Here is a 906,652-nt window from a genome sequence, read left to right on the forward strand (position 1 = left end):
TCGAGACCAAGAACCTCTTCGTCGACCTCGTCGCCCGCGGCCACCAGACGCTGGCGTTCACCCGCGCCCGACAGGCGGCCGAACGGTACGCCTCCGAGAGCGCGAGCGACCTCAGGAGCCGCGGCGAACACGCGCTCGCCGGCGAGATTGCAGCGTATCAGGCCTCCCTGACTCACGACCGGCGACGGGAGATAGAAGCCGGCCTGCACGACGGCGACATCACGGGCGTCTGGAGCACCAACGCGCTCGAACTCGGCGTCGACGTGGGCGGACTCGACGTGGTGCTCATCGACGGCTACCCCGGCACGCGGATGTCCGCGTGGCAACAGGCCGGGCGGGCGGGTCGCGGCGACAGGCCCGCCTTGGTCGTCCTCGTCGGCGGCGAAGACCAACTCGACCAGTACCTGCTGAACCACCCCGCGGAGTTCTTCGACGGCGACCCCGAGCGGGCCGTCTCGGACCCGGAAAACGACCACCTGCTCCCCTCGCACGTCGCCTGCGCGGCCGCCGAGAACTGGCTCTCGACCGGGGACGAGTCGTACTTCGGCGGGTCGTTCCCCGGCGTCGTCTCGGACCTCGAAGCCGACGGAACGCTGGCGCGCCGGGAGACGGACGACGGGCTCCGGTGGACCCACGACGGAAGCGAGAGCCCGCAGCACGCGATGAGCCTCCGAACCATCACCGACCGCGAGGTGCAACTGATGGACACGCGGAACAACGAGACCATCGCCACGCTGGCGTTCGACGACGCGCTTCGAGACGCCCATCCCGGCGCGGTCTACCACCATCAGGGACAGACGTACGAGGTCGCGGAGCTCGATTTGGACCGCGACGTGGCCCGACTCCAGCCGACGTGGGCGGACTACTACACCCGCGTCCTCCACGACAAGCACATCACGGTCGAGCGGGACATCCTGTCGAAGCCGCTGTCGGCACGGTCCGACGTGGAGGTCCGGTTCGCCGAGGTGACGATGCGCAAGCAGATTACGGGGTTCGAACGCCGCGACCCGAAGCGCGGGACGACCATCGGCCAGCAACTGCTCGACCTGCCGGAGACGAGCCTGCGGACGAAGGCGCTGTACTTCACCGTCCCCGGCGACGTGGAAGCGGAGATGCGCGAGCTATCGAGCGACCGCGCGGAGGGGCGCGACTACGGCTTCAACGGCGGCATCCACGCCGCGGAACACGGGATGATTTCGCTGTTTCCGCTCCGACTGCTCTGTGACCGCGGCGACATCGGCGGGCTCTCGACCCCGTACCACAGCCACACCGACCAATCGACAATCTTCATCTACGACGGCCACCCCGGCGGGGTCGGCATCACGCGCGCCGGCTACGACATCGCCGAGGGACTGATGCGACAGACCGCCGAACTGATTTCCGACTGCGACTGCGAGGACGGCTGTCCCTCCTGCGTGCAGTCGCCGCAGTGCGGGAACGCGAACGACCCGCTGGCGAAGGACACGGCGGTCCTGCTGTTGGAGTCGTTGACGGGGACGCGAGCCTGAGGCAGCGAGACGGCCGTGAATCGCCCGCCCTCGCCGACCCGCCGGATTAATTATCACTACATCGGCATTTCAGGCCCGCTATTCGGAACCAACAGCTATTTTTGGGAAGCCTAAATTCATAGGAGCAATGAACGCGGACATCTGCGTGGTCGTCCCGACTATTCGGGAGTACGAGTGCATGCGGTCGTACTTCGACAACGCGCGCGAACACGGGTTCGACCTCGACCGGCTCTTCGTCCTCCTCGTCACGGAGGACTTCTGCGACGCCGAGGGAATGGAGTCGATGCTGGACGACGAGGGCGTCGCGGGCGCGGTCTTCGACGGGACCGCCCGCGAGGAGTGGTACGACGAACACGACGTCTCGGAGTACTCGCATCTCGTCCCGGCGGCGAGTCACGCCCAGACGAGCTTCGGCCTGCTGTACATGTGGGCGCACCCCGAGTTCGACTACGGCGTCTTCATCGACGACGACACGCTCCCGCACGACGAGTGGGACTTCTTCGGCCGCCACATGGCGAACCTCGACCGCACCGACGAGGTGGAGTCGGTGTCGAGCGACGAGCGTTGGGTGAACGTCCTCTACCAGAACGCCGACGAGCACGGGCTGTACCCCCGCGGGTACCCCTACTCGGCGATGGACGAGACGGTCGGAACCGGGACGCGAGAACTCCGCGACGTGGTCGCCTCGCAGGGGCTGTGGACGAACGTCCCCGACCTCGACGCGGTCCGCATCCTGATGGACGGCGACCTCGAGGGACAGGCCCAGACCCGGACCGACTTCGACGACTTCGACGGCGACTTCGTGGCCGAGGAGGGCCAGTACCTCACCGTCTGCTCGATGAACCTCGCGTTCGAACGCGAAGTCATCCCGGCGTTCTACCAGCTACCGATGGACGACAACGAGTGGGAGGTCGGCCGCTTCGACGACATCTGGTCGGGCGTCTTCCTCAAGCGCGCCGCCGACGTGCTCGGAAAGGACGTGCTCACCGGCTACCCGCTGTGCGAGCACAACAAGGCCGCCCGCCCGACGTTCGACGACCTCAACAACGAGGTGCCGGGCCTCGAACTCAACGAGCACCTCTGGGAGGTCGTCGACGCGGTCGGCGACGACGCCGACAGCTACGCCGGCGTCTTCGAGGCGATGGCCGACGCCCTCGCGGACGGCGACTGGTCCGACTACCGCAACGGCGACTTCTTCAACTACGTCGGCGAGCACATGCGCGACTGGCTGGACTGCCTCGACGCCCTCGCCGCGCCGCGGGCCGCCGCGCCGGCTGACGACTGACTGATTGCCCGACGGGTGACCAATCGGTCGGCCGACCGACCCGCGCCGGCGGACCGGCAATCGTCTCTTTGTCCCGCGATTCGCCCGCTTCGCCCGACGAATCGGTAGGTATAAATGATTTAGGGAGACCTAAATCAATGTATGCAAGAACGCGACCGAGAGCTTCGCGGCCACAGTCGTCGCCGGTTCATCGCGACGACGGCGGCCCTCGGGGTCGGCACGCTCGCCGGCTGTACCGGCGGCGACGAGGAGACGGAGACGACGACCGAACCCGAGAGCGGCGAGGGAGTCGAACAGATCGGTTCCGGCCGTTCACCGTTCGGTGACCGCGACATAACCGGCGGCGTGTCCGTCTCGGAGATGCCCGACCTCTCGGGCGAACTCACGCTCTACTCGGGCCGCGGCAAGGCGCTCGTCGGCGAACTCATCTCCTTTTTCGAGGAGTACTACGACGACTTCACCATCCGCCCGCGGTACAACTCGGCGACCGAGTTAGTCAACCAGATTCAGACCGAGGGACAGAACAGTCCCGCAGACGTGTTCTTCTCGGTCAACGCCGGGGCGCTCGGCGCGCTGAAGGACGCCGGTCGAACCCAGGAGCTCCCGAGCGAGGTGCTCGACCTCGTCCGCGACGAGTTCCACGACCCCGACGGGCAGTGGACCGGAACCTCCGGCCGCGCCCGGACCGTCCCGTTCAACACCGACCAGTTCGACGAATCGGGGATTCCCGACGACATCATGGCCTTCCCGGACACGGAGGCGTTCCGCGACAACGTCGGTTGGGCCCCGACGTACTCCTCGTTCCAGGCGTTCATCACGGCGATGCGCGTCCTCGAGGGCGAAGAGGCGACCAGAGAGTGGCTCCAGGGGATGCAGGACCTCGGCGTCACGGAGTACAACGACGAGTTCCTCGTCTCGCAGGCCGTCGCCGACGGCGAAATCGGCGCGGGCTTCGCGAACCACTACTACATCCAGCGAATCCTCGCCGGGCGGCCGAACGCGCCGCTTTCGACCGCCTTCACCGCGGGCGACGCCGGCTCGATTTTCAACGTCGCGGGCGCGCTCACCCTCGACACCGCCGACGACTCCGAACTGGCGAGCAACTTCGTCCGACACCTGCTGTCGGCCGAGGCGCAGGACTACTTCGCGCGGACGACCTTCGAGTACCCGCTCGTCTCGGGCGTCGACCCCATCGGCGAGCTTCCGAGCATCGACGAACTCAGCCCGCCGGAGGGCCTCGACCTGACGCAGCTTTCGGACCTCGAAGGAACCGTGGAACTCTTGCGTGAGGTGGGCGTTCTCTGAGGTAGCTCACTCATGGCGACCGAACAGCAGACGGGGACCGGTGGGGGGGACGACGAGCAACCGCTCGGCCTGACAGTCGCCAGCGGGGCCGTCGCCGCCGCCGTCGTCGTTCCGCTGTTGTGGCTCGTCAAGACCGCGCTCGAGGTGGGGTTCGCCGAGGCGCTGGCGCTCGTCACTCGGCCGACGACCGTCGAGGTGTTCCTGAACAGCGCCGTCCTCGTCACGCTCGTCACCACCGCGTGCATCGGTCTGGGCGTCCCGCTGGCGTACCTGACCGTCCGGACAGACCTGCCGTTCAGACGCTTTTGGACCGTCGTCGTCTCGCTGCCGCTCGTTATCCCGAGCTACATCGGCGCGTTCGCGTTCGTCTCGGCGTTCGGCCCGCGGGGCGCGTTCCAGCGGCTCTTGGCCCCGTTCGGCGTCGAGTCGCTCCCGGAAATCTACGGACTACCCGGTGCCGTTTTGGTGCTGACGCTCTACACGTATCCGTACGTGTTCATCACCACCCGGGCCGCGCTCAAGTCGATGGACACCACGCTCATCGACGCCGCGCGGACCCTGAACCACACCCGCTGGGAGTCGTTCAAGCGGGTGACGGTCCCGCAGATTCGCCCGGCGGTGGCCGCCGGCTCGCTCCTGACGGCGCTGTACGTCCTCTCGGACTTCGGCACGCCGGCCATCATGAAGTTCGACGCGTTCACCCGCGTCATCTACGTGGAGTTCGGGACGTTCGGCCGCGACACCGCGACGCTCCTGTCGCTTCAGCTCATCGCCGTGACGCTCCTCATCTTGACCCTCGAATCGCAGATTCGCGGCGACGAGCGCACGACGACCGGCGGCCGCTCGGGAAGCCCGATGCCGCTCGGGAAGTGGAAGTACCCGGCGCTCGGCTTCGCGGCGCTCGTCGCCACCGTCGCGCTCCTCGTCCCGCTCGGCATCCTCTTTACGTGGCTCGCGCAGGGGGTCGCCGCGACGAGTGGCTCGCTCGCGTTCCAGCCCGAGTACGCGCTCAACTCGGTCCTCGTCGCGGCCGCGACCGCGGGCGCGGCGACGCTCGCCGGCCTGCCGGTCGCCTACCTCGCCGCCCGGCACCCCTCGCGGCTCAGTTCCGTCTTCGAGCGCGCGACCTACGTCGGCTACGCGGTGCCGGGCGTCGTCCTCGGACTGGCGCTCGTCTACTTCGGTAGCTCGTACGCGACGCCCATCTACCAGACGCTTTATCTCCTCGTGTTCGCGTACGTCATCCGTTTTCTCCCGCAGGCCATCGGGTCGCTCCGGGCGTCGTTCCTCCGGGTCGACCCCGCGCTCCCCGAGGCGGCGCGGACGCTCGGGGAGACCCCGTCGGGAGCGTTCCGTCACGTGACGCTTCCCCTCGTCGCGCCCGGCCTGTTCGGCGGCGCGGCGCTCGTCTTCCTGACCACGATGAAGGAACTGCCCGCGACGCTCCTGCTGCGCCCCTCGGGGTTCAGCACGCTCGTGACGCACATCTGGACGGCCTACGAGCAGGGCTACTTCGGCCAGGCCGTCGTGCCCGCGTTCATCCTGCTTTTCGTCTCCGGGCTCTCGATGCTCGTCATCATCACGCAAGAGGGATACGATGTCAAATAGCACACTTTCGACCACCGACCGCTCGAACCGCACAGAATCCACCGACTCCGAGGCCGACGACGCGGACGGCGGCGGCGTCCTCGAACTCGACGGCGTCTCGAAGTCCTACGGAACCGAGTCGGTCATCACCGACCTCTCGCTCAGCGTCGAGGAGGGCGAAATCCTCACGCTCCTCGGCCCCTCGGGGTGCGGCAAGACGACGACGCTCCGGCTCATCGCCGGGCTCGACCGCCCCGACGGCGGCGAGGTCCGACTGAACGGAAACGTCGTCTCCGGCGGCGGAACCTTCCGCGCGCCCGAAGAGCGCGGCGTCGGCGTCGTCTTCCAGGAGTTCGCGCTGTTCCCGCACCTCACCGCGGCCGAGAACATCGCCTTCGGCCTGAAGGACCTCGACGAGGCCGAGCGCGACGAGCGCGTTCGCGACCTCCTCGACCTCGTGGGACTGGAGACCCAAGGCGACAGCTACCCCGACGAGCTCTCCGGCGGCCAGCAACAGCGGGTCGCCCTCGCCCGGTCGCTCGCGCCGGAGCCCGCCATCCTGCTCCTCGACGAGCCCTTCTCGAACCTCGACGTGGACCTCCGCGTCCAGATGCGCGAGGAGGTCCGTCGCATCCTCAAGGAGGCCGGCGTGACGGCCGTCTCCGTCACCCACGACCAGGAGGAGGCGATGTCCATCTCCGACCGCGTGGCCGTGATGAACGACGGCGACCTCGAACAGGTGGGCGAGCCCGAACAGGTGTTCCAGCACCCCGAATCGCGTTTCGTCGCCGGCTTCCTCGGCTACGCGGGCTTCCTGCCGGGACGCATCGCCGGCGGCGTCGTCGAAACCGAACTCGGGTCGGTCGCGCGCGACCAGATACACGGCCTCGCGCCCGAGTACGACGACACCGACATCGACATCCTCGTCCGCCCGGACGACGTGTCGGCCCACCCCTGCGGCGACGGCGGCGAGGGCCACGGCAAAGTCGTCGGGAAGCGCTACCTCGGGCCGACCATCCTCTACGAGGTCGAACTCCACGGCGGCGACACCCTCCTGTGTATGCACAACCACGACGAGACCGTCCCGACCGACGGCTGCGTCGAGGTGACGCTCGACGCCGGCCACGAGCTCGCGTGGTTCCCGCGCGAACAGCGCCCCGAGACCGGCCCTTATTCGGACTGAGGATGGGTCGGCGAGACTCGAACACGGGCGATTCCCTCCCGCTCGGTGGCCGCGTGCGAGCCGCGGTCCGCGGGCTCGCGTTCGGTTTTTCCATCGACGTCGACCGGACGCGAACGCGCCGACGACTCGCAGCGCTCTGCGTCTCGCTTCTCGTCGGACTCGTCGTGACGTGGTTCGCGGTCGACCTCTTTCCGTACCACACCGTCAACGACGACGAGGGCGTCTATCTCACGCAGGCCGCGATGCTCCTCGAAGGCAAGCTGTTTCTCTACCCCGGACAGCTGACGGAGGCCGTCAGACCGTGGTTCTTCGTGGTGCAGGAGACGCCGAGCGCCCCCGGCGGCGTCCAGCTCTACTCGAAGTACTCGCCGGCCGTGCCGGCGCTGTTCGCGGTCGGTCTCGCGTTCGGGCTTCCGAACCTCGTGTTGGGAGCCATCGCCGCGATCTCCGCCGCCTTGGTCTACGCGCTCACGGCCGACGCGTTCGACCGGACGACCGGAGTCGTCGCGGCGGGCCTGCTCGGGCTCTCGCCGCTGTTTCTGCTCACGTCGTCGACGTTCCTCGCGTACGCGCCGACGACGATGCTCAACCTCGGCTTCGCCGTCTGCTACGTCCGGGCCGCCCGCCGCGACTCCTCGGGCTACGCCGTCGTCGCCGGCGCGCTCGTCGGCGCGGCGTTCTTCGCCCGGCCCTACACCGCCGTCCTGTTCGCCCTGCCGTTCATCGCCCACTCGCTGTGGGCGCTCGCGACAGCCCGCCGCGCGGGGACCGGCTGGGTCGTCTTCCGCCGGTACGCCGCCGTCGCGCTCCCCGGACTCGCGTTCGTCGGCCTGACGCTCGCCTACAACGCCGTCGTGACGGGGGACCCGCTCACGTTCCCCTATATCGCCTTCGCCCCGCGGGACGGCATCGGCTTCGGCGAGCGGGCTATCCTCGGCTACGAGGTCTTCTACACGCCCGCGATGGGCGTCGAGACGGCAGTCGAAGCGCTCGACATGCTCGCGACGCGCTGGGGGCCGATGGGATGGTTCGGCACAGTCGCCGCGGTCTTCGGCTTCGGCGTCACCGCCCGCCGCTGGTGGGGACACAAGACCGGACGGAACCTCCGCGGGAGCGCGAGACGCCGCCACCACGGCCTCGGCGGCCGCGACCGCGCCTTCGCCGAACTCTCCGACGACGCCCTCGCCTGCGTCGTCGCGGGCGTGTTCGCCTCGGTGTTCGTCGGCAACGCCGCCTTCTGGGGGACGCACAACGGTCTTCGAAACGGCCTCATCGACCTCCTCGGGCCGTTCTACCACTTCGACGCGCTCGTCCCGCTCGCGGTGTTCGGCGCGGCCGGAATCGTCGCCGGCGCTCGCCTCCTCAGCCGGCTTTCCCACCGCCGCTTTTCGGCCTCTGAGGCCCGGGGCGTCGTCTTCTCGGTGCTCCTCGTCTCGGCGCTCGTCGCCGGCGGGGTGACGGTCGGGGCCGTCGAGGAGCCCTACGACGAGAACCGACTCCGAACCGAGAATCTCGCGGCGACCTACGAACCGCTCCTCGACGCCGGCTTCGAACACCCGCCGCTGACCCCGTCGGTTCCGAGCGTCGGTACCGGCGGTCTCGGGGGCGGTGGCGGCGGCATCGGGCTCGGTGGCGACTCGACCGCGACGGGCAACGAGACGAAGGCGCTCGTCTTCCACCCCGACCCCTACGGCGACTGGTCGGCCCACCCCTTCCAGACGCTCCGCAACGACCCCGGCTTCGACGGCCCGGTGGTGTACGCCATCGACGACGGGGCCGAACAGGACTTCGCGGTCCTCGACGCGACGAACCGGACCCCGTACCGGTTCACCTATCGAGGGACGTGGACCGGAGCGGTGGACGCGGTCGAGCCGGAACTGACCCGACTCGACGTGCTGTCGGGCGAGCGGGTCGACGCGACGACGACGCTCGGCGCGCCCGAGGGGACGAACACGGTGTCGGTTCGCGTCGAGACCGACGAGGGCTACGCCCGCTACGACGCGGCGATGGCCGAGAGCCTGCCCGTCGAGCTATCGCTGACGCCGGCGGGCGTGGCCGTGACGAACCACCCACTCGCCTTCGGTCCCGAGCGGCTGTCGATTCCGCCGGGCGCGAGCGAGGTCGACCTCGCGGTGACCTACGTCGGCGACTTCGGCGAGACGGTCACGTACCGACAGACCGTGACGGTCGAGCGCTCCGGCGACGAGGTTCGCGTCGTCTGGCCGCCGGAGACCCGCGTCTGCCGGCTGACCACCGACTGCGGGACCGAAGGCGAGTGGGTCGGTCCCGACGGCGACTACCTCGACGGCGTCTCGGTCGAGACCGACGCGCGCGTCGCCTGAGCGAGAGCCGGGGGCTCTCGGGCGCTTGGCATCGGGTGAAAAATGAAACCGTGATTCGGTTCGAGTTCGTTCGCTTCGTCCGCGGTCGGTGCCGCGGACAGACGTGTCGCGGTCGTCGCGGTCGGCGGCTCAGTCGTCCGCCGGGCCGGTCGCGCCCGACGAGCCGAGGAAGCCGTCGATAGTCGCGCGCTTCGCGATGTGCGGGCGGTAGACCCACGCGTTCAGGAGGACGATGGGAACCATCGTCGCCGCGACGAGCGCGTAGCCGACGTGCAGGTTCGGCAGGAGCACCGACGAGTAGACGAGCGGGTAGGCGATGCCGCCGATGGTACCGACGCCGCCGACGACGCCCGCGACGGCCCCGGAGCTGTTGGGGAACATCGCCGGAACCTGTGCGAAGATGGCGCCTTCCGCGAAGGCGCAGGCCATGCCGACCATGAAGCCGGCGGCCACCGCGATGAGGACGGCTCCGGAGAGACCGGCGAGCGTCATGGCGAGCATGGAGACGACGATGAACGAGAGCGACACGAACGTCCACTGCTCGCGGTAGCGACCCTTGAACACGGGCAGGATATCCATCTCCCTGCGCGCCAGCACGTCGCTGACGTAGCCGCCGATGGGCCGGAGCAGACCGGCCGCGATGGAGAACGTGGCCGCGAACGTGCTCGCGAGCACGAGGTTGTTCGTGTTGAACGCCTCGCGGTAGTAGGTGGCGAGCCAGCCGTTCATCGAGAGTTCGAGACCGAAGCTCATGACGTAGGCGAGCGCGAGCGCGACGGTCCCGTACCGGGTGGCCGTGTGGACCCACTGCTTGAGCGTCGCGTTGTCGGCGGTCGCCTGCCGGCGCTCGTCGGTCGCCGCGGCCTCGCCGAGGACGTAGTAGGCGACCGCGAGCAGAATCGAGACGATACCGGTGTAGAAGAACGCCGCCCGCCAGTTGCTCTGGAAGAGCGGCCCGCTCCAGTCCGCGCCGAACACGCGGGGCAGGATGAGCGCGCCGCCGGCGGCACCGGCGTTCCCGACGCCGGCGTAGATGCCCTCGGCCATCCCGAGGTTCTCCTCTTCGAACCACTCGGAGACGTGCTGGATGCCGATGACGAACGTGATGCCCGCCGTGGCGACGATGAGGCGTTCGATGAAGAACACGGTGTAGCTCTCGGCGAAGGCGCTCGCCATCGAGAACACTCCGACGTAGCCGAGGACGATGGCGAACACCACCGGCGCGCCGAACTTATCGGAGAGCCAGCCGGTGAGGATGCGGCCGAAGGGCGCGAGCCAGATTGCCGCGCTCGCCAAGATACCGATTTCTGCGAGCGAGAGCCCGAACTCCTCCGCCATCGGCCCCGTGAAGGGCGCGAACGAGAACCAGATGAGGAAGGAGAAGTTGAACCCGATAGTGGCGAGAAGCAGCGTCCGCCACTTGGTCATCTTTACAAGACCCATACGCAGACCTCCGACACAGTAGCACAATCGTGTACAATTCTGCCGTTTTCTTGCATTGGTTTGGACATCATGTAGCGGATAGCACAGAGTTCTAATTGAAAAGCTCTGCCCACAATGCCCCATAAACACTTATCGAATGTTTAGAGAACTGGACCAGATAGAAACAATATTACCAATATTATTCGATAATATACCGAGTTGTACCGTGGACATACGTCCAAAAACACTCTGAGAATATGAATCTGGTGGTGAGTTCTCGGCGGTCGCTACGGGTCGCTACGGGTCGCGTCGCCAGACGACCGCCTCGTGCCACGCGGTGAGGTCGTCGGTTCGGTCGGCGTGAAGGGTCGGGGTGGGAGAGTTCGTGCTCATGGTGAATCGGGCTGGTCGGGTCGAACGGAGTCAGAGGTGGAGTCGAAGCCGAGCGGCGACCGAACGATGAGCGGGTACCGGGGTGCGAGACGGGAAAACCGGGACGCGAGACGGTCAAAAACGGGGGCGGGAGACGTTACGCGAGCGGGCAGACGACCACGTCGTCGACGCGGATACCGCCCTCGGCGGCGACGGAGTCACCGGAGACGATGTCGGTCGCGTCGACCGCGAGGTCGCCGACGTCGACCGTGGTCGAACCGGGTGCGAAGTTGAGCGCACAGAGGTACGAGCCGTCGTCGTGGTCGCGGACGAACGCGACCGCGCTGTCGGAGTCGGCCTCGTAGTCGATGCGGCGGAACGTCCCGTCGTACCGGAGCGCGGGCGTCTCGTCGCGGAGTTCGATGAGTCGCTCGTAGTGCTCGCGGATGTCGTCGCGGGCGTGGTCCCACGCGAGGGCGTCCCGGCGGCCGCGCTGGCCGATTTCCTGCCCGCCGTAGACCATGGGCACGCCGGGGAGCGTAAAGAGCGCGCCCGCGGCGGCCAGCGCCTCGTCCTCGCCGCACTCGACGATGTAGCGCGTCTCGTCGTGGTTTTCGAGGTAGAGCATGAACGCCGCGTGGTCGGGGAAGCCGACCTGCGTGCGCTGTTCGACGGCGTCGAGAATCCGTTCGGCGGGCTCGTCGCCGCGGCCGACCTGCCGGAGCGTGAAGTACAGCGTCGTGTCGAAGTGCATGTCGAACATGCCCTCGTGGAAGTCGGCGATGTACGGGATGGTCTCGTCCAGAAGCAGGAACTCGGGGTCTTTCGCCTTCACGCGGTCGCGAATCTCCTGCCAGAACGTGTCGGGGACGGCCCACGCCATGTCGCAGCGAAAGCCGTCGACCACCTCGGCCCACATGTCCACCGCGTCGAGCAGGTAGCGCCGAACTTCGAGGTTCCGGTGGTCGAAGTTGGCGATGTACTCCCAGTCGAAGTAGGTGCCCGGCTCGCCGCTCTCCTGCCACTCGTACCAGTCGTAGTACTCCGAGTCGGGGTTCTTGTAGGCGTCCTCGAAGAACGGGTGGGCGCGCGCGGAGTGGTTGAGCACGAGGTCGAAAAGCACCTTCATGCCGCGGTCGTGGGCGGCCTCGACGAACCGCTCGTAGTCCTCGCGGGTGCCGAGGTCCTCCGCGATGTCGTAGAAGTCCACGATGTTGTAGCCGTGGGGCGCGTGGTCGTTCTGGAGGACTGGCGTGAGCCACAGACAGTCGACGCCGAGCGATTCGAGGTAGTCGAGTCTGGTTTCGAGCGCCTCGAAGGTGTTGTCCACGCCCTCGACGTCCGAGGCGTAGCCGCGGACGTAAATCTCGTAGAGCGTCACCTCGCGGGCCCACTGCGGCGGGTCGTTGGGACGGGAGACGGACGCGCTTCCCGCGCCGGAGCCGTCTGCGTGGCCGGTCACGTCGGTCTGGACCGCTTCAGTCTCCGCCTCGGCGAATCCGCCGTCGGCGACGGCCTCGCGCTCGACGGTGACGGTGTCGGGCACGCTGTACGTCTCGTCGAGGGCGACCGCGTGGACGCGGAGTCGGTCGCCGACCGCCGAAAGCGGGACGCGGAGTTCCCAGCCCTCGGTCTCGACGGCCGCGTCGTCCACGTCGTCGCGGTCGTCGACGACGAACTCGACCACGAGGTCGTCGCGGTCGGTGTCGCTGTCGGGGTTCGGTTGCGGGTCGGCGCGGACGACGACGACGCCGTCTTCGACGGTCGCGTCGAGCCTGATGCGCGGCCGACCGCCCCGTCCCCGCTGGGCGTCGCCGGCACCGCTTCCGGAGCCGGACGCGCCGCCGCTGAACCCAGTCGGGCGCGCGGAGCCGCTCTGTCCGCTGTAGCCGCTCATCCCGCTCATCCCGCTCGCGCCGCTCCTGACGGAGCCGGCGGGCAGGTAGGAGCCGGGGAAGACCCGGACGGTGAGCGTGTGCGTCGCGTCGGGCGCGTCGAGTTCGACGACGTAGCGGCCGGCCGCGTCGGGCGTGAACTGGACGACTGCGGTGTCTTCTTCGAGGTCGAGACTGCTGGCGACCGGCGCGCTCCGAACCCGCCACGAGTAGTCGGCGTCGGGGTCGGGGTCGCGAGGTGCGAGTTGTACTGACTCGCCGACAGCCATGAACTGCGGCGGTCCTGGGTGTTGCATACTCACAATCAACGTGCCGGGTGACTTTGAGTTTACCCCTGATGGACCCGAGGTTCCGGTGGGAGACGGGTTCTACCGAGTCGCCTCGGCGTCCCCCGAATTCGTCGGTTTTCGGGCATAAATGATGCAAGATGGGCGGCCAATACTTATGGTTCGAGACCCTCGTCTACCTCTATGCGACTTCGGACCGCCTTAAACGAATACAAACGCGACCGGGGCGGACGCTTCCCAGAGGAGTGTCGGACCTCGGACGGGGCGTTCTCCGGTCACGGGGACCGGCTCGTCTACGTCGGCCTCGATGGGTCTCTCCGGGATTACTCTGCTTCGCTTTCGGGCCTCTACGGTATCGACCGCTCTCGGTTCGGCATCGAGGCGGACGGTGAGACGCACTGGTTCGACGAGTTGGAGTCCGTGCGACAGCACTACTACCGGGAGACGAGCCTCGTCGAGACCGAGTACGACGCCGGGGAGTACACCGTCCACCAGTACGACCTGACGCTCGGTCGCGCCCACGTGACTCACGTCGAGCTTCGCGGCGCGATTCCCACCGACGCCCACCTGACCGCCTTTCTCACCTTCGCCCCCGAGGGCCGAGAGACGCGGGTCGGCCGCCTCATCCACGAGGCCGGCGGCCCGAACGACACCCAAGCGGTCGAGGTGTTCCACCGGAACGAACACGACTACGTCACCGCGTCGACCGGGCTCACCGACGTTCGCGGCCAGATTCCCGAGCGGTTCGACGAGATTCTCTCCGACGACACTTTCGACTTCCCGCGGGAGGCCGTCCTCGAACGCTACGAGGACACCCACCTCTCTGGCGACGTGGTCGTCAGCGCCCCGCTCGAACAGGAGGGCCGCGCCGCGCGGACGACTCTCGTCACCCAGCTTTCGGACCACAACGAGATGGCTCGGACCGACGCCCTCGCCGACCTCCGACACTGTTCGGTCCAGCACGCGACCGCCGACGCGCTCCGGGAGGCCGCCCGCGAGCAGGCCGAGGTGTTCGTCCCCGACGGGACGCCGCGCGAGCGAATCGTCCGCGCCGACCTCCGGGCGCTGTCGCTTCTGACCGCGCCCAGCGGCGCGCGAATCGCCGGCCCCGAGTTCGACCCGTTCTACGCCCACTCCGGCGGCTACGGCTACACCTGGTTCCGCGACGACGCCGAGGTCACGCAGGCGCTCGCGCACGCCGACGACGCCTTCCGCCTCGGGCTCGGCGACCGCCTCGCGACGAGCGCTGAGTTCTACTGCGAGACGCAACTCGACGACGGCACGTGGCCACACCGCGTCTGGGCCGTCGACGGAACCGTCGCCCCCGGCTGGGCTCACGGCCGCGTCGAAGGCTCCGGCGACGAGGAGTATCAGGCCGACCAGACGGCGAGCGTCGTCGCCGCGCTCGCGTCGCTCCTCGCCGAGCGCCGCGACGACCTCGACGACGAACTCGTCGGTCGCATCCGCTCGACCGTCGCCGCCGGCGTGTCGGGGCTCGACAGCAGCCTCGAAGCCGACGGCCTTCCGAAGCCCTGTCAGAACGCGTGGGAGAACATGAGCGGCCGGTTCACGCACACGGCCGCGACGTTCCTCCAAGCGTACGCCACGGTCGCCACCGCGCCCGTAAACGACGACCTTCGGGAGCGCGCCGCCGAGCAGGCGACCGCGGTGTACGAGGGGCTCGACGAACTGTGGTCCGAAGAGCGCGAAGTCTACGCCCTCCGCATCGACCGGAACGGCGAACTCGACGACCGCCTCGATTCGGCCACGTTCGCCCTCGTCGACGCCATCGACGCCTACGCGGACATCGAGGAGGTCGAATCGAAGACCGCGAACCGGCTCGTCAAGCACATGGCCGCGACGCTCAAGGGGCTCTACCGCAACCCCCGCGGCGACGTCGCCGGACTGGTCCGGTTCGAGGACGACTACTGGCGCGCCGACGGACAGGACGGCGAGAAGGTCTGGTCCGTCTCGACCGCGTGGGGCGCGAACGCCGCCGCGAAGTTCGGCGTCCTCTGCGACCGCATCGGCAAGGACGGCCGCCGGTTCGTCGAGCGCGCGACGAACCTCTACGAACTGCTCCAACCCGACGGTCCCCTCACGACCGAGGCGGGCTACCTCGCCGAGCAGGTGTTCGACGACGGGACCTTCGACAGCGCGACGCCGCTCGGATGGCCCCACGCCATTCGGATGGAGACGACGGCCATCCTCGCCGACATCGACGCGCTCCCCGCGCCGAAGCCCGCGCCGACCGGCCCGGAGAACCGACCGCGGTGGACGACCGGCGAGAAGTACGGCATCGGCACCGTCGCCGACCACTACGCCGAAGACCCCTCGCGCGTCTGGTTCACCCTGACCGAGGGCGCGCTGACCGAGGTCCGCTTCCCGCGGGTCGACCTGATGAACCTCCGGACGCTCGACTTCCTCGTCGTCGACGCCGACCCCGACGACGAGTACACGGCGCGCACTCACAACGAGACCCGGCGGGACGACCACGCGGACACGGTCAAACGCCGGGCCGAAATCGTCGACGACGACGCGCTCGTCTTCCGCCACGTCGTCACCGAGACGGGCGACGGTCGCGGCCACGAGTGGGAACTCACCGTCGAGTACGTCATCGACCCCGAACACGACGCGATGCTCGCGGACGTGCAGTTCGAGTCCATCGACGGCGACGACTACGAGCTGTACACCATCGCCGACACGGCGCTGGCGAACACCGGGACGAAAGACCGCGGCATCCGCCTCGGCCAACTCGGGAGCTATCACCTCGTCGCCCGCGACGCGGGCGCGTTCGACGCCGGCGACGGCCACGAACCGCTTCTCATCGACCAGGACGGAAGAGAGTACAGCGTCGCCATCGCGCTCACCGCCGCCGGCCGGTTCGAGTGGGCCACCGTCGGCGTCGCCGGCTCGCGGTACCTCGCGGACTTCTTCTCGAAGGGCGAACTCCCGAGCGCCCAAGAGCGCGTCGACGACGAGAACGTCGTGCTCGTCGGGCGCATCGGCACGGGCGACGAACTCGGCGAGACGCTGGCGCTCGGCTTCGCCGAACACGCCGACACCGCCGCCGCGCTGGGCGAGGCGGCCGGCGCGCTCACCCGCGGCTACGAGACGGCTCGGGCGGCCTATACCGACTCGTGGGCCGACTTCCTCGCCGACAAGGAGCTCCCCGGCTCGGTCGACGACGACGGCGAACTCGCGGCGCAGTACAAGACCTCGCTCATGAGCCTGCGGGCGGTCGAGGACAAGACCTACCTCGGCGCGGGGCTCGCCTCGCCGTCGGTGCCGTGGGGCGAGGCCGTCCCGGCCGAGGAGGCCAAGGGGTACGGCTACAACTTCGTCTGGTCGCGCGACCTCTATCAGGTCTTCACCGTCTTCGAGGCCGTCGGCGACGTCGAGACGGCCATCGACGCGCTGGAGTACATCTACACCTACCAGCAGGACGACCGCGGCTTCATCCCGCAGAACACCTACCTCAACGGACGCACCCGCTGGGGCGGCGAGCAGATGGACAACATCTCGTTCCCGCAGGTGATGGCGTACATGCTCAAAGAACGCGGCGTCGCCTTCGACGACGTGGCCTACGACTACGAGAACGTCAAGTACTCCGCCGACTACGTCGCGCGGAACGGGCCGCCGACCGCACAGGAGCGCTGGGAGGAGGAAGCCGGTTACTCGCCGTCGTCCATCGCGGCCGAAATCGCCGGCCTCGGCTGCGCGGCGTCCATCGCGCTGGACGAGGGCCACACCGAGGACGCGCTCGTCTGGCTGGCGCTGGCCGACGACTGGACAGAGCGCGTCGACGACTGGACCGCGACGCGGACCGGCACCGACCGCAACACGCACACGCCGTACTACGTTCGCGTCACCCGCGACGGCGAGCCCGACGCCGGGCACCTGCGGACGCTCGCGAACAACGGGCCGACGCTCGACGAGCGCGAGATAATCGACGCCGGCTTCCTCGAACTCACCCGCCTCGGCATCAAGCCCGCCGACGACGAGATAATCCGGAACTCCGTGAAGGAAGTCGACGAGACCATCCGCGTCGATACGCCCCACGGGCCGGCGTTCTACCGGTACAACGGCGACGGCTACGGCGAGCGCGAGCGCGACGAAGAGGGCGCGCCGTGGTCCGTCGACGCCAAAGGGAAAGGTCGGCTCTGGCCGATCTTCACCGGCGAGCGCGGCGAGTACGAACTGCTCGCCGGGACCGACGAGGGCGACCTCGCGCCGGACAACCTGCTGCGGACGATGGCCGCCTTCGCCAACTCCGGCCGCATGCTCGCAGAGCAGGTCTGGGACCGCGAACACGCGACCGACTACAACTGGGAGTTCGGCGAGGGAACCGGCAGCGCGACGCCGCTGGCGTGGTCGATGGCCCAGTTCATCCGCCTCGCCCACGGCGTCGAAGCCGGCGAACCCGTCGAGACGCCCGCGTTCCTCCGCGAGCGATACGTCGAGTCGGACCGCCCCAGCGGGCCGTCGCTCCGCGTGAGCACGCGCTTCAAAGGCGACAAACTCGTCGTCACCGGCCAGACCGACGCCGCCGTCGTCGCGGTCAAGACGCCCGGCGAGACCCGGCTCGTCGAACCCGACGACGGGACGTTCGAAGTCGAAGTCGCCATCGAGTACGGCGAGAACCAGGTGACCGTCGCCGCGGCGACCCACGAGGACCTGACGAAAGCCGGCACGACCGTCTCGCGCTTCACGCTCTGAGGCGGCGCGAACGACTTTCGTTCGGGTCGATTTTTTCGATTCCGCCAGCATCGCTTTTCCGTCTCCGGCCTAACGGTCGGGTATGCCGGTCTACCAGCGTCGAACCCGAATCGCCGCCCCGCTCGAGCGCGTCTGGGAGTTCCACTCCGCGGTGTCCGGACTGGAGGCGCTCACCCCGGCGTGGATGAACCTCGAAATCGAGTCGGTCCGCGGCCCCGACGGCGAAGAGGACCCCGACGAACTCGTTTCCGGGACGGAAATCGAGATGTCGATGCGACCGTTCGGCGTCGGCCCGCGCCAGCGGTGGACCTCGCGCATCCTCGACCGCGAGTCGGGCGAGGGAACGGCGTGGTTCCGCGACGACATGGTCGGCGGCCCCTTCTCGCGGTGGGTCCACACCCACCGGTTCGTCGCCGACGGCGACGAGACGATTCTCGAAGACCGCGTGGAGTACGAGTTACCGTTCGGCCCGCTCGGCGACCTCGCGGGCGTCTTCGGTGGCGTCGGCTTCGAGGGGATGTTCCGTGCGCGACACGCCGAGACGAAGCGGCTGTTGGAAGAAGAATAGGGACGGGGAGGTCGGACGCGCCGACGGTTCAGTCGTCGCTGAGCGAGAAGCGCGGTTCGACCTCGGAGCGGACGCCGCCGATGTCGAACTCGAACCGCGCGCCGCCGAGGTCAGGTTCGGGCGCGGTGACCTCGATGTCCCAGCCGTGGGCCTCGACGATGCTCTCGACGATAGAGAGCCCGAAGCCCGTCCCGGACTCGGAGGTCGTGTGACCGTGTTCGAAGACGGTGTCGCGCTCGTCGACCGGGATTCCGGGGCCGTCGTCGGCGACGTAGAAGCCGGTCTCGGTGGGGCCGACGCGGACGGTCAGGTCGTCGGCCGCGTCCTTCGACGCCCCGTCTGCGGAGGCGTCGCCGGGAGCATCCCGGCGGCCTGTCGAGCCGTGCTCGACAGCGTCACCGGACGCAGTCCGGTTGCCTGTGGAACCGTGTTCCACAGCGTCACCAGACGTAGTCTGGTTGCCCGTCGAGCCATGCTCGACGGCGTTCCGAAACAGGTTCTCGAACGCCTGTTGGAACCGGCCTTGGTCGGCCTGCGTGGACCCGAGGCCGTCTTCGACGACGAGCACCGCGTCGTCGCCGGTGTCGACCGCCTTCCACGCCCGCTCGGCGACGTTCTCGATGGCGACCGAGCGCGTCTCCCCGACCTTTCGGCCCTGTCTGGCCAGTTTGAGCACGTCGTTGAGGAGCGTGTCCATCCGGGTGACGCCGTCGAGCGCGCGGTCGAGGTAGGCCACGTCGTCCTCCTCGCGGGCGAGTTCGACGAACCCCTTGGCGACGTTGAGGGGGTTTCGGAGGTCGTGGGAGACGACCGACGCGAACTCCTCGAGGCGGTCGTTCTGCCGCTGGAGTTCGCGCTCGCGTCGCTGGCGGGCCAGCGTGTGGGTGACGTTGTTGGCGACCGAGCGCAGGAGGTCGACCTCGGTGTCGGTCCACGACCGACTCGTCTCGACCACGTCGAAGACGACGAACCCGACGAGCGCCCACTTCGAGACCATCGGGACGGCGACGAAGCCGCCGGTCTCGGCGTCGGTGAGCACGCGCTTCGTGTCCGACGCCTCGGGCGGGAGGTCCGAGACTCGGTGGAGCCGAACGTTTTCGAAGCGATGGAGCCGTTCGACCAGCCAGCGAGCGTCTTCGAGGGCGACGCGCGCGGGATGCTCGCGCGGGTCGCCGCCGCGCCAGTCGTGCATCAGCGCGGCGACGTTCGTCTCGTCGTCGTAGAGGTAGACCGAACAGCGGTCGAGGTCGGCCACCTCGCCGACGGACTGGAGCGTCCACTCGATTTTCGTGCCGATTTCGTCGGTCTCGGCGCTCATCAGCGACGTGGACGTGTCCAAGACGGCGTCTTTCAGGCGCGTCTCGTAGCGCAGGCGGTTCCGGCGGCGGCGGCGCTCGGTCACGTCCTGTAGCGTGCCGATGACGGCGGGCTCGTCGTCCTCGGTGGGACGGAGCGCGAGGTGACCCTCGCACAGGAGGTCGTCGTCGTGCGGATACGCGGGACCGGGCGAGAGCACCGTCTCGAAGCGTTCCGTGTCGGGAGCGTCAGGGGCGACGACCCGCTCGAAGGCCGCGCGAATCTCGTCGTCGGACTCGGCGGCGAGGTCGGCGAACTCGCGGCCGATAATTGCTTCCCGGTCGTAGCCGGTGAGCTCGCAGAAGACGCCGTCGGCGGAGGTGAAGCGACCCGACGAATCGAGCGAGTAGACGCCGCTGTCGAGCACCTCGATGGCGGTGCCGTAGCGCTCGGAGGCCGCCTTCGCGCGGTACTGCGAGACGGCGTTGACGACCCGGTTGGCGAGGACCGTGTACTGGTCCGTGCCGGTGTCTTTCTGCATGTAGTCGGTCGCGCCGACGCGGAAGGCGTCGCGGGCGACCTCCTCGGAGCCTTTGCCGGTAAAGAGAATGAAAGGGAGGTCGGGGTGTTCGGAACGGACCGCGCGGAGGAACTCCAGCCCGTCGATATCGGGCATGTCGTAGTCCGACACGACGCAATCGACCTGTTCCTGTCGGAGTCGTTCGAGGGCGTCCGCCCCCGAGTTCGACGTCGAGACCGACAGGTCGACGTCGCCGGCCTCGCGTTCGAGGTAAATCGACACGAGGTCCGTCAGACTGGGTTCGTCGTCGACGTGGAGGACACGTACGTCTGCCCCCGACCCGTCGTCCATACGGAGTAGCGACCGCTCACCGTAATGAGCGTTGTGACGCGGTTATCAGCGCCGATAACTGACTCGGAGACGGGAGACGAACAGGCGCTTCGCCGGACGGCCATTCGGAGGCTGGACAGCCCCCTCGTGGCGGGACAGGTCAGGACGCGCTGACGTAGATACCGCCGAGGACGACCGCTCCGCCGAGGACGGTCGGGAGCGTGGGAATCTCACCGAGGAGAAAGAGCGCGAGAATCGTACTGCCGACGGGCTCGCCGAGAAGAGAGACGGAGACGACGCTCGATTCGAGGTGGGCGAGCGCCCAGTTGATGACGGTGTGTCCGAAGATACCCGGGCCGACCGCCATCCCGAGAAACAGGAGCCACTCGCGGGCCGGATAGCCGGTAAGCGGGTCGCCGCGGCCGACCGCGACGACGAGGAGCGCGGCGGCACAGACCGTGTAGACGACGACCACGTAGGGGACGAGCGAGACCCTGCTTCGGACGCTCCGGCCCGTGAGGACGTAGGCGGCGGCCGTCACGGCACCCACGACCGCGAGCCCGTTTCCGAGAAGCGGGCGCGGCGCGCCGCTGGCGGTGAGGAAGTCGGAGACGGACATGAGCACCATGCCCGCGAGCGCGACGCCGGTGCCGACGGCGGTGCGGCGGCTCACGCGCTCGTCGAGGACGGCCCACGCGCCGACGGCGACGAACAGCGGTTGGGACTGTACGAGCGTGACGCTCGCGGCGACCGTCGTGTGGTTGAGGCTCTCGAACCACGACGCGAAGTGGGCCGCGAGCGCGACGCCCGCGCCCCCGGCCGCGAGGAGGTCGCGCCCCGAGATGGTCGCCAGCGCGTCGCGGTGGCGGACGAGCGCGACCGGCGCGAGAAGAGCCACGGTGAACAGGACCCGATAAAAGGCCTTTATCAGGCTCGGCGCGGCGCTCCAGCGCACGAGGATGGCGCTCGTGCTGACCGCGAGGACGGCGATGCCGAGGCCCGCGAGCGGCGAGATGGGAGCGTCGGAGTCGGGCGTTGACACACCCCCACGTCGCGGGGGGTCCGCTTACCGTTTGTGGGTCTCGGTGAGTCGCAGCCGGCCGGCGGGAAACAGGGACGGGAACGGGTCGGGAAGCGGGGACGGGAACGGGGACCGGTTTTCCCCGACAGCGCTACTCCTTCCGGGCTCGAATCAGCGCCTTCGGGTTGGCGAACGAGACGACCTCGTCGCCGTCGAACACCACGTCGAACAGCGCTTTCGCCTCGTCGGGCGCCTCGCGGAAGCGGCGTTCGAGTTCGGCCCGGTCGTCGGGCGAGACGTTCGTCCGCTCGGTCCACGGGTCGAACTCGAGGCGTATCGCTGCGGTCTCGACCGCTTCGACCGACAGGCCCGCGGCCTCGAACCACTCGCGCCACCGCGAAACCGGGTGGAGTTCGACGTGGGTCGGGTCGCGGAGCACCTCGACGCCGTTGAGGAACTCGGCGAGAGTCGCGTCCTCGGGCGCGACGTTGTCCTCGAAGGCGAGGACGCCGCCGGGTTCGAGGACGCGCGCGACCTCCGCGACGAACGACTCGGGGTCGGGGAAGTGGTGCGCGGCGATTCGGCAGGCGGCCGCGTCGAAGGAATCGTCCGCGAAGGGAAGGCGCTCCGCGTCGGCGACGACGCCCGTGACGGGGTATTCGCGGACCGCGGTGGCGACCATCTCCGGAGCGGCGTCGGCCGCGACGACCGAGGGAACGCCGGCCTCGGCTATCGCGCCCGCGGTGTGACCTGGCCCGGTCGCCACGTCGAGCGCGCGGGTCGCGCCGCGGCACCACGACGCGAGCGTCTCGCGGTCCTCGCCGAGGCGGTGGACCTCGCTGTCGAAGTACGACTCGGCGGCGCTCCCGAACTGGGCGGCGGTTCGGCGTTTCTCGTCGCTCATGAGGCGAGGTTCGCGGAGGGCGGTGAAAAAGGGGAACGGGGAGACAGGTCGAACGGCGGGCGGAGTCTATTCCCGTCGGCGGCGCACGGGGCGACGCTACGCCGCGTCCGCGTCCACGTACTCCGGGCGCTCGGCGTACGGGATGGGGTCGCGCTCGCCGAGGTTCTGGAACGCCTGCAGGCGGAACGCACAGGAGTCGCAGGTGCCGCAGGCCGGCTCCTCGGCGCGGTAGCAGGACCACGTGTGCTCGAAGGGGACGCCGAGTTCGAGGCCGCGGCGGGCGATGTCGGTCTTCGAGTCGTGGACGAAGGGAACTTCCAGCGAGATGGTCGTGTCGGGCTTCGTGCCGACGTCGACCATGGCCTCGAAGGCGTCGAAGAACTCGGGGCGGCAGTCGGGGTAGCCCGAGTAGTCCTCGGAGTGCGCGCCGACGAAGACGGCGTCGCAGTCGTTCGCCTCGGCGTACGAGACGGCCATCGACAGGAGGTTGGCGTTGCGGAAGGGGACGTACGAGGTCGGAATCTCGTCGGCGTCCATGTCGGCGTCGGCGACGGCCATCGAATCGTCCGTGAGCGACGACGCGCCGATTTGCTTCAGGTGGCTCGTCTCGATGTGGAGGAAGTCGCGGGCGTCGAGTTCGTCGGCGAGCGCGCGGGCGCAGTCGAACTCCTTCGACTCGGTCTTCTGGCCGTAGGAGGTGTGGAGCGCGTAGAGTTCGTAGCCGCGTTCCTTGGCCTCGTAGGCGGTCGTCGCGCTGTCCATACCGCCGGAGAGGAGGACGACGGCGCGCTTTTCGTCGGACGTGGTGTCTGTATCGGTATCGGTAGTCATCGTTGTCGTGGAATGATTCGGGGTTCGTTCGGAGTGTGTTCGAGGTGCGTTCGGAGTGTGTTCGAGGTGCGTTCGGAGTGTTTTCGGAGGTTCTCAGGTCTCGGGCGCGTCGTTCCAGAGGTCGACGTGGAGTCTCGGCGTGTAGCGGTAGCCGAACGCCGCGGCGAGGTCGGCGACCTCGGTCCGGGTCCGGGCGAGTTGCTCGCGGGTCTGTCCTTCGGGCATGAGCAACACGTCGCTATCGTGGACTTCGCGGGCCGCGACGCCGCGCACGTCGGCGACGAGCGACTCGATTTCGTCGATGTCGTCGCGGCCGGTGACGACGAACTTCAGTTGGAAGTCCGCCGCGTGTTCGACCAGCGAGGCGAGCGCGTCGAGGTCGACGCGGGCGTTCTCGTGTCGCTCGGTCCAGACGCCGGGGTCCACGTCGGCCGGGGCGTTGTCGGGCGTCGGCGTCGACGACGCGAGTTTCGGGCTGATGCTCGCCAGGTCGACCGGCGCGTCGGTTTCGAGCGTCCCGTTCGTCTCGACGGTCAGGTGGTAGTCGTCGGCGAGCGCCGACAGGAGCGCGTCGGTCTCGTCGTGGACGAGGGGTTCGCCGCCGGTGACGACCACGTGCTCGGGAGAGCGCGACTCGACCTCGGCGACGATTTCGTCGAGGCTCATCCACGCGTGAGTCGGCTCCCACGAGGTGTGAAACGAGTCGCAGAACCAACAGCGGAGGTTACAGCCGCTGGTGCGGACGAACGTGCTCGGAACGCCGGCGAGTTTGCCTTCGCCCTGTAACGACGCGAACAGCTCGTTTATCGGGAGGCGGTCGCCCTCGGCGTCGGTGTCGTCACGGGCGACGGTGTCGGAGACGGGCATCAGAAGCCGGCGCAGAGTTCCGAGGTTTCGCTGACCGAGACCGAGACCTCGGAGACGTTGTCGGGAAGCACAGACAGAAGCTTCTCTTCGAGCACGACGGCCATCATCTCCGCCGTCGGCGGCGCGTCGAGGACGACCGTCCCGTCGGCGTCGCCGGAGCGCTCGAACGCCTCGACCAGCGGGTCGCCGGACTCGACGAGGAAGCGGTGGTCCCACTCGTCGATGACGTCGGTCACGACGCCCTTGTCGACGACCCAGCCCTCGTCCGTGAGGTCGCCGACGACGCGAACCGAAATCTCGTAGTTGTGCCCGTGCGGGCGGCTACACTTGCCGTCGTGGTGGAGGAGGCGGTGGCCGGCGCTGATGCGGATGGGCCGGTCGCGACCGATGTGGAGGACGCGCTCGCCTGCTCGGGACAGCGGGGTCTCGTCGTCGGCTTCCACCGACTGTGTGTGCTCTAGTGTTCCCCGAGGCATATTGAGGGATTATCACGAGAGTATTTAATTCTCTTGTCTCGGCTCTGTGGGCCGAATTCAGCGACTCACGAGCCGCGGACCGCCCGGGAAAAGGAACCATGCCGACGGTAGGTGACCGCCCGAAGACGAGCTGAGTGGATACGGTCGAGCTACGGTTGGTGCGCGATTGCCTCGCGCCACTGGTCGGGGACGCGGGTTGGGCGGCCTTCGCCGTCCATGGCGACCTGGACCGTCTCCCCGGTGGCGACGACCTCGCCCTCGTAGGAGAGCGTGTAGTAGATGGGGAAGCTCTTGCCGCCGGGGTCGCCGGCCTCGACTTCCACCTCGACGGTACCGACGCCCTCGATGGGTGCGCGGTAGTCGAGTTCGAGATGCGCGACGACGATGTGCGGGTCGGAAAGCGGAGTGTCCATCACCTCTTCGAAGAAGCGGACGCGGGCCTGCTCGCAGTAGGTCGCGTAGACCGCGTTGTTGACGTGTCCGAACGAGTCGTGGTCGCGGAACCGGACTTCCACCTCGGCGACGAAGCTCATTGCGGTGCGCGACACAGGCGAGAAGTATAGCACCGACGGTTTGTCTCCGGCGGACCCGGTGAACGAAAGCGGACGAGGGGACGGGTGAGAGGAGAGAGACGAGTGAAGAAGACAGCGGGGCGAGTGCGGGGAGGAAGACGGACCGCAGACGCCTCAGTTCGCCGTCCGAGCGGACTGGTCCGCCGGAGCTGACTGTCGACCGTGGAGTGCGACGGCCTTCCAGACGTTCGAGCGCGAGCCGGCGCGGACCATCTCGACCGGAACGCGAGCGCCCTCGGAGAGGGACGCCAGGGTGTCGCGGATGCGCTCTGACTCGTAGGCCACGAGGTGGCGCGTTTCGTTCGTCTCGTGCAGTTCGACCGTCATCGTCTCGTGGTCGTTCATCTCGACGCGGACGTTCACCAACACCGGCGCGGACGCGAGGGTCACCATCACGCTCACCTACGAATCCGCCCGGCATAAGCCGTTATAATACTGATATCTTCGGATATGGACTCTACATAGACGGCTGGAACCCACCGAAGAGGCGTCAGTGAGTCCGCTGGATGAGGAGCCAACCAGAGGGGTACAGCCATGTCGAGTCGGGCCTAACGACCGGGTGATGGGCGACTCCGAGTCTCGACCCGAGCGCGACCCGCCCGGTCCGACCGTCACGGTCCACGTCCGCGACACCGACGGCAAGGTCGTCACCGACCTCAGCGTCGAACGCGGGACCGTCCTCCGCGACGCGCTTCTTGAGGCCGGCATCTCGCCGTACGCACGGTTCACGAAGCGTGCGAACTGCGGCGGACGCGGCCTCTGTGCCACGTGCGGCGTCCGGATTCGTTCGAGCGAACCGACGGCCGACCACTGGCACGACGACCTCGCGGCTCGATTCGGCTACCCGCGGCTCTCCTGTCAGATTCGTGTCGACGAGCCGATGACCGCCGAGTTGGTCGAGAAGACGGTGTGGGGTGGGCGGGAGTAGAGAGTGTAGAGGATGCGGTGGGGCAGTCGGGAGTAGAGAGTGTAGAGGGTGCTGTGCGGCGAGACTTAGGGAATGAACCGACCAATACGGGAGCAGACGGGCCGCTCTCCCCGATTTGAACTCACTCGCAACGCTTCGCGTTGCTCGCTGCTCAACTCGGGTCGAGAAGTCCTTCACATTCAACACCGCTCGCTACGCTCGCGGGTGTTGAAGTTCAGTCCGCTCTCCCCGATTTGAACCCAGTCAGACGACGCGTTCACTTCGTTCACGCGCTGCGACTGACCTGCTCAAACCGGCTCGACCGGATTTTGCAAGCAAAATCCGCTCTCCCCGATTTGAACGGGGGACAAGCCGATCTACAGTCGGCTGCTCTGCCAGGCTGAGCTAAGAGCGGTCAAGAGAATCTCAATCTACGGTTAGACTTAAGAATTCTCATTCCGGGCGGCCAAGCGCCCGACGACGGCGCGGTTACTCGTCGGACATCGCCGACTCCGAACCGTCCGCAGACACTGGCTCCTCGCCATCTGAGTCGGGGTCACCGTCACTCGCCTCGGTGTCGAGGTCGTCAGAACTCGTCTCGCGGACGCGAATCCCCTTTCCGGCGAGGTGTTGCATCTGTCGCTGGGCGAAGTCCTCCTCGCTGGTCCCGCGGGTGGCGAGCACGTAGACGAGCGCGCTCCCCGTCGGACGCATGGTTCGACCGGCGCGCTGGGAGCCCTGCCGACGAGAGCCGCCGAGGCCGGAGGCGACGATTGCGAGCCCGGCGTTCGGGAGGTCGATACCCTCGTCGCCGATGCGGGAGATGACGAGCGTGTCGAGGTCTCCGTCTCGGAACGCCTCGAAGTACGCCTCGCGGCGGTGGTGACGGGTCTCGCCGCTGACGAAGGGGACGTCGAGCGCCTCTGAAATCGCCTCGCCCTGGTCGAGATAGTCGACGAAGACGAGCGTCTTCGAGTCGGCGTGGCGGGCGCGGAGCCGACGAATCTCGAATATCTTCCCGGGGTTCATCGCCGCGAGCATGTGCCGCTCGCGGCCGTCGCTGGAGGCCCACTCGTTTCTGGCCATGTCGTCGCCCCAGCCCACGTAGCGAATCTCGACTTCCGGCTCCTGAACGTAACCGGCGTCGAAGAGCTTCCCCCAGTCGGTCCCGATAGGCGGACCGATGAGCGTGAAAATCTCGGCCTCCTTGTCGTCCTCGCGGATGGGCGTCGCCGACAGTCCGAGGCGGTGCTTAGACTGGAGGTCGGCGCTCCGCTGGAAGACGCGACTGGGGATGTGGTGGGCCTCGTCGTAGATGATGAGCCCCCAGCGACGCGAGTCGAAAAGCGAGCGGTGGCGGTCCATCCCGGCGGTCTGGTAGGTCGCGATGGTGACGGGTCGAATCTCCTTCGCGCCGCCGTGGTACTCGCCGATTTGGTCGGCGTCGAGGTCGGTCGTCGAGAGGAGTTCCTCGCGCCACTGGCGGGCGAGTTCGCGGCTCGGGACGAGAACGAGCGTCTCGCCGCCGACCGCGGCGAGCGCGCCGATACCAGCGATGGTCTTCCCCGCACCGGGCGGACCCACGAGGACGCCAGCGCGCTGGTCGACGAATCGGTCGACCCAGTCTCGCTGGTAGTCGCGGAGGTCGACGTGAAGCGAGACGTCGAGTTCCTCGCCCTCTTCGAGGTCGCGGTCGTCCTCGACGGGGTACCCCGAATCGTAGAGGATGCGCTTTATCGCCGCGATTTCCTCGTCTCTGACCCACGCCTCCGTGTCCGAGATGGGCGCGTAGACGTGGTCGTCGTCGAGTTTTTGGAGGGCGACGTTGCCCATGAGGCTCTCCGTGGCCGCTTCGAGGACGGTGTACCCCTCCTCGTGGGAGTAGAGGCGGAACTGGTGGGCGCGCTTCCACTGGTCTTCGACCCACGCTTCGAGGTGCGGCGACCGCTCGGGGAGGACCGACCGGAGCATCGAGAGGAGCGAGTCGACGTCGTCGAAGGGCGCTTGCCACACGTCTTCCTGCCGAATTCGATAGAGGTAGCCTCGGCCTCTTCCCTCGCGGTCGCCGGTGGTATCGACGAGGTGCGCGAACTGTGAGAGTCGCGCCCGCGTGTACTGGGTCGGGTTGTCGACGACGATTTCGCGGCGCTTCGGGAAGAGAACGACCCGCTCCCGCGAGGCGAGTTCGCCCCACTCGGTCGGATACCAGACGGTCGGGTCGGTCTCGACGTTCACCCGCTGGACCCGACCGGCGTCGGCGAGCGCGTCGAGTCCGTCCATCGCGTCCGCCTGCGAGACGCCGAGACGCCGCGCGACCTGCTGGGCGGTCACGACGGGTCGGCCCTCTGATTCGAGCGCCTCGTAGAACGACGCGAGCGAGACGCCGTCGTCGGCCTCGCTCGCCCCCTCGGCGGCGGTTGGCGACGCATCGGTCGCGTCTGCCAGTCGGTCGAGCACGTCTGCGGAGGCGTCGGCCTCGTCGGTCTCGGCGTCTCCGTCGGGAGGACTCGGGTCCCCGTCCTCGGCAGTCATCGAAGGCGGGTACGGCCGCGACGGGGAAACGGCTTGCGACACCGAGAGCGACTCGCACTATCGAGAACGAGGCGGTTTCGACTATCGGGACGTACTCGACTGCGCCGGAGCCATCCGGTCGAACACGGACCTGAAGTCGTCGCTGACGGTGAGGAACTCCGGGAACTCCTCGAGCGTCCGGACGCCGTCGAGGTAGACGTATTCGACCGGTTCGGGCGGAATCTCCTCGAACACCTGAACCGGACCGCGTTCGGTGAGGCCGACGAACGGACGTCCCTCGGGGTCGGTCTGCGGAGTCAGTTCGTGTTCGAGGTACAGTTTCGCCATCGCGAGCGCGCTCGCGAGCGGGACCTGTCCGGGGGTCAACTGCCACGTGACCCCGCGGTCTTCGTAGTGGACGGTGGTCACGTAACCGTCGTCGAACCGGAAGCAGTCGACTCGCTCTCCCGAACGAGACCACCGCGTCTCCGTCGAACGGGAGCGTTCGAGGGACCACTCTCGGTCGTTCCCTCGGCCCGACACGGCTTCGCTGAGGCGCACCCACACGCGACTGAGCGCACGCATACGGTATCGGTTCGTTCCCCTGGGTAATTGCATTGACGCCACGCTATCGACACAGTCCGTCGCGGGAGAACGTTCCGAGCGTGGACGAGCGGGGGTGCGCGTGAGTCGCATGCACACCTCGTTTCCGGTGAACGAGAGGACGAAACGCGAGTCGTAGACCTCGACAAAAGTCGGCGACTGCAGTCGGTCGGCACCGGTCAGTTACCGACCCGTTCCCGCGGGAAGTACCACACCTCGCTTCCGGTGAATCGCAACTCCGCGTGAGACGGTCAGAGACACCACGTTTCCGGTGAATTGGTCGAAATATACGAGGCTGAAATCCGACCTCGACGGCGAGGATACCTCGAACCGCGAGTGTTGGGACCGCCGGTCGAGACCGATGGCTGAACGTCGCGTCGTCCGAACGCCGCATCGGCTGAACGTCGCATCAGCAGCCGTTGCAGCGGTGGTCCCGCTTCGAAGTCAGCCGATTCCCGAGTCAGCCGCTGCCAACCGACCGAGCGGAGAACGTAGCAGCGCTGACAGACACCACGTTTCCGGTGAAATACGACGCGGTGGAGGGAGGCAGTAATCACGTCGGAATAGGTGTCGACTCGCTGGTGAGCTACGGGAACGGAGTCACGCGCACACCACGTTTCCGATGAACTGGCCCGAGCGTCTCTCGGTAGGGAGCGAGCCGAACAGCGGCAGGTGACGCCCGTTCCTTCTCCGTGGTTTTCGGCCTGAAGTGAATCGGTCCACTTATTACCAACACACCACGTTTCCGGTGAAATGCGATGCGAGAGACGCTATACCATCTATATCGGCTCGAACCCCCGGAACGGTGTGAGACACCGCGTTTCCGGTGAGCGACTGGACTGTGTCAACTTCTGACGGTCAACTGACCACTTTCTCCGTGTCGGTGGTAGAGGAGCCCACGTATAACAATAGTTAAATAGTTTATTTGTGTTACCGACCATTGATACACTCGCAAACACGACTATACTCGGAACTCGAGTATTAGTCGACCGGAACGACACGTCCTGAGACGCGTGTTTTCGGTGTTCTAACCGTCCCTATCGGAGCTTGCGGGTCTCTGAGTACCTGTTCTACTGGTCGTATCGACGGTTACCGCGGGCGACGTTCATTGAGTTCTGTCACGGCGACAACGAGCACGTCCAGGGTAGCTACCACCGATATTGCCGGACTCTCGGGGCTCGCCTTCGCTTTCGACCTCGTCACTGGACGAGAGACGAGCCGAGATTCCTCGACCCTCGCCGGGTCAGGTAGACTCCCTCACACCGTGTTTCCGGTGAATCAATACCTGCGTTTCGTGTGGACGGGAAACCGGGGTTCGTGGTCGTTCACCGGAAACGTGGTGTGTGTGTGCTGGGTCGAATGGTAAGTCCTTTCACCGGAAACGTGGTGTGTTGCGAACATGCCTAACGCCAGCGACGACCTCTTCACCCGGGAGGACCCCATCTTCGCCAACAAGGAGTTGTTGGAGATAAACCACCTCCCGGGGGAGGGTCGCATCGTCGGTCGCGACGACGAGATCTCGGATCTCGCGACCGCGGTGAACCCCGCCATCTTCGGACAGAGCCCGAGCAACGTCCTTATCTACGGGAAGACGGGGACGGGGAAATCGCTCTGTGCGAAGTACGTCTCCCAGCGACTCGTCGAGACGGCCGAAGAAGAGGGAGTGAAAGCGACGTTCGCCTATGTTGATTGCGCGCAGGACACGACCGAGACGCAGGCCGTCCAGACTATCGCCGACAGCGTCAACGACACCGCGATTACCGGAATCAAAGTCCCCGACAAGGGACTCTCGACGTCGACGTACTACAAACGACTGTGGCGCATCCTCGATTCGCTGTACGACGTCGTCCTCATCATCCTCGACGAAATCGACAAACTGAGCGACGACGACATCCTCATGCAGCTCTCGCGGGCGGGAGAGGCCGGCAAAATCGCCGGCTGTAAGCTCGGCGTCATCGGAATCAGCAACAAGATCCAGTACAAAGACCGGATGGACGAGCGGGTGAAATCCAGCCTCTGCGAGCGCGAATTCGTCTTCCCGCCGTACGATGCGAACCAACTTCGCGACATCATGGACGCGCGCAGCGACGCGTTCCGCGACGGCGTGTTGGACCCGTCGACGATTCCACGGGCCGCGGCGCTCGCCGCCCGCGAGCACGGGGACGCGCGGAAGGCTATCGACATCCTGCGATACGCGGGTGAGATTGCCCAGTCTATGGGCGCGAGCACGGTCAGAGAGAACTTCGTCACGCAGGCGCGACAGCGCGCGGAGACCGACCGCTTCCGCGAGTTGATTCGCGGGTCGACGCCGCACTCTCGCTACGTGTTACAAGCGCTGGCTATCCTCTCGCTTTCGAACCAACAGCAGGATGGCTTCCGGACGAGCCGCGTCTACGAGGTTTACGAGAACATCTGTCGGCAGCAAGGTTCCGATAGCCTGTCGCTTCGGCGGGTCCGCGACCTGCTGAAAGAACACGCCTTTCTCGATATCATCGAACAGTCGAAACACAGCGGCGGAAGTGCGGAAGGAAGCTACACCAAGCACCAACTGCTCGAAGACCCGGACGTAGTGAAAGACGTTCTCACCGAGAACGCGGACACCTGACGGGGAATCAGGGGACCGACCGAAAGCACGTAAGGGCCGAATCGCCTAGTGGGGGACGCTGCACCGCTGCAAGTACACCTCTGTCGAGCGACCTCTTATATTTTATTGCAGTAGTATGTGATTGGAATTATCACGTGTGACCGGACCGGTCACACCATCGGTTGTCGAGGGCGAGTCACGATTCCAGTTGTTCGAGCGGGATTGATGTCGAACAGACGGATTCGTACAGGCTCTCGACCCACGAGACGACCTCCGGGGCGTCACCGTCGACGAGGGACGTCAGGTTACCGTGTTCGTCGTAGGCAGAGACGACTCCGTGGCCGTCGACTAGTAGGAGGCCGAAGTCGAGGTCTTCGTCGGTGACTCGGAGTTCGAACTGGTCGAGGTCCTGTGCGCGCTCGAACGACTCGGGGTAGGCGTCCATCGACCGTTCGAGGACGTCGCGGTCGACGACGAGTTCCATCCGCGTGTCCGGGCCCAATACGTCTTTGGCCGACTCGTTGAACACCCGACTCACGATGGGCGTGACACCGCGGAAGCGGTCGACCGGCTCGTTCCCGACGATGGTCAGGTATCTGTTGAGCGGTGCGTGAGGGTCGTTGTCGGCAGCGGTGGTGATATTCATCTGGCTGAGGACGCCGGGCGGTGCGCCCTCACAGATTTCCGCGGCGTTCGCCAGGAACTCGCTCATTCTATCGGCGCACTCGACCGTACCGATGAACTCCGCGTACTGGTCGTGGACCATCACGCCACCCGCGGTGAGATGGTAGACTCCCTCGGTCTTTTTGACCCATCCGCGGTCACAGAACCCTGCGAGTGTCCGCTGTGCCGTCTCCCTCGCACAGTCACAGATGTCCGCGAGGTCAGTTGGCCGACGCGGCTCGACTGCCAGCGCTTGGAGAATAGCCTCCCTGCTTTGCGACCCGACGAGGAACGCAACGTCCTCCCGCGCACTCATGTGCCATCCGTTAGACTGTTCCGTATTTTACACTTGCGGGTGTTCAGGTCCGTAACGCGGCGAAAAATCGATAGTTCGGGAGCGTCTATCCGAGCAGTCCGAGCGCGTCGATGCGCTCGACGATCTCTTCGACCGCGGTCTCCGCGTCGTCGGTCCGCTTTCCGCCGGTAATGACGATTTTCCCGGAACCGAAAAGCAGGATGACAACCTTCGGCTCGTCCATCCGATAGACGAGGCCGGGGAACTGCTCGGGCTCGTACTCGACGTCTTCGAGACCGAGTCCGATAGCCAGCGCGTTCAGGTTCAAGTTGTGTCCGAGGTCCGCGCTGGAGACGATGTTCTGGACGGTTATCTCTGGCTCGTCATCGACGGGAATCTTCAGCTCGCGGAGCTTGTCGAAGATGATTCCGAGTGCGTCGTGCACGTCGTCGATACTCTTTGCGCCCGTGCACACGATCTTCCCCGAGCGGAAGATGAGCGCAGCGGCTTTCGGGTCCTGGGTGCGATAGACGAGGCCCGGGAAGTTGTCCGGGTTGAAATCTGCACCGGGGAGGTCGTCGGCGAGGGCTTCGAGGTCGAGCTCCTGACCGATCCCGGTCGATGCGACTACGTTCTGAATCTCGATGGAGTCTGCCGGCCCACTCATTGCTCGCACGTGAATCGTACCTCCGGCCTTATAAAGCGACCCGTTATAAACCGACTTCAACGGGTCGATTCTATCGACACCTCGCACGCACGCGAAACTAATACATTGATTTCTCGCTCAGTCTAATTGATGTCACAATTGACCGCGCGTGAAGTTATGGCACGCCTCGTGTCTATTTTTCTCACAGAGCCACTAAATCAACGGGGTTAAATGTATCCCGGGCATTCGGATTAATGCGAAGAAGCGCACGGGGGCACTCCCCCCGAAAGCTTCCACCGAACGCCCCCGACCCCAAGGTCGTCAGGCGCTCACCGGGATGACACACCTTCCCGGGGGTCGCCACGATACGACGGCCTTAAGTGGTCCAAGGCATTTCGGATGAATGCGAACGACACACCGCGATTGCAGGGCGATTCAACGCGTCCTGCCTCACCGGACCCGAACCGAACGAGGTTCGAAGGGTTTATACCCTCGAATCGCTTCGGTTCAGGTCCGAAGGAAATGAGGATTCCGCCCCTGCGGTACGCCGCAAGACGGTATCTGATGTTAGCCCTAGTAGTTCGGTGACATCCGAACGGATGTCACGCGAACTCGGACCTTTGAACGGTGATTTGACAGCATATCGCTGCCATTCACCCGCCAACACCCCGCGACCAGGTTTAAATGGTCGCGACCCATTCCGGTTGATCCTGCCGGAGGTCATTGCTATTGGGGTCCGATTTAGCCATGCTAGTTGCACGAGTTCACACTCGTGGCGAAAAGCTCAGTAACACGTGGCCAAACTACCCTACAGAGAACGATAACCTCGGGAAACTGAGGCTAATAGTTCATACGGGAGTCATGCTGGAATGCCGACTCCCCGAAACGCTCAGGCGCTGTAGGATGTGGCTGCGGCCGATTAGGTAGACGGTGGGGTAACGGCCCACCGTGCCGATAATCGGTACGGGTTGTGAGAGCAAGAGCCCGGAGACGGAATCTGAGACAAGATTCCGGGCCCTACGGGGCGCAGCAGGCGCGAAACCTTTACACTGCACGCAAGTGCGATAAGGGGACCCCAAGTGCGAGGGCATATAGTCCTCGCTTTTCTCGACTGTAAGGCGGTCGAGGAATAAGAGCTGGGCAAGACCGGTGCCAGCCGCCGCGGTAATACCGGCAGCTCAAGTGATGACCGATATTATTGGGCCTAAAGCGTCCGTAGCCGGCCATGAAGGTTCATCGGGAAATCCGCCAGCTCAACTGGCGGGCGTCCGGTGAAAACCACATGGCTTGGGACCGGAAGGCTCGAGGGGTACGTCCGGGGTAGGAGTGAAATCCCGTAATCCTGGACGGACCACCGATGGCGAAAGCACCTCGAGAAGACGGATCCGACGGTGAGGGACGAAAGCTAGGGTCTCGAACCGGATTAGATACCCGGGTAGTCCTAGCTGTAAACGATGCTCGCTAGGTGTGACACAGGCTACGAGCCTGTGTTGTGCCGTAGGGAAGCCGAGAAGCGAGCCGCCTGGGAAGTACGTCCGCAAGGATGAAACTTAAAGGAATTGGCGGGGGAGCACTACAACCGGAGGAGCCTGCGGTTTAATTGGACTCAACGCCGGACATCTCACCAGCTCCGACTATAGTGATGACGATCAGGTTGATGACCTTATCACGACGCTATAGAGAGGAGGTGCATGGCCGCCGTCAGCTCGTACCGTGAGGCGTCCTGTTAAGTCAGGCAACGAGCGAGACCCGCACTTCTAATTGCCAGCAGCAGTTTCGACTGGCTGGGTACATTAGAAGGACTGCCGCTGCTAAAGCGGAGGAAGGAACGGGCAACGGTAGGTCAGTATGCCCCGAATGAGCTGGGCTACACGCGGGCTACAATGGTCGAGACAATGGGTTGCTATCTCGAAAGAGAACGCTAATCTCCTAAACTCGATCGTAGTTCGGATTGAGGGCTGAAACTCGCCCTCATGAAGCTGGATTCGGTAGTAATCGCATTTCAATAGAGTGCGGTGAATACGTCCCTGCTCCTTGCACACACCGCCCGTCAAAGCACCCGAGTGAGGTCCGGATGAGGCCACCACACGGTGGTCGAATCTGGGCTTCGCAAGGGGGCTTAAGTCGTAACAAGGTAGCCGTAGGGGAATCTGCGGCTGGATCACCTCCTAACGACCGAGACCACCCCGACGGGGTGGCTCACACGCGATCTTCCGAGTTCACCAATGACACCCGTTCGGACACCTTAGAACTACTAGGGCTAACACGGGCCCATAGCTCAGTGGTAGAGTGCCTCCTTTGCAAGGAGGATGCCCAGGGTTCGAATCCCTGTGGGTCCATGGTAAGCAGTACTCCACTCCGAAACGATCGTGCCCCTTAAGTGTGGCAAGACGTTTCGACTGAATGGATACTGACGACAGATGCACCATCCCGCGCAAGCGAGGTTGGGAAGGGTCGAAAACACGCCTCGGCTATCTCCGAGGGTGTTTGATGAAACCGTGTGTACGTGCAATCCAGGCGTCCACTGGACCCGTTCTCCGGGTCACAGTGACTATATCAACTGGCTACTGTGCCAGCTGGTGGATAGCTCGGCTCGAGAGCCGATGACGGACGTGCCAAGCTGCGAAAAGCTTCAGGGACCCGCATGGAGGGTAAGAACTGAAGATCTCCGAATGGGAATCCCCACGCAATTGCCTCGCGCAATGGGGAACGTTCCGAATTGAAACATCTTAGTAGGAACAGGAAAAGAAAGCAATCCGCGATGTCGTTAGTAACGGCGAGTGAACGCGATACAGTCCAAACCGAAGCCTTCGGGCAATGTGGTGTACGGACTACCCATAACGGACCTGGATCTTATGTGAAGTCTCCTGGAACGGAGCGTGATACAGGGTGAAAACCCCGTAACATAAGATTCAGATCCCGGGGTTGTTCCAGAATAGCGGGGGTTGGATATCCCTCGTGAATTTCGCAGGCATCAACTGCGAAGACTAAACACTCCTCGAGACCGATAGCGAACAAGTAGCGTGAGCGAACGCTGAAAAGCACCCCGAAAAGGGCGGTGCAATAGGGCTTGAAATCAGTTGGCGATAGAGCGACGTGGCATACAAGGTCACTCGACGAAAGAACTGGGAGCGATCCCGTAGTATGACTCGAGTGAAGCCGATGTTACGTCGTGCGTTTTGAAAAACGAACCATGGAGTGCATCTGACTGGCGAGTCTAAGGGGTGAACCCCCGGAGGCATAGGGAAACCGATACGGCCGCAGTCTTTGACCAGGGCCACCGTCTTCAAGGGCGGGGAGCCAACCGGATGCGACCCGAAACCAAGTGATCTACGCCGGAGCAGGGCGAAGCGTGGCGAAAGCTGCGTGGAGGCCCGTTAGAGTTGGTGTCCTACAATACCCTCTCGTGACTCTGGTGTAGGGGTGAAAGGCCCATCGAACTTGGCAACAGCTGGTTCCAACCGAAACATGTCGAAGCATGACCTCTGATGAGATAGTCTGTGAGGTAGAGCGACCGATTGGGAATCCGGACTCCGAGAGGAGTTCGCTTCCCTGTCAAACTCCGAACTTACAGACGTCGTAGACTCAGGGAGTCCGGTGTGCGGGGTAAGCTTGTGCACCGTGAGGGAGACAACCCAGAGCCAGGTTAAGGACCCAAAGTGTGGATTAAGTGTGATTGAAGATTGTCTCGAGCCCTAAACAGCCGGGAGGTGAGCTTAGAAGCAGCTACCCTCTAAGAATAGCGTAACAGCTTACCGGCCGAGGTTCGAGGCGTCTAAAATGATCGGGACTCAAATCCACCTCCGAGACCTGGCGGCGTGTCTTATGACACGATTCCGTAGGTTGGCATACTGCATGGGTGGAAGCACGGGTGAGAACTCGTGTGGACCGTGCAGCAACGAAAATCATGGTCTCAGTAGCAGCGAGAGTCGGGTGTGAACCCCGACGGCCTTACGCGCAAGGGTTCCTCGGCACTGTCAATCAGCCGAGGGTTAGTCGATCCTAAGTCTAACCGTAATTCGAATTAGATGAAAGGGAAACTGGTTAATATTCCAGTACCTTCTTGCACTAAACGTCGACGCTTTAGGAAACACCGAGCGGGGCCTTCGCCCCGTCGAATCACCGAAATTCGTGGAAGCCGTAACGGCACGAAGCGAACGAATGGTGAGATAGGGAAACTCGGCGGTACCTAGAGCCCGTGAAAAGACAAGCAAGAAGCTCGTACCGAGATCCGACACAGGTGCGCTGGCAGAGCAAGCCAAGGCCTGTCGGGATCAACCGACGTTAGGGAATTCGGCAAGTTAGTCCCGTAAGTTCGCGATAAGGGATGCCTGCTCTTGACCGAGCAGGTCGCAGTGACTCGGACGCTCCGACTGTCTAGTAACAACATAGGTGACCGCAAATCCGCAAGGACTCGTACGGTCACTGAATCCTGCCCAGTGCGGGTATCTGAACACCCATTACAATGGGACGAAGGACCCGTCAACGGCGGGGGTAACTATGACCCTCTTAAGGTAGCGTAGTACCTTGCCGCTTCAGTAGCGGCTTGCATGAATGGATCAACGAGAGCGTCACTGTCCCAACGTTGGGCCCGGTGAACAGTACGTTCCAGTGCGGAGTCTGGAGACCCCCAAGGGGAAGCGAAGACCCTATAGAGCTTTACTGCAGGCTGTCGCTGAGACGTGGTCGCTAATGTGCAGCATAGGTAGGAGCCGTTACACAGGTACCCGCGCCAGCGGGCCACCGAGGCAACATTGAAATACTACCCGTTAGTGACTGCGACTCTCACTCCTGGCGGAGGACACCGGTAGCCGGGCAGTTTGACTGGGGCGGTACGCGCTCGAAAAGATATCGAGCGCGCCCAAAGATTTCCTCACGCGAGTCGGGAACTCGTGGAAGAGCGCAAGAGCAAACGGAAGTCTGACAGTGACATTCCCAACGAGTGTCGCTGACGCGAAAGCGTGGTCTAGCGAACCTACGAGGTTCATTCATGGGACCCGTAGATGACAGAAAAGCTACCTTAGGGATAACAGAGTCGTCACCCGCAAGAGCACATATCGACCGGGTGGCTTGCTACCTCGATGTCGGTTCCCTCCATCCTGCCTGTGCAGAAGCAGGCAAGGGTGAGGTTGTTCGCCTATTAAAGGAGGTCGTGAGCTGGGTTTAGACCGTCGTGAGACAGGTCGGCTGCTATCTATTGGGGGTGTTAAGGAACTTGACGTGAACGTTCGTATAGTACGAGAGGAACTACGAATGGGTGCCACTGGTGTACCGGTTGTCCGAGAGGGCAGATGCCGGGCAGCTACGCACCACGGGGTAAGAGCTGAACGCATCTAAGCTCGAAACCCACACGGAAAAGAAGTTCCACTGAGGACACTCGTAGAAGACGAGTTCGATAGACTCGGGGTGTACGCAACGAGGCAACGAGTTGTTAAGCCCGCGAGCACTAACAGTCCAAGCCACATTCATACGCACTGAGACCCGAGAACGGGTCCAGGCGCAAACTGGATTGCACGAACACATTGGTAAGACGGCCCGTCCGATATTGGTATGACAACGGTTCGATTCCGTTGATCGGCATTAAGGCGGCCAGAGCGGTGAGGTTCCACCCGTACCCATCCCGAACACGGCAGTTAAGCTCACCTGCGTTCTGGTCAGTACTGGAGTGAGCGATCCTCTGGGAAATCCAGTTCGCCGCCCCCACTCATACAGAGCCCACTGGACTTCGGTCCAGTGGGCTTTTTTCATTTATGGCGAGCGGCAAACGCTCGCTCGCACACTACACAGACAGCGACTGCTCTCTCGGTCGAGACAGCGAAAACGCCCGACTCAGGTCGCACACCGTCAGGCTTAAGCACAAGACAGGGATACCAGTAACTGCGCCAAGGTGGCAGAGTTCGGCCCAACGCATCCGCCTGCAGAGCGGAACCCCCGCCGGTTCAAATCCGGCCCTTGGCTTTTCTCTTCGAACGCAACTCTCGCGAGCGACGCGTCTCGGTATCGAAGCGGCGACTGACGACGCTATCGTACGAGCCGCTGTTCGAGCGCGCTGACCGCGTCGTCGTCGCCCAGTTCGTGTGCGAGTTCGAGGGCGTCAAGTGCAGTCTTCCGCGCTCGAACCCCGGCTTCGACGGAGGAAAAGCACGCTGCAGCGCGTCGTAATTCGGCGAGTGCATCGGAAACGTCTCCGGTCTCACAGAGCGCCGTAGCGTACTGTTGGCGACACCGGCCTTCGAGGACTGCCGTCGGTGCGGATTCGATTGCAGTCCTGAGTAGCGAAGTCCCGTCGTCAGTTTCTCCCGACCGCACGTACACCTCTCCGAGCGTCACGCTCGCGAGCGTCCTCGGCTCGTCGCCGAGTCCGGACGCTCGTTCGTGGGCGCGTTCTGCGACCGTTCGCGCGTCGTCGAGATCGCCGCTGTCCAGGAGAGTTCGGACGCGGACTGTCTGGAGTTCGGTCCGCTTCGACTCGTTTTCTTCGAGGAGGTCGATGGCGCGTTCGGCGTATTCGATGGCGGTCTCGGGTTCACCGAGTTCAGAGAGCGTTTGGGCGAGACCGTAGTACACGTCCCTTCGAATCCAATCGAACTCCGGGTCCTCGACGTCGTCGAGAAGCGATTCGTAGCGCTCGCGCGCGTCGTCGAGCGCCCCGCGGTCGAACGCTATCTTCCCGAGGTTGTTCGATGTCGACGCGACGCCGATGGAGTCGCCGATTTCGACGCGGATGTCGAGCGCGAGTCGGGCGTATCGCTCCGCTTCGTCGAGCGTCCCGTTTTCGAGTTCGATACGGCTGAGAACGGCGAGGCTCAGCGCTTCTCCCCACGGATACTGAATCTCTCGGCGAATCTGGAGACTCGTGCGGGCGTGCGCCGCGGCTGACTCGAACTCACCGAGCGTTATCTCGACGAGTCCGAGGTTCGCGAGCGTGCTCGCAACTTTCGTCTCGTCTTCGAGGTCGCGGCGGAGTTCGAGCGCTCGCTGGTAGTAGCCTTTCGCGGCCTCCGGATTGTCGGTCTGTGCCTCGATACCACCGAGCGCGTTCAACACGTCGCTGCGGCCCACCTCGTCGTCGATTCGACTGAATCGTTCGAGGGCCTCCTGTGCGTATTCGCGGGCGGGCTCGAACGAACCGCGGTAGCGTCCGACCTCGGAGCGTCCGGCAAAGCCGTCGGCGCGCGCGCGGACCAGTGCCGCCTCGTCGAGGCGCTCGTCGTCGAGCGACGCGAGCGACTCGAACTCTCGTTCGGCGCGTTCGAGTTCGCCCCCGTTGACGAACATGCGGGCGCGCCACCGACGAACGTCGAGTCGGAGCGTGCCGTCGCAGGCCCGCGGCACGTCGACGTCGGAGTAGTCGGTCTCGGCGTACAGCTCGGAGAGCGTCGGCGTGTTGACGCCGAGTTCGAACACGCTACGGACGAGTCGTTCTCCCCACGTCGCGGGGTCGCTCTCGATAGTGCGAACGATATCGGCGGTCCCGCCGAACACCGATTGGACGGTCCGGCGCGCGTCGCCGTCGTCGACGAGCGAGCAGAGCGCGTCGAGACACCGCTCGAACCGGCGGCGGGCGCGACGCTCGGATTCGAGGTCGAGCAGTCGCTGGAGGAAGCGAGCGGACCACGTCTCGTGGACCGCGCGAACCCGGTCGCCGTCGGACTCGTCGTCGCCGAACGCGGAGTAGAGGACGGTCCGTTCGAGCGCGTCGAGCGCTTCTTCGACGACCGATTCGTCCTGCTTCGACTCGGTGAGCGCGTACGCGAGCGGCGGCGAGACGCCGATGCCCGAGGCGTTCAGGAGATTCACGAGAACGCCGACGTCGACGCCGAGTCGCTCGTCGACGCGTTCGAGGTCGGCGTAGACGGAGTCGATGTCGTCGAGGAGGCTCGTCGGGGCGGCGTTCCCTCCTGCTGCCGGCTCGGCGTGCCGGGCGAGTCGATGCAAAAAGAGATACATCTCTCCTGGTTCGAGGTCCCCGCCCTCGTTCGGGGTGAGTTCCTCGGGGTCGATATCGACGTTCGTTCCCACAGTCGCCTCGAAGTGCTCGACCAGTCTGGCTCGCTCGCGGGCGTCGACGACGGGAACGGAGACCACGTCTATCGATTGTCTCCGGTGGAATTCGAGGCGAGCGGTGCCGCGGAGCGAGTCGTCGCGCCACTCGCTTTCCCGACTGTCGAGGAGGAACGTCACGCGGTCGTCGTCGTCGAACTCGCGGACGAGTTCGAAGATGCTGTTCGCCTCGGTCCGGGTCGCGTCCTCGACGACGACGAGGACGTGCCCGCTGGCCTCGGCGAGGTACGACCCGAGGTGCGCCGTGGAGGTAAACGGGTCGTGCTGGCCGGACTTCCGGTAGAGGACGGTACCCTGCTCGTGGTCGTACCACCGGCACGCGACGGACATACAGACCGTGCTCTTTCCCGCGCCGGGCGGCCCCGTCACGACGTGGTCGGTCCCCGAGCGGAGTCGGGAGAACAGGTCGTCAGTCACGTTCTCGCGTCCGTCTTCGGTCGGGCGCTCGCGGTCGAGCGCGTAACCGGCGCGGACCTCGCCGAGGTCGAAACCGGCGCGCCAACACGCCAGCGGCGGCGAGACGCCGACGCGGTCGAAGTACGCCGGAGCGAGTCGGGCGAACCCTTGCGACCGCAGCACTGTGGAGAGCACCGGGCCGCGAATCGCCGCACTCCCACTGCGGTCGTCGGTTACGTTCCGGGAGCCGGCCGTCGTCGCTTCGGCGTCCGCATCGCCCGCTTTGGCGTCCGCGATGTCGGCTTCGGTTTCGGGAGCGTCGCCGTCGGCGTTTCCGTTGAGGTCGAACGGGCTCGCGGCTTCCCAAATCGACTGCACGCGGCTCCGGGCCCACGCCACGGCGCGCTCGCTCGTGTTCTCGATGACGCAGCGTGCGCGCGCGTCGTCGTCGTAGGCGACCACCATCGCGTGGGGCGTCCCGTCGAGCGTCGTCTGCGCGATGGCGAACGGGGGAACCTCGCCGACCCGAAGCTCGCAGTCCGGGACGGTCTGTACGGTTTCGAGAAACGCCGGGTACGCCCGCCAGATAGCGGTGACGACGGAGTTGGGAGCGACGAACCGACAGGAGTGCCCGTCGACGAGCCAGGTCGTACACCGGTCGACGAACGTCTGACTCGGCAGGTACGGGAGGACGAACGTCCCGTTGTTCGTCGCTTTGAGCCTGTTTCCGAGCGCATCGAACGGGTGTGAGACGCGCGGGTCGGTCCGCAGTTCGTCGCCCCCGACGACGGCCTCGACCGGAAGCGGGTAGTCGGCGGCCGCTCCGGCGACGAACGAGTCGAGTTCGAGCACGTCGGCGGCGGCGTCGCGAGTGGCGCGAAACAGCGAAATGAACTGTCCGCCCTTCAGCGACGTGGTGTAGTCGCCGTCGTCGAGGACGAACCCCGCGGCGGTCAGGTCGCGTATCGCGCGGTCGACCGTCGAGCGCGAGTACGGAAGCACCTCGGTCAAATCTCGCTTGTCGAGGCGCGTACCGTCCAACGCGTTGAGGAAGTCGAACCGATCGGCGGCGAGTTCCAACTGTTCTGTGACGAGGTCGTCGTCGCGCGTCACGACCAACTCCCGGTTCGGCTCCGTCGAACGACTGGTCGATATCTCATTGACGGGAGGTTCGGCCAATAGTTTCAAAAACCCTTGTCAATCCACAGCTTCGACTGTTCGTCTGCACCGTCGTATTGGGGGCGGGAGTCGCCGCCGGCAGTCGCGCGACGCGGTGACACGCTCCGAGGAAAAGTAATCGTTATACGCCGCGTGGCCCATGCCGAAACCATGCAACGACGCGCCGCGGTCATCTCCGTCGTGTTCTTCCTGGTCATCGGTGCCGGTGCATACTCACTTATCGCGACTGCATCGACGCCGTCGGTCAGTTTCGAGAACCCCGAGTACTCGCTGGCACAGGGGGACGAGTTCTCCGTCCCCGATAGCGACCAGGCGTACACAGTGTCGTCGATAACCGAAGAGGAGGAGTCGGGCGGTCACGGTGGTGGCACCACGCTGGTCCGCTCCGGTGAACTCACCTACGTGAACGACTCCGCTCGCTTCACCGAGACGTGGGACAACGAGAGCACCGTCACGCTCGACGGCACGGACTACCGTGTCGAAATCGCCAACGTCTCCGACCCCACCGAAGCGACGCTGGTCGAACTGTACAACGAGACCGCAATCCTCCAAGCCGACTCGAACGCCGACAACGAGACCGTCACCCGCGACGGCGAGCGCTACGTCGTCGTCAACGATTCGACGCTCGTCTCGGTCGACGAGTACTTCCCGGCCAACGAGACGCGCACCGTCGCCGAGGGTGACTCCTTCGACTACAACAACCAGTCCGTCACCGTCGACGCGGTCGAGACCTCCGGCGTGACCCTCGAGTGGTTCGCGTCCGAGGAGAACACCGTCACCGTCGAAAACGAGGCGAACCTGACCATCTCGGGACAGCAGTACCTCGCGTACTTCCCGGACGGCGAGACGCTCGTCCTGACGCAGAACTACGACAGCTACCAGGCGCAACTGTCCGAAATCGACAGCTTCCACGAGACCGAAAACGGTCTCTGGGGCATCGCCATCGTCTCGTTCACCACGGTCATTCTCCTCATCGGCATGGCGTTCCTCCCGTCGCGGTACTGAACGTCCCGTCCGTCACCGTTTTTCGCGCGCCTCGACCGCCCCGAGCCACGCGGCTCCGGCACCGATGACGACCGCCGACAGCGACCCGACTATCTGGAGCGCCGCGACCGCGACGACCGACCCGCCGGCCGCGTAGCGCCACGGGGCGCTCGCGAGCGTTCCGAGGCCGACGAGAACGAGGAACGCGCCGACGGCGACCAGGAGCCACGGCTCCGTCCGCGCGGGGGTTCGAGTGGACATACCCTGAGAGAATCGCCGCGCGAGGAGAAAAGCGAGACGGCGAGGCGGACTACCGCCGGAGGAAGTCGAGGAAGCGGTAGTCGTGGTCCGGCGTGTAGGCCCGGAACAGGAGGCTGTTCGTGAGGACGGACACCGACGACAGCGCCATCGCGCCCGCGGCGAACACCGGCTGGAGGAGGCCGAGCGACGCGAGCGGAATCATCGCGGTGTTGTAGCCGAGCGCCCAGAACAGGTTCTGTTTGATTTTCGCGAGCGTCCCCGCGGAGATGCGGATGGCTTTCACCACGTCGAGCGGGTCGTCCCGCATGAGCGTCACGTCGGCCGCCTCGATGGCGACGTCGGTTCCCGAGCCGAGCGCCGTGCCGACGTACGCGGCGGCGAGCGCGGGCGCGTCGTTGACGCCGTCGCCGACCATCATGACTCTCGTTCCGTCGGCCTGCAGGGACTCGACGGCGTCGGCCTTGTCCTCGGGGAGGACGCCGGCGCTGACGTTCTCGGGGTCGATGCCGACCTGCTCGGCGACGGCGCGGGCGGTCCGCTCGTTGTCGCCGGTAATCATGTGGACGGTCGCGCCGCGGTCGCGGAGCGCGGCGACGGCCTCCGCGGCCGACTCCTTGATTTCGTCCGCGTCGGCGACGACGCCCGCGAGGTCGCCGTCGACCGCGACGAGCATCGCGGTCTTGCCCTCGCGTTCGAGGTCGCGGAGCGCGTCCTCGGCGGGCGCGGGGTCGACGCCCGCGTCCGAGAGGAGTTTGCGGTTACCGACGAGGACGGTCTTCCCGTCGACGGTCGCGCGAATCCCGTGACCGGGGACGTTCTCGAAGTCCTCCGGGTCGGCGAGGTCGAGGCCGCGGCCTTCCGCGCCGGCGACGATGGCGCGGGCCAGCGGGTGTTCGCTGTTGCGCTCGGCCGAGGCGGCGTACCGGAGGACCGCGTCCTCGTCGAGCGTCTCGTCGTCGGCGGTGACGACGCCGGAGCCGTCGGCGGCGGGGCCGACGGCGACCACGTCGGTCAGCGTCATCTCGCCTTTGGTGAGCGTGCCGGTCTTGTCGAAGACGACCGTCTCCACGTCTTTGACGCGTTCGAGCACGTCGCCGCCCTTGAACAGGACGCCGTTGCGCGCGCCGATTGCCGTCCCGACCATCGTCGCGGCCGGGGTCGCGAGGCCGAGCGCGCAGGGACAGGCGATGAGCACGGCCGACGCGAAGACGACGACGGCGAACTCGAACGTCGAGACCGCGCCGCCCGCGGCGACGGGGCCGCCCGCGACGAGCCCCCAGACCGGGAGCGACCGGATGAAGCCCGCGAGCGCCTCGGGGAAGAGGAACCAGACGACGCCCCACAGGAGGGCGTTGGCGATGACCGCGGGCACGAAGTACGCCGAGATGCGGTCGGCGAGGTTCTGAATCTCGGGTTGACGGCCCTGGGCCTCCTTGACGAGCGAGACGATCTGCTGGATTGCGGTCTCGGAGCCGACCTTGGTCGCCTCGACCACGAGGACGCCGTTTTGGTTCACCGTCGAGCCGACGACCTCGTCGCCTTCGGCCTTCGAGACGGGGACGGACTCGCCCGTGACCATGGACTCGTCGACCGCGGAGTCGCCGTCGACGACGACGCCGTCGGTCGGAATCTTCTCGCCGGGACGGACCTTCATGCGGTCGCCGACCTCGACCTCGTCGAGGGGGACCTCGCGTTCGGTCCCGTCGTCGTCGACGAGCGTCGCGGTGTCGGCTTCGAGTTCGAGGAGCGTCCGGAGCGCCTCCGACGCCTGCCCCTTCGAGCGCGCTTCGAGGAAGTTCCCGAGCGTGATGAACACCAAGATGAGCGCGGCGGTGTCGAAGTAGAGACTGCCGGCGAGGAGACCGACGAGGACGGCGACGGAGTAGAGGTACGCCGTCGAAGACCCCATGGCGATGAGCACGTCCATGTTGGCGGTGCGGTTCCGGACGAGCGCCGTGTAGGAGTTCTCGTAGAACTCGCGGCCGAGGTAGACCTGCACCGGCGTGGCGAACGCGAAGCCGACCCAGCCGATTGGAACGCCCGTGCCGGGAATCGTCTCGGGGAGGCCGCCGCCGAACAGTTCGACCGCGAGCATCGCGAGGAGCGGCAGCGACAGCGCCGCGCCGAACAGCGTCAGGCGCTTCTGCCGGCGAATCTCCTCGTTACGGGCGGCGTCGCGGGCGTCGTCCGCGTCCCCCTCGTCGCCGTCGTCTTCCCGGACGGGCGTGTAGCCGGCTTCTTCGACCGCCCGGTACATGTCGTCGAGGCTCGCGTCGGCGGGGTTGTAGGTGACGTGCGCCTCGTCGGTGGCGAAGTTGACCTCGGCGGCGACGACGCCCGGAACCGACTCCAGCGACTTCCGGTTCGCGTCGGCGCAGTTCGCACAGCTCATCCCGGTGATGCCGATGGTCCGGCTCTCCGAGAGCGCCTCGTAGCCGGCGTCCTCGATGGCGTCGTATATCTCGCCGAGCGATACCTCCTCGGGGTCGTACTCCACGGAACCCTCGTCGGTGGCGAAGTTGACGCTGGCGCTCGCCACGCCGTCGAGCGCCTCCAACGCCTCGCCGACGGTGCGCGAGCAGTTCGCGCAACTCATCCCGCGGATATCTAAATGGGCCGTTCGGCTACTCATCTCACCGATACGTACGTGCCCCTCTCTTACCTCGATTTCCCCTTCAGGACCGAGCGTCATCGAGGGGTCGAACTTTGGATTCGAAACCAGTGGCCGCGTCGCTCGATTATCGGCCCCCGGCCCGCTCAGTCGTCGTTCGCGCCGGCTTCGAGGCGGTCGTATCGGTCTTCGAACCGGCCGAGACAGGACGAACAGCAGAAGTGGTAGAGCGTCCCGCCGATGCGGGCGCTCTCGCCCTCGCTCGTCACCGTGTTGCCGCACTCGGCGCACTCGAGGGCGAATCCGGTTCCGTTGACCGTCGGCGTCCACTCGGCGGACTCCACGAGGCTCACCTCGTAGTCACGGACCCGCGAGAGGTCCACGAGGTCGTCCAACTGGGCGCGGACGGAGTCCCCGTCGAGCCGGGCGTGGACGGTCACTTCGCCGTCCGCCGCGACGAACAGGTGGTGGACCGGGTCTGCCGCTCGGAGGGTGTCGCGGACCTCGTCGACGAACTCCGGGCGGACGGTGAGTCTGACGAGCACGGGCGTCCCGCCCGAGAGCGTCGACTGGTCGAGGTCGACGGTGAACCGGCGAATGATGCCCTCCTCGCGGAGGCGGTCGATGCGGTCGGAGACCGCCGGCGCGGAGAGGCCGACTTCGGCGGAGATGTCGCTGAAGGGTCGGCGGGCGTCTTCGGCGAGGAGTTCGAGGATGTGGAGGTCTGTTTCGTCGAGCGCGCGCATGCGACTCAGTTGGTACCACGATGTCATAGGTGTTCCTCGCGCTTGGCTTTCGAATCGAAAGCTAACGTCGGGAGTTTGTCGAACCGCCGAAAGGGAAATCCACTAAATCGGGAAGCCCCTATCTCGAACCGCATGTCGACCACGCTCACCGTCACCGGGATGACCTGCGAACACTGCGAACAGCGCGTCGCCGACGCCCTCGCCGGCGTCGACGGCGTCGAGGACGCGACCGCCGACCGCGAGGCGGAGCGAGCGACCGTCGAGGGCGACGCCGACACCGACGCCCTCGTCGCGGCCGTCGAAGAGGCGGGCTACGACGCGAGCGCCTGAACCCGAGACGCTCGGCATCGACCCGGACGGCGAGGTGACCGGGTGCCACGACCGGGGAGTCGGTTCGATGCGCCCACCTCAACGGTTTTCTCCGGCGACCCGCTACCAACGACCATGCACGCGCGGTCGTGGGCGGCCGTCCTGTTCGCGCTCGTCATCGGACTCCTCCTCGCGCTCGGCGTCGTCAGACTCGCCGCCGGTGACACCGGCGACTTCGCGCGGAACGCCGGCATCGCCGCCCTGCTGACGGTTTTCGCCGTCGCGCTGGTCAGAGACTGGGCGTCGAACGCGGAGTGAGGCTCGCGACCGGGAGCCTCGCCCGGCCGATCCCGCGGGAATATATCAACAGATTGTCTTTCACTTCGGGGGCAGACGGTTACAAGAGGCCGCGGTCCCAATCCCGCCTGTGTCTCCACCGAGCGACGACGACTTTCGCACGCACTCCCCGACGGCCCCGATAGACGACACGCCGACCGTCTCGTGTTCGCGGTGCGGCGAGGAGTGGGACCTCTCGTACGAACTGGACGAGCTACAGCTCGGCAACCAGTCGGTCGAGCAGTTCGCGCTCGACCACCGTCGCCACACCGGACACTTCCCGGACGACGTCTCGCCGTGGGTCGTTAGCTGCCGACAGTGTCCCGACGGCGAGCAGTTCCTCTCCGAGGCCAGCGCCCGTCGGTGGGCCCGCACCCACGCCCGCCACACGCGACACGAGGTGGCGATGGACCACGCCGACGACGACGGGGTCGTCATCACGCCCGAGTGAGTCGGCGGGGACGGGTCAGTCTCGCCCGACGACGCCCGCCGTCGGCCGTGTGACCGGTGGAACCCACGCACCGTATCGAGACGTATCTTCGCGTTCGCGCCCGCCGAGGGTGCCGGTTCGAATCGACGTGGACGGCCCGCCGATTCCCAGTTTCCGAGGATTCGAAAATCGCTCCGGATTTATAACCTCCCGGCGGCCCACGCTTCACACGTGAGGTGACAGACGATGGCCGCAACCGGCGAAATCGAGATGCTGGGGAACCGGATGGAGTTCGACTACGCCGAGGGCGTCACCGGCTACGTGCTCGTGTTCGCCCGAATCATCACGGGGTACTGGTTCCTCCACGCGGGGGTGACGAAGTACCTCGCCGCCGAGCCGTTTAACGCGGGCGGCTGGCTCGTGAACGGCACCGCCGGCGCGCCCGGCCCGGTCCACGCGTTCCTCGCGTGGGTCGGCCAGACGCCGTGGATGCTCGAGTTCACGAACGTCATGGTCCCGCTGGGCGAGACGCTCATCGGGTTCGCGCTCATCACCGGGGCTGCCGTCCGACTCGCCGCCGCCGGGGGGACGTTCCTCATGACGTTCTTCTACCTCGGCAACGCCGACTGGGGACACGGGCTGGTCAACGGCGACCTGCTGGGGCTCGTGCTGTTCCTCGTCGTCGGCGCGCTCGCGGCGGGCCGCATCCTCGGCCTCGACGCGTACCTCGAAGAACTGGAGTTCGTCCGTCGGCGGCCCGCGCTCCGGTACCTCCTCGGCTGAGGCGATTTCGGCCGCGCTGGGCCGCGTTCGTCAGGCAGTCCGGCGGGCTTTCTCTCGGACGTCGTTACCGGTGATTCGCGTGAGTCAGACTCTTTACGGGCCGTTCTCCGCGTGTCGGTGGATTTAGGAGTCCCTAAAATCCGAAAGTGGTTTATTGTATTAGGGACGCCTAAAACGTATGAACGAAGACGGAGCCGACTTCGACCACGCTCTCCGACGGGCTGTTCTCACGGGGGCGGTCTGAGCCGTGACCGACCAAGGCACCGAACCTGACTCGACGGACGTGGTCGTCGTCGGCGGCGGTCCCTCGGGGTGCGCCGCGGCCGTCTTCACCGCGCGATACGGCCTCGATACCGTCGTTTTCGACCGGGGCAACGCCGCCTTCCGCCGGTGTGCGTACCTCGAAAACTACCTCGGTTTCCCCGCCGGTATCGGCGTCGACACCTTCACCGCGCTCATGCACGAACACGTCGCGGAGGTCGGCGCGGACTACGTCGCGGACATGGTCGTCTCGGTCGAGCGACCGGGCGACGATGCGGGTGGAAACGCGAGTGACGCCGACGCCCGGCGATTCGTCGTCCGCACGCAGGACGACCGCCGGGTCGAAGCCGACTACGTCGTCGCCGCCGCGTGGTACGACGGCGACTACCTCCGCGGCCTCGACGACGACGACGCGATGTTCGAGGAACACGACCACCACGGCGAGGTCCACGAGCACTTCGACGCTTCGTACGCCGACGACGACGGGCGAACTCCCGTCGAGGGGCTGTACGTCGCCGCCCCGTCGGGCGAGCGGAACGCGCAGGTCGGTATCGCCGCCGGACAGGGCGGCCACGTCGCCCGGTGTCTCATCGAGGACCGCCGGCGCGAACGCGGCTTCCCCGGCGACCTCGCGCGCCACTACGACTGGCTCCGCGCCGACACCGAGTTCCAAGGCGAGTGGGGCGACCGCGACCGCTGGCGCGAGTGGTTCGAAAGCGAGGTCCCCGACGACGCCGACCTCGACGACGAGCGCCTCGCGGAACTCCGCGAGTCCTACATCGACCGGGCGTTCGACACCCGCCGGACCGACCACGAGGTCGAGACCGCCGAACCCCGCGGCATCCGTCGACTCGTCGAGGCGATCGGTACCGAACGCGTCCTCGATGCGCTCCCTGACGAGGCGCTCGCGGACTACCTCGACGGACGCGAACTCGGGGGTGTCGAGCAGTGAGCGGGACGACGTCGACAGAACAGTCCTCGGGGTCGGTGCTGAACCGGCTGTTCGGCTGGATAGACGGCTCGCTCGTGTCGCTTTGTCTCGCCAGCCTCGTGGTCGTCGTGGCCGGCGGCCTCGTGCAGGTCAGCTTCGGCGCGTTCTCGATGACCATCGGCGAGGCGTGGCGCGCCGTCTTCGACCCCGCGGTCATCTTCGACCCGCAGGTCTGGCAGGTGTTCCTCCTCGGCGGCGAACTCCCAGACCTCAGTCGGCGGACGCTCATCGTCTGGAACATCCGGCTCCCGCGGGTGTTCGTCGCCGCCCTCGTCGGCGCGAACCTCGCAATCTCGGGCGCGATTTTCCAGGCGGTCACCCGGAACGAACTGGCCAGCCCGTTCATCCTCGGCGTCTCGTCGGGGGCCGGACTGCTCATCCTCCTCACGCTCGTCGTCTTCTCGGGGCTCGCGGCGTACCTCCCGCTTCTGGCGGCGCTCGGCGGGATGTTCGCGTTCGTCCTCGTCTACCTCATCGCGTGGAAGAACGGTACCTCGCCGGTCAGACTCGTCCTCGCGGGCGTCATCGTCGGCACCGTCTTCCAGAGCCTCCAGACGGGACTGTTCTTCTTCGTCGACGACATCGGCGTCGTCCAGTCCGCCATCGCGTGGACGACCGGCTCGCTCACCGGAACCGACTGGGAGCAGGTTCGCATGGCCCTCCCGTGGTCGATTATCGCTATCGGCCTCGCGCTCGGGAGCTCCCGACAGCTCAACGTCCTGCTTCTGGGCGAACAGACCGCCCGCTCGCTCGGGATGTCAATCGAGAAGGTCCGATTCGCCCTCTCGGGCGTCGCGGTCCTCGCGGCCGCGGCGAGCATCGCCGTCGCCGGCATCGTCGGCTTCGTCGGGCTCGTCGTCCCGCACTTGGTCCGGAACGTGGTCGGCAGCGACTACAAGCGCCTCGTCGTCGGCTGTCTGTTCGCCGGCCCGGCGCTGATGGTCGCCGCCGACGTGGGCGCGCGCCTCGCGCTCAACCCGATTCAGCTCCCGGTCGGGGTCGTCACGGGCCTCGTCGGCGGGCCGTACTTCCTCTACCTCATGCGCAAACAGCAGAACATCGGTGAAGTGTGATGTCCGAACAGCAATCAGGAGACTCCCAACAGATGGTACAACACGGCGAAACGGACGCGACCGCGGACGGACGCGCGAGCGTCGAAGACGGCTCGACACGCGAGAGCGCGCTCACCGGTGACGCGCTCGAACTGTCGTATCCGACGAGCGAGGAGCCGGTCGTCGAGTGTGACCGAATCGACATCCCGCGCGGCGAAATCACGGCGCTCGTCGGACCGAACGGCTCCGGCAAGAGCACGCTCCTGAAGTCGCTCGCCAAACAGCTCTCGCCCGACACCGGGAACGTCTATCTCGACGGGAAGTCCATCACCGAGTACGACGACAAGGCGTTCGCGCGCGAGTTGGGACTGCTCTCCCAGCAACACGACTCGCCCACGTCGCTCACCGTCGAGGACCTCGTCTACCACGGCCGGTACCCCCACCGGAGCTTCTTCGAGCAGGTCAACGAGGACGACCACGACGCGGTCGAACGCGCCATCGACCTCGCGGGCGTCGAGCACATCCGCGACAAGCAAATCGGCAACCTCTCGGGCGGACAGAGCCAACTGGCGTGGATTGCGATGGTGCTCGCACAGGACACCGACGTGCTCCTCCTCGACGAGCCGACGACGTACCTCGACTTGCACCACCAGCTCCGGGTGCTGGAGACGGTCCGCCAACTCAACGAGGAACGCGGCGTCACGGTCGCGGTCGTCCTCCACGACATCGCGCAGGCGGCGCGCTTCGCCGACTACCTCGTCGCCATGCAGGACGGCGAACTGTACGACTGGGGCCCGCCGAGCGAGGTTGTCACCGAGGAACTCCTCGCCGACGTGTTCCGCGTCGAGGCCGCGGTCAACTACACGCCCGACCCGGAAATCGTCCCCAAGCACTCGCTGTAGCGGCTCGGCGCTCCTTCTCGACGCTCAGTTCCGTTCCGTTCCCGTTCCGTTCTATCGCCCCGTCACAACTGCTCCAACTGCTCCGACCGGCCGCGACCGTCTACTGGACGGCGACGATTTCGATGTCGAAGACGAGCGTCTTCCCCGCGAGTTCGTGGTTGAAATCGACTTCGACGGCGTCGTCGCGAACGGCGGTGACGTCGCCGTGGAGCCCGTTTTCGGCGTGGACGTGCAGGCCGACCTCGGGCGTCTCGCCGACCATCCCCTCGAACGTCTCGGGGTCGTAGGTCCGAATCCGGTCGGGGTCGAACTCGCCGTAGGCGTCCGCCGGCGGGACGGTCACGGTGGCCTCCTCGCCGGCCGACATCCCGACGACGGCCTCGTCGAGCCCCGGAATTATCTGCCCCGCGCCGACGACGAACGTCTGGGGGGCGTAGTCGTCGCGGTCCTTCTCCTGGGCCTCGTACAGGCCGTGTTCGACCGCGACCTCGTACCGCGAGGTGTTGAAGACGGTCCCGTCTTCGAAGCGTCCGACGTACGCGAGCGCGACTCGGTCTCCCGACTCGATTGCCATAGCGGGGCTCGGCGGAGGACGCGCATAAAAGTCGTCATCGAGGCATCCCGCCGGGGGGGTTACTGCGGTCGGGCGGGCGTCCGAAGCGCCGGCGGCCTGTTGCTGTCGGCTGTCGTCGCCATCCCAGCTGTCGTCCCGTTTTCGACGCCCTCGACCCACCCCGGGGGCGTCACAGTCGTCTCGCCGACGCGGCCGTAGGTCCACTCGAATCGCACCCAGTAGAACCCCTCGTCGGAGACGAGCGCGTAGGTCGCCGTCGCGTCGGCGACGAACCCCCGCTCGTCCACGTGAGCGACGAACTGGTAGTCCTGGACCGGCTCGACGCCGCCGATGGCCGGGCGTTGACTCCCCTCGATTCGGTAGTACGTGACGTTCTCGTCGGTCACTTTCCCGGTCACGTTCGTCGCCCGCGTGTCGAGGTACTGGCGGACGAGCCCGCGGTTCAGCCCCCGCGGCTCGAACTGCACGGGCGGCGCGGTGGCGTTGCCGGCGACCTTCCGGGTCCGCTCGGCCCCGTCTTCGGTCTCGGCGACGTACCACGCGTCCCCGTCGTAGTAGACCGTCGAGTCGGGCCGCGAGCGGACCCGACTGGAGACGGTCTCGGCGATGACGTAGCGGTCGCCGGCGACGGCGATGTCGGTGTCGTACTGTCTCCGCGTCGAGTTCGGGTCCGCGCCCTCGGGTCGGTAGATGTCGACCCACAGCGTGTAGGACTCCTCGGCCAGCGCGCGCTCGTGGGCCGTGCTGAGAGCGGTCAGGTTCTCGATGCCGTCCGGCCCGACGCCCGGAACGCGCTCCAGCTCGCCGGGTTCGATGGGCTCGACCGGCCCGGGGCGCTGGCCGCTCCCGAGTCCCGGCGCGCCGGCGTTCCGCGTTTCCGACCCAGAGGCGGTCTCGGTCGCCGCGGTTTCCGACGGTCCCTCCGTCGCCGCGTCGTCGCGCTCGGGCGTGGCCGTCGGCGACCCCGACTCACCGGCCCCGCCCGTCCCGACTCCGGCGGACTGCATCGACCCGTCGAGCGGCGAGGGCACGAGGTCGAGCGCGACGGCCGCCCCGCTCACGACGGCGACGACGACGAAGAGCGCGGTGATTCCCCGGGCGGCGTCGCGGCCGACCGCGGCGGTTCGGTCCCCGAGTCGTCGGACCCTCCGCCGGGCGCGAACCCGGAGCGGCGGCCGGAGGTCGTCGAGCGACGCGCCGAACTGGCGGCGACAGACCGCATCGGCGTCCTGCCGGTCGATGGCGTACAGGAGCGCCTCGGCGATGTCGCCGGCGTCGAGGTGTTTCACGCCGGCCGTGTCTCGCTCGGCCGCCGCCGACGCTCTCGACCGACGGCCGAAGGCGGGTCGAATCCGGACCGACCGGCCGCGGCGCTCGGCGCGGACGACCCCCGCCTCGACGCGCGTCTCGAAGCCGCGGGCGGCCCAGAGGTCGGAAACGAAGGCCAGTCGCGCCCGTGTCGGGAGGCGTTCGAGGCGGGCGACGACCGTCCGGTACCGGTCTGCTCGCTGGTCGGCGTTCATCTGGTGCTTCCCTAGATAGAGGGGGCCGACGGTGATAGGCACTTCTGCGGCTCGGGGGTTCGCGGCGTCCCGCCCTGTCGGGTCCCCGGCTCAGACGACCCTGTCGAGGAGCGATTCGAGGACGGGCGCGACGCCGAGCACGTCGAAGACGACGAGCAGGTAGTAGGCGCTGACGACGAGCATGACCGCGCCGGTGACGCGGTTGATGGCGGTGGTGTGTCGGGCGAACCACCGGGTCGCCCGTCGGCTGTACCGCTCCGAGACGAGGGCGAAGACGAGAAGCGGCGCGCCGATGCCGAGGCCGAACGCGAGGAACCCGAGGAGACTCTCGGCGGCGGTGTCGAACAGCACGGGGACGCGCGCGAAGAACAGGGCGATGAAGCCGGGGTTGCAGGGCAGGACGATTGCGCCGAAGAAAAAGCCGTAGGCGAACGCCGACAGCGCCGGGTGGCGTGTCTCCGGCGGCTCGACGGTGGGGAGCCGCGCGAACACCTTCGCGTCGAAGAGGAGCGCGAGGCTCACGACGAAGAGGACGCCGAAGGCCGCCGGCGAGACGACCTCGACGACCGCCGTGAGCGACAGTTCGAGGAGGAACGAGAACACGACGCCGACGACGAGCATGAACGATACCGCGCCGGCGGTGACGAGGCCGCCGAGGACGGCTATCGGGAGGCCGCCGTCTTCGTCTCCATCTCTGTCTCTGTCCCTGTCCCTGTCCCTGTCCTCGCCCTCGACTCCGTTCCCGTCGCCGCGACCTCTCGAACCGCGTCCGTCAGCGACCCCGCCGGCTGGTGACGGCGACTCCGCGCTCGCCCGCGAACTCTGTCGCGCGAGGTACGCGAGGAAGCCGGGGTACAGCGGGAGGGCGCAGGCCGCGGTGAGCGGGGTGCCGACGCCGAGGAGGAACAGTTCGAACAGCCGCGGCGCGAGGTCGGTCAGCACTCGTCGACCCGCTCGCGGAGGAACGCGGTCGTCTTGTGGCCGTCCTTGAGCCGCGTCGCGGTCCCGTCGGGACAGAGCCGGACCATCGGCACGACCGGGGCGCTCGCCATCGACGAGCCGAACTCGGCGGTGAGGCTCCGCGTGACCGGCTCGGGCGAGACGGCGTAGCGCCAGTCGAAGCCGTGGTCCTCCGCGTGTTTCCTGACCTTTTCTGCGTCCTCGTTGGGGTCGATGTCGAGCGCGACCGTCAGCACGTCGTCGCCGACGGCCTCGTGGAACTCGACCAACTCGCGCTGTTGGCGCAGGCAGTTCGAACACCACACCGCGAACGTCTCCAGGAGAACCGGTCGGTCGAGGAGCCCCTCGATAGTGAACGTCTCGCCGGTGCGAACGTCAGTGAGTTCGGTCGTCCGCCACGCGCCCTCGTCGGCCGGCGTCCCGGTCGACCCGTCCCCCGTCGTCGTCGCGTCACCCTCGGCGTCGACAGTTCCGCCGCCGCTTCCGCCGAGGCAGCCAGCCAGCCCGACCGTTCCCGCCACGGCGCCCGCGCCCGCGAGCCGAAGGACGTCTCTCCGCGTCGGCGTTCCTCTCATATCGTTGTAGGGTCGCTATCGGAGCTTAATTCGGCCGCGTTGGGGCGCGGGTGACGCACAACCCCGAAGTCGCGCCGGGGCGCACGTCGGACGGGCCAGCCGCCGGGTGCCGGTCAGTCGCCCGCGCTCATCTTCCGGGCGTGCTGCGGGGGGAGCCGAAGTTCGTCGAGGCCGGGGAGGTGTTCGATGTTGTAGACGACCTGCAGGTCGTCGGTCACCGGGAGGCTGATACACGACAGCCGGACGCCCTGCTCCAGCATCTCCTCCGAGAGGATGTGGTTCGAGGGCATCTTCACGTCGCCTTCGACGACCGCCACCGCGCAGTTCGCACAGGCACCGCCGCGACAGGCGAAGGGCCAACTGTGGCCCGCGTCCTCGGCGGCCTTCAGGAGGTTGGTCCGCGGCTCGACGAACACCTCGCCGTAGGCGTCGCCGTCGAGGCCGCTTTCGGCGGCCTTCTCGAAGAGGTCGTCGTCGGCGAGCGACCAGCCGAGGTCGGTGAGCACGTCGTAGTCGAGGAACTCGACCCGCGCCCCGCGTCGTTCGGGTTCGGGCTCCGGGTCGGGTCCGGTATCGGAACCCGCGCCGCCGGTCCCGTCGCCGCCCGTCTCGCCGTTTCGGGCGGTGCCGGCGTCGTGCTGTCCGTTTCGGCTCGCCCCCTCGTCGGCCGGGCGACGGCCGTCAGTCTCGACGGGTTCGAGTTCGTCGCCGGGTTCGTAGCCGGCTCGAATCGCCTCGTAGGCCGTCCGAACCGCCTGAAATTCCTCGGCCGACCCGCCGTGGTCGGGGTGGGCCGACTTCACCCGCCGACGGTACGCGTCGACGAGTTCGTCCTCGTCTGCGTCCGGGTCGATGCCGAGCGTCTCGAACGGGGAGTCCACATCGGGGCTAGTAGGAACTCGCGAGCATAAATCCACGGCCACCGGCCGTCTCGTCGTGGTTTAGTCCTCGAATCGAGGCAGGGCCCCGACGACCGACGCGGCCGCGAGTCGCGGCGGTTTTGTAGCGGGCTTCGCTTCCTTCGGGTGTGAGACGCGGGATTCGGTTCGCCGTCGGCGCGGGGCTCGGTATCGGAGCGCTCGCGGCGTACCTCTGGTACGTCGGCCCGCAGGAGGTCGGCTCGCGCGTCGCGGCCGTCGCCCCGTGGGCCGTCGGCGTCGTCTGCGTTCTGATGCTCGCCGAGGCGACCGTCGACGGCCTCGGAGTCTGGGCGTCGGTTCGACCCCTCCGCGGCGGGCTCTCGCCGCGGGCGAGCGTCCAGTTCGCGTTCGCCGGCGACTTCTTCGACGTGCTCAGCCCCGCCGGCCCGGTGAGTTCGGAGCCAATCATGGCGCAGTTCTTCGGCGTCGCGACCGAGACGAGCTACAGCGAGGCCCTCGGGGTCCGCGGCGTCGCCAAGTACGTCAAATCCGCCGCACAGCTCCTTCTCTCGGTCGCCGTCGTCGGCGTCCTCTTTCTCGACGCACCGACCCCGCGGTTCGTCCTCGCGACGCTGGCCGGCGCGGTCGCCGCGCTGTTCGTCGTCGGCGTCGCGCTCGTCTGGGCGCGAGACGCGCTCTCGGCGGTCGTCGTCGCGGTCCTGACCCCGGTCGTCCGCGCTGTCTCTGGACTCACCCGCGAGACGCCGCTCGGCCGCGACGCCGTCGCCGCCGCAGTCGAGCGGTTTTGGGAGCGCGTCGTCCACTTCCGCGACGCGCCGGAACTCCTCGGCGTCATCGCGCTCAGCGGCGTCTTCGAGCAACTGCTCACGTCGCTCGCGCTCTGGGTCGCGCTCGCCGGGACCGGGACGAGCGTTGCGTTCCTCCCCATCGTCGCCGTCATCCCGCTCCCGCAGGCGGCGAGCGTCGTCCCCGTCCCGGGGAGCCTCGGCGCGTACGACGTGCTTCTCGCTGGCGCGCTCAGTCTCACGACGGGCGCGCCAGCCGCGGGGGCGGCCGCGGCGGTGCTCGTCGTGCGGACGTTCGAACTCCTCGTGTCGCTCGGGTGCGGCGGCGTCGCCACCGGGTTTCTGCGCGGCTTTCGGGCCTGAGACGGTTGGCGCGTCCCCGTCGCGGCGGCGTGAGAGGTGGGAAAAACGAGTCAGTCGGCGGCGCGCTCGTGAATCGGGACGCTCGCCAGTCCGACCGCGTTCGATTTCGAGGAGACCGAAAGCGTCGCGTGCCAGCCCTCATCGGCCGGCGTGACGTGCAGGGAGACCGGCTTCCACGACTCCGCCCGGCGGTAGAGGTCGAGGACGACCGGTAACACCGGAAGCCGTCCCTCGCGCGCCGAGAGCGCGTACCGTTCGAGGGTCAGTTCCGCGGACCTCGTTCCCGACTCCGGCCCGGGCCGCCACGGCGAGCAGGTGTACGACCCGACGAGGTCGAGTCGCTCCATCTCCGCCAGCGTCGCCTCCAGCGCCCCGGCCGACTCGGGTCGCGACGAGAGGTTCGAGGCGGCGCGTTCGAGCACGTCCGCCTGCTCGGCCGACGTGAGGTGGACGTGGAGCGCCGTCGCCATGCTCTCCAACAGGCGCAGACAGAGGTCGTCCGCGCTGGACATCGTCTCCGCGAGGTCGAAGTACGCGTCCATCACCGCCGTCTCGACAGCCCGATGGTCGGCGTCCACGAGCGCCTCGAACACCGCCGCCGCGACCCGGTGGCAGAACTCGACCCGCTCGGAGCGCCCGCCGCCGGCGCAGTCGGGTCGGCCGTCCGCGTCGGTTCCGAGGTCGCAGGGCGGTTCGGGAAGACCGGGCGTCGCACCGGCGGTCGCCCATCCCTCCGCGGTCGCGTCCGCGCCGCCGAAGCCCGGAACGTCGTCGTGTTCCGAGACGATGAGGTCGTAGTACGGGACGTTCGGGTCGTACCGCCGGAGCGCGGAGCGGTACTGTCTCGCCGCGCGGGCGGCGGCCTCCGCGGTCGAACGGTCCTCGAACCGGAGACCGTCCACCGGGACCGGCCGCTCTCCGGTCCGTCCGCAGACGAGTTCGTACGCCCCGTCGTCGCTCGCGAGCGATTCGATGTGAGTCCGAATCTGGGTGAGTGTCGTGCCGACCATGGTGTCTCTGTCTACTGGTTCGCGGGTCGTGTCCCGACGCCGCGGTCCGTGCGTCGCTCGCTCGACACATTGTTTAGGCCAACCTAAAACGTGTTGGTTCGGCCGGTCGGTGCACCCGCGAGGACCGGCGGCTCTCGGACTGTACGTTCGACCCGACCCTCGCTCGCGGCGACTCCGGCCCGGTTACGACGCGTCGGGTGCCTCTTCGCCCGGCCTGTAGAACGTCCGGTGGAACATCTTGTAGGAGTCGGTGATGGGGACGATGGTGTAGCTGTCGACCACGTCGCTGTCCTGCAGGAGTTCGCGGACGTAGCTGTTGATACTGCTCAGAGAGGACTGCCAGACGCGAATCAGCAGGTCGTACTCGCCGATGCACTCCGCGACCTCGTAGACCAGTCCCTCGTCGAGGAGTCGCTCGATGAACGCCGTGATTTCGTCGTTCGTGGAGCCCTTGTCGTACGAGATGTGGACCTCGGCGTAGGGGTAGTCGGCCGCCCGAAAGACCAACAGCGCGAAGATTTCGAGGATGCCGTCCTCTTGGAGCATCTTGCGCCGCCGCCGCGCGGCCGTCCGAGAGAGTCCGACGCGGTCGGCGAGCTCCGTGTCCGAGATTCGCCCGTCCTTGTTCAGTTCGCGGAAGATGAGATAGTCCTTCTTGTCCATCCGGTCTTCGAGAAGTTCGACAACGCGCGGGTCCTCTATCCACTCCTGCGAATCGGGCATTGCTATTCTCACGGTTATACCGCTTAGCTTCATATATATGAATGTTTCTTCAAAATCTCCGAATCGGATACAATTTGTGAACGAATCGTTTACTCACAGTATGGCGGCCGACGACCGAAATCGCAGGCCGTCGGTGGAACGCGGATTTCTGCCCCCAAACACTTTTACTCCGCGTTCACGGAGGGTGTCGGCATGGTACGCGGAAAAATCAACCGAACGAACAAGGCCCTCGCCGATTGGGCTGACATCCTCACCGAGATAGACGAGGTTTCGGCGGAACTCGAAGATTCGGGCTGGGAGACGCTCGTTCTTCATCCGGGAGACGTCGCCACGACGGACGCGGCAGCGGCCGCCGACGCCGGGTTTCGGCTCCTCGTCCCGGACTCGGAGCTCGAAGCGCTCTCTTCGACCGTTTCAGCGCCTGATGCGGCGTTCGACCAGTTCGAAGTCTATCGCGCCCGCGACACGAACGTTCGAATCTTCGTCGTCGTCGTGAAATCGGAAGAAACGATGGAAGCGGTCCTCTATCCCGTGTTTTACGACCCGGACACCGACCGCTCGTTCGTCGAAACGCTTCGGACCGAACCCGAGATTCGGACGACGGTGAGCGACCTGGGGGACACCCGTCGTTGCTCGTTCCGACACACCGAACCCGCCTTGTTTCTCCCGGAGTAACTGTTCGCGGCGGCGTCGATTCCGTCTCGTTCTCGGCCGCGCTCGCCGCGACGTTCCCGTGATTGACGGCCGGCTACTGTCCACTACTACCACTATTGACTGTGTATCTCTGTCTTCAGCTAACCGAGATAGATGAGAATCAGCTTCTATTTCTTTCTGGGGTGCGTATTCGTCCATATCTGTGTGTTCTCGGTTCTCTCCATAATTATTACAAAGTTATAATTAGATGAATCAACTTCTTTTATCGACGATATGTTCAATCACTAGGAAAGCTTTATACGAATAGGGTATCCACAACTCTCCATGCCAACCGGCAACATAGAACGCAGAAAACTCCTGAAACTCATGGGTGCGGGAGCGACGAGCGTCGCACTCGCGGGTTGTCAGGGGACCCAGCAGACCGAGACCACCGAGGGCAGTTCGGGTGGCGACTCGACGACGACCGAACAGACGAGCGACGGCGGAAGCGGCGCGAGCGGCGGTAACGACTTCCACTTCGTCGCCGGGCAGGTCTTCGGGACGCTCGACCCCGCAGAGCAGGTCGACTACACGCAGGGGCTCGCGGCGCAGAACCTCTACGACGAACTCATCACGGTCGACGCCGAGACGCTCCAGCCGACGGCGCACATCGCCGAGAGCTGGGACACCGAAGACGAGGGGAAGACGTGGGTGTTCACCGTCCGCGACGACGTGACGTTCTCCGACGGCACGCCGCTGACCGCCGACGACGTGGCGTACTCGCTCACCCGGATGCTGGAGCTCCAGCGCGGGTACTCGTCGTTCTGGCTCGACTACCTCGACCCCTCGAACATCACCGTCCGCGACGAGCGGACGGTCGCCTTCGAGTTCAATCAGGCGTACGGCCCGGCGCTGGCGACGTTCGTCCAGTTCTACATCGTCAACAGCACCGTCGTCCAGGAGAACGAGACCGACGGCGACTACGGCAACGCCTACCTCCAGAACAACTCCGCCGGCTCCGGCGCGTACGTCCTCGACAACTGGGAGCAGGGCAACTCCATCGAGGCGTCGGCCTACGAGGACTACTGGAAGGGCTGGAGCGAGGACAGTTTCGACACGTTCCGCTCGACGGTCATCACCGAGGAGTCCACCATCAAGACGACGATGCAGCAGGGCGAAGGCGACATGACCGACCAGTACATGGGCACGCAGGCGTACGCGGAGATGGACTCGTACGCCAACGTCCGCGTCCCCGAGGTGCCGCAGCTGCAGTTGTTCCACTTCCCGCTGAACTGCCAGAAGGCACCGACCGACGACATCAACGTCCGGAAGGCCATCGCCTACGCGTTCGACTACGACAGCGCCGTCAACGACATCATCGGCGGCGGCGGCGTCGCGGCCGGGCCGGTCCCCCGGGAGATGGCGGGCCACAACGGCGACCTCGTCCCGATGGAACAGGACCTCGACAAGGCCAAGGAGTTCCTCGACAAGGCGGACTACTCCGTCGACGAAATCAACGAAATCGGCCTCGAACACGTCGTCGTCGCCGGGACCGAACTCCAGCGCCAGATGGGGCTTCTCAACCAGGCCGGGCTGAGCGAACTCGGCATCGACCTCGAAATCAACCCGCTGCAGTGGGCCCGCCTCACCGACCGCGCGACGAGCGCCGAGTCGACCGCCCACATGACGAACATCTTCCACACGGCGAAGATGCCGTCGCCGGACAGCCACACCTACCTGATGTACCACCCCTCCTCGTTCGGGTCGTACATCTCCCAGTCGTGGTACTCCACCGACGAAATCGCGGCCACCCTCGAAGAGGCGCGCCAGACCTCCGACCTCCAGTCGCGGCTGGAGAAGTACGAGGAGGCGCAGGCGCTCATCGTCGAGGGCATGCCGAGCGTCTACATCGCCAACCCGCCGTACCGCATCGGCATCAACGAGAACGTCGAGGGCTGGCAGTACCGCGGCGTGATGTCGTTCGACTGGGACGTCCACTCCATGACTCGCAGCGGCGAGGGCCGGGCGAAGTAGTCGCCCGACGACTTTCGACGCCCCGCTTCGGGCCGTCTTTCCAACTCACCAATGTCATACGTAGATTACCTCGTTCGGCGCGCAATCCACTCGGTCCCCGTCATCTTCGGGCTGTCAGTGCTCATCTTCCTGATATCCCGCGTGATTCCGGGCGACCCCGTTCGGTTGGCGCTCGGACCGGAAGCAACGGAACAGCAAGTCGCGACACTGCGGGCCGAGATGGGCCTCGACCAGCCGCTGCCGATGCAGTACGCCGACTGGCTGTTCGGCGTCGTGCAGGGCGACTGGGGGATGTCGCTTCGGACGAACAACAACGTCTTTTCGGACATCGTCGCCCGCCTGCCCGCGACGCTCGAACTGACCGTCGTCACGCTGTTTTTCGCCGTGCTACTGGCGATTCCGTTCGGCGTCGTCGCCGGAACCAACAAGGACCGCTGGCAGGACCACCTCTCGCGTATCACCGCCCTGTTCGGCGTGTCGATGCCGCGGTTTTGGGTCGCAATCGTCCTGCAAATCGTCTTCGTCGTCAGCCTCGGGCTGTTGCCCCTCTCGGGGCGGCTCAGCGACGGCGTCGCTCCCCCGCCGGCGGTCACGAACCTGTATCTGGTCGACAGCCTCATCGCCGGCCAGTTCGGGACGTTCCTCGACGCGGCCACGCACCTCCTGTTGCCGACCGTCGCGCTCGGCCTCGCCACGCTGGCGCAGGTGATGCGGCTCATCCGTTCGGACATGATCGACGAGCAGCGCAAGGACTACGTCCTCGCCGCCCGCGCCTACGGCCTTCCGAACACCCTCATCGAATACAAGTACATGCTGCAAAACGCCTTTACGAGTTCACTCACGGTGGTCGGCCTCGCCTTCGGGTTCCTCCTCGGGAACGCGTTCCTCGTGGAAATCGTCTTCGCGTGGCCGGGGATGGCGCGCTACGGCGTCCAGGCCATCCTCTATCAGGACTTCAACGCCATCGTCGGCGTCACCATCGTGGTCGGTATCGGCTTCGTGACCGCCAACTTCGTGGTCGACCTGCTGTACGGCTACCTCGACCCGCGGGTGCGGCTGGAGGAGGGATAGCCGTGTCCACGAAGACCTCGCTCCCGTTTTTCGACACCGAGAGCGCCGCCCGAAAAGAGCGGATTCGACAGCTCAAACGCGGCTTTCGGACCTTCGCGGGCAACAAGCTATCGCTCGTCGGGCTGGCGATGATTCTGACGCTCGTCGTCGCGGCGCTCCTCGCGCCGTACATCGCGCCGTTCCCCGAACACGCCGGCGCGGGCGTCTACTTCGACCAGGCGAGCGAGCCGCCGAGCGCGACGCACCTGATGGGCACCGACACGACCGGCCGCGACATCTTCAGCCGCGTCCTGTTCGGGGCGCGCCTGTCGCTCCTGATGAGCGGCATCGTCCTCTCTATCGCCATCTCCATCGGCGTGACGCTCGGGCTCATCGCGGGCTACCTCGGCGGGACGACGAACACCGTCATCATGCGGGTGACGGACATCTTCCTCGCCATCCCGCCCACGCTCCTCGCCATGGCGGTGGTCGCCGCGACCGGCGCGTCGCTGTTCAACGTCATGGTCGCCATCGCCTTCTCGTGGTGGTCGTGGTACGCCCGCCTCGTGCAGGGCGAGGTGCTCTCGATAAAGGAAGACGAGTTCATCGAGTCGAGCCGGGCGCTCGGGTCGGGGTGGGTGCGGACGACGTTCAAGGAGATTCTCCCGAACGTCGTCAGCCCCATCACGGTCAAGGCGACCCTCGACATGGGCTTCGTCATCCTCGTCGGTGCGGGCCTGTCGTTCCTCGGCCTCGGCGCGCAGCCGCCGACGCCGACGTGGGGCGCGATGATTGCGCAGGGCCGCAACTACGTCACGAGCTTCTGGTGGATCGCCGTGTTCCCGGGGCTGGCGATTTCGTTCGCCGTCCTCGGGTTCAACTTCATCGGCGACGGCCTGCGCGACGTGCTCGACGTGGAGGTGGACTGAGATGGCGGACCCCATCTTAGAGGTCAAGAACCTCCACGTCCACTTCGAGACCCACGACGGGACGGCCGAGGTGATAAACGGCATCGACTTCAGCATCGACCGCGGCGAGACCGCGGCGCTCGTCGGCGAGACGGGCTGTGGCAAGAGCGTCACCGTGAAATCCATCATGGGACTGCTCCCCTCGGCGACCATCCCCGAAGGCGAGATTCGCTACAAGGGCGAAGACGTGCTTTCCCTCTCCGACGCCGAGCGCCACTCGCGGCGCGGCAAGGAGATGAGCATGATAATGCAGGACCCGATGACGAGTCTCAACCCCGTCTTGACGGTCGGCGAGCAGATGATGGACGTGCTGAAGTGGCAGGGGCGACCGCGCCTGTCGCTGTCGAAGCTCGTCCGCGACGCGCTGTCGACCGGCGCGAAGGCCGAACACAGGAAACGGGCCATCGAGATGCTCGGCGAGGTCGAAATCTCGGCCCCCGAGCGCGTCTTCGAGAGCTACCCGGTCGAGCTCTCCGGGGGGATGCGCCAGCGCGTCCTCATCGCCATCGCGCTCCTGTCGGAGCCGGACCTGCTCATCGCCGACGAACCGGGGACCGCCCTCGACGTGACGACCGAGGCGAAGGTGCTCGACCTCCTCGACGAACTCGTCGAAGAACGCGATACGAGCGTCCTCTACATCACCCACGACCTCGGGGTCGCCCGCGAGGTCAGCGACCGAATCAACGTGATGTACGCGGGCGAAATCGTCGAGCAAGCGCCGACCGCCGACCTGTTCGCGAACCCCCAGCACCCCTACACCCGCGGGCTGTTGGAGAGCATCCCGACGCTCTCGACCGGCATCGGCGACGGCATCGAGGGGCACCTGCCCGACTACACGAACCCGCCGGCCGGCTGTCGGTTCGCCGACCGCTGTCCGCACGCCGAGGCGGCCTGCCACGAGGCGTACCCGTACCCGCGGCAGACCGGTCCCGACCACGCGACCGCGTGTCACCTGTTCGACGGGCTCCCGGCCCGCGAGCGTCACAAATCGCTCGCCGCCGACCCGGTCGACATCGGCACCGCGCCGTGGCTGGCCGGCGGCGGCGACGCCCCCGGCGACATCTCCGCCGACGGGGGGACGGACCAATGAACGACTCAGCGTACACGACCGAATCGACGGTGGCGGCACAGCGCGACCGGGACCTCGACGACCCGATGGTCACGGTCGAGAACCTCAAGAAACACTTCCCGCTGTTCGAGGGCATCTTCCAGAAGAAGGCGGGGGAGGTCCGCGCCGTCGACGGCGTGAGCTTCTCCATCGCGGAGGGCGAGACGTTCGGACTCGTCGGCGAATCGGGCTCCGGCAAGACGACGACCGGCCGGTCGATGCTCCGCCTGACGGAGCCGACAAGCGGGCGGGTCGAAATCGACGGCCAGAACGTCGTCGACCTCTCCGACGGCGAGCTCAAGCGGTTCCGCCGGAACATGCAAATCGTCCACCAGGACCCGGCGTCGAGCCTCAACCCGCGACACCGCGTCAAGTCGATTATCGAGGCCCCCCTGAAGATTCACGACTACGGCGACTCCGAGGCCCGGCTCGAACGGGTCGAGGAACTCTTGGACATGGTGGACCTCCCGCGGGAGTTCATGTACCGCTACCCCGGACAGCTCTCGGGCGGCCAGAAACAGCGCGTCGGAATCGCCCGCGCCGTGGCGCTCAACCCGAAGTTCGTCGTCCTCGACGAGCCGACGAGCGCGCTCGACGTGAGCGTGCAGGCCCGCATCATCAACATCCTCGAGGAGATACAGGAGGAGTTCGGCATCACCTACCTGTTCATCACCCACGACCTCTCGCTCCTGAAGAACGTCGCCGACCGCATCGGCGTCATGTACCTCGGTCGGCTCGTCGAGGTCGGCGACGTGGACTCGGTGTTCGGGTCGCCGCAACACCCCTACAGCCGGGCGCTCCTCTCCGCCATCTCGACCATCAGCGAGGAGGACGAACTGGCGAAGCCCGACCGAATCACGCTCGACGGCGAGGTGCCGGACCCGCGGGAGAAGCCGAGCGGCTGCGCCTTCCGCTCGCGCTGCGCCCACGAGTTCGACGCCTGCGCGGTCGAGGAGCCCGAACTGTACGAGCGCGGCCCGGACCAGGTCGCCCGGTGTTTCCTCCACGACGACCGGTTCGAGGAGGGCGCGGAGTGGGAATGACCGCAGAGCGCGCAGCGCGCCTCGCCGCCCTCCGGCGGGCGCGACGGAACCGCCCGTGGACCGACGAACTCCTCCGGTCGTGCGCGTCGGACCCGGCGGCGTTCAAGACCGCCCAGCCGGCGTGTTCGGCCTGCGACCGGCCGTGCCGCGACGACGAGGTCTGCGCCACGGCGGTGGCGAAGTCCGACGGGCTGTTCGAATCGATGGGCCGCGACCAGACGTACCACCTGCTCGCGGCGGGCATGAAGCGACTCCGGGCGCGGGGGACCGCGACGCTTCGCAACGCCGACAGACAGCGGCCGAACGCCTTCCTCAGCGTGACGGCCGACGACGCAGACTCCCCCGAGGCACCCCAATGACGACAGACGACACGCGGACACAGACGGACGGAACGCAGCGCGCGGCAAGAGACGACGCCGCGCCGACAGACGAGACACGACCCGAGCCGACGGGCGGCGAGCGGACGATAACGGCCGAATGGGTCGAAGACGTCGCGGTCGGCGGCGCGGTCCTCGGCGGCGGGGGCGGCGGCTCGCTGGCCAAGGGCATCGAGTTCGGCGAACTCGCCGTCGAGTACGGCCGGCCGACAATCGTCTCGGTCGCCGACCTCGACCCGACGGACGTGGTGTTGACAGTCAGCGGCGTGGGCGCGCCCGCCGCGACCGACAGCCACGTCGACCCCGCGGACTACGTGCGCGCGGTGGAACTGTTGGTGGACAGACTCGCGGCCGACGGGACGACCGTCGGCGCGCTGATGACGAACGAGATGGGCGGGTTCGCCACGGTAAACGGCCTGCTCCAGTCGGCCGTGACGGGCCTCCCGCTCGTCGATGCCGCCTGCAACGGGCGGGCGCACCCGACCGGGCCGATGGGCTCTATCGGGCTGTCGCAGGACTCCGAGTCGGTGCAGGCGGCGGTCGGCGGCGTGCCGGGCACCGCGGCCCGACTGGAGACGGTCGTCGAGGCCGAACTCGGCACGGCGGCGTCGCTCGTCCGGCACGCGGCCGAAGACGCCGGCGGCCTCGTCGCGGTCGCCCGCAACCCGGTTCCCGCGAGCTACGCCGAGGCGCACGCGGCGCTCGACACGTACGACCAGGCCGAGGCGGTCGGTCGCGCGGTCAGGCTCGCGGACGACGGCCGCGACGCCGCCGAACGCGTCGCCGACGCCGTCGGCGGCGAGGTCTCGCTCGTCGGTCCCGTCGAGTCGTTCGCGCTCGAAACGACCGGGGGCTTCGACGTGGGCGAGGTCGAAATCGAGGGCCGCGAACTCACCTTCTGGAACGAGTACATGACGCTCGAACTCGACGGCGAGCGCCTCGCGACGTTCCCGGACCTCATCACGACGCTCGACGCCGAGACGGGGATGCCCGTCTCGACGGCGGAACTCGCGGAGGGCCGGTCGGTTGCGGTCGTCGTCGCGCCCGCGGCGAACCTCTCTCTGGGCGCGGGGATGGCCGACCCGGCGCTCTTCGACCCGGTGGAACAGGCGGTCGGAAAAGCGGTCAAATCACACGTATTCAACTAACGCAACTCATGTTCGACAAGATTCAGCAAGCATACGACATCCTCAGCCGTCCCGACGCGGACGGTGAACTGGTACGCGACGCACTCGAAACGTACGGTCTCGACACGGAAGTGACGACCATCTCGACCGACGAGGGGTCGACCGACTTCGTCAAGACGGTCGTCCCCGGGGCCGACCCGGACGCGCCGACGCTCGGCGTCATCGGTCGCCTCGGCGGGGTCGCCGCCCGGCCGGCCGAACTCGGACCGGTCTCCGACGCCGACGGGGCCATCGTGGCCCTCGCGGTCGCGCTCCACCTCGGCGAGATGCGCGCCCGCGGCGACGTGCTCGCCGGCGACGTTCGCATCGCCACGCACGTCTGTCCCGACGCGCCGACCTCCCCCCACGACCCGGTGCCCTTCATGGGCAGTCCGGTCGATACGAGCACCATGAACGAACACGAGGTGGACGAGGAGATGGACGCCGTCGTCTCCGTCGACGCCACGAAGGGCAACCGCGTCCACTGCGAGCGCGGCTTCGCCATCACGCCGACCGTCAAAGAGGGGTGGGTGCTGAAGGTGAGCGACAGCCTCCTCGACATCCAAGAGCGGTCGACCGGCCGCCCGCCGAGCACGCTCACGCTCACGATGCAGGACATCACCCCCTACGGCAACGACGTCCACCACATCAACAGCATCCTCCAGCCGGCGACGGCGACCGACGCGCCCGTCGTGGGCGTGGCGACGACGAGCGTCTCGCCCGTCCCCGGTTGCGGGACCGGCGCGAACTACCTCACCGACCTGCTCGACGCGACCGGGTTCGTCGTCGAGACGGCCAAGGACTTCACCCGCGGCCGCGCGTCGTTCTACGACGAGACCGAGTACGACCGACTCACGTCGCTGTACGGCTCGATGGGCCGTCTCCAGACGCTGGGCGAGGGCGTCTGAGATGTCGACGCTCGGACTCGTGACCATCGGACAGGCACCCCGGAGCGACGTGACGCCCGACATCGCGGCGGCCCTCCCGCCCGAGGTGGACATCGTCGAGGTCGGCGCGCTCGACCGGTTCGACTCGGCGGCCGAGGTCGAAGCGGCGGTCGGCCCGCGAGAGGGAGAGCCGGTGTACGTCTCCCGACTCGCCGACGGGACGCCCGTCACCGTCGACCGCGAGTCGGTCGTCGAACTCCTCCGCGAACGCATCCGCGCCCTCGAATCGGAGGTCACGGCCATCGGCGTCCTCTGTACGGGCCACTTCCCGCCGTTCGACGCCAGCGTGCCCGTCTTCGAGCCGAGCGACCTGCTTTCGGCGTGGGTCTCGACCATCCTCGACGGCGGGACCCTCGGCGTCATCATGCCCAAGGAGGAACAGGAGGCCATGACGTTCGAGAAGTGGGCCGACTACGACCTCGTCACCGCCGCGGGGTCGCCGTACGCCGACGAGGACGAGGTGTCCGCGGCCGCCGCCGAAATCGGCACCGACGCCGACCTCATCGTGATGGACTGCATGGGCTACACGCCCGAGATGAAAGGGACCGTCCGCGAGATTACGGACACGAGCGTCCTGCTCGGGCGGTCGGTGCTGGCGAAGACCGCGGAGGAGGTGCTCTGACGTGGCCGACCACCGCGCCGTGGCGAAGCGACTCCTCGCCGAGAACATGAACGCCCATCCCGGGGAGACGCTCCTCGTCGTGACCGACACCGACACGAACCACATCGGACGGGCGCTGTTCGATGCGGGGGTCGAACTCGGGCTGGAGTCCGGCCTGTTCGAGATTCCGCCGATGGAGCGAAACGGGATGGAGCCGCCCGAGTCGGTCGCCCGCGCGATGGAGTCGGCCGACATCGTGGTCTGTCCGACCAGCGCGTCGCTGACGCACACGCGGGCGCGGGAGGCCGCGACCGAGGCCGGCGCGCGCGTCGCCACGATGCCCGGCATCACGGACCAGATGTTCGGCGCGGGCGCGATTACGGCCGACTACGAGGAGGTCGAGCGCCTGACGGCGGCGCTCACGGAGAAGCTCACCGCGGCCGACGAGGCCCGCATCGAGGCCGGCGGCGCGTCGGCGACGATGTCGCTTTCGGGCCGCGACGGCATCCCGAGCGACGGCATCATCGCCGACTCCGGCGACTCCGGCAACCTCCCGTCCGGCGAGAGCTACATCGCGCCGGTCGAGGGAACGGCGACCGGCGCGCTCGTCTTCGACGGCGGCCTCGCGGGCGTCGGCGTCCTCGACGAGCCGCTGACGGTCGAACTCGACGAGGGGCGCATCACGGCCGTCGAGGGCGCGGCCGCCGACGAGTTCCTCGACGCGACGAGCGGCGACGACTGCGCCCGGCGAGTGTGCGAACTCGGCCTCGGGACGAACCCGGCGGCGAGCATCATCGGAACCGTCCTCGAAGACGAGAAGGTGTACGGCACCTGCCACGTCGCCTTCGGCGACAACCTCGGCTTCGGCGGGACCATCGACTGCGACTCGCACCTCGACGGCGTCATCCTCGAACCGACGGTCTCGCTCGACGGCGAGGTCGTCGTCGCCGACGGCGAGGTGCTCGTGTGAGCGACCGCACGCCCGCAGGCGGTGACCGCGCCGGCACGGACCGCACGAGCCGCACAGACCGGCCCGCGCTCGCCGCGGCGGTCGCCGACGTGCCGGACCTCGCCCCGTGGCTGGCGCGTCGCGCGACGGTCCGCCAGTTCGACACCGACGCCGAAATCCCCGACGACGAGGTCCGCGCGCTGGTCGACGCCGGGCGGAAGGCCCCGACCAGCGGGACGACCCAGATGTACAGCTTCGTCTGGATACGCGACCCCGACCGCCGCGAGCGGATTCACGAGCTGTGTAGCCGCGGCACCGTGCAGGTCGAGGAGGCGAGCCACTTCCTCCTCGTCTGCATCGACCTCCGCCGGATTCGACTGCTGTTGGAGCACCGCGACCGCGAGTTCCGGACGACGCCCGCGATGGGGCTGCTGGAGGGAGCGATAGACGCCTCGCTGGCCGCGATGGGCGTGATGCTGGCCGCAGAAAGCCGCGGTTACGGCGTCTGTCCCATCGGCAACATCCTGAACAACCTCACCGCGGTCGCTGCGACGACCGACCTCCCCTCGGGGGTCCTGCCGATTTTCGGCCTCTGTCTCGGCGTCCCGCGCCACGGCGAGGCGACCGAGCACGCCCCGCGGGTCCCGCTCGACGCGGTCCTCCACGAGGGCGGCTACCGCGACGCCACCGACGACCAGCTCGACGCCTGTTACGACGCGATGAACGAGATGTACGGCGACAGCGTCTACGGCGACGACCGCCGCGAGTGGCAGGAGACGCTCGAACGCTACTGGGGGCCGAACGGCTTCATGAACCGCCGCGAGGGCGAACTGCTCGACGCGCTCCGCCAGCAGGGGTTCTTCGAGGCCCGCGGTATCGACGAACCGGCGGATACGGACGCCGGCACGGACGCCGACCGGAACACCGGAGGTGCTGTCTGATGGTCGAACTCGGCGTCCTCCGCGTGCTCACGCTCGACGACCCCGAGGAGGTCGCCCTCCACGGGCGGCTCGTCGAGCGACACTACCCGCACGTCTCGACGCTGTCGCGGTGTATCCCCGACCACCCGGACGGGATTCCGAACGCGGCCGCCGAGGCCGACGCCCTCCCGCACATCGAGGCGCTCGGCCGCGAGATGGCGACCGAGGTCGACGCGCTCTGCGTCAGCTGCGCGCTCGACCCCGGCGTGGAGGCGCTCGGCGACGCGCTCGACGTCCCGGTCGTCGGCGCGGGCGCGAGCGTGGCCGCCGTCGCGTCCGCCCGCGGCGACCGCGTCGGGACGCTCGGCCTCGAAAACGGTGCCGGGTCGAGCATCCGACACCTGCTCGGCGACCGGCTCGCGGCCGAGGAAGTCGTCGAGGGCGCGGCGACGACGAACTACCTCACGACCGACGAGGGTCGGGCGGCGATTCGCGCGGCGGTCGACCGCCTCGTCGACGCCGGCTGCGACGTCGTCGCACCGAGCTGTACCGGCATCTCCTCTTCGGGCGCGATTCCCGACGTGCGGGCCGACGTTCCGATACCCATCGTCGACCCTGTCGTGGCGATGGGCGCGGTGGCGACGACCGCGGTCGCGCCGCCGCGTCCACTACGGCAGTAGGTTGCCGGACCCGCCCCGATGGCATTCCGCGCCGCTCGCGCCGCGCTCGGGGCGACTCGCGCGAGCGATTTTCTCGACAGCAGTCGGTCGATTGTAACGGGTCGCAGTAATGAGTCTCCGACTTCGAACGCTTCTATCTCCGCGTTTCGAGCCACCCGCGGCTCCCGGGCCGTCCGCGTCTCAGTCGTCGAGGCCGTCGCGTTCGAGCCGCCACGCGAATATCGCCCGGAGCACCGCGACGAGGCTGTTCGTTTCGCCCGCCCCCCAAATCGCCGTCTCCGAGCGAGGGTCGGACGGAGTGGCGTCGCTGCCGTTGACGAGCACGCTCACGAGCGTCTGATTCCTATCGACCATCATGAGGCGGCCCGCGGGCGTGTCCGACCACATCCAGAGCGTGTCGAACAGCTCCGCGTCGGGGATCTCGTCGCGAATCGTCTCCTGAACGTCCGGTGAGATTCCCGCCACCCGAATCGAGACGCCCCGGCGTGCCGCCTCCCCAAGCGCCTCGACGATGTCCTCGGTGAGCAGTCCCTCGACGGTCATGTAGACGATTTCGTCGTCCGCGTCGCCGATGAATTCGAGGACGCGGTCCGTGACGGCTGACTGGCCGTCGACGGTCCAGACGCCGCGTTGTTCCTGCTTGCGTTGCGCCGTCCCGAGTTCTTGGAGCGCCGTCGTCAGAAGGGAGGTCCGCTGTCTCATCTCGTGTTCGAACTTCTGGCACGTCGTCTCCGCGGACACCACCCAGAACTGCTTCGGTGAGGACTGCTGGACGTCGACGAGTCCCCGCTCGCGTAACTCGTCGACCGCGTCGTACACCCGAGTTCGCGGGACCTCGGAGACCTCGCTAATCTCCGTTGCCGTGCCGATACCGAGGCTGGTGAGTGCGACGAAGGTCCGTGCGGCGTACGCGCTGAGGCCGAGTTGTTTCAGTTGTTCGATTGCGACAGAACGGAAGTCGTCGCCCGAGTCAGTACTCATAATGGGTGCCTCGCTGTCTGCGAACTCAGCCACGACGGGTGGCTGAGGCGGCACGTGTCAGTTGTGGTTGGGACACAGTACTTCGCTGTGTGCCGCACTCTCCATTCGTCTTGGCGCCGTATAGTTGTTTGTGATTAACTGAGTGAATTTATTACGTGTCGATTGTCCGCGCGTAACGTACGAAACCCCGGTGAGACTACTTTGTCACTAAGAAAATAACAACGACACGCTCGGAGCCGGAGTGAAAACACGGTTTTAACGCCGAATTAACTCGGTTGGCTAACCCTGTCGAAACGTATTCACTCGAAAAGTAACAATTGTTATCCGTTCGCCGATACAAGCGTTCGTGAGGAGACGGGACGCCTCGGAGTTCGGTTGAGACATATGAGCACGGGAGATTCACAAGAGGACGCTATCGACGTACTTCAGCAACTCGGACTCAAAGAGTACGAGGCAAAGTGTTTCGTCGGTCTCACTCGCGTCTCGACGGGCACGGCGAAGCAACTTAGCGAGATTACCGACGTACCGCGGACTCGCGTGTACGACGCGGTTCGCGTGCTGGAGTCGCAGGGACTCGTCGAAGTCCAGCACTCGAGTCCGCAGCGGTTCCGGGCCGTCCCGCTCGTGGAGGCGACCGAGACGCTCCGTGCGCAGTATCAAAACCGAATCGACCGGCTCACGAACGCGCTGGAGCGGACCGACAGAATCGACTCGGACGAACAGGGCTCGGTTCAGGAAGTCTGGGCGATGTCCGGGACCGAGGGCATCGCGAACCGGACGCACAAGCTCATCGACGACGCGGACGACGAAATCGTGCTCGTCCTCGGCGACGACTCGCTTCTGACCGACCGGTTCGTCGATGACCTGAACGCCCGAGCCGAGGATGTGGACGTGCTCATCGGGGCGGCGACCGAATCCCTGCGACAGCAGGTGCGGGCGGCCGTCCCGAGCGCGACGACGTTCGTCTCCGGTCTCGAATGGCTCCGCGGCGAGAACACCGCCGAGAACCTCGCTATCGGCCGGCTCTTACTCGTCGACCGCTCGTCGATTCTCGTCAGCACCATCGTTCCCGCCACCGGCGAAGAACACGCGATTTTCGGCAGTGGATTCCAGAACGGGCTCATCGTCATCTCGCGTCGGTTGCTGTCCCAAGGATTGCTCGGCCGCGACTCGGAGTAATCCGCTAGCGGCGCTGCCGTTCGTTCGCACGTCGGTTCGCTCGACGACGCCTACAGTACGTCGCCCGGCAGTTTCTTTCGGTGGTCGTCGATGACGCGCAACAGCGGTTCGATATCGTCGAAGCGCGGACCTCTGCGGATGTCGTACCAGTTCCCGTTCGGCTCGATGAGGCCCATCCGTTCGAGCTTCGGGAGGTGCACGTGGTACATCTGTAGTTTTAGTTCCCGCACGTCGGTTCCCGGAGGTGTGTGGTCAGCGTCGAACGCGGTGCTGTCGGGCCCCGCTCTGAGAAGCGTGAGAAGCAGTAGACGCCGTTCGACGTGTTGAATAGCCGCAAGTTGCGTGTCAAACGAGAGTGCCGTTGCTCCATCTTCCATGGTGCATGCGAATATAGCGGCGATATTCTTCAATGCCACACAAATTCACGTGGTAAGTATTTTTGATTATCCGAGTGAGATGTGGGTACCTCAGTGCGGTTGGACTCCTTTCGAGGACCCGAAACCGGCCGCTTCCGACCACCCACCCGCTTTCACCTCCGTTTCGGCGGGCGGGCGGCCGGAGGCGGACGCGTCGAGTCCACAACTTGTCACACCGTTTGCTAGATGTGTTTTACTGATAGACTACGTGCCAAACGCGAGCCCTCCGGAGAATTATTCATAAAGTAAAAAGATTGCTTTGGCTATAACCAAGAGTTAATTCAAAATCAGTCAATTTTATCACCCAAAAGCGGTAACCGTTGGCGTATGAATGGCTCCGACCATGACTGGTGGCCGAACCAGTTGAAACTCGAAATCCTCGACCAGAACGCACAACAGACCGACCCGGTGGGCGAGGAGTTCGACTACGCAGAGGAGTTCCAGAAGCTCGACTACGAGCAGGTGAAAGCCGACCTCGAAGAGCTGATGACCTCCTCGCAGGACTGGTGGCCGGCGGACTACGGTCACTACGGTCCCCTCTTCATCCGAATGGCGTGGCACAGCGCCGGAACGTACCGCGCGCACGACGGCCGCGGCGGCGCCTCCGGCGGGCACCAGCGCCTCCCTCCGATCAGCAGTTGGCCTGACAACGTGAACCTCGACAAGGCGCGCCGACTCCTCTGGCCCGTCAAAAAGAAGTACGGGAACCAGCTCTCGTGGGGCGACCTCATCGTCCTCGCCGGCAACGTGGCCCTCGAATCGATGGGCTTCGAGACGTTCGGCTTCGCGGGCGGCCGCGCCGACGACTACGTCGGCGACAAGGCACCCAGTTGGGGCCCCGAAGAGGAGTGGGAGACGACGTCCCCCGACCGCTTCGACGAGGAGGGTAACCTCAAAGAGCCGCTCGGAAACACCGTGATGGGCCTCATCTACGTCAACCCCGAGGGTCCCAACGGCGAACCCGACCTCGAAGGCTCCGCGAAGAACATCCGCCAGACGTTCAGCGGCATGGCGATGAACGACAAGGAGACCGTCGCGCTCATCGCCGGCGGCCACACCTTCGGGAAGGTCCACGGCGCGGACTCCGGCGACAACCTCGAAGCCGAACCCGAGGCGGCACCCATCGAGGAACAGGGTCTCGGCTGGAAGAACGAGTTCGGCTCCGGAAAGGGCCCCGACACCATCACAAGCGGCATCGAAGGGCCGTGGACGCAGGCCCCCACGAAGTGGGACATGGGCTACGTCGACAACCTGCTCGACTACGAGTGGGAAGCTCACAAGGGCCCCGGCGGCGCGTGGCAGTGGCGGCCGGCCGACGAGTCGCCCGCGGACGAGATTCCGGACGCGGCGCCCGACGCTCACCTCCCCGACCAGCTCGTCGACCCGATGATGCTCACCACCGACATCGCCCTGAAGAAGGACCCCGACTTCCGCGCGGTGCTCGAGGAGTTCCAAGAGGACCCCGCGGAGTTCCAGGAGTCGTTCGCCAAGGCGTGGTACAAGCTCCTCCACCGCGACATGGGCCCGCCGTCCCGACTCGTCGGCCCCGAGGTCCCGGACGAAGCGATGCTGTGGCAGGACCCAATCCCCGACGCCGACTACGACCTCATCGACGAGGACGACGTCGAGGAACTCAAAGCCGAACTTCTCGACTCGGGCCTCTCGGTGTCTCAGCTGGTCAAGACGGCGTGGGCCTCGGCGTCCACGTACCGCGACAGCGACAAGCGCGGCGGCGCGAACGGCGCGCGCATCCGGCTCGAACCCCAGCGTAGCTGGGACGTCAACGAGCCCGACCAGCTCGACGACGTGCTCGGCACCCTCGAAGGGATTCAGGAGTCCTTCAACGCCGCGCAGTCCGACGACACTCGCGTCTCGCTCGCGGACCTCATCGTGCTGGGTGGCGCTGCGGCCATCGAGCAGGCCGCGGCCGACGCCGGCTACGACGTCGAAGTGCCGTTCGAGCCCGGTCGGACCGACGCGTCGCAGGAACAGACCGACGTCGAGTCGTTCGAGATGCTCAAGCCCGACGCCGACGGCTTCCGGAACTACATCGCGGACGACACCGACGAGCGCCCCGAGGACCTGCTCGTCGACAAGGCGGACCTGCTCGACCTCTCGGCGCACGAGATGACCGTCCTCGTCGGCGGCATGCGCGCGCTGGGCGCGAACTACCAGGACTCCGACCTCGGCGTCCTCACCGACGAGCCCGAGACGCTCACGAACGACTTCTTCGTGAACCTGCTCGACATGGACTACGAGTGGGAGCCGGTCTCGGACGACCAGTATCTGTACGAGGTGCGCGACCGCGAGACGGGCGACGTCGAGTGGGAGGCCACTCGCTTCGACCTCGTCTTCGGTTCGAACTCCCGCCTGCGCGCCATCGCGGAAGTGTACGGCGGCGACGACGGCGAAGCGGAGTTCGTCGAGGACTTCGTCGAGACGTGGCACAAGATCATGAGCCACGACCGCTTCGACCTCGAATAACCGCGACGCCCGCCCTCGGCTGAGGCGCGGAATCGGTTCCCGCGGCGGATGCGACCGCCGCCGCGGGCTGACTTTTTTGCTCGCGTTCTCGCATTCGCTCCCCGAGCGACTGCAGACGCGAGTCGGCAGTCGTTCGTCGGTCCCGACTCGACCGGACCCGGCCCGACCCGACCCGGCTCAGCCGCCGGACGGAACCTCGCAGTCGAACGTTTCGAGCTGCTCTTGCAGGCCGCCGGTCTGGCCCCTGAGGTCGTCGAGTTGCGCTCGAATCTCCGAAATCGTCGCCGCTCTGGACTCGGCTTGGCTCGCCAGCGCGTCGCTCTGTTCTGCGATGTCCCGCGAGTGGTCGGCGATGCCGATAATCGCGTCGACAACTTCCTCGGTCGTCCGCGCGCCGTCGTCGGTCGCCGTGGCGACCTCGTTGACCGACATGTCGACGCTTTCGACGATTTCCGAGACCGCCACGAACGCCTCGGCGGCGTCGGTCGTCGTCGACCGCCCGGTTTCGAGTTGCGCCTTCGTCTGTTTCATCTCCGCCTGCACGCGCGCCACGTCCTCGACCGTCTCGGTTATCGTCCGCTCGATGGCCGCCGAGTGGTTCTGCGTCTCGTCGGCGAGGGACTTCACCTCGTTCGCGACGACGGCGAACCCCTCGCTTCCGTCCGAAGCGCGGGCGGCCTCGATGTTCGCGTTGAGCGCGAGCGTGTTCGTCTGCTCGGCGATCGATTCGATGAGGTCGGTGCTCTTCGAGACGTCGTCCATCCGGTCGTCCAGCGATTCGACGAGCGACGCGAGTTCGCCGACGCTCTGCTCGATGTTCTCTATCGCCTCGATGGCCGCCGCCGCGGTTCCCGTGCCCTCTCGGCGGCCGTCGCCGCGTTACTGGCTTCGTCTGAGACCTGGTCGGCGTTCGCGGCGATTTCCTCGATTGTCGCCGACAGGCTGCTCAGTTCGTCGGTCGTGGATTCGAGGTCGTGGGCCTGTTCGCGTACGTCTGTGGCGAACGCCCGCACGTCGGCCGCGAGCTGTCGTTGTGTCCGTTCGAGCGTCTCCGCGTCGTCGTGGGCCGACCGCGTCGTCCGCTCGACGGTCGCCGCGAACGCCCGGAGGTCGACGATGGTCGATGAGAGGTCGCGCTTCATCGCCACAAACGCGTCGCTGATGGCTTCGATAGCCTCGATATCGGTGTTCTCGGGCGGGTTTGCGGTGAAATCCCCTTCCGAGACCGCGTCCATGGCCGCGGCGAGTTCGTCGGCTTGCACCACCAACTGCTCGTTTAGGCGCTCGACTTCGGCCTTCGCCTCCTCGCTGTCTTCGAGGCTCTGCATCTTCTTTCTGGTCTCCTCCCGAGAACGCTCGACGGAAAACCAGTTCGTGACTAACGCCGACGCGAGCATGAGGATGAACACCGCGTGGACGAGCCCCCAGCCCATCGGGTTGGCGATGGCGTCCGGGTGGTTGTACACCGCCTCGGGGTGCGCCATGCCGAAGATGCCGTGCTGGACGGCGACGTACAGGATGCCCACGACGAACGGGAGCCAGTCCTCGTACACCGCGAGGACGCCCACGATGACGAAGAAGTGGAAGTGCGCCTCGATGTATCCCCCCGAGAAATAGACGAGCAGGGCCGAACACGTCATCAAGCCGATCGACGCGAACCCGCTCCGAACCCGGCGCGGAAGCCGCGGCAACCACGCGAACAGGGCCAACCCCACGACCGCTCCGACACCGAGCAGGACGTGCTGGGAGAGTTCGTCATGGTGCGTGACGAAACCGGTTGGTGGTGAAAATGCTAAATCGGTGGCTACAGCGCTCGCTCTTTGGTTCTAAAGCGTTCCAGAACTGTACGGACCCAACGGGCTTTCGTTCGGTGGACGAACGGGGTCTAGATTTCAGGCGAATGAGGGACTGCACGGCGCATTTTCAACGTGACCGACAGGTCGCATTTTTGGATTCATTTCGTTCGAAATCTGAACGTTGGTAGTTGTCTCCCAGCCAGAACGGTTCGTTGTCAAATCGTCTCCTTGTTAGTCGACGACGGGTGACTCGAACACGTTTGTTTGTTTAGTGGTTTAAATAATAGTTTTACAAGGGCCGATATCAACGACTGTTATTTCAAATTTCCCGGGTTGCTCTGTACATACCGGGCTTCATCCCGATCTTGTTCAATTGGTATATGAATAGTTATACATGGGTACCCCATGTACTGCGTAGAAATGCGGAGGAAGAAGCTCCCGAAGGAGGCACCGGGGAAGTACGTCGAGTATCATCCGCGTCCGTATTACTCGCCAGACCCGCTTCCGCCAGAGCCCAAAATCGAACTCCCCGACGAGACACACGACCTCGTCGCCGACGCAGCCTACCAGATTGGTCGTGTCGACGGCATCAGTTCGACAGTCGACTTCGCGGCCGTCCTGTACACGACGCTCATCCGAATCGAGGCAGTCGAGTCCGCCCGAATCGAGGGTGCAGAAGTCGACTACCAGGACGTCGCCGCATTCCACACGAAACACGAAGACAGCGCCGATGCAGAGGCACAAAGCAAGGACTTGCGTGAGGCCCTGAACTACGAGGAGGCGCTCCTGTACGGCATCGACCACGTCGGTGGCGGTGGCGAAATCACGCTCGACCTGCTCAAACACCTCCACGAGATGCTCCTTGACGACGTGCGTAACGAGGGCGACGTCGCCGGAGAGTTCCGCGACCACATGGTCCGGCTCAACAGTCCGAACCCAGCCAAAGACCCGTTCATCCCTCCATCGGCATCGTCTCTCGATGACCTCATGTCCTCACTCGTCGAGTACGTTGGGATGAATGGTGAGTACCACCCACTCGTCGACGCCGCGATTATCCACTACTTCTTCGAGACGGTTCACCCGTTTTCAGACGGGAACGGGCGTCTCGGCCGACTCGTCATCATCCTCTATCTGGTCGACCAAGGCTACATCGAGAGTCCGTACATCTATCCGAGTGCCTACTTCAACCGAAACAAGGTCGAGTACGTCGAGAAGATGCGCGCCGTGAGTGAGCAGGGCGAGTGGGTCGAGTGGATCGGCTTCTTCCTCGAAGCACTTCGGTCGCAGGCCGAAGAGTCGTACGACCGGACGTGGGCACTCAAAGAACTGCAATCGAAGTACGAGACGGACTACGCGGGGAACACGTCGACAGACAGATTCGCCCGCAAATTACTCGAAGTTCCGTACTTCACGGCGAACGACATCGTCCGGGAACTCGACGTGTCACGTGGAACTGCCTACAACGTCATCGATAATCTCGAAGACGCCGGCCTCATCGAAGAAGTGACTGGGGCCGAGTGGGGTCAAGAGTACAAGGCAGTGGAAGTGTTCGACGTGTTCGAGTAGGTCGCTTCGGCGCGAAGGTTTAAGTCATAAACCGGGACCATCCCGGTTTATGCACCGTCGAACGTTCCTCACCTCGCTCGCACTCGCATCGACTGCTGGTTGTACGACGAAGACTGACTCGTCCGCTGCATCGTCTAGGACGGAAGCGACACCAACTCCTGAGGCGAGTGGACCAGTACAACGTTCGGTCGGAGAGTCGTACTCACGGTCCAATGGTGCCACCATTGTGGTTGCATCCGCTCGGTTCAGCGGCGCAGCGCGGCTGGACGATGGAACCACAATCAGCCCAGAGCCGGGTAACGCTTTGATCTTAGCTGACGTCCGGTCAGCGAATACAGGCGAGTCGGTCGTCAACCTCCCTTCCCGTGACTCTCTGGCACTTATCACCGGTGGGAGCCAGTACCGGCCTCTCAAACCGAAGGGGAAACCGGGTGGTGAACCGACGCTGTCGTTCCCGCTCGGTGGGACACTTTACGAAACAGCCGAAGACGCGCATCCTAACGTCACCGCGTTGGGCTGGGTTTTCTTCGAGGTCCCGGCTGACTCGACGGATTTCCGTATTTCGCTCTCCGATTCACAGTCGTCGACTTTGGAAGCGTATTGGGAGGGAACGGTCGACCCGAGTTCGCTTCCAGATGTGGAACTCACGTCTCTCGATGTCCCCGAAGAACACGTTAACGGTGACCCAATAGAGTTCTCGGTGTCGGTGACGAACACCGGTGGGAGTGCTGGATTGTTCAACCAGCGGTTCTCTGTCGCACGGAGCACCGAGCCGAATGCACCGGGCGGCGTACTTGATACCACAGTTGAGCCTGGTGAGACGGTGACAATCGAAAGGACGGTCCCAGCAAAAGGGGTTCAAGACGTAACGATTGCAGTGCCTCCGGCGTTCGAGAAAACGACTCACGTCGTTCCCACGAAGGCACAGTTTGGAAGCTCTCACGAGCTACCGAATGGTGTCAAACTTCGGGTGAGCAAACCGACAGTCAGTGATACGGTCTGGGTCGACGAAAACGGAAGTGGCTTCGAAAACTACTCTCTCGACAGGCGTTCGTTCGCTGTCTTCGAGATAACTGCGTGGAACCCGACGGATTCGACTATCTCAGAACCTGACAAAGACTGGTTCGAAGTCGAAGGGAACGGATTTGTCGATTCAAATTCGAACCGTGGGTTCGCACGTGGACTGCGTGAACCGGTCGAGATGCCATACTTCCGTGGCTCGCGTGAGCTTGCCCCCGGAGAAACGACGAATGGTGTCCTCTACTTCGACGTTCCGAAGAACACGAGTGTTGACGAGATCGCTTGTCGAGTGAAATGGCCTGTGACGGAACGTTCGAACAAGGTCTGTGAATGGAAGATGAGTGAATAACCACGCGTACAGGCCTGTTCGTCTTCCAAGAGTTGGTGTAGAGTATCTCGATACGGTCTGGTTCGATAGGTACCATTCCCTCTCGGCGAACGAAATCTACGGTAGTTCGTTCGTCCAACTGTCGAGGAACCTTCTGTGGCCTCTATGCACTGAATATGTGGTTTTAGAAAATGACGGACCCGAAGGGAATGCGTCATCGTGTGTGACGAATTTGGTTTAATCGGTTCGTTGTCTGGCGATTAGCGACTCTCAGTTCTGGCTACCTCAGATACTGTTCAACCTGCTCGACGACGCGGTCGACAAACGTCTCTTCGAGACGTCCCTGCCACGCCACGAAATCCTCTTTGCGAGGTGAGTGAACTGCCCACGGAGAGACGAACGAGTCGCGAGGAACACCACCGATTTCCCAGAGGCCATCGGTGAGCGGGAGTGAGTCGTCGTACTCTTTCGTCGAGATAGCGACCGCAATGTACTGCTGGCCACCGAACGGGTGAGAGTCGTTGTTGACGATGAGCCACGGTCGTTGCTTGTCATCACCGAGTTTGAAGGGGTCAGAACTCCGGACGACGTCTCCGCGCTCTGGCTGCATCTACTGTCGGTCCTCGTCTCGTTCGCTCGGATGTGGTGTCTCCGGAGCGACTGAGTCCCACTCGTCGGCGTCGATGCCACTGTCTTCGTCGTTGAGTCGCTCGCTCGTGGTGTGGTGGTCGTAGGCGGCAGCGACACGCTCTTGGTCCTCTGCGATTGCCCAGAACTCTCCCTTGTGGCGAACGAGGTTGCGGTCCTTCAAGCGGGAGAGTGCAGTCCCGACGGTATTCGGGTTCTCGCTGATGGCAGTCGCAATCTCAGAGCGGGTGAATGCTTGGTCGCTGTGAGTGTAGAGGTACGTGACCACCTGTTCGGGGACGCTTGGCCCTCGTGGAAGGTCACCAGATTCGAAGTCGTCGATGCTCACGGGCATACTGTGAAATATGTGTACTGATGTAATGAGTGTACTGCTGTACTTTGTGTTCTGAAGATTGTAGTGAGTTCGTCATGCTACGTGACGAAATCTGTCGACAGGAAAATATGCGATTCGACGGGTAGAGAGCCCGCTCTTTGGTTCTAAAGCGTTCCAGAACTGTACGGACCCGACGGGCTTTCGTTCGGTGGACGAACGAGGTCTAGATTTCAGGTGGTAGAGGGGCTGTACGGCACATTTCCAGCACGACCAGTAGACTGCATTTTTGGATTCATCTCGTTCATCAGACGAACGCCATCCTTTGTCAGACCCATATTTCCAACCTAGTGGATATATGTTTTACCACTTCGTAGAACCGAGTATGCCCGACGAAACCCAGAACGACCCTCGTGCTTCGATGACCCGAGGCGAGCGCATCCGTGCCGCCGCCCGCACCCTTCGAACGCCTCGAACCGCGTCGTGGGTCGCAAACGAGACTGATGTTTCCGTCAAGACGGCCCAGAAGTATCTGGACCAGCTCGTTGAGGACAACGTCCTCCGCAAAATCGAACAGGGCGACCAGACGCTCTACTGCGTTGACCAGCTGATGGCGACCTACCGAGAGGTCGCGGCACTCCAGCGAGAACATAGCCGGGAGGAGTTGACGAACGCCCTCGATTCGATGCGGAGCAAGATCACGGACTGGAAGCAGTCGTATGATGTCGAGACACCAGGCGAACTTCGAGCGAGTATCGCCGACCTCGACGACGCCGACGAAGTCGCGGAACGCCGGGAAGTCGCCAGCGAGTGGGAACACCTCGCTGACCGCATCCCGGTCGTTCGAGCGGCACTCAACGAGTACGACTGGGCAAGCAAGCGAGACTCCATCTCTGCCTGACCAAATGGGGTTATCAGGAACTATCGACAGTTCGGTCTACGAGGGACTGAAAGACGTTCTGCAGCGACATCCTGCGGTCACGTCAGTGTCCTACGAACCGGACAGCATCGTCAAGAAGTTCATCCAAGCAGCGATTGACCCCAACCGAGTCGTTCCGACGACTGGGCCATTGTCGCCGACGCTCGATGTCGAGTGGCGGTTCGTTGGAGACGAGTCACAGTTCCGGATACATTACGCAGACCCGAATACAGGATTCAATTGCGGATGGCATCGTGACGACGACCATCCCGAACTTGGAGCGGTTCATTTCCAGTATTATCTGCCAGATAGAGAAGAGACCAATCACGAGGCGGCTCAGTTCGAGAAGCAGATTCCGACGGAGATTCTGTGGACGGTTCTGGACAGGTTGTTTCAGGAACGACTTCCGGAACTCACGATGGAATAGGTAGCGTTGGGAACGAACGAAATCTTGGACAGTTTGTTCATTGAAGCGGTGAGGGAACTTCTGGGGTCTCTCTGTGTCGAATATGCCGTTTTAGAAAATGACGGACCCGACGGGATTCCCGCGAGCGCAAGCGAGCGGGAAGTCGTCGGGGGAGTGAGCGGAGCGAACGGACCCGACGGGATTTGAACCCGCGACATCTTGGTCCGGAACCAAGCACTCTGTCCACTGAGCTACGGGCCCTCAGCGGAGAGAGCTACACGGCACCGACGTAAAACCGTTGTGGAACCCACGCCGGCGGCCGATTACGTTCCGGTCGCGTCGGCGTCGACGACGCTGTGTTTCCACGTGCCACGGGTGAACCACGCCGTGGCCGCAATCGCGCCGAGAATCTGCCCGACGGCCATCCCGAGCCAGATGCCCGTCTCGGCGAACCCGAACTGGAACGAAAGCAGGTAGACGATTGGCACGCGGCCCAACCAGAGCGCGAACAGCGAGAAACCGAGGGCGGTCTTGGTGTTCCCCGCGCCGCGGTACGCGCCGAGGACGACCTGGAGGACGCCGATGAAACCGAATTCGAACGCCCGGATGCGGATGTACTCGACGCCGAGGTCGATCGTCTGGGCGGCCGACGCGGTCCCGGTTTGGAGGAAGAACGCGACGATGGGTTCGGCGAAGACGTAGGCGAGCACGCCGGTGACGAGCATGACGCTCGCGCCGACCTTGGCGGCGAGCCAGACGGCGCTCTCGGCGCGGTCGGGTTTCTGCGCGCCGAGGTTCTGGCCGACGATGGTGTTCGTCGCCCGTCCGAGGCCGAGCGCCGGGAGGAACACCAGCGACGTGAGTCGGTTGCCGAGGCCGAACGCGGCGACGACCTCGGGCTTGAACGTGACGACCATCGCGGTGAGGGTGATGAAACCGAGGGCGGTGGCGGACTGCTCGATGGCGCTCGGGACGCCGATATCGACGATTTTCTTGATGTACTCGAACTGCGGGCGGAAGTCGGCGAGCTGCACGTCGGGGCCGGCGCTCGTCCCGAAGATGACGTAGATGCCGATGATGGTGGCGACGGCGCGAGAGAGGACCGTCGCGTACGCCGCGCCGGCGACTTTGAAGCCGTCAAAGCCCGTGGCGGTGAAGAGGCTCGCCTGAAGCCCCTCTAATCCGAGCATCGAAAACAGCGGATTGGCGTCGAAGCCGAAGATGAACACGGGGTCGATGACGATGTTGATGACGACGCTGATGAACATCACGACCATCGGGGCGCGGGTGTTGCCGTAGCCGCGCATGAGCGCGGAGAAGACGAAGAAGCCGAAGAGGAACGGCAGGCCGAGGAAGAACACGCGCATGTAGTCGCCGGCGAGGGGGATGACCTGCCCGGCGGTCGCCTCCGAACTCGGGAGGACGCCGAGCATCGCGTCGGTGGCGAAAAAGCCGATGACGCCGACGACGACGGCGATGACGGTGATGAACGTGAGCGTCTGCCCGGCGACGGTCCCGGCGGAGCCCTCGCTTTTCGCGCCGGTGTACTGGGCGACGAGCGTGCTCCCGGCGACGGTGAAGCCGCCGCCGACGGAGATGAGCAGGAAGATGAGGGGAAACGCGAGGCTGATGGCGGCGACGGCGTCGGTCGAGAGCCGGCCGAGCCAGACGGTGTCGGCGAGGTTGTACGCCACCTGGAGGAGTTCGGTGACGATAATGGGCCACGCCAGTTCGAACATCGGCCGTTTGAGGTCGCCTTCGGTGAGGGAACCTCCTTCGGGGAGGGACACTGAACAGGTGAGACACGCGGAGACCGTTTGAAAGCGTCGATAGGCGTCTTCGCCCCTCGGATTCGCCTCGCCGACAAGCGGGAGCGACCGGGGGCGACAGCCGCGAACCGTGAACCGTGAACCGCGAACCTCGGGGCCGAACGGGACGGGCGCGGCTCACCGAAACGGGTGGCGTCGAGAGAAACGGTGGGTGGTTGCGGTTCGTCGCGTTACGGCGCTTCGCCGGTCTCGATGGCGAAGTCGGCCTTCGGGTAGGCGACGCAGGTGAGCGTGTAGCCGTTGTCCATCTCCTCGTCGGAGAGGGTCTCTTGGGTGTGGTGCGTGATGTACTCCTCGGCCGGGCCGTTGGTAATCTTCGCGGCACAGGAGACACAGGAACCCTGCCGGCACGCATAGGGGAGGTCCATCCCGGCGTCTTCACCCTGGTCGAGCACCGTCTCGTTGCTCGCCAGTTCGATGGTCTCGCCCTGCTTGACGAACTCGACTTCGAAGTACTCGACTTCGTCTTCGGGCATGTCGGCGGGGCTCGGCTCTTCTTCCGCCTCCTCGCCTTCGAGCTCGGCGCCCTCTTCGCCGCCCGCGACCGCGGCGACGCCGCCGCCCCCGCCGATGGAACGGTTCATCGGCTCGGGGAAGTCGGTCTCTGCGACGGTCGCCGCGCGGCGTTCGAGGACTTCCTGTGTGATGTCGGCGGTCGGCTCCCAGCCGGTGCCCTTCGAGTAGTGCAGGGCGACGGCGAGGAGTACCAGGACCAATCCGGCCCCGACACCCACCAGACTGATGACTGCCATACCGGCGGATATGGAGGGAGGGGTTAAGGAAATTGTGATTGTGGCGGCACCCGCGGGCGGTCGATTTCACCGCCGAGACGCGGGTCTCACGCGGGTTCCCACAATATCGAGGTGGCCCTCGGTATCATATCGAGGCCGCCCCCGGTATCGCGCTCGCGCCGACGGGGGCCGCGTCAGACCCCGTCAGTCGTCCTTCCGAGCGACCTCGTGGCGGCCGAAGCCGTACCGGAGCCGGTTGGCGAGGCGACGGGAGAAGCGGTCGTCGGCGCGGGAGCCGAACCGCTCGGCGAGCGACTGGTAGATGAGCGGGACCGGGACCTCCTGTTCGAGCGCCTCCTGGACCGTCCACGTGCCCGTCGAGCCGCCCGCGACGTGGTCGTCCACGTCGCCGAGGTCGCTTCCCTCCTCGCGGAACGCCTCCTCGCAGAGTTCGAGAAGCCACGAGCGGATGACCGCGCCGTTGTTCCACGTCTGCGCGACCGATTCGAGGTCGAGGTCGTAGCGGCCCTCGGCGAGCAGTTCGAAGCCCTCGCCGTACGCCTGCATCAGCGCGTACTCGACCCCGTTGTGGACCATCTTCACGTAGTGGCCGGAGCCGGAGTCGCCCATGTGGCCGTGGCCGGCGGGGCCGGTCGCCACGGCGTCGAAGACGGGAGACAGCTCGTCGTAGGCCCACTCCGGGCCGCCGACCATGAGCGAGAAGCCGAGTTCGGCACCGGCGGGGCCGCCGGAGGTGCCGCAGTCGAGGTAGGCCGCCGAGCACGCCTCGGCGCGCCGCACGGACTCCTCGAAGTGGGAGTTGCCGCCGTCGACGACCACGTCGTCCCCGTCGAGATGCGGGTCGAGGTCGTCGAGGGTCGCGTCCACCGCGTCGCCCGCGGGGACCATGAGCCAGATTCGCTTGTCGTCGCCGAGCCGGTCGACGAGGTCGGCGACGCTGTCCGCGGGTTCGGCACCCGCGTCGGCGGCCGCCGCGACGGCTTCCGCCGAGAGGTCGAAGGCCACGACCTCGTGCCCGGCATCGAGCACTCGGTCGACTACGATGCGCCCCATCCGGCCGAGGCCGATGACGCCTAATTGCATGCGTCGGCATCGTCCGCGGGGGGTGGTAGTGGTTGTGGTTTGGCGCGTGCGCGGTCGCCGTCGAGGCCGGCCGCTCCGCCGACGGTACCGACCGCTCAGAGCCGCGCCAACAGCGCCTCGGCCAATCGGTCGCCGGCGGCGTCGTCGGTCCGGAAGAAGAGCTCTGGCTCGATGAGTTCGACTTCGAGGAGGAGGAAGTCGTCGCCGCGCTCCACGCCGTCGACGCGGGCGTACAGCGGCGGGTCGCCGCCGAGGTGGGCCGAGACGGCGTCGACGACGCGCCGGGCGTTATCGAGCAGCGTTTCGCTCGGCTCCTCGACGTGGACGCTCCCGCCGTGTTTCTCTTGGACGCGGTAGTCGCCCGGCTCGGGGCGCTTGACCACCGCGTGGCTGAACTCGTCGCCGAAGAAGACGAGCGACCACTCGCCGTCTTCGATGTCCGGCGCGAACTCCTGAACCAACACGTCTTTTTCTGCCACGAGGTCGTCCACCCACGGCTGGGCGTCGGCGGCCTCCGCGCGACTCAACTGTCTCGTCTCGAACGCGCCCGCGCTCACGGCGGGCTTGACGACGAGTTCGTCCCACCCTCGCGTCTCGAAGACGGCTTCGAGAGACACGTCGCCGCCGCGTTCGACGTACTCGGTCGGCAGCGTCGACACGCCGGCGTCGGCGAGGTCGCGCAGGTAGAACTTGTGGCTGTTCCAGTCGAGCGTCGTCGGCGGGTTCCACACCGCGCAGTCGGCGTCGGAGAGGCGGTCGACCCACGCGGCGTAGGCCCTCGGATGCCGGTAGTAGTCCCAAATCGACCGGACGACCACGGCGTCGAAGTCGCTCCAGTCGACCGACTCGTCGGACCAGACGACCGGCTCCGCCGCCACGTCACGCTCCCGGAGCGCCGCGAGGAACGAGGCGTCGTCGTCGACGAGTTCCGGGAGGTCCTCGGAGGTGGCGAGTGCGATGGAAGTCACGGGAGATGATGGCAGATATCGGGCGATAAGCGTTCTGTAACGCTCGGTCCGTTCGCCGCAATCACCGCTTTCGGGGCCGCGGTCGGGCGGCGTCGCGGCCGCAGACGCCGACGTTTTTACTGCCGCGCGCGAGGCTCGGGTATGGACGAACGCATCCACGAGCACGCCGCGGTGCTCGTCGACTGGAGCGCGCGAATCGAGGCCGGCGACGACGTGGTCGTCTCCGTCGGCGAGGGAGCCCACGACCTCGCGGTCGCCGTCGCCGACGCCCTCGGCGAGCGCGGCGCGAGCGTCGTCACGATCTACGCCTCCGAGGAGGTCCAGCGGGCGTACCTCCGCGCGCACGACGGCGACTTCGACCTCCCCGAACACGAACTCGCCCTCTACGAGGCCGCCGACTCGGTGCTCTTCCTCGGCGGCACCCGCAACACGGCGGCGACCGCGGACGTGCCGACCGAGACGCGGCAGGCCTACGGGCGCGCCACGAGCGAGGTCAAGGAGGCGCGTATGGACACCGACTGGGTCTCGACGGTCCACCCCACCCGCGCGGCGGCCCAGCAGGCGGGCATGTCGTTCGAGGAGTACGCCGACTTCGTCTACGACGCGATTCTCCGCGACTGGTCGGAACTCGCCGACGAGATGGCGAACATGAAAGACGTGCTCGACGCCGGCTCGGAGGTCCGCATCGTCAAGGCGGACACCGACCTCACGATGTCAATCGAGGGCCGCACCGCGGTCAACTCCGCGGCCTCCGTCGCCTACGACTCCCACAACCTCCCGTCGGGCGAGGTGTTCACCGCGCCCGTCGAGGACGCGGTCGAGGGCGAGGTGTTCTTCGACGTGCCGATGACGCTGGAGGGCCAGCGCGTCGAGAACGTCCACCTGACGTTCGAGGGCGGCGAAGTGGTCGACTTCTCCGCGGGCACGGGCGAGGACGCGCTCGCCGGCATCCTCGACACCGACGAGGGCGCGCGCCGCCTCGGCGAACTCGGAATCGGCATGAACCGCGGTATCGACCGCTTTACCGACAGCATCCTCTTCGACGAGAAGATGGGCGACACCATCCACCTCGCGGTCGGGCGGGCGTACGGCGCGTGTCTCCCCGAGGGCGAAGACGGCAACCAGTCCGCGGTCCACGTGGACATGATCACCGACATGAGCGAGGACTCGCGCATCGAAGTCGACGGCGAGGTCGTCCAGCGGAACGGCACGTTCCGCTGGGAAGACGGGTTCTGAGCCGTCACAGCGACGGATTCTGAACCCGCCGTCCGCCGGGGTTGAGACGGTTAAGATACCATGTCCAACGGTAACTCTGCGCTTACTAAAACGGTCTGAGGACGTAGCTGTCGGCTATGGCGCGATTCGGCCGAACGAGGCGGCGGTTCCTCGAACTGGTGGGGAGTGGTGCGGTAGTGGGTGTCGCTGGCTGCCTCGGCGGTGGTGGCGGCGAACAGGAGACGGAGACGGAGACGACAACGACGGCAGAGGAGTCGGACGACGACCACGACGAGGAGCGTCCCGAGGGGGTCTCCGCGGAGGAGTTCGAACACGGCCCGGTTCCGGAGGCCTACCGGACGGCGCTCTCGCAGGCGAACGAGCAGCGGGACCCCGAGAACCTGTTCACGAAGGAGGCGGTCAAGTTCCAGGAGGCGGACGACGCCGTCGAGGCGGGCCTCACCGAGGCCGGACGAGACTGCGGCAACTGCGCGGAGTACATCCCCGACAAGAACGGCGACGGCTTCGGTGCCTGCGCGAAAGTCGAGGGCTACGTCGACCCCGCAGACTGGTGTTCGCTCTGGGAGTCCATCGAGGAAGCGGAGGCCGAAGGCGAGACGGGCGGAGACGAGACCGAATACGTCGTCTGAGGGGTCACTCCTGGGCCACGCCGATGTTCTTCAGCGACCCGCCGCACCGCGGACAGACCTGCTCGTAGACGCCGTGTCCCGAGCGGTGGCCACAGGCGGTACACTCGTACCACGAGCGCTCGACGAGCGTCGTCGGCTCGGCCTCGACTAACATCTCCGTCCGGCGCTCGACGAGCGCGTCGGTCCGGCGTTCGACCAACTCCGCCGGGGGGCGCTCGACGAGGTCTGTCGGCTCGGGGCCGACCAGCGCCCTGGATTTGGCTTTGACGAGGTCTGCAGGCTCACGAGTGGTGATATCGTTGCTCATGAGACGGTGTACGTCGTGTCAGGTGTTAACTCTTACCAGTACGTGTCGTTCCTCCCTGACGCCGCCGAATTCGGCCGTTTCGCCCCGATTCGGCGGGTACGGTCCCGAGACGCGCTTTCGACGTACTTTTTATCCGCGACCGTTTTCATCCGCGCATGGCAGAATTCATGGTCGTCGTCGCCGACCCCGACACCGGTGCGACCTACCAAGTCGACGTCGAAGGACAGGACGCAAACCGATTCCTCGGCCGCGACCTCGGTGACGAGGTCGACGGTGCGGCCGTCGGTCTCGACGGATTCACGCTCGAACTGACGGGCGGTTCGGACAAGGCCGGCCGACCGATGCACCCCGACGTGCCCGGCGGCGCGCTCAAGGAAATCCTCGCCAAAGACGGCATCGGCTACAAGCCGTCCCGCGACGGCGAGCGCAAGCGCGTCACCGTCCGCGGCCGCGAGGTCTCCGGTGAGACCGTCCAGATCAACGCGAAGGTCGTCTCCGGTGAGGGCGACGTCGCCGCCGCCTTCGGCGAGGGCGACGACGAAGAAGCGGACGAATAACGCCGTCTCACTCCTCTCTTTCCCGTGCCAGAGCAACTGCCCTCCGACCATCCGTCGGTCCAGACGTTCCGCGCGAACATCGCCCGGAGCGGCGGTACCCGTCGCCCCTGCTTGCGCGTTCCGGACGACGTGACCGCCGAAGACGGCGATTTCGTTCGGCTCCACCTCGACGGCACCGCCTACCACGCCCGCCTCTCGGCCGACGCCTCGGGACTCGTGATTCGCGGCGCGTACGACAACAAGCGCCTCGCTCGCACCCCGAACAACGGCGAGAATCGGCTCGTCGAGTGGTGCCGAGAACACGACCGGGCCGACGGCGACGCCGTCGAACTCGACGAACTGGACGACGGCTACCAGTACGGCCTCCGCGTGCCGGGCGTCAGGCAGGTGTACCGCGTCACCGAGCGGCCGAACGACTCGCTTTCGAGCATCGCCGAGAAGTTCGGCCTGTCCGACGAGTGACCGGTCGCACTCCGAGACACGCCGCTTTTACGCGCCGACCGCCCTAGGCGGGGTATGAGCAAGGTAACGGAGTACCTCGCAGGCGAGCGCCTCGACGACGTGGCGCTCTATCTCACCCACGAGTACCTCGACAGCCAGGGCAAGCTCCCGAACATGGGCGTCGAAGTCGAAAACGGCTACGTCCTCGTCGTCCCCGGCGACGACGGCCGCCGGGCCTTCGCGGCCGGCACGGGCATGGACGCCATGGAGTTCGCCCAGACCGCCATGGGCAACGACGGCGACATCGACGACGACCTCAGCGGCGGCACCTGCCCCGAGGCGGCCGCCGACGAGAACCACGAGGTCAAGTTCATCTTCTCGTTCGCCGAGGCGCAAAACGAGGAGGTCGGCGGCATCTACGAGGAGGGCGACGTGGTCCACGCCTACGCCAAGTGTACCTGCGGAACGACGTACTCCGACCGCTGGGTCGTCGACGACGCGTAATCGACCCCCGCTTTTCGACGCTGGTTTTCCGCTTCGGAGTCGGTTTCGGAGTCGCGTTCGTCGTTAGCGCTCGGTCTCGACGCCTTCGTCGTCCGCCTCGTCCTCGTCGTCGGTTTCGGCTTCCGCTTCCGCGACCGCGTCTGCGACCTGCTCGAACGCCCGGAGGATGACGCGCTTCGTCGTCGCGCCCTGCGTCGTCCAGTGGTGGGCGTAGTCGAGCATGTCGTCGTAGATGTCGGGCTTACAGCCGGCGGCCTTCGGGTGGCCGCCGCCGTTGACGAGGTCGGCGACCTCGTGACAGCGCTCGAAGTCGTCGGAGCCGCGGATGCTGGCGCTCCCGGCGGGCTTGACGACGACCGCCGCGTCCGCGCCCGCCTCGCGGAGGGCGTCGGCGACCTCGTTCTGGGAGCACCGGCCGTAGGTGACGCCGACCGTCCAGTCGCCGACGGTCTTCAGTTCGGCGCGGTCGACGGCGGCCTGGATGAGGTTCTCCTTTTCGACGCGGCGGTGGGCGATGTACTCCTCGACGACCGGCGGGAGGTCCGCGCCGTACGCGCCGACGACGGCGACGTACTCCTCTTTCGAGGTCCAGTAGGCGTAGTCCGCGAGGTCCTGACTCCGCTCGTCTTCGTTCAGCCAGAGGTCGTGGTCGCGGGTGACGGCCGCGAGTTCGGAAAAGCGCTCGTCGAACTCGTAGTCGAGTTCGCGGAGCGTCACGTCGGTCGAACACTCCTCGTCGGACTCGCCGACGACGAGGTCGACGCCGGCCTCGCGGACCGCCTCGGCGACCTCCGGCTTCCACTGGTGGTGGTCGTACCAGTGAATCTCGCCGGCGGTCTCGACGAGCGCGGCGAGTTCCTCCTCGACGTACTCGAACTTGTCCGGACAGAGGTCACAGACGTACACCTCGACGCCCTCGGGGGCGTAGTCGGCCACGCGCTGGAGGTCGTCTTCGAGCGAGTACGGGCTCGACCCCATCAGCGCGACCGGCGACTTCGGTCGCTCTTCTTCCTCCTCGTCGTCCTCGTCCTCGTCCTCGTCGCTGAGTTTCTCCTCGATTCGCGCTTCGAAGTCGGCCACGTCGAGGGCCGCGTCGTAGGCCTCCCGGAGGAGGGCGACGCAGCCGAGGCCGTCGGCGTCGGTGTCGGTGACGACCGCGACCGACGCGTCTTCGAGCTTCTCCTTGGCGCGCTCTTCGGCGCGTTCCTCGTCGAACGAGTCGGGGTAGAAGAATCCGGCACCGGGGAGCACGGACTTGCGGGGGAGCGAGAGCTGAGAACTGTCGATGAGCTCGTCTTCCATACGCCGAACTCGGGCGCGATGGGGAAAACTCCTCCCGATTCCGTCGGCGGCGACCGCGTCGAACGGCTCGCGGCCCGCGACCGAACCGAGTCCCGCAGCCCGCTCAGGCGGCCTCGTCGCTCAGTAAGGAGTCCGTCGTCCCCTCTTCCAACTGGCGGACCGTCAGCACCGGCACCGGACAGGTCCGGACGACGCGCTCGGCGACGCTCCCGATGAGAAAGCGGTTCTCGCCGTGGCGGCCGCGGGTGCCCATGGCGACGGCGTCGGCGTCCACCTCGCGGGCGTAGTTCGAAATCTCGGCGGCGGGGCGGCCCTCTCGAACCGCGAGGGTCACGTCGCGGTCGGTCGCGGCCTCGACCTCGGCGAGCGCCTCCTCGCCGCGCTCGGTGAGCGCGTCGCGCATCTCGTCGCGGAGTCGCTCCGGCGCGGTCTCCACGTCGCCGGCGTCGACGACGTACAGCGCGTGGACCGACGCGTCGAACCGCTCTGCGAGGTCGACCGCGACGCGGACCCCCCGGCGGACGCTCGCCGAGCCGTCGGTGGCGATGACGATGGTGTCGAACATGCCTACGGGTTCACAGTGGGGCGGCATAAAACCAGTCTGGGACGACCGACCGTCGGGACCGTGGGGTGAGTTTTTTGTCGTCGCCCGACGCAGGTGGGGACATGTCACCGCGCCCGCTCTCTATCGACCTCGTTCTCGTGCCGGTCGACCAAAGCGACGAGGCGACGCGCGCGGCGGAGTACGCCGCCGCCGTCGCGGCCGAGTACGACGCCGCGGTCCACGCCGTCCACGTCCTCGGCGAGGACGTCGTCCGCGCCATAGAGCAGGGCGTCGTCGACGAGGACGCCGTCGCCGAGGACAGCAAGGCCGTCACCGACACGGTCTCGGCCCTCGCCGACGAGGCCGACGTCCCGGTCACCTCGTCGGTCGCCTACGGCTTCTCGCGGACGAGCAAGCTCCGCCACCCCGGAAGCGTCGTCCTCGACACCGCAGAAGAGCTGAACGCGGACTTCATCGTCGTGCCCCGAGAGCCGGTCTCGGGCGACCCCGGCGAAGTGCTCGCCAAGGCCGCCGAGTACGTTCTCCTGTACGCCAGCCAGCCCGTGCTCTCGGTCTGAGTCGCAGGTCGCCGTGGTCTGCCGCCTTCAGCCGCCCTCCTCGTCCGGGGGTTCGGCGAGCCGGATGGTCATCTCCAGTTCGAAGCTCTCGGCGTCGCTCGTCTCGAAGCCGACGGTCTGGTAGAGCCCGACCGCCGCGCGGTTCCAGCGCTCGACCGTGAGCCACACCTTCTCGACGCCGGACACTCGGCCGTAGCCGAGCAGCGCCTTGATGAGCCGCGTGCCGATACCGGCGCGCTGGTACGTCTGGTGGACGAAGATGGCGAGTTCGTAGGCGTCGCCGTCGGGGACGAGCGTCGCGTGACCGGCCACCTCGCCGCCGTCCCACGCGATGACGTTCAGGCAGTCCTCGTCGAGGATGTTCTCCAGCCAGTCGCGGATGCGGTCCTCGCGTCCCGGCGGGATGCCCTGTGCGCGGTCCGAGGGGTCGAACGCGTCGTACATCTCGACGAGCGCCTCCATCTCCTCGTCTGAGCCGTCGTAGGCGCGCACCTCGATGGTGCGGTCTTCCCTGTCGGTGAACGACAGCGGCGGCGCGTCGTACGGGTCGGCGACGGCGTCGGAGAACGTTCGGTCGCTCATCGTACTAGGGTGACGGTCACGTGGGAGTTCAAGAGGACGAACTCCGCGATGCTACCGATCTGTATCTTCCCCATCGGACTCGTCTCGCCGCCGCCGAGCACCAGTTGGTCGAACCCCTCGTTCTCGGCGAGGTCCACGAGGGCGCTCCCCGCGTCGCCGTCGAGCAGGCGGACGGTCGCCTCGACGCCCCGTTCGTCGAGCAGTTCCGTCACCCGCGTTTCGATGTCCTCGCGCGAGCGCTCGACCGACGGGTTGTCGACGATGGCGACCGTGAGGTCGTCGTCCACGTTGGCCGTCCGTTCGACCGTCTTTTCGAGCGCTCGGATGGAATCGTCGCTGCCACCGATTCCGAGCAGTACCTTCATGATTCCCAATCTCGCGGTCGCGATAGAAAACCCTTGCCCGGAATCGGGGGGCGACACCCCCGCCGGCGGGGGGACCGCGCGTCGCGGAACCCTTTTCGGCCGTGCCGCGGTAGCCCGCGGTATGACAGACGAGTCCGACGAGTTCGAGACCGGCGCGGGCGACGCCGAGGAGGCGACTCGCGCCGACGCGGACCCGGGTGCGGAGGCGGACGAAACGGCGGCAGACGCGGCGACGGCAACTGCGGAGACGACAGACGCGGAACCGACGGACGCGGAGGCCGCCGACGCGGCCGAGGCCGGCCCGGCCGACGCTGACGCGGCCGACCCCGACCCCGAGGCCGACGCCGACGGTGCAGATTCCGACACCGAAGACGTCGAAGACGCTGTTCCGGAGGACGTACAGAAGTACGCCCGGTTCAAGAAAGTCGACGGCGCGCAGTACGACCGCGTCAACGACTTCCTCCGCCAGCGGACCTACGTGACGGCCCGCGAGTGGGCCATCGCGCGACTCTGCGCCGACTTCCGGACCGAGACGGGCGTCGAGATGACGAAAATCGGGAACAACCTCCCCGAGCTCGTCCCCTTCATGACCGACACCTACACCCCGCAGGCGGTCAATCAGGCCCGCTCGGCGTTCCGAGACAAGGTCCGGAAGTCGGGCGCGACGTTCCTCTACGGCGCGATGTCGGGCTTCTTCACTGCCGAGGAACTCGACGAGATGATGTACGAGGTGACGGAAATCGCCAAGTTCCTGCTCGAAGTCGAGGGCGTCGACCTCTCGGTCGAAGAGGAACTCGAAGCCGAAGAGCGCATCTCCAGCGTCATGCGGGAGGTCCGCGAGGCGAGCACGGAACTGCGACAAGAAGAGCTGTCGGACGAGGAGTGAGCCCTCGCGGCCGGGGTCGGTTCAGAGCCGACTCCGCGCCGACTCGGAGTCAGGGGAAAAGCGGGTCCGGCTCCGACTGGACTAACTCGACGCGTCGGTCCGCCTCGACCGGCCGGACGTAGAGGCGCAGTTCACCCTGTTCTCGCGCCTTCGTCGCCATCGCGTCCACTTTGTCCAGCCCGTAGTACAGCGGGACGACGACGGCCTTCGACGCCGCGGCGTCCTGGACGACCGAGACGACGAACACGGTGTCGTCCTCGCGGGCGCGGTACACGTCGTAGCGGTCGAAGGCGGCCGATTCGACCCACGTCGACAGCGACTCGAACTCGCTTCCGGGGACGAGCACGTCGAAGCCGACGCGCTCCGTCGCCTCGGGCAGGTTCGCCGGCGGCAGCACCGTCACGTCGCCCGGGTGGAGCACGAGCGTCTCCCAGCCCGAATCTTCGTACTCGGCCGCGGTCGCCTCGGCGTCCTCCACGACCGTCTCCCAGAACGACAGCAGTCCCGTGAGTGCGTGCGGTTCGTCCGCGTTCGGGCCGCGACCTCGGGGCGGCGTCTGCTCGTCGGTCATGCGTGTCACTCCCTCGGGGTGTCGGACGGGAAAAGGATTCGCTTGCATCGGGGTCGTCCGACTCCCGGCCGACGCCCCGGCCGCGACGGAACTGCTATCTGTCTCCCCGCCGACAGTCGTCCCGATGCGATGGTCGCTCCGCGCGGTCCTCGGCTCGCTCCAACTTCCCGTCGCCGGTGTCGGGGTCGCGCTCCTCGCGTTCGTCTGGCGGACCGCCGTCACGATGCCCCCACCGCCGCCCGGAAGCGACGGCTTCGTCCACGGACTCGCGGGCTTTTTCCTCCTCGTGTTCGGAGTCGCCGGCTTCGTCCTCCTCGCGGGCGGCCTGCTCATCCCGCCGGGACCGGGCTACGGCGTCGAGTTCACTCGCAACCAGCGCTGGCTGTTCGCCTACGCGCTGGTCTCGCCGGCCCTCGCCGTGGGCGGCTTCCTCGCGACCGTCGTCGCGTCGTCGGCGCTCGGCGGACTCGGCGGTCTCGCCGGGTCGGCGGTCTCGCTCGTCGTCCTGACGGCGCCGCTCGCGGTGCTCGTCGGCGTCGGCTGGAAAGGCGCGCAGGTCGCGGCCGCGCGGTTCTGAGCGGGCCGCCCCCCGGTCGGTTCCCGTCTCCGGTCAGTCGCGGACGTTCTCGCCGGCGACTTCGCCGAACTCGTCGCCGTCCCAGACGAACTCGCCGCGGAGCATCGTCCACTCGGGGAAGACGCCGGTTTGGCCCTCGAACGGGGTCCAGTCGCACTTCGAGTGGAGGTCAGCGCCGCGAATCTCGCGGGCGGCGTCGAGGTCGTAGAGCGCGAGGTCGGCGTCGGCGCCCGCCTCGACTCGGCCTTTGCGCGGCAGGTCGAACACCTCGGCGGGGGTCGCCGCGACCACGTCGCGGACGCGCTCGGCGGTGAGGTCGCCGGCGACGACCGCGCCGAGAAGCAGGGGAACCATTGTCTCGACGCCGGGGACGCCGCTCGGGGCGTCGAGGAGCGACTGTTCTTTCTCCTCGCGCGTGTGCGGCGCGTGGTCCGTGGCGACCATGTCGATGCGGCCGTCGGCGAGGCGCTCGAACATGGCCTCGCGGCGCTCCTCGGAGCGCAGCGGCGGGTTCATCCGGCCGTAGGTGCCCAACTCGGCGAGGTCGTCGCGGGACAGAAACAGGTGGTGCGGCGTCGCCTCGCAGGTCGCGCCGCCGTCGCGGGCGGCGTCGACGCCCTCGGGCGTGCTCGTGTGGGCGATGTGAATCTGCGCGCCGGTCTCGCCGCCGACGCGGACGGCGCGCTCGACGGCGGCCGCCTCGGCCTCGGCGGTGCGGTAGGCGCTCCACGCGTCGGCGTCGGCGTCGCGGCCGACCCCGCCGAGGTCGCCCTCGATGGCGGACTCGTCGAACAGGTCGGCGTCCTCGGCGTGGACCGTGACGGGCACGCCCGCCTCGCCGGCGCGCTCCGCGGCCTCGGAAAACAGGTCGGCCTCGATGCCCATGTCGCCGGTCGAGTCGGCGAGGAACACCTCGCCGAGGGCGAAAAGCGGGCGGTCGAGGAGGCTGTCGGGGTCCCAGTCGGCGGTGACGCCGCCGTTGATGCCGTAGTCGATACACGACTTCGCGGCGCGGTCGGCCTTCGCGTCGAAGCCCGCGCCGTCGGTCGTCGTCGGGTCGGTGTTCGGCTGGTCGGCGACGGTCGTCACGCCCCCCGCGGCGGCGCTCCGCGCGCCCGTCTCCCACGTCTCCTTGTGTTCGAATCCCGGTTCGCGGAAGTGGACGTGCACGTCGATAGCGCCCGGGAGAAGCAGGTTCTCCTCGGCGTCGACGGTCTCCTCGTCGGCGACGGGGTCGAGGTCGCCGACCGCCTCGACGGTCCCGTCCTCGACGCGGACATCGACCACGCGGCCGTCGGCCAGCGTCGCGTTCTCGATTCGCATACGAGGGGGTGCGACGCGCCGGGTGCTAAGTCCGGCGGTTCGGGTAGTCGCGGTTCGGGGAGCGGCCGCGGCCGGGTGCGTCGCCCCGCGGGCGGTCGTGGCTGAGGACGCTCACGCGAGGTCCGCCGCGTCCTCGACTCGCGTCTCCGCGTCGCCGACGAAGACGGCTTCGAGGGCGTCGCAGACCGCGTCCGGGCTTCCCGGGCCGCCGGCGTCGGCGACGCTGCCCACCGAACCCGGGTCGAAGGGGACCTCGATGGCCTCGTAGACGGGCGCGAGCACGTCGGCGATTTCGTCGCGGTCGGCGACGACGACCACGCCGGAGACGAGCGCGCTCTCTTTTCGGACCCGCTGGGCGATGCCGCAGAGTTTCCCGCCCGCTTGGACCGAGTGGTCGCCGGGGCAGTACGACTCCGGAGGCTCGCCCCGCCGCGCGGGCACGCCGAGAGTTCGCAGGGCGCGGACGACGGCGGTCGTTCCGGCCTCGTACCGCGCGTCGAGTCCGGCCCGGGCGTCGTCGAGCGGGAGCGCGTGTGCGAACGCGACGGTGGTTCCCGTGTAGGCCACGGCCCGGCCGCCGACGGAGCGCTCGACGGCCGGGAAGCCCCGCTCTTCGGCGGCGGCGACGGCCTCGTCGTACCGCGGGGCGCGGGTGTCGCGCCTGCCGAACGCGAGCTGTCGGTGCGGCGTCCACGCCCGGAAGGCCGGTTCGTCCGTTTCGCCCGCCTCGCGGAGCATGGCCGCAGTGACCGCCCGGTCTGCGTCTCGGTCGGGCCCGCGGCCGCGGATGACGCGCATGCCCGAAGGAAGCACCCCGACGTACCTAAGAACACCCGTCCCGTCCCGACGACCATGCTGCGACTGCCGCGGTCGATGCTCTCGCGCTTCGAGCGCTTCTCGCTCTACAACTCGCCGTACCCCGCCCACGACGGCGGCTGTGCCATCGACCTCTACGTCGCCGCCGACGACCCGGTGGCCCGCTCGCCCGTCGCGGGCGTCGTCCGCGAGACGCGGACCGTCCGCGCGCCCGACAAGCCCTACGCCCACGACGACGAGTACCTCGTGCTCGTCGACGTCGACGCCGAGGCCACCGGGCTGGACTGGCTCGGCGACGCCGTCGACGACCCCCGCGACGGACTGGTGGCGCGAATCCTCCACGTCCGACCCGACGTTGCCGCGGGCGACGAGGTCGCGGTCGGCGACTCGCTGGGACGGCTCGTCCGCTCCGGCTTCTTCGCCCCGTGGGTCGCGAACCACGTCCACCTCGGCTTCCGCCCCGCGGACGCGAATCAGCACCGCGCCCGGGGGTCGCTCCCGGTTTCGACCGACGTGACCGTCTCGCCGCTCGACTGGGACGGGACGGGAACCGTCGTCGAGACGGCCGAGACGTTCGTCGTCCTCGACGCCCCGACCCGCGCCGACGCGGGGGTCGGACCGGACGAGTTCGTGGGCCTCGGCAGCGACGAGGGCGTCGTCCTCGACGGCGGCCTCGCCCACTACGGGTTCGGTGGCACGCTCTCCCCGGTCGCGGACGGGAAATCCCTGTCGCTCCTCGGCGAGCGAGTCGGTCGGACCGCCGGCCGGGACGTTCCGTGGGCCGACTTCGACGTGCTCGTCGACGGAATTCGTGTGACTGGAATGTCATTATTCGCGTCCCGAACCGACTTCGGGACCAAGGTCGTCTGTCCCGGCCACGACCTCGCCGTCGGCGACGAGGTGTCGGTCGCGATTCGCCCCAGCGACGACCCGGTGCGCCTCGACTGATTCGACAGAACTGATTTAATACTAACACGAACGCGCCGCCCGATGGCGACCGACCGAACCCCTCCATTCTGGGGGGTTAGTTTTTAAATGCCTTTACTATGAAAGGCCGAGTCTCCGCAAAAAATATCCTTCGCTCACTCGTATTTTTCTCTGTTTGTGAGACTCGATATACGAACGTGCACCGTCGTTTCAGTCTTCGACGCCGCCGTCTCCGCGCCGCGATGACTGACGACCGCGACACCGGGTACGAGGTCGAACTCGGTCACCCGCTGGCCGGCGCGTCCCCCGATGCGACGCTCGAAGACCCCGAATTCGAACTCACGTTTGTCGGCGGTATCCCGGTGTCGGGCGAGCCGGTTCCCTACTTCGTCGCCCGCGGGAGAGACCGCGAGGAGCTCGACGACTTCCTCGACGACCACGTGAACATCGAGTGTTTCGAGCCGGTCTCCGACGGCCCCGAGGGACGGCTCTACCGCTGTGAGTGGGCGACTCACGAGGGCGACATCATCTCGGCGATTCGCGAGTGCGACGGCATCGTCCGGCGGATGGTCGGCACGAGGTACGGCTGGTCGCTGTCGGTGTACTTCGCGTCGAACGAGCTGACGACCCGGTTCCACGACGCGTGTCTCTCCCGCGACATCGATATCGACGTGCGCCGGGTCGAACCGGCCCGCCTCGACGAGCGCCACCCGCCCGACAGCGACCTCTCGGAAAAGCAACTCGCGGCGCTTCGGCTCGCCTTCGAACGGGGTTACTTCGAGACGCCGAAAGAGACCGGCCTCGACGACATCGCGAGCCGATTGGGCATCACCGAACAGGCGCTCTCACAGCGACTCCGGCGAGCGCTCCGACACCTCGTCGGCTCGGCGATAGACGATATCGACGACATCGACCGCGACTCGCGGACCGGGTGAAGAGCCGACGACGCGTCAGAACGGGACCGTGGTGGGGATGTGGCAACCGGGCGCGGATTGCCACGGTGGTGTCGAAAGTGGACCGCGACGGAGGCGACCTGCGGTCTCTCCGGCGGTGCGCCCGTGTGGGGGGTGCCACCGACGCATATCGGTACGCTGATTCTAGTAATATATCTGACCCTTGTGTGGACAATCGGTATTTAAGCGGCGTCGAAGTAATCGAGGTACTCCGAGGCGAACGCACGGACCTCGTCGTACGTCGGCGGCGACCCGTTTCGGACGAAGTGTCCCGCGACGGCGTTGCCGACGACGAGGGACTCCGCGCGGCCGAGGTCGAGGACGTGCGCGAGCGCGAGTCCGGCGTTGAAGTGGTCGCCGGAACTCGTCGTCAACACCGGGTCGTCCGTCCGGGGAACGCCGACGGTCGCGGCCCCCTCGTCGTCGATGAGGTGGGCCGCTTCGATGCCGTGGCCCGCGAAGCGACTGACGCCGAGGTGCTCGAACGCCGCCTGCGACTCGCGGCCGAAGTCGTCGCTCTCGACGCCCGCCAACCGCGCGAGATAGCGCGTCTCGTAGCGGTTCGCCGACGCGACGACGCGCACCGCGTCGTCCAGCGCGGACACCTGTTCGACGCCCGCGGCGACCACCTCGGGCTCCCGCTTTCTGAGGTCGCCGGGGTCCAAAAGCAGCGTCTCCGGCGGGTCCGACAGCGTCGGCCACAACTCCTCGCGGAGGCCGCGGGCCACGTCCGGTAGCTCGGGCATCTCCGACCAGTAGCCCATCCCGACGAGCTCGGTCCCGTCGACCAGCTCGGCCAGTCGGTCGAGGCCGACCCGCGACTCGATTCCGGCCCAGTCGAGCGTCATCAGCGCGCCGATTTCGGTGAGCATCAGCTTCCCGTCGTCGAACTCGACGGCGTCGGTGTAGCCGGGCGACCCGAGCGTCTCCAGCGGGAGGTGGCCGAACTCCTCGACGAACGGCTCTTCGACCGGCTCGCCGAGACAGCCGACGACTCCGGGCTCGAACCCCAGTCGGTCGAACGCGCGGGCGAGGTGGCTCACGTGCCCGCCGGTTCGGACGTTCGACTGAATCCACTCGAACGAGAGCGAACTCTCGGCTTCGACCGAGTCGTTCACGCGGTCGGCGAACGCTTCGAGCGTGGGCACCCGCTCGTAGGCGTCGGCCGACTGCCGCTCGGAGACGAACTCCCGAACGCGGTCGATGTAGCCGTCGAACCCGAACAGCACCCGCCCGCCGTCGACGGTCTCCGGGAGCGCGTCCCGACACGACTCTACCGCGCGGACCGTCGTCTCGTCTGGGGTTTCCATGGCGCTTCGTTCGGACGACCGCCAATTAGTGTTGCCGCCGCCGGCGACACTCTCGCGGCGTCAGCGGTCGCTTTCAGAGGCCGTCAACGGTCGCTCTCCGTCGTGATTTCGAACCGCGCGCCGCCGGCGTCGCTCTCGACGAACCAGACGCTCCAGCCGTGGGCGTTCACGACGCTCATGACGACGCTGAGTCCGAAGCCGGTCCCCTCCGAACTCGTGGTGTAGCCCGCCTCGAAGATGCGGGGGCGGTCGTCCGGCGGAATCCCCGGGCCGTCGTCTTCGACGTAGAACCCGTCGCGGTCGGCGAGGGGGCCGACGCCGACGGTCACGTCGTCGCCGCCGTGGCGGATGGCGTTCGAAAAGAGGTTTTCGAGGAGCTGTCTGAGCCGCCCGCGGTGGGCGTCGACCGCGACGTCGCCCTCCACGGTGAGCGTCGCTTCCGGCGCGTCGCTCGCGGCGGTCGTCCACGCTTCCTCGGCGACGGCCCCGAGCGACAGCCGCTCGGCCTCCTCGACCGTCTGGCCGTTTCGCGCGAGCGCCAGCACGTCCTCGACGATGCCCGCCATCCGCTCGTGGGCGTCGGAGACGCGGTCCAACTCGTCGCCGTCGTACCGCTCGCGGGCGAGTTCGAGGTAGCCCATCGCCGCGTTCAGCGGGTTCTTGAGGTCGTGGGAGACGACCGATGCGAACGATTCGAGCTGCTCGTTCTGGCTGGCGAGTTCGCGCTCGCGCCGACGCAGCAGCTGTTCGCGCTCGACCCGGTCCAAGACCGCGCGGGTGTTGGCGGCCAGCACCTTCGCCAGCGCGATGCGCTGGTCGGCCAGCGACCCCTCGTCGAGGGAGGCGACGAAGAACACGCCGTGGCCCGGAATCGGGACGATGAGTTCCTCTGTGGCCCCGGCGTCGACGATGAACCGCTTCGGGTTCGACTCCACGTCCCGGTAGAGGTTGTGCTCACCGCGCTCGAACACCTCCCACGTCAGGCCGGTCCCCCGCGGAATCGGCGGCACGTCGCCGAACACCTCCCACGCCTCGTCGGTGAACGCCGCGGGGACGAGCGCGTCACGCGACTCGTCGTACAGGAGGACGCCGCTAATCCCGTAGTCGAGGACCTCGGTGGCGGCCTCGCGGACGATTTCGGCGACCTCCTCGCGGCTCGTCGCGCCCGTCAGCCGCCGGGTCGAGGCGTGGAGCGCGTTGAGCCGCTGTTCGTACCGCTTTCGCGCCGTGACGTCCGTCGAGATACCCACCGCGCCTTCGACGGCGCCGTCGTCGCCGAGGATGGGCGAGACGGTGAACTCGACCACGTAGTTCATCGCCGGAAGCGACAGCTCGATTTCGAACCGCTCGCGGTCGCTCTCGCCGTCGAGGATGGCGTCGAGGGCCGCCCGGGCGCGCTCGTACTGGTCGGCGGCCAGATACCCGGCGTCGCGGAGCGCAGAGATGTGCCGGCCGACGAACGCCGACATGGGGATGGTCGTCCGCGACAGCGCCGCCTCGTTGATGAACTGGACGACGCCTTCGTCGTCGACCACGTACGCGCCCTGCCCGATGCTCTCGACGATGGTCTCGTACCGTTTGAGCCGCTGTTCGTAGCTCCGCTGTTCGGTCACGTTCCGCGAGGTGACGACGAACCCACCGACCGAGGTGTCCGCCTGGTTGCTTCCGATGGATTCGAGCCACGTCCACGACCCCTCGGCGTTGCGGTGGCGGTACCGGACGGGGTCGGTCCCGTCGGCCCCCGTCCGGAGGGCGCGTTCGAAGACGGCCTCCACGCGCTCCCAGTCGTCGGGGTGAATCAGGTCGGAGACGCGTCTGCCGACCAGTTCGCCGGGCTCGAACCCGAGCACGTCGGTAATCGAGGGGCTCTGGTACTTGATTCGCCCGTCGGTCCCGACGAGGGTCACGAGGTCGCGCGCCAGCTCCACGAGGCCGCGGAACTGCGCCTCCGTGGCGCGCTGTTCGGTCACGTCGCGCATCGAGACGAGCACGCCGTACGAGCCGTGGTACTCGATGTCCTTGACGTTCGCCGCGCACTCGCGGACGTCGCCGTCGGCGTCGACGAGGCGGACCTCGTAGCTCACGGGCGCGTCGCCGCCCCGCCGCCGCGTCTCGGAGATGCGCCTGACTTTCTCCCGGTCGTCGGGGTGGATGACGTCCAAGAGCGCGGTCTCGGCGAGTTCGTCGTCGCTCCGGCCGGTGAGTTCGGTCAGCCGACGGTTCCAAAACCGGAGGTCGCCGTCCTGCGCGATGAAGATGGCGTCGTGGCTCTGCTCGACGACCGTCCGGTACAGCGAGTCCGAGTCCCGCTCGCTCGACGCCCACCGGGAGAACTCGATGGCGCGCTCGATTCGCGCGGCGACCGCGGCAACCGCCTTCTCCGTCTTCGGGTAGTCGATGACGATGGCTCCGTTCCCGTGGGCGGACTTGGCGGAGCCTTGGGGTCCGTCACGGGCGAGAAAAAAGACCGGTATCACGCCGATTCGGTTCCGGACGCGCGAGACGAGTTCGGTGTCGACGTCGCCGCAGAAGACGACGCCGTCGACGGCGTCGAGGCCCTCGACCACCGCGTCGAGGTCCGCGCACGTCTCGGTCGTGAAACCGCGTCGCTCGACGGCCTCGACGAGACCGTCGGGGCACTCGTCGACGAAGACGACGCGGGAATCGCTCATACGCCTATCAGTCCGGGAAACTGTATATATCTCACGTGATACCGACCTGACGAGTGTCCGACGAGACCGTCCCCGACCGTCGGTTACATGCCATTTGACACACTCGTTCGTGACATGACCGACGACTTTCCCGCCGAGGCCGCGGCAATCGTCCAGCGGCACATCGAGGACGAACACGGCTACCTGTCGTGGCTCAACACCCGCGTCGACGCCATCGAGCGCGGTCGCATCGTGATGACCATCCCGTACGACGAGAAGCTCACCAACACCGTGTCGCCGCCGACTATCCACGGCGGCATCGCGGCGACGCTCATCGACACCGCGGGCGGCATCGCCCTGCGGACGATGCTCGACGACCCGCTCGCCGGCGGCGTCGCCACCATCAACCTCAACGTGAACTACCTGCGGCGGGCGTCGGGCGACCTGACCGCGGTCGCCGAGGTCGTCCGCGCCGGCGGGTCGGTCGGCGTGAGCACCATCACCGTCGTCAGCACCGACCCCGAGGAGGACTCGGACGTGGCCGCCCGGCAGTCGCCGTCGAGCGACTGGAACGACGCCGTCGCCACCGGACAGGGCGCGTACCGGCTCTTTCGGGAGTGAGGAGCGGCTCCGGTCGCGGCTGCAGTCGTGCCCGGCGGGGCCGTCGGCCTACTCGAACGCCACGTCCGCGAGCGTCGCCGTCTCGCCGAACAGCCAGTCGGCGTGGTCGACGGCGTACTCCTTGTGTTCCCTCTCGATGTAGCCGAGCGCGTCGGTGACGAGAATCGGCCGGTAGTCCCGCAGGCCGGCGCTCCCGGCGGTGTGGAGGACGCAGACGTTCGCCAGCGTGCCGCAGATGAGCAGGTCGTCCACACCGTGGCTGTCGAGCCACCCCTCCAGTTGCGTCCGGTAGAACGCGTCGTAGGTGTGCTTCTCGACGACGAGGTCCTCGTCGCGGACGTCGAGGTCGCCGTGGAGGTCGGCGTCCCACGTCCCCTCGACGACGTGTTCGCCCCAGCGCTCGAACTCGTCGTAGTAGTGATTGCCGTCGAACTGCTCCGGCGGGTGCACGTCGCGGGTGTAGACGACGCGCGCGCCGGCGTCGCGGGCGGCGTCGACGAGGTCCGTGACGGGTTCGATTGCTGATTCGCTCCCCGGCGCGAACAGGCTCCCGTCGGGGTGACAAAAGCCGTTCTGCATGTCGACGACGACCACCGCGGTTCGGTTCGGGTCGAGTGCCATACGCGTCGGTTGCGCCGGGACGACCAAAACAGTACGCGCCGGCCCGTTTCGACGCCCGAACCCGACAAGGTACTTCACTCCGGAGTCCAAGGGTACGATATGCGAACGACCGGTCTCCGCGCCGTTTTCGCCGCCCTACTCTTGGTTCTCGCCGGCTGTGCCGCTCCCACGGCCGCGCCCGGCGGCGACGCGCCGCCCGCGACGCCCGACCCGGACAGAGACGGATTCGACGACCCCGACCGGGACGTGCTCGGCTGGGAGGACGGCTACTGGTACGACGAGGCCATCGACGTCGACCAGTCCGACGGCCTCAACGAGTCCGAGATGGAGGCGTACGTCGCCCGCGGGATGGCCCGCGTCGAGCACATCCGACAGTTGGAGTTCGACGAACGCGTCCCCGTGGACGTCATCTCCCGCGCCGACTACCGCAGCGGCAACGCCGGCGGCTCCGGCTCGGCCGACTCCGAGTTCAACCGCTGGAACGACCAGGTGTGGGAGGCGCTGTTTATCACCGGCGAGTCGACCGGGAGCGCGAGCGCCATCTCCGAGACGACCGGGAGCTCGGTCCTCGGCTTCTACTCGCCGTCCGACGACGAAATCAAAATCGTCACCGACTCGACCGACGAGCCCACCATCGACAACGCCACGCTCGTCCACGAACTGGTCCACGCCCTGCAGGACCAGCACTTCGACCTGACCGACGCCCGCTTCCGCGGCGAGACGCAGGACGGCGACCTCGCCATCGACGGAATCGTCGAGGGCGACGCCAAGTACGTCGAACGGCAGTACGTCGAGCAGTGCGACGCCGGCGCGTGGGACTGCGTCGTCACGCCCGCCGCGGGCGGCTCCGGCGGCGGGTCGGGCGGCGGCGGTCCGAACCTCGGCATCCTGCTCACCATCTACCAGCCGTACTCCGACGGTCCGGTCTACGTCCACGACCTGTACGAACGGGGCGGCTGGGAGGCCGTCAACGACGCCCTGCGCAACCCGCCGGAGTCCACCGAACAGACCATCCACGTGACCGACGAGTCGCCCCGTCCCATCTCCTTCGCCGACGAGGGGACGAACGGCTGGACCACCTTCCCCGAACAGGGCGTCGAGGGCTCCGACACGGTCGGCGAGGCGTCGATGTTCTCGATGTTCTGGTATCAGGCCCGCACGTCCGGCGCGCAGACCGTCCGCGTCCAGTCCATCCTCGACACGAACTCGCGGTACGACACGTACAACTACGACGCCGCGCCGTCGAACGGGTGGGCGAACGACCGCCTGTTCCCCTACCGCAACGAGGCCGGCGCTGAGACCGAGTACGGCTACGTCTGGGTGACCGAGTGGGACACCGACGGCGACGCACAGGAGTTCCACGACGCCTACCTGAACATCCTCAGCGCCAACGACGCCACCCAGCGGGACGACGGCATCTACGTCATCGAGGACGGCTCGTTCAACGACGCCTTCCGGGTCGTCCGGACCGGCGACCGGGTCGTCATCGTCAACGGGCCGGCACCCGCCGACGTGGACGAGATTCGGCCGGGACTCGCGTCGTAACCCCCGCGCCGAGACGCTTTTTCGTCTCCCGCCCCTGCATCCGCTATGAATCGCCGCCGCCTCGCCGCCGTTCTCTCCGCCCTTCTCCTCGTCGTCGCGGGCTGTGCCGCCCCCGTCTCCGACCCGAACGCCGCGGGAGACGCGTCCAACGACGCGGACGGGACCGCGGACCCGGCCGAGGACTGGGCGTGGCCCGACGACCCGCCGACCGACCGGCTGGGTTGGGAGGCCGGCTACTGGTACAACGAGTCCATCGCGGTCAACCAGTCCGACGGCCTGAACGCGACGGAGCGCGAGGCGTTCGTCGCCCGGACGATGGCCCGCGTCGAGGTCGTGCGCGAACTGGAGTTCGAGGAGTCCGTGCCGGTCGAGGTCATCTCGCGCGCCGAGTACCGAAACCAGTCCGAGGAGCCCGCAGACCCGGTCCACAGCGACTGGAACGACCAGGTGTGGGAGGCGCTCCTGCTGGTCGGCGAGGACCGGACCATCGACGAGGTGTTCGACGAGCTGTACGGCGGCGCGGTGCTCGGCTACTACTCGCCCTCGGAGGACCGCATCGTCCTCGTGAGCGACGACGACCGACCGACCATCGACCGGCGGACGCTCGCTCACGAACTCCACCACGCCCTGCAGGACCAGCACTTCGGGCTGGACGGCTCGCCGCCGACGCAGGACGCCCAACTCGCCGAGAACGGACTGGTCGAAGGCGACGCCCGCTACGTCGACCGACTGTACGAGGAGCGCTGTGAGACCGACTGGGAGTGCGTCCCCCGGCCGCCGGCCAGCGGCTCGGGAAGCGGGTCGTACGACTACCCGGTCTTCTTGACCATCTACGCGCCCTACAGCGAGGGTCCGACGTTCGTCGCCGACCTGCGCGAGCGCGGCGGCTGGGCGGCCGTCGACGACGCCTACGCCGACCGCCCCGCCTCGACCGAGCAGGTGCTCCACCCGAAGCGATACCCCGACGAGCGCCCCGTCGAGGTGACGGTCGAAGACCGCTCGTCGGCCGCGTGGACGCGCTACGACACCGACCCCGTCGCCGACACGGTCGGCGAGGCGTCCATCTTCGCGACGTTCTGGAAGCACCGCGCCATCGACCGGGGGCGACTCCAACAGGACACCGGCGCGTACTCGCCGTACAACTACACGGCCGGTCCCTCCGAGGGCTGGGCCGGCGACGCGGTGGTTCCCTACCGCCCGGCGTCGGACGAGACCTACGAGGCGAACCCGCACGAGCGCGGCTACGTCTGGAAGACGGTCTGGGATTCCGAGGCGGACGCCGAGCAGTTCGAGCGGGCCTACGTGACCTACACGCTGAAGCTCCGCCTCGGCGGGTCGTACGCGGGCGAGAACACCTACCTCGTCGACGACGGCCCCTTCGCGGACGCCTACCGGGTGACGAGAGACGGCGACACCGTCACCGTCGTCAACGCGCCGACGGTGGAGCGGTTAGACGAGGTTCACCGTCAGAGGTAGGAGAAAGCACTTGTGTCATAACTGACATTAGATTGTATGCCCCGTCGGCTCGGTCTGTTCGCTATCGTCTCCCTCTCGCTCGTCCTGTTCGTCGTCGTCTTCCTCTTCGCCACCGGAACGCTCGTTCCGTGGTCGAACAGTTGCGGTCAGTCTCTGGGAGTCGACCCAGCCGACGACGTTCCTGCGGACGCTGACGTCGTTCCGTACGACTCGCTTTCGCCAGAGGAGCAAGCGCTGTTCGACGACGCGCTTTCCGAGTCTCCCGCGGGCTTTGACGACCGTCGGTGGAGTGTCGGCAATGGATACGTGAAAAAAGACAACACCACCTACCGCACGAGCATCCTCGTTTGCTGATCGGCCCGTCCATCGCGGTGAAGAAAATTCCTCTTCGACGCACGTGACCGATTATACACCTTTTTCATCGGCCGGGTGGAATCCGCGCCAATGAGTGACTTCGATATCGTCGGTCCCGAGGCCATCCGCGAGGGCGTCGCGACCGACGCCTACTTCGAGCGGACCGAGGCGACCCTCCGACACGCGGGCAAGAACCCCCGCGTCGTCGCCGAGGTGACGGCCGACCAGTTCCCCGACGGCGACTTCGAGCTGTTCGCCGGCGTGAAAGACGCCGCCGAACTGCTCTCCGGCCGCGATATCGACGTCGACGCCATGCCCGAGGGCCTGCTGTTCGACGGCGGTCCGGTGATGCGAATCGAGGGCGACTACCTCGAGTTCGCTCGGCTCGAAACCTCGCTGCTCGGTTTCCTCTCGCACGCCTCGGGCTGTGCGACGGCCGCCCTCGAAGCCCGCACGGCGGCCCCCGACTCGACGGTTCTCTCGTTCGGCGCGCGCCACGTCCACCCCTCCATCGCCGCGATGGTCGAGCGGAGCGCCCTCGTCGCCGGCCTCGACGGCTTCTCGCACGTCGCCGCCGGCGAGATTCTCGGGAAGGAGGCGTCGGGGACGATGCCCCACGCGCTCCTCATCGCCTTCGGTCGCGGCAACCAGGCGGAGGCGTTCCGCGCCTTCGACGAGGCCGTCGACGAGGACGTGCCGCGGGTCGCTCTCTGCGACACCTACGGCGACGAGACCGAGGAGGTGCTGCAGGCGGTCGAGACGCTCGGCGACGACCTCGACAGCGTCCGCCTCGACACCACGTCCTCGCGGCGGGGGGACTTCCGACACATCGTCCGGGAGGTCCGCTGGGAACTCGACGCCCGCGGCCACGAGGACGTGGGCATCTTCGTGAGCGGCGGCCTCGGCCCGGCGGAACTCCGGCACCTCCGCGACGTGGTCGAGGGGTTCGGCGTCGGCGGCTACATCTCGAACGCCAACCCGGTGGACTTCGCGCTCGACATCGTCGAAGTCGACGGCGAACCCGCGGCCAAGCGGGGCAAGCTCTCCGGCGTGAAGGAGGTCTACCGCACGGCCGACGGCGGCCACCACGTCGGCCTCCGCGGACGCCCCGGCCCGACCGACGGCGAGGCGCTCCTCGAACCGCTCATCCGCGACGGCGAGGTCGTCTCGGAGTTCGAGTTCGACATCGACGCGGCCGCGACGCGGGCCAGAGAGGACGCCGAGTTGGTCGGCTTCGGCGACGAGTAAGACGCGTTCTCGTTTTGCGGCGACGCTCGAAGCCGTCGCTCGCCAGTTCGGTTCTCCCCCCAAGGAGTCGAGTCGTCGCCGCGACGACTTACAGCGCTTCGACGCTCCCGCCGTCGTCGCGCTCGCGGAAGACCTGCCCTTCGAACAGGGTGATCATGGTGTCGTCGTCCTGCCACGCCAGCGGCGACAGGCCGGCCTTGCGACAGGCGTTCGTGAGGAACTCCTCTTTCGACCAGCCGAGCTCGATGGGCAGGGTCGGGTACATCCAGCCGTGGGTGCCGCCGGCGTCGATGGCGACCCCGTGCGTGCCGAGTTCGATGTCGGCGACTGGGTCGTTAGTCAGCGTGTAATTGTTGACGATACAAACAGAGATGTTCAGATTCGGGAGTTCGGGTGCTTCGATTTCGGTTTGGCACGAGTCGCCCGACGCGGCCTTGATGGCCGCGTCGACGATGGCGTGACCGAGCTGGTCTTTCCCCCGATACGCGCCCGCACAGCCCCGCAGTCGACCGCGCCCACGTGTCGACTTGATGCGGACAAACGCCCCGGTTCGGGCGTAAAACGCGTCGCGCATGCTGCCCGGTTGCTCTCTCTGTCCGTGAAGAACGTACGATTCGACCGATTCCCGCGCTAGTTCGACCGCCCGCGCCCCATCCTCGTAGGTGAGGTGTACGGTCTGCGCCTCGGACATATTATCATTCAAGTCCTGTGGTGACTTCAACGCTTCCCTCGAATGTTATCGGGTTGTTATGTAGAATCGGTGCCACATAACGGGCGACTAAACCCGCGTATGACCCCGTTAATCGAACCGCTTATCCGACCGACCGGACTAGGGTAGGTCGGCAGAGAGAGCCCAGTTCCCGTGCCCGAGACGGGCATGAGGAAAGTCCCCCCACCGTCCGAACGGGTGACCGGGCGCAAGCCCGGAGTCGGAGACGGCTGGCGCTGGAACAGAAACGAGACCGCTCGACTTGACCGATGATGCGCGCGCGACGGCTCCGCCGTCGCCGGCGCGGACGGGAGACCCGTCCGCGTGCGAACCGACCCGTAAGGGAAGGGAGTTAACCCGCAGAGGGAGTGAGATGGCGTCGCCATCTCTGACGGTCGAGAACGGATGGAACGGCGAATCCTCACCGGTGCAAGTCCGCGCCGCGAAGGTAGTTCGGACGGCGCGTCGGGTTCGCCCGTCGCGCCCTCGGGGCTCGCCCCGAGAAGGACGCGGACGCTGAGCCGAATGCTGGGACGAACAGAAGGGGGCTTACTCCTCTCAGCCGCTTTCGAACGCCCGAGCGGCCGCGCCGTCGGTCGGGTCGCGGCGTCGGGAAACGCTCTTGACCGTTCGCCACCGCAGTCTCGGTATGCGCGGTTCGACCCTCCTCGTCGCGGCGCTCGTCGTCCTCGCCGGCTGTGCCGCGCCGGTGTCGCCGGGAGACGACGCGACGACTTCGACGACCGCTCCGACCGCGGCGACCACCGAAACGCCGTCGACCGCAGTCTCGACTACGGCTCCGTCAGCGACCGCGACTGCAACGCCCACCGCGTCGCCGACGCCCGAGCCGACAGCCGAGCCGACAGAGACGTTCACGCCCGCCTCCGGCTACGGTCCGTGGGGCTCCGAGCCGGTCGTCGTCGCCGTCGAGGCCGCCGCCAACGACCGCGACTACGCCGCGCTCGTGAGCGAGGCGACGACGTTCTGGGAGGCGAACGACGCGCGGTACCTCGGCTACGAGGTCGACTACGAGGTCGACGCCGACGCCCGCGACCCGGACATGGTGGTCCGCTTTTCCGACACCATCCCCGAGTGTAGCGGACAGGCCGACGCGGTCGGCTGCGCGCCGCACATCACCGACGCCCGGCAGATTGACCGCCCCGAGACCGTCTACATCCGAACCGGGTTCAGCGACGACTCGACGGTCGAAATCATCGAACACGAACTGGGCCACACGCTCGGTCTCGCCCACGGCGACGAGCCCGCGGCCCTGATGAACGCCACGGGCATCCTCTACACGCTCCCGCGGACGAACGCGACCGAGAAGGCGTTCCCGTGGGACGACCCGAACTTCACGGTCTACGTCGACGACGCGAACGCCTCGGACCCCGACGCGGCCCGCGAGCAGGTCCGTCACGCCCTCGATTACTTCGCCGACGGCGCGCCGGGGATGCCCGACAACCTCACCTACACCTACGTGGACGACCCGGCGGACGCCGAGGTTCGAATCTCCTTTGCGGACTCCTCTCCGTGCGCCCCGGGCGCGGTCTCCTGTGCCGCCGTCAGCGGCTACGACCCGGACGGCGACGACGCGTTAGAGACGTACGGTAGCTATCGGGTCATCCTCGTCGACCTCGACACCGAGGCCGTCGGCTGGCACGTCGGCTACTGGACCGCACACTACCTCGGCGCGGAGGCCGACGACGAAAAGCCAGAGCCGTTCCGGAACGCGACGTACAACGAGCGCCGGAGCGAGTGGTGGACGTAGCGCCGTCGCCGCGTCACCCGCGCCGGCGCGCTTCGCACCGAAAACGACGGTTCTCGCCCGGTCGAATCGGCCGAGTCCTTCTTTGGGACGGCCCCCGTAGGAGCAGTCGTGATTCCCACCGATAGGCACGGTGACGCCCACGCCGCCTTCGACGAGGAGTCGTTCCGCGACGCGCTCGCCGAGTTCGGCGGCACCGATGCGGAGCGTCGGGTCGTCGCGCGTCAAGCCCGCGACCTCGCCGACTCGGGGCAGGCCGAAGCCGACCGCGGCGCGGCGCTCACGGGCGACGAAATCGTGCGGAACATGCGCGACGCGCCGGAGGGCGGCCCCGCGACGCGCTGGAACTGGTGGCTCGGGGCGCTCGAAGCCGCCTACGGCGGCTACCGCGAGTTCCAAGTCCGCCGCATCCCGAAAGCCTGACCCGAGTTTTAGCCGCGCCGTGGCCGCGTTTGCCACCGTCTCTCCCCGTGTCGAGCGACGTGTCGCGCCCTCCATCGTCCGCCGTCTCTCCGCCGTATCTGTCGCCTTTGAGCGGTCGGAATACGTCGAACGCCCCCGTATTTCCGACCGTTCAAAACCAAAGCAGATTACACGCTTGTTACAGAAAGGGTGTGTAACGCGTACGACCAACCCTACCGGTGATGCCTACTCTACAATGACAGACAACTACGACGTGATTATCGCAGGCGCGGGCCCTGCAGGTGGACAGGCGGCACGAGACCTCGCCGCCCGAGGCTACGACGTGTGCGTCCTCGAAACCGAGTCCGAAGACGAGTTCCCCTCCAGAAGCAACAAGTCGACCGCCGGGACGTTCCCGTCGGCGATGGCCTCGTTCAACATCCCCGACGAGGTCGTGATGAACTTCACCGACGATGTCGTCTTGGAGTCCCCGAACCACCATTACTACCGGCACCAGCCCGGTGCGGTCCTCGAGTTCGCGGACTTCAAGAACTGGCTCGTCGACGAGGCGGAAGCCGACGGCGCGGAGTACCGCTTCGACGCGCGCGTCTCCAAGCCGATCATGGAGGGCGGCGAAATCGTCGGCGTCCGGTACAACGGCGACAAGGAAGTGTACGCCGACATCGTCATCGACGCGACCGGACCGAGCGCGCCGCTCGCCAAGGCCCTCGACGTGTGCGACCTCAACCGACAGAAGCAGGCTATCGGCATCGAGTTCGAGTTCGAGGGCATGGACCTCGCGCCCGAGGGCTACGGCGACCTCACCGACGCGATGATGCTTCGGCTCGACCACGACATCGCGCCCGGCGGCTACTCGTGGATATTCCACACCGGCGGCGACACCGCGAAGGTCGGCGTCTGCTACATCCAAAACGAGGGACACCGCCACAACGCCAAGTCGGGCTACACCATCGACGACTACCTCCAGTACTGGCTCGACACCGACCCGCGCTTCGCGAACGCGGAGCGCATCGCGGGCAAACAGCACCGCGGCTCCGCGCACATCCAGCTTCCGGGCCGCATGAGCACGGACAACTTCATGGCCATCGGCGACACGGTGCCGACCGTCGACCCGCTGTGGGGCGAGGGCATCGACAAGTGCATGCGCTCGGGCCGGGTCGCGGCGGCGACCGCCGACCGCGCGCTCACGAACTCCGAGCGCGACACCTCCGCGTCCGAACTCGCCATCTACGACCAACTGTGGCACGAGCGCGTCGCGCCGAAGGTCAAAAACCGTCTGTTCATGACGGAGATGCTCTACCGCGCCTCCAACGAGCGCTACGACAAACTGCTCGAAGACCTCCATCGCCTCCCCAACGAGCAGTTGGACGCCGCCAACGGCGGCAGTCCCCTCGCCATGTTCCGCATGCTCAAGTTCGAAGACCTCTCCATCCTCGCCTCGACCGCGAGGGAGTGGTTCTCGAACTGAGCGCCGGGAAGCGCGCGCGTTTCTTTCGGTCCCCGCGCTTCGCTGTGTATCTCTCGCGGTTCCCGTCTCGCCTCTCTTTGTCTTCCCAAACTCACTCGCCGCCGCCGTCACCGAGCGTCGCCAGCGCGTCGGCCAGCGCCGCCCGTGCCGACGCGACGTGTTCGTCCGCCGCCTCGTCTTCGGTTTCGCCGACGTTCGACAGCAGGTGTTCGACGTGGCCGAGTCGCCTCCGAACCACCTCGTCGTCCGGGAGCGGGCCGACCGCGAGGTCGCCCGCGACGGCCTCCGCCTCGCCGAGCCACCGGCTCGCCTCCTCGCGGACGGGCCGGGTCGCCGTCGCGGCGAGTCGGTCGTGGAGCGTCGTCACCAGTCGGTCGAGGTCGTCGCGGTCGGCCTCGGTGTCTGGTTCGAGGTCGTCGCCACCGCGGTCGGATTCGGGGTCGGAGCCGGTCACACCTCGGGAGACGGCGGCCGGCGTGAAAAGCGTCGAGTGCGGCGGGACCGACGAGCAAAAGCCCCTCCGGTCGGTACTGCCGGCAATGAAACTCCAGTTCCTCGGCGGGGCCGAGGAGGTCGGGCGCAGCGCGATTCTCGTCAACGACTCGCTGCTGCTCGATTACGGGATGCTGACCGGGAACCCCCCGCAGTTCCCCGTCGGCTCCGTCGACCCCGACGCCGTCGTCGTCTCGCACGGCCACCTCGACCACGTCGGGACGGTCCCCTCGCTCCTCTCGGGCGACGACTGGCCGGCGGTCCATTGGACGCCGCCGACCGACGAACTCGCCCGGACGCTCGCGCGCGACACGCTCAAACTCCACGGCGGGAGCTACAACTGCCCGTTCACCGAGACGCACGTCCGGCGGATGACCCAGCAGTCGGAACACCACGACTACGGCGAGCCGTTCGAGGCCGCCGGCCACGAGGTCACGTTCTACAACGCGGGGCACATCCCCGGCAGCGCCCACGTCCTCGTCGACGACGGGGAGACGCGTCTGCTCTACAGCGCCGACTTCCACACCGACGACCAGCGGTTGGTCTCGGGCACGACCGACCGCCCGGACGCCGACGTGGTCATCTGCGAGTCCACCTACTCCGACGTGGAACACGACGACCGCGCGACCGTCGAAGAGCGCTTCGTTGAGTCGGTGCGGACGACCGTCTGGGAGGGCGGCACCGTCGTCGTCCCCGCGTTCGCCATCGGCCGGACCCAGGAGATTCTCATGGTGCTCGACGCCCACGACATCGACTGCTACGTCGACGGCATGGGGACGCGCGTGCTGCGGATGCTCCGGAACCACCCCGACTACGTCCGCGACGCCGCGGCGCTCAAGCGGGCGAAGTCGAACGCGCGAATCGTCTCGGGTCGAGACGGTCAGCGAAAGCGCATCGCCCGGCAGAACTCGGTCATCGTGACGACGAGCGGGATGCTCTCGGGCGGGCCGGCGATGACGTACATCCCCGAGATTCGGCGAGACCCGACGAACAAAATCTGTCTCACCGGCTATCAGGTCGAGGGGACGCCGGGCAGAGAACTGGTCGAGCGCGGCCGGTGCGAACTCAACGGCGGGGTCGTCCCCGTGGCCGCCCGCGCCGAGATGTACGACTTCTCCGCCCACGCCGACCGGCACGGGCTCCTGTCGTTTCTCGACGACTACCGCGGCGCGCCGGTGTTCGTGAACCACGGCGACCGCTGTGCGACGTTCGCCGAGGAACTCCGGGCCGACGGCTACGAGGCCGCGGCTCCAGAAATCGGAGCGACGGTCGAGGTCTGAGGCGCGCGGCGACCAGCGCGGAGCGACCCGACGTCGCCGGTCTCCGGCGCTCAGTCGCGCTCGTCGTCCGTCTCCGGGACCGCTATCGACCGGCTCGCGGCGACGCACGCGGACACGCGAAGTCGCGTTCGCCGCGACCGAAAGCGACCGAGGAACGAACCGAACGACCCATCGGATGAATCCGAACTCATGGTTTTAGGTTGGCCTAAATAATTATAGTCGTTGCGGTCGGCGCGCGCACTCTCTCCGACGGAGGCGGCCGCGCGCCGACTCCCCGGGACCGCTTCTCGCCGACCGCCTTTCGCCGACCGCTATCCGGCCGAACCCCTTCGTTTCGCCTGCAACGCGGCGACTGTCCCGAGTTTCGACGCGTCAGTCGCGTTCGAGTCGCTCGCGGCGGCGGTCGAACTCCTCGTCGTCGATGTCACCGCGGGCGTAGGCCCGGCGGAGTTCGTCGAGCGCGTCGTCGCTCCCGCCGCGCAGGGCGCGGAACAGGAGGACGCCGCCGCCGACGACGGCCGCGAGGACGAGCAGTTGGCCGAACAGTCCCATCCCCCACATCCACCACGGGACGGTCCCGCCGGTTCCGCCGTGCATCCACGTGTCGTGCATCCAGCCGCCGCCCCACCCCATCGGCATGCCGCCGCCGAGGCCGGCCATCCCGAAGAGGACGGGGAGCGCGAACAGCGCGGCCAGCGCGAGCAGGACGATGCCCGCGAGTCGCGTCGAGTCGTTTGTCGTCGTCATGGTGTTCACCGAGGCGGTGGTGTCCGCCCCACAGGTGTCAGTACGCGCTCCACGTTTAGGTCGATTGTCGCTTCGACGCTTCGGGTCCGACGGGGATGAAGGTTCGATTTCGTCGGTTTGTCCTCGCCCGAACTTTGGAATCTTCGACGCGGGCGAGTCCGACGGTCGGTCGGACCGCGGCTCGTGATTCCGAACCGACAGTTGTCGGTTCATACTTGAACCTCGCTCTCTTCTCGCCGGTATGCCTGGTCGGTTGACTGTCCTCGTCGTCAGCGAGGACGCCGCCGTTCGCGAGCGTCTCGCGACCGAGCTCCCCGATTCGATCGGCGACGCGACGACCGACGTCCGCGTCTCGGCCGTCGACGACCTCGACGCGGTCCACGCGGAACTCGAACGCGCTCGTATCGACTGTCTCGTCGTCTCCACTGGGATCACGGACTCGGAGGGTCAGCCGCTCGTCTCGAAGCTGCGGGTCGACGGCGTTCCGCTCGTCTCGTTCGAGCGGCCCGCCCCCGACGAACACGACCTCGACAACCTCGGCCGCGTCGTCTACGACGCCGCCCGGAACACCGTCGGCTCGCTCGACCACCGCGCGCTCTTCGAGGCCGTCAACGTCGGTCTCGCGGTTCGAAACCTCGAAACGCTCGAACTCGTCGACATCAATCAGCACTACTTGGACATCCTCGGCGTCGGCCGCGCGGCGGTCATCGACACGAGTCCGACGCACGTGACCGCGGACCTCCCCGGCTACGACGACGAACGCGCCCTCGACGAGGTCGAGACCGCCCGCGAGGAGGGCGGGTCCGTCTTCACGTGGCCCATCGAGAACGCGTCGGGCGACACCGTCTGGATTCGCGTCAGCCTCACCGTCGCCGAGATCTCGGGGCGGGACCGACTCATCTCGACGGTCGAGGACGTGACCGAAGAGCGCCGGCGCGAACGCGACCTCGAGGCGTTCAAGGGCGCGGTCGACGCCGTCGACGCCGGCGTCACCATCACCGAGAACGACCGGCACACGTACGTCAACGAGACCGCGGCCGACATCTGCGGCTACTCGGACCCCGAGTCGATGCTCGGGACGGGCTGGGGCCACCTCCACGACGAGTCGGAGCTCGAACGGCTCAGAGAGACGATTCCGCCCGCGCTCGAAGCCGACGGCAAGTGGCAGGGCGAGGTGGCGATTCGCCGGCCCGACGACGAGCTCGTCCCGGTTCGGTTCTCCATCACGTCCCTCGAAGGCGACCGCAACGTCATCGTCTTCCAGAGCCTCTCCGAGCAGAAGGCGCGCGAGGACGAACTCGAACGGAGCCGGGACTTCCTCGAACGCACCCAGCGCATCTCGAAGGTCGGCGGCTGGGAGCTCGACCTCACGACCGACACGCTGGCGTGGACCGACCAGACCAAGCGCATCCACGAGGTGCCGCTCGACTACGAGCCGAACGTCGACGACGCCATCGAGTTCTACGCCGCCGAGGAGCGAGACCGGGTCCGCGAGCTGTTGGACCGCTGTCGGTCCGAGGGCATCCCGTGGGAAGACGAGTACCGACTGGTGACCGCGGAGGGGTCTGAGCTGTGGGTCCGCACCCGCGGCGAGCCCGTCATCCGCGACGGGCGCGTGGCGGCGCTCAGAGGGACGATTCAGGACGTGACCGCCCGCCGCACCCGCGAGCGCGAACTCGAACGGACGAACGCCGAACTGGAGGCGCTCAACCGAATCGTCCGCCACGACATCCGAAACGACATGGCCGTCGTCGTCGGCTGGGCGGAGCTACTCCGAGAACACGTCGACGGAGAGGGCGCGGACATCCTCTCGCGCATCCTCTCGACGGGTCGCCACACCATCGAGATAACCGAGGTCGCCCGCGACCTGATGGAGACGATGAGCGGCGGCGGCGTCGAGACGCGCCCGATGTCGCTCGTGAACGCCGTCGAGCGCGAACTCGCGGTCCGCCGCGAGGCGTTCCCGCACGCGACGTTCGAGGTCGACGGCGAGATACCCGACGTGGCGGTGCGCGCGAACCCGCTCATCGCGTCGGTGCTCGGTAACCTCTTCAACAACGCCGTCCAGCACAACGACGGCAGCACCGTCGTCACCGTCTCGGCGACCGTGGACGACGACGCCGACATGGCGGTCATCCGCATCGCCGACGACGGTTCGGGTATCCCCGACGCGCGGAAGTCGGTCGTCTTCGGGAAGGGCGAAAAGGGACTGGAGAGTACCGGCACCGGCCTCGGTCTCTACCTCGTCCACCAACTGGTCGACTCGTTCGGCGGCGAGGTTCACTTCGAGGACAACGAGCCGACCGGCACGGTCGTCGTCGTCTCGCTCCCGCTCGCGTCGGCGGACTGAGCCGACCGCGACGCTCTCAGACCGTGTCGGTCGGCTCGTGCGACTCGGCCATCTCGGTCGCGGCGGCCGCGTACGCCGCTCTCGTCTCCTCGTCGGAGACGCGGCCCAGTTCGTCCTCGGGCACGTCGACGGCGGCGTAGGTGTCGCGCACGTCGGACTCGAAACTCGTCAGCGAGCGCTCTTTGCGGTGGTAGCGCGTCCCGTCGGTGGTCGCGTACACGAGGATGATGATGTTCTGTTCGTCGTCCGAGTAGGTCCGTTCGACCAGCCACGTTCGCACGTCGTTCGACATGGTCGATAGTACGCGACGAACCGTGATACGTCCCCGGCCGATTCTCAGTCCTCGATGCCGAGCTCGTCGAGGAGCGTCTCCAGCGTGTAGCTCTGGAGCGCCCGGTGGCTGTCGCGCATCGCGGAGATGACGAACGTCGAGTTCGTCCGCTCGACCTCCGGCGTCGCCTCGAAGTCGCTGATGAGGCGCTCCACGCGGTCGGAGTCCGCGAGGTGGGCGACGACGATGAAGTCCGTCTCGCCCATGGTGAAGTAGAGCTGCGTGACGCCCTCTATCTCCAGCAGTTTGTTCCCGACTTCCTCGTACGACCCGCTGTAGTCCGCCAGCACCTCCACGACCACGGTGACGCCGAGTCCGAACGCCTCTAGGTCGATGTCGTAGAGGTCGTTCTCGATGACGCCGTCGTCCTTCAGGTTGTTCAGGCGGTAGTGGATGGTCGACACAGGGATGTCTGTCGCTTCGTGTAGCTTCTCGGGACTGCCCGTCCCGAGGTCCGCGATGGCCTTCAACAGGCGCACGTCGCGTTCGTCCATACCCTCTCGTTGCGGTCGGTGACGTAAGTCCTTGTTCTGTCCGCCGTTTTCGCCACCTCTCTCGCGCTCTCGAATCATCACGAATTATAGAGACTTTAGAACAGCAAAATCACGAATCATTCCTCTAAAATTCAATTCAAACCCAATCTCTTGTAGAAGGATTTAACAAGATGTGTCTCTGAGAACTGAAACAGATTCGACCATGACGCGAACCACTTGGAGAAACATTCCGACGACGCCCCTGCTTTTCGTCGCGCTCGCGGCGATGTGGGGCACCTCGTTCGTCGCCATCGAGGTCGGCTTGGAGTTCTTCCCGACGCTCTCTTTCGCCGCGCTCCGCTACGAACTCGCGGGGCTCGTGATGCTGGCGTACGCCTGCTACTCCACCGACCGCTGGCGACCCGAGACCAGAGACGAACTGCTCGCGACGGCCATCGGCGCGGTGTTCATCATCGCCGCCTACCACGGCCTGCTCTACCTCGGACAGGAACACGTCCCCGGCGCGGTGGCCTCTATCATCATCAGCCTCTCGCCCATCCTGACTGCGGTCTTCGCCTCGGCCATCCTCACCAAGGGGTCACTGGGGAAGACCGGGACGCTCGGCCTGTTCGCCGGTTTCGCCGGTGCCGTGCTCGTCGCCGACCCGGTCTCGGCGTTCTCGGGGTCCTCCGGGTCGGCGCAGGGACTCGGCATCGTCCTCATCTTCCTCGCGGCGGTGTCGTTCGCCCTCGGTGCGGTCCTCACCCGCCCGCTCCGGAGCGACCTCCCGGTCCAGTCGATGCAGGCGTGGTCGATGCTCGGTGGCGGTGTCCTGCTTCACGGCTGGGCACTCGTCCGCGGCGAGTCGCTTTCGACCATCGAGTTCGCCCCCGCCGGCATCGCGTCGTTCCTCTACCTGACGCTCGTCTCCGGCGCGGTGGCGTTCCTCCTCTACTTCGAACTCTTAGACCGCCTCGGGCCGACCGAACTCAACCTCATCGGCTACGTCGAGCCCGTGGTCGCGGCGCTCATGAGCTGGGCGCTCCTCGGACACGTCATCGACACGACGGCGCTCGTCGGCTTCGGAGCCATCTTCTTCGGCTTCGCGGCGATGAAAAAGGAGACGCTGGTGTCGGTCGCCGTCGCGGTCCGGCGGCGGGTCGCGGCCTGAAATCGGTCCGCGTTTCGAGTTCTGTTCTATGCTGTTCTCTTCGCTTATTCAGCTTCCGCGGGGATGCTTCCCCTGAGTCCGACCACCCGGGCCACGCTGTCGCGCTGGACCAAGATGAACCCCGAGAGGATGACCCCGAAGCCGAGGACGGTCGCCGGCGAGACGGACTCACCGAGGAACGCCCAGCCAGTGACGGTGGCGACGACAGGCATCGCGTAGGCGACGAGGTTGCCGCGGACGGGGCCGGCCTCCGCGAGGAGCGCGAAGTAGACCGGGTAGGCCGCGGCGGTCGCGGGCATGCCGACGTAGAGAATCGCGGCGACAAGTTCCGGCGACCACGCGACCTGCGCGATTGATTCGCCGAGACCGAGGCTGGCGGCGTGGATGCCGACGGCGGCGGCCGCCATCGCCCACGCGGTCTGCGGGAGCGTTCCGATAGAGGGGCCAACGCGCTTGAGCAGCACAGTCCCGAAGGCGACCGACAGCGCCGAACAGACGATGAGCGCCTGTCCGACGCTCCCGCCGCCGAGGACGCTCTCGGGGCCGACGATGACGACGACGCCGACGAGTCCGAGCAGGATGCCGGCGGCGTCGACCGCGGAGATGCGCGCGTCGTCGAGGAGCAAGACGGCGAACACCGGGGAGGCCACGGGCATGATGCTGTACATGACGGCGGCCGCGCCCGTCGTCGCGTGCTGCTGGCCGAGGAAGAGGAACACGTTGTTCGCTCCGAGGACGAACGCGGCGCTGGCGAGGATGCCGAGCGCGTCCGCGCGGGTCCGCGGGAGCCAGTAGCCGCCGCGGACGGCGACGAGCGTCAGGAGGACGACGGCGGCGACGTCGACGCGGAAGGCCGCAAAGAGCACCGGCGGGACCGAGCCGATGGCGGCCTTGATGCCGACGAAGGAGGTGCCGAACAGCACCGCGGCCGCGACGAAGAGGACGAGGGTCCGGTGACGGCTCACGCCACCACCTCCCGCGCTGTGGCCGGCGTTCGATTCGCCGGGTGAGCGCGGGAGGTGGAGTGCGGTCGACGCTCGGTGCGTGGACGGCGTAAGGGCGTCGTCTGTATCACAACACATCCTGCGGGTCCCGAAGGCATATGTCTAACGATTGGCTCTGTTGAAACACAATTCTAACATTCGAGACACGGATTCACACGATTCGTTGACTAAATCGGGATAGAAGTTCTCATGGGTGGTGTTGCCACGAACCGTCGGGCTCGCGCGGGCGGTCGCGCCGCTCGGGGCGTCGAACGGTCGTCGAAAATCGGGGGGCCGCGGTCAGTCGCGCTGTTCGGCTTCGACGCGGTCGGCGTGCTTTTCGAGGTCGGCCGCGAGGGTTCGAGCCTCCTCGGGCGACAGCGTCAGTTTGTCGGCGTGCGGCGGGAGCGCGTCGAGCTGCGTCCAGTCGAGTTCGAGTTCGAGGGTAATCTCGTCGGGGTGCTTCCGCGGCGAGGTGACGTTGCACACCGCGAACGCCGACTCCTCGAAGTCGTGACCCGTCGCCGACGCGTCGACGAGGTCCAGCGTCGTGTAGGCGTTGACCTTCAGGATTCGGTCTGGCATCTGTGAGTAGTGTATGGTGTCGTCGTAAATAGGTAGCGCGGCGGCGAGTCGTCACCGACGCGGGTCGGTCCCGAGACGGGCCCGCTCAGTCGTCGCTCGTGATGGGCGTGCCGTCACCGTGGGTCGGCGCGGGACTCGCGTCCATCGAGTCGTCTTCCGCGTAGGGGTACCACGTGCGCTTCGTGTTGTGCATCATCGGGTCCTCGTAGCTGGTCTCTTCGGGTTCGACCAGTTCGGCGAGGTCTTCCTCGTCCGTCCGGGCGACGAACTCGCGGAACGTCTCGTCGCCCTCGCGGCGCGCTTCGAAGTTCGCGAGTAGGTTCTTGATGGCACCCGGAACCTCGTCGACGGGGACGCGCTGGGTGACCCACTCGGCGAAGTTGGGGTTCTCGCCGAGACCGCCGCCGAGACCGATGTCGAGCGCTTCGACCGGCTCGCCGTCCTTGCGGGTCTTCATGCCCCGGAGGCTGATGTCCGCAATCTGCGGCTGGGCGCAGGAGGCCGTACAGCCCGAGAGGTGGATGTGGAAGTCCTCGACGCCCGCGGGGAGTTCGACGTTCTCCTTGAGCCAGCGGGCGTAGCGGACCTGCCGGTTCTTCGTCTCCACGATGGAGAGCGAACAGAACTCGGTGCCCGTACAGGCGATGGAGCCGCGCATGAACGGGTGCGGGTCGGGCGAGTAGTGGTCGAGGAGTTCCTCGTCCTGCAGCGCGTCGAGCTTCTCTTCGGGCACGTCGGTGATGATGACGTTCTGGCGCTGCGTGACGCGAACCTCGCCGGAGCCGTACTCGTCGGCGACGCGGGCGAGCTCTTTCGTCTCGTCGACGCCCATGCGGCCGACGAGGACGTTGAGCCCGACGTAGTAGTTGCCGTCGGCCTGCTCGTGGATGCCGACGTGGTCGGCGTGGCCGCCGTTGGCGTAGCCGGAGTTGTAGGAGTACTCCGAGCGCAGGTCTTCGCCGGCGGTCTCCAGTTCGAAGTCGACGAACTCCTCCTGGAGGACGTTGCGGAACTTCTCCGCGCCCCACTCGTCCATCAGGAACTTGATGCGGGCGTTGTAGCGGTTGTCGCGGTCGCCGTTCTCGCGGAACAGCGCGGAGATGGCTCCCGAGACCTCGGCGGCCTGCTCGGGCGTCACGAACACGTCGATGTCGCGGGCGAGCCGCGGCTCGTTCCGCGAGAGGCCGCCGCCGATGCGGATGTTGAAGCCCTTCGTCTCCTCGCCGTCTATCTCCTTGGTCGCGGGTTCGAGCGCGAGGTCGTTGATGTCGCCCTGTCCGCAGCCCTCGCGGCAGCCGGTGATGGAGACCTTCCACTTCCGCGGGAGGTTCGAGTGGTCGTCGTTGCCTTTGAACGTCTCGTTGAGCTCCATCGCGACGGGGAGCGCGTCGACGTGCTCGTGTTTGTCCTTGCCGGCGACGGGGCAGCCGACGATGTTCCGCCACGAGTCACCGCAGGCCTGCTGCGTCGAGAGACCGACCGATTCGAGCTTCTCGAAGATTTCCGGGATGTCCTCCAGTTTGATCCAGTGGAGCTGAATCGACTGGCGGGTCGTCCAGTCGACGTAGCCGTTGCCGAAGATGGGGTTCTCGGCCGGGCCGCGGGCGTACTCGTCGGCGACTTCCGCGACGACTTCGGTCTGGCCGGGCGTCAGCACGCCGTTCGGCGTCCCGATGCGCATCATGAAGTAGCTCTCTTGGCCGTTGCGCTGGTGGTACAGGCCCCACCATTTGAAGCGCTCGAACCAGGCGTCTCGCTCGTCTTCCGGGATGGTGTCCCAGCCCTGCTCGGCGAATTCGAGCAGGTGCTCTCGTATCTCGTTACCGTAGACCTCCGACTTCCAGCGTTCGACGTCCGTGGGCATTCGTATGAATGTCCATATACGTGCCCACGTAAGGCCCCGAGCGTACCGTCAACCCTTCCCGGTGCTGCCCAAAAGCGGAGAATGTTGCCTATTCGTCGTCGTCGCCGCGTCGAACCGGGAGGACGACCCGCTCGCGGTCGATATCGACGAATTCGCCCTCGCGGAGCCTCCCGACCGGAACCCAGCCGGGCACGCCCGCGTGGCCGCAGGCGATGCACTGGCCGTACACCTTCGCGGAGACGGTTCTGCCGTCCGCGCCGACGTCGAGGACGTTCTCGACGACGAAGTCGGGAAGCTCGCACCCACAGAATGACGGGTCGTCGAGCCGCCAGAGTTCGCTCACGCTCACTTCTCTGGCGTCGTTCACGGAGACCCACGCCCCGTCGTCGAGGACGCGTAGGGAGACGCTCATGGCTCACCCTCCGCGCTCCGGCTACCTATGCGGGGCGGCGCCCGCAATCCCCGCGGGGGAGCGCGACGCGTGGTTCGGTAGTCGTTCCGGCGTAGTCGTGCGATTGTGGCCGAAATCGGCCGTCAGAGGTAGGGGCAACCTGTTCCGGTAGCCGGGAGTGGGGGTACACATTACAGGTGCGGATTCCCTTATGCGGGTCCGCCCGGTACGTGGTGGTGATGAGTGACCACCGCACCGCCGTCCGACAACACGCCTCCGCCGACGTCGCCCCAGAGCTGTTCGAACCGTCACGGGAGGGCGACGCATGACCGGCGAGGCAGAACTCGAACCCGAACGCGACCGCGAGGCCGACGCCGAGGTCGAGTCGTCGACCGAGGCGGAGGAAGAAGACCCCACGGCTCACCTCAAAGACCTCGAAGACGGTGCGGGCTGTACCGAAATCTGGTCGCACCTCTCGGAGTCCCGCGAGGAGTAACCGCCCGTCGACCGGCCGCTGACCATCTACCGCCCGCCCGTAATCGGTCGGCGTCGGCGTATCCCCGCCCCGGCCGTCCCTCGTTTGCCGGCCTCCAGCCGCTCGCCCGTGTTCCGCCCAGCGACCGGTCGCGCGCGAATCTCGCCTCTCGGGGGGACGTTTTTAAGCCAGAACGCGTTACCGATTCGTAGATGACGAACGACGAACGCCGACGAACGACTGAGGTCCCGGCCGACCGACGGGAACCGGTCGGTGAACCGGTCGTCCGCGGCGACCCCGCCGTCACGGGCGACCGCGCCCGCGAGGCCGTCGGCTTCGACCCCACCGACCCCGACAGCCTCGCCGAGGCCGCCAGAACGGTCCGCTCGTTTTCGGAGTCCACCGCCGGCGACGACGACCACGTGTTCATGCTCCGCGGCGCGGCCGCCTGCGCCGCGCTCGTCCGCGGCGTCGGCTCCTACAAGCGCGCCGCCGAGCGCGCCGGCGGCGACGTGTCCGTCTCCTTCATCCGCAAGTGGGCCCGCGTCCACGATCTCCCGCAGTCGGTCCGCCGGCACGTCGCCCGCGGTAGAATCGCTCCCACGGCCGCAAAGCACATCGCCCGCGTCTCCGGCGACGCCAGACTCCACCTCGCGTGGGCCACGCTCGACGCCGGGTTGACCGTCCGCGAGGTCCGTCGCCTCGCCAGCGAGGTCAACGACGGCACGCCCGTCGTGGACGCGCTCTCGGCCCACGGCGTCGATATCGGCACGCTCGAGGTGACGCTCCCGGCCGACGTCTACCTCGAACTCCGCCGCCGCGCCTCGCTCGAAGACGCCGCCCCCGGCGACGTGGTCGCGGACGCCCTCGACGACTACCTCGACTGAAGAAAGCGCGTCGCCGTCTCCCGAATCACGTCCCGCGCGACCCCGACTTCTTCCCACTCGACGGTCTCGTCAGGGAAGTGCGCCTGGTCGATGTCGCCCGGTCCGAACAGCACCGTCGGGATGCCCGCTTCGACGTAGTGCCGCGAGTCCGCCCCGTAGGTCACGCCGACCGGTTCGTCGTCGCGGCCGTCCGCCCGCAGCGCCCCGCGCAACGACTCCACGACCGGTTCGTCGGCGTCGATTTCGGCCGGCTCGAACTGCACCGAAAAGCGCTCGAACACCGGCGGGTGCGCCGAGAGCCATTCGTCGTCGGCGACGACGCGCGCCAGCCGTTCCTCGAACGCGGCTTCGACCTCGGCGACCGTCTCGCCCGGCGCGACGCCGAGTCGCCACTCCGCGGTGAGCGTCCCCGCGACGCTCGACGCCCACGTCCCCGCCTCGACGCGGCCGACGCAGACGGGCCACGGAATCGGGTAGTCGAAAAGCGGGTGGGTGACCGCGTCGGTCCGCTCCGATTCGAGGTCGAAGAACGCTCCGCGAATCGCCTCGAACTTCTCGATGACGTCCACTCCGCGCCAGCGCGAGGCCGCGTGCGCCGTCCGCCCGGTCAGGCGGAGTCGCTTCATGACCGAGCCCTCGGTGGCGACGACCGGCTTGAGCCGCGTCGGTTCGGCGACGAGCGCGGCGTCTCGCTCGAACGGGTAGGGGGTGTCGAGCGCGGCCGCCGCGGCCCCGATGCCGCCTTCCTCCTCGCCGACGACGCTCTCGACGACCACTCGTCCGTCGAGGTCGAGGTCGCCCGCCTCGACGGCGTCTCGGAGGTCGAGCGCGGCGAAGACGCACGCCGCGAGCCCCGCTTTCATGTCGGCCGCGCCGCGGGCGCTGACGGTGCCCGCGTCGTCGTCCCAGCCGGGTAAAAACGGGTCGTGGGTCCACAGTTCCCTGTCGGCGGGCACCACGTCGACGTGGCCGTTGAGGACGAGCGTCCGGCCCGCGTCGGGGTCGCCGAACTCGAACGCGCCGGCGACGCTCGGGCGGTTCGCCGCGTCGATGTCGTCGGGGTCGTCGGGAAACGACGGATGTTCGGCCAGGCGCGCCGGGTCGGCGGTCCACTCGTAGGTGTCGAAGCCGAAGTCGTGTAGCCGGTTTTTGACCCACTGCTGGGCCGGGGCCTCGGCGCGGGCGACGCTCTCGAACCGGAGCAGGGTGTCCGCGAAGTCGCGCAGGTCCATATTATGGGGGACGGCAACAGGGTACAAAGCAGGCGGGGGCTGTGAAAATAAACGCTTATCAGTATCCCCACTTAAAGAAACTCCGAGGGCTGGTAGCTCAGTTAGGCAGAGCGTCTGGCTTTTAACCAGACGGTCGGGGGTTCAAGTCCCTCCCAGCCCGTTTCTGCGACGGACTTCGTGCGGAGTGCAACGGCTCTGGAGTCGTCGAATCTGGTGGCGAGTCGCGCGGAACGTAAAGCTACGCTTCGCTATCCTCACCGGTCGCGTCGTCTTCTCGCTGCCTGATTTCCGCCTCCACCGGCGGCTCGAGACTGATGAGCTCGTAGAACTCCCCGTCTTTTCGAAAGCCGAGCACCACCTCGTCGACCCCCGTCGCCTCGTCCAAAGTTAGCGTTAGATACTCTTCTGCCACGTCTGGTAGCCCCCCGAAACGTGTTACTCATCCAACCACACAAATGTTCTGGCAGACGCACAGTTCCGTGCGAAATTCGGACACGGCCGATAACCGTCGCCCCGTGTTCATGCGAGAATCCTCGGAACTCGCGAATGGGACGTGCAGTTCGCCCACACTGCTGACGCGTCCCCGCGCGGGCGACACTGTGCGCTCACGTCGTCGGCGCAGTCGGTCGCAGTCCGGAAGCGGCGAACATCCTCCGCCCCGTGGCAGCCGCCGACGGGTGGCAGGGGGCGACCGAGCGCCCGAAGACGTTCGCGACGGAACCGGCGAGTCCGACGTCCGCACCGACAGCGCGTCCGGGCAGGCCACGCTCGCTCAGGTCGGTTGCGGCCGCCCGCGGCTCTTGGGGTTATTCGAGGTCGAGGAGCGTCGCGGCCTCGTCGAGGAACTCCGCGTAGACCGACATCGCGTCCTCGATGGGTTCGGGCTCGGTCATGTCGACGCCGGCGGTTCGGAGCACGTCGAGTGGGTACTCGCTGCCGCCGAGCGCGAGCGCCTCGCGGTAGTCCGCAGCGGCGGATTCGCCCTCCTCGCGGATGCGCTCGACGATGGCCGCCGCCGCGGAGATACCCGTCGCGTACTGGTAGACGTAGTAGTTGTAGTAGAAGTGCGGAATACGCATCCACTCGCGGGCGATGCGGTCGTCGGTCGCCGCGGGCTCGTAGTACGCCGCCTTCAGGTCGCCGTACAGCTCGTCGAAGCGGTCGGGCGTGAGCGCGCCGTCGTCCTCGATTATCTCGTGAATCTGGAGTTCGAAGTCGGCGAACATCGTCTGGCGGAACAGCGTCGAGCGGAACCGTTCGAGGTACTCGTCGAGGACGTGCGTCCGGAGCTCGTCGTCGTCGACGTTCTCCAGGAGGTACTCGGTCAGGAGCGTCTCGTTGACCGTGGAGGCGACCTCGGCGGTGAAAATCTCGTAGCTCGCGTCGTGCCACGGCTGGGCGTCGTTGGCGAGTTCGGAGTGCATCGAGTGACCCAGTTCGTGGGCGAGCGTGAACATCGACGCCGCGTCGTCCTGGTAGTTCATCATGATGAACGGCTGGGTGTCGTAGGTGCCCGCGGAGTACGCCCCGGAGCGCTTGCCGCGGTTCTCGTACACGTCGACCCAGCGGTCTTCGAGCCCCTCGGCCATCCGTTCTTGATACGCCTCGCCGAGCGGTTCGACGGCCTCGACGATGTACTCCTTCGCCTGCTCGTACGGAATCTCGGGGCCGTGGTCGCCGGTGAGAGACACGTACAGGTCCCACATCCGGAGTTCGTCCGCGCCGATGGCCTCGCGCTTCAACTCGGCGTGGCGGTGGAGGTGCCCGAGGTTGTCGCGGACGGTGTCGAGCAGGTTGTCGTACACCTCGACCGGGACGTTGGGGCCGTCGAGGGCGGCCTCGCGGGCGGTCTCGTAGTCGCGGATGCGCGCGGTCTTCACGTCCTTCTTGACGCTGTTTTTCAGCGAGGTGCCGACGGCGTTGCGCACGTCGGCCCAGCGGTCGTAGAACTCCTCGTGGACGGTCCGGCGGAACTCGCGGTCGGGGTGCTTCTGGAGCTTCGTGAAGTTGCCCTGCGTGATTTCGACCGACGTCCCGTCGGGCTTTTCGACGGTCGGGAACTCGAGGTCGGCGTTGGCCAGCATGGAGTAGATGTCGCTGGACGCGCCGGTCACGTCAGAGAGGTCGGCGAGGACCTCTTCGACCTCCGCGGAGCGGGTGTGTTCTTTCGTCCGGAGCACGTCGTCGAAGTAGTGCTCGTAGGCGTCGAGTTCGGGTTCTTCCTCGACGAACTCGGCGACGCCGTCGCGGCCGAGTTCCTGCAGTTCGGGGTCGAGGTAGCTGACCGCGCTGCGGGCCTTCGACGCCAGCGCCTCGGCGCGGCCGGCCTGCGCCTGGTACTCCTGGTTCCGGGTGTCCTGGCTGCTGCGGAGGTTCGCGTAGGAGACGACCATCGACACCTCGCGGAGCACCGACTCCATCGTCTCGAGGAGTTCGAGGAGGGTCTCGGGGTCCTCGGTGGCGCGGCCCTCGTAGCTCGCCAGCTCGGGAACGCGCTCTGCGACGTCCTCGTACGCCGCCTCCCACTCCTCGTCGGAGGCGTAGATGCTGTCGAGGTCCCACTTGTACTCCTCGTCGATGTCGCTCCGCTCGGGAACCGAACTCATGTCGGGTGATTCGACGCACGCGCGGGTGGTAAGCCTTATCAATCGACGGGCGAAGCGGGGTCGAGGAGGGCGGTCGCGTCGCGGTTAGTGTCGGGTCGCTCTCGCTTCTCGGACCTGCGAGCCGTCCCGGACTAAATCCTCGCAGTGCGGACAGACGCGGGGGGCGTCCATGCCCTCCGGGGCGAACACCCTGACGTAGCCTTCCGTGACGAAAGAATTGCAGTTCTGACATGTAGGCATGGCGGTCGTGCGTACCACGTCAACTGAGTTAGATGTTATGGGCGATTTTCGCCAGCCGACACCGGAATCGGATGCGAGGCTCGCCCGGCGAGTTCCGGCGGCGCAAACCACTTTGACCGGCGGGCGTGTGGAAGCCCCATGGACGACCTCTCCCCCGCAGTCCGCGAGGCGTTCGCCCGGACGTGGGTCGACGACCGCCCGTGGGCGTTCCTCACCGACCTGACCGCCATCGGCGACCGGATGGCCGGCGGGCCGGGCGACCGTCGCGCGAGCACGCTCGTCGCCGACGCTTTCACCGACGCGGGCGTCGAGCGCGTCAAGTTCGACCCCTTCGAGATGGCCCGGTGGACTCGCGGCGACACGGCGCTCGACCTCACCGCCCCCGACGAGCGGCGCTTCGAGGCCGTCGCGCTCCCGTACGCCCCGCCGGCGACCGTCTCCGGCCCACTCGTGGATGTCGGCTACGGCACGCCCAGCGAAATCGACGCCGCCGACGTGGACGGCGCGCTCGCCGTCGCCAGCACGACGACCCCCGCCGGCGGCCGGTTCGTCCACCGGATGGAGAAGTTCAACTACGCAATCGACGCCGGGGCGGTCGGCTTCGTCTTCGTCAACCACGTCCCCGGGCAACTCCCGCCGACCGGGGCGCTCCGCTACGACGAGGAGGCCGCCGCTCCCGCGGTCGGCGTGAGCGCGGAGACCGGGTCGTGGTTGACCGACTACGCGACCCGCGGCGGCGAGGCGACCCTCGCCGTCGACGCCGAGACGACGCCCGGCGAGAGTCGGAACGTCGAGGGCCGAGTCGGCCCCGACACCGACCGCGAACTCATCTTGTGCGCCCACTTCGACGCCCACGACATCGCCGAGGGCGCGCTCGACAACGGCTGCGGCATCGCGGTCGTCGTCACCGCGGCGCGACTCCTCTCCGAGATGGACCTCGACCTCGGCGTCCGCGTCGTCGGCGTCGGCGCGGAAGAACTCGGGCTGACCGGCTCCGAGCACCTCGCGGACCGCCTCGACCTCGACCGGGTCGCCGCCGTCGTCAACGTCGACGGCGCGGGGCGGTTCCGCGACCTCGTCGCCCACAGCCACACCTCCGAGGCGACCGCCGAGGTAGCCACCCGGGTCGGAAACGAGACGCGCCACCCGGTCGAAATCGAACCCGAGCCGCACCCCTTCAGCGACCAGTGGCCGTTCGTCCGCGCCGGCGTCCCGGCGCTCCAGCTCAGGAGCGAGAGCGGCGAGCGCGGCCGCGGGTGGGGCCACACCCACGCCGACACCCGCGACAAGGTCGACGACAGAAACGTCCGCGAACACGGGATGCTGACCGCGCTCATCGTCCGCGAACTCGCGGCGGCGGCCGCCGACGGTGAGATACCGCGGCTCGACGACGACGAACTCGCCGCGGCGTTCCGCGACGCCGACTTCGAGACGGGGATGAAGGCCGCGGGCATCTGGCCCGACGGCTGGGAGTAGGAGTAGCGCCGGTCAGTCGTCCGCGGACGGCTCGGAGCCGCCGGCCCGGTCGCCGCTGGGGTCGTCGCCGCGGTCGCCGCCCGAGCCGTCGCGCCCGTTTGCCTCGCCGTCTGCGACCTCAACCGTCAGGTCGGCCTTCGACAGCGCGCTTTTCGTCGCGGCCTCGACGACCATCCCGGCCCCGATGACGACGTAGTACATCCCGTAGACGAACGTCGGGACGGCGACGAGGAGGTAGAGCGCGAGGCCGGCGATGCCCGTCGTGCTGGCGAGGAAGCCGCCGACGGCGTTGCCGATTCCGATGATAAACAGGCCGAAGACGATGCGGAGGGTGGCGTCCCACGCGGCGGACCGGTCCATGCGTGAGCCGACGGCGAGCCGCGTGATGTGTCTACTGGTCGATAGGCGGTGTAGGGCTGCGGCGGGCGCGTGGCACGGGGCCGCGGCGGAGGGTCGCTCCTCCGGCCGTCAGCACACCGCGAGCAGTTCGTCCAGCGAGTCGAGTTCGTAGGTCGGCTCGGCGGCCAACTGGTAGCCGTCGCGGTGGGGTCGGCGGATGAACGCCGAGTCGATGCCGGCGCGGTCGGCCGCGACCACGTCGACGTTGCTGTCGCCGACGTAGAGCGCCGAGTCGACGCCGAGTTCGCCCATCGCGCGCTCGATGTAGTGGGGGTCCGGCTTCTTCACCCGAGCGCCCTCGACGGTCGGGTCGCGGCCGTAGGCCACCTCGAAGCGGTCGTCGATGTCGAACACGTCGAGGATGTGTTCGATGGTCGCGTGCTGGTTGTTGCTCACGACCGCCAGCGGGTGGTCGATGTCGTCGAGGGCGACCACGTCGTCGTACAGCGGCTTCGTCCCGTTTTCCAGACACGCCCGCTGGGTCGCCGCGGCGTGACTCTCGTGGTGCGACCAGAAGTCGTCGACCGGCACGTCGTGGACCGCACAGATGCGGCGCAGGCGCGTGAGTCCGCCGTTGATGACGCCGTCGACCGTCTCGGTCGTCGGCTCGACGTCGAACTCGGCGAACGCCCGTCTGACCGCCTCCCGCTGGACTTCGAGGAGCGTCGGCTTCGTCAGCACGCCGTCGTTGTCGAAGATGACAGCGTCGTAGCACATGGTCGGGGGTTCGCACCCGGGCCAGGATAACGTTACTATGTGCGACCCCAACCGCTCCGGAGGGCTATTGACTCCTTGTGCCCCCGCGGCTCCCCCCGACGCCGCCGTCGTCGTCGGTGGCGTCGGCGTTCCCGTCACCGAGGTCGCCCGCCCGCTCGACCCCGTCGCGGATGCGCGAGCCGACGCGCCAGCCGATGCGGTCCGCGAGGGCCTGCTCGCCGAAAGCCGCGGCGGTGCTCTCGGCGGCCATCGAGTCCACGTCGAACTCGACGTTCGGGTAGTCGACCGCCGTGAGAAGCAGGGGGGTCGGCGGCGCGGCCGGGACGCCCTCGGGGCCAGCGAGGTGGTCGGGACCGAGCACGTCGTCCACCTTCGACGGCGGGGCCGCGCCCGACCCCACGGCGCGGACGAGCGAGACGAGTCTGCGGACGAGTTCGCGGGCGAAGCCGCCGGACTCGACGCGGACGAGGAGGAAGTCGCCGTCGCGGGTCAGGTCGCCGTCGATGGCCCGGACCGTCCCGTGGGCGTCGGGGGTGAGGTTGTGGAAGTCGTGTTCGCCGCGGCAGGCGTCGAACGCGTCTCGCGCCCGGTCGTCGTCGAATCCGTCGCTCGGGGCGTGGAGGTCGTAGACGTACTCGCGGCGGGTCGGTCGGTGCCGGGCGTGGAAGTCGTCGGGGGCGTCGGCGGCGGCCCACGCTCGGACCGTCCCCGGTAGCTCCGAGTTCAGCGCCCGCGGCGTACACCAGTCGGGACACTCGAATGCGACGGTCTGGGCGAGCGCGGAGACGCCCGCGTCGGTCCGCCCGGCGGCGGCGTAGTCGGTTGGCTCCTCGTCGTCGTCGCAGACGCCGAGCGCGCGGCAGGCGTCGAAGAGGGCGTCCTCGACGGTCGGCACGTCCGGCTGTCGCTGGAACCCGTGGTACGGGCGTCCGTCGTAGGCGACGCGGAAGGCGCGCATGCCGGCTGATTTCCCGGCGGACTACTTAACCGACTCCAACCCGGTTCGACGGCTCCGGTCGTCCTGTGACTACGCGTCTGCGTCCAGCGACTCCTCCTCTTCGACCGGGGAGTCCTCGCTTCGGATGGTGAGCACCGGCACGTCGGCCATCCGGAGCACGCGCTCCGTGACGCTCCCGAGCAGGTAGCGCTCGATGCCCCGGCGGCCGTGGGTGCCCATCACGATGAGGTCCGCGTCGACCTCCTCGGCGTACTGGAGAATCGCCCGGTGCGGCGAGCCGTGTTCGACGGCCGTGACGACCTCGACGCCGACCGGGTCGGCCGCCTCCACGGCCTCGGAGACGATGCGCTCGCCTTCCTCCTCGTAGGCGCGGACGAGGCCGCCGGCGTCGAGTTGGGTCGCGTGGAGGACGCGTTCGTCGACGACGTAGAGTGCGTACACCGTCGCGTCCGCCGTCGCGGCGAGGTCGATGGCGCGGTCGAGCGCCTCGTCGGCGGGGGCGCTCCCGTCGAGCGGGACGAGAATCCTGTCGTACATGTCACTCGTCTGTACGACGGGCGGGAACAAAAGAGCGTGCGCCGGTTCCGGGTCGCGAGAATCCGGCGGGAGTCGGCCGGTACGAGGACCGGACTTCCCGGTGCGAGCCGGCGTTCGCTACTCGTAGTCCTCGTAGGTCGGCGCGTCGCGGTCGCCGGGGAAGTCGTCGACGGGGACGGTGGTCTGGTCGCCGCTCGCCATGTCCTTGACCGTCACCTCGCCGTTTTCGAGGTCGCGTTCACCGACGATGACGACCGTGTCGGCGTTGACGGAGTCGGCGTAGGACATCTGCGCGCCGAAGCTCCGGTCGGACACGTCGGCCTCGACGACGTTGCCCGCGGCGCGGAGGTCGCGGGCGATGTCGGAGGCGACCGCGCGGGTGTCGCCGACGGTGAGGAGGTAGTAGTCGGTCGCCAGTTCCTCCTCGGGCCAGACGCCGGCGCGCTGGCAGAGCAGTTGGAGCGTCGCGCCGCCGATGCCGACGCCGACGGCGGGGGTGGGCTGGCCGCCGAACGACTCGATGAGGTCGTCGTAGCGGCCGCCGCCGAAGGTCGCCCGCGACACGTCGCCCGTGGAGTCGAAGCACTCGAAGACGACGCCAGTGTAGTAGTCCAGCCCGCGGGCGGTCGAAAGCGACACCTCGCAGAACTCGCCCGCGCCGAAGTCGTCGGCGGCGGCGAGGACGTTCCGGAGGTTCTCGACCGCGGCCTCGACGTCGTCGCCGCCGAACTCGGCGATTTCGTCGAGGTCGCCGCGCTCGATGAGGTCGGCGAACTCGCCGGCCTGGTCGTACGAGAGGCCGGCGTCCGAAAGCAGGCCGAGGTACTCCTCGCGTTCGACCTTCTCGGACTTGTCGACGGCGCGGACCGCGTCGGCCACGTCCACGTCGGCGTCGAACGACCGGAGCAGACCGCCGAGGATGTCGCGGTGGGAGACGCGGAACTCGAAGTCGTCGGCGGTGAGGCCGAGGTCCGTCAGCGCGTCTGCACAGAAGGCCAGAATCTCGGCGTCGGCCTCCGGCTCCGAGGAGCCGAAGATGTCGGCGTTGGTCTGGTAGAACTCGCGGAAGCGGCCCTGTTGGACCTGTTCGTAGCGCCAGAACGGTCGGGTCGAGACCCACTTGATGGGCTTCGACAGCGCCTGCTGTTTGGCGACGACCATCCGGGCGACCGTCGGCGTCAGTTCGGGCGTGAGGGTGACCTCGCGGCCGCCCTTGTCCTCGAAGGCGTACAGCTCCTCGACGATTTCCTCGCCGGACTTGTCGACGTACATCTGGGTCCGTTCGAGGTGGGGCGTCCCGATTTCGCGGAAGCCGTAGCGGGCGGCGGCGGTCTCGACGGTGTCGACGACCTCGCGCCGGGCCGACATCTCGCCGGGATAGAAGTCACGAAATCCCTTGAGTCGGTCGTACATGCGCGTTGGTTGGCGAAGGTCGCGCTTGAAACCTGTTGTTCGGGGCGGCGAGCGGTCGTCGGTTCGCTGTCGGTTCGCCGTCGGTTCGCTGTCGAGTCGCCGGCGCGGTGCGGTTCGTCGAGCCGCGACCGATTACCCGACCAGCGCCGCGAGCGCCGAGAGGTCGCCGAGGGCGATGAGCGAGACGCCCGCGACCGCGAGGACGGCCGCGGCGAGGCGGAGGCCGAACTGGGACTCCTTGAGGACGACCCCGCCGAGGACGACGGCGACGATGGCCTGCGTGTTGACGATGGGCGAGGCGATGCTCGCCGGCACCAGTCCGAAGGCGGTCGAGGTGACGTGCTCGCCGACGGCGACCAGCGCGCCCGCCGCGACGAACTTCGGAACGTCGCCGCGAACGCTCGTCCAGTTGCGGGCCGCGACGGGCAGAACGGCGAGCGCCGCGCCGGTGAACAGCACCGGGACGAACACGCTCGTCGGGATGCCGAGTTCCTGCAGGGCGACGCGCTTTCCCACGTCGCTGGCGGCGTAACAGGCCGCGCTCGCCAGCGCGAGCTGGGCGGGCCGCGAGCGGACCGCGCGCCGCAGCGGGTCGAGGAACGCCCCACCCTCGTAGTTCGCCACGTAGACGGCGACGGTGGCGACCGCGACGCCGAGGACCTGTAATCCGGTCAGAAACTGGTTCAGAAACAGGATTTCGATGGGGAGGACGAACACCGGGACGAGCTTGTTGATGGGCGCGACGTAGGACACGTCACCGGCGGCGAGCGCGTCGACGAACAGGATGAACGCGACGCCGACCAGAACGGCCGTGCCGGCGACGATCAGCACGCCGGTCGCGCCGAGTTCGGCCAGCGAGGGCACGGTCGCGGGGTCGTACGTCACCGCCGTGACCGGGAGGTACAGGAGGACGGCGAAGACGTTGACGACGACCGTGATGACCGCGCCGGAGTACCCCGGAAAGTACCGCTTCAGGGCGAAGATGTAGACGCCCCAGACGAACGCGGCGAGAACGGAGTAGGCGATGCCGGGGTCCATGATTCATCCGGCGCGCGGCGGGGTAAAAAACGACGCGATACGGAGCGAGCCGGCGAGTCCCGGACGAGGCGTCCTCAGCGCCGACCGTGGACGTAGCTCTGGACGTGGTCCGGGAACACCTCGTCGACCGCCGCCTGCCCGTGTTCGGCGGCGATGAGTCGGCGGAGTTCGCCCTCGTAGTCGGCCTTCGGAATCTCCTCGGACGGACCGGTTTCCACGTCGAGATGCGACTCCACGAGGCGGTCGACCGCGCCGCGGCCGAAGCCCGAAAGCGGCGAGAGATAATCGACGCCGTGGCGGTCTTCGAGGCTCTGGGCCTGCGCCCGGGAGATGGACGGGACGCGGTCGTCGCGGCGGGTACCGTCGGCGACGGCGTCGAAATCGAGGCCGCAGACCGCTTCGAGAGCGTGTTCGTGGACGCGCTGGATGCCGCCGCGGGGGTAACCGTCTTCGACCATGCGGGCGGTGGCCTGCGCCGCGACCTCGCGGTCGAGTTCCAGCGTCTCGAAGGCGTAGCCGAGTTCGGCCGCCGCGTCGCGGGCGTGCGTCCAGTCTTCCGTGACCCCGAAGTGGGCGGTCACGAGCGTCACGTCGTAGAAGGTATCGAGAAGCAGCGCGGCGAGCGAGGAGTCCTTGCCGCCGCTGTAGAGGAGCGCGAGTTCCACGTGTTACCGGCGTCGGATGTTGAAGCTCTTCGACTCGGGCTGCAGCTCTTTCAGGAGCGCCTTCATCTTGTCGTCGTCGATGCGGCCCTGGATGCGTCCGCTCTGGGCGAGGGCGACGATTTGGCGCTCGACCTGCTCTGCGAAGTCCGGCTTGGACATCTGCACCGCGTTGAGGCGCTGGCGGGCCTCGTCGGTCAGGTGCTGTTTGAGAAGCGCCTGTTTCTGCTGTTCGGCGCGCTGTTGGGCGGCCTCCTCGGCCTGCTGTTGCTCGGCGGAGCCCTGTCCGCCGCCGCCCCGCTGTTCTTGGAGTTCCTGCATCTTCTTCTTTCGAAGCTCCTCCAGTCGCTCATCGTCGGGACTGCCACTCATACCCTAGCGCACGGTCCGATGTCTGAAAACCATTACGGACCCGCATACAGACGGCTCTCGGGGAATCCGCCGTCGAAGAAGAACTCTCGGTGTGTGTCGGCGGCTCTACGCGTAGCGTTCGAGTTCCGGACGGTCGAGGTCGGAGAGCACGTCGGACGCGGCGTTGTCGAGGAAGCTCGTCCCCTCGGCGGTGATGCGGCGACCCTCGCCCTTGGCGGTCTCGACGAGGCCTTCCTCTTCGAGCTGCTGGAGGAGCGTGCGGATGATGTTCTTGCTGCCGGCGTCGCTGTGCGCACCGGAGACGCTGTAGCGGTTGGAGCCGCGCTTGAGGCCGCCGTACTCGGTGGAGAGGCGGTCGACACCGACGGGGCCGTTCATGGCGACCTTGCGGAGCAGGCTCGCGCCGCGGACGAACCAGAAGTTGTCCTGCTGGGGCGGGAGTTCGCGGGTCTGGCCGCTCTTCGCGAAGGCCATCCAGTCGGGTTGCTCGATACGGTCCTCGAGTCGTCCGGCGACCTCTTCGATGAGGGCGTCCGCCGGGACGTCATAGATGGTTACCATGGCTATTGGTTCATAATCGCGGCGTTTAAAGGCATCGTATTCGCCCGATACGGGCGGTTGGAGGCTCCTGCGCCCCGACCGGCGTCTGCCGGGCCGACAGCCCGCGTCCGCGCCGTCAGGACCGCCACCCGCGCGCGCTCTCCGTGCTCATCACGAGGCCGCCGAGGACGACGGGCACCCAGTAGACGAACCCCCGGAAGACGACGACGCCCGCGGTCGCCACGTCGAACGAGACGGCGGAGCTCGCGGCGGCGACGAGGATGGCGAGCGTCCACTCGATGCCGCCCGCGCCGCCGGGGAGCGGCGTGACGCCGGCTATCGCCCCGATGGGGACGACGAACAGCGCGATGGAGAAGGCGATGGGCGCGCCGATGGCGTGAAACGCCACCCAGAGCGCGACCATCTGGCAGAACCAGCCGAACCCCGACAGGCCGAGTGCGACCGCCAGCCCCCGCGGGTTCCGGCCGACGCGTTCGATAGAGCGGAAGAAGCCGTTGATGCGGCGCTCGATGCCGTCGTTCGTGGGCACCGACACCCGCGGGACGTATCGCGCGATGGTTCGGATGAACGGCGTCAGGGCACCGATGAGCCGGCGTTCGAGACCGTAGCGGCGCTTCCACGCGGTGTAGACAGCCGCCGGAACGCCGACGGCGAGGGCGATGACGGCGACGAGCGCGATTTCGAGGTTGCGGCCGAGCGTCACTTCGGTGGCGTAGTAGCCCGCGCCGATGAGCGCGATGGTGATCGAGGGGACGAAGTTGATGGTGTCGACGCTGGCGATGGCGGCCAGTCCGGTCTCGTACTCGGTGTCGGCGCTCCGGGAGATGAGGAGCGCCGTCACGGGCTCGCCGCCCGCCTGTCCGAACGGGGTGATGTTGTTCGAGAACGTCGCGCCCGTGAAGATGAGAAACGAGCGGACGGTCGAGACGTTCACGCCGAGCACGCCGAGGACGGTCTTCAGCGACGCGCCCCACGCGACGAGCCAGACGAGCGTGATGGCGAGGATGGCGACCAGATAGGTCGGCTCGGCCATCGTCACCCTGTCGACGAGTTCGTCCACGCCCGCGAAGTAGAACAGGACGGCGAAGACGACGACCGCCGCTGCGAAACCGAGCACCGTCGCGCGGAGGTTCTCGCGGGCCATTTGCTGGGGATGCGTCTACGACGGGCATTAAGTCACCGGATTCGACGGCCGAGAAACAGGTCTCGCGTCGCCACCGTCGCGGATTCGGTCGCGCTCCCCCGGTCGGCGACACCGCCGCTCACTTTCGGATAGATGGACATTTCCGCTCCGCCCGACACGTCCGCATATGGACGAGCGCGCCGCCCTCAGACTGCTCGCCGCGGACCTGCCGGACGCCGGCGACGACGCCGCCGTCGTCGACGACCTCGTCGTCACGACCGACATGCTCCACGAGACGACGGACTTCCCCGCGGGGACGACCCGCTACACCGCCGGCTGGCGCGCCGTCGGCGCGTCCCTCTCTGACGTGGCCGCGATGGGCGCGAGCGCCACCTGCGCCGTCGCCGCCTACGCCGCCGTCGAACTCGACGAGACGGAGCTCGGCGACTTCGTCCGGGGCGCGCGGGACGTGTGCGAGGCGGTCGGCGCGGCGTACGTCGGCGGCGACCTCGACACCCACCGGGAGTTCACGACGGCGACGACGGCCATCGGCCGCACCGACGACCCGGTTCGCCGCTCGGGCGCGGAGCCGGGCGACCTGCTCTGCGTCACGGGCGAACTCGGCAGGTCTGCCGCCGCCGTCCGCCTGTTCGAGGCGGGCAAGACTGACCGCGCCAACGACCTCTTTCGGTTCACGCCCCGCGTCGCCGCCGGCGTCGCCCTCCGCGGGTCGGCCACGGCGATGATGGACTCGAGCGACGGCCTCGCCCGCTCGGTCCACCAGCTCGCGGAGGCCAGCGACTGCGGCTTCGAACTCGACTTCGACGCGCTCCCGGTCCACGACGGCGTCGCCGAGGTGGCGACCGATTCCGACGACAGACGCGACCTCGCGGCGTTCTTCGGCGAGGACTTCGAACTCGTGTTCACGCTCCCCGAGTCGGCGCTCGCGGACGCCCGAGCCACGACTGACGTGCCGCTCACGGTCGTCGGGAGCGTCGTTGAGGAATCCACCGAGGCCGCCGTCGTCGCCGACGGCGAGCCCGTACCGGACCGCGGTTACACCCACGGCGACGGATAGCGTCGCCGTTTTCTCCGCCGTCGCGCCTCAGCCCGGAATGACCTGCACCGGCACGAGAAGGAAACACGCCGCACCGAGGGCGAACGTGAACAGGCCGACGGCCATCCGAGCCGGCCCGAGCGGCGTCTCGTCTATCGGCTTCGCCGGGCCGTTGTAGGCGATGAACGTCGACATCAGTCCCCAGAAGAACCACAGGCCGACGGACTGGTTGAGACCGAGGCCGCGAACGTAGTGGAGGTAGCCGGCGATGCCGAACAGGACGAGCGGCACGGCCGCCGCGAGCGACTCCTGGCGCTCGCCGAGCATCGCCCGGACCATGTGGCCCCCGTCGAGTTGGCCGACGGGGAGCAGGTTGAGGACGGTGAAGAACATCCCGACCCAGCCGCCGATGACGACCGGGTGGACGACGGTCCGGGGGTCGGCGTACTCCGTCGGCCGACCGAGCACGGTCGCGATGGCGTCGAGGAGCGGCGGATTGTTGAACACGATGACGTCGCCCGACCCCGCGAGGACCCGGCTCGGGACGGTCATCGGTTCGAGCGAGAGGCCGATGACGGTGACGACGACGGTCGCCGCGAGCCCGGCGAGCGGGCCGGCGACGCCGATGTCGAACAGCGTTTTCCGGTCGGGCATCTGGCCGCGCATGCGGATGATGGCACCGAGCGTGCCGAACGGGAAGATAAACGGGATGAGGTAGGGCAGCGAGACGTTGACGCCGTGGTACCGGCCGACCGCGTAGTGGCCGAGTTCGTGGACCGAGAGGACGCCGAGCACGGCGGCGGTGAACGGCCACGCCCGAAGCAACACGAGCGGGTTCGCGACGATGTCGGACAGGGGGATGTAATACCACGCGTACGCGCCGACGAAAAGCGTCGAGAGAACCGTCAGCGCGAACAGCGTGATGTTCTTCCACGGGATGCCCTCGACGCCCTGCGAGGCCGGTTCGACGATGACCACGTCAGTCTGTCCGAGGTCGCCGACCTGCGCCTGCACGTCGTAGCCGGCCCCCCGGAACGACGGCCAGATTTCGCGGACGAGCATCTGCTCGGGGACGAGCGACTCGCCGTAGTAGATTCGTCGGCGACCGTCTGACCGCACTTCGTGAACGTCGAAGACGGCGCGAAGTGCTTCCACCGGCGGTCCGTCCGCCGATTCGGGCTGCTCCATCGACGGCAGGTAGGCGCGGGACGTTCATAAACCCCGTGACGGACCCGTCTCTGAGCCGACGGCGGCGATCGAGACGGCTCTCGCTCCGGGCGTCTGCGACCAACTTGAGAATCCGGAGCGTCGGCGAAAACGTGCGGTCGTCGCCGCGGAGCGGGCGGGCCGTCACCGGGGGAGTGTGGTGGAGGCCGTTCCAGCGGGTTACGCGGGGGTTCGGTTACGCTGCGCCGCGGGAGGGACATCGGTTCGTCGGCGTCACGAACCGAGCGGGGCAGTCGGGCAGTCGGGTAGTCGGGCAGTCGGGCAGTTGAGTCACGTCTCGGCTTGGGTTCCGAGCGCGCTCGGTGTGGGCTGTGGGGCTGTGGGTCGTTTCAGGGCCGCGTTCAGTTCGTCCGGGGACCGTCCGGGCGGTGCGCGGTGTTGCGCTGGCGTCGGTCGGGACCGGGGCGGGCAATGCGGGTTTCAGGCGGTCTCGACGCGCCACGTGGTCGCGCTCGTGTACGACCACTTCTCGATGGTCAGGTCCGTCGCGGAGTCGCGGAGCTTGACCATCAGTGCGCCGATTTCCTTGGGAGACAGGCCGACGTCGTCGGCGATGAATTTGCTCTTGAAGTACATCTCGCCGTCCTTCGCACGGTCGAGCAGGTACTGCTTGAGGCGGTCTTCCTTGGAGCCACTGTCGGTGGAGGGGGATACTGTTGCGCTCATCTGGTACACCTCACTTCCACCTAATGGCCCATCACCTGTTATAAAGGAAGGTCCGTTAGAATTAGTTCGGCCGCTTTCAGCCTGAATCGACTCAAATGGTACATTTTAGGAATCTTCGAAATCGGCTTAGATCTTTTAGAACCGGTTTTGAGGAATCCTTTCTGCAAATCATATTTTGAATATATGGGGGCAAATACGCCCCGTTTTGCCCCTTCAGACGCCGCATTTTGCGGCAACAACATCCGCAATATCGGCCGATTTTCGCGCCTTCACGACTATCCGCGTATTCTGAATAATCCGCCCCGCCTCAGCGGTCGTGGACCCAGAACTCCTCGTCGGTGGTCGTCTCCTTCTTGAATATCGGCACCTCGTCTTTCAGGCGGTCGATACCGTCTTCGACCGTTCTGAACGCCTCTCGCCGGTGGCCGGCGAGGACGACGACGAACACGATGTCCTCGCCGTCGCCGACGACGCCCACCCGGTGGTGCATGAGGACGCGGAGGACGCCGTCGCGCGCCTCCAGTTCCTCCGAAATCGCGGCCATCTTCGACTCCGCGACGCCGTCGTACTTCTCGAATTCGAGGCTGAGCGTCGGGTCGTCGTCCTCGGACTCCTTCGCGCGCACCCGTCCGGTGAACGTCGCAATCGCTCCGGCGTACACTTCGAGCGGGTCCGCCTTCGCGCGCTCGACCAGCGTTTCGAGCGTGACGTGCGGTTCGTGCGAGTCGACTTCGGCGGCGAGGGACCCCACGTCCGCCGCGTCGGCCGTTTCGACCTCCGCGACGACGTTCGCCGCGTCGGCACCCGCGAGCGCGACGGTCGGGACGCGCGCGTCGGGGAATCCCGAGAGGAGCGCGTAGTCGTACTCCGCCGAGAGGTCGTCGAGGAGGCCGTCGAGGTCGCGGTCGTCGCCGGTTCCGACCCAGTTGCCGTCCGGCGAGAGCCCGTACGCGGCGGCGGCACCGTCTGTCGACTTCGGTTCGGTCGCGCTCTCGGGGAGCGATTCGACGGTGGCGACGCGGCCGTCCAACTGCGCGGCGAGTCGATCGCAGAGCGTCGTCGCGCCCGCGCCGACGATTCCGAGGACGTGCATACCCGAAGGACGGCCCGCGGCGGTTTAAGATTGCTCCGTGCCGGTCTCGTCAGACTCGACCGGCGGCTCCGCCTCGTCCGCCTCGGGGCGCGGGCGGGTCCGATAGAGGTGGACGGCGAGGGCCACGCCGGCCAGACTAAGGAGCGTCGCCAGCCACGGGGCCGCCGCGCCGATGGGCGTGTCTGCCGTCGCGGGCAACGTGTCGAACTGCCAGAGCGCCCAGCCGACCGAAAAACAGGCCACCAACGCCCAGTTGAAGACGGTCCGCCGGTCGAACTCGCCGCGTCGGTGGCGGGCGAGAATCGCCCCGAGGGCGAGCACCCAGCCGACGACGATGAGCGTGACCGTCTCCACGGTGACGAGTCGCATACCGGTAGTCGCCGCGAGAGTGGTTTAAACCCCCCGACACGGGCGTCTCGCACTTGATAACCCTTAAGATGCGCTCACGGATATCCGTGTGCAATGAGAGTCGTCATCTCCATCGGCGGAAGCGTGCTCGCGCCGGACCTCGACGCCCGACGCGTGGAGGGTCACGCCTCCGTCGTCGAAACGCTCGCGCGAGACGGGTGCGAAATCGGTGCGGTCGTCGGCGGCGGCGGCGTCGCCCGCGACTACATCGGTGCCGCCCGCGACCTCGGCGCGAACGAGGTTCAACTCGACCAGATCGGCATCGACGTGACCAGAATCAACGCCCGCCTGCTCATCGCGGCGCTCGGCTCGCAGGTCGACCCCAAGGTCGCCCACGACTACGAGGACGCCGGCGACGCCATCCGACGCGGCGACATATCGGTGATGGGCGGCGTCATGCCCGGCCAGACCACCGACGCCGTCGCGGCCGCGCTCGCCGAGTACGTCGACGCCGACCTGCTCGTCTACGCGACCAGCGTCGACGGCGTCTTCAGCGCCGACCCGAACACCGACCCCGACGCGACGAAGTTCGAGGAGATGACCGCCGCGGAACTCGTCGACGTCATCGGCGACATCGAGATGAACGCCGGCTCGTCCGCTCCGGTCGACCTCCTCGCCGCGAAGCTCATCGAGCGCGCGAAGATGCGCACCATCGTCCTCGACGGCACGGACCCCGACCGCATCACGCCGGCGGTCCTCCGCGGCGAGCACACGGGCACCGACATCATCCCCGAGGGCGGCGACGAACCGACCTACTGGGCCCCCTGAGATGACGACCGACGACCCCTCCCGCGGCGACGCTCCCGCCGCGGACGCGACCGACGGCGACGGCGACGCGGCCGCCAATCACCACGGCTTCTGGGCCGACGAGGTCGCCGACGAAATCGAGGCCCGCGACCCCGACGAGCCGGTCGTAATCAAGGGCGGCGTCTCGCCGTCCGGCGTGGCCCACCTCGGCAACTTCAACGAGATTATGCGCGGCTACTTCGTCGCCGAGGTGCTCCGCGAGCGCGGCCACGAGGTCCGGCAGGTGTTCACCAGCGACGACAAGGACCCGCTCCGAAAGCTCCCGCGGAAGCTCGCGGACGCCGACGGCAACATCGTCGGTCTCGGCGAGGTCGACGCCGGCGCGCTCGGCCGCAACCTCGGCAAGCCGTACACGTCGATTCCGGACCCGTTCGGCGAGGCCGAGTCGTACGCGGCGCACTTCGCGGCGCTCCTGAAGGCCGACGCCGACCGCCTCGGCGTCCCGGTGGAGATGATTTCCAACACCGAGCTGTACGAAAACGGCGACTTCGACCCCGTGGTCGAACACGTCCTCGAACACGCCGACACCGCGCGCGAGGTGCTGAGCGAGTACCAGTCGAAGGTCGACGAGGACTACGTCCCGTTCAACCCCGTCTGCGCCGAGTGCGGCAAAATCACGGAGACGGTCACGGACATCGACCTCGACGCCGGCACCGTCGACTACGTCTGCACCGACATGACCGTCGGCGACAACACCATCGACGGCTGCGGCCACGAGGGGACCGCGACGTTCCGCGAGGGGAAGCTCCCGTGGCGCTTCGAGTGGCCCGGCCAGTGGCAGGTCCTCGGCGTCGACTTCGAGCCGTTCGGGAAGGACCACGCCGAGGGCTCGTGGCCCTCCGGCACGGACATCGCCGAGAACGTCCTCGGAATCGAGCCGCCGGTGCCGATGGTGTACGAGTGGTTCACGCTCAACGGCGAGGCGCTGTCGTCGTCCGCCGGCAACATCGTCACCGTCGCGGAGATGCTCGACCTGCTCGAACCCGAGGTGCTCCGGTACTTCTTCGCGCTCAACCCGCGGAAGGCCCGCGACCTCGACCTCACGCGGCTCGACCAGCTCGTCGACGACTTCGACCGCTTCGAGCGCGCCTACTTCGGCGAGGTCGACGACGAGAGTCTGACTCGCTTCGCCGAGCGCGCCTACCCGTTCGTCGTCGACGAGGTCCGCGAGGACCGGGTTCGGCTCCCGTACACGTTCGCGGCCGTCCTCGGCATGACCGACGACGAGGACCTGCGCGTCAAGATGGCCCGCAACGAGGGCTTCTTCGACGAGGACACGCCCGACGAGGTGGTCGACGAGGCGCTCGCTCGGGTCGAACGCGCCCGCCGCTGGGCCGAGAAGATGGACAACCAGTACAACTACCGCCTGCAGGTCGACCTCCCCGAGTTCGACTTCGAACCCGCGGTCGAGGCCGCCCTCGACGACCTCGCGGACTTCGTCGCCGAGGGCCACGACGGCGAGGCGATTCAGGGCGAAATCTACGAGACGGCGCGCCGCCACGACATCGAGATGGGCGACTTCTTCGCCGCCGGCTACCGCCTGTTCTTCGACGCCGAACAGGGCCCGCGGCTCGGCGAGTTCCTCGGCGAGCTAGAGCGCGACTTCGTCGTCACGCGGCTCCGCCGCGAGGACTGACCTCGCGCCCCGCAGGGCGCGGTTCGCTGTTTACTTCGATTCTCACGCCCGACGACCCGCGAGCAACGCCGCCGCGCCGAGCCCCGCGACCGCGAGCGCGCCGAGACCCGCGCCGAAGCCGGGGATTCCGGTGTCGGTCGTCGATGCCGAGGTGGTCGTCGTCGCTGCGTCCTCGACGACGACGCCCTCGGCCTCCGCGAGCGCGCTCGACTCGTTGCGGACCGAGACGGAGAACGTCGAGCCCGGCGGAATATCCGAGAAGTCGAGGGTCGCCGAGAAGTTCCCGTCATCGCCGACGACGGCCTCGCTCGTCTTGAGGAACCGCGGGCTCGTGTCGCTGGCCGACTGGACGCGGACCGAGACCGTCGTCCCCGCTTCGAGGTCGCTCGTCCCCCGAATCGTCGCGTCTTCGGCCTGCGTGACGGTCACGTTCCCGCCGGTCGTCGCGAGGCTCACCGACGGGGCGTCCTGTGCTGCGGCCGCGGTCGCCCCGCCGACGAGCGCGGCGCAGACGACGGCGGCGACGACGAACCAACGGAGTCGGATTCGTTCGAACATGCCATCCGACACTACTCGAATTCGGGAGAAATAGATACTCAAATGTCAAATAGCTCTTTGAGTTACCGGCGGCGCGGGGGCGATGACTCGGTCGGTCTCAGTTCTCCTCGATGGCGTCTATCACGACCGCACCGACGACGGCGAGTCGCGGGTCGAGACGCTCGCGGTCCACGTCGATAGTGTACTTGTCCCGGAAGGAGAACCGCTCGTCCACCGCGCCGACCGGCTCGCCGGCCGCGTCCTCGATGCGGTACGAGAAGGGAATGAGCGTCGTGAGGAGCCGTCTGGCGACCGCCATCGGGACGTTGTCCTCGACGATTCGCCCCACGACGGAGCCGTCGGGGCCGAGCAGTTGGTAGGTGTGTTTGGCGAACGAGAACGCGCCGCGTTTGACCGCGCCGACGCGCTCGCCGGTCCGGCTGTCGACGATGTCGTAGGCGGTCGACACGTCGAGGACGCTGTCGGCCTTGACGCGGAAGCGCTCCTCGCCGGTGTCGTGGTCGTCCAGCCGGAAGTCCTCTTTCAGCTTGAACTTCTTTTGCTTCGCCGAGAGGATGGGGTCGTCGCCCTCGTAGACGACGTACTTGTTGCCGATGGACACCTTCTGTCGGACCTCGTAGCGGGAACTGTCGAACACGGTACTCGATGGTCGCCGGGGTGGCTAAAACCCTTCTGGGGGACGACTTATGTCCCCGACGCGCGTACGGATGGACGGGCTCGTTCCCCCGCGAACGACGCCTACCGCGGCCTCGCCGCACCACACTTCACATGTCTCTCATCGACTTCATCCGGTCCGTGGAGGAATCGCAAGACGAATTCGACGTCGAACTGGAGGAGTTCGACGCCGACTCCGAACAGGAAGCCGTCGACGACGAGTCCTCGGGCGGCCGCTCGTACGGCCGGCTGTTCCTCGTCGCCTTGCTCCTCGTGGGCGTCGCCTACGCCGTCTCCCGGCTTCGCTCGTCGTCCGGCGACTCCTTTACCGACATCGCGCTCGCCGACGACGACGCCGAGAGCGAGACGGCGACCGACGACGACGCGGCCGACGACGAAGACGCCACGGTCACCGTCGAACACGACCCCGAAGACGAGACGGAAGACGCGGCGTCCGACGACGAAACTGACGAGGTCGACGGCGACGAAGCGGCCGATGCGGACGACGACGGCGCGGTCGAAGTCGAAATCGAGTCGCCCGGCGACGACGGCGACGAAGACGAGTAATCCCATTCGTGACGGCCGGCTGGCGGCGGCGCTCGCGGCCGCCGACGCCCGCCCGCGGTCGTCGAACAGCGGTACCGTGACCCGAACGGTGGTACCGTAACCCGAACGCCTTTTGGCCCGCGCCGCTTCCCTTCGGGCGATGAACACGCTGCTTTGGGTTCTCGCCGGTTTCATCGCCTACTCTCTCCTCGCGGCGCTGTTGCGTGCTCGCGGGATTCTCCCCGAGTACGTCCGCGTCCAAGGTCCGCTCACGACGGTCCACACCCGTCGCGGCCGCGAACTCCTCGACAGGCTCGCCGCCCCCAAGCGGTTCTGGCGGGCGTGGAGTAACGTCGGCCTCGGAATCGCCCTCGTCATCATGGCGGGGACGTTCGTCCTCCTCGTCTACCAGGCGGTCGTCATCCTCCAGAACCCGCCCGCGCCGACGCAGGTGAACCAGCCGCAGAACTTCCTCGTCATCCCCGGCGTCAACGACTTCCTCCCGCTTTCGGTCGCTCCGGAAATCCTCTTCGGCCTCCTCGTCGGTCTCGTCGTCCACGAGGGCGGCCACGGCATCCTCAGCCGCGTCGAGGGCATCGACGTGGAGTCGATGGGCATCGTCCTCCTGACGATACTCCCCATCGGAGCGTTCGTCGAACCCTCCGAGGAGAGCCAGCGCCGCGCCGACCGCGGCGGCAAGTCGCGGATGTTCGCCGCCGGCGTGACGAACAACTTCGCCGTCACGCTGGTCGCGTTCGCCCTGCTTTTCGGCCCGGTCATCGGCTCTATCACCGTCGCGCCGGGCGTCGCCGTCTCCGGCGCGTACGCCGGTTCACCTGCCGACGCGGCGGGCATCTCGGGCGGCGACCGCGTGACCGCCATCGAGGGCACGCCGGTCAACACGACGCAGGAACTCGACGCCGCGCTCCTCGCGACCGACGCGGGAACGGTGTCGGTCGAACTCGACGGCGAACGGACCGTCTCGGTCACGCGCGAACTCGTCGTCGCCGGCTCCGTCGAAGGCAACCCCGCGAACCTCACCGTCGAGTCCGGGACCGACCCGATTCGCGTGACCGCGGTCAACGGGACCGCCGTCTCGACGCGCGCCGGCTTCGAGTCGGCCGTCGGCGACTCGCGGTTCGCCCGCCTCGACACCTCCGCCGGCGAGCGCACCATCCCGGTCGGTGCCTACATCACGAACGTCGCAGAAGACGGCCCGCTGTACAACGCCACGGGGACGACGCAACCCCTCATCGTCTCGTCGTTCAACGGCGAGCGCATCACCTCATCCACGGGACTTCAGGAGGCGCTCGACCGGACAGCGCCCGACCAGACCGTCGCCGTCGAAGTCTACCGCGACGGCGGCTTCGAGACGGTGCAGGTGACGCTCGGCGAGAACCCGCAGGACGGAAACGGGTTCCTCGGCGTCAACATCTTCCAGGGGACGAGCGGCCTCCTCCTGACGGACTTCGGCACGCAGGAGTACCCCGCGGGGACGTACCTCTCGCTTCTCGGCGGTAACGGCGGCGACGGCGGCGGCCTCGGCAGCGCCTTCGCCGGGTCGCCCCTCCAGCTCGTCTACGTGTCGCTCCTGTTGCCCCTCGCGTCGGTCGTCCTCGGGATTCCGAACTTCCCCGGCTTCACCGGCGAGGTCATCAACTTCTACCAGGTCGGCGGCCCGCTCGGCTTCCTCGGCGGCGGCGTCTTCATCGTCGCCAACGTCCTGTTCTGGACGGCGTGGATAAACCTCCAGCTGGGGCTTTTCAACTGCATCCCCGGCTACCCGCTCGACGGCGGTCGCATCCTCCGGACCTCGACCGAGGCCGTGGTCTCGCGGCTCCCGGTCGACGACCCCCACACCGTCGTCCGGACCATCACGACCTCGATCGGGCTCACGATGCTCGCGTCGCTCGTGCTCATGATATTCGGGCCGACGCTCCTCGGCTGAGCGCCTCGGCCGCCCCTGTCGGGGTCGACTCGCCTGCCTTCGACGGTTCTCGAACCGCGAAAACGACTCGCAACTTCAATACCGGATGACTCCCTAGGCCCCCGTATGGTAGAGGCCCCACAGACCGACGAGGGCTGGTTCGCGCTGCACGACTTCCGAACCGTCGACTGGGACGCGTGGCGTGACGCGCCCGACCGCGAGCGCCGCCGCGCAATCGAGGAGGGCGTCGCGTACCTCGACGCCCACGAGGCGGTCGAGGACGCCGAGGCGGGCGCGTCCGCCGTCTTCTCCGTGCTCGGCCACAAGGCGGACTTCGTGGTCGTCCACTTCCGGCCGACGCTCGACGACATCTCCCGCGCCGAGCGGCAGTTCGAGCGGACCGCGCTCGCGGCCTTCACCGAGCAGCCGACCTCCTACGTCTCCGTCACCGAGGTGTCCGGCTACGTCTCGGACGACTACTTCGAGGGTAACGAGGAGGACATCGACACCGGGCTGCTCCGCTACATCGAGGGCAAGCTCAAGCCCGACATCCCGGCGGACACCTACATGTCCTTCTACCCGATGTCGAAGCGCCGCGGCGAGGAGCACAACTGGTACGACCTCTCGTTCGACGAGCGCCGCGACCTGATGTCCACCCACGGCGACACCGGCCGGAAGTACGCCGGGAAAATCAAGCAGGTCATCGCCTCCTCGGTCGGCTTCGACGACTACGAGTGGGGCGTCACGCTCTTCGGCGACGACCCGACCGACATCAAGGACATCGTCTACGAGATGCGCTTCGACGAGGTCTCCTCGAAGTACGGCGAGTTCGGCCAGTTCTACGTCGGCCGGCGCTTCCCGCCGTCTGACCTCGGCGCGTTCCTCGCGGGCGACGGCGTCCCGACCAGCGAGTTCGAAGACGAGTCCCACCACGGCGCGCACGCGCACGGCGAGGGTGGCCACCACCACGGCGGCGACGGCCACCATCACGGCGGCGAAGGCGGACAGCACCACGGTGAGGGTGGCGACGGCCACCATCACGGCGGCGAGAGCGACGACGGCGGCCACCACCACGGTGACGACGGCGGCGACGAAGCCGGCGACGAGGACATCCGCGGGCAGCTCGAAGACCTGAACATCTACGCCGGCAAGCCCCACGGCGAGGACGTGTACGCGACGGTCCTCTACTCCGAGGCCGACGCCGACGAACTGTTCGACGAGGTCGAGGGCCTCCGCGGCAACTTCGACCACTACCCGACGCACGTCAAGACGGCCGTCTACGAGGCAAACGAGCGCGGTCGGGTCGCCGTCGTCTCCATCTGGGAGACGGCGTCGGCGGCCGAGACCGCCGCGGGATTCCTCTCGGAACTCCCCGGCATCGTCGAGCGCGCCGGCGAGGAGTCCGGCTTCGGCACGATGGGGATGTTCTACACCGTCAAGTCCGAACACCGCGGCGACTTCGTCGAGAAGTTCGGAACCGTCGGCGGCCTCCTCGAAGAGATGGACGGCCACTTCGACACGGACCTGATGGTCAACGTCGAAGACGAAGACGACATGTTCATCGCCAGCCAGTGGCGCTCGCAGGACGACGCCATGGAGTTCTTCCGCTCCGACGCGTTCCGCGACACGGTCCAGTGGGGTCGCGACGTGCTCGCGGACCGGCCGCGACACGTGTTCTTAGCGTAGCTCCGCGACCATCGGGAGCGGGGTGAGGAATCCCCATCGGGGGTGACGAACCTTTTCGTCCAGGTTTTGCCAGTGAGCGGAGCGAGCGCAGGAAAAGGTGGCGTGTACGTGCTCGCGGACCGGCCGCGACACGTCTTCCTCGTCTAACGCGGTCGAACGCCCAAAATCAGACTGCAGCTTTTTCTACGCGAGCGCGGCGCGAACGTCCCGGAGCTTCGGGCGGACCTTGTCGGTGCCGACGTTGTACGCGAAGTACAGCGCCACCGCGCCCATCACGACCGCCCACGCGGCGATTTCGACGTTGCCCTGTTCGAAGGTGATGAGCGCGAAGCGCTCAATGTACGCGCCGGCGAGCGAAAGCCCCGCACTCCCGAGACTGAAGACGAGAAGTTCGAGGAGGTCCGGAAGCAGGTCGACGAGTGAACTACGCATGGTCGTCCCGGACTCGGTCGAGCGTTGTGTCTCTTTTGGTCCCGGCACGCGGGCCACCCGCGAGGCGCGCTCCGACTCCGACTCCGACTCGGTCACCGGTCGCCGCGGCCGTCCCTGCGTCCGGCCGACCCCCGTTCCGTCAGTTCCGCTCGAAGGCCCGCTCTCTCGCGTTTCCGGAGGGCGACTGCGACCGCGATTGCGACCCAGCGACGTAGCTCTCGGTTTCGACTAGCTTGTCGAGGCGGCGTTCGAACTCCTCGTCGGAGAGGTCGCCGGCCGCGTAGCGCTCTCGCAGCCGCTCGATGGCCGACTCGTCGTCCACGGGGTCGTAGGTCCCTCGGTCTGCCCTCCGCGCCCACTCGTCTTCGCCGTCGGACTCGCCGCGGTCACCGCGGAAGCGACGCAGGACGCGCCGCCCGCCGTAGGCCAGCACCGCCGTCGACGGAGCGACGGCGAGGAACCAGACGACTGCGAGATGCACTTCGAGGCCCATCATCAGCGCGATGAGCATCATCCACACCCCGGTAACCACGCCTAAGAGCGGTGGGCTTCGGGCGACGGCGCGGGCCTCGCGGGAGAGCGCCGAACCGAATCGTTCGAGGACCATTGGTCGAACGTGTCTCTCGAAATACAAAAAACTGCGTGAGCGGGTCGGGTTAGTTTCCGTCGCCGTTCCCGCGACCCGGAGCGTCGTCGCTTCGTCCCGGGTTATCGGCGTCGTCGCCGTCGGGGTCGTTCCCGTGGCCGCGGTCGTCGTCCTCCGGCGTGTAGACGTACAGGCAGTCGTTCTTGTACGAGCGGCCGAACTGGTCGGCGTCCTCGCAACAGAGCACGCGACCGTCGTCCATCACGGCGAGGTTGTCGACGTTGATGAGCGCGTCGTCGACCCGCTGGAGCTGGAGCCGCCGGTGGCGTTCGACATGTCGTCGTTGAGTTCGGCGGCGGCGGTGTAGTAGGCTGCTAAGTGCGATATATATCGAAGGGGAGCCCTCGTGAGCGTCGGTGACCGAACGGACAGAACGGAAAACAGCCGGGGTCGACCGCGGACGCGCCGTCAGCGCCCGTTTCGGACGTAGTCCACGGCGCCGACGACGCCGGTGAGGAGCGTCAGCGCTATCCAGCGACCGGCGTCGTCGCCGCGCTTCTTGGCGTCGAGGCTGACCAGCCACGCGAGCGCGACGTGGGCGACCGCGGTGACGCCGAGGAGGGTCTTCAGGCGACCCATCAGGCTTCGTTGCGCGCGCCCTTCGCGACGCGCTTGTCGAGGCCGGCCGCGCGGATGTCGTCGCCGTCGACCGACGAGCGGAGCGCGTCCATGCCGTCGAAGCGGTCGATGCCGAAGTTGTCCGCGTACAGGTCCTCGACGCGGGTTAGCTCCTCGTCGGTGAGCTTCGGCACGTCGGAGGCCTTCGCCCACTCGTCGATGTCGTCTTTCGTGCGGAACGTCGGCGTGACGGCCGCGGTCTCGTCGTAGCCGAGGAGGTAGGCGATGGACGCCTGCGCCATGGTGCGCTCGCCGTCGCGTTCGAGGAAGCGGAGTTGTTCGAGCTTCTCCCAGCCCGTCTCGTACCACTCGTCGGGGCGGAAGCCGCGGTGGTCGCCGGAGCCGAGTTCGGTCTCGGGGCGGACCTGCTCGTTCAGGAGGCCCGAGGAGTGCGGCACGCGGGCGATGAGGCTCGTCGAGGAACCGGTCTCGCGGATGGTGTCGAGGAAGTGGTTGCCCACGTCCTGTTCGAAGGCGTTCCAGACGATTTGGAGCGCGTCGAACTCCTCTTCGATGGCCATGTCGCCTTCGGCCAGCCAGCCGATGGAGGGGCCGAGCGCCCAGCCGGTGGCCTTGATGAGGCCCTCCTCTTTCAGTTCGTCGAGGGCTTCGAGCACGTCGGGCGTGACCTCGTCGACGTTCGCGTTGTGGAGTTGCAGGAGGTCCACGTACTCCATGTCGAGGCGTTCGAGGCTCTTTTCGGTCGCCTCGCGGACCCACTCGCCGGTTATCTCCTTGGGGAGTTCGCCGTGGCCGGCCTGCGGGTTGTTGTAGAAGTCGTAGCCGATTTTGGTGGCGACGGTGACCTCGTCGCGGTAGTCGGCGAGGGCCTCGCCGACGACCTCCTCGGAGTGGCCGTGGCCGTACACGTCACCCGTGTCGAAGAAGTCGATGCCCCGGTCGATGGCGTGGTGGAGCATCTCGATGGAGTCTTCGTCCGAGCGGTCGCCCCACCAGTCGGTCCCGACGACCCACGCACCGAAGCCGACCTCGCTGACTTCGATTCCGGAGGTGCCGAGTTCGCGGTAGTGCATGGCCGGCCCTACGAATTGGGGCGACTTATTGGGTGTGTTTTGTTTCCGTCTCGTGGGAATCCCCGGCGTGAGCGGCGCTCGCGGCCCGCGCTCGGCCTCCGGGCGCTGTGTGTATTTGCTCGCTACCGAGTGAATCCGCAGATTCATGCACGGTGATGTCGAACCACGCCAGCAATGGACGTGATTCCGGTTCGAGTCGGATTTCTCTTCGCGACCGAGCGTACGGAGGAACAGCGAGTGGCGTTCGAGTGGGCCGAGTCGATAGCGAGCGTCGAAACAATCTCCCTCGACGCCGTCGCAGCCGGGGAGACCGACCTTTCCGAGTTCGACGTGCTGTGGTGGCACTCCGACCGCCACGTCGACGCCGACGTGCGCGCCCTCGCGGCCGAGTGTGGGCCCGCACTGGACGCGTACCTCGCCGACGGCGGCGGACTCCTCCTGACGCTCAACGCCCTCTCGGCGGTCGACGCGCTGGGAATCGACCCCGTCGCGCCCGACGCGGTCGGGACCGAGAACTCGCCGCACCCGACCGGACTGCTGACGAAGTCCATCCACGCGGACCACCCGCTGTTCGACGGGTTCGACACGCTGGGCGTCCACCTCCAACCACCCGAAGCGCCGCGCCCCTTCGCCCGGTACGAACACGTCCTCCCCGAGAACGGGCAGGTTCTGGCGAGTACGCTCCACGGCGACGACTTCCTCGTCGCGCTCAAGTCCGTCGTCGCGTGGGACCGCGGCGCGGGCGCGGTCTACGGCATCGGTGCCGAGGTCGCCTTTCTCACCCACCACGGCAACGACTTCGAGACGATGGGCGCGAACGAGCACCTCCTCCGCAACGCGCTCGCGGTCCTCGGCGGCCCCGTCCACCGCAGACCGGCGTTCACCGACCGCCCCGCGGACGCCGAGGGGTTCGCCGCGATGCGCGAGCGACTCGGCGACGACCATCTCCGACCCCGGTACCACCTCGCCGGCCCCGCAAACTGGCTGAACGACCCGAACGGCGTCATCCAGCACGACGGGACCTACCACCTGTTCTACCAGTACAACCCCGGCGGGCCGTTCCACGGGTCGATTCACTGGGGCCACGCGACCAGCGAGGACCTCCTGCACTGGACGGACCGACCGGTCGCGCTCGCCCCGGACCCGGACGGTCCGGACCGCGACGGCTGTTGGTCCGGGTGCGCCGTCGTCGACGACGAGGGCGTGCCGACGATTATCTACACGGGCGGTCGCGACCACCACCAGCTTCCCTGTCTGGCGACGACGAACGACCCGCTGCTCCGGTCGTGGGACAAAGCGCCCGACAACCCAGTCATCGAGACGCCCCCGGACGACCTCGACATCCTCGGGACCGACGACTGGGCCGCGGAGTTCCGCGACCACGCCGTCTGGAAGGTCGGCGACGACTGGTACCAGCTCATCGGCTCCGCAATCGCGGCGGTCGGCGGCGTCGCGCTCCTCTATCGCTCGCCCGACTTGCGCGAGTGGGAGTACGTCGGTCCGATTCTCTCCGGTAGCGAGGGTCACGGAACCGTCTGGGAGTGCCCGGAGCTCCTCGACTTCGGCGACCACCAACTGCTGCACGTCTCGAACTACGAGGACGTGCGCTACTTCGTCGGCACCGCCGACCTCGACGCCCCGGAGTTCGCGGTCGAACGCGAGGGCCTGCTCGACTACGGCGACTTCTACGCCCCGCAGTCCACCGTCGTCGACGACGGCCGGACGCTCGCGTGGGGGTGGGTCAAAGAGACCCGCGGCGTCGACGCGCAGTGGCGCGCCGGCTGGTCCGGGATGCTCTCGCTCCCGCGCGAGCTTTCGGTGACCGCCGCCGGCGAGTTCCGACAGCGACCCGCCGGAGAACTCGCCACCCTCCGCGGCCGTCACGTCGAACTCGACGCGAGCGCGCTCGACGCCGACGAGCACGCGTCGCTCGACCTCTCGGGCAACGCCTACGAACTCGCCGTCGACGTCGCGGTCGACGGCGACGGGGCGTTCGAACTCGGGCTGTTCGAGTCGCCGGCGCTTGGCGAGCGGACCGTCCTCCGGTACGACGGCGACCGCGTCACGGTCGACCGCGAGCGGAGCACCCGAGCCCACGACGCGGACCGAGAGCCCCGCTCGATGCCCGTCGAGGGCGAGTCGGTGTCGCTCCGCGTGTTCGTCGACTGTTCGGTCGTCGAGGTGTTCGCCGACGAGCAGCGCTGTCTGACGACCCGGGTCTACCCGACGCGCGCGGACGCCGACGGCGTCTCGGTCGCGGTCCGACGCGGCGAGGGCGACGGCCGGGTCGACGTCCGCTCGCTCGACGCGTGGGAACTCGACGCGACGTTCGAGGCGCGAAAACGAGCGTGACCGCCGCGTTCGTTCAGTAGTCGCCGCCGCGGGTGGCGTCCCCGTCTCGCTCCCACCACGGCGTCGGCAGTTCCTCGCGCGGCAGCGGCAGGTGTCCGTGGCCGAGGGTGTCGACGAGGTCGGTCTCGTCGCCGTCGAGAGCGACCCGAACGGTCGGCGCGAGCGTGCCGCCGAAGCGGCGCTGCTGTTCTTCGGGCGGGAGGAGTCCCACGTCGTCGAGGCTCGGTCGGTCGTAGTCGAAGTAGTTGAAGAACGACGAGACGAGGAGGTCGTCGCCGTGGTCGTAGACGAGCCACGAGTACGCCTGGAAGGGCGCGCCTTTCGGGTTCGTGAGAACCATCCCGTGGCCGTTCAGGGGTTCGTAGTCGCCCGCGAGGTCGTCGGCGACGAACCCGTAGAGGGCATCGTAGCCCGTCAGGCCGGGCGCGAACGTGTGGACGTGGCTGGAGACGAACAGGTGGTACGTCCCGTCGCGGACGACGAGGTGCGGGCGCTCCAGTTCCTGATTGACGCAGACGGCGTCGAGAAGCGGCGGCCGGAGTTCGAAGTCTGTCGGGTCGCCGGTCGGCGAGTGGGCGATGCCGACGCTCCCGTTGAACTCCTCCCAGACGGGGTCGTCGCACTCGCCGGCCCCCTCGGGGACGGGCGTGTTCGCCTCGAAGAGGAGGTACGTCTCGCCCGACGCGGGGTCCTCGAAGAACCACGGGTCGCGGAAGGTGTATATCATCCCGCGCGACTGGTCCTCGCGCTCGTACCAGTCGCCGTCCGGCGTGAGGATGATTCGGTGGTTCCACGACCCCTCGATGCTGAATCCGGCGTCGTCGGTGCGGACGGTCCCCCCGGTGGCGACTGCGATGCGCTGGGTGTAGGTCAGCTCCTCGGCGCCGTCCTCTCCGGCCGCGGTGTAGTAGAGATAGACGTCGCCGCCGTCGCCGTCCGGGTCGTACATCGCCGACCCGGCCCACTGACGCTGGCCGAGCGCGCCGCCGTCGAAGACGACGCCGCCGGTGGTCCACTCCTCGCCGTCTCGGGAGTAGAAGTAGCGAATCGTCGCCACGTCGTGGCGCTTGCCGGGGAGGAGGTCCGACGACGACGTCAGCGAGAAGATGACGCGATAGCCGTCGATTTCGGCGACGGAGCCGTCGCGGTTCCGGAGGAACCACGTGTCCCAGATGTGCAGGTCGTCGTCAAGTCGCTCGTCCGGGGGATAGATGACCGGCGCGACGTTCGAGTCGTCGCGGCGGAGGCCAGCGGCGTGTTCCCGCGTCCACGCCGGAATCCCTTCTCTGAATTTTTCACTCATTATCGTGTAAACTCGGGCGACTGTGATAGGTTTCACCATTCGTATCACCTATCAGAGAGACACCCCACTCGGTCCGTTTCGGGTTCCGTTCGGCGCTAGCGACGGGTCGAACTTGTTCCATCAGACACGCGCCCGACCCCCGAAACCAGCTAATATTGCCCGGAGGAGGCCTGACGCGCGGTTCGCACAACCGAATCCCTTTGAATCTCGACGGCTTACGACGGTGCAATGACAAAGGTCCGCGTTTCGCTTCCGGAAGACGCCGAAGACGGCTTACAGGCGTTTATCGACGAGGTCGACGCTCGTCTGGCCTCGGACGAAGACACCTGCACGGTCGTTCGGGACACCCTCATCGACCTGTTCGGCGACCGCGAGGCGTGGGAGCGCTGGCAGAACGGCAAGCCCGTCTCGCCCGCGACGCGGGTCCGACTGCAGGGGTACGACCCCTGCAACGCGACGCTCGAAGCCGAGTACTACGCCGAGAAGGACGACGAGAAGTTCAAGCGCTCGAAGCATCTCCAGTGGCTCTGGCGGCAGTTCGACGCGACGCCGATGGCCGACAACGTCGCGTTCGCCCTCCGGTTCCGACAGATGCTCGCCAACCACCTCTTCGAGGAGGCCGGGGACAACCTCCGCATCTTCAAGGGCGTCACCTTCTCGTACGGCCACAACATCTCCGTCGGCGACAACACGGTCATCCACGACGACGTGCACCTCGACGACCGCGGGAAACTCACCATCGGCGACCGCGTCTCCATCTCCGACAGCGCCCACATCTACAGCCACTCCCACGACACCGTCGACCAGACCGAGGTCAGAAACTACCACACGACCGTCGGCGACGACGCGCGCATCACCTACGACGCGATGGTGAACGCCGGCGTTTCGGTCGGCGAGAACGCCATCGTCGGGGCCCGGTCGGTCGTGCAGGGCGACGTGCCCGCCCACCACATCGCTGTCGGCTCGCCCGCCAAGAGCGTGAAAGTAAAGCCCGGCTTCGAGGACGCGGCCGAACCGCTCGACGCCGGCGGCGAGCGCCGCGCCGACGAGCGCGAGATTCCTTACGAGCTCCCCGACGACCTCGACGCCTTCGACGAGTTCGACCGCGAACTCGACGGACCGGTGGATTCCCACCGACGCGAGTAACTCCCTTTTCGGTGCCAGACCGCCGCGCCGGCATCGCCCGCGACCACCGTCGAGAGCGTCAGCAGACCCGTTCGACCGAAGAACCGATATAGCATGCTAACGTAAGTCAATGTGTGATGGACATCTGGGGTTGGATCGTCGTCTACGCCCTCGGGTTGACCCTGCTCCAGCTCCTGGTCTATCGGTACCTCGTCAACGGCGGTGAGCCGACGATGGGCGAGGGGACCGGTCGGGACTCCGCCCGGACGGACCGCTACGCCCACCCCGAAATCGCGGCGTCGTTCGACGACGGCTCGCAGGCCGGCGTGCAGACGACGCCGACGGGCGAGCGCATCTGCCCGAACTGCGGGGTCGAAAACGAGGCCGACACCACCTTCGACCTCTGCTGGAACTGCACCCGACGGCTCCGGTGACGACTCGCGGCCGAGCCCGTTTTACCAGCCCTCGACTAACTACGCGTATCATGGCCGACGACGACGAACTCCACGGCGAAATCGACGCGCTGGCCCGCGACATCGAGCGGGCGATTCTCGAATTCGACTCGGCCCTCGAACGCCACGCGATGCTTCGGCAGACCGCCCGCGAGCCGGTGTTTCGCTCCGAATCGCCGGAGCTCGACGACGTGCAGAACCTGTTTTTCTGAGTCGGTGACGCGTGCTATTCTTCGAAGAAGGTGAGAAGCAACGCGATGACGACGTAGACTCCCGCACCTATCAGTGCGAGTCTCACTGGCTGGCCGGGGGCGTCGAGTGCGCCGGTGTCGGTGACGCTGGCGTACACTTGGACCGTGAGCAACAGCGAGAGGACCATCAGCCACCGCCGAATCGACAGGAGGGACGTCTCGGTGTCCATATGCCCCGTTCGGACAACTGTCAATAAAGCCGGCTGTACGCCGACCGGGAGTGCCGCGAGTGAAACGAGCGGCACGTCGGTGAGACAGCGTCTCATCGGAAGTGCGTCGACCGGGACTGAGCAAACCGAAGGTTTGCGAAGGTCGGTCGGCAAACGACCGAAGGGAGTACCGCGAGTGAAACGAGCGGTACGTCGGTGAGACAGCGTCTCACCGGAAGTGCGCCGACCGGGAATTGAACCCCACTCGCAACGCTTCGCGTTGCTCGCTGCTTCAATTCCCTCAGGTCGCATCTCTTCACTCCATGGACTCGGAGCCTCTCGGCTCCTCGTCTGGCTCCGTTCAGAAGATGCGCCGACCGGGACTGAGCAAACCGAAGGTTTGCGAAGGTCGGTCGGCAAACGACCGAAGGGAGTGCGCCGACCGGGAATTGAACCCGGGCTCCGAGCTTGGGAAGCTCGTGTCCTACCACTGGACCATCGGCGCGCTACGCTTTGCTTGCGCCCCTGACTCGACCTCGCTCCGCTCGGTCGACCATCGGCGCTCATTGCATTCACCCCGTGGCTGACTTCACTTCGTTCAGTCACCCATCGGCGCTCACATTCGTTCGCCCCGCGCGTTGTCTCACTTCGTTCGACAACACATCGGCGCGCTGCGCTTCGAACCGCGTTCCGAAGCAAAAATCCGTAGACTGCGGGGGCACTTGAACGTAGCGCTTCACCCCATCGAACCCCCGCGAAAACTGGACGGCCGTCCATTGTTTTCGCGTGACACGTGACTATTTGGGCCCCCGGTTCCAACCGGCGCCCATGACATCCGTCGACGTTCTCTCGGAGGACGCCCCGTTCGACCTCCTGTTCTCCGAAGCGGAACTCGAAGCGCATCGCGAACACATCACGACCTTCATCGAAGACACCGTCGAAGCCGCCGGAGCCGACGGGGCCGTCCTCGGCCTCTCCGGGGGGATTGACTCGACGCTCACCGCCTTCCTCGCCGTCGAGGCGCTCGGGAAGGAGAACCTCCACGGGCTCGTCATGCCGAGCGTGGCGAACGCCGAGGACATGATGAGCGACGCCGAGGGGGTCGCCGAGATGCTGGGAATCGAGTACGACGTGGTCGAGATTCAGCCCATCGCCGAGACGTTCTTCGACACGTTCCCCGAGGCGGCCGACGACCGCATGGCCGCCGGGAACGTCTACGTCCGCACGCGGGCGGTGCTCAACTACTTCGTCGCCAACCACGAGAACCGCATCGTGCTCGGGACGGGCAACCGCGCCGAGGCGATGACCGGCTACTTCACGAAGTACGGCGACCAGGCGGTCGACTGCAACCCCATCGGGAACCTCTACAAACAGCAGGTCCGCCAGCTGGCCGCCCACGTCGGCGTGCCGGAAGAACTCGTGTTACAGACCCCCTCGGCCGAGATGTGGTCCGGCCAGACCGACGAGGGCGAACTGGGGCTCACCTACGACGCGCTCGACGCGATTCTCGCGCTCCACGTGGACGGCCCGCTCTCGAAGTCCGCGACGGTCCGCCACCTCGGCGTGACCGAAGAACAGGTCGACCGCGTGGTCGGCCTCGTCGCGGGCAGCGCCCACAAGCGGTCGATGCCCCCCGCGCCGTCGGCGCTGGACGTGTAACCAGCCGTCGAATCGCTCCGTTCGCAGCACTCACTTTTCGCGCGACGCCGCGATGTCGTCGACGTTCACCCGATGAAGCTCCGCGAAGCCGGCGGCTTCCCGTTCGAGTCGCGCTTCCCGCCCGTCGCGGTCGCGCAGTCGCTCCTTGATGATTCGGAGCGACCGGTGGTCGTTGTCGGCCATCGAGGCCGCGACCGCGCGCGGGTCGTCGACGATTCGGGAGACGAGGCCCATCCGGAGCGCCTCGTCGGCGTCGACGACGCGGCCCGAAAGCGAGAATTCGAGGGCGTGACCCTCGCCGACGACGCGCGGGAGACGGACGGTCCCGCCCCACGCGCCGAACAGGCCGAGTCGGACGCCCGGTTCGCCGAGGGTCGCCCGCGGGGTGGCCACCCGCACGTCGCAGGCGAGCGCGAGTTCGACGCCGCCGCCGCGGGCCGCTCCGTCGATGCCGGCGACGACGACCGATTCGGCGGCTTCGATGGCGTCGGCGACGCGCTGGCCGTGTTTTGCGAACGCCTCGGGGTCGTCGAGGTCGGCGACGCTGTCGAGGTCCGCGCCGGCGCAGAACGCCGGGCCGTTCCCCCGGAGGAGGACCACCGGCGCGTCGGCCTCGACGACCGCGGCTTCGAGGGCGTCGAGGTCGGTCGGTCTGAGCGCGTTCCGTCGCGCCGGGCGGTCGATGGTCACGACCCGGAGGTCGCCGTCGTCCGTCGTCCGTATCATACGCCCGTTGTGCCGTGGTTTTCCAAAGGTCTTTGCCCTCCCAACCGTAAGTCTCGGCCGATGGACGACGCCGTGCGAGCCCGCGAGGCCGCGCGCGAGGCCCTCTCCGATATCGAGCCCGAGGCCCTCCGTGCGGCGCTGGACGAACGCCTCGACGCCGCCTCCCTGACGCCGGCAGTGCTCACGTTCGTGAGCGCGCGGGCCGTCGAACCGAAGGTCGACCTGAACGGGATGGCCTCCCGCGCGGCCGGAGTGCAACTCATCTACGAGGGCCTCCGGCTCACTCGGTCGCTCGCCCACGACGAGCCGTGGACGCATCTCGATAGCCCCGAGGAGGACACCGACGCGGACCTCGACATCCTCGCGGCGGACGTGCTCGTCTCGCGCGGCTTCTACCTCCTCGCCCGAACCGAGGCCGCCGACCACGCCGTCGAGACGGTCCGCGCCTTCGGCCGCGACCAGACTCGCCGCCGCTCGGCAGACGAAGCGGCACGCCCGGACCTCGACGGCGAACTCGAAGTGAACATCTGCACGCTCGCCGTCGTCGCCGGCACCACGGCCGTCGGCTCGGCCCCGCCGACCGCCCTCGTGGAGTACGCCGCCGGGCTGGCCGACACCCACGACGGCGATTTCCCTCCGGCCGACGAGACCGTCTCCGAGGGGACCGTCGAGCGCATCGCGGCCCTCTATCAGGGCGGCGGTGGCGACGACGCGGTCACCTCCGCGGCGGACCGCTAATCGACATACGCTACCACGGTTCCGGGTCGGTTCGAATCGAAACCCCTAAAGAGTAACCCGGACAACCAAGGAATGCCTGCCTGGGTAGCTTAGCGGTAAAGCGCGTCCTTGGTAAGGACGAGACCCCGGGTTCAAATCCCGGCCTAGGCTCTTCTCGAAATTCAACTGTCGAGCGAGGCGTCTCGTCGCCGAGCAGTCGCTGAATTCCGTGTGCGACTGAACCGCCCCACTCGCACTCTCACTCCTTCCAGTCCCACCACTCACCAGCATCCTCCGAACCCAACACGTTCGCCTTCGAGTACCTCCCGACCTCGTCCTCGGCCAACGCCGTCGCCCACGAGACCCGCTCGCCCTCCGAACCCGGGCCTCGGCTGTCGTACTCCGCGTATTCGACCGTCTCCTCGGCTTCCGGACGCGACCAGTTGTGCCAGCCGGCGGGGAGCACGTGCGAGCCCATCCGCGTGCGAATAAACGCGGTCCGGGCGTGATTCCGCCACGGGCGGCCGAGATACACCTCGGACACGTCGGCGTCGGCGGTCAGTTCGCAGTCGAGAAAGACGAAACCGAAGGGCTCGTTCGCCGGCGTCGAGGCCGCCGTCACGTACGAGTCGGATTTCGAGTGGACGCGGCAGTCCTCGAAGACGGCGGTCGCACCGCCGAAAATGAAGTCGGTCGTCCCCTCGACGTAGCAGTCCGAGAAGTACTGGCGCGCGCCCTCGCCGGCGGCGTAGACGGTGTCTTGGTGGCCGAGGAAGCGACAGTTCTCGAAGCTCGCCCGGTCGGCGTCCACGTGGAGCGAAACGGCCTGTCCGACCGGGCCGGCGCTGTTCTCGACGGTCAGGTCGCGGGCGCGGAAGTCGTTGCCACGGACCTTCAGCGTGTAGGTGAAGAAGGTACTGTTGCGGCCGCGGTCGATTCTCTCGAAGTGGTCACCGTGGGTGATGACCGTCCCCTCGGCGCTCTCGCCGACGAGGGTGATGTCGGGGTTCCACGCGTGGACTTCGACCTTCTCGTCGTACACGCCGTCCCGGACGAGGATTCGGATTCGGTCCGGCGGGAACGACTTCGCGCCGTCGATAGCGGCCTGAATCGTCTCGTAGTCGCCGGTGCCGTCCTTCGCGACGACGTAATCGTACTCGTCGGGGTCGTCGGCCTCGGCGAGCGTGCCGAGCAGTCCGACGGCGACGCCGAGCGAAATCAACGCGAGGGTGAGAGACGCGAGCATGGCACGTACGTAACGTGCCGCCGATATACGCTTGGGGGATAGCGGAGGAACTCACGGTCGGGTCGGGTCGGAAACGGGAACGGGAACGGACCACCGCTCACCCGCACCGTCCCACACGAATATTCACGATAGACATTTACACGCACGCGATGTCGCCTGAGCCATGACACGGCTTTCGCGGTTCGGACCGACTCGCGTCCGGTGGGCGCTCTGGGCGCTCCTGACGACGGGCTTTCTCCTCGTCAGCTTTCATCGCGTCACCTCGGCGGTCCTCGCCGACGACCTCGCGCGGACGTTCGACACGACCGGCGCGGAACTGGGTATGCTCCACGCCTCCTTTTTCTACATCTACGCCGGCCTGCAGCTCCCGGCGGGAATCCTCGTGGACCGCGCGGGGCCGCGCCGAGTCGCCGCCGGCGGACTCGCCGTGATGGCGCTCGGCGTCTTCGGCTTCGCGCTCGCGCCGACCTACGGGGTGGCGTTCGCCTCGCGGGCGCTCCTCGGTCTCGGCGGGAGCGTCCTCTACACGGCCACGCTTCGGTTCCTCGCCAACTGGTACCGGCCGGACGAGTTCGCCACGATGACCGGGTGGACCGTCGCCGCGGCGGGCATGGGCGGCGTGCTGGCGACGACGCCGCTCGCGGTCGCAATCGACTCGGTCGGCTGGCGTTCGGTGCTCCTCGGGGTCGGCGTCGGCGGCGTCGGCCTCGCCGTCGTGACGTACCTCGCGGTCCGCGACCGACCGCGAGACGCCGGGTTCGACCCCCTCGACGGCGTCCGCCCGCCCGCGTCGTCGGTCGAACTCGGGACGGTCGTCGAGAACACGAAGCGCGTCCTCCGCGAGGGCGAGACGTGGCTGATGGGGACGATGCTGTTTCTCGTCTTGGGCACGAACTTCACCGTCACTGGCCTGTGGGGCGTTCCCTACATCGCCGACCTCTACGACGTGTCGGTCCGGACGGCCTCGCTTTTCGTCTTCGTCGGCAACGTCGGCTTCCTCCTCGGGTCGCCCGTGCTGGGGACGCTCTCGGACCGCATCGGCTACCGCACCGAACTCATCGTCGCCTCCTGTGTCGTCTTCACCCTCGCGTACGGGCTCGTCTTCCTCCTCGTGACGCCGCCGCTGTTGGTGGTCGGCGTCCTGCTGTTTTCGGCGCTGTTCGTCATGGGCGGGGCCGTCATCGCCTTCACGGTCGCCAAGGAGCGCCACGACGCCACCGCGAGCGCGACGGTCACGGGCGCGATAAACAGCATGGGCTACTTCGGCGCGGCGCTGTTTCCGGCGGTGATGGGTCTCGCCCTCGACGCCTACTGGACGGGCGAGACGGTGGCCGGCGCGCGGGTCTACACGCCGACCGGCTACCGCGTCGCGTTCGGCATCGCCACCGCCGCGGGCGTCGTCGCGGTGTGCTGTGCGTACCTGCTCCATCGGCGGGAGGCCCGCGCCGATGCGGCCCCGTCTCCGACCGCGAAACCGACCGACTGAGACGCGCCTTCCCCGCTAAAATAGCCGTCTCAGCTCTCGTATCGCGCTAACACGAACGGGTACTGGCTCCCCAGCTCGTCGTCCACGACGAACTCGGATTCGACCGCGAACCCGGTCGAATCGAGCGTCTCGTAGGTCTCGTCGATGTCGGGGAAGCTCCAGCGCATCTCGACGCCGCTGTCGAGCCAGTCGGGGTTCGACCCGGTCCACGCCTCGCCGCCGACGGTCGAAAGCAGGGTGCCGCCGGGCCGGAGGACGCGGGCGAACTCCGCGAACACCCGCTCGTGTTCCGCGATTGGGACGTGGATGACGGAGTAGAACGCGCAGACGGCGTCGAAGGAGTCCGACCGGACCGGAAGCGCGGTCATGTCTCCCTGTGCGAACCGCGCCGCCGGCACGTCTCGGCGGGCGCGGCGCAGTTGCTCGCGGGAGAAGTCGACGCCGACCACGTCGAAGTCGGCCGCGAGAGCGTCCGTCACGGGCGTTCCCTGCCCGCAGCCGGCGTCGAGCACCCGCGCGTCCGGGTCGAGGGCGTCGGCGAACTCGTCGAGCACCGCGGGCGCGTCGTCGCTCCGCTGGTCGAGGTAGTCGTCGGCGAGGCGGTCGTACGCGTCTCTGACGGCGCGTCGTTGGTCTGTCATTCTGGAACTCGGGTGAGTTCGACCGCGCGGCCGTCAGATAAGTGTCTTGTCCCGGTCGGCCCCCTCGCGGGCTGTCGGCTCGAAACGGCTGTCGGTTCGAAACGGAAGCGGCGCTGAAACCCGGAGAATTGGCGGTCGAGACGCCTCGAAAACGGGAGCCGCTTACCGGAGGTCGCGGACGAACCGCTCCGGCACGTAGTCGACGACGTGGTCGGGTATCGCCGCGACGGCGGTCTCCGCGATGGCGACCATCGGTTTCCGGAGCAGGACGTAGACGCCGGAGACGGCGACCGCGGCGATGACGAGCGTCTCCGCGAGGCCGTCGAAGGCGAGGACCGGCGGGACGGCGAAGGCGAGCGTCAGCGCGAGGTCCTCGGGTGCGCCGTCGTAGCGAATCAGGCGCTTCGGGGCGAGCCACCGGCCGTTCCAGTGGTCGTAGACGGCGCGCTCGGAGGTGCCGAGCCACGGCTTGAGTTCGAGGCCGCCGCCGAGCACGTCGGACGCGGAGTGGAGCGCGGCCGCCGCGAGGAACAGCGCGACGGCGAGCGTCGTGGTCGTCGGGTTCAGCGCGGCGACCGCTACCGCGGGCACGGCGAGCGCGCTGAAGTACACGGGGAAGTGGAGGGTCTTCCGGTGGCCCGCGTAGAGGTCGAAGTCGGGGAACAGGCCGCCGAGTGCGGCCGCGAGCACCGGGAGCATCCCGGCCTCGGGGACCAGCGCCCACACGGCGGTGCCGAGGACGACACCCGCGAGGGCGTGAGTGGTGGCCATCATCGATGGGGCGTATGCAATCTGGAGGAAAAACGATGTCGGTGGTCGTGCTAGCTAGTCTCACGGTCGAATTTAGGCTGCTCAGGTCGTAGCACACCGCAATGGTCCCCAGTCGAATCGAGCGACTCGCGGGGCGGGCGATTCAGGCCATCATCGTGTGTATCTTCCTCGTCGGTCTCTACACGCGGAACCTGAGCGTCGCCGTCAACGCCGTGCTCGCGCTGGCGGCGACGTTCCTCCCCGCGGTGCTCCGCCGCGACTGGCAGATTCGGCTCCACCCGCTTCTCGGCCTCTGGCTGGCGCTGGCGGTGTTGCTCCACGCCATCGGCATGCTCGGCCCGTACCACTACATCGACTGGTGGGACCACGTCACCCACACGCTCTCGGCGACCGTGGTCGCGGCGGTCGGTTACGTCACCGCGCGGGCCGTCGACGAGTACACCGAGACCGTCTACCTCCCCGACCGCTTCATGTTCGTCTACATCCTGCTTTTCACGCTCGCGGCCGGCGTGTTCTGGGAGGTACTCGAGTTCGGTGCGCGACTCGCCGCCGACGCCGTCGGCTCGGAGGCCGTCCTCGTTCAGTACGGTCTCGGCGACACTATCGTCGACCTCGTCTTCGACACGGTCGGCGCGGTGCTCGTCGCCCTCTTCGGGACGCCGTCACTCGCGGACACCATCGATTCGGTCACGGAGCGACTCGAACGGACTCGACCCTGACGGGGGCCATCTTTTAGCCATCCGGTGTGCATACTACTACCATGAAATTCGTTATCGTTGGCTACGGCCGCGTGGGTTCACGGACCGCCCGCGTGCTCCGGGAGGAGGGCCACGACGTGACGGTCGTCGACAACAACGACAAGAAGGTCGACCGCGCCCGCGACGAGGGGTTCGAGGCGGTTCTCGGCGACGGCGGGACCGAGAGCGTCCTGCGGGAGGCGGGCGTCGAGGGCGCAGACGCCGTCGGCGGGCTGACCGGCGACCCGAACATCAACTTCGCGGCCTGCATGCTCGGAAAGGAGTACGACTGCCGGACGGTCATGCGAATCAGCGAGGACTACCGCCAGGAGATTTACGAGCGCTACGCCGACGACGTGGACGAGATTATCTACCCCGAACGCCTCGGCGCGGCCGGCGCGAAGACGGCGCTCCTCGGCGGCGACTTCAACGCCATCGGCGACCTCACCGACCAGCTCCGACTGACGACGGTAACCGTCCCCGACGGCGCACCCGTCGTCGGCGACCACGTCGCCAACATCGACCTCGGCGCGGACGGGCGCGTCTACGCCCACGGCCGGGAGCGCGAGCCGATGACGATTCCGCTTCCGGGGACCGTCGTCGAACCCGGCGACCAGCTCGCGCTCCTCACGGAGCGAAACGCGCTGGAACGGGTTCGGTCGAAACTACTCGGCTGACGCCGCGACGACGTTCGGCGGGTCGAGAGGGCTCTCTGCGGTGTAGTCCGTCTCGGAAAACAGCGCCGTGGTGGCGGCGCCGCATGTCGTACCGGGGGAACCAGAACGACGATGGTGGTGGTGGTTTCGTGCCGGGCGCGCCGGTGGGAGGATGGGAACTGAGGCCGAGTGCGCGCCCCATACTCGGGTACGTACGGGGAACCTTAAATCTGCGTCAGACAGGGGTCACACGCTATCTACGTGCAATATCTGCTGTTATACCACTGCCGGGATTGCCGTTCGCCTCCCGCGTTCAGTAGACGAGTTTCCCCTCGACGAACTGGCGGACCCGGTCGTCGTCCGGCGACTCGAACACCTCGTCGGTCGGTCCCGATTCGATGCACGTCCCGCCGAGGATGACGGCCGTCCGGTCTGACACCCGCCGGGCCTGCTGCATGTCGTGAGTCGCGAGCGCGACGGCGATGCCGCGGTCCCGCGCCGCCCGCATCGCCGACTCGATGGCGGCGGTGTTCCGCGGGTCGAGGTTCGAGGTCGGTTCGTCCAGCAGTAACACGTCCGGGTCGGGTGCGAGCGCCCGCGCGATGGCGACGCGCTGGGCCTCGCCCGCCGACAGCGACCCGGCGTCGCGGTCGACCTTGTCGAACATCCCGACGGTCCGAAGCGCCTTTTCGACCGTCTCCGACGGCTCGTCGCGGCCGAACAGCCCCTCGACCGCGTCGCGGACGCGAGCGCTCCACGACCGGCGGACTCGAAGCCCGTAGGAGACGTTCTCTTCGACCGTCGTCGAGAAGAGACTCCGTGTCTGGAACGCCATCCCGACTCGCCGTCTGACCGCCAGTCGGCGCGCTTCGGAGAGGGTCCACACGTCGTCGTCGCCGACTTCGACCGTCCCCTCGTCCGGCCGCTCGAACATGGCGAGCAGTCGGAAGAGCGTCGTCTTGCCCGTCCCCGAGGGACCGACGACGGCGAGAATCTCGCCCGGTTCGACGGCCAGCGAGATGTCTTCCAGCACCGCGCCGTTGCCGAAGCCGTGGCCGAGGTCGTGAGCCGCGAGTCGGGTCCCGCCGCGCCCCGCCCCGTTCGACGCCGGGTCGGGTGCGGTGGACCCGTCGGACTCGCCGACACCGGGCCCGCCGGTTCCGGGTCTCTCGGTCGTCATCGTCCCCTCCCGTTCCGTCCGGGGGTCCGGTCGCGGAAGCGCGCGCCGAGGGCGTTCACGCCGAGGACGAGCGCGAGCAGGATGGCTCCGAGCGCGATGCCCGTCTCGATGTTCCCCTTCCGCGCTTCGACGGTGATGGCCGTCGTGAGCGTCCGGGTGAACGACGTGCTGTCCGAGAAGACGATGTTACCGCCGACGATGAGCACGGAGCCGACCTCGCTGATGGCGCGGCCGTAGGCGGCCAGAAGCGCCGTGACGATGCCGTAGCGCGCCTCGCGGACGACCAACAGGGCGACGTCGGTCGAGGTGCCGCCGGCGGCGAAGGCGGCGTCTCTGAGGTCCTGTGGAACCGACTGGACCGCCGACAGCGAGACGCTCACGAGGACGGGGAGCGCGAGGATGGTCTGCGAGAGAATCATCGCCTCGGGGGTAAACAGCAGGTCGAACGTCCCGAGCGGTCCCGAGCGGGACAGCGCCAAGAGGACGACGAGGCCGACGACGACGCTCGGAAAGCCCATCCCCGTCGAGATGACGGAGGTGACGACCGACTTCCCGTAGAAGTCGCGGAACCCGACCGCCAGCGAGATTGGCAGGCCGAGCGCGGCGCTCAGCGCGACCGCCGCGGTGCTCACGTACAGCGAGACGGCCGTGATGCTGACGAGGTAGGTGAGGTTCAGGTCGCCGAGGGCGAACACGGGCGGTGGTGGGGTCCGGTCGGACTAAAAGTCCTCGGGGACGTGCTGTGCCACCCACGACTCGAACTGGGCGTCGGAGACCGACGCCGACGACGAGGCGTTCTCCCCGCCGTCGTAGTTCTCGGGGACGTACTGGCCGAACTGCGGGTCCTCAGAGAGCGCGTTGGGGAAGAACAGCTGCGACCCGTTCGCCGTGTAGTTGCTGATCATCTCCTGTCCCTCGGGGCTCGTGAGGAAGCCGGCGTAGGCCATCGCCAGCGAGTAGTTCACGTCGGGGTACTTCGCGGGGTTGACCGGGATGACGCCGTAGGGGTTCTTCAGGATGGTCGGGCCGCCCTTGAGCGGGCCCTGAACCTGGATTTCGAGGTCGATGTTGTCCTTCGTCGCGAGGAACGTCCCGCGGTCGGCGAGCGTGTACGCGCCCGACTGGTCGGCCTGGACGAGCGTGTCGCCCATGCCCTTGCCGATTTCGCGGTACCACGTCCCCGACGGTTCGACGCCGGCGGCCTCCCAGATGAGGAGTTCCTTCTTGTTCGTCCCCGAGTCGTCGCCGCGGGAGACGAACGTCGCCTCGGCGTCCGCGATGGTCGCGAAGGCGTCGGCCGCGCTCGACATCCCCGAGATGCCGGCGGGGTCGTCGGCCGGGCCGACGACGACGAAGTCGTTGAACATCACGTCGCGGCGATTGACGCCGTAGCCCTCTCGCAGGAACTCGTCTTCCGCGCCGCGGGCGTGGACGAGAATCACGTCCGCGTCGCCGTTCCGCGCCGTCTCGATGGCCGCGCCGGTCCCCTGCGAGATGGTCTTCACGCGGGCGTTGAACTTCTCTTCGAACACCGGGTTCAGCGCGTCGAGCAGGCCCGTGTCGTAGGTGCTCGTCGTCGTCGCCAGCGTCAGTTCCTGGGTCGCGCCGCTCCCGCTTTGGCTCCCCTGAGACTCCTCTGTGGTCCCGTTGTTCGCCTGCGGGGGATTCGCGTTCCCCGTGCATCCGCTCAGTCCGAGAACCGCGCCGACACCAGCAGCCTGTAAGAAACGCCGTCGCTCTATCGCCATGCATTGTGGTTCGCCGAACGCGGATTAACTGTTTCCCACGCAACGTAATCACAAACAATTTCAATACCAGAGAATCGTAACGGTTCGAGTCCGAAACCGGTTGCGTCGGATTCTTTTCGAGCCGTCCCGTGGTGACGGACATGAGTTGGGAGTCGCTTTTCGCTCGCGCCGCCGCCTACGAGACGACCGAAGCCGACATCACCGAGGCGCTCCGCGCCCGCCGAGGTGACGATGCCTGAGTCGGAGCCCTCGCCCGCGCGGGTCGTCGCCGACGCCGACGTGCTCGCGGCGGACCTCCTCGCCGACGGCCCCGCCAGAGCGGCGCTCGACCACCTCCGGCGGCACTCGTGGACGGCGCTCGTCGCCAGCGACCCGCTCCTCGACGACGCCGAGGCGGTCATCTCGTCGCTCGCGGACGCCGACCTCGCGGCCGACTGGCGCGAGAAGGTCGAGCCGTGGGCCGAACTCGTCTCCCACCCGGACGGCGACAACCCCGCGCTGGCGTCGGCCTACCGCGGCGGCGCGATGCACCTCCTCACGTTCGACGACCGCCTCAGTTCGGCGCAGGCGGGCGCGGCGCTCGGCGGTCGCTTCCCCGTCAGCGTCCGACACCCGAAGGCGTTCGCGACGCTGTTCGCGCCAGAGAGCCTCTACGTCGAGGTTGAAGGCGGGTCGTACCCCGGCCCGGACCGCGACCCGCGGGCGTAGACGCCGGCAGCCCGCCCGACTGCCGGCCCAACCGCCGGCTCAGTCGTTGAGGACGCGAGTCACCGCGAAGATGGCGAGAACGGTCACGAGACCGAAGGCGAGGGCGACGCCGAGGCTCCGGGAGGCGTCGCCGAAGAACACCGCGATGGCGGCGAAGACGGCGATGCCGTAGCCGCTCGCCGCGCCGGCGGCGACGACGTTCGCTCGGTTCATGCGTCTCCGTAGGCGCTCGCCGACCCTGAGTGTGAACCCCCGCGATTGTGGGGAGTGGCGGGGCCAGGGCCGGCTGTCAATCGGACGGAGCGCATGCAGTCGATACCGTTGGAGGGGTCGGTGACGAGTGGGAGGGGTTCGTCGCAGTCGGGGAACATCACGACTAGTGTGCCACCCCCGGACGTATCAACCTGTTTGCTCGCGAACCAGTTTTGACGTTAGTTCTCGTCTCCAGCGCTCCCGGCGCGCTCGACGGTACAGCCGAGCGATTCGAGTTTCGTCGCGGCCGCCGCTGCGTTATCCTCCCGGACGAGCACGTGGTCGGTCGAGTACGCCGACAGCGCGAATATCGAGATGTCCTCCTCGGCGAGCGCGCCCGCCACCTGCGCCAGAAAGCCGACGAGTTCGAACGGCAGGACCATCTCGAAGGTGAGCCGCTTCCAGCCCCGCTCGACTTCGACGGCGGTCGCCTCGTCGACGCGCCCCTCTTCGACGACGACCGTCGTCTCGTTCTCGTCTCGAATCGTCGCGAAGGCGTCCGGGTCGCCCCGCTCGGCCTTGACGACCGCGTAGGTCGCCGCCGAGACGGTGACGGTCCCGCCCTCGAAGAAATCGCTCGGGTCCATGCGGTTCGGGGTTGCGCCGGTGAGGTAAACGTAGCGGTCGGTGGGATGGTCGGCGACGGCTCCCGTTCGCTCGGTTCGCCAGACGAGATTCGCCTCGCTATCGCTCGGCGTACCACGTCGCGAACTTCGCTAACGCCCGCCCGCGGTGGGAGATACCGTTCTTCTCCTCGGCGCTCAGCTCCGCGAACGTCGCGCCGTCGTGTTCGAAGATGGGGTCGTAGCCGAAGCCCCCCTCGCCGCGCGGCGGGACGATACGGCCGTTGACGCTCCCCGTAAAGAGCTTCACCGGGAGCGCCTCCGTCTCCTCCGCGTCTTGTTCCGCGCCGCGGGCGGCCGCCACGGTCCGGTCGTCGCGGTCTATCGGGTCCGGACTCGCCTCGAAGGCCTCGCCGTCGCAGTACGCGAGGACGCAGCGGAACGAGGCCCGACGGGGCTCGTCGAGTTCGGCCGCGGCCAGTCGGTGGACCGCCTCGACGCCGAGGGTGTCCTCGACGTACGAGGAGTACGGGCCGGGGAAGCCCTCGAAGCCGTCGATAAAGAGGCCGGCGTCGTCCACGAGCACCGGTTCGTCGGCGTAGCGGTAGGCCTCGCGCGCGCCGTGCGCCGCGATGGGGCCGAGTTCGGACGCCTGTACCTCGGTGTAGTCGAAGTCGAGTTGGGTCACGTCGTCGTCGAGGTACGAGAGCGCCTCGCGGACCTTCCCCGCGTTCGTGGTGACGTATCGGAGCATGCCCGCCCCTCCGCGGGCGGACGTGGAAAAGTCGTCGGTGTCGGTCGCTTCGCCTCAGTCGACGATGACTTCGACGGGGCCGTCGTCGGCCTCGGCCTCTTCTTCGGACTCCTCCGCCTTCTGGCGCTCGTTCCAGAGCAGGCCGCCGGCGACGAGGAGGACGACCCACGACCGCCAGCTCGCGAGGTTCAGGGTGTAGCCGATACCGAAGGGCTTCTCGACCAGCATGCCCTTACCGGGCTGCCAGTACGACGAGAGCAGTCGGCCGGCGCTCGGGCGCTCGAAGTTGTACGGGATGCCGAAAAGCGTTCCGCGCTGCGGTTTGTCTGCCATGTGAGACGAATACGCCGGCTCGGGATAAATCGTTTTGGCCTTCCGACGAGTTCGGCCGCGGCGACCTACCGGTACCGACCGCGGGATTCGACCTCTCGCAACCGGGCGATGACCTCCTCGGAGCCGACGGCCTCGTAGCCCGCTTCGAGCGCGTCGAGGAGGGGTTCGGCGTCGTCGGCGGTCCCCTCGACGCTCTGGGCGAAGACGTGGAGGTCCATCGCGTGGTCCTCGACGTGACCCGTGTGGAAGCCGAGGCCGAAGTCGATGAGGTACACGCGCGGTTCGCCGTCCGGTCCGGTTCCGACCCGAACGTTCCGCGTCGTCGGGTCGCCGTGGACGATACCCGCCTCGTGGAGGCGCGCGAGGTACTCGCCGACGACGCGGACGGCCTCGGGGTCGAGTCGCTCCGCGAGGTCCGCGTCGCCGACCCGCTGGAACGTGATAACGCCGTCGACGGGGTCCACGTCGCGGACGACGGGCGTCCGGACGCCGGCGCGCCGGGCGTCGCTCGTCAGCCGCGACTCGGCTTTCGTCCGCTCGCGGCGGAGTTTGTCGTCCAGTTCCGGGTGGCGGTACGTCTTCGGGACGCGCCGCTTGACGACCTCCTCGGAGCCGATGTCGACGGTCGCCTCGGCCCCGCGAATCGCGCCGTCGTCGGTGTAGGCGCGCGCGACCGACTCGTCCGCGCCGCGCCACGTCACTTCGACCTGGTCGGGACGGAAGTTCGGGTCCACGGTGGATTTCTCGACCGCGAGCGTGTCGCCCGCGGCGAGCATCCGCGCGCCGAGCACGGCTATCATGCCGGCGTTGTCGCGAAGGAACCGCGGCTCGGGCGCGTGGAACTTCGCGCCGCGCTGGTCGCACATCTCGGCGAGCATCTCGCGCAGGCGGGCGTTCTGGCCCACGCCGCCGCCGAGGACGAGTTCGTCCGTCCCCGTCAGCGACAGGGCGCGCTCGGCCACCTCGGTGAGCATGGCGAAGATGGTCTCCTGCAGGCCGGCGCAGATGTCGGGGACGGGCGTGCCCGCGTCCGCCTCGTCCTTCGCGGCGCTCATGATGCCGGAAAACGAGAAGTCCATTCCTTTGACGACGTACGGCAGTTCGACGTACTCGCCGTCCTCTGCGGCCGCTTCGACTTTCGGGCCGCCGGGGTGGGTCCAGCCGACGTGGCGGGTGAACTTGTCGATGGCGTTGCCGACGCCGGTGTCCATCGTCTCGCCGAGGACGCGGTAGCGGCCGTTGTGATAGCCCAAGAGGTGGGCGTTCGCGCCCGAGGCGTTCAGACAGACCGGCGAGTCGAAGCCGGACTGGTAGCGGCCGATTTCGAGGTGCGCGACCATGTGGTTGACGCCGAGTAGCGGCACGTCGAGCGTCTGGGCGACCGAGCGCGCCGCGGTGCCGACGATGCGGAGACACGGGCCGAGCCCGGGGCCGCGGGAGAAGGCGACGCCGTCGACGACGGGACCGTCGCCGTCGTGTCGCTCCGCGGCGTGCGCCAGTGCGGTCTCGACGACCTCGGGGATGGCGGTCCCCATGTGCTCTGCGGCCTCTCGCGGGTGGATGCCGCCGCTGTCGGGCTGGTACGGGTCAGATTCGATGAAGACGTGGTCGGCCGAGGGGTCCGGCGTCCGCCCGGTTCCGGAGCGGAGCGCGTCGGGGTCGTCGGTCTCGAAAACCGCGGCGCTCGCGGCCCACGCTGTACCTTCGATTCCGAGAATGCGCATCGAGTGTGAAGAAACGGCGGTTCGAAGCCGGGACTACGCCTCTTCGGCTTCGACTTCGGCGTCGGTGATCTTGTTGCGCTCGAGCATGTGCTCCTGCTCGACGTCGCGCGCGAACTCGGGGCTCTCGTAGACCTTCGCGTAGCCCGCGGTCTTGCGCATGCCGAACTTCGTGTCGAGCTCGTGGACGACGACCTCGTCGGAGTCCTTGTTCAGCTTGGCCGCGAGCGAGTCGCGAACCGACAGACGCGAGGGCGTCGCTTCCTCGTGGACGATCTCGAATCGAACGTCCGTCCGGTGCAACATGGGGTTCTCCTCCTCGGAGATGATTTCGATATCCATGGTTCAGTTACCAGTAATTCCCCCCGAAGCAAGTAAAAGGATTTCGAAGGGACGAGCGCGCCCGCGTCTCAGGCGTCGATGGGCGCGACCACGGCGTCGAAGTCGCCGTCGAACTGCGCGAGGAGGTCCCGCATCTCGGTCTTGGCCGCGTCGGTGACGGTCACGCGGACCATTCCCTCGTCGGGCTGGCCGTAGACGACGGTCGAGCCGACGGGCGCGGCGAGCACCGCCGGGAGCGTGGCGAGGTCCTCTTCGCCCTCGACGAGGAGCGTCGTCGGCTCGTCGGCGTCGAGCGCGGCCACGAGCGCGGCCACGAGGTCGACGGAGACGGTTCCCGGTTCGTTTTCGACCTCGACGAGACGGCCGGTCTCGACCGCCCGGCGAATCTCCTCGCCGACGGCCTCGCGCTTCGTCTTGCCGTCGATGACTGCCACGTCCGGCGGGCGACCGGCGCGGCGGAGGTGGAAGGTGACGACGTCGCCGACGGCGACGAGCGGCGCGTCAGCGTCCTCGCTGGATGCGTCTGCGAGGAGCTCGTCGGCCTCGGTGTACACCGGGCCGAACGGCTCTTTGAACGCCGCCCGAAGCGCCGTCGGCAGGGTGAGCATGCTCAGCGGACCTTAAGCGCGTAGCCGCCGGGTTCGGTGACGTTCATCTCGGTGGCGATTTCGCTGTCTTCGGGGTGGGTGATGACGACGTAACCCGCCCAGTCCTCGGTGAGACTGCTCGACCCGCAGTTCTCGCACGTCTGTTTGTCCGGGTCGTTGACGAAGTGGCACTCGCGGCAGGCGAGACGGGGCTTCGCCATCAGTTACCCTCCGCCGAGGCCTCGCTCTGCTGGCGCTTCGATTCGAGCCAGCCGTGCTTGCCGAGCCCCGGCTGTTTGGCCGTGAGGCCGATCTTCGAGTCGCGCGGGTTGCGCTCGTCGATGCTCTTGGTGACGATGCGTGCGCGAACCTCGTCGTCGACGGCGAGCGTCTGGTTGGACTCGGTCGACGCGAGCTGTTGGTTCTCGCCGTCGTAGGCGAGGTATTCGTCGGATATCTGCGAGACGTGGAGCAGCCCGTCGACCGGCCCGATGCCGACGAAGGCACCGAACTCGACGACTTCGACCACGATGCCGTCGACGACCTCCTGCATGTCGGGGTCGTAGGTGATGGCGTCGAAATCGGCCTCGTAGTAGACGCCGGGGCGGTTGGGCAGCACGGTGCCCTCGCCGATGTCGTTGACGTTCACGACGCTCACGACGCTCCCCACGTCCTCGTCCATCCGTCCTTCCAACTTGTCCTGCAACAGTCGCTTGACCCGCTCGGGCGTCACGTCGCCCAGGTGTCGGGGTGGGACTTCGACTGTATCTTTGAGTCGTACCCGTTTGTACATAGTTTCGTTAAGGTTCCGTGATTGCCAGCGTGGCGTGCCCCCGGATGCCGACGACGGGAATCCCGCAGTCGAGCACCCGGTCACGGAGGGGCTTGTCGTTCGTGACGACGTAGTCGACCTCGCCCGATTCGGCGAGTTCGACGACCGCGTCGTCGGCGTACGATTCCTCGGTTTCGACCGCCCGGCACCGGGTCGCCAGGTCCGCGCCCACGCTCGCCGCGACGCCTTCGGTCCCGCCGCCCGACGAGAGCTTCTCCAGCTCGTCGAGGACGGCCGTGGGGACCACGAGGTCCGCGTCGGCCGCGAGCAGCCGGTCGAGTTCGTCGAACACGCGAACGTCGAGTTCGACCGGCATCATGAGCGCGTTCGTGTCCATGACGACTACGGTGGCGGTCACGTCACTTGAGCGTCCCGATACCGATGAGCCGCCAGCGGGCGCCCACGCGGCGGTTGATGGCTATCTTCGCGCCTTCGGCGGCGCAGACGGGGCGCTTGAGCGAGACTTCCGCCTCGCCGCTTCGCGCGCTCGTCACCGCGCCGACGGTCGTCGCGGTGCCGACGGTGAGCATCAGGGGCTCGCCGGTGGATATCTCGTCGATACCCTCGTCTTCCTCGCCGCCGACGACGCGGTCGAGCAGTTCGACGTCCATGGTGAACTGCTCGCGCGTCGGCGGGAGCGTGCCGGGCTCGCCGGCGACCTGTCCCGCGAGCGCGTCGCCCTTCGTGAAGCTCGGGTCGAGACCGGTCCCGACGCCGCAGAGGCCACCGGGCCGGACTTCGTCGACCATGTTGCCGCCCGCCTGCAGCGAGCGGACTTCGGTCGTGATGGAGCGCCATTCGGTCTGGCCCTCCTCGTCGACTTCGCGGCCGGGGCGGAGTTCGAGTTCGTCGCCCTCCTCGAGCTTGCCGGCGACGACGCTGCCGCCGATGACACCGCCCATGAGGCCGTCCCAGGTCGTCCCCGGGCGGTTGATGTCGAAGCTGCGCGCGACGAACATCCGGCTGTCTTCGGTCTCGTCGCGGTCGGGCGTCGGAATCTCCTCCTCGATGGCCTCGATGAGGAGGTCGAGGTTGACCTCCTGCTGGGCGCTGATGGGGACGATGGGCGCGTCTTCGGCCACCGTTCCCTCCACGAACTCCTTGATCTGTTCGTAGTTGTCGAGAGCGCGCTCGCGGTCGACGAGGTCGACCTTGTTCTGCGCGATGACGATGTTCTCGATGCCGATGATATCGAGCGCCATCAGGTGCTCCGCCGTCTGGGCCTGCGGCACGTCCTCGGTCGCGCTCACGAGTAGGATGGCGCCGTCCATGATGGCGGCACCAGAGAGCATGGTCGCCATGAGCGTCTCGTGGCCGGGCGCGTCGACGAACGAGACGGTGCGGCGCACTTCGGTCTCTTCGCCGTCTTCAGTCTCCTCTTCGACCGTGTAACACTCCGGCGCGTCAACGCCGGGAATCTGACGGAACGTCGCGTCGGCATACCCGAGTCGGATGGAGATTCCGCGCTTCATCTCCTCCGAGTGCTGGTCCGTCCACGAGCCGGACAACGCTTGAACGAGCGTCGTCTTTCCGTGGTCGACGTGACCGACGAGTCCGATGTTCACCTCCGGTTGTTGTGGGTTTTTCGTCACCATTGACCTCCTGAGAGTAATCTTGCGTGAACTTGGCTCCGAACGACTGATAAAGGTGCTGTTCTCGGACCGGGTCTGCTGTGGCTACGTCGGGCGGTCACACACCGCGCGCGGCGATTCAGCGGCGTCTCCCGCTCCCGGCGATGCCTCGAAAAATGGTTGGTCGTGCCCCCCAGCACGACGGTTCGTAGACCGATTCGAGTAACCCCTCGAACGGCTATCGGCTCCGGAATCCGTCGGTTATTCGACGCCCTTGACGAGCGAGCGAAGCTCGTCTCGGTAGGCGTCCGGCGTGAGTCCGAGGTCGATGTCGACCGAGACCTCGATGGCCTCGGTCGGCTCCTTGGTCACGCTGAGTTCGATGTTCTCGCCGGGGTGTGCGCCACCCGCGACGAGAATCGTCCCGTCGTGCTCCCAGACGGCCAGCATCCCGCTGACGTCGAACTCCTGTCCTTCGATTGTGAACTCCTTTTCGTCCGTGAACGGGAACGTAATCGTGTCGAAGGAAATCGTCGCCCCGTAGTCGGTAACGCGCGCCGAATCGCCGGTATCGACCGTCGTCGACCGGGTGTCGGTCTGTTCGATGTCCGTGACGCCAACGTCCGATAACTGCGTCTCGTAGTGTTTCCGCGCGTGCTTCTCGACCAAGTCGACGACCGTTCCGCGGACCGTCTCCGGGAGGTTCGACAGGCCCGGGTCGAGCGTCACGCGCGTCGCGAAGAACAGCGAGAACTGCCCCTCGGCCTGCCCGAGCGTCTTCTCTTTCAGCGTCTCCGAGAGGTCCATGTCTTCGTACACGACCGTCTCGAACGCCGCGGAGACGCTCGCCGGGCCGACCGACCGCTCGAACGCCGGGTCGAGGGAGTGTCCCCCGATGTACTCCCAGCCGCCGGCTTTGAGCGCCCCCTTCGGAACCTTCGGCGGTGCCCGCGCGGCGCTCGCGGTCGTTCCGGAACTACAGCCCGCGAGACTCGCGAGCCCCGCGCTGGCCGCGATACCGAGGTACGTTCTCCGTCTGATACTGTGGGTTGCGTTGTCTTCCCCCTTCATCGGTCAGTACTGCCCCGCTCTGTTTCAAATAGGTATCTCCCCGAAAATCAAATGCGAGAACACCGACACGACGGTCGACCGCTCTGAGAGCGAGCTTTTTGTCGCTCCGCCTCCGACCGTCTCGCGTGCCCGCTCCGGTGTCGTCGCCCTCGGAGTTCGCCTTCGAACTGGCGCTCTGCGCCCGGCTCGAACAGACGACAGACTGGCTGCCCGCGCGCCAACTCGGCGCGTCGGTCGCCTCGCTGGGGAGCCGCATCATCGACGTGTGCGCCGTCGTTCCGGGTCCGGAATTCGACGAACGCGCCCGCATCACCGACAGCGAAATTCCCGCAACGGCCATCGAGAGCGACGTGGGGGCCGGAAGCGCCGTCTTCTGGCGCGACGGCTTCGACTGCCACCCCGCCCGCGCCCGGCGGGCCACCGACCGCGCCGTCGAGGTCGGCTTCTTCGAGTCCGAGCGCCGACGGAGCCGAGAGTACGTCCGCCGCGCCGCCCGCTATCCCCACGACTGGTTCTCCCGGCTCGTCGGCATCGAGAACAAACCCGACCTCGGCAGTCCCGGCGACCTGCTCCGACAGCTCCGCCTCGACGTGAGTCTCGCGGTCTTCGACGAAGTGATTCTCTCGACTGAGAGCTACGTCACCGGCGCGCACCTCAACCGCATCCCCGGGGAAGTCGGCGTCTGGCGCTTCGACCCCGACACCGGCGACCGCGAGGTCGTCCGCGAGCCTCAGCCGCTCTCGCCCGGTTCGACCGGCGTCGAACCCACCGAGTACCACTCGCTACACACCGACGTGGCGCTCGTCTCGCCCGCCGAAAAGCGAACCGCCCGCCTCCGACTCGCCGAGCGCGCCTACGGAAAAGGGTGGCGCGCCTACGACCTCCCCGCCTGCGCCCACGCCCGCGCCGACGCCGACGGCCGCCCGACCTGCGCCCACTTCGACCGCGTGGTCGACCCCGGTTCCGAGTGCGGTGCCGACTGCTCGGCGTTCGAGGCGGCCGACCCGCCCGAACTTGACCGCGACGGCCTCCGCGAGTCGCGGACGGGCTGGGTCGCCGACCCGGCCGGGGCGGTTCGCAGACAGTCGGGACTCGACCGGTACTTCTGACTCGTCCGGTCTCTCGCCGGGTCGCTACTCGTTCCGCTCGTCGGAGTAGTGCCAGCCGAGCGTGGCGACGACGCCGAAACCGACGACGAACACCGCGCCTTCGACCCAGTTCGGCTCGCCGGACCACGAGGCAACGAGGTACCAGACGACGCCGGCGACGAGGGCCAGCGGCGTGCTGTATCGAAGCGCGTCGACGATATCGGACACGACCGTCCCGACGCGCTCCGGTCGCAAAGTCGCATCGGACCGGCGCGTTCGCTCCCCGACTCTCACTCCGAGTCGGCCCGTCGCTCCACGTAGTTCCAGTAGGAGACGAGCGCGACGCCGATGACGACGACGAGGGTGAACTGCACGGCGACGGCGAAGAAGTCGAGTCGGCCGGTATCGAGGTAGGTCAGGACGAAGTTGGCCGCGGCCGCGACGACGCCGGCGACCATGAGATACCTGAACGCCCTGTCGTCGGCGACGTTCCGGAGCTTCACAGTTCGTACACCTCGCCGTCGATCGCCAGCGGCTCTTCGAACGCCTCGTCGGCGGGGTAGTAGTGCGCCACGTGGACGAGGCGAGTCTCGTCGGCGTCGAGTTCCTCGCCGAGCGCGATGGCACCCTCGCGGGTCATGTGCTTCGTGCCGAAGGTCCGCGCGACCCCGTTTTCGTCGTAGTCGTCGCCGCCGATGGGGTGGTACTCGCAGACGGACGCGGGGACGATGGCCTCGGCGAGAAGCAGGTCGGGGTTCCGGAGCACGTCGCGGGACTCCTCGGGGATGGCGTAGGTGGTATCGCCCGAAAGCGAGAGCTTCGCGCCCGTCACGGGGTCCTCGATGGCGACGCCGTAGCAGACCAGCGGCGGGTGAACGACCGGCACGAACGTCACGTCGAGGCCGCAGGCGCGGAACGACTCGAACGGCGTCTGGTCTTCGACCGAGATGCGGTCGAGGTAGGAGAACTTCGAGCGAATCGCGTCGGCGACGCTCTCGCCCGTGACCGGGTCGACCTCGTCGGCGGCGTGGACCGCGAGGTCGTCGAGGAGGCGGTAGACGTTCCCGAGGCCGTCGAGGTGGTCGAAGTGGATGTGGGTGACTAAGGCCTCGTCCGGCAGCGGCACGTCCTGCGTGAGAAACTGGTGGCGGAAGTCGGGGCTGAAGTCCACGAGGAGCGACTCGCCGGTCCGCTCGTTCTGCACGTGGACAGAAAAGCGCGTCCGCTCGATGCCCCGCTCGCGGGCCGCGAGGCAGGTCTCGCAGTCGCAGCCGACGGTGGGCGTGCCGGTCGTGTCGCCGGTCCCGAGGAGGGTCACGCGCATCGACTCAACCACGGGGGCGGCGAGGTATAAACGTGGCCGACCGCGGCGAGTCAGGACCGGTATCTCTGCCGGAATTCGACCAGGGGGTGGAACGTCCCCGAGAGCGTCGCCGCTTCGAACCGGAAGTTCGCGGTAACCGTGCGCGGAACCGCCGAGACGAGCGCCTCGAATTCGACGGCCGGCGTTCGCGTTTCACCGCTCCGATTCGGCCACACCTCGTAGCCGAGCATCACCCGCCTCTCGCCTCCGTCGTTGTACCCAATTCCCGGGCTGATGTTCTCTCCCGACTCGACGCCGAGTCGCTCCCGCGCCGTCGCCATCGCCTCGGTTCCCGCGACGGTCCCGCCGACTCGCGTCACCCACGACGACGCCGGTTCTCGCTCGTATATCGGCTCTCTCGTCGTTCCCGACTCGTTCATGTGCTTGCGATAGCCGGTGCGTCGTCGAATCTCCGCGGCGTCCGGATAGTAGTCGTACTTCGAGGACGCTCGGTAGTCGCGCGAGATTGTAATCGGGTCCCCAGAGGCGGGCGCAGGATTCGGCTCAGGTTCGGGAAGGGGCGTCGCGGTGGACGGTTCGAGGTCCGATGTACACCCGGAGAGCGCCGTCAGAACCCCGCCCGCCGCAATCGTCCGAACGAATCGGCGTCTGCTGGAGGGCATCGGCTCGCCGTTTGCGGCCCACTAGTAAATGTTTTGTCAGAAAAGCGGAGTTACTGCGCCGCGCCGGCGTCTTTCTGCGTCTCGCCTTCGTGTTCGTCCGCGTGACCGTCGTGGTCGTGGTCGTGGTCGTGGTCGTGACCGTCGTTGGAGCCCGCGACGAGTTCCGACGAGTCGGACATCATGTCGAGGTTCTTCAGGTTGTCGCGCTCTTCGAAGTCGGCGACGGCCTCGAGCAGGTCGTCCTGCGTGAGTTCCATCCGCTCTTCGGTGAGCGCTTCGAGGACGGCCTCGCGGAGGACGAGTCGGAGGTCGGAGCCGGTGAGGCCCTCCGTCACGTCGGCGATGGCCGAGGGGTCGAACTCGTCGATGTCCATTCGGTTCGTGATGACCCGGAGGATGTCGGCGCGCATCCCGCGGTCCGGCTTGGGGAAGTTGACGATTTCGTCGAAGCGCCGCCACGCCGCCGAGTCGAGCTGGTCGGGGTGGTTGGTCGCGCCGATGAGGATGACCTCGTCGCGAATCAGCGAGATGTCGTCGATGCTCTTGAGCAGCGTGTTGACCGCGCGCTTGAGCGCCGCGTGCTCGTCCGACCGGCGGGTCTTCGCCACCGAGTCGAACTCGTCGATAAAGAGGATACACGGCGACAGCCGCTTTGCGACCTCGAAGGTCTTTTCGACGTTCTTGGCCGTCTCGCCGAGGTACTGGCTCGTAATCATCGAGAGCTTCACCTCGACGAACGGGAGGCCGAGCTCGTGGGCGAGCGCCCGCGAGACGGTGGTCTTGCCGGTCCCCGGCGGGCCGACGAAGAGGATTTTCCCGATTTCGCGGAGGCCGATGTCCGCGAGGTACTCGCGGTGCTCGATGGCCTTCATCAGCTTGTGAATCTCGCCTTCCTGGTCCGTCGTGAGCACGAGGTCGTCGAGGGTCATCTCGATTTCCTCGGGCGCGCGGACCTGCACGAGGTCGAGCATCTCGGCGTCGTCCTCGTCGTCGAAGTACTCGTCCAGCAGGCTGTCTATCCACACGCGGTCGGCGTGAATCGGCCGGGTCTGTTCTCTGGCGTCCGCGTGGGTCACGTCCACGTCGTCCCGGTCCTCGACCGACTTCGCGACCGTCGGATTCGTCACGAGCCGGTCGTAGTCGGCTCGTTTGACGAACCACTCCAGCGCCATCTCGGGCTGCGTCAGAGAGAGGCGGCCGGAGAAGTCCTCGCGCTGGGTGAACATGAGGTCGGAAATCGCGTCCCAGGGGTGTTCCACGCCGGTCGCCTTCCGCGCGACGGACTCGGTCACGACGAGCGGTCGCTCGATGCCGCCCATCGACGACTCGTCCTCGTCGCCGTCGTCCTCGGCGTCCGCCCAGAAGACGCGTCGATACCGCGGGGGAAGGTCGTTTTCGTCAAGCGTTCGGTCGTCGGTGTAGAGGTGGGCCGTCAGCAGAAACTCGACAACCTCGAGCGCCCGTTCACTCATCCCCCAGAAATTGCCCGGGGAGACGCATAAGAGCGTCGGAGCGCCGCCGCTGGTGCGCGCGGCCGAACTTCCCCGATGACAAGGAACTCGGCGCGACTCCGCCGCACAACGTTAATTTCAGAAAAACAATTCAAAAACATATTCGAAAATGGATTGATTACGCGATTATATTCCTTTCATATGCTTGTATATTGTCTCTTTCTTCAGAATACTCGGGGAAAATATCCTTTCTTAAACGATTAGGGTTTTATGGTTATCTTCCGCCACTGTGAGCCAAGATAGTGAAATGATATTCACGAATGGACCGAGATGCCCGCCCAAATGCGGTACATTCTCGACGAATAGCCGGTGGTGAATCGCGTGGCGAAACAAGTCCCGACGACCTGCATGCGCTGTGCCGTGGGCTGTGGACACGTCCACCTCGGCTCCGACACCTCGTACGGGCTGGAAGCGGTTCGGGGGGACCCTTCACACCCCGTGAACAACGGGCTGGCCTGCGGTCGCGGTATCCGCGAATCGGCCGACCCCGACGGGTCGTGGCTCACGCGACCGCTCGTCAGGGAGGACGGGGAGCTCCGGCAGACCTCGTGGTCTGACGCGCTCGCGCGCGTCGGCGACGCCATCACCGACGCGATGGCCGACGACCCCGACGAGGTCGCCGTCCTCGGCAGCGGCCAACAGACGAACGAGGCCGCCTACGCCCTCGGGAAGCTCGCCCGCGGCGGTATCGGCACCCGACACTACGACGCGAACACGACGCTCTGCATGGCGAGCGCGGTCAAGGCCTACTACCGCGCCTTCGGGAGCGACGCGCCGCCGCCGACCTACGACGACATCCCCGAGGCCGAGACGCACCTCGTCTGGGGGGCGAACCCGGCAGTCGCCCACCCGGTGATGTTCCGGTGGATTCGGCAGTCGGCCGACGACGGCGACCTCGTCGTCGTCGACCCCGTCGAGACGAAGACCGCGGCGGTCGCCGACGACCACGTCGCCATCGACCCCGGCGGCGACCTCGCGCTGGCGCAGGCGGTCCTCGGTCACCTCGTCGAGACCGACCGCGTGGACGACGCGTTCGTCGAGGGGTACACGGAGGGCTTCGACCGCGTCGTCGACGAACTCCCCCCGGTCGAAGAGGCGGCGTCCGAGGCCGGCGTCTCGCTCGACGAAGTCGAGAAACTGGCGTCGCTCCTCGACGCCCCCACGCTCGTCTACTGGGGCATGGGCGTCAACCAGAGCGTCCGCGGCACCGCGACCGCCGGCGCGCTCGTGAACCTCTGTCTCGCCTCCGGGAACCTCGGCCCCGGCTCCGGCCCCTTCTCTCTCACCGGACAGGCGAACTCGATGGGCACTCGCGTCGTCTCCTCGAAGGGGACGTGGCCCGGCCACCGACCGTTCGAACACCCGGACCACCGCCGGACCGTCGCGGAGGCGTGGGGCGTGCCCGTCTCCCGACTCCCCGACGACAACGGTCCCGGCCCGGTCGGGATGTTCGAGTCGTCGCCGTCGGTCGTCTGGACCGTCGCCACCAACCCGCTCGCCGGGTTCCCGGACGCGACGGCCGCCCGCGAGGTCCTCGAAGACTCCTTCCTCGTCGTGCAGGACGCCTTCCGGTCCGAGACCGTCGAACTCGCCGACGTGGTGCTCCCCGCGGCGACGTGGGGCGAGTCCGAGGGGACCACGATGAACATGGAGCGGACGGTCTCGCGGGTCCGCCCGGCCACCGAGACGCCGCCGGGCGTCAGGCAGGACCTCGACATCATCGCCGACGTTGCCGCCCGCGTCTCGCCCGGACTGCTCCCGAGACCGTCGGTCTCGCCGAGCGACGTGTTCGACGAGTTCGCCGCACTCACCGCGGGCACCGACGCCGACTGCTCGGGGCTCTCGTACACGCGACTCGACGGCGAGCGCGCCGTCCGCTGGCCCGCGCCGGACCCGACGAGCGAGGGCGGTTACCGCTACTACGACGACGCCGACGGGGAGTCCGACGACCCGACGTGGTCGTTCCCGACGCCGTCCGGGAAGGCGCAGTTCAGCGCGCTCTCGGGGTCGTCGCTCCCCGAACCCGCGGACGAGTCGTACCCGCTGACGCTCACGACCGGCCGCGAGGCCGACGGGTACAACACCGGGGTCCGCACGCGCAGCGACACGCCGGACGAGCCGGTCGCCCGCGCGCACCCCGACACAATCGACGCGCACCGCGACGCGGTCGCCGACCCCGAGGGCGACCGCCGAACTACCGTCGTCTCCCGTCGGGCGTCGGTCCCGGCGACGCTCGACCCCGACGACGCCGTCCCGCCGGGACTCGTCTGGCTCTCTATCCACCACCCGATGACTAACCGACTCACCAGCCCTGCGGTCGACCCGCAGTCGAACGAACCGAACTTCAAGCAGTGCGCCGTCCGCCTCGAACACCCCGAGACGACCGCGTCCACCGACCTCCTCGCGGCCGAGGTGAGCGACTGATGGCGCTCGTCGCCGCCGGCGGACGGCCCCGCGAACTCGAACGCGCCGCCGCCTGAGAATGGCCGACGAGTCGCACCCACACCTCGACACCGGCCGTGCGGGCATCATTCTCGCCGGCGGTCGGTCGACTCGATTCGGCGGCATCGACAAGGCGACGGCCACCGTCGGCGGCCAGCCCATGATTCACCGTGTCGCCGCCTCGCTCGACCCCGTCGTCGACGAACTCGTCGTCAACTGCCGCGCCGAACAGCGGGACGCGCTCGCCGGCGCGCTCTTGGACTTCGACGTCCGGTTCGCGGAGGACGCCCATCCCGACCGGGGGCCGGTCTTCGGCCTGCGAACCGCGCTGCGGGCGACGAGCGCCGAGTACGCGGCGGTCCTCCCGTGCGACATGCCGCTCGTCCCGAGCGGGTTCATCTCGCATCTCTTCGGCCGCCTGCAGGGCGGCGCGGGCGTCGTCCCGCGGGTCTCGGAGACGACCCAGCCGCTCCCCGCGGTCATCCACTGCCGCGCCGGCGAGGTCGCCTGCACCGACACCATCCGAGCCGGTGACGACCGCCTACAGGCCGTGATGTCCGCGCTCGACGTCACCGTCCTCGACGACCGCGAAGTGGAGGCTCACGCCGGAACGCACGCGTTTCACAACGTGAACTCCTTCGACGACTTGCGCGCGCTCACCGTTCGTCGGTGAACCGCGTTCGAGTCCCATACCACATTATCGTCCATTATGGTCTGTTTAGATTATCCAATAATCAACCGATTATCTGCGCAGATTATGACCTTATATTCGGAATATTCGGTTATAGAATGGACGAATACGCCTTAGAAGGCCTATTTCTAAAGATTCTCAACGAATACTCTTATCAACCTCTGTCGAGTCGTGTTATCACGAAACATGACCAAGTTCGCAAACAAACGCACAGGAATAGTGGATGATTGCCCACTGGTGGTCGGAAATGGCGAGTAAAAAGGAAGCGTGGAAGTCGGAGCTCTACGGCGACGCGGTCCGCGAGAAGATCGAGGAGTTCGCCGAGCAAGGCGTCGACGCCATCCCCGAAGACGAGCGCGACAAGTGGTTCACGCGCTTCAAGTTCTGGGGCGTCTTCCAGCAGCGGACGGGTCAGGACTCGTACTTCATGATGCGGCTGACGAACGCCAACGGCGTCCTCGAACCGGGGCAGCTCCGGGCCATCGGGGAGGTCGCGCGCGACTACGCGTCCGGGCCGGTCGAGAACCCCGAGTTCGGCGACGCCTGGTTGGACCTGACGACGCGCCAGTCGATTCAGCTCCACTGGCTCGAACTCGAGGACATCCCCGAGGTCTGGGAGAAGCTCGAAGCGGCGGGCGTCTCCTCGCGGTCCGCCGGCGGCGACACGATGCGGAACATCACCGGCTGTCCGGTCGCCGGCCGCGACAAACACGAACTCGTCGAGTCCCAGCCGCTCCTCGACCGCTTCCAGACCGAGCTCCGCGGGAACGACGCCCTGTCGAACATGCCGCGGAAGTTCAACATCAGCGTCACCGGCTGCCGGGAGGGCTGCGCGCAGGACTCGATAAACGACGTGGGGCTCGAACCCGCGAAGAAAGAAATCGACGGCGAGACGGTCACCGGCTTCAACGTCCGCGTCGGCGGCGGCCTCGGCTCCCGGAAGCCGCGCGTCGCCCGCGACCTCGACATCTTCGTCGCCGACGAAGAGCGCGCCTACGAGGTCGTCCGCGGCTTCGTCGAACTCTACCACGAACACGGTAACCGCGACGTTCGGGCCCGCGCCCGCAGTCGCTTCTTCGTGGACGAGTGGGGCACGGAGAAGATCCGCGACCTGCTCCAAGAGGAGTACGTCGACTTCGAACTCCGGTCTGCGGGCGAGAACATCCGCGACGAGTACACCTACAACGCGGGTCGCTCGGAGTCCGCCGGGAAACACGACCACGTCGGCGTCCACGAGCAGGCCAACGGCGACTACTACGTCGGCCTCAGCGTCGCGGTCGGCCGGCTCACGGCGTCCGACGCCATCGAACTGGCCGACATCGCCGACGAGTACGGCTCCGGCGAGGTCCGACTCACCCGCCGGCAGAACCCGCTTCTGATGGACGTGCCGGAGGAGAAGCTCGACGACCTGCTCGCCGAGCCGCTCCTCGGCAAGCACACGCCCGTCCCGAACCCGTTCCAGCGCGGCACGGTCGCCTGCACCGGCACGGAGTTCTGCTCGCTCGCGCTCACGGAGACGAAGGCCCGGACCGCCCGGATGCTCCGGTGGCTCCGCGACAACGTGGACGTGCCCGACGACGTGAGCCAACTGAAGATTCACTACTCCGGCTGTACCGCCGACTGCGGGCAGGCGAACACGGCCGACATCGGCCTGTTCGGCATGCGCGCCCAGAAGGACGGCGAGATGGTCGAGGCCATGGACATCGGCGTCGGCGGCGGCATCGGCGAGGAGCCGTCGTTCGTCGAGTGGGTTCGGCAGCGCATCCCGGCCGACGAGGTGCCGGGGGCAATCGCGTCGCTCGTGGAGGCGTTCGCGGAGCGCCGCGAGCCCGGACAGACGTTCCGCGAGTGGGTCGAAGCCGAGGGGACCGAGGCGGTCACCGAGTACTGCGTCCCCGAGGAGACGGACTTCGAAGCGCCGTACATGCACGACGCCAAGCAGTCGTGGTACCCGTTCGCCGAGGAGGAAGCGAAGGCCGAACAGCCGGTCACGAGCGACTGACCATGACCGAACGCATCGCATCCGACGACCCGGCGGACGCCGCCAGCGCCGACGACGTGCCCTTCGAGCACGCCTCGGCCGACGTCGCGCCGGAGCTCTTCCCGGCGGAGCCAACGGTCGCCGACGCGGGTACCGGCGGAATCCCCGGTCGGCCGGACAGCGACTCCGCCACTCGTTCCTGACGCTCCGAGACTCGGTGCCGTCGTCTCCACTTTCACCGCTTTCTCGGCGTTTTTCCACCCGATAAACAACTCGTCACGACGAATAGTGAGTTCTAAACTATTTATGGTGTTCGAACCCCGATGATGTGCCATGCCAGAGCCAGTCATCGCGGCCGCGTACCGCACGCCGTTCGGCAAGGCGGGCGGCGTGTTCGAAGACGTTCGAAGCGAGGACCTCTCGGTCACGCTCATCGACCACATCCTCGACGAACACGACGTCGACCCCGACGACGTGGAAGACCTGATGTGGGGCGTCGCCCAACAGCGCACCGAACAGGACAACAACGTCGCTCGCGTCATCGCGCTCCTGTCGGACCTCGGCGAGGGGACGCCCGCGACGAGCATCAACCGCTGGTGCGCCTCCTCCATGCAGGCCATCATCTCCGCGTCCGACGCCATCGCCGCCGGCAACCGCGAGTGCATCGTCGCCGGCGGAGTCGAGAGCATGTCCCGCGTGCCGATGGACGGCGACTCCTACCAGCACCTCCACCCCGAACTGAGCGAGCAGTACAACATCTTCCAGTTGCAGATGGGGATGACCGCGGAGAAGGTCGCCGAGGAGTACGAGGTCTCCCGCGAGGCCCAAGACGAGTTCGCGTTCCGGAGCCACCAGCGCGCCGCCGACGCGACCGACTCGGGCCGGTTCGACGACGAAATCGTCCCGGTCGAGACGGACGACGGCGTCGTCACCGAGGACGAGGGCATCCGCCGCGACACCTCCATGGAGATTCTCGGCGGCCTCGACCCCGCCTTCTCCGGCGACGGCTCCGTCACCGCCGGCAACTCCTCGCAGATAACCGACGGCGCTGCCGCGGTCCTCGTCACCAGCCGCGAGTTCGCGGACGAACACGGCCTCGACGTGCTCGCCTCGGTCGGCACGAACAACGTCGCCGGCGTCGACCCGACGGTCATGGGCATCGGCCCGGTCCCGGCGACCCGCGGCCTCCTCGACCGCGCCGGCACCGATATCGACGACTACGGCCTCGTCGAAATCAACGAGGCGTTCGCCAGCCAATGTGAGTACTCCCGCCGCGAACTCGGCATCGACGCGGACAAACTCAACGTCAACGGCGGCGCAATCGCCCTCGGCCACCCCCTCGGGGCCTCCGGCGCGCGCCTCCCCGTGACGCTCATCCACGAGATGCAGAAGCGCGACGTGGACCGCGGCCTCGCGTCGCTCTGCGTCGGCTTCGGTCAGGGCGCGGCAATCGAGTTCAGCAGGTAGGGTGGGAACTCGGCTGTTTTTTGGTCCAGATTTTTGCCGAGCGGAGCGAGAGAAAAAGGTGGCAGCGGTGCGGCAATCGAGTTCAGTCGGTAGGGCCGCCCTGCGTTTTTTATCCTGATTCGTCCCGGGAAGCGAGCGAAGTTCGTGGACCGCGTGTCGGCGGTTCCTCGAACCGCAGACCTCGGCTATCGCTCACGAATATACGTGCGCCTTCCGTCACGTTCATACTCCGCAAGTCGAGAACAACGCGGTGATGAATCTCACGACGACCGTACTGTCGGGGGCCTTCGCGGCGCTGGCGGCCGCGGGGGCCGCCTCCGCGGGGTTCGTTCCGAGGCCCGACCTCGGCGCGCCCGTCTGGTACGTCCTCGTCGCGCTCACCGTCGGCTACTGGGCGGTGTTCGTCCGCTGGGCGCGGCGCTGACCGGCCGGAGACGGCGTGAAAATAACGGGTCGCGGGCGGCGAGAGCCGCTACTCGGGGTGGACTAACTCTTCTGCGTCTCGGACGGCCTCGCGCTCGCCGATGATGGTGATGCGGTCGCCCTCCTGGAGCGTGAACTCCGCGTTGGGGACCGTCGTGTCGCCGTTCCGCGAGACGAGCGTGACGAGACAGCCGTCGGGCAGTTCGGGGCCGACTTCGCGGATGGTCCGGCCGATGAGTTTCTCGGCGGTGACCTCGACCTCCTGAACGTCGCCGGAGCGGCCGATTTCGCCCATCCAGTTCGACATCGACGGGCGCTCGATGTAGTTGTCGAGCGCCTGCGCCGTGGCGATGGTCGACGAGATGGTCCGGACGCCGAGTTCTTCGAACGCCTCGACGTTGTCGGGGTTGTTCGCCCGCGCGAGGACGCTCTCGGGTTCGAACTTCGAGTTCGCCAACTGCGCGACGAGCAGGTTCACGTCGTCGTCGCCGGTCGCGGCGACCACGAACTTGGCGTTCGCGGCCCCCGCGGAGCGTAAGACGCTCGTGTCGGCTCCGTCGCCGTGGTGGACGGTAAAGCCCATGTTCCGGGCCGTCTGGACTACTTCTTGGTCCTCTTCGATGAGGACCACGTTCTCTCCGCGGTCTGCGAGGCGTTCGGCGAGCGCACGGCCCACTTTCCCGCCTCCGATGATGAGTACACGCATTGGGATGACGTCGAGGTATTCTGCGATCTGACGAGCGAGGCCGGCCTCGAAGACGACGGTCGTCAGGATGACGAGAAAGACCGTGCCGACGAGAATCGAGGCGCTCTGGTTCAGCATTGCGGCCTGCTGGGCCATTCCTTCGGCCGCGAGCCGCGTCGCCTCCTCCTGGAGGGCGATGGCGAACAGCGAGGCCACGGACGCGGGGATGATGCCGCGCGGGCCGACGAAGCTCATGAAGAGCTTCTCTTCTCTCGTGAACCGGTCGCCGCGCGCCGAGATGAAGACCAACAGCGGTCGAATCACGAGCGCGACGGCGGCGACGACGGCGAGGCCGCCGACGCCGAGGTTCAGGAGGTTCTGGAAGTCCAACAGCGCCGCGAGGGCGATGAAGACGAACGACAGCACGAGCAGCGTGATGTCGCCTTTGAACGCCGAAATCTCCTCTTCGTACGGCACGTCCGCGTTGCCGAGGAGGATGCCGGCGGTCGCCACCGCCGCGATGCCGGCCTCCGTGGCGACGTAGTCGGCGGCCGCGTAGGACACGAGCGCGCCGGCGAGGACGAGCAGACGCGCGTTCTGCGGCGCGTTGCCCGGCGAGAGGTCGACGTACCGGAGCGCGTAGTACAGCGACCCGGCGACGATTGCGCCAACGACGACGCCGACGCCGAGTCGCTCGGCGAACAGCGTCACGAGAGCGTCGGGACTACTGACGCCTTCGAGGATTGCCTCGAAGATGACGACGGCGACGATGGCCGCCGTCACGTCGTTGACGATGCCCTCCGTGTCGAGCGCCGCGCCGACCCGGTCGCGGACCGGGACGACTTCGAGAATCGGTGCGATGACCGTCGGCCCGGTCGCGACGAGGAGCGCGCCGACGAGGAACGACACCGCCCACGGCGCGCCGAGCGCGTAGCGGACGACGACGCCCGTCGCGACGAACGCGATTATCGCCCCGACGGTGACGAGTCGGAACGTCGCGGCGGGCGCTTCCCGTAGCTTGTCGATTCGAAGGTGGAACGCGCCCTCGAACACGATGATAGCGACCGAGAGACCGACGATGGCCTGTAGTGCGTTCCCGAACGAGTCGGGAGAGATGACGCCGAGGACCTCCGGACCGAGCAGGATACCCGACGCGATGAGGAACACGACGCTGGGGACCTGAAACCGGTCCGAGAGCACCTGCGAGACCACGCCGATGCCGATTATCGCGGCGACGAGCGGGATGAGGTTGGCCCCTCCTGCTGCGGCCACTTATATCGCCTCCATTGATTCGGTCCATGTGACGACGGAAGATAAGTCCACACATCTCGGGCGGTATCTCCGCGGAGTTGGGGAGACGTTCGGCGAAAAGACGGCTGGGGACGGTTCGGCTGTCCGACTTCACTGAGTCGCGGCCCGCCCGCCACCCCGCCGCTCTTCGCTCCGGCGGTCCTCGTCGTAGATGAGAGACACCTCGTCGGCGTAGCGGTCGAGGATGTTCCGGCGCTTCTTTTTCATCGTCGGCGTCATCAGGTCGTTACCCTCCGTGAACTCCTCGGGAACGACGCGGAACTGCTTGATTCGCTCGTAGGACTCGAAGTTCTCGTTGGCCGCCTCAACCTCGGCTTCGATGCGCTCGTACACCCGGTCGTCGCGGCAGATGGCTTTCGGCTCGTCGGGGAGGTCGATGCCCTCCTCGTCGGCCCACTTCCGCAGCCCGTCGAAACTGGGCACGATGAGCGCCGAGACGAACTTGCGGCCGTCGCCGAGGACCATGCACTGTTCGACCACCGGCGAGGAGGCGAACGCGTCCTCGATGGGGCCGGGCGCGACGTTCTTGCCCGTCGAGAGGACGAGAATCTGCTTGGCGCGCTCGCGGAAGGTGATGTAGCCGTCGGGCCGGAGTTCGACCACGTCGCCGGTGCGGAACCAGCGCTCGCCCTCGTCGTCCTCGACGAACGCCGCCTCGGTCTCTTCGGGGTTGTTCCAGTAGCCCTCGGTGACGCTCGACCCGCGGACGAGCAGTTCGCCCACCTCGCCGCCCGCGTCTCCGAGTTGGTCGCCGACGACGGTCGTGTCGAGTTTCGTCTCGACGTTCCGAAGCGGGTAGCCGATAGTTCCGATTTTCGGTTCCTCGGGGGGGTTGACCGAGATGACGGGCGACGTTTCGGTGAGGCCGTAGCCCTCGTAAATCGGGAGGCCCATCGCGTGGTAGAGCGCGCACAGCTCGGCCGAGAGGCTCCCGCCGCCGCTGATGAAGAAGTCGAGGTTGTCGCCGAGCGCCTCGCGCACCTGCCCGAACACGAGCCGGTCGGCGAGGCGGTGTTTCGCGGTGAGCAGGTAGCCCGGCGCGTCGGTCGTGTGGTACGCCTGCCCGACGCCGACGGCCCACTCGAAGATGCGCTTTTTCGCCGGCGACTCGCTGGCTTGCGCCCGAATCGCGTCGTAGAGCTTCTCGTACACGCGGGGGACGCTCGTCCCCGTGGTCGGCCGGACGAGCTGGAAGTCCTCGCGGAGCGTGTCGGGACTTTCGGCGTAGGCGACGGCCGCGCCCGCCGCGAACATCATGAAGTGGCCGGCCATGCGCTCGAAGACGTGCGCGAGCGGCAGGAACGACAGCGCGACCGAGTCGGGGCCGATGACCGGCGTGTCGCCTTTGTCCGGGCGGGGACCGAACCGCCGGTAGCTCTCGTTGACGTTCGACCGGAAGTTCCAGTGGGTGAGTTGGACGCCCTTCGGCTGGCCGGTCGTCCCCGAGGTGTAGATGAGGCTGGCGAGGTCCTCGGGCTCGCGCTCGTCCAGCCACGACTCGTAGGCCGCCTCGTCGTACACTTCCTCGCCGCGGCGGTAGAGTTCGCCGAGCGTCAGCACGTCGTCGCGGTCCTCGTGGCCCTCGTACTCGTCGACGACGACGATGAAGCGCAGGTCGAGTTCGTCCTCGACGGCGAGCACGCGCTCCAGTAACTCCTGATTCTCGACGACGACGGCGTTCGCGCCGGGGTCGGAAAGCAGGTACTGCACCTGCCGCTCCGACGACGAGGTGTAGACCGTGGTGACGACGCCGCCCGCGCCGAGGACGGCGAAGTCGGTCTGGGCCCACTCCATGCGCGTGTGCGAGAGGATGCCGACCCGGTCGCCGGTCTCGATGCCGAGGTCGCGGAACCCCGCCGCGAGGCGACGGACGATGCCCCGCATCTCCTCGTAGGTCAGGTCGGCGTAGTCGCCGTCGGGGGCCGCCGGAACGACGCCCTCGGCGACCAGCGACCGGCGGTAGACGCCGCCTTTGTACCGCTGTGCGACTCGCGTGGCGTTCCGCGACGCGCTCGATTCGAACATCCGTGGGAGGGTCGTCCGCTCGATGACAGGGTCGTCGAACGCCGCCTCCGCGTCCCGCCAGTCCATGCTCTGTTAGTAATGATTCAACATTTAAAACTATGTACGTTCGGTCTGTTGAAACCCCGCGATACCGCGGGGAAACACCGATTACGAACCCGTTCGCGCCGGTAGGTCCGTCCAATCCGTCCGAGCCGCCCGAGTCGCCCGAACCGCCTGAATTGCCTGAATCGCCCGGACCAGCCGACTCGCTCGTGTCACTCGTCGTCGCCGATGTAGTCGAGGTAACCGAGCACGCCGCGGGTGTTCAGGCGCTCTTCGTCGTGTGCCTTCCGCTCGCCCCACACCTCGGCCATCTGGGTGTGCTCGACGAAGTGGTCGATGACGGCCTCGTCGTCGCCGAGTTCCGCGCGTTTCTGTCGGATGGCCTCGACCCACTCCACGAGGACCCGCTTGTACTCTCCGGCGAGGTCGCTGTCGTAGGGTTTCGGTCCGAAGTGGCCGAAACAGACCGTCTCCGGGTCGATGTCTTCGATAGTGCGCACGTCGTCGAGCGCCTTCTGGAGGTGGAACTGCGAGGGCGGCGAGGTCTGTCGGAGCGTCCGCGACTTCGGCTCCCAGATGCCGAGGGCGTCTCCGACGAACAGCACGTCGTCGCCGTCGTCGTGGAACATCACCTGATGCGGCGCGTGGCCGGGCGCGTGGTGGACCGTGAGCGTCCGGTCGCCGAGGTCGATTTCGTCGCCGTCGGTGAGTCCCTCGACGCGGTCCTCGTCGATTGGGAGCGGTTCGTCGTAGAACTGCCACTGGTCTTCGACGGCCGCCTTCGTGCCCTCGATGAGCCGCGACGGGTCCACGAGGTGCGGCGCGCCGATTTCGTGGGTCATGACGGTCGCGTCGGGGTAGCGCTCGGCGAGGTAGCCCGCGCCGCCCGCGTGGTCGAGGTGGACGTGCGTCGGCAGGATGTACGCGAGGTCGTCGACGCCGACCTCGTCGAGCATCCCGAAGACCGCCTCTCTGTCGGCGGCGATGCCGGTGTCGATGAGCGCCGGTTTCTCGGCGTCGACGAGGTAGACCGAGCCGTACTTCTCCACCTCGTACATGCCGCTGTCGACGTAGTAGAGGTCCGTGCTGTCCGGGACGGGTTCGACGTCGCCAATAGCCATAGTTGACGGCCGTCTCCGGGGAAGAAAAGCGTTCGGTCGCCCGCCCCCCGCGTTGATTACGGGCGACCGCAAAGCGGTCTCCACGCTCGAATCCGGGAGCTGCGGCCGCTTTCACGTGGGTTCGTCGCGCTCCCCAGATGCGGGTTCGTCGCGCTCGTCCGCCGTTGATTTGCCCCCCGTCCCTCGGCGATGCGATACGATTTTCCCGCCCGCCCGGAAACCACAGCCCAATGATTGACAGGCAACTGCTCCGCGACGAACCGGAGCGAGTTCGCGACGCGCTCGCCGCCCGTAACATGGAGGGCGTGGACATCGACCGCGTCCTCGACGTGTACGACGAGTGGCGCTCGCTGAAGGCCGAGGGCGACGACCTCCGCCACGAGCGCAACGAGGTCAGCCAGAAAATCGGCCAGTTGAAGCAAGAAGGGAAAGACGAGGAAGCACAGGAGGCCATCGACCGCTCGGGCGAACTCAAGACGGAGCTACAGGAGCTCGAAGCCCGCGCCGACGAACTCGAAGCGGAACTCGACGAGGCGCTCATGGAACTGCCCAACCTCCCCCACGAGTCGGTTCCCGTCGGGGCCGACGAGGCCGACAACGAGGAGGTCCGCCGCGTCGGCTTCGACGACCTCCGCGAGCTTCCCGACGAGGTGACGCCCCACTACGACCTCGGCGAGGAACTCGACATCATCGACGAGGGTCGCGCGGCCAAGACCACCGGCTCGGGCTTCTACTTCCTGAAAGGCGAGGGCGCGATGCTCGAACACGCGCTCGTGCAGTTCATGCTCGACGTGCACCGCGAACAGGAGTACGTCGACCTCTTCCCGCCGATTCCGGTCAAGACCACTTCGATGGAGGGTACCGGTCAGCTCCCGAAGTTCGCCGAGGACGCCTACCGCATCGGCGGCTCGGAGACCGAGAACTACGAGGACGACGACCTGTGGCTCTGTCCCACCGCGGAGGTCCCGGTCACGAACATGTACCGCGACGAGATTCTCCTGAAGGACGACCTCCCGCTGAAGCACCAGGCGTACACGCCGAACTTCCGCCGCGAGGCGGGCGAACACGGCACCGAGACCCGCGGTATCGTCCGCGTCCACCAGTTCAACAAGGTCGAACTCGTCAACTTCGTCGAGCCCGAGGAGTCGTACGACCGGCTCGAAGCCCTCGTCGACGAGGCCGCCGAAGTGCTCGACCGCCTCGGGCTGCCGTACCGCGTCCTCTCGCTTTGCACCGGCGACCTCACCTTCGCGTCGGCGAAGACCTACGACCTCGAAGTGTGGGCTCCCGGCACGGAGTCGGACGACGCCCCCGAACAGGGCGGCCGCTGGCTCGAGGTCTCGTCGGCCTCGAACTTCGAGGACTTCCAGGCGCGCCGCGCCGGCCTCCGCTACCGCCCCGAGCGCCACGAGTCGGCGGAGTACCTCCACACGCTCAACGCGTCGGGCACGGCCGTCGGCCGCGTCATGGTCGCGCTGCTCGAATACTACCAAAACGAGGACGGCACGGTCGACGTGCCCGAACCGCTCCAGCCCTACATGGGCGGCCGCGAGGTCATCGAGGGCCACGAGCCCGTCGGCGAGGCCGCCGTCGGTGCGGGTAAGAAGGACTGACCGGGACGAACCGCGCCCGGGCGTTTCTCTCTCACTCTCTCCGTTCTCCCTTCTCCCGAGACTCGCCCCGTCAGTTCGCCGTCGACGACTTGACGAACGTCTTCAGCTCCGAGAGCTTCCCGTCGTGGGCACGGAACCGGTCGAGAAAGACGAACAGTTCGTCGCCGTCGCGGTCTTCGAGGTGGCCGCGGACGACGATTTCGTCGTCGGACTTCGACTGGATGTAGCGCTCGATGACGTGTCGCGTGTCCTTCTGCGGCCTGTCGTCCCGCATGAACGAGACGAACTCCTCGCGCCCCGAGAGCGTCATGTCGCCGCGGTGCTGGACGAACTCCGGTTCGAGGATGTTCCGAAGCATGTCGTATCCGTGGTGGTCGAGCGCCGTGTAGTACTGCCGGGCCAGATACGTCGCGTCGGGATGCACGCCCTCTCTTCGTCGGCCGACCGGAAGTATCCGACGCCGGCCCTGCCGTCCGACTCCTCGCGCGCGCCGCCGCGTTCGGGACGCTTTTCTCGGCCAGTCGCGTATCGTGGCTGTGGACCTGCACGTTCGATACGAGGGCGACGACGACCCGAAGAAGTGCACGGCGAAGAAGCTCGAACGCTTCGACATGGCCGCCCTCCACGGCTCCGACCGAGAGACTCCCTACGGCGTCGTGCTCAACCCCCACGCCGACAGGGCGCTGTCGCCCGCCGACGCGGACACCGGCGCGCTCGTCGCGCTCGACTGCTCGTGGGAGTCGGCCGGCGAGGCCATGTTCTCGCTCCCCGGCGAGCACCGCGCGCTCCCCTATCTCGTCGCCGCCAACCCCGTGAACTTCGGCCGCCCGATGCAGCTGACGACGGTCGAGGCGATAGCCGCCGCCCTCGTCATCTTCGGCGAGAAGAAGCGGGCCGAGGGTATCCTCTCGAAGTTCAACTGGGGCCACACGTTCCTCGAACTCAACGAGGAGCCGCTCCGCCGGTACTCGGAGTGTGCAGACTCGACCGAAGTCGTGGAGATTCAGCGGGAGTACCTCGAACGCGGCGAGTAGACCGCGCCCGCGGAGCGGCGAACCGCGTCGATTACGCCTTCAGAGTCGGCTCGACGTCCAGTTGAGCGCGACGGTCGTCCCGGTGTCGACGCGCTCGGTCGGCGTCACCTGAATCACTCGCGCCCACGTCCCGCCGCTCGGCGCGGTGTAGTTCATCCCGCCGCAGTAACAGTCGACCTCGAGCGCGGGGTCCTCCTCGTCGTGGCCGTCGTACGGATAGCCGGTTCGAGACCAGGCGCTCCAGTCGATGGTCTGGCCGTCGTGGCGCGCGACGAGCGTGACTTTCAGCGGTTCTCCGACGGTCGTAGTCCCGTAGTGGATGTCCTCGCGGTCGGTGTCGACGGTATCGAGCGCCTGCGGCGACTCGGGGAGCAAGTCGACCTGCGAGAGGTCTTGGGTGTCGTAGGTCTCCGTCGCCTGCACCTCGGCGTCGTCCGGCGCGCGGTACACCTCGGTCGTAAACGGGAGCGACGAGTCTTCGAGCCGAAAGCCGAGCAGCACCTCGTCCGAGGGGACCGACGTCGCTTCGACCAGCGTCGGGTGTATCTCCTCGGGGTTCTCGACGAAGTCGGCGGCCTCGAGCCCGCTTTCGGTTGTTTCCTCCGCCTGTTCGGTCGTCTCGTTCGCGGTCGTCTCGTTCGCGGTCGTCGTGGTCTGCGTCTCGGTCGCGGTCTGCGTCTGCGCGTCGGTCGTTTGCGTCGTCGAGTCAGAGTCCCCGGACGAGCTACAGCCAGCGAGACCGGTGAGACCGACGACGGCGACGCCGCAAATCGATTGGAGGGTTCTTCGACGGGTGTGCGTTGGCTCCTTACCCATGGCCGTCGGGTGTGGTCCCGCTCCCTTAGAGACCCGCGACCGTTTACGTGAGATAACGGACTTAGCACCATGCTAAACCCCGTTTTTTGGGACTATCGCGTTCGGGGAGAGTCCGAGTCGCGGCCGCGTTCGTCTGACTATCCTTTCACCCACGCGCCGACGGCCCCGGCGATGGCGCTGTCGATTGCGAAGATGAGCGTCAGCACGACGCCCGCGACGAGGACGCCGACGCCGCCGAGGAGTCCGCCCAGCGGCCCGCCGGCGAGTCCGAGGAGGCTCCCGAGCAGGGCCGCGAGGAGCGTCACGACGATACCCGAGATGGAGCCCGCGACGAGGCCGTTCCACGCGCCGTTGCCGAGCGTGCCGCCCGCGAGGTAGCCCGCCGCGAAGCCCCCGAGCAGCCCCGCCCCGATTTGGCCGATGAGCGGGAGCGCGAGCCCGCCGGTGCCGACGACGACGATGACGACGAAACCGACGGCGACAGCTTTCCAGTCAGTCATGGGTCGACGTAGACCTCGGGCGGGCAAGAACTTCGTGGCGGTCGCGGGGGATGTTCGACCGCTTTGCTCACGTCCGCGTCCGCGCGCCGGTCGCCCGCGACCCCCTCGCTTCCGGTCGAACCGTGCGTGAGACCTGCACGGCGAATCCACCGCTCGAAGCGCCGAGCCCCAAACGGACGCGCTTTTACGGCTCGGCCATGTAGCGGACTGCAATGATTTTCGAGTCTCTCCCGACCACGCCCCGGTCGGACGAACTCATCGACAAGGCCTTCTCGCGGGCCGCGCGCACGGGGCGAGCGAAGCAGAACAAGTTGGAGGCTCAGCAGTCGATGCTCCAGACGGCGTCGAACATCCTTTCCGACAACCTCGAAAACGTCGTCGTCGAGTGGCCCGACTTCGGGACGGTCGACCCCTTCTACTACGAGCTCGCCGACGCCATCGTCGACGTGGACGAGGTCCGAAAGAGCCTCTCGGAAGTGATGTGGGCCTCCCGGCAGGTCGACAACATCGCCCGCGAGTACCAGCCGAAGCTCCGCAAGACCGACGCCGACCTCGCGCGCAAGCACCGAAAGCAGGCGTTCGCCCGCATGGCGAGCGTCGTCGAGGAGGTCGAAGACGACCTGCTCCGCATCGGCGAGGCGCGCGACGCCCTGAAGAACCTCCCCGACATCCGCCCGGACGAACCGGCAATCGTCGTCGCCGGCTACCCGAACGTCGGGAAGTCCTCGTTCGTCAACGACGTGACCCGCGCGTCGAACGAAATCGCCCGCTACCCCTTCACGACGAAGGGCGTCCAAATCGGGCACTTCGACCGCGACCGAATCCGCTACCAGATTATCGACACGCCGGGGCTGCTCGACCGGCCCGAAGACGAGCGAAACGACATCGAGCGACAGGCCGTGAGCGCCCTCGAACACCTCGCGGACGCCGTCATCTTCGTCGCCGACGCCAGCGGGGCGTGCGGCTACCCCATCGAGTCGCAGCTCGAACTCCGCGACGCCGTGCAGGCGCGCTTCGAGGAGCGCGACATCCCCGTCCTCACCGTCTGTAACAAGAGCGACCGCTCGACCGACATGGAGGCCGACCTCTACATGAGCGTCGAGACGGGCGAGAACGTCGAGGCCGTCCTCGACGCCGCGGTCGAGGCCATCGGGTTCGAACCCGACATCCCGCCGTCGCGCAACGAGTAAGCGACTCGGGATTTTTCGGTTCTGGCGCTTCTGTCTTGCCGCAGCACCTGCTTCTCGACGAGAGCTGTGGCTACGAGGTAGCTGTCGGAGAAATGGGAACGCGGGGGGTGGTCGAGACCGGGAGTTCGGTCTCGGTCAGCGGGGTGGGGTCGCTTACTCGGCTTCGTAGACCATCTGGACGGTCGCCGAGACGGTCACGGGGCCGGGCGAGAGCTCGGTCGAACCGGACGAGGCGCGGGCGGCGTCCTCGGCGTAGGCGACCGGGTACGGGCCGGGCGAGGCGCTGCCGCCGACGGTGGCTGTGTGGACGCCCGTGACGGTCAGGTCGGAGGCGCTGGCGACCGCGTCGGCGTCGGCCTTCGCCGAGTCGACGGCGCGGGTCAGGGCCTCTTCGCGGAGTTCGGCGCGCTTCTCGTCGGTCAGCGTGAAGGCGACGCCGCGGATTTCGCTGGCACCGGCACCGACCGCGAGGTCGATGACTTCGCCGGCGCGGTCGGGGGCGACCTCGACGCGGAGGGTGTGGGTGGCGCGGTAGCCGAGGAGGTCGCGCTCCTGGCCGCTGTAGTCGTACTCGGGGTAGATGTTGAAGCCGGTCGTCTGGATGGCGTCCTCGGCGACACCGGCGTCGGTGAGGGCGGCGCGGACGGCGGCCACGTCGTCGGCGACGGTGCCGCGGGCGTCGTCCGCCGAGTCGGCGGTGGTCGTCACGGCGATGGAGACCACGGCGAGGTCGGCGTCGGCGGTCACTTCGCCGGTGCCGGTCGCGGAGATGGTCGTCGCGTTCGTCGCGTCTACGCCGCCGTCGGTCGTCGCCTGCAGGGGTGCCGAGAGGCAGCCCGCGAGGAGGACGAGGCCGACGAGGAATATCGGAGCAATCGTGCGTCGTTGCATACCCACCGTACGTCGGTTCAGCTATTCAAGCCGCGCTAGAGACAAAGAGCGACTGTAGCCTTCGAAACGGGGGACGGAACGCCGGCCGTCCTACTCCACGACGGCGACGTAGCGCACTTCGACGTCGATTTCGCCGGTGGCCCACGGCGACAGCGGCTCGGGGGCGACGGCGTTCACCCGCCTCGTGAGTTCGCGTTCGACCATCGGCGGGTCGGAGGCCGGGTCGTAGCCGACGGTCACGACGACGCCGTCGGGCTCCTGTAGCGGCCCGCTGTCGTACTGCAGTTCCATCGATAGCAGTCGGGCGTCGGTGCCCGAGAGCACGTCCTCGATGGCGTCGCGCGCGTCGCCCTGGAAGTCGGCGTTCCGGTAGGTCGTGTAGGTGACCGCACCGAGGAACGACGAGAGGACGAGCAGTCCGACCCCGATGACGGCGATGCGGAACAGGGCGGCCCGGCGGGCCTCGTCGCGGCGAATCCAGCGCTCCGGCCGGTAGCCCTGCTGCCAGAGGACGCCGATGGCGACGAAGTTGACCGAGAGGATGTTGACGAGGACGAGGATGGCCGAGCCGACGACGGCCTCGGGCGCGCCCCACGCGATGCCGATGCCGACGACGGCGGTCGGCGGGACCAACGCGGCGGCTATCATGACGCCGACGAGCGCGGTCGAGACGCCGGAGGAGAGCGAAATCGCGCCGGCGGCTCCCGCGCCGAGCGCGATGACGAGCGACAGCACGTCGGGCGCGAGGCGCTCGTCCACCTCGGGAATCGAAAGCACCTCCGCGGACGACAGCGGGACCGCCCCGGTCTGTTTGAGCAGGAAGGCGAAGACGGCGGCCGCGCCGACCGCGAGGACGCCGCCGAGCGCCTGCAGGCGAACCCCGCGGCCGAACATCTCGTCGTCGTCGACGACGGTGCCGACGCTCGCGGACATCGCGGGACCGACGAGCGGGGCGATGACCATCGAGCCGACGACCACGGCCGGCGAGTCGAGAAGCAGGCCCGCGGTGGCGACGAGCGCCGAGATGACCGTCATGAGCACGTAGGTCGAAACCGACGGCGCGAGGTCCGCGGCCTTCGAGGCCAGTTCCTCGCGGGCGATGCGGTCGCCGTTCTCGTCGTCTTCCTCGTACTGCTCGCGCAGTTGGTCGAACCGCTTCGACGCGACCGTCTCGGCGGCGACGACCACGGTGTAGGCGTCGCGCTCGACGCCCGCCTCGCGGAGTCGCGCTAACACCGGTTCGACGGCCTCCTTGGGGACCGGGAAGGTGACGACGGCGACGAAGCCGCGCCCGGACGTCTCCTCGGAGACGGCGTAGTCGACGCCCTCCTCGTCGAGCGTCCGCAGGACGGCCTCGCGCTTGCCGGTCGGCACCAACACCTGTACGAGTCGCACGGCCTCACGTCGGCCCGGGCGGTGAAATAAGCAGGGGCTCGGCTACTCCGACGACTCGTCGCGCAACCGCCGGAGGACGGGCATCTCGTCGAGGCGCTCGTCGGGGAGCGCGTCCCAGTCGATGCCCGTGGGTCTCGGGTGCGAGGTCTCGGTTCGGACCAACCGTTCGGGAGTGACGACGAGGTCCATCGGCACGTCGTGGGCGTCCGGCTCCGGCAGGTCGTCGCGGACCTGTCGCTCGTGGACCGTCGTCGCCACGGTCGTCTCGTCGGTGACGGCCCCGAGACCCCGCAACACCGCGTATTCGAGGTCGCTGAACCCCTCTCCCTTCCCGATGCGCGCGCCCGCGTCGGAGACGGCGACCGACCCCGAGACGACGAGGTCGACGGGCGGCAGGGCGTCTGGGCCGACCGTGTCGGCGTAGGTCTCGACGTGGGAGACGGTCGGCGCGCTGTCGAGGTGTTCGTCGTCGATGCGCGCGGGGTCGAGTTCGTAGAAGCACTCCTCGTCGCGGAGCCGGGGGACGGCCATGTAGACGGTTTTCCCCTCGCGGAGCGCCCGTCGCCTGACGGGGAGTTGCGGGGCGTCCGGGTTGGCCTTCACCGCGTCGGCGTCGGCCCACTCGGGCGTCGCCGCGAGTCGCTCGGCGGCCGCTTTCGCGTCGGCGAAGTTCGGGATGCGGCCGTGCGGCGGGAAGGGAAACCGTGCCGCGCCCGACGATTCGAGGTCGTCCCACACCGTCGTTCGGAGCGTCGCTTTGTCCATCGCGTCGCCGTCGCGTACTCGCGGCGGACCAATAGCTCCCCCGTTCGTGTCGCGGGCGAACCGCGTCTCGGCGCGAGCAGTCGCCTACGAGAGGTCCGCCGCCGACTGCGACAACAGCACCTTCCGCAGGACGGTGTCGGCCCCACGGCGGACGCGCTCGGAGGCGGCCTGCGGGCTGATTCCGAGTCGCTCGGCCACCTCATTGAGCGTGGTCTGACGGGGGACCTCGAAGTAGCCCTCCGAGACGGCGGCGACGAGCGCCTCCTGTTGTTCGTCGGTGATGTCGAAGCTGTAGACGCCCGGTTCGCCCTCCGCGAGGGTGTAGATGCGCTCGACGTGGAACTCGAGGTTCTCCTCCTGACAGCGGTTGTGGAACTCGGTCAGTCCGGTGTGGTCGCTGAACCGGAGGCGGAACGTCCACGGGTCGTTGCCGTGGGCTTCGAGAATCGTCGCCTCGCTGTCGGTGAGAATCCGGGTCAGACTCGACGTGGTCCCTCCCCAGCTGACTCTGTACAACACGCGGTTTTCGACGCGGGCGACCGCGGTCAGCTCGTCGACGATGCTGTTGTCTCGGACGGCGCGTTCGAACGCCTCGAAGTCGGTGCCGCGCGCCCAGAAGAACGGCATGACCTCACCGCCGGTCGGGACGACGCGCTCTAGCTCGATGTGGACACCGTTCGACACGGCGGTGACCCTCCCGAGGTCGAAGCTCTCCGAATCGATCGTCAACTCGACGATTACGGCCATTACTGGCTGCCATTTCGCCGCCGCCGTATTGAACTCCCTTGTCGAAATACTGCCAAATATCGGGTGTCGGGTGGTCCAGGCAGCCGGTATTTACTCTATTCAGCTAGTATTCCGGCCGAAATAACCCGTTCGTGACCGGATTCGGTTCATAACATGTAACGGAGGGTTTCCGATTGGCTACTTCAATGACCGGACTGTGAAAGCAAAAAGAGAATGCTGACTTGCTAGCTATGCTCCCTCGGGGACGTAGTTGTGAACGCACACAGACATCGACAGCCGTACGCCGTCCGACCGCGTCGCGATGGCGCAGAGGCGTACGGACGTGTGATTGACGGGCCGCGCTCTCGACGGTACCGGTATCGGGTGGTGTCCACCGGGTGCCCAGAGCGGGGCCTTCCGGCGACTCGCGGGAGACGCTTTGCCTCGGCGTCTCGCGCCCGTCGCGCGACGCCCGTTCGGATCCAACGGGGGTTGCGCCGATGGTAGCCGCGGCGTCCCCCCGCCTCGACGAGGCGTTCGACGCCCTCGGAAACGTCCATCGGCGACGGTTGCTGATGGGTCTTCGCCGACGGCGGCGCGCGCGCCTCGAAGCGGCAACGCGGGACGCGGCCGTTGGTGGCGGCCGCGACCGCGACCGACTGGAGGTGGAGCTGTTCCACGTTCATCTGCCGAAACTCGCTGACGCCGGCTTCGTCGAGTGGAACCGCCATCTCGGCTCCGTCGCGTGCGGCCCTCGATTCGACGAAATCGAGCCGCTGTTGCGATTTCTCGACGAGAACGCGGGCGAGTTATCGGCGGGCGGCCGTGACTGACGCGGCCGCCGCATTCACGCGTCGTCGGCGAGCCGTCGTGGGGGCGACTCGCCCGGAGACGTGATTTTTTCGGCGTCGACGCCCCGGAGCGCGGCGTCCGTACCGTCCTCCTTATCCGTCGCGGCGGCGAACCGCCGGTATGTTCGAAGACCGACCGAACCGCGACGAAATCGTCCTCGTCGGGCGGTCGAACGTGGGGAAGTCGACCCTGATGCGAGAGCTGACGGGTCACAGCAAGTTCACGACGGGTAAGAAGCCCGGCGTCACCCGCAAACCCAACCACTTCGACTGGAACGCGGAGAAATTCATGTTCACCGACCTCCCCGGGTTCGGATTCATGTCCGGCGTCGACCGCGACACCCGCGAGGCAATCAAGACGGACGTCGTCCAGTACATCGAGGAGAACGCCGACGACATCCTCGCGGCGGTCCTCGTCGTCGACGGGAAGAGCGTCATCGACATCATCGACCGCCACACCACGGAAGACTCCATCCCGCACGACGTGGAGATGTTCTTCTTCCTCGACGAACTCGATATCCCGACCGTGGTCGCGGTCAACAAGATGGACAAGGTCGACGACCGCGACGAGCGCCTGAACGACCTCTGCGACCGCCTCGGCCTCTTCCCGCCGTGGAAGCAGTGGCGGAACGTCATCGCGCCCATCACGGCCAAGCGCGGCGACATCTCGCACCTCGAAGACGCCCTGCGGTCGCACCTCCACGAGCAGGGCCGCGACGACCTGTTCAAGTTCCTCTGACCCGCTCGCCGTCGCTTCGAACCCCTCGGCTCGACCCCGGCGAACTCACACCACGCGGTTCGTGAGCGGGTCGCCGGCGGCCGTCTTCTCGACGTTCTCCCGCACGAGCGCCGCGATGTCCTCGTGGTACTTCCCCGTCGCGGCGCTCACGTGCGGCGTGACGAGCACCTCGTCGAAGTTCCACAGCGGCGACTCCGCGGACAGCGGCTCCTCTGCGAACACGTCGAGCGCCGCGCCGGCGATGTCGCCTCGGCCGAGCGCCGCCACGAGGTCGTCCTCGTCGACGACGGGCCCGCGCGCGACGTTCACGAGGTAGGCGTCCTCGCGCATCGCCTCGAACGCCGGCGCGTCGACCATGCCCGCCGTCTCCTCCGTCAACGGCATCGCCAGCACCACGAACCGGGCGTCGGCGATGGCCTCGTGGAATCGGTCGGGCGTGAACACGGTCGAGACGTTCTCGACCGGGTCGCCGGAGCGCCGGACGCCGACGACCTCCATGCCGAGGGCGGCCGCGCGGTCGGCGACGCCCCGGCCGAGCGTGCCGAGGCCGACGACGCAGACGCGCTCGCCGTCGAGGGTGAACGGCTCTTTGTAGCGGGGCAGGTCCCACTCGCGGTCGCGCTGGGCGTCGCGGTAGGCGTGGAGGCGGCGGGCGAGCGTCAGCATGTAGGCGACGACCGTCTCGCCGACCGTCGTCCCGTGGACGCCGGTGCTGTTCGTGAGCGCCGTCCCGGCCGCCTCGTAGGCGTCCACGGGGAACTCGTCGTAGCCGGCGCGGACGCAGTGGACCCAGTCGGCCTCGACGAACGCGTCTCTGTGGCCGAACGAGACGACCGCGTCGCCCGGGCCGAACGCCTCGCCCTCGTCGACGAGTTCGACCGGAGCGTCGGAGTTCGAAAGCGCCTCCACGAACAGGCCCGGCGGCATCACGCGACCGACCGACTCGTCGACCGCGATGCGTTCGATGTGCATGACCGAGGGGTCACCGCGGCCCACGAAGGAAGTTGCGCCTTCGGCGTCGGTCTCCGGTTTTCGGGGTTCTGGTTCTCGGCTCCTAGGCTCTGGTTTCCGGCTTCCGTCACCCGACTTACGTCGTCTTCGACCACGGCGGGGGGAGGAGCACGTCGGTGTCGGGGTGGTCGGCGCGCCACTCGGCCCACGTCGTCACCGACGACGGGAGAATCGCCAGTCGCTCGCCCGACTGCGGCCCGCAGATGGCCATCGCCAGCAGTTGGCTCCAATAGCTTCCCGTCGCGTCGTCGTAGAGCACGAGATTCCCGGCGTTTCGAACCTCGGCGTCGCCGGACGTTGCGGACGCGCCGAACACCCGACCCTCCTGCACGCCGGCAAATCCGTAGACTGCGGGCGGTTGCCAGAGGTGTCCGGAGACGCGGAAGACAGCGTCGGACCCGGAGACACGCCGCGCCGCGACCATCCCCGACTGGCAGATCGGGCAGTAGGTGACGAGCAGCGGTTCGCCGCCGAGGCTGTCGTTGACGACCTCGTGCCACCAGAGAATCGAAAGCGGGTACGCACGGGCCGACCCCCCGCGCTCGACGCCGATGACGAAGGCGTCGTCGGAGAGTCCTCGCCCGACCTCGTTACCGAGGCGGTACTTCTCGGCGACGGTCCGTCCCTCCCAACTCGGACCGACCGCGGGTTCGAGAACCGCCTCGATACCGACGAACGGGGTTGGCGGGTCGTCGCAGACGGTGCTGGGAAAGCCGTGTTCGACGACCGGGGTGGGGTTCCTTGGCGCGGGAACGCCGGCGATCGGAGGACGGACGTTGCTATCGGTACAGCCCGCGAGTCCGGTGGTCGCGGCGGCGGTACAGACGCCGAGAAATTCCCGTCGGTCCATGCGATAGCTCGGGCCGGAGGAACCGAAACCTCGCGGGGGTTGTGTGTCCGTATCGCACGGGACGACGGGGAACGATGCGTTTCGATTCGTCAGTCTTCGCGAGGTGAGGGCACGGGGCTCACGGGTTGGCCCGGAGCGTCACGCGCTCAGCCCGGTGGTCCTCGATGAACGCGCCCGGCCCACCGAAACTCACCTCGCCATCGAGGGTCTCGAGAACGAGGCTCGTCTCTAACGTGTAGTCGTTCGACGCCGGTTCGACGAACGCCTGTCTGATGTCGATTATCTTTCCGAAGAACTCCTCGCCGCTCTCCGTCACGACGTCTGCCCAGAGGTCGGTCCCCGCTTGCCGATGGAGGAACGCGTGGAAGACCGCCTCGCGGAACCAATCGTACGACGCTGGAAGCGGGTCGGGGTCTGTCACGTACTGAAGCTTCGAGGCGGGCCAGTAGGCGCTGAGATACATTCCGAGAACGGACCCCGCGAGATGGTTCTGTGTGACGGTGACCGCGTCCTTGTCGTTGTGTGGTAGTTCGAGGACGTGGGGGTCACCGATCATCGCCGATTTGTCGTCGACGGTGTAGAGGAACGGGAGGCTCGCGTCCCAGTAGCGGACGGCGTCCGCGACGTCGGCGAATTCGTGGGTATCGTCGTCCACCTCGTCCATCTCGCCGAGCAGGAGGAAGATAAACACGCCTCTGGCGGCCGCGTCCTTGAGTTCCGCTTCTATCTCGGGATAGACGTGTTCTGGCACGGCGACTAACGCCTCGACCTCCGCCTCCGAGAGGGCGGTCCGCATCCGTTTGAGCGCGGTCTCGCGGGACTTTATGATCCGTATCTCGGGTGCCTGCTCGGTACTATCGTCGAACCGCTCCTTGAGCGACGGCGTTATCGATTCGATGCGAGTGGAGAGGTTCTGCATCGCCTCCTCGGGCGGTAAGGCGCTGATCGTCGTCGGCGACGCGTGTTTCTTTACCCGGACGAGCCCCCGCCGTTCGAGTCGCTCGGCGATGCCGTAGACGCCCCGTTGGCTGACGTCTGCGGCTTCCGCGATGGCACGGGTCGTCGCCTCTCCCAGCGAGAGGAGTGCGAGATATGTGTCGATCTCCGTATCGGACAGGCCGAAGACGCTCAGTTCCTCTCTGAGCGCCGCATCGTCCAGTCCACTGGACCGATTCATTTCGTTCACGTAAGATAGCTGTTCGTTCATATAGATACTTTGTGTCGTGTGCGGTGTCTTCGGGCGCACGGAGCGGTATCGGACACCACGGAATCGGACGCGAAAATATCACATAGCTGTTTTTTCAGCTCATTGCAACGGTCACGTAGCCCTCGAAATCGAGGATGACCCGCTGGGTGCGGTCACCGAAGAGCGCCTTCTTGGTCGGTGACCGACGGGGTCCCGAAAGGAAGACGTGGTCACAGTCAGTCTGTTCCGCGATATCGACGATTTCGGCGGCCTGTTCGTTCGCCTCCGCGACGACGGTTCTGAGTTCGTAGTCGACGGCCGACCCGAGGACCTCGCTCGCAGCGTCTTCGACCTCGCCGGACACGCCGTCGAGGACAGCGTCTTCGTCGTAGCTCGTGTGCTCTGCCCGGCCGATGGCATCGAGCGTTCGTTCGACTTCTTCGTACTCGTCCGGCGTCGCGAGTGCGACGACGACGAGGTCCGTCCCGCCCCCGACGGCGAACGTCCGGGCGCGTTCCAGCAGGTTTCGGTCACGGTCTATCCGGTCAATTGCGACAAGTGCGCGTGGCATTGTTGTGTATGGGTTTGGGTGTGTCTCGTGTCTCACCGGCTCAGTTCGATTTCTTCGAACGGGTCCCAGTCGAAGTAGATGAACGCGGACGAACCGACGACCGTCACGCCGAGCATTCCGAGGCTCAAGAGGGTGACAACGGACGTCGCCGTCCCCGGTTCGATGTACGGGAGCGAGAGCGCGAGGAAGGCGAGCAAGACCACGCCCGAAACGAAGAACGCGCGCCAGACGGCGGTCATCGGTGGCACCTCTCGCGGGAGTCCACAGTTTCAGTCATCGCTCTCTCCCCGTGGTCGCGGTGCATCCGTCGGTTCGACGCCATCGAGCGGGTCGCTGTCCCAGTACTCGTGGTCCGGGTCCGTCCGGTGACAACCGGCGCAGTGAGCTCCCGGTTGGCCCGCCTCGTCGCCGAGTTCGGGCGCTTCGGTCGTACACACCTCGCGTGCCTCCGGGCAACGCGTGTGGAAGTGGCAGCCAGATGGCGGACTCACCGGGTCGGGGATATCGATAGAGCGGACCGGCGGGTCGGTCAGTTCCTGTTGGCTCGGGTCGAGGTCGGCTGTCGCCCACCGGAGGACCTTCGAGTAGGGGTGTTTGGGGTCGCGTAGCACCTTCTCCGGGGGACCGATTTCGACGATTTCCCCGAGGTACATGATGGCGACGCGGCCGCCGGCCTTCTCGGTGAGGTACCGGGCGTTCGACAGCGTGTGCGAGATGAAGACGAACGACGTGTTGAACTGCGCTTGGAGTTCGAGGAGCAGGTCCATCGTCTCGACGCGCAGCGAGACGTCGAGCGCGCTGACGGCTTCGTCAGCGAGGATGACATCTGGGTTCATCAGCAGTGCACGCACGAGTGCGACGCGCTGTTGCTCCCCGCCGCTCAGCTGGTGCGGGTACCTGTGTGCGTACTCCTGGGGCGGCTGCATCCCGACTCGATCCAGGAGCGCGAAGATTCGCGCGCGCCGGTCTTCGGTAGACAGCTCGGAGTTCCACCGCTTGAGCGGCGCTTCGAGCGAGGTCAGCACCTTCCGATTGGGATTGAGCGCTGCGCCGGGGTCCTGATGGATTATCTGGAGTGCCTTGCGGATGTCACCGTACGAGACGCTCGCGTCTCCGTTTCCGTCCTTGGCGTCCCACACGTCCTGGCCTCGGTAGGTCACCGTCCCGTTCGTGGGCCGTTGAACGCCGATTATCGTCTTCCCGAGAGTCGTCTTTCCGCACCCGGACTCGCCGACCAGCGCGAGGACTTCGTTCTCCGGGATATCGATAGAGACGCCGTCGACTGCCTTCACCCGCTGTGCGTCGTTGAACAGCGAGTCAACGAGCCCCTGTTCTTTCTCGAAGTGCACGGAGACGTCTTCGAGCGAGACGACGATCTCGTCGTCCCGGTCGGTCGTTTGACTTCCCGTCGAGTTGCGTTGGTCGCTCATGACTCGACCACCTCCAGTTCCAGCGGAACCGCATCGCCGGCGTCGTCGTGGTTGAAACACGCCGTCCGTTGATCGTCTGCGGTGTCGAACCACGGAGGGGTCTCTTCGTGACACTCGTCGGTCGCGAGGGGACACCGCGGCGCGTAGTGACAGCCGTTCGGCGTATTCGCCGGATTCGGCGCGCTGCCCGGTATCGGTCGCATCGTCTCCAACGGGGCATCGAGGCTCGGGACCGCTCTCAGGAGCGCCCGCGTGTACGGGTGTTGGGAGTTTCGAACGACCTGTTCGCTCGGGCCGACCTCCGCGAGTTCGAACGCGTAGAGGATGGCGAGCCGGTCGGCCAGCCCGGACACGAGCGGAAGGTCGTGCGTGATAAAGAGGATAGAGAGGTTGTACTTCTCCTTGATATCGTCGAGCAGGCTCAGGATGGACCGCTGCATCAGCAGGTCCAGCGCCGCCGTCGGTTCGTCCATCAAGAGCACCTGCGGCTCTAAGACGAGCGAAAGCGCGATGAGCGCTCGCTGACTCATTCCCCCGGAGAGTTCGTGGGAGTAGGAGTCCAGCACTCGGTCGGGGTCCAGATACAGGTCTTCGAGGAGTTCCCGCGCCCGTTTCATTCCCTCCTCGACGTCGTAGTCGTGGGCGTCGAGGGTCTCCTCGAAGTGACCGCGGACGGTCATCGTGGGGTTGAACGAGGAGAGTGCTCCCTGGAACACCATGGATATCTCTTCCCATCGGAGCGACCGCAGTTCCTCGTCCGAGAGGTCGAGGATGTTCACGGGCTCGCTTCCGCGCTCGGGGTAATATCGAATCTCACCGGTGGTAATTCCGGGTTCTTCGACCGCGTCCATCATCGCGTTGGCGAGCATCGACTTCCCCGACCCCGATTCGCCGACGACGCCGAGTATCTCCCCGCGTCTGAGGTCGATACTCACGTCGTCGAGTACCATCGCGTCCCTGTGCTCTAAGTCGTAGGTAACGCTCGCGTTTCGGACCTCTATGATAGGGTCGTGCGCGCCGCGTCGTTCTGTCTGGCTGTCTCGTGGCATGTTAGATATCACCCGTGTTTGGGGCGTCGCCGTCGCCGCTGGCGACGGATTTCGCGTGTCGGGCACGGACTCTCGGGTTGAAGATGCGGTCTGCTCCCTGTGCGAGGAGGGTCAGCCCGAGTGCGAGGACGATGATCGTGAGCATCGGCATCAGCAACCAGTGGAAGGCCGATGGCGAGGAGGTGGCGCCGGCCCGGTTGACCGCCGCGTTCATCATGACGCCCCAGTTGACCTTGTTGTACGGGAGCACACCGAGGAAGTACAGCCCCACGGAGCCGAAGATGACCGCGCGGGCCTGTTGGACGAAGTTCATCGTGATGTACGGCATCAGGTTCGGGATGATGTCGCCGGCGACGATGGTCGGCGTGCTCATCCCCATGATGCGGGAGGCCTCGACGTACTCGTCGTCTCTGATGGTGAGCACCTGCGAGCGAATCGCGCGGGCAAGGCCGGCCCAGGCGTTAATCGTGATGAGGACGCCGATGACGGCCGGGTTCCCTTTGATCTGAAGTGCAGTCGCAAGGACAATCGTCAGCGGGAGCCCCGGAATCGTCATCATGATGTCCGTAACGGTCATCAAGACGCTATCCGTCTGGCCGCCCTTGTAGCCGGCAAGCGTGCCGATGGCCGTGCCGAGGACGACGGTGAACACCGCACCCGCGGTGATCATGACGAGCATCGACGGCGTGGCGTGGACTATCTGCGAGAGGATGTTCGTTCCCGACGCGGTCGTTCCCAGCGGGTATTCGAGCGTCCGGAACGCGCCGACGAGAAGCGGCCCCTGGTTCGGTTTGGGTTCACTGACGAACAGCGGCCCGACCGTTCCCAGCAGCAGGTAGGCGACGACGACGAGTAGCCCGGCTCTGGCGCGCCAGTCGTCCCACACGATTCGCGCGGGTGCGAGCACCGCCTCGTCGAGCCACTGGCGGCGACGCTCGGCGTTGGTCATCGAGACCTCCGCCATCCGCTCGAACTCGGACACGGTCTTTCCGCCGTCCGCGGCTAGTCGCCCCGTTCCGTCGTGTCCGGTGACGGCAGGTCGCTGATCTCTCTCACGCGAAGCGGAACCTGCGTCGGTGTCACAGCTGAGTGCTTCGACGAGCGGATCCGCGGTCTCGTCGCCCGACGAGCCGCCGGACGCGCCGTCTGTCGGCTCAGTAGGACTCACGCGAAGCACCTCCTTTGGCGCGGGGGTCGAGCCACCCGTACGTCAGGTCCGCGACGGTGATGCCGATGACCATCGCGACGGTGATGAGGATGAACGCACCCATCATCAGCGGCGAATCCCGCGCGTTGATGGCCTGAATCAGGTAGAATCCGATACCGGGGTACGCGAAGATGTTCTCGATGATGACCGCGCCGCCGAAGACCGTCCCGATGGCGATCATCAGCCCGGTGTACATCGGCAGAATCGCGTTCCGAGCGACGTACCGGAGCGCGATACGGCGGGTGGGGAGCCCACGGAGCCTCGCGACCCTGAGGTAGTCCTCGCCGAGGACGCGGATACTGTTTCCGCGCATGCTCAGCGCCCATCCGCCGAACGCCACAATCGCCATCGACAGAATCGGGAGCGTCCCGTGATACAGCACGCTCGCGAGGAAGGGGACGTTGAGTCCGGGCGTCAGTTCCGAGGCGTACCGCCCGCCCGTCGGGAACAACTGAAGCCGGTAGCCTAGGAAGGCGATGAACAGCAAGGCGACGACGTAGCCCGGCGTCGAGTTGAGAACGAGCCCGACGCCCGTGCTGCCGACGTCGAACGTCGAACCCTCCTTGTAGGCCATGAACGCGCCCAGCGACACCCCGACAGTGAACGCGAGGAAGAGCGCGGTCGCCGTCAGGAACACGGTCCATGGGATGGCCGGTCCGATCACGCCTGCGACCGATTGGTCGTACCAGATCGACTGACCGAAGTCTCCCCGGAAGATGGCGGTCATGTAGTCGATGTACTGAACGTACACCGGTTCGTCGACCGCGATGTTGGTCTGGGCCGCGATTCGTCGGTTAATCTCCGCGGTCGACAGGTCGCTTCCGCCCTGTTGAATCATCTGCGCCCGGAGGTAGTCCAGCGGTCCGCCGGGGAGGAGCCTGATGAGGCCGAAGCTCGCCGACACCACCACGAAGATTGTGAGAAACGAGCGACCGAGTCGCTTGAGTACGTAGCTCATCGGTCCGCCTCACTCACCAGCCGTGGATAGTTCCGTCACGAGTTCCGCGGGCGTGACCGCCTCTCCGTCCCGGAGTTGGTCGTGGAGAACCGGCGAGTCGATCTGTTCGGGCATGTTCCAGTAGTCTGCCGCGTCGGAGCTGTCGTACAGGAACTTGAAGTGGAAGTACGGGTGCGAGTTGTCGTACGACGCCCACCCTTGCAGGGCGACCACGAAGTCGCCGTTCACGTAGTCCTGCCCCCAGTAGGCGGAGTTATCCTTCATGACGGACTCCGATTTGATACCGAACTGGTTGAGTTGGGAAACGGCGGTCTGTGCACCGGCGACCCAGTCAGAGAACCCCGACGGCCCCTTGATGGGGATGCGGAGCGGTTCGCCGTCTTTCCGCCACGTTCCGTTCTGTTTCTGGTAGCCCGCCTCTTCGAGGAGCGCGGCGGCTTTGTCGGTCTGGGACTCCCCGCGACCGTACGTCTCGAACTTGTCGAGGACGCCGTCGAGCCACGTTCCCTCGACCTGGCCGCTCAGTTCGCTCGTCAGGCCGCTCGGGTACGTGACCGCGATTTTCGAGTTAGTCCCCGCACCGGAGTTCATCGCGACGTCCTCACGGTTGATGACGTGGGCGATAGCTTTGCGAACTCGCGGGTCGGACACGGGTTCACGCTCGTGGTTGAACAGCAGGCCGAGCCCCCAGTGTCGCGGGATAAGCGACGTCTGGACGGAGTCCGGGAGTTGGTTCAACTTGTTATTGGGCATGAACAGCGTCGCCGACCCGTCAGTCTCCTCGTTGATGAGCGAGTTCCACCGGCTCTGGTTCGACGGCTTGTAGAGGTACTCCATCTCGTCGAAGTTGATGTTCGCCGCGTCCGGGTGGTCCTCGTACTTCGACACGAGCGTCCGCTGGGTGTCGGCGTCCTCGAACGTGAACGGTCCCGACCCGACCGGTTCCGAGACGACTTTACTCGTGAGCTCTCCCAACACCGAACTCCGCTCGTCGGACGACTCGGCCTCGTCGAGTCGCGTCACGAACTCGCCGTACGTCTCCTCGTGTGCGACGAGGTACTTCGGCTGGAGATATGCCAGTAAGATGTCCTCGTTGACCTGAGTCGCCAACGATATTTCGGCCGTCGACTCGTCGGGCGCGGTCACCCGGTCGGCGACGTTACCCTCGTCGTCCGGCGCGACGAACCGGCGGAGACTGCCGCCGTTGTAGATGTCGAGCTTGATCTGGTTCACCACGTCCGTCGCGGTGACGGCTGTCCCGTCGTGCCACGTCTGTCCCTCTCGCACGCTCAGGGACAACGTCTCCCCGTCGAGTTCCCAGTCCGAGACGAGGTAGCCGGAGTACTCCTGCGTCTCGAGGTTGTAGTTCATGAACCGGTCGAACAGCGTCCGACGCGGCTCCGCGAAGTTCTTGGCGTTCCATGGGTTGTACTGCGAGTCCTTCGGAACGGCCCACTGAGCCAGCGTCATCCGCTCGTCTGAACTCTCGTCCGAGGACGTCCACTCACCGTACCGCGGAAGCCAGTCAGTCGGCCAGTACGTCTGTATCTTCTCGCTGTCTTTTGACGGAACGTTCCAATCGTCGGTCGTCTGGAACGACTGTGCCAGTTTCTCCTGCAGTGGGAGCACGGGAAGCGTCTGGTTGGTGACGTACGCCAACTCTTGGATGAGCGCGAGCGACTCGCTGTCGACCTCGACCGGCGTCGTCGTTTCGGTCGCGGTGTCCGCTCCACCACCTCCGTCCTCGCTTTCAGTCGTCGTTTGAGTCGCTTGCTGTCCGCCACAGCCCGCGAGCCCCGCTGTTACCCCTGCTGCGCCGAGTGCCTGCACGAACTGACGCCGCGAAACCGGCGAACGCTCCGTGCTTCCCATGTCATCATTCGTCATGGTTCACCTACGATTGTTACACACTAGAGTAAATAATTACGGGTAGAAACCGTTCTTCGCGATTTTACTCTCCTTTAAGTGTGTTCTCGGTTACCGTCTGAGGTAGCGACGGGAGAACATCCCGCAGACACGAACAATGAACGCAATAGAACCACGCTACGGGCCCCAAGCGGCGAACGAACTCCCGAATCGAACGTTCACGAAGGCGACGCGGTACGTGTGCGGTTCGCGGTACGGACCGACCGACAGCGGTGAGGAGCAATGAGTTCCGTGGAGACGAAAGAGGCAACAGACAGTCAGTGGTGGAAGGAGGCGGTCGTCTACCAGATATATCCGAAGAGCTTCAACGACGCCGACGGCGACGGTGTCGGCGACCTTCGGGGCATCGAGCGTCGGGTCGACTACCTCGACGAACTCGGGGTCGACGCCGTCTGGCTCTGTCCCGTCTACGAGTCGCCGCAGGCGGACAACGGCTACGACATCAGCGACTACCGGTCGATACACCCCGCCTATGGCGACATGGACGACTGGAGGCGACTCCTCGATGCCCTCCACGAGCGAGATATCCGGCTCGTCATGGACCTCGTGGTCAACCATACTTCGAAAGAACACGAGTGGTTCCAGCGCTCTCGGCGGCGCGACGGGGAGTACGAGGACTACTACATCTGGCGCGACGGGAGTCCGGACGAACCGCCGAACAACTGGGAGTCGTGCTTCGGCGGCCCCGCGTGGACCTACGACGACGAACGCGAGCAGTGGTATCTTCACCTGTTCGACGAGAACCAACCCGACCTCAACTGGCGCAATCCGGCCGTCCGCGACTCCGTCTACGAGATGATGGAGTGGTGGCTCTCGCAGGGCATCGACGGCTTCCGAATGGACGTCATCAACCTCATCTCCAAGGCCGAAGACCTGCCCGACGGCGAGCCGGGGGCGGGACAAACCGGTACAGAGCACTTCTTCAACGGGCCGAACATCCACGAGTACCTCCGAGAGATGCGCGACCGAGTGCTCTCGGACGATTCGCTCTTGACCATCGGCGAGACGCCGGGTGTCGGCGTCGACGACGCCAAGGAGTACGTCGGCTCGGACGGGAGCGGTCTCTCGATGGTGTTCCAGTTCGAACACGTCACGTTCGACCACGACGGGCACAAGTGGAACGCCGGTAACTGGTCGCTCGCCGAGTTCAAAGAGGTCCTCTCGAAGTGGCAGACCGGCCTCGAAGACGACGGGTGGAACAGCGTCTACCTGAACAACCACGACCAGCCGCGGATGGTCTCTCGGTTCGGCGACGACGGCGACTATCGCCGCGAGTCGGCGAAACTCCTCGGAACGCTCACCCACACGCTCCAGGGGACGCCGTTCATCTATCAGGGCGAGGAGATCGGGATGACGAACGCCTCGTTCGCGTCTCCGGACGACCTCCGAGACGTCGAGTCGCTGAACTTCATCGAGGAATCCCTCGAACGAAGTGACGTCCAGTCCTACGAGGACGTTCGGGACGCCATCGAGTACGTCGGCCGGGACAACGCCCGCACGCCGATGCAGTGGTCGGACGACCCGAATGCCGGATTCACCGAGGGCGAGCCGTGGATACAGTGCAACTCGAACTACGAGACGGTCAACGTGGAGCGGGCCCGCGCGGACGAGGACTCGGTCTTACACTACTACCGCGACCTCATCGAACTGCGCGACGAGCGCGACGTCTTGGTGTACGGCGAGTTCGAACTCCTCCTCCCCGACCACCCCGCCGTCTTCGCGTACACGCGAACGCTCGGCGATGAACGCGGTCTGGTGGTCCTCAACTTCGAATCGGAACCAGTCGAGTTCGTGGTGCCAGCGGATGTCGCCCTCGACGGGCTCGAACTCGCCATCGCGAACGCCGACGCTCCGACCGTGCCGAGCGACTCGTTCGAACTCGGGCCGTACGAGGCCCGCGTCTACCTCACGCCGACACAGCACACCTAGACACGATGACGACACACGACTCCCAGACGATAGCACTGCCCCGAGACACGAACGTCGACCGAGCGTGGTGGAAGGAGGCGGTCGTCTACCAGATCTACCCACGAAGCTTCAACGACAGCGACGGTACTGGTGTCGGCGATATCCCCGGCATCACCGAAAAAGCGGACTACCTCGACGAATTAGGTGTCGACGTCGTCTGGCTCTGTCCGGTGTACGACTCGCCGAACGCCGACAACGGCTACGACATCCGCGACTACCGCTCGATAATGGACGAGTTCGGGACGATGACGGACTGGGAAGCGCTCCGCGACGCCCTCCACGAACGAGACATCCGCCTCATCATGGACCTCGTCGTCAACCACACCTCGAAACAACACGTGTGGTTCCAGAAGTCCCGGCGTTGCGAGGACGGCTACGAAGACTATTATCACTGGCAAGACGGCGACCCTGACGAACCGCCGAACAACTGGCAGTCGATTTTCGGCGGCCCCGCCTGGTCCTACGACGAGGAACGCGGACAGTGGTACCTCCACCTCTTCGACCCCGAACAACCGGACCTGAACTGGCGCAACCCCGACGTCCGAGACGCCGTCGCGGACGTGGTCACGTGGTGGCTCGAAAAGGGTATCGACGGCTTTCGCCTCGACGCCATCGACCACCTCTCGAAGGCCGACGGATACCCCGACGGGGACTCCGACGAACCGATTACCGGGCTGGAACACTTCAGCCACGGCCCTCGCCTTCGCGAGTATCTTACTGAACTCGCGACGGCGTTCGAGGGATACGACACGATGACCGTCGGTGAGATGGGGGGCGCAGACATTGAGCAGGTGGACGAGTACACCGGTGAGGGCGGGCTCAACACGGTCTTCCAGTTCGAGCACATGGGGGTCACCGCCGGGCCGGACGGCCCGTGGGACCCGGAACAGTTCGGCGAGTGGGACCTCACTGATCTCAAGGAGATTATCGGTCAGCAGCAGGGCGAAATCGACTGGCCGGCGCTCTTCTTCGGGAATCACGACCAGCCCCGACTCGTTTCCCACTTCGGCGACGACGAGGCGTATCGCGAAGAGAGCGCGAAACTCGTCGCGACGTTCCTCTTGACGCTTCGCGGAACGCCGTACATCTATCAGGGCGAAGAGATTGGCATGACGAACGACGTGTTTTCGAGCCTCGACGAACTCGACGACCCGATGACCGTCGGCATCGTCGAGGAACTTCTCGAAGAGGGTGCTATCGATACCTACGACGACGCCGCGGACCTCGTTAACCACCGAAGCCGAGACCACGCCCGCACACCGATGCAGTGGTCGGACGAACCGAACGCGGGGTTCACCACCGGCGACCCGTGGTTCGCCGCCAACGAGAACTACACCGACATCAACGTCGAATCGTCACTCACCGACCCGGACTCCGTCTGGAACCACTACCGGCGGCTTATCGACCTCCGCCACGACGAAGACGCGTTCGTCTACGGTGAGTACGACGACTTGCTCCCGGACGACGAGCAGCTATACGCGTATACGCGAACGCTCGGCGACGAGCGGATGCTGGTCGTTCTCAACTGGTCCGACGACACCGCGACCCTCGACGACCTCGTGGTGGAGACGAGCCACGCCGAAGTGGTGCTCAGTAACTACGACGGCGTTTCCGACGACCCGTCCGCCGGGTCGTTCGACCCCTACGAGGCGACGGTCTACCGAGTCGGTTCCACCTGAGGGACGCCGAACCGGCGCTCCCGTCTCTCTGTTCTCACTCGCGTTCTCTGAGTAGCGGGTCGCAGGCGAAACACACGCGATACTAGAGGATGTGTCGTGTCGACTCAGCGCGGTAGTGAGATGGTGGCTCAGTTGTAACGTGTCATCACAAGGGGCTGAGTGGGGGTAACCTTCGTCATCGCCACCGTGTCGCCGTCAGAGTCGGACGCTCAAGAATCCACCCTTTTCGGCCCGCGGGACGGCGGTGGCGACGGTGGCGGCGGTGACGACTGGCGACGACCTCCCCCCACGAGTCCGAACTCCCGCCTCAGCCGTCCCACTCGGCGAGCGCGGCGTGTTCTTCCGCAATCGTAGAAACCGCATCGGCGTCCAACACGCCGCCTTCGGTGACGACGCCCGAGAGCAGGTCCGCGGGGACCACCTCGAAAAGTGGGTTCTCGGTTCCTATCTCGGCCTCGCCGTCGTACAGTCTCCCGGCGTCCTCGCCGAGGACGCGGTCGTCGCCGCGAATCTTGTCGCGGGCGCAGACGGCGAAGACGGGGACGTCGGCGCGGGCGGCCGCGAGCGCCACGGGGAGGCTTCCGACCTTGTTGACGACGCCGCCGGACGCGAGCACGGAGTCGGCCCCGAGGAGGACGGCGTCGGCTTCGCCGCCCGCGACGAGTCCGGGGAGCGCCGCGTCGGTCGTCAGCGTCACGCTGAGTCCCAGACGGACGAGTCGCTCCGCGACGCCGACGCCCTCGCCGCCCGGTCGGGACTCGGAGACGAGGACACTCGCCCCGGCGGATTCGAGCGCCGCGAGGACCGTCCCCGACCGCGAGAGCGTGGCGATTCGGTCGAACCCGCGCTCCCGGACGAGTTCGGCGGCGCTGGCGGCCGCCGAGTCGTCAGCCTCTGCCGCGGCGTCGATGGCCGCCTCGGCCCGTCGGCGGACCGATTCGGGGTCAGTCTCCGAGTCGGCCATGACGCGGTTGACGCGGTTCTCGACGGCGGCCATGCTCGGGCGGGCGTCGCGGAGTCGCCGGGCGACCGACGCGACCGCGTCCCGCGAGTCCGCCTCGGCGGCGGCGTCGCGCAGGACTTCGAGCGCCCGGAGCGAAATCCACGCCGAGCCGTGGGTCTCGTCGGCGGCGACGGTCTCGACCGCGGGTGCGACCCGGCGGTAGGCCGTCCACAGTCCGGGGACCGTCTCGCGGTCCCGAATCGCGGTCGGGTGGACCCACTCGACCGCGGCGAGTTCCTCGTTCGGGTCGACGCCGCGGCTCCGCGCGTCGAACAGGAACGGGTGGACGGTCCACTCGCGGCCGTCGTCGGCGACGGAGACGGGCGTTCCCGCGCGGACGAGGTCGGCGTCGGCCTCGCGGACGCCGAGTTCCTCGGCGAGTTCGCGTCGGGCGTCGCGCTCGGCGTCGTCGGGGTCGCCCTCGACGTAGCCCGAGACGCCGGCCCAGCGGCACTGGTACGTTCCGACCGCCTCGCTCCGGCGGGCGAGGAGGACGCGGCCGCCGTTTCGGAGGAAGACGGTGACGACGTGTGGCATATCCAGACTTACGTCCGCGACTGACAAAACGACTATTCAGGCCGGTCGCGTGGTGTCGGTATGCGACTCGCTATCCTGAGCGACACGCACGTTCCGGGGCGGGCCGACGGGATTCCGGGGTGGGTCGAAGACCGGGTCCGCTCGGCCGACCTCGTGATTCACGCGGGCGACTTCGACTCGCCGGACACCCTCGACCGCCTCCGCGACCTCTCGGCGCGGTTCGTCGGCGTCCGCGGGAACATCGACCCGCCGGCCATCGACCTCCCGTTCGTCGAGGTCGCGGAGGTCGACGGACTCACGTTCGTCGTCACCCACGGCACGGGCACGAGAACGGGCTACGAGTCCCGCGTCGCCGACGCGGTCAGGGACGCCGCGGGCGACGGCGCGGTCGGCGTCGCGGGCCACATCCACGAGGTGGTCGACGAAGTGGTCGACGGCATCCGCGTCCTCAACCCCGGCACGGCGACGGCGGCCAACCCGGGCGACGACGCCACGATGATGGTCGGCTCGGTCGTCGACGGCTCGCTGTCGGTCGAAGTCGTCCGCGACGACTGAACTCGGCGCAGTCGGCGTGTCGTCGCTCCCCGAACCGCTCTCCGGTCGACCGCCTGCGATACCGGCCCGGTTCGCCAGCATCCCGTCGTTTTTCACCGCCCTCGCCTTCCGACTCGGTATGGAGCTGTTTCCCGTCCCCGACGTGCCCGAGGTCCGCGAGGGCGACGACCTCGCCGCCCTCGTCTCGGAGCGCGTCGACCTTCGGCCCGACGACGTGGTCTGCGTCGCCTCTACCGTCGTCTCGAAGGCCGAAGGGCGGTTCGCCGACCTCGACGACTTCCCGGCCGGCCCGCGGGCGCGCGAACTCGCCGCCCGCCTCGCCGAACTGACCGGCGACGAGAAGGACCCGCGGTTCGCGCAGGCGGTCCTCGAAGAGAGCGTCGACCTCGTCATGTCGGAGCCGTTCCTCCTGACCGAGACGCGGTTCGGCCACGTCGGCGTCAACGCCGGCATCGACCGCTCGAACGTCCCCGACCACGACCTGCTGTTGCTCCCGAAGCGCCCGAGCGAGTCGGCCGAGCGCATCCGCGCCGGCGTCGACGCCGACCGAGTCGTCGTCACCGACACCTGCGGCCGGCCGTTCCGACACGGGCAGCGCGGCGTCGCCATCGGCTGGGCGGGGCTGAGCGCCTCGCGCGACTGGCGCGGCGAGGCCGACCGCGACGGCCGCGAGCTCGGCGTCACCGTCGAGAGCGTCGTGGACGAACTCGCCGCGGCCGCGAACCTCGTGCAGGGCGAGGGCGACGGCGGCACGCCCGTCGTCGTCGTCCGCGGCTTCGAGTGGGGCGACCACGGCGAGAGCGACGCCCACTTCCGCGACATCGACGGCGACTTCGTGCGACAGGCGCTCCGCGAGTGGCGCTACGACCCCTGACGACTCGCTCCACCATTCCACGCTCACACCACGCTCACACCATGCTCGGACTCGAACTCACCCCGGAACATCCCGTCGACGACCTCGTCGAACTGGGCACGCAGGCGGAACGCGAGGGCTACGACTCCCTGTTCGTCTCGTGTCACTACAACAACCGCGACCCCTTCGCGGTCCTCGCGCGGCTCGCGGCCGAGACCGACGACATCCGCCTCGGCCCCGGCGTCGCCAACCCCTACGAGCTACACCCCGTGACGCTCGCCGGCAAGGTGGCGACCGTCGCCGAGGCATCCGGCGGCCGCGGCCTCCTCGGCATCGGCCCCGGCGACCCCTCGACGCTCCGCAACCTCGGCCTCGAAGACGAGCGCGGCCTCCGCTCCGTGCTGGAGGCGTTCAAGGTCGCACAGCGGCTCTGGGACGGCGAGCGCGTCACCCACGACGGCACGTTCGAGGCGACCGACGCCGGCCTCAACTTCGACGTGCCCGGCGAGGTGCCGGTGTACGTCGGCGGCGAGGGGCCGCACATGTGTCGCATGGCCGGCAAGCACGCAGACGGCCTGCTGTTCAACGGCTCGCATCCCGACGACCTCGCGTGGGCCAGAGAACAGGTCGATATCGGCGTCGAGGACCGCCCCGACTCGCGCGGCGAGTTCACCCTCGCCGCCTACGCCAGCGTCTCCGTCTCGGAAGACGAGGACGCGGCTCGCGAGGCCGCCCGCCCGCCGGTCGCCTTTATCACCGCGGGGGCGGCCCCGCCGGTCCTCGACAGACACGGCATCGACGCCGAGCGCGCGGGCGACATCGGCGAGAAGATTTCCGCCGGCGCGTTCTCCGAGGCGTTCGGCCTCGTCACGCCGGCGATGATAGACGCCTTCTCGATGGCCGGCACGCCGGACGACGTGGCCGACCGGATGGACGCGGTGCTCGAACACGCTGACGGCGTCGTGGTCGGGTCGCCGGTCGGCCCCGACCTCGAAGAAGCGATTACTCTCGCTGCGGCGGCCTACCGGTCGACGAGCCGACGCCGATGATGCCGAGTTCCGCGCCGAGCGCGCCGACGACGAGATAGGCGAACGCGCCGACGGCGAGGAGGATGAAGATGTTGCCGAAGAGGAAACTCACCGTGGAAAGCGGGTCGCTCAGCGCCACGTCGGCGAAGGTCACCACCAGTTCGAGGACGCTCGTGAGGAGCGCGATGACGAAGTCCGTGAGTGTTGCCATGCGCGACTCTCGGGATTCGGGGGTATTGATTGTGTGGGTTTCGCACGGCGCTCGCCCCGTCCGGTGAGCCGCTCGCCGCCCCGCGGTTCGCGGCGGCCGTCAGCGGCGCGGCTCGGTCGGCACCGATAAGGACCGCGCCCACGGACGCTGAGTCATGCCGAACCGCTCGCTCGACGACTTCGCCGGCGGCGACGACGGAGCGGCCGACGAACCGACGGTCGACGACGACGCTGACGGTTCCGACGTCGCGGACGACGCCGTTGATTCTGCCGACGCCGACGACGCCGTCGATTCCGACGCCCCCGACGACCGCGACGTGAGCACGCTCGCCACGTACCGATGGACCCCCGAAGCCACGCCGTGCCCCCAGTGCGGCGAGTCGGTGCAAAAGCGGTGGCTCGACGGCGACGAGTACGTCTGTCTCGACTGCAAGGACTGGTAGCGACCGGGCGCGCCACGCTGGTCGCTACGTCGTATTCATCTCCCCACCAGCAACCGCGCCACTTCGAACGACGGCGACGGGGTGGCTCGGCAAGGTTGCTCCCGCCGAGCGCTACCCGAGCCGGCCGCTTCGCCGGCCGAACCCGCGGACGAACGTCTCCTCGTCGATGGCGAGCACCGTGGGTCGGCCGTGCGGACAGGTGTAGGGCGTCTCGCACGACCCGAGTCGCTCGACTACCCGCGCGGCCTCGTCGTCGGTGAGGTCGTCGCCCGCTTTAATCGACGGATGGCACGCGAGGTCTTTGAGGAGTTCGTCCCGCGGGTCGGCGTCGTCGCCGGCGGCGACATCGGCCACCACGTCCGCGAGCGCGTCCGGGGCGAACGGCCGGCCGAGCGGCGCGGGCACGGCCTCGACGCGGTAGGTTCCGGACCCGCTCCCGCTCCTGCTCCCGTCGCCGAACTCGGCGACGCGGAAACCCAGTTTCTCCACGAGGTCGCGGTTCGCGTCGAGGAGCGCCGCGTCGGTCGGCGACAGCGAGACGGTCGCCGGCGGGTCGACGGAGAGGGCGTCGATGCCCGCCGACTCGACCGCCTCGCGGAGTCGCTCGTAGTTGATGCGCTCGTGGGCCGCGTGCTGGTCGACGACGAGGAGTTCGTCGCCGGCCTCACAGAGCAGGTACAGGCCGCGGAAGCGCCCGATGACGCGGAGGTCGTCGAACACCGACGCGGCCTCGACGGGCGCGAGCGAGCTATCGAGGTCCATCGCCACCTCGCCGCTCCGCCGGAGGTCCGCGGTCGAGAGCGCGTCGCGGACGCTCGACTCGACCGCCTCGGCGACCGCGTCGGCGTCTCTGAAGCCCACCTCGTCCTTCGCGGGGTGGACGTTGTGGTCGACCCACGCGGGCGGTAGACGGAGTCGGACGACGCCGACCGGTTCGCGTCCGTCGGGAAGCAGCGTCCCGTAGCCGTCGGCGACCGCCCGGCGGAGCCGCGGTTCGGCGAGGGCGCGGCCGTTGACCGAGACGTGGACGTGGTCGCGTCGGGAGCGCGTCACCTCCGGGTGACAGAGCGCGGCGTCGACCTCGACCGTGGCCGTCTCGCCGGCCGCCGAGACCTCTCGCGCCGAGTCGAACGTCGAGGCGTGGCTCGCGGCGTCGCGGCCGTACACCGCCAAGAGCGCGTCGGCGAAGCGGTCGGTGCCGGGCGTCGCGAGCGTCTCCCGGCCGTCGTGTCGCAGGACGAACCGCACGTCCGGCCGCGTGAGCGCGTAGCGCGTGACGACCGCCGAGACGCGGGCGAACTCGGCTTTCGGCGACGCGAGCGACTTCTTCCGGGCCGGGCGGTCCGAAAAGAGGCCGGTCACTTCGACCGTCGTCCCGCGCGCCCGACCCGCGGGCGAGACGGTCTTGTCGTGTTCGCCGTCGGTCGCGTCCCCGCCGCCGTCGACGACGACTCGCGTCCCGCGCGGGCCGCCGTCGTTCGTCGTCAGTTCGAGTCGGGCGGCGGCCGCGGCGATGCTCGGGAGCGCCTCGCCCCGGAAGCCGAGCGTCTCGACGGTTTCGAGGTCGTCGGCCGCCGAGAGCTTGCTCGTCGTGTGCCGCTCGACCGCGAGGGCGGCGTCAGACTCGGCCATCCCGCGGCCGTCGTCGGCGACGCGGATTCGGTCGGTCCCGTCGCCGTCGACCTCGATTTCGACGGTCTCCGCGCCGGCGTCGAGGGCGTTTTCCACCAGTTCGACCGCGACGCTCGCGGGGCGGGCGACGACCTCGCCGGCGGCGATTTTCGAGCGCGTCCCCGGGTCGAGTCGGCGAATCATTCGAGCTTCCCTTTGAGGTCCGACAGGAGGTTCAGCGCCTCCAGCGGCGTGGTGTCCGCGAGGTCGGCCTCGCGGAGCGCCTCGGCGACGGCTTCGAGTTCGGGGGTCGGTTCGGCCGTCGCGGTCGTCGCAGTTGCTCGGTTCGGACTCTCGCTCTCTCGGTGGCCGTTCTCTAACCCATCGACGTAGGCCGCGAGCGTGCCGTCTTCGGCGGCCTCGGCGACCTCGCCGTTCGCGGCGGCGACGCCATCGCCTTCGGTGTCGTTCGCGCTCTCGGGGTCAGTCTCGTCCACGAGGTCCCGAGCGCGCGCCACGACGCTCGCCGGCACGCCGGCCAACTGCGCCACTTCGACCCCGTAAGACGACGAGGAGGGGCCGTCGGCGACGCTGTGGAGGAACGTGACTTCGCCGTCGCGCCGCGCGGCGGTGAAGTGGAGGTTGAACACGCCCTCGCGGTCGTCGGCCGCGTCGGTGAGGTCGTGGTAGTGGGTCGCAAAGAGCGTCGTCGCGCCGACCTCGTCGTGCAGGAACTCGGTGGCCGCGCGGGCGATGGCGAGGCCGTCGGCGGTGGAGGTGCCGCGGCCGACCTCGTCGAGGAGGACGAGCGAGTCGCCGGTGGCGTTGTGGAGGATTTCGGTCAGTTCGCTCATCTCGCGCATGAACGTCGACTGCCCGCCCGCGATGTCGTCGGACGCGCCGATGCGGGTGAACACGCGGTCGAGGACCGGCAGTCGGGCCGACGCTGCGGGGACGAAGCTCCCGACCTGCGCGAGGACGCAGCCGAGCGCGACCTGCCGCATGTACGTCGATTTCCCGGACATGTTGGGGCCGGTGACGAGCGCGACGCTCCCCCGCGGGAGGTCGGCGGGGTTCGGCACGAACTCGTCCTGTGCACGCTCGACGACGGGGTGTCTGCCGCCGTCGATGTGGATACCGCCGTGCTCGTCGGTCGGGCCGGCCGCGTGGAACTCGGGGCGGGCGTAGTCGTTCGCGACCGCCACGTCCGCGAGGGTTCGGAGCACGTCGAGGTCGGCGAGGGCGTCGGCGACGGCCTGAATCCGGGCGGACTCGGTCGCCACGTCGGCGCGAACCTCGCAGAACAGGTCGTATTCGAGGGCGTCGGCGCGGTCCGAGGCGCGGAGAATCTCGTCTTCGCGCTCCTTCAGTTCGGGCGTGTAGAACCGCTCTGAGTTCTTCAGCGTCTGGCGGCGCCGGTAGTCGTCGGGGACGCGGTCGAGGTTCGGATTCGTCACCTCGATGTAGTAGCCGTGGACCTGGTTGTAGCCGACCTCCAGCGAGTCGATACCGGTGCGTTCCTGCTCGCGGGCTTCGAGGTTCGACACCCACTCGCGGCCCGCCTCGGCGGTGCCGCGGATGTCGTCCAGCTCGGCGTCGAAGCCGTCGGCGATGACGCCGCCTTCCGTAATCTCCTGGGGCGGGTCGGAGACGATTGCGTCGCCGACGAGGTCGCGCACGTCTTCGAGTTCGTCCAGCGAGTCGCGGAGGTCCGCGAGGAGGTCGGAACCGGTTCCGGCGAGCGCCTCGCGGACCTTCGGAACCCGGTCGAGCGTCGTCTTCAGGGAGCGCAGGTCGCGGGCGTCGGCGCGCTCGCGGGAGACGCGGGCGACCAGCCGTTCGAGGTCGTACACCGACGAGAGGTGCTCTCGGAGGTCGGCGCGGGCGAGCGCGCCGTCGCAGAGGGCGTCAACGGCGTCCAGTCGCGCCTCGATTTCGTCGCGGTCGACGAGCGGGCGGCGGAGCCACGCCTCGAGTCGGCGGCGGCCGAGCGCGCAGGCCGTCTCGTCGAGGACCGAAAACAGCGTGCTTCCGGCGCGGGCGCTCCGCGACTCGAACAGTTCGAGGCTCCGGATGGCCGTCGCGTCGAGTTGGAGGAACTCGCGGGGGTCGAACCGCGTGACGCGGGTGACGTACTCTAGCGTCGAGTCGCCCTGCGCGTACTCGGCGTAGGCGAGCGCCGCGCCGACCGCCCGGAGTTCGGCGTCCGATTCGACCACGGCGTCCGGCCGGGGCGCGTACGCCGACAGCGTCTCGCGGGCCGCGTCGGCGTCGAACGCCCCCGGTTCGAACGGCGTCTCCATCGGGTCGAACGAGAGGTCCGGGAGGTCGCAGTCGGGGCCGACGACGAGTTCGGCGGGCGCGAGGCGCTCCAGTTCTTCGAGCGCCAGCGCGCGGTCCGCCCCGGTGACGAGGCACTCGCCGGTCGACACGTCCACGACGGCGAGGCCGTAGGTGTCGGCGTCGTCCTCGGCGTCGCTGTCGCGGCTCTCGACGTCGCCGCCGCCTCGGGCGACCGCGCCGAGGTAGGTCGCCCGCCCGGCGTCGAGCAGTTCCTCGTCGACGACGGTGCCGGGCGTGATGAGTTGGGTGACGGCGCGGTCAACGAGCCCGGACGCCTCCTCGGCGTCTTCGACTTGTTCCGCGAGCGCGACCCGGTAGCCGGCGTCGAGCAGGCGTTCGAGGTAGCCCGCGGCGTTGTCGATGGGGATGCCCGCCATCGGCCACGTCCCGGTGGAGTCCTCGCGCTGGGTCAGCGTCACCTCGCAGGTGCGGGCGACGGCCTCCGCCGCGCCGCAGAACGCCTCGTAGAAGTCGCCGACCTGAAACAGCACGACGGCGTCGTCGTGTTCCGCACAGAGGTCGGCGTACTGCGAGAGCATCGGCGTCAGGTCGTCCCGCACTTCCAGCATCTCCGGCGGCGCGCCGTACACCGCCTCCCGCTGGGCGTCCGCGTTCATACCCACACCCGGGTCGCCGAGCGATAAAAACGCCCGGGAACGGCCCGAGAACGGCCCGGTCGACGGCCGTCCGCTCGCTCGCCGCCCGCGGTTGACTCGTGCACACACCCAGCAAGGTTAGGTAGACTGAAGCAATAATAGCACACAGAGACCCGTCGTCCCTCTCGGCACGGTCGGCGGGTAATCCGGGATATCAATGACTGATGCACATGCAGACGCCGACTTCGACCCCGCGCTCTCGGTCGAGGCGGTGTCGGACCTCGCGACACGAATCTCCGAGAACGTCGAACGCGTCATCGTCGGCCACCACGACGCCATCGAAGACATCATCGTGGCGCTGTTCGCCCGCGGTCACCTCCTCTTGGAGGACGTGCCGGGCGTCGGCAAGACGATGCTCGCCCGCGCCATCGCCACCTCGATAGAGGGGGAGTTCGAGCGCATCCAGTTTACGCCCGACCTCCTCCCGTCCGACGTGACGGGCGTGAACGTGTTCAACCAACAGACCAGCGAGTTCGAGTTCCGCGAGGGGCCGGTCTTCGGAAACGTCGTCCTCGGCGACGAGATAAACCGCGCGCCGCCGAAGACGCAGGCCGCCCTCCTCGAAGTCATGGAGGAGCTACAGGTCACGGTCGACGGCGTCACCCGCCGCGTCCCCGACCCCTTCACCGTCATCGCGACCCAGAACGACGTGGAACCCGACCGAACGTACGACCTCCCGCTGGCCGAACTCGACCGGTTCATGAAGAAGATTCACCTCGGCTACCCCAACGAGGCCGAGGAGACGGAACTGCTCGGCCGCGTCTCGGGCCACCATCCCATCGAGTCGCTCGAACCCGTCGCGTCGGCCGGCGACGTGCGCGACGCCCGCGAGCGCATCCTCGACGTGACGGTGAGCGAGCCGGTCCGGCGCTACGTCTCTCGGCTCGCCGCCGACACCAGAGCGCGCGCCGACCTCGGCGTGAGCCCCCGCGGCTCCATCGCGCTCGTCCGCGCCGCGCAGGCCCGCGCCGCCCTCGACGCCCGCGACTACGTCGTCCCCGACGACGTCCAGCGCGAGGTGCGGAGCGTCTGGGCCCACCGCGTCCGGACGACCGACGAGCGCTCCGGCCGCGACGTGGTCGAGCGGGCGCTCGACACCGTCGCGGTCGAGTGAGACCGATGAAGCTCACCCTCCGCGGCTGGGTCGCCGTCGCGGTCGTGGTCGTCGGCGTCGCCAACGCCGTCGCCTACGGCCCGCGGGCGCTCAACGCCGTCGTCGTTCCGGTCGCCGTCGGCCTCGTCGTCGGCGCGGTGCAGGTCTGGCGCGTCTCGCCGCCCCGCGTCGAGCGCGTCGCGCCCGACGACGGCTTCCCCGGCGAGACCCGCACCGTCTCGCTCGCCCTCGACGCCGACAGGCCGTTTCCGGCGACCACGACCGACGCGCTCTCGCCCGGCCTCGACGGCGACACCGCGGTCGACTCGGTCGTCGGCGACGGCCGCGTCGACTACGAGGTGACCTACCGCGGTCGCGGCCCGGCGACGCTCGGCCCGACGACCGTCGTCGCCCGCGACATCCTCGGAATGTTCTCGAAGTCGTTCACCGCCGGCGGGACGACCGAAGTGCTCGTCTTCCCGCGGGTCCGCTCGCTCGGGGCGGCGGCCCGGCGAGACCTCTCGGCGCTCGCCGACGCGGGGCGCACCGACGAGCGCGCCGAGTTCGACCGCCTGCGCGAGTACGTCCCCGGCGACCCGCTCCGCGACATCCACTGGAAGTCGAGCGCCAAGTCCGGCGACCTCGTGGTGAAAGCCTACGACGACCGGGTCACGGCCGACGCGGTTCGCGTCTCCGCCGGCGCGACCGACGGCCACGAGGACGACGCCGCGGAGGCGGCCGCGACGCTCTGCTGTGCGCTTCTCGACGCCGGCGTTCCGGTCCACCTCACCTCGCCCGCGGGGGTCGTGGAAGCGACGCCCGGCGACCGCCGGCGCGTCCTCGTCCACCTCTCGCGGCTCCGCTCGGGGTCGGTCCCCGACGAGACCGCCGAAGTCGTCGTCAGCGGCGACGCCGGAAAGACGTACGTCACGCTCGGCGGGCGCGAGACGACGTTCGACCGCCTGCGCGCCAAGCGCGACGCGGCCGAGTCGTCGGTGCCGAACCCGACGAGTCGCGTCGGAACCCGCGGTGCCGACTCGGGGGTGTCGGCGTGACGGGTCCACGTGCCCGTTCTGACGGCGCGAGCCGAGGCCCTGCGCGACCGGAGGTGCCGCGATGAGCACGGACACGAACCGGCGCGGCTCGGACTCGTCGCGGTCGGCCGCGAGCGCGTCGGCGTCAGCGACGGGGTCGGCGTCCTCCGCGACGAACACCGTCTTCGGCGTCCCCGCCGACCTCCTCGCGACGGCGGCCTCGCTGGTCCTCATCGGCGCGTTCCTCGCGGTCGTCTACGACATCACGAACGTCGTGGGTCGTCGCGACCAGTTCGTCCTCCTCGCCGCGGGGACGCTCGCCCTCGCGACCGTCGTTGGCTGGACGCTCCGCCCCCGCTACGCGCTCGGTCTCGCGGCCCTCATCGCCGCCGGCGGCTTCGCGGCGTACTTCCTCGCGCTCCCCGAGAGCCAAGTCGCGTTGCTCTCGCCGGAGCGCCTTTTGGCCGACACGTTCGCGCTCCTCAGCGGCCTCTCGGCGCTCCGACTCCTGTCGGCCGACGTGTGGGCGCTCGCGGTGACGCCCGGCCCGGTGTTCCTCGCGTGGTACCTCGCGGTCCGCGGGCGAATCGCGCCGGCCGTCGCGGTCGCCGGGAGCGGCCTCGGCCTGTTCGTCCTCACCACCGACGCGACGGGGACGCTCACGCTCCTCGGCGTCGGCGCGGGCATGGCCGCGGTCGGCTTCGACGGCATCGACCGCTTCGGGAGCGCCGGCGGCCAACTCGACGTGCTGACGATCGTCCTCGCCGCGATGGTCGTCCTCTCGGCCACCGTCACGGTCCTCCCCGGCGCGGGCGGGTCGCCGGTCATCCCCGACGAGGGCGTGGCCGAACAGCCGACCGTCGAGGCCAGCCTCGTGAGCGCCGACGACCGCATCTCCATCGTCGGGAGCATCAGCCTCTCGCCGCAGGTCCGCTTCGAGGTCCAGAGCACCTCGCCGGACTACTGGCAGACGGCGACGTTCGACCGCTACACCGGTGACGGCTGGGTCAGAACGGGCGACACCCGCGACTACGAGGGTGGTCGGCTGGCCGGGCCCGAGGGGCCGTCGCGTTTGGTCCGCCAGACCGTCACGCCGGCGACGCCGCTCGACTCGATGCCTGCGGCGTGGCGGCCCGTCGCCGTCTCCGGCGACATCGAAAACGAGACGCTCGTCACCCAGCAGGGGAACCTCCGCCCCGACCGAGCCGTCGAAATCGGCGAGACCTACAACGTCACGAGCGCCGTCCCGCAGTACACCGCGGCGTCGCTCCGGCGGACGGGCACCGACTACCCCGACGAGATTCGCGAGCGGTATCTCGCGCTCCCCGACAGCACGTCCGACCGCGTCCGCGACCGCGCCGCCGAGATAACGGGCGACGCGGAGACGCCGTACGACAAAGCCGTCGCCGTCGAGGAGTGGCTCGAAGCCAACAAGGAGTACTCGCTCCGGGTGTCCCGTCCCGACGGCGACATCGCCGAGTCGTTCCTCTTCGAGATGGACGCCGGCTACTGCACCTACTACGCCTCGACGATGGTGGTGCTGCTCCGTTCGGAGGGCGTCCCCGCGCGCTTCGTCACCGGCTACACGACCGGCGAGCGCGTCGACGGCGACCGCTACGTCGTCCGCGGCCTCGACTCCCACGCGTGGGTCGAAGTCTACTTCGAGGACACCGGCTGGGTCCGCTTCGACCCGACACCCGCCGGCCCCCGGCAGGACGCGGAGTCGACCACCCTCAGCGACGCCCGAAACGAGGGTCGACTGGGCGTCGACACCAACGAGACGAACGCCGAGTCCAACGAGACCGAACAGCCCACGACGACCGCGAACGACACCGAGACGCCGACGGAAAACGGGACCGAGACGAACTCGACGCCCGTCGACAGCAGCGCGCCGGGTCCCAACATCGACGAGCGCCTCGGCATCACGCCGACCGGCGACGGCGCGACGGAAGGCGACGAGGACGACGGACTCGTCCCCGAGATGCCGTCGCGGGAGACGATATTCGTCGGTCTCGTCGGCCTCCTCGGCGTGGTGGCCGGCGTCAGGCGGACCCGGCTCCCGGCGCACCTCCGGTTCGCCACCGCGGCGTATCAGCGGCGCACCGACTCGCCGGCGGACGACGTGTTCCGGGCGTACGACCGCCTCGAACTCGCCCTCGAACGCGACTACCGCCCGCGCCGCCCCGGCGAGACGGTCAGGGCGTACCTCGATTCGCTCTCCCGCGTCGGCGTGGACGAGCGGACCCGACAGGTCGGCCGACTCTACGAGCGCGCCAAGTACGGCGACGGCGTCACCCGCGCCGACGCGGACGAGGCCGTGGCCGCGGCGAACGCCGTCGTCCGCGCTCGTCTGCCGCTCGTCAGACGCTGGGCGGACTGAGCGGCGCGAAGAACCGCGTCACTTTTTCTGCGTGCGCTCGCACGAACGGTCAATGGCGACACGAGACGCTGTCTTCGCAGTCCTGTGTGCCGCCCTCTGCGTGCTCGCCGTGGTCGCGCCGACCGCGGCCGCACAGGAGGGCACCGCGAGCGGGCCGGGCGTCGAACCGCTCGTCCAACAGGGCGTCGAACCGGACAGCACGCGAATCGTCGTCGAGGTCTCCGAGAGCGGCGACGCCCGCTGGGAGATTCAGTACTGGACCCGACTCGACGACGAGAACACGACCGATGCCTTCCAATCGCTCCGAGACGACGTGCGGGCCAACCCGGACGACTACACCTCGGCGTTCGCGGAGCGCATCGCCTCGACCGTCGGGGCCGCAGAGAACGCCACCGGCCGGGAGATGGCCGCCACGAACGTCTCGGTCTCGGCGGAGACGCGGTCGCTCCCCGATAGCTTCGGCGTCGTCTCGTACTCCTTCGAGTGGTCCAACTTCGCGGCGGTCGACGGCGACCGCCTCGTCGTCGGCGACGCCATCGAGGGCTTCTTCCTCGACAGTAGCTCCCGGCTCATCCTCTCGTGGCCCGACGAGTACGACGCGGCGACCGTCGAACCAGCGGGCGACGAGACGCGAGAACACACGGTCATCTGGCGCGGCTCCCAGACCGAGTTCGTCTCGGGCGAGCCGAACGTCGTCCTCGAACGCGGCGCTGGCGGCTCCGGAACGACGGCGACGGCGACACCGACAGACTCGGCGACGCCCGTCGCGGACGACGACCCGTTCCCGACGACGACCGCGCTCGTCGCGCTCGTCCTCGTCGTCCTCGTCGGTGCCGGCGCGCTCTATCTCCGCTCGCGGGGCGCGCTCGGCGGCGGCGACGGCGACAGCGGCGGCGCAAACGCGGCCGGCGCGGCTGGCAGCACGGACGCCGGCGCGTCCACCGACTCGGCCACCGCGAGCGCGGGCGAAGCCGACTCGGCGGCGGCCGACGACGCAGCGACCGCCGCGGCGAGCGCCGGAGCCGGTGCAGACGAAGCCGACGACGACTCCGCCGCGGGCGACGAGGACGGCGAGCCGAGTCCGCCGCCGGAACTCCTGAGCAACGAAGAGCGCGTCCTCCGACTCATCGAGTCCCGCGGCGGCCGCATCAAGCAACAGGAGGTCGCCGGCGCGCTCGACTGGACCGACGCCAAGACGAGCAAGGTCGTCCGCGGAATGCGCGACGAGGGAACCATCGAGGGCTTCCGCCTCGGCCGCGAGAACGTCCTCCGTCTGCCAGAAGACGACGCGGACGACGAGGACGGCGGCGGCTCGAAAGGGGAATAAATACCTTACGACCGTTTAGGTCGGTGGTCGGTCCCTAATCGGAAGACGGCGGCGACCCGTACGCGGCGCTCAAACTGCCGTTGACTGGAGTTGATTCGGGGGCACGACCGCACGTTTATATCGGAACGGGGTTCCAAAACGAGAGTGATGAGTCGACGAACCGCTGCGCTCGCCGTCGTCGCCGCCGTGTTGCTGGCGACGGTTGGCGCACCGCTCGCTCTCGCCGCCCCGGCCGGACCGATGGGAATAACGGCCACCGATGGCTCGGCCGCCGCTCCCGTCGCACAGACGACCGCGAACGACAGCGCGACCAACGACACGGCGGCCAACGATAGCGCCGCGTCGTCGGAGACGCTCCCCGGTCAGCGCCTGTCCGCCGTCATCGGCGTGCAGGGCTCCGAGACCGACGGGGAACTCGAACGCCGTACCTTCGAAGCGCGCTTCGCGAACGCGAACTCGAACGCCTCGAAGGCCGCGGTCGTCGCCACGCAGGTCGTGACGGTGCGCGAGCGCCTCACCGAACTCGAACAGCGCAGGGACCGCCTCGAAGCCCAGCGCGAAAACGGCACCCTCTCGGAGGGCCAGTACCGCGCGCGGCTGACCCAGACGGTCGCCGACATCGAGCGCACCCGGAGCATGCTGAACCAGACGGCCGACGCCGCCTCGACGGTCCCCGCCGAGGAGCTCTCGGCGCGCGGCGTCGAGACGGCCGAACTCGATAGGCTCCGCACGAACGCGAGCGAACTCACCGGCCCCGAAGTCGCCGAAATCGCCCGCGAAATCGCGGGGAACCCCGGGAAGGGAATCGGCCGCGACCGCGCCGAAAACGAGTCGGAAACCGGCCGCAACGGGCGGTCTGACGAAGCGGGACGGAGCGATGCCCCGGGAAACTCGCGTTCTGAGGCGAGCGGCCGCGCCGATGACGTTCGTGAAGACGCCGGAAACGCGACCGACGCGACCGGCGTGACCGACGACGCGTCCGAGGGTTCGTCCGGCGACGGCAACCGCGGCAACGCCCCGGAGACGCCGCCCGGAAACGACAAGCGGGCGAAGGACGCCGACGGGAGCGCCCCCGCGGTGACCACCGACGACGGGCAGTCCGACGACGACGGCACGACCACGACCGACGACGCGACGGCGGACGACGAATCGGAAACGTCGTCCACGGACGACTCGGGCGCTTGAAGCCGGGGACGGCGACCCCGCCTCCCGATACTGTTTAATATCCCCATCCTGTAGGTCCACACTGTAATGTCGGAAGTCTGCTCGACGTGCGGGCTCCCTGAAGAGCTCTGCGTCTGCGAGGACGTGGCGAAAGAGTCTCAGGAGATAGTCATCCGCATCGACGAGCGCCGCTACGGAAAAGAGGTTACAGTCATCGAGGGATTCGACCCGAAGGACGTCGACATGGACAGCCTGTCGTCGGACCTGAAGTCGAAATTCGCTTGCGGTGGAACCGTGGAAGACGATTCCATCGAGCTCCAAGGCAACCACCGCGGCCGCGTGGAGGACTTCCTCCGCGAAAAGGGGTTCAACGTCGCGTGACCGACCTCTGAGTTAGCCCGCCGTCGAGATTTTTCGAAGCAACTCAGCGCACACGAGCCGTTAGTCCGTCGGTCGTCCGACCGCTCGTGTCCGCGGCCGCGTCACGCTCCAGCGACGCCGCCGCTCAGCGGCGTCCACGGTCGCCTTCGCCGTCGTCTTCGCCCTCGTCGATACCCGCTTCGAGCGGGCCGTCCCACGCGTCGAGTCCGCCGGCCATGCTCTCGATACGGGCGTTTTCGGTCCCCTCGTAGGCCGAAAGCAGGCGGACGGCCTGCACGCTCGCCTCGCCCCGCGGACAGACGGTGACGATGCGCTCTGCGCCCGCGACGCGGTCGAGGTGCGAGACGAGGTCGGAAAGCGGGATGTTGATGCTCCCCGGCACGTGCCCGAGCGCGAACTCGGCCTCGGTACTCACGTCGACGACGAGCGGCGGGTCCTCGCCGTCGAGGAGTTCCTCGACCGCCGCGGGGGAGATTTCGTCGACCATCTACAGCAGGCCCTCGTCGCGGGCGAGGAGGACGCCCTCGACGGTCGCGTCGTTCGTCGGCGGTTCGGTCGCCCGCTCGATGGCCTCCTCGACCGGTACGGCGCGGACCGAGAGGAACTCGTTGTCGTCGAGGTCGCGTTCGACCGGCGTGAGCCCCTCGGCGAAGACGAAGCCGCGGCGGTGGCGAAGGACGCCGGTCGAACACCACACGTCGCCGACGACCGACGCGGAGTCGGCGGCGAAGCCGGTCTCCTCGCGGAGTTCGCGCAGTCCGGCGTCGGTGAACGACTCTCCCTTCTCGACGACGCCCGCGGGGAGTTCGAGCTGGGTCTGGCGGATGTTCGGCCGGTACTGCTCGACGAAGACGACGTGGTCGTCCGCGACGGCGACGACGACCACCGCGGTCGCCAGTTCGGCCCAGTAGTAGCGCTTCGTGGTCCCGTTGGGCTGTTCGACGAGGTCGTAGCCGCCGGTGAACCAGCCGGTCTCGTACTCGGTTTCGGATTCCAGCACGCGCCACTCGGGGTCGGGCAGGCGCTCGTGACGGCGGCCGTCGTCGGTCATCGGCCCGCTCCGGTCGCGTCGTCGGTTTCGTCGTCGTCGTCGGTCTCGGCGGCGTCATCGTCGGCCGCGGCCGCCTCGTCGGTCTCGGCTTCCTCCCCGAGGAGCGCGTCGCGGTAGACGCGGCCGAAGGCGTTGCGTCGGAGCGTACTGACGGCGGCGTCCTCCTCGTTCTGGAACGTCGTCGCCAGCACCGTCTCGGCGAACGGAACCGCGTGCCACGCGACGCGGTCCACGTCGGGGTTGCCGAGTTCGACGACCTCGTAGCGCTCGTGGGCCGCGCACCAGTCGTCGAACTCGTCGCGCGTGCCGACGGAGACCGAAAGCGACTCGGCGAACAGCGCGTTGCGGACGGTCTCGATTACGTCGCCGGTCACGCGCTCTCGGTACTCCTCGCGGTCGAAGTCCATCGCCTTGGCCGTCTCGCGGACGACCACCTGTGCGGTCGGTCCGACGCGGTCGAAGGCGGCCTCGGCCTCGTCGAGCGACGCCGGAGCAATCGTCCCGTGGGTTTCCATCGCCAGTCGATTCGGGACCCGGACTTACGACTCTTTCCTGTCCGCGTCGTCGTCGGCACTGTCGGCGTCACCGGCGTCGCCGGCGTCGTCACGCCCCGCGTGCTCGTCGTCGCCGGTTCCCTCGCCGTCTTCTCCCTCCTCGTACATCTCGCGGGTGAGCGACTGCGCCTCCTCGAAGATGCGCGCCGCGTCGCCAGACAGCGACTGCGACCCGCCGGAGCCGCCGAACTGCTGCGGCTGTCGGTCGGGGATGTCGTGGCCGTGATTGTGGTCGTGACCGTGACCTCGGCCTCCCGTGCGGTCGACCGTGTCCTCGAACACCTCGTCGAACTCCCGTTCCTCGGCGAGGTCGGAGACGAGCGGGCCGAGCGAGTCGGCGTTCAGGTCGCTCCACTCGGGGACGTGTTCGTCCAGCCACGTCTCGTGGTCGTCGCCGTGGACGATGGCCTGCAACGCGAGGTGGTTCGCGAGGTGCGTCTCGTCGCGCTGCGGCGCGTCGCAGACCGGACAGGCGTATCCCATGCCCTCCGGTAGCGGCTCTGTGTACCAAAACCCGTCGCACTCTCGCGTCGTGCTCTGTCGCGTTGCGTCGCGCCGCGTCGGCGTCGTCGGTCGTCGAAGGAAATGTGGCCGCGTCGCCCGCGCGGTGGTGGGTGGGTCGCGGGCGACGGTCGGCTCTCGCGGCACCGAACGAGGTGCCGCGTCGTGTGGTGGTGGGTGGTGGTGATACCGATTCGTTCGTGTGTCGATGCGTCAGGCGGACTTGACGATGACCGTTCCGTCGGCCCAGACGGTCACGTCGCAGGCAGCGTACCGGAACCCGATTCGACCGCGCGACGGGACGACCGACCCGCGGGTGCCGCCGTCCGTCGCCGGTGCCCGCGCCAGCGGAGCGAACAGTTGGCAGAGCGCGTCGGGGTCGATAGTCTCGGACAGCGGCGGGAGGTCGACGGCGTCCACGTCTCGCAACTGGGCGGCCGCGGTGACGACGGTCACCGCGAGGGTGTCTCGTCCGCTCCAGTCGTGTCGGGCGACGACCTCGTCGGTCGTCCCCGTATTCCATCCCACATCGTTGCCCGGTAACACGCGAGTTTCGTCCATGGTTCGGTTCGCGTCGGCGCCTCGCCGACATCCGAGCCGACGACGTTCGTGAATATATCGGTCGCTGCTATCCAACTAGTGGTGGCGCGCGCGTCACCTCTAGGTACCTAGAACCGTAACTGAAAATCAGCTGGTATCGCTGGTTCTCATGTGGTATGTTATCATTCGAAGACGCGCCCGACCAGTTTTCGCTCGGCCGCGCGCAGGTGGTACTGGTAGGTCGGCGCGCTGATGTCGAACGTCTCGGCGAGCGTCTCGGCGGTGCTGCGGCGCGGCCACTCGTAGAATCCGGAGAGGTGGGCCGCCCGAATCGACTCGTACTGCCGGCTCGTCCACGCCTCGCGCATCTCGGCGGCGAACGTCTGCGGCGACTCGGTGCCGTCGTCCGCGGTCCGCCGCGACAGCAGACTCGTCCCCGGGTAGTTCGAGTCGAGCGCGTCGACGAACGACCGGACCCGGATTCGCTCCGGCACCTCGGCGGTGAGCGTGGTCTGGGTCGGCGTCGCGTCGAGCGCGCGCAGGGTCGCCTCCGAGGCGTACAGCGTCTCGAACAGCGACTCCCGCGGGAGGCGGAGTTCGAACAGGGACCCCGAGTCGTCGGTCGAGACGTGGCGCACGCGCGTCGCGATGTCCCGCCCGGCGGCGACGACCTCCTCGGGTTCCGCGTCGCTGGTGACGAACGCGATAACGGAGCCGTCGGAGTTCGGGATGACGCCGCCGAGGCTCACCGCGCGGCCGACGCGCCGGGCGAGCCGCGACAGCGACAGCCGGTCGCCGCCGAGCTGTACCTGCACGTCCGTCCGGCGCTCGGTCAGCATGGCGTCGGCGCGCCCGGTGGCCGCGAGGGCGTAGCCGACCGTCTCGCCCAGGTCGGTGAGCAGGCCGTCGTCGTCGGCGAAGGCGTCCGGGTCGGTGGCGTGGACGACGAACAGCGCCTCCACCCGGTCGTCGGCGACTGCGGGGATGACCGCGATAGCGCGGAACCCGTAGCTGAGGGCGTCGCCTCGGTGGTCGGCCCACGCGGGGTCGTCGAGCACGTCCGCTACCACCTGTATCTCCCGGGTCTCCACGGCGGCTTCGAGCAGGGGAAACAGCGGCTCAGCGGACGCCACCTCTCCGAGCCGGTCGGCGTAGGCGGTGTCAGCGCCGTGGACCGCGTCGCTCGTCGGCCGGTACGTCTCGTCTACGTCCCTGGCCTCTGCGTGCCAGACGATGGCGTAGTCGTCGGCGTCGACGAGGTGCTTGGCCACGGCCGAAAGCGCCTCGCCGCGGGTCGGCGCGCGGATGAGCGACTGGTTGATGTTCCGGATGGTCGCGTTGATTCGGTCGAGTCGGGTGAGCGCCTCGTTCTGGGCCTCGAGCCGCCGGTCGCGCTCGCGTAGTTCCGCCTCGGCGTCGATTCGGTCGAGCAGTTCCTCGACGGTCGCAGAAAGCAGGTTCACGAGCTCCACGTCGACCTCGTCTGGCGCGACGGTGCCGGGGTGGCCGGTGACGAGGACGCCGTGACGACCGAGCGGCGCGGCGATGACGCGCTCGACGCCGTCGACGACGCCCCCGTCGGGCGCGAGTTCGACCACGCGGACCTCGCCGGAGACGAACGCGTCCCAGACCCCGCCGCGGTCGAGGCCGCCCCCGACCGGCTTGTCGCCGAGGCCGGTTCCGGCCGCGCCGACCCGGACGAGGCTCGTGTCCGCCTCGTCGAAGACGAACAGCTCCGTCCGGGCGTCGCCGAGCACCTCGTCGCAGGCGTCGACGGCGGCCCGGAGGACCGCCTGTCGGTCGGTCGCGCCCATCATCTCTCGGGTCCGGTCGTGGAGCGTCGCGAGCAGGCGCTCGTAGCGGTGTCGCTTCGTCACGTCGCGGAGGACGCCGACCGAGCCGACCTCCTCCCCGCCGACGACCAGCGGCGTCCGGTGGTCCTCGACTCTGACGACCCCCTCGTCGGGCGTCCGCAGGTCCAACTCCACGATTCCCTGCGAGGTCGACGCGAACGCCTCGTCGCTGCCGTCGGTCGCGCTCGCGTTCTCGGTGAGCAACGCCGTCGACGACCCGATGACGCGGTCGCGGTCGAGTCCGGTGAGGCGCTCGAACGCGGGGTTGACCGCCGCGAACCGACCCTCGTCGTCCAGCGCGTACACCGCGTCGGCGACGGCCGCGAGCATCCGCCCGTACTGCTCGGCTTCGACCTCGTGTTCCAACTGTTCCGTGATGTCGGTGAAGTAGACGGACAGCCCCGTCTCTGAGGGGTACGCCCGAACCGCGTACCACGTTTCGAGGCGGTCGTAGTACTGTTCGAAGGTCGCCGGCTCCTGTCGCTCCATCGCGCGCTCGAACTCCTCGCGGAAGACGGCCGACTCGGGTACCGAGTCCCAGATTCGCGTCCCCAACACCGCCTCGGCCGACATCCCGAGGCCGTGTTCGGCCGTCGAGTTGACGTAGGTGACGCGCCAGTCCGCGTCGAACCCCATCACCGCCTCGTCCATCCGCTCTAAGACCTCCGAGAGGGCGCTTTTCAGCTCGTGCCGTTCGGTCGCCGCGCCGACGACGGCGGCGATGTTCTCCAAGAAGAGCACGTCGTCGTCGGAGAACTGCCCGCTGGCGACGCCGTGGACGGCGATGACTCCCCACCGGGTGTCGTCGCCGCCGATGGCCGCGCTCATTCCGCTTTTCGGTCCCGACGGGCCCGCGTCGCTCGCGTGCTCGAAGCGCTCGTCGTCGTCGAAGTCGTCGACGAGCGTCGAACGCCCGGACCGGTACGTCTCGACCGCCTGCGTCCCCCCGGCCGCGGCGAGTCCGTGGTCCCGATTCGCCGACCAGCCCGCGGCGGCGGCGACGCGGAACGCGCCGTCGTCGAGGCCCTCGAAAATCGTGACCGAACTGGCGTCGAGCACGTCGCGGACGCGACTCGCGGCGTGGTCGAGCGTCGAGTCGAGGTCGACGGCGGTCAGCGCCCGCGTTCCGATTTCGGAGACGACGCGCTGCTGTTCGATTCGGTCCCGGTGGCTCCGAGCGAGGGTGCACTCGCCGAGCGCCCGCTCGACGCGGAAGGCGAGCCACGACATCGTCTCGGGGTCGTCGTCGCGGACGACGTAGTCCGTCGCGCCGGCTTCGACCGCGCGGGTCGCGGTCTCCTGGTCGGCGGCCGCGACGACGACCGGGACGTCGATACCCTGGGCGTAGATGTCGCGGACGAACGCCCCCTCGTCGCCGGCCGCCGTGGGGGCGGCCAGGACGATACAGGAGATGGCCGCCGAGGCGGAAACGAGTTCCGCGCGCGCCGCGGCGGGGGTGCGGACGTGCCGGACGGTCGTCGCTCCGTCGAGCGACGACAGCGACGAGTCGAGGGACGCCGCGAACTCGCCGTCGTCACTCAGACAGAGCACGGTGGGGGACGGTAACACAACCCGTGTACGCGGCTCGTCGTGATAAGCGCTCCTTCGGCCGCGAGCGGTCCTGTCAGGCGCGCTGCCACTCCGCCACGTCGAGGACCATGATGTACGCGTCCTCGCCGTCGCCGTAGTAGCCTGGCACCCGGCGGGCGGGCTCGAAGCCGAGGCTCCGGTAGAGGCCGATGGCCGGCTCGTTCGAGACGCGGACTTCGAGCTTCACGACCGTCGCGCCCGCGATGGCCATCGCCGTCAGCGACTGGACGAGCAGCCGCCGGCCGAGGCCGTTCCCGCGGGCCTCCGGGCGGACCGCGAGGTCCTTCACGTGGCCGATGTCGTTGCCGTGGTTCGGCATCACGTCGGCGACGACGTAGCCGAGCACCTCGTCTCCGCGGGCGGCGACGAGGAACGCCGGCTCGTCGACGAACATCTCGAACGCGGAGTACGGCCACGGCTCGGAGAAACACGTCCGCTCGATGCGGAGCACGTCGAGGAGGTCCGCCCGGTCGACCCGCCTGACGACCAAGTCGCCGGCGAGCGCGTCGTCGAACGCCGTCACGCCCGGCGCTACGTGGTTGGCACGCAAAAGCCCGACGGCACGGGTGCGGACGGTCGGCACGGGTCCGGACGGTCGTCGGACGGACGCGGAACCGACGTCGAGACAGACGCGCACGGGAGCGGGCGGTGCACTACTCCGGCCGCGCGGTGGCCGCCGCTCGCCGGGCGAAAAAGTGAGAAGGTGTGTTGGTCGCGTTCAGTCGTCCGCGGGGGCAGCGCCGCCCTCGGCCTGCTGCTTCGTGAGGGGGAGCTTGCCGCCGGCGGTGAGGATACGACGCTCACGCTCGGAGGCGTGCAGGTTCGCCGTCGCTTCCCAGTCGTCGTTCACGCGGATGGTGAACTCTTCCTGGCCGGATTCGACGGCTTCGGCAACGTCGTCGACGATTTCGACGTCGTCGCCCTGTTCGATCTTCGCGTAGGTCTCCTCGTCGATGGCGAGGGGGACGATACCGAAGTTGAACAGGTTCGCCTTGTGGATGCGGGCGAACGACTGCGCGAGGACGGCCTCGATGCCGAGGTACATCGGACACATCGCGGCGTGTTCGCGGGAGGAACCCTGACCGTAGTTCTCGCCCGCGACGAGGACGCCGGTGCCGGCATCCTTGGCGCGCTGGGCGAACGTCTCGTCGACGCGCGAGAGCGTGAAGTCCGAGAGGCGCTCGATGTTCGAGCGGAACTTGAGGATGTCGGACGTCGCCGGGATGATGTGGTCGGTCGTGATGTTGTCCTCCATCTTCAGGAGGGTCTCACCCGAGATGTTGGAGCCGAGGGGGTCCTGCAGGGGAACCTCGCCGATGTTCGGGCCCTTGATGAGCTCGTCGTCGATGGCGTCTTCGGCGTAGATGAGGTCCGTCTTCGAGCCGTCGTACTTGTCGGGGAGCTCGATGCCGGGGGCGTCGAGACCGAGTTCGTCGGCGAGGTCGCGCGGGTCGACGATTTCGCCCTTGAGCGCCGCGGCGGCGGCGACCTGCGGCGAACAGAGGTAGACGTTGTCGTCTTCGATGCCCGAGCGGCCCTCGAAGTTGCGGTTGAAGGTGCGCAGCGAGACGGAGTCGGAGGCGGGGACGTGGCCGATACCGATACACGGTCCACAGGTCGCCTCGGAGACGTTGACGCCGGCCGCCATCATCTCTGCCGTCCAGCCCTGACGGGCGAGCATCTCGCCGGCCTGCTTCGAACCGGGCGCGACGATCATCTCGAGGTGCTTTGCGACTTCCTGGTCCTTGACCATCTTCGCGGCCGGGAGGACGTCCTCGTAGCCGCCGTTGGTACAGGAACCGACGAGGACCTGCTCGACCTTCTCGCCGGCGACTTCGCGGACCGGAACCACGTTGTCGGGCATCGACGGGCAGGCGATGAGCGGTTCGAGGTCGCCGAGGTCGATGACGATTTCGTCGGCGTATTCGGCGTCGTCGTCGGCCGTCAGCTCGACGTACTCGTCGCCGCGACCCTGGCGCTCGAGGTAGTCCTTGGTCTTCTCGTCGGTCTCGAAGAGCGACGAGGTGGCACCGAGTTCGGTTCCCATGTTGGTGATGGTGGTTCGCTCGGGCACGGTGAGCGATTCAGCACCGGGGCCGGTGTACTCGAACACCTTGCCGACGCCGCCCTTGACGGTCTCGCGGCGGAGCATCTCGAGGATGACGTCCTTCGCGGAGGACCACTCGGGGAGTTCGCCTTCGAGGCGGACGTTCACGACTTCCGGCATCTCGACGTAGTACGCGCCGCCGCCCATGGCGACAGCGATGTCGAGGCCGCCGGCACCGATGGCGAGCTGGCCGAGGCCGCCGGGCGTCGGCGTGTGGGAGTCCGAGCCGAGGAGCGTCTTGCCGGGCGCGGCGAAGTTCTCCTTGTGGACGTTGTGGCAGATACCGTTACCGGGGCGGGAGAAGTGGGCACCATATGTCCCGGCCGCGGAACGGAGGAAGCGGTGGTCGTCCGTGTTCTTGAAGTCGAACTGGTAGGTCTGGTGGTCGCAGTACTGGGCGGCGAGTTCGGTCTGGGCCTCGTCGAGGTCGAGCGCCTCGAACTGGAGCCACACCATCGTCCCAGTCGTGTCCTGCATCAGGACTTGGTCGATTTCGATTCCGATCTCCTCTCCGGGGGTGAGGTCACCCTCGACGAGGTGGTCCGAGAGAATCTTTTCCGTGAGCGTCTGTCCCATAACACCCGAACGTCGATGGTCCTCGGATATAAATCCCGCGTACTTCCCTATCTTCGAACGTGAACGATAGCGCCGTCTCGGGGTTTCTAGCGTCTAAGGGCCATTAAACTCCTTGTTGGTTCTCCCATGTGACTTGTCACCGCGGGGGTCGTCACCGCCCCAGATGGAGGGCGATTCGGGCTCTCATACCCCCCCGAAACCGGGGTGTTTGGACCCCGTCACGACCTCGGAATCGACACCGTCCTCGGGCCGCCGACCGACCGAGGTTCGGCACAGTTTTGCGCCCCCTGAACGGGGTTCGGATATGCACCGCGCTGGCTCGTTCGTCGCACAGCACATCTCGCCGGTCACGGCCGAACAAGTCCAACCGAACGGCGTCGACCTGACGCTCGAAGCGGTCCTCGAACAGGTCGAACCGGGCCGCCTCGGCCGCGAAGGGAAGACCATCGGCGAGCGTCGGCCCCTCGAGTTCGCCGACCCGGACGCCGAGACGTACCGACTCGACCCCGGCGGCTACGTCCTCCAGTACGCCGAGACGGTCCACATCCCGGAAGACCACGTCGGCTTCATCTACCCGCGGTCGTCGCTCATGCGGAACTCCTGTATGCTGAACACGGCCGTCTGGGACGCCGGCTACGAGGGGAAAGGCGAGGGGCTCTTGCAGGTCCACCACCCGGTCGAACTCGAACGCGGCGCGCGCGTGGCTCAAATCGTCCTCGCGGACGCGAACCACGACGGGACCTACGACGGTAGCTATCAGGGCGAGCGGACCCGCTGACGGCTTCCGGTCGATGGCGCTCCGGAGGCATCGCTCGGCGGATCGTACCGGATGAATACCGACATCCCGATTTACGGGACGTTCTCGGCGATTACGAATTCGTTTCAAGTCGATGGGCGTCGTATTTGTCCTCGCGGAGGACATGTCGGGCCGAAACGAGGGGCGACCTGTACACACCGAACCTCCGCAACTTCCTCCTTTCACACCTTCTTCAGTGCGCGTGTTCCTGTTGGGCCCGTTTCGCTTCGCGCGAGTCGCAGACACCGCCCGCGGGCCTTCGATTCGCCCGGAAAGCGAGCGGCCACGGGGGCGCTGTCACCTAAAACCGCTTCGAGCGGCGCACTCGTGTTCTCTGACCCAAAGGCACATTTACGCGCATGCCTAAGTGTGGCCAATCACTGATGTCACGGAGTCCATCTCTCCCGGAACGTCCTCATCTCGATCTGGACCCCGAGATGTCGGATGCAGAGCGCCTCTCTGCACTCCGCCAGCACTTCGAACGCATGGTCGACGTCAACCGCGAACTCGACCAGCGGCTCCAGAACGCCGACGACCGTCACGCCGAACTGGTCGACGAGGTCGACCAGATGAAGGCGCGAAACGAGGCCCTGAAGACGGCCTCGTACTACATCGCCACGGTCGAAGAACTGACCGACGACGGCGTCATCATCAAGCAGCACGGCAACAACCAGGAGGTCCTGACCGAGTTCGCACCGAGCCTGAACATCGACGACATCGAACCCGGCGACCGCGTCGCCATCAACGATTCGTTCGCCGTCCAGACCGTCCTCGACGACGAGACGGACGCGCGGGCGCAGGCGATGGAGGTCGTCGAGTCGCCGACGGTCACCTACGACGACATCGGCGGCATCGACGAGCAGGTCCGCGAGGTCCGCGAGGCGGTCGAACAGCCCCTCGAGAACCCCGAGATGTTCGAGGAAGTCGGCATCGACCCGCCCGCGGGCGTGCTCCTGTACGGCCCGCCGGGAACGGGGAAGACGATGCTCGCGAAGGCCGTCGCCAACGAGACCAACGCCTCGTTCATCAAGATGGCCGGCTCCGAACTCGTCCAGAAGTTCATCGGCGAGGGCGCGCGGCTCGTCCGCGACCTGTTCAAGCTCGCCGCCGAGCGCGAACCGGTGGTCATCTTCATCGACGAAATCGACGCCGTCGCCTCGAAGCGCACGGACTCGAAGACCTCCGGCGACGCCGAGGTTCAGCGCACGATGATGCAACTGCTCTCGGAGATGGACGGCTTCGACGACCGCGGCGACATCCGCATCATCGCGGCGACTAACCGCTTCGACATGCTCGACGAGGCCATTCTCCGGCCGGGCCGGTTCGACCGCCTCATCGAGGTGCCCAAGCCCGCCGTCGAGGGCCGCCGCCGCATCCTCGACATCCACACCCGCGACATGAACGTCGCCGACGACGTGGACCTCGACGCGCTCGCCGAGGAACTCGACGACTACTCCGGCGCGGACATCGCGTCGCTCACGACCGAGGCCGGGATGTTCGCCATCCGCGACGGCCGGACCGAGGTGACGGGCGCGGACTTCGACGCCGCCCACGAGAAGCTCTCGAACGTCGAGGAGTCCGGCACCGGCCCCATCTCGGGCTTCACGGACTACCAGTACTGAACCCGGCCGGGAACCGGCGTCGCGGCGGTCGTCGACGCCCCCGCCTCGCCCCGGCTTTCGAGCGCCACTATTCGTAACCCCCTTTTCCGCCGCCGCGAGAGTTCGGACATGAACACGATTCGCGTCGTCCGCGGGGTCGGCACCGCCCCCACCGAGATGGCGTCGTACGACGCCGCCCTCGCCGCCGCCAACGTCCACAACTACAACCTCGTCGCCGTCTCCTCGGTCGTCCCCGCCGACGCGACCGTCGAGGCGGTCGACGTGGCCCCCGACCTCGGCCCGGCGGGCAACCGACTGACCGTGGTGCAGGCCCGCGAGACCACCTCGACGCCCGGCGAGACGGTCGTCGCCGGCCTCGGCTGGGCGACCGGCTCCGGACCCGGCCTGTTCTACGAGGCGTCCGGCACCGACGAAGCGAGCGTTCGCGCGGCCGTCCTCGACGGGCTCGAAGCGGGCCGGAACCTCCGCGAGTGGTCGTTCGACGACGAGGAAGTCGCGCTCACGACCGGGACCCACGAGGGCGACGGCTACACCACCGCCGTCACGGTCGCGGCCTACGGGCAGAGCGAATCCATCTTCTGACGGTCCCCGCGCTGACCGACGGACTCATCAGCTTTTGTGAGAACCCTTCCGGCATGAGTGGTGACGCGCCGTTCGACCTGTCTCCCGGGCGAGTGGCGCTTATCTACGCCGCCTTCGGCTTCCTCTGGGTCGCGACGAGCGACAGTCTCGTAGAGGGACTCCCGAACCACGAACTCATCCAGACGGCGAAGGGATGGCTGTTCGTCGGCCTCTCGGCGCTGTTGGTGTACGCCCTCGTCAACCGGAGTCAGTCCAAACTGAACCGGACCTCCGAGCAACTGGAGTCGACGCTCGCACACACGAGCGTCCTCCATCGAATCCTCAGACACGACATCAGAAACGCCTGCACCGCCATCCTCGGCTACGCCGAACTCGTCGAGTCGAAAGGCGACGCGGGTTCGAACATCGACCCGGTCGAGGCGATTCAGGTGCGCGCGAACCGGCTGGTCGAAGTGAGCGACGAGGTCGCGCTCCTCCGCACCGTCGAACTCGCGGAGGGGAACGAGGTCGACGTCGACCTCTCCTGTGCGGTCGCGGACGCCGTCGAGGACCTCGAAATGGAGTATCCGGAGGTGCAGGTCTCGGTCGCCTCGCCGGAGTCGCTCGTCGTGCGGGCGCATCCGGCGCTCCCGCGGAGTCTCGCGGAGTTACTCGACAACGCCGTCGTCCACGCCGACTGCGACGAACCGGAGGTGCACGTCGGCGTCTGGCAACTCGGCGAAGTCGCCGGGGTGACCGTCACCGACAACGGCCCCGGTATCCCCGATGCCGAGCGCGACGCCCTCCTTTCCGGCTCGGAGACGCCGCTTTCGCACACGAGCGGGGTCGGCCTCTGGCTGGTTCGCGCCATCGTCGACGCGTCCGGCGGCTCCCTCGACATCTCGAAGCCGAAGGCCCACGGGACCGTAGTCACCGTGTCGCTCCCGCGGACGGGGTCGTGACCGCGCCGCGACCGAGCCGCGACGGTCTCGTCCGCGCCGCGACGGTCTCGCCCGCGTCGCAACCGCGTCGTCACCCGGTTTCGATTCGCTCGCCACATCACCGCCGACGACGGCTTTTTACACGTCCTTCCCGTATCGCAGACGACTGATGAACGGGAACAACCCATATGCGGGCGCTCCCGGCGTGGCTGGGGCCGGCCAGCCGTCGGCCAACCGAGAACTGACCGTCGAGCAGATGGACGCACTCCGGCGGGCCGTCGCCGGCATCGTCTCGCGCACCGAGTCGTACCTCCCCGAGGGGTTCGCCGTCGGCTCGGAGCTCTCGACGGGGTCGAACGGACCGCTGGCGACCGTGGCCGTCCACCCGCCCGTCGGCCACCCCGTCAGCGCCGGCTTCTCGCCGGACGCCGACGAACTCGACGCCGGACTCACCGACGAGGACCGAAACGAGGTCGCCCGCGGACTCGCCGCGACCGCGGCGTTCCAGGTGATGAGCGCCGTCGGCGACGACCTCACGCCCGCCGCGCGGTAACCCCGAACGACCCCCGCCGCCGTCGGGGTCCGAGTGGCGACTGACGCGCGGTCGCCGACCGATTCACTCCGCGACTCCTTTCACGGCCTGTCGCTTCGCTTCCGAGCGCTCTCGTCCTCTCAGAACGAGAACAATACACTTCACGGAGGCGGTCGAAAGGGAGGTATGGCTTCGCTCCTCGGATACGCGGACGAGATCGGCCCGACGACGCTCATCATCGTCGGATTCCTCCTGTTTGTCTTCCCGGAACCGGCGACCTCCGCGCTCGGCGCGGGGCTGATGCTGTTCGGCGCGGCGTACTGGTTCTGGGAGTGGAACCGCCCCTGAGTGCAAAACGAGTGCGTGAACTCGCTCAGACGCTCCCGCGACGACGGTTTCGCCCGGTGTCGTCGCGAGCGCGAGACGTAACGCCGCCGAGCGGGACGTCGGTCTCGGCGGACGCATCCGACCCGCGTGTCGGCCCGACGGCCGACCGCGGCGTCGCAACGAACAACCCGTAAGCGAGCACGGCCGCCGAGACGAGGCCGCTCGCCCCCACGACGAGCGAGAGGGGGAGCGGCGAGAGCGTGCCGGCCGCCGTCCCGACGACTATTGGGAGCGGCAGTGTCGCGAGGATGGCGTCGTACCGCGTCGCTTCCGAGACGATGCTGTCGCTATGGGGAGTTCGTGTGCGCATGATACCACTCGGAGACGAGTACGAACGTGTGAATAATAGCTATTTCGCCGGACGGGTCGGTCCCGGTGGTCGAATGGAACGGCCGTCCGGACCGCGTCGGGCGGGCGTCGCGGGCGCGGTGAATCCGCGAGAAACCGGGCGCGGTGAGTCGCCTACTTCCCCCAGAAGGGGTCGCGGCGGCGGTGCTTTTCGAGGTAGCCGGACAGCGCCTCCAGTTCGTCGGTGGGGATGTCGTCGCGGAGCTCCTGTTCGAGAATCTTCGCGTGCTTCTCGGGGAGTTCGATCCAGAGTTCGTCGCCCTCGTCTATCTGCCGGCCGACCGTCGGGCCGTCGATGGCGACGCTGACGCGCGAGCCGGCGCGGGCGCTCGACGCGTCCTCGCCGTTCTCTTGGATGCCCGAGAGCTGCCCGACGCGAGTGGGCTCGCCGTCTTCCCACTTCACGACGTTCATGTTGTTCTTGATGGTCCCGGACATGATTTCGACGCCGACGACGGCGGGGTTGTTCTGCCGGAAGACGTGGTCCTGGAGGATGCGGAAGCGACACGGCCGGACGATTTTGTCGAGAATCGTCTCCTGCTGGGCGCGTTTCATCTCGTCGACGTACTCCTCGTACTCCTCGACGAGCTGATAGATGACGTCGTCTTCGAACAGCTTCACGTCGTTCTTGTCGAGTTCGGCCTCGGCGTTCGAGAGCACGTCCACGTTGAAGCCGAGGATGACCTTGTGCTCGGGTTCGCGGGCGGTCGAGGCGACGGCAACGTCGCGCGGGGCGATGTCGCCGACCTCGGCGCGGAGGATGGGGACTTCGGCCTCCTGTAAGGCGTTCGCCATCGCTTCGAGGCTGCCGAGCGTGTCGGCCTTGACGACGACGCCCTCCTCTTCGGTCGTCACTTCGATGTCGGCGAGTTCGGCTTCGACCTCGCGGATGACCTCGTCGAGGTCGCGGTCGCCGACGACGCGGACCGGCGCGCCGGCCATCGCGTCTTCGAGGTCGGGGGCGGCGATTTTCACACCGGCCGCGGCACCGACCTCGTCGACCTTGTCGAACCGCTTTTCGGTGCGAATCTCGGCGTTCGGTCGGGGCTGGAGGAGCGCGCGGACCTCGGTGACGATGGGGTCGTTCGCGCCGCCGACGACGATGGTGTCGCCCGCGCGAATCGTCCCGTCGTAGAGGACCACGTCGAGGGTCGCGCCGAAGCCGCGTTCCTCCTTGACTTCGAGGACCGTCCCGGAACCGGGGCCGGCCACGTCGATGGCCATCTCGTCTTTCATGTAGCGCTGGGAGAGGCCCATGAGGACGCCCAGCAGGTCCGGAATGCCCTCGCCGGTGAGCGCGGAGACGGGGACGACGCCGATGTTGGACTGGAAGTTCTGGACGCGCCAGTAGAAGTCAGAGGAAAAGCCCCGGTCGGAGAGTTCGCCGATAATCTCGTACAGCTTCTCGTCGAGTTTCGAGCGGGCGCGCTGGGACTGTTCCTCGTAGGTCTTCTGGATGGGGGCCCCCTCTTGGGGGTTCCAGCCCGGCGTCGTGTCTATCTTGTTCGCGGCCACGATGAACGGCGTCCCCGTTCGTTTGAGGATGTCGATGGCCTCCTCGGTCTGCGGCTGGAAACTGTCGTTCACGTCGACCACGAGGATGGCGATGTCGGCGAGCGCCCCGCCGCGAGAGCGGAGGGTGCTGAAGGAGTGGTGGCCCGGCGTGTCGATGAACAACAGCCCCGGGAGGTCGAAGTCCTCGGGTTTGACCAGGCTGCCGGCCATCTGCGAGACGGTGTCTAAGGGGACCGCGGTCGCGCCGATGTGCTGGGTGATGGCACCGGCCTCACCCTCGCTGACGGCGGAGCCGCGAATCTTGTCGAGAAGACTCGTCTTCCCGTGGTCCACGTGGCCGAGGACGGCCACGATGGGTGTGCGAAGCGTATCGGATTGTGACGTCGAATCAGTGTCGGACATGGAGAATCGCCCCGGAGAAAGCTCTTACCGGAATCGAGTCGGTGACTCAAGTTAAGTCCATCGTCACGGGCGCACGACCCCGCGATTCGCCGTGTCGACTGTTCTCGCGGCCCACGCTCGGGTCCGGATTCGCTCGTCGGCCGCCCGTCAGACGTGCCCGTGTCGTTTATGTGAACCGGCGAGGAAGGGGTGTGTATGGCCGACATACTCGCCGAGAACCTCTCCGGAAAGGCCGTCATGGGGTCCGACGGGACGGAACTCGGGATGCTGTACAACATCACGATGGATCTGAAATCGGGCGAGCTTCACGACCTCCTCGTCCAGCCGAACGAGCAGGTCGCCCCGAGCCGCGTGGCGTTCGACCAGGACGACCGCGGTCGGTTCCGTGTCCCGGTGAACCGCGTGCAGGCGGTCAAGGATTACATCGTCGTCCAACGGTAGTTTCAGGATAGATTCTCAATGCGGATTCTCGACGCTTCTGCGTTCATCAACGAGTACCACACCGACGACGAGACGGCCTCGATTCCCCTCGTCAAGGAAGAACTCACCGGCGAGCACGCCTTCCGGTTCGACGCGCTCGAAGGCGCGGGCATGTACGTCCACATCCCCGGACAGGGAACCGTGGACAAGGTGCTCCGCGCCGCGGGCGAGACCGGCGACCGCGACGTGCTCTCGGAGACCGACACGCGCCTCATCGCCGCCGCGTTCGAACTCGACGCGACGCTCGTCACCGACGACTACGCGATGCAGAACGTCGCCGAGCGGCTCAACGTCGGCGTCGAAGTCATCGCCCAAGACGGCATCGCAGAACAGCGGAGCTGGAAGTTCCAGTGTCAGGGCTGCGGCCGCGAGTTCGACGAGAACAAAGAGCGCTGTCCCATCTGCGGGATGGAGCTGTCGCGGAAGAATCCGGCGTAAGCCGGTCGAACCGGCCGACTCGACTCGGCTGTCCGACGTTCTTTTTCAGACCATGCCGGTCGCCTGCGCGTAGCTCACGAGGAACTGGACCGCGTTGTACAGCCCGTGGACCAGCGCGGCGACGAGCAGGTTCCCGCTTTTCTCGTAGACGAGCGCGAGGACGCTCCCGAGGAGGAACACCATCCCCAGCGAGACGAAGGCCCCCTCGCCGGAAAACGACCAGACGTGAATCGACGCGAACACCAGACTCGACAGGACGACCGCGGGCGCGGGACCCCAGAGTCGGCGGAGTTCGCCGAAGGCGACGCCGCGGAAGATGAGTTCCTCCGCCGGGCCGACGAGGACGATGGTGACGACGGTGAGATACAGGAAGTACACCGGGTTCTCGCGGCCCTGCTGGGCGATGACGCTGTCGCCGCTCTGGATGCCGAGCGCTGACATCAGCGCCGACGCGCCGAGGTAGACGCCCATCACGGCGACGAACCCGCCGACGATCCACAGGGCGTCGCGCGCGGTCGGTCGCTCGAACCGAATCAGGTCCCAGTCGTCGCGGGCGGCGAGGTAGCCCGCGCCGACGACGCCGAAGCCGACGAACTGCCCGGCGCTCTGTATCGCGCCGATGAGTGCGGTGTCACCCGGAACCACGCCGCGAGCGAGGCCGCCGGCGAGCGAGCCGAACGTCGCGCCGACGAGGAGCGAGAGGGCGACGACGATGATGATGCCACCGTACGCTTGGAGGTGGTCTGCGGGGCTCGCAGACGTGCGGGCGGTGTCGTGTGCCATTGCCCTCCCCTTCGGAACGGGGTCGGATAACCGATTCGGGTCGATTCTCGTGATTCCGTGGAGTCTCGTGACTCTGCGCCGTTTGCGTCGTTTCGAGAGGAGAACCGGACTTCGGGACCCCCCTCGAAAGCTCCCGCCCATGGACTGTTCGGTGGTCGTTCGGTGGTCGTCGCTGGGTGGTCGTTCAGTGGTCGCCGCAAAAGTTAGTTCTCGGCCGTGGTCGCCGCGAGACTCTCGCTCCGACTACTCCACGACCAGCCGCGACTTCTCTTCGACCGCGTCGGCCTCCGCGAAGTCGCCGCCGCCGAGCAGGCCGCGGGCGGCGCGCTTGCCCCACTCGACCGCCGGCTGGATGAACGTGTCAACGCTGGCGAGCTCGCCGTAGAGGACGCAGGCGGCCTCCATCGCGTAGAGGAGTTCGCCCAGCCCGTACTCGTCGACGCGGTCGAGTTCGATGCGGACGTTCGGACAGCCGGCCGCGGCGAGGCTCGCCTCGGTCGCCTCGAACTCGGCGTCGAGCAGTTCGCCGAGCGACGAGCCGCCGAGGTACGCGAGGCCGTCGAGGTCGGTCTCGGGGATGGAAACGTCCTCGCGCTCCGTGGCGCGGACGAGCGTCACGAGCTTGTCGCGCGGGCCGGCGCGGTACAGTTGGAGCTGGGAGTGCTGGTCGGTCGCGCCGAGCGCTCGCAGGGGCGTCTGGCCGAGGCCGTCCTTTCCGAGCGACTCGGCCCACAGCTGGGCGAACCACTCGGAGAACGTTTCGAGCGACTCGGCGTAGGGCATCATCGCGTTCTGCCGCAGGCCGCGCTCGGCGAGGGCGTAGGAGACCGCGCCGTAGGCGTAGGCGGGCGAGTCGAAAAGCGAGTCCGACAGGCGCGCTTCCTGTGCGGCCGCGCCCTCCAGCACCGCCTCGATGTCGTGGCCGCAGAGGGCCGCGGCGGCGAGGCCGACCGTCGAGAGCACCGAAAAGCGGCCGGGGACGCCGTCCGGGACGGGGAGCGACGGGAGGTCGTGCTGGTCGGCGAGGTCGCGGAGATTGCCCTCCTCGCCGGTCGTGACGAAGGTACGGTCGGCCCAGTCGACGCCCGCGTCGGCCATCGCCTCCTGCACGACGAGGAAGTTCGCCAGCGTCTCGGCGGTCGTGCCGGACCGCGAGACGACGTTGACGACCGTCGACGAGAGGTCCAGCGAGTCGAGGAGGCGCTCGACGGCCTCGGGGTCGACGTTGTCGAGGTAGTAGGCGTCGACGTCGCTTTCGAGGGCGTCGGTGAGGGTGGCCGCGCCGAGGGCGCTCCCGCCGATGCCGACGGTGACGACCGCGGAGGGGTCGTCGAACCGGCTCACGGCGTCCCGAATCGCCGCGGGGTCGGTGCTGTTCGGGAGGTTCAGCGATTCGTAGCCGTGCTCGCCGGCCTCTCGGCCCCGTTCGATGCGGTCGTGGGCGGCCGCGACGCGGCCGTCGAGTCGTTCGAGCGTCTCGCGCGAGACGCCGTGGGACGACGCCGTGTCGAGGACGTTCCCGAGGTCTACCTGCATACAGAATGCCGCGTCGCCCGGCGTCAAAACGACACCGGTCGCTTTAATCGCGGCCGCTCCCAAGGGCGACCGATGGCAGACGACTACGGCGGCGTCATCGGCGCGTTCCCGTACGCCTTCCGGCACAGCGAGTCGTGGCTGTTCAAGTGCTACGTGCTCGTCGGTGCCCTCGCGACGGGTGTCGTCTCGCTGTTCGTCGCCTTCGGACTCGTGGTTCTCATCGGCGCGACCGCCGGCGTCCCCGGCGGCTCGCTCACCCTCTCGCGGTCGTTCTACGTCCTCGTGGGGCTGTTCGTTGTCGCGCCGCTGGTCGCTCCCGTACTGTTCGTCGCCCGACGACACCGCCGCACCGGCTCGGAGCCGCGGTACGACCTGAGCCTCGCGCTCGCTGGCTTCGTGTTCATGGCGTCGGTGTACGTCGGGCTCGTCGCGTCGGTGCCGGCGGAGCTTCAGACGCCCGCAGAGCCGTTCACGGTGGGTTCCGTGACCGTCTCCGCACTCGTTCCCGTCGTCCAGCTCCTCTACGACCTGCCCGCAATCTACGGGCTCGTCCCGCCGGTCGCGTGCGCGGTGGGAATCTACGGGATTCACCGACTGCTTCGGTAACCGCCGCGGACTCGTTTTTTTCCGACTCGGCCTCACCCGACTCGCGCCGCTAACTCGTCGCGGTAGCGGTAGACGACCGCCGAGGCCACGACGCCGACGCCGACGAGGAGCGCAACCGTCTCGTAGTTCGCCGCCCCCGCGTTCCGCCCGGCGGCCGCCGCGAGCGCGAACGTCGGCAGGCGACCGACGGCGACGAGGACGACGAGCGTCCGCAGTCGAAGCGGCGAGAGCCCGGCGAGCGCACAGAGCGCGTCGTCCGGGAACACCGGCAGGAGAAACAGGACGAACAGGCCGGCGACGCCCCGGCGGTCGGCGACGCCGTCGAACCGCGCGAGCGCGTCGTCGGCGACGAGGCGCTCGACCGCGGGTCGGCCGAAACGCCGGGCGAGCAGGAAGACGATTGCGCTCCCGGCGACGACGCCGACCATGCTGTAGGCCGTCCCGGCGACCGTCCCGAACAGGTAACCGCCGACGGCGGCGAGGGCTTGCCCGGGAATCGGCGCGAGAATCACCTGCAGGGTCTGGACGCCGACGAACGCCAGCGGCGCGAACGGGCCGGTCGATTCGACCGCCGAGCGAATCCACGCCGGGTCGGCGAGCCGTGGGGCGAACGCGGCGACGGCGACCGCGAGGACCGCGGCGGCGACCGCGACGACGCCGACTCTGAGGAGCGCCGCGTTCCGCGCCGCGGGCGAGTCGAACAGCCGGCCCGTCACAGGAACGAGGCGGTCTTGAGCCGGGCGTTCAGCGCGTACTTCCGCAGGTACTGGCGGGCGGTCGTTCGCGTCCCCCGCGCGACGGTCCGCCCGGCGCGAACCCCGTCCAAGATGGCGTCGGTCGTGACGCCGCCGTCCGCCGCGACCGAGACGGCCGTGTACGCCTGTCCGACCAGCGCGGGTCGGTGCGCGTCGCTTCCACCCGTCCCCGGAAGGCCCTCGCGGCGGGCGTAGCGCCGCGCCTGCCCGTTTCTGAACCCGGTGAGCGTGTGCGCGTTGTACACCTCGACGGCGTCCACGTCCCGAATCGCCCGACGGGACGCGCCGTGGCGGAACGTCTGAAAGGGGTGCGGTACGACCGCGAGGCCGCCCGACTCGCGGACCGCCCGCGCCGTCTCGGAGAGCGGTCGTCCCCTCGCCGGCGGGTCGTCGACGCCGAGCGCGAGGAGGTGACCGTCGGCCGTCGAGACCTCGACGCCGGGGACGACCCGGACGCCGTACTCGTGGGCGATGTCGAACGCCCGCGGGAGCGACCCGACCGAGTCGTGGTCGGTGATGGCGACCGCGTCCAGGCCGACCGCCGCGGCGCGGGCCAACACCGCCTCGACCGACATCTCGCAGTCGTAGGAGGCGTCGGTGTGGACGTGGAGGTCGACCGCGAGCGTCCGCGCCTCCCGCGAGCCCTGCGTCCGACCGCTCATATCACGCCGAATTCGAGCGCGAGACAGCCGACGACCGTCAGGACGCCGGCGGCGCCGACGAGGAGGTGCCCCGCGTCGGTCTTGTACGCCTTGTAGTCGGAGGTCATGAGCGGGCAGACCGCCACGATGGTCGCGCCCGCGACCCAGCCGTTCCACGGCGGGACGAACTGGAGGAGGAAGTAGTTCGCCAGCACGACGAGGTGCGTGTGGACGACGGTCGTCCCGCGGTAGTACGAGGTCCCCGAGTCGTCGCCGAAGCCCTCGCTGTTGTGGCGGATGAGTCGCAGGCCGCCGAAGGTGAGGACGACGAACCCGACGACGGCGCTCACGACCGGGTTGGGCGCGAGCGCGACGTGGTACAGGAGCGCCGCCGACACGAGGTACGCGAAGATGTCGATGAAGGAGTCTATCTGTCGGCCGAACGCCGAGGCGGTCCCGGTCTTGCGGGCGTAGTAGCCGTCGGCCTTGTCGAAGGCGAAGCCGACGAGGACGGCCACGATGGCCCAGTTCGGCTCGCCCGACACGAACAGTATCGCGCCGACCCACGCCCAGAAGAGCGCGCCCAGACTCAACCAGTCCGCGACCCCGAGCCGCGAAATCATGTTCTCCCCCGTCGATGAGCGCACGACCTCGCTCGCCCGCGCGTCGACCGCGTCCAGCCTCCCGCGAAGTGCTGACCTGAGTTCGTCCGTCATGCCTGTCTGTCCGACACACTCGGCCGATTGAGTATAAATTTAACCGCTATAGTATATATAAATCAAATATCTATATATCAACGTTCCCGAACGGAGCGCTCGGGACGTAACTGAGCACTCTGTACCGCTATGAACGCGGTTTGACGCGCCGGCGACGCCACGGCCCGACCCGGTAGTACGCCCGGGTTCGGGCGACTCGGAAGCCGACGCTCTCGAAGGTCCACTGCGAGGGTCTGTTGTCGCGGGCGACGAGCGCGTGCACCGTTTCGGCCCCCCGCTCGCCGGCGACCGCGACGGCCCGCGAGACGAGCGCGGTGGCGATGCCGCGATTCCGCGCTTCGGGCGCGACGAACACCCGGCGGACGTAGCCGCCGGGGAAGGTCACGTCGGCCTCCAGCGGGTGGACGCGGTACGTCAGGCCGGGGTCGCCGAGAAAGAGGTAGCCGACGAGCACAGGTTCCTCGTCTGCCCCACCATCGAACGCGCACACCGCCGTCTCGTCGTCTCGGAGTTCGGAGAACGCGTCGTAGCGGGCCTCGAACCGCGTCGCCTCCGCGGGTTCGAGCGCGCGAATCTCGACGCCCGCCGGGGGGTCGCGGCCGACGTCCGCTGCGTCGGCGTCCGCGACGTACTCGTCCATCTGCGTCGCCGTGAGTCCGCGGGCCTTGAGCGCGTCGTAGACGCGTCGGGCCGTCTCGGTCCGGGTCAACCGCCAGAGCGCGGGCATCGTCAGTCGCGTCGAAGCGCCGCGAGAAAAGCCCACCGTCGCCGTGGGTACAGGTGGCACACGCGGTCGAAAGCGCCCGAAACGGGGAAAAGGCCCGGCGGCTTACACCGGGTGATGACCGAGACCGAGTCCGAGACCGAATCCGAGTCCGAGCGAACGGGAACGTTTCTCGTCACCGCCGCCGACGAGGAGTCGGCCGTCCTGAAGGACGTTCACTCCGGGCAGGTTCACGCGCTCTCGTCGAACCCCGGCGTCTCCGAGGACGAAGCCGTCCGCGGGACCGTCGCGCCCGACCCGCCGATGAACGTCTCGTGGCAACTCGTCGAGGTCGACTCGCGCTGGACCGTCTCCGTCGAGCGCTCCACCGAGTCGCCGACGACGAACTCCCGCGACATCGCCGCGGACAACCCCGACGGCGAACTCGTCCGGGAGGAACGCGCCGGCACCGGCGAGATTCACGTCCTCTCGGTTCCCGACGACATGACCGAACAGGCCGTCGACGATGTCCTCTCGGACCGCGAGGGGCTGCTCTCGCGGGCCGCCAGACTCGACGTGAACCGCGTCGAAGTCCGCTCGCAGCCGGGCGTCGTCGCGGTCCGCTACATGCCCTGAGTCGGGTCTTTTCCGCCCTCCGCTCGCTCGTCTACTTCGCTCCCGCTTCGCCTCTCGCTACCGCTGTGTTCCGGTCGAGGAGACGGGACCGTCCGCGCTCTGGACGCACCACCCGCCGTGGACGCTCCCCTCGCGCTCGACGAACTCGACGGTCGTCTCCTCGCCGATTCCGGTCGCGTCCGCGGGGTCGAGCCCCTCCACGCGGAGCGTCAGCGTCAACGCGTCGCCGCAACAGCCCACGTCGAGGAACTCCTCCCACTCGTCGCCCGGCGCGGCGTCCTCGTGGACCCGCTGCAGGTAGGTCACGAAGTGGTCGGTGGTCAGCTGGTCGCGGCCCCACGCGCTGAGTTCGTCGGGAAAGGAGACGACCACGCGGGTCGCCGTCTGGTCGGTCGCCATACCTCACGATTGTCGGCCAACGATTATGGGCCTGTCGCGGGTTCGCCGCGCGCCCGTCAGACCGTTTTACGGCCGAGGCCGTCCGCGGATAAGAAACCTTATTCGGCACCGCTCAGGACCGCAACCCATGGTTGAGTTTACGGTACCGGAGGTAGACTACACCCGGTACACGAATCGCCAACTCGTGGCCGTCCCCCTCGCGGTCCTCGCGGTGGCCCTCTTGGTCATCGGAGGGTGGTACGTCGCGACTGGCGCGCCGGTGAACCCGGGCGTCGATTTCACCGGCGGGACCGAACTCCGTATCGCAACGGATGCCCCGCAAAGCGAGGTCGCCGCGGCCTTCGACAGTCAGCCCGAATCGATTCGTTCCGTCGCGGCCGACGGAACGTACGTCGTGACCTTCCAGTCCGGGAGCGCGACGTCGAGCGAGCTCCAGACGCAGGCCGAAGACGCCGGCTTCGAAGTCCGGTCTATCGACGCGGTGTCTGCTAACTTCGGCTCCGAGACGCAACTGCTCGCCCTCGGTGGCCTCGCGGTCGCCTTCGCGGGCATGAGCATCCTCGTGTTCGCCATGTTCCGCTCGTTCGTCCCCTCCATCGCGGTCGTCGTCTCGGCGTTCTCCGACATCGTCATCCCGGTGGCGCTGATGAACCTCCTCGGCATCGAGCTATCGCTGGGGACCGTCGCCGCCCTCCTGATGCTCATCGGGTACTCGGTGGACTCGGACATCCTCCTGAACAACCACGTCCTCCGACGGTCCGGTGACTTCTACGAGTCCACCGCGCGCGCCATGCGCACCGGTGTCACCATGACGCTCACGTCCATCGCGGCGATGATCGTCATGACCATCACGGCGACGCTGTTCGGCATTCAGCTGCTCGCCGCCATCGGAACGGTCCTCGTCTTCGGCCTCACCGCCGACCTGATGAACACCTACATGCTGAACGTGACCCTCCTTCGCTGGTACAAGTTCGAGGGGGTGGCCCGATGAGCACGCTCCGCGACAACTGGCGGGTCATCTTCCTCGTCGTCGCCGTCCTGCTCTCGACGCTCGCCCTCTTCTCGCCGACCATCGGGGGGCAGACCCAGGGCCCCGTCGCCGATGACGGCGGCGCGACGAACCTCAAGTTCGGCCTCCAACTCGACGGCGGGACGCGCATCCGCGCGCCGCTCGTCGGCGTCACGGCCGAGGACGTCGAGTTCGAGGGCGATTCCGATCGCGTCGTCGAGCGACAGGTCGCCGCTCAGTTGGACGGCGCCGACGCCGCGGACGTCATCGCCCGTGTGGGCGCGGAGTCCAACACGGTCGAAGTGACCATCGAGAACGCCACGACCGACGACTTGGCCGCCGCGCTCGACGCCGCGGGCTACGCCCACGGCGAGGTCAGAGACGGCGTCACCGAGACGACCCGCGCCGAGACGGTCCGCGTCCTCCAGTCGAAGATCAACGAGGCCGGCCTCTCCGGCGGGACGGTCCAACAGGTGACCACGGCGACGGGCGAACACTTCATCCTCGTCGAGGTCCCCAACCGCGACCAGTCGGACGTCGTCGACCTCGTCGGCGAGCGCGGGACGGTCCAAATCGACATCTATCACCCGGTCTCACAGAACGGCACGCGGACCTACGAGACGCGCGAGGCCGTCCTGACGCAGGCCGACTTCACCTCCATCGGGACCGCACAGGAGTCCCAGGTCGGGAGCGGGGCGTTCGTCCCCGTCTCCGTCCGGGACGAACCCGCACAGGAGTTCCAGTCGGCGGTCGTCGAGACCGGCCTCGCCCAGAACGGCGGGACCCGGTGTACCTACATGGAAGACGGCGGACAGAACACGACCGAGGGCTGTCTCCTGCTCGTCGTCAACGGGGAGGTCGTCAACGCCTTCGGCATGAGCGACGGACTCGCCGACACCATGCGGGCCGGCGAGTGGGCCGGCGCACCGAGCTTCCAGCTCCAGACGCGCAACACGTCCGAGGCCCAGGAAATCGCCATCAACCTCCGCGCCGGCGCGCTGCCGGCCAAGCTCGACCTCTCGGGCGAGGACAGCGGCACCTCGTCGTACATCTCCCCGAGCCAGGGTGAGAGCTTCAAGTTCAACTCGCTCATCACGGGTATCATCGCGGTCCTCGCGGTCGCCGGCGTCGTCTTCGTCCGCTACGGCAAACCGCAGGTCGCCCTGCCGATGATCGTCACCGGCCTCTCCGAGGTGTACATCCTCCTCGGGTTCGCCGCGGCCATCGGCTACCCGCTCGACCTCTCTGTCATCGCCGGCTTCATCGCCGTCATCGGGACGGGTGTGGACGACCTCATCATCATCGCCGACGAGGTGATGGCTGAGGGCACGGTGAAGTCGCGGAAGGTCTTCCAGTCGCGGTTCCGTCGGGCCTTCTGGGTCATCGGCGCGGCCGCCGCGACGACCATCATCGCCATGAGCCCGCTCGCCGTGCTCTCGCTCGGCGACCTGCAGGGCTTCGCCATCTTCACCATCCTCGGCGTCATCATCGGCGTCCTCGTCACCCGCCCGGCGTACGGTGACATCCTCCGAATCCTCCTGACCGAGGACCGCTGAGGTCGGCTCCACCTCCGACCGACGCTTTCTCTCACTCGTCCGTCACGCGCCCAGCCCCGCGAGCCGACGACCCCGCCCGCAGACCACCGTGGCGATTCTCGCAGTTGATACCTCTCCGACCGCTCAATCGTTCCCCATGTCAGAATCGGAAGACGGCGACGGTTTCGGTCGTCCTCATCGGGACGTATTCGCCGACAGAATCATATAGACTGTCTATAAAATACTGACCGAACCGGCAACCGACCAACCGCCGCCCGTCGGTACTCACGGTGCACGCACTCCACTCATGGAAGACACGCCACTTCGACGCGACGACACGGACGCGACGACGACCCGGCCGGACGCTCCGCGACGCTCCGCCCCCGCGGACGACGAGGAGTTCGTCGCCATCGTCGCCTCGTACGAGGACGCACCAGACGAGTGCACCATCTTCCCCGCAGGACTCGCAGAAGACGAGTTGCTGACGACGTGGCTCTCCGCGCAGGAAGGCTCGTACGTCGCGCTCGCCGAGATGCGGTGAGCCGTCTCCGCGACTCGCCCTCGAACCACCGACCCTCCACTTTTTCGACCGCCGCTCCCGAGCCGACTCAGAAATCGCCCAGCGACGACTGTTCGTGTGCGGCCATGAGGTCGGCGCAGGTCGACCACGACTTCCGCGCGCAGTCCGGGAGAATCCCGTGTTCGCGGACGTACTCCCGCAGGAACTCGCGGGTCGTCCCGTCGCTCGGGTAGCCGCTTCCGACCTCGCCGTACGACGCGGCAATCTCTTCGACCCGGCGGTCGCGTTCGACCTTCGCCACGATGCTCGCCGCGCCGACGATGGCGTGTTCGTCGTCCGCGCGGTGCTGGGCGTGGACCTCGACTTCGACGCCCGCCTCGGCCAACCCCTCGCGGATGCGGCGGCCGAATCTGGACTCGCTCACGTCGCCCGCGTCGCAGACGAGTTCGTCGGCGTCGACGGCGACCTCGGCGGCGGCCTCGACCTGCGCTCGGACGGTCAGCAGGTTCATGTCCGTCTCGGGGTCGTCGATGGTCTCGGGTTCGACGAACGCGACCCCGACTTCCACGTCGCCTCGGTCACGGAGTTTCGCGGCGAGTTCCTCGCGGCGCTCGGGAGCGAGTCGCTTCGAGTCGGCGATTCCGTCCGGGAGGGCGTCGGGGTCCCCTCGGACCGCCGCGGCGACCATCGGACCCAACACGGGTCCCTTTCCGGCTTCGTCGACGCCGATGTGCATACCTCGTCGGGTGTCGCGGGCGAGAATTAGAGATTGCGGTCTGCGGCGACGTTCGCAGGGGTTCCCCGGGGCTTCGTTTCAGTCCTTGAAGAAGTCGTCGTCCTCGAACGGTTCGTCCTCGCCCTCGACCGCAATCACGTCGAGCGCGGTGACGACCGCGCCGGTGTCGAGGATGCCGGCGAGGCTCGGGTTGGTTCGGCCCTCGTCGCCCGAGACGAGTTCCTTGATGTAGAGGCCGCCCTCGCCGTGGATTTCGACGGTCGCGTGGCGCGCGTCTTCGAGGTCGCCGGTGGCGTCGTAGACGTGGCGGGTGCGGGTGATGCTCGCGCGCCGGTGGTCGACGCGGTGGGGCGTGTACTGCTCGATGGTCGCGCCGGTGAGTTCGTCCAGCGCGGCCCCCAGTTCCTCGTCGGTCACGTCGTCGTCGAACTCGACGGCGGCGCGGTACTCCTTGCTCGCGTCGAGTTTCTTCACGCGCTCGACCATGTCGTAGGTGGCGAGGCGGAGCCCCTCGACCTCGATTTCCCCCTCGGCCATCGCGTTGATGTCGCCTTCGAGCTGTTCGACGTCGATGGTGCGGCGGCGGGGTTCCATGATTTCGACCACGAACGGCCGGCCCGTCCCGAGCATGAGCGCGTCCACGTCCTCGCGGCCCGCGCCGTGGAACTTCGCGTCGACGCCGTCCATCACGTCCGTCACGACGGGGGCGACGAAGCCCTCGACGCTGTCCTCGTAGAGGTAGCCCGAGCCGCCGCAGTAGTCGCAGGGCTCCTTGCCCTTGTAGCCCGACCCGTCGCACTCGCGGCAGGGCCACTCGGTCTGCGGGATGTCGCGCGCGAGCTTCCGGTAGCGCCCGTAGACGAACGCGGAGTTGAGCTGCGCCTCGACGGTGTCGGCTTCGATGTCGAGGAGGAACTGCACGTCCGGTCGGGTGAAGTCGACCTCGGTGCCGGTGAGTCGGCCCACGCGCTTTCCGACCTCGCGGTTGAACTCGGATTTGAACAGTTCGCCGGCGTCCTCGGGGAGGCCCGCCCCCTCGCGGAGCAGTAGCTCGTTTTCCTCGACGAGCGGCGGCGCGCGGGTGCCGACCTGATACGTCTCGACTTCCACGTCCTCGATGGCCTCGGCGCAGCGTTCGGCCCACGCGTCGAACTCGGCGCAGGCCCCCTCGCAGACCCAGCAGTCCTCGGTCTCGACGGCCTCGTAGGGCTCGTCCGCGTCGAGGGCGGCGGCGACCCGGAGCGACTTGCCCCGCTCGGCGTTCGTCAGCCCGAAACTGCGCTCGGCGAAGGCCCGGCCCAGACAGGCGTCGCAGACCGGCCCGCTCTCGGCGAGCGCTCGCGCGTCCTCAAGGATGCTCATGTTCGGTCTCTATCGGGGCGCGCGTAACTAGCTTACTTTGTTCGCCGCGTCGCCGCGGCACGGCTTGTCGACGTATCTCCGCTCAGAGATGTTTGTCAACACGACCCGAGTGGAGTGCTATCTCGGCTCCGAGAAATTTGATGTACGGCGGCGTGGTAGCCGCTTCAACACCTGGGTCTACGGTCGATATCTCGTGTCTATCAATACGCAAACGAATCGGACGCTCGCACTGTTCGCGACCATCGCGGTCCTCTGGGGGACCTCGTTTATCGCCATCGAGGTCGGCCTCGACGTCCTCCCGCCCGTACTGTTCGCCGCCCTCCGATACGACGTGGCCGGCGTGGTGCTGTTCACCTACGGCCTGCTCGCGGCCGAGGACTGGCGGCCCCGCGGCCGCGACGAGTGGCTCGTCGTCCTCGTCGGCGGGGCGCTCCTCATCGGCGCGCACTTCTCGCTCCTGTTCTCCGGCCAGCGGTACGTGACGAGCGGCGTCTCGGCCATCGTCATCAGCCTCGCGCCCGTCCTCACGCCGGTTTTCGCGTGGCCGCTGCTGCCCGAAGAGCGCCTCGACGGGTTCGGCTTCCTCGGGGTGTTTCTGGGGTTGGCCGGGACGGTGGTCATCGCCCTCGCGTCAGGGTCGGTCGGCGGCCAACTCCTCGGCGTCGTCCTGCTCCTTCTCGCGGCCGCGGCGTGGGCGTTCGGCTCGGTGCTCGTCAAGCGGCTCCCCGGGAACCCGCCCGTCGTTCCGATGCAGGCGTGGATGATGCTCCTCGGCGCGGGCATGCTCCACGTCACGAGCCCCGTCCTCGGCGAGCCCGGCCTCGCGAGCGTGGCGTGGTCACCGGTCGTCGTCGCCGCGCTGCTGTTCTTGGCCGTGCTGTGCAGCGCCGTCGGCTTCATCGCCTACTTCGTCCTGCTCGACCGCATCGGCGCGGTCGAAATCAGCCTCGTCAACTACGTCACGCCGGTCGTCGCCGCCGTCACCGGCTGGGCGTTCCTCGGCGAGCGCATCGGCCCCGTCACCGTCGTCGGCTTCGCGCTCATCCTCCTCGGCTTCGCGTTCATGAAGCGCGACGCGCTCGGCCCGCTGGGTCGTCGCCTCGGCGTCCGCGTCGGTCTCGTCGCGCCCGAACCGGCGACCGACCCGGACGGCCTCCCGGCCGACGACTGAGCCGGTTCCGCCGCCGCCCACCCGAGAGTATCGTAGCGCTATCGCGGTCCCGTTGCTCCGCGACAGCGCGAACGTCGAACCGCTTTCGAGTCGAAAAAAGCCTCGTCGCGTCCGACGCCGGTGTCCGCGTCGGCGTCGGCCGTCGTTCTCAGTTGCTGGTCTCGTTGTCCGACGACGTGGTCGTCTCGTTCGTCGTCGTGACCGTCTCGTTGGCGGCCGTCGTCTCGGTGACCGTCTCGTTGGTGGCGGTCCCGTTCGTGGTCGTCTCGTTGGTCGTCGCGGTCGTCGTGGTCTCCTCTGCGGCGACCTCGTGGGTGGCGAGGACTTCTTCGGCACCCGCGCGGCCGACCCAGACGACCTCGACCGTCGAGCCGCTCTCGGCGGACTCGATTTCGCGGAAGTTACCCACCGAGACGGGGTAGTCCTGCCCCTCCTCGCCGTCGGCGACCCACGTCGCGGTGCGCTCGTCGTCGACGGTGACGTAGACCTCGCTCGTCGCCTCGTCGGTAATCTTCTCGCCGCCCATGTGAACCACGCGGAGGACGCCGCTGTTGGTGCGGAAGGCGAGTTCGGGGTCCGGGACCTCGGCCGGCTCGACGTCGGCCGTCGTCTCGCCCGCCGTGCCGTTGCCGGTCTCGTTACCCGTCTCGTTGCCCGCGGTCGGCTGCGACCCGGAGCCACCGCCCATGCATCCGGCGGTGGTGAGGAGGGCTCCCGTCGCGGCGACGCTCTTCAGGAAAGTTCGTCGTTCCATACGCCATGATTTGCAAGCCCGTATATATGTCTTGTAGTTTACAGTTTGGGGGTGGATAACGACTCACACGGCGGATTTCTTCGTTTCGAGCACTGGTAACTTACAACAGTCCAACCTGTCCGAGCACCCACAGGGCGACGAGCGCGGTCGCCGCGCCGAGCGCGACGAGCAGGAGGGCGATGGCGGCGACCGCGGCCAAGAGGAAGCGTCGGTCGGCCGCTACGGCCGCGGGGGAGGCGTCGTCGTATCGGGCCTCCAACAGCCGGACGTTCCGGGCGTTCGCCTTCCACGCCGCGTCGAACACGTCGCCGACGACCGGGAGCGACCCGACGGTCGCGTCGAGGACGACGTTGCCGAGCATCCGCGCGAGCGTCGCCCGCGGCACGCCGAGCATGGCGGCCTCGACGAGGATGTACGCCGAGAGCGCGGCGGCCGTCGCGTCGCCGACGCCGGGCACGAGCCCCAGAATCGGGTCGAGGCCGATGCGGTAGTTCGTCCCCGGAATCTCGAACGCCTCGTCGAGGTAGAAGCTCACCGTACGGAGTCGCGCGAGCGTCTCCTCGTCCGCGACGCCCACGGACTCGAAGTCGACGACTGCGTCGGGTTCCAGCGACTCGTCCGCGTCGCCGTTGCTGTCGCTCGTCCCCACGGGCGTCGCCGGGGTGTTCGTCGAATCGTTCACACGTGTCAACTCGCGCGGGCGGAACTTGAGAATAGCGTCGGTCGGGGTCGTGTCGAGTCGGAAACTGCGGGTCGAGTGGAAAAAGAGCGCGACGCGCCGCCCCCACGGTTCGGGCGGGCGCGTCGTCGGAGCTACGAAGCCGGACGCCGTCGCGTGACTAAGCCGGAACCCGGGGTCGACGGCGGACCCCCTGCGGTGGAGTCGCGTCCCGAGCTTAGAGCCCCACCTCCATCGCGCGCTCGACGACGCCCGCGCCGTAGCGTTCCGCTAACTCCTCGTGTTGGTCGGGGCGGTGTTCGTACACGTCCTGGAACAGGCTGATGGGCGTCATCGCGGCCTGATAGGTCGCCTCGTCCCACATGCGGTCCTTGGCGATGTCGATTTCGGTGCCGCCGATTCGGAGCGTCGCCGACTGGGTCATGGCGATAGCGCCGCGGCCGGCCTCCTTGGCCGCCTCGAACTCCTCCATGGAGTCGACGATGTCGTCCATGCTCGGGACGTACGAGGTCAGGCCGAGCAGTTCCTCGCGGAGTTCGTCCGCGGTGAGTTCCCGCGTGTCGCCGCCGACCCGGAGTTCGTAGCCGTCGTCGGTAGCTTCGAGCGAGAGGCGGTCCCCGTCGTACACCTCGGCCCCGTCTTCGGACGCGAGTTCGACTTCCTCGCCGCCCGCGTCGAGGAGCCAACTGCCGGTCTTCGGCGGGAGCGGCGAGGTGTTCGCCTCGACGACTTGGCCGGGCGTGAGCGACCAGATGCCGAGCATTCCCTTCGCCTGGTTCTCGGTCATGCGCTCGCGGTAGCCCTCCACGTCGCGGATGTCGTCGTAGGGGCCGTCCACGGCGATACAGCCGGCGGCGCTCGCTCCGCGCGAGGTGTTGTGTCGAAGCTCCGGCCACGCCGGAAGCTCGCCGGTCGGCGTCATGGCGCGCATGTCTTTCGTGTAGTCGACCTCGCCGTCGACGAGGAGGAACAGCCGTTCGAGGTTGTTCGTCGGCTTGCCCATCTCGTCGCGGAGGTCGCCCATGGCGAGTTCGGCCTCGCCGCTCTCGATGATAACCGACATTGCGAGGCTCCCCTCGTCGAGTCCGTGCTCGTTCTCGACGATGGTGAAGAACTCGTCGGCCTTCTTCCAGTCGTCGATGCCGCCGACCTCGGGGATGACGAAGCCGTCGATGTGCTCGACCGCGCCCCGCTCGGGGTCGGTGATGTCGAGCATGTGCTGGAAGCCCTGATATCGGGTCCCGGGGCTGTCGCGGTGCCAGACCATCCGGGGGTGAATCTCGCCGGGGAACTCCGAGCCGTGTTCGGAGATGACTTCGACGATGTTCTCGGCCCCCTCGTCGCGCATCGACGGCGCGGTGGCGTCCTCGTTGTCGGGGACCCACACGTCGGGGGCCTGCATCCCGCGGAGGCCGGCCGCCCGTCGGAGCATCTTCGCGGAGTCGTCTTCGCCCTCGACGGCCGTCGGCGAGGTGAAGAACGTCCGCACGAACTCGCGGTCGTGTCTGCGCTCAGTCATCGTCGTTGCTCGTGATGGGGTCGGCCTGCTCCTCGCTGAACCCTTCGGACTCCTCGATGCGGCGGCGCGCCTCGGGGTCGAACTGCGTCTCGATGTCCTGATACCGCGAGACGAACGATAGCTCGTGGTGGCTCTCGGTCGGGTGGTCGAGGTAGCGCTGTTCGAGGTCGAACTGGCCTTCCTCGTCCTGTTCGGCGAGCTTCTTGAAGTCCTCGTAGACGGCGTGCGCGCCCGAGTGGAGGCCGAACAGCGTGATGAAGATGTACTTGTAGCCGAGGTCGCCCAGCTCCTGGAACGTCAGCGGGTCCTCCTCTTCGGACCACGCGAACGACGACGAGTAGTTGAACGCGAGCTTCAGGTCCGGGTGCGTCTCGTGAATCTCCTCGGCGTAGGCGACGGCGTCCTCGCGCGAGGGGTTCGGCATCTCGGGCCAGACGATGTCGACGCCGGCGTCGGCGTAGATGCGACCGCGCTCGACGTGTTCGTCCCAGTCGCCGTTCGAGGAGCCGTAGGCGTCGGTGCGGGCGATGACGACCGTGTCCTCCGACTGCTTGGCGTCGACGGCCGCCTCGAAGCGGGCGCGGGCCTTCTCGCGGGAGACTATCTGCTTGCCCGCGATGTGGCCGCAGCGCTTGGGCGTCGTCTGGTCTTCGATGTGGACGGCGGCGACGCCGGCCTTCTCGTACTCGCGGACGGCGCGGCGGACGTTGTGGATGCCGCCGTAGCCCGTGTCGCAGTCGGCGATGACCGGGAGGTTCGTCGCCTCGACCATGCGCTTGGCGTTCTCGACCATCTCGGTCATCGTGACCATCTCCAGGTCCGGGAAGCCGAACTGCCCGAGGACCGTCGAGTAGCCGGACATGTAGGCGGCGTCGTGGCCCGTCATCTCGGCGAGGCGGGCGTCGAGGGCGTGGTACATGCCGGGGGCGAACACGAAGTCCTGCGTGTTCAGCATCTCCCGCAGTTCGCGGGCCTTCTGGTTGTCAACATCCTGTGCGAAGACGTCGCTGTCGAGTTCGGTCGGGTTCATTGGGTGTCGGTGGGCTGCATCGTTCGCTCGATGCGGTTCAGTTGGGCGCGGAGCGCGGCCAGTTCGCGCCGGATAGTGGTCATCTCGTCGTCCTCGCCCGGTTGTCGGATGAAGGGGACGAGCGGCGCGTCCATGTTCTCCTCGTTGTTGGGGTAGCGCCGCGCGGCGCGAGGGCGAGTCGTCGTCGAGCGAGTGGTGGTCGGCGTGCGGGTCGTCGTGTCGGTTCGGGTCGTGTTGTCGCGGTTTGTCATCGGTTACGTCGGTGGGGTCGGCGGTCGGTAGCGGTCGGTTCGGGTCGCGGTCGTCGAGCGGTCGGTTGCGTGGTGTGCTGCGGATACTACCATCGGATGTCTCCTCACCCGGTTCGACTGCCGAGTGGTACTAATAGTTAATGATTGATAATGATAATATTAGTTAATGACTTAGTTCTGTACGGATGGATATTAGGCCCTAATTTGACACGTGGTAACACATCTAACTCTTTGAGCGGGGTTCGAGCGTCGTCGGTTTCCCCGGCGACCGGGCGTGCCACGCCGTGACGGGGCGTTCCGCGGACACTACGCTTAATCGCGTCCACGCCCGACGACGCACCAGCGAATGGCATCCGCGATAGAGATACGCGACTTGACGAAGTCCTACGGCGACGTCCGCGCCCTCGACGGCGTCGACCTCGACGTTCCCGAGGGGTCGTTCTTCGGGCTGTTGGGGCCGAACGGGGCGGGGAAGACGACGTTCATCAACATCCTCGTGGGCCTCGTCCGCAAGACCGGCGGCGAGGCGAGCGTCTTCGGCTACGACGTCGAAGACGACTACCGCGAGGCCCGCGACCGAATCGGCCTCGCGCCCCAGGAGTTCAACGTGGACCGATTCTTCCCCATCCGCGAAGTGCTCGAACACAAGGCGGGATACCACGGCATTCCGCACGACGAGGCCCGCGAGCGCGCCGACGAGGTGCTCAAGCGCGTCGGCATCTACGACAAGCGCGACACCCGGTTCGACTGGCTGTCCGGCGGGATGAAACGGCGGTTCATGCTCGCGCGGGCGCTCATCACCGACCCCGACCTGCTCATCCTCGACGAGCCGACCGCCGGCGTCGACGTGCAACTGCGCCACGAACTCTGGGAGACCATCGTCGACCTCAACGACAGCGGGACGACCATCCTGCTCACGACCCACTACATCGAGGAGGCCGAACGCCTCTGCGACGAGGTCGCCATCCTCGACTCCGGCTCCGTCATCGAGGTCGCAAGCCCCGAGGAACTGATGGACCGCGGCACCGACGATATCGTCGTCCAACTCCGCGACCCGCCGACGGCGGTCCCCGACTTCGCGGCCGACGACGACCGCGTCGAGGCCGTCGAACTGGACGGGACTCGCCTCGTCGTGACGGCCCAGCAGGGCGGCCTCGTCGCTCCCGACGTGGTGCAGGCGCTCGACCGCGCCGGCCACGAAATCGTCGACCTCGAAATCTCGCGCACGTCGCTCGAAGAGGTGTTCGTCGAGATGACGAGAAAGGGCGAGGGCCGCGCCACCGCGGAGGTCGAGCAGTGAGCCTCACGAGCCTCGACGTGACTGGTTTTTACGCCCTGCTCCGCCGCGAGGTCCTCCGGTTCGTCCGCCGCCCGCGCAACACGTTCGTCCCACCGTTTATCACGAACGTGCTGTACTTCTCCGTGTTCGGCGTCATCCTCGGCGAGCGCATCAACGAAATCGCGGGCGTCCCGTACATCCTGTTTATCCTGCCCGGCCTCATCGTCCTCGGAGCCGTCTCCAACGCCTTCGAGAACGCCTCGTTTTCCATCTTCCACGGCCGCTGGAACCGCTACATCGAGGAGGCGCTGACCTCGCCGCTGTCGTACACCTCGATGGTCGGCGCGTACGTCCTCTCCAGCGCGACCCGCGGGGTGCTCGTCGGCGCGCTCGTCGCGCTCATCGGCGCGTTCTTCACGTCCGTCGGCGTCGCCAGACCGTTCTACCTCGTCGCGTTCATGCTCGTCATCACCCTGCTGTTCGCGGGCCTCGGCGTGGTCGGCGGCCTCTGGGCCGACGACTTCGACGACCTGACGATGATGAACCAGTTCATCCTCCGCCCGCTGGTGTTCTTCGGCGGCGTCTTCTACTCGCTCAACGAGATTCCCGCGACCTTCCAGCAGGCGTCGCTCCTCAATCCGATGATATACATGGTTAACGGCGTCCGCTACGGCTTCCTCGGCGTCACAGAGGTCGACCCGAACCTGTCTCTCGGCGTGCTGACGGCGCTCACGCTCGGGGTCGTCGGTCTCAACGTCGTTCTCTTCCGGCGCGGCTACGGGCTGACCGACTGAGGTCGGTCGACCGTCGTCGACCGTCCCCGAGGGCGACCGGGCGCGGTCGGCGCATTTTCGACCCGCCGCTCGGAGTTCTTGTCTGAACAACTGTCTTTTGAGATGACAAGTATTTTGACACACGCTCTAGAAGTCACGTCCGAAGTATGGTATCAAAACCCTCCTCCGCGGCGTCGGCGCGGACCATCTCGGTCCTCGCCCTCGTCGCGGCCGTCCTGGTTGGAGCATTCCTCGCCCCCGTCGTCTACGACGCGGCCGCGCCCACCCCCGACAGGGTCGCGGTCATCTCGGTCGACGGGACCATCACCTCCTACACAGCTGACCAGCTGGAAGAGGACCTCCACGAAGCGCGAGAGAACGAATCGATAAAGGCCGTCGTCCTGCAGGTCGACAGTCCCGGCGGCTCTGCCGCCGCCTCCGAGCGCATGTACTTGGCGGTCAATCGGACCGCCCAAGAGATGCCCGTCGTTTCGAGCGTCCAAGGAACGGGCGCGTCGGGCGCCTACTACACGATGCTCCCCTCCGAGAGCATCTACGTGACGCCCTCGTCGGTCATCGGGAGCGTCGGCGTCCGCGGGTCGGCCCCCTACGGTGGCACGTCCAGCGAGATTCGCACCGGCCCCGACAAGGCGTCGATGACTCTCGACCACCGCGAAGCGCAGATTGAGACGCTGAAGCACGCCTTCGTCGGCAGCGTCATGGACCACCGCCGCGACGAACTCTCGCTGTCGCGCGAGGAGGTCGCCTACGCGAAGGTCTACACCGGCGCTCGCGCCACGCAGAACGGCTACGCCGACGACATCGGCACGCTTCAGACGGCCATCGACCGCGCCGCCTCCGAGGCCGGCCTCGAAAACTACGAGGTCGTCGAGAAGGAGCCCCCGACCCGCTCGGGAATCATCCTTCTCAGCTCGCAGAACGGTAATTCGACGGTCGTCATCCAAGAGAGTCCCATCGGGTACGACGGCGTTCGCGCGCCGCAGTTCCTGATGGTGTACGGACAAGTGCAGTACGAAGATGAGGTGATCGGCAATGTCTCAGCGTAACTTACTCGGCGGGACGGTCGTCTTCGCGGTCGCGCTCGGCCTCATCTTGGTCGGAGCCGCGGTGGCACCCTACGCCTTCCAACTCGGCGGTAGCGCCCCGGCAGACACGGAAAACGCCGCGAAACAGGCGTTCGACGCGGACGAACTCGTCGCCACGCCCGGCCCCGAATCGGGCGAGGTGACGATGGATTCGAACGCGGAGCCCAAAACCGTCCTCATCGACGTGGCCCACGAGAACGGTGTGAGCGAGTCCGACATGCAACCGCTCGTCGACGCGCTCGTCGCCAACGGCCATCAGGTGAAGTACCTCACCCGCGAGGACGCCCAGCGGAACTTCAACGCCTCGCTCCGGTCGGCCGACGCCTTCGTCGTCGTCAACCCCGAACAGCCGTACACCGGCGACCAGCTCGCCGGCCTGCGGTCGTTCGAGGACGCCGGCGGCCGCGTCGCCCTCGTCGGGGACCCGCAGTCCGCGGGCACGACGAGCGTCCTCGGTCTCATCACCGTCTCGGTGTCGTCCGGCGCTGTCGGCGGCGACGCCGGGCTGACCTCCGACTACGGGGTCTCGTTCGGTTCCTCGTCGCTGTACAACATGCACGACTACTACCTCAACTACGAGAACGTCTACGCCACGCCCGAGGGCGAAACCGCCCTGACCGAGGGCGTCGACGAGGTCGTGTTCCGCGACGCCGCGCCGCTTTCGGTCTCGGCGGACAGCGTCTCGCCGGCGCTCGTCTCCGGCGGCGAGACCCGCGTCGAGTCGATTCGCAAGACCGGTCCGTACACGGTCGCCGCCCAGAGCGAGACGGTCGTCGCCATCGGTGACGCCGACTTCCTCGCGCCCGAATCGGCCTACGAGGCCGACAACGAGGTGCTCGTCGGCAACCTCGCCGACTTCCTCGTCTCCGGCGACAAGGAGTCCGGCGCGCCCGCCCCGGCCACGCCCGAATCCGGCGGCGAGGCCGGTTCGGCACCCGGACAGGGAACCGCCCCGACTCCGGCGTAACTGAGTCGCACCGACGCGGCCGAAGCCGGACTCCCGGCTTCGCTGCCCCGCCCCGTTTTCTTTCGTCGTTCTTCGCCTAGCGTCGGTTGACGACTTCCTCAGGCGTCTTCGCCGCCGTCGGCGGTGACTCCGTCGGCGATGTGGTCCGCGTCGGCCTCGTCGGCCGCGCGGCTTCGCTCGACCAGTCGCGCGAGGATGTCCGCGGAGACGCCCGACACGTCGCCGGCTTGGACGCCCCAGAGCGTCGCGTAGAGGCCGCCGAGTTCGACGAGTTCGTCGTGGGTGCCCGACTCGACGACTTCGCCCTCGTCGAGGACGACGATGGCGTCGGCGCGGCGGACCGTCGAGAGCCGGTGGGCGATGACGAGCGTCGTCCGGCCCGCCGAGAGCCGGTCGAGCGCGCGCTGGATGAGCAGTTCCGTCTCGGTGTCGACGGCGCTCGTCGCCTCGTCGAGGACGAGAATCCGCGGGTCTTGGAGCATCGCGCGGGCGATGGAGAGCCGCTGGCGCTGGCCGCCAGAGAGCTTCACGCCGCGCTCGCCGATGCGGGTGTCGTAGCCCTCGGGGAGCCGCGAGACGAACTCGTGGGCCTCGGCGGCCTCGGCGGCCGCGACCATCTTCGACTCGGTCGCGTCGAACGCCCCGTACAGGAGGTTCTCCCTGACAGTCCCGTCGAAGAGGTACACGTCCTGACTCACGTAGCCGATGGCCTCGCGGAGGCTCCTGAGTTCGACGTCGCGCACGTCGTGGCCGTCCACGCGGACCGCTCCGTCCGTGGGTTCGTAGAGCCTGAGGAGGAGCTTCGCGACGGTGGATTTTCCCGCGCCCGTGGGGCCGACGAGCGCGACGGTTTCGCCCGGCTCGGCCGCGAACGAGACGTCGTGGAGCACGTCGCGGCCGGTCGCGTAGGCGAACGAGACGCCGTCGAACTCGATTCGCCCGGCGACGGTGTCGAGAGACTCGGCGTCGGGTGCGTCGCGGACGACGGCCTCGCGGTCGGCCAGCCCGAAGATGCGCTCGCCCGAGGCGCGGGCGTTCTCGTAGGAGTTGACGATGCGGCCCGCGCCGGACAGCGGGTCGATGAACCGCTGGGTCATGAACAGGAACGTGACGAACTCGCCGACCAGCAGGTCGCCGGTGAAGGGGGCGGGCGGGCCGAAGATGAGCCAGACGCCGCCGATGGCGAACGTGGCGGCGAACGCGACGCCGGCGAGGAGTTCCATCGACGGCTGGTAGAGGTAGTCGAGCCTGACGACCGCGAGGGCGCGCCGGTAGTAGTCCATGGAGGCGTCGGCGACGCGGTCGGTCTCGTAGTCCTCGGTCGCGGAGGCCTTGATGACCACCATCCCCGAGACGTTGTTCTCGATGCGGGTGTTGAGCGCGCCGACGCTCTCGCGGAGCGCGCGGTACAGCGGCCGAATCGTCCGCATGAACCAGACGGTGAAGACGGCCAGAAGCGGGACGGCCACGAGCGTGACGACCGCGAGCTGGGCGTTCAGGTAGAACAGCACGCCCGCGATGCCGACGACGGCGACGACCAACTGGAGGCCGCCCGAGAGCGTGCTGTCGAGGAACGTCCGGAGGTTGCGCACGTCGCCGTCGAGAATCGACAGCACCTGCCCGGTCTGCTTGTCGTCGAAGAAGGCCATATCGAGGCGCTGGAGCGCGTCGTAGGTGTCCACGCGGACGGCGTGTTGGACGCGATTCGAGTAGACCGCGAGGCCGAGGCCCTGCACCCACGAGAGCGCGACCCCGCCGACGAACGCTCCGATGACGAGCCAGAAACTCAGCCAGAACTGCCCGGAGACGGTCGTCGGCAGCCACGACGACGGAACCAGCGGGAGGGCGTACGCCGTGTTCCGGAAGAACACCGCGTCGATGGCGACCCCGAGGACGAGCGCCGGGACGATGGCGACGAGTCGCCCGAGGACGCTCGCCAGTAGCCCGACGACGAACCACGCCAGGTTCTCGCGACCGTATTCGGCGAACAGGCGGACCATCGGGTCGCGCCCGGATTTGAGGCTCACTTACCTGAGGTAAGCGTCCGGCGGATATGACGTGCGCGGTCGGGGAGATTCGCGCCCGCTGCGGGCGTCGCTTCGCCCTCGCCCGCACGCCCGCCCGAGTGAACAGCGATAAGGTCCCCACGCGACGAATCGGAGTCATGCGCCAATTCATCGTCATCGGCCACGACGCGCCGACGACGCCCGACTTCTCGCTCGACGACATCGCCGGCGGGGCCGGCCGACTCGACGTGCTCTGTCGCTGTGTCAACGCCGCGTTCTTCCTCTCGCACGACATCCGCGAGGACGTTCGGGTTCATCTGGTCCTCGGCGACGAGTACACCGTCCGGTTCGAAGGTTCGGAACTCCGTCGGCTCAACCCCGACGAGCGCTCCACCGCCGCCCTGATTCGCAAGGCGCTGGAGAAGCGCGAGGAGGCAATCGGGCACATGCCCGCCGAGTCGTCGCCGGGGGTCTCCATCCGCCGGATGGGCTTCGAGACGACGCTGGAGGAGGCCGCCCGCGACGCGACCGTGGTCGAACTCCACGAGGAGGGCGACCCCGTGGTTCAGGTCGAACCGCCCGAAAACCCGCTTTTCGTCCTCTCGGACCACCACGACTTCACCGACGAGGAGGCCGAGTTGCTGGCGGCCGCCGCCGACGAGCGGGTCCGACTCGGTCCCGAGATTCTCCACGCCGACCACTCGATTACGGTCGCGCACAACTACCTCGATACCGCGGGCTATTCGCGGTACTGAGGCGAGGTCGGCGGTGTGTCACGCCGTCTGACGGTGGCCCACAATCACAACTGTTAAACGCGACGGTGGCTTGCCTCAAAATGCGGGCCGGTGGGGTAGCTTGGTATCCTTCGGCCTTCGGGTGGCCGTAACCTCAGTTCGAATCTGAGCCGGCCCATTTCTACCCCTTTCAACGCCAACGAGCACCGCGTAGCGTGTGCGAGTCCCTCCGAAACGGTTGTCTGGGCGACTGAAGATCCGAACGCCCGAGCGACAGCGAGGGAAGTTCGAATCTGAATTGACGGAGCCCCGAAATCAAAGTCACAGGAACTCATTTGATTACGCTCCGATCACACTCGAGATCTCTGCTGCCACATCCGCCTCTTCTTCCGCGAGCGAAATCGTCTCAATCACGTCCCCGTCATCGCCGATAACCTTCACCGTGACTGCGCCTTGCTTCGTCTGGACCGCGTTCCAGATGTACACGACACCGATGATTCCACCAATGAACGCCGAGGCCAGTCCGACGAGTTCAGCAAGACCTGCGAGCTCACCGCTCACACGCTCGGTGACGAAGAAAATCCCCAAACCGAGTACGAGTGCTACCAACCCGGCGGCGAGTCCTTGGAGGTCCACTCGCTCACTCCCTTCCTCGACGATTTTGACACCGAGAATGTTTGGTCCCGTAATGAGCGTGCTCTTCGCAAGTTTGAGGTCACGTCCTCGACTGTCTGAGCCGCGTTTAACCTCCATAACGCGCCGGTCTGTGACGACGACCGCGCTTGAGTCGTTGGCTCGAGCAGCGCGAATAGACTCGTTGGAGGACAGATACGGTTGAATCGCATCAGTAAGGTTGGTCATTAGAGTGTCTGGTGGGATACATTCAGGATATATAATATATTCGTGGCATGATATGTATTGGACGACTCACCGGTGAGTGGCGTGATCGATGCGGAACTCATGCTCCTAGGAGAGAGAGCTACGGGAGCCCTGAGACGTTTGAAATACGAGTCTTCCACAGGCCGAGAACGACTGATTCAATCGAGTTACACGGAGTGGTTACTGCCGCCCACGCCACCAAACCGAAAAGCTTCAATAGTTTAGGCCAACCTAAAACAAACGAGGGCGAGCGGTACCGACGGCTCGACCGCCGCCTCCCCGCCGACAGACCCAAGGTGAGCACGGAATCGGCCGAACGGCCGAAGGCAGTCCAATCGCACCAAGCGGCGACGCGAGGCCGGCCCCCGCAGTTTCGAGCCGACGCGCGGCCGAGCCGACGAGGCGCTGTTCGCGCTCGTGACGGCCCCGCTGTCGTCCGGGAACCGAAGCAATTATCTATTTTAGGCTGGCCTAAAAAACTATGGAACGCGACGAGACGCCACGGAAGGGATTGACGCGGCGCGACTACGTGAAGTACGGCGGCGCGGCCGTCGGCGGCGGGCTGCTCGCCGGCTGTACCGGGGGGACCGGTTCGGAGCCGACGACGGACGCCGAGACCGAGTCGACGACCGAGACCGCGACCGAGACGGCAACGGAAACGGAGACCGAGACGCCCGAGGACAGTTCGTACTCGGTGACGATGTCGCCGGTCGGCACCGTCGAGTTCGACGAGCCGCCGCAGAGCATCTTCACGCGGCTGACCCACCACGCGGGGATGGCGTTCGCGCTCGGCCGCGGCGACGACGTGAACGCGGTCAACGGGCCGGAGTACTACGATACGACGTGGAAGCAGTTCACGGCGCGGCTCCCGGGCGTCGAGGTCGACTGGGCGGACCTGTATCCCTCGTGGGAGACGAGCAAGGAGAAGCTCTACGAACTCGACAGCGACGTGCATCTGGCCGACCCCGCGTGGGTCGTCCAGCTCGAACAGTGGGACATGGACGACATCGAGGAGGTCGACGACAACATCTCGCCGTGGTTCGGGAACTCGCTGAGCGGTCGTCACGCGTCGCCGACCGACGAGTGGACCGGCGACTACGAGTACTACACGCTGTGGGAGCAGTTCGAGAAGGTCGCGCAGGTGCTCAACGAAGAAGAGCGCTACGAGGCGCTCACGGCCGTTCGCAACGACGTGCTCGCCACCATCGAGGAACGGCTCCCGCCGGAAGACGAGCGCCCGAGCGTGGTGCTTCTCACGGCGGCCGACATCGAAAAGCAAATCTGGGCGTACACGGTCGGCAACCCCGGCTTTATGTCATCACACATTCGGCCGCTCGAACCCCACGACGCGTTCGAAGGCTCCATCGAGTCCGGTTCGAACGTCGACTTCGAGGCGCTCTTAGAGGCAGACCCCGACGTCATCCTCTTCCTGAGCGGGATGCAGCCGAACGTCAGCATGAACGACCTCCGAGCGACGCTCGAAGACGACCCCGTCGCCGCGGAGATTTCGGCGGTCCAGAACGGTCGCGTCTACCCGCAGGGCGCGCGCTATCAGGGTCCGATTCTCAACCTCTTCCAACTGGAGATGAGCGCCAAGCAGTTCCATCCCGAGGAGTTCGGCGCGTGGCCGACCTCGGACGGCGGACCGTACCCCGAAATCCCCGAGGAGGAACAGCTGTTCGACCGTCAGCACGTCGCCGACATCATCAACGGCGAGTTCTGAGCGGCCGCCGGAGCCGCATCGACGGCCCCGCTACCGGCCCCACTACCGGCCCCGCACCCGCCGTCGCCGAACGACACAAGAGATTTGTTCCGTCCTCGACTCCACCACATAGACAGATGACGGACCGACCCGCGTTCGACCGACGGGCGTTCCTCGCCGCGCTCGGGAGCGCCGGCCTCGGGTCGCTCGCCGGGTGTTCGGCCCTCGGCGGCGACTCGACCGAGACCGCCAGCACCGCCGCCCCGACCGCCAGCGTCGACGCCGACGTCGCCCGCGACCTCGCCGCGCGGTTCGCGCCGACGCTCTACTTCGACGCCGACGAGACGTGGTTCCCGACGGACCCGCGGTCGTACGCGAGCGACCGGGACGGCGAGACGGTCGTCGACGGCTTCGACGCCTTCGACGGCTACCACGCGACACAGGAGGAAACGGGCGAGCGAGCGCCGGAGCCGACGGTGTTCTACAACGTGGTTCGATACGAGGACTCGTCGCTGACGACCGTGCAGTACTGGTTCTACTCGGTGTTCGACCAGTTCACGACGAACTTCCACTGGCACGACTGGGAGGTGCTGCACGTCTTCGTCGACACGGCGGACGACGAGCCGGTCCCCCAACTCTACGTGGCGAGTTCGCACTCGCGGTCGGTGCCGAACAACGAGTTCCTCGACCCGGACCCCGCGCGTCCGCCGCGGGTGCTCTCCGAACTCGGGTCGCACTCCAGCGCGCTGTCGCTCAACGACCGCGCCGACCGGTTCCAGCGGCTCCCGACGGGCGGGACGTTCGCGGACATCACGAACCGGGCGTTCGACCGCATCGAGGACGCCGCGGAGATACCCATCGCCTACGGCCTCCCGAGAGACGAGGGCGCGCGCCTCCCCTACGTCGTCCCGGAACTCGACGGCGCGCCGGTGTACGAAGACGAGCGACTCCCGTCGGTCACCCGCGACTCCCTCGTCAGCGAGGCGCTCACGGTGCGGTCGTTCGACGCGCTGTCGTCGCCGCCGACGGACCTCCCGGCGCGGTCGACGGGGTTGGTGTTCGGGCCCGAGGCGACCGGCGAGCGCGACGCGGACGCGGACGCCGACATCGAATACGCGCTCGTCTCCGCGGGCGAGGTCGAACACATCACCGAGTTCACCGGGCCGCAACTGAGCTTCGAGTTCGCGGTCCCGACGTTCGCCGAAGACGCGATTGCGAGCCACCTCACGACGACGAGCACGCCGTGGAGCCAGTCGCGCTACGCCGACCCCGCGGCGGACATCACCGACCCGACCCACCGCAGCGCCCTCGCCGAGCGGTACGACGTCGTCGACGAGCCCTCGGCGCTCAACACGCTTTTCGTCCGGGTGACGGAGGCCGTCACCGACGCCGACGCGCCGGACGGCGAGGGCGTGACGACCCGCGAGTCGGGCGTCGAGTCCGTCCTCCTCTTGGAGAGCGACCCGGAGGCCGCGCCGACGTTCGGCGGTCTCGGCGTCCTCCGCGACGTCCCCGCGGGCGAGCATCGGCTCACGGTGAACGGCGCAGGTTCGGCACCACACAGCGAGACGGTTCAGGTCGGCGACGCGGGGCCCGGGTCGGAGTCCGCGACAGAGACCGAATCGTCATCCACCGACGGCGACGACGGCGAGACGCTCACCACGGCCGGCGTGGGCGGCGAAATCCCGCTCGTCGCCCGGGAGTCGGCGACGAAAGTCGAAGTCGACGCCGACGGGACCGACCGCGACCTGACGTCGCTCGCGCTCGAAGACGACTTCGCCGGGCGGCTGTACGACGCGCCGCTGTCCGGGCCGGACGCCGTCTACGTCCACCGCGGCGGCGCGTACACCGTCGAAGTCCGCGACAGCGACGACGAAATCGGCGCGTTCCGCGTGAACCCCGACCCGAACGCGAGCGCCGCGGGCGACGACTCGGATTCTGACTCCGGGTCCGCGCCGGCGTCGATTCCGAGCGTCCGAATCGACGAGCCGCGAACGGGGAAGGCGTCGCTCGCGACCTTCCTCGCCGACATCGCCGCCGAGACGGCCGCGGCGGTCGCGGCGGCCGACGAGAGAGACGGCGGCGACAGCGACGACTCGGACGACTCGGGTACTTCGGACGACTCGTCGGGCACGGGTACCCCGGACGACTCGACGGGAACGGCGACGAGCGACGGACAGGCGAACGCGGTCCGCGGGCTGGCGCAGGCGCTCGAATCGGTCGCCGAGGCCGCGAACCGGGCCGCGGAACGCGCCGAGGCCGGCGAGCGGGGCCGGGCGGACGAGAGCCTCGACACCGTCGCGTCGCGGCTCGAACGCGTGGCTGAGCGGTTAGCCGAGGCGCGCGGGGAGCTTCCGGGGTCGCTCTCTCGGGCGACCGACCGGCGACTCGAACAGGCGCGCCGTCGCTCGGAGCAGGCCCGCGCGGCCGACGCGCTCTGAGTCAGTAGTTCGCGCGGCCGATACGCTCTGAGTGGTGAGTGGATAGTTCGCGTAGCCGACCGGCCGCGAACGCGTCGCTCGCCGGTCGAATATACGCAAAATGTGAGTTATCGTTCTGCCGCGAAAACGCGGCGTACTAAATTAGTTTAAAGGCGCGTGAGGTTCGTCGCGCGGGGGCCCTTGGGGGCCTGCTCGATGTCGAACTCAACATCCGTGCCTTCTTCGAGGTCCGGGCCGCCGATGTCTTCCATGTGGAAGAACACGTCGTCGTCAGCATCGTCCGTCGAAATGAAACCGTAGCCGCCAGTGTCGTTGAAGAAATCAACGTTTCCTTTCGCCATTGCTTTTGAACACACACGCCCTTTACGGATAAGACTTGTGAGGGTCGTGTTGTCACGGAGTTATTTTATTGAATATGTTTCTGAATCATCGACATTTGTAGACGAATGTTCTGGTATGTCGGTTCTACCCGCGCTCGCCTAGTGGTTCGACGGTGATTCCTCGATAAGCTGTGGTATCGGCAGTTCCCCCCGTCGAATCCGGTCGGTCGCGGCCGACGAGGCTTTACGCGTGGCCGGACGGTCTCCGACACCGTGGATGCTAACGACGTTCGTCGGAAGTGGGCGAATCGGTCGGGAGAGTTCTCGCCGGAGTACTACGCGTACTACGGGCCGAACGAGACGAGCGAGTCGATTCGGCGCGTCTTCGAGGCGCGCCTCGACCCCTCGGCGTCGATTCTCGAACTCGGTTGCGGTCCCGGTCGGCACCTCTCGCACCTCCGCGAACACGGCTTCGAGAACCTCCACGGCGTCGACATCAACCCCGACTGTTTCGAGGTGATGGCCGACGCCTACCCCGACCTCGCCGACTGCGGGACGTTCCACGCCGCCGCCATCGAGGAGGTCGCCGAGGAGTTCTCCCCGGGCCAGTTCGACGCCGTCTACTCCATCGAGACGCTCCAGCACATCCACCCCGACGACGCGTGGGTGTTCGAGGCGCTCGCCCGGAGCGCGAGCGACTACTTCGTCACCGTCGAAAACGAGGGCGACCAGTCGGTCCCGCCCGAGGACCGCGGCGTCAACGACGACGAGTACGACTTCCCCCTCTACTACCGCGATTGGGAGGCCGTGTTCGCGCCGTTCGGCTTCGAACAGGTCGCCTGCGAGCGCGGCGACCGCGACACCCTCCGCGTGTTCCGCCGGACCGACTGACCTCGGTTCGGGTCAGAACCCGCCGTAGCGGAGGTACACCATGTCGGCGATGAGGACGAGTTGGAACAGTCCCTGCACGCCGCCGAGCATGGCGTTCTGTTTTCCGATGGCCGAGATGACGCCGGGGTCGGGGTCCTCGGAGGTCATCTCGAAGTACATCCGTATCTCGCCGGGCATCAGGAAGCCGAAGCCCTGCACCGAGAGGATAGTGACGATGACGAGCGCGACGACGATGGCCGGGGTCGTCATCTGGAAGTCGCCGATGGTGGTCGCGACCCACGCGAGCGACCCGACGGTGGCGACGGCGAAGACGACCTGCCAGCGTCGGTCGCGCCACGCGTTCAGCCGCCACCCGAGCAGGAGGAGAACCGGAATCAGGTTCGCGGCGGTGAACAGCGCGAGCCACGGTTCGGCGTGGGGAAACACCCCGAGTCGCTGGGCGAGCGTGATGCCGCCGGCGATGGTGACGAGCGCCATCGACGGGAGGAAAAACGAGGTCTTCGGCGTGAGGCGCTCGAACACCGCGGCGCTCTGTTCGTCGGTCAACCCGCCGATGACCGGCCCGAGAATCGCCCCCATGAACAGGTCGGTCCCGGTCCAGAGCAGTCCCGCCATGACGTGGACGTACGTGTGTTGCTGGAGCGACCCGAGCGTGACCGCGTACGCGAGTGCGACTACCGACACGGCGACGATGCCGCCCGCGAACGCCGGGTTCGCCCGTTGTGCCATGCCCCCGATTGTCCCACCAATCGTTGCCCTGTGTTGGCTCATCACGTTCGAGACGTGTACTATCGGTGATAAAACCGGCGACGAACGAACTTATCCCCTCCAACCCCCACCCTCCGACAATGACTGACGCCCTCTCGTTCGATATCACGAGCGTCGACGACGTCGCGGCCAACCGCGACGAGGTCGTCGCCGCGGTCGAAGCCCACGCGGGACCCATCGCGCGCGAACTCGCCATCCTCCAGGGCGGCGACTACGGCCAGGAGACGTTCAAGACGCGCCGCGGGACGTGGACGCTCAAGTACGAGGCGGGCGCGCTGCAGTACCTCCGGTTCAAGGGGAAGTCGGGCGGCGAGACGTACGTCGTCTCGACCAAACAGCCCCCGGAGCCGAAGGCGCTCGGAACGGCGATGCAGGACTACCCGGCGTTCGTTGAGGCGTACAACGAGCACGTCGAGTCGCTCGACGGCGTCCTCGACGACGTACCGACGGAGTTCCCAGCGGTCACGACGACCGAGGAAATCGTCGCCCAGCGGGACCAACTCGTCTCGACCATCCGCGAGGTGGCCGACACCATGGCGGGCGAACTCAACCGCTTCGACGGCGAGTACGGCACCTTCACCCAGCGGGTCGGCGGCACGCGCTGGGAGCTGAAGTGGGACGGCCCGCGGGCGTCGTACCTCCGCGTCGGCGGCGAGGGCGGCATCTACCTGCTGTCGCAGTACGAACCCCCCGCCGCGCCCGACGTGCGCGAACTCGCCGGCGACTTCGTCGCGTTCGTGGAGGCGTACAACGAGTACGTCGACGACCTCGAAGCCGACCTCGCGACCGTCTCGTTCGACGACGCTGGGTAGCGGGGCACCGCGACGCTTTTGGAATCACCGCCGGCACGTGATGTCATGAGCGACGACTCCGAGATGGGTGACGACAGTCTCGCCGCCCCCGCCGACGACCTCGCGTGGGAGACCACCGACACGCGCATCGACTACTCGTGTCCCGGCTTCGACATCCGCATGGACGACGTTCGGCTCCCCGACGGGACCGAGACGGACTTCCACTACGTCGACGAGCCGGCGGCGGTCGTCGTCCTGCCGTTCACGCCCGACGGCGACGTGGTCGTCATCGACGAGTGGCGACAGGCCGTCGGCCGGACGAACCGCGGACTCCCCGCCGGCGGCACGGAACCGGACGACGACGACTACGCCGCGGCCGCCCGGCGCGAACTCGCCGAGGAAACCGGTCACGAGGCCGAGGCGGTCGAACCGCTCGTGACCGTCGAGCCGGCCAACGGCATCGCCAACTCGGTCCATCACTACTTCGTCGCGCGCGGGTGCGAGCCGAGCGCCGACCAGAACCTCGACTTCAACGAGAGCATCCGCCCGACGACGGTCGGCTACGACGACCTCAAGCGGGCCGTCCTCGCGGGCGAGGTCCGCGACGCGCGGACGGTCCTCGGCGTGCTCTACTACGAACTCGCCGGCGAGTAGCGCGGTCGGTTCCGCGCACCCCGCGTTCGCGTCTCGAACCCCCCCTCCGAGGCGAGAAGGATTTTGACGCCGGCGCCCCAAGGGGTCGATTGTGGCTACTACGACGCGCCTCCCCGACCCCGTTCGGTCCTTCCTCGCGGCCATCGCCCTCGGCGGCGGCGGTCTCGCGGTGGGGACCATACTCGTTGTCATCACGCAGTTCGCGGCGTTGAGCGCGGGCATCGAACTGACACCGCTCGCGCTCGTCGTCACGTCGCTGGTTCTCCTGCAGGGCATCGCCTTCGGCGGCGTCGCCGTCGCCTACAGTCGGTACCGCGGTCTCGGACGCTCGTACTTCGGCGTCTCCGTCCCGTCGCTCCGCGACGTCGTCGCGGTCGTCCTCGGCTACGTGACGGCGCTCGTCGCGGCGTTCGTCGGCGCGTTCCTCGTCTCGACGTTCGGCGTCCAAGCGGGGTCGAACCAGGTGACCGAAATCGCCGCGCAGGACCCCGAAGTGCTGTTGCTCCTCGTCCCGGCGTCGTTCCTCCTCATCGGCCCCGGCGAGGAACTGCTGTTCCGCGGGGTCGTCCAGAACCGCATCCGCGAGTCGTTCGGCCCGGTTCCGGGCATCGCCCTCGCCAGCGCCATCTTCGCGGCGATTCACTACGTCGCGCTCACCGGCGGCGCGGGCGGTCGACTCGTCACCATCGGCATCCTGTTCTTCCCGAGCGTCGTCTTCGGCACGGCGTACGAGCTGACCGACAACATCGCCGTCCCGGCGCTCATCCACGGCGCGTACAACGCGACGCTGTTCTCGCTCGCGTACCTCTTGTTCAAGCTCACCGAGATGAGCCCCGGCGGGGTTCCGACTGGCCTGCTGTTCTGAACCGTCGCCGATACCAGCCTTTTTCCTTCGCTGTCCCCTCCGTCAGACGTGTTCTTCTCCACACTCGTGTCGGCCGTCCAGGGGCTGGTTCCGGCGGCCGTCACGGTGGATATGCTCGTCGTCTTCGCGCTCATCCTCCTCTCTCTCGTCTTGTTCGCCACCGAGTGGCTCCCCATCGACGTGACCGCCATCGTCGTGATGGTCCTCCTGATGGTGCTGGAGCCGTGGACGCAAATCACCCCGCAGGAGGGGCTCTCGGGATTCGCCAGCCCCGCGACGATCACCGTGTTGGCGATGCTCATCTTGAGCACTGGCGTCAACCGAACCGGTATCGTCCAACTCATCGGCCGGAAGATGGCCGAGTACGCCGGCAACAGCCAAACGAAGCAACTCGCCGCGACGATTAGCGTCACCGGCCCGGTGTCGGGATTCATCAACAACACGCCGGTCGTGGCCATCCTCGTCCCGGTCGTCGCAGACCTCGCGCACAAGGGCAAGACCTCGCCGTCGAAGCTCCTCATGCCGCTTTCGTTCGCCTCGATGCTCGGCGGCACCCTGACGGTCATCGGGACCTCGACGAACATCCTCGCCAGCGACATCGCGGCCCAACTCGGGCGGGAGTCGCCGGGCCTCGGCCTCCACGCCTTCGGCATGTTCGAGTTCACCAAGCTCGGCGTCATCGTCTTCGTGGTCGGCGCGGTCTACCTCATGACGGTCGGCGTCCGCCTGCTCCCGAAGCGGGTGCCCGCCGAGGACGACCTCCTCGAGGAGTACGCGCTCCAGGAGTACCTCGCCGACGTGGTCGTCCCCGCGGACTCGTCGCTCATCGGCCAGACCGTTCAGGAGGCCCTCGGGAACGACGACCTCGACATCGACGTGTTACAGCTCATCCGCTACGGCGAGCAGTTCTTGGAGCCGCTGGCCCGCAAGGAGATTCACGAGAACGACACGCTCCGGCTCCGCACGAACCGGGAGACGCTCGAACGAATCATGCGCTCGGAAGGGCTCACGTTCGTCGGCGGGCCCCGCTCGGAGAGCGAGCTCCACCCGGGCGAAGAAGAGCCGGTCATGGTCGAAGTCGTCATCCCGTCGGGTTCGTTTCTCGTCGGCGAGAGCCTCGCCAGTTCGACGTTTCGACAGCGCTACGACGCGAACGTCCTCGCCTTCCGAACCCGCGGGAAGGTCGTCCGCGACCGGTTCGAGGACATCGACATCCGCGTCGGCGACACGCTGCTCGTGCAGGCACCGCCCGACAGCCTCACGCGACTCGTCCAAAACGAGGACTTCATCGTCGCCCACGAGTTCGAGGACACCGACTACCGAACCGAAAAGACGCCGTTCGCCGTCGCCATCATCGCCGGCGTCGTCGCGCTCCCGGCGTTCAACGTCCTCCCAATCGTCGTCTCGGCGCTCGGCGGCGTCGTCGCGATGATTCTCACCGGGGTGCTCAAACCGAACGAACTGTACAAGTCGGTCGAGTGGAACGTCATCTTCCTGCTCGCGGGCGTCATCCCGCTCGGCGTCGCGGTCCAACAGACGGGTGCCGCGGCGCTCCTCGGTGACGCCGTCGCCTCGACGGCGACGTTCCTCCCCGCACTCGGCGTCCTGTGGGTGTTCTACCTCGCGACCGGGTTGCTCACGAGCGTCATCTCGAACAACGCGAGCGTCGTGCTCATGATTCCCGTCGCCGCCAGCGCCGCCCAATCAATCGGGGCCAACGCGTTCGCGTTCGTCCTCGCCGTGACGTTCGCGGCCTCGACGGCCTTCATGACGCCCGTCGGCTACCAGACGAACCTGTTCGTCTACGGCCCCGGCGGCTACACGTTCTCGGACTTCCTCCGCGTCGGCGCGCCGCTGCAGTTGCTCCTGTCGGTCGTCACCGTGGCCGGCATCGCCTTCTTCTGGGGCGTCGGCGCGTAGGCGCGTCGCCCCCGCCGTGCGAGTCGGCCACCGCCGACTCAGTCGTCGCCGTCGAACTCGTGGTCGTAGAACGCCGAGACCGTTCGGTCCGCCGAGCGCCCCGGCGGCGCGCCGACGTAGACGCCGACTTTGTCGATGGACGGATGTATCGTCACGTCGGGGTCGCGCATGGTCGACATCGCCAGATACCGGAGCGGTTCGTCGCCGTCGTTGACGACGCAGTGCGCCCCTGACTCGTCGGTCGGGCAGGGGACGTAGTCGCCCTCGCAGAGGGCGTGGACCTCGCCGCCGAGGCGAATCTGCCCGCGCCCGGAGAGGACGTACAGCGCCTCCTCGTTCGCGGCGTGGTAGTGGTACGACCACGGCTGTGCGCCGGGCGGGAGTTCGTAGAGGCTACAGCCGAGGTGGTCGCTTCCGGCGGCCGCGCCCAGTCGCTTCTGTTTGAACGTGCCTTCGACGCCGTCGCGGACCCTCCAGTCGAGGTCGGACTCGTTGACCGGTTCCATATCGGGCGTTCGGCGAGTCGGCGGAAAAACGTTCGTCGGGGTCGCTCGCCGGCGCGGTCGCCGGGCGTCGGTCAGTTCGGACGGTCGTCGCCGCGCCCGTCGGCCCGCATCGCTCGGTTGGGGGTCGAGGCCGCGGGCGTCGCCGTCTCGCGGCCCGGTGCGCCGCCCGCCGCGCGTCCGGAGTCGAACTGCGAGACGAGCGACTTGAGCTGTTGTGCGCGCTCCGAGAGCGACGAGGACGACGCCGCAATCTGCTGGGTCGCGGCCGTCTGTTCTTCGGCCGCGGCGGAGACGTTCTGGGCCTCGGAGGCCGTCCGGTCGCTGAGGTTCGTTATCTCGTCCATCATCGTGACGACCTCCTGGGTCGACTGCGCCTGCTCGTCGGTGGCGCTGCTGATGGACTGGATGGAGTCGTTGCTGTCTTCGATTTTGTGGACGATTTCCTCGAGCACGTCCACCGTCTCGCCGACGGTCTCGCGGCTCGCTTCGACCTCGTCTTGCGTCTCGAAGGTGTCTTCGGCGACGTTCTCGGTCGATTTCTCGATGTCGCGGATGAGCGAATCGACCTCCTGGGTCGCCTCGGCGGTCTCCTCGGCGAGCGTCTTCACCTCGCTGGCGACGACGGCGAACCCCTCGCCCGCGTCGCCCGCGCCCGCCGCCTCGATGGAGGCGTTGAGCGCGAGGATGCTCGTCTTCTCTGCGATGTCGTCGATGAGGTCGACGACCTCGCTGATCTGCGTGACCGACTGCTGGAGGTCTTCGACCTCGCTGACGGTCTCGGTCGACCGCGACTCCAGTTGCTCCATCTTCTCGATGGTCGAACTGGCGGCCTCTTGGCTCTCCTTGGCGCGCCCGACGGTCTGTTGGGACTGCCGCGCGATTTCCTCGGAGGAGGAGGCGATTTCCTCGATGGTCGCAGAGAGGTTGCTCAGTTCGGACTCCGCGGCGTTGAGGTTCCGGTGCTGCGTCTCGTTGCCCGCCGAAATCTCTTCGATGCTGTTCGCCACGTCCGTGCTCGTCGTCTTCACGGCGTCCGCGCTCGCGGTGACCTCGGAGCTCTCGTCGTCGACCTGCTCGGCGAACGTCTGTATCTGGACGATGACCGAGTCGATGGCCTCCAGCATTTCGTTGAACCCGCGACCGATGCGACGCATCGCGTCGTTCTGACTCTCGGCGTCGACGCGGACGGTGAGGTCGCCGTCGGCGGCCGTCTGCATCGCGTCGCCGTAGTTCTCTGCCTGCCGTTCGAGGTCCGTCGTCAGCGCGTCGAGTTCGCGCCGCCGTTCTTCGGCGCTGTTGACGAGCTCCTTCATGTCCGCGACGATGGCGAGCGTCGCCGTGCCGCCGATGGCGAAGACGGCGACCGTGGCGGTCATGAGCGGCGAACTCGCGAGGTCGAACACCTCGGGATAGATGCCGACCTTTTCCAGCGTGAGGCTGGCCATCCACAGAATCGCCAGCACGGAAGCGAACGCGTACGTCAGCCAGAACGACGCTTCCGCGTCGGTGTCGCGGTAGTTGAGCCACGCCAGCACCGCCGCGCCGATGAACCCGAGGGTTCCGATAGCGTCGAAGAACGCGTCGATTATCACGAGCCCTCACCGCCTTTGATCACGTTTTTCCGGCGGACGTACGCGGCCGCGAAGAACGTCACGCCCGCGAGGCCGATGCCGACCGCGTGCTCGACGAAGTTGAGTACCGACCCGAGGAAGAGCGCCTCGACGTTCGTGGCCACGATGCCGATGACGAGCATGACGTACCCCGCGGCGAACAGCTTCGTCTCGTCTCTGTACTGCGTGATAACCGGTATCAGCCCGACGAGCGCGACGGCGAGCGCGGTTACTTCGAGTGGCGATAGGTTGGCTAACATCTGGTTTCCCAGTTCTGCTAATCTCTTTGTAAACTGTTCGCCCAAAAAATCACGTTTGATACCCTTGCTGTATATTTTCTAGAACATTTCAACGCGTGAACCGATTTCCGGTCGCACGTCTGTTTTCGCGCGCGGCCGACCCGCGAACGGAACCCTTACCGCCGCGCTCGGGAAACGCCACTCCATGCGCGACCACTTCGAACTCCGCGACGGGGACCTCGCCGGCCGAATCGGCCGTCTGTCGGTCCCGCGTGCGGGGGTCACCGTCGAGACGCCGGCCCTCCTGCCGGTCGTCAACCCGAACATCGACACGATTTCGCCCGCGCGGTTGGAGTCCGAGTTCGGCGCGGACATCCTCATCACCAACTCCTACATCATCAAGACGAACGAGCACCTCCGCGAGGAGGCCCTCGACGTGGGCCTCCACGAGATGCTCGACTTCCACGGGGCAATCATGACCGACTCGGGGTCGTTCCAACTCGCCGAGTACGGCGAAATCGACACGACGACCGAGGAGATTCTCCAGTTCCAGCGGGACATCGGCACCGACATCGCCACGCCGGTCGACATCCCGACGCCGCCGGACGTGGCCCGCGAGCAGGCCGAGACGGACCTCGAAATCACCAGGCAGGCCCTCGCCGACGCCGAGGCGGCCGACACGGGCGAAATGCTCGTGAACGCGCCCGTTCAGGGGTCGACCTACCCGGACCTCCGCGAGGAGGCCGGCCGCCACGCCGACGCGACCGACCTCGACGTGTTCCCCGTGGGCGCGGTCGTCCCGATGATGAACGCCTACCGCTACGACGACATGGTCGACGCCGTCGCGGCCGCCAAGCGCGGCCTCGGCGTCGACGCCCCGGTTCACCTGTTCGGCGCGGGCCACCCGATGATGCTCGCGCTCGCCGTCGCGCTCGGCTGCGACCTCTTCGACTCCGCCGCCTACGCCCTCTACGCCCGCGACGGCCGGTATCTCACGGTCCGCGGGACCGAACACCTCGAAGACCTCGAATATCTCCCGTGTACCTGCCCCATCTGTACCGAGTACTCGCCCGACGACCTGCGGGCCGCGGGGTCGAAAGAACAGGAGCAACTGCTCGCCGAGCACAACCTCCACGTCACGTTCGCCGAACTCCGCCGCATCAAGCAGGCCATCCGCGACGGCGACCTGATGGAACTCGTCGAGGAGCGCGCCCGTTCGCACCCGGCGATGCTCGACGGCTACCGCGCCCTCCTCGACCATGTCGACCAGCTCGAACGCGAGGACCCCGCCTCGAAGGGCGCGTTCTTCTACGCCTCCAACGAGAGCGCTCACCGCCCCGAGGTCGCGCGCCACCACGCCCGGATGGACCGCCTGACCGCCGAGGGCCACGTCCTCCTCACCGAGGGCGGCACTCCCTCCGGCGACGACTTCGACGCGACGTGGCGGGTTGTCCCGCCGTTCGGCCCGTTCCCGCGGTCGCTCTCCGAGACGTACCCGCTCACCGCCGAGGTTCCCGAGCGACTCGACCGCGACGCCTACGAGCAGGCCGCCCGCGGCGTCTCGCGGCTGGTCGAGGAGAACCCCGACGCGGCGTTCACGCTGGCGCACGACGACTGGCCCGAGTCGGCGCTCGCCCGCGTCCCCGAGTCGGTCGAGCTGGAGTCGCTTTCGACGGTCTCCGAGCGGTTGGGCGACGAGGCGTCGTCCGAGGGGGACGACGAAGGCGAGGCCGCTGACGCCGCCGACGGAGGCGACGCCGGCGACGTGGGCGACTCCGACGGACTGTCAGACGAGTAGCGCCGACCCGGGCGGTCGCGTCGGCGTCTGTCGGTCGATGCTCTTAGGTTCACCCGACGTATCAACGAACACGATGGAGGCTGTCCTCTGGTACGTGCTCACGGGAACCCGCGGCGGCGAAAACCGTGTGCGTATTCTCAAGACCGTAGAGGAGCAGCCGCGAAACGCCAACCAACTGGCCGAGACGCTCGACCTCGACTACAAGACCGTCCGGCACCACCTCGACGTGCTCATGGACAACGACGTGGTCCAGCGAAGCGGCGACGACTACGGCGCGGTCTACCTCCCGTCGCCGCGGTGTCGCGCCAACTGGGAGACCGTCGAGACGATCGTCGAGCGAATGGACTGAGCATGCGAGTCACGGACGCGGTGATTATGGAAAGATTTGGGAAAGCGTATATCAGGATGACGGGGAAAGGAGAGAACGAATGAGTATCTGGGTGGACGTCGCGACGGTCTCCTCGGGCGTCAACGTCGTCGTGCTACTCGCACTATCGGCGGTGTGGGCCCGAAACTACCTGACCTTCAGGTCCAAACACGCCGTCGGACTCCTCGTGTTCGGGGTGTTCCTCCTCGCCGAGAACGCGCTGGCGTTCTACATGTACATCCTCGACCCGACGCTCTCGGGGTGGTTCAGCACCGACGTGCCCGTCATCGCCTGGCGGCTGATGATGCTGTTGCACGTCTTCGAGACGTTCGGCCTCGTGTTCCTCGCGTGGATCACGTTCGACTGAAAACACGATTTTTCCCGCGCTCCCGTCCGGTTTTGACGCACCTTCGCCCGCTCAGTCGCGGTGTTTCCGCTCGTGGGTCGGGTGTTCGGAGATGAAGACGCTCGTGTGGTCCGGCACGTCCTCCGTGACCCACGAGTTCGCGCCGATGCTCACGTGGTCGCCGACGGAGACCGCGCCGAGCACCTTGGTCCCCGCGCCGATGACGACGCTGTCGCCGATGTCCGGGTGGCGCTTGTACCCCTTCTTGAGCGAGTGTTCGTCGTCTTCGTCCTCCTCGAAGTGGAGCGCGCCGAGGGTCACGTCCTGATAGATGCGCGCCCACTCGCCGATGGTCGTCGTCTCGCCGATGACGACGCCGGTGCCGTGGTCGATGAAGAAGTAGTCGCCGATGGTCGCGCCGGGGTGGATGTCGATGCCCGACTCCATCTTCGCGTACTCGGCGAGTTCGCGGGCGTATTCGGGCGCGCCGGCCTCGTAGAAGGCGTTGGCGACGCGGTGGACGATAATCGCCTGCACGCCGGGGTACGACCGGATGATCTCGATGTAGCCGCGCGCGGCCGGGTCGCCTTTGTAGGCCGCCTCGACGTCCTTCTTCAGCGTCTCGCGGATGTCGGGGAGTCGCCTGACCACCTCGTCGACGACGGGCGCGGGGTCCTCGTCGGCGTAGGGGGCGATACCGGAGTGACAGAGCGCGGCGAAGTTGGCGACCGCGTCGCGGAGGAGCTCTTCGTCGCCGACCCACGGCCCCGCGTTCCAACAGCGCGGGAACAGGAGTCGCTTGATGAGGTCGACGTCCTCTCGCAGGTGATTCCGCCGCGGGAACGAAAGCGACGTGTCCGTGGGGAAGGGGTCGTCGTCGGCGCGGTAGGACGCCGCGAGCCCGAGGTGCGCGTCGCCCGAGTAGGTGTAGGACATCCGATAGCGATAGTTGGTGGACGAGCGGTATTTAACCCCGTCTCATCGGGCCCGATTCGCCGCCTTCGAACCGCGACTCTCGGGCGCGAATCGACCTCGCCAGTCGGCGCGTTCGCTCCGACGAATCGGCGCGCCCCCGACCGCCGGATAAGGCTTCTGGCCGCCGAAATCGGGCGACTGGGGACACAACGGGGAGAGATTTGGGTGACAGTTCGGAAAATCTTCTTTTAAATATTCGTCCCCCTCTGAGACATGCGACGCACACTCGCAGTGTTGATGACACTCGTCGTGGTCGTCGGGGGCATCCCGGCGGCCGCAGCGGCACAACAGGAGACCGCGTCCGTCTCCTTCGAGAACCAAGCGACAGGCGGCACGACGGTGACGGTCGACTCCGTCACGCTCCCCGACGGCGGCTTCGTGACGATTCACGACGCCTCCGTCACGGACGGCAACGTCCTCGGGAGCGTCGTCGGCTCGTCGACGTACCTCGACGCCGGCACGCACGAGAACGTGACCGTCCACCTCGACGAACCGGTCGGCGAGTCCGGCACGTTCGTCGCCATGCCCCACATGGACTCCGACGGCGACCGCGTCTACTCGTTCGTCGCGGCTAACGGCGAGGCCGACGGCCCGTACACGGCTGACGGCAGCGCCGTCGTCGACACCGCGATGGTCAACGCGAGCGCGACCGTCTCGATGTCCGACCAGCCCACGACCGGCGACTCGGTCGTGGTCGACCGGGTCGAACTCTCGCAGGGCGGCTTCGTGACGATTCACGACGCGACCGTCACCGAGGGCGCGGTGTTCGAGAGCATCCGCGGCACCTCCGCGTACCTCCCGGCCGGCGTCCACGAGAACGTCCGCGTCGAGCTGGACGCGCCCGTGACCGAGAACACGACGCTCGTCCCGATGGCGCACATGGACACCGACGGCGACGAGATGTACACGTTCCCCGAGTCGGAAGGCGAGGCTGACGGCCCGTACACGGCTGACGGCAGCGCCGTCGTCGACACCGCGATGGCCATGCCCTCGGACACCGCGAGCGTGAACTACACCGCGCAGGCCACCGGCGGCTACTCCCTCGTCGTCGACTCGGCGTACCTGCCCGACGGCGGCTTCGTGACGATTCACGACGGCACCGTCACCGACGGACAGGTCTTCGAGAGCATCCGCGGCACCTCCGCGTACCTCGAACCCGGCCTGCACCGCGACGTGCGGGTCACCCTCGACTCGCCGCTGAACGAGACGACCACCGTCGTCCCGATGGCGCACATGGACACTGACGGCGACGAGACCTACACCTTCCCCGAATCGGAAGGCGAGGCGGACGGTCCGTACACGGCTGACGGCAGCGCCGTCGTCGACAGCGGCAACGCGACCGTCTCCGCCAGCGTCGACTACACGATGAAGTCCTCGGACGGCGCGACCGTCGTGGTCGACCGCGTCGAACTCTCCGAGGGCGGCTTCGTGACGATTCACGACCCGTCGCTGTCGGGCGGCGCGGTGTTCGACAGCGTGGTCGGTACCTCGATGTACCTGCCCGCCGGCGTCCACGAGGACGTCGAAGTCACTCTCGACGAGCCGATTCGCTCCTCGCAGGTGCTCACCCCCATGGCGCACATGGACACCAACGACAACGAGGCCTACGACTTCGTGACCAGCGAGGGCGAATCCGACGGCCCCTTCACGGCTGACGGCGGCGCGGTCGTCGCCAGCGCCCACACCTCGGTCAACGCGGTCGTGACCGCGATGGACCAGTCCGGCGACGGCACGACCGTCACCGTCGAGTCCGTCACGCTCCACGACGGCGGCTTCGTGACGGTCCACGACGCGACGGTCACCGAGGGCCAGGTCTTCGAGAGCGTCCGCGGCACCTCCGCGTACCTCGAACCCGGCACCCACGAGAACGTCGAAATCACCCTCGACACGCCGCTCGAGGAGTCCGGCACCGTCGTCCCGATGGCGCACATGGACACCAACGGCAACGAGGCCTACGACTTCGTGACCGGTGAAGGCGAAAACGACGGGCCCTACGTGGCCGCCGGCGGCGCGGTCGTCACGACCGCCGACTACACGGTCGAAGGCACGATGACGGACGAGCCGACCGAGACGATGACCGACGAACCCACGACCGAGATGACCGACGAGTCGATGGAGACGACGAGCGAGTCGTCCACCGACGCGCCCGGCTTCGGTCTCGTCGCGGCCCTCGTCGCGCTCGTCGCGGCGGCGCTCGTCGCCGTCCGGCGTCGGTAATCCCGCTGACGACGCACCGGCCCACCACCACACAGAGGCACCCTTTTTCGTACGCCGCGCGGGCCAAAAGCCACCCCCGCGCGGCACGCGCCCCGCTTTGGGGTTATTTCGACTGTTTCATCCGCGCCGCGTAGTCCCACGTATGCAGCCGCTCGGGCCGAATCCGAATCATCACCTCGTCGCGCTCGGGCGAGAGCAGTCGCTCGGCCAGTTCCGAGTCGGTGTCGCCGAGATACCGCGTGATGAGTCGCCGCAGCACTGCCTTCTCCGCGTCGGGTCCGACGGTCGCGGTTCCCCGGCCGCGGACGCCCCGGTACGGCGGGTCGTTCGTCGAGATTTCGAACGCCACGTCGTCGTGGGCGCGGAGGAATCGCACCACGTCGGCGTCAGCCGCGGTGGCACACCGGAGTTCGGTCGCCTCGGCGTCCCACTCGTACCAAAGCGAGAGCATCCAGAGGTCGTCCGCCGGGGTGCGACACGAGAGTCGAACCGGGACGGTCGCGTCGGCGAGAAAGTCGTCGACGCGGTCGCGCGACCACGGGCCGGTGGGGTCGGGGGCGTTCATAGTGGTCGTTCGGGCGGGGCGGGCTAAATTCGGTAGGCTCGGTGGAAGTAGAGCGGCCGAACCGATGGGCTCGGTCGCCGGCGGGTTCGCCGTGCCACCAGACATACCAGTGTCTGGACACAAGGGCCCGTGATGACGGACACAGACCTCGGTACGGCGGTAATCGTCTACGACGACCCCGACGAGGGAACCGTCGAGAAACGCGTCGAAAACGAGAACATCGCCTACTTTCAGGACCACTGGATAGTCAAACTCGACGAGGACGCCGGCGGCAACGACGTCGTCCGCCGGATTCCGATCCAGCGAGTCCACTACGTCGAGCGCTCCGTCGAGGAGTTCGAGACGGAAGTCAAGACGCTCCGAAACCAGGTCGAGTCGTTCGCGAAGAATCTGCAATCGTCACTACTGGGCGGCCGTGACGACGCCGACGCCGACGCGCAAACCGAAGAACCCCAGCGCATCGAAGTCGAAGACGGCCGGTCAAACGAGTAGTCCGTTCGTTTCCGCTGTTTTTCGCGTGGCTCGCCGTTTACGAAGAGTCCTGTCGTCCCGCCCACCTTGGCGCGCCCGCAGAAGACAAGTTAATTGCCTATCGGGGGCCGAAAGCGGGTATGACCGATTACTTCGAGGTTCACGCCCGCGACGGCGCCGCCCGAATCGGGGAGTTGCGGCTCTCCGACTCGGTGACGACGCCGGCGGTCGTGGACGACGCGCTCGCGGACGCCGGCAGCCTCTGGGCGGCCGAGCGCGAGTTCCCCGACGGCTCCGACGACGTGCTGACCGTGCTCCCTCATCGCTCGCTTCCCGCCGGGAGCGCCGACGAGGTCCGCGAGTCCTTTTCGGTGGACTACCCCGACGTGGAGTTCCCCTCGGCCGCCGTCGTCACCGCCGACACGGCCGCCGACTACGGCGCTGACGCCTACATCCTCTCGGACGCGCAGGGCTTCGTCGGCCACGCGCGCGCCTTCCGCGACAACGTCATCGAGGCGAAGGAGAACCTGCCCGCCGACACGGCGCTCATGCTCTCGGGCGTCGCCACGCCCCGGAACGTCTCGCTGCTCGTCTACGCGGGCGTCGACCTCGTCGACGAGAAACTCGCCCGCGCCCGCGGCCTCGAAGGGTTCTACCTCACGAGCGACGGCGAGTACTTCCTCGAAGACCTCGACGAACTCCCCTGCGCCTGCGAGGCCTGCCGCAAACCTGCCTCCGAGTTCACCCGCGCCGACGCGGCCGACCACAACGCCAACGCCCTGCGCGCCGAACTCGCGCGGGTCCGCCGCCGCGTGCGCGACGGTCGGCTCCGGGACTACGTGGAGGGGCAGGCCCGCCACGACCAGTGGCTGACCGCCCTGTTCCGGCGGTTCGACCAGCAGTACAGCTTCATAGAAGAGCGGGTTCCCGTCATCCGCGACTCGGAGCTCACCGCGGCCTCCGAGGAGTCCATCGACCGCGTGGAGATTCAGCGGTTCGCCGACCGCGTGACGAAGCGCTACCGGAACCGCTTCGACCACCCGCTCGTGCTCCTGCCGTGTTCGGCGAAGAAACCCTACAGCGAGTCCCAGAGCCACCGGCAGTTCCACGAGGCGGTGCAGTACCGCGCGCACATGGTGTCGATGACTTCGCCCATCGGCGTCGTCCCGCAGGAACTCGAACTCACCTACCCCGCCCAGCACTACGACTCGGTCGTCACGGGCGACTGGTCGGAAGACGAGAAGTCGTTCGTCGCCGAGGTGCTCCGACGCTATCTGGAGCGCAACGACTACCCGCGAATCATCGCCCACGTCCCGCCGGGAGCCTACACGGAAATCGTCGAGCGCGTCGCGGACGACCTGAACCTCGACGTGGAGTTCACCGTCTCGGAGCACCCGACGACGACGGAGTCCATCGGGAACCTCATGCGAACGCTCGACGGCGCGCCCAAGTTCACCCGCGAGGAGCGCGAGCACAACGTCGTGAAGGCGCTCGCAGACTACCAACTCGGCCCGGACGCGGGCGACGCGCTCTTCTCCGACGTGGAGTTGGAGATGACGAGCCGCTACCCCAAACTGCAGGTGTGGAACGACGCGGGCGAGCAGCTGGCGACGATGGTCCCGCAGTACGGCGTGCTCTCCTTTACGCTCGAAGGTGCGAAGGTGTGGCGCGACAGCGACGCGCCGACGAAGACGGTCGAAATCGACGGGTTCGTCCCGCACGGGTCGGTCCTCGCGCCGGGCGTCGTCGACGCCGACGAGGACATCCGGCCGGGCGACGAGGTCATCGTCGAGGGGCCGAAGGCGTTCGCCATCGGCCGCGCCGAGATGGGCGGCCGCGAACTGGTCGAGTCCACGCGCGGCATCGGCGTCGAGATTCGACACGTCGAAGAGCGGTGACGCGAACGCGGGGCGGGTGACGTGTCCCCGACTCGCCTCGGAAATCGCAGGACATCTCGTCGCCACCGGGTGAAGTTACTTAACTTTGATATACTTATCGCCGTCGTTAATCGGCTCCGAAACGCCAGTAAATGGTACGTATAGTGGGTTTCCTATCGAACCCGAAACGTCGGAATTATCACGTCGCTATAACTTTAAATAGTATAACGTCCCAACGTGGGCCATGATGGCAGAACGATACGAGGGGGAGCGGTTGGAGTTCGACGAACTCCCCGACGACGGGACGGTAGACTGGACGATTACCCAGGCGCTGTTGGCGGCGAGTGACTCCACGTCGCGGGCCTTGGAGTCGCATTTGCTGCAGGCGCAGTACCACGATGACGCCGGAGTCGACACGGCGGCGACGGCGCGGCATATCGACGATGCAATCGACCGCCACACGCGGATTATCGAGGACTTGCGCCTCGCACGCGACGCGCTCGACCATCGGTAAGACCCGAAATCGCCGCCCTATCGCCCCTCGCCGCGCGAACCCGGCCGTAGGCCCTCGCAATAAGCTGTTTATTTAACAGCGGCTACGAACAACCATGTATGAAGTTGGCCGTCCCAACTGACTTCGATATCCTCGAGGCACTCTCAGATAGGAGGCGGAACACCGCCGTGAATCTCTCGTATATCCTCGATAAGAACCGTTCGTACATCAACACGCGACTGCCGATTTTAGCGGACTACGACCTGTTGGCGCGAGTCGGGCCCGCGCCGAACTCCGGGCTGTACGAAATCACAGACAAGGGGCTGGTCGTCATCGACAACCGCGACCAGTACCGGACAGACGGCGTCGACTTCGACGCCCTCGTCGAATCCGAACTCAGGGCGCGGACCGACGAGACGAACGCGTAACAGAGCGACGCGCCGCAACCGGAGGTCGGGACGGCCTTCGGAGGCACCCCGGCGCGCTGTTCTCGGTGACGAGTGGTGACGCTGTTCGACACCGCCATCCCGACGGCGTCGTGGTGTCGGATTCGTCCGCGCCGTGCTGCGACCGTCGCCGCCTTTTTGCCGCCTTGCCGCCCAGTTCGAGGTATGGCTATCGAACCACTCTCGCTCGGCGTTCCGAAGCCCATCATCGACTCGCTTCCGGAGGCCGACGGCACGGCGGCACAGGACATGCAACGCGCCGTTGAAGGGCTCGAAACCCGACTGAACCGGGCCATCGACGGCGCGGAGACGGAATCGGAGGCCGCCGGCTACGTGGTCGACGCTCTCGAACGCCTCGAAGGCCACTACGAGCGCTACGACGAGTTCATCCCCGAACTCCGCGCGTGGGGGCAATCGCCCATCTACGCCATCGCGTGGCGGAACCTCCAAGCGGACCTCATCCTCCAAATCGAGGAGTACGACTGGTTGAAGCCGCACATCGACCGGGAACGAAACCTTCGACTGGTCGAAGACGGCATCAGATTCGGCAAATAACCAACACAGTAGACTTTCTGACTCGGCTGGTCGATACCCGGTCCGGGTCGATTTTTACCTAACGACAGTATTGGCAAATATGGTAACTTCTACTACGTAGTCGTGCGCCCCCACGTTCGCGCCAGAGTGGAATCTACAGCTTGACGAACTCTACGAATTATATAAAAACTGGCTAATCAGATTCGAAATCTTCCCTATCGAGAAGAAATCCACGCACTTATACTCATTTGGGTTATTGCGTATTCTGAACCCTCGTCCACAGATTCTTCGAACCCGATTCCAGAAACAGTCAGTATTGTCTGAATATATCAATATTGAAACGCCGATTTCGATCATAAATTCGAGCAGGCGAAATCCCACTCTCGATATCTATTCGTCTTCCCATACGAAATTTATCAGCTCGTCTGTCCCCCCGAGACGGTGTATAACGCTATCCTGTCTTTCGCCGGCAAAGCCCCATACATTAAGTGAACCCCCTACGAGTTCAAAACAGTGAAACACGTTGGGAACGGGGCACGTTCTCGCTCTCGTTCCCGCCCAGTCGCCACCGCTTCACGAACTCCCTCGCAACCCATGCTCACACCCATCGGCCACTATGGCAGACCGTGACGATGCGGAGTCGGGAGACTCCGACACCGAGATACAGAACTCGCCGTCGTTATCTGACCTTGCGGACCGCGTGGAAGACGGGACGCCGACCTCGGATAAATCGGGTGACACCGCCTCGCCGGCGGGAGAGGACGGACCGACGACCGACCGGACGCCATCGACGCTCTCCGAACTCGCGGAGTCGATTCGGCGGAAGCAGGGTCCGTCGGCGTCGCTACCGGACGACGAGGCGTCCGAATGGGACCTCATCGACGACCGCTCGGACACGCCGTTCGACGAGGCGAACTTCGACGAGAAGGCGGCGGCGGTGTTCGACCTCGTGTCCGAGCAGTCTAACATCCTCGTCGTCGGCCCGGCGGAGACCGCCGCGGAGTACAACCTCTGTACGCAACTCATGACCGGCGACTCGGGGGGCGCAAACCAGCTTCTCGTGTCCGTCGAGACCACGCCCGAAGAACAGCTCAACATCCTCAACAACTACCGCGTCGGGAGCGTCGAAAACCAGACGCTCATCAGCGTCCAGTCGTACGACGCCTCCGGGACAATCGACGCCGCCGACCTGCCGATAACTATCAAGACCGTCACGAAGGCGACGGACCTCCGTCGCATCGGACTCCTCATCACGAAGTCGCTGAACGAGTGGGGCGAGTCGTCGGTCCAATCGACGCTCTGTGTGCACTCGCTTTCGAACCTCATCGCCGCGGTGAACAACGACCAGCGCCTCTTCCGGTTCCTCCACATCCTCACGAATCGCGTCTCCTCGGCGGGCGCACGCGCCCACTACCACGTCGACCCGGCGCGACACGACGACCAGACGCTCCGGACCTTCAAATCCCTGTTCGACGCGGCGATAGAGTTCGAGGCCGACGGGTCGCTATCGCTCGGCTGAGGCGGGCGTCGCGCCTCACCGGAAGTCGTCTTCGTTCCACTCGAACGTGCTCTCGTCGGCGTCTATCGCCGCGTCCGGGTCGATAGCACCCGTCGCGTCCGCCGTCTCGTCGGTCCCGGTCGTCCCGTCGTCGCCGGTCGATACCGACTCGAACGAGTCGATTATCTCGTCGACCGCTTCCCGACTCTGGCTCACCGGGCGGTCGGACGTTCCGGACGCGTCGCGCTTCGGTTCGGACGGTTGGCCGCCGGAGTCCGCGGGGTCCCGCGCGGCGTCGCGGTCGGGTCGAGCGGTCGTCTCCGACGCGCGCCGCGTGCCCCCGTCGCTACTCGCGACCGTCACGGTGTAGTCGGTGAGCACGAGCCACTTGGTCTCTTTTTCGACGCCGTGCAGCGGGCGCTGACAGTTCGGACACTCGGGACTGGTGAGAAGCGCGAGGTCGATGGTCTCCCCGCAGTGTTCGCAGTCTCCCTCGTGGGTATCGGCCTCCTTTGCGGCCTGTTTCACCCGACGCAACTGCTCGCGTTCGGCCCGAATCTCCCGTATCTCGGCCCCGTACTGCGTCTCTATCTCCTTGAGTTTCGTCTCGACGCGGTCGTCGGTCTCGACGAGGTACTCGAGAATCGTCTGGAGGTTGTCGAACTCGTCGTCGAACCGCGTGTCGAGCGCTTGGTGTCGCTCGCGGAACGTGGACTCGATAGCGTCGAGTTCGGCCGGTAGGTCTTCGACCTCGTCGAGTGCGTCTTCGACCTCGTCCAGTCGCGTCGTAAGCGTCTGAACCGACTGTTCGAGGCGCGCGCGCCGCTGTGCTTCCGTATCGACCTCCGATTGAAGTCCCTCGATGAGTTCGAGGACCTCGGCTAGTTCGTCGTCGCTCACGGGCTTGTTCGGTTCCGTATCATCTCTGGACGGCGAGCGCGTCGCGCTCTTCGCCTCGCTGGGTCTCTCGTCCGAGGCGTGGCTGTCGCGACCCAGAAGTTCCGTGATCTCGTTGAGTTGCCAGTGCGACGCGAGCAACTCCTGGCACAACTGGTCGCGCGATTTACCGGTCTCGCTCATTCGCTGGTCCAGCCAGGCTTCGAACGACGACGGGATGTCGTCTGCTCGGTCGTTGTCGACGGGGTCGGAGACCATGTACTGTACTGCCTCGCAAAACCTATCGGTCGCTAGGACAAAAGTTTTCTTGCGCCTCGAACTATCTGCCCGTATGTACATCCCGCGAGTGCCGCGCTCCCCTCTCAATAATGGGATTTGACGACCGCCTCGAACTCTTCGTCACGCAGCAGGCTCGGGTGCTGGTCGCCGTCCTCGCCATCGCGGGCGTCGCGTGTCTGGTCGCCGCCGGCTACGTCTTTCTCACGCCGACGACGCAGACGGTGACCGAAGAGACGAACGTGCAGTCGGTCGAGACCGGCGTCGACACGCGGGCGGTCGTCACCCAGAACACGACGCTCTACGAGCGCGGGTCGACGCTGGAGAACCGCTCTGTCTACTTCATGACGATTTCGCCCGACGTGTCGTTCCGCGTCCACACCGACGTCCCCGCGAACCAGTCGGTCAACGTCACACAGCGGTTGGTTCTGCGCACCGTCGGCGTTCGCGACGGCACGCCGTTCTACGAGAACGAGACCGTCCTCCTCGACGAACAGACGCTCGTCACCGACGGAACCGCCGTCGACGCGCCCTCGCTCAACGTCTCCACGCTCGACCGCGACCTCCAGCAAAAGCGGACCGAAACCGGCGGCGTCGGTCAGTTCAGGACGAGTCTCAACCTCACGGTCACGTACCAGACGGGGTCGTACAGCGGCACGCTCGAAGCGAGCACGCCGCTCGCGTTCTCCGGGCGGGCCTACTACCTCGAACGGTCGCTGGCCGACGACCGGCGACACTCGACGACCGTCGCGCGGACCGTGACGCGACCGCCGAGCCCCGTCGAGTACGGCGGACTCGCCGCGGCCGCGTTGGTGCTGTTCGGACTCGCCGGCCTCGTCATCCGCACCGAGTACCGAAGCGACCCCGAGGAACTCCGCACGAGAATCTCGCACAGTCGCCACGAGGAGTGGATTTCCCGCGGCGAGTTCCCGACCGACGCCAACAAGCCGTACATCTCGATTCTCACCCTCGAAGACCTCGTCGACGTGGCCATCGACACGAACCGTCGCGTCATCTTCGACCCCGAAATCGAGACGTACGCCGTCATCGACAGCAGCGAGATCTACTACTACTCGCTCGACGAGACCAACACGCACGCGTGGCTCAATCTCTGAGCCGGCCCCTCGGGCGTGACCCGTCCTACGGCGGGCGTTCGAGGTTTTCGAACTGGTAGCGGCGGTTCGTCACGGTGTGGTACGCCGCCGAGAGGCCGAACGCCGCGACGATGACGGTCGGGTAGGCGAGAAGCGGGACCGTCCCCGTCGGCAGCACGTCGGCCCACAGGGCCGCCACGACGAGACTCGACAGGACCGAGAGGCCGAGGTAGTACACCCCCCACGGAACCGAGTTCTCGGGGACGATGTCCATGTAGATGTCGAGGCGCTCCATGCGCTCCGTGAGTTCGACTTCGCCCCGGTCGTATCGGAGGACGCCGGCCTGTTCGAGCCGCGGCAGGTGCGTCTGCTGGAGCGACGTGTAGACGGTCTTTCGCTCGGCGGAGGTCAGGTCCGAAATCTCCTTGTCCTGTTCCCACGCCGCGACCTGCTCTGCGAGGTCTCCGAGTTCGACCGCGCCGTCGGCCCGCTTGCAGTAGTGGAGGGTGTACCGCCGGCGGTGGTTGCTCATCAGGTCGAAAATCTCGTCGCGCGTCAGCGCGTCGCCGTCCTCGCCGCCGCCGTCCGGCGTCGAGGCTGACGTGCGGCCGAGCAACCCGCCGGCACCGCTGGGACTCATCTATCGACCGTCGATACTGCCCCGCCGCACATAGTTCCTCTGCTGTCAGCGGCCGCACAGATACCGCCTCGCGCGGCGTACCGACGACACCAGCCCGATTAGTCGCCGGAGTCCGACGACTCTCGCTCGACGTGAATCCGTAGCGTGGCGCTGTACGCCTCGGGGTCCGGAAGGTCCTCCAGCGTGCTCGGTCCGGTCCACGGGATGAGGTTGAGTTGGAGGCCGAACGGGACCGACTCCCCCGGTTCGAGCACGCCCTCCGGACCCGACACCGCCGTGCTTACGTCGAGCAGGTCGTCTCCGTCCGTGCCCGGGGCGAGCGCCTCGTCGCCCGCCGTGACCTGTAACGCCGCCTCGACGTCTTCGAGCGTCGAGTCCGAAAGCGAGTCGCTCGTCACGTCGAACTCGAAGTAGACGCCGTCGATGTCGGCCTCGCTGACGTTGGTGAGGCTGACGATGTCCTCGAAGCGCGTGATGGCGCGCTTGTTGACGCCATTCTCGTCGCCGCCGGGGGTGAGCCGCGTCACGTAGCCGGACGAGTCCGTCTCGACGTGAATCGGCGGGTCGTTCGCCGCCGTGAGAGAGAGGTAGTCGGGCGCGACGATGCTGAGGCTCGCTCCCGACGTCGATTGGGTCGTCGTCGTGGCGCTGACGCCGAGAACGCCGCCGACGATGAAGAAATTGCTGAGGGCGAAGAGGGTCTGACGGCGTGTTGGCATGGGAGGTCCGTGGGTCGTTAGACTTCGTCCGCGAACGCCGTAACTTGGTCGATGAGTTCCAACTGCGTCGCGCCGCCGGTCCCGAACCCGCCCGCACTCAGGCCGTACTCCTCATTCAGTCGCGTGTCAGTCCCGTTGAAGTCGATACTGACTTGCACGGTGTCGTTGGTACCGCCGGACGCGTCGAGCTCTACGGTGCCTCCAGTCGTTCCGTCGAGACTGGAGATGACCGTCGAGTCGTGCGTGAACTCGAAGACGTCAGTCGCCTCGGACTCGGTCAGTTTGTCGCCCGACGTGACCTCCTCGGTGAAGCCGCCGTCGTAGTAGAACCCCATCTCGTAGCTCTGGTCGGCGTCGTTGTTCGTCAGTTCCACGATGTTCGAGAACGTCTCGTCGGTGCCGACGACGCCGATAATCTGGACGTGAACCATCCCTTGACCGTTGTCGGCGACGGCGGCCAGCGGGAGGTCGTCGACGTCGATGTTCTCGATCTCGGTGTCGCTGTACAAACTATCTCGGATGTTCCCGCTTCCGGCTCCGCTCCCGGGGTTCACATCGACGTCCACGTCGGACCGTTCGGTAATGATGCTCATCGACGAGTCGGCGCTCGTGCTCGTCGCGTTGAACGCGCCGGTCCCGATTGCCGTCCCGCTGCCGATTGCGAGCGTTCCAATCGCCGCGATAACGTTGCGTCGTTTCATGCTCTCTGTTTAGGCGCTGTCGTCGACAGCGAAGATGCTCAGTTCGCCGGTGGCGTCAGCGTCGCTCGATGTCGGCGTCGTGTCGACTTCGACATCGACGGTAACCGAGGACCCCGCGTCGAGCGACGGTGCAGATCCGTTGTTGCCCGTCTCGCTGAGCGTGAAGGTGATATCTACGTCTTCGCCGCCGTCGCTACCGACGGTTAGTGTGACTTCCGTACTGAGGTCGTCGGCGCTGGGGACGTCGGGACCCGCTCCAGCTCCGAGACCGACCTGAACGGAGTTGCCCTCCGCGGAGTTGTTCGCAATCGTGAACACGTCCGTGAGCGTCGTCACCGCGTTCTCGTTGAAGCCCGAGTCGTTTCCGTCGTTTCCGTCCGCGTCCAGCGTCAGCGTCAGCGTATCTCCGGTGTTGTCCACGTACGGGCTGTCAGAGGTCAGCTGAAGGAACGCGCTCCCGTCGCCGGCCGTGCTCACACTTACTTCACGCGCCGCGCTCACGGTCGTAAACGCGCCCGTTCCGACGAGTGCGCCGCCGCCGCCGACGAGTGCTCCGAGTCCGATCAAGATGTTGCGTCTGTTGATTGCCATGGTTGTGTTCTCCCTGACACAGGTGACTGCGTCGTTGTCTCTCCCATCAGGTCCTACCCACTTTGTATTCCGGTGCTTGAACGAGTCCTCGGTCACCGTTCGATTCGACAAGCCCGGCTTTCTCCCCGTCGAGTCGGGTTCAAGCCCACCTTTCGCGGGTCGGTTTCGGCGTTCAATCGAGGATTTAGGACGGTGCAACTGACTCGCAGTCTGTCGATTTCTGTTCGGAATCGGTGTCTGTGGTGCGCCGTTCCATGATGATTGGTAACGCGTGTCTCGAACCGAGCTACCACAGAACACGACATACTAGCACATCGAAAGTGAGGGCCCCCAAGCCGGGACGCGTGACGACCTCACCGACACCCACGCGCCGGGGTCACGAGTGCTGTCGAGTCGGCGATAGGTAATTACGGGTTCACACGTAGTGTCTCATACACGCCGTGAAACTCAGCGACGTCCTCGAATACGCGGTGCTCGGCCTCCTCGTCGTCGCCGTCGTCGCGCTGCTGTTCGGGCAGGCGCTCGGCCAGCCGGTGCTCCTCGGCTACGTCGAGACGGGGAGCATGTCGCCGACGATGGAGCCCGGCGACGGGTTTATCGCGGTCCCGTCGGTCCTGCTCGAAGACCCCGAATCCGGCGACGTGGTCGTGTTCAACGCGCGCGAACTCCACGGGGGCGGACTGACGACCCACCGGGTGGTCAGGTGGACCGAAGAGGGGTACATCACGCGCGGCGACGCCAACCCCTTCACCGACCAAGAGAGCGTCGAGCCGCCGGTCAAGCGGTCCCAAATCGTCGCCGAGGCGCTCCAGATAAACGGGAACGTCGTCGTCATCCCGCAGCTCGGTGCCGTCGTCGGGGCGGTGAACGGTCTCGCGACCGGCGCGTTCGACCTCCTCGGGAACCTGCCGGGGTTCGAGAGCGCCGCCGAGGGCGAGCCCTCGCCCATGTTCCTCGTCGCTATCGGCGGGATTCTCATCGCGTTGAGCCTCGTGTTCGACGGCTCCGGGGGCGGGCGAAAACAGAGCTCGCACAGCCGTCGCCGTCCGGACTACTACACGAGCGGCGTCGTCCTCCTCCTGCTCGTCGTCATCGTCGTCACGCCCGCGACGCTGAGCATGGTTCTCGGGTCGGGACCGACGGAACTGACCATCGTGAGCTCCGAGTCGCCGAACGAGAACCCGCTCGTCGTCGGCGTCGGCGAGACGACGGTCATCGACTACACGCTGACGAACAACGGCTACGTCCCGATTATCACCGTCCTCGAATCCCGCGACCCGGGCGTCTCGTTCGGTCAGTCCGTGTTTGTGGTCCCCGGGAAGGGGTCGAAAAACACGACGCTCACTATCGAAGCGCCGGACCGAACCGGCGCGTACGACCGCGAGATACGCGAACAGCTGTACGTTCCCGTGCTCCCGCAGACGGTCATCCTCGGCTTACACGAGGTTCATCCGTTCCTCGCAATCGCGGCTATCGACGCCGTGTTGGCGTTCGCGACGCTCCTCGTGAGCGTCCTCGCGCTCGGTCTCGGCCCGATTCGGTTGCGCTCGACCGACCGGAACGTCTCGCTCGTCGAGCAGTTCAGACGCAAGTATCTGTGAGTGCGCTGGACGCCGGGGTCTGCTGCGTCCGCGCGCTCCCGACTTCGACTACCCGCGAACCTGCCCGGCGCTCGGCGTTCCGGTCACTCCCGCGCCGCCGGGGTCGTAGTCGAGGGTGTCGTCTCGGTCCTCGACTTCGAGGCCGTCGACCGAGAGCGTCGCCGACGCGCCGCCGAGTTCGACGGTGAGTTCGGCGTTCGTGGTGCGCAGGTCGGCGCCGCGGAGGAACACGTCGCCGTCGGCCGAAAGCGACACGTCCGCGTTCGTCGTCTCGAAGACGCTCTCGTTCGCGCGGAGGTCGCCCGCGGACTCGACGGTAATTTGGGCGTTCTTCGTTTTGACCGTCGCGCCGTCGAGCGTCACGTCGCCGGACCCCGACCGGAGGTCGATTTGGGCGTTTTTCGTCTCGATAGACGCGCCCGCGGCACCGATGCGCTCGCCGGTGAGGTCAATCTGCTTTTCGCCGTGGACCGTCGCGTTCTCGATGTCGAGGAGGCCGTCGTCGGCGTCGAGCGAAATCCGCCCGTTGACGACCGTAATCGAGGCGTTCCGCGCCGACACCGTCTCCCCGCTCACCTCGATGTCGCGGTTCTGGTTCTGGAGACTCGCGTCGCGGATGTCCACGGAGCCGTCGTCGGCCGCGAGGTCGATTTTCCCGTTTCGCGTGCTGATGCTCGCGCCGCGAGCCTGAACCGACTCGCCCGAGAGCGTGACCTTGCCGTTCTGGTTGTCGAGCGTCGCTCCCGTGACGTTCACGGGGCCGTCGTCGGCCGCCAGTTCGATTTCGTCGTTCGTGTTCCGGATGGTCGCGCCACCGGCCTGAACCGTCTCGCCGGTCAGTTCGACCTTGTCGTTCTTCCCCCGGACCGCGCTCTCGCGCACGTCGAGCGTCCCGCCGTCGGCCGCGAGTTCTATCTTCCCGTTTTTCGCGTCTATCGTCGACCGACGGAGCGTTATCGACTCGCCCGAGAGCGTAACCTCGCCCCAGTCGGAGTTGACCGTCACGTCGGTGAACTCGATGCCCGTCTCCGCCTCGATGTCGACCGAGTCGCCGCTCGTGAACGTCGTGTGCGTGACGACGACGCGCTTGGCCGAGATGTCGATAGCGCGCCAACTGTTGTCGATGGTGCCGTTGTCGGTCCCGACGACGAGCACCGCGTCGTCGTCGTCGAACGTCGCGACCTCCTGTTCGGTCAGGACGCGCTCGCCGTCATCGTAGGCGATGTCTTCGTCGCTGTCGACGTAGGCGACGCCGTTCGACGGCCCCGAGGGGTTGCCGTCGCCGCCATCGCTCCCGTCGCCGCTATCTCCGCCGTCGTTGCCGCCGCCGTTCCCGGGGTTGTCGTCGCCGTTCCCGGGGTTACCGCCGCCGTTCCCGCTCGTGCAATCGTACTCGACTCGCGCTTCGAGCGTCGCACCGGAGATAGAGACGCCGTCCGCCTGCGCGGAATCGACTTCGACGACGAGTGTCGCCACGCCGCTCCCCGCGTTCGGCCGCCGGCAGTAGGCCGTCACCTGGTGCTCGCCGCCCCGGCTGAGCGTCTGAGAGCCGCCCGACTGCGCGAGCGAAAGCGCGTTCACGTCGATGCTGGCGGTGTAGTCGACGGTCACGTCGGTGCCGAGGTTGTTTACGATTGAGCCGACCGCCACGGCGTTGCCGCGGCTTGGACTCGTCACGACCTCGCCGGTCGGTTCCAACGCGACGAGGGCTCGGTCGTCGTCGACGACCGAGACGTCGACCGGTCGCTGTCCGGAGACCGAACTAAAACTGCCCGTCGGAACCGCGGCGAGGGTGACGCCGAGCACCACGATGAGGACGCCGGCGTACCAGAGATTCTGATTCATGCGACGGTCTCCAGAGCCTACTCGTCAGTAGGACGTGGAGCGCCTTGTACACACCGACTGTCGGCGGTTCGGCCGGCCGCGCTTCTCGTCCGACGGACGTCACTCTTGAGAACAGTTTCGCCCCGTAAAGGGGTGACCGAACCTAAAGGGGAAGGGGGGAAGGGGGGATGAGTTCGGTCATGTGGATGCGTCCGAGGGGTTACTCTGTACGGTGCTGCATCCATGTAGGCGTAACCACTTCGAATATATAAATCATTCTGATTGTCAGCTCGGTAAACAATCTTGTGGCCAGCTATAACAGACATAACGTTATTAGACACACTGAAACGACTATGCCATTTGCTGACCTAAGTCAAACAATGGCGGAACACACACCGGCACGACGGCCCAGCGACGCACTCGAACGGGCGACGGCTCACGTCGACCGCGCCGAGGAACTCCTGTGGGAGTGCGCTCGCGACCTCCCGGACGACGCGGACGACGAGTTCGACCGACTCTTCGAGCGGTTGTGGGCCGTACAGAACGAACTCGGACGGGTCTCGTTCCCGGCCGCCGACGCGGCCGACGAGGCGGAGCAGACGCTGGGCCCTTTCGACTTCCCATCGACCGACGACTGACCGGTCTCGACCGGGTTCGGTGACTACTCCGCCTGCCGTTCTAACCACTCGCTCGCGTCGGTGACGAGGTCTAACAGCGCCTCCTCGATGGGACCCTCGCCCGCGAGGTTCACGCTCCAAGTGACCTGCGACTGTACCGCTTGGAGGTTGAGCATCGTGTTCTGGATTCGCGACGCCAGCACCACCGGGACCGTCGCGTCGAACCGCCGGATACCCTTGACCGCCTCGACGCCGTCGAACACCGGCGGGGCGTGGAGGCAGATGATGAGATGGGCCGGTGCCTCGGTCAACCGTTCGAACAACTCTCTGCTCGACTCCACGAACTCCACGTCCACGTCGGACTGTGCTATCGCCGAACCCGCGGGTTGCGGGCCGTACGCGAGGATGCGCGGCGTCGCCGCTATGCTGGTCTCAGACACGCACCTAGCTGTTCGCCGAGAGAGTATTTGACAGTTTCTCCGGAACGAACCGCCGCCGGCCGCACCCCCCGCTTCGGTGGCGGTCTGCGACGCGACCGGATTAAAACAACGTATCGAGGCGCTCGTCGACGACGCCCTCCGCATCGTCGTCGGCGTCGGCGCTCGTGTCGTCGGCCTCGCGGTCGCGGCGGTCCCGCTCGGCCTCGACGGCGGTCGACCGGACCTCGGCCACGCGGTCGCTCCGCGACACGTCGCCGAGGAGGACGAGCACGCCGACGTGGTTCGACTCGGGGAGCGGGTAGTCGCCGCCGCGGACCTCCATGCTCCCGGTCTGCTCTTCGACCCACGTCCGACTCCGCTCGATGGCCTTCCGGTTGAGCCACTCGGGCGGGCCGCTGACGACGACCAACCCGCGGGACGCGGAGTCCACGTCGCACGGGAGGGTGAGCCGACCGAGCACCGCCTTCCGCGTCTGGGTCGTGATGCGGTTGATGGAGTCGAGTTCGTCCACCGACGACGACCCCCCGCCCAGCAGTCCCTTGATGCTGAACCCGCCGCCGTCGTCGCTCTCGGGGAGTTCGCTCGCCGCGTAGCCGATAGTCGAGATGCCGCCGCCGCGGAGGGTGTTGATGACCTCCGAGGAGTCGACGACGCTCTCGCCGACCGTCCCCGACTCGCTCACCTCGCCCGAGGCGAAGAGGATGCCGAGGCGTCGCACCAGCTCTTCGTTCATCGAGTCGTGGGCCTGCGCGACGTCCTCGCCGCTTTTCGCCCACGCCCCGTTGTCGAACGCGAACACGTGGTCGGTCACGTCCACGAACGTCTTGAGCGACCGCGCGGCGTTGCGCGAGTAGAGCGCGCCCTCATCTGCGGCGGGAAGGATGCCGACGCCGTAGATGGGCTGTTCGTAGATGCGCTGGAGGTGCTTTGCGAGCACGGGGGCCGCGCCGCTGCCCGTGCCGCCGCCGAGTCCGGCGAAGATGAGAAACGCGTCGGCCGTGGAGGTCGGGGAGTCGTCGGTGCCGCGAAGGAGCTGTCGGCTGTCGCGCTCGGCGAGTTCGGCGGCGAGTTCGTTGTCCGCGCCGACGCCGTGACCGCTCACCTCGTCCGCGCCGAAGAGGATGCGGTTCTCCTCGGGGACGAGGTCGAGGCCGCGGAGGTCCGCCGACGCGGTGTTGTACGCCACCGCGTCGACGACGTAGTCGGCGTTCGTGCGCTGTTCGTACCGAAGGAGGGCGTCGAGGACGTTCCCACCCGCTTGTCCAACTCCGAAGCAAAGGACCTTCATCGTCTCTCTGTGGCACGCCATTAATGGTGAATCTTCTGTTAGCGGACTGTCACACGTGGGTCTTCGGCGCGGCCGACGGGGTAGTTCTATACGACCCGGGCGAGAACCACCGGCAAACTGCATGACCTGTCCGCGGTGTTCACAGCCCCTCTCGACGCTCTCGCTCGACGGCCGCGCGGCGCGCTACTGCGAGCGGTGCGGCTTCGTCGGCGTCGAGACGGTCCACGAGCGCGACGCGCCGAACCGAGAGTCGTGGGACGACGCGATAGCCCGCTTTCACGCACGGGCGGTCCGCGGGGCGCGCGAGCGCGACGAGGACGTGGTGGCTGAAGACGAAGGCGGTGACGACGAGTCCGCTGACGGCGACAGCGAGTCCGCTGACGGCGACAACGAGTCCGAACCCGAGGGCGACGAAGCTGACGCCGACAACAGCGAGAGCGACGCCGCCACCGACGAGAGCGACGCGACTGAAGGCGTCGCCGAGTCCGGAGCCGTCGAGGCCGACGAGACGGGTGACAGCGACACCGCTGACCGCGAGTCCAGCGACTACCAGCGCAAAAACGGGGAGGACGGCGACCGCGGGGACCGCACGGGAGACGAGTAACGCGCTCGCTCGCGCGCTCCCGGCGGCGCGTCGACCTCGGTCGTGACGTACTGTCCGGTCGGGTGCGTCAGTTCGGGTCGGCGTTCAGTTCGATTCCGGTGCGGCTTCTGCTTCGGGTTCCGGTTCGGGCTCTGGTTCCGAGGCGCTCCCGTCGGACTCCTCTTCGGAGCGGGCGGCGACGAGCGACCCGCGGGCGACGCTGTACAGCGGGCGGTCGATGCTCCGAACCTCGTTGACCGAGAACGGAATCGTGGAGTCTTCGAGGTGGTGTTCGAACAGCTCTTCGAAGCCTTTCGGGCTGGAGGTGCCGCCGGTGACGACGACGGGCACGTCGAGGCCCTCTTCGATGTCTTCCTCGTCGACCTCGCGCTCGATGTTCTCGATGACGTAGTCGAGGAGGTTCTCGTAGTAAATCGACAGCGCGCCCTCGACGCCGCCGACGTCCGTGCGGAAGTCGAGCTGGAAGTCGTCTTCCTTGATGGACGTGACCTTGTCGACGGCCGTGCCGGTGGCCTGTGCGGTCTGCTGGTCGATCCAGTCGCCGCCGCGGGCGATGGAGAACTGCATGACCGGCACCGCGTAGTACGCCAGACAGATGTTCGTCATGCCCGCGCCGAAGGAGACGCCGAGACCGGTGAAGTTGTTGTCGGCGAGTTCGCTGTAGATGACCGCCATCCCCTCGTTGATGGGTTCGGGGTCGTAGCCCATGTCGCCGAGCATCGATTCGAGCGTCTTGTCGTGATACAGCGTCGAGAGGTCCGAGTCGATGGGGTCCGCCGGACTCGAATAGAAGAGACGCTCGTTCGGCCGGGAGGGCGAGCCGACGACCTGCTCGATGATGAGCTTGATCATCGGAATCGCGGAGGACTCCTCGCTGGAGAGGATGCCGTGTTGCATCGGCCGGCGCGTCTCCTTGCCGAAGATGTTCGCGAAGTTGAGCGCGTCGTCGCCGACGACGTACACTTTGTCGTCCTTGCGGATGTGGAGCACGTCGCTCCGCGAGAGCATCTGCTCCGCCATGTCGCTGTAGTCGATTTCGACGAACGAGTTTCGCTGCTGGACAAATACGGTCTCACTTCCATCCTGGCTCGCGGACAGGATGTTCATGGTACCTACGTCAAGGCCTTTCGCCATACCTCACGCGTCGTAGGGCTGTCGCATAAATCTGTATGCGCTTTTGACATTCACTTCTGCCGATGAATCCAACGCCGAACCGATAGCCCGGCGTCCCGCGACGACTCAGGAGAACAGTCCGCGAATCCGGTCGACCACGCCGTCCGAGTCCTCGCGTTCGGCGTCGGCCTGCTGTTGCTTCCGGAGTTCGGCCAGCGCGGCGGCCTGGTCGTCCGTGCTGTCGCCGACCGCCGTGTCCTTCTTCCCGCCGCGGAGCCCCTGTAGCCCGGCGACCGCGTCGTCGACCCCGCCGCCGCGCGTCTCGGTCACCTTGGCGTTCTCGAAGCTCGCCCGGTCCACGTCGTCGACGGCGGAGGTATCGAGCTTCAGGCGGGTGGTCTCGGTTTTGCGGACGCCACCCCACGACAGTTCGGTGTTCGACATCGCCTCGTCCATGTCGCGGCGGACCTGCGCGGAGACGGCTTCCTCGTCCTCGCCGTCGTCGGTCGCGTCGGTCTCCACGTCGCTCCCGGTCGCGGCGGGGCCGCTCGTCCTCGCGCGGGCGAGTTGGAAGCCGACGAGCGACGTGCCGCTCGCGGCGACGACCGCCACCGCGCCGAGCGAGTAGATGCCGACGATGCGGCCGCTCTGGTCGGCGCTCGCGGAGACGTTCCAGTTGTGGGGGTACGCGCCGACGAACTGGACGACGGCGACCGCGCAGACGAGGAGGCCCGCGCCCGCGAGGACCGTCGGGAACCGGTACTGGGAGGGAAGCAGGACCACGACGGAGACCAAGAGGAGGGGAATCCCGAGCGCGCCGGTGACGCCCGCGACCTCGCGGAGTTCGTACTTGAAGATGTTCTCGGGCGGGATGCCGCCGCTCCACACCACCGCCGCGAGCGCGACGGCGAGCAGTCCGATAGCCGTAAAGAACAGCGCGAAGCCCGCGTAGACGGTCGTCTCGTCGGGGTCGGCGTCGACGTACCGCCGGTAGAGGGCGATGAGGGTGTTCTGCCCGTCACTCGACATGCCTCAGACCACTCTCCGGCGCGACATATAATGTTCGCTGGGTTCGGGGTTCGTACCGCCGCCGGCGTCCGAACCGACGCCCCGTCACGACCCGCCGGCGCACCGTTACTGTCCGCCGAGTCGCTACTGTCCGCCGGCGTGCTCGACGGACATGTCGTAGGCCGCGACCGTGTCGCCGAGGGTCGCCTCGGTGAGCGTGGGGTCCGCGTCGAACCGCGCGCTGGTGAACCGAGCGGGCCCGCGGACGACGGTGTCGCCGAAGGCCGCGGCGTCCGTCACGTGCGTGTACGCGAAGTCCAGTCGGCCCTCGATTTCCACCCCGAAAACGAGCGAACCCACGGTGCAGTCGGAGAAGTCCACGTCGCGCGCGACGCGGACGCCCGAACAGAACACCTCGTCGCCGAAGCGCGCGTGGTCGCAGACGACGCTCCCGCCGACCGTGGTTTCGACCACTCGAACCGGCGAGTCGGCGGAACAGACCGCGTCGGAGAGGTCGAGGCCGCCGGTCACGGTCGCGCGGACGAACGACGCCGCCCCCGACTCGAATCGCGCGCTCCGGAAGCGGAGCGCCCGCCCCTCGACGGTCGCGTTGTCGAAGGAGACCGGGCCGTCGAACGCGCTGTGCGTGAAGTCGACGGTCCCGTCGCGGGCGGTGAGCCCCGTGCAGTCGACCCGGCCGCCGAAGCCGGCGCTCGTCGCGTCGATGCCGCCGTCCACCGTGAGCCGCGTCGCGTCGAGTTCGCCGTCGACCGTCAGGTGTTCGAGCGAGAGGCCGTCGTCGACGGTCGCCGACGCGGCGACGATGTTCTCACGGACGCGGCAGTGCGCGAGGGAGAGCCGACGGTCGCACGCGACGTTCCCGAGGTCGAGGCGACCGCCCAGTCGGGTGTGGGAGAACCACGCCGGCCCGCCGAACTGCGCCTCCGCGACGGACACGTCGTCGTCGACGACGCCCTTCCGGAACGTCGCCCCGCCCTCGAAGCGCGCCTCGGTCGCGACGACCGCCCCCGCGCTGAAGCCGGTCGCGTCGAAGCGCTCGCCGAAGCGCGACTCGCAGAGCACCCAGCGGTCCCCGACCTGGAGACTGCGACAGGTGACTGTCGCGAGCGCGTCGAGCCGCTGCATGCACACCGCGCCGCCCACCGAGACGCGGTCGAGCCGCAGCGGGCCCTCGAGCGCCGCGTCGCGCAGGTCGATATCTCCTTTCACCATCGCGCCACGGAAGTCGAGCGGCGCGTCGTCGTCGAGCGTCAGCCCTGCGAGGTCGATGCGTTCGAACGACCCGCCGACGAACGCCGACGGCCGTTCGGGGTCGGAAATCGTCTCGCGGAGCGCCTCGGTGACGGCCGCGGGTCGCGTTTCGCCGACGGGGCGGTGAAAGAGACAGCAGTCGGCCGCACCGCTCGCGGGGTGCGGACACCGCCACACGGATGGCGATTCGTCGGCACCCGTCTCGTCGTCGGCGTCGAAGACGTGCTTGTAAGCACAGCGAGCGGGGCGTTCCACGTCGCTCGACCGTTCGTCGTTATCACGTAAATAGGTTGTCACGAAATCGCGAACGTCCGATTTCACCTTCGTCGCCACCTCAGTCGGCTGCTCTGATTACCGATCGATGAAGGGCGCACCGGCCTCCGCGTCGCCGACGACGGCCGAGAACGTCGCCGCGAACTCGAAGTCGCGGACGGGGAGCGTGACCAGCCGAACCGTCTCGCCGGCGCTGTCGTGGAAGCCGACGACGGTCCGGTCCGATTCGAGTTCGACCGAACAGCCGGCGAAGACGGGGCGGTTGAGCTGTATCGTCCGCACCTCCCGGACTTCCTCGGGGGTCGCCTGCTCGCCGTCGTGTCGAATCTGCACGAGTCGCGTCTCGGTCAGAAGCACCGTCATCTCCTCGTAGTGGCTGACCGACCGGAGCGTCTCGTGTTCACCGACGAACTGGTGAATCGACTCGTAGAGGCTCATACGCCGCCTACTCGACCCACTCCTATCAACGTATCTACAACAGTTTTCGGCGTCTCTCGACCGTCAGCGCGGGTCGCGAACCTCGCGACTCGCGGCCTGAACGGTCGGGGCCCGACCGTCTGTCAGAGGCGTGCAGGCGGGACGGGCCGCCGTGACTGGGCAATCGCGCTGTCCACATCCTGACCAACACGACTGCCCGCTATACGGTCGTCGTCGGGAGTATATCAACGTATGTGCCCGTCGCTGCGTGGACAGTCGAAAACCGGTGTTCGAGCTCAGTCGGCGGCCTCGATACCGGGGTCGCCCGTCAGGACGATGATGTCGGCCATCCCCCGCACGGACCTGAACGGGACCCGAACACCCCGCGGACCGACTTCCATTCCCTCGGGCGGGTCTTCGACCGAGACGAGAAGCGCGGTCACGCGGTCGTCGTCGAGGTCGACACAGAGGTCGACTGCCTCGCCCAACCGGTTCCCCGAGGCGGTGTACACGGGGCGGCCTTCGATGCTCGGAATCGGTTCGATGCCCGTCGGTGACTGGGGGACCATACCTACGCCATCGAACGTGTCAATAAAAAATACCTCGGTCGATGCGGGCGGTTCGGTCCCGAGGGGTATCGAGGGGTACGAGGCGTTCCGGTCCAGACGCGTACCGCGCGATAGTCGCCGAGAGACGACGCGAGCGCTGGATATTCTCCCGCGTCGATATGTATTTAGGCACGCCTAATGGATATGAATCTGGTCAGGAAAACTGAGCCTCGGTGTTCCTTCCACAGACCCACCACCACTGCCGAGGCCGACTGACCATTTTCTCACGGGCAGGCGGTTGGTCGTGTTTATCCCGCTGTCGTCTCTCCCGCCGAGCGCCGTCGCCGCCTGCACTGCGTACAGTCCCGTTGCCATGATGCAAAGTAATCTTCACATTTATGTTTTTGAATACACACTTTCTCCGTATGGTAGACAGTCCGGTCCGGGCGTATGGTGCGCTGTTCGTCGTCGTCGCGGCGGCGGTCAGCGGTGCCATCATCCTCTCGGGATTCGTCGCTATCGACTTCGTACTCGACACGGTCACGGTCTGGGGATACATGGCTGCGGTCGGCGTGATGGTCGTCTGTGCGGCGGTCAGTTGGCTGACCGACCTCCCCGGAATCCTGTCGAGCGAGTTCGGAAGCGGCGGACGGTGAGACGACGCTGAGGCTGCCACTACCGCGCGTTCGAAAAAGAACCCCTGTCGGGACGTTCCCCTGACGGGGGTGTTAGTCCCGAATCTCGACGAACAGCCGCTGCACGTCGACGATGTTGACCTCGCCGTTTCCGGAGAAGTCGAACGCGTCGGCGTTGTCGGTGATGCCCGGACTGTTCCGGTTCGCGAACATGGCCTGCACGTCGGAGACAGTCACGTTTCCGTCGCCGTTGATGTCTTCGAACGTTCCGTCGCCGTCCGGGTCAGTCGGCACGGCGTCCGATGCACCGACCGGCTCGAGCGCGACCGCGGTGAGGGTCGCGCCGCTCTCGGAGCCGACGTCGTATTCGGTACCCGGCTCGCTTCCCAGTACCGTCTCGGAGACTGCGAGTTCGGACGTTCCCGCCGACGTGAGTGTGACGTTCACGCGGGCGAAGGTGACGGTCCCGTTCTGCGCCGTGTCCATGCCGAACGCGTCGACTGCGACCGAGTCGTTCTCCGCGCCGTACTCGACGTCTGTCCCGTTCGGCGACCCGAGAACGGTCACGTCGGTAATCGTCCCCGTCGTGCCGTTCGTCAGGTTGAGCGTCGTCGCGAACGCGCCGACGCCGTCGGTGACGTTCGTCGCGACGAGGTCGACGGTCACCGTCTCGTTCACGCTCGCGGTCGTCGGCGTCGCGAGCGCGCGAACGTCGACCGCATCCGGCGTCGTGTTGCTCTCGTCGTCCTCGTCACCGTCCAACTGGACCGTCACGGTTCGGTCGTCGTCGAGCGAGAGCGTCTCGGTGGTCTCGATACCTTCGAGGTCGGTCGCGTTCGGCGGCGCTTCGACGGTCAGCCGAAGGTCGCCGACGAGTTCGACGCCGGGGCGACCGGTCGCGTCCAGCACCATCGTGCCGTTCGGAAGCGTGCTTCCGGAGACGAAGCCGACCGAACCGTTGTTGCGGTGGTCGACGGTGACGCGCGCGTTCTCGACCGCGTCGCCGCCGGCGTCGACGACGGAGACGTTGAGCTGGTGGGCCTCGGGGAGCGCGACTGTTCCGACGTCGTGCGGGGCGGCCCCCACGTCAATCGACGTCGCCGCGTAGACGTCCGGGACGCCGTCGCGCGGGAAGCTCGTTCCCTCCTCGGCGTACCGTTCCTGTCGGAACTTCACGTTGTAGGTCCCGTTTTCCGCGACGGACACGCCGAACGCCCCGTCGTCGGCCGTGCGGGCGAAGCCGCCGCCGGACGTGCCGTTCGTATCGCCGAGGACGACCGCGGTCCGGTTGACCGCCGGTTCGCCGTCCGGCCGGACGAACCGACCGGTGACGTTCACTCGGTCGGTCAACTGAACCGTGAGGTTCGTGTCCGACGTGACGTTCAGCCGCGTCCCGACGAAGGTCTCGTTCGGGCCGTAGACTTGGACCTGCACGTTGCCGCCGTAATCGTTGGGGACCGCCTCCGGGCCGGCGACTTCGACACCCTGGGTCTGGCCGAAGATGAACTGGCCGTCACTAGCGGTCTGCCCGCTGACGGAATCGAACACGCGGTTCCCGCCGTACGCGACGACGACCGTCGCGTCGTCGACCGGGTCGCCTTGCCGGTCGAGTACGGTCACATTGAGGCGGTTGGCATTCGGTAGTTCATCGCTCCCGAGATGCGCCGAGTCGTCGGCGTAGACGCGGTGGAGCGGGTAGAGGTCCGGCACCCCGTCGACTTGGCTACTCGGCTGGACGAACGAAACCTGATACGTTCCGCGGGCGGCCGTCAGGTCGTATTCGCCGTTCGGCCCGAGCGACGACACGTCGCCGTCGGGTGCGCCGAGACGAGTGTCGAGGACGACCTCACCGGGCGGGACCGTCCCGTCTGCGGCTTCAACGAATCCAGTCAGATTCGCCGGCGACCCGTCCGTCTCGTTCGTGGCGAGCGTGAACGAGAGGTCCGTGTCGTTCGTCACGGTGACGCGCTGCCGTTGAATCGTGTCCTCGTACGCGTCGGACTCAACCGGCGGTGCGACCTCCACGGTCACGTTGCCGGTGACTTCCACGCCGGGCCGAGGCGCGTCGTTGATGATGAGCCGTCCGTTCGCATTCGTCCGGCCTCCGAACACCACTCTCGCGGAGCCGTTCGCGTGCGTGATTCGCAGCCGTGCGTCTTCGACCGCACTTTCGTTTTCGGCCGTCACGGAGACGTTGAGGACGTGGCCCTCGGGAATCTCGGCATCGACGGTCGTCGTCTGTGACGTGTTGATTCGGTCGACCGCGTAGATGTCCGCGACGCCATCGCGGGGCCACGCGTCGGCTCTGGAGGCCGACTCGCTCGCGTTGAACTGGTAGAACCCGACCTGGTACTCGGTGTCTTGGAGCACCGACTGGTCGAATTCGGCGATGTCCTGCGTCGTGTTGTAGAACCCGGAACCGTTCGTCGTTGCGGCGGCTGACGGGCTATCGAACGACTCGTCGAAGAACGCGACCGTGTCGTTGACCAGCGGCGTCCCGTTGGCCGTGGTTACGTGACCGGAGACGGACGTGGTCTCGCGGATCGGCTCTGCGTCCTGGTCGATGCTGATGTAGCCCTCTGCCGACGAGAGCCGACCGTCTGCGGTGACGGTCTGGACCATCGCCGAGTAGCTACCGGCTTCGGTCGTCGCCGGAATCCTGACCGACGCGTTCTCGCCCGGCGCGAACGTCCGGGTCGTGAGCACGCGTTCTTCGGCCTCTTCATCCCACGAATAGACCGTGAGTACGCCGCCCTCGACGGTCTCGTCGGGGACGTCGTAGTTGATTGTCACCGTCTCGCCGGGTGCGACTTCGGTGTAGCCGCTCCCGCTGTCAGTGACGTTGACGTCCACGACGTACTGGCTCAGCGACGGCGACGTCCAGTAGTTGAAGTCCCGCGTTCGGCTGTCGGCCGCGAGGGCGACCGAGAGCTGCGCGTCCGCGGGCACGTCGTAGGTGAACGACGCCTGCCCGCTCGCGTTCGTCGTCACCAACCCGGTCGCGAACACGCCGGCTCGCAGGCCGTTGCGTGCACCGACGTACGCGACAGGTGCGTTCGAGACGGGCGAGCCATCCGCGTCGATGAACGCTATCGAACCGTTCGCCGACTGGCCGGCTTCGGTTCCGAACTCCCCGTCAAGTTCGGTTTCGCCCTGCGAGATGTCCGTGTAGCCGTAGCCGACGACTGTGCTGTCGTCGACAGTTGTCGTCGCGCGCAGTCGGATGTTCCTGTTGTGGTAGTTCGCGAGCGACTGCGGCAGGTCGAACGAGACCGTTGCCGCGCCGGTGCTGTTCGTCGTTACGGTCCGGTAATCGAGAACTGTCGCGTCGACTCCCGAGAGCACGCGAACGTCCTGATTACTTACCGCCGTGCCGTTTTTCTCGACGACGACTGTCGCCGTCGCGCTTCCGTCCGGGCTGACGTCACCGCCCGTCCGGACTTCCACCTCGGCCGCCGGTTCGTCCGGCACCGGTTCGTCGTCCTCGCTCGTTCGGTTTTCGACTTCGAGCTCGGCGTCCTCAGCGATTCGGACGCCGTTCGTCTCGAGGGTGACGTCGTAGTGGACGCGGTACTCCGTCTGGTTCGCCGGCACGTCCCACGACGTCACGAACTGGCCGGCGGCGGTCGTCGTGAGCGTCTGAGTATCGAGGACCACGTCGCTCTCGTTTTCGACGCGCAGCGTTAGCTCCTCGTTCGCCAGCGGCTCGCCCGTCTCGGTGAGAACCGTCCCGGAAATCGACGCGCGCTCGCCCGGGCGAAGCTCCCACCAGTTCGGGATGTTGACGCTACTGATATACTCCGCCGAATCGATGGTCGCGCGCTCGGTTTCGCCGTTCGGTCCGGTCGCACGAACGACGTACGACCCCGTCTGTGTCGTCGTGAGATTGAGCCGAGCGAAACTGTCGGTCCCCGTCGTCACGTTCTGTTCAGTGACGCTCCCGTCGGGTGCCCGAATCTCGACGTGAACCGGGTCACCGGTGGTGGGTTCCCCGTCGACGCTCGTGTGGACGGCGACGCCCACGGTGCTGTTCTGCGGCGTCGTCTGGCGGTAGTACTGCGGAACGAGCTGGGCTCGCGCGCCCGCGGTAAAGCTCGCGTAGCCGGAGTACCCGCTCGTGTCCGACGTAACGAACACTTGGTACTCGCCGTCGTCGCGTCCGGCGAGGTCGTAGCTGACCACCGCCGTCCCGTCCTCACCGGTCGTCGCGTTGAACGTGTCCGTGCCGTTCGGCGTCTCGACTTCGACCGTGAGCGACGTGTTCGCCGGCACGTACTCCTCGGTCGTCACGTTCACCGCGCTCACGCGGATGTCGACAGTCCCGTCGCTGTCGTACGACGGTTCGCCGTACTCGTAGGCGACACTTGCCCCTACGTCGATCTCCGGTTCCGAGTCGTGACTGAACGAACTGAGGAGTTCGTCGGACGACTCGGCGTCGGTCGCCGTGACCGTCGAATCGTCCGAGAGCTCGACGCGTTCGGTCTGCTTCTGGATGCCGTCGTCGGTCCGCGTGTAGGTGACGACGAGATACTCCCCGCGCGGGAGCGACGACGTGTCCACGTCACCCCCTTCGAAGTGGTAGTCCGCGCCCGAGCCCGTGTCGATGAACACCACCTCGAGGACCCCGCTTTCGTTTATCGGTTGTACCTCTGTATCCGGTTGCTGCTGTATCTCCTCTGCCGCACTAACCCCAACCAATGCGACCGAGCAGACGAACAGCACTGCCCCTAGTGTAACTGCTATCCGTGCTCGCATCGCTCGCAAGTGTTTATCGAAATAGTATAATTGTATGGTTCGTTGGAAACAATTGACTGTCCCGCGTTTTCGACGGACTCCGCGGCTTTCTACTGACCCCTTTCGAGAACCGTTCTCGAGGTCTCTCAGAGCGGAGTCGATAGGTATAATGACTTTAACATTGTCACACTACTGTGCGTCTTGGTAACGATACTTTCCCTCTTCGACTCGTCGACGCTGATGAACACATCGACTGTCACTCGGAGAAACAATTATTGGCTGTCACATGGACTTCCAACCGAATGAGTGCCTTCAGTACCCGTGAACGTGCGGATTCGTAGGTGCTGACAAGAACGTTCCATACAATATGGTGGCTACACACTACGAAGTGGGTGAAACAGTACCTGCGGACATCTGCTCGGTCCCCGCCGAGGAAGAAGAGATAACGTTCGCCGTCTCCGTCGACGTCTACGACGGATACGGGAGCGCCAAGCACGTCTATCCGACAGAGCAAGTCGAACGCGTCTGGGACCTGTTCGTCACGAACACCGAAACCGACGAGGTGGTGGTCGAAGACGAAGTTCGGCTCTACACGATTCCCCACGACGCGCTCCGCTGAGTGGGTCGTGGTCGCACGCTCGCTCGCCTCCGCGTCCTGCCCGAGTCGCGAACCCGAGTCGCGTTCGACGACCGTCCGAAGGGGCCGAAATATCCGAGAGCTGACTATGTACCGAACGGTCAGATACTCGCGGACGTACCACCGAACCGACCAGACAAACCTGCGACAGCTATGCGCGACCGCGCGACGACGGCCGCATCGGTTCGGACCGGTCGTGGGGTGTCGATGCCGAACCGTTCGCGTACAGACGGCTCACGCGGCGCGTCAAGTGGCCGTGGTCAGAACTCGGAGACCGTGCCCAGACTGTGGCGCGGTGAGTCGACAGTCGGAGAACTCCCGTGTCAAACGTATCAATCTATCAGTTAGTTATGCGAGTTGAGTAATAATTATCACGGTGCTCGTTGGACATATGGCTGAAACTTGAGCAGTACGCCTTCCGGTGTATGGGTAGGGAGCGATACTGCTTATAGTATCGAAAAATCGTGTGGGTTGTCAACGCATGGCCAAAGAGAGATACGATGCAGGGGAAACCGTACCGTCGACCATCTGTACAATCGCCGACGACGAAGACGGCCTGACGTTCGGGGCGACAGTCGAAGTCGACGAGGGAGAGGTTGCGTTCGCCGTTCCGGTTGAGGTCTACCACGGCTACGGAAGCGCGAAGCACATCTATCCGGTCGAGCAGGTCGAAGACGTTTCGGACCTGTTCGCGACGGAGAGCCACTTCGAGGAGGTGACCATCGCGGAGAACGTGCAGTTGTACACGATGCCGCACGAGTCGCTCCGCTGACTGCGCGGCGCGCGAGTCGGCCTCCGCGTCGACCGCGACCCGCCTCGCTCCGCTCGTTCGCCTCCTCGTCGTGAAATCCCGGTTCTTTGTCTCCGTATTCTACATCATTATTTCTACGCGCGTCTCTGTCGGAGCGAAGACTCTACCTACCTCAGCGTTCCCATCACGAGCAATGACGCTCGAAGACGACGCTCGGGACTACCATCGACGGCCGCCCGCGGGAAAAATCGAGATTGCGACGACGAAGCCGACGAACACGCAGCGCGACCTGAGCCTGGCGTACTCGCCGGGCGTGGCCGCGCCGTGTCTCGACATCGCCGACGACGAGACGGCGGCCTACGAGTACACGGCGAAGGGCAACCTCGTCGGCGTCGTCTCGAACGGCTCCGCCGTCCTCGGGCTGGGGGACATCGGGGCGCAGGCGTCGAAACCGGTGATGGAGGGCAAGGGCGTGCTGTTCAAGCGCTTCGCCGACATCGACGTGTTCGACGTCGAGTTCGACCACGACGACCCCCAGGCGTTCGTGGAGTCGGTCGCCGCGATGGAGCCGACGTTCGGCGGCATCAACTTGGAGGACATCCGCGCGCCCGAGTGCTTCGAAATCGAGGAGTCCCTGCGCGACCGGATGGACATCCCCGTGTTCCACGACGACCAGCACGGCACGGCCATCATCTCCGGCGCGGCGCTACTCAACGCCGCCGACATCGCGGACAAGGAGCTGTCGTCGCTGAACGTCACCTTCTCGGGGGCGGGCGCGGCCGCGACCGCGACGGCGCGGTTCTACGTCTCGCTGGGCATCCCCCACGAGAACATCACGCTGTGCGACATCGATGGCGTTCTCTCGGAGTCGCGGGCCGAGGCCGGCGAACTCGACGAGTACGCCGAACCGTTCGCCCGCGGCGTCGACGACGGCGACCTCGAAGACGCAATCGAGGGCGCTGACGTGCTCGTCGGCCTCTCGGTCGGCGGCATCGTCAGCCAGGAGATGGTGCGGTCGATGGCCGACAACCCAATCATCTTCGCGATGGCCAACCCGGACCCCGAAATCGCCTACGAGGACGCGAAGGACGCCCGCGACGACACGGTCATCATGGCGACCGGGCGCTCCGACTACCCGAATCAGGTGAACAACGTCCTCGGGTTCCCGTTCATCTTCCGCGGCGCGCTCGACGTGCGCGCGACCGAAATCAACGAGGAGATGAAGCGCGCGGCCGCCGAGGCGCTGGCGAACCTCGCCCGACAGGACGTGCCCGACGCGGTCGTCAAAGCCTACGGCGACGGCCCGCTGCAGTTCGGCCCCGACTACCTCATCCCCAAGCCGCTCGACCAGCGCGTCCTCTACGAGGTGACGCCCGCCGTCGCCGAGGCGGCCATGGAGAGCGGCGCGGCCCGCCGCGAGCGCGACCTCGACGACTACCGCGAGGAGTTGGAGGCCCGCCTCGGGAAGTCCCGCGAGATGATGCGCGTCGTCCTCAACAAGGCGGCGACGAACCCCAAGCGGGTCGTCCTCGCCGAGGGCGAAGACGAGAAGATGATTCGCGCCGCGAGTCAGTTGGTCGAAGAGGGCATCGCCGAACCCATCCTCGTCGGCCGGACGAAGGAGATTCTCCGCACCGCCGAGGACCTCGGTCTCGATTTCGACCCGACCATCGCCGACCCCGAAAGCGGCGAGTGGAACCACTACGTGGACCACCTCTACGAGCGCCGCCAGCGCAAGGGCCTCACCCGGACGGAGGCTGCCGAACTCGTGCGGAGCGATTCGAACTACTTCGCCAGCGTGATGGTCGCCATGGACGACGCGGACGCGATGCTGACCGGTCTCACGCATCACTACCCCTCGGCGCTCCGCCCGCCGCTGCAGATTATCGGCACGGCCGACGACGCCGACTACGCCGCCGGCGTCTACATGTTGACCTTCCGGAACCGCGTCATCTTCTGCGCCGACGCGACGGTCAACCTCGACCCCGACGAGAACGTGCTCGCCGAGGTGACGAAACACACCGCCGAACTCGCCCGGCGGTTCAACGTCGACCCCCGCGCGGCCCTGCTCTCGTACTCCGACTTCGGGAGCGTCACCAACGAGGGGACGCGCAAGCCCCGCGACGCGGTCGAACAACTGCACGCCGACCCCGCCGTTGACTTCCCGGTCGACGGCGAGATGCAGGCCGACACCGCCCTCGTCGAGGAGATGCTGACCGATACCTACGACTTCGCGGAGCTCGACGACCCCGCGAACGTCCTCGTGTTCCCGAACCTCGAAGCGGGCAACATCGGCTACAAACTGCTCCAGCGTCTCGGCGGCGCGGAAGCTATCGGTCCGATGCTCGTCGGCATGGACAAGCCGGTCCACGTCCTCCAGCGCGGCGACGAAGTGAAAGATATCGTCAACTTGGCCGGTGTCGCCGTGGTGGACGCCCAAGAGGAGTAACGCGCTCCGAGCGGCGTCGAGCCACCTCGGCCGGCCGCGGCGGCCACTCCGTCGTGTCAGCACGAGAAATTAAATACGTTCAGCCGAGTCAGGGTGTATGGTCGAGTTGGGTACACACACGTCGGCGTCGGAGCGCCGGTTCGCACTCGGGTGGGTCGGGATGGCCATCGTGATGTCGCTCGCGGTGGCGGCCATCGATTTCCTCGAACTGCCGTTGCAGACGGTGTACGTGTTCGCGGCGGGCGTGACGCTTCGGGAGGTCATCGGACTGGCCGTCTGGCTGCTCCGACGCTGACGGCGGGCGGAGAACAGCTATATCGACGTCGTTCGAACGTTCGCGCGTGCCATCACGTCGCCTCGTTCTCGGGTCGTTCGCCTCGCTTTTCGCCGGCTGTAGCGCGTCGCCGTCGCCGCCGACGACGCCCGATTCGCCGACGACGCGAGCGGAGCCGGAGTCGCCGACGGCGACGTCGACCCCTGACCCCTACGAGTCCCATCTCGCCTCGTTCGGACGGTTCCTCGACTCGGAGTCGGTGGCGCTCGCGGAACTGACCGCCGACGAACGGGCGTCTGTCGTCTCGCTCACTTACGAGAGCGACGCGCGCAGCACGGACCGCCTCAGCAACGAAATCGGAACCGTCGCCGGCGGGTTCTTCAGGGAGGTCGCCGCGGGGTGGACCGCGTCGCGGCTCGAAGCGACCATCGTCGCGGCCGCCGCGGACTCGGGCGCGGTCGTCGCCCGCTGGCGCGCCGAGTCCGCGTGGTTCGACGCCTACGACCGCGGCGACATCAGCGCGGACGAGCTATCGCTCCGGGTACTGCAGACTCTCGAACGAGCGTAAGCCGAGAACGCGGGTCGACGAGACCGCGCGCCTGCGAGTCGCTGCTCGCGACGCCCCGCACCTACGTCCGCCGCCGAGCGAGTGCGACGAGCGCCGCCAACGCCGCCGCGAGCGCCGCGGTCACCGCACCGAAGCCGGGAGTACTGGTCCCGGTCGTCGCCGGTTCCGACTCGGTCGTCGCGGTCGGCGTCGGCGTCGACTCGGCGTCGACCCGGAGCGTTCCGGCCGAGACGCCGTCCACCGCGACGTCGTAGCGCCCGACGGCGTCGGCTGTGACCACGAACTCGACGGACCGCGTCTCGCCGGGGGCGAGGTCGAGCGTCCGCGACTCGCTGACCGCGCCGTCGACCGTCAGGTCGACCGTCGTCTCGCCGCGGGTCTGGCCGGTGTTTTCGACCGTCGCGGTCACGGTGACAGAGTCGCCAACGACCACCGAGGACGGCAGGGAGCCGGTCGTCACCGCGAAGGCCGCCCCGGCGGGCGCGGGGGCGAGCGCGAACACCGAGAGGCCGGGCGAGACGGCGGTGAATCGGACCTCGTCGTCGGTCTCGCCGGCGACGCTCGTCGAGAGCGCCCGCCACTCGCCGTCGCTGTAGCGGTAGAGCCGGAGGTCGGCCGGGTCGAGGCCGCGGTCCGTCAGCGTCGCCTTCGAGACAGAGACGGTGAAGTTCACGCCGGAGATGGCGCTGTCGTCCACGTCGTGGGCCACGTCGAGGTACGAAAGCGGCCCCCCGTCGAGCGCCGGCGTCCCGTCCGGCACGGAATCGAGCGCCCGCACCGTGAGTTTCGCGTCCGACTTCGCGCCGAGCGTAAGCGAGAGGCCGTCGACCCGGACGCCGCCGCGCTCGACGCCGGAGAGGTCGACCTCGACCGGCGCGCCGGGCTTCGCGTTTCGGATGTCGACCGCGAGGCCGCCGTTACTGGCCGACGTGCGAACCGACGTCCGCGCGCCGCCGGAGTTGGAACCGCCCGACGAGCCGCCGGTGTCGTCGTCGCTCTCGCCGCCCGGGTCGTCCGGGCTGTCCGTCGTGTCGCCGCCGTCGGTCTCGCCGCCGTCGGAGCCGCCGGTCACCTCGACGGACGCGTCGGCCGTCGTGCGCGTAATCGCCGACCCGTCCGCGTCGGCGAGGGTGTCGACCTCGACGCCGAGCGTCGCGTCGCCGGCCGACTCGCCCGTCACGTCGAGCGCCGCGAGCGCGACGTCGCCGGTCGGGCCGGACCGGGCGTCGGTGTAGCCGACGATTCTGAGGACGCCCGATTCGGGCGCGGCCGTCTCGACCGCGAAGTCGCTGTCGGCGACGCGCACCGAGACGACCGAGGGGTCGTAGGTGACGTTGACTGCGAACGCGCCGACGCCCGCGCCGGCGGGAACGTCCGCGGCCCGCAGGGTCGCCGTCGCCGTCTCCTCCAGGCCGACCGAATCGACGCCCGCGACGGAGACGGTCGCCGAAGACGCCGCGCCGGCCGCGGAGACCGCGGCGAACGGTGCGACGCCCGCGAGGACGACCGCGCAGACGACCGCCGCGACGACGACGCGCCGCGCGAACGCGAGACGGCTCATCGCGCACCTCCGTAGTCGGCGGTGCGGTTGCCGGCGTCGTACTGGGCGACGAGCATCGCGTCGACCGCCGTCACCTCGCCGTCGCCGTCCACGTCGCCGTAGGGGTCGCCGTCGTCGACCGCGGCGACCGCGGCCGCGATATCCGCGGCGTCGCCGTCGTCGACGGTCCCGTCGCGGGTCGCGTCGCCGACCGGGAAGCCGACGAACTCGATGGCCACGTCGAGCAGGCCGGGCGAGTCGAGGGCGACGGTCGTGGTTCCACCATTGCGGCCGGGCGCGACCTGCTGGCCGTCCACGGTGGCCGTCACGTCGTGGTAGCCCGACGGGAAGGCAGCGGGGTCGGCGACGCCGACGACCGCCCGGCCGTCGGGCACGTCCGCGAGGAACGCGACTTCGAACCGCGCGCGGGCGGTGGCGTTGCCGGCCTCGGTGACGGCGCTCTCGGCGCTGCCGTTCGCGACGGCCGACTGTGCGTCGGTGGCGACGACGACCGCGGGGTCGTCCAGCGAGCCGTGGCGGTAGGTCACGTTGGTCTCGCCGCCGGCGTCGACCGAGACGTTCAGCGCCGGGTAGGTCGCGCCGCCGACGCTGACGGAGACGGTGTGGTCGCCCGCGGTCACGTCGTCGCGGACGGTGGCCCCCGCGCGGTCGGTGCCGTCGACGGTGACGGTCGCGCCCGACGCCGGGTCGCCCGCCTCGTCGAGCACGTCCACGGAGAGCGCGCCGGTGGCGACAGCGGTCGCGGTCGTCTGCGCGCGGACGTTGTTCGACTCGTTGTACAGGGGGCGCACGTCAGCCCGAACGGTGCGCTCGCCCGCCGACTCGACGGTGACGGTGAAGACGTAGGTCCGCGACTCGCCCGCCGGGACGTTCCGGCCGTAGACGAACAGCGAGTCCCCGCTCGTAATCGTGCTGTTCTGGATGGCCCACGTCCGCGTGCCGTCGGTCGATTTCACCACTGGATTCGGGTCCGCCGGGGCCGACAGCCCGGCTTCGAGGGGGACCTCGACGATGGGGCTGAACAGGTCCGTGCCGCTCGCCGTGTTGTCGACGGTCACTTCGAGTCGGTTGTCGCCGACGTGGAAGTCGGCCGGCGCGTCGATTGAGACGCCGTAGCCGGCCGCGGCCGCGGTGGGCGCGGAGACGCCGGCGACGACGACCGCGACGAGCAGGAGTCCCGTCACGGCGCGTGCGACGGACATCTCAGGGACCTCCCTCGTTCGCGGCGTACTCGTCGCGGGCGACGAGTTGGTCGTTTTCGAGACCGACGACGAGCACGCCCGTCCCGGTCGTATCGACCTGCACGGTTATCGGCCCGTCGGCGTTGTCCCGGAGCGTCTGGAGTTCGCTGTCGGTGAGTTCGACCGAGTCGAGCGCGTCGGTCGAGTCCACGTCGATGGTCTTCGTCACGAGCGCCGGGGTCGACTCCGTGCCGAAGGTGACGGTCACGTCGTGGGTCGGGGTCGAGCCGCCCTGTCCGAGCGTCAACAGCGTGTTGATTGCGAGGGCGGTCGCGCGGGTGTAGCCCCACGACCCGCGGTCGTCGTAGACGGTGACGAGGTAGGTCTGGCCGGCCTGCACGGAGGCGTTCGTGTTCTCCAGTCCGGTCGCGTTGAGCGCCATGAGCGCGTACGCGGTCGTCTCGGAGGTGGTGCCGACGTCGCTCCACGAGGCGGAGCGACGTTGCGACCACGCCCCGCTGTCGGCTTGGTTGTCGAGCAGCCACGCCCGGCCGTCGTCGATGGCCGTCCGGACGGGAGCCGTCTCGACGCCCGAGGCTTCGAGGCCCCAGACGGCGAGCGCGGTGGACATCGTGTTCGGGGTGGAACCGTCGCCCCACGCGCCGTCGGCGCGCTGGGCGGTCACGAGGTAGCTCGCGGCGTCGCCCCGGAGTTGGTCTGCGGTCGCTGCGGCGGTCGCGTTGTACGGGCCGGCCTGGTCGAGGGCGACGAGGGTGAACCCGGTCATGGCGGCGTCATCGTCGAAGTAGAACTTGTCGTTGCGGATGCGGCCGTCGGCGGCCTGTTCGTCCGCGAGCCACGCGACGGTCGCGTTAGCGTCTATCCGGTCGAGGTCGGCGCGGACCGGCGCGCGAGCGCTCTGCACGGGGTCGTTTCCGACCGCGCTCGTGCCGAACAGCGCGTAGGCCGTGTAGAACACGTCGCCGTCGGGGTCGTTGCCGTACATGCTCCACGAACCGTTCTCGTGTTGCGCGTCCTGTCCGGTCGTCAGACGGGCGACGCCCGCGCCGACGCTGGCGTTGATTTGGCCGGTGTCGTATCCGCCGGGTGCGGGGTTGCGCCGGTAGTACTGGCCGGTGTACAGCGCCCCGAGCATCGGCGAGGTCGTCTGCTCGACGCAGGCGTGGGGGTACTCCACGAGGTAGTCGAGCCCGGCGAGCGTCCGCCCGTCGGTCCCGAGGTGCGTGGAGATGGTCACCCCGTGTTCGTAGGTCGTCTCGTTGCGGAGGGTGAGCGTCGCGGAGTCGCTCCCCGTGCCGGTGAAGTTCACCGCCGCCGTGTCGACCACGCGGGTCTTCGGGCGCTCGACGGTGAGGCGTTCGGTCGCCGTCTCGTTCTCACCGCGGGCGCTGAGGTTCAGTTCGAGGTCGTAGGTCGCGTCGCGGTTCGCGGTGGCGACCACGGTCCACTCGAAGTACGTTCGGTCGTCGGTGTCGTACTTGGTCGCGGTCTCGCCGGGCGCGAATTCGAGGCCCGCCGGGAGCGACAGGTTCGCGGTCACGTTGCTCTCGTAGTTGCTGTAGCCGCGGCCGTAGACGGTGACGTTCCGGCCGACCTGCACCGGGTCGGCGGCGGACAGCCGTCCGCGGAGTTCGTACGGCTGGCTCGTCGTCACGTCGCGGTCGGCGTTGCCGCGCGGGGCGTCGGGGTCCGCGACGGAGGCGACGAGCGTGTGCCGCCCGGTCGCGAACGTGTGATTCCGCGTGAAGACGGCCGTCTCGCGTGGGTCGAGCGACGGCACGGCGAGCGTCTCGTTCGACGACCCGTCGCCGAAGTCGAGCTCGGCGGTGCGGGCGTCGCTCGGGGCGTTCCCGTAGTTCCTGACGTAGACGCGCGTCTCGGCGGCCTCGGTCGGGATGACCCGCCACGGCGCGTTGACGGTGAGTCGGAGGTCGGCGTAGCTGACCTCGGTCGTCGCCGTGGTTCGATTGTCGGTCTCGTCGCCCTCGGCGACCGCGCCGTCGGGGTCGGTGACGGCGACGAGTTCCACGTCCGGATACGCCGAACTCAGGTTGCCGCGGAGCCAGTCGGTGAGGTCGACCGTCACCGTCTCGTTCGCGCCGGCGGCGACGGTGCCGACGGCGCGGGTGTACGTCGTCGAGGCGTCGTCGTAGTAGCCGACGCGGGACCGCGCGACCAGTCGCACGTCGACGTCGGTCGCCTCGGCGGTGCCGTCGTTGACGACGGTGACGTTCGCGGTCACGCGGTCATTGCCGAGCGTCTGGGCGGGTTCGACCGAGATGCGCGGTTCGAGGTCGGGCGCGGCCGAGGCGTTCACGACGAGCGTCGTCGCGTTGCTGTTCCCGGACGCGTCGGTCGCGGTGACGGTGACGGTGTGTGCGCCCGCCGTCGCCAACGAGAGGTTCGTCCGGTTCGCGGCCGTCGTCACCGACTGCCCCTCGTCGGTCTCGAAGGTGTAGTTCGCGACGCGGTGGTTGTCGGTCGCGCTCGCGACGACGCTGAAGTTCCCGCCGGTCCTGACTGGCGACGGCGCGCTCGCCGAGACCGTCGGCGGCACGCGGTCGACCACCGGAACGGTCGTCGAAAGCGTCACCAGCGTCTGTTCGGTCGTCCCGTCGAGCACCTCGACCGAGACGGGCGCGTCCCCGAGCGCCGCGTAGGTGTGGTTCGTCCGGTTCGCGCTCGTGAAGACGGTCTCGCCGTCACCGAACGACCAACCGTAGCGAACGTCCGTCACGGACGCCGGGAGCGAGCGGTTGGTGACGGCGAAGGAGACGTTCGTCACGTTCACGTCGGCCGGCGTCGGGGCGACGCGGAGGTCCGCAGAGCCGATGTCGCGGACGGTCACGGCCGTCGTCGCGGTGTAGAGCTTGCGGTCGTAGCTGTCGAAGCCGGAGACGCGGGCCGTGTACGTTCCGGTCCGGTCGTACGCGTGCGAGACGTTCCGCGCCGTCGTCTCGGCGGTCGCGCCGTCGCCGAACGACCAGCGGTAGGTCTCGACGCTGTCGGCGTCGCCCGAGACGGTCGTCTCGAAGGTGACGTTCTCGACGGTACGCCGCGGGTCCGCGGGCGTCGCCGAGAGCGACCCCGAGACCGACGCGAGCGGTTCCACGTCGCCGAGTGCGACGAGCGAGCGGTTGATGTCCGACGACGACCCGGTCTGGACGTAGAGCCAGCCGTCGCCGCCGACGACCGCGCTCGCGACGGTGGTGTCGAAGCCGGGGGCGTCAAGCGAGTCGTTCCACACCGGCGCGCCCGTCTGCAGGTCGAGCGCGTGGACGGTGCCGTCGAACTCGGCGACGTAGACCGTGTCGCCGAGGACGGCCGGCGCGCCGAGGACGGCGCTGTCGGTGTCGTAGCTCCACGCGCGCGAGCCGTTCGTGGCGACCGCGACGACGCCCTTCTCGTCGTCGTAGAAGCCGCCGCGGGTGTCGACGACGATGCCGTCGGCGACGGCGGGCGACGAGCGGCTCTCGGTCTCGCCGGCGGCCACGGACCACAGTTGCGCGCCCGTGTCGGCGTCGAAGGCGACGAGCGAGCCGTACGTCGAGACGTAGAGGACGCCGTCCGAGACGGTGGGTGCCGCGCCGCGGTGGTTCGAGAGGCTCCGGTTCCACCGCTCGGTGCCCGTGTCGGCGTCGAAGGCGTAGAGGTGCGAGCCGAAGCCGGTGAAGCGCGAGCCGTCCCACCCCTGCGTCACGTAGACGGTGCCGTTCGCCACCGCGGGCACGGCCTGCGCGTCACCGGTCGTTTCGAGTTCGGTCAGGTTCTTCCGCCAGCGGAGCGAGTGCGACCCCCGGTCGATGGCGTAGAGCGCGTCTTCGGCCTCCGAGACGACGTAGACCGCGTCGCTCGTCACCGTGGGCGCGGAGAGCCACTCGCCGTCGGTGAACAGACCGTCGCTGTCGGCCAGCACCGACACCGACCAGCGTTCGGAGCCGTCGGCCGCGTCGAACACGGTGAGCGTGTCGCGCTCGTTGTTCGCGGCGTCGTTGTGACTGCTCACGAACATCGAGTCGCCCTCGACGGTCGGGGGCGCGGTCACCTCGTCGGGGTAGGCGCTGGCGGACCACAGCGTCGAGCCGTTCGCGGCGTCGTAGGCGACGATTCCGTAGCCGCTGGCGACGAACACCCGCCCGTCAGCGAACGTCGGCGGCCGCGAGTAGAGCGTGGACGTGGTCTCGTTCCAGCGGACCTCGACGGGTCCCGCCGGGCCGACGCCGGCGACGTTCGCGCCGGTGTTGGCGTCGTCGTAGCCGAACTGCGGCCAGCCGTCGGTCGGCGCGGCGAACTCCTCGGCGGCGACCTCGACCGCCGCAGACGCCGTGAACAGCGGCGTTCCGTTCGCGTTCGCCACGGTCACGGCGGCGTCGTAGGTACCGGGGTCGGCGTAGGCGTGGCTGGTCTCGTTGGCCGCGGTCGTCGTGTCGGCGGTCCCGTCGCCGTCGAAGTCCCACCGGTACTCGCCGACCGACTGGCCGGCCGCGAGCGAGACGTTCCGAACCGCGAACGCGACAGATTCGCCCTCGGTGAGGCTGTCGGGCGTGGCGACGAGCGTGCCGTTTCCGGCGGCCGTCACGTCGAGTCGGAGCGTGTCTTCGACCAGGAGCGCCTCCGTGCTGTTGTCGCGGACCCGCACGGTCGCGTTGTACGCGCCCGGCTCGGCGTAGGTGTGATTCGCCGTCGCGTTGGGGTGTCTCGTGTACGCGCGGTCGCCGTCGCCGAACGTCCACGTGTAGAAGTCGCCGTCGCCGACGCCGGAGACGTTCACGAGGGCGAACCGAACCGTATCGAGATTGGCACGGGCGGGCGTCGGTGCGGCGGTGAGCGTGCCGTCTCCGGCCGTCACCGCGTCGAGCGTGAGCGACTCCTCGAAGAGGAACTGCTCGCTCCCGCTCCGCGCCGTGACGGCGACGGTGTGCGGGCCGGGGGCGGAGAACCCGGGGAGGACGAGGCTCGCGTTCGGATGCGTCGTGTACCCCGCGTAAGAGCCGTCGACCGTCCACGTGTAGAACGAGGGCGTCTCGCCCGTGATGTTCGACAGCGAGACGTTGACAGGCTCGCCGAGCGCCGGGGCCGTCTCGTTCGCCGTCATCGTCGCGCCCGGCTGTTCGGCCGATTCGAGCGTCACCGTCACCGTCTCGTCGCCCGTCACGTCGAGCTGTGTCGTGTAGACGCGCTGGACGTAGCCGCTCGACGACGAGACGGGCTCGCCTTCGAGTCCGCCGTCGTAGCTGAGTTGTCTCGGCGGGGCGACGGCGACGGTCACGTTGCCCGTGAGTTCGATTCCGGCCGTCCCGTTCGAGAGGTGGACGTCGCCGTCGGCCTCGGTGAGGAACCACTCGCCGAACTGCGAGGTGTTCACCGTCGCGCCGTTCGCGTTCGTGTGCTGGAAGGCCACGGCCGCCCCCGAGACGGGCGCGCCGGTCTCGTTGACGACCGAGAGGTTCACCACGTGCGCACCCGGAAGCGCCGCGTTCCCGAGGTCGGCGGTCGCGCCGGGCGACGCCCGCTGAAGCGCGAACACGTCGGGCGACCCGTCTCGGGGGAACGCGCCGGGAGCGCCGGGTTGCGACCCGTTGGCCGCGAGGTAACTCACGTCGTACGTGGCGTTCGATTGGAGGCCCGTGAGGTTGTACGCCCCCTGCGCCGAGAGTTCGTCGTAGCTCGGTTCACTTCCGTCGGTCGCGGCGAAGACGACGTCGCTTGCGGCGGGCGCGCCCGTCGCGCGGTCGACCGACCCCGCGAGCGACTGCCCGGCGGCCGCCCCCGAGAGCGCGACGAACGGACTCGCCAGCGAGACGAGGACGATAATCGTGAGCGATGCTGCCCCTACCTGGTGTCGATAACGTGTTGTCATGCCCCACCTTCGTCTCTCCGAAACCCGCGAAAGCCACGAAATCCGGAACGATATCGTGTGTCATCATGGCGAGGCTATAATTCTGTGTTACTGGCCATACAGCGGTGTTTCAGGGCCTGAAACGACGTTTCGAACCGCGAATCGTAGGCCGCCGAGCCGCGCCGCTGTCGGCTGTTCGACCGCGGCGGCGAGTCCGTCGCCTCAGAGGAACGCGTCGCGTTCGGCCGGCGTCGATTCGGTGCGATACCGCGTGTACGTCGAGTGGGCCCAGTCGACCACGGCGTCGGCCTCGGCGTCCAACACCGCGCGCGGGCGGCCGTGGTCGTCGACGACGCCCATGCCGACGCGGTCGGCGTCGAGAATCGAGAGGACGTACGGCACGCGCTCGTAGCGGTACAGAGAGACGTTGGGGGCGTCGAAGAGGTCGGCCAACTGCCCCGCGGTCTTCTCGCTTCGCGCCATCGCCTCGTAGGCCCCGTCGGTCATGATGACTTCGACGTCGACGTCATCGTTCCGGCGGCGATGAACCGTCGCCAACACGTCGGGCGAGGCGGCGTGCGTCAGGATGCGAATTCGGTCGGCCGACTCGACGTGCGACACCGCGAGCCGAAGCGGGGCCTGCGGGTCGCTCGGCGTCGGCGTCACGACGGTCGCCGACGCGAGCGCGCCGAGACGGAAGCCGGGGTCGTCCAGCGGGAGCCACTGCAAGAGGTCGGCCTCCGCGAACGTCGTCGCCGCCTCGACGGTCGAGACGGCGGTCTGGAGCTGTTCGACCACGACCACACCGAGCGGCGTAATCTCGTAGTGTTCGCCCGTTTTCGAAACCCACTCCCGCTCGGTGAGCGACTTCATCACCCGCCAGGCTGTCGACCGTGACGTGTCGAGCGTCGCCTGCAACTCGCTCGCGGTCGCCGGTCCCTCGTCGAGCGCCCGGAGCGCCGCTAACCGGTTCGGTGAGGTGATGAGACTCCGAAGTTCGTCCACGACCCCGTCCATGGTAGACGATACGACACCGCCGTAATAGTGGTTCCCCTCTGCGTGGGTGCGAAACCACACGCGAACGAGGCTGTGTGCCGCGGAATCGCCGCCACCGCGTCAGTCGCGAACCCCGCGCCTCGTTCCCACCGCGAGCGAACGCACCTCAGCGGTTATGTGGACTCGTTGAGAACATCGAACTATGTTCGACCGACTCCTCTTTCCGACGGACGGGAGCGACGGCGCGGACGCCGTCCTCGACCACGTCATCGACATCGCCGCCGCCCACGACGCGACCCTCCACCTGCTGCACGTCGCCCCGCCGGAGCCCGAGCGACGCCCGAACCTGCGCGACGAAGGCGACGGAGCGGCGGGCGAGCGCCGCCGAACCGACGGCGAGCGATTCGTGAGCGACGCCGCGGCCCGGGCGTCCCAGTCCGACGCGGCGGTCGTGACGAGCATCGAGCGCGGCGAGCCGTATCGGGTCATCACCGAGTACGCCGCCGAACAGGACGTCGACCTCGTCGTCATGCCGACCCACGGGCGGACGGGGCTGAGCCGCCTGCTCCTCGGGAGCACCACCGAGCGCGTCGTCCGACGGTCCGACGTGCCCGTGCTCACCGTCCGACCGGACGCGGCGACCGACCTCGCGTACCCCTACGCAGACGTGCTGACGCCCACCGATGGGAGCGCCTGCGCGACCGCGGCGGTCACGTTCGGCAGCGAGTTGGCGGCGGCGACCGACGCCGCGCTCCACGCGGTCTCGGTCGTCAACGTCGCCGCCTTCGGCGCGGACATCCGCGGGCCGCTCCTCATCGACGAACTCGAAGAGCGGGCGAGCGACGCGGTCGAACAGGCGGGCGACGTGGCGGCCGCCGCGGGCGTCGAGACGGTCAGGGAGTCCGTCGGCCGCGACGTGTCGATTCACCACGGCATCCTCGCGTACATCGACGAACACGACGTGGACCTCGTGGTGATGGGAACCCACGGCCACACGGGCTTCGACCGCTACATGCTCGGGAGCGTCGCAGAGAAACTGGTCCGAACCTCGCCGGTGCCGGTGGTGACGGTCAGAGAGCCGCGAGGCGAGTAGGTCGGGGCGTCGGGCGTCGGCCCACGGTCGGCGGACACCGGTCGCTTTCGCCCGTCAGCTCCGAAGCAGGCTCGTGACGCCCGCGGTCTCGGCGATGACCCACCCGACGAAGACGAGATACGCCGCGCCGAGCGCGTAGCACTCCACCCGCGAGAGCGACAGGTCCGTCCGGAGCAGGCCGAACAGCAGGACGGTCGCCAGCGTCAGCACGCCCAGCATGGGGACGGCGACGGCGAAGTCGACCGGGACGCTCCCGACGATGAGGACGCCCACGGGGATGGCGACGAGCAGGTCGAACGTGTTCGACCCGAGGACGTTGCCGAGGCTCGTCGCGCTGTTGCCGTCGGCGGCCGAGCGGACGCTGACGAGCGTGTCGGGGAGGCTCGTCGCGGCGGCGACGACGGTGACCCCCGCGAGGAACGTCGGGACGCCGAACGTCCCGCTGAGCGACTCGACGCTCCCGACCAGTTGCTCGACGCCGACGAGGATGACGAGGAGGCCGCCGAGGAGGCGCACCCACTCGCGACCGATGCCGTCGGCGACGCCTGCGTTCTCGGCTTCGTACTCCGAGACGTCCTGCCACTGGATGAACAGGTAGAGGCCGTAGAGGAAAAGCGGGATGAGCGCCACCGGACGGGTGAGCTGTCCGGTCAGCGCCGGGCCGTCGGGTACGGGGAAGTAGATGACCGCCAGCGAGAACGTGACGACGAGCGTGGCGACGGCGACCATGTAGAACTGCGCCTCCTTGTAGACGACCAGCCGGCTCGTTTCGAGGTCGCCGTCGGTGGCGAGCCCCGATAGCGCCGGAATCACGAGGATGTTGAAGATGGCCGAGCCGACGATTGCACCGACGCCCATGTCGAAGACGCCCGCGGTGGCGGCGATGGCGACGCTGGCGAACTCGGGAAAGCTCGACCCGAGGGCGACGATGATGGAGCCCTGGACGACCGCGGGGAGGCCGTAGTACGCCGCGAGGTGGTCGGCGGACTCTTCGAGCCACCCGCTGCCGACCCAGATGAGCCCGGTCGTCAGGAGAATCACGACGACGTTCGCGAGCGGCGACGACGGGACGAGACTGCCGAGGACCATTGGTACTCCCTTTCAGCGACGCGGAAAAAGAACCCACCGACACGGGGTGGTCGGCGGTGGGGGCCGGTCGGCGGGTGGCCCGCGGACTCGGTCGATGGCCCGCGAACTCAGACGGTCGTCAGTCGTCGCAGTGGGCCGATTCGGGCGTGAACGTGACGCCGCCGATTTCGATTTCGTCGGGGACGCGGTCGGTGTCGTGCGCGCCGACCGGAGGGAGGTTCGCGTCGGCCGCCGGCGACGCGTCGAGGTCGGTCGCGGACGCGATTGTCTCCATCTCGCCGTCGGCCTCGCGCGCGTCCTGGTCGATGCGCATCGAGCAGAACTCGACGCCGCACATCGAGCAGAAGCGCGCCTCCTTGTAGTTGTCGCCGGGGAGCGTCTGGTCGTGGTACGACCGCGCCCGCTCGGGGTCGAGCGCGAGGTCGAACTGCCGCGCCCAGTCGAACTCGTAGCGGGCCTCCGAGAGCGCGTCGTCCCAGTCGCGCGCGCCGGGGAGGTCGGTCGCCACGTCGGCCGCGTGGGCGGCGATTCGGTAGGCCGCGAGCCCCTCGCGCACGTCCTCGCGGTCGGGAAGCCCGAGGTGTTCTTTCGGCGTGACGTAACACAGCATCGCCGCGCCGGCGCGGCCCGCCTCGGTCGCGCCGATGGCGCTCGTGATGTGGTCGTAGCCCGGAGCCACGTCGGTGACGAGCGGGCCGAGGACGTAGAACGGCGCGCCGTCGCAGACCTGCTGTTGGCGCTCGACGTTCTCGGCGATTTGGTCCATCGGGACGTGGCCGGGTCCCTCGACCATCACCTGCACGCCGTAGTCCCACGCGGTCTGCGTGAGTTCGCCCAGCGTGTCGAGTTCGGCGAACTGCGCGTCGTCGCCGGCGTCGGCTAGACAGCCGGGTCGGAGGCCGTCGCCGAGCGAGAACGTCACGTCGTGCTCGGCGAAGATGTCGCAGATGTCCTCGAACGCGACGAAAAGCGGGTTCTGCTCGCCGTTTTCCTCCATCCACTGGGCGAGGATGGAGCCGCCGCGGGAGACGATGCCCGTCTTCCGGCCGTCGGTCAGGGGGAGGTGCTCCATCAGCACGCCCGCGTGAATCGTCATGTAATCGACGCCCTGTTCGGCCTGTTTCTCGATGATTTCGAGGAGCAGGTCGCGGGTGATGTCCTCGGGGCTGTCGACGCGCTTGACCGCCTCGTAGATGGGGACGGTGCCGATTGGGACCGGCGAGTACGCCACGTTCGCCTCGCGTATCTCGTCGAGGTTCGACCCCGTCGAGAGGTCCATCACCGTGTCCGCGCCGTAGTGGACCGCGGTGTGGAGCTTCTCCAACTCCTCGGTGAGGTCGCTCGTCGTCTCGCTGTTGCCGATGTTCGCGTTGACCTTCGTGGCGAACTCGCGGCCGATAATCATCGGGTCGAGCGAGTCGTGGTTGCGGTTCGCGGGGACGACCGCCTGGCCCTCGGCGACCTGCTTCCTGACGAACTCGGGGTCGCGGTTCTCGCGCTCCGCGACGCGTTCCATCGCAGGGGTGACGCGTCCCTCTCGGGCGTGCTGGAGTTGTGTCGACGCCATTGATTACCTAGTGATACAACTGGCTAATAACAGTTGTGACAGCCGCGGCCAGCGGGAGATGGTCGTCGGAGAGGGCGACTCACGCCGGGTTCAACACGTCCACAGAACCCTCACGAGCATTGTCTGAGGCGGCGTGACACAGACGGCGACTCAATCTATCGAGTGACCAAGACGATGCCGACGACCGCGAACGCGATACCCGTGAGTTTCGTGAGTGTGAGGTTCTCTCCGAGAACGAGCATCCCGATGACGGCGGCGACGACGAAGTACATCGCACCGAGCGTGGAGACCACTGTCGTCGACCCATGAGTGAACCCGATATACATCGAAATGAGACCAATTCCGGTGAACAACCCGGCCACGCCGGCAAGGAGACCTCCCCTTGCGGTAACTGCGAGCGATGCGTCTGAAACGATGATGAAGCCGAACGCGAGAAGCGCGGCGACGAGATACGAGATGGCGGCGGCAGTCCGCGGATCCATGGACTCCGACGCGGCGTTGCCTAAGATTATCCAAATCCCCCACGTCACCATTGTAACCAGGCCGAACAACACAGCCGAGTCCATCTCAGCGAATTCCATCTGTAACGCCTCACGTCGCCGTTCAAAAGAAACCGGACCTCGATTATGACTGGTGTATATAGGGGGCGGGCAAAGATGCCGGCACGGAGGTCCGTTTATTCTACCCCACCGACGCTGAACTAACTGCCGAGTAGCGCCTCTGGATCTATCGGCAGAACGGGTCCACGGTTAGCATTCGATGTCGGCAACCTGCGCCAACTGCGGTCGTTCGTCGATTGGATGGGAGTCCCAGAAATGGAATTGGAGACAGTAGTTCTCCTCAAGCTCATCGACACCTGAGATGTCGACTCTCTCGGCGAAGTCCTTGACAACTCCGTGTACTGCGACCGGGGTGACATCTTTGTCTGGGGCTATCGTTACTGGCTCGTCAGCGCCCGCGTTGACACGATACGACTCCCAGTCTAGCATGCCAGATTCGGTTTCGAGCGCGAGGTGGAACGTCTGCGCTCCGTCGTCCGTATTCCGGAGTTCGACGTTCACCTCTTGAAGGGATCCGTCGGACGTGAACGGGGCGATACAGCCGGAGAACCCGAACAACGTGGCGGCCGCACCGAGGAGGACGTGGCGGCGTTGCACACGTCCGACTACATCCGACATTGGTAAGTATGTTATCACTTCTGAACGATTCGATTCTCTCATACTGGGGACTGAGCCCGTGGCCGATTCACAGAGATGCAAGGGGGAAGCCAACGGCTTCAGCCGTGGGTCACTGACACAGAAACAGTCGCCGAAACGTCGCCGGCAGCGCGCGTGAACCGCGCTACCGACTCGTCAGCTCACCCCTCGTAGCCGGCGTACTCCATCAGTTTCGCGAAGATGTCGGTATCCATCGCCTCCTTGTAGACGACGCCGCCGAGCATGCCGCCGGGGTAGAAGTTCCCGTTCATGACGTGGTTGACCTTGTGGCAGTGCATGAGGTAGATGCCGGGTTGGGCGTCCGCCGTGAACTCTATCGTGTGGCGCTCCGCGGGCGCGATGTTCGTCACGTCCATGTCGTGGCGGGCGGCCTCGGGGACGACGCCGCCGTCCTTTTCGACGACCTGGAAGCGGTGGTTGTGGATGTGCATCGGGTGGCTCATGTAGCCCGCGTTGACGTAGTGGATGCGGACGGTGTCGCCCCGTTCGACGATGATGGGCGAGCCGTCTTCGGGGTGGAGCGTCCGCGGCGCGCTCTTGCCGTTGACGGTGAACACGTCCGGCTTCCGGTTCCGGGGGTCGTAAGCCACGTTCTCGCCGGCCATCTGCCGCGGGAGCCGCGAGTCCCAGTCGCGGACGGTCATGAAGTACTCCCTGTCGGCCGGTTCGTACCCCTTCGGGTCGACGCGGAGGATGCCGTACATCCCCATCTCGATGTGCCGGTGGGTCTGGTAGTGACAGTGGTAGAGGTGCGTCCCGGGGACGTTCGCCGGGATGGTGTAGGTGTGTTTCTCGCCGGGGTCGACGCGGATGCCCGTCGTCGTCGGCACGCCGTCGTCCTTCCAGGCCTTGCGCACGCCGTGGAAGTGGACCGTGTGCGGGCGCATCCCGTCGGTGTTGTCCAGCGTGACCTCCATGTCGTTGCCCTCGGTCGTCCGGAGAATCGGCCCGGGGACGCTCGGCGCACCGTCGTCGGCGCTGAACGCCCACACCTGCGGGAGTTCGACCGGCCCCCCCATCGTTTCGAGGGGGTGCGCCGCGTGGCGCGCCGGCGCGCTCTTGAGGGTGACCTTCCCGCCTTGCTCGTCGACCTGCACGACCTCCGGCGGGCTGGTGTACGGCAGCGCCGACTCGCTCGTCTGGGCGACCGTCGTCTCGTCCGCGCCGACGGCGGCGTTGCCGTCGCCGTTCGTGGGCGCTGCGCACCCCGCGAGGCCGAGCGCTCCGACGCTCCCCGTTGCGGCGAGGAATTCGCGACGCGACACCGTCGAACCGGGTGCACCGACGTAGTTGCTCATTACAGTCGGTCGTTGGCCCGGGGGAGTGGAATACCGTCTCGCCGGTTCCCGTCTCTCAGTACGTGTCCGAACATGTTCGGCGCGGTCGATACGTACCGGGCGGGGAAACGGTCGAGTCGGGCGTGCCAGTGCGAATCGACGGCCATCGATTCGACCGACTCGACGCTGGTGCCCACACCTTTCATACGACCCGGTGGCGTATCGGAACCCGAACTGACGGCGCGCGCCGCGCCGAGCAACCCAAGCCTACGCAGATGTCGACGAATCCACTCTCAGACGCGCTCGAACCGGACTTCGAGACGGTGTTCGACGCCCTCACCAGCACGCAGTGTCGCGCCGTCCTCAAGCGGCTCGACGGCCCGATGACCGCCTCGGACATCGCCGCCGCGTGCGACCTCCCGCGCTCGACGGTGTACCGAAAGCTCGAACAGATGGTCGAGGCGGGGCTGTTGGAGAAACGCGACCGCGGCCGCGACGCCGCCCGCTACGCGCTCGGCTTCGAAGAGGTGGTCGTGACGCGCGAACCGGGCGACCTCTCGATTTCCGTGTCGTCGCCGTCGCGGTCCGCCGCGGACCAGCTCTCGACGCTGTGGTCGGCCGTCAGCGACCAGACCGACGACTGAGAGTTAGACCGTCGCGTCGTCTCGCGCGAGAAACGCCTTCATGACTTTCCCTTCTGCCCGGTGGAGCTTCTCGCTCGTCGTCGACTTCGCCAGCCCGACGGCCTCGGCGAGCCCGGTGAGCGTGCACGTCCGCGGCGTGTCGTAGTAGCCCTCGGCGACCGCCGTCTCGAGGAGCGCGTACTGGTCGTCGGTGAGAAGCGACTCCGTGTCTATCGACTGGTGGATGGAGACGAGGTCGAACGGGATACCGAACTGGGTGAGCTGTTCGCCCAGCTCCGAGAGGTTCTCGCGCGGCGCGGTCACCTCGACGGTCACCTCGCCGTCGACGATGGTGATGGGCAGTTCCAGCGGGATGCCCACCTCGCTGAGCGTGAGAATCAACAGCGGCTCGGTCGTCTCGAACTGCACCAGCGCGCGCTCCGGCTGCGCTTCGAGAATCGTCACCGAGACGACCGACTCGTACTCGTCGATGGTGGTGACGACCGGCTCGATGTCGGCCGCCCGTATCTCGACGAGGCCGACGCCCGTCTCGTCGGCCGGCATCGCCGCGAGGACGGTGAACTCGGCGTCCGGATAGCGGCCCGAGAGGTCGGAAACCCAGACCTGCTCGGGGAGCGTGATGGAGAGTGTTGCCCGGGGCATCGGTAGTGAAACGAACTCGTCCCCGCCGCACAAAGATAGTTCCGAACATGTTCGGCCATCGACCGCGGTTCGGGAACCACCGAGACGGGCTTTTCACCGGAACCCCGACCGTCGAGTGTCGAGCGGGGCGGGTCAACCGCCTCGCCGCCTAATCATGAGTTCGAACGATTCCACATCTCCGACGCTCGGCCGGCGAACCGTACTTCGACTCCTCGGCGGCGCGGCCGTCTCCACGACCGCGCTGGGAGGCGTCGCCGACTCCGCGCGAGCACAGTCGGGGACCGACCTCGACTCGTGGTTCGCACAGACCTCGAACTACGAGGGGGTGGTGGACAAGACGGGGAGTTCGACGGTGACGGTGACAGTGGGTGAACAGGCCAACGGCGGCGCGTTCGGGTTCGGCCCGGCCGCGGTTCGCGTCGACCCCGGAACGACCGTCGTCTGGGAGTGGAACGGGAAAGGCGGCTCGCACAACGTCGCCGCCAGCGACGGGAGTTTCGAGTCCGACCTCGTCGGCGACAGCGGCCACACGTTCGAGCACACCTTCGACACGGAGGGCGTCTACACCTACGTCTGTACGCCGCACGAGACGCTCGGCATGAAGGGCGCAGTCGTCGTCGGTGACGCCGGCGGCGCGACCGCGACCGAGGCGGCCGACTCGGCCGGTGAGGGCGATTCAGAGGCGTCTGCCGAGAGCGCCGGTGAGGGCGACGTCGACCTCGACGCGTGGTTCGAGAACACCTCGAACTTCGACGGCGTGGAGGGACAGACCGGTCTCCGGCGCGTGACGGTCGAGGTCGGGTCGCAGGCCAACGGCGGCGCGTTCGGCTTCGGTCCCGCGGCGATTCGCGTCTCGAAGGGGACGACCGTGGCGTGGACGTGGTCCGGCGAGGGCGGGTCGCACAACGTCGTCGCCGAGGACGGGAGCTTCGAGTCCGACCTCGTCAGCGCCGGCGACCACACGTTCGAGCACACCTTCGAGGAGGCCGGGACGTACACCTACGCCTGCACGCCGCACGAGACGCTCGGGATGAAGGGCGCGGTCGTCGTCACCGACGACGAGGGCGGGTCGAACGAGCAGGTCGCCGAACCGTTCGGCGACCCCGAGGCGGAGCGCCTCGGCGGCATCGCGCTGGCCGGGACGTTCGGCGCGATGCTGGCGTCGCCCGCGCTGTTCGGCGCGTTCATGTGGCTCAAAGGCGAGGGCGGCGAGTCGGCGGGCGAGACGTATCCGAAAGAGAAGTCGGAGTAGTCGCCCACGGCCCGGCAGCGCTTTCGAAGACTGGGCGACTGCGACGCGGTCGTCACGAGACGACGGCGACAACCCATCGCGGCGGTGTCGACGGCTCCCGGCGCTGTCGTCGGTCCAGAACATTGTTACTGCCGCCAACGTGTTGACAACTATGCGCCGCCGCGCGTTCCTCGCGTCCGCCCTGACCGCCGCCTCCACCCTGACCGCCGGATGTGGTTCCATCCGGTCGCCGACTGAACACACGGACCCGGTGGTCGAGCCCGACGACAACCCCCGAGACAGGGGAAAATACCTCCAGTTCGACGGGGACGGAGACGACGGAGACCTCGCCACCGTGGGCGTCGACCCCACGTCCGGGCCCCTCCCGAGACCGCTCGCCGTCTCGATTTCGCACTCTCGCGACACCGAACTGCGGTCGCTCACACAGCGCTTTACGGCACCCGACGGTGACGGGTCCCCGCCGCGACTCTCGCTACGGGGGCCGTTCGAGGGTGGCCGCAGACCTCACCCGTCTGTGTCGCTGTTCCGAGACGGGGCGGTCGCGGTCGTCGAAGTCCATCGGTTCGGCGAACTCGCCGACGAGACCGCGTTTCTCAACCTCGCGGTCACCGAATGGCCGGGATCGGCCCGCAGGCTCGCCGTCGACAGTACCGTGGAACTCGTCGAGACGGGGGTTTTCGAGCACACGCACGTCCTCGACGGGGAGTTGGAGTTCGACTTCTTCGCCGAACCGGACGCCGGCGGTGGAACCGCTGGAACCCCGAGTTCGTCGGGGTAGCTAGACACCGGCTCGCCGCGAGTGCAGGCACCGGTCTGGACGTTCGAGACCGAGATGCGTCTACTGTTCGAGACCGAGGCGAGCCTACTCCACGTACACCCGCGTCACGTGCCCGCCGCAGCCGCACTGCTCGACGTACTCGTACGCCACACCGTCGAACCGCTCCGCCAGCGCGTCGTAGAGGTACGTCTCCGGGTGGCCGTGGTCGCCGTGGGTGACGAGGTTGACGTGGTGGCCGGCGGTCGTGTGTTCGACCGCGGCGACCGCCTCCGAGACCACGAGGTCGCGGTCGGCGGCGTGCCGCGGGTGTTCGAGGTTCGCCGACCACGACGTGTCGTGGACGCGGTCGGTCGCAGAGTCGGGCGTTTCGCGGTCGTGGTCCGCGGGTCGCGAGTCGGTCGTCATCACACTTCGAGAGACGGCTTCCGACTCAAAGAGCGGCTATCCGAACATGTTCGTCCGGGCTGTGCGAGGCCGGGAAGCGCCGCGTGTAGCCTATAGCAGGCGTGTGAACCACGACGTGTATGGAGCTTCAACGCAAGACCATCGCGAAGGCAATCGTCGTCGTGTTCGTCTTCAACCTCGTCGTGATGGGCGCGGGCGCCTGGTTCGCCTATCAGGAGGCCCCGCCCATCCCCGACGAGGTGGTCGGACCCGACGGCGACGTCGTCGTCAACGGCGACGTGATTCGAGAGGGTAAGACCGTGTTCCAGAAAGACGGCCTGATGAACCACGGGTCGATACTGGGCAACGGCGCGTACTACGGCGCGGACTACACCGCCGACGCGCTGGATTTGAAAGTCCAGTTCATGCGGAACTACTACGCCCAAGAGCGGTACGGTGAATCCTACGACGAACTCGACTCCGCCGACCAGGCCGCCGTCGCCGACGTGGTGAAATCAGACCTCGACGACAGCTACGAGGGCGGCGCGATTCAGTACACCGCGGCCGAAGTCTACGCCCACGAGCAGGTTCGTCAGGAGTACGTCGAGCGCTACCACGAAGGCGACCACGAGCGCGGCGTCCCCGCGAACATGATCGACTCCGAGGAGGAGGCGCGGGCGTTCGCGGACTTCGCCATGTGGACGGCCTGGTTCTCCCACACCGACCGCCCTGACGGCACCCACTCGTATACGAACGACTGGCCGTACCAGCCCGGCGCGGGCAACGACGCCACCGCCGCCTCGATGACGTGGAGCGTTATCGCCATGGTGCTTCTCGTCGCGGGCGCGGGCCTCGGCATCTGGCTGTACAAGTCGGTCGAACTCCCCGAGCCGTCGGCCGAAGACATCACGGTGCCCGAGCCGGGCGACGTGAGCGTCTTCCCGAGCCAGCGGGCGGCGCTTCGGTTCATCCCGGTGGCCGCGGGATTGTTCTTGGCGCAGGTGCTGTTGGGCGGCCTACTCGCGCACTTCTACATCGAGCGCGCCGGGTTCTTCGGCATCGAGTCGATATTCGGCGTGCCCATCCTGCAACTGCTCCCGTTCGCCATCGCCAAGACGTGGCACATCGACCTCGGTATCCTCTGGATCGCCGCGACGTGGCTCGGCGCGGGGCTGTTCCTCCCGCCGCTTTTGACCGGCTACGAGCCGCCGAAGCAGTCGACGTACATCAACGTCCTCCTCGGCGCGATCGTCGTCGTCGTGGTCGGCGGCCTGTCGGGCATCTGGCTGGGCGCGAACGGCTACATCGACGGCTCGCTGTGGTGGATTCTCGGCAACGAGGGGCTCGAATACCTCGAAGTCGGGAAGCTCTGGCAGTTCGGCATCCTCGCCGGCTTCCTCATCTGGGCGGGGCTGGCCGTCCGCGGCCTGAAGCCGCTTCTCGATAAGGAACCGCCGTACGGGCTGGCGCACATGATTCTGTACGCCGGCGGCTCCATCGCCCTCCTGTTCACCGCGGGCTTCCTCTTTACCCCCGAGACGAACATCGCCGTCACGGAGTTCTGGCGCTGGTGGGTCGTCCACATGTGGGTCGAGGGGGCCTTCGAGTTCTTCATCGTCGCCATCGTCGGCCTGACGCTGGTGTCGATGAACCTCCTGTCGCGCCGGAGCGCCGAGAAGGCGGTCATGCTCCAAGCGCTGCTCGTCATGGGGACGGGCATCATCGGCGTCTCGCACCACTACTGGTGGGTCGGCATGCCCGATATGTGGGTGCCCATCGGGAGCGTCTTCTCGACGCTCGAACTCATCCCGCTGGTGTTCATCCTCTACGAGGCGCTCGGGCAGTACCGCGCGATGTCGGGCGAGTCGTTCCCGTACCGCCTGCCGTTCATGTTCATCGTCGCCAGCGGCGTCTGGAACTTCGTCGGCGCGGGCGTGCTCGGCTTCTTCATCAACCTCCCGCTCATCAACTACTACGAGCACGGGACGTACCTGACGGTCGGTCACGCCCACGCCGCGATGTTCGGCGCGTTCGGCTTCCTCGCGCTCGGCATGGTCACCTACATGCTCCAGCTCTCCATCGACGCCGAGCGCTGGGACGGCTCGTGGCTGCACGCCGCCTTCTGGTGCTGGAACGTCGGCCTCGTGTTGATGGTGTTCGTCTCCGTCCTCCCGGTCGGCTTCCTCCAGTTGGAGACGGCGTTCACCGGGAGCTACGCCGCCGCCCGGAGCGTCGCCTTCTACGACCAGCCGCTGATTCAGACGCTGTTCTGGGCGCGGCTCCCCGGCGACTCCCTCATCATCCTCGGAACGGTCATCTACGCGGCCGACCTCGTCAGAAAGCGGTTCGTCCTCCGGCAGTCCGCCGACGACCCGAGCGTCGAGGACATGGCGGTCGCCGAGGGCATCCTGGGCGACGACTAACGGGCGAGGTTCTGTCGACCCGCTTTTTTGTGCTCGCCTGTTGAGGCCGTGCTGAATAGAGCGCGCATATCTCGCGATATTCTGTAGAGGTCAGGTATCAAGTCGACTAGGAAACCGAGTATATCTTATCTAGTGTCTGAAAACACAGTCATATCATGAACTTCGAAGACAGAGAACAGGTCTACGGACGAGACGACTACTACTGGGGAACAGAACCGAATCAAATGGCAGAAACGGTTGTAGAACTCACCTCTGGGAATGCTAACGAACTAACAGCGATCGATATTGGTGCCGGCGAAGGGCGAGATGCTGTCTTCTTCGCCCAACAAGGGTGGAACGTCTATGCGATGGACGTCTCCCCGAAAGGGTTGCAGAAGGCCGAGCGACTCGCTAACCAGAGAGGTGTCCCTCTCCAGACGATTCGGGCCGATGCAAATGACGTCTCTCTCCCGGAACCGGTCGATGTAGTGTATTCGGCAGGGGCCGTCCAGTACATTCATCCAACGAATCGCTCGCAGCAGTTCGACCACTTCAAACAGAACACGGCGGTGGGCGGGGTACACGCAATATTTGCGTTCATCGATCATCCAGACGTGCCGACACCACCTGACTGGACGGAGAACGAATATTTCTATGCGCAGGGTGAACTCCTGAGCTATTACGAAGATTGGGAGGTCCTTCAGTCAGAAAATATCGTCTTCGACGACGATTCCGGAGATGAACCACACCAACATGCTGCTGAAATATTATTTGTACAGAACTAGAGTCGGGGCCTTTTGAGTCTCTTTTTGCAGCACGACGGACAGCGATAACGTTCAGTGCCGATGCCCTCGGTTACAGGTCGCTGAATACGCCCTCTATATTCAGCACGCCACTCCTGTCGGGTTCCGAGGAGTTCGACGGAGTCACGTGTTCCGATTTATGCCGCCGGTGGACTCCCGACTCACTCCCACGCGAGCGCCAGCCCCGTCGCGGCCCCGACGATGACCGTCCCACCGAGCGTCGCAATCACGCCCAGCGCCCCGAGGAGCAACGGGACGACGAGAAACAGGAGAACGGTCTCCACGAGCGCCCAGACCGCCCCCGCGCCGGGCGACGCTTCGAACGGATTGCCCTCCATCACGACCACCGCGAGTTCGAGCAGGTACATCGGGACCGGGAGCGCGAGCAATCCCACGAGCCCACCGACGAGCGCGCCGCGGACTCGGGAGTTCGCCCCGCCGAGTCGCCGCCAGAGCAGGCTGGCGAGCAGACCGCCGCCGAGAAACCCCCCGGCGACGAGCACCGCCATCGGCGCGGCGGGGGCGGCCGGGTCGCCGCCGGTCAACAACGCGACGACCGGGTCGGCGAGAACGTACCAGAGCGCGAACGCGCCGCCCGCGAGAGCGAACGTCATCGAGGGGCGGCGGCGCGCGGCGGCGAGGAGCGGGTGGCCCATGCGAGAGATTCGTCGCACCGGAAGAAGAAGTTCGCGGCAGTCGAGAACCGACCGACTGCGGGCGGAAACAGACCGAAAACGACGCGGTCGGACGCTACTCGACGACGACCGCGCCTTTCATGCCGAGCGTCTCGTGCGGCGTACAGGCGTAGGTGTATGTCCCGGCCTCCTCGAAGGTGTGTTTGAACGTGTGACCGCTACTGCCCGCCAACTCCGATTCGAACCCGCCGTCCGCGGCGGCGACGTTGTGCGAGCCACCCTTGCCGTTCCACTCCCAGACGACCGTGGTTCCCGTCGAGACCCGCACGGCGGCCGGGCCGAACCCGAACGCCCCGCCGTTCGCCTGCGAACCCACTGTCACCGTCACCGTCGAACTCCCGGTCTCGTCCGAGACGCCGTCGTAGTTGTCGACGTTGTCGAACCAGCCGTCGAACTGCGGGGCGCTCCCGTCGCCGGAACCGTCGTCGCCGCCGGTCGTGCCGCCGGACTCGGTCGTCGGCTCCGCGGTCGATTCGGCGGTCGTCGCGTCGCCCCCGTCCGCTTCGGCCGCGTTCGCGGCGTCGTCGCCGGAGCCGGAACAGCCGGCGAGCGCCGTCGACAGCGCCGCCGTCGCAGTCAGTGCCGTAAAGCGCCGTCTCGTGAAGGTTGTGTCGCGCGTCATCAGCTACACCTCGGCGGCGACGGATGCAAGCGGTTATCCCGAACGTGTTCGGGGCGCTTCCCGTGCGCCGCCACTCCCGAGGCGTCAGTCGCCCGCCGACCGAGTCCCGGGCATCGGGCCGTCGTAGTCGGCGGGTACGTACCCGCAGAGCGGGTCGCTTGCCAGCGGGTCGCCGGTGTGGGCGTACGCCCGCGACCGACTGCCGCCGCAGACGTGGCGGAACTCGCACGCGCCGCACTTCCCGCGGAGGGCGTCGCGGTCCCGGAGCGACCGAAAGAGGTCGCTCTCGCGGTACCGCTCGACGAGTCCGCCGTCGCGGACCGAGCCGGCGGACGCGGGGAGAAAGCCCGACGGGAACAGCTCGCCGGTGTGGCTGACGAAGGCGAAGCCGTCGCCCGCGGTGATGCCGAGTCGGCGGCCGATGCCGTCGGTCGGGGGCGCGTCGCTCGCGTCCCGCCGGCGCTGGATGGCGACTCGGCGGTAGTGGGGCGCTTCGGTCGTCTTGACGCCGAAGGGCGCTTCCGCGCTCACCTCGGCCAGCCACTCCATGACGCGCTCGGCGCGTTCGGGGGAAATCGGGTCGAGAACGCGCCCGCGCCCGACGGGGACGAGGAAGAACACGGACCAGAGGACCGCCCCGAGGTCGGCCACGAGGTCGCAGAGCGCGGGGAGTTCGTCGACCGTTTCGGCGCAGACGGTCGTGTTTATCTGGAGCGGGAGGCCGGCCTCGCGGGCCGCACGGGCGGCCGCGACGGTCTGCTCGAAACTCCCGTCCTCTCCCCGGAAAGCGTCGTGCGACGCCGCGGTCGCGCCGTCGAGGCTGAGCGCCATGCGCTTGACGCCCGCGTCGGCGAGGTCGGCGACCGTCTCGGGCGTCAGCGACGACGTCCCGCTCGGGGTGAGCGTCATCCGGAGGTCCAAGTCGGTCCCGTACTCGACGAGGTCCACGAGGTCCGAACGGGCGAGCGGGTCGCCGCCGGAGAGGACGACGAGCTGCCCGGGGCCGAACTCGCGGGCCTGGTCGAGCAGGCGCGTTCCCTCCGCCGTCGTCAGTTCGTCGGGGTGCCGTGCGGGCGTCGCGTCGGCACGGCAGTGGTCGCACGCGAGGCCGCACGCTTGGGTGACCTCCCAGATGAGGACGAACGGCCGCCGCGAGGTGTCGATGCTCGACGGGTCAGGCGGGGCGGTCGCCGTCGGCGGCGCGTCCGCGTCGCTCCCCGTTCCCGTGTCGGTGTCGAGGTGTGGCGGTCGAGACATGGCTCTGGTCGGGTGGTTCGAGGGCGTGAAAGGTGAGCCACACCCCGAACGCGTTCGGCCGCAAGACCGGCGGCGACGGGACGAACACGTTCGGGGTGAACTTCCTGCTCCGGCGGCCCCACGACACCGGTATGGAGCACGAAGCGTACCTCGACGGACTCGACGCACCGAGCGAACGAGCGGTGAGCTTCCTCGACGTGCGGGAGCTGCCGCCGCCGGAACCGCTCACGGAGACGATGAACCGCCTCGCCGCACTCGACGGCGAAACCGTGTTCGTCCAGCTCAACGACCGCGAGCCGAAGTTCCTCTACCCGAAGCTCGACGACCGGGGGTTCGCCTACTGCTCGGCCGAGCGTGAGGACGGCGTCGTCACCGCGATTTGGGAACCCTGAGTCGTCGCCACCACCGACTCTCCTCCAGCGTGCCCCTCGCTAACGTCGTCGTCGACACCCTTAGCGTCCCGAAACGTATCAATCGAGCCTAATTTGGCATAATCGTTAATGTAATAACTCCTCACGCGTTTGTACGTGGTATGAGTTCAGACCACACGAATACCACCCACTCCGAATGGTGCCCTGACTGCGGCTCCGAGATGGCCTTCACCGGCACGCAGCCAGCGGGACTCGCGCAGTTCTTCTGCGAGCAGTGTCGGTACCGCCGCGACCGGTTCGTCGGCGACGACTGAACCCTCGTTCGTCTTCTCGGGACTCGCGCACTCGGGAGCGACCGCGCCCGCTCGCGTCTCACGGTGTGGTACGACTCGCGAAGATGTTCGGAGCGCGTCTCCCAACCGTGCAACCATTGTTCGTTTATACCCGTGTTCGGGCACTCGATTCAACCGGAGGGAGACACAGATGCTATCTACGACTCGGCGACGGACGCTCCAGTGGCTCGGACTCGGCGGCGCCGCATCGCTCGCCGGCTGTGCGACGAAAGCGCCGACCGCCGCGCAGTCGCTCGACGGGACGGAGGAACCGACACAACAGCGTTCGACGAATCTGGTCGACCAAGTCGCGGCCGACCCCACTGATATCCCCGGACCAATCGACCGAAGCGAGTCCGCCGAGGTCGACGTGACGCTCCGGCCGGAGGAGGTGACCGCCGAGGTCGAAGACGGCGTGACGTTCACCTACATGACCTACAACGGGCAGGTCCCCGGTCCGTTCATCCGCGTCCGGCAGGGCGACACGGTGAACCTGACGTTCGAGAACCCCGAGGAGAACGCGATGCCGCACAACGTCGACTTCCACGCGGTCGCCGGTCCCGGCGGCGGCGCGGAGGCGACGATGACTAACCCCGGCGAGACGGCGCACCTGCGGTTCAAGGCGACCTACCCCGGCGCGTACATCTACCACTGCGCCGTGCCGAACATGGACATGCACATCAGCGCCGGGATGTTCGGCCTCATCCTCGTCGAGCCACCGGAGGGGCTTCCCGAGGTCGACCACGAGGTCTACATCGGCCAGCACGAACTCTACACCGACAAGGCCGCCGGCGAGGAGGGACAGCACAACTTCGACTACGAGTCGATGCGGGACGAGGACCCAACGTACGTCCTCATGAACGGCGAGAAGTACGCATGGACGCCCAACGGCCGGGGGCCGGCCGCGACCGTCGGCACGGGCGAGACGGTCCGGGTGTACTTCGTCGACGGGGGGCCGAACCTCTCCAGTAGCTTCCATCCCATCGGGAGCGTCTGGGAGACGCTCTACCCGGACGGCTCTTTGACGACGGAGCCCCAGAGCCACATCCAGACGCGGCTCGTCCCGCCGGGGAGCACGACTATCGCGACGATGAGCTCGCCCGTCCCCGGCGACTTCAAACTCGTCGACCACTCGCTGTCCCGCGTCGCCCGCAAGGGTTGTATGGCGGTCATCCGCGCCGAGGGGCCGGAGGACCCCGAGATATTCGACTCCGACCCTGACCCGCAGTAGCGCCGTCGCACCGACTGGCAACCATTGATCGCTGTTTTTCGCCCGTCTCTGTCGAAACCTCTCGGTGTTGAGAGAACACGCGTGCAACGCTTAGAGGGCGATGTCAACGACCGAATACAACAGCACTTCCAAAGAGTATGAACAGTGCCCCGAGTACAACTCCACCAACGAGCGTTCCGGTTGTTGACGAGGCAACAAGCCCGAGAGTCGCTATCCCGCCACCGATGAGTATCCAACACAGGCCAATCCAGTGACGGCTAAGGCGTTTGAACCACGGCGAGATGCGAGGGGCAAGAACCTGTACAAGACCAATAAGGGCCAAAACGATTCCGGCGATAACTCCACCAGTATTGATCGGGTTCGTCAAGAATACGAAGACGCCGATGGCGAGTACTGCGACTAGCAGCGTACTCACGCCACCCCACACACCACCGAACTCGTCGTTGATGTCAGTCATCGATAGAGGGCCGATGCTGGTTGCAACGCATACGTGAACGAGTACTGATTGGACGTGTAATATATTTCGCCAGCGAGTCGCTAGTGGCCGACTCGCACTCTGTGTTCAGCGAGGCGTATTACACATCGTGGCGGTTGTCAGTCCCAGTAGGAATCAACCGATTCACCGGCGAGTCGTGCGCGGACGAACAGGTACGCGAAATGAACTGGGACGTAGCCGAGACAGAGAATCCAGCCCTGTGGCTTCGAGACTAAGTCCCATGTGCGTTCAACACCCCTCGTAGCATCCATCGAGAGCGTTTCCAAGCCGGCTATCGAATCAAGCGCAGATCCGACGACTATCACAAACACGCAGATGTAGAGGATAGCCACGGCGAGGATTTCGAGCGATTGGTGAGCACGCATCGTTCCGCAAGTGGTGTACCGTATATGCGGGCCGAAAATAAAGCCACTCTGAGGCCGGTTGGCATTCATCGTGTACCTCGACCGTTCCGACCGCAACGGAGCGCCGGCACCAACCGGTCGTCCCCGGACTGACCGGTTTTCTACCTGACGCTGTTGACCCCCGCCGGACCTGACAGAACCCGCATGTCGGAAGTGACTACCGAGAATCGGCCACAGCATTATCCCGTTCGCTTTCGAAGTGCCAAGGATGCCAGACGACAAACAGGGCCGAAACAAGCAAGCGGCCAACGAAGAACAGCGCCAGCGCGAACGAGCGCTCCAAGAGGCGCGTGACCGCGCCGACGAACCCGCCCCCGGGGAGCAGCTTGGGGACCTCGACGATGCGCTTGAGATTCAGGACTATCCGACCACGACGGAGCAACTCGTCGAGAACTACGGCGACTACGAGGTCGAAACGCAAGGAGGGTTGAAACCCGTCGACGAGGTGCTCGCTCCGGTTGACAACGAGCTATACGACTCCGCGGACGAGGTTCGCGACCGGATTCAGCGATTGATAAATCGGAGATGAGTGCGTCCGAAGCCGTCTCCGTCGTGGCGATATTTCGGTAACCTACGCTCCGAGCCGTGTCCGGTCCGTCTGTGCCACTCTTTGGCCCGTCCATACGTAGCTCCCGTCCCGCGACGACGAATTTTGACAGCACCGAGCACCATCGACTCGTGCCACGACCGCGACGAGCGCCGGCACCGAACGGTGCGTTGAACGTGTTCGGGGGTGGGCCTACGCCCGTGGCGACTCCATTTCGGACCATGCCAGACATCCCATCCCTGTTCGGCGGGTCGCGAGCCGACCGCTTCGACGATATCGACCAGTTCGTCCCGGAACACCTGCCCGACCCGGACGCCTTTCTCGACGGTCACCGCGTCCTCGACGGCGACGACCACGTCGCCGTCCACCGGGTCGCGCGCGACCTGTTCGAAGACCGCGGCGTCTACGACGTGACGTTCGGCTACAACCTCGCGCGGCTGAACCTCGACCGGCGACACCCCGAGGCGGGCTTTCGCTACGCGGAGGACCGCGACGACCCGTCGATTCTCCACGCGGAGTTCACGCCGACGACGCCGTTTTGCCCGCAGTCGAAGACGCTCACCGTCGGCGCGTTTCGGGCGTGGAACGGCCTCGCCGACCGCCACGACTACGACCGCGTCCGGGTCCGCGTCGCGCCGATGCACCAGCAGGCCGACGCCATCAACGCGGAGCTCGACGCGATGGACGCGGGCGACGCCCAGGCGCAGGCGGAGACGAACGACTCGACCCGCGTCGCTGGAGCGCCAGCGGGCGAGCGCGACGACGAGGCCGAACCGGGAGCGGTTTCGCTGTCCGAGGAGTTCGAGGCGGCGCTGAACCGGCTGTCGGGCGAAAAGCAGTAGGCGTCCGTTTTTCGTCCGTCGTGACCCCGCAGCTCAGTCGTCGCCGGCCGGCGCGAACACGAGCACTGCGGTACTATCGACTGGCGCGCGCGGCGAGATGTCGCGGTCGCCGCCGAACCGCAGCAGCTCCCCCGCCGCGACCTCGTGGGTCTCGCCGTCGAGCGCGAGTTCCATCCGGCCGTCGACGACGTGGAAGACGATGTCGAAGCCGGGGTGAGAGTGCGCCGGCACCTCGTCGCCGGCTTCGAGGCGGAGCCTGACGGTTTTCGGACGGTCGGTCTCGAAGACGGGCGCGTGCATCTGCGGCGGGAGGTCGGCGAGCGCGGCGTGTTCTGGCATCACGGCTGGACTGTCGGCCGCGCGGTCGGTAAGCCTGCGGCCGAACGCGTTCGGGGGAGACACGACCTGTGGACGAGAGCGAGAACGAACGAGGTGAGCGATAGCAGGTGCTCTTTTGTCCCTCGCGAGAGTTGACGTGTTCGATGCCCTCCATCGTCGACGAAACCGTGTTCAGCGAGCCCTCCGGCGGTGTCTTCCCGGTCGTCCAGCTCTGCGGCGCGCTCGTCATGTCGGGTCTGTACTGGCAGTACGCCGTCGTGGACCAATCCATATCGGGTGGGTGGCTCCTGTTCATGATAGCGGGGACCGCGCTGTCCGGCGTCGCCGAGTCGCTTCCGAACGATCGACGGCGAGAAGCCGGGGTCCTGCGTCTCGCGGCGGTTCTCGTCCTGACGTGTCTGCTCGCGATGCTCTTCCTCGCGCCCGAACTGCTCATGGAATGAAGGAGTCCGAGACGCGTCGCTGACGAATCGACTCAGTCCGCGCCGTCGTCCGCATCGGCGGCCGACGCGACTGTGCCGCCGACCAGCGACTGCGGGCTGTGGAGCCAGATGACCCGCAAAAGGTTCGCGGCGAACGCCGCGACGCCGACGAACACGAGCGTCCAGCCCGCCGTCTCGGCGGCCGGAGAGAGTCCGGCGAGGTCGTTCGTGACGACGACGGCGACCCCCGAGAGGACGAGGGCGAAGTCGAGGCGGGCGAGGCGGTCGCTGTAGAGGTCGTCGAGCATCGGTACGGGTTCGAGGCCGAGGCGGTCGCTGTAGCGGTGGACCCAGACGATGAAGGGGACGACGTGGTAGAGCGTCCCGAGCACGACGAAGCCGACGAACCCGAGGAGGAACAGCGAGTCGACCCCCGGCGCGCCGAACAGGCGGTCGCCGGCCAGCGGGGCCGCGAGCCACGCGGGGAGCGTCAGGACGGCCCAGGCGGCGAGCGCGACGGCCGCGACGGCGTACCGGGTGAGCATGGGCGTCCAGTCGACCGACGACTCGACGAGGCGGCGGGCGAGAATCGCCGCGACGCCGAGAAGCGAGAGGGCGACGAGCGCGCCGCCGACCCGCGCGAGCGTCGGCTCGGAGACGAGTCGCCCGCCGGCGAGCGCGACGACGCCCAGCGGGTAGCCGACCTCCTCGACGCGGCGGAGCCACACGTCGACGCCGCGGAGTTTCGTCTGGGTGAACATCGTCGCGAGTTGGTAGAGCGCGCCGACGACGGTCGTCACGACGACGCCGAAGACGGCGAGCGTGACGTGGGCCGCGCGGACGGTCCCGTGGGTCGCGCCGACGCCGGCGAAAAGCGGCCGCGTGAAGTCGACCGCGAGCAGGAACCCGAGCCCGGTGACGGCCACGAGAAAACCGATTGCGAGGCCGAAGTGGCGCTCGGTCACGTCGAAGCCGTCGAGTCGAGAGAGCGTGCGCGCCATGTTGTAGGCGAACGTCCAGAAGCCGAGGAGGGCGGCGGCACCGAAGACCGGGAGCCACGCGAACGCGCCGAGGAGAAAGCACCCCGCGAGGCCGACGAGACCGACGCCGACGGCCCACAGTTGGGCGGTCGCGAGTCGCCGGGAGTAGAGGTCGACGCCGGACCAGACCGGGACGAACTGTGTCATCGCGCCCATGATGGTGACGCACACCCACCCCGCGACGAGGAGGTGGACGTGCGCGAGGCGGGCGGCACCGGGAGCGACGCCGACGGCGAGGCCGACCCGGAGGCCCACCGCGGCCGCGAGGAGGCCGAGCGCGACGACGAAGTGCCGGAGCGGAATCGTCATCGGTGGCTGTCGAGCCGTGTCGATGTCGGCGGGAATGGCGCTCATACGCGACCTAGCGCGGCGAGGAGTCCTACCGGTGACTCCGAACATATTCGTCGAGGTGGAGAAACGCGGGAGGCGGGCCGGAATCGCGGTCACGACCCGCGGCCGCGACGCTACTGCTTCGGGAACGTCGCCGCGAACTCGTCGGGGGCGCGCTGTTCGACGGTGTAGTTGTCGGCGTCGAAGGCGTCGACTTCCGCCTGCATCTCGTAGAACAGCGGCTTGGGGTCGTGGTCGTTGAGAATCGTCAGCGACTCGCCGGCGTCGAGGTCGTCGAAGGCTGCGTGAATCTTCGGATGGCGCTCTACCGGAGGGAGGTCGCGCACGTCGAGGGTGGTGTCTGCCATGCGTATCGTCCCTCGCGGGAGACCACCGAGTCGATTACCCCGAACACGTTCGCTCGCACGGCTGAATCGAATCGACACTACCCACTGCGGATGGCTAGTAAACATAATGATTCTGTGGTTGTTCTCGGTGAAGAATACGTTCGTCGCCGAGCGTCGGGTGCTTTCGGACGGGAACTGGTACTCCGGGAATACGTGGATGAAAGCGCCTCTATTGTGTAGGTGGGCTCTCGAAACACCCATTCGACCGACAGTTGGTTCCCGAGTGTCACCGACGAAAATCAGTCTGAGAGGTATATTTATAACGATTCAATATATTGTTTACTGGTAAGCCCGCACCAGCAATAACGAATTGGGCAGGGCACGGAACACACATGGTAGACACATACGTCGGTTCGATCGACCAGGGGACGACCGGAACGCGCTTCATGATCTTCGATCACAGCGGGCAGGTCGTCGGCAACGCCTACGAGAAACACGAGCAGATTTACCCGAATCCGGGATGGGTCGAACACGACCCCCTCGAAATCTGGGAGAACACGAAGCAGGTCATCGCGGACGGGCTGGCCGACGCCGGCCTCGACGCGGAGCAACTCGAAGCGCTGGGCATCACGAACCAGCGCGAGACGACCATCGTCTGGGACCGCGAGACGGGCAAGCCGGTCCACAACGCGCTCGTCTGGCAGGACCGCCGGACGACCGACCGCGTCGAGGAACTCCAGGCCGAAGACAAAGTCGAGTGGATTCGCGAGCAGACCGGCCTCGAAGCGGACGCCTACTTCTCGGCGACGAAAGTCGAGTGGATTCTCGACAACGCGGAGCCGCTGAAGCTCCAGAGTTCGCGCGGCGACGACCTCCGCAGTCGGGCCGAGGAGGGCGAACTCCTGATGGGTACCATCGACGCGTGGCTCATCTACAACCTGACGGGCAACCACATCACTGACGTGTCGAACGCCTCGCGGACGATGCTCTACGACATCGAGGCGCTCGACTGGGACGACGACCTCCTCGCCGAGTTCGACGTGCCCAAAGAGATGGTCCCGGAGGTCCGGCCGTCCTCGGACGAGGACCTCTACGGCCACACGGACGCCGACGGCTTCCTCGGCGCGGAAATCCCCGTCGCGGGCGCGCTCGGCGACCAGCAGGCCGCGCTGTTCGGCCAGACCTGCTTCGACGAGGGCGACGCGAAGAACACCTACGGCACCGGCTCGTTCTACCTGATGAACACCGGGACCGAGGCGGTCTCGTCCGACCACGGCCTCCTGACGACCATCGGGTTCCAACTCTCCGGCGAGCCCGTGCAGTACGCCCTCGAAGGCTCTATCTTCATCACCGGCGCGGCAATCGAGTGGCTCGAAGACGTCGACCTCATCAACAACGCCGCCCAGACCGCTGAGCTGGCGCGTTCGGTCAAATCAACTGACGGCGTCTACATGGTCCCGGCGTTCACGGGCCTCGGTGCGCCTCACTGGGACGGTCGCGCCCGCGGTACCATCGTCGGCATGACCCGCGGCACGCGGAAGGAGCATCTCGTCCGCGCGACGCTCGAATCCATCGCCTACCAGACCCGCGACGTGGCCGAGGCCATGGAGGCCGACTCGGGCGTCGAACTGAACGCACTCCGCGTCGACGGCGGCGCGGTCAAGAACAACTTCCTCTGTCAGCTCCAGTCCGACATCATCCAGACGGACATCGCCCGGCCGGAGGTCGACGAGACGACCGCCCTCGGGTCGGCGTACGCCGCCGGCCTCGCCGTCGGCTACTGGGACACGGTGGACGAACTCCGCGACAACTGGCAGGTCGACCGCGAGTTCTCGCCCGAGGCCGACGCCGAGCGCGTCGACAAGCTGTACGACCGCTGGCACGACGCGGTCGACCGCTCGCTCGACTGGGCGCGCGAAGACGAAACCGAGGGGGACGAGTGAGATGGCCATCGTCTTCGGCCTCGAAGCCGTCGACATCCTCGTGCTCGTCATCGCCTCGTTCGCGGGCGGGATGTTCGGCGCGTCTCTCGGGGCGCTGCCGGCGTTCATCTTCACCGGTATCATGGTGCTCGTCGGCGAGGCCGGCAACGTCGTCTCCACGGAGTTCGTCGGGGGCGGGGGCCTCGTCGCCGACGCCGCGGGCGGCTACGGTGCCGGCATCGTCGGCCCGCTGGCGTTCGGCCCCGTCTTCGGCCCTCACGTCGCCTTCGCGGGCGGCGTCGCCGCCGCGGCCTACGCCGCGAAGAACGACGGTATGCCTGCGCCCGCCGACGGCGACTACCACCCCGCGAAGGACATCGCGTACGCGCTCGGCACCCGGCCGGACATCCTCGCGGTGGGCGGCGTCTTCGGCGTCATCGGGATGGCGATTCGTCAGACCTCTGCTGGCCTCGCGCTCCCGCTGGACCCGCCCGCGGTCGGCGTCGTCCTGACCGCGCTGCTCGCCCGCGCCGTCTTCGGCTACGAACTCGTCGGAACCCCCCGCGGCAAGGGCTTCCTCGACGTGTCGCCGTTCGAGACGGGCACAAAACGCGAGGCGATGACCGACGGCGGGACCGCCACCGGCGGTTCGTACCGCCTCGCGGTCGAGCCGTGGCTCCCGCACCAGTACAAGTGGAGCGGCGTCGCCGCCGTCGGAATGGCCGTCGGCATCCTCAGCGCGTACATCTTCGCGCGCACGGGGAGCCTGTTCATCCCGTTCGGTATCTCCGCGACGAGCCTGCTGTTCTTGAATCTCGGCGTCGAGAAGATTCCGGTCACCCACCACATGAGCCTCCCGGCGACGTTCATCGCCAGCATGGCCATGCTCGACGGCGCGAGCGTCCCCGTGGCGCTCGTGCTCGGCGCGGGCTTCGGCGTCCTCGGCGGCGTCCTCGGCGAGGTGTACGAGCGCGTCTTCTACGCGCACGGCAGCACCCACTTCGACCCGCCCGCGGCCTCCATCGTGACGACCACGTTCGTCCTCGGCCTGCTCGCCATCGCGGGCGTCTTCACCACGGCCGGCGCGGTGCCGCTGCCGTGAGCAGTCAGAACTGATATACCTCCCATTTCGGAACTATCATCCACGACATGGACATCGAAGCGAGGATCAAACGTCGACAGCGCCGTGACGGTGAGCCTCGCCTCCTCGTCGACTACGATTCGCTCTCGCCGGTCGCGCACATCGACGACCCGGTGAACTGCGGGCCGGTGTTGGAGCGACTGCTCGACTACCTCGACCCGGTGTTCGACGGCCACCTCCCGCCGAACGCCTACGTCTACGGCCCCAAAGGGTCGGGGAAGTCGGCGGTGGTGACGGCGCTTTTCGACCGCCTCGTCCGCGTGTCGAGCGTCAACAACGCCGCCATTCACACGACGACTCGCGTGCAGGCGACGTTCGCGCCGCGGTTCGTCTACGTCGACGCGCGCGAGACGACGAGCGCGTTCGCGTTCTATCACGCCGTGCTCGACGCGCTCGTCGACGAGTCGGTGCCGAAGCAGGGCATCAAGACGGAGGCGCTCCAGTCGCGGCTCAAGGAGACGCTCGACGGCCCGCAGACGGGAGCCATCGTCGCCGTCGACCACCTCGAAGAGCCGGGAACGCTCGACGGCGAGGCGTTCGTCGAGCTCTGTGCCGGACTGCCGAGCAAGGTCAGTTGGTTGGCCATCGGGCGTTCGTCGCCCGACGAGACGGTGCTGACCGACTACACGGCCGGCGAGATTCAGTTCGAACCGTACCAGAGTCAGGTGCTCATCGACGTGCTGATGACCCGGGCGTCGTCGGCCGGGTCCCAGCGGACGCTCGACCACCGACTCGCGCGCGACATCGCCGAGTGGGCCGACGGCGACGCCCACGACGCGCTCGCGGCGCTGTTCGGCGCGGCCGACGAGGCGACTCGGAACAGACACCAGAGCATCACCGCCGCCGACACCGCCGCGGGAATCGCCGCGGTGCCGCGCCCGTGCGTCTCGCTCGGCCGCGTGTTCGCGCTCCCGGAGAACCGCCAGCAGGTGCTTCACGAACTCCTCGCGTTGCGCCCCGACCAACAGCAGTCGGTGCGGGCGACGAGCCAGCACATCGCCAAGTCGGTCGACCTCTCGGCGGCGACGGTCAAGCGAATCCTCTACGAACTCGCCGAAGACGGCATCACCCGTCGGGTCACGGCGGAGCGCGTCGACCGAAAGGGCCGGCCGCCGAGCCGACTCGAACCGCGGTTCCCGACGGTCGTGTTCGAACGACTGTTCGCCGCGCAGTAATCTGCTTGTATTCATCACCCAAACTCATTTTAATGCCGTTTGTGAGTCTGAGCTATGGAGCGAAAACAAATCTCATCCGGGACTGAGTGGGAGTCCAAAGTCGGATACTCTCGGGCCGTTCAGACCGGCTCTCAAGTACACGTTTCTGGGACAACAGCGACTAACGATGATGGTCAAATCGTCGGTAAAGGCGACGCATACGAACAGACGAAAAAAGCACTCCAGAACATCGAAGACGCCCTTCGAGAGACTGATGCATCACTTGAGGATGTGGTCAGAACTCGAATGTTCGTCACTGATATCGATGAGTGGGAGGCAATCGGTGAAGCCCATGGTGAAGTGTTTCGTGACGTACGCCCAGCCACCAGCATGGTGGAGGTGAATCGCCTCATCGATTCGGAGTTACTTGTTGAGATTGAGGCGGTTGCGATTATCCCAAAGTAAGTCCCTGCTCTGTACGTAGCGATTTGAGCAGTCCATATTGAGTGCTGAACCGATAACCGACTCGCGCTGTAGCACGAGTCCAACAATCTTCACCAGCGGAGGACTTCAACAGCGCCCGAGTCGAAAACCCGCCGCAAACCCCGTCGTCGGCGCGGTGCAACGCTTACGCTCGGGGACAGAACTATACTCCGTCCACGGAATCTGTAGGTAATGACGACCACCCCGACGCCCGTCCGCGCGCCGCCCGTCGGCGTCCCGTCGAACCGCTTCGACGCATCCGCGACCCCGCAGGGTGTATCGAACGCATGACAGACGAATCGAGTCGGGAGGACGACGTGGTCGACGCCGTCGTCGAGACGCTCTGTGCGGCCGCGCCGTCGATTCGGGCGGGGCTGCCCGGCCGGCGCGTCTACGAGGAGGGCACGAACCCGAGCGGCGAGCGCCAACTGGAAGCCGACACCTACGCCGACGAACTGCTGTTGAAGCGGCTTCGCCCCCTCGACGGCGTCGGCGAGTACGCCAGCGAGGAGCGCGCCGAGGTCATCGACATCGGCGAGGGCGTGTCCGTCGCGCTCGACCCGCTCGACGGGTCGACGAACCTGAAGCCGAACAACGTGATGGGGACGCTCTACAGCGTCTACGACGAACCGCTCCCCACGGGCGGCGAGAATCTGCTCGCCGCTGGCTACATCCTCTACGGCCCGGTGACGACGCTCGTGGCCGCCCGCGACGGCGTCGTCAGCGAGTACATCCTCGAATCGGGCATCAAGCGCCCGCTCCGCGAGGAGTTGACGCTGCCCGACGACCCCGCCATCTTCAGTTTCGGCGGCCGCGTCAACCACTGGTTCGACGAGTTCGAGGCGTTCGCCAGCGAGACCGAGCGCACCGAGGGCATGAAGCTCCGCTACGGCGGCTCGATGATCGGCGACGTGAACCAGATTCTCCACTACGGCGGCGTCTTCGCGTACCCCGCACAGACCGACGCACTGAGCGGGAAACTCCGACAGCAGTTCGAGGGCTTTCCCATCGGCTACATCATCGAGTGTGCGGGCGGGCGGTCCTCCGACGGCGAGGCGTCGCTCCTCTCGGGGACGCCCGACGGCATCCACGACCGCGTCCCGGTCTACATCGGCAACGACTCGCTCGTCGAGTCGCTGGAAGCGCGACTGGGCTGACGGTCCGACTCACACGGTGGCGGAGTCGCGGTCCGATACGAGCCAGACTCACCGACACCCACCGAACTGAGCAATGCGCTCGCTAGCGCGGCGGTGGCACGTCCGTTCCGACCGCGGATGAAATATAAGTATAGTTAGTATTAAATTCAGATTTCACTTGGGGGCTCATTCTCTAGAATACAATATCTTCGACCGCGCTCGGCAGCCAACTGTCGAGGTGATTTGAGACCTAGAGTATTGTTCGAGATGTGGCTCATTACCGAGGCCCGTGTGAATTCCACTTGAGGGAGGAAAAGACTCGGTTAAAACAGCCTATACGCGTGTGAAATCGACACTTCACGAGGTTTTTGCTCACGTGGTCGAATCGAGTCGGTCAGGGTGTCGGGACTGAGTCCGATACCGGTGGCTGACGACGAACGAGGCGCCGTACGGGTGACTGTGGGCCTCTGACGGGAGTATGGCAACGTACTCAGGACGGTTTCGCGGTGTCCGTCCAATTTGGCGCAAGAAGCGTCCCATCCAGTACTATTGTATAATAAAATCAATACATACTCATCACATCTGAACATAATTGACGAGGTGATCGCCCACCTTGCTGTTACCTCAGCTGAGTCGCTCCGCAGTCAGCAGACCGATAGTCAAATGTAATAAATTTGCTATGGTGTGCCTATGTCTCCTTTCTTTACATAAGTAACCGCTTCCTGGAGTGCGCGGAGAACTCTGACTGGTGTCTCCAGGGAGCGGTTGGGTCCTTTGCTGGTTTGACGCATTCAGCGGCGGTCGGGTGTCGCGCAGTGATTCGTTTCTCGTGAGACCAGCCATTCGTCCCCACCGAGTGCTCAGCGCCGTCGCCAGTACCGCGTCAGTCCTCTACGGAGCGCTTCGTACAGAGCCAAAAGCCGCCGCCAAACCCGACCACCGTGACCGCAACGAGGCCAACGTCGACGAGCGCGATCGCGTACGCGGCAGTCCCCGGTTCGAGATACAACAACGAAAACCCGAGCAGGAGCCCCATCACGATGCCGATTGCGACGAACAGCGGGAACCGGTCACGTTGGTCGCAGATCACGTCGACAACCGTCTCTAGCCGTGTCATACGGTATCGTATATTGCGCCGATTATCAAGCTCCCGATTCGACCGATACCGGTCAGGTTCCGGTCGAGATGGAAGGGCGGGTTCGCACCGGCGACCAGCGAGTGAGGCGGAAGCGACAACCACCCATTCACATCAGTCATCGTCCTCCGTCAGCGGGTCGCTATCCCAATAGGAGTGGTTCGGGTCGTCTCTGAAGCAGGCGACGCGATGGCCAGCGGCCTCACCGGACTGTTGGAGTTGTGGGGCCACCTCTCGGCACGCCTCACGTGCTTCGGGACAGCGCGTGTGGAACCGGCACCCGCTCGGTGGGTTGACCGGGTCTGGGATGTCTATCTTCCGCATCGGCGGCTCACCAGCCTCACCCGACTGTCGGGACAAGTTCGGCGTCGCCCAGCGGAGGACGTTCGTGTACGGGTGACTGGGGTCGCCGATGAGTTGGTCTGCCGGCCCGACTTCGACCAGGTTTCCGAGATACATCACCCCGATTCGACCGTCCCCGTGTTCTGCGAAGTACCGCGCGTTCGAGAGGTCGTGCGAGACGAACACGAACGAGGTGTCGAACTCCGACTGCAAATCGAGCATCAGGTCCATCATTTCGACCCGTAAGGAGACGTCGAGTGCGCTGATGGCCTCGTCTGCGAGGATCACGTCGGGATTCATCAAGAGCGCGCGAGCGAGCGCCACGCGCTGTTTCTCTCCGCCACTGAGCTGGTGTGGGTACCGGTCTGCGAAGTCTGCTGCGGGGTTCATACCGACGCGCTCGAGAAGCGCGTGAATCCGCTCGCGGCGTTCGCTGGCCCCGACCGCTGGGTGAGTGAGCTTAATCGGCTCTGCGAGGATGTTCAGAATCCGTCGATTGGGGTTGAGCGAACTCCCGGGGTCCTGATGGATAATCTGGAGCGACGACCGAATCTCGTCGAACGGTATCTCTCCGTTGCCGTCTTTGGCGGCCCAGATGTCCTGTCCCCTGTACGTCACCGTCCCGCCCGTCGGCCGCTGGAGTCCGATGGTCGTCTTGCCGAGGGTGGTCTTTCCGCACCCGCTTTCCCCGACGAGTGCGAGGACGTCGTTCTCCTCGATGTCGAGCGAGACGCCGTCGACCGCTTTGACCACGTCTGGCTCCTCGAAGAGGTCGAACAGTCCTTGCTCTGTTTCGAAGTGGACTTCGAGGTTTTCGAGTGAGATGAGTGGTTCGTCGTGCTGGTCGGACCCGGTCGACGATTCGTCGGCACGGCTCACGACCCACCACCTCCCGAGACCGGAACGGTCTCCTCGGAACGGTCGAAGTGCAGCGCAATCTCGTCTCGTGCGTCTTCCGCGTGGTGACAGGCGACGGCGTGGCCGTCGTCGAGTTGCGTGAACGCCGGGTCTTCAACTCGGCACTCTTCGGTGGCGAGTGGACATCGCGGTGCGAAGGCGCACCCCTGTGGAACGTTGATGGGTGCCGGACTCTGTCCCTCGATCGGTCGCATCTCTTCGAGCGGTGCTTCGATGTCGGGCGTCGCATTGAGCAACGCTCGCGTGTATGGGTGCCCGCTATTCGCGATGAGTTGCTCACGGTCGCCGACCTCGATGAGTTGGAAGGCGTACATGACGGCCATCCGGTCGGCGAGTTCGGCGACCAGCGGCAGGTCGTGGGTGATGAACACCATCGTCAGGTCGTACTTCTCCTGTAAGTCCTGGAGGAGCGTCAGAATCGAACGCTGCATCAGGAGGTCGAGTGCGGCGGTCGGTTCGTCCATCACCAGCACTTCGGGTTCGAGAACGAGCGACAGGGCGATGAGTGCCCGCTGTTGCATCCCGCCGGAGAGTTCGTGCGGGTACGACGTCAGCACGCGCTCCGGGTCGAGGTACAGGTCAGAGAGGAGTTCACGGGCGAACTCCATTCCAGACGTGACGTCGGCGTCGTGGGCCTTCAGCGTCTCTCTGAAGTGCCCGCCGATCTTCATCGTCGGGTTGAACGAACTCATCGCGCCCTGGAAGACCATCGACACCTCCTCCCACCGGAACTCCCGAAGTTCGTCGTCGGAGAGTTCGAGCACGTCGACTGTGGTCCCATCGTCGCGGTGGTAGCGTATCTCACCGGACAGTCGTCCGGGGTCGGGGATGGCGTCCAGCATCGAGTCGGCGAACATCGACTTGCCGCTTCCGCTCTCGCCCACGATGCCGAGAATCTCGCCACGTTCGATAGACATGCTCACGTGGTCCAACACGTACGTCTCGCCGCCGTCGTACGTGACGGCCGCGTTGTTGATCTCGATGATTGGGTCGTCTGTCGTCATAGTTGTCGTCGTGGTCGTCGTTTCGCGCTGTTTGGCAGTCATCTACAGTACCTCCGTCATGCCGGTGTCTTTCTCGTCGGCCGAAGCAGTCGACTCAGACTCCCCCGTCAGCCGAGTGCGGACACGCGGGTTGAACACGCGGTCCATCCCCTGACCGAGGAGGATGAGGCCGACCGAGAGGCCGATAATCGCGGCCATCGGGACGAGAAGCCAGTGTGCGGCACTCCAAGAGAACAGGGCACCACCATTGTACGCGAAGTTCAGGGTGACGCCCCAGTTCTGGTCGGAGTACGGCAACACGCCGAGGAAGAACAGTCCGATCGATGCGAACACGACGTACCGCGCGGCGAACACGAAGTTGACCGTCACGTACGGCATGATGTTCGGAATCACGTCCTTCAGGATGATTCGCGGCGTGCTCACGCCCATCGTCCGGGAGGCTTCGACGTAGTTGTTCTCTCGAATCGTCAGCACCTGTGAATGGATCGACCGGCCGAGGCCAGCCCAGTAGTTGATGTTGATGACGATTCCGAGCAGGATCGGGTTCTTGGGATTGAACGTAATCGCGAGAATCATCACCAGCGGGAGCCCGGGGATGGCCATGACGAAGTCCGATATCGACATCAACGCGCGTCCGACCGAACCGCCCTTGTACCCAGCGACGGTCCCGACGAGGACGGCGATACCGGTCGCCCAGAGCCCACCCGAGGTGACCATCAGCAAGATGTCTGGAGTCGAGTGGATGATGAGTGCGGCGAGGTCCGTCCCCGACGCAGTCGTCCCGAGCGGGTACTGCATGTTCTCGAACAGCGTCAGGTACCGAGGGGCCTGACTCGTCGAAGGCGCTCGCCAGAGACCGAGGACGGCCACGAGCGCCAACGACACGTAGAACCCGATGATGAGCAGTCCGAGTCGGGTTCTGCTGTCCGACCACGCGACGAGCATCGGTTTCAGGACGGTTTCCTCGTAGAACTCTCGAAGTCGCTCCGCACGAGTCACCGTCACCGACGACGAGGCCGACCCTCGCCAGTCGACCCCGGCACCGTCGGTAACCACTGCGCTGGACTCCGCCGCGCTGGACTCTTCTCTCTCAGTACGCTTCATCAGAACCTCCGGCACTGATTCGCGGGTCGATCTTGCTGTAGGTCAGGTCGGCGATATAGACGCCGACGATGAGCGCGACGGTGATGATGAGGAACGTCGCCATCATGAGCGGGTAGTCGTTCGCCTTCAGCGCGGCGAACATGTAGTAGCCGAGTCCGGTGTACGAGAATATCTGCTCCAGAATGACGGTCCCCGACAGGCGGAATCCGAGGAGCAACAGGAACCCGGTGTACATCGGAAGGATGGCGTTCCTCGCGACGTACCGAGTCGCGATTCGGCGGTCGGGGAGCCCGCGGAGTCTCGCGACCCGGACGTAGTCGTTACCGAGCACCTGGATGCTGTTCCCGCGCATGGCCAACGCCTGCCCGCCGATCCCGCCCAGCGTGTACGAGAAGATGGGCAAGAGACTGTGTTCGAGCGCGCTGAGCACGAACGGGACGCTCAGTTCTTTGTCGACGTTGGTCCCGACTGTCCCCGCCGTCGGCAACCATCCCCACTGGTACGCGAAGACGTACAGCGAGATGACGGCGACGACGTAGAAGGGGACGGACATGAGGCCGATCGAGAGGCCACTGAACGCCTTGTCGAACCGCGAACCTTCCCAGTAGGCCTGTAACGACCCGAGGAAGATACCGACGGCGAACATGAGAATCGTCGACACCAGGACGACGAACACCGTCCACGGCACCGCTTCGGCGATGACCTGCGCCACCGGTTCGCCCAGCGAGATCGACTCGCCGAAGTTCCCCTGCGCGACGGCGCCCATGTAGTCCAGGTACTGCCGCCAGAGCGGCGCGTTGGGGTCGATGTTCTGGAGGTTCGAAATCCGGGCGTCGACCTCGGATGCCGGAACGCCCTGCCGAAGCAGTTGCGCGCGCAACTGCGTGAAGGGGCCGCCCGGAAGGAGGCGAATCAGCCCGAACGTGAGCGTCGCGACCGCGAAGATGGTCGCGAACACCCTGGCCGTCCGACGGACGTAGTAGTTACTCATGGTTACGTTGCTCCACTTCGATTATCGCTCGGCCATGAGCTGTCCCTGGCGCGGGAGCCACTCGCTTGGCCACTTGATCGCTCGGTCGTCGCTCCCTTCCGCCGGGATGTCCCACTCGTCGGTGGTGAGCCACGACTGTTCGAGCTTCGCGACCAGCCCCAGTATTGGAATGTTCTGGTTGTGGTGCCACGCGACACGCTTGATGAGTTCCTCCGTCGCGGCTCGGTCCTGCGTGGTCGAAATCTCCTGTGCCACCGAGAGTGGGTCGATAGTCATCTCGCCGCCGTCCATCCCGGGGACAGTCTGTTCGCCCTCCGGGAAGTTGTGGCCGCCGTCGATGTCCGGGTTCGTGAGCTGCCAGCGGAGCGGGAAGTACGGGAACGACGACCGGGCGCCACCGGGCAGCCAGTAGAACGCGCCGATCTTGAAGTTGGACTCGATGTAGCCGCCGAAGAAATCTCCCGTCGGCTTCTGGCTGATTTCGAAGTCGAAGCCGAACGCGTTCAACTGGTCGACGACAGTGTTCGTCGCCGTGGTCCAGTCCGTCCAGCCAGCGGGGGTGTAGTACGTCCCACCGAGGGTTCGACCGCTGCTGTGCGTCCACGTGCCGTCTTCCTTCGAGTAGCCGGCCTCGCGGAGGAGCGCGGCGGCTTTGTCCGTCTGCGACGCCGCCATGCCGTACCCCTCGAAGGAGTCGTACGCGTCACCGAGCCACGATTTCTGGTCACCCGGGGCGATGCCAGTCACCTTCGGTGCGGGCGCTTTCGTTCGCGGCCCTGCGTTATCAACGACCTGCTGGCGGTTGACGACGTGAGCGACGGCCTGCCGGACGTTTCGCTTCCCGAAGTCGGGGTCGTCGTGATTGAACAGGACGCCGTACCCCCACTTCGCAGAGATAGTGACCTCTTCGACGGAGTCGGGGAAGTTGCCGACGATCTTCGGCGGCGCGAAGAGGCTCGTGACGAAGTCGAGTTCGCGGCCCATCAGGCCCTGTTGGAGTGCGGTGTTGTCCGCCCGCGAGAGAAGCGAGATGCCCGCGAAGTTGATGTTTTCAGCGCCGTAGTATTCGGGATTCCTCGTGAGTTCCCACGACTGCTTCGACTTCGACGCGACCGAGAAGGGGCCGCTCGCGACCACGTCTCCCTCGTATTTGAACTGCTGGAGCTCCTCGGCTTCTTTGTCGAGGAACTGTTCGAAGGTCGGATGGTACGCGAACAGTCGGAGTGAGCCGTTGGCGAGCGTGTGTTTGATGACCTCCGGGTTGGACGGTCGCTTCAGGTTGAGAACGACGGTCTTGTCGTCGTCGCCCCGTTCGACGCTCTCGGTGAAGTCCCAAAGCGACGTGTTCATCTTCTTCATCAGGCGGAACTGCGTCAGGACGTCACGCGCGGTCACGTCCTCGCCGGTATCCCACAACAGGTCGTCCCGGAGCGTGAGTGTCACCGTCTGGCCCTCGATGGACCACGAGTCGAGCGCGGCTAACTCGAACTCGCCGGTCGAGAAGTTGTAGGCGGCGAACCGTTCGAAGACGAAGTTCCCCGCTCGTGGGTCGTAGTTCTGTGTCGCTTCCGGGTTCAGGTGGAGGTTCGTCGGCACACCGTTGTTCGTGGCACCGACCATCTTCTTGTCGAGGACAGTCGTCCCACTCGTCTCGGAATCGTCACCGCCTGCATCGTTCCCGTTGGACCCGGTCGTGTCCCCGTTCGACCCACCGTCGTCGGTCGTTCCCCCTCCGGTAGAACCACCACTACACCCCGCAAGGGCTGCGATTCCGGTTGCACCGGTTAGTTCGACGAAACGGCGCCGGCTAATCAAGTCGCTAAAGCGGTCAGTACTGTCTGACATGGCGTACTGATAACAAACCACAGTCATTGTTAATAAACATTTGGTTAGGTGTAGCAGATGGCTGTTGTGACAGTTCTCCCAAGAGGGCCACACCGAACACGTCGGCGTCGGAGAACACGGCACAGTCACGCTCTCGTCGCGAAACACGGCCGTCTGAGGGACGCTCGTCACGCGTTGGCAAATGTATAAGTAGTAGCGGCCTTCTCTTCGCCGTATGCAGTCAGAAAGCAAGCATCCCCCTTACAGAGATGAGACTCTCCCGACCGAGAAGCGCATCGAGGACCTTCTCGACCGAATGACGGTCGAAGAGAAAGTCGGGCAACTCGTCGGCACGTGGGCGGGACAACTTGATGGGTTCAAATCGGTCGAAGACGTCGAAGACGAAATCGTCGAATCCGCAGTCGGTGCTGTTGCGTCGTTCGGGTGGGCAGGAGCGCTCGACTCTCGAATAGACGACATCGTAGAGACGGTCAACCATCTTCAAGAAGTCGCGCTGTCGAAGACTCGACTCGGTATCCCGCTGTTGTTCAACGTGGATGCCGTCCACGGTCACGCGTACGTCGCCGAAGGAACGGCGTTCCCGAACGGACTCGGGATGGCGGCAACGTGGGACGAAGACGGCGTCGAGAGGGCGGCAGCGGTCACTGCAACCGAAGTCCGGAAGTCGGGGGCACAGCAGAACTATTCGCCCACGTGCGACGTTGCTCGAGAGCCGCGGTGGGGCCGCACCTTCGAGACGTTCGGCGAGAGTCCATTTCTGTGCGGACGGATGGCGGGTGCGATGGTACGCGGGTACCAAGGCGACGGCCTCGACGACCCCAACTCCGTGGCGGCAACCGCGAAGCACTTCCCGGCCTATAGCGAGCCCGCACGGGGGGAAGACACTGCCCCCGTCGAAGTGTCCTCGTACCTCCTTCGAAACGTCTTCTTACCGTCGTTCCTCGACGCGATTGACGAGGGCGTCGCGTCCGTTATGCCCTGCTACAACGCAATCGACGGGAAGCCCGCACACGCCTCACGCGAATATCTCACGGACCTTCTGCGAGGGAAACTCGGATTCGATGGAACCGTCGTCTCTGATTGGAACGGGGTCCGGATGCTTCACGAGGACCACCACGTCGCGAGCGACCACCGCGAGTCGGTCCGGATGACTCGCAACGCTGGACTCGATGTCGCATCAGTCGATGCGGTCGCGCACGCGGACCATCTCGTGTCGCTCGTCGAAGCGGGGGCGGTTGCAGAGCACACTCTCGACGAGAGCGTCAGGCGCGTCCTCGACCTCAAATTCCGGCTCGGGCTCTTCGAAGACGCGTTCGTCGATGCGAACGAAGCGCGAGACGTCGTCGGTGCCGATGCGCATCGAGCCGACGCGTTAGCGACCGCGCGGAAGTCGATGACGCTGCTTCAGAACGACGACACGCTCCCGTTGGACCCCGGTGCCGACGTTCTCGTCGCTGGACCGAACGCAGACACCCCCGTTCACCAACTCGGTGGCTGGAGCGTCCCCGACGAAGCGGGCACCGACGTCATCACAATCAAAGACGGAATCGAATCCGTGTGCGATGGGACGGTGACCTACGAGCGGGGGGCGACGGTAACCGACCCAGACGATATCGACGCCGCAGTCGAAGCGGCGAAGGATGCGGACGTCGCGGTGGTCGCCGTCGGAGAGAACTGGTATATCCACGAGTTTGGGCCGACCGCGGAGAGCGGTACCGCCCCCGACGAGTTTCCGAACCGAACCACGCTCGAACTCCCCGATGCGCAGCGCGAGCTCGTAACCGCGTTGCACGAGACGGGGACTCCTGTCGTTGGCGTCCTCGTCACCGGTCGACCGCTGGCCGTGGAGTGGATGGCAGCGAATCTCCCCTCGCTGTTGCTGGCGTACTACCCGGGGACAATGGGTGGCCAAGCCGTCGCGGAGACGCTCTTCGGGGCGTGCGACCCCGGCGGGCGATTACCGATTTCGTTCCCTCGGTCCGCGAGTCACCTTCCCACCCGGTTCAATCACTTCCCGCACCCGACACCGATCGGCCCCGACGAACATCTCCCGTCGTACGACCCACTCTTCGAATTCGGTCACGGGCTGAGTTACACCGAGTTCGAGTTCGGCTCGATGACCGTGACGAGCGAGCGGATGTCACCCCACGGGACCACGACAGTCGAACTCCCCGTGGAGAACGTCGGGGACCGACGCGGTTCGACCGTCGTACAGGTGTACGTCACCGACCAGGCTGGAACGCGCGTAACCCCGGTCCGGGAACTCTGTGGGTTCGAGCGTGTCTCGCTCGACCCCGGAGCCACAGAGACGGTGTCGGTCCCCATCGATGCGGCATCGATCGGGCGCGTCGACGAAACCGGCAGGGTGTTGGCGATTCCGGGTGAGTACACCCTTCGTGTCGGCGAGCAAGCTGTCACGATTACCGTCGAACCGAAGTCCGACTGACCGGCCTCGTCGCGGACTGTGTAACCCGTTCCGAGCGAGGTTTTCGGCGGCGATATTTTTTCCTGGCGGTTCTTCGTGGAGAGAGCGCCGCCACTACGTGTCTCCCTCTCGACGCCGCGGCGAGAACAGACACGGAACTGTCTCCTGTTGAGCCGTCGCCCGCGTTTCGTGAGGCTCTCATGGACGACCTTTCGGGCCGTCGTTCGGTATCCTACGGGAACCCACCGTCTGGCATTCGGACACATGAAACACACATATCCGGAATATCAGGTCATTTCAGTGAGGGATTAAGAAAACAACTCAGAGTAGCGTAAGTTTACTGAAAAAGACTATACCCTCAAAACCGACTTTAGAGGGCATAAAACCCGTTTCTCTGCTTCGTAGAGACTCGAATGATAAGGGGTCAGACACAAGCAAGTTTTCTGTATAGGGCGCTGAAAAATAAGTGCGCCGACATTCCAAACGCCTGATTGACGGCTTCTAACGGCGTATCTGGGAATGGCGTTCGAATTGGTTCGCTCCTCGGTAGGGGCACGAAGCCGTGTCGCCGGCTCAGCTATCATATCCTAGAGTATATCTGGGTCGTAGCCGGGATATCTATTACAGACTTAGGCCCGTAATGACTTGGTGTGCCCGCCGTTCGCGACGTTCCCCAACGGAGACTCGGACAGCCATTCAGCAGTTGAATCGTGCCTCGAGACAGGCACCGCACATTCGACTGGCTCTGGGTGAGTCGTGCTCTCGGTGGCGGTGTCTCAGACGGCCTCCCGAGGGTAGTATATCGCCCACCAACGACACCCGAATTGCTGACAAGAAAGTAACCATCTCTGATGGAACCCGCACGGTGAATCGTTCGCGAGCGACGGCAGTCCGTTTCGAAGCGGTCGAACTCCCCCGCACAGGCGGTTTACCACGTACTGGTCGAACGCAAACGGCTCCCGGAACCAGGGCCGGACATCAACGAAGTATTCATGGTGAACGATTGTGTGGGTGCGGGTATGGACCGCGAAACGCTGACGAACGCACTCGAGTACGCGGACCTCACGTCGTACCAAGCCGACGCCTATCTCACACTCCTCGAGATGGGCGTCTCGCCTGCTATCGAGGTGGGTCGTGAGAGCGCCGTCCCCGTCTCGCAAGTGTACGACGTTCTCCGGAGCCTCGAATCGAAGGGGTACGTCGAAACGATCGAACGAGAGAAACTGTACGTGCAACCGTGTGACCCGGAGGCGGCGATGGCGGACCTAGAGTCCAGGGGTGAACTCCTCCACGATGCCGCCGAAGCGGTCCGCGAGCGGTACCGAACTCCCGAGCGGATGGACGCGAGAGTCGGCGTCACCAAGCGTGTCGAGACAGCAGTCGAGAACGCACAGGACCTCATCGACGACGCAGAAACCGTCGTGGAGGTCGCCGGGTCGTTCGAACAACTCCAGTCGCTTTCTCCGGCGCTTCGAGAGGCCCGCGACCGAGGTGTCGTCGTCCGTGCGGCCGTCTACATCGACCAGGACGATGAACCACCCGCGGCGTTCGACCCGAGTGGGGTGCTCTCGGAACTTCGTGTGTGTACCATTCCGGGACCGTACCTCGTCGTCATCGACCGAAACCGGACGTGTTTCGGACCGAACACGCGCTCCGACGAAGACTACGGCGTCCTCGTCTACGACCGCATCCTGCCGTTTGTCTTTCACTGGTTCTTCCTCACCTGTCTGTGGAACCTGTACCCGACCGTCTACCTCGACGCCGAAGACCAGTACACCTACGTCACCATCGAGGAGTTCATTCGGGATATCGTCCCGCTTTGGGAACGCGGGTTCGAACTCGGGGTCACCGTCGAAGGCGTCGACCTTGCGGATGGCGGAGAGACGGCTGTCGAAGGGAGCGTCGCCGACATCTCGTTCTACGGAGACGAGCGACCGCCGTCACGGCTGGCGCTGTCCGACCTTGGGGCGTACAAGAACCTCACACTCGACACGGGCGACGAAACGGCCGTCGTTGGCGGGTGGGGTGCTGTCTTCGAAGACATGGAAATACGGACGATCACCTTGGAGCGTATCGACATCGGAGAGACACCGTTCACCCACGAGAGACGGGACTGACGGGCCAGCGCTCGCTGGCTTCGAGCGGCCGACGACGGCTGCGGGACGGCCCCGGTGAAACGGTCGGGAGAACGGTCAGAACGCCGAACTGCTCGACCGGACACCGCATCCGAACCCGGATGAGATGTCGCAAAAGATTACGGGCATATCTGTGTCATGGCTGTCGGGGGGCGGGCGGTTCAGTCGAAGCGCCCGGCGTTCGAACTCCGCGCCGCCATGTTCATGTTCACTTCGATGATGTTGGCAGTGCTCGTGACCATCTCGGGGATGGTGTCGCGGAACTGCTCGCCCTTGATTCGGCTCGTCGGCCCGGAGACGCTCAGCGCGCCGAGGACGGTGCCGTTTCGGTCTCGAATCGGTGCCCCGACGGCGCGGAGGCCTTCGATTTCCTCCTCGTCGTTGCAGGCGTACCCCCGCTCGCGGATGGCGTCGAGCTCGTCGAACAGCGCGTCGCGGTCGGTGATCGTCGCCTCGGTCTTCGCCGGCAGGCCGTGTTGGTCGACGATTTCCGCCACCCGACTGCGCGGGAGGAACGCGAGGATGGCCTTCCCGGTCGACGACGCGTGGAGGTTGTCCGGGCGCTGAATCTTCGAGCGCTGGTACTGGCTGCCGACCGCGCGCTCGCCGCGAACCTTGAGCAGGCTGATTCGCAGGCCGTGCTGTTCGGTCGAGAGGTGGGCGTACTCGCCGGTCTTCTCCGCGAGCGCCTCGACTTCCTCCTTTCCGACTTGGTAGAGTATCTGCTGGTTGCGCACGTACTCGCCCAGAAGCAGGAACTGGAGGCTGAGATGGTAGCTGTCGCCGTCCTTGGCGACGAGGTTGTTCTTCCGCAGGGTCGCGAGGTGGTTGTACACCGTGGACTTCGAGAGGTCGAGGTAATCGACCAACTCGGCGACGCGCGCCCCGTTCAACTCCTCGAGCGCCCTGACGACGCTGACCGCCGTGTCCACCGTGCTGAGGGTCCGCGACGGCGCATCGGTGTTGGGGTTCTCGGGCATGCTACGAGAACGTCTATCGGGTGTCATAGCTGTTCCGAATATCTTGCAATCGAAACGTGTTGGGCAAAATCGGTGTCGAGACAGGGGCTCGAAGGCGGTTTCGATCGATAATTGTCAACCCCGACTCGAAGCCGGAGTCGTCCACCCCCTCGCCCAGCGCGAGCGCGGATGTGCGCATCCCCCGAGACACACCGGAGGCGACGGCCACTGCCCGCGATCCCTGCCTGTCAGATGCGTAGAATCGTCGTACTCCCGGTGTTTCCGCTTGTTGACTTCGGTACCGAGAGATACGTCGCCTGTGACTCCGATAGTCGTTGTATTTGACGGCAAAGCAGCGGTACAGAGTTGTCCACGAGTGATTTCGGCTATCGTGGTCCGTGGATCGCTGGACGAGAACCCGAGCGACCCGAGACCACTCCAAGCGGGAATCCGACATCTCCGGCGGAGCGCGTCCGACGCTCCCGGAACGCGACCGAGACGACGCCGTTGGGTGAGCATGCCGGGTGCGTGTCACATAGCGAGATTGGCGGTGCGGTCGGGACGAAACGGCGGCAAAGACGCGAGTAGAGCGCTACACTATCGGAACGCGAAGACGGAGTGGCAGAGAGGGGTGGGTCGTCGGCGACGGCTCAGGCAACGGCTCACGCGGCGGCGAGGCGAGCGAGCGTCCCCGCGAGAACCGACGCTGCGGTCGCACAGTCGGCCCAGTCGGTCCATTCGCGCGGGTTGTGCGAGAGGCCGTCCGCCGACGGTGCGAACAGGAGCACGGCATCGGTGACGGTGGCAACATTTGCAGTATCGTGCATCGCCGCGGAGTGCATCCGTTGGGCGTCGATATCCTCGGCCGCGGCGGCGGCGAATGCGGCGTCGACGCAGTCGTCGGCCATCCGACTCGGGCGCTGGTCGCGGTAGCGGTCGAAGCTCGTCTCGACCGGGTGGGTGGTTTCGAGGCGCGCGAGCGCGGCGTCCGCTCGCTCCGCGATGGCGTTCATCGCCCGGTAGTTCACGTCGCGGATGTCCATCTGCAGCGTGACCTCACCGGGGACGATGTTGCGCGCGTTCGGGGTCACGTCGAACTGGCCGACGGTTCCCACGGCGGTGGCGCTCTGGTTCTGCGCCACGTCGTCGGCCGCGGCCCGGAAGTCGACGACGAACTCGCTGGCGGCGACCAGCGCGTCGCGGCGCTCGTCCATCGGCGTCGCGCCGGCGTGGTCTGCCTCGCCGACGATGTCGGCCGCGCAGGTCGTGATACCGGTGATGGCGTCGACGACGCCGACCGACGCCCCCGCGGACTCCAGGAGCGTCCCCTGTTCGATGTGGAGTTCGGCCCACGCGTCCCACTCCGCGGCCGCGATGGTGTCGGTTCCGCGGAAGCCGATGGCGTCGAGGTGCGCTGCGAGCGTCGTGCCGTCGGCGTCGCGGAACGCGAGCGCGTCGTCGGCGTCTCGCGCCCCCGTTGCCACCGACGACCCGAGCAGGCCGTGCGAGAAGCGCGCGCCCTCCTCTTCGGTGAACGAGACGACGTCGATTGGGCGGTCGAGGCTCACGTCGGCGTCTCGTTCTTGGAGCGTTCGGACCGCTTCGAGCGCCGCGTAGACGCCGAGCGGGCCGTCGAAGATGCCACCCTCGGGGACCGAATCGAGGTGACTCCCGGCGGCGACGGGGGCCGCGTCGGGGTCGGCTCCCTCGGGGACCCACCGCCCGGCGACGTTGCCCACGGCGTCGATGCGGACCGAGAGGCCGGCGTCGCGCAGTCGCTCGACGAAATATTCGCGAGCGCGTCGGTCGGCGTCGCTTCCGGTCAGGACGGTTCGGCCGCGTCCCGCCGGCGCGTCGATGTCGCCGAAGCGGGCGTTCGCTTCGATGTCCTCGCGGAGTCGCTGCTGGGAGGCCTGCATGTGCGACTCAACTCGCAAACGATAGCTAATAATTGTGTGCGTTCGTGGCAGATTCTACGGGTCGGCGGCGGCGACGACGGCCGGGACGCGCGGCTGGTCGGGGTCGGACAGCCGGGTCGAGTCGCCGCGTTAGAGCGTTCGAATCGTCTGACACACCACGTCGACGCCGACGTCGAGGGCGTCTTCGTCGATGTCGAACCGCGAGGTGTGGTGGCCGAACTCGTTGCTCGCGCCGATACCGACGTAGGTCGCCTTCCCGCCGTGGTCCTGCACGCGCCGGATGAGGTAGGAGGCGTCCTCGCTGCCGCCGATGTCGAGTCGCGGGACCGTCTCGGTCACGTCGTCGAGGTCGGCCGCCGACGCGAGGACGGCCTCGACCATCTCGTCGTCGGCCGTGAACGTCGACGTCTTCCCGTACAGTCCGGTCTCGACCGACACGTCGTGCATGCCCGCGGCGTGGTCGAGCACGCGGCGGGCCTTTTCCAGCATGTAGTCGTTGAGTTCGGCGGTCCTGCCGCGGACCTCGACGCGGAGACGCGCCTCTTCTGCGATGATGTTCTGCGGGTTGGGGGACTCGAACTTCCCGACGTTGATGCGGGTCGCACCGTCGGCGTGGCGCGGAATCCCGTAGAGATTCTGGACCGCTGCGGTCGCCGCGTGGAGCGCGTTGCGCCCCTCGTTGGGCGCGTTGCCCGCGTGGCTCGGCGCGCCCTCGAAGGTCGCGTCGAGTTTCGCGTTCGAAAGTGGGTTCTCGTAGGCGGCGATGACGGTCCCCGTGGGGTTGCCGAGACCGAGGTGGAGCGCGAGGAAGTAATCGATGTCCGCGAGCAGGTCGGTCTCGCTCATCGGCTTGCCGCCGCGGCCGCCCTCCTCCGCCGGCTGGAAGAACAGCCGAAGCGTACCGTCGAACCCGCCGTCGTCGTCGATGTCGCGGGCGATGCCGAGGCCGATGGCGGTGTGACCGTCGTGGCCGCACGCGTGCATCTCGTTGGGGTGCGTGCTCGCGAAGCCCAGTTTCGCGGGGCGGTGCGCCTCGTCGCTCGACTCGGTGCGTTCGAGGGCGTCCATGTCGACGCGGACGCCGACGGTCGGCCCGTCGCCGAAGGTCTTCTCGGCGACGAGCCCCGTGATACCGCCCATCCGGTCCAGGTAGGCCTCGGGTGCGCCTTCCTCGCGTGCGCGTTCGATTGCGGCCGCGACCGCGTCGTCGTCGGGGACGCCGAGTCGCTCGTCTTCGGCGACTGCGTCCGGGCCGAGGTGGAGTGTGAACTCGCGGTCGTCGAGCGCGGCGGCGATGAGGGCTGTCGTGCGGAACTCCTTCCACCCGGACTCGGGGTGGGCGTGAAGGTCCTGTCGTAACTCTCGCAGGGAGAGCGTGCTGGCGTACGCCATGAAGCCGACATTGCAACCACCCCGTTAAACTGTTTGGGAAGCGGTAGCACAACGAACGCGCCCGGAACCCCATTGCGAGATAGTACCAAGTTTGTGAGGGGTTGCCAAAGATATAAATAACGGTGTTTCATGAGCTAAGGTATCACGCGTACCGCTACAAGGGTGTGTACGTAGCTCCGAGAAACAATGTCAGACGACAACATTACCGAGATAAACATGGACAGACGGCAATTTATTGCGGCCGCGAGCGCGGTCGGCGCGACCGCGTTTGCGGGCTGTACCGGCGGCGATTCCGGCGGTTCCGACGGAACCGAGACGAGCGGCGGGAGCACCGACAGCGGTTCGTCGGGCAACTCGGGAGAGACCGTCCGCGTCAACGTCGCGCTCGCCGCGGAGCCGTGGAACTTCGACCCCGCGCTCTGGACGGACACCGCGACCAGCACCATCGGCGGCCTCATCTACGACGAGGTCATCGAACTGACGCCCGACTCCGAACTCCAGCCCGGCCTCGTGACCGAGGTTCCCGACCCGGTCGACGGTGGGACGGCCTTCGAGTACACGCTGCGCGAGGGTATCACCTTCCACAACGGCGACGAGGTCACCGTCGAGGACTTCAAGTACTCCGTCGACTGGATTCTCAACCCCGACAACAAGTCGCCGGTCAAGAGCCGCCTGCCGTTCGTCGAGGACACCGAAATCGTCGGTGACCGGACGCTCCGGCTCAACCTCTCCCAGCCGTTCGGGACGCTCAACTGGTGGCTCACGCGCGGGCTGGAAGGCATCGTCCCCGAGGGCTCCCGCGGCGACACCGCGGACGGGAAGGGGCCGAGCGGCCTCGCGACCGACCTCACGAAGGACCCCGCCGGCGCGGGCACCGGCGCGTTCAAATTCGTCGAGTGGAAAAGCGGGAGTCACGTCCTCCTCGAAAAGAACGAAGACTACTGGAAGGAGGGTGCGCCCGCCGTCGACGAGTTCAAGTTCGACTTCATCGGCGAGGACTCCACGCGCCTCGCGAACCTCCGGTCCGGCCAACTCGACCTGACGGACAAGGTTCCCCCGAAGGACTTCGAGAGCCTCAGCGGCCAACCCGACATCACGACCGAGTCCGTCCCCGGCAACTTCACCCAGGTGCTGTACGTGAACCTCATGGAGTCGGAGGGCAACCCGATGAGCAACCGGCACAACCGCCGCGCGGTGCTGTTCGGCATCGACCGCGAGGAGATCCTCGACGAGATTTTCTACGGACAGGGCGCGGTCCAGAAGGGACCGTGGTACCCCGACAGCGACTGGACTTCGCCGAAGCTCAAGGAGATGCAGATGTACGACCCCGAGAAGGCCAAGAAGGAACTCGAACTCGCGGGCAACCCCGACGGCTTCGAGATGGACATCATCGCCACCAAGGGCTCGTGGTTCAAAGACGAGGCCGTCGTCATCCAGAACCAACTGTCGAAAATCGGCATCGAAGCCAGCGTCACCGCCGTCGACAAGTCCACGCTCCTCAATCAGGTGTACAGCACGGACACGTGGCACGCCGCGATGGAAGACTGGGCGCAGTCGATTCCGGTCGCCACGTCGTGGCTCGACGCCGGCTACGCCGACAACAACCACAACCACAACAACTGGCACCACCCCTCGGACGACCTCGAAGACATCTACGCGCCGAGCGGCCCCGCCGCGCCCGAGGACGCCGAGGGCGACTTCTCGAACGGTCACGAGTGGTACGTCTCGAAGCTCCGCGAGGCACAGGCCTCGACAGACGAACAAGAACAGAAGGAAATCGTCTGGGAACTGGAGGAGTACCTCGTCGAACACGGCATCCAGATAGACATCGCCTACGTGAACAAGCTCGAAGCGTGGCGCAACGCCGTCAACGACTACGACGTGGGCACGTTCCAGGACAACTACCGCTTCGTCTCGAAGGGTGAGTGAGGAGCCGATGCACACGCGTTCGCGCCAGACTCGTCGACTGCAGACGGCGACCCGGGAGGTGACTCGGCCGTGAGCATGTTCCGGTTCGTCCTCAAGCGCCTGCTGTTGAGCGTTCCCGTCCTCCTCGGGGTGAGCGTCGTCGTCTTCGCGCTCGTCCACCTCGCGCCGGGCGGTCCGGTGCGGGTGATGCTCGGCCCGCTCAGCAGCGAGGAGCTCGTCAGGCAGATTCGACTGGAGATGGGGCTCAACCGCCCGCTGTACGTCCAGTACGGCATGTGGGTGTTCGACGCGATACAGGGCGACTTCGGCGTGTCGTGGACGGTCAAGCAGGGGACGCCCGTCACCGACATCATCGTCGAGCGCATCCCGCTGACGGTCGAGCTGTCGATTCTCAGCATGATTACGGCGGTCCTCATCGCCATCCCGGCGGGCATCATCAGCGCCGTCCGGAAGGACAAGCCCGCGGACCACGCCGCGCGCATCGCCGCACTGTCGGGCATCTCGATTCCCGACTTCTGGCTGGGTATCATCCTCATCATGATATTCGCGGTGCAGTTTTCGTTCCCGTGGGCGACCGGCGGCTGGACGCCGCCGTGGGTCGACCCGGTGGCGAACCTCCAGCAGTTGTTCCTTCCGGTCATCACGCTCGGGACGGCCTACTCCGCGCTCATCGCCCGGATGATGCGCTCTGAGATGCTGGACACGCTCAGTCAGGACTACGTCAAGACCGCCCGCGCGATGGGTATCGGCGCGCGCGAAATCGTCCTCAAGGACGCCTCGAAGAACGCGCTCATCCCCGTCGTGACCGTCATCGGCGTCGGACTCGGCCAACTCATGAACGGCGCGATTCTGACCGAGACGGTGTTCAACCTCCCCGGTATCGGCAAGCTCCTGATACTGGCCATCGACCGCCGCGACTACCGCATCATCCAGGCGCTCATCCTGTTCATCGCGAGCGTGTTCGTCTTCGCGAACCTCGCGGTGGACGTGCTGTACGCCTACCTCGACCCCCGCATCAGACACGATGGAAACTAACATGGCAACGACAGACCACACGGACGAGGCGGTGCCGGCCGCGCAAGCCCCCGGTACGCACCACAGTCAGTTCGAGATGTTCTGGAAGGAGTTCCGCAAGAACACCCTCTCGCTCGTGGGGACCGCGATTATCCTCACGATGCTCCTGACCGCGCTGTTCGCGCCGTTTCTCGCCCCCCACGACCCGACGACGCAGTTCGAGGCACCGGACGGCGAACACAACCCGATGCCGATGGGCACCCAGATGATCGTCGAGAACGACGCCGGCGAGGTCGTCGGCACGACGACGGCGTACCTCGGCACCGACCACCACGGCCGGGACATCCTCTCGCGCATCATCTACGGGTTGCGGACACTGATGACCGTCTCGCTCGGCGTCGTCGGCTTCGCGATGGCGCTCGGCGTGAGCGCCGGCGCGATTGCGGGCTACTACCGCAACACCTGGGTCGACGAGGTCGTCATGCGCTTCATGGACATCCTGTTTTCCTTCCCGAGTCTCATCCTCGCCATCGCGGTGCTCGGCGTGCTCGGGGTCGGAAGCACGGAGTACGGCTCGTTCACGCTCCCGAACATCGTGAAGGTCATCGCCGTCATCGGCGTCGTCTACATCCCGAGTTTCGCGCGCGTCATGCGCGGGTCGGTCCTCAAGGAGATGGAAGAAGACTACGTCGACGCCGCGAAGTCGCTCGGCGCGAGCGACCGACACATCCTCGTGAAGGACATCGCCGTCAACACCCTGCCGACCGTCGTGGTCCAAGGGACGCTCTACATGGGGACGGCTGTCCTCGCCAGCGCCGCGCTGTCGTTCCTCGGGCTGGGCATCCAGCCGCCGAACGCGAGCCTCGGGTTGATGCTGTCGAACGCCCGCGGCTACCTCTACAGCGGGGAGTGGTGGTACTCGGTGTTCCCCGGGCTCGTCATCGTCGTCACCATCCTCGGGTTCAACCTGCTCGGTGACGGCCTGCGCGACGCGCTCGACCCCCGCAACGACGGAGGCGAGCGATGAGCGCTGAGCCGGACGAACAACCGGTACTCGAAATTCGCGACCTCGTCACGCGGTTCTACACCGACGAGGGGACCGTCAAGGCCGTCGATGGCTCGTCGTTCGACCTCTACGAGGGCGAGACGCTCGGCATCGTCGGCGAATCGGGCTCCGGCAAGTCCGTGACCGCGCTGTCGATGCTCCAACTCGTCGACGCCCCCGGTCGCATCGAGGGGGGAAGCGTCCGCTACCGCGGCGACGACCTGCTCGAAAAAAGCGAGGCGGAGATGCGGTCGATTCGGGGCAACGACATCGCGATGATGTTCCAAGACCCGATGACGAGTCTCAACCCCGTGTTCACCGTCGGCGACCAGATCAGCCGGGTCATCAAGACCCACCAGGACGTCTCGGACGCGGCGGCCCGCGAGCGGACCATCGAACTCATGGCCGACGTGGGCATCCCAGAGCCGACCTCGCGCGTGGACAACTACCCGCACCAGTTCTCCGGCGGGATGCGCCAGCGCGCGCTGCTCGCGATGGCCATCTCCTGCGAGCCGGACGTGCTCATCGCCGACGAGCCGACCACCGCGCTCGACGTGACCATCGAGACGCAGATATTCAACGTCCTCGACAAACTCCAGGAGAAGTACGGGATGAGTATCATCCTCATCACGCACGACCTCGGCGTCGTCGCCGGGACCTGCGACCGCGTCGCCGTCGCCTACGGCGGCCGCGTCGTCGAGCGCGCCGGGGTGGACGCACTCTTCGAGAACCCGCGGCATCCCTACACCCGCGGCCTCATGCGGTCGATTCCGCGGCTCACCGACGACACCGACCGGCTGACGCCCGTCAAAGGCGACGTGCCGAACCTCACGGACCTGCCGTCTGGCTGTTCGTTCCACCCGCGGTGTCCGCACGCGACCGCCGAGTGCGAGTCGTACGACCCCGAACTCCGGGAGGTCGAACCCGGCCGGGAAGCGGCGTGTCTCCACGCGCGCGGCTACAACCTCTCGAAGTCGGCTCTCGAAACCGAAGGCGTGCAAGCTGACGGCGGCAGTCCTGCGACTCCCGCGACCGACGGAGGTGCATCGCAATGAGCGACGACCCGCTGTTGTCCGTCTCGGGGCTCCACAAGTACTTCACGCAGAACGACGGCTTCATCGACCGCCTGCTCGGGGCCGACGAGACCGTGAAAGCCGTCAACGGCGTCTCGTTCGACATCGAGCGCGGCGAGACGCTCGGTCTCGTCGGCGAGTCCGGCTCCGGCAAGTCGACGACGGCGCGATCGGTCCTCCGGCTGGACGAACCCACGAAGGGGACGGTCAGCTACGACGGCACCGACCTGACGGCGCTGTCGGACCGGGAGATGACGGAGATGCGAAAGCGCATCCAAATCGTCTTTCAGGACCCCGCGTCGAGTCTCAACCGTCGGAAGACCGTCGGCCAGATAATCAAACAGCCGATGGAGATTCACGGCCTCTACGAGGGCGAACGCGACGCCCGCGTGGACGAACTCATGGAGACCGTCGGCCTGCCGCCGCAGTACTCCAACCGCTACCCCCACGAGTTCTCGGGCGGCCAGCGCCAGCGCGTCGGCATCGCCCGCGCGCTCGCGGTCGACCCCGACTTCATCGTCGCCGACGAACCCGTCTCCGCGCTCGACGTGTCGATTCAAGCGCAGATACTCAACCTGCTCGAGGACCTCCAGGAGGAGTTCGACCTGACGCTTCTGTTCATCGCCCACGACCTCAGCGTGATTCGCCACGTCTGCGACCGCGTCGCCGTGATGTACCTCGGCGAAATCGTCGAACTCGCGGACGCCGACGAGCTGTTTTCGAACCCCCAACACCCCTACACGCGGGCGCTGTTGGGCGCGATTCCCCAGCCGGTCCCGGAGCTGGCGCGGCAGCGGCAGGTGCTCGAAGGCGAGGTCCCCTCGCCGCTCGACCCGCCCTCCGGCTGTTCGTTCAATCCGCGGTGTCCCGAGGCGACCGAGGAGTGCACGTCGATCGACCCGACGCTCGACGACGTGGCGGGCGCGACCGGCGGCCACAAGGCCGCCTGTATCCACGTCGACGAGTTCGAGACCGGCGCGGGCGTCCCGAGCGCCGCACAGGGCGTCGACGAACGATTCAGCATCGAGAACTTCGACGCCGAACCGACGCTCGCGACCGACGGTCGCGGACGGGACCAGGGCCGGGGTGACGACGACAGGTGAGCATCGCCGTCAAACCGATGCTTCGCATCGTCCTGACGTTCGCCATCGTGTGGTTCTACCGCGGGCTGTTGCCGCCGCTGTCGCCCGTCGCGAGCACGGTCGCGCTGGTCGTCCTCGCGGTGCCGACGTGGGTGGTCGTGAGCCGCCTGCTGTTCAACTCCGGCGGGGCGCTGGCGATGGTCGACGACGAGTTCGACCGCGGGGGGTAGCAGTCGACGGGTGTGCCGTCCGCACCCTGTACCCACAATAATAAATATCAGAAAACAGAGTAGTGATTAATCATTCAATCTAGTAGTCAGTACCAAGCGAATTTTCCGAGGGGACCACTAAATAGTTGAATGGGTGGCTTTAGGGGATGAATAAGACGATTTCAAAAGATCGTCTATCCGAGAACGCACTCAGCGGTTAACGAAACGTCCAAGCGACATACCGGACGCTAAATCCTCTAATTCGCATGGTATTTGCGCTTCAGACGCTATTCGGTCGAGGTGGCGCAATATTTTGTTTGATATGTTATTATATCTGTTAAATTCGTCGTTTAGGATGTGGGCACCCTCACCCTCCGAAGGCAGAGTCGCTCGCTATCTTGAACCCGCCGCCTCGTTGTGCATCGAACACACGACGCGACTGGCTCGTGAATGAGGCTGGGAGTTGCCACGATCGACAGGGAACGAGCGAAGGCGAGACGAGATGGACCGATGCAAGGCGACCAGAGCCAGTGAACGGTCGCACTCGGCGTCACTCCCGCTGATAGAACTCCGCGATGTCCCGCCATCGGTCGAAGTACGCCTCTTTTTGCGTATCGAAGTCCGCGCCGATCGACGGGTCTGGTTCGATAACGTCGCGCTCCCGGAGGAGGTTTTCCGCTGCCGTCTCGACGTCGCTGTAAATCGACGTGATGAGCGCGGGGGCCATGACCGCGCCGGCGGTCGTCCGCGGCTCCATCTCGACGACTGGACGGTCCCATATCGACGCGCGGAGCGTGTTCCACCAGTCGTAGTTGCCGTCGAGCGTCGGCGTCCCGTCGTTGATGACGAGCACGCGGTCGATGTCGGTGTCGAAGTGTTCTTCGACAAGCGAGATGTAGGTCCACTCGGTCAGGATGATACCGGTGATGAGCCCGCGGGCCAGTCGGCCGTGGACTTCCTCGGTCGACAGGGAGTTGTCGTAGTTGAGTCCGAGGAGCGACCCCGCGACGTCGGCGTCGAAAAACGGGCTTCGGTTGCCCTTGAGGAACATCTCGTACCCCTCTCCGCTCGGGACCTGTCGGGCGAGTTCGAGCCCGCGCTCCGGCGTACAGTTGAGGATGCGGTCGAAGAACCACCGAAGGAGGTTGCCGGTGTCGAACGACGCACCGGGAAGGTAGCCGTCGATGGGGTGGCGGTGATAATACAGCGCTGGGTGCGGCGAGACGGTCTCCGAGACGTACTTGACGACGCTCGACGCGCCGAAGGTGATGCTGAACTCCCCCGGTTTGACGCCGCCGTTCGCCAACACCGAGGCGTTGCCGTCGGTGAGTCCCTGAAAGAGTTTGATACCGTCGAAGCCGGTCCGCTCGGCTAACTGGCCGTCGGCGACGCCGATGAACGACCCCGGGGGTCGAATCGCCGGAAAGAGCGATCGAGGCAGGTCGAGCGTCTCGAACAGCGACTCGAACCACGTGGGGAGGGGCGTCGTCACGTCGGCACCGAACTTCAACGCGTTCGTCCAGTCGGTCTCGATATCGTGCCACGGCGTCGACGCGTCGAACCGGAGCCGATACAACAGCCACGTCGTCGGGCTGAGAATCCACTCCACCCGCTGGAACTTTTCGGGGTGTTCCTCGCGAAGCTTCAGAATCTTCGGAAGGGGGCTGGTCGGAGAAAACGCGATGTTCTGGTTAATCGAGAGGCCGGACAGGTCGAGGTCGCGGAGCTTCGATGCCTGTTCGGGCGCGGAATCGAAGTACATCTGCGGCGGAAACACCGGCTCGCCGTACTTATCGACGAGTACGGCCGTCCCCGACGTACTTGCGACCGAGCCGATACCGGTCTGCGGCAGCGCCGGTGCCGCCTCATGGAGCGCACGCTCCCACGCGAGCGTCGTCTGCTCGGCGACCGGTGCCTCACCACCGGCGAGTCGTTCCCCGTCGGTGCTGTACACATCGACGTGCACGCTCGCGGTACCGAGATGAACGCCGACCAGTTGCGGGCTCTCCATACTACGGGGTCTCGTAGGACGCCATTAAATCCTTCCGAGGCAGTGACCTTGTCGACCGCGCGAGCGCGCGGTTCGACAGACCGGCCGCAGCAGAGTTCATTTGGTGGCTGTTAGCATACAATCCGGACGAGCGCACGTTCAATCGACATTCGTTTCGGGAGAGATGACATTCCGAGCGTTGATACCGAAATAAGAACGATAATCGGACAAACACGAACTATCGTTGAGATTCCTTCTATTCTGTAATTGAGAACACTAGTCCAAGGGTGCTGAACAGTCTCGACAGGGCGGGCGGAGGCTTGCAGGAGTCGTCGCGAAAGTCGTTACAAAGGTACGTTTGTAATAGCTAGTGGTTCGCGTGGAGTTCGATGACGTTGGCGGCGCTCTGGACGATATCGGGAACCTCGTCGGTGAACCGTTCGTTATTCATGCGGCTGACGGGTTGCGAGACGCTGATTGCACCCAGAACAGTCCCGTCTTTCGCGATGATGGGCGCGCCGACGCACCGGAGTCCTCGGATAAGTTCCTCGTTGTCGACGGCGTAGCCCCGGTCGCGGACCGTCGCCAACTGTGCGTCGAGTTCCGCCCTGTCGGTGATCGTCTGGTCGGTTTCCGCGGGAAGGCCGTGTTCGTCGATGATGTCGTCGACGCGCTCGGGAGAGAGGTGCGCCAGTATCGCCTTTCCGAGTCCGATAGCGTGTAGCGGCCGCCTGAGGCCGGGGTAGATGTCTAAATCGACCGCTCGCTCGCCCTGTTCGGAGGCGAGATACACGCCCTGCCCGTACTCCTCGACCATCAGATTCGCGAGTTCGCCGGTCTGTGACGCCAACCGGTGGACCTCGCGCTTCGCCACCTGATACAGCGGGTGGCGGTGCTGTACGTACCCCCCGAACCCGAGCAGCCGAAGGCTCAGTTCGTAATCGGTCCCGTCGCGGACGACGAACTTCTCGGCTTCGAGCGTGCTGAGGTGGTTGTGGACCGTGCTCTTGTTCATCTCGAGTTCCCGAGCGAGGAACGTCACGCTGCTCGACCCGTGTTCTCGGAGCGCGTCGAGCACCCGAATCGTCTTCCGACTCGTTTCGACCCGGTGGGGCGCGTTCTCTGTCATGACTGCGTGTCGTCGAGGCAAGCCTAAATAGTTTGTTCCATCGAGTAGAACAGCTGTTCGATTCAACGAGACAGCGGGTCGAACCGTCGACGCCGTTCGAACGGCGGAGCCAGACGAGGTGGAACCGAGGTATCTGGTGTCTAAGGGCCGCTGTGCGGTGTTCGGGGCAGTGCCGGCAAAAACTATTTACGCTCACTCCCTGAGCTACGGTGTATGGAGATACAGACAGAGAGCTTCTCCATCGAGAGCCACAGCAGGTTCGAGATTCTGAGCGTCACTCCCGAGGTGGAAGCGACCATCGAGGACCTCGGCGTGACCGACGGACTCGTGTACGTGTCGACGCCGCACACGTCTGCGGCGCTCTCGACTAACGAGTACGAAGAGAAGCTCCTCGACGACATGATTGACAAGTTCAAGGAGATCGCCCCCCCGGACGAGGGCTACTACCACGACCTCGACCACATCACCGCAGGTGAGCAGCCGAACGCTCACGCGCACCTCATCTCCGCGATGATCAAGCGACCGGTCCTTCTCGTCCTCCGCGACGGGGAGCTCGACCTCGGGACCTGGGAAGAGGTCATGTTCTTCGAACTGTGCGGCCCGCGCGAGCGAACGATTACCACGACGATTCTACAATAGCCATGACGGACCAACCACTCGGACGATCGGTGACTGTCGCTATCGACCACGGCCTCCATTGGGGTTCCCTCGAGGGGTTCGAGGACCCCGCGGCGCTCCTCGACACGGTGCTGGACGCCGGCCCCGACGGTATCCTCGCGAGCGTTCCATTCCTGAAGCGCTTCGAGGACCGAATCGCCGCCGCCGACGTCCACACCATCGGCACGCTCGACCTCCTGTACGACTCGACGATGCCGGGCGACATCGAAAACGCCGAAATCCACTCCCAGGTGTTCAGCGTCGAAGACTGCGCCGACGTGGCCGACGCCGCGAAGGTCGCGCTCGTCTTCGGCCGGGAGGACCCCGACGTGCTGAAGGAGAACGCCGAGTTCGTCGCGGCCGCGGCCGAGGACTGCGACGACGCGGGGATTCCGCTCATCGTCGAGCCGACCCTCTGGGGCCAGCGCGCCGACGACGAGTTCGACACCGACTACCTCGTCAACGCCAACCGCCTGGGCTTCGAACTCGGCGCGGACATCCTGAAGACGCCGTACCCACCCACGGGCTTCGAGCGTATCGTACACAACGCGCCGGTGCCGACGTACATCGCCGGCGGACCCACCGTCGAGACGGACCGGGAGGTACTGGAGATGGTCCACGGTGCCGTCGACGCCGGCTCGCAGGGCGTGATGTTCGGCCGCAACGTCTGGCAGCGAGACGACCCCGCCGCCATCATCGACGCGCTCTCGGCCATCGTCCACGAGGGCGCGACCATCGAAGAGGCCGAGACGTTGCTATGACCTCCCGAAACACCTCCCGGACCCACTGATGAACCTTCCGTACCCCCACTTTCAGGTCAACTTCAAGGTGTACCCGGATACGAGCGGCGAGGACGCGCTCGCGTTCGCGCGCATGCTCGAAACGATAGAAGCGGAGACCGACGCGCGCTTCGTGTTGACGCCACAACTGCCGGACATTCGGCTGATAACCGAACACACCGACCTCGCCGTCACCGCGCCCGCGATGGACGCCGTCGAGCCCGGTCGAGGGATGGGGAAAATCCTCCCTGAGACCGTCGCGGACGCAGGGGCGGACGGCGTCGTCATCAACCACGCGGAGAACCGCGACACGCTGTCCGACCTCGTGTGGAAAATCGAGCGCTGCCGCGACCTCGACCTCGACTCGGTCGTCTGCGTCGACAGCATCGAGATGGGCCGAGCGGTCGCCGAGTTCGACCCCGACTCGATGATATACGAGATGCCCGAAGACATCTCGTCGGACCGCGCGATCACGCAGACCCACCCCGACCGCGTCCGCGCCTTCATGTCGATGGTCGAAGCGGAGAACCCGCGCACTCGCGTCCTCGTCGGCGGCGGCATCTCGACCGCCGAGGACGTCCGCCTCGCCTTCGAACAGGGCGGTCACGCGACCGGTGCCGCATCGGCCGTGTCGCTCGCGTCGGATCCGGAGTCGCTCCTCCGCGACATCGCCGCGAGTTTCCCCTGAGACGCCGGCGACGGCGAACGCCCCGCTTGGTTCGGCGACTGCAGCGCGTCAGACCGGCGCAATCTTTTTAGTGATCATCGATGATGTGCAATACACGTCAATGACAACGAAAAACATCCTCGTAGTGTGTGGCACATCGGTCGCGACGTCGACGGTCGTCAAGGAAGCGCTGAAAGAGAAACTCCCGGAGCGGGGCCTCGACATCGGGACCATCGCCAAGGCGAAGGCGACGGAAGCCCCCGGCAAGGTCTCGTCGGGGAACTTCGATCTTATCGTCACCACGACGCAGCTCAACCAAGACAAGTTCGACATCCCGGTCATCCACACGACGGCGTTCATGACCGGTATCGGCCAAGACGAGGTCCTCGACGATATCGCCGCGGCGCTCGAAGACTGACTGTTCGACGAGTCGGCGACGCGGATTTTTCACGAACGATAGCAATATTTATGTGGGATCACTCTCATCCTGAGACAGGGTTGTGAGTCAATAACATGGCAGTACCAGAAGTACTCTTACAGAGTGGTGTGAGTTCCCTGTTGAATTCTATCAACAGCGTAATCCAATCGTTGGGCGTGAGCGTCCTCCTTCCGATAATCATCTTCCTCATCGCGCTCGCGTTCCGGGTGGACGTGTTGAAGGCGGCGCGCTCGTCCATCCTCATCGGTATCGGCTTCATCGGCATCAATCTCGTCATCGGACTGTTCAGCGAGAACATCAGCCCGCTGGCCCAACAGATGGTCGAGGTGACCGGCATCACGCTGCCGGCGGTCGACGTCGGCTGGCCCGCCGCCGCCGCCATCGCCTTCGGTATCGCGGAACTCGGCGTCTGGATGATTCCGCTGTTCGTGGCGATGAACCTCGTCCTCTTCGCTATCGGCTTTACCTACACGCTCAACGTGGACATCTGGAACTACTGGCACTTCGCCTTCATCGGCGGGCTGGTCTACATGAGCACGAACAACTGGCTGTACTCGGTGGCGGTCGGGCTGACGCTTGGGCTGTTCGTCCTCGTCGCCGCGGACTGGACGCAGCCGGCCGTCGAAGAGACGTTCGACACGCCCGGCATCTCCATCCCGCACGGAACCTCGGCACCGTACGCCGTCGCCGCGATTCCGATTCACTGGGCGGTGGACAAGACACCCCTCGGAAACATCGAAGCGGACCCCGACGCGATTCAAGACCGGTTCGGTATCCTCGGCGAGCCCATCTTCGTCGGCCTCGCTATCGGTCTCGTCATCGGTATCGCCGCCTACAGTAACGCGCTTTTCGTCGCCGAGAGCTGGTACGCCATCCTCACCGCCGGCATCTCGTTCGCCGCGGTGATGCACATCCTGCCGATGATGGTCGGCATCCTCATGGAGGGGCTGACGCCGCTTTCGGAGTCGATTCGGAACTTCATGACCTCGCGGTTCGAAGACCGCGACATGGCGATTGGCCTCGACTCGGCCATCCTCATCGGCCACGAGTCGGTCATCGCGTCCAGCCTGCTCATCGTCCCGATCGCCATCGTGATGTCGATCATCCTCCCCGGAAACGACGTCCTGTGGGGAATCGACCTGGCGACGTTCCCGTTCTTCTTCGCGCTGATGGTTCCCATCATGAACGGCAACATCGTGAAGATGGTCGTCACGGGGACCATCCTGCTGATTCCGCTGCACTACATCTCTTCCGCGGTGGCTCCCCTCCTGACGCAGGCGGCAGGGAGCGCGGGCTTCGACCTCGCTGGCCGCGGGCTCATCACGTCGCCCGTCGCTGACGCGGGGTCGCCCGCGACGGGCGTCCTTGCCCTCATCCCGGCGCCGGTCGCCCTCGCGGTCGGGCTCGTCATCGTCCTCGGTATCTGGGTCGCACTTCGGATGTGGCCCCAGCGGATGTACATGGTCGCCGGCGCGTCAGAAGAGAAAGCGCGGGAGACCGTCGAACGTCGTCACACCGGGAAGGGCGGCGGCCTCTTGCCCAACAAACTCGGCTCGTCAGCCGACGTGACGGCCGCAGAGGGCCGCTCCGACGACTGACCGCGCGAGCCACGAGCCACCCGTCGGTGTCCACGACTCGACCGCGACGAGTCGTCGCGCGTCGCGGCATCGTCGGCGAACCGGTACCAACACTTTTCTCGGAGACCCGCGTACGACTCATCGATGCGAACCGAAAGCCTCGAACTGACTGGCGAGACGGACGAAGCGGTCCTCACGGAACTCGGCGCGTACGCCTACGACCAAGGCTGGGCCGACGAGAGCTACGCGGATGCCCTCCTGACGCGGGAAGCCGACTATCCGACGGGGCTCGACATCCCGACGATGGGGTTCGGCATCGCCATCCCCCACGCCGACCCCGACCACGTCTCCGAACAGGCAGTGCTCCTCGGATTGCCGCCCGCGGGCGAGTCGATAGCCTTCCGAAGCATGGACAACCCCGACGAGCGCGTCGACGCCGAGGTCGTCGTGTTGCTCCTCGTGACAGAGACCGAGGGCTACTCGTCGTTCCTCTCGAACCTCGCCAAACTCTTTCAGGCCGAGGAGTTCGCCGAATTGACGAAGCGCCGCGACGCCGACGGCCTGCTCGACCTCGTCGTCGAGCGCTGCGTCGATTTCGACGACTGAACCGGAGAAGACGACGCCGCGGAGCGGCGCTTCACGGCGAGCGAGCGGCCAGTCTTCTACTCCACTCCACTCCAGTTGTTAGTCTAAGAGCGCTCGAACGTCCTCGTTGGTCTCGGCGCGGAGGGCAGCCTCGGCGAGCGCCGCCGCCGACTCGTCATCGACGGCCCGGACGCCCGCTTTCACCTCGGGAATCGTCACGGCGCTCATGCTCAACTCGTCGAAACCGAGCCCGACGAGCAGTTCCGTGTGCGCGGGGTCGCCGGCCATTTCGCCGCACATGCCGACCCAGGCGTCGCCGTCGTGAGCGGCCTCGACCGTCCGCGCGATGGCGCGGAGCACCGGCGGGTGAAGCGGGTCGTGTAAGGTGGCGACGCGGTCGTCGTCGCGGGCCGCGGCCATCACGTACTGCGTGAGGTCGTTCGTCCCGATACTGAGGAAGTCGAGGCGGTCGGCGAACTCGCGGGCGAGAAACACCGATGCCGGCGTCTCGACCATCGCGCCGAGTTCGGGAACCGCGTAGTCGACGCCCGCCTCGTCCAGTTCCGCGGCGATTGCGCTCACTTCGTCGAGGAGCGCGTCGAGTTCCGTCACCGTCGACACCAGCGGGAACATCACGGCGAGCTGCGCCGGCCCGGCGGCCGCACGCAGAATCGCGCGGACGTGTTCTTCGAACAGTTCGGGTCGCTCGCCCGGCGCGAACCGGACGCCGCGAACGCCGAGAAACGGGTTGTCGCCGGGGTCGGAGTCGACGTACGGAATCGGCTTGTCGCCCCCGATGTCGAGCGTTCGGACGACCACGCGCGACCCGGCGAACGCCTCGCACACCTCGGTGAGCGCCTCGTACTGCTCGTCTTCGTCCGGCGGCGTCTCCCGGTCGAGAAAGAGGAACTCCGTTCGAAAGAGCCCGACGCCGTCCGCACCGCGTTCGGCGGCCGCCACCGCTTCCCGCGGCGTCCCGACGTTCGCGGCGACTTCGACGTGTCGGCCGCCGGCCGTCGTGACGGGGTCGTGTTCCACCGTTGCACCGCCCGATTCCCGCGCCGCGGCGACGGCGTCGGCGTCTGGGTCGACGGTCACGTCGCCCGTGGTGCCGTCGACGACGAGGCGCGTGCCGTCAGCAAGGTCGAGCACGTCGGTGCCGACGCCGACCACCGCCGGAATCGACAGCGACCGGGCCATGATGGCGGCGTGAGACGTGCGTCCTCCCTCGACCGTGACGAACCCGGCGACGGCGTCGGGGTCTAACTGCGCGGTATCGCTCGGGGTGAGTCGCTCCGCGACGAGCACCGTTCCCTCGGGGAGCGCCGAGAGGTCGACCCGGTCGCGGTCGAGCAGGATGCGGAGCAGTCGGTCGCGGACGTCGCGGAGGTCGTCCGCGCGCTCGGCGAACATCCCGTCTGCGGCCTCGAACGTGGCGATTGGGTCCTCGAACGCCTGCGAGACGGCGCCCTCGGCGGTGACGCCGTCTTCGCTGATCGCGGTTTCGACGCCGTCGGTGATCTGTGGGTCGGCGAGGAACTGCTGGTGCGCGTCGAAGATTTCGGCTTCTTCCGCGCCGACGCGCTCGGCCGTCCGTGACCGTTCGCGAGCGAGCTCGTCCGCCGCCGTCTCCCGTGCCGCCTCGAACCGCTGAAGCTCAGTTTCGGGGTCGGCCGTCGACCGTTCGCTCTCGTCGAGGTCGACCGTCGAATCGTACTGGACGACCGTGCCGACACCGAGAAGCGGTGTCACGCCGACGCCCGAGATTCTACGGTCGCTCATCGGTCCCTCGTAGCTACCGCTGGATACGCTGCGCTTGCGAACATGGCGTGCGACTAGTCCACGTCCGCCGGCAAAAACGCTCGCCAAGCGGAAAGGCCTTAGTACCGGCGTGGGAAATGGTGGCACGGATGGCAGCGAAATCAGCGACAGTAGTCGTAGAGCACGAGACCGGTCTCCACGCACGCCCCGCGTCGATGTTCGTCCAGACGGCGTCGAAGTTCGAGACGGATATCTCCGTGCGGAAAGCAGGCGGGGAGACGGAAGTAGACGCGAAAAGCAGTATCGCCGTCCTCTCGCTCGGCGTCGGCCCGGACGAAGAGATCGTCATCACCGCCGACGGCAGCGACGGCGAGCAGGCCGTCGAACGGCTCGTCGAACTCGTCCAGAACGACTTCGACCTCGATTCGTAACGACCGCTCGGGCTCGCGGTCGACCGCGACGCTCGACGGCGTGGCGAGCGCGACCCGCGGCCACAAAGCCGCTTGCACCTTCGACGCCGAACCGACGCTCGCGACCGCCGGCCGGGATGATGACGACAGATGAGCATCGCCGTCAAGCCGATGTTCTGCCTCGTTCTGACGGTCGCCATCGTGAGCCGCCTGCTTTTCAACTCCGGCGGGGCGCTGGCGATGGTCGACGACGAGTTCGACCGCGGGGGGGAGCGGCCTCGCGGGGTGTCTGTGTCTCTCGTTCGGAGATAGAAACATACAATAATTGGGGGGAATAGAGATTATCTAAAGATATGTCATTTTAGGTCTGTTCGGACAGTACATATGAATAGACGTATCTGGCCATCTATCGGTGTTTGAGGAGTATTTGTCTTGGACTGCTATTCGAGTATCGATAATCTGGCCTGACCGGCCAGATATTGAATTAATCAGCGTACTCGCGTATTTCTGGACCTAATTGACAGCGAAAACTCATATTTCGAAAATCTATTTCTGGTTTATGACAGTATGTCCTTGCCACGAACGGTCTCCCCACTCCGGAGTGACGTTCGCTACCGAGAACGACGGCGACCGAGTCGCCTCCGGTGCTGGACGGGTTCTGAAGCGCGCGAAAGACGCCGAATCGGAAACGCCTCGGACTCGGCCGAACGCTAGGACCCGCTCCGAAGCGCAAGTGAGTAGATGATAAACGACAGTCCGACGATTTGGCTTATCGCGGTCCCGAGCGGCAGATAAAACATGTAGATGTCGACGTGGAGCCCAAACGAGGCGGTGGCGAGTGACATGAGCGGTGGAATGACGGTGACGAACGCGAGGCCGACCGCGAGAAACAGCATTCGTCGGTTCGCGTTCCGACGGTATCCGTGGTAGGCCTGGAAGACGATAAACAGGCCCATCACGATTGTGACGAAGAACGCGGCGAACAGCGTCACGTAGCGTATCGGCAGCGTAAGAAGGTCAATCTGAAGCGGTTGCATCACAGTTCCTCCCAGATCCGCGTGAAGCGGTCCGCCATCGTTTCGGGCTCCCGTTCTTCGATTGTGAGTTTGAGTTCATCGTTCTCTAATTCCACCGTGAGGCGCTTGAGCCGTGCTTTGTAGACGCTGTAGTGGTGCCCATCGCCTTCGAGTTCGGTCTGCTCTTCGAGAAGTCCGCAGTCGATCAGGCGCTCGGTGCGCCGGTAAATCGTCGGGAGCGACGCGTCGCACGCTTCACTGAGCTCTTTGGCGGACTTCGCTGTCGTGTCTGTCGACGTGAGGATGGTCCGTGCGTATTTGTCGTCGAGGAGGTGGTAGACTTCCTCCGGTGTAGACTCCTCACACACAACGGGGTATCATCGTGAGTGATGTTTATCGGTGCGTCGATTTTCTGGCCCAGAAAACGTGCGTCGCCCTATATACTCTCGGGCCGAGACGGCAGTCGGACATCTGTGACCCGGTCAAACTTTCCGACCCAGAAAATCTGTGTCGGTGTTTAATCACCTATCTGCCGCTTGCTCTCTCGTGAAACGACAGCCAGACACCGATGGCCGCGTTCGAGTATTGACCTATCAACGGATCGGACGGCGACTCGCTCGTCGTCGGAGCGCAATCGGGGTGGAGCGTCGGTGAAGCGGTTCTTCTCCGCTGTGTTCGCGTTGTTGTTGCTCACGTCGTCGGTCGGCGCCGTCGCGAGTACGGCGGGTGCGACCGAAGTCGCCATCCATGCCGACGCGTCCGTTAGCGACCCCGCACCGGGCGAACCGTTCGTCGTCTCCGTCAACCTGAGCAACGTCGGCGACGAGTCTGTCGACGTGACCGACGTGTACCTCCGCGATCCGAGCGGGGCCGAGTACGCGCGGGCCGAAGATCTCGGGTCGCTTACCGCGGGGCGTGAGATGAGCGTTCCCATGAGTGTCACCCTCGACGAGGAGGGGAGAAAACGGCTCACCGTCCAAGCGGCCGTTAGGGGACAAGGCGGTGGATACACCCGTGTGAGCTACCCGGTGTACGTAGATGTCGAGCCACCAGACGAGGCCGCAATCTCGTTCGAACACCTCGACCCCGTCGCGGGCGACGAGCGTTCCGTCGGGGTGACCGTTGCCAACGGTGACACCGACGCGATTTCGAACGTCAAACTCACGCTCGGCGGCGACGCCGACGTAGAGGACCCGAAACGCGTGAGCGCCTCGCTCGCGCCCGGTTCGAAGGCCGACTACACGTACAACGTGACATTTCCCGAAGCCGGTGAGCACACGCTCCGCGGCACGGTCCAGTACAAAACCGCGACCGGAGCAACGCGGACAGCGACCGTCGAGAAGGCGGTGACCGCCGAGACCGCTGATATCGACACCGGTCTCACCGCGACGGTGGCCGAGTCGAACGGGTCGTCGGTCATTCAGACGACGCTCACAGAGTACGGGAACGTCGGCCTCACCGACGTTCAGTTCCGGGCGGTCGTCGACGGAACGGTCGTTGAACGCGCCCTCGTCTCGGACGTCGACCCGAAGACGTCGCAGACGTTCGCACTCAGCGGGACCGACATTCCCACGGGTGCGGTAACCATCGTCGCCGCGTACACCGCCGGTGGTGACGCCCACACGACCGAAACGACCATCGACTACAACCCCCGCGAGTTGTCGAACATCGAACTGACCGGTATCGAAGCGACGCGGAGCGGTTCGACCGTCACGCTGAGCGGCGATGCCGCGAACGTCGGGAGCAGTGACGCCGACTCCGTGCTCATGAGCGTCGGCGACGCCGCCGGGGTCAGCCCGGCTGCGCCGAACGGCGAGTACTTCGTCGGCACCGTCGAATCCAGCGAGTTCGCCACGTTCGAACTGACTGCCGAGACGGATTCAAACGGCTCGGTCGACAGCCTCCCCGTCGAAATCCGCTACTCTGCGGGTGGTGAGCAGTTCGTCCGGACGGTCCACGTCGACCTCGCGTCGAGCGAGTCGGCCGCGCGGGGTGGTGCGGCCGCGAGCAGTAGTTCCGGTGGTGGCAGCAGCGGGTTCTCCGTGGCGGCGCTCAGTATCGCACTCGCCGTTGCGGTCGGTGCTGCTGGTGTCTACTGGCGACGACAACAGTCATGAGCGTCATCGAACTCGAGGATGTCATCAAGCGCTATCAGAGCGGTGTGGAAACGGTTGAGGCGCTCAAGGGCGTGGACTTCAGCGCCGACCGCGGCGAGATGGTCACCGTCATCGGCCCTTCGGGTTCGGGCAAGAGTACTATGCTCAACATGATCGGACTGCTCGACACGCCCACCGAGGGCCACGTCCACCTCGACGCCCGCGACGTGACCGACTTCAGCGAGGACGAACTCACCGAAGAGCGCCGAACGGGAATCGGGTTCGTGTTCCAGGACTTCCACCTGCTTCCCATGCTGACGGCGGTCGAGAACGTCGAACTCCCCTCGATGTGGAACACCTCGGTAGACAGGCACGACCGCGCGGTTGAGTTGCTCCGTCGCGTCGGTCTCGGCGACCGCTTAGACCACACGCCCGACCAGTTATCCGGCGGCCAACAACAGCGTGTCGCAGTCGCGCGGTCGCTCATCAACGAACCGGACATCCTCTTGGCCGACGAGCCCACGGGGAACCTCGACCAGGACACCGGTCAGACGATTCTCGAAGAACTGACGCGGCTGAAGGAAGACGAGAACGTCGCCATCGTCGCGGTCACTCACGACGACCAGATGCTCGACTACACCGACACCACCGTCCGCATCGTCGACGGCGTCATCCAAGAGGTGGCTCAGCCGTGAGTATCGCCGATTACCTGTGGCGGTATCCGAGCGCGCTCATGGCGTGGCGCAACCTCGGCCGCAACCGAACGCGAACGGTGCTGGCGGCACTCGGCATCGTTATCGGCGTGATCTCCATTGCGTCGCTCGGGATGGCGGGTGCAGCGCTCCAACAGCAGGCCACCTCCGACCTCGGCTCTATCGGCGGTGATGTGACGATCGCCTCGGGAGCGGACAGCGCCACCGACGGCGTCACCCGAGCGCAGGTCGAAACGCTCCGTGACATCGTGAGTGACGCGGAGGTGGTTCCACAGAAGTCGAACTCGACGACGCTAACCGCGCGAAACGGCGAGGAGGCGCGGATGAGCGTCACGGGGGTGACGAACGCCGCCGCGCTGTACAACCTCACGAACGGCGACGCACCGAATCGGCTGGCTTCGGGGGCGCTCATCAGCAACGGCACCGCCGAGACACTTGACCTCGAACTCGGCGACCCCGTCGAGTACGACGGTCAGATATACCGCATCAGCGGATTCCTCGAGGTGTCGGGTGGCTTCGGCGGCGGTGGCGGCCAACTCGTGTTGCCGATGTCAGCGCTCTCTGAGCAGGACGGGTACGACACCGTGACCGTCGTCGCCGGCAATAGCGACGCGGCCGCGGCCCTCGCTGACGTGATCGACGCCCAGTTCAACGGGGAAGACGACGAGGAGCTACGCGTGAGCACGTTCGGGAGCTTAGACAGCCTCGAAACGTTCCTGAACACGCTCAACTACGCGCTGCTCGCTATCGGTGCCATCTCGCTCGTCGTGGCGAGCGTCGCCATCCTCAACGTGATGCTGATGAGCACGGTCGAACGCCGCGGCGAAATCGGCGTCCTCCGGGCCGTCGGGATTCGCCGTGGTGAGGTACTCCGGATGATTCTGACCGAGGCCGCCCTCATGGGTGCCGTCGGCGGATTGATCGGAGCGCTCGGGTCGCTCCTCGTCGGACTGGCCATGTTCCAGTTACTCACGGGTAACGCGATGGCCGTGTTCAACTGGAGTAGCTCCCAGTACCTCCTGTTCGGGTTCGCATTCGCCGTCGTGGCGAGCGTCCTGAGCGGTGTCTACCCCGCGTGGAAGGCCGCCAACGACCGCCCGGTCGACGCGCTTCGGAGCTGAGCCGTCGACTCTTTTCGGCCGACATCCGTCGGCGAGTTTCGGACTCGGGCGTCAAACGGGGTGAAAAAACACGTGCTGACGTGCGGGCTGGAGAGAGAGAGCGACGTGCCTAATGGAACGCTCTCCACAGCAGACCGAGGAGGATGAACGGTGTGAACGGGATCATGAGCACCGCGATTCCGGCGACGATGAGCGTCCCCATGAGTCCCATCTGGATGTTCGAGTAGTCGGTTCGAACGGGGTTGACTGCGCGAGCCATACGTGGTCGTCGGACGCACAGATATATAAAGTAACTGAATAGTTAATATATAAATGATCGTGGGAACGGGAGCGGCAGGTGTGGGGAGACACGACGCGGTGGATCCGTTGTGGTTTCGGGACGTTTATTTCTATCAATAGGACAACATTAAATATGAGTCAAATAGACTGGACCGCTCTCCTGATGGTTGGTGGTTCATTTCTCGTCGGTGCTGTTGGCTTCCTCCTGCTTGGTCCGGTCGGATTCTTTATCGGACTCGTCGGCACAATATTCGTCGGATTTCCACTCAAATCTGCCTATGAAAACTACCAGTCTCGAATGGCAGCACTAGAGGAGCGCGTTGCGAAAACGGAATCAACAGTTGAACAGCTCAAGATAGATGACAGTCCAGACGAGGGCGAATGATTGCGAGAATCTGTTAGAACCTATTTCATACTCTAACTCTCGTGAGACTACCGGTCACTCCAATTGCGTGCTGGGATTGGCGATTTGATAGCCTGACTGATGACCGACTCGCCCGCTGTATTCAGCACGGTCTCGACAAATCATCAGCGGCGGTATATCCCAATAGAGCCGACACGGCGGTGGGCCTACGCCCGACTCGGCTCCGGTGCTCGAAGCGCCAGCAACACGCCGGCGATAGCGACGCCTCCGGCGGCGAAGAACGCCGGTGCGTATCCCGCGTAGTCGATAATCGCACCGGCGGCGATGGGGGCGGCGAACGCGCCGAGGAGACCGACGCTCGTCAGGAGCGAGACGGCCGTGGTCCGCACCGCGGGGGCGACGAGTTCGGCGATATACGAGAAGATGAGCCCCGTCACGAGTTGGATGGCGAAGCCGACGACGACGACCGCGCCGACGACGAGGCCGAGTTCCGAGACGAACGCGAACGCGACGACCGCCGGCGTGGCGACGGCGAACGACGAGACGATGACCCGGCGACGACGACCGCCGAACACGCGGTCGGTGACCACGCCGCTGGTCGACCGCGCGACCGCGCCGATAGCGGGAAACAGCGCGGTCAGGAGGCCGCTCGCGGCCAGCGAAATCGGGAACTCGCTGGCGAGGAAACTCGGGAGCCACGTGTTGACGAAGAGGTACAGCGAGTAGGCGAGAAAACAGAGCGCGCAGACGGTCCAGACCGCACGGCTACCGAACAGTTCGCGGAGCGCCGCCCGGTCGGGTGCGGGCGCGTCGACGCCGGGGACGCGGCGGCGGGTCGCGAGCATGAAAACCACGACGCCGACGACGGCGACCGCGGCGTACAGCGGGAGAATCGCGGGCCACCCGGCGACGTTCGCGATGAGCGGGCTCCCGAACTGCCCGAGGGCGAAGCCGACGGGCGCGCTCGCGGTGAACACGCCGACCGCGGTCGCGCGCTGTTCCGGGGGGACCGCGCTGCCGACGACGTTCGCGCCCGCGTTCCAGAACGTGACGTACGCGAGGCCGCCGAGCACCCGCGAAACGAGGAGCCAGCCGTACGCGCCGGCGGTGGCCGCGTACCAGCCCCAGCCGCCGGCGACGACGAGGGCGACGGTCGCGAGCGCGACCACGCGGCGCACCGAAAACCGGTCGAGGACGACGCCGACGGGGACGCTCGTGACGACCGCCGTCGCGTACATGATGCTCACGAGCCAGCCCGCCGCGCTCGCGCTCAGCCCGAGAGACTCCTGAATCACCGGCAGCACGCTGGCGGGGGCGATTTCGTAGGCCGCGGCCGCCGTCGAAAGCAGGAAGAAGCCGACGACGATGCCCAGTATCTCGCGTCGCGTGCCCGCCGCGTCCGATGTCGTACTCACGGTTTTCATATCTGCTCGGCGGAGGAGTATGAAACCGCCTGATGTCGGTCCGGTTTCGTCTCGCGGTGACCGCGAAAGTCACCGACTCAGTCGTCGCCACCGAGCGCCTGCTCGATGGGCGTGTCCCCACCCGTGAGATGCATCGTCTCGCCGACCGTCCGGTCGATGTCGAGACAGGCGACGACCGTCCCTGCAACATCGGCCCGCGGAATCTCGGCCGTGTCGCCATCGAGGCCGTCGACGGTCAGCGAGACGGTTCCGGTGCCGTCCGCATCGGTGAGCCTCGTGGGACGGAGAATCGTCGCATCGAGCGACGACTGTTCGAGGTAGTCGTCGGCGCAGCGCTTGGCGACCAGGTACGGGCGTAGGGGCTCGGGGCCTGCGAGCGGGTCGCCAGCGCCGATGGAGCTAATCATCACGAAGCGGTCGATACCCGCGTCGACACAGGCGTCGACCACCCGTCGAGCGCCCCAGAGGTCAACCATCAGCGTCTTGTCCGCGCCGGTCGACCCGCCGGAGCCAGCGGTGAACACGACCGCGTCGGCTCCCTCGAGCGCCGCGTCGAAGTCGCCTTCGAGGTCGCCCAGTCGCGGCTCGCCGCCGCGGTCGCGGACCGCCTCGAACTGCGATTCGTCCCGGACGACGCCGATGGGGTCGTGGCCGGCGTCTGCGAGCCGGGGGAGGAGCCGCCGTCCGATACCGCCGTTCGCGCCGATGACTGCGACCTGCATGGTTCGCCGTCGCGTAGTCGGCCGGGCCAGATAGGGGCTGGGGTCGGCGAAGGTGATGTGGAACGGTGGGGCGCGGGGGAGCACCGACGCCCGATGTACCCCCGTCGAACCGGACGGTGCTGCTGGAAACAACACCGTCCTTACCATCGCGGGTCGGTGTTCGGGTATGCGAGAGACGAACCGCGAGTGGATGTTTGCCGAGCGCCCCGAGGGCGAACCGGACATGGACAGTTTCGAACTCCGCGAGGGCGAGATACCGGACCCGCGACACGGGGAACTCCTCGTCCGCGTGCGATATCTCTCCGTCGACCCGTACATGCGCGGGCGGATGCGAGACGCGGAGTCGTACGCCGAGCCGTGGTCGGTCGGCGACCCGCTGCAGGGCGGCGTCGTCGGCGAGGTCGTCGAAAGCGAGAGCGACGCGTACGACGCCGGCGACCTCGTGACCGGAAACGGCACGTGGGCCGACTACACCGTCCTCGACGCCGGCGAGGTCGCACCCGTCGACCCCTCGGTCGCGGACCTCCCCGCGTACCTCGGCGTGCTCGGGATGCCCGGCCGGACGGCGTACTTCGGCCTGCTCGAAGTGGGCGACCCCTCGCCCGGCGAGACGGTCGTCGTGTCCGGCGCGGCCGGTGCAGTCGGCTCCGTCGTCGGCCAGATTGCCAAGTTCAACGGCTGTCGCGTCGTCGGCTTCGCCGGCTCCGACGAGAAGGTGTCGTGGCTCACCGACGACCTCGGCTTCGACGCCGCGATCAACTACAAGGACGTCGACGACTACCGGGCGGCGCTCGACGACGCCGCGCCCGACGGGGTCGACGTGTACTTCGACAACGTCGGCGGCCCCATCACCGACGCGGTGTTCACGAAGCTGAACCTCGACGCCCGCGTCGCCGTCTGCGGGCAGATCGCCCACTACAACGACGAGGGCGTGCCGACCGGCCCGCGAAAGCTCCCACAGCTCATCGCGCCGCGCGCGAAGGTGCAGGGACTGCTCGTCGGCGACTACGCGACGCGATTCGGCCAGGCGAGCGAACAGCTCGGCTCGTGGGTCGCCTCGGGTGACCTCGAACACCGCGAGACCGTCGTCGACGGGCTGGAGAACGCGCCCGACGCGTTCCTCGGGCTGTTCTCCGGCGACAACATCGGCAAGCAGGTCGTCGCCGTGTCCGAGCCCTAACTCGGCTTCGACGTCGGGCATCGTCGGGGCAACACCCCCCAACTGAGAGTCGATGTCGAACACGCGTCGAGCGGCCGCGCCGGGTGGGACGCGACAGCAGAGGCGGTCAACACCGCGGAACCGAAGTGATTATATTGGTTTAGGCTAGCCTAAAAATGAATGCCAAGTGATGACAACGGACGCGACGGTCCAACGCGGCGAGACTACGTGAAGTACGGTGGCGCAATCATTGGCGGCGGGTTACTTGCCGGCTGCTCGCAGCGCGACCCGGCCGCGACGCAGACAGAGACCGCAACGGAGACCGCGACACCGACGGCGACCGAGACGGCCACGCCGGAAGACACGTCGTACACGGTGACGATGGCCCCGGCCGGCGATGTCGAGTTCGACGCCGTTCCGGAGACGTGGATGGCGTACTACAGCAACTACGGCGACATGGGAATCGCCCTCGGCAAACTCGATTCGCTGCAGGCGCTCGTCTACCGCGAGGGGTGGCCGCTGCAGTTCTACGACACGCTTCCCGGCGTCGACGTCTCGTTCGATGGCGTCCGCCAGCTCTCGTCGGGGACGTTCGACAAGGAGGTGTTCTACGAACTCGACGCCGACGTGCACCTGCTCGACCCCCACTTCGTCAGCCTGAAACACGACGGGTTTTCGGCCGCGGACTTCGACGAAATCGCGTCGAACGTCGGCCCGGTGGTCGGCAACTACATCCGGCGGCACGGCCAGGACTGGCACGACTACGAGTACTACTCGCTGTACGAGGCGTTCGAGAAGGTCGCCGAGGTGTTCCACGAACGCGAGCGCTACGAGGGGATACGGTCGGTCCACGACACGCTCATCGCCGACATCCAGGCGAACCTCCCCCCGGAGAGCGAGCGCCCCGAAATCGGCCTCATCTCGTCGTTCTCCGACTTCTCGGGCGGGTCACTCGACGCGTATCCCATCGGCGCCGGAAACGGGAAAAAGCAGTATCAAGACCTCGGCATCGTCGACGGGTTCGGTCCCCACATCGACGGGAGTTACGCCAGTTGGGACTACGAGCAGTTGCTCGAAGCCGACCCGGACATTCTGGTCTTCCCGTACGGCTTCGCCAGTCTCTCGCACAGCGAGTTCGAGACGCGGATGGACCAGCTTCGCGACCACCCACTCGGCCAGCAGCTCACCGCGGTGCAAAACGACCGGCTCTACCGCGGCGGCACGTCGTATCAGGGGCCGATACTCAACCTCATCCAGACCGAAATCGTCGCCAAGCAGTTCTACCCCGAGCAGTTCGGCGCGTGGGACGGCATCGAGACCCTTCACGACGAAGACGCACAGCTGTTCGACCACCAGCGCGTCGCCGACATCATCACCGGAGCGGAGTCGTAGGCCGACTGTTCAGCTCGTGTCATTCATTTTTAGTCCTGCCTAAACTTCGAAGCACCTATATCGGTTTAGGTGGGCCTAATCCGTATGAAAGAGACCGACGAGAACGCGGGTCCGACGCGGAGAGACTACGTGAAGTACGGTGGCGCACTTCTCAGTGGGGGCCTCCTCGCAGGCTGCGCCGGGCAGTCGGGCGATACGACGTCGACGACGGCGACCGAGACGGCCACGGAGACCGGAACCGAGACGGACGCCGCCGAGACGACGACCGAGGCGGCCGAATCGAGCTACACGGCCGAGCTGTCGCCGGTCGGGACGGTTACGCTGGACGAGCCGCCGACGAACGTGTTCACCCACTTCCCGTGGTTCCCGGACATGGCGAGCGCGCTCGGACAGGGCGACACCGTCAACAACCTCTGGTGGGACGGCACCGTCGCGGGCCTGGAGTACTTCACCGCCGGCTTCGACGACTTCGACATCGAGTGGGCCGACGCCGCGGGCGAGTACGGCTTCACGAAAGAGCGGCTGTACGAACTCGACAGCGACCTCCACCTCGTCGACCCGGCGTGGGTGTCCACGCAGGACAACTGGAACCAGTCCGACATCGACGAGGTCGCGGACAACATCGGCCCGTGGTTCGGCAACTACTACAGCAACTTCAACGCCGCACCCCCGGAGGAGTGGGCCGACGGCTACGAGTACTACGACCTCTGGGAGCTGTTCGACCGCGTCGCGTCGCTGTACGGCGAGCGCGAGCGCTACGCGGCGCTGCAGTCCGTCCGCGACGACCAGCTCACGACCGTCGAAGACGGGCTTCCGGCCGAGTCCGAACGCCCGACCGCCGCGTACCTCTCTCTCTCAACGGACCTCTCGAGCATCTACCTCCTTCGCCTGAACGCGCCCGGTTACTGGAACGCTCACACGCGGCCGCTCGGCGCGGTCGACGCCTTCGGCGACGAGGAGTTCACGGGCCCGTTCCAGGAAGTCGACATGGAGGCGTTGTTGGAGGCCGACCCCGACGTGATTCTCACGCTGTGGACGGTCACCGAAACCGTCGATTTCGACGGGCTGAAGCAGAACCTCGAAGACGACCCGGTCGGCCGCGAACTGGCCGCCGTCCAGAACGACCGCGTCTACCCGCAAGGGACCCGGTGGCAGGGGCCGCTGATGAACCTGTTCCAGACCGAGATGACGGCCAAACAGCTCTACCCCGACCAGTTCGGCGACTGGCCGACCTACGAGGACGGCGACGACTATCCGGACTTCGGTGCCGACGAACAGCTGTTCGACCACGAGCGGGTCGAAGAGATCATCGCCGGCGAAAATCTGTAGGGGCGTTTCCTCGTCAGTCGTCGGTCGACGAGGGCGAGCCGCGACGGTCGCCGGCGTCGCCGGGGGCCGCGCCAGGCTGGTAGGTGATCTGCCAGCCGGTCACGCCCATGAGGAGCAAGACGAGCGGCGACAGGAGGCCGAAGAAGTAGTACGGCGCGTACTCGAGGGTTCCGACGCCGAGCGTGCCGGCCATGAACAGCGCCCCACTGTTCCACGGAATGAGCGCGCTCGTGGTCGTCCCCGCCGATTCGATGGCCCGCGAGAGGTTCTCGCTTTGGAGTCCCTGTTCTTCGTAGAGGTTCCGGAGCGTGATGCCCGGGACGACGATGCTGATGTACTGCTCGGCGGCGAGGACGTTCATCGACACCGCGGAGACGGCGGTCACGCCGGTCAGGCTCGCGACACCGCGGCTCAGTCGGCCGAGGTGGTGTGCGAGCACGGCGAGGATGCCGGCGCGTTCGAGCATCCCGCCGAGCGACAGCGCCGCGATGGCGATGGTGACCACCCACGCACCGCCGATCATCCCCTCGCTTGCCAGCAGGCCGTCGACGAGTTCCATCCCGGTCGACGGCGAGGTTCCAGACTGCGCGATGGACCACACGGCTCCGAACGCGGTTCCCTGCATCACGACCGAGGTAATTGCACCCGCGAACACGCCCGCGCCGAGCGCCGGCAACGCAGGAACGCCGTAGAGCGCGAGACCGAACGTGATGATGAGCGGGGCGAAGGTGAGTACCGATATCGCGTACGACCCGGTGAGCGCGCCCTGAATCTCGGCGATTCGTCCCACCGGGATGTTCCCGGAGGCCTGGACGCCGAGGACGGCGTACAACACGACGGCGATGCCGAACGCGACGAGCGAACTGTCGCGCATGGCGTTGACGTGGTCGAACAGGTCGGTGTTCGTGACGGCGGCCGCGAGGTTCGTCGTGTCCGAAAGCGGCGACTGTTTGTCACCCATGTACGCTCCTGAGAGGATGGCCCCCGCGGTCATCGGGGCTGGAATCCCCAATCCGGCACCGATGCCGATAAACGAGACGCCGAGCGTGCCGGCGGCCGTCCACGACGACCCGATTGCGAACGTGACGATCGACGCGAGCACGGCCGTGATGGGCAGGAATATCGTCGGCGTCAGCAGGTCGAGGCCGTAGTACATCAGGCTCGGAATCGTCCCCGCGGCGACCCACGTCGCGATGAGCGCGTAGACGACGAACATGATGAGGATGACCTGAATCCCCATGTGGAGGCTGTCGGTGATGCCGTCGTAGAGGTCCGCCCAAGAGATGCCCAGCCAGTACCGACTGAACAGTCCGGTGAAGGTGATGCCCCAAAACAGCGGGAACTGCGGGTCGAGGCCGTAGACGACGATGCCGACGCCGAGGAAGACGAGCATCCCGAAGACGGGGACCAACGCTTCGAACAGCGAGGGTCGCTCGTCGGCGTCGAGTTCCTCGTACAGGCGGGGCTCGAACGCTAAGCCCATCGTGGCACCTCCGTCGGTCGCCGTCTGTCGCCCGACCGTCTCGTCGGGGTTCCGCCGACGTGTCCGCCCGAGACCGGGCCGGCGCGGTCGGCGCGTGCCGTCGTTCCGCGTTCACCGACCGTCGTTGGAAGCCGATACGTGCGCGCTCGCACCCGGCCCACCGCGGGCGCGTCCCGGCGGCGGCCAGATGGTTGACAATCCATACCACTCGAACAATCATGAATGACCCATATAAATTTTTATTTGGAGATTTTGGCGTGTAATGTTTGAGAAAGACAAACATGATTGCATCTATAGCAGACAAACGGCGTTGTCAGACGAATCGCAGTTTGATATAACAGAACTAATGGCACCCCACCGAGTTCGGGTTCGTATGGACGACAGTCGCCCCGCGGACGGCCCGCGTCGAATCAAATCCGTACAGACGGCGAGCGAGATTCTGGCTGCGATACAGCGACGGCCCGACCCGACGTTCAGCGACGTCTGCGACGAACTCGACGTCTCGAAGGGGACCGTCCACACCTACCTCGCGACGCTCGAAGAAGAAGGGTTCGTGGCGAAGGTCGACGGCCGCTATCGCCTCGGCCTGCGACTGGTCACGATGGGCGAAACCGTGCGCAACGAGACGCCGCTGTACCGCGCGGGCCAACTCGAGGTGGACAAGCTCGCCGACACGACCAACGAGTACGTCCACCTGACGGTCGTCTCCCGCGGCAAGGAGGTGACCATCTACGAGAGTCGCGGCGACAACGCGGTCGCGACGGACTATCATCTGCGGATGCGCGAGGCCCCACAGTACCTCCATTGTACGGCGACCGGGAAAGCGATGCTCGGTCACTTCGACGACGACCGCGTCCGCGACATCATCGACGACCAGGGACTCGTCGAGCAGACCGACAACACCATCTCCGACTCCGAACGGCTGTTCGACGAACTCGAGCGGATTCGCGAGCGGGGTTACGCGGTCAACGACGAAGAGGAGCTTCGCGGCATGCGCTCTATCGGCGCGCCGATTCGCGGCGTCGACGGCGACGTCTGCGGCGCGGTCAGCGTCACTGCGCCGACGAGTCGACTCTCGGGGGACCGCTTTCGCTCGGAAATCCCCGAACTCGTGATGCAGGCGGCGAACATCATCGAGGTGAACCTCGAAACGACCACGTTCGACCCATCCCGGTGACGCGACCGGTTTGACGATTCGAAACCCAGCGCGACCCCGTCGCGTGGTGACTCTCCTCACGAGAGACGTTCTCGGCGTGGAACGCCGTCGATTCGCGACCTGCGACGTGTTCGTGCCCATCGGAAATTGTTCGGTATTATCAAACAAATCCTGAAGAGAATCAGACGATTGGTTATCCAGAGTCGTATTTGGGGGCGGTACTAATTTTTCTAGGTAGTTTTATGTTACATTGTCCACCAGAGTGTTCGTATGGATCGAGACTCAGTCGAGCCGACCGTCACGTCGCTCCCGGGACCGAAGGCCTCAGAGTGGGTCGAGTATCATCAGTCGACCGCCGCGACGAGCACCTACGTCTACGAGTTCGTGTGGGACATCACCAAGGACGCCGTCGGACCGTTCTGTACCGACCCCGACGGCAACGTCTTGCTGGACTTCACGAGCCACGTCGCGGCCGCCCCGCTCGGCTACAACAACCCCGAACTGCAGTCCCGCCTCGACGACCTCGACCTCGTCGACCCGATGAAAATCGCGGGCCAGGACTTCTACGTGAGTACCGGCGGGACGCCCGAGTCGTCGTCGCTGCCCGGACCGGCCCACCTCATGGACCGCCTGACCGACCTCACCGACCACTACGGCCTCGACACGGTGTTCCTGTCGAACTCCGGAGCCGAGGCGGTCGAAAACGCCATCAAAATCTGTTACGACGCCTGCGAGGTCCCGAAGTACGGCATCACTTTCGACGGGGCGTTCCACGGTCGCACCCTCGGTGCGCTCTCGCTCAACCGCTCGAAGTCCGTCCACCGCCGCAAGTTCCCCGAGGTGAGCGGCATCCACGACGTGCCGTATTCGATGGCGGGCCTCGAGACGCTGCGCGACAAACTCGACGACACCCACGGTCACCTCCCCGCCGATCAGGTCGCGTTTCTCATCCTCGAACCCGTTCAGGGCGAAGGCGGCTACCACGTCCCGAGCGAGGAATTCATGCGCGAGGTGCAGGCCATCTGCGACGAACACGATATCCCCGTCATCGCCGACGAGATTCAGTCCGGCGTGGGCCGGACCGGCGAGATGTGGGCCTCGGACCACTACGACCTCGAACCGGACGTCATCACCAGCGCGAAGGCGCTCCGGGTCGGCGCGACGGTGGCGAACGAAGCGCTGTTCCCGGACACCGAAGCGCGCCTGTCATCGACGTGGGGCGCGGGCGACATCCTCGCGTCGATTCAGGGCACGCTGACGCTCGACGTCATTCAGGAACAGGACCTCATGGCGAACGCCACTGAAAAGGGGACGCGGTTCCGTGCGGACCTCTCGCGGCTCGCCGAACGGACCCCCTGTCTCACCGACGTGCGTGGGCTCGGGCTGATGACTGCCGTCGAATTCGACACCAAGGACCGTCGCGACGCAGTCCTCAAGGCCGCCCTGTCTGAGGGCCTTCTCACGCTCGGCTGCGGCAAGCGGTCGCTTCGCCTCCTGCCGCCGCTCGACGTGACCGACCGCGAACTCGACCTCGCGCTCGAGTGCTTCGAAGCCGCCCTCGACAGCGTCGCGAGTCACCGCGTCAGTTCGACCTGAATCGATTTCGCGGTGCTGATGACCTGCCCGGTGATGTCCTCTTCGAGATACCGGCCGGTGAGTCTGCTCGCCGGTCCACAGACCCCGATGGCCGCCGCTGGCGCGCGCTCAGTCAGGGCGATGGACGTCCCAACCCCGATAACGCCCGCTGACTGTTCTTCTCTGCAAAACGAGATGCCGTTCTCGCGGATCGTCCGGAGTTCGCCCCGAAGCACGCCGCGGTCGGTAATCGTCTCTCCCGTCTGTGCGACGAGGCCGCGTTCGTCGACGATGTCGCCGACGCGCTCACGGCCGAGCGACGCGAGCATGGCCTTGCCGGGGGCCGTGACGTGAAGCGGGATGCGGGTTCCACACGCGTACGCCGGTTCCCAGTCGTTCGGCCCGTGAGCCATGTACGCGCAGATGCCGACGCCGTCTTCCTCGACGAACAGCGTCGAGACCTCGCCGGTGACTCGCGCCAAGTTATCGACGTGCTGTCTCGCGGCGGCGAACACGCCGAGGTGCGACCGGACCTCCTCTCCGAGGGCTAACAGCCCCATCGACGCGAGATACTTGCGGTCTCGCTTCGTCACGTAGCCGAGTTCCGAGAGCGTGTTGAGGTGCGTGTGTACGACGCCCTTCGAGAGTCCGACGTCGGCCGCGAGTTCGGTGACCCCGAGCGCCTCGTCGGACGCGACCAGCCGCTCGAGGATTCGAAACGAGTTCATCGTCGCGTCGACCGTCGTTGTCCCCGTCATCTGTGTAGTGCTATGAGCTATCACGCCTATATAGAAATTGTTTTTCAGAGCAGAACACCGAGCGGCGTCGGCGACGCACCGATGATGCCCACGATTGTTAATTATTATAATATATACAACAGATGGGTGGCAATAGATACCTCGTTTTGCTCTGCAGAACAATCTGAATCGCTCGTTTTCGGGCTGTATAACTCCTCAAACTATAATTTAGATTTCTCTACCCGGGGTTTTATCAATCAGTTTTGGAACGGCTTGGCACGGTCGAACCAATGAAGACTGCTCAATTGACTGACACACAATCGGTAGCGATAACCGACACAGCGCGACCGCACCCCGCCGCGGACGAGGTGCTGGTCGAGATACACGCCTGTGGGGTCTGTACGACCGACTTGCACATGTATCACGGCAACCTCGACGTCGAGTTCCCGACGGTGCCCGGCCACGAGAGCGCGGGCGAAGTCGTCGCTGTCGGTTCGGACGTCGACGCCTACGAGGTGGGCGACCGGGTCGCTATCAACCCGTCGGTGCCGTGCCACGAGTGTCGCGCCTGCAAGGCCGGCCGGGAGAACCTCTGTCACGACCTCACCTCACTCGGCGGTGCCGCGAAACACGTCATCGACGGCGCGTTCGCGGAGTACGCGGCCGTCCCCGTCGGGAACGTCGAACCCATCGGCGACCTCGAGTACCGGACGGCCGCGTTCGCCGAACCCCTCGGCTGCGTCATCAACGGCGTCGACCAGGCCGACCTGACGAGCGGCGAGACGGTCGTCGTGGTTGGCGCGGGCTTCATCGGCCTGCTTCTCGTCCAGGCGCTCCGGGCGAGCGGCGCGGGGACTATCGTCGTCTCCGAGCCGGTCGACGAACGCCGAGCGGTGGCCGAGGCGGTCGGTGCCGACCACACCATCGACCCGACCGTCACGGACCCGACGACGGTGATTCCGAACCTCGTCGGCGACGTCGACATCGCCGTCGAGGCCGTCGGCCTCCCCCAGACCATCGCGCAGGCGCAGTCGCTCACCGGGCCGGGTGGCCGGACGCTCATCTTCGGCGTCCCCCCGACCGACGCGACGATCGAACTCTCGCCGTACGAGCTGTTTTTCGAGGAACGCGAGCTCGTTGCGAGCTACTCGCTCACGCCGGACACGTTCGCACGGGCAGTTCGGTTGCTCCAGAACGGCCGCATCGACGTTGACACACTCGTCACTGACGAGTTCGGTCTCGCCGGCCTCGAAACCGCGTTCGACCAGATGGAGGACAACCGCGGGCTGAAGAAGATCATCTACCCCGCCCGGTGACGCGCACGACGTGACTGCCCACTGACCGACACACCACACCACATCACATCACCACCAATGACGAACGACCACAACCGACGAAGCTTCATCAAGACGGCGGCGGCCGCGGGTCTCCTCGGCGGACTCGCCGGCTGTACCCGCGGCGGCGAACAGGCACAGAACAGCGGCGGCTCGACTGACGGCGGAGGGAGCACCGACGGCGACACCTCGACTGGGTCGTCGTCCGAACCCGTCATCCCGCTCAGCGAGTACGACGCCGACATCGACTGGGCGCAGTTCGAGGGCTCCCAAATCAACATCGGTGCCGTCCAGCACCCGTGGGTCTCGGCCATCAAGCCGGCAATCCCCGTCTTCGAGGAACTCACCGGCATCGACGTCGTCTGGAACATCCTCCCCGAAAACCAGTTCCGGACGAAGCGCCAGACCGACGTGAGCACCGGCGCTGGCCAGTTTGACGTCTTCTTCATGGACCAGGTGGTCAACCAGTACCGAAACGAAGGCTGGCTCCAGCCGCTCGACCCCTACTTCGAAGACGAGAGCCTGTACGACGAAGCCTGGTACCAGCCCGACGACCTCTTCGAGGCGTCGCGATGGCAAGCCCACGGCGGCGGCTTCAGCGACGACTGGACCGGCCTGCCCATCACCGTCGAAGTCCAGACCCAGTTCTACCGGACCGACCTCTACGAGAAACACGACCTTGAGGTCGCAGAGACGCTCGAAGGGTTCCGACAGAACGCCCAGACGATTCACGAAAACGAGTCTGACGTCGTCGGTACCGTCGGCCGCGGACAGAAGGGCTACGGCATGAACATCTTCATCCTGAACATGCTCCTCCGCGAGATGGGCTCTTCGCTCTGGACGGAGTTCCCGACCGACTCCGGGCTCGACTCGTCGGGCGTCATCGACGCGGCGACGTGGTACACGAACCTCCTGCGGGACTACGGCCCCGACGGCGCGTCCACGCAGTCGTGGTCCGACGTGCTGTCGACGATGCAGGAGGGTCGCGCGGGTCACATCGTCGCCGACGCGAACCTGTTTTGGCCCGGCCTGACCGGCTCGGAGTCGTCGATCGCCGACACCGTCGGCATCGCGAAGGCCCCGAAGCCGGCCGACGGCGAGTTCGCACCCAACGCGTACAACTGGCAGATTTCGACGTCGAAGAACGCGGCGAACTCGAAACAGGCGTTCCTGTTCATGCTCTGGGCCACCTCGGAGCCGACGAACACGTGGATGCATCTCCACAGCGACGCCGCGTTCTCGGTCCGGCAGTCGGTCTGGGAGAACGACGAGTTCCGCTCGCAGGTCGGCGAGGAGTTCGCGCAGGTGACCCTCGAATCGCTGCAGGCGGCGTCGCCGGACCCCTTCGACCGGAAGTACCCCGAGTGGGGACAGCGCTACTCCGAGGAACTCCAGCGCGCCCTCGCGGGCCAGAAGTCCCCCGAGGCGGCGATGACGACCGCCGCCGAGGTCGCAGAGGAAATCTACAGCGAGTGACGCCATGAGTACGCACACACAGACCGAAACGTCGACGACGAGGGAGACGGGAGTCGCCAAGCTCCGGGCGCTGTGGAACGACTACCTCCCGTACTGGTTCGTCGCGCCGATGGTGCTGGTGATGCTGCTTATCACCTTCTTCCCCGGCGCGTACGACCTCTATCTCAGCGTCATCGAGGAACCCACGTTCGACGTCTTCGCGGCCGAGTTCGTCGGTCTGAGTAACTACGCGACGGCGTTCGGCCGCGGCGGCGCGCTGCACTCGTTTATCATCACGGTGACCGTCGTCGTCAGCGCGCTCGCCCTCGAGAGCGTCCTCGGGTTCGGCCTGGCCGCGCTCGTCGCCGGCGTGGAATCCGAACGACTGCAATCGTTCTACCGGGTGCTGTTTATCATCCCGATGGCCGTCGCGCCCGTCTCGCTCGCGACCATCGGTCGCATCATGCTGAACAGCGAAATCGGGGTCATCCCGTACCTCATCGAGGCGACGACGCCCTTCGCGGCCCCGGCGTTCCTCTCGGAGATTCCGCTGTTGACGGTGGTCCTCCTCGACACCTGGAACTGGACGCCGTTCATGTTCATCATCTTCTACGCCGGCCTCTCGTCGGTGCCCGACACGCTCATCGAGGCGTCGAAGGTCGACGGCGCGCCGCTGTGGCGTCGGTACCTCCACGTCATCATCCCGTACATGAAGCCGGTGGTGTTCGTCGCCACGCTCATCCGGATGATTGACCTCTTTCGGACGTTCGGCGTCGTCTACGGGCTGACCCAGGGCGGCCCGGGGACGGCCACCCAGCTCGTGAGCATCAACATCTACGAACAGATGTTCATCAACAACTCGCCGGGCGTGGCGGCCGCAATCGCGGTCGTCTACCTCGTCTTCGTGGTCGCCATCGCGAACATCGTCATCGCCAAGGTCGGTTTCGAGGGGGTGTGGGACTGATGGCGTCCGAGAACCAGTCTCAGTCCCAGTCCCAGTCGCCCGTCGACACCGGGTCGCAGCGCCTCGACAACGACACCCGCGAGACGCTCGTCAGCGTCGCCCGCCACGGGCTTCTGTTGGCGTGGTCGTTCGTCGTGCTGTTCCCGCTGTACTGGCTGGCGTCGATGTCGCTGAAGCCGCCGGGGAGCGCGAATTCGTTGCCGCCGGACTGGCTCTTCCTGCCGACGGTGTACAACTACATCCGGCTCGCACAGGACGGCGCGTTCCTCGCGGCGTTCGCCAACAGCGTCGTCATGGTGTCGGCGTCGGTCGTGCTCGTGTTGCTCATCGGCGTGCCCGCGGCGTACGTCCTCTCGCGGTACGACATCCCGATGGAGCGGGACGTGCTCGTGTGGATTCTCTCCTCGCGGATGCTCCCGCCCATCGCCGTCGTCATCCCGTTTTTCGTCATCTTCCGGGAACTCAACCTCTTCGACAGCCGCATCGGGATGGTGTTCATGTACGTCAGCATCAACCTCTCGCTCGTCGTCTGGGTGATGAAGGCGTTCTTCGACGGCATCCCCGAGACGCTCGAAGAGGCCGCTCGCGTCGACGGCGCGACCCGGTTCCAGGGCTTCCGCAAGGTCGTCCTGCCGGCGGCGAAACCGGGCATCTTCTCGGTCGCGATTATCAGCTTCATTTTCGCGTGGATCGAGCTCCTGTTCGGACTCGTCTTGACGAACTTCAAGGCGGTCCCGGTGACGCTGTTCGTCTACTCGTTTATCGGCTCTCGGTCCATCGAGTGGGGGATGCTCGCCGCGGCCTCGATGGCGATGATTCTCCCGGTCGTCGTCTTCCTCGTCGCGGTGAACAAGTACCTCGCCGCCGGGCTGAGCTTCGGCGTGGTGATCAAAGAATGACCAGTCACTCACCCGGCCGACGACCGTCGGCACGACGGCGCGCATCGCTCGCGAACCATACCCACACCACCACCGACAACCATACCCACGCGGCGGGGGCAGACAGCCGCACCACGAACACGGAGACACACTCATGGCCAGTATCACGCTAGACGACGTAACGAAGGAGTTCGGCGACGGGGGCGACGCGGTTGTCGCCGTCGACGACGTATCGCTCGACATCGAAGACGGCGAGTTCGTCGTCTTCGTCGGCCCGTCGGGAAGCGGCAAGTCCACCCTGATGCGGATGGTCGCCGGACTCGAAACGCAGACCGACGGCGACGTGTACATCGGCGACCAAATCGTCAACCAGCTCGGCCCTCGCGCGCGAGACATCGCGATGGTGTTCCAGAACTACGCGCTGTACCCGAACATGACCGTCGAGGAGAACATGTCGTTCGGGCTGAAGATGTCGACCGAGCTCTCGGCCGACGAAATCGAAGCGACGGTGACCGAAACGGCCGAGATGATGGGTATCGAGTCGCTTCTGGACAACACGCCCGGCGAGCTTTCGGGCGGCCAACAACAGCGCGTCGCGCTCGGCCGCGCCATCGTCCGCGACCCGAACGTGTTCTTGATGGACGAGCCGCTGTCCAACTTGGACGCGAAGCTCCGGACGACGATGCGGACCGAAATCAACCGCCTCCAGAGCGACCTCGGCGTGACGACGCTGTACGTCACCCACGACCAGACCGAGGCGATGACGATGGGCGACCGCCTCGTCGTCCTCAACTACGGCGAACTCCAGCAGGTCGGCACGCCGCTGGCGTGTTTCTACCGCCCCGCGAATCGGTTCGTCGCCGGCTTCATCGGGTCGCCGTCGATGAACTTCTTCGAAGGCGAGGTCGCCGACGGCACGCTCGTCGCCGACGGGTTCGAATACGATCTCTCGGAACGCATGCGGGCGAACGTCGGCGACCGGACCGCAGTGACACTCGGCGCGCGCCCGGAGGATTTCACGCTCTCCGAAGACTCCACAGACAACGGCTTCGAAGTCGTCGTCGACGTTGTCGAGCCGATGGGAAGCGTCTCGTACGTGTACGTTCGAGCGGTCGCGGCGTCTCACGACGAGACGTTCGTCGTCGAAGTCGACGGCCAGCAACCCGTCTCCGAAGGCGAGCGGCTGTACGCCCACGTCGAAAGCGAGGATACACACCTCTTCGACACCCAGTCCGGCGAAACCATTCATCAGCGGACGCTCACCGACGACGCGGAACACGCCCTCTCACAACCTCTCGAGAACGCGAGCGCGGGCGCTGACTGAGCCTCGTTCGTGCCGACAACGACCGACTCACGCTCACGGCCCCGCCGCCGCCGCCCGGACGCTCCCCCCTCCCATTGAAGTATCCGCTCCCGGTTGTGCGACCATGCACATCACGGACTACGAACTGTTCGCCGTGCCCCCGCGGTGGTTGCTGCTCAAACTGGAGACGAGCGACGGCCTCGTCGGCTGGGGCGAGCCCATCGTGCAGGGTCGCCTCCGGACGGTCCGGGCTGCGGTGGAAGAACTCGTGGAGGTGTACCTGCTGGGTGAGGACCCGCTTCGCACCGAGTACCACTGGCGAAAACTCTACCAAAGCGGGTACTACCGGGGTGGCCCAGTTCTCATGAGCGCGCTGTCCGGTATCGACCACGCGCTGTGGGACATCAAAGGGAAACACTACGACGCCCCGGTGTACGACCTCCTCGGTGGCCACGTCCGCGACCGGATTCCCGTCCACCAGTGGGTCGGCGGCGAGACGCCGGAGGAAGTCGCCAAAGAGGCGATTCAACGGCGCGACCAGGGCTACCGGGCGCTCAAGATGAACGCGACTACCGAGTTCGGCCCGCTGGAGCCGCCGGCCGCCGTCGAGACCGCCCGCAAGCGCGTTGCCGCCGTCCGCGAGGCGCTCGGCGACGACCTTCACCTCGGCGTCGACTTTCACGGACGCGTCTCGAAGTCGATGGCGTCGCGACTGGTCGAGGCGCTCGAACCCTACGGTCTCATGTTCATCGACCAGCCCGTCGGTCCCGAACACTCCGAGGCGCTCGCTTCGCTCGCCGAGGGGACGACCACCCCGCTCGCGACCGGCGAGCGATTCTACTCTCGCTACGATTTCAAGCCGCTGTTGACCGAGGGGGCGGTGTCGGTCCTCCAGCCGGACGTCACCCACGTCGGCGGGATTACCGAACTCCGGAAGGTGATGACGATGGCCGAGGCGTTCGACGTGTCGGTCGTCCCCCACTGTCCGTTGAGCCCGGTCGCCTTCGCTGCGAACCTCCAGGCCGTCTTCGCGTCCCACAGCGCCGTCATGCAAGAACAGGACCTCGGGCTCCACGACCCATCCGAGAGCGTCGGCCTCGCGTATCTCGACGACCCCCACCAGTTCGACTTCTCCGAGGGCTTCGTCAAACGGCCGACCGGGCCGGGACTGGGTATCGACGTGGACGAAGCGTACGTCCGCGAACGCTCCCGCGGCGAGGTCAACTGGTACAACCCCGTCTGGCACCACGACGACGGCCGACTCGCCGAGTGGTGAGCGGGTGGTGTTCGTCAAGCACAACTCGCCGTGACCCCGGTCGTTTGGCAGTTCTCTCTTGCGTCAGATTTGGTTTTAATTCACAATATTATCTGACTGGTTGACTGAGAGAAGCCCACATTGTGGCGATTCTTGGATGATTATGTGACTAATTATGGATTCACCTTTTATTTTAGAAATCAACCTAGAAAGTCGGGATACTAGCCTATTCTTCTGTATTATTTGGCCAATAGCGGTGTAATTCTTATTTGATAGGTTTTATAACAAGACAGAAATAGAAAAATAATCTCCAAGACATCTATCTGCCTCTTTTCTAGTGACTGGCTCCGATTCTCTCATTGTTGTTCTCTTAATACACTACTATTGGCGGACCTGCGTGCGTCGCCCCCATCCCGAATTGGTGTTTGCCAGAGCCTCCTCCGCCCAACGAGCGAGGCTCACAACAGCGTCGAGAGCCCCGTGAAAATCCCGTAGCTCAGTCCGAACGCGAGCGCGAGCGAGCCGACCCACGCGAGGACCGTTTTTCCGATTTTGCCCGTGCTGACGTCTCCCTGTCCGGCGACGCCCGACCCGATAATCGCCGAGACGATAATCTCGTTGAACGAGACGGGAATCCCGAAAAAGACCGCCGTCTGCGCGATGATGAAACTCGGGATGAGCGCCGCAATCGAGCGACGTGGCCCGAGCGAGGAGTAGTCCTGCGAAAGCGCCTTGATCATCCTCGGCGCGCCGGTCCACGACCCGATGAGCAGGCCGACCCCGCCGAACACCAAGACGCCGGTAATCGGAACCGCGGTCGTCGGTTGGTCGCCGAGAAGCGGCAACAGCGGGCCGATAGCCAGACCGACTTGGCTCCCGCCGGCGGAGAACGCGACGAGTCCGCCGAGTACGAGCAGGAAGTGTCGCTGTGCGGCCAGGTAGTCGTTCTGCACGTCCCGGTGGAGCACCCACGCGGCGACCGTCGCCACGAGGAGCGTCACGAGCACCGTCGCCGTGAGAGAGGACGCCTCGAAGGCGCGGGCGGCGGCACCGACGAGCGAGTCCTGTCCGCTTCCCGGGGCGAACACCGTGAACTCGACGTTGGCGAGGATGGCACCGACGAGCCCGGCTAATCCCGGAATCAAGAACCGCTCGGGCGTTCGGTCGTGTCGCAACAGCCACGCCGTCGCGAACGCGATGCCGCCGCCGACGAACGGAACGGCCACCCACAGCGTGACGATTTCGACGTACTTGTCGATTGCCGGCTGGCCGCCCATGGCGAGGCCGACGCCGACGACCGCGCCGGTGACGGTGAAGGCGGTGGCGATGGGGTAGCCCGCGAAGATACCGATGCCAACGAGGAGCGCCGCGGTCAACAGCGCGACGATGGCGGCGACAGCGGAGAGTCCCGCCCCGTCGGGGAACACGACGAGGTCGTTTCCGATTGCGCCGGTGACGTTCGCCCCCTGTAATATCGCGCCGGCGAGACCGAGCAGGCCGACGAAAAAACCCGCGCGCATCACGGAAATCGCGTTCGCCCCGACCGCGGGTGCAAACGGCGTCGACCCCGACGAGCCGGCACCGATTGCCCACGCCATGAACAAACTTGCGACTACGGCTATGACGACTGTTGCGAGCCCGCCGAACGCGACCATATAGCAGTCGAGTCTGCCGGCCTCATATTGAACTTACTGTTCGGCCTGGAAATCGCCAGCCACGGTCGCGAGCGCGGGGGCGGACTGCCCCACACGAGGGTCACTCATACTGGTCCATCACGTAGGAGAGAAGCGGCGCGATGTCTCGCGGTTCGGCGTCTTCGAGCAGTTCGAGTCCGAGTGCGACGACGAGCGGGTAGTAGTGCCGGAGTTTCTTGAGGTCGGCGTCGTTCGACCGCTTCGACTCCAGACTGTGCTCTCGGAACACCAGCTCCAACTCCTCCCGAAGCGACTCGGGTAGGTAGATGGTTATCCCGACCCACTCGGACTTCACGTCGAGGTCGTCGTTCGGGAGCGTCGTCTGCTGATTGGACCTGTTGGTCCATTGCTTTGCGAGGCCGGCCGGCGCTTCTTGATGTTCCAGCGGGCTCTGCTCCTGAGACTCGGCTGGGTCGTCGTCGGTCATGCGTGAGGGGTTCCTGCGGCCGCGTCCGTCCCGAATGTCGCTTCGACTGGCATGTTGTATTACCCGTATTACTCTCGATGGCCCGTCGATAAAACAGTTTGGCCCACACCGGGAGGTACTTTGATATGGGTTTCACAGCATCGTTCAGTATGACCAGCCAGCCACCATACATGGACTCAGACCGGTCGACTGAGACACGGGTCGCTGACCTGCTCGGGCGCATGACGCTTCGGGAGAAAGCCGGGCAGATGGTGGGGCTGCACGTCGGCTCGTTTTCGGTGCTCCAACGCGAGGACCCTCGAACGACGACGGTAGAAGACGCGAAAGACGCGATCAGAGACCACTTTGTCGGGTCGGCCACGCCGTTCGGCACCGGATTTTCGCCGTACAACACCGCCGTCGTCGCGGGCCGGGTCGCGAATCAACTCCAGCGCGTCGCAGTGAACGAGACGCGGCTTGGCATCCCGCTTCTCATCCCGGTGGACGCGATTCACGGCCACGCCCACATCGAGGGGGCCACCGTGTTCCCGCACAACCTCGCCATGGCGGCGACGTGGAACCCCGACCTCGTCGAGCGCGCGGCGCGAATCACGGCAATCGAGATGGCAGCGACCGGGGCGAACCAGAACTACGCCCCGACCGCGGATGTCGCTCGGGAACCGCGGTGGGGAAGGACCTACGAAACGTACGGTGAGTCCTCGCCGCTCGTCGAGGAGTTCGTCGCGGCGGAGACGCGCGGCCTCCAAGGGGCGTCGCTGGACGGCCCCACGTCGGTCGCGGCAACGGTGAAACACTACCCGGCAAGCAGCGAGCCGACCCGCGGCGAGGACACGGCCCCCGTCGATATCTCGATGGGGACGCTTCGACGCGTCTTTCTCCCGCCGTTCGAGCGGGCCATCGACGAGGGTGTTGCGGCGGTCATGCCAATGTACAACGCGATCGGAAACGAGCCCGCGCACGCCTCGAACTTCTACCTGACCGACCTCCTCAGGGAGCGCCTCGGGTTCGAGGGTGTGACCTGTTCCGACTGGCTCGGGGTCTGGATGCTCGCCGAGCGGCACCAGACGGCCGCCTCGTTCACGGAGGCGGTCGAGCAAGTGACGACTGCCGGCCTCGACGTCGCGTCCGTCGGGGGCGTCCAGCACGCGGAAACACTCTGTGAGTTAGTCGAATCCGGGCAGCTCTCGGAGTCACTGCTCGATCGGAGCGTCCGGCGAATCCTCACGTTGAAGTTCGAGCTCGGCCTGTTCGAAGACCCGTACGTCTCACCGCGATCCGCGATTATCGACGTCGGCTCCGACGAGCACCGGCGCGTATCCCGTGAGGCCGCCCGAGAGTCCGTGACGCTCCTGCAGAACAACGATGAGACGCTTCCGCTGGCCGATGTCGACGACCTCTTCGTGACGGGACCGAACGCCGACTCGCTCGATAATCTCCTCGGCGGCTGGACGGTGTTCGGCTTCGACGAGAACGAAGGCTCGACCGTTCGAGACGGCCTCGAACACGTCGTCGACGACGGAACGACGGTGACATACGAACCGGGAGTCTCGTCGGGCGAACTGACGGACCGAGACGCTGTCGCGAGTCGCGCCGAACACGCCGATGCGACGGTCGCCGTCCTCGGGGAACCGTGGTATCTCCACGAGTTCGGCCCCGAGTCGTTACGCGGCGAGAACGGCGGCTTCCCGCAACGGAACTCGCTGGAACTGCCACCGGCCCAGCGAGCACTGCTGGACGTCGTGACCGCGACTGAGACGCCGACTGTCCTCGTGCTCGTCACCGGACGACCGCTGATTCTGACCGATGTGCTCGACCAAGTAGACGCGGTCGTCGTCGCGTTCTTCCCCGGCCTCGAAGGCGGTCGCGCGATTGCCGACGTGCTGGTCGGGAACACGAACCCCTCGGGTCGCCTGCCGATTACGTTCCCCCGAGCGATGGGCGACTTCCCCGTGCGACACGACTGGCTTCCGCATCCGAGCCCGTTGGGGATGGACGAACACCTACCGTCGTACGACCCGCTTTTCGAATTCGGCTTCGGCCTGAGCTATACGGAGTTCGCGTACGACGCACTCGAGGTGTCCGATGAGACCATCGTGGATGGCAACGCAGTGACCGTATCGGTGACAGTGACGAACAGCGGCGACCACACGGGAACCGAGACGGTCCAGCTGTTCGGCGAACACCGCTACAGTTCCGTGGTCACGCCGGTCCGGGAATTGAAGGGATTCTCGAAGGTCACGCTCTCGGCGGGCGAGACGCAGACGGTAACCATGACACTCACGGCCGACGACCTCCGAGTCGTCAAGCCCGACGGCACTCGGTCGCTCGAATCCGGCACGTACGAACTGTTCGTCGGCGACTTGAATCGTGAGCTGACGATAGAGTAATGCTGGTATTACTAACTTCCCATGGACGTCCTGCACGGACTTTCGGACCCGAACAACACCCTGATACGCACCGCACGTCGCGAGGACGTGAACCAGTATTACACGAATATGCTTGTAATCTTAGGGCGTAACACGCGCTCATCTCGCCGCGTCTCGAGTTGATGTGTTACCGCTGTGTACGACGATTTCGTTTTAGAAATGCTAGTAATACTCTCATTACAATGGTGTGGACGACCCCTCCAAACGAACGGGAACCTGTGGTGTTTCGAGGCGAGAATCGGCACTTCCGCCACGAACGCTCGGGTTTGATGTTGGATTCGATCCGCGAATCCAGTCCTGCGCACCGTCGAGTAATACTAGTCATATCACCAATCGTTTTATGCGGGTTTGCCGGGACCTCACCACAGGAATGGCAATCGCCAAAGCTGACGTTGAGTCGCTAGTTGAGGAACTCACGCTCGAAGAGAAAATCCAGTTGGTCCACGGTGCGGTCGACCCCGAGGGGACGGCGACGGGCTACCTCCCCGGCGTCGAACGACTCGGGATTCCGGAACTCCGATTGGCCGACGGGCCGCTCGGCGTCCGCGTCAACGGCGCGCCCGCCACGCTGTTTCCCGCGTCGATTGCCCTCGCATCGACGTTCGACCCGGAACTCGCGCGGGAACAGGGCACCGCCATGGGACGCGAGGCGAAGGCCCGCGACCAAGACGCACTGCTCGGCCCCGGTCTCAATCTGATTCGCGTGCCGCACTGCGGACGGAACTTCGAATACTACTCCGAAGACCCCGTCCTCACGGCCGCGTTCGCCGGTGCGTCCGTCGAGGGAATCCAGTCGGCTGACGTCATCGCGACGCCGAAACATTACGTCGCCAACAACCAGGAACTGTACCGGGCGTCGGTGAACGTGAACGTCAGCGAGCGCGCGCTCAGGGAGTGTTACCTCCCCGGGTTCGAGGCGGCCGTCGACGCCGGCGCCGGGTCGATCATGACCGCCTACAACAGCGTCAACGGCTCGTTCATGAGCGAGAACCGGCCGCTCGTCACCGACGTGCTGAAAGGCGAGTGGGGCTTCGACGGCTACGTCGTCTCCGACTGGTTCGGAGCCGTTAGCACCGTGAGCTCGGCAAATGGGGGGCTGGACCTCGAAATGCCGGGCGTTTCCCGCGACGAACTCTGGGAGATGTTCGACATCGAGCCACCCGAAGACGACGACGACACCGTCTTCGGCGAAACCAAGGACGTTTCGGACGGGATGCCGGACATGACCAACACCGGCAACTTCGCCGAACCGCTCCGCGAGGCGGTCGAACGAGGGGATGTCCCGCGAGCGCGGCTCGACGACATGGTGACGCGGATTCTCCGGCAGATGGAGCGCATCGGTGCGTTCGACGAGGACCGATCGGAGGTGTCGGCCGAGGACGATGGCCACCGAGAACTCGCCGAGACCATCGCCGCTCGCGGAGCGGTCCTGCTCGAAAACGACGGTGTGCTCCCGCTCGCGGACGACGTGGACATCGCCGTTATCGGCCCCGGCGTCGAGGAGATCTCTACGGGCGGCGGGTCCTCGGAGATGGACGCGCTCCACGAAGTCCCGACGGCGACGGGAATCGACGCACGCGCGAACGGGACCGTCACCGTCAAACGCGGCGTCCCTCCCATCGAGAAGGTCTCGTTCTTCGGCGGTGACGACGAGGACGACGACCAGCAACCGGAGCCCACCCTCGACGATGCGGTTTCGGCGGCGGCGGACGCCGATATCGCGGTCGTCGTCGTCGAAGACGCCGCCGCCGAGGCGGTCGACCGCGACGACCTCACGCTCCCCGGCGGGCAGAACGAACTCGTCGAAGATGTGGCGGCGGTCAACGACAACACCGTCGTCGTCGTCCAGTCGAGCGGCCCCGTCGAACTCCCGTGGCGCGACGACGTGAGCGCGATTCTCGAATCGTGGTACCCCGGGCAGGCCGATGGTGACGCGCTCGCGGCCGTCTTGTTCGGCGACGCCGACCCGTCCGGACGGCTCCCGGTCACCTTCGCGAACGAGGACGATTACCCGGTGACCGACGACGCGACGTTCCCGGGAACCGACGGCGAGGTGCAGTACGACGAAGGCCTGCTCGTCGGCTACCGATACTTCGACGCGACCGACGCCGACCCCGTCTATCCGTTCGGACACGGCCTGTCCTACGCGGCGTTCGAATACCGCGACGCGGAACTCGTCGACGACCGTCGCGTCGAGGTCACCATCGAAAACGTCTCCGACCGGACGGGCCGCGACGTGGTGCAGGCGTACGTCCGACCGTCGAACGCGAGCGACGACCGGCCCGTCCGCGAACTCGGCGGCTTCACCGCCGTGGAACTCCCGGCCGGTGAGACGGTGACCGTCGACGTCGACCTCGACGACCTCGCGTTCTCGGCGTACGACGAAACCGCGGGCTGGACCGCCCTCGAAGGGCCGTTCACCATCGAAATCGGTCGGTCGGCGCGGGATATCGAGTTTGAAGTGACGCTGTAAGGAGTCGGGCGGAGCAGCGTCTGCCGTTCGTCTCCGACCCGGTGTTGGGTATACCGTTCGAGGGATGCCGTCGCGGCTTCAGTTGACGGTGAAACTCGCCGCTCGAACGTCGCTTTCTTCGTAGCCGTATCGAATCGCCTTCGTCCGTATCGTCGTCTCCCCTTCGTCGAGTTCGATGGGGGTCGTGTAGAGCTTCCAGCGGGCGTCAGCAGTCTCTCCGGTGGCGTACACGATAGACGCACCCTGCGTATCGCAATGGAGCGTGACCGTCGTCGGAGCCGTGAACTCCCCACCCGTCGGTGTCGCCTCGGTCATCCTGTTTTTCGGCGCGTTCGGGACGAACGTCGGAGTCGCGGTCACCGGTTGCTCCCCGCCGGGCCACATCTGGTCGACCAGCTGCGTCTCGTCGAGCCGGCCCCGGTCGCCGAGTGCGTCCAGTCGGTCGTCCATCGCCGCGCGCAGTTCTGCCAGCGTCTCCGAATGGGCGGAGTCATCCGCGAGGTTGTTGGTCTCGTGGGGGTCAGCCACCAGGTCGTAGAGTTCCTCGACCGGGCGACCGCCCGAAAGCAACTCCGCGGCCGGCCCGTCGAGTTCGCCTTCCGCGTGGAGTCGAAGGAGGTCTTGCATCGCCTCACCGCGTGCCCGAAACGGAACCCAGACCAGCGGCGGGTTCGTCTGGTCGTAGTTCCGGATGTACTTGTAGCGGTCCGTCCGAATCGCGCGCACCATGTCGTAGCTCTCGTCGATGCGATCCCGCGCCGCGAGCAGATACTCTCGCGGGTCGTTCGCGTCCGGGCCGAGGAACGGCTGTCCCTGCATCCACGTCGGGATATCGACGCCGGCGAGCGACAGGACGGTCGGCCCGAGGTCGAGCAGGCTCACGAGGCGCTGACTCCGCTCGCCGCCTTCGATTTCACCCGGCCACCTGACGACTAACGGGACGTTGATGCCCGAATCGTACAGCGACCGTTTCGCGCGCGGGAGGCCCTCGCCGTGGTCGCTCCAGATGAAGACGATGGTGTCGTCGGCCAGCCCGTCTTCTCGTAACTCACCGAGGAGTCGCCCGACCTCTTCGTCGGACCGTGCGATGTTGTCGTACTGCCGCGCGATGGCCTTCCTGACGCCGTCGGTGTCCGGCAGATACGGTGGGACGTCCACGGTGGCGGGGTCAGTTTCCGGGTCTCCATTAACGCCGACAAAGCCATCCTCCCACATGCCGCTCTCGTGGGTCCGAATCGGGTTGAACACCGCGAAGAACGGCTGGTCGTCGTCCGGTCGGTTTCGCCAGTGGGCGTCCTCGTGGTTTTCGTCCCAGATGGAGACGGGAGCGTCGAAGTCGTGTTGACTCTCGCCGAGGTTGTCGAACTGATAGTCGGTCTTCGAGTTGTTCGTGCAGTAGTAGCCCGCCGCTCGGAGAAACTCCGGGAACGCCGTCACATAGTGCGGTGGGACCGAGGAGTACGGCGTGGGAAGTTCCGGCGTGTCCTCGTTCATGTGCTTCGTCCGCATGTGGTGGGTGCCGATTGCCGTCTGGTGGCAGCCAGTGATGACTGACGCCCGCGACGGGGCGCAGACGCCCGCCGTCGCACACGCGTCCGTGTAGACGCGCCCGTCGGCGGCGATGCTGTCGATGTTCGGGGTGGTTGCGACGTCGTCTCCGTAGCACCCGAAGCGAGGACTCGTATCTTCGAGCGAGATCCAGAGGATGTTCGGAGGTTGGGCTGAAGCCATATCCGGTCCGTGTTCATGGGGCGTACTAATTCTTTCTCACGCGGCGCTGAAACACGGGGTTGTGAGTCCCTGTGGACCGAAGAGCCCTCAGACTGTTCCGACGCGCCGCTGAAACCGGTGTGTTGAACGACCACGCATCTGCATCGGCCTGTCGACGAAGCGACTCACACTGAGCGATGTCACCACCCCCGACAGAAGATTGAATCTAACCCAAATTATTTATTGTATTCCCTCATTGTTCGTCATTGCCAATGAATAATAAGCTGAGTTGGATTGGTGGCTTAGCCGTAATGCTCGGACTCAACATCGGTGGCGCACTCTGGTCGAAGCCAGTTGCTGCCGCGTCGATCGGTGGGCCCGGAACAGCAATTGTGACGATTTTGGGGATGGGGGTCGTCGCATTGGCCGCCCCCGGGTATCTCGCGCTCACGAAGACGTGGTCACTCTCACCGGGACACTACTACTACAACTCGCGAATGCTGCTTCCCGAAAACAAGAAACTGAGCCACTTTATCGGCTGGTGCATTCTGTGGCCGTCCATCTTGATGTCGGGGTTCGTCATCCTGCAGATACTGGTGATCGCAGGTGCGTCGTACTTGAACGCCTTTTTCCCGAGCGTCTCGACGCAGATATTCACCATCCTCCTGTTGGTCTCGACCGTCTGTATCGTTTGGTTCGGCATCCAGGCGGTCGGGCGAATCGAAATCGTGCTGTCCGCCTTCCTGCTTGTCTCCATCGGGGTGATTCTCTCCTTAGGATTCGTGAACATCGACCCGAGCAGGCTGACGCCGGTGTTCCCGGCGAGTCTCACGTCGACGCTCTCGACGATGGGTGTGATGCTGACGACGTTCATCACCGGCCTGTACATCATCGACTTCGGCGACGACATCGAGAACCCCGAGAAGGCGTTCGGTCGAATCCTGTTCATCAACACCGGCGCCGTCGCGCTGATGGGGACTGGCGTCATCCTCGTGAGCGTCGGCATGGTTCCGTACCAGGAACTAGCTAACCAGACGCTTCGTGTCGTCACGTCCCAGTACCTCAGCCCTGAGTTGCTGGTCGTTTCGACGATCGCGGCGATGGTCGCCGGCGTCACGTCGAACATCGCGATTCTCTCGATGGTCACGCGCTACGTGAAAGCGGTCGCCAACGACGGCATCCTCCCGTCGTGGCTCGCCGCGGAGAACAAACACGGCGAGCCGAAATACGTGCTCGCGATTCTCGGCGCCGCGTCCGTGGTGGGTGTCTTGGTCAACATTCCGCTGAACGACATGATTCAGGCGTCCGCCATCGGGAACCTCTCGCTCCTGACGATTACCTGCCTGACGGCGTCGCGGCTCCCGTCCACGCGGCCGGAACTGTTCGAAACGGGGCCGATGGCCGACTCGCGGTACCTGACGCCGCGTAACGTCCGCTGGTTCTCCCGGGCGGCAGCGGTCGTGCTCGGAACGTTAGTCGTGTCGATGGCGTCCGAAAGCCCGACCGGCGTCCAGTGGTACCTCACGTTCATCGTCATCGGGGTCGGCATCTACGGTATCCAGACGCTTCGGGGCACCATCAGCATCGAGACGGACTCGGAGGAACTCGGAAGCCCCGCGTCCGTCGCGAGTGATGATTAAGCGCCGTCCCGACGCCACAACGCAGTACTGCTAAGCGTCACTCAGTCGCGCCGTTCAGTCCTCTTTTTGCCACATCCTCGACGCCGCCGAGTCGCACGTTTCGCGCGTCCGGACACACGTGGGTGACGCCCGACGCCCTGAACGGACTCGACACCGATCGCCTCTCGCACGGACTCAAACGCGGCAACTCACGGCGAACTCACGACATCCTCACAATCATGCCCGACACCCTGGCAAAAGAAGCGTTTGTGCGGTATCTGCCATCGGAGAGGCTCCAGCCGTTCGCTACTCCCCCGAATACAGACCCGCCCGCGGGTGGTGGCCGATTCGAGCTACGCGTCGGGCGTGTTCAGGCTGTCGTGGCCGAACGCGGCGTCGAGCGCGTACTGGTCGTCGTATTCGATGAGCGCGTCCCGGAGGCGACCGTGCATCTCCCGGGCGACGTCCCGATACTCGGGGTCGTCGACGAGGTTGTGCTGCTCGTAGGGGTCTTCCTGCAAGTCGTACAGCTGCCACGGCTCACCCCACTCGGTGAACGACCCGGGGCTCATGTTGTCGTACCCTTTGACGGTGTACTTGTACCGCTCCGTCCGGAACGCACGCCAGGTCTCGTCGTGGTACGGCATCATCGGCCGGATCTCGCGGACGAACTCCAGTAACACACCGTCGCGGTCGAGCGTCTCGTCCGCGTCTCGCATCAGTGGCGTGAGGTCGGCACCCGGGAGGTCTTGGTCGCTCTCGATACCCGCGAGGCCGAGGAACGTCGGGACCATGTCTTCGGTACAGGTCGGCGTGTCGATCGTTCTGCCCGTGTCGATGCCACCATCGGGGTACGAGATAATCAGTGGCACGCCTACCGACTCTTCGTACGGGTGTTGTTTGGCCATCGAGCCCTGTGACCCGAGGAGTTCGCCGTGGTCAGACGTGAACACGATTGCCGTCTCGTCGCGGATGCCGCGGTGTTCGAGTTCGTCCAACAGCCTGCCGACGTTGTCGTCGAGGTTCTCGATCATCGCGTAGTACTTCCGCATCTCGTCGAAGAACGTCTCTCCGTGATACGGGTACTGCTCGTAGAGTTCCGGCGTGCTCGTCTCTCTGTCGCCCCACGACTCGTAGGGCTCTCCGAAGATGGTGAGCGGCGGTTCGGCGTCCGGATACGGAACGTTCGGTCGAAGCTCCAACGGTTTGTCTTCCCACTCGTCGAGGAACTCCTCCGGGGCGATAAACGGCGGGTGCGGCGGCTCGACCGAGACGGTGAGACAAAACGGGTCGTCTCCGGTGCCGTGTTCGTCGAGGAACTCCGTCCCGAGGTCGAACAGCCCGTCAGTCTGATAGCCGTCGATGGGGTGTGGCTCGGGGTCGTCGTCCACGTAGTACGACGTGTCGAACGGGTCGTTCTTGAGTTCGAATCCGCGCCAGTAGTCGAAGCCACCCTGGTGAGTTTCGGGTACAGGTCGACTCCGTCCCACGTCCGCGAGGTGCCATTTCCCGACGTACCCTGTCTGGTAGCCGTTCTCGGCGAACTCGTGGCCGTACGTTCGCTCGGCGGGCGACATCCGCCAGTGGTGGTGCGCGTTCCGCGTGTGAGGGTGCTGGCCCGTCACGAGCGACAGCCGCGCGGGGACGCAGATCGGCGCGGTCGAGTTCGCGTTCGTGAACCGAACTCCGTCGTCGGCGAGGCGGTCGAGATTCGGCGTCGAGACGTTCGGGTCACCGGCACAGCTCATCGCCTGCCGCCGCATCTGATCACAGAGGATAAACAGTACGTTCGGACGGGACTGGTCCGTCATAGATGACCGTGAGTCTTGGCTGAACATACATAAACACCCACGACGTGTTCGCCGGAACGCCAGCAGACGCGCGGCCACTCCCTCGACAGCGGCACGGAATCGTATCGACGACGACACGCCGGTCGGTCGGGCTCAGTCGATATCAGCCACACACCGAAATCCCATGTTCCCCGTGGAACTGTCCGGCGTGTTCTTCGACCGTGCGGCGACCCGGTACCGGTTACACCACGAGCGATGGCAGAGATACGACCCCCCGCGCATTACACGGTTGTCACCGTCGTCAGGGCCGGTTGGGTCGTGGTGGTCGTAGTCGTCGGTCGTGTGGTAGTCCGGACTGAACCAGTCCGCACACCACTCCCAGACGTTCCCCGAGACGTTGTACAGTCCGTAGCCATTCGGCGAATACTCGTTGACGGGGGCCGTTTGGAGATAGCCGTCGTCCTCGGTGTTGTTCTCGGGGAACTCTCCCTGCCAGATATTACAGCGGTGGTCGCCGTCTGGCCGGAGGTCGTCGCCCCACGGGAACCGCTGTTGCTCGAGGCCGCCGCGTGCGGCGTACTCCCACTCCGCCTCCGTGGGCAGTCGTTTCCCCGCCCACTCCGCGTACGCGACCGCATCGTTCCACGAAACCTGCGTCACCGGGTGTGTGAGTCGCGACTCCAACACGCTCGAACTGGGGCCCTCGGGGCGCAACCAGTTCGCACCCTGAACCGCGAGCCACCACGGCGCGGCCGGAACGTTCTGCATCACCGCGTCGTCGTCTTCAGGCGCAACGAAGTCCTCGAAGACGAACGACCACCCGAATCGTTCCGCCTCCGTCGTGTAGCCCGTGTCCTGTACGAACTGCAGGAACTCCGCGTTCGTGACCGCGTACTTGTCGATAGCGAACGGGGAGACAGTCACCTCGCGGGCAGGGCCTTCACCGTCTTCGGGAAACCCGACATCTGAATCCGTTCCCATCACGAACGTCCCGCCGTCCAACTCAACCATCTGCTGCATCCCGCGAGGGGTGTCAGCTGTGGGTGAGATATCCGCCTCTTGGCTGTGGGTTGTTGCGTCCGTTTCGACATCGGCTCTGGAGCCGGAACAACACGGCGAGCCTCGGTCAGTCATGGCCAACGCTACACGCGCAATCAGTAAAACAGTACGTGCCGCGACGAACCGGGCGGTGTGAACTGACCATTCGGTGGTGAGACTGGCCATCCGGTACGGGTCTCTTTATCGGGGGTACGATCAGTCTGTTGACTACAAGTTGTGCTTAATTCTTACACCACTATATTACTGAATTACTGTTAATTCAATTCGTTTGTCTCATTTTGGTTCTGTGGGGAATCACACTAACGAGGTATTGGTGGAGTTATAGTGTCTTTTTGAATCAAAAAGCACAAGAATAATATATTTTCTCTGGAATAGTGGTGCATAACTTGCTACTTGGCTTGAAGGGAATTCCATCCAGGACTCACAATCGACGAAATAAAAATTTCTGATTTCTTATAATATTATATAAGATAGTTTTATTTACACAAGATTATTGCTCCGGGCTGGTCCTGTCGAGGTGAGCGAACACGGTGGCGACACAGCTAGAAACACTTTTGAGAATAAGGTTAGCTAGGCAACATGATTGGCATGTTGCAACAAGCCGACCCTCACGTGGAGACCGTGCTTGGCCACCGAACGCCTGTTGAAAAGATTCGAACCCGGAGCGATGAGTGAGCCGTCGTCGTTCCTCGAGCAGACGAAAGTCCACCTGCAGAGAGCCCTCGAAACAGAGGATCCTGACGAGAAGAACTTCCACCTCCGGACTGCGCTGCAGCTCTGTTCCTGTGACGGCGTGACCGAACAGTCGGACTAGAATCGTTGGGTGACGCCGTTCTCAGCGTCCTCGCACAACAGTCATCGGGTGAAGGTCTATCCGTGAGCTGGGACGCCAACCACTCCAGTTCGTTTTCGCGGTCGACCACTATGCAGATGATAATATTATCGTCTGCATAGAGTTCCTAGTGGAACGTCAGTCACACGTACTCGTCTGGGAACCGATTCGACGCAATTCGTCTAGATTCCCAATATAAACCACATATAATCGGTAAATCGATATAATTCGCATCGAGATCGCTGATTTTCTACATGAAAATTGATAGATGAAGTTTCAAAATATGGGAAATATTTTGAATATCTTCTTTTTATTTGGCTCTTTTTGTATTTTCACAGTAGTTAGATACATCAGTCAGTTATCGCCGAGTCAATTTAGTCAATTAACTATAATATACTGCATACTGGATAGTCGGCATCGCGGTCTGTCTGTGCTCGCTTACGAGACTTACCGCACGCCAAGTCGACGCGCGGCCGTCGCCGACAGATACACGCCGTTGGTGCCGACCGAGACGGGTTCGTCGGTCACCCGCGAGACGAGCGCCGCGAGGTCGCGCCGAAACGTCTCGTTGCGTTGTTCGAGAAGCGGCGTCGTCGCCTTCCCGTCGAGTTCCGTCCCACGGCCGTCGACGTAGAGTTCGACGAAATCGACTTGGATCGACAGCGGGGCGTCGTCGAGATACGTCGGGAGCCGAAGTGCCTCCAGTTGGACCTTCGGGCCGACCGGCGCGCCGGCCGCGGCGAGCACCCGGCCCAACACCGCCCCGTCGCGTCGGGGGACGAGTTCGGTCGCGCGCCGGTCGTCGTCGGTGTGAATCGTGCGACTCCCCACACCGAGCGTTGCGAGCGCGTCAGCGACGACGTCGCGAGTGGCGTCGTCGACGACGAACGACGGCCGATAGTTGTCGAGGGCGATGCTCCCCGTCGCGAACACTGCGGCGACAAGTCGGTTGAGCGCACGCGCGGCTGGTTGGCGAAGCGAGTCGGGGAACCAGCCGTGGTCGCGAGCCGCCTGTAGCCCGCGGACCACGTCCGGGACGCTTCCGTCCATCCACTCGCGGACGCGACTCCGCGGGAGATCCAGGGCGGTACTGACTGCGGTCGACCCCTTGTCGGGGTTGGCCGCGACGTAGTCCAACGTCTCGCGATACTGCAGAACGTACGCCCACGCGTCGTCGACCGGCGTCGCGTACGTCCGCGCGACTTCCGGTTCCGTCGCAAGCGGCATGAACGTCCGAACGTGTTGCTCAGAGATAACTATCGCGATTCAAGACATTCAGGTCAAGTGTGACAATGGCGACTCGTGAGACCGGTTCTGGTGGGGTGATTGGATGGGTTCTCCCCACGAATTGTCTGTGTTTGTGATTGTTCCGTGCTATGAGATAGTCACTCAATCTATCTTTATTAGCATGCCCAACGAATAGGTACTTGTACGCCCTCACAGGGGTCGTGTGTACGCAACAGGTACGTTATCTGTTCGCTGCGTGCGACACGCGCCGACGTATCCGTCGACCGCCGTCTGTTCGGGCACAGGAAATATCCAATGCAACTTACACACCTCTTCAAAGACGACTCTGCTGTTTCGCCGGTTATCGGTGTCATCCTGATGGTCGCGATTACCGTCATCCTCGCGGCCGTCATCGGGACGTTCGTCCTCGGTCTCGGCGACCAGGTCGGCGACACTGCCCCGCAGGCGAGTTTCGCGTTTGACTTCGACAACGACGGCGGGGCGGCTGACGAGGCACAAGTGACGATCACCCACGAATCTGGTGACGCAGTTGACGCCGACCGACTGAGCATCTCGATTGATGGGGCTGCCCCAGACGGCACGAACTACATCGAATCAACGGCCTTCAGCGACCAAGTCAGCGCAGGGGATAGCGCGCTGATTACTGTCGGCTCCACGGATACCACGTGGTCCGGTGAAGTCATCCGCGTCGTCTGGACGTCCGAATCCGGCTCGAACTCTGCAACCCTGCAGAAGCAGACCGCGCCGCAGTAACAACCTGATTCGATCTGTTCGATCTGTTTTTGAGAGCTACGTACGCTGTGCGAGTCTGACTACCGTACGTTCGAGTAATCACCGATTCAGTCGAACGACGTCATCGCACTCGGGACAGTCCGCGAACACGCCAGTCCCGCCGTCTTCCGTCTCGAACTCGATCAACACGTGGTACTCGTAGAGTTCCATCTCGCAGTCCGGACAACGGCCAATCGACGTCGACTCGTCGGTCATGGAAGGGTTGAGAGTGCTTGAAATCGTGGCTTGTTCGCTGCGGACTGTACGTGTGGCTGTAGTGGGCCGTCTTGCTTCAAGTTACGTGTGTTCACCGTCTTCGTTTTCTGCGGATGTTAAAACAAACATATGTACGTTACACTACTACGGTGTCACGTCGACGGTCGACGCCGCTGACGTCGTCGATAGACGCTCACGAGCCAGATGGCTACTGCGCCCGCGAAGAGCAGATACTGGAACTGCATCTGCGGGCTATCGAAGCCGGCGTTGAGAATCCGAACCCACGGGGCGATGTCGTCGCTCGGGTACTGGAGGGCTGGGACGACGGGCCACAACAGAAAGCCGAGTTCGCGCCACTCTCCTCGGAGGACGAGGAGATACGAATCGCCGAGGAGGTGCGACCCGATAGTGACCGCGAGCACGCGCGCTTCAGTTCCGTAGCCTCGACGCGAGAGATAGCGGACGCCGACGACCACGACGGGGACGACGATAAGAAGTGAATGTGCGAGCGACCGGCCGTTCGGCAGCACGCCCGCGTAGGCCAGCGGCTTGTCGATGATATCAGGGAGTTGCGTCCCGACCGCGAGCAACGCGAGCGTCAGGCCGTGGGGATATCGGAACTCCCAGTCACGCACCCGAGCGAGGGCCACGACGAGGAGATAGCCGAATGCGAGGTGGCCAAGGGGATACACACGCCGATGGAGGTGCGTCCCGCCCATAAACTCACTCATCGAAATTGTTTTCGCATATATATTATCAATATTATATTCTGTCTACACAGAGTGCTCAGACGATAAACTCTTTACGAGCCTCTCCGAGTCAACACACTAGAAGCCGTTCGTCGAGTGCACCGAACACTGCACAGTGATTCGGCGGTGCTCACAACAGGTGGTCAATCTCTATGGGAACGTCAACCACACACAACGACACCCAGCATGCAAAACAGCTGGGTAATGGAACGAGCGAAACGTCAGCATCGGACATCCAACTCAGTGGTGATGAGTTGCTTTTGTCCGCAGACAGCGAGGTCACGCCCACGCTTTCGGTCGTGATGCCCACCCTCAACGAAGAAGGTGGCATCGCCCAGTGTATCGAGTGGGTCAAAGCCGCCCTCGAAGACATGCAGATTTACGGCGAGGTCGTCGTCGCCGACAGTTCGACCGACCGCACGCCCGAGATTGCAGAAGAAAATGGAGCTGTCGTCATCGAACCCGACGGCAAGGGCTACGGCTACGCGTACCTGTACGCCTTCGATAACGTCCGCGGTGACTACATCGCCATGGGCGACGCCGACTGCACCTACGACTTCAAGGAGTTGCCGAAGCTTCTGAACATGGTTCGCTCCGGCGAGGCCGATATGGCCATGGGCTCGCGTCTTGAGGGTGAAATCTTGCCCGGGTCGATGCCGCCGCTGCACGAACACGTCGGGAATCCGCTGTTGACGAAATTTTTGAACGTGTTCTACGGCGCTGGCGTGAGTGACGCCCACAGTGGGATGCGTGTGTTTACTCGCGACGCCTGGGAGACCATGGACTGCTCGTCGAGCGGCATGGAGTTCGCTTCGGAGATGATCATGGAGGCCGGTGCGAAGGACCTGGAGATTGCTGAGAAGCCGATTACGTACCACCCTCGCGAGGGTGAGGCGAATCTGGAGAGCTTCCCCGACGGCTGGCGACACGTTCGGTTTATGCTCGTGAATGCGCCCGGATACCTGTTCTCTGCGCCTGGGTTCGGGCTGTCCGTCGTTGGCGTGCTGGCGCTGGTGTTGGCGTGGACTGGTCTGGAGATCGGTGGCGCGCAGTTCGGGATTCACACCGGGATTGGCGGCGGGTTGTTGACGTTGGCTGGGTTTCAACTGATGCTGTTCGGGGCCTTCTCGACGGTGTCTTCGGATCCGGTTCGTGGGGCTTCGGATCCGTTTACGACCTGGTTCACGAAGCGGATTTCGCTTGAGAGAGGGGCGACGATTGGCTCGCTCGTGTTCCTCGCCGGGCTCGCCTACGGTGGCTACCTGGCCGTTACGTGGGTGACCAGTGGGTTCAGTGCGTTGCCCATTGCGGTTGCCGACGTCGTGGCGACCGTGGCTGTCGTGCTTGGCCTGCAGATGGTGTTCGGGTCGTTCCTGTTGGGGTCGTTAAGTCAATAGATTGTTGCCTGCTTGAGGCCCTCGTGCTTAGTTGATCGCAGCCATATCTGGTTCAATCTCGATTTCTTCCCTTGCTTATTTGTCGTTGTTTGTTCGCTCTAGGACTAAACGATCTGTCGTGTCCCTGAGGGAAGTAAAGTGAGTTCCATCTCGCTGACTGCGTACTGTCGGGACCGAACTATGGTCATAACACGGTATGCCCCGTCTTGCTGCGTAGCCACAGTACCAAACTACACATCCTCCCATCTGTTCAATTGTTTCTATCGCTAGGCTTGGTGCGTTACGTGATTAAAAAGCCGTGAGACTAGGACTCCAGAAGGTCAAGTTGTCGACAAAGGATAATAGCAAAAACCTTCCCCATGTGAGCTTCACTTATTTCTTCCTGCTAACCACCACGAGTCGTCGATAGCACGCTGATAGGCTGCTACTTGGTTAGCTACTGCTCCCAATCATTCAGCTGCGCGCGTCGCCGGGGTTCGTCGGTGGTCGTCCACCACTTAGTGCGGTGTCAAGTGTCTCCATCAGGGATTCCACAGTAGGGTCAACGAGGAAACCTGCGTCGTCGATGACTTCCTCCGCTACCGAATCAGGATGGTCGGCGGCGATGACGGTGTAATCAGCGGCTATTGCTTCGACAAACGTGATGCCGAATCCTTCTCTGGTACTTGGAGCCCACGTCGGCAGCTCACATATGGCTGATAACATCCTCGTAGTCGTCGAGGAAGCCGAGGAACTCACATGGTCAGTATGGATCAAGAACTTGTTTCGCTTCTAGGCGCTCACGCTCGGGGCCGTCGCCAACGATTCCTACCGTTACGTTATGGATACTGGCGATCTCGTCGAACATGAGGTAACAAAAGGCTATTCAACTTGATTGGATTATTGATAGCTATAACTATGAAGATCGGAGTTAATGCTAGAACGTTTTCTGTTAACGAACCGGATGGTGCAGTTCAGGCCAGCCGAAAACTCATATCCAGTTTGGGAGAGAAGGAAGATGTGGATCTGATCCTCTTCGGAAACAAAGACCTGTCAAGAGATGACCTAAATCACGAAACGACCTCAAGCAACTTGTTTATGTCTGATTCTCCTTTTTTTGGTATCGCTTGGGAAAGACTAATACTCCCAGCTTTAGCAAATAATAGCGACATTGATATTTTATTCTGTCCCAACGGCAATGCCCCACCGATTGGTGTTAACTGTCCAATTGTCACAACAATCCATGATGTGAATGCTATCAAAGGTATGTCTGGTGGAATACATAGAATATACCGCCGAATATCTATTCCGCTAAGCGTTCGCAGTTCTGAGGCTATTGTTACCGTATCAAATTTTTCAAAGTCGGAAATAAAAAATAATTTGTCGATTGGTTCAGATAAGATCCATGTGAACTACAACGGAGTTGATGATTTCTTTCTTTCTGATGCCTCTAGTGTTCCTCTTGACCTCCCCGACAATTATCTTTTATATGTTGGTGCAATGAACCCTAGGAAAAACATTTCTCGTTTGATTGATGCATACCGGAAGTCAAGAAATAAAATCGACCAAAAATTAGTATTAATCGGACCTAATAACAAACTTGTTTACAAAAATATGGATACGTCTAATTTCTCAGATGAGATCGTGACTCCAGGGTTCATTCCGAAAGAGCAATTGAAATTTGCATATGAAAATGCTGATGTGTTTATATACCCCTCTCTGTATGAAGGATTCGGAATGCCACCATTAGAAGCTATGGCCTGTGGGACCCCCGTGATATCTTCTAACAGAAGTTCCTTACCGGAGATCCTGAACGGTTACTCTACACTAGTAGATCCGACAAATGTTCATGACATTGCTAGTGCTATAGTTGATGTTGCAACGTCAGATATCACTTCTCAGGACCAAGCCAAGTTGAAATCTCACGCTGAGCAATATTCTTGGGAGAATGCAGCCGATAGAATGTATGACATCTTTCAGGATGTACTAAACAGTACTGTCTAGTTAAGCAGTTTGAGAAGTGGGCAGGTCGTTGAGTTAGTTTGGGATAAAGCTCGCAGGCCTGCTCAGCGAGTGCTTTGCGGCGGTTTAGAAGAAACAGGCTCTGTTGAAATCCTCTCGCCGTCTTGCGATTTGTTGAAGGACTAGTTTTCACTATGATCCACAGCTCGTTTTGTGTAGGTTTCGAAGCGTGACTGCGGTTGAACCCTGACGCATCAACTCCAACGATTCCACTCGTCGGGAGTAACGTCGCTTAAAGTGTCAATATAACACGCCAGGCAGCCATATCATGCCGGTTGAACGCCTAAAGAGCGTTGATGGCGAAGGAAGTTCGGAAAGGCCGAGAACACGACGGATACGTGGCATCTCGATCAACTCATCGAGCAAACCACGGTAGGTCGTGTTCTTCCGAACTTTGAGACACAACAGAACAACACGCTGCGGAAGCGTATAGCGGTCTTTAGAGAACTTCGAGGAGTATCGAGAGACGGCCCGGCGTGCTAGATGGATCGCCTTCTCAGTAAAACGGAGAATCTGCGACTTCGGGAGGGACTTCATCTCGTAGAATTACATGTTGGACATATAACTTTCTGAGGATTTCAACAAAGCCAACCGCTGGTATTCATGCTGGTCGATTGCGGTTCAGACGATCGGTACATCGTGCCTGCGAGATCCGCCGAGCAATCGACCATTTGACTCCTCCTTGCTGACCTAAAGAGGAGCCGCTGACTGCCTTACCGACGGATTTCGGCCGTACAAGTCGCTTGAGGAGGACGACGCATTCACGCAGAAATACGTCGCCCACGGCGACGGAGAATACGCTGACGGTAACGTCCACGTTACTGCGAGAGCCACACGTCGCTGACGCGACGGTGGCTCTCCCAACTGAGGAGCCTCGAAAGACAATCTAATGCCGTATCTCAAGTCTTTCAGCTCCGCTGCGAACCCTACAGAAAGCTATGTGATCAGGATCAAGCACTCAAACATGCTTTTCACGCCGCCTCTGAAGATCAACAACGTGCTTCACAAGGGTGTTAGACCAATATCTTTTCGTACATATCCACGGATTTATGTATTGAGAAGCTATCTGCACGCCCTATCAGTTTATCTTTTTCAGGCGGTGATTTGAGAACATCCAGCAAAGCTTTGGAGAATTTTTCACGATCCTCTACAGGAACAAGTTTACCATATTTCCCATCTCCTAATATTTCGCGTGGACCACTTGGACAATCAGTGGCTACAACAGGGGTGCCACAAGCAAGTGCTTCGATATGAATCGTTGGAAGTCCCTCCCAGTTTGAAGTGGAGGCGAACACATCTGCTGATCCAAGATATGAGTAGATATCTGGGACAATACCACAGATGTCTGTATAATCTTCAACCCCAAGTTCTTGAGACCTTAGCTTTATTTCGTCTATCTGTTCACCACTCCCGACGATTAATAGATATGCTTCTCGTTCTTCTATAATCGCTGAAAATGATTCAACCAGCATTGTGAGGTTCTTTTGTACCTCCGGCTTGGCACCGATGATTACTGGTATGTCATCTTCAAACATCCAATGATCTGGGGTCACCAGGGATTTTTCAGTAATTTTCTCACTCACAACAGGGTTATATATACATCTTATATTGTCAAGGTGTGGTAGTATATCTGAAAGATCTTCTGCGACTCCTTGAGAGACACCTACTACGTGATCAGCATGGCCATACAGATGTTTCGCAGCCTCATAAATTAATTTATTTTTGTATTTATACGAGTTTTTGTTAGACATTAAAAGTTTTGGGTTATTATGCTCAGTCAGTATCAAATTCGAATTACTGCGAGACATCTGGTGTGCAAGAGCTGAAGGAATATTTGCATGATTCATCACAGATATGAAGTTGTCTGGGCATTTGTTTTTGAAATATTGATACAAACTGACCAAGGAAGAAGAAGAACCTGCCACAGGAACCGATGGTACTTGAATCTCGCAGGTATCTACTTCAGGTGGGAGATCTGAAGAAAAGAGTCCATGTATATTTCCGGACACAATTTCAACCTGATAACCTCTATTGCTCAAACCTGAACTTAAGTTAACAATATAACGTTCTGCACCACCTACACCATCTAACGTAGGCGTAAAAATTGAAACTGACGACATTCTTAATTTACAATACAAATCTACAAGGATATAAATTTTCCCATGTCTGCTATTGGCACTCACAATCCAGAGAAATTCAAAGGATGATGCAGATGTGTGTTTTTGGTGTTATTTTACGAAGTTAACTATTGGTGATCGAGGTTGACAGATATTAGGTATTGTGGGCTCTGGTGAATCCCAAGGTGGTGAATGATTGTTCTTTCTTTAACTGGTTGTAACGAAAGCTGACGATACTTATTTCGAATATAGCGTGCCTTAGGTAAGGCAGTCACGTTGGCTAAATTATAATGGTAACTGAACCGGACTCCTCCCCTCAAAGAAGGTGGTAACTTCGCCGACCACGCATTGTATCGATGCACTATCTACCAACTTGCCCCGATAAGTCGTACTGTAACGCCTCCGTTCTACTGAGCGAAATGTCGTATGTATTGGCACGGTACCAAAGAGGGTGATCTCGCTAACCACTCGACGGCGTTTAAGCCGTTTAATTGGCTTCATATGACGTTGTCATGAGCCTGTTTCAACTCCAATCGCACTCGACAACTCGTCACGCCGCCATTGATACCGCATTTTTGCCCGAGAGGATCAATAAGCACACTTCGGCGTGGATTGCCTGTCGCCTCACGTGGTTCCCGGATATTAGCTAATTACAATACTGATCCCCCGAATATAACAAATTGCTAACTATACTGAATATGCTAAACAAGATGTTACTACAATTAAGTCATGGTAACATTGATGCTATTCCAAATTGTGATTTGAACAGGGAAATGTCGCAATCTACTCTGTCCGTTGTCATTCCAACATACTATCGTAATGATCGCCTCGTAGAATCGATTAGTAGTGTTCTTAATCAGGACTATACCGATATTGAAATTATTGTCGTTGACGACTCAGGGGAATACCATGCTAGAGATATTGTTCTGGAATACGACAAACCGATTGAGTATGTTGGATTGGATGAAAATAAAGGTGCACAAATTGCCCGAAATGTCGGATATGAAAAAGCATCTGGGGATTTTATACAGTTCCTTGATGACGACGATCGCCTTTTAGATAACAAACTACAACAGCAAGCTGACATTTTAAAAAATAATCCTGATATCGGTGTGGTATACTGTGGTGTTCGGCAAGAAGATACTGTATCCTCACCAAAAACAGATCTCGAAGGAGATGTATTAAAACAGAGTTTAATGTTTGACACTTGGCCCTGCATGTATTCAACGATGCTTATACGAGCAACTGTTTTAGACGAAATTTTTCCACTTGACTACTTGCCAGGCGCAGATGACTTAGATCTTATTATTCAACTAGCAGAGGTATCTAAATTTGCCTATGTGGACCAACCGCTTGTCTTAAAAAGAAAATCTGATAATTCAAGAGGGCGCTCTGTTGGAGCTGCGATGGGAAGATTCAAAATCATTAATAAGAATTCAAATCTCTTTGAGAAGTTCCCGGACAAGGTCAAAAAATCAGCACTATCAGATGCATATCGTTCGATGGGAAGTGCACTTGTCAGGCAAAATACTTGGAGTAAAGACGCAATTATCTGCTATATTAAGTCACTTTACTACCACAATGGATTTTCGGGAATGTTAGTGATTGAGACAATCGTTACATTATTCGGGAACCCTGGATGGAGGCTAGCATCGAGTATTCAAAATAAAATCCTTTCTGGACGATAGGTATCACCAGTTTACTACTGTAATCAGCTAAGCTACCTTCCACGGATATGCAGTCTTACTTTCGTGGTTTTCTATATAATGGATCACAACCTCTGTTGATTAATAAGCAATCAATTAACTCCATCCGAGGATCTTGATCCGTGAAATATGCCGCATCGGTTTTCGTTTTGTCGCGTCTCAAGGATTTAAACGGTGTCTCAGAGAACCCGACATGGCTGAGGAATTTATTAAACCCATTCCCTACAGACATTTATTTGATATTTGGTAAACCGTAAAATCACCGTTAGAAAACACTCTATTGAATTCAGCTCCCGAATTGTACCGATTAATTGTCGTGATGGGGACCGGTTCTCGCCGGTAATTCTCGATCGCGAATTTTTCGGTGACTGTTTTTCGCAATACTAGATAATCAGAATCGTATTCTCTTTTGAGGGTCATACATGCATCCCGTGAAGATACATTATACCATATAGATGATATTAGTGTTCTATTCTTTCCTGACGTGATTTTTGAGACATGGCTATACTGGTGTTCACCTACTAGGTAAGCTCCCGTTTGGAAATCTGTGAATATATGATCCTCAGAACTTATTCCAGACGATTCTAACCCATCTGACAAACCTGAGTACGAACTCTGGTAAGGATCGTCCTGTAAAAATGCAGTAGTTAACCCTCCCGCAACTACAAGGTAAAGGAGCAGTACAGTTGATAGTCTAATGTTTGGCGCTTTTTGTGCTATCGAGATACCACCTATACCGACAAGCAGGGCTGGTGCGGCAAGCTCAAAAATGATGCGAGAATAAAAGAACCCAATCAATAAGGAAGGTAAGGTGTATGTGAATAATATGGCATAGCCGAACAACAATCTCTCGTCATATAATACAGATATCGTCTGTTTTCGGACATATATTAAAAATCCAATGACTCCTATGAGTGCAATCGGGGTTAACATGATATATCCAAAACCAATTGGTGGGCCTGATGCCGAGATGGGCTCATAAGGAATACTTGAACTACTACCCTGGAAAATCTCTGGCAGTTTAGTGTATACTTGTGGTAGAAATGTTGAGAGGTGTGATATTAGGAGTTCTCCTTGGAGAACGTACAAAATAAGTCCAGATAATATAACTACTACTGACTTCTTCGCTCTGCTAAGTGCATAAATTCGTTTTAGTGAAATGAAAAGTGCGGTGGAGATTAAAATAAGCGACCGGGGGAGGTAAAACAAACTAAGTGTGGCAGTTATGATAATAAATATCAGGCTCCACCTATAGTCACCACCTGACCATCGGAATATGGTGTAAACTCCCAGCCAAAGGAGTACGAAGGACAGTCCTTTCGCCTGTGTAAAGTAATAATATGAATAGTCTGGTACAACTGCAAACAATGCCGCTCCAAACAACGCATATGTAATGTCCTTTGAATATCTCCTTACTAAAACATATCCAACAAGTCCTTTCATAACCGGAGTTAGAATCATATATCGCCGGTATGACCCCGTGAACTCTACACCAGACAACATAGATAGCATCGAAGTTAATATTGCAGGAACTGGGCTATGTATTCTAGTACAGATCTTCGACGCCCAATGTTCATCATAATTCCCGGTTTGGATGATGTTTCCACAGGTTGGGACTGTTGACTTAGTCATTACTTCGGTTTCGACAAACCATTTCCCGTACTGCCACCGGTCGATGCGGGGGGGTTGTTGAGTCGACAAGTATACAATTATTGATATAGTGGCGAACAAGAAAATGAACGTGATTTTTTTATATATTGATGAGCTCATCTATTTTTTTTAAATTGGTGGGCCAGCGATGGGATAGGCCATCATTCAATTGTACACGAAGTATGTTATTGAATATATCGACTTAAGAGTATAGTCACATATCGCTTTCCACACACAGTATATACACAATTACGGCTGTGGACGACAGTAATATTTGTGGATGCTGGACTTTTTTGCTCTGTTGATATCATTCAGCGTTGACATTAGAGGGTACGCTCTTTCTGGCTAGTTTCCGTGGATCATAGTGAAAGCTAGTCCTTCAACAAATCGCAAGACGGCGAGAGGATTTCAACAGAGACCTAAAGGCTGTTCTAGGGGTCAAAGTCTCGAACGAATAGGGTTTCAACTGATCCACACGATCACAGCACCAGATGTCGCTGATTCTTAATAAAAACATATCTTTTCAATGATGTAGAGTTGGATGTTCCCCGTTTCTTATATTTTTAAGCAAAGTAAAAACCTTATCTAATTTGTTTGGCATATGGCGTTGTAATTTTTCAATTTCAGGAGTGTCGACGACTCCCATTTGAACTGATGCAAGCACGTATACTACAAATCCGATAGGGGGCACTAGCAACAGAGCAGGAAGTGGTGGTAGGAAATATTTTAATCCGAATATCATTCCAGCAGCAAGGATTCCAGCAACCCCAATACGGACTATGCGGAGGTCAGCTATCGGGTTAAACCCGATAAAACGAGCTGTGACTACATGAAAGAGAAACATAGATCCATACCCGATCGAGGTAGCAACAGCCGCCCCATACATTCCGTGTTTGGGAATTAGAATAATATTTAAAATGAGATTTAGTACAGCAGATGCACCCGTAGTCAGAACGAGATATTTAAGTTGTCCTTTTCCTTGCCCGATCGCGAATATTGGACGCGAGAGAGCTAATCCCAGCACTCCCGGAAGTAGCAAGAACAACGCACCAACTGCAGGGGTGAATTCTGACCCGTAGTAAAGTGGTATGAAAGTATCCGCTAGAAAAATCAGTCCAATTCCCATAATAACTAGCAGAGATAGGTTGAGCCTAGTTGCAGTTGACGCAATTGATGATATCTGCTCTTGCTGGTCTTTGTACCACATCTCGGAGGTAGAATGGACAAGTGTATATTGTATTGCCATGGGAATAAGCCAGAGGAATTCAGCAACTGTTAGTGCTGCTTTATAAATTCCTGTCTCTGAACTCCCGGCTAAAGGCCGCAACAGGAGAAGATCTACATTATACATTGAGACTGTTAAAAAAGCCAGCAGAACGCTATTGAAATTGAATGTGAGGAACTGTTTTTGTGGTACCGAATCAGAGAGAGGCTTAATTAACTGGGTAAAATCTAGCTCATTCCTAACAAGCCAGAGTGAAAGAAACCCTGCTATTCCCGTGGCGACTATGTGGCCTATTAACAGACCATCAACACCAAACCCAAAATACAATAATAAGAGACCAACGCCTGCGTAGGAAATGCTATTCAACATCTGAATAGGCTCTGAATGATGCTCTCGGCCGAAGCCCATGAGAGCGCCACGACCAATTGAATAGAATTGACCTAAAAATAGATACACCGCTAAAAGGACAAAGTAATATTGGTAATCTCCTGAAAATATATTCTCAAATTGCCCAATCTGGGATAAAGAAAGCAAAATTATTGCTAACACACCTGATATGAGAACAGATGTTCGGAAATAAAAACTGAATACATGATTGTGCCAGTCGTCTACCGATCTATCCTCTACAATATACTTTCGAATACCGTTAAAGATACCAGATTTCGTAAATACCATCAGCAGGCTAAATATAGATATAAGATGTGCGTAGTTCCCGTATCCCTCGCTCCCGATCGCTCTGACAATTATGGGTGTACTCAATATTCCCACAAGGAGAAGTCCAAGTTTAGTTCCAAAGATAGAACTAAAACTTCGAAGAAGATCACGACTCATGGCTTATTGCGGGCACAAAGATCCGAATATATCATTCTGTTGTATATTGTCAACCTTGTTTTGTATAATTCTAGATTCATCTTTCCATCGTTCATTCATCGTGTTTACTGTGTCGACAAAGTCATCAACTCCAATCTCATTTCGTCCCTCATAGAAATACTTGGACTGACCAAACTCATCTAATAATTCCTCATATTTGGCGGCCCATCCTATTGCAATTGCAGGGACTCCATGTTTGTAAGCGTGAATGATCGAGTGATATCTGGACCCAATTAGGAACTCAAACTGCTTGATGATGTGTTCAAGCTCGGGTGCACTGAGATTTTCTTTAAGTAGGTACACTTCATTGCTATCACCCACTCTATCTTTGATTTCCTCACATAGGTTCAAGTCTTCAATCGAATGTCGGAGAATATATACTGACTTCCCAGAATCAAGCAGTTCAGCTATACTAGATTCATATAAATCATATAGAGAGTCCGCATTTGTCCGTTCAAAAACTCTAGAATTAGGAACAATTCCGACAGCATCTGATTCAATATCTTTTTGCTTTATGTCTGGCTCTGATACATACACGTTGTCAAGATCATACTGTTCTGTTTGAAGAACAATGTCAAACTCTCGCCGAACATTACTTTGAACATATGGTGCGAGGGCTTTTATTCCGGCTTTTTCGCGTGGACAAACAATATCTGGATATTTGAGGTAAGTTTGGAGTAGTGGATTTAGTAATAATTTCACAGACTCACTATAAGAGAATGGCCCGATTGATTGCGGGAGTATATACATCGGAATTCGGAATTCTTTCGCGATCATAATGTTTGTCAGATAAGCAAAAGAAGTCCTTGCACCCATCTGCGAGCTCAGAGCAAACCCGTTTATGTCGATCAACATACAGCTATTTTTGAGCACACTCCGAACAGATTCGGTTTCTCGTGTTGAATAAGATGATGTATTTGTAATATTCGAGTACTGCGAGAGTAGAGACAAATGTATTTCTGAGCCCCACGGTAAAATCTCAAAATTGTACTGGGACTTTTCTGCATCATCTCGCTCGTAATCTTCTCGTGATAATAGGTATACGTCTTTCTCGGGGTATCGTTTTGCCATCTGATCTACAACTGTGAATGTCATCGCCTGTGCACCTTTATTAAAAAGTTCACCACCGACGATCGAAATGCATTCTCCCTCCGTGTTAGGGAGTTTACCCATATTAGCGAGAGCCAGGTCCGAGAGTAGTTTTGACTCAACTGTAGCTACTAGCGAGACATTTCGAGTCCGCTCTCGGAATTTTCCACACATACTGTAAATTCATTATGAGGACAGATATAAGATCCCCGATAGCGGATAATGATTGTAAATGGTCGGCTCTACTGCTAAGAAGGTAGTCTCACTCATCAACCGTGCGGCATCTATATACCGGGAGGAGGGTACAACGTCGCTCCTCAAAGAGGGTTATCGATTTTCTAAGAAAAAGACTTTTGAAAGTGTGATCTGGAAAATACTCCCCAAGGCTACCACGCTCCGATTTATTTCCCGATCAAGAATATTGACGACAATTTATTATCTAATATCAGGTACCTTCTACCGAGAGCAACGTTCTGTGTTATGTGGTCTCGCAAAATATCATGAACTAGAGGTAGAAGGTGAATCTCCACATCACCAGATTATTCGAAGTACTCATCGGATTGAGAAGGGTCTCTCAATGAAAGAGCGTCGGGAAGTTTTCGCTGAGTCGTACATTCAGAACCTTGTTACTGACCTGATCGGAGCATGGGAAGATGGCCTAAATGATGAAAATATGGATAGGGCCCAACTAGAATGGACGATCGACGTCTTAGCGAAGTACTTTAACGTAGTCAAAAAAACAGAGCCGATTAGTGAGGCCGAGACGAGGTATACAAATTTCCTAGATCAGATTGAATATACACCTGGGAATCGTATTCCAGTGCCACGCCGTGAGCTCGGAGATATCTCGGTTTCACCAGAGGATATGAAAGAGCTAGCTTCTCGCCGCACGAGCACACGATGGTTTGAACAAAAGAAAGTTCCTCGGACAAAGATTGATGATGCGCTTGAGATCGCGATGGAGTCGCCGAGTGCATGTAATAGACAGTCATACGAGTTTCGCATATACGATGACCCGAATCTAATCGACAACATTTCATCATTAGCGATTGGGGCATCAGGATACAAGGATAATATCCCCTGCCTCGCAGTGGTCGTGGGTAAGCAGCGTGCATATTTTAATGATCGAGACAAACACGTGATATATATTGATGCCAGCTTAGCTGCGATGGCATTTCAGTTTGGTCTGGAAACTCAAGGGTTGGCGTCTTGTTGTATCAATTGGCCTGCGATTCCACAAAATGAAGAACGTATTGAGGATCTTCTCAACTTAGAATGTGATGAGAATGTTGTTATGCTTATGGCAATCGGGTATCCTGATTCCGATGGAATGGTCCCACACTCTGAAAAGAAATCCGTGAAGTCTGTCAGGTCGTATAATAAAAATTAGGAATATTGTCATGCTATCTATGCTACTGTGTAATTAAATTATAATCAAAATCAGCGCCCCTGTGATAAATGGACTTGTTGTGTGTCACCTCGATTTCGCACTGTAGCTGCCGAAGACTCGTGTTAAAGCGGAGAAACGCGTAGATCGAGAACAGCCACCGACGGAGCGCAATCTTCGAGTGAGCGAAGATCGTGCCTGTCTTGTCGTTGAACGTGCGGTCGCAATTCTTACAGAGATACCGTTGAAACTCTCTGTAGCTGCCGTTTCTGACCGTGCGGTCAGAACGGCAGCGGGGGCAGGTAACACTGTCACGCCAGCGAACCTGTTGCAGCAGGTCCGCTGCGACCGATTCCGACCCGAACACATCTAGCGGAATCATTCGTGTCGGGCACCGCTAACGCGGTGCCCTTGTCCTCTTCGACTCCACAGCGACCGCTCAGCAGTATCAACAATCTCCTACGGATGAGCGGCCAAGATAAAAGCCTCACACATGTAATTCTATAGGCCAATCTGGATGGTTATTTACAAATATCCCATGTCTTGTAAGCGCGATCGAGTGTCTCTGTCAATACCTTGATTGGCTGGTTCGATTTCAGATAATCCCTCCATGTGGTCATGGAGAATATCTTTTAATTGGTCCCCACGGGGACCCTGTATTTCATACTCATCCTCATCTGGATACCAAATTATCTTGCTTTCAGATGACTCCCAGGCTGCATACATCCGCTGAGGAGGGAGGTCATCCGAGAGTCTCGCAAGTTCCGTATCAGGTAGTGTTTCAGTTCCTTTGTCATGGTAGTGGACGAATGCTCTCTCATGAGACCCCCGAGTGAGATCCTGACTCTTTGTTTCTGGATGAGATATTCCAACCATTTCTAATATTGTAGAGTAAATGTCAATCAAAGAGACTGGACCATATGTATTGCTTTCATGAAGACGATCATCCGGGTCCCGGATCAAGAGTGGTACACGAATTAATGAATCATCAACAGAGCAGTGATGGCCGAATACTCCTCTTTCCCCGAAGCTATCGCCGTGATCGCCAAAGACAACCAAGATCGTATCGTCCCATTCTCCACGAGCTTTTAGTTCATCAACAACGCCTTTAACTAATTCATCGCAATATTCTAAGCACCCAAGATAGAGATTTTTGAAGGTTTCTACCTCACGATGTGGTGGCTGTATATTACCTGCTATAACTTCTCGCTTGGCAAGTCGACTTCCGTATATTCTACGATTCCAAACTGATTGGTTATATGCCAGTCCAATTAACGATCGATCGGTGTAGGACTTGTGATAAGGATGTGGTGCAGAGTATCCACCACTAAAATGGGCGTCATTGAAGTGGATGAACCAACAGAATGGATCGTCTCCCGTATCAGGATGGCTCTTGACATTTTGGAGTGTTTCAGCGCCACCTTGATCAACGTAATTGGGATTGGAGTGTCTAATCCATCTCCTGAGCGCATCTTGGAAAGAATATGCGTTTTCAGCGAGACTAAATGCCGAATTAGAGACTGATTGAAGCTTTTCCCCAAATTCTGCCAATTTGCTTTTGTCTGAACTTTTGTGAGTATTCTGGTTGTTTTTTGTTTCAAAGCCACGTAATATGTTTCCAGTATCAAGCCAACTATTATTATAGAATGCTGTTGTCTCATACCCGTTGTCTGCCAATAGCTCTGCGAATGTTGGATGATCTCCTAGTGCGTTACCTTCCCAGAATATTCCATGTTCGAGTGGAAAGAGTCCCGTGAAGACCGATGTATGGACTGGAAGAGTAAATACTGATGGACTTATTGCTTGTTCGAAAACAGTAGCCTCTGACGCAAGAGAGCTCAAAAATGGCATCGGTGACGCACCGGGATCATGTAAGGCACTAAAGTCTGCTCGCGCACTATCTATTGAGATACACACAATATTTGGATTTGACATTGATTTCTGACTAACCATGCTATAGTTATAATTTTACCGCTCAACTAATTACCTCGAGTCTTATTACATGAAAACATCTCTAAATTGAATAAAATGGTACTTTCTATCTAGACCAATTTGAGAAGCGAGAAGTTCGTAGACCTAGTGTTTTACTCAACCTAGAACACCTCACCAACATTCAAGCGTAGTTGTGTCTAAACTCTCGCTGAGCAGGTCTTCGACCAATATAGGAACTAGCTCTCGACCTATTCATACCTTAACTAGACAGTACCCTATCGCTATATTCAATCTTGACTTGGCTACCTAAGGGAAGAGCAATTGTATGGGCGAGCAAACGGCGACTCATTTCATCTCTCTGGGGTAACAAGAACTATACAGGATAACGACGCAGTACCCATCATGAAAGCAGTCGTCCTAGCCGGTGGTGAGGGGACCCGACTCCGTCCGCTTACTGAAGACAAACCGAAAGGAATGGTCGAGGTCAACGACAAACCAATCCTCACTCATTGTTTCGAACAACTCGCCGAACTCGGTGCTGACGAACTCGTCGTCGTCGTCGGCTACATGAAAGAGCGAATTATCGAACACTACGGAGACGAGTTCCAGGACCTCCCAATCACGTACGCCCACCAACGAGAGCAGAAGGGGCTCGCACACGCGCTGTTAACCGTCGAAGAGCACATCGACGACGACTTCATGCTGATGCTTGGCGACAACATCTTCAACGCCAACCTCTCGGATGTCGTCAACCGTCAGCAGGAACAGCGTGCTGACGCAGCGTTCCTCGTCGAAGAAGTCCCGTGGGAGAAGGCCAGCCGATACGGCGTCTGTGACACGAACAAATACGGCGAGATTACTGACGTTGTCGAGAAACCCGACGACCCACCGTCGAATCTCGTGATGACGGGCTTCTACACGTTCACGCCCGAAATCTTCCACGCTTGTCACCTCGTACAGCCGTCGAACCGCAACGAGTACGAGATTAGTGAGGCGATCGACCTGCTCATCCACAGCGGACGCACAATCGACGCAATCAGACTCGATGGCTGGCGGCTTGATATCGGCTACCCCGAAGACCGCGACGAAGCTGAAGAGCGACTGAACGGCGAAGTCGCCGAAGCACAGTAAGCGAAAGCAGATCCACTCTTGGCTGTCGTATCTGTCTCTCCGCTTTCTCCGAGTATTTGATATGACCTGCGTGGGACACACGGAGTAATGGAACTCTCTGTCATCGGGAGCGGCTATGTCGGAACCACAATCGCCGCGTGTTTCGCAGATCTCGGTCACACCGTCGTCAACGTCGATATTGACACCGAGATCGTTGATGCGATCAACCGTGGCGAACCACCGATTCACGAGGACGGACTCTCTGAACTAATCGCCGCACACGCAGGTGAAGACGGTACAGGTCGACTGCGAGCGACGACGGACTACTCCGAAGTCCTCGAGACCGACGTTACCTTCCTCTGTCTCCCAACGCCACAGAAAGACGATGGCGAAATTGATCTCTCAATCATGGAGGCCGGTGCAGAACAACTCGGCGAGACACTCACCCAGAAATCCGACTGGCACACAGTCGTCGTGAAGAGTACCGTCGTCCCAGGGACGACTGAGGAAGTCATCACACCGCTACTCGAAGAAACGAGCGGAAAGGCCGAAGGCGAACAGCTGGGAATTGGGATGAATCCCGAGTTCCTCCGTGAAGGAACTGCAGTCCACGACTTCCGCCACCCCGAAAAGGTCGTCCTCGGTGCGGACAACGACCGAACGCTCGAAGATATGCACGAGGTGTTTGCACCGCTCATTGCCGAAGCCGACCCGCACGTCGTCGAGACAAACAGCCGAACGGCGGAGATGATCAAGTACGCCAACAACGGCTTCCTGGCGACCAAGGTCTCGCTGATCAACGATATCGGAAACATCTGCAAAGAGTTCGGTGTCGATGCCTACGAGGTTGCGGACGCGATCGGTCTTGATGACCGTATTGGGGAGCAGTTCCTACGAAGTGGACTTGGTTGGGGTGGCAGTTGCTTCCCAAAAGACACCAACGCAATCATTCACGCGGCCAAGCAGCAGGGCTACACGCCAGCCGTGCTCGAAGCCGCGGTTGAGGTGAACGACACCCAGCCCGAACGACTGTTGTCGTTACTCGACCAGCATGTTGATGTGGCCGACCAGAAAGTGGCTGTTCTCGGGTTAGCGTTCAAACCAGGGACGGACGACATTCGGAACTCACGTGCAATCTCTGTAATTGAGGGCCTCAAGAACCGAGGCGCATCCATCACCGCGTACGACCCCGTCGCGGCGGCCAACATGCGTGAACGGTTCCCTGATATCGAGTATGCAGACTCCGCTGTTGATGCGCTTTCTGATGCCTCTGCGTGTGTCGTGTGTACTGACTGGGACGAGTTCGCGGTGTTAGACCAAGAATTCGATCAGATGGAACAGCAGGTCGTCGTCGACGGCAGACACGTTATCGATGCGTCGGACGACCTCACGTATGAAGGATTGACTTGGTAAGACCAGAGGTCAAGTAGGGTATCCTAACCGAAAGGGAATTTACCCGCCGTGAAGATGACACGAATAATGGATGTGGCATTTGTCAGCAATGTGGTATTTCCGTTCGTGACTGGTGGCGCAGAAAAACGCATCCACGAAATCGCCACCCGTCTCGCAGACAACGGCCACGACGTAACCATCTACGGTCGCCACTTCTGGGACGGCCCGAAAGAAACCACCCACGAGGGCGTTACCCTCCGTGCGGTCGCGCCCGAAACGGAACTCTACACCGACGACCGTCGCTCGATCACGGAAGCACTCGACTTCGCCGCCCGACTCGCCTACCCACTCGCCAAACGCCTCCACAACGAAAACCACGACCTCGTCGTCGCCTCTGTCTTTCCCTATTTCCCCGTCCTTTCCTCGAAGCTCGCGGCCCTCGGCACCGACGTGCCTGTCGTCACGACCTGGCACGAAGTGTGGGGCGATTACTGGGACGACTACCTCGGCATGCTCGCGCCCTTTGGCAAATTCACCGAACACCTCACCGTCCGCGTGCCGCAACACCCCATCGCCGTCTCGGGTATCACCGCCGACCGCCTCGCCGATATCGGCCGCGACAGAGACACCATCGAGGTCGTCCCGAACGGCATCGACGTTGATCAGATTCGCAACGCGCCGCTCCCCGAGGACGGTGACTCGTTTGACGTGCTGTTCGCCGGGCGACTCATCGCCGACAAGAACGTCTCCATCCTTCTCGATGCGTTCGACCGCGTGGCCGACGACTATGACGACGTGACGCTCGGCATCGTCGGCGACGGCCCGGAGGTCGACCGTCTCAAGCAACAGGCGAGCACGTTGGATCACGCCGACCGCGTGAGTATGCTGGGCTTCCTCGACGAATACGAGGACGTGTTGGGTCAGATGCGCGCTGCGGACGTGTTCGCATCCCCGTCGACGCGAGAAGGATTCGGCATCACCTACGCCGAAGCGATGGCCGCCGACTGTACGGTCATCGGCGTCCAGCATCCCGAGTCTGCGGCGAGTGAGGTCATCGGTGACGCGGGCTATCTCGCCGAACCGACTGTGGATTCAGTCGCCGAGTCGTTAGACCGAGCACTCGCCGGTGAGACGCCACCGACTGAACCGACCAAACGCGCAGAAAAATACGATTGGGATAGCGTCGCCGACCAGGCCGAAGCGGCGTATCGTCGGGCAGTTGACGGCAGTTGGTAGGCGTCAGTTTCCCTCGAGAGACACACCGCAGTCGTGAACACTTATCGGCTAACCTCCAAAGTAACATCTAATGTCCAACCCTCCACGTCGCCGGATTGTTGGTATTCTCGTCTTGCTGGGGTGTCTGTTTGGACTCGTGGTCTGGTTTGGGTCACTCGCTCCTGCACCCGAAGTGGGCGCATACCCCGGCTCGGAAGAATTGGGTACGGACTACGACGCGTGGGTCGGCGACCAGGTGAGTCTCACAGGTACGGTCACCGATACGGACCCACTCACGATTAACGCCAAGTACGGGGCTGGCGAACAGGTCCGTCTTCGCGTTACCAACGCCGCTGTCGATGCACAACTGGGTGACAGTCTCTCAGTATATGGTGTCGCCGAACCAGCTCAGACAATCCGTTCGTTGAACGCCTACACCGTCCCGCCGGCGAACTATCTATACATGTACGCAGTTTCGTTCCTCGCTGGTCTGTGGGTGCTTGGTAGAATCGTCCGGTCGTGGCGTCTCGACGAAACATGGTCGCTCGTGCCTCGAGAGACACCACTCGGGATTCGTGACATCGTCCCCCGACCAAATCATACGGAGGACCGCGATGCCTGATCTACTCGCACACGCTCTGATCGCATACACGATTGCCACGGTCGCCTCGTGGCGCTACGAGTGGATTACGCGTCCGTACGTCACCGTTGCGATGGCCGGGGCGTTCATCCCAGACATGACTAAAGTCATGTTACTAATTCCAAGCGCACGAGTCGAACAATTGCTTGGCATTCCGTTTGACTGGATTGGTCTTCACACAACTGGTGCTGCCTTGTGTTCGGTTTTCATTGGGGTTCTGCTTGTCTCTGAGTCGGAGCGCCGCCGTGTCTTTGTACTCCTCTCAGCAGGTGCTGCATCGCACCTCATCGCGGACGCCTTTCTGTTGAAACCGACTGGACTGTCGTATCCACTCTTCTGGCCGCTCACGCGACTCCATCCACCGACTCTGGGACTGTACCTGAGTACGGATATCGAACCGTCCATCGTCTTCGGTGCAATCGCACTCATCGTCTATATCATCACTCAATTACAGACAGATCGAGCGTCTTCATAATTCGGCCCCTTCGTCTGCGCCTGTTGTATCGCTCCGTCAGTTACCCTCCACTCCGACCCACGAATTGAGGTGACACACACGACACTGTCGAGGGTGAGAGTACAGTGAGTTGAGTCGATGCTGTATGGCGAACAGCATGCGAAATGTACTCTCTCACTCAGAACTCGATGGTCCACGTGAGACGGGATAGAGTACATTTCGCATGCTTTCGTTCGTGGTTGAAAGCGCAAGACAGCATAGGGGAGAGCATACGAAATGAACTCTCTGAGTCGGCCGTCAGTTCAACTTATTATTCTTCAGGGACGGTGTGACACGGTCCGTGACTGTGTCTACCGAAGATACCGATGCAGACGAGTATACAGATACATCCCGCCGAAGACGACGCCGACGAGTACCACAAGCCCAGTCACGTGCGTTTCGGACACACCAGTACGGAACGGAGGTGTTTGGAGGGAGACGCCAGACCACAGTGGAGGGACTGAGAACACAGTTCGTGTCGACTGTCCAGTTAGGTAGTGATTGTGTCTGTCGCATCATTGTGACCGTGTCGTCGAATGAGTCACGCCGAGAAGTACGATTGGGGCAGCGTCGCTGACTAGCCAGACGTGCTGAGCGGGCAACTCGACCGTCCACATCACTTGGTAACGGGGACAACAGCGGGAGTGGGGTATAACAACCATATGTTCGGTACACCGATTCGCAGTATTCGACACTCGCCAGTCCATCACGAGGTGCCTTCCCCTGCGACTCTAAATGTGAATGTTAGCCGTCTAAAAACAGAAATAGTCAGAAACTATACTACTTATTTTTGGCTAAGTATCTCATTTAGAGGGTTTGAAGACCATGATTTCAACAGGACTAACTAAACACATCATATATAAAGAATACTCAAGAATCAGTAGCTGTGTGGCAAAATATCGGTTGCTCAGAGCGTGTTTGAGACTCGATCTACCCCTGCCGACAGTCGTGAATCTCGATCCGTTCTGGTAGCCCCACCACGCCACACGCAGGACACGCCACGAGCGTCGTCGGTAGCTCCTGGCAAGACTCCAACGCGGCGTGCAGATGCGCTTGCACGTCGGGCTCGGTCGTTCGCGTCAGCGCTTGGGTGAGGTGCATCTGTAACTCTTCGTGGGCGCTCATACGCGAGGGGCCTCCTTGCGCTCTGAATCTACTCGGAGCCCGAGGTGTGCAAGCTGGCCCATCGAGGCCCAGCCACGCTTCTGGGAGACGAACGCCTGCCACTCACGAAGCGGCCGGCCATCGAGTGGCTGGTAGTGATCGAGCGTCCGACCGTCAAAGACGACAACGGCGTCGGCCGGGCGGTAGTAGTGGTGTGTGAAGCCCTCGGTGTCGACACCAAGCGTGAACGAGTGTGCGAGGGCGTTGGTGAGTTGGTCGGCTAGCGATACGGTACGCTCTTGTGTCGCGGTGTGCGTAGTTGACATTGGTCTTCTAGGATCATTCGGAAGACCGGTCCCGCGTGTTCCAGCACGCGGGCATTCTCATACCTTAGAGGGACCTGTCTTCCTTACCAATTGCTACGTGGCAATAGGCTATAAACCTTCCCAATTGCCACCTAGCAATAGGATTATCAGCTGTGGATTAAACAGACCAGCATGGACCGCGAACGAGACGACCAAGGGCGATATTCGACACAGATCACACCAGAACGGGTGCTTACGGTTCTGTCTGAAGCAGACACACCAGTATTGACTGCAAAACAAGTTGCAGACGCTCTCGGATGCTCTAGTGAGGCAGCTCGGCAGAAACTGCAGGCACTCCACGAAGATGGCGACGTAGGAAAGATGAGCGTTGGTGCCCGTGCAGTTGTGTGGTGGAACGCGGAGTAGCTAGTCTTCGATCTCTTCTGGCTCTATGTCTCCCTGTAAGTATCTCTGCCCAACCTCAGAGACCTCGTAATAGCCACCACTCCCAACCTCCTGTACTAACCCGTGCTTCTCGAGTTCACTCAATCGAAGACGTACGGTCGAATACCCAATCTCGTGTCCGTGCCGATTGAGATTTCGGTAGAGCGGCTTTGGCGGGAGTTCCAAATTATGCTCCGCGAGAAACTCGAGTAGTAGCCCATCCTTCAGTGACATCCATTCTGGGCGTGGTCGCATTTTCCCTAGCAGGTTGTTCCGCTACAATAGTACGGCCGATGAGTGAACAGATTATTCTACAAATGCTATAATAGTAGCGTAAATATGCTAAGCATTATAATACCCGAGAGTCTATTCGCGGTAACAATCGCTCTCGGGATACTGTCCTCGCAGAAAGGACCCGTGCTGAAGACACGGACCCCGGGCGGTTGGTTGGACCAAACCGCATGTCTCCGAACACACCACCCACGCAAAAAGGTCTCGTCGCACAGCCACCCCACACGGAGGGCCACGAATGACCTCCATCGAGGATCTCGCCGCCAGAATCGACGAACTCGAAGAGCGTGTCGACGAACTCGAAGCTGACACCCAACAACTCGAAGCAACCGTCGAAGCCCAAGCAAACACGATCGCGTCCCAACGCGAGGAACTCACGGACTACGAAACCCGCACCGAAGAACTCGAAGCCCAACTCGACGCAGCAACCGACCACCGCAAGCATCTCCAACAGCGTCTCTACGCCGTCGAATCACGAGATACCTCCACCGACGAAACCACCACAACCTCGCCACTCCAACAGCTTATCCGACTCCCCTCGAAAGCGCGCTCGAAACTCACCGCCAACCAAGAACGCGCTCGCTTCATCGCCAAAGACATCAGGGAGTACGCTACGAGCGTCCCCGCAGGCTTCGCACTCGACTCGAGTACCATCCGTACCGTCCTCCACGCAAAGGAAGGCCGAACGCCCCACACCCAAACCGTCAGTCGCGTCATGGACTTTCTCGACGACCTCGGCAAAGAAGGCGTGAAGATCGTGAAACGCCGCGGGACCAAACGCGTCATCTTCTCTGAACACGCGGTCTCGGAACTCACAGAGACAGCACCGTCATCGGGGAAGAGTAGCATCACGGACGTTGTGATCGGGTGGCGCTAGCGAGCGTGTGATCAACGGCCGATAGTCGGGACGCACTCCACGGGTCGTCGACACCCACCGCGGGGACAGACGCCTACACTAGCAGCAGCACTCGGAAAAGCCCCTCCGTGGACACGGGTAGTGTGAGTGAATGAAACGAGTTCGAGGCTCCGACCCAACTGAGACAAATCACAACGGGTGTGATGAGAATCGAAGCTGGCCACCCTGCCGTAATACCCAACTATGCGCCGCGAGTGGACTCGCTCACGATGTCGGTCGAATCGTACGGTCCCACTCGTCCAGACCCGCTGACTCGATTCATGGCCGCCTGCCAGGGTGCTGGGATTGCCTCCATCGCATCTCCAACGGTCGGGAGCGCGTCGATCCTCGCCGTGAGTGCAGCCACCCACTGGACGCCGGGTGAGCTAGTGGTTGGGAATGAAAATCTCCTGTTGTTGCTGTTCGTGTGTGCAATCGCGGTCGGCTTCATCGCGGGGTCGTACTGGCCGGTGGTCGATGGCCTCCCACAGAGACGCGAACACGAACTGTACTGGGTTCGAAAGCGCTTCACCATGTGTCTCTTTGGCGGCCTCGGGTGTTACGGCGTGTTCTCGCTCATGTTCGTCGTGACAGTCACAGACCTACTCCAGAATATGGTCGGCCTTGGCGCGGCGATTCTCGTGTGTACCTATCTGTATGCGTACTCCACGGACCGACGTGGGGTGCGGTGAGCAGCTGAAGCCACGGGCCAAGACTCCACGAGAACCGAACGATCGGGACGCCCAGCTTCTGCCCGTTCGAATCGCGCATTGCTTTGTCAGGGATTGCGAACTCGGTGAGAGTCACTGCTGTGGTCGCTACCGTCATCGACTGGATGACGTATCTTCTTGTCATTATGGAAAGTAGCCATTACATTTATGTTGTTGAATATACACTTTTTTCGTATGGTAAACAGTCCGGTGCGTGCGTATTCGGCGCTGCTCGTCGTCGTCGCGGCGGCGATCAGCGGCGCTGTCATCCTCTCGGGATTCGTCGCAATCGACTTCGTGCTCGACACGGTTACGGTGTGGGGCTATATGGCCGCGGTCGGCGTGATGATCGTCTGTGCGGTCATCAGTTGGCTGACCGACCTGCCCGGAATCCTGTCGAGCGAGTTCGGAAGCGGGGGACAGTGAAATGTCGCGGTGGCTCCCGCCGACGTACAGTTTCTTGCTGTTCGTCGTTCCGGCGCTCCTGCTGGCGGTTGTGCCGCCGTTCTTCAGTGCGGGAACTTCCCCCTCGGTCGGTGAGTTAGTGGTCGTTCCTGCGGTCATCACCGTCTTCGCGAACGTCGGATACGTCGTTCGAGGTGAGTCGCCCTCCGACAACGTGGTTGACGAGCGCGACGTGCGGAACATCGACCGTGCTCTCAGTACGACCGGGGGTGTCATGCTCGCGTCGCTAGTCGGCCTGTTCGCGTCGTACGCTCTCAGTACCCAGCAAGTCCCGAGCGCAGTCACCTTCCTCGCGGTCGCAGGTCTCGGGACGGTGTTCTGTGTCCTCGGCGCGACCGAACTCCGACAGCGCGTCTGACATCGATGGAAAACGACATCCGAGTAAAGCGAGCGGAAGAACGCATCACTCAAGCGGAGCTGGCGACTGCGGTCGGCGTCAGCCGACAGACCATCTACGCCATCGAACACTCGCGGTACGACCCGTCGCTCAAACTCGCGTTCAAGCTCGCGCGCTATTTCGATTGTTCCGTCGAAGAGCTGTTTTCACCGGAGTTTGACGGATGAGCGCACGGTTACGGAGAAGTATGGAGAACCCTCCGTTGGTTAGTGCGGGGAGGATGTCAGTGCGTCGCTTTCGGCTGGTCGACTGGGGTCGAATCTGCCTTGAGTTCGCGATACGTCTGCGTCGCCCAACCAATCGCCGAGGTCGTATCGTTGAACAGCACGCCCGTCGCTCCGGCCTTCGAGTACGACACAAGCGCGCACGTCCGATTCGCTCTCTCATCGAAAACGAGCAGTCCGAACGGCAGCGAGGCCGCCGTTTCGTGGAGGCGAACACGTGAGGTCCGAAGCGCGCGTTGGTACTCGTCGGGATACGTCGTCCGCAGGCACTGATGTGCCTGTGGAGGCACGACTAGTTCGACGTCGGCCTCTCGGCGCGTGGCGTGCTCGTTGCATACTTCGACATACTGCTGTAACACGACCGGAGTGTAACCCCGTAGTGACTCCGCCTCGCGCATCCTGTCCAGGAGGTGCTGCAGTGGCTTGTCTGGAACGTGTGGTTCCGTGGACACGAGCGTCGCCCCGTCGTACATCGGTAGCTCGCCGTTCGCGCCCGATGGAACTGCCGACCCGAGGGAGTATGCTTCAGTCACGGCATCGAGGCACCGCCGAGTCCGTTTGCACAGTCGATACACCGGCCGACCGAACTCCGTCAACTGGTAGCCGCTCGACGGGTCGCGGACGACCATCGACGCCGCTTCGAGTTCACCGATTGCCCGATCTACCGTCGAACGAGAGACCTCGAGTGTCGCCTCTAATTCCGGCTTGGATAATGCGCGATCCGAAAGCGACTCTAAGACGTTCCACCGGCGGGTGACGAGGTCGATTATCTCTTCGGTGGCTGGAGACGGCATCACCGACGAGTTTTGACCTACATAACTTGACATTTCTGTTGACTGAAATCTGGATTACAGTCACCAGTTCTGAACTGCACCGTCTCCGCAGAGCGTGACGTATTCGTGCAACTACTGTGTCGCTGTGTCACCCCGTACGCAGCTACTGCAGTGGATGCGACTCTCCAACGGTCCATGAAGCAATGGGTGCCCCGGCCATGGTGTCGATTGGGTAACACGATGACCCACGCTAACGACAACGAACACGACAGTAACGAACAGGAGACAAGCGGACTCAACCGACGCAGTTTCGTTCGGCGCGCCGGCGCGGTTGGAACGGGGCTCGCGTTGTCCCCTGTCGCCGCTGGGAACGTCGTCGCTTCCGAGAACATCAGCATTCTCGATGGCAAAGATGAGAGGAAAGTGGCAAACCGGTTGGCGAAGACCGCCGAGTTCGACCGCCTCGAAGCGAAGGCGAAGTCCCGCGACGGGACGGTGTCTCGCGGCAAGTCGGTCACCGTCGGCGAAGTCGAGATCGCCGCCGACGATGCGCCGGACGGCAAGAAGATTCACCGGTACGTCGTCGAGTACCCGGTCAAGCACCCGAATCCTAATGCCGAAGCTGCCGTCGTACTCGCCGAAGACGCCACGTCAGATTCGCTCATTCTGAGTGTTCTTGATTACACGCACAAGACGAAAGACGGATTCACCACTCGTATCGAGCGATTCGACGCCGGCGCTGGTGAACAGACGGTGTCCGCCGCAAACAACACTGATGGCTTGGCGTCTACCGAGCTTAACCTCGATGCCGATGCGACTCGGCGGGCCGTCAACAACGTCGACACGAACGCCGTTATCGACGAGATTTACGACGGCTTCACCACGGGGAGTGACCTGACGAACCTCGCGTGGGACCTCCTCGACGACGACGTCGACATCGACGGCTGTTACGCTTGTGGGTTCGCCGTCGGTCTCACCTGTAGCGTCGGCTGTGCGGCAACCGGTGCGTTCATCTGCGGGCTAACCGGGATCGCAGTCCCCATCGCTGGTCTGACCTGTGTCGGCTTCGTCGGTATCATCTGCGACGTGGCCGACGCCCTCTCCGGATGCGGTGAAGCCGTCGCCGAAGAGGTCTGTGTTGACCGGACAAACTGGTGCTGAGTAGGAGCGGTGACATCCGTGTCTCTATCCCACATCACGCACGGCCTCGGTGACCGACTGCGTCGAGACGAGTACACTGGATCGAACCGATGTTGGGCCTGTACGGTAGTGAACGTTGGTCTCTCGGTACTCGTCGCGGTCGCCTTGATACCGCTGTCCGGTGTCGCGGCCCTTGTGGCGTTGACTGGGGCGCTCGCGACGGTGTACTTTCGAGGGTACCTCGTTCCGGGCACGCCGGCACTAACAAAGCGTTACCTGCCGTCACGGCTCCTCGCGTGGTTCGGCAAGCAGCCGCTGTTGACGTCACGCGACGAGAGTACCGACGCGTGGCTCCTCTCGCAGGGGCTTTTACGCGAGTCCTCGGATGGAGACTTCGCTCTCGACCCGGAGTTCAAAGCGTCGCTGGCCGCGGTTGACCCGCCGCAGTCGCCATCGGCTTCGCTCGCACGCGACGTCCTCGAACTCCCGTCGACCGACGGTTCGTTCACCAGCCAGCAGGGTCGCTACACGCTTTCCGATGACAGCGACCCTATCGCAGCGTGGCCGTCACCGCTTGCGCTTGACGCAGACCTTCGGGCGAAAGCGGTCCTCTCGGAACGGTATACCGGGTGGAGCGAACGCCCGCCGGACGAAATCGCCGCCCTCCTTCGGAGCGTCCGCGCAACGGTTGACCGCTGCCTTCGGTGTGACGAACCGACCGAATACGAGCAGGTGACTCACGAGACGTGTTGTGCGTCCGTGACCGTCGAGCGACTCATTTGCCCACAGTGTGACGAAGCGCTGGTGGAACTGCGTCGCTAAAACACACTCCCGCGAAAGTCTCTGTTAGTCGTCGAGATACGGCTGACAAACCCGCTCGACACCCTCTTCGAACGACACCTGGGGTTCCCACCCGGTCGCCTCGTGGATCTTCGAGTAGTCTGCTTTCGTGTCGTGGACGTACACCTCGAAGGGGTTCTCCACATACTCAGGCTCGACATCCGTCCCGAGGACCTCATTAATCATCTCGACCATCTCGTTGAACGAGTAGCTCTCGGCAGTCCCGAGGTTGTAGATGCCCTGGAGTCGCTCATCCGCGGCGAGTTCGATCCCCCGAACGATATCGTCCACATGGGTGAAGTCACGCGTCTGGGAGCCGTCGCCGAACAGCTCCGGGGACTCGCCGTTCGCGATTTTGTCGGTGAACTGCGCGACCGTATTCGCGAACTCGCCTTTGTGTTCTTCTGCGCCGCCGAAGCCCTGGTACACCGAGAAGAAACGCATGCCCGCGAGTTGCATGTCGTAGTGGTGGTGGAAGTACTCCGCGTAGCGCTCACGGCCTAACTTCGACGCTTCGTAGCCCGTCCGAGATTCGACGGGCATGTCTTCCGGCGAGGGCTCGGTCCGCGAGCCATAGATCGACGACGTGGTCGCGTACACGACCGTGTCGCAGCCGTCTTTCCGGGCCTGTTCGACCGTGTTGACGAAGCCTTCGATGTTGACACGGGCACCCTTCGTCGGGTTCTCCTCGTGCATCTTGTACGACGACAGCGCCGCCAGATGAAACACTACGTCGACGCCCTCGGTCGGGAGGTCGTCGTCGAGGACCGTCATGTCGTGGAACTCCACGTCATCATCCAGATTCTCGGGCGTTCCGAGATAGAGGTCGTCGATTGCAATGACGTCGTTATCCTCCGCAAGATGATTTGCGAGATTCGAACCGATGAAGCCGGCCCCGCCAGTAACGAGGACTCGTTTGCCGTCCATACGTGGGTGCTTTCGCCAAGTGACAAGAACCTATCGTCAATCTGGTGTGAGTCAGACGATGTTCGTTCACCCGTGGGAACCAGACTCATTAACTAATCAACATATTTTCAGTCCCACCCACGAACTCGTTTCCATGCAACACTCCACTCGCCGGAACGTCCTTCGTGCGTGCGGCATTGCCGCGCTCAGTTCGCTCGCTGGGTGTTCGGCCCTCCAACCCGACGCGCAGGACGAAGCGCCCACTTACGAGCGGCTCGACGTAACGCCGGTGTACGTCGCCGATGGACTGGACCTCTCGATGCCTACAGCAATCGAGACGGTGAACGCACCGCACAACGCCGACTTACTCGTCCTCCCCGACGACACGAACACGAACGCCACGCAGGCGGTCGAGTGGCTGACCGACGACCGAGTGCTGGCACTCCTCGGGGAGAACGCTGAAACAACGTGGCTGTCGTGGGCTCGAAGCGACGCGTTCAACGACGTGTTCAACACGCAGGGATACAGCGAGAGCGAACCACCCTCATCACTCGTCGTCGGTGCAAAAGTCGGCCTCACTACCACGACCTCTCGGTACTCCTGGGGGAGCGAACCAAGCACTCGCGACGTTCTCGAAGCACTCGACGACTCACTCGTTGCGATTGAAAAGCGGACGCCGACAGGGTGACGCGGCTGTCCCCCACACCTCGCACCGAGTGACAGACAGCCGAGACACCCATCGTATTGTCTGAGTGACACGCCTTCCGGCGAGTTACTGTAAATTCGTAGTCAATATCCTCGAATCGTTGGAAGACCGGCACAGTCGAGAACCAGCGTTGACTTAAACAGGAGTCATATTCAACCCGAAATTTGAGACGCCATGACGGAAGACATCGTGACGAATGGTAGAAAATAACACACCAATAAAACGGTTCATCGACGAACTTGACTTCACCATCTTCGGGATTGGATTCTCGGTATCGCTGCTCGCGATTGTCGTGTTCTTCACCAACCCGACTGCATCTGCAAACGCCATGGGGCAGATCAATACGTTCCTCTGGACGGAGTATATGTGGGTTTACATCGGAACGATGTTCCTGATGGTCATGTTCAGCCTCTGGCTGATGGTTGGTCCGTGGGGACGAATCAAACTCGGCAAACCAGACGAAGACCCCGAGTTTGGGTTGCTGTCGTACTTTGCGATGATGTTCTCAGCAGGCATTGCAGCAGGGATCGTTTTCTGGGGCCCTGCAGAGGCGTTGAGTCACTACCAGACGGTGCCGCCACTCATCGGGGGCGAATCCCAATCGGCGACCGCGGCAGTCGGGGCAATTCAGTACACCCTCTTTCATTGGGGGATCTCGTACTGGGTTCCGTACCTCATCGTTGCACTCCCGATTGCGTACTACGCGTTCCGGAAGGATGCTCCGATGCGAGTTTCGACGCTTATCGCGCCATTCGTCGGCGTCGACAAGCTTGACGGCGTTCTAGCGAAGGGAATCGATATACTGGCGGTGTTCGCGACGATTGGTGGTATTGCAACCACGCTTGGATTCGTCGGGGAGCAGTTCCTCACTGGGCTGACGTACAACTTCGGCGTCTCGATCGGTGATACCGGGACCGTACTGGTAATTACGGGGCTGACGGTTGCGTTCACCGCCTCGGTTGCACTCGGCGTCAAGAAGGGTATTGCCCGAATTTCACGGTTCAATATGGGCGTCTTCGCCGTCCTGACGGTCATGACGTTCCTTTTGGGGCCAACCAACTATATCATGAATACTGGGCTCCAGGCGATGGGACGCTACTTCGTTGGATTCCTCGAGATGTCGTTGTACACCAACGCGACGGGATCTGGCGAGTGGGTCGGCAACTGGACTGTCTTTTACTGGGCATGGGTATTCTCGTGGGCACCATTTGGTGGGCTTTTCGTGGCCCGGATCTCACGTGGGCGGACGATCAGGCAAGTCGTCGCCACAGCACTCGTGGGCTCAACCGTTGCGACCACGCCGTGGTTCCTCACGATGGGTGGGAGTGCTATTTTCTTCGAACGGCAGAACATCGCACCGATGCTCGAGATGGTTGCTGAACACGGCGTTGCCGTCTCCGGCTTCCCGTTGTTCGGCTCGTTGCCATTTGGTGGCGTGCTTTCGGCCGTGTTTCTGTTCCTCGTTGTCACCTTCTTCATCACTTCTGCAGACTCCTCGACACTCGCCCTCGGGATGCTCACGACAGGTGGGAAGCAGCACCCCTCGACTGTCAACCGCGTCATCTGGGGTGCCCTCATGGGAGGGCTCGCGTCGCTCCTCATCGTCGGTGGCGGTATCGACGCGCTCCGCTCGTCGGCAATCATCACTGGATTCCCATTTGCACTCATTTCTGTCATCGCCATCGCTGGCATGCTCCGGGAATTCCATCAGGTTGAGCCACTCCTCTCCGGCACGAGCGACTCGACGGGTGCCGAGCCAGCGAGTTCGCCGAACCGGGCTGGGTCGAGCATCGACGACGACTAACTGGCATTCCCCATGCGTGGGAAGCCCTGACGTTTACGCCGGGGAGGGTGTCACACTTCACCGCGAACGAGGTCGAATCACGCTTTGACGTCAGCCGACAGACGGCGTACAATGCAATCGAGGAGCTGGAAGCAGACGGTCTCATCGTCGAAGCAACCGGAAAACAGCGCAACCAGGAGTACAAAGCAGTCGACGTCTTCGATATCCTCGAACGCTCGACGGTGTGAGGGCCTCCACACGACTGCAGTCGTGGGCGTTCTCCTCGAATCGCCGTAAGTCCAGGTCTCAGGTCGTCACGGACATCGGCTCGTCGTCCACACTATCCTCGTCCGGCCTGATCCGGCGCCCATAGATGAGCAACCAGAGAATCAGCAACACTTCACCGACGAAGGTGAACGCAGCAACCTCGAAGGTGTAGCCAGCGAACAGCACCCGCCCGAAACTATCTACCACGTAGCCAATCCCAGCGAGAATGAGGAGCATCCCTAACACCTTCGGCACGTAGCCCGAAGGGTACGACTGGACAGCCGCAGACTTGTACAGCAGATAACCGACCAACACCAGATGGAGGCCGACCAGAATCAGTGCACCGTCCCAGATGTTGTAGAACGCCTCGATGCTCAGCAGTGCCTGAGTGGCCTGTTGCTCCGTGGTGAATCCAGTCCCGGTTGCACCCAGTAGCTGCGGGACGCTCATGAGTTGACTGATTGCAACGACGAAGATGCCAGCGAAGACAGCTCTAAACCATCCCGAGAGGAGCGCGACGCCAGCGTGTACCGGCTTGAATACGGTGTACAACGCCCACGCGACGGTCAGATCGAGTACGGCGACCGCGAAGAGCGCCGCGATACCGAGTCGGAACGTGCCTTCGGCACCCAGGATAGCGGTCGCCGTTCCGGTAGCGTCCCCCCGTGTAACGAGCCCGTCTAACACGACGAAGTTCGCGAAGACGGCGAGGACAGTCATCAGCAAGAGTGCGAGTCCAGCAATCACGCTCGCTCGCCCGACAGATGTCTCGGTTGTGGACGGTCGCTGATACTCGACGCTCCGCTCCTGATCTGGGGTAACAGCTGCTCCAGCCATTCGCCTCTAGAGGTGTCGAACCAGCATAACGGTGCTCTAGAATGTCCGTAATCGCGGGTCAGGCAGAGGTGACGACTCGCGGTGAACCTCACGTCCTGCTTCCCGGCGAATCGCTGACCATCGCACCCGGTGAGCCCCACAGTATCCGAAACGGCGGCGTCGATACCCTCGTCGTTCGGACGACGCTCCGCCCACCAGGCGAGTTCGAAGCCGCAATTCGGGCGCTCTACGAGGCCGGGGCGGGAGGGAAACCGGATGTGTTCGCGGTGGCGGCAGTCCTTTCTCATCACCGTTCGGACGTGCGTCTCGCGGGCGTCCCGTGGCTGGTTCAGCGACCACTCCTGCGTTTGCTCGCCGGCATCGCCACGATGCTCGGTCGAAATCCACTCACGTAGTCCGCTGCCCAATCGAAGGCCATCGCTGGTGATGCGTGCGTTCACCCACGGTCGACGACGACGGGTACCTCCGCACTACCTCGGGGGTGTCTGGCTGGTGGAGAGAGTCGTACTCGATACGGCTATCTCCTCTGGCGGTAATGTCTCTGCGGCAGATAACGTATGGTAGCAACGACGGGTCAAGCAGTAGAGGGTATCGAGCAGTCGCCTACGGTGGGCCGCTGGAACTATCTGACGGTCGGCGGCCTCGCTGCGCTGATCGAGGCGGCCATCTACGTGGCCGGAATCGCGTACTTCCTCGTCATCCTTGATTTCGCGAGCGTCACCGGTGCGCTCCAACAGGTCGAACTGTTCGTCGCGAACGAGACGAGTCTGTCCGCGATGTACCTGCTCATCTACGTGGTCTTCGGCATCGTGCTGGTGGCACTCGTTCTGGCGCTCCACGAGCGCCTCGCGGCCGGTGCACCGATGTTGATGCGAGCGACGACCGCGTTTGGACTCATCTGGGCCGGGCTCGTCATCGCCAGCGGGATGGTCGCCACCCTCGCGACGGGCGTCGTCGTCAACCTCTACAGTACCGACCCGACGCAGGCGACCACGGTCTGGCTGGCGGTCAGCCCGGTCATCGACGGGCTGGGCGGTGGCAACGAGATCGTGGGCGGCCTCTGGACGCTGCTCGTGAGTGTGGTCGCACTCCGGACGCGAGCGCTCCACCGTCTGGTGAACTATTTCGGGCTCGTAGTCGGGGCTGCAGGCATCCTCTCGGCGATTCCAGCGCTCGGTGAGATCGGCGGTGGCATCTTCGGTCTCACCCAGATCGTTTGGTTCGTCGCGCTCGGCGTCCTCCTGTTACGCGCAGGTCGCCACGAGGCGTCTGCGTACCTTCGGGAGGAATAACTCGAATCCCGTACCGTGCGTTCTCATCCATCCACGGCGCTTCGATCACCGTGGAGGAGTCGCCGTCGTCAGCGCCGAGTGTACTGAGTGAAACGGTGGTGTCGTATATCGGGTCCGTCCCATCCAGCACCTCCACTATGAGCTTGATTGCTTCGTCGACGGCGTTGTCTGTGAAGACACCGTCGAGTCGGTAGTTGACGAAGGGTTCTTCGACCGTTTCGAGGGTGCCACACCCGGAAAGAGATGATATCCCGACTGCAGAAGCAGTTCCAAGGAAGGCGCGGCGGTTCATACTGTTCGATCATGTCTACTGAGTGTGAATTTTTCCATCGTCTGGACCAAGTCGCGGCCTGTCTGCAGCACCGCACCAACAAAATCAGCACCAGCGTCGACGAGTTCACGCATACTGTCTAGGCCGACTGACCCCCACACCTCGCACCGAGTGACACCGTGCCGAATACAGGCGTCTCCCACCGAACGAGTATCCATGCACCCAAACCCCCGCATCACCACGCGAAACCCCCCAATTGCAGACCTTAGCCGACTGATAATAATGCGGTGACACTGACCACACCCACGCGGATGCGACGATTACTTGCGACAGTCGCCGTCGTGACGGCCCTCGTAGTGGCGTCGACGGCGGCACCCACAATTGGCACGGCACAGACATCTCACTCACAGTCGATCACCGAGTGTACCACCATCACCGACCCCGGTGTCTACACGCTCGGGACCGACATCACGAACGCCACCGCCAGTCCCTGTCTCGACATCGAATCGAGTGCTGTCGTCGTCGACGGGAACGGTCACACCCTGACCGGTGACGGCGACGGTGTCGCGGTCAACGCGAACCAGACCGAAAGCCGGACTGCAGACGGCCACGCGAACGTCACCGTCCGCGACCTCACCGTCGACTCCTGGGGGACCGGCCTCAACTTCGTCTTCGCGCCGAACGCGACGGCGACTGACCTCACGGTGACCGAGACAGCCATCGGCGTCCAGGTTGGCTCGCTCGACACCCGGCCGGGATACGAGACCGCTTCAGACGGAGCGATGGTCAGGAACTCGACCTTCGAGCATGTCGAGAGCGCGGTCCGCACAGCGGGGTCGAACCGAATCGAAGTCGTCGATAACGCGATCACGGCCTACGAGACGGTTGGCATCCGCCTCGATACCGTCAACGACGCCATCGTCAGCGGGAACGACGTGGTCGCGACCGCCGAGTCGGGAGACGCGATTCAGGTCCGCACCTCGGATCCCGCGGTGAACGACGGCAGTTCCGACAACGTCGTCGCATCGAACCGCATCGTCAACGGGGCGATCACCGTCGAACACGCGTCCGATGACGTCACGAACACCCACCTCGTCGACAACGAGGTCGTGAACGGCTCGATTGCGGTCGGGCTGGCCCGCGGCGTCCCGACCCAGACGCGCGTCGCGAATAACACGCTCACCCACAGCGACATCACCGTCTCGTTCGCGTCGGCCGTGACCATCGAAGACAACGTCCTCACCAACCCCGGTACGGGGCCACGCGGGAGCATCGCCCTCCGAAACGCCGGGTCGAACACCGTCCGGAACAACACGATTTCCGGGGCGGAAACCGGAGTCGTCATGAGCCAACTCGCGACGGACAACACGATCACAGCCAACACGATTACCGACACTGACGTCGGCGTGTCGCTTCGGTCGAACTCGTACAACAACACCATCGAGGGGAACACGCTTGCAGACAACGCAATCGGCGTCGAGGTCTCCTTCGTCGACTCGACTGATGACCGCGCGAACGACATTCGCGGGAACGATATCATGAACAACACGGACGGCATCTTCGTCAGGGCGCTCGACCGCAACCTCGTCGTCGAGGGCAACGACATCCAGCACAACGAACACGGCATCACCCTTCAGGCGTCGGCAGTCTGTTCGCCCACGGCCGAGGGCGCTGCATTCGTCGCCGTCCACGACAACCGCATCGCCAACAACACCGCGTACGGCGTGTTGAATCAGAACGCCGACGTGGTGAATGCGACGTCGAACTACTGGGGTGCGAGCGACGGGCCATCGAGCGCCGCGGACGTGGACGCACCGTTCGCGGACCCGGAAACGGGGACACTCGCGAACGGCAGCGGTGCAGCCGTCTCCGAAGACCCGAACAGCGCGGGCCAATCGAACGTTCACTTCGACGCGTGGCTCCAGCAGGCACCCGAGGACGTGGGTGCGGGCAACCAGTCAGCAACGTAACGAACCGTGCCCCACGGCGTCCCCGCTAACGGGTCGCCACCGCACGCCAGTTCCCGAACCCTCACGACACAGCACGGCGCCCGGCCGAGTTCGCAATGCCCGCCGAGCATGACTCAAACACCCGACGCTGGATACGCAGGACCCAGCGTCTACTCACAGGCCACTGGGGGAACGAGCACCGTCGCCGGCGCGCCGGCTGGCACGCCGAGGAACGTCGCGTAGGCGACGGCGATGTCGCGCTGGCTCGGATTCGACGCGATGTGGATGTTCCCCTGCCCGGGGTCGATGAAGGCTTCACCCGCCGAGTAGGTCCGGGTGATGCAGTCGCGCTCGTTGATGAGTTCGAGTTCGCCTTCGACGACGCTGACGATGACCGGTCCGGGGTGGGTGTGCCAGCCCGAGGTCCCCTCGGGGTCCCACGTCACCTTCGCGAAGACTGTCGTCGACGCGTCCCGTGGCAAATTGGAGACGATGGTTCCGTCTCCATCCTCGTATTTCAGCCGGAACGTCGCGGCAACCTCGTCGGGGAACGGCGCGTGCCCTGCGAGGAGGTCGACGGTAAAGCCCACGGGGCTGTCGACGTCGCGGTCTGCTTTCGATTCGCCGTTGTGATCTATCGGGTCGGCGGCAACGGGAACGCTCATGCCGAGCGCGGCGACGGTCAGGGCACTGGCTTTCAACACGGTCCGGCGCAACACACCGTCGGGCTGTTCAATCGCGCTTCGTCCAACCGGTTCGAATCTGGTCATGTCTCCTCGTGAGTACTGACGGCGTCTCAGGGCATATATGTAAGCTGAATTATATTTCTATCCAGGATCGGACTGGAATTCAGTAGCCTGAGCCAGCTGTCATGACTGTTCCCGAGAGCATCTACAGAGGGTTGTGACGGCCCCGTTGTTGTCCAGGGTTGCGACCAGTCGGTCCCCGTCGGCCTCGAGGACCATCTCCAGTTCGAACGGAGTCTCCGAAAGAACGGTCTGGCGGTGGACTAATTCCAGTTCGATCAACAGCCAGTCGTACCAGGGGTCGTAGCCATGGTCTTCGAGGAAGACGAGCATTCGCGGCTCGGTGAGCAAACAGCGGTTGCTCGGAATACTGAACCGCTGGTGACAGACGTCACAGACGATGTCGTACTGGACCTCGAAGATAGTGTCACACGACACACAGCGGTGGCCCGGTTCCACGTGGTGGTCCCGACAGACGTGGGGCGTCGCGCTCGTGGTTCCGGTACAGTCGGGACAGACGCCTTCGATTGCGGACATGATCTGGTGTTTCACCATGACGTCGAGTGCCCGGTAGAACTCCGCGGGGTCTCGACTGCGAGTCCCGACCGGCGAGAGCGATTCGGTCAAGCTCAACGTCCCGTCGAAGCCGGTGCCACCAAACGCTCCGTCGCACTCGGTACACCTAATCGCGAAGTACCCACGGGTCAGCTCCGTGTTGCACTCGAAGACGGTTCGGCCCCCACAGAGTTCGCACGGCTTGTCGTTCGGGACGGCGTCGAACACGAGTTCGTCGGTGAACGCGCCGGCGAGGATGGCGCTGACCACACGCTCGCCCTCCCGTCGGAGCACGTACCCGTCCGCGACATGGTGGACGAATCGACCGAGGAGGGGTTTGAGGTGGTAGTTGAACTGCGAGCCGTCCCGCATCCCGAGGGTCTTTCGTAACGCTGAGAACGTCATCGGGTGCTGCGGAACGTGTTCGTCGAGACGCCGGTGTTCCCAGAGCGCGAAGAGGATGGCGAGTCGCGTCTCGTGGCCGAGAACGGCAAACGCCTGCTCCGGTGTCGGTCCGTATTCCGACGCTTCGTCGGCGGTCATACTGGCATTCCACTAGGTGCCAGCGGCGGTTAACGATTGTTAACAAACATCATGAATTTGTTTCCGGACTCGCTTGGCAATTCATCGGTCGCGGACGGGAACACAGGCCGACTCGCGCGCTCGATTCTCTAGCCACCACCCGTAGTGTCACAGCGCCAATTGGTGAGCATATGGTCCAGGAAGATCCGTCAGGACCCGGATTCGGCAGTGCAGTCGGGAGAGAGACGGTCGACCAAGACGCGTCGCAGGGCCAACGAGACGCCAGTTCGTCGGGCACCGGGTCCGACACCCTCGAAGCGATGGGCTACGTCGACGGTGCCGGTGGAACGGGCGACGGTGGGTCGTCGCTTCTCACGTCGACGGTGAAATCGATGCTGTGGGTTGGGCTCGGGATTCTTGCAGTTGCTGCCCTTCTCGCGGTCATCTTCGGGTGAGGTGTGTCTCTTCCACCCACACACCGGTTTGCACGTGTTTTGCTGCGACAGACACATCTCGTCTGTCGAAACTGATGGCTCAAACGTGAGCAGCAATTCCGACGCACCCACATACTCCAGAACGACAACTCAATTTTGACTGAAGAGATATACTCGGTTCACTATCCAAATCACGTTAATACAAATATGATTAAGGCACCACAGACTCTGTCTTAACCGTGACCTTTCGTCAATCGGAACAGCGGATGGTTGTCGCTCGCATCAAGCGTCGCGGTGGAGCGTACACTGCTGACGACGGTTGAGGTTCGTTACCACGCTTGGTACGGTATCTCCGTGACCACAATCGAGACGCCGAGTCCACGACCGACTACTGACTCGAGGAACTCGCCGCATCGGTGAACTGCGAAAGCCGAACGGCTGACTGGAAAGCCCAACACCATCGTCGAAATGAAATCCGACCGGAAGCGTAACCCACCCAATATCGACGCAGACGACCGTCAGACCGGGTTTCACGGAGTGAATTCAAATCGAACACGGTGTGCGAAGAACCCCCCGTCGTGGGGTTCTGCCTTCGTGATTGATCCGTAGAGTTAGTGTTTGAACTATTATAGCTCAATTTCTAATTTCGGCACACATATTCGACCTCTCCGACATCGTTGCTGCTCTCGAGAGTGGCACCACCCAGTAACGCGACTCGAAAAGCGGGCACCGAGACTCCGTCGAGACAGTCACCACGAGCGGTAGCCTGAAATCCACGACGAATCGGAAGTTAACGCATATATCCGCCAGCCGTATACTCCCCCCAACGATGCAATTCTGTTCCGAATGCGGGTCGATAATGCACACAGAGGGTGACACGTGGGTGTGTCGCTCCTGTGCGCACGAAGAGCCGCGGGACGCGAACGCGGAAGCGGCGATGGCGATTCAAGATGGACAGCGAGACGACGGCGCACCCGCCGTGGCCGACGCGACCCACGGCTCTTCGGAGACGATGCAGGAACCGTGTCCGGCGGACGACTGCGACAGCGACCGAGCCAACTACGAGATGATGCCGAAACCGGGTGGCTCCTACGAGGTTCGGCTGTTCACCTGCGTCGAGTGCGGCCGCAAGTGGCGCGAGTCTTGAGACAGTGGTGCTGTGTATCTAACCCTCGTGACCAACTCGTCGCTCCGTTCAGCACAGCCGCACCAAACGAGCAGCGACTGAGGATTCCAACAGCGCCCAGGTAGTCAGTCCGGGGAGTATGGTCTGTCGCCGTCTCGAGCCGATAGACATCGTCTATGGAAGCAAAATGAGGGCCTGTCGCAGTCATTCCGTGTCGACGCTCCACCCGTCGTGGTCTTCGGTTCCCGCTGTTGCATCGTCACCGTCATACCCATCAAAATCCGCAAACGTTCCACTCCGTTGTTGGACAACCCGGACTCGAATACTTCCGTCTTCTTCGAGATGCCAACGGAGCTGATCCCCATCGTCGATCCCCAGTTCTTGACGAATCCGTGCTGGAATATTCGCCTGGTTCCCAGACACCGTGCTTTCAGCGTCTACTGGGTCACTCATGGCTAACCACTAGAACTACTGGTGAAAAGCCTAGTGTGTCGCCACACTACCAAAACTACGGTTTGGTCGACGCGAAACACACCCTACCGCATTGACAACCCGGCTCCCAGCCCCGTCCCGAGCGCCACGCCGATTGCAATCCCGAGCGCGAGATTGTCCAGCACCAAGCCAAGTGCGACGCCGAAGCCGGTCCCAATCGCAATCCAGGTTCCCATCGTCGCGGAGTCGATTCCATCGTCGTCCGTACTCATACGAGAGCAATCGCAACGAGATGAGATAGGCGTTCGTGGCAGCGCACCTGAGACAACCAGCTTGATCACCCGAAGGTCTCACAGCCCTCCAATTGCCACACTACGCACACTCTGTAGTGTCCCACAGCTTTACATATCTAAAACATATCATCGACCGGTGAGGTCGGGGCATCCGGCTCACAGCGAGCTCGAACGCGTACGGTGCCGCGACGAGGGAGTTGCTGAACACGAAACCACCAGACACGACTCGAATCTGATACATGGGACACAAACTCACACACGCCGCGAGTATACTCCTGCTGTGCGGCCTCATGGCAACCGCACCGATTGCAGGCGCGACGACAGTCGACCACGAAGAACAGCCCACGAGACAACCAACCCTCGAGCCGACAGAGACATTCGCAATACAGAGCGGAAACGGGACCGAAGTGAACCCGTACGTCATCACCAACGCCTCTGGGCTAGCCGCGATTCGCGACGACCTCGATGCCCACTACGTACTTGACTCGGACATCGATGCGACCGAGACGGCGACGTGGAACAACGGCTCTGGCTTCGAACCCATCGGAACGTTCGGGACGCCGTTCACGGGCACGATTGACGGGGCGAATCACACGATTGAGGGGCTGACGATTGACCGGCCGTCGACGAGTGGTGTCGCACTCGTCGGCTACGCCTCGGAGAGTTCGATAACGAACCTCCGACTGACCGACACCACCATTACTGGTGACTTCACCACTGCTGCCCTCGTTGGGTCGGCAACAGACACTGTCGTCCGCGAGATAACCGTCGACGGTACGGTGACCGGAACCGGGACCGTCGCCGGCGTGGTAGCGTCCACCGACGGCGGCACGGTCGAACACGTCGATGCGACGGTCACAGTAGAGAGCCCCGGGAGCGCAGGTGGCCTCGTTGGCGAAAACGAGGGGACCATCAGCGACGTCGTCGTGACCGGGACCATCACCGGTGGGCCGTACGCCGGTGGCATCGCGGCACAGAACCCCGGGACGATCGAACGCGCGGCGGTGAACGCGACCGTCGTCGGGACGACCGACGACACCAGCGTCGCGACCGGCGGCCTCGTCGGGTATAATTCGGGGAACATCACCGCGACGCACGCCCACGGGCGCGTGTCCGGCACGAACTACGTCGGTGGGCTCGTCGGGTCGAGTAACTACGAAAGCGGGGTTGTTGCGAACTCGTACGCGACAGCGAACGTGACCGGCGAGGAAACCGTCGGCGGACTCGTCGGCGGCCTCTACTACGGCAGTTCGGTCACGGGGTCGTACTGGAACGAACAGACGTCCGGGCAAGCGACCGCTGCGGCGGCGGGTAACGGAAGCGTCGGGCTCTCGACCGCCGAGATGACGGGCGAGGCGGCCACGGCGAACCTGACTGCGTTGGACTTCGCCGAGACGTGGCAGGTTGAGTCGGGTGCGTACCCGGACCTCGTCGGGGTGGCTGACGACGAGTATCCCGTGAGCACCGAAACTGACGAGCCGACGCCGCTGGCACTCAACGCGACGACCGAACTGGTCGACGGTGATCTCGTCCTCACAGTCACGGCGAACGACTCGCTCGACTCGCTCGAAGCCGTCCTCGCGAGCACCGAGACGGTATCCCAGGAGACGATCACGCTCGATGCGTTCTCGGCGACACAAAACGGGTCGACGTACGTCTATACGACGCGGTATATCGACACGGCCGCTGGCGAGTACACACTTGACGTATCGGCGAGTGACGACACGGGGACGCAGACGACGCTCAACCGCAGTCTCACCGTCGGCGACGAGTCGACTGCACCGACAGTCGACCCGATCGGTAACTTCGAATCGCCGCCGACCGACCCCGATGGTGACGGCGTGTACGAAGACGTCAACGGCGACGGCACCGTCACTGTCTCCGACGTCCAGGCGCTGTTCACCCATCGAGACAGCGAGGCGGTCACTGAGCAACGCGAGCGCTTCGATGTCACCGGAAACGGGGTGTTCAACATCGTCGACGTCCAGCGGTTGTTCTACACGACGACGACCTAAGCACTCGGACCGCTTGGTGAAATGGATAGTGTGTTGCCACACTACGTTACCAGCCAGCGAGGTTCGGCATGCGGTTCGATGACAGCCTCGGCTGTTGAGTGCACATCCACGTCCTACAAGTGACCCTACGTCCGTAACTGAGTATGGTGGATTTGTTCTCTCTCGGCGGATTGCTTCTCGCGTTCTTTCTCGTCATCATGAACGGCGTTTTCGTGGCTGCGGAGTTCGCGTTCGTCAAAGTTCGGCCCACGCAGGTAAACGCGCTCGTCGAACGCGGCAAACCGGGGGCAACACTCGTACAGGACGTCATCCAGAACCTGGACGACTATCTGGCGGTCAGTCAACTCGGGATCACGCTCTCCTCGCTCGGTCTCGGCTGGATTGGCGAACCGGCAGTGGCAGCGCTCATCGAACCCATCCTCGGGCGGGTGCTTCCCGCGGGGTCGGTCCATCTCGTCGCGTTCGTTCTCGGATTCGGGTTCATCACGTTCCTCCACGTGGTATTCGGCGAGCTCGCGCCGAAGACGTTCGCGATTCAAGAGGCCCCGCGTATCGCGCTCCTCGTCGCCCCGCTCATGAAGTTCTTCTACTACGTGTTCGTGCCCGGCATCATCGTCTTCAACGGGACTGCCAACTACTTCACCCGCCTCGCTGGCGTCTCACCGGCATCCGAAAGCGAGGAATCCCATACCGAAGAGGAAATTCGGATGATCCTCACGCGGTCCGAAGAGACGGGCCACATCGACGTCGACGAGGTCGAAATGATCGAGAGCGTCTTCGAACTCGGCGACACGATCGCTCGCGAGATCATGATCCCGCGTCCGGACGTCGAGACCATCCCCGCCTCGATGTCGTTTCCGGACCTCCGGTCGGTTGTCGCGACGGGGACCTACACCCGCTATCTCGTGCTCGACGAGGATGGCGACCAGCCGCTCGGGTTCGTCCACGCGAAAGACATCTTGCGAGTGAGTGAAACCGAGACAGAGTCGGATGCATCCATGACTGCGCGAGACCTTGCCCGGCCAGTCCTCACCATCCCGGAAACGCGACGGATCGACACGATTCTCGCCGACTTTCAGACGCGTGGGGAAGGCCAGATGGCCGTCGTCGTCGACGAATGGGGCGTCTTCGAGGGAATTGTGACCATCGAGGATATCCTCGAAGAGATCGTAGGCGACATCCAAGACGAGTTCGATACCGCCGCCCAGGAACTGTCTATCGAGAAGCGAGACGACGGCGCGTACGTCGTCGACGGAGGGGTCCCGATTCAGGACGTGAACGACCGACTCGACACCCGATTCGAGAGCGACGACGTCGAGACGATCGGTGGACTGGTCTTCAGTCGCCTCGGCAGGGTTCCTGTCGTTGGCGATCAGATCGATATGGACGGATACATCATTCAAGTGGAGGCTGTCGATGAAACTCGAATCGAACGACTGGTAATCCAACTGACGGAGTAGCGTGGAGTCCCCTCCCAAGGAACGACCAACCACCGATATTCATACGCCCACCACCGTACGAGTGTTGTATGAATACATACTCGATTTTGGGACCGTCGCTCGTCGCAGTCGTGATTTTGTTGTTGCTGAGTGCGTTCTTTTCCAGCAGCGAGTCAGCGATCTTTTCGCTCCCGGATGACTGGCTGCAGACCGCTCCCGAAGACAGGACAAAAGACAGCCGCACCCTCCAACAGCTCCGTGAGAACCCACATCGACTGCTCGTCACGCTGCTGGTCGGCAACAACCTCGTCAACATCGCCATCACCAGCATCGTCACGCTGCTGGTTGCACGGTTCATTCCTCCGGGTTTCACCGTCGTAATCGCGACACTCTCGGTGAGTGTGCTCATCCTCGTTTTCGGGGAAATTGTGCCGAAATCCTACGGCCTCGGCCACGCCGAGTCGTGGAGTCTCCGTGTCGCCCGCCCAATCTCGTACGTCGAACGTGCACTGGGGCCGCTCGTTGCGGTGTTCGATATCATCACGCGATGGCTGACGACACTCATCGGGGGCGACCAACAGATCGAGAAACCATATCTCGATGAGTAAGTTGGCGTACAGCCCGCAAAGAAACAAGCGGATACTACCGGTGACTATCGGTGCGAGAGGGGGTCATCAGGTACCAGAACCATTCCAGTTAGATATCCCCGAGTAATATTGAAGTGCTGTGCAGTATAAGTAATTGACATGACCGCCCCCGAGGACGACTCGGAAAAAAACTACAGACCTAGCGACAATTCGGCCTCGATTATGGCATATGCACTCCAGGCCACAGATACCGTCATCTGGGACTGGAACATTCCTGCGGATGATGTCTCTCTCTATCCTCCTTCGCAGAGTGTGTTCGATGACATCACCGATCTTGATGATTTCTTGGGCCACGTTCACCCTGCAGACAAACAACGCGTCGTTCACACATTGGAGGTCGCAGTTGAACAGACAGGGCAGTACATGACTGAGTTCCGTCTTGTCGGTGAAACAGAAACAGAAACACAGCAATGGGTCGCTGCACAAGGAGAAGTGGACTACGATGACGTGAACGATCCAGTACGCCTGATTGGTGTTGGGCGAGACGTGACTAGTATAAAACAAACAAACGAGCAGCTCAGACGAGCCACAGAGCATCTTGCTGAGACAGAACTCGTATCCGACATCGGAGGGTGGGAACTGACACCCGAAACGAACGACTTGTGGTGGACACAGGGAACGAAACAAATCCACGATGTCTCGCCGGAATACGACCCGACAGTCGAGGGGGCCTTCGAGTTCATCCATCCAGAGGACAGACAAACAATCGAGAAAACAGTCCAACAGTGCCTGACGACCGGAGAGCCATATAGTGCTGAAATCCGGTTGATTACTGCCGAAGGACGCGAACGATGGGTCTACTGCAAGGGCGATCGGATAGAACGCGGTGACACTGCCGTTCTCAGGGGCATAATCCAGGACATCACCGACCGAAAAATTCGCGACCAACGGTTGATGGTGTTGAGCAGAGTTCTCAGGCACAATATCAGAAACTCACTCGGCGTCGTCATTGGGAATGCAGAGTTGCTTCAAGATGAACTCGAAGCGCTCGCGCCGCTTGAGACATCCCTCGCTGAAACGGCCTCGTTTTCGCTCGATGATAGCCGTCGCATGCTTTCGAAGGTGACTACGAACGCGACGCAGTTGGTCGAACTGGCTGAAGATGCCCGACAACTGAGTCGTGTGTTAGAGCGTGGGCCGGTGCGGTACCACGTAGACGTCCCGGCAGTTATGGATCGACTCGTCCCGAAGCTTGCCGACCAGTACCCCAATGCGAGTATTCACGTCGAAACCCAAGCGGTTGGTGTAAAAGGGAATGACGAGTCCCTCGAGATGGCGCTCACCGAGCTCATAGAGAACGCGATTATCCATAGTCACCAAGCGTCACCGACGGTCGAGGTTCGCACATCAAAAGTCGATAACGGACGAGTCAGTATTCAAGTCGCAGACACAGGACCAGGAATCCCCGAGATGGAACAAGAGGTTCTCGAGACAGGGACTGAAGAACCCCTCCTGCATGGTCACGGAATCGGGTTGTGGATAGTCAATTGGTTGATGACCCAGTTAGGGGGAAGCGTCTCAATCGAGGACAGAGACCCTCGAGGAACTGTTGTGGAACTCACGTTGCCTGCCGCAACACGTGTGGAGTCGAGTGGGTGAGCACACGCTTGAGAATGAGAACGGAGGGATTCCCACCATTCACCCCACCGAAGAGGGAATCAATGGCTCACGGCTGCAACGACGTCGTCGATAGTGAACAGTTGCACATCATCACGCTCTGCGGCGACTTCCAGCACCGACTGCGTGAACCCACTCCGGGAAAACAGCGCATAGGATTCTGTACGAGAGCCACCGTCATCCGGTGTCCAGCGGAGCTCTGCCGTATGTTGCTGGAGGTTTGAGAAGGCGTCGTATCCGAGTGGTGACTGTTGGAACTTACACTCACCGACGATCAACGTTCCATCGGTCGCGAATCCGACAACATCGATTTCGTGTTCGCCGTACCACCACTGACCGGTTTTCGTAATCGTCTGGTCTGAATACAGCTCCCGGAGGGCACGACAGCACAGTGCCTCAAACGAACTCGAAGCGAAGTCCGGGAATGCTGGTTCGATAAGCGTCTCGAATGCATCTTCACCAAGCGCATCATACTGTCCATCCGAGCCATAGACGAAGTGGAACCAGAACCGGAAGAACGGGTCGCGGATACGGTACCGGCTGCGCTTACTGCGGGTTTTCTGTTCGGTGATTGGGACGTGCTGGTCAATGAGACGAAGTCGCGACAAGCGATTCAGATACTTCGAGAGTTGATTATACGCAATTCCAGTCGTTCCCGCAATCTCGTTTCGGCTCGTGTTTCCTCCAGCAATCGCTTCGAGAATTGAGAAATATCGCGTCGGTTCTGTGAGTTCCATCCGGAGCACGTAGTCTGGTTCGTTGTGGAGTGTTCCATGCCGAGAGAGGATCGTTCGATGAATATTCGCACCGAGTGGTGCGTCTGGTGCCACCTCTTCGAGGTAGTACGGAACCCCCCCGAACACACTCCACGTCAACACACGTTCTGTTGGCGAGTACGTCTCGTCGAAAAACTCCATTGCCGCATCGAACGGTAGTTGTCTGATATCGAGTTTGAGTGACGACCGCCCATACAGCGGGCTGTTTCCGAGGAGTGCGGCTTCTTCCATCATGCTGATCGACGACCCGACGAGTACGAACGTCGATTCGGCGTCATCGAGTTCGTGGTCGAAAAGCGCTTGTAAGACTGAAGGAAGGCTTTCGTCTTGCTCGACAAGGTACGGAAACTCATCAAGAACAACAATCGCGTCCTGGTCGGCAAGATAGCCGAGAACAGACTCCCAATCTTCGCGAATTCGCGAGAGTCCGGGGTAGGTGTCTGCGGCGACGTCGATGAACTGCTCGAGCTGTAGTGCACGCGTTTTTTGCTTTGCCTGGTAGACGATGGCGTCGTCGTACTCCGCGAGCGACTGTTTGACGAGTGCTGTTTTCCCGAGTCGCCGTCGTCCAAACACGATTGCGAGTTCCGCGCGTTCGGACTCGTAGAGTGAATGTAACCGCGTGAGTTCCTCGGTCCGGTTCACGAACGTGTCCATGTCGATCTCTCGACGCCCAATCGAATAGTACTATCGATAATCGTACTCTATAGTATGATACTTCAAAGTATGATACTCTAAAGTATTATCTGGGGCCGTACCCTCACCACGAGCGGACTGTGACAGCGTGGACACCACACTAACAGAAGGCCCGCCCCAAGCCAAACCATGGACCGGACGGACTTCTTCCTCGGCTTGATCGCCGTGCTGTTGGCTGCACAGGTATACGAGACCGGAGATGGTCACACACCGATATTCATCGTGCTCCCCGTGATGGCGATTTTGTATCTGGGACCGGTGTACCTCGTTGGGGCAGTTCTCATCGAGAACGTCGTCGACAGCTGATCGACAGACAACGCACAACGGCGGCGAAGACGCGAGATGCCACGGAAACGGCGCACAAAACTCAGCAACTGTGTGTCGTCGAAAACACCATCGACACGCTGACACAGTTTTGAGTCTGTACAGACACAGTCTGTACATGAGCACGAAGCGAGTCGACTTCCGGCTGCCAGATGCCTTGGTGGCACGCACGGACGTCGCGGCCGAAGTGACGCACACGAACCGAACGGAGATTCTCATCGAAGCGCTCCGGCAGTATCTCGAACAAAAAGCGTCTGACGAGCAGTTTCGTGAGGCCGTCGTTGAACGTTATCTGGATGGTCAGATTCAGTTTGAGAAGCTTGCCGAAATCATCGGGCGACAGGATGCCGAAGCCGTCCGTGCCTCGAAGGAAGTCCTCGACCGTGGTGACGCACTCACAGACAAACTCGATGAGCATTGACATCCTCCGTACCCAGAAGGGTGGGGCTTTCTCCTTGACTATTCGAAACTGATGCATACTGAACAAGAGGTGCGCGAGCAACGAGGGGTCCCATGAATCACAGCCGAAGCCCACGACCTACCCCTGTGCAGCCGCCGACTCGTTGACCACCGTCTGCTGGACGAGTTGCTTTACGCCTCTGCGAAACCGTTCGGAGGCGGAACTGTCTGAGATGTCAAGCTGGTCTCCCAAGTCGGCCAGCGAACACGTCCGAGGAATCTCCAGATACCCACACTCGGATGCGACAACCAACAGCTCTCGTTGGGCGTCCGTCAGCGACACGCTGAGTCCGTCCTGGTCGGTCTCCTCGTAGAGTCGCTTGACGGAGACGGTGATATCGTGGTCAGCACAGAACTGCATGATGTGTTTGAACGCGTCTCGACTCGGAAAGCGGGCGTGACACCGCCACCCGCTGTTCGTCCCGACCGCTCGCTGGAGGACGCCCCCGACCGAGATGAACTCGGGCATGAGATTCGTCTCGTCTCCGGCCGAGGTGAAGTCCACCCGGTAGAACCGACGGTCGCCCGTGTCGTCCAAGACGGTTGGATTCGTGACTGAGCGGTCGTCAGCCAGCGCCGCCTCGACCGCCGCGAAGTCGTCGCTCCGCACCGAAAAAAGCATCTGCGTCCGATCGTCTGGCCCCCGGTACGTCTCTTCCCACTCGACTTCGATGTCGGGAATCTCCCGTAACGGCGTGAGCAAAATCGGATGGTCGATCGTGAATTCTGCTATGAGCATTGGTAGCATCCCTCACTAGATAGATGAACGAGACCAGCGCCTATAAACACCCGGGAGGCTCAGGCAGGAGACTAATTGTCCGGTCGCGAGAACTGCCGGTAGATGTCCACTTTCGACGTGCCGTCGTCGCAGCAGGATCCTGATCGAATCGGAGAGCTTTGCGACGTCATCGCAAAACAGCGTCGTCGTCACGTCCTGTACTTTCTCCGTGACGCGGACGAAGCGACTGTGAGTGTGGAACGACTCGTCCAGCATCTCGTCGGGCGAGAACGAGAGCGAGCGGACGACGACGATAACGCACGAGTCGAACAGCGTCTGTACCACGTTTCGCTGCCGAAACTCGTCAACGCGGGCGTTATCGAACACGACCGACGGAGTGGCTGTGTCCGGTACCGTCCCACTCGTCTACTCGAACAACTACTGGAGCAGGTTTCGGAGATCGAAGCGGGAGACTAACGAGGTTCAGCGACCGGCACCGTCGACCCCGCCAATTTTGTATACTAATTGAGATGAACTCGTATGAGAGTCGCGAGCCACACTATCGCGGGTCGGCACGTTGCGGAACTCAATCCTGTTCTCACTGTAGGTTGGCATGTAGCAGCAGTTGTGGATCATATTGGAATCATTTAATCAATAGACTAACTGGCCGAGTCCTCACACTGCGACGAACACGTGTCTGTTACTTCAGAGTGACATACGGGGTGGTTGTCAAAATAACTAGACATATTTAACTGGTAAAAATATAAATCACTTCCTGACCTTCTGCCTTTCGTAACTTTTCGCCGCCACATAGGTACTCAACAAGGGTTTGGGGTTCTGTGTTCGGTTTGGAGCAAGGTTATAAAATTCAAAACATGTCAAACCAGAATAATTGTCGAGTAGACGAAACTGACAAGACAGGCGTCGAACACACTGCCCCCGGACTTTCGCGGCGCTCCGCGCTTCGTAGCCTCGCGGGCGCGGGGCTACTGGGTTTGGCCGGGGTCTCGGCGGTGTCCGGGTCAGCGAGTGCATCTTCGTCCTCGTTCCTCCACAGCGGTTCGTGCTCGAGAATCACCGGCGTCGGAGTGGGCCGCAACGGATCGTTCACGCCCGTTGACGCGCCCGCGATGGTCTCTCCATATCACGAGAATGGTAACCCCCCGTGGAGCAGTGCCTTCAGTGCTGACGCCCAGCACGTGTGGTACTGCCCATCCGGGACGTGTGATATTTCTCAACCCGCAGACGAACGAATCCGCCTCGAGCAGACGTTCAACCTCGATACGGTGCCGAGTACAGCGACGCTCTCCGTCGCCGCGGACAACGCGGCTGAGGTCTATCTAAACGGCACTTTCGTACGTACTATCGGATACTACCCACCGATGGTCGGGCAGGACGTCGTTCCCTTCCTACAGACCGGCGAGAACACTCTCGAGATCCGCGCTTGGAACGACCCAATGTACGGTGACACGCCTGCGGCAATCATCTTCGAGATGAAGGCACCTCTCTCACCACAGAGCTGTGAACCAACCACTGTCGATGTCAACATCGATGTCAAGCCCGACAGTGACGACAATGCCATCAACCCGAACTCGAAAGGAGTCACCCCCGTCGTGGTCTACTCGACTGACGATTTCGACGCGACGACGCTTGACGTCTCTTCGCTCGCCTTTGGCCCTGGCGGTGCGAGCGCGGCACACGGCGGCCACGTTGATGACGTCGATGGAGACGGCCTGATGGATCTCGTGCTCCACTTCCCGACTCAAGACGCTGGCTTTGCCGACGGCGACACTGAGGCCAACTTGGTCGGGCAGACTAACGATGGCACGGACGTTCTCGGGACCGACGCCATCAAAACTGTCGGCGGCAAAGGTAAGGACAGAGGCCGCGCTCGCTAAGGACGCGTACCGTTGACGTTCCGGGAAGCGACATTTTTTCTCCGTATTGCTGGTCGTCATCGTGCCGATGGGTGCTCTCGCACGGTCCGTCTCGTACCAGAACGGTCAAGTAATCGTCATAGTGGCTGTGCTCACTGCGCTGGCTCTCGGATACCTCGTGACGTACAAACTGGACGTGTGGTGACGCCCACCACCCCACCCGAGAACGCCGCTACCTCACTCGTTGGACTGCCGACGGAGTTCGTTGATCAACGTCGGGAGGACGATACCCACACCGAACAGCGCGACGAGTTCCACAAGAGCGTTTGTGTGCTTGGAGGATGTCAACCCTGTTCTTCGAGGACAATGGCGCGCGCATCGGCGACGAGTCCCCGTGTCTCAGCCATCGCGCTCGCATCCAGCGCCACCGCTGCCCCCACCCCGTCGTCCACGACGAAATTCATCTCGATGACGTTCTCAAAGGCTTTGACCATGCACGTGAGATTGCCGTGGTTATCGGTGTAAATGTCTCCATAGACCGGGGCCATCAACGACTCCATCACAGAGTCGTCAACGGCCTCCTCAAGCTTCTCGGGGGGGTGGCGAGCGGCCACATCCTCGCGCAGATATACCACCTCGGTTTCAGCGTGGTCGTACTTGATGATGCTTCGCAGGTTTTCGTCCGCCCGCTCGATAAAGAACTCCTCAAGTTGTGTTGCCACTCTCATAGACATATGTTGACTACTCTCTGTATTGGCAAATAATTGACTTTTTTGAGGATGTGGGTGACGCTCGCCCGTGGCTGAAATCTAGTCGTTATCATGCCGGTGGGTGCTCTCGCACGGTCCGTCTCGTACCAGAGTCCAGAGCGGACAATTGACATCCTCCCCGCGCTGAAGCGCGAGGATTCCCCACCGCAGTTGGGATATTGTGGTTTACGACGTGACCTGTTCTTGAGGTGCGAACGCACCAGTGTCCTTGTCAAACAACAACGTCGAAGGCTGTGCCAACCAGCCGTTACTCCTATCCTCGGAAGGACTCGGAGATACTTTCTGTCGAATGTTCTCAGCACCGTTTACATCCGCGTTCGCCACCACACCGCAGTCATCACACACGTACAACCCACGCTCAACACGGTTCGATTTACGCTTCCGACCACAGCACGAACACGACTTCGACGTATCTCGCTCAGACACTCGTTCGACCGTGATGCCTTCCATCTTGGCCTTGTATTCAACGAGGTCGATGAAGCGGTCAAACGCCCATGAGTGCAGGTCGAGGTTGCCGTGCTTACCCCAGTTCTTCGACTCACCGTTCCCCTCATCTTCTCGGATGCCAGAAAGGTCGCCCACCACAATCGTTCCAGCTTCCTCGTCCACACATCGCTGGACGATGTGTTTGGAGAGAGTGTGGAAGTAGTGGGTGCGGCGAGCCGACTTCTTCTGATTCAACCGTGTCGCTTGGTCGGAGTCTGAATCGTCACACCGAGCGAGTCGTTTGCTGAAGTAGTAGTCGTCCTGCTTTAAGCAGTTCAGTGGATACAGTTCGCTGTGGCCGTCTTCGTAGGCGAGTGCGGCGAAGTTGTTGATGCCGAGGTCAACACCCACGGTCTTCTCACCGGGGGCTTCAGCAACCTCTATTTCGACCTTGCACACGAAGTGTAGCTCCCACTCGTCACCTGTCCAGACGGCCCGAACTTGTTGAACGCTCTCGACGGTGGAGAGGTCAACGTCAGGTCTTGTCTTGTATTCACAGAGGATGAAGTCCGACCAATACTCTTTGAGATTCGAGCCTTTGGAGAGTCGGACTCGGTTGTACTGGGTGTCGAGTTTGAAGCCAGCGGCTTTGAACGTGACCGTGCTTCGCGGGTGTTCGTCGCCGTGTTTGCGGTACTTCGGTGGGTTCGCTTTCGTGTCTCCGTTGCGTCGTTTGCCGTACCAGCCGGTGAACGCTTCAGCGAGTTCTTGAAGGACTCGCTGACTTGACTGAGAATGCAGGTCATCGTATCGTTCGTACGACTTGAGGTACGAGGTGAGTTCGTTGTGACCGGGAATGTGGCCTATCTCCGACCACACGCGGTCGCAGACCCACCGTCCGACGTTCCAGAGCTTCGAGGCTGCGAACCCGAGCGAATCGAGGTCGTCAGACACCTGTTGCTGGTTCCTGATGGAAGCAGTGTAGGTGCGGGTGACGACCTGTTTCGCCATACGTAACCTATGTCGAGAATATTACTTGAAGGTATGGATTACGCAGCGTGGAATATCCATCCGAGTGTTTGAACGGTGGTCTGTGGAGGATTATGCCGGATTCATCCCCGCCCTAAAGGGCGGGGCTTTCTCCTTGACTCTCCGTAATCGTTCTCTTGGCTGTGGACCGCGCTGGCTCTCGGATACCTCGTGACGTACGAACTAGACGTGTGGTGACGTCCACCACTCCACCCGAGAACGTCGACACCCCACGCTTCGGACTGCCGACGGAGTCCGCATCGACACTAGAGAGCGCGTGATGTTCTTCGACAACGACAGACACAGAGTCGAGTGAACGACGGTACCGATTGCCACAGTTAGTATCGAAGTATCGAACTATCGGTGTCCTCCCGGAACACCGTTCTCACAGCGATTTCGGGCCGTTTCACGGCCGTGAAACGGCGGTTCGCGGGGTCGAAAAATCCGTCTCGATTTAATAATCCCCGTCGACAACGGTGGAACCGTGTCCACGCTCCCGTCATGGATCGATGAACGAATCGATCGGAACCTCGACAACACGCTCACACAAGAGCACGTCGTTGAGACGATGATCGAGTCCGATCGACCGTTCTTCTCCCTCCGGCAACTGCACGCGCGAATCAAACCCGAAGTGAGCAGGGCGACAGTTCGAAATCGGTTACAGGAGTTACAGGCAATCGACGTCGTGGCCACAGAGACGTATCCCGACTCGATCACCCTGTACTACATTAACCATCCAGAGTCGGACTGGCCTCTCTCGCCCGAGGGAAAACGCGCGCTGAACGCAGATACCCCGCTCGACCGACTCTCCACGCGAGGATTCCTCACGCTATCGGACACGGCAGGAATCCGCACGCTCGTACTCGCCGGGCTTCAGTTGAGTTTGGTGCTGTTCGCTCTCGGCGGTGTTCTCACGATCGTCGGCGCTGATGTACGCAGCACGCAGAGCGATATCGTGTTGTGGGACACCGCAGTTGATCTGCTCGTGACCAGCCTGGCGTTGCTCGTCGTCGAGCGACTCGTTCGCTGGGTTCGCGACCGCTACGGCCCGCTGAACCTCCTCTCATCGACATAGCACCACCCAACAGCACCTCATCACCCACCACAACCCTCCACAGCCCAATGACATCGACATCCACGCCCGCCGCACCCGGTCCCGAACTGCTCAACGAACGATCGATCGGCGGCATTCTCGTCCACCTGCTGTCGATCCCAACCGGCGTCGTCGGCGCCGGACTGGTGTCTCTTGTCGCGACCAACGAGTTCACGAAACGAAACGCCCGCAACGCTCTCGACTGGCATTTCACCGTGCTGGCACTGACAGTGCTGACGTTCGGTTCCGTATTCGTCTACGCCGAACTCACCGAACAGGGCATCACCAACGTCGTTACGCTTTCCGCACCCATCGCCGCTGGGGTCGGTCTCGTCATCTCGGCGTTGCTCCTCGTCTGGATGATCGTCACGACCTGTACGTTCTTGTTCGGATTCATCGCAACCGGCAAGGCAGTATTCGGGGACGCGTGGCGGTATCCGCTGACGCCGGCGCTCGTCGAACGGTTCGGCTCACAGGTCGAAGTCCCCGGCGGATGGCCAGGTGTTATCGTCGGCTACGTGGTCATCGCGCCGCTCGTCATCGGAACTGTATTTCTCGGACCACACGAGGGAACGGCCGTTCTCGCAACTGTGTTCGGCATGTTCGGCCTTATCATGGTACTCGTTCCGCTGACCGGCGTTGCGATGTATCTTCACGTGAAACGCACGAGCGCCGCGGGTACGAACTGGAAGCCGCATCTCGTCGCATACATTGGAGCGCCCGTTCTCGTCGCTGTCCTCGCATACGCTCTCTCGGGGACGTTCACCGACTCAATCAACCCTGGGGGCGACGCGATGTATGTCTTCCTCGCAGCGTTCTGGGTTGCCTCACTGACGTACGTGTTGCGGTGGAGAACGACGTTGCGCTGATAGAGAATGCGAACAGTTCGCGCAACTCAGCCCTGAATTTCGAGTGCTGGCACCAACGACATCCGAAAACTGAGTTACCACGATGGCGAAGGCGGAACGGTGAATGGCCTCGGGGTCAAGCCCCGAGGCACTCGGCCTGCTCCGCCTGTTGAGAAGACACGGAACAATGTCTTCGGGAATCGGGCCGCAAATGCGAGTCGCGACTCGCGTGCCACGCCAAGCGGTACTCACGGAACCACCCCACCCCACGACTTCATCTGTTCTTGCGAGGTCCACAGGCCGCCTTGACGACTGACTGAAGCCGGTGGCAAGTCGGGCCGCGGTGCGAACACGAGGGCGGAGACAAAGAGGTCGTTTCGTGTGTTTCGAATCGCAGCGTCCTGAGTACACACGCTTACGCGGTGGTTTCGAAACACACGGACTCCGATTCATGTATAAGTGGCCCCGTCGCGTGAAACTGCATTCGAGATGTGAGTCACCCCACGACTTCATCTGTTATTTGGAGATACAGAACGTACTCCCTCCCCCCACGACTTCATCTGTTCTGAGTTTCAAGCTCTAACACGCCTGGAATCGACGCCTCAGTCTCGACAGGACGGGACGGCTCTGTTGAAAGCCCCTGGGCCTGACAGAATGTGCGTGCTGCAGACAGTAGGTGAGTCCAGCAAGCGAGATTGAGTTGATTGAGTGGGCATTTAGACAGATTCGGGGAAATTACTTGTACCTACCCACACAATATGAGCGTATGTCCGAAGCAACGCTGGACGGTCGTGGACGCCTGACGCTCCCGAAAGAGATTCGAGAGCGGTATGGCGAACACTACCACATCGTCCAGCTTCACGACGGTATCAAGTTGATTCCAATCGAGGATGACCCGCTCGATGCCCTCCGATCTGAGTTCGCAGACGTCGAGAAGTCGGCGGACGAACTCCGGCAGGAAGCACGGAACGCAGCATTAGACGAGGCTGGACGCTGAATGTACGCGGAGACAGACTTCCTTTTAGCACTCATCAAGGACGAAGACTGGCTTGGTGACGCCGCAGAGGAAGTATACCGCGACCACCAGGACGAACTGTGGACGTCTCAGTTCACACTCATCGAACTCCTCATGGTTGCGTATCGTGAACAACGAGATACAGAGCGAGTCGTCACAAATGCCGCTGCTCTGTTGGAAGTCCGTGGTGACGTGGACACCGTTGTCACAGCTGCGACCTACGTCGAAGACCACGGGTTCACACCGTTCGACGCGCTTCACCTCGTCGAATCAGATGGTGATACCATCGTTTCGAGCGATGAGACGTACGAATCGTTTGCTCCACGGCTCGACCTGAAGACAGTCCAAGACGAGTGAGACGATGGCTGACGAAGCGACGACAGCCACGGGCTGGATCTCGTACGTTAGCGCTCGCTCGAACGCATGCGACCCCGACGCTGTCAGTCACGTGGACTCGTGAGTAGCAACCAAAGCTCCTGAAACGACGGATACTGAGCGTCTAGCGGCCGCGAGTGGAACGATACATTCGAACCGGTATCCCATCCGCGACAACCACCTACCCCCCCACAACTTCATCTGCTATCGCCCTGCTCGACCGTGTTCACAGCCGAAGTCGACGCGAGCGGAACGCAGAGTCACACAAGTCGGCTTTTGCAGTCACGTCGCCTACACGAGACATGGATTGGAAGACGAAAGCGAAACTGGGAGTCGGCATCATCGGTGTGGGGCTGGCCGCCGCGACGGCCTGGACGGCCCTCGACCGCGTGAAAAACCGCGGGACTGAACGGGTCCCGTACAAGACGGTCGAGCGAATCGATGGCGTCGAACTCCGGCGATACCCGGAGACGATTCGCGTCCGGACCACCGCGTCCAACGGCCGAGAGGCGTTTTTCCGCCTGTTCAACTACATCGACGGCGCGAACGAAGGCGGCACGTCCGTCTCGATGACCGCCCCCGTCGAAACGGGTACGGACACGAGTGCCACCGGCGATGGGGCCACCAAGACGGGCGAGTCGATCTCGATGACCGCTCCTGTCGAGACAACTCGGGCAGACGGCGCGACGATGTCGTTTTTCCTCCCTGCAACGTACACGCCGGAGACCGCACCGGAGCCAACCAACGACGACGTAGAACTCGTCGTCGACCCGCCGCGGACGCTGGCCGTCCGCCGCTTTTCGTGGTGGGCTCCGCGCATCCGTGTCTCGCTGAACGAACGCACCCTCCGGAAGACGCTGGCGCACGCCGGCATCGAACCGACGGGTGAGCCTCGCCTCTTGCGCTACGACGCACCCTTCACGCCGCCGTGGCTCCGGACGAACGAAGTGGTCGTCGAGGTGGACACGGCGAGCGTTCGGCGGGCGCTGCGGTGAGCACACGAGATGGTCTGTGAGCGGACGTTTCGTGTGCTCAGATGGCCCACCGGCGTGAATACCGGGGCGACTGTCAGCGACCCAGGGTCGACGCCGTTAACTTACGACCGCCGTCCGTTCCCACGTCCGTTGCCACGTCCTTTGGCGTGTCCGTTCCCACGCGAGCCGACACTACACGACCCCACAGCAACGTCATCGCTCTCGTCGCTCGTCACGCGGAGTATCGCCGTCGTCCCGCTGATTTCGTGGCCGACGAAGACGAGCGGGTCGTCAATCGGGCTTTCTTCGGCGGTCGCGAAGTCCAGTCCCTCCGGGCCGAGGTCGCCGGCAGCGCCAGCGGGGGCGTCACCGTCTTCGATGGCCGCCTCGATGTCGACCGAGAAGTCCCGGTTGTTGACGTACTCGACGAACGTGGCACACTCGGGGTCGGTGATGTCGTAGACCATGACGCCGCCGATGCGTTCGAGACCGATGAACGCGTAGTACCGGTCGCCGACCTGCCCGATTGTGAGCCCCTCGGGCTCGGGACCTTTGTTGTCGCTGCGGCCGTCAGGGTCGTGTTCGTTGTTGTCGTTGTTGAACTGGTCGCCGAACCGCTCGGCGGTGATGTCTTCGAAGTCGCTTCCGCTGTCGAACACCCGTTTGCCGTTCGTCGTGAAGATGCTGAACGACCGACCACCGAAGACGTACAGTTCCTCGTAGCGCCCGTCGCCGTCGACGTCGCCGAGCGTCGTCGTCACGCCTTTGGCCCCGAGGTGCTCGGGCTGCTGGAGTTCCTCGACGCTGTCGATGCCTTCGATCTCGTCGAAGTCGAACGCCTCGGGGTCGAGTCGGAGGTCCGAAACCTCGGCTTCCTCGCTGAACGAGTCGTAATCGCGGCTGTCACCCTCGTTGGCGGTCACGAGGTAGGTGTTGCCGTCGGGGTTGTACGCGCCGATCGCGTCCGGCTGGAGGATCCCGTTGATCGGCCAGTTCCGGATGTTGACCCCGCCGTCCTCGTTGCTCGCATCGAGTTCGTTCCCGGCCAGACTGTAGTCCTTGAACCCCAGCGGCAGGAGATTCTTGATTTTCGCCGCGTCGATGTCGAGCTCCGCGATCGCGTTGTTCTCCTGCAGCGAGACCCACGCCGTCTTCGAGTCGTCGCTCACGGTCACGTACTCGGGCTCGAAGTCCTGCGACGCGCTCGCGTTCGGCCCGAAGATACGGATGCCCTGCTTTCGGAGCTGGTCTTCCTTTCCGTCGAAGGCGGTGAAGTCGGCGGTGCTGACCGTGGGTGCAGCCGCGCCGTCAGAGAGGTCCACGATGCTGACGGAACCGCGGGGGTCGTACGCGTAGTTGTCCGTCGGCTCGCCTTCGTTCGCGACGAGCACCCGCGTCCCGTCCGGGGTGAAGGTGACCTTGTCCGGCAGCGGACCGACCGGCGCGGTCCCCAGGCGTTCGAGCGTCGCGGGGTCGTAGAGCCCGACCTGCCCGGGGTCCTGGGCAATCTCTGCTTCGAGCGCGACAGCGACGACGTTGGCGGACGTCGCGACGCTGTTCGCGGAGCTCACGCCGTCGAGCTCGCTCGCGGCGTCGATCGCTCCAACCTTCTCGGGGGTAGTCGGCTCCGAGACGTCCAGTACGTCGACGCCGCCGAGATCAGCGTTGATCACGAACAGCCGCTGTGTGGGGGCGTGGTAGGCGATGATTTCGGCCCCACCGTCGTCGAAGAGCCCCGATTCGTACCGGCCGATCTGTTCCAGTGTGATGGTCTCGGTCCCCGAAAGCCCGCCCGAATCGGAGCCACTCGCCGCCTGGTCGTGACCCGCGACAGCCGTGCCTGCGAGAAGTCCGAGGACGGTTCCGCCCGTGAGACCCAAGACAGCTCGACGCCCGATATCGCTCGTCTGTTGTGATCGTTCCACAGTCGACAGCCCCCGTCGGACAGGTTAAGCACTTATAATATCTAACATGATTGCTATGTAGTGAACTGTTGACGACGAGTGTGCTGTTTACCGACGCCAAACCTACGAGACGACTCTGTTGAACTGATTCAATGTGTACAGTACGGGGGCCGCTCTTTCCACGTGTTCTCAGATGCTATTGGAAACGCACATTCTCAGCAAGCCTTGCCACAGCCCGACGCATCCGATTCGTGTAAAGAATCTAACACGATTGTGAACCGAAAGCGGACACGCCCAACGACCAGCCGTCCACGGCCGAGCCGACGCCACCGACCCGACCGCTTCGATACACCCCTGGCGAAAATACGGGTCGATTCTACACCCCCAGCGGCGTGGGTGAACCGGGACAGACGCGCTACACCCCCGATATCCAGGGGTGTACATGGACGCCGATTCTCCGCAAGGGTGTACTCGATTCGCGTCGATTCCTGACGCGTTCGGGGTGCCATCGACGCCGGCTGTGTGGCACTCGTCGACCTACCCGATTCCGGCCTGCAGCGCCTCACACCCGCTCAGAGACGCGTTTGCCGTCCACAGTCCTCCCGTGCAAATGCCGTCTCAGCGGCCGATTGTCGTCGCTCAGGCAGGGTCGAAAATCGTCTATTTCCCGGTACACCCGCTCGAAAGTGGGGTGTACCGCCCGATTTCGCGAGCGGGAATCGGGACCAAATTGGCGTCTACACGCGGCCGCGACATGCGTCGACGACAGTCCACACATACTCGTTTGTGGCCGTCTGCACGCTCGTTTCGGGGCGTTCGACCTGAAATGGGGGTTCGTCGATAGGGCCCGAATCTGGCTACGATTGCCGGCCGAATTGGAGTCGACGCGACGACGGCCACAGAGGACACGTTGTTGCGGGAGAATGTACGGGTGTGAACCGCCTCGGGGTCAAGCCCCGAGGCACTCGCCTTGTTTATCAGTAGACCCATCCCAACTACGGGAGTGGGTTTTTCCGACTCGGACTGCAGACGGGAAACATGGTTCCCGTCCAGTCGATACTCAAGGGACTCATCGGCCTGCTGTGTTTGTTGTTCCTGGTCACCGGCCCGATCCTCCTGTACATCCTGGTCCGGTGCGAGGGGCTGCTCGGAGACCCACCCGGCCGGGGACTACAGTAGTGCCCTCGACGGGACGGCGCCGAGTTATTTCACCGCCCGAACCGACACACGAGTACGGAATGGTCGACACCCACCCACTCGCCGAGACGGGCAAACGCCTTGGGACGTACGCCCTCATCGCCGTCGTCCTCGGCGCGCCCTTCGGTCCGTTTTGGTACGTCGAGTCGACGCTGGGCCGGCAGGCCTCGCTCGCACACATCGTCGGCGCGCTCGTCGCCGGGACGCTCGTCCTCCTGTGTGGGCTCGTCGTCCTCGAACGCTACGCGGGAGTCCGTGCGAAAACCCTCGCGTCGTTCGACGGGTTCTTCCTCGGCCTCAACGCGGGAGTCCTGTGCGGGGAGTGGCTCGGCCTCTGGGGGAACGCGTTGGCGTTTCCCGGACTCGCCGGCGCGCTCGTGTGGTCGCTCGGTGTTCTCGAAATTCACGACCGGATTCGGTGACGCGTTCGAAAGTGACGTCAGCGAGGGCGGCAACCGCCAGCCGCTCGCTGGAGGTACACTTACAGTTCGAAGGGTCGTTCCGAGAACATGACTCCTCACGGACGGGACTCACACCAGTTGCTGGACCAAGCGCCGCTGTTGGCTGCGACCCGCGATGGGCCGCTCGACCGGTCGACGCTCCAAGACGAACTCGATATCTCTCGTGCGACGGCTTACCGGTGGACGTCCGCGCTCACGGACGAGCAGTTGCTCGAACAGACGCCCGCGGGCTACCAGACGACGGGGGCGGGATGCGCCGTCGCCGACGCCGTCTCTCGATTCGAGCGCACCATCGCGGCGGTCGACCAGTTAGAACCCCTGCTCGCTCAGATTTCGGCTCCGGAGCTCACGCGCCACGTCCACTTGTTCGCCGACGCCGACCTCCACGTCGCCACGCCACAGCACCCGAACGCGCCCATCGAACCGTGGCTCGAACACTTCACGTCGTTCGACCGGTCGCGGAGTCTGGTCGTCGCCGGGTGTCCTCCGAAGATTACGGAACAAGGCATCGAACACGCCCAAAACGACGTGGACTTCGAGGCCATCTGCACGCCACTGGCGCTCGAAGCGGACCGAAACGCCTCGAAGAACGCGTTCGACACCATCGCGTCGGCCGACGCGCCCGACCTGTACACCCACCCCGGACTGCCGTTCACGATGGGCATCATCGACGACGTGGTCATCGTCGGCGGCTTCGACGACGAGACGTCGCTGCCCGTCGCCTCCGTCACGACCGACGACCCCGAGGCCCGCGAGTGGGCCGTCGACCTCTATCGGCGCTACAAGCGCGATGCAGTCCCCCTTGATCTCGCCGAGATGAACGCCGAAACGCGGTGACCGTCCGGTCGACAGGTCTGTTTGCTGTTTGAATGGTGTCTCACGGCTTGAGACGACATCTCAGGGAATGACTATAATCGTGACCTATCCGTCAAACGGAACATGAACGGGACAGGTTCGACCGACGCAACCGGGAACCGACAGCACGGACGACGCGACGACCGGCCCGCCGGTGGGTCGTCGCCGACGGACTCCTACGACGTCATCGTCGGCGGCTCGGGGATGGCGGCGTCTCTCACCGCGATGATTCTGGGGAAACGCGGCCTCGACGTGGTGATGCTCGAAGCCGGGTCGCATCCGCGGTTCGCCGTCGGCGAGGCGATGCTCCCGCAGAGTTCGATGTGGATGTGGATTCTCGGGGAGTACCACGGCATCCCGGAGATTCAGTACCTCAGCGACACGAACGACATCGTCGACAACGTCACGCCGTCGTGCGGCATCAAACACTCCATCGGCTTCGCGTACCACGACCCCGACCGCCCGGTCGCGGCGGACCACAGCCACCAGTTGATTCCGCCGAGCCTGCCGTTTTACAGCGAGAGCCACCTCCTGCGTTCGGAGGTCGACCACTATCTGGTCGAGGCCGCCCGGGGCTACGGCGTGGCATACCTCGACGAGACCGAAATCACCGGCGTGGATATCGGACAGGACGAGGTGTCGGTGGCGACCGACCGCGGTCGTATCGAGGCCGCCTTCTACGTCGACGGCACCGGCGGGAACTCCGTCCTCGCCGAAGAGATGGGGTATCGCGAGGACGCTCCGGCGTTGGAGACGGATTCGCGCGCCATCTTCACGCACGTCGAGGGACTCGCTCCGTTCGACGAGATACTCGACGAATCCGCCCGCCCCGGACAGTCTAACCGCCTCCACGACGGGACGCTCCATCACGTGTTCGACGGCGGCTGGATGTGGGTGATTCCCTTCGACAACTTCGAGCGCTCCGAGACGAACAAAGCGAGTATCGGGTTGGTACTCGACCGAACGCAATACCCCGTCGACGAGTCGGTCAGCGCCGAGCGAGAGGCTCGACGAATCATCGCCGGCTTCCCCGATATCGAACGCCACCTCGCGTCGGCGACGACGGTGCGACCGTGGACTCGAACCGGCAGGCTGCAACGGACCGCCAGTCAGTCCGCGGGGCACCGACACTACCTGACCAACAACACGTACGGCTTCGTCGACCCGCTCTACGCGGTCGGGCTCGTGAACACCCTCGAATCCGTCTTCGTGTCGACCAACCTGCTGTTGGACGCGTTCGAAGACGGCGAGTTCTCGGCGGCGCGCTTCGCGCCCATCGACGAGATGCACCGCCGTCAGCTCGCGACCAACGACCGGGTCATCAGCAACGCGTACAAGTCGATGGGCGACTTCCGACTCTGGAACGCGTGGACCCAGATGTGGCTGGGACAGGTCCTGTTTCACGACCTGTATCTCCAGCGACACTGCTTCACCTACCTCGCGTCGGGACAGCCCGCCGAGTTCGACTCGCTTCTCGAAGAACCGACGCCGGGCGACGGCGCGCCGTTCGTCCCGCAGAAAGCCGAGATACACCGACGGATGGGCGAGATACTGGACGCCTACCGGGCGGGCGATGCGAGCGTTGACGAGGCCGCCGGCTTACTGTTCGCGGAACTGCGGCGGGCGGACTGGCTCCCGAAGCACGTCTACGACTGGGGCGACGAGCGGGCGCGGCACGTCGACTTCTCGGACCCCGAACTGGTGGGGAAACTCATTCAGTGGGGGAAGACCGACTCCCCCGAACAGCTTCGAGCGGAACTGTTCGATTTCCCCGTTCCTGAGATGGCCTAACGAGTGACCGCCTCGTGGACACAGCCGCTTCCGACGCCGACCGGCACCGTCACCCAAATCGTCGACGCGACCGCGACGAAACCGATGGCGACCGCGAAGCCGGCGGCTTCGAGCAGTTGTGCGACCTCGACTTGCCCGGCGACGACTACCGGGGCGACGAGGAAGGCGAACACGACACAGAGGCCGAGGAAGTACGCCCCCAGCGTGCTGAGGAGACCCGCGACAGCACCGAAGTACGGCACGTCAGCGGGGAGCGTCCGCCAGACTGCGACGGCGGAGACGAATGCAGTCGGTACGACGAGCGGGAGCGCGCCCACGCCGAACAGCGCCAAGAGCGCCCAGTCGGAGCCGCTCGGCGCGCCGAGGACGGATAGCCCCCACGCGACGAAGACGAACGCGAGCGTGGCTCCTGCGGCGGCAGTCGCCATCGCGTAGCCCGCGCCGATATCGCGACGACTCGCCTTCGGCAACCGTCCGGGGCCGTACCGCTTGCACGTCGTTGCGACCGCGGTTTGGAACCGTGTATGGGACATACGACCGTATTCGCAGACTGAGATAAAGACGTTTGTTCGGACGGGCGCTCGGCGTCGGCGACGGACACCGCGGTCAGCGAGCGGGTTGTTCGTGTTCGGAACGACCGAACAAATTCAACGCTGCACACAGTACTGTGTCCCAGCATGCCACCGAGACTGCGTTCGCTCGACGACGCAACCGATGAGTGTCTGCGGGGACGTGAACGCCCACACAACCGCCGCAAGCGACCCGCCCACGACTGATGCTGCTCTTGCTACTCGGTGCCGCGTGCCTCGTCGCACCGCTCTGTGCGGCCGCCGTCGCATTCTACGCCGGTCGTCGCGGCCGACCGTCTCGACTCCGTCGACGCTGGGCGGTCCTCGTCGGCGGTGTAAGCGTCGTCGGCTTCCTCGTTCCGCACCTATTCGCCGACTCGGTGCAGTACCTGTACTTCGAGGTGCTCAAACCCCGCCCGATCGCCGTCACGCCGTACGAGCTTCTCGTGGTGAATCTCGGGACTGGACTGGTGTTCAGTGTGGGCGCAGTCGGGTGCTACGTCGTCGCCTCGGAGATTCGACGGTCCGACACAACGTCTCCGTGAGCCACCAGCCTCCCCCACTCCGGCTGCTCACTCGTCGTCGTCGGACCCGGGAAGCCGCCGAACGGCCTTCTCCCAGCTATCGCGGGCGGCCTGCCCGGGGTCGGCAAACGGGTCATAGGTGATGTCTTCTGTGGTTCTGAGCTGACGACTCCCGTCCTGACCGGCCGCGCGTCGCCACAGCGCGACCACCGACGCGAGGACGACCACGGCGAACAGTCCGCCCAAGAAGATGTTGACGGGGTACTCGAGTCTGGGCACGGCGAACACGAGGGCCAATGCGAGCGCGGTCAACTGGAACGCAGACAGCAGATAGCTGAGCCACGTCCCAGAGAGTTCGAGCGTCCGGCTCATCTCTCGGGGACATCGCCCCACTCCGGTAAAGACCTTCACTTGACCTGAGGCGCGAGGGAACTTGCTTAAGCTGCGACCGGAGCGACCGAAGGGAGAGAGACAGCGTTCACGAGCGCGGTGCCCTCGTGAGCGAACGAGACGTAGGCGTCTCGTTAAGCCGGACACTTGTGCAATCATCGAACGAAGTCCGCACGAGTTCGACGCACTCGTCGAGTGGCAAGGAGCCATCGCGCGCCGCCGCCGACATCCATGATGATTCCTCACGTCATGTCGGGGCCGAAATAAACATATGCGGCCGGGCGAGTGTACCTGCACGGATGCCGACGCGAGAGCACATCGACCAGAAACCCACGAGCGAGCAGCGAAGCGAACTCGCTGCGCAGGACACCCGCGACGACGACGACCGCGTGGCTACGACACCCAACGGCGCGTACACCGGCGGCTACGCGTATCACGAACTCGACGAAGACGGCGAACTGGTCTGTGGCGGCCACAGCGACGGTCGGTTCGTCGAGGTCACCCGCGCCGAGGCCAAGCGAACGGGCAAGACGCCCTGCGGGAAGTGCGAGTGGCTTCTGGAACTACAAACTGAGTCGTCGACTTCCGACTGAGGCCGTCAGTTTCTTTCGACCCGCGTGAACTGCCGCGGTCGCGTCCGCGACGTGAGAGTTATCGCAACCACGATTTAATCGAACAGCGACCGAGAGGTCGCATCGGGTGTGTCAAACTGAGGCGTTCGTACTGGTCTCCAGCGACCGCATGTTCATCTCGAAAACGCACCGTTGTCGGAGGGTGCGGGTGTGAAGACGGGGCAGCGCGCGTGCGTGTCCGGCCCGACGAGCGTTCGAACGGTTTTCAGCATGAAAGCGGCAACTATTCACCGGATTGTCAACTTCGACCGGGAGGTTAATCACAATCAACTGCAAACTACCCGAGTATGACCTACGAAAACTTGGATTCCGACCTCATCAACGCGCTGTTGAAAGACGGGCGACGTAGTCTTCGAAGCCTCGCCGAAGAACTCGACGTGTCGGTGACGACCGTCTCGAACCACCTGCGAGACCTCGAAGACGAGGGCATCATCGAGGGCTACACGCCGCGTCTCGACTACGACGAACTCGGCTACGACGTGACCGCGGTCATGCACCTCAAAGTCGAGGGGAGCGCGCTCACGGACGTCACCGACCTGCTCGCAAACGAGCCGCAGATGGTCTCTGTGTACGAGGTCACCGGCGACTACGACGTCCTCGCGGTCGGCAAGTTCAGAAACACCGACGACATGAACCGCCAGATCAAGGCGCTGTTGAGCGAAGCGCCGATTCGCGAGTCGAACACGAGCGTCGTTCTCAACGCGGTCTCCGAAAACGAGCAGTTCGACCTCGACGCCGGCGACGCGTAAGCTCAGTCTACGCGGAAGTCGAACCGCGCACCGCCCTCGGCACCTTCCGAGACCGCCACCTCCCACCCGTGGGCGGCGGCGACCTGCGAGACGATGTTCAGCCCGAAGCCGGTGCCCTCGGGGGACGTGGTGTAGCCGGCTTCGAACACGGTGTCGCGGTCGTCCTCCGGGATGCCCGGGCCGTCGTCTTCGACGAAAAAACCGCGGTCGGTCTCGCCGATGGTGACGGTCACGTCGCCGTCGGCGGAGCCGTGTTCGACCGAGTTCCGGAACAGATTTTCGAGGAGTTGCTGCAACTGGTCGCGGTCGGCGTCGACGACGGCGTCGGTCTCGATGACCAGCGTCGCGCCGTCGGTCACGACGTTCTGCCAGCACGCCCGCGCGAGGTCGGCCAGCCCGACCGGTTCGACCTCCATGGCGTCGTTGCCGTTGTGGGCGAGCACCAGGAGGTCGCTGATGAGGTCGTCCATGCGGTCCAGCGCGCGGTCGATAGGGTCGAGGTGGTCGCTGTCGCAGTCGTCTTGGAGCATCTCGAGTCGGCCCATGGCGACCTGCAGCGGGTTGCGGAGGTCGTGGCTCACGACGCTCGCAAAGCGGTCGAGGCGTTCGTTCTGTTCGAGGAGTTCGGCCTCGCGTTCCTTCTGTTCGCTGATGTCGCGAATCATCGCGACGAACATATGCTCGCCCTCGACGTTGAGTTGGATGAGGTGTATCTCGGTGGGGAACGTCGTGCCGTTCTGCCGTTCGAGTTCACCCTCGAAGCGGTGTGGCTCGTTCGCCGGCAGCCCCGTCCAGAACGCCCTCGAGCGCTCCGGGTCGGACGTAGGGTCGAGGTCCCAGATGGTCTTGCCGACGAGGTCCGCCTCACTGTAGCCTAACTCCTCGCACATCCGCTGGTTCACGTCTTGGATGGTGCCGTCGTCGTCGTGTACGACGACGAGGTCCGGCGAGTGTTCGAACAGCGCTTCGAGTCGCGCGGTGTTCGACCGGAGGAGTCGCTCGTAGGTCTTCCGCGGCGTGATGTCGTCTTGGAAGCCGACGAAGAGGTCGACGCTCCCGTCGTCGAAGATGGGCGCGATGCGGACGCGGTTCCAGAACTCGGTGCCGTCCTTGCGGTAGTTCAGGAGCTCGGTCGTCACGGGTTCGCGCTCGTCGACCGCCGCTCGGAGTTCGGCGACGGCCGCCTCGTCCGTCTCTTCGCCCTGCAGAAACCGGCAGTTTCGCCCGACGGCTTCGTCACGGCTGTATCCGGTGATGTCGGTGAACTCGTCGTTGACGTAGACGATGGGGTTGTCGGCTTGGTCGGGGTCCGTGAGGACGACGCCGATCGGGGCCTCGTCTATCGCCCGCTCCCGACGCGACAGTTTCGTTTCGAGTCTGTCGCGTTTCGAGACGCGCGACAGCGTCCAGACGAGCGACCCGTCGGCCGTGGACGTGAGCGTGTGCTCCACGTCGACGAGGCTGCCGTCCTTCCGCACGAGCGACGACTGTCCCGACCACTGTCCCTCGCGCGCTTCGGGGAGTACCGAATCGTAGACCGCCTGTACGTCGTCGTCGGGATAGAACGCCTCCCAGTGGCGACCGAGGAGTTCCGCGCGATCGTAGCCGAACAGCTCAGTACAGGCCGCGTTGGCGTACTCGATACCGCCGTCGTCGCCGAGAATACAGACGGCGTCGGTCGCGTTCTCGATGGCCGCCAGCCCCCGGTTGAGAGACTGCGAGGCTCGATACCGCTCGACGGCGTTCTCGACGCGGTTGGCGAGCAGTTGGTACCGACTCGTGTCGTCGCCCTTCCGGAGGTAGTCGGTCACGCCCGCCGAAATCGCCTCGCTGGCGACTTCCTCGCTGCCGTTCGCGGTGAAGAGAATAACTGGGAGCTCCGGATACTCGGCGCGGACGCTCGCCAGCACGTCGAGGCCGTCGAGGTCGGGCATATCGTAGTCGCAGACGACGCAGTCGAACGTCGGGCCGTCGCGCCGAACCCGGTCGACCGCGACCCGCGGGTCCGTCTCGGTATGGACGGTGATGTGCTCGCACTCGCGTTCCAGCGCCGCCGCGACGAGCGCCGCGAACTCGGGGTCGGCATCGACGTGCAGGACGTCGATAGGCGACGACTCCGAGAGCGAACGCGGCGTGTCGCGAGGCGAGTCCATTCGTGGGACAACTGTGACCGCACCGCATCATAATGGTTGCTGCTCGCGGGACGACCGAACGGGGGACGGCCCCCTCAGTCGTCGAGGTCGTCGATGGTGTAGTACACCTTCACCTTGCCGGGGTTCCCGCGGTCGGAGTCGATGGGAACCGTGTTGGTCACCTGCTGTGGGTTGTCGCACGCGAGCGTGATGTCGACCGGCTCGCTCCCCTCGTCCGGCGCACCGGTGAACCAGTCCGAAGGTACCTCTCGCTCCGTGATTTTCGTCACGATGGTCTTCGGTTCCGACCCGCTTCGGGGGACCTTGAAGTTGTCAATCGCCACGCCGAGGTTTCGCGTCGACCCCGTCGGGAGCCTGAGCGACGTGTGTTCGGACTGGCCGCCGCGGATGTCGTGTTCGATGTCCAGTTCGAGCGCGCCTTCGCCCGGACCTTGACCGCTGATGAACTCGACTTTCTCCGCGCGGACGACAACCTCACACAGGTCGCCGTGGTCGTCGTCCGACTCCCCGGCGATCGTTCCCATGTGGACCTGTACGTGGTCGGGATTTTCGAGGCTGATGGACTTGATACCACCGTAGATTCGGTAGCCGTCGGATTTCCCCCAGACGGTTCCGTCTGCCGTACTTCCGGACACCTGGTCTCCCGGACCCGTGGTGACGGGCAGTCCGCCGAGCCTGCCGCCTACTTTTTCGATGTCGCCAGTCGCCTGAATCGTGTAGTCGGACTTTCCGGCTCCGAGGCCTTCCAGCACGACGTAATGCTTCGGGTTTGCCATGTCAACGCACCACAAACAGATATCAACTCGTTATTGGTTAATTGTTATGAATGTTCAACGAGTTCACACAATTGGCGAGTTTGGTGTCCGGCGCGTTTCGGCCCGAATCGGAGCGCAGTCGGAGAGTCAGTGAGACGGTGGGCACGGTGTTTTCCGCGGACAGTAGTCGACAGAAAAGGGAACGCAGTACGGACCTCTCAACTCAGACAGAGGGAGCGAACGGCTTAGTTGGCGGCTGTACGCCTCGGGTTTGGGGTTCTGGTGCTGGGGCAGGGCCACCTCTCGTACTAAAACGTTCTGGCCGGTTTGTAAACAGTGCGCTTATAATTAGGACGCCATTTTCGAAACGTGATGACAGCCCCCGACGACTCCGAACGCAGCACGCCATCGCGGCTCGCCCGCGCCCTCTTCGCGAGCGGTCTCGCCGTCCTCGCGATTCGCAACCTGACCGACCTCGACGGCCGCATCGCCTACGCGGAGGCGAAGGGCGTCCCCGAGGCGGACCGACTCGTCCCCGCCGCGAGCGGCCTGCTCCTCGGCGGGAGTATCGGCATCGGCCTCTGGAAACTCCCCAAACTCGCCGCCGCGAGCGTCGCGGCGTTCTTCGCCGGCGTCACGCCGACGATGCACGACTTCTGGGCCGTCGACGACGACGCCCGCGACGAGGAACTCACCTCGTTCCTCCAGAACCTGACGCTGTTCGGCGCGGCGCTGGCGTTCTTCAAGCGCGCGTCGAACGAGTAACGGCAGATCGACACACAACCCCTCGCTTTTCTGCGGTCACACGTCGATTGCGTCGTCCACTGCTTCAGCGTCGCGTCTGAGCGTGTACAGGTTGAGCAGCCCGACGATGACCCACCCGACCGCGATGAGCGGTGAGCCATCGACTATCCAGTACACCGCAAAGAGGAACGCACCGAGGGCCAAGAACTGTTGGAGGCGGGAACGTCGGGACATGACTCCAGATGACGAGTCCCGCGGGTGTAGTTCTTACTCGTGGGTTCGACACCCCACTATTTCCAGTAAAGTCGTTGGCGACTGCCGACCCCCCGTCAGGTCGAGTCCGCGCCGTCGCGGTCGGCCGCACGGTGGAAGCCGATGAAGAACTCGAGTGCGCCGTCGTCGTCCCGAACCGGCTGGATATCGAGGTGGTTCCAGAAGGGTTCGCCGTCGGCGTCGTAGCTGCGAATCTCGGCCGAAATCGGCTCGCCAGCGTCGATAGCCGACCGAATCTCGGCGACCGTTTCGGGGTCCGTCTCGGGGCCGTGGAGGAACCCGAAGTTGCGGCCCTCGACCGCCGCGGCGTCGTAGCCCGTAAGCGCCTCGAACGCCTCGTTGCAGTAGACGACAGGGTTGTCGGGCTTCGACGGGTCGATGACGACGATTGCGACGCCGACGGCGTCGAGCACTCGGTCTTTCATCTCGACTTCCGCCCGCAACGCATCGACCTCGGTGAGTTCCTGGACGATACAGACGTGTCCCCCGTCGTCCATCCGCGTCAACACGAGTCGCTCGGGGACCAGCTCGCCGGCTTTGGTGACGCCGGTCGAAATGCCCCGCCACGACCCCTCGGCTTCGAGTTGCGGGAGGATTTCCTCGTGGAAGCGCCGCGCCTCGTCGTCCGGGTAGAGGACGTCCCAGTGTTCGCCGATGAGTTCGGCCCGGTCGCGGTCGTAGAGCGCGGCGTACGCCTCGTTCAGATACTGGTAGACGCCGTCCTCGTCGATGATGCCGATGCCCTCCTCGGCCGACTCGATGGCGAGAAAGCCGCGTCGCATGTGCGTCTCGGCGCGGTGTTTCTCGACGAGGTTCGACACCTTGTTCGCCAGCACGGGATACTCCTCGGGGCCGCCCTTCTGGAGGTACTCGTCGACGCCGGCGGAGATGGCGCGACTCGCGATCTCCTCGCTTCCCTTCCCGGTAAAGAGGACGAAGGGAATCTCGATGCCCCGCTCGCGCGCCGCCGTGAGGAGTTCGAGCCCATCCATCACCGGCATGTCGTAGTCGCTCACGACGCAGTCGTACGCGCCGTCGGTGAGTTCGTCGAGCGCCGACACCGGGTCGGTGTACGTCTCCGTCTCGACGTCGTCGAGTTCGCGTTCGAGAAAGGTCGCGGATAGCTCCACCATCGACTCGTTATCGTCGACCAACAGGACTCGCATCGCCCGTCGCTCGGTGCTGAATGGGGCGATGTCGCGGAGCGGAGACACGTCCATACGGTGGGTATCTTCCCTCAGAAGCATAAAAACAGCTACGCAGACAGTCGAGCGCCGCGACCGTGCGCCGCCGACCGTTCCGGTCTCTCGATGCCGGACTCACGCGAACAAGAATCTGTATAGAATATATATTACTAGATGATGTTGGCGGCAATAAATTATATGCCATGTGACGAAGTTGACATCCTCATATGGATGTGGTTAGAAACGTCCGAGAACTCACGGCGGTTCTCGAACAGTTTTCGGAGGCGACGGCAGAGATTCACGGGATAGAACTGGCCAGCGGGGACGAGCCGAGCGAAGACGGCACAGCGGCTTCGGTCACCGTCGAGTACGACCTCGCGTCAGCGTGCGCGGTCGACCCGGACCGACTCTCCGTGTCGTCGCCGGCGGCGTCGATTGCCGACGGCCGACTTCGACTCGAACTCGACGTGGCGCTCGCTCCCCCGGCGACCGAAGACGCCGGACAGGAGTCGGTATCGGCTGAACACGCCGGCACCGACGGCGACCCCGAGCCGGCGGACGCGCCGGTCGCCCGAGCCGACGGTTCCGGGGCGCGCGGCTCGACGGGTAGCGCCCCCGTCGCATCGGTCGTGTCGCCACCGACGATGGAGTTCGCGGTCCCGACGACGAGAGACGAGCCGTCGGAGGACGACCAACCCACACCGGTATCGACGGACGACCCCATCGGGGCGGAGACGGAGACGGACGCGAATACGGATACAGAGACGAGTCCGGACACGGAGGCGGACGCGGACACCGGTACGAAGACAGAGACGAGCGCGACCGCCGCGACAGACGCCGACTCGGTGCCCGCACACCACGACCCCGTTCGGCTTCGAGAGGCGTACGAGGCCTGCGAGACGTTCAAGGAGATGACCGACGCGCTCGGCGTCGACGTGACTCCCCAGACCGTCCGCAACCAGATGATTCAACGCGGGATTCACGAGCCGGAGTCGTACGGCGCGTCGACCGAGCCGGGCGACGAGCCACGGCAACCGGAGCCGAGCGTCTCTGTCGAGGACAGCACGAGTGGGACTGACCAGTCTCCCCCGGTGGGGACTGAAGATACCGACGGCGCGGCGGTCGAACGTGACACGCCGGACGACGCCGAGACCGACGCGAACGACGAATCGACGTCGGTGTCGGAGTCTGACTCTGAGACGGACCCGGCCACGGACACGGACACGGAGCCGGTCGCGGCGGAGACCGACGAGACGAGTACGACGGCCGAGGACGCGTCCACCGCGACTGAGCTCCCGCCGCTTCCCGCGTCGGTGTCCTCGCTCGACTGCTCGACCGAAGACGTGTGTGCCGCCGTCGCGGGTGCGAAGACGCTGTACGAAGTCGAACGCCGTCTCGGCCTCGACCGCGCGGAGGTCCGCGAGCTACTGACCGCGCTCGACCTGCTCGACCTCGTCACCGGACGGATGGCGCGGCGCGACCAATCGGCGGCGAGTCCCGCGGACGTTCGAATGCGCGTGTGCGCCGCACTCGGCGGAGAGGGAGCATAACCCAACTCGTCACCATTCTCGACGCGTTCGTGGGAGGCCCGACGGATGTTGTGGTGCACGTCCCCGACAGCCGTGTCTGAGCGCTGACGAATCGATTCAGTGACGGATGCGTCTCGGTGGACAGTTAGCCGAAGGGTGGTGGGGTCCCCCGAGTGGGGGAGGATGGAACGAGAACGAGGGCAACGCCACCAGCATCAGATGATGACGTTCCCGTTCTCGTACACGTTGTTTTGGTAGAGGGTGATATAGATTCGGAAAGTAGGTACTAATTGGAAGTACCGATAGTATGCTGTGGGGGAAAGAGAGAACGGTCTTCGGTGGGTCGACCACCGAACCGAGGAGGTGGAAACCGTTCTCAACTGCTGCGGAATCGGCCAATGGACTTAAATATGGCTATCTCACCTACCACCGGTACGTGCTGCGATACGACCGCCGTTCTCTGGGTCGCCTCTGTTCGTGAACTCCCGGAACCCGACCCGACAATCACCCGACTGACGTACGAACCGCTCCGTATCGTATGAACCTCCCTATCGCAGTTCTGTCACCTATATAACACTCTTACCAGCGGTTATGACACCCGCCCCGGTGCGGACTGATGTGCCTCCGCACACACCATCACAGACAGTTCTCAGTCGTACTGTAACGGTGCTACTGGTGTTAGTACTCACGACCGCGACGTTCCCCGCCGGTGCGGCGGGCGTCGCGGCTGGGGAGGACGCGAGCGCACTCGATTCGACCGCTCAATCGGCGATGAACGCGTCCGCGCCGACGGCCGTGACCATCACCGAACTCCAGTCGAACACGACCGGCGGCGACGCCTCCGCCTACGCGGGGCAGTTCGTCAGCGTCACCGGGACGGTGACGGCGACGAACGCCGACGGCTTCTTCCTGCAGAACGCCTCCGCGGCAGACGTTCGCCACAGCGGCGTCTACGTCTACGCGGGCGGGTCGTCGAACGCGACCCCCGGCGACGAGGTGCGCGTCGACGCGCCCGTCTCCGAGTACTACGGGATGACCCAGCTCGACCTCGCGAACGACAGCGCCTCGCTGTCGACGACCGGCACCGGGTCGGTTCCCGAGGCGACCGCGCTCGCGACGGCGAACGTCTCCCGAGAGGCCTACGAGGGCGTTCTCGTCAGCGTGCGCGACGTCGAGGTCACGGAAACCCCCGGCCAGTACGGTGAGTGGGCGGTCACCGACGGCTCCGGGCCGGTCGCCATCGACGACGCGACGACCGGCGACGACACCACGCCCGGCGAAGTCGGCAGTACCGCCGACGCCGTCGAAGGGCCGGTGTTCTACAGCTTCGAGGAGTACAAGATTCAGCCCGCGTCGGTGACGAACCTGACCGCTCCCGCGGGCGACGACGGCGGTGACGGCGGCGACGCCGGCAACGACACCGCGGGCGCGAACGCGACGACGCTCACGCTCGTCGGCTTCAACGACATCGGCAAGGCGGCCGCCGGCTCCGGCGACGACAAACTCGGCCGGATGATTACGCTCATCAACCGCGAGCGCGCGAACGCTTCCGGTCCCGTCTTCGTGGCCGGCGGCGGCGACGAACTCAGCCCCCACGCCCTCCGCAACTACGACGGCCTGGAACACGGTTACGAGCCGCCGGTGACGGCGATGAACCTCATCGACCCCGACGCCGAGGTCGTCCAGAACCACGAACTCGACTACGACGAGGACGCGGGGACGAACGACTTCGCCGTCTTCGAGGCCATCGCCAACGAGTCGACCTACCCGTGGCTCCTCGCCAACGTCGTCGACGAGGAGACCGGCGAGAACCTCCCCGGGACGCAGAACTACACCGTCGTCGAGCGCGGCGGCGTGAAAGTCGGCTTCTTCGGCCTGACCGACGAGGCCATCAACGCCAAGACCGACGGCGTCATCGAGCGCAACGGCTACACCGTCGTCGACCCGACGACCGCCGCCCAGCGGACCGTCGACACGCTCCGAAACGAGGAGGACGTTGACGTGGTCGTCGCGCTGGCCCCGGTCGGCATCCCGGACTCGAAGGACCTCGCGCGGAACGTCGACGGCATCGACGCGCTCGTCTCCGGCGACGACCAACAGCGCTACCCGCCGCAGACGACCAACGGCGTCCTCATCGGCGAGACCACCGGGAAGGCAAACGCCGTCATGACGATGGAACTGACCGTCGACAACGGGAGCGTCACCGACGCCTCCGGCGAACTCGTCGACGTGACGACCGACGTCCCGCGAAACGACTCGTGGCAGACGTACATCAACCCGCTCCGCGAGGACTATCTCAACACGAAGCTCGCGACGGCGGTCATGCCCGAGCACACGGGCGTCGGCTCCAGCTACACCGACGACTCCGCGACGGGTCACCTCGTCACCGACGGCGTCCGCGGTCACACCGGCGCAGACGTGGCCGTCACGAACGCCGGCGGCATCCGCGACACGCTCTATCCGAGCGAGTACGGCGCGGGCGAGGAGTTCAACATCACCCGCGGGATGGTCACGTCGACGCTCTCGTTCGGCAACCACATCGTCGTGGTCGAGGTGACCGGCGCGGAACTCCGCGAGGTCGTCAAGAGCCAGATCACGCCGCTGGAGATGGACAACCAGTACGGCACCCAGACCCAACAGCAGGTCAGCGGCGTCACCTTCGAGTGGGTGCCCCACACCGACAGCTCGTCGCCCGGCGAGGGCGACGCGACGATTCGCGACCTGACGGTGGACGGCGAACCCGTCAACGACTCGGCGACCTACACGCTCGCGACCAACTCCTACATCGCCGACGGCGGCAGCGGCTACCCGCTCGGCGACAAACCGCGCGTGTCGGTCTACAACGAGACGACGATGGCCGACGGGGTCATCGGCTACCTCCAGAACCGCTCGACCATCGCGGCCGCCGAGGTCGACACCGAGTCCGACGACCGGATGCGCCGGGTCGACGCGGCGGTCGACGCTGACGCGGTCGACGTGACGAGCGACGACGGCCGGACGACGGTCACCATCGACGCGCCCTCGCGCGTGACCGGCGTGAGCGGAACCGCCGCCTTCGCCGACCGAAGCGGCGGCTACGTCGAGACGACGAACCTCGCCTACGACGGCGCGAGCGGCACCGTCACGGTCACCGTGCCGACGAGCGACCTCGACGCCTTCGGGTCGTCGGTGACTGCGGCGGGGTCGGGCGTCGACCTCTACGTCGACTACACCGACAGCGCGTATTCGAGCCAGTACGAGAACTTCGATTCGGCGGTCCTGAACGCCGACCTCGACGGCGAGGCGACGACGCCCGACCCGACGCCTGAACCGGCCGACGGCGTCGCACTCTCGGTCGGCTCGGACGGCCGGTCGGTCCCCCTCGGCGACACCCGAACGTTCGACATCACCGCGAGCGACGCCGCCGACGGCGTCGGCGCGTACGAACTGACCCTCGCGGTCGGCGATTCGAGCGTCGCCCGCATCACGGGCGTCCAGTTCCCCGACGAACCCGGAACCTCGGCCGTCAACGTCAGCGGCGACGGCAGTGAGGTCCGCATCGAGGCCGCCGGTATCGACGCCGAGACTGACGCGAACGGCTCGCAGGTCCTCGCGACCGTGACGGTCGAAGGCGTCGCGCTCGGCGATTCGACGGCGCTCGAACTAACACCCACCGCGACCTACGACCCCGACGGCACGGCCTACGCGGTGTCGCACATCGACAACCGGCCCGTCACTGTCGAACCCGGCGACCTCACCGGCAACGGCCGCGCGATGGCCGACCACGACGGCGACGGCACCTTCGAGGACGTAAACGGCGACGGCAGCGTGGACATCGTAGACGCGCAGGCGCTGTTCGTGAACCGCGACGCCGAGCCGGTCCAGTCGAGCATCCCCGCGTTCGACCTCAACGACGACGGTCGCGTCGACGTGGGCGACGTACAGCGGTTGTTCGCCTCCACGGATGCGTAAGACGAAGCTGCCCGACCGAGCCGCGCTCGCGGTGCTCGCGGCGCTCGTCTGTCTGAGCGCCGTCGCGCCGCCCGTGGTCGCCGCGACCGACACGACCGTCGGCTTCGACGCCGACGCGGCGACCGTCGAACCCGACTCGACGCGGACGTTCGATATCGTCGTCGACAGCGCCGACGCCGGCGTCGGCGCGTACAACCTGACGGTCGAACTCGACGACGCGTCGGTCGGTCGCATCACCGAGGTCGCAACGCCCGACGGCACCGACCCGCGGCTGCGGGACGTGTCGTACGACGAGCGTCGCACGGCCGCGTCGATTGGCGTCATCGGCCTCGACACCGACGACGCTGGTTCGGTGGCCGTCGCGACCGTCACCGTCGAGACCGCCGACGCCACCGGCGACGGCGCGCTCGACGTGTCCGTGTCCGCCCTCGGCGACGAGGACGGGAACTCCTACACCGTCACCGATACGTCGGGACTCGACCTCTCGGTCTCGGAGTCGTCCGGCGGTGACGGGAGTGGTGGTGGCGGGAGCGGTGGTGACGACGACCCGAACGACGGTGGTGACGACGGCGATGGTCCGGACTCCGGGTCGGACGGCGACTCCGACGCGGACGACGAGTCGGACGACGCGACCGACCAGCCCGCGACGACCGAGTCGGCGTCGCAGTCACCCACGCCACCCGCGTCGACCGCGAGTCCGACGGCGACTGACGGCGCTGAGACGACTCCGCAGGCGACCACGCAGTCTGCAACCGCGACCGAGACCACGACCGAGCGCCGGACCACGGCGACCGGCGTACCCGGTTTCGGCGTCGCTCCCGCGGTCGCCGCCATCGCGGCGTTCCTGTTCGGGTTCGGACGCCGGGCGCGACGCGAGGACTGAGCGAACGCGGGCTCTCAGGGCCCGTGTCGAATCTTTATCCGTGTGGGCGTCTAGCAGGGAGGTATGAACGGCCCGGACACCGCGGACGAAACGAGCTTCTATCTCGACTACGAGCTACAGGTCGACGCGACCCGCGACGCCGTAGCGAAGCTCGCTCGTGAGGTCCTCCAGTACGAGTGGGCCGACTACCTCCGCGCGTCGCCGCCGGCGGGACCCCACACGTGGCACGCCCTCGACTCGGGGAAGCCGTGGGGCCGCGTCACGCCCACGGCGTGGGAGCGCGGTCGCGACCACGGCTACGACCTCCACTTCGAACACTACCCGACGCCGCGCGCCCTCCAGCGCGGACAGTTCCGACTCGAACTCCACCTCGAAGACGGCATCCACGGCGACGCCGACTTCTCGGGCGACTCGCCGTACGCGGCGCTCCGCGAGCGACTCGTCGCGGCGTTGGACGAGGTGCGTGAGGACCGCGACGACCTCCCAGCGGGCGAGTTCGGCACCGGGCGGACGCTCTGGCGCGTCGACTCGCACTTCCTCGCGGGCGACACCGTCGCCTACTACGAGGCGCTCCGCGAGACGCTGTCGGCGCACGACGCGTTCGTCGACGCCGTGGCGGCCGTCCTCGACGACGAACTCCCCGAGCACGACCCGTTCGAGCGCGACTGACGCGCCGAGCGGGAGGCTCGACGATCGGGACGTGCTGACCGACGCGAGGCTCGACGAGTGGCGACGCCGACGACTCGGACGCGAGTCAAACGCTCTGTCGGGCCTCGACTCGGACTGCCTCGGCTCCTGTCTCGTCGGTACCGCTCCGACCAGTTCGAAGGAGAGTGGAATGGAAAGTGAACAATCAACCCGACAATACCACTATATAGCTACATTTCAATAGCGTATCCCCGAAACGTCGAAAGAATTATATCGCAAACCGTGCGTTAGTGAAACGATGGCACAAACACTCGAGGTCGCCCCGCACGTGATCACGGAGGGGTCGACCATCCGGCATTCGACGCTGTGTACGGAACAGACGGTGGTGGAAATCGAAGACGAGACCGTCCGGACGATGTACGACGACGAGGAGTTCGTCTACCCGCGCGAGCAGCTCGCGGTCGACCTCTCGGTCGGTCGGTTCGAAGTCGTCTCCTGACCCCGCCTTCGGGACGGCACGGGCCACCGTCTCGGCTTCCGTCGTCGCTCACGGCTCCCGCGAATCCATCCGGCCCGCTTCGGTCCCCGTTTTCGTCGTTCTACGCGACTCGCCCGTCGCCTCCCGCCTCGCGAGCGACTCCGCCGCAGCGCGTCTCGAAAATCCAGACGGTTCGACTGCCGACACTATTTTCACGGCCCACATGAATCTCCCGCCGTGTCCTCCGCAGACCCTCCGCGCTCGCCGGGAACGCTCGCCGTGAGCGCCAAAGAGACCGGCCAATCCCTGTACGAACAGGCGTACAACACGCTGCTGACGGGCGTGGCGATCATGATCCCCATCGTCATCACGCTCTACGTCCTCCGGGTCGGCATCGACTTCGTCAGAAACGCCCTCGAACCGTTCATCGACCTGCTCCGCTGGGCGGGCATCATCAGCCGCTTCGAGAGCGTCGAGTTCATCACGCTCCTCATCGACCTCGGTATCTACTCGTTCGTCGTCGACTTCTTCACCGAACTGGTCGCCCTGCTCGTCCTCTTCGCCATCGTCGCGGTCGTGGGGACCGTCGGCCGCAACCAGTACGGCGAGAAAATCATCGGCGTGTTCGACCTCGTCATCTCCTCGATTCCGGGTATCGGCACGGTGTACAAGAGCTTCCGCCGCATGGGCGACGTGGTGCTCGACGAGGGGGCCGACGAGTTCCAGGACGTGAAACTCGTCCAGTGTTTCGACGACGACGTGTACGTGCTCGGCTTCCAGACGGGCGGCTCCCCCGCGACCATCGAACAGTCGACCGGCCACACGGAGATGGTCTCGATGTTTCTCCCGCTCGCGCCCAACCCAGTCACCGGCGGCCTGCTCACCTACATCCCCGCCGACGACGTGTACGACATCGACATGACCGTCGAGGAGGGCGTCCGGAGCATCCTCACGAGCGGCGTCGCGACCGACGAGGATTCGGGTGCGCTCGGCGTGAACATGTCCGAACTCCGCGGCACGGAGCGGTTACAGGACATCCGCGAGTCGATGATTACGAGGGAGCGAAAGGAAAAGCGGGACTGAGCCGTCTCTCGCGGGACCGTTGGCGGGCGACTGTCCACCGCGGCGACCGCGTGTGTTGTCCCCGACGCACCTTCCGTTCCGACGATAGACCGCTCGCCTCCCACCCCGGATCTGTCAGCGTATCTAATGTTTATATGTCTGCTCTGCGAAGTGTGGTGTGATAGCTTATGGCACCGCCACCACGGGTTCTCGTCTACGGACCACCGCCAGAGCGAGCTTGGCATCCGCGGGGCGACGTCGAAATCCGATACGTGACCGAGACCGCGCCCCTTCGCCGACTCGTCTCATCGAAGGACCCGACGGTCGTCGTCTGTCTCCACGCGCCGCCGTCCTATCGAGGGGGAGTCGCTGCGCGCGTCACTCGGAACGTGGACGATTCCCAACCGCTCGTCGTCACCGGCTGGGAGACGTCTCGTTCGCCCGCGCTCGAAACGGTCGATTCGGACCTCGTGAAAACGGTCGGACTCCCCGACGACGAGCCGCTCCCGGAAGCGCTGTTCGACGTCGTCGACAAAGTCGGTGCCGGCCTCGACGCCCACGCGTGACGCGGGCTCATTCACCCCCTCGGCGACTGCCAAGCGGCGGAAGTGGCAACCCTCCGACTGACCGTAACAATTAGCATGGTTGATTCTTCTTGTCATATCGTGAACGTCGAGTAATCACGTGCTCGCACGGCGATTCACGGCAGTACGACGCGTGAGGGGCTGCTGCCGACCGCCGTTACCGACGGCTTCGCGCAATCCACGCCGTGCGTGGCCCGTGATAGTTCGACGGACAACCCGAAACCAACTATGAGTTCTTCGAACACGCCCGGTTCAACGCGAGTCGTCTGGACAGCGCCCAACCGTTTGGGGGATGCGACATGAAACTGAACGCGCGCCACGGCTACCTTCTGCTTCTGGTTTTCGCGCTCGCTGTCGCGCCAGGGGTGAGCGCCGCGGCCGGGTCGACGGACGTCGCACTCGAACCGACGGGTCAGACGGTTACGAACGGCGAGGCGGCGACGTTCGACGTGGTCGTGACGAACACCTCGGGCGGCGTCGGCGCGGCCAATATCTCGTTCTCGGTCGCGAACGATACTGCGGCGATCACGCAGGTCGCGTTCAGCCACGAGGCGGCGGAGGTCAACACGACGTACGCGAGTGACAACAGCTCCGCGATGCTCACCGGCTACGGGCTCGATACGAACCAGACCGGCCAGGTGGTCGTCGCCACCGTCACGGTCGAAGGGAACGCGACGAGCACGGCCGAAACCATGGTCACGCCCGAGGTCAACGCGCTGGGCGACGAGGACGGCAACGACTACAGCATCGGCGATGAGCGGTCCGCACAACTCGAGATAACGACCTCCTCGTCTGGCGGCGGCGGTGGCTCCGGTGACGATGGAGACGATAGCGATGGTGGCGGTGACTCCGGCGGCGGCGACGGCGACACGGCGTCGACGACCGTCACCAACCTCTCAGTCGCGACGACCGACGTCGAAACCGGCGAGAGCGTCGAAGCCACGGCGACCGTCCTGAACGACGGGGACGTGACGACGAACGCGACGGTCAATCTCACGGTCGATGGGTCGATTGAGTCGACCAAGACCGTCACCGACCTCGAACCCGGCAACGAATCGACGGTCGTGTTCCTCCCGGCGTTCCAGCAGGCGGGGACGTACAACCTCTCTGTCGGGGGCGAATCGGCGACGATCACGGTCGCCGAGCCGACCACGACCTCCGACCCGGTGACGACCGAGACGCCGACGGAGACGGAGAGCCAAGCGCCAGGGTTCGGCGTGTTGCCGGCGCTCGTCTCGCTGGTTGCGCTCATCGGTGCGGCGCGTCTGCGGGCTAACTAACACCTCGATTCAGTCGCGCTCTGCGTGACGGGTCGAGGCCCTGCGGCGCAACCGATTTTGACTGCGCCGGCGGTCATCGGCAGCTTCGAACTGCCGTGTGAGTGTCGTCTGACCGATGAGTCAGCGGAACCACACACACTTAATGTGAGCGCTCGCGAGTCTCGCGATAGAGAACACTAATGGGCTACCGTCGAGCGCTTTCGTTCAGTTGGGAGACGCGCGACACACTCGCCGTGCTCGTCATCGCCCTCACCGTCTCTTTTCTCGTCGGTGCCGCCATTCTCGGCGTCTCGCTCGGCCAGCAGACGACGACCATCTCCGACGAGTTCGGGACGAGCTATCACGTCGAGCGCGTTGACTCCCCGTCGAGCGTCGCGGGCGCGAGCGGGTCCGACTCCGACGTCCGACTCGTCCTCGTTGGGGCGACCGTCGACGGGACGCCCGCGACGGTTGTCGGCGTCCCGCCGGGCGTCTCGGAACTCACCGTCCGGGGGCAAACAATCGACTTCCCCCGTCCGGACCCCGGAACGCTCGCCGTCGTCGGCGGACCGCCCGCCGGCGAGACCGTCTCGCTCGCAACGGACGAGACGGCGACGTCGGTCACGGTTACGGACCGCTCCGGCCATCAGGTCCTCCGAGACGGCTGGTATCTCACCCGCGCCGAGACGGTTTCAGCGTTCGAGGCGACCGAGGTAGTCACCATCGAACGGACGGACGGCGCACCGGCGACGCCGCTGTTGTCGGCGCTCCAGTTTTTCGTCCGCGGGACCGACCAACTGGTCCGCCTGCTCCAACTCGCGACGCTCGCGAGCGGCATTCTCGTCGGGGTGACGACGTACAGCGTCATCCGACTCACAGTCAAGGAGCGACGCCCGGACATCGCCGTGCTCCGTTCGACGGGCGCAACGCCGCGGCAAATCGTCGGCGTGTACACGCTCCGCGCCATCACGCTCGCGGCCGTCGGACTGGCGCTCGGATACAGCATCGGCGTCATCCTCGTCCGTGCGGTCCTGAACGCGGCGGTTTACGCCGGCCTCCCGACCTCCCTTGCGCTCGCACTTACGCCGCCGGTCATCCAACTGCTCGGACTGGCGACCGCCGTGCTGCTCGTCGCCGGCGTCGTCGCCGGCCTGACAGCGTCGTACCCAGAGGCGACGAAACCGCTGGACCGACTGTCGTCGTCGGGTCAGTCCGCCGACGGCCAGTCGCGGTCGCCGCTCGCAGGACTCTTCGAGACGCGATTGCTCGGGTGGGAGGCGACCGTCCCCACCGTCGCAACGCTGAGCGTGTTCATGGGCGTGGTGCTGTTGCTGTCGGCCGTTATCGGCGCGGTCGGCCCGCTTTCGGGCGTCGGCCAACAGACGATTACGGAGCCGGACGCACCCCATCCCATCGCGAGTAACGTCCCGGAATCGTACGCGTCTGCGCTCCGCAGTCAGGGCGTCGCGGTCAGTCCGGAGATTCTCCTCTTCGAGGTGTACCGAAACACGCCGTTCGTCGCGCGGGGGGTGAACTACTCCGCGTACGAGTCGCTGGCGCACACGGCGCTGACGACGGGACGGGAACCGACCGGAGACGACGAGGCGCTCATCGGGGCGAGTCTCGCCGAGGCGACCGGCCTCGGTGTCGGCGACACGCTCGTTCTCGGGGGCAGCACGACGCCCGGCATCACGCGAATCGAAATCGTGGGCCGGTTTGCGGGCACCGGCGTCCAAGACGACCAACTCCTCGTGTCGCTGGACACGGCGCGCCACCTCACGACGACTGGGCGAGACGGGGTTCAGTTCATCAGAACCAGCGGCCTCGCCAGCGGAGACGCGAACGCGTCGACAATCGTGGTCACGGACGCGACGGTCACGCGCCGAGACGGGAGCTTCGGCGTCGCCGTCGAGGCCACGAATCTCGGGCTGAGCGACGCCTCCCGGTCCGTCTCCGTCACGCTCGGGGACGCGACTGCGAAGACCGCACTCTCGGTGCCCAGTCGCCGGTCGAAGACGACGTTCGTCGCGTTCGAGACGCCGCCCGCGGGGACCGTTTCTCTCTCCGTGGCCGACGTGACCAAGTCGGTGACGGTCGACGAGCGAGGCCGCGTCGTCGAGTCGCTCGGCGTGAGCGTTCCCGCGTCGATACCGGTCGGGGGCGCGCCGCGAATCAGCGTCTCGCGGGGCGGCGAGCCGGTCGCGAACGCGACGGTTTCGGTCGATGGCCAGCGCCGAACGACGGACGCGAGCGGGACGGCCCGCGTCCGGTTCAACGAGACGGGGACGTACGTCGTGTCCGCGCGTGCCGGCTCCCAACAGCGTAACACCACGGTGACCGTCTCCGAGGACGCGACTCGGCGGCCGGTCCAGACGCTTTCTCTCTCGCCGCAGACGCCGACGCTGTTCACGTCGCCGACGGTGACGGCGCGGCTCACCAACCCGTGGACACAGCGACTGAACACGACCGTGACTATTCGGGGTCCGGGGACTGACGTCGAACGGGCCGTCTCGCTCGCACCGGGTGGGAGTCGTCGCGTCTCGGCGACTCTCCCACAGCGCCCGGCCGGAGAGTACACCGTCTCGTCGCAGGTCGGCGCGAGCGAACCGGCCACGCTCACGTATCGCGTCCGCGGCGACGAGCGGTTGGCGACCGCGCTCGCGGGGAGCGGTCGCTACACGAGCGGCGGCGGCATCGCGCAGGCGATTCAGCTCGTCTTCGGGAACCTCGAAGTGCTCCTCGCCGCGGTCGTCGCGCTGGTGAGCCTCATGACCGTCGGGAGCACGACCGCCGCGTTCACGCGGAGCACCTACGGCGTTCGGAAGACCATCGGCGTGTACCGCGCGACCGGGGCGCGCCGGACCGACATCCTCCGGCTCGTCCTCTTCGACACGCTCAAAGTCGGACTCGTCGCTTCGGCCGCCGCCTTCGTCATCGCCACCGCGGCCGTGACGGCGCTTCTGTCGGTCGGCGAACTCCGCGTGTTCGGCGTGGCGCTCACGCCGGCGTTCTCGCCCGGCGTCATCGCCGGGATGGTGCTCGCGGGCCTCGGCCTCGCGGTCGCGAGCGCGTGTCTCGCGACGGGCTATCTGTTGCTGCAGGACCCCGCGGCACTCTTAGTGGATAGACATATACCGACGCCCGAGGGAGAGGGTAGTATCACCAATGAGTAACGGACGCCGCCGCGGATTCGTGATTCTCATCGCGGGTGTCGCCCTCGCGTTCGCCCTCCGTGCTCTCCCGCTTTATTGGAGCAGCCTTCCATCGACGCTCGACGGATTCGACTACGCGTGGTTAGCGAAGACGGCCACGGAGACGGGTTCGCTCCCGCTCACGCAGCGGGCGGACAACCTCGTGTTCAGCACGTACCTGAGCGTCGTGTCGCTGGTCACTGACGCCGTTCCCGTCCGTGCGATTCAGCCGCTCGCGACCGTCGTCGGCGGGGTTATCTGTTTCGTCGGCGGCGTCGTCGCTCGCCGCGTGCTCCGCGACAGCGGGTCGAGCGACGGGACCGCCACCGCGGTCGGCGCGGTGACGGCGACGCTCCTCGCCATTCAGGGGCTGTTCCTCCGTCGGACCACGGTTCCCGACGAGGAGATTCTCGGCATCCTCCTCGTGATTACGCTCGCGTTCTGTCTGCACCTCGCGTTGCGGAGTCGGCTCCGCCGCTGGTGGCTCGTCGTCGGGCTCTTGCTCGTCGTGTTCCCGATGACGCACACGTTTTCGACGTTCATCGCCGCGCTCGTCGTGACCGCGCTCGTCGTGCGCCACGTCTCCGTGCGGCTGTCGCTCCGCTCGGTGCTCGGTCCGGGCGTGCTCGCGGTCGCTTTCTGGGCGTACATGTTCTCGTACTACCGCTTCGCCGAGTCGTCGACGACGCTCAGCGTCCCGTACGTGAACCGAGTCATGGCCTATCCCGGGCTCTTCCTCGCGTGGCTCATCCTCCTCGCCATCGGTATCGTGTGGGTCCAACAGACGGGCCGCCGGGTCAAACAGATCTCGTATCTCGCCGTCGTCGGGTCGTTTTTCGGCATCGTCGGGCTCAACGCCGTCTCACCGATATTCCCGGGGACGACCCAGACGCCGCCGCTCATCCTGGGGCTCGTCGCGATTCTCGGCGTGTTCGCGGTGACCGCCGCCTTCGGACTCGAACTGTTCGAGTCGTACCGCGGCGGCGCGATACCGACGGCGATGTTCCTCGCGCCGGTCACCATCATCGGGTTCGGCCTCACCGCGTCGCTCACGCCCGAGTACTACGACACGGTCATGCGCGCGCAGACGTTCCTTCACATCCCGGCGGCGATGCTCGTCGGAGTTGTCCTCGTTCGCCTCCTTCAGGCCGCATCGGGGTCGACCGCCGGGCGCACGCTCCGCCTCGGGCTCGTCGCGCTCGTGCTCGTGTCGACAGTCGCGACCGCACCGCTCGCGTACCTCACGATGGACACGGCGACCGTCCCGTCGACGACCTACGAGTCCGAGTTCGACGGCGTCCGGTTTGCCTCCACGCACACCGACTCGCCGTGGCTGAGCGACCACTCGCTGACGCGGGTCGGGGCGAACTACTTCAAGGCGCAGGTCGGCTACAGCGCCGTCGCGAACTGGCTCTCGGGCGGACCGAGCCCGGACTGTCTCGTCATCTCACAGCGCTCGTGGACGACGACCGGTGCGCACCTCTTCCCGAACGCCCCGGAGACCGTCTCGGCGACCGCGTACGCCGAGTGGACCGCGACACGGAACGTCGTCTACGCCAACACCGGGAACGACCCCGTGGTGGTGTCCCGGCCGGTCGGAAACGCGACGTGCGCGGCCGCGACGAACCGGACGGTCTGACCGAGCACCCATACACTATACATACGTGAAGCATGAAGGGAGCATATCGATGACGGGCCCCGTACTGCGTGGCGATTCGCTCACCGTCGAACGTGGTGACTCCACCATTCTCGCGGACGTCTCCATCACCGTCGAGCCTGACACCTCCCTCCTCATTCAAGGCCCGAGCGGTGCCGGGAAGACGACGCTGTTCAACGTCCTCGGACTGCTCAGTACCCCGACCAGCGGCTCGCTCTACGTCCACGGCGACGACACGAGCGCGCTCCCCGAGCGGAAACGCGCCGTGTTACGGCGGGACGCGATCGGATTCGTGTTCCAGGACTTCCAGCTCATCCCGGACCTGACCGCGTGGGATAACGCCGCGCTGCCGCAGGACCACACCCGGAGCCGAGACGAGGCGTGGCTCGACACGCTGTTCGACGCCCTCGACATCTTGGACCTCAAAGACCAGTATCCGGCGACGCTCAGCGGCGGGGAGAAACAGCGCGTCGCCATCGCCCGCTCCCTCGCAAACCGGCCGGACGTCGTCTTCGCCGACGAGCCGACGGGGCAACTCGACCCCGAAACCGCAGCGCGAGTCCTCGACCTCCTGTTCCGCGTCAAGGACCAGACGGACACCGCGCTCGTCGTGATCAGCCACGACCCCACGCTGTCCGACCAGTTCGAAGAGACGCACGTGCTGATAGACGGCTCGCTCCACCGGAAACCGGACGAGTTCATCCGTCAATGAACCGCCTCGGATAACATGCGCTATGCGACAGCGCTCCTCTCGAGGTGGTCGCGCCGCGAGTGGCTGAGCATCGCGGTCGTCGCCGTCACGACGGCGTTTCTCCTCGGTTCCGCGCTGTTGTTGCTCACGGCGGCCACCTACACCGGCACCCTCAGTTCCGACCTCTCGAGTTCGGCGACGGTCACCTACGAACAGTCGTACGACGACGCCGTTGCGGCCGCGTCCGCCGACGAGGTCGTCATCGCGGTCACGACAGTTTCACTGCCGGACGGCGAGACGCGCCGAGTCGTCGGGGTACCGCCGGACGCGCCGCGAACGATTTCCGGTGCGTCGGTCTCGTGGCAAGCCGCGACGCTCCCGAGACCGCCGAAAGACGGTGTCTCGGCCCCGGTATCGACGGTCCAGCAGATAGAGCTGTCCGGCCCTGAAAATACCGTGTCGACGTCCGTCTCGCCGCACCGCGTCGACGAAACGCTGTTTCCCGACTCGTGGTACGTCGCGGACACCGATACCGTCCAGCAGTTGGGGACGAGCGGTGCCTTGGTGTTCGACACCGAGAGTTCGGGTGCGCCGTCGTCACCGACGACCGTCCCGCTCATCGCGGCGCTCCCGTTTCTGGCGGGCGGTATCACGCAGGTCGTCCGGACGCTCTCGGTCGCCGCGTTCGCCGGCGGGCTCTTGATTCTCGTCGTCGTGTACAACGTCACGAAGATGTCGATTCGGGACCGGACCCGTCTCATCGGCGTCGCCCGCGCGACCGGAGCGTCGCCGCAGCGCATCCTCTCGATTATCCTCGGGCGCGTGCTGTCGCTCACGTTCGTCGGGGTCGCGTTGGGATACGCGCTCGGCGTAATCGTGACCAACGGCGTCGTCAACGCCGCGACGTACGTGGGCCTCCCGGTGTCGATTCAGACGAACGTGACCGCGGATATCGCGCTTTCGCTCCTCGGCATCGCCGGGTTCCTCCTCGTGATGGGCCTCGTCGCCGGGGTCCTCGCGGCGCTTCCGGTCGTCCGCGGCGACCCGAAGTTCGACCAAACACACCGGGCCACCAGTCGATGGCCGCAGCCGATTCGCCGATTCCAAGCGGTCGCCTCGCCGACGCTCGTCGATTGGCGGGCGTTCACCCCGACGGCGGCGACGCTCGCCGTCTTCATGCTCATCATCCTACTGACGGGGTCGATTGGCGGCGCGCTCGCGCCGCTCGCCACAACGTCGAGCGGGACGGTCGTCGAGAGCGGTGCCGCACACCCCCTCAACAGCCGCATCGACGAGAACTACGCGACGGTCCTCCGCTCGTATGGTATCACGGCGAGCCCGGAGGTCATCTACGCGCAGACCCGAGGCCGGACGCCGTACCTCGTTCGCGGGGCGAACTACACCGCGTTCAGCTCGGTCACCGACGCGTCGTTAGTCGCGGGGACGGCCCCACAGCGCGCCGACGAGGCCGTCGTCGGGACCGACCTCGCGCGGACGCTCGGGCTCGAAGTCGGAGAGACGGTGACGCTCGGGGGGAGCGTCACGCCCGGCGTCAGACGTGTCACAATCGTCGGGACGTTCGCCGGAAGCGGCGTGACGAACGACCAGCTCGTCGTCCCGCTCGAGACGACACAGCCGCTGGCGACGGGTCCCGGAACGGTTCACCTGATTCGGACGAAGAACGCGTCTTCGAGGCTCACGTCCCTGCAGAACCGCTCGTCGGGACTGCTCGTGACGAGCCTCTCGGGACCGTCCGAGGTCCGGACGAACGCGACGTATCGCTTCGGCGCGACGGTCCGAAACCTCGGGTCCACCACCGCGAGTGAAACGGTTACGGTCCGCGTGGGGAACCGAACGCTCGAACGAGACGTGACGCTCGGGAGCGACGAATCGACCCAACTGTCGTTCGAGACGAGCTTCGAGACCGCGGGGACGTACGAACTCGCGACCGACGGCGTCACCCGCTCGGTGACGGTGTACCGGCCGAACACGCTTCAGCTCCCGTCCGAGTACCCGACGCGCGCGCCGCCGGGGTCCACGCTCGTCGTACCGGCGACGACGCCGAACGAGTCCGTGGTCTCCGGTGTGACCGTCACGCTCGACGGCCGGAGCGCGACGACGGACGCCCGCGGCGGCGTGCCCATCCGGGTTCCCGAAGAGCCGGGCACGTACACGCTCCGGCTCTCGAAAGACGGCTACGTCCCGGAAGAACACACGCTCACCGTGGAACGCGGCGCGCCGCAGCGACTCGGCGGGCGGTTGACGGTCTCGCCGTCCACCGGGTCGCGACTCACGAACCCGACGGTGACCGCCCGCGTCGCCAACCCGTGGGGCCGCTTCCTCGTCCGCAACCTCACCCTCGTCTCGCCGGGTGGGACCCAGACGCGGACCGTCGAACTGACCGCCGGAAACGTCTCGGAGATCGAACTGTCGGCGTCCGAGGTCGGACTCGGTGACGACCCGCCGCCGGGCACGTACGACCTCCAATTGGTCGTCGACGGGACGGTCATCTCGACGGCGACCTACCGCGTCACCGGCGACGAGCGCGTCGCGGCGACGCTCAGCAGTCGCGGCGAGTACACCGAGGGAACCGGTATCGGCCGGGCCATCGAGAACGTCTTCGGAAACGTGCAGTTGCTGTTCGTCGTGCTCGTCTCGCTCGCCGGGTTGAGCACCATCGGCGGCACGACCGCGACGTTCGCGCAGGCGGTGCACGCGAACCGCCGCGTCATCGGCATCTACCGCGCGACCGGCGCGAGCAGACGACGGATTCTCGCCTTGCTCGCGGCCGACGCCGTCCGTCTCGCGATTCCCGCGGCGGTCCTCTCGTTCGGCCTCGCGGCGGCGCTCCTGTGGGTACTCGCGCGGGTCGACGTGCTCGTCGTCTTCGGGATTCGACTCGCCGTCCCGTTCACTCCCCTGTTGGTCGCCGCGTCCGCCCTCGGCGCGGTCTGTCTCGCGGTCTGTAGCGCCGTCATCGCGGCGACGCCCTTCGTTCGGTTCGACGTCGGGCGGTTGCTCCACCGCTGACTGTTCGACTCGCCATGACAATGCACTTACCCCAGACGACTGTAGAGGCTGGCACATGCACTCGTCCCGTGCCCTCCTCTTGGCGCTCGTGTTGGTGTGTTCGACGGTCGCCCCGTTGACGGCGGCACAGAGCGCCGACTACGACGTCGACATCGACGGCGACCTCGACATCCCGGACCGAACGATTTCGACTCAGTGGGGAGACCAGACCATCGAAGCCATCGGCAGCGCGTCGGAAGACGGCTACCTCTCCGTTTCGACCGACGGGCCGTCCGGTGATTCGTACTCCATCCGTGTCGTCGACAGTCAGCAACGGTTCTACGACAACAAACCCATCGACGGCGGCGGCTCCGCCTCGGAGACGTTCTCGCTCGATGGATACAGTCCCGGTACGTACGCAGTCGCGCTCACGAACGGAACTGAGACTGTCTACGCGGTTGAGCCGTTCGTCATCAACGGGTTCGACGTCGAACAGACCGCGGCGGACCGCGTCGAATCGGACGACGAACTCCTCGTGGAAGTGAACCTCTCCAAGGTCAGCAACGACGTCGAATCGCCGCCGGCCGGCGTCGAGGTCGTTCTCGGGAACGAGTCGGCGTCTGTCCGCACGACCGCGACCCGACAGACGGGGTTGAACTACACGGCGACGGTCGACGTCGCGTCGCTCTCGACGGGCGACTATCGGCTCTATTCGGCCGCCCAGACCGGCGACGAAGTGTTCGGTGAACCCGAACTCGTCGCGGTGAGCGGAACCCAGTCCGTGAGCGTCGTCGAGGAAGGGTCGCTCGAAGACTCGGACTCGACGGACGGGTCCGACGACACGACGACCACGGAGACGACCGAGACCGCAACGTCGACCCCAACCAACGAGTCCACCACAGCCAATACGACCGCGGGGAACTCCGGAGGGAGTTCGGCGGAGACGACTGACTCGCCGACGCCCACGGACGATGCGGACGACGCGGATGACGCGGACGACGCAGATGAAGAGAACGACGCGGACGAAGACGACCAGTCGGCTTCGACGACGGAATCCACGGATACGTCCGGAACGGAGACCTCGACGCAGACCGCAGCGCCCTCGACGACTGAAACCACGACCGAAACCACCGCTCCACTCTGGGGGCCGGTCGGGATTGCACTCGTCTGTGTCGTCGGTCTCGTCGGCGTCAGTCTCCTGCGTCGCCGCTCCTAATCGAGACGGCCGACTGCGCTCCTCGCGTGTTCTTCTTTTCGACGGACTGAGCCGACGCTGGTCGCTGAGTCACGTCGCGTCCCATCGCACGCAGAGCGAATCGTGCCTCTCACACGGCCCGGTGGATGGACGAGAACTCCGATTCGGTCGCTGTTTCAGTATAACGAGTCAGCGTCAGGACCCACGCCAAGCGTACCACGACCGTGGCTCACACCCGTAGCTGACACCGTGCGTTAGGTTCTGTCGGAGCCCGAGAATTTGAATTTGATACGTACGGCGTGACACAGACGGAGGATGAGTTCATCACGTCCTCAACATTCTACGGTCAATTTGTCAGAACTGGCTCATCGGATTGAATGATCTCATCTTCGATGAATTTAGCCCAGAAGCGTTCCCACGAGATTACTTACAATTGCTTCAACAATCATTCGAAGAGAAAAATGAAACACGAGGTTCGTCAGTACGATCAATAACTGCCAAAACCTCATGACATCCTTTGTCTTGTTCATCAAGTGTGAGAGAACTCCACGATGTTTGAGCGTCAAGTCTTACGTGAATTGCGAACGTTGCAGAACCTTCTGGCCACTCGTCCTTGATGACTCTGCTGTCAACCTTCGTGATATCTGTCTGCTGATTTACCGCTTGTTTCAATTCAAATGAAGACCAGGACACGATCTCGTCATTACGCTCAATAAGTAAGTGAGCTGTATGTTGTTCCGGCCGTTGATTGAAAATCTCCACCTGACTGAGGCTGGTACTTGATTGTTCCAAGAAAGAAGTGCACCCGGCAAGACTCGTAGTGAGAGCTGCACCACCCAGTTGGAGGACTTTTCTCCGAGGGACACCTTGCATCATTTCAGAACACTAACAAAGCCTTCAAAAACGTTCTGTTCACACATTGGGTTGAGAAATTTCACACGCGGTTGCTTATTCGATAACCTGAATTACAATTCAACCTTGCAAGACTTGCGCCCTGTATTCACCACGGACGCAACAAACTAGCAGTACGGATTTCAACAGCGCCGTACGTGACTCTCTGATTCGGAAGCGAGTCGTCCGCACACGTCGAGCCAAAAAAGAACCGAGAGCGGTGACGCGACCTTAGTCGCGTCGCACCGCGATGAGCGCGATTGCGACGAGCGCAATCAGCGCGGCGGTGACGCCGAAGCCGGGAATGACCGAGTCAGTCGTCGTCGGCTCTCCGGTCGTCGTCTCGTCGTCGAAGCCGGAGGTTCCGTCGTCCGTTGTGGTGTCGTCACCATCGTCGTCAGACGTGGTGGTGTCGTCACCACCGTCGTCTGTCGTCGTCGTCACGGCCTGCTTCGAGGTCACGGCGAAGTACGAGAAGCCGGGCGTATCGACTTCCAGTACGACCCGTCCGTCGCCCTCGCTCACGACGCGCGTGTCGAGGGTCTCCCACTCACCGCTTTCGTCGTTGTAGCGTTCGACTGCGAGGTCCTGCGCCGTGATTCCGAGTTCGTCAAGGCGGTCTTGTCTCACGCTCAGCGTGATGGTCGACGGCGAGTCGCTGAGGGATTTCGGGACGTCGATTTGGACGTAGCCGATCGCGGCGTTCGACGGTCGACCGACCGTTCCGGGGAGGCTCGTCCGCTCGCGGACGATGACCTCGCCGGTTCCCTGGCTGCCGAACGCCACGTCGACGTTCGTCACAGTGGCACCGTCCGGGAGCGACGCGCTGACCTGCGAACCGTAGAAGAGCCGGACGCTCTCGTAGGTTCCGCTGTTCGGAACGGATCCGCCGCCACCGCCGCCACCGCCGCTCGACGGTGCTTCGGTGGTCGGCGTCGACGGCGTCGGCGTCGATGGGGTCGGCGTACTACCGTCGACGTTGTTCACATCGACGGTCGTCGTGTCGCCGCTGTGCGACAGGAGGTTTCCTCTCGTGTCCGTGATCGATTCGACGGTGACGTCGATGGACGCGGCGGTGTCGCTCCCGACGGACTGCGCGCTCACCGTCAGGTCCGCGAGCGAGACGTTTCCGGTCGAGCCGGAGGTCTCACCCGTGTACCCGACGACGGTGAGCTTTCCGTTGCCGTGGTCGGTCGTCTCCACGTTGAACCGGGAGTTCCCGGCGACCGAGACGTCGACCAGGCTGTCGTCGTAGCTGATGTTCAGTTCGTACGACCCGATGCCGTCCGCGTCCTCGACGTTGTACGCAGTGAGCGTCGCCGTCGAGTCCGCGGAGCGCTCGTCGAGCGAGCCGACGGCGTCGACCGAGACGGTCTTGGCCGTCGCGGCACCGGCACCACCGACGCCGACTGCACTGACGAGCATGGCGGCGCACATCGCTACTGCGAGTAGCTGTTTCGTGTTCATGAGTTATGCACCTCCGATGGTGTAGTCGGCATCGCGGTTGTTCTCGCTGTACTGCTGGACGAGCATCGCGTCGACCGCGTTGACCTGCCCGTCGCCGTTGACGTCGCCGTAGGCGGCGTCGGAGCCGCTCGAAGCGGCCTGTGCGATTGCGGACGCGTCGTCCGCGTCAACGTCGCCGTCGAGGTCTGCGTTCCCGAGTTCGTAGCCTTCGAACTCCACGGAGACCTGCGTCGCGACGCCAGTCTGGTTGAGCTGAACTCGCGTCTCACCGTCGACCGTCGTCTGGTCGACGAGGTTCGCGTCCGTCGTCGCGACGCCGTTCCCGCGGAGCGGCGTGTCGCTCGGCGGTGCGATGTCGTAGACGACCGTGCCGTCGGTCTTCGAGATGGTCACCGACACCGTCGTGTTGACGGGTGTCTTCGCGTTCCCGTCCGATTCCGAGGTCGAGTCACCGACGAGCGACGGCGCGTCGCCGACGTAGGCGACCGGCTGGATGCTGTCGTCGCCGTCGACGAAGGTGACAGACGCCGTCTCGGAGATGCCGACGCCGACGGTGAACTCGGGCGCGTTCGTCAGGCTCGCGCCGACCGTGTGGTCGCCTTCGAGCACCGTCTCGCTGACCGAGTCGGCTTGGTTCTGACCGTCGAGGACGACGGACGCGCCACTGACGGCGTTTCCGTCGTTGTCAACGACGCTCGCGTTGACCGTCCCGACGCCGCTCACGTCGAGCTGTTCGGTCGTCCGAACGTTGTTCGGCTCGTTGTACAGCGGGCGCGCGTCGGCGGTCAGCGATGTCGTCCCCGCCGACGAGACGGTCACGTTGAAGTGGTACGTCCGGGATTCCCCGGCCGGCACTACCTCGCCCGTGATGGTCAGGGAGTCGCCGGTCGAAATCGTACTCTGCTGGACGGCCGCGTCCCGCAGGTCCGACGTGTCGTTCACGTAGACCGCGTCTTCGGCCCCGTTCGGGAGGCCGACCGGACTGCTGATCGGGACCTCAACGAGCGGGTTGAGTAGCGCGGTGTCGTCGTTGTTCGTAACCGTTACTGCAATCGTCTGGTTGCCGTTCGTGCTGAGGTCGTCCGGCGCGTCGATGTCGACGCTGAACGGATCCGCAGCAGACACAACGCCCGGACCGACACCGAACGATATCGATGCCACGACCAGGAGGGCAGCCAGTGTCATTGAGAGTTTTCGTGTCATCGTTCTCCTCAGTTGGTGTCCTCGTACTCTTGTTCGTTGACGAGCTGTTCGGACTCGGCACCGACAACGACTCGAGTCGAGTTCTCGATGGTGAGGGTGATATCACCGGTCTCACGAAGCGTTTCGAGCTCGTCAGTCGTGAAGGACACCGTGGCCGTCGGCGTGTTACCGTCGACGGTGACGTCCTTCGTGACGGTCGAGTTGATTTCGACCGTCACCGTCTGCGAGCCGGCGTTCCGCTGGTCCGCCGTCGTGAGGGCGTCGATCGCGACGCCGGTCGCACGCGTGTTACCGAAGGAGCCACCCTGCTGGTAGATGCTGACGAGGTAGCCGACACCGTCGGAGACGGTATCGTTGCTCGCCGCCGTGTAGCCCTCCGCGGCGTTCAACGCGATGATCGCGTTGCCCGTCGCGCGGGCCTTCTCACCGGTGTTGCTCCAGTACGGCGAGTTCGTGTAACCAGCCCAGGAACCGTCTTCCCGCTGGTTCGCCGCGAGCCACTGGACACCGCTGTCGAGGGCCATCGACACGTTACCCGAACTCAGCTCGCTGTTGACCTGGGTCCGGAGGGTGTCGCTGTCGTTGACCGCTGCGAGCGCCTGCACCGCGTAGGCGGTTGCCTGCGCCTGTTTCGAACCGGCTTCCCAGCTACCGTCGCCGTTCTGCTGTTCGATGAGGTAGACCGCTGCGTCGACGCTGAACTCGTTGGCGGCCGTCTGTGCGGTCGCGTTGAGGTCGTCGCCAGCGCGGTCGATTGCGACCGTCGTGTAGGCGGTCGCGGAGGTGTCGTCGCGGAGGAAGTACCCGCTCGGGCGGACACGTCCGTTGTTGCGCTGTTTGTCTGCCAGCCAGAGGACTGCACCGCTCTGGTTGATGTTCTGCAGACTCTTGTTCACGTCCGTACGACTGCTCTGCACCGCGTCGTCGGAGACGGCGCTCACGCCCTGCAGGGCGTAGATGGTGTAGAACAGGTCACCGCGCGGGTTGTTGCCGTACATGCTCCACGCGCCGTTGTCGTGCTGGGAGATGTTGACGTACGCCCCAGGCGTGGGTTCGTCGGCAAGCTTGCTGATACCCGCGCTGATCGTGCTGTTCGAGCGGTCGCGGTCGTAGTTGCTCGGGATGTCGCCGTCGCGGTAGTACTGGTCGGTCCGGAGCGCGGACATCATCTGGGTCGTCGTCTGTTCGACACACCAGTAGGGGTAGGAGAACAGGTATTCGAGACCCTGTAGCGTCCGTCCGTCCGTCCCGGCCTGCACAGTCACGTTGAGGGTGTGCTCGTAGGTCGTCGCGTCCGAGATGTTGAGCGCGAGCGACTGCGTCTCGCCCGCGGACTCGAGCGTCGTCGCGTTCGTCGTCGTGTAGCGGACCTTCGGCACCGTGACGTTGGTCGTCGCGGACGCCGTGTCGCTCTGGCCGAACGCTTCGACGGTGACGTCGAGCTGCGCGTCGTCGATGTCGGCGGTCGTGTTGCCGCGGACCTTCCACGCAACCGAACCGCCCTTTGCCGACGACCGGACCTGTTTCTCAGCGCGCTGTCCGTCGACGAGTTCGAGCCCCGCGGGGAGCGAAACCGTCGCGTTGACGTCCGACGGGTAGTTCGCGTTGAACTCGGCGATGACGGTGACAGTCGAATTGTTCACGACCGTCGAGGGCACCGAGACGTCCTCGTCGTCGATGCTCAGCGTGTACGGCTTCACTCTGACGTCCTTCGTCGACTCGTTGTTGTCGAACGGGACGCCGTCGGAGACGCTCGCGGTCACGACTTTGTCGCCACCCGTCGCGAAGCTGTGGGTGACGCGCGTCGTGTTCGGCTGTTGGACGCCGAGGTTCGCGATGGTGATGTTCTCGGTCGTCCCGTCGTCGTAGTCGACGGTCACGTTGAACTCACCGGTCGGTGCGGTACCGTTGTTCTTCGTGAACACGACGAGCGTCGCCTTCTGGCTCTGGAGCACCGTGCTCTGTCCCTGGATGCGGACTGCCGGGTCGGCGTAGACCACGCGCGTGGAGTTGACGACCTGGTTGTTCGTCTCGTCCGTCTCGGGAATCTCGTTCGCCGGATCGACCGTCGCGGTCACCTTCGCGTTACCCTGTGCGAGGGTTCCGAGGAGTTCTTCGCTGGCGAACTCCGTCAGGTCGTAGGTGAGCGTCGTCTCGTTGTTCGGCGCGTCGGTGCTGTCGGAGAGGTTGCCGGTGTACTTCGTGTACGTCTCCGTGGCACCGTTGGCGGCCTCGACAGTCAGGTTGACCGTCGCGTTCGAGACGTTGACGAGTCCGTCGTTCGAGACGGTCACGGAGGCGTTCACGCCGTCGTTGAACCGCTGTCGCTGTTCGACGTCGAGTTCGGGCGAGAGGTCAGCACCCTCCGCGAGGCGGAAGGTGAGGTTCGCACCGCTCGTGTCGACCGTGAGGTTCTGCCAGTACGTCCGGTTGACGAACCGGTCGTTCTCGGGCGGCGTGACGCGGACTTCCATGTCGCCGCGGACCTCGATGCCGGTCTTGTCGCCTTCACCGGCCGGGAAGAGTCCCTCGGCGTTGGACTTGTACGCGACACCCGAGCGGGTGCCGTCGTTGTTGTGGGTGACCGCAATCGTCGCGTTCTCCACGGGGTCACCGTCTTGGTCGACGACGGTGACGTTCAGTAGACCCGCGTCGGGGAGCGTCGTGTTCCCGACGTTCAGAATCCGCTCGGTTCCTTTCGTCGTGTAGAGCGAGTAGATGTCGGGCGACCCGTCGCGCGGGTGGTCGCCGCTCCAACCGCTCGCTTCGTCCTGCACGTACGCGATCGTCTGTGAGGTTCCGTTGACGACCGGCACGAGGAACCGACCGTTCTCGTCGGTGAACGCCTGTCCGACGGACCACGACTCGTTGCCGGGGTTCGTGCGGCTCGTGTAGACGAGGTCGTCCACGGCGGCGCTCCCGTCGGGCATCTTGACGTAGCCCTTCGCGAGCGGGCCGCCGGTGACGCGCGCGTTGACCTCGTTGTTCGTCTCGCTCGCCTCGGCGATTTCGTCAGCCGGGTCCGCGACGACGCGAACGGAGTAGTTCCGCGCGTCCACGCGTGCGAGCGTCGTGTTGATAGCGACCGACTCGCCCGCAGCGAGGTCGACCGACTGACTGGTGAGTTCTTCCCAGTCCCCACCGCCGTCGGCTTTCGCTTCGACGATCACGTCGACGCCCGTCGCCTCGACGTTACCGCGGTTTTCGACCGTCGCGTTGACGGGCACGATACCTTTCGTGACGTTCGTTTCGACCGAGAGCGTCGGCGTGATGTCCGGCGCTTTCACGGTGACCGTCTCGGGCGAGAGGTCGCCGATGCGGACCGTGTGCTCGCCGAGAGCGAGGTCGGTGACGGTGAACGAGACCGTCTTCGATTCGCCGCCGTCGAGGGTCACGGCCTTCGTCTGCGTGATTTCGTCGTCGACCGAGAGCGTCGCGGTGAACGTGTCCGACACGTCGCCGGTGTTCGTGACCGTCGCGCTCACGTTGACCGCGTCCTCGAGTCCGATTTCGGTCGCGTTGACCTGCAGGTTCGAGTAGTCGAGGTTCGCCGGCTTGTCGACAGTCACGGTCTGGGCGGGAAGCCCGTCGATCGCGATCTGGTACGTGCCGGGACCGAGGTCCCTCTCGAAGGTGACCGTCGTGGACTCATCGGGCGCGAGCGTCCCGTTCATCCACTCGACGGTCTGGCCGTCGATGACGAGCGACGCGTTGTACTCGCCAGCGCCGGTTCCGTTGTTGCTGACATCGGCACTCACGACCGTCGTCTCACCCGGTGAAACCTGGCTCGGGGCCGTGAAGTTCGAGTAGACGATGTCCGGGACGCCGCTGACCTCGATGGCCGTCGGCGTCGCGTCGTTGACCGTCACGTCGTACGTGCCCGGCGTGTCGAAGCTCAGTTCGAACTGCTCGACGACGGTCTCGCCTTCGTTGACGAACACCGTCTTCGACTCGACGGTCTGACCGTCACGCTTGAGGTCGACCGTGAAGTTCCCACCGAAGTAGTCGGTGTTCTCGATGGTCGCGTTGACCGTCACCGTCTCGTCCGTCGTCACCGACGTCGACGAGACGTTGTAGCCGGTGAGTTCGATTTCCGGCGTGATGACGTACAGGTCGACGCTCGACGAGATGTACGCGGTTCCGTTAGACGGGTCTTTCGTGGCCGTCGCGGTTCCCGACTCGACGGGCGTGAACGTCACCTGACCGTTCGAATCGGTCGTGAACGTCTTGCCGTTGTAGGTCACGTTCGCACCAGCGACGCGGTCGCCGGTGTCTGCCCGAGTCACGTTGAGCGTGACGCTGTCGCCCTGCTGGATTTCGACCGCGCTCGGCTCGATGTTGAGCTGGACGCCGTCGACGAGTTCGACGCTCGCTTTGTTGCTCAGCGTCGCCGTCCCGTTCTGTGCGGTCGCGAAGTGAATGACCGAGTACTCGCCGGGCGTGAAGTTCTCCGTCGTGCGGAGCGTGACCGTCTCCTGCGGTCCGCCGACGGTCCCGTTGATACTCGTGTAGATGACCGTGTCGTCGGTCTGGGTCACGCTGTCTTCACCGGCTAACCGCGAGAGCAGCGAGACGATGTTCGTGTTCCCGTTGTATCGGCTCGCGGGAAGCGTGCTCCCGGCGAAGTTCGTTCCGGGCTTCACGTCGGTCGCCCCTTCGATTCGGTCGATGGACGACTGAATCTCCTCGATTTCGCTCCCGTTGAGCTGAATCGTCTGCTGTTGGTCGCCGAGGACCGTCTCGTTCAGCAGAATCGTCGTGTGCGAAACCTCGTCCGATTCCAGATTCGACGCGTCGACGTCGACGTCAACGTCGTTGCCGACCGCGGCAACCTCCGGCGGCGTCACCGTCGACCGACCGTCCTGGACGAGGAAGTGGTCGAAGCCGACGACCGTCACGTTCCCTTCGGCGGTGAGGTTACCGGCCGAGGAGCCCTGCACCAGTCCCGGGTCGGTGCTGTTCTCGACGAGAACCGTCGCGAAGATGTACTGCCCGGATTCGTCGGGGGTGAATTTGAAGTTCTGCTCTCCGCTCTCCCCCGTGAACTCGCGAACGATTTCCGCGTTCGTGTCCTTACTCGAGGTGAGCAGTTTGCCGATATCGCTGATACCACCCGGTTGCTTCGCGCCCTCCTTCAGGCGGACAGCGACCAGTTGGACTTTCTCCCCGTCGACCACGCTGCTCTTTCCGGCTTTCCCCGGATTGAAGGTCGCGGTGATCTCCGTCTTGTTGAAGACGTAGATTCGATTTTTGTCCAAACTGGTTTCCAGGTCGCTCGTCCCGACGAAGATATTCGTGTTCCGTATCTCGTGGCTGATGTACGGGACGTCGTCGAGTGTGACAAACTCACTCGACGCTGCTGGATTATTTGGCCGAAGTGTCAGCAGCGAATACTGCCACACGGAGACGTTCTCTCCGGCGTCTATTTTCAACTCGTCACTCACCGCGGGTGTCGTTGCTCCGTCGATCGGAGCGGAACCCCCTCCGCTGAGTGAGGCCGATGCGTCTGCTGAGGCGAGGGTGCTCGCGCTAACGGGCCCTACCACCATCGATAGAACCACAACCCCCGTCAGAACCAAACTCAAGAGTTTAGTCCTGTTGCTGGTCGTAGGCCTCATGGTATGTTCATCTGATAGGAGCGATAAAATACTTCTGTATCACCCATGGATTTATTCAGAATCATAGTCCTGAATAATACCGTCCGGCTGTATTGACACTCATTCAAACCGACAACAGTCAGACCGTTTCGGAGCCGTGGTCAGATTAAAGAAGGCGGGTAGTCTTGTGAGTAGCATATGCGAAGGCGCCGGTTCCTTACTGCGTTCTCTGCGATGGTCGTCGGAACTGCCGGCTGTGCACAGGAGTCCGAGACGGAGGCGTCGACCCAGTCGACGACGACGCTCCCGACGAAGACGCCCTCCCCGTTCGTCGAGCAGGCGGACGAGTTTCGGTCGTTCCTCCAACAAGAGGAGATTTCCATCGTCGAACTCCTCCCGCAACCGCCGGCGAACGCGGTGGAACTCACGTACGTCTCGAACGAAGACCAGTACGAGGAAGTCGGCGGGGAAATCGGGACGATCGCCGGCGGCTTCTTCAATCGGGTCGCAAACGGCTGGGAGGCCGAGCGCCTGAACGCAATCGTCATGGACAGCCCCGAGTCTCGCTTCGGAACGTGGCACGCGAAGTCGTCGTGGTTCGCCGACTACCAAGACGGTGAGATCTCTGCGAACGAACTCTCGCTCAAAGTGCTGGACACACTCTCGCGCGCGGAAGACGCGTAGTAACTGGTTCTGGCGGGTTCGTCTCACGTCTGGACCGCCGAGGCCGCGGACACGGCAGTCGGTGAGACCGACCGCTTTTAGTGAATCCTTGTCGCACCCATAGCCGATGCCCTCCGATACGGACTGGCGATCTCTCGTCCCGCGCTCGGTTCGCACCGCTCCCGCGGATCTGCTCGCGGTCGTGGTGGCGGTCGTCCTCACCTGCGGTGCGGTCACCGTCCCCGGCGTCCGCGACACCCCGCTTCGGGTCGTGCTCGGCCTCCCGTTCGTGCTTTTCGTCCCCGGCTACGCGGTTATCGCCGCGCTGTTCCCGGAGTCGGGACCGTCGGTCGCCGCGAACGGAGACGCCGACACGGGTGACTGGACGGGAATCGACGGTATCGAGCGGGTCGCGCTCTCGTTCGGAACGAGCATCGCCCTCGTCTCGGCGCTCGGACTGCTCCTCAACTTCACGCCGTGGGGACTTCGACTCGTTCCGATTGTCGTCTCCATCGGACTCCTCACGGTCGCGGCCGTGGTCGTCGCGTCGCGTCGTCGGGCGGCCCTCCCCGAGAGCGAACGGTTCGGCGTCACGGTCCGGTCCAGTCTTCCCGACGGCCAGGCCCTCTTCTCGTCCGATTCGCGGACTGACGCGGCGTTCGCCGTCGTATTGATACTCTGCCTCGCGGTCGCCGTCGGAGTGGGCGGATACGTGGTCGCCGCCCCCGGTTCCGGGGAGTCGTTCTCCGAGGTGTACGTGCTGACCGAGAACCAGTCCGGGCAACTCACCGCGGAGGACTACCCGACGGAACTCACTGCGGGGGAGCCGACGCCGTTCACGATTGCCGTGGGTAACCACGAGGGGACGCAAACCGACTACGTCGTCGTCTCGCAACTCCAGCGCGTCCGAGTCGCAAACAACACGACGACGGTCCTCGAACGCGAGTCACTCACGCGGTATCGACCGTCGGTCGAAGCCGACTCGACGTGGCGGACCGAGCACGCGGTCACGCCGACGATGACCGGCGACCGGCTCCGACTCACCTACCTCCTGTACGAGGGAACGGCACCCGCGGAGCCGACGGCTGAAAACGCCGCCCAAGCGGTCCACCTCTGGGTAAACGTCACCGATCCGAGTTCCGAATCGTCCTGACCGACCCCGCTAGTTTTCTCGGATTTTTGCGAACAGCGCCTGCACGTCCGCGACGTTGACGCGGCCGTTCCCAGAGAAATCGAACGCCTCCCGACTGCCTTCGACCGTCCCGGCGTCGCGGTGGGCGAACAGCGTCTGCACGTCGGCGAGCGTTACGTTGCCGTCTCCGTTGACGTCCTCGTAGCGGCCGTCACCGTCGGGGTCGGTCGGTGGCGCTGTTTCGGTCGTCACGGAGGGGGGTAGCTCGGCCGTTTCGTTGACCGCGCTCCGCGTGTCGAGCATTCCCGCGCCGACGGTCGGCGCTGTCTGCGGGAGCGGTCGCGCCGTCGACCGGAGAACCCGCGTCACGTCGGCGCGAGTCGCGTTCGGGTTCGCGTCGAGAAGGAGCGCGACCGTGCCGCTCACGTGCGGGGCCGCCATCGACGTCCCGTCGCGCGTGACGTACGGTTCGGCCTCGTCGGTCTGTGACGTCGAGTACGCGGACGTGACGTTCTCACCGGGGGCGATGAGGTCGATGCCGGGTCGCCGGTCAGCCCCGAACCCGACCGGGCCGCGGCTCGAAAACGAGGTCACGTCGGACGCTGTCTGCCGTGACGCACCGACGGTAATCGCCCCCGCCGAAGCGCCGGGGCTCGCCACGGAGCGATTCCCGAGCAACCCGGCGTTGCCGGCCGAGATAACCGCGACCGTGTCCGTCGTCGTCACGAGCGAGTCGACGTACCGAGAGAACTGGTCGCTCCCGTTCGACGGGTAGTACGCCGTCGTTCGGTACCGATACGACACCGACTCGGGGTGGTCGTTCTCGACGTCGAGCGACCAGTTCCCGGGGGTTTCGATTGCGGTCCCGTTCCGGGGTGTGAATCTCTGGTACGCGATTTGTGCCGGCACGCGCCCGTCGGCGAACCACCACCCCGCGTCGACGCCTCTGAGCGGGTTTTCGCCCGCGGGGTCTCGAAGCGTCACCGAGAGGTTTCGCATGACCTCGGCGCGTCGCTCGTCGCTCTGTATCTGCTCGCCGCCGACCCGCGTCGGTTCGACGAGCACGTAGACGTACGCCGGTTTGAACCCGTCGTACTTCGCGTTGGTCTGGTACACGCCGGAGCCGTTCGCGTAGAGTTCGATGTCCGCGGTTCCGGTCTCGTTCGGCCGGACCCCCCGTTCCCCGCGGTACTCGAGCGGGAACGGACTAGCACCGAGACTCGCGGAGACCACGTCCGCGTGGTTCTCGGCGCTCCACTCCATCGCCGCCATCACGTCCGACATACTGCCCTGTCCGTCGGCGTTGAGGGCGCGCGCGCCGAACAGTTGCGCTCCGGGTGCGACACCGACTGCTTTCTTGGCGTCCGCCCGCCCGGCGACCGTCCCCGCGACGTGCGTGCCGTGGCCCCACGGGTCGAACGGCTCCGACGAATCGCCGACGAAGTCCTGCCACCGAACGACCTGCCCGCGGAGCGCCGGGTGGCTGTCGTCGATGCCGCTGTCGATGACGCTGACGTTCGCGCCCGAACCGGTGATTCCGCGCGCCTGTACGTCGTCGGCACCGACCGATTTGACGCTCCACGACTCGGTTCCGCTCGTCGCGCGCTGAACGCTGTCCGGTCGGACCGTCTCGCCGTACGCGGACAGCGAGTCCAGATACGCGGCGACGCTCGGCGCGACCGACCCCGTCGCGTAAATCGGTCTGTCGTAGTGAATCGCGGACACGTTCGGCATCCCGCCGAGCGTCCGCACGACAGCGGGCGTCGCCTCGACGGCGAGCGCGTTTCGAGTCCAGAACGGTTTCACGTCCGCAACGGTCCCGTTCGCCCGCCGCGCGTCGAGGAATTCGCGCACGTCGGACTGCGTCCGGTTGGTCGTCGCTCTGATTTGTGCGCGCGCCGTCGTGTCGTTGCGACCGCCCCCGTCGCGTGACTCGCGCGACTGGTCGTCGAAGACGAGGATTACCGGGACGAGTTCGTCCGACTCCGCGCGCGATAGTCGGTACGCCGCGACGCCCGAGAGAACGTCGCTCCCGGTCGTTCCGTTGTCGGATGCGGTCGTGTTATTCGCGGGGTCGGTGACGGTCGCCGCGGTCGTACTGCGTTCGGGTCCTCCTGAGTCGACGTCAGTTGTGGGGAGCGTCGCTTCCGAAACCGGCGCGAGCGCCGCGCTCAGGAGGAGACAGAACACGATGCCGACGACGACGGTCCGTGTCCCTCGTTGCGTTCGAATCATCTCTTCGAGAGTCGTCTGGGTGGGAACACGGCTGTGACGGCGAGCATCTTACTCGATAGGTAGTGTCCATCCCGGCTACAAGCCTAAAACATCCATCGGTCGTACCGACTCGTCGACCGACTAGTGTAACAGGCATATTCACATTACACTACGTGCCGACGGCTGCACCCCAGCGTCCCGCTCACCGCCGGTCCCGGAACAGAAAAGTAGTCCGACTCTCAACACGCCGATACCGAATTCGAATGTCGACTCGACAGGCTCTCGTCGTCCCGCTCGGACTGCTTGTGCTCGTCAGCTCCAGCCTCGCCGTCGCCCCCGTGGGGGTGGCGGCAGCGCAGGACGACGTTTCGGTCGTCGTGACGCCGGCGTCCCAAGAGACGGACGTGGGGTCGACGACGACCTACGACCTCGTGGTCCGCGGCCTCGACGGCGGCGGGGTTGGCGCGGTCGACGTGACCGTCCGCGTCAACGGTTCGATTGCGTCCGTCGCTAACGCGTCGTTCGTTCCCGACCCCGGCCTGAACGAGGTCACGTACGACGACGAGCGTTCGCGAGTTCGCCTCTACGGCGCGCTCATCGACACGTCGCAGTCGGGGTCCGTCACTATCGCGACCGTCACCGTCGAAGGCAGCGCGAACGGGACGTCCCCAATCGGCGTGAACGTGACCGACGTCGGGAGCGAAGCGGGTGTCAGCTACCGAATCGACGCCGTCGAGAACGGGAGTCTCGCCGTCGGCGAGGTGAGTTCGAACGCCACGACGACCGCGGACGCAGATACGGCCGATGACAGTTCGTCGTCGCAAGACGGCGGCGGCGGTTCCGATGCCGACTCGGACGCTACAGGTGGCGAGTTGACCGTCTCGGCGATGGGTGGTTCCGGGACGGACGCGAACAACACGAGTTCGCCCGCGACGTCGTCGTCATCGACGGCGAGCGCAACGACGGACGGACAGGCCGAGACCGCACGAGCCACCACCGAGCGCTCGACGGACTCGACTGAGACGGCCGTTCCCGGCCCGTCGATACTCCTCACCGCCTGCTCGCTCCTCGCCGCCGTGCTGTGTTTCTGGGTGAGAACCCGCTCCGATTGACTGGCGAGCGCGGTGTCGCTCGCGACGCGCGTCACCGACGGTCGCACCTCACACCGCCCGCGTCCTGACCGGGCCCCACAAGCGATAGTTTAGTTATCCCGCCCCGTCCACGACCGTACATGGCAACGGCACGACGCGAGCGGTTCATCCGCGCCCAGCTCGCCTGGATGCTCGGCGCGACCCTCGTCTTGGTCCTCCTCGACTCGCTTTCGTACGAGCTGGTCTTCGTCGTGTCTCTCATCGGTTTCCTCGTCGTCGTCGAACTCACCGCGCCGGTCGCAGTGACGCCCGCGTGGCGGCGACGGCTCCTGTGGCTCATCGGCGGCGGCCTCGTCGCCTTCGGCTACATCGTGGTCAGACGCATCCTCGACATCCTCCCGCCGGGGGTGTTCTGAGTGCGCGTCGGCTCCCGCGAGGTCGGCTACCCGCATCTCTTGGCCGCGGCGCTCCTCGTCACGATGCTCCTCGGCGTCGGCGTCGGCGCGAGTACCTCGTCGTCCACCTACGGCGCGTTCAACGCCGCGTGGGACGGCGGTTCCGGCATCCGCGGGGTCGCATCGGACGCGGGTGCCGAGACCGAAGTCGTCTACAACACCACCGAGTACGGCGAGGTCGACCCCGCGGGCACCGTCGCGTTCGTCATCTCGCCGGAGCGGGGCTACACCGACGCCGAGGCCGACCGCATCGAGGCGTTCGTCCGGGCCGGCGGGACCGTCGTCGTCGCCGACGACTTCAGGCCCCACGGCAACGACCTGCTCGGCCGACTGGGCGCGTCGGCGCGCATCAATCAGACGCCGCTCCGCGACGACCGCCACCAGTACAAATCCGGCGCGCTCCCGGTGGCGACGCGCGTCGCCGCGGACCCGCTGACCCGCGACGTGACGCAACTCACGCTGAACCACCCGGCGACGGTGACCGAAAACGAAAGCACCGTCCTCGTCCGCTCGTCGAACTTCTCGTATCTCGACCGCGACGACGACGGCGAACTCGACGAGAGCGAGACGCTCCGTTCGCACCCCGTCGTGACCACGGAGCGCCTCGGCGCGGGCGACGTGGTCGTCGTGAGCGACCCGAGCGTCTTCATCAACGCGATGCTCGAACGGCCGGACAACCGGGCGTTCGCCGAGGCGCTCGTCGCCGACCGGCCGACCGTCGTGTTGGACTTCTCGCACGCCGAGGAGCGCCCGCCGCTGCAGGTCGCGCTCCGGGCGCTCCGGGGCTCCGGCGGACTCCAACTCCTGTTCGGCGGCTTCGTCGTCGGCGCGGTCGCGCTCGTCGCCCGCCGCGGCCGGCGCACGTAGTCTGTCGCCGCGACCGCGGTCGTCCGGCGCTGTCGGCCTACTCGTCTGGCCCGCTCGCTCGCCGGGGCACCGAGACCGCAGTTATATGTGGTCGCCGTCCTGAGTGTCTCGTATATGAGTGCTCCCGAAGAGGTCTACGAGGCCATCCTGGACGAGACGTCGCAACTCCTCGTCGGGAACGAAGACGCGATAGAGGCGCTCACCATCGCGTTGCTGACGAACGGGCACGTCCTCCTCGAAGGGGTTCCTGGCGTGGCCAAGACGACCATCGCCAACCTGTTCGCCCACGCCGCGAACCTCGACTACCAGCGGATTCAGATGACGCCCGACGTGCTACCGGCGGACATCACGGGCACCCACATCTACCGCGAGAACCTCGGCGAGTTCGAACTCCAGCGGGGGCCGGTCTTCTCGAACGTCGTCCTCGCCGACGAGATAAACCGGGCGACGCCGAAGACGCAGTCCGCGCTCCTCGAAGCGATGGAAGAGGGACAGGTGACCATCGAGGGCGAGACGCTCAAACTCCCCTATCCGTTCATGGTCGTCGCCACGCAGAACCCCATCGAGTACGAGGGGACGTTCAACCTCCCGGAGGCCCAGCGCGACCGCTTCCAGTTCAAGGTCGTCGTCGAAATCCCGGAGCGGGCCGACGAGCGGGAGATTCTCGAACGCTTCGACCGCTCGCCGTCGCTCAAGCCCTCGGACATCTCGAACGTCATCGACGACGCCGACATCGGGGAGGCCCGACAGGTCGTCACGGACGTGCACGTCGACGACAAGGTGTTCGACTACATCCTCGACCTCGTCGGCGCGACGCGGACGCACGCCGCGGTCGACTTCGGCGCGTCGCCCCGCGCGTCGCTTGCGTTCCTCCGGGCCGGCAAGGCCGCCGCGGCGATTCGCGGCCGCGACTACGTGATTCCGGACGACGTGAAGCGGCTCGCGCCCATCATCATGTCGCACCGCCTCGTCCTCGGGACCGAGGCGGACATCAGCGGACGCGACCCGCGGGAGGTCGTCGAGGAGGTCGTCGACACCGTTCCGACGCCCGAAGTCGACCTCAACGAGTCGGCGACGCCCTCCGTCGCCGGCGACGACGACTGAGGACGGTCGGCTACCGCTCGTCGGCTTCTGTTTCTGTTTCCGCTTCTGCTTCTTCGCTCTCACCCTCGACCTCCGACGCCGCGCCCGCGGACGACTCGACTTCCTCGTCGTCTTCGACGTCCCACCGGCAGGTGACGGCGAAGTCCATCTCCTCGCCGGCGGCGACCTCGGCGACGACCGGCGCGTCGAGACCGCGGGCGACGGCGACGGCGACGAACGACGCGACGGGCGTGTCGAACGTCTCGGCCGACCCGAACCGGCAGTCCTCCACGCGGACCGTCAGGCGACCGTCGTCGGCGTCAGCCTCGGCGGTCGCGGTCTCGGCGAGTTCGAACAGTTCCACGAGGGCGTCGGTCGCCTGTCGGGCGAGCGTCTCGGGGTCGCCGCCGAGCGGGCCGTCGAGGCTCCGCTCGAACTCGTCGAACAGGCCGCCGCCGCTGGGGTTGAACGCGACGCCGCGCGCCAGTTCGTCGTCGCTGACGACGAAGGTGTCGCGGAGCGCCTCGGCGTCGGGAAGCGCGTAGCCGCGGTGCTCCGGGACGAACAGCCGAACGGCGTCGCGGTCGGCGTCGGGGACGTAGACCATCGTGTCCTGCAGGCCGAGTTCGTCGACGACGGCGGCGTGGTTGCTCGCGTGCGCGCCGAACACGGACGAGCCGACGCCGACAGGGATGAACCGCTCGGGGCTGAGATACCGCGTCACCGCGGCGGCGAACAGCCCGATAGCGCCGAGGACGACGAGCGTCTCCCGGACGGGCGGAAAGACCGCACCGCCGAGGAGGCCGGCGACGCCCAGCGCGGCCAGCGCGGTCGCGGTCTGTCGGTACCGACCCCTTCGAAGCGCCTCGTAGCGCTGTCTGAGTCGGGCGTTCTCGCGCCGGAGGTCGGCGACTTCGGCGCGGTCTGGGGTCGCCTCGTCGGTGTCGCCCCGGCCGGCGTCGCCGTCGCCTCGGCTCGCGGCCGAAACGACGGCGCGGGTCTCGCCGTTCGCCAACTCACGGTCGGGTCGGTCCGAGGGACTGTCCGCGCTCATCGCTCCGCCCCCGCGTCCGGCGCGCTCACGAGGCCGAGCGCGACGCGCTCGTAGCGGTGAAGCCCGTAGGCGACCGCCGCCGCGAGGACGACGGCGACCAGCGCGGCCTGCCACGCCCACCGGAACGACGTCCAGAGCGCCCACGCCACCCCGAGCGCGAGGACGTACCCCGCCGCCAGCCGAGCGAGTCGCGACCGGTTCGGCGGCCACGCGCACGCCGCGCTCGCGAGGAGCGGGAACGCCGCGAGCTGCGCGCCACCGAGCGCGACGAGGCTCGCGTCTCCGAAGAGCGAGACGGCGGTCAGTTGGGCGACGACGAACGCGAGCGGCCCCGTCGTCGCCGCCGCGACGGCGAGGACGAGGACGCCGGCGGCGACGCCCCACAGCCCGCTCGTCAGCCCCGCCACGAGCGTGACACAGAGGACGCCGACCACGTCCATCGGGGTGAGTTCGTTCGCGTCCAACACGGTTCGAATCGTCCGTTCGCTCTGGTTCACAGGTGTCTCCATCGGTGTTCACTCCGCTGTGGTGGCGCGGTCCGCAGCCAGGTTCATCGCGCTCTTCGGGGCGACTTCGTAGGCGGTGACGTTCGGGAGCCGTTCGAGGCGCTTTCGGAACTCCTCGAAGGCGATGACCCCGGCAGTGTCGCCCGCGCCCCCGGCGGCGTCGTCGAAGAACGTCGTCGGCGTGAGGAAGACGCTCGTCTGGCTGCTCCGCTTGGACGCGACGACGACCGCCTCGTAGGTCTCGACTCTCGCCGAGTCGTCGGTGATGAGCACGAGGTGGTCCTGCCGGTCGGACCGCGAGCACGCGGACTTCACCGCGTCGAAAATCGGTCGGTCGCTGACCCGCGAGACGTAGCTCTCGCCGTCGCTGAGGTACGGGCGGAGCGTCGACGCGAACGCCGAGTCGTCGCCGTCGAGGAGGCGACTCCGCTTGCGGGCGTCTTCGGGGGCGACCGGCCGAGACGTGCCGACCGGACGACGCGAACGCCGAGTCGGCTCTATCGAGAGCAGCCGCCGCCGAATCGTCTGGTAGGCGTTCGAGGACGACGAGGGGCCGAACTCCCACGTCGTCCCGGCGTCGCCGACGAACTGCGCCGAGACGGGGTCGCCGTGGGAGTCGGCGGCGTCGATGAGGCCGAGCGCGACCTCGCGAGCGTACGAGAGCATCGTTCGCCCGGTCGGACCGCGGTTCATGTTCGAACCGCAGTCGACCACGAGCGACAGCAGGTAGTCGGACTCGGACTCGAACTCGCGGATGTACGGGTGGTCCATGCGCGCGGTGGTCTTCCAGTCGATCTGCGACAGCGTGTCGCCGGGGAGGTACTGCCGCGTCTCGTGGGGGACGAGCCCCGGCCCGGTCTGGTCGCTGGAGTGGTCGCCGAAGGACGCGCCGACCAGTTCGCCGCCGCGACCGACGTGGATGCCGTCGGGGGCCGGCGATTCGACCAGACAGCGGGCGGCGGCGTCGAGCGTCAGCGTCTCGGTGAAGAAGCCGGCGCGGTCCTCGATGTCGACTTCGACCTCGTCGAACGCGATTCGCCCGGCGACGGGGAACTCGATACTGCACGTGACCGACCCGGCGGTCTCGCCGGGGTCGAACGCGACCGTCCGGCGCGCGCGCTCCGGCGCGTTCACGCTCGGCGGCGCGACGAGTTCGACCTCGACTGGCGCGTCGACGGCCTCGGACAGCGACGCCGTCAGCGTCACCGCGGCGCGGTCGTCGACGTACACCGACGTCGGCTCGACCGAGACGCTCGCCGAGAGGTCGCGGTCGACCGAGCGCATCGTCCCGACGGCGTCGACCTGCGCGACGACGAGCCACGCGGCGAGGCCGCAGGCTGCGAAAAGCGGCGTCGGCTCGTCGAGGACGACCGCGTAGACGGCGAGGAAGCAGGCGACGCCTGCGAGCGCGGCCCACCGACGGGTCGGAAGCATCGTGGGTTCGATTCGTGCCGCCCAAGTTGAATGTTTGTGTTGGCGCGCGCGACGGTCGGCCGCGCGGACCCCGCCGACCCGCGGCGTGCTCGGTGCGTCGGTCAGGCGTTAAACCCTCCGTTAACACGGCGCAGTCTGCGACTCCCGGGGCTCCTGCTCCCGCCGGGAGTCAGCCGAATGCCAAAACCCATTATGTCCCCCCGTCTGGCTACGGATAGTGCGTGGTGAATCGGGCCGCCCGGTGCGGTTGCTCTGGACGATGTTGGTCGTCGGCTGTCTCGTCGCGACAGCGCCGGTAGCGGCGGTCTCTGCGGGAGCGGTCGCCGACGCGTCCGCCCCGAGCGCGGACGCGCCGGCGTCTCTCGGGGGAGCCGACCGAGTCTCGGCGCTCGGGCCGGCCCCGGGTCCGCTGCAGCAGACCGCGAACGCGACGAACAACAGCACCGGCGTCATCCACGAGAACCCCGACGAGGTCGACGACGAGAACGAACTCGACCGATTGCTGTCGTACCTCTCGGGCGAACTCAACGGCGACATCGGCGCGAGCACCCTGCGGCTCAGTCAGGGCGAGTACGCCGCCGCGAAGGCGGCGCTCGGCGACGACTACGACGACTCGCTCGGCAAGTACGTCGACGTCGAGGGCGAGGTCGGCGGCGACGGCGCGGGCGAGGAGTACCGGACCGTCAGCGAGACCCAGCGGGGGTACGTCGACACCGTCAGCGAGTTCCGCGAGACGCGCCGCGAGTACGAGGCGGCGAGGCGGGCCGGAAACGACGAACGAGCCCGCGAGCTCGCCCGCAACCTGACGCGCCTCGCCGAGAACGGCGAGGCGCAGTCCGACCGGCTGTTGACGGCGTTCGACGTCATCTCGAACCGGACCGACGGCGACTTAGCCGAGAGCAGCGCCCAACTCGCGGCGGTGCAGGCGAACATCTCCGAACAGCGCGACGAAATCGTCTCCCGCGAGTTCGTCGCCACTCGCCTCGCCGTCGGCGACTACGACCGGAACATCTCCTTTACCGACCCGCTCGTGCTCTCCGGGTCGCTCGTCACCGACAACGGCACGCCGGTCGAGACGGGGAGCGCCCGCTTCGCGGTCGGCGGGCAGACGGTCCAGTCGGCGGTCGACCCCGACGGCTCGTTCGAACTGACCTACCGGCCGACGCGGATTCCGGTCAGCACCGAGTCGCTGACGGTCCGCTACCTCCCGGACGACGCGTCGATGTATCAGGCGACAGAGCGGGTCGTTCCCGTCGCCGTCTCGCGGGTGAACGCGACCGCGAGGCTGTCCGAGCCGTCCGCGTCGGCCTACGGCTACGCCGACGCCGTCTCGGTTCGCGCGACGGTCCGGGTGAACGGGACGCCGGTGTCGAACTACCCGGTCTCGGCGAGCTTCGCCGGGTCGTCGGCGACCGCGCCGGCGACGAACGCGAGCGGCGCGTCGGCCGTCTCGGCGACCGTCCCCGCGACCGCGACGGGAACGGCGTCGATTCGCGTCGCCCCCGGCGGCGACGGCAGGGCGGTCACGTTCGTCCCGGCGACGGTCGCGGTCCCGCTCGAAACCGAGGGAACGGCGCTCGGCGTGACCGCCCGCGAGACCGCGAACGAGTCGGTCGTCGTCGACGGCCGACTCGAAACCGACGAGGGCGAGGCCGTGAGCGGCCAGTCGGTCGCGGTCAGCGTCGACGGGCGCGAGGTCGCCGCGGCGACGACCGGCGCGTCGGGCGCGTACCGGGCCGCGGTCGACCTCCCGAGCGATGCGAGCGTCGAGAACGCGACCGTCTCGGTCGCCTTCGACGGCGAGGGGACGAACCTCGAACCGTCCGACGCGACGGCGAGCATTCGCCTCTCGAACGCCCCCGACGGGGACGGGGCCGGAAACGGCGCGTCCGGCGGGCTCCCGTTCGACCCGCTCGACCTCGCGTGGGTCGTCGCCGGGACCGCGGTCGTCGGCCTCGTCGCCGCCGTGCTCCTTCGCCGGAACGACGCCGACGACGCCGCGGCGGCGACGGTCGCCGAGTCGGCCGCGACAGAGAGCGACGAACCGGCCGAGCCGGAGCCGGCGGCGACCGAGGCTTCGGCGCTGGATTCGGCGGCCGACGCGCTCGACGAGGGCCGACCCAACGACGCGGTCGTCGTGGCTTACGCGGGCGTCCGCCGGGCGCTCGGGGCCGCCGCCGGCATCGACGACGCCGCGACCCACTGGGAGTTCTGCGACCGGTGTGTCGACGCCGGCGTCGCGCCCGCGGAGGCGCTCGAGTCGCTCACCGCGGGCTACGAGCGCGCGGCCTACAGCGGACTCTCGGTGAGCGACGCGGACGCCGCCGAGCTGGTCGAGACGGCCCGCTCTGTCGTCGCCCCGGACGAGACCGGCCTGCCCGAGTCGTCCGACTCGGGCGACGCTGCGGACGCGTCAGAGCCGGTCGGCCCGGTCGAGTAGTGCGGCCGCGGCCCCCGACGGCTGACAAATGATTTTTGTGCTCGTGTTTCCCACTTCGGGTAGATGTCGCAGCGCCAAGACTGGCGGTTGTTCCTCCCCGAGCCCCTCCGCACCCTCCCCGCCGACCTCGCGGTCGTCGTCGCGGGGGTCGCGCTCACGCTCGTCGCGACGCTCACGCCCGGGCTTGAGGGAACACCGCTGCGAGTCGTCGTCGGCCTGCCGTTCGTGCTTTTCATCCCCGGCTACGCCCTCATCGCGGCGCTGTTCCCCGAGCGCGGCCCGCCGATAGACGCCCCCGAGGACCACGACCGGATGGCGGGTATCGACGGTATCGAGCGGGTCGCGCTCTCGTTCGGGACGAGCATCGCGGTCGTTCCCCTGCTCGGGCTCGTCCTCAACTTCACCCCGTGGGGAATTCGCCTCGTGCCCATCCTCGTCGCCGTGAGCGGCTTCACGCTCGTCGCGACGACGTTCGCGGCGGCCCGGCGGTCGGCGCTTCCCGAAGAAGAACGGCTGGTGGTCCCGTACAAGCGCTGGTTCGCCGCCGCGCGCGACGAGCTATTCAACCCGGCGTCGCAGACCGACGCGATGCTGAACGTCGTCCTCGTGGTGAGCGTGGTCCTCGCGACCGCCAGCGTCGGCTACGCGGTGGCGGTGCCGAAAGACGGCGAGTCGTTCACCGAACTGTACCTCCTGACCGAAGACGGAAACGACGAACTCACCGCCGACAACTACCCGGAAGAACTCGTCCGCGGCGAGCCGGCGTCGCTCGTCCTCGGCGTCGGCAACCAGGAACACCGAACGGTGAACTACACCGTCGTCGCGGTGCTCCAGCGCGTCGAGGTGTCGAACAACTCGACGACCGTACTGGAATCGGAGCGGCTCCGGACGTTCACGCCCCGGCTCGAACACAACGAGACGTGGCACGAGCCACACGAGGTTCGCCCGACGATGACGGGCGAGCGCCTACGGCTGACGTACCTCCTCTACGAGGGCGCGCCGCCGGCGTCGCCGACCGTGGACAACGCCTACCGCGAGGTCCACCTCTGGGTGACAGTTCGCGAGGCGTGACGTCGGGCCACGACCGCCGTCGGGCGACGCAGTATGCTTCGTCGATATCTCTCAGTTATCGCCCGAATCCTGTGAGAAATCCGGCGTCTATCGTGTAACTCGTTTGTGTTCTAGTTTTATCACCTCTGATAATTCATAAGTAATGTTTAGGGTACTGCACGCTAAGGTCCGGGTAGCGAGGTCACAATGCCAGATTCTGGAAGTACGGTTTCCCGCCGCGGCGGCCGAGGTCCGAAGATAGAGCGTATCGCGGACCGGTACGGTCTCGATGGCCTCGGTGACGACCTCGTCGACGCGTGGCTCGGCGAGGGTCGCGAGCGACGGAGCCTCCGTGAACTCGAAGGCGACGTGAACAAGCGACTCATCCGGGCCGCGCTGGACCAGGCCGGCGCGCACGTCCTCGACGGGGAGGCGGAGAACTTCTACCGACTCCTGACCAGCGACGACGTGACCGCGGGGAGCCGCACCGACGCGCGGAACACGCTCCGCGAGCGCGGCGTCGACATCGACCAGTTGGAGTCGGACATCATCTCCTACCAGTCGGTGTATAACTACCTTAAGCGACACCGAAACGTCGAACGTGAAGACGACGAAGACGGGCAGAGCGCGACCGAGTCGGGACTCGCGACGATTCGGAAGCTCCGGTCCCGACTTCGGACGGTGACTATCGATGTTATCGACCGTTTAGTGAAGGCCGAAGCGGTCTTCATCGGCACCTACGAGGTCGAAGTAGACATCCGCGTCACCTGCACAGACTGTGACACTCGAATGACTCCGACGACGCTCCTCAACTCCGGGCACTGCGACTGCGGACACGAGAGAGACGAGTAGCGGTTCGGGCTCACCAACACACCACATCCGAAACATGAACGATTCAGAGGCACTTCAGACGGCGACTGTCCGTATACGAAACATCGGTGGTATCGACGAACGAACCGTCGGGCTCGAACCCGGCGTCACCGTTCTGACCGGGCGCAACGCGACGAACCGAACGTCATTCCTGCGCGCGCTTATGGGCGCGTTCGGGAGCGACGCGGCCAGTCTCAAGGGCGACGCCGACGAGGGGTCGGTCGAACTCGAACTCGACGGCCGGACCTACACCCGCGTCTTCTCCCGCGAGAACGGCGGTGTCACGACCGACGGCACGCCGTACCTCCGAGATACGACGACCGCGGACCGCTTTGCGTTCCTCCTCGGGTCGAACGAGGCGCGCCGGGCCGTCGTCGCGGAGCGCGACCTCCGCGACGTCATCATGGCTCCGGTCGACACCGACGCCATCGAGGCCGAAATCGAGCGCCTCCAGACCCGACGAACGCAGGTGGAAACGCAACTCGACTCGCTCGACTCGCTCGAGGCCGACCGCCGGTCGCTCGAAGCGAAGCGCGACGACCTCGAAGCCGAAATCGAGAACCTCGAAGCCGAGCGCGACGACCTCGAAGCCGAAATCGAGGCCGAAGACCGGACGGTCGAGGCGCAACGCGAGAACCAGGCCGCGTTAGACGAGGTGCTTTCCGACCTGCAGTCGGCGCGGTCGGACCTCGAAACGGTCCGCTTCCGCCTCCAGAGCGAGCGCGAGAGCGTCGAATCGCTCCGCGAGGAGCGCTCCGAACTCCAGTCGGAACTCGATTCGTTCGAGGCCGACGAGGTCGACCGCGGCGAGGCGAACGAGCGTATCGAGTCGATTCGGTCGCGCATCGAGTCGCTCAACTCGACGATTTCGGAGCTTCAGACCGTCGTCCAGTACACGGAGGACGTGCTCGAAGGCAAGGCCGACCTCGTCGAGGACTCGCTGGGCGCGGTCGGCGGCGGCTCGGTGACGGACCAACTCGTCTCCTCGGAGACGATTACGTGCTGGACCTGCGGCACCGAGGTCGACCGCGACCAGATTCGGGGGACGACCGACCGCCTCCGCGAGGTCAGAGACGAACAGCGCGAGGAACGCGCCGAACTCCGCCGCGAACTCGACGAACTCGAACGCTCGATGCGGGCGGCGGAACAGGCCCAGCGCGACCGCCGGAAGCTCCGGGATAAACTCCAGCGCCTCGAAGACGAACTCGACCGCCGGACCGGACAGATCGACTCGCTGACCGACCAGCGCGAGGAGCTCGCCGAACGGGTCGAAGCGCTCGAAGCCGACGCGTCGGACCTCCGCGGCCAGGCCGAAGGGGACCTCATCGAACTCCACAAGGAGCTCAACGAGGTCGAGTTCACGCTCGACCGGACGCGCGACGACCTCGCGTCGGTCCACGACGACCTCGACGCGCTCGACGACCGGTTCGACGAGCGCGAGGAACTCGAACTCGAACGCGAGCGGGTGACCGAGGAACTCGAGGATGCGCGAACCCGAATTCGGTCGCTGACGACCGCGGCCGTCGAGGCGTTCAACGAGGAGATGGAGACGGTCCTCGACCTCCTCGGCTACGACAACATCGAGCGCGTCTGGCTGGAGCAGGTCGAACGCCGGGTCCGAGAGGGCCGCCGCAAGGTCGAAAAGACCCAGTTCGAACTCCACATCGTCCGCGCGTCCGACTCCGGGGCGGTGTACGAGGACTCCATCGACCACCTCAGCGAGAGCGAGCGCGAGGTCGTCGGGCTCGTGTTCGCCCTCGCGGGCTACCTCGTCCACGAGGTGTACGAGGAGGTCCCGTTCATGCTGCTCGACTCTGTCGAGGCCATCGACGCCGAGCGCATCGCCGCGCTGGTCGACCACTTCGAGCAGTATCCGACGTTCCTCGTCGCGGCCCTCCTCCCCGAGGACGCGCAGGCCCTCGACGAGTCGTACCGGCGCGTCACGTGGGGGACCGACGTGGCACCCGCGGCCTGACCGGACCGGTCCGCACGGTGTCGGGACGACGGTCGCGTGGTCACGTTTCCGTCTGCTCTGTTCCCGTCTGCTCTGTTCCCGTCTGCTCCGTTTCTGTCTGCTCTGTTCCCGTCCGCTCCGATTCCGTCCGCTCCGCTCCCGTCTGTTCTGTTCTCTACCTCTTTTTCCCCTCTCGAATTGACTCGACGTTCCGATAACTCCCCTCTCCCACTGCTGTTTAGCGGTCAACTCTTGCCCAGAGTATTGCACTACAACAACACTATCAGTGCGACATACCGTTAGTACGCAAGAAATATAACACGTCAAACCAACGTATCTGACGGACGATACTGGGGGGACGAAACCATCATCACATCTGACACGCAGCTACGAGACGAGTTCGAACCGACACGGGTTTGGTACGACTGCGAGCGTACCGAGCCGGTCTCTGAGGCGGTGACCGCGGCCGTGAACCAACACACGCGCCGCGACCCGACGGAGCTACCGCCGCTCACAGAGCACGTAGACACCGACGCCCTCGACGCCCTGTTCGGCCGCGACACGCCCGGTGCCCCGCGCGTGACGGGTGCGTCGCTCGAGTTCGACTACGCCGACTTCGTCGTCACCGTCGAGTCCGTCGGTCGTATCGAAGTCCGCGACGCGGGACGGTAATCGGCCGGGCCGTTCGGCACCGACTGGGGATGGTTCGACCGTTGCCGAACGGACCGCGCCGCCCGCGCCGCCCCGACGCGATTGATGTGGTATTGAAGCCGTTTGGAACGTCAGTCCGAGGGAGGCGTTTCGACGTTTCATCTATTTAATTGGTTGAGATTTTTCACACGATATACTTGTAGTTTATTTGCATCACTGACTCCGATAACGGGGGTCCGGCCTTCAGGTCCCGTCCGCGACGTACCTTTTTGTCTCGTGGACGCCGACAAGGGGTATGGAACTCGAATTGCGCTTCTTCGCGACGTTTCGGGAGGTGGTGGGCCAGAAGTCCATCTACTGGCGGGTCGACGACGACGCGACCGTCGGGGACGTCCTCGAGTCGCTGGAAGCGGAGTACGACGGCCTCGCCGGCCGACTCATCGAAGACGGCGAGGTCAAGCCGCACGTGAACGTGCTGAAAAACGGGCGCGAGGTGGTCCACCTCGAGGGGATGGCCACGACGCTCGACGACGGGGACGCCGTGAGCGTCTTCCCGCCAGTCGCGGGGGGCTGACGTGGCGCGCCGACAGCGAGCGTTCCGCGGTATCTCGCCCCGACTCGCGATTCAGTACCTCGAAGGGCTCGGCGGCGAGGCCGACGGCGACGGCCGCGTGGTCGGTCCCGACTGGACCGTCGACATCGAGACCGAGGAGGTCACGATAACGAGCAGTATCCAACTCACCGAGGTGCAACTCGCGTTCGAGGGCGACGAGGAGACGCTCGACGACCTCGTCGAGCGGTTCGCCCGCAAGGCGATGCGCGCGGGGGGATGACCGTGGGAGCCGACGGCGACCGGCGGCCGGGGCGCGAACGGCTCAGCGAGCGCCTCGCGCCGGACGGCGAGGACGGCTCGCCCCGCGGCGGTGCCATCGACGGCACGGCCATCATGCTCGCGGCCGCGAAGGCGAGCGTCCCCGCCAGCAGCCTCCCGCTGTTGCTCGACCGAGCGCAGGCGTACCTCGACGGTCGGGCGAGCGAGTACGCACAGGGGTTCGAATGCGTCCACGAGGACGACGAGACGGCGGTGTTTCTCGTCCCGCTGGGCCACTGGGACACGAAGGGGCTCGACCTCGAGTTCTCGCACCGCGAGGTCGACGCGGTCCGCCGGGCGCACGCCGAACACCTCCGGCGCGTCGGCGCGGACGCCGACCGCCGCGACGAGTTCGAGACGGCGCTCGAAATCCGCGAGGTCGCCGTCGTCAGGCGGTAGACCGAAGAGCCGGCAAACCGCCCGACGATAGACGGCTATTTCGGGGGCGGCGACCTGCTACCGACAGATGCCAACCGTTTCCTCCGACCTCCTCGACGGCGTCCGGGCCGCGGGGCCGCTCCAACTCGGTATCGCGCCGTTCGGCCTCGTCGCCGGCGTCGCGGCCGTCGAACAGGGGCTTTCGGTCGCGCACGCCCTCGGCTTCTCCAGTCTCGTCTTCGCCGGCGCGTCGCAGCTCGCGATGATAGAACTCCTCGGCGCGGACGCGCCGCTGGCCATCGTCGTCGGCACGGCCGTCGTCATCAACCTCCGGACGATGATGTACTCGGCCTCTATCGCGCCCTACTTCCGCGACCTGACCGCCCGGGCGAAGGCGCTCGCGTCGTACCTCCTGACCGACCAGGCCTACGCGGTCTCTATCGCCCGCTACGGCCGCGACGGCGAGACCGACCGCTTCGCGTACTACGTCGGCGCGGGCGCGTCGCTGTGGCTCGTCTGGCAGGTGACGACCGTCGCCGGCGCGCTCCTTGGCTCCGGCCTCCCGCCGGAGTGGGGCTTCGACTTCGCCGCGCCGCTGGTCTTTCTCGCCCTGCTCGTCCCCACGCTGAAGGACCGCGCGTCTGGCGCGTCGTGTCTGGTCGGCGGCCTCGTCGCCACCGGCGTCGTCGTCGCGGGCGTCCCCTTCCACCTCGACATCATCGTCGCGGCCGTCGTCGGCGTCCTCGCCGGCCTCGGCGTCGAATCCCTCGGAGGCGACGCCTGAATGCCGACCGGCTACGACTCGGCGACCGTCTGGCTCGTCATCGCCCTCGCGGGCGTCCTCACGTTCGCCATCCGCGGCTCCTTCATCTACCTGTTCGGCCGCATCGACGACGTGCCGCCGACGGTCGAATCGGCGCTGGAGTACGTCCCCGCGGCGGTGTTCGCGGCGCTCGTCTTCCCCGCGCTCCTCGCCCCGTCCGGCGACCTCGCGGTCTCCGTCGGCAACGACAAACTCGTCGCCGGCGCGCTGGCCGCGCTCGCCGCGTGGTACACCGAACGCGTGCTCGCCACCATCCTCGTCGGCATGGGCGCGCTCTGGGTCCTCCGGTTCGTCGTCTGAGCCGCCGTCAGCCTCGCTCGTCTGACCTGGCGCCTCCCCCAAGATACTCGTTTCGCGGGCGACCACGGTCGCACGCATGCCCTCCCCACCTCCGCGTCTCTACTCGCTCCCCCGCGACGAGGGTCGCGCCCTTCTCCCGACCGGGTTCGCCGCCGGCGTCGCCGCGTTCGTCGTCGGCACGCTCGCGGTCGCCGGCTGGCTCGCCCTCACCACCGGCGGCTCGTTTTCCACGCTCGACGCCGCGACCGAGATGACCGCCGGGAAGCCCGTCCCGTCCGCGTTCGTCCCCGTCTGGACGTTCGGCGGCGCGATGGGCCTGCCCGTTCGACTCATCGAGACGACCGGCCCCGGTCGCGCGGTCGTCCTCCGAAACCTCGTCGACGGGTTCGACGGCGCGGCCGACTCGTGGTACTGGCTTGGCGCACTGCCGCCCGCCTGCGTCTTCCTCGCGGGCATCGTCACAGCGCGCCTCGCGGCGTGGTCCCGACGCCCCGCAGAGGGATTCGTCACGGGGACCTCGGTCGCGCTCGGCTTCGCCGCCACCGTCGCCGTCGCCGCGGTCGTCGCTCGTGTCGGCCTCGGTGACGTGCCCCCGAACGCGGACGGGTTCGTCCGCATCGGTTCGACCGGGTTCCACCCGACCGACCTCGACGGCGACTCGGTCGGACTCCCGCTTTGGGGGGCGTTCTCTGGACTTGTGTTCGGCGTCGTCTTCGGCGGCCTCGGCGGGGCGGTGGCGTCGCTCTCCCCGTTCCGATAGTCGGTGTTGGCTCCCAGAAGATATTCACCGCCCTGACGACGTGGAACACCCATGTCCCGGCGGCTCGTCGTCTCGGCCTTCGCGCTCCTCGTCGCCGTCTCGCTCGTCGGCGCGCCGGTGACGATGGCCGACTGGTCGGAGCAGGTGTCCCTCTCGGCGTCGAAAATCGACGCGTCGCAGGTCCGAGACGAGACGCCCGTGCTTCGGTACGACGAACTCGACGCCGACGCGAAAGACGCGGTTCGGCGGGCCATCGAGTCACCAGACGGGTCGCACGTCGTCTACGGCGACGAGGACTGGCCGGACCGCTTTTTCTACAGCGACTACGCGGCCCCGGGACAGGGGTTGTACGCCGTCGTCTACGAGGGCGACTACTACCGGCTCTACACCTTCGCCGCCGGCGGATTCCCGGTGATTTACTGGGTGTACGAACTCCCGTTCGTCGCCTACGGCCTCGCGCTCGGACGCGTGGGGGCGCGAGCGTACCGCGGGGAGGGCTCGGTTCGGCTCGCTGCCGGCGCGGCGGTCGTCGGTGCCGCGTTCCACCTCGCCGGGCCAGTCTTCGACTTCCCGGTCGTCTCGCCGACGGCGTTCATCGGACTCGGCGTCGTCGCCGCCGCGGCGCTCGTCGGGGGACTCGTCGCTACTGCGGTTCGCAATCGGTCGAAAAATGCGTGATTCGGGTGGGTATCGGCCGCGACCGGGTCGGACCGGGTGGTCGTTCCAGTCGGCGGCTCAGTCGTCGGCGGGCGCGGGCGAGTCGCCGCGGGAGACGCCCGTGCCGGGGCCGATGTCGATGCCGAGTTCGTCGAGGCGCTCGTCGGGGACGACGCCGTCGACCCACTGGCGGCGGGCGTAGTACTCGTCTTTCATCTCGTCGAGCTCGCACAGTTGGCCCTCGGACGCGCCCTGTCCGGGCATCGCCTCGTCGCCCTCGACGAAGCGTCCCGGCAGCGAGTCGTCGGCGCCGTCGAAGCCGACGAGGTTGTTGTAGTACCGCTCTAACGTGTAGATGCGGTCGCCGGTTTCGAGCAGTTCCTCTTCGGTCACGTCGCGGCCGGTCATGCCGTTGTACTGCAGGACGTACTCCTCGATGCCCTCCGCGAACGCGTTGAACTTGCAGATGTCGAACGAGTCCGAGATGGCGTGCATGTCCTGGAACAGCGCCACGAGTTCGCCCTTCCCGCGCCACTCGTGGGGGTCGTGTTTCTCCGGGATGCCGAGAATCTCGGCGGACGGCGTGTAGCCGCGGAGGTGGCACGCGCCGCGGTTCGAGGTGGCGTAGCCGATGCCCATGCCTTTCATGCAGCGGGGGTCGTACGCCGGGATGGTCTGGCCCTTGACGGCAAGCGAGTTGTCGTGGGCGTCGAAGCGCTCGGCGAGGCCGTTCGCGCCCTCGGCGAGCGCGTCGGCGAGGTCGCCGTCGCGGTTCGCGACCTCGGTGATGAGGTCGATCATGCGCTCGGTGTCGCCCCAGTCGAGCTGTTCGCTCAGTCCGTCGAGCTTGCCCTGCTCGGACATCTCCATCGCCATCGCCATCATGTTGCCCATCTCGATGGTGTCGACGCCCATGTCGTTACACCGGTCGATCATGACGGCGATTTCGTCGCGCTCGGTGTGTCCGGAGTTCGGGCCCAGCGCGTAGGCGGACTCGTACTCGTAGGACTCGCCGCGGACGTTCATCTCCTCGCCTTTGTGCATCACCGACACCTCGACTTCCTTCTTACAGGCGACGGGACAGGAGTGACAGGTCGGCTCGTCGACGAGGATGTTCTCGCGGACGTTCTCGCCGGAGACGCGCTCGGAGTCGATGTCGACGCCCTCGGCGTCTCGCATCGCCGCGGTCGAGGTGTACTTCCCGTTTTTCGTCGGGAGGCCGTCGAGCTCCTCGCCCGCGTTCATCAGGACGTTCGTCCCGTACAGCGACAGGCCGCCCTCGTTGGGCGCGGTGACCTCGGACTCGCGGATGAGTTGCATCGCCTGCTGGTAGCCCTGCTTGAACGTGTCGGCGTCGGCGGGCTTCGGCATCCGGGTGCCGGACTTCACGACGATTGCCTTGAGGTTCTTCGAACCCATGACCGCGCCCGTGCCGCCGCGGCCGGACGCGCGGTCGTCCTCGTTGACGATGCAGCCGTACTTGACCTCGTTTTCGCCGCCGGGGCCGATAGCCATTATCGAGAGGTTCTTGCCGAGGCTCCCATCGACTTCGGCTTCGAGTTCGGAGATAGTGTCGTGGACGCCCCAGCCCCAGATTTCACGGGCGTCGCGAAGTGTCACTTCACCGTCTTCGACGATGGCGTAGACCGGGTGCTCGGCTTTCCCTTCGAACAGCAGGCCGTCGAAGCCGGACCACTTGAGTCGCGCGCCGCTCCAGCCGCCGTGGTGCGAGTCGGTGACGGTCCCCGTGAGCGGGGATTTCGTCACGACCGCGATGCGACCGCTCATCACCGTCTGCGTGCCGGTGAGCGGGCCGGTCATGAACGCGAGGAGGTTGTCCGGTCCGAGCGGGTCCACGTCCGGTCCCTGGTCGAAGACGTACTTCACGCCGAGGCCGCGGGCCCCGATGTACTTCCGCGCGTCCTCGTCGTCGATTCCCTCGTACGCGATGTCGCCGGATGACAGGTCCACCCGAGCGACCCTGTCGTGATAACCACCGAGTTCAGTCATTGTAATCCTCGTTGATTATATACGGTCGCTGTCGGGTTAGTGATTCCCACCTCTATGTAACCGTTCGGGGTTACCCCGTCGCGAGCCGACACGGAACCGTCAGGGGATTGCGGCAATCCGTGCGACTTATCCCGGTTGCGGGCCGGCGACCCGCAACGAGACGGTTCCGGTGGCGTCGACGACGACGCTCGCGGGGCCGCGTGGCGGGCACGACCACCACGTTCCCGACACCGCCGCCCCGGTTTCGAGGCTCGCCGACACGGCGTTCGCTCCGGAGGTCGTCACGGGGACGAGTTCCCGGACTTCGCCGGGGTCGAGGGCGAGCACGCGGTTGAACGACTCGTCGCCGCTCGCGGCGTCGACCCGGAGCGAGAGTCGGTGGGGTTCGTCGTCACGGTTGGCGATTGTGAGCGTCGTGTTCGCCGGCCCACAGCCCGTCGCTCCGCTCGACACGTCGACGTACTTCGTCGGCTCGTCGGGCACCGGCCACTCCGTCTCGACGCGTCGCTCGTCGGTCTCGACGGCGACGCGGTAGTCCCCGCTTCGGTACGTCACCGGAATCGACAGCCGCGCCCCCGACGGGACGCGGTACGCCTGGTCGACGAGCGCCGTGTCGCCGAGGTCGATGCGGAGCCGAGCGGTCGTCTCGGGGCCGGGGTTCTCCACGACGACGCCCGCGGGTGCGTACCATCGCGAGGAGCCGTCGCCGACGAGCGGGAGGTCGATTCTCGGCCCGTCGTCGGGGGTCGCCGCCGCGAGCGAGCACTCTCCCCGGGCGTCGCACGAGACGGTCCGCCAGAACTCCGCTCCCCCCCGTCCGAGGACGACCTCCAACCCTTCGAACGCCGCGTCGACGGTCCACGTCGAGCGGGCCCGCAGGCCGGTGTCCGTCTCGACGAGCACCGCCGTCTCCCCGGACGGGACCGCCACCGACAGCCCGGCCCGCTCGCCGGGCAGCAGGTCGCGGTTCTCGAAGAACACGTCGCGGTCGCCGCGGACGCCGACGACGGTCGTGAACACCGGGTTCGGCGTCGGGTTCCAGAGCGTCAGCGACCGCTCCACGCGCGCTTCGGTCGTCGGCGTCTCGGTCGGCGCGTCCGTCCCCTCCTCGGGGGTCGGCGTCTCCGTCTCGCCCTCGGGCGTCCCGCACCCGGCGAGTCCGGCGAGGCCGCCCGCGAGAAGCGAGAGGAGCGTGCGGCGCTCCATGGGCCACCTACGGGCGCGACGCATATGAACGTCTGTCGCTGCGGTACCGCGTTCGGCCGCGGCGGCACGGTCGCACCCCCGACCTCCAAAACAGCTATTTCGTCGGCGGTCAGTCGTTTCCACGAACCAGATGGGACTCGACAGCTTTCTCGGTGCGATTGACGCCGCGAGTCGGTCGCTTTCGGTGGTCAATCGCTCGGCTCCCGACCCCGTCCAGCGGATGCTCGAAACCACGTTCGCCGACCAGCCGGTCGGCGTCGACGAACTGTCCGACGACGCGCACGGCGACGACGTGGTCGTGCTCACCGAGCAGACGTCCGAGGGGCGGACGGTCGTCGCGACCTCGCCGCTGGAGGACGTGATGAACACCGTCCTCCTCGTGAACTCCGACCTCTACAAGACGGGGCAGACGAAGCTCGACGAGTTCGAACTCCCGTCGGTGCTCACGCGGCTCGACGACGTGCCCTTCTCCCTCCGCGGCTACCCCGAATCGGACAAGGAGAAACTGCTGCTCGTGGCGCTTTCGCGGTACATCGAGCGCCACGCGTGGCGCGCCGGCGACGGGAGACTCCGGTCGTCGTTCCAGCGGCTCTCCCGAATCGAAGACGAGCGCGGGACGCGGGCGGTCTACCAGAAGGTCGCCGCGACGGACGTGCAGACCCACGTCTACGGGATTCCGGACTGGACGCCACCGTTCAACTCCGAACTCATGAGCCACGGGGGCTACACCGAGGACTTCTGCGACTCGTGGTTCGTGGTCTACACGCCGCCGGACGGCGGATTGGACGGAGCGACCGGAACCGGCGGTGCGGCCGACGGGGAGAAGGCGGGTGACGAGCGGGGCATCGACGGCGTGACCCCGGGCCACCCCGTCGCTCTCCTCGCGCTCGAGACCGAACCGAAGCGCTGGGAGGGCTACTGGACGTTCCGACCGTCGCTCGTCGCCGACATCGACCGGTACATCTCGCGGAACATGTGAGGGTCGGCGGCCGCCGCCGCCCGCCGCCGAAGCCAGACGAAGCCGCTTTACGCGCCCGTCCGATACGGGTATCCAATGAGTAAGCCGAGCCCCGAGGTCTACGAGCGGGGACGCGGGATGGACGCGCACAACAAGGTGATGCGCGACATCCGTTCGCGGAAGCAGAAGACCTACGACCCCCACGAGCCCACCCGGGTGTGGATAGACGAGGACAACACGCCCGACGGCGTCTACGACTCGCTGACGATTATCCTCAACACCGGCGGCTGCCGGTGGGCGCGCGCCGGCGGCTGTACCATGTGCGGCTACGTCGCCGAGTCCGTCGAGGGCGGTACCGTCGCCCACGAGGCGCTGATGGACCAGATTCAGGTCTGTCTCGACCACGAGGCCGAAGAGATGGACGACGGCGAGAAAGCGGGCCTCATCAAGATTTACACCTCCGGCTCGTTCCTCGACGAGCGCGAGGTGCCCGCCGAGACCCGCGACGCCATCGCCGAGACGTTCGCCGACCGCGACCGCATGGTCGTCGAGTCGCTCCCAGACTTCGTCACGCGCGAGAAGCTCGCGGACTTCACCGACCGCGGCCTCGAAACCGACGTGGCAGTCGGTCTCGAAACCGCCACCGACCGCGTCCGCCACGACTGCGTGAACAAGTACTTCGACTTCGCCGACTTCGAGGACGCCTGCGAGGAGGCCGCCGCGGCCGGCGGCGGCGTCAAGGCGTACCTCCTGATGAAGCCGCCGTTCCTCTCGGAACCCGAGGCGCTCGACGACATGAAGTCGTCCATCCGCCGGTGTGCGGCGGTCGACAACTGCCACACCGTCTCGATGAACCCGACGAACGTCCAGCGCTACACGATGGTCGACGAGCTGTTCTTCAACGGCGGCTACCGCCCGCCGTGGCTCTGGTCGGTCGCCGACGCGCTCCGAGAGACGGCCGACGTGGACGCCATCGTCGTCTCCGACCCCGTCGGCGGCGGCCAAGAGCGCGGCGCGCACAACTGCGGCGACTGCGACGAACTCGTGTTCAAGGCGGTCAAGGACTTCAACCTCCGGCAGGACCCGACCGTCTTCGACCAGGTGTCCTGCGACTGCGAGGCGACGTGGGAGTTCGTCCTCGGCAACGAGACGAGCTACAACATGCCGCTGGTCAAGTAGGTCGGCGCGTTCCGTCGCACACTTGGGCTCACGCTGCACCGCCGGTCTCACGCCGCTCGCGCGGGCGAACGACCCCGTCCCGGACCGGGTCGTCACCCGCCGGCATCTCCGACCGTTCGTCCAGTATCCAGGCTCGTTTTCTCCCATTCGACCGCGTTAGGGGGCGCTATGCGAAAGTAACTGCCTCCTAACCGTCGGATAGGATATTCGTATCAAAGAGGGTGTGAGTCGTTGTCATATTCGGTGGTTCGGACGTGTCCATCCGAACCGCCCGCCATCATGACGAAACACACGTACAAGACCGTCTACTACGCGGATGGGTGGTTCGAGATTCGCGAAGAGGAGAACGCCGAGGCGTGGATCGCCACGGACGCTCCCTGCGCTCTCGCCCCATAGCACGCGGTACGCGGGTCGGAAACCTCGACACTCCAACATCGCTCATCGTGTACGCCGCCACGTTCGCCAACCGACCCCGTATCGCCCGCCACCGCGGCGGACGGTCCTTTTATACTATCCCTCGAAGCCCGCCAGCACGCCCCGACCGTCGGTGTTGCCGAGTTGCGGCAGCGACGCCCGCTCGGGGTGCGGCATCAGCACCGCGACGGACTCGCTGTCGCCGAGGACGCCCGCGACGTTCCCGAGCGAGCCGTTGGGGTTCGCCTCGTCGGTGACGTTTCCGTCCTCGTCGCAGTAGCGGAAGAGAATCCGGTCGTCGGCTTCGAGCTCCTCGTAGCGCTCCGCGTCGAGTTCGAAGCGTCCCTCGCCGTGGGCGATGGGGAGTTCGATGACCTCGCCTTCCTCGTACGCCGCGGTCCAGCGGGTGTCCGCGTTCTCGACGCGGAGGTAGACGTGTTCGCACTGGAAGCGGGCGCTCGCGTTCGTCGTGAACGCGCCGGGGGTGAGCCCGGACTCGCAACCGATCTGCGCGCCGTTGCAGACGCCGAGGACGGGGACGCCCTCCGCGGCCGCCTCGCGGACCGACTTCATGATGGGCGAGCGGGCGGCCATCGCGCCGCCGCGCAGGTAGTCGCCGTACGAGAAGCCGCCGGGGAGGACGATGCCCGTCGTCTCCTCGGGGAGGGGGTCTTCGTGCCAGACGCGCTCGGCCTCGAAGCCGAGGTCCGAAAGCGCGCGCACGGCGTCGCGGTCGCAGTTCGAACCGCCGAACTGCACGACTGCGATCATCTCAGGCCTCGACGACCGCGACCTCGTAGTCGTGGATGGTCGGGTTCGCCAGCAAGCGTTCTGCCATCTCGTCGGCGCGGGCCTCGGCCTCGTCGGCGTCGGCCGCGTCGAGGTCGACTTCGTACCGTTCGGTAAAGCGCAGCGCGTCGAGTTCGAACCCGAGTCGTTCCAGCGCGCGCTTCGTGGTCTCCGCCTCGGGGTCGAGCACGCCACGCTTGAGGCGCACCGTCACCGTCGCGGTGTAGGTGGTCATCAGGTGGCGATGCGTGGTGATGTGCAAAAACGGTTTTGGGTCGTGTTTGTTATACACGAATGTGACTACAAACGCGAGGGCCGGCGGCTACGGGGCCGGAGAGCGTTCTACGCCGTGTACTTCGAGTCCCTCGCCGATGGTGAGCGTAAGTGTCTCGTCTTCGACCTCGAAGTCGATGGCGGCGCGCAACGGGTCGTCCGCGAGGACGGAGAGCGTGGGTTTGTCGTGCCACGCGGTTCCCCAGAGGAACGGTTGAGAGAGGTCCACGCCGTGGTCGTAGTAGAACGAGACGACTGCGGGGTGGTCGAGGTACGCCATGCCGATGCCGGTGACGATTTTCTCGCGACAGCGCGCACAGCCGTAGACCGCTTGGGGCTCCTCGAAGACGTCGTCGGTCCGGGGGTCGTCCGCTCCTACCGAGAGGTGCGGTTCCATCCGGCCCTGACAACTCATGCAGAAGCCGCGTCGCGCCTGCGCGAGTAGCGACCCGACGTACCGGTCTGCGACTTCGGGGAGGTCGGCGTCGTCGTAGCCCTCCAGCACTCCCGGCGGGATACCGGCGTCAAGAAACGTCCTGTCGCAGTCGGTGCACCTGACGGTGACGCGTTCGTCGACGTAGGTCGCCTCGACCCGTCCGTCGCACGTCGAACAGCGATGGTCGACCGGAATCGCGCCGATGTCGTCGCCGCGGGTGTACGCGCCGGCGAGGATGGCACCGACGACGGCCCACCCGGCGAGGCGAATCTCGTACCCCTCCTCGGACTTCTTGACGAACCGGCCGGTGAGTTTGCCGAGGTGGTAGTTGAACCGGCCGCTGTCGGCAACGCCGACGCGGTCGCGCAACTCGGAGAAACTGAGCGGCTCGCGCGGCGAGGCGGCGAGCGCCCGGACGATTGCGAGTCGCGTCTCGTCGGCGAGAAGCGAGAAGGCGTCCTCGGCGTCGCCGTCGGGGTCGGCGGCGAGGGTGAAGTCGGAACCGGGCATGCCCGGCGGTACGGCGCCGGCCGAGATAACTGAGTCGTCCGCGGCGGGCGTGTCAGGTTTCGCACCCCGGTATATTCGAGCAGTACCCGAGAAATAATTACTTTGTAACGAAGTAAATAATAATTACATACATGATATATGATAATAATTTTTATGCCGTCGATGAGACGCTATCCCACGCATGGCAATCGAGTTCGCACAGAGTCCGCTCTTGACGTTCGTCGTCGGACTCGCGTTGGTCGTGTTGCTACTGGTCGTCTTGGACCTCCCGGCGTTCGTCGGCTTGGCGATAGCCGCGTTCGCGGTCGGCCTCGTCAACGCGGCGTTCGTCCCCGACTTCGCGCTCGCCGATGCGGCGACGAGAACGGCGACGGCGTTCGGCAACGGGATGGCCGGCATCGGGATTCCCATCCTGATGGCCGCCATCATCGGGAAGTCGATGCTCGAAAGCGGCTCCGCCCAGCGCATCGTCCGCTCCTTCCAGTCGCTCGTCGGGAGAGAAAACAGCGACATCGCGCTGTGGGGGAGCAGTACGGTGCTCGCCATCCCCGTGTTCTTCGACAGCGTGTTCTACCTCATGGCCCCCCTCGCGCGGTCGATGCGGGCGCGGATGGGCGACAACTACGCGCTGTATCTCGTCGTCGTCGGGGCCGGCGCGGCGACGGCCCACGTGTTCATCCCGCCGACGCCCGGCCCGCTCGCGGTCGCCAGCGAAATCGGGGCCGACATCGGCACCACGATGCTCATCGGCGTCACCGTCGCCGTCCCGTCGGCCACCATGGGCGGCCTCGTCTACGGCCGCTGGATTAACCGTCATCTCGACATCCCTCTCCGCGACGCGATGGGAACGACCACGGACGAACTACATGAGCGCGCCCAGCGCGACGTGTCGTCGCTTCCGAGCTTCCTCGAGGCCACCGCTCCCATCGTCATCGCCGTCGCGCTCGTCGGCTCGCTCACCGTCGTCAACGCCCTCGAGGGCGTGACGGTGGCCGAACCGCTCCGGCCGTTCGTCGGGTTCGTCGTCGACAACCGCCCGTTCGTCGCGTTCATCGGCGATAAGAACGTCGCGCTCACGGTCGCCGCGCTCGCCGCGGCGTACACGTACTACCGCTGGTCCGACCTCTCGCGGTCCGAGTGGGAAGACGAACTCACCGAGGCGCTGAAAAGCGGCGGCAACATCGCGGCTATCACCTCGATGGGCGGCGCGTTCGGCGCGCTCCTCGCGGCCTCCGGAATCGGCTCGTACCTCGCCAACGGGCTCGAAGGCTTCGGCATCCCCCTTCTCGTGACCGCGTGGCTCATCGCCGCCATCGTCCGCATCGCGCAGGGCTCTGCGACCGCAGCGATGCTCACGGCCGCCGGCATCATGGCCCCGCTCACCGGTCAACTTCCGGTCCACACCGCGTATCTGGTGATGGTCATCGGCGCGGGCGGCAACATCTGCTCGTGGTACAACGACTCCGGCTTCTGGCTCGTCAAGGAAATCGGCGGCCTCACGCAGATGGAGACGCTGAAGACGTGGACCGCGCTGACGACGATTATCTCCGTGACCGGGCTCGTCGTCGTCCTCGTCGTCTCGTCGGTGCTCCCGCTGGTGTAGGCGACCTCACGCTCACGCCGGCTTTTCCTTTTTGCGGGTGATTCACGGTCGTTCCGGAGGGATTCGCTTGCGGAGAACGACAGCGGTTTACCGTTCGCCGACGCAGGACGCTATATGTTCAGCTTCGAACAGCTGGAGGTGACGGTATGACTCGCGAACTCACCGAAATCACGGTCATCGGAGGAGACAAGACCGGACTCATCGCGAACGTGACCACCCTGCTGTTCGAGCGCGGAATCAACGTCGAGGACTTAGACCAGGCGGTCCGCGAGGGAATCTTCCGGATGACCCTCCACGCCGACACCGCGGAGATGACCTGCTCCCGCGACGAACTCCGGGAGGCGCTTTCCGACCTCGGCGACGACCTCGGCGTCGACGTGCAGGTCCGGTTCCCCTCGGACCGCGAGACCCGCGAAATCGCCGTCCTCGTGACGAAGGAGTCCCACTGCCTCGAAGCGCTGTTCGAGGCGTGGGCGAACGACGACCTCGGCGCGGAGATTTCGGTCGTCATCGGCAACCACGACACGCTCGAACCGCTGGCGAGCCACTACGACGTGCCCTTCCACGACATCGGCGACCAGAAGGGCACCGCCAACGAAGAGCGCATGCTCGACCTCCTCGAACAGTACGACGTGGACCTCATCGTCCTCGCGCGCTACATGCGTATCCTCGGCCCGAACGTCGTCTTCCGCTACGAGGACCGCATCATCAACATCCATCCGTCGCTCCTCCCGTCGTTCCCCGGCGCGGCGGCCTACCGGCAGGCGAAAGAGGAAGGCGTCCGCATCGCGGGTGTCACCGCCCACTACGTGACGACCGACCTCGACCAGGGTCCCATCATCGCCCAGCGCGCCTTCGACGTGCCCGACGACGCCACCATCGAGGAGATAAAAGAGCGCGGCCAGCCGCTGGAGGCCGACGCGCTCCTCGAAGCCGTGAAGCTCCACCTCAACAACGATATCTCGGTCCACCGCGGGCGCACCAGCCTCCGCGAGAGCGCCGACCCCGAGCGCTACCAACTCGGCCTCACCCGCGAGGCGCAGGCGTCGAACCCCGACCGCCCGGTCGACGGCATCATCGACGCCCTCGGCGAGCGCGAGGCGCTCGCGCCCGAACCGTCCGAGGACTGAGCCGATTCCCAGCGGGGCGACCCCCGCCAGACCTATTTTACCGCCGCCGCGACTCGGAGCCGTGCCCGTCTCCCGCCGCTATCGCGTCGCGCTCGGCTGTTACGCGCTGTGGCTCGTTGCGACCGTCCTCCTCATCGCGCTCGGTCTCGGGAGAATGGTCAGTCGAGGCTGGCGATTCCTCGTCGGTGACGACGCGTCGTGAGAAGGGAACAGACGAAAAACGGCGTGCTCGCTCGGCGACCGACTACAGGTCCCGAACGCGCGCCACGGCGTCCTCGATGGCCGGCGCGTCGAACCAGTCGTGGTCGACGTAGGCGTTGGTGCCGGCGCAGTAGAGGTCCGCCAGCGCCTCGACGATGTCGGCGGGGAGGTGCTCGGGCTCGACCGCGCAGTTCTCGCGCCAGTTCGGCTCGCCCGTCTCGATGGCCTCGGCCTTCGCATCCTTGACGGCCTCGACCCACTCGGGCTGGACGCGCTTGTAGTACTGCCGGACGACCTCCTTCGAGACCTGCTGGCCGCCATAGGAAAACCGGTTCTCGTCGAAGGTGCCGACCACGTCGCCGACCTTGACGGTGCCGTCGTGGTACAGACACTCGATTTTGCCGTCCTCGTGGTCGAAACCGGCCTTCTCGGCGCGCTCTGTCAGCACGTGGTTCACGGCGAGCGCGAGCTCTTCGAGGCGGTCGAGGTCGACTTTCCCGGCGATGTCGTCGGCCTCCTCGCGGGAGAGATACCGGTCCTGTTCTTCGTACTTCGTGGAGAACTCCACGACCGGCTCGGGGAGGGAGACGGCCTCGTCGGGCCACTCGTCGGCGTCGAGACCGTAGTCGGCGGGCTCGCCGCGCCGCCGGAGGCTCGACCCCACCGGGACGGTGTTGCGGAAGACGATTTCCAGCGGGATGAGGTAGTTGTCGCCGGCGGCCTCGTGGTAGGCGTCGTAGTCGTACGCGCCGTCCTCGTGGGGGAGGTCGGGCACCTGCGTGAGTTCGATGGCCATCTCCGTCGGTGGCGACTCGCACTCGCCGAGCTCCTTGACCTCGCCGTCTTCGACGACGCCGAGGTAGTGGGTCGGGACGTGGTTCACGTCGAGCAGTTCGAAGTTGTACGCGCCCATGAGACAGAGGCTCGCGCCCTTGTTCGGGACGTGGTCGGGCATCTCGCCCCAGTCGAACACCGAGTAGCGGTCCGAGAAGACGAAGCGGCCCCGCCCGAGGTCGGTCGCCGTCGGCTCCTCCTCGACGCGGAAGTCCTTCACGCTGGTCATGGTCGTCCTCTGGACTCATCCCACTAAGAAGCTTCCACTTCCGTGCGTATCTCGGTCGGAGACGAGTCGAATATATGCACGAACGAGCTCACCGAACGAATCGTATCGCTTTTTCGCGGCTGTGCCCTCCGTTCGGCTATGGACGCTGCCCTCGAATCAGACGCCGCGTGGGTCGCCCGGCGACTCCGCGAGGCCGACACCGCCGTCGCCTTCACCGGCGCGGGGATGAGCACGGCCTCGGGGATTCCCGACTTCCGCGGCGACGACGGCATCTGGGAGACCGAGTTCGACCCGGCGTCGTTCCACCGCGACCGCTTCGTCAACGACCCCGCGGGGTTCTGGCGGGACCGCGTCCGCCTCCAAGAGCGCATGTTTCCCGACGGCGTCGAGCCGAACCCAGGTCACGACGCGCTTTCGGCCCTCGAATCGCGGGGCGTCCTCGACGCGGTCGTGACCCAGAACACCGACGGTCTCCACCGCGATGCCGGCTCGGACCGCGTCGTGGAACTCCACGGGAACGCCGCGGAGGTCGTCTGCGAGGACTGCGGCGCGCGAACCGACGCCGACCCGGCCTTCGAGGCGGTCCGCGCCGGCGACGCGCCGCCGACGTGCGACGACTGCGGCGGCCTGCTCAAGCCCGGCGTCGTCCTGTTCGGCGAGCGCCTCCCCCGCGTCGCCTACAGCGAGGCGAACCGTCTCGCCGGCGACGCCGACGTGTTCCTGTCGCTCGGGTCGTCGCTGACGGTCCACCCCGCGGCTGGCCTCGCCGGCCGGGCCGCCGAGGGCGGCTCGCTGGTCGTCGTCAACTTCGACGCGACGCAGTACGACGACCGCGCCGACCGGGTCGTCCGCGGGGACCTCGCGGCGTTCCTCCCCGAAGTCGAAAAACGAGTCGAACGAGTCTGAACGCGACCGCGCGGCCGACCCGTCAGGAATCGAACGGCTCGTCGTCGCGGTGGTTGTCGACGTTCTCCGTCTCGGCCGCTTCCTGTTCTCGCATCTCGTCTTCGGCGTCCGGTTCCTCGGACTCGTCCGGTCGCTCGGCGTCGACCTCCTCGGACTCCTCTGGCGACGACGCGCCGGCGTCGCCGCCGCCGTCGACCGTGACGCCGTGGCCGTCGTCGTCTTCGACGCTCGGTTCGCGGTCGGTCACGTCCGCTTCGGTGTCGTCGGACATCGGGCCGCTAGCTCACGTCGCCCGCGGCAAATAGGTGGTGGCCGAGTGCACGAGCGCCCGGCCACACCCACCAATCAATTGATACTCCCTCCCCGTCATGTCGATGCATGACTCGGTCTCCCTCGCCGGGGGCTCCGGCGGGGACGGCACCGTCCGTTCTCTTCGTCGCCCCCGACCGCACTCGGGCGGACGCCGTCGCGGCCGCGCTCGACCGCCACGACGTGTCCGTCACCGTCGAGTTCGACCTCGGTGCCGCGCTCGACCGCATCGACGACCGGACGGTCGACTGCCTCTTGGTCCCGCGGCAGTTCGGTCAACACACCGCCGCCGACGTCGTCGCGCTCGTCCGCGACCGCCATCCCGAAGTTCCGGTCGTCCTCCTCGGCCCCGACAAGGCGGGCGACGACGGTGACGGTGGCGGTGGCGATGCCGACCCGCTCGCGGCCGACGCCGCAGTGTATCGGTTTTCGGACGACGTCGACTCCATCTCCTACGACCGCCTCGCCGACCGCGTCCGGGCGGCGGTCGCCCGCTACCGAAGCTCGCAGGCCCAGCGCACCGAACGCGACATCGTCTCCCGGCTCGAACGCCGCATTCAGCGCACCGAGCGGAAGATAACGTCGCTGCACGGCGTCGCCATGCGGCTCGCGTCGGCCTCCGACGCCGACGACATCTACGAGGAGACCGTCGAGGCGGCGGAGCGCATCCTGAACCTCGACATCTGTTTCGCCTTCGAGGCCGAGGCGGACCGGTTCGTCCCGAGGGCGCAGTCGTCGACGCCGACCGACCGCGAACTCCGGCCGGTCCCGAAGGACGCGGGCGCGATGGGCGAGACGTTCCGCACCGGCGAGTCCCACCGCGCGGTCGACATGGAACTCCACGCGTTCGGCCGCCCCGAATTCGGTGACTATCGCTCGGGGCTCAGCGTCGCCATCGGCTCGTTCGGCGTGTTTCAGGCGGTCTCCGAGCAGACCGGCGCGTTCGACGAAATCGACCTCGAACTCGCGGAGCTCCTCGTCGCCCACACGAACGCGGCGCTCCAGCGGCTCAACTTCGAGCGCCGGCTTCGGGTCGAACGCGACCAGTACGCCGCCCTGTTCGAGAACAGCGCCGACTGCATCATCGACTCGGAGTTCGTCGACGGCGAGTCCGTCATCCGCGCGGTGAACCCGGCGTTCGAGGCGACGTTCGGCTACGACGAATCCGAGGTCGTCGGCCGCGCCATCGACGACGTGGTCGCACCGGACGACCGCCGCGAGGAGGCCGCGAAGCTCACCGAGATGGTCCGCGCCGGCGACTTCGTCCAGACGGAGGTGCGCAGGCGGACCGCCGACGGCGAGAAGGACTTCCTCCTGCGGTCGGTTCCGGTCGGCGAGAACACCATCTACGCGGTCTACACGGACATCACGGCGCGCCGGGACGTCGAACGCGAGGTCGAAGCACAGAACCGTCGGCTCGACGAGTTCACGAGCGTCGTCTCCCACGACCTCCGCAACCCGCTTTCGGTCGCCACGGGCCACCTTGACCTCGCCCGCGAGGAAGTCGATAACGACCACCTCGCGGCGGTGGCGCGGGCGCACGACCGGATGAACGCGCTCACCGAGGAACTGCTCGTCCTCGCGCGGCAGGGAACCGACGCGTTCGCCACGACGTCCGTGTCCCTCGCCGAGACCGCAGAGCGGTGCTGGGAGAACGTCGAAACCGGGGACGCGACGCTCGTCGTCGCGTCCGACCGGACCGTCGTCGCCGACGCGGGCCGGCTTCACCAACTGTTCGAGAACCTGATGCGGAACTCTGTAGAACACGGTTCCACGGGCAGTCGGATTCCATCCGACGACGCTGTAGAACATGGTTCTACAGGCAACCGGACTGTGTCCGGTGACGCCGTCGAGCACGGCCCCCAGAGCGAGACCGGCTCTACCGACGGCGGCGACGACGCCGAAGACGCCGCCAACGCCGAAGACGCCGTTGACGACGGGGACCGCCTCACCGTCACCGTCGGCGCGCTCGACGACGGCTTCTACGTCGAGGACGACGGCGCCGGCGTCCCGCCCGAACTCCGCTCGCGCATCTTCGACAGCGGCTTTTCGACCGGCACCGCCGGCATCGGCTTCGGACTGACAATCGTCTCGAACGTCGCCGACGCCCACGGCTGGACGGTCTCGGTCGGAGAGAGCGACGCGGGCGGCGCTCGCTTCGAGTTCACCGGCGTGGAATCCGAGCCCTGAAGCCGGGTCGAAGGGGCGTGGACGTGTTCAGGCGAACTCCTCGTGGAGGTACGCGCCGAGGTAGCCGCCGAGCGCGCCGAGGCCGACGGTGTAGACGAGGAGCAGTGCGAGGCCGAACAGCGCGACGATGACGATGCCGAGGATGCCGAGGCCGAATCCCAACTCGAACGGGGTGACGCCGATAGCGAAGATGCCGAAGAAGCCGAGGACGACGACGCCGAGGACCACGCCGACGAGACTCACGAACAGCCCGGAGACCGCGCCGGATTTCACGCCGAGTTCGCGGTCGCTTCCGGTCAGGTAGCCGGAGATTGCGCCGCCGAGGACGGTCGACCCCGGAAGCGGCGAGAGGACGATGCTGGCGACCGCGCCGACGAGCGCCGAAAACAGCAGGCTCTCGCGGTCGTCGCCGAGGGACGAGTCGGTCGTCGAAGACGGGGAGTGCTCCATGCCCGACACAACACGACGGGGCGGCCTAACGCTTTCTCCGCCGCGGCGTCCCGCGGTCGGAGTTCCGGTACCGCCCCGTTTTTAGGACCGTGGCGCGTTTCAAACGAGCATGACCGGTGCCGCCCACGACGACTTCGGGTTCGACCACGTCCCGGAGACAGACCAGTCGTTCGAGAACGCCTTGGCGAAGGCGAGAGCGGGCGAGCGCCTCACGGTCGACGACGGCGTCGAACTCATCACGACGGGCACCGACCGCGAGGGCATCGACGCCGCGCGCAAGGAACTCGTGCTCGAAGCCGCCGACCGGCGGCGCGCCGAGATGGTCGGCGACGACGTGACGTTCGTCGCCAACCTCAACAACAACGTGACGACGGCCTGCAACACCGGCTGTCTGTTCTGTAACTTCAAGAACACCGCCCACCTGTTCGAGTCCGACTCCGACGCCGACCACGGCGGCTTCACGAAGACGCCCGCCGAGTCCCGCGACATCGTCGCCGACGCGGTCGAGATGGGCATCTACGAGGTCACGTCCGTCTCCGGGCTCCACCCCGCGCTCGTCTTAGACGAGGAACACCGCGAGATTCTCGAATCCTACGACAACCCCGCCAGCGAGGTGAACTACAAGCCGCCCGAGGCGTACGACACCGACCCCGCGAGCTACGCCGAACAGCTCTCGGCGATGTCGGTCGACGGCGCGCACGTCCACTCGATGACGCCCGAGGAGGCCCACCACGCCAAGCGCGGCACCGACTGGAGCTACGAGGAGGTCTACCGCCGCCTCGCCGACGCCGGCCTCGACAGCGCGCCCGGCACCGCCGCGGAGATTCTCGTCCCCGAAGTGCGCGAGGTCATCTGCCCCGGCAAAATCGGGACCGACGAGTGGGTCGCCGGGATGGAGGGCGCGATGGAAGCCGGCCTCGACGTGACGGCGACCATCATGTACGGCCACGTCGAGACCGAGAAACACCGCGTGCTCCACCTCGACGTGATTCGGGACCTCCAGGACCGCTACGGCGGCATCACCGAGTTCGTCCCGCTGTCGTTCATCCACCAGAACACGCCGCTGTACGACCGCGGCCTCGTGACCGGCGGCGCGTCCGACGACGAGGACGAACTGCTGGTCGCCGTCTCGCGGCTCTACCTCGACAACGTCGACCACATCCAGTCGTCGTGGGTGAAGTTCGGGAACGCGAAGTCGCTGAAGCTCCTCAACTGCGGCGCTGACGACCTCATGGGCACGATTCTCTCCGAGGAGATAACGAAGCGCGCCGGCGGCGGCTTCGGCGAGTTCCGCTCGTTCGACGACTACGTCGACATGATAACCGCCATCGGCCGCCGGCCGGTCGAGCGCTCGACCGACTACCGGACTCGCCGGCCCATCGACCCCGACGACGGCCCGCACGGCCCGATGCTCGGCCCCCGCGCGGACGGGACGCCCCTGCTCGACGGCCGCCGCGACCCGGCGACCGCCGACGACTGAGATGATGGCGACCACCCACGCGGCCGTGGGGCTGACCCTCGCGGCCCCGCTCGTCTTGGTCGCTCCCGAACTCGCGACCGCGGCGGCCGTCGGCGCGCTCGCCGGCGGCGTCTTCCCCGACGTGGACCTCTTCGTCGGCGTCCACCGCAAGACCCTGCACTTCCCCGTCTACTACAGCGTCGCCGCCGCCGTTTTCGGCGCTGTCGCCGTCGCCTCGCCCTCGACGGTCACCGTCGGGGTCGCCTTGTTCTTCCTCTCGGCGGGGCTCCACTCCGCGTCCGACTGGCTCGGCGCGGGCGACGAACTCCGGCCGTGGGACCGCACCTCCGACCGCGCGGTGTACGTCCACCCGGCGCGGCGGTGGCTCCGGCCCCGCTACCTCGTCCGCTACGACGGCGCGCCGGAGGACCTCGCGTTGACGCTCCTGTTTTCGGTCCCCGGCTTCCTCGCCTTCTCCGGCGGCGTCCGGGTCGCCGTCGCGGTCGGCGTCGCCGTCGCGCTGTTCTACACCGGCTTCAGAAAGCGGATGCCCGAGTGGTTCGGCATCTGAGGCGCAGGCTCCGAGGTGGTGACCGCGCTCGGGGGCGCTCGTTCGGACCACGAAACTCATACGTCTCGGTCGCCGAGTAGGCGAAGCGATGACGACTCGACGACGCCGACCGGCGCGGGGGGTGTTCGCCCCGTGATGGCCCCGACGCACGTGGCGATGAGCCTCGCGCTCGCCGCCGCCGTCGTGTTCGTCGCTCCCGCGGCCGCGCCGCTCGTCGTCGCGGCGGCGCTCGTCGGCGGCGTCTTCCCCGACCTCGACATGGTCGTCGGCGTCCACCGCAGGACGCTCCACCAGGTCGAGGCGTTCGTCGTCGGCTCGGTCGGGTTCGGCGCGGTCGCGCTCCTGACGGGCGACCCGCTGGCCGCGGCCGCGGCGACGGGGTTCGGCGCGGCGGCGCTCCACTGCGCGGCCGACTACCTCGGCGGCAGCAGCGAGGCTCGCCCGTGGGAGGCGCGGACCGACCGCGGCGTCTACGTCCGCAGTCTCGGTGGCTGGGTCGAACCCCGCCGACTCGCGGCTTACGACGGCTCGCCCGGCGACCTCGCGCTCGCCGCGGCGCTCTCGGTTCCGGGGTTCCTGACGCTCGGCGACGGCCCGCGGGGGATTCTCCTCGCCAGCCTCGCCGTCGGCGTCGGTTACGCGCTCGTCAGAAAACGCGTGCCGCAGCTCTCGGGCCGCGCGCCCGCCGTGACCGCCGCGCTCGTCGCGCTCTACTCAGTTCTCGTTCGCCGTCGGTAGAAAACTACACCAGACCGGCCGACGCCGCGTCGCTCTCACCGCGGAATCGACAGCGGCCCGTCGCCGCGAGCGACGTTCCGGAACCGTCGCCCGTGAACGTCGTCGGCGCTGAGCCGGTCGGTAATCGGGTCGCGGAGCCACTCGCGGTCCGGCGCGGTTCCGCGCGCGCCGTCGGGCGTTCCGTCCCGGTCGCGGACGCTATCGCCGTCGGGGAGGAACCGCTCGTAGACGGGCAGTCGCTCGCGGAGCGGGACGCCCGCCTCGTCGGCGATGTCGACGAGTTCCCGCAGCGCCGGCCACTCGTAGTCGGGGTTGACGTAGTCGTCCGTGACCGGCGAGACGCCGCCGAGGTCGTCGACGCCGCAGGGGACGAGGTCGGCCGCCGCCGAGAGGTTCGGCGGGACCTGCACCGACACCTCCTCGGGGAGCGCGACCCGCGCCATCGCGACGACCCGGCGCATCGTGTCGAGCGACGGGCGCTCGTAGTCCGACCGCTCGTTGGGGACGACGTTCTGGACGATGACCTCCTGAACGTGGCCGTAGCGCTCGTGGAGCGCGCGGATGGCGAGCAGGCTCTCGGCGCGGTCGCGCCACGTCTCGCCGATGCCGACGAGGATGCCCGTCGTGAAGGGGACGCCCACTTCGCCCGCGGCGCGGATGGTGTTGAGCCGCTGCCCCGGCGTCTTCCGCCGGTTGCCCGAGTGGGCGGCCACGTCGGCGGTCGTCTCCAGCATCACGCCCATGCTGGCGTTCAGGGGCGCGAGGTCGGCGAACTCCTCGCGGGTCAGGTCGCCGGGGTTCGAGTGCGGCAACAGGCCCTCGTCGAGGGCGACCTCGCAGGCCGCCGCGAGGTAGTCGAGGATGTCGTCGTAGCCCCACTCGTCGAGCTGGCGGTGAATCTCCGTGTAGCGCTCGTCGGGGGCGTCGCCGAAGGTAAACAGCGCCTCCGTACAGCCCGCGTCAGCGCCCGTGCGAACCGTCTCGCGGACCTCGTCGAGGGACATGAGCGTCGCCTCGCCGGGCACGTCGTAGTAGGTGCAGTAGGTGCAGGTGTACCGGCAGGCGGTCGTCAGCGGGATGAACACGTTCCGCGAGAACGAAAGCGCCGCCGGCGCGTCGGCGTCGTCGGGGGTGACGGCGAGCAGTCGCTCTACGTCGGCGTCGTCGATAGTCAGGTCGACTCCGTACTCGTCGGCACCCGCGAACATATCTCCCGGTGCGTGACGAGCCACTAAAAGCGTGTCACTCGCGGCCGATACGGCGGCGATTGGAGTCGCACGGAGAGACGGTAAAACGGAAGTCGAGCTCGGGGCCGGATAGTTGGTGCCAGACACGTCTCCGGCCCGTCCGAGGCGCCGTCAGGCGCTCGCCCCGATTTGGTTGCGAGTGTGACTCGCGTCGTCGTCGCGACGTTCGGACTCCACTTCGACTCCCACGTCGTCTTCGCGACGCGGAAGCGCGCGGCGCACGTTGCCTCAGTTCCCGCCGGGCAGACGGACAACCGCGCCAGTCAATGTTTCTCGTGGACCGTTAAGGTCTTATCGGCGCTCGCGGACGGCCTCGACTCTGCCCGACCCGCCTTCGAGTCGGACGCCGGCGTCGACCAGCCACTCGCGGGCGCGCCCCTCGCCGTGGACGAGCACCTCGACGAGGTCGGTCGGCTCGTCCACGTCGACGGCGAGTCGCATCGAATCCACCTCCGCGAACGAACAGCCGGCGTCGCGGGCGATTCGCCGGTGGTCGAGGATGGACGCGCCGTGGTAGTCGACGGAGAAGTCGGGATGGCGGACGACGAGCGCGTTCGTTCCGCCGCCGAGGCCGGGCGCGGCGACCACGTCGGCGTCGGTCTCGAACAGTCGCGCGAGCGCGGCGGGCGTCGCGAGCGCGAGGTCGGCCATGACGACCGCGACCGGGTCGTCGCCGCCGAGTTCGTCGCCGACGACCTCGGTGAGCGGCCGGTCGTCGACAGTGACGGGTGCGTCGACCGAAACGGGCGCGTCAGCGACGACTGTCGGGTCGCCGTCGGCCGCGCGAACGGCGTCGAGCACGTCGCGAAGCATCGCGACGGCGAACTCGCGTCGCTCGTCGGCGTCGAAAAACGAGGCGAGTCGGGTCTTCGGCGTTCGTCCCCCGAAGGGAACGACGACTCGCACTGAGAATCAGCCCAGTTTGTCGTAGGTCGTCTGCTGGGACCGCCAGTAGAGGAATCCACCGGCGATGAGCGCGACGACGAGCAGGCCGCCCGCGGCGTAGATGAGCAGTTGGGTCGTCTGACTCGACTGCTGTGCCTGGTTCGCGCTGGTCTCGGCTTCGTTGGCGAGGTTCGTCGCGAGGTTGAACTCTTCGCCGTTGAACGCTTCGACAGCGTTGTTGAACGTCTGCTGGGCTTGTTGCGTGTTGGCCCCACTCGCACTCTGAATCGCGGCCTGCGCACTATCGAGTTCGGTGCGCGCGGCGGCGCTTTCTTCGGTGTAGTGGTGGGCGGTCCACGTGTCGATATCGTTACTGGAGCCACCTTCGCGGGTCTGGTCGAGCGAGATGAGCGTGAACGTCTGCGCGGGGTCGTAGGAGTACGCCTCGACCTCGGGGACGGTCCCCGTCACGGAGATTTCCACTTCGCTCGTTCCGTCGCCAGCGGCGACTTGTGCGCCGCTGAAGTTCTGCCCGTCGAAGGACTGCTGGTCGACTTTCGCACCCGTCTGGTCGTAGTACGTGACGGTCCACGTCACGTCTTCCAAGTCGGTCTCGCCCGCGAGCGTCCACGATTCGAGTTGCGGGTTCCTGTACAGTTCATCGAGGGTGGCCGTCGCGGTCACCTGTGAACCGACCTGCGCCTCGTTGGGAACGTTCTCGGACGCGACGCTCACCGCCCCCACCGGGCCCGCGAGGGCCGACAGGAGCACGACGAGCGCGAGCGCCAGCTTAGAAAAGCGACTCCAGTTCGTCTTCGTCATCGTTTATGAGGTTCTCCAGATTCGAATCGCTCTCTTGGCGGATCTCTTCGATGTTATCCTGCGCTTCGATGGCGACCTGCTGCAGTTCCTTGATGCGCGGGACGTTCGTCACGCCCGACAGGAGGATGACACTCGCCACCTTCCCCGCGCCTGGAATCGGGTAGTCGCCGCCGCGAACTTCCATGGAACCGGTCTGCTCCTCGATCCACTTCCGCCCGCGCTCTATGCCTTTCCGGTTCAGATGCTCCGGCGGACCAGCGAGTACGAGCAGCGCGCGCTCCGCGCCTTCGATCTCACACGGGAGCGTGAGTCGACCGAGCGCGGCCTTGCGAACGAGACTCGTGATTCGGTTGGTCGTGTGTGCGGTGTCGAGGTTGTCGTCGGGCTCGTCGCCGCCCGTCAGCCGGGACAGGAGGCCGCCGCCCTTGTTCTTCCGCGGTTCGACGCCCTCGGAGGCGTAGCCGACGGTCGAGACGCCGCCGCCGGCGAGCGTGTTGATAATCTCCGACGAGTCGACGACGGACTCCGCGACCTCCTGTCCGTCCTGGACTTCGCCGGCCCCGAAGAGCACGCCGAATCGGTTGACGATCTCCTCGTTGATCTCGTCGTACCCCCCCTGTACCGACTCGCCGGTCTTCCGCCAGGCGTCGTTGTCGAACACGAGGAGGTTGTCGACCTCGCGGACGAACGTCTGGAAGGAGCGCGCGGCGTTGAGCGTGTAGATGCCACCCTCGTCGGACCCCGGCAGGATACCGATACCGTAGACGGGTTCGGTGTAGATGCGCTTGAGGTGTTTCGCGAGGACCGGCGCGCCGCCGGAGCCGGTGCCGCCACCGAGCCCGGACACGACGAGGAAGGCGTCGACTTCGTGGACAGGGATGCTGTCGATGGCACCCTGCACCTCGTCGATGTCCTCCTCGGCGATTTCGGCACCGAGTTCGTTGTCCGCACCGACGCCGTGTCCCTTCACGCGGGACTGGCCGATGAGGACGCGCTGGTCCTTCGGTATGTTCTTCAGTCCGAGCAAGTCAGCTTTCGCGGAGTTCACCGCGACCGCAGCGCGGACGATTCCGGCGTTGCGTTCCCGGTCGTACTCGACGAACTTGTCGACTACTTTTCCCCCGGCTTGCCCGAATCCGATCATTGCGAGCTTCATAGGTTCGGTCCCCTCGCCATTGCGTGAATTGCAGTACGAACGCAGACATAAGCGTTGTGATGGGGAAGTGTATATCCATCGTCAGATTATCGGCGAAAAACGGCGACACGAAACCGGTGTTAATCGGACATTATCCCGTAAGAACGGCTAATACCGGCGAAATGGGCCGGAGTTCACAACCGATTAACTCCCGCCAAACGTCGGACGACCGTCAGTTTCGCTCGGCGAGGTACGCGCCGAGCGTCTTCATCGACGAGGTGTCGACGCCGAAGACGCCCACGTCGTTCTGGTCGGTCGTGTTGTCGAACTGGAGCGAGCGGTACTGGTCTTTCCCCATCGGGAAGCCGGGGACCGCTCCGAGGACGGTCAGGCCGACGCCCGCGAGACCCATCGGCAGCGGGACGATGGTGATGGACTTGTTCTCGGCGTCGTACACCATCTCCGTGATTTCGCGGAGCGTGAGCTTTTCGGGGCCGCCGATGCGGTAGGTCTCGCCGACGCGGTCGTCGTCCTCGACGCCGTCGGCGAGCATCGGGACGAGGTCGCCGACCCAGATGGGCTGGAAGCGCGTCTTCCCGTTGCCCGGAAGCGGGTACAGCGGGACGCCGGGGGCGAACATCCCCTTGAGCCGCTTCGTGAAGGAGACGAACTCGCCGCCGTCGCCGAAGACGACCGACGGGCGGAAGATGACCCAGTCGAGCCCCGACGATTTGACCGCCTGCTCGGCTTTCCCCTTCGAGCGGATGTAGGCGGTGTCGCCGTCGGTGTCGGCCCCGAGCGCGCTCATCTGGACGAGCCGGGACACGTCGTTGGCCTCCGCGGCCTTCACGACGTTTTCGGTCCCCTGCCAGTGGACGATGTCGTGCATCCGGTTGCCGCCCTTCGGCTCGAACAGCGGCGAGAGCGCGACGAGGTTCACGACCGCGTCTTTCCCCTCGAACGCGCCCGCGATGGAGTCGTAGTCCGTCACGTCTCCCATCGCCTTCTCGACGCCGTCGGGGAGGTCCTCGCTGTTCGGACTCCGCGACATCGCGGTCACGCTGTGTCCCCGCGACTGCAGTTCGCGGCAGAGATGGCTCCCGATGAATCCGCTTCCGCCGACGACAAGGACTTTCATGGCGTAATATTCGGCGGAATGAGGGTAAAGCTAACGGGGGATAGAGGTCGATTTCGCCGGGGAACGCTCCGATGGGAACGGCGCTCCCCGAACGGGCGTGTTCGACGCTCCGACCCGCGGCGACGGTTTCCGCGCGGACCCGCTCAGAAGAGAACCGAGGGCGCGACCGAGCCGTCGGTGCGCTTTACCATCCGACCGATTCGGTCGTAGACCACTATCTCCGCGGTCGCCTCGGGACACTCGTCGGGCGCGTCGCTCGGGTGGTCGACCTCGGACTGTTTCGTCGCGAACGACGTGTCAGTCGGGGGGACGCTCTCGTCGAAGCGGACGACGCTGTACGGTTTCTCTCTCGGTAGGAGGTCGTTCCACCACTCTCGGGTGGCTGTCACTGTCTCACGTATCGGTTTGCGTTGACATTATCGTTGCGGCGGCTCGCTTCGGCGCGCTTCGGCGCGCTTTTTCCGGAGCGCCGAGTTGGTAGGGTATGCTCGTCACGCTCGAAGGGCTCGACGGGAGCGGGAAGACGACCGTCTGGGAGGCGCTCCACGACGCGTACCCCGACGCCGTCTTCACGCGCGAGCCCACGTCGGACTCGTGGTACGGAGAGGCCGTCAACCGCGCTATCGCCGACGACGACGCCGACCCGCTCGCCACGCTGTTCCTCTTTACCGCCGACCACGCGGACCACCTCTCGCGGGTCGTCCGTCCGGCCCTCGCCGACGGCGACCTCGTCATCTCCGACCGTTACTCCGACTCGCGGTACGCCTATCAGGCCGCCTCGCTCCGCGACAGCGACCTCAGACGCCCGATGGAGTACATCAGGGGCATCCACACGGCGTTCACTCGGCCGCCGGACAAGACCATCTACCTCGACGTGGACCCCGAGACGGCCGCCGCGCGCAGCGGCGCGACGAACAAGTTCGAACAGGCGGCGTACCTCGCGGACGTGCGCGCCAACTACGAGCGCCTCATCGAGGCCGAACCGGAGCGGTTCGTCCGCGTCGACGCGACGCAGTCGCCCGAGGACGTGCTCGACGCCGTCGAGGCGGCGCTCGAAGAGATTCTCGCGGAGAACTAGTCACCGACCGACTCACGCCTCACCGCGAGTTCGGGAGGTTCTCGTACTCCTCCGGCGGCGGGACGTAGAGCGTGTCGATGGTGAATCCGAGCGCGAGCGGCATCCCTATCATCACGCCGAGCGCGGCCGTGGGGCTGCCGAGGTCAACGCCGATGCCGAACACGCCGGAGAACACCAGCGTCGAGACGAACAGCACGAGCGGGATGAGAAACACGGCGTACAGGATGTAGCCCCACTGCGTCTTCAGTCGAAGGCGGAAAAAGCGGGTCATGACCGCCGCGATGAGCGTGTGGAGGGCGATGACCGCGCCCATGAGCACGAGGTTGACCACCGAGACCATAGCCGACCTACGGAGGCGGTGGTCTTTGGCCTGTCGCTCTCGGTGACCCGCTCGTCCCGCGCCGCCGTCGGTCGAACCGCCCGCCTCGGCCGCCCCGCGGACGGGTGATGTTTATCACGAAGGACCGTGACTCACCGCCATGCACCGACTCATCGCAGAGCGCGGGCTGGACGACACGGGTTTCACCGCAGACGACGCCCGCGCCGCCCTCCGCGACATGATTCGAGCGCGACGGTTCGACGAGCGTGCACTCGCCCTCCAGCGACGCGGATGGATGAGCGGCTACCCGCCGTTCCGCGGACAGGAAGCCTCCCAAATCGGGGCCGCCCACGCCATGCGCGACGACGACGTGTTGCTGCCCACCTATCGGTCGAACGCCCTCCAACTCGCCCGCGGCGTGCCGCCGAGCGACATCCTCCTCTTTCGGCGCGGTCACGCCGAGTACGACTCGGACCACGACGTGCCGGTGTTCCCGCAGGCGGTCCCCATCGGGAGCCAGATTCCCCACGCCGCCGGCGTCGGCATGGCCGCGAACTACCGCGGCGACGACTACGGGGCGCTGGTCTGCTTCGGCGACGGCGCGACCTCCGAGGGCGACTTCCACGAGGGGCTGAACTTCGCCGGCGTCTTCGACGCGCCGGTCGTCTTCTTCTGCGAGAACAACGGCTGGGCGATTTCGCTCCCCCGCGAGCGCCAGACAGCGAGCGAGTCCATCGCGGCGAAGGCCGACGCCTACGGGATGGACGGCATGCAGGTCGACGGCAACGACCCCCTCGCGGTCAGGGAGGCCGTCGAGCGCGGCTTCGAGAAGGCCCGCGCCGGCGAGCCGGTGCTCATCGAGAGCCTCACCTACCGACAGGGGCCGCACACGACCGCCGACGACCCCTCGCGCTACCGCGACGACGACCCGGAACTCCCCGAGTGGCGGACGCGCGACCCCCTCGACCGCTTCGAGTCGTTCTGCCGCGAGCAGGGCCTCGTCGACGACGCGGCGCTCGACGCCATGCGCGACGACGCCGACGAGGAACTGCGCGGGGCCGTCGAGCGCGCCGAGGCGACGCCCGAACCGGGGACCGACGAGCTGTTCGACAACGTCTACGAGGAACTGCCGCCGGAGCTCGCCCGCCAGCGCGAGGAACACGTCGCGTTCGTCGAGCGCAACGGACCGTTCGACATCGAGCGCTGAGCGCGCGGTCCCTCAGTCGTCCAGCGAGATGTACGTCTTCGTGTCGGCGACGCCCTCTAAGCTCTGGACGCGGCTCGACGCCGTCTTCAGCACCTCGTAGACCGCGTCGGTGTCGACCTCGGCGATGATGTCGTACGCGCCCGCGACGATGTGCGCCTCCGTCACCGTCTCGAAGTCGCGGATGGGACCGAGAAGCTGTTCCGACTCGCCGGCTCCGGTCTTCACCATGATGAACGCGTGAACCATGCGTGAGATATTCTACCACGGTCGTCAAAAGCCTTGCTTCGACCGAGCGCGGCCCCTTCGGTCGAATCGGGGGAAGGTTATTTGCCTCCGCCGACATACCGTCTTATCATGCGGTTCGTTATCATTGGTGCTGGACGGGTTGGGCTGCGCACCGCTCGCGTCCTCCGCGAGGAGGGTCACGACATCGTCCTGGTGGAGTTGGACCGCGACCGGGTCAAGCGGGCCCGCGAAGCGGACTTCGAGGTGGTCGAAGGCGACGGCTCCCGCGAGGAGGTGCTCGTCGACGCCGGTATCGAGGCGGCCGACGCCCTCGGCGCGCTCACCGCCGACCTCAACGTGAACTTCGCGGCGTGCATGATCGGCAAGCACTTCGGCTGTCGGACGGTGCTCCGGGTCGACGAGGACTACCGCGAGGAGGTGTACCAGAAGTACGCGAAGGAAGTGGACGAAATCGTCTACCCCGAGCGCCTCGGCGCTATCGGCGCGAAGAACGCGCTCCTCGGCGGGTCCATCCGCGCCATCGCGGACATCGCCCAACACCTGCAGGTCATCCTCGTGACGGTGACGGAGGAGTCGCCGATGAACGGCTACAGTATCGAGGAGGTTGCGCTTCCGGCGAACGCCCGCGTCCTCGCGTTCGGGAAGAAAGACGGCCCGATGGGCATCCCGCTTTCCGACGACTCGCTGGAGACGGGTGACCGCGTGGCCGTCCTCGCGGACTTCGACGTGCTCAACGACGTGCGACAACTGCTCGTCGGCGACGAGGTCGTCACCGCGGCGGGAGGTGCGTGACGATGGTCTACGCGTACATCATGGTCAAGGCCGCGCCCGTCTCCGACGGTATCGACCAGCTGAAACAGGAGCTGTTGGCCGTCTCGGACGGCATCGTCAGCGCCCACATCGTCGCCGGCGACGTGGACTTCATCGTGAAAGTCGAGGTGGACACCCCCGCCGACGTGAAGGACATCGCCGGCGGCATCCAGTCGGTTCCGGGCATCGAGGACACCCAGACGTACATCGCGATGGACTGAGTCGGCGCGTACTCCGCGCGCCCTCGAACGACTCGTTCCTCAGAAGCCCGCGCCGGCGGCGTCTCGCGCGTTCTGGATGAGGCTCGTCACCGGTTCCCCGTAGTCGTAGCCGGGGATGATGCCCTCGACGAACGTGCCCTCGACGTAGTCGATGACCGCGCCGGCGTCGTCGACGCCGCGGCGCTCGTTGACGTCGGCGAAACTCGCCCGGACGACCGCCTCGTCGCCCGCCCGCGTCACGTCGGGGTCGAGGTCGTGGTCGCCGGCGACGACGCCGTTCACGTCTTCGAGGCGGAGTTCGAAGGTGTCGTACCAGCCGTCTTCGACGACGGGTGCCACGTCGTCGGCGACCGCCGAGAGCATCGGGACGCGGACCTCCACGCCGAACTCGACGTGGCCGCTCTCCTGCGCCGCGACGCTGACGGTGCCGTCGAACGGCGTCGTCACGGACTCGAAGGTGCGGTCGTCGACCCGCTCGAACGACCCGTGGTCGCCGAACGCGCGGCGGACCCGACCGGGGATGTCGTCTTCGCTCATGCCCGGACGAAGGTCCCGACGGGAGAAAAGCCCGTTGCGTCGCGAGCGCCCTCGAATCGCCCGCCAGCGCCGGATTTGGGCGAATGGCGGCACGTTTAAGTATCTCGCCGCACTCCATTCAGGTGACGCTTCGCTTTGGAGGGCCGAAGCGTCAGCGGGGACCAATCTAGGGCGGCATTTGCCGCGCGGGCCGCTCCCGTGCGGCTGCCTATCCCTTTCTCACGAAACTCACATCGAAGAGCCGACGGCTCGCGTTCGCGCGCTCGAATCGAACAACCGAAGCGAGTGATATCCGTCCCAGTAAAGACCCGCCAGCGACGCGGCCGCGTCAGTTCTCGTCCGGTCCGTCGCGGGTAGATTCGAGTTCTCTCGACTCGGTTCCGTCTCCGCTCGACTCGGCTCCGCCCGAGCCGTCGGTCGCGCGGTCGGTCGTCGTCGGTGCCGAAATCGGCTCGGACCCCGTCTCGTCCGCCGCCGCGGTCGCATCGCCCTCGACTCCGGATTCTACGTCGTCGACGTCGCCGTCTCGCTCCGCTTTTTCGCGTACTTCGAACCGGTCCGCGAGCGCCCGCAGTTCGTCGGTCGTCGACGAAAGCTCCTGCATCTTCCCGGCGACGGTGACCATCGCGTCGTTCTGTTCGTGGGCCGCGCCGGCCACGTCGGCCGCCTCGGTCCGCGTCTCGTCGGCGATTTCGGCCGCCTCGTCCGCGAGGCGCGCGACCGACTGCGCGGCCGACGCCTGCGAGGCGGTCGCCTCGTCGATGGCGGCGACGCCGTGGTCGACTTCCTCCAGTCGGTCGACCGCCTCGTCGATGGCGGTGACGCCGGCTTCGACCGTCTCGGAGCCCCGCGAGACGCGCTCTCGGGCGGCCGTGACCGCATCGACCGTCTCGTCGGCGGTCTCCTCGACGGACTCGATTGACGACGCGATTTCGGTCGTCGCGTCGGCGGTCTCGCCGGCGAGCGCCTTCACGCTGTCCGCGACGACGGCGAAGCCCGCGCCCGCCTCGCCGGCGCGGGCGGCCTCGATGGAGGCGTTGAGCGCGAGCAGGTTCGTCTGGTCGGCGATGTCCTCGATGAGGTCGACCACCTCGCCGATGTCGGCCACCTCGTCGCGGAGGGCTTCGACGCCCTCGGCCGCGGCCGCGACGCGTGCGTCGATGTTCGCCATCTCGTCGTGGACGGCGGCGCTCGCGTCCCGGCCCGCCTCGCCGCGGTCCGCGGCGTCACCCGCGAGGTCCGCGAGTTCGTCGGCGGAGGCGGCGACCTCCTCGACCGTCGCCGAGAGGTCCTGCATCTCCGAGGAGACCTCCGTGAGGAGCGACGCCTGCTCGGCCGCGCCCTCGGAGATGTCGGCGGTCGCCAGCTCGACTCGTTCGGAGGCGGCGCTGACCTCCTCGGTGCCGGCGGTGACGCGCTCGCCCGCCGCGTCGACCGTCGCCGCGAACGACGCGACCTGTCCGATGGTCGATTCGAGGTCGGCGAGCATCGCGTCGATGCCGTCGCCGACGGCCGCCATCGCCTCGTCGTCCGGTTCGACCGACGTGCGAACCGTCAGGTCGCCCGTCGCCGCGGCGTCCATCGTCTCGCGGTAGTCGTCGGCGGCGCTGGCGAGGTCGCGTCGGGCGTCTTCGGCGGCTTCGATGCGCTCGCGCAGACCGTCGCGCATCTCGGCGAACGCGTTCGTCAGCGCCCCGAACTCGTCGACTCTGCGGGTTTCGAGGTCAACGTCGAGGTCGCCGCCGGCGAGCGCCGCCGCCTTGGTTCGCAGTCGCCGGAGCGACAGCACCGTGTTGCGACCGATGACGACGCCGACCAGCGCGAGGCCGGCGAGGCCCACGCCGATGAGGACGGCGACGTCGCGCTCGACGACCTGCGCGACCGCGTAGGCGTTGCGCTGCGGCGCTTCCACGAGAACCGCCCAGTTCGTTCCCGAGACGGGCGCGTAGGCGACGACTTCGTCGCCCGCGTCGCCGTCGCCCTCGCGCTCGATGACGCCGGTCTCGCCGCCGAGTGCGGCGTCGAGCGCCGGCGTCGCCGCGCCCGCACGGTACGTCGTGAGGACGTTCTTGCCGTACTTGTCGAAGGCGATGACACCACCTTCAGTCACCACGCGAGTCTGCGACCCCTCGACCGGTTCGCTCAGCAGTTCGGCGTGTTTCGTCGCGTCGACGACGACCATCACCGCTCCGTCTCGACCCTCCACGGGACTGAGGAAGGCGAGGCGCTCGCTCCCGGCGTAGCGGTAGACCTCGGAGACGGCGACCGCGTCGGGGTCGTACATCGTCAGCGACCCGGTCGTCCACGACAGGCCGAGGTCCGACACCTCCTTGGCCTCTATTACGCCGTTGGTGCTGCGGACGATGTCGCGGTTCGACGGCTTCACGTAGTGGATGGCCATCACCTCGTCGGGGAGCGTGTCCTTCTCGCGTTCGAGCGTCTCGTCAATGGTGTCGGGGTCGCCCGTCTGGACGGTCTCGTACTCCGAGAGCATCCGGGTGGTCCGGGCGTAGCCGTCCATCCAACTCGACAGCCCCTCGGCCTCCAACGTGGCGACCATCTCGAGGTCGCTGTGGGTGTCGGCTCTGACCTCGGTTCCGACCGCGTCCGAGACGTACAGGCCGAAGCCGCCCATCACCGCGGCCACGAGGAGAATAACGAACAGAAACTTCCGGAGGTAGCTCCGCCTGAGCACCGCCGGAACCAGCGTGGCGAGCTTCATGCCACTTGGTAGCAAGAGAGCGACGTAAAGCGTTGTCCCGCTAGATATCAGGAATGATATTGGCGGGGAAAGCGGAGTCCTCGACTCTCACGGAATTACGAGTTCCGAGAATCGGCTACAGTTCGCTCACGGTGACGCCGAACGCGAGGGCGGCGGCTCCGGTTGCGCCACCGCCCGCGGCGAGCGGCGTCGGCAGGGCGGACACGACGCCGACGACGGCCCCGACGAGGATGAAGACGGCCATCCCGAAGAGCGCGGCGTCGAATCGCGTGACGAGGAGTCCGGGTAACACGGTCTAATTACATGTCATTAGCCGAACTGTCAAAATGTTTGTGGGTGCGGCCCTACTCGCCTCGCTCACTGACGGCCGGGTCGTCGGAGCCGTCCGCGTCGGCGGCTTCGCGGGCACCGGGTTCCGCGTCACGGGCCCGGTCCGGTTCCGATTCCTCCCGCGCTTCGGGTTCGGCCTCGGTCTCGCCTTCGACGAGGTCCGCTTCGAGGAACGCCAGGGACCGGTCGCGCTCGCCCCGGACCGAGCTATCGCGCAGTCCGAGTGAGATGGCGGTGTCGAAACAGCGGACGGCTTCCTCGTGGAGGCCGCGCTCGGCGAGGAAGAAGCCGCGGTTGTACCACGCCTGCGGGAGTCGCGGGTCAAGTTCGACGGCGCGCTCGGCGCGGTCGAGCGGCCCCGACGAATCGCCGAGTTCCCACAGCGCGTACGCGAGGTTCGTCTCCGCGGCCGCGGCGTGTTCGCCGTCGTCGTCGATGCGGAGCGCCTCGCGGTACGCGCCGATTGCCTCGTCGTACTCGCCGAGTTGCGCGTGGGCGACGCCCTTGTTCACCCACGCCTCGCACGCCGTCGGCGAGTCCTCGTCGGCGTAGGCGACCGCCCGACTGAAACTGTCGACTGCCTGTTCGTACTCCTCGATGGCGGCGTAGGCCAGTCCGACCTCGACGAGCGCCGCCGCGTCGACCGCCTCGGGGTCGATTTCCGCCTCGTCCACCAGCTCGGCGAGGGCGTGGTCGTCCGCGGGGTCGACGAGCCTCCCGTTCACCCGATACGTCGGCGGGTCGAGGTCGAACCCTTCGTAGGGGTCGCCGAACCCCTGTCCATCCGAGTAGCGGTGTCTACGCGTCGAAGCCATTCCTACACGTTGGCGGGGAACCGACATAACGTGGTCGCCGGTCGCTGCCGTCCGCCTGCCCGACCGCTCGCTATCCACCACGCAGTGGATGCTATCTGGTAGCACTACGCTATGGCTCCGCGGGTCGTACGTCACGGCGGCGTTGACGCGAGACCGGACCGGTCGCCGCGGCGACGCCGGGTGGGTACGCATGTCGACACGAACGATTACAGAGGAGAACCGCGCCCTGATTCGGACCGAGTTCGACCGGGCGTGGAACCGCGACGAACTCGACGCGCTCGACGAGTTGTACGCCGACGCCGTCCGCATCGCAACGACGCGAAGCGGGTCCGACGAGGCGCTCGTCGCGCGCGAAGACATCAAGGAACTGCACGGCGAGTGGGACGGCGCGTTCCCGGACGCGACGACCGAAATCAACGCGATGGTCGCCGAGGGCGACGCGGTGATGGTCTGGTGGACGCTCCGGGGCACGCACCTCGGGGCGTTCCGCGGCATCGAGCCGACCGGCTCGCAGGTCGAGGTCGACGGGTTCAGCTACCGCCGCATCGACGAGGGAACCATCGTCGAAGTGAAAGACGCCGCGAGCATGGCGACGCTGTTCTCGCAACTCGGCGTCGAACTACCGGCGTGAGAGCGCCGTCGGGACCGTCACCGACGCAGATTTTTGCTACTCGTGCGACCGAATCCGCGACGTCTCGTCGACGGTCGGCGAGAGCAGTAGACGGCGGGAGCTGAGGAACCAGAGTGGTGGACGCGATGCAGGTTCTGAGAGGCGTGTGTGGGAGACGACTGGACGAGAGTTGAATCGAGCCGAGACGGTCGTCCTCGCTCCGCTCGGTCGCTGCGACTCGTCGGGTTCGAATTCGTCCGGACGCATCGCTCCGCCCACTATCGTTCGCAGAAGCGAGTGCGGGGGACGAGATTGTGAACCGTGCCGAGACGGTCTCCCTCGCTGTCGCTCGGGTGCTGCGACTCGTCGGGTTCAAATCTCTCTGGCCGCACTTGACACTCGTCACGTAGTTCCTCGGTACAAGTGCGGGGGACGAGATTGTGAACCGTGCCGAGACGGTCTCCCTCGCTGTCGCTCGGGTGCTGCGACTCGTCGGGTTCAAATCTCTCTGGCCGCACTTGACACTCGTCACGTAGTTCCTCGGTACAAGTGCGGGGGACGAGATTTGAACTCGCGAACCCCTACGGGAGCGGATCTTAAGTCCGCCGCTTTTGGCCTAGCTCAGCCACCCCCGCGCACTCTCCCGTTCTCCGAGGGGGTGAAAAGTGCTTTCGCTTTACCAGTCGACCGAGAGGGTCCCGTCACCGTCTGGGTCGGGCGATAGCTCCTCGTCGGTGCGGCGGTCGATGACGTGGATGACGCCGCGGCCCTTCTTCGCCGGGCAGACCTCCGCCGCCTCGATGTTCTCGTCGAGGTCGTCCTCACCGACGAAGTACGACTTAGCGCGGGCGAGACCGGTTTCGAGGTCCATCTCCCAGTTGTCGGCGACCTCCGCGCACCGGCCGGCCCCGAAGCACTTGTTCGCCTCGAAGATTATCTTGTAGGGCTTTTCGTCGACCGGCGGGGCGTTCTCGTCGGTTCCGAAGTCGCTCGGCTTCGGACGCTCGGACTCCTCGCTCATCGTCGGCCCTTGCCGCGCGGTGGTCTTTGCGCTGTCGGTCGCGCGGCGGTAGAAACCAACCCGAACCTCGGTGTGCGCCCGGTGATTCTTTCGCTATCGAGCCCTACTATCGGACGATGCGGCAGTCCCGTCGCTCGCGCTTCGGCGACCTGATTCGCGCCGCCAGTCCCAGCGACCGCCGCCGATTTCTCGCCGACCTCTGGACCGCCCGCGGGTGGGAGACGGCCGTCGAAGACCGTCTCGTCGTCGTCCGCCGCGGCGACCGAATCGACCGAATCGCGGTCGTCTCTCGGTCTTGGCTTCGCCTGTCGCCGACGGTTCCGGACGGCGCGACGGTGGTCGTCGCGCTCGGCGACCCCGCGCGAACCCGACGCGCGGCCCCCGACGACGCCCGCGTCCTCTCGGTCGACGACCTCTACGAACTCGTCCGATACGGCCTCCCCGGCGGCCGCGGCGACGACCTCGTCGCCGACCACTTCGGCGTCCGCCTCGCCGACCTGCCGGCCGACGGTGGGGGCGGGGGTGCAGGGTACACCGAGGGCGCAGGCGTCGCGCGGCCCGGGCCGTTCGCGTCCGTGCTTCCGCCCTCGTTTTCGTCGCTTCCGGTCGCGCCGCTTCTTTTCGCCGCGCTCCTCGTCGCGGCGGTCGTCGTGACCGCCGGTTCGGGCGGCGTACCGGTGCTTGGTGACGCGCTGGGCGGGCAACAGCCGTCGTCCCCGACGCCGGTCGCGACGACGCCCGAGTCGACGCCGACGCCCGAACCGCGGACGGTCGCCCCCGGCGTGACCACCGCGGGCGTCGAGAACGCGACGCTCCTCGCGGCGGCCCACCGAGGGGCCGCGGCGAACCGGTCGTACCGGTGGACCCTCCGGTACCGCGAGTCCATCGCCGGCGACGAGACGGGCCGCGAGGTGGAGGTCGTCCACGTCGAGGCCCCGCACGTCTACGTCTCCGAGGTCGAGCGCGCCGGACAACTCAGGGCGTTCCCGCGCCCGACCGCCTCGGAGGACGCGTACGCCGACGGGACCACGCGCTACGCCCGCCGCCCCGCCGAGCCGGACGGCGTCGCCGCTCGCGTCCTCGACCCCGACGTGCGCGACGGGCCGGGACGGCAGGCCTCGCGCGCCGCCCGCTACCTCGAGTGGTACCTCTCGGCGGACGAGACGAGTGTGGCACGCGTGACGAGCGTGACGAACGCGACCGTCGAGAGTGGGACCCCGCTGTACCGAATCGAGGGCCGTGACACCGACTTCCCGCGGTCGCGTGACTATCGGGTCGAAGCGGTCGTGGAGGAAGGCGGGTTCGTCCGCTCGATGCGCGTCACCTACGAGACCCGCGACGGCCTCGGCGTCGAGGTCTGGTTCGCGTACGACGCGGTCGGCGAGACGACGGTGACGCGACCGGCGTGGCTCGACCGCGCCGACGGTTCGAACGGCGGTCGGACCGTCGTCCCAGCGAACGCGAGCGGGTAGCGTCCGTCGCGCTCGGTCGCGTGTCCGTCGCGCTCGGTCGCGTCTCGGTGTTCGCGGCGCTTACTGCTCGACGTCGACCGATTCGAGGACCACGTCGGACACCGGCTTGTCGTTGCGGTCGGTCGGGACCGAGCCGATGTCCTCGACGACGTCCATGCCGTCGGTGACCTTTCCGAAGACGGCGTGCTTGCCGTCGAGGTGGGGCTGGGCGTCGAGCGTGATGAAGAACTGCGAGCCGTTCGTGTTGGGGCCGCGGTTCGCCATCGAGAGCACGCCGGGGCCGTCGTGGCTGAGGTCCGAGTGGAACTCGTCGTCGAAGGTGTAGCCGGGGCCGCCGCGGCCGGTCCCCGTCGGGTCGCCGCCCTGAATCATGAAGTTCGAGATGATGCGGTGAAAGAGGATGTCCTCGTAGAGGGGTTCGCCCTCCATCGTCTCGTCCGTCTCGGGGTGGACCCACGTCTTCTCGCCCGTCGCGAGGCCGACGAAGTTCTCGACCGTGTTCGGGACCTTGTCCTCGAAGAGTTCGACCGTGATGTCGCCCTTGTTCGTGTGGAGCGTGGCCGTTGGGTTGTCGCTCATACTCGACCCGTCGGGCGGGCGAGTGAAAACCGTGCCGCCTCGGGGTCGGCCGCGGCGCTGACACGACTCCGTCCGGCCCGCGTCTTCCGGTCGGTACCGCGGACTGTCACACCGACAGACGTTTCTCTCCCCCGCGACCGAGTGGTGTGAGATGACATCACAATTCGACGGAGGGCGGTCGGAATGAACGCCCGCTCGACCCTCGAACGGCTGTCGGAACTCGCCAACACCTACTTCGTCGGCCTCGTGCTCCTCGCGTCGGCCGCCGCGTTGGTCCAGCCGGACCTGTTCACGTGGATTGCGCCCTACATTTCGCCGCTTCTCGGGCTCATCATGCTCGGGATGGGGCTGACCCTGCAGCCCGTCGACTTCCGCCGACTCGCGGAGCGCCCGCGAGACGTGGCCATCGGCGCGCTCGCCCAGTGGCTCATCATGCCGACCGCCGCCTACGCGCTCACGGTGGTTCTCTCGCTCCCGCCGGAGCTCGCGGTCGGCGTCATCCTCGTCGGCGCGGCCCCCGGCGGCACCGCCTCGAACGTCATGGCCTACCTCGGCAAGGGCGACGTGGCGCTCTCGGTCGCCATCACGACCGTCACCACGCTGGCCGCGCCGCTCGTCATGCCCGCGTGGGTCGTCGCGCTCGCCGGCGAACAGCTCCAGGTCGGCTTCATGGACCTGTTTCTCAACATCGTCCAAATCGTCTTCATCCCGGTCGTCCTCGGCTTCGCGCTCCGCGTCGCGCTCGACCGCAACGCGCCCGAGGTCGCCGAGGTCGGCCTCGACGTGTTCCCGCTCGTCTCGGTCCTGAGCATCGTCGCCATCGTCGCGGCCGTCGTCGGCCTCAACGTCGACACCATCCTCGGCGCGGGTGCGGCCGCCATCGGGGCCGTCGTCCTCCACAACGCCATCGGCCTCGGCACCGGCTACGGCACCGGCCGCCTCGCCGGCATGTCCGAGGACCGCGTCAGAACGACGACGTTCGAGGTCGGCCTCCAGAACAGCGGGCTCGCCGCGGCCCTCGCCCTGTCGTTCTTCTCACCCGCCGCCGCCCTCCCGCCGGCGCTGTTCAGTGTCTGGCACAACATCACCGGCCCGCTCCTCGCGAGCTACTTCTCCCGAAACGCGAGCGAACCGTCGGGTGGAACGCCAGCAGACGACTGAAACGCCCGAAAAATCCTCGTCATTCGCTATTGCCCGCCAGTCGGGAATCTGCGCTGGGTTAATGTATTGCGGAGAACAAGCACTACTGTATGGTACGAAACGTCGGCACGCTCGACCGAACTGTTCGCCTCGCGCTCGGCGCACTCCTCGTCGCCGGCGGCGTCGGAAGCTACGCGGGGCTGTTCTCGCTCGGGTTCGGACCGGTGCCCGCGGCGCTCGGGGCCGTGTTCGTCGCGGCCGTCGGCGTCATCCTGCTCGTGACCGGGTTTCGCCGGACGTGTCCGCTGTATCTGCCGTTCGGCATCGACACCTCGGACGACCGGAACTGACGCCCGGCATCGCCCCGCACCGCCCGCCTTTCTCGCTCCCCTAACTACAAGACACCCCACCGCGATGCGTCGGATATGCACACCGCGGAGACCGTGACGCTCACTCGCCTCCCCTCCGGCGTCCCGGTACAGACGACGGTTCACACCTACGAGCCAGCCGACGGGACAGACGGCCCGACGCTCTACGTGCAGGCCGCCCAGCACGGGCGCGAAATCAACGGCACCGAAGTGCTCCGCCGACTGCACGGCCGCCTCGAACGCGCGGAGCTCTCGGGTCGCGTCGTCGCCGTCCCCGTCGCCGACCCGCTGACGTTCGACCGCGTCTCCTACGTCACGCCCGAGGTGCTCGACTCCGTCAACTCCAACATGAACCGCGTCTGGCCGGGCGACCCCGACGGCTCGCTCCACCAGCGCATGGCCGCGAAGCTCTGGGAGTACATCAGCGACGCCGACGCCATCGTCGACCTCCACACCGGGAGCCCGGACATGCTCACCCACACCGTCTACCTCCGAGGCGACGAGGCCTCTCGCGACCTCGCGCGGGCGTTCGGCGTCGACATCCTCCTCGCGGAGGCCGCGGGCGACGAGGCCGACGACGAGTGGACCGAACGGAGCTTCGACGGCAAACTCCGCGTCGCGGCCACGAACGCGGGCATCCCCTCTATCACGCCGGAACTCGCCCACAACAAACAGCTCGTCGAGCCGGCCATCGTCGCCGGCGTCGAGGGCGTCCTCAACGTCTGCCGCGACATGGGCATCCTCTCGGGCGCGGTCGAGCCGTGGGACGGCCGCACCTACCGCAACCACCTCGGCCGCGTGCAAGCCGACGCCTCGGGGCTGTTCGTCGCCCGCGAGGACGTCGAACTCGCCCGCGAGGTCCGCCCCGGCGACCACCTCGGCTGGGTGTACGACCCGACCACCTACGAGGTGCTCCAGGAGGTCGAAGCCGAGCGCGCGGGTCTCGTCTACTCCATCGCCCGCGAGGCGACCGTCACGGCCGGCGAGACGCTCGTCGGCATCGCGCTCCCGCTGGACGCCGACGAGGGAGACGCCGAGGATGGCGACCCCTTCGACGAGGCCGACGGCGACCTCGACATATAGGACAGAAGACACTTATCGGCGCCCGGTGGTCGGATTCGTATGGACCGCCGCGCCGCGCTCTCGCTCCTCTCGATTCTCCTCGTCGTCGCCGCGGGCACCGTCTTCGTTCTCGATAGCGAGGCTCGGCGGCGGGCGATTGCGGCGGAAGAAACGCGCCTCGGGACCGAGCTGGCGTCCAGCGAGTGCGTCACGACGTACGGCACGTCGGCGACCGTCAGCGACGAATCGGCGTCGGTCGTCGGTCGGAGCCTCGACGGCTGGACGGTTCGCGTCTCGCACCCGTACTGGTACAGCACGAACCGGTCACACGGCGACACGTCGTCAGAATCGGTCTACGTCGTGGGGCCGGATTCGGTTCGGTACGCGGGCGGCGAACCGGTCGGGCCGGCGTGTTGAAGCGAACGCCTTCGAGTCGGCTGCGACTGCGAGTTCAGAACTCGCGCAGGTCTTCGAGCACGGCTTCCGCGTCGCCGGAGGCGATGGCGTCGCGGGCCATGTCGAGCCCCTCGTCGATGGTTTCGGCGTCCTCGCGGGCGTAGATGCGGAGCGCCGCGTTGAGGGCGACGGCGTCGGCGAAGCGGTCCTCGCGGTCGCCGGCGAGCACGGCTTCGGTGATTTCGGCGGAGTCGCCGGCCACGTCGTCCTCGTCGACGCCGAGGTCGTCGTACTCGAAGTCCATGCCGTACTCGGCGGTCTCGATGTCGAAGTCGTCGAAGGTGGCCTCGCCGTCGTCGCCGGCGGTCCACTCGGCGACCTTCGTGTAGCCGGGGCGGATGTCGTCGTAGCCCTCCATGCCCTGGAACATGAGCACGCGGTCGAGGTCGTGGTGCTCGCTCGCCTCGAAGGTGTTGACCATCTTCTTGGCGAACGCGAGGTGGTAGAACGAGCCGAGGTGAACCGAGGCGTTCGCGGGGTTGGCGATGGTCTCGATGGTGTTGACGAACGTCCGGACGCCCATGTTGTCGCGGCGCTCCCAGAGGGCGTGGATGGCGGGGTTAAATCGCGGCTGGTAGTAGAAGCCGAAGCCGGTGTCGTCGACCATGTCGGCGGACTCGTCGGGGTCGAGCTCCGTGCGGACGCCGAGTTCGTCGAGGACGTGCTTGTAGGCGTCCTGCTTCTGGGTCGGGACGCGGTCGCCGGAGTGGACGACGACGGGCGTGCCGGCCGCGGCGGCGACGACGCCGGCGGCGACGCCGAGGATGGCGGTCTTGCCCTTGCCGTCGTAGTTCGCGCCGCAGTCGACCGGGTCGGCGTCGGGTTCGGCGTACTCGACGTGTTCGGCCATCACGTCGGCGTAGGCGGCGAGTTCCTCCGCGTTGTTGTGCTTCCAGCGGTTGGCGAGCCAGAACGCGCCGAGCGTCGTGTGGTCCGGTTCGCCGGCGAGGATGCGGCGCATCGCCTCGGACGCCTGCTCGCGGCTCATGTCCTCGGCGGACTTCGTGCCTGTGCCGACGACTTCCGTCATCAGACGCTTCAGCGGCCATTCCCCGAACTCGCTGTCGACTACTGCCATGCGCCTGTGTTCGGGCGAGCGGTCAAAAAACGTCCCGTTCGGTCCCGCCGGCCGGGAGCGACGACGCCGTCCGAAAGCGATAGGCTTCCCGACTCCTAACGCCGGGTAATGAGCGCGTTGTCGGACGATTGGCGGGACGGCATCGACGAGGTCGATGCGGCGCTTATCGACGAATACCAAAGCGGCTTCCCGGTCGAACAGCGGCCGTTCCGCGTCGTCGCCGCGGAGTTAGGCATCGACGAGGACGACGCCCTCGACCGCGTCCGCCGACTCCGCGAAGACGGCATCTTCCGGCGATTCGGCCCGGTGCTCAATCCGCCCGTCATCGGCAGTTCGACGCTCGCGGCCGTCTCGGCCCCCGAGGAACGCTTCGAAGAGGTCGCCGAACTCATCAACGGCTACCGCCAAGTCAACCACAACTACCGCCGCGCCCACGAGTGGAACATGTGGTTCGTCGTCACCGCCGGTTCCCGCGAGACGCGCGACCGCATCCTCGCCGAAATCGAGGAGCGGACCGGCTGCGAGGTGCTGAACCTCCCGATGCTCACCGACTACTACATCGACCTCGAGTTCCCCATCGTCAACGACGACCGCTTCGCACGCGAGAGCCTCGGCGAGACCGACGTGAGCGCCACCCGCATCTCCGAGGACGCGACCGGCGACCTCTCGTCGCTCGAAGCCCGCCTGCTCGTGGAGATTCAGGGCGGCTTCCCGCTGTCGAAGACGCCCTACCGCGACGTCGCCGACGCCCTCGACGCCGAGGTCGACGACGTGCTCGTCGCCGTCGAGCGCCTGCTCGCCGACGGCTGTATCAAGCGCATCGGCTGCGTCGTCAACCACATCGTCACGGGCTTTCGGAACAACTGCATGGTCGTCTGGAACGTCCCCGACGACGAACTCGACGCCCGCGGCGAGGCCGTCGGGAGCCTCCCGTACGTCACGCTCTGTTACCACCGCCCGCGCCGCCCCGAACAGGGCTGGGAGTACAATCTCTTTACCATGATTCACGGCCGGGACGCCGACGCCGTCGACGAAAAGATAGACGAACTGGCCGACGACCACCTGCCGTTCGACCACGAGCGACTCTACTCGACGGCGAAGCTGAAACAGACCGGCGCGCAGTACGAGGAGCTCGTGGGCTCCGACGACTGAGGACAGAACAAAACTCGCTTTTCGACGTCCGCGCCGTCGTCCGCGGTACTGCCCGCTACCGCGAGAGCGGCGACAGCCGGTAGAGCATCCGCGCGGCCTGCGCGACGCCGGTCTTCGCCAGCGACCCGCTCTTGAGCGCGCCGAGTTTCGCGTAGTAGCCGGACTTGAACGCGCCCTTCTTGGCGAGGAGTGCGCTCCCGAGCGCCCCGCGTTTGGCGTAGTACGCGGACTTCCGTCCGGCCGCGCCGGCGTAGTGTTGCGTGCTCGTCGGAATCGGCGTCCGCCGGCCCTGCACCTCGGTCGAGCCGCTTCGGATGGCGTCTAAGATGTCGTCGCCGCTGAGGGAAGCCCGCGACACGTCGGGGATGTCGATTTCCGTGTAGGCGCGGCCGACGTACCCGACCTTGTGGGCGTCGCTCCCGGCGACGCCGGGGTACTGGCGCTTCGCGGCGAACCGGCGGGCGCGGCGGTTCTTGTAGCCCGTGAAGAGCCACGAGTTGTACGTCTCGATGGCGTCGAAGGCGTCGCCGCCCGCGGCGTCGTGATACCGGCCGAGCCGACGGCGACCGATGCCGTGTCGGCTCCGCTGGAAGGGGTGCGGGACGATGGCGACGCCGCCGCGCTCGCGCACCCAGCGGGCCGTCTCGTCCAACGGGCGACGCCGCGGCGGAAGCTCCTCCACGCCGAGCGCGAGGAGGTGGCCGTCGGCCGTCGAGACTTCCACGCCGGGGATGCCGACGAGGCCGTACATCGGCGCGAGTTGCGCCGCTCGGAGCGACTCGTCGATGACGTCGTGGTCGGTGACGACGACGGCGTCCAACCCGATTTCGGCGGCCTGCTCCAAGATGAGCTCCACCGGGTCGTGCGCGTCGTACGAGCCTTCCGAGTGCACGTGGGGGTCGATGCGGACGGTCAGCGCGGACACGACTCCTCGTTAGGCCTCGGCGACGAAAAAGACACGCCCGAATCGTGCTAGCTCGCGGCACGGCGGTTCATCGGTCGGTGAATCCCGAATTCACTCGAAATCGGCGGTGAGGGGGCCTCGGATGCGGAGTTTCCGGGAACACATCACGTCGCCGACGTAAATTCGCTTCAGCGAATCTTTAGGAATTATCGTGTCGAACGTGTGCACATGGCATCCGAAGACCGCTTTCGCCCCGCCGTCGACCTCGCGGACCTCCGCGAGTCCGGCCGCGAACTGGTCGCGCTGGACGGACGCTCTATCGCCCTCTTCGACCACGAGGGGTCCGTCAGAGCCGTCGACAATGCTTGCCCGCACATGGGTTTCCCGCTCGCTCGCGGCTCCGTGGACGAGGGCGTGCTGACCTGTCACTGGCACCACGCCCGGTTCGAACTCTCCTGCGGCGACACCTTCGACCCGTGGGCCGACGACGTGCGGACCTACCCCGTGGAGGTGCGCGACGGGACGGTTTACGTCGACCCGAACCCCGACCCGGACGAACCGCCGGCGGTCCGCTGGTCGAACCGACTGGAAGACGGCCTCGAACAGAACCTCCGACTGGTCGTCGCGAAGTCCGTCATCGGCCTCCTCGACGCCGACGTCGAGCCGACGGAGCCGCTTTCGACCGGCGTCCGGTTCGGCTGTCGCTACCGGCGCGACGGCTGGGGGTCGGGTCTCACTATCCTGACCGCGATGGCGAACGTCCTCCCCGACCTCGACCCCGACGACCGAAAGCGCGCGCTCTATCAGGGACTCGTCCACGTCGCGGGCGACGCCTCCGGCGAACCGCCGCAGTTCGAACAGGACGCCCTCGGCGCGACCGACACCGACTTCGACCGCCTGCGGTCGTGGTTCCGCGAGAACGTCGAGGTCCGCGACCCCGACGGGGCGGAGCGCGTCCTCCGGACCGCAATCGCGGCCGGCCGCGACGACGCCGAACTCGCCGGCATGGTCGCCGCCGCGGCCACCGACCACCGATACCTCGACACGGGGCACGTCCTCGACTTCGTCAACAAGGCCTGCGAGGCGCTCGACCACGTCGGCTGGGACCGCGCCGACGAGGTCCTCCCGAGCCTCGTTCGCGGACTCGCCCGCGCCGACCGGGCCGAGGAGTCCGCCGAGTGGCGTCGCCCAATCGACCTCGCGGGAACGCTCGACGACGTGTTCGACGACCTCGACGACCACGCCGACGCCGGCGCGGGCGAGACGTGGTCCCGACCGGACGGCCTGCTCGACACCCTCCTCGGCGACGACCCGCACGCCGTCGTCGACGCGCTGACCGAGGCGATTCAGAGCGGCGCGACGCCCGCCCAACTCGCCGATGTCGTCGCCTTCGCCGCCGGCACGCGGGTCGCGCGCTTCTCGACCACCAACGAGTTCGGCGACTGGAACACGGTCCACCACACGTTCACCTACGCCAACGCGGTCCACCGGCTCGCCGAGCGGACGGGCGCGAGAGAACTCTACCGCGGCGCGTTCGACGCCGCCGTCAACGTCTACCTCGACCGGTTCCTGAACACGCCCCCGGCCCCGCTTCCCGACCCGACGCCCGACGCCGACCCGGCGGAAGCACTCGAAACGCTGTCCGCGGCCTTCGACGCCGAGGGGCGGGTGAACGACGCCGGACGGGCGACCGCGGGGTTCCTCGACGGCGGCGGCGACCCGGCGAGGCTCCGCCGCGAACTCGGGGGCGCGCTGCTCCGCGAGGACGCCGGCTTCCACACCTACCAGGCGCTCGAAGCCGGGTTCAGGCAGGCGGCGACGCGGCCGCCCGAGGAGGCGCGGACGCTCCTCGTCGGCGTCGCGCGCTACCTCGCGGCGCACTCGCCGACGCGCCGGGAGCGAGAACAGACGTTCGGCATCGCCGCGCGGCTCCAGCGCGGCGAGTCGGTGTACGGCGAAGACGTCGACATCTGAGGCCGCGTCGGGGTCGTCGCGTCGACCTCTGACGTCGTCGGCGAGGTCGTCGCAGCCGGCTCTTTTCGACTACTGCTCGGCGATTCGCTCGCCCGCGTCGACGCCGCTCCAGAGGGCGGCGTGGACCCGGCCCTCGCCGACCGTCCAGTCGCCGGCGAAGTAGAGACCGTGGGGCTCCCCGCGGCGGAGTATCTCGCGGTCGGCGACGCCGTCGGGGAGGGCGTACCGCCAGCCCTGGTCGTCCACCCAGTCGGGGTCGCGCAGGCGCTCGTCGTCGAGGAGTTCGGCGACCATCCCGGCGACCTCGTCGGCCGCGTCGTCGAGGGGGTCGTCGTAGTGCGCCTCGGACCACTCGGGGCTCGGTTGGACGACGAGCAGGCTCTCGCCGTCGGGGACGTGGCCCTCCTTGCACTCCTCGCGGGCGACCCAGCCGACGGGATGGGTCTTGTCGGGGTTGACGAGGGCGTACCACGGCTCCTCGCGCTCGAAGGGGTAGTGGAGGACGACGGTTCGAACCGTCCGGTACTCGACGCTCCCGATGGCCTCGCGGAGCGCGACCATGCACTGGTCGCCCCAGCCCATCTCGGTCAGAATCGCGGCCGTCTGCGGGGCCGGCGGCGTCAGCAGCACCGAGTCGAACGGGCCGTGGCGCGTCCCCGACTCGTCGACGACGGACCAGTAGCCGCTGTCGGGGTTGTGGTCGATGGCGGCGACGCGCGTCTCGCGCTCGACGGTCGCCTCCGTCTCCGCGAGCAGGCGCTTCGCCAGTTGGGTGATGCCCTCGGTCCACGTCCACTTGTGTTGGTCCCGGTGGTCGCCCTCCGAGATGACGCCGTCGCCGTCGAACGTCCAGACCGGCTCGTCGATGTTGACCAACCCGTCCGCGCCCAGTCCGCGGACGAGCTGCGCCGTTCGGCGGTCGTAGTCTTTCACGTAGTTCGCGCCGTGGTCGTACCGACAGCCCTGTCGGCGGCGCGTCGCGGCGCGACCGCACACCCCGCGGCTCTTCTCGAGAATCGTGACGTTCGCGTTCGCGTCGCGGAGCGCGTAGGCCGCGCCAGCCCCAGCGGCCCCGGCTCCGACGATGCACACGTCGCGAGTCATCTCGCCACCCCGCGTGTGAGTCCAGCCAGCATTGGTCAGACGTGAGGCTTCGAGGCGCTAAAAGACTCGCAACGCGGCGGGATTGGGGACCGTGTTCGCGCTCGCGGCCGCGGCCGGAGGCGAAAACGATTCACGTCGCGCCGCCGGAGTCCGGGTATGTACGACTCGGTCATCTTCGACCACGACGGCGTGTTGACCACGCTCGTCGAACTCTCGCCCCTCCGCGACGCGACGTGGGACGCCTTCGCCGAACTCGGCGTCTCCGACCCCGACCCGGACCACGTCGAGCAGGTGGTCATCCACGTCTCTCCCGAGGACGTGCGCGCCGCCGCCGAGCCCTACGACCTCGACCCCGAGACGCTGTTCCGCGTCCGCGACGAACGCCAGTCGGCCGCCCAACGGCGGGCCATCGCCGACGGCCGGAAAGTCCCCTACGACGACTTCGACGCGCTCCGCCGCATCGACGCGCCGATGGGCATCGTCTCCAGCAACCAGCAGGCCACCATCGACTTCGTCGTCGACCACCTCGACGCCGCGGACCTGTTCGGCACCGCCTACGGCCGCGAGCCCTCGATGACGAGCCTCCACCGCAAGAAGCCCGAACCCTACTACCTCGAACGCGCCATGGCCGACCTCGGCGTCGACTCGCCGCTGTTCGTCGGCGACAGCGACAGCGACATCGCCGCCGCGGAGGCCGCGGGCGTCGACTCCGCGTTCATCCGCCGGGGCCACCGCGCCGACCACACGCCGACGCCCGACCCGACCCACGAAATCGCCGGCCTCGACGACCTGCTCGAACTCGACGGCGTACCCGTCGTCGGCGACGCGTCCGCCGCGTCTGGTCCCGCGGCCGACGGCGGCCGCGAGGGCGGTGAGTCGTCTCGATGACCCGGTCGCTCCCCCGCATCGGTCTCGGGACGATGGGCCTCGACACGCCCGACGAGGCCGCCGCCGTGACGACGGCGCTGGAGCTTGGTTATCGCCACGTCGACACCGCACAGATTTACGGCAACGAGGCGGTCGTCGGCGACGCGCTCGCGGCCGCCGACGTGCCCCGCGAGGACGTGACGCTCGCCACCAAGGTCTGGGCGGACAGCCTCGCGCCCGCCGACGTTCGCCGGACGACCTGCGAGAGCCTCGACCGGCTCGGCGTCGACGACGTCGACCTCCTGTACGTTCACCGCCCCATCGACACCTACGACCCCGAGGCGACGCTTGCGGCCTTCGACGAACTCGTCGACGACGGCCTCGTCCGCGGCGTCGGCGTGAGCAACTTCACCGTCGCCGAGTTGGACGAGGCGCTCGACCTGCTCGACGCGCCGCTCGTCGCCCACCAGACGGAGTACCACCCGCTGTTTCAGCGCCCCGAACTCCTCGACCACGCCGAGGAACACGGTTACGACGTGGTCGCGTACTCGCCGCTTTCGGGGGGCCGCGTCCGCGACGTGGACGAGGTCGTCGCGGTCGCGGAGAAACACGACGCGACGCCCGAGGCGGTGAGCCTCGCGTGGCTGGCCGAAAAGGGGCTGTGTCCCATCCCGAAAGCGTCCAGCGAGCGCCACCTCCGGGCGAACCTCGACGCCGTCTCGCTGGAACTCGACGCGGCCGACGTGGCGGCCATCGACAGTATCGAATCTGAAGTCGAACTGTTCCCCGAGTGACGAGTCGTCCGCCGGCTCCGTCTCGAAGTCTCAATTTCGATACTAGTCCCGGAACGATTATAATAAGACGGGCGAGTGTCCGACCATGCGGATTCCGAGTGGGGTAAGCGGGTTCGACGAGCTCATCCAGGGTGGCTTCCTCCCGCGCCGACTGTACGTACTGAGCGGACCGCCGGGGAGCGGGAAGACGACGTTCACGGCGCAGTTCATGGCCGAGGGGCTTCGTAACGGCGAGAAGTGCATGTACATCACCATGCACGAGACCGAAGACGAGCTGATAAACGACATGTCGAGTTTCGACTTCGGCTTCGAGACGCTCGCCAGTTCCGAGGGCTTTCGCTTCATCAACCTCGTGAGCCCGAAGGGGAAACACATCCTCAACCAGTTCTCCCAGACCGGGGGGTCGTCGAGCGTCCAGAGCCTCACCGACAAAATCGTCGCGTTCGTCAACTCCCGGCAGGTCGACCGCCTCGTCATCGACTCGACGATGTTGCTGCGGCTGTTTTTCGCCAACGGCTCCGAGGAGATGACGCGGTTTCTGACGGCGCTCAAGCAGGGCGACGCCACGACGCTTCTCATCTCCGAGATGACCGACCCCTCGTCGTACTCCGACGAGCACTTCCTCGCTCACGGCGTGGTGTTCTTCCACAACTATCTGGAGGCGACGGGGATGACGCGCGGCATTCAGGTCATCAAGATGCGCGGGACGAACATCGACTGCGACATCCGGTCGCTCGACTTCACCGACAACGGACTGGTCGTCGACCCCCGGTCGAAGGTCGACCTCTGAGGTAACCACAACAATGTACGAACGGGTCTTCGGAACGGACTGGCGGACGATTTCGGACGAGGAGGCCATCCGCCGGATGTACGCCCTCGGCGTCTCCAGCGCGCTCGGTCACCCGAACCGCGGCGAGTTCGAGCGCATCCGCCGGCAGGCCGGCACGGCCTACGGCCGGAGCGTCCTCCAACTCGCCTTCGAGGAGGGGAAACAGCGGGTCGCCCGCAACGAGTCGGAGTACGACTCGAAACAGGACGTCTGGGAGGCGCTCGTCGACGAGGAGACATCGCCCTCCACGGCGGGGCGCGCCGACGTGACGATGCAGAAGCCGACGGACAAACAGGGCATTCCCAAAGCCGTCGGCCGAGCGTCCGTCCTCGACGGCGGCGGCGACGACTTCTCTCGGATTCGGCTGCCGGAGTTCCTCCGACGCGGGTAGCCGACCGACCTCCGACCCGGGTAGCCGACGAGCCTTTGGGCGTTCGAACCCTCTTTCGACGTATGAGCGATAGCGAATTCAGCCTCTCGGAGTCAGAGTGGCGCGAGCGACTCTCGGAGGACGCCTACCGCGTCCTCCGCGAGCAGGGGACCGAGCCGCGGTTCTCCGGCGAGCACGTCGACCGGAGCGACGACGGCGTCTACCGCTGTGCCGGCTGTGGGACCGAGCTGTTCGACTCGGAGACGAAGTACGACTCGAACTGCGGGTGGCCGAGCTTTTACGCCGCCGAGGACTCGAACATCGAGCTTCGACGCGACCTGAGCCACGGGATGGACCGCACCGAGGTCGTCTGTTCGACCTGCGGCGGCCACCTCGGCCACGTCTTCGACGACGGCCCGGAGCCGACCGGCAAGCGCTTCTGTATCAACTCGGTCGCGCTCGATTTCGAGTCGGACGAGGAGTAAGACTCGGCGTTCGGAGACCGGACCGACGCACTCGCCGCCGCCCTCACGCCGACCGCCGATGTGCGTCTGTCGGGGTCTGTTCTCTGTTTTCCTCGTCGCCCGGGGACAGAAGAGCCGGTTCCGGACCAGACCACGGCTTCGCGGTGCATCCGCCCGAGGTTAGGCTCGACTTAGGCCGAAAACCGCCCGACCGTCGGGTGCGAGCCGACGGTGCCCGCGCCACGTCGAGAATCGCGGTATCACGGCGGTAGGGCGGGTCTAACGCTCGTCTCCTGCGAGTAGCCGACACGTACCAAATTAGGATGGCGACGTACGAGAGGTATGTCTCGCAGCTACCCGGTCCGCCGCCATCCGACTCGGCGGAGTCCCCCGTTCACGCCCTACGCCCTCGTCGTCGCCGGCCTCGTAACGTTCTGTATCGCCGTCCTCGCCCCCGTCGCCGACCTCTCGGCGGGCATGTCGGTGATGAACGTCGCCGCCAGCGGGACGACCCCGACGCTCGACGGCGGCACGCTCGTCCTCAGCGGCGGCCTGCTTCTCATCAGCGCCGCCTCGACGTTCTTCGGCGTCCTCCTGTTGCTCCTGCGACTCTGAATCGAGGGGGCCGGGCCGGAAACGCGACGAGAATCGGGGATTGACCGACCCCGGCGAGAATCGGGGACAGACGCGAGACACGGGACCACGGAACCCGCTTTACGGTTGCGACGCACTCGCTCGCCCGGCGCGGGCGGATTACCGCCGCTCGATGGGGGTGGCGAGCACGGGAATCTTCGACTGGACGACGACCGACCGCGAGACGCTTCCGAGGATGTTGTCCTCGAAGCGCGCGTGGGTGCCCATCGAGATGAGCGCCGCGTCTATCTCCTCGGCGAACGCGAGAATCTCCTCGGCCGGGTCGCCGCGGCGGAGTTCCGTGGCGGCGTCGACGCCGTACTCGGCCATCGTCTCGGCGGCCTCGGCGAGCGCGGCTTCGCCCTGCGACCTGAGTTCCTCGTACACCTCGTCGACGCGCTCGTCGGCGAGCGTCAGGAAGGCGCGTTCGTCGACGACGTAGAGCAGGGAGACGGCGGCGTCGCGCTCTGCGGCGAGTTCCGCGGCGTCTTCGACGACCGGCTGCATCGAGTCGCTCCCGTCTATCGGCACGAGGATTGTGTCGTACATCAACTGGGAGTTAGGCGGGGACAGTATCACCCTCTTCGCCAGTTCCCGCGCGATGGGAACTACGCGGGACGAGGGACGGACCTCGCGGGGAGACGCGGCTCCGGAAACGGAAGCGGTGCGGGCGGCTACTCGTCACCGGTCGCGTCGTCGGCGTCGGTCTCGTTTTCGGTGCGCGCGTCACTCTCCGGTTCGGGGTCGCTTTCCGACGCCAGTCGCTCGGCGTACCGCTCGGCCCGCCGTTTCCAGTCGGTAACCCGTCGGGCCGACACGTCCGCGGCGGCGGCGAGTTCCTCGTCCGACGCCTCGCGGAGCGCCGACACGGTGTCGATGCCCGCCGCCCGGAGCCGAGTCGCGTACGCCTCGCCGATGCCGCGGATGTTCCGCGGGTCCTCGGGGTCCCGCGCTTCCTCGTCGGCGGCTTCGGCACCCACGCCGCCCGCCGAGACGACCGTCGCCAACTGTTCGGTCATCGCGTCCACGCGACCGTCGAGGCCGTCCACTCGGCCTTCGACCTCGTCGATGCGCGCCGCGAGGTCTTCGTGGGTGTGTTCGTTCTTCCCGTCGGCGACGGCGCTCACGCCCGCGACGTCCGGGTCGACGCCGGCTTCGGCGATGGTCGGGTCGGCGTCGTCGTCGCGGTCGGCCGTCTCGCTGTCTCCGGTGTCGTCTCCGTCGCCGTCGGCATCGACTTCCCCTTCACCCTCGTCGTCTCCGGACGCGTCGTCCGCGTCGTCGGTGTCGTCGTCTCGGTCTCCGACGCCACCTTCGGCGAGCGATTCGCCCGGCTCCACGTCGTCGGGGAGGACGTACACCAGCGCGTCCGCCGGCACGTAGCCGACGACCTGTTTTCGCTTCTTGTCGGCCGTGAGGACGACCCCGCCGGAGTCGAGCGCCTTGTAGCCGCCGCACTCGAAGCTCGTCCCGTCAGTGAGATATACCTTCATAATCGATTATTCGCTTTGCGGCGGGATGAGTGTTGTCGCCCCGCAGTCGGGGGTTTATCACCGTTCGCAGCGCCTCACGACGCATGGACGTGTTCGTCATCGGCGGAACCGGACTGCTCGGCACGGGAATCGTTCGGCGACTCGTCGCCGCCGGCCACGACGTGACCAGCCTCCAGCGGGGCGAGACCGACGACGACCTCCCGTCGGGCGTCGAACGGGTCGCCGGCGACCGCGACGACCCGTCGGTGCTTCGCGGCGCGATTCGGAACGCGAGCCCCGAAGTCGTCGTCGACATGGCGTGTTTCGACGCCGAGACCGCCCGCGAGGCAATCGAAATCTGCCGAAGCGTCGTCGACCGCTACGTCTTCTGCAGCACCATCGACGTGTATCACCGGCCGCCGCCGAGAAACCCGGTCACCGAATCGAGCCCGCGGAACCCGCCGGTCAGCGACTACGCGGCCGGGAAAATCGCCGCCGAAGACGCGTTCTTCGACGCGCACGACCCCGACGGGTTCGAGGTGGTCGTCCTCCGCCCGTGGAACACCTACGGCGAGGGCGGGACGCTCGTCCACACGCTCGGCACGGACTCGTCGTACATCGACCGAATCCGTGAGGGGAAGCCGGTCATCGTCCACGGCGACGGTACCTCGCTGTGGGGGCCGTGTCACCGCGACGACGTGGCGCGGGCGTTCGTCGGCGCGGTCGAGCGTCCGGGCGTCGGCGGCCGCGCCTACAACGTCACGAGCGAGGAGACGATGACGTGGAACCAGTACCACGAGCGCGTCGCGGCCGCGCTCGACGCGCCCGAACCCGACCTCGTCCACGTCCCGACCGAGGTGCTCCGCGCGGTCGCGCCCGACCGGACGCGGATGCTCCGGGACCACTTCCGGTACAGCACCGTCTTCGACAACAGCCGGGCGCAGGCCGACCTCGGATTCCGCTACACGGTCGCGTTCGAGGACGGTGTCCGCGAGGTGGTGTCGTGGCTGGACGACCACGATGAGGTCGAGCCCTGGGACGCCGACCCGCTCTCGGACGACCTCGCGGCCGCGTGGCGGGATTCGACCGACGCGTTCGTCGCGGGGTTCGAGTCTGGCGAGTAGGCCCGTCGGTCGTCGCGGCGGCAAGCCGAGAACGGGGGAGGCCATCGCTCCCGCGTCGTAGGAACGAGCGTCGCCTTTTCACCGATTCCGCCCCGATATGTGGATATGCTCCGAGCTCTGCTGGCGGCGTTCGGTCTGGTTGAACTGCTCGTTCCGGACAAACTAATCGCCGTGTTGACGCGCCTCGCCTACGAGGACGGCGGCGAGATGACGGTGAAGCCGTGGGTGGTGACGGCGGCGCGAGTAGAGGGAGCGGTGTTCCTCCTCGTCGCGCTGTTCGGCCTCCGCGGTCGGTGCGGCGGTGAGGCCGGTGAGAGCGGCGAGCCCGACGAAGACGAATAACTGCGTCTCGCGGGCGTCGCCGACGTCGGTGAACCGGCCCGCGAAAGAAGCGACCGCGGCGAGAGAATATGAGACTGTGCGCGGAAATCGGTCGCCGAGCGACTCGTGTTCCGCCGCGTCGGTGCGACGCGTGCGTCCGGCTCAGGCGAGTCGCGCGAACGCGAGCGACCCGCTCGTGTTCTTGATGTAGACGCGGACGGTCTGTCCTTCCTGCGCGCCGGGCACGAAGATGGTGTACTTCCCGCGCTGGGCGACGCCGTCGCCCTTGCGGCCGGTCCCGGTGATTTCGACCTCGTAGGTGCGACCCTCTTCGACGGCCTCGCGCTGGCGCTTGTTGCTCACGCTGGAGCGCTTCTGGACCGGGCGGAACGCACCACAGGCCTCACAGCGAAGCATGTCGACGCCGTCCTCGGTGACGAGGCGGGTGTCCGGCAGGCCACACTCCGAGCAGATGACGTACTCCTCGACGTAGCCGTCGATGGCCTCCTCGAAGTCGTTGATGGAGAACGACCCGCTGTAGCGGGCGCGGTCGCCTTCCAGCTGACCGCTCGTCCCGAGCGTGCGCTGGATGGCGCTGTGGAGGTGTGCGGGCGTCCGCGAGAGCGCGTCCGCGATCTCCCCGAGGTTGGTGAGGCGGGTGAACGCGCCGTCGGTCTCGCCGGACGGGTCCGGCACTTTGAGGCGTTCCTGTTCGACGTTTCGTTCCGGTAGGACGTTGAGCGCTCGGTCGAGCGCAGTCTGATACTCCATAGGGGTTCGAGTGTCTGGCGACGTATAGCCGTTCCGTGACCGTCCTCCCCGCGGCACCGACGCGTCGGCGTTCGTTTCACCTCCTTCGACGGCGGAACCGAGCGCCACGCCTTCGCCGCTGGCTCTCCAACGCTCCTCCATGGGCTACACGTGGCAGTACTACGACCTCGTACTCCTCGGCATCCTCGGGAGCCTCGTCGCCGGCGTCGTCGCCGGCCGACTCACCTCGATGGAGCCGCAGACGACGCTCGTCGGCTTCAGCGCCCTCGCGGCCGTCGTGATGGCGCACGGCCTGTTCGTCAACGGTCCCGTGGACGAGCCGGGCGACCTCACGGACGAGGTCGAGGCGCTGAACTGAGCCGGGCGACCTGACGACCGTCGGTCGTCCGCTCACACCTCGTCGTCTCGCCGCGCGCCTCCTTACTCGCCGTCGACGACGCTGTTCGTGAGCGTTCCGACGCCCTCGTACCAGATTTCCACGTCGTCGCCGGGCTCGACCAGTCCGGGGTTCGCCGGGCTGCCGAACGAGATCACGTCGCCCGGCTGGAAGGTATAGCGCTCCGAGAGGAACGAGACGACCTCGGCGGGCGAAAAGAGCATCCGCTCGGTGTTCGCTTCCTGCCGGAGTTCGCCGCCGACGTGGGTCGTCATGTCGATGTTCGCGGGCTCCACGTCGGTCTCTATCCACGGGCCGAGCGGCCCGGAGCCGTCGAAGGCCTTCCGGGCGGTCCGGCCGGGCTGGTCGAGCGCGTCGAGGTCGTTGAGAATCGTGTAGCCGCGGACCACGTCGGACACGTCTTCCTCGGCCACGTCCGAGCACTCGCGGTCGATGACGGCCGCCAGTTCGCCGGCGTAGGTCAGTTCGTCGGTCCAGTCGGGGTACTCGATGTCCGTGCCGGGGTCGAGCACCGACACCGGCGGCTTGATGAACCAGTCCGGCTGGTCGGGAATATCGTAGTCCATCTGGTCGACCGTCGCCGCGTAGTTCCGACCCACGCAGTAGAGCGCGGTCGGCTCGCAGGGCGCGAGCAACTCGGCGTCGACGCCGACTTCGTACTCCTCGCCGTCGGCCGTTACGACGCCGTCGTCGTACCGACCCGACACCAGTCCGTCGTCGGTTCGAATCCGTGCCAATCGCATCGCTCTCCCGTCGGTCGGCCACTCACTTCAAGCGACGTGTCTCCGCAAGTGAACGGAGACGGGAACGGCCACGGATGCGCCGCCGACGCACCTCAGTCGGACGCGGACTCCCGGTTCATCCGGGGCATCGACCGGTTCTCGCGGTCGACGAGGTTGTGGATGCGCTCGGTGCGCGTCGATTCGAACTGGCGCTGACACCGGGCGACGCCCGACGCGGGGTCGGTGCGGTCGGCGTTGGGGCGAGTCTCGCCCTCGGTGGTCGGGTCGCGGTCTGTTCGCAGGGTCGGTTCGTAGGTCGGGGTGGCGTTTGTGCTCACGATTTTGGATGGTTCGGGTCGGTCGGACGGCTGTGCGGCGACGAGAAGAGTTAGCGAAGTACGCGTACGACCGACATTGTTGTACCCGGCAGTACAGACCAATCTGTAATAAATATTCATGTTTGAACACCGGCGGCGGTTCGACCCGCGGTTGTGACCGCGTCGCGGCCGCGTTCGTTCTCCCGCGAGTCGTACTCACTCCCGCGAGTCGTACTCCTGATAGATGACGTGGCCGCAGGACTTGCAGTGGGAGGCGTCGGCGTCGTGGTAGGCCAGCCCGCAGTTCTGGCAGGTGACGTTGACCTTGTCGCGGTGGCCCCACTCCTTGACGATTTTGCTCGCCTGCCACGGGATGAGGATGACGCCCGCGAGGATGGCGGCGACCGTCACCCACCGCCCCGCCTCGGTCACCGGGACGATGTCGCCGAAGCCGACCGTCGAGAGCGCGACGACGATGAAGTAAAACGCGTCGCCGAACGTCCCGATTTCGGGGTTCACTCGGTGTTCGAACGAGTAGAACATCCCCGCGGCGACGAAGAAGATGGTGAGCACCGTCAACAGCAGTTTCATCACGCGGAGCGTGCCGACCGAGACGGTGCCGAAGAAGAACTCCTCGTCGCGCGTGAAGCGGTAGAACCGGAGAACGCGGACCACGCGAATCGCCCGCAGGAAGCCGATGTTGGCGGCGACCGACGAGATGGGGAGCGCGAGCACCGCCAGCGTCGGCAAGATAGCCAGCAGGTCGACGAACGAGTAGACGTTGAACAGTTCGGCGGTCCGGTCCCGCGCGCCGTAGAGCCGGAGGAGGTACTCCGCGAGGAACACGAGAGAGACGGCGGCCTCGACGGACCAGAGCGTCGACTGGACCGACGCCGAAAGCGGGTAGGTCTCTACGACGAACACCCCGACGAAAAGCAGGTTGAGTGCGAGGAGCGCGATGTCGATGGCCTTGCCGACCGCGGTCCGGTGGTCGAGAAGATAGAATCTGACCACGTCTCGCGGCGTCTCGCGACGCGACCCCCGCGCGTGACCGTCCATGGCTCGTCTTCGGCGGTGAGATACTTATACCGTTGCTCGCGGGATTCTCCGCTCGTTTTCGATTTTGAAACTATATACTCTGAAAATCGAAATCGTCGAAGACATCCGGACGAGTCTCTCACCCATCGCTCGGCTAGTGGTATCTAAGAAACAGCAGGGAAACGCAGGATTGGGGCGTTTATTCTCGCATCTCGTCTCCGGTTATGCTCGACTTCAGCCGGCGATTTGGGTGTTCTATCCATGTGGATATTTGCTCAATTATATCTATATAGTAGACGAATTTATCACAGATGAAACGAAACTCCCGCTCGATGGGAGAACGCTGGTCACGCCTTCGGGACGCGCTTCCCGACGGCCTATCGGACAGACTCGGCGACCGATTCCCGCGGCCGTCCGTCTCGGCGGCGGTCCCGCGGGCGATTCGCCGCACCTACGCCCGGAAGTTCTTCGCCGCCGTCCTCGTCGCCATGGTGGTGATGGCGGGCGCCGGCGCGGTCACCTACACGCAGGTCCACGACACGCTCGACGCGCAGGTCGAACAACAGCTCACGGCGACCGCGGACCTGCAGGCCGACGGGCTCGAATCGTGGCTCGCCAGCAAGCGTCTCCAGACCCGCACCACGTCTTCGACGTGGCAGTTCCAACTCGGCAACTCGCAGGCGGCCAGTAGCTATCTCTTTCAGCGGAGCGGCGAACTCGGTCAGTCCGACGTGACGGCCATCCACTACGTCGACTACGCAACCGGCGAAATCAAAGAGAGCACCGCCAGTTCGCTGGAGGGCGAGTCGGCCGCCGCGGTCGGCCTCCCGTGGGACGACCTCGAACGGAATGTCAACCCCGAGCCAGAGCGGGTGTACGTCTCCTCGTCGACCTTCCGGTCGCCGGTCGACGACGAGGTGTCGTTCGTCCTCGCGAGCAAGCCACCGGAGAACGCCGAGTCGGTCGTCCTCGTCACCGTCAGCCTCCCGGCCCGGCTCGCGGCGACCGAGCAGACGATGGCCGGAAGCGAGAGCACGCTCTACGGCGCGGACGGGACGACCATCGTCACGACGGCCGAAAACGGGAGTGTTGCACCCCCCGACGACGGCCTGCTTGCGAACGGGGATGCGGCCACCTTCCGAACCTCCGGCGGGGACGTCGTCGCGTACACCGAACTCGACGGCGTGGACTGGACGCTCTCGACGGCGGTCCCTGCCGCCAGCGCCTACGGCGTCCGCGACCGCGTCGGCGGCGGCCTCCTCGCGACGATACTCGTCGCGCTCGGCTCGCTGGGTGCCGTGGCGGTCGTCGTCGGCCGGCGAACCACCCGGACGCTCGACGAACTGACCGCGCGCGCCGAGGAGATGTCGGACGGCGACCTCGACGTGGACCTCGAAACCGACCGCATCGACGAGTTCGGAACGCTGTACGACTCCTTCGACGAGATGCGTGCGTCCCTGCGAACGAGTCTGAACGAGGCAGAGACCCTCAACGACCACCTCGAAGCGAAGGCGGAGGAGTACCGCGCAGTCATGGAGCGCTGTGCCGACGGCGACGTCGCCTGCCGGATGGACCCCGACTCCGAGAGCGCCGCGATGGGCGACATCGCGCGGGCGTACAACCGGACGATGGACGAACTCGGGGCGGTCATCGCCGACGCGCAGACCTTCAGCCGGGCGGTGGCGGAGTCGAGCGCGGCGACGAGCACGGGCGTCGCCGACGTGAACGACGCCGGCGAGGCGGTCGCCGAGTCGATGACCGACATCCTCGACGACGCGGTCCGACAGGACGAACACCTCGACGACGTGGCCGAGCGCGTCAACGACTTCTCGGCGACGATTCAGCAGGTGAGCGCCTCGGCCGCGTCGGTCGCCGACAACGCCGAGGCCGCCGTCTCCCGCGGCGAACGCGGCCGCGACGCGGCCGACGAGGCGATTTTGGAGCTCCGTGCTATCGAGACGGCGACCGACCGCACGGTCGAGCAGGTCGAGGAACTGGCGTCCGCCGTCACCGACATCGAGGACGTGGTCGCGTTCATCGACGGACTCGCCTCGCAGACGCACATCCTCGCGCTCAACGCCTCCATCGAGGCGGCTCACGCGGGCGAGGCGGGTGACGGCTTCGCCGTCGTCGCCGACGAGGTGAAGGGACTCGCCGAGGAGACGCAGGAGGCGACCGGGCGAATCGGCGCCTCAATCGACCGCGTGCGCGAGCAGGCCGAGGCGACAGCCGCGGACATCAGACAGACGCGGATGCGGGTCGGTGAGGGCTCCGAGACCATCGAGGAGGCCGTCGAGGCCATCGACACCATCGTTGACGACGCGACCGACACCTCGGAGGGAGTTCGGGAGATTCGCCGCGCGACCGACCGGCAGGCCGAGGCGACGACCGAGGTCGCCGCCATGGTCGAAGACGTGTCCGCCATCAGCGACCGGACCAGCGCCGGCGCACGCGAGGCCGCGGCGGCGACCGAAGAACAGACGGCGGCGCTCGCATCGGTCGCGGAGCGGGTGGACAGACTCGCCGAGCGCGCCGGTGACCTCCAGGTCGCGCTCGACTGCTTCGACGTTGCGGACGACGGGGCGGCCCCAGCCGCGGAGGCGCTCCCGAGCGCGACGGAAGCGCGGGTCGACGGCGGCGACTCGGCGGCGACCGCCTCAGAGGACGATAGCGCCCTCGGGGAGTAGCTCACGCTCGGTTCGCCGCGCCTCCTCGCCCTCCTCGACGAGCGTCGGCTCGTCGACCGGCTCGGAAAACCGGTTCGGGTCCGGTTCGACCCGTTTGAGCATCGACGAGAACACCGGCCCCTTGCGGCCGCCTGCCGAGGTGATACCGCCGTACTTCCGCTCTTCGAACGTGGACTCGTCGGGACTGGGGAACTCCTCGCGAATTATCTGTGCGGTGTCTCTGATGTACTCGGCGGCCTCCTTCTGCGAGTAGAGGCTCTCGTTGTAGTAGCGCTCGGCGTACTCGTCGTCGAGTTCCTCGGTGGAGTGCTCCGGCGACTCGTAGAGGACGGACTCCGTGGTCGTGTGGCCGCTGGCGAAGCGGATGTTGACCGTAAAGCAGTCGGGATACCGCAGGATGATGGGGAAAAACAGCATGTCGGTGACGGTGATTCGCTGTTGCATCCGCCAGAGTCCCTCGAAGTAGTAGGCCGTGAGCGCACCGACGCGGTCGTCTCGCTCCCCGCGGTTGTACGCCATCGCTATCTCCTCGTAGTCGTCGCCGGCGATGTGGCGACAGCGCCGCTTGTAACTCTTCGCAATGCCTTCGAGTTGCGTCTCGTAGGCTTCGAGCAGGGGGATGTCGGGGTCGGCGAGCATGTCCGCCTTCCGCTCTTGGGCGTCAGCGATGTTCATCATGTTCTCGTGGAACAGCCGCTCGGCGTCCTCGTCCGGCAGGGGCGTTCTAACCGCCTGCCGGTACAGTACCCGCGTATCCCCGTTGAATGTGACCCGCTGCTCGCTCATCTCGTGAAGATGTAATGCGGCGAGAAGAAATGAATTCGTTGGTAATCCGGACGGTTTCCCGACAGTCGTGAGACATGAAATATAAACCGCCTATTGAAACCGAAACTAGTTACTATCTGTTCGATGCGTATCAGTCGTCGGTTGACGTGCGACCGTCCGCGGCGACCGACTCGTCCGCCGCGTCGAAAAGCGGGCTCTGGTCGCCCGGCGCGAGCGTGTTGAGCACGAGCGCCGTCAGCGCGGTCACGATGACCGGCTGACTGAAGAACGTCGCGGCGGCCTGCGGGAGCCCCGAAAGCGCGTCGGGTCGCGTGGCGACGCCCAGACCGAGGCCGAGCGAGGCGGCGACGACGACCATGTTTCGCCGGTTGAGGTTCGTGTGGAGGAAGACGAGACGGACGCCGCTGGCGGCGACCATCCCGGCCATGAGCAGGACCGCGCCGCCGAAGACGGCGCTCGGGATGGTCGCGACCGCCGCGCCGACCTTCGGGCTGAGCCCGAGAATGGCGAGGGCGACGCCCGCGATGCCGACGACGTACCGGCTCATCACGCCGGTGAAGTTGACGATGCCGACGTTCTGCGAGAACGAGGTGACCGGGAACGCGCCGAACACCGACGCGATAGAGCTCATGAAGCCGTCGGTGAACAGGCCGCCGCGGAACTCCTCGTCGGTCGGGTTGCGGCCCTCGGCGGCGGTGATGCCGGACATGTCGCCGACGGTCTCCATCGCGGAGACGAGAAACAGGAACGCGAAGGTGACGATGGGGACCGGTTCGAAGCTGACGCCGAACGCGCCGGGGCGGGGAATCGCGAACCACGCCGCGTCGGCGATGGGAGAGAAGTCGACCACGCCGAGCGGGACGGCGACGGCGTAGCCGACGGCGATACCGACGAGCGTGCTCAGGAGTCGCGTGATGCCGTCGGTAAAGAGGTTGAGCGCGATGGCGACGCCGAGGACGAGCGCCGCGAGACCGATGTTGTGCGCCGCGCCGTAGTCGGCGGCGCCGACCCCGCCGGCGGCGTAGTCCATGCCGACCGGGACGAGGTAGAGCCCGATGATGACGACGACGAGCCCCGTCACCAGCGGCGGGAAGAACGGTTTGATGCGGTCGAACTGCCAGCCGATGAGTCCCTCGACGAGGAAGCCGGTGACGAGAATCGCGCCGAACACCGCGCTCAGGCCGTAGTCGACGCCGATAGTCGTCGCCGCGCCGACGAAGGTGAAGCTCGTCCCCATCACGATGGGGAGCCGCGAGCCGACCGGCCCGACGGCGTACGCCTGTACCACGGTCGCGAGCCCCGAAAACAGGAGCACCATCTGGACCACGTAGGCCGTGTCGGCGACGCCGAGGCCGACCGCGCCCGCGACGATGAACGCCACGGCGGTCGCCGGGACGATCATCACCGAGACGTGCTGTATCCCGAGGAGAATCGACTCCAGCAACGGCGGCCGGTCGTCGATTTCGTATTCGAGGCCGAGTTCACCGCTGTCGTCTGCCATCTGTACTCGCCACGAGCGACCCCCGTTCAATAATAGTTTCGCGTTCGAGCGTATTTCACGGATTCTGACACACCATATTAGCCATGTTCGTGCATACTTTTCGAACGGGAGCGGAGAGCGGGCATCGTCCGCGCGCCCGACCGTGAGCGTTGCCCGTTCAGTGAATCTCGACGCCGTGCTCGTCGACGCTGATGTCGATGAGGCTCGTCGCCTCGTAGTCGGTGTCGTCGAGGGCGGTTTCGCCGACCTTCCGGATGGCGACGACGATGTCGGAGATGTCCGCGCCGATGTCGTCGAGCGCGCCGCAGATGGCCGCGAGCGTCCCGCCGGTCGAAAGCAGGTCGTCCACGACGAGCACGCGGTCCCCGTCTTCGATGTCGTTGATGAACATCTCCGACTCGGAGTAACCGGTCGTCTGGTGGAGCGCGACCTCGCCGTCGAGGCCGTACTCGCGCTTGCGGATGACGACGAGCGGGATGTCCGTCTGGAGGGACAGCGCGGTGGCGATGTGGATGCCCATCGCCTCGGGCGCGACGATTTTGTCCACGTCGAGGTCGGCGGCACGGGTGATGCCGACGACGACCTCGCGCAGGAGCTGGGGGTCGAGCATCGGCACGCCGTTGCTGATGGGATGGACGAGGTAGGAGTAGCCGTCCTTGTCGATGATGGGCGCTTCGTGTAGGGACTCCTCGAGTCGCTGCATGGGGTCCGTTTCACGAATCGACCCAAAAGTGGTTCGCTCTCCGGGAGCGCCTCGTGCCCGCCCCCCGCGAGCGATTCGACCCACAAAAGTTTCAATTGGTTGCTATGATTCGTGTAGTAATGACAACACTATCGGTTGTCGTCCCCGCGTACGAAGAGCCCGCGAACCTCCAGCGATGTCTCTCGGCGCTCGACGGTCAGCCCGCAGAGGTGGTCGTCGTCGCCGCCGGTTCGGACCACACCGACGAGGTGGCTCGCGACCACCCCGCCTGCGATATGGTCGTCCGCGACGACGGGCGCGGCCCCGGTGCCGCGCGAAACCTCGGCGTCGACGCCGCCTCCGGCGAAGTCGTCCTCTTTACCGACGCCGACACGGTCGTTCCCGCCGCGTGGGTCCGCGCGCACCGCCGACACTACGACGACCCGAACGTCGTCGGCGTCGGCGGCCCCGCGCGCCCCCTCGAGGACTCCCTCCGGCACCGCGTCCTGTTCAAACTCCTCTCGGACTACTGGTACCGCGTCTCGTGGCCCGTGGGGTTCGTCCAACAGCCGACGTTCAACTGCAGTTACCGCCGCGACGTGTTCGAGACCCACGGCGGCTTCGACGAGACGCTCCCGTTCATGGAGGACACTGAACTCTCCTTGCGGCTGAAGGACCGCGGCGAGGTCGTCTACGACCCGGAGACCGAGGTTGCGACCTCCGCCCGCCGCGAGCGCGACGAGGGGTACCTGTCACTGTTCCTGACGTATGCCCGCGCGTACGTCAGCCACTACGTCCGCGACCGGCGAGTTCGCGGTCGCTACTTCGACTCACAATAACCCCGGTCAAGCCGCTCGGACTCGACAGTCTCCTCCACCGTCGGACCTTCTGAGAAGTGGCCTCGGCACTCGAACCAGTAACTACCACCGACTTACGAAACTATTTATAAAAAATTGATTCTACTCAAACCGATAGACTGCGCAGGGATACCCATCGAGATGCGCCCTATGTCACGGTGGACACGAAATTACGACTTTGCCCCTTTCCTATCAACCTCGATAATATTTTAGAGGGGACCAAGCCCGTAATTGCCAATAGAGGGAGTTAGCCTAAAACCTGAATTGTTCCATCGACCAACTGAGGTGTCAAGAGCCCCACACCAATTAGCAGAATACCCAGAATGGCAACGATGAGTAGCCGTATCCAATCGTTGTAATCCTCGGACAGCACGACACCGAGTCCCGAAAACGCAACCACCAAACCCCCAGTCAATACGAGAGATACTCGACTTGCTTCGGCAACAGATAGTGAACTCAGAATTGCCTGTGCCGACGTAACCACTACTGCAATTAGGCCAGCAAAGAAGCCGATTGAGCGGAGTGTTTGATTTCGGAACCGTTCCATTCGTTCCTTGAGTTTGCTCTCAAGTTCTTCGGTTGAACTCTTGAATTCCTCTAACTCACTTTTGGCTTCTTCAAGAGCTTGGTCAGCACGTTTAGCGTTTCGTCGGTTCTCCCTTAGGTTGTTCAACTGTTTGTAGTAGTTGTAAGCATCACTAGTGTCGGAACCATCCTCCCCAGGGTGTAATTCTAGTGCTCTGTTAATCTCTTCCTCTGCGGCTGCGAAGTCACCCATCAATTCTAAAATTTCACTTCTGATTGCGTGGAAGCCCGAATCCTCTGGAGAGAGGGTAACTGCCTTCTGCGAATATGCTTCAGCAATAGATAGCACTTCGCTACGCCCATTTGGTAGACCTCGGGTATTCAGCGGTTCAGTTGGACCGCTATAGTAGAAGTGTACAACCCCCTGTGCGAAGGTTGAGTAAAACCGTGGATTGGTACAAGAATCATCGATGATTTTGTTAACGCAATCGATTGCTATTCGGTAATGTTCGGTCTTGAATCCACGAAGATATACTTCTGAGCGCAAAAGTTGGTAAATCGGCCTATTAGAGAATTTTCCTTCGAACTCGTTCAAATATTCTTGGAGTGTGAAGAAGTCACTCGCGTCATTGAGCGAGGCACGGATTAGCATATAGAATGCCCCAAAGATGACCTCTTCCCGAAAAGGGCCCATTGCTGGGTCGCCTAACCCTATTGGGTCTGGAGATGCTTCTTCGGGAATCAATAGTTGTAGAAGGTCCTCCCTATGAATTCTAACTGGTCTAGATTGAGAACAATACCTATCAAGATACCCGATATATTCCGCGTCAGTTGGTGATAGACGACCGTTCTCAATCAGCTGTGAAACCTCTTGGAGGAAGTCTATTGCCTCCTTGATTCTCGGGTTTCTCTGTGCCTGAATGGTTTGGCCGAGATGGTCTTCCAGTTCAGGTAATGTTCTATAATCCATAGTGTGAAGATTTTGTGGAATCAGTTCTTGAACAATACTACTCTTCAAGCGGTGGGTCTTGAGAGGGGATATAGACCTGCTTCAACGGCACTGTTGCCTGATACTCGGATTCAAGGTTGTCATAGTGTTGAATCAGAAGGTCAATGAATTCATCTCGGTCGATGAGCGTAACTCGCTGCTCAGCATTCCGTGCAGCGTCTTTTGCATCGCTTGTGTAACCCCCAGTTGAGACAAACAAACCCCGCTCGCCGTTTCCAAGTGTTCCCGTGAATGCTCGCATGTCTGGGGAACCAACCTTCGCCTGTTGGCGCTTGACCTGTACCTTGATGTATGGTTCTTCGAAACCCAGCGAATCAGGGTGAGCAATTACGTCGATGCCTCGGTCCTGACTATCTCTCGTCTTCTTTGCATGGTAGCCCATCGCTCGTAGGACTGCCGCGACCAGCTCCTCGAAGACGAACGGGTCCATGTTCGCCAGAATGTCGGAAATGAGTTCGTCTGCCTGATTCTCGACCTCGTCGACGAATGGTACAGTATCCTCCTCTTCTTCAGGCTCTTCGGGTTTCTCACCTGAGAGAACAGTAGTGATTTCGTCAAGACAATCATCGAGCGAGAATACCGTCAGCGTGCTTCCGAGAGTGTTCTTTGTGGAGGTGGTAAATTCGTCCCGTGAAACGTTGTCCTTCCATTCGACACGCCTGACGTGCGGGTATTCTGGCGGATGGTCCCCCGGTTTCCATTCATAACCGCTCGTAACCTCTCCGATGAGATACTCTCGTTCGGTCTTATCGTAGGTCAAGACGAGATGCCCTATCTCAATCTCAAGGGCAAATCGATTTACTTGCCCCGCATTCTGAGCAATACGCCGATTATTATGCTCAGAGTATTCGTCCGTGGAGTTGAAACGACCCTTCATCTCATCGTAGGAACGGACATCGGAGATGTCTCCCAGCTCACTCCACCCAACTGCAACTAATGACCGGGAATCAAATTCCTCAACAAGCTCGTTATCATTCCCTGCGCGAACCATGAACGCTCGCTCTGCCATATGGCTCGACTGTTTCTAACTTCGACCTATCAATGTTCGCACCCGTTCGAGATTTCTATTAGTATTACTTACACTCTGGTTTGCGGACGTTTATTATTTCAAAGAGAATATTCTCCAGTGAAAGAATAAAATGCCGCTTGGATTCATCGGACAAAATCTGGAGACCATCTTGACCGGCTTGTCGATGATGGTAATCGGTGGATGGCTTTACGAAGCACGAGACGGGTTCTTCTTGTCCGGCGGTTCGTTTCGAAACAAGTACGAGTCTCTCGTCATTCTGCTCGTTTCCGTAGTAGCTGTCTCAATGATGACCCCTTTCATCGAGCAGTTCTGGACATCAATCGTCAATCAATACGGGTCAACCAGAATTCTTGGTGTTGGGCTCATCCTTGGAATGGTAGCGGTCAACGATGCAGCCGAGTGGACCTTCACAGATGCCAAGTCGCTCTCTGTGTACGCCGTAGGTGCTCTCTTCGTTCTCAAGCCAGAATTAGTTCAGAGTATACTCTAACGTCGGTCAAACCGAGGTACTCAGTTCCCGTACTTTCTCAGGGCTTGATTGCAATCGTTCGAGGAGTTGCTGGTTCCCGATGTTTTTCGCTAGCGTGAGTAGTTCTCTCCCACGTAGTTCAAGCCACGTTGTCCCGAGTTGGCTCCGCTCAGACTCGGTTGCAGGAATCCAATAGCAGTCCCCGATGAACTCCTTGCTCCCCTTAGACGCGAATGCGAAGGCAGCCGTCTCTTCTGGCAACGACGTCAACGCCTCCTGAGCGGCAATCAGATACTTGGCCCCCAATGCGACGAAGACCAAGTCATAGTCTTCGGCAAAGATTTGCCGGAGGTCTTGAGGGATACTCTTCTCCCGACTGACGGCAGCTATCAACTCGTTGTTGGTCATCTCCTCTACGTCTAGCCCGAATCTTTCTGCTCGTTCTCGAACCTGCTCGATTTCATTAAACGTGCACTCGTAGGAGGGAATCTCTGTACTGGAGGAGAGCACCCCAAATCCGGCGGAGATGATACGCCAATCGACGTTGGCGACCTCCGAAAGCCGCTCTACGGCAGACTGGATGTGTCCGTGTTCCCTCCCTCCGTACATCTCAGCCGCCGAAGCGACAGACTCGGGGAACACCTCCATCAGTGCTTCCCTTGATTTCTCGTCGACCTGTCTACAGTCCGCTACTGCGTCGTATCGCTTGCTTCCAGAACAAGGTGACACGACGAGGACGTCCATTTCCATGATTTCAGTTGCTACCGGGTGAATCGTACATCCTACGGTTTCTTGAAGATTCAGTAGAATATTCGGATAAGCATGGGCTTTCGCGCTCTCCCTGATTTCCCGCGATTCAATCTCGGAGTGAGTCTGCTTATTGGACTACTTTCGTCAGGTCTTTTGTTGATTCTCCCTGCCGAGTCCCTCTCATCGTTGTTCCAAGTCTTGGCACTTGCACAGGCATCCCTGCTAGCGATTATCGTCTCGGTCGGTCTATTGAGCGTCCAAATCGCAGCTAATCAGTTCACACCCCTAATCGGACGACGCTTCGAAGAAGACGAATTCCTCACGAGTACGATTCTACGTTTCGGAGTCTCAATCGCTCTTGCTCTGCTTGCTATGCTTCTCATCCCTGAACTGTACCCACTCGCGGGACGACTCTCATTATTCGGACTTGTTGTGCTTGTCGCTGCCGGAGCCGGTGGTGCGACGTTCAGTTTCCTTTCGGTTATCGACGTCAAGGATGACATGCTCAATTATCTAAACCCTGAATCGCTACTCGATGATTTGCTTGAGGATGTCTCTTTTGAAGCGTATCGGCGTTTTTCCGAAGAACTGCAAGAGAACGGTCACACCGCCCGGAGCCCTGTACTAGAGATTTTCCAGATTGGTCAACGGGCATTCGAGGATAACGATAATCATACGGCGATATACGCTATCCACACGCTGGACAAGGCTAGCCAGAAGATACTGACCGAATACGGCGAACTCAGTGAAGAGGAACGTCGAGAGGTTAGTTTCCATCAGCGGGACCTGTTCGACTACTGGAAGCGACTTATCGACTCTGCCGTCGAGAAAGGGACTGACAAAACGCTCTATCAGATTGTACTCAGTCAAAAGGAGATAGCAACAGTAGCCGCAGAAAGTCGATTGTCAAGGGTGGGCGGTGAAGCAGCAAAAACACTCCAGTACCTTTGTGAACAAGCATATCAGCGGGACAGACTGGAGAAAGGCTACTACGCACGGTTCAAGCATATCCTCGAAGCGAGCATCAAACACGACGTTCCAGGGATTGCCGACTTGACGGTTATTTACATGAAGTCGTTCGCCTTCACCATCACTCGAGATTTCGAGCCCGAGGGCGAACACCGGAGTTGGGAGGAAAGCATCGTCGACAACCTATTTGCGTACCTTCGAGACACTTGGTCGAAGGTGTTCGAGGAAAAGAGCGGCCAAATTAAGGATGGAGAGTATCGAGACCTTCACGACAGATTTGAGAAATCTATCGGCCATTACGTTTCTACCTGCTGGGCGTTCGACCGTCCATATCCCTCGAATTTAGAATCAGACTTGACCTCCGTAGCAATCTCGGCAGCAGAAAATGACGAACAGTGGGCCGTCTCGCGTATCACTCGAATGCTCGTTGAGCTGTGGGTTATTACCGAGCGCCGAGAGAGTCTTCGAGTTAATGACTTGGCGAGGATAATCGATTCTGGAGGTCATAAAGGCGTTGAGGACGCATTCGAGCATATTCTGTCGTATGAGTACGTAGACCAAGATGACATGGGTGAACCAGTAGTTATCGGGGAAGATGACTGGGAAAAGAAAATGGAACAGCACAGTTCGAAAATGTACGACAACGTTGTCGAGGGTATTGGTCGGCTGAATTCAGTACCGGACTTCAGAGAGCACGTGGTTGGGCTTAGAGAACAGATGGAAACCCGCTATAACGACTATTTCGATGATTCAGATACACAGAGGTAACTGAAGCGAGATACCAGACTAACCTCTTTGTACCATCGTCCGAGAATCTACGCCTATTCAATATGGAACGTAAACGCGATATCAACCGATTGTATCAGTTACTCAAAAAGCTTGAGGAGACAGTCGGCGGGAAACAGAAGCTCAAGGACTGCACCGGCTATATGGACTGGCCCGACCGCGGCGTCTACATTTTCTTTGCGCCGGACGAATACCGAGAGTCTGGCGACCAGCTTCGAGTGACACGTATCGGGACTCACGCGGTCTCCGAAGGAAGCAGTACTTCGCTCTGGAATCGACTTCGGACGCATCGGGGAGCGATGCGCGGGACCTACGAAGGAGGTGGGAATCATCGAGGCTCCGTATTCAGAAAACGAGTTGGTGAGGCGTTCGTTGAACGCGAAGACCTGCATGATGAGTATCCTCACTGGGGGGAAGGTTCGAGCGCGAAACGGGAACGGCGACTCAGTGAACTTGAGATGGAGCAGCGAGTAAGTGACTATCTTCGGGACCTGCCGTTCCTCTGGCTGAACGTCGACGATGAACCAAGCGCCGATAGCCAGCGGGCCTACATTGAGCGTAATATGATTGCACTGCTCAGTAACTACCAGCGAGAGGCCGTTGACGCTCGCTCAGATGATTGGCTCGGCAAACACAGCCGGAGCGAGAAAATCCGTGAGTCCGGGTTATGGAACGTCAACCACGTCGATGAAAAATATGACCCGGTGTTCCTGGATGAACTAAGTCAGGCAATTGACCACACTTGAATGTATAAAGTATCTCTTCGAATTGGATTTTCACCTTGTACGGCTACTACACTAACCCAATAGTTTTCTTATCACTCATATCACCACTAGGCATTGATGAAAAGATTCCTCAGTAAGCACTTTTCATGGTTGAGTGTGACAATTATTATAGCTGAGCTAACAATAATTTTGTTACTTATCCGATTTTATGTCCCAAAAGCAACGACGAGTTCAATCCAAAATACAATACTTCAGATTAGCACGTTTACTGCATCCCTATTGTCCGTTGTTGCAGCATTCGTTACTATTCAAAGATGGTGGAAGGAAAGACGCACAATTGATGAATTTGATGAAAGTTATACGACCTCCAATTCAGCGGATGAAACTGAATCATTCCCAACAGCATTTCTCAAATCAGAGGAAGATATTCTTGATGAGGAGCTGAGGAAACTAAAGGGCTGGTTTGTTATCCATGATGACGGTGAAATCGAACTGAGGCCACAGAAAGACGTCGCTGGCGACCCAAAATATCTATTATATGTCGTTGCAGCAATGGTGGCAAATAAAACAGGTGAGCGGGACTCACCACGAGTATCTGAACAAGAGCTGATGGATGAAATGGATATTTCTGAGGCTTCTGCAAATATCTTCATATCGAAAGTTGGAGACAGAATCACACGTCATTTCAATGAATCAGATGGCTTGGAACCAGATGAAATTGAGTTTGAAATAAATCCAAAATCTCTCCCTAAGACAGTAGATTGGATATTGGAGGGCACTCGGAATCCTCCACGTGTATAGGCCTTAACCAAATCCAGTAAAATGACTGTGCTTGTTGGGCGTCATGTTGCCCACGACTGATAATTGTTGAATAGGCGGTATCGATAATATTGTGCCAACCATCAGCCCATATGGCGATTCTCGATGACTGATGCACCACTAGCGCCCCGTAGACCGATGGACGACAACAAGGGATTAGGCGAGGGAATGACCAGCGTCGATATCTACTGTCACCGCCAGCACAAAGGCCAATGGCAGCAAGAAGCCGGCGAACAAGGTATCAGCCTGAGTCGCTATCTGGTCGAACTCGTTCAGGAAGCTCGCTGGCAGCGCCACAACGACCACTGAGACGACGAAGTCCGAAAGTTTGTTTTTTCCCCGAAATCGGGACATAGACAGCGCTTCTACCGGTAATATCATTAACCCAACAACCTAATGACTATTCGGAGATTCTAGCATGACAGAGACGTCTATAGGCAGCCCCAGCGCTGAACGGGGCTTTCAAACACTCCACGAAAATACGACGAGAGCCGAACTCTTCCCCGCGAAACAGCACAAAGAAGAATGGTGGGAAGAAGCCGAACACGAAGGGTCCAGCCTCAGCCGCTACCTCTACGACCTGATTCAAGAAGCCCGGATGTACCGGGACAGCGGCGCACCTTTCATCCAGACACAGGACCAGACGGTGAAGCAACTCCAGAACAAAATCGACGACCTCCAATCTCAACTCGAACAGGCCCAAAAGGCGGGGGTGGTCGAACCCACCTCAGTATCGATGACCTCGTCGCCCGAGTTCTGAACGAACGGTATCAATCATTAGACGAACTCATCGAACGAATCTCTGCCAGCGACGATGTAGCCAATCATCTGCAAGGCCAAATCGAGAACCGACTGTACTCTCTGGCAGAGAACGGGCGAGTAGAATATCAACGCGGTCACGGATGGCGGCTCAAGGAGGAGAACTAGCATGGGCGCTGAACCCGGTGCCTCGAAAATCTATGAGAACAAGCACGACGAGGTCAACTACTTCATCACCCGGAAGAAGGCAACAGACCGCAGTCCGAGAACACTCAACTCGTACAGCCGGGTTCTCCGTGAGTTCTATCACGACCAATTCCCAGACCTGAATCCCGACGAAATCAGGACAGGGCACGTCGAGAACTACGTAATCGCCTTAGACGAACGAGGTGTCTCGCAGAACTCGAAAAAGAAGTATCTCGAAGTCCTCTCCAGCTTCTACAATTATATGCTAAAACGGGACGAGTTCGAGGCCGGGTTCTCCGTGAGTTCTATCACGACCAATTCCCAGACCTGAATCCCGACGAAATCAGGACAGGGCACGTCGAGAACTACGTAATCGCCTTAGACGAACGAGGTGTCTCGCAGAACTCGAAAAAGAAGTATCTCGAAGTCCTCTCCAGCTTCTACAATTATATGCTAAAACGGGACGAGTTCGAGTCTATCACGAGTAATCCCGCAGCAGTCGTGATGGAAGAGATATCTCGAATTCGTCCTGACCGCCCCGACTGTGCGACGTGGGAGAATGCCTGTAAACTCATCCACGCTATCCCAGACCCACGAGACAAAACTGTAGCCATCATCTTGGCGAAAACGGGAGCCCGTCTCCTCGAAGCTCTCTCAATCGAGGAGGACGACGTAGACTTAGAGAAGGGATTCATCCGACTCCGAGAACGAAAAGGTGGAGGTCAGACTGTAGTACCCATTGACGACGAGACAATCTACGCTATCAAACGCTATCAGTTCATCAACGTCGATTCCGATTCTCCGTATCTCTTCACGAGCAATCTGGGTGGACGTCTCAGTAAGGAACGAATTCGACGAGAGGTGAAAGCCGCTGCCGACCGCGCTGGTGTCGCCCCCAAGGAAGAACGGCGGTTCGAGAAGAAGTTCACACCTCACACGTTCCGAACCGTCTTCACGACCCTGATGCGCAAGCAGGGGATGAAGCCGTACATTCTGAAATACATCAGAGGGGACGCCAAGACTGAGACGATGGACATCTATACTCGCGTTGACCGGGACGAAGCGAAAGAAGAGTACCTGAACTGCATCAAAGGAATCGGGTTGTAGCGGCGGACAGCCTGTGTCTGAGTTATCATTGTCATCTTGATTTTCCAGAAGAATTGTCCTCCTGACGATGATTTTCAACCAATAATCTAGCCCCCGGCAGATATATTAAATTGACAGATAATCGTAGAGTAGTCGTCATCACAAAGTGGCCGTATTCGGGTTCCCCGGATGAACTTGCGCCAATATAATTAGAGGATAAGAATGTCCATAGTTCGGGAGTTCGAGGAGTTCTTCGCTTGGTCATTAGTGTCTTCTGTCCGAGTTGGGTTTCTTTTGATCGGCGTAGCTGCCGCGATATTGCTTTGGCCGATTACAATCGTCGTGGGAGCATACTACCTGTTCAAGAGGCTCAGAATTGGCTCGAAAGTAGCCTCTTCAGGATTTGTAGGCACCCTGAACAAAATAAACGGCCAAGTTTCAAAAAACGGGTTACACTCGGTACTTCCAGAGCGAATGGTCCCGTATTTGAATCTGTTAGACAAGTTTGGAGAAACTCTAATCATATACGGGAGTGTTGCCGTACTCCCGTACTTTATCTGGATGTTCGGAGGCGAGCTCGGTGAAATGGTTGTGGTATACATGGCAGGTATAGAGGGAGCACTAGTAGTATTTCTGTTCAGACGGATTGTTTCATCAAATATGCAAGCCAGCAATGACGCATAGATAGTATCGATTCAAATGGTCGAAATCATCATTTTCAGAAACCCATTGGAGGACTGTACAGAGGTTGCTCGCGTCACTATCGAAGGCAATGTCACAGGTGAGACGCCTACCGCGGAGTCTCTCAGGGACCGAATCAAAGATGAAAGAGACCCTATCATTAGTGAATACACAGATGGTCGTGAACTTCTGCGCTATCTAGCTTCTTCGTATTCAAATGGCTATGTCCTGGCGAACTACGATAGCGAAGAGTCCCGGCGAGTAGTGGAGGACCTGAACGATGAAGCATATCGGAAATGGGTTCGAGATGCTGGGCTCGACACCAAACTCTGAACCCCCTCAGACTGTACGCTGATTACTATCGCTCGACACCACACGCATTCCTGAACGAATCGAATAGAATGTATCTTGGTCGTTCTCGAATAGTTCTCTCCCCCCGATAGTTCACACTCTGTTCTATGTTGGCTTGACTGTTCACAACCGAGGTTTCATCTACCAAGCGGTGGGTGTTCGCCTGTGTGCGTGAATGCTCCAAGAGAATGGTTTGTTATTCTGGACGATGATTGACATTCAACTGATAGTGGACGAGTTCTCTGTCCCCTCAGCTTGGACCTCCACGCCGTTGCTGACCAACAGAGACTGAAACAGTCTGTTGCTCGGGACTCTTATGATGCAACAGAGCGAACACGTTGTACGGTGATTCCACTTGGCATTACTCTTTATAGGACTCAACGAGGACCGAGACGATTGGGATGTCCTCGGGAAGATTGTTGATGGCGCGATAATCGAGGACCCTACCGGCGAACTTGAAGCGACGGTGAAGGGAGCGTATGATTTGGATGATGAAGAGCGACTGAGAGTGGCATTCAATAACCACTACATCAACGCCGTTCCGCTGGCAGAGGAGGAATAGTAATGCGGATTCTCTTTCAGATGTATCACGCTGGCGAGCTACACGACCTGGGTATCATCGAAGACGGTGAGGTAGTCGAAAATATCGAGGAAGGCTTTGAGGACTGGATACGCATGGAACTAAGTCACCACACGACTCCTGGCCTCGATGATGCAGGGGGAATTCTAGAAACGTACGAGGGGCCGAATTTGATTGCGAAGAGAGTCGACGAGTGACTGTCCCAGATATACGATAAATAGGGGTAATTATGGGTCGGTAAGAGTTCGGCCTCGGCACTCGAACCAGTAACTATTACCGACTCAAAAAACTATTTGTATAAGGAACTTCGATTTTCACAGAATCGATAGACTGCGAAGGGATGATTGCCGAGATGCGCCCTATGTAATGGAATCATCTTAGGCTGAAGGCAATCATCCGCACTTCCTAAACGGAGTAAACCAACTTGCTCGCTATTTCGACGAACACGCACTCGAACCAGTAACTATTACCGACTTGCGAGACTATTTATAGAAGGAATCTCGATTCAAACTCAAACCGATAGACAGCGAAGGGATACCCTTGAGATGCGCCCTATGTTGTGGAACGCTCCACGACTGCTCGCAACAGAACTCGCTTCCCAAACGAAGTAATCCGATTTGCGCGCTTTTTGGACGAACACGCACTCGAACCAGTAACTATTACCGACTTACGAAACTATTTATACAAAAAGCTGGTTCCCACTCAAACCGATAGACTGCGCAGGGATACCAATCGAGATGCGCCCTATCTTGTGGAATGGAATGAGCGGAGATTATGCGTGGAAGCTCTCGTCACAACTTCGGCAGGTAGCCCACTGCCCTGCCTTCACTTTCTGCTTTTCACCGCACTCAGGGCACTCGCGCCACACAGAGCGATTTCGATGGGACATACTCTCACCAACGGAGCCTTGATGTAAATCTCTAATCCGTAATCCGATTCGCTAACTTCGAGACCACTTTCACTCCGGTTGGAGGACTTTCATGACGGTCGGTCACAAAGTGAAGGCTACACTCATCATGAGCAATATCATCTGTAAAGCGATTCAGGAGCAGAAAGCAATCGAATTCACCTATGACGGACATCACCGAAAAGTCGAACCCTACTGCCACGGCCGAAGCAAGAAGGGCAAGGAGTCGCTTCGAGGCTACCAAATCGCAGGAGGGAGCAATTCGCGGCGAGTCCCGTTCTGGCGTCTCTTCACCGTAGCGAAGATGGGAGGCCTGACGCTGACAGACGAGACGTTTACAGGGAACCGTCCCCGCTACAACCCGAACGACAAGGACCTATCCCCGATTCACTGTAACATCTGACGATGGACAAGGAACGCGCAAAAGAACTGATGCTCGAAGAACGAGAAGACGACGAGGGGTTCAAAGACTCGATTGTCGTCCTCGAAATGGACCTCATTGAGGAGGACGCGGGCATCATCCGGGGTGAGCTGATAATCGAAGGCGAGGTTGATACGACCGGGAGTCTCCTCGTACCGCTCAACGAGCCAAAGCCGGAGAGTTGGCGAGACCTTGAAGTCGGAGAAACGAAAGCATACGGCCTTCGGGTCGATTCTCGAAAGGAGACTCTACGAGAGAAGATGAGTGCGTTCTTCAGTCGCAGCATAGAGGAGGGGCGCGTACAAGACTTCGTTCCTGGGACACCTCCCGGAACTTAGATAATCTCTCGAACTTCCAAAATCGTCAGAATGGCACATAGCGGCACTTTCCGTCTTTCTCTTGGTTCTCTTTTCACTTTCACCTCGCCACCGTTATGTTTTATACGAATGTCTACGTAACATCACTTGTCTCCCACCGAAACACACCGGAGACTGAACAAAGATGGCCGCGACAAAGCTCATTCCGTACAAAGTACAGATTCATCCGAATGGGAAAGCCAGTGAGGACGACCTCTGGGACTTAACTGACCTTCAACAATACGATACCACCGTACAAAGTCAACTTGGGACGTCTAGTGAGGCCCCTGCAGTCTCTGACGTCGAGACATTCACAGACCTGTTTCGAGCGTTCTGCCAGTACTACGAAACGAACCTCGCTGACCTCGGAGAAGAAGTCGAGCGTCTCTCAAACGTAACCCTCGCGCTCAGTACAGACTGGGAGTCATCCGAGCAAGTGGTCGAAGGGAACCTCTATCTCGGAAATTACGGAGTCGTACGGAACCTCGTTGACAGACAGAGCGGCGAACGGCGGGAACGGGGTCGAGACATCGATGACGCCGAAGAAAAGCCGCTCTACTTTATGACGTACACTCCTTCGGGGAACGCCAAGGAAGCGTATCTTCTGTTGGAACGCTCGCGGCGCTATGGTGCAAAAGAACCCTTCCACATCACCCTCCGTCGGTGGATTCGAGAGAACTACTCCGACGAAGTCAACGTAAAGATAGACCCAGTCAGAACAGAGGACATCTTCCCGAAGATGCGAGAGGCTGATAGGACGGTTCGTCTCCGGTTAGAGAAAGACGGGTCTCCGGACCAGCTTCATTCTGACTTTGACACGGTCTTCGACCAGGAAGAGATGAAGCAGGCAATCGAATTCCGGCCAGAGGGTGGAGACGATATGAACCTCGTTGTCGACGAACTCGAAGCCTGGTATAACCAATCGGAGACAGCATTCGAGATGATAGACGGTGTCTCGTACAACAACGTCAAAGTCACCATCGCGAAGAACAATTCCGACGAAACAATCTCGCTTACAAAGGGCGAGGCGGAACTTCGGAAGAACATCGACCTCAGCGATATAGCTGAGGAAGGAGATATCCCAGTTCTCTCGGAGATTTCTTCACGAGCCCATGGCTTCCTCACGACGGTTACTGGAGGTAGGACCGGAACAAGTAGTCTCTTCAGTAGTTAGCCCAGAAAAGGCATCCTAAATTCAAAACAGTAAACACATCTGTTGAGATATTACTATCTTGAATAATGCCTGCTGAACGCAGCGATTGTATGCGGCCTTCAGATGACGTTGTGTTAGGAATTCTCAATTTAGGGGGTGGTTCTGGAACGAGTGATAGTATTCAATCTACATATGAGAGTGACGCAAACAAAAGACAGGTCTTGAGAGATGTCTCGGATGACGCGCAGAATGTCGAACTTTCGACAATAGATATTAGTCAAAGGCTCTGGATTCTTCATGACCTTGGCTTGGTCGAGTACTTAGGACATGGAGAATTTCGAATCACCGACCAGGGTCGGGCTTACTACAACGATGAAGGAGAGGTGGAGCTACCCTCTATCAAAACGGGATGGCGTAGGAAACTCGGTAGGGTGATTTCCCGGCGAGGAAAGGGTGTAGTCATCTCTATTCTGTCGGTGATTGGATTCATATTCTTTCTTCAAGCCAATATCACCGATGCTTGTGAACTGGGCTTGGGCACTTCTTTAATTGCGTTTGTGATTCTCCCAATCACGCTATCATTGGTCGTTCTACATTTAATTGATATGGCAAAGCCACTCAATATTTTCCTAATAAATACTCTCTCTATTGTCGAAAGTAATGGATTGGGTGATGGAGAAGTATCTAGTGGAGATATTGATGCATCAGCTGCAGCCATCTCAAATTCATTTAGAAGCTATACTGTCCTTGGACTGTGTGTTTTGCTGGGTGCTGGAACGCTGTTTGCTACTCAGTTTACTCTCAATACCCAAGTTTATGGCCTAATATTCGACTTGTTCGGCGGTGTTTTTCTCGGGTTCCAAGCAATCCACGCCTCAAGAGGACAACTGCGTAGCTCCGGAAAGGACCTTGCACTTTTTGATTTTGGTTCAGAAACAGTAGAGGTTACCGATGGTATCTGGGGCATCTTTTTTCTCATCATTGGGTTTAGCATTCAAGGGTTGGCACAAATCCCGTGGGGTACTGTCCTCCACACGTTATTTGGAAACGTCCCCAGCATTTGCTAAGTTGGTGAAAACACTATTTGCGAGTGTTCGATGATGCATAAATAAGAATATGGCAAGGACGGACCAAGTGAATCGGTTTTACCAGCTAATGGCTGAGTTAGAGGAGACTGTCGGCGGGAAACAGAAACTCGAGGATTGCACTGGTTACATGGACTGGCCCGACCGGGGCGTCTACATCTTCTTCGCGCCGGACGAATATCGAGAGTCCGGCGACCAGCTTCGCGTAACTCGTATCGGAACTCATGCTGTCTCCGAAGGAAGCAGCACTTCGCTCTGGAATCGACTTCGAACTCATAGAGGAGCATTGAGCGGGACATACGAAGGTGGAGGGAATCATCGAGGCTCTGTATTCAGAAAGCGAATTGGTGAAGCATTTCTTGAACGCAACAACCTGCACGAGGAATATCCACATTGGGGCGAGGGTTCGAGTGCAAAGCGAGAACGCCGATTGAACGAGCTTGAGATGGAACGGCGAGTAAGTGACTATATCGGGGACCTGCCGTTCCTCTGGCTAAACGTGGACGACGAACCAAGCGCCGAGAGCCAACGGGCCTACATCGAGCGGAATATGATTGCGCTCCTCAGTAACTACCAGCGAGAGGCTGTTGACCCACGCTCAGATGATTGGCTCGGCCACTATAGTCGAAGCCAGAAAATCCGTGAGTCTGGTCTGTGGAATGTGAACCACGTCGATGAAGACTATGACTCAGAGTTTCTCGATAGTCTTGAAGAATGCATAGGCCAAACTCTCGCTCTGTAGGTGAGTTTGGAAACCTCTTGTTGCTCTGCCTAAGCTACGACAACCTGCTCCCATCTACTCTTCTCACAGACAGGGCATTTCCCGTTGGGACTCGTCACCCTGCTAGCCTTCTGACCGATTACTATTTGACAATTCTTACAACGGTAAAGGGTACATTCCCGAGTTTTAACCATAATCTCATCTGGTGACACATCCTCAATAGGCTCTCCGATGTTCACTTGTCAATAGAATATCTGCCTTATTTGACATCGATTTTAGGGAAGAACTTTTAGGGACTTGTCACTTTATCTGAAAGATGTGTATAGTTATATTAGGCGGTATGATGCAAACCCGACGAGCTCGTTTTTAGAAGACAAAGGCGCAATTCCAGACCCTGACTTTTGGTCGAACCAAGACGGTGGGAAGACTGTCCCGGTTTGGGCAGTTTGTGGTCCACGTCCAAGAGCAGAGTTGGAACAAAGCGACCGAGTCTTCTTCACACCGATGAAGTCGAACATGAACGGTGGATACGAGTATATCTGTTCAGGCATCTTGGTCGTCGAGGAGAAGTTGAGCTTGAAAGACGCGCTCAATAGCTCTCGATTGGATGATGACTTCAAGAACGAATATATGCGTGACCTCCTGCACTCGTCACATCTCATTCGAGATATCGAGGAGGACAACTCTGAGATAGCAAAGAAACGAATCAAGAACATCGTCATTGGGAACCCCGATGAGTCTGTATGGTTTGGCGAGAATCCGATAGAACTGGTTACCATCCTCGAACAGCAAGGAATGGAAGATATTGCAGAGTCAGTTGAGAACGCAAATAGACAGCCAAAACGATTCGGTCAAAAGGATTCTGACCTCCTATACGAAGCTCTCGTTTCAGAACTCGACGAGAGGAGAGGGCAGCCGAATGAACCGACAGGTGCCGGTGGGTGTGGCGCTTGTAGCGAAGGATAGCAGTTCTACAGTCGGTATTGATAATATCCTGACAGCCATCCCATTATATGGCGATTCTCGATGACTGATGCACCATTAGCGCCCCGTAGACCGATGGACGACAACAAGGGATTAGGAGAGGGAATGACCAGCGTCGATATCTACTGTCACCGCCAGCACAAAGGCCAATGGCAGCAAGAAGCCGACAAACAAGGAATAAGTCTGAGCCGCTATCTGGTCGAACTCGTTCAGGAAGCTCGCTGGCAGCGCCATAACGACGACTGAAACGAACCAGTCCGAAAGTCTGTTTTCCCACGAAATCGGGACATAGACCGCGCTTCTACCGGTAATCTCATTAACCTAACAGCCAAATGATTATTTGGCGATTTTCGTATGACAGAAGCATCTCTAGCCAGCTCTGACGACGAACAGAGCTTCCAAACACTCCACGAAAACACGACGAGAGCCGAACTCTTCCCCGCGAAACAGCACAAAGAGGAATGGTGGGAAGAAGCCGAACACGAAGGGTCTAGCCTCAGCGGTTACCTCTACGAACTCATCCAAGAAGCCAGGATGTACCGAGACAGCGGCGCACCCTTCATCCAGACACAGGACCAGACGGTGAAGCAACTCCAAAACAAAATCGACGACCTCCAAACCCAACTCGAGGACGCTCGGCAGGGTGGTGGCGGTCGAACCCATCTCAGTATCGATGACCTCGTTACCCGAATTCTGAACGAACAATATCAATCGCTGGACGAACTCATCGAACGAATCTCAGCCAGCGATGATGTCGCCAACCATCTTCAAGGCCAAATCGAGAATCGATTGTACTCTCTCGCAGAAAAGGGCCGAGTAGAATATCAACGCGGCCACGGATGGCGGCTCAAGGAGGAGAACTAGCATGGGTGCTGAACCCGGTTCCTCAAAAATATATGAGAATAAGCACGACGAGGTAAACTACTTCATCACCCGGAAGAAGGCAACAGACCGCAGTCCGAGAACACTCAACTCGTACAGCCGGGTTCTCCGTGAGTTCTATCACGACCAATTCCCAGACCTGAATCCCGACGAAATCAGGACAGGGCACGTCGAGAACTACGTAATCGCCTTAGACGAACGAGGTGTCTCGCAGAACTCGAAAAAGAAGTATCTCGAAGTCCTCTCCAGCTTCTACAATTATATGCTAAAACGGGACGAGTTCGAGGCCGGGTTCTCCGTGAGTTCTATCACGACCAATTCCCAGACCTGAATCCCGACGAAATCAGGACAGGGCACGTCGAGAACTACGTAATCGCCTTAGACGAACGAGGTGTCTCGCAGAACTCGAAAAAGAAGTATCTCGAAGTCCTCTCCAGCTTCTACAATTATATGCTAAAACGGGACGAGTTCGAGTCTATCACGAGTAATCCCGCAGCAGTCGTGATGGAAGAGATATCTCGAATTCGTCCTGACCGGCCCGACTGCGCGACGTGGGAGAATGCCTGTAAACTCATTCACGCCATTCCAGACCCGCGAGACAAAACTGTAGCCATCATCTTAGCGAAAACGGGGGCTCGTCTCCTCGAAGCTCTCTCAATCGAGGAGGACGACGTAGACTTAGAGAAGGGGTTCATCCGACTCCGAGAACGAAAAGGCGGAGGTCAGACTGTCGTACCCATTGACGACGAAACAATCTACGCAATCAAACGCTACCAGTTCATCAACGTCGATTCTGATTCCCCGTATCTCTTCACGAGCAACCTGGGAGGGCGTCTCAGTAAAGAACGAATTCGACGAGAGGTGAAAGCCGCCGCCGACCGCGCTGGCGTCGCCCCCAAGGAGGAACGACGATTCGAGAAGAAGTTCACACCTCACACGTTCCGAACGGTCTTCACGACCCTGATGCGGAAGCAGGGGATGAAGCCGTACATTCTGAAATACATCCGTGGTGACGCCAAGACCGAGACGATGGACATCTATACTCGCATCGACCGGGATGATGCGAAAGAGGAGTACCTGAACTGCGTCAAGGAAATCGGATTGTAGAGGGCAGAAGTATGGTCGAAGTCATCATTTACAGAAACCCGTGGGAGGACCCTGAGGAGGTCGCCCGAGTCACCATTGAGGGCGAGGTAATAGGAGAGACCCCGACGGCTGAATCCCTTCGAGACCGGATTCAGGACGAGCGCGACCCAATCATCAGCGAGTACACCGATGGCCGCGAACTCCTCCGATACATTGCTTCGTCCTACTCGAACGGCTACGTCATGGCGAACTACGATAGCAAAGAATCCTTGCGAGTCGTTGAGGACCTGAACGATGACGCATATCGAGACTGGGTCCAAGACTCCGGGCTCGACACCCGAATCTAAATCTCGAAGACTGTACGCTGGTCATTGTTTCTCGACTGCTCACACATTTCTGAGCGAATAGAATAGATTGATTCTCGGTTATCCTCAAACGGCTCCCTGCTCCCGATAGGTAACACTCAGTCCTACGCTGGCTTGGACCGTGGAGTACCGAGATTTTCTCTATCAATCGATGGGTGTCCCCTGGTGTGCGTGATTGCTCCAGAGAACGGGTTGTTGTTCTCGATGATGACTGATATACGATTGATGGTGGTCGCGTTCTCCGTCCTCTCAGCGTGGACCTCCACACCGTCTCAGACCAAGAGAGGCTGAATCAGTCCGCTGCTCGGGAGTCTTATGATGGAACAGAGCGATTACTGAATACGGTGATTCGACGTGGCATTGCTCTTTCTTGGACTCAGCGAGGACCGAGACGGCTGGGATGTCCTCGGGAAGATTGCTGACGGCGAGATAATCGAGGACCCGACCGGCGAGCTTGAAGCGACGGTGAAGGGAGCATACGATTTGGATGATGAGGAGCGACTGAGAGAGGCATTCAACAATCACTACATCAACGCCGTTCCGCTGGCAGAGGACGAGGAATAGCTAATGCGGATTCTCTTTCAGATGTACCACGCCGACGAGCTACACGACCTCGGTATCATTGAGGATGGCGACGTGGTCGAAAGCATCGAGGAGGGTTTTGAGGACTGGATTCGATGGGAGTTGAGCCAGCCGACGACTCCTGACCTAGATGACCCCGAGAGAATTCTTGAAGCCTACGAAGGACCGTCCTTCGTGACGAAAGTACTGAACCCTGAATAGGACCTACGGCAAATCGTTGTTGAGTTCCAATACCCAATATAGTATAAGAGGGGGAATCGACAGAGACCACCACTAAACGTCTCTGAGACCCGTCTGAGGTACACCAGCCTGTGCGCTCCGAACACCTCTGGCAAATTTTTGCCGTACGTCTCCGGCTCACCACCTGATTCCAGCATAACAGTTACATACTCCACTCTCTTCGGCCGGTCGTGACGTACGACTATACCACAATCAACGTCTATCCCGAAGATAGAGACGCCGCAAAGCGAACGAAGCAAGATGGAGAATCTTGGAGCGAGTATCTGCGTCGAGCAGCCAAGTCGCTCGAATCTGAGGACTCGTAGATGCTCCGAGGAGTGAGTTGGGCCAGAAGCATCCTACCTCTGCTGGCCCGCCGATTGTGGGACCGCTTTACGAGTAGAATTACACTCCACCCGACTAACTATGCCCTCAACGAATAGCCCGTCGCTATCCTCCAATAAGAACGCACCGACCGAATACACCAATCAACTCGTCAAGATAGTCCGTAGACGGCTTGAAGAAGCCGGTATCGATACCTGCCGGTTTATCCAGCTTCAACCGGGGAAGAAAACACCAATCAGTCACACCCTCCTTCCACCGGATGACGTCGACGACTGTTACGGGGTCTATGCTGGAAGCGGATTGGTGTTCCTTGATATCGATGACTACCGAGACGGAACTGAGGTCCCCGATGCTCTCGACTCACTCCCGAAGACCCTCACCGTCGAAAGCGCACATAACGGAAAACATCTCTACTACCAGATAGAGGAGCCGGTCCCCAACTCTACAGAATCATGGGGTGAGATACGTGCATACAATCAGTACGTCGTCGGACCTGGTACTGAGCTCAAGCAGTGTACGAAAGAGACTCACGACTGTTCACGGGCAGGCGAAGGGCGATATGAAATTCTCTACGACCTACCGATAGCGACTATTAGCATTGAGGACCTCAACGCCTGCTTAGAAGAACCAACAGAATCCCGGTCAACAGAATCTATGGTACCGGATTGGATGAGCGATGAGGAGGTCGAGACAGATTTTGTTGTCGAGGACCGTTTGAGGAAAATGATGCAGAGCGCCAAGGGCGAGAAAATCGAGGCGCTTTGGGAAGGGAGATATCGAGATGCCGAATTCGATGACCGGTCGCGAGCAGAAGCATCTCTAGTAGCGTATCTTGGTTGGTGGATGCAAGGAGACCGAATGCTCGTAAAAGAGTTGATGGACCGAGCTTGTCGGGAACATCCAACAGCGGACGTGAACGGCCCTCGAAAATGGACTGAAGCTGGAGAGCTATATCAGACACTTACACTCGACTTCGCAATCCACGACGACTACTATCAGCCCCCATCCCCAAAGCTCCCATACGATGAACGGCCCGCAGCAAGCCATATCACACGCAAGAACTACTATTACGCTCTCCTCGACCTTGGCATCGCTCGGACGACGGAGATAGTTGAACACGAGTCGTTCGATAGAGGTGTGAGTGCAGCGCGAAGGGCTCGAAATCGGTATGAGGAGAACGGCACGGTAATCAGAGTCGACGAACCAAACTCATCCAGGACGTACTACTACCTCGATGGGTTAGAGAATCTTATCGACCCTGAGATGCGGACGAAGCTTGGTATAGAATAGTCTAGAACTAGCTACTGTTCTACTATAATAGGCGGACTGTGGATAATGGCGACAGTAAAGACAGAATCTCAGTACGACCCAAGTAAAGGGAGTTAATCCAAGGCGACAGAGAGCCTATTATGACTGACTCTGTCTAAGACTGTCAAGCTTCCCTGTTTTCGAATGGTGCAGGTGCTTTTTCTTTGCAGGAGTGTCCTCTTCCCACATCCAGAATAGTATTAGATGACGGTTGACACCGAATCTCATCGCCACTTCGTTCAGCGTCATCTCCTCCTCGTGAAGCATCTCGGAGAGTAACCCAGAGGACGGTTTTCGGTTGGTGAGCGATTCAGCATCAGGGGAGTCCGATTCCGAAATGTCCCCCTCCAGAGAGACGTGCCCATGTTTTTCGAGCAGATATAAGAAGACGTACCTAAGACCACTCTTGCCGAACTGGTCTGTGCACGCCCGGTAGCTCGAACCAAAGTCATCACTGTCCTTCATATGATTCTGAGCAGACCTGATAACGGAGTACCATGGTCCGTTCTCTTTCACGCCGCTACTGAGGTTGATGAAGAACCGATTCACACGGTCAGTATATGTGAGAAGATGGGAATCTAGCTGTTCAATCTCTTTCCAAGTGACTTGGTCTTCATTCTCTATCTTTTTCTCGTAATTCTCGATGGCTCTATCCGCCCCGTGGATACTCTGATTGCCCCTATCTAGCTCCTCAACCTCTAATTTGGCCTTCTTGTGTCCGTCCTCTGCTTTGTCCAGGATATTTTTAGCGACCCTGTAGGTTTCACCGGACCCAATTCCGATAGCCTCGGCTACGATATCTCTGGTTCGACCAGATTTCTCATTCTGAAGGGCTTGGCCGAGGTCCGTACGCGTCCCCTGTCTTTTCTTAGCGAGCTTTTTCTCTACCTCCTCAAGCTCTCTTCCTTCCTTAACCATCTGAGAGAAGGTCTTCTGACGCTGCTTATTGTGGTGAAGAATCGCTCTCCGCTCCAGAAGCGAATCAGAGAACGATTTGACCTGAACAGGGACCTCGTCAAAACCGAGGTACTTGGCTGCAAGAATCCGCCGGTGCCCATCAATAAGTCGGCCATTGCCGGTGATGATGACCGGATAGAGTATCCCCTCTAAATGGATGCTCTTGATGAAGTCACTAGTTAAGTCGATTTCTCCGTATATTCGCTGGTTCGCAGGGTGGGGTTCCAACTCACTGGGAGTTCGAAACCCCGAGGTGGATTTAGTGGCCGTGCCCGTTGAAGGCTGGCTGGCACTGGATTTACTCATAATTCACACCCCCGTAATCATGATTACTGCGTCTGACCCTTTCTGGTGAGAAGAGAATCCATTACGACGCCAGAATTCTTTCGCATCCTCGTCATTTGGCGATACAGCAGTCATCCTTGCGTTCCCCTCTGAACGAGCAGCTGCCCCGACCTCTTCTAAGATTCTGTCTGTCGATTCTGAAGACGAATAGATGAGATGGACTGCGAAGAGGAGAATGCGAGCTTCATCTGAGTTGAGGTTAGAGCTTTCGTACTGAATCAGGGCACCTGAACTGATAACACCGTTCTCTTCAGTATAGAGAAAATCTCCATCTGTTCGTTCTATGGGTGCCTCGATGTCGGGGGTCATCCATGGTGTCTCTAGTTCGCCAATGTTCCGATGAATCTCAAAGAATTCACACAGGCGAGCGTGCTCGTCCTCTGAGCTTACCGTTTTCAATTGGATGTCGTTGCTCTCTTCAGCGCCTTCTTTGCTTTGGGTCATAGTTGGAATAATAGGGGTTGTGTGTTCTTCGGGCGGAGCGTGTTGGTCGAGAACTATCTATAGTTCTCTAACCATCATCACCATCTTGCGACCGTTCTTCGTCTCGCGAAAGGAGGTCTGTTTGAAGCCGCAGGCCTCCCAGAAAGCGACCGCTGGACTGTTTGCATCAGTCTCGGCCTTCATCATCTCTTTCTCGTGCTGTCGAGCGAATTCGATAGCCGTCGAAACGAGAGTATGGGCGAGACCCTGTTCTCGGTGCTCAGGGTGAGTTGCCGTGAGTCGAATTTGAGCTTCGTCTTCCTCTAGGATTCGAGACTCGCACCAGACCATCAGTCCGGCTGTGATTTCTCCGCCCGCCTCCGTGTAGTAGAGTTCGCGGTCGTCGCGTTCGAACGCTCGGATAAGGTTATCTCGGAAGGTGAACGAGTGGAGCTCCTGAATAATCTGTTGAAGATTGAAAAAGTCGTTAATGCGAATGACGTCTTCTTCGGTCTCCGCTCTCTGTACGTCGGTTCGGTTCTCGGCTGCGGTGGTTTTTGTTGCCATGATTTTCTCCTTGGTTCGACGGAGAGCGAAAGCTGGAGATGCCTCTCTGTAATCTCGCAGTGTATCATCAAGCTCGTCGCTAGCCGTCGTCTCGTCTTCGCTCTCTCGTCTTGAGCCGCGATTCTCTGCGCGACTCATCTACCTCTATGATGGCGTATGCAATAAGTATTACGACGTAATAGAATACGATACGGTTTGTTCGGTATTTGCCATTCCAGTAGCTTCATTAGACTCACCGTAATAGAATATCGTATGGCATCTGACGGCGAACGAGAACGCGGCATCCTCAGCACCAAAGACCGCAACTACCTCGGGAGCGGTGCTGGAATCGCGCCGAAAAGCTCCGCAGAACGAGTTGCCCGGTCCCGAATCCGAAAACGGCTCTACAGCGCCTATCTGGATTTCAGACTACTCATTGATGAGTTAGAAGAACGCGACCGGAGAAGCGTGTTCGAGGACTTGCCCGATGACCGAGACTTCCATCGGGGAATTATCGCTACACTCGAATTCACATATCTCGCTCTGAAAGAACAGAACCTTGATTTCAAAGACTACCTAGTGGAAGCAGTCACAAACGCGGAGGAAAAATTAGCCCGAAAGGAATCAGAAAATCGCGTCGAGGTAGACGTAGAGTTCAACGTTGAAACGAGACTTGTCCTCGATGAAACGCGAGACATCAGTGATTACAGCGACGAGGAAATAGGTGAGCTACTAATGAACGGTGAGATTGATGGTGAACTTGCAGCCCGCCTTCTGCAAGAACGACACAGCGATAATAAGGGAAGAGACATAGCCTAATCGCCGCCGAACACGCAGGTCAGTACCTCTGGCAAAGATTTGCCGTAGGTCTTCATCAGTCGTCTTCTCACGCAGTCCTCACAGCACTCGATAGAAACGATTCAGTTAGATAGAAACGAAGCCTCAGCATCGAGTACGGGGACCTCCGTACAGTCTTCGACCCTCCAAGCGTGAATCAGTCCTCAGAACTCCCCTCCTCGTAGCCAGCTTCGTATTCCTTACGTAGCGTCTCCGACGCTTTTTGTGAGACCTTGACGACGCCCTTGTTGAATCGACGGATAGCGATGTAGACGTAAAGCAAAAGGAGATACGGCCAGAGGAATAGTCCGATGATAGCATAGACGACTAGTTTGAGAAACCGGTACTCTATGGGACCGATGTGGATGCCACCTATCTGGATGCCGCGCGATTCGCCATGCTCGTCGCTGTCTGAATCAGTCATCGTAGTTTTCCGGCCAAAGCCGTCGCTGTCGGACGAACAACGACAGTAGGACCTATTCAGAGAGACGGCCGGAAAGAATATCAAATTACTTACTTAATTTCCAGAACCCGACCTCTGGACGTCCTCAGAAGAATAGTACTCAGCGTACAGTCTCTCGCCTGTTGACCGAATCTACCGTTCAGAGGATGACTGGTATTCGAAGTAGAGATGGATGCGTTAGCGTCTGAGTCCCGTTACGCTCGGTAACACTATCGAGGATAGTAGCCGATACGAGGCTCTCGCTTAGACCTCATGGGGGTCGAATTCCTTGAATTTCTCTTCGATTGTTTTGATGATTTCTTCCTTGCTACGCTGCTCATCAAGGCTCTGGGAGATGTGCTCTACAACAACTCGTTTGTCGATGAGGTCAGCGTTCTTTCTCTCTAACTCATAATCATCTGGTTCACGGTCGAACTTTGGGTCAACAATTAGATTGTACAAGAGTTGTTCCCACCGTCCCTTGTCGAGCCTGATTTTCCGGTCGATAGCATGGGTACTACGGAGCAGTAGCAGCGTCGCTAAGGCTTCTAGTTCCATGAAGAGAACCCGGAATTCATCTAAATCCGACCGTCCTAGTTCATCAAGGAAATCATGGATTTTGCTCTCACTGTACTCAGGTGAGATGAATACGACTGCTCGCTGGGTAATCCCATGCTGATATGAGATGTCCTCTGCGATTTCCAGATATTTTCTATACTGAGCATCATCTGCCTCTGTGATTTTGGGATAATCCCGTGTCTTGCTGCTCACGCTCTTAGAGTCGAGGATTAGAAGCGGGTCGTTCGAGCCGTCCCGGTCGAAGATAAATCCGAAACCATCGGGAATTCGATTCCCCCGGTCGGCCATACCTAACGAATTGAGCGGGAAGTTCATCAGTTGCGAGAAGGCCAGCGTACTGAGTTGTTCCATACGCTCACGCTCGGCTTTGTTCCCCTCGATTTTCTCGTAGTTGACGAGCTCGCTAACGACGAATTGAGGATTATCGTGGATTTTCTGAACGAGGTCTTCTGGAACTTCCTCGTTCTCCGGGAGATAATCTGCTTCGACAGAATTCCGGATGTCCACGAGAGATGTGAATTTTGAGACCTTCCGTTTCACGTTCGGCGGTTGTACGACCATCGAAAGACCCCCAAATCGGTCGATGAATCGCTTAATCCCATCCCTGCAGTCGTTAGTAAAGGTGATAATGCAGATGTTCCGGTGTCCGCTAAGGTACTGCCCAAGATTCTGTAAAAGAGTGTCGCGGTAGTCACCGGGGACCACGATGAACGTCGCCTCCGAATCTACGACCACAGCAAGGCCACCGTCGCGTTCAGCTTGACCCTCGATAGCGACTTCATTCAGTAGTTCCTCAATCGCTCGTGAGGTATCTATATCGTAGTAGAAGCGCCTCGACTCGTCGTATGGGTTGATGTGGCCCTTAGGACAAACGAATTGGGGAGGCTCCGAGTCAGCAACATTCACTTTCTCAGTGCATTCCCCTTCGGGACAGACTATTGAGTTGTTCTCATGTTTCGCAACGAACTCGTTCCCATCCAGTTCATCCGGTAGCTGGTCCGCTGAAAACTGCTCGTTGAACCGAAACCTGAGGCTCCCGCGAACGGGGTTCATCGTCATACTGACGCTCCGTCCTTACGAAGCAGGGAGGTGATTACCTGCTCCTCGTCCTTACTGATACTCCCCATGATGGATATTTTGGAGCCGCTTACGTGGATTTCCCGGTCGCCCAAACGGAGGGTATACTCTCTCTGTTGGCTCTTCTGGTTGAATTCCTCTAACCGCTCTTCCAGGTTATGAGGCCCTAAGAAATCAGAAATAGGGTCATCAGTCTCAATCTCAATTCGAGTAGGGTTCCCCTCTACATTGACGTTCTCGAGTACGATTGCTGTTTGTTCTACGGAATCTAGGTCGTCGAGAATATTGGCGTATTGCTCTTTCTTCCCGTCGTCAAGCAGGTCAGTATCCTCTAGCGCCTCCTTCTGGTCCTCAATCCGCGAGGCGACGAAGTCTTGAGGTGTACTATCCTCGAAATCCGTCGGGTCAGCAAACTCGACGTCCTCGCCGAAATCAGCGTCCTCAAATAGGGTCTCTATAGCGATTCGAGTCAGATTCTCCTCCGACCGCGAGATATCATAGTCGTACTCCTTCCGGCCATAGTCAATATACAGATATTCCGTAGTCAGCGGCCAGTACTTGATAGTCTCAGTCTCCATCTGGCCATTCAATTCGTCCTTCCAATCCTCCTGCTCCCGGAACCGGAACTGACGATAACGGCTGGCCTTGGCTTCGGCGTCAAACCGAATCATCAGGTCCGTATCCTCGATTATATCTACACCTTTGAATTTGACCTTGTGCTTCCGTCGTTCGTTTATCTCTGGCAGTTCCTGTTCGTACTGCGCCCTAAGCTCTTCCTTGACGTCGTCCGTCAGGTCCTCAAAGGAACGCTCGCCGGAGATTTGCTTCCGTTTATACGTCCGCTTCGTCTTGAAGGTCTTCAGCGCCTTGATAATCTCCAGCTTATCACGCCAACCCCAGTCGATTAGATAGAGAATGAGAGACTGCTTCTCGTCCATCTCTCGGTCAGAGATGTCCGTCATGCGCTCCGTCTCCAACGCACGAATCCCCTCGATAATCGTAGACGAACCGATACCGAACAACTCGGCGTTGTACTCGTGAAAAGTCTCTAACGCACCGTCTTCCAGAAGAATCTCACAGTCCGAAGGAATATTCGTACCAGGTAGGCTTATCGACTCAATTTCAGCCAGTCGGTTTACCTGCGGTCGAGAGAGGTTCCGCGAATAGTACTCAACGATTTCCTCGCCATCGCGGAAATGCTGATAGATATCAGGATTCATGCCGCCTGCTGACATTATGTTAGGAGTGATTAACCGAACGACAAGTAGTTTACCCTCAATCGCGGGCTAGAACCATTACCTTCGGCAAAATCTTGCCAGTGGATTCGCTACTCTCCGTAAAACGCTCGACTAGATATATTCCGAAAGTGTCTCCCGGAGTTCTTCAAATGTCTTTTCTGCAATCTCAAGTTCCCTCGCGCCGGTGATGACAACCTTTCCCGTAGCGAAGATTAAAACGACGCATTCGCCTGAGTCCGGACGGTAAATCAAACCCGGAAACTGTTCTGGTTCATACTCAGTCTTCTCGAGTCCCAATCCTATCGCAAGAGCATTCAGATTCTGGGCTTCTCCCAGTTCTGCGGTACAGACGTAATTCTGAATGTTGAACCACTCATCCTCCGGTTCCTCGATGACGCCCATATCGGAGAACAGATTCAAGAACCGCTCCCGGAGTGAATATGATTCCTCTTCTGAGTCTGCGCCGGTAATGATGAATTTCCCCGTTCTATAGACCGTAATCAGCGGTGCATCCTCCTCGAATCGAAGGTACATCCCCGGGTACTTGTCCGGGTCGTAGCGAGCAACAGGCTCACCGATGTCGTCAGCGAGGCGTTCTAAATCGAGTTCGACATCCAGAGCACCTGACGCGACGACATTTACAATCTCTACCATCCTGTCCTCCGATTCACAGTTAACTCTCGTTTCAATTCTGCTCAACCAACGTCTAAACACTTGCTGGTTTTCGACCTCTGTGAGGTGTTATTGAGACTGACTGTCGGAAGAGCACTTATACCCCGAGTGAATTGTAGTGAGTAATGGCTGACAAAGGAACCGACCCCGAAGACGAGGCCCGAGAGGTCATCGATACCCAGCTAAAGGAAGCAGGCTGGGTAGACCTCGAAGAAGAGGGAGGCGATACGGGCTTCAAACGGGAATATCCCACTTCTTCTGGTCCCGTTGATTACGCCCTCTTGGTCACAGGCAAGCCCATCGCAGTCGTGGAAGCAAAGGAAGCCAAGAAAGACGCTTACGCCGCACTCACCCAATCTAAGCGATACGCGAAAGATATCGGTACAGGTGAGAATTACGCCGGTCGGTACGGAGTCCCCTTCGTGTTCACCGCGAATTCAGACGAAGTGTGGTTTCAGGACCTTCGGGAAGAGGCCCCGCGCGAACGAAAGCTCCGTAACTTCCACCGACCCGCAGGACTCGAACAGTTCCTCAAAACAGACTACAAGGCAGCGAAGGAGTGGCTAGAGGACACCCCGATTCGAGAGTCCGACGCGAACCTCTGGGATAACCAATTCGAGGCAATCCAGAGTATCGAAGAGTCTCTTCAGGAGAACAAGCGCCGGATGCTCGTTCAGATGGCGACCGGGACCGGGAAGACCCGGATGGCCTGCGCTCAGACCTATCGGCTGCTGAAATCCGGCTACGTCAATAGCGTCCTCTTCCTCGTCGACCGGAACAGCCTCGGGAATCAGGCCGAGAGCGCGTTCAAAAACTACGATGTCGGCCCTGCGATGAAGCTGAGCGACATCTACATCATTGAGCAGGTCGAGGACGGCGTCTATCCCGAGAACGCGGATATCGTCGTCGCCACCCTCCAGGGGATGTACAGTCTGCTCGAAAATCACGACGAACTCGACATCCCGCAGGACGCGTTCGACTTCATCATCTCCGACGAGTCCCACCGCTCTATCTACGGGGACTGGCGCGTCGTTCTGAACCACTTCGACGCCCTCCAACTCGGTCTGACAGCGACCCCGGCGACTCACACGCTCAGCTACTTCAACGAGAACTGGGTCTACCAATACGGCTACTGGCAGGCCGTCGATGACGGCCACGTCGTCCCCTACGAGACGTACCGGATTCAGACGGGTATCACCATGGACGGCCTCTACTACGAGGATGAGGAGTACAATCCCGAAGACCTCGAAAACAAAATTACTGTCCCCTCTACGAATCGCCTCATTGCAGAAGAGTTCCGTAAGCAGTCGGGCGAGGACGAAAAGACGCTCGTGTTCGCTAAGAACGACCGTCACGCAACCGAGTTAGAGAAGATATTCAGAGAGGTCTACTCGGACAAAGACGACCGCTACGTCAAGAAAATCACCTACACGACCGACGACCCCGACGGCTGGATTAAGCGATTTAGGAACCAGAAGTACCCGAAAATCGCGGTGACGGTCGATATGGTCAGCACTGGGGTTGACGTCAAACCAATCGAGAACATCATCTTCATCCGGCCGACTCGTTCTGCCGTCCTTTACAATCAGATGATTGGCCGGGGGACTCGCACCTGCGACGAGATTGGCAAGGAGAAGTTTACCATCTACGACTGCATCGGCATCGTTGACTACTTCAGCGAGACGCCGCCGTTCAATACGTACCGCCCAGATGGAACCGTCGACGAAGAGAAGTCGGGGAAGAAGAAGCGAGAGGACGACGAGGACGACGAAATCATCGTCGCCGACGACGTTCAGGACCACCTCGAATTCTCGGGGTATATGTTCGAGACGAAGGACGGTCAAGAGCTACGGCCGGACGACTACGTCACTCACTTCGAGCGGTACGTGAGGCAGAACCAGTCCGAGATTGAAGCAATAAAGATAATAATGGAGTCCCCGGAAGCCCTCAAGCGTAAGCACCTTCGGGAACTCAATCGGAAACTTCAGGACGAGCCGGAGAAGTTCTCCGAAGAGAAGCTGCAAAAGGCCTACGGGCAGGAGATGACCGATATCATCGGTTTCATCAAGCACGCCCTCGGTGAAGACGAGTTCCCCACGACAGAAGACCGGGTCGAACGGGCGTTTAGCGCGTGGATGCAGGATAAGGATTTCACCGAGGCAGAACGCGAGTGGCTGAATCTCCTCAAACGCCACTTCGTGCAGGAGAAGGTCATCAAGAAGGAGGATTTCAATTACGTGCCGTTCTCTCGGCACGGCGGCTGGAATTCCGCTGCGGAGGCGTTCGGCGGAGAAGAGGAGCTGAAAGACGTGCTCCAAGAGCTTAACGAAGACGTGATACTAGCATGAGCCGGAACAACGGAAAACTCGATGTCGAACAGAAGATTTGGGATATTTGTGGTATTCTCCGTGAGGACGGGATGCACATCGGGACCTACGTCGAGCAGGTCACGGTATTGCTGTTCCTCAAGATGATGGATGAACGGGAGCAATTCGGTAGTGAGTCCATCGAGATTCCGGAGGAGTGCCAATGGTGCACTCTTAAAGAGAAAGGTGGAGAAGAACAGCTTGAACATTACAACCGCGTTGTGCTTCCCACGCTAGGTGACCAAGATGGTATTGTTGGAGACATCTTCGCGCGGGTTAACAGTCAATTTCGAACTCCAGTAAGCCTGCGTGAAGCTATTCGAGAGATTGACGATATTGAATGGTCTTCTATCGAAGTCGACGTCAAAGGAACAGCCTATGAAGCTCTACTGCAGCGCTACGCCGAAGAGGCCAAAGGAGCAGGACAATACTTCACTCCTAGACCTGCTATAGAAGCGATTGTAGAGGCGGTTAACCCTAAACACGATGATGAAATTCACGACCCTGCTGCGGGGACCGGTGGGTTTCTGATTCATGCCTTCGAACATATTCTGCGAAATACGAATGAAGGCGCTGACTTGACCCGGGATGAGCGTAAGGCGCTCATGACGGAGAATCTGTCGGGCATGGAATTAGTCCCCGAAACTCGGCGTCTTGGTCTGATGAACTTGGCCCTTCACGACCTGCAACCGCAAAACTTCGAAGTTGGTGATTCTCTCTCACCAGGTGCTCATACTGAGGAGAGATATGATGTCATCCTCACAAACCCGCCGTACGGTGGGAATCAGAAAAAGACCCGTCCTCGGGAGGACTTCATGGTGGATACAAAAAGTCCAGAGCTGAATTTCGTTCAGCACAATATGACTCTTCTCAAGCAGGGAGGGGAGTGCGGTATGGTCGTCCCTGACGGTGTTCTTTTCCAGGAAGGTGCGGCAAAGAGAATTCGAGAAAATCTCCTCCGAGATTATGATGTTCACACAATCCTCATCTTGCCGATTGGCGCTTTCCACCCATACACCAACGTAACGACCAACGTGCTCTTCTTCCAGAAAGGTGGAGGAACCGACGAAGTCTGGTTTTACGACCTCAGAACCCAGGTCGAGAAGATAAAGAAGAGTAATCCCCTAACCTCAGAGCAATTCGGTGATTTCCTCACTAATTACGACACGCGCCAAGAAAGTGACCGATATTTCAAAGCACCAATTCAAGAGATAGAGGAGAATGACTATTCTCTGAATTACAAGAAGTATAAAGATTTTGACGATGAAGAGTTGGATATAGCTGAACCCGAAGAATTGCTTACCGAATTCATCTCTCTTCAGGAGACTATTTCGGAAAACGCGGAAGACATTCTCAATGAACTGGAGGCGGAGGAAAGCAGAGATGATTGAAATCCCTGACTACTGGGACTATGCACCGGTCTCAGACTACTGTGGTGTGAATAATATCAACAGAAAGCCTGCAGACGAGTTCCCTGACCGTGAATTCGATTACATCACCGTGTCATGTGTTGATGGGGATGAAGGAAAAATCACAGACACCGAAAAAGAGGTTGGGAAAGACGCCCCGAGTCGGGCAAAACGCGAGATACATACAGGCGACGTCATCGTCTCAACGGTCAGACCCTATCTTCGTGCATTTGCTGTCGTACCTGAAGAGTTAGACAATCAAATCTGTTCAACGGCTTTTGCAGTTCTGACCCCCGGCGACGACATTTTGACGGACTATCTGTGGTATGCAACTAGGTTCGATGACTTTGTGAACCAATTAAAAGAAGAGCAGAGAGGTTCGAGCTATCCTGCTGTAGGAATTCGGGACGTTAAAAGTAGTAAGATACCAGTTCCGCCGAAGGAAGAGCAAGAAGTTATAGTAAATCAGCTGAACCGGCTATTTAAGAAGGTTGATGAAACCAAAACAGCCCGAAATAGGGTAGAGGAGATTGAGTCTGAGTTAGTGTATTCGGTGTTTCTCAACTCCATTGAAGAGGTTGATACTCAATTAGTCCCCTTGGAAAGTGTCATCAAAGACTCCCAATACGGAATCTCACAAGCCATGAATGAGAACGGCGAGGGATATCCGATTCTTCGAATGGGGAATTATGATGAAACCGGAGAGATGGATTATTCCGAGTTGAAGCACGTTCCTCTCCCAGACGACGAATTTTCGAAATATCACCTAGCTGAGGGTGATGTATTATTCAACCGCACAAATAGCAAAGAACTGGTCGGTAAATGTGCAATATTCGACGGTGAGTTAGACGATGCTGTCTTTGCATCATATCTAATCCGCGTTCATCTAGATGAAGCAAAATTACTGCCCGAGTTCTTCGTGAACTATATGAATTCACCGCGAGGGCGAATCGAGATTGATAAGAAAGCCAAGCAGGCAGTCAGTCAAGCTAATATAAACTCTCAAGAATTGAGGGAAATGGAGATTCCTCTTCCAAATATCGGCCAGCAGAAAAGGATTCTCGACGAAATTAGGAGCATCGAAGAGAAGGCTGAAGAAATCGCTATGGCAAGTGAAAGGACAACAGAGATTCTATCAGAACTTCCGTCTTCGATTCTCAAACAAGCCTTTACTGGTGAATTGACTGAGACAATAACGAGTGAGCCACCAGAGTCTGTTGCTCAAGACGGAGGGTTTGAGCAAAGTTCAATCGAGAATTTCAATTCTCAGTAATAGAGTATAGAAAACTGTTAGCCGGAAATCCCGATTCGCTAAAGAGGAAACCAAAGAGCCGTAATCGTTCGACCTTGGCAATCTCGCTATCCGCTATTGCCTAAATTCTATTGTTCTGCGATAAACGAGAGAAATGAAGGGTCGGTAATAGTTCGGCCTCGGCACTCATAGGGCTCCGCATCACCGAGTGCCTAGTTCGGTTCGGAACGGTGCCGTCGTCATCGGCCACCTCGCTCTCGCCCCGCAACCGAGTAATCACCATCGGTCTCACCCGACCACCGACCCGCTCACGCCTTCTCCAGTACCGACACGTCGATACGGGGGTACTGCACGCCACCCGAAATCGAGCCCTCGCCGGCGACGACGCCCCAGAGCCGGACGCGCTCGTCGGCGAGCAGTCGAAAGCCGATGTCGTCCTCGAAGAAGCGCCCCGCGGGCCATCGAGCGACCACGTCGCCGCTCGGTCGCCCTCGGTCGTCCTCGACGGCGACGAGCGCCAGTCGGACCCCGTCGCGCTCCAACGTCTCCTCGACGCGGCCGGTGTACGTGACGGCAGTCCCCGCGTACGACTCCGGGTTCCGCCGGAGGTCGGCGTACGGAATCGCCGTCGCGTTCGCCGGCGTCGATACCGTAGCCGTTCGGTTCGGGAGGGTCGATTCCTCCGAGAGCGGTTGGGGCGTCGGAATCGACCACTCGACGGTCGGGAGCACCACGTCGGGGAGGCGGTCGTCGACCCACGCCGCGCGGCGGGCGACCGCGTCGCGGAGCTTCGGCGAGCGCTGGACGAAATCCGAGACTTGCTCGACGGCGAGGTACGTGACGAGGCCGCCGGCGACGTAGGCTCCTGCCCTTTTGAGCGCCTCGCGACGGGTGATTCGCCCGGCGTCGTCGTTCTCGGACTCGTCGCGCTCGGCTTCTGTGCCGTCGTCGCCATCGCCTCCGCGGCCTTCGATTCGCTCGCCCAGCCAGTTCGTCGCCGGCCGCTCCTCTCGGGCGGCGAGGTCGCGGACGAACGATTCGACGCCGGTCTCGCGGATTTCGACGGCGAGCGCCGGCGCGTCGAGAACGACGAGCCCTCGGCGGTGGGCGTCGGGGGCGACGCGGCCGCCTCCGACCGCCGCCACGTAGGGTTCGATGCCGGCGCGCTCGCACCGCCGGACGAACGCGCTCGTCTTGTCCGCGGTGACGGTTCCGGTGGTCGTAATCCAGATTCGGAGTTCGCGCGTCGCGCCCTCGGGCGTCTCCCCGGCGGCTTCGACGTGCACGTCCGGACCGCGGAACCGGACGCGCGTCTCGTAGCCCCGCGCCTCCCAGACGCGCTCGAAGACGGCGGCGAGTTCGACGTCGGTGCGGGCCGAAACGACCGACGTGAGCGGGGGCGCTGTCATTGTGTCCGAGGTACCGGGCGGGGCTGTTAGGTGTTTGCGCCCGGTTCTCGGCGCTGAGAACGCGCGGCCTCGGGGGCGGGAACGAACGCCGCGTCAGCCGAGGTACCGAACGGCGGCGTCGGCGACGATGTCGGCCACTTGGACCACGTCGTCGGTGAAGACGAACTCGCCGGCGGCGTGGATGTTCTCGCCGTCGGGACCGACGATGACCGTCGGGAGGTCGGCGCGGTCGCCGAGGTAGTTGAAGTCGCCGACGCTGGAGAAGTAGCCGTAGGCGGGGTCGGTGTCGGCGACGGCGCGGGTCGAGTCCGCGAGCGCGCCCACGAGCGGGTGGTCCTCGTCGGTCACGTAGGGGCCGTATCGGATGCCTTCGTCGGGGGCTTCGCGGAATCCCACGTCGACCTCGCTCTCTAAGCCGAGTTCCTCGACGGCGCGCTCGGCGTCGTCGCGGGCGTCTTCGAGGGTCTCGCCGACGACGACGTGACGGTCGACCATGAGGCGAGCGCGCTCGGGGACGGAAAGCGTCTGGCTTCCGCCCTCGATTTTCAGCGGGCAGGTCGACCCCGAGCCGAGTTTCGGGTGGTCGCCCACGTCGAGGTCGTCGAGCGCGGCCGCGAGTCTGCCGGCCTCGACGACCGCGTTGACGCCGGTGTCCGGTTTCGACCCGTGTGCGGCCTGCCCGCGCACTTCGATGTCGTAGAAGTAGCGGCCGCGCGCGCCGAGCAGGAGCGCCGGGTTCTCGACGTCCTCCTGTGCGAGAATCGGGCCGGGTTCGGTGACGATGGCTGCGTCGCAGTCGTCGACGACGCCGTCTCGGATGAGTCGGTCGGTGCCGAGTCCGTAGGGGCCCTCCTCGTCCACGACGGCCGTGAGGAGCACGTCCCCCGCGAGGTCGGCGTCGGCGAGCGCGTCGAAGGCGACCATGACGGCCGCGAGGCCACCTTTCATGTCGCACGCGCCCTGTCCGTACAGTTTCCCGTCCTCGATGCGGCCCGAACACGGGTCTTCGTCCCAGTCTTCGACCAGTTTCACGGTGTCCACGTGGGCGTTCAACAGGAGCGTCGGCGCGTCCGGGTCAGAGCCCGCCAGCCGGGCGACGACGTTGTCGCCCTCGTACTCCGTGATGTCCGGTTCGCTCACGTGGTGGTACTCGGGGTCGTGCCCGCGGGCGTCCAACCAGTCGTAGACGAACTCGCTTATCTCGGCCTCCTCGAAGTACGGACTCGGAATCCGCACGAGCGCTTGCAAGAGGTCGATGGTCTCGTCGGGGTCGACGCGAGGGGCGGAGTCGAGGCCGAAGTCGGAGTCGTCCGAGCGGTCACCGCGCGGTGTCGCGTCGTCAGTCATCGCTCACTCCGCGAACCGAGGGGTTGTACTCGTCGGAGGGGACGCCGGGGAGCGTCCCGAGGATGGCCTCGACGTCGTGGTCCTTCTGTTGGCCGCGGTACCAGTAGACGCCGAAGACGACGAGGCCGACGGCGACCCACGGGACGTAAATCGACAGCGAACCCTTGTACGCCTCGGTCAGGAGCCCGACCGCGCCGAGCGACCCGACGAGTCCCGTCACCGTGAGCAGCGACGGGCGCGAAAAGCCCGCCTCCGAGCGGAGGTCGGTGCGGCTGTAGAGCACGTACAGCACCGTTATCGACACCGCGGCGTAGGCGATGAGGTAGCTGAACGTCGCGATGGCGATGGCCTGACTGAGGCCCGTACTCCAGAAGGTGAGGCCGGCGGCGACGACGTAGAGCGTCAACAGCGACCAGTGGGGCGTCCCGAAGCGGTCGGAGACCGCCGAGAACTTCTTGGGGAACACCTCGTCCCACGCCCACGAGTAGGGCATCTTGATGCCCGCGGCCATGACCGCGTGGACCGACGACGCCGTCGCGAGCAGGCCGCCGACGCCGACGATGGCCGTGCCGATGTCGCCGAGGAACACTTCGGCGGCCGTCGACAGCGGTCGCGCCGAGTTCGCGAGGACCGTGTAGTCGCCGACGACGCCGTAGATGACGGCGGCGGTCAGCACGTACAGGAAGATGAGGATGGCCGTCCCGCCGGCCATCGCCAACGGGAGGTTCCGCGAGGGATTCTTCACCTCCGCGCCCATCTGCCCGGCGACGGCGATGCCGATGTAGGCGTAGAACAGCGGGACCGCGGCGGCGACGAAGCCGTCGAAGCCGCCGGTGAAAAACGGCTGATAGTTCGCGGCGTCGACGTTCAGCAGGCCGGGGCCGACGAGCACGAGTATCGACAGGACGAGGAAGCCGAAGATGGCGTTCTGCGAGACGCTGTAGCTCTTTGACCCGACGAGGTTGACCAGAAACAGAGCCGTCAACAGGCCGAACCCGGCCAGCGTCGGGTCGACCGAGGGGTAAAACACCTGTAAGTAGCTCCCGAAGCCGATGGCGAGGACCGCGTCGGCGGCCATGTAGCCGAGCCACTTCGACCACGTCACCACGAACCCGGGGAGGCGGCTGTCGAACGTCCGGGAGACGTAGGCGTACGACCCCGCCGCGCCGGGGAAGATGGTCGCCATCCAGCCGTAGTTGAGCGCGATACTCATCGCGAGCAGCCCCGAGAGGACGACGACGAGGATGACGCTCGGCCCCGTCGTGGAACTCGCCGTGCCGAGGGTGACGAACAGCCCCGCGCCGAGGGTGCCCGCCACCACGGTACTCACCGCGCCGAACAGTCCGATGTCCCGCGAGAGGCTCCGCCCGTCGTTCACGTCTACCGATGACATACTGTCACATGGTTCGATTATCGGGTAAAGTACCCCTCCCTCTCATGAGTGGGGTGAGCGCCGACCCGCCGGATTTCGTCCCCCAGAGCCCGAAGAGCGGGGTCAGTAGTCGCCGAGCAGTTTCGATTCGGCTTTCCGGAGGTGTTCGAGGAGCGTCGCCTTCGAGATGTCCAACTCGGCCGCCAGCGACGCGGCGCTCACCTCGCGGGGCCACGTGTAGTAGTCGCGGCGGCGGGCCAGTTCGTACACCTCGCGCTGGCGCTCGGAGAGCGCGTCGGTCCGGAACATGCCGCCGCCGTCTTCGGGGGCGGTGATGAGTTCCACGTCGATGTCGGCGTTTCGCTCCGCTCGTATCTCCTCTAGCCGCTCGTGGACGGTCTGTCGCGTCTCGTGGACGAGCACGGTCCAGCGCTCGCGGCCGCCCTGCATCCGAACCGGCTCGTCGGGGATGAACCCCCGGGAGACGAGGGCGTCGTTGATGGAGTTCCTGAGGTCGTAGCGAACGACGATGCCGCGGGCCGCGCTCCCCGGGACCCCGACGTCGCCGTCGTGCTCGTCGGTCTCCCACACCGACTCGGTCAGGGGGGACGCGCGGACGGCCGCGAGCAGTTCGTCGACCTCCTCGGCCGTGTCGGCGTAGGCGGTGAAACGCCCGTTTGCGAGGCCGTCTATCTCGTGGACGCCGTGGCCGAGCAGGCCGCCGCTCGTCTCCCTCGTCACCTGTAGCGTCCAGCAGTCCGGGTGCCAGATGTCGAGGCAGACGCGAACGCCCTGTGCACCCTCTCGTGCCATTCGTTGGCATGGAAGGGTGCTCGCCGGGCAAAAAAGTATCCCACCTGACGCGATGTGACGCGACGGCCGGTGGTGCGGACTGCCGCGGCCGTCAGCGGGCCTCGCGGCGTTACTCGATTCGCTCGCGCGCCGCGGCGACGAGCAGCGGGAGCATGATAGTCGCGTCGCCGAGGACCGTCGTGTTGCGGGCGTCCTTCTCCAGTTTGCCCCACGAGCGCGCCTCGTCGAGCGTCGCGCCCGAGAGACCGCCGGTCGCGGACGGGTCCATCGTGATTTGGACGCCGTAGTCGTACGCGCCGGGGGTGACGAGCATCGTCTGGAGCGTGAAGTTCTTCGGGACGCCGCCGCCGACGAGGAGACAGCCTGCCGTGTCGGCGTCGTACGCGAGGTCAGTCAGCGGCGTCATGTCGGCCAGCGCGTCCAGCGAGAACGACGAGGTCTGCGAGTACATCCACGCCTGCAGGCCGAGGACGGAGTCCTGTACCGCGGGGCAGTAGATGGGCACGTCGGCCTCGTAGGCCGCGGCGGCGACGCCGGCGTCTTCCTCGATTCCCTCGCGGTCGTTGACCTCGCTGTTGGCGCGGCCGAGTTCGCGGCAGAGGTCCGCGATGCTGACGGTCCCCTCTTCCTCCAGCGCCGGGAACACCTCGCTTCGGAGGTGCGACTCGAACAGCGCGAAGTGTTCCTGCGGGAGGTAGACGTTGTAGATGCGGTCGACCTCCTCGTCGCGGAGCGTCTCGTCGTGTTCGCGTTCGGTCTTCTCGCCGTGGTTCTGAGACCCATGATGGTGTTTTCCGCCGACGGCCTCGATGGCGTCGTGGGTGAGGTTCGCGCCCGTCGTCACGAGGGCGTCCACGTAGCCGTCGCGGATGAGGTCGGAGACGACCTTTCGCATCCCGGTCGGGACCATCGCGCCGGCCAGCGACATGAACACCGTGCAGTCGTCGTCGGCCAGCATCTCGGCGTAGATGTCGGCGGCCTCGTGCACGTCGGCCGCGCCGATGCCCGCGTGGCCGTACTGCTCGACCAGCTCGCCGACGGTCATCCCCCCGCGGACCTCGGCGTGGCCCAGCGGGTCGTGTTGGAACTCCTCGCGGTCCGGCATCTCGTAGCCGTCATCGTCGTGGTCGCTCATGCGAGGGAGTGCGTCGGCCGAGCGTTTGAACGCCCCGGTCCGACGGGACCGTGCGATGGGGTGTCGGGCGCTCGGTCGCGCCTACAGCCCGGTCGGGTGGCTGACGTACTCGGTCTCCAGCCCCCACTCGTCGGCGAGGTCCCGCAGGCTCCGAACCCCGAACGTCTCGGTCGCGTAGTGCCCCGCGAGGAACACCGAGATGCCGGCCTCGCGCGCCTCGTGGTACACCTTCTGTTTGCCCTCGCCGGTGACGAGCGCGTCGACGCCGCGGTCGATGGCCTCGTCCAGCCAGTCGACGCCGGAGCCGGTGACGATAGCGACCGACGAAAGCTCGTCGGGGCCGAAGTCGAGGGCGGTCGTGCCCGCGCTCCCGTCCAGTTCGTCGAGCGCCGCCCGGACCTCGTCGGTCGTCTTCGGCGACGCGAGCTCCCCGGCTTGCCCGATGTGAATCGGTCCGAGCGACCCGAACGGCTCGGTGTCTGTTAGGCCGAGGTGGTCGGCGACGCCGGCGGCGTTGCCGACTTCCTGGTGGCCGTCCAGCGGGAGGTGCGAGACGTAGAGCGCGAGGTCGCCGCGAATCAGCGGCTCGATGCGGTCGAAGTCGCGGCCGGTCACCCGGTCGAGACCGCCCCAGACGAGGCCGTGGTGGACGACGAGGAGGTCCGCGTCGGCGTCGAGCGCGGCGTCGATGGTCGCTTCCGCGGCGTCGACCGCGAAGGCGACCTTCTCGACCGATTTCTCCTCGGGGCCGACCTGCAGGCCGTTGGCGCTGGCGTCCACGTCGGCGAAGTCGTCGGTCGCGAGCGTCTCGTCGAGTCGGGCGACGATGTCGGAGAGCTGCATACCGGGGAGTCGTGACTCGGGGACTTGTAAGGAACGGGGTTCGCCGCGGGGTCGGTTACTCGTCTGCCCGCTCGGCGGCGTGCGAGAAGACGAACTCCCGGAGGAGCTTCGCCGCCAGCGACGCGGCCTGTCCGTCGTCGCGGTCGTTGACCTCGACCACGTCGAAGCCGTCGGCGCGGGGCGCGACCGCTCGGACCGCGTCTCGCATCTCCCGGGAGGTGAGCCCGAATGGCTCTTTAGTACCCGTGCCGGGCGCGAACGCCGGGTCGGCGGCGTCGATGTCGACGCTCAGGTAGACCGACTGGTCGTCGTCGAACTCGGGTTCCCAGTCGGGGACGGCTTCGGGTTCGACCACGGTCACGTCGCCGGCCTCGGCGCGCTTCCACTCGCCGGGCGAGCCGGTTCGCGCGCCGAGAATCACGGCCTCGTCGACGCCGAGTTCGTCGAGGACGCGACGGGTGACGGTGGCGTGGCTCCACTCGTTGCCGTCGTACTCGCGCCGGAGGTCGAGATGGGCGTCGAGACAGACGAACACGTCGGGTTCGACGCCGGTGACGCCGGCGGCGGTGACGGTGTGCTCGCCGCCGAGGACGATTGGGACGGCGTCGTCCCAGACGGCGTCGCGGACGCTCCCGGCGAGCCATTCGACGTACTCAGGTGCGTCGTCCCACGCGCGGACGTCGCCCGCGTCGTGGACGCGTAAGTCAGTGAAAAACTGGTCGGTGCGCCGGTCGTAGTCGTCGAACGACTCGGCGAACCGACGGATTCGATTCGGTCCGAAACGGGTTCCGGGTTGGAAGGACGTGGAGATGTCGAGCGGAGCGCCGAGAAGGACGTAGTCGGCGACCTCGCGGTCTGCGATTGCTCCGGGGAACATCTCTGTGACCCCCGTTTAGACGATTTTTCGCTGGCCTTCGTACTCGAGGTACTCGATCTCGTCTTCGGGGTTGAGGTCTTCTTCCTCGGGGATGCGCATCGTGAACGTCTGGTAGGTCTCGAGGTCCATGATCTGGGCGTCCTCGCCGGTGACGGAGACGACCTGACCCTGCTTCCGCTCGATGATGGGGACCCACACCTTCGCGTCGACAGGCTGGGAGAGCGAGCGCTTCTTGCTGTCGAAGACGCCGCGGGCTTCGACGCGCGCCTTCGCGCTGCCGTGCTTACCGGGCTTTGCGGTACTGTAGGCGTTGATTTTGCACGGCTTTTCTTCCATCATGACGTAGCTCCCTTCTTGGAGCTCGCGCACCTGCTTCTGCTCTTTCGCCATGTCTCTCCGTTATCGGATGGAGGGTATAAACGGTTTGGAACCGTCCTCGCACGCGACTCCTTGCCGTGGAAATCGCGGGCGGAGACCCCGATCGGTCAGGCATCTTCGACCGGGTCGACCTCGGCCATCTCGGGGTCGAACCACGTCCCTGCGGCGTCGCGTCTGGCGAGGCTCCCGAGCGCCCCGGAGGCGACGTTCGGGAGCGAGAGCGCCAGCATGATGGCGGTCGTCAGCTCGCCCGCCGTCTCGAACATCGGGATGAGGTACTGGAACGGAAAGAGAATCGGCGTCCGTTCGAGGAAGGTGAGAAGCACGGAGACCGGCATGAGCAGACAGCCCCAGACGACGCCGGCCATGAGGCCGTGCCAGCCGCCGTCGGCGGGGTCGGTGCCGACGACGTAGCCGGCGAGCGCGCTCCCCGTGACCCCACCGACGAGGGTGAACTGGCCCGTCATCGCGTAGACGAGCGATTCGGTGCACGCGGCGAGACACACCCCCACGAACACCGGTCGCCACTCCGTCATGAGCGAGAGTGTATCGGCGGGAGCCGATAAAATTACGCGCCCGGTTCTCAGTTTTGATTACTCTCTGCGGCGCTCTTTGAGGTTCTGCCGGGTGAACTGCGGCGTCGCCCGGAGCCCCTTCCGCGAGCGGAACGATTTCCACAGGAGCAGGGCGACGACGCCCGTCGGCGCGCCCGCCGCGCCGACCGCGACGAGGTTCTCCGGGTTCAGCGCGTAGATGATGACCGTCGAGACGAAGCCGAACGACAGGAAGATGCCGTAGATGAGCCGCTTGGCCAGCTTGTCGAGGATGCCGCGGTTGTCCTCCAGCCGGACGTTGAGCGTCAGGTTGTCGCGGTCGGCCCGGTCGAGGACGCGTTCGAGCTTGGGCGGCACGCGGAACAGCGACTGGGCGGTCTTCTGGCCCTGCTGGCCGACGCCCTCGATGATTTTCTGGACGCTCTCTTCCCGGTAGCCTTCCTCCGTCAGGTAGTCGGTCGCCACCGAGATGAAGTCGAACTCGGGGTCGAGCGTGACGCAGACCCCCTCGACGACGCCGGCGACCCGGAGCACGAGCGCGAGGTTCCGCGGGAGCCGAAGCGGGAACTCGTAGATGGTCGATTCGACCTGTTCGAGGATCTGGTTGACCCGGTACTGCTCGATGTCGTCGCCGCGGGCGTCGGCGATGGCGAGTTCCATCACGTCGCCCATCACCTGCCGGTCGACGTTCGGGCTGAGCGTCCCCATCTCGATGAGCGTGTCGAGGATGCCGTCGACGTCCTGGTTGGCGACGGCGATGTAGAACTCCACGATCTTGTCCTGGATGAACGGGTCGACCTCGCCGTGCATCCCGAAGTCGTAGAAGATGATGCGGCCGTCGTCGGTCACGGAGAGGTTCCCCGGGTGGGGGTCGGCGTGGAAGACGCCGTCCTCGACGATCATCTGGAGGTAGATTCGCTGGAGGTTCGTCGCCAGTTCGGTCCGGTCGACGCCGAGGTCGTCCAGCGCCTCGATGTTGTTTATCTTGGTCCCGGGGAGGTACTCCATCGTGAGCACCCGGTCGTCGGAGCGCTCGGGTATCGGTTCGGGGATGACGAGCGTGTCGTCGTCCGCGAAGTTCTCCTGAATCTCGACGAGCGTCTCGGCCTCCTCGTCGTAGTCCATCTCCTCGCGGATGGTCTTGGCGAACTCGTCGGCGAGGTTCTCCAGCGAGAACGCTCGCCCCTCGCCGATAAAGCGCATGAGAAGCGGCATCGACCACCGAATCACCCGGAGGTCGGCCTCGACGAGGTCCTCGATGCCGGGCCGGCGGACCTTGACGGCGACCTTTTCGCCTTCGTACTCGGCGACGTACACCTGCCCGAGGCTCGCGCCGCTTATCGGCTCGGTGTCGAACGCGTCGAACGCCTCCTCGACGGGGCCGAGTTCCGCTTCGAGGACGGCCTTCGACTCGTCCCACGGCGCGGCCGGCACGTCGTCCTGGAGGCTCCCGAGCACCTCGATGTACTCCGGGGGGAGGATGTCGGGGCGCGTCGACAGCAGTTGGCCGAGCTTGATGAACGTCGGCCCGAGCGTCAGTAGCGACTCCAAGAGGACGTCGGCGCGCTTGATACGCATCTCGGTCGTGACGCGTCGACCGCCGCCGAACAGGAGGTATTTCCGCTTGTCACGGGTGTACGCGACGATGAGCGGGAAGAACTGGTACAGGACGACGAGGAACCGCCAATAGGCGCGGAGGTTGACCAGCGTGACCACCGCCTCGTCAGGCGTCTTCGTCGCCGGTGGTAATGGGGATGGTCCGCTCGGAGGCGGCCTCGCGCTTGGGGAGCCGGATTTCCAGCGTCCCGCGTTCCATCGACGCCTCGGCCTCGTCGGCCACGGCGTCAGGCGGAAGGGGGACTTCGGCGTCGAGGAACAGCGGGCGTTCCTCGCGGACGTAGTCGAACTCGGCTGGAAGCCGTTTGTCGCGTCGCGCTTCGACGACCAATCTGCCCTTCTCGACTCGGAGCTCCGCCGTCTCGGCGGTCACGCCCGGGAGGTCGAGGACCAAGAGGTAGGACGTCTCGGACTCCAACAGGTCGGCGAACACCGCGTCCGGGAGGTCGGACAGCGCGTCGCGCAGTGCTGACATGAACGTTCATAGGGAGTCGGGGTCGAAAAACCCGGCGGTCTCGCGCGAGCGCGCGAGCGCGAAGACGCAACGGCGCGGCTCGGGAATCGCCCGCCGACGCGTTCGAGGCCGACGCTTTTTGCCCCCCGAACCGAAGGGCCGGTATGAACCACGACGACCGACGCACGGCCGGGTTCAAGCAACGAACGCGGCTGTCGGACGCCCGCGAGTCGCTCCTCGCGGCGGCGACGCCGCACGACCGAACCGTGCGCCGACCGCTCGCCGAGGCCGACGGCCGGGCGCTCGCGGAAGACGCGGTCGCTCCCACCGACGTGCCCGGCTACGACCGCGCCGCCATGGACGGCTACGCCGTCCGCGCGTCGGACACCTTCGGCGCGAGCGGCCGCTCGCCGAACGTCCTCCGAATCGTCGACGGCCCGGTCGAGCCGGGGACGGCCGCCCGCGTCCACACCGGCAGCGACGTGCCCGACGGGGCCGACGCCGTCGTGATGGTCGAACACACCGAACGGCTCGGCGACGAACTCGAAGTGTTCGACGCGCTCGCGGAGGGCGAGAACGTCGGCGAGCGCGGCGAGGACGTGCGCGAGGGAACGCCGCTGTTCGAGGCCGGCCACGAGCTTCGCCCGTCGGACATCGGCCTGCTTCGCTCCGTCGGCGTCGAGGAGGTGACGGTGTTCGAACGCCCCCGCGTCGCGGTCGTCCCGACCGGCGAGGAACTCGTCGAGGCCGACCCCGGTCCCGGCGAGGTCATCGAGACCAACGGCCTGACCGTCTCCCGACTGGTCGAGCGCTGGGGCGGCGAGGCGAGCTACCGCGACATCGTCGTCGACGACGTCGACCTGCTCCGCGAGGCCGTCGAGTCCGACCTCGACCACGACGTGGTCGTCACCACCGGCGGGTCGTCGGTCGGCGAGCGCGACCTCATCCCCGAGGTCGTCGACGACATCGGCGAGGTGCTGGTCCACGGCGTCGCGCTCAAACCCGGCCACCCGGTCGCGCTCGGCGTCGTCGAGGACACGCCGGTCGTCATGCTGCCCGGCTACCCGGTCGCCTGCGTCGTCAACGCCTTCCAGTTCCTCCGGCCGGTGCTGAAGCGCGTCGGGTCGCTCCCCGAGCGTCCCCTGCCAACGCAGGAGGCGACGCTCACCAGAAAAATCCCGAGTTCGCCCGGGACGCGGACGTTCGCCCGCGTCCGACTCGACACGTCGGGCGACGAACCGACCGCCGAGCCGACCCGGACGAGCGGGTCGGGCATCCTCTCCAGCGTCGCGCTCGCGGACGGCTGGGTCGTCGTCCCCGAGGAGATTGAGGGCTACGACGAGGGCGACACGGTCGCCGTCGAGGGCTGGGAGTGGTCCGCATGAGAAAGCAGTTCCGCGACCTCGCCTCCCCGGAGGAAGCGCGCGAGGCCATCGCGTCGCTCCACCTGACGCCCGACGCCGAGACGGTTGCGCTCGAAGACGCCCGCGGCCGCGTCCTCGCCGAGCGAATCGACGCCGAACTCGACGTGCCCGGCTTCGACCGCGCGAGCATGGACGGCTACGCGGTCCGCGCCCGCGACACCTTCGGCGCGGACGAGGCCGACCCGGTCGAACTCGACCTCGCCGGGGCGGTCCACGCCGGCAGCGAACCGGACGTGGCGGTCGACCCCGGAACCGCCGTCGAAATCTCCACCGGCGCGGTGATGCCGCCGGGCGCGGACGCCGTCGTCATCGTGGAGCGAACCGACGAGCGAGACGGCTCGCTCGTCGTCTACTCGGCGGTCGCACCCGGTGACAGCGTGATGCCCGCCGGGACCGACATCGCCGCCGGCGCTCGCGCCCTCGGCCCCGGAACGCGCCTGACCCCCCGCGAAATCGGCCTGCTGTCGGCGCTCGGCGTCGACGAGGTGCCGGTCCGCGGGAAGCCCACCGTTGGCATCGTCTCGACCGGCGACGAACTCGTCCGACCGGGCGACGAACTCCGCCCGGAGGCGGGCGAAATCTACGACGTGAACTCCTACACCATCGCCGCGGGGGTCGAAGAGGCCGGCGGCGTGCCGAAGCTCTACCCCCACGCGGGCGACGACTACGGGGAGTTGGAGCGCTTGCTCCGACGGGCGGCCGACGAGTGCGACCTCGTGCTCTCGTCCGGGTCCACGTCAGCGAGCGCGGTCGACGTCATCTACCGCGTCGTCGAAGAGCGCGGCGAACTCCTGCTGCACGGCGTCTCCGTCAAGCCCGGGAAACCCATGCTCGTCGGCACGCTCGGCGAGGGAAGCGCCTACGTTGGCCTGCCCGGCTACCCGGTCTCCGCGCTCACCATCTTCCGGACGTTCGTCGCGCCGGCAATCCGCGACGCCGCCGGCCTCCCGGAGCCCCGGACCGCGACGGTCGAGGGGACGATGGCCACCCGCGAGCGGTACGCCGAGGGCCGGACGCGGCTCATGCCGGTCGGACTGGTCGCTGACGGCGACGGCGAGACGCTCGTCTACCCCGTCGACAAGGGCTCGGGCGCGACGACGAGCCTCGTCGAGGCCGACGGCGTCGTCGAAGTCGCCGCCGACGTGGAGTACCTCGCCGAGGGCGAGTCGGTGACGGTCCACCTGTTCTCGCCCGACGTCCGCGCGCCGGAACTGCTCGGCGTCGGCGAGGACGACCCCGCGCTCTCGCGCCTGCTCGACCGCGTGTCGTCGCCGCGGTATCTCCCGTTCGGCTCCCGCGAGGGCCTGCGACGGCTCAGGGACGACATCGCCGACGTGGCCGTCGTCGCGGGCGACCGGGGCGACGCAGTCGAGGAAATCGACGCGGTCGAACTCGGCTCGTGGACGCGCGAGTGGGGCCTCGTCGTCCCCGACGGCAACCCCGACGGGGTGTCCGGACTCGCGGACCTCGTAGACGACGACCTCCGGTTCGTCAACCGCGATTCGAACTCCGGACTGCGGACCGACCTCGGGAACGCCGTCGCCGCCCTCGCCGACGAGCGCGGGACGACCAGACACGAACTCGTCGAGGCCATCGAGGGGTTCGACCGCGGGACGAAAGCGTTCGAGAGTCCGGCGCGGGCGGTCGCCGCCGGCCGCGCCGACGCCGGTCTCGGCCTTCGGGCGACCGCCGACTCGCTCGGGCTTGATTTCGTCTCACTCGGAAAACAGCGGGTCGCCGTCCTCGCGAACCCCGCCCGGACCGAGAAACCCGGCGTCGCCTCGCTTCGCGGCGTGCTCGCGGCGAGCGGCGATTTACTTGCCGACCTCGCAGGGTTCGAGAGGACCTAAGCGCCGCCGTAACCCTTTAGAAAGCGGCCGTGACCCGTTTAGATATTCGTCTCCCGCTGAAGTATAAAATAAGTAGAACGTTTTTATCCGCGTAGCGTGTACAACTGGTATATGAACAGCCCTCTGAAGGTCCTTCACGTCGACGACGACCCCGAGATGCTCGCCCTCTCGGAAGCCGCGTTCCGCCAACTCGACGCCGTCTCTCTTCTGACCGCCGAGTCGGCGACCGAGGCGCTCGGCGTCATCTCGGCCGAGTCGGTCGACTGCGTCGTGAGCGACTCCCTCGTGCTCCCGAACGGGGTGCCACTCGTCAAAGCCGTTCGACAAGAACACGCCGATATCCCCATCCTCCTGTTCACGGCGAAGTCGTGGCCCGAGGTCGCCGACGTCGCCTCGACCGCCGGCGTCACCGAGTACGTCCAGAAAGCAGGCCCCGGCGACCTCGCGACGGTCCTCCAGCGGGTCCGGAGCCTCGTCGACGACGACAGCGTCGACTCCGCGCTCGCGGTCGGTGCCTCCGCGGTCACGCAGGCGCTCGAAGAACACGCTGACGCGGCCGCCGAGGCCACGTTCAGCCTCGACGACAACTGGGAACTCGTCGGGCAGTGGCTCGGCGACGAGGAACTCGGCATCGTCGTCGTCGAGGCCGTCGAGTCCTACGGCGGGCTCTCGGCCATCGAGACCCCGCTGTACGAGTACATCGACACCGACGCGCTCGAAGAACTGCTCCGGCCCGTCGTCGAGGCCGAAGAGCGTCCCGGCATCGAAGTCCGGTTCCCCTACGAGGACATCCAGGTCGCCGTCACGAGCACCGGCGACATCTTCGCCCGGCCGACGCCCGAGCAGACGCTGTCCTGAGCGCACCCGCACCCCTCCGAGCGTCGATTTCTCTTTTCTTCTCTCTGGACTGTCGCGACCGTCGAATCACCGCTTCGGACGGAACCCGCCCGTTCAGCCGGACCGAACGAGGTCGTCGAAGCTCTCGACGCGGTACTCGCCGAGCACGCAGCGCCCGCGGTGTTCGGGACCGTGTCGCTCGACGTGGATGCCGTCCAAGCCGGCGTTCCACGCGGCTCCGATGTCGCTTTCGCCGTCGCCGGCGAGGACGCCCGCGGTGCCGCCGTCGGTCAGGACTCGGTCGTCGAGTCCCAGTTCGCCGATAGCGCGTCGCACCGGCGCGGCGTCGGGTTTCCACCCCGTCTCCTCGGTACAGCAGACGACGGCGTCGAACCAGTCGCGCACGTCGAGGTGGTCCAACACGGGGTCGGTCAGGAACTGCTGGCAGTGCGTGACGATGCCGACCGGTCGGCCGGCGGCGTGAATCTCTTCGATGAGGCGCTCGGCGTCGTCGTGGAGGTACGTCACTTCTGCTCGCTTTGCGGGGTCTTCCTCGCGGTGGAACGCGGGCCAGAACTCGGCGGGGTCGATGCCCCACTCGCGGAGCATCGGGTCGCGCGCGCCGCCGAGACCGTGCCAGATGGTCTCGGCTTCGCGGTCCGTGAACTGACGACCCAGTCGGTCGCCGACCCGGTCGAACACGTCACGCGTGTACGACCACTCGGCGTCGACGAGGGTCCCATCGAGGTCGAACAGCCAGAAATCGTAGTCATCGGCGACCATTCGGACAACAGAGTACGTCAGGCGTGGGTAAATGTCTTGCCCCGCGTCACGAATCGTCGGATTCGACGCGAATCGCGCTCCCGAAGTACTTGTGGAGCACCTCGCGGACCGACTCGGCGTTGAACGCGCCGAGGTCCGCGGCGACGGCCTCGCGGAAGGCGTCCAGCGACGCCTCGTCGGCCCGGAGTTCCGCGAACTCGCAGGAGACGACGGGCACGTCGAGCCACGACGACGCGAGGTCGCGGGCGTGGCGCTCGTCGTTCACCGCTCCCCGCCAGAGCGCGTCGCGGAACAGCAGCCAGCCCTCCTCACCGGGCGGCGGGGGCGTGACGCGGACCGTCGTCTCGAACTCCCGCGGGTCGGTCTCGACGCCCCCGGCCGAATCGAGGCGGAAGCGGACCCGGAAGACGTAGGTGAGCGTCGCGGTCCCCTCGTCGCTCACAGCTCGTCGTCGAACAGGTCGGCGAGCCGGAGGTCCTTGTCGGTGATGCCGCCCTCCTCGTGGCTCGTGAGGCGGACTTCGACCTCTTGGTACCGAATCGTTATCTCGGGGTGGTGGAACTCCTCTTCTGCGACCTCGCCCACGCTGGCGGCGAACGCCACGCCGTCGAGGTAGTCGTCGAACTCGTAGACGCGGACGATTTCGTCGCCGTCGCGTTCCCAGTCCGACCCGAGCTGTGCGTCGATTTCGTCGTCCGAGAGCAGCTCTGCCATGCCGAACCCGTCGGGTGGCATCCCGATAAGGATTCTGCCGGATTGTCAGGTCGCGTCCGCGCGGACGACGAACCGCGGCCCGGTCAGGAGCCGCCGCCCACCGCGGTCGCGAGCGACTCGCCCCGTGACCGCGACCTCGTCGCCGCGGGCGACGACGCCGCACTCGCCGTCGCCGCCGAACACCACGTGTCCGTCCGGCGGGACGCGGACCCGAATCTCGCCGGTGGCGTCCCGGAGGACGAACGGGCGCGTCGCGCGGCCGACGACCGTGCGCCCGCCCCCGCCTCGCCGGTCGCCGTCTGTGTTCTCGCGGTCAACCCACCGCTCCACGGCCGGCCCGTCGCCCGCGATTCCCGCGACTGTCCCGACGACGGTCGCCCGAGCGACGCCGTCGAGGTCGCGAATCCGCCGTTTCGGGGTCGCATCGACGAGGCGGCGACGCGCTCGCGCTCGGAGGCGGTTCACGAGGCGGTGGCCGAGCGCCGTGGGCGCGCGGCCGGCGGCTTCTCGGGTGGCGGCGTCGGTACGGGAACGGCGTACGAAGCCCGTCGCTGACGGTCTGGGCGGTGACATCGTCGCGGAGTGGCTCCGCGTTCGGATAAGAAAGTTCGCCGGTCGGCCGCGTCGGCGGCCCGTCAGTCGTCCGAGAGCTGTTCGAGGACGCGCCGGGGCACCTCGCCTTCGAGCGCCTCGCGGTCGAGGTCCTCCGGCGACTCGCCTGAGAACTCGATGGACGGCCCGGACGGCTCGGCGGGGTCTGACCCTCCGAGGTCGTCGAAGCCGGGGTCGAACAGCCGCATGGCGGTCTGGATGGTCGTCCAGTCGTCGTCGCCGGCGGCGTCGCGGAGGCTCTTGGTCGGCGCGGCGAGGATTTGGCCGATGAGCGCGTCCGCGAGCGACTCGACCGTCTCGCGCTGCTCGTCGGTGAGGTCGCCCTGCGCTTCGAGCTTCGACAGCGCCGTCGACACCTCGCGGCGCTTGACGTGCTCTGCGGCCTCGTACATCGAACTGATGGCCTCGTCGGCGCGCTTCCGCTTGTAGGCGGCGAGCAGGCGGTCGAACTCGTCGTCTATCATCGCCTCGACCTCGCGGGCGGCGCGCTCGCGGCGCTCCGCGGTCCGGTCGGTCACCGTCTCCAAATCGTCGATGTCGCGGACGCGAACGCCGTCGAGGTCGGCGGCGGCGGGGTCGACGTCCCGCGGCTGGGCGATGTCGATGAGCATCGTCTCGGAGCCGTCCGCCAGCTCCGCCGGCGTGACGACGTACTCGGGGCTGCTCGTGGCCGTGATGACGAGGTCGGCGTCGCGGAGGCGACCGCGGAGGTCGCCCAGTCCGGTGGCCTTCGAGACGCCCGGGACCTCGCGGGCGAGGTGGCGGGCGTTCGCGACCGTCCGGTTCGCGACGACGAGGTCGCCCACGTCGACCGACGCGAGCGCCTTCGTCGCGAGCGTCCCCATCTCTCCGGCCCCGACGACGAGGGCGTCGACCTCGCCGATGGGGGCGTCGAGTTCGGCCCGGGCGAGCCTGACGGCGGCGCTCCCGAGCGAGACGGCACCCTCGTTGATGGCCGTCTCCTCGCGGGCGCGTTCGCCGACGTGGACGGCCTTCATGAGCGCGTCTTCCAGCATCGGGCCGATGGCGTCCTGCTCGCGGGCGGCCTCGATACCGGCTTTGACCTGTCCGAGAATCTGGTCCTCGCCGAGGACGAGGGATTCGAGCCCCGACGCCACCCGCATGAGGTGGCGCAGGGTCTCTTCGTGGTCCATGTAGCGGACGCTCCCGTCTCGGACGTCGGGAGCGAAGTCGTCGAGCGCGCGGCGGCCGTCGGTCGCGTCGTCCGTGACGACGTACGCCTCGGCGCGGTTACACGTCTGAAGCGAAAAGGCCTCTGAGACGCCGTCGCGGGCGAGGAGTCGCTCGACGACCGTCTGAACGTCGTCGCTCGAAGCGGCTTCTATCTCGCGAACGCTGGCCCGGTCGTGGGCGACGCTCACACCGGAGATGACGCCCGAATCTCTCATGAATCACCTCGCTGTGTGTCTCGTATCACGCGCGCTGCCTCTTGGCGGGGGTTTGCATCGCCGGTACGTAAAGCCTTCCAAACCGACGGGTCTCGCACGACCGCTCGAATCGCATCACGGCGCTCGGCCGGCGACCGGTCGGACGCCTTGAGTTCCGCGCGGAGTTCCGCGGTCAGCGCGGCCATCTCGCCCGCTCCCTCCAACTCGGCTTCGACGCGCTCTCGGAGGTGCTTCGAGAGGGCGGGGCTCGCGCCGCCGGTCGTGATGGCGACCGACACGTCGCCGTCCTCGACGGTCGCCGGGACGACCACGCTCCCCGCGTCGCGCTCGCCGCTCCGGTCGGCTCGATTGACCAGTGCGCCGGCGTCTCGGGCCGCCGCGACGACGGCGTCGTTCACCGCGTCGTCGTCGGTCGCCGCGACGACGAGCGCCGGGGCGAACCGCTCGACCCAGTCGGGAACCTCGTCGGGCGCGGGGGCCGCCCGAACGCGCTCCGCGTCGCCGAAGTCGCGGTCGGCGAACTCGGGGCTGACGACGACGGTCCGCGCCTCGCGGGCGAACCGACGGGCCTTCCGCGCGCCGACGGGTCCCCCGCCGAAGACGACGACCGTCTCGTCGGAGAGGTCGTGGACAAGCGGAATCATCTCACTCCGTGTTCGCCTCGGCTCGTTCGTCCAGCCTGATTCCCGTCTTCTTCAGGATGCGCGTCGAGAACAGGGTGTCCCAGTCGTCGTCGCCCACGTCCCAGTAGTCGCTCATGACCTCGCGCACCTGTTCGATGCGGGCCTCGCTCTCCGCCTCGGAGCGGCCGTGGGTCATCGCGAAGAAGTTGTACGGCCAGACGCCCTCGTGTCGCGGCCGGCGGTAACAGTGGGTGACGAAGTCCAGCGAGGCGATTTCGGGGCCGACCTCCGCCACGAGGTCGTCGGGGACGTTCCAGACGGTCATCCCGTTTTCCGAGTAGCCGAGCGCGTAGTGGTTCGGGATGACGCCGACGCGGCGGACCTTCCCCTCGAGATTGAACCGCTTGATCGTCTCGACCACCCACGACGGCTCCTGCCCGACGGCCTCGGCCACGTCGGCGTAGGGCGTCTCGGTAATCGGCAGGCCGCCCTGAATCTCCATGACGAGGTCGCGCTCGTCGGGCGTCAGGGTGCGCGCGTCCGTCGGCTCCACGTCGGGACCGAGGTGCGAGAGGTCGAGGTCGCCGTCTGAGACGGGGCCGTCGAGGAGGAACTTCGCGCCCACGTGGAACTCGTGGCGCTTGGGCATGTTGTACGTCGCTTGGCCCGTCTCGTCCTCGATGTCGCCGAGCACCTCGTCCACCCGCGACGCCTCGGCGACCGAGACGACGAACCACATGTTGAGGTGGGGGTGCTCGCGCTCGTAGTTGTGCGCGACCTCGCGGTGGGCGTTCACCTGCTCGGCCACCTCGTCGAACCGCTCCGGCGGCGCGTGCATGGCGACGAGCGTCGCCGTGCCGCCGATTTCCTCGGCGTTGACGAGCGCGCCGAACCGCGAGAGGACGCCTTCCTCGTCGAGCGTCCGCACCCGCTCGCAGAGGTCGGTCGCAGTCACGTCCACGCCGCGCTCGCGCAGCGCGGCCGCCGCGGGCTCGAAGGGACGTTCGACGACGGGGAAGCCGCCCTGGAAGGCGTTGACGATGGCGCGGTCGAGACGAGAGAGGTCCGCGTCCGCCTGTATCATGCGCGTCACTCGGGATGCGAGGCGGATAAACGCCTCGCTTGTTCTCACTGCGATGAACCCAAGCGAACGCCCGGCGAGCCGCCGGTGAACGGCCGACGCGGGCGGATCGAGCGCCCTCGCTCACGAAGTAAAAGAGGCGTCTCGTCGTCGGGTTGCCGCCGCGCTCAGGGGACCGGCGTGACGCGGTCGACGTCGTCGAGCGCTTCGAGGCCCTCGACGATGGCGTCGTGGTCGGCGATGGCCTCGTAGTAGAACACGAGGTCGAACGTCCCGTCGCGGACGAGCTGTTGGCACTCCCAGACGAACTCGTCGTCCCCGACGGAGAGCCCCTGGAACTGGTTGGACGAGAAGTCGGTGTCGTCGTTGCCGGCGTAAATCCACGCGTCGCCCTTCCCCGCGTGCTCGGCGATTATCTCGTTGATTTCGACGGTCAGCTCCTGCATCTCCAGGTCCTCGCGGCTGGTGAGGTCGGTGTGGACGATGGCCCCGACGAGTTCGATATCGCCGGGTTCGAGCAGCGCGAGGGTCCGCTGGTAGAGGTCCTCGTCGATGGTCTCGCTCATATCCGAGTCTTCTCGGGGAGGTACAAACGGATGGCGATTCGTCGCCCGTCGTGACGACCCGTCATTCTGTGGCGACCTCCCGACCTCGGGACACCGTGCGACGGTGTAACCCACAAGACACATAGCCTCGGAATGCAACCGACGGTACATGTTCGGGTGGGTCCAACGCGGCTTTCGGCGCGCCTACGAGCGGGTGCTCGACCGGGAGATAGACGACGGGCCGACCCACGTCGCCATCATCCAGGACGGCAACCGCCGGTACGCCCGGAAGAACGGCGACGACGCCCCCGACGGGCACAGAGCGGGCGCGCAGACGACCGAGGACGTGCTGACGTGGTGCGAGGAACTCGGCATCGAGGAACTGACGCTCTACACGTTCTCGACCGAGAACTTCGACCGCCCGGAACACGAGCGCCAGCCGCTTTTCGACCTCATCGAGGACAAGCTCTACGAGTTCGCCGACGCCGACCGCGTCCACGAGCGCGAGGTCGCCGTGCGCGCCATCGGCGAGGTCGAGATGCTCCCCGGTCGCGTCCGCGACGCCGTCGAGTACGCGGAGACTCGGACCGCCGACTACGACGGGTTCACGCTCAACATCGCCCTCGCGTACGGCGGCCGAGCCGAACTCCTCGGGGCCGCCCGCGACGTCTGTCGCGCGGTCGACCGCGGCGACCTCTCGCCCGACGAGGTGGACGTGCCGGCGGTCGACCGCCGCCTGTCCAGAAAGCCCGTCCGCGACGTGGACCTCATCATCCGTCCCGGCGGCGACGAGCGCACCTCGAACTTCCTGCCGTGGCACGCCAACGGCAACGAGGCCGCCGTCTACTTCTGTGCGCCCTACTGGCCTGAGTTCTCGAAAGTCGACTTCCTGCGCGGCATCCGAACCTACGAGTCCAGAGAGCAGTCGTGGCAGCGCACCCGGACCGAGCGCGCCGTCACGCTCGTCCGGGCCGTCGCGGAAGTGGAGTTAGAGGACGCCCGCACCGTCGCCGGTCGCCTCCGCGAGCAACTCCCCTCGTCGGGGGCCGACGAGGTGTCCGCCGAGTTGGCGAAACGGACCGACGAGACGGCCGACTGAGGAGGACTCCTGCTGTTTTGCGGTTATTCGCCGCCCTGTGCAGCCCCGGCGTCGACGACGCGACCGTAGAACAGAATCGCGTCCGTCGGCCGGTCGCGGATGCAGAACAGGAACGGCCGGTCGAACCGGAGTTCGCCCCATCTCGGCGGCAGCGAACTTTCGACGACCACGCCCGTCGCCGCCGCGGCCTCCGTCCCCTCCTCGTCCACGGAGACGAACGATTTGTGGAACACCTCGTCGATGGCGAGGGTCGCCCCGTCGCCCTCGGCCATTCTACCGAAGTCGGCATCCGAGCCGAACGCGGCGGGCATCCCGAGATTCGACAGCGCCTCGGAGAGTTGGATCTCCGTCTCGAACTCGAACCGCGGGAGCACGACGTCACCGATTCGCTCTCGCATCTCCTCGAAGACGCCGAACAGTCGACTCGCGTTCAGATTCCGCTCGTACGACTCGAACTCGCCTTCGTCGGGAAGCAGTAGCACCATCGACACCTCCCGACCGAGGTACGGGAGTTCGACGGCCTGCGCGCTCGGGAGGTCGGCGTAGTTCGCCTTGAGTTCCTGCCGCATGAGCGGCACGGTCGATTCGCCCCCGTCCAGCGCGGTGAACCTCCCGTCTTCGGTGTCCTCGGGGTCGAACGTGCGCGCCCACTGCGCCATGAAGTAGATAGCGTTGGTGAGGACGAGCGCCGTGTCGGGCGTGACGGAGCCTGCGGGAAGCAGGTTCTCGATTCGGCCCTCCGTCCGGTCGGCGACCCACTCGTTGATTCGCTCCCGCTCGCCGTCCGGGTCGCCGGCGAAGTCGGCCCGTCGGAGTCCGGCCCCGTAGTTCGAGTCGAGTCGGTCGAGGTAGTCCGCCGAGAACGCGTACCCCTCGCGGCCCCACAGCGCGTTCGCCACGGCCAGTCGGAAGGCGTCGGCTTCGCCGCCGTCGACCGGGTTCCGAGTCGTCTCCCGCTCTTCGAGCGCCGCCCGTAGGTCCGCGAACGCCGGGTGAACGTCCTCCCCGAGCGTGTAGTGGAGCGTCGCTTCCATCTGTTCACGGGTCGTCCCGCGAGCGCCTGCGTAGGTCATCGCCAGCGCGACGGAGATGCTGTACGGCGAGAGGAACTGGTTGCCGCCCTGTTCGGACGCGATCTGTCTGTGCAGGTCGAGGGCGAACTCGGCGTTGCCGGCCGCGAGCGCGGCGAGCCGCTCGTCGTCCACGCTCGGTTCGCCGGTCGGCGGTTCGTCGCTCGGCCCCTCCGTCGGCGTGTCTGTCGTCGCGGTCGCGGTTGCGGTGTCCGTCGTCTCGCTTGCGGTCTCGGTCTCCGCGGACGACTGACCGTCGCCCGTACAGCCGGCAATCGTCGCGGCGGCGAGCGCCCCCGACAACGCCAGCATCTCGCGGCGGTTCATGTCGGAACGTTCAGCGGTCTAACAATATGTCTTCTGTAAGCACAAACGGCGGCTTGAGAGACGGGGGTGCGTCACCTCGCCGGGCGAACCCGCCGCCGGTACGTCCGCCAGCAGAACCATCCCAGAAACGCGGCGCTCTGTCCGAGCACGACGGCGACGAACTCGGCTTCGTACCGAGGCCCTAACAGCAGCACTGTCCCGCCGTAGGCGACGGTCGGAACCCACGAGCGCCAGCCCTCGTAGCGCGATTCGAGGAACAGCCACGGCGGGACGACGGCGACGCCGACGAGCGCCCACGGCCAGTCCGGCGGGGCGGGCTGATTGAGCCAGAGAACGAGTAACAGCGAGAGCGCGAGGAGGACGTGCCCGTCTTCGAGCCACTCGCTGGCCGGCGGTGGCGGCGGGAGGAGGTCTGTTCTGTTGGGTGAGTTGGAGGGCATCTGTTCGGCAACTGAGAGTCGGGAACGTGCTCCTCGACTGCGCTTGTGGACCGTAGTAACGCCGCGAGAGCGGCAGTTCTCACGGGTATCAAAACATATTGAGGTATCAAACTTTACTATCGGTAGTCTTCTTGGTGGCAAGCGATGGATTTGCTCCTCGTCGCCGCACCCTCACTCCCCGACGGGGTCGCGAAGACGCTCGATGTGTACCCGCCACTCGTCCTGCTCGGAACCTTCTTCAGCTATACGGGAATGTTTCTCATTCTGAGCGACGACGTGGACGACTTTCTCGGCCTGTGGATGTTCACTACGCTGGTCTATCCCGGCGTCCTCGTCTGGTACGTCGACCGAATCGACGTGACGAGCGACTTCGCGTTCGGATACTCGTTGCGGGAGTCGACGGTGGCGTTCCCGCTTTTGTTCATGGGCCTCGCGTTCTACCTCTTCACGGTCGCGTTCGCCGACCGGTATCTGGGGAAGACATGATGCAGATATCGTTCCTCTTCGAGTACGTCCCCGAGTGGCTGTCGATAGCGCTGCTGGCTGTCGGTTCGACGTTCGTGACGTGGGGTCTCCCGTTCGTCGACGCCGACGACGAGTTGAGCGTCGAAACCGGACAGGACGTCCTCGGTGTGATACTGTTAGGTATCGGTGTCGGCGTCACGGTTTGGGGAACGCGTTCGATCTCTGTCTTCGCTCCGATTGCCGTCGTCGTCGTCCTGCTGACGGGCTTCCTTGAGGGGCTGGCGGCGATTAGTATATACAAGAAGCTCGTCGACCTGGTTCTGCGGCGTTCAGCCCCGTCTGGCGGGTCGTTCAGACGGAAGCTCTTCGGTGGACTCCTCGCGTTCTTCCTGGTCGTACTTTCCGGGTGGGCCCTCGTCGCGGCGGTCGTATGGGGTCCCATCGAACTCGGCGTTGGCGAGTCGGTTCGCCTCTACTGGACGGTCGTCACGGTCATCGTGACCGTCATCGGCATGTCGACCAAGTTCTGGAGCACGAAAGAGCGGTCCCCGACGCCGATACTGTTCGGGGGCGTCTTCCTCATCACTGGCGCGGAAATCGTCAACCTCCGGTTCACGACCGAACTCACGCTGTACGTCGGTACGGTCGTCGCCTACACGCTCGGGTTCTGGTTCGGCGTCGCGCTGTTGATTCGAGGCGCACAGCGAATCTCTCGGGAACGAACTACCGGGCGCCGGTCGTGGGACTGACGGCGTTCGCTCTCCGAGAAAGCGGACCGGCGGGATTCGCCCTACCGACCGAACTTCTGTCGCACTCTTCGAGCACGACAGCGTTTGGCCGATTCGCTGACGCTCATCGGCCAAACCACCGTGTCGGCAACGCCGCCACGGGATTCGCCCTACCGGCCGAATCTCCGCTGACGGTCCTGATAGTCCCGCAACGCCCGCAGGTAATCGCGCTTCCTGAAGTCCCGCCAGTTCACGTCGGTGAAGTAGAGTTCCGCGTACACGGACTGCCAAATCATGAAGTCCGACAGGCGCTCAGCGCCCGTCTTGACCACGAAGTCCGGCTCGTCGGGGAACACGAGGCGCTGTTCGATGTCCGCGGCGTCGATGTCGTCGGGGTCGAGCGCGCCCTCGTCGACCTCCTCGGCCAGCGACTGGACCACCGATGCGAACTCTCGTTTCCCGCCGAGGCCGATGCTGACCTGCACGGGGGCGTCGGCGCGCTCGGTGTCGCCGGGTTCGCGGACCTCCACTCGCTGGGGAACGTCGAGGTCGCGGAGCTCGCGGGCGAGCGTCGGGACGACCGCCTCGTCGAGGACGCTCACGGAGATGGTGACGCGGTCGCTTCCGAACTCGAACGCCCAGCCGACGAACGCTTCGAGCGTCTCGTACGCGCCCTGTTCCAGCAGGTCGCGCTCGGTGATGACGAGCGCCACGTGCTCGGGGGCGTCGGCGTCGTCGAGGCGGAATCGGAGGGCGAGGTAGGAGTCGTACAGTCCCACGGGAGTCGTTCTCGCGGCGATTCTCCTAACCCTTCGGGTTCGGCATCGGTCCGCTCGCCCCGGGAGGTTGGCATCGACCCGCGGACTCGCGGTGGTGCGGTCGTCGGTGATGTCGGGAGGGTTAAGTGCGCGTCGGGGATACCGAATGGTGTGACTTCCACGGTACGGCGAGCGGGCGGATTCGCGGTCGTCGGGACGTTGGCCCTCGCGGCCCCGAGTCTCGGCGCGGCCGCGTTCGCGCCCTTCGCCGCAGTCGCGCTCCTGGCGGCCTTCGTCGTCGACGACGGCCCCCTCTTCGAGCTGTTCGCGCGGCCCGGCGACCGGCAGGACGGCCGGCTCAACGGGCTCGCCGGGTTCGCACTGGCCGCGACCGGCCTCGCCCTCTTGGCGACGGTCCCGCGCGTCACGATGCCGCTTTCGGTGTTCGCCGCCGCGGTGTTGACACTCGCCTACGGCAACCTCGGCGCGCGACTGGTGGATTCGAGAACGTCCGACGAGTCGCTTCGCGCGGCGGGCTTCGTCGCGGCCGCGGTCCTCGCCGGCACCGCGGGACAGGCGGCAATCGCGTCGCTGACGGGTGACGCGATGCTTCTCGCCCGGTTCACCCTCCTCGCGGCCGTCGGCGGCCTCGTCGGCGCGGTGCTCCGGACGGCCCTCTACGAGCGCGACGACCCGCTCGTCATGCTCTCTATCGGCCTCGTCCTCTGGGGCGTCGAGGTGCTCGCGGGGCCGGTGTCGCCGACGCAGACCGGCGTGGCGCTCGCCCTCACGGTCGCGCTCGGCTACGCGGCCTACGCCCTCGGGACGGCCTCCGTCGCCGGCATGATTACCGGCGTCCTCCTGCTCCTCTTCGCGGTCGTCTTCGGCGGTTTCGGCTGGGCGCTCGTGCTCGTCTCCTTCTTCGGCGTCGGTGCGCTCGCCACTAAGTTCCGGTACGACAGCAAGGCCGAACGCGGCGTCGCCGAGGACAACGACGGCGCTCGCGGCACCGGCAACGTCCTCGGCAACTCGGGCGTCTCGCTCGTCGCCGTCGTCGGCTACGCCGCGGCGCAAACGCTCGGCTACCCGTTCGTCAGCGACCTGCTCGTCCTCGCGTTCGCCGGGTCGGCCGCCGCCGCGATGAGCGACACGCTCTCCAGCGAAATCGGCGGGCTGTTCGACCAGCCGCGGCTCATCACCTCGCTCAAGCCCGTTCCCGCCGGGACCGACGGCGCGGTCACGTGGCAAGGCGAAGTCGCCGGCGCGCTGGGCGCGGCCTTCGTGGCCGGCGTGAGCGTGCTGGTGCTTCCCCTGCCGGCGCAGACGGCCGCCATCGCCGTTCTCGCCGGCGGGCTCGTCGGAATGACGGTCGACAGTCTGCTCGGTGCGACGGTCGAGGGAGCCGGCCTCGGCAACCAGGCGGTCAACTTCCTCGCCACGTTCGCCGGCGCGCTGGGCGCGGTCCTCGTCTGGATTCCGCTGTGACGGGGGTGACTCGGTCGTGACGGGCGTTCGCCCCGCCCGAGACACCGACGTGCCGGCCGTCGAATCGCTCCAACGACTCGTCTCGCACCCCTCGCCCGACCTCTTGGACGCGTGGCCCGCCGTCGGGACGCTTCTCGTCGCCGTCGACGCCGACGACCGGCCGGTCGGCTACCTGCTCGCCGTCGGCGCGCACCTGGCCGAACTCGCGGTTTCCCCCGACCACCGGCGCGAGGGGCGCGCCACCGCGCTCGTCGAAGCGTACCAAGACTCCCGTCCGGCGTCAGACGCACCGCTCACGTTGCTGGTCCATCCGGAGAACGACGGCGCGCGTGCCTGTTACGGGGCGCTCGGATTCCGCCGGGACGCCCGCGTTCCGGACGCGTTCGACGGCGACGACGGGCTACGGCTCGTCCTCGATTGACCGTCGGCGTCTCGGCCGGCGTCTCGGCCGGTATCGGGCCGCGTTCCGTCCTCAGTCGAGGAGCTGGTCCGCGGTTCTGACGCGGACGCTGACGGGCTTTTTGACGTACTCGCCGGCCGAGCGCGCCACGACGTGTCCGACGCCGCGCTGGGCCGCGATGTCGACGAGTTTCTGGCTCGCCTCGCCGTCGACGACGACGAGCGCCGGGGCGGGGTCGGCGTACTCGACGGCGTCGTACACCTTCTCGACCGCGACCTCGTCGTCGATGCCGAGGTCGTCGTCCAGGAGCCGGGCCATGCCGCTCTCGTCGGCGATGACCTCGCGCACGTGGTCGGCGAGCGAGGGTCGCTGGTCGGTCGGTTCGACCGCCTCGGCGACGGCCTCGACCTCGGACTCGGTGAGCACTCCGCCGTTTGCGTCGGCGTCGGTGTCGGTGCTCGCGGTTTCGGTGGGCTTTCCAACTGTGACGGTACCGCCGGTGCCGGCCTCGGCGGGTGCCTCGCTGACCGCGTCGGCGGGTCCGTTCGCGTGGCCGTCCGCGGGTGGAGTCGACGACGCGTCAGTCGTCGGCGACTCCGTGCGAGGGTCCGTCCGAACGTCTCCCGTCCCGTTGGCGGCGGCGACGGCGGCCCGGAAGTCACCGTCGCCGTCCTCCGGAAGCGACGAGAGCGGGACCTTGTTCCTGAGGGCGCGGACGACCGACGCGCGGTCGAGGTCCTCGACCGACCGGCCGTCGGGCGCGAAGGCGACGTAGTCCACGTCGCCGACCTGCGAGAGTTCGCGCAGGATGAGTTCGCCGCCGCGGTCGCCGTCGAGGAACGCCGTGACGGTCCGCTCTTGGGTCAGTCCCGCGACCGCGTCGGGGACGTTCGTCCCCTCGACGGCGACGGCGTTTTTGATGCCGTAGCGGAGGAGCGTGAGCACGTCGGCGCGACCCTCGACGACGATGATGGCGTCCGAGTCGGCGACGCGGGGGCCGGCCGGGAGGCCCTTGTACTCGGTGATGTCCTCGACGCGGACGCTCTCTTTGACCGCTTCGAGGATTTCGGTCGAGCTCATCACGGTGTCGTCGAACGACTCCGAGAGGAGCTCCTTGGCGCGCTCGACGACCATCCGTCGCTTGGCCTCGCGCACGTCCTCGATGTTCGTGACCTCGATGACGGCCTGACAGGGACCGACGCGGGTCAGCGTCTCCAGCGAGGCCGCGAGGATGGCCGTCTCGACCTTGTCGAGGCTGCTGGCGATGGTCATCTGGCCGAACGAGTGGCCGTTTTCCGAGTCTATCTGTACGTCTATCCGACCGACCTTGGAGGACTGTTGGAGGTCGCGGAGGTCGAGTTCGTCGCCGAGGAGGCCCTCGGTCTGGCCGAAGACGGCCCCGACGACGTCGCTCCGTTCGACGACTCCGTCGGCGGAGATGGAAGCGTGAATGAGATATTTTGCAGTGTCGTCCATTGGTGAAGTCACCCCGTTGGGGGTGGTGATGTGATGATTGTGATGATGTCATGGGCCGGACCCACGAACGTCATTATATAAGTTGCGCCCGAGGGAAATATCTATCGTGGCCGACGATTCGAACGCTCGCGGGCCGTTCGACTCCGACTCCGTGCCTCGCGAAACGCCGGCGAATCGTCGCTCTCCCGCCGTTTCGACCGACCACGTAATTTGTCACGCTTCCTCGTCGGTTCGGTGCGCGCCGACGAACTCGCCCGCGTCCCGGCAGAACGCCGCCGGGTCCTCGGGGAAGTCGTGTTCGGCGACGGCCCACTCGACGAACCCCTCGCGCGCGGCCGCGAGACAGCGGTCGATGTCGAGTTCTCCCTCGCCGAGCGAGACGGGTCGGCCGCCGCGCTCCGCGTCGGCGTCGCGGACGACGTCCTTCAGGTGGACGACCGGGGTCCGGTCGGCGTAGCGGTCGAGGTACGCGACGGGGTCGTAGCCGGCGGCGAGAATCCACGCGAGGTCGAGTTCGAAACCGACGCCGGACTCCTCGGCCAATCGGTCGAGCGCGGGTTCGCCCTCGACCGCGGCGAGTTCGTGGTCGTGGTTGTGGTAGAGCAGTCTGACGCCCCGCTCGTCGCACTTCGCGGTCAGGTCGTCCAGCCGGTGTGCGGTCTCGTCCACCGCGTCGGCGTCGGCGAACGCCTCCGGCGGGAGATACGGAACCACGAGCGTCTCGACGCCGAGCGCGCCGTACCGCTCGCAGACCGCGTCGAGGTCGGCTTCGAGGTCCTCGATGGGGACGTGGGCCGCGGGGACGCCCAGTCCGGTCCCGTCGAGGGCCGCGCGGACCGCCGCCGCGTCGTCGACGCCCGCGAACTCCACGCCGTCGAAGCCGGCGTCCGCGGCGCGTCGGACGAGCGCCGACGTCGGTTCGTCGAGCTCGCGAAGCGAGTACAGCTGAATACCGAAGTCCATGTGTCTCCGGTCGCACGCGCCGCTGGAAACTGTTCCGGCGGCCGATTCGCCCGCGGACGACCCCGCCTTCCGCGTCGCCTCTGCCGCGTGCGCGTCCGTGGGTGGTTCCCGTCGTTCGACCGCCTCTGTTGAAGAAAATAGTTCTTCAATGAGGGGCAACGTAGGTCGATAGAGTAAGATTTACGCCTTGTTGTCGATTATCGTTCCTACGAATGACGCGAGTGCGCATCGACTACCGCTGGGTTGCCGTCTTCGCAATCCTCGTGACGTTCGCCGTTCCGTGGTTCCTCTGGGGCGACAGCAGGGTCTTCGCCGGCCTGCCGCTGTGGCTCTGGTGGCACATCGGCTGGATGGGGCTGACCGCAGTCGTCTTCCACCTGTTCGCCCGGACGGCGTGGGACCGCGGCATCGTCGGGGAGGGTCGCTGATGGTCTCGGCGCTCGGTATCCAACTCGGCGTCGTGGGCGCGTACCTCGTGGTCGCGCTCGCGGTCGGTTTACTCGCCTACCGCCTGACCAGCCGCGACGCCGAGGACTACTACCTCGCCGGTCGCTCCATCGGGACCGTCGTCCTCCTGTTTACGACGTTCGCGACGCTCCTGTCGGCGTTTACGTTCTTCGGCGGCCCCGACCTCGCCTACCGCGCCGGCCCCGAGTGGATTCTCGTGATGGGCGTCATGGACGGCGTGCTGTTCGCCATCCTCTGGTACGTCGTCGGCTACAAGCAGTGGCTCGTCGGCCGCGCCCACGGCTACGTCACCCTCGGCGAGATGCTCGGCGACCGCTTCGGCTCGACCCGCCTGCGCGCCGTCGTCGCCGGTATCAGTCTGTTTTGGCTGTTCCCGTACGTGATGCTCCAGCAGATGGGCGCGGGCGAGGCCATCGTCGGCCTGACGAACGGGATGGTCCCGTACTGGGCCGGCGCGGCCGGTATCACGGTGTTCATGATCGCCTACGTCGTCATCGCGGGGCTCCGCGGCGTCGCGTGGACCGACACCCTCCAGGGGCTGTTCATGCTCGGCGTCGTCTGGCTCGCGGTCAGCTGGGTCGCCACCGCGGCCGGCGGCCCCACGGCGCTCTCGAATGCCCTCGCGACCAACAACCCCGAGTTCCTCTCGCTCGGCGGCGGCGTCTACTCGCCGCAGTTCATCATCTCGTCGGCCGTCACCATCGCCTTCGGCGTGGCGATGTTCCCGCAGATAAACCAGCGCTTCTTCGTCGCCAAGTCGAGCGCCGTCCTCAAGCGCTCGTTCGCCCTGTGGCCCGTCCTCGTCGTTCTGCTGTTCGTGCCCGCGTTCATCCTCGGCACGTGGGCCGCCGGCCTCGGCATCTCCGTGCCCGAGGGCGCGAACGTCCTCCCCGTGCTCCTCAACGAGTACACGCCGGTGTGGTTCGCCGCGCTCGTCATCGCCGGCGCGATGGCCGCGATGATGTCGTCGTCCGACTCGATGCTCCTCTCCGGGTCGTCGTACTTCACCCGCGACCTCTACCGCCCCTTCGTCAACCCCGACGCGAGCGAGGCCCGCGAGGCGTGGCTCGCCCGCATCGGCGTCGCCCTGTTCGCCACGCTCACCTTCGTCGCCAGCCTGTTCCGGCCCGGCACGCTCGTCTCGGTCGGCGACACCGCCTTCGGCGGGTTCGCCCAGATGGCCCTGCCGGTCATCGTCGCGCTCTACTGGGCGAGGACGACCCGAACGGGCATGTTCGCCGGCGTCCTCGGCTCGCAGGCGTTCTACCTCGCCCACGTGTTCGTCCCCGCGATAGAGGTCGGGTCGATGACGCTGTTCGGCGCGACCTACCTCACGTGGGACTACGCCCTCTGGGGGATGGCGCTGTCCGCGGTCCTGACCGTCGGCGTCTCCGCGATGACCGCCGCCGCGCCCGAGGAGAACCAGTCCCGCTTCACCGACGGCCTCCGGGCCGACTGACCCGTCGGCGCTGTCTCTCCCGTCGGTTTCGTCACCGCAACGAAGCTTAACCCCCTGCGGGTGTAACCTACGGTCCATGCCCGAAGAAGTGCTCTTCAAATCCGAGAACCGACAGGCGCGAGCGGAAATCGCGTCGTATCTCCGAACCGTCGCCGACAAGCTCGACGCGGGCGAGCCGATTACGCTGAAGTCCGGCGACCAGACCGTCACGATGGAGCCGCCGACGTCGCCGACGTTCGAGGTGAAAGCCGAGCGCGAGGGCCCCGCGGGCGGCCCCTACGAACTGAGCATCGAGTTCGAACTGGAGTGGGACGAGGGCGCGGACGACGGAGCCGACGCCGGCGGCCTCGAAATCGAGTGAGACGGACGCGCCGGTCGTGCCCCGATTCGAGCGTGGCCGGCGCGACGAATCGCCCCGAACGCCCAACACAGTTACTCTTTTGACATTCCCACGAGTCGTCGGTGACTCATGCAGATTCGACCGCTCCGGGCCGAGGAGGTGGACGCGCTGGTTGACGACCTGTGGCTCCCGTTCGCCGAGGAGATGGGTGACATCGACGACCACGACGCGCTGGCCGAGGACGCGGACGTGCGGGCCGAGGCGCTCGACTACCGGACTGAGCAGGCGGAAGCCGAGAACACTCGAATGTTCGTCGCCGTCGCGGCCGCGGGCGCGGAACCGGACTCCGCCGAGCGGTCGCTCCGGGGCTACGTCACGGTCGCCGACGCCGACTCCCCGCCGGTGTTCGCCCGCGGGTCGGTCGCCAAGGTGAAAGAGCTCTACGTCGCACCCGAAGCGCGGGGCGAGGGCGTCGGCACGGAACTCCTCGAACGGGCCCACGAGTGGGGCCGCGACCGCGGGTGCGAGCGGGCCGCGCTGAGCGTCCACGCCGACAACGACGCCGCCCGGTCGTGTTACGAGTCGATGGGGTACGAGACGCGGTACCTGAAACTCGACCGCCCGCTCTGAGGCCGGGGACGACGGCGGCTTCGCGGATGGCGACGAGGGCCGTCACCCGTCGTTTCGAGGGTCGTGTTCGCCCCCCGAACCCGAACCCTCAAAGCCGCTGAATCCAATTGACGCGCATGAACGAGTCGGGCCACCAAGTGCTCATGGAGCAGGACGTGCTCCGCCGCCGCCTCGACGACGGCGACCTCCCCGACTGGGCGAGACAGCACTACGAGACGTTCCGCGAGACGATGCTCGGCGACCGCGACGGCGCGCCGTTCCCGTGTTACTTCGGCATCGAGTCCGAGCGCAACGGCGACGCCCTCTACACCTTCGTGGATTCGATGACCGACAAAGACGCGCTGTTGGCGCTCCGCGACACCCTCCTCGAATACCTCGACGTGTACCCGGACTACTCCGAGGCGTGCTCGCTCGTCGCGTTCTTCAAGCCGCCGGCGGAAGACCTCACCGAGGCCGACTACCACGAACACCTCTGGCACGTTCTCCAGTTCCTCCACGTCAACGACCCCGAGCCGTGGCCGGCGGACATCCCGACCGACCCCGACGACCCGACGTGGGAGTTCTCCTTCGGCGGCGAACCGATGTTCCCGACGACCCGCGCGCCGTTCTACGACGAGCGCGTCAGCCGCTACTGCCCGTGGGGCCTCGAAATCACGTTTCAGCCGCGCGCGCTGTTCGACGGCATCACCGCCGACACCGAGGCCGGCCAGAAGGCCCGCGAGGTCATTCAGGGCCGCATCGAGGAGTACGACGGCGTCTGCCCCCACGCCGACCTCGGCGACTGGGGCGTCGAGGGCGACCGCGAGTGGCCGCAGTACATGTTCTCGTCGGACGAGTCGCAAGCGCCCGACGAGTGCCCGATTCGCATCACGCGCGAGCACCCGAAGGTGCCGATGGCCCCGGCGGACGACTGATGACGGCCGCCAATTCGAGGCCCGGCCGATGACCGCCGCCGACCTCCCCGACGACGCCGTCCTCGTCTGCGTCGACATGCAGGTCGGCTTCGACGACCCGGCGTGGGGCGACCGCAACAACCCCGAGATGGAAGCGCGCGTCGCCGACCTGCTCGCGGCGTGGCGCGCGACCGACCGCCCGGTCGTCCACGTCCGCCACGACTCCACCGAACCCGACTCGCCGCTCCGGCGCGACGGCGAGGGCTTCGCGTGGAAACCCGAGGCCGAACCCGTCGACGGCGAACCGGTGTTCACGAAGCGCGTCAACAGCGGCTTCATCGGCACCGACCTCGAAGCGTGGCTCCGCGAGCGCGACTACTCGACGCTCGTCGTCTGCGGCCTCACGACCGACCACTGCGTCTCGACGACGGCGCGGATGGCCGAGAACCTCGGCTTCGACGTGTACCTCCCCGCGGACGCGGCCGCGACGTTCGACCGCGAGGGTCACGACGGCGAGCGCTTCTCGGCCGACGAGATGCACCGCACCGCGCTGGCGCACCTGAACCGGGAGTTCGCAACCGTCGTCGACTCGGCCGACCTGTCGGCGACGCGGTGAGCGGTCGTCGCGTTCGCCGCCGGCCGTCCACGAAGCTGTAGTCAGATTTTCATATCCCCGCCGAGACGGGCGCACATGGACCGCCGATTCCTCGCCGTCGTCGGGGTGTTCGACCTGCTCATCGCCGTCGGCCTCGTGCTTCTCGGCGCGCCCGCTCACCCGCTTTCGTTCGCCCGGTTCGCGCTGTTCACCGCCGCCGGCGTGCTGTTGGTCGTCGCCGGCATCCGCGAATCGGTCGCTCTCGGGTCGACGACGCTCCGGTGGCACGTCGTCGCGGGCGCGGGCTACGTCTGCTTCGGGTTGGCCGTGCTCGCCAACGGCCTCTCGTCCGTCCTCGACGCCCGCGGCGACCCCTACTTCGGCGGGCTGTCCGCGCTCCTGCTCGCCCCCCTGATGCTGTTCATGGGCATCGATTACCTCCGCGGCGGCGTCCACTTCGACCTCTCGACGTTCGAGTGACGGCGGCTTCGACGCCCGCGGGCGACTGCGTAATTGATTTCGGTTTCTCTCGTCGCCGACTGTCGCGTCTCTCGATTACGCAAATACATTTCCCCGTCGGGGCGGAACCACCATCCGATGGGTGTCTCGTTCCCGTACGGCGACGAACTCGCGGTGGACTTCTCGTGGCACGAGTTCACCGGCGCGGTGGGAGATTCGGTTACGGTCCTCCCCATCGTCGTCGCCGTCGCCCGCCTGACCGACCTCTCGCTGGCCGTCGTGCTCGTCTGGTTCGGCGTGTTTCAGGTCGTCTGGGGGCTGTACTACGCGGTCCCGCTGTCGGTCGAACCGATGAAGGCGCTGGCGGCGCTCGTCCTCGCCGAGACGGTCACGACCGGCGAGGCGCTCCTCGCCGGGTTCGGCCTCGGCGTCGTCCTCCTCGCTATCGGCCGAACGCGCTCGCTCGACCGCGTGAGCCGCTACATCGGCGCGCCGGTCGTCCGCGGCGTCCAGTTCGGCGTCGCGCTCGTCCTCCTCTCGACCGGCCTCGAACTCGGCGCGGGCGACCTCCCGCTCGCCGGCCTCGCGGTCGCCGTCGCCGCCGTCGCCCTGCTCACCAAGCGCTCGAACCTGAGCGCCCTCGCCGTCCTCGCGGTCGGCGGCGCGGTCGCCGTCGCCGACGTTGGACACCTGTCGCTCGCGGTCCCGTCGGTCGGCGACGCCCGACTGCTCTCGCTCGATAACCTCTCGTTCTCCGTCGCTGAGGCCGCAGTCGCCCAGTTGGCGATGACCGTCGGCAACGCCGCGCTCGCCACGTCGGTCCTGCTCGCGGACTACTTCGACCGCGACGTCTCCGCCGACGAACTCGCCACCAGCATGGGCGCGATGAACCTCCTCGTGGTCCCCCTCGGCGGCTTTCCGATGTGCCACGGCAGCGGCGGCGTCGCCGGCAAGTACGCCTTCGGCGCGCGGACCGCCGGCGCGAACGTGATTCTCGGCGTCGGCTACGTCCTCGTCGCCCTGTTCGCCGTGGACGTGGTCGCCGCCTACCCGGTCGCCATGCTCGGCGTCATCCTGGCGATTATCGGCCTGCAACTGGCGCGGACGAGCCTGACCAGCCTGACCCGCGCGGACGGCTACCCCCTCGTGGTCGCTATCGGCCTCGTCGGCGTCGCGGTGAATCTCGGCGTCGCGTTCGTCGGCGGCGTGGTGGCGTGGCTGGCGTGGGAGCGCTGGGGCCACGCGGTGTGGGACGGGGAGTGACAGTCGGGCCAGTTGGTCGGATTCATTATGACTGCAAGGCAGATTCCACAACTTAGGCGCGGGAGAAAGCTGGCAACCCACTACACAAACTATCCTCGATAGCAGGTCGATATCCTCACGAAATCCGAACTGACATAAATACATTCGTCTACATATGAAATACAGATGGTGGACGACTCAAGCACTCGAACCGTACCCATCAAACTCGATGTGGGCGAGAGTGCCGCTGATCTTCTCCACCAGACAATCGACCACTTCCTTGACGCCGCTAACTACGTTGTAGACGTAGCGTGGGAACCTGACTGGAAAATCACCAGTAAACAGAAACTTCACGACCTTACCTACTACGACGTTCGAGACGATTCGCCGCTCCCGTCCAACCTCGTGCAAGCCGCACGAAACCGCGCCGCCGAAGCCGTCAAAGGCGTCGTTGAACGCTGGAAGGCAGACAAGAATGCCTCGAAGCCACACTTCACATCACGGTTCGCTAGCTACGACGCCCGAACCTTCACCGTGAACAACGACCACGCCACACTCGCCACTATCGATGGGCGAGTGACCGCAGAGTTCCTCCTACCCGACGAAAAGCGTGACACGCCACACTCGGAGTACTTGTTCAACGACGACTACGACGTAAAAGGAGCGACACTCCATTACGATGAGGTTGAGGACTGTTTCTACCTTCATGTGCGGACAAAGCCCGCCGTGGAGAACGATGACACCGACACAGCCGATGCCAAGCACGTCTCCGTCCTTGGTGTTGACCTCGGTATCACAAACATCGCAACCACCTCAACTGGCCAATTCTGGAGCGGCAGCGAACTCAACCACTGGCACCGAGAGTACGAGAAGCGTCGTAGTTCGTTTCAACAGACTGGGACTCGATGGGCACACGAGAATGTCCAGCGAGTCGGTCGAAAGCAAACCAGGCGCTTCGAGCAGGTGCTCCATACTATCTCAAACGAACTCGTAGAGGTTGCTCTGGAGAACGAGTGTACGCACATCGTGTTCGAGCAACTCAAAGGACTCCGGGAACGCCTACCGCACACGAAGGCAGTTCACAAGTGGGCGTTCCACCGTTTGTTCGAGTACGTTACGTACAAGGCCGAGTCGGAGGGGCTTGTGGTAAAACAGATCAATCCGGCGTACACGAGTCAGCGTTGCTCGAAGTGTGGGTTTACCCACAAGGATAATCGTCCACGCAAGAGCGGTCAGGACGAGTTCAGTTGTCTGAAATGCGGCTACGATGTTCACGCGGATTACAACGCAGCGAAGAATATCGGTCTGAAGTATCTCCGTGACCAGCAAAAGTCTGGCCGTGGAGGCGCACCCGTAGGCGTGCGCTTGAACAGCGGGATGCTGAACGTGAACGGTGAGTATTCGCCTACTGCATGAGCAGTTAGAACGGGATCCCACGCTGAATGACACGTCTTGGAGGACGTGGTAGCTTACAACCAACCCCGCCCACGTACCACGTATGCAGACGCGCATTGTTTCAGGGTAGTACGGAAATGTCGTATTGACGCCAAAGACTACCAAGTCTTTTCAAACCCATCAAATGTCCATAAATCAATGATTACTCTCCAGTGGAGTACGTTAGTTCTCGCCACAGCCACGTTGATAGGCGCAACCCTCGGTGCTACTGCTAACATTGTATGGGAGAGTTGGAATAAGCGAAAGAAACGTGACAACCTTCGTCGAGCGATATGGGCTGAGATGATGACTGTTCGTCCCTATCTCGCTGGAACATTCGGTCCAGAAGGCCAGTTCTTACGAAAGACCATCTACGAAAACAATGCTGACGACCTCACGATACTCTCTGATGAAGAAGTAGAGGCAATCGTTGCTTTCTATGGTCATATAATCAATCTGCAGGCCGCTGTGAACCAGTCAGGAAATGAATCCTTCGAGCGAAACAACGCCTTCGCAGAAGCGTATATGCAGTCTGATGTGAGGGTATGGTTCAATCACGCGGTCGAACAACTCTATCCTCACGTCGACATCGACGACGGGCTTGATGAAGTCAAAATTCCCGGTCCTGCACCAATGTAGTTGCCAAATCAGATTCTCAATTGGATTTCTTTTCGTGATACTCCCCCAACAAGTCTCTCCTGTTCCACCACTTCTGGACCTCATCTTGGTCTGACTGGCAGATGAATACGAAATTCACATCACAATCTGCCTGTTCGAGTTCCCAACCGTCCTCAACTTCCCGTACCATCTGCTCGTTCACATCGCGTAGTTGGACAATTCCTTTCAATGGATACGGAATTTCGTTTCTGACAGACATGACCGTGTCACTGATCGAACTCCAGTTTTCTAAAGAAGTAACACCCCTGAATGTGATATTACCTTCTTTCCCAACCACCTCCAGTAATTTTGAGTCGGTAAATTCGTCTTCCTCAATGGGTAAAGTTTGGCATTCACAAGAAAACCGATAGAGAGGGGAGACGTCATCCAAATTTATATCCTTGATTCGAGGAATGTTCTCATCTCGAAGTAAATCATTGACGACCTTTTTAGTCTGTATGTGTTCCTCGCTTTGATTGACTGATCTCATGACGCTTTTTCGCGTCTGGTGCTTTCCTTCGACGCTCCCATTTATCAGCACATTCAGGCCAGCTACCAACCTCTGGGAGAATCTCGTCTCTGTTTCCTCTACAACCTCTGTCTCTTCGCCAATCCTGTCGACAAAGAGTTGCTCAATGTGTGATGGGGAGTAGTACAGAATGTGGCGGTATTGTTGACTGTCCATCTTTCGTATGTTTGTCATCACAATTCCTTAGATTAAAAATACATTCCAGAACGATTCTGTCCCTGTACTATTCCCTTTCCCGGCGTCCCCGGTTTCGTTATCTACTCATCTGAATCCTGTTCCTCAACCCCCCGAAACTACTATGTCCCACACCCCCGTCGTTTCTCACGAAATCCGAGACGGCGACGGGACGCACATCCTCGATGTGTTGTTCAGCGGTAAGGGAACTGGTGCTTTTTATAAGCGCCGTACCCACGTACCACGTATGCAGACGCACATCGTTCCCGTCGGGTTCGACTACGACCGACTCATCGCGCCGCTCATCCGCGATCAGTTGGACGTGGACCGCGTCATCCTCCTCGAAGGGGCCGTCGGGAGCGAGGCGAACGTCGAGTACTCGCGGAACCTCTCGGGCAAGCTCGGCAAGGACTTCGAGAACCTCCTCGGCGCGGAGACCGAACGCGTCATCGTCGACGACGTGTACGACTACGACGCGGCGTTCGAGCAGGCGTACGACCTCATCAACGCCGAACTCGACGCCGACGACGAACTCCGCGGCGACGACGACGAACCCGGCGAGGTGTGGGTCAACGTGAGCGCGATGCCCCGGCCGGTCTCCTTCGCGTTCGCGACCGCCGCCCACTCCATCATGGTCGAGCGACAGGCCGACCGCGAGCGCATCCACACCTACTACACGGCCCCCGAGAAGTACCTCGAAACCGAACTCGCCGAGGAGTTGCGGACCGAGCGCGCGCTCCTTTCGGACCTCCTCGAATCGGGCGAAATCGACGCCGACCGCATCCGCGAGCGCCTCGACGCCACCTCCGACCTGCTGTCGGAGTTCGACGAGCGCGGGACGACCATCGGCGCGAAGCAGATTGACGGCCGCCACATCGTCGAACTCCCGGTGGCCTCCTTCTCCAACGTCAAACCGTTCGAGGAGGTCATCCTGTTCAAACTCGGCGAGCACGGCGAGTTCGGCTCGGTCTCCGAACTCGCGGAGGCGCTCGCCCGCGAGATGAACGAGGAGTACACCGACTCCTTCCGGTCGAAGGTCATCTACAACGTCGACCGCCTCGGCCCCGGCGGCAAGGGCTACATCGAACAGGAAGAACGCGGGAAGTCCTACCGGACGCGCCTCTCCCGAATCGGCCAGCTGTGGGTCCGCGCCCACGCCGACAGCGACGAGTGAGCCGTCGGTGAAGCGGGCTACGGGAGGGAACCGATTCACCCCGGACCGCACGGATGCGGCGTTCGTCACGATGTCGCGAATCTGACGACCATCTGAGTATATCTCGTGTGGTTCGAGCCGGGGAATGCTCGACTAAGCTGGCGTCTGACACTTGTATCAGGATGTTCTGGTAAATAATAAAGAACGATTATCCGCGCTGGCGTGCTATACACTAGCAACCATGCCGCTATACATGGACGTACACCGGAACGTAGAGGGAAGTGCGAAAGACGTCGCGGAGGCCCACCGCGCCGACCTCGAGACGCAGGGCAAGTACGGAGTGAACTACAAGCACTACTGGGTCGACGAGAAGGACGGCGCGGTCTTCTGTCTCTTCGAGGCACCGAACAAGGAGGCCGGGGCGAAAGTCCACGAAGAGGCCCACGGCCTCGTCGCCGACGAGATATTCGAAGTACAGCAAGGCGAGTAACGCGGCCAGCGCACCCCTCGACGCGTCTCTTTGGAGCGGCCGGGTTTCGGTTCTTAGAACTCCAGCCCCGACGGGTCGTCGCCCGGTTCGAGCGGGCTCGTCGGCAGTCCCGCCGGCGGCTCGGGAAGGTTGTACTCGCCGGGAGCCACGTCGTTCGGACCGTCGGGGTAGAACACCGACGCGAGCAGTTGGATGTGGTCCCGGCCCACGTCGAGTTCGAACTGGCCGCCGCCGTACAGCGACATCCCGCGTTCGTCGGCGTACTCGATGGTGTCGAACAGCGACTCGACCGTGCCGAACCGCGAGGGCTTGATATTCAGCCACGACGGCTCGAACGGCAGGCTCTCGACGGATTCGACGCCGGTGATCGGCGCGTCCCACGAGACGCGGCCCTCGTGTCCGTCGAACAGCGGGCGCGTCTCGTCGGTGAACGCCGGGTCCTCGACGACGGCGTCGGGGAAGCCCGACAGGATGCGCTCGTAGAGTTCCGGGTCGGGTGCTTGGTCCACGTCGGTCCCCTCGTACTGACCCTTGAGGTCGAGGATGCGGACGCGGTCGTGGGCGGCGAGCGACGACACAAGCTCATCGTGCCAGTCAGTTGTCGGGTCGAGTTTGAACTCGCAGTCGGGGTCGCGGTCGAGGAGCATCTCGACGCGGTCGGCCGACGGCGGGTCGCCGAGGCGGGTGCTCACGACGAACCGAAGCGGGGCGCGCTCGCGGTCGACGGCGGACGCGAGGTCCGTGCCGGCCTGTCGGAGCGCGAGGTCGAGCCCGGCGGATTCGAGCGCCCAGCGCCGGTAGTGTTCGGCCGTCTCGCGCTCGGGCACCTTCGTCGGAAACAGGTCGACCCCGTCGAGCGCCGCGGAGAAGTCGGCGAACGAGTCGTAGCTGCCGGCGAGGTCGAAGGCGTCCTCGGGGGCGTCCGCGAGGGCGTCGTGGTCCTCCGTGTCGTAGGTCACGTCCTCGCCGCGGCCGACCGCGCCGTCGCCGGCGAGCGAGAACACCGTCGTCTTGCGGAGGAAGCCGCTCGACGTGTCGCTCTCGAAGCGGTCGCGGGAGACGGACTCGACGGTCAGCGGCAGGTCGGCCACGCGGTCGAAGAGGCGCATGGCCCGTCGGTTAGGGTCGGCGGGACAAAAGGCTACGTCCGAGTCGGCCGACGCGTCGTCGGTTCTCGGTCAGTCGATGTCGCCCCGTTCGAGCTTCGCGACCCGCGTCGCGAGCGCGAGGAACGTCGCCGCGACCGTCAGGAGGACCGCGCCCGCCGCGGCGTACTCGTGGGCGGGCGAAACGTGCTGAACGACGCCGTCGACGATTGGCTCGGCCGGGATGAGCGTGTGGTGGGGCGTGCCCACGATGGGAACGAAGTAGTCCACGAGGTCGTTGAGGCCGTACCAGCCGACCGCGACGAGGACGGCGAGCGACGGGAACTCGGCGTACCGCTGGATGAGGAAGGCCTCGACGACCATGGCGAGGTGGCTCCAAAAGAGGAAGTTGTACATCGCCCAGTGGAGGTACGAGAAGTCGCTTTTGAACACGAGGAGGACGTACGGCGTCCACAGCCCGAGTTTGAGACAGCCGAAGAAGGCGAGGGCGTTGACGTACTCGTTGGACCGCCCGAGTTTCCAGAGCGCGAGCGACAGCGCGATGAACAGCGTGGCGACGGGGCTGTCGGGGACGAGCGGCCACATCACGACCGGTTCGATGCTGAACTGGTAGCCGTAGTACCAGAAGCCGAAGGCGGTCCCGACGAGGTTGATGACGACCACGAGCCACGCGATGTTGAGACCGAAGTTCTCCAGCCACTCCGGCAGGGGTGCGAGCCACCGCGGGAGGTCGGTCCCCGCCGGGAGGTCGTCGTCGTCGAGCAGTCGGCGCAGTCGGGTCGCCGCGTCCATACCCACGCCGAAGCGGGGGGATGCAAAAGTGATGCCGGTCTCGGTGACTGCGGCCGGTGTCGGCGGTTGGGAGATCACGCTGGCGGCGCTGTTGAAGTCCTCAGCCGCTGATAGTTTACTGAGGGTGTGCTGAATACAGCGCGCACCTGTATCAGTAGAGTGTCCGAGATGAGTACAATGGTTCTTTGACATTTCACTGCTACTATTGTCGAGAGCGACAATAAGTGAATAATGGCAATCACATTTGAACGAAGAGCTATCCTCGGTACACTCTGTGGAATCCTCACCGGACTTGGAGCAGGGTGTCTAAGTAACTCATCAACGGGACTGAACCAGCAGTCGACAGCCACCTCAACTCCTGTCGGGACTGTCAACGAAGCAGACCTCACCGACTGGGAGCGGTCGACTGACTGCATAACGACTGGCGAACGAGACGACCTTGACGAGATGTACGATAGTGTAATCAAAGTCGAGCAAGTCAAGAACTCACTCAGTGGTGATTATGCTCCGATCAAATTTACAGAACTCACAGAGGGTGAGAAGCAAATTCTCCGCACGGTAACCGAGAAGGGCGGGTATGCGACGTGTGATTTCCCGGACTCGTTTGGCAAATTCGTCAACCGTGTACGAGAACACAAGGGACGTCAGGAAGGTACGATGGTCTTTCTCAAACGAGATAATACATACTATGGCCTGTATGTGGAAGTGACAGATCAAGGGATATCGTACGTAACGTACTGACCGACTCACCCTCTGAGTGTTGCACGAGAAATCTGTCAAAAAATCGAGTAGTTCAACAGAATCACCACAACTCGACCCGAGCGCGAAACACGACCTGTGCGGAATGCGAACGGTTGACGGATGGAAGCGACCGCTTAAGTAAACCCAGTCGCAAGCGACGGATATGCCAGAGGAGACCGACCTGGAGGAGCTTCGGCGCGGGACCGAACTCGTCAAGCGCGGGTTCGCCCAGATGCAGAAGGGCGGCGTCATCATGGACGTCGTAAACGCAGAGCAAGCGAAAATCGCGGAGGAAGCCGGCGCGGTCGCCGTCATGGCGCTCGAAGCCGTCCCGGCGGACATCCGCAAGCGCGGCGGGGTCTCCCGGATGGCCGACCCCGAGACGGTCACGGAGATTATCGACGCCGTCTCCATCCCGGTGATGGGCAAGGCCCGCATCGGCCACTACACCGAGGCGCAGATTCTCGAATCCATCGGCGTCGACATGATAGACGAGAGCGAGGTGCTCACCCCGGCGGACAACGACTACCACATCGACAAGCGCGAGTTCACCTCGCCGTTCGTCTGCGGCGCGCGCAACCTCCCCGAGGCGCTCCGTCGCATCAACGAGGGCGCGGCGATGATTCGAACCAAGGGCGAGGCCGGCACCGGCGACGTGAACCAGGCGGTCACGCACCAGCGCACCATCAAACACCAGATTCGGTCGCTGACCGGCCTCAACTTCGACGAGCGCGAGAAATGGGCCCGCGAGCACGAAGCGCCCGCCGAACTCGTCCACGAGACGGCCGAGATGGGTCGCCTGCCCGTCGTCAACTTCGCGGCCGGCGGCATCGCCACGCCCGCGGACGCCGCGCTCATGATGTACCACGAGTGCGACGGCATCTTCGTGGGCTCCGGCATCTTCGGCGCGGAGGACCCGGAACAGATGGGCGAGGCCATCGTCGAGGCCGTCAACAACTGGGACGACCCCGACACGCTCGCCGACATCGCCGCCGGCATCGGCAAGGGCATGAAAGGCGAGGCGAACGTCGGCATGGCCGACGAGGACAAGCTGCAGGACCGCGGCGTCTAACGCGGCGACACCCGACGACGACCGGCCGTCTCGATTTTCGATTCAGTTTTTCTTCCGACTCGGCGCGCCGCCCGCTTCAGGCGAGGAGTCCCGACTTCCCCTTTCCCTTCCCCTTCGCGTCGTCCGACGACTCCTCGCCGAGGAGGACGGTGACCGGGCCGTCGAAGTTGAGCATGACCGACTGCGTCAGGTCCCGGGAGATGAGCTTGCCGGCGGGCGAGCGGCGGCGACCGGAGATAAAGAGGTGGTCGCAGCCCTCCCAGCGGGCCGTTTCGAGGATGGTGTCGGCCTCGGGGCCGATGTCGGCGACGATGCGGTAATCGAGGTCCAGTCCCTCGAACGCCTCGCGGGCGACGCGCTTGGCGCGACGGGTGGCCGACTCGATGGCCTGGTCGATGCCGTAGACGACGTCCGAGGAGCCGACGCTGGCGAGCGCCGAGCGGGTCCGTTCGAACTCCTCGTCCGGGAGAACCGTGAGGACGATGAGTTCCGCGCCGCTGCCGGCGGCCAGTTCGCCGGCCTCGCGGAGGATTCGGTGCGACCGTTCTTCGGGGGAGACGACGACGAGTGCTCGTTCCATGATTCGAATATATCGTGATAGTGAGAAAAGTCTTCTCGGAATCGTGTTACCAACGACCGCGTCAACGCGTTGCAGTAGCTCAGACGCGAGAAAATACGAGAATCGAGCGTGCGAGTGGTTCTCTCTGTACCACTCAGAGTTCGAATACTTCAGCGCCGCGGCCGACTCGCGTCTTGTAGGCGCGGGCGGCCACGTCCGCTTCGTCGAAGGCTTCGAGCATCGCGCCGGCGACGCGGGTGCGGTCGGCCGCTTGGCAGACGCCGAGGACCGAGGGACCGGCACCGGAGACGGTGACGCCGGACGCGCCCGCGTCGAGGGCGGCCTCGCGGACCGCGTGGTAGCCGTTGATGAGTTCAGCCCGCGCGGGCGTGACGACGCGGTCGTGCATCCCCGCGCCGACGAGGTCGGGGTCGCGGCGGCACATCCCGACCGCGAGGGTCGCCGCCCGGCCGACCGTGTGGACCATGTCCTCGATGCTGGCGTCGCTCGGGACGACTCGTCGGGCGTCGCGGGTCGAGACGGCGATTTCGGGGAGGCAGGCGACGAGCGGGATGTCGGCGTCGACGGTCGTGACGCCCTCGTCGGTCGCGACGGTGAAACCGCCGAGGAGCGCGGGCGCGACGTTGTCGGCGTGGGCCTCGCCGGAGACGACGGCCTCGCCCTCGGCGGCGACGGGGACGAGTTCCTCGCGGGAGAGCCCGCGATCGTACAGCTCGTTCAGCGCGACCGCGGCGGCGGCCGAGCTCGCCGCCGACGAGCCGAGTCCGGACGACGGGCGGACGCCCTTGTCGATGCGGATGTGCGCGGGGGCGTCGAGCGCCTCCGCGACCGCCCCGACGACGTTCCGGTCGGGGTCGGTCGGGATGTACTGGCTGCCGACGCCGGTCACTTCGATTGTCGTCCGGTCCGCCCGTTCGACGTGAACGATGTCGGCGGGGCGGTCGAGAGCCACGCCGAAGACATCGAACCCACTTCCGAGGTTGGCGCTCGTGGCGGGTGCGCGGACCGTAACCATGCCCCGCTGTTGCCTTATCGCAGATAAAAATGTGGCGAACGTCGCAACCGACCCCTCGTCGCGCGCTCAGTCGCTCGTCGACTGCTCCGCGTTCGCGGGCTCGGGGTCGGTCTCGACGCCGGTGAACTCGAACCGCGCCCCGCCAGCGTCCGACTCGCCGAGGCTGACGGACCAACCGTGGGCGTCCGCAATCGTCTTGACGATGGGCAGGCCGAATCCGGTCCCGTTCTCGTGGGTCGTGTACCCCCGCTCGAACACGTCCGCTCGCTCGGACTCCGGAATGCCCGGCCCGTCGTCTTCGACGTAGAAGCCGCCGTCGAGCGCGCCGACGGCGACGGTGAGCGCGTCGTCGTCTTCGCTCCCGTGCTCGACGGCGTCGTCGGACACAGTCCGGTTGCCTGTGGAACCGTGTTCCACAGCGTCACCAGACGTAGTCTGGTTGCCCGTGGAACCATGTTCCACGGCGTCGCCGGGAGCATCCCGGCGGCCTGTCGAGCCGTGCTCGACAGCGTTCCGAAACAGGTTCTCGAACAGCTGTCGGAGCCGACCTCGGTCGGCGGCGATAGTCCGGTCGGCCCGAACGTCGAGGGTCGCGTCGCCGACGACCGTGCCGTCCCACGCCTCCTGTGCGACCGTTCGCAGCGCGACCGGCGTCACGTCGGTGAGCGTCTCGCCCTCCCGGGCCAGCGTGAGCAGGTCCTCGATGATGTTCTCCATCCGGTCGTGGGCGTCCTCGATTCGCTCGAAGTACTCCTCGTCGCCGGTCTCGGCCGCGAGTTCGAGGTAGCCGCGGGCGACGGTGAGCGGATTCCGCAGGTCGTGGGAGACGACCGACGCGAACTCGTCGAGCCGCTCGTTTTGGCGTTCGAGCCGTCGCTCGCGTTCGACCCGTTCGGTCACGTCGCGGACGAGGACGAGCGTCCCCGTCATGTTCGCCTCGTCGCCCAGCGGCGTCGTCTCCACGAGGAGGGCGCGCTCGCCGTCGTCCGTCGGGACCGTCGTCTCCGCCTCCGCGTCGGACTTCGGAACGCCGTCGAGCGCGTCGACGAGTTCCGCGGGGAGAACGCGCACGACGGACTGTCCGTAGGCGTCCGAGAGGGGAAGCGAGAGGAACTGCTCGCCCGCGGGGTTGACGTCGATGACGCGCCCGTCGCCGTCGAGGACGAGCGCGGCGTCGTGCATCGACTCGACGGCCGACTCCCACGCGACGGGGACGAGCGTGAACAGCCGGTGTCGGAAGACGCTCCAGGCGACCGCCCCCGAGGCGACCGAGAAGGCCAGCACGGGGATGTTGAGTCCCGGGGTCGGACTCAACCCGGTGACGTACACCAGGCCACCGGCCGCGGGGATCAGGCCGCCGCCGAGGAGGCCGAGCGTCTGTTTCCGGTATACGCCGTCGGACCGAACGCTCGTCTGGACGAGCGCACCACAGCCGAGCAGGATGAGCACGTAGGCGTAGACGATGAAGCCGGCGAACGCGGCCCCGTGTTCGTTCACGAGGATGACGAAGCCGTGGTCGGCGTTGAGCCAGAGGTCGGTCCAGATGAGACCGTGCCACGGGTTCGTCAGCACGAGCGCGACGACGGCGACCGGCACGGACCCGAGCGCCGCCCACGCGACTCGCGACTCCAGTTTCACGCCCGCGTGGCGAATCACGTAGGCGAACCACAGGAGCGGGAGCGGCGCGATGCCGAAGTAGCCGAGTTGGTTCAAGAGCACCTTCGTCGAGAAGTCCGTCACGGCCAGTTCGAGCGCGTACGCCCCCATCCAGAACCCGGACGCGAACAACAGGAGCGCGCCGAGGGTCGAACCGGGAACGAGGCGGCGCGCCGTCCGGTGGCGAAAGAGGTAGACGGCGAGAACGACGAAGAGGACCGCACCGACTCCGATTGGAATCGTGTACGGCGTCGCCTGCCAGTACGGAGCGCCGTGCATGCCCCGCTTTCTGTCGACAGGGGTTAAAACTCCCACCGTCGGCGGCGGAACCGGCCAATCAGAAAGGACTTTCCACCCGACGCCGAACGTCGGGGCATGATAGGCATCGTCGGCGGCGGCATCGCGGGCCTCGCCGCGGCGTACCGACTCCAGAATCGGGGTCACGACGTTCGAGTCTTCGAGGCGGCCGACTCTCTCGGCGGCCTCGCCGCAACCTACGACACGAAAGGCGACGACATCGAGAAGTTCTACCACCACCTCTCGAAGTCCGAAGAGACCATCGTCGAACTCGCCGCCGAACTCGGCCTCGAAGACGATTTGGAGTGGCGAATCGGCAAGAACGCCTACTACGTCGACGGCGTCGTCCACCCGCTGGACACCGCCTGGCAAATCGCCGCCTACCCCCACATGAGCCTCTACGACAAGTTCCGCCTCGGCATGCTCACCCTCGGCGTCGACGTCCGCGGTGGCGTCCCCGACTTCGACGCCTACGAGGAACTCGCCGAGTACGAACACACGCCCATCGAGGAGTTCGTCGTCGAGCACACCACCCGCGGCGTCTACGACAACTTCGTCGACCCGCTCCTCGACGGGAAGTTCGGCGAGCGCAAGCACGACGTGTCGGCGTCGTGGTTCCTCGGGCGCGTGCGCTTCCGCGGCGAGCGCGACCTGCTGCGCGGGGAGAAACTCGGCTACTTCGACGGCGGCTTCGCGCCCTTCATCGACGCGCTCGTCGAGGCGGTCGGCCGCGAGCACATCGAGACCGGCGCGCGCGTGACGGAACTCGACACCGACGGCGAGGCGGTCTCGACGCTGACCGTCGACACCGACGACGGGACCGAGACCCACGAGGTGGAGTCGGTCGTCGTGGCGACGATGCCGAACGTGCTCGAAGACCTCACGGGGTTCCCCTGCGACATCGACTTCCAGGGGGCGGTCTGCGGGCTGGCGACCATGTCGGAGTCGCTGATGGACACCTACTGGCTCAACATCGCCCACGACGCGCCGTTCGGGTCGCTCATCGAGCACACGAACTTCGTGCCGAAGGAACGCTACGGCGGCGACCACCTCTTGTACGTCGCGAGCTACGTGCAGGGGCCGCACGAGGACCTCTGGCAGATGAGCGACGAGGAGGTCGAAGACGCGTGGTTCGACGAGATAGCGGACATGTTCCCCGAGTTCGACCGGTCGGCGGTCGAGGAGTTCGAAATCGCCCGCAACCCGCGGGCGGGACCGGTGTACGAGCGGGGCTACCTCGACCTCGTGGTGCCGTACGACCTCGGGGACGACGTGGCCGAGGGGGTCTACTACGCGGGGATGGCGTCGGAAGCGCAGTACCCCGAACGGTCGCTCAACGGCGGCATCGTCGCCGGCTACGAGGTCGCCGACCGCATCGACCGCAGCCTGTAGCGCGACCGTAACGCCGACGCTCTCGGACTGTTCCGACCTTCTCGCGGGAGGCCGTCCCACAGCGTGCCGATTTCTCTCGTGGCGCGCCGTCGCACACTTACCGGCAACTTGTTTCTCGTTCGCAACTTCTTTTTAAGTAGCTGACTGACTAGTCAGTTAGTGAGTGCAGACGAAACGCCGGACCAGTCGGTCCCCGACGAGGTCCACGAAGAACTGATGGCCGCGACCTACCGGGCGCTGTGCGCCCACGGCTACGCGGACCTGACGATGCAACGAATCGCCGACGAGGCCGGAAAGAGCAAGTCCCTCCTCCACTACCACTACGGGACGAAACAGGAGCTGCTCGTCGCGTTCCTCGGCTACCTGTTCGACCGGTTCGAGGAGCGGGTCGCCGCGACCGAGGGCGACGCCCCCGAGACCCGCCTCCGGGTTCTCCTCGACAAGATGGTCCCCGACGGCGACGACGACGGCGACTACGACCGCTTCGGGCTCGCCCTCAACGAACTGCGGACGCAGGCCCCCTACGTCGAGGCCTACCGCGAGCAGGTCGCCCGGAACGAGGCGATTATCCGCCGCCGCCTCGCCGACATCATCCGCGAGGGCGTCGAGGAAGGCCACTTCCGCGAGGTCGACGCGGACCGAACCGCGTCGCTCCTCTTCGCGGCGCTCGACGGCGCGCGCCTCCAACGCGTCGCCGTGACCGACCCCTCGGGAACCGAGACGGCGAGCCAGTCCGCCTTCGACGCGCCCACCGAGGTCCGCGCCGCGCTCGACGAGTTCGTCGTCGAGAACCTCGTGCGCGAGGAGGGCGACGAATGAGCGCGAAGGCGAAGGACGTCAACCTCGTCGACGGCGACCTCGTCAAGCCGATGTTGGTGCTGTCGCTGCCGCTCGTCTTCTCGCAGATCATGCAGGTGGCGTACAACCTCGCCGACACCTTCTGGGTCGGCCGCGTCGGCTCCGAGGCCGTCTCGGCGCTGTCCTTTTCGTGGCCGCTCGTCTTCCTCATGATTTCGTTCGGCGGCGGGTTCACCGTCGCCGGGACGGTCCTCGTCGCCCAGAACAAGGGCGCGGGTAACCACGACGAGGTCGACCACGCCGCCGGGCAGACCCTCGGGTTCGTCATCCTGCTTTCGGCCGGGTTCGCGGTCATCGGCTATCTGTTGACGCCGATACTGCTCCCGCTCATCGGGACGACGCCCGGCACCGAGGTCCACCAGTTGGCGGTCGACTACACGCGCACCATCTTCCTCGGCGTCGCGTTCATGTTCGGCTTCTTCATCTTCCAGGCGCTGCTCCGCGGGTGGGGCGACACCAAGACGCCGATGTACCTGATGGGTCTCGGCGTCGTCATCAACGTCTTCCTCGACCCGTTCCTCATCCTCGGGTTCAACGCGAACCCGATATTCGGCCTCGTCGGTCTCGAAGGCCTCGGACAGTCGCTGTTCGCCGCGACCGGCTTCACCGGCTTCGGCGTGCAGGGTGCGGCCATCGCCACGGTGTTCTCCCGCGGCGTCGGCGCGCTCGTCGGCTTCTGGCTCCTGCTTTCGGGCCGGGTCGGCATCAGCCTCTCGCCGCGCGACCTGATTCCGGAGCGCGAGATGGTCGAGCGCATCGTCCGCATCGGCGCGCCGTCGAGCATCGAGCAGTCGACCCGCGCGCTCGGCGTGACCGCCCTCACGGCGCTCGTCGCCTACGCCGCCGTCAACGCCGGCGGGGCCAGCACCGAGACCGCGGTCGCCGCGTTCGGTATCGGCAACCGCCTCAACTCGCTCGTCTTCCTGCCGGCCATCGGCCTCGCGCAGGGGACCTCGACGGTCGTCGGCCAGAACCTCGGCGCTGACCAGGCCGAGCGCGCCGAGCGCGCGGTGTTCTGGGGCGTCGGCATCATCGTCACCGCGCTGGTGTTCGTCTCCGCCATCGCCTACCTGTTCGCCGAACCCATCGTCGCGGTGTTCATCCCCGGCGAGGAGGAAGTCATCGCCATCGGCGTGGACTACCTGCGCATCATCGGTCCGACGTTCCTGTTCCTCGGGGCGTTCAACGTCGTCAACGGCGGGTTCCGCGGGAGCGGGTCCACCCGGACGGCGATGGTGTTCTCGCTCATCTCGCTGTGGGTGCTGCGCATCCCGGCGTCGTTCGTGCTCGTGGAGTTCTTCTCCATGGGTCCGACCGGCATCTGGTACGGCATCGCCTTCTCGAACGTCGGGGTGGCGCTGCTCGCGTTCGCGTGGTTCACCCGCGGGACGTGGAAAAACAGCGTCGTCGACGTCGGCCCCCGCGTGCCGTCCGACGATTAGAACCGGCCCGACTTCGCGCGACTTCTCTTACGCGGTCTTCTCGTCGGTGCCGTCGACGTCCTGCATCCCCGGCGCGGCCGACACGTCCACGTCCTCGGGCTCGTCGGCTCCGCCGGCTTCGACCTCGCCCGAGTCGTCCTCGACGTACACGTCGTCGGCGAAGCCGCCCTCCGCGTGGGGGTGGTCCGGGTCGTCGAGCTTGTCGAGCGTCGCGGGCGCGTCCGGGATGTCGATGGTGCGGAAGTCGCCGAGGGGGTTCGCGATGTCGATGCCGTGGCGCTCGAAGAACCCCTCGTACCGCTCGTAGTGGGCCTCGATTTCGTCGACCGGAATCTCCATCATCTCCGTCCAGCCGTGGTTGTAGAAGTCGAAGTTGGCCTGGACGTGGGTTATCTCGCGGGCCTCGGCCTCGGGGAAGCCGGCGTCGAGCGCCGCGAGATAGGTGTCGAAGGTGCACTCGAAGAACGCCGCCATGTGGGCCTCTCGCTCCGCTCTGCGGTCGGAGTCCGCGCGCTCGCCGAAGATACGGACGTGGAGGTCGACCATCTTCTCGGTGGCGATGTCGCCGATGACCGGCATGGTGAGGGCCTTCTTCGTCGCGAAGTGGCGGATGTTCTGGCGAATCTTCATTCCGTCGTCCGCTTCGGGTCGGATACACGTAAAGACCACGTCTCCGGGGGCGCTTCGCGGGCGTCCCGCGCGAGACGGACGCAACCCCGCCTGACTCACGCGGGCGACGCGACCCGCGAGTTCCCGAACGAAATTTTACGAGGTGATTTAATGCGGTTCGCCCGCATGTGAGGGGTATGAGCGACTCCGCATCCGTCCGCGAGGACTCGGTCCTCGAGTGCGACGACTGCATCTCGCCGGCCGAAGCGTTCGGCATCGTCGCCGACGAGACCCGACTCACCATCCTCGAAGCGCTCTGGGAGTCACCCGACCGACCCGTTCCCTTCTCCGAACTCCGCCGACGGGTCGGCGTCGACGACAGCGCGCGATTCAACTACCACCTCGGAAAGCTCCGCGGCCAGTTCGTCCGCAAGACCGACGACGGCTACGACTTCCGCCACGCCGGCGAGAAGGTCGTCCGCGCCGTGCTCGCGGGGACGTTCAACGAGGACCCCGTCCTCCCCGCCTTTTCCGCACCCGGCTCCTGTGTCGCCTGCGGCGGCTCCCTCGAAGCCGATTACGGCGACGAGAAACTCACAATCTCCTGCGCCGACTGCGCGCGGACCCACGCCCACGAGGAGTTCCCGCCCGGCGGCCTCGAAGGCCGCACCACGGAGGCGCTCCTGTCCGCGTTCGACCAGCGCGTGCGACACCTCCACTGCCTCGCCGCCGACGGCGTCTGCCCCGAGTGCGGCGGGACGACGAGCACCTCGCTGTCCCGCGACGCCGACCCGTTCGACCTCGACGTGGTCGTGACCCACCGCTGCGCCCAGTGCGGCTACGAGGCCGTCTCGCCCGTGGGGCTGGTCCTGCTCGACGAGTCGACCGTCCTCGGCTTCCTCTCCTCGCGGGGACAGGACGTGTGCGGAACTCCCTTCTGGCGCTTCCCGTGGGTCGTCGGCGACGACGCGCTCACCGTCGTCTCGGAGGACCCGTGGCGTGTCCGCGTCCGCATCGAACACGGAGACGAGGCGCTCGTCGTCGACCTCGACGACGAACTCTCGGTCGTCGACTCCGCGGTCGAAGCTGTCGAGAAGATTGCATAAGCGCGCTACGGTAAGCCCGCTTACAGAAATGTAATTCGGATTACCCTTTTGGTGTCGGCGGTCGTCTCTCCAAACGAGGAGAACGACCATGTTCGACGATATCCACTTCGGCCGCGGCGACGTACGAGAGACGGTCCCGAGCCGGTTCAGAACGCTCTCAGAGACTGCGCTCGTCGCGGTCGCGGCGGTCCTCGGCGTCGTCGCGGCCACCGCGGTCGCGACGCTCGTCGCCCCGCTCGCGCCCGGTCTCGGTCTCGTGGCGCTGTTCTTGGGCTGGCCGCTCGGTTTCGCCGCCGGCGTGGCCGGCGTTCGCGGAGCCGTCCGCATCGCCGCCACCAGTAGCGTTCCCGGTCGCGTCCGCGGCTTTGCCCACGCCGCGTTCGCTCGCGGCGACGACGACGCGGAGTCGGCACCCTCGGAGTGCCCGGCCGCCGCCGACGGCGGCTTCGCCGAGCGGTTCGGTGAGACGCAGTAACAGCCGCGATTCGGCTCCCGTCTCCTTATCTCGCCCCGATTTCCGGCTGCAAAACAATCATGAGGGAGATAGCAATCCACATTAACCCCGAATACAAACGTCGGGTCATGAGCCAATCGTACGTGATCGTCGGCGACGGTATCGCCGGGGCCTCAGCGGCTGAGACACTCCGCGAAGAGGAACCCGACGCCGACATCACCATCATCACGGACGAGGGCGAACCGCTGTACAACCGCATTCTCATCAAGGAATTCGCCAAGGGCAAACTGCCCGAGGCACCCATCTCAATCCACGACGAGTCGTGGTACGACGACCGCGACGTGGACCTCGAACTCAACACGCTCGTCACGGACATCGACCCCGAGGGTCACACCATCACCGCCCACGACGGCACCGAGTACGACTACGACAAACTGCTTCTGGCCATCGGCGGCACGCCGACCCAGCTCCCCGTCGAGAACTCCGACGCCGAGGGCATCCACCACTTCTGGACGTTCCAGGACGCCCGCGACATCAAAGAGCACATCGAGGGCGCGGACAACTCCGTCGTCATCGGCGCGGGCCTGCTCGGCATCGACCTCGCGGCCATCACGGCCGCCCAGGAGGTCGAGGGCAAGTACCTCATGCGCGGCAAGGCGTGGTGGCGCTACGCGCTCTCCGAGGAAGGCGCGGAGATCATCCACGAGGCGCTCCGCGAGCGCAACGTCGAACCCGTCTTCGACTCCGGCGTCGACCACTTCGAGGTCGACGACGACGACCGCGTCACGACCGCCGTCGACCCCAACGGCGACCGCTACGACGCCGACTTCGTCGGCATCGCCATCGGCCTGAACTTCAACACGGAGATTCTCGGTGGCACCGACATCGAGTACGACAACGGCATCTACACGGACGAGTTCATGCGGACGAACCACGACGACATCTTCGCGGCCGGTGACATCACCGAGTTCCACGACCTCATCCTCGGCGACCGCGCCCAGAACGGCGCGTGGGGCTCCGCCAAAGAGCAGGGCACCATCGCGGCCAAGAACATGGTCGACTACGGCTCCGAGGAGTTCCGCTGGGTCTCGTCGTACTCCATCACCCACTTCGACTTCCCGTTCCTCTCGTTCGGCCACCCGACGCTCGGCGACGACCACGTCGAGGCCAAGTACTCCGACACCGAGTGGCGGCGTCTCGCCATCAAGGACGGCAAAATCGTCGGCGGCGTCCTCATCGGCGACCTCTCGCCGCAGACGAAGTACAAGAAGCTCATGCGCGAGCAGGTCGACGTCAGCGGGCAGAAGGAAATCCTCGTGAAGCAGGACTTCCAGCTCGACGACCTCGAAGGCGCGGCGGCCGAACAGTAACTCGGGACCCGCTCCCGCTGTTTTCACCCGGCCAGCCGCGTCTGCGCGCGGCCGCCCGGCCCGGCCTCGGCTCGCCGAGCGCTCGCCCGCGTTCGCGGTTCGACCCCTCGTTTTTGGCTCTCTTTCGCCCGTCGTTACGCGCCCGCCAGTCGTCCCGCCGGCCAAACATTTATCTCCATTCATGGTGTGTGTTACCACATGTCATCAAAAGACGGACAGTCGCCGTCTTCCCCAGCAGTCACCGCGCCGCCGACCGTCGTACCCGTTACCGACGTGCCGCCGGGCGCTCGGGTCCACCACTTCGACGAGTTGAGCGAGCGGACCCAGCACGCGCTCGCGACCGCCAGTCCCGCCGGCCGGCTCGACATCGACACGACCACCTCGCGGCTCTCGCGGGGCGACATCGTGGTGTTCACCGACTACGTCCGCGTTCAGTAATCTCGCTGCGCCCGTCCCGTCGCTCGCGTTCTCCGCCCGACCCGGTCGCCCCCGAGCCGACGGCCTCCCGCTCGCGGACGACCGGGACCGAAGTCGTTTTCCACGCGTCGCCGCCTATCGCCGGGTATGGCAACAGGTGGCGGCCAAGGAACGATGACGCTCGCGTTCGAACTCTCCGCGCTCAAGCAGCTCGGCGACCCGAACGCGGCGTTTTCGGACGCCCGGACGTGGACGAAGTACATCGGCGTGGTGAGCGAGAAGCCGACGTACGTCGTGACGAACTTCACCCGGAAAGAGCGCATCCGGCAGGACTTCTTCTCCGGACCGCGCGGCGTCAAAGAGAGCCTCGAAAACGTGATGCGCCAGTTCGACACCGACCGGCACGTCTTCGTCGGCACGTCCGACGAGGACCGCGCGGTGGCCGAGGAGACCGGCTGGGAGTACCTCCCCGTCGAGGACGCCGCCGAGGCCGCCGAGTGGGTGCTCGCCGGCGACGACGACGCCCCCGCGGACCCCTTCGAGGACGAGGGGCGCGACGACTGGCCGTAGTCGGAGCACAGCGGGGCGTTCGCCCGCGATTCTGTTCCCCTATCGAAAGCACTAATCAGCAACGGCACTTTTTATCCTTCGATGAGTCACCAGTTGCCTGACGTACAGGCCTCCCAGCCGGACGTGACCGTCGGGCTGAGCCAGGTCGGCGTCACAGGCGTCGAGAAGCTCGTCAAGATCGCCCGCGACGGGAAGCGACCCCTCGTCTTGATGGCTGAGTTCGAGGTCTTCGTCGACCTCCCCGGCGGCCGCAAGGGCATCGACATGAGCCGAAATATGCAGGTCATCGACGAGGTCCTCGAAGCCGCCGTCTCCGAGCCGGCCTACCGCGTCGAGGACATGTGCGGCGACGCCGCCGAGCGCCTCCTCGCGAAGCACGAGTACACGACGACCGCCGAGGTCAGCATGACCGCCGAACTCGTCGTCCGCGAGGACACCCCCGCCAGCGGACTCTCCACCCAGAGCACCGCACAGATCATCGCCAGCGCCACCGCGACCGACGAGGGAACCCGCGAGGAAATCGGCGCGGAAGTGGTCGGCATGACCGTCTGTCCCTGCTCGCAGGGCATGTCCGCCTCCCGCGCCCGCGACGTGTTGCAGGACCTCTCGGTCGACGACGACACCATCGAGGAGTTCCTCGACAAGGTCCCCCAGCCGGGCCACTCCCAGCGCGGCCACGCCACGCTCACCGTCGAGACGCAGGGCTCGCCCGAGGTCGACCTCATGGACCTCATCGACATCGCCCGCGACTCGATGTCGGCGCGCATCTACAACCTCGCCAAGCGCCCCGACGAGGACCACATGACCTACCACGCCCACGCGAACGCGAAGTTCGTCGAGGACTGCGTCCGCTCGATGGCCGAGATGTCCATCGACGCACTCGACCACCTCGGCGACGACGCGGTGGTCCACATGAAACAGTCGAACGACGAGTCGATTCACCAGCACAACGCGCACGCCGAGCGCGAGGTGACGCTGGGACAGCTCCGCGACGAACTCGACGCCTGAACGGTCTCCACACCCGGAGACGACCGTTTACCGTTTTCTCTCTCCGAATCCCTACAGCGGGAGCGGTGCCGCTTCCTCCCAGCGCGGGTCGAACGTCTCCCGGAGGTCGGCGGCGAACTCGGGGTCTTTCAGGTCAATCATGGCGAACGCCTGTCCGGGGTCGAGGGGGTTCGGGACCTCGATGCAGACCTCCACGTCGTCGATGAGATTGAACACGCCCGTGACGTTCTCGGCAGTTCGCACGTGGAAGTTCTGCGCGCTCGACAGCCGGTTCATGTAGCTCTGGCCGACGCTCTCGGGCAGGCTGTCGACGAGGTCCGGCGACATGAGCATCGAGACCTCCACGCCGCGGTCGAGCGCGGCCTCCAGTTCGTCGACGACGAGGTCGCCGACGGCGTCGAGGTCGAACTGCGGCGAGGGCGTCCCGGCGACCATCACGAGCGAGTCGTCGGCCGCCGCGAGTCGCTCGACGAGCAGGTCGATGGTCTCGTCCGCGCCGACCGCGGCCGTCCAGAACTGGTCGTGGACGGGCTCCGCGGCGTCGAGTTCGTCGGTCAGCTCGGCGACGACGTTCTCGTACTGCTCGGCCTTCTCGGCCAGCTCCTGGCGCTTCGATTCGAGCAGGCGGTCGAGCGCCGTGTCGGGCTCGACGGCGACGTACTTCTTCGGCCGGCTGGCCGCCTGACTCCGGATGAGGTGGTACTGTTCGAGGCTGTTCAGCACGTCGTAGACGCGGCCCATGGGGACGTCGCTGGCGCGCGATAACTCCTTGGCCGTCGTCGCGCCCGTCCGCAGGAGCGCGCGGTAGGCTCGGGCCTCGTACTCGGACAACCCGAGGTCTCGCAGACTGGTCATGCACCGTCCGTCTCGTTTCTCCCTGATAAACAAACCGGATGTTTACACCCGCGTTCGGTTGCCGCCGGTCGCGGTCAGGCGTCGGGCGTGACTGAGGACACCGCCTGCATCAACTCCTCGGGAGTGGTTGCCTCCACCGTCGTCTCGCCGGCGCTGACGCGCGCGGTTCCGTCCGCGAGGTCGTCGGCGTCGGCCTCGGGAACGACGAGCGCCTCGTGGTCCGCGACGCGGAGCGCCGCCCGGTGGAGGTCGGAGCCGACGCCGTCGTTGAGTTCCACGACGAGCGGGTCGCGGAGCAGACGCGCCGCCGCGGTCCCGTAGGCGGCGATTTGCACGCCGATGCGGTCCCACGCGCCCGCGAACGAGCCGATGGTCTCCTGTGCCACCTCGCGGTAGCGCTCGTCGCCCGTGAGCGCCGCGAGGTCGAGCAGCGCGTTCGCCATCTCCACGTTCCCGTCGAGCGGGCGCAGCGGCGACGACAGGAGCGCCTCGCCGCTCGCGGGACCGTCGAGGAACGAGCCCTCGTCGAACAGTTCGTCGATGGCGGCGTCGGCGGCATCGGCGGCGAACGCGAGGAGCGGGTCGCCCGCGACCGACTCGTCGCCGAGCACCTGTCGGGCGCGGCAGGCCGCGGCGACCACGCGCGCCTGGTCTTCGAGCAGGAGCTTCTCGCCCGCGTCGCCGCCGGACCGGAAGTGGGTCACGACGCCGTCGTCGACGAGGTCTTCGGCGATTCGGTCGAGCGCGCGGGAGCCGTACTCGCGGGCCCGCTCGTCGTCGGTGAGGCCCGCAAGCACCAACAGCGCGTCCGCGGCGAGGGCGTTGCCGCCGGCGTAGACGGTGAGGTCGGTCCGCGGGCCGGGCGCGTTGTCGCGGCCCTCCTTTCCGAGGAGGTAGTAGTCCGTCCCCGCGGCGGGGCCCATGCTCCCCGCGAAGCCGGTTCCCGTCCACAGCGAGTCGACGAGGAACTCGGCGGTCCCCGCGGCCGGGTCGAGGTAGGCGTCCTCGCCGGTGTAGCGGTAGCCGTTGGCGAACGCCCGCAGGAGCGCGGCGTTCGATTCGAGCGTCTTCTCGCGGTTCGGCTTCGACCACGCGGCGTCGTCGGCGTAGCGGAAGAAGCCGCCCTCGACGGGGTCGAACAGGCCGTCGCGAATCGCGTCGAGCGACCGGAGCGCCCGGCTTCGGTCGCGCTTCAGCGCGAACTCGACGGTCCGCGGGAGCGGGAACTTCGCGGCGTCGCCCCACCCGCCGTGGGCCTCGTCGAAGGCGACTTCCAACTGGCCGGCGAGGTGCGACTCGATTCGGGGCGAGACCTCGCCCGCGGGCGGGAGGTCGCCTCTGAGCGCCCGTGGGAGGCGTCCGGCGTCCGCGCCCTTCTTCTCCCACACCTCGCGCACGCGGTCGACGACCTGCCGCATGCCGTCTGGGCCGATGAACGTCGCGCCCGTGATGGGGTGGCCGTCGGGCGCGAGGAAGACGGTCGAGGGGAAGCCGCCCATGTTGTACCGCTCGCGGATGCGCGGCTGGCGGTCCACGTTCACCCGAATCGGGACGAAGCCGTCGTTGAGGTTCGCGGCGATGCGCGGCTCCGCGTACGTCTCGGCGTCCATCTCGTGACAGTCCTCGCACCACGTCGCCGACAGCGAAAGCAGGACGGGCTTGTCCGCCGCTCGCGCCTCGGCGAACGCGTCGGGGCCCCACTCTCGCCATTCGACGCGCGTCTCGTCGGTCATGTCCACCCATCCGCGGTGGACGCGGGTAAGCGCTTCGAGCCCTCGTGGCACGGCCGGTCGCAGTCGGCGGGTCGCGCGCATCCTCGACGGTCGCCGCGGACGGGTTCGGGAGACCGGTGCGCCGCGGGCGGGACAAAAGGGCTATGGGCCGCGACCCGGTAGTGTCGCCCATGCGAACGCGCACGCTGATGGCGCTCTTGCTCCTCATCCCCCTCTCCGACGCGTTGCTACTCGTGGTCGTCGCGCAGTATATCGACCTCGTGCCGACCGTCGCGCTCGTCGTCCTGACCGGACTCGTCGGGATGCTCATCGTCCGCGCCGAGGGGAGACACACCCTCAGAAGCCTCCAGTCGAAGTTCGCCGGGGGCGACCTCCCGACGAACGAGGTCATGGACGGCGGCCTCCTCATCGCCGCGGGCGCGTTCCTCCTCACGCCGGGGCTCGTCACCGACACCATCGGCTTCCTGCTCGCCATCCCGGTGACCCGGTACCCCATCCGCGAGGTGCTCAAGCGCTTCGTCGTCAAGCCCTACCTCGACAAGCGCGCCGACGGCTTCGTCACCGGCAACGTCTGGACGACCGGCTTCCCGCAGGGCGACTTCGGACCCGGCGGTCCCGGCGGGTCGCCCGGCCCGAGCGGCGGGAGCAACTCCGGCGGAAGCGGCAACAGTAGCGGCGGTGACGGCGTCTACGACGCCGACCCCGACTCCTACCGGTTCGACGGCGACGGCAACGACTCCAAGTAGCGCGTCTCTCCGGTCCCGCGTCGTCTCTCTTGTTCGGTTTTCCGGCGCGTAGCCGCGCGAATCCGTCCGATATTGACTTCACGCCCGGCGTCTGAAGCGGCGTAATCGGCCGACGACGCCGACATTCACTAACACGCACCAACGCGCCTCCGAAAAGAAAGTCTTAAAATCAACAGCGCACAACGAGTGAATGCGCTTACCTGGGCCAATAGCTCAGTCAGGTTGAGCGCTCGGCTGATAACCGGGAGGCCCGCGGTTCAAATCCGCGTTGGCCCACTCCCGTTGGCAACGATTCGTTGCCGATGCGAGTTAGGGGCTCAAACTCCCCGGCCACCCAACTTCTGCGGATACTACCGACCGAGAGAACGCTCGGTCTATCGTTCGTGTCGTCGGGACGAATCAGCGGCGAACACTCGACCGCCCCGACCGAACACGACTGTCCCGACACAGAGAACTACTAATGTCTGACCCAAATACTCGATTATATCTCACAAAACTGCACCAATTCACACAGATTTGTCCGCATCTATCACCACATAGCCGGTCGAACGGACGAATTCGGAGAAAGCTATATCACGCAATAGATTGTGGTACCGAATAACATGGAATACGAACTCACCTGTCTGTACGGGTGCGGCCACACCTCCACGGCCGACTCCCGCGAGGGCGTCGGCGTTCTCGTGATGGAACACATGGACGACGAACACGACACGCCCGTCGACCCGCTGGAGGCGGGCGAACTCGCGTTGAAGCGCTTCGACGGCGCGTCGCTCCGCCAGGCGCGGCAGTAGCCGACTACTCGAACTTCCGTCAGGTCTTCGAATCCGAGTTTCTCTCGACTATCACCGTCTCGTTCGTTCGTGGGGCTTCGCCGTCTCTCGATTTCGCGGTTCGACGACCGACCCATCCGAACAAATTTACTCAGTTCTGTATCCCAGTAGTATTAAACCCGTACACGCCATACGTGTTGGTGATGCCAACCATCGATGTCTCCGAACACCTGTACCGCCAGATTGAGTCCGCCGCCGACGGCGAGGACCTCGACGCGGCGATGTGGAAGATGGTCGGACGCTACCAGCGCGGTAACACGCCCGGCGACTGACAGGATTCGGACCACCCTCGACCCCTGACCGCGCGTGCGGTCATCATCAACCCCGCTCGCCGCAACTTGCCCTGTTTGCGGCGAGTCCGTTTTCCGTTTTCTGAGCGACAGTACCCGCGAGCGGGTTCGCCGTCGCGCCCGGTCGGCCTCGTCCTTCTTTAGCGACGCGTCCGTAGCCCCTCGCGTGTTCGACGCCGAACCCACCGGAACCCTCGGGAAGTTCGCGGAGACGATGCGCGTCTTCGCCGAGCGGCGGCCGTCAGTCCGCGACCTGTTGCGCAGTCGAACCGGGTCGCTCGACCGCGTCCACGCGGTCCTGCCGTCGACCGTCGCGGTCGGCGAGTCCCTCGACCTCACGGTACAGGTGTGGGACGAGTACGAACGGCTTCACGGCGCGTACGACGGCGACCTGCGGGTGTCTGCGACCGACGATGCTGCGACGTATCCGGAGCGCGTCTCCCTCGCCGGCGACGACGAGGGGTACGTCAGGCTCGCAGACGCCGTCTCCTTCGAGACGCCCAGCGTCCACTACCTGACCTTCTCGCGCCCCGGGTTCGACGAGCGGTACGTCTCGAACCCCGTTTCCGTCTCCGCCGACGCCCCCGACGAGCGCGTCTACTGGGGCGATATCCACCTGCACTCGCGGCTCTCGGACGGGACGGGGAGCCTGCAGAAGGGGTATCGGTTCGGCCGCGACGCGATGGCCCTCGACGTCGTCGCCTACACCGACCACGACACGATGGGGTTTTTCATCCCGCCGTCGCTCCAGCGCGCCCTCATGCACGGGTGGTACTTCGAGCGGTCGCGCCGCGTCGCCGACCGGTTCTACGACCCCGACGAGTTCGTGACGCTCGTCGGCTACGAGTGGACGAAACAACCCAACTGCGGCGGCCACGTCAACGTCTACTTCGAGGACGCCGACGACGCCGTCCTTCTCGACTCCCGCGGCGGGACGACGGACACCTACGAGAAGCTCTGGAGCCGCCTCCGCGAGTTCGAGTCGACCCGCGACTCGCGGGTCGTGACGATTCCGCACCACCCGACGGAGCGCATGTACCCCTTCGACTTCTCGGCTGTCGAGTACGACGACGAGCTCGCGCCGCTCGTCGAGGTGTACTCGCAGTGGGGGTCCGGCGAACTGCCGGGCGACGAGGGGAACCCGTTTCCACTGGCGATGGGTCGCGGCGAGACCGACGAACCGGGTCACTTCGTCCGCGACGCGCTGTCGATGGGCCACCGGGTCGGCCTCGTCGCGGGCGCGGACTACCACGGCCCGCACCCCGGCCACTCGCTCATCCACGCCGACCCGCACCTCCCCTCCGTTCGCGAGTGGGTCGAAGACGGCGTCGGCTGGTCGAGCATCTGGCGCGTCTGGAACGAGCGGAGCTATCCCGGCGGTCTCTCGGCGTTCCGAGCGCCCGAACTCACCCGCGAGGCGGTGTTCGAGAGCCTCCGGAGCCGCCGCGTCTACGGGACGACCCAGCCGCACCGCATCCTCGCGTCCCTCTCAGTCGGCGGCGTCGAACCCGGCGAGAACGACAGTTCGCTCCGCCTCGACGCCCGCGACGAACCCCGCGAGGTCGACGTCGAGGTCGCGGGGACCGCCCCGCTCGAACGCGTCGAAATCGTCAAAAACGGCGAGACGTGGCGGTCGCAGGCGATTACCTCGGACCCCGACGCGCCGCTTTCGGCGTACACGACGTCTGTCTCGTGGACCGACGGCGACCCGGTCGAGGGGACGGTCTGGGACGACGACCGGCGCTCGGCGGCCGACGCGTACTACCTCCGGGTCACCCAGGTCCCGCGGGACTGCGAGTTCCCCGGGACCGCGTGGGTGGGCCCGGTCTGGGTCGAACCGCCGGACTGAGCGAGGCGGCCGCGGCGACCCCGCTCGCGGCCGGGCGACCTCTCAGGCGAGGAACCTCGTCACGCCGAGGCTTTCTGCGACCAGCCACGCGATGAACAGCGCGTAGGTCCCGAGGAGGAGGTACGACTCGGCACGCGTCAGCGCCATCTCGGTCCGGAGGACGGCGAAGAAGACGACCGACGCGCCCGTGAGGAAGCTCATCATCGGGACGACTTCCTCGAAGGCGATGACCGCGCCCCCGGCGACGAGGATGCCGACCGGGAGGGCGACGAGGAGCGCGAACACGTTGCTCCCGAAGACGTTGGCGAGGCTCATCGGCGCGTTGCCCTGCCGGGCGGCCGCGACGCTGACGAACGTGTCGGGGAGGCTCGTGCCGGCGGCGACGACCGTCAGCCCCCAGAGGAACGGCGACGTGCCGAAGGCGTCGCCGAGGCCGACCGCCGCGCGGACGAGCAGTTCGGCTCCGACGAGGATGACCGCGAGCGACGCCACCAGCGCCACCCATTCGCGTCTCGGGTCCACGTCGCTGACGACGGCGGTGAGTCCGGCGCGGTGCTCCAGCGTGTCGTGGTACTGCATGAACAGGTACAGGCCGTACAGCGCCAGCGGGATGAGCGCGAGCGCGGGGCTCACGAACCCGTCGAGGCTCGCGGTGTCGGTGGCGGGTCGGTAGATGACCGCGAGCGAGAAGGTGAGCACGAGGACGGCGATAGAAAGCAGGTAGAACTGCGCCTCCTTGTAGACGAGGTCGCGGTTCGAGGCGAGCCGTCCGCCCTCGCCGACCATCGCCGACACGGACGGGATGATGAGAATGTTGTAGACGGCCGACCCGACGACCGCGCCGACGCCGATGTCGAACGACTGGTACCGGACCGTGGCGATGACGATGCTCGATAGCTCGGGGAAGCTCGACCCCACGGCGGCGATGATGGCTCCCTGCACGATGGCGGGGAGCCCGTAGTACGCGCCCAAGCGGTCGGAGGCCTGCACGAGCATGTCGCCGCCCTTCCACGCGAGAATCGCGCCGGCGGCCGTGAACGCGACGAGAACCGGAACTGATGCCACGCCCGCACTTCGGCGGCCGGTGGGAAAAAACCGACCCGACTGGCCGCGTCGGCCGATTTCGGCCCGACCCGTCCGCTCAGAACCCCTCGCGCAGGTACGGGTCCCGCGCGGAGAACACCGACGCGAGGGCGTCGGCCGCCTCCTCCCGGGCGACCGAGAGGCGGTCGGTGCGGGCGAGCGACTCGACGGAGCGCGCGCCGACGAGGAGTTGCGAGAGCGCCCCGATTTCGACGGTCGCGTCCGGGTCGGCGTCGTCACCGTCCGGTTCGACGCGCGCCTCGCCGTCACCGACGACGACCCTGAACGACCCATCGTTCCAGTCACAGCGGTCGTCGGCGACCGCGAGGACGAGGTCGCAGGCGGCGTCGCCGGGGAACGAGACGGATTCGAGGGCGGCCGGCACGTCCACGATGCGGACCATCGGCCCGGGCTTGATTTCGACCGTCGCCGCCCGCGGGTCGGTCAGGCCGTCGATGAGCCGGGTCGATTCGCGTTCCGACGAGAGAACGACCTCGTCGACCTGCGAGTCGTGGTCCCGCAGGAACCGAAACAGCTGTGCGCGAGCCTCGGCGTCGACGGCGACGAGTTCGTTCACGGACAGCGTCCGCGACTCCCAGTCGCCGCTCACGTCGTAGACGACGTAGCCGCGGAGGTCGCCGTCTCGCTCCCAGCCGTAGACGAACGGGTCGCCGTCCCAGCCGCGGAACAGTCGGTGGCGAATCCAGCCCTCGCTTCGGTCCACCGCGAGGTCTTCCGTCGCCGCGGTCGCGTACACGTCCTTGACCCGGGCCCAGTCGTCGGCGTCGAGGCGGACGAACTCCCCGGCCGGGTCTGCGGCGACCGCCCCGAGTTCGTCGGGCGGCACCGTCGTCTTCGCGTAGTTGTTCGCCGTCGCCCAGCCGAACCGGCGGTAGAAGTCGTACTCGAACGGCCAGAGCGCCGAGAGATACCGGCCGGTGTCGCGGAACTCCGCGAGGAGGTCGTCGAGCATCGCGCCGACGTGGCCCCGTCGGCGCGCCTCCGGCGGCGACGCGACCGCCGAGATACCGGGCAGCGGGTGCCACTCGCCGCGGACGCGAGCCGTGAAGTCGTAGAAGGCACACACCGTCCGCAGGTCGGCCGCGTCGAGGTCCTCGACGGGCGCGTCGGGCGGGGCGTCGTAGAACCCTCGCGGACGGTAGCTCTCCGGGTCCGGCAGTCGCTCGTCCGACCAATCGGGGCCGTTCTCGGGGCGGAAGGCGTAGTTGAGGAACTCGCGGTAGGTCTCGCGGTGCTCCTCGGGGAGGGAACGCAGGTGCATACCCGCGGTGCGTCGGGGGACGGTATATGTTTTCGGTGCCGCGGGCTCGCAGGCGGGCGATTACGACGCGACGAGACCGACGGCGGAGGCCGACGGCGCGACGAGAACGCCCTTCGCGGGCCGCTCTTCGAACCGTGCGATTCACGTCGTCTCGGTCCCGAGCCCTGCACATGAGCGAGACGAAGCAGTCGTTGGTATCGCGGGGGAACCTCCTCCTCGCGGCCGTCGTGACGCTCGGCATCGTCATCCCGGGCGTGGCACGCCGCTTCCTCGGCGAGGCTGGCTACACCGACCTCGGAATGGTCGTGTTCGTCCTCGGCTACGCGGGCATGGTCTTCGTCGTCTGGTACGGGTGGATTCGGCCGCTCGACATCACCGGCCCGTCCCAGTAGCGCGCGCCGACCACCGGACGCCGCTCCGCGCCGACAGCGGTGCAGACCCAGGGGGAACCGCCCCGACAGCCCGGTCGCCCCAATATCGGGGGGACCGACCGCCGGTTTCCAACGAGAATAACGGAACTTTGATAGTCGATTCGAACCGACCGAGAAAACAAGAATGCTTCCCCTTCAGCTCGTAGACACCTTCCTGCTCGACTACAACATCGGGCAGGCGCTGTTGCTCGTGTTCATCCTGTCGACGGTTGGAACGCTGCCGCTGAAGTCCCGGCACGTCCTCGGTATCAACACCACGGTGTTCGGGCTCATCTTCCTTCTGACCCCGGTGTCGCTGGGCAAGGCTCACTACCTGTTCCTCGGGATTGCGCTCCTCATTGTCGGCCCCATCGTCTACGTCTCGGGCCGCCGCTGAGGGGACGCCGCCGGGCGTTTCGGCCCGGGTCACCGCCGCTTTTTGCGACAGTACGACGGACTGACCGACCGCAACCGACGGTCGGCGTCTCGTTTTTCTCTCGCGACGATTCCGAAGAACGCGACGTTTAAACGGAGAGAACCGCAACCCACGGGTATGTCTGAACCGAGCGTTCCCGGCGGCCGCGGGGCCGTCTTGGACCTCCCCTGCGGCGAGACGAAGCGCGTCCGGGAACTCGACTTGGGCAAACGGGAGTTCGACTGTCCGTGCGGGGACAGCCACGCCGTCGTCATGGACGTCCACCCGCCCGACCGATTTCTCCCGGAGTTCCTCGTCGAAATCCTCCAGGAGACCATCGAGACCACGAGCGACGACATGCCCGAGTTCGGGACGGCCCACCTCATGGGCATCGTCCTCGAGGAGTTCCCCGAGGCCGTCGTCTCCGAGGACGTCTCCGAGGACGGCGAACTCGGCGCGGGCATCGTCTGGGTGACCGACTTCGACTCTCGAAGACTCCACGAGATAATCGTCGAACTCGTCGTGGAACTGATGGAACACGCCGTCAGCCACGCCGACGACGACGAGGTCGTCTCGGAGTTCGAGTCGAAGATGCTCCAGTTCGACGTGAGCGAGTTCGTCGACCAGTACCGCGCCCAGCGCGACCTCGACCCCGAACCGTACATGTAGCGCGCGGGCCGAGCGCCCGCTTTTCAATCGATTCGAAGCCGCTCCACCGTCGGGTCGAGGGTCGCCTTCGCGCCGAGCGGAAGCGGAACCGTCGGGTCGGCGTGGCCGAACTCCACGTCGAACACCGCCGTCGCGTCGGGGTTGTACGCGTCGAGGACCGACAGCACCTCCGCGCGGAGCTGCGCGCCGTAGTCCGCCGGCGGCTCCCACTCCAGTCCGGGCGAGTACGTCCGCGGGCGACCCACCACGAGCCCGTCGAACCGCGCTAACAGCCCGCGTTCGCCCATCGACCGCAGGGTGTACCGGACCTCCCGGGGGAGCGGCACGTCCTCCGAGGTTTCGAGCGCGAGCACCGCCCCGTCGAGTTCCTCGGGGTCTGGGAGGTAGCGGTCGGTCTGGAGGTGCCACTTCAAGATGCTGAAGCTGCCGCCCCAGAGCCGCCCGGTCACGCGCTCGTCGCCACGCCACGTCCGACCCGGATTGTCGTGCCACTCTCTCGGTTCTCCGGTGTCGAAGTCGAACCAGTCGTCGGTCCACTCCGGGGCGGGTTCGACGACGCCGATGGAGCGCTCGAAGAACGCCCGGCGGAGGTACCGCTCGACGTACGGGTGGATTTCGGGGTCCACGGTGAGCGTCGGGTGGAGCGTCGCGCCGTAGCTCACGACGCCGTGGGTCCAGAGGAACAGCCGGAGGTTGTCGTTGTCGCTGAAGCCGAAGAAGCGCGTCGGCGACGCGGTCAGCCGCGCCGGGTCGAGGTGCGGGAGGATTCGAAGCTGGTCGTCGCCGCCGGTGACGGCGATGACGCCGCGTATCGACGGGTCCTCGAAGGCCTCCATCACGTCCTCCGCGCGCGCCGCCGGGTTGTCCCGGAGCCACTCCCAGTCGCGGCGGGCGGACTCGAAGACGACGGGGTCGAGCGAGAACACGTCGCGGAGACGCGCGCACGCGCGGTCCAAGTGCGATTCGTCGATGGGGCGCGACGGCGCGACGACCGCGACCCGGCTCCCGGAGTCGAGCGGCGGCGGCGTCGTGAATACCGCGGGCATGCGTAGCCGGTACTCGGATACCCGTCAAAAGCCTTCCCCGGCCGCGACAGCGGCGTTCGGCAACATTTTCGAAATTCGCAATCGAGTTTCGGACCTCGTAATTTTTCGCCGGACTTATTACGATGTGCGGATTGGATTCCGACGATGACTGACGAGGACACCTCGACCGGACCTCAGCAAGGTACAGAGGACCGGACGATTTTGCTCATCGGAAGCGGCCCAATCCAGATTGGACAGGCGGCGGAATTCGACTACTCCGGCGCGCAGGCCTGCCGCGCGCTCCGAGAGGAAGGCGCGCGAGTTGTCCTCGTCAACTCGAACCCCGCGACCATCATGACCGACCCCGAGATGGCCGACAAGGTCTACATCGAGCCCATCACGACCGAGGCCATCTCCGAGATTATCGAACGCGAGCGCCCCGACGGCGTCATCGCCGGACTGGGCGGTCAGACCGGACTCAACGTCACGGCCGAACTCGCAGAGGAAGGCGTCTTAGAGGAGTTCGACGTGGACATCATGGGCACGCCGCTCGACACCATCTACGCGACGGAGGACCGCGACCTCTTCCGCCAGCGCATGGAGAAAATCGGTCAGCCCGTCCCGAAGTCGACGACCATCTCGCTGGAGGAAGACGAGGCGGTCGAGAACATCACCGAGGAGGCCCTCGAAGAGCGCGTGGAAGCCTCCGTCGACGCCGTCGGCGGCCTGCCGGTCATCTCGCGGACGACCTACACGCTCGGCGGCTCCGGCTCCGGCGTCGTCCACGAGATGGACGAACTCGTCTCCCGCGTCCGCAAGGGACTTCGCCTCTCGCGCAACAGCGAGGTGCTCATCACGGAGTCCATCTCCGGGTGGGTCGAACTCGAATACGAGGTGATGCGCGACGCCGACGACTCGTGTATCATCATCTGCAACATGGAGAACATCGACCCGATGGGGATTCACACCGGCGAGTCCACGGTCGTCACGCCCTCGCAGGTCATCCCCGACGAGGGTCACCAGGAGATGCGCGACGCCGCGCTCGGCGTCATCCGCGAACTCGGTATCCAGGGCGGCTGTAACATCCAGTTCGCGTGGCACGACGACGGCACCCCCGGCGGCGAGTACCGCGTCGTCGAGGTGAACCCGCGCGTCTCGCGCTCCTCCGCGCTCGCCTCGAAGGCGACCGGCTACCCCATCGCCCGCGTCACGGCGAAGGTCGCCCTCGGCAAGCGCCTCCACGAGATTACCAACGAAATCACCGGCGAGACCACCGCCGCCTTCGAGCCCGCAATCGACTACGTGGTCACGAAGGTCCCGCGGTGGCCCAAGGACAAGTTCACCGACGTGGACTTCGAGCTCTCGACGGCCATGAAGTCCACCGGCGAGGCGATGTCCATCGGGCGCACCTTCGAGGAGTCGCTTCTGAAGGCGCTCCGCTCGTCCGAGTACGACCCCGCCGCCGACTGGGACGAGGTGTCCGACGAGGAACTCGAAGCCGAGTACCTCGAAACGCCGACCCCCGACCGCCCGTACGCCATCTTCGAGGCGTTCGAGCGCGGCTACACCACGGAGGACGTGGTCGAACTGACCGACATCCACGAGTGGTACGTCGAGCGCTTCGGCCGCGTCGTCGAGGCGGTCGAGGCCGCCTCCGAGGGCGACTTCGCCGCCGCCGCCTCCGCCGGCCACACCAACGCCAGCATCGCCGCGGCGACCGGCACGAGCGTCGGCGAGGTCGAACAGAACGTCCCCGGCCGCACCTACAAGCAGGTAGACACCTGCGCCGGCGAGTTCGCCGCGCAGACGCCGTACTACTACTCCGCGCGCAAACCGGAGTTCTTCCGCGGCCCCTTCGAGGGCGACTCGGCCGGTAACGAACTCCGCGTCGACCGCGACATGGAGAGCGTCGTCGTCGTCGGCGGCGGTCCCATCCGCATCGGGCAGGGAGTCGAGTTCGACTACTGCTCGGTCCACGCGGTGCAGGCGCTCCGCGACATGGGCATCGACGCGCACGTCGTCAACAACAACCCCGAGACGGTGTCGACGGACTACGACACCTCCGACGGCCTCTTCTTCGAGCCCATCACGGCAGAAGAGGTCGCCGACGTCATCGAGGCCATCGACGCCGACGGCGTCATGCTCCAGTTCGGCGGGCAGACCTCGGTCAACATCGGCCACCCGCTCGAATCCGAACTCGACCGCCGCGGCGTCGACTGCGAGATTCTCGGCACGACCATCGACGCGATGGACCTCGCCGAGGACCGCGACCGCTTCAACCGGCTGATGGACGACCTCGGTATCCTCCAGCCCGAAGGCGGCTCCGCGACCAGCGAAACAGAGGCGCTCGACCTCGCCAACGACCTCGGTTACCCCGTGTTGGTCCGCCCGTCGTACGTCCTCGGCGGCCGCGCGATGGAAATCGTCCACTCCGACGCGGAGCTCAAGGAGTACATCGAGGAGGCAGTTCGCGTCTCCCCCGACAAGCCCATCCTCATCGACGAGTTCCTCGCCGACGGCGTCGAACTCGACGTCGACGCCGTCTCCGACGGCGAGAACGTCCTCATCGGCGGCGTGATGGAACACGTCGAGGCCGCCGGCGTCCACTCCGGCGACTCCGCCTGTATGATTCCGCCGCGCTCGCTCGACGACGAGACGATGGCCCGCGTCCGCGAGGTCACGGAGGACATCGCCAGCGCCCTCGACACGGTCGGCCTGATGAACGTCCAGCTCGCGGTCAAGCAGAACGAGGAGGGTGCGAACGACGTGTACGTCCTCGAAGCCAACCCGCGGTCCTCGCGCACCGTCCCGTTCGTCTCGAAGGCGACGGGCGTCCCGATCGCCAAGCTCGCGGCGAAGGTCATGGCCGGCAACTCGCTTGCCGACCTCGACGTGAGCGAGCAGATTCCCGAGCAGGTGTCGGTCAAGGAGGTCGTCCTCCCGTTCGACCGCCTGCCGGGTTCGGACCCGCGTCTCGGCCCGGAGATGAAGTCCACGGGCGAGGTCATGGGAACCGCGACCTCGTTCGGGAAGGCCTACGAGAAGGCCCAGTCGGCCGCTAACGACCCGATTCCGGCCGACGGCACCATCTACGTGGACCTCGCGGACCCCGAGTTCCCCGACGCCGACAGCGAGGCCGGACAGGAACTGCTCGACGCCTTCGGCGAGTACTACGAGGTGCTCACGCCCGAGGACGTCGACGACTTCCTCACGATGCTCCGCGAGGACAACTTCGACTTCGTCGTCTCCCGCGACCGCGAGACGCTCATCGACTGCGTCGAAGAGGAGGTCAGCTACTTCTCGACGTACGCCTCCGCGAAGGCGGCCCTCGAAGCGCGCGGCGCGGCCGACGAGGACATCGACGTGCTCCCGGTCGGCGAGCGCCCGCGCGTCGTCGCCAACTGGGGTCAGTAACGAGCCGATAACGCACGCGAACCCCCGACTCGATTCCTCGATTTCTCACCGACTCGCCTCGTCTGTTCTCCCGGCCGGCGACCGCCGCCGCCCCGGACTTTTGACGCGTTCCCGAAGGTTATTGAGCCCCGCACCCATGCGCGGGTATGGCACGCAATCGCGGTCGCGTCCTCCTCGCCGGTGCGACGGGTCGGACGGGCCGACACGTCCTCGACGCGTTGGCGGACACGCCTCTCGTCGTCAGGGCGCTGACCCGCGACGCCGACGCCGAATCCGACCTCCGAGCGCGCGGTGCGGACGAGGTCGTCGTCGGCGACCTCCTCGACCCCGACGACGCCCGGCGGGCGGTCCTCGACGCCGACGCCGTCGTCTCCGCGGTCGGCGTCTCGGCGGGATTCGACGCAATCCGCGGCGACCTCGTCGACGGCGCGGGCGTCGAGAACCTCGTGGACGCCGCGACCGCCTCCGGCGCGCAGCGGTTCGTTCTCATGTCTTCTATCGGCGTCGGCGACTCGAAGGGCGGACTCCCGCTGTCGCTCCGCGCGATTCTCACCGCGTCGGGCGTCCTCTCGGCGAAGGAACGAAGCGAGACGCGGCTTCGAGACGCGCCGCTCGACCACACGATTATCAGGCCCGGCGCGCTCACCGACGCCCCCGCGACCGCCGACGTGGTCGTCGGCGAGGGCGGCGACTCGGTCTGCGGGAGCGTCCCGCGCGCGGACGTGGCGAACGTCCTCGCGCACTCGCTTTTCACCCGCGAGACCGAAAACCGGACGTTCGAGGTCGTCTCCCGACCCGGACTCCGCGGCCGGCCGGACAACGTGGTCGACATCGACTGGACGCCGCTCCCCCGCGCCGAGGCGTCGGGCGACGAGGGCGAACGAGAACTCGCGGAGTAGCCGACCGCGGCGGCGCGCTCAGTCGAGTTTTCCGAGCGCTTCGAAGAAGTCTGAGGTCGGACCGGCGAGTCGAACCGGCGAGTCGGACCGCTCGATACGTATCTCCGTCGGCGGCGACACCGTCCGCCGGGTCCGCCCGTCGCCGACGACGACCGCCGACGCCGCGTCGGTGACGCTGACGGTCACGGCCGCATCGAGCGGGACGACGAGCGGCGGCATCCCCTCGGCGGCGGCCATCTCGGTGACGACGAGTCCCTCGACGCCGGGGTGGACGAGCGGGCCGCCCTCGCTGAGGTTGTAGGCGGAGCTCCCCGCGGGCGTCGTGACGAGCACGCCGTCGGCGTGGCCGCCGGAGTACACGGAGCCGTTCACGCGGACTTCCAAGTCCGCGCCGCCGCCGTGACCCCGGCGCGGCCCGTGGACGACGACCTCGTTCATCGACGGGTCCATCTCCCAGCCGTCGCCGCTGGCGACGATGCGGGGGACCTCCCGAATCGACTGGCTCCCCTCGCGGAACGCGGCGACCTCGGCCAACACCTCGTCGATGGCGTCGTCGGGCGAGACCGCGTTCAGGAAGCCGACCTCGCCGAGGTTGACGCCGAGGATGGGGACGCCGTCGGCACCGCGGGCGGCGTAGAGAAACGTTCCGTCGCCGCCGATGCTCACCACGAGGTCGCAGTCGTCGAGCGACTCGACGGGGACGCCCTCGACGCCCAACTCCTCGGCGGTCGCCGCGTCGACGACCGCCTCGGCGTCGACCTCGGCGAGCGCCTCGCTCGCGTCCGCGGCGAGGTACGCGGCCCGGCTGTTGCCCTTCTGTGCGACGATGCCGACCTTCATGCCCCGCGGTTTGGCGTCCCCGGGCAAAAGCCCACCGTCACGTCGCCCGCCCCCGTCTCCGCTCGACGCCGCGCGGTAGCTCCGCGCACGGGAAACGTTCATCACGACGCCTGCCTACCTTGAGGTGATGGCAGGCACGGACGCCGGCCGCGCTGTCGTTCGGTGGTGGCTCCCGTGAGTGACGACGACTGGTTCGAGCGGGCACTCCGCGAGCGCGACGACGGCGAGACCGACGCAGACGACGCGGACCCGGACGAAAGCGAGCAGCGCGACGACGGCGAGACCGACGGGTCTCCCGGGAGCGATGCGGTCGCGAACCCCGCGGACGAGCCGTCGGAAGACACCCCCGAGAACGGGACCGGCGGCGTCGGGGAGCCTCTGTCGTTCGAGGACGGCGACCCACTTGACGGCGATGACGCCCCCTTCGACGGTGACGACGACCCGTTTTCGACCGACTTCGCCACGGCGTTCGAGAACGCGCCGATGCCCGACGCGGGCGGCGGCCTCGGCGGCGAGCAGTCCGGCGACGAGTTCGGATTCGGCCCCGGTCCGGGGGAGTCGGAGCCGCCGTCGTTCGACGACGAGGAGCTCGATTCCGACATCGACCGCATCGACATCGGCATCGAGGGCCTCGACGACATGATTCTCGGCGGCGTCCCGGAGCGGTCGCTCATGGTCACAATCGGGAGCGCCGGGACCGGCAAGACGACGTTCGGCCTACAGTTCCTCCGGAAGGCGCTCGAAGACGGCGACAGCGGCGTCTACATCACGCTCGAAGAGAGCCGCGAGCGCATCCTCGACACCGCCGACGAGAAGGGGTGGGACTTTTCGAAACACGAGTCCGAGGGTCGACTGGCCGTCGTGGACCTCGACCCCGTGGAGATGGCGAACAGCCTGTCGAGCATCCGAAACGACCTCCCGCGGCTGGTCGAGGAGTTCGGTGCCGACCGGCTCGTCCTCGACTCCGTCTCGCTTTTGGAGATGATGTACGACCACCCCTCGAAGCGCCGCAGCGAGGTGTTCAACTTCACGCGGTCGCTGAAGGACGCGGGCGTGACGACGATGCTCACCTCCGAGGCGGACCAGTCCAACCCCTACGTCTCCAGACACGGTATCGTCGAGTACCTCTCTGACGCCGTGTTCGTTCTCCAGTACGTCCGAAACGACGACTTCCGCGAGACGCGGCTCGCAATCGAGATTCAGAAGATACGCGACGCCAACCACTCCCGCGAGACCAAACCCTACGAACTCACGAACGAGGGCATCAGCGTCTACCAGCAGGCGAATATTTTCTAGAACCCACCTCGTTGAGGTCGCCCAGCGAGCCTCGTTTCGAGCCGTGTCCCCGCTCACCAACTGGCTTTCCGCGAGCCTGCTCGCGGGGAACGCATTCAGGCTCTTCCTCCGACCTCTCCGACGCCCTCGCTCCCCGAGTTACTGGGGAGCGCGGTCACGTACGTGACAGCGAGCGCCGCGGCGACGAGCGCGGGAACCACGGTGAACGCGAGAGAGACGAACGAAACGGTGACAGCACCGCCGGTGGCGAGGAGGAACGTCCCGAGCGTGAGCGTCGGTGCGAGGACCGCACCGAACACGACGCCGACGCCGGCGAGGACGTACCCCCACGGACGACCCTGCCAGAGCCAGAGGCTGGACAGTCCGAGGGCGGGAACGACGATGCTGAGGTCGATGAAGTGAGACGCCATGGCCTGTGGGCCGACCTCCTCGACGAGACGCGGCGTCGTCCCCGCGAGGGTCGCCGGGACGAGTTCGGAGAGCCACAGGAACGCCAGTCCCGCTGCGACGAGCAGCAAGAACCCGGCGTAGAGTCGTTTCGGGAGGTCGCCGACGAGCGTTTCGGCCACCTCGCCGGCGTCCGTCGTCACGACGCCGCCGACGAAAGTGAAAACCGAGAGACAAAACAGGGCGACGTACCCGAGGAAGAACTGGTTGAACGCGACTTGCAGGCCTATCGACGCCCACATGTAGGTCATGTACGCGAGCGCACCGAGCCAGACGAACCGGCCGCGGTGCGACCCCTGAACGGTAAACCAGAGGCCGATTGCCAAGGCGGGGACACCGACCACGAGCATCGTCACGTCCTGTGCGAACAGCTGTGGGCGGAACGCCGGGGCGTCGAGATAGTGTCCGGGCCGGAACAGTCCGAGGAGGGACGCGACGACCGACAGGACGCCGACGCCACTCGTCGCGACGACCTGCCAGCGTCGAATGCGGGTTCTCATCACCGAGTCACCAGAGACAGGTACGAGGGGAACCGAAATAGTCGAGTTTGTCGTTCCTCACGGAGCGAGAATCGGCGCTCGTGAGGGACGGCTCGTCGGGGCGTGAACGGCGGGAAAATCGGGGGATTTCGGGGGTGTGGTGGAGCGTTCGAGTCAGTCGTCGGCGGGCGTCGCGGCGACCTCTCGCTCCGGCGCGAACTCCTCGAAGTGGACGACCTCGTCGACGGGGCGGCGGTACTTGCGTTCCGCCCGCAGCTCGTCGGCGTCGTCGGCGGGGATACCCATCGTGAGAAGCATCACGGGCTCGTACCGCTCGCCGTCGATGTCGAACGCGTCGAGGACGGCGTCGGCGTCGAATCCGCCGATGGGGCAGGAGGCCACGCCCTCGTCCCACGCGGCGTACATGAGCGACATGGCGACCAGCGACGTCGAGCGGACGGTCCAGACGCGGCGCTCCTGTTCGGGGAGGTCCGCCATGCCGGCGATGTTTTCGAGGATGCCCTCGCGGACCTCCTCGCTCGGCAGGTAGCCCTTCTCCAGCATGTCGTCGGTGACGGTCTCGGCGTGGGCCTCGGGGTCCTTGTTACCGAGCACGATGACCGACGCGGCGGCACCGGTGACGTGTTCTTGGTCGTACGCCGCCTCGCGGAGCGCCTGCTGTGTCTCGTCTTCGCGCAGCACGACGAACTCCCACGGCTGGAGGTTGTAGCTCGACGGTGCCTGCACCGCGTTCTCGAATATCGTTCGGAGGGTCTCGTCGTCGAGCGACTCGTCGGCGTAGTCGTGAACCGAGCGGCGAGTCGTTACGACCTCTGTGAATTCCATTGATGCCCGCGAAGGGCGGCACCGAAATAGGGCGTTGCAATCCGGTCGAACCGGCCGATTCCGGTGTGCTCGCAGTACTCGTATCATCACGCTACTGGGTGACGACCGTGTCACCGCGAGGTCGGAGACACGGTTCTGTGGCGGCGTCCGCTCGCCGCGACTCACCTGACGATCGTCACCGGCACCGGCGACCGCCGGAGGACCTCCTCGGCGACGCTTCCGAGCAGGATGCGCGAGACGCCGGTTCGGCCGTGGCTCCCCATCACGACGTGGTCGTAGCCGGCGTCGTCGTCACCGTCGCCGTCCAGCACCTCGACGATGACTTTCTGCGGGCTGCCGACCTCGATGCGGTCGGTGACCGACCTGTCGGTGTCGACGAGCCCCACCTCGGCTTTCACCTCGGCGAACGTCTCTCTCGACTTTCGTTTCTCCGCTTGAAACCACTCTTCGGAGCCGCTGAGCGCCCGCTCTCGATAGTCGGCGTCGGCGGGGTTGATGACGTTCAAAAGCGTGAGTTCCGCGTCGGGCCACTCCGTGGCGGCGAAGCGGACCGCGGCGACTGACTGCGGCGACCCGTCGGTCGGAACGAGCACGTGTTCGGCCATGTCGCGGCCTACTCGGTCGCGGGCTAAAAATCCGCCCGGCGGGCGCGGGCCGGGACAGCCGCGACCCGGTCGCCTGCGACGGGCGGCGCGGCGCGTTCCGGGTGCTCAGTCGCCGTGTCGCGTCACGCAGGTCGAAAGCCCCGTCAGCTCGACGGGCTCGGAGTTGTCGGGCGAGTAGACGACCATCTGCCCTTTCTCCATGTACGGCACCTTGTCTTCGAGGTTCGGCGGGATGTTGACGCTCTTGATGGCGTCTTCGTCGCCGAGGTTGAGCACGACCTTCGTGTTCACCTGCTTGAACACCGGGTCGGCGATGTCCTGCGGGTCCTGCGTGATGAGGAACAGGCCGAGTCGCTCCTTTCGGCCCTGCTTGGCCGCCTCGGTGAACTTCTGGATGACCTTCCGCGCCTGTACGGTGTCGGCGTCGGTGAGGAAGTTGTGCGCCTCGTCCATCCCGAGGACGACCGGCGTCTCCTTGATGCGGTCGCTCGACGGGTCGTTCGAGAGCTTGTCGTCGATGAGCAGCGCCGAGACCGCGAGGACGAACAGCTCCTTCGCCCGACTCGACGAGAGGTGGTAGGTCGGCACGACCGTCAGCCCGCCGGGCCGGACGAGCTGGTGGTCGAGTTCGGTTATCGGCCGGGCATCTTGGTCGAAGACGCCGCTCGGCACGCCGCGAACTCGGCGCTTCACCGCGTCGAAGGTCGCCTCGTGGACCCGGCCCGACTCGTGGAGTTCCTCTTTCAGCGCCGGGTCGTCGAGGAACGTCAGGAACTCCTGATACGTCCCCGAATCGCCGTAGTTCCGGAAGAAGCGGTTCAGGAGTTCGGTGAGCGCCGGGTACTGGTTGTCGTTGAGGCTGCTGCCGGCGACGAGCCACGGGAGGTCCCGCGCCATCGAGAAGGGGATGGTGAACTCCAACTGCTCGGCGCGGTGGTTCGCGCCGGGGTACGACGACCCGGCCATCTTGGGGACGAGCGCGACGGTGTCGTCGTGGCCGCCGTGGGCGACGCCCTCGCGCTCGTAGCGCCGGGCCGTCTCGTCGTCCATGTCGGGGTTGTCGTCGTGCATCTGGGCGTACTCGTCCTGCGGGTCGAACTGGACGACCGCGGTCTGGACCTCGCGGCCGTCGTCCATCTCGTAGCTCCGTTCCGCCGAGAGGTACTGCCGCAGGATGTTCTTCGAGGCGTGGGTCTTCCCCGACCCGGTGCCGCCGGCGACGAGCGTGTGGCGGAACACGAGCGGGTCGCCGTCGGTGTAGTCGTCGTTCAGGCGGTAGTCGATGGTCGGCGGTCGGGCCGCGGTTCGGACCTTCTCGCCGCCGACCGAGAGGTGGCCGAGGAAGACGCCCTCCTCGGGAATCTTCAGGCCGGTCTTGATCTGCGTCGCGTCGGTGGCCTCACCGACCGTCGCCTGCGGTTTCGGCACGCGGTCGACCATCCGCCGTTTGAGGTCGCCGCGGTCGGAAAAGAGGACGGCGATGGGTTCGAGTTCCGCCATGAACTTGAAATCGCGCTCCTCGAACTCGTCGGCGGGGCGGCGCATCGCCCGGCGGGCGTGAATCTCGGTCGCGTCGTCGGCCTGGAACTCCTGGGCGTACTCCAAGCCGACGATGCGACAGAACAGCAGTTCGTCGTCGGGATAGGGGACGACGAGGTACTTTCCGAGGCGAACGCGCTCGCGGTTGCCCGCGGTCACGAACGCCCGGAGCGCCGTCCGCTCGGGGTCCTCCGACACGCGCAAGCCCTGCGAGACCGCAATCGCGCCGACGCCACGCTCGTCGCCGACGGGGTCGGCGTCGTAGTCGTCGAACTGCAGGTCGTCCGCCTCGTCGGTCACGCCGCCCGTGTCAGTCGAACCGGCGTCGTCGCGCTCGCCGGAGTCGGTTTCGACGCCATCGCCGTCGGCGGCGCTCGCGGCGGCCGCAGTTTCGGCTCCCGCGGCGGCCTCGGAACGCTCCGAGCGCCCGTTTCCGGCGGCGTCAGCGGCCGGCCCGTCTCGGTCCGCGTCGGACGAGTCGTCGGGGTCGTCGCCGGCGAAGTCGCTGAAGTCCCCCAAATCGGTCATGTTCCAACGCTTGCGGGCGGCGAGTAAAAAGCCACGCGTCGGCGACGGCGCGCGGTTCCCCTGTCGAACGGTCCCGAATGACGCGCTCTCGGGCCGTCGCGTACGACTTTTCCGTGTCGCGCACCTAGCCCGGCTATGTTATTGGTCCGCGGTCACGGCGGCGGCACGGCACTCACCGGTACGATATTCGAACGGGGGGAGCAAGCGCCGACCTACCGCGGCGCGCCGGACGAGGACGCGCCCTACGTCTGGGTCTGCGACGAGTTCTACGAGGTCGAAAGCGGCGGGTCGGAGACCGAAATCGACGGCCGGACGATTCGGGTCGCCTTCGACACGCCGCTTCCCCGCGGCTTCGACACCCGCGAGCAGGCGCTGTCGGCGGCGAAAGAACACGTCAGGACGCAGTTCGCGCGGGTCGGCGTCTCCGCCGCCGACGTGCGAGTGGAGGTCGTCCGGCCCGAAGAGGAGGGAACCCCGGAGGACGAACAGCCGGACGCGGCGGACCGCTCCGCCGACGAAGGCTCTCCCGAGGGCGACGCGTCGCTCTGAGGGCGGTCGGTCGCCGGGGCGCGCGCTTCGGGCGCACCACTCTCACTCGTCGGCGTCGACCCAGCGGATGTTGTCGTAGCTCTTCATCTGGTCCGAGTCGAGTTTCTCCGAGAGCTTTCGTCTGAGCGCGGCCTTCTCGCCGACGCTCACCCGCGCGAGTTCGTCGGCCTTCTCGACCGCCAGCGGCGGCCCGCGCGTGGCGGCCACGTCGCGGACGACGTGGTGCATCAGGTCGGCGCGGCGGTCCGGGTCCTTCGTGAACGCGTAGGGCGCTTCGACCCGGTAGCAGACGTCGGTTCGGGGGTCGTACAGCACGAAGAACGTCACCGTGTACGCCTCGGGGTCGAGCTTCCGCTCGATGCCGAACGCCTCGCCCTCGGCGCTCAGTTGTCGGTCCGACCCGCCGCGCGAGACGAACCAGCTCGTGAACGTGAGCTCCTCGGTGCGGCGCTCGTCGCCGTCGGGGCCCTCCCGGCGTTCGAGCAGGTTGACGAAGAAGGCGGCGTCGTCGACCCACGGTCGCCTGCCGGCGTCGTTTCCGTCGAGCTGTTTTCTGACCGTGCGGACGACGTGTTTCGCGCCGGGGTTCTTCACGAAGCCGGCGAGCGGCACGTCCCGCTCGACGAACCGCTCGACGAGTCGGATGTAGTTCTCGACGACCGCCTTCGGCTTCGCGTCGCGCGCGAGGTCCTTCAGCTCGGCGTCGCGGTCGCGCCAGTTCAGGAGTTCCTTCGGGTACACCGGCCCGTCGAGGATGAGCAGGTCGGAGACGGCGTCGGCGTGTTCGAGCGCGTGGGCGCTCTCGGCGAGGTAGAGCGCGAGCGCGTGGACGACGCCCTCGGCGTAGCGGTTGACCCGCGGGACGCTCAGGACGCGCCGGCGGCCGTAGCCCTCGTCGGACCGGAGCCACTCGTCGGTGTCGAAAAACTGGACCGGGTCGTGGGTGTGGGCCGCCATGACGATAGAGCGGTGTCGGTGGAGGTCGAGGTCCGACGGCTCGGCGGCCATCGCGGCGTGGGCCACGTCGAGGACGAGCCCGTTTTTGAACGTCGTCGGGTTGATGGTCCCCGAGTCGAGGCCGTGGACGGTCGGAAACGGCGACTCGGTGAGCGCCACGTCGTCGATGGCGGCGGCGTGGAGGCGCTGTTCCCCGAGCGGTTCGACGATGGGAAGTCCCCCGTCGGGCGATTCGAGGGGGTCGAGCCACGATTCCCAGACCGTCCGCGCGAGGTCGTCGTAGTCGGCGTCGTCGACCGAGTCGGCGATGGAACTCGCCATGGACGCGATGTCGTCCACGTGGACGGGGTCGAGGGTCATATCTCGGCGTCGTCGCCGACGGGTATAGTGGTTGTCGTCGCCGGTGAGGGGTCGTTCGGACTGGCCGGCGGCGAGCCGCCGCGCGACGGGTCGCCCCCTCGACAGGTCCCGGCACGCTCATATCGCTCCGTTGCCAACGCTTCGCCGAGAATGTCTGTCAGCGCGGTCGGGTTCGACCTCGACTACACACTCGCGGTCCCGACGCGGGACCGCGAGACGATTCTCTCGGAGGCGGCGGCGGCGGCGGGCGCGCCCCCGCTGACCCGAGAGGCGTATCTCCGGGCACATCAAGAGAACCTCACGCGCGAGACCCGCGCGCCCATCTTCGAGACCCTCCTCGACGAGCACGACTCCACCGTCGACCCGGAGCACGTCGCAACGGCGTACAGAGAACGAATCACCGACGCGGTCGTCCCCGTCGAGGGCGTCGAGGCGATGCTCGCCGGCCTGCGGACGACCTACCGCGTCGGCCTCCTCACCAACGGGCCGGTCGTGGCCCAAGAGGCGAAAATCGATAAACTCGGCTGGCGCGACCACTTCGACACGGCGCTCGTGACGGGCGCGCTCCCCGCCGGAAAGCCGGACCGGCGGGCGTTCGATGCCCTGCTCGACGAGCTCGGAACCGAGCCCGAAGAGACCGTCTACGTCGGCGACAGCGTCCACCACGACATCGCCGGCGCGCACGACGCCGGACTGCTCCCGGTGCAGGTGCTCGGCGAAGGCTGTGACGACCCCGACCCGCGGGCGGTCGCGCACATCCACCACGACGACCTGCCGACGGCGCTTCCGGAACTCGTCGCGGACCTCTGAGTCGGTCGCGCGGCGGGCGGGTTTTACTCGTCTCGGTCCTCGGCTTCGAGCGCCGCGACCAGCGCGCGGAACGCCGGGAGCGTCCACTTCACCTGCGCGCCGTCCTCGACGAACACGAGCGTCCGCGGCGGTCGGACCGCCTTCGGGCGGACGCGAAGCCCTTCCTCGGAGGCGGCCTCGGCGGTCACGTCGGGGTGGGCGAGGAACTCGACGCGGGCGCGGTCGGGCTGGACGTACACCTCGGCGACGCGCTCGTCGCCGGCGGCGACCGCGTAGGCGAGCGCGCCGTCGTCGGTCGGTTCCACGTCGGGGTCGGCGTCGACGACGGAGAGAACGGAAAAGGCGTCTTCGTGGCCCGTTACCTCCGAGGCGAGCAGTTGAGCGATGCGTGTCCCGTCGGAGAGCGAATCGACGACCATGCCGGGCGTTCGCGCCCGGACGGTTTCGGGGTGTCGCTTCGCTGGCGGGCGCGAGCCGGCGTGCGAACGGCCTACTCGGCCAGCGACCGCTTTGCTTTCTCGGCCGCGTCGTCCACGTTCACCTCGTTCGCGCGTGCGAAGAGGACCGCGGCGGCCTCGGCGGTGACGCCGAGGCGGGACTGTCGCTCGTTGATGCCGGCGACGGCGGCCTGTTTTTCGATGCCGGCGGCGACGCAGGCGTCGAGAATCTGCTCGAACGCCGACTGCTCGCGGAGGACGGAGGCGTCGGGTTCGAACTCCTCGGGTATCCGTACCTCGGCGGGGTCGAACGTCGCGACGACCTCGCCGTCGTCGCGCTCGACGAGGCCGCGGCCCGCGGCGAGGTCGATGAGGCGCTTCGCCTGGTCCGGGGAGAACCAGTCGCGGTCGAGCGACAGGGCGACGACGAACTCGCCCTCGCCGAGGCGGGTCGAGCCGTGTTGCCGGAAGGGGACGGCGACGGTGACGTCGAGACTCATCGGTTCGACGGCGGGCGCGGGCGAACTAAACGGTTTGCGTTGCCATCGCGCCCGAGAGACGTGGTGTCACCCGTCTCCGCCGAGCACCGATTCGAGCGATTCAAGTAGTCACCGAGGTTTTTACCCCGTATGAAGGACCAAGGACGCTCCAAGCGGAAGCGGACCGGCGGTCGGCGCAAGCCGTCCCGAAACAAGAAGCGCTACCAGCTGGGCCGCGAACCCGCCGCCACGACGGTCGGCGAGCCCCGGTTCCAGATCATCGACTCCCGCGGTAACAACGAGAAGGTCCGCGCCCTCTCGACGAACGTCGCGCAGGTCGCCGACGGCTCCGACGTGACGCAGGCAGACATCGAAGGCGTCATCGACAACCCGTCGAACGTCAACTACGCCCGCCGGAACATCATCACGAAGGGCTCCATCATCGACACGAGCGCCGGCCGCGCCCGCGTCACCTCCCGCCCCGGTCAGGACGGGCAGGTCAACGCCGTCGTCGTCGACGAAGAGTAAGTCTCTCTCCCCGCGTCGTCGTTTCGGCGCGGCTCGACTGTTTTACCCCGTGAGCCCCGCGGCCGTCGCTCGCGGGCGTGGTTCGGTCGAAGTCGAATCCGGAACAAGAAGTGAGCGACAAAAGCGGCGTCGCGGCTGGTCGCTCGTGGTCGGTCAGGGCGTCGGCGCGGCCTTCTGGAGCGCCGTCTCGGCGATGTTGCCGCCGTAGTCGGCGCTCCGGGAGACGGAGTCGACGATGAGACCGAGCAGTTGCGCCCGGGCCGGGTCGAGGCCGCGGAGGTGTTCGTCGATGCCGCGGGCGCTCGCGTCGATAGCCTGGACGGCCTCGCGGGACTCGTTGGCGAGGCGGCTCGCCTCGTCACTCTCCTCGGCGAACAGCGCGTCCATACCGCCGTTGACGACGGCCTTCGCCTCCTCGAACAGCTCCTGAATCGCCTCGACGATTTCGCCGTCGACGGGCTCTTCGAAGTTCAAAGAGAGGTGGGCGATTTTGGTCGCGTGGTCGCCGATGCGCTCCAGTTGCCGGGCGGCGGACTGGTAGTCGAAGCAGATCTCGCGGGGCAGGCCGAGTTCTTCCGCGGCCTTCGGAGTCCGGAGCGTCGCCCGGAAGATTCGGGAGACGACCATCCAGAGGCGGTCGACGTCGTCGTCGCGCTGGATGACGTCGCGGGCCATGTCGTCGTCCTGCTCGGCGATGGCCGCGATGGCGTCTTCGAGCATCGAAAGCGAGATGAGCCGCATCCGGGTGACCGCGTTGTGGATGGAGAGCTCGGAGGAGTCGAGCAGGTCGCGGATGACGACCCGGTCGCGCGTCTCTTCGAGCACTTCGAGGCCGACGAGGCTCTGGGTCGCCTCGCGGATGGTCCGGCGCTGGTCGGTCGTGATGCGCGAACTCTCCAGCGCGATGATGTCGAACCCGCTCACGTACATCGTCATGACGGCGCGGGTGAGTTCGTCCCCTTCGAGGGTCGCGATGTCGAGGGTGCCCTCCGTGCGTTCTTCCTCCGAGCGAGGGGTCAAGAACAGCGAGTCCCCCTCCGGGTAGAACTCGACTTCGCTCCCCGCCGAGACGCCGTTGTCCGTCGCCCAATCTTTGGGAATCGAGACGGTGTAGGTGGAACCGCCCGTCACCTGCACCTTTCGGGTTTCGACCATGTCCGTGGGTGGTTCTCAATACACAATAAAACTGTCTATCTCTATATATCGGGGTCGAATTTTATGTGATGAGCGCTACCGAACGTGATTCGTGCCGATTCGGGCTCGAAACACTGCCCACTCAGTAGTTGTTTTGCGCCGCGCCCGTCGGCCCGTGCCCCCGCGTTTTCTGACACGTCGGCGAAAGTTCGCGCACGAGACGGTCGCGAATGGAACAATCGGCTGCTTTCGCCGATTTCGACCCGCTCTTGTCACACGTTATCAACCGTTGTGGATATACCGGAACATATCACTATATAGTTGTCATAGCAGGGTATTTACGCCAAAATCGGCTCGTCAAAATCGATGACGCGTAACTCGGACAGCGGTCTTTCGCGGCGTAAGTTCCTGATTGCCTCGGGCGCGGCCGGTCTCGCTGGACTCGCCGGGTGTACGGAGAACAACACCGACGGTGAGGGCGGCTCCGGCGGCGACTCCGAGGGTGGGGACTCGTCGGGCGACGGGAGCAACGAGCTCTCGGGAACCATCGACATCGCCGGCTCCTCGACGGTGTTCCCGCTCGCGACCGCGATGGGCGAGCGCTTCCAGACCGAGCACTCCGAGGTCAATATCAACCTCCAGTCCACCGGCTCCGGTGGCGGCTTCGCGAACTACTTCTGTACGGGTCAGACCGACTTCAACAACGCCTCGCGCCCCATCAAGGGCGAAGAAGAGACGCAGTGTGAGGACAACGACGTGACCCCCGTCGAACTCAAAGTCGCCACCGACGCGCTGACGGTCATCGTCAACAACGACAACGACTTCATCGGCGAGGGCCTCACCGTCGAGCAACTCCAGACCATCTTCTCGGCCGAGTCGACTCCGACGACGTGGTCGGACGTCAACTCCGAGTGGCCCGACGAGGAGATTCAGATCTACGGCCCCACCGACGCCTCCGGCACGTACGACTACTTCATCGAGGCCATCATCGGCGAGGAAGGGCCGGGGCACCGCCAGGACTACTCGGCAACCGAACAGGACCGCACCATCATCCAGGGCGTCCAGGGCTCCGAGTACGCCATCGGCTACATGGGCTTCGCGTACTACAGCGAGAGCACCGACGCCGTGCAGGCCGTCCCCATCGAGAACGACGCCGGCGAGTTCGTCGAGCCGTCGCTCGACACGGCGCTGTCCGGCGAGTACAACCCGCTTTCCCGCCCGCTGTTCACCTACCCCGCCCGCGAGTCGCTCGCGGAGGAACACGTCGCGGAGTTCGCCCGCTACTGGATGGAGAACTCCACCAGCCGCGAAATCGTCGCCGACGAGGTCGGCTACGTCCCGCTCGGCGACGACGAGCAACAGGAGATGCTCGACACGCTCAACGCGGCCATCGAGGAAGCCAACTAGCCGCTTCCCCGACAGAATCAGCTAACGAAGCGCTTTTTCATATACCACGATTCAATCCAACCAATGAGCACAGATGACCTCGAAACCGACCTCACGCGGAACACGGAGAATTCTCCGCGTGAGCTACTGACGCGGTCGTTCTTCTTCCTGTGCGCGGCGTTGTCCGTCGTGACGACCCTCAGTATCGTCGGGCTCCTCATCACGGAGGCGTCCAAGTTCTTCACGCTGACAGCCCCGCTGATGGGAGTAGCGGGAGAGACGGCGTCTATCGTCGACTTCCTCACCGGAACCACCTGGCAGATACACAGCCAAGAGTTCGGCGTGCTGGCGCTCGTGTCGGCGACCCTGATGGTCACCATCGGGTCGGCCGTCATCGCGCTCCCGCTCGGCGTCGCCACCGCCATCTACCTCAGCGAGTACGCGAGCGCACAGGCGCGCTCGATTCTCAAACCCGCGCTGGAGATCCTCGCCGGCGTCCCGACCGTCGTCTACGGCTTCTTCGCGCTCATCTACATCACGCCGGCGCTGGAAGTCGTCTTCCCCGGCATCGGGACGTTCAACATGCTCTCTGCGAGCATCGTCGTCGGCATCATGATCATCCCGATGGTCGCCTCCATCAGCGAGGACGCGATGTCCGCCGTCCCCGACGAACTCCGACAGGCGGGCTACGGCATGGGCGCGACGAAGTTCGACGTCTCGACCGGCATCGTCGTCCCCGCCGCGCTCTCCGGTATCTTCTCTTCGTTCATCCTCGCGCTCTCGCGCGCCATCGGCGAGACGATGGCCGTCACCGTCGCCGCGGGCGCGCAGGCGAAGTTCCTCAACCCGCTCAACCCCGCGTCGTACCTCGAAGGCGCGCTGCCCATGACCGCCGCGATGGTCCAGCTTCTCACCGGTGACATCACCGGCGGTGGCCTGGCCTACCGCAGCCTGTTCGCCATCGGCCTCGTGCTCTTCGTCATCACACTCATCATGAACGTCATCAGCGACTACGTCTCGCGACGCTACCGGGAGGCGTACTGAGATGTCGACCGACACCGAATCGAGTTACGCAGACGGGTTCGGACAGGTCAGTCGGACCGCCGGAACCGTCTTCCGGTACCTGCTTTTGGGCGCGACGATGTTCGGCATCGTCACGCTCGCCGTCCTCCTCGTCTACGTCGCCAACGACGCGATTCGCCCGCTCACCGCCGACCTCGGCTGGCATCTCACCTTCTTCCTGACGCTCGTCGTCCCCACGGCGGTCGTCGGCGGCTATCTCGCCCGCCGGAACGTCCCGGCGCTCAAGCTCGGCGGGATGGTCATCGGGATGCTCGGGGTGTTCCTGCTGTTCAGTGGCGGCGTCGCCATCGTCTTCGTCGACATCGTCCCGCCGCTGACCGGCCTGTCGTACGTCGTCGGCCTCCTCGTTCCGGCGGCGCTCACGGTCGTCCTGACCAAGTACGAACAGCAGATTCCGTTTACCCTCCGCGTCGCCGCGACCGGTGCCGCGTTTATTCTCTCGCTCGTCGGCGTGCCGGGGTACTTCCACAGCATCCCCGAAATCGTCCGACAGCTCCCGTTCGTCCCGACCGATTGGATGATTCTGACGCTCGTTCTCGGTGGCGTGACCGCGGTCGTCGTCGGACAGTACATCGCCCGAATCCGAGAGGACACTACCGCGGGCCTCGCGGCGGGCGCGTCCGCGCTCGTCTTGACCGCCCTCGCGGCCGTCGTCGGCCCGACGCTCGGTGTCGACGCTAACGCCGCCGCCGTCGTCACGTCGGTCGCGTTTGTCCCGACGCTGGCCTACGCCGGCGGCGCGGCGATCACCCGCGAACAGGAGCGAATCGGTCTGCTGCTCGCGGGCGTCATCATCGGCGGGTCGCTCGTCGGCGCGGTCGCGGTCGACGCGCTCGGCTTCGCCGGCCCGCAGTCGTGGGTCGACTGGCAGTTCCTCACGAGCGCCCACAGCGGGACCGCGGAGAACGCCGGCCTCTACCCGGCTATCGGCGGCTCCATCCTGCTGATGGCGACGGTCGCCGCCCTCTCGTTCCCGCTCGGCGTCGGCGCGGCGGTGTACCTCGAGGAGTACGCCCCGGACAACGCCTTCACTCGATTCATCGACGTGAACATCTCGAACCTCGCCGGCGTCCCCTCGGTCGTCTACGGGCTGCTCGGACTCGGCGTGTTCGTCACCTACCTCGGCCAGCCCACGGGGACGGTCCTCATCGGCGGCGCGACGCTCGCGCTCCTCATCCTGCCCATCGTCATCATCTCCTCGCGCGAGGCGATTCGGGCGGTTCCCAGCGACATGCGGCAGGCGTCCTACGGCATGGGCGCGACGCGCTGGCAGACGGTGAAGAACGTCGTCCTCCCGGAGGCGTTCCCCGGCATCCTGACCGGGACCATCCTCGCGCTCGGTCGGGCTATCGGCGAGACCGCGCCGCTCATCATGATCGGCGCGCCGAACGTGCTTTTCAGCCTGCCGACGGAGCTCACTTCGAAGGTGAGCGCCATGCCCCTGCAGGTGTACGCGTGGTCCAGCCTGTTCGCCAGCGAGGACTTCTACACGAAGGCCGTCCCGGCGGGCGTCGTCGTCCTCCTGGCGGTCCTCCTCGCCATGAACTCCATCGCCATCGTCCTGCGCAACAAGTTCGAAAGTGAAAACTGAACACCACCAATGAGCCAAAGAGACAAAGCACCCGAGGGAGAACAGCAAGCCATGAACGGAACAGAGGACCCGACGAACGACGAGATGCTCGTCGAAACCGACGTGAGCGACGGGCTCTCTGCGTCGGAGAGTTCGGTGGGGCGGGACGCCGAGACCGTCATCAGCTCGGATAACATCAACGTCTGGTACGGCGACGACCACGCGCTCACCGACATCTCGATGGACATCCCCGAAAACAGCGTGACCGCCATGATCGGTCCCTCCGGCTGCGGGAAGTCCACGTTCCTCCGCTGTATCAACCGCATGAACGACCTCATCGACGTCGCCCGCGTCGAGGGGGGACTCACGCTCCGCGGCAAGAACGTCTACGACGACGACGTCGACCCCGTCGCGCTCCGCCGCCGCGTCGGCATGGTGTTCCAGAAGCCGAACCCGTTCCCGAAGAGCATCTACGAGAACGTCGTCTACGGCCTGAAGATTCAGGGCATCGACGCCGACTACGACGAGGTCGTCGAGGAGTCGCTCAAGCGCGCCGCCCTCTGGGACGAGGTGAAAGACCGCCTCCACGAGTCCGGTCTCGACCTCTCCGGCGGTCAACAACAGCGCCTCTGTATCGCCCGCGCCATCGCCACCGACCCCGAGGTGCTGCTCATGGACGAGCCCGCCTCGGCGCTCGACCCCGTGGCGACCTCGCAAATCGAAGACCTCGTCGAGGAACTCGCCGAGGACTACACCGTCGTCATCGTCACCCACAACATGCAACAGGCGGCGCGTATCTCCGACAAGACCGCCGTCTTCCTCACCGGCGGCGAACTCGTCGAGTTCAACGACACCCAGAAGATCTTCGAGAACCCCGAGAGCCAGCGCGTCGAAGACTACATCACCGGCAAGTTCGGATAACCAGCTCTCGCTCGCGCGGTTCGCGGCTCGTTTTGTGCCACGCTCGGTCCGCATCGCCGACCCGACGCCCGCGTTTCGGCGTCGCGTATCGGACACGGTCGTTCGGGACGTATCGGCGGCTCAGTCACCGAAACCATCACAAGGAATTTCACTTCGCCTGCCGGAACGTCACGTATGGCCAGAAACACGTACCAATCTCGCCTCAATCAGCTCGAAGAGGACGTGTTGTATCTCAGCGAACTCGTCTCGGAGCGAGTTCGGTACGCCCTCGACGCGCTCGAAGACAAAGACGAGCGGAAGGCCCAGGAGGTCATCGAGGGCGACCACGAGATCAACCGCATCTACCTCGACTTGGAGCAGGACTGCATCGACCTGCTCGCGCTCCAACAGCCCGTCGCGGGCGACCTGCGATTCATCGCGGCGTCGTTCAAGATAATCACCGACCTCGAACGCATCGGCGACCTCGCGACCAACCTCGCGCAGTACGCCATCGACGCCGAAAACGACGTGTACACGGAAGTCGACATCCGCCGCATCGGCGACGCCGCGCTCGACATGGTCGACCAGGCGATGGACGCCTACGAGACCGAAGACACCGACCTCTGTCGGTCCGTGGCGGAGCGCGACGACAGCCTCGACACGATGTGTGACAACGCGTCGCAGAGCATCGTCCGCGACCTCATGAGCGGCGACGACTTCGAGGGCGACGGCGACCTCGAACCCGAGACCGCCCTCGTCGACGTGCGCCGCCTCCTGCTTACGGTGCGCGACCTCGAACGCATCGGCGACCACGCCGTCAACGTGGCGGCGCGGACGCTCTACATGATAGACAACGACGACTCGCTGCTGTTCTGAGCGCGCGCCACACACCGACGCGTCGCTTCTTTTTCGGGAGATAAGAAGAAAAACCAGAACCACCGACCGCCGACCGTCCGGCTTACTGGAAGCCGATGCGGCCGCCGTCGCGGGTGTCGGGCGACAGGCCCTCGCGGGAACCGCCCTTGAACTGGTCTTGGATGTCCTCGTAGTAGCGCATCAGTTCCTCGGTGATGGTCGGCCGGACCGACTCCATCGCCTTGCGGAAGTGGCGCATCTCGATTTCCTCGGCGTCGGAGTCCTCGCGGAGCGCCTCGATGGCCGCCTCGCGGCAGATGGATTCGAGGTCGGAGCCGACGTAGCCGTCGGTTATCTCCGCGATTTCGCGGAGGCTCACGTCGGGCGCGAGCGGGCTCCGCTGCGTGTGGATGTCGAGAATCTGCTCGCGGCCCTCCTCTGCGGGCTGGCCGATGAGCACGAGGCGGTCGAACCGACCCGAGCGGATGAGCGCGGGGTCGATCATGTCCGGGCGGTTCGTCGCCGCGATGACCATGACGTTACCCGCGTCTTCGAGGCCGTCTAACTCCGTCAGGAGCTGGTTGACGACGCGCTCGGAGACGTTGTTGCCCATGTCGTTGCCGCGGGCGGGGGCGAGCGCGTCCAGCTCGTCGAAGAAGATGATGGTCGGCGAGACCTGCCGCGCCTTGCGGAACGTCTGCCGAATCGCCTTCTCCGACTCGCCGACCCACTTCGAGAGCAGCTGCGGACCGCGCACCGAGATGAAGTTCGCGTTCGTCTCGTTGGCGACGGCCTTCGCTATCAGGGTCTTCCCCGTGCCGGGCGGCCCGTAGAGGAGCACGCCCTTCGGGGCCTCGATGCCCATCCGCTCGAACTTCTCGGGCGTCGTCAGCGGCCACTCGACGCTCTCTTGGACCTTCTGTTTGGGCCCTTCGAGACCGCCGACGTCCTCCCACGTCACCTTCGGAATCTCGACGAGCACCTCGCGCATCGCCGAGGGCTCGACCTCGCCGAGCGCGCCGCCGAAGTCGTCGTTCTTGACGACCATGCGGTCGATGAGGCTCGGCGGGATGTCCTCCCTGTCGAGGTCGATTTCGGGGAGGTAGCGCCGAAGCGCCTTCATCGCGGCTTCCTTCGTCAGCGCCTCGATGTCGGCACCGACGAAGCCGTGGGTGTCGTCGGCGAGGTCGTCGAGGTCGACGTCGTCCGAAAGCGGCATGCCGCGGGTGTGAATCTGGAGGATTTCTTTGCGGCCCTCCTCGTCCGGCACGCCGATTTCGATTTCGCGGTCGAAGCGACCGGGGCGGCGGAGCGCGGGGTCGACCGAGTCGACGCGGTTCGTCGCCGCGATGACGATGACCTGTCCGCGGGCTTCGAGCCCGTCCATCATCGTCAGCAGCTGGGCGACGACCCGGCGTTCGACCTCGCCGGTCACGTCCTCGCGCTTGGGCGCGATGGAGTCGAGCTCGTCGATGAAGATGATGCTCGGCGACTCCTCTTTGGCGTCCTCGAATATCTCGCGGAGCTGCTGTTCTGACTCGCCGTAGTACTTCGAGATGATCTCCGGCCCTGCGATAGAGAAGAAACTCGCCGAAGTCTCGTTGGCGACCGCGCGGGCGAGAAGCGTCTTCCCGGTGCCCGGCGGGCCGTGGAGCAACACCCCCTGCGGGGGCTCGATGCCCAGCTTCTTGAATATCTGGGGGTGCTTCATCGGCAGTTCGACCATCTCGCGGACGCGCTGAATCTCGTTGGTCAGCCCGCCGATGTCTTCGTAGGTGATGCCGCCGCCGGCCTTCTCGAAGCCCGAGATGGGCTCCTCGCGGAGTTCGACGTCGGTGTCCTCGGTGACGAGGACGACGCCGTCGGGCTTCGTCTCGACGGCGATGAGCGGAATCGCCTGTCCGGGCGACCGCATGAACGGGTGGTTCGTACTCGACATCACCGGGACGATGTCGCGTTCGACCACGGGCCGCTTGAGAATCTGCCGTTTGACCATGCCGGCCGCGTCGGACCCGAACTGGACGCTCGCCTCTTCGGGCGGCGCCAACACGAGTTTGTCGGCCTTCGTGGCCTCTGCCTTGCGGATGGTGACCCGCTCTCCGATGCCCACGTCGGCGTTCTGCCGAGTGAACCCGTCGATGCGGACCGTATCCGTGTTCCAGTCCTGCCGGTCTGCCCGCCACACCTTCGCGGCGGTCGTTTTTCCTCCCTCTATCTCGATGATGTCTCCCGGCGAGAGCTTGAGATGGAGCAAGGTGTCCGGATCAAGACGGGCGATACCGCGCCCCGAGTCGTTCGGGTACGCTTTCGCCACTTCGAGTTGGACTTCGTTCATGATTACCTCGCGGGGATGCTGATACCTGTGAGAGGCCATCGGATAAGTCCTTCCCCGGTCGGCCCGAGGCACCGTCCTCCCGTGGTTACAGCCTAGCACACCGTAGGGCGGGCGGCTACTAATCCCTACCGACTGGACAGGCCTCGGCGCGTCGATGGCTGGCGTTTTTACTCTCGAACACGACGGTTCACGCATGCGACTCCTCGCGTTCGACGGCCGGATGGGTGCCAGCGGCGACATGCTCCTCGGCGCGCTCGTCGCCGCCGGTGCCGACCCGTCCGTCCTCTCGCCCGTCGAAGACGCCCTCGACGTGACCTACCGCGTCCACGAGGTCGACAAAAACGGCATCCTCGCGACCAAGGTGGACGTGCTCCTCGCGGAGACCGACGGCGGCGACCCCCGCGGCGAGGGCCACGGCGACGACCACCGACGCCTGCGCGCCGACGGCGACGACGGGGGCGACTCCGACAACGACGCTGACGGCGACGGCGAAGACGAGCACAGCCACCAACATCAGTACCGCCACCACGACCACGCTCACGACGAGGAGCACACTCACCACCACGACGACGGCCACGAGCACTCGCACGACCACGGTCACTCGCACTCCCACGACGACCACGAGCATTCGCACGACCACGGTCACTCGCACTCTCACGACGACCACACCCACGCCGAAGGTCACGGCCCGCACCGGACCTACCCCGAGGTCGTCGAACTCGTCGAGTCGATGGGCCTCCCGGCGGGCGTGGTCGAGGACGCGACGGCCATCTTCCGCGTGCTCGGCGAGGCAGAAGCCGAGGTCCACGGCACGGACCTCGACGAGACCCACTTCCACGAGGTCGGCGCGGACGACGCCATCGCCGACGTGGTCGGGGTCTGTCTCCTCCTCGACGACCTCGGCGTCGACCGCGTCGTCACCGGCCCGGTCGCCGTCGGCGGCGGCGAGGCCGAGATGAGCCACGGGTCCTACCCGGTCCCCGCGCCCGCCGTGCTCAACATCACCGCGGCGGCCGACTGGTCGGTCCGCGGCGGCCCCGTCGAGGCCGAACTGCTCACCCCCACGGGCGCGGCCATCCTCGCGCACCTCGCCGAGGGCGTCGAGACGCTCCCGTCGATGTCGGTCGAGTCGTCCGGCTACGGGGCCGGCGGCTGGGACTTCCCGGACCGGCCGAACGTCCTCCGCGCGGTCGTCGGCGACGGCGGCTCCCGGCTCGTCCGCGACGAGATTTCCGTCCTCGAGACGAACCTCGACGACGCGACGCCCGAAGTCCTCGGCGGGCTACAGGAGACCCTGAAGGACGCCGGCGCGCGCGACGTGTCAATCGTCCCGACGACGATGAAGAAGTCCCGCCCCGGCCACCTCGTCAAGGTCGTCGTCAAGCCCGAGGACGCCGAGCGCGTCGCCTATCGCCTCGCGGTCGAGACCGGCACGCTCGGAGTCCGCGAACACGGGGCGGGGCACCGCTGGACCGCCCGCCGCGAGTTCGAGACGGCGACGCTCGCTGTCGACGGCGACGAGTACGAGGTGAGCGTCAAGGTCGGAAGCGACGCCGACGGCGTCGTCTACGACCGAAGCGCAGAGTACGACGACGCGCTCGCCGTGGCGACCGAGACGGGACTTCCCGTCCGCGAGGTCATGCGCCGCGCCGTGGACGCGGTGGCGTCTAACGACGGCGAATAAGCGATTCGCGAGGCTCACCGTCCGGGACGATTCGCCGAAAAAAGCGGCCGCGGCCGACCCGTCAGGTCACTTCTCGTTGAACTGCGGTCGGGAGTTGAACGGCGCGAACGTCCCCGCGGGGTTGTTCACGTGGACCCACGCGTGGAGGCCCCAGTGGCCACCGGCGAAGCCCCACATGCCGTCGTCGCTGTCGCCGTGGAACGGGTCCGGGAACGGCCCCTCGTATTCTTGCACTTCGTCGAACAGGTACTCGGCCGCGCCGAGCACGAGTTCCTCCTTGCCGTTGCCCTCGTTTTTCCCGTAGACGAGCGCGGCGGGCTTCGTGATATCGACCTCGTCGTCGTAGTTCTCGATGATGTAGTGGTGGTTCACGTAGTGGTAGCCCATGCCCGGCACGAACGGACTGCCGAGGACGTAGCCGTCCGCGATGGCCTTCCGAACGTCGGCGTACTTCGACGTGGCCGCCCGAACCGACGCGAGTTCGCGCTGGAGCGCCCCGCGGTGCGCCGCCGCGGGCGAGGCGAACGCGCCGAGCGAGAGCGCGCCGACGCCGAGAGCCTTCAGGTACGTTCGTCGCCCGACTTCGGGGGTGCGTGATGTGCTCATGCGACACGCGATACGCGTCGGGAGAACGTAGGTATGAATCGGGGAGGGTGCGTCTCATAAACCGAGAGTCACGTTAATAGCGTTCTTTCCCCGTCGACCGCTCGAACCACGGCCCACTCGACCGGTCGCGTAGAGCACCGTTAGGCGGCCGTTAACGGCGTCGAAACCGCCGCCGCGACGCTCACTCCTCGCGCGAACGGTGTTCGTCCAGCGCCTCGTCGATACTCAGTTCCCCGCCGGCGACGCGGCGCGCGAGCGCGTCGTCGATGGTGCGGTTGTCGTCGGACGTCTCGCGCGAACGCGCCTTGATGCGCGTGAGTTCGCCCTCGGTCGGCTCTATCTCGCGGGATTCGATGCGCTCGCCGTCCCGGCGGGCGATGTTCACCGCGGCGAGCACGTCGCCCATGCCGCGCGCGCCGGTCCCGAGGTACGGCGTCGTTCCGGTCTCGTCGACGAGTTCGACCGCGACGTCGTCGAGGTCGTTGATGAGCTTCGCGCCCTGCAGGCGCGCGCCGTCGCCGATGCGGACCACGGGGTCGACCGCGTCCTCGGTCTCGCGGCGGATGACCTCGACGGCGTCCGAAAGCGGGACGTGGAACGCGGCGACGACCGTCTCGCCCGAGAGGACGGCGACGCCGGGTCTGGTTCCGGGGTCCACCCCGACGACGGTCCGTCCGTCGCCGCCGCGGAGGCTCGCGAGCGCCTCGTCGACGGCGCGGCGCGCGTCGTCGCCGGTCGCGGTCACGCGGGTCACGTCGCCGCCGGTATCGACGCCGTCGAGGTCGTCGTCCGGGCCGGTAAGGAGGACCCGCGCCCGCTCGGGAAGCGGGTCGCCCGGCTCGACGGTGGTAAAGGCGACTCCTCGGCTCCGGAGTTCGGACACGGCCTCGTGGTAGAGGTCGAAGTCCGCGGTGGCGACGACTATCACGTCCCTCCCTTGGCGACGGCGACGAATAAAGCGTCGTGCGCGGGTCGCCCTCGACGGTCGCGGACTGGCGCCGAAGCGGCGGCCCGTACCGCGGCGGGCGACCGGGGTCTTTTTCGGCCGGTGGAACCCACCACCTGACGTGACAGAGTCAGTCTCCACCGGGTGCACGGCGCTCGACGACCTCCTCGACGGCGGGTTCGAACGCGGCACCGTCACGCAGGTGTACGGCCCCTCCGCGGCCGGCAAGACCAACGTCGCGCTCTCGGCGGCGGTCCGGGTCGCCGCGGCGGGCGGCACCGTCGTCTACATCGACACCGAGGGGCTGTCGGTCGACCGCTTCCAGCAGCTCGCGGAGGCGGTCGCCCCCGAGGACGTGGAGTCTGTGACCTCGCGGCTGATGATAAGCGAGGCGTACGACTTCGAGGACCAAGAACAGGCCGTCCGCGACGCCGAGGAGTTCGCCGCCAGCGCCGACCTCATCGTCCTCGACTCCGCGACCGGCTTCTACCGGCTCGAACGGACCGCCGAGGGCGACGGCGGCGAGGCGCTCCGTCGGGTCGCCCGGCAGGTCACGCACCTGCTGTCGCTCGCGCGCAAACACGACCTCGCGGTCGTCCTGACGAATCAAGTGTACTCCGACCCCGACACCGACCGGACGCGGGCGCTCGGCGGCCACACCCTCGAACACTGGACCGGCACCGTCGTCCGCCTCGACCGCTTCCGCGGCGGCAACCGCCGGGCGACGCTCGAAAAGCACCGCGCGAAACCCGCCGGGGAGACGGCGACGTTCAAGATAACGGACCGCGGGCTCTCGGCGACTGACGTGTAGAAAAAGGTCGACGCGACCGGGCGGACGACCCGGCCCGATCCTGCTCCTGTGTTCCGTTCGCGTTTCGATTTCGGGCGTACCGGTGTGACCGGTGCGTCGGCGTTACAGCTCGTTCAGCTTCCGGAGGAGCTGACCGCGGTAGCGCTCGTCGGCCTCGAAGCCCTTGACTTCGAGCACGTTGCGTTCGAGCTTGTCGAGCGCGACGTGGAACGCGTGTTCCGCGCCGTAGCCCTCGCCGCTGCCGGCCAGTTGGCCGTGGCTCGTGCGGAGCCGAATCTGGCACTGGATGAGCGGCGTGCCGCGGAGCTTCTCCTTGTGCTCGTGGAAGCGGACGTGGGCGTGGAGCACGCTCATCCGCTGGTACTTGTCCGCGACCTCGGTGATGGCCGAGTTGATGTCGGCGCGGCTCAGCGTCTCGAGGAGGCCGATGTTCGTGACCTGCACGTCCATCTGCTCTTCTTCGGTGTAGGTGAGCGCGCGGAGCACGTCGGTCTTGGTCACCACGCCGAGGACCTCGCCGTCGTCGTCGGCGGGCGTGACGACGAGCCCGGCGATGTCGTGTTCCAGCATGCGCGCGACCGCGTCGCGGACGCTCTCTTCGGGCGTCGCCGTGCGCGCCGGGCTGCTCATCAGGTCGTAGACCGGGAGGTCGAGCATCCGGTCGGTGTCGCCGCGGCGGTCCTGTTTCCCCTGCCGACCCTCGTCGCGCACCATGAACTCGACGAGGTCGTACGTGGTCAGGATGCCCGCGAGGCGGCCGTCCCGGTCGACGACCGGCAGCCGCGAGACGCCGTGTTCGCGGAGGCGGTTGATGGCCTGTCCGAGGTGGTCGCGCTCGCCGATGGTGACCACGTCGTCGGTGTAAATCTGCTCGACGGTCAGCGCGTCGAGGTTGTCGAGGACGGCCTCGAGGATGGCGTCCTGCGTGATGATGCCGTACTGTTTTTCGCCCTCGTAGACCGGCGCGACCTTCGTGTTGCCCTCGACGAGCATGCGCGCGACCTCGCGCACGTTCTCGTGACGGTCTATCTTGGGGACGGCCTTCGTCAGCGCGGCCGCTTTGGTGTTGTCTTCGACGTGCGAGTTGATGAGCTGCTTCTCACCGATGACGCCCGCGTACTCGCCGTCGTCCTGGACGATGATGCCCTTAGGGTTTTCCCGCTCGAAGATGGAGCGGACTTTGCCTAATCGCTCGTCAACGTCGACCTCGATGAAATCAGGAGTGGCGATATCAGCAATATCCATAATACATCCTTACATACAACGCCGCTTCTCTTGAAGGTTCGTCCCGTTTCCACCCGCTAGGAAGGACCGAAATCGCAAGGCCACGACGGGGCTGAAGGATGGAATTCCGACGACAGACGGTCTGTGCCTATTGGTAACACTGTTCTTACGCTGAATATCGTCGTTTCTCGCCGACGCGTCGGCCGTGAACGGTGCGCGCGGCCGAATACTGTAACTCAATTGCCACTCTCTCGCGGGCGGAGTTGGGGACGCCCCCGCCTCGATTCCCCGTCGAGAACGGACCAGATGAATTCCGGAATACGCCGGTAGTTCGGGCCTAACCGGCCGAATTCGCTCATCTAGTCGCTCCATACTTACAGCCGTTCCTACCGTTCAGTATTTCCAGAGAATGGCGTCTCCTGACAAGAACTCCCAGACTGACCGCCTCGATGGCGAAGAATCGTTCCGAGCAGACGGTGCCGGCACCGCCGAACTGGTCCCCACGACCGGTCCGGAGGCGATGGCCGCCCGCGCGAGTGAACTACCGGTCCCCGCGTCGGACCGCATCGAATACGGCCCCGTCGAAGACCCCACCGACGACGAAGCGGCGGACGAAGACCGCCCGGAAACGCTCCGGGAGGCCGTCCTCCGCGAGGTGAAGGCGTTCTTCGCCGAAATCGACGACGAGACGGCGTTCGCGCCGACGCCCTCGGAGGCGTTCATCGAAGACCAATTCTTCGACTTCTCGTTCCTCGAGGGCGTCGAGGCCGTCGAACACTACTGGGTGAACAAGCCCTTCGCGTTCGTCTCCATCCTGTACGACCACGAGAAGCGCGAACACCGGTACCACGTGAGCGAACCGCGCCTCGACGACTTCGAGGACTTCGTGCGCGACGACCTGACGAAGATTCTGCGCAACAGCCTCCTGTACCGCGACCTCGACGCCGACGGCGACCGCGAGGACGTGTTCGACGACGAGGCCCGCGAGATAATCACCGAACACGCGGCGACGGTCGAAGAGGGGTCGCTCTGGAAGCTGTTTTACTTCCTGCTCCGCGACTTCATCCACTTCGGCCGCATCGACCCCGTGATGCGGGACCCGGGCATCGAAGACATCTCCTGTGACGGCGACGACGTGCCGGTCTACGTCTTCCACAGCGTCTACCGGGACGTGCCGACGAACGTCGTCTTCGACGACGGCGACCTCTCGTCGTTCACCATCCGCCTCGCGCAACGCGCGGGCAAGCAAGTGACCGTCTCCGACCCGCTCGTCGACGCGAGCCTCCCGGACGGCTCCCGCGTCCAGTTGACTCTCGGCTCCGACATCGCCACCCGCGGGTCGAACTTCACCATCCGGAAGTTCTCGGACGTGCCGCTGTCGCCGGTCGACCTCGTGCGCTGGAACACCTTCAGCGTCGAGCAGATGGCGTACTTCTGGCTCGCCATCGAGAACAACCGCTCGCTCATCTTCGCGGGCGGCACGGGCTCCGGGAAGACCACCTCGATGAACGCGGTGTCCTTCTTCGTCCCCGGCCACGCGAAGGTCGTCTCCATCGAGGACACGCGCGAAATCACCCTCCCGCACGACAACTGGATTCAGTCCGTCACCCGCGACACGTTCACGGCCGACGGCCGCGGCGAGGTGTCGATGTACGCGCTCCTGCAGGCCGCGCTCCGACAGCGCCCCGAGTACCTGCTGGTCGGGGAGATTCGCACGGAAGAACGCGTCGCACTGACGTTCTTCCACTCCATCGCCACGGGCCACACCGCGTACACGACGTTCCACGCCGACTCCTCGGAGGGCGTGGTCCACCGCATGCGCAACGAGCCCCTCGGCGTGCCCGCCCAGATGCTCTCGGACCTCGACATCATCTCGGTGCAAAAGCAGATTCACCTCGACGGCGACCGGACCCGCCGGAACATCGCCGTCACCGAAATCGCCGGCGTCGACGACGACGGCGAGGTCGAACTCCGCGACGTGTTCAAGCGCAACCCCGAGAACGACGCCCACGAGCGCGTCGGCGACTCGGTCGTCCTCGACGAAATCGCCGCCGAGCGCGGCTGGACCAAGGCCGACCTGCAGTACGAACTCGACGTTCGCGCCGACGTGCTCCGGTACATCGCCGCCTCGGGCGTCGACGACTACCTGACGGTCTCCGCGATGATTCGCCGCTTCGAGCGCGACCGCGAAGGCCTCCTCGCGCACGTCTACGCCGAGACCTCGCTGGTCTCCGTCGACGAGGGCGACGAGGACGACGCCGCGGGGGACGACCTCGACGACGACGAAATCGAGGTCTCGCCCGAGACCGAGCGCCTGCTCGCGGACCTGTTCGACATCGAGTTGGACGACGGCGCGGACGGCGACGGCGACGCTGACGCTGACGCTGCCGCCGATGGCTGGGAAGTCGTCGGCGACGACGATGCCGATGCCGTCGCTGACGACGCCTCGGACGCTGACGACTCCGAAGTCGTCGACAGCGACGACGCCACCGAGTTCGACGATATCGCGGAGGCTGGCCCCGCGCCGGCCGATGACGCCTCGGACGCGGACGAAGCCGTGAGCGACGACGACCGGGAGGCCGACGATGCCCGCTGACTCGTCGTCCTCGGTTCCCCTGCCCGACTACGAGGTCGAGCAGTACTTCCCGCGCGAACACTTCGACGAGTCGCCCGAGGAGGTCAAGCGGCTCCGCCAGCGCTACGGGTACGTCCGCACGTACTTCAAGCGTAACCCGGCGGGCCACCGCGACCTCCAGCGCTGGCTGAACCAGACCCGCGTGGGTACGACCTACGACCTGTACCTCACGCAGTCGCTCAAACTGGCGTTCGTCACCGCGGTGTTCGGCTCGCTCGTCGGGCTCGCGCTCACCTTCGTCCTCGCCCGCGCGGGCGTGCTGGCGAACGCGTCGAGCCCCGTGAGCTTCGGCATCGCGGCGCAGTACGTCGTTCCCCTGCTCCCCTACAAGGTTCCCATCCTCGGCGCGGCCCTCGTCGGCCTCGTCGGCGGATTGGCGGCCGCCGGGACCTACTACGCCCGGTACTACCTCCCCAAGAGCCGCGCCGAGATGCGCGGCCGGAGCATCGACATCCTGCTCCCGCACGCCATCGTCTACATGTACGCGCTCAGCCACGGCGGGATGAGCTTCCTCGAAGTCATCCGCTCCGTCGCCGACGCGCCCGACTACGGCGAGGTGTCCCGCGAGTTCGAGATGATCGCCCGCGACATGGACCTGTTCGGCAACGACCTGTTCACGGCGCTCCGCAACTCCCGGAACCTGACGCCCTCGATTAACTTCGAGCAGTTCCTCGACGACCTCCTTTCGGTCCTCGACTCCGGCGGCGACGTGACCGCCTTCCTCGACCGCGAGTCCGCGACGTACCTCGAAGAGGCCCGCGACGAGCAGGAGGACTTCATCGAGACGCTGTCGATGCTCTCCGAGGTGTTCGTCGCCGCGTTCGTCGCCGCGCCGCTGCTGCTCATCGTCACCCTGATGGTCATCAGCTTCCTCGGCGGCGACACGCTCGTCCAGCTGTACGCCCTGAACTACCTCATCTTCCCGCTGGGGATGGCGTTGTTCCTGCTCCTCGTGGACGTGCTCTCCTCGCCGTACACGCAGGACACGGTCCGGACGAAACACGACGTGACCGTCCTCGAAGAGATTCGGACGGTCGTGGCCAACTTCCTCGGCGCGATGCGCCGCGAAGTCCAGCGCGCCCGCGAGGCCCGCTGGGGCGGCGGCAAGGTCGCCTCCGACGGCGGCTTCGTCGACGAACGACTCGACGACTACCGCCGGGAAAACGCGGTGTACGAGCTTCGGACGCTCGTCGGCGACCCGCTCGACATCATGCGCCGCCAGCCGTACCTCTCGGCGGTCGTCACGGTGCCCCTCGCGGTCCTGTCGGTCGTCGGCGTCCTCGTGCTCGGCCTCGCGACGCCGACGCTCGACGCCATGCTCGCGAACCCGTACAACACGACGGTCTGGTTCGTCGTCCTCCCGTTCGCCATCGTCGCGGTCCCCCTGACGGTCTTCCACGAGCTTCGGACCCGCCGCGAGCGCACGCTCGAACGGCGCTTCCCCGACACGCTGAACCTGCTGTCGAGCGCCAACCAGATGGGTATCTCGCTGGTCGAGGCGCTCGCGCTCGTCTCCCGCTGGTCGAACGGCGCGCTCGCGGACGAACTCCGCGCGCTCCGCAACGACATCCGCTGGAACCACGACGCCCACTCGGCGCTCATGGCGTTCGCCAGCCGGCTCAACGTCCCGCAACTCTCGCGGGTCATCCGGCTCATCGCCAGCGGCGGCCGCACCAGCGGCGACCTCTCGCGCGTCCTCAGCGTCGCCGCGGAGGACACCCGCAACCGGTACAAGCTCGAAAAGTCCCGCCGTCGCGCGATGGGTTCCTACATCGCCATCGTCGTCATCGGGTACTTCGTCTACCTGTTCGTCATCCTGATGCTCGGTGCGAGCTACCTCGGCCCCCTCGCCGAGATGACCGGGCCGTCGGCGTCCGCGTCGATGGACGGACAGTCGCTCCCCATCGGCATCTCGTCGGTGCCGCTGGCGAACTTCCACGTGGTGTTCTTCCACTCCGCGCTGATTCAGGCGGTCGGAAGCGGACTCCTCGCCGGAAAACTGGCAGACAACAGCGCCCTCAGCGGGCTGAAGTACGCCCTCGGACTGTCCGCGCTGGCGCTCGTCGCCTTCGCACTGGTGTAAGGCCATGACTCACAACACTCCCAACCAACACACGCAATCGCCCCTCAGGCACGTACTGCGCGGGTTCGTCGCGGGCGAGGCCCGCCGCGGCTCGCACCTCCGCGGTGACCGCCGCGGAGCCTCGGCCATCCTCGGCACGATGCTCGCGTTCGCGCTCGTCGTCTCGCTCGTCGCGATGGTGCAGGTTTCGGCGGTCCCCGCGTGGAACCAACAGACCGAATTCGAACACCTCACCGCGGCCGAGACCGACTTCGCCGCGTTCGACGAGAGCGTCGCCAAGGCCGTCGACGGCCGGCAGACCCGCGCGACCCTCGACGCCGGCGTCGACTACCCGACCCGCGCGCTGTTCGTCTCGCCCGCCGCCGGCTCCGGCAGCCTCCGGACGACCGACCCCGCGACGGCCCGCATCTCCGGCGCGGTCGCGACCGGCGAGACCGGCACCTACTGGGACGGCTCCGAACACGCGTTCGACACCCAGCAGTTCGTCTACCGACCCGACTACCGGTACCTCCAGAGCGAACCCTCGCTCGTCCACGAGGGGACCGCGCAGTACACCGCCTACGGCGGCGGCGAGGTCGGCGCGACCCAGTCGCTCGTCGACGGGACCAAGGTGTCTCTCGTCTTCCTCGAAGGCGACATCGACACCGCGACGGGCGAGGCGGCGACCTTCAGCGTCGTCCCCCTGAGCGCCGGCACCGACTACATCACGGTCACCGACGCGGGCACGCCCATCACCATCTCGGTCCCCACTCGGCTCTCCGAAGACGCGTGGCGCGACCTGCTGGCCGACGAACCCAACGTCCGCTCTATCGCCTACGCGACCGGAGCCGACTACAACACCCTGACGGTCGAACTCGCGCCCGGCAAGACGTACGACCTGCGGCTCTCGCGGGTCGGCATCGACACCCCCGGCGCGCTCCAAGAACCCGCCTACATCGTCGACGTCGCGGGCGACAACGCCGTCGTCCCGCCCGGTGCGACCCACCGGGCCGTCGTCGAGGTCCGCGACGCGCAGAACAACCCCGTCCCCAACGCGGTCGTCAAGGCCAGCCCCGGCCTGACCGCCGAGAGCGGGCGCATCGTCGCGCGCGACACCGGCACCATCTCGACCGTCACCGACGGCGACGGCCGCGCGACGTTCGTCTACACCGCGACGAGCAGCGTCGACGGCGTCGTCTCCGACGAGTTCGACGTGGTCGTCGAGGACTCCGCGGGCGCGAACGTCGACCGCGTGACCTTCGACGTGCAGCTCCGCGAGGGCGGCGTCACCGACCCGCTCCGCGGGCTCGTGGCCGCCATCGGCGACCCCGGCTTCGTCTACGCTGACGTGGACGGCAACGGCGAGTTCGACGGCGCGGACTACCGCGTCAACGACACCGGCACGGGCGGCGACATCGTCTACGACGCCGGCTCCGACCGGCTCGTCGTCCCGCCGAGCGTCCGAACCATCGTCTCCGACGAGGACATCACCCTCGCGGGCGACGGGGTCTCGCTCCACGTCGACGTCGTCGCGACCGGCTCGAACAGCCGAATCGACATCGACGCCGGAAGCGGCTCTCTGGCCGCGGTCGGCGTGAGCGTCACCTCGGTCTCGGGCAAGAACATCGACGTGACCGCGGGAGACGAAATCGACCTCTCCGGCGCGTCGGTCACGCAGGGCAGCAACGCCGACCTCACCATCGAGGCCGGCGGCGACATCGACCTCGACAACGCCGGGGTGACGCTCACGCAGGACCGCAACCTCCTCTCGGTCACCTCGACGAACGGCTTCGTCAGTGCCCGGAGCGCCGACATCAGCGGCAAGGGCGACGTCCGCATCGACGGCGCGGACGGCGTCGACCTCGCCGGGGCCGGCCTCTCGGGCGTCAAGGACAACGCCGACCTCGAAATCGACTCCGCCCGCGGCGGCGTCAACCTCAACGGCGTGGTCATGCTCGGCGACGGCGACATCCTCGTCGACGCCGAGGGCAACATCTTCGTCGTCGGCGCGAACATCGCCTCGGCGAAGACGGACGTGGAGATAACCTCCGACAGCGGCATGGTCAGCGGCCGCGAGGCCGCCATCTCCGCCGAAGACGACGTGGTCATCACCGCGGCGACCCGCATCTACCTGCCCGACTCCGCCATCGAGGACAAGGACTCGCCCGAACTGAACGCGCCCGACGTGGAGGTCTGAGCCGTGTCTCGCCTCTCTCTGGACTCCCGCGGCGTGTCCGAAATCCTCGGGCTCGTCTTCGCGTTCGGCCTCGTCGTGTCGGTCATCGCCATGGTCCAACTCGCGGGCACGCCCGTCTGGACCGCCGGCGACGAAGCCGACCACAGCGCCAGCGTCTCGACCGACCTCGCGTCGCTCGACTCGCAGGTGTTCCGCGCCTCCGGCGTCGACGCCGGCAGCCGCGTCGCGGTCGACTCCGACGTGTCGTACCCCGAGCGCTACCTCGTGGTCTCACCGCCCGACAGCGTCGGGACGTTCCGGGTCGACGGCGCGGACGCCGTGACCGTCACGGGCGTCTCCGCGGTCGGCCCCGAGCGGGTCTTCTGGAACGGCTCGACGCACACCTACGCGACCGGGGCCATCGTCTACGAACCTGACTACGCCGAGCGCGACGAGGCCCGGATGGTGCTCGAAAGCGGCGTCTCGTACCTCGAAACCGACGGCACCCCCGTCGTCCACCGCCAGTCGCTCGTCCGCGGCACGACCGTCACGCTCGTCTTCTTCGAAGGCGACCTCGACGGCCACACGACCGCGGGCGACACCGTGGCGCTCGCGCCCGTCTCCGTCCGAACCGAGTCGCTGCCGGTCTACAGCGCCACCGACCCGGTTCGCATCTCGGTGCCGACCTACCTCTCCGAGGACGCGTGGGTCGACCTCATGGCCGAGGAGCCCCACGCGCGGGTCGTCTCCTACGTCTCCAGCGGCGACCACGCGGTCGTCACTATCGAACTCGACGCGGGCGTCCGCTACGACTTCCGCGTCGCTCGCCTCGGCGTCGGCGAGGCCGTCGAACCCGACCCCGCCGCCTACGCCATCGCGGTCGAAGGCGAGGACGCCGCGGTCCCCTCCGGCGGCCGCGAGACGCTCGTCGTCCGCGCGTTCGACCGGTACGGCGCGCCCGCCGCGGGCGCGACGCTGACCGTCGCATCGCCGACCTCGCTCGGCGGCACCGTCGCCCCCACCGACGGGGCGACCGCCGTCACCGACGAGTCGGGCCGCGCGAGCTTCACGTACACCGCGCCCGACGGCGTGACCGAAATCGAACACGACACGGTCACCGTCACCCTCGACGGGGCGTCCGGCCCCGGCGCGACCGTCACCTTCCCGCTGGAAGTCCGCGGGATGGGCGAGACCTACGAGGTCAGAAACGTCGTCACCTCGACGCCGACCCCGACCCCGACGCCAACTCCAACGCCGACGCCGTCACCAACGCCAACACCCACGCCGACCCCGACGCCGGAGCCCGAAGATGACTTCACCATCGACGACGGCGAGGTCGTCCCCTCCGACGACTTCACTGGCGAGTTCGAACTGCTCGGCAGCGCCATCAAGAACGGGTGGTACGACGTGCCCGTCTCCGTCACCTTCGTCGTCGACGGCGCGTCGCACACCCCGGCCGACTGGGACAACGTGAACGACGGCGCGTCGCACTCGTTCAGCGTGGCGGGCGACGCCGGCGACGCCCTCTCCATCGTCGCCGCCGCCGACGGCTACGTCACAGCCGACTCGTCGGTCGACCACCGACAGGTCGCGGTCCTCCGCGACGGCGACCCGGTCCCGGAGATAAAGGGCTACAACGGACAGGACGACGCCGCCGAGTTCGTCGCCCCCTACATCAGCGACGACGGGAAGACGATGGCGCTCGACAGCAACCAGGCCATCTTCCTGTTCGAACTCGGCACGACGAACACGCGGAGCAACGCCTTCGACATGCAGGACATGGTCGTCCTCGTGACCCTCTGGGAGGACGACTGAGTAGGCCGCTTCCCTCCCGCCGCGCTCGTCAGGAGCGCCAACCCCATTCTTCGGTCTTTTTTCCCGCCGGGTTCGCACGACCGCCGCATCGTTAACACCCGCGTCGACGTAGGGTCGCGCATGTCGTTCGACCCGGACCGCGTCTCGACGGTCACGTTCGACTCGTACAGCACCCTCGTGGACGTCGACGCCGCCGAGAAGGCGCTCGCCGAGCGCGTCGACGACCCCGAACCCGTCTCGAAGCTCTGGCGGTCGCGGTCGCTCGAATACACCTTCGTCGGCAACCACATCGACGAGTACGAGCCCTTCTACGAGGTCAACCGCGCGGCGCTCCAGTACGCGCTGGAGGCCCACGGCGCGTCGGTCTCGGCGACCGAGCGCGACGAGATTCTCTCGGTCTACCACGAACTCGACGTGTTCGACGACGTGCGCGACGCGGTCGGCCGCCTCCGCGACGCCGGCTACGACTGCTACGTCGTCTCGAACGGGAACCCGGAGATGCTCGACTCGATGGTCGACCACGCCGACATCCGCGACCTCCTCGACGGGGTCGTCAGCGCCGACGAGGTCGGGGTGTTCAAACCCGACGCGGAACTCTACCGCCACGCGGCCGCCCGCACCGGGACGCCCATCGACGAAATCGCCCACGCGACCGCCGGCTGGTTCGACGTGATGGGGGCCCAACACGCCGGGATGCAGGGCGTCTGGGTCGACCGGAAGGACTCGCCGTGGGAACCGTTCGGACCGGAGCCCGACCTCTCTGTCTCCGACCTCACGGCGCTCGTCGACACGCTCGTCGGCGACGAAAGCGGGACGGCAGACTGACCCCGCGGCTCGCACCCGCTCGCGGGAACCGCGCGCCGGATGCTCACAATACTATTGTCGCTGGCCGTTCATCTAGTTGGATGGAACGCCGGCGCGTGAAAGGCGGAATCTTGGCGGCTATCGGGTTCGTTCTGTCCCCGCTTTCGTGGTGGAACGACCTCGTGGTCAACCTCCCGCTGGCCTACGCGTTCGGCGTCGCGGTGAGTCTCATCTCCAGAAGCTGGTTCCTCCCGGGCGTCGTCGCCGGCTACTGGCTGACGAACGTGGTCGGCTTCGTCCTGCTCCACAAGGGCGCTGTCGACGCGGTGTCCGCCGAATCGCATCCGTACACGACCCGACGATTCGCCAAGGACTTCGCCATCTCTATCGGTTACACTGCGCTCGTGGTCCTGTTGGTCTGGTTCGGCTTCCTCACCGTTCCCGACGGTCTGCTCGCGGCGCTCGGTCGGTGACTGCGGCCGGTCGGTCGGCGGTCGTCGTGAAAAATAGTTCGAGCCGACTCGGCGGTGGGACCGGGTCGGCCGGCGGTCGTCGTCTCAGTTCTCCGTTCCGTTGTCGATGGGCGTCTCGGTCGGCGGCGGAGTCTCCGTCTCGTTGGTCGGTTCTTCAGTCGTTGGTTCCTCGGTCGTCGGTTCTTCAGTCGTCGGTTCTTCAGTCGTCGGTTCTTCGGTCGTCGGTTCTTCCGTAGTTGGCTCCTCGGTCGTTGGTTCCTCAGTCGTCGGCTCGCCACCGACGGTTATCTCCGCGTCGTCGGTGATGGGCGACCCGTCTATCGTGTACGGGCCGTCCTCAGCGCCGTCGGACGAGAGGAAATCGAGCTGTTGGTTGTTGTTCGTATCCAGATGCGCCATGGCGGTCAGGGTGGCGCTCTCGCTCAGCGACTCGGTGAGGAAGATTCGGATGTTACTGTCGCTCTCTTCGATGTAGTTCGATATCCCGACGACGTCGCCGCTCTCGTTGTGAATCACGACGAAGCCGCCCTCAGAGAGGGTCGCGCTCGCGACGGTCACGGTGGCCCCGTCGGAGTTCTGGTCTTCGAACTCGACGGTCGCTGTCGGTTCTTCGGTCGGTTCGTCGGTGGTCGGTTCCTCAGTCGTTGGCTCTTCCGTAGTTGGCTCTTCGGTGGTCGGTTCCTCAGTCGTTGGCTCTTCGGTCGTCGGTTCTTCGGTGGTCGGCTCCTCGCCGACGGTCACGTCAGCGTCGTCGGTGACGGGCGTCCCGTTGACCGTGTACGGGCCGTCCTCGGTCCCGTTAGACGTGAGGAAGTCGAGCGTCTGGTTGTCGTTGGTATCGAGGTGCGCCTGCGCGGTCAGGGTCGCGCTCTCGTTGAGCGGTTCGAGGAGCGGCACGGAGACGTTCTCCTGCTCGCCGGGTTCGAGGTAGTCGGTCGCGCCGATGACCGAACCGTTCTCATCGATGACGGCGATGTAGCCGCCGTCCGAGAGGTTCGCGCTCGCGACGGTCACGCTACTTCCGTCGGACTCCTGGTCGTCGAACTGGAGCGACGCGGTCGGCTCTTCCGGCGTCGGCTCCTCGCCGACGGTCACTTCAGCGTCGTCGGTGACGGGCGTCCCGTTGACCGTGTACGGGCCGTCCTCGGTCCCGTTAGACGTGAGGAAGTCGAGCGTCTGGTTGTCGTTGGTATCGAGGTGCGCCTGTGCAGTCAGCGTGGCACTCTCGTTGAGCGATTCGAGGAGCGGCACGGAGACGTTCTCCTGCTCGCCGGGTTCGAGGTAGTCGGTCGCACCGACGACCGAGCCGTTCTCGTCGAGGATAGCGATGTAGCCGCCGTCAGAGAGGTTCGCGCTCGCGACGGTCACGCTACTCCCGTCGGACTCCTGGTCGTCGAACTGGAGCGACGCGGTCGGCTCCTCGGGTTCGGGCTCGGGTTGTTCGCCCACGGTGAGCGTCGTCAGTTCGCCGAAGTCGCGCGTCTCGATGCCGTGGATGTACGTCCCGTCTTCGAGGCCCGTCGTGTTGACCTCGAACGCGATGGTCTCCGTCTCGTTCGGGTTCAGCGCCCAGCCGGTTCGGACGACCACGTCGCCCTCGAGCCGGAACTCGACGCACTGAATCATCGGCACGTCGTTCGGGTTGGTGATGTCCGCCGACACCGTCACCGGCTCACCGGCTTCGACGCCGGACGGCGCGGAGAGGTTGCTCACCGCGAACGAGTCGTAGGTCGCGTTGTTCGGATACGTGCAGTACTCCGCCTGCATCTGCGTCTGTGTCTGTTGCTGTACCTGTGCCTGCCGTGTGTCGACCGCCGGCGCGTTCGGCTGGGCGACCGACTGTACGCCGTCGGACGCCGCCAAACCGGTCCCCGTCGCCGCCGCCGCGACGAGGGCGACGACGACGAGAACGCCGGCGATACGTGTTCGTGTGCTCATGTGTCTGCGATGACAATCTACCGACGCCGCGGGCAAAAGCTGACGAGATAGTTTCAATAGTTTCGCGTGACGGCTGTCAACTTACCTGATGGTATAGGCGGTTAGTCTGTCTCTGATTTCGATACTGGGGGCTTGTTGACTAGTTTTTCTGCAACAGTTCGCGAAACACGATGTTTCACGCGAGACGCTACGATTTAACTGTCAGAAAAGCGAGTCGGTCGCCGAAGCTAACGTGGTAGCTTCTCGTTTATTCGAAGTTCTTGACAGTTTGAGAGACGGGGTCGGCTGAGCGTTTCGAAAACGGAACGGTGTCGAATCGCTGGCTGTTCCGCGTGTCGTTCGAGTAGCCACACCCGACTTCCCACCCGGGTACCGATTCCCCTCTCGACGTTGAGGAGTAGGTAATACAATCAGAATTGTCGTTACATACGAGTTCGAATTTGGGTAATTACACTCGTAATATCCAAAACTTCTTGTACTCGTGTCCTATTTGGTCGTGTATGAGCGAATCCAACGAGAATTCGCGGATTGCACCGTACACGGAGTACTCGCGCACCCGTTCGCGGTGCCCTCGATGCGGGACGTCCGTCCCGAAGGAGGCGGTCGCTGACGCGCTGTGTGCGAGTTGCAAGACGGACGTATCCATCTGATGAGCACGGCCGCACCACACAGTTCCGACGAGTTGGCTGACGCGCCGGTGTTCGACCTCGAATGCATCTACGACGACCCGGAGAACCCGACCGAACTGACGGTTTTTTCCCCGAAGTCGGATGAGCTGACGACATCGTGGATAACGGTCGACCGCGGAAGCGCCGTCTCGCTCGACGACATCGCGTAGGCGCTCGGCGGGCGGCGTTTCTGTTTTCGGTGTTTGACTGCTAGTGTCCGATTTAGCACCGCGGACCCCTCGCTGTCGCTCGTTGTTGTGTGGTATGGATTGGAGCGGATTCGAACCTCGGTCGCTCACTTCGTTCGCTCCCTGCTTCGAATCCGCCGTGACGATTTTCGATTCCACGGACTCCTCGCTGTCGCTCGTCGTTGCGAGGAATCAGAAAATGGGTTGGGGCGGATTCGAACCGCCGGCCTGCTCCGTGTGAAGGAGCCGTCATAACCTGGCTAGACCACCAACCCGACTACGATTTCGATTTTCCGCGCCGCCAATTAAGACTTACGTTGTGCCCCGATTCGAGGGCACAAACGAGCCTACTCGGGTCGCTGCACGCGACGGCGAACCCGCCCGGCGGCACGTCGACTCCGCGTCGCCGCCCGGCGCGCGCCGTACTCGACGCGCTCCCGTCGCGTCTGCGGCTCGGACTCCTCCTCGTCCTCAACCTCGCGCCCGAGCGCCGCCATGAGGCGGCGACGGAGCGGTGCCGTCTCCTCGTCCAGACCGACGTACAGGTGCTCGAATCCCCGTCGGAAGTAGTACCGCGCGTCGGTGAAGTGTCGGTTCATACCTCTGGATAGCCACGGCGACGAGAAAACGATTATGTCACGTGTTACCGAGAGTCATTTGTCTGGGAAAGAGCGATACACTTTAGTGATTCTTAGGCATACCTAAAACTGGGAACGCAGGCCACGCTTCGTGGTCGGTTCCAGTTAGCGTCTGGCCCCTTTCCGGGACGGCGATACCGTGGGCACGATTCGTCCGTCCTGGTCCCATTATCCTCGTGAGCGACCGCGCCGACTCCGGCGGGTGAAGCGGGCGCTCGGACTCAGTACGTCGGCGACTCCTCGGGCACGCCGTCGCGCTTGTTGACCAGTCGCGCGAAGACGAACAGCGCGTCGGAGAGGCGGTTGAGGTACGCGACGACTTCCTCGTTGACCGGTTCTTCGGCCGCGAGCGAGACGACGCGGCGCTCGGCCCGCCGCGACACCGCGCGGGCGTGGTGAAGCTTGGCTCCCGTCTCGCTCCCGCCGGGGAGGATAAACGACGTGAGCGGGTCGAGTTCCTCGTCGGCCTCGTCTATCCACGCTTCGAGTTCGTCGACGTGGTCGGCGGCTATCTGCGGGTCGTCCTCGTCGGGGTCGGGGTTCGCGAGGTCGGCCTGCACGATGTGGAGGTGGTTCTGGACGGCCTCTAACACGTCGTCCACGTCGTCGTGGCCGGTCGGGCGGACGGTCCCGACGAGGGCGTTCACCTCGTCGACCGTCCCGTAGGCCTCGATGCGGTGGCTCGTCTTCGACACGCGGGTCATGTCCCGCAGGTCGGTCATCCCCTCGTCGCCGCGGCCGGTGTATATCTTCATGCCAGCGTCTGGTCGACGAACCGGAGGATGTTCTCGCTCTCGGACATCGTCACGCCGCGGTCGCCGTCAACGAGAACGGGGACGCCGCGCTGGCCGCTCACGCGCTTGACCTCGTTTCGGTCCGAGTGGAGCGCGTCGACCCACTGCGTCTCGTAGTCGACGCCCGCCTCGGACAGCGCGTCGTGGACCTTCTCGCAGTACGGACAGCCGTCGAGCGCGTAGAGTTCGATTCCCATGCCCCGCCGTTGGGCGCGCCGACTCAAAGAGATTTGCACGCCGATGGGCCCGACCGCCGCGTCTCGACCGTCGCGTCGTCGGTGTCCCGCGAGCCGTTGCGGTTCGCCACCAGATGAATTAGACGCGTCAAAATTCAACCTTAGAGCAACAAATCTATATGGTGGCCTGCATCTATCTCACATAGTGATGAACACTAACGCAGATTCGGCCGACCCCAAACTCTCTCGGCGGTCGGTCGTCGCGGCCGGTTCCGGTCTGCTGACGGCCGGCCTCGCCGGCTGTCTCGGCGGTGGCGGAGCGGGAAGCGGAAGCGATGGCTCGAACACCGGCTCGAACGACGCCTCCGGCGGGTCCGAGTCGGAAGACGAATTCGTCGTCGTCGCGTCGTTCTTCAGTTTCTACGACTTCGCGCGCAAGGTCGCGGCCGACACGCCGGTGACGCTCAAGAACCTCATTCCGACCGGCCTCCACGGTCACGGCTGGGAGCCGGACGCGAGCGTCACGCGCGACATCATCGAGGCCGACGCGTTCGTCCACGTCGGGGAAGACTTCCAGCCGTGGGCCGACCGCGCCATCCAGACGCTGAAGGACGACGACGTGGACACCCAGCTCATCAACGTCCGCGAGGGCGTCGAACTCGTGGAACTCGCCGCGAGCCTCGACCGCGACGAGGAGGGCGTCGGCGAGGGCCGCGGGAAGGACCCCCACTTCTGGCTCGACCCGCGGCGCGCCAAGACCGCCGTCGACAACATCACCGAGGGGCTGGTCGAACTCGCCCCCGAGTACGAAGAGACCTTCCGCGACAACGCCGACGCGTACAAGGCCGACGTGCTCGACCGCATCGACCGCGACTACCAGGACATCTTCGACCGGGCGTCGCGCAAGGTCGTCCAGTTGGCGGCCCACAACGCCTTCCAGTACATCGGCGTCCGCTACGGCGTCGAGATGCGCCCGCTCGTCGTCAACCTCGCCGCCAGCGGCGACGTGAAGCCCTCGGACATCACCGAGGCGAAGCGCGTCATCGAGGAAAACGACATCAAGTACATCGGCGCGGGCGTCTTCGAGACGCGCCGCCCCGCGAAACAGCTCATCGCCGAGACGCCCGTCGAGGCGTACTTCCCCGTCACCCCCTACGCGGGCGTCCGCGAGGACTGGGTCGAAAACGACTGGGGATACGAGGAAATCGCGTACAACATCAACATGCCCACGTTCGAGGTCGTCCTCGGCAACAAGTCGCCCGAAGAGGTCGGCCCCGACGGCTGGGCCGACGCGTGGAGGAACTTCGAATGAGCGCCCTCCGGAACGGCGAGTCCGCGGAAACCGCTGAGTCCGCCGACACCGGCGTCGCCGACGACGCCGCCGACGACGGCCGCGGCTCGTCCGGCCCGCTCGTCGAACTCGCGGACGTCGAGTTCGGGTACACCGCGACGCCCGTCGTGGAGGACATCTCGCTCCGCATCGACCCCGGCGAGTACGTCGCCATCGTCGGGCCGAACGGCTCCGGGAAATCGACGCTGATGAAGCTCATCCTGGGCCTGCTCCGGCCCGACGAGGGGACCGCGCGGCTGTTCGGCGAGCCCTCGCACGCCTTCGACGACGGCGCGCGAATCGGCTACGTCGCCCAGCACGCCAGCGCCTCCAAGGAGATGCCCATCACGGTCCGCGAGGTCGTGAAGATGGGGCGGTTCCCCCACGTCGGCTTCGGTCGACTCTCCGCGGAGGACCACCGCATCGTCGACGAGGCGCTCGCCACGGTCGGGATGTCCGACTTCGCGAACCGTCGGGTGACGAAGCTCTCCGGCGGCCAGCGCCAGCGCGCCTTCATCGCCCGCGCGCTCGCCGGCGAGGCGGACCTGCTCGTCTTGGACGAACCGACCGTCGGCGTCGACGCCGAGTCGGTCGACGCCTTCTACGACCTGCTCGAAGCGCTCAACGAGGAGGGCATCACGATTCTCCTCATCGAACACGACCTCGGCGCGGTCACCGACCACGCCCGGCGCGTCGTCTGTCTCAACCGCGAGGTCTACTTCGACGGTCCGACCGACGAGTTCGTCGAGAGCGACGCGCTCGCGCGGGCGTTCGGGACGGCGGCCTCGTTCGCGGGCGGTTCGGGCGGTGGTCGCGCGTGATACCCGTCGAACTGTTCGCCGCGTTGCAGGCGGGGCCGTTGGACGCCGTCCTCGCGCCACTCTACTGGGTCCTCGCGCTGTGGTCCGACCTGCTTTTCGCCGTCGGCGACGCGACCGGCCTCAGCTTCCTCGACTACGCGTTCATGCACCGCGCCATCCTCGTCGGCCTCTGTATCGGCGTGATGGCTCCGCTCATCGGGACGTTCCTCGTCCACCGCCAGCTCGCGCTCATCGGCGACGCGCTCGCCCACACCGCCTTCGCCGGGGTCGCCATCGGGCTCTTTCTCAACGGCGTGTTCAGCCTCGGTGTCTCGCCGTACCTGACGGCCGTCGTCGTCGCCGTCATCGCGGCGCTCCTCATCGAACTCATCTCCGAGGCGACCGACGCCTACAACGACGTGTCGATGGCGATCGTGCTCTCGACCGGGTTCGCGCTGGGCACGGTCCTCATCAGCCTCAACGCGGGCGGCCTCGCGGTCGGCATCAACCAGTACCTCTTCGGCAACCTCTCGACCGTCTCGGCGGAGAACGCCGCCATCCTGCTCGTGCTGTTCGCCGTCATCGTCGGCACCGTCGCGCTCACGCGCAACCAACTGCTCTACGTGACGTTCGACGAGACGGCCGCCGCCGTCTCGGGCATCTCGGTGACGTGGTACAACCGCGTGATGGTCATGCTGACCGCGCTGGTCGTCGTCGGCGCGATGCAGATTATGGGCGTCATCCTCGTCGCCGCCATGCTCGTCGTCCCCGTCGCGGGCGCGGCGCAGGTCTCCCGTAGCTTCTCCGAGTCGCTTCTGGTCTCCGTCGTTCTCGCCGAACTCGCCGTGCTCCTCGGCATCGGCGCGTCCTACTACGGCGAGGCCACCGCAGGGGGCGTCATCGTCCTCTTCGCGGTCGGCATCTACGTCGTCTCCGTCGCCGTCGGTAAGTTGCAGGCGCGCGCCGGAGAGGACGCGACGCCCGAACTGGGGAGTATCGAGTCCTCCGACCTGTAACGTCGCTCGCGTTTTTCGCTCCGTCCGTCGGCTCGGCGGTTTCGAGGCTGCTCATGGTTCGTACCGGTCGAGTCGCCCGACCGCGTCCCGGAACGCGTACCAGCCCGCGCCGAGTCCGAGAAGCGCCGTCGCGGCGACGGCGACCGTCATGGCCGTCGAGAGAGACATCGAACCGCTCTCGATGGCGGCGGTCGCGGCGATAGCCGGCATCCCGATGAGCGCGACGACCACGGAGAACGCCGAGAGCGCCCCGAGCGGGGGGAGTCCGACGCCCCGCGAGCCGGTCGCCGCGTCCGTCGGCGAAAGCCGAAGACCGGCCGCGAGCGACACGACGGGAGCTATCGCACCCAGTATCGAGCCGACGAGCGCCGCGCCGGCGCAGGCCGCCGGGGAAGCGCCAATCGCGAGCGCGGTTCCGAGTCCGGCCGCCGCCGACAGCGCGGTCCCCGGAATGGCCGCCGACAGCGCGTAGCCCGTCACGACTCGTTCGCGCCCGTGGGGTGCCGTGAGCGTGAGCGGGAGCGCGGCGCCTTCGGTGCCGAGCGGGTCGAGCGTCACTCCCGCGCCCGTCGCGACCGCGACGTACGTCGCGACGACGGCCGGAAGTGCGGTCGGGAGCGTCTCGACGACCACGAGACCCACCCCCGCGGTGGCACCGACGACGAGTCCGCTGAACAGTAGTGCGCGCGGTTCGCGCCACAGTCGGAGCCACACGACGCGGGCGACGGCGGCCGTCGGCCGCGAGGCGACGCGGGAGACGAGGCGGCCGCCGGCGACCCGAAGCCGGGTTACAATTGCCGGGTCTCCCCGCGTTTCCCCTGCCTTTCCAGCGTCCGCCCGTTGATAGTCAGTTATCCGGCGCGCCGTGGCGATTCCGAGCCACCACGCGACCGGCGTCCCGACGAGGGCGGCGACGGCGCGGCCGCCCGAGGCACCGACGCCCGCGCCGACGAGCGCGAGGTCGGCGTACCAACCGACCGGGAGCCCGCTCAGGAGCGCGAAGGACGACCGGGTTCGAACGAACGCGAAGCCCACGACCGAGACCAAGAGCGCGCCGAGGAGGAGCCGGTGCCGTCGCACTCGCGGATAGTGACGGAACGCCGATCGGACTCCCAGCGCGACCGGGAACGTCACCGCGACGGCCGTCGCGACCAGCGCCGCGACGGCTACGAGCGTAGTCACGGCCGTCGTCGGTGACGCCGCCCCGGCGGCGAACGCGACGCCACCGGCGACGCCCACGACGCCGACGAGCCGGCCGGCGAACGCGAGCTGGTCGAGGAGCTCCGCGGTGAAAAACGCCGTCGGGGAGAGCGCGAGACGCCGGTGGTCAGTCCGTTCGTCGTCCTCTCGTTGGGCCGTTCTCACGAGCACACCGTAGCAGGTCGCGACTGCTAACAGTCCCGACAGCCCGCGCGCGGTGCCGAGCGCGCCGACACCCCTCCCATCCGCAACGGCGACGCCGGCGGCGTACGCACCCGGGTCGCTCCAGACCGCCTCGTAGCCGGAGACCGGGAGCCGGCCGACGACCGCGAGGAGTGCGAACGAGACCGCGGCGAGATAGAGCACAGACACCATCGGGCGGTCGCGCGCTCGTCGGACCCCGCGGAGGGCGCGGACGCGAACGACGTGTCCGACCTGCCGAACCATCGTCTCCATCGGTCACTCGCTCCGGCCCTCGGTCATCTCCAGGAAGGCGGCTTCGAGCCCTTCGGACTCCCCGTCGCGCTGCGCTTCGCGTTTCACCGCGTCCAGCGGTCCCTCGGTGACGAGCCGTCCGTCCTGAATGACGCCGACTCGGTCCGCGAGCGCCTCGACGACGGTGAGCAGGTGCGACGAGAGGAACACGGTGGTCTCGTCGTCGGCCAGGTCTTCGATGACGCGGCGCATCGTCCGCGCCGACCGCGGGTCCAGTCCGGACGTCGGCTCGTCGAGAAACACGACGTCGGGGTCGTGCAAGAGTATCTGAATGAGTCCGACGCGCTTTCGCATCCCGCGGGAGTACTCTCCGAGGCGGCGGTCGGCGTCGTCGGACAGGTCGAATCGGTCGAGAAGCGCCGAAACCCGTTCGCGAATCGTCTCGGCGGGCAGGTCGCGGATGCCGCCCGCGTACCGCAACTGCTCGCGCGCGGTGAGTTCGTCGTACAGCGGCGGAACGTCCGGCAGAAACCCGATTCGACTCGTCACCGACGCCCTGTCCTCGATGGACGCCCCGGCGACGCGCGCGCGACCGCTCGTCGGCGCCGTCAGCGTCGTGAGCATGCGCATCGTCGTCGTCTTCCCCGCACCGTTCGGACCGAGGAATCCGTAGACGCTCCCCGACTCCACTCGGAGAGACAGCCCTGTGACTGCGACGGTGTCGCCGTACTCCTTCCGGAGCGACTCGGTCTCGATTGCTAGCGGCACATCATGTTCACCGAGTGTCACGATATTCAACCTGTCTCCTCGCCCGCGCTCAGTCCGACTGGCTCCCTTGGACGTTCCCGGTCGGGTCCCACAGGAGGTCGACCGCTCCCCCGACGCCGAGAAGAACCAACAGCACCGGGAGGTCCGTCGGCGCGCCGACCGCGTAGGCGGCGACGCCGATGACGCCGAGCGGGACCGCGGCGAGGCGCTCGACGTTCGGAACCCGGTGGAACAACAGCCCCGTCACCGCGTACCCTGTCAGCGAGGCGAGGAGCAGCGCTTGCACGGGGTCGTGGCCGCCGACGGTGGCCCGAACGGTCAGGCCGCCTAAGACGACGGCGAGGAGGGAAAACAGCAGTACGCGGGGTCGCTCGATAGCGGTGATGGACACGTCGGTCGCTTGTGTCCGGAAGGAAATAACACTTCACGGATAGGTGCGCGAGGCCGACAGGGTCCCCGTCGCACTCGCTCGTCGACCGCCTATATCGAGACGGTGAGCGTCTCGTCGACGCCGGCGAGTCCCGAGACGGTGAGCGTCGCCTCCCGTCGGCCGGTCGCTTCGACCTCGATGCAGACGCCGAACGAAGTCTTCATCCCGGCGACGACGCTCTGGACGCTCGCGCCGATGTCGCTGCTCGTATCGAGCGCGCAGACGCCGATGCCCTCGCCGCGGCGGAGTTCGGACAGGAAGTTCGAGTTCAACAGCCGGTAGACCGAGCGCACGTCGTCGACGGCCTCGCAGATGGACGAACAGAGGAAGATTCCCGACCGGAACCGGGCGGTCTCCTGTTGGGACTCCGAGAGGAGCATCGAGTAGCTCATCCCGAGTTTCGTGAGGTCGGCGAGGTCACTTATCGGTTCGACGCCCTCGCCGGTCGCTCCGGTGGCGGCGAGAACAGACGAGCGCGAACGGGCACCCCGCACTTGTCGGTCGAGCGCGCGGCGGACCGAACGCCCGCCGTCGTCGGTCGCCAAGACGACGCTTCGCTCGTCTTCTTCCGCGGCGACAAGTCGATAGAACACCGATTCGAGCGCGTCCGAGTCGTCCCCGACGAGGAGGATGCTCGTCCCGCTGTCGATTCCGTCCGGCGCGATGTCGCCAGCGCTGAACGGCTCCGCGGTCGAGAGGCTCATTGGCCGACCTCCGCCGGCGCGGCGCGGGATTCGAGAACGGACTGCCGCAGTTCGAGAACTTCCATCGCGGTCTCGGCGAACTGCTGGAGTTCGCGGCGCTCCTCGGCGTCGTAGGTCCGGACGACGTCGTCGATGACACACACTTGGCCGATGACGTGCCCGTCCGGCGTGGTCATGTTCGCGCCGGCGTACGAGCGGATGCCGAGGTTCGAGAGATGGGGGTTCTCGCTGAACCGCTTGTCCTCGCGGATGTCTTCGACGACCATCACGTCCTCCTGGAGCATGCTGTGGGTACAGATGGTGTCTTCGCGGGTCAGTCGGTCCCAGTCGCCGCCGTGGCACGCGACGATGTCCTCCGCCTCCGCCTCGACGAGGCCGATGAACGCGATGGCCGTCCCGAAGTGGCTCGCTATCAGGTCGGTGAGTCTGTCGAAGCTCTCTTCGATGGGCAGTTCGTCGATGTCGTAGGACGCGAGCGCGTCGAGGCGCTCTTCTTCGTCGTCGGGCTTGAGGAAGCCCACCTGCGCGCTGTGATTGATAACGTCGTCGACGACGTACGTCAGTCGGTCGCGCGCGTCCGGCAGGTCGCGGTTGATGTACTCCAAGAGCACCTCCTCGAAGGAGGCGGTGTCTATCGCTCCGGGCGACACGTCGGTGAACAACACGCAGGGCGTTTGCGGCGCGGTTTCACGGATTGCGCGGGCGATTTCGAGCCCGTTCCCGTCGTCGAGTTCGTATCCGGTCACGACGCAGACGACAGCGCGCTCGTCGAGCGCCGTGCGGGCGGCTTCGACGGTCGTCGCTTCGACTGCCTCGAACGTCTCTTCGGCATCGATTGCGGCGGCGACCGAGGAGACTCGGTCGGCGTTATCGACGCACAGAATTGTCCGACTCATCTGTACTCGACCTGCGACTGACCGGGTAAAGCTCTGTGTACCAAATTATCATATCAGATAGTTACCGTCGCCGGGACGGTTTCAGCGGAGGCTGGAGCCGGCGCTCGCCATTGCGGGCATTCGGCCGCCGAGACGGATTTCATATCGTCGTAATTGGTTTATCGTGGTTCGCTCCCGCCCGCGAACCAATATCTTCAACAACGACTACCACGGATTCGACCCCATGAGCGACCTCGAAATCCAGCGCGAATGCCCGGCTTGCGGCAACGACACGTTCTACCTCGCCGCCAGCATGGAGATTCACCTCGGCACGAAGACGAAGTGGCACTGCACGGAGTGCGACTACGGCTACATCCACATCACGGACGACATCGAGACGTACGCGAAAGCGGAAGCGTAAGCCGCGAAAAAGGGTTTTCTCGTTATTCGCCGTCGCCGAGCGCCTGCCACGAGAGCCGCGGGTTCCGCGCGGCGGACACCTGGTCGATGCGGCGGGCGCTGGTCTTCGTGGGCGCGGTTTCGAGCGCCTCGTCGGAGTCGGCGTACGCCGCGTTGAAGGCGTGTGCGAGGTCGTCGAGCGACGCCTTGTCCTCGACTTCCGTCGGCTCCGTGAGCATCGCCTGTGAGACGAGTTCGGGCCACTTCGTCGTCGGCGGGTGGACGCCGTAGTCGAGCATGCGCTTCGCCACGTCGGCGGCGTCGCGGTCGCCCGAGGTCGCCGCGAACTCGTGGTGGAACGGTCCGTACGGGACTTCGAGGTCTATCTGCGAGGCGAGGTAGTTGGCGTTGAGGACGGCCTTGGCGCTGGCGTCCGCGAGGCCCGCGTCGCCGAGGCGGGCGATGTAGGCGTACGCCTTCACGAGGACGAGCCAGTTGCCGGCGAAGCCGTGGACCTTGCCGATAGACGACTCGGGTTCGTACTGCTCGTAGCCGGCGGCCGTCTCGCGGACCATCGGACTCGGGAGGAACTCCGCGAGCTCTTCGACCACGCCGACCGGGCCCGCACCGGGGCCGCCGCCGCCGTGGGGCGTGGCGAACGTCTTGTGGACGTTGTAGTGCATGATGTCGAAGCCCATGTCGCCGGGGCGGGCGCGGCCGAGCAGCGCGTTGAGGTTCGCGCCGTCGTAGTACAGCAGGCCGCCCGCGTCGTGGACCATCTCGGCGATGTCGACGATGTCGCGCTCGAACAGCCCGAGCGTGTTGGGGTTCGTGAGCATGAGCGCGGCCGTCTCCTCGGAGATGGCGGCGTCGAGCGCCTCCATGTCGACGCGGCCGTCGTCGTCGGACGGGAGTTCGACCACGTCGTAGCCGGCCATCGCGGCCGACGCGAAGTTCGTCCCGTGGGCCGACGAGGGGATGATAATCTCCGAGCGGTCGTCGTCGCGCGACTCGTGGTACGCCTTGGCGACGAGGATGCCCGTGAACTCGCCCGCTGCGCCCGCCGGGGGCTGGAGCGTCACGGCGTCCATGCCGCCGATGTCAGCGAGGTACTCCTGCAGGCCGTGCAGGAGGCCGAGCGTCCCCTGAATCGTCCGGTCGGAGCGGTCGGGGTGGACCCCGGCGTTGGGGTCCGCGGCCACGTCCTCCGTGAACGAGGGGTTGTACTTCATCGTACACGACCCCAGCGGGTACGGTCCGAGTTCGACGCTGTAGTTCATCTGCGACAGGCGCGTGTAGTGGCGCGCCAGTTGCGGCTCAGACAGCGCCGGCAGCGTCAGTTCGTCGCGGGTCAGGTCGTCGGGGAGGACGCCCTCGGAATCGACCTCGACGGTCGTGCTGTCCTTCTCGGACAGGAGCGGTTCGTACTCGTCGTCGCGGCTGAATCGGGCTTGGTCGAAGTTCATCAGATGACCTCCTCGAAGGCCGCGACCAGTCCGTCCGCGGCGTCGGCGTTCGCGTCGGTGATACAGACCTGCAGGCGGTGGTCGTCGAGGGCGTGGACCGCGAAGCCGCGGCCCGCGAGGTCGTTCGTGATGGCGGGCGCGGGCTGGTCCGTCCGGACGACGAACTCGCGGAAGTGGTGGCGGTCGTAGAGCGGGGCCTTGACGCCCGAAAGCTCGTCCAACCGGGCCGCGAGGTCGCGGGCGTCGGTGACGGCCCGCTCGGCGAGGTCGACGAGGCGGTCGGGGCCGAGCCACGCCATGTGCATGGCGGTGCGGAGCGCGACCCACGCCTGATTCGTACAGATGTTCGAGGTCGCACGCTCCTTGCGGATGTGCTGTTCGCGGGTCTGGAGCGTCAGCGTGAACGCCCGCATATCCGCGCTGTCCTCGGAGACGCCGACGAGCCGGCCGGGGACCTGCCGGAGGTACTCCTCGCGGGTGGCGAAGATACCGAGGCCCATGCCGTAGGACGTTCCGAGGCCGAGCGCGCCGGCCTCGCCGACGACCACGTCGGCACCGACGCTCGCGGGCTCTTCGAGCAGGGCGAGCGCAACGAGGTCGCTTCCGAGACAGAACAGCGCGTCGTTGTCGTGGGCGAGGTCGCCGATGTCGGCGAGTCGCTCCTCGATGACGCCGCGGACCGTCGGGGTCTCGGCGTAGACCATCACGGTCTCGTCGTCGACGAGGTCCGCGAGGGCCTCGACGTCGACCGCGCCGTCGTCCATCGGGTACTCGCCGATTTCCATCTCCGCGCCGTCGAGGTAGTTCTCCAAGACGCCGAGACGGCCCTCGTGGAGGTGTTCGGGGACGAGCACGCGGTGGCCGCTCGCGCCGCGGCGGAGGCGGTTCGCGAGGAGCGCGGCCTCGGCGAGCGCCGTCGCGGCGTCGTACATCGAGCAGTTGGCGACCGGGAGCCCGGTCAGTTCGACCAGCATCGACTGGTACTCGAACAGCACCTGCAGGAAGCCCTGCGCGATTTCGGGCTGGTACTGCGTGTACGAGGTGAGGAACTCCGAGCGCCGCGAGAGGTCGTCGACCAGCGCCGGCACGTAGTGAGCGTGGTGGCCGCGGCCGAGGAACTCCGTCAGCTCCTCGTTGCGCGAGAACAGGTCGGCCATGGCGTTCCTGAGTTCCTGTTCGTCGGTGCCGGGGACGCCGAACTCGCCGTCGAAGCGGACCTCATCGGGGATGTCGAAGAGGGCTTCCGCGCTGTCGACGCCGACGGCGTTCAGCATCGCTTCCTCGTCGGCGTCGGTGTGTGGGGCGTACGGGCTTCCGACCCGCCGTCCGTTTCCAGCCGTCATCTCACTCCGTCTGCTCGCGGTACTCCTCGGGAGAGAGGAGGTCGTCGAACTCGCTCGCGTCGGCCGGTTCGACTTCGAGCATCCAGCCGTCGCCGTAGGGGTCGTCGTTGAGGAGTTCCGGGGCGTCGAACAGCTCCTCGTTGACGGCCGTGACCGTGCCCGAGATGGGGGCGTAGAGGTCCGAGACGGCCTTGATGCTCTCGACCACGCCGAACTCCTCGCCGGCGGCGAGTTCGTCGCCCTCGGCGGGGAGTTCGACGAAGACGACGTCGCCCAGTTCGTCCTGCGCGAAGTCGGAGATGCCGATTTTGACGGCGTCGCCCTCGGTGGTGGTCCATTCGTGCGATTCCAGGTACTTCCGGTCGTCAGGGATTTCGAACATTGTCAGTTGATGAAGGGAGGTGTCACGATTACTGCGCGCTTCTCGCGGCCGCGGACGAGCACCGAAATCTCGGTCTCGTCGTCGGCGTACTCGACGGGGACGTAGCCGAGGCCGATGGGCTCCGACAGCGTCGGGCTCATCGTCCCGCTCGTCACGACGCCGATGACCTCGCCGTCCTCGTCGGCGATGTCGTAGCCGTGTCGGGGAACGCCGCGGTCGAGGAGGGCGAAGCCGACGAACGTCTCGTCGACACCGGCCTCGGACTGCTGTTCGAGGGCGTCGCGGCCCACGAACTCGGTGTCGAGCTTGACGACGAAGCCGATGCCGGCCTCGTAGGGGGTCCGGGGCTCAGTCTCGGGGTCGAAGTCCTGTCCCGAGAGCAGGTAGCCCATCTCCAGTCGGAGCGTGTCGCGGGAGCCGAGCCCGCAGGGGGTCGCGTCGAGCGCCGACCAGACGGTCTCGGCGTCGTCCCACGGACAGAGGACCTCGAAGCCGTCTTCGCCGGTGTAGCCCGTCCGGGCCACCCAGCACTCGACGCCCGCCACGTCGGCGAACGTCGCTTGGAACTTCGAGAGGTCGCCGAGGGCGGCGTCGGGCGCGGCGTCGGTGACCGAATCGAGAGCGTCCGGGCCCTGTACCGCGAACATCGCCCAGTCCTCGGTCACGTCTTCGACGGTGGCGTCGAGGTCCCAGTCGTCGCGGAACGAGGTCCAGCGGTCGTACATCTCCTCGTCGTGGCCGGCGTTCGGGATGAAGAGGTAGACCCGCTCGTCGCGGTCGGGGAGTCGGTAGACGACGGTGTCGTCGATGATGACGCCCTCGTCGTTCACGATGGCCGAGTACTGCGAATCACCCGGTTCGAGGGCCGTCACGTCGTTCGTCGTCAGGCGCTGCATCAGCGCGGTCGCGTCCGGGCCGGACACCTCGAGTTCGCTCATGTGCGAAACGTCGAAGATGCCGACCGATTCTCGGACGGCCACGTGTTCGGCCTTGATGGAGTCGTACTCCACAGGCATGTCCCATCCGCCGAACTCGGTAAACGTCGCCCCGGCGTCCGCGTGGACGTCGTACAACGGCGGCTTGCGAAGGCCCATACAGGCCCCTGCGAACTGCGATAAGTAATGCTTTGGTATCTGTTCGCTCGGTCTGTTCATTATCTTGCATGAATTGGGGGCGAGTTGCGGGGGTAAACACCACGAACCCGCAACCAGGTGGCGAAATCTGCCGTCCGGGAGCGGTCGCGGCCTGGACGGCGCTCGGAGCGATAAACCGACTACTACGATACAGAACTCCGAAACGGAGTTGCGACGTGCCGCGAGGTCGCTATCCGCGTCGTACTGGGCGGTGACAGAGAGTCAGAAAAGTGGAGGTCACCGGGGTCGCTGCCGCCTGTCCGCGAGGACGGTCAGTCGTCCGCGACGGCGGCCGTGGTCGGCGTCTCTGGTTCCGGGCGCGCTTCGACCTGTTCGGACGCCGGCGTCCACGTCAGTTCCTCCTCGTAGTGGAAGGCGCGGTGGTCCTGCGTCGGGTCGACGACCGTCAGCGAGAGCCAGTCGTTGTCGAGCAGTTCGGTCAGTTCCGCGTGGTCGGCCAGCACGTCAGAGACGCGGTCGACCGGCGCGTGGATAATCGTCGAGAGGCGGAGCGGCTGGTGGTACGGCCTGTCGTCAGCGGCCATCAGCGACTGGAGCGGGAGTCCGGTCATCAGGTCGCCGCCGTTGCCCTGGTAGACGCCGACGTTGCCGACGGGGTTCTGGGTCACCTTCGACCCGCTCCCGTAGACGGCGTTGTCGACCGTCGAGAAGTAGTACTGGGCGTTAATCCACTGCGTGACGACCATCGGGCCCGTCAGAATCGCTTCGAGCGCGTCGCCGTCGGGGTCCGTCGAGTGGTTGTACGAGTGGAGGAACGCGCGGCCGTCGAGGTCGAGGTCGCTCGTCAGTTCGCGGGGGCCGATGACGAAGCCGGCGTTGCCGGCCAGTCCCCACTCGGGACGCGTCTCGGCCCAGTCGGCGGCGCGGCGCTCGGTCTCCCTGACGCCCGCGGAGCCGTCGGCTCCCATCGACTCGGCGCGCTCGGCGGTCGCGTTCTCCCGGGCGACCGCGAGGTCCGCGCGCAGCTGGTCGAGGCCGTCGGCGTGGCTCTCGGGCACGTCGCCGTCGAACAGGTCGATTTCGTCGGTCGTCGTGTTGTGCTCGCCGGCGACGAACACCGTGTCCTCGGGGATGTCGAACCCGCGGTCGCGGAGTTCGGCTTTGACGGTCTCGTCGTTGCAGATTGCCGCGAGGACGCGGGCGTTCGGGCCGCCGGGGTTGCCGGCGCAGGCACCGCAGTCCAGACTCGAATCGAACGGGTTGTTCGCCGTCTCGCTGGCGTGGCCGGTGAACACGACGAGGCGACCGAACTCCTCCCAGCCCATCAGTCCGAAGGCGTTCGCGGCGTACTCGACTTTCTCCTCGTCGGTCAGCCCCACCGGGAGGTCGCCGACGTAGGAGTGCTGCCGGTGGACGGCCTGGTCGCAGAACTCGTGGTTGTCGGGGACCGCGTCGTCGGCGGTTCCCAGCAGGTCGGAGACGCGCCCGGGGACGAGCGTGCGGGCCGCGAGGGCCAGTCCGTACCCGCTTCCGGCGCTCTCGACGAAGCCGAAGGCGGTAGCGGGGTTGGTCTTCAGCGACTCGATGACTTCGCCCGCGGTCTCGCGGAAGCGCGACCAGCGGTCGTGGCTCGCCTTCGTCTCCGTGTCGGTCGGGACCTCGGAGACGTGGTGCTGCGGGTCGAGAATCGGGGGACAGGCGTCGACCGCCACCTCGGCGTCGTAGCCCTGGTACTCCATCGGGATGCCGAAGAAGCCGGCGTAGCCGTGGGTCTCGTAGTCGCCGGTGTCCTCGATGTGGCGGCGGATGACCTCGGAGCGCGTGTCGATACAGAAGACCAACTGCGCGTCCGGGCGACCGGCGGAGCCGCTGTCGTCGAGGGCCTCGCTCTCGGCGGCGACGCGGTCGACGACCTCGCCGCGGTAACTCGCCTCCCACGCGCTCAGGAACGCGTCGGCGAGTTCGTCGGTCGCATCGGCCTCGCCGCGTTCGGGACCGGTCGACGGCTCGACATCGACGCCGAACGCGTCGAGGAGCGCGAGACGTGCCGCGAGGTAGCCTTCGAGCGTAATCGGGTGCGTGGACTGCCACTCGCCGCCGTCGGCGGCGCGTTGCTTGATGAAGCCGGTCCAGCCGGGGAGCGCGGCGAGTTGCTCCTCGAATATCGGGACCCACTGGCTCTGGGGATACGACTCCAGCGCGGCCTCGACGGTTTCGACCGGCGACTCGGGTAGGTCGGCGACGATTCCGTCGTCGGGAATCTGCCCGTCGTACGCGGCCATCGACCGGAAGGCGCTGTAGAACCCGTCTTCGCGGTTCGGCATCGGCCAGTGGGCCTGTCCCTCGTCGAGGAACGCCGACAGCCACTTCGTCAGCACGCGGTCGACCCGCGCGGTGTCGGCGTCAGTCTCGGCGTCCGAGGGCTCCGACTCGACGCCGGCGTCCATGCGCTCCAGCAGCGTTTCGGGGTCGTCGTCGTAGCCGCGCTCGGCCAGTTCCGAGGCGAGCGCGTCGGGGTCGATTTGTCCATCGTCGAGGGCCGCCCGGAACGTCTCGGGGGTCGGGTAGCCGCGACCGCCGACGAGGTCAGCGGCCTGGGTGACGGCCTCGTGGAACGGCATGTCTTCGAATCCCGAAAGCGGGTTGGCCGTCACGAACGAGTGAATCGGCCAGACCGAACCGACGGTCGTCGCCGCTTTGTCGATGCTGTCTTCGATGGTGTGTTCAGTACTCATTGTAGTCCTCCGTGGCGGTCAGCACGGTGCTGGAGGCGGGTTGGCTCGCGTTCAACAGCGCGACGTAGAGGCGGTGGCTGCGCTCGTGGACGCCGAGTTCTATCGCGGCGTAGACGACGAGGAAGACGCCGGCGACGAGCGCGTGGAGCGCGGTCAGTTCGGCCGGTGCCTCGACGACCGGCAGGCCGGACAGGAGGCTCGAAACCGCCTCGTAGGCGAGCGCGTAGACGGTGATTGCCGGCAAGAAGACGAGCGGGACCGCGCCGTAGCGGACTGTCGTCGGAAGCGAGGCGTGCGCGACGACGTTGCGGGCCGCGTGCAGCGTGGTGAGCACGACGAACGTCACGAGCAGGAGCCCGCTGTCGAGGTGCGTTCCCTTCCCGGTGAGCGCCGCGAACAGCGCGCCGCCGGCCAGCCCGGTCGCCAGGACGACGACCGCGCCCGCGACACCGGTCTCGTGGGCGCCGTGGTCCGTCGGGGCGGTGTGTTCGACCGCCGCGCCCGCGCTGAGGAAGTGGTACGCCTTGTAGAATCCGTGCAGGATGAGGTGGGTGATGGCGGCTCCGAAGAATCCGAGGCCGGCCTGCATAATCATGAAGCCCATCTGGCCGATGGTCGAACAGCCGAGTTCGCTCTTGACGTCCGACTGGACGTTCTTGAGCAGCTTTCCGAGCAGGGCGCTCGTCGCGCCGACGGCCACGATGCCGAGCATGAGCGTGGCGTCGAGGGTCACGACCGGGGCGAACCGAAGCAGCAGGATGCCGCCCGCGTTGACGAACCCGGCGTGCATCAGCGCGGAGGCGGGCGTCGGGGCGGTCATCGACGAGAGCAGCCAGCCGTGGAACGGGACGAGCGCGGACTGAATCATCGCCGCGAGGACGAGCGCGACACAGGCGAGAAGCCACACCGGCCCGCCGAGCCCGTCGGCGCTCGCGGCGATGCCGGAGACCGTCGTCGCGCCGGTCGCCCACCAGAGGGCCGCGAGCGCGACGCCGAGGAACGCGCTACTGGTGAGGAAGTACCTGCGAGCGACGCTCGCGGCGGCCTGCGCTTGATTCCAGCCGTCGATGATGCCGATGAGTTTCGCCATTGCCAGTCCCATCGTCAGCCAGAGCAGCCAGAACAGCGCGACGTGGTCGGCCGCGACGAGTCCCATCACGGCGACCGTGAAGCCGAACACGGTGGCGAAGAAGCTCGTCTCGTGGCGACTGCCGGCCATGTAGCGGCGCGAGTAGCTGTGGACGATGCCGCTGAAGAACGTCACGACCACCCACAGCAGCACGGTCAGGCCGTCGACGGCGACGACGCCGGGAACCTCCCACGCGCCGCCGAGTCGGACTCGGGCGAAGAGCACGGCGACGCTCGCGGCGAACAGCGCCCACACGAGCTTCGTTAGTGCGACGGGCGCGAGTGGCGAGTCCGCCACCGCGTCCGGGAGTGCTCCGACCGTCGGTTTCGAGCTGTGTCCTGACATCGTTCGATTCGTCGTTGACCAGAACGGTCACCGAAACGCGTTCGGCGTCCGATACTGGTCGTCCTTACACCCATCCGAGAACAGATTGTCTATTAAATCTACCTACATTCACAAATCGTTCGCAAATTAGCCATTATAGAACATTATGGTTTTGCGAGTGCGGGACGACTCGAACAGCCGGCCCTGGAGAGGCAAAATCGGCTTAGAACGCTCTTTTCGACCCCCGTGTCGTACTATCCGCCCGTTCGACGACCGAGTGTCGGCGACGATTTACACGGGGGCGACTTTCCGCGACGACCCGCGACCGCGGTCGCTCGTCGGGCTCGGTGACCGATTCGTGAACGCTCCGTTCGATTCGTGAACGACCCGTTCGTCGCGAGGATATCGTGCGCGCGCCCGCTCAGGAGTCGTTTTCGGCGTGTCTCTCGGCGTCGAACTTCCCGAACGGCGTCGTCTCGTGCGTGCGGACGAGCACCTCGTCGGCGACGGTGAGTCCCATATCGAGGAGTTCCTGCGCGATAGACGTGATGTCGCCGTCCGTCTCGCCGACGGCGGTGACGAGGAGGTTCTGTTCGCCGGTGACCAGTTCTTGGACGGCCACGACCCCGTCCATCTCCAGAATCTCGGGGACGAGTTCGCCCCGCTTGGGAATCGAGGCGGTGCAGTAGAGCAGCATTCGGAGGGGATAGCCCGACTTCCCATAGTCGACGCTCGCGCTGTAGCCCTTGACGACGCCGTCGGATTCGAGCCGCTGGATGCGCTTGCGGACGGTGCTGTCCGAGGTACCCGTTCGCTTCGCGATGTCGCCGGACGACATGTTCCGGGCGTCCTCTTGGAGCGCGTACAGAATCGCCTTGTCCACGTCGTCGATATCCTCGCCAGCCATGCCACTACCTCGGGGTGGAGAGCACTTTATCCTTTGATATTGTTCGGACGGTGGTCCGCGCGGTACCCGACGTCCGTCGTCTCCGGGGGTAGATTTATTACCCATCCGATACAATTAGTTACTATGATTGTTGTAAAAGATAACACCGACGTGTCCGACGCTCACGAGCAGTCCGTTCGCCGCACGGCCACCTTCGCCGACATGGCCGCCGCGATGCGCGGGTTCTGAGTGGTTCGTCGGGGTTCGGTTCTCCTCTCGGTTCGCCCGACTGCGCCGCGACATGACTGATTTCCTGAGTTTTCGCGTCCCCTGATAACCCGTTTCCTCGACTCGTCCGAACCGGCGCGAGACGCGCTTCGAGCCGGGAAAACGGATTTACCTTTGGGTGTCATATTCTACCAAACTGGGCGACACCGCCCTGATACCCATGGCAGACAAACCACACCAGAACCTAGCCATCATCGGACACGTCGACCACGGGAAATCCACGCTCGTCGGCCGGCTCCTGTTCGAGACAGGCAGCGTCCCGGAACACATCATCGAACAGCACCGCGAGGAGGCGGCGTCCAAGGGGAAGTCGGGCTTCGAGTTCGCCTACGTGATGGACAACCTCGCCGAGGAGCGCGAACGCGGCGTCACCATCGACATCGCCCACCAGCGCTTCGACACGGACAAGTACTACTTCACCATCGTGGACACGCCCGGCCACCGCGACTTCGTGAAGAACATGATTACGGGCGCGTCGCAGGCCGACCACGCGATTCTCGTCGTCGCCGCCGACGACGGCGTCGCGCCGCAGACCCGCGAGCACGTCTTCCTCGCTCGAACGCTCGGCATCGAGGAACTCATCATCGCGGTCAACAAGATGGACGTCGTCGACTACAGCGAGGACTCCTACAAGCAGGTCAAAGAGGAGGTCCAACAGCTCCTGAACCAGGTACGGTTCAACTCCGACGACGCCGGTTTCATCCCCATCTCGGCGTTCGAGGGCGACAACATCTCCGAGCCCTCGGAGAACATGCCGTGGTTCGACGGGCCGACCGTACTGGAGTCACTCAACAACCTCCCAGAGCCGTCGCCGCCGACGGACGCGCCGCTTCGCGTCCCGATTCAGGACGTGTACACCATCTCCGGCATCGGGACAGTCCCGGTCGGCCGCGTCGAGACGGGGATTCTCAAGACCGGCGACAACGTCCGGTTCATGCCCTCTGACGCGGGTGGCGAGGTGAAGACCATCGAGATGCACCACGAGGAGGTCCCGGAGGCGGGCCCCGGCGACAACGTCGGCTTCAACGTCCGCGGCGTCGGCAAGGACGACATCCGCCGCGGCGACGTCTGCGGCCCCGCCGACGACCCGCCGTCGGTCGCCAAGACGTTCAAAGCACAAATCGTGGTCATGCAACACCCGTCGGTCATCACCGCGGGCTACACGCCGGTCATCCACGCGCACACGGCGCAGGTCGCCTGTACGTTCGAGTCGCTCGACCAGAAGCTCGACCCCGCGTCGGGCGAGGTCGCAGAGGAAGAGCCGGACTTCATCAAGGCCGGCGACGCCGCCGTCGTCACGCTGCGTCCCCAGAAGCCGCTCAGCATCGAACCGTCGTCAGAAATCGCCGAACTCGGGAGCTTCGCCATCCGCGACATGGGACAGACCATCGCGGCCGGCAAAGTCCTCGAAGTCTACGAGTAGCGCCCGGTTTCGACCACCGTTTTTCGTCCCACCGCCGCGACAGCGGTCGGGCCGTCTGCGCGGAGGTCGGCCGACCGATTGGTCACAAACCGCGTGTGAGCGTCCGCGGCCCGCGGCGTCACTCGTTAGCGCCGGGGTAGAGCGCCGACACCTGCCAGACGTTCGCGCGAACGCCGGCCCGCTCGATGTCCATCCGCACGCGGTCGCCGGCGTGGTGGTTCGCGAGGTAGTCGCGGAAGGTGCTGTTCTCGTAGGAGGTGACGTGGTACGTCGAGCCGTTGTCGCCGCGGAGGGTCGCCGCACCGTGGTCGTTTACCTCGTTTACGATTGTGAACGTATTCGAATTATTTCTGGACGCTGTCTCGGACATACTCCATTATATGTTAATGAGATACATAAAACCCGGCGACGCGTTTAGTAAATCATTATAAACTACATCGTGATTGTTTCCCACGGGAAACCGTCCGCTCGCCGTCGGTCGGTTTTCGGAGAATGGCCCGCGTCCGGTGGTCGATTCGACGCGCCGTGCGCCGGCTGTTGGGTTGCGACCGGCGTGGGACGTGACGCGACACGGCCACGCTATCGAGCGCGGGTGGGTCGTCGAAACGAATCGTGTCGCGTGAGTACGGCTTCTCGAATCGGGGACGGGGCGCAGTCGTCATAGGAAGTGGAGCCAATTAACGGAATGGCTTGATATATCCGGTTTGATTAGTCACCCGCGTCGCCGCGGACGCCCCGGCGCACGTCGACGTAGTAGTCGCGGAGCAGGTCCCGGCCGATTCGAAGCGGCGTCTCCGGACCCACGTCCTCGTCGAGCACCGCGGTCACGGTCCGCCGTTCCCCCGCGAGTTCGACCACGATATCCACCCGCGGGGGCGCGCCGTCGTCAACCACGTCCGGCGGCTCGGTACCGAGGTCGGCCGCCAACCGGGGGTCGATTCGCGTCGTCGACGCGGCGGTGTCGATGCGCGCGAGCACCGCTTTCGACCCGCTGACGCCGGTGACGGTCACGCGCTCCGCGTGGCCGACGACGGGGACCCGCTCGTCGCGGATTCCCGAAGGGGCGTCTGCCGGTCGCGTCCCGTCGAGAGAACGCTCGACCCGTTCGACGAGCGCCGGGTCGACGCGCCCGCCGGCGCGCTCGATTGCGAGGCGGGCGATGGCCGCCGCGGGCGACCGACCGGTGGCGCGGAAGAGCCCGCGGAACCCCGCCGTCGGGTTGACTTCGAGGACGACCCAGCCGTCGTCGCTCTCGATGAGGTCGACGCCGGCGTAGTCGAGACCGAGCGCCCTCGCCGCCCGGAGCGCCGTTCCCGCGGCCTCCGGCGGGAGTTCCTCCGTCGCGTCCTCGACGTCGCCGCCGAGCGCGACGTTCGTGCGCCAGTCGCCCGCCGGGGCGTAGCGGTACATCGCGCCGACGACCTCGTCGTCGACGATATAGATTCGGAGGTCGCGGTGGCGTTCGCTCGCGTCGACGTACTCCTGAATGAACGCTCGCCGGCCGTCGACGGTCGCCGAGACGGCCCGGTCGTGGTCGACCAGCCACGTCCCCCCGCCGTTGGTCCCGACGGCAGTCTTGTAGACGACCGGCGTCCCGAACCCCTCTCGCGCGGCGTTCAGCCTGGCGTCCGCGGTGGCCATGTACGTGTGCGGCACCGGGACGCCCGCGGCGGCCAGCCTGCTCCCCGTCGCGTGTTTGTGGACGGCGAAGAGGACGCTCCGCGGGTCGTTGAGCACGGGCCGAACGGCGGCGTAGCAACTGGCGATAGAGAGGTCTTCGAGCGGGCTCGTCGACTTCGACAGCAGGAGCCGGTTGACCACCACGTCGACGTCGGGGTCGAGCGCGACGCCCGACGGCGACACGTCGATGCCGACCGCCTCCTCGTGCAACCAGACGGCCTCGTGGCCGAGCGCCCTGACCGCGTTGCTGATGGCTTTCGTCTCCCTGCTGTCGTGGAATCCCAGAATCCCCACGGTGACCGTCGGTTCGTCCCCACCCATAGGTGAGACTACGCGTTCCGGTCGCATCAGCGCATCGCGAGGTTCCGCAGAACCGGAATGTGACGCCGCGCGACGCGTCGCGGGCGCGGCGGTCACCTGCTCATGAAGTCGGCTATCGGTTCGGTCCCGCCACCGAGTCGGCGGTCGCGGTTACTCCTTTTCCGTGACGGTCACGGTGTAGCTGCCGCCGCCGGAGTAGCTGTCGACCAGCACCGAGAGGTCGGCCGACGTGTCGGGGTCGTCGATGACGATCTGCTCTTCGCTGTCCGTGGTCCACGAGCGGTAGTCGTACGACCCGGTCGTGGGGCACGTCCCCGAGCCCTCGTTGACGTAGAGGTCGAAGTCGGCGCTCGACGGCCCGCTGAGGTCGACGACGACCTGCGACGGCGAGCCGTACTCCCACGCGTAGCTCCAGCAGTCGGAGTCGGCCGACGACGACAGCGAGTCGTCGATGGTCGAGGTGGTCGAGTCGCCGCCACCGCCGCCACCGCCGCCGCCGCTTCCCGGCTCGGTCGTGACGGCGTTCGCGGCGTCGACGCGGCCCGCTCCCTGTTCGTTCTCGGAGAGGCCGACGTCGACCGCGGTGTTCTTGAGCTGGCTCCGCAGGTCGGCCGGCGAGAGGTCGTAGACGGCGAGCGTGAGCCCGGCGACCCCCGAGACCACCGGCGTCGCCATCGACGTGCCGGAGATCTCCTTGTACTCGGTATCGGTCGTCCAACACGAGAGGACGTTCGTCCCCGGCGCGGCGAGGTCGATGTCGGTGCCGTAGTTCGAGTACGACGCCAGCGTCTCGTCGGGGTCGAGCGCGGAGACGGCGACGCACTCGCTGTAGGCGGCGGGGTACGACACGCTCCCGCTCCCGTCGTTGCCGGCGGCGGCGACGACGAGGCTCCCCTGCTGGGTCGCGTACGACACGGCGTTCTTCATCGTGGACGTGTAACCGCCCCCGCCGAGCGAGAGGTTGATGACGTCCGCGCCCTGGTCCGCGGCCCACTCGATGGCGTCGGCGATGTCGCTCGTCGAGCCGCTGCCGGACTCGGAGAGCGCCCGCCCCGAGAGGAGCGAGGAGTCGCTGATGCCGCCGATGCCCTCGCTGTTGTCGGTGGTGCCGGCGGCGATGCCGGCGACGTGGGTTCCGTGGTACTCGTCGGCGAGCACGTCCGGATACGGGTCGCCGTCGGCGTCGACGAAGTCCTGGCCCTTGTCGGAGCCGAACTGCGCCGAGAGGTCGGGGTGGTCGTACTTGACCCCCTGGTCGACCACGGCGACGGTCACGTCGGCGCTGCCGAGCGTGGTGTCCCACGCGGTGTCGGCGTTCACCTGCTGGGGCGCGTACTGACTGCCGTACTGCGGGTCGTTCGTCGTGTAGAGCGCCTGGTGGGTGACGTTCTTCTCCGCGTACTTCACCTCGTCGCGCTTCGTGACCGCCGAGATGAAGTTCTCGCGGGCGCGGTCGGCGGCGACCGACGGGAACTTGACCGCCACGTAACTGAGGGTCTTGTTCTCGTGGACGACCGTCGCGTTGCCGGGGACGTGCTTTTCCACGGCCTTGCGCGGACTGTCGGCCGTCTTCGAGACGCCGACGAGAATCTCTTCTTTCTTCGGCCCGGGGGACCGACCGGGCGTCGCGGTGGTCACGCCTGCCGCGCCGGTCAACCCGGCGGCCGCGGCGAGCTTCAGGAAGGTTCGTCTGTCGAAGTTCGGTGTGCCTGCCATGGGCACACATGACTCGGGAGACCGTGGCAATATTTGTTAGCTTGACTGAAATTTCAATTTCAGCCTGTTCTTCAAAGGGGATTCGGAACGAACCCGTAAACCAAAATAAATCCTCGACAGATTCTCGAATCGTCGTTCCTGCTTCGGTCGACCCTCCCTCGAAATTTATAAACCCGAAACCGGGCGAGGTGGTGTATGGACCTCCTGCGGCGGTTGGTCGGTCCCGACGGGCTCCCGTCGGGCCGAGTGGCGCTCTTCGTGGACGGGCCGAACGTCCTCCGCGACGAGTTCGACGTGGACTTAGACGACATCCGGGCGGCGGCTCGCTCCCTCGGCGGACAGGTGAGCGCGGCGCGGCTCTACCTCGACGAACACGCCACGCCGGGGCTGATTCAGGCGGCCGAGGCGCGCGGCTTCGAGGTCGTCGTCACGAGCGGCGACGTGGACGTGAAGCTCGCGGTCGACCTCACCCGGTACGCCGTCGAGGACCGCGCCGACGTCATCGCGGTCGCCTCGCGGGACACCGACTTCAAGCCCGCCTTGGAGACGGCCAACGCCTACGGCCTGCGGACGGTCGCCATCGCGCCCGGGAGCTACGGCCGCTCGGACGCGCTCCAGAACGCGGCGACCCACGCGATGACGCTCGACGAACTCGCAGAGGACGGCGACTGAGTCGGGCGACGACCCGGTCGACCCCGATACGATCCGACTGCGCCTGACTCAACTCGACACGACCGACCGCGAACGGTTCGCTTTTTCCTCCCCCGACCGACCAGTCGTCCATGCAGGAGTTCGACACGCCGGTCGTGGACAACCACCTCCACCTCGACCCGGACCACGGTCGCGGGCTGGAGGCGGTGAAGGATTTCGCCCGGAGCGGCGGCACGCACCTCCTCGTCGTCAACAAGCCCTCGTGGCTCCTCGGCCACGAGGTCGAGACGGGCGAGGACTTCCGCCCGGTCTTCGAGACGACGGTCGAAGTCGTCCGCGAGGCCTCCGAGCTACTTCCCGGACGCGCGTGGCCCGTCCTCGGCGTCCACCCCGGTCTCGTCTCGAAGCTCGTCGACGACCGCGGCTACGACCCCGAGGCCGCCCGCGACCTGATGTGCGCCGGCCTCGACACCGCCGCCGAGTTCGTCCGCGAGGGCGACGCGCTCGCGCTCAAGTCCGGCCGCCCGCACTACGAGGTCACGGACGCCGTCTGGGAGGCCTCGAACGCCGTCCTCAGACACGGCCTCGACCTCGCCGCGGACTGCGACTGCGCGCTCCAACTCCACACGGAGTCGACGACCGACCTCTCGGACGTAGCCGAGTGGGCCGACGAGCGCGGCGTCCCCGGAGAGCGCGTGGTCAAACACTACGCGCAGGGCCACCTGACCGGCGGCACGCCGAGCGTCATGAGCGACAAGGACCGCCTCGAAGACGCCGCCGAACGGGGCGACCCGTTCCTCATGGAGACCGACTTCATCGACGACCCCGACCGCCCCGGCGCGGTGATGGGGCCGAAGACCGTCCCCCGGCGCGTCGATTGGCTCCTCGACGAGGGGCGCGAGGACGCCGTCAGGAACGCTCACGTCGAGACGCCCGCGCTGGTCTACGGCGTCGACACCGAAGCGACGCTCGACCGATAGGGACTGTCGGGCGAAGCGCGGAACGGCCGCCGAGACCGGCGCACGAGTCGAATTGCGCCGTCTTCTCCCACGTCGAGCCCTCGCACGGTCACAAGCAGGATAAGAAAGGCATTTGAGTCCGGCACGGGAGGTTGTAGGTATGACCGAGGCCGAGGAACGATACTACTCGCCGGAACGCTGGCAGAACTGGTTGACGCGCGTCGAAGAAGAGGACCTGGACCTCGAAAGCGAGGAGACCGGCCGTCTTCTGATGAACATCCAGAACGACGCGGCCATCGCCATCGCCAAGATTCTGACCGCCTACGACGACGACACGCTGGGCGAAGAAGAGGCGCTCGACGAGCTCTCGACCGTCCACGACATCGTCATGGCCGAACCCGAGTTCGAGTCGGAGAACGAGGAGGCCGAAATCCTCATCGGGAGCGTCCAGACGAGCCTCTCGTGTGCCTTCTTCGCCGCCGAGGAGTTCATCGTCGCCGGCCCCGCGGAACTCGAAGACGACATGGACGCCTACATCCGCGCCGCCGCGGACGCCGAGGCCGCCGACGACCTCGACAGCGCGCTCGGCTACATCGTCCAGGTCGGCACCCGCGTCATCGACGGCGACGACCTCGACATCGAGGTTCTCGACGAACTCGAATTCGGACTCGTCACCGAGTGGGTCAACGGCCTCGACAGCCTCCAGAGCGGCCTCTCGGAGCCCGAGGTCGTCGAAGAAGAAGACTGAACTCGGCCTCTCTCGCGCTGCTTTTCGTCTCGCTTTTCGTCCGCTGAGAGCGCCGGAATCTCCCGGACCCGCTCCGACCGTTTTCCGACGGCGAGCCCCGGCTACGGGACCGCGACGAAGTACGTCGCGAACTCGCCGTCGTCGAACTGGACGGTGAGGATGAAGAAGTCGCCGTTCGCGTTCACGCCGCTTGGGGCGAACGTCACCGAGACCGGGGTCGTCTGATTGCCCTGAAGGGTGACGGCGTTCGACCCGAGCGTGTACTGCTGTCCCCCGATAGGTTGCTCAGGTGACCCGTTGAATTCGACGCCGCTGGCGAACTTGTTGTTGCTATCGGGGTAGTGGAACGAGACCCGGAAACTGGTGATTGTCCGCGTATCTCCGGTGTTGTTGAGTCGAATTTCGACCTCGTTGCTCGGGCCGACCTCGCTCGCGCCCTCCAGAACCACGTCGCCCTCGTAGTCGTTCGGTGGATTAATCTCTCCCGTCGACCCGTCGTCTCCCGCGCCCGTGCCGCCGCCACCGCCGCTCCCGTTGACCAGCGGGACGGTGTAGGTCGTCTGCTCGATCGCCTCGACCGTCCCGTCGCCGTCGAGGTCGCCCGACGCCCGGACGGTTATCGGTCCATCCGCGTCGCCGGCGGGCGTGAACGCGAACCCAGCGCGGCCATCGTCGGTCGTTGTGATGGTCCGACTCGTCGGTGACGCGTCGCCTTCGGTAACGGTGAAGTCGATACGCTCGCCCTCGACAGGGTTGTTGTAGCCGTCGCGAGCCTCGACGACGACTCCGGTCGACTCGCCGGGCGCGGCGGAGGCTCCCGTCGTGACCGGGACGAGGTACTGTCCGTCGGGACTGGCGACCGTCGACGCGGCCGACGAGGACGACAGCTCGACCTTTGCGAGCCGGAGTTCGTAGGTGTACGAGCCGTTCAGGGTGACGCGGACGAGGCTGTTCGTCGGGTCCGCGCCGTCGCCGAGGTCGGAGACGGCTTTCACCCGGACGTTCTCCAGCAACCGGTCGGCGGTCGGAGACCGACTCCACGCCGTCGCGTTCGACCCCACCGGGACAGTTAGACTGATGTCCTCGTCGGACTCGTTCGTCACGGTCACCGTCCGCGCGGCCGACGAGATGGGCGCGACGGTCAGCGGGGTTCGAGTCGCCGTCTGGCCGACTCGCCCGTCGACGGAGACGACGGTGATTCGGTTCCCCGAGACGAGCGTCTGGCCGCCGAGCGGGACCACGTTCGCACCGGCCTCGCGCTGGACCGACGCGCCGGAGACGGTAATTGGCGTGCCATCGAACTCGTTGTAGCTCGGTGAGTAGCGTAGGACCTTGCTCTCGTAGGTGCGGGCCCCGCCGTCCCAGAGCGTCCGGACGGCCTCGGGCTCGCCGTCGACGGCGTCGACACCGGCGATAGTGACGTCCCGCGAGTCCGTGAGCGCGAGGCTCCCCGTCGGCGGGCCGGGGTTGATGAAGACGACGCGCGGGCGGTACTGGACGCCCGTTTGAACCGTGACCCCCGACTGCACTCCCCTCGTCGCGGTCGCGAGCACGTCGTTGTGGAGCGACACGAGGTCGTCCGAGGCGTCCAGATAGGCCCCGAACTCCGTCGCTTTCGTCTGCTGGGGAACGACCGTCGCCTGGTAGAGCGACAGGCCGATGACGAGGAAGCCGAACAGGAGAATAGCGCCGACCTGAACCGCCTGCCCCCGTTCGCTGTCGAGGAGTTCCATTGGGGTGGTCAACTGGTCGGACTGATAAAGGTCTGTTGCCGCGTACGTTTTTATGTCGCACCCGCCTGCGTTCAGTCGTGCAGGTCGCTTCGCGCGCACAGAGCGAGACGGTCGGGATGGTCCTCCTGTTAGGACTCGTCGTGGTGGTCGTCACGGTCGGGGGCGTCGCCGCGCTCGCCGCTGTCGACGATTACCGAGACGACGCTCCGTTAGTGGAACTCGACGTGACCGTCGACGCGTCGAACCTGACGCTCGCGCACCGCGCCGGCGACACCCTCCGTGCCGGCGACGTGGCCGTCATCACCCGAAGCGAGGACACGACGACCCGGTACTCGCTCGGGACTGACGGTGACATCAACGGGCGAGCGGCGACGACGGAGTCGCTGTTCGGCCCCGGAGACAGCTGGCGGCCGGCCGCCCCTGTCGGGTTCGACGGGAGCGACCCGTACCTCGTGTTGGTCGTCCACGAACCGAGTAACACCGTCATCCACCGCGCGGAGCGGACGCTCGGCGCGGTCACGGAGACCCCAGGTCCCGCGCCGACGCCGCGACCGACGACGACGAGTCCGCCAGCGACCACCACGTCCACGGCGACGACAACTTCGACGACCGCAACGACGACCACGGCCACGACCACTTCGACACCCCCGGAATCGACCGCTATCAACGGGGTGCACGTGGAAGACCGGACGACCGACTCCGGCGGTGCCGGCTACCGCGTGGACTACGACGTGGCCGCGGGTCCGGACTTCGACCGCGTCCGCGTGACCTTCGAGAACCTCGATTCGTCGTGGGCGACCCAGACGGTCACTGAGACGAACGCCCGAGGCTTTGCGACCTACGACATCGGGGCTGGCGTCGGCGACCGCTACCGAATCACGGTAGCGGCGCTGGACGCAGGCGGCAACGTTCTCGACTCGCGAACCATCTCGGACGTTGCCGACGGCGACAACCCCGACGCGAACACGGGGCTCCCCGAGTCGAACGACCCAAAGATTCGCGGTGCCGCGCTCATCGACCTGACGCAGGAGGGTGCGGCGTACGAACTGAACTACAACGTCACGAACGCCTCGAACCTCTCGGAGATTCGCGTCGAGTTCGACAATCTCGACGCGCCCTCGGCGACCGCGGAACTCAGCGGGACCGCACCCCGCGGGACCATCGCGGGCTACTCGGCGTACGACGGGACCGAAGGCGACGACTACGAGGCAGTCATCCGCGTCTTCGACGAGGACGGCGTACTCGTCGACCGCCGGGTCATCTCGGACGTGGCTGACGGCGTCGACCCCGCCGGCAACGACGACCTGACGCGGGCGTCCAGCCCGTCGTTCGCGGGGACCATCATCGACGACCTGAGCATGACGCAGGCCGACTACGAGGCCTCGTACAACGTCACCGACTGGGCGGAGTTCGGCCGCGTCAGGCTGTGGGTTTCGAACGTGGACGCGTCGTACGCCGAGGGAATCTACGAGAGCCCGGACCCGCGGCACACCATCGAGGACTTCGCCGCCGAGGACAACGGCGGGACTTTCGGGATGACCTACCACATCCGGCTTCAGTTGCTCGACGCCGACGGCGTCGTCGTCGACGAGCGCATCGTGACCGATGACGCGGACTGGACCGACCCGTCCGGAAACGACGGCCTCTCCCGCGCGGGAAGCCCCGCGCTCGACTCGGTGTCGGTGTCGGACAAGTCGAATACGAATCAGAATCAGGTTCGCTACCGGGTCGACTACGACGTTATCGGGACGAGCGAGTTCGCCGAAGTTGAGGTGTACTTCCGCAACCGCCAGCAACCGCAGGCCAGCGGAGTCGTCCGAAGTGCCGCGACGAGCGAGAACAACCTCGAATACACCGAAACCTACGGGACCGGGAACACCTACGACATCGAGGTCCGCGTCGTGGACGACGACGGTATCGTGGTCGACCGATACGTCCTCTCGGATATCGCGGGCGACAAGAACGCCTGACCGCTCGTCGCCTATTCTTCGACAACCGACGTAACTCACCATCGACAAAACCTTATCCCTCGGTTCTGTAGCATCGACCATGACTTCCGTCGGCATCGACGCCATGGAGATTTGGACGGGCAAACTCGTGTTAGACCTCCCCAACACCTTCGCGCCGGTGAAGGGCGAAGACCCGGAGAAGTACACGAAGGGCCTCGGTCTCCACACGTCGTCGTTCCCGGACGTGTACGAGGACATCGTCACGATGGGTGCGAACGCCGCCAAGCAACTGATGGACCGAAAGGGGCTCACGCCCGCGGACATCGGCCGCATCGACGTGGCGACCGAGTCGGCGTTCGACAACTCCAAGCCGGTGTCGACGTACATCGCCGGCTGTCTCGAACAGGTGTACGACGGCGACTTCCGCCACGCGAACAAGGGCGAGCGCAAGTTCGCCTGTATCGCCGGCACCCAGAGCCTCGACGACGCCTACAACTGGATTAAGGCGGGACGCAACCGCGGGCGCGCGGCGCTCGTCATCGCCACCGACACCGCCCTCTACGAGCGCGGCGACCCCGGCGAGGCGACGCAGGGCGCGGGCGCGGTGGCGATGCTCATCGACGAGGACCCGGACCTCGTCGAACTCTCGACCGAGCAGGGCTACGGCAGCATGGACGAGACCGACTTCCTCAAGCCGAATCAGCAGTTCCCCTCCGTGGACGGCAAGCGCTCCATGCAGGTGTACCTCGCCCGCATGCGCGAGGCGCTCGAAGACTACGAGAGCGTCGCGGGCCGCACGCACCCGGACCTCTTCGAGTACATCCCGTTCCACACGCCGTTCCCCGGCATGGTTCGGAAGGCGGCGCTCCTCGGGTTCCGTCACATGACCCGCGACACCGACATCGAAGACGACCTCGAAGCCGAAATCGGCCGCCAGCCCCGCGAGGAGGACTTCGAGACGTGGGACGACTACGAGGAGGCCATCCGCGGCTACATGGACGAACTGAAGACGACCGAACAGTACCGCGACTGGTACGGCCGCGTCATCGAGCCGACGCTCGACATCTCCAGCCGCGTCGGCAACTGGTACACCGGCTCGGTCCACATCGCCCGACTGTCGGCGCTCATCGCCGCCGCCGACGAGGGGAAAGACATGACCGGCAAGCAGCTTCTCGTCGGGTCGTACGGCTCCGGCGCGCAGGCCGAGATTCACGCCGAGACGGTCCAAGAGACGTGGCTCGACGAAATCGAGGCCGTGGACGTGGACGACCAGCTCGCGGCCCGAACCGAGATCTCCTTCGACGACTACGAGCTCATCCACGACGTGCACAACCACGAAAAGGAGATCGAGGTCGAGGAGTTCACCCAACCCGAAGCCGAGTTCGTCTTCACGGGCTGGGGTCGGATGAACGAGCGCCGCTACGAATACGTGGAGTAGCGGAGACGAAGCGCCGGCCGTTAGAACGACCGCGCCTGTTCGGGGAGTATCGACCACGAGTCAGCGGGGTCCGCGCCCCGGTCGTCGTAGAACTTTCTGCCGATGTAGTCGTCGCTCACGCTTCCGAGTATCGTGTTGTACAGGTCGGCGGCCGATTCGTAGGTCTCGGCTCCGAGGGGGTCGAGGATGGCCTCGACGGTCTCCGCGTCGTCGACATTCGGCGCAGTCACTTCGATGTCGCCGACGCGTTCGAGTACGCGGTCGGTCGCAACGGGGTATTCGAACGCCGTTTCGAGGTGCGATTGGAGGTCGCGAATATCCATGGAGTGACATCGTCGCGGCCGCCCTTCGGCTTTTTTCGCCCTCGGACGGACACTCTGGAAATTCGAATCGAATCGGAGAGAACGGGAAAATCGAGTTGCGACGGCGGACTCAGGGAAGCTTCCGCAGGTCTTCGAGCATCTCGTCTAGGTCGCGGTCGGTCACGGCGAGCGCGAAGCCGTCGATAGTGGCGAGCGCGGGCGCGTGCTCCCAGAGTTCGTCCTCCGAGAGGCCGTGGAGGACGACGGCGTTCGGCGTCGGCGTGACGACGCGCATGGCGACGAGCGGCGACTCGCCGCGGGTGACGCCGGTGAAGACGAGCGCCCGACTCGTCGACTGGCCGTAGAGCCGGTAGAACTCCTCCGAGGAGAGTCGCGTGATGGCCTGGATGCTGTTGATGACGGTGTGGCCGCTGATGCGGTCTTGGTCGCCGTCGACGATGGGCGTCGCGCCGATGGCGTCGTAGAAGCTGTCCAGCGGAATCGACGTGGGGTACTCCCGGAGGTCCTGGACGATGTCGCTCTCGAAGCCGGCCGAGAGGACGCGGGCGTACTGCCGGATGCGACTGCCGCCGCGGGCCTCGTCGATGTCGAGAAGCGCCTCGACCATCCGGCGGATGACGCCGATGCCGGGGCTCTCGCGGCGACCGCTCTCGTAGTCGGAGACGACCGACGACGACACGTCCAACTGCTCGGCGAGCGCCGTCTGGGAGATGTCGAAGTCGGTCCGCCACTTCCGGAGCGTCGCGCCGGGGTCGTCCGAGAGGGTAATCTCGCCCGCGATGCGGCGGGCGAGGTCGTCGCGCGGTGCCGCGGTCATCGCGAACACCTCGGTCCGACCGAGGAGTGAGTCATGGGACAACGTGCGTGAGTGTCCCGCAAAAGGGTGTCGAAAGTGGTAGTCGTCGCCTGACGAACCCCGTGGGAACCCTGAAGGTCGTCGCCCGACCACTACGCGGTATGCCATCGACCCTCGTCCACGTCGCGGTCGGCGGACTCGTCGGTGCCGCCCTCCTCGGTCGCTGGTTCGACGCCCGCTCAGTCGGCGTCGCGCTCGCCGCCGCCGCGGTCCCCGACCTCGACTCGTTCACCAGCACGCTCCTGCCCGGCAGCCACCGCGCGCTGTTTCACACGCTCTTGTTTCCGCTCGCCCTCGCCGCCGTCGTGGCCTACGACACGCGGGTTCGTGACCCCGAGCGCTCCGCGATTCGCGGTCGGTGGGGCGCTCGCGGCGTCGTGGTCTCGTGGGTCGGCATCGCCGCGCTCCTCTGTGGGGGTATCTTCCCCGACCTGTTCACAAACGGCGTCAACGCCTTCTACCCGCTGCACGACGCGTTCTACTCGATTAGCGGGCGCGCCGAGTGGTCGAGCACGCGCGGGTTCGTCCAGACGTTCGTCGAGCTACGGCCGGCGTCGGCGTCGCCACCGCCGACGACGGAGACGCTCCACTACAGCACCGTCGTCGACCCCTCGCCGGGCGCGGAACCCGAGAACGTCGAGCGGGTCGCTCCGCTGGCCTCGTCGGGGACGGAGTTGATGCTCATCGTCCTCGGTGCGGGCGTGGTCGGCGGTCGGCTCCTCTCGGAGCGCCTGCGCGGGCGGACGGAGTGAGTCGTCGGAACGGGACGGGGGAGCGGCCGCGGCTCGCGACTCCGAGCGTTCATAACCGATGGCGACGCATCCGCGTCCATGAGCGAGACACCCGACGGCGTCGAGGTGCGACCCTACGAACCGGGCGACGCGGCCGCGTTCTGGGAACTGAAACGCGGGTTCGAACTCGGCATCGGCGAGGGAACCGGCGGCGACGACAAGCTCACCACCTACGAGGCGAAGCTCACCGACGACTACCGCGAGCGCTACCTCTCGTGGGTCGAGCGCTGCGCGAGCGACGACCCCGGGTGCGTCGTCGTCGCGGAGGCGGTGTCGGGTGGTGGGGACGGTGATGGCGGCGTCGAGAGCGACGGCGATGACGGCGACGACGACCGCGGCGACGACGCGACTCTCGTGGGCTACGCCTTCGCGCTCCCCGAGGAGATGACGTTCATCTGGGACGCCGCCGTCCTCAACGAGCTGTTCCTCGACGCCGACTACCGCGGCACGGGCGTCGCCGACGAACTCATGGAGGCCGTACTGGACCACGCGCGCTCGCAGGACCTCCCGTTGGACCGAATCGTCCTCGACGTGGACGAGGCGAACGACCGGGCGCGGGCGTTCTACGACCGCTACGGCTTCGACCACTGGGGCGAACTCGTCGCTCGCGACCTCTGAGTCGAAGAACGCGAGGAGCGGAGAACGGAGATTCGAGCGCTCGGGCAGGCGCGACTACCGGAGCGCCGTGGCCGCGAGGCCGCCGACGGTGCCGAGAACCGCGGGGTACGCGACGCCCGCGAGGAGCGCGGACGTGACCGGGTCGGGGCTGACGGCCGCGTCGCCGACGGTGACGGTGAAAAGCGCGATACCAGCGAGCGCGAAGACGAGGTAGCCGACGGTGGTTCCCGCGCCGGCCAGCGCGCCCGCCCGCGTCGAGGACGCGCCGCTGACGACGGCCGCGAGCGCGCCCGCCGCGAGGAGCGCGACCACGGGCGCGACGTAGAGCACCGGCGAGAACGCCTCGACGCTCTCGATGAGGTTCGCGGAGGAGGTCGTCCCGAACAGCCCGGGGAACGTCGTGGTCACGCCGTGGGCGCTCATGAACACCCAGCCGACGACCTTCCACGTCGAGATGTCGGAGCCGAGGGCTTCGAGCACCTGGCTGGCCGTCGAGTTCTCGATGGTCGAGGAGGTGAGGAGGTAGGTCACGAGGTAGCCGAAGAGGGCCGCCCCGAGACCGGCGACGCCGCCGCTGCCGACCGACCGAAGCGTCGATGGTGTGGAACCGCGGGTCGATTCAGGTGTCGTTGACATCGTGTCGGAAGCGATTGTCGTTCTCCCGTAAATGTCTCGTGGCCGCCGTGAGAGGGCCTCTCGCGGTACGCGATGCCGATACGTGATGGCGGCGACGCGTCCAGCGACCGCCCGACGGCCATCGAATACCGGAGGGGTCACGTTCAAGTCTCGCCGTGCGATAGCGACGGGCATGTTACTTCGGGGCCCACGGGTGATTCGCGGCGACCGCGTCATCGACGAGGCGGACGTTCGAACCGACGCCGAGACGGGGCGAATCGAGGCCGTCGGCGACCTCGACCCCCGCGGGGACGAGCGAGTCGTCGACCTCGCCGGGAAGACGGTCACCCCCGGACTGGTGGACGCGCACGTCCACTTCTCCTTGTCGGGCGAGCGGAGCGTCGAGGACGTGGTCGGCATGTCCGACGCCGAACTCACGCTGGTCGAGGCGCGAAACGCTCGGAAGACGCTCGAAGCGGGCGTCACGGGCGCTCGCGTGATGGGCGCGCGAGACATCGACGTGGCGCTGAAACGCGCCATCGACGCCGGGGACGTGCCCGGTCCGCGGACGGTCGCCAACTGCCGGTCGATAACGATTACCGGCGGCCACGGCCACCACATGGGCCGCGAGATAGACGGGGCGACCGAGGCGCGAAAGGCCGTCAGAGAGCAGGTGAAACTGGGTGCCGACTTCATCAAGTTCATGACGACCGGTGGGGTGACGACGCCCGGCAGCGACCCCGGCGCGGTGGCGTTCACCGAGGAGGAGCTCCACGCGCTCGTGGACGAGGCCCACCGGCGGGGTGTCCACACCGCGACCCACGCCCACGGCGGGGAGGGCGTGAAAGCGGCCATCCGGGCCGGCGTCGACACGGTCGAACACGGGACGTTCCTCGACGACGAGGCAATCGACCTGTTCTTGGAGCGCGACGCGACGCTCGTGCCGACGCTCTCCGCGCCGTACCACATCGTCCGCAACACCGAGGCGGCGACGAAGGAGGACGTGGCGAAGACTGAGACCGTCTACGAGCGTCACATCGAGTCGTTCAAACTGGCCGCCGAGGCCGGCGTCCGCATCGCGGGCGGCACCGACGCGGGCACGCCGTTCAACTTCCACGGCGGCAACGCCTCCGAGGTCCAGTTCATGGCGCAACACGCGATGGAGCCGCTGGACGCCATCCGGGCGATGACCGAGACGGCCGCCGACGCGGTCGGGCTGGACGACTGCGGCGTCGTCGAACCCGGCGCGTACGCCGACCTGCTCGTCTTCGACGACGACCCGCTGTCGGACCTGACGGTGCTGAACGACCCGGCGGCGGTCCTGAAGGGCGGCCGCGTCGTCGCCGGCGCGGTCGCCGGCGGAGAATAAGTCGGGGTCAGCGAACGTCGTCGGGGTCGACGTCCCAGCGGAACTCGGCGTCGTAGTCGCCGCCGGTCGCGTCGAGCCAGTCCTCGCGGGAGACGCTGTAGCGGAGTTCGTCGGCTGGGTCGCCGTCGATGACGATGCTGTTTCGCTCGCGGCCGTCGAGGCCGCCGAGCGCCGCCGTGTACTTCTCGATGGCGCGCTGGGACTTTTCGTTGTCCGCGACGTGCGACACCGAGACGACGTCGAGGTCGAAGGCGTCGAACGCGAGCGCCGCCAGCGCCGCGGCGCGCTCGCCCGAGTAACCGCGGCCCCAGTGACGCGGCCGGAGCCACAGGCCGAGTTCGCCCACGCGGCGGTCCCACTCGGTGTGGAGGCCGCCGAACCCCGCAATCTCGCCCGCACCTTCCTCGCCCTCGCGCGGGATAATCGCGTAGTCGGCGCTCTCCGCGTCGGTCCAACTCGACTCCCCGCGGTCGAGAAAGTCCTTCGTCACCTTCGGCGTCTCGTGGCGCGACCACGGCATGTACCGCGTCACGTCGTCCATCTCGGGGGCCGAACACAGGTCGTAGGCCTCGTGGACGCCGACGTGCTTCGGGCGGCGGGCGACCAGTCGGAGCCGCGGCGTCTCGACGACTTCGGGAAAGAGCTCGCTCACTCGCGACCCTCCCAGCGGAACTCGGCGTCGTAGTCGCCGCCCGTCGCGTCTTCCCACTGTTCGCGGGTCACGGACCAGCCGCGAACGTCGCGCGGCGTCCTGTCGGCGTCGACGGTTTCGTTGGGGAACAGCCCGTCTTCCTGCCCGCCGAAGCGGTCGGTGTACTTCTCGATGGCTCGACACGACGCCTCGTTTTCGGGCATGGCGTACGCGAGCGCGACCTCGAGGTCGAGCACGTCGAAGACGGCGGCGAAGAACGCGGCCGCGCGCTCGCCCGAGTAGCCGCGGCCCCAGAACTCCTTTCGGAGCCACATGCCGAAGACGGCCCGGCGCTTGTCCCATTCGGGGTTGAAGCCGGCGGTGCCCGCGAACTCGCCCGCGCCGTCCTCGCCGTCGCGCGGGAAGACGGCGTAGATGGCGTTTTCGGCGGACTCGTGGCCCTCTTCGGCCTGTTCGAGGAAATCCAGCGTCTCCTTGGGCGTCTCGTGGGGACCCCACGTGACGAACTCGGTCTCCTCTTCGATGGTGTCCGACCGCGAGGCGGCGAAGTGTTCGTACGCGTCCAACGGGTCGACGACCTCCCGCGACAGGGCGCGGAGCCTGAGCCGCGGGGTCACGATTTCGTCGGGAAACATGGAACGGAGTCCACTCGGAGGGCGCTAATAAGTTTTCTGAACATTGACACGTGTCGGCACGGGACAGTGTCCGGCGAGCGGTCGCGACCAGCGGAGCAGTCGGATTCGAACACGTTCCGGTCGCACACACGTTCTCCCGCGCGAGAACGCGGAGATGCGTATTTGTGGCCGGAGCGCGTCTGACAGAAGGGAGTCGCTATGGACTGGGAGCGAACCGTCGGCGGCTACGCGCTCGTCATGGGAGCCGTGACGCTCGTCATCTGGGTGTTGACTGTCGAGCGCGGGCCGGTCATGGAACCGCGGACTGACCCGTTCGCGCTGTTCGCGTCGCTCGTGTTGGGCGGCCTGACCGGCGTGTCGCTTCTGGCGACGGGCGTCGGACTCGTTCGGAGCCAGCTGTGGGCGCGGCCGCTCAGCCTCGTCGCCTTCGGTCTGCTGTTCGCCGGCGTCATCGACAGCGCCGGCTACTACGCCGGTGTCGGACGAGTCGGCGTCGTCGTGGCGCTGTTCGTCGTCTGTCTCACCACGCTCGCGGCGCTCGGGTGGTCGCTCGTCGACGCCCGGAACCGGGCGCGGCGGGCGGCGTGGTGAGTCCGCGTCCGACCAGTGCGCGGCGCTCCGCAACCACTAAACGCGCCTCGGTCCTCCTTCCGGTAATGGTAGACTGGACGGAGAAGTACCGCCCATCGACGCTCTCCGAGGTCCGCGGCAACAACAAGGCCCGCGACGCCCTCGCGGAGTGGGCCAAGACGTGGGACGACCACCGGGAGGCCGTCGTCGTCCACGGGAGCCCGGGCATCGGAAAGACCTCCGCGGCCCACGCGCTCGCCGCCGACATGGGCTGGGAGACGGTCGAGCTGAACGCGTCGGACCAGCGGACCGGCGACGTCATCGAACGCTTCGCCGGCCGCGCCGCCAAGAACGCGACGCTCGCCGGTTCCTCCGCGGGCACGTCCACCCGGCAGTTGGTCATCCTCGACGAGGCTGACAACATCCACGGCAACTACGACCGCGGCGGGGCCAGCGCCGTCACCCGGCTCGTCAAGTCGTCGAGCCAGCCCATCGTCCTCATCGCAAACGAGTTCTACGACATGAGCCGCGGGCTTCGGAACGCCTGTCAGGAAATCGAGTTCCGCGACGTGTCCGCCCGCTCTATCGTCCCCGTCCTCCGCGACATCTGCCGCAAGGAGGGGCTGGCGTTCGAGTCCGACGCCCTCGACCGCATCGCCGAGATGAACAGCGGCGACCTGCGGTCGGCCGTCAACGACCTGCAGGCCATCGCCGAGGGCCGCGAGGAAATCACCGAGGAGGACGTGGTCATGGGCGACCGCGACCGCTCCGTCGGCCTGTTCGAGTTCCTCGACGCCGTCCTCAAAGAAAAGTCCGCACAGGAGGCGCTCTACACCGCCTACGACGTGGACGAGACGCCCGACGACCTCACGAAGTGGGTCGAGGACAAGGTCTCGCTCGTCTACGAACCCGACGAACTCGCCCGCGCCTACGACTTCCTCGCCAACGCCGACCGCTGGCTCGGCCGCGTGCGCGCCACGCAGAACTACTCCTACTGGCGCTACGCGACCGACAACCTCGCCGCCGGCGTCGCGGCCTCCCGCGACCGGACCCGCGGCGGGTGGACGCGTTACGGCGGCGCGCCCTACCGCTCGACCCGCGACAAGACCCGCGACACCGTCGTCCGGAAAATCGCGGAACAGGGCGGCTTCAGCATGGCGACCGCCCGCCGCGAGGTCCTCCCGTACCTCTCGGCTATCACCCACCACTGCAAGCCCCGCGAGCTGACCGTCGCCATGGCCGCCTACTACGAGTTCGACGAGTCCCACGTCTCTTTCGTCACCGGGAGCGGCGAGACAACGAACAAGGTCCAGTCCATCGTCGAGGACGCCGGCGAACTCCGCGAGGAACTGGTCGAAGCACACGCCGGCGGCGCGTTCGCCGGGATGGAGGACGTGGCCATCGAGGGCGACGCCGCGGCCGCCGACGGCGATGGTGGCGGCTCCGACGACGTGCTCGACCGGGACGCCGACGCCGACGAGTCGACCGAGAGCGACGAGTCCGACGCCTCGACCGACGACGGGCAGTCCGGCCTCGACGACTTCTTCTGAGGGACTGTTCGCCGCGTCCGCGCGCGATTCCGCCGCGTTTCCACCGCTTCCCGCCGCCCGAGATTGACGCCACGCGGAGCTTTTTGGGGCCGCCCGACGAACCGCGCGTATGAGAGCCGCAGTCCTCCGCGAACACGGTGAACCGCTCGACGTGACCGAAGTCCCCGACCCGACGTGCGACCCCGACGGCGTCGTCGTCGAGGTCGAGGCCTGCGGCATCTGCCGGAGCGACTGGCACTCGTGGATGGGCCACGGCGAGTGGGCAAACGACGCGGTTCCGTCCGGACAGATTCTCGGCCACGAGCCCGCGGGCCGCGTCGTCGAAGTCGGCGAGCGCGTCGAGACAATTGCGGAGGGCGACCGCGTCGCCTTGCCGTTCAACCTCGCGTGCGGTTCGTGCGGCTACTGTCGGACCGGCCACGGAAACGTCTGCACGGGCGACCACCCCAACGCCCTCGGCTTCGAACTCTCCGCGCAGGGCGCATTCGCCGACTTGGTGCATCTCCCCTCCGCCGATTACAACGCGATTCGGCTCCCCGAGGGCGTCTCGCCGACCGACGTGGCCGCGCTCGGCTGCCGGTTCATGACGGCCTACAACGCCCTCGACGCCCGCGCCGGTCTCCGCGCGGGGCAGTGGGTCGCCGTCCACGGTTGTGGCGGCGTCGGCCTCTCTGCGATTCAGGTGGCGAACGTCCTCGGCGCGCGGGTCGTCGCCGTCGACGTGCGCGACTCCGCGCTGGACGCGGCCGCCGACCTCGGTGCGGACGCCGTCGTCAACGGCTCCACGGAGGACCCGGTCGAAGCCATCCGGGGGCTGACCGACGGCGGGGCGCACGTCTCGCTCGACGCGCTCGGCGTCGCGGAGACCTGTCGGAACTCGGTCCGGTCGGTCCGGCCGCGGGGCTCGCACGTGCAGGTCGGGCTGACGACCGAGGCCGAAAAGGGGAACGTGTCGCTGCCGACCGACTGGATGACGAGACACGAGGTGTCGTTCCTCGGCGCGCGCGGGATGCCGCCGACGAGTGCGGACGACCTGCTCTCGCTGCTCGCGTCGGACGCGGTCGACCCCGGGTCGCTCGTGACGAAGACCGTCTCGCTCGACGAGGTTCCCGAGCGGCTGGCCGCGATGACCGACTACGACACCGTCGGCGTCGAAGTGATGGTTCCGTAAAACAGGGCTGTCGTCGGTTCGGACGCTCGGTGCCGGCTCAGGGCGTCGGCGTCGGCGCTCGACGTTCTTCGGTCGCCTCGTCGTCCAGTCCGCGCCAGACGACCTCGCCGCAGTCCGGGCAGTCGAGTCGGACCGTCCGGCCGTCGCGCACCTGTTCGGGCCACTCGTCGATACCGGCGGCGCGACCACAGGTCTGACAGAAGAGGACGGCCTTGGTGTGTTCGCAATCGGGCGGTTCGTGACTGAATTCGCGGGGAGCGTAGTTCATGCCGCAGCAAGCGGCGTTTCGGGGGATAAGCTTGTTGGAAGAATCCGGGTGTGTGCCCGGCTACCCCGGCTCAGAGCAGTTTCGAGAGGAACTGCTTGCCGCGGTCGGTCTTCGGGTTCTCGAAGAACACCTCGGGCGGCGAGTCCTCGACGACTTTGCCGTCGGCCATGAGGACGATGCGGTCGCCGACCTCGCGGGCGAAGCCCATCTCGTGGGTGACGACGAGCATCGTCATGCCCTCCTCGGCGAGGTCGTGCATCACGTCGAGCACCTCCCCGACGAGTTCGGGGTCGAGCGCGCTCGTGACCTCGTCGAACAGCATCACGTGCGGGTCCATCGCGAGCGCGCGGGCGATGGCGACGCGCTGTTGCTGGCCGCCGGAGAGTTGGTTCGGGTAGGAGTTCGACTGCGCGCGGAGGCCGACGCGGTCGAGCAGTTCGTCGGCGCGGCGCTCGGCGTCGCCTTTCTTGAGACCCTTGACCTTCGTCGGGGCGAGCGTCACGTTCTCCCGCGCCGTCTTGTGCGGAAAGAGGTTGAAGCTCTGGAACACCATGCCGATGCGCTGGCGCAGGCGGTTGATGTCCGCGTCCTCCGCGGAGATGGACTGGCCTTCGAGGCGAATCTCGCCGTCCTGAATCTCTTCGAGGCGGTTCGCACAGCGAAGCAGCGTCGATTTCCCGGACCCCGAGGGGCCGATGATGACGCACACTTCGCCCTCTTCGACGTCGAGGTCGACGTCTTTCAGGACGTGTGTGTCGCCGAAGTACTTGTCAATCTCGTCGAATTCGAGGAGACTCATCGGCGGTCACCTCCCCAGTCGGCGCGGGCCTCGAGGTGGTTGACGATTTTGCCGAGCGGAATCGTAATCATGAGATAGGCGATGGCGACGAGGATGATGGGCGTCCACGGGTCGAACGTGGTCGAGTTGACGTTGCGGAACGCGCTGATGAGTTCCGGGATGGCGATGACCGTCAGAAGCGACGTGTCCTTCACGAGGATGACCTGGTCGTTACCGATTGCGGCGAGCGCGTTACGCCACGCCTGCGGGAGGACGACCTCGCGCATGCCCTGCACGTAGGACATCCCGAGCGAGCGGGCGGCCTCCATCTGTCCCTCCGGGACGGCGTCGATGCCGCCGCGGACGGCCTCGCCGACGTAGGCGGCGTGGTTGAGCGTCAGTCCGATGATGGCCGTGGGGTACCCCCAATCTGAGATGGGGAACTGCCCCGGCGGCCAGAACGCCGGAATCCCGACGTAGATGACGAGCAGCTGGAACAGAAGGGGCGTGCCCCGGAAGAACTCGACGTAGGCGGTCGCAACGGAGTTCGTGAACTTCGTGTTCGACACCCGACCGAGTCCGACGAAGACGCCCGCGGTGACGGACAGCAGGCTCCCCACGAGGACGATGCCGAGCACTCGCAGGAACGCGTTGACGAACTGCGGGTGGATAATCTCCACGAAGAGTTCGAAATCGACCTGCGTGAAGATAATCGCCGCGATGAACCCGCCGACTCCGAGCGTGAATAGTCCCGCGACAGCCGCCCCCAGTCGCCTGAGCGTTTTGTCGTTCAAAAACTGCTCTTGGTACTCACCGTCGCCGGTTCGCCCCTCGGAGTAAGATTCAGCCATTGGTAGTGTTTCTCACGGTAGTGGGATAAAAAACGCGTCCTGGTTCGGGTTACCCGGAGAAGTACTCCGAGTAAATCTCGTCGTACGTCCCGTTGTCGCGGATGGTCTGGAGCGCGCCGTTGACCTCCTCGCGGAGGTCGTCGTCGTCCTGCCGGAAGCCGATACCGTACTCCTCGACGGTGAGGGTGAGGTACGGCGGGGCGTTCTCCTTGCCCTGTTCTTCGGCGGCGCCGGCTCCCTCGAGGAACCGGACGTTGTCGCTCTGCTCGACGAACGCGGCGTTGACGGTGTTGTCGTTGACGACCGCGCTGACCTGGTTGTTCCGGAGCGCGTCGAACGCGCCGGTCACCTGGTCGTAGCTCTGAATCGTCAGGTCGCCGCCGAACTCCTCTTTGAGGCTGGTCGCGGCGCTCTCGCCGGTCGTCCCCTTCTGGACGCCGACGGTGACGCCCCGGAGGTCCTCCTTCGAGGAGATGTCGCTCTGGTTGAGGACGATGACCGTCTGGTACGCCGTGAAGTACGGGTCCGAGAAGTCGATCTGCTCGGCGCGGTCCTCGGTGATGGTCATCGCGGACATGATGACGCGGAAGTTCCCGTTGTTGAGCGAGGGGATGATGCTGTCGAAGCTCGTCTTCTGGAACTCGTGTTCGTAGCCGAGTTCGTCGGTGAAGACGGCCTGCGCGATGTCGACGTCGAAGCCGACGAGTTCGCCCTCGGTCGTCTCGTACTCGAACGGCCGGTACGGGATGTCCGAGCCGATGGTAATCGTCTCGCTACCGCTGCCGCCGCCGCCGAGACAGCCGGCCAGCGTGAACGCGGCCGCGGCCCCGGCGGAGCCCTTCAGAAAGGTGCGACGTTCCATAACAGCCCTCAGGTAGCACAGCCCCGTATAACACTTCTTCGGTCCGTTCGTCAATTCGTTCCGATATTGACGAAAAATATCCGGGAATTGTGTAGATGGGTGGGATATATCTCCAACCGCGAAACGTCGTCACCCCTTCGTTGGTCTCGGATTGTCGTACAACTTCTGGCAATACTGTTGTAAATATTGCCGCGATTAGTACGAGTATTGAAGGCATCTCCGACACCCGGGCGAGCGCACGACAGATCTGGTTGCGGTCCGCTCGTCAGTCCGCGTCGTTCGTCGCGCCGGCCTGCGGTACCGGAAGCCCGCCGCGGACGAGCACCGCCGCGCCGACGACGAGGACGAGCGCGAGGACCGTCCCGCCGAGGTGGGCGAGTTCGAGCGCCGGGCCGTACACCTGCCGGCCGGCGATGAGGAGCGCGACGACCACGACGCTCGCGGGCGCGGTGACAAACCTGAGTCGGCCGTAGGCGTCCGCCCGCGGGCCGTGGGCGGCGTTCGCCCAGAGAGTGACCGCGAGGAGCGCGGCGTAGGTGGCGAGGCCGACGACGTAGTAGACTGCTTGCGTCGTCGGGCCGAAGGAGACGAACGCGTGGGGCGCGAGGACGAGCATGACGGGCGCGCCGACGAGCGCCAGTCTCACCGCGTCGGCGATGCGGGGGATACCGCGGTCGACGAGCCCCCACGCCGCGGCGGCGACGACGGCGGTGAAGATGGAGGTCGCGACCACGTAGTGGGCGGTAAGGATGACCCACTCGTACTCGGTGACGGTGAGCGCCCCGAGGACGATCTGGAACGGGAGGATGACCGTGGCGACGACGAGCGCGTAGCGGACGCCTTTCGCGACGCCCTCGCGCCACGCCTGCACGGTCGTCCCGAGGATGAGGAAGCCGGTGAGCATGGCGACGAGGCGGTGGAACCACTCGATGAAGCTGCCCCAGTTGGCCGGGAACAGGCCGAGGAAGCCGTCGCAGAACGGCCAGCGCCCGGCGCAGGTGAGGCCGGCCCCCGAGGCGGCGGTGTACACGCCGAGGACCATCAGGACGCCGGTCATCGCGGCGGCCCCCGCGAGGAGGCGGCGAAGCCGAGGTGTCATACGCGTGGCTCGGGACCGCGCGAACTTATATCTCGTCGGTATGGTCCTCGAAGGCGTCGCCCCGGAGCGCCGCCCCGTGGCTGGCACCGGTCGGAACCGGTCGGCTCCGGACGCCCCGACGGGCTTCGTCCCACTTGTCCGAGCCGTCCCATTCAAGTCGGTTCGGTTGGACGCGCGAACATGGACGAGCGACTCGAATCCCGAGTGGACCGACTCGATGGCTACCTCGACGACAACGGCCTCGAAGCGGTCTGGTTCGCCCGACCGAACTCCTTCGCGTGGCTCCTCGGCGGCGACAACGTCGTCGACCGCGACTCGCCTTTGGGCGTCGCCGCCGCCGGCTACGACGGCGACGAGTTCCACGTCGTGACGGACAACATCGAAGCGACCCGGCTGCTCCACGAGGAAGTGCCCCACGAGGACGTTCGCGTCCACCGCTTCCAGTGGTACGAGGGCTCGCTGGCGTCCGGCGTCGAGGCGGTCTCGCCGACCCCCGCCGCCGCCGACTTCGACGTGCCCGGCTTCGAGGACGTGGACGCCGCGGCCGTCCGCCAGCCGCTTTCCGACGCCGACATCGAGGCCTACCGCGAACTCGGCCGCGACGCGGCGAGCGCCGTCGAGCGGGTCTGTCGCGAACTCGAACCGGGCGACACGGAACACGAGGTCGCCTCCGGTCTGAAAGTCACGCTCAGCGCGATGGGTATCGAAGCGCCGGTCGTGCTCGTCGGCAGCGGGCGGCGGGTCCAGAAGTACCGCCACTACACGCCCAAACAGGAGGAGCTCGGCGACTACGCGCTCGTCTCCGTGACGGCCCAGCGCGGCGGCCTCTACGCGAGTTGCACGCGCACCATCGCGTTCGACGCGCCCGAGTGGCTCGAAACCCGGCACGAGGGGGCGATGCGGGTCGAGACGGAGGCGCTGGCCGCGACCCGAAAGGCCGCCGTGGAAGGCGGCACCGCCGGCGACGTGTTCGACGCCATCCGTGACGCCTACGACTCGGTCGGCGAGTCCGAGGAGTGGCTGAACCACCACCAGGGCGGCGCGGCCGGGTTCGCCGGCCGCGAGTGGTTCGCCACGCCCGACGCCGACGACGAGGTCCGCGCACCGATGGGTTACGCCTACAACCCGACCATTCAGGGGGCGAAAAGCGAGGACACGGCGCTCGTCACCGACGAGGGCGTCGAAGTGCTGACCGCGACCGGTCGCTGGCCGACCCGGACCGTGACCGACGCCGAGGGGACCGTCGAACTCGAACGCCCGGAAATTCTTCACATCGAAACGGAGTAATTTTTCGAGCGGAGCGGCGTCGATTCGCCGTCCCGACCTCGCCGCCGTCCGGTGAGGATTCGACTATTGTCGAAGTCAAAATTCGACGTTGTTGAATAGCTTTTTGCCCCCTGCGTGAGGACGTGTGGGTCATGGGACTGGACGACGACTCACGGGAATATCACAGACAAGACCCGCCCGGAAAAATCGAGATTGCGACGACGAAGCCGACGAACACGCAGCGCGACCTGAGCCTGGCGTATTCGCCGGGCGTGGCCGCGCCGTGTCTCGACATCGCGGAGGACGAAGACGCCGCCTACGAGTACACGGCGAAGGGCAACCTCGTCGGCGTCGTCTCGAACGGCTCCGCCGTCCTCGGGCTGGGGGACATCGGGGCGCAGGCGTCGAAGCCGGTGATGGAGGGCAAGGGCGTGCTGTTCAAGCGCTTCGCCGACATCGACGTGTTCGACGTCGAACTCGACATCGCCGACGTGGACGACTTCGTGGCGGCGACGAAGGCCATGGAGCCGACGTTCGGCGGCATCAATCTGGAGGACATCAAGGCCCCGGAGTGCTTCGAAATCGAACGACAGCTCCGTGAACAGATGGACATCCCCGTGTTCCACGACGACCAGCACGGCACGGCCATCATCTCCGGTGCGGCGCTTCTGAACGCCGCCGACATCGTGGACAAGGACCTCGACGACCTCGACATCGTCTTCTCCGGCGCGGGCGCGTCCGCGCTCGCGACGGCGCGGTTCTACGTCTCCCTCGGCGCGAAAAAGGAGAACATCACGATGTGCGACTCCTCGGGAATCATCACCGAGTCGCGCGTCGAAGCGGGCGACGTCAACAAGTACAAAGCCGAGTTCGCCAAGCCGGTCGACGAGGGCTCGCTCTCCGACGCCATGGAGGGTGCGGACGTTCTCGCGGGGCTCTCGGTCGGCGGCGTCGTCAGCCAGGAGATGGTGCGGTCGATGGCCGACAACCCCGTCATCTTCGCGATGGCCAACCCGGACCCCGAAATCACCTACGAGGACGCGAAAGAGGCCCGCGAGGACACCGTCATCATGGCGACCGGGCGCTCCGACTACCCGAACCAAGTCAACAACGTCCTCGGGTTCCCCTTCATCTTCCGCGGCGCGCTCGACGTGCGCGCGACCGAGATTAACGAGGCGATGAAGCGCGCGGCCGCCGAGGCGCTCGCCGAACTCGCCCGACAGGACGTGCCAGACGCGGTCGTGAAGGCCTACGGCGACCACCCGCTCCAGTTCGGTGCCGACTACGTCATTCCCAAGCCGCTCGACCCCCGCGTGCTGTTCGAAGTCGCACCCGCGGTCGCGCAGGCGGCGATGACCTCCGGCGCGGCTCGCAAGCGCCTCGACATGAACGCGTACCGCGAGCGCCTCGAAGCCCGGCTCGGGAAGTCCCGCGAGATGATGCGCGTCGTCCTCAACAAGGCGAAGTCGAACCCCAAGCGGGTCGCCCTCGCCGAGGGCTCCAACGAGAAGATGATTCGCGCCGCCTACCAGATGCAGGAGGAGGGCATCGCCGAGCCCATCCTCGTCGGGAAGACGACGACGATTCTGCGCAAGGCGGAGGAGTTGGGCCTCGACTTCGACCCGACCATCGCCAATCCCCGCGACGGCGAGTGGGACCACTACGTCGACCGCCTCTACGAGCTTCGCCAGCGCAAGGGAATCACGAAGTCCGAAGCGGAGGAACTCGTCCGCCGCGACTCGAACTACTTCGCCAGCGTCATGGTCGAGGTCGGCGACGCGGACGCGATGCTGACGGGGCTGACCCACCACTACCCCTCGGCGCTCCGCCCGCCGCTGCAGATTATCGGCACGGCCGACGACGCCAACTACGCGGCCGGCGTCTACATGATGACGTTCAAGAACCGCGTCGTCTTCTGCGCCGACACGACGGTCAACCTCGACCCCGACGAGGAGATTCTCGCGGAGATTACGAAGCACACGGCGGAGCTGGCCCGCCAGTTCAACGTCGAACCCCGCGCGGCGCTGCTCTCGTACTCCAACTTCGGGAGCGTCACCAACGAGGGGACGCGCAAGCCCCGCGACGCCGCGGCGCTCCTGCAGGACGACCCCGCCGTTGACTTCCCGGTCGACGGCGAGATGCAGGCCGACACCGCCCTCGTCGAGGACATCCTCGAAGGCACCTACGACTTCGCGGAGCTCGACGACCCCGCGAACCTGCTCGTCTTCCCGAACCTCGAAGCGGGTAACATCGGTTACAAGCTCCTCCAGCGCCTCGGCGGCGCGGAGGCCATCGGTCCGATGCTCGTCGGCATGGACAAGCCGGTCCACGTCCTCCAGCGCGGCGACGAAGTCAAAGACATCGTCAATCTGGCGGCGACGGCGGTCGTGGACGCGCAGGAAGAGTAACGGACCCGAGCGAAGCGAGGGATTTTTTGGTCCAGCTTTTTCCGGGGAGGGTGAGCGGAGCGAACCCGAACCGAAAAAAGCTGGTCGTTCGAGCTGGCGGCGACGGCGGTCGTGGACGCGCAGGAAGAAGAGTAACGTAACGCGCAGTCGGTCTTCGGATTTTTTCGGCGAGTCGCTCACCCGAACTCGACCCACGCGACGGCGACGCCCAGTCCGACCGCGGGCGGGGCCGCGTAGAGCGCGAACGTCGTCGAGTCCGGCGGCGAGAAACACGCGGCGAAGGCGACGAGACAGAGGAGCGACAGCCCTCTCGTCCCGCCGGCGAGTCGACGAGAGAGCGCGCCGGCGCGGCGTAATCCGAGCAAGAGCGGAGCGACGGCCGCGCCGCCGCCGACCGCGGCCGGGAAGAACAGTTCGAGTTCGAGCGCCGACTGGCGGGAGTCGGCCGTAACGCGGCCCCACTCGACCAGGAGGTCGAAGAGCGCGGGCGCGACCTGACGTGCGGCGGCGGTTCCGACGAGGAACCCCGCGGCGGCGAGCGCGAACCAGCCCCACGCGGCGCGGATATCGACTGCGGGGTCGCGGTCGGCGAGAAACACGAGCGAAGCGCCGGCGGCGAGGAGGCCGGCGAGCACGCCCAGTTCGAGGCGAACGAGCAAGGCCGGGCCGCCGGCGGTAACGACATCCGTCGAAACACCGGCGGCCGGTGAGACGCCGGCGGTCGGCGACAGGATTCCGGGGTCGCGGACGGCGGCGAAGACGAAACCGACCGTCGAGAGGCCGATGGCGACGAGTCGGCGTGCGTGGCGTCTCGCGGCCGCGCCGAGCGGCGAGAGTCCGCGTCGCCGCGGGTCGAACGTGTCGACGGTCTCCGCGGAGTCCATGCGATAGCGTCGTCGCTCCTCGTTGTCAACTTTTTGACGGAGTAGTGACCGGCCGTCGGCGAGGCGACGGCCCGATGAGACGGCTCGCGCTCGGCGGCCCACCCGACGGAGGCGGGGGCGAACGCGGTCGTCGTCGACGCCTCGCGCTCAGTCGCTCGCGCGTCCCTCGAACCGCGAGGGCGGGAGATAGCTCACGTCCGTGCCGGAGTCCGTGTCGAACTCCGGCGGGTCGGGGAGCACGCAGCGGTCGGGCCGCCGGTTGACGTGTTCGTACTCCCCCGGCGCGTTCGCCAGCGGGTGCGCGGGGTTCTCGCGGCTGTCGATTCGCGCGGCGCGAAGCTCTTTGAACCCGGCGATGCGGGCCTGAATCCCCCGCCAGTGGTGTTCGCTGCCGGCGGGAACGACGATGCGCTTCGGCGACTTCCAGTCGGGATGGTCGCCGGCGAGCACCGCGTTGTTGACGTTCGCGGCGAGGTCGTCGTGGTCGACGAGGACGCCGACGCGAGCGCCCGGCGGCGCGCGATTGGCGAGCACGTCCAGTCCGAGGTGGAGCGCGCGATACTCCGAGACGTTGTTGTCCGGCGGCACGTCTGGGAGCGCGATACGGGCGACTCGCTCGCCGTCGCGGGTCTCTATCACCGCACCGAGTCCGCCGCCGTTCGGGCGGTACGACCCGTCCGTCGCGACGTAGAAGTGTCGTTGGTGCGTGCGCGGCGGGTGTGCGATGTGAGGCGTCGGCGACTCGTCGAACAAGTCCCGAAGTGTGGGACGGCCGGTCACGGCCATACGAATCGTTCGGCGATAGTCCCTAATAAACGTACCCCGTGTTCGGGGGGTGATGACTCGGGAGCATAACTGCGCACAATATATGAGCAGAACGCTATGCAGGGGCTGAATCACAGGCAATGGATATAAGAACGACCGACGCAATCTACCTTCGATGGCTGATACCAATTCACACATTAGTCGACGGTCGTACATTAAGTTGGCAGGCGGCGCGGCGGCGTCGGCGGCGCTCGCGGGCTGTTCCGGCGGCGGCGGCGAGGAGACCGAGACCACCGAAACGACGACGACCGGCGGCGAGGAGACCGAGACCACCGAAACGACGACGACCGAGGACAGCGGCTCGTTCGACGTGACCATCACGCAGGGCCAGATGCCCTCCGGCCTCGACCCGCACGACCACCGCGAGACGACGACCGACATCGTCGTCCTCCACGCGTACGAGGGCGTCCTGACCCGCGACGCGGCGGGGTCGATTCAGACCGCGCTGGGGACGAACTACGAGCGCATCGACGGGGAGAACGCGGTCCGGTTCGACCTCCGCGAGGACGTCACGTTCCACAACGGCGACGAACTCACCCCCGAGGACGTCGCGTACAGCATCAACCGCGTCGTCGACGAAGAGGTGAGCTTCGCCAGTCCGCAGAGCGACCAACTCGCCGGCGTCGCCGGCGCGGAAGTCATCGAGGGCGAGAACGCCGTCAAGGTCAACAACTCCTCGCTCAACCCCATCGTGTTCTCCGAGTTCGCGACCTACCTCGACGTGATGCAGCAGTCGTGGGTCGAGGAGAACGACAAGGCGTACATCGGTCAGAACATGAACGGTACCGGACCGTTCCAACTCGATTCGTACACCGAAGACGAGGAGGTCGTCCTCACGGCGTACGAGGACTACTGGCAGGAGCCCGCGGCGGTCGACACCCTCACCTTCCGCGCGGCGTCCGAGGCCAGCACTCGCGTCAACCAACTCCTGCAGGGCGAGACCGACCTCATCGTCAACGTCCCGCCCCAGGAGGTCCAGCGCGTCACCAACTCCGACAACGCGCGCGTCGCCGCGGCCCCGTCGACCCGCATCATCTACAACGGGATGCGCTACGACGTCGAACCGTTCGACTCGGTCGAGTTCCGGCAGGCGATGAACTACGCCATCGACCTCGAGAGCATCGTCCAGAACGTCCTCGGCGGCTTCGGCGCGCAGACGGGCCAGCCGACGCTCCCCGAGTTCGTCGGCCACAACCCCGACCTCGACCCGTACCCGTACGACCCGGACCAGGCGGAGCAGTTGGTCGAAGAGTCCGGCTACGCCGGCGCGGAGATCGAACTCAACACGCCGGTCGGCCGCTACCTGAAGGACCTCGAAATCGCGCAGGCGGTCGCGGGCTACATCGACGAGCTACCGAACGTCACGGCGACGGTTCGCCAGCGCGACTTCGGGTCGCTCGTGGACGAACTGCTCGCGGGCAGCATCGAGGCCCGCCCGCCGTGGTTCCTCATCGGCTGGGGCGAGGCGACGTTCGACGGCGGCCTCGTCATGGAGGCGCTTCTCGCCTCCGACGGGACGCTCACGACGTGGCAAAACGAGGAGTTCGACGCGCTGCTCGAACAGGCCGGCAACCAGTCCGGCGAGGAGCGCGAGGCGACCCTCCAGGAGGCGAACGCGATGGCCCACGAGCAGTGCCCGTGGATATTCCTGAACCAGCAGTACAGCGTCTACGGCGTCAACGACGCCATCGCCTGGGAGGCCCGCTCCGACGAGCGCATCGACGCGTACGCGATGAGCCAGCAGTAGTCGATGTCGCTGTCGAGGTTCCTCATCAAACGCTCGCTCCAGGGGCTGTTCGTCATCTGGGGGGTCATTACGGTCGTCTTCGGCCTCCGGTTCATCTCGCCGGGGGACCCGGCGAACGTGCTGTTACCGCCCGACGTCGACCCGGAGGTAAGGGCGCAGGTCATCGCCGAACTCGGGCTGAACGAGCCCCTGTACGTGCAGTACTGGCAGTTCGTCTCGGGCATCCCGTTCGGCGACCTCGGCCTGTCGCTCGTGACCCGAACGCCGGTCGCGGCGCGCGTCGTCGCGAAGCTCCCGGCGACGCTGGAACTCGCCATCGCGGCGACCGTCGTCGCCGTCGTCATCGCGATTCCGCTCGGCGTCCTGTCGGCCACGCGGCGTCACCAGCCCGCGGACTACGGCGCGACCGTGTTCTCACTGGTCGGCATCAGCACGCCCAACTTCTGGCTCGGGGTGATGCTCATCCTCGTGCTCGCGGTCCAGTTGAACCTGTTCCCGACGAGCCAGCGCCCCATCGGCCTCGACGGCATCGCGATGCTTCTCGTCGGCGGTGAGGCGGGCGCGGCGATACGTGGCTTCGTGACGTGGCTGTGGCACATCACACTGCCAGCAATCACGCTCGGGACCTACTTCACCGCGCTCATCACGCGACTCACCCGCAGCGGGATGCTCGACCAGCTCGGGCAGACGTACGTCCGCGCGTCGCGGGCGAAGGGGCTCCCGGAGACCCTGGTCCGCTACAAACACGCGCTTCGGAACACGCTCATTCCGGTCATCACCGTCATCGGCCTCCAGCTCGGCACGCTCATCGGCGGGGCCGTCATCACGGAGGCCGTCTTCGCGTGGCCGGGGCTCGGGACGCTCATCATCAACAGCATCAACGCCCGCGACTGGCCGGTCTTACAGGGCTCGCTCATCGTCGTCGCGGTCGGGTTCGTCCTCGTGAACATCCTCGTCGACGCCCTGTACGCCTACGTCAACCCGCAGGTGGCCTACGATTAACGCTCTATGATATCGGAACGCACACGCAGAAACCTTCGTCGGGAACTCAGACGGAGTCTCCTCGCGAAGCTCGGCATCGTCGTCGTCATCCTCATGGTGGCGATGGCCGTCTTCGCCCCGTTTATCTCCCCGTATAGCCCGTCTCAACAGAATCTCGATAACTCCCGACAGCCGCCGCTCGGCTTCAGCACCAAAGAGACGAAAGAGGTGACGAAGATGGAAGACGGGAGCGTCGTCATCGAGGACGGCCAGGTCGTCACCGAGACGCAGACCGTCTACACGAACGCGACGGCCGCCCATCCGCTCGGCACCGACGGCAATGGGCGGGACATCCTCTCGCGCATCATCTACGGCGCGAGAACGTCCATCCTCGTCGGGTTGTTCGGCACGTCGCTCGCGGCGCTCATCGGCGTCCTCGTCGGGCTGTCAGCGGGGTTCTACCGCGGTCGCGTGGACGACCTCCTGATGCGGAGCGCGGACATCATGCTCGCGTTCCCCTCGCTCGTGCTCGCGATCGCCCTCGTCGGCGTCTGGGGGCAGGCCCAAGCGCCCATCCCCGACCCCTTCGTCGCCACCGGACTCGCCCCGGCGTTCCGCTCGGCGGTCGGGTTATCGACGGGAATGCCCGAGACGGTCGTCCTCCCGGGGACGGTCATCGTCGTCGTCGCGCTCGTCAACTGGGTGTGGTTCGCCCGCGTCGCCCGCGGCGAAGCGCTCTCCATCCGCGAGGAGGAGTACGTGAAGGCCGCGAAGGCCCTCGGCGCGAGCGACGGGCGGACGATGCTCAGACACGTCCTTCCCAACGCCATCACGCCCATCCTCGTGTTGGCGACGATTCAGGTGGCCGCCATCATCCTGCTCGAATCGGCGCTGTCGTTCCTCGGCTTCTCCGGCGCCGACGTGTCGTGGGGCTTCGACATCGCCCTCGGCCGGCAGTACCAGTCCACCGCGTGGTGGATTTCGACGATGCCCGGCCTCGCCATCGTGGTGACGGTCATCGGGCTGAACCTCGTCGGCGACTGGCTCAGAGACGCGCTCGACCCCGGCATCGAAGGGGAGGGGGGCGTCTGAGATGGCCGACACGATTCTCAGCGTCCGCGACCTCTCCACTCGGTTTTTCACCGAGGAGGGGCAGGTCAACGCGGTCGAGAGCGTCTCGTTCGACGTCGAAGACGGCGAGATATTCGGCATCGTCGGCGAGTCCGGGTCCGGTAAGTCCGTGACTGCGCTCTCGGTCATCGACCTCATCGAATCGCCCGGTCGCGTGACCCAAGGCGAGATATGGTACCGCAACGCCGACCTCGCCGAGGAGTTCCGCGGGTCGAAGCCCGAGGCCGTCGACGGCGACCTCGTGGACATCCGGCGGCTCCCGAAGGGCGTCCGGCGGTCGCTCCGCGGCCCGTCGTTCAGCATGGTGTTTCAGGACCCGATGAGCAGTTTCAACCCCTCGATAACCGTCGGCGAGCAGATAGCCGAGGCGGTCGAGGTCCAGCGCCGCGCCCGGTCGAACCCGCGAAGCACGCGCTCGCGGACGCAGGGTTACGGTCTCGGTTCGCTCCTCGTGGACTCGCTTCTCCCCTCGAAGAGCTACGTCGACGACGAGAGCATGGACCGCGCGGTCGAACTGCTCGACCAGGTCGGCATCCCCGACCCCGAGGACCGCGCCGAGGAGTACCCTCACCAGTTCTCCGGCGGGATGCTCCAGCGGGCGATGATCGCCCAGGCGCTCGCCGGCGAACCGGACATCCTCATCGCCGACGAGCCGACCACCGCGCTCGACGTGACCATCCAAGCCCAGATTCTCAATCTGCTTCGCGACCTGCAGGAACAGGAGGGGATGAGCATCCTGATGATTACCCACGACTTGGGCGTCATCGCCCGGATGTGCGACCGCGTCGGCGTCATGTACGCCGGGGAAGTCGTCGAGCGCGGCCCGCTCGCCGACATCTTCGACAACCCCGTCCACCCGTACACGCAGGGACTGTTGGGGTCGATTCCGGACGTTGACGACCCCTCGGGTCGCCTCGAACCCATCTCGGGCAACGTGCCGAGCCTGCTCGACTCGGAGATGCCCGACGCGTGTTACTTCGCCGACCGGTGTCCCAAAGCCATGACCGACTGTCTGACCCGCATCCCCGAGTACGAACTGGACGGCCGACACAGCGTCAGGTGCGTCCTCGCCGAACAGGAGTACGACCCCGCGGACGCCGTCGATTCGGCCGACGCGGCCGATGCGGTCGACCGAGAGGTGAACGCCGATGACTGAGCCGCTCCTCGCGGTTCGGGACCTCCAGAAGTACTACTTCGAGCAGGACTCGTTCGTCGACAGCCTCCTCGGGCGCGACCCGACGAGCGTGAAGGCCGTCGACGGCATCTCCTTCGAGGTCGAACGCGGCGAGACGCTCGGCCTCGTCGGCGAGTCCGGGTGCGGGAAGTCCACGACCGGCGAGACGCTGCTCCGACTGCGCGAGGCGACCGGCGGCGCGGTCACCTTCGACGGGGCGAACGTCTTCGAGATGGACGACGACGAACTCAAGGCGTTCCGCAGGGACGCCCAAATCGTCTTCCAAGACCCGTTTTCCAGTCTCGACCCGCGAATGACCGTCGGCGACATCGTCGCCGAACCGCTGAAGATTCACGGGATTCCCGAGTCCGCCGACGGCGAGTCGAAACGCGAGTGGCGGCGCGACAAGGTCGCCGACCTGTTGGAGCGGGTCGGCCTCTCGGCGAACCACCTCGACCGCTACCCCCACGAGTTCTCCGGCGGCCAGCGCCAGCGTATCGGTATCGCCCGCGCGCTCGCGCTCGAACCGGACTTCATCGTGCTCGACGAGCCGGTTTCGGCGCTCGACGTGTCCGTGCAGGCGCAGGTGCTGAACCTGCTCGACGACCTCCAATCGGAGTTCGGGCTGACGTACCTCTTTATCGCCCACGACCTTTCTGTCGTCCGCCACATCTGCGACCGCGTCGCCGTGATGTACCTCGGCAACGTGGTCGAACTCGGCCCGACAGACGAGCTGTTCGAGTCGCCGAAACACCCCTACACGAAGGCGCTGTTGGAGAGCGTTCCCCGACCCTCCACGGCCGAACACGGCCGGCGGGTCGAGGCGCTGTCGGGCGACGTGCCGTCGCCGCGAAACCCGCCGTCGGGCTGTCGCTTCCGGACGCGGTGCCCGCAGGTCATCCCCCCTGACGACCTCGACATCGAACAGGGGACCTACCGCGCCGTGATGGACCTCCGCGACGCCCTGGCGGTCGGCGACGTCAACCCGGACCACATCTGGGACGCCGCCGACCCCGACCGAGCGGACATGGAAGCGTTCATCGAAGAGGCGCGCGCGCGACACGTCGACACCGAACTCCGCGGCGAGGTCGCGGGCGTCGTCGACACGGCGCTCGGCCACCTCGCCGAGGGCGAGGCCGACCGCGCCGGCGAGACGCTTCGGGAACGCTTCGAGAGCCCCTGTGAGACGCGTCGCCCCGCAGTCGGCGAGGCGCCGCACCCCGCGGCGTGTCACCTCTACGAGGGCTCCGACGAGGTGACCGTCATCGAGACGAACGCCGGCGCGGCCGCCGAGGCCGACGACTGAGCGACGACGGACGACTGGTGTGTTGGCGGTGGCCGGTGGGCGGTTCTCGCCCCGCGGCACCGGCGAAACCACCCCGTAACGAAACGTTCAGGCCCCCACCGGGCGCACCATCGCTGTGACACGGTACCGAAACCTCGGTCTGTTCGTCGTCCTCGCCGCCGTCTGGGGGTCCGCGTTCATGGCTATCAAAGCCGGACTCGAGTTCTTTCCGCCGGTGCTTTTCGCCGCCCTCCGGTACGACGTGGCGGGGGTGGTGATGCTCGCCTACGCGCTGTACGCCACCGACTCGCCGCTTCCGCGCGGCAGGGCCGAGTGGACGGAAGTCGCCATCGGCGCGGTCTTCCTCATCGCCGCCTACCACGCGCTCTTGTTCATCGGCGAGACCGACCCGGGCGTGACGAGCGCCGCCGCCGCGGTCATCGTGAGTCTCAGCCCGGTGCTCACCACTGGATTCGCGCGGCTCTTGCTCCCGAGCGAGCGGCTCACCGCGCTCGGCGTCGTCGGCCTCCTCCTCGGCCTCGTCGGCGTCGCGGTGCTCTCGGGGGTCGACCCGAGCAACCTCCTCGCCGGCGGCACGGTCGCGAAGCTCCTCATCTTCGGCGCGGCCGCCGCCTTCGCCCTCGGGTCGGTGCTGACCCGCCGGGTCGACTCCGAGCTGTCCATCGAGACGATGGAGGCGTGGTCGATGCTCCTCGGGGCGGGACTGATGCACGTCGCGTCCGTCGCACTCGGCGAGCGTCTCGGCTCGGTCGTCTTCAACGTCCAGTCCGTCGCCGCGCTCGGGTACCTCTCGCTCGCGGCGAGCGCGCTCGGCTTCCTCATCTACTTCGACCTGCTCGACCGCCTCGGCCCCATCGAAATCAACCTCGTCTCGTACGTCGCGCCCGTCTTCGCGGCGCTTTCGGGGTGGGCGTTCCTGAGCGAAGTTCCGACCCCGTCGACGGTCGGCGGGTTCGCGCTCATCTTCCTCGGGTTCCTCCTCCTGAAGCGCGGGGCGATTCGGCGCGAACTCCGCTATCGGTTCGGCGACGGCGTCCGCGCGACCGACTGAAAAGCGCGGCTACGCGTCCGCCCGCTCGACCGAGTCCACTTCGCCGACCATCCTCCACCCGTTTTCACCGGGTCGCTGTTGACCGACGACGACAGCGTCGTTGTCCTCGGTCGTCGCGAACCGGTAGACCGCGTCGTCGCCGTCGCGTCGGCCCTCGGCCTGAAACTCCGTCTGGAAGAACTCCGCGCTCTCCAGCGTGAACGTGCCGTCTATCTCCTCGCCGACGGTGAGGTGCATGGCGTTCGGGTGGATGTTGTACATGCGCTTTGCGACGCGATTGAGGTCTGGCATCGCATCGACAGTCGCGCCGGCGGGCTAAATCCCTGCTCCCTGCGGGACGATGCCGGTCGAAGCGTCGCCCGCCCGACGGTCCACACGGGGGCCACCGAGCGCACCGAGGACCGAGTCCGCTCGGTCGAACCGTGGAAATTCAGGATTCGACGACTGTTCAAGAACGCTTGACTGTTGTGTGAATAAAAGAGTTAGCGGCGTTTGTGAAGTATTAGAACGCCGCTCGTCGGTCCGTGAAATTTCACGTTTACCGAATAGTCTCAAGTAAACGAGTATGAAACGAACGGAATTCTCGCACGTAATTATGACCCCTCCACTCCATGTTGTGCTCGTAGGTGCCCCCCAACCAATGTCGAACTCCCCATCCACGGTCCCCCGCGAACGCCTCTCCCAACTCCGTGAGGTCGTAACGGAAGAACAACCGCTCCGCCTCGGCTTCGAACTCGTCGCCGCACCGCTTCGGTTCGTCGGCTTCTGGGCCGCGGTCGCCCTCCCGTTCCTGTATGTGCCCCTGCTCTTCGGCGGCCTCGAAGCGAGCGAGTTCACCGTCTTCGGAGCGCTTCTCGCGCTCAACGCGCTCGCGCTCGTGCTCGGGCACAACTACGCCCGGTCGTAGTCACCCGGTCGCGCCGACACGCCTGTCCGTAATCGTGCGTGCGTTGCCTGACACGGCGAATCAAACAGACGCGGTTTTCTCCCTCCACTTCCCGCTTTCCACCTCTCGCTTTCCCACCTCCCGCTCTCCGTTTCTCGACCTCGCGAGCGCTCGCCACGCGCCTCCGTCGAGGTTCTCGCCCGCTCCTCAGACGCTCGGTGCGCCGACCTGCCACGGCCTCAGGTTTCTCATCTTCGACCATCGGGAATCGAGTGGCTTTACGGCGCTCCGGTCTTCGGGTTCGGTATGTCGCTCGCGATGGTTCCACTAGGACGGACCGGAACGACGGTCTCCGAACTCGCGTTCGGGACGTGGCGGTTCGGTCGACAGGCCGACGACGGCGAGGTCGAGGTCGGCCGCGACCGCGCCCACGAGTTGCTCGACGCTTACGCCGCCGCCGGCGGGAACTTCATCGACACCGCCGACATGTACGGCGACGGCGCGAGCGAGACGTACATCGGCGAGTGGCTCGAAGCGCGCGACCGCGAGGACTTCGTCGTCGCGTCCAAGGTTTTCTGGCCCACGCGGGAAGACGCCAACGGCCGCGGGCTCAACCGGAAACACCTCCGCCGTCAGATGGACCGCATCCTCGACCGGCTCGGCACCGACTACGTCGACCTGCTGTACATCCACCGGTGGGACGACGAGACGCCGGTCGAGGAGTTCATGCGGACGCTCGACGGGTTCGTCCGCGACGGGAAGGTGAACTACCTCGGCACCTCGACGCTCGAACCCAACGCCTGGAAGGTCGTCAAGGCGAACGAACTCGCCGGCAAGCGCGGCTACGAGCCGTTTAAAATCGCCCAACCGCGGTACAACGCCGTCAACCGCGAGATAGAGGGGAACTACCTCGACATGTGCGCCGACTACGACATCGGCGTCGTGCCGTGGTCGCCGCTGGCTGGCGGCTTTCTCACGGGCAAATACGCCCGCGACGAGCGCCCGCCTGCGGACTCTCGCGCGGCGAACGACCAGCGGTTCGCCGACTCCTACCTCACGCCGTCGAACTTCGACGCGCTCGAGGTTATCGAGGAGGTCGCCGAGGCGGTCGGCGCGTCGCCCGCACAGGTCAGCCTCGCGTGGCTCATGCACCACCCGCAGGTCACCGCGCCGATTATCGGGGCACGAACCGTCGACCAGCTCGGCGAGAACGTCGTGGCCGCGGACATCGAGCTCACGAACGAGCAGTTCAAACGCATCTCGACCGCCAAGCGCCACCTGTCCGCGTAACGAGTTCGAACGCGCCTTCGAACCGTCAGGTGTAGGTGTCGCCGGTGGGAACCGTCGCGTATGACCGACGACGCGTTCGACGCCGACGCCTACGTCTCCGAACTCCGGGCGAAACGCGAGGAGAAAGACGACTTCTTCGGGTCGCATCCCCAGTCGCCGATTCCGCCGGAAGAACGGGACGACTTCGACGGCCTCGACTACTTCGACCCCGACCCCGACTACCGGGTGACCGCGTCGGTCGAGACGCACGACGACCCCGAGCCGGTGACGATGGACACCTCGACCGACGGCGAGGTCCGGTATCTCCGCGTCGCCACGTTCCACTTCGAACTCCGCGACGCCGAACTGACCCTCGGCGCGTATCGTCAGGAACACGACGACTCGCCGACGCTGTTCGTCCCCTTCCGCGACAAGACGACGGGTCAGCAGACCTACAACGGCGGTCGCTACATGGAACTCACGCCCGACGCGCCCCTCGACGAGTTGGACGAAGTCGTCGTGGACTTCAACCTCGCGTACAACCCGTTTTGCGCGTTCACCGACACCTTCGAGTGTCCGCTTCCCCCCGAGGAGAACTGGCTCGACGTAGTCGTCCCCGCCGGAGAGCGAGGCTACGAGTAACCGGCGAAGCAAAAGCGCAAGTTCCATATCGGACGCTTCCGGAGAGACGGACATGGGACTGCTCAGTTCGAAGCAAGCCGTCATCGGGATGGCGCTGATGATCGTCGGGACGCTCGCGATGCTGCCGGGAATGCTGCCGAACGCCGCACAGGTGATGTCCTACGCGCTCGCCGTCGGTGCCGGCGCGCTCACGCTCGGGACGTGGCTGGTCGGCACGTCCGAGGGCGGCCGTCCGGTCTGAGTCCGGCACTCGCCCGTCGTACCGACTAAAACCGTCTTTTCTCGTGAGAGCACGTTTCGTTCGCCGCAGCCGTGGTAGCGACGCGTTCCGTGGTCGTGCCAGCCGCAACGCTGCGCAGTCAGTCGGTCCGAAGAAAACGTTGCCGCGAAGGTTGTGTCGCGTTTAGGCGTCGGGGCCGGACCACTTCTGGAGCGTGGCGGAGTTACTGCCACTCTCGGAGGTCCAGATTACTCGAACAGTCGCGCTCGAAAGGTCGTTTGCGTTCTGCTCGAGAACCGTTGCTTGGCTACCGGCGGTGATTTCTGTATCGCCAGTCATCGATTCCCACGTGGCGGTCGTACCGCCCGAACCCTCGAGTTCGGTTCCTGTAGAGTTGTCAAGTGCGACCGTAGACGTGATGTTGACTAGGGAGGCGTCAATCGATGAACCACTCTCGTGGGTAACCGTGAGAGCGGTACCGTTGTAGTCGAACCCGAAGCTCGCCTGTGGGGTCGTCTGACCGACTTGGTCGCCGAGACCGAGGACGAACGTGCCGATGACGGCCGCGAGGATGACGGTAATTGCGACCATGAGGATAACACCGATAACCGGTGATACTGCGTCATCCTCTGCGAGGAGTTGTTTGAAGTTCATCTATCCGTTGTAGGTCCACTTTTGAAGCGTGGAGGAACTACTTCCACTTTCGGAGGTCCAGACGACGCGGATGGTGTCTCCGTCGCTGAACCCACTAGAGTCGTTTACAACTGCGGAGCCACCTGCTGTGATTGGGTCTGAGCCACCAAGTGCAGTCCAAGCACTACCAGAGTCGTTGAAGTCACCCGTCACAGTGACCTGATTCGCCGGAATTTGCTCACCGCTCTCGTGGGTGATCGTCAGCGCACTAGACCCGTCGTAATCGAAACTAAAACTCGCCTGCGGGGACGTCTCGCTCACTTGGTCGCCGAGACCGAGGACGAAGGTACCAATAACGGCCGCGAGGATGACTGTAATTGCCACCATCAGGATAACCCCGATGACAGGACTGACTGCACGGTCTTCCGTGAAGAGATGTTTGAGTTGCATGCGTTGTGTCCGACACCCGGGACGGTATCGCTCGCCGAAGACGCCGGTGCGCACGCGTTCATCGCTGCGCAACCGTCATCCCTGCCCGGCACCCGTCGCGGTGTGTCCAACCGACTCGTATCTCCGGGGTAACTTAAATGTACGTGCCAGATTAATGGATGGTTTCTCCGAACAATTCGGGCATTAATATAGTGTTTATATGTCGTTTAAGGGGGCGATGGTACTCCGTCGTCGAATCGGTTTAAAGAATCTCTGACACGTTCTCGGTCGTTCTTTTTCACTACTCGGTGTGGCTGTCGTCTGGCGATGATAAACGACGACAGAAGGATACGTGTTTCTCGCACGTACGCGTGGAGCGCCAATGTACACGCGAGGGACGTGCACCTGTGGTCGCGGTCGCCATCCAAATCTGTGCGAAGTGCCGACGTCGAGCTTCGACAGCCGGGGCTCGACGATTAGTTATCGAGAACGAGTACGCCCCCGGCGAACCGGGGACGCCGTTCCTACCCAAGGTGGCGTGCGCACGCGCTAGATATATTTTCAACAGACGTACATATGCTTTGTGGGGAAGAATCGGGTTTCGAGGCCTGTGTGACACGATTGGTAACGTTTCAGAGACCATTCAATCACACAAAGTATTTACCGCGAACGGTCAACAGAGCAAACTGTACCCCTGCCCACGGAGGCATCTGTGAGTACCTCGCCTCGGCCCGGGTTCTGCCCGGCTTGGTTCCGTCCGAGGGTCGATGAAAACGATGTCCCCGACTGCAACACCATCAACAATGACACGCAATAAGCAAATCCGCGCGGTACTCCTCGCTGCGCTGATGGTCTTCTCGGTTTTCGCCGGGTCCATCGCGTTTACGGGTAGTGCTGCTGCTGCCGCTACTTCCATCAACACCACGACGGTGAGTGGAAGCAGCGCAACTGTCGACGTCACGGTTGACGCCACGGCTGGTGACAACAACACCACCGTCTGGCTCGACCTTGACGACGACGGTACGCTCGACTCTGGCGAACCGGTCGCAACTAACGACTCCTATACTGCGGGCTCGGCCATGGACGTTCTCGTCAGTGGCCTCGACGTCTCTGACGTGACGCCCGGTCAGTACGAGCTGGCCGCGGCTGAGACCGCCGGCGCTCCCGTCACGGGCACGACGTCCGAAGACGTGAGCTCCACGGTCACAGTCACGAACAACGACGACCCTGAGCTCATCTCCGCCGTCCACTACAACGACGGCAGCAACGACCTCCTCGAACTCTCGTTCAACGAGGAAGTCCAGAACCTCGGTGGCAACATCGAAGTGTACCAGGACGATGAGCTGGTGACGTCCGCGGTTGTCTCCTCTGGTCCGACCCAGAACAACCCCGGTCAGGTTGTCATCCAGACGACTGACCTCTACACGGGCGACATCGTCGTGAACCTCGAAGGTGTCGAAGACACCGAGGGCAACGAGCTCGAAGAGGGTCTCGACGACGACTACAACTCGACGGTCACGGTCGCGACGGTCACGGTCACGGACGACAACTCTGTCTCCGTCACCGACGCCTACAAGGGCGAGACCGTTGCAGCAACGAGCGGTAGCATCGGCACGGCTGTCGAAGTCGAATCTGACGACAGTCAGGACGACGTCGAGAGCTTCTTCCGCTCCGGTTCGACCGGCTCGACCTCCGCGGTCTACACGTTCGACACGTCCAACCGTCAGGAACAGCGCTACAACGTCACCATCGGTAGCTCCCTCGACGAGAAGATTCAGGTCCGTGACCTCGGTCTCGAGGTCTCCATCGACGACCTGAACGTCACCGACGAGGACCTCATCGAAGGTACGGTTAACGCGAACTCCGACCGCGAGAACGTCAAGATCGCTCTCCTCGACGACGACGGCGACGAAGTCGACGACGGGAGCATGACTGTCAACCTCAACGGTCAGGGTGAATACGACTTCGAGTTCAACGCGAGCGAACTCGACCTCGACACTGGCGACTACACGGTCGAAGTGACCGACACGGCCTCCGGTGTCTCCGTCGAATCCGACACCATCACCGTGGAAGACGCCGGTGAGGGCTCCTCCGACTTCGGCGAGTCCGTCATCACCGAGCAGCGCGGCGACGTTGTCGCCATCCCGGTGACCGTCGAGAACACTGACACCGCAACGGTCTCCATCGGTAGCTTCGAACAGGGCTACGCCGCTAACGTCACCGTCGAAGACGGTAACGACGACGGCGAAGTCATCCTCCTCTGGGACTCCTCGAAGTCCACCTCCAGCGGTAACAACAACCCGAGCAGCGTCTTCGACGTCGAAGACGGCGACGATGACGTCCTGTCTGGTAACGACGGCGTGGCCGAAGTCGGCCTCGCGACCAGCAACCTCATCGACGCTGGCGACTACGACCTCGAAGTCCGCACGGGCAGCGCAGTCTCTGACAGCGAGAACGTCGCGACCCTCGTCCTCGAGGAAGGCGGCGTCTCCGCGGTCCGCACGTGGACCGCTCCGGCCGGCGAGTCGCTGACGGACCTCGACGAGGTCTCCGAGGCGCTCGAGAACGGCAACATCACTGAAGACAGCCAGATCGCGTTCGAAGACCAGGTTGTCGTCCAGATCGAGGCCTCCGGTCTCGAAGGCACGACGGGTGCCCAGGACGACGAGACGCCTAACTTCTTCGCGACCGGCAACGGTTACGACGACTCCTACCGTCTGACGATCAACCAGACGAACCCCGACCCGAACCGCGACCCGAAGATCCTCGACGTCGCTAACGCCTCTGTTGTCGCAGACGGCGACAACGACACGTACTTCGTCGTGTTCGACTCGGACGAAATTGACGCGTACCGCGACGAGAACGACGACGGTGTTCTCCAGTCCTCTGAGAAGACCTCCGGTAACGCTGTCGACGTCGACGACGACGACTCGTTCAACGTCCAGTTCAAGATGATCGAGGAAGACGAGGTCTCTTCCTCCAACCTTGCGCTCGTTGACGACAACTCGTCGCAGACTGACTCCTACGAGCACGTCGAAGCCGAACACACGTTCGACGCTGACCCGGTCAACGTGACGAACGCTGCGGACCAGATGATCTCTGGCTCCTCGAACGTCGCGCCCGGTACGGAACTCACGCTCCGCGTTGAGTCCGACGGTGACACGCAGCCGCGCTTCCTGAAGACCGCTACGGTCTACGTCCAGGCAGACGGCTCGTTCTCCGGTAGCTTCGACTTCTCCGAGCAGAGCGTCGGCGACACGTTCACCGTGACGGCTGACGGTGGCGTCGCGTCCGACGAGGAAGTCGACGGCAACGTCGTCGAGTCCGTGGAAACCTCCACCACGACGGCTGAGGACACCACGACGACGGCTGACACCACGACGACCGCAGACACGACGACCACGACTGCGGCTACGACGACCACCGCCGCCACCACGACGGCTGACGAGACGACCACCACGTCGTCCCAGACGCCCGGCTTCGGTGTCGTTGTCGCCCTCGTCGCGCTCGTCGCCGCTGCGCTCCTCGCGGTCCGCCGCGACAACTAACGATAGCTAACCACCGGGACCCTTCCCGGCGTTTTTCCTTTCTTTCGACGCTGACCCGACAGCCGCAGCACTCGCGTCGACAGTCGTCACGCACTCAAACGGCGAGTAGCGTCGCGACGTGCAGCCCTCGAAGGTAGAAAGCTAAAGCTAGTGGCGACGACTCCGCTTGACGACCAGACGACGTACAGAACCGAGACGCACGGTCGTACCGAGGTGGTTCTTGTCCTTCCCAGTCGCTGTGCGTGGTTTGTGGGTTCGTCGAAGGCCGGTCTTCGCGTTCCGTCGGCGACGTGCGGAGAACGAATTGAACCGGGTGGCGGCCGGTCGACCGCCGTGAGCGAGCCGAGACCGATGGCAGTCGTGACCGACTACGTGGGCCGACGCGCTCGCAGTTCACGACGTGCCGTACTACGCAGTCGAGGGAACGGTCGAGTGACTGCGTCTCTCGTCTCGTCGGTCGATACATCTCGTCTCGAACAGCGTCGGGTCACCGGAGCGATACGAGCGCGGGCTCCACAGTCGCACTCTATCTCACTCTATCTCACCACATCTCTCCCGCCGTCGACGGGCGGTCCATCCGGAGGGAGCGATGGCTGTCCCCGAGAGAGGAGGGTACTGTGCGAGCGATAGAGTCCACGATTGGCGTGTCTCTCCCGCCGGCCTCGACGACACCTTCGCGTCGAACACGCCAACGAGACTGGACAGTGCAGACTCGTGGGGTCGAGGAGCGCAAAAGAAAAGAGCGGAAATCGAGTGACGGACGAGACGGCGACGGCGGGAGTTACCGTCTCGCGTTCAGCACTCGGACCAGCCGCAGTTCTGGCAGGTCTTACAGCCTTCGGAGTAGTAGAGGTCCATCTCGCCGCACTCGGGACACTCGGGGCTCTCGCCCGCCGCGAGCAGGTCCGCAACGGCGTCGGAACTGCCACCGGGGCCGTCGTCGACAGCGACGCCGCCGTCGGTGTCCGCGTCCTCGGCCGCGGCGGCCTCGGCTTCGACCTCGGTCAGGTTCTGCTGTTGCGGGTAGCCCTTGTCGATGTCGCCGTCGAGATACCGGCGCATCGCGGTGCCGATGGCGTCCGGGATGGAGTTAATCTGCTCGCCTTTGTCCCAGGCGACCTTCGGGCTCCGGATACCCTTCAGTTCGTTCGCGATCTCCTCGGGGTCGACGCCCGAGCGGAGCGACGTGGAGACGGTCTTGGCGAGCGCCTCGGTGAAGGACGCGGTGAAGCCGCCGGAGTTACCGATGTTGGCGAACAGCTCGAACGGCTCGCCGTGTTCGTCCTCGTTGATGTTGACGTAGAGCTTCCCGTAGCCGGTGTCGATGCGTTGGGTGACGCCGTACAGCACGTCCGGACGGGGGCGCTTCTTGCCGACGTCGCTCGGCGAATCGGCGAAGGCGAGTTCGAGTTCGCTGCCGATGAGGTCCGAGACCTCCTCGGATTCGAGGAACGCCTCCACGTCGCCGAACACGTCGCGAATCTGCGAGACGATGGCCTCTGCGGCCTCCTCGTCGTCGGAGAACTCGGTGTTCTTCGCGCGCGTGGTGAGCACCTGCTTCGAGCGGGTGCCGTCGCGGTAGACGGTGACGCCCTTGCCGCCGTGGTCGTAGATGTAGCGGTAGACCTCGTCCATGTCCTCCTTCGACGCGCTGTTCGGGAAGTTACAGGTCTTCGAGATGGCGGAGTCGACGCCGCTCTGGAGGGCGCACTGGACGCCCGCGTGCTCGATACCCGCGAGGTCGGAGGTCACGACGAACAGCTCGGAGATGGCGTCCGGGACGGTCGACAGCGAGGAGACGCCGTCGAACTCGTTGCTGGCCATCTGCTCTTGGGCCTCGCGCTTGACGGCCTCGACGTCGATGTCGTTGGCCTCCAGCACGCGGAGGAAGTAGTCGTCGAACTCGACGAGCATCTCGTCGCCCTGCACGTCGTCGGAGACGTTCTTGTAGTAGGCGACGTTGTAGATGGGCTCACAGCCGCCGGTGGTGTTCGACACCATCGACGTGGTACCCGTCGGGGCGATGGTCGTCGTGTTGTGGTTGCGGATGGGGTAGCCGTCTTCCCAGTCGTCGGCGGACTCGCCGGTGTGGTGTTCGAACCACTCGCGGTACTCGGTCGGGTTCGCGTACTTCGAGTCCTCCCACGCCTCGAACGGGCCGCGTTCTTCGGCGAGTTCGTGGGACGCCCGCTTGGACCCGTGGTTGATGTGGGTCATGAGCTGTTGGGCGATTTCGTTGCCCTCGTCGGAGCCGTAGCGGACGCCGAGCTGGATGTACATCTGGGCGAGTCCCATGATGCCGAGCCCGATTTTACGGAGTTCGCGGACCTTCTCCTCGATCTTCTCGACCGGGAAGTCCGACATCGTGACGACGTTTTCGAGGAAGCGCGTGCCGTTGTCGATGCGGTGGTCGAACTCCTCCCAGTCGACGGCGTCTTCCAGGAAGGCGTCCGTCGCGGCCTCAAGCGAGTCGTACTCGTCGCCGTGGGCGTCGTACCAGACGCGCCAGTCGGGCGAGTCCTCCGCGACGAGCGTCGAGAGGTTGATGTGGCCGAGGTTACACGCCTCGTACTCCTCGAGCGGCTGTTCGCCGCAGGGGTTGGTCGCGAGGATGCGGTGGTCGGGATGTTTCTCGACGTCGAAGGAGTGCTGCTTGTTTGCGCGCTCGAGGTAGACGACACCGGGTTCGCCGTTCTCCCACGCGCCCTCGATAATCTGGTCCCAGAGTTTCTTCGCGGGGACCGAGAGGACCTCGCCGACCTCGACGTGCTCGCCGAGACCGAACATGTCGTAGATTTCCTTCGTCTGGGGCGTGGCGACGTGCGGTTCTTCGGTGCGGGGGTTCGTGAAGACGAACTCCTCGTCGTTGTACAGCGCCTCCATGAAGCCGTCGGTGATACCGACCGAGATGTTGAAGTTCGAGAGATGGCCTTCGACGGCGTTACGGAGGTGCTTGGGGACGCGACCGTCCTCGTCGATGAGTTCGCGCGCCTCGTCGAGCGCGTCGACGAACTTGGTGTGGGTGAAGTCGTCGGGGTCGTTCAGGCGGAGCGTGTGCGCGAGCGAGACGTCCTTGTTCTTCGCGTGGAGGAACTGGATGACGTCGGGGTGGCTGACGCGCATGACGCCCATCTGCGCGCCGCGGCGCGCGCCGCCCTGCGCGATGGTCTCGCACATCTGGTCGAACGTCCGCATGAACGTGATGGGGCCGGAGGCGATGCCGCCGGTCGAACCGACCGCGTCGCCGTAGGGTCGGAGCTTCCAGAAGGCGTAGCCCATGCCGCCGCCGGACTGGAACACCTCGGCGGCCTCCTTGGCCGTCTGGTGGATGTCCGTGATGTCGTCGCCGGGCGAGTCGACGAAACAGGCCGAAAGCTGCTGAAGCTCGTCGCCGGCGTTCATCAGCGTCGGCGAGTTCGGCATGAACGAGAGCTGTCCCATCATCTCTTCGAACGTCTCGCGCTTCTCGACGACGACCTCGCGGACGCCCTCCGGAAGTTCGGGGACGAGGGTTTCGTAGGCGAACTTGTTGACGTTGTAGACCGAAAGCGTCGTCTCGGCCTCGTCGTCGTCGGCCGTGACGCCCTTGCCGAAGACCTCCTCGGCGAGTTCGTCGCGGCGCGGGTGGTCCGGCTTGATGAGGTCGGGAGTGACCGTGATTTCGATGTCGCGCTGTTCGGCCTCGAAGACGGCCTCGGCGAGCGCGATGTTCTTCGCGACGCGGGGGAACAGGTCCTCCTGCGTCTCGACGAGGTCGCCGTCGGCGTCCTTGCGGAGGTAACGGGCGGGGAGAATGTTGTTGTAGGCGTTGCCCGTCATCCGCTCTTCGAGGGTCTCGCCTTCGGTTCGCTTGACCGGAAGTACGAGTTCGTCCGTCGAGAGGTTCGCGTCGCTCATCTTACTGTCCCTCCCGCCCGAGCCGCGTTCGGGCGAGGTCGCGTCGATAGTGTCCGGAAATTCCGCTCATTGGTGACGATATTGGTGTGTGTTGCGTGGTTGGTTAAGGGCTTCGAACTCGGAGGTTCGACCGCCGAACGTATCATAATTAGTGCAATTACGTCGGCGGCCGACGACCGGGTCCGAAGTGCACGGATTCATAGAACGGACGGAAGCCACATAACCGTAGTTAGAGCGGAGCGGAAGTGAAATCTCGGCGGAGAAAATCGACAGACGTAACGGTGATATCCAGTAGAACGTGAGGGGGGAGACGAGCCGTCTGAATCGGTCACATGGTGAACAGTGCCGCATCACCGGAGAGGATATAAAGGGAGACCGGACAGTCGACATGCAGATAAATATCAGAATTCGTATGTTCAAATCACCCAACCGCTCAGGGGTGCCGAAATCGGTCGTTTCGACGGCGGAATCGCACCGGAACCGCGAGACGAGACCGCCCACAAGCTTATCCGCTCTACGGGTGTCATATCGGGGTATGGTACTGACTCCCCTCGCGCTCACACCGTTACAGCTCGGCGGCCTGCTCTCCGGGCCGCTCGGTCAGATGCTCGTGGTGCTCGTGGCCGTCGCCGTCGTCATCCTCGTCGGGCGACTGTTCCTCAAAGTCGCGTGGCGACTGGTCACCATCGCCGCCATCGTCGTCGGGGCGCTGCTGCTGCTCTCGTTCTTCGGCATCAACGTCCTCTGAGGTGGCTGCACGGCCATCGGGCGAAGAGAACGGCAAAAACCGCGACCGCGCCTCGGCGTGTCTGGCCCGATTCAGGCCACGTCGAAGCCGGCGACCGCCGTGAGGAAGTTTCTGACGACGCCGTGTCCCGACCCCGTGAGCACGCTTTCCGGGTGGAACTGGACGCACTCGATGGGGAACTCGCGGTGGCGGACGCCCATCACGAGCGCCTCGCCGTCGTGGTCGGTCGTCGCCGAGACGTCGAAGCAGTCGGGAACCTCGGTGGCGACGAGCGAGTGGTAGCGGCCGGCCGGGAAACCGTCTTCGAGGCCGGCGAAGACGCCCTCGCCGTCGTGGTCGACGGGGAACGCCTTGCCGTGAATCGGCTCCGGCGCGTGGCCGATGGTCCCGCCGTAGGCGTACACCGCGGCTTCGAGGCCGAGACAGACGCCGAGGGTCGGAATCTCGGTCGAAAGCTCCGTGAGCACGTCGTTCGTCACGCCCACGTCGCGGTCGTTCTTCGGATGACCCGGCCCCGGCGAGATGACGATGGCGTCGGGGTTCAGGTCGCGAATCTCGTCGAGCGACGCGGTGTTCTTGCGCACCTCGATGTCGAGCGGTTCGCCCTCGACGGTCTGCTCGGAGAAGTACTCCACGAGGTTGTACGTGAACGAATCGAAGTTGTCGACGACGACGAGTCGAATCGCCGTCATTGCGACACCTCCTCGGTCCCGTACTCGATGCGGCGGACGGCGTCGAGCACCCCGCCCATCTTCTGTTCCGTCTCCTCGTACTCCGAGGTCGGGTCGGAGTCGGCGACGATACCGGCTCCCGCGCGGACGGTGATGGTGTCTTCCGAGCCGTCGGACTCGACCGTCGCGGTCCGGATGACGATAGCCATGTCGGCGTCGCCGGTCCACGAGTAGTAGCCGACGCCGCCGCCGTAGACGCCGCGGGGCTCGTCTTCGAGGTCGTCGATAATCTCCATCGCCCGGACCTTCGGCGCGCCGGTGAGCGTTCCCGCCGGGAACGTCGCGCGCGTGGCATCGAAGGCGTCCGAGTCGGGGTCGAGCGTCCCCGAGACGGTCGATTCGATGTGCTGGACGTGGCTGTACTTGATGATGCTCATGAAGTCCTCGACGCGGACGCTGCCGGGCGTCGAGACCCGGCGCACGTCGTTGCGGCCGAGGTCGACGAGCATCGTGTGCTCTGCGCGCTCCTTTCCGTCCGCGAGGAGTTCGCCGGCGAGGCGGCGGTCCTCGACCGGCCCGGAGCCGCGCTGGCACGTCCCCGCGATGGGGTTGACGACGACGCGGTCGCCCCTGACCGAGACGAGCGTCTCGGGGCTCGCGCCGACGACGCGCCGGTCGCCGTGCCGGAGCAGGTACATGTACGGCGAGGGGTTCACCTCGCGCAGCGAGGCGTACAGGCCGACCGGGTCGACCTGTCCGTGGAGCTTCCGGGTGCGCGAGATGACGCCCTGATAGATGTCGCCGTCGCGGACGTGTTCTTTCGTCTTCCTGACCGCGGCCTCGTAGTCCTCGCGCGAACCAGCCTCCTCGCCGGTCCGCTCGAAGCCGCCGGGTGAGGGGTCGTCAGCCGCCCGGAGCTTCTCGGCGACGCGTTCGGCCTCGGCGACGACGCCGTCGTAGACGTCGCCGGGGTCGTCGTCGGGCGAGACGACGGGGGTACAGATGAGGCGGACGGCGTCCTCGCGGTGGTCGAACGAGAGCGTCCGGGTGGTGAGGACGAACTCGGCGTCCGGGTCGTCGGTATCGGGGCGCTCGCGGCCGACCTCGTCGAGCCAGAGGTCGTAGACGGCCTCGTAGGCGAGGAAGCCGACCAAACCGCCGGTGAGCGTCTGGCGGTCCGTCTCGGGGAAGTTGACGCGCGGGAGGTCGGGGAGCGCGCCGCGCAGGGAGTCGAGTACGTCGCCGTCGCCCACGCCGACGAACTCGGCGGCGGGACCGCCGAGGTCGGTCACGTCGACGCCGTCGGGGCCGACCGTCACGACCGCCTCGGGGTCGTAGCCGACGAACGAGAAGCGCGCGTGGGAATCGGCGACCGTCGCGGGCGCGGAGAACGCGCCCTGCGGGTTGCTGGAGGAGACCTTCTCGGCGCTCTCCAGGAGGAAGCCGTAGTCGCTGCGGTCGGCGAGCGTCGTGTACGCGGCCAGCGGGTCCACGGACACGTCGAGGTCGGCGACGAGGTGCGTCACGACCGGTTCGTCCGCGTCGCCGACGAGCTCGACGAACTCGTCGCGGTCGGTGTCGGGAGTCGTCACGCGACGACCTCCTCGTGACCCTCGGACGCTCCGCGGGCCGCCTTCGCCGCGGCGACGAACGCGCGGACCGCGTCGTGGTCCTTGACGCCGCCGGAGGCCTCGACGCCGCTCGCGACGTCGACGCCGTAGGGCTCGACCGTCCGAACCGCCTCGGCGACGTTGTCGGGGGTCAGGCCGCCCGCGAGAACCACGGGCACGTCGACCGCCTCGACGAGTTCGCGCGAGGCGTCCCAGTCGTGGGTCTCGCCGGTGCCGCCCGCGCCGGACGCGGAGGGCGTGTCGACGAGGATAGCGTCAACGACGGGCGCGAGAGCGCGTGCGCGGTCGAGGTCGGTCGCGTCGACGACGGGGACGACGCCGACGCCCGTCGCGCGGAGCGAGTCGAGGTCGTCGGCCGCGAAGTCGCCGTGGAGTTGGAGTACATCGGGTTGGACCTCGCGGGCGAGGTCGCGGGCGTGGTCGATGGAGTCGGGCATCGTCACGAGGACGGTCGTGAGGAACGGCGGCGCGGCGGCGAACAGCTCGCGGGCGCGCTCGCGGGGAATCTCGCGGGGCGTGTCCACGGGCACGTCGCAGATGGCACCGACCGCGTCGGCACCGGCCGCGTCGACCGCTTCGAGGTCGGCTTCGTCGGTGACGCCGCACACTTTGACGCGGATCATCTCACGCCTCCCGGAGCGCGTCGAGCTTGGCCTTCGCGGCGCCGGACTCGATGGCGTCGCGGGCGACCTCGACGCCCTCCTCCAGGGAGTCCGCGAGGTCGGCGACGTAGACGGCCGCGCCGGCGTTGGCGAGGATGAGGTCGCGCTTGGGACCGGTCACGTCGCCGGTGAGGATACCTTCGAGGTCGGCGGCGTTCTCCTGCGGAGTGCCGCCGGCGACCGCCTCGATGGGGGCCTGTTCGAGGCCGAGGTCGGCGGGCGTGAGCGTGTACTCCGTAATCTCGTCGCCGTCGATTTCGGCGACCGTCGTCGCGTCGTGGAGGGCGATTTCGTCCATGCCGGAGCCGTGGACGACGAGGGCGCGCTCGACGGGCATGTGCGACAGCGACTCGGCGATGACGGGGACGAGGTCGGAGTCGTAGACGCCGAGGACCTGCGCGTCGGCCCCGGCGGGGTTCGTCAGCGGGCCGAGGACGTTGAAGATGGTCCGCATGCCGAGTTCCTTCCGCGGGCCGATGACGGCCTTCATCGCGGGGTGGAACACGGGCGCGAGCATGAAGCCGACGCCGTTGTCCTCGATGCACGCCTCGACGGACTCGGGTTCGGCCTCGACGTTCACGCCGGCGACCTCCAGCACGTCGGCGCTCCCAGAAGACGAAGAGACGGAGTAGTTGCCGTGCTTGGCCACCGCCGCGCCCGCGCCGGCCGCGACGAGCGCGCTCGTGGTCGAGACGTTGATGGTGTTGTAGTCGTCGCCGCCGGTGCCGCAGGTGTCGACGAGCGGGCCGCGGTCGGGCTCGATGGTCAACGCGGCGTCGCGCATCCCCTGCGCGAAGCCCGCGATTTCGGCCTCGGTCTCGCCTTTCGCCCGGAGCGCGGCGAGGAGCGCGCCGATTTGCGCCTCGGTCGCGTCCTCGAAGACCGCCCGCGCGGCGTCGCGCGCCTCCTCGACAGTCAGGTCCGCACCGCCGGTCACACGTTCGATATAATCCTGCATTGGTAATCACCGATGTACTTCTTCGGGTTATGATGTACAAATCAGTACATCGGCTTAAGCGTGTCGGGCTGGCGAAAATCGCCGGCTCCGACGGTCGGCGCTCGGAGCGAATCGCCCGCCTCGAACGGTGGGAACGCGCTGTGACCCGAATCGCCGCACGTAGTCCGATTCGAAAGCTTAAATTGTAACCCCGGACAACGGAGAGATGCGTCCGAACGGGCGCGGGAAGCACCGTAACCGGGTTGGTGGTCTAGTCTGGTTATGACACCTCCTTGACATGGAGGAGGCCGGCAGTTCAAATCTGCCCCAACCCACTCCTCTTCCCGCGTTTCGGCGTTCGGCGATGTTCGCAACACACCGGGTTGGTGGTCTAGTCTGGTTATGACACCTCCTTGACATGGAGGAGGCCGGCAGTTCAAATCTGCCCCAACCCACTACTTTCTCGCGACGAATTGCCTCCCGAGCACCGCGTAGCGTGTGCTCGGTGCCGCGAGTCGCGTGCAATCGTGTCGCGGGCAGATTTGAACCAGCGAGCAACGTGCGACACGTAGTGTCGCAGTAAGACGAACGGCGAAGCCGTGAGTCGCGAAGCGTTGCGAGTGAGGTTCACGCGAGCGAAGCGAGCGTGTCTCCTGATACAGTCTCTCGCTCCACCCAACCGAACAGACAGTCTCCCGCACCACCCAACCACTATGTCTTCCGCCCGCGAATCCCGCCCATGACCCTCCTGCAAATCCCCGGCGGTCCCGAACTCGTCATCTTGGCGCTGTTGCTCCTCATCCCGCTTGCGGTCGTCTACCTCGGCTACAAACTCATCCAGTCGCTCCGGGCGTTCGAAGAAGGCAGAGAAGAACGGTCACAGCGGTAGCGTCACGACGACACGTCGGACCGGGCGTCGTCGTTCCGGGCGTCCGCGCCGCGCGTCGGCGTCTCCGACCGCTGTCGTCGGTGGTGCAGGCGCGCCAGTTGGAGCGTCACCGCGTAGCCGACGACGGCGAGAGCGACGGCGAGAATCGTGTTGCCGAGGAGCTGTCGGAGGAGGATGTCGAGACCGGCGCTGAGCGACACGTCGGCGACGGACGCCCCCGGAACCGGGCCGAGCAGGTGCGAACCGAGCCAGAAGCTCGCGCCGTAGACCGCCCACTTGACGGGCGGGTTGAAGACGACGAGCGTGGCGACGAGCGCGAGTCGGCTCGCCCGCTCGACGAAGTAGGCGATGAGGGCGAACAGCGCGAGGGCGGTCCCTGCGGTCGGCATGGCCACGAAGAAGACGCCGAACGCGAAGCTGGCGGCGACCTCGTGAGGGGTGTGGTCCGCCGCGAACGCTCGTTCGAGGCCGGACCGGACGCGGGGACGAATCGACGCGAGACGGTCGTACACTCGTCGAGACTAGAAGCGAGACGTCGTTATCAACGCTTCGCCGAGAATCAGTCAACTGGTAGCAGTCGACGTGTCGATGCGTCGAGGCGGCGGTCAGCGGAACCGGCGGTCCGACTCCCACTTGTCCTTGAGTTCTATCATCTGGCCGACGCCGCGGGCCACGTCCGAGAGGTGGAAGGCGATGTCCGTCGCGGTCACGATGCCGACCATCTCCGCGCCGTCGACGACGACGAGTTTCTTCACCCGCTGGTCGCGCATCTTCTCGGCGGCAACGCGCGTGGTCGAGTCCGGTCGAACCCACTTGATTGGGTTCGACATGACCGCGCGGGCCGGGACCGCGGCGAGGGGCTTGCCGCTCGCCACGCCGGCGCGGAGCGCGTCCGACTCGGTGACGATGCCCGCGGGGCCGCCGTCGGCCATCACGACGACGCTTCCCGCGCCCTCGCGGAGCATGGTTCGCGCGCAGTCGGCGACGCTCGACCCCAGTCCGACGGTCGCCACCTCCTCGGTCATGATGTCGTCGACGCGCATGTCAGTCGTCCGCGGGCGAGGGTTCTCGCTCGGGTTGGGGGGTGGATTCAGCGCGCGACTGGGTCGGGTCGGTGCTCGCGCCGGACCCGGCGGCCGCGTCGCCGAGCACGTCGTCGATGGTCGCCGAGACCTCGCCCCCGTCGTCGACCTCGAAGGCGTCGAGGAGGTCGTCGAGGTGGCTCACGTGCGACGAGAGCTCGCGCACGTCCCCGTTGACGTCGACGAGCGCGGCGCTCTGTTCTTCCGCGGTCGCGGAGACGTTCTCGGCCTCGGCGGCGGTCTCCTCGGAGATGCCCGCGATTTCGTCGGTCATCGACAGCACCTCCTGGGAAGAGTCGGCCTGACTGCCCGTCGCGTCCGAAATCTCGTGGACGCTCGCGGTCGTCTCCTCGACGCGCTCGACGATACCGTCGAAAGACGAAAGCGCCTCGTCGACCGAGGTCGCGCTCTCTTCGACCTGCGCCCGCATGCGTTCGATGCGGGAGACGACGGCGTCGCGCTGGGTCTCGATTTCGGCGACGAGCGACTCGATGTCGCCCGCCGAGGACTTGGTCTCCTGTGCGAGCTGTTTGACCTCGTTGGAGACGACGGCGAAGCCCTCGCCGGCCTCGCCCGCGCGGGCGGCCTCGATGTTCGCGTTGAGCGCGAGGATATCGGTCTGTTCCGCGATGTCGGTGATGACCTCGACGATGTCCTCGATTCGGGCGAGGCGGTCGTCGAGTTCGCGGACCTCGTCGACGGTCGCCTCCGTCTCGGCGCGCACGGCGTCGATGTCGTCGAGGGCGTCGGTGGCGGCGGTCTGGCCGTCGAGCGAGCGCGCCTCGGCCTCCTCGGTGAGCCGGACGAGTTCGTCGGCCGACGACGCTATCTGCTGGATGGACGCGGAGAGGTCGTTTATCTCGTCGGCGGCGGCGACGAGGCTGTCGGTCTGCTCGCTCGCTCCCTCGGAAATCTGCTGGACCGACGCGGACACCTCCTCGCTCGCGGCGGACACGTCGTCGGCGCGGTCGGCCACGCGGTCGGCGAGCGTCGCCACGTCCTCGCCGAAGGTCTTGACCGTGCCGACGGTCTGTTCGATGTCGTCCATCATCTCGTTGTACGCGGCGGCGACCGTCGCCATATCGCGGCTCTCGGAGTCGGTCGGGAGGCGGACGCGGAGGTCGCCGTCGGCCGCGCGGGTCATCGCCTCGCTGTAGGCGCGGGCGTCGGCCCGCTGGTCGCGGAGGTCGTCGCGGAGGTTGTCGACGCCGCGGACGACCTGCCCGAACTCGTCTCGCCGGTCGGTTTCGAGTTCCACGTCGAGGTCGCCGTCGCGGAGCGCGGAGACGGTCGACGCGAGGTCCACGAGCGGGAGCGCGGTGTTCCCGCGGACGATGAGCGCGAAGGCGACGAAGCCGAGCATCGAAAGCGCGAGGAGCGTCGCAATCTGGAGGCCGACGCTCCGGGAGAGCGCGAAGACGCTGCTGGCCGGCGCGTGCAGGAGGAGCACGCCGCCGGAGACGGGGACGTGCGCGACGACGTGTGGCGAGGAGACGAAGCCCTCGACGGGAGCGAGGCGGCTGACGCCCGTCTCGCCGGCGAAGGCGGCGTCGAGTTCGGACGCCTCGGCGGCGGGGTAGGCGACGTTCGACTGGCCGCCGCCGCCGTCGTAGAGGACGCGTCCGTCGGTCGTGACGAGTTGGGTGAAGCCGCCGTCGATGTGGTTGCCGTCGAGCGCGGCCCCGAGCGAGGACGCCTCGGCGACGAGGACGATTGCGCGGGGCTCGATGGACGGAAGCGGCGCGACGAAGCCCATGTAGGCGACGCCGTCTTCGACGTAGACGGTGGTCCGCTCGACGCCGTCGTCCGAGAGGTCGGCGCTCGCGGGGAGCGGAAGCGACCCGCTTTCGAACAGCGTCGTCCCGACCGCGCCCTCCTCGGACGAGCCGAGGACGGTCGTCGTCTCGATGTCGACGAAGTGGAGCGCGGCCACGTCGGCGGGCATGTCCTCTTTGGCGGCCGTCAGGGTCGCCGAGGACCGCCCGTCGAGGGTGCTCCCGGCGGAGGGGTCGTCGGCGACGATGGTCGCGAGGCGGCTCCGCTCGTCGAACCACGTGTTCACCTGCAGGGCCTCGCGTTCGGCCTCGGTGAGGAGGTCGGCGCGGGCGTCCTCGTCTATCGTGGATGCCGTCTGTTGATACTGGACGACTCCGACGCCGGCGACGAGGACTGAAACGAGCAGCATCGCGGCGACCAGCCGCCGCGTGTAGCTCTCCGTAATCGCATCAGGAAGCCGTGATTCGGCCTCCAAAACGAGATTCTCGGCCATTACCGTACCGACCGGAATGCGGTGCATAAATCCGCGCACCTGAGTATCAATCTAGATAATATAGTCGGCGGCGACGGCCTACGAACCGCCGACGCGCGCGAGTTCCCGCGGGCGACACGAGCGTCAACCATACGTCTGTCGAACGCTAGCAAGCCACATGGAAACCGAGTTCCGCCTGCTCGTGGCGGGCTTCTGTATCGTCGCGCCGTCGCTCCTGTTCGTCGGGTTCGTCAGACTGCTCGACGCCATGCGCGAGGACGACCTCGTCGAGCGCGTCCTCGACAGAGTCGACGAGGGCGGCGGGCCGACCGGGACGGCGGTCGACCCGACGACGTTCCTGCGGTCCGCACGGGAGAAATCGCGCCGGCGAACGGCGGTCTGCCGGGAGTGCGGCGTGCCGAACGCGGCCGACGGCGGACGCTGTGGGCTGTGCGGCGCGACGTTGCGATAGGTGGGAAAAAGAACCGAAGCGAGTCGAAAACCGCGTTCGAGCGGGCTTAGAGGAAGTCTTCGATGTGGTCGGCGACCTCGTTGGGCGTGTCGCCGACGGGGACGCCCGCGTCGTTGAGGGCGGAAATCTTGGACTCCGCGGTGCCCGTGCCCGAACCGGAGACGATAGCGCCGGCGTGACCCATACGCTTGCCCGGCGGTGCCGTGCGGCCCGCGATGAAGCCGGCGACCGGCGTGTCCATGTTCTCCGCGATGTACTTCGCGGCCTGCTCTTCGTCCTCGCCGCCGATTTCGCCGCACATGACGACGGCGTGGGTGTCGGGGTCGTTCTCGAACGCCTCGAGGGCGTCGACGAACGACGTGCCGATGATGGGGTCGCCGCCGATGCCGATGGCGGTGGTCTGGCCGATGCCGCGCTCGGTCAGGTTCGAGACGACCTGGTACGTGAGCGTACCGGAGCGGGAGACGAGACCGACGTTACCCTCCTCGAAGATGTTGCCGGGGAGGATGCCGAGTTTGGCCTCGCCGGGCGTGATGATGCCCGGGCAGTTGGGGCCGATGAGGCGCGTGTCGGTCTCCGACAGGCGCTTGTTGACCTTGGCCATGTCCTGCGTCGGGACGCCCTCGGTGATGGCGACGACGAGGTCGAGGTCCGTGTCGAGCGCCTCGAAGATGGCGTCGCCGGCGAACGCCGGCGGGACGAACACGACGGAGGCGTTGGCGTCTTCCTCGTCGACGGCCTCTTCGACGGTGTCGTAGACGGGGATGCCGTCGACGTCCTGACCGCCCTTCCCGGGGGAGGTCCCGGCGACGACGTTCGTGCCGTACTCAATCATCTGGCGGGTGTGGAACTTGCCTTCGCCACCCGTGATACCCTGTACAACCACTCGCGTGTCGTCGTCGACGAAAATGCTCATTGGGACACCTCCTGTGCGTTCTTGACGGCACGCTGGACGGCGTCCTCCAGCGTCCCCTCGACCTGTACGAGGTCCGTGTTCAGAATCTCCATGCCCTCCTCGGCGTTCGTGCCCGCGAGGCGGACGACGACCGGCTTGGGAATCTCGTCGAAGCTCTCCAGCGCCTCGTTGATACCCTTGGCGACCTCGTCGCCGCGGGTGATGCCGCCGAAGATGTTGAACACGACGGAGTCGACGTTCTCGTCGGAGAAGACCATGTCCAGCGCGTTCGCCACGCGCTCGGCCTTCGCGCCGCCGCCGATGTCGAGGAAGTTGGCGGGCTCGCCGCCGAAGTAGTCCACGAGGTCGAGCGTCGTCATGACGAGACCGGCGCCGTTGCCGATGATGCCGACGTTACCCGAGAGACGGACGTAGTCGAAGCCGTACTCGCCGGCCTTGGCCTCGAGGTCGTTCTCGTAGGCGTCCTCTTCCATCGCCGCGAGGTCGTCGTGACGGAACAGGGCGTCGTCGTCGATGTTCATGACGGCGTCCGCGGCGACGATGTCGCGGTCGGACGTAATCATGACGGGGTTGATTTCGATGTCCGAGGCGTCGTTCGACTCGTAGAGGTCGTACAGCGTCGTGAGGAACGAGGCCACGTCGAAGGCCACGTCGCGGGGGATGCCCGCCTCGAAGACGACCTTGCGGGCCTGGTAGGGGTGCAGGCCGAACGCGGGGTCGATGTGCTCGCGGGCGATGGCTTCGGGGGTCTCCTCCGCGACTTCCTCGATGTTGACGCCGCCCTCCGTCGAGACCATCGCGACGGGCTTGCCCTCGCTGCGGTCCATCGTGATACCGACGTACAGTTCGTTTTCGAAGTCGACGCCGGCCTCGACGAGCACCCGGTCGACCGTGTAGCCCTTGAGGTCCATCCCGAGGATGTCCTCCGCGGCCTGTCGAGCTTCGTCTTCGTCCATGGCGATTTTGATGCCACCGGCCTTGCCACGCCCACCGACGTGTACCTGCGCCTTGATGGCGGCGGGGTATCCGATCTCCTCGACCGCCTCCATGACCTCCTCTACCGACGACGCGAGACGGGACTCTGGCACCGGAATCCCAGCCTCTGCGAAGATATCCTTCGCCTGGTATTCGTGAAGCTTCATTACCATGCGTGGGAGGGAAAGGCACGCGCTTAAATCCCATTCATCTCCGTTCAGAGCCGACAGGTGGAAATCGCCGGAGAGGCTCACTCATAACCGAATTAACCTCGGAATTCATAATTTATCCGGAATAAAATCGGATAAGTCTACAGGATACGCAGACGTACGCCTGCACGTACGAATCTCGGAGGTCGAACGCGCCGAGCAAGCCGCCGTCGGTGTCGCCGCGATTCGCCCCGAGTCGTCCGAATTTATCACCCGTCCGACCCCATCGTTCGGCATGCGCGCTGTCAGATTCCACGACCACGGCGGACGCGACGTGCTTCAGGTAGACGACATCGACACGGCCGACCCGGCGGCGGGCGAGGTCCTCGTCGAAGTCGCGGCCGCGGGCGTCAACCCCGTCGACACGTACTTCCGCGAGGGCTCGTACCAGCCCTTCGCGATGCCGATGATTCCCGGCGTCGACGTGGCCGGAACGGTCGCGGCGGTCGGCCCCGACGTCACCGGATTCGCGGAGGGCGACCACGTCGTCGGCACCGGCATCGGCAAGGACCACTACGGCGGCTACGCCGAGTTCGCGGCCGTCCCGACCGACCGGCTCGCGGTCCTCTCGGACGACGTGGACCTCGTCGCGGCTGGCGGCGCGGGCGTCGCCGGCGTCACGGCGTGGCGCGCCCTCGTCGACCACGGCGGGATGCAACTCGGCGACACCGTCCTGATTCACGGCGGCTCCGGCGGCGTCGGTCACGCCGCGGTCCAGCTCGCCGCCGCGTCCGGCGCTCGCGTCGTCGCCACCGCCGCGCCCGACTACCACGACCGCGTGGCCGAACTCGGCGCGGACGTGGTTCTCGACTACGCCCGCGACGACCTCGCCGACGCCGTCGTGGACGCCGCGACGGGCGACGGAGTAGACCTGACGCTCGACCACCGACTCGACGACTACCTCCAGTTCGACGCCGACGTGGCCGCCCGCGGCGGTCGCGTCGTCGGCATCGGCGAGAACGACCCGGAAGTCGGCTTCGACCTGTCGTCGTCGGCCCGCGGCAAGGACCTCTCGCTCACGATGATGAGCATGTTCAACACGCCCGACCTGTCGGCTCCCCTGCGCGAGCTCGCCGGCCAGATGGGCGCGGGCGAGTTCGAAATCGACGTGGCGCGGACCTACGACCTCGACGAGGCCGCCGAGGCCCACCGCGCGGTCATGGAAGACAGCTTCCTCGGAAAACTGGTCATCACGCCCTGACCGGACCGCCTCGTCGTGCCCGCGGCAATCCGGGCAGGCGGTCACCGACACGGAAGGGTGACGACGCGGCCGGTCGCCGACGGGCACACAGCCGCGACCGAATTATGTCCCGTGCGCACGTACCGCACGGACATGGACGTGACATTCGATTTCGACGGAACCGTGGCTCTCGTGACCGGCGCGAGCGGCGCGCTCGGCGGCGCAATCGCTCGCGCGTTCCACGAGGCGGGCGCGTCGGTCGCGGCCGCGGACGTGGTCGAACCCGACGACGAGGACGGCTTTTTCGAGTCCGAGGGTGTCAGATTCTACGAGGGTGACTTCACCGACGAGGACGACGTGGCGCGCGTCGTCGACGCGGTCGCCTCCGACTTCGGCCGCCTCGACCACCTCGCCAACATCGCCGGGACGTGGCGCGGCGGGACGCCCGTCGACGAGACGGAGGCGGACACGTTCGACTTCCTGTTCGACGTGAACCTCAAGACGATGTTCCTCGCGTCGAAACACGCGATTCCGCACCTCCGGGAGACCGAGGGCTCAGTCGTGAGCGTCTCGGCCCGCTCGTCGCTGGAGGGTGGCGAAGGCGACGGAATCTACCGGGCGTCGAAGGCGGGCGTCCGCCTGCTCACGGAGACCATCGCCGAGGAGAACCGCGGCGTCGTGCGCGCGAACGCGGTCATGCCGAGCGTCATCGACACGCCGATGAACCGCGAGATGATGGCCGACGCCGACTTCGAGAAGTGGGTGAAACCCGAGGAAATCGCCCGGACCGTCCTCGCGCTCTGTTCGGACGCGACCCCCGTGACGAGCGGCGCGGCCGTCCCGGTGTACGGCGAGGCCTGACGCCCCTGTTTCGTGGCAACATTCGCCACGATAGGGTATGACATTCGTTGTGGTGCGCGCGAATTTTTACGCGGTACGCAAGGGATTCACGAACACGACACTCGTTAGAAAAATGAGGCTAATCGAGGTCTAAATTCGGACGAACGTGCCACATACTATAGTTGGTTGGAGAATTATGTTGATTTTCGCTCCGATATGCGACGGCATACCGCGTCATTTATCACACCCACATCGGCAACAGGGTGATAGACATGACCGAACGTGAAACGTGGGCAACCAGGGCAGGGTTCATCCTCGCGGCCGTCGGCAGCGCGGTCGGCCTCGGGAACATCTGGCAGTTCCCGTTCAAGACCGCTCAGTTCGGCGGTGCCTCCTTCCTGATCGTCTACATCATCGCGGCGCTCGGCATCGGCCTCCCGGCCATCCTCGCCGAGTTCGTCATCGGACGCAAGACCAATCTGAACACCATCAACGCCTTCGAGAAACTCGGCTACAAGGAATGGCGCGTCGTCGGCGCTATCGGCCTGTTCACCGGCTTCTGGATTCTGTCGTACTACAGCGTCGTCGGCGGCTGGGTCCTCCGGTACATCGGCGGCAGCCTGACCGGCGCGTACTTCGCCGCCCCGGCAGAGTACTTCGGCCAGGTGTCCGCCGGGATGGACGCGCTCGCGCTCCACGCCGTGTTCATGGCGCTCGTCGTCGGCATCGTCGCCGCCGGCATCGAAGACGGCATCGAGAAGGCGACGAAACTGATGGTTCCGAGCATCGTCGTCATCCTCGGCGTGCTCGCGGCCTTCGCCTTCACGCTCCCCGGCGCGTCGGCGGGCTACGCGTACTTCCTCTCGCCCGACTTCAACGCGCTCACGGAGAACTTCGCCGACATCGTCCCCTTCGCGGTCGGGCAGGCGTTCTTCTCGCTGTCGCTCGGCATGGGCGCGATGATAACCTACGCCTCCTACATCGACGGCGACCAGAGCCTGTTCGGCGACGGTATCACCATCGTCTTCCTGAACAGTTTCGTCGGCATCCTCGCCGGTCTCGTCGTCCTCCCGCTCCTGTTCGCCCAGGGAATCGACCCCAACACGAGCGGCGCGGGCGCGGTGTTCATCAGCGTCGCCGGCGCGTTCGCCGACATCCCCGGCGGCCAGATAATCGGCCTCGTCTTCTTCGTGGTCGTGCTCATCGCGGCGCTCTCGTCTGCGATCAGCCTCCTCGAAGTCGTCGTCTCGTGGTCCATCGACAACTACGACGTCTCCCGCCCGCAGATGGCCGTCGGTCTCGGCGGCGTCATCTTCCTGCTCGGCGTCCCGTCGGCAATCGACACCGCGTGGCTCGGCTGGTTCGACACGCTCGCCTACAAACTGCTGCTCCCGCTTTCGGTCCTCGGCATCCTCGTCTTCGCGGCGTGGGTCTACGGCGCGCCCGCCATCGACGAGCTGATGAAGGGCAGCGGACTCGGTGACGGCGTCGGCCTGACGTGGCTCTGGCTGGTCCGCACGCTCGTTATCGTCGCCGTCGTGGCGACGCTCGCCCTCGGGCTTCAGACGCTGTTCCTCGGCGAGAGCCCGGCCATCGTTCCGCCCCTCTGAGGCGGCGACCGGTCCCGCTTTCATCGCGCCTAGGAATCGTCGGTAGCGGTGCGTTTTTCTCGACTATTCGACGACGATTTTCACGCGTAGACCACTCAAAACCGTTAAATTTCTCCGATGACGTATCGTTGGTTCGAAAGCCCTTTTACCGGTGGACTGGCAATGGGTGTCAATGACACGAGAAACATGGGCAACACGGCTCGGGTTCATCCTCGCGGCCGTCGGCAGCGCGGTCGGCCTCGGGAACATCTGGCGATTCCCGTGGCAGACCGCCGAAAACGGCGGCAGCGCGTTCCTCGTCGTGTATCTCGGTATCGTCCTCCTCGTCGGCGTCCCCGGTCTGCTCGGCGAGTTCGTCATCGGTCGCCGGGCGAAGAAGTCGCCGGTCGGCGCGCTCCGGGACCTCTCGGGGTCGAAAACGTGGGGCGTCGTCGGCGCGTTCTCGGTCGTCACCGGCATCTCGCTGCTCTCGTTCTACAGCGTCGTCGGCGGGTGGATCATCCGGTATCTCCTCGAAAGCGGGGCCGCGGTCGTCGGCGGCAGCCCCGCGTACTTCACGAATCCGGGCCAGTACTTCGGCGGCGTCTCCGCCGGCGTCGACGCCGCGCTCTACCACCTCCTGTTTCTCGGACTGACCGCGCTCATCGTCTTCGCGGGCGTCCGCAAGGGCATCGAACTCGGCACGAAAATCATGATGCCCGCCGTGCTCGTCCTGCTCGCCGGCCTCGCCGCCTGGGCCGCGACCCAGCCTAACGCGGCCGCCGGTTACGCCTTCTTCCTCCGCTTCGATCCCTCGGTCATCACCGAGAACTTCTTCGCTATCCTCGGTCCCGCCGCCGGACAGGCGCTGTTTACGCTCTCGCTCGGCGCGGGCACGATGATAACGTACTCCTCGTACCTCGACGAGGACCGCTCGCTTCCCTTCGACGGCAGCGCCATCGCCGTCCTCAACACGAGCGTCGGCGTCATCACGGGTCTCGTCGTCTTCCCGCTCCTGTTCTCGCAGGGCGTCAACCCGACCGAGACCGGGACCGGACCGGGCGCGCTGTTCGTCGGCCTCGCGGGGGCGTTCTCGCAGCTTCCCGCGGGGACGCTCATCGCCACCGCGTTCTTCGCCGTCGTGACGCTCGCGGCGCTGTCGAGTTCCATCAGCATGCTCGAAATCCCCGTCGCGTTCCTCGTCGACGAGTACGGCGTCTCTCGCAAACGCGCCGTCACCGGGATGACCGCGCTCGTCGCCGTCACCGGCACCGTCTGCGCGTTCAACCCGGGCATCTTCGGCTTCGTCGCCGGCCCGCTCGTGAACGTCCTCCTGACCGCCGGCCTCGCCGCGTTCCTCCTGTTCGTCGGCTGGGTCATGGGCCGCGAGGCGCTCGAGGAGTTCGCCGCCGGCGCGGGCGAGTTCTCGAAGTCTCTCGGCACGCCGTGGCTCTTCGCCGTCGGCGTCGTCCTCCCGCTGTTCCTCGTCTTCACGCTCCTCACGCACTTCGGCGTGGACACGACCATCGGCTTCTGGCCGACCGTCGGCGTCGCCGTCGTCGCGTCCGCCGCCGCTTTCTTGGGCCTGCGACAGCCCAACTCGGTCGTCTGAGTGGGGCTCTCCCGGCCGCGTTCGGGGCGCTGACTCGACTCCGACTGCTCCGTTTCTCCGTTTTCGACCGACGCGACCGCGAGGAGTATTCGCGTCGCTAACTATGATGATTGTTCCACCTATTCTTCGACAACTGTCGAAGTAAGGGTTGCCGGATTGCGGAACTCCTTTGACCGAGGACTGCGGACCGTTGCTCCAATGAGCGAAGGTGGTCTGGCATGACGATGGAAGACCGGATCGACGAACTCCGCGAGAAGCGCGAGGAAGCCCTGAAGGGCGGCGGCGAGGACCGAATCGCCTCCCAGCACGACAAGGGCAAGATGACCGCCCGCGAGCGCATCGACTACTTCCTCGACGACGGTACCTTCCGCGAGTTCGACCAGTTCCGGACCCACCGCAACCACAAGTTCGGGATGGAGGAGACGAAACTGCCCGGCGACGGCGTCATCACCGGCTACGGCGAGGTCGACGGCCGGACCGTCTTCGTCTTCGCCCACGACTTCACCGTCTTCGGCGGCTCGCTCGGCGAGGTGTTCGCCGAGAAGGTCTGCAAGGTGATGGACAAGGCGATGGAGGTCGGCGCACCCGTCGTCGGTCTCAACGACTCCGCCGGCGCGCGGATTCAGGAGGGCGTCCAGTCGCTCGGCGGCTTCGGCGAAATCTTCCGCCGCAACACCGAGGCGTCCGGCGTCATCCCGCAGATTTCGGCCATCATGGGCCCCTGCGCCGGCGGCGCGGTGTACTCCCCCGCGCTGACGGACTTCACGTTCATGGTCCGCGACACGAGCCACATGTTCATCACCGGCCCGGACGTCATCAAGACGGTCACGGGCGAGGAGGTCACCTTCGACGAACTCGGCGGCGCGACGACGCACACCTCGACAAGCGGGGTCGCCCACTTCGCCACCGACACCGAAGAGCAGGCGCTCGACGACATCCGCCACCTGCTTTCGTACCTCCCGCAGAACAACGTCGAAGACCCGCCGCGCGTCGAGCCGTGGGACGACCCCGAACGCGTCGACGACGACCTCGCCGAGGTCGTCCCCGACCAACCCCGCAAGCCCTACGACATCCACGACGTGCTCGACGGCGTCCTCGACGAGGGCTCGTTCTTCGGCGTCCAGGAGGACTTCGCCAAGAACATCGTCGTCGGCTTCGGCCGCCTCGACGGCCGCTCGGTCGGCATCGTCGCCAACCAGCCCCGCGTGAACGCCGGCACCCTCGACATCGAGGCCTCCGAGAAGGGCGCGCGCTTCATCCGCTTTTGCGACTCGTTCAACATCCCCATCCTCACCTTCGTGGACGTGCCCGGCTTCCTGCCCGGCACGGACCAGGAACACAACGGCATCATCCGCCACGGCGCGAAGCTCCTGTACGCCTACTCCGAGGCGACGGTGCCGCTCATGACCGTCATCACGCGCAAGGCCTACGGCGGCGCGTACGACGTCATGGCCTCGAAGCACCTCGGCGCGGACGTGAACTACGCGTGGCCGACCGCCGAAATCGCCGTGATGGGCCCGCAGGGCGCGGTCAACATCCTCTACCGCGACGAACTCGACGCCGCGGACGACCCCGACGCCCGCCGCGACGAACTCATCGAGGAGTACCGCGAGGAGTTCGCCAACCCCTACACCGCCGCGGACCGCGGCTTCATCGACGACGTCATCGAACCCGGCGAGACCCGCGAGCGCCTCATCTCGGACCTCCGGATGCTGAACTCCAAGCGAAAGTCCCAACCCGACAAGAAACACGGCAACATCCCGCTATGAGCGGGGAGTTGCTGTCTGGGCTGTCGATTCCGGACGACGCCGACGCCGAGGAGGCCGCGGCCATCGCCGCCGCCGTCGGCGCGCACCTCCACGACCAGTCGGTCGCCGCGGCCGCCGCGGCCGCAGCGGACGGCGAGGAGACGTGGAACGAGCGGCGCTGGCGCTACGCCGGTCGCCTCGAATCGGTCACCGGCTGTGGCCGTCGCGTCCCCACCGGCGCGCCGACCGACGCGTGGGCCGCCTCGGGCCGCACCGACCGGTTCTGAGTCTGAGGACTGCAGTTTCACGACAGAACGCATACATTCTCGTCCGACATCAGTCGGACCAATATGGCCCAAACCGCGCTCGTCTGGCTGTTTCTCAACGCCGTCCTCGCCGGGTTCGCCGCCATCGCGTCCGCCGCACACTACGCCGACGAGGGCGAACCCGACTTCGTCTCCGCGGCGCTCGCCGCCGTCTTCGCCGGGACCTGCGTCGAACTCGGGATGGCGAACGGCTACATTCCCGATAGCGTCCTCCCGTCTGTCGCGGTCGGGGTCTGCGTCGTCGCCGCCCTCCTCTCGCTCGCGCTCGGTGTGAAACGGGACCAGACGGCGTTTCAGGCGTTCCGCGGCGACGCTCGGACTCGGTCTCGGTAACCGGCGGTCAGTAGCCGGCGGTCGATGCTCGGTAGTTCACTCCGCGAGTTTCGGGTCGTCGACGATGACGCCGTCCACACCGTACTCTCGAAGTCGCCGCGCGACCTCGCGGTCGGGAACCGTCCACGCGTTGACCTCGAAGCCGCGGCCGTGCGCCTCGTCCACCCGCGCCGACGAGAGCAGGTCGTAGTGCGGGTGGACGGCCGCGCAGTCGAGGTCGGCGGCGACCGACAGCGACTCCGTCCAGTCGGCCGCGAAGAGGAAGGCGACCGGGAGCGCGGTCGTCTCGCGCACCTCGCGGAGCGCCTCGGCGTCGAACGACGAGACGAGTACCTCGTTTCCCGCGTCGCCGACGACGGCGGCGAGGTCGTCGGCGAGGCCGACCACCTTCAGTTCGACGTTGACCGCGACGCGGTCCGGCAGGGCGTCGAACACCGCGGCGAGCGTCGGAATCGACTCGTCGGAGTCGCCGACAGTGAGTTCTTGCAGGTCAACGAGACTCGTGTCGGCGACGCGGCCGGTCGCACCGGTCAGGCGGTCGAGCGTCTCGTCGTGGAAGACGACGAGTTCGCCGGAGCCGCAGCGCCGGACGTCGAGTTCGACGCAGTCGAGTCGCGCCGCGGCCGCGTCGAAGGCGGCGAGCGTGTTTTCGGGGGCGAGGGCGGGACAGCCGCGGTGACCGATGACGCGCATGTCGGTGCATCGCGGGAGGGCGGACTAAACGCTTCCTCCGGACCGGTCGAAAGCGATGGTGAGCGGAGGGGAACGGTGGGGAGCAGTTCGTACGGGAATCGTTTACTGGGGACCGAGCCGTGCGGGCGTCGCGCGGCCCGTCGCGCGCGGACCGGCGCGGCCGCTCCGCGCGGGCTGGAGAAGATGTGTTCGCAGAGAGAATCGACTGACTCGAACTTACGCGCCCTGGCCGCCCTTCTTGCGCGTGATGTAGCCGGCGATGCGGTTGCGGACGCCCTTCGACTCGACCGTGGTCAGTTCTTCGACGCTGTCCTTGTTCGTCTCGAAGTCCGTGTTGAACGCCTGCGGGTATCGCTCCAGCAGGATGTTACCAAGCTGCTTGACGTACTTGGGCTTGATTGCCATGTCGGAAGATTCCCCGGACGAACACTAAAACGATTCGTTCCGTCTCGCGGCCGCCCGCTCGCGCCAGCCCGTCAACTCGTCGATTCGCGCGAACGCCTCGCGCTCTCTTTCCCCGCCGCATTTCCCGACCGTCTCGGCGAAGTACGCGAGCCGGTCCAGCAGGTCGTCGGTGTCGAACGCCGGCACGTCGAGGCGCGAGGCCGCCACCGTCGCGTCGATGACCGCGCCGAAGCCGCGATTGATGGTGAACGGTCGGCGTTGCTCGACCGCGGCATCGACGGGCCGGAGTTCCCATTCCTCCCACTCGGTCCCGCCGTCCTCGCCGGAATCGACCGCGGTCGCCTCGACTTCGGCCCACGCGTCGGCCGAATCGAGGAGCGGCGAGTCTCGCTCGTAGATGGTCATCGCGGCCTCGACGAACGCCCGCGGGTCGGAGACGAACTGGACGACGCCGCCCCCCTGCCGGTGGAAGTTCCGACGGGTTCGGGTGTTTCCCCACGTCGTCGCGGTCGCGGGCGGGTGAGAGCCGGTAGCCGAGCCGCCGCTGTCGTCGGTTCCGGCGTCGGACTCGGGCGCGCGGACGCCGAGCGCCGCGAAGTTCCACCGGTCGTTCGGCCCGAGCGTGGCGACGACCGTCTCGGTGACGCCGCGGAGCTCGACGGGCCAGTCGTCGCTGTCGCGGTCGCCGGCTCGACGCCCCGCGTCCGCTGCCTCGTCGTCGCTCACAGCGGGACCCCCCGCTCCAGCGCGACGAACGTCGCCGCGCAGACGATGTCGGCGGTTGTGCCGGGGTTGATTCCCTCGGCGACGAACTCGTCGGCCAGTTCCTCGGCCTCGTCGAGGTCCGAGACCGCGGCCGCGCGGTCCATCACGTCGCGGGCGACGGCCTCGCCGTGGTTCGTCGCGACGAGCGTGTCCGGTTCCTCCGCGAGGAGGTCGAGAAACGCGCGAGCGACGCGGTCGGTGACGGGGCCGTCGTCGGCGAGGATGGCCTCGGCCGCGCGGAAGGTCCGGGCGAAGCCGCCGGTCCACTCGCGGGCGTTGGCGTCGCGCTCGGCGCTGAGGTCCATCACGTCGTAGAGCGTGAACTCGCGGTCCCGGAGCGCGTCGGCCGCGTCGCCGCCGCGCCGAACGTCGAGGTCGGGGGCGTCATCGGGCACGTCGCCGACGGCCACGTCGACGTGTTCGAAGGCGCGGTAGAAATCGACCGCGTCGGCGACGGTGGTCGACTCGACCACGTCGGTCGCCCCGGCGGGCGAGAGGTCTCGGTCGTCGTCTGCCGCGGCCCGGACGAGCGGGGCGAGAAGCAGGAGACAGCCGAACTGGGTGTTCCCGCCGCCCTGTCGGCTCATGCCGGCGACCGCCTCCTCGAACGCCTCGCCGACGGGCGCGCCCGACGCGGCGAGTCCGAGGCCGGCCGCGGAGCCGACCGCGCCCGTCAGGAACTGCTCGAAGCGCAGGTCCGAGAGGTCGCGGCGGCGGTCGACGTTCCCCGGCTTGGGCGTGCCGGCGACTTCGAGCAGGAGCGCGAGTTCGGCGTGGCGCGCGGGGCCGAACCCGCGGTCGGAGACGGGCGCGACCATCAGGCGGACACCCCGCTCTCGTCGCCCGAATCGGCCGCGTCTTCGCGGCCACCGAACCAGTCGTCAACGGCGGTTCGGACCCGGCGGAGGACCGCCGGGTTGTCGCTCGGCCGCCCGACGCTCACCGCGTCGGCCCCGTAATCGAGGTACTCGGTCGCCGTCTCGCGGTCGCGGACGCCGTTGTTGGCGACGAGGAAGAGTTCGGGCGCGGCGGCGGCCACGTCGGCAATCGCAGCCTCTGAGTCCATCGCGTCGACGTGGAGCCAGTCGGCTCCGGCGTCGGCGAGCGCGACCGCGAGGCTCGGGAGGTCCACATCGTCGATTTCGGCGCGGACTTTCGCGCCGACCGGCGCGCCCGACTCGGCGGCCGCGGCGACGTACGAGGCCAGTCGATCGGTGTCGCGCAGGAGCGTCTCGCCGCAGCCGACGGCGCGGAGTTCGTCCTGTCGGCAGTGGGCGTTTATCTCCACGCCCGCGCCGCGGTCGGCGCAGACGGCCGCGACCTCCCGAATCGGGGCCGGCGAGGTCGCCCTGACGTTGACCGCGACGAAGCGGTCCTCGCCGTCGAATCCGGCGAGGGAAGCGAGTTGGTCGGAGACGAAGGCGACCGGGTCGTCGGCGAGGAACTCCGAGCGCCCGCGGGCGACGAGTTCGCGGGCCGCCGCCTGCGAGGCGTCGTCGAGGGCGACGCCGCCGAGGAACGCCGCGCCGACGTGCGGTGCCGCGGCGTCCGCCCACGCGGCGTCGGACTCGCCGCTGAGGCTCGCGACGGCGACGCGCGGGTCGAACATCACGACACCTCCGCGAGCGCCTCGGCGACGGCGCGGGCGACGCGCTCGGCGTCTTCCGGGCCGTCGATTCGGGTGTCGGTTCTGACCACCGGGCGGTCGAGGTCGGTGCCGTCGTCGCGGTCGAGGACGAACGCATCGGCGAAGGGGTAGGCCTCGGCGACGCCCGCGGTCGAGGGGTCGTAGCCGACGCCCTCCATGAGGTCGGCGGCGGGCCCGGAGAACACGGTGTCCTCGACGAACGGCGAGACGGCGACGACCGGCGTGTCGGCGAGGGCGTCCGCGAAGCCGTCGATGGCGAGCATCGGCCCGATGCTCGTGACCGGGTTCGAGGGACCGACGACGACGGGGTCCGCGAGGGCGTCGGCGACCTCGACGGTGACGGTCGCGTCGGCAGCGCCGCGGAACTCAACGTCGCGGACGGCGGGGTCTGCCCGGCGGTGGACCCAGTACTCCTGGAAGTGCATCGTCCCCTCGTCGGTGTGAATCAGCGTCGCCACGGGGTCGTCGCTCATCGGGAGGAGCGACGCGTCGAGGTCGAAGGCGTCGGCGAGGGTTTCCGTGACCTCGGTCAGCGTGTCCCCTTCGTCGAGAAGCGAGGTTCGGGTGATGTGGACCGCGCGGTCGCGGTCGCCGATTTCCATGAACTCCGCGACGCCGGAGAAGCGACGCCAGCGGGCGATGTCGCGGCCGGCGGTCTGGGCCGATTCGGGGAGGTAGCGCGGGCCGGGTTCGAGGCCGGCCGCGTCGGCGAGCCGGTGGAGTTCGTCGTCGGTCGCGGTGGTGTCGCCGGCGACGCCCCACCAGCGGTCGGTGTCGAGGACGCCGCCGCCGGCGAAGAGGACGGTGTCCACGTCGGGACAGACGAGGTGGCCGCCGAGTTCCACGTCGTCGCCGGTGTTGGCGACGACGGTCGTCTCGGCGGGGTCGAACACCTCGGCGGCCCCGTCGAGGAGTTTGGGGGTGCCCGTACCCCCGGCGAGGAAGGTGACCATGGTGCGCCGTAGGGCGAGTGTCCGTTTGAAAGTTCCTTCACCGGAGACGACGGCCGGTCGCGCGCCGCGAGGGGGATACGGCCGCGGAGACCGACGAAGCCCTCGTCAGGGCCCGCCGCGGTAGGCCACCGACACGTCGAACTCAGCGGGCATCACCTGTCCGGCGACCGCCTTCCTGACGAAATAACCCGAAAAGCCGGTCGTCACGGCCGCTCCGAGGCCGGAGACGACGAACATCACGCGCCCGGCAGTCACGCCGGTCAAGGCGCTCATCGCGGCCCAGTAGCCCGCGAAAGCCACGGAGAGACAGGCGAAGCCGAGGAGCGCGTAGCCGACGGCGTTTCCGAGCGCCGAGCGGAGACTCATGTCAGCGTCTCGTCGCCCCCGAGTGAAACGGTTTGTGGGCGGTCGAATCACCGCCATCACCGTTCGACGGGGCGGACTACAGACAACACGCGTCACAGAACGGCTATGGCCGCCGCGAGACGAATATACCATCCATGGAATTGTCCCCTCGAACCACGGTCGCGGTCGTTCTCGCCGTCGCCGCCGTCGCCGGTGGCCTGCTCGCCCTCGATTTCGAGGCGGCGAGCTACGAGACGACGGCCTCGGCGACCGCCGCGTCGGGCGGGGCGAACGTCGATTCGCTCCCGCCGGTTACCGACGGGACCCTCGTGGTCGACGCGCCCGAAGCCGTCCGCGACGACCTCACGGCAGCACTCGTCGAATCGTTCGCGGAGCGCGGCGTGACCCTCGAACCGGCCGACGCCCGCGACGAGGACGTTGATGGTCCGGTCGTGGTCGTCGTCGTGGACGAGTGGGACTCGCACTGGAACCCGGTCGCGCCTGTGGGGTCGGTGGCGTGGCGCGCGGCCTTCGACGCCGGCGGGCACGCGAGACACGTCGACGCGGCGCTCTCGGGCGACGCGCTCGTCTTCGAGTCGACCGACGGTCCCGACCTCGCGGGGTCGGTCGAAGCGTCGGTCGACAGCGCCGGAACCGGGGTCGTCAGCCGACCCGCCTACCGCGCGCACCTCGTCGGCGTCGTCGCCGACGCGACCGCAGAGCAGGTCGTCGGGCAGTTCTCCCAGCGGTGAAGCGGGCGGCACGGGGCCGAACGGCCGCACGGGCAGCCATTCCGTCCCCGCGACGACCCGAATGCTCGGCTATTTGACTCCTCTCGTGCAACACCCGCTATGACCGCCGTCAAGGACAGCGTCCACGACTACATCTCGCTCGACCCCGTGGCCGCCGAACTCGTCGATACGCCCGCCTTCCAGCGGCTTCGACACATCAAACAGCTCTCGACGGTCCGGCTCGTCTACCCCTCCGCGAGCCACACGCGGTTCGAACACAGCCTCGGCGTCTACCACCTCGCCTCCCGCGCCCTCTCGCACCTCGGCGTCGACGGCGAGCGCGCCGCTCACGTCCGCGCCGCCGCGCTCCTCCACGACATCGGCCACGGCCCCTACGGCCACCAGACCGAGGACCTCATCCGCCGGCGCACCGGCCGCGACCACGACGAGATTCACCATCTGCTCGACGGGACCGAGGTCGGCGACGTCCTGACCGACCACGGCCTCGACCCCGCCCGCGTCGCTGACATGGTCGACGGCGCGGGCGGCCTCGGCCAGTTGGTTTCGGGCGAGTTGGACGTCGACCGGATGGACTACCTCGTCCGCGACGCCCACCACACGGGCGTCCCCTACGGCACTATCGACCACGGCCGCCTCGTCCGCGAACTCCGGTACCGGGACGGTGAACTCGTGTTGGCCGAGGGGAACGTCCAGACCGCCGAATCCCTGCTTCTCGCCCGGGCGCTCATGAACGCGACCGTCTACCGTCACCACGTCTCCCGCATCGCCGGTGCGATGCTCGAACGCGCCTCCGAGCGCCTCGTCGACGACGGTGTGCCAATCGAGGCGTTCGTCCGGATGGCCGACCACGACCTGCTCGTCGCGCTCGGCGAGCGCGTGCCCGACCTCGGCCGCCGAATCGAGCGCCGCGACCTCTACAAGCGGGTCGTCTGGGCCCCCATCGACGCCGTGCCGACCGACGTGGTCGAACTCGACTTCGAGGCGACGCGGGCGGCCGAGCGGGACGTCGCCGACGCCGCCGACGTGTCGCCCGAGTCGGTCATCGTGGACGCGCCGTCGCGCCCGCGAATCAAGGAGTCCCGGTCGCGCGTCGTCGTCAACGGCGTCGTCCGGCGGCTCGAAGACGCCTCGGAACTCGTGGGCGCGCTCCGGTCGGCCGAGCGGACGCAGTGGCGACTCGGCGTCTACGCGCCCGACGCGGTCCGCGACGAGGTGGCCGCGGCCGCCGTGGACGTGCTCGGGCTTCCGGTTCGCGTGACGACCCCGGTCTGAGGCGCGGAGAGAGCCGGAGACACACCACCCGTCCGACCCTTTTTCACCGATGGCGGTCGATTCACCCACAATGACGACCATCAAGGACAGCGTCCACGACCACATCGAGGTCGAGGGCGCGGCCGAAGCCCTCCTCGATACGCCGGAGATGCAGCGGCTCCGGCGCATCAAGCAGTTGGGAACCGTCCAACTGGTCTACCCCTCGGCGAACCACACACGGTTCGAACACAGCCTCGGCGTCTACCACCTCGCCTCCCGCGCCCTCTCGCACCTCGGCATCGAGGGCGACGCCGCCGCCCACGTCGAGGCCGCGGCGCTCCTCCACGACGTGGGCCACGGACCCTACAGCCACAACATCGAGGACGTGACCCACCGCCACACCGGCAAGTACCACGACGACGTGGAGGAACTCGTCGCCCGCGGGACCGTCGGCGAGACGCTTGAGGACGAGGGACTGGACCCCGAGCGGGTCGCCGCCTTAGTCGAGGGCGACGGCGAGTTCGGCCAGTTGGTCTCCGGTGAGTTGGACGTCGACCGGATGGATTACCTCGTCCGCGACGCCCACCACACCGGCGTCCCCTACGGCACCATCGACCACGAGCGCCTGATTCGAGAGCTGACGTTCGTCGACGGCGAGTTGGTCCTCGCGGAGGGGAACGTCCAGACCGCCGAGTCGCTCCTCCTCGCCCGGGCGCTCATGAACCCGACCGTCTACCAGCACCACGTCGCGCGCATCTCGAAGGCGATGCTCCGGCGCGCGTCGGAGCGACTGCTCGCCGAGCCGGACATCGACGCCGAGGAACTTCGGCGGATGGACGACCCCGACCTGCTCGTCGCGCTCAAACTCACCGACTCGACGAGCGAGTTCGCCGAGCGACTGGCCACCCGCGACCTCTACAAGCGGGCCGTCTGGGCGGAGTTGCCGAACGTCCCCGACTCGATTATCGACGCCGGGCACGACGCGCTCGCGGCGTTCGAGCGGGACATCGCCGACGCCGCCGACGCGTCGCCCGAGTCGGTCATCCTCGACGTGCCCTCGCGCCCGTCGATGACCGAGTCGTCGTCGCGGGTGATGGTCAACGGCGAGATTCGGCAGTTGGAGCGGGAGTCGCCGCTCGTGCAGGCGCTGCGGACCGCACAGGAACAGCAGTGGCGACTCGGCGTCTACGCCCCGCGCGAGGAGACGGAGCGCGTCGGCCGCGCGGCCGCGGACGTGCTCGGCCTCGACGTCGACGGCGCGCTCGTCGCCGAGGTCAGAAGCGGCCTCAACGCGACGCTCGACGAGTTCGAGTAATCCCCGTCCCGAGACGGGAGGTTCAAGCACCGCCGAGACGCATTCGAGAGCGATGCAACTCGAGGGTACGATACTCCGCGGCCGCGATTTCGACCCGGTCGAGGGGCGGGTCGTCGTCGAAGACGGCACGATAACCGCAATCGAGGAGACAGAGACCGAGTCGACGGACATCATCTTGCCCGCGTTCGTCAACGCCCACACCCACCTCGGCGACTCCATCGCCAAGGAGGCCGGCGAGGGACTGTCGCTCGACGACCTCGTCGCGCCGCCGGACGGGTTGAAACACCGGCTCCTCCGCGCGGCGAGCACCGAGGAGAAAGCCGCCGCGATGCACCGGTCGCTCCGGATGATGGAGGCCGGCGGCACGGCGGCCTGTCTGGAGTTCCGCGAGGGCGGCGTCGAGGGCGTCGACGTCATCCGGCGGGCGCTCGACGGCCGCGACATCGAGGCGGTCGTCTTCGGGCGCGAGACGGCCGACGCGATGGAAATCGCCGACGGCTTCGGCGCGTCGGGTGCGCGCGACGGCGAGTTCGGCGCGCTCCGGAACGCGACCGCGGCCGCCGGAAAGCTGTTCGGCATCCACGCGGGCGAGCGCGACGCCCACGACATCAACGCCGCGTTGGACCTCGAACCGGACTTCCTCGTCCACATGGTCCACCCGGAGGCGCTCCACCTCGAACGCGTCGAGGACAGCGAGATTCCCGTCGTCATCTGCCCGCGGTCGAACCTCGTCACCGACGCGGGCGTCGCGCCGATTCGCGAACTGGTCGACCGCACCACCGTCGCGCTCGGCACGGACAACGTGATGCTCAACAGCCCTTCGATGTTCCGCGAGATGGAGTTCACCTCCAAGCTGGCGGACGTTTCCGCCGCCGAGGTCCTCCGCATGGCGACCGTCAACGGGGCCGACATCGCCGGGCTGAACTACGGCCTCGTCGAGGAGGGCCGCGACGCCAAGCTGCTGGTCCTCGACGGCGACACGGACAACCTCGCGGGCGTCGAGGACGTGGTCCGCGCCGTCGTCCGCCGCGCCGGGCAGGCGGACGTGAAAGACGTGTACCTCTGAGTTCGGGCGACGTCCCCGCCTTCGGCTTCCGACCGAAGCCGCCCAGAACTCCCATGGAACCGACCTATTCTCGCAGTACTCCTCCCGTAGCAAAGGGTTATTACCGACCCCGAGAAAATGTTATCAAGTGTCATGGTGTTGTACGACCGAATCATCGTTCCCATCGACGGCTCCGCCGGCTCCGAGCGCGTCGCGGTCCACGCGGCGGCGTTAGCGGCCGTTCACGATGCGGAACTCCACGGGGTGTACGTGGTGAACGCCGGGAGCTTCGCGGGGCTCCCGATGGAATCGTCGTGGGAGGGGCTCGACGACATGCTGCGCGCCGACGCCGAGTCGGCGCTCGACCAGGTCGAGCGCGCGGCCGAGTCGCAGGGCGTCCCCGTCGAGACGCACGTCCTCGAAGGGACGCCGAGCCGGGAAATCGTCGAGTTCGCCGAGCGCGGCGGGTGCGACCTCATCGTGATGGGAACCCACGGCCGCGGCGGTATCGACCGCCTCCTCCTCGGGTCGGTCGCGGAAAAGGTCGTCCGGGCGTCGAAAGTCCCCGTCCTGACCGTCCGCATCGAGGGCGGCGGCGACGACGCGGACGAGTTCGCCGTCGAGGTACCGGAGGACGCCGCGCCCGAGTCGCCCGCGGATTCTCCCGCGGAGGCTGACGCCGCCGCCGATTCGACGGCGACCGCCGACGGCGGAGAATAGCGACGTAGCCGCGCGGGGGTCGGTCGCGGTTTCAGCGCCCGCCCTCGGCCGGGCGCAGGTGTTCGCAGTCGCCGGCGTGGACTCGTTTTTCGCCCTCGTCGGTTCGAACGACGAGCGTGCCGGGGTGTTCGATATCGACCGCCTCCCCCTCGATGACGCCGCTCGCGGTGTGGATGCGGACCCGCCTGCCGAGCGTGTCCGCCCGCTCGCGCCACGCCGGGAGGACGGCGTCGATGTCGCCGCGCAGTTCGTCGAAGCGTTCGAGCACCCGCTGGACGAACACGCGGCGTTCGACGGGGCCCGCTTCCGCGGCGACGCTCGTCGCGCCCTCGGGGAGGTCCGCGGGGTCGAGGTTGACGTTGATTCCGGGGCCGATGACGAGCCACGAGACGCGGTCGGCCTCGCCTTCCATCTCGGTGAGGATGCCGCAGAGCTTTCGGTAGCCGCGGTCAGTAGGCGTGTCGGAGTCCTTCGAACCTCCGCTCGCTTCGCTCGCGGAAATGCCGTCTGCATTCGCAGACGAACTGCCACTCGCTTCGCTCGTGGCAACGCCACCGGCGTGAGCCGGTGAACCTCCGCTCGCTTCGCTCGCGGAGACACCGTCGGACGCTGACGCGCCCGACGGGTTATCGTTCGCTTCGCTCACGATAACGTCGTTCGGCCACTTGATGCTCGCGTCCACCCCGGCCTCGCGCGCCGCGTCGCAGACGGCGACGGCCATCGCCAGCGTGTACAGCGGGGCGTACGCCGGCGGTTCGTCGGGGCGCACGAGCAGGCTCATCCAGACGCCGCCGTCGGGCGCGGACCACTCGCGGTTCTTTCTCCCCCGGCTGGCGGTCTGCTCGCGGGCGACGACGACCACGTCGCTCGCGCCCTCGGCGGCGAGTTCGCGGGCGCGGACGTTCGAGGAGTCGAGCGTCTCGTGGAACTCGATGTCGTAGTCGACTTCGAGGCCGTACTCGATTGCCGGGCCGCCGTACTCCGGCACGTCGGTGACGACGTAGCCGTCGCCGGCGCTCTCGACGCCGAACCCCTCGTCGCGGAGTGACTCGACGTGCTTCCAGACGGCGGCGCGGGAGACGCCCAGTCGGTCGGCGAGGTCGGGCCCGGAGACGGGACCCTCGGCGAGTGCGTCGAGGAGGGCGCGTCGCGTGTCGCTCATGCGGGTGGATACCGGCGCACGGGAAAAGAGGTTCGCGGTTCGGACGTCGGTCCCGAGGTCTCGGGACTATTCGAGGACGAGCAGCACGTCGCCCATGTCGACGCTGTCGCCCTCGGAGACGAGGACCTGCGAGACGGTGCCGCCGCGTTCGGCGACCACGTCGTTTTCCATCTTCATGGCTTCGAGGATGCAGACGGTGTCGCCGGGTTCGACCTCGTCGCCCTCCTCGACTTCGACGGAGAGGATGGTCCCCTGCATCTCGGCGGTGACGGACTCGCCGTCGCCCTCGATAATCTGCTGGGAGTCGTCGTTTCCGCCGTCGTCGCGGCGCTTGCGCGGGCCGGAGGAGTTGGATTTGCCCGCGGACGCGTTACCGACCGGGATGGCGGGCGCGCCGCGCTCTTCGAGGCTGACCTCGAAGCGCTTGCCGTTGACTTCGACGGTGAAGGTTCGTTCCGTGACCTCGTCGTCGTCGTCATCGTCGGCGACGGCTTCGGGCGACCAGCGCTCGACGGCGGCCTGAATGCGGTCGGGGTCGAGCACCTCGTCGAGGTACTTCGTCGTGTGGCTCCCCTCGCGGAACGCCTCGTCGGTGAGCATGAGGCGGTGGAACGGGATGACCGTGCGGAGCCCCTCGATATCGAACTCGGCGAGCGCGCGCTCGGCGCGGGCGAGAACCTCCTCGCGGTCCGAGGCGGTGACGATGAGTTTGGCTATCATCGAGTCGTAGTCGCCACCGATTTCGTCGCCCTGACGGACGGCGTCGTCCATGCGGACGCCGATGCCGCCCGGCGGGTCGTAGGTCGCGAGCGTACCCGTCGCGGGCGCGAACTCCTTTTCGGGGGCCTCCGCGTTGATGCGGAACTCCATCGAGTGCCCCTCGATGTCCACGTCGTCCTGCGAGAAGTCGAGTTCCTCGCCGGCGGCGACGCGCAGTTGCCACTTCACCACGTCGAGGCCCGTCACTTCCTCGGTGACGGTGTGTTCGACCTGGATGCGCGTGTTGACCTCCATGAAGTAGAACTCGCCATCTTCGACGAGGAACTCCACGGTGCCGGCGTTGGTGTAGTCGGCGGCGCGGACGCCGCGGCGGGCGGCCTCGCCGATGCGCTCGCGCAGGTCGTCGGACAGCGCCGGCGACGGGGCCTCCTCGATGACCTTCTGGTGGCGGCGCTGGAGCGAGCAGTCGCGCTCGCCGAGGTGGCGGACGTTACCGTGCTCGTCGGCGAGAATCTGCACCTCGATGTGGCGCGGCGCTTCGAGGTACTTCTCGACGTAGACGGAGGCGTTGTCGAAGTACGCCTCGCCCTCGCGCTTTGCCGTCTCGAACTGCTCGTCGACCTCGTCCTCGGAGTGGACGACCTTCAGGCCGCGGCCGCCGCCGCCGCCCTCGGCCTTGATGGCGACCGGGTAGCCGAACTCGTCGGCGACGTCCTTCACGTCGTCGGCGGAGTCGGCGGGCTCGGTCGTGCCGGGAACGACCGGCACGTCGGCGTCCTGCATGAGCGCGCGGGCCTTCGTCTTCTCGCCGAGGCGCTCCATGGCGTCGGCCGACGGGCCGACCCACTTGAACTCGGACTCCTCGACCTTCCGGGCGAACGCGGCGTTCTCCGCGAGGAAGCCGTAGCCGGGGTGGATGGCGTCGGCGTCGGCCTTCCGCGCGGCCTCGATGACCGACTCGTGGTCGAGGTAGGAATCGGCCGCGCGGGCGGGACCGATGTTGTACGCCTCGTCGGCGTACCGTACGTGCCCGCCGTGTTTGTCCGCCTCGCTGTAGACGGCGACGGTCCGGACTCCTAACTCCTCGCAGGCGCGCATGACGCGCACCGCGATCTCGCCTCGGTTGGCGACGAGAACCTTGCTGAACATTTGCGGTAGTCTTTCAGGGAACCGCACGTTATTCTATCGGTTTTACCAACGCACGTCGGTGCCCGCTTCGACAGACGACGATTTACGTGTTCGACCGTGAAGGAACGGCCGAGATTACACTTCTCTGGCACTATACGCCGCGAATACTGGTTCAAATCCAAACGGCCTTATGCGTGTGCCACACTACGACACGGGTAATGGCAGTACGAGTCGGCATCCTCGGTGCAACCGGCGCAGTCGGACAGCGATTCATCCAGCTCCTCGAAGACCACCCGACGTTCGAACTCGCGGCGCTGACCGCGAGCGAGTCGAGCGCGGGCAAGCGATACGACGAGGCCGCGAAGTGGCGCGTCAACACCCCCATCCCGGACGACGTGGCCGCGATGGAAGTCGGCAGCACCGACCCCGCGGACGTGCCCGACGACATCGACCTCCTGTTTTCGTCGCTCCCGTCGTCGGTCGCCGCCGAGGTCGAACCCGAGTTCCTCGAGGCGGGCTACGTCGTCTCGTCGAACTCCTCGAACGACCGCATGGCCCCCGACGTGCCGCTCACGATTCCGGAGATCAATCCGGGGCACCTCGACCTCATCGAGGTCCAGCGCGACGAGCGCGGCTGGGACGGCGCGCTCGTGAAGAACCCGAACTGCTCGACCATCACGATGGTCCCGACGCTCGCCGCGCTCGACCAGTTCGGCCTCGAACGCGTCGACGTCACGACCCTGCAGGCGGTCTCCGGCGCGGGCTACGACGGCGTCACCTCGATGGAGATCATCGACAACGCCATCCCGCACATCGGCGGCGAAGAAGAGAAGATGGAGACGGAGTCCCGCAAGCTTCTGGGCTCGTTCGACGGCGCGGAAGTCGCGCTCCACGGCGCGGAGGTCAACGCCTCGTGTAACCGCATCCCGACGCTCGACGGCCACCTCGAGAGCGTCTTCGCCGACCTCGCCGACGACGCCTCCCCCGAGGACGTCGCGGCCGCGATGCGCGAGTACCCCGGCGTCGACCTCCCGAGCGCGCCCGAACAGCTCATCCACGTCTTCGAGGACAACTTCCGCCCGCAGCCCCGCCTCGACCGCGAGCGCGGCGACGGCATGCAGATTTCCGCCGGCGGCATCCAGGCGACTGAACGCGGCGTGAAGTACAACTGCCTCGCGCACAACACGATTCGCGGCGCGGCCGGTGCGTCCGTCCTCAACGGCGAACTCCTCGCCCAAGAGGGCTGGATTTAGGCTATATCCACCCGTCGGCGTCGCTCCCGGACTCGCCTTCGGCGTCGCCGACCTTCTCTTCGTCTCGCCACTCGTCGGCGAGTCGACCGTATCGAAGCACGTCGACGTGGTCGCCGTCGACGAATCCCTGTTCCCGGTGGACGCCCTCGCGTTCGAAGCCGGCCTTCTCCAGCACGCGGGTCGACGCCGGGTTCGTCTCGTAGGCGTTCGCGTACAGTTTGTTGAGTCGGCGCTCGCCGAAGGCGTAGCCGCAGAGCGTCCGCAGCGCGTCTGTCGCGTAGCCGTTGCCCCAGTGGTCGGGCGCGACGAGATAGCCGACCTCGGCCGCGCCGGTGACGACGTTCGGCGGTTTGAGCCCGATAGTCCCGACCGGGTCGCCGTCGACCGCGACGACGAAGTTGATGTCGTCGCCGTCGCCGCGCGACTCGACCCACTCGCGCTCTGTCGCCCGCGTCACCGGGTCGGCGGCGGCGATTCCCCGCCGAACCCGCGGGTCGTTGACCGTCTCGTGGAGGAACTCGACGTGCTCCGACTCGACGGTTCTGAGTTCGACGCGGTCGCCTTCGAGAAACGCGGCTCCGCACATATCCCGTCCGTCGTCGCGGTCGCACTTCAACGTGGGCGTGCGGAGCACGCGGTATCTGTCGGCGAGCCCCACGGAACCGGTTCGATTCGTCCAGAGTTAGACACCGTTTTCACGCCGCGTCGACAGAGCGTGTCACATGTCTCGACGCGGTCTCGAAACGGGACTCTCCGCCGGCCTGCTCGTCGCCGCACTCGGCGGCATCGCGTGGGCGACCGGCGAGCCGTTCGTCTTTCCGAGCCTCGGCCCCACGGCGTTCGTCCTCGCCTTCCGCCGTCGCGGCGGGCGCTCCCGCTCGTCTCGCATCGTCGGCGGCCACGCCGTCGGCGCCGTCGTCGGCTTCGCGGCCTACGCGCTCGTCGCCCCCGGCGTGACGCTCGACCCGTCGCTCTCGGCCGCGTCGACGGACACGCTGCGCCTCGTCACCAGCGGGGCGGTCTCGGTCGCCGCGACGGGCTGGGGGATGGTCGAACTCGACGCGGTCCATCCCCCGGCCTGCGCGACGACGCTCATCGTCTCGCTCGGCCTGCTCTCGACGCCGCAGTCGGTCGCGACTATCGTCGCGAGCGTGGTCGTTCTCGTGGGGGTCCACCGGGCGACGGACGCGCTGTTCGCTGAGATGTACGGGGACAGTCCAACCGACGCGGGAACGCGGAGTTGAGGTCTGGGCCGGCCCTCGGAGGCCGCTCGGAGACCCATTGGAAGCCGATCGGACGGTCGATTCTCGGTACCGCCGGCTCGAATCGATAGCCGAGAGAATAGATGGGGAGAGGGCGAATGATTCCGCTCGTCGCCCTGATGTGCCTCTGACAGCAGCAAACGTAATTCGTCATGGAGCAACTTATGATTTCTGTGAAACACGTTCGCACCGGCCGCGCTAGGGTCGCTCGCGTGCAAACGTGGCATATCCGGCATCGGTGAGCCTCCGCCCCGACTGACATTCCGCGACAAGAGACACCTACGACGACAGGTATATGTGCCATGGTCTCAATTGACACGCTGTATCGCTATGAAGCCGTGCCACAGCTGTCAGGCGGTTATCGACGAGTACATCCTGGACAAAAAGCTCGAAGTGCTGCGCGACCTCACGGTTGACGACTTCAACCTCTGTGCTGACTGCACGACAGTCGTCGCCGATGCGTGCGTGGAATGCGGCGGTGGCGTCTATGTCCCGCGGGGCGAAACGACGGTCCCCGACTACTGTCCGGCGTGCCGCGCGGACCTCATCCGGCGCACGGGGAGCGACCCCGGCTGGACCTGCGATGCCGTCTCGACCTGAGTAGCGGTTCCCGGCCGTTTTTTGGTGGTTGTTGCAGGGTGTGACGAACAGTCACACCGTGTTTGTCCCAGAGTCACCACGAGATTTTTGTCCGCCGCCGAGAAAAATGTTGTATGGCTGAAAAGAGTGTGGTCGAGTTCGTCGAGGAGTGGCAACGCGGCGCGTTTCTCCTGCTCGGTTCGGCGCTCGTGGGAGGCGTCTCCGCGGTGTTCGTCGGGTCGCGGACTGGCGGAACGATGGGGCTGTTGGCGTTCTTCGTCGGCTCGGTGCTGGCGTTTCTGGCGTTTTCGTATCTGTTCTACGGGGAGTGAGGTTCTTGTGGACTGCTGGCAGAACAAGTTAACTAGAACAACGTCCACGTCGGTCGAGTCTAGGCCATGAGTTTACATTAGGTCGAAAGAATCCGCACAGCGAGCTGGGTCCGCTACACAAGAAATCACGAAAGAGGTCTGGCGGCTGGTGAGTAGAGTTTTCACACACGTTGTATATATGTTCATTTAGATCTCATGTCCTGGTTTAAGGAATTATTCAAATCAGGTATGTCACTAGCTGGGCGGGTATTGTTCTCTGTTGGTCTGGTTAGTCTCTTATTTGTTCAACTATCTGGAGTTATTCAAAGTCACCCAATATACACCCCGCTTGCTCCGTATGACTGGCCCGCCTTAGGTATCGTTGCGGGTGGGTTCCTCATTCTATTCAGTACACTCATTCGCGATGGGCCCCGGCGAGTTGGGCAAGACAACGTCCGAGTTGTCCCAACAGTAGATTCCGATCAAGAACTCTCAACTCTTCTCGAAGAGGCTCAAACTGTAGTTGGTCATCAGGTCAGTTCAATCCAGAATTTGCGAACAGACGCGATTCAGTTGATCAAGTTGAACCTACTGTTAGCCAGTATTCTCATTTCGGCCATTGCTATTGGTATCGACTCTGACTCTTGCGTCACCGCAGTTTCTTTTGTAAACGTGTTCACGAAGGTAGGGAGTGGACTACTGACGTTTTCAATCTTCTCGGCAACGTACCTGTATGTAACCGTGGAGTATACTGGTGGTATCTCTGGTGACACGCTTGACCAGATATTCATTTCCCAAGAGCACTCACAGGTTTTTGTGGAAAATTGGCTTCTGAGTGGATACGAAGAGTGGATACGGGGAAATTCGGTCGTCCAGCGGGACGGTGCGATTCTGATTGGTCTTTCCACTCTGCTGACTATCTCTGCGTTAGTTATGTTCGGAAACGGGTTCCTCGCAGCAGTAGAGTGTTCTATTTAGCTAGTTTCGGCTCTGTTTAAATCCTTTAGCGTTGACATTGGAGAGAGCGCTCTTTCTGGCTAGTTTCCGTGGATCACAGTGAAAACTGGTCTCTCAACAAATCGCAAGACGGCAAGAGGATTTCAACAGAGCCCTAGTTTCAGCTCTGACTTAGTCGTGCGTGACTGTAATCCCCCGAGAATGTGAGACAGTTCTTGAGTACCGGATCAAACTGAACACAGGCGCACTCGATTCTTGCACCGCGAGGCGAGCAGAGCGAGCCCTCGCGGGGAGTTTTTGGTCCACCGTGAGACGCGAGGCGTCTCACGAGCATTCGTTCGCTGTCGCTCACGAGGACAGCTTTTTGCGAGGAGACTGTCGCTCGCAGAGCGACAGTCGACGACGTAAAACGGTGGTACGGGGCCGCTGAGAGTCGAACGTCGGAAGACGGTCCCGCTCGCTTCGCTCGCGGGCTGCGACTTCCGGGCTCGACGCTCAGCTCCGTCCATACGTCACCCGACGCGCGGGTCTCGCCGGAGTCCTGACGGACTCACGGCTCGTCGTGTTGCGTCGGCAAAAGTATGGGACCGCTGAGAGTCGAACTCAGGTCCTACCGACCCCATCGGCAGAGGATACCACTACCCCACGGTCCCGGGGTGCATTCAAAGCGATGCGTGTCTCGCGGTTAAGCCCTTCGTTTCGTCGCGGCGACGCGAAGAGCTGGCGTGCCACGGTATCGCACCGTCGTCGTGCGGTTCGAACGGTGCCAAGAAACCGATTCCGCCCCACGAGTACGCTTTTGCCGCCTCGGAAGTAATGACAACGCATGTTCACGTCCCTCCAGAGCGTCCCGCTCGGACTCCTCCCGTTCGTCGCGATGCTCCTCGTCCTCCTCGCGGTGGGCGTCGCAGGCCTCCGGTGGTGGTCGATTCGCCGCGGTTCCGAGTCCGAACCGTCGGCGGAGCGCCCCGAGGAGTCCCACGGCTACCCGCTGGCGTCGTGGCGCTACGTCTACGACCTCGACAAGTCGGACGCGAAACGAGAGGTCGCGTCGGTCAACGAGCAGGCGGAGACGCTCGCGGACGCGGAGAAAAAGCGCCGGAGAAAGTAGCGCGAAGCGGCCTCAGACTAACACGGCTTCCAGCGAGACGACCTCGCCGGCGTCGGCGTCCGCGTCGCCGACGAGTTCGCCCAGACAGACGGCCGAACCGTCGTCGGTGTAACAGGCGACGAGGTCGCCGCGGGAGGCGTCGGCGTCGACGTCGAAGACGCCGGGCGCGTAGACGGGCGCGCCGTTGGCGACCTCGCGGGCCGCGCTGTTGGCCACGGTGACCGATGGGAGGTGCGACAGCGCCCGCTCGGCGGGCGAGACCACGTCGCGGAGCCACGACTCGTCGCCCTCCTCGGCGAACGCGAGGGCGTCCGTGAGGTCGTGGAGCGTGGCGAGGTCCGCGTCGTCGAAGGGGTCGGTCGCGGTCCGGCGGAGGTGACCCATGTGGCCGCCGGTACCGAGCGCGAGTCCGAGGTCGTGACACAGTTTCCGGATGTACGTGCCCGACTCGCACCGGATGCGCAACAGCGCCTGTCTGTCTTTCACTTCGAGGAGGTCGAGGTCGTACACCTCGCGGACGCGGAGGCGGCGCGAGACGGCGGACTTCCGCGGGGGCTTCTGGTAGAGCTTCGATTCGAACTCGGCGACGGTCGAGTCGATGTCGGCCGGCGCGGGCCCGTGGAGTTCGAGCACGGAGACGTACTCCTTCGAGCCTTCGAGGAACACCTGCGCCATGCGGGTCGCGTCGCCGAGGAGCGTGGGGAGACAGCCGGTCACCTTCGGGTCGAGCGTCCCCGAGTGAGCGGCGCGGTCGACGTCGGCCATGTCGCGGACCCAGCCGGTGACTTGGTGGGCCGACGGCCCCGGCGGCTTGTCGAGGTTGACGACGCCGAACGAGAGCAGGTCGTCGACGCTCCGGTGTTCGGGCGGGTCTCGGAGCATGGTCAGAAGTCGTAACGGACGCCGTCGACCGGGTACTTGCCCTCGTCGGCTTCGGGGTCGTAGGAGTCGACCGCGGCGATGCAGACGGCCGTCACCTCGTCGGGCCCCCAGCGGGCGGTGTTGAGCGCGATATCGTAGATAGAGAGGTCAGTGATGTCGATGTCGTAGTAGGCGTCGTACCGCTTGGCCTCGCTCGCCTCGCGGGTCGTCGTCTCCTCGCGGGCGATGTCGGGCGCTTTGTCCTCGCGGTCGGCGATGCGCTCGGCGCGAACGTCGACGGGGGCGTCGAGCCAAAAGCGGAGGTCTGCGGCGTCCCCGGCGAGCCAGCCGGCGAGGCGAGATTCGAGGAGCACGTCGTCGCGGTCGAGGGCGATGTCGCGGAGGCGGCGGTCGAGGTCGCGGTCGATTTGGTCGTCCTCCTCGGCGAGTTTGTTGAACTCGACGGCGGTCATGTCGCGCTCGGCGGCGAGCTCGCGGAAGATGTCCCCGCCGCTTATGTGTTCGAGGTCGAACGCCTCGGCGAGCGCGGCGGCGGTCGTGCTTTTCCCGCTGCCCGGTGGTCCGGAGACGGTCAGTAACATATCCATGCTGCGTGCGGTCGGCTAAAAGGTGTTATCGTTGCCGACGGCCCCTGCGGAGGCTTCTCACGGGGGAGAGTGGGAGAGAACCGAGGGTGGTGAGACGCGGAAACGGAGAGAGAGACGGAGTCGTTTCGAGTCGCTCGGGTCGGCTTACGACGCCGACGGCGACATGTCGATGTTCAGGCTCTTGCGGATGATCTGGGTGAAGCCCATCGAGCAGAGGAAGTACCAGACAATCCACGCCTGCATCGGGCCGATGACACCCTGCTTCCACTCGACGGACCCGACGAGCGGGAGCACGATGTTATCGGTGACGATGTGCGGGTCGGAGCCCCCGCCGACGCCGATGGCCCAGTACATCCAGAGGAACACCGGGATGGTGAGGAACATGATCCAGACCATCGGGCGGAACTGCTCTTTGAACATGCCCATCTGGTCGCCCATCGCCTCCATCTGCTCTTCTTGAATCTTCTCGAGCGCCGCGTCGTCGCCGCGCTCCTTGGCGTCCTTCTGTCGCTGTTGGATGTCCTTCATCCGCTCTTGATACATGCCCATCTTCTCCATGTCCATGAGGTTCGCCTGCAGGAGCGTGGAGTAGAGTCCGGTCGCGAGCGCGAGGACCATCACGACGGCGTAGAACGGGAGCATGTCGGCCAGCGGGCCGAGCGCCACGTCCATCACGCCGCCGATGACGTTCCGGACCTCGGAGACGGAGTAGCCGAGGAACAGGCCGACCGTGACGACGGCCGCGCCCTTGTCGTACTTCGACCACGAGGAGTCACCGGTGTCGGTATCGACCGACGAGGACGACGACGAGCCGCCGGAGTCGGACGTGTCGTCTTCGAGGCCGGCGCGGGTCTCCGCCGCGTCGGCGAGCCGGAACCCCTCGTCGCCGTCGACGAGGATGCCTTTCTCGATGAGGCGACCCCACTGGCCGCTCGTGAGCTCGTCGCGAACGTCGGCCCACTCGACTTCTCCGTCGTCCGCCCGTTCGATGACGGTTTCGACGGCGGCGCGCATGTCGGCGTCGGAGCCGACGAGGTCGCGCACCCGAGATTCGATTCGTGCCATTACCGGCCCTTTAGCAACCGGCTGTTATCAAGGTTTTACTCTGGAGACGAGAGCGGGCGCGCCGGCGACAGCGCCGGCGCTCCGAGTATAGTCGGTGAAAAACGTCGTTCCGAGTGCGCGCTTACGCGTCGTCGACGACGACCTGAACGTCCTCGAAGACCTCGTCGGGGGTCTGTTCGCCGTCGACCTCGACGAGGACGCCCTCGTCGCGGTAGTGTTCGATGACCGGCTCGGTGTTCTCCTTGAACACCGACAGGCGCTCGCGGACCGTCTCTTCGGTGTCATCGTCGCGCTGGACCAGTTCGCCGCCGCAGTCGTCGCAGACGCCCTCCGCTTCGGGCTGGTTGAACTTCACGTGGAAGTTCGTGCCGCAGTCGTCGCAGACGCGGCGGCCGGTGAGGCGCTCGACGAGCTCGGACTCGGCGACCTTCAGGTAGATGACCGCGTCGAGGTCGGTGATCTCGGTGAGGTACTCCGCCTGCGAGAGGTTCCGCGGGTAGCCGTCGAGGACGTAGCCATCGGCGTCTTCCAGCGCGGCCTCGACGATTTCGTTGACGACCGCGTCGGGGACGAGTTCGCCCTTCTCCATGAACGAGCGGGGCGTCCCGTACTCGGTCTCCATGTCCTTGTTCGCGCGCAGCGCGTCGCCGGTGGTGACGTGTTCGACGCCGTAGGTCTCGGCGAGTCGCTTCGACTGTGTGCCCTTACCTGCGCCCGGCGCTCCGAGCAGGAGGATGCGCTTTCCCATATCTGACCCCATCCGGCGAGAGCATATAGTGTTGAAGATACGTACTGAGTTCTGCGACGGCGGCGGTCAGAGGAACGAGACAATGTTGCTCCTTGTTCGTCGTTCTACAGCTCTCACGGCCGTCCCACCGCGCTGTTCGCGGGTTTTGTTGCCGGTTTCGCAGACGGAAGCGACACGTTCAACGGCGCGGCCCTCGTGGCACCGACAGATGCGCGATTCGTCCCTCATGCGCGACGCGTTCGGCGCGGCCACCGTCGAGCGCGCGTACGGTCTGTGGTGTACGCTCGAACGCGGCTGGCGCGCGACCGCCCTCGGGCTCGTTGTCGTGACCGTCCTCGCGACGCTCGGGCCGTGAGCGTCGGGGAGAGCTCGGACGCCGGCATCGGCCGGCTCGCGCGACTCGCACCGGGCGTCGGCATCCTCGTCGTCCTCGCGGGGGCGGCGGCGCTCGTGGCCGGCTTCGTCCCCGGCGTCAACGCGCTCCTGCTCGGCGTGCTCTTCGGGGCCGTCGTCGCCAACACGGTCGGCGTTCCCGACTGGGCGCGCCCCGGCGTCGACACGCAGAAGCTCCTCCTCGAAACGGGTATCGTCCTGCTCGGCGCTCGCATCGCAATCGACGAACTCGTCGCCTCCGGGCCGGTGCTCGTCGCGCTCGTCGTCGTCACCGTCGCCGCCGGCGTCCTCCTCGTCGAGGCCGTCGCCGGCCGCGTGTTCGGCCTCGCCGACAAGACCGGGTCGCTCCTCGCGGCCGGCGCGAGCGTCTGCGGCGTCTCCGCGGCCACCGCCATCGCCGGCACCATCGACGCCGACGGCGAGTCCCTCACCCACGTCGTCGCCGCGGTCCTCCTGTTCGACGCGCTCACCCTCGCGGTGTTCCCCATCGCCGGCGACCTGCTTCCGCTGTCCGGCCGTCAGTTCGGCATCTGGGCCGGCCTGAGCATGTTCAGCACCGGCCCCGTCACCGCGGCCGGCTTCGCCCACTCCGAGGTCGCCGGTCGCTGGGCGACCGTGACCAAACTCGCGCGAAACTCCATGCTCGGCTTCGTCGCCGTCGCCTACGCGGTTCGCTACGCCGGCCGGGCCGAGGAGGCAGCCACCGGTCTGCGCGCCGTCTTCGACGGCGTTCCCCGGTTCCTCGTCGGCTTCGTCGCCGTCGCCGCCGTCGCCAACCTCGGCCTCCTCTCGGAGGCGACGCTCGCGACCGTCGGCACCGCCAGCGACGCCCTGTTCGCGCTCGCGTTCGTCGGTCTCGGACTCGACGTTCGGCTCGACGCGATGCGACAGACGGGCGCGGCTCCGCTCGCCGTCCTCGGACTGCAACTGCTCACCATCAGCGCGCTCGCGCTCGTCGCGGTTCTCGCGCTGTTCTGACGCGCTGACGGCCGTTCCGGTCGCTCCGCGGTCCGGGACTCACCGCCCCGACGCGGGCCGTTTTTGTACCGCGCGCGTGTAGCAAGTCGCATGACCCGATTCGAGGCCGACACCGCGCGCGAGCGCCGAAAGCTCTTCGCCGACGCCGTGTCGGCGCACCGCGACCGCGGCAGCGCCTTTCTCACCATCGAGGCCGAACGCCTCGCCGACGTCGACGGCGAGGGGCCCGGCCCGTGGATTCAGTTCGCCGACCAGACGTTCAACATGGACGTGACCGACGAGGAACTCGACCGGCTCAAGGGGCTGCTCGCGGAGTTCCCCGAGTTCCGAATCGACCAACTGGAGAGCCCCGAGGAGGCCGAGGGGACGAACGTCCGCATCACCGCCCGCTCGGACGCGAACCGCCTCGCCGGCTTCGCAGACCGCGTCTTTCAGGCGGTCTACGGCCGCGACGAGGCGTACCGGGCGTGGGTCACCGCCGTCTGAGCGGGCGGGTTCCCTCCGCGTTCGATTCGATTCGACGCTGTGCCCCGGTTTGCGAACTTCTAAATCTATTGCCGCACAACCTCCGCGCATGAATTCCCGACGGTCACGTTGTGAAGTGGGCTCGCTCGCCCCGGCACAATCCCGTTCCGCCGGGTGGAATCGCCTCCCTTACTCCACTCTCGCAGGTCCGACACATGACTGAACACGTCGAGTCGCTGTTCTCTCGCCCGCTGCTCCCGCTCGCGAACGCGGACGACGCCGATACCACCTGTGCCACCGCGTTCCCGCGCATCGCGGCGGCCGATGGTCGGGCCTCCGTCGTCCACGTCATCGAGAAGGCGGGCGGCGCGCCGGACAAAGCCGGCGTCGAACAGCGCGAGGAGGTCGCGGACGAACTGTTCGACATCGCCCGCCGCGCCGCGGACGACGCCGGCATCGAACTTCAGACCGACCTCCGGTTCGCGACCGACGTCGGCGACGCCATTCTCGAAGCGGCTCGTGAGGCCGACGCGACGGCCATCGTCTTCACCCCGCGCGGCGGCCGCTCGTGGTGGGACCTCTTTTCGGGCGCGGTCCGCGAGGAGTTGATTCGGCACAGCGACCGTCCCGTGGTCGTGCTGCCGGCGGACGACGCCGACGAAGACGGTGAAACATGACGGACGAGGAACTCGCCAAAGACCTCGGCCCGCTCGCGGCGTTGACTATCGGTATCGGGACGATGATCGGCGCGGGCATCTTCGTGCTTCCGGGGGCAGCGGTCCAACAGGCCGGGCCGCTCGCGGCCGCCGCGTTCGTCCTCGGCGGCGTCATCGCGCTCTTGACCGCCATGTCCGCCAGCGAACTGGGCACCGCGATGCCGAAATCCGGCGGCGCGTACTACTACATCAACCACGCCCTCGGGCCGCTGTTCGGCAGCGTCGCCGGGTGGGGCAACTGGATGGGGCTCGCGTTCGCCTCCGCGTTCTACATGACCGGGTTCGGTCAGTACGTGGTGACGTTCCTCCCCATTCCGAGCCTCGTCCTCGGCGGTATCACGGTTTCCGGCGTGAAACTCGTCGCCCTCGCGGGCGGTCTCCTCTTCGTGTTCATCAACTACGTCGGCGCGAAGGAGACGGGGAAGCTACAGAACGCCATCGTGCTCATCTTGTTGGCCATCCTCGCCGTGTTCACGGTCTTCGGACTGCTGAACGCGGACCTCGCAAAACTCCGACCGTTCGTCCCGCCGGACAAGGGCGTGTCGCCGCTCCTCCCCGTGACCGGCCTCATTTTCGTCTCGTACCTCGGATTCGTCCAGATCACCTCCGTCGCGGAGGAGATCAAGAACCCCGGGAAGAACCTCCCGCGAGCCGTCCTCGGCAGCGTCGTCATCGTGACGGTGGTGTACGCGCTCGTCCTCCTGACCGTGCTGGCCGCCGTGGACAACAGCCTCGTCGCCGGAAACGACACCGCCGTCGTCGACGTCGCCCGGCTCCTCATCGGTCCGGTCGGCGCGGGCGCGATGCTGTTCGGCGGCCTCCTCGCGACCGCCTCGTCCGCGAACGCCTCGATTCTCGCCTCCTCGCGCATCAACTTCGCCATGGGGCGCGACCGCATCGTCTCCGAGGAACTCAACGAGATTCACCCCCGGTTCGGCACGCCGTACCGCTCTATCGCCATCACCGGCGGGTTCATCCTCCTGTTCATCCTGCTGGCCGACGTCAACACCCTCGCGAACGCCGGGAGCGTCCTCCACCTCATCATCTACGGGCTGCTCAACGTTGCGCTCATCGTGATGCGCGTGTCCGACCCCGAGGATTACCAGCCGGACTACCGGGTTCCGCTGTACCCCATCACCCCCATCCTCGGGGCGATTACGTCGTTCGCCCTCATCGCCTTCTTCGCCAACAACATCGTCCTCCTCGCTGCCGGGTTCGTGGTGTTCGCCATGCTGTGGTACGCCGCCTACGCCCGCACCAGGGCGACGAAACAGGGCATCCTCGGGAAGTACCTGCTCCAGCAGTCGGAACAGCTCCCGGATGCCGCAGTCTCGGCCGCCACGTCGGTCCAGCCCGACGGCGGCTATCGCGTCATGGTCCCCCTCTCGAACCCCGAAAGCGAGCGCGACCTCATCTCGCTGGCCGGGGCCGTCACCAAGGCCAACGACGGGACGCTCGTCGGCGTCCACATCGTGAAGGTGCCCGACCAGACCGCGCTCGAATCGGCCCGCGAGGAGTACGACTTCGCCGAGGCCGACCGCCTGCTCGAACAGGCCCGCGTCGACGCCGACGAACTCGGCGTGGACATCGAGACCCACACGGTCCTCTCTCACCGGTCGTTCGAGGAGGTCTTCGACGCGGCGGAGACCTACAGCGCCGACCTCGTCGTCATGGGCTGGGGCCCCGACAGCCACGGGTCGCCCGGCCGCGCCGAGAGCGCGTTCGAGGAGATAACGCACGCGCTCCCCTACGACGTGTTGGTGCTGAAGGACCGCGGGTTCGACCCCTCGCACGTGCTCGTGCCGACCGCCGGCGGTCCGGACTCCGACCTCTCGGCGTCTATCGCCTCGGTCCTGCGCGAGTTCTGCGACGCGGAGATAGAGCTTCTCCACGTCGCCGACGACAGGGAAGCGGGTGAGCAGTTCCTCCGCGAGTGGGCCGACGAGCGCGGTCTCGGCGACGCCACGCTCACCGTCGAGACCGGCGACGTCGAGAGAGCCATCGAGTCGCACGCGACCGAGGCGTCGCTGCTCGTCGTCGGCGCGACGGAACGCGGCCTCCTCTCGCGGCTCGTCCGCGGCACCGTCGTCATGGACGTCGTCGACGACGTGGAGTGTTCGGTCCTCCTGGCCGAGCGGAGTCGCTCGCGGAGCATCAGGGAGCGCCTGTTCGGGTAGTCCGAAGGGCGCCGCGGAACCGACCCGTTTTCTCGCCGCCGATGGCCTCTCGCGTCGCCGCGGCACATTTGTCCTTCGCCGCCGTAGCGGGGGGTATGGCGAAGCAATCGGGGCTGTCGCGCGACGACGCGGAGCTGTCCGTCGAGGCGACGAGCCGCCGCATCGACGCGGGTGAGGTCACGCTCCACGCGGTCGAAGCCGGACCGGAAGACGGCGAACTCGTCGTCCTCCTCCACGGCTTTCCGGAGTGTTGGTACGCGTGGGCGGACTACCTCCGCCCGTTGACCGAAGCGGGCTACCGGGTCGTCGCGCTCGACCAGCGCGGCTACAACCTGAGCGACCGCCCCTCGGGCGTCGAGTGGTACAGCATCGACGAACTCGCCGACGACGTGGTCGGCGTCGCGGACGCGCTCGGCCACGAGAAGGCCCACGTCGTCGGTCACGACTGGGGCGGCGCGGTGGCGTGGTGGACCGCGCTCCACCACCGCGACCGGGTGCGTTCTCTCACCGCGATGAACCTCCCGCACCCGGTAGTGCTCTCCCGCCACCTCAGACGCGACCCGGCCCAGCAGCTCCGGAGCTGGTACGTCCTGTTCTTCCAACTGCCGAAGCTCCCCGAGCTCGTCGCCCCCGTCGGCGACTGGGCCGTCTTAGAGCGGACGATGACCGGCACCGCGCTTCCCGGCACGTTCTCGGCGACCGACCTCGACTGCTATCGCGCCGCGTGGTCGGTCTCCGGAGCCTACGGCTCGATGGTCGACTGGTACCGGGCGGTCGCCCGCGAGCGCCCGCGACCCCGCGTCGAGACGGTCGAGCCCCCGACGCTCGTCGTCTGGGGGACCCGGGACCGGTTCCTCCGGCCGAAGATGGCGCGCGAGAGCCTCGCGTTCTGCGAGGACGGCCACCTCAAGACGTTCGACGAGGCGACCCACTGGGTCCACCACGAGGAGCCGGTAGCCGTCGCCCGCGCGCTCGTCGAACACCTCGACGACGCGTGGCGAACGCCGAACAACACCCCCGACGAGGCGGGCCATCGCCCGGTCTGAGCTCCGCCGGCGATTTTGATTAATGAGCAGTATTTGCCGGCTGCTCGTTGAAGCTATATAGGTCCATCGAGGGAACTTAGCGAGGTTCTTGTACGTCCGGCGTGCACGTTGAATCGACGCGGGAGCAGTCCGGTGGTGGGACTTTCCATGCCCCTTCGAACCGTCTCCGCGTCTCTTCATGAGCAGGGACGGGGGACCGTCCCACCTTTCGACCGGCGAGCGACTGCGCCCACGACCGGGCCTCGAACCCCACCGGGCCGGACCCGTCGTCGCCGGATGAGTACGTTCTTACTCGCGGCCCCCGCAGGTCGCGTATGACCGACCTCGGAAAGGTCGACCGCGAGTTCTTCGACGAGTACATCTACCCGCGGTTGGGCGCGGCCCGCGACGACGTGGCGCTCGGCCCGACCCACGGCGTCGACTTCGGCCTCCTCGACATCGACGGCACCGCCGTCGCCATCGCGACCGACCCCGTCTCCGTGCTCCCCGCGCTCGGCTTCGAGCGCGCGGGCCGGTTCGCCATCGACATCGTCCTCTCGGACATCGCCGTCTCGGGGCTGGACCCCTCGCACCTCGCCGTCTCCTTTACCCTCCCGCCCGAGATGACGGACGAGCAGTTCGCCGAACTCTGGGGCGCGATGCACGACGAGGCCGACGACCTCGGCGTCAGCATCGTCACCGGCCACACCGCCCGCTACGCCGGCTGTTCGTACCCGTGGGTCGGCGGCGCGACCGCCCTCGCGGTCGGCGACCACGACGACGTGGTCCGCCCGGACGGCGCGAGACCCGGCGACGACGTGCTCGTGACGAAGGGCCCCGGCGTCGAGGCGACCGGCCTCCTGACGACGCTCTTTCCGGACGCCTTCGCCGACCTCGACGACGACGTGCTCGCCGCCGCGCAGGCGCGACTCGACGAGACCGACGCGGTCCGCGACGCGATGACCGTCTCGGCCGCCGGCGGCCGCGGCGTCCACGCCATGCACGACGCCACCGAGTGCGGCGTCCACGGCGCGCTCAACGAAATCGCCGAGAGCGCGGGCGTCCAACTCGAAATCGACGAGTCGAGCATCCCGTTCCGGCCCGGCGTCCGCGAGACCTGCGACTTCCTCGGCATCGACCCGTGGCGCTCGACCACCGCCGGGTCGCTCGTCGTCGCCACGGACCCCGACGTCACGGACGACGTGGTCGCCGCGCTCGACGCCCGCGGCACCCCCGTCGGCGTCGCCGGCACCGTCGTCGCGGGCGAGGGCGTCGTCGTCGACGGCGAGCGCATCGAGCACCCCGACGTTGACCCCTCGTGGGCCGCCTACGACCGGCTCGCCCGCGAGGCCGAGCAGTCGGGTGCCGACGAATAAGCAGACTCACCCCTCGTTTTCCAGCGCGTCAGCGACCCGGTCGAGCGCCGCGTCCGCCGCGTCGACGTCGGCCGCGAGGCTCAGAAAGCCGTGCGGCATGGCGGCCTCGTGGTCGTGGACGACGTCGACTCCCGCGGCGTCGAGTACCGATGCGTAGGCCGCGCCCTCGTTTCGAAGCGGGTCGAAGCCGGCGGTGACGACGTGCGCCGGCGGGAGGTCGGCGTGCGAGTCGGCCCGGAGCGGCGCGGCGAAGGGGTTGTAGCGGTCCACCGGGTTCCGGAGGTAGGTGTCGTGGGCCCACAGCACGTCGCGGCGGGTGAGAAGCGGGCCGTCGGCGTTCTCCCGGAGCGAGTCGTGGTCGGCCGAGCAGTCGGTCATCGGGTACAGGAGGACCTGTCTCTCGATGGTCGGGCCGTCGAACTCGCGGGCGTGGAGGGAGACGGCGGCCGCGAGATTCCCGCCGGCGCTGGTCCCCGCGACGGCGACTCGGTCGGAGTCTGTGCCGATGGGCGCACCGCGTTCTGCGACCCACTCGACCGCCCGCACACAGTCGTCGAGGCCGGCGGGAAACGGGTGTTCGGGCGCGAGTCGGTAGTCGACCGAGACGACGACGCGGCCCGAGCGGACCGCGAGCCGTCGGCAGACGCCGTCGATGGAGTCCAGCGTGCCCATCGCCCAGAGGCCGCCGTGAAAGAAGACGAGCGCGGGACGCGTCTCGCCGGATTCGGGGTGGTAGACGCGGAGCGGAATCTCGTGGGTCGAGGCGGCCCTGTCCCCGCCCTCGCCGGAGATTGCGAAGTTCGTAACGCGGGCGACCTCGGGCGCGTCGCCGGCCGAAAACACCTCGTCTTCGACCCGGCGGGCGCTCTCGACGCCGAGCGCGGACCACTCGGGGAGGCCCAGACGCTCGACCTCGGCGACGGCCGCGTGAGCCTGCGGGTCGAGGTCGGCCGCGCGGTCGGCGACACCGATGGCGGACGAGCCGTTAGAATCGTCCTCGGGGTCGCGTCGGGAGTCACCGTCAAAGAGAGCCATACCGGTGGGCCGCGGGCGACCGTGAAAAACACCACGCCGTGCGGGTCGTGAATCTACTTGTCGCGCCGGCGCTTCGACACGCGTATGACCGACGACCCCACCGTCGAGGCCGCCCGCGAGATGGACGCGGCGGACCCGCTTTCGGACCTCCGAGACCGCTTTTACGTCCCCGAGGGCGAACTGTACATGGACGGCAACTCGCTCGGCCCGCTGTCTGTCGACGCGGAGGCGGCCCTCGAACGCGTCGTCGACGAGTGGCGCGACCTCGCCATCCGCGGGTGGACCGACGCCGACCCGGAGTGGTTCACCTACGGCGAGCGACTGGGCGAGCGACTCGCCCCGCTCGTCGGCGCGACGCCCGAGGAGGTCGTCGTCGCCAACTCCACGACGGTCAACATCCACGCGCTCGTCGGGACGTTCTACGACCCCGCCCGCGGCGAGAACATCGTCGTCGACGACCTCGACTTCCCGACGGACCACTACGCGATTCGCGCGCAACTCCGGCACGCCGGCCGCGACCCCGACGAGGCGCTCCGCGTGGTCGAGAGCCGCGACGGGCGGACCATCGAGACCGAGGACGTGCTCGACGCCATCGACGACGACGTGGGGATGGTGTTTCTCCCCTCGGTCCTCTACCGGAGCGGCCAGCTGTTCGACGTCGAGGCCATCACCGAAGCCGCTCACGAGGCCGGCGCGCTGGCCGGCTTCGACCTCGCGCACTCGGTCGGCGCGGTCCCGCACCGGCTCTCCGAGGTCGGCGTGGACTTCGCCGTCTGGTGTCACTACAAGTACCTCAACGCGGGCCCCGGCTCCATCGCCGGCCTCTACGTCAACGAGCGCCACTTCGGCGTCACGCCCGCGCTGGCCGGCTGGTGGGGCAACGACAAGGAGACGCAGTTCGACATGGCGATGACCTACGAGCCGGCGCAGTCGGCCGGCGCGTTCCAGTCGGGGACGGTCCCGGTGCTGTCCGCGGCCCCCCTCGACGGCGCGCTCGACGTCGTCGAGGACGCCGGCGGCGTGGCCGCCCTCCGCGAGAAGTCGCTGGCGCTCACGGACTACCTCATCGCCCTCGTGGACGAGCGACTGCCGGAGTGCGAGGTCGGCACCCCGCGTGACCCCGCGGCCCGCGGCGGCCACGTCGCGGTCGAACACCCCGAGGCCTACCGCGTCAGCCTCGCGCTCAAGGAACGGGGCGTCATCGTGGACTTCCGTCAACCGAACGTCGTCCGGATGGCTCCCGCGCCGGCCTACGTCGGCTTCGAGGACGTGTACCGGGCGGTCGAGCACTTCCGAGAGATTCTGGACGGGGACGAATACGAGGCGTTCGAGAAGCAGAGCGGCGGCGTCACGTGAGGGTCGCGGCGGCGGGGAGTCGGTCGCTTACCAGTCGATGACTTCCTTGTCGCGCCAGAACTTCCCCGCGGGCGCGCCGGGCTTGAACGTGGCGAGCCACGTCGGCGTCTCCGCGCCCTTCTCGACCGGCCGGTTCGCCTCCTCGCCGCCCATGTCGGTGCGGACCCAGCCGGGACACACCGAGTTGGCGATGAGACCGTCGTCGCCGTACTGGCCGTCGAGGTAGGCGGTGAGGCCGTTGAGGCCGGTCTTCGAGATTCGGTACGCGGGCGACCCGCCGGACTGCCCCTCGCCCAGCGCGCCCATCCCGGAGGAGACGTTGACGACGCGGCCGCCGTCGGACTGGAGGAGGAGGGGAACCGCGTGCTTGCACAGGAGCATCGGCCCGCGGAGATTGACGCCGAGGGTGCGGTCGATTCGCTCGGTCGACTCGGCGACGATGTCCTCGCCCTCGCCGCCGACGCCGGCGTTGTTGACGAGGATATCGAGGCGGTTCTGGTCGGCGAAGACGCCGTCGACGACCTCCTCGATGTCGCCTTCTTGGGTCACGTCGAGGAGGACGCGTTCGGTGCCCTCGGGCGTCTCGTTGGTGACGCTGCGCGACCCCGCGTACACCGTCGCGCCGCGGTCGCGGAGGTTCTCGGCTATCTGGCGGCCGATGCCTCGGTTCGCGCCGGTGACGAGCGCGACCTGTCCGTCGAGGTCGTCGTAGCGGTCGGGTTCCATGGCTGCGTCTGTGAACTGAGAAAGGATATTCTCACCGAAGCGTGCCGGCGGTCGCGGCGTACCGGCGAGGTTCGGGAGGTCGACGGGTCACTCGACCGCGATAGTGAGTTCGCCGAACTCGTCGCCGGTCCACTCCTGGGCGGTCATCCGGCCGTCGGGCGAGCAGATGAGATAGACGTAGCCCGGCCACGACGCCTGTTCCCGGTCGGTCGCGCTCGGGACCGGGTCGGACTCGGGGTGCGAGTGGTAGAAGCCGACCGCGTCGTCGCCCGCGGACTCGATGGCTTCGAGAATCGAAACCGTCTCCTCGGGGTCGAGTTCGTAGGCGACCCGCGGGTCGTCGGCGACGTTCGAAACGGGGTGGGCGGCGGTGACGGTGCGCGCGTCGCCGTCGCCGGCGAGGACGCCGCAGACCTCCGCGGGCGGGTCGCTGGCGGCTCCCTCGCGGGCGTGCGAGAGAACCGACTGCCGCGCGTCGACCGCGAGCGAGAGCCTACTCGAAGTCACGGCGCATGGCGATTTCGAACCACGGGCAGAGACGCAGTTGGCGGTACCACTCGGGGTTGTCGTGGAGGTGCTCGTAATCCGCCCAGAGCATGCCCGCGATTTCCTCTTCGTCGGGGTCGAGGGAGGTGTCTTCGAGCGTGACCTTCAGGACGGCACAGACCTCCCACTCCAGTCCGGCGTTCTCGTAGTAGCGCTTGTACTCGAACTTGTCCGTGACGCGGAGGTCGGAGTACTGGTCGGGCGAGATGCCGAGTTCCTCTTCGAGGCGCTCTTCAGTGGCTTCCTCTTGGGTCTGGCCCTCGACGGGGTGGGAGGCGACGGTGCCGTCCCAGGAGGTGTCCCACAGGCGCTTGTTGGGCGCGCGCTGGGCGAGGAGTATCTGTCCCTCCTCGTTGAACACGAGGCAGGTGAACGCGCGGTGGCGGATGCCGTCGCCCGTGTGGGCGTCGAGTCGGTTGACCGTCCCCTCGGCGTTGTCGTCGGAGTCGACGGCGATGACGTCCTGCGCTGCGTTCTTGTGGAGTTCAGTAGCCTCGTCGGCCGCTGCGTTGCTCATGTGCCTTCCGTCGGAGTCGGGGGTCAACTAAGCTTCGATGCGAACCGCGGACCACGCGGCGGCGGCGCGGGATTAGCCGAGGCGCTCGTCGAGGATTAGGCGGGTCTTCGTGCTCTTCACGTCGTCGTGCTCGCGGGCGCGGGTGATGAGGTCGTTGACGGCGCGGGTGTCGGCGGCGTCGACGACGAGGACGATGTCCTCCTCGCCGGAGACCTGCCAGACGAAGTCCACGTCCTTCCAGTCGGCCATCAGCTCGGACACGTCGTTGGTGTCGACGTCGACCGCGACGGTCACCTCTATCATCGCCTTCAGGTTCCCCGTGCGGGTCGAAATCGTAAAGCGCTCGATGACGCCCTCCTCGACCAACCGCTCGACGCGGTTCCTGACGGTCCCCTCGGAGGTCCCGACTTCGGCCGCAATCTCCGTGTTGGGGGTCCGAGCGTCCCGTCGAAGGATATCGAGGATGCGTCGGTCAAGCTCGTCCATATCTCACGTGCCGTCCCCAGCGACTTACCGATTACGAATTTCGTAACTCGACTTCGAAAGTAACACTTATGCACCCGTGTTCCGTTCGTTTCTCGTAATGTCGGACGCCTATCTGGCGCTGGAAGACGGTCGCGTGGTCGAAGCGCGTGGCCGTGTTCCGGGGCGCACACGCGGTGAACTGGTGTTCACAACCGCATATACGGGATACGAAGAGAGTCTGACCGACCCTTCGTACGAAGAACAAGTGCTCACCTTCTCGTACCCCCTCATCGGGAACTACGGCGTCCGAGCCGAGCGATTCGAGTCCGACCGGGTCCACCCTCGGGCGGCCGTCGCACGCGAGTTCACCGAGGAGGTCGTCGAGTGGCTCGCCGACGAGGGCGTCCCGGCGGTCGACCACCTCGACACGCGCGACCTCGTCACGTCTATCCGCGAGGAGGGCGCGATGAAGGTCGGAATCGCCGTCGGCGAGGACGTGACCCCCGAGGACGCGAAGGAAGAACTCGCGCAGTGTAAGGGCATGAGCGAGCACGTCGACATCGGCGCGCAGGTCACCACGACCGAGCTGACGACGTTCGAGGGCGACGGCGACACCACCGTCGCGCTCGTCGACTGCGGCGCGAAGGGCTCCATCGTGGACTCCCTCGTCGACCGCGGCGCGACGGTCCACGTGCTTCCCTACGACGCGGACGCCGAGGACGTGACCGCGCTCGAACCCGACGTGCTGTTCATCTCCAACGGCCCCGGTGACCCCGAGAACTACACCGCGACGCGCGACCTCGTCGAGGAGTTCGCCGGCGAGGTCCCGCTGGCGGGCATCTGCCTCGGCCAGCAGATCGTCGCCAGCGCGCTCGGCGGCACCACCGAGAAGATGGCCTTCGGCCACCGCGGCGTCAACCAGCCCGTCCGCGACCTCCAGAGCGGAAAGGTCGTCATGACGACCCAGAACCACGGCTACACCGTCGCCGACCCCGGCGACCAACTCGACGTGACGCAGGTCAACGTCAACGACGACACCGCGGAAGGCCTCGCCAGCGAGGAACTGAGCGTCATCACGCGCCAGTACCACCCCGAAGCCCACCCCGGCCCCCACGACTCGCTCGGCTTCTTCGACGACGTGCTCGCCATGGCGGGTACAGAGGGAAACGAGCATAAGCCCCGAGTCGCTCCCTCGGACTGACCACCCCGACCGCGACTTCTACTAGCCCGATTCCAGACGCCCCGGTCGACTGCACCCCGACCGCCGGCGACAGAACACCGATTTTTCGGCGCGTTTCCCCCACGAGCAACGGGATTCGCATTTCGGACCGGATGTGGTAGAAACTGTCAAACTGTTCCCCGGCGTATTCTCACCTATAATGGACGACGTATCGCTCATCGAACGCGGGTTCGAGGAGTTCCCGGCGACGGTGGCGATTCTCGACAGGCACGGGGATATCGTCTACACGAACCGGGCGTGGCGGACGTTCGCCGACGAGAACGGGTACGCCGGCGACCCCGATTCGACGGGGGTCAACTACCTCGACGTGTGCGACGCGGCCCGCGAGAGCGACGAGATCGCGGGCGTCGTCGCCGACGGCATCCGCGCGGTGCTCCGCGGCGACCGCGACTGTTTCACCGCCGAGTACCCGTGTCACTCGCCCGCGGTCTACCGCTGGTTCTCGCTCCGCGTCGTCCCGATAGATACGCCGAGACACGGGGAGTTCGCGCTCGTCATCCACCTCGACATCACCGACAGGCGGCTCGCGGAGCTGCAGGTCAACGAGAAGAACGAACATCTCGCGGCGCTCGTCGGCGGGCTCGCCTCGGAGTTGAAAGCCCACCTCGCGTCGGCTACCGAGTCGGCCGAACGGCTCGTCTCGGTCGACGGCGACGACGCCGCCGCGCTGTTCGAGAGCCTCTCGCGCATCGAGTCGCTCGTCGAGTGGGGCATCGACGTCGCCGAACAACCGAGCACGCTCGACCTCGCGCCCGTGGGCTTCCGCGAGCACGTCGCGCAGGCGTGGGCCGTCGCGTCGCTCGACGGCGCGAACGACGCCACCTACCGAGTTGTCGGCGACGGGTCGCTCCTGGCCGACACGCACCTGTTCGGGCTGTTGTTGGTCGCGCTACTCACCAACTGCTTCGAGCGGAACGCCTTGCCCGGGCCGCCTTCCAGCGTCGTCGTGGGGACGACCGCCGACGGGTTCTACGTCGACGACGACGGCCCCCGCCCGTCGTCCGAGGAGCGCGCGGCGACGGCCCCGAGCCCGAACCAGTTGCTCGGCGTCGATTACGACTCGCTTCACCTCTCGACGGCCCGGCGAATCGCGGACCTCCACGGGTGGCAACTCGACGTGGCCGACTCGGAACTCGGCGGCGCGCGCTTCGAAGTCCGCGGCGTCGTGTGGAAGTAGGCCGCGTTCGGCCGAGAGCGAACGAGACGCGCCGGTCAGGAGAGGTCCGCTTCCATGACGAACGTCGGTTCCTCCGCGAGGTCGCTCCGGGCGAGCGACGCGTCGGAAATCCAATCGATTCGCTCGGGGAACAGGACGCGGGTCCGGTCCGCGCCGACCGAGGCGGCGTCGCGTCGAACCGCGTCCAACAGCGACTCGCAGGCCGGCGCGTCGTCCCACGCGGCGACCGCGTACTCGGCCCACGTCACCTCGCCCTCGTCGTCGCGTTCGCGGGTGTAGGTTCGGTTCCGGTAGGTGAAGCCTGTCGCGCGGTCGTCGCCGACGACGAATAGTCGGTCGTCGGCCGCGGCGTCGTGGAGGCGTGCGCGGGTCAGCTCGGAGAGCGCCCACGACTCGACGGGGTCGAGCGCGAGCCCCGACAGCGCGGTTCGCGCCTCGCACCCGGTCCAGTAGGCCCACGCGGCGTCGGCGTCGTCGCCGACCGCCGTCTCCGGCTCGGCGGCCGCGTCCGGTTCGGGCGTCGCCCAGCGGAACTCGACGCCGGGGTCGAACCCGACCGTGCGGGCGTTGGCGAGGCTCGGGACGTTCCACGAGTGAATCATGTTGCGGACGCGGCGCGCCCCCCGCTCGCGCGCCCAGTCGAGAAGCGCGTGCGACAGCCGGGTCGCGAGCCCCCGCTCGCGGTAGTCGGGCGCGACGCGCATGCCCTGCGCCCAGCCCTCGTACTCCGAGAGCATGACGACCTGCGCGATGGCGGCCACGTCGTCGGAGGGCGTCTCTTCGCCCATGTCCACGAGGAGCGTCGCCTGGTCCAACTCGCCGGGGGAAATCCAGTCGTGGTAGATGTCGGGGATGTAGTCCGACCCGCCGCGGTCGGCCCACGTGTCGCGGGTGAACGCGGCGACCGCGTCGTAGTCCTCGGGTCGGGCGGGTCGAATCTCCATCAGTTCACTCCCACGGGACGGAGCGCTGGGTCAGCTCGCCTTCGAGGTTCCGGCCCATCGCGCCGGCCGGGTCGGAGAGGTTGGCGAGCGACCACATGAGCTTCACCTTCGCCGTGCCGGGGAGCGTGTCGCCCGCCTCGACGACGCCGGCGTCGAGCAGGTCGCGGCCGGTGTCGTAGACGCGGTCGCAGACGCGGCCGTCGAGACACTGCGAGGTCATGGCGACGGTGGTTCCGTCTTCCACGAGTTCCTCGAACCGCGGGATGAGGTCGGTGTGGACGTGGCCGAGGCCCGTCCCCTCGATGACGACGCCGGCCTTCCCGTCGAGGTAGTCGAGCGCCGCGGGGTCCATCCCCGGCGTGAACTTCACGAGTTCCACCTCGGACTCGATGTCGGCGTGGAGCGCGAGGTCGGCCTCGCCGCGGGGGGCGTAGTCGCGGCGGAACGTGACCTCCTCGGCCTCGTAGTCGACCTCGCCGAGCGGCTTCGCGCCGACGGTCTCGAACGCGTCGCGCCGGGAGGTGTGGTTCTTGCGGACGCGCGTCCCCTCGTGGAGCGCGCAGACGTCGTCGGACTCCGAGGCGTGCATGCAGACCATGACCTCGGCGGCGTCGGCCTTGGCGGCCTCGACGGCGCAGACGGCGTTCATCACGTTGTCAGACGAGGGGCGGTCGGCCGAGCGCTGACTGCCCGTGAAGACGATGGGGACGGGCGTGTCGAGCATGAACGACATCGCCGACGCGGAGAACTGCATCGTGTCGGTGCCGTGCATGACGACGACGCCGTCGGCCCCGGCCTCGATTTCCTCGGCGACGGCCTCGGCGAGGTCGACCCACACGTCGGTCGTCATGTTCTCCGAGAGGATGTTGGCGACGACGCGGCCGCGGTAGTTCGCCCGGCCCGCGAGGTCGGGGACGGCCCGGAGCACGTCCTCGGCGTCGAACTGCGCGGTCACCGCGCCCGTGCGGTAGTCGACCGTCGAGGCGATGGTCCCGCCGGTCGAGATGAGCGAGATGGTCGGGAGGTCGTCGTCGAACTCGATTTCTGAGGTGCCGTCGCCCTCGGACTGTGCGTCTTCGATGTCGTACACGTCGGTTTCGAGCACGTCCACGTCGGCTCCCTCGCGGGCGATGCCGACGTTGTACCCGCCGTCGAGCTTGACGACGAGGTGGTCCTCGGTGGAAGACGGCATGAGTACGCCTTCGTTCGTGACGTCCGCGCGGGTGACGCGGACGCGGTCCCCTGCGTTCATATCGCGGGATACCGTGGGGGCAGACTTCAAACCCACCTTTTTACCGTTCGGGGTCGCCGGAGGCGACCCGCTCACGGCAAAAACCTGGAGGGAAAAAGCCGAGTAGCTCGCTTCGCTCGCGACTCGGTACGGCGACTGGAGCGCAACCGAACCGACCGAGCGAAACGAGGGAGACGGCCGCACCACCGACATAACGGACACAAGACATTTTACCGGACCGTCCGTCAGCCAGCGTGTGCTCCCCACGATACTCCTCCAGTCGGGCGGCGCAGGCGCGCTCGTCGTCGGCCTGCTGTTTTTCCTCCTGTTCCTCGGGATGGTGGTGTGGACGTACAGTGACGCGAAGCGAAACAGCAGTCACCCGGCGTTCCTCTGGGCGGTCGTCGTCTTCCTCGCGCCGCTTTTGGGACTCGTCCTGTACTTCATCCTCGGCCGCAACGCGTAGGACCGAGCCGGGCGGCGCACCGTCACGCGACGCCGAACAGTCACCGCGGCTGACCAACCGGCACAAGAGCCATCAGGCTCGCCCGCGACCCTGTACACATGCAACGGTCGGACCAACGGGAGTCTGAGCAGTCCGTCGACGACCTGCTCTCCGGCGTGAACCGCGAGAGCGACGATTCGATGCGGGCGGAGCGCTCCGCCTCGTCCGGCGGCGGTCGCCTCGGCGGGCTGTTCTCCCCGCGCGTATTCCTCGCGGCGCTCCTGCTCTCCATCGGCGGACTGCTCGTCGGCGGCGCGATTCCCATCGTCGGCTTCGTCGGGCGGTTCGTCGGCATCGCCGCCGCCGGCTTCGTCCTCGGCCTCGTCGGGTCGAAGCGACACTACACGGAAGTCGTCCTCGCCGGCGCAATCGCCGCGGGCCTCGCGTTCGTCCTCTCGACGCTGTTCGCCGTGTTCGCGCCCTTCGCGGTCCAACTGCTCGCGGACTACGGCGTCGCCATCGCGGGCGTCGGCGCGGCGAGCGGCGGGCTCGCGGGGCTGGTCGGTCACTACTTCGGCCGCGACCTCCGGGCGGGCCTGACGGAGGAGTTGTAGGCGTCAGTCGATTCGCCAGCGGTCGCCGTTGTGGGCGACCAGACCGCCGTCGGCGAGGTGGTGCAGCGCGCTGTCGACGACCGCGGGGTCCGCGTTGAGGTCCTTCGCGATGCCACGGACGGTGTTCGACCCGTTGGCGAGCGCGGCGAGAATCTCCGCGTAGAACCGGCTGTCGGCGTCGACGCCGAGGCGGTCGTTGAGGCGGTCGAGCACGTCGGTGATGCGGCCCTGCACCCACCGCTGGGCCAAGGAGAGTTCGTTGTCGAGTTCCTCCAGTTTCCCGAGTTCGCGCGCCAGTTCCGAGACGTCGTCGGTGCCGGCGTTCTCGACTTCGAGCGTCACGTGCGGACAGCGCCCGGCCATGTCGAGGCTCGGACTCGGCGGATAGGCGCTTTTCGCCCCGAACCCGTACGGCGAGACGTTCACCTCCAGCCTGAGGTTCCGCGAGATGTGGAAGTACTTGCGCCGCTGGTCGTCGGTGCGGGACTCGATGAGCCCCGCGTCCTCCAGCTTTCGGAGGTGGTCGATGACGGCCTTGGGGCTGACGCCGAGGTACTCGCTTATCTCGGTGACGTAGCACGGTTTGTGCGAGAGCAACCGCAGGATGCGCCGGCGGTTTTCGTTCCCGAGTAGGTCAAGCAGTACCGCGGAGTCCATTACGAGGTCATAGACTGCGGGCGGGGAAAAGCCTGACTCATGTGATACTCCGCGCCGTCATGCGATTAGCGATTGTGGCTCACGGGGAGCTGTCGGGGCCGTCCCGAGGCGCTCACGGGGCCGTCTCCGGCGTCTCTGAGAGGCGGTCGAACGCCCGGGAGGCGAGGAACACCGCGAGAAACGAGAGGGCGACGGTGATGCCCGCGAGGAGCGCCCCCGCCTCGTACTTCAGCGGCGGGTAGTAGCCGAGGCCGTAGTCGAACACGTCGTTGACGAGCGCGAGGGTGAGGGCGAACCCGAGCGCGCCCTTCGTGGTCGCGCCGTAGCGCGGGACGACGAGGGCGAGCGCGAGAAAGCCCGCGTGGGTGAGCATGATGCCCCAGTAGTCCCAGAGCGCGGCCCCGGAGAAGCCGACGTAGAGGTCGGGCCGGAGGTTGAGCGCGACGACCGTCCAGACGCCGTACTTGACGAGCCAGACGAACGCGAGCGTGTGGAGGTACGCGAGCGGCCGGTTGACCGGCGCGTCGGCGACGCGGCGACCGAGGTTCGGAAGCAGCGTCGCGGCCGACAGCGTCATCAGCGCGAGGGCGGTCGGCGAGTCGCCGAAAAGCGGGTAGAGGAACGTCGGCAGGTCCGACAGCGCGGGGTCCGAGTGGACGTAGAAACTCACCCCGACGAGGAACGCGGCGGCGTTGAGGACGAGGAAGACGACGAGGCTCGGGCCGTTTCCGAGGTAGTACTCCGTCCAGTCGTCGACCGCCGCGCCGAGGTCGAAGTCTCGCAGACCCATCGCCGAGTCGGACGGCGCGCCGAAAGAAAAGACCGTCGGGGCGGGGGCGACTGGGGCGGGGACGGGGCGGCTCGAACCCGCCGTCGGGGCGCGAACGCCGCCCTCTCATCTCCGTACGCGACACGTTGTCATTCCATGTCGGGAGCAAAGGACAGTTAGCCCGGCGCGCCGAACGGCGACGCATGGACGCAGCACTCATCATCCTCGACGGGTGGGGACTCGGCGACCACGACCGCCGCGACGCTATCAAGGCGGCGGACACGCCGAACTTCGACCGCTACCGCGACGCGGGCGCGTTCGGGACGCTCATCGTCGACGGCCGGCGCGTCGGTCTTCCGGACGGCCAGATGGGCAACAGCGAAGTCGGCCACCTCAACATCGGGGCCGGCCGCGTCGTCAAGCAGGCGTACACCCGCATCGGCGACAGCATCGACGACGGCTCGTTCTTCGAGAACGATGCCATCACGGCCGCCTACGACCACGCCGACGAACACGACGGCCGCGTACACCTCATGGGCCTCGTCTCCGACGGCGGCGTTCACTCCGACCAGGAGCACCTCCACGCGCTCATCGAACTCGCCGCCGAACGCGGCGTCGACGCCGTCACCCACGCCTTTACCGACGGCCGCGACACCAGTCCCACCGGCGGCGAGGCGTACCTCTCGGACCTCGAAGCCGTCGCCGAGGAGCAGGGAACCGGCGGCGTCGCCACCGTCTCCGGGCGCTACTACGCGATGGACCGCGACCAGAACTGGGAGCGCACCAAGCGCGCCTACGACGCCATCGTCGAGCGCGAGGCGGAGTGGACCGCCGACACCGCCGTCGACGCCGTCACCGAGTCGTACGACCGCGGCGACACCGACGAGTTCGTCGAGCCGACCGTCGTCGACGACGCGCCCGCCCTCGAAGACGGCGACTCGGTCATCTTCTTCAACTTCCGCGCGGACCGCGCGCGACAGCTCGTGCGGATGCTCTGCGACATCGAGCCCGTCTGGGAGTTCGAGACGACGCCACCGGAGCTTCTCATGACGACGATGACGCAGTACGACAAGACGTTCGACGTCTCAGTCGCCTACCCGCCGGAACAGCCCGAAGACACGCTCGGCGAGGTGCTCGCCGAGGCGGACATGACGCAACTGCGCATGGCCGAGTCCGAGAAGTACCCCCACGTCACCTACTTCCTCAACGGCGGCCGCGAGGTCGAGTTCGACGGCGAGATTCGGAAGATCGTCGAGAGCCCCGACGTGCCGACCTACGACCTCCAACCCGAGATGTCCGCGGCGGAACTCACCGACTCGGCCATCGACATCATCGAGTCCGACGACCCGAACGTGATGGTGCTCAACTACGCCAACCCCGACATGGTCGGCCACACCGGCGACTACGAGGCCGCCATCGAGGCGGTCGAGGCGGTCGACGAACAGCTCGGGCGGCTCGTCCAGAGCGTCCGCGCGCACGGCGGCCACGTCTGTATCACCGCCGACCACGGCAACGCCGACGACATGGGCACCGAGGACGACCCGCACACGGCCCACACGTTCAACCCCGTCCCGTTCGTCTACCTCGCGGCCGACCGCGACGACGAGGCCGCCCCGGAGAACGACGCCGAGGACGAAGCCGCCGACCTCGACCCCGAACACCCGCTTTCGGGCGGTCGGACCGTCCGCGAGGGCGGCTCGCTGTGCGACATCGCGCCGACCATCCTCGAACTCGTCGGCGTCGACCAGCCGGCCGCGATGACCGGCGAGTCGCTGTTAGAATAGGGCCCGCCGCTCGCGCGCTCTACGTACTCTCTGCCCTCTATTTTCGTCCCCTACGCGCCCGATTCTGCCCGGTAGCGACGGTACGCGGTCGGGACGAGCATCGACACGCCCGCGACCGCCGCGAGCACGACGAACTCCGGGCGGACGGCCGCGGCCAGCGACTCGGTCGTGAGCGTCTCGACCGACGCGCCGGCGATGACGCCCGCGACGGCCCACGGGAGTTCGCCGACGGCGGTTCCGAGCGCGAACGCGCCGAGCCGGACGTTGGCGACGCCCGCCGCCACCGACACCACGTCGGAGGGAATCGGCAGCAGGCGGCTCGCGGCGACGCCCCTGACGGACCCCGTCTGCTCGACGGTTCGCTCGCCGACCTCGGCCAGTCTGGTCGTCCCGCGGTAGCGCCGCGCGAAGAGGAACGGCGGGACGCTCGTGAGGACGATGAGCGCCAGCGCGAACGGCACGCCGACCGGGCCGAGGCCGTAGCCCACGACGAGCGCGAGGAGCGTCGTCGGCCACGCGAGAAGCGGGCGGACGAGCGCGAGCGCGCTCACGACGACGACGAGTCGGACGGGGTCGGCGGCGACCCACGCCGCGCGCGCGATGACGGCGTCTGGAGACGCGAATAGGAGACCGGCGACGACGGCCGCGAGCGCGAGGCCGGCGGCGAGACGCGGACGAGGCACGGAAGCTCTGGAGTCGGTCGTCGCGCCGCGACCAAACGCTTTGTGCTTCGGAGGGCTTTAGCCCGCCCCGGTTCGATTGGCTCCCGAACCGTGACCGAGCCCACACGCGACGAGCGCGTCGAACTCGCGCTCGACCTCCTCGCGCACCTCGAAGCCGACGAACTCTCCCTCGCCGAGGTCGTCGACCGCATCGAGACGGTCACCACGGACCCGACGCTCACGCGCGACATCCTCGATACCGCGGAGCTTCGGGGCATCATCGAGCGCGACGGCGGCCGCGTCCGTCACAACCGCGGCGGCACGTTCGTCAGATTCGAGAGTCAGGTCGTCCAGCGCGAGGGCGACTTCGACTGCCGCCGCTGCGGCGCGTCCATCTCCACCGGCCACTTCGTGCGGTTCGAGTCCGGCGAACTCGGGCCCTTTGGCTCGTCGTGTATCAGGAAAGTGCTCGGGCGGGAATAGGTGTCCGGACGGTCGTCGTCGGGCGAACTCCGCGGTTACCGCCCGCGGCGGAGTTCTTCGATGAGCTGTTCGACCAGCTCCTGCTGGTGGCGAATCTGCTCGCTTTGGGCCTCGACGACCTCGCGGAGCGACTCGATTTCGTCTGCGAGTTCGGCGTAGTCGGCATCGACGGCGCCGGAGCCCGCCGACTCGGACTCGGCGGCCGACTCGAAGCCGGACCCCTCGAACCCGAGGTCCGCGGCGTCGGCGACGTTGCCCGACGCCGACTCGGTCGACGCCGCCTCGGCGGCCTGCTTCGCCTCCGCCACCGCGCCGGTCGCGGAGGGGGCTTCGACGGACTGCGTCCGGGTGGCCTGCTGGCTCGCCTCGGCGGGCGCGTCGCCCTCGGCGCGGGTGGCGTTCGCCGGTTCGTCGGACAGCTCACCGGGATTCGCGCTCAGCGGGTCAGGGCCCGCGCCGAAGTCGGTGTTGTCGCGGTCGGCGGCGGCGTCGGCGGACTCGTCGTTCGCCCGCGCTTTCTCCATCTGGACGCGGAACTCCTCGAGACTGCCGACGCCGTGGTAGTCACACAGCGCACGTGCAAGTTTCTCGCGGACGAGCCGGGCCTCCTCGTTGGGAATCTTGAACCGCTCCTGGCGGCCGTCGACGGTGAGCACGACCGTCGTAGCGACGCTTCCGGACTCGAATTCGAGGTCGGTCACGTCGGCGTAGCGGTACGATTCGTAGTCTTCGTCCCAGACCGCGCTGCCGATGTGCCGGACGACGCGGGCGTCGGTGACGACGAACGTGAGTTCGCTGAAACGGAACGTCTGGACGACGCGCTCGCCTTCTTCGTCGGTCACGCCGGCGGCCGCGAGCACGCCCTCGACGATGGGTTGGAGCGCGTCGTCGAGCCGCTTCGAGGACATCGAGAACGTCTCGCTCCCGTCGAGACCGTAGTCGAGCGATAGCTTCGCTTTTCGTCGCCCTTCCTTGACGGACAGTCGCTCCGCGGCGTGCGAGAATTCGTCGACGGACTCGTCCGAGAGGAGGCCTTCGGCCCGATAGACGAGCGTCCGCGTCGGAGTCACAAACAGTTCGTCCTCGCCCCCGAGGTGGACGCGGGTCACCACGTCTTCCTCTCCGAGGACGGACTGGACGATCTCCGGTTGGCTCATGCGTGTGTGCACCCGGTGTTGGGACATAAATCCGCGGGTGATGACGCGAATCGAGTGGCGTGGTGACTCGCCCCGCGGTCGTCGGAGATGAGAAGCTTAAATACAACCAGCACACAACGGGAAGTTGAGCCCGGGTGGCTTAGCTGGACATAGCGCCGCACTCATAGGGTTTCACAATCGGTGCGGAACGCCTTGGAAGCCTCCGCCCCTCGCGAAGTCATGCCGGCTTCGCACCTGGGACATGCGGAGATCGTGGGTTCGGAGCCCACCCCGGGCATTCTTCGATTCGTCACGCACGCAGAGCCGTCCGTGGGTCGTCACGGCCGCGCCCGTTTTCCGCGAAACCACGTCGCTGTGAGCGACGGCCAATCACCGAAAAAAGCCGAAAACGTCGTCTGCGACGCTAGTCGAGCGGGTCGTCGAGTTCGCCCATGACGGCTTCGAGAGCGTCGGTCGCGGTGAGGAGGCCGACGACCTCGCCGTCCCGAAGGACGAGCGCGAGTTCCTGGTCTTCCGCTTGGAACTGGTCGAACGCGTCGCTGGCGTTCGTGTCGGCGGCGAGCGTCATCGGCGGCGCGGCGATTTCGTCGAACGAGCGCTCGCCGGCGCGGAGCGCCTCGAAGTTGTCGATGATGGAGGGCGCGTAGACGACGCCGCGGAAGTCGGTGAGCGACTCGCCGACGAGCGGGAACCGGGTGTGGGGCGTGTTCCGAATCCGGTCGAAGTTCTCGCCGGGCGTCGCCGCCGTCGAGAGCGAGACGATGTCGTCTGTCGGAATCATGATTTCGCTGATGGAGAGTTCGTCCGCGTCCAGCGCGCTGAGCACCTCGTCGCGGCGCTCCTCGGTGAGTTCGCCCTCCTGGAGCAGCGAGTTCAGACGCTCGCGGAGTTGGCCGCGGGACTCGATGACGTCGGTTTCGGTTTCGAGCCACGCGCCCGACATCTCGATGCCGAAGAGCTTGAGCGTCCACTTGGCGACCCAGTCGCCGAACTTGATGACGGGCGAGATGGCGACGTAGAACCAGTGCAGCGGCGCCGCCCCGTAGCGACAGACCATCCGGGAGCGCTCGACGCCGAGGTACGTCGGCGTCTGCTCGCCGTGGGTGAGGTGGAGGAGGTTGATGATCAGGTAGGCGAGGAGCGCGCCGGCGCCGATGGTCGCGAGCGTCGTGCCGGCGAACAGCGGCTCGAGTAGCGGTTCGAACAGCGCCGCCAGCGCGGGCTCGGCGACGATACCCACGGCGATGCTCGACGCCGTGATTCCGACTTGGCAGGTCGTGAGATACAGTTCGAGCTCCTGGGTCATCTCCCAGGCCCGTTCGAGTCGGGAGTCGCCGTCGACGAACTCGGACTCGGTGAACTGGCGGGCGCGCGTCAGCGCGAACTCGATGGCCACGAAGAAACCGTTCGTGAGGATGAGCAACGCCCCCGCGACGAGGCGTATACCGATCTCTGTTGGGTTCATCTGTGTCGGTGTCCCCTTCGTTCGCGTTCGACCCGTTAGAAAGCATCGGCCGTCCGAACGTATATGTAGTGTATTGTCGGGAGTCGCGTATTATTCAATTTAAACTAAGCTTCTGACAACGATGCCGGGAGGGTTAATGTCGCGGGCGACAGACGACCGGACGAATGACGAGTCGAGAACTCGACGCGCTGGACAGGAGGATACTGTACACGTTGCAGTCGGAGGCGCGCCGCACGTCGTCGACCGACATCGCCGACAAACTCGACGCCTCGGCGAGCACCGTCCGAAACCGTATCCAGCGACTCGAAGCCGACGGAGTGGTCCGCGGCTACCACGCCGACGTGGACTACGAGCGCGCGGGGTACCAACTGTACACGCTCATCGTCTGTACGGCCCCGATTCCGGAGCGCGAGGAGTTGGCCGAGGCCGCCGCCGCGGTCCCCGGCGTCGTCGAGGTACAGGAAGTGATGACCGGCGAGCGAAACGTCATGGTCCGAGCCATCGGCGTCGACGGCGACGACCTCAGTCGAATCGGCGAGGAGTTAGACGAACTGGGGCTTCGCGTCTCCGACGAGGACCTGATTCGGAACACCCACCGCCGGCCGTACGCGAAGTTCGGCGACGGGGGCGACGAGTGACTCGGCCGAGAGTCGACGCGCGAGGCGCCGCCGCTCGGAACCGACACCGGTGACAGTTCGGTAGGTGAACCGATCCCACGGGGCGTGAAACGCCGTCTCAGTGCCGAATTCGACTCCGTCGATGTCCGATGGCCCGGCCCTCGAACCACCGGTACAGCTTTGACAGGTGATAACGAACTGGTAATCGCCGTTGTCAGAGACCCTCCCGTTCGCGTCGGTCTCTCGCCGACCGGATGCCCCCCACCACCACCATCACCACCAGAGCGGTTCAACGCGCTCCGACAACGGGTAGACGCAGCTGCAACAGCATCGCGCGGTCGGGCCTCCCTGCACTCGCCGCGTGGTACGCTACGTGGTTTCACCGGACGACCGCCCCCGGTCGTTCGCTTCCGACGGCGTCCACGCCTCGGGTTTTGTTCTCCGACGACGCCGATTCCCGCGAGCGACGGCGTTTCAGCGGTCGGGAAGTCAGGTCGCGACCGACTCAGTCGAGTCGTTCGACCTGAACCAGCGCGACGGGGTCGTCCCAGCCGTAGACGGCGGGGTCGAGGTCGCCGTCGCCGACGATACCCGCGTGCGGCGCGATGACGCCGTCCTCGGCGAGGTCGGGGTCGCTCATGCCGGTTCCGTCGGTCCCGGAGTCGATGCCGTAGAGGGCCTGTGCAGGGGGGACCATGTCGCCGTACGCCTCGGTGTTGACCTCGGTTCCGGCGTCGTAGCTGGCCGCGAAGTACGACCGCGACTCGTTGACCCGCTCCGGGAGCGGGACGGTGTCGAGGCCGGCGAACCCGTCGTTCGTGCCGATGAGCATGCTGACGAACGAGAGGTACGCGCCGCTGGCGTCGGTCTCCAGTTCGAGCGTCGCGGCCGCGGGGAACATCTCGCTCGCCGGG

The 906,652-nt window shown here is 65.6% G+C and carries 885 protein-coding genes, 15 tRNA genes, 3 rRNA genes, 1 other RNA gene and 5 pseudogenes (2 of these 909 cut by a window edge); 478 read left to right on the top strand and 431 right to left on the bottom strand.

The features are described 5' to 3' along the window. The 6 genes from ABY42_RS08315 to ABY42_RS08340 form a co-directional block, all read left to right on the top strand. A protein-coding gene (locus ABY42_RS08315; protein WP_050459169.1) for a DEAD/DEAH box helicase crosses the window boundary here: on the top strand, positions 1-1,508 show its 3' portion. Its footprint begins 844 nt before the window's first position; only the last 1,508 of its 2,352 coding nucleotides appear in the window; the start codon falls outside the window, past its left edge; the stop codon is at positions 1,506-1,508. A 127-nt stretch (positions 1,509-1,635) separates the two neighbouring features. Further along, positions 1,636-2,793, top strand: coding sequence for an alpha-1 4-glucan-protein synthase (locus ABY42_RS08320; RefSeq protein ID WP_050459170.1), 1,158 nt, complete (start codon positions 1,636-1,638; stop codon positions 2,791-2,793). Between the two features lie 141 nt (positions 2,794-2,934). Beyond that, complete coding sequence (locus ABY42_RS08325) at positions 2,935-4,098, top strand: iron ABC transporter substrate-binding protein (RefSeq protein WP_050459171.1); 1,164 nt, start codon at positions 2,935-2,937, stop codon at positions 4,096-4,098. Positions 4,099-4,110: 12 nt separating this feature from the next. Beyond that, positions 4,111-5,706, top strand: coding sequence for an ABC transporter permease (locus ABY42_RS08330; RefSeq protein WP_004976561.1), 1,596 nt, complete (start codon positions 4,111-4,113; stop codon positions 5,704-5,706). After that, positions 5,696-6,868 carry an ABC transporter ATP-binding protein gene (locus tag ABY42_RS08335; RefSeq protein ID WP_050459173.1) on the top strand — a complete coding sequence of 391 codons (1,173 nt, stop codon included), beginning with the start codon at positions 5,696-5,698 and terminating at the stop codon, positions 6,866-6,868. Before ABY42_RS08330 ends, ABY42_RS08335 begins: the two co-directional genes overlap by 11 nt. 2 nt (positions 6,869-6,870) lie before the next feature. Next, positions 6,871-9,210 carry a DUF7846 domain-containing protein gene (locus ABY42_RS08340; protein WP_050459174.1) on the top strand — a complete coding sequence of 780 codons (2,340 nt, stop codon included), beginning with the start codon at positions 6,871-6,873 and terminating at the stop codon, positions 9,208-9,210. A gap of 129 nt (positions 9,211-9,339) precedes the next feature. Here ABY42_RS08340 and ABY42_RS08345 read toward each other — a convergent pair whose 3' ends face one another. Together ABY42_RS08345 and malA are read right to left on the bottom strand one after the other, a co-directional pair. Then, entirely contained in the window at positions 9,340-10,638 is a 1,299-nt protein-coding gene (locus tag ABY42_RS08345; RefSeq protein ID WP_004976555.1) for an MFS transporter, read from the bottom strand. A 523-nt stretch (positions 10,639-11,161) separates the two neighbouring features. Further along, complete coding sequence (malA, locus tag ABY42_RS08350; protein ID WP_269433802.1) at positions 11,162-13,195, bottom strand: alpha-amylase MalA; 2,034 nt, start codon at positions 13,193-13,195, stop codon at positions 11,162-11,164. Between the two features lie 174 nt (positions 13,196-13,369). Here malA and ABY42_RS08355 point away from each other — a divergent pair, with 174 nt between their 5' ends. After that, entirely contained in the window at positions 13,370-17,905 is a 4,536-nt protein-coding gene (locus ABY42_RS08355) for a glycoside hydrolase family 15 protein (protein ID WP_050459176.1), read from the top strand. 82 nt (positions 17,906-17,987) lie between these two features. Then, a complete protein-coding gene (locus ABY42_RS08360; protein WP_049968550.1) occupies positions 17,988-18,473 on the top strand; it encodes an SRPBCC family protein in 486 nt (161 codons plus the stop codon). A 28-nt stretch (positions 18,474-18,501) separates the two neighbouring features. On the opposite strand, the gene ABY42_RS08365 is transcribed toward ABY42_RS08360, so the two are convergent. From ABY42_RS08365 to ABY42_RS08400, 8 genes are all read right to left on the bottom strand, one after another. After that, a complete protein-coding gene (locus ABY42_RS08365; protein WP_050459177.1) occupies positions 18,502-20,640 on the bottom strand; it encodes a hybrid sensor histidine kinase/response regulator in 2,139 nt (712 codons plus the stop codon). A gap of 139 nt (positions 20,641-20,779) precedes the next feature. After that, positions 20,780-21,661 carry a DMT family transporter gene (locus tag ABY42_RS08370; protein WP_050459178.1) on the bottom strand — a complete coding sequence of 294 codons (882 nt, stop codon included), beginning with the start codon at positions 21,659-21,661 and terminating at the stop codon, positions 20,780-20,782. 130 nt (positions 21,662-21,791) lie between these two features. Next, entirely contained in the window at positions 21,792-22,544 is a 753-nt protein-coding gene (locus ABY42_RS08375; RefSeq protein ID WP_050459179.1) for a class I SAM-dependent methyltransferase, read from the bottom strand. A 96-nt stretch (positions 22,545-22,640) separates the two neighbouring features. Beyond that, the gene (gene queC, locus ABY42_RS08380; protein ID WP_004976544.1) at positions 22,641-23,375 is read right to left on the bottom strand and encodes a 7-cyano-7-deazaguanine synthase QueC; all 735 of its coding nucleotides are present in this window, start codon (positions 23,373-23,375) and stop codon (positions 22,641-22,643) included. A 93-nt stretch (positions 23,376-23,468) separates the two neighbouring features. After that, on the bottom strand, positions 23,469-24,242 hold the full coding sequence (locus ABY42_RS08385) for a 7-carboxy-7-deazaguanine synthase QueE (protein ID WP_050459180.1): 774 nt from the start codon (positions 24,240-24,242) through the stop codon (positions 23,469-23,471). Further along, entirely contained in the window at positions 24,242-24,718 is a 477-nt protein-coding gene (locus ABY42_RS08390; protein WP_050459181.1) for a 6-pyruvoyl trahydropterin synthase family protein, read from the bottom strand. The genes ABY42_RS08385 and ABY42_RS08390 overlap by 1 nt, the downstream gene beginning before the upstream one ends. 149 nt (positions 24,719-24,867) lie before the next feature. After that, on the bottom strand, positions 24,868-25,251 hold the full coding sequence (locus ABY42_RS08395) for an acyl-CoA thioesterase (protein ID WP_050459182.1): 384 nt from the start codon (positions 25,249-25,251) through the stop codon (positions 24,868-24,870). Positions 25,252-25,404: 153 nt separating this feature from the next. After that, positions 25,405-25,683: a hypothetical protein gene (locus tag ABY42_RS08400; protein WP_050459183.1), complete on the bottom strand. Its 279-nt coding sequence runs from the start codon at positions 25,681-25,683 to the stop codon at positions 25,405-25,407. 169 nt (positions 25,684-25,852) lie between these two features. Between ABY42_RS08400 and ABY42_RS08405 the strand changes: the two genes are divergently transcribed. Further along, complete coding sequence (locus ABY42_RS08405) at positions 25,853-26,218, top strand: 2Fe-2S iron-sulfur cluster-binding protein (protein WP_050459184.1); 366 nt, start codon at positions 25,853-25,855, stop codon at positions 26,216-26,218. A gap of 320 nt (positions 26,219-26,538) precedes the next feature. Here ABY42_RS08405 and ABY42_RS08410 read toward each other — a convergent pair. The 3 genes from ABY42_RS08410 to ABY42_RS08420 form a co-directional block, all read right to left on the bottom strand. Next, positions 26,539-26,612 (bottom strand) — tRNA-Tyr (locus ABY42_RS08410). Between the two features lie 74 nt (positions 26,613-26,686). Beyond that, positions 26,687-28,729, bottom strand: coding sequence for a DEAD/DEAH box helicase (locus tag ABY42_RS08415; RefSeq protein WP_050459185.1), 2,043 nt, complete (start codon positions 28,727-28,729; stop codon positions 26,687-26,689). 81 nt (positions 28,730-28,810) lie between these two features. Further along, a complete protein-coding gene (locus tag ABY42_RS08420) occupies positions 28,811-29,293 on the bottom strand; it encodes a hypothetical protein (protein WP_004976537.1) in 483 nt (160 codons plus the stop codon). Between the two features lie 1,417 nt (positions 29,294-30,710). Between ABY42_RS08420 and ABY42_RS08425 the strand changes: the two genes are divergently transcribed. Continuing rightward, positions 30,711-31,916, top strand: a complete 1,206-nt coding sequence (locus ABY42_RS08425; RefSeq protein ID WP_004976536.1) for a Cdc6/Cdc18 family protein — start codon at positions 30,711-30,713, stop codon at positions 31,914-31,916. Between the two features lie 175 nt (positions 31,917-32,091). Here the strand turns inward: ABY42_RS08425 and ABY42_RS08430 are convergent, their stop codons facing one another. Both ABY42_RS08430 and ABY42_RS08435 read right to left on the bottom strand, forming a co-directional pair. After that, positions 32,092-32,874: a helix-turn-helix transcriptional regulator gene (locus ABY42_RS08430; RefSeq protein WP_231608251.1), complete on the bottom strand. Its 783-nt coding sequence runs from the start codon at positions 32,872-32,874 to the stop codon at positions 32,092-32,094. A gap of 85 nt (positions 32,875-32,959) precedes the next feature. Continuing rightward, positions 32,960-33,520 (bottom strand): TATA-box-binding protein, encoded by a 561-nt coding sequence (locus ABY42_RS08435; RefSeq protein WP_004041616.1) that lies wholly within the window; start codon positions 33,518-33,520, stop codon positions 32,960-32,962. Between the two features lie 676 nt (positions 33,521-34,196). On the opposite strand from ABY42_RS08435, the gene ABY42_RS08440 reads away from it, so the two are divergent. The 5 genes from ABY42_RS08440 (at position 34,197) to ABY42_RS08460 (ending at position 39,457) form a co-directional block, all read left to right on the top strand. Further along, a 16S ribosomal RNA gene (locus ABY42_RS08440) occupies positions 34,197-35,669 on the top strand. Positions 35,670-35,766: 97 nt separating this feature from the next. Then, positions 35,767-35,838: transfer RNA gene (locus ABY42_RS08445), tRNA-Ala, on the top strand. Positions 35,839-36,054: 216 nt separating this feature from the next. Next, a 23S ribosomal RNA gene (locus tag ABY42_RS08450) occupies positions 36,055-38,967 on the top strand. A 113-nt stretch (positions 38,968-39,080) separates the two neighbouring features. After that, positions 39,081-39,202 (top strand): 5S ribosomal RNA (rrf, locus tag ABY42_RS08455). Together the 16S, 23S and 5S rRNA genes with 2 tRNA genes alongside form the textbook arrangement of a ribosomal RNA operon. Before the next feature lie 178 nt (positions 39,203-39,380). After that, positions 39,381-39,457: transfer RNA gene (locus tag ABY42_RS08460), tRNA-Cys, on the top strand. Positions 39,458-39,520: 63 nt separating this feature from the next. Here the strand turns inward: ABY42_RS08460 and ABY42_RS08465 are convergent. Then, positions 39,521-43,072, bottom strand: a complete 3,552-nt coding sequence (locus ABY42_RS08465) for a tetratricopeptide repeat protein (protein WP_231608252.1) — start codon at positions 43,070-43,072, stop codon at positions 39,521-39,523. 216 nt (positions 43,073-43,288) lie between these two features. Here ABY42_RS08465 and ABY42_RS08470 point away from each other — a divergent pair, with 216 nt between their 5' ends. After that, positions 43,289-44,143 (top strand): hypothetical protein, encoded by an 855-nt coding sequence (locus ABY42_RS08470; RefSeq protein WP_050459187.1) that lies wholly within the window; start codon positions 43,289-43,291, stop codon positions 44,141-44,143. Between the two features lie 12 nt (positions 44,144-44,155). Here the strand turns inward: ABY42_RS08470 and ABY42_RS08475 are convergent, their stop codons facing one another. The 3 genes from ABY42_RS08475 to ABY42_RS08485 all read right to left on the bottom strand — a co-directional run bounded on the left by ABY42_RS08475 (position 44,156) and on the right by ABY42_RS08485 (position 47,740). Next, on the bottom strand, positions 44,156-44,383 hold the full coding sequence (locus ABY42_RS08475) for a hypothetical protein (RefSeq protein WP_004976531.1): 228 nt from the start codon (positions 44,381-44,383) through the stop codon (positions 44,156-44,158). A gap of 49 nt (positions 44,384-44,432) precedes the next feature. Then, on the bottom strand, positions 44,433-47,015 hold the full coding sequence (locus tag ABY42_RS08480; RefSeq protein WP_050459188.1) for a heavy metal translocating P-type ATPase: 2,583 nt from the start codon (positions 47,013-47,015) through the stop codon (positions 44,433-44,435). Between the two features lie 125 nt (positions 47,016-47,140). After that, a complete protein-coding gene (locus ABY42_RS08485) occupies positions 47,141-47,740 on the bottom strand; it encodes an AsnC family transcriptional regulator (RefSeq protein WP_049905180.1) in 600 nt (199 codons plus the stop codon). 132 nt (positions 47,741-47,872) lie between these two features. On the opposite strand from ABY42_RS08485, the gene ABY42_RS08490 reads away from it, so the two are divergent. The 7 genes from ABY42_RS08490 to ABY42_RS08520 all read left to right on the top strand — a co-directional run bounded on the left by ABY42_RS08490 (position 47,873) and on the right by ABY42_RS08520 (position 52,804). Beyond that, positions 47,873-48,070, top strand: coding sequence for a CopZ family metallochaperone (locus ABY42_RS08490; RefSeq protein WP_004976528.1), 198 nt, complete (start codon positions 47,873-47,875; stop codon positions 48,068-48,070). Positions 48,071-48,184: 114 nt separating this feature from the next. Beyond that, positions 48,185-48,367: a hypothetical protein gene (locus ABY42_RS08495; RefSeq protein ID WP_004976527.1), complete on the top strand. Its 183-nt coding sequence runs from the start codon at positions 48,185-48,187 to the stop codon at positions 48,365-48,367. Between the two features lie 109 nt (positions 48,368-48,476). Beyond that, a complete protein-coding gene (locus ABY42_RS08500; protein WP_004976525.1) occupies positions 48,477-48,836 on the top strand; it encodes a hypothetical protein in 360 nt (119 codons plus the stop codon). Between the two features lie 225 nt (positions 48,837-49,061). Next, complete coding sequence (locus ABY42_RS08505) at positions 49,062-49,598, top strand: DoxX family membrane protein (protein WP_050459189.1); 537 nt, start codon at positions 49,062-49,064, stop codon at positions 49,596-49,598. A 247-nt stretch (positions 49,599-49,845) separates the two neighbouring features. Then, positions 49,846-50,811 (top strand): FAD-dependent oxidoreductase, encoded by a 966-nt coding sequence (locus ABY42_RS08510; protein WP_004976522.1) that lies wholly within the window; start codon positions 49,846-49,848, stop codon positions 50,809-50,811. Then, entirely contained in the window at positions 50,808-51,923 is a 1,116-nt protein-coding gene (locus tag ABY42_RS08515) for a FecCD family ABC transporter permease (protein ID WP_004976520.1), read from the top strand. Before ABY42_RS08510 ends, ABY42_RS08515 begins: the two co-directional genes overlap by 4 nt. 32 nt (positions 51,924-51,955) lie before the next feature. Further along, complete coding sequence (locus ABY42_RS08520; RefSeq protein ID WP_394325131.1) at positions 51,956-52,804, top strand: ABC transporter ATP-binding protein; 849 nt, start codon at positions 51,956-51,958, stop codon at positions 52,802-52,804. A 100-nt stretch (positions 52,805-52,904) separates the two neighbouring features. On the opposite strand, the gene ABY42_RS08525 is transcribed toward ABY42_RS08520, so the two are convergent. The 5 genes from ABY42_RS08525 to fer all read right to left on the bottom strand — a co-directional run bounded on the left by ABY42_RS08525 (position 52,905) and on the right by fer (position 57,317). Next, on the bottom strand, positions 52,905-53,378 hold the full coding sequence (locus ABY42_RS08525; RefSeq protein WP_004976518.1) for an FKBP-type peptidyl-prolyl cis-trans isomerase: 474 nt from the start codon (positions 53,376-53,378) through the stop codon (positions 52,905-52,907). Positions 53,379-53,437: 59 nt separating this feature from the next. Continuing rightward, positions 53,438-54,901, bottom strand: a complete 1,464-nt coding sequence (locus ABY42_RS08530; protein WP_050459192.1) for a hypothetical protein — start codon at positions 54,899-54,901, stop codon at positions 53,438-53,440. A 90-nt stretch (positions 54,902-54,991) separates the two neighbouring features. Beyond that, on the bottom strand, positions 54,992-55,843 hold the full coding sequence (locus ABY42_RS08535; RefSeq protein ID WP_050459193.1) for a cytochrome c biogenesis protein CcdA: 852 nt from the start codon (positions 55,841-55,843) through the stop codon (positions 54,992-54,994). Further along, positions 55,837-56,436 (bottom strand): TlpA family protein disulfide reductase, encoded by a 600-nt coding sequence (locus tag ABY42_RS08540; protein ID WP_050459194.1) that lies wholly within the window; start codon positions 56,434-56,436, stop codon positions 55,837-55,839. The genes ABY42_RS08535 and ABY42_RS08540 overlap by 7 nt, the downstream gene beginning before the upstream one ends. A gap of 113 nt (positions 56,437-56,549) precedes the next feature. Next, positions 56,550-57,317, bottom strand: coding sequence for a ferredoxin Fer (gene fer, locus ABY42_RS08545; RefSeq protein ID WP_050459196.1), 768 nt, complete (start codon positions 57,315-57,317; stop codon positions 56,550-56,552). A gap of 146 nt (positions 57,318-57,463) precedes the next feature. Here fer and ABY42_RS08550 point away from each other — a divergent pair, with 146 nt between their 5' ends. After that, positions 57,464-58,465, top strand: a complete 1,002-nt coding sequence (locus ABY42_RS08550; RefSeq protein WP_004976511.1) for a lysylphosphatidylglycerol synthase transmembrane domain-containing protein — start codon at positions 57,464-57,466, stop codon at positions 58,463-58,465. Positions 58,466-58,515: 50 nt separating this feature from the next. On the opposite strand, the gene ABY42_RS08555 is transcribed toward ABY42_RS08550, so the two are convergent. Both ABY42_RS08555 and ABY42_RS08560 read right to left on the bottom strand, forming a co-directional pair. Beyond that, on the bottom strand, positions 58,516-59,475 hold the full coding sequence (locus ABY42_RS08555; protein WP_004976510.1) for a DUF7551 domain-containing protein: 960 nt from the start codon (positions 59,473-59,475) through the stop codon (positions 58,516-58,518). A 183-nt stretch (positions 59,476-59,658) separates the two neighbouring features. Continuing rightward, the gene (locus ABY42_RS08560; RefSeq protein ID WP_004976509.1) at positions 59,659-60,198 is read right to left on the bottom strand and encodes an Lrp/AsnC family transcriptional regulator; all 540 of its coding nucleotides are present in this window, start codon (positions 60,196-60,198) and stop codon (positions 59,659-59,661) included. Positions 60,199-60,390: 192 nt separating this feature from the next. Between ABY42_RS08560 and ABY42_RS08565 the strand changes: the two genes are divergently transcribed. The 13 genes from ABY42_RS08565 (at position 60,391) to ABY42_RS08625 (ending at position 72,674) form a co-directional block, all read left to right on the top strand. Next, complete coding sequence (locus ABY42_RS08565; protein ID WP_050459197.1) at positions 60,391-60,873, top strand: DUF7529 family protein; 483 nt, start codon at positions 60,391-60,393, stop codon at positions 60,871-60,873. 303 nt (positions 60,874-61,176) lie between these two features. Continuing rightward, the gene (locus ABY42_RS08570) at positions 61,177-62,865 is read left to right on the top strand and encodes an ABC transporter substrate-binding protein (RefSeq protein ID WP_050459198.1); all 1,689 of its coding nucleotides are present in this window, start codon (positions 61,177-61,179) and stop codon (positions 62,863-62,865) included. 51 nt (positions 62,866-62,916) lie between these two features. Further along, positions 62,917-63,936 (top strand): ABC transporter permease, encoded by a 1,020-nt coding sequence (locus ABY42_RS08575; protein WP_004976506.1) that lies wholly within the window; start codon positions 62,917-62,919, stop codon positions 63,934-63,936. Between the two features lie 2 nt (positions 63,937-63,938). Beyond that, positions 63,939-64,844: an ABC transporter permease gene (locus ABY42_RS08580; RefSeq protein ID WP_004976505.1), complete on the top strand. Its 906-nt coding sequence runs from the start codon at positions 63,939-63,941 to the stop codon at positions 64,842-64,844. Between the two features lies 1 nt (position 64,845). Then, on the top strand, positions 64,846-65,973 hold the full coding sequence (locus ABY42_RS08585; RefSeq protein WP_050459199.1) for an ABC transporter ATP-binding protein: 1,128 nt from the start codon (positions 64,846-64,848) through the stop codon (positions 65,971-65,973). Beyond that, positions 65,970-67,034, top strand: a complete 1,065-nt coding sequence (locus tag ABY42_RS08590) for an ABC transporter ATP-binding protein (RefSeq protein WP_050459200.1) — start codon at positions 65,970-65,972, stop codon at positions 67,032-67,034. The genes ABY42_RS08585 and ABY42_RS08590 overlap by 4 nt, the downstream gene beginning before the upstream one ends. After that, a complete protein-coding gene (locus ABY42_RS08595; RefSeq protein WP_004976501.1) occupies positions 67,031-67,393 on the top strand; it encodes a hypothetical protein in 363 nt (120 codons plus the stop codon). The genes ABY42_RS08590 and ABY42_RS08595 overlap by 4 nt, the downstream gene beginning before the upstream one ends. After that, entirely contained in the window at positions 67,390-68,559 is a 1,170-nt protein-coding gene (locus ABY42_RS08600) for a DUF917 domain-containing protein (RefSeq protein WP_004976499.1), read from the top strand. The genes ABY42_RS08595 and ABY42_RS08600 overlap by 4 nt, the downstream gene beginning before the upstream one ends. Before the next feature lie 8 nt (positions 68,560-68,567). Then, on the top strand, positions 68,568-69,485 hold the full coding sequence (locus tag ABY42_RS08605; RefSeq protein WP_004976497.1) for a DUF1177 domain-containing protein: 918 nt from the start codon (positions 68,568-68,570) through the stop codon (positions 69,483-69,485). 1 nt (position 69,486) lies between these two features. Beyond that, positions 69,487-70,146, top strand: coding sequence for an AroM family protein (locus tag ABY42_RS08610; protein WP_004976495.1), 660 nt, complete (start codon positions 69,487-69,489; stop codon positions 70,144-70,146). A gap of 1 nt (position 70,147) precedes the next feature. Continuing rightward, on the top strand, positions 70,148-71,095 hold the full coding sequence (locus ABY42_RS08615) for an aminopeptidase (RefSeq protein WP_050459202.1): 948 nt from the start codon (positions 70,148-70,150) through the stop codon (positions 71,093-71,095). Then, entirely contained in the window at positions 71,092-72,015 is a 924-nt protein-coding gene (locus ABY42_RS08620) for a nitroreductase family protein (protein WP_050459203.1), read from the top strand. The genes ABY42_RS08615 and ABY42_RS08620 overlap by 4 nt, the downstream gene beginning before the upstream one ends. After that, a complete protein-coding gene (locus ABY42_RS08625; protein ID WP_050459204.1) occupies positions 72,015-72,674 on the top strand; it encodes an aspartate/glutamate racemase family protein in 660 nt (219 codons plus the stop codon). Before ABY42_RS08620 ends, ABY42_RS08625 begins: the two co-directional genes overlap by 1 nt. 180 nt (positions 72,675-72,854) lie before the next feature. Here the strand turns inward: ABY42_RS08625 and ABY42_RS08630 are convergent, their stop codons facing one another. Next, on the bottom strand, positions 72,855-73,655 hold the full coding sequence (locus tag ABY42_RS08630; protein ID WP_050459205.1) for a TrmB family transcriptional regulator: 801 nt from the start codon (positions 73,653-73,655) through the stop codon (positions 72,855-72,857). A 384-nt stretch (positions 73,656-74,039) separates the two neighbouring features. Here ABY42_RS08630 and ABY42_RS08635 point away from each other — a divergent pair, with 384 nt between their 5' ends. Beyond that, on the top strand, positions 74,040-74,834 hold the full coding sequence (locus ABY42_RS08635; RefSeq protein ID WP_050459206.1) for a TrmB family transcriptional regulator: 795 nt from the start codon (positions 74,040-74,042) through the stop codon (positions 74,832-74,834). Between the two features lie 50 nt (positions 74,835-74,884). Here ABY42_RS08635 and ABY42_RS19355 read toward each other — a convergent pair whose 3' ends face one another. Further along, positions 74,885-75,250 (bottom strand): hypothetical protein, encoded by a 366-nt coding sequence (locus ABY42_RS19355; RefSeq protein WP_156224362.1) that lies wholly within the window; start codon positions 75,248-75,250, stop codon positions 74,885-74,887. A 327-nt stretch (positions 75,251-75,577) separates the two neighbouring features. Between ABY42_RS19355 and katG the strand changes: the two genes are divergently transcribed. Then, positions 75,578-77,734: a catalase/peroxidase HPI gene (katG, locus tag ABY42_RS08640; RefSeq protein ID WP_050459207.1), complete on the top strand. Its 2,157-nt coding sequence runs from the start codon at positions 75,578-75,580 to the stop codon at positions 77,732-77,734. Between the two features lie 177 nt (positions 77,735-77,911). Here the strand turns inward: katG and ABY42_RS19950 are convergent, their stop codons facing one another. Continuing rightward, the gene (locus ABY42_RS19950; RefSeq protein WP_331458228.1) at positions 77,912-78,568 is read right to left on the bottom strand and encodes a methyl-accepting chemotaxis protein; all 657 of its coding nucleotides are present in this window, start codon (positions 78,566-78,568) and stop codon (positions 77,912-77,914) included. Continuing rightward, positions 78,556-79,374: a methyl-accepting chemotaxis protein gene (locus ABY42_RS19955; protein ID WP_231608253.1), complete on the bottom strand. Its 819-nt coding sequence runs from the start codon at positions 79,372-79,374 to the stop codon at positions 78,556-78,558. Before ABY42_RS19955 ends, ABY42_RS19950 begins: the two co-directional genes overlap by 13 nt. Positions 79,375-79,950: 576 nt before the next feature. Here ABY42_RS19955 and ABY42_RS08650 point away from each other — a divergent pair. Together ABY42_RS08650 and ABY42_RS18965 are read left to right on the top strand one after the other, a co-directional pair. Next, entirely contained in the window at positions 79,951-81,096 is a 1,146-nt protein-coding gene (locus tag ABY42_RS08650; RefSeq protein WP_050459208.1) for a Fic family protein, read from the top strand. Positions 81,097-81,145: 49 nt separating this feature from the next. Then, positions 81,146-82,465 carry a hypothetical protein gene (locus tag ABY42_RS18965; RefSeq protein WP_082220648.1) on the top strand — a complete coding sequence of 440 codons (1,320 nt, stop codon included), beginning with the start codon at positions 81,146-81,148 and terminating at the stop codon, positions 82,463-82,465. A 259-nt stretch (positions 82,466-82,724) separates the two neighbouring features. Here the strand turns inward: ABY42_RS18965 and ABY42_RS08655 are convergent, their stop codons facing one another. Both ABY42_RS08655 and ABY42_RS08660 read right to left on the bottom strand, forming a co-directional pair. Beyond that, positions 82,725-83,054 (bottom strand): type II toxin-antitoxin system PemK/MazF family toxin, encoded by a 330-nt coding sequence (locus ABY42_RS08655; RefSeq protein ID WP_004976484.1) that lies wholly within the window; start codon positions 83,052-83,054, stop codon positions 82,725-82,727. Beyond that, positions 83,055-83,426 carry a helix-turn-helix domain-containing protein gene (locus tag ABY42_RS08660; protein WP_050459209.1) on the bottom strand — a complete coding sequence of 124 codons (372 nt, stop codon included), beginning with the start codon at positions 83,424-83,426 and terminating at the stop codon, positions 83,055-83,057. 361 nt (positions 83,427-83,787) lie between these two features. On the opposite strand from ABY42_RS08660, the gene ABY42_RS08665 reads away from it, so the two are divergent. Both ABY42_RS08665 and ABY42_RS08670 read left to right on the top strand, forming a co-directional pair. Further along, positions 83,788-84,303, top strand: a complete 516-nt coding sequence (locus tag ABY42_RS08665) for a DUF7342 family protein (protein WP_082220649.1) — start codon at positions 83,788-83,790, stop codon at positions 84,301-84,303. Positions 84,304-84,388: 85 nt separating this feature from the next. Further along, a complete protein-coding gene (locus tag ABY42_RS08670) occupies positions 84,389-84,748 on the top strand; it encodes a hypothetical protein (protein ID WP_231608254.1) in 360 nt (119 codons plus the stop codon). Positions 84,749-84,915: 167 nt separating this feature from the next. Here the strand turns inward: ABY42_RS08670 and ABY42_RS08675 are convergent. The 5 genes from ABY42_RS08675 to ABY42_RS08695 all read right to left on the bottom strand — a co-directional run bounded on the left by ABY42_RS08675 (position 84,916) and on the right by ABY42_RS08695 (position 89,359). Next, a tRNA-Arg gene (locus tag ABY42_RS08675) sits at positions 84,916-84,988 on the bottom strand. A gap of 62 nt (positions 84,989-85,050) precedes the next feature. Beyond that, positions 85,051-86,517: an MATE family efflux transporter gene (locus ABY42_RS08680; protein ID WP_304999705.1), complete on the bottom strand. Its 1,467-nt coding sequence runs from the start codon at positions 86,515-86,517 to the stop codon at positions 85,051-85,053. A 209-nt stretch (positions 86,518-86,726) separates the two neighbouring features. Continuing rightward, positions 86,727-87,308, bottom strand: a complete 582-nt coding sequence (locus ABY42_RS08685; RefSeq protein WP_049905177.1) for a 2Fe-2S iron-sulfur cluster-binding protein — start codon at positions 87,306-87,308, stop codon at positions 86,727-86,729. Positions 87,309-87,491: 183 nt separating this feature from the next. Continuing rightward, positions 87,492-88,391, bottom strand: coding sequence for a phosphogluconate dehydrogenase (NAD(+)-dependent, decarboxylating) (gene gnd / locus ABY42_RS08690; RefSeq protein WP_008574684.1), 900 nt, complete (start codon positions 88,389-88,391; stop codon positions 87,492-87,494). A 95-nt stretch (positions 88,392-88,486) separates the two neighbouring features. Beyond that, the gene (locus ABY42_RS08695; RefSeq protein WP_050459211.1) at positions 88,487-89,359 is read right to left on the bottom strand and encodes an ATP-grasp domain-containing protein; all 873 of its coding nucleotides are present in this window, start codon (positions 89,357-89,359) and stop codon (positions 88,487-88,489) included. 141 nt (positions 89,360-89,500) lie between these two features. On the opposite strand from ABY42_RS08695, the gene ABY42_RS08700 reads away from it, so the two are divergent. Both ABY42_RS08700 and ABY42_RS08705 read left to right on the top strand, forming a co-directional pair. After that, positions 89,501-90,595 carry an aminopeptidase gene (locus ABY42_RS08700; protein WP_050459212.1) on the top strand — a complete coding sequence of 365 codons (1,095 nt, stop codon included), beginning with the start codon at positions 89,501-89,503 and terminating at the stop codon, positions 90,593-90,595. Between the two features lie 116 nt (positions 90,596-90,711). Beyond that, positions 90,712-91,224 (top strand): high-potential iron-sulfur protein, encoded by a 513-nt coding sequence (locus ABY42_RS08705; RefSeq protein WP_049905176.1) that lies wholly within the window; start codon positions 90,712-90,714, stop codon positions 91,222-91,224. 4 nt (positions 91,225-91,228) lie between these two features. Here the strand turns inward: ABY42_RS08705 and ABY42_RS08710 are convergent, their stop codons facing one another. Next, positions 91,229-91,531, bottom strand: a complete 303-nt coding sequence (locus tag ABY42_RS08710; protein ID WP_050459214.1) for a rubrerythrin-like domain-containing protein — start codon at positions 91,529-91,531, stop codon at positions 91,229-91,231. A 155-nt stretch (positions 91,532-91,686) separates the two neighbouring features. Between ABY42_RS08710 and ABY42_RS08715 the strand changes: the two genes are divergently transcribed. The 3 genes from ABY42_RS08715 to ABY42_RS08725 are packed head-to-tail and all read left to right on the top strand — an operon-like array spanning position 91,687 to position 93,033. Next, positions 91,687-92,088, top strand: coding sequence for a 30S ribosomal protein S6e (locus tag ABY42_RS08715; protein ID WP_004976475.1), 402 nt, complete (start codon positions 91,687-91,689; stop codon positions 92,086-92,088). A 24-nt stretch (positions 92,089-92,112) separates the two neighbouring features. Next, positions 92,113-92,550, top strand: coding sequence for a DUF7112 family protein (locus ABY42_RS08720; RefSeq protein WP_008096630.1), 438 nt, complete (start codon positions 92,113-92,115; stop codon positions 92,548-92,550). A gap of 54 nt (positions 92,551-92,604) precedes the next feature. After that, positions 92,605-93,033, top strand: coding sequence for a DUF5807 family protein (locus ABY42_RS08725; protein WP_004976473.1), 429 nt, complete (start codon positions 92,605-92,607; stop codon positions 93,031-93,033). 63 nt (positions 93,034-93,096) lie between these two features. Here ABY42_RS08725 and ABY42_RS08730 read toward each other — a convergent pair whose 3' ends face one another. Together ABY42_RS08730 and ABY42_RS08735 are read right to left on the bottom strand one after the other, a co-directional pair. Then, positions 93,097-94,335 (bottom strand): DHH family phosphoesterase, encoded by a 1,239-nt coding sequence (locus ABY42_RS08730; RefSeq protein ID WP_004976472.1) that lies wholly within the window; start codon positions 94,333-94,335, stop codon positions 93,097-93,099. 103 nt (positions 94,336-94,438) lie between these two features. Then, positions 94,439-94,900 carry a universal stress protein gene (locus tag ABY42_RS08735; RefSeq protein WP_004976471.1) on the bottom strand — a complete coding sequence of 154 codons (462 nt, stop codon included), beginning with the start codon at positions 94,898-94,900 and terminating at the stop codon, positions 94,439-94,441. A gap of 101 nt (positions 94,901-95,001) precedes the next feature. Between ABY42_RS08735 and ABY42_RS08740 the strand changes: the two genes are divergently transcribed. Beyond that, the gene (locus tag ABY42_RS08740; protein ID WP_004976470.1) at positions 95,002-95,457 is read left to right on the top strand and encodes a universal stress protein; all 456 of its coding nucleotides are present in this window, start codon (positions 95,002-95,004) and stop codon (positions 95,455-95,457) included. Positions 95,458-95,484: 27 nt separating this feature from the next. On the opposite strand, the gene ABY42_RS08745 is transcribed toward ABY42_RS08740, so the two are convergent. After that, complete coding sequence (locus tag ABY42_RS08745; protein WP_004976469.1) at positions 95,485-96,039, bottom strand: GNAT family N-acetyltransferase; 555 nt, start codon at positions 96,037-96,039, stop codon at positions 95,485-95,487. After that, complete coding sequence (locus ABY42_RS08750) at positions 96,036-96,404, bottom strand: universal stress protein (RefSeq protein ID WP_004976468.1); 369 nt, start codon at positions 96,402-96,404, stop codon at positions 96,036-96,038. Before ABY42_RS08750 ends, ABY42_RS08745 begins: the two co-directional genes overlap by 4 nt. Positions 96,405-96,525: 121 nt before the next feature. Here ABY42_RS08750 and ABY42_RS08755 point away from each other — a divergent pair, with 121 nt between their 5' ends. Continuing rightward, on the top strand, positions 96,526-97,290 hold the full coding sequence (locus ABY42_RS08755; RefSeq protein ID WP_050459215.1) for a DUF5806 family protein: 765 nt from the start codon (positions 96,526-96,528) through the stop codon (positions 97,288-97,290). Positions 97,291-97,339: 49 nt separating this feature from the next. Here the strand turns inward: ABY42_RS08755 and ABY42_RS08760 are convergent, their stop codons facing one another. Further along, on the bottom strand, positions 97,340-97,861 hold the full coding sequence (locus tag ABY42_RS08760; RefSeq protein ID WP_050459216.1) for a DUF7529 family protein: 522 nt from the start codon (positions 97,859-97,861) through the stop codon (positions 97,340-97,342). Positions 97,862-97,985: 124 nt separating this feature from the next. Between ABY42_RS08760 and ABY42_RS08765 the strand changes: the two genes are divergently transcribed. Next, entirely contained in the window at positions 97,986-98,438 is a 453-nt protein-coding gene (locus ABY42_RS08765; RefSeq protein WP_050459217.1) for a hypothetical protein, read from the top strand. A 33-nt stretch (positions 98,439-98,471) separates the two neighbouring features. Here the strand turns inward: ABY42_RS08765 and ABY42_RS08770 are convergent, their stop codons facing one another. Both ABY42_RS08770 and ABY42_RS08775 read right to left on the bottom strand, forming a co-directional pair. Then, on the bottom strand, positions 98,472-99,761 hold the full coding sequence (locus tag ABY42_RS08770; RefSeq protein ID WP_050459218.1) for a dihydroorotase: 1,290 nt from the start codon (positions 99,759-99,761) through the stop codon (positions 98,472-98,474). Between the two features lie 111 nt (positions 99,762-99,872). Next, complete coding sequence (locus tag ABY42_RS08775; RefSeq protein ID WP_050459219.1) at positions 99,873-100,559, bottom strand: lipoate--protein ligase family protein; 687 nt, start codon at positions 100,557-100,559, stop codon at positions 99,873-99,875. 54 nt (positions 100,560-100,613) lie between these two features. On the opposite strand from ABY42_RS08775, the gene ABY42_RS08780 reads away from it, so the two are divergent. Beyond that, positions 100,614-101,525: a hypothetical protein gene (locus tag ABY42_RS08780; protein ID WP_050459220.1), complete on the top strand. Its 912-nt coding sequence runs from the start codon at positions 100,614-100,616 to the stop codon at positions 101,523-101,525. A 221-nt stretch (positions 101,526-101,746) separates the two neighbouring features. Beyond that, complete coding sequence (locus tag ABY42_RS08785) at positions 101,747-102,439, top strand: helix-turn-helix domain-containing protein (protein ID WP_050459221.1); 693 nt, start codon at positions 101,747-101,749, stop codon at positions 102,437-102,439. 200 nt (positions 102,440-102,639) lie between these two features. Here the strand turns inward: ABY42_RS08785 and ABY42_RS08790 are convergent, their stop codons facing one another. Next, complete coding sequence (locus ABY42_RS08790) at positions 102,640-103,767, bottom strand: carbohydrate kinase family protein (protein WP_050459222.1); 1,128 nt, start codon at positions 103,765-103,767, stop codon at positions 102,640-102,642. 83 nt (positions 103,768-103,850) lie between these two features. Then, complete coding sequence (locus ABY42_RS08795; RefSeq protein WP_050459223.1) at positions 103,851-106,439, bottom strand: PAS domain S-box protein; 2,589 nt, start codon at positions 106,437-106,439, stop codon at positions 103,851-103,853. 114 nt (positions 106,440-106,553) lie between these two features. On the opposite strand from ABY42_RS08795, the gene ABY42_RS08800 reads away from it, so the two are divergent. Next, positions 106,554-107,039, top strand: a complete 486-nt coding sequence (locus tag ABY42_RS08800; RefSeq protein ID WP_004976458.1) for a PaaI family thioesterase — start codon at positions 106,554-106,556, stop codon at positions 107,037-107,039. A gap of 48 nt (positions 107,040-107,087) precedes the next feature. On the opposite strand, the gene ABY42_RS08805 is transcribed toward ABY42_RS08800, so the two are convergent. Continuing rightward, positions 107,088-107,660, bottom strand: coding sequence for a cysteine hydrolase family protein (locus ABY42_RS08805; protein WP_050459224.1), 573 nt, complete (start codon positions 107,658-107,660; stop codon positions 107,088-107,090). Positions 107,661-107,759: 99 nt separating this feature from the next. Between ABY42_RS08805 and ABY42_RS08810 the strand changes: the two genes are divergently transcribed. The 4 genes from ABY42_RS08810 (at position 107,760) to ABY42_RS08825 (ending at position 112,283) form a co-directional block, all read left to right on the top strand. Further along, positions 107,760-109,205: an Hvo_1808 family surface protein gene (locus tag ABY42_RS08810; protein ID WP_050459225.1), complete on the top strand. Its 1,446-nt coding sequence runs from the start codon at positions 107,760-107,762 to the stop codon at positions 109,203-109,205. Between the two features lie 45 nt (positions 109,206-109,250). Continuing rightward, on the top strand, positions 109,251-110,681 hold the full coding sequence (locus ABY42_RS08815; protein ID WP_004976455.1) for an Hvo_1808 family surface protein: 1,431 nt from the start codon (positions 109,251-109,253) through the stop codon (positions 110,679-110,681). A gap of 36 nt (positions 110,682-110,717) precedes the next feature. Then, a complete protein-coding gene (locus tag ABY42_RS08820; RefSeq protein WP_050459226.1) occupies positions 110,718-111,035 on the top strand; it encodes a hypothetical protein in 318 nt (105 codons plus the stop codon). Between the two features lie 90 nt (positions 111,036-111,125). Next, entirely contained in the window at positions 111,126-112,283 is a 1,158-nt protein-coding gene (locus tag ABY42_RS08825; RefSeq protein WP_050459227.1) for a nicotinate phosphoribosyltransferase, read from the top strand. An 88-nt stretch (positions 112,284-112,371) separates the two neighbouring features. Here ABY42_RS08825 and ABY42_RS08830 read toward each other — a convergent pair whose 3' ends face one another. Then, positions 112,372-112,974 carry a TIGR00296 family protein gene (locus ABY42_RS08830; protein ID WP_004976452.1) on the bottom strand — a complete coding sequence of 201 codons (603 nt, stop codon included), beginning with the start codon at positions 112,972-112,974 and terminating at the stop codon, positions 112,372-112,374. Between the two features lie 150 nt (positions 112,975-113,124). Between ABY42_RS08830 and rnpB the strand changes: the two genes are divergently transcribed. The 4 genes from rnpB to ABY42_RS08845 all read left to right on the top strand — a co-directional run bounded on the left by rnpB (position 113,125) and on the right by ABY42_RS08845 (position 116,648). Further along, positions 113,125-113,556: RNase P RNA component (rnpB, locus tag ABY42_RS14985), an RNA gene on the top strand. Between the two features lie 85 nt (positions 113,557-113,641). Then, complete coding sequence (locus ABY42_RS08835; RefSeq protein WP_050459228.1) at positions 113,642-114,760, top strand: zinc metalloprotease; 1,119 nt, start codon at positions 113,642-113,644, stop codon at positions 114,758-114,760. 108 nt (positions 114,761-114,868) lie between these two features. Then, positions 114,869-115,180, top strand: a complete 312-nt coding sequence (locus ABY42_RS08840) for a hypothetical protein (RefSeq protein WP_004976450.1) — start codon at positions 114,869-114,871, stop codon at positions 115,178-115,180. A gap of 235 nt (positions 115,181-115,415) precedes the next feature. Continuing rightward, a complete protein-coding gene (locus ABY42_RS08845; RefSeq protein WP_004976449.1) occupies positions 115,416-116,648 on the top strand; it encodes a digeranylgeranylglycerophospholipid reductase in 1,233 nt (410 codons plus the stop codon). Positions 116,649-116,739: 91 nt separating this feature from the next. Here ABY42_RS08845 and ABY42_RS08850 read toward each other — a convergent pair whose 3' ends face one another. Beyond that, positions 116,740-117,102 (bottom strand): hypothetical protein, encoded by a 363-nt coding sequence (locus ABY42_RS08850; protein WP_004976448.1) that lies wholly within the window; start codon positions 117,100-117,102, stop codon positions 116,740-116,742. A gap of 85 nt (positions 117,103-117,187) precedes the next feature. On the opposite strand from ABY42_RS08850, the gene ABY42_RS08855 reads away from it, so the two are divergent. Continuing rightward, the gene (locus ABY42_RS08855; protein WP_004976447.1) at positions 117,188-118,420 is read left to right on the top strand and encodes an MBL fold metallo-hydrolase; all 1,233 of its coding nucleotides are present in this window, start codon (positions 117,188-117,190) and stop codon (positions 118,418-118,420) included. A gap of 50 nt (positions 118,421-118,470) precedes the next feature. On the opposite strand, the gene ABY42_RS19795 is transcribed toward ABY42_RS08855, so the two are convergent. Both ABY42_RS19795 and ABY42_RS08860 read right to left on the bottom strand, forming a co-directional pair. Next, positions 118,471-118,611, bottom strand: a complete 141-nt coding sequence (locus ABY42_RS19795) for a hypothetical protein (RefSeq protein ID WP_004976446.1) — start codon at positions 118,609-118,611, stop codon at positions 118,471-118,473. Positions 118,612-118,792: 181 nt separating this feature from the next. Continuing rightward, positions 118,793-119,167 (bottom strand): SHOCT domain-containing protein, encoded by a 375-nt coding sequence (locus ABY42_RS08860; protein WP_004976445.1) that lies wholly within the window; start codon positions 119,165-119,167, stop codon positions 118,793-118,795. A 241-nt stretch (positions 119,168-119,408) separates the two neighbouring features. Between ABY42_RS08860 and ABY42_RS08865 the strand changes: the two genes are divergently transcribed. Next, positions 119,409-121,517, top strand: a complete 2,109-nt coding sequence (locus tag ABY42_RS08865; RefSeq protein WP_050459229.1) for a PAS domain-containing sensor histidine kinase — start codon at positions 119,409-119,411, stop codon at positions 121,515-121,517. A 16-nt stretch (positions 121,518-121,533) separates the two neighbouring features. On the opposite strand, the gene ABY42_RS08870 is transcribed toward ABY42_RS08865, so the two are convergent. Together ABY42_RS08870 and ABY42_RS08875 are read right to left on the bottom strand one after the other, a co-directional pair. Beyond that, positions 121,534-121,809, bottom strand: coding sequence for a hypothetical protein (locus ABY42_RS08870; protein WP_004976443.1), 276 nt, complete (start codon positions 121,807-121,809; stop codon positions 121,534-121,536). 44 nt (positions 121,810-121,853) lie between these two features. Beyond that, entirely contained in the window at positions 121,854-122,342 is a 489-nt protein-coding gene (locus tag ABY42_RS08875; protein WP_004976442.1) for an Lrp/AsnC family transcriptional regulator, read from the bottom strand. A gap of 202 nt (positions 122,343-122,544) precedes the next feature. On the opposite strand from ABY42_RS08875, the gene ABY42_RS08880 reads away from it, so the two are divergent. After that, positions 122,545-123,492 carry a DMT family transporter gene (locus ABY42_RS08880; RefSeq protein ID WP_050459230.1) on the top strand — a complete coding sequence of 316 codons (948 nt, stop codon included), beginning with the start codon at positions 122,545-122,547 and terminating at the stop codon, positions 123,490-123,492. 44 nt (positions 123,493-123,536) lie between these two features. On the opposite strand, the gene ABY42_RS08885 is transcribed toward ABY42_RS08880, so the two are convergent. From ABY42_RS08885 to ABY42_RS08900, 4 genes are all read right to left on the bottom strand, one after another. After that, positions 123,537-124,457: a DMT family transporter gene (locus ABY42_RS08885; protein ID WP_050459231.1), complete on the bottom strand. Its 921-nt coding sequence runs from the start codon at positions 124,455-124,457 to the stop codon at positions 123,537-123,539. Positions 124,458-124,775: 318 nt separating this feature from the next. Beyond that, positions 124,776-125,060 (bottom strand): DUF6360 family protein, encoded by a 285-nt coding sequence (locus ABY42_RS08890; RefSeq protein ID WP_004976438.1) that lies wholly within the window; start codon positions 125,058-125,060, stop codon positions 124,776-124,778. Between the two features lie 85 nt (positions 125,061-125,145). Further along, positions 125,146-126,924, bottom strand: a complete 1,779-nt coding sequence (locus ABY42_RS08895; protein ID WP_050459232.1) for a nitrite/sulfite reductase — start codon at positions 126,922-126,924, stop codon at positions 125,146-125,148. An 88-nt stretch (positions 126,925-127,012) separates the two neighbouring features. Then, entirely contained in the window at positions 127,013-127,336 is a 324-nt protein-coding gene (locus tag ABY42_RS08900) for a hypothetical protein (protein WP_004976436.1), read from the bottom strand. A gap of 304 nt (positions 127,337-127,640) precedes the next feature. Between ABY42_RS08900 and ABY42_RS19800 the strand changes: the two genes are divergently transcribed. Then, positions 127,641-127,811, top strand: coding sequence for a hypothetical protein (locus ABY42_RS19800; protein WP_008096575.1), 171 nt, complete (start codon positions 127,641-127,643; stop codon positions 127,809-127,811). Between the two features lie 191 nt (positions 127,812-128,002). Next, positions 128,003-128,677: a DUF7119 family protein gene (locus tag ABY42_RS08905; RefSeq protein WP_004976434.1), complete on the top strand. Its 675-nt coding sequence runs from the start codon at positions 128,003-128,005 to the stop codon at positions 128,675-128,677. Here ABY42_RS08905 and ABY42_RS08910 read toward each other — a convergent pair. Then, the gene (locus tag ABY42_RS08910) at positions 128,665-129,909 is read right to left on the bottom strand and encodes a M20/M25/M40 family metallo-hydrolase (RefSeq protein ID WP_050459233.1); all 1,245 of its coding nucleotides are present in this window, start codon (positions 129,907-129,909) and stop codon (positions 128,665-128,667) included. The two genes, ABY42_RS08905 and ABY42_RS08910, sit on opposite strands and share 13 nt — an antisense overlap. An 86-nt stretch (positions 129,910-129,995) precedes the next feature. On the opposite strand from ABY42_RS08910, the gene ABY42_RS08915 reads away from it, so the two are divergent. Beyond that, positions 129,996-130,069 (top strand) — tRNA-Lys (locus ABY42_RS08915). 78 nt (positions 130,070-130,147) lie between these two features. Here ABY42_RS08915 and ABY42_RS19360 read toward each other — a convergent pair. The 3 genes from ABY42_RS19360 to ABY42_RS20165 form a co-directional block, all read right to left on the bottom strand. Continuing rightward, the gene (locus ABY42_RS19360) at positions 130,148-130,321 is read right to left on the bottom strand and encodes a hypothetical protein (RefSeq protein ID WP_156224364.1); all 174 of its coding nucleotides are present in this window, start codon (positions 130,319-130,321) and stop codon (positions 130,148-130,150) included. 394 nt (positions 130,322-130,715) lie between these two features. Next, the gene (gene pepF / locus ABY42_RS08920) at positions 130,716-132,515 is read right to left on the bottom strand and encodes an oligoendopeptidase F (protein WP_004976432.1); all 1,800 of its coding nucleotides are present in this window, start codon (positions 132,513-132,515) and stop codon (positions 130,716-130,718) included. A gap of 84 nt (positions 132,516-132,599) precedes the next feature. Beyond that, the gene (locus ABY42_RS20165) at positions 132,600-132,755 is read right to left on the bottom strand and encodes a DUF7563 family protein (RefSeq protein ID WP_013035426.1); all 156 of its coding nucleotides are present in this window, start codon (positions 132,753-132,755) and stop codon (positions 132,600-132,602) included. 138 nt (positions 132,756-132,893) lie between these two features. Here ABY42_RS20165 and ABY42_RS08925 point away from each other — a divergent pair, with 138 nt between their 5' ends. Further along, on the top strand, positions 132,894-134,231 hold the full coding sequence (locus ABY42_RS08925) for a M28 family metallopeptidase (RefSeq protein ID WP_050459234.1): 1,338 nt from the start codon (positions 132,894-132,896) through the stop codon (positions 134,229-134,231). 12 nt (positions 134,232-134,243) lie between these two features. Here the strand turns inward: ABY42_RS08925 and ABY42_RS08930 are convergent, their stop codons facing one another. The 10 genes from ABY42_RS08930 to ABY42_RS08975 all read right to left on the bottom strand — a co-directional run bounded on the left by ABY42_RS08930 (position 134,244) and on the right by ABY42_RS08975 (position 142,032). Beyond that, on the bottom strand, positions 134,244-134,591 hold the full coding sequence (locus ABY42_RS08930; RefSeq protein WP_050459235.1) for a hypothetical protein: 348 nt from the start codon (positions 134,589-134,591) through the stop codon (positions 134,244-134,246). Positions 134,592-134,699: 108 nt separating this feature from the next. Then, on the bottom strand, positions 134,700-135,347 hold the full coding sequence (locus ABY42_RS08935; RefSeq protein WP_004976428.1) for an HAD family hydrolase: 648 nt from the start codon (positions 135,345-135,347) through the stop codon (positions 134,700-134,702). A 64-nt stretch (positions 135,348-135,411) separates the two neighbouring features. Beyond that, the gene (gene truA, locus ABY42_RS08940; protein ID WP_004976426.1) at positions 135,412-136,305 is read right to left on the bottom strand and encodes a tRNA pseudouridine(38-40) synthase TruA; all 894 of its coding nucleotides are present in this window, start codon (positions 136,303-136,305) and stop codon (positions 135,412-135,414) included. Positions 136,306-136,374: 69 nt separating this feature from the next. Further along, positions 136,375-136,842: a universal stress protein gene (locus ABY42_RS08945; protein ID WP_004976425.1), complete on the bottom strand. Its 468-nt coding sequence runs from the start codon at positions 136,840-136,842 to the stop codon at positions 136,375-136,377. Between the two features lie 117 nt (positions 136,843-136,959). Further along, the gene (gene hisS / locus ABY42_RS08950; RefSeq protein WP_050459236.1) at positions 136,960-138,255 is read right to left on the bottom strand and encodes a histidine--tRNA ligase; all 1,296 of its coding nucleotides are present in this window, start codon (positions 138,253-138,255) and stop codon (positions 136,960-136,962) included. Between the two features lie 132 nt (positions 138,256-138,387). Then, entirely contained in the window at positions 138,388-139,293 is a 906-nt protein-coding gene (locus ABY42_RS08955) for an EamA family transporter (protein WP_050459237.1), read from the bottom strand. Between the two features lie 74 nt (positions 139,294-139,367). After that, complete coding sequence (locus tag ABY42_RS08960; RefSeq protein ID WP_004976422.1) at positions 139,368-139,958, bottom strand: DUF7411 family protein; 591 nt, start codon at positions 139,956-139,958, stop codon at positions 139,368-139,370. A gap of 3 nt (positions 139,959-139,961) precedes the next feature. After that, positions 139,962-140,327 (bottom strand): DNA-binding protein, encoded by a 366-nt coding sequence (locus ABY42_RS08965; protein ID WP_004976420.1) that lies wholly within the window; start codon positions 140,325-140,327, stop codon positions 139,962-139,964. A 105-nt stretch (positions 140,328-140,432) separates the two neighbouring features. Further along, on the bottom strand, positions 140,433-140,888 hold the full coding sequence (locus ABY42_RS08970; protein WP_004976418.1) for a 30S ribosomal protein S19e: 456 nt from the start codon (positions 140,886-140,888) through the stop codon (positions 140,433-140,435). Between the two features lie 115 nt (positions 140,889-141,003). Continuing rightward, entirely contained in the window at positions 141,004-142,032 is a 1,029-nt protein-coding gene (locus tag ABY42_RS08975; RefSeq protein WP_004976416.1) for a lysylphosphatidylglycerol synthase transmembrane domain-containing protein, read from the bottom strand. A 166-nt stretch (positions 142,033-142,198) separates the two neighbouring features. On the opposite strand from ABY42_RS08975, the gene thiL reads away from it, so the two are divergent. Then, the gene (thiL, locus tag ABY42_RS08980; RefSeq protein WP_050459238.1) at positions 142,199-143,089 is read left to right on the top strand and encodes a thiamine-phosphate kinase; all 891 of its coding nucleotides are present in this window, start codon (positions 142,199-142,201) and stop codon (positions 143,087-143,089) included. Between the two features lie 27 nt (positions 143,090-143,116). Here thiL and ABY42_RS08985 read toward each other — a convergent pair whose 3' ends face one another. The 4 genes from ABY42_RS08985 to ABY42_RS09000 form a co-directional block, all read right to left on the bottom strand. Further along, positions 143,117-144,256, bottom strand: a complete 1,140-nt coding sequence (locus tag ABY42_RS08985; protein WP_050459239.1) for a site-2 protease family protein — start codon at positions 144,254-144,256, stop codon at positions 143,117-143,119. Positions 144,257-144,715: 459 nt separating this feature from the next. Continuing rightward, positions 144,716-144,961 (bottom strand): DUF7123 family protein, encoded by a 246-nt coding sequence (locus tag ABY42_RS08990; protein WP_008096551.1) that lies wholly within the window; start codon positions 144,959-144,961, stop codon positions 144,716-144,718. A gap of 307 nt (positions 144,962-145,268) precedes the next feature. Next, complete coding sequence (locus ABY42_RS08995) at positions 145,269-146,054, bottom strand: molybdopterin synthase (protein ID WP_050459240.1); 786 nt, start codon at positions 146,052-146,054, stop codon at positions 145,269-145,271. 24 nt (positions 146,055-146,078) lie between these two features. Further along, positions 146,079-146,423, bottom strand: a complete 345-nt coding sequence (locus tag ABY42_RS09000) for a hypothetical protein (protein WP_050459241.1) — start codon at positions 146,421-146,423, stop codon at positions 146,079-146,081. A 93-nt stretch (positions 146,424-146,516) separates the two neighbouring features. Here ABY42_RS09000 and pyrH point away from each other — a divergent pair, with 93 nt between their 5' ends. Together pyrH and lysS are read left to right on the top strand one after the other, a co-directional pair. Beyond that, on the top strand, positions 146,517-147,230 hold the full coding sequence (gene pyrH, locus ABY42_RS09005; protein ID WP_004976409.1) for a UMP kinase: 714 nt from the start codon (positions 146,517-146,519) through the stop codon (positions 147,228-147,230). Between the two features lies 1 nt (position 147,231). Next, a complete protein-coding gene (gene lysS, locus ABY42_RS09010) occupies positions 147,232-148,905 on the top strand; it encodes a lysine--tRNA ligase (protein WP_004976408.1) in 1,674 nt (557 codons plus the stop codon). Positions 148,906-148,947: 42 nt separating this feature from the next. On the opposite strand, the gene ABY42_RS09015 is transcribed toward lysS, so the two are convergent. Together ABY42_RS09015 and ABY42_RS09020 are read right to left on the bottom strand one after the other, a co-directional pair. Further along, positions 148,948-149,463 carry a BGTF surface domain-containing protein gene (locus ABY42_RS09015; RefSeq protein ID WP_050459242.1) on the bottom strand — a complete coding sequence of 172 codons (516 nt, stop codon included), beginning with the start codon at positions 149,461-149,463 and terminating at the stop codon, positions 148,948-148,950. Positions 149,464-149,560: 97 nt separating this feature from the next. After that, the gene (locus tag ABY42_RS09020; protein WP_004976406.1) at positions 149,561-150,100 is read right to left on the bottom strand and encodes an LURP-one-related/scramblase family protein; all 540 of its coding nucleotides are present in this window, start codon (positions 150,098-150,100) and stop codon (positions 149,561-149,563) included. A 131-nt stretch (positions 150,101-150,231) separates the two neighbouring features. On the opposite strand from ABY42_RS09020, the gene ABY42_RS09025 reads away from it, so the two are divergent. The 3 genes from ABY42_RS09025 to ABY42_RS09035 all read left to right on the top strand — a co-directional run bounded on the left by ABY42_RS09025 (position 150,232) and on the right by ABY42_RS09035 (position 154,276). Continuing rightward, entirely contained in the window at positions 150,232-150,684 is a 453-nt protein-coding gene (locus ABY42_RS09025; RefSeq protein WP_050459243.1) for a hypothetical protein, read from the top strand. Between the two features lie 139 nt (positions 150,685-150,823). Beyond that, positions 150,824-152,611, top strand: a complete 1,788-nt coding sequence (locus tag ABY42_RS09030; protein WP_050459244.1) for a site-2 protease family protein — start codon at positions 150,824-150,826, stop codon at positions 152,609-152,611. Positions 152,612-152,716: 105 nt separating this feature from the next. Then, positions 152,717-154,276: a heme-binding protein gene (locus ABY42_RS09035; RefSeq protein ID WP_004976403.1), complete on the top strand. Its 1,560-nt coding sequence runs from the start codon at positions 152,717-152,719 to the stop codon at positions 154,274-154,276. A 183-nt stretch (positions 154,277-154,459) separates the two neighbouring features. Here the strand turns inward: ABY42_RS09035 and ABY42_RS09040 are convergent, their stop codons facing one another. The 5 genes and pseudogenes from ABY42_RS09040 to ABY42_RS09055 all read right to left on the bottom strand — a co-directional run bounded on the left by ABY42_RS09040 (position 154,460) and on the right by ABY42_RS09055 (position 157,006). Continuing rightward, positions 154,460-154,708, bottom strand: coding sequence for a hypothetical protein (locus ABY42_RS09040; protein ID WP_049905183.1), 249 nt, complete (start codon positions 154,706-154,708; stop codon positions 154,460-154,462). A gap of 139 nt (positions 154,709-154,847) precedes the next feature. Next, entirely contained in the window at positions 154,848-155,315 is a 468-nt protein-coding gene (locus tag ABY42_RS09045) for an SHOCT domain-containing protein (RefSeq protein WP_050459245.1), read from the bottom strand. Between the two features lie 49 nt (positions 155,316-155,364). Then, a pseudogene (locus ABY42_RS09050) lies at positions 155,365-155,660 on the bottom strand (alkaline phosphatase PhoX); the annotation flags it as partial. Between the two features lie 102 nt (positions 155,661-155,762). Then, entirely contained in the window at positions 155,763-155,933 is a 171-nt protein-coding gene (locus ABY42_RS19805) for a hypothetical protein (protein ID WP_004976399.1), read from the bottom strand. Further along, on the bottom strand, positions 155,933-157,006 hold the full coding sequence (locus ABY42_RS09055; protein WP_004976398.1) for an aldo/keto reductase: 1,074 nt from the start codon (positions 157,004-157,006) through the stop codon (positions 155,933-155,935). The genes ABY42_RS19805 and ABY42_RS09055 overlap by 1 nt, the downstream gene beginning before the upstream one ends. Before the next feature lie 174 nt (positions 157,007-157,180). On the opposite strand from ABY42_RS09055, the gene ABY42_RS09060 reads away from it, so the two are divergent. Next, entirely contained in the window at positions 157,181-159,358 is a 2,178-nt protein-coding gene (locus ABY42_RS09060; protein WP_050459246.1) for a GH32 C-terminal domain-containing protein, read from the top strand. A 13-nt stretch (positions 159,359-159,371) separates the two neighbouring features. Here the strand turns inward: ABY42_RS09060 and ABY42_RS09065 are convergent, their stop codons facing one another. Continuing rightward, on the bottom strand, positions 159,372-160,661 hold the full coding sequence (locus tag ABY42_RS09065; RefSeq protein ID WP_050459247.1) for a glycoside hydrolase family 68 protein: 1,290 nt from the start codon (positions 160,659-160,661) through the stop codon (positions 159,372-159,374). Between the two features lie 228 nt (positions 160,662-160,889). On the opposite strand from ABY42_RS09065, the gene ABY42_RS09070 reads away from it, so the two are divergent. The 3 genes from ABY42_RS09070 (at position 160,890) to ABY42_RS09080 (ending at position 162,450) form a co-directional block, all read left to right on the top strand. Further along, entirely contained in the window at positions 160,890-161,807 is a 918-nt protein-coding gene (locus ABY42_RS09070) for an acyltransferase (protein WP_050459248.1), read from the top strand. A gap of 116 nt (positions 161,808-161,923) precedes the next feature. Next, positions 161,924-162,220 carry a DUF7577 domain-containing protein gene (locus ABY42_RS09075; RefSeq protein ID WP_004976394.1) on the top strand — a complete coding sequence of 99 codons (297 nt, stop codon included), beginning with the start codon at positions 161,924-161,926 and terminating at the stop codon, positions 162,218-162,220. 50 nt (positions 162,221-162,270) lie between these two features. Beyond that, positions 162,271-162,450, top strand: coding sequence for a hypothetical protein (locus tag ABY42_RS09080; RefSeq protein WP_004976393.1), 180 nt, complete (start codon positions 162,271-162,273; stop codon positions 162,448-162,450). Positions 162,451-162,464: 14 nt separating this feature from the next. Here the strand turns inward: ABY42_RS09080 and ABY42_RS09085 are convergent, their stop codons facing one another. Beyond that, positions 162,465-162,659 carry a hypothetical protein gene (locus ABY42_RS09085; protein ID WP_004976392.1) on the bottom strand — a complete coding sequence of 65 codons (195 nt, stop codon included), beginning with the start codon at positions 162,657-162,659 and terminating at the stop codon, positions 162,465-162,467. A 413-nt stretch (positions 162,660-163,072) separates the two neighbouring features. Next, positions 163,073-163,143 (bottom strand) — tRNA-Gly (locus ABY42_RS09090). Between the two features lie 323 nt (positions 163,144-163,466). Here ABY42_RS09090 and ABY42_RS09095 point away from each other — a divergent pair. Beyond that, positions 163,467-164,297 carry an NAD+ synthase gene (locus tag ABY42_RS09095; RefSeq protein WP_050459251.1) on the top strand — a complete coding sequence of 277 codons (831 nt, stop codon included), beginning with the start codon at positions 163,467-163,469 and terminating at the stop codon, positions 164,295-164,297. Positions 164,298-164,327: 30 nt separating this feature from the next. On the opposite strand, the gene ABY42_RS09100 is transcribed toward ABY42_RS09095, so the two are convergent. Further along, complete coding sequence (locus ABY42_RS09100) at positions 164,328-165,023, bottom strand: enoyl-CoA hydratase/isomerase family protein (RefSeq protein WP_050459252.1); 696 nt, start codon at positions 165,021-165,023, stop codon at positions 164,328-164,330. 60 nt (positions 165,024-165,083) lie between these two features. Here ABY42_RS09100 and ABY42_RS09105 point away from each other — a divergent pair, with 60 nt between their 5' ends. Together ABY42_RS09105 and ABY42_RS09110 are read left to right on the top strand one after the other, a co-directional pair. Beyond that, positions 165,084-165,761, top strand: a complete 678-nt coding sequence (locus tag ABY42_RS09105) for a DUF7114 family protein (RefSeq protein WP_004976389.1) — start codon at positions 165,084-165,086, stop codon at positions 165,759-165,761. 78 nt (positions 165,762-165,839) lie between these two features. Beyond that, a tRNA-Thr gene (locus tag ABY42_RS09110) sits at positions 165,840-165,911 on the top strand. Positions 165,912-165,999: 88 nt separating this feature from the next. On the opposite strand, the gene ABY42_RS09115 is transcribed toward ABY42_RS09110, so the two are convergent. Next, positions 166,000-166,986 (bottom strand): pectinesterase family protein, encoded by a 987-nt coding sequence (locus ABY42_RS09115; RefSeq protein WP_050459253.1) that lies wholly within the window; start codon positions 166,984-166,986, stop codon positions 166,000-166,002. 163 nt (positions 166,987-167,149) lie between these two features. Between ABY42_RS09115 and ABY42_RS09120 the strand changes: the two genes are divergently transcribed. Continuing rightward, positions 167,150-168,472, top strand: coding sequence for an MFS transporter (locus ABY42_RS09120; RefSeq protein ID WP_050459254.1), 1,323 nt, complete (start codon positions 167,150-167,152; stop codon positions 168,470-168,472). A 29-nt stretch (positions 168,473-168,501) separates the two neighbouring features. On the opposite strand, the gene ABY42_RS09125 is transcribed toward ABY42_RS09120, so the two are convergent. Beyond that, complete coding sequence (locus ABY42_RS09125; RefSeq protein ID WP_004976385.1) at positions 168,502-169,113, bottom strand: class I SAM-dependent methyltransferase; 612 nt, start codon at positions 169,111-169,113, stop codon at positions 168,502-168,504. A gap of 162 nt (positions 169,114-169,275) precedes the next feature. Then, positions 169,276-169,887, bottom strand: coding sequence for a metal-dependent hydrolase (locus ABY42_RS09130; protein WP_172795736.1), 612 nt, complete (start codon positions 169,885-169,887; stop codon positions 169,276-169,278). Between the two features lie 98 nt (positions 169,888-169,985). Between ABY42_RS09130 and ABY42_RS09135 the strand changes: the two genes are divergently transcribed. Both ABY42_RS09135 and ABY42_RS09140 read left to right on the top strand, forming a co-directional pair. After that, complete coding sequence (locus ABY42_RS09135; protein WP_004976383.1) at positions 169,986-170,603, top strand: hypothetical protein; 618 nt, start codon at positions 169,986-169,988, stop codon at positions 170,601-170,603. 41 nt (positions 170,604-170,644) lie between these two features. After that, positions 170,645-171,298, top strand: coding sequence for a potassium channel family protein (locus ABY42_RS09140; RefSeq protein ID WP_004976381.1), 654 nt, complete (start codon positions 170,645-170,647; stop codon positions 171,296-171,298). A 292-nt stretch (positions 171,299-171,590) separates the two neighbouring features. Here the strand turns inward: ABY42_RS09140 and ABY42_RS09145 are convergent, their stop codons facing one another. From ABY42_RS09145 to ABY42_RS09155, 3 genes are read right to left on the bottom strand one after another with little or no spacing between them, the layout of a single operon-like run. Next, positions 171,591-172,457, bottom strand: coding sequence for an ABC transporter ATP-binding protein (locus ABY42_RS09145; RefSeq protein WP_050459255.1), 867 nt, complete (start codon positions 172,455-172,457; stop codon positions 171,591-171,593). Further along, on the bottom strand, positions 172,454-173,152 hold the full coding sequence (locus ABY42_RS09150) for an ABC transporter permease (RefSeq protein ID WP_004976378.1): 699 nt from the start codon (positions 173,150-173,152) through the stop codon (positions 172,454-172,456). Before ABY42_RS09150 ends, ABY42_RS09145 begins: the two co-directional genes overlap by 4 nt. Positions 173,153-173,176: 24 nt before the next feature. Then, positions 173,177-174,205, bottom strand: a complete 1,029-nt coding sequence (locus tag ABY42_RS09155) for a substrate-binding domain-containing protein (RefSeq protein ID WP_050459256.1) — start codon at positions 174,203-174,205, stop codon at positions 173,177-173,179. 231 nt (positions 174,206-174,436) lie between these two features. On the opposite strand from ABY42_RS09155, the gene ABY42_RS09160 reads away from it, so the two are divergent. Further along, positions 174,437-174,913 (top strand): PIN domain-containing protein, encoded by a 477-nt coding sequence (locus tag ABY42_RS09160; protein ID WP_050459258.1) that lies wholly within the window; start codon positions 174,437-174,439, stop codon positions 174,911-174,913. 39 nt (positions 174,914-174,952) lie between these two features. Here the strand turns inward: ABY42_RS09160 and ABY42_RS19810 are convergent, their stop codons facing one another. The 12 genes from ABY42_RS19810 to ABY42_RS09215 all read right to left on the bottom strand — a co-directional run bounded on the left by ABY42_RS19810 (position 174,953) and on the right by ABY42_RS09215 (position 182,939). Continuing rightward, positions 174,953-175,126, bottom strand: a complete 174-nt coding sequence (locus tag ABY42_RS19810) for a hypothetical protein (RefSeq protein WP_004976375.1) — start codon at positions 175,124-175,126, stop codon at positions 174,953-174,955. Positions 175,127-175,344: 218 nt separating this feature from the next. Continuing rightward, a complete protein-coding gene (locus ABY42_RS09165; RefSeq protein ID WP_050459259.1) occupies positions 175,345-175,752 on the bottom strand; it encodes an ACT domain-containing protein in 408 nt (135 codons plus the stop codon). A 97-nt stretch (positions 175,753-175,849) separates the two neighbouring features. Next, on the bottom strand, positions 175,850-176,482 hold the full coding sequence (locus tag ABY42_RS09170) for a non-canonical purine NTP pyrophosphatase (RefSeq protein ID WP_004976372.1): 633 nt from the start codon (positions 176,480-176,482) through the stop codon (positions 175,850-175,852). A gap of 54 nt (positions 176,483-176,536) precedes the next feature. Beyond that, positions 176,537-176,815, bottom strand: coding sequence for a DUF5808 domain-containing protein (locus ABY42_RS09175; protein WP_004976371.1), 279 nt, complete (start codon positions 176,813-176,815; stop codon positions 176,537-176,539). A gap of 65 nt (positions 176,816-176,880) precedes the next feature. Next, on the bottom strand, positions 176,881-178,539 hold the full coding sequence (locus tag ABY42_RS09180) for a bifunctional N(6)-L-threonylcarbamoyladenine synthase/serine/threonine protein kinase (protein ID WP_050459260.1): 1,659 nt from the start codon (positions 178,537-178,539) through the stop codon (positions 176,881-176,883). Between the two features lie 33 nt (positions 178,540-178,572). Beyond that, positions 178,573-178,878 carry a 30S ribosomal protein S24e gene (locus ABY42_RS09185; protein ID WP_004976369.1) on the bottom strand — a complete coding sequence of 102 codons (306 nt, stop codon included), beginning with the start codon at positions 178,876-178,878 and terminating at the stop codon, positions 178,573-178,575. A gap of 68 nt (positions 178,879-178,946) precedes the next feature. Further along, entirely contained in the window at positions 178,947-179,486 is a 540-nt protein-coding gene (locus ABY42_RS09190) for a GTP-dependent dephospho-CoA kinase family protein (protein ID WP_050459261.1), read from the bottom strand. Positions 179,487-179,488: 2 nt separating this feature from the next. Continuing rightward, positions 179,489-179,686, bottom strand: a complete 198-nt coding sequence (gene spt4 / locus ABY42_RS09195) for a transcription elongation factor subunit Spt4 (RefSeq protein ID WP_004041779.1) — start codon at positions 179,684-179,686, stop codon at positions 179,489-179,491. Beyond that, positions 179,686-180,258 carry a DNA-directed RNA polymerase gene (locus ABY42_RS09200; protein ID WP_004041780.1) on the bottom strand — a complete coding sequence of 191 codons (573 nt, stop codon included), beginning with the start codon at positions 180,256-180,258 and terminating at the stop codon, positions 179,686-179,688. The genes spt4 and ABY42_RS09200 overlap by 1 nt, the downstream gene beginning before the upstream one ends. 7 nt (positions 180,259-180,265) lie before the next feature. After that, positions 180,266-180,634 carry a hypothetical protein gene (locus tag ABY42_RS09205; protein WP_004062994.1) on the bottom strand — a complete coding sequence of 123 codons (369 nt, stop codon included), beginning with the start codon at positions 180,632-180,634 and terminating at the stop codon, positions 180,266-180,268. 22 nt (positions 180,635-180,656) lie between these two features. After that, positions 180,657-181,892 carry a translation initiation factor IF-2 subunit gamma gene (locus ABY42_RS09210; RefSeq protein WP_049905172.1) on the bottom strand — a complete coding sequence of 412 codons (1,236 nt, stop codon included), beginning with the start codon at positions 181,890-181,892 and terminating at the stop codon, positions 180,657-180,659. Between the two features lie 237 nt (positions 181,893-182,129). After that, on the bottom strand, positions 182,130-182,939 hold the full coding sequence (locus tag ABY42_RS09215; RefSeq protein ID WP_050459264.1) for a DUF6517 family protein: 810 nt from the start codon (positions 182,937-182,939) through the stop codon (positions 182,130-182,132). A 125-nt stretch (positions 182,940-183,064) separates the two neighbouring features. On the opposite strand from ABY42_RS09215, the gene ABY42_RS09220 reads away from it, so the two are divergent. After that, entirely contained in the window at positions 183,065-184,048 is a 984-nt protein-coding gene (locus ABY42_RS09220) for a DUF5787 family protein (RefSeq protein WP_197092888.1), read from the top strand. A 24-nt stretch (positions 184,049-184,072) separates the two neighbouring features. Here the strand turns inward: ABY42_RS09220 and ABY42_RS09225 are convergent, their stop codons facing one another. The 5 genes from ABY42_RS09225 to ABY42_RS09245 all read right to left on the bottom strand — a co-directional run bounded on the left by ABY42_RS09225 (position 184,073) and on the right by ABY42_RS09245 (position 187,485). After that, positions 184,073-184,255, bottom strand: coding sequence for a hypothetical protein (locus ABY42_RS09225; protein ID WP_231608255.1), 183 nt, complete (start codon positions 184,253-184,255; stop codon positions 184,073-184,075). 62 nt (positions 184,256-184,317) lie between these two features. Then, complete coding sequence (locus ABY42_RS09230) at positions 184,318-184,530, bottom strand: hypothetical protein (RefSeq protein WP_050459267.1); 213 nt, start codon at positions 184,528-184,530, stop codon at positions 184,318-184,320. Beyond that, positions 184,527-185,351 carry an MBL fold metallo-hydrolase gene (locus ABY42_RS09235; RefSeq protein ID WP_050459269.1) on the bottom strand — a complete coding sequence of 275 codons (825 nt, stop codon included), beginning with the start codon at positions 185,349-185,351 and terminating at the stop codon, positions 184,527-184,529. Before ABY42_RS09235 ends, ABY42_RS09230 begins: the two co-directional genes overlap by 4 nt. Positions 185,352-185,401: 50 nt before the next feature. Continuing rightward, positions 185,402-186,013 carry a hypothetical protein gene (locus tag ABY42_RS19960; RefSeq protein WP_231608256.1) on the bottom strand — a complete coding sequence of 204 codons (612 nt, stop codon included), beginning with the start codon at positions 186,011-186,013 and terminating at the stop codon, positions 185,402-185,404. A 50-nt stretch (positions 186,014-186,063) separates the two neighbouring features. Continuing rightward, a complete protein-coding gene (locus ABY42_RS09245; protein ID WP_004976356.1) occupies positions 186,064-187,485 on the bottom strand; it encodes an ATP-binding protein in 1,422 nt (473 codons plus the stop codon). 348 nt (positions 187,486-187,833) lie between these two features. Between ABY42_RS09245 and nasA the strand changes: the two genes are divergently transcribed. From nasA to ABY42_RS19815, 6 genes are all read left to right on the top strand, one after another. Further along, positions 187,834-189,948 carry an assimilatory nitrate reductase NasA gene (gene nasA / locus ABY42_RS09250; RefSeq protein WP_197092889.1) on the top strand — a complete coding sequence of 705 codons (2,115 nt, stop codon included), beginning with the start codon at positions 187,834-187,836 and terminating at the stop codon, positions 189,946-189,948. Between the two features lie 58 nt (positions 189,949-190,006). Further along, positions 190,007-190,639: a molybdenum cofactor guanylyltransferase gene (locus ABY42_RS09255; RefSeq protein ID WP_004976353.1), complete on the top strand. Its 633-nt coding sequence runs from the start codon at positions 190,007-190,009 to the stop codon at positions 190,637-190,639. A gap of 265 nt (positions 190,640-190,904) precedes the next feature. After that, complete coding sequence (locus ABY42_RS09260; protein WP_050459270.1) at positions 190,905-192,659, top strand: nitrite/sulfite reductase; 1,755 nt, start codon at positions 190,905-190,907, stop codon at positions 192,657-192,659. 2 nt (positions 192,660-192,661) lie between these two features. After that, positions 192,662-192,841, top strand: coding sequence for a hypothetical protein (locus ABY42_RS09265; RefSeq protein WP_004976351.1), 180 nt, complete (start codon positions 192,662-192,664; stop codon positions 192,839-192,841). A gap of 130 nt (positions 192,842-192,971) precedes the next feature. Next, positions 192,972-194,105: a thiolase family protein gene (locus ABY42_RS09270; RefSeq protein WP_004976350.1), complete on the top strand. Its 1,134-nt coding sequence runs from the start codon at positions 192,972-192,974 to the stop codon at positions 194,103-194,105. Positions 194,106-194,358: 253 nt separating this feature from the next. Continuing rightward, on the top strand, positions 194,359-194,529 hold the full coding sequence (locus ABY42_RS19815; protein ID WP_004976349.1) for a hypothetical protein: 171 nt from the start codon (positions 194,359-194,361) through the stop codon (positions 194,527-194,529). A 48-nt stretch (positions 194,530-194,577) separates the two neighbouring features. On the opposite strand, the gene ABY42_RS09275 is transcribed toward ABY42_RS19815, so the two are convergent. The 3 genes from ABY42_RS09275 to ABY42_RS09285 all read right to left on the bottom strand — a co-directional run bounded on the left by ABY42_RS09275 (position 194,578) and on the right by ABY42_RS09285 (position 199,712). Continuing rightward, on the bottom strand, positions 194,578-196,485 hold the full coding sequence (locus tag ABY42_RS09275; protein WP_050459271.1) for a cation:proton antiporter domain-containing protein: 1,908 nt from the start codon (positions 196,483-196,485) through the stop codon (positions 194,578-194,580). Positions 196,486-196,614: 129 nt separating this feature from the next. Then, on the bottom strand, positions 196,615-198,615 hold the full coding sequence (locus ABY42_RS09280; protein WP_050459272.1) for an AMP-dependent synthetase/ligase: 2,001 nt from the start codon (positions 198,613-198,615) through the stop codon (positions 196,615-196,617). 188 nt (positions 198,616-198,803) lie between these two features. Next, positions 198,804-199,712: an MBL fold metallo-hydrolase gene (locus ABY42_RS09285; RefSeq protein ID WP_050459273.1), complete on the bottom strand. Its 909-nt coding sequence runs from the start codon at positions 199,710-199,712 to the stop codon at positions 198,804-198,806. Positions 199,713-199,942: 230 nt separating this feature from the next. Here ABY42_RS09285 and serS point away from each other — a divergent pair, with 230 nt between their 5' ends. Continuing rightward, positions 199,943-201,325 (top strand): serine--tRNA ligase, encoded by a 1,383-nt coding sequence (serS, locus tag ABY42_RS09290; RefSeq protein WP_004976345.1) that lies wholly within the window; start codon positions 199,943-199,945, stop codon positions 201,323-201,325. Between the two features lie 70 nt (positions 201,326-201,395). Here serS and ABY42_RS09295 read toward each other — a convergent pair whose 3' ends face one another. Continuing rightward, the gene (locus ABY42_RS09295; protein WP_004976344.1) at positions 201,396-201,749 is read right to left on the bottom strand and encodes a nuclear transport factor 2 family protein; all 354 of its coding nucleotides are present in this window, start codon (positions 201,747-201,749) and stop codon (positions 201,396-201,398) included. Between the two features lie 112 nt (positions 201,750-201,861). Here ABY42_RS09295 and ABY42_RS09300 point away from each other — a divergent pair, with 112 nt between their 5' ends. Further along, on the top strand, positions 201,862-202,359 hold the full coding sequence (locus ABY42_RS09300; protein WP_004976343.1) for a DUF367 family protein: 498 nt from the start codon (positions 201,862-201,864) through the stop codon (positions 202,357-202,359). 39 nt (positions 202,360-202,398) lie between these two features. Here ABY42_RS09300 and ABY42_RS09305 read toward each other — a convergent pair whose 3' ends face one another. After that, positions 202,399-203,175, bottom strand: a complete 777-nt coding sequence (locus ABY42_RS09305) for a hypothetical protein (protein ID WP_050459274.1) — start codon at positions 203,173-203,175, stop codon at positions 202,399-202,401. Between the two features lie 137 nt (positions 203,176-203,312). Beyond that, positions 203,313-203,675, bottom strand: coding sequence for a DUF5518 domain-containing protein (locus tag ABY42_RS09310; protein WP_004976340.1), 363 nt, complete (start codon positions 203,673-203,675; stop codon positions 203,313-203,315). Positions 203,676-203,887: 212 nt separating this feature from the next. Between ABY42_RS09310 and ABY42_RS09315 the strand changes: the two genes are divergently transcribed. Then, on the top strand, positions 203,888-204,865 hold the full coding sequence (locus ABY42_RS09315; RefSeq protein ID WP_050459275.1) for an NOG1 family protein: 978 nt from the start codon (positions 203,888-203,890) through the stop codon (positions 204,863-204,865). A gap of 153 nt (positions 204,866-205,018) precedes the next feature. Here ABY42_RS09315 and ABY42_RS09320 read toward each other — a convergent pair whose 3' ends face one another. From ABY42_RS09320 to ABY42_RS09335, 4 genes are all read right to left on the bottom strand, one after another. Next, a complete protein-coding gene (locus ABY42_RS09320; RefSeq protein WP_004976338.1) occupies positions 205,019-205,756 on the bottom strand; it encodes an SIMPL domain-containing protein in 738 nt (245 codons plus the stop codon). A gap of 90 nt (positions 205,757-205,846) precedes the next feature. Continuing rightward, positions 205,847-207,151 carry a TIGR00341 family protein gene (locus ABY42_RS09325; protein ID WP_050459276.1) on the bottom strand — a complete coding sequence of 435 codons (1,305 nt, stop codon included), beginning with the start codon at positions 207,149-207,151 and terminating at the stop codon, positions 205,847-205,849. A 42-nt stretch (positions 207,152-207,193) separates the two neighbouring features. Further along, positions 207,194-207,916, bottom strand: a complete 723-nt coding sequence (locus ABY42_RS09330; protein WP_050459277.1) for a 5-formyltetrahydrofolate cyclo-ligase — start codon at positions 207,914-207,916, stop codon at positions 207,194-207,196. A gap of 84 nt (positions 207,917-208,000) precedes the next feature. Continuing rightward, the gene (locus ABY42_RS09335; RefSeq protein ID WP_050459278.1) at positions 208,001-208,663 is read right to left on the bottom strand and encodes a helix-turn-helix domain-containing protein; all 663 of its coding nucleotides are present in this window, start codon (positions 208,661-208,663) and stop codon (positions 208,001-208,003) included. Between the two features lie 479 nt (positions 208,664-209,142). Here ABY42_RS09335 and ABY42_RS09340 point away from each other — a divergent pair, with 479 nt between their 5' ends. Together ABY42_RS09340 and engB are read left to right on the top strand one after the other, a co-directional pair. Continuing rightward, positions 209,143-209,475 (top strand): DUF7344 domain-containing protein, encoded by a 333-nt coding sequence (locus ABY42_RS09340; RefSeq protein WP_050459279.1) that lies wholly within the window; start codon positions 209,143-209,145, stop codon positions 209,473-209,475. A gap of 139 nt (positions 209,476-209,614) precedes the next feature. Further along, a complete protein-coding gene (gene engB / locus ABY42_RS09345) occupies positions 209,615-210,232 on the top strand; it encodes a GTP-binding protein EngB (RefSeq protein WP_004976333.1) in 618 nt (205 codons plus the stop codon). 45 nt (positions 210,233-210,277) lie between these two features. Here the strand turns inward: engB and ddh are convergent, their stop codons facing one another. The 10 genes from ddh to ABY42_RS09395 form a co-directional block, all read right to left on the bottom strand. Next, a complete protein-coding gene (gene ddh / locus ABY42_RS09350) occupies positions 210,278-211,204 on the bottom strand; it encodes a D-2-hydroxyacid dehydrogenase (RefSeq protein WP_050459280.1) in 927 nt (308 codons plus the stop codon). Positions 211,205-211,319: 115 nt separating this feature from the next. Continuing rightward, a complete protein-coding gene (locus ABY42_RS09355) occupies positions 211,320-212,093 on the bottom strand; it encodes a DUF3179 domain-containing (seleno)protein (protein WP_050459281.1) in 774 nt (257 codons plus the stop codon). A 118-nt stretch (positions 212,094-212,211) separates the two neighbouring features. After that, positions 212,212-213,270: a TrmB family transcriptional regulator gene (locus ABY42_RS09360; protein ID WP_050459282.1), complete on the bottom strand. Its 1,059-nt coding sequence runs from the start codon at positions 213,268-213,270 to the stop codon at positions 212,212-212,214. Between the two features lie 124 nt (positions 213,271-213,394). Next, complete coding sequence (locus ABY42_RS09365; RefSeq protein ID WP_050459283.1) at positions 213,395-213,850, bottom strand: universal stress protein; 456 nt, start codon at positions 213,848-213,850, stop codon at positions 213,395-213,397. Between the two features lie 32 nt (positions 213,851-213,882). Then, the gene (locus ABY42_RS09370; protein WP_050459284.1) at positions 213,883-214,089 is read right to left on the bottom strand and encodes a hypothetical protein; all 207 of its coding nucleotides are present in this window, start codon (positions 214,087-214,089) and stop codon (positions 213,883-213,885) included. Positions 214,090-214,119: 30 nt separating this feature from the next. After that, entirely contained in the window at positions 214,120-215,280 is a 1,161-nt protein-coding gene (locus ABY42_RS09375) for an oligopeptide/dipeptide ABC transporter ATP-binding protein (RefSeq protein ID WP_050459286.1), read from the bottom strand. Beyond that, the gene (locus tag ABY42_RS09380) at positions 215,277-216,329 is read right to left on the bottom strand and encodes an ABC transporter ATP-binding protein (protein WP_050459287.1); all 1,053 of its coding nucleotides are present in this window, start codon (positions 216,327-216,329) and stop codon (positions 215,277-215,279) included. Before ABY42_RS09380 ends, ABY42_RS09375 begins: the two co-directional genes overlap by 4 nt. Before the next feature lies 1 nt (position 216,330). Continuing rightward, positions 216,331-217,311: an ABC transporter permease gene (locus tag ABY42_RS09385; RefSeq protein ID WP_231608257.1), complete on the bottom strand. Its 981-nt coding sequence runs from the start codon at positions 217,309-217,311 to the stop codon at positions 216,331-216,333. 172 nt (positions 217,312-217,483) lie between these two features. Further along, positions 217,484-218,494: an ABC transporter permease gene (locus ABY42_RS09390; protein ID WP_050459288.1), complete on the bottom strand. Its 1,011-nt coding sequence runs from the start codon at positions 218,492-218,494 to the stop codon at positions 217,484-217,486. Positions 218,495-218,503: 9 nt separating this feature from the next. Further along, positions 218,504-220,381 (bottom strand): ABC transporter substrate-binding protein, encoded by a 1,878-nt coding sequence (locus ABY42_RS09395; RefSeq protein WP_050459289.1) that lies wholly within the window; start codon positions 220,379-220,381, stop codon positions 218,504-218,506. Positions 220,382-220,642: 261 nt separating this feature from the next. On the opposite strand from ABY42_RS09395, the gene ABY42_RS09400 reads away from it, so the two are divergent. Together ABY42_RS09400 and ABY42_RS09405 are read left to right on the top strand one after the other, a co-directional pair. After that, entirely contained in the window at positions 220,643-222,349 is a 1,707-nt protein-coding gene (locus ABY42_RS09400) for a glycoside hydrolase family 13 protein (RefSeq protein WP_050459290.1), read from the top strand. 5 nt (positions 222,350-222,354) lie between these two features. Then, on the top strand, positions 222,355-224,067 hold the full coding sequence (locus tag ABY42_RS09405; RefSeq protein ID WP_050459291.1) for a glycoside hydrolase family 13 protein: 1,713 nt from the start codon (positions 222,355-222,357) through the stop codon (positions 224,065-224,067). A 307-nt stretch (positions 224,068-224,374) separates the two neighbouring features. On the opposite strand, the gene ABY42_RS09410 is transcribed toward ABY42_RS09405, so the two are convergent. Continuing rightward, positions 224,375-225,607, bottom strand: a complete 1,233-nt coding sequence (locus tag ABY42_RS09410) for an NUDIX domain-containing protein (protein WP_050459292.1) — start codon at positions 225,605-225,607, stop codon at positions 224,375-224,377. Positions 225,608-225,667: 60 nt separating this feature from the next. Between ABY42_RS09410 and ABY42_RS09415 the strand changes: the two genes are divergently transcribed. The 3 genes from ABY42_RS09415 (at position 225,668) to ABY42_RS09425 (ending at position 228,064) form a co-directional block, all read left to right on the top strand. Then, complete coding sequence (locus tag ABY42_RS09415) at positions 225,668-226,162, top strand: metallophosphoesterase family protein (RefSeq protein ID WP_004976330.1); 495 nt, start codon at positions 225,668-225,670, stop codon at positions 226,160-226,162. A gap of 118 nt (positions 226,163-226,280) precedes the next feature. Continuing rightward, the gene (locus ABY42_RS09420; protein ID WP_050459293.1) at positions 226,281-227,036 is read left to right on the top strand and encodes a coenzyme F420-0:L-glutamate ligase; all 756 of its coding nucleotides are present in this window, start codon (positions 226,281-226,283) and stop codon (positions 227,034-227,036) included. Between the two features lie 41 nt (positions 227,037-227,077). Then, the gene (locus ABY42_RS09425) at positions 227,078-228,064 is read left to right on the top strand and encodes a 5,10-methylenetetrahydromethanopterin reductase (RefSeq protein ID WP_004976327.1); all 987 of its coding nucleotides are present in this window, start codon (positions 227,078-227,080) and stop codon (positions 228,062-228,064) included. On the opposite strand, the gene ABY42_RS09430 is transcribed toward ABY42_RS09425, so the two are convergent. Beyond that, positions 228,018-228,254, bottom strand: coding sequence for a hypothetical protein (locus ABY42_RS09430; RefSeq protein ID WP_004976326.1), 237 nt, complete (start codon positions 228,252-228,254; stop codon positions 228,018-228,020). The genes ABY42_RS09425 and ABY42_RS09430 overlap by 47 nt on opposite strands. A gap of 154 nt (positions 228,255-228,408) precedes the next feature. On the opposite strand from ABY42_RS09430, the gene ABY42_RS09435 reads away from it, so the two are divergent. Next, positions 228,409-228,696, top strand: a complete 288-nt coding sequence (locus ABY42_RS09435) for a DUF7573 domain-containing protein (protein WP_050459294.1) — start codon at positions 228,409-228,411, stop codon at positions 228,694-228,696. 111 nt (positions 228,697-228,807) lie between these two features. Here the strand turns inward: ABY42_RS09435 and mutL are convergent, their stop codons facing one another. Continuing rightward, complete coding sequence (mutL, locus tag ABY42_RS09440) at positions 228,808-230,511, bottom strand: DNA mismatch repair endonuclease MutL (RefSeq protein WP_050459297.1); 1,704 nt, start codon at positions 230,509-230,511, stop codon at positions 228,808-228,810. Beyond that, the gene (gene mutS / locus ABY42_RS09445; protein ID WP_050459298.1) at positions 230,508-233,267 is read right to left on the bottom strand and encodes a DNA mismatch repair protein MutS; all 2,760 of its coding nucleotides are present in this window, start codon (positions 233,265-233,267) and stop codon (positions 230,508-230,510) included. The genes mutL and mutS overlap by 4 nt, the downstream gene beginning before the upstream one ends. Positions 233,268-233,463: 196 nt before the next feature. Between mutS and ABY42_RS09450 the strand changes: the two genes are divergently transcribed. From ABY42_RS09450 to yciH, 6 genes are all read left to right on the top strand, one after another. Beyond that, positions 233,464-234,420 carry an AAA family ATPase gene (locus ABY42_RS09450; protein ID WP_004976321.1) on the top strand — a complete coding sequence of 319 codons (957 nt, stop codon included), beginning with the start codon at positions 233,464-233,466 and terminating at the stop codon, positions 234,418-234,420. A 5-nt stretch (positions 234,421-234,425) separates the two neighbouring features. Beyond that, on the top strand, positions 234,426-235,454 hold the full coding sequence (locus ABY42_RS09455) for a DUF58 domain-containing protein (RefSeq protein WP_050459299.1): 1,029 nt from the start codon (positions 234,426-234,428) through the stop codon (positions 235,452-235,454). 61 nt (positions 235,455-235,515) lie between these two features. Beyond that, positions 235,516-237,813 carry a transglutaminase TgpA family protein gene (locus ABY42_RS09460; RefSeq protein WP_050459300.1) on the top strand — a complete coding sequence of 766 codons (2,298 nt, stop codon included), beginning with the start codon at positions 235,516-235,518 and terminating at the stop codon, positions 237,811-237,813. Between the two features lie 52 nt (positions 237,814-237,865). Continuing rightward, positions 237,866-239,140, top strand: a complete 1,275-nt coding sequence (locus tag ABY42_RS09465; RefSeq protein ID WP_050459301.1) for a helix-turn-helix transcriptional regulator — start codon at positions 237,866-237,868, stop codon at positions 239,138-239,140. 147 nt (positions 239,141-239,287) lie between these two features. After that, positions 239,288-240,325 carry a DUF7096 domain-containing protein gene (locus tag ABY42_RS09470; protein ID WP_050459302.1) on the top strand — a complete coding sequence of 346 codons (1,038 nt, stop codon included), beginning with the start codon at positions 239,288-239,290 and terminating at the stop codon, positions 240,323-240,325. Between the two features lie 66 nt (positions 240,326-240,391). Continuing rightward, positions 240,392-240,685: a stress response translation initiation inhibitor YciH gene (gene yciH, locus ABY42_RS09475; RefSeq protein WP_004976316.1), complete on the top strand. Its 294-nt coding sequence runs from the start codon at positions 240,392-240,394 to the stop codon at positions 240,683-240,685. Positions 240,686-240,809: 124 nt separating this feature from the next. On the opposite strand, the gene ABY42_RS09480 is transcribed toward yciH, so the two are convergent. The 8 genes from ABY42_RS09480 to ABY42_RS09515 form a co-directional block, all read right to left on the bottom strand. Further along, a complete protein-coding gene (locus ABY42_RS09480; RefSeq protein WP_050459303.1) occupies positions 240,810-241,172 on the bottom strand; it encodes a rhodanese-like domain-containing protein in 363 nt (120 codons plus the stop codon). After that, positions 241,173-241,736, bottom strand: a complete 564-nt coding sequence (locus ABY42_RS09485; RefSeq protein WP_004976314.1) for an NUDIX hydrolase — start codon at positions 241,734-241,736, stop codon at positions 241,173-241,175. Next, positions 241,733-242,251 carry a DUF5809 family protein gene (locus ABY42_RS09490; protein ID WP_050459304.1) on the bottom strand — a complete coding sequence of 173 codons (519 nt, stop codon included), beginning with the start codon at positions 242,249-242,251 and terminating at the stop codon, positions 241,733-241,735. The genes ABY42_RS09485 and ABY42_RS09490 overlap by 4 nt, the downstream gene beginning before the upstream one ends. Before the next feature lie 24 nt (positions 242,252-242,275). Then, positions 242,276-242,773, bottom strand: coding sequence for a DUF5810 domain-containing protein (locus ABY42_RS09495; RefSeq protein ID WP_004976312.1), 498 nt, complete (start codon positions 242,771-242,773; stop codon positions 242,276-242,278). A gap of 231 nt (positions 242,774-243,004) precedes the next feature. Then, positions 243,005-243,352: a HalOD1 output domain-containing protein gene (locus tag ABY42_RS09500; protein WP_004976310.1), complete on the bottom strand. Its 348-nt coding sequence runs from the start codon at positions 243,350-243,352 to the stop codon at positions 243,005-243,007. 161 nt (positions 243,353-243,513) lie between these two features. Continuing rightward, positions 243,514-246,726, bottom strand: a complete 3,213-nt coding sequence (locus tag ABY42_RS09505) for a bacterio-opsin activator domain-containing protein (protein WP_049905181.1) — start codon at positions 246,724-246,726, stop codon at positions 243,514-243,516. 82 nt (positions 246,727-246,808) lie between these two features. Beyond that, on the bottom strand, positions 246,809-247,297 hold the full coding sequence (rimI, locus tag ABY42_RS09510; RefSeq protein ID WP_004976308.1) for a ribosomal protein S18-alanine N-acetyltransferase: 489 nt from the start codon (positions 247,295-247,297) through the stop codon (positions 246,809-246,811). Between the two features lie 195 nt (positions 247,298-247,492). Beyond that, positions 247,493-249,457 carry an aconitate hydratase gene (locus ABY42_RS09515; RefSeq protein ID WP_004976307.1) on the bottom strand — a complete coding sequence of 655 codons (1,965 nt, stop codon included), beginning with the start codon at positions 249,455-249,457 and terminating at the stop codon, positions 247,493-247,495. A 304-nt stretch (positions 249,458-249,761) separates the two neighbouring features. Here ABY42_RS09515 and ABY42_RS09520 point away from each other — a divergent pair, with 304 nt between their 5' ends. The 6 genes from ABY42_RS09520 to ABY42_RS19820 all read left to right on the top strand — a co-directional run bounded on the left by ABY42_RS09520 (position 249,762) and on the right by ABY42_RS19820 (position 254,257). Beyond that, positions 249,762-250,235, top strand: a complete 474-nt coding sequence (locus ABY42_RS09520) for a deoxyuridine 5'-triphosphate nucleotidohydrolase (protein WP_004976305.1) — start codon at positions 249,762-249,764, stop codon at positions 250,233-250,235. Between the two features lie 401 nt (positions 250,236-250,636). Then, positions 250,637-251,875 (top strand): proteasome-activating nucleotidase Pan2, encoded by a 1,239-nt coding sequence (pan2, locus tag ABY42_RS09525; protein WP_050459305.1) that lies wholly within the window; start codon positions 250,637-250,639, stop codon positions 251,873-251,875. A gap of 108 nt (positions 251,876-251,983) precedes the next feature. Next, positions 251,984-252,457 (top strand): pyruvoyl-dependent arginine decarboxylase, encoded by a 474-nt coding sequence (locus ABY42_RS09530; protein ID WP_004976302.1) that lies wholly within the window; start codon positions 251,984-251,986, stop codon positions 252,455-252,457. Positions 252,458-252,549: 92 nt separating this feature from the next. Continuing rightward, positions 252,550-253,398 (top strand): sensor histidine kinase, encoded by an 849-nt coding sequence (locus tag ABY42_RS09535; protein WP_082220686.1) that lies wholly within the window; start codon positions 252,550-252,552, stop codon positions 253,396-253,398. A 148-nt stretch (positions 253,399-253,546) separates the two neighbouring features. Next, positions 253,547-253,930: a DUF5811 family protein gene (locus tag ABY42_RS09540; RefSeq protein ID WP_004976300.1), complete on the top strand. Its 384-nt coding sequence runs from the start codon at positions 253,547-253,549 to the stop codon at positions 253,928-253,930. Between the two features lie 165 nt (positions 253,931-254,095). Next, a complete protein-coding gene (locus ABY42_RS19820; RefSeq protein ID WP_004976299.1) occupies positions 254,096-254,257 on the top strand; it encodes a hypothetical protein in 162 nt (53 codons plus the stop codon). A 25-nt stretch (positions 254,258-254,282) separates the two neighbouring features. Here the strand turns inward: ABY42_RS19820 and ABY42_RS09545 are convergent, their stop codons facing one another. Further along, positions 254,283-254,606 (bottom strand): hypothetical protein, encoded by a 324-nt coding sequence (locus ABY42_RS09545; protein ID WP_004976298.1) that lies wholly within the window; start codon positions 254,604-254,606, stop codon positions 254,283-254,285. 152 nt (positions 254,607-254,758) lie between these two features. Continuing rightward, positions 254,759-256,561 carry a translation initiation factor IF-2 gene (gene infB / locus ABY42_RS09550; RefSeq protein ID WP_050459307.1) on the bottom strand — a complete coding sequence of 601 codons (1,803 nt, stop codon included), beginning with the start codon at positions 256,559-256,561 and terminating at the stop codon, positions 254,759-254,761. 195 nt (positions 256,562-256,756) lie between these two features. Between infB and ABY42_RS09555 the strand changes: the two genes are divergently transcribed. Both ABY42_RS09555 and ABY42_RS09560 read left to right on the top strand, forming a co-directional pair. Beyond that, positions 256,757-257,002 carry a PRC-barrel domain-containing protein gene (locus ABY42_RS09555; RefSeq protein WP_004976296.1) on the top strand — a complete coding sequence of 82 codons (246 nt, stop codon included), beginning with the start codon at positions 256,757-256,759 and terminating at the stop codon, positions 257,000-257,002. An 18-nt stretch (positions 257,003-257,020) separates the two neighbouring features. Beyond that, positions 257,021-257,479, top strand: coding sequence for an NOB1 family endonuclease (locus tag ABY42_RS09560; RefSeq protein WP_004976295.1), 459 nt, complete (start codon positions 257,021-257,023; stop codon positions 257,477-257,479). A 45-nt stretch (positions 257,480-257,524) separates the two neighbouring features. Here ABY42_RS09560 and ABY42_RS09565 read toward each other — a convergent pair whose 3' ends face one another. Both ABY42_RS09565 and ABY42_RS09570 read right to left on the bottom strand, forming a co-directional pair. After that, complete coding sequence (locus ABY42_RS09565; RefSeq protein ID WP_004976294.1) at positions 257,525-258,262, bottom strand: CPBP family intramembrane glutamic endopeptidase; 738 nt, start codon at positions 258,260-258,262, stop codon at positions 257,525-257,527. Between the two features lie 243 nt (positions 258,263-258,505). Then, complete coding sequence (locus ABY42_RS09570) at positions 258,506-259,798, bottom strand: hypothetical protein (protein WP_004976293.1); 1,293 nt, start codon at positions 259,796-259,798, stop codon at positions 258,506-258,508. A gap of 72 nt (positions 259,799-259,870) precedes the next feature. Between ABY42_RS09570 and ABY42_RS09575 the strand changes: the two genes are divergently transcribed. Beyond that, the gene (locus ABY42_RS09575; RefSeq protein ID WP_050459308.1) at positions 259,871-260,404 is read left to right on the top strand and encodes a hypothetical protein; all 534 of its coding nucleotides are present in this window, start codon (positions 259,871-259,873) and stop codon (positions 260,402-260,404) included. Between the two features lie 32 nt (positions 260,405-260,436). Here the strand turns inward: ABY42_RS09575 and ABY42_RS09580 are convergent, their stop codons facing one another. The 4 genes from ABY42_RS09580 to ABY42_RS09595 all read right to left on the bottom strand — a co-directional run bounded on the left by ABY42_RS09580 (position 260,437) and on the right by ABY42_RS09595 (position 263,243). Beyond that, on the bottom strand, positions 260,437-261,120 hold the full coding sequence (locus tag ABY42_RS09580) for a TVP38/TMEM64 family protein (protein WP_004976291.1): 684 nt from the start codon (positions 261,118-261,120) through the stop codon (positions 260,437-260,439). Further along, positions 261,117-261,821, bottom strand: a complete 705-nt coding sequence (locus tag ABY42_RS09585; protein ID WP_004976290.1) for a CehA/McbA family metallohydrolase — start codon at positions 261,819-261,821, stop codon at positions 261,117-261,119. The genes ABY42_RS09580 and ABY42_RS09585 overlap by 4 nt, the downstream gene beginning before the upstream one ends. Continuing rightward, complete coding sequence (locus tag ABY42_RS09590; protein WP_004976289.1) at positions 261,818-262,516, bottom strand: CDP-alcohol phosphatidyltransferase family protein; 699 nt, start codon at positions 262,514-262,516, stop codon at positions 261,818-261,820. The genes ABY42_RS09585 and ABY42_RS09590 overlap by 4 nt, the downstream gene beginning before the upstream one ends. Positions 262,517-262,643: 127 nt before the next feature. Then, positions 262,644-263,243, bottom strand: a complete 600-nt coding sequence (locus ABY42_RS09595) for a GNAT family N-acetyltransferase (protein WP_050459309.1) — start codon at positions 263,241-263,243, stop codon at positions 262,644-262,646. 114 nt (positions 263,244-263,357) lie between these two features. Here ABY42_RS09595 and ABY42_RS09600 point away from each other — a divergent pair, with 114 nt between their 5' ends. Further along, complete coding sequence (locus ABY42_RS09600) at positions 263,358-263,855, top strand: DUF5812 family protein (RefSeq protein ID WP_004976287.1); 498 nt, start codon at positions 263,358-263,360, stop codon at positions 263,853-263,855. A gap of 57 nt (positions 263,856-263,912) precedes the next feature. On the opposite strand, the gene ABY42_RS09605 is transcribed toward ABY42_RS09600, so the two are convergent. Beyond that, positions 263,913-264,254 carry a hypothetical protein gene (locus ABY42_RS09605; protein WP_004976286.1) on the bottom strand — a complete coding sequence of 114 codons (342 nt, stop codon included), beginning with the start codon at positions 264,252-264,254 and terminating at the stop codon, positions 263,913-263,915. Positions 264,255-264,381: 127 nt separating this feature from the next. Here ABY42_RS09605 and secF point away from each other — a divergent pair, with 127 nt between their 5' ends. The 3 genes from secF (at position 264,382) to ABY42_RS09620 (ending at position 267,339) form a co-directional block, all read left to right on the top strand. Further along, positions 264,382-265,245 (top strand): protein translocase subunit SecF, encoded by an 864-nt coding sequence (secF, locus tag ABY42_RS09610; protein ID WP_042663512.1) that lies wholly within the window; start codon positions 264,382-264,384, stop codon positions 265,243-265,245. Then, on the top strand, positions 265,242-266,819 hold the full coding sequence (gene secD / locus ABY42_RS09615; protein WP_004976284.1) for a preprotein translocase subunit SecD: 1,578 nt from the start codon (positions 265,242-265,244) through the stop codon (positions 266,817-266,819). Before secF ends, secD begins: the two co-directional genes overlap by 4 nt. A 286-nt stretch (positions 266,820-267,105) precedes the next feature. Next, positions 267,106-267,339, top strand: a complete 234-nt coding sequence (locus ABY42_RS09620) for a DUF7511 domain-containing protein (protein WP_050459310.1) — start codon at positions 267,106-267,108, stop codon at positions 267,337-267,339. A gap of 67 nt (positions 267,340-267,406) precedes the next feature. Here the strand turns inward: ABY42_RS09620 and rnhB are convergent, their stop codons facing one another. After that, positions 267,407-268,054 carry a ribonuclease HII gene (gene rnhB / locus ABY42_RS09625; protein WP_050459311.1) on the bottom strand — a complete coding sequence of 216 codons (648 nt, stop codon included), beginning with the start codon at positions 268,052-268,054 and terminating at the stop codon, positions 267,407-267,409. Positions 268,055-268,132: 78 nt separating this feature from the next. Beyond that, positions 268,133-269,416: a tRNA pseudouridine(54/55) synthase Pus10 gene (locus tag ABY42_RS09630; RefSeq protein WP_004976278.1), complete on the bottom strand. Its 1,284-nt coding sequence runs from the start codon at positions 269,414-269,416 to the stop codon at positions 268,133-268,135. 193 nt (positions 269,417-269,609) lie between these two features. On the opposite strand from ABY42_RS09630, the gene ABY42_RS09635 reads away from it, so the two are divergent. Beyond that, on the top strand, positions 269,610-270,587 hold the full coding sequence (locus ABY42_RS09635) for a DMT family transporter (protein WP_050459312.1): 978 nt from the start codon (positions 269,610-269,612) through the stop codon (positions 270,585-270,587). 148 nt (positions 270,588-270,735) lie between these two features. Here the strand turns inward: ABY42_RS09635 and ABY42_RS09640 are convergent, their stop codons facing one another. The 5 genes from ABY42_RS09640 to ABY42_RS09660 all read right to left on the bottom strand — a co-directional run bounded on the left by ABY42_RS09640 (position 270,736) and on the right by ABY42_RS09660 (position 274,820). Continuing rightward, complete coding sequence (locus ABY42_RS09640) at positions 270,736-271,341, bottom strand: twin-arginine translocation signal domain-containing protein (RefSeq protein WP_049905166.1); 606 nt, start codon at positions 271,339-271,341, stop codon at positions 270,736-270,738. A gap of 100 nt (positions 271,342-271,441) precedes the next feature. Next, entirely contained in the window at positions 271,442-272,023 is a 582-nt protein-coding gene (locus ABY42_RS09645; protein ID WP_050459314.1) for a DUF4112 domain-containing protein, read from the bottom strand. Between the two features lie 214 nt (positions 272,024-272,237). Then, positions 272,238-273,539, bottom strand: coding sequence for a malate synthase AceB (gene aceB / locus ABY42_RS09650; protein WP_050459315.1), 1,302 nt, complete (start codon positions 273,537-273,539; stop codon positions 272,238-272,240). Next, positions 273,532-274,569, bottom strand: a complete 1,038-nt coding sequence (gene aceA, locus ABY42_RS09655; RefSeq protein ID WP_050459316.1) for an isocitrate lyase — start codon at positions 274,567-274,569, stop codon at positions 273,532-273,534. Before aceA ends, aceB begins: the two co-directional genes overlap by 8 nt. After that, the gene (locus ABY42_RS09660) at positions 274,566-274,820 is read right to left on the bottom strand and encodes a hypothetical protein (RefSeq protein WP_050459317.1); all 255 of its coding nucleotides are present in this window, start codon (positions 274,818-274,820) and stop codon (positions 274,566-274,568) included. The genes aceA and ABY42_RS09660 overlap by 4 nt, the downstream gene beginning before the upstream one ends. A 346-nt stretch (positions 274,821-275,166) precedes the next feature. Between ABY42_RS09660 and ABY42_RS09665 the strand changes: the two genes are divergently transcribed. The 4 genes from ABY42_RS09665 to ABY42_RS09680 all read left to right on the top strand — a co-directional run bounded on the left by ABY42_RS09665 (position 275,167) and on the right by ABY42_RS09680 (position 278,945). Further along, entirely contained in the window at positions 275,167-276,120 is a 954-nt protein-coding gene (locus ABY42_RS09665) for an ABC transporter ATP-binding protein (protein ID WP_050459318.1), read from the top strand. Next, positions 276,117-276,893, top strand: coding sequence for an ABC transporter permease (locus ABY42_RS09670; protein ID WP_050459319.1), 777 nt, complete (start codon positions 276,117-276,119; stop codon positions 276,891-276,893). The genes ABY42_RS09665 and ABY42_RS09670 overlap by 4 nt, the downstream gene beginning before the upstream one ends. Positions 276,894-277,039: 146 nt before the next feature. After that, positions 277,040-277,939, top strand: coding sequence for a S49 family peptidase (locus tag ABY42_RS09675; protein WP_050459320.1), 900 nt, complete (start codon positions 277,040-277,042; stop codon positions 277,937-277,939). After that, positions 277,926-278,945, top strand: coding sequence for a hypothetical protein (locus ABY42_RS09680; protein ID WP_004976253.1), 1,020 nt, complete (start codon positions 277,926-277,928; stop codon positions 278,943-278,945). The genes ABY42_RS09675 and ABY42_RS09680 overlap by 14 nt, the downstream gene beginning before the upstream one ends. 98 nt (positions 278,946-279,043) lie before the next feature. On the opposite strand, the gene ABY42_RS09685 is transcribed toward ABY42_RS09680, so the two are convergent. Beyond that, entirely contained in the window at positions 279,044-280,945 is a 1,902-nt protein-coding gene (locus ABY42_RS09685; RefSeq protein WP_050459916.1) for an ABC transporter ATP-binding protein, read from the bottom strand. A 164-nt stretch (positions 280,946-281,109) separates the two neighbouring features. Here ABY42_RS09685 and trmY point away from each other — a divergent pair, with 164 nt between their 5' ends. Both trmY and ABY42_RS09695 read left to right on the top strand, forming a co-directional pair. Beyond that, positions 281,110-281,706 (top strand): tRNA (pseudouridine(54)-N(1))-methyltransferase TrmY, encoded by a 597-nt coding sequence (trmY, locus tag ABY42_RS09690; RefSeq protein WP_050459917.1) that lies wholly within the window; start codon positions 281,110-281,112, stop codon positions 281,704-281,706. 84 nt (positions 281,707-281,790) lie between these two features. Next, positions 281,791-281,863, top strand: a tRNA-Pro gene (locus tag ABY42_RS09695). Positions 281,864-282,024: 161 nt separating this feature from the next. Here the strand turns inward: ABY42_RS09695 and ABY42_RS09700 are convergent. Next, positions 282,025-282,546, bottom strand: a complete 522-nt coding sequence (locus ABY42_RS09700; RefSeq protein ID WP_049905164.1) for a hypothetical protein — start codon at positions 282,544-282,546, stop codon at positions 282,025-282,027. Between the two features lie 499 nt (positions 282,547-283,045). Here ABY42_RS09700 and ABY42_RS09705 point away from each other — a divergent pair, with 499 nt between their 5' ends. Both ABY42_RS09705 and ABY42_RS09710 read left to right on the top strand, forming a co-directional pair. Continuing rightward, positions 283,046-284,287, top strand: a complete 1,242-nt coding sequence (locus ABY42_RS09705; protein ID WP_050459322.1) for an ABC transporter substrate-binding protein — start codon at positions 283,046-283,048, stop codon at positions 284,285-284,287. A gap of 116 nt (positions 284,288-284,403) precedes the next feature. Continuing rightward, the gene (locus ABY42_RS09710; RefSeq protein ID WP_050459323.1) at positions 284,404-286,707 is read left to right on the top strand and encodes a hypothetical protein; all 2,304 of its coding nucleotides are present in this window, start codon (positions 284,404-284,406) and stop codon (positions 286,705-286,707) included. A 146-nt stretch (positions 286,708-286,853) separates the two neighbouring features. Here the strand turns inward: ABY42_RS09710 and ABY42_RS09715 are convergent, their stop codons facing one another. Continuing rightward, positions 286,854-287,048, bottom strand: a complete 195-nt coding sequence (locus ABY42_RS09715) for a cold-shock protein (protein WP_004041873.1) — start codon at positions 287,046-287,048, stop codon at positions 286,854-286,856. 252 nt (positions 287,049-287,300) lie between these two features. Here ABY42_RS09715 and ABY42_RS09720 point away from each other — a divergent pair, with 252 nt between their 5' ends. After that, a complete protein-coding gene (locus ABY42_RS09720; protein ID WP_004976226.1) occupies positions 287,301-287,918 on the top strand; it encodes a class I SAM-dependent methyltransferase in 618 nt (205 codons plus the stop codon). 12 nt (positions 287,919-287,930) lie between these two features. Here the strand turns inward: ABY42_RS09720 and ABY42_RS09725 are convergent, their stop codons facing one another. Next, entirely contained in the window at positions 287,931-288,647 is a 717-nt protein-coding gene (locus ABY42_RS09725; RefSeq protein ID WP_004976224.1) for a hypothetical protein, read from the bottom strand. A gap of 119 nt (positions 288,648-288,766) precedes the next feature. On the opposite strand from ABY42_RS09725, the gene ABY42_RS09730 reads away from it, so the two are divergent. The 4 genes from ABY42_RS09730 (at position 288,767) to ABY42_RS09745 (ending at position 292,916) form a co-directional block, all read left to right on the top strand. Beyond that, positions 288,767-289,498, top strand: coding sequence for a hypothetical protein (locus tag ABY42_RS09730; protein WP_004976222.1), 732 nt, complete (start codon positions 288,767-288,769; stop codon positions 289,496-289,498). A gap of 45 nt (positions 289,499-289,543) precedes the next feature. Next, positions 289,544-290,131, top strand: a complete 588-nt coding sequence (locus ABY42_RS09735) for an NUDIX domain-containing protein (protein ID WP_050459324.1) — start codon at positions 289,544-289,546, stop codon at positions 290,129-290,131. A gap of 91 nt (positions 290,132-290,222) precedes the next feature. Further along, on the top strand, positions 290,223-290,996 hold the full coding sequence (locus tag ABY42_RS09740; protein ID WP_050459325.1) for a CPBP family intramembrane glutamic endopeptidase: 774 nt from the start codon (positions 290,223-290,225) through the stop codon (positions 290,994-290,996). 48 nt (positions 290,997-291,044) lie between these two features. After that, a complete protein-coding gene (locus tag ABY42_RS09745) occupies positions 291,045-292,916 on the top strand; it encodes an SLC13 family permease (RefSeq protein ID WP_156224367.1) in 1,872 nt (623 codons plus the stop codon). Between the two features lie 38 nt (positions 292,917-292,954). On the opposite strand, the gene ABY42_RS09750 is transcribed toward ABY42_RS09745, so the two are convergent. From ABY42_RS09750 to ABY42_RS09760, 3 genes are all read right to left on the bottom strand, one after another. Further along, positions 292,955-293,422, bottom strand: coding sequence for a cupin domain-containing protein (locus ABY42_RS09750; protein ID WP_050459326.1), 468 nt, complete (start codon positions 293,420-293,422; stop codon positions 292,955-292,957). Between the two features lie 71 nt (positions 293,423-293,493). After that, positions 293,494-295,014, bottom strand: a complete 1,521-nt coding sequence (locus tag ABY42_RS09755) for a methyl-accepting chemotaxis protein (protein ID WP_050459327.1) — start codon at positions 295,012-295,014, stop codon at positions 293,494-293,496. Continuing rightward, positions 295,011-295,292 carry a hypothetical protein gene (locus ABY42_RS09760; protein ID WP_004976212.1) on the bottom strand — a complete coding sequence of 94 codons (282 nt, stop codon included), beginning with the start codon at positions 295,290-295,292 and terminating at the stop codon, positions 295,011-295,013. The genes ABY42_RS09755 and ABY42_RS09760 overlap by 4 nt, the downstream gene beginning before the upstream one ends. Positions 295,293-295,476: 184 nt before the next feature. On the opposite strand from ABY42_RS09760, the gene tgtA reads away from it, so the two are divergent. From tgtA to ABY42_RS09775, 3 genes are all read left to right on the top strand, one after another. Then, on the top strand, positions 295,477-297,069 hold the full coding sequence (gene tgtA / locus ABY42_RS09765; RefSeq protein ID WP_050459328.1) for a tRNA guanosine(15) transglycosylase TgtA: 1,593 nt from the start codon (positions 295,477-295,479) through the stop codon (positions 297,067-297,069). A 73-nt stretch (positions 297,070-297,142) separates the two neighbouring features. Beyond that, positions 297,143-297,418, top strand: a complete 276-nt coding sequence (locus tag ABY42_RS09770) for a winged helix-turn-helix domain-containing protein (RefSeq protein WP_004041883.1) — start codon at positions 297,143-297,145, stop codon at positions 297,416-297,418. 79 nt (positions 297,419-297,497) lie between these two features. Then, on the top strand, positions 297,498-297,803 hold the full coding sequence (locus ABY42_RS09775) for a hypothetical protein (protein WP_042662634.1): 306 nt from the start codon (positions 297,498-297,500) through the stop codon (positions 297,801-297,803). Positions 297,804-297,854: 51 nt separating this feature from the next. Here ABY42_RS09775 and epsC read toward each other — a convergent pair whose 3' ends face one another. Further along, the gene (gene epsC, locus ABY42_RS09780; protein ID WP_004976205.1) at positions 297,855-298,718 is read right to left on the bottom strand and encodes a serine O-acetyltransferase EpsC; all 864 of its coding nucleotides are present in this window, start codon (positions 298,716-298,718) and stop codon (positions 297,855-297,857) included. A gap of 276 nt (positions 298,719-298,994) precedes the next feature. Between epsC and ABY42_RS09785 the strand changes: the two genes are divergently transcribed. After that, the gene (locus ABY42_RS09785; protein ID WP_197092929.1) at positions 298,995-300,974 is read left to right on the top strand and encodes a DUF7282 domain-containing protein; all 1,980 of its coding nucleotides are present in this window, start codon (positions 298,995-298,997) and stop codon (positions 300,972-300,974) included. Between the two features lie 103 nt (positions 300,975-301,077). On the opposite strand, the gene ABY42_RS09790 is transcribed toward ABY42_RS09785, so the two are convergent. Next, complete coding sequence (locus tag ABY42_RS09790) at positions 301,078-301,539, bottom strand: pyridoxamine 5'-phosphate oxidase family protein (RefSeq protein ID WP_050459330.1); 462 nt, start codon at positions 301,537-301,539, stop codon at positions 301,078-301,080. 132 nt (positions 301,540-301,671) lie between these two features. On the opposite strand from ABY42_RS09790, the gene ABY42_RS09795 reads away from it, so the two are divergent. The 6 genes from ABY42_RS09795 (at position 301,672) to ABY42_RS09820 (ending at position 306,879) form a co-directional block, all read left to right on the top strand. Then, positions 301,672-302,031, top strand: a complete 360-nt coding sequence (locus ABY42_RS09795) for a hypothetical protein (RefSeq protein ID WP_004976191.1) — start codon at positions 301,672-301,674, stop codon at positions 302,029-302,031. Positions 302,032-302,150: 119 nt separating this feature from the next. Next, positions 302,151-303,908, top strand: a complete 1,758-nt coding sequence (arcS, locus tag ABY42_RS09800) for an archaeosine synthase (RefSeq protein WP_050459331.1) — start codon at positions 302,151-302,153, stop codon at positions 303,906-303,908. A gap of 223 nt (positions 303,909-304,131) precedes the next feature. Next, positions 304,132-304,401 carry a hypothetical protein gene (locus ABY42_RS09805; protein WP_004976187.1) on the top strand — a complete coding sequence of 90 codons (270 nt, stop codon included), beginning with the start codon at positions 304,132-304,134 and terminating at the stop codon, positions 304,399-304,401. Positions 304,402-304,499: 98 nt separating this feature from the next. Next, positions 304,500-304,808, top strand: a complete 309-nt coding sequence (locus ABY42_RS09810; protein WP_004976186.1) for a hypothetical protein — start codon at positions 304,500-304,502, stop codon at positions 304,806-304,808. Positions 304,809-304,991: 183 nt separating this feature from the next. After that, positions 304,992-305,381: a hypothetical protein gene (locus ABY42_RS09815; protein WP_004976185.1), complete on the top strand. Its 390-nt coding sequence runs from the start codon at positions 304,992-304,994 to the stop codon at positions 305,379-305,381. Between the two features lie 595 nt (positions 305,382-305,976). Continuing rightward, entirely contained in the window at positions 305,977-306,879 is a 903-nt protein-coding gene (locus tag ABY42_RS09820; RefSeq protein ID WP_004976184.1) for a DUF7504 family protein, read from the top strand. Positions 306,880-306,894: 15 nt separating this feature from the next. Here the strand turns inward: ABY42_RS09820 and ABY42_RS09825 are convergent, their stop codons facing one another. Beyond that, complete coding sequence (locus tag ABY42_RS09825; protein WP_231608258.1) at positions 306,895-308,094, bottom strand: AAA family ATPase; 1,200 nt, start codon at positions 308,092-308,094, stop codon at positions 306,895-306,897. Positions 308,095-308,123: 29 nt separating this feature from the next. Between ABY42_RS09825 and ABY42_RS09830 the strand changes: the two genes are divergently transcribed. Then, positions 308,124-309,146 carry a DUF5305 domain-containing protein gene (locus ABY42_RS09830; RefSeq protein WP_050459333.1) on the top strand — a complete coding sequence of 341 codons (1,023 nt, stop codon included), beginning with the start codon at positions 308,124-308,126 and terminating at the stop codon, positions 309,144-309,146. 25 nt (positions 309,147-309,171) lie between these two features. Here ABY42_RS09830 and ABY42_RS09835 read toward each other — a convergent pair whose 3' ends face one another. From ABY42_RS09835 to ABY42_RS09850, 4 genes are all read right to left on the bottom strand, one after another. Then, the gene (locus tag ABY42_RS09835; protein WP_197092890.1) at positions 309,172-309,765 is read right to left on the bottom strand and encodes a DUF7344 domain-containing protein; all 594 of its coding nucleotides are present in this window, start codon (positions 309,763-309,765) and stop codon (positions 309,172-309,174) included. Positions 309,766-309,863: 98 nt separating this feature from the next. Continuing rightward, positions 309,864-310,484 carry a hypothetical protein gene (locus tag ABY42_RS09840; protein WP_050459334.1) on the bottom strand — a complete coding sequence of 207 codons (621 nt, stop codon included), beginning with the start codon at positions 310,482-310,484 and terminating at the stop codon, positions 309,864-309,866. Positions 310,485-310,501: 17 nt separating this feature from the next. Further along, positions 310,502-311,185, bottom strand: a complete 684-nt coding sequence (locus ABY42_RS09845; RefSeq protein ID WP_050459335.1) for a hypothetical protein — start codon at positions 311,183-311,185, stop codon at positions 310,502-310,504. A gap of 9 nt (positions 311,186-311,194) precedes the next feature. Further along, entirely contained in the window at positions 311,195-311,776 is a 582-nt protein-coding gene (locus ABY42_RS09850) for a hypothetical protein (RefSeq protein ID WP_050459336.1), read from the bottom strand. Between the two features lie 440 nt (positions 311,777-312,216). On the opposite strand from ABY42_RS09850, the gene ABY42_RS09855 reads away from it, so the two are divergent. Beyond that, entirely contained in the window at positions 312,217-313,377 is a 1,161-nt protein-coding gene (locus ABY42_RS09855) for a signal peptidase I (protein WP_050459337.1), read from the top strand. Between the two features lie 48 nt (positions 313,378-313,425). On the opposite strand, the gene ABY42_RS09860 is transcribed toward ABY42_RS09855, so the two are convergent. After that, positions 313,426-315,222, bottom strand: a complete 1,797-nt coding sequence (locus ABY42_RS09860) for a DUF4097 family beta strand repeat-containing protein (protein ID WP_050459338.1) — start codon at positions 315,220-315,222, stop codon at positions 313,426-313,428. Positions 315,223-315,581: 359 nt separating this feature from the next. Between ABY42_RS09860 and ABY42_RS09865 the strand changes: the two genes are divergently transcribed. Next, the gene (locus ABY42_RS09865; protein WP_050459339.1) at positions 315,582-315,839 is read left to right on the top strand and encodes a hypothetical protein; all 258 of its coding nucleotides are present in this window, start codon (positions 315,582-315,584) and stop codon (positions 315,837-315,839) included. Positions 315,840-315,862: 23 nt separating this feature from the next. Here the strand turns inward: ABY42_RS09865 and ABY42_RS09870 are convergent, their stop codons facing one another. Next, positions 315,863-316,258, bottom strand: a complete 396-nt coding sequence (locus ABY42_RS09870) for a response regulator (RefSeq protein ID WP_050459340.1) — start codon at positions 316,256-316,258, stop codon at positions 315,863-315,865. A gap of 100 nt (positions 316,259-316,358) precedes the next feature. Further along, positions 316,359-317,546 carry a tubulin/FtsZ family protein gene (locus tag ABY42_RS09875; protein WP_004976170.1) on the bottom strand — a complete coding sequence of 396 codons (1,188 nt, stop codon included), beginning with the start codon at positions 317,544-317,546 and terminating at the stop codon, positions 316,359-316,361. A 121-nt stretch (positions 317,547-317,667) separates the two neighbouring features. Between ABY42_RS09875 and ABY42_RS09880 the strand changes: the two genes are divergently transcribed. Then, entirely contained in the window at positions 317,668-318,150 is a 483-nt protein-coding gene (locus ABY42_RS09880; protein ID WP_050459341.1) for a zinc finger domain-containing protein, read from the top strand. A gap of 84 nt (positions 318,151-318,234) precedes the next feature. On the opposite strand, the gene ABY42_RS09885 is transcribed toward ABY42_RS09880, so the two are convergent. The 5 genes from ABY42_RS09885 to ABY42_RS09905 form a co-directional block, all read right to left on the bottom strand. Continuing rightward, complete coding sequence (locus ABY42_RS09885) at positions 318,235-319,257, bottom strand: cell division protein FtsA (protein WP_004976166.1); 1,023 nt, start codon at positions 319,255-319,257, stop codon at positions 318,235-318,237. Positions 319,258-319,389: 132 nt separating this feature from the next. Next, positions 319,390-320,292: a DUF7139 domain-containing protein gene (locus ABY42_RS09890; protein WP_050459342.1), complete on the bottom strand. Its 903-nt coding sequence runs from the start codon at positions 320,290-320,292 to the stop codon at positions 319,390-319,392. Positions 320,293-320,415: 123 nt separating this feature from the next. Further along, complete coding sequence (locus ABY42_RS09895) at positions 320,416-321,798, bottom strand: pentapeptide repeat-containing protein (protein ID WP_050459343.1); 1,383 nt, start codon at positions 321,796-321,798, stop codon at positions 320,416-320,418. 96 nt (positions 321,799-321,894) lie between these two features. Further along, a complete protein-coding gene (locus ABY42_RS09900; protein ID WP_050459344.1) occupies positions 321,895-322,254 on the bottom strand; it encodes a hypothetical protein in 360 nt (119 codons plus the stop codon). Positions 322,255-322,529: 275 nt separating this feature from the next. After that, the gene (locus tag ABY42_RS09905; protein WP_050459345.1) at positions 322,530-322,802 is read right to left on the bottom strand and encodes a PRC-barrel domain-containing protein; all 273 of its coding nucleotides are present in this window, start codon (positions 322,800-322,802) and stop codon (positions 322,530-322,532) included. Positions 322,803-323,206: 404 nt separating this feature from the next. On the opposite strand from ABY42_RS09905, the gene ABY42_RS09910 reads away from it, so the two are divergent. Further along, a complete protein-coding gene (locus ABY42_RS09910; RefSeq protein WP_004976153.1) occupies positions 323,207-323,437 on the top strand; it encodes a hypothetical protein in 231 nt (76 codons plus the stop codon). Positions 323,438-323,509: 72 nt separating this feature from the next. Here ABY42_RS09910 and ABY42_RS09915 read toward each other — a convergent pair whose 3' ends face one another. Continuing rightward, a complete protein-coding gene (locus tag ABY42_RS09915) occupies positions 323,510-328,027 on the bottom strand; it encodes a dockerin type I domain-containing protein (RefSeq protein ID WP_231608259.1) in 4,518 nt (1,505 codons plus the stop codon). 490 nt (positions 328,028-328,517) lie between these two features. On the opposite strand from ABY42_RS09915, the gene ABY42_RS09920 reads away from it, so the two are divergent. From ABY42_RS09920 to ABY42_RS09940, 5 genes are all read left to right on the top strand, one after another. After that, complete coding sequence (locus tag ABY42_RS09920) at positions 328,518-328,769, top strand: hypothetical protein (RefSeq protein ID WP_004976149.1); 252 nt, start codon at positions 328,518-328,520, stop codon at positions 328,767-328,769. A gap of 499 nt (positions 328,770-329,268) precedes the next feature. Further along, the gene (locus tag ABY42_RS09925) at positions 329,269-329,559 is read left to right on the top strand and encodes a hypothetical protein (protein WP_004976145.1); all 291 of its coding nucleotides are present in this window, start codon (positions 329,269-329,271) and stop codon (positions 329,557-329,559) included. Between the two features lie 172 nt (positions 329,560-329,731). Continuing rightward, complete coding sequence (locus ABY42_RS09930) at positions 329,732-331,987, top strand: NADP-dependent malic enzyme (RefSeq protein ID WP_050459347.1); 2,256 nt, start codon at positions 329,732-329,734, stop codon at positions 331,985-331,987. Between the two features lie 97 nt (positions 331,988-332,084). After that, positions 332,085-332,282, top strand: coding sequence for a hypothetical protein (locus ABY42_RS09935; protein ID WP_004976138.1), 198 nt, complete (start codon positions 332,085-332,087; stop codon positions 332,280-332,282). Positions 332,283-332,328: 46 nt separating this feature from the next. Then, positions 332,329-332,829 carry a hypothetical protein gene (locus ABY42_RS09940; RefSeq protein WP_050459348.1) on the top strand — a complete coding sequence of 167 codons (501 nt, stop codon included), beginning with the start codon at positions 332,329-332,331 and terminating at the stop codon, positions 332,827-332,829. Between the two features lie 61 nt (positions 332,830-332,890). Here the strand turns inward: ABY42_RS09940 and ABY42_RS09945 are convergent, their stop codons facing one another. From ABY42_RS09945 to ABY42_RS09960, 4 genes are all read right to left on the bottom strand, one after another. After that, a complete protein-coding gene (locus ABY42_RS09945; protein ID WP_004976135.1) occupies positions 332,891-334,390 on the bottom strand; it encodes a PGF-pre-PGF domain-containing protein in 1,500 nt (499 codons plus the stop codon). Next, positions 334,387-335,592 (bottom strand): dockerin-like protein, encoded by a 1,206-nt coding sequence (locus ABY42_RS09950; RefSeq protein ID WP_050459350.1) that lies wholly within the window; start codon positions 335,590-335,592, stop codon positions 334,387-334,389. Before ABY42_RS09950 ends, ABY42_RS09945 begins: the two co-directional genes overlap by 4 nt. Before the next feature lies 1 nt (position 335,593). Next, on the bottom strand, positions 335,594-341,452 hold the full coding sequence (locus tag ABY42_RS09955; RefSeq protein ID WP_050459351.1) for a PKD domain-containing protein: 5,859 nt from the start codon (positions 341,450-341,452) through the stop codon (positions 335,594-335,596). Positions 341,453-341,653: 201 nt separating this feature from the next. Next, positions 341,654-342,448: a helix-turn-helix transcriptional regulator gene (locus ABY42_RS09960; RefSeq protein ID WP_004976123.1), complete on the bottom strand. Its 795-nt coding sequence runs from the start codon at positions 342,446-342,448 to the stop codon at positions 341,654-341,656. Between the two features lie 181 nt (positions 342,449-342,629). Between ABY42_RS09960 and ABY42_RS09965 the strand changes: the two genes are divergently transcribed. Next, positions 342,630-343,520, top strand: a complete 891-nt coding sequence (locus ABY42_RS09965) for a universal stress protein (protein ID WP_050459353.1) — start codon at positions 342,630-342,632, stop codon at positions 343,518-343,520. A 54-nt stretch (positions 343,521-343,574) separates the two neighbouring features. Here ABY42_RS09965 and ABY42_RS09970 read toward each other — a convergent pair whose 3' ends face one another. The 5 genes from ABY42_RS09970 to ABY42_RS09990 form a co-directional block, all read right to left on the bottom strand. Continuing rightward, positions 343,575-344,609 (bottom strand): sodium:calcium antiporter, encoded by a 1,035-nt coding sequence (locus ABY42_RS09970; protein ID WP_050459354.1) that lies wholly within the window; start codon positions 344,607-344,609, stop codon positions 343,575-343,577. A 118-nt stretch (positions 344,610-344,727) separates the two neighbouring features. Further along, a complete protein-coding gene (gene thiC / locus ABY42_RS09975) occupies positions 344,728-346,176 on the bottom strand; it encodes a phosphomethylpyrimidine synthase ThiC (protein ID WP_050459355.1) in 1,449 nt (482 codons plus the stop codon). Positions 346,177-346,331: 155 nt separating this feature from the next. Further along, a complete protein-coding gene (locus tag ABY42_RS09980) occupies positions 346,332-346,757 on the bottom strand; it encodes an EamA family transporter (RefSeq protein ID WP_050459356.1) in 426 nt (141 codons plus the stop codon). Between the two features lie 168 nt (positions 346,758-346,925). Continuing rightward, entirely contained in the window at positions 346,926-347,333 is a 408-nt protein-coding gene (locus ABY42_RS09985) for a hypothetical protein (RefSeq protein WP_231608260.1), read from the bottom strand. 200 nt (positions 347,334-347,533) lie between these two features. Then, complete coding sequence (locus ABY42_RS09990) at positions 347,534-348,691, bottom strand: multicopper oxidase domain-containing protein (protein WP_004976108.1); 1,158 nt, start codon at positions 348,689-348,691, stop codon at positions 347,534-347,536. A 254-nt stretch (positions 348,692-348,945) separates the two neighbouring features. Between ABY42_RS09990 and ABY42_RS09995 the strand changes: the two genes are divergently transcribed. Further along, on the top strand, positions 348,946-349,314 hold the full coding sequence (locus ABY42_RS09995; protein WP_050459358.1) for a winged helix-turn-helix domain-containing protein: 369 nt from the start codon (positions 348,946-348,948) through the stop codon (positions 349,312-349,314). A 3-nt stretch (positions 349,315-349,317) separates the two neighbouring features. Here the strand turns inward: ABY42_RS09995 and ABY42_RS10000 are convergent, their stop codons facing one another. Next, positions 349,318-349,956 carry a helix-turn-helix domain-containing protein gene (locus ABY42_RS10000; RefSeq protein WP_004976105.1) on the bottom strand — a complete coding sequence of 213 codons (639 nt, stop codon included), beginning with the start codon at positions 349,954-349,956 and terminating at the stop codon, positions 349,318-349,320. A gap of 154 nt (positions 349,957-350,110) precedes the next feature. Here ABY42_RS10000 and ABY42_RS10005 point away from each other — a divergent pair, with 154 nt between their 5' ends. Together ABY42_RS10005 and ABY42_RS10010 are read left to right on the top strand one after the other, a co-directional pair. Further along, on the top strand, positions 350,111-351,208 hold the full coding sequence (locus tag ABY42_RS10005; RefSeq protein WP_050459359.1) for a halocyanin domain-containing protein: 1,098 nt from the start codon (positions 350,111-350,113) through the stop codon (positions 351,206-351,208). A gap of 151 nt (positions 351,209-351,359) precedes the next feature. Then, positions 351,360-351,986 carry a hypothetical protein gene (locus ABY42_RS10010; RefSeq protein ID WP_197092891.1) on the top strand — a complete coding sequence of 209 codons (627 nt, stop codon included), beginning with the start codon at positions 351,360-351,362 and terminating at the stop codon, positions 351,984-351,986. Positions 351,987-352,070: 84 nt separating this feature from the next. On the opposite strand, the gene ABY42_RS10015 is transcribed toward ABY42_RS10010, so the two are convergent. Then, the gene (locus tag ABY42_RS10015) at positions 352,071-352,391 is read right to left on the bottom strand and encodes a CGCGG family putative rSAM-modified RiPP protein (RefSeq protein ID WP_004976099.1); all 321 of its coding nucleotides are present in this window, start codon (positions 352,389-352,391) and stop codon (positions 352,071-352,073) included. A 119-nt stretch (positions 352,392-352,510) separates the two neighbouring features. Here ABY42_RS10015 and ABY42_RS10020 point away from each other — a divergent pair, with 119 nt between their 5' ends. Together ABY42_RS10020 and ABY42_RS10025 are read left to right on the top strand one after the other, a co-directional pair. After that, positions 352,511-354,793 carry a nitric-oxide reductase large subunit gene (locus tag ABY42_RS10020; protein ID WP_050459360.1) on the top strand — a complete coding sequence of 761 codons (2,283 nt, stop codon included), beginning with the start codon at positions 352,511-352,513 and terminating at the stop codon, positions 354,791-354,793. A gap of 155 nt (positions 354,794-354,948) precedes the next feature. Next, positions 354,949-355,557, top strand: a complete 609-nt coding sequence (locus ABY42_RS10025) for a methyltransferase domain-containing protein (RefSeq protein ID WP_050459361.1) — start codon at positions 354,949-354,951, stop codon at positions 355,555-355,557. Positions 355,558-355,736: 179 nt separating this feature from the next. Here the strand turns inward: ABY42_RS10025 and ABY42_RS10030 are convergent, their stop codons facing one another. The 3 genes from ABY42_RS10030 to ABY42_RS10040 form a co-directional block, all read right to left on the bottom strand. After that, entirely contained in the window at positions 355,737-356,231 is a 495-nt protein-coding gene (locus tag ABY42_RS10030) for a hypothetical protein (RefSeq protein WP_050459362.1), read from the bottom strand. A 94-nt stretch (positions 356,232-356,325) separates the two neighbouring features. Further along, complete coding sequence (locus ABY42_RS10035; protein WP_050459363.1) at positions 356,326-356,892, bottom strand: halocyanin domain-containing protein; 567 nt, start codon at positions 356,890-356,892, stop codon at positions 356,326-356,328. Between the two features lie 84 nt (positions 356,893-356,976). After that, positions 356,977-358,149: a TIGR04053 family radical SAM/SPASM domain-containing protein gene (locus ABY42_RS10040; protein ID WP_050459364.1), complete on the bottom strand. Its 1,173-nt coding sequence runs from the start codon at positions 358,147-358,149 to the stop codon at positions 356,977-356,979. Between the two features lie 32 nt (positions 358,150-358,181). Between ABY42_RS10040 and ABY42_RS10045 the strand changes: the two genes are divergently transcribed. The 3 genes from ABY42_RS10045 (at position 358,182) to nirK (ending at position 360,083) form a co-directional block, all read left to right on the top strand. Continuing rightward, entirely contained in the window at positions 358,182-358,541 is a 360-nt protein-coding gene (locus tag ABY42_RS10045) for a DUF2249 domain-containing protein (protein WP_082220651.1), read from the top strand. A 140-nt stretch (positions 358,542-358,681) separates the two neighbouring features. Beyond that, complete coding sequence (locus ABY42_RS19365) at positions 358,682-358,834, top strand: HVO_2142 family zinc finger protein (RefSeq protein ID WP_008096193.1); 153 nt, start codon at positions 358,682-358,684, stop codon at positions 358,832-358,834. A gap of 169 nt (positions 358,835-359,003) precedes the next feature. Next, on the top strand, positions 359,004-360,083 hold the full coding sequence (nirK, locus tag ABY42_RS10050) for a copper-containing nitrite reductase (protein ID WP_050459365.1): 1,080 nt from the start codon (positions 359,004-359,006) through the stop codon (positions 360,081-360,083). A 103-nt stretch (positions 360,084-360,186) separates the two neighbouring features. Here nirK and ABY42_RS19370 read toward each other — a convergent pair whose 3' ends face one another. Next, a complete protein-coding gene (locus tag ABY42_RS19370; protein WP_147299499.1) occupies positions 360,187-360,540 on the bottom strand; it encodes a hypothetical protein in 354 nt (117 codons plus the stop codon). A 137-nt stretch (positions 360,541-360,677) separates the two neighbouring features. Further along, complete coding sequence (locus ABY42_RS10055; protein WP_049905144.1) at positions 360,678-360,944, bottom strand: hypothetical protein; 267 nt, start codon at positions 360,942-360,944, stop codon at positions 360,678-360,680. Positions 360,945-361,191: 247 nt separating this feature from the next. On the opposite strand from ABY42_RS10055, the gene ABY42_RS10060 reads away from it, so the two are divergent. Together ABY42_RS10060 and ABY42_RS10065 are read left to right on the top strand one after the other, a co-directional pair. Beyond that, the gene (locus tag ABY42_RS10060) at positions 361,192-361,512 is read left to right on the top strand and encodes a DUF5789 family protein (protein WP_004976068.1); all 321 of its coding nucleotides are present in this window, start codon (positions 361,192-361,194) and stop codon (positions 361,510-361,512) included. A gap of 239 nt (positions 361,513-361,751) precedes the next feature. Then, on the top strand, positions 361,752-362,372 hold the full coding sequence (locus ABY42_RS10065; RefSeq protein ID WP_050459366.1) for a hypothetical protein: 621 nt from the start codon (positions 361,752-361,754) through the stop codon (positions 362,370-362,372). A gap of 33 nt (positions 362,373-362,405) precedes the next feature. Here the strand turns inward: ABY42_RS10065 and ABY42_RS10070 are convergent, their stop codons facing one another. After that, positions 362,406-362,711: a cupin domain-containing protein gene (locus ABY42_RS10070; RefSeq protein ID WP_004976066.1), complete on the bottom strand. Its 306-nt coding sequence runs from the start codon at positions 362,709-362,711 to the stop codon at positions 362,406-362,408. Between the two features lie 143 nt (positions 362,712-362,854). On the opposite strand from ABY42_RS10070, the gene ABY42_RS10075 reads away from it, so the two are divergent. Then, positions 362,855-363,154, top strand: a complete 300-nt coding sequence (locus tag ABY42_RS10075) for a hypothetical protein (RefSeq protein WP_050459367.1) — start codon at positions 362,855-362,857, stop codon at positions 363,152-363,154. Between the two features lie 32 nt (positions 363,155-363,186). On the opposite strand, the gene ABY42_RS10080 is transcribed toward ABY42_RS10075, so the two are convergent. Continuing rightward, positions 363,187-364,527, bottom strand: a complete 1,341-nt coding sequence (locus ABY42_RS10080; protein WP_050459368.1) for a hypothetical protein — start codon at positions 364,525-364,527, stop codon at positions 363,187-363,189. Positions 364,528-364,637: 110 nt separating this feature from the next. Then, positions 364,638-364,871: a DUF2249 domain-containing protein gene (locus tag ABY42_RS10085; protein WP_004976062.1), complete on the bottom strand. Its 234-nt coding sequence runs from the start codon at positions 364,869-364,871 to the stop codon at positions 364,638-364,640. Positions 364,872-365,242: 371 nt separating this feature from the next. Here ABY42_RS10085 and glpK point away from each other — a divergent pair, with 371 nt between their 5' ends. The 5 genes from glpK (at position 365,243) to ABY42_RS10110 (ending at position 370,707) form a co-directional block, all read left to right on the top strand. Then, complete coding sequence (gene glpK / locus ABY42_RS10090) at positions 365,243-366,793, top strand: glycerol kinase GlpK (RefSeq protein WP_050459369.1); 1,551 nt, start codon at positions 365,243-365,245, stop codon at positions 366,791-366,793. Between the two features lies 1 nt (position 366,794). Continuing rightward, positions 366,795-367,874: a hypothetical protein gene (locus ABY42_RS10095; RefSeq protein ID WP_004976060.1), complete on the top strand. Its 1,080-nt coding sequence runs from the start codon at positions 366,795-366,797 to the stop codon at positions 367,872-367,874. A 47-nt stretch (positions 367,875-367,921) separates the two neighbouring features. Then, on the top strand, positions 367,922-369,088 hold the full coding sequence (locus ABY42_RS10100; RefSeq protein ID WP_004976059.1) for a Cdc6/Cdc18 family protein: 1,167 nt from the start codon (positions 367,922-367,924) through the stop codon (positions 369,086-369,088). Positions 369,089-369,142: 54 nt separating this feature from the next. Next, positions 369,143-369,532: a RidA family protein gene (locus ABY42_RS10105; protein ID WP_050459370.1), complete on the top strand. Its 390-nt coding sequence runs from the start codon at positions 369,143-369,145 to the stop codon at positions 369,530-369,532. A gap of 305 nt (positions 369,533-369,837) precedes the next feature. Further along, positions 369,838-370,707, top strand: coding sequence for a class 1 fructose-bisphosphatase (locus ABY42_RS10110; RefSeq protein ID WP_050459371.1), 870 nt, complete (start codon positions 369,838-369,840; stop codon positions 370,705-370,707). 862 nt (positions 370,708-371,569) lie between these two features. Here ABY42_RS10110 and ABY42_RS10115 read toward each other — a convergent pair. From ABY42_RS10115 to ABY42_RS10140, 6 genes are all read right to left on the bottom strand, one after another. Beyond that, on the bottom strand, positions 371,570-371,803 hold the full coding sequence (locus tag ABY42_RS10115) for a hypothetical protein (RefSeq protein WP_004976054.1): 234 nt from the start codon (positions 371,801-371,803) through the stop codon (positions 371,570-371,572). A 132-nt stretch (positions 371,804-371,935) separates the two neighbouring features. Next, positions 371,936-373,042 carry an oligopeptide/dipeptide ABC transporter ATP-binding protein gene (locus ABY42_RS10120; RefSeq protein WP_050459372.1) on the bottom strand — a complete coding sequence of 369 codons (1,107 nt, stop codon included), beginning with the start codon at positions 373,040-373,042 and terminating at the stop codon, positions 371,936-371,938. Continuing rightward, positions 373,039-374,085, bottom strand: coding sequence for an ABC transporter ATP-binding protein (locus tag ABY42_RS10125; protein WP_082220688.1), 1,047 nt, complete (start codon positions 374,083-374,085; stop codon positions 373,039-373,041). The genes ABY42_RS10120 and ABY42_RS10125 overlap by 4 nt, the downstream gene beginning before the upstream one ends. A gap of 42 nt (positions 374,086-374,127) precedes the next feature. Beyond that, the gene (locus ABY42_RS10130) at positions 374,128-375,189 is read right to left on the bottom strand and encodes an ABC transporter permease (RefSeq protein ID WP_394324755.1); all 1,062 of its coding nucleotides are present in this window, start codon (positions 375,187-375,189) and stop codon (positions 374,128-374,130) included. Continuing rightward, positions 375,176-376,180, bottom strand: coding sequence for an ABC transporter permease (locus ABY42_RS10135; protein ID WP_004976045.1), 1,005 nt, complete (start codon positions 376,178-376,180; stop codon positions 375,176-375,178). The genes ABY42_RS10130 and ABY42_RS10135 overlap by 14 nt, the downstream gene beginning before the upstream one ends. Positions 376,181-376,201: 21 nt before the next feature. Next, a complete protein-coding gene (locus tag ABY42_RS10140) occupies positions 376,202-377,800 on the bottom strand; it encodes an ABC transporter substrate-binding protein (RefSeq protein ID WP_050459374.1) in 1,599 nt (532 codons plus the stop codon). A gap of 520 nt (positions 377,801-378,320) precedes the next feature. Between ABY42_RS10140 and ABY42_RS10145 the strand changes: the two genes are divergently transcribed. Then, positions 378,321-380,471 (top strand): glycoside hydrolase family 3 N-terminal domain-containing protein, encoded by a 2,151-nt coding sequence (locus ABY42_RS10145; protein WP_050459922.1) that lies wholly within the window; start codon positions 378,321-378,323, stop codon positions 380,469-380,471. 998 nt (positions 380,472-381,469) lie between these two features. Then, positions 381,470-382,567, top strand: coding sequence for a TrmB family transcriptional regulator (locus ABY42_RS10150; protein WP_004976039.1), 1,098 nt, complete (start codon positions 381,470-381,472; stop codon positions 382,565-382,567). Positions 382,568-382,746: 179 nt separating this feature from the next. On the opposite strand, the gene ABY42_RS10155 is transcribed toward ABY42_RS10150, so the two are convergent. The 3 genes from ABY42_RS10155 to ABY42_RS10165 all read right to left on the bottom strand — a co-directional run bounded on the left by ABY42_RS10155 (position 382,747) and on the right by ABY42_RS10165 (position 386,855). Further along, entirely contained in the window at positions 382,747-383,565 is an 819-nt protein-coding gene (locus tag ABY42_RS10155; RefSeq protein WP_004976035.1) for an IclR family transcriptional regulator, read from the bottom strand. Positions 383,566-384,206: 641 nt separating this feature from the next. Beyond that, the gene (locus ABY42_RS10160) at positions 384,207-385,463 is read right to left on the bottom strand and encodes a hydantoinase/carbamoylase family amidase (RefSeq protein ID WP_050459375.1); all 1,257 of its coding nucleotides are present in this window, start codon (positions 385,461-385,463) and stop codon (positions 384,207-384,209) included. 129 nt (positions 385,464-385,592) lie between these two features. Then, the gene (locus ABY42_RS10165; RefSeq protein WP_050459376.1) at positions 385,593-386,855 is read right to left on the bottom strand and encodes an amidohydrolase; all 1,263 of its coding nucleotides are present in this window, start codon (positions 386,853-386,855) and stop codon (positions 385,593-385,595) included. 186 nt (positions 386,856-387,041) lie between these two features. On the opposite strand from ABY42_RS10165, the gene ABY42_RS10170 reads away from it, so the two are divergent. The 6 genes from ABY42_RS10170 to ABY42_RS10195 all read left to right on the top strand — a co-directional run bounded on the left by ABY42_RS10170 (position 387,042) and on the right by ABY42_RS10195 (position 393,228). Further along, positions 387,042-388,784 carry an ABC transporter substrate-binding protein gene (locus tag ABY42_RS10170; RefSeq protein WP_004976029.1) on the top strand — a complete coding sequence of 581 codons (1,743 nt, stop codon included), beginning with the start codon at positions 387,042-387,044 and terminating at the stop codon, positions 388,782-388,784. 75 nt (positions 388,785-388,859) lie between these two features. Then, entirely contained in the window at positions 388,860-389,819 is a 960-nt protein-coding gene (locus ABY42_RS10175; RefSeq protein WP_008096151.1) for an ABC transporter permease, read from the top strand. Position 389,820: 1 nt separating this feature from the next. Further along, positions 389,821-390,825: an ABC transporter permease gene (locus ABY42_RS10180; protein WP_004976026.1), complete on the top strand. Its 1,005-nt coding sequence runs from the start codon at positions 389,821-389,823 to the stop codon at positions 390,823-390,825. Next, positions 390,822-391,898, top strand: coding sequence for an ABC transporter ATP-binding protein (locus ABY42_RS10185; RefSeq protein ID WP_050459378.1), 1,077 nt, complete (start codon positions 390,822-390,824; stop codon positions 391,896-391,898). Before ABY42_RS10180 ends, ABY42_RS10185 begins: the two co-directional genes overlap by 4 nt. Next, positions 391,895-393,019 (top strand): ABC transporter ATP-binding protein, encoded by a 1,125-nt coding sequence (locus tag ABY42_RS10190; protein ID WP_004976018.1) that lies wholly within the window; start codon positions 391,895-391,897, stop codon positions 393,017-393,019. Before ABY42_RS10185 ends, ABY42_RS10190 begins: the two co-directional genes overlap by 4 nt. Beyond that, positions 393,016-393,228 (top strand): hypothetical protein, encoded by a 213-nt coding sequence (locus ABY42_RS10195; RefSeq protein WP_004976015.1) that lies wholly within the window; start codon positions 393,016-393,018, stop codon positions 393,226-393,228. The genes ABY42_RS10190 and ABY42_RS10195 overlap by 4 nt, the downstream gene beginning before the upstream one ends. A gap of 529 nt (positions 393,229-393,757) precedes the next feature. Here ABY42_RS10195 and ABY42_RS10200 read toward each other — a convergent pair. Both ABY42_RS10200 and ABY42_RS10205 read right to left on the bottom strand, forming a co-directional pair. Then, complete coding sequence (locus tag ABY42_RS10200; RefSeq protein WP_004976013.1) at positions 393,758-395,218, bottom strand: FGGY family carbohydrate kinase; 1,461 nt, start codon at positions 395,216-395,218, stop codon at positions 393,758-393,760. Positions 395,219-395,564: 346 nt separating this feature from the next. Further along, positions 395,565-396,326 carry an IclR family transcriptional regulator gene (locus tag ABY42_RS10205; RefSeq protein ID WP_004976010.1) on the bottom strand — a complete coding sequence of 254 codons (762 nt, stop codon included), beginning with the start codon at positions 396,324-396,326 and terminating at the stop codon, positions 395,565-395,567. A gap of 213 nt (positions 396,327-396,539) precedes the next feature. On the opposite strand from ABY42_RS10205, the gene ABY42_RS10210 reads away from it, so the two are divergent. The 6 genes from ABY42_RS10210 to ABY42_RS10235 all read left to right on the top strand — a co-directional run bounded on the left by ABY42_RS10210 (position 396,540) and on the right by ABY42_RS10235 (position 401,051). After that, positions 396,540-396,965, top strand: a complete 426-nt coding sequence (locus tag ABY42_RS10210) for a secondary thiamine-phosphate synthase enzyme YjbQ (protein WP_004967184.1) — start codon at positions 396,540-396,542, stop codon at positions 396,963-396,965. A 2-nt stretch (positions 396,966-396,967) separates the two neighbouring features. After that, the gene (locus ABY42_RS10215) at positions 396,968-397,744 is read left to right on the top strand and encodes a class I fructose-bisphosphate aldolase (protein WP_004976008.1); all 777 of its coding nucleotides are present in this window, start codon (positions 396,968-396,970) and stop codon (positions 397,742-397,744) included. A gap of 28 nt (positions 397,745-397,772) precedes the next feature. Further along, on the top strand, positions 397,773-398,450 hold the full coding sequence (locus ABY42_RS10220) for a triose-phosphate isomerase (RefSeq protein WP_004976006.1): 678 nt from the start codon (positions 397,773-397,775) through the stop codon (positions 398,448-398,450). A gap of 100 nt (positions 398,451-398,550) precedes the next feature. Further along, positions 398,551-398,847, top strand: coding sequence for a PTS sugar transporter subunit IIB (locus tag ABY42_RS10225; RefSeq protein ID WP_004976001.1), 297 nt, complete (start codon positions 398,551-398,553; stop codon positions 398,845-398,847). A 176-nt stretch (positions 398,848-399,023) separates the two neighbouring features. Further along, a complete protein-coding gene (locus tag ABY42_RS10230) occupies positions 399,024-400,466 on the top strand; it encodes a PTS galactitol transporter subunit IIC (RefSeq protein WP_049905142.1) in 1,443 nt (480 codons plus the stop codon). Between the two features lie 123 nt (positions 400,467-400,589). Further along, positions 400,590-401,051 (top strand): PTS sugar transporter subunit IIA, encoded by a 462-nt coding sequence (locus ABY42_RS10235; protein ID WP_050459379.1) that lies wholly within the window; start codon positions 400,590-400,592, stop codon positions 401,049-401,051. Positions 401,052-401,129: 78 nt separating this feature from the next. On the opposite strand, the gene ptsP is transcribed toward ABY42_RS10235, so the two are convergent. Next, entirely contained in the window at positions 401,130-402,812 is a 1,683-nt protein-coding gene (ptsP, locus tag ABY42_RS10240; protein ID WP_050459380.1) for a phosphoenolpyruvate--protein phosphotransferase, read from the bottom strand. A 128-nt stretch (positions 402,813-402,940) separates the two neighbouring features. Here ptsP and ABY42_RS10245 point away from each other — a divergent pair, with 128 nt between their 5' ends. Both ABY42_RS10245 and ABY42_RS19825 read left to right on the top strand, forming a co-directional pair. After that, the gene (locus ABY42_RS10245) at positions 402,941-403,222 is read left to right on the top strand and encodes an HPr family phosphocarrier protein (protein ID WP_081605232.1); all 282 of its coding nucleotides are present in this window, start codon (positions 402,941-402,943) and stop codon (positions 403,220-403,222) included. A 129-nt stretch (positions 403,223-403,351) separates the two neighbouring features. Next, on the top strand, positions 403,352-403,513 hold the full coding sequence (locus ABY42_RS19825) for a hypothetical protein (RefSeq protein WP_162832776.1): 162 nt from the start codon (positions 403,352-403,354) through the stop codon (positions 403,511-403,513). Positions 403,514-403,911: 398 nt separating this feature from the next. Here the strand turns inward: ABY42_RS19825 and ABY42_RS10250 are convergent, their stop codons facing one another. After that, complete coding sequence (locus ABY42_RS10250) at positions 403,912-404,238, bottom strand: DUF7521 family protein (RefSeq protein WP_004975981.1); 327 nt, start codon at positions 404,236-404,238, stop codon at positions 403,912-403,914. Beyond that, positions 404,238-404,585, bottom strand: a complete 348-nt coding sequence (locus ABY42_RS10255; protein ID WP_004975978.1) for a helix-turn-helix transcriptional regulator — start codon at positions 404,583-404,585, stop codon at positions 404,238-404,240. The genes ABY42_RS10250 and ABY42_RS10255 overlap by 1 nt, the downstream gene beginning before the upstream one ends. Positions 404,586-404,867: 282 nt before the next feature. Between ABY42_RS10255 and ABY42_RS10260 the strand changes: the two genes are divergently transcribed. The 3 genes from ABY42_RS10260 to ABY42_RS10270 are packed head-to-tail and all read left to right on the top strand — an operon-like array spanning position 404,868 to position 408,147. Continuing rightward, the gene (locus ABY42_RS10260) at positions 404,868-406,334 is read left to right on the top strand and encodes a COG1361 family protein (protein WP_050459381.1); all 1,467 of its coding nucleotides are present in this window, start codon (positions 404,868-404,870) and stop codon (positions 406,332-406,334) included. After that, complete coding sequence (locus ABY42_RS10265; protein WP_008096114.1) at positions 406,331-407,008, top strand: ABC transporter ATP-binding protein; 678 nt, start codon at positions 406,331-406,333, stop codon at positions 407,006-407,008. Before ABY42_RS10260 ends, ABY42_RS10265 begins: the two co-directional genes overlap by 4 nt. Next, a complete protein-coding gene (locus tag ABY42_RS10270; protein WP_082220652.1) occupies positions 407,005-408,147 on the top strand; it encodes an ABC transporter permease in 1,143 nt (380 codons plus the stop codon). Before ABY42_RS10265 ends, ABY42_RS10270 begins: the two co-directional genes overlap by 4 nt. 109 nt (positions 408,148-408,256) lie before the next feature. On the opposite strand, the gene ABY42_RS19830 is transcribed toward ABY42_RS10270, so the two are convergent. Then, positions 408,257-408,406 carry a DUF7535 family protein gene (locus ABY42_RS19830; protein WP_004975973.1) on the bottom strand — a complete coding sequence of 50 codons (150 nt, stop codon included), beginning with the start codon at positions 408,404-408,406 and terminating at the stop codon, positions 408,257-408,259. 153 nt (positions 408,407-408,559) lie between these two features. On the opposite strand from ABY42_RS19830, the gene ABY42_RS10275 reads away from it, so the two are divergent. Next, the gene (locus ABY42_RS10275) at positions 408,560-408,811 is read left to right on the top strand and encodes a DUF456 domain-containing protein (protein ID WP_050459383.1); all 252 of its coding nucleotides are present in this window, start codon (positions 408,560-408,562) and stop codon (positions 408,809-408,811) included. A 185-nt stretch (positions 408,812-408,996) separates the two neighbouring features. On the opposite strand, the gene ABY42_RS10280 is transcribed toward ABY42_RS10275, so the two are convergent. Together ABY42_RS10280 and ABY42_RS10285 are read right to left on the bottom strand one after the other, a co-directional pair. Next, positions 408,997-410,205 carry an MFS transporter gene (locus ABY42_RS10280; protein ID WP_050459923.1) on the bottom strand — a complete coding sequence of 403 codons (1,209 nt, stop codon included), beginning with the start codon at positions 410,203-410,205 and terminating at the stop codon, positions 408,997-408,999. Positions 410,206-410,291: 86 nt separating this feature from the next. Beyond that, positions 410,292-410,936 (bottom strand): SDR family oxidoreductase, encoded by a 645-nt coding sequence (locus tag ABY42_RS10285; protein WP_050459384.1) that lies wholly within the window; start codon positions 410,934-410,936, stop codon positions 410,292-410,294. Between the two features lie 166 nt (positions 410,937-411,102). Here ABY42_RS10285 and ABY42_RS10290 point away from each other — a divergent pair, with 166 nt between their 5' ends. The 3 genes from ABY42_RS10290 (at position 411,103) to ABY42_RS10300 (ending at position 414,816) form a co-directional block, all read left to right on the top strand. Then, positions 411,103-412,116, top strand: coding sequence for an NADP-dependent oxidoreductase (locus ABY42_RS10290; RefSeq protein WP_050459385.1), 1,014 nt, complete (start codon positions 411,103-411,105; stop codon positions 412,114-412,116). A gap of 159 nt (positions 412,117-412,275) precedes the next feature. Then, positions 412,276-413,487: an ABC transporter substrate-binding protein gene (locus ABY42_RS10295; protein WP_050459386.1), complete on the top strand. Its 1,212-nt coding sequence runs from the start codon at positions 412,276-412,278 to the stop codon at positions 413,485-413,487. An 84-nt stretch (positions 413,488-413,571) separates the two neighbouring features. Further along, positions 413,572-414,816, top strand: coding sequence for an ABC transporter substrate-binding protein (locus tag ABY42_RS10300; RefSeq protein ID WP_050459387.1), 1,245 nt, complete (start codon positions 413,572-413,574; stop codon positions 414,814-414,816). Positions 414,817-414,829: 13 nt separating this feature from the next. Here ABY42_RS10300 and arcD read toward each other — a convergent pair whose 3' ends face one another. Next, positions 414,830-416,299: an arginine/ornithine antiporter ArcD gene (gene arcD, locus ABY42_RS10305; protein ID WP_050459388.1), complete on the bottom strand. Its 1,470-nt coding sequence runs from the start codon at positions 416,297-416,299 to the stop codon at positions 414,830-414,832. A gap of 373 nt (positions 416,300-416,672) precedes the next feature. Here arcD and ABY42_RS10310 point away from each other — a divergent pair, with 373 nt between their 5' ends. Together ABY42_RS10310 and ABY42_RS10315 are read left to right on the top strand one after the other, a co-directional pair. Further along, entirely contained in the window at positions 416,673-417,476 is an 804-nt protein-coding gene (locus tag ABY42_RS10310) for an IclR family transcriptional regulator (protein WP_050459389.1), read from the top strand. 249 nt (positions 417,477-417,725) lie between these two features. Beyond that, positions 417,726-419,051 carry a class-III pyridoxal-phosphate-dependent aminotransferase gene (locus tag ABY42_RS10315; RefSeq protein ID WP_050459390.1) on the top strand — a complete coding sequence of 442 codons (1,326 nt, stop codon included), beginning with the start codon at positions 417,726-417,728 and terminating at the stop codon, positions 419,049-419,051. On the opposite strand, the gene ABY42_RS10320 is transcribed toward ABY42_RS10315, so the two are convergent. Then, the gene (locus tag ABY42_RS10320) at positions 419,030-419,788 is read right to left on the bottom strand and encodes an IclR family transcriptional regulator (RefSeq protein WP_050459391.1); all 759 of its coding nucleotides are present in this window, start codon (positions 419,786-419,788) and stop codon (positions 419,030-419,032) included. The genes ABY42_RS10315 and ABY42_RS10320 overlap by 22 nt on opposite strands. A gap of 269 nt (positions 419,789-420,057) precedes the next feature. Between ABY42_RS10320 and ABY42_RS10325 the strand changes: the two genes are divergently transcribed. From ABY42_RS10325 to dgoD, 6 genes are all read left to right on the top strand, one after another. Further along, the gene (locus ABY42_RS10325; RefSeq protein WP_050459393.1) at positions 420,058-421,083 is read left to right on the top strand and encodes an alcohol dehydrogenase catalytic domain-containing protein; all 1,026 of its coding nucleotides are present in this window, start codon (positions 420,058-420,060) and stop codon (positions 421,081-421,083) included. A 57-nt stretch (positions 421,084-421,140) separates the two neighbouring features. Then, positions 421,141-422,577, top strand: a complete 1,437-nt coding sequence (locus ABY42_RS10330) for an extracellular solute-binding protein (RefSeq protein WP_050459394.1) — start codon at positions 421,141-421,143, stop codon at positions 422,575-422,577. A gap of 4 nt (positions 422,578-422,581) precedes the next feature. Next, complete coding sequence (locus tag ABY42_RS10335; protein WP_050459395.1) at positions 422,582-423,520, top strand: carbohydrate ABC transporter permease; 939 nt, start codon at positions 422,582-422,584, stop codon at positions 423,518-423,520. Next, on the top strand, positions 423,520-424,419 hold the full coding sequence (locus tag ABY42_RS10340) for a carbohydrate ABC transporter permease (RefSeq protein WP_050459397.1): 900 nt from the start codon (positions 423,520-423,522) through the stop codon (positions 424,417-424,419). Before ABY42_RS10335 ends, ABY42_RS10340 begins: the two co-directional genes overlap by 1 nt. A gap of 133 nt (positions 424,420-424,552) precedes the next feature. Beyond that, positions 424,553-425,722, top strand: a complete 1,170-nt coding sequence (locus ABY42_RS10345; RefSeq protein ID WP_050459398.1) for an ABC transporter ATP-binding protein — start codon at positions 424,553-424,555, stop codon at positions 425,720-425,722. Positions 425,723-425,825: 103 nt separating this feature from the next. Continuing rightward, the gene (gene dgoD, locus ABY42_RS10350; protein ID WP_050459399.1) at positions 425,826-426,977 is read left to right on the top strand and encodes a galactonate dehydratase; all 1,152 of its coding nucleotides are present in this window, start codon (positions 425,826-425,828) and stop codon (positions 426,975-426,977) included. Positions 426,978-427,414: 437 nt separating this feature from the next. Here dgoD and ABY42_RS10355 read toward each other — a convergent pair whose 3' ends face one another. Together ABY42_RS10355 and ABY42_RS10360 are read right to left on the bottom strand one after the other, a co-directional pair. Further along, the gene (locus tag ABY42_RS10355; protein ID WP_050459400.1) at positions 427,415-428,611 is read right to left on the bottom strand and encodes an inorganic phosphate transporter; all 1,197 of its coding nucleotides are present in this window, start codon (positions 428,609-428,611) and stop codon (positions 427,415-427,417) included. Positions 428,612-428,711: 100 nt separating this feature from the next. Beyond that, a complete protein-coding gene (locus ABY42_RS10360; RefSeq protein WP_050459402.1) occupies positions 428,712-429,077 on the bottom strand; it encodes a hypothetical protein in 366 nt (121 codons plus the stop codon). Between the two features lie 170 nt (positions 429,078-429,247). On the opposite strand from ABY42_RS10360, the gene ABY42_RS10365 reads away from it, so the two are divergent. Then, positions 429,248-431,464 carry a glycoside hydrolase family 3 N-terminal domain-containing protein gene (locus tag ABY42_RS10365; protein ID WP_050459403.1) on the top strand — a complete coding sequence of 739 codons (2,217 nt, stop codon included), beginning with the start codon at positions 429,248-429,250 and terminating at the stop codon, positions 431,462-431,464. A gap of 409 nt (positions 431,465-431,873) precedes the next feature. Further along, on the top strand, positions 431,874-433,976 hold the full coding sequence (locus ABY42_RS10370) for a beta-glucosidase (RefSeq protein WP_050459404.1): 2,103 nt from the start codon (positions 431,874-431,876) through the stop codon (positions 433,974-433,976). A gap of 78 nt (positions 433,977-434,054) precedes the next feature. On the opposite strand, the gene ABY42_RS10375 is transcribed toward ABY42_RS10370, so the two are convergent. Further along, the gene (locus ABY42_RS10375) at positions 434,055-435,707 is read right to left on the bottom strand and encodes a sulfatase-like hydrolase/transferase (protein ID WP_082220653.1); all 1,653 of its coding nucleotides are present in this window, start codon (positions 435,705-435,707) and stop codon (positions 434,055-434,057) included. 251 nt (positions 435,708-435,958) lie between these two features. Between ABY42_RS10375 and ABY42_RS10380 the strand changes: the two genes are divergently transcribed. Then, complete coding sequence (locus ABY42_RS10380; RefSeq protein WP_082220654.1) at positions 435,959-437,326, top strand: APC family permease; 1,368 nt, start codon at positions 435,959-435,961, stop codon at positions 437,324-437,326. A 332-nt stretch (positions 437,327-437,658) separates the two neighbouring features. Here ABY42_RS10380 and ABY42_RS10385 read toward each other — a convergent pair whose 3' ends face one another. Continuing rightward, complete coding sequence (locus ABY42_RS10385; RefSeq protein ID WP_082220655.1) at positions 437,659-439,143, bottom strand: sulfatase family protein; 1,485 nt, start codon at positions 439,141-439,143, stop codon at positions 437,659-437,661. Positions 439,144-439,248: 105 nt separating this feature from the next. Then, positions 439,249-440,106, bottom strand: a complete 858-nt coding sequence (locus ABY42_RS10390; RefSeq protein ID WP_197092895.1) for a formylglycine-generating enzyme family protein — start codon at positions 440,104-440,106, stop codon at positions 439,249-439,251. Between the two features lie 673 nt (positions 440,107-440,779). Between ABY42_RS10390 and ABY42_RS19375 the strand changes: the two genes are divergently transcribed. Next, positions 440,780-440,968 carry a hypothetical protein gene (locus ABY42_RS19375; protein WP_156224368.1) on the top strand — a complete coding sequence of 63 codons (189 nt, stop codon included), beginning with the start codon at positions 440,780-440,782 and terminating at the stop codon, positions 440,966-440,968. 465 nt (positions 440,969-441,433) lie between these two features. Here the strand turns inward: ABY42_RS19375 and ABY42_RS10395 are convergent, their stop codons facing one another. Beyond that, on the bottom strand, positions 441,434-442,213 hold the full coding sequence (locus ABY42_RS10395) for a hypothetical protein (protein ID WP_050459407.1): 780 nt from the start codon (positions 442,211-442,213) through the stop codon (positions 441,434-441,436). Between the two features lie 315 nt (positions 442,214-442,528). Between ABY42_RS10395 and ABY42_RS10400 the strand changes: the two genes are divergently transcribed. After that, entirely contained in the window at positions 442,529-442,987 is a 459-nt protein-coding gene (locus ABY42_RS10400) for a type IV pilin (RefSeq protein ID WP_050459408.1), read from the top strand. A 78-nt stretch (positions 442,988-443,065) separates the two neighbouring features. Here the strand turns inward: ABY42_RS10400 and ABY42_RS19835 are convergent, their stop codons facing one another. Together ABY42_RS19835 and ABY42_RS10405 are read right to left on the bottom strand one after the other, a co-directional pair. Next, positions 443,066-443,221 carry a DUF7837 family putative zinc-binding protein gene (locus ABY42_RS19835; protein WP_197092896.1) on the bottom strand — a complete coding sequence of 52 codons (156 nt, stop codon included), beginning with the start codon at positions 443,219-443,221 and terminating at the stop codon, positions 443,066-443,068. A 152-nt stretch (positions 443,222-443,373) separates the two neighbouring features. Beyond that, the gene (locus ABY42_RS10405; RefSeq protein ID WP_050459926.1) at positions 443,374-443,913 is read right to left on the bottom strand and encodes a metal-dependent hydrolase; all 540 of its coding nucleotides are present in this window, start codon (positions 443,911-443,913) and stop codon (positions 443,374-443,376) included. A gap of 209 nt (positions 443,914-444,122) precedes the next feature. On the opposite strand from ABY42_RS10405, the gene ABY42_RS10410 reads away from it, so the two are divergent. Beyond that, entirely contained in the window at positions 444,123-445,367 is a 1,245-nt protein-coding gene (locus ABY42_RS10410; RefSeq protein ID WP_050459409.1) for a glycosyltransferase family 2 protein, read from the top strand. Between the two features lie 453 nt (positions 445,368-445,820). On the opposite strand, the gene ABY42_RS19965 is transcribed toward ABY42_RS10410, so the two are convergent. Then, positions 445,821-446,072, bottom strand: a complete 252-nt coding sequence (locus tag ABY42_RS19965; RefSeq protein ID WP_231608265.1) for a glycosyltransferase — start codon at positions 446,070-446,072, stop codon at positions 445,821-445,823. Positions 446,073-446,264: 192 nt separating this feature from the next. Between ABY42_RS19965 and ABY42_RS18970 the strand changes: the two genes are divergently transcribed. Then, complete coding sequence (locus ABY42_RS18970; RefSeq protein ID WP_082220656.1) at positions 446,265-447,350, top strand: glycosyltransferase family 4 protein; 1,086 nt, start codon at positions 446,265-446,267, stop codon at positions 447,348-447,350. 161 nt (positions 447,351-447,511) lie between these two features. Here the strand turns inward: ABY42_RS18970 and ABY42_RS10420 are convergent. Further along, positions 447,512-447,905: pseudogene (locus ABY42_RS10420) on the bottom strand (IS5/IS1182 family transposase); the annotation flags it as partial. Positions 447,906-447,965: 60 nt separating this feature from the next. Here ABY42_RS10420 and ABY42_RS20140 point away from each other — a divergent pair. Next, a pseudogene (locus ABY42_RS20140) lies at positions 447,966-448,385 on the top strand (IS1595 family transposase); the annotation flags it as partial. On the opposite strand, the gene ABY42_RS18975 reads toward ABY42_RS20140, so the two are convergent. Further along, positions 448,382-449,488: a glycosyltransferase gene (locus tag ABY42_RS18975; protein ID WP_082220657.1), complete on the bottom strand. Its 1,107-nt coding sequence runs from the start codon at positions 449,486-449,488 to the stop codon at positions 448,382-448,384. The pseudogene ABY42_RS20140 and the gene ABY42_RS18975 sit on opposite strands and share 4 nt — an antisense overlap. A gap of 695 nt (positions 449,489-450,183) precedes the next feature. On the opposite strand from ABY42_RS18975, the gene ABY42_RS18980 reads away from it, so the two are divergent. Then, positions 450,184-451,173 carry a glycosyltransferase family 2 protein gene (locus ABY42_RS18980; RefSeq protein ID WP_082220658.1) on the top strand — a complete coding sequence of 330 codons (990 nt, stop codon included), beginning with the start codon at positions 450,184-450,186 and terminating at the stop codon, positions 451,171-451,173. A 240-nt stretch (positions 451,174-451,413) separates the two neighbouring features. Here ABY42_RS18980 and ABY42_RS19380 read toward each other — a convergent pair whose 3' ends face one another. The 3 genes from ABY42_RS19380 to ABY42_RS18990 form a co-directional block, all read right to left on the bottom strand. Continuing rightward, entirely contained in the window at positions 451,414-452,823 is a 1,410-nt protein-coding gene (locus ABY42_RS19380; RefSeq protein ID WP_156224370.1) for a hypothetical protein, read from the bottom strand. A gap of 541 nt (positions 452,824-453,364) precedes the next feature. Continuing rightward, positions 453,365-454,897, bottom strand: a complete 1,533-nt coding sequence (locus tag ABY42_RS18985; protein ID WP_082220659.1) for an oligosaccharide flippase family protein — start codon at positions 454,895-454,897, stop codon at positions 453,365-453,367. 3 nt (positions 454,898-454,900) lie between these two features. Then, entirely contained in the window at positions 454,901-456,109 is a 1,209-nt protein-coding gene (locus ABY42_RS18990) for a polysaccharide pyruvyl transferase family protein (RefSeq protein ID WP_197092897.1), read from the bottom strand. 148 nt (positions 456,110-456,257) lie between these two features. Between ABY42_RS18990 and ABY42_RS18995 the strand changes: the two genes are divergently transcribed. Then, entirely contained in the window at positions 456,258-457,415 is a 1,158-nt protein-coding gene (locus ABY42_RS18995; RefSeq protein ID WP_082220661.1) for a nitroreductase family protein, read from the top strand. Positions 457,416-457,473: 58 nt separating this feature from the next. Here ABY42_RS18995 and ABY42_RS10425 read toward each other — a convergent pair. Both ABY42_RS10425 and ABY42_RS19000 read right to left on the bottom strand, forming a co-directional pair. Beyond that, positions 457,474-457,794: pseudogene (locus ABY42_RS10425) on the bottom strand (transposase); the annotation flags it as partial. 143 nt (positions 457,795-457,937) lie between these two features. After that, complete coding sequence (locus tag ABY42_RS19000; protein ID WP_082220662.1) at positions 457,938-459,365, bottom strand: sulfatase; 1,428 nt, start codon at positions 459,363-459,365, stop codon at positions 457,938-457,940. Positions 459,366-459,746: 381 nt separating this feature from the next. Here ABY42_RS19000 and aglF point away from each other — a divergent pair, with 381 nt between their 5' ends. The 5 genes from aglF to ABY42_RS10445 all read left to right on the top strand — a co-directional run bounded on the left by aglF (position 459,747) and on the right by ABY42_RS10445 (position 464,176). Beyond that, entirely contained in the window at positions 459,747-460,475 is a 729-nt protein-coding gene (gene aglF / locus ABY42_RS10430; protein ID WP_050459410.1) for a UTP--glucose-1-phosphate uridylyltransferase AglF, read from the top strand. 87 nt (positions 460,476-460,562) lie between these two features. Beyond that, positions 460,563-461,867, top strand: coding sequence for a UDP-glucose 6-dehydrogenase AglM (gene aglM / locus ABY42_RS10435; protein ID WP_050459412.1), 1,305 nt, complete (start codon positions 460,563-460,565; stop codon positions 461,865-461,867). A gap of 66 nt (positions 461,868-461,933) precedes the next feature. Continuing rightward, positions 461,934-463,082 (top strand): glycosyltransferase family 4 protein, encoded by a 1,149-nt coding sequence (locus tag ABY42_RS10440; protein ID WP_050459413.1) that lies wholly within the window; start codon positions 461,934-461,936, stop codon positions 463,080-463,082. A gap of 70 nt (positions 463,083-463,152) precedes the next feature. Next, entirely contained in the window at positions 463,153-463,683 is a 531-nt protein-coding gene (locus ABY42_RS19005) for a hypothetical protein (RefSeq protein ID WP_231608266.1), read from the top strand. Next, entirely contained in the window at positions 463,676-464,176 is a 501-nt protein-coding gene (locus tag ABY42_RS10445; RefSeq protein WP_050459414.1) for a metal-dependent hydrolase, read from the top strand. The genes ABY42_RS19005 and ABY42_RS10445 overlap by 8 nt, the downstream gene beginning before the upstream one ends. Before the next feature lie 1,139 nt (positions 464,177-465,315). Here ABY42_RS10445 and ABY42_RS10455 read toward each other — a convergent pair. After that, the gene (locus ABY42_RS10455; protein ID WP_050459417.1) at positions 465,316-465,624 is read right to left on the bottom strand and encodes a hypothetical protein; all 309 of its coding nucleotides are present in this window, start codon (positions 465,622-465,624) and stop codon (positions 465,316-465,318) included. 171 nt (positions 465,625-465,795) lie between these two features. On the opposite strand from ABY42_RS10455, the gene ABY42_RS19010 reads away from it, so the two are divergent. Beyond that, a complete protein-coding gene (locus tag ABY42_RS19010) occupies positions 465,796-466,029 on the top strand; it encodes an HTH domain-containing protein (protein ID WP_082220663.1) in 234 nt (77 codons plus the stop codon). Here ABY42_RS19010 and ABY42_RS19015 read toward each other — a convergent pair whose 3' ends face one another. After that, positions 466,030-466,281, bottom strand: coding sequence for a winged-helix domain-containing protein (locus ABY42_RS19015; protein ID WP_082220691.1), 252 nt, complete (start codon positions 466,279-466,281; stop codon positions 466,030-466,032). A 295-nt stretch (positions 466,282-466,576) separates the two neighbouring features. On the opposite strand from ABY42_RS19015, the gene ABY42_RS10460 reads away from it, so the two are divergent. From ABY42_RS10460 to ABY42_RS10480, 5 genes are all read left to right on the top strand, one after another. Then, complete coding sequence (locus tag ABY42_RS10460) at positions 466,577-467,215, top strand: hypothetical protein (RefSeq protein WP_050459418.1); 639 nt, start codon at positions 466,577-466,579, stop codon at positions 467,213-467,215. A 299-nt stretch (positions 467,216-467,514) separates the two neighbouring features. Beyond that, positions 467,515-467,925, top strand: a complete 411-nt coding sequence (locus ABY42_RS10465; RefSeq protein ID WP_050459927.1) for a hypothetical protein — start codon at positions 467,515-467,517, stop codon at positions 467,923-467,925. 213 nt (positions 467,926-468,138) lie between these two features. Next, on the top strand, positions 468,139-468,369 hold the full coding sequence (locus tag ABY42_RS10470; protein ID WP_049905132.1) for a hypothetical protein: 231 nt from the start codon (positions 468,139-468,141) through the stop codon (positions 468,367-468,369). A 1-nt stretch (position 468,370) separates the two neighbouring features. Further along, positions 468,371-468,766, top strand: coding sequence for a hypothetical protein (locus ABY42_RS10475; RefSeq protein ID WP_050459419.1), 396 nt, complete (start codon positions 468,371-468,373; stop codon positions 468,764-468,766). A gap of 5 nt (positions 468,767-468,771) precedes the next feature. Next, positions 468,772-468,972 (top strand): helix-turn-helix transcriptional regulator, encoded by a 201-nt coding sequence (locus ABY42_RS10480; protein ID WP_004975852.1) that lies wholly within the window; start codon positions 468,772-468,774, stop codon positions 468,970-468,972. Between the two features lie 56 nt (positions 468,973-469,028). On the opposite strand, the gene ABY42_RS10485 is transcribed toward ABY42_RS10480, so the two are convergent. Continuing rightward, positions 469,029-469,823: a helix-turn-helix transcriptional regulator gene (locus tag ABY42_RS10485; protein WP_004975850.1), complete on the bottom strand. Its 795-nt coding sequence runs from the start codon at positions 469,821-469,823 to the stop codon at positions 469,029-469,031. A 219-nt stretch (positions 469,824-470,042) separates the two neighbouring features. Between ABY42_RS10485 and ABY42_RS10490 the strand changes: the two genes are divergently transcribed. Beyond that, positions 470,043-470,963, top strand: a complete 921-nt coding sequence (locus ABY42_RS10490; RefSeq protein WP_004975848.1) for a halocin C8-like domain-containing protein — start codon at positions 470,043-470,045, stop codon at positions 470,961-470,963. A 108-nt stretch (positions 470,964-471,071) separates the two neighbouring features. Further along, a complete protein-coding gene (locus ABY42_RS10495; RefSeq protein ID WP_004975845.1) occupies positions 471,072-471,764 on the top strand; it encodes a hypothetical protein in 693 nt (230 codons plus the stop codon). Between the two features lie 24 nt (positions 471,765-471,788). On the opposite strand, the gene ABY42_RS10500 is transcribed toward ABY42_RS10495, so the two are convergent. Further along, complete coding sequence (locus ABY42_RS10500) at positions 471,789-472,709, bottom strand: NAD-dependent epimerase/dehydratase family protein (RefSeq protein WP_004975843.1); 921 nt, start codon at positions 472,707-472,709, stop codon at positions 471,789-471,791. A 133-nt stretch (positions 472,710-472,842) separates the two neighbouring features. Here ABY42_RS10500 and ABY42_RS10505 point away from each other — a divergent pair, with 133 nt between their 5' ends. The 3 genes from ABY42_RS10505 (at position 472,843) to ABY42_RS10515 (ending at position 475,425) form a co-directional block, all read left to right on the top strand. After that, entirely contained in the window at positions 472,843-473,376 is a 534-nt protein-coding gene (locus ABY42_RS10505; protein ID WP_050459420.1) for a hypothetical protein, read from the top strand. A 214-nt stretch (positions 473,377-473,590) separates the two neighbouring features. Further along, positions 473,591-475,198: a BCCT family transporter gene (locus ABY42_RS10510; protein WP_050459421.1), complete on the top strand. Its 1,608-nt coding sequence runs from the start codon at positions 473,591-473,593 to the stop codon at positions 475,196-475,198. 47 nt (positions 475,199-475,245) lie between these two features. Next, a complete protein-coding gene (locus ABY42_RS10515) occupies positions 475,246-475,425 on the top strand; it encodes a helix-turn-helix domain-containing protein (RefSeq protein ID WP_004975833.1) in 180 nt (59 codons plus the stop codon). A gap of 58 nt (positions 475,426-475,483) precedes the next feature. On the opposite strand, the gene ABY42_RS10520 is transcribed toward ABY42_RS10515, so the two are convergent. Then, positions 475,484-476,281, bottom strand: coding sequence for a DUF4386 domain-containing protein (locus ABY42_RS10520; RefSeq protein WP_050459422.1), 798 nt, complete (start codon positions 476,279-476,281; stop codon positions 475,484-475,486). Between the two features lie 41 nt (positions 476,282-476,322). On the opposite strand from ABY42_RS10520, the gene ABY42_RS19020 reads away from it, so the two are divergent. The 3 genes from ABY42_RS19020 (at position 476,323) to ABY42_RS10530 (ending at position 479,814) form a co-directional block, all read left to right on the top strand. Further along, on the top strand, positions 476,323-476,676 hold the full coding sequence (locus tag ABY42_RS19020; protein ID WP_082220664.1) for a cupin domain-containing protein: 354 nt from the start codon (positions 476,323-476,325) through the stop codon (positions 476,674-476,676). 162 nt (positions 476,677-476,838) lie between these two features. Beyond that, complete coding sequence (locus ABY42_RS10525; RefSeq protein WP_231608267.1) at positions 476,839-477,573, top strand: hypothetical protein; 735 nt, start codon at positions 476,839-476,841, stop codon at positions 477,571-477,573. 612 nt (positions 477,574-478,185) lie between these two features. Then, positions 478,186-479,814 (top strand): right-handed parallel beta-helix repeat-containing protein, encoded by a 1,629-nt coding sequence (locus ABY42_RS10530; protein ID WP_197092900.1) that lies wholly within the window; start codon positions 478,186-478,188, stop codon positions 479,812-479,814. A 149-nt stretch (positions 479,815-479,963) separates the two neighbouring features. Here ABY42_RS10530 and ABY42_RS10535 read toward each other — a convergent pair whose 3' ends face one another. Together ABY42_RS10535 and ABY42_RS10540 are read right to left on the bottom strand one after the other, a co-directional pair. Next, positions 479,964-480,497 (bottom strand): cupin domain-containing protein, encoded by a 534-nt coding sequence (locus ABY42_RS10535; protein ID WP_231608268.1) that lies wholly within the window; start codon positions 480,495-480,497, stop codon positions 479,964-479,966. Between the two features lie 165 nt (positions 480,498-480,662). Then, a complete protein-coding gene (locus ABY42_RS10540) occupies positions 480,663-481,637 on the bottom strand; it encodes a DUF7351 domain-containing protein (protein ID WP_050459427.1) in 975 nt (324 codons plus the stop codon). Between the two features lie 170 nt (positions 481,638-481,807). Here ABY42_RS10540 and ABY42_RS10545 point away from each other — a divergent pair, with 170 nt between their 5' ends. The 3 genes and pseudogenes from ABY42_RS10545 to ABY42_RS10550 all read left to right on the top strand — a co-directional run bounded on the left by ABY42_RS10545 (position 481,808) and on the right by ABY42_RS10550 (position 483,197). After that, on the top strand, positions 481,808-482,071 hold the full coding sequence (locus ABY42_RS10545) for a hypothetical protein (RefSeq protein WP_050459429.1): 264 nt from the start codon (positions 481,808-481,810) through the stop codon (positions 482,069-482,071). Between the two features lie 212 nt (positions 482,072-482,283). Then, positions 482,284-482,373 (top strand): annotated as a pseudogene (locus ABY42_RS20110) (type II toxin-antitoxin system RelE family toxin); the annotation flags it as partial. A gap of 506 nt (positions 482,374-482,879) precedes the next feature. Next, the gene (locus ABY42_RS10550) at positions 482,880-483,197 is read left to right on the top strand and encodes an RPA12/RPB9/RPC11 RNA polymerase family protein (RefSeq protein WP_050459430.1); all 318 of its coding nucleotides are present in this window, start codon (positions 482,880-482,882) and stop codon (positions 483,195-483,197) included. A gap of 183 nt (positions 483,198-483,380) precedes the next feature. On the opposite strand, the gene ABY42_RS19030 is transcribed toward ABY42_RS10550, so the two are convergent. Next, a complete protein-coding gene (locus ABY42_RS19030; RefSeq protein ID WP_082220666.1) occupies positions 483,381-483,629 on the bottom strand; it encodes an AbrB/MazE/SpoVT family DNA-binding domain-containing protein in 249 nt (82 codons plus the stop codon). Between the two features lie 83 nt (positions 483,630-483,712). Beyond that, entirely contained in the window at positions 483,713-483,880 is a 168-nt protein-coding gene (locus tag ABY42_RS19840) for a hypothetical protein (protein ID WP_197092901.1), read from the bottom strand. A gap of 428 nt (positions 483,881-484,308) precedes the next feature. Here ABY42_RS19840 and ABY42_RS10560 point away from each other — a divergent pair, with 428 nt between their 5' ends. The 4 genes from ABY42_RS10560 to ABY42_RS10575 all read left to right on the top strand — a co-directional run bounded on the left by ABY42_RS10560 (position 484,309) and on the right by ABY42_RS10575 (position 489,601). After that, positions 484,309-485,916, top strand: coding sequence for a GLUG motif-containing protein (locus ABY42_RS10560; RefSeq protein WP_231608269.1), 1,608 nt, complete (start codon positions 484,309-484,311; stop codon positions 485,914-485,916). Between the two features lie 143 nt (positions 485,917-486,059). Then, positions 486,060-487,376 carry a hemolysin family protein gene (locus ABY42_RS10565; protein WP_050459435.1) on the top strand — a complete coding sequence of 439 codons (1,317 nt, stop codon included), beginning with the start codon at positions 486,060-486,062 and terminating at the stop codon, positions 487,374-487,376. Between the two features lie 68 nt (positions 487,377-487,444). Beyond that, positions 487,445-487,963, top strand: coding sequence for a DUF21 domain-containing protein (locus tag ABY42_RS10570; protein WP_050459436.1), 519 nt, complete (start codon positions 487,445-487,447; stop codon positions 487,961-487,963). Between the two features lie 138 nt (positions 487,964-488,101). Beyond that, the gene (locus ABY42_RS10575) at positions 488,102-489,601 is read left to right on the top strand and encodes a PAS domain-containing sensor histidine kinase (RefSeq protein ID WP_050459438.1); all 1,500 of its coding nucleotides are present in this window, start codon (positions 488,102-488,104) and stop codon (positions 489,599-489,601) included. Positions 489,602-489,660: 59 nt separating this feature from the next. Here ABY42_RS10575 and ABY42_RS10580 read toward each other — a convergent pair whose 3' ends face one another. Then, a complete protein-coding gene (locus tag ABY42_RS10580) occupies positions 489,661-491,052 on the bottom strand; it encodes an ATP-binding protein (RefSeq protein ID WP_050459441.1) in 1,392 nt (463 codons plus the stop codon). A gap of 168 nt (positions 491,053-491,220) precedes the next feature. Between ABY42_RS10580 and ABY42_RS19845 the strand changes: the two genes are divergently transcribed. Together ABY42_RS19845 and ABY42_RS10585 are read left to right on the top strand one after the other, a co-directional pair. Next, the gene (locus tag ABY42_RS19845; protein ID WP_193492567.1) at positions 491,221-491,397 is read left to right on the top strand and encodes a hypothetical protein; all 177 of its coding nucleotides are present in this window, start codon (positions 491,221-491,223) and stop codon (positions 491,395-491,397) included. 136 nt (positions 491,398-491,533) lie between these two features. After that, positions 491,534-491,836 carry a ribbon-helix-helix protein, CopG family gene (locus tag ABY42_RS10585; protein ID WP_050459442.1) on the top strand — a complete coding sequence of 101 codons (303 nt, stop codon included), beginning with the start codon at positions 491,534-491,536 and terminating at the stop codon, positions 491,834-491,836. Positions 491,837-491,953: 117 nt separating this feature from the next. On the opposite strand, the gene ABY42_RS10590 is transcribed toward ABY42_RS10585, so the two are convergent. Beyond that, entirely contained in the window at positions 491,954-492,613 is a 660-nt protein-coding gene (locus ABY42_RS10590; protein WP_197092902.1) for a helix-turn-helix domain-containing protein, read from the bottom strand. A 102-nt stretch (positions 492,614-492,715) separates the two neighbouring features. Between ABY42_RS10590 and ABY42_RS19385 the strand changes: the two genes are divergently transcribed. Then, positions 492,716-493,069: a DUF7344 domain-containing protein gene (locus ABY42_RS19385; RefSeq protein WP_156224372.1), complete on the top strand. Its 354-nt coding sequence runs from the start codon at positions 492,716-492,718 to the stop codon at positions 493,067-493,069. Between the two features lie 611 nt (positions 493,070-493,680). Further along, positions 493,681-494,490: a hypothetical protein gene (locus ABY42_RS19390; RefSeq protein WP_156224374.1), complete on the top strand. Its 810-nt coding sequence runs from the start codon at positions 493,681-493,683 to the stop codon at positions 494,488-494,490. A 323-nt stretch (positions 494,491-494,813) separates the two neighbouring features. Here ABY42_RS19390 and ABY42_RS10605 read toward each other — a convergent pair whose 3' ends face one another. Both ABY42_RS10605 and ABY42_RS10610 read right to left on the bottom strand, forming a co-directional pair. Beyond that, complete coding sequence (locus tag ABY42_RS10605) at positions 494,814-495,197, bottom strand: hypothetical protein (protein WP_231608270.1); 384 nt, start codon at positions 495,195-495,197, stop codon at positions 494,814-494,816. Between the two features lie 207 nt (positions 495,198-495,404). Next, positions 495,405-496,676, bottom strand: coding sequence for an RNA-guided endonuclease InsQ/TnpB family protein (locus ABY42_RS10610; protein ID WP_050459450.1), 1,272 nt, complete (start codon positions 496,674-496,676; stop codon positions 495,405-495,407). 502 nt (positions 496,677-497,178) lie between these two features. Between ABY42_RS10610 and ABY42_RS10615 the strand changes: the two genes are divergently transcribed. The 5 genes from ABY42_RS10615 to ABY42_RS10635 all read left to right on the top strand — a co-directional run bounded on the left by ABY42_RS10615 (position 497,179) and on the right by ABY42_RS10635 (position 501,020). Next, on the top strand, positions 497,179-497,769 hold the full coding sequence (locus ABY42_RS10615; protein WP_004975782.1) for a helix-turn-helix domain-containing protein: 591 nt from the start codon (positions 497,179-497,181) through the stop codon (positions 497,767-497,769). A 47-nt stretch (positions 497,770-497,816) separates the two neighbouring features. Continuing rightward, complete coding sequence (locus ABY42_RS10620; protein WP_050459452.1) at positions 497,817-498,656, top strand: DUF4870 domain-containing protein; 840 nt, start codon at positions 497,817-497,819, stop codon at positions 498,654-498,656. Between the two features lie 745 nt (positions 498,657-499,401). Then, complete coding sequence (locus ABY42_RS10625; protein ID WP_050459453.1) at positions 499,402-499,632, top strand: AbrB/MazE/SpoVT family DNA-binding domain-containing protein; 231 nt, start codon at positions 499,402-499,404, stop codon at positions 499,630-499,632. Beyond that, a complete protein-coding gene (locus ABY42_RS10630; protein WP_050459454.1) occupies positions 499,633-500,007 on the top strand; it encodes a type II toxin-antitoxin system VapC family toxin in 375 nt (124 codons plus the stop codon). A gap of 320 nt (positions 500,008-500,327) precedes the next feature. Further along, the gene (locus tag ABY42_RS10635) at positions 500,328-501,020 is read left to right on the top strand and encodes an SOUL family heme-binding protein (RefSeq protein ID WP_050459455.1); all 693 of its coding nucleotides are present in this window, start codon (positions 500,328-500,330) and stop codon (positions 501,018-501,020) included. Between the two features lie 101 nt (positions 501,021-501,121). On the opposite strand, the gene ABY42_RS10640 is transcribed toward ABY42_RS10635, so the two are convergent. Next, the gene (locus tag ABY42_RS10640; RefSeq protein WP_231608271.1) at positions 501,122-502,924 is read right to left on the bottom strand and encodes a choice-of-anchor I family protein; all 1,803 of its coding nucleotides are present in this window, start codon (positions 502,922-502,924) and stop codon (positions 501,122-501,124) included. A gap of 1,017 nt (positions 502,925-503,941) precedes the next feature. Between ABY42_RS10640 and ABY42_RS19395 the strand changes: the two genes are divergently transcribed. The 4 genes from ABY42_RS19395 to ABY42_RS10655 all read left to right on the top strand — a co-directional run bounded on the left by ABY42_RS19395 (position 503,942) and on the right by ABY42_RS10655 (position 507,207). Continuing rightward, positions 503,942-504,082 (top strand): hypothetical protein, encoded by a 141-nt coding sequence (locus tag ABY42_RS19395; RefSeq protein ID WP_156224376.1) that lies wholly within the window; start codon positions 503,942-503,944, stop codon positions 504,080-504,082. Positions 504,083-504,141: 59 nt separating this feature from the next. Next, positions 504,142-504,522, top strand: coding sequence for a hypothetical protein (locus ABY42_RS10645; RefSeq protein ID WP_050459459.1), 381 nt, complete (start codon positions 504,142-504,144; stop codon positions 504,520-504,522). 87 nt (positions 504,523-504,609) lie between these two features. Beyond that, on the top strand, positions 504,610-505,398 hold the full coding sequence (locus ABY42_RS10650) for a helix-turn-helix transcriptional regulator (RefSeq protein WP_231608272.1): 789 nt from the start codon (positions 504,610-504,612) through the stop codon (positions 505,396-505,398). A gap of 102 nt (positions 505,399-505,500) precedes the next feature. After that, positions 505,501-507,207, top strand: a complete 1,707-nt coding sequence (locus tag ABY42_RS10655; RefSeq protein ID WP_050459460.1) for an NAD(P)/FAD-dependent oxidoreductase — start codon at positions 505,501-505,503, stop codon at positions 507,205-507,207. Here ABY42_RS10655 and ABY42_RS10660 read toward each other — a convergent pair. Beyond that, a complete protein-coding gene (locus ABY42_RS10660) occupies positions 507,204-507,740 on the bottom strand; it encodes a hypothetical protein (protein WP_156224378.1) in 537 nt (178 codons plus the stop codon). The genes ABY42_RS10655 and ABY42_RS10660 overlap by 4 nt on opposite strands. A gap of 242 nt (positions 507,741-507,982) precedes the next feature. Between ABY42_RS10660 and ABY42_RS10665 the strand changes: the two genes are divergently transcribed. Further along, on the top strand, positions 507,983-508,321 hold the full coding sequence (locus tag ABY42_RS10665; protein WP_050459463.1) for a hypothetical protein: 339 nt from the start codon (positions 507,983-507,985) through the stop codon (positions 508,319-508,321). A gap of 27 nt (positions 508,322-508,348) precedes the next feature. On the opposite strand, the gene ABY42_RS10670 is transcribed toward ABY42_RS10665, so the two are convergent. Next, a complete protein-coding gene (locus tag ABY42_RS10670; RefSeq protein WP_050459465.1) occupies positions 508,349-508,672 on the bottom strand; it encodes a hypothetical protein in 324 nt (107 codons plus the stop codon). Between the two features lie 317 nt (positions 508,673-508,989). On the opposite strand from ABY42_RS10670, the gene ABY42_RS10675 reads away from it, so the two are divergent. Continuing rightward, a complete protein-coding gene (locus tag ABY42_RS10675; RefSeq protein WP_004975763.1) occupies positions 508,990-509,283 on the top strand; it encodes a hypothetical protein in 294 nt (97 codons plus the stop codon). A gap of 326 nt (positions 509,284-509,609) precedes the next feature. Continuing rightward, positions 509,610-510,071 carry an HTH-type transcriptional regulator Lrp gene (gene lrp, locus ABY42_RS10680; protein ID WP_004975762.1) on the top strand — a complete coding sequence of 154 codons (462 nt, stop codon included), beginning with the start codon at positions 509,610-509,612 and terminating at the stop codon, positions 510,069-510,071. Between the two features lie 2 nt (positions 510,072-510,073). Here lrp and ABY42_RS10685 read toward each other — a convergent pair whose 3' ends face one another. Together ABY42_RS10685 and ABY42_RS10690 are read right to left on the bottom strand one after the other, a co-directional pair. Continuing rightward, positions 510,074-512,224 carry a PAS domain S-box protein gene (locus tag ABY42_RS10685; RefSeq protein WP_050459466.1) on the bottom strand — a complete coding sequence of 717 codons (2,151 nt, stop codon included), beginning with the start codon at positions 512,222-512,224 and terminating at the stop codon, positions 510,074-510,076. A gap of 74 nt (positions 512,225-512,298) precedes the next feature. Then, positions 512,299-513,000, bottom strand: coding sequence for a hypothetical protein (locus ABY42_RS10690; RefSeq protein WP_082220667.1), 702 nt, complete (start codon positions 512,998-513,000; stop codon positions 512,299-512,301). Between the two features lie 351 nt (positions 513,001-513,351). Between ABY42_RS10690 and ABY42_RS10695 the strand changes: the two genes are divergently transcribed. Beyond that, the gene (locus ABY42_RS10695) at positions 513,352-513,744 is read left to right on the top strand and encodes a DoxX family membrane protein (protein ID WP_004975755.1); all 393 of its coding nucleotides are present in this window, start codon (positions 513,352-513,354) and stop codon (positions 513,742-513,744) included. A gap of 36 nt (positions 513,745-513,780) precedes the next feature. Here the strand turns inward: ABY42_RS10695 and ABY42_RS19850 are convergent, their stop codons facing one another. Both ABY42_RS19850 and ABY42_RS10700 read right to left on the bottom strand, forming a co-directional pair. Next, positions 513,781-513,957 (bottom strand): hypothetical protein, encoded by a 177-nt coding sequence (locus tag ABY42_RS19850; RefSeq protein ID WP_193492551.1) that lies wholly within the window; start codon positions 513,955-513,957, stop codon positions 513,781-513,783. 95 nt (positions 513,958-514,052) lie between these two features. After that, positions 514,053-515,216, bottom strand: a complete 1,164-nt coding sequence (locus ABY42_RS10700; RefSeq protein ID WP_050459467.1) for a PAS domain-containing protein — start codon at positions 515,214-515,216, stop codon at positions 514,053-514,055. Positions 515,217-515,407: 191 nt separating this feature from the next. Here ABY42_RS10700 and ABY42_RS10705 point away from each other — a divergent pair, with 191 nt between their 5' ends. The 13 genes from ABY42_RS10705 to ABY42_RS10765 all read left to right on the top strand — a co-directional run bounded on the left by ABY42_RS10705 (position 515,408) and on the right by ABY42_RS10765 (position 535,338). Beyond that, entirely contained in the window at positions 515,408-516,730 is a 1,323-nt protein-coding gene (locus ABY42_RS10705) for a hypothetical protein (protein WP_050459468.1), read from the top strand. A gap of 654 nt (positions 516,731-517,384) precedes the next feature. Next, positions 517,385-520,660, top strand: a complete 3,276-nt coding sequence (locus ABY42_RS10710; protein ID WP_197092903.1) for a 5'-nucleotidase C-terminal domain-containing protein — start codon at positions 517,385-517,387, stop codon at positions 520,658-520,660. Further along, positions 520,653-521,543: a hypothetical protein gene (locus ABY42_RS10715; RefSeq protein WP_050459469.1), complete on the top strand. Its 891-nt coding sequence runs from the start codon at positions 520,653-520,655 to the stop codon at positions 521,541-521,543. Before ABY42_RS10710 ends, ABY42_RS10715 begins: the two co-directional genes overlap by 8 nt. 63 nt (positions 521,544-521,606) lie before the next feature. Continuing rightward, positions 521,607-522,212, top strand: coding sequence for a hypothetical protein (locus ABY42_RS10720; RefSeq protein ID WP_050459470.1), 606 nt, complete (start codon positions 521,607-521,609; stop codon positions 522,210-522,212). Between the two features lie 277 nt (positions 522,213-522,489). Then, the gene (locus ABY42_RS10725) at positions 522,490-522,690 is read left to right on the top strand and encodes a hypothetical protein (RefSeq protein ID WP_004975735.1); all 201 of its coding nucleotides are present in this window, start codon (positions 522,490-522,492) and stop codon (positions 522,688-522,690) included. Between the two features lie 258 nt (positions 522,691-522,948). Continuing rightward, positions 522,949-523,752 (top strand): DUF502 domain-containing protein, encoded by an 804-nt coding sequence (locus ABY42_RS10730; protein WP_050459930.1) that lies wholly within the window; start codon positions 522,949-522,951, stop codon positions 523,750-523,752. Positions 523,753-524,120: 368 nt separating this feature from the next. Further along, a complete protein-coding gene (locus tag ABY42_RS19975; protein ID WP_231608273.1) occupies positions 524,121-524,297 on the top strand; it encodes a hypothetical protein in 177 nt (58 codons plus the stop codon). 317 nt (positions 524,298-524,614) lie between these two features. Beyond that, a complete protein-coding gene (locus ABY42_RS10740; protein ID WP_050459471.1) occupies positions 524,615-525,595 on the top strand; it encodes a CARDB domain-containing protein in 981 nt (326 codons plus the stop codon). Between the two features lie 179 nt (positions 525,596-525,774). Then, positions 525,775-528,747 carry an FtsX-like permease family protein gene (locus ABY42_RS10745; protein WP_050459472.1) on the top strand — a complete coding sequence of 991 codons (2,973 nt, stop codon included), beginning with the start codon at positions 525,775-525,777 and terminating at the stop codon, positions 528,745-528,747. After that, entirely contained in the window at positions 528,740-530,404 is a 1,665-nt protein-coding gene (locus ABY42_RS10750) for a hypothetical protein (protein WP_231608274.1), read from the top strand. Before ABY42_RS10745 ends, ABY42_RS10750 begins: the two co-directional genes overlap by 8 nt. A 49-nt stretch (positions 530,405-530,453) precedes the next feature. Next, positions 530,454-531,134, top strand: coding sequence for an ABC transporter ATP-binding protein (locus tag ABY42_RS10755; protein ID WP_050459473.1), 681 nt, complete (start codon positions 530,454-530,456; stop codon positions 531,132-531,134). A gap of 15 nt (positions 531,135-531,149) precedes the next feature. Next, positions 531,150-534,143: an FtsX-like permease family protein gene (locus ABY42_RS10760; protein ID WP_050459474.1), complete on the top strand. Its 2,994-nt coding sequence runs from the start codon at positions 531,150-531,152 to the stop codon at positions 534,141-534,143. Between the two features lie 55 nt (positions 534,144-534,198). Beyond that, positions 534,199-535,338 carry a hypothetical protein gene (locus ABY42_RS10765; protein ID WP_050459475.1) on the top strand — a complete coding sequence of 380 codons (1,140 nt, stop codon included), beginning with the start codon at positions 534,199-534,201 and terminating at the stop codon, positions 535,336-535,338. A 417-nt stretch (positions 535,339-535,755) separates the two neighbouring features. Here the strand turns inward: ABY42_RS10765 and ABY42_RS19400 are convergent, their stop codons facing one another. The 4 genes from ABY42_RS19400 to ABY42_RS10780 form a co-directional block, all read right to left on the bottom strand. Then, complete coding sequence (locus tag ABY42_RS19400) at positions 535,756-536,190, bottom strand: hypothetical protein (RefSeq protein WP_156224380.1); 435 nt, start codon at positions 536,188-536,190, stop codon at positions 535,756-535,758. A 249-nt stretch (positions 536,191-536,439) separates the two neighbouring features. Next, on the bottom strand, positions 536,440-537,675 hold the full coding sequence (locus ABY42_RS10770) for a PGF-pre-PGF domain-containing protein (RefSeq protein ID WP_231608275.1): 1,236 nt from the start codon (positions 537,673-537,675) through the stop codon (positions 536,440-536,442). Between the two features lie 3 nt (positions 537,676-537,678). Beyond that, the gene (locus tag ABY42_RS10775) at positions 537,679-538,800 is read right to left on the bottom strand and encodes a dockerin type I domain-containing protein (RefSeq protein WP_231608276.1); all 1,122 of its coding nucleotides are present in this window, start codon (positions 538,798-538,800) and stop codon (positions 537,679-537,681) included. A gap of 86 nt (positions 538,801-538,886) precedes the next feature. Next, a complete protein-coding gene (locus ABY42_RS10780; RefSeq protein ID WP_231608277.1) occupies positions 538,887-544,136 on the bottom strand; it encodes a CARDB domain-containing protein in 5,250 nt (1,749 codons plus the stop codon). Between the two features lie 537 nt (positions 544,137-544,673). Between ABY42_RS10780 and ABY42_RS10785 the strand changes: the two genes are divergently transcribed. Further along, positions 544,674-545,159: a hypothetical protein gene (locus ABY42_RS10785; protein WP_231608278.1), complete on the top strand. Its 486-nt coding sequence runs from the start codon at positions 544,674-544,676 to the stop codon at positions 545,157-545,159. A 106-nt stretch (positions 545,160-545,265) separates the two neighbouring features. After that, the gene (locus ABY42_RS10790; RefSeq protein ID WP_004975705.1) at positions 545,266-546,291 is read left to right on the top strand and encodes a DUF1616 domain-containing protein; all 1,026 of its coding nucleotides are present in this window, start codon (positions 545,266-545,268) and stop codon (positions 546,289-546,291) included. A 9-nt stretch (positions 546,292-546,300) separates the two neighbouring features. Here ABY42_RS10790 and ABY42_RS10795 read toward each other — a convergent pair whose 3' ends face one another. After that, the gene (locus ABY42_RS10795) at positions 546,301-548,505 is read right to left on the bottom strand and encodes a S8 family serine peptidase (protein ID WP_050459479.1); all 2,205 of its coding nucleotides are present in this window, start codon (positions 548,503-548,505) and stop codon (positions 546,301-546,303) included. Positions 548,506-548,747: 242 nt separating this feature from the next. Between ABY42_RS10795 and ABY42_RS10800 the strand changes: the two genes are divergently transcribed. The 4 genes from ABY42_RS10800 (at position 548,748) to ABY42_RS10815 (ending at position 552,001) form a co-directional block, all read left to right on the top strand. Continuing rightward, entirely contained in the window at positions 548,748-549,596 is an 849-nt protein-coding gene (locus ABY42_RS10800) for a hypothetical protein (protein ID WP_050459480.1), read from the top strand. Positions 549,597-549,715: 119 nt separating this feature from the next. Further along, the gene (locus ABY42_RS10805) at positions 549,716-549,991 is read left to right on the top strand and encodes a hypothetical protein (RefSeq protein WP_004042058.1); all 276 of its coding nucleotides are present in this window, start codon (positions 549,716-549,718) and stop codon (positions 549,989-549,991) included. Then, a complete protein-coding gene (locus ABY42_RS10810) occupies positions 549,992-550,897 on the top strand; it encodes a DUF4350 domain-containing protein (RefSeq protein WP_050459481.1) in 906 nt (301 codons plus the stop codon). Positions 550,898-551,011: 114 nt separating this feature from the next. Next, positions 551,012-552,001: an AAA family ATPase gene (locus ABY42_RS10815; protein ID WP_049905119.1), complete on the top strand. Its 990-nt coding sequence runs from the start codon at positions 551,012-551,014 to the stop codon at positions 551,999-552,001. Positions 552,002-552,011: 10 nt separating this feature from the next. Here ABY42_RS10815 and ABY42_RS10820 read toward each other — a convergent pair whose 3' ends face one another. Genes ABY42_RS10820 through ABY42_RS10830 form a run of 3 tightly spaced genes read right to left on the bottom strand, consistent with a single transcriptional unit; the run spans position 552,012 to position 554,974 of the window. Further along, complete coding sequence (locus ABY42_RS10820; RefSeq protein WP_050459482.1) at positions 552,012-553,034, bottom strand: hypothetical protein; 1,023 nt, start codon at positions 553,032-553,034, stop codon at positions 552,012-552,014. Further along, positions 553,031-553,531: a hypothetical protein gene (locus tag ABY42_RS10825; protein ID WP_004975696.1), complete on the bottom strand. Its 501-nt coding sequence runs from the start codon at positions 553,529-553,531 to the stop codon at positions 553,031-553,033. The genes ABY42_RS10820 and ABY42_RS10825 overlap by 4 nt, the downstream gene beginning before the upstream one ends. An 18-nt stretch (positions 553,532-553,549) precedes the next feature. Next, entirely contained in the window at positions 553,550-554,974 is a 1,425-nt protein-coding gene (locus ABY42_RS10830) for a DUF58 domain-containing protein (RefSeq protein ID WP_050459483.1), read from the bottom strand. A gap of 259 nt (positions 554,975-555,233) precedes the next feature. Between ABY42_RS10830 and ABY42_RS10835 the strand changes: the two genes are divergently transcribed. From ABY42_RS10835 to ABY42_RS10890, 12 genes are all read left to right on the top strand, one after another. After that, on the top strand, positions 555,234-557,414 hold the full coding sequence (locus tag ABY42_RS10835) for a DUF4129 domain-containing protein (RefSeq protein WP_050459932.1): 2,181 nt from the start codon (positions 555,234-555,236) through the stop codon (positions 557,412-557,414). A gap of 63 nt (positions 557,415-557,477) precedes the next feature. After that, positions 557,478-558,485: a DUF1616 domain-containing protein gene (locus ABY42_RS10840; protein WP_050459484.1), complete on the top strand. Its 1,008-nt coding sequence runs from the start codon at positions 557,478-557,480 to the stop codon at positions 558,483-558,485. Between the two features lie 186 nt (positions 558,486-558,671). After that, positions 558,672-559,316: a rod-determining factor RdfA gene (rdfA, locus tag ABY42_RS10845; RefSeq protein WP_050459485.1), complete on the top strand. Its 645-nt coding sequence runs from the start codon at positions 558,672-558,674 to the stop codon at positions 559,314-559,316. 34 nt (positions 559,317-559,350) lie between these two features. After that, the gene (locus tag ABY42_RS10850) at positions 559,351-561,309 is read left to right on the top strand and encodes an archaea-specific SMC-related protein (RefSeq protein WP_050459486.1); all 1,959 of its coding nucleotides are present in this window, start codon (positions 559,351-559,353) and stop codon (positions 561,307-561,309) included. A gap of 348 nt (positions 561,310-561,657) precedes the next feature. Then, positions 561,658-561,960 (top strand): HalOD1 output domain-containing protein, encoded by a 303-nt coding sequence (locus ABY42_RS10855; RefSeq protein WP_197092933.1) that lies wholly within the window; start codon positions 561,658-561,660, stop codon positions 561,958-561,960. A gap of 274 nt (positions 561,961-562,234) precedes the next feature. After that, complete coding sequence (gene samp3 / locus ABY42_RS10860) at positions 562,235-562,513, top strand: ubiquitin-like modifier protein SAMP3 (RefSeq protein WP_004975684.1); 279 nt, start codon at positions 562,235-562,237, stop codon at positions 562,511-562,513. Between the two features lies 1 nt (position 562,514). Then, positions 562,515-562,772, top strand: coding sequence for a hypothetical protein (locus ABY42_RS10865; protein ID WP_004975681.1), 258 nt, complete (start codon positions 562,515-562,517; stop codon positions 562,770-562,772). Continuing rightward, positions 562,769-563,209, top strand: coding sequence for a hypothetical protein (locus ABY42_RS10870; RefSeq protein ID WP_050459487.1), 441 nt, complete (start codon positions 562,769-562,771; stop codon positions 563,207-563,209). Before ABY42_RS10865 ends, ABY42_RS10870 begins: the two co-directional genes overlap by 4 nt. A gap of 67 nt (positions 563,210-563,276) precedes the next feature. Further along, entirely contained in the window at positions 563,277-563,972 is a 696-nt protein-coding gene (locus tag ABY42_RS10875) for an AzlC family ABC transporter permease (RefSeq protein ID WP_050459488.1), read from the top strand. Further along, positions 563,973-564,311 (top strand): AzlD domain-containing protein, encoded by a 339-nt coding sequence (locus ABY42_RS10880; RefSeq protein ID WP_004975674.1) that lies wholly within the window; start codon positions 563,973-563,975, stop codon positions 564,309-564,311. A 76-nt stretch (positions 564,312-564,387) separates the two neighbouring features. After that, the gene (locus tag ABY42_RS10885) at positions 564,388-565,071 is read left to right on the top strand and encodes a hypothetical protein (RefSeq protein WP_050459489.1); all 684 of its coding nucleotides are present in this window, start codon (positions 564,388-564,390) and stop codon (positions 565,069-565,071) included. 51 nt (positions 565,072-565,122) lie between these two features. After that, positions 565,123-565,749 (top strand): hypothetical protein, encoded by a 627-nt coding sequence (locus tag ABY42_RS10890; protein WP_004975670.1) that lies wholly within the window; start codon positions 565,123-565,125, stop codon positions 565,747-565,749. A 57-nt stretch (positions 565,750-565,806) separates the two neighbouring features. Here ABY42_RS10890 and ABY42_RS10895 read toward each other — a convergent pair whose 3' ends face one another. After that, positions 565,807-567,738 (bottom strand): aldehyde ferredoxin oxidoreductase family protein, encoded by a 1,932-nt coding sequence (locus ABY42_RS10895; protein ID WP_050459490.1) that lies wholly within the window; start codon positions 567,736-567,738, stop codon positions 565,807-565,809. A gap of 126 nt (positions 567,739-567,864) precedes the next feature. Further along, entirely contained in the window at positions 567,865-568,944 is a 1,080-nt protein-coding gene (locus ABY42_RS10900; RefSeq protein WP_050459491.1) for a hypothetical protein, read from the bottom strand. Positions 568,945-569,074: 130 nt separating this feature from the next. On the opposite strand from ABY42_RS10900, the gene ABY42_RS10905 reads away from it, so the two are divergent. Continuing rightward, positions 569,075-569,923, top strand: a complete 849-nt coding sequence (locus tag ABY42_RS10905) for a DICT sensory domain-containing protein (protein ID WP_050459492.1) — start codon at positions 569,075-569,077, stop codon at positions 569,921-569,923. A gap of 75 nt (positions 569,924-569,998) precedes the next feature. Continuing rightward, a complete protein-coding gene (locus tag ABY42_RS10910) occupies positions 569,999-571,081 on the top strand; it encodes an archaeosine biosynthesis radical SAM protein RaSEA (RefSeq protein WP_050459493.1) in 1,083 nt (360 codons plus the stop codon). Positions 571,082-571,591: 510 nt separating this feature from the next. On the opposite strand, the gene purQ is transcribed toward ABY42_RS10910, so the two are convergent. The 3 genes from purQ to ABY42_RS10925 form a co-directional block, all read right to left on the bottom strand. Beyond that, the gene (gene purQ, locus ABY42_RS10915) at positions 571,592-572,266 is read right to left on the bottom strand and encodes a phosphoribosylformylglycinamidine synthase I (protein ID WP_004975659.1); all 675 of its coding nucleotides are present in this window, start codon (positions 572,264-572,266) and stop codon (positions 571,592-571,594) included. A gap of 1 nt (position 572,267) precedes the next feature. Then, a complete protein-coding gene (gene purS / locus ABY42_RS10920; RefSeq protein ID WP_004975657.1) occupies positions 572,268-572,519 on the bottom strand; it encodes a phosphoribosylformylglycinamidine synthase subunit PurS in 252 nt (83 codons plus the stop codon). 87 nt (positions 572,520-572,606) lie between these two features. Further along, the gene (locus ABY42_RS10925; protein WP_050459494.1) at positions 572,607-573,503 is read right to left on the bottom strand and encodes a winged helix-turn-helix domain-containing protein; all 897 of its coding nucleotides are present in this window, start codon (positions 573,501-573,503) and stop codon (positions 572,607-572,609) included. Positions 573,504-573,684: 181 nt separating this feature from the next. On the opposite strand from ABY42_RS10925, the gene ABY42_RS10930 reads away from it, so the two are divergent. The 3 genes from ABY42_RS10930 (at position 573,685) to ABY42_RS19855 (ending at position 576,438) form a co-directional block, all read left to right on the top strand. Beyond that, positions 573,685-575,106 carry a GntP family permease gene (locus ABY42_RS10930; RefSeq protein ID WP_050459495.1) on the top strand — a complete coding sequence of 474 codons (1,422 nt, stop codon included), beginning with the start codon at positions 573,685-573,687 and terminating at the stop codon, positions 575,104-575,106. A 146-nt stretch (positions 575,107-575,252) separates the two neighbouring features. After that, positions 575,253-576,236, top strand: coding sequence for a formyltetrahydrofolate deformylase (locus tag ABY42_RS10935; RefSeq protein WP_050459496.1), 984 nt, complete (start codon positions 575,253-575,255; stop codon positions 576,234-576,236). A 61-nt stretch (positions 576,237-576,297) separates the two neighbouring features. Further along, positions 576,298-576,438, top strand: coding sequence for a hypothetical protein (locus ABY42_RS19855; protein ID WP_197092904.1), 141 nt, complete (start codon positions 576,298-576,300; stop codon positions 576,436-576,438). Between the two features lie 42 nt (positions 576,439-576,480). Here the strand turns inward: ABY42_RS19855 and ABY42_RS10940 are convergent, their stop codons facing one another. Continuing rightward, on the bottom strand, positions 576,481-577,500 hold the full coding sequence (locus ABY42_RS10940) for a phosphoribosylaminoimidazolesuccinocarboxamide synthase (protein ID WP_050459497.1): 1,020 nt from the start codon (positions 577,498-577,500) through the stop codon (positions 576,481-576,483). Positions 577,501-577,638: 138 nt separating this feature from the next. Between ABY42_RS10940 and ABY42_RS10945 the strand changes: the two genes are divergently transcribed. Next, positions 577,639-578,406 carry an SIR2 family NAD-dependent protein deacylase gene (locus ABY42_RS10945; protein WP_050459498.1) on the top strand — a complete coding sequence of 256 codons (768 nt, stop codon included), beginning with the start codon at positions 577,639-577,641 and terminating at the stop codon, positions 578,404-578,406. A gap of 22 nt (positions 578,407-578,428) precedes the next feature. Here ABY42_RS10945 and ABY42_RS10950 read toward each other — a convergent pair whose 3' ends face one another. After that, positions 578,429-578,677 (bottom strand): hypothetical protein, encoded by a 249-nt coding sequence (locus tag ABY42_RS10950; RefSeq protein ID WP_004975641.1) that lies wholly within the window; start codon positions 578,675-578,677, stop codon positions 578,429-578,431. A 107-nt stretch (positions 578,678-578,784) separates the two neighbouring features. Between ABY42_RS10950 and ABY42_RS10955 the strand changes: the two genes are divergently transcribed. After that, on the top strand, positions 578,785-580,905 hold the full coding sequence (locus ABY42_RS10955; RefSeq protein WP_050459499.1) for an ATP-binding protein: 2,121 nt from the start codon (positions 578,785-578,787) through the stop codon (positions 580,903-580,905). 27 nt (positions 580,906-580,932) lie between these two features. Here the strand turns inward: ABY42_RS10955 and ABY42_RS10960 are convergent, their stop codons facing one another. After that, positions 580,933-581,355, bottom strand: a complete 423-nt coding sequence (locus ABY42_RS10960) for a DUF5518 domain-containing protein (protein ID WP_004975637.1) — start codon at positions 581,353-581,355, stop codon at positions 580,933-580,935. A gap of 109 nt (positions 581,356-581,464) precedes the next feature. On the opposite strand from ABY42_RS10960, the gene cofH reads away from it, so the two are divergent. The 3 genes from cofH to ABY42_RS10975 all read left to right on the top strand — a co-directional run bounded on the left by cofH (position 581,465) and on the right by ABY42_RS10975 (position 584,123). After that, entirely contained in the window at positions 581,465-582,835 is a 1,371-nt protein-coding gene (cofH, locus tag ABY42_RS10965; RefSeq protein ID WP_004975635.1) for a 7,8-didemethyl-8-hydroxy-5-deazariboflavin synthase subunit CofH, read from the top strand. 1 nt (position 582,836) lies between these two features. Further along, positions 582,837-583,385 (top strand): hypothetical protein, encoded by a 549-nt coding sequence (locus ABY42_RS10970; RefSeq protein WP_049905117.1) that lies wholly within the window; start codon positions 582,837-582,839, stop codon positions 583,383-583,385. Between the two features lie 135 nt (positions 583,386-583,520). Further along, on the top strand, positions 583,521-584,123 hold the full coding sequence (locus tag ABY42_RS10975) for a hypothetical protein (RefSeq protein ID WP_082220668.1): 603 nt from the start codon (positions 583,521-583,523) through the stop codon (positions 584,121-584,123). Positions 584,124-584,158: 35 nt separating this feature from the next. On the opposite strand, the gene cofG is transcribed toward ABY42_RS10975, so the two are convergent. The 6 genes from cofG to ABY42_RS11005 form a co-directional block, all read right to left on the bottom strand. After that, positions 584,159-585,331 carry a 7,8-didemethyl-8-hydroxy-5-deazariboflavin synthase subunit CofG gene (gene cofG, locus ABY42_RS10980; protein ID WP_050459500.1) on the bottom strand — a complete coding sequence of 391 codons (1,173 nt, stop codon included), beginning with the start codon at positions 585,329-585,331 and terminating at the stop codon, positions 584,159-584,161. Positions 585,332-585,661: 330 nt separating this feature from the next. Beyond that, on the bottom strand, positions 585,662-586,276 hold the full coding sequence (gene cofC, locus ABY42_RS10985) for a 2-phospho-L-lactate guanylyltransferase (RefSeq protein ID WP_004975631.1): 615 nt from the start codon (positions 586,274-586,276) through the stop codon (positions 585,662-585,664). A gap of 6 nt (positions 586,277-586,282) precedes the next feature. Further along, positions 586,283-587,077 carry a hypothetical protein gene (locus ABY42_RS10990; protein WP_004975630.1) on the bottom strand — a complete coding sequence of 265 codons (795 nt, stop codon included), beginning with the start codon at positions 587,075-587,077 and terminating at the stop codon, positions 586,283-586,285. Continuing rightward, complete coding sequence (locus tag ABY42_RS10995) at positions 587,046-588,233, bottom strand: tubulin/FtsZ family protein (protein WP_004975628.1); 1,188 nt, start codon at positions 588,231-588,233, stop codon at positions 587,046-587,048. Before ABY42_RS10995 ends, ABY42_RS10990 begins: the two co-directional genes overlap by 32 nt. Before the next feature lie 211 nt (positions 588,234-588,444). Further along, the gene (locus tag ABY42_RS11000; RefSeq protein ID WP_004975627.1) at positions 588,445-589,350 is read right to left on the bottom strand and encodes a complex I NDUFA9 subunit family protein; all 906 of its coding nucleotides are present in this window, start codon (positions 589,348-589,350) and stop codon (positions 588,445-588,447) included. A gap of 143 nt (positions 589,351-589,493) precedes the next feature. Continuing rightward, positions 589,494-589,739 (bottom strand): hypothetical protein, encoded by a 246-nt coding sequence (locus ABY42_RS11005; RefSeq protein ID WP_008095863.1) that lies wholly within the window; start codon positions 589,737-589,739, stop codon positions 589,494-589,496. A gap of 95 nt (positions 589,740-589,834) precedes the next feature. Here ABY42_RS11005 and tmk point away from each other — a divergent pair, with 95 nt between their 5' ends. Beyond that, entirely contained in the window at positions 589,835-590,428 is a 594-nt protein-coding gene (gene tmk, locus ABY42_RS11010; RefSeq protein ID WP_008095862.1) for a dTMP kinase, read from the top strand. A 19-nt stretch (positions 590,429-590,447) separates the two neighbouring features. On the opposite strand, the gene ABY42_RS11015 is transcribed toward tmk, so the two are convergent. Next, on the bottom strand, positions 590,448-590,768 hold the full coding sequence (locus tag ABY42_RS11015) for a hypothetical protein (protein ID WP_004975623.1): 321 nt from the start codon (positions 590,766-590,768) through the stop codon (positions 590,448-590,450). A gap of 139 nt (positions 590,769-590,907) precedes the next feature. Between ABY42_RS11015 and ABY42_RS11020 the strand changes: the two genes are divergently transcribed. After that, on the top strand, positions 590,908-591,954 hold the full coding sequence (locus ABY42_RS11020; RefSeq protein WP_050459501.1) for a thiamine pyrophosphate-dependent dehydrogenase E1 component subunit alpha: 1,047 nt from the start codon (positions 590,908-590,910) through the stop codon (positions 591,952-591,954). A gap of 12 nt (positions 591,955-591,966) precedes the next feature. On the opposite strand, the gene ABY42_RS11025 is transcribed toward ABY42_RS11020, so the two are convergent. Continuing rightward, entirely contained in the window at positions 591,967-592,200 is a 234-nt protein-coding gene (locus ABY42_RS11025) for an Lrp/AsnC ligand binding domain-containing protein (RefSeq protein ID WP_004975609.1), read from the bottom strand. A gap of 108 nt (positions 592,201-592,308) precedes the next feature. Here ABY42_RS11025 and ABY42_RS11030 point away from each other — a divergent pair, with 108 nt between their 5' ends. Together ABY42_RS11030 and ABY42_RS11035 are read left to right on the top strand one after the other, a co-directional pair. Further along, complete coding sequence (locus ABY42_RS11030) at positions 592,309-592,992, top strand: potassium channel family protein (RefSeq protein WP_004975608.1); 684 nt, start codon at positions 592,309-592,311, stop codon at positions 592,990-592,992. A gap of 2 nt (positions 592,993-592,994) precedes the next feature. Further along, on the top strand, positions 592,995-593,231 hold the full coding sequence (locus ABY42_RS11035; protein WP_004975606.1) for an Lrp/AsnC ligand binding domain-containing protein: 237 nt from the start codon (positions 592,995-592,997) through the stop codon (positions 593,229-593,231). A gap of 39 nt (positions 593,232-593,270) precedes the next feature. On the opposite strand, the gene ABY42_RS11040 is transcribed toward ABY42_RS11035, so the two are convergent. From ABY42_RS11040 to ABY42_RS11050, 4 genes are all read right to left on the bottom strand, one after another. After that, on the bottom strand, positions 593,271-593,768 hold the full coding sequence (locus ABY42_RS11040; protein ID WP_004975605.1) for a DUF5813 family protein: 498 nt from the start codon (positions 593,766-593,768) through the stop codon (positions 593,271-593,273). 328 nt (positions 593,769-594,096) lie between these two features. Next, the gene (locus ABY42_RS11045; RefSeq protein WP_050459502.1) at positions 594,097-596,490 is read right to left on the bottom strand and encodes a methyl-accepting chemotaxis protein; all 2,394 of its coding nucleotides are present in this window, start codon (positions 596,488-596,490) and stop codon (positions 594,097-594,099) included. Between the two features lie 115 nt (positions 596,491-596,605). Beyond that, positions 596,606-596,782 carry a hypothetical protein gene (locus ABY42_RS19860; RefSeq protein WP_004975603.1) on the bottom strand — a complete coding sequence of 59 codons (177 nt, stop codon included), beginning with the start codon at positions 596,780-596,782 and terminating at the stop codon, positions 596,606-596,608. Positions 596,783-596,834: 52 nt separating this feature from the next. Then, positions 596,835-597,635, bottom strand: a complete 801-nt coding sequence (locus ABY42_RS11050; protein ID WP_050459503.1) for a tetratricopeptide repeat protein — start codon at positions 597,633-597,635, stop codon at positions 596,835-596,837. Positions 597,636-597,825: 190 nt separating this feature from the next. Between ABY42_RS11050 and ABY42_RS11055 the strand changes: the two genes are divergently transcribed. Next, on the top strand, positions 597,826-598,266 hold the full coding sequence (locus ABY42_RS11055) for an ester cyclase (RefSeq protein ID WP_004975601.1): 441 nt from the start codon (positions 597,826-597,828) through the stop codon (positions 598,264-598,266). A gap of 529 nt (positions 598,267-598,795) precedes the next feature. Here ABY42_RS11055 and ABY42_RS11060 read toward each other — a convergent pair. Together ABY42_RS11060 and ABY42_RS11065 are read right to left on the bottom strand one after the other, a co-directional pair. Beyond that, positions 598,796-598,880 (bottom strand) — tRNA-Leu (locus ABY42_RS11060). 41 nt (positions 598,881-598,921) lie between these two features. Then, positions 598,922-599,266, bottom strand: coding sequence for a ferredoxin (locus ABY42_RS11065; protein ID WP_050459504.1), 345 nt, complete (start codon positions 599,264-599,266; stop codon positions 598,922-598,924). A 116-nt stretch (positions 599,267-599,382) separates the two neighbouring features. On the opposite strand from ABY42_RS11065, the gene ABY42_RS11070 reads away from it, so the two are divergent. Then, positions 599,383-600,738, top strand: a complete 1,356-nt coding sequence (locus tag ABY42_RS11070; RefSeq protein ID WP_050459505.1) for an STAS/SEC14 domain-containing protein — start codon at positions 599,383-599,385, stop codon at positions 600,736-600,738. A gap of 60 nt (positions 600,739-600,798) precedes the next feature. On the opposite strand, the gene ABY42_RS11075 is transcribed toward ABY42_RS11070, so the two are convergent. Next, positions 600,799-601,317 carry a peptidylprolyl isomerase gene (locus tag ABY42_RS11075; protein ID WP_004975597.1) on the bottom strand — a complete coding sequence of 173 codons (519 nt, stop codon included), beginning with the start codon at positions 601,315-601,317 and terminating at the stop codon, positions 600,799-600,801. 183 nt (positions 601,318-601,500) lie between these two features. Here ABY42_RS11075 and ABY42_RS11080 point away from each other — a divergent pair, with 183 nt between their 5' ends. From ABY42_RS11080 to ABY42_RS11095, 4 genes are all read left to right on the top strand, one after another. Then, the gene (locus ABY42_RS11080; RefSeq protein ID WP_050459506.1) at positions 601,501-602,478 is read left to right on the top strand and encodes a bile acid:sodium symporter family protein; all 978 of its coding nucleotides are present in this window, start codon (positions 601,501-601,503) and stop codon (positions 602,476-602,478) included. An 89-nt stretch (positions 602,479-602,567) separates the two neighbouring features. Then, complete coding sequence (locus ABY42_RS11085; RefSeq protein WP_004975593.1) at positions 602,568-602,807, top strand: YgaP family membrane protein; 240 nt, start codon at positions 602,568-602,570, stop codon at positions 602,805-602,807. 75 nt (positions 602,808-602,882) lie between these two features. After that, complete coding sequence (locus ABY42_RS11090) at positions 602,883-603,908, top strand: succinylglutamate desuccinylase/aspartoacylase family protein (RefSeq protein ID WP_050459507.1); 1,026 nt, start codon at positions 602,883-602,885, stop codon at positions 603,906-603,908. Positions 603,909-603,947: 39 nt separating this feature from the next. Next, positions 603,948-604,304 (top strand): hypothetical protein, encoded by a 357-nt coding sequence (locus tag ABY42_RS11095; RefSeq protein ID WP_050459508.1) that lies wholly within the window; start codon positions 603,948-603,950, stop codon positions 604,302-604,304. A 34-nt stretch (positions 604,305-604,338) separates the two neighbouring features. On the opposite strand, the gene ABY42_RS11100 is transcribed toward ABY42_RS11095, so the two are convergent. Continuing rightward, positions 604,339-605,421 (bottom strand): anthranilate phosphoribosyltransferase, encoded by a 1,083-nt coding sequence (locus ABY42_RS11100; protein WP_050459509.1) that lies wholly within the window; start codon positions 605,419-605,421, stop codon positions 604,339-604,341. A gap of 108 nt (positions 605,422-605,529) precedes the next feature. On the opposite strand from ABY42_RS11100, the gene ahbB (ABY42_RS11105) reads away from it, so the two are divergent. Then, positions 605,530-606,573, top strand: coding sequence for a siroheme decarboxylase subunit beta (gene ahbB / locus ABY42_RS11105; protein ID WP_050459510.1), 1,044 nt, complete (start codon positions 605,530-605,532; stop codon positions 606,571-606,573). Between the two features lie 55 nt (positions 606,574-606,628). On the opposite strand, the gene ABY42_RS11110 is transcribed toward ahbB (ABY42_RS11105), so the two are convergent. Further along, positions 606,629-607,498: a CehA/McbA family metallohydrolase gene (locus ABY42_RS11110; RefSeq protein WP_004975586.1), complete on the bottom strand. Its 870-nt coding sequence runs from the start codon at positions 607,496-607,498 to the stop codon at positions 606,629-606,631. Between the two features lie 207 nt (positions 607,499-607,705). Between ABY42_RS11110 and ABY42_RS11115 the strand changes: the two genes are divergently transcribed. Next, positions 607,706-609,451: a Rieske (2Fe-2S) protein gene (locus ABY42_RS11115; protein ID WP_050459511.1), complete on the top strand. Its 1,746-nt coding sequence runs from the start codon at positions 607,706-607,708 to the stop codon at positions 609,449-609,451. Between the two features lie 69 nt (positions 609,452-609,520). Here the strand turns inward: ABY42_RS11115 and ABY42_RS11120 are convergent, their stop codons facing one another. Beyond that, positions 609,521-610,555 carry an NAD(P)/FAD-dependent oxidoreductase gene (locus tag ABY42_RS11120; RefSeq protein WP_004975584.1) on the bottom strand — a complete coding sequence of 345 codons (1,035 nt, stop codon included), beginning with the start codon at positions 610,553-610,555 and terminating at the stop codon, positions 609,521-609,523. Between the two features lie 156 nt (positions 610,556-610,711). Here ABY42_RS11120 and ABY42_RS11125 point away from each other — a divergent pair, with 156 nt between their 5' ends. From ABY42_RS11125 to ABY42_RS11150, 6 genes are all read left to right on the top strand, one after another. Continuing rightward, positions 610,712-611,443, top strand: a complete 732-nt coding sequence (locus ABY42_RS11125; protein ID WP_050459512.1) for an HAD family hydrolase — start codon at positions 610,712-610,714, stop codon at positions 611,441-611,443. After that, on the top strand, positions 611,440-612,216 hold the full coding sequence (locus ABY42_RS11130) for an aldo/keto reductase (RefSeq protein ID WP_050459513.1): 777 nt from the start codon (positions 611,440-611,442) through the stop codon (positions 612,214-612,216). The genes ABY42_RS11125 and ABY42_RS11130 overlap by 4 nt, the downstream gene beginning before the upstream one ends. An 85-nt stretch (positions 612,217-612,301) precedes the next feature. After that, entirely contained in the window at positions 612,302-613,006 is a 705-nt protein-coding gene (locus tag ABY42_RS11135) for an RAD55 family ATPase (protein ID WP_004975581.1), read from the top strand. Positions 613,007-613,019: 13 nt separating this feature from the next. Continuing rightward, on the top strand, positions 613,020-613,436 hold the full coding sequence (locus ABY42_RS11140) for a hypothetical protein (protein WP_004975580.1): 417 nt from the start codon (positions 613,020-613,022) through the stop codon (positions 613,434-613,436). Positions 613,437-613,498: 62 nt separating this feature from the next. After that, a complete protein-coding gene (gene msrB / locus ABY42_RS11145; RefSeq protein WP_004975579.1) occupies positions 613,499-613,900 on the top strand; it encodes a peptide-methionine (R)-S-oxide reductase MsrB in 402 nt (133 codons plus the stop codon). A gap of 321 nt (positions 613,901-614,221) precedes the next feature. Continuing rightward, the gene (locus tag ABY42_RS11150; protein ID WP_004975578.1) at positions 614,222-614,494 is read left to right on the top strand and encodes a hypothetical protein; all 273 of its coding nucleotides are present in this window, start codon (positions 614,222-614,224) and stop codon (positions 614,492-614,494) included. Between the two features lie 138 nt (positions 614,495-614,632). On the opposite strand, the gene ABY42_RS11155 is transcribed toward ABY42_RS11150, so the two are convergent. Together ABY42_RS11155 and ABY42_RS11160 are read right to left on the bottom strand one after the other, a co-directional pair. Next, the gene (locus ABY42_RS11155) at positions 614,633-615,061 is read right to left on the bottom strand and encodes a universal stress protein (RefSeq protein WP_004975577.1); all 429 of its coding nucleotides are present in this window, start codon (positions 615,059-615,061) and stop codon (positions 614,633-614,635) included. 125 nt (positions 615,062-615,186) lie between these two features. Beyond that, a complete protein-coding gene (locus ABY42_RS11160) occupies positions 615,187-616,005 on the bottom strand; it encodes a helix-hairpin-helix domain-containing protein (RefSeq protein ID WP_050459514.1) in 819 nt (272 codons plus the stop codon). Positions 616,006-616,088: 83 nt separating this feature from the next. Between ABY42_RS11160 and ABY42_RS11165 the strand changes: the two genes are divergently transcribed. Both ABY42_RS11165 and ABY42_RS11170 read left to right on the top strand, forming a co-directional pair. Then, complete coding sequence (locus ABY42_RS11165) at positions 616,089-617,108, top strand: NAD-dependent epimerase/dehydratase family protein (RefSeq protein ID WP_050459515.1); 1,020 nt, start codon at positions 616,089-616,091, stop codon at positions 617,106-617,108. Positions 617,109-617,213: 105 nt separating this feature from the next. Further along, positions 617,214-617,450 carry a hypothetical protein gene (locus ABY42_RS11170; RefSeq protein WP_050459516.1) on the top strand — a complete coding sequence of 79 codons (237 nt, stop codon included), beginning with the start codon at positions 617,214-617,216 and terminating at the stop codon, positions 617,448-617,450. 141 nt (positions 617,451-617,591) lie between these two features. Here ABY42_RS11170 and ABY42_RS11175 read toward each other — a convergent pair whose 3' ends face one another. Then, complete coding sequence (locus ABY42_RS11175) at positions 617,592-618,200, bottom strand: translation initiation factor IF-2 subunit beta (RefSeq protein ID WP_004975572.1); 609 nt, start codon at positions 618,198-618,200, stop codon at positions 617,592-617,594. Between the two features lie 139 nt (positions 618,201-618,339). On the opposite strand from ABY42_RS11175, the gene ABY42_RS11180 reads away from it, so the two are divergent. Next, positions 618,340-618,558 (top strand): hypothetical protein, encoded by a 219-nt coding sequence (locus ABY42_RS11180; RefSeq protein ID WP_004975571.1) that lies wholly within the window; start codon positions 618,340-618,342, stop codon positions 618,556-618,558. Between the two features lie 62 nt (positions 618,559-618,620). On the opposite strand, the gene ABY42_RS11185 is transcribed toward ABY42_RS11180, so the two are convergent. From ABY42_RS11185 to ABY42_RS11195, 3 genes are all read right to left on the bottom strand, one after another. Next, positions 618,621-619,340, bottom strand: a complete 720-nt coding sequence (locus ABY42_RS11185; protein WP_050459517.1) for a fumarylacetoacetate hydrolase family protein — start codon at positions 619,338-619,340, stop codon at positions 618,621-618,623. A 92-nt stretch (positions 619,341-619,432) separates the two neighbouring features. Continuing rightward, entirely contained in the window at positions 619,433-619,657 is a 225-nt protein-coding gene (locus ABY42_RS11190) for a hypothetical protein (protein ID WP_004975568.1), read from the bottom strand. A gap of 195 nt (positions 619,658-619,852) precedes the next feature. Next, complete coding sequence (locus ABY42_RS11195) at positions 619,853-620,695, bottom strand: ion transporter (protein ID WP_050459518.1); 843 nt, start codon at positions 620,693-620,695, stop codon at positions 619,853-619,855. A gap of 311 nt (positions 620,696-621,006) precedes the next feature. On the opposite strand from ABY42_RS11195, the gene ABY42_RS11200 reads away from it, so the two are divergent. Next, positions 621,007-623,361, top strand: coding sequence for a methyl-accepting chemotaxis protein (locus ABY42_RS11200; RefSeq protein WP_050459519.1), 2,355 nt, complete (start codon positions 621,007-621,009; stop codon positions 623,359-623,361). On the opposite strand, the gene ABY42_RS11205 is transcribed toward ABY42_RS11200, so the two are convergent. From ABY42_RS11205 to hpt, 3 genes are all read right to left on the bottom strand, one after another. Continuing rightward, positions 623,332-624,147, bottom strand: coding sequence for a hypothetical protein (locus tag ABY42_RS11205; RefSeq protein ID WP_050459520.1), 816 nt, complete (start codon positions 624,145-624,147; stop codon positions 623,332-623,334). The genes ABY42_RS11200 and ABY42_RS11205 overlap by 30 nt on opposite strands. Before the next feature lie 130 nt (positions 624,148-624,277). After that, complete coding sequence (locus ABY42_RS11210) at positions 624,278-625,648, bottom strand: uracil-xanthine permease family protein (RefSeq protein WP_004975563.1); 1,371 nt, start codon at positions 625,646-625,648, stop codon at positions 624,278-624,280. 157 nt (positions 625,649-625,805) lie between these two features. After that, positions 625,806-626,351, bottom strand: coding sequence for a hypoxanthine/guanine phosphoribosyltransferase (gene hpt / locus ABY42_RS11215; protein ID WP_004975562.1), 546 nt, complete (start codon positions 626,349-626,351; stop codon positions 625,806-625,808). Between the two features lie 119 nt (positions 626,352-626,470). Between hpt and ABY42_RS11220 the strand changes: the two genes are divergently transcribed. Further along, positions 626,471-627,169 (top strand): glycosyltransferase, encoded by a 699-nt coding sequence (locus tag ABY42_RS11220; protein WP_049905111.1) that lies wholly within the window; start codon positions 626,471-626,473, stop codon positions 627,167-627,169. A 265-nt stretch (positions 627,170-627,434) separates the two neighbouring features. Here the strand turns inward: ABY42_RS11220 and ABY42_RS19405 are convergent, their stop codons facing one another. Further along, positions 627,435-628,682 (bottom strand): hypothetical protein, encoded by a 1,248-nt coding sequence (locus ABY42_RS19405; protein WP_156224382.1) that lies wholly within the window; start codon positions 628,680-628,682, stop codon positions 627,435-627,437. A 37-nt stretch (positions 628,683-628,719) separates the two neighbouring features. Beyond that, complete coding sequence (locus ABY42_RS11225; protein WP_050459521.1) at positions 628,720-629,730, bottom strand: restriction endonuclease; 1,011 nt, start codon at positions 629,728-629,730, stop codon at positions 628,720-628,722. 130 nt (positions 629,731-629,860) lie between these two features. On the opposite strand from ABY42_RS11225, the gene ABY42_RS11230 reads away from it, so the two are divergent. Beyond that, on the top strand, positions 629,861-630,241 hold the full coding sequence (locus tag ABY42_RS11230) for a hypothetical protein (protein WP_050459522.1): 381 nt from the start codon (positions 629,861-629,863) through the stop codon (positions 630,239-630,241). Positions 630,242-630,247: 6 nt separating this feature from the next. Here the strand turns inward: ABY42_RS11230 and ABY42_RS11235 are convergent, their stop codons facing one another. Next, a complete protein-coding gene (locus ABY42_RS11235; protein ID WP_050459935.1) occupies positions 630,248-630,964 on the bottom strand; it encodes a hypothetical protein in 717 nt (238 codons plus the stop codon). A 204-nt stretch (positions 630,965-631,168) separates the two neighbouring features. Here ABY42_RS11235 and ABY42_RS11240 point away from each other — a divergent pair, with 204 nt between their 5' ends. The 25 genes from ABY42_RS11240 (at position 631,169) to ABY42_RS19060 (ending at position 648,308) form a co-directional block, all read left to right on the top strand. Then, positions 631,169-632,707 (top strand): hypothetical protein, encoded by a 1,539-nt coding sequence (locus ABY42_RS11240; RefSeq protein WP_156224384.1) that lies wholly within the window; start codon positions 631,169-631,171, stop codon positions 632,705-632,707. 62 nt (positions 632,708-632,769) lie between these two features. After that, positions 632,770-633,471: a hypothetical protein gene (locus ABY42_RS11245; RefSeq protein WP_050459524.1), complete on the top strand. Its 702-nt coding sequence runs from the start codon at positions 632,770-632,772 to the stop codon at positions 633,469-633,471. A gap of 96 nt (positions 633,472-633,567) precedes the next feature. After that, positions 633,568-634,251 carry a hypothetical protein gene (locus ABY42_RS19410; protein ID WP_156224386.1) on the top strand — a complete coding sequence of 228 codons (684 nt, stop codon included), beginning with the start codon at positions 633,568-633,570 and terminating at the stop codon, positions 634,249-634,251. A gap of 156 nt (positions 634,252-634,407) precedes the next feature. Further along, positions 634,408-634,578, top strand: coding sequence for a hypothetical protein (locus tag ABY42_RS19415; protein WP_156224388.1), 171 nt, complete (start codon positions 634,408-634,410; stop codon positions 634,576-634,578). Between the two features lie 109 nt (positions 634,579-634,687). Beyond that, positions 634,688-635,029 (top strand): hypothetical protein, encoded by a 342-nt coding sequence (locus ABY42_RS11255; RefSeq protein ID WP_231608280.1) that lies wholly within the window; start codon positions 634,688-634,690, stop codon positions 635,027-635,029. 168 nt (positions 635,030-635,197) lie between these two features. Beyond that, complete coding sequence (locus ABY42_RS19035; RefSeq protein ID WP_082220669.1) at positions 635,198-635,545, top strand: phage integrase N-terminal SAM-like domain-containing protein; 348 nt, start codon at positions 635,198-635,200, stop codon at positions 635,543-635,545. Between the two features lie 119 nt (positions 635,546-635,664). Next, positions 635,665-636,321, top strand: coding sequence for a site-specific integrase (locus ABY42_RS11260; RefSeq protein WP_231608281.1), 657 nt, complete (start codon positions 635,665-635,667; stop codon positions 636,319-636,321). 201 nt (positions 636,322-636,522) lie between these two features. After that, positions 636,523-636,984: a hypothetical protein gene (locus tag ABY42_RS19420; protein ID WP_156224390.1), complete on the top strand. Its 462-nt coding sequence runs from the start codon at positions 636,523-636,525 to the stop codon at positions 636,982-636,984. 15 nt (positions 636,985-636,999) lie between these two features. Then, positions 637,000-637,314, top strand: coding sequence for a hypothetical protein (locus tag ABY42_RS19040; protein ID WP_082220670.1), 315 nt, complete (start codon positions 637,000-637,002; stop codon positions 637,312-637,314). Positions 637,315-637,687: 373 nt separating this feature from the next. Next, positions 637,688-637,894 carry a hypothetical protein gene (locus tag ABY42_RS19045; protein ID WP_082220671.1) on the top strand — a complete coding sequence of 69 codons (207 nt, stop codon included), beginning with the start codon at positions 637,688-637,690 and terminating at the stop codon, positions 637,892-637,894. A 2-nt stretch (positions 637,895-637,896) separates the two neighbouring features. After that, a complete protein-coding gene (locus ABY42_RS11265; RefSeq protein WP_050459527.1) occupies positions 637,897-638,109 on the top strand; it encodes a hypothetical protein in 213 nt (70 codons plus the stop codon). 783 nt (positions 638,110-638,892) lie between these two features. Continuing rightward, positions 638,893-639,222, top strand: coding sequence for a WYL domain-containing protein (locus ABY42_RS11270; protein WP_050459528.1), 330 nt, complete (start codon positions 638,893-638,895; stop codon positions 639,220-639,222). 2 nt (positions 639,223-639,224) lie between these two features. Further along, the gene (locus ABY42_RS11275) at positions 639,225-639,578 is read left to right on the top strand and encodes a hypothetical protein (protein ID WP_050459529.1); all 354 of its coding nucleotides are present in this window, start codon (positions 639,225-639,227) and stop codon (positions 639,576-639,578) included. 163 nt (positions 639,579-639,741) lie between these two features. Then, a complete protein-coding gene (locus ABY42_RS11280; RefSeq protein WP_050459530.1) occupies positions 639,742-640,770 on the top strand; it encodes a hypothetical protein in 1,029 nt (342 codons plus the stop codon). Positions 640,771-640,835: 65 nt separating this feature from the next. Further along, positions 640,836-641,816, top strand: a complete 981-nt coding sequence (locus ABY42_RS19425; protein ID WP_156224392.1) for a hypothetical protein — start codon at positions 640,836-640,838, stop codon at positions 641,814-641,816. Positions 641,817-641,865: 49 nt separating this feature from the next. Continuing rightward, entirely contained in the window at positions 641,866-642,576 is a 711-nt protein-coding gene (locus ABY42_RS11285) for a hypothetical protein (protein ID WP_050459531.1), read from the top strand. Positions 642,577-643,059: 483 nt separating this feature from the next. Then, positions 643,060-643,521, top strand: a complete 462-nt coding sequence (locus ABY42_RS11290) for a hypothetical protein (protein ID WP_050459532.1) — start codon at positions 643,060-643,062, stop codon at positions 643,519-643,521. A 93-nt stretch (positions 643,522-643,614) separates the two neighbouring features. After that, on the top strand, positions 643,615-643,785 hold the full coding sequence (locus ABY42_RS19430) for a hypothetical protein (protein ID WP_156224394.1): 171 nt from the start codon (positions 643,615-643,617) through the stop codon (positions 643,783-643,785). Positions 643,786-643,893: 108 nt separating this feature from the next. Further along, on the top strand, positions 643,894-644,403 hold the full coding sequence (locus tag ABY42_RS19050; protein ID WP_082220672.1) for a hypothetical protein: 510 nt from the start codon (positions 643,894-643,896) through the stop codon (positions 644,401-644,403). A 1-nt stretch (position 644,404) separates the two neighbouring features. Further along, positions 644,405-644,752 (top strand): phage integrase N-terminal SAM-like domain-containing protein, encoded by a 348-nt coding sequence (locus ABY42_RS19055; protein WP_082220673.1) that lies wholly within the window; start codon positions 644,405-644,407, stop codon positions 644,750-644,752. Between the two features lie 119 nt (positions 644,753-644,871). After that, complete coding sequence (locus ABY42_RS11300) at positions 644,872-645,528, top strand: site-specific integrase (protein WP_231608282.1); 657 nt, start codon at positions 644,872-644,874, stop codon at positions 645,526-645,528. Between the two features lie 11 nt (positions 645,529-645,539). After that, positions 645,540-645,854, top strand: coding sequence for a hypothetical protein (locus ABY42_RS11305; protein ID WP_050459535.1), 315 nt, complete (start codon positions 645,540-645,542; stop codon positions 645,852-645,854). Positions 645,855-646,226: 372 nt separating this feature from the next. After that, positions 646,227-646,436 carry a hypothetical protein gene (locus tag ABY42_RS11310; protein WP_050459536.1) on the top strand — a complete coding sequence of 70 codons (210 nt, stop codon included), beginning with the start codon at positions 646,227-646,229 and terminating at the stop codon, positions 646,434-646,436. 21 nt (positions 646,437-646,457) lie between these two features. Continuing rightward, a complete protein-coding gene (locus tag ABY42_RS11315) occupies positions 646,458-646,655 on the top strand; it encodes a hypothetical protein (RefSeq protein WP_231608283.1) in 198 nt (65 codons plus the stop codon). Between the two features lie 444 nt (positions 646,656-647,099). Beyond that, positions 647,100-648,308 (top strand): bifunctional DNA primase/polymerase, encoded by a 1,209-nt coding sequence (locus ABY42_RS19060; RefSeq protein WP_082220674.1) that lies wholly within the window; start codon positions 647,100-647,102, stop codon positions 648,306-648,308. Positions 648,309-648,425: 117 nt separating this feature from the next. Here the strand turns inward: ABY42_RS19060 and ABY42_RS11325 are convergent, their stop codons facing one another. Genes ABY42_RS11325 through ABY42_RS11330 form a run of 3 tightly spaced genes read right to left on the bottom strand, consistent with a single transcriptional unit; the run spans position 648,426 to position 650,756 of the window. Then, entirely contained in the window at positions 648,426-649,589 is a 1,164-nt protein-coding gene (locus ABY42_RS11325) for a ParB/RepB/Spo0J family partition protein (protein WP_050459539.1), read from the bottom strand. Between the two features lie 3 nt (positions 649,590-649,592). Next, the gene (locus ABY42_RS19435; RefSeq protein ID WP_156224396.1) at positions 649,593-650,072 is read right to left on the bottom strand and encodes a hypothetical protein; all 480 of its coding nucleotides are present in this window, start codon (positions 650,070-650,072) and stop codon (positions 649,593-649,595) included. A gap of 57 nt (positions 650,073-650,129) precedes the next feature. After that, positions 650,130-650,756, bottom strand: coding sequence for a GNAT family N-acetyltransferase (locus ABY42_RS11330; protein WP_050459540.1), 627 nt, complete (start codon positions 650,754-650,756; stop codon positions 650,130-650,132). 114 nt (positions 650,757-650,870) lie between these two features. On the opposite strand from ABY42_RS11330, the gene ABY42_RS11335 reads away from it, so the two are divergent. Then, a complete protein-coding gene (locus ABY42_RS11335) occupies positions 650,871-651,416 on the top strand; it encodes a hypothetical protein (protein WP_050459541.1) in 546 nt (181 codons plus the stop codon). A 175-nt stretch (positions 651,417-651,591) separates the two neighbouring features. On the opposite strand, the gene ABY42_RS11340 is transcribed toward ABY42_RS11335, so the two are convergent. The 4 genes from ABY42_RS11340 to ABY42_RS11355 form a co-directional block, all read right to left on the bottom strand. After that, positions 651,592-651,858, bottom strand: coding sequence for a hypothetical protein (locus ABY42_RS11340; RefSeq protein ID WP_050459542.1), 267 nt, complete (start codon positions 651,856-651,858; stop codon positions 651,592-651,594). Between the two features lie 282 nt (positions 651,859-652,140). Further along, positions 652,141-653,514, bottom strand: a complete 1,374-nt coding sequence (locus ABY42_RS11345; RefSeq protein WP_156224398.1) for a hypothetical protein — start codon at positions 653,512-653,514, stop codon at positions 652,141-652,143. After that, positions 653,511-654,767 carry a hypothetical protein gene (locus tag ABY42_RS11350; protein ID WP_156224401.1) on the bottom strand — a complete coding sequence of 419 codons (1,257 nt, stop codon included), beginning with the start codon at positions 654,765-654,767 and terminating at the stop codon, positions 653,511-653,513. The genes ABY42_RS11345 and ABY42_RS11350 overlap by 4 nt, the downstream gene beginning before the upstream one ends. A gap of 114 nt (positions 654,768-654,881) precedes the next feature. Next, on the bottom strand, positions 654,882-655,424 hold the full coding sequence (locus tag ABY42_RS11355; RefSeq protein WP_050459545.1) for a TATA-box-binding protein: 543 nt from the start codon (positions 655,422-655,424) through the stop codon (positions 654,882-654,884). A 143-nt stretch (positions 655,425-655,567) separates the two neighbouring features. On the opposite strand from ABY42_RS11355, the gene ABY42_RS11360 reads away from it, so the two are divergent. From ABY42_RS11360 to ABY42_RS19065, 3 genes are read left to right on the top strand one after another with little or no spacing between them, the layout of a single operon-like run. Beyond that, positions 655,568-657,790 (top strand): type I restriction endonuclease subunit R, encoded by a 2,223-nt coding sequence (locus tag ABY42_RS11360; protein WP_082220675.1) that lies wholly within the window; start codon positions 655,568-655,570, stop codon positions 657,788-657,790. After that, on the top strand, positions 657,787-659,199 hold the full coding sequence (locus ABY42_RS11365; protein ID WP_082220676.1) for a class I SAM-dependent DNA methyltransferase: 1,413 nt from the start codon (positions 657,787-657,789) through the stop codon (positions 659,197-659,199). The genes ABY42_RS11360 and ABY42_RS11365 overlap by 4 nt, the downstream gene beginning before the upstream one ends. Then, positions 659,192-660,490, top strand: coding sequence for a restriction endonuclease subunit S (locus ABY42_RS19065; RefSeq protein WP_197092905.1), 1,299 nt, complete (start codon positions 659,192-659,194; stop codon positions 660,488-660,490). Before ABY42_RS11365 ends, ABY42_RS19065 begins: the two co-directional genes overlap by 8 nt. Positions 660,491-660,777: 287 nt before the next feature. Here the strand turns inward: ABY42_RS19065 and ABY42_RS11370 are convergent, their stop codons facing one another. From ABY42_RS11370 to ABY42_RS11420, 11 genes are all read right to left on the bottom strand, one after another. Continuing rightward, entirely contained in the window at positions 660,778-661,878 is a 1,101-nt protein-coding gene (locus tag ABY42_RS11370) for a hypothetical protein (protein WP_050459547.1), read from the bottom strand. Positions 661,879-661,971: 93 nt separating this feature from the next. After that, entirely contained in the window at positions 661,972-663,225 is a 1,254-nt protein-coding gene (locus tag ABY42_RS11375; protein WP_050459548.1) for a M20 family metallopeptidase, read from the bottom strand. Continuing rightward, entirely contained in the window at positions 663,218-664,618 is a 1,401-nt protein-coding gene (locus tag ABY42_RS11380) for an APC family permease (RefSeq protein WP_050459549.1), read from the bottom strand. The genes ABY42_RS11375 and ABY42_RS11380 overlap by 8 nt, the downstream gene beginning before the upstream one ends. A 102-nt stretch (positions 664,619-664,720) precedes the next feature. Then, positions 664,721-665,410 carry a helix-turn-helix domain-containing protein gene (locus tag ABY42_RS11385; RefSeq protein ID WP_050459550.1) on the bottom strand — a complete coding sequence of 230 codons (690 nt, stop codon included), beginning with the start codon at positions 665,408-665,410 and terminating at the stop codon, positions 664,721-664,723. A 109-nt stretch (positions 665,411-665,519) separates the two neighbouring features. After that, positions 665,520-666,545: a deoxyhypusine synthase gene (locus ABY42_RS11390; protein WP_050459551.1), complete on the bottom strand. Its 1,026-nt coding sequence runs from the start codon at positions 666,543-666,545 to the stop codon at positions 665,520-665,522. 81 nt (positions 666,546-666,626) lie between these two features. Then, complete coding sequence (locus ABY42_RS11395) at positions 666,627-667,388, bottom strand: Nif3-like dinuclear metal center hexameric protein (RefSeq protein WP_050459552.1); 762 nt, start codon at positions 667,386-667,388, stop codon at positions 666,627-666,629. A 55-nt stretch (positions 667,389-667,443) separates the two neighbouring features. Continuing rightward, entirely contained in the window at positions 667,444-668,265 is an 822-nt protein-coding gene (gene speB / locus ABY42_RS11400) for an agmatinase (RefSeq protein ID WP_050459553.1), read from the bottom strand. 15 nt (positions 668,266-668,280) lie between these two features. Further along, entirely contained in the window at positions 668,281-668,655 is a 375-nt protein-coding gene (locus ABY42_RS11405; protein WP_004062652.1) for a translation initiation factor IF-5A, read from the bottom strand. 95 nt (positions 668,656-668,750) lie between these two features. Continuing rightward, complete coding sequence (locus tag ABY42_RS11410) at positions 668,751-669,179, bottom strand: DUF5518 domain-containing protein (RefSeq protein ID WP_004975521.1); 429 nt, start codon at positions 669,177-669,179, stop codon at positions 668,751-668,753. A 57-nt stretch (positions 669,180-669,236) separates the two neighbouring features. Then, a complete protein-coding gene (locus tag ABY42_RS11415; RefSeq protein ID WP_050459554.1) occupies positions 669,237-670,913 on the bottom strand; it encodes an ABC1 kinase family protein in 1,677 nt (558 codons plus the stop codon). 7 nt (positions 670,914-670,920) lie between these two features. Then, positions 670,921-671,289: an Hsp20/alpha crystallin family protein gene (locus ABY42_RS11420; RefSeq protein ID WP_004975518.1), complete on the bottom strand. Its 369-nt coding sequence runs from the start codon at positions 671,287-671,289 to the stop codon at positions 670,921-670,923. Between the two features lie 143 nt (positions 671,290-671,432). Between ABY42_RS11420 and ABY42_RS11425 the strand changes: the two genes are divergently transcribed. From ABY42_RS11425 to ABY42_RS11435, 3 genes are all read left to right on the top strand, one after another. Beyond that, the gene (locus ABY42_RS11425) at positions 671,433-672,653 is read left to right on the top strand and encodes a molybdopterin molybdotransferase MoeA (protein ID WP_050459555.1); all 1,221 of its coding nucleotides are present in this window, start codon (positions 671,433-671,435) and stop codon (positions 672,651-672,653) included. Beyond that, positions 672,650-674,542 carry a molybdopterin biosynthesis protein gene (locus tag ABY42_RS11430; protein WP_049905099.1) on the top strand — a complete coding sequence of 631 codons (1,893 nt, stop codon included), beginning with the start codon at positions 672,650-672,652 and terminating at the stop codon, positions 674,540-674,542. The genes ABY42_RS11425 and ABY42_RS11430 overlap by 4 nt, the downstream gene beginning before the upstream one ends. Before the next feature lie 111 nt (positions 674,543-674,653). Beyond that, on the top strand, positions 674,654-675,400 hold the full coding sequence (locus ABY42_RS11435) for a response regulator (protein WP_004975512.1): 747 nt from the start codon (positions 674,654-674,656) through the stop codon (positions 675,398-675,400). A gap of 93 nt (positions 675,401-675,493) precedes the next feature. On the opposite strand, the gene ABY42_RS11440 is transcribed toward ABY42_RS11435, so the two are convergent. The 8 genes from ABY42_RS11440 to ABY42_RS11475 form a co-directional block, all read right to left on the bottom strand. Continuing rightward, on the bottom strand, positions 675,494-676,162 hold the full coding sequence (locus tag ABY42_RS11440; protein WP_050459556.1) for an HAD family hydrolase: 669 nt from the start codon (positions 676,160-676,162) through the stop codon (positions 675,494-675,496). A gap of 46 nt (positions 676,163-676,208) precedes the next feature. Then, complete coding sequence (gene lwrS, locus ABY42_RS11445) at positions 676,209-676,604, bottom strand: LWR-salt protein (protein ID WP_050459557.1); 396 nt, start codon at positions 676,602-676,604, stop codon at positions 676,209-676,211. Then, complete coding sequence (locus tag ABY42_RS11450; RefSeq protein WP_004042202.1) at positions 676,601-676,876, bottom strand: 4a-hydroxytetrahydrobiopterin dehydratase; 276 nt, start codon at positions 676,874-676,876, stop codon at positions 676,601-676,603. The genes lwrS and ABY42_RS11450 overlap by 4 nt, the downstream gene beginning before the upstream one ends. Before the next feature lie 45 nt (positions 676,877-676,921). Continuing rightward, positions 676,922-677,449 carry an OB-fold nucleic acid binding domain-containing protein gene (locus ABY42_RS19070; protein ID WP_231608284.1) on the bottom strand — a complete coding sequence of 176 codons (528 nt, stop codon included), beginning with the start codon at positions 677,447-677,449 and terminating at the stop codon, positions 676,922-676,924. A gap of 62 nt (positions 677,450-677,511) precedes the next feature. Continuing rightward, positions 677,512-678,897, bottom strand: a complete 1,386-nt coding sequence (hemA, locus tag ABY42_RS11460; RefSeq protein ID WP_050459559.1) for a glutamyl-tRNA reductase — start codon at positions 678,895-678,897, stop codon at positions 677,512-677,514. Further along, on the bottom strand, positions 678,894-679,541 hold the full coding sequence (locus tag ABY42_RS11465; RefSeq protein WP_050459560.1) for a precorrin-2 dehydrogenase/sirohydrochlorin ferrochelatase family protein: 648 nt from the start codon (positions 679,539-679,541) through the stop codon (positions 678,894-678,896). Before ABY42_RS11465 ends, hemA begins: the two co-directional genes overlap by 4 nt. Position 679,542: 1 nt before the next feature. Continuing rightward, on the bottom strand, positions 679,543-680,604 hold the full coding sequence (gene ahbB, locus ABY42_RS11470; protein ID WP_004975485.1) for a siroheme decarboxylase subunit beta: 1,062 nt from the start codon (positions 680,602-680,604) through the stop codon (positions 679,543-679,545). Positions 680,605-680,768: 164 nt separating this feature from the next. Next, positions 680,769-681,167 carry a DUF5778 family protein gene (locus ABY42_RS11475; protein WP_050459561.1) on the bottom strand — a complete coding sequence of 133 codons (399 nt, stop codon included), beginning with the start codon at positions 681,165-681,167 and terminating at the stop codon, positions 680,769-680,771. A gap of 148 nt (positions 681,168-681,315) precedes the next feature. On the opposite strand from ABY42_RS11475, the gene uppS reads away from it, so the two are divergent. Continuing rightward, a complete protein-coding gene (uppS, locus tag ABY42_RS11480; protein ID WP_004975477.1) occupies positions 681,316-682,245 on the top strand; it encodes a polyprenyl diphosphate synthase in 930 nt (309 codons plus the stop codon). A 23-nt stretch (positions 682,246-682,268) separates the two neighbouring features. Here the strand turns inward: uppS and ABY42_RS11485 are convergent, their stop codons facing one another. Beyond that, positions 682,269-683,642 (bottom strand): serpin family protein, encoded by a 1,374-nt coding sequence (locus tag ABY42_RS11485; RefSeq protein WP_050459562.1) that lies wholly within the window; start codon positions 683,640-683,642, stop codon positions 682,269-682,271. A gap of 71 nt (positions 683,643-683,713) precedes the next feature. Next, the gene (locus ABY42_RS11490) at positions 683,714-684,082 is read right to left on the bottom strand and encodes a hypothetical protein (protein WP_050459563.1); all 369 of its coding nucleotides are present in this window, start codon (positions 684,080-684,082) and stop codon (positions 683,714-683,716) included. Between the two features lie 144 nt (positions 684,083-684,226). On the opposite strand from ABY42_RS11490, the gene ABY42_RS11495 reads away from it, so the two are divergent. Continuing rightward, complete coding sequence (locus tag ABY42_RS11495) at positions 684,227-684,568, top strand: hypothetical protein (protein WP_004975472.1); 342 nt, start codon at positions 684,227-684,229, stop codon at positions 684,566-684,568. Next, a complete protein-coding gene (locus ABY42_RS11500; protein ID WP_231608285.1) occupies positions 684,565-685,296 on the top strand; it encodes a hypothetical protein in 732 nt (243 codons plus the stop codon). Before ABY42_RS11495 ends, ABY42_RS11500 begins: the two co-directional genes overlap by 4 nt. Positions 685,297-685,445: 149 nt before the next feature. On the opposite strand, the gene ABY42_RS11505 is transcribed toward ABY42_RS11500, so the two are convergent. Beyond that, positions 685,446-686,054 (bottom strand): undecaprenyl diphosphate synthase family protein, encoded by a 609-nt coding sequence (locus tag ABY42_RS11505; protein ID WP_004975468.1) that lies wholly within the window; start codon positions 686,052-686,054, stop codon positions 685,446-685,448. A 150-nt stretch (positions 686,055-686,204) separates the two neighbouring features. On the opposite strand from ABY42_RS11505, the gene ABY42_RS11510 reads away from it, so the two are divergent. Together ABY42_RS11510 and ABY42_RS11515 are read left to right on the top strand one after the other, a co-directional pair. Then, positions 686,205-687,518 carry a DUF92 domain-containing protein gene (locus ABY42_RS11510; RefSeq protein WP_049905092.1) on the top strand — a complete coding sequence of 438 codons (1,314 nt, stop codon included), beginning with the start codon at positions 686,205-686,207 and terminating at the stop codon, positions 687,516-687,518. 16 nt (positions 687,519-687,534) lie between these two features. After that, positions 687,535-687,939 carry a GNAT family N-acetyltransferase gene (locus ABY42_RS11515; protein ID WP_050459564.1) on the top strand — a complete coding sequence of 135 codons (405 nt, stop codon included), beginning with the start codon at positions 687,535-687,537 and terminating at the stop codon, positions 687,937-687,939. Positions 687,940-687,990: 51 nt separating this feature from the next. On the opposite strand, the gene dnaG is transcribed toward ABY42_RS11515, so the two are convergent. Together dnaG and ABY42_RS11525 are read right to left on the bottom strand one after the other, a co-directional pair. After that, a complete protein-coding gene (dnaG, locus tag ABY42_RS11520) occupies positions 687,991-689,394 on the bottom strand; it encodes a DNA primase DnaG (RefSeq protein WP_050459565.1) in 1,404 nt (467 codons plus the stop codon). Between the two features lie 213 nt (positions 689,395-689,607). Next, a complete protein-coding gene (locus ABY42_RS11525; RefSeq protein WP_050459566.1) occupies positions 689,608-690,357 on the bottom strand; it encodes a sugar phosphate isomerase/epimerase family protein in 750 nt (249 codons plus the stop codon). Positions 690,358-690,569: 212 nt separating this feature from the next. Between ABY42_RS11525 and ABY42_RS11530 the strand changes: the two genes are divergently transcribed. The 10 genes from ABY42_RS11530 (at position 690,570) to ABY42_RS11575 (ending at position 698,516) form a co-directional block, all read left to right on the top strand. Beyond that, positions 690,570-690,785: a DUF3311 domain-containing protein gene (locus ABY42_RS11530; protein WP_004975459.1), complete on the top strand. Its 216-nt coding sequence runs from the start codon at positions 690,570-690,572 to the stop codon at positions 690,783-690,785. Continuing rightward, a complete protein-coding gene (locus ABY42_RS11535) occupies positions 690,785-692,284 on the top strand; it encodes a sodium:solute symporter family protein (protein ID WP_050459567.1) in 1,500 nt (499 codons plus the stop codon). Before ABY42_RS11530 ends, ABY42_RS11535 begins: the two co-directional genes overlap by 1 nt. Before the next feature lie 76 nt (positions 692,285-692,360). Beyond that, positions 692,361-692,645 carry an amphi-Trp domain-containing protein gene (locus ABY42_RS11540; protein ID WP_050459568.1) on the top strand — a complete coding sequence of 95 codons (285 nt, stop codon included), beginning with the start codon at positions 692,361-692,363 and terminating at the stop codon, positions 692,643-692,645. A 108-nt stretch (positions 692,646-692,753) separates the two neighbouring features. Then, a complete protein-coding gene (locus ABY42_RS11545; RefSeq protein ID WP_050459569.1) occupies positions 692,754-693,254 on the top strand; it encodes a GNAT family N-acetyltransferase in 501 nt (166 codons plus the stop codon). 116 nt (positions 693,255-693,370) lie between these two features. Continuing rightward, positions 693,371-694,168 (top strand): YqcI/YcgG family protein, encoded by a 798-nt coding sequence (locus tag ABY42_RS11550; RefSeq protein ID WP_004975452.1) that lies wholly within the window; start codon positions 693,371-693,373, stop codon positions 694,166-694,168. Between the two features lie 28 nt (positions 694,169-694,196). Further along, the gene (locus tag ABY42_RS11555; protein WP_050459570.1) at positions 694,197-694,763 is read left to right on the top strand and encodes a cysteine hydrolase family protein; all 567 of its coding nucleotides are present in this window, start codon (positions 694,197-694,199) and stop codon (positions 694,761-694,763) included. A gap of 75 nt (positions 694,764-694,838) precedes the next feature. Next, positions 694,839-695,222 (top strand): hypothetical protein, encoded by a 384-nt coding sequence (locus ABY42_RS11560; protein WP_004975446.1) that lies wholly within the window; start codon positions 694,839-694,841, stop codon positions 695,220-695,222. Between the two features lie 117 nt (positions 695,223-695,339). Continuing rightward, a complete protein-coding gene (locus ABY42_RS11565) occupies positions 695,340-696,464 on the top strand; it encodes a putative sulfate/molybdate transporter (RefSeq protein ID WP_050459571.1) in 1,125 nt (374 codons plus the stop codon). 165 nt (positions 696,465-696,629) lie between these two features. Beyond that, entirely contained in the window at positions 696,630-697,859 is a 1,230-nt protein-coding gene (locus ABY42_RS11570) for an RNA-guided endonuclease InsQ/TnpB family protein (RefSeq protein WP_050459572.1), read from the top strand. A 177-nt stretch (positions 697,860-698,036) separates the two neighbouring features. After that, entirely contained in the window at positions 698,037-698,516 is a 480-nt protein-coding gene (locus ABY42_RS11575; protein ID WP_156224403.1) for a hypothetical protein, read from the top strand. A 16-nt stretch (positions 698,517-698,532) separates the two neighbouring features. On the opposite strand, the gene ABY42_RS11580 is transcribed toward ABY42_RS11575, so the two are convergent. Then, a complete protein-coding gene (locus tag ABY42_RS11580) occupies positions 698,533-699,219 on the bottom strand; it encodes a hypothetical protein (protein ID WP_050459574.1) in 687 nt (228 codons plus the stop codon). A 265-nt stretch (positions 699,220-699,484) separates the two neighbouring features. On the opposite strand from ABY42_RS11580, the gene ABY42_RS11585 reads away from it, so the two are divergent. Continuing rightward, positions 699,485-700,411, top strand: coding sequence for an HFX_2341 family transcriptional regulator (locus ABY42_RS11585; protein ID WP_004975440.1), 927 nt, complete (start codon positions 699,485-699,487; stop codon positions 700,409-700,411). A 220-nt stretch (positions 700,412-700,631) separates the two neighbouring features. Beyond that, positions 700,632-700,880 carry a DUF4242 domain-containing protein gene (locus tag ABY42_RS11590; protein ID WP_147299488.1) on the top strand — a complete coding sequence of 83 codons (249 nt, stop codon included), beginning with the start codon at positions 700,632-700,634 and terminating at the stop codon, positions 700,878-700,880. Between the two features lie 53 nt (positions 700,881-700,933). Here the strand turns inward: ABY42_RS11590 and ABY42_RS11595 are convergent, their stop codons facing one another. Together ABY42_RS11595 and ABY42_RS11600 are read right to left on the bottom strand one after the other, a co-directional pair. After that, entirely contained in the window at positions 700,934-701,989 is a 1,056-nt protein-coding gene (locus ABY42_RS11595) for an enolase (protein ID WP_050459575.1), read from the bottom strand. Between the two features lie 69 nt (positions 701,990-702,058). Continuing rightward, entirely contained in the window at positions 702,059-702,778 is a 720-nt protein-coding gene (locus ABY42_RS11600) for a DUF1405 domain-containing protein (RefSeq protein ID WP_050459576.1), read from the bottom strand. 231 nt (positions 702,779-703,009) lie between these two features. Here ABY42_RS11600 and ABY42_RS19440 point away from each other — a divergent pair, with 231 nt between their 5' ends. Continuing rightward, entirely contained in the window at positions 703,010-703,519 is a 510-nt protein-coding gene (locus ABY42_RS19440) for a hypothetical protein (protein WP_156224405.1), read from the top strand. A gap of 163 nt (positions 703,520-703,682) precedes the next feature. Then, positions 703,683-704,591 (top strand): pyridoxal 5'-phosphate synthase lyase subunit PdxS, encoded by a 909-nt coding sequence (pdxS, locus tag ABY42_RS11605; protein ID WP_050459577.1) that lies wholly within the window; start codon positions 703,683-703,685, stop codon positions 704,589-704,591. Between the two features lie 76 nt (positions 704,592-704,667). On the opposite strand, the gene ABY42_RS11610 is transcribed toward pdxS, so the two are convergent. From ABY42_RS11610 to ABY42_RS11620, 3 genes are all read right to left on the bottom strand, one after another. Next, positions 704,668-705,171 (bottom strand): universal stress protein, encoded by a 504-nt coding sequence (locus ABY42_RS11610; RefSeq protein ID WP_004975429.1) that lies wholly within the window; start codon positions 705,169-705,171, stop codon positions 704,668-704,670. 133 nt (positions 705,172-705,304) lie between these two features. Continuing rightward, the gene (locus ABY42_RS11615; RefSeq protein ID WP_004975427.1) at positions 705,305-706,186 is read right to left on the bottom strand and encodes a homoserine kinase; all 882 of its coding nucleotides are present in this window, start codon (positions 706,184-706,186) and stop codon (positions 705,305-705,307) included. Between the two features lie 66 nt (positions 706,187-706,252). Further along, positions 706,253-708,121, bottom strand: coding sequence for a histidine kinase N-terminal 7TM domain-containing protein (locus ABY42_RS11620; protein ID WP_050459578.1), 1,869 nt, complete (start codon positions 708,119-708,121; stop codon positions 706,253-706,255). Positions 708,122-708,217: 96 nt separating this feature from the next. Here ABY42_RS11620 and ABY42_RS11625 point away from each other — a divergent pair, with 96 nt between their 5' ends. From ABY42_RS11625 to ABY42_RS11635, 3 genes are all read left to right on the top strand, one after another. Further along, entirely contained in the window at positions 708,218-709,531 is a 1,314-nt protein-coding gene (locus ABY42_RS11625; RefSeq protein ID WP_004975424.1) for an NAD(P)/FAD-dependent oxidoreductase, read from the top strand. 159 nt (positions 709,532-709,690) lie between these two features. Next, positions 709,691-710,350: a TetR/AcrR family transcriptional regulator gene (locus ABY42_RS11630; RefSeq protein ID WP_004975423.1), complete on the top strand. Its 660-nt coding sequence runs from the start codon at positions 709,691-709,693 to the stop codon at positions 710,348-710,350. Beyond that, entirely contained in the window at positions 710,347-711,831 is a 1,485-nt protein-coding gene (locus ABY42_RS11635) for an MATE family efflux transporter (RefSeq protein WP_050459579.1), read from the top strand. Before ABY42_RS11630 ends, ABY42_RS11635 begins: the two co-directional genes overlap by 4 nt. 27 nt (positions 711,832-711,858) lie before the next feature. Here ABY42_RS11635 and ABY42_RS11640 read toward each other — a convergent pair whose 3' ends face one another. Then, positions 711,859-712,500: a DUF6149 family protein gene (locus ABY42_RS11640; protein WP_004975419.1), complete on the bottom strand. Its 642-nt coding sequence runs from the start codon at positions 712,498-712,500 to the stop codon at positions 711,859-711,861. 137 nt (positions 712,501-712,637) lie between these two features. On the opposite strand from ABY42_RS11640, the gene ABY42_RS11645 reads away from it, so the two are divergent. From ABY42_RS11645 to mptA, 6 genes are all read left to right on the top strand, one after another. Then, positions 712,638-713,546: a winged helix-turn-helix domain-containing protein gene (locus tag ABY42_RS11645; RefSeq protein WP_050459580.1), complete on the top strand. Its 909-nt coding sequence runs from the start codon at positions 712,638-712,640 to the stop codon at positions 713,544-713,546. Positions 713,547-713,634: 88 nt separating this feature from the next. After that, the gene (locus tag ABY42_RS11650; RefSeq protein WP_050459581.1) at positions 713,635-714,021 is read left to right on the top strand and encodes a hypothetical protein; all 387 of its coding nucleotides are present in this window, start codon (positions 713,635-713,637) and stop codon (positions 714,019-714,021) included. Positions 714,022-714,128: 107 nt separating this feature from the next. Beyond that, positions 714,129-715,370: an NAD(P)/FAD-dependent oxidoreductase gene (locus ABY42_RS11655; RefSeq protein ID WP_004975414.1), complete on the top strand. Its 1,242-nt coding sequence runs from the start codon at positions 714,129-714,131 to the stop codon at positions 715,368-715,370. A 198-nt stretch (positions 715,371-715,568) separates the two neighbouring features. After that, positions 715,569-715,808, top strand: a complete 240-nt coding sequence (locus tag ABY42_RS19445) for a hypothetical protein (RefSeq protein ID WP_147302007.1) — start codon at positions 715,569-715,571, stop codon at positions 715,806-715,808. Between the two features lie 153 nt (positions 715,809-715,961). Further along, complete coding sequence (locus ABY42_RS11660) at positions 715,962-716,357, top strand: DUF7124 domain-containing protein (RefSeq protein WP_004975410.1); 396 nt, start codon at positions 715,962-715,964, stop codon at positions 716,355-716,357. Positions 716,358-716,438: 81 nt separating this feature from the next. Continuing rightward, positions 716,439-717,365 (top strand): GTP cyclohydrolase MptA, encoded by a 927-nt coding sequence (gene mptA / locus ABY42_RS11665; protein ID WP_004975407.1) that lies wholly within the window; start codon positions 716,439-716,441, stop codon positions 717,363-717,365. Positions 717,366-717,416: 51 nt separating this feature from the next. Here the strand turns inward: mptA and ABY42_RS11670 are convergent, their stop codons facing one another. Together ABY42_RS11670 and ABY42_RS11675 are read right to left on the bottom strand one after the other, a co-directional pair. Then, positions 717,417-718,220, bottom strand: coding sequence for a TrmB family transcriptional regulator (locus tag ABY42_RS11670; RefSeq protein ID WP_004975406.1), 804 nt, complete (start codon positions 718,218-718,220; stop codon positions 717,417-717,419). A 74-nt stretch (positions 718,221-718,294) separates the two neighbouring features. Then, on the bottom strand, positions 718,295-719,953 hold the full coding sequence (locus tag ABY42_RS11675) for a DUF255 domain-containing protein (protein ID WP_004975404.1): 1,659 nt from the start codon (positions 719,951-719,953) through the stop codon (positions 718,295-718,297). 170 nt (positions 719,954-720,123) lie between these two features. Here ABY42_RS11675 and ABY42_RS11680 point away from each other — a divergent pair, with 170 nt between their 5' ends. From ABY42_RS11680 to ABY42_RS11695, 5 genes are all read left to right on the top strand, one after another. Further along, complete coding sequence (locus ABY42_RS11680) at positions 720,124-720,699, top strand: FxsA family protein (protein WP_004975403.1); 576 nt, start codon at positions 720,124-720,126, stop codon at positions 720,697-720,699. A gap of 202 nt (positions 720,700-720,901) precedes the next feature. Continuing rightward, a tRNA-Ile gene (locus tag ABY42_RS11685) sits at positions 720,902-720,975 on the top strand. Positions 720,976-721,301: 326 nt separating this feature from the next. After that, a complete protein-coding gene (locus ABY42_RS11690) occupies positions 721,302-721,490 on the top strand; it encodes a hypothetical protein (protein WP_004975400.1) in 189 nt (62 codons plus the stop codon). 182 nt (positions 721,491-721,672) lie between these two features. Beyond that, complete coding sequence (locus ABY42_RS20085; protein WP_004042243.1) at positions 721,673-721,801, top strand: hypothetical protein; 129 nt, start codon at positions 721,673-721,675, stop codon at positions 721,799-721,801. 184 nt (positions 721,802-721,985) lie between these two features. Continuing rightward, entirely contained in the window at positions 721,986-723,668 is a 1,683-nt protein-coding gene (locus tag ABY42_RS11695; protein ID WP_050459582.1) for a DUF3604 domain-containing protein, read from the top strand. Positions 723,669-723,710: 42 nt separating this feature from the next. Here ABY42_RS11695 and ABY42_RS11700 read toward each other — a convergent pair whose 3' ends face one another. Further along, positions 723,711-724,733, bottom strand: coding sequence for a sodium:calcium antiporter (locus ABY42_RS11700; RefSeq protein ID WP_050459583.1), 1,023 nt, complete (start codon positions 724,731-724,733; stop codon positions 723,711-723,713). 76 nt (positions 724,734-724,809) lie between these two features. After that, positions 724,810-726,033 carry a GNAT family N-acetyltransferase gene (locus ABY42_RS11705; protein ID WP_050459584.1) on the bottom strand — a complete coding sequence of 408 codons (1,224 nt, stop codon included), beginning with the start codon at positions 726,031-726,033 and terminating at the stop codon, positions 724,810-724,812. Between the two features lie 170 nt (positions 726,034-726,203). Here ABY42_RS11705 and ABY42_RS11710 point away from each other — a divergent pair, with 170 nt between their 5' ends. The 3 genes from ABY42_RS11710 to ABY42_RS11720 all read left to right on the top strand — a co-directional run bounded on the left by ABY42_RS11710 (position 726,204) and on the right by ABY42_RS11720 (position 727,527). Further along, entirely contained in the window at positions 726,204-726,425 is a 222-nt protein-coding gene (locus ABY42_RS11710; protein ID WP_004975392.1) for a hypothetical protein, read from the top strand. Positions 726,426-726,588: 163 nt separating this feature from the next. Next, a complete protein-coding gene (locus ABY42_RS11715; RefSeq protein WP_004975390.1) occupies positions 726,589-726,840 on the top strand; it encodes a hypothetical protein in 252 nt (83 codons plus the stop codon). 156 nt (positions 726,841-726,996) lie between these two features. Next, positions 726,997-727,527, top strand: coding sequence for a DUF5815 family protein (locus ABY42_RS11720; RefSeq protein ID WP_008095664.1), 531 nt, complete (start codon positions 726,997-726,999; stop codon positions 727,525-727,527). Between the two features lie 23 nt (positions 727,528-727,550). Here the strand turns inward: ABY42_RS11720 and ABY42_RS11725 are convergent, their stop codons facing one another. Continuing rightward, on the bottom strand, positions 727,551-728,573 hold the full coding sequence (locus ABY42_RS11725; protein ID WP_050459585.1) for a S66 family peptidase: 1,023 nt from the start codon (positions 728,571-728,573) through the stop codon (positions 727,551-727,553). Between the two features lie 144 nt (positions 728,574-728,717). Here ABY42_RS11725 and carB point away from each other — a divergent pair, with 144 nt between their 5' ends. Both carB and ABY42_RS11735 read left to right on the top strand, forming a co-directional pair. Beyond that, on the top strand, positions 728,718-731,966 hold the full coding sequence (gene carB / locus ABY42_RS11730) for a carbamoyl-phosphate synthase large subunit (protein ID WP_050459586.1): 3,249 nt from the start codon (positions 728,718-728,720) through the stop codon (positions 731,964-731,966). Between the two features lie 146 nt (positions 731,967-732,112). Beyond that, positions 732,113-732,865, top strand: coding sequence for an SDR family oxidoreductase (locus tag ABY42_RS11735; protein ID WP_050459587.1), 753 nt, complete (start codon positions 732,113-732,115; stop codon positions 732,863-732,865). Positions 732,866-732,883: 18 nt separating this feature from the next. Here ABY42_RS11735 and ABY42_RS11740 read toward each other — a convergent pair whose 3' ends face one another. After that, a complete protein-coding gene (locus tag ABY42_RS11740) occupies positions 732,884-733,705 on the bottom strand; it encodes an NAD(+)/NADH kinase (RefSeq protein ID WP_004975382.1) in 822 nt (273 codons plus the stop codon). 174 nt (positions 733,706-733,879) lie between these two features. On the opposite strand from ABY42_RS11740, the gene ABY42_RS11745 reads away from it, so the two are divergent. Then, positions 733,880-735,001: a KaiC domain-containing protein gene (locus ABY42_RS11745; protein ID WP_004975380.1), complete on the top strand. Its 1,122-nt coding sequence runs from the start codon at positions 733,880-733,882 to the stop codon at positions 734,999-735,001. Positions 735,002-735,096: 95 nt separating this feature from the next. Here ABY42_RS11745 and ABY42_RS11750 read toward each other — a convergent pair whose 3' ends face one another. The 4 genes from ABY42_RS11750 to ABY42_RS11765 all read right to left on the bottom strand — a co-directional run bounded on the left by ABY42_RS11750 (position 735,097) and on the right by ABY42_RS11765 (position 739,445). Next, entirely contained in the window at positions 735,097-735,948 is an 852-nt protein-coding gene (locus ABY42_RS11750; protein ID WP_050459588.1) for a hypothetical protein, read from the bottom strand. A 153-nt stretch (positions 735,949-736,101) separates the two neighbouring features. Then, positions 736,102-736,773, bottom strand: a complete 672-nt coding sequence (locus tag ABY42_RS11755; RefSeq protein WP_050459589.1) for a nitroreductase family protein — start codon at positions 736,771-736,773, stop codon at positions 736,102-736,104. A 161-nt stretch (positions 736,774-736,934) separates the two neighbouring features. After that, a complete protein-coding gene (locus tag ABY42_RS11760) occupies positions 736,935-737,378 on the bottom strand; it encodes a universal stress protein (RefSeq protein ID WP_004975376.1) in 444 nt (147 codons plus the stop codon). Positions 737,379-737,483: 105 nt separating this feature from the next. Then, positions 737,484-739,445, bottom strand: a complete 1,962-nt coding sequence (locus ABY42_RS11765; protein WP_004975374.1) for an ATP-binding protein — start codon at positions 739,443-739,445, stop codon at positions 737,484-737,486. A 135-nt stretch (positions 739,446-739,580) separates the two neighbouring features. Here ABY42_RS11765 and ABY42_RS11770 point away from each other — a divergent pair, with 135 nt between their 5' ends. Continuing rightward, positions 739,581-739,994 (top strand): DUF7113 family protein, encoded by a 414-nt coding sequence (locus tag ABY42_RS11770; protein ID WP_049905088.1) that lies wholly within the window; start codon positions 739,581-739,583, stop codon positions 739,992-739,994. A 42-nt stretch (positions 739,995-740,036) separates the two neighbouring features. Here the strand turns inward: ABY42_RS11770 and ABY42_RS11775 are convergent, their stop codons facing one another. Then, a complete protein-coding gene (locus ABY42_RS11775; RefSeq protein ID WP_050459590.1) occupies positions 740,037-741,311 on the bottom strand; it encodes a DNA double-strand break repair nuclease NurA in 1,275 nt (424 codons plus the stop codon). A 150-nt stretch (positions 741,312-741,461) separates the two neighbouring features. Here ABY42_RS11775 and ABY42_RS11780 point away from each other — a divergent pair, with 150 nt between their 5' ends. After that, positions 741,462-742,121 carry an HAD family hydrolase gene (locus ABY42_RS11780; protein ID WP_004975368.1) on the top strand — a complete coding sequence of 220 codons (660 nt, stop codon included), beginning with the start codon at positions 741,462-741,464 and terminating at the stop codon, positions 742,119-742,121. Between the two features lie 23 nt (positions 742,122-742,144). Here ABY42_RS11780 and ABY42_RS11785 read toward each other — a convergent pair whose 3' ends face one another. Further along, positions 742,145-742,540 carry a hypothetical protein gene (locus ABY42_RS11785; protein WP_004975366.1) on the bottom strand — a complete coding sequence of 132 codons (396 nt, stop codon included), beginning with the start codon at positions 742,538-742,540 and terminating at the stop codon, positions 742,145-742,147. Positions 742,541-742,611: 71 nt separating this feature from the next. Next, positions 742,612-743,058 (bottom strand): DUF2240 family protein, encoded by a 447-nt coding sequence (locus ABY42_RS11790; protein ID WP_004975365.1) that lies wholly within the window; start codon positions 743,056-743,058, stop codon positions 742,612-742,614. 129 nt (positions 743,059-743,187) lie between these two features. On the opposite strand from ABY42_RS11790, the gene ABY42_RS11795 reads away from it, so the two are divergent. Further along, positions 743,188-743,565 carry a 30S ribosomal protein S8e gene (locus tag ABY42_RS11795; protein WP_004975364.1) on the top strand — a complete coding sequence of 126 codons (378 nt, stop codon included), beginning with the start codon at positions 743,188-743,190 and terminating at the stop codon, positions 743,563-743,565. A gap of 153 nt (positions 743,566-743,718) precedes the next feature. On the opposite strand, the gene ABY42_RS11800 is transcribed toward ABY42_RS11795, so the two are convergent. Next, positions 743,719-744,720 (bottom strand): phosphate uptake regulator PhoU, encoded by a 1,002-nt coding sequence (locus ABY42_RS11800; RefSeq protein WP_004975363.1) that lies wholly within the window; start codon positions 744,718-744,720, stop codon positions 743,719-743,721. Between the two features lie 345 nt (positions 744,721-745,065). On the opposite strand from ABY42_RS11800, the gene ABY42_RS11805 reads away from it, so the two are divergent. From ABY42_RS11805 to phoU, 5 genes are all read left to right on the top strand, one after another. Beyond that, positions 745,066-746,106, top strand: coding sequence for a PstS family phosphate ABC transporter substrate-binding protein (locus ABY42_RS11805; RefSeq protein ID WP_004975361.1), 1,041 nt, complete (start codon positions 745,066-745,068; stop codon positions 746,104-746,106). A 63-nt stretch (positions 746,107-746,169) separates the two neighbouring features. Continuing rightward, positions 746,170-747,129: a phosphate ABC transporter permease subunit PstC gene (gene pstC, locus ABY42_RS11810; RefSeq protein WP_004975360.1), complete on the top strand. Its 960-nt coding sequence runs from the start codon at positions 746,170-746,172 to the stop codon at positions 747,127-747,129. A gap of 1 nt (position 747,130) precedes the next feature. Then, positions 747,131-748,759 carry a phosphate ABC transporter permease PstA gene (gene pstA / locus ABY42_RS11815; protein ID WP_050459591.1) on the top strand — a complete coding sequence of 543 codons (1,629 nt, stop codon included), beginning with the start codon at positions 747,131-747,133 and terminating at the stop codon, positions 748,757-748,759. A gap of 51 nt (positions 748,760-748,810) precedes the next feature. Continuing rightward, a complete protein-coding gene (gene pstB / locus ABY42_RS11820) occupies positions 748,811-749,659 on the top strand; it encodes a phosphate ABC transporter ATP-binding protein PstB (protein ID WP_004975356.1) in 849 nt (282 codons plus the stop codon). Between the two features lie 174 nt (positions 749,660-749,833). Then, positions 749,834-750,514, top strand: coding sequence for a phosphate signaling complex protein PhoU (phoU, locus tag ABY42_RS11825; RefSeq protein WP_004975354.1), 681 nt, complete (start codon positions 749,834-749,836; stop codon positions 750,512-750,514). An 82-nt stretch (positions 750,515-750,596) separates the two neighbouring features. Here phoU and ABY42_RS11830 read toward each other — a convergent pair whose 3' ends face one another. Beyond that, positions 750,597-752,828: a CDC48 family AAA ATPase gene (locus ABY42_RS11830; protein ID WP_004975353.1), complete on the bottom strand. Its 2,232-nt coding sequence runs from the start codon at positions 752,826-752,828 to the stop codon at positions 750,597-750,599. Between the two features lie 193 nt (positions 752,829-753,021). Between ABY42_RS11830 and larC the strand changes: the two genes are divergently transcribed. After that, a complete protein-coding gene (gene larC, locus ABY42_RS11835) occupies positions 753,022-754,512 on the top strand; it encodes a nickel pincer cofactor biosynthesis protein LarC (protein ID WP_050459592.1) in 1,491 nt (496 codons plus the stop codon). Between the two features lie 66 nt (positions 754,513-754,578). Here the strand turns inward: larC and ABY42_RS11840 are convergent, their stop codons facing one another. Together ABY42_RS11840 and ABY42_RS11845 are read right to left on the bottom strand one after the other, a co-directional pair. Further along, complete coding sequence (locus ABY42_RS11840) at positions 754,579-755,118, bottom strand: hypothetical protein (protein ID WP_004975347.1); 540 nt, start codon at positions 755,116-755,118, stop codon at positions 754,579-754,581. Positions 755,119-755,299: 181 nt separating this feature from the next. Then, complete coding sequence (locus tag ABY42_RS11845; protein ID WP_050459593.1) at positions 755,300-756,046, bottom strand: RuvC family protein; 747 nt, start codon at positions 756,044-756,046, stop codon at positions 755,300-755,302. A 139-nt stretch (positions 756,047-756,185) separates the two neighbouring features. On the opposite strand from ABY42_RS11845, the gene radB reads away from it, so the two are divergent. Then, positions 756,186-756,875, top strand: coding sequence for a DNA repair and recombination protein RadB (gene radB, locus ABY42_RS11850; protein WP_050459594.1), 690 nt, complete (start codon positions 756,186-756,188; stop codon positions 756,873-756,875). A 102-nt stretch (positions 756,876-756,977) separates the two neighbouring features. On the opposite strand, the gene ABY42_RS11855 is transcribed toward radB, so the two are convergent. Further along, a complete protein-coding gene (locus ABY42_RS11855; protein ID WP_004975340.1) occupies positions 756,978-758,120 on the bottom strand; it encodes a CBS domain-containing protein in 1,143 nt (380 codons plus the stop codon). Between the two features lie 388 nt (positions 758,121-758,508). On the opposite strand from ABY42_RS11855, the gene ABY42_RS11860 reads away from it, so the two are divergent. The 6 genes from ABY42_RS11860 (at position 758,509) to ABY42_RS11885 (ending at position 768,064) form a co-directional block, all read left to right on the top strand. Then, on the top strand, positions 758,509-760,695 hold the full coding sequence (locus ABY42_RS11860) for a type II/IV secretion system ATPase subunit (protein ID WP_050459595.1): 2,187 nt from the start codon (positions 758,509-758,511) through the stop codon (positions 760,693-760,695). Continuing rightward, positions 760,685-762,817 (top strand): type II secretion system F family protein, encoded by a 2,133-nt coding sequence (locus tag ABY42_RS11865; protein ID WP_050459596.1) that lies wholly within the window; start codon positions 760,685-760,687, stop codon positions 762,815-762,817. The genes ABY42_RS11860 and ABY42_RS11865 overlap by 11 nt, the downstream gene beginning before the upstream one ends. 4 nt (positions 762,818-762,821) lie before the next feature. Beyond that, entirely contained in the window at positions 762,822-764,993 is a 2,172-nt protein-coding gene (locus ABY42_RS11870; RefSeq protein ID WP_050459597.1) for a hypothetical protein, read from the top strand. Between the two features lie 3 nt (positions 764,994-764,996). Further along, positions 764,997-766,787, top strand: coding sequence for an Ig-like domain-containing protein (locus ABY42_RS11875; protein WP_050459598.1), 1,791 nt, complete (start codon positions 764,997-764,999; stop codon positions 766,785-766,787). A 120-nt stretch (positions 766,788-766,907) separates the two neighbouring features. Beyond that, on the top strand, positions 766,908-767,612 hold the full coding sequence (locus ABY42_RS11880; RefSeq protein WP_004975322.1) for a haloacid dehalogenase type II: 705 nt from the start codon (positions 766,908-766,910) through the stop codon (positions 767,610-767,612). 80 nt (positions 767,613-767,692) lie between these two features. After that, positions 767,693-768,064, top strand: a complete 372-nt coding sequence (locus ABY42_RS11885) for a hypothetical protein (protein WP_050459599.1) — start codon at positions 767,693-767,695, stop codon at positions 768,062-768,064. 84 nt (positions 768,065-768,148) lie between these two features. Here the strand turns inward: ABY42_RS11885 and ABY42_RS19980 are convergent, their stop codons facing one another. Next, positions 768,149-770,002 carry a DUF7282 domain-containing protein gene (locus ABY42_RS19980; RefSeq protein ID WP_231608286.1) on the bottom strand — a complete coding sequence of 618 codons (1,854 nt, stop codon included), beginning with the start codon at positions 770,000-770,002 and terminating at the stop codon, positions 768,149-768,151. A gap of 649 nt (positions 770,003-770,651) precedes the next feature. Between ABY42_RS19980 and ABY42_RS11895 the strand changes: the two genes are divergently transcribed. Next, positions 770,652-770,840: a DUF7511 domain-containing protein gene (locus ABY42_RS11895; RefSeq protein WP_004975315.1), complete on the top strand. Its 189-nt coding sequence runs from the start codon at positions 770,652-770,654 to the stop codon at positions 770,838-770,840. Positions 770,841-771,058: 218 nt separating this feature from the next. Here ABY42_RS11895 and ABY42_RS11900 read toward each other — a convergent pair. From ABY42_RS11900 to ABY42_RS11915, 4 genes are all read right to left on the bottom strand, one after another. Beyond that, a tRNA-Val gene (locus ABY42_RS11900) sits at positions 771,059-771,133 on the bottom strand. A gap of 72 nt (positions 771,134-771,205) precedes the next feature. After that, complete coding sequence (locus ABY42_RS11905) at positions 771,206-771,457, bottom strand: hypothetical protein (protein ID WP_050459600.1); 252 nt, start codon at positions 771,455-771,457, stop codon at positions 771,206-771,208. Positions 771,458-771,717: 260 nt separating this feature from the next. Next, positions 771,718-772,251, bottom strand: a complete 534-nt coding sequence (locus ABY42_RS11910) for a cob(I)yrinic acid a,c-diamide adenosyltransferase (RefSeq protein WP_004969720.1) — start codon at positions 772,249-772,251, stop codon at positions 771,718-771,720. Next, positions 772,248-772,487 (bottom strand): glutaredoxin family protein, encoded by a 240-nt coding sequence (locus ABY42_RS11915; protein WP_004975309.1) that lies wholly within the window; start codon positions 772,485-772,487, stop codon positions 772,248-772,250. Before ABY42_RS11915 ends, ABY42_RS11910 begins: the two co-directional genes overlap by 4 nt. 187 nt (positions 772,488-772,674) lie before the next feature. Here ABY42_RS11915 and ABY42_RS11920 point away from each other — a divergent pair, with 187 nt between their 5' ends. The 3 genes from ABY42_RS11920 to ABY42_RS11930 are packed head-to-tail and all read left to right on the top strand — an operon-like array spanning position 772,675 to position 775,612. Continuing rightward, positions 772,675-773,778, top strand: a complete 1,104-nt coding sequence (locus tag ABY42_RS11920; protein WP_004975306.1) for a metal ABC transporter substrate-binding protein — start codon at positions 772,675-772,677, stop codon at positions 773,776-773,778. Next, positions 773,775-774,617, top strand: a complete 843-nt coding sequence (locus tag ABY42_RS11925; protein WP_050459601.1) for a metal ABC transporter ATP-binding protein — start codon at positions 773,775-773,777, stop codon at positions 774,615-774,617. The genes ABY42_RS11920 and ABY42_RS11925 overlap by 4 nt, the downstream gene beginning before the upstream one ends. Beyond that, complete coding sequence (locus ABY42_RS11930; RefSeq protein ID WP_004975302.1) at positions 774,614-775,612, top strand: metal ABC transporter permease; 999 nt, start codon at positions 774,614-774,616, stop codon at positions 775,610-775,612. Before ABY42_RS11925 ends, ABY42_RS11930 begins: the two co-directional genes overlap by 4 nt. A 51-nt stretch (positions 775,613-775,663) precedes the next feature. Here the strand turns inward: ABY42_RS11930 and ABY42_RS11935 are convergent, their stop codons facing one another. The 5 genes from ABY42_RS11935 to ABY42_RS11955 all read right to left on the bottom strand — a co-directional run bounded on the left by ABY42_RS11935 (position 775,664) and on the right by ABY42_RS11955 (position 780,045). Next, a complete protein-coding gene (locus tag ABY42_RS11935; protein ID WP_050459602.1) occupies positions 775,664-777,268 on the bottom strand; it encodes a hypothetical protein in 1,605 nt (534 codons plus the stop codon). Between the two features lie 3 nt (positions 777,269-777,271). Continuing rightward, a complete protein-coding gene (locus ABY42_RS11940; protein ID WP_004975297.1) occupies positions 777,272-778,015 on the bottom strand; it encodes an ABC transporter ATP-binding protein in 744 nt (247 codons plus the stop codon). 49 nt (positions 778,016-778,064) lie between these two features. Further along, positions 778,065-778,406 carry a hypothetical protein gene (locus ABY42_RS11945; RefSeq protein ID WP_004975295.1) on the bottom strand — a complete coding sequence of 114 codons (342 nt, stop codon included), beginning with the start codon at positions 778,404-778,406 and terminating at the stop codon, positions 778,065-778,067. Between the two features lie 89 nt (positions 778,407-778,495). Continuing rightward, positions 778,496-779,149: a DUF7504 family protein gene (locus ABY42_RS11950; protein ID WP_004975293.1), complete on the bottom strand. Its 654-nt coding sequence runs from the start codon at positions 779,147-779,149 to the stop codon at positions 778,496-778,498. Next, the gene (locus tag ABY42_RS11955) at positions 779,146-780,045 is read right to left on the bottom strand and encodes a GAF domain-containing protein (protein WP_050459603.1); all 900 of its coding nucleotides are present in this window, start codon (positions 780,043-780,045) and stop codon (positions 779,146-779,148) included. The genes ABY42_RS11950 and ABY42_RS11955 overlap by 4 nt, the downstream gene beginning before the upstream one ends. A 223-nt stretch (positions 780,046-780,268) precedes the next feature. On the opposite strand from ABY42_RS11955, the gene ABY42_RS19865 reads away from it, so the two are divergent. Continuing rightward, the gene (locus ABY42_RS19865; RefSeq protein ID WP_004969725.1) at positions 780,269-780,445 is read left to right on the top strand and encodes a DUF7838 family putative zinc beta-ribbon protein; all 177 of its coding nucleotides are present in this window, start codon (positions 780,269-780,271) and stop codon (positions 780,443-780,445) included. Positions 780,446-780,467: 22 nt separating this feature from the next. Here the strand turns inward: ABY42_RS19865 and gcvPB are convergent, their stop codons facing one another. From gcvPB to ABY42_RS11995, 7 genes are all read right to left on the bottom strand, one after another. Beyond that, positions 780,468-781,889: an aminomethyl-transferring glycine dehydrogenase subunit GcvPB gene (gene gcvPB / locus ABY42_RS11965; RefSeq protein WP_050459604.1), complete on the bottom strand. Its 1,422-nt coding sequence runs from the start codon at positions 781,887-781,889 to the stop codon at positions 780,468-780,470. After that, positions 781,889-783,232: an aminomethyl-transferring glycine dehydrogenase subunit GcvPA gene (gene gcvPA / locus ABY42_RS11970; RefSeq protein WP_049905084.1), complete on the bottom strand. Its 1,344-nt coding sequence runs from the start codon at positions 783,230-783,232 to the stop codon at positions 781,889-781,891. Before gcvPA ends, gcvPB begins: the two co-directional genes overlap by 1 nt. 1 nt (position 783,233) lies before the next feature. Further along, positions 783,234-783,614, bottom strand: a complete 381-nt coding sequence (gene gcvH / locus ABY42_RS11975; protein ID WP_004975279.1) for a glycine cleavage system protein GcvH — start codon at positions 783,612-783,614, stop codon at positions 783,234-783,236. Between the two features lie 2 nt (positions 783,615-783,616). Beyond that, positions 783,617-784,708, bottom strand: coding sequence for a glycine cleavage system aminomethyltransferase GcvT (gcvT, locus tag ABY42_RS11980; protein WP_050459605.1), 1,092 nt, complete (start codon positions 784,706-784,708; stop codon positions 783,617-783,619). Between the two features lie 311 nt (positions 784,709-785,019). After that, positions 785,020-787,443, bottom strand: coding sequence for a DUF2309 domain-containing protein (locus ABY42_RS11985; protein WP_004975274.1), 2,424 nt, complete (start codon positions 787,441-787,443; stop codon positions 785,020-785,022). Next, on the bottom strand, positions 787,433-788,917 hold the full coding sequence (locus ABY42_RS11990) for a proton-conducting transporter transmembrane domain-containing protein (protein ID WP_050459606.1): 1,485 nt from the start codon (positions 788,915-788,917) through the stop codon (positions 787,433-787,435). Before ABY42_RS11990 ends, ABY42_RS11985 begins: the two co-directional genes overlap by 11 nt. A gap of 400 nt (positions 788,918-789,317) precedes the next feature. Continuing rightward, positions 789,318-789,803: an Lrp/AsnC family transcriptional regulator gene (locus tag ABY42_RS11995; RefSeq protein ID WP_004975272.1), complete on the bottom strand. Its 486-nt coding sequence runs from the start codon at positions 789,801-789,803 to the stop codon at positions 789,318-789,320. A gap of 427 nt (positions 789,804-790,230) precedes the next feature. On the opposite strand from ABY42_RS11995, the gene tuf reads away from it, so the two are divergent. Next, a complete protein-coding gene (tuf, locus tag ABY42_RS12000) occupies positions 790,231-791,493 on the top strand; it encodes a translation elongation factor EF-1 subunit alpha (RefSeq protein WP_004975270.1) in 1,263 nt (420 codons plus the stop codon). Between the two features lie 118 nt (positions 791,494-791,611). Here the strand turns inward: tuf and ABY42_RS12005 are convergent, their stop codons facing one another. The 3 genes from ABY42_RS12005 to ABY42_RS12015 form a co-directional block, all read right to left on the bottom strand. Beyond that, entirely contained in the window at positions 791,612-791,863 is a 252-nt protein-coding gene (locus ABY42_RS12005) for a hypothetical protein (protein WP_004975269.1), read from the bottom strand. Between the two features lie 338 nt (positions 791,864-792,201). After that, complete coding sequence (locus tag ABY42_RS12010) at positions 792,202-793,494, bottom strand: ATP-grasp domain-containing protein (RefSeq protein WP_004975267.1); 1,293 nt, start codon at positions 793,492-793,494, stop codon at positions 792,202-792,204. 150 nt (positions 793,495-793,644) lie between these two features. Beyond that, positions 793,645-795,210, bottom strand: a complete 1,566-nt coding sequence (locus tag ABY42_RS12015; protein WP_004975265.1) for a S8 family peptidase — start codon at positions 795,208-795,210, stop codon at positions 793,645-793,647. A gap of 195 nt (positions 795,211-795,405) precedes the next feature. Between ABY42_RS12015 and ABY42_RS12020 the strand changes: the two genes are divergently transcribed. The 3 genes from ABY42_RS12020 to ABY42_RS12030 all read left to right on the top strand — a co-directional run bounded on the left by ABY42_RS12020 (position 795,406) and on the right by ABY42_RS12030 (position 797,568). Continuing rightward, entirely contained in the window at positions 795,406-795,882 is a 477-nt protein-coding gene (locus tag ABY42_RS12020) for an NYN domain-containing protein (protein WP_004975259.1), read from the top strand. A gap of 110 nt (positions 795,883-795,992) precedes the next feature. After that, positions 795,993-796,841: a TatD family hydrolase gene (locus ABY42_RS12025; RefSeq protein WP_050459607.1), complete on the top strand. Its 849-nt coding sequence runs from the start codon at positions 795,993-795,995 to the stop codon at positions 796,839-796,841. A gap of 139 nt (positions 796,842-796,980) precedes the next feature. Continuing rightward, on the top strand, positions 796,981-797,568 hold the full coding sequence (locus ABY42_RS12030) for a DUF2150 family protein (RefSeq protein WP_004975254.1): 588 nt from the start codon (positions 796,981-796,983) through the stop codon (positions 797,566-797,568). A gap of 101 nt (positions 797,569-797,669) precedes the next feature. Here ABY42_RS12030 and ABY42_RS12035 read toward each other — a convergent pair whose 3' ends face one another. Then, positions 797,670-799,301, bottom strand: a complete 1,632-nt coding sequence (locus tag ABY42_RS12035) for an Ig-like domain-containing protein (RefSeq protein ID WP_050459608.1) — start codon at positions 799,299-799,301, stop codon at positions 797,670-797,672. Between the two features lie 77 nt (positions 799,302-799,378). Between ABY42_RS12035 and ABY42_RS12040 the strand changes: the two genes are divergently transcribed. Both ABY42_RS12040 and hmgB read left to right on the top strand, forming a co-directional pair. Further along, a complete protein-coding gene (locus ABY42_RS12040) occupies positions 799,379-801,271 on the top strand; it encodes a type IV pilin (RefSeq protein ID WP_050459609.1) in 1,893 nt (630 codons plus the stop codon). A gap of 79 nt (positions 801,272-801,350) precedes the next feature. Further along, complete coding sequence (gene hmgB / locus ABY42_RS12045; RefSeq protein WP_004975237.1) at positions 801,351-802,688, top strand: hydroxymethylglutaryl-CoA synthase; 1,338 nt, start codon at positions 801,351-801,353, stop codon at positions 802,686-802,688. Positions 802,689-802,708: 20 nt separating this feature from the next. Here hmgB and ABY42_RS12050 read toward each other — a convergent pair whose 3' ends face one another. Both ABY42_RS12050 and ABY42_RS12055 read right to left on the bottom strand, forming a co-directional pair. Then, positions 802,709-803,011, bottom strand: a complete 303-nt coding sequence (locus ABY42_RS12050; protein WP_004975234.1) for a DUF5789 family protein — start codon at positions 803,009-803,011, stop codon at positions 802,709-802,711. A gap of 109 nt (positions 803,012-803,120) precedes the next feature. Then, positions 803,121-803,828, bottom strand: coding sequence for a helix-turn-helix domain-containing protein (locus ABY42_RS12055; RefSeq protein WP_004975230.1), 708 nt, complete (start codon positions 803,826-803,828; stop codon positions 803,121-803,123). Positions 803,829-803,968: 140 nt separating this feature from the next. On the opposite strand from ABY42_RS12055, the gene ABY42_RS12060 reads away from it, so the two are divergent. After that, a complete protein-coding gene (locus ABY42_RS12060; protein ID WP_004975228.1) occupies positions 803,969-804,619 on the top strand; it encodes a metal-dependent hydrolase in 651 nt (216 codons plus the stop codon). Positions 804,620-804,697: 78 nt separating this feature from the next. Further along, positions 804,698-805,276 carry a GNAT family N-acetyltransferase gene (locus ABY42_RS12065; protein ID WP_004975227.1) on the top strand — a complete coding sequence of 193 codons (579 nt, stop codon included), beginning with the start codon at positions 804,698-804,700 and terminating at the stop codon, positions 805,274-805,276. Positions 805,277-805,330: 54 nt separating this feature from the next. Here the strand turns inward: ABY42_RS12065 and ABY42_RS12070 are convergent, their stop codons facing one another. Next, complete coding sequence (locus tag ABY42_RS12070) at positions 805,331-805,912, bottom strand: hypothetical protein (protein WP_004975225.1); 582 nt, start codon at positions 805,910-805,912, stop codon at positions 805,331-805,333. Between the two features lie 172 nt (positions 805,913-806,084). On the opposite strand from ABY42_RS12070, the gene ABY42_RS12075 reads away from it, so the two are divergent. Continuing rightward, complete coding sequence (locus ABY42_RS12075; RefSeq protein ID WP_049905081.1) at positions 806,085-807,260, top strand: metal-dependent hydrolase family protein; 1,176 nt, start codon at positions 806,085-806,087, stop codon at positions 807,258-807,260. 7 nt (positions 807,261-807,267) lie between these two features. Here the strand turns inward: ABY42_RS12075 and ABY42_RS12080 are convergent, their stop codons facing one another. Together ABY42_RS12080 and ABY42_RS12085 are read right to left on the bottom strand one after the other, a co-directional pair. Next, a complete protein-coding gene (locus ABY42_RS12080; protein WP_050459610.1) occupies positions 807,268-807,912 on the bottom strand; it encodes a GNAT family N-acetyltransferase in 645 nt (214 codons plus the stop codon). Then, positions 807,909-808,547, bottom strand: a complete 639-nt coding sequence (locus ABY42_RS12085) for a GNAT family N-acetyltransferase (protein ID WP_050459611.1) — start codon at positions 808,545-808,547, stop codon at positions 807,909-807,911. Before ABY42_RS12085 ends, ABY42_RS12080 begins: the two co-directional genes overlap by 4 nt. A gap of 198 nt (positions 808,548-808,745) precedes the next feature. Here ABY42_RS12085 and ABY42_RS12090 point away from each other — a divergent pair, with 198 nt between their 5' ends. From ABY42_RS12090 to ABY42_RS12100, 3 genes are all read left to right on the top strand, one after another. Continuing rightward, positions 808,746-809,138: a hypothetical protein gene (locus tag ABY42_RS12090; RefSeq protein WP_050459612.1), complete on the top strand. Its 393-nt coding sequence runs from the start codon at positions 808,746-808,748 to the stop codon at positions 809,136-809,138. 65 nt (positions 809,139-809,203) lie between these two features. Beyond that, entirely contained in the window at positions 809,204-810,667 is a 1,464-nt protein-coding gene (locus ABY42_RS12095; RefSeq protein WP_004975215.1) for a replication factor C large subunit, read from the top strand. 109 nt (positions 810,668-810,776) lie between these two features. Next, positions 810,777-811,838: a zinc-binding dehydrogenase gene (locus ABY42_RS12100; RefSeq protein WP_004975212.1), complete on the top strand. Its 1,062-nt coding sequence runs from the start codon at positions 810,777-810,779 to the stop codon at positions 811,836-811,838. Positions 811,839-811,875: 37 nt separating this feature from the next. On the opposite strand, the gene ABY42_RS12105 is transcribed toward ABY42_RS12100, so the two are convergent. From ABY42_RS12105 to ABY42_RS12125, 5 genes are all read right to left on the bottom strand, one after another. Next, positions 811,876-812,106, bottom strand: a complete 231-nt coding sequence (locus ABY42_RS12105; protein ID WP_050459613.1) for a hypothetical protein — start codon at positions 812,104-812,106, stop codon at positions 811,876-811,878. Positions 812,107-812,176: 70 nt separating this feature from the next. Next, the gene (locus ABY42_RS12110) at positions 812,177-812,905 is read right to left on the bottom strand and encodes an amino acid ABC transporter ATP-binding protein (RefSeq protein ID WP_050459614.1); all 729 of its coding nucleotides are present in this window, start codon (positions 812,903-812,905) and stop codon (positions 812,177-812,179) included. Further along, complete coding sequence (locus ABY42_RS12115) at positions 812,902-813,735, bottom strand: amino acid ABC transporter permease (protein WP_050459615.1); 834 nt, start codon at positions 813,733-813,735, stop codon at positions 812,902-812,904. Before ABY42_RS12115 ends, ABY42_RS12110 begins: the two co-directional genes overlap by 4 nt. A 49-nt stretch (positions 813,736-813,784) precedes the next feature. Further along, positions 813,785-814,597 carry a basic amino acid ABC transporter substrate-binding protein gene (locus ABY42_RS12120; RefSeq protein WP_004975205.1) on the bottom strand — a complete coding sequence of 271 codons (813 nt, stop codon included), beginning with the start codon at positions 814,595-814,597 and terminating at the stop codon, positions 813,785-813,787. 265 nt (positions 814,598-814,862) lie between these two features. Next, positions 814,863-815,654 carry a COX15/CtaA family protein gene (locus ABY42_RS12125; protein WP_193363460.1) on the bottom strand — a complete coding sequence of 264 codons (792 nt, stop codon included), beginning with the start codon at positions 815,652-815,654 and terminating at the stop codon, positions 814,863-814,865. A 222-nt stretch (positions 815,655-815,876) separates the two neighbouring features. Here ABY42_RS12125 and ABY42_RS12130 point away from each other — a divergent pair, with 222 nt between their 5' ends. Together ABY42_RS12130 and ABY42_RS12135 are read left to right on the top strand one after the other, a co-directional pair. Then, positions 815,877-816,983, top strand: a complete 1,107-nt coding sequence (locus ABY42_RS12130; RefSeq protein WP_050459616.1) for a M24 family metallopeptidase — start codon at positions 815,877-815,879, stop codon at positions 816,981-816,983. Between the two features lie 131 nt (positions 816,984-817,114). Continuing rightward, positions 817,115-819,370 (top strand): NADP-dependent malic enzyme, encoded by a 2,256-nt coding sequence (locus tag ABY42_RS12135; RefSeq protein WP_004975197.1) that lies wholly within the window; start codon positions 817,115-817,117, stop codon positions 819,368-819,370. A gap of 176 nt (positions 819,371-819,546) precedes the next feature. Here ABY42_RS12135 and ABY42_RS12140 read toward each other — a convergent pair whose 3' ends face one another. Beyond that, positions 819,547-820,254, bottom strand: a complete 708-nt coding sequence (locus ABY42_RS12140) for a twin-arginine translocase subunit TatC (protein ID WP_050459617.1) — start codon at positions 820,252-820,254, stop codon at positions 819,547-819,549. A gap of 147 nt (positions 820,255-820,401) precedes the next feature. Continuing rightward, positions 820,402-821,040, bottom strand: coding sequence for a ribonuclease H family protein (locus ABY42_RS12145; RefSeq protein WP_050459618.1), 639 nt, complete (start codon positions 821,038-821,040; stop codon positions 820,402-820,404). Between the two features lie 199 nt (positions 821,041-821,239). Here ABY42_RS12145 and ABY42_RS12150 point away from each other — a divergent pair, with 199 nt between their 5' ends. The 6 genes from ABY42_RS12150 (at position 821,240) to ABY42_RS12175 (ending at position 828,469) form a co-directional block, all read left to right on the top strand. Beyond that, positions 821,240-822,826, top strand: coding sequence for an ABC transporter substrate-binding protein (locus tag ABY42_RS12150; RefSeq protein ID WP_004975189.1), 1,587 nt, complete (start codon positions 821,240-821,242; stop codon positions 822,824-822,826). A 3-nt stretch (positions 822,827-822,829) separates the two neighbouring features. Then, positions 822,830-823,828 carry an ABC transporter permease gene (locus tag ABY42_RS12155; protein ID WP_004975185.1) on the top strand — a complete coding sequence of 333 codons (999 nt, stop codon included), beginning with the start codon at positions 822,830-822,832 and terminating at the stop codon, positions 823,826-823,828. Positions 823,829-823,834: 6 nt separating this feature from the next. Continuing rightward, entirely contained in the window at positions 823,835-824,899 is a 1,065-nt protein-coding gene (locus ABY42_RS12160) for an ABC transporter permease (protein ID WP_050459619.1), read from the top strand. A 1-nt stretch (position 824,900) separates the two neighbouring features. Continuing rightward, positions 824,901-826,094: an ABC transporter ATP-binding protein gene (locus ABY42_RS12165; protein ID WP_004975181.1), complete on the top strand. Its 1,194-nt coding sequence runs from the start codon at positions 824,901-824,903 to the stop codon at positions 826,092-826,094. Next, positions 826,087-827,418, top strand: coding sequence for an ABC transporter ATP-binding protein (locus ABY42_RS12170; protein ID WP_050459620.1), 1,332 nt, complete (start codon positions 826,087-826,089; stop codon positions 827,416-827,418). The genes ABY42_RS12165 and ABY42_RS12170 overlap by 8 nt, the downstream gene beginning before the upstream one ends. A 115-nt stretch (positions 827,419-827,533) precedes the next feature. Further along, positions 827,534-828,469, top strand: coding sequence for a DMT family transporter (locus ABY42_RS12175; protein WP_050459621.1), 936 nt, complete (start codon positions 827,534-827,536; stop codon positions 828,467-828,469). Positions 828,470-828,478: 9 nt separating this feature from the next. On the opposite strand, the gene ABY42_RS12180 is transcribed toward ABY42_RS12175, so the two are convergent. Further along, entirely contained in the window at positions 828,479-828,760 is a 282-nt protein-coding gene (locus ABY42_RS12180; protein WP_004975172.1) for a hypothetical protein, read from the bottom strand. A 349-nt stretch (positions 828,761-829,109) separates the two neighbouring features. Between ABY42_RS12180 and ABY42_RS12185 the strand changes: the two genes are divergently transcribed. The 4 genes from ABY42_RS12185 (at position 829,110) to ABY42_RS12200 (ending at position 831,507) form a co-directional block, all read left to right on the top strand. Continuing rightward, positions 829,110-829,376 (top strand): hypothetical protein, encoded by a 267-nt coding sequence (locus tag ABY42_RS12185; protein ID WP_004975169.1) that lies wholly within the window; start codon positions 829,110-829,112, stop codon positions 829,374-829,376. Between the two features lie 285 nt (positions 829,377-829,661). After that, complete coding sequence (locus ABY42_RS12190; protein WP_050459622.1) at positions 829,662-830,645, top strand: aldo/keto reductase; 984 nt, start codon at positions 829,662-829,664, stop codon at positions 830,643-830,645. A gap of 60 nt (positions 830,646-830,705) precedes the next feature. Next, positions 830,706-831,266, top strand: a complete 561-nt coding sequence (locus ABY42_RS12195; RefSeq protein ID WP_050459623.1) for a DUF1684 domain-containing protein — start codon at positions 830,706-830,708, stop codon at positions 831,264-831,266. A gap of 52 nt (positions 831,267-831,318) precedes the next feature. Then, positions 831,319-831,507 carry a hypothetical protein gene (locus ABY42_RS12200; RefSeq protein ID WP_004975161.1) on the top strand — a complete coding sequence of 63 codons (189 nt, stop codon included), beginning with the start codon at positions 831,319-831,321 and terminating at the stop codon, positions 831,505-831,507. A gap of 162 nt (positions 831,508-831,669) precedes the next feature. On the opposite strand, the gene ABY42_RS12205 is transcribed toward ABY42_RS12200, so the two are convergent. After that, positions 831,670-832,140: a type IV pilin gene (locus ABY42_RS12205; protein WP_050459624.1), complete on the bottom strand. Its 471-nt coding sequence runs from the start codon at positions 832,138-832,140 to the stop codon at positions 831,670-831,672. Continuing rightward, positions 832,141-832,569: a type IV pilin gene (locus tag ABY42_RS12210; RefSeq protein WP_008095501.1), complete on the bottom strand. Its 429-nt coding sequence runs from the start codon at positions 832,567-832,569 to the stop codon at positions 832,141-832,143. Between the two features lie 782 nt (positions 832,570-833,351). On the opposite strand from ABY42_RS12210, the gene ABY42_RS12215 reads away from it, so the two are divergent. Beyond that, the gene (locus tag ABY42_RS12215; RefSeq protein ID WP_050459625.1) at positions 833,352-836,096 is read left to right on the top strand and encodes a BGTF surface domain-containing protein; all 2,745 of its coding nucleotides are present in this window, start codon (positions 833,352-833,354) and stop codon (positions 836,094-836,096) included. 795 nt (positions 836,097-836,891) lie between these two features. Here ABY42_RS12215 and ABY42_RS12220 read toward each other — a convergent pair. Continuing rightward, positions 836,892-839,993: an adenosylcobalamin-dependent ribonucleoside-diphosphate reductase gene (locus tag ABY42_RS12220; protein ID WP_050459626.1), complete on the bottom strand. Its 3,102-nt coding sequence runs from the start codon at positions 839,991-839,993 to the stop codon at positions 836,892-836,894. Positions 839,994-840,528: 535 nt separating this feature from the next. Here ABY42_RS12220 and ABY42_RS12225 point away from each other — a divergent pair. Further along, entirely contained in the window at positions 840,529-840,741 is a 213-nt protein-coding gene (locus tag ABY42_RS12225; protein WP_004975139.1) for a hypothetical protein, read from the top strand. A gap of 71 nt (positions 840,742-840,812) precedes the next feature. Here ABY42_RS12225 and trpG read toward each other — a convergent pair whose 3' ends face one another. Genes trpG through trpD form a run of 4 tightly spaced genes read right to left on the bottom strand, consistent with a single transcriptional unit; the run spans position 840,813 to position 844,663 of the window. Then, positions 840,813-841,433 carry an anthranilate synthase component II gene (gene trpG, locus ABY42_RS12230; protein WP_050459627.1) on the bottom strand — a complete coding sequence of 207 codons (621 nt, stop codon included), beginning with the start codon at positions 841,431-841,433 and terminating at the stop codon, positions 840,813-840,815. Then, the gene (gene trpE, locus ABY42_RS12235; protein ID WP_050459628.1) at positions 841,430-843,004 is read right to left on the bottom strand and encodes an anthranilate synthase component I; all 1,575 of its coding nucleotides are present in this window, start codon (positions 843,002-843,004) and stop codon (positions 841,430-841,432) included. The genes trpG and trpE overlap by 4 nt, the downstream gene beginning before the upstream one ends. Next, positions 843,001-843,666, bottom strand: a complete 666-nt coding sequence (gene trpF, locus ABY42_RS12240; protein WP_050459629.1) for a phosphoribosylanthranilate isomerase — start codon at positions 843,664-843,666, stop codon at positions 843,001-843,003. Before trpF ends, trpE begins: the two co-directional genes overlap by 4 nt. 1 nt (position 843,667) lies before the next feature. After that, on the bottom strand, positions 843,668-844,663 hold the full coding sequence (gene trpD, locus ABY42_RS12245; protein WP_049905078.1) for an anthranilate phosphoribosyltransferase: 996 nt from the start codon (positions 844,661-844,663) through the stop codon (positions 843,668-843,670). Between the two features lie 239 nt (positions 844,664-844,902). Between trpD and ABY42_RS12250 the strand changes: the two genes are divergently transcribed. The 3 genes from ABY42_RS12250 to ABY42_RS19870 all read left to right on the top strand — a co-directional run bounded on the left by ABY42_RS12250 (position 844,903) and on the right by ABY42_RS19870 (position 845,531). Beyond that, positions 844,903-844,977 (top strand) — tRNA-Val (locus ABY42_RS12250). A gap of 45 nt (positions 844,978-845,022) precedes the next feature. Beyond that, positions 845,023-845,097, top strand: a tRNA-Val gene (locus ABY42_RS12255). A gap of 284 nt (positions 845,098-845,381) precedes the next feature. Then, positions 845,382-845,531, top strand: coding sequence for a hypothetical protein (locus tag ABY42_RS19870; RefSeq protein ID WP_004975129.1), 150 nt, complete (start codon positions 845,382-845,384; stop codon positions 845,529-845,531). Positions 845,532-845,533: 2 nt separating this feature from the next. Here the strand turns inward: ABY42_RS19870 and ABY42_RS12260 are convergent, their stop codons facing one another. The 3 genes from ABY42_RS12260 to ABY42_RS12270 form a co-directional block, all read right to left on the bottom strand. Then, positions 845,534-846,043 (bottom strand): DUF2062 domain-containing protein, encoded by a 510-nt coding sequence (locus ABY42_RS12260; protein ID WP_004975128.1) that lies wholly within the window; start codon positions 846,041-846,043, stop codon positions 845,534-845,536. Positions 846,044-846,136: 93 nt separating this feature from the next. Continuing rightward, positions 846,137-846,574: a CBS domain-containing protein gene (locus ABY42_RS12265; protein ID WP_004975127.1), complete on the bottom strand. Its 438-nt coding sequence runs from the start codon at positions 846,572-846,574 to the stop codon at positions 846,137-846,139. Position 846,575: 1 nt separating this feature from the next. Further along, positions 846,576-848,882 carry a methyl-accepting chemotaxis protein gene (locus ABY42_RS12270; protein WP_050459630.1) on the bottom strand — a complete coding sequence of 769 codons (2,307 nt, stop codon included), beginning with the start codon at positions 848,880-848,882 and terminating at the stop codon, positions 846,576-846,578. Positions 848,883-849,039: 157 nt separating this feature from the next. Between ABY42_RS12270 and ABY42_RS12275 the strand changes: the two genes are divergently transcribed. Further along, positions 849,040-849,333, top strand: coding sequence for a hypothetical protein (locus tag ABY42_RS12275; protein WP_004975123.1), 294 nt, complete (start codon positions 849,040-849,042; stop codon positions 849,331-849,333). Positions 849,334-849,379: 46 nt separating this feature from the next. Here the strand turns inward: ABY42_RS12275 and sucD are convergent, their stop codons facing one another. Together sucD and sucC are read right to left on the bottom strand one after the other, a co-directional pair. Next, a complete protein-coding gene (gene sucD / locus ABY42_RS12280; RefSeq protein ID WP_004975121.1) occupies positions 849,380-850,249 on the bottom strand; it encodes a succinate--CoA ligase subunit alpha in 870 nt (289 codons plus the stop codon). Then, on the bottom strand, positions 850,246-851,391 hold the full coding sequence (gene sucC, locus ABY42_RS12285) for an ADP-forming succinate--CoA ligase subunit beta (RefSeq protein ID WP_004975119.1): 1,146 nt from the start codon (positions 851,389-851,391) through the stop codon (positions 850,246-850,248). Before sucC ends, sucD begins: the two co-directional genes overlap by 4 nt. A 277-nt stretch (positions 851,392-851,668) precedes the next feature. On the opposite strand from sucC, the gene ABY42_RS12290 reads away from it, so the two are divergent. The 7 genes from ABY42_RS12290 (at position 851,669) to ABY42_RS12320 (ending at position 859,061) form a co-directional block, all read left to right on the top strand. Then, positions 851,669-852,634: an NADPH:quinone reductase gene (locus ABY42_RS12290; protein WP_050459631.1), complete on the top strand. Its 966-nt coding sequence runs from the start codon at positions 851,669-851,671 to the stop codon at positions 852,632-852,634. Between the two features lie 132 nt (positions 852,635-852,766). Next, positions 852,767-853,474 (top strand): SDR family oxidoreductase, encoded by a 708-nt coding sequence (locus tag ABY42_RS12295; RefSeq protein ID WP_050459632.1) that lies wholly within the window; start codon positions 852,767-852,769, stop codon positions 853,472-853,474. A gap of 251 nt (positions 853,475-853,725) precedes the next feature. Then, on the top strand, positions 853,726-855,063 hold the full coding sequence (locus ABY42_RS12300) for a sodium-dependent transporter (RefSeq protein ID WP_004975113.1): 1,338 nt from the start codon (positions 853,726-853,728) through the stop codon (positions 855,061-855,063). 172 nt (positions 855,064-855,235) lie between these two features. Next, entirely contained in the window at positions 855,236-856,654 is a 1,419-nt protein-coding gene (locus ABY42_RS12305) for a sodium-dependent transporter (RefSeq protein WP_004975112.1), read from the top strand. A gap of 224 nt (positions 856,655-856,878) precedes the next feature. Beyond that, positions 856,879-858,423, top strand: a complete 1,545-nt coding sequence (locus ABY42_RS12310) for an acyl-CoA carboxylase subunit beta (RefSeq protein WP_004975110.1) — start codon at positions 856,879-856,881, stop codon at positions 858,421-858,423. Then, complete coding sequence (locus tag ABY42_RS12315; RefSeq protein ID WP_050459633.1) at positions 858,420-858,689, top strand: hypothetical protein; 270 nt, start codon at positions 858,420-858,422, stop codon at positions 858,687-858,689. Before ABY42_RS12310 ends, ABY42_RS12315 begins: the two co-directional genes overlap by 4 nt. Before the next feature lie 63 nt (positions 858,690-858,752). Then, positions 858,753-859,061: a hypothetical protein gene (locus ABY42_RS12320; RefSeq protein ID WP_050459634.1), complete on the top strand. Its 309-nt coding sequence runs from the start codon at positions 858,753-858,755 to the stop codon at positions 859,059-859,061. A gap of 36 nt (positions 859,062-859,097) precedes the next feature. Here the strand turns inward: ABY42_RS12320 and ABY42_RS12325 are convergent, their stop codons facing one another. The 7 genes from ABY42_RS12325 to ABY42_RS12355 form a co-directional block, all read right to left on the bottom strand. Next, positions 859,098-859,754, bottom strand: a complete 657-nt coding sequence (locus ABY42_RS12325; RefSeq protein ID WP_050459635.1) for a glycerophosphodiester phosphodiesterase — start codon at positions 859,752-859,754, stop codon at positions 859,098-859,100. 216 nt (positions 859,755-859,970) lie between these two features. Then, positions 859,971-860,159, bottom strand: a complete 189-nt coding sequence (locus ABY42_RS12330; protein WP_004042417.1) for a 30S ribosomal protein S17e — start codon at positions 860,157-860,159, stop codon at positions 859,971-859,973. Positions 860,160-860,183: 24 nt separating this feature from the next. Then, the gene (locus tag ABY42_RS12335) at positions 860,184-860,885 is read right to left on the bottom strand and encodes a DUF447 domain-containing protein (protein ID WP_050459636.1); all 702 of its coding nucleotides are present in this window, start codon (positions 860,883-860,885) and stop codon (positions 860,184-860,186) included. After that, positions 860,882-861,742: a triphosphoribosyl-dephospho-CoA synthase gene (locus ABY42_RS12340; protein WP_050459637.1), complete on the bottom strand. Its 861-nt coding sequence runs from the start codon at positions 861,740-861,742 to the stop codon at positions 860,882-860,884. Before ABY42_RS12340 ends, ABY42_RS12335 begins: the two co-directional genes overlap by 4 nt. Continuing rightward, positions 861,742-862,533 carry a tRNA-dihydrouridine synthase gene (locus ABY42_RS12345; protein WP_050459638.1) on the bottom strand — a complete coding sequence of 264 codons (792 nt, stop codon included), beginning with the start codon at positions 862,531-862,533 and terminating at the stop codon, positions 861,742-861,744. Before ABY42_RS12345 ends, ABY42_RS12340 begins: the two co-directional genes overlap by 1 nt. After that, the gene (gene cofD, locus ABY42_RS12350; RefSeq protein WP_050459639.1) at positions 862,533-863,525 is read right to left on the bottom strand and encodes a 2-phospho-L-lactate transferase; all 993 of its coding nucleotides are present in this window, start codon (positions 863,523-863,525) and stop codon (positions 862,533-862,535) included. The genes ABY42_RS12345 and cofD overlap by 1 nt, the downstream gene beginning before the upstream one ends. A gap of 105 nt (positions 863,526-863,630) precedes the next feature. Beyond that, positions 863,631-863,891, bottom strand: a complete 261-nt coding sequence (locus ABY42_RS12355; protein WP_004975090.1) for a hypothetical protein — start codon at positions 863,889-863,891, stop codon at positions 863,631-863,633. A 134-nt stretch (positions 863,892-864,025) separates the two neighbouring features. On the opposite strand from ABY42_RS12355, the gene ABY42_RS12360 reads away from it, so the two are divergent. The 5 genes from ABY42_RS12360 to ABY42_RS12380 all read left to right on the top strand — a co-directional run bounded on the left by ABY42_RS12360 (position 864,026) and on the right by ABY42_RS12380 (position 868,953). Continuing rightward, a complete protein-coding gene (locus ABY42_RS12360) occupies positions 864,026-864,622 on the top strand; it encodes a hypothetical protein (protein WP_050459640.1) in 597 nt (198 codons plus the stop codon). A 99-nt stretch (positions 864,623-864,721) separates the two neighbouring features. Further along, positions 864,722-865,894 carry an HD domain-containing protein gene (locus ABY42_RS12365; RefSeq protein ID WP_050459641.1) on the top strand — a complete coding sequence of 391 codons (1,173 nt, stop codon included), beginning with the start codon at positions 864,722-864,724 and terminating at the stop codon, positions 865,892-865,894. Between the two features lie 70 nt (positions 865,895-865,964). Then, positions 865,965-867,188, top strand: a complete 1,224-nt coding sequence (locus ABY42_RS12370) for an HD domain-containing protein (protein WP_004975084.1) — start codon at positions 865,965-865,967, stop codon at positions 867,186-867,188. A gap of 52 nt (positions 867,189-867,240) precedes the next feature. Next, positions 867,241-868,254 carry an amidohydrolase family protein gene (locus ABY42_RS12375; protein WP_050459642.1) on the top strand — a complete coding sequence of 338 codons (1,014 nt, stop codon included), beginning with the start codon at positions 867,241-867,243 and terminating at the stop codon, positions 868,252-868,254. A 132-nt stretch (positions 868,255-868,386) separates the two neighbouring features. Further along, positions 868,387-868,953, top strand: coding sequence for a universal stress protein (locus ABY42_RS12380; RefSeq protein ID WP_050459643.1), 567 nt, complete (start codon positions 868,387-868,389; stop codon positions 868,951-868,953). Positions 868,954-868,984: 31 nt separating this feature from the next. Here the strand turns inward: ABY42_RS12380 and ABY42_RS12385 are convergent, their stop codons facing one another. Together ABY42_RS12385 and pccA are read right to left on the bottom strand one after the other, a co-directional pair. Further along, positions 868,985-870,115, bottom strand: a complete 1,131-nt coding sequence (locus tag ABY42_RS12385) for a biotin--[acetyl-CoA-carboxylase] ligase (RefSeq protein WP_050459644.1) — start codon at positions 870,113-870,115, stop codon at positions 868,985-868,987. 66 nt (positions 870,116-870,181) lie between these two features. Further along, a complete protein-coding gene (pccA, locus tag ABY42_RS12390) occupies positions 870,182-871,984 on the bottom strand; it encodes a propionyl-CoA carboxylase biotin carboxylase/biotin-carboxyl carrier subunit (protein ID WP_004975077.1) in 1,803 nt (600 codons plus the stop codon). 197 nt (positions 871,985-872,181) lie between these two features. On the opposite strand from pccA, the gene asd reads away from it, so the two are divergent. Beyond that, positions 872,182-873,216 (top strand): aspartate-semialdehyde dehydrogenase, encoded by a 1,035-nt coding sequence (gene asd, locus ABY42_RS12395; RefSeq protein ID WP_004975076.1) that lies wholly within the window; start codon positions 872,182-872,184, stop codon positions 873,214-873,216. A 1-nt stretch (position 873,217) separates the two neighbouring features. Here the strand turns inward: asd and ABY42_RS12400 are convergent, their stop codons facing one another. Next, entirely contained in the window at positions 873,218-873,802 is a 585-nt protein-coding gene (locus ABY42_RS12400; RefSeq protein WP_050459937.1) for a GNAT family N-acetyltransferase, read from the bottom strand. 136 nt (positions 873,803-873,938) lie between these two features. On the opposite strand from ABY42_RS12400, the gene ABY42_RS12405 reads away from it, so the two are divergent. The 3 genes from ABY42_RS12405 (at position 873,939) to ABY42_RS12415 (ending at position 875,389) form a co-directional block, all read left to right on the top strand. After that, complete coding sequence (locus ABY42_RS12405; protein ID WP_050459645.1) at positions 873,939-874,460, top strand: HPP family protein; 522 nt, start codon at positions 873,939-873,941, stop codon at positions 874,458-874,460. Between the two features lie 348 nt (positions 874,461-874,808). After that, positions 874,809-875,078, top strand: coding sequence for a DUF7571 family protein (locus ABY42_RS12410; RefSeq protein ID WP_004042445.1), 270 nt, complete (start codon positions 874,809-874,811; stop codon positions 875,076-875,078). A 113-nt stretch (positions 875,079-875,191) separates the two neighbouring features. Beyond that, positions 875,192-875,389 carry a hypothetical protein gene (locus tag ABY42_RS12415; protein ID WP_050459646.1) on the top strand — a complete coding sequence of 66 codons (198 nt, stop codon included), beginning with the start codon at positions 875,192-875,194 and terminating at the stop codon, positions 875,387-875,389. Positions 875,390-876,907: 1,518 nt separating this feature from the next. Here ABY42_RS12415 and ABY42_RS12425 read toward each other — a convergent pair. Continuing rightward, positions 876,908-876,978 (bottom strand) — tRNA-Pro (locus ABY42_RS12425). A gap of 173 nt (positions 876,979-877,151) precedes the next feature. Here ABY42_RS12425 and ABY42_RS12430 point away from each other — a divergent pair. Further along, positions 877,152-877,436, top strand: a complete 285-nt coding sequence (locus ABY42_RS12430; protein ID WP_050459648.1) for a hypothetical protein — start codon at positions 877,152-877,154, stop codon at positions 877,434-877,436. Positions 877,437-877,448: 12 nt separating this feature from the next. On the opposite strand, the gene ABY42_RS12435 is transcribed toward ABY42_RS12430, so the two are convergent. The 4 genes from ABY42_RS12435 to ABY42_RS12450 all read right to left on the bottom strand — a co-directional run bounded on the left by ABY42_RS12435 (position 877,449) and on the right by ABY42_RS12450 (position 880,718). Next, entirely contained in the window at positions 877,449-878,318 is an 870-nt protein-coding gene (locus ABY42_RS12435; protein WP_050459649.1) for an RNA-guided pseudouridylation complex pseudouridine synthase subunit Cbf5, read from the bottom strand. Between the two features lie 2 nt (positions 878,319-878,320). After that, positions 878,321-878,899: a (d)CMP kinase gene (gene cmk / locus ABY42_RS12440; protein WP_050459938.1), complete on the bottom strand. Its 579-nt coding sequence runs from the start codon at positions 878,897-878,899 to the stop codon at positions 878,321-878,323. Between the two features lie 150 nt (positions 878,900-879,049). Beyond that, positions 879,050-879,970, bottom strand: coding sequence for a DUF106 domain-containing protein (locus ABY42_RS12445; RefSeq protein ID WP_004975060.1), 921 nt, complete (start codon positions 879,968-879,970; stop codon positions 879,050-879,052). Positions 879,971-880,091: 121 nt separating this feature from the next. After that, positions 880,092-880,718, bottom strand: coding sequence for an adenylate kinase (locus tag ABY42_RS12450; RefSeq protein ID WP_050459650.1), 627 nt, complete (start codon positions 880,716-880,718; stop codon positions 880,092-880,094). 208 nt (positions 880,719-880,926) lie between these two features. On the opposite strand from ABY42_RS12450, the gene ABY42_RS19455 reads away from it, so the two are divergent. The 7 genes from ABY42_RS19455 to ABY42_RS12480 all read left to right on the top strand — a co-directional run bounded on the left by ABY42_RS19455 (position 880,927) and on the right by ABY42_RS12480 (position 887,848). Continuing rightward, positions 880,927-881,073: a hypothetical protein gene (locus ABY42_RS19455; protein WP_156037881.1), complete on the top strand. Its 147-nt coding sequence runs from the start codon at positions 880,927-880,929 to the stop codon at positions 881,071-881,073. Continuing rightward, positions 881,070-882,089, top strand: coding sequence for a YeiH family protein (locus ABY42_RS12455; RefSeq protein WP_050459651.1), 1,020 nt, complete (start codon positions 881,070-881,072; stop codon positions 882,087-882,089). Before ABY42_RS19455 ends, ABY42_RS12455 begins: the two co-directional genes overlap by 4 nt. A 90-nt stretch (positions 882,090-882,179) precedes the next feature. Next, complete coding sequence (locus ABY42_RS12460; RefSeq protein ID WP_050459652.1) at positions 882,180-882,575, top strand: hypothetical protein; 396 nt, start codon at positions 882,180-882,182, stop codon at positions 882,573-882,575. Between the two features lie 194 nt (positions 882,576-882,769). Further along, positions 882,770-883,231, top strand: a complete 462-nt coding sequence (locus ABY42_RS12465) for a universal stress protein (protein WP_004975045.1) — start codon at positions 882,770-882,772, stop codon at positions 883,229-883,231. Further along, entirely contained in the window at positions 883,228-885,447 is a 2,220-nt protein-coding gene (locus ABY42_RS12470; protein ID WP_050459653.1) for an amino acid permease, read from the top strand. The genes ABY42_RS12465 and ABY42_RS12470 overlap by 4 nt, the downstream gene beginning before the upstream one ends. A 95-nt stretch (positions 885,448-885,542) precedes the next feature. Then, positions 885,543-886,493: an alpha/beta fold hydrolase gene (locus ABY42_RS12475; protein WP_050459654.1), complete on the top strand. Its 951-nt coding sequence runs from the start codon at positions 885,543-885,545 to the stop codon at positions 886,491-886,493. A gap of 314 nt (positions 886,494-886,807) precedes the next feature. Continuing rightward, a complete protein-coding gene (locus tag ABY42_RS12480; RefSeq protein ID WP_050459655.1) occupies positions 886,808-887,848 on the top strand; it encodes an AIR synthase family protein in 1,041 nt (346 codons plus the stop codon). Between the two features lie 6 nt (positions 887,849-887,854). Here the strand turns inward: ABY42_RS12480 and ABY42_RS12485 are convergent, their stop codons facing one another. Beyond that, complete coding sequence (locus tag ABY42_RS12485; protein WP_082220678.1) at positions 887,855-888,883, bottom strand: alpha/beta hydrolase; 1,029 nt, start codon at positions 888,881-888,883, stop codon at positions 887,855-887,857. Positions 888,884-888,967: 84 nt separating this feature from the next. On the opposite strand from ABY42_RS12485, the gene kynU reads away from it, so the two are divergent. Next, positions 888,968-890,239: a kynureninase gene (kynU, locus tag ABY42_RS12490; protein ID WP_050459656.1), complete on the top strand. Its 1,272-nt coding sequence runs from the start codon at positions 888,968-888,970 to the stop codon at positions 890,237-890,239. A 27-nt stretch (positions 890,240-890,266) separates the two neighbouring features. Here the strand turns inward: kynU and ABY42_RS12495 are convergent, their stop codons facing one another. From ABY42_RS12495 to ABY42_RS12510, 4 genes are all read right to left on the bottom strand, one after another. Continuing rightward, entirely contained in the window at positions 890,267-890,965 is a 699-nt protein-coding gene (locus ABY42_RS12495) for an SDR family NAD(P)-dependent oxidoreductase (protein WP_050459657.1), read from the bottom strand. 87 nt (positions 890,966-891,052) lie between these two features. Next, on the bottom strand, positions 891,053-891,472 hold the full coding sequence (locus tag ABY42_RS12500) for a desampylase (protein WP_050459658.1): 420 nt from the start codon (positions 891,470-891,472) through the stop codon (positions 891,053-891,055). Next, complete coding sequence (locus ABY42_RS12505) at positions 891,459-892,028, bottom strand: NUDIX hydrolase (RefSeq protein ID WP_004975027.1); 570 nt, start codon at positions 892,026-892,028, stop codon at positions 891,459-891,461. Before ABY42_RS12505 ends, ABY42_RS12500 begins: the two co-directional genes overlap by 14 nt. A 72-nt stretch (positions 892,029-892,100) precedes the next feature. Next, entirely contained in the window at positions 892,101-892,514 is a 414-nt protein-coding gene (locus ABY42_RS12510) for an Lrp/AsnC family transcriptional regulator (protein WP_004042482.1), read from the bottom strand. 97 nt (positions 892,515-892,611) lie between these two features. On the opposite strand from ABY42_RS12510, the gene carA reads away from it, so the two are divergent. Both carA and ABY42_RS12520 read left to right on the top strand, forming a co-directional pair. Beyond that, positions 892,612-893,694: a glutamine-hydrolyzing carbamoyl-phosphate synthase small subunit gene (carA, locus tag ABY42_RS12515; RefSeq protein ID WP_049905075.1), complete on the top strand. Its 1,083-nt coding sequence runs from the start codon at positions 892,612-892,614 to the stop codon at positions 893,692-893,694. Between the two features lie 178 nt (positions 893,695-893,872). Then, positions 893,873-894,910 carry a PAS domain-containing protein gene (locus ABY42_RS12520; RefSeq protein WP_050459659.1) on the top strand — a complete coding sequence of 346 codons (1,038 nt, stop codon included), beginning with the start codon at positions 893,873-893,875 and terminating at the stop codon, positions 894,908-894,910. Positions 894,911-894,945: 35 nt separating this feature from the next. On the opposite strand, the gene ABY42_RS12525 is transcribed toward ABY42_RS12520, so the two are convergent. Together ABY42_RS12525 and gatD are read right to left on the bottom strand one after the other, a co-directional pair. Then, on the bottom strand, positions 894,946-895,854 hold the full coding sequence (locus ABY42_RS12525) for a GNAT family N-acetyltransferase (RefSeq protein WP_050459660.1): 909 nt from the start codon (positions 895,852-895,854) through the stop codon (positions 894,946-894,948). Positions 895,855-895,858: 4 nt separating this feature from the next. Beyond that, positions 895,859-897,106 carry a Glu-tRNA(Gln) amidotransferase subunit GatD gene (gatD, locus tag ABY42_RS12530; RefSeq protein ID WP_050459661.1) on the bottom strand — a complete coding sequence of 416 codons (1,248 nt, stop codon included), beginning with the start codon at positions 897,104-897,106 and terminating at the stop codon, positions 895,859-895,861. A gap of 235 nt (positions 897,107-897,341) precedes the next feature. On the opposite strand from gatD, the gene ABY42_RS12535 reads away from it, so the two are divergent. Next, positions 897,342-897,551, top strand: a complete 210-nt coding sequence (locus ABY42_RS12535; RefSeq protein ID WP_050459662.1) for a PLDc N-terminal domain-containing protein — start codon at positions 897,342-897,344, stop codon at positions 897,549-897,551. Between the two features lie 98 nt (positions 897,552-897,649). Further along, positions 897,650-898,144: a hypothetical protein gene (locus ABY42_RS12540; RefSeq protein WP_050459663.1), complete on the top strand. Its 495-nt coding sequence runs from the start codon at positions 897,650-897,652 to the stop codon at positions 898,142-898,144. Positions 898,145-898,147: 3 nt separating this feature from the next. On the opposite strand, the gene ABY42_RS12545 is transcribed toward ABY42_RS12540, so the two are convergent. Together ABY42_RS12545 and ABY42_RS12550 are read right to left on the bottom strand one after the other, a co-directional pair. Next, entirely contained in the window at positions 898,148-898,801 is a 654-nt protein-coding gene (locus tag ABY42_RS12545; protein ID WP_004975018.1) for an ArsR/SmtB family transcription factor, read from the bottom strand. Between the two features lie 112 nt (positions 898,802-898,913). Then, positions 898,914-899,591 (bottom strand): DUF1405 domain-containing protein, encoded by a 678-nt coding sequence (locus ABY42_RS12550; protein ID WP_004975016.1) that lies wholly within the window; start codon positions 899,589-899,591, stop codon positions 898,914-898,916. 182 nt (positions 899,592-899,773) lie between these two features. Here ABY42_RS12550 and gpmI point away from each other — a divergent pair, with 182 nt between their 5' ends. Then, positions 899,774-901,354, top strand: a complete 1,581-nt coding sequence (gene gpmI, locus ABY42_RS12555) for a 2,3-bisphosphoglycerate-independent phosphoglycerate mutase (protein ID WP_050459664.1) — start codon at positions 899,774-899,776, stop codon at positions 901,352-901,354. 50 nt (positions 901,355-901,404) lie between these two features. On the opposite strand, the gene ABY42_RS12560 is transcribed toward gpmI, so the two are convergent. Beyond that, positions 901,405-902,037, bottom strand: coding sequence for a TVP38/TMEM64 family protein (locus ABY42_RS12560; RefSeq protein ID WP_004975010.1), 633 nt, complete (start codon positions 902,035-902,037; stop codon positions 901,405-901,407). Positions 902,038-902,127: 90 nt separating this feature from the next. On the opposite strand from ABY42_RS12560, the gene ABY42_RS12565 reads away from it, so the two are divergent. Beyond that, on the top strand, positions 902,128-902,499 hold the full coding sequence (locus ABY42_RS12565) for a DUF5830 family protein (RefSeq protein ID WP_004975009.1): 372 nt from the start codon (positions 902,128-902,130) through the stop codon (positions 902,497-902,499). A gap of 35 nt (positions 902,500-902,534) precedes the next feature. Here the strand turns inward: ABY42_RS12565 and ABY42_RS12570 are convergent, their stop codons facing one another. Then, positions 902,535-903,656 (bottom strand): DUF7115 domain-containing protein, encoded by a 1,122-nt coding sequence (locus ABY42_RS12570; RefSeq protein WP_050459665.1) that lies wholly within the window; start codon positions 903,654-903,656, stop codon positions 902,535-902,537. Between the two features lie 128 nt (positions 903,657-903,784). Between ABY42_RS12570 and ABY42_RS12575 the strand changes: the two genes are divergently transcribed. Then, positions 903,785-903,933: transfer RNA gene (locus ABY42_RS12575), tRNA-Met, on the top strand. A 126-nt stretch (positions 903,934-904,059) separates the two neighbouring features. Here ABY42_RS12575 and ABY42_RS12580 read toward each other — a convergent pair. Beyond that, positions 904,060-905,121: a CNNM domain-containing protein gene (locus ABY42_RS12580; protein WP_004975005.1), complete on the bottom strand. Its 1,062-nt coding sequence runs from the start codon at positions 905,119-905,121 to the stop codon at positions 904,060-904,062. Positions 905,122-905,285: 164 nt separating this feature from the next. Between ABY42_RS12580 and ABY42_RS12585 the strand changes: the two genes are divergently transcribed. Continuing rightward, positions 905,286-905,759: an Lrp/AsnC family transcriptional regulator gene (locus tag ABY42_RS12585; RefSeq protein ID WP_050459666.1), complete on the top strand. Its 474-nt coding sequence runs from the start codon at positions 905,286-905,288 to the stop codon at positions 905,757-905,759. A 484-nt stretch (positions 905,760-906,243) separates the two neighbouring features. Here ABY42_RS12585 and ABY42_RS12590 read toward each other — a convergent pair whose 3' ends face one another. Further along, a protein-coding gene (locus tag ABY42_RS12590) for a spondin domain-containing protein (protein WP_004975003.1) crosses the window boundary here: on the bottom strand, positions 906,244-906,652 show its 3' portion. The gene runs 374 nt beyond the window's last position; the window shows 409 of its 783 coding nt (coding positions 375-783); its start codon lies off the right edge, out of view — the gene reads right to left on this strand; its stop codon occupies positions 906,244-906,246.

The sequence above is a fragment of the Haloferax gibbonsii genome (genome assembly GCF_001190965.1).
Lineage (GTDB): Archaea > Halobacteriota > Halobacteria > Halobacteriales > Haloferacaceae > Haloferax > Haloferax gibbonsii.

Coding starts and splice junctions, on each gene's coding strand:
- ABY42_RS08650 (WP_050459208.1), top strand. CDS start 79,951: ATGCGGAGGAAGAAGCTCCCGAAGGAGGCACCGGGGAAGTACGTCGAG.
- ABY42_RS11255 (WP_231608280.1), top strand. CDS start 634,688: ATGACAGAGACGTCTATAGGCAGCCCCAGCGCTGAACGGGGCTTTCAA.
- ABY42_RS11675 (WP_004975404.1), bottom strand. CDS start 719,953: ATGACCGACGAGACGCGCGTCGAATGGCGAGAGTGGGGCCCCGACGCG.
- ABY42_RS10975 (WP_082220668.1), top strand. CDS start 583,521: ATGGCCCCGACGCACGTGGCGATGAGCCTCGCGCTCGCCGCCGCCGTC.
- aceB (WP_050459315.1), bottom strand. CDS start 273,539: ATGACTGAGCGCAGACACGACCGCGAGTTCGTGCGGACGTTCTTCACC.
- ABY42_RS09530 (WP_004976302.1), top strand. CDS start 251,984: ATGAACACGATTCGCGTCGTCCGCGGGGTCGGCACCGCCCCCACCGAG.
- ABY42_RS09175 (WP_004976371.1), bottom strand. CDS start 176,815: ATGGCAGACAAACCGCAGCGCGGAACGCTTTTCGGCATCCCGTACAAC.
- ABY42_RS09790 (WP_050459330.1), bottom strand. CDS start 301,539: ATGAACGCCCCCGACCCCACCGGCCCGTGGTCGCGCGACCGCGTCGAC.
- ABY42_RS12305 (WP_004975112.1), top strand. CDS start 855,236: ATGACACGAGAAACATGGGCAACACGGCTCGGGTTCATCCTCGCGGCC.
- purS (WP_004975657.1), bottom strand. CDS start 572,519: ATGACCACCTACACCGCGACGGTGACGGTGCGCCTCAAGCGTGGCGTG.
- ABY42_RS10275 (WP_050459383.1), top strand. CDS start 408,560: ATGAGTCAAATAGACTGGACCGCTCTCCTGATGGTTGGTGGTTCATTT.
- ABY42_RS11020 (WP_050459501.1), top strand. CDS start 590,908: ATGCACCGACTCATCGCAGAGCGCGGGCTGGACGACACGGGTTTCACC.
- ABY42_RS10795 (WP_050459479.1), bottom strand. CDS start 548,505: ATGATTCGAACGCAACGAGGGACACGGACCGTCGTCGTCGGCATCGTG.
- aceA (WP_050459316.1), bottom strand. CDS start 274,569: ATGAACCCGACCGAACTCGACAGCGACGTCTTCGCACAGGATGTTGAC.
- ABY42_RS08930 (WP_050459235.1), bottom strand. CDS start 134,591: ATGGACCGGTCCGCCGCGTGGGACGCCACCCTCCGCATCGTCTTCGGC.
- ABY42_RS11305 (WP_050459535.1), top strand. CDS start 645,540: ATGGTCGAAGTCATCATTTACAGAAACCCGTGGGAGGACCCTGAGGAG.
- ABY42_RS09935 (WP_004976138.1), top strand. CDS start 332,085: ATGGTCGAGTTGGGTACACACACGTCGGCGTCGGAGCGCCGGTTCGCA.
- ABY42_RS12265 (WP_004975127.1), bottom strand. CDS start 846,574: ATGCGCGTCGACGACATCATGACCGAGGAGGTGGCGACCGTCGGACTG.
- ABY42_RS11555 (WP_050459570.1), top strand. CDS start 694,197: ATGACCGCCGCCGACCTCCCCGACGACGCCGTCCTCGTCTGCGTCGAC.
- ABY42_RS12095 (WP_004975215.1), top strand. CDS start 809,204: ATGGTAGACTGGACGGAGAAGTACCGCCCATCGACGCTCTCCGAGGTC.
- hisS (WP_050459236.1), bottom strand. CDS start 138,255: ATGTACGACCGACTCAAGGGATTTCGTGACTTCTATCCCGGCGAGATG.
- ABY42_RS18980 (WP_082220658.1), top strand. CDS start 450,184: ATGCTAAACAAGATGTTACTACAATTAAGTCATGGTAACATTGATGCT.
- cofD (WP_050459639.1), bottom strand. CDS start 863,525: ATGGTCACCTTCCTCGCCGGGGGTACGGGCACCCCCAAACTCCTCGAC.
- ABY42_RS09280 (WP_050459272.1), bottom strand. CDS start 198,615: ATGGACTGGCGGGACGCGGAGGCGGCGTTCGACGACCCTGTCATCGAG.
- ABY42_RS11335 (WP_050459541.1), top strand. CDS start 650,871: ATGGCATCTGACGGCGAACGAGAACGCGGCATCCTCAGCACCAAAGAC.
- ABY42_RS09095 (WP_050459251.1), top strand. CDS start 163,467: ATGACATCCGTCGACGTTCTCTCGGAGGACGCCCCGTTCGACCTCCTG.
- ABY42_RS08405 (WP_050459184.1), top strand. CDS start 25,853: ATGGGCGACTCCGAGTCTCGACCCGAGCGCGACCCGCCCGGTCCGACC.
- ABY42_RS10800 (WP_050459480.1), top strand. CDS start 548,748: ATGTCGACTCGACAGGCTCTCGTCGTCCCGCTCGGACTGCTTGTGCTC.
- trmY (WP_050459917.1), top strand. CDS start 281,110: ATGCGCCAATTCATCGTCATCGGCCACGACGCGCCGACGACGCCCGAC.
- ABY42_RS10035 (WP_050459363.1), bottom strand. CDS start 356,892: ATGACGCGCGACACAACCTTCACGAGACGGCGCTTTACGGCACTGACT.
- ABY42_RS11635 (WP_050459579.1), top strand. CDS start 710,347: ATGAGCGCGAAGGCGAAGGACGTCAACCTCGTCGACGGCGACCTCGTC.
- ABY42_RS12315 (WP_050459633.1), top strand. CDS start 858,420: ATGAGCGGGGAGTTGCTGTCTGGGCTGTCGATTCCGGACGACGCCGAC.
- ABY42_RS19805 (WP_004976399.1), bottom strand. CDS start 155,933: ATGGGTCGCCTGAAGACCCTCCTCGGCGTCACCGCGGTCGCCCACGTC.
- ABY42_RS10815 (WP_049905119.1), top strand. CDS start 551,012: ATGAGTGCTCCCGAAGAGGTCTACGAGGCCATCCTGGACGAGACGTCG.
- ABY42_RS10565 (WP_050459435.1), top strand. CDS start 486,060: ATGGTGGATTTGTTCTCTCTCGGCGGATTGCTTCTCGCGTTCTTTCTC.
- ABY42_RS09990 (WP_004976108.1), bottom strand. CDS start 348,691: ATGAGCAACTACGTCGGTGCACCCGGTTCGACGGTGTCGCGTCGCGAA.
- trpD (WP_049905078.1), bottom strand. CDS start 844,663: ATGCAGGATTATATCGAACGTGTGACCGGCGGTGCGGACCTGACTGTC.
- ABY42_RS10130 (WP_394324755.1), bottom strand. CDS start 375,189: ATGAAGCGTACTGAGAGAGAAGAGTCCAGCGCGGCGGAGTCCAGCGCA.
- ABY42_RS09835 (WP_197092890.1), bottom strand. CDS start 309,765: ATGAGTCCCAGCGGTGCCGGCGGGTTGCTCGGCCGCACGTCAGCCTCG.
- ABY42_RS11645 (WP_050459580.1), top strand. CDS start 712,638: ATGAGCGACTCCGCATCCGTCCGCGAGGACTCGGTCCTCGAGTGCGAC.
- uppS (WP_004975477.1), top strand. CDS start 681,316: ATGTTCGGGTGGGTCCAACGCGGCTTTCGGCGCGCCTACGAGCGGGTG.
- pyrH (WP_004976409.1), top strand. CDS start 146,517: ATGAGAGTCGTCATCTCCATCGGCGGAAGCGTGCTCGCGCCGGACCTC.
- pdxS (WP_050459577.1), top strand. CDS start 703,683: ATGCCAGAGGAGACCGACCTGGAGGAGCTTCGGCGCGGGACCGAACTC.
- ABY42_RS08785 (WP_050459221.1), top strand. CDS start 101,747: ATGACTGACGACCGCGACACCGGGTACGAGGTCGAACTCGGTCACCCG.
- ABY42_RS10410 (WP_050459409.1), top strand. CDS start 444,123: ATGGGAACGTCAACCACACACAACGACACCCAGCATGCAAAACAGCTG.
- ABY42_RS10355 (WP_050459400.1), bottom strand. CDS start 428,611: ATGGTCGCGTTCGGCGGGCTCGCAACAGTCGTCATAGCCGTAGTCGCA.
- ABY42_RS12445 (WP_004975060.1), bottom strand. CDS start 879,970: ATGGCACGAATCGAATCTCGGGTGCGCGACCTCGTCGGCTCCGACGCC.
- ABY42_RS19005 (WP_231608266.1), top strand. CDS start 463,153: ATGTCCAACCCTCCACGTCGCCGGATTGTTGGTATTCTCGTCTTGCTG.
- ABY42_RS09490 (WP_050459304.1), bottom strand. CDS start 242,251: ATGGAAACCCACGGGACGATTGCTCCGGCGTCGCTCGACGAGGCCGAG.
- ABY42_RS12480 (WP_050459655.1), top strand. CDS start 886,808: ATGACCGACCTCGGAAAGGTCGACCGCGAGTTCTTCGACGAGTACATC.
- ABY42_RS11670 (WP_004975406.1), bottom strand. CDS start 718,220: ATGACCAGTCTGCGAGACCTCGGGTTGTCCGAGTACGAGGCCCGAGCC.
- ABY42_RS09715 (WP_004041873.1), bottom strand. CDS start 287,048: ATGGCGAAAGGAAACGTTGATTTCTTCAACGACACTGGCGGCTACGGT.
- ABY42_RS08330 (WP_004976561.1), top strand. CDS start 4,111: ATGGCGACCGAACAGCAGACGGGGACCGGTGGGGGGGACGACGAGCAA.
- ABY42_RS09970 (WP_050459354.1), bottom strand. CDS start 344,609: ATGGTCCTCGGCAGTCTCGTCCCGTCGTCGCCGCTCGCGAACGTCGTC.
- ABY42_RS10095 (WP_004976060.1), top strand. CDS start 366,795: ATGGCCATCGTCTTCGGCCTCGAAGCCGTCGACATCCTCGTGCTCGTC.
- ABY42_RS10085 (WP_004976062.1), bottom strand. CDS start 364,871: ATGGCAGACACCACCCTCGACGTGCGCGACCTCCCTCCGGTAGAGCGC.
- ABY42_RS10015 (WP_004976099.1), bottom strand. CDS start 352,391: ATGACGACCGACTCGCGACCCGCGGACCACGACCGCGAAACGCCCGAC.
- ABY42_RS12075 (WP_049905081.1), top strand. CDS start 806,085: ATGTTACTTCGGGGCCCACGGGTGATTCGCGGCGACCGCGTCATCGAC.
- ABY42_RS10175 (WP_008096151.1), top strand. CDS start 388,860: ATGTTCCGGTTCGTCCTCAAGCGCCTGCTGTTGAGCGTTCCCGTCCTC.
- ABY42_RS09680 (WP_004976253.1), top strand. CDS start 277,926: ATGTCTCAGCGTAACTTACTCGGCGGGACGGTCGTCTTCGCGGTCGCG.
- ABY42_RS11860 (WP_050459595.1), top strand. CDS start 758,509: ATGGCGTCTCCTGACAAGAACTCCCAGACTGACCGCCTCGATGGCGAA.
- ABY42_RS08520 (WP_394325131.1), top strand. CDS start 51,956: ATGGTACAACACGGCGAAACGGACGCGACCGCGGACGGACGCGCGAGC.
- ABY42_RS11050 (WP_050459503.1), bottom strand. CDS start 597,635: ATGGCTTCGACGCGTAGACACCGCTACTCGGATGGACAGGGGTTCGGC.
- ABY42_RS19365 (WP_008096193.1), top strand. CDS start 358,682: ATGAGTTCAGACCACACGAATACCACCCACTCCGAATGGTGCCCTGAC.
- ABY42_RS11450 (WP_004042202.1), bottom strand. CDS start 676,876: ATGGCAGAGCTGCTCTCGGACGACGAAATCGACGCACAGCTCGGGTCG.
- ABY42_RS11140 (WP_004975580.1), top strand. CDS start 613,020: ATGTACGAACGGGTCTTCGGAACGGACTGGCGGACGATTTCGGACGAG.
- ABY42_RS09370 (WP_050459284.1), bottom strand. CDS start 214,089: ATGACCGCCGTCTGGCGCGCGTTCTTCGTTTCGGGCGTGGTCTTGCTC.
- ABY42_RS10955 (WP_050459499.1), top strand. CDS start 578,785: ATGACTCGGTCTCCCTCGCCGGGGGCTCCGGCGGGGACGGCACCGTCC.
- ABY42_RS10160 (WP_050459375.1), bottom strand. CDS start 385,463: ATGCAGGCCTCCCAGCAGCGACTCCGCGAGGACATCGAAGCGAACGCC.
- ABY42_RS11680 (WP_004975403.1), top strand. CDS start 720,124: ATGCGAACGCGCACGCTGATGGCGCTCTTGCTCCTCATCCCCCTCTCC.
- ABY42_RS19055 (WP_082220673.1), top strand. CDS start 644,405: ATGGGTGCTGAACCCGGTTCCTCAAAAATATATGAGAATAAGCACGAC.
- ABY42_RS09375 (WP_050459286.1), bottom strand. CDS start 215,280: ATGAGCGACCAACGCAACTCGACGGGAAGTCAAACGACCGACCGGGAC.
- ABY42_RS11265 (WP_050459527.1), top strand. CDS start 637,897: ATGCGGATTCTCTTTCAGATGTATCACGCTGGCGAGCTACACGACCTG.
- ABY42_RS08590 (WP_050459200.1), top strand. CDS start 65,970: ATGAACGACTCAGCGTACACGACCGAATCGACGGTGGCGGCACAGCGC.
- ABY42_RS10885 (WP_050459489.1), top strand. CDS start 564,388: ATGCCCTCCCCACCTCCGCGTCTCTACTCGCTCCCCCGCGACGAGGGT.
- ABY42_RS08425 (WP_004976536.1), top strand. CDS start 30,711: ATGCCTAACGCCAGCGACGACCTCTTCACCCGGGAGGACCCCATCTTC.
- ABY42_RS20165 (WP_013035426.1), bottom strand. CDS start 132,755: ATGCCTACATGTCAGAACTGCAATTCTTTCGTCACGGAAGGCTACGTC.
- ABY42_RS11570 (WP_050459572.1), top strand. CDS start 696,630: ATGGTGGACGACTCAAGCACTCGAACCGTACCCATCAAACTCGATGTG.
- ABY42_RS10830 (WP_050459483.1), bottom strand. CDS start 554,974: ATGCTTCCGACCCGTCGGTGGGCCGCGCTCGCAGGCGTCGCCTGCTTC.
- purQ (WP_004975659.1), bottom strand. CDS start 572,266: ATGATCGCAGTCGTGCAGTTCGGCGGTTCGAACTGCGACCGCGACGCC.
- pstC (WP_004975360.1), top strand. CDS start 746,170: ATGAGCACAGATGACCTCGAAACCGACCTCACGCGGAACACGGAGAAT.
- ABY42_RS10235 (WP_050459379.1), top strand. CDS start 400,590: ATGCGAACCGAAAGCCTCGAACTGACTGGCGAGACGGACGAAGCGGTC.
- ABY42_RS09190 (WP_050459261.1), bottom strand. CDS start 179,486: ATGCTCACCCTGCCGACGGCGCTTCGGGCGGCGTTCAAAGAGCCGTTC.
- ABY42_RS11200 (WP_050459519.1), top strand. CDS start 621,007: ATGGGAGAACGCTGGTCACGCCTTCGGGACGCGCTTCCCGACGGCCTA.
- ABY42_RS08560 (WP_004976509.1), bottom strand. CDS start 60,198: ATGCCCGATTCGCAGGAGTGGATAGAGGACCCGCGCGTTGTCGAACTT.
- ABY42_RS10380 (WP_082220654.1), top strand. CDS start 435,959: ATGAATAATAAGCTGAGTTGGATTGGTGGCTTAGCCGTAATGCTCGGA.
- ABY42_RS09665 (WP_050459318.1), top strand. CDS start 275,167: ATGGCATCCGCGATAGAGATACGCGACTTGACGAAGTCCTACGGCGAC.
- ABY42_RS10135 (WP_004976045.1), bottom strand. CDS start 376,180: ATGAGTAACTACTACGTCCGTCGGACGGCCAGGGTGTTCGCGACCATC.
- ABY42_RS09140 (WP_004976381.1), top strand. CDS start 170,645: ATGAAATTCGTTATCGTTGGCTACGGCCGCGTGGGTTCACGGACCGCC.
- ABY42_RS09885 (WP_004976166.1), bottom strand. CDS start 319,257: ATGAACATCCTGTCCGCGAGCCAGGATGGAAGTGAGACCGTATTTGTC.
- ABY42_RS11040 (WP_004975605.1), bottom strand. CDS start 593,768: ATGAGCGAAGACGACATCCCCGGTCGGGTCCGCCGCGCGTTCGGCGAC.
- ABY42_RS11905 (WP_050459600.1), bottom strand. CDS start 771,457: ATGAACCGACACTTCACCGACGCGCGGTACTACTTCCGACGGGGATTC.
- ABY42_RS19420 (WP_156224390.1), top strand. CDS start 636,523: ATGTCCATAGTTCGGGAGTTCGAGGAGTTCTTCGCTTGGTCATTAGTG.
- ABY42_RS11500 (WP_231608285.1), top strand. CDS start 684,565: ATGATGCAGATATCGTTCCTCTTCGAGTACGTCCCCGAGTGGCTGTCG.
- ABY42_RS10995 (WP_004975628.1), bottom strand. CDS start 588,233: ATGAAGCTCGCAATGATCGGATTCGGGCAAGCCGGGGGAAAAGTAGTC.
- ABY42_RS11205 (WP_050459520.1), bottom strand. CDS start 624,147: ATGAGCGAGCAGCGGGTCACATTCAACGGGGATACGCGGGTACTGTAC.
- ABY42_RS11355 (WP_050459545.1), bottom strand. CDS start 655,424: ATGGTAGAGATTGTAAATGTCGTCGCGTCAGGTGCTCTGGATGTCGAA.
- ABY42_RS10475 (WP_050459419.1), top strand. CDS start 468,371: ATGTCGCGGTGGCTCCCGCCGACGTACAGTTTCTTGCTGTTCGTCGTT.
- ABY42_RS11405 (WP_004062652.1), bottom strand. CDS start 668,655: ATGGCGAAAGAGCAGAAGCAGGTGCGCGAGCTCCAAGAAGGGAGCTAC.
- ABY42_RS10105 (WP_050459370.1), top strand. CDS start 369,143: ATGGAGCGAAAACAAATCTCATCCGGGACTGAGTGGGAGTCCAAAGTC.
- ABY42_RS12585 (WP_050459666.1), top strand. CDS start 905,286: ATGACGAGTCGAGAACTCGACGCGCTGGACAGGAGGATACTGTACACG.
- ABY42_RS09185 (WP_004976369.1), bottom strand. CDS start 178,878: ATGGATATCGAAATCATCTCCGAGGAGGAGAACCCCATGTTGCACCGG.
- ABY42_RS08800 (WP_004976458.1), top strand. CDS start 106,554: ATGACCGACGACTTTCCCGCCGAGGCCGCGGCAATCGTCCAGCGGCAC.
- ABY42_RS12010 (WP_004975267.1), bottom strand. CDS start 793,494: ATGGGTGGGGACGAACCGACGGTCACCGTGGGGATTCTGGGATTCCAC.
- ABY42_RS18990 (WP_197092897.1), bottom strand. CDS start 456,109: ATGGGTAAACTCCCTAACACGGAGGGAGAATGCATTTCGATCGTCGGT.
- ABY42_RS19810 (WP_004976375.1), bottom strand. CDS start 175,126: ATGAACCGAGCGAACGTCGTCGCCGCCGGCGCGGCGAGCGGCTACGGC.
- ABY42_RS11375 (WP_050459548.1), bottom strand. CDS start 663,225: ATGACTGACGACGCGACACCGCGCGGTGACCGCTCGGACGACTCCGAC.
- ABY42_RS10070 (WP_004976066.1), bottom strand. CDS start 362,711: ATGCCAGAACACGCCGCGCTCGCCGACCTCCCGCCGCAGATGCACGCG.
- ABY42_RS10755 (WP_050459473.1), top strand. CDS start 530,454: ATGACGGGCCCCGTACTGCGTGGCGATTCGCTCACCGTCGAACGTGGT.
- aglF (WP_050459410.1), top strand. CDS start 459,747: ATGAAAGCAGTCGTCCTAGCCGGTGGTGAGGGGACCCGACTCCGTCCG.
- ABY42_RS09880 (WP_050459341.1), top strand. CDS start 317,668: ATGACCTGTCCGCGGTGTTCACAGCCCCTCTCGACGCTCTCGCTCGAC.
- ABY42_RS10025 (WP_050459361.1), top strand. CDS start 354,949: ATGAACTTCGAAGACAGAGAACAGGTCTACGGACGAGACGACTACTAC.
- ABY42_RS09760 (WP_004976212.1), bottom strand. CDS start 295,292: ATGTTAGCCAACCTATCGCCACTCGAAGTAACCGCGCTCGCCGTCGCG.
- ABY42_RS11345 (WP_156224398.1), bottom strand. CDS start 653,514: ATGACGATGAACCCCGTTCGCGGGAGCCTCAGGTTTCGGTTCAACGAG.
- ABY42_RS10785 (WP_231608278.1), top strand. CDS start 544,674: ATGCGAAGGCGCCGGTTCCTTACTGCGTTCTCTGCGATGGTCGTCGGA.
- ABY42_RS08475 (WP_004976531.1), bottom strand. CDS start 44,383: ATGTCCACTCGAACCCCCGCGCGGACGGAGCCGTGGCTCCTGGTCGCC.
- ABY42_RS10570 (WP_050459436.1), top strand. CDS start 487,445: ATGAATACATACTCGATTTTGGGACCGTCGCTCGTCGCAGTCGTGATT.
- ABY42_RS08400 (WP_050459183.1), bottom strand. CDS start 25,683: ATGGTGACCCTCGCGTCCGCGCCGGTGTTGGTGAACGTCCGCGTCGAG.
- ABY42_RS11590 (WP_147299488.1), top strand. CDS start 700,632: ATGCCGCTATACATGGACGTACACCGGAACGTAGAGGGAAGTGCGAAA.
- ptsP (WP_050459380.1), bottom strand. CDS start 402,812: ATGAGCGACCGTAGAATCTCGGGCGTCGGCGTGACACCGCTTCTCGGT.
- ABY42_RS08810 (WP_050459225.1), top strand. CDS start 107,760: ATGCGAACGACCGGTCTCCGCGCCGTTTTCGCCGCCCTACTCTTGGTT.
- ABY42_RS09460 (WP_050459300.1), top strand. CDS start 235,516: ATGAGCACGGACACGAACCGGCGCGGCTCGGACTCGTCGCGGTCGGCC.
- nirK (WP_050459365.1), top strand. CDS start 359,004: ATGCTATCTACGACTCGGCGACGGACGCTCCAGTGGCTCGGACTCGGC.
- ABY42_RS19425 (WP_156224392.1), top strand. CDS start 640,836: ATGCCTGCTGAACGCAGCGATTGTATGCGGCCTTCAGATGACGTTGTG.
- ABY42_RS10010 (WP_197092891.1), top strand. CDS start 351,360: ATGCGCCGCCGCGCGTTCCTCGCGTCCGCCCTGACCGCCGCCTCCACC.
- ABY42_RS11245 (WP_050459524.1), top strand. CDS start 632,770: ATGGAACGTAAACGCGATATCAACCGATTGTATCAGTTACTCAAAAAG.
- katG (WP_050459207.1), top strand. CDS start 75,578: ATGAATGGCTCCGACCATGACTGGTGGCCGAACCAGTTGAAACTCGAA.
- ABY42_RS10960 (WP_004975637.1), bottom strand. CDS start 581,355: ATGGAGCACTCCCCGTCTTCGACGACCGACTCGTCCCTCGGCGACGAC.
- ABY42_RS10265 (WP_008096114.1), top strand. CDS start 406,331: ATGAGCGTCATCGAACTCGAGGATGTCATCAAGCGCTATCAGAGCGGT.
- ABY42_RS11160 (WP_050459514.1), bottom strand. CDS start 616,005: ATGAAGGTATATCTCACTGACGGGACGAGCTTCGAGTGCGGCGGCTAC.
- ABY42_RS09540 (WP_004976300.1), top strand. CDS start 253,547: ATGAACGGGAACAACCCATATGCGGGCGCTCCCGGCGTGGCTGGGGCC.
- pan2 (WP_050459305.1), top strand. CDS start 250,637: ATGTCACGGAGTCCATCTCTCCCGGAACGTCCTCATCTCGATCTGGAC.
- ABY42_RS08660 (WP_050459209.1), bottom strand. CDS start 83,426: ATGCCCGTGAGCATCGACGACTTCGAATCTGGTGACCTTCCACGAGGG.
- ABY42_RS10480 (WP_004975852.1), top strand. CDS start 468,772: ATGGAAAACGACATCCGAGTAAAGCGAGCGGAAGAACGCATCACTCAA.
- ABY42_RS10875 (WP_050459488.1), top strand. CDS start 563,277: ATGCCAACCGTTTCCTCCGACCTCCTCGACGGCGTCCGGGCCGCGGGG.
- ABY42_RS10545 (WP_050459429.1), top strand. CDS start 481,808: ATGGTCCAGGAAGATCCGTCAGGACCCGGATTCGGCAGTGCAGTCGGG.
- ABY42_RS08835 (WP_050459228.1), top strand. CDS start 113,642: ATGCGCGGTTCGACCCTCCTCGTCGCGGCGCTCGTCGTCCTCGCCGGC.
- ABY42_RS10040 (WP_050459364.1), bottom strand. CDS start 358,149: ATGTCTCGACCGCCACACCTCGACACCGACACGGGAACGGGGAGCGAC.
- ABY42_RS10460 (WP_050459418.1), top strand. CDS start 466,577: ATGACCTCCATCGAGGATCTCGCCGCCAGAATCGACGAACTCGAAGAG.
- ABY42_RS09435 (WP_050459294.1), top strand. CDS start 228,409: ATGCCGAACCGCTCGCTCGACGACTTCGCCGGCGGCGACGACGGAGCG.
- ABY42_RS19440 (WP_156224405.1), top strand. CDS start 703,010: ATGGCAATCACATTTGAACGAAGAGCTATCCTCGGTACACTCTGTGGA.
- rnhB (WP_050459311.1), bottom strand. CDS start 268,054: ATGCACATCGGCGTCGACGAAGCCGGAAAGGGACCCGTGTTGGGTCCG.
- ABY42_RS10685 (WP_050459466.1), bottom strand. CDS start 512,224: ATGGACTCGCCTCGCGACACGCCGCGTTCGCTCTCGGAGTCGTCGCCT.
- ABY42_RS08880 (WP_050459230.1), top strand. CDS start 122,545: ATGACGCGAACCACTTGGAGAAACATTCCGACGACGCCCCTGCTTTTC.
- ABY42_RS11765 (WP_004975374.1), bottom strand. CDS start 739,445: ATGACCGATTTGGGGGACTTCAGCGACTTCGCCGGCGACGACCCCGAC.
- ABY42_RS11000 (WP_004975627.1), bottom strand. CDS start 589,350: ATGAAAGTCCTTGTCGTCGGCGGAAGCGGATTCATCGGGAGCCATCTC.
- gcvPB (WP_050459604.1), bottom strand. CDS start 781,889: ATGAACTTCGACCAAGCCCGATTCAGCCGCGACGACGAGTACGAACCG.
- ABY42_RS11580 (WP_050459574.1), bottom strand. CDS start 699,219: ATGGACAGTCAACAATACCGCCACATTCTGTACTACTCCCCATCACAC.
- ABY42_RS12505 (WP_004975027.1), bottom strand. CDS start 892,028: ATGAGCAACGCAGCGGCCGACGAGGCTACTGAACTCCACAAGAACGCA.
- ABY42_RS10005 (WP_050459359.1), top strand. CDS start 350,111: ATGAGTTCGAACGATTCCACATCTCCGACGCTCGGCCGGCGAACCGTA.
- ABY42_RS09805 (WP_004976187.1), top strand. CDS start 304,132: ATGATGGCAGAACGATACGAGGGGGAGCGGTTGGAGTTCGACGAACTC.
- spt4 (WP_004041779.1), bottom strand. CDS start 179,686: ATGGCGAAGCCCCGTCTCGCCTGCCGCGAGTGCCACTTCGTCAACGAC.
- ABY42_RS08985 (WP_050459239.1), bottom strand. CDS start 144,256: ATGGAGCAGCCCGAATCGGCGGACGGACCGCCGGTGGAAGCACTTCGC.
- ABY42_RS11395 (WP_050459552.1), bottom strand. CDS start 667,388: ATGCAGCTCTCCGACATCGTCGCCCGACTCGACGAGACGCTCGCGACC.
- msrB (WP_004975579.1), top strand. CDS start 613,499: ATGAGCGATAGCGAATTCAGCCTCTCGGAGTCAGAGTGGCGCGAGCGA.
- ABY42_RS09380 (WP_050459287.1), bottom strand. CDS start 216,329: ATGCCACGAGACAGCCAGACAGAACGACGCGGCGCGCACGACCCTATC.
- ABY42_RS11065 (WP_050459504.1), bottom strand. CDS start 599,266: ATGAGCGAGGAGTCCGAGCGTCCGAAGCCGAGCGACTTCGGAACCGAC.
- ABY42_RS08610 (WP_004976495.1), top strand. CDS start 69,487: ATGTCGACGCTCGGACTCGTGACCATCGGACAGGCACCCCGGAGCGAC.
- ABY42_RS09430 (WP_004976326.1), bottom strand. CDS start 228,254: ATGGCAACACTCACGGACTTCGTCATCGCGCTCCTCACGAGCGTCCTC.
- ABY42_RS11340 (WP_050459542.1), bottom strand. CDS start 651,858: ATGACTGATTCAGACAGCGACGAGCATGGCGAATCGCGCGGCATCCAG.
- ABY42_RS18970 (WP_082220656.1), top strand. CDS start 446,265: ATGAAGATCGGAGTTAATGCTAGAACGTTTTCTGTTAACGAACCGGAT.
- ABY42_RS12215 (WP_050459625.1), top strand. CDS start 833,352: ATGACACGCAATAAGCAAATCCGCGCGGTACTCCTCGCTGCGCTGATG.
- ABY42_RS09410 (WP_050459292.1), bottom strand. CDS start 225,607: ATGCCACACGTCGTCACCGTCTTCCTCCGAAACGGCGGCCGCGTCCTC.
- ABY42_RS11865 (WP_050459596.1), top strand. CDS start 760,685: ATGCCCGCTGACTCGTCGTCCTCGGTTCCCCTGCCCGACTACGAGGTC.
- ABY42_RS08970 (WP_004976418.1), bottom strand. CDS start 140,888: ATGGTAACCATCTATGACGTCCCGGCGGACGCCCTCATCGAAGAGGTC.
- tgtA (WP_050459328.1), top strand. CDS start 295,477: ATGCGCGACCACTTCGAACTCCGCGACGGGGACCTCGCCGGCCGAATC.
- ABY42_RS11710 (WP_004975392.1), top strand. CDS start 726,204: ATGAGCGAGACGAAGCAGTCGTTGGTATCGCGGGGGAACCTCCTCCTC.
- ABY42_RS09355 (WP_050459281.1), bottom strand. CDS start 212,093: ATGGACCGACGGGAATTTCTCGGCGTCTGTACCGCCGCCGCGACCACC.
- ABY42_RS09265 (WP_004976351.1), top strand. CDS start 192,662: ATGACCGAACGCATCGCATCCGACGACCCGGCGGACGCCGCCAGCGCC.
- ABY42_RS09545 (WP_004976298.1), bottom strand. CDS start 254,606: ATGCGCACACGAACTCCCCATAGCGACAGCATCGTCTCGGAAGCGACG.
- ABY42_RS11165 (WP_050459515.1), top strand. CDS start 616,089: ATGGACGTGTTCGTCATCGGCGGAACCGGACTGCTCGGCACGGGAATC.
- ABY42_RS10895 (WP_050459490.1), bottom strand. CDS start 567,738: ATGACTGAACTCGGTGGTTATCACGACAGGGTCGCTCGGGTGGACCTG.
- ABY42_RS11525 (WP_050459566.1), bottom strand. CDS start 690,357: ATGGACTTCGGTATTCAGCTGTACTCGCTTCGCGAGCTCGACGAACCG.
- ABY42_RS11795 (WP_004975364.1), top strand. CDS start 743,188: ATGAAGGACCAAGGACGCTCCAAGCGGAAGCGGACCGGCGGTCGGCGC.
- ABY42_RS11435 (WP_004975512.1), top strand. CDS start 674,654: ATGAACAGCCCTCTGAAGGTCCTTCACGTCGACGACGACCCCGAGATG.
- ABY42_RS09495 (WP_004976312.1), bottom strand. CDS start 242,773: ATGGGATACGCCTGTCCGGTCTGCGACGCGCCGCAGCGCGACGAGACG.
- glpK (WP_050459369.1), top strand. CDS start 365,243: ATGGTAGACACATACGTCGGTTCGATCGACCAGGGGACGACCGGAACG.
- ABY42_RS12460 (WP_050459652.1), top strand. CDS start 882,180: ATGACCCGATTCGAGGCCGACACCGCGCGCGAGCGCCGAAAGCTCTTC.
- ABY42_RS10620 (WP_050459452.1), top strand. CDS start 497,817: ATGACATCGACATCCACGCCCGCCGCACCCGGTCCCGAACTGCTCAAC.
- ABY42_RS09075 (WP_004976394.1), top strand. CDS start 161,924: ATGGACATCTGGGGTTGGATCGTCGTCTACGCCCTCGGGTTGACCCTG.
- ABY42_RS10610 (WP_050459450.1), bottom strand. CDS start 496,676: ATGGCGAAACAGGTCGTCACCCGCACCTACACTGCTTCCATCAGGAAC.
- ABY42_RS12290 (WP_050459631.1), top strand. CDS start 851,669: ATGCGCGCTGTCAGATTCCACGACCACGGCGGACGCGACGTGCTTCAG.
- ABY42_RS10290 (WP_050459385.1), top strand. CDS start 411,103: ATGCGAGAGACGAACCGCGAGTGGATGTTTGCCGAGCGCCCCGAGGGC.
- ABY42_RS12360 (WP_050459640.1), top strand. CDS start 864,026: ATGGAATTGTCCCCTCGAACCACGGTCGCGGTCGTTCTCGCCGTCGCC.
- ABY42_RS10370 (WP_050459404.1), top strand. CDS start 431,874: ATGGCAATCGCCAAAGCTGACGTTGAGTCGCTAGTTGAGGAACTCACG.
- ABY42_RS11325 (WP_050459539.1), bottom strand. CDS start 649,589: ATGAGTAAATCCAGTGCCAGCCAGCCTTCAACGGGCACGGCCACTAAA.
- ABY42_RS09340 (WP_050459279.1), top strand. CDS start 209,143: ATGGTAGCCGCGGCGTCCCCCCGCCTCGACGAGGCGTTCGACGCCCTC.
- ABY42_RS11330 (WP_050459540.1), bottom strand. CDS start 650,756: ATGAGTCGCGCAGAGAATCGCGGCTCAAGACGAGAGAGCGAAGACGAG.
- ABY42_RS08415 (WP_050459185.1), bottom strand. CDS start 28,729: ATGACTGCCGAGGACGGGGACCCGAGTCCTCCCGACGGAGACGCCGAG.
- ABY42_RS08385 (WP_050459180.1), bottom strand. CDS start 24,242: ATGCCCGTCTCCGACACCGTCGCCCGTGACGACACCGACGCCGAGGGC.
- ABY42_RS09235 (WP_050459269.1), bottom strand. CDS start 185,351: ATGCGCGTGACCCTCCTCGGGACCGGCGACACGACCGGCACGCCCACC.
- ABY42_RS12145 (WP_050459618.1), bottom strand. CDS start 821,040: ATGGCCGTGACCGGCCGTCCCACACTTCGGGACTTGTTCGACGAGTCG.
- ABY42_RS11180 (WP_004975571.1), top strand. CDS start 618,340: ATGGGCTACACGTGGCAGTACTACGACCTCGTACTCCTCGGCATCCTC.
- ABY42_RS11155 (WP_004975577.1), bottom strand. CDS start 615,061: ATGTACGACACAATCCTCGTGCCGATAGACGGGAGCGACTCGATGCAG.
- dnaG (WP_050459565.1), bottom strand. CDS start 689,394: ATGGACGACACTGCAAAATATCTCATTCACGCTTCCATCTCCGCCGAC.
- ABY42_RS12450 (WP_050459650.1), bottom strand. CDS start 880,718: ATGGGAAAGCGCATCCTCCTGCTCGGAGCGCCGGGCGCAGGTAAGGGC.
- ABY42_RS09620 (WP_050459310.1), top strand. CDS start 267,106: ATGGAAGACACGCCACTTCGACGCGACGACACGGACGCGACGACGACC.
- ABY42_RS11490 (WP_050459563.1), bottom strand. CDS start 684,082: ATGCCCTCCAACTCACCCAACAGAACAGACCTCCTCCCGCCGCCACCG.
- ABY42_RS10330 (WP_050459394.1), top strand. CDS start 421,141: ATGACGAACGACCACAACCGACGAAGCTTCATCAAGACGGCGGCGGCC.
- ABY42_RS12365 (WP_050459641.1), top strand. CDS start 864,722: ATGACCGCCGTCAAGGACAGCGTCCACGACTACATCTCGCTCGACCCC.
- ABY42_RS10390 (WP_197092895.1), bottom strand. CDS start 440,106: ATGGTTGAGTTGGACGGCGGGACGTTCGTGATGGGAACGGATTCAGAT.
- ABY42_RS08625 (WP_050459204.1), top strand. CDS start 72,015: ATGGTCGAACTCGGCGTCCTCCGCGTGCTCACGCTCGACGACCCCGAG.
- ABY42_RS08710 (WP_050459214.1), bottom strand. CDS start 91,531: ATGAGCAACGATATCACCACTCGTGAGCCTGCAGACCTCGTCAAAGCC.
- gpmI (WP_050459664.1), top strand. CDS start 899,774: ATGGACGCAGCACTCATCATCCTCGACGGGTGGGGACTCGGCGACCAC.
- ABY42_RS11920 (WP_004975306.1), top strand. CDS start 772,675: ATGAACACTAACGCAGATTCGGCCGACCCCAAACTCTCTCGGCGGTCG.
- ABY42_RS08395 (WP_050459182.1), bottom strand. CDS start 25,251: ATGAGCTTCGTCGCCGAGGTGGAAGTCCGGTTCCGCGACCACGACTCG.
- ABY42_RS10790 (WP_004975705.1), top strand. CDS start 545,266: ATGCCCTCCGATACGGACTGGCGATCTCTCGTCCCGCGCTCGGTTCGC.
- ABY42_RS11410 (WP_004975521.1), bottom strand. CDS start 669,179: ATGACGGAGTGGCGACCGGTGTTCGTGGGGGTGTGTCTCGCCGCGTGC.
- arcD (WP_050459388.1), bottom strand. CDS start 416,299: ATGGGCTTAGCGTTCGAGCCCCGCCTGTACGAGGAACTCGACGCCGAC.
- ABY42_RS10145 (WP_050459922.1), top strand. CDS start 378,321: ATGACGGTCGAAGAGAAAGTCGGGCAACTCGTCGGCACGTGGGCGGGA.
- rdfA (WP_050459485.1), top strand. CDS start 558,672: ATGCCAGATTCTGGAAGTACGGTTTCCCGCCGCGGCGGCCGAGGTCCG.
- ABY42_RS09115 (WP_050459253.1), bottom strand. CDS start 166,986: ATGCTCGCGTCTCTCACCCTCGCGTTGATTTCGCTCGGCGTCGCCGTC.
- ABY42_RS08525 (WP_004976518.1), bottom strand. CDS start 53,378: ATGGCAATCGAGTCGGGAGACCGAGTCGCGCTCGCGTACGTCGGACGC.
- ABY42_RS19955 (WP_231608253.1), bottom strand. CDS start 79,374: ATGACGTGTTCGGCCCTGCTCGTCTATTTCTCGGGGGGATACATCGAG.
- ABY42_RS09555 (WP_004976296.1), top strand. CDS start 256,757: ATGGCCGACATACTCGCCGAGAACCTCTCCGGAAAGGCCGTCATGGGG.
- ABY42_RS12355 (WP_004975090.1), bottom strand. CDS start 863,891: ATGAGTCTCCGCTCGGCGCTCGGAAACGCCGTCGGCTACGCGCTCCTC.
- ABY42_RS10185 (WP_050459378.1), top strand. CDS start 390,822: ATGAGCGCTGAGCCGGACGAACAACCGGTACTCGAAATTCGCGACCTC.
- ABY42_RS11990 (WP_050459606.1), bottom strand. CDS start 788,917: ATGTCAGGACACAGCTCGAAACCGACGGTCGGAGCACTCCCGGACGCG.
- asd (WP_004975076.1), top strand. CDS start 872,182: ATGGCAGTACGAGTCGGCATCCTCGGTGCAACCGGCGCAGTCGGACAG.
- ABY42_RS10440 (WP_050459413.1), top strand. CDS start 461,934: ATGGATGTGGCATTTGTCAGCAATGTGGTATTTCCGTTCGTGACTGGT.
- ABY42_RS11085 (WP_004975593.1), top strand. CDS start 602,568: ATGGTACGAAACGTCGGCACGCTCGACCGAACTGTTCGCCTCGCGCTC.
- ABY42_RS08855 (WP_004976447.1), top strand. CDS start 117,188: ATGAAACTCCAGTTCCTCGGCGGGGCCGAGGAGGTCGGGCGCAGCGCG.
- ABY42_RS10690 (WP_082220667.1), bottom strand. CDS start 513,000: ATGGCAAACCCGAAGCATTACGTCGTGCTGGAAGGCCTCGGAGCCGGA.
- ABY42_RS19840 (WP_197092901.1), bottom strand. CDS start 483,880: ATGAGTACGGACGACGATGGAATCGACTCCGCGACGATGGGAACCTGG.
- ABY42_RS08910 (WP_050459233.1), bottom strand. CDS start 129,909: ATGGACCTGCGCGACTTCGCGGACACCCTGCTCCGGTTCGAGAGCGTC.
- mutL (WP_050459297.1), bottom strand. CDS start 230,511: ATGATTCGCCGACTCGACCCGGGGACGCGCTCGAAAATCGCCGCCGGC.
- ABY42_RS09260 (WP_050459270.1), top strand. CDS start 190,905: ATGGCGAGTAAAAAGGAAGCGTGGAAGTCGGAGCTCTACGGCGACGCG.
- ABY42_RS08895 (WP_050459232.1), bottom strand. CDS start 126,924: ATGCCCACGGACGTCGAACGCTGGAAGTCGGAGGTCTACGGTAACGAG.
- ABY42_RS09630 (WP_004976278.1), bottom strand. CDS start 269,416: ATGAGCATCCTTGAGGACGCGCGAGCGCTCGCCGAGAGCGGGCCGGTC.
- ABY42_RS09320 (WP_004976338.1), bottom strand. CDS start 205,756: ATGCAACGACGCACGATTGCTCCGATATTCCTCGTCGGCCTCGTCCTC.
- ABY42_RS10250 (WP_004975981.1), bottom strand. CDS start 404,238: ATGCAACCGCTTCAGATTGACCTTCTTACGCTGCCGATACGCTACGTG.
- ABY42_RS08540 (WP_050459194.1), bottom strand. CDS start 56,436: ATGAGAGGAACGCCGACGCGGAGAGACGTCCTTCGGCTCGCGGGCGCG.
- ABY42_RS08325 (WP_050459171.1), top strand. CDS start 2,935: ATGCAAGAACGCGACCGAGAGCTTCGCGGCCACAGTCGTCGCCGGTTC.
- ABY42_RS12405 (WP_050459645.1), top strand. CDS start 873,939: ATGTCTCGACGCGGTCTCGAAACGGGACTCTCCGCCGGCCTGCTCGTC.
- ABY42_RS09245 (WP_004976356.1), bottom strand. CDS start 187,485: ATGAGTGAACGGGCGCTCGAGGTTGTCGAGTTTCTGCTGACGGCCCAC.
- ABY42_RS08845 (WP_004976449.1), top strand. CDS start 115,416: ATGACAGACAACTACGACGTGATTATCGCAGGCGCGGGCCCTGCAGGT.
- ABY42_RS12320 (WP_050459634.1), top strand. CDS start 858,753: ATGGCCCAAACCGCGCTCGTCTGGCTGTTTCTCAACGCCGTCCTCGCC.
- ABY42_RS11575 (WP_156224403.1), top strand. CDS start 698,037: ATGATTACTCTCCAGTGGAGTACGTTAGTTCTCGCCACAGCCACGTTG.
- ABY42_RS08365 (WP_050459177.1), bottom strand. CDS start 20,640: ATGGACGACGGGTCGGGGGCAGACGTACGTGTCCTCCACGTCGACGAC.
- ABY42_RS12225 (WP_004975139.1), top strand. CDS start 840,529: ATGGTACTGACTCCCCTCGCGCTCACACCGTTACAGCTCGGCGGCCTG.
- ABY42_RS19410 (WP_156224386.1), top strand. CDS start 633,568: ATGAAAAGATTCCTCAGTAAGCACTTTTCATGGTTGAGTGTGACAATT.
- ABY42_RS20085 (WP_004042243.1), top strand. CDS start 721,673: ATGCCAACCATCGATGTCTCCGAACACCTGTACCGCCAGATTGAGTCC.
- ABY42_RS08685 (WP_049905177.1), bottom strand. CDS start 87,308: ATGGCAGTCATCAGTCTGGTGGGTGTCGGGGCCGGATTGGTCCTGGTA.
- ABY42_RS11830 (WP_004975353.1), bottom strand. CDS start 752,828: ATGAACGAAGTCCAACTCGAAGTGGCGAAAGCGTACCCGAACGACTCG.
- ABY42_RS08630 (WP_050459205.1), bottom strand. CDS start 73,655: ATGAGTACTGACTCGGGCGACGACTTCCGTTCTGTCGCAATCGAACAA.
- ABY42_RS09360 (WP_050459282.1), bottom strand. CDS start 213,270: ATGAATCGGTCCAGTGGACTGGACGATGCGGCGCTCAGAGAGGAACTG.
- ABY42_RS10335 (WP_050459395.1), top strand. CDS start 422,582: ATGAGTACGCACACACAGACCGAAACGTCGACGACGAGGGAGACGGGA.
- ABY42_RS09420 (WP_050459293.1), top strand. CDS start 226,281: ATGGAGCTGTTTCCCGTCCCCGACGTGCCCGAGGTCCGCGAGGGCGAC.
- ABY42_RS09520 (WP_004976305.1), top strand. CDS start 249,762: ATGCACCGCGCTGGCTCGTTCGTCGCACAGCACATCTCGCCGGTCACG.
- ABY42_RS09925 (WP_004976145.1), top strand. CDS start 329,269: ATGGCCAAAGAGAGATACGATGCAGGGGAAACCGTACCGTCGACCATC.
- carA (WP_049905075.1), top strand. CDS start 892,612: ATGTCGGACGCCTATCTGGCGCTGGAAGACGGTCGCGTGGTCGAAGCG.
- ABY42_RS12540 (WP_050459663.1), top strand. CDS start 897,650: ATGCAACGGTCGGACCAACGGGAGTCTGAGCAGTCCGTCGACGACCTG.
- ABY42_RS08955 (WP_050459237.1), bottom strand. CDS start 139,293: ATGGACCCCGGCATCGCCTACTCCGTTCTCGCCGCGTTCGTCTGGGGC.
- ABY42_RS12205 (WP_050459624.1), bottom strand. CDS start 832,140: ATGAACTTCAAACAACTCCTCGCAGAGGATGACGCAGTATCACCGGTT.
- secD (WP_004976284.1), top strand. CDS start 265,242: ATGAGCACGCTCCGCGACAACTGGCGGGTCATCTTCCTCGTCGTCGCC.
- ABY42_RS10125 (WP_082220688.1), bottom strand. CDS start 374,085: ATGACGACAGACGACCCAATCATCGAGATCAACAACGCGGCCGTCACG.
- ABY42_RS12130 (WP_050459616.1), top strand. CDS start 815,877: ATGGACGAGCGACTCGAATCCCGAGTGGACCGACTCGATGGCTACCTC.
- ABY42_RS19825 (WP_162832776.1), top strand. CDS start 403,352: ATGAGCATCGCCGTCAAGCCGATGTTCTGCCTCGTTCTGACGGTCGCC.
- ABY42_RS18965 (WP_082220648.1), top strand. CDS start 81,146: ATGCACCGTCGAACGTTCCTCACCTCGCTCGCACTCGCATCGACTGCT.
- ABY42_RS12520 (WP_050459659.1), top strand. CDS start 893,873: ATGGACGACGTATCGCTCATCGAACGCGGGTTCGAGGAGTTCCCGGCG.
- ABY42_RS12025 (WP_050459607.1), top strand. CDS start 795,993: ATGCAGGAGTTCGACACGCCGGTCGTGGACAACCACCTCCACCTCGAC.
- ABY42_RS19445 (WP_147302007.1), top strand. CDS start 715,569: ATGTCATCAAAAGACGGACAGTCGCCGTCTTCCCCAGCAGTCACCGCG.
- ABY42_RS10745 (WP_050459472.1), top strand. CDS start 525,775: ATGGGCTACCGTCGAGCGCTTTCGTTCAGTTGGGAGACGCGCGACACA.
- ABY42_RS11365 (WP_082220676.1), top strand. CDS start 657,787: ATGAGCCGGAACAACGGAAAACTCGATGTCGAACAGAAGATTTGGGAT.
- ABY42_RS09210 (WP_049905172.1), bottom strand. CDS start 181,892: ATGGTGACGAAAAACCCACAACAACCGGAGGTGAACATCGGACTCGTC.
- ABY42_RS09560 (WP_004976295.1), top strand. CDS start 257,021: ATGCGGATTCTCGACGCTTCTGCGTTCATCAACGAGTACCACACCGAC.
- ABY42_RS10510 (WP_050459421.1), top strand. CDS start 473,591: ATGGTAGAAAATAACACACCAATAAAACGGTTCATCGACGAACTTGAC.
- ABY42_RS11545 (WP_050459569.1), top strand. CDS start 692,754: ATGCAGATTCGACCGCTCCGGGCCGAGGAGGTGGACGCGCTGGTTGAC.
- ABY42_RS09930 (WP_050459347.1), top strand. CDS start 329,732: ATGACGCTCGAAGACGACGCTCGGGACTACCATCGACGGCCGCCCGCG.
- ABY42_RS12570 (WP_050459665.1), bottom strand. CDS start 903,656: ATGAGCCAACCGGAGATCGTCCAGTCCGTCCTCGGAGAGGAAGACGTG.
- ABY42_RS10300 (WP_050459387.1), top strand. CDS start 413,572: ATGAAAGAGACCGACGAGAACGCGGGTCCGACGCGGAGAGACTACGTG.
- ABY42_RS12085 (WP_050459611.1), bottom strand. CDS start 808,547: ATGTTTCCCGACGAAATCGTGACCCCGCGGCTCAGGCTCCGCGCCCTG.
- ABY42_RS11720 (WP_008095664.1), top strand. CDS start 726,997: ATGTCTGAACCGAGCGTTCCCGGCGGCCGCGGGGCCGTCTTGGACCTC.
- ABY42_RS11440 (WP_050459556.1), bottom strand. CDS start 676,162: ATGGTCGCCGATGACTACGATTTCTGGCTGTTCGACCTCGATGGGACC.
- ABY42_RS10990 (WP_004975630.1), bottom strand. CDS start 587,077: ATGACGAAGACGAACTGGAGTCGCTTTTCTAAGCTGGCGCTCGCGCTC.
- ABY42_RS09980 (WP_050459356.1), bottom strand. CDS start 346,757: ATGGAATTCGCTGAGATGGACTCGGCTGTGTTGTTCGGCCTGGTTACA.
- ABY42_RS19820 (WP_004976299.1), top strand. CDS start 254,096: ATGGCTTCGCTCCTCGGATACGCGGACGAGATCGGCCCGACGACGCTC.
- ABY42_RS11370 (WP_050459547.1), bottom strand. CDS start 661,878: ATGACAGCGCCCCCGCTCACGTCGGTCGTTTCGGCCCGCACCGACGTC.
- ABY42_RS08830 (WP_004976452.1), bottom strand. CDS start 112,974: ATGTCCGAGGCGCAGACCGTACACCTCACCTACGAGGATGGGGCGCGG.
- ABY42_RS11300 (WP_231608282.1), top strand. CDS start 644,872: ATGCTAAAACGGGACGAGTTCGAGTCTATCACGAGTAATCCCGCAGCA.
- ABY42_RS19850 (WP_193492551.1), bottom strand. CDS start 513,957: ATGTCCCGACGTTCCCGCCTCCAACAGTTCTTGGCCCTCGGTGCGTTC.
- ABY42_RS09305 (WP_050459274.1), bottom strand. CDS start 203,175: ATGGGTAAGGAGCCAACGCACACCCGTCGAAGAACCCTCCAATCGATT.
- ABY42_RS11600 (WP_050459576.1), bottom strand. CDS start 702,778: ATGGACGCGGCGACCCGACTGCGCCGACTGCTCGACGACGACGACCTC.
- ABY42_RS11955 (WP_050459603.1), bottom strand. CDS start 780,045: ATGAGTCGGACAATTCTGTGCGTCGATAACGCCGACCGAGTCTCCTCG.
- ABY42_RS09035 (WP_004976403.1), top strand. CDS start 152,717: ATGGTAGAGGCCCCACAGACCGACGAGGGCTGGTTCGCGCTGCACGAC.
- ABY42_RS10285 (WP_050459384.1), bottom strand. CDS start 410,936: ATGCAGGTCGCAGTCATCGGCGCGAACGGCGGTATCGGACGGCGGCTC.
- ABY42_RS12340 (WP_050459637.1), bottom strand. CDS start 861,742: ATGGTCGCGCCCGTCTCCGACCGCGGGTTCGGCCCCGCGCGCCACGCC.
- ABY42_RS12400 (WP_050459937.1), bottom strand. CDS start 873,802: ATGTGCGGAGCCGCGTTTCTCGAAGGCGACCGCGTCGAACTCAGAACC.
- ABY42_RS11385 (WP_050459550.1), bottom strand. CDS start 665,410: ATGGCACGAGAGGGTGCACAGGGCGTTCGCGTCTGCCTCGACATCTGG.
- ABY42_RS09850 (WP_050459336.1), bottom strand. CDS start 311,776: ATGGCAATCAACAGACGCAACATCTTGATCGGACTCGGAGCACTCGTC.
- ABY42_RS10455 (WP_050459417.1), bottom strand. CDS start 465,624: ATGTCAACTACGCACACCGCGACACAAGAGCGTACCGTATCGCTAGCC.
- ABY42_RS11770 (WP_049905088.1), top strand. CDS start 739,581: ATGTTATTGGTCCGCGGTCACGGCGGCGGCACGGCACTCACCGGTACG.
- ABY42_RS08750 (WP_004976468.1), bottom strand. CDS start 96,404: ATGAAGGTACTGCTCGGAATCGGTGGCAGCGACGATTCCATCCGAGCG.
- ABY42_RS09330 (WP_050459277.1), bottom strand. CDS start 207,916: ATGGACAAAGCGACGCTCCGAACGACGGTGTGGGACGACCTCGAATCG.
- ABY42_RS08600 (WP_004976499.1), top strand. CDS start 67,390: ATGACGACAGACGACACGCGGACACAGACGGACGGAACGCAGCGCGCG.
- ABY42_RS12005 (WP_004975269.1), bottom strand. CDS start 791,863: ATGTCCGAGACAGCGTCCAGAAATAATTCGAATACGTTCACAATCGTA.
- ABY42_RS09575 (WP_050459308.1), top strand. CDS start 259,871: ATGGCAGACGACTACGGCGGCGTCATCGGCGCGTTCCCGTACGCCTTC.
- ABY42_RS11025 (WP_004975609.1), bottom strand. CDS start 592,200: ATGGTTCACGCGTTCATCATGGTGAAGACCGGAGCCGGCGAGTCGGAA.
- ABY42_RS09830 (WP_050459333.1), top strand. CDS start 308,124: ATGGGATTTGACGACCGCCTCGAACTCTTCGTCACGCAGCAGGCTCGG.
- ABY42_RS19385 (WP_156224372.1), top strand. CDS start 492,716: ATGTCCACTTTCGACGTGCCGTCGTCGCAGCAGGATCCTGATCGAATC.
- ABY42_RS09480 (WP_050459303.1), bottom strand. CDS start 241,172: ATGGTCGACGAAATCTCCCCCGCGGCGGTCGAGGAACTCCTCGACGGC.
- ABY42_RS09070 (WP_050459248.1), top strand. CDS start 160,890: ATGACAAAGGTCCGCGTTTCGCTTCCGGAAGACGCCGAAGACGGCTTA.
- ABY42_RS09840 (WP_050459334.1), bottom strand. CDS start 310,484: ATGCCAACACGCCGTCAGACCCTCTTCGCCCTCAGCAATTTCTTCATC.
- ABY42_RS19050 (WP_082220672.1), top strand. CDS start 643,894: ATGACAGAAGCATCTCTAGCCAGCTCTGACGACGAACAGAGCTTCCAA.
- ABY42_RS10925 (WP_050459494.1), bottom strand. CDS start 573,503: ATGCCCGGTTCCGACTTCACCCTCGCCGCCGACCCCGACGGCGACGCC.
- ABY42_RS12325 (WP_050459635.1), bottom strand. CDS start 859,754: ATGCGCGTCATCGGTCACCGCGGCTGTCCCGCCCTCGCCCCCGAAAAC.
- ABY42_RS10880 (WP_004975674.1), top strand. CDS start 563,973: ATGCCGACCGGCTACGACTCGGCGACCGTCTGGCTCGTCATCGCCCTC.
- ABY42_RS10500 (WP_004975843.1), bottom strand. CDS start 472,709: ATGGACGGCAAACGAGTCCTCGTTACTGGCGGGGCCGGCTTCATCGGT.
- ABY42_RS10590 (WP_197092902.1), bottom strand. CDS start 492,613: ATGCTCATAGCAGAATTCACGATCGACCATCCGATTTTGCTCACGCCG.
- ABY42_RS12410 (WP_004042445.1), top strand. CDS start 874,809: ATGAAGCCGTGCCACAGCTGTCAGGCGGTTATCGACGAGTACATCCTG.
- ABY42_RS08490 (WP_004976528.1), top strand. CDS start 47,873: ATGTCGACCACGCTCACCGTCACCGGGATGACCTGCGAACACTGCGAA.
- ABY42_RS09875 (WP_004976170.1), bottom strand. CDS start 317,546: ATGAAGGTCCTTTGCTTCGGAGTTGGACAAGCGGGTGGGAACGTCCTC.
- ABY42_RS12495 (WP_050459657.1), bottom strand. CDS start 890,965: ATGGAACCCGACCGCTACGACGACCTCGACGGACAGGTCGCGCTCGTC.
- ABY42_RS12525 (WP_050459660.1), bottom strand. CDS start 895,854: ATGGAGATTCGACCCGCCCGACCCGAGGACTACGACGCGGTCGCCGCG.
- ABY42_RS12165 (WP_004975181.1), top strand. CDS start 824,901: ATGGCCGACACGATTCTCAGCGTCCGCGACCTCTCCACTCGGTTTTTC.
- cmk (WP_050459938.1), bottom strand. CDS start 878,899: ATGTTACTGACCGTCTCCGGACCACCGGGCAGCGGGAAAAGCACGACC.
- ABY42_RS11760 (WP_004975376.1), bottom strand. CDS start 737,378: ATGGCCGAACACGTGCTCGTTCCGACCGACGGGTCGCCGCAGTCAGTC.
- ABY42_RS08485 (WP_049905180.1), bottom strand. CDS start 47,740: ATGCGCGCGCTCGACGAAACAGACCTCCACATCCTCGAACTCCTCGCC.
- ABY42_RS09450 (WP_004976321.1), top strand. CDS start 233,464: ATGACTGATGCACATGCAGACGCCGACTTCGACCCCGCGCTCTCGGTC.
- ABY42_RS09910 (WP_004976153.1), top strand. CDS start 323,207: ATGGTAGACAGTCCGGTCCGGGCGTATGGTGCGCTGTTCGTCGTCGTC.
- ABY42_RS11195 (WP_050459518.1), bottom strand. CDS start 620,695: ATGGACGGTCACGCGCGGGGGTCGCGTCGCGAGACGCCGCGAGACGTG.
- ABY42_RS12415 (WP_050459646.1), top strand. CDS start 875,192: ATGGCTGAAAAGAGTGTGGTCGAGTTCGTCGAGGAGTGGCAACGCGGC.
- ABY42_RS09700 (WP_049905164.1), bottom strand. CDS start 282,546: ATGACCAACCTTACTGATGCGATTCAACCGTATCTGTCCTCCAACGAG.
- ABY42_RS19415 (WP_156224388.1), top strand. CDS start 634,408: ATGGACGACAACAAGGGATTAGGCGAGGGAATGACCAGCGTCGATATC.
- ABY42_RS08770 (WP_050459218.1), bottom strand. CDS start 99,761: ATGCGAATCGAGAACGCGACGCTGGCCGACGGCCGCGTGGTCGATGTC.
- pccA (WP_004975077.1), bottom strand. CDS start 871,984: ATGTTCAGCAAGGTTCTCGTCGCCAACCGAGGCGAGATCGCGGTGCGC.
- ABY42_RS09570 (WP_004976293.1), bottom strand. CDS start 259,798: ATGCAGGTAGACCTCGGGAACGTCCTCGACACGGCGTCGTCCCACGGC.
- ABY42_RS11175 (WP_004975572.1), bottom strand. CDS start 618,200: ATGGAGTATCAGACTGCGCTCGACCGAGCGCTCAACGTCCTACCGGAA.
- ABY42_RS10205 (WP_004976010.1), bottom strand. CDS start 396,326: ATGACAGAGAACGCGCCCCACCGGGTCGAAACGAGTCGGAAGACGATT.
- gcvT (WP_050459605.1), bottom strand. CDS start 784,708: ATGGGCCTTCGCAAGCCGCCGTTGTACGACGTCCACGCGGACGCCGGG.
- sucC (WP_004975119.1), bottom strand. CDS start 851,391: ATGAAGCTTCACGAATACCAGGCGAAGGATATCTTCGCAGAGGCTGGG.
- cofG (WP_050459500.1), bottom strand. CDS start 585,331: ATGTTCGCGGGTGCCGACGAGTACGGAGTCGACCTGACTATCGACGAC.
- ABY42_RS10720 (WP_050459470.1), top strand. CDS start 521,607: ATGAACGGCCCGGACACCGCGGACGAAACGAGCTTCTATCTCGACTAC.
- ABY42_RS09400 (WP_050459290.1), top strand. CDS start 220,643: ATGAGTTCCGTGGAGACGAAAGAGGCAACAGACAGTCAGTGGTGGAAG.
- ABY42_RS11210 (WP_004975563.1), bottom strand. CDS start 625,648: ATGGCAGACGACAGCGGTGAACTCGGCCTCGAATACGAAATCGACGAC.
- ABY42_RS10660 (WP_156224378.1), bottom strand. CDS start 507,740: ATGTCCCATACACGGTTCCAAACCGCGGTCGCAACGACGTGCAAGCGG.
- ABY42_RS11535 (WP_050459567.1), top strand. CDS start 690,785: ATGGTCTCGGCGCTCGGTATCCAACTCGGCGTCGTGGGCGCGTACCTC.
- ABY42_RS11260 (WP_231608281.1), top strand. CDS start 635,665: ATGCTAAAACGGGACGAGTTCGAGTCTATCACGAGTAATCCCGCAGCA.
- ABY42_RS19960 (WP_231608256.1), bottom strand. CDS start 186,013: ATGCCCTCCAGCAGACGCCGATTCGTTCGGACGATTGCGGCGGGCGGG.
- ABY42_RS10075 (WP_050459367.1), top strand. CDS start 362,855: ATGCCCTCCATCGTCGACGAAACCGTGTTCAGCGAGCCCTCCGGCGGT.
- ABY42_RS12125 (WP_193363460.1), bottom strand. CDS start 815,654: ATGACCGGCGTCCTGATGGTCCTCGGCGTGTACACCGCCGCCTCGGGG.
- ABY42_RS19030 (WP_082220666.1), bottom strand. CDS start 483,629: ATGAGTGACCCAGTAGACGCTGAAAGCACGGTGTCTGGGAACCAGGCG.
- ABY42_RS10550 (WP_050459430.1), top strand. CDS start 482,880: ATGCAATTCTGTTCCGAATGCGGGTCGATAATGCACACAGAGGGTGAC.
- ABY42_RS08925 (WP_050459234.1), top strand. CDS start 132,894: ATGGACGACCTCTCCCCCGCAGTCCGCGAGGCGTTCGCCCGGACGTGG.
- ABY42_RS08375 (WP_050459179.1), bottom strand. CDS start 22,544: ATGAGCGACGAGAAACGCCGAACCGCCGCCCAGTTCGGGAGCGCCGCC.
- ABY42_RS12550 (WP_004975016.1), bottom strand. CDS start 899,591: ATGGGTCTGCGAGACTTCGACCTCGGCGCGGCGGTCGACGACTGGACG.
- ABY42_RS09660 (WP_050459317.1), bottom strand. CDS start 274,820: ATGACAAACCGCGACAACACGACCCGAACCGACACGACGACCCGCACG.
- ABY42_RS12300 (WP_004975113.1), top strand. CDS start 853,726: ATGACCGAACGTGAAACGTGGGCAACCAGGGCAGGGTTCATCCTCGCG.
- ABY42_RS11895 (WP_004975315.1), top strand. CDS start 770,652: ATGAGCACGGCCGCACCACACAGTTCCGACGAGTTGGCTGACGCGCCG.
- ABY42_RS10165 (WP_050459376.1), bottom strand. CDS start 386,855: ATGGCGTACGCCAGCACGCTCTCCCTGCGAGAGTTACGACAGGACCTT.
- ABY42_RS09170 (WP_004976372.1), bottom strand. CDS start 176,482: ATGCTCCGATACGTCACCACGAACGCGGGGAAGGTCCGCGAGGCGCTC.
- ABY42_RS11910 (WP_004969720.1), bottom strand. CDS start 772,251: ATGAAGATATACACCGGCCGCGGCGACGAGGGGATGACCGACCTGCGG.
- ABY42_RS08635 (WP_050459206.1), top strand. CDS start 74,040: ATGAGCACGGGAGATTCACAAGAGGACGCTATCGACGTACTTCAGCAA.
- ABY42_RS09640 (WP_049905166.1), bottom strand. CDS start 271,341: ATGGAACGACGAACTTTCCTGAAGAGCGTCGCCGCGACGGGAGCCCTC.
- ABY42_RS12050 (WP_004975234.1), bottom strand. CDS start 803,011: ATGGATATTCGCGACCTCCAATCGCACCTCGAAACGGCGTTCGAATAC.
- trpF (WP_050459629.1), bottom strand. CDS start 843,666: ATGATCCGCGTCAAAGTGTGCGGCGTCACCGACGAAGCCGACCTCGAA.
- ABY42_RS09270 (WP_004976350.1), top strand. CDS start 192,972: ATGCCAGAGCCAGTCATCGCGGCCGCGTACCGCACGCCGTTCGGCAAG.
- ABY42_RS12210 (WP_008095501.1), bottom strand. CDS start 832,569: ATGCAACTCAAACATCTCTTCACGGAAGACCGTGCAGTCAGTCCTGTC.
- ABY42_RS09335 (WP_050459278.1), bottom strand. CDS start 208,663: ATGGCCGTAATCGTCGAGTTGACGATCGATTCGGAGAGCTTCGACCTC.
- ABY42_RS19845 (WP_193492567.1), top strand. CDS start 491,221: ATGGACCGGACGGACTTCTTCCTCGGCTTGATCGCCGTGCTGTTGGCT.
- ABY42_RS10315 (WP_050459390.1), top strand. CDS start 417,726: ATGGATCGAGACTCAGTCGAGCCGACCGTCACGTCGCTCCCGGGACCG.
- ABY42_RS11735 (WP_050459587.1), top strand. CDS start 732,113: ATGGCACGCAATCGCGGTCGCGTCCTCCTCGCCGGTGCGACGGGTCGG.
- ABY42_RS11610 (WP_004975429.1), bottom strand. CDS start 705,171: ATGGAACGAGCACTCGTCGTCGTCTCCCCCGAAGAACGGTCGCACCGA.
- ABY42_RS11650 (WP_050459581.1), top strand. CDS start 713,635: ATGTTCGACGATATCCACTTCGGCCGCGGCGACGTACGAGAGACGGTC.
- ABY42_RS10020 (WP_050459360.1), top strand. CDS start 352,511: ATGGAGCTTCAACGCAAGACCATCGCGAAGGCAATCGTCGTCGTGTTC.
- ABY42_RS11150 (WP_004975578.1), top strand. CDS start 614,222: ATGTCTCGCAGCTACCCGGTCCGCCGCCATCCGACTCGGCGGAGTCCC.
- ABY42_RS09465 (WP_050459301.1), top strand. CDS start 237,866: ATGGCGACACGAGACGCTGTCTTCGCAGTCCTGTGTGCCGCCCTCTGC.
- ABY42_RS09995 (WP_050459358.1), top strand. CDS start 348,946: ATGTCGACGAATCCACTCTCAGACGCGCTCGAACCGGACTTCGAGACG.
- ABY42_RS12030 (WP_004975254.1), top strand. CDS start 796,981: ATGACCGAGGCCGAGGAACGATACTACTCGCCGGAACGCTGGCAGAAC.
- ABY42_RS11030 (WP_004975608.1), top strand. CDS start 592,309: ATGCGGTTCGTTATCATTGGTGCTGGACGGGTTGGGCTGCGCACCGCT.
- ABY42_RS09395 (WP_050459289.1), bottom strand. CDS start 220,381: ATGACGAATGATGACATGGGAAGCACGGAGCGTTCGCCGGTTTCGCGG.
- ABY42_RS11560 (WP_004975446.1), top strand. CDS start 694,839: ATGGACCGCCGATTCCTCGCCGTCGTCGGGGTGTTCGACCTGCTCATC.
- ABY42_RS10485 (WP_004975850.1), bottom strand. CDS start 469,823: ATGCCGTCTCCAGCCACCGAAGAGATAATCGACCTCGTCACCCGCCGG.
- ABY42_RS09845 (WP_050459335.1), bottom strand. CDS start 311,185: ATGAAACGACGCAACGTTATCGCGGCGATTGGAACGCTCGCAATCGGC.
- ABY42_RS10220 (WP_004976006.1), top strand. CDS start 397,773: ATGAACCTTCCGTACCCCCACTTTCAGGTCAACTTCAAGGTGTACCCG.
- ABY42_RS08435 (WP_004041616.1), bottom strand. CDS start 33,520: ATGAGTGGGCCGGCAGACTCCATCGAGATTCAGAACGTAGTCGCATCG.
- ABY42_RS08565 (WP_050459197.1), top strand. CDS start 60,391: ATGGTACGCGGAAAAATCAACCGAACGAACAAGGCCCTCGCCGATTGG.
- ABY42_RS12160 (WP_050459619.1), top strand. CDS start 823,835: ATGATATCGGAACGCACACGCAGAAACCTTCGTCGGGAACTCAGACGG.
- ABY42_RS09585 (WP_004976290.1), bottom strand. CDS start 261,821: ATGAGCGGTCGGACGCAGGGCTCGCGGGAGGCGCGGACGCTCGCGGTC.
- ABY42_RS11950 (WP_004975293.1), bottom strand. CDS start 779,149: ATGAGCCTCTCGACCGCGGAGCCGTTCAGCGCTGGCGACATCGCGCCG.
- ABY42_RS12385 (WP_050459644.1), bottom strand. CDS start 870,115: ATGAGCGACACGCGACGCGCCCTCCTCGACGCACTCGCCGAGGGTCCC.
- ABY42_RS11185 (WP_050459517.1), bottom strand. CDS start 619,340: ATGCGATTGGCACGGATTCGAACCGACGACGGACTGGTGTCGGGTCGG.
- kynU (WP_050459656.1), top strand. CDS start 888,968: ATGACCGACGACCCCACCGTCGAGGCCGCCCGCGAGATGGACGCGGCG.
- hemA (WP_050459559.1), bottom strand. CDS start 678,897: ATGAGAGATTCGGGCGTCATCTCCGGTGTGAGCGTCGCCCACGACCGG.
- ABY42_RS09030 (WP_050459244.1), top strand. CDS start 150,824: ATGAACACGCTGCTTTGGGTTCTCGCCGGTTTCATCGCCTACTCTCTC.
- ABY42_RS08795 (WP_050459223.1), bottom strand. CDS start 106,439: ATGAGCGATTCCCGCGTCGTCTTCGTCGACGAGTGCCCCGACGGTCTC.
- ABY42_RS10110 (WP_050459371.1), top strand. CDS start 369,838: ATGACAGACGAATCGAGTCGGGAGGACGACGTGGTCGACGCCGTCGTC.
- dgoD (WP_050459399.1), top strand. CDS start 425,826: ATGCACATCACGGACTACGAACTGTTCGCCGTGCCCCCGCGGTGGTTG.
- ABY42_RS09795 (WP_004976191.1), top strand. CDS start 301,672: ATGACGGACACAGACCTCGGTACGGCGGTAATCGTCTACGACGACCCC.
- ddh (WP_050459280.1), bottom strand. CDS start 211,204: ATGCACATCGAACGCATCGCGGTCGACGAGTCGGTCGGTCGCGTGATG.
- ABY42_RS11840 (WP_004975347.1), bottom strand. CDS start 755,118: ATGAGCACATCACGCACCCCCGAAGTCGGGCGACGAACGTACCTGAAG.
- ABY42_RS19065 (WP_197092905.1), top strand. CDS start 659,192: ATGATTGAAATCCCTGACTACTGGGACTATGCACCGGTCTCAGACTAC.
- ABY42_RS10340 (WP_050459397.1), top strand. CDS start 423,520: ATGGCGTCCGAGAACCAGTCTCAGTCCCAGTCCCAGTCGCCCGTCGAC.
- ABY42_RS11615 (WP_004975427.1), bottom strand. CDS start 706,186: ATGGTTACGGTCCGCGCACCCGCCACGAGCGCCAACCTCGGAAGTGGG.
- ABY42_RS10180 (WP_004976026.1), top strand. CDS start 389,821: ATGGCAACGACAGACCACACGGACGAGGCGGTGCCGGCCGCGCAAGCC.
- ABY42_RS12220 (WP_050459626.1), bottom strand. CDS start 839,993: ATGAGCGACGCGAACCTCTCGACGGACGAACTCGTACTTCCGGTCAAG.
- ABY42_RS12035 (WP_050459608.1), bottom strand. CDS start 799,301: ATGGAACTCCTCGACAGCGAACGGGGGCAGGCGGTTCAGGTCGGCGCT.
- ABY42_RS10080 (WP_050459368.1), bottom strand. CDS start 364,527: ATGAGCGCCATTCCCGCCGACATCGACACGGCTCGACAGCCACCGATG.
- ABY42_RS08715 (WP_004976475.1), top strand. CDS start 91,687: ATGGCAGAATTCATGGTCGTCGTCGCCGACCCCGACACCGGTGCGACC.
- ABY42_RS10060 (WP_004976068.1), top strand. CDS start 361,192: ATGCCAGACGACAAACAGGGCCGAAACAAGCAAGCGGCCAACGAAGAA.
- ABY42_RS11350 (WP_156224401.1), bottom strand. CDS start 654,767: ATGTCAGCAGGCGGCATGAATCCTGATATCTATCAGCATTTCCGCGAT.
- ABY42_RS09100 (WP_050459252.1), bottom strand. CDS start 165,023: ATGATACGGACGACGGACGACGGCGACCTCCGGGTCGTGACCATCGAC.
- engB (WP_004976333.1), top strand. CDS start 209,615: ATGTTCGAAGACCGACCGAACCGCGACGAAATCGTCCTCGTCGGGCGG.
- ABY42_RS11530 (WP_004975459.1), top strand. CDS start 690,570: ATGACGCGAGTGCGCATCGACTACCGCTGGGTTGCCGTCTTCGCAATC.
- ABY42_RS11125 (WP_050459512.1), top strand. CDS start 610,712: ATGTACGACTCGGTCATCTTCGACCACGACGGCGTGTTGACCACGCTC.
- ABY42_RS10100 (WP_004976059.1), top strand. CDS start 367,922: ATGGACATCGAAGCGAGGATCAAACGTCGACAGCGCCGTGACGGTGAG.
- ABY42_RS08820 (WP_050459226.1), top strand. CDS start 110,718: ATGCCCCGTCGGCTCGGTCTGTTCGCTATCGTCTCCCTCTCGCTCGTC.
- ABY42_RS09120 (WP_050459254.1), top strand. CDS start 167,150: ATGACACGGCTTTCGCGGTTCGGACCGACTCGCGTCCGGTGGGCGCTC.
- ABY42_RS08570 (WP_050459198.1), top strand. CDS start 61,177: ATGCCAACCGGCAACATAGAACGCAGAAAACTCCTGAAACTCATGGGT.
- gcvPA (WP_049905084.1), bottom strand. CDS start 783,232: ATGACGGCTGGAAACGGACGGCGGGTCGGAAGCCCGTACGCCCCACAC.
- ABY42_RS19020 (WP_082220664.1), top strand. CDS start 476,323: ATGTCCGTAATCGCGGGTCAGGCAGAGGTGACGACTCGCGGTGAACCT.
- ABY42_RS11045 (WP_050459502.1), bottom strand. CDS start 596,490: ATGAAGCTCGCCACGCTGGTTCCGGCGGTGCTCAGGCGGAGCTACCTC.
- ABY42_RS11715 (WP_004975390.1), top strand. CDS start 726,589: ATGCTTCCCCTTCAGCTCGTAGACACCTTCCTGCTCGACTACAACATC.
- ABY42_RS08530 (WP_050459192.1), bottom strand. CDS start 54,901: ATGAACGCCGACCAGCGAGCAGACCGGTACCGGACGGTCGTCGCCCGC.
- ABY42_RS11995 (WP_004975272.1), bottom strand. CDS start 789,803: ATGGCTGGCGAGGATATCGACGACGTGGACAAGGCGATTCTGTACGCG.
- ABY42_RS11750 (WP_050459588.1), bottom strand. CDS start 735,948: ATGAGAACCCGCATTCGACGCTGGCAGGTCGTCGCGACGAGTGGCGTC.
- ABY42_RS12200 (WP_004975161.1), top strand. CDS start 831,319: ATGGGACTGCTCAGTTCGAAGCAAGCCGTCATCGGGATGGCGCTGATG.
- hpt (WP_004975562.1), bottom strand. CDS start 626,351: ATGCAGCGACTCGAGGAGTCCCTACACGAAGCGCCCATCATCGACAAG.
- ABY42_RS12270 (WP_050459630.1), bottom strand. CDS start 848,882: ATGGCCGAGAATCTCGTTTTGGAGGCCGAATCACGGCTTCCTGATGCG.
- ABY42_RS11475 (WP_050459561.1), bottom strand. CDS start 681,167: ATGAGCGAGACCATCGACGAGGACCTCTACCAGCGGACCCTCGCGCTG.
- ABY42_RS12470 (WP_050459653.1), top strand. CDS start 883,228: ATGACGGACGAGGAACTCGCCAAAGACCTCGGCCCGCTCGCGGCGTTG.
- ABY42_RS08890 (WP_004976438.1), bottom strand. CDS start 125,060: ATGCCAGACCGAATCCTGAAGGTCAACGCCTACACGACGCTGGACCTC.
- secF (WP_042663512.1), top strand. CDS start 264,382: ATGGTTGAGTTTACGGTACCGGAGGTAGACTACACCCGGTACACGAAT.
- mutS (WP_050459298.1), bottom strand. CDS start 233,267: ATGAACGCGGACGCCCAGCGGGAGGCGGTGTACGGCGCGCCGCCGGAG.
- ABY42_RS09060 (WP_050459246.1), top strand. CDS start 157,181: ATGGACGTGATTCCGGTTCGAGTCGGATTTCTCTTCGCGACCGAGCGT.
- ABY42_RS10645 (WP_050459459.1), top strand. CDS start 504,142: ATGGTCGACACCCACCCACTCGCCGAGACGGGCAAACGCCTTGGGACG.
- ABY42_RS19830 (WP_004975973.1), bottom strand. CDS start 408,406: ATGGCTCGCGCAGTCAACCCCGTTCGAACCGACTACTCGAACATCCAG.
- ABY42_RS09515 (WP_004976307.1), bottom strand. CDS start 249,457: ATGGGACAGACGCTCACGGAAAAGATTCTCTCGGACCACCTCGTCGAG.
- ABY42_RS09135 (WP_004976383.1), top strand. CDS start 169,986: ATGGTCCCCAGTCGAATCGAGCGACTCGCGGGGCGGGCGATTCAGGCC.
- ABY42_RS10750 (WP_231608274.1), top strand. CDS start 528,740: ATGAGTAACGGACGCCGCCGCGGATTCGTGATTCTCATCGCGGGTGTC.
- ABY42_RS12115 (WP_050459615.1), bottom strand. CDS start 813,735: ATGGCTGAATCTTACTCCGAGGGGCGAACCGGCGACGGTGAGTACCAA.
- serS (WP_004976345.1), top strand. CDS start 199,943: ATGATTGACAGGCAACTGCTCCGCGACGAACCGGAGCGAGTTCGCGAC.
- ABY42_RS08790 (WP_050459222.1), bottom strand. CDS start 103,767: ATGGAAACCCCAGACGAGACGACGGTCCGCGCGGTAGAGTCGTGTCGG.
- ABY42_RS08505 (WP_050459189.1), top strand. CDS start 49,062: ATGGCCGCAACCGGCGAAATCGAGATGCTGGGGAACCGGATGGAGTTC.
- ABY42_RS08335 (WP_050459173.1), top strand. CDS start 5,696: ATGTCAAATAGCACACTTTCGACCACCGACCGCTCGAACCGCACAGAA.
- ABY42_RS11800 (WP_004975363.1), bottom strand. CDS start 744,720: ATGGTCGAAACCCGAAAGGTGCAGGTGACGGGCGGTTCCACCTACACC.
- ABY42_RS10740 (WP_050459471.1), top strand. CDS start 524,615: ATGAAACTGAACGCGCGCCACGGCTACCTTCTGCTTCTGGTTTTCGCG.
- yciH (WP_004976316.1), top strand. CDS start 240,392: ATGTCGGAAGTCTGCTCGACGTGCGGGCTCCCTGAAGAGCTCTGCGTC.
- ABY42_RS11430 (WP_049905099.1), top strand. CDS start 672,650: ATGAGAAAGCAGTTCCGCGACCTCGCCTCCCCGGAGGAAGCGCGCGAG.
- ABY42_RS08860 (WP_004976445.1), bottom strand. CDS start 119,167: ATGACGACGACAAACGACTCGACGCGACTCGCGGGCATCGTCCTGCTC.
- ABY42_RS11915 (WP_004975309.1), bottom strand. CDS start 772,487: ATGGGAATCGAACTCTACGCGCTCGACGGCTGTCCGTACTGCGAGAAG.
- ABY42_RS12180 (WP_004975172.1), bottom strand. CDS start 828,760: ATGCCAGACCTCAATCGCGTCGCAAAGCGCATGTACAACATCCACCCG.
- ABY42_RS10870 (WP_050459487.1), top strand. CDS start 562,769: ATGACCGTGGGAGCCGACGGCGACCGGCGGCCGGGGCGCGAACGGCTC.
- larC (WP_050459592.1), top strand. CDS start 753,022: ATGCGACTCCTCGCGTTCGACGGCCGGATGGGTGCCAGCGGCGACATG.
- ABY42_RS08765 (WP_050459217.1), top strand. CDS start 97,986: ATGCGATGGTCGCTCCGCGCGGTCCTCGGCTCGCTCCAACTTCCCGTC.
- ABY42_RS12090 (WP_050459612.1), top strand. CDS start 808,746: ATGGACTGGGAGCGAACCGTCGGCGGCTACGCGCTCGTCATGGGAGCC.
- gcvH (WP_004975279.1), bottom strand. CDS start 783,614: ATGTTCGAAATCCCTGACGACCGGAAGTACCTGGAATCGCACGAATGG.
- ABY42_RS10705 (WP_050459468.1), top strand. CDS start 515,408: ATGGATGTGGTTAGAAACGTCCGAGAACTCACGGCGGTTCTCGAACAG.
- ABY42_RS11115 (WP_050459511.1), top strand. CDS start 607,706: ATGGCATCCGAAGACCGCTTTCGCCCCGCCGTCGACCTCGCGGACCTC.
- ABY42_RS11585 (WP_004975440.1), top strand. CDS start 699,485: ATGCAGACGCACATCGTTCCCGTCGGGTTCGACTACGACCGACTCATC.
- ABY42_RS11540 (WP_050459568.1), top strand. CDS start 692,361: ATGCCCGAAGAAGTGCTCTTCAAATCCGAGAACCGACAGGCGCGAGCG.
- ABY42_RS19010 (WP_082220663.1), top strand. CDS start 465,796: ATGGACCGCGAACGAGACGACCAAGGGCGATATTCGACACAGATCACA.
- ABY42_RS10525 (WP_231608267.1), top strand. CDS start 476,839: ATGGTAGCAACGACGGGTCAAGCAGTAGAGGGTATCGAGCAGTCGCCT.
- ABY42_RS09025 (WP_050459243.1), top strand. CDS start 150,232: ATGTCTCTCATCGACTTCATCCGGTCCGTGGAGGAATCGCAAGACGAA.
- ABY42_RS09365 (WP_050459283.1), bottom strand. CDS start 213,850: ATGCCACGCGCACTTGTCGCAATTGACCGGATAGACCGTGACCGAAAC.
- ABY42_RS12580 (WP_004975005.1), bottom strand. CDS start 905,121: ATGAACCCAACAGAGATCGGTATACGCCTCGTCGCGGGGGCGTTGCTC.
- ABY42_RS19965 (WP_231608265.1), bottom strand. CDS start 446,072: ATGTTATCAGCCATATGTGAGCTGCCGACGTGGGCTCCAAGTACCAGA.
- ABY42_RS10580 (WP_050459441.1), bottom strand. CDS start 491,052: ATGGACACGTTCGTGAACCGGACCGAGGAACTCACGCGGTTACATTCA.
- ABY42_RS19000 (WP_082220662.1), bottom strand. CDS start 459,365: ATGGTTAGTCAGAAATCAATGTCAAATCCAAATATTGTGTGTATCTCA.
- ABY42_RS10945 (WP_050459498.1), top strand. CDS start 577,639: ATGGACGCTGCCCTCGAATCAGACGCCGCGTGGGTCGCCCGGCGACTC.
- ABY42_RS09955 (WP_050459351.1), bottom strand. CDS start 341,452: ATGACAACACGTTATCGACACCAGGTAGGGGCAGCATCGCTCACGATT.
- ABY42_RS10900 (WP_050459491.1), bottom strand. CDS start 568,944: ATGGAGCGCCGCACGCTCCTCTCGCTTCTCGCGGGCGGCCTCGCCGGA.
- ABY42_RS09900 (WP_050459344.1), bottom strand. CDS start 322,254: ATGAGCCTCTACGAGTCGATTCACCAGTTCGTCGGTGAACACGAGACG.
- ABY42_RS12155 (WP_004975185.1), top strand. CDS start 822,830: ATGTCGCTGTCGAGGTTCCTCATCAAACGCTCGCTCCAGGGGCTGTTC.
- ABY42_RS08975 (WP_004976416.1), bottom strand. CDS start 142,032: ATGGCCCGCGAGAACCTCCGCGCGACGGTGCTCGGTTTCGCAGCGGCG.
- ABY42_RS12185 (WP_004975169.1), top strand. CDS start 829,110: ATGTCGAACTCCCCATCCACGGTCCCCCGCGAACGCCTCTCCCAACTC.
- hmgB (WP_004975237.1), top strand. CDS start 801,351: ATGACTTCCGTCGGCATCGACGCCATGGAGATTTGGACGGGCAAACTC.
- ABY42_RS12485 (WP_082220678.1), bottom strand. CDS start 888,883: ATGGCTCTCTTTGACGGTGACTCCCGACGCGACCCCGAGGACGATTCT.
- ABY42_RS08700 (WP_050459212.1), top strand. CDS start 89,501: ATGGACGAACGCATCCACGAGCACGCCGCGGTGCTCGTCGACTGGAGC.
- ABY42_RS08390 (WP_050459181.1), bottom strand. CDS start 24,718: ATGCCTCGGGGAACACTAGAGCACACACAGTCGGTGGAAGCCGACGAC.
- ABY42_RS11090 (WP_050459507.1), top strand. CDS start 602,883: ATGCACACCGCGGAGACCGTGACGCTCACTCGCCTCCCCTCCGGCGTC.
- ABY42_RS10630 (WP_050459454.1), top strand. CDS start 499,633: ATGTACGCGGAGACAGACTTCCTTTTAGCACTCATCAAGGACGAAGAC.
- ABY42_RS09145 (WP_050459255.1), bottom strand. CDS start 172,457: ATGACGACCGAGAGACCCGGAACCGGCGGGCCCGGTGTCGGCGAGTCC.
- ABY42_RS08745 (WP_004976469.1), bottom strand. CDS start 96,039: ATGAGCGACCGAACGTTCTCCGACGCCGTCGCCGACCCGTACGACGCG.
- ABY42_RS09485 (WP_004976314.1), bottom strand. CDS start 241,736: ATGACCGACGACGGCCGCCGTCACGAGCGCCTGCCCGACCCCGAGTGG.
- mptA (WP_004975407.1), top strand. CDS start 716,439: ATGAGTCACCAGTTGCCTGACGTACAGGCCTCCCAGCCGGACGTGACC.
- ABY42_RS11655 (WP_004975414.1), top strand. CDS start 714,129: ATGAGCCAATCGTACGTGATCGTCGGCGACGGTATCGCCGGGGCCTCA.
- ABY42_RS10905 (WP_050459492.1), top strand. CDS start 569,075: ATGGGACTCGACAGCTTTCTCGGTGCGATTGACGCCGCGAGTCGGTCG.
- ABY42_RS11390 (WP_050459551.1), bottom strand. CDS start 666,545: ATGAGCGACCACGACGATGACGGCTACGAGATGCCGGACCGCGAGGAG.
- ABY42_RS18995 (WP_082220661.1), top strand. CDS start 456,258: ATGGTCGGCTCTACTGCTAAGAAGGTAGTCTCACTCATCAACCGTGCG.
- ABY42_RS09965 (WP_050459353.1), top strand. CDS start 342,630: ATGTTCGACCGACTCCTCTTTCCGACGGACGGGAGCGACGGCGCGGAC.
- ABY42_RS12120 (WP_004975205.1), bottom strand. CDS start 814,597: ATGGAACGTCGCACCTTTCTGAAGGGCTCCGCCGGGGCCGCGGCCGCG.
- ABY42_RS11130 (WP_050459513.1), top strand. CDS start 611,440: ATGACCCGGTCGCTCCCCCGCATCGGTCTCGGGACGATGGGCCTCGAC.
- ABY42_RS10170 (WP_004976029.1), top strand. CDS start 387,042: ATGTCAGACGACAACATTACCGAGATAAACATGGACAGACGGCAATTT.
- ABY42_RS09945 (WP_004976135.1), bottom strand. CDS start 334,390: ATGAGCCGTCTCGCGTTCGCGCGGCGCGTCGTCGTCGCGGCGGTCGTC.
- ABY42_RS09785 (WP_197092929.1), top strand. CDS start 298,995: ATGACACTCGTCGTGGTCGTCGGGGGCATCCCGGCGGCCGCAGCGGCA.
- ABY42_RS08965 (WP_004976420.1), bottom strand. CDS start 140,327: ATGAGTGGCAGTCCCGACGATGAGCGACTGGAGGAGCTTCGAAAGAAG.
- ABY42_RS09065 (WP_050459247.1), bottom strand. CDS start 160,661: ATGAGTGAAAAATTCAGAGAAGGGATTCCGGCGTGGACGCGGGAACAC.
- ABY42_RS11170 (WP_050459516.1), top strand. CDS start 617,214: ATGCTCCGAGCTCTGCTGGCGGCGTTCGGTCTGGTTGAACTGCTCGTT.
- ABY42_RS12105 (WP_050459613.1), bottom strand. CDS start 812,106: ATGAACTACGCTCCCCGCGAATTCAGTCACGAACCGCCCGATTGCGAA.
- ABY42_RS10310 (WP_050459389.1), top strand. CDS start 416,673: ATGGACGACAGTCGCCCCGCGGACGGCCCGCGTCGAATCAAATCCGTA.
- ABY42_RS19035 (WP_082220669.1), top strand. CDS start 635,198: ATGGGCGCTGAACCCGGTGCCTCGAAAATCTATGAGAACAAGCACGAC.
- ABY42_RS11270 (WP_050459528.1), top strand. CDS start 638,893: ATGACGGTCGGTCACAAAGTGAAGGCTACACTCATCATGAGCAATATC.
- ABY42_RS09470 (WP_050459302.1), top strand. CDS start 239,288: ATGAGTCGACGAACCGCTGCGCTCGCCGTCGTCGCCGCCGTGTTGCTG.
- ABY42_RS10725 (WP_004975735.1), top strand. CDS start 522,490: ATGGCACAAACACTCGAGGTCGCCCCGCACGTGATCACGGAGGGGTCG.
- ABY42_RS10540 (WP_050459427.1), bottom strand. CDS start 481,637: ATGACCGCCGACGAAGCGTCGGAATACGGACCGACACCGGAGCAGGCG.
- ABY42_RS11315 (WP_231608283.1), top strand. CDS start 646,458: ATGTACCACGCCGACGAGCTACACGACCTCGGTATCATTGAGGATGGC.
- ABY42_RS09390 (WP_050459288.1), bottom strand. CDS start 218,494: ATGAGCTACGTACTCAAGCGACTCGGTCGCTCGTTTCTCACAATCTTC.
- ABY42_RS10835 (WP_050459932.1), top strand. CDS start 555,234: ATGTTGGTCGTCGGCTGTCTCGTCGCGACAGCGCCGGTAGCGGCGGTC.
- ABY42_RS08990 (WP_008096551.1), bottom strand. CDS start 144,961: ATGAGCGCAACAGTATCCCCCTCCACCGACAGTGGCTCCAAGGAAGAC.
- lysS (WP_004976408.1), top strand. CDS start 147,232: ATGACGACCGACGACCCCTCCCGCGGCGACGCTCCCGCCGCGGACGCG.
- ABY42_RS19865 (WP_004969725.1), top strand. CDS start 780,269: ATGAGCGACCTCGAAATCCAGCGCGAATGCCCGGCTTGCGGCAACGAC.
- ABY42_RS10930 (WP_050459495.1), top strand. CDS start 573,685: ATGGCAATCGAGTTCGCACAGAGTCCGCTCTTGACGTTCGTCGTCGGA.
- ABY42_RS10695 (WP_004975755.1), top strand. CDS start 513,352: ATGACAGCCCCCGACGACTCCGAACGCAGCACGCCATCGCGGCTCGCC.
- ABY42_RS08320 (WP_050459170.1), top strand. CDS start 1,636: ATGAACGCGGACATCTGCGTGGTCGTCCCGACTATTCGGGAGTACGAG.
- ABY42_RS12370 (WP_004975084.1), top strand. CDS start 865,965: ATGACGACCATCAAGGACAGCGTCCACGACCACATCGAGGTCGAGGGC.
- ABY42_RS10635 (WP_050459455.1), top strand. CDS start 500,328: ATGGATTGGAAGACGAAAGCGAAACTGGGAGTCGGCATCATCGGTGTG.
- ABY42_RS11230 (WP_050459522.1), top strand. CDS start 629,861: ATGCCGCTTGGATTCATCGGACAAAATCTGGAGACCATCTTGACCGGC.
- pepF (WP_004976432.1), bottom strand. CDS start 132,515: ATGAGTTCGGTTCCCGAGCGGAGCGACATCGACGAGGAGTACAAGTGG.
- ABY42_RS08805 (WP_050459224.1), bottom strand. CDS start 107,660: ATGGCACTCGACCCGAACCGAACCGCGGTGGTCGTCGTCGACATGCAG.
- gnd (WP_008574684.1), bottom strand. CDS start 88,391: ATGCAATTAGGCGTCATCGGCCTCGGCCGGATGGGGCGCATCGTAGTC.
- ABY42_RS11095 (WP_050459508.1), top strand. CDS start 603,948: ATGGACCGCCGCGCCGCGCTCTCGCTCCTCTCGATTCTCCTCGTCGTC.
- ABY42_RS10140 (WP_050459374.1), bottom strand. CDS start 377,800: ATGGTCGGTGCCACGAACAACGGTGTGCCGACGAACCTCCACCTGAAC.
- ABY42_RS09415 (WP_004976330.1), top strand. CDS start 225,668: ATGCGACTCGCTATCCTGAGCGACACGCACGTTCCGGGGCGGGCCGAC.
- ABY42_RS10760 (WP_050459474.1), top strand. CDS start 531,150: ATGCGCTATGCGACAGCGCTCCTCTCGAGGTGGTCGCGCCGCGAGTGG.
- pstA (WP_050459591.1), top strand. CDS start 747,131: ATGTCGACCGACACCGAATCGAGTTACGCAGACGGGTTCGGACAGGTC.
- ABY42_RS11775 (WP_050459590.1), bottom strand. CDS start 741,311: ATGACCCTCGACCCCGTCCACGTGGACGACATCGCGTCCATGGCGAGT.
- ABY42_RS09130 (WP_172795736.1), bottom strand. CDS start 169,887: ATGATGGCCACCACTCACGCCCTCGCGGGTGTCGTCCTCGGCACCGCC.
- ABY42_RS12140 (WP_050459617.1), bottom strand. CDS start 820,254: ATGGACTCCGCGGAGACCGTCGACACGTTCGACCCGCGGCGACGCGGA.
- malA (WP_269433802.1), bottom strand. CDS start 13,195: ATGCAACACCCAGGACCGCCGCAGTTCATGGCTGTCGGCGAGTCAGTA.
- ABY42_RS09710 (WP_050459323.1), top strand. CDS start 284,404: ATGACGGACCGACCCGCGTTCGACCGACGGGCGTTCCTCGCCGCGCTC.
- ABY42_RS11420 (WP_004975518.1), bottom strand. CDS start 671,289: ATGTCAGCACTGCGCGACGCGCTGTCCGACCTCCCGGACGCGGTGTTC.
- ABY42_RS11885 (WP_050459599.1), top strand. CDS start 767,693: ATGGAACGCCGGCGCGTGAAAGGCGGAATCTTGGCGGCTATCGGGTTC.
- ABY42_RS09015 (WP_050459242.1), bottom strand. CDS start 149,463: ATGTTCGAACGAATCCGACTCCGTTGGTTCGTCGTCGCCGCCGTCGTC.
- ABY42_RS11290 (WP_050459532.1), top strand. CDS start 643,060: ATGAAGTCGAACATGAACGGTGGATACGAGTATATCTGTTCAGGCATC.
- ABY42_RS11280 (WP_050459530.1), top strand. CDS start 639,742: ATGGCCGCGACAAAGCTCATTCCGTACAAAGTACAGATTCATCCGAAT.
- ABY42_RS12330 (WP_004042417.1), bottom strand. CDS start 860,159: ATGGCAATCAAGCCCAAGTACGTCAAGCAGCTTGGTAACATCCTGCTG.
- ABY42_RS12475 (WP_050459654.1), top strand. CDS start 885,543: ATGGCGAAGCAATCGGGGCTGTCGCGCGACGACGCGGAGCTGTCCGTC.
- ABY42_RS09000 (WP_050459241.1), bottom strand. CDS start 146,423: ATGCGACTCGTCACCGTGGAGACGGTCACGCTCATCGTCGTCGGCTGG.
- aglM (WP_050459412.1), top strand. CDS start 460,563: ATGGAACTCTCTGTCATCGGGAGCGGCTATGTCGGAACCACAATCGCC.
- ABY42_RS08740 (WP_004976470.1), top strand. CDS start 95,002: ATGTCACCGCGCCCGCTCTCTATCGACCTCGTTCTCGTGCCGGTCGAC.
- ABY42_RS10805 (WP_004042058.1), top strand. CDS start 549,716: ATGGCAACGGCACGACGCGAGCGGTTCATCCGCGCCCAGCTCGCCTGG.
- ABY42_RS10935 (WP_050459496.1), top strand. CDS start 575,253: ATGACTCGCGAACTCACCGAAATCACGGTCATCGGAGGAGACAAGACC.
- ABY42_RS12015 (WP_004975265.1), bottom strand. CDS start 795,210: ATGGCAGGCACACCGAACTTCGACAGACGAACCTTCCTGAAGCTCGCC.
- ABY42_RS08900 (WP_004976436.1), bottom strand. CDS start 127,336: ATGAGCGTCTCCCTACGCGTCCTCGACGACGGGGCGTGGGTCTCCGTG.
- ABY42_RS10320 (WP_050459391.1), bottom strand. CDS start 419,788: ATGACGGGGACAACGACGGTCGACGCGACGATGAACTCGTTTCGAATC.
- ABY42_RS09825 (WP_231608258.1), bottom strand. CDS start 308,094: ATGTACATACGGGCAGATAGTTCGAGGCGCAAGAAAACTTTTGTCCTA.
- ABY42_RS09080 (WP_004976393.1), top strand. CDS start 162,271: ATGGCCGACGACGACGAACTCCACGGCGAAATCGACGCGCTGGCCCGC.
- ABY42_RS11790 (WP_004975365.1), bottom strand. CDS start 743,058: ATGAGTCTCGACGTCACCGTCGCCGTCCCCTTCCGGCAACACGGCTCG.
- ABY42_RS10505 (WP_050459420.1), top strand. CDS start 472,843: ATGCAACACTCCACTCGCCGGAACGTCCTTCGTGCGTGCGGCATTGCC.
- ABY42_RS08430 (WP_231608251.1), bottom strand. CDS start 32,874: ATGAGTGCGCGGGAGGACGTTGCGTTCCTCGTCGGGTCGCAAAGCAGG.
- ABY42_RS10325 (WP_050459393.1), top strand. CDS start 420,058: ATGAAGACTGCTCAATTGACTGACACACAATCGGTAGCGATAACCGAC.
- ABY42_RS10000 (WP_004976105.1), bottom strand. CDS start 349,956: ATGCCCCGGGCAACACTCTCCATCACGCTCCCCGAGCAGGTCTGGGTT.
- ABY42_RS08655 (WP_004976484.1), bottom strand. CDS start 83,054: ATGCAGCCAGAGCGCGGAGACGTCGTCCGGAGTTCTGACCCCTTCAAA.
- ABY42_RS10215 (WP_004976008.1), top strand. CDS start 396,968: ATGACGGACCAACCACTCGGACGATCGGTGACTGTCGCTATCGACCAC.
- ABY42_RS10585 (WP_050459442.1), top strand. CDS start 491,534: ATGAGCACGAAGCGAGTCGACTTCCGGCTGCCAGATGCCTTGGTGGCA.
- ABY42_RS09205 (WP_004062994.1), bottom strand. CDS start 180,634: ATGGACACGAACGCGCTCATGATGCCGGTCGAACTCGACGTTCGCGTG.
- cofH (WP_004975635.1), top strand. CDS start 581,465: ATGACCGGTGCCGCCCACGACGACTTCGGGTTCGACCACGTCCCGGAG.
- ABY42_RS09590 (WP_004976289.1), bottom strand. CDS start 262,516: ATGACGGACGAACTCAGGTCAGCACTTCGCGGGAGGCTGGACGCGGTC.
- ABY42_RS11070 (WP_050459505.1), top strand. CDS start 599,383: ATGCGGCAGTCCCGTCGCTCGCGCTTCGGCGACCTGATTCGCGCCGCC.
- ABY42_RS11805 (WP_004975361.1), top strand. CDS start 745,066: ATGACGCGTAACTCGGACAGCGGTCTTTCGCGGCGTAAGTTCCTGATT.
- ABY42_RS10840 (WP_050459484.1), top strand. CDS start 557,478: ATGTCGCAGCGCCAAGACTGGCGGTTGTTCCTCCCCGAGCCCCTCCGC.
- ABY42_RS10890 (WP_004975670.1), top strand. CDS start 565,123: ATGTCCCGGCGGCTCGTCGTCTCGGCCTTCGCGCTCCTCGTCGCCGTC.
- ABY42_RS12380 (WP_050459643.1), top strand. CDS start 868,387: ATGGTGTTGTACGACCGAATCATCGTTCCCATCGACGGCTCCGCCGGC.
- ABY42_RS11015 (WP_004975623.1), bottom strand. CDS start 590,768: ATGGTCTCGGTGGTCAACCTCGTGCTCATGGGCGCGGTCATCGCCCTC.
- ABY42_RS11870 (WP_050459597.1), top strand. CDS start 762,822: ATGACTCACAACACTCCCAACCAACACACGCAATCGCCCCTCAGGCAC.
- phoU (WP_004975354.1), top strand. CDS start 749,834: ATGGCCAGAAACACGTACCAATCTCGCCTCAATCAGCTCGAAGAGGAC.
- ABY42_RS11055 (WP_004975601.1), top strand. CDS start 597,826: ATGTCGACACGAACGATTACAGAGGAGAACCGCGCCCTGATTCGGACC.
- ABY42_RS10605 (WP_231608270.1), bottom strand. CDS start 495,197: ATGAGAGTGGCAACACAACTTGAGGAGTTCTTTATCGAGCGGGCGGAC.
- ahbB (WP_004975485.1), bottom strand. CDS start 680,604: ATGATACAGGCGGACGCGGACCTCTCTCGTCTCGACCGCGCCATCGTC.
- ABY42_RS08875 (WP_004976442.1), bottom strand. CDS start 122,342: ATGGACGAACGCGACGTGCGCCTGTTGAAGGCCATCGCGGACCTCGGG.
- ABY42_RS12545 (WP_004975018.1), bottom strand. CDS start 898,801: ATGGACTCCGCGGTACTGCTTGACCTACTCGGGAACGAAAACCGCCGG.
- ABY42_RS09125 (WP_004976385.1), bottom strand. CDS start 169,113: ATGACAGACCAACGACGCGCCGTCAGAGACGCGTACGACCGCCTCGCC.
- thiL (WP_050459238.1), top strand. CDS start 142,199: ATGGACGAGCGCGCCGCCCTCAGACTGCTCGCCGCGGACCTGCCGGAC.
- ABY42_RS08755 (WP_050459215.1), top strand. CDS start 96,526: ATGACAGACGAGTCCGACGAGTTCGAGACCGGCGCGGGCGACGCCGAG.
- ABY42_RS11550 (WP_004975452.1), top strand. CDS start 693,371: ATGAACGAGTCGGGCCACCAAGTGCTCATGGAGCAGGACGTGCTCCGC.
- ABY42_RS09310 (WP_004976340.1), bottom strand. CDS start 203,675: ATGACTGACTGGAAAGCTGTCGCCGTCGGTTTCGTCGTCATCGTCGTC.
- ABY42_RS12345 (WP_050459638.1), bottom strand. CDS start 862,533: ATGTTCGACCCGCGCGTCGCCGTCGCGAGCCTCAGCGGCGAGTCCGAC.
- ABY42_RS09705 (WP_050459322.1), top strand. CDS start 283,046: ATGGAACGCGACGAGACGCCACGGAAGGGATTGACGCGGCGCGACTAC.
- ABY42_RS09165 (WP_050459259.1), bottom strand. CDS start 175,752: ATGGACCCGAGCGATTTCTTCGAGGGCGGGACCGTCACCGTCTCGGCG.
- ABY42_RS08725 (WP_004976473.1), top strand. CDS start 92,605: ATGAGCAAGGTAACGGAGTACCTCGCAGGCGAGCGCCTCGACGACGTG.
- ABY42_RS09685 (WP_050459916.1), bottom strand. CDS start 280,945: ATGGTCCGCCTGTTCGCCGAATACGGTCGCGAGAACCTGGCGTGGTTC.
- ABY42_RS10940 (WP_050459497.1), bottom strand. CDS start 577,500: ATGACCAGCGTGAAGGACTTCCGCGTCGAGGAGGAGCCGACGGCGACC.
- ABY42_RS09315 (WP_050459275.1), top strand. CDS start 203,888: ATGATTTTCGAGTCTCTCCCGACCACGCCCCGGTCGGACGAACTCATC.
- ABY42_RS10850 (WP_050459486.1), top strand. CDS start 559,351: ATGAACGATTCAGAGGCACTTCAGACGGCGACTGTCCGTATACGAAAC.
- ABY42_RS12020 (WP_004975259.1), top strand. CDS start 795,406: ATGGACCTCCTGCGGCGGTTGGTCGGTCCCGACGGGCTCCCGTCGGGC.
- ABY42_RS08905 (WP_004976434.1), top strand. CDS start 128,003: ATGACGAACGACGAACGCCGACGAACGACTGAGGTCCCGGCCGACCGA.
- ABY42_RS09155 (WP_050459256.1), bottom strand. CDS start 174,205: ATGGCGATAGAGCGACGGCGTTTCTTACAGGCTGCTGGTGTCGGCGCG.
- samp3 (WP_004975684.1), top strand. CDS start 562,235: ATGGAACTCGAATTGCGCTTCTTCGCGACGTTTCGGGAGGTGGTGGGC.
- ABY42_RS10950 (WP_004975641.1), bottom strand. CDS start 578,677: ATGTCCGACGACACCGAAGCGGACGTGACCGACCGCGAACCGAGCGTC.
- ABY42_RS11220 (WP_049905111.1), top strand. CDS start 626,471: ATGACAACACTATCGGTTGTCGTCCCCGCGTACGAAGAGCCCGCGAAC.
- ABY42_RS10030 (WP_050459362.1), bottom strand. CDS start 356,231: ATGGGCCACCCGCTCCTCGCCGCCGCGCGCCGCCGCCCCTCGATGACG.
- ABY42_RS08470 (WP_050459187.1), top strand. CDS start 43,289: ATGCAACGACGCGCCGCGGTCATCTCCGTCGTGTTCTTCCTGGTCATC.
- ABY42_RS10465 (WP_050459927.1), top strand. CDS start 467,515: ATGGCCGCCTGCCAGGGTGCTGGGATTGCCTCCATCGCATCTCCAACG.
- ABY42_RS08995 (WP_050459240.1), bottom strand. CDS start 146,054: ATGCACGTCCTCGGAATCGTCGGCGCGGGCGCGACGACGCTCTGCGAT.
- ABY42_RS10150 (WP_004976039.1), top strand. CDS start 381,470: ATGGACCGCGAAACGCTGACGAACGCACTCGAGTACGCGGACCTCACG.
- ABY42_RS08865 (WP_050459229.1), top strand. CDS start 119,409: ATGCCTGGTCGGTTGACTGTCCTCGTCGTCAGCGAGGACGCCGCCGTT.
- ABY42_RS11380 (WP_050459549.1), bottom strand. CDS start 664,618: ATGTCATCGGTAGACGTGAACGACGGGCGGAGCCTCTCGCGGGACATC.
- ABY42_RS09405 (WP_050459291.1), top strand. CDS start 222,355: ATGACGACACACGACTCCCAGACGATAGCACTGCCCCGAGACACGAAC.
- ABY42_RS09605 (WP_004976286.1), bottom strand. CDS start 264,254: ATGGCGACCGACCAGACGGCGACCCGCGTGGTCGTCTCCTTTCCCGAC.
- ABY42_RS08735 (WP_004976471.1), bottom strand. CDS start 94,900: ATGTTCGACACCATCGTCATCGCCACCGACGGCTCGGCGAGCGTCCGC.
- ABY42_RS19795 (WP_004976446.1), bottom strand. CDS start 118,611: ATGAGTTCGGATTCATCCGATGGGTCGTTCGGTTCGTTCCTCGGTCGC.
- ABY42_RS10395 (WP_050459407.1), bottom strand. CDS start 442,213: ATGCCGCTTGCGACGGAACCGGAAGTCGCGCGGACGTACGCGACGCCG.
- ABY42_RS11235 (WP_050459935.1), bottom strand. CDS start 630,964: ATGGACGTCCTCGTCGTGTCACCTTGTTCTGGAAGCAAGCGATACGAC.
- ABY42_RS12170 (WP_050459620.1), top strand. CDS start 826,087: ATGACTGAGCCGCTCCTCGCGGTTCGGGACCTCCAGAAGTACTACTTC.
- ABY42_RS12060 (WP_004975228.1), top strand. CDS start 803,969: ATGCCATCGACCCTCGTCCACGTCGCGGTCGGCGGACTCGTCGGTGCC.
- ABY42_RS11225 (WP_050459521.1), bottom strand. CDS start 629,730: ATGGCAGAGCGAGCGTTCATGGTTCGCGCAGGGAATGATAACGAGCTT.
- ABY42_RS10200 (WP_004976013.1), bottom strand. CDS start 395,218: ATGGAGAGCCCGCAACTGGTCGGCGTTCATCTCGGTACCGCGAGCGTG.
- ABY42_RS10155 (WP_004976035.1), bottom strand. CDS start 383,565: ATGCCCGAGAACCCCAACACCGATGCGCCGTCGCGGACCCTCAGCACG.
- ABY42_RS10715 (WP_050459469.1), top strand. CDS start 520,653: ATGCGTAAGACGAAGCTGCCCGACCGAGCCGCGCTCGCGGTGCTCGCG.
- ABY42_RS10700 (WP_050459467.1), bottom strand. CDS start 515,216: ATGGACGTGTCTCCGCTCCGCGACATCGCCCCATTCAGCACCGAGCGA.
- ABY42_RS09860 (WP_050459338.1), bottom strand. CDS start 315,222: ATGAATCAGAATCTCTGGTACGCCGGCGTCCTCATCGTGGTGCTCGGC.
- ahbB (WP_050459510.1), top strand. CDS start 605,530: ATGAGCGCGTTGTCGGACGATTGGCGGGACGGCATCGACGAGGTCGAT.
- ABY42_RS12190 (WP_050459622.1), top strand. CDS start 829,662: ATGTCGCTCGCGATGGTTCCACTAGGACGGACCGGAACGACGGTCTCC.
- ABY42_RS10115 (WP_004976054.1), bottom strand. CDS start 371,803: ATGACACGGCTAGAGACGGTTGTCGACGTGATCTGCGACCAACGTGAC.
- ABY42_RS11755 (WP_050459589.1), bottom strand. CDS start 736,773: ATGGAATTCACAGAGGTCGTAACGACTCGCCGCTCGGTTCACGACTAC.
- ABY42_RS10445 (WP_050459414.1), top strand. CDS start 463,676: ATGCCTGATCTACTCGCACACGCTCTGATCGCATACACGATTGCCACG.
- ABY42_RS08730 (WP_004976472.1), bottom strand. CDS start 94,335: ATGGAAGACGAGCTCATCGACAGTTCTCAGCTCTCGCTCCCCCGCAAG.
- ABY42_RS19370 (WP_147299499.1), bottom strand. CDS start 360,540: ATGACTGACATCAACGACGAGTTCGGTGGTGTGTGGGGTGGCGTGAGT.
- trpG (WP_050459627.1), bottom strand. CDS start 841,433: ATGACGGCGATTCGACTCGTCGTCGTCGACAACTTCGATTCGTTCACG.
- ABY42_RS12275 (WP_004975123.1), top strand. CDS start 849,040: ATGGAAACCGAGTTCCGCCTGCTCGTGGCGGGCTTCTGTATCGTCGCG.
- ABY42_RS10765 (WP_050459475.1), top strand. CDS start 534,199: ATGCACTCGTCCCGTGCCCTCCTCTTGGCGCTCGTGTTGGTGTGTTCG.
- ABY42_RS10225 (WP_004976001.1), top strand. CDS start 398,551: ATGACAACGAAAAACATCCTCGTAGTGTGTGGCACATCGGTCGCGACG.
- ABY42_RS10675 (WP_004975763.1), top strand. CDS start 508,990: ATGCCGACGCGAGAGCACATCGACCAGAAACCCACGAGCGAGCAGCGA.
- ABY42_RS12195 (WP_050459623.1), top strand. CDS start 830,706: ATGACCGACGACGCGTTCGACGCCGACGCCTACGTCTCCGAACTCCGG.
- ABY42_RS10575 (WP_050459438.1), top strand. CDS start 488,102: ATGACCGCCCCCGAGGACGACTCGGAAAAAAACTACAGACCTAGCGAC.
- ABY42_RS19395 (WP_156224376.1), top strand. CDS start 503,942: ATGGTTCCCGTCCAGTCGATACTCAAGGGACTCATCGGCCTGCTGTGT.
- ABY42_RS10210 (WP_004967184.1), top strand. CDS start 396,540: ATGGAGATACAGACAGAGAGCTTCTCCATCGAGAGCCACAGCAGGTTC.
- ABY42_RS10385 (WP_082220655.1), bottom strand. CDS start 439,143: ATGTTCAGCCAAGACTCACGGTCATCTATGACGGACCAGTCCCGTCCG.
- ABY42_RS09920 (WP_004976149.1), top strand. CDS start 328,518: ATGGTGGCTACACACTACGAAGTGGGTGAAACAGTACCTGCGGACATC.
- ABY42_RS08815 (WP_004976455.1), top strand. CDS start 109,251: ATGAATCGCCGCCGCCTCGCCGCCGTTCTCTCCGCCCTTCTCCTCGTC.
- ABY42_RS09905 (WP_050459345.1), bottom strand. CDS start 322,802: ATGGTCCCCCAGTCACCGACGGGCATCGAACCGATTCCGAGCATCGAA.
- ABY42_RS12100 (WP_004975212.1), top strand. CDS start 810,777: ATGAGAGCCGCAGTCCTCCGCGAACACGGTGAACCGCTCGACGTGACC.
- ABY42_RS12135 (WP_004975197.1), top strand. CDS start 817,115: ATGGGACTGGACGACGACTCACGGGAATATCACAGACAAGACCCGCCC.
- ABY42_RS09085 (WP_004976392.1), bottom strand. CDS start 162,659: ATGGACACCGAGACGTCCCTCCTGTCGATTCGGCGGTGGCTGATGGTC.
- ABY42_RS09565 (WP_004976294.1), bottom strand. CDS start 258,262: ATGGCACACGACACCGCCCGCACGTCTGCGAGCCCCGCAGACCACCTC.
- ABY42_RS09500 (WP_004976310.1), bottom strand. CDS start 243,352: ATGGACGAAACTCGCGTGTTACCGGGCAACGATGTGGGATGGAATACG.
- ABY42_RS09160 (WP_050459258.1), top strand. CDS start 174,437: ATGCCTGAGTCGGAGCCCTCGCCCGCGCGGGTCGTCGCCGACGCCGAC.
- ABY42_RS09200 (WP_004041780.1), bottom strand. CDS start 180,258: ATGTACAAACGGGTACGACTCAAAGATACAGTCGAAGTCCCACCCCGA.
- queC (WP_004976544.1), bottom strand. CDS start 23,375: ATGACTACCGATACCGATACAGACACCACGTCCGACGAAAAGCGCGCC.
- ABY42_RS12110 (WP_050459614.1), bottom strand. CDS start 812,905: ATGAGTCTCCTCGAATTCGACGAGATTGACAAGTACTTCGGCGACACA.
- ABY42_RS12070 (WP_004975225.1), bottom strand. CDS start 805,912: ATGTCAACGACACCTGAATCGACCCGCGGTTCCACACCATCGACGCTT.
- ABY42_RS08825 (WP_050459227.1), top strand. CDS start 111,126: ATGAGTGACTTCGATATCGTCGGTCCCGAGGCCATCCGCGAGGGCGTC.
- ABY42_RS10245 (WP_081605232.1), top strand. CDS start 402,941: ATGGCAGCGAAATCAGCGACAGTAGTCGTAGAGCACGAGACCGGTCTC.
- ABY42_RS18985 (WP_082220659.1), bottom strand. CDS start 454,897: ATGAGTCGTGATCTTCTTCGAAGTTTTAGTTCTATCTTTGGAACTAAA.
- ABY42_RS19040 (WP_082220670.1), top strand. CDS start 637,000: ATGGTCGAAATCATCATTTTCAGAAACCCATTGGAGGACTGTACAGAG.
- ABY42_RS09425 (WP_004976327.1), top strand. CDS start 227,078: ATGCTCGGACTCGAACTCACCCCGGAACATCCCGTCGACGACCTCGTC.
- ABY42_RS08345 (WP_004976555.1), bottom strand. CDS start 10,638: ATGACCAAGTGGCGGACGCTGCTTCTCGCCACTATCGGGTTCAACTTC.
- ABY42_RS11595 (WP_050459575.1), bottom strand. CDS start 701,989: ATGCGCCTCTTCGACCGCGTGGCCGACCTGCCGCTGACCGTCGAGTCC.
- ABY42_RS10375 (WP_082220653.1), bottom strand. CDS start 435,707: ATGGCTTCAGCCCAACCTCCGAACATCCTCTGGATCTCGCTCGAAGAT.
- ABY42_RS12510 (WP_004042482.1), bottom strand. CDS start 892,514: ATGGACGAGCTTGACCGACGCATCCTCGATATCCTTCGACGGGACGCT.
- ABY42_RS09055 (WP_004976398.1), bottom strand. CDS start 157,006: ATGCACTACCGCGAACTCGGCACCTCCGGAATCGAAGTCAGCGAGGTC.
- ABY42_RS10470 (WP_049905132.1), top strand. CDS start 468,139: ATGGTAAACAGTCCGGTGCGTGCGTATTCGGCGCTGCTCGTCGTCGTC.
- ABY42_RS11485 (WP_050459562.1), bottom strand. CDS start 683,642: ATGAACCGCCGCGAGATGCTGGCGTTGTCGGGGGCGCTCGCCGCCGCG.
- ABY42_RS08420 (WP_004976537.1), bottom strand. CDS start 29,293: ATGCGTGCGCTCAGTCGCGTGTGGGTGCGCCTCAGCGAAGCCGTGTCG.
- lrp (WP_004975762.1), top strand. CDS start 509,610: ATGACCTACGAAAACTTGGATTCCGACCTCATCAACGCGCTGTTGAAA.
- ABY42_RS10665 (WP_050459463.1), top strand. CDS start 507,983: ATGCTGCTCTTGCTACTCGGTGCCGCGTGCCTCGTCGCACCGCTCTGT.
- ABY42_RS08340 (WP_050459174.1), top strand. CDS start 6,871: ATGGGTCGGCGAGACTCGAACACGGGCGATTCCCTCCCGCTCGGTGGC.
- ABY42_RS12055 (WP_004975230.1), bottom strand. CDS start 803,828: ATGACCGCGGCACCGCGCGACGACCTCGCCCGCCGCATCGCGGGCGAG.
- tuf (WP_004975270.1), top strand. CDS start 790,231: ATGGCAGACAAACCACACCAGAACCTAGCCATCATCGGACACGTCGAC.
- ABY42_RS10055 (WP_049905144.1), bottom strand. CDS start 360,944: ATGCGTGCTCACCAATCGCTCGAAATCCTCGCCGTGGCTATCCTCTAC.
- ABY42_RS12295 (WP_050459632.1), top strand. CDS start 852,767: ATGGACGTGACATTCGATTTCGACGGAACCGTGGCTCTCGTGACCGGC.
- ABY42_RS11275 (WP_050459529.1), top strand. CDS start 639,225: ATGGACAAGGAACGCGCAAAAGAACTGATGCTCGAAGAACGAGAAGAC.
- ABY42_RS09960 (WP_004976123.1), bottom strand. CDS start 342,448: ATGGACGGGGTCGTGGACGAACTTCGGAGTCTCATCACCTCACCGAAC.
- ABY42_RS12465 (WP_004975045.1), top strand. CDS start 882,770: ATGACTGAACACGTCGAGTCGCTGTTCTCTCGCCCGCTGCTCCCGCTC.
- pstB (WP_004975356.1), top strand. CDS start 748,811: ATGAACGGAACAGAGGACCCGACGAACGACGAGATGCTCGTCGAAACC.
- ABY42_RS08585 (WP_050459199.1), top strand. CDS start 64,846: ATGGCGGACCCCATCTTAGAGGTCAAGAACCTCCACGTCCACTTCGAG.
- ABY42_RS09595 (WP_050459309.1), bottom strand. CDS start 263,243: ATGCCCGCGCTCTGGCGGTTGACCCGGACCGAGACGGCCCGACGCGTC.
- ABY42_RS11660 (WP_004975410.1), top strand. CDS start 715,962: ATGACGCTCGCGTTCGAACTCTCCGCGCTCAAGCAGCTCGGCGACCCG.
- ABY42_RS11935 (WP_050459602.1), bottom strand. CDS start 777,268: ATGGAGACGATGGTTCGGCAGGTCGGACACGTCGTTCGCGTCCGCGCC.
- ABY42_RS10400 (WP_050459408.1), top strand. CDS start 442,529: ATGCAACTTACACACCTCTTCAAAGACGACTCTGCTGTTTCGCCGGTT.
- ABY42_RS08555 (WP_004976510.1), bottom strand. CDS start 59,475: ATGGTCGGCACGACACTCACCCAGATTCGGACTCACATCGAATCGCTC.
- ABY42_RS11035 (WP_004975606.1), top strand. CDS start 592,995: ATGGTCTACGCGTACATCATGGTCAAGGCCGCGCCCGTCTCCGACGGT.
- ABY42_RS10520 (WP_050459422.1), bottom strand. CDS start 476,281: ATGGCTGGAGCAGCTGTTACCCCAGATCAGGAGCGGAGCGTCGAGTAT.
- ABY42_RS09180 (WP_050459260.1), bottom strand. CDS start 178,539: ATGCGCATTCTCGGAATCGAAGGTACAGCGTGGGCCGCGAGCGCCGCG.
- ABY42_RS10490 (WP_004975848.1), top strand. CDS start 470,043: ATGACCCACGCTAACGACAACGAACACGACAGTAACGAACAGGAGACA.
- ABY42_RS12310 (WP_004975110.1), top strand. CDS start 856,879: ATGGAAGACCGGATCGACGAACTCCGCGAGAAGCGCGAGGAAGCCCTG.
- ABY42_RS08495 (WP_004976527.1), top strand. CDS start 48,185: ATGCACGCGCGGTCGTGGGCGGCCGTCCTGTTCGCGCTCGTCATCGGA.
- ABY42_RS10770 (WP_231608275.1), bottom strand. CDS start 537,675: ATGAACACGAAACAGCTACTCGCAGTAGCGATGTGCGCCGCCATGCTC.
- ABY42_RS19400 (WP_156224380.1), bottom strand. CDS start 536,190: ATGCAAGGTGTCCCTCGGAGAAAAGTCCTCCAACTGGGTGGTGCAGCT.
- ABY42_RS11100 (WP_050459509.1), bottom strand. CDS start 605,421: ATGGCAGTAGTCGACAGCGAGTTCGGGGAATGGCCGCTGAAGCGTCTG.
- ABY42_RS11285 (WP_050459531.1), top strand. CDS start 641,866: ATGGCAAGGACGGACCAAGTGAATCGGTTTTACCAGCTAATGGCTGAG.
- ABY42_RS09285 (WP_050459273.1), bottom strand. CDS start 199,712: ATGGCTATTGGCGACGTCGAACCCGTCCCGGACAGCACGGACCTCTAC.
- ABY42_RS09455 (WP_050459299.1), top strand. CDS start 234,426: ATGAAGCTCACCCTCCGCGGCTGGGTCGCCGTCGCGGTCGTGGTCGTC.
- ABY42_RS09600 (WP_004976287.1), top strand. CDS start 263,358: ATGACCGAGACCGAGTCCGAGACCGAATCCGAGTCCGAGCGAACGGGA.
- ABY42_RS10910 (WP_050459493.1), top strand. CDS start 569,999: ATGAGTAAGCCGAGCCCCGAGGTCTACGAGCGGGGACGCGGGATGGAC.
- carB (WP_050459586.1), top strand. CDS start 728,718: ATGACTGACGAGGACACCTCGACCGGACCTCAGCAAGGTACAGAGGAC.
- arcS (WP_050459331.1), top strand. CDS start 302,151: ATGACCGATTACTTCGAGGTTCACGCCCGCGACGGCGCCGCCCGAATC.
- ABY42_RS19800 (WP_008096575.1), top strand. CDS start 127,641: ATGACCGGCGAGGCAGAACTCGAACCCGAACGCGACCGCGAGGCCGAC.
- ABY42_RS08575 (WP_004976506.1), top strand. CDS start 62,917: ATGTCATACGTAGATTACCTCGTTCGGCGCGCAATCCACTCGGTCCCC.
- gatD (WP_050459661.1), bottom strand. CDS start 897,106: ATGAACGCAGGGGACCGCGTCCGCGTCACCCGCGCGGACGTCACGAAC.
- ABY42_RS19980 (WP_231608286.1), bottom strand. CDS start 770,002: ATGAGCACACGAACACGTATCGCCGGCGTTCTCGTCGTCGTCGCCCTC.
- ABY42_RS08705 (WP_049905176.1), top strand. CDS start 90,712: ATGGCGCGATTCGGCCGAACGAGGCGGCGGTTCCTCGAACTGGTGGGG.
- ABY42_RS09675 (WP_050459320.1), top strand. CDS start 277,040: ATGGTATCAAAACCCTCCTCCGCGGCGTCGGCGCGGACCATCTCGGTC.
- ABY42_RS19815 (WP_004976349.1), top strand. CDS start 194,359: ATGAATCTCACGACGACCGTACTGTCGGGGGCCTTCGCGGCGCTGGCG.
- epsC (WP_004976205.1), bottom strand. CDS start 298,718: ATGTCCTACACCTACTCGGGCGACGCGCACCTCGGGCTCGCGGCGTCC.
- ABY42_RS12435 (WP_050459649.1), bottom strand. CDS start 878,318: ATGCTCCGAGACCCGCCCGAACACCGGAGCGTCGACGACCTGCTCTCG.
- ABY42_RS10065 (WP_050459366.1), top strand. CDS start 361,752: ATGCCAGACATCCCATCCCTGTTCGGCGGGTCGCGAGCCGACCGCTTC.
- ABY42_RS09045 (WP_050459245.1), bottom strand. CDS start 155,315: ATGGTCCTCGAACGATTCGGTTCGGCGCTCTCCCGCGAGGCCCGCGCC.
- ABY42_RS11465 (WP_050459560.1), bottom strand. CDS start 679,541: ATGATTCCGCTTGTCCACGACCTCTCCGACGAGACGGTCGTCGTCTTC.
- ABY42_RS08595 (WP_004976501.1), top strand. CDS start 67,031: ATGACCGCAGAGCGCGCAGCGCGCCTCGCCGCCCTCCGGCGGGCGCGA.
- ABY42_RS19870 (WP_004975129.1), top strand. CDS start 845,382: ATGACCCTCCTGCAAATCCCCGGCGGTCCCGAACTCGTCATCTTGGCG.
- infB (WP_050459307.1), bottom strand. CDS start 256,561: ATGTCCGACACTGATTCGACGTCACAATCCGATACGCTTCGCACACCC.
- ABY42_RS09725 (WP_004976224.1), bottom strand. CDS start 288,647: ATGGCACAACGGGCGAACCCGGCGTTCGCGGGCGGCATCGTCGCCGTG.
- ABY42_RS10365 (WP_050459403.1), top strand. CDS start 429,248: ATGGACTCAGACCGGTCGACTGAGACACGGGTCGCTGACCTGCTCGGG.
- ABY42_RS12375 (WP_050459642.1), top strand. CDS start 867,241: ATGCAACTCGAGGGTACGATACTCCGCGGCCGCGATTTCGACCCGGTC.
- ABY42_RS09255 (WP_004976353.1), top strand. CDS start 190,007: ATGGCCGACGAGTCGCACCCACACCTCGACACCGGCCGTGCGGGCATC.
- ABY42_RS11135 (WP_004975581.1), top strand. CDS start 612,302: ATGCGGATTCCGAGTGGGGTAAGCGGGTTCGACGAGCTCATCCAGGGT.
- ABY42_RS09750 (WP_050459326.1), bottom strand. CDS start 293,422: ATGGAACCGGTCAACGAGTCCGACCTCGACTGGAGGGTCCGCGACGGC.
- ABY42_RS09770 (WP_004041883.1), top strand. CDS start 297,143: ATGGAGGCTGTCCTCTGGTACGTGCTCACGGGAACCCGCGGCGGCGAA.
- ABY42_RS09820 (WP_004976184.1), top strand. CDS start 305,977: ATGGCAGACCGTGACGATGCGGAGTCGGGAGACTCCGACACCGAGATA.
- ABY42_RS10820 (WP_050459482.1), bottom strand. CDS start 553,034: ATGAGCGCGGACAGTCCCTCGGACCGACCCGACCGTGAGTTGGCGAAC.
- ABY42_RS09215 (WP_050459264.1), bottom strand. CDS start 182,939: ATGAAGGGGGAAGACAACGCAACCCACAGTATCAGACGGAGAACGTAC.
- ABY42_RS08605 (WP_004976497.1), top strand. CDS start 68,568: ATGTTCGACAAGATTCAGCAAGCATACGACATCCTCAGCCGTCCCGAC.
- sucD (WP_004975121.1), bottom strand. CDS start 850,249: ATGAGCATTTTCGTCGACGACGACACGCGAGTGGTTGTACAGGGTATC.
- ABY42_RS10970 (WP_049905117.1), top strand. CDS start 582,837: ATGATGGCGACCACCCACGCGGCCGTGGGGCTGACCCTCGCGGCCCCG.
- ABY42_RS08945 (WP_004976425.1), bottom strand. CDS start 136,842: ATGTACGACAGGATTCTCGTCCCGCTCGACGGGAGCGCCCCCGCCGAC.
- ABY42_RS11855 (WP_004975340.1), bottom strand. CDS start 758,120: ATGGATATTGCTGATATCGCCACTCCTGATTTCATCGAGGTCGACGTT.
- ABY42_RS11620 (WP_050459578.1), bottom strand. CDS start 708,121: ATGCACGGCGCTCCGTACTGGCAGGCGACGCCGTACACGATTCCAATC.
- ABY42_RS19455 (WP_156037881.1), top strand. CDS start 880,927: ATGCGCGATTCGTCCCTCATGCGCGACGCGTTCGGCGCGGCCACCGTC.
- ABY42_RS11880 (WP_004975322.1), top strand. CDS start 766,908: ATGTCGTTCGACCCGGACCGCGTCTCGACGGTCACGTTCGACTCGTAC.
- ABY42_RS09865 (WP_050459339.1), top strand. CDS start 315,582: ATGGCGGAACACACACCGGCACGACGGCCCAGCGACGCACTCGAACGG.
- ABY42_RS08775 (WP_050459219.1), bottom strand. CDS start 100,559: ATGCGCGTCATCCGCGGCCGCGGGCCCGACCGAGACGCAGACCGGGCG.
- ABY42_RS12065 (WP_004975227.1), top strand. CDS start 804,698: ATGAGCGAGACACCCGACGGCGTCGAGGTGCGACCCTACGAACCGGGC.
- tmk (WP_008095862.1), top strand. CDS start 589,835: ATGCTCGTCACGCTCGAAGGGCTCGACGGGAGCGGGAAGACGACCGTC.
- ABY42_RS11740 (WP_004975382.1), bottom strand. CDS start 733,705: ATGAAGGTCGGCATCGTCGCACAGAAGGGCAACAGCCGGGCCGCGTAC.
- ABY42_RS11985 (WP_004975274.1), bottom strand. CDS start 787,443: ATGAGTACTGAACACACCATCGAAGACAGCATCGACAAAGCGGCGACG.
- ABY42_RS19435 (WP_156224396.1), bottom strand. CDS start 650,072: ATGACCCAAAGCAAAGAAGGCGCTGAAGAGAGCAACGACATCCAATTG.
- ABY42_RS11360 (WP_082220675.1), top strand. CDS start 655,568: ATGGCTGACAAAGGAACCGACCCCGAAGACGAGGCCCGAGAGGTCATC.
- ABY42_RS09890 (WP_050459342.1), bottom strand. CDS start 320,292: ATGTCGAGTGACGGGCAGAACACCCTCATCGCCCTCTACCGGCGGTAC.
- ABY42_RS19015 (WP_082220691.1), bottom strand. CDS start 466,281: ATGTCACTGAAGGATGGGCTACTACTCGAGTTTCTCGCGGAGCATAAT.
- ABY42_RS09040 (WP_049905183.1), bottom strand. CDS start 154,708: ATGCGTAGTTCACTCGTCGACCTGCTTCCGGACCTCCTCGAACTTCTC.
- ABY42_RS12430 (WP_050459648.1), top strand. CDS start 877,152: ATGTTCACGTCCCTCCAGAGCGTCCCGCTCGGACTCCTCCCGTTCGTC.
- ABY42_RS10360 (WP_050459402.1), bottom strand. CDS start 429,077: ATGACCGACGACGACCCAGCCGAGTCTCAGGAGCAGAGCCCGCTGGAA.
- ABY42_RS11565 (WP_050459571.1), top strand. CDS start 695,340: ATGGGTGTCTCGTTCCCGTACGGCGACGAACTCGCGGTGGACTTCTCG.
- ABY42_RS08665 (WP_082220649.1), top strand. CDS start 83,788: ATGCCCGACGAAACCCAGAACGACCCTCGTGCTTCGATGACCCGAGGC.
- ABY42_RS19835 (WP_197092896.1), bottom strand. CDS start 443,221: ATGACCGACGAGTCGACGTCGATTGGCCGTTGTCCGGACTGCGAGATG.
- ABY42_RS09730 (WP_004976222.1), top strand. CDS start 288,767: ATGACTGACGCCCTCTCGTTCGATATCACGAGCGTCGACGACGTCGCG.
- ABY42_RS09950 (WP_050459350.1), bottom strand. CDS start 335,592: ATGTCCGTCGCACGCGCCGTGACGGGACTCCTGCTCGTCGCGGTCGTC.
- ABY42_RS11425 (WP_050459555.1), top strand. CDS start 671,433: ATGAACCACGACGACCGACGCACGGCCGGGTTCAAGCAACGAACGCGG.
- ABY42_RS10345 (WP_050459398.1), top strand. CDS start 424,553: ATGGCCAGTATCACGCTAGACGACGTAACGAAGGAGTTCGGCGACGGG.
- ABY42_RS08360 (WP_049968550.1), top strand. CDS start 17,988: ATGCCGGTCTACCAGCGTCGAACCCGAATCGCCGCCCCGCTCGAGCGC.
- ABY42_RS19070 (WP_231608284.1), bottom strand. CDS start 677,449: ATGTCACCGCCCAGACCGTCAGCGACGGGCTTCGTACGCCGTTCCCGT.
- ABY42_RS18975 (WP_082220657.1), bottom strand. CDS start 449,488: ATGTCGTCAGTTTCAATTTTTACGCCTACGTTAGATGGTGTAGGTGGT.
- ABY42_RS11075 (WP_004975597.1), bottom strand. CDS start 601,317: ATGAGCGACAACCCAACGGCCACGCTCCACACGAACAAGGGCGACATC.
- ABY42_RS10655 (WP_050459460.1), top strand. CDS start 505,501: ATGAACGGGACAGGTTCGACCGACGCAACCGGGAACCGACAGCACGGA.
- ABY42_RS09810 (WP_004976186.1), top strand. CDS start 304,500: ATGAAGTTGGCCGTCCCAACTGACTTCGATATCCTCGAGGCACTCTCA.
- ABY42_RS08780 (WP_050459220.1), top strand. CDS start 100,614: ATGCTGCGACTGCCGCGGTCGATGCTCTCGCGCTTCGAGCGCTTCTCG.
- ABY42_RS11495 (WP_004975472.1), top strand. CDS start 684,227: ATGGATTTGCTCCTCGTCGCCGCACCCTCACTCCCCGACGGGGTCGCG.
- ABY42_RS10670 (WP_050459465.1), bottom strand. CDS start 508,672: ATGAGCCGGACGCTCGAACTCTCTGGGACGTGGCTCAGCTATCTGCTG.
- ABY42_RS09775 (WP_042662634.1), top strand. CDS start 297,498: ATGAGTATCTGGGTGGACGTCGCGACGGTCTCCTCGGGCGTCAACGTC.
- ABY42_RS19430 (WP_156224394.1), top strand. CDS start 643,615: ATGGACGACAACAAGGGATTAGGAGAGGGAATGACCAGCGTCGATATC.
- ABY42_RS08480 (WP_050459188.1), bottom strand. CDS start 47,015: ATGAGTAGCCGAACGGCCCATTTAGATATCCGCGGGATGAGTTGCGCG.
- ABY42_RS11080 (WP_050459506.1), top strand. CDS start 601,501: ATGAACGCCCGCTCGACCCTCGAACGGCTGTCGGAACTCGCCAACACC.
- truA (WP_004976426.1), bottom strand. CDS start 136,305: ATGCGCGCCTTCCGCGTCGCCTACGACGGACGCCCGTACCACGGGTTC.
- ABY42_RS08870 (WP_004976443.1), bottom strand. CDS start 121,809: ATGTCGAACGACGTGCGAACGTGGCTGGTCGAACGGACCTACTCGGAC.
- ABY42_RS11925 (WP_050459601.1), top strand. CDS start 773,775: ATGAGCGCCCTCCGGAACGGCGAGTCCGCGGAAACCGCTGAGTCCGCC.
- ABY42_RS10650 (WP_231608272.1), top strand. CDS start 504,610: ATGACTCCTCACGGACGGGACTCACACCAGTTGCTGGACCAAGCGCCG.
- ABY42_RS09815 (WP_004976185.1), top strand. CDS start 304,992: ATGGCTATCGAACCACTCTCGCTCGGCGTTCCGAAGCCCATCATCGAC.
- ABY42_RS09735 (WP_050459324.1), top strand. CDS start 289,544: ATGAGCGACGACTCCGAGATGGGTGACGACAGTCTCGCCGCCCCCGCC.
- ABY42_RS09105 (WP_004976389.1), top strand. CDS start 165,084: ATGGACGACGCCGTGCGAGCCCGCGAGGCCGCGCGCGAGGCCCTCTCC.
- ABY42_RS19405 (WP_156224382.1), bottom strand. CDS start 628,682: ATGGATTATAGAACATTACCTGAACTGGAAGACCATCTCGGCCAAACC.
- thiC (WP_050459355.1), bottom strand. CDS start 346,176: ATGGCGTCGACACAACTCCAGCACGCCCGAGAGGGACGCGTCACCCCT.
- ABY42_RS19060 (WP_082220674.1), top strand. CDS start 647,100: ATGCCCTCAACGAATAGCCCGTCGCTATCCTCCAATAAGAACGCACCG.
- ABY42_RS11725 (WP_050459585.1), bottom strand. CDS start 728,573: ATGCCCGCGGTATTCACGACGCCGCCGCCGCTCGACTCCGGGAGCCGG.
- ABY42_RS10190 (WP_004976018.1), top strand. CDS start 391,895: ATGAGCGACGACCCGCTGTTGTCCGTCTCGGGGCTCCACAAGTACTTC.
- ABY42_RS08935 (WP_004976428.1), bottom strand. CDS start 135,347: ATGTGCTACGACGCTGTCATCTTCGACAACGACGGCGTGCTGACGAAG.
- ABY42_RS08760 (WP_050459216.1), bottom strand. CDS start 97,861: ATGACCGACGAGCAGACGCCGCCCCGAGGTCGCGGCCCGAACGCGGAC.
- ABY42_RS11780 (WP_004975368.1), top strand. CDS start 741,462: ATGTCTGTCAGCGCGGTCGGGTTCGACCTCGACTACACACTCGCGGTC.
- ABY42_RS11625 (WP_004975424.1), top strand. CDS start 708,218: ATGATAGGCATCGTCGGCGGCGGCATCGCGGGCCTCGCCGCGGCGTAC.
- ABY42_RS10625 (WP_050459453.1), top strand. CDS start 499,402: ATGTCCGAAGCAACGCTGGACGGTCGTGGACGCCTGACGCTCCCGAAA.
- speB (WP_050459553.1), bottom strand. CDS start 668,265: ATGTTCCCCGGAGCAATCGCAGACCGCGAGGTCGCCGACTACGTCCTT.
- ABY42_RS11705 (WP_050459584.1), bottom strand. CDS start 726,033: ATGCACCTGCGTTCCCTCCCCGAGGAGCACCGCGAGACCTACCGCGAG.
- ABY42_RS10295 (WP_050459386.1), top strand. CDS start 412,276: ATGCCAAGTGATGACAACGGACGCGACGGTCCAACGCGGCGAGACTAC.
- ABY42_RS11690 (WP_004975400.1), top strand. CDS start 721,302: ATGGAATACGAACTCACCTGTCTGTACGGGTGCGGCCACACCTCCACG.
- ABY42_RS08355 (WP_050459176.1), top strand. CDS start 13,370: ATGCGACTTCGGACCGCCTTAAACGAATACAAACGCGACCGGGGCGGA.
- ABY42_RS19380 (WP_156224370.1), bottom strand. CDS start 452,823: ATGACTAAGTCAACAGTCCCAACCTGTGGAAACATCATCCAAACCGGG.
- ABY42_RS11785 (WP_004975366.1), bottom strand. CDS start 742,540: ATGGTCGTCGATTCGCTCTCCGACGGGACACGCATCGCTCAACTGCTC.
- ABY42_RS11120 (WP_004975584.1), bottom strand. CDS start 610,555: ATGACTCGCGACGTGTGCATCGTCGGAGCCGGGGCCGCTGGGGCTGGC.